The sequence below is a fragment of the Enterococcus sp. AZ095b genome, from assembly GCF_051714725.1.
GTDB lineage: Bacteria > Bacillota > Bacilli > Lactobacillales > Enterococcaceae > Enterococcus_B > Enterococcus_B pernyi.
The window spans coordinates 1,195,343-2,118,088 of sequence record NZ_JBIOSL010000001.1 but is presented as its reverse complement, the minus strand read 5'-3'; the positions used below and the strand labels follow the sequence as shown (position 1 = coordinate 2,118,088).

The window sequence follows — 922,746 nt, the reverse complement described above, 5'->3', positions numbered from 1 at the left end:
TTCAAAGTTGGATCAAGAAGTGGAGGAAACACCGAAGCAATACAAAAGCTTGAAAACCGGTGCGGTGATCAGTGCAGATGAATACCGGGAAATGATTGAACGTCATGATTTATCTTTAAACGGACCAATGAGTTCGGAATTGATGGGCGGTATGAACTATTTTATTGAAAATGAAGCCTTGAACAACGAAGAAAGTTACGAAGATTATGTTCCTTATGATTGATAAAAAATGAAAGAGAGTGGGACAATAATCCTCTCGCACCATTTAAAATCGAATAAACCGCGGAAACAGAAGTAACTCTTCGAAAAATAAGTCGCCGTCCACCAAAATTTGAAAAATAATTTTCGTGGATGGTGCTTTATTTCTCGTGGTCAAACACTGCTGTAGTGACTTCTTGAGGAAACAAGTTATAGAATCAAGTCGGAAAATAAAAAACGATTGTTTTTTATAAAAACTCTTTGCTTCATTGGCTATTTCTGATTATGATTATAGACAGAAGAATAACAAATAAATAGGAGTAATCAATGAAAAAGTCAATACGAATAAAAGTAATCGGTTTTCTTGTGATTTTATTTGGGTTGTTTCTCTTGGTCCATTCATCACCAAAAGAGCAAACCTCTTTGAATCTTTCAACGAAAAATGAAGAAAATACATATCGTACAATGTCCAGTAAGTTGGATTTTCAGCAACTGCTTCGTGTCATTTCGAGAGAATATCAACTAACCGAAGAAGAAGCTAAAAAACAGCTCGGCTATACTGAGCAAATGGTGCAAAGCGCAATACATAATGGGGCAATCTACCGTATCTTTTCTCAAAACATAACTGTCAACAGAGTATACCAACCAAATTTATTGTTATACTGTGAAACGAGCGAAAGTGGAAATTTCCGAGCAATCAAGTCAATTTTATCCGTTCAGTTGAAATCCGCTGATCAAGGATTGGAAAAACATTTTACAGGGGATGTATTTGCTTATTTAGAGGACCCTAACCGAATATTTTATCTCATCAATGGTGATTTTTATGATCAAAAAACAGCCACTTTAAGAAACGGTTTAACGCTTCGTCAAGGTGAGGGTGTGACAGAGCGCTATACTCCTGGACCTTTAACGAATCATTTCTACTATAGTTACATAGAAGATTGGTTTACTTTTTGAAATCCCATGAAGAAATCAAAAAAAGCAGTTTTCCTAGATAGGAAAACCGCTTTTTTTCTTAGAAATTTGAAAGCAAAATCTTCACAAATATGCTAAGATAACAATAGACGCGTCCTGAGGGAATCGAACCCCCGTCTCAAGAACCGGAATCTTACGTGATATCCACTACACTAAGGACGCAAGCACTGCAACAATTGTATCGAAATCAAAAATAAATTACAAGGGGAATGGACAAAAAAATGAAATTTGAACAAAATTTTTCACAAAAACAACAACAAACACAAAAACTTGCCATGACACAACAGCTCCAACAGTCCATCCAAGTCTTGCAGTATAACAGCGAAGAGCTACTGGCTTTTGTTGAAAATCAGGCGTTGGAAAACCCCTTAGTAGAAGTGATCGAACCGGATTGGCAACCCGATTACCAAAAACGTAATGCCAGTTATGAGGGAGAAGAGATGAGCTACTTGAATCAAATTCCTGATACAACAGGCTCACTTTTTGAATCATTGATCGAACAAGTCCATTTGAATTACCGAGATACTTTCTTACGTAAGTTGATTTTATATTTGATCGAATATATCGACCTGAATGGTTTTTTGACTATTTCTTTAGAAGACGCCATCCAACAAACGAATGCGACACCGATCCAAATGCTTGACGCATTGACGCTGATCCAGCAGTTAGAGCCAGCAGGTGTTGGGGCGCGAAGTTTACAAGAATGTTTGATGTTACAAACCGAAAGAGACGATTATGCGCCCGAATTGGCTTACATCGTCTTGGAAGAATGGTTTGATCAATTAGTCGAACGCAAATGGAAAGAGATCGCCCAACATTTTGCGATTCCATTAAGCGATGTACAACAGATCTTTGACTATATCCAAACCCTTAGTCCAAGTCCTGGACGAGTCTTTGACCATAGTAGCGGTTTGTATATCATTCCCGATGTCAAAGTTGTCGTAATAGGTGAAGAAGTCCAAGTCATCTCAAATCGAGGCAACCAGCCGAATGTACGTTTTCAAGAAGCCTATTTTCAACAGATGCAAAAAAAAGCAGATAAAGAGACTCAAGCCTATTTGAACGAACGAAAACAAGAATTTGAATGGCTGCAAAAAACGATTTTGCAACGCGGTGATACGATCATGCGCGTGGCGCAAATCATTGTTTCTCGGCAAAAAGAATTCTTTACAAATGTCGCACGACCGATCCGCCCATTGACCTTAAAAGAAGTCGCAGAAGAAATCGACGTCCACGAATCAACGGTCAGTCGAGCAGTCAATGGCAAGTATCTTGAAACCGATTTTGGTGTCTTCGAATTGAAAAAGTTCTTTACGACGAGACTCCAACCTACAAATGCAGAGAGTACTGAAGACCTATCAGCAGATACCGCAAAGAAAAAAGTCCAAGAACTAGTGGATGCGGAAGATAAAAGCAAACCATTATCTGACCAAAAATTAGTAGAACTACTGAAAAATGACAAAATTTCGATTTCTCGACGAACAGTCGCCAAATATCGTGACTTGTTAGGAATCCCTAGTTCATCGAAAAGAAAACGGTATGATAGATAATTGAATGAAAGACTGGAAGAATCTTAAACATTTTTCTAGTCTTTTTTTGTTGATAAATACGGACAAAACTGTTAGACTATGTCATGTGAGGTTGAGATTTTCCTAGTAGAAAACGTGCAAGTTGGAAAGTCCGATTTATTTTTTTAGATCACATGGGTCGTTTTGAGTCTACATTGGACGAAAAATGTCCAACTAAGGAGATCGCTATGTTAGATGAATTGAAACTGATTGAAGCTGTTGCGCCAGACATCATGGATGTTTTGCAAGAACGCTATAAGATTTTGCGCAATATTTACTGGATGCAGCCAATTGGTCGTCGTAGTTTATCGGAAAGCATGGGCATGACCGAACGTGTCTTACGAACAGAAACGGATCTGCTCAAACAACTTGAACTGATCAACGCCTCTAAAAGTGGTATGACGCTGACGAAAAAAGGAGAGGAAGTCTATCAAAGCCTCGAAGGCTTTATGGACCAACTTTTAGGAATGCATCAGATTGAAATGAAACTATCTGAGTATTTTGGAAACCAGCGCTGTATCGTTGTTTCTGGAAACAGTGAACAACAACCAAAAGTAGCAGATGCTTTTGGCGAAGCCTTAGACGAATCACTGAATCTACTACTTCCTGAAGGTGATAATATCATCGCAGTCATGGGAGGAACGACGATGGCGATCGTTGCAGAGCAATTGACTAGCTTAGAAAACAGCAAGCGCCATAATTTGTTTGTTCCTGCGCGAGGTGGGATCGGTGAGGCGATTACTGTACAAGCGAACTCAGTCAGTGCTAGAATGGCTACAAAGGCAAATGGAAAACACCGAGCACTATATGTGCCGGAACAATTAAGCTTGGCTACTTACAATTCATTACTCAATGAGCCGTCTATACAAGAAGTTTTAAACTTGATAAGTCAGGCAAATTGTGTTATTCATAGTATTGGACGGGCGTTGCATATGGCAGCGCGACGAAAGATGAATGAAGAAGAATTGCTGATGTTGAAACAAGCCAATGCCGTTGCGGAATCTTTTGGCTATTTCTTCAATGAAAAAGGAGAAGTCGTTTATAAAGTCCCACGAATCGGCATCGAATTAAAAGACTTAGCTAAAGTCCCGATCATTCTTGCGGTTGCAGGAGGGAAAGCCAAAGCCAAAGCAATTCGAGCGTATATGAATAATGCACCAAAACAAACGTGGCTCATCACAGATGAAGCCGCTGCTAATGAGATTTTAAAAGGGGTATCCCTTTAAAATAAATATTTTTTTGATTTTCATAAGGAGGAAATCTTAAATGACAGTTAAAGTAGGTATTAATGGTTTTGGACGTATTGGACGTCTAGCGTTCCGTCGTATCCAAGATGTAGATGGAATCGAAGTAGTAGCAATCAACGATTTGACAGATGCTAAAATGTTGGCACACTTGTTAAAATACGATACAACTCAAGGACGTTTCAACGGAACAGTTGAAGTTCACGAAGGTTCATTCAACGTAAACGGAAAAGAAGTTAAAGTATTAGCTAACCGTAACCCTGAAGAATTACCTTGGGGCGAACTAGGCGTAGACATCGTTCTAGAATGTACTGGTTTCTTCACTTCAAAATCAGCTGCTGAAAAACATTTAACAGCTGGTGCTAAACGTGTTGTTATCTCAGCTCCTGGTGGAGACGATGTACCAACAATCGTTTACAACACAAACCATGAAACATTAACTGGTAAAGAAACAGTTATCTCTGGTGCTTCATGTACAACTAACTGTTTAGCTCCTATGGCTAAAACATTGAATGACAAATTTGGTGTTGTTGAAGGATTAATGACAACTATCCACGCTTACACAGGTGACCAAATGACTCTTGACGGACCTCATCCTAAAGGTGACTTCCGCCGTGCACGCGCTGCTGCTGCAAACATCGTTCCTAACTCAACAGGTGCTGCTAAAGCAATCGGTTTAGTAATCCCTGAATTGAACGGTAAATTAGACGGAGCTGCTCAACGTGTACCAATCGCAACTGGTTCATTAACAGAATTAGTTACAGTTCTTGATAAAAACGTAACAGTTGATGAAGTAAATGCTGCAATGGAAGAAGCAGCTAACGAATCTTACGGTTACAACACAGACGAAATCGTTTCTTCAGATATCGTTGGTATGACTTACGGTTCATTATTTGATGCTACTCAAACAAAAGTAATGACTGTTGGTGACAAACAATTAGTTAAAACTGTTGCTTGGTACGACAACGAAATGTCATACACTGCACAATTAGTACGTACTTTAGAATACTTCGCTAACTTATAAGATAAATCGTACAAGTGTAACCTATATCCATGTACACTTAAAAGCGGGGAAGCAATCGCGCTTCTCCGCTTTTTTTGATAAGATGTTTATTTTAGGAGGAAATCAAATGGCTAAGAAAACAGTCAAAGATATTGATTTAAAAGATAAAAAAGTCCTTGTCCGTGTTGACTTCAACGTTCCTTTGAAAGACGGCGTCATCACTGATGATACACGTATCAAAGCTGCGTTACCAACAATCAATTATGTGTTGGAGCAAGGCGGAAAAGCGATTCTTTTCTCTCACCTTGGACGTGTGAAAACAGAAGAAGACAAAGAAGGAAAATCTTTGGCACCAGTTGCAAAACGTTTAGGCGAATTGCTAGGTAAAGAAGTAACTTTCGTTCCTGAAACTCGTGGTTCAGAATTAGAAACAGCAATTGCTGACATGAAAGACGGAGACGTAGTTGTTTTTGAAAACACTCGTTTTGAAGACATCGACGGCAAAAAAGAAAGCAAAAATGATGCTGACCTAGGTAAATACTGGGCTTCTTTAGGCGATGTATTTGTCAATGATGCATTTGGTACGGCTCACCGTGCGCATGCTTCAAACGTAGGGATCGCTTCAACAGGTATCCCAACAGTTGCTGGATTCTTGATGGATAAAGAAATCAAGTTCATCGGCGAAGCAGTTGAAGAACCAAAACGTCCGATGATCGCGATCTTAGGTGGAGCGAAAGTTTCAGATAAAATCGGTGTCATCGAAAACTTGATTCCTAAAGCAGACAAAATCTTGATCGGCGGCGGAATGACTTACACATTCTACGAAGCAAAAGGCATCAAGATCGGTAACTCTTTAGTTGAAGCAGATAAAGTAGCTTTAGCAAAAGAATTGATCGAAAAAGCTGGCGACAAATTAGTTTTACCAATCGACAACGTTTGTGCCCCTGAATTTTCAAATGATGTAGAAACACAAGTCATCGAAGGAGATATTCCTGAAGGCTTGATGGCATTAGACATCGGTCCTGCTTCAGTTAAATTATTTGCTGATACATTACAAGGTGCGAAAACAGTTGTATGGAACGGACCAATGGGTGTATTCGAAATGAGTAACTTCGCTAAAGGTACGATCGGTGTTTGTGAAGCAATCGCTAACCTTGAAGATGCTACAACGATCATCGGTGGCGGTGACTCTGCAGCTGCTGCGGAACAATTAGGTTTTGCAGACAAATTCACTCACATCTCAACAGGTGGCGGTGCAAGCTTAGAGTTGCTTGAAGGGAAAGAATTACCTGGACTAGCTGCAATCAACGACAAATAAGCATAAAATCAACGAATAAATAAAATGGTGAGAGGACCATCTACAGATTGCTCAAATCTGTAGTCCTCTTACATTCTGAATAGGAGTGCATATCATGCGTAAACCAATTATCGCTGGTAACTGGAAAATGAACAAAACTGCATCTGAAGCAAAAACTTTTGCAGAAGCAGTAAAAAACAAGATCCCTTCAAATGATAAAGTAGATTCAGTGATTGGATCTCCTGCATTATTCTTACAAGAATTAATGGCTTCAGCTGAAGGTACAGAATTGAAAATCGCTGCACAAAACTCTTACTGGGAAAACTCAGGTGCATTCACTGGTGAAACATCACCAGCAGCTTTAGCTGATCTAGGTGTACAATATGTGATCATCGGTCACTCTGAGCGTCGTGAATACTTCCACGAAACTGACGAAGATATCAACAAAAAAGCGAAAGCAATCTTCGCAAACGGTATGATCCCAATTCTTTGCTGTGGTGAGTCATTAGAAACATATGAAGCAGGCAAAACTGCTGAGTGGATCGAAGGACAAATCACTGCTGGTCTTGAAGGCTTAACAGAAGGTCAAGTAAGTAATCTAGTTATTGCTTACGAACCAATCTGGGCAATCGGTACAGGTAAATCAGCAGATGCTGAAATCGCTGACGAAATCTGTGGCGTGGTACGTCAAACAGTTGAAAAACTTTACGGCAAAGAAGTATCAGAAGCAGTTCGTATCCAATACGGTGGTTCTGTAAAACCTGAGAACATTGCTGAGTATATGGCAAAAGAAAATGTGGATGGCGCATTAGTTGGCGGAGCTAGCTTAGAAGCGGATTCATTCTTAGCATTACTTGATGCTGTAAAATAATTATTGAAAATTTGTGAAAAATGCAAGAAATGTTTGCACAAAGACACAAAATTAACTAAAATCGTATATGAGGGAAATCCCTTAGGAAAAAACCAAACTCAAAGGAGAGACAAAACATGTCAATTATTACTGATGTTTACGCTCGCGAGATTCTAGACTCACGCGGTAACCCAACAATCGAAGTAGAAGTATACACAGAAAGCGGTGCTTTCGGCCGTGGAATGGTTCCTTCAGGTGCTTCAACTGGTGAATACGAAGCAGTTGAATTACGTGACGGAGACAAATCTCGTTATGGCGGTAAAGGTGTAATCAAAGCTGTTGACAACGTAAACAACATCATTGCTGAAGCAATCATTGGCTACGATGTACGTGACCAAATGGCTATCGACAAAGCAATGATCGCTTTAGACGGAACTCCTAACAAAGGTAAATTAGGTGCGAACGCTATTCTTGGTGTTTCAATCGCTGTTGCTCGTGCAGCTGCTGACTACCTAGAAGTACCTTTATACCACTACCTAGGCGGATTCAACACAAAAGTATTACCAACGCCAATGATGAACATCATCAACGGTGGATCACATGCGGATAACTCAATCGACTTCCAAGAATTCATGATCATGCCTGTTGGCGCGCCAACATTCAAAGAAGCACTACGTATGGGTGCGGAAGTATTCCATGCATTAGCTGCAATCTTGAAATCTCGTGGATTAGCAACTTCAGTTGGTGATGAAGGTGGATTCGCTCCTAACCTTGGTTCAAACGAAGAAGGTTTCGAAGTAATCATCGAAGCAATCGAAAAAGCTGGCTATGTTCCTGGTAAAGACGTTGTTCTTGCAATGGACGCTGCTTCTTCAGAATTCTACGACAAAGAAAAAGGTGTTTACGTATTAGCTGATTCAGGCGAAGGCGAAAAAACAACTGACGAAATGATCAAATTCTACGAAGAATTAGTATCTAAATACCCAATCATCTCTATTGAAGATGGATTAGACGAAAACGACTGGGATGGATTCAAGAAATTGACAGAAGTTCTAGGCGACAAAGTTCAATTAGTGGGTGACGACTTGTTCGTAACAAACACTGAAAAACTTGCTGAAGGTATCGAAAAAGGAATTGCTAACTCAATCCTTATCAAAGTTAACCAAATCGGTACTTTGACAGAAACTTTCGAAGCAATCGAAATGGCTAAAGAAGCTGGTTACACTGCAGTAGTTTCTCATCGTTCTGGTGAAACAGAAGATTCAACAATCTCTGATATCGCAGTTGCAACAAACGCTGGCCAAATCAAAACAGGTTCTCTATCACGTACTGACCGTGTTGCGAAATACAACCAATTATTACGTATCGAAGACCAACTTGGTGAAGTTGCAGAGTACAAAGGTTTGAAATCTTTCTACAACTTAAAAAACAAATAATTAAATGAATGTAAAAATGCCCTTCTTATGTCAATGACATGAGAGGGGTATTTTTTTAGGCAGATGATTAATCAGAAAAAATATTTTTAGTACTTACAGAAACGAATGATAAAAACAAATCATAGATTCTTATGAATATAAATAAAGATCATCATTCCTCATATTTTTATTAGGCACAAAATCGATTAATTAGCTTTATCCAAGCTGTTCTTAATTCATCGCGTCTTTATCATGGATGATGAAAACGAGACGATTGAGAACAAGAATGTACCTCCTATAAACTTGAAGATCGACAACTATGTGGACTTTCTTTTTATTATATAGTGTGTTATAGTCTATTGATTATCTAAACGACGAACGTTTCCGAAGGATTTCTTCTTTATCATTTGCTTCTCTTACTTCCTCAAGCTAACCACCAACTCTTTTGACGTCATCACCATATGTTGCCATATAAACAAAACCCGCATAGTGTTCGCTTCCAATATAAATAAGTTGATTTTTGATGAATGTAAGAGAATAAGTTCTCATGGAAATTTTTTTGATAACCGGACACGGATTTGGTCGAAATATCACGCCTAAAAGGTCTAATAACTCTGATCAAAGGACAAATAGGGAGCTTTTATAGAGTTAAGGAGTGAGCCTAGTCCATCTTTCCGGATAAGTTTCTATCATGTAGCAAAGAACGTCGTGAAAGATTATCCTGTTTTTAAAAAAAGAGTTGAATGTTCGGATAAACCCTATGAGGGAATTTAATGTAAACTGATTTTGTGAAAAAAATATTAAATTCCGGAGGCTATCCAACAATGAAAAAAAAGGTATCCACAACAGTTATGCTATCAACTTTGTTGTTAGTAGGTAGTAACCCAAGCTTAGTAAACGCATCCGAGACAGTCAGTGAAAAACAAATACCGATTGAAGTCCAAGATGGAAAACTAGATATCACTTTCAATGAAGGAACAACAAACAAAGTCGATTTCAAATTATCTGATTTTGACTTAAACTCAGATATGCGTAAACAAACGAAGGTCTTGAAAGCAACTGCTACAGTAAATAATACAAAATCACAGGATGTTTTTGTGAATATTTTTGCAAAACTTGACCAATATGGAAATGGACTAGACATTCAACCTTCAAACCCACATCTTCAAGCACAACAGGTAATGCGAATGAGTTCGGTACAGATCGAAAAAGATTTCGATGTCATTTTAGATGCAAATGATTACGTATGGCGATCAAACAGAGATGATAGTGCCAAAATCATCTTGACAGCACAAGAAGTAAATAATCCTTGGGGATAATACTCCGGACTAAAAAATAGTTTTTTTCAGTTGTGAAAGGCTTGACAGATAAAAAGAGTTAAGTGTGCGAAGATTGACAGAATACGATGGATCATAATATAGAATACGTAGATCTATCCGTCTGTCCTATAGAATATTCAAAGAAGAAATGCTGATCCAATCAATGAAAACTACTCTTGTTGATTGCCTGATCAGTGTTCCTTCTTTTATTCTTTCGCGTAGTTGCAAGCTTCTACTGTCGCTGGTTGGTCCATCAGATTTATGAATCTAGTAATGCAAACAGAGAAAATTTTAATCAATAGAAATTTATTAGAAAAAGTGAAGGTGTTTAGATAATAATTCCGTAGAAAGACAAATATACATGATCAAAGCTTCACTACCTTAGTAATCAAGTCAAAATGTACAGGCAAGACCAATACAACAGCCATGCAAGTTGAACTAGGAGACATCGGTATAGTTCGCTGAAAATAAAAAATGAAACATTCTGACTAAATGAATTCTTCTTAGTATAGAATCCTCTAAAAATGAAGGTTGGTAGAAGAAATGGAATATATAATGGATACGTTTAGTAGCCGTTACTTAACAAAAAAACAAAACGAAATGTTGCAACTGTTTACGGTTCTAGTGACAGAAAAATATTTGTCATTGAATAAATTAAGTGAGCGGTTAAACTTAACGATGTATCAAACGAAAATATTACTGGTTGAACTCGAAGAAAACTTCGAACAATTGAATTTTACATTTTCATCTTTCTTTTTACTAGAAAAGGGGACGATTGGTTTAATTGAAGGTGTTAATCAGGAACTGTTGCTTCAAGTATTTGTTAATTTGAAAAAAAAGTTTTTTAATGAATCACCTTATTTTCAATTATTGCTCTATCTCTTGAAACACCGAAAAACTCGTGTAGTCGATATTTCCGAAAAGTTGATGTTTAGTAAGTCTTATAGTTATAAATTGATCAGCCGACTGAAAGATATCTTTCATTATCAAAAAATACCAATAACTATTAATAGTAATTTTGAATCAATTTCTTTGGAAGGCAATGAGATGTCTATCAGAACATATCATTACCTGGTACAAATCATGGCCTATAATGTTTTCGCAGATAGCCAAACAAGAGTGAATATTGACCTAGTAGGTGGACACTACGAGAGGTTGAAGACAACAAAAGCAAAGCATGACATTCTATTCTCAATACTTGAAAATGCTGTGTCACGTGGGTATATCATACAAGATTTGGACAAAACAGCGATAGAACTATTCGCTGATATGAAAGAACTATATGAAGAGGACTCGCTAACAAAGTTGATACCAACTCGAAACATGGAAGATAGAGAAAAAGAAGTTGCATTCTTTTATTTTTGTAGACAACTTCTCATCCCTGAAACGACAAGCAAGCAGGACAAGATAGTCTTAGGCAAAAAATTCAAAGAGCATAGACAGAACGAAATCGTTGATTTTTCTATGAATGTCGTCGAAACATTATCAGAAAAATATAAGATAAATTCCGATGTGGAACATGTGATTTTATATGAAAGTGTCATCAATAGTTGGGCATACAAAAATATTTATTTCGAGAATTTAAAAGGAGTGGCTAATCAAAATAGTCCCAATAGTAGAATCCATGAAGTGAAGCAGCTACTATTGGGAATAGTCAAAAACAGGAATTTTCAAGTTGGTGATAGACAAATATTTGCGAACAAGTTAGCACATATCCTTTCGTATTATTTGCCTATCCAAAACAATGAAAGAGTGACTATTGCTATATCGATGTTGCATCATCCGGAATATGTACCAGTTATCGAAAGTAAATTACTAACGATATTTAATAAAAAAATCATTCATTTCACTTCTGACTTTACTGATGCAGATATTTTGGTGTCTGATGGGATTGTGTATCACGAAGAGTCCCAAGATTTTGCTTTTTTTAGAGACATTCACAATAAGGATCATTGGGACAATTTAAACGCGATTGTCCAAGCAAGAATTATCTTAAAGTTAGAGTAATGAATTTAATAAATATAAATAATAAAAAAAATCTCTAAGGATACTTATTCTTTTCAATTTGATCAGGAAAAAGTGAAACATTCTGATGAATCAAAATACAAAGTATGATGATAGGATAACTACTGTTGTGAAAAAAGAGGAATAAGAATGATCAAGAAAAAATATAGAGATTTAAGATACTTGATAGGAAAATGAATAGGAGAAATAATGACAAAAAATAGCCAAGCCAAAGAATACAAGTTAGTTGACTTCTGTTCGCTTATTTTCGTTTTATTGATGGGATGTTTTTTTTACATACAACCAGTAGAGGCGTCCGAGGAAGATACTGCATCGATCCTAGTGGATGTGCAACCCAAAGAATATGAGATCAGAGATAGCTATCTGCAGTTTACTCCAGAACTTAATAAGAACTATGAGTTCACTGCTACGATTACAAATATAGGTGACAAGGACTTAGATGTTACTGTCTATCCATCGGTTGCTATATCAACGATGGGAAGTGTCACTTATGTTGAAAATACAGAAAACCTTTTAGATGAAAAGTATGACTTTAGTAAATACGTGAAGATAACTGATGCTAATGGCGAACTAGAAGACGGGAAAATCAAAGTTGAAGCGAAACAAAGTGAAACGATAGCAATTTTGATCAATGTGACTGAGGAACTTGATGGAGAAGTTTTAGGTGGGGTGAATTTCTCTCAGACATTAAGTGAAGAAAGTCATGAAGATGCTGTAGATATCGTTCATGTCTATGAGAAAGTAATCCTATTTCATCTCAAGATGGATGAAATAGAGGCTGAAAAAGAACAAACTTATGATGAGTTTGAGTTTGTGAGCTCACAGGATGCGATAAGGCTTGATTACTATATAGCCAACAATGATCCTGCAGTAACTTTTGCGGAAAGCGGCTCGTACAAAGTAATCAATCCAAACGGGGATATCATTTCTGAAGGAGAAATTGAAGAAAGCTCAATTGCATTGACTCCAATGACTAAAACAAAGCTAAATCTACCGTTAGTTAGTGATGCAGAATTGATGTTTGGGGAATATCAGTTTATCCTAACTGTTGATGGCAAAGAAAAAGTAACTAAATTTAATTATACAAAAGAAGAGCTGGAAGGGTTGATAGAGCAAACAGGTGGTTCAAACAAGATTATCGTCAATCAAGGAAGTAATATCTGGGTGATCGGTTTGTTGCTTGTTTTTTCTGCTCTGTTGATCATCACAAGTGTAATACTTTATCTTAAATATAAGAAAACGAGAATCGACAGCTAAGGCTTCGATTCTCGTTTTGCATTTCAGTCAGATGATTTTTGAAAAATTATGTGGTTTCTTTATTAGGTAAAAGTCCGAATGTATAAATGATTAACAATGTCAGGAAATACATTCCAGTACCAACAAAGCCAAAACACATATCAATAAGATCAGGTGTGTTTATGAATCCAAAGACAGTTTCACATAGTGCATTTACTACGAGTAAGAGTAAAGAAAAGATGACTACATAATTGAATTTTATCCCCATCAATAACCAAAAATATGGAATCAAACCTAAAATCAAACTAATTGAAAAGTTTGAGATATGAAGATAAAAATCAGGATAGATAGAGGTGAAAATCGTAACATTCCAATACTTTGATAAATACATGAATGAGCCAATAGCAATCACCACAAGATATAAAATAGAAGTCCATAACTTGGGTAAAAATTTAAAAGCGAGTTGGTTTTTCATGAAGGGTCACCTCCGAATGATGTTTGAGTAATGAATATAGTGAGTTTTATTATGTATACACTGGCTTTTTATTGTTAAAAAAAAGGTGGTCAACTTCATTATAGCCTATGTAATACATCAAACAGTAAAGGACACATCCATATCAATAAAGACAATACCAAGACATGTCTGGTATCGTCCATAAAACAAACAATGCTTTATTCTTTTTGATTTTCCAAAATAAACAGAGACTCTTCTGACTGCTCATAATACTTTGGGGTTAATTTTATATCCACGTGGGAGTTATTTTTTCGAACGATCGATAATAGCATCGGGCTAAAACCTAAAATTGCTAGAACAATAGAACCAACTACTAAGCTTGTTTTTCTTAACATAATTGCTCCCTCTGTAAAAAGGTTAGACGAAATAAGCATTTCTCTATGATCGTATAAGACTAAAACGAACCGTATACGACGTATATGCGCCTTATCCAGTAAATTTTAATTTAAATAGGCAAAAATTACGTATAGTAATAATGAACGAAGTAGATGAGTAAAGAGTAGTACAAATAGAAAATACTAGAAAGTATTGATGTGCTGACAGAACTTACACAAAAAGTATCCGAGAATTTGAAGAGTAAGGAATGAGGGATAATCATTTGGGAAAGAAAAAGTGGCTGATTCTAGTAAGTATAGGTGTATTATTAGTTCTTTTGATGACGATAGAAGTGAAGAAGATGAGCGAACCAACAGAAAGAGAGAAACAAATTGCTTTTTTGAAAGAGCATGAAAGTAAAATGACAGAATATATTAATCAATACAAAGGTGAAAAAGTAACAGAAATTAATTATGATTGGAATAATGTTAATCGAGTGGTTATCGGAAATAGTCTTCCTAGTGGGGCTGGCAAAAAAATTCAAATTTTTGGATTTGTAAACCATAATCCACATATGGATTTCAGACTGGATATAGAATTAAATCAAAATAATATGCCTGATATGTCAACTTTACATTATGGACAACAAATAAGTGATGAGGAACTTAACAGCTGATATAGAGAATCAAGATATATCCTGATTTTAGGCGAAGCTTTTATACAGGTTGTGGTCATAGCGAAAACCTTGGTCTAGTAAAAAAGAAATTAGCTAACTATGATTACTATAGTTGCAGCCACAGAAGGGAGAAGTTCTTGTGAGGAAAAAGGAAAAAATTATTGTAGTTAGTTTGACTATTGTCTTGGTACTTTTAGGCACGTTAGGAGTGAAAAAAATAATGGAACCGACAGAAAAAGAAAAACAAATCGCTTTTTTGAAAGAACATGAAGAAGAATTAACAAAGTACATTATAAAGAGAAATTCAAAAGCTAATATAAATATTGTCAAATATAATTGGGAATCGTTTAGGATAGAAGATAGTGGAGCGTTCACCAAAAAGATGTATATAGTTGATATTGAATTATATGGAATTGATAATAATGAAATAGATGCTGGAGCAATTCAAGTGTTACCAAATAATTTACAAAAACCTACTAAAATAGAAGAGATAGCAACAAATAATTTTGAAGAAGCATTGGAGGAATTTAAATAATGGCTAACTTAGGTAATTCATATAATGTTTATGCTAACTTAGCACAAAGTTCATACAATAATAGAAGAAACAATGCTGGAGTTACGTATAATTTTGTAAATGGCATGACAAAAAAAGAAAAGAGAGCTTTGGAAAAAGGTAAATCTATTCGTTTCAACTTCCCAAATGCAAAAGATGCTCATGGAAATGATTTAAGTACAGTCTACCTCCAACCCGACACCACCGTAAAAACAGTCAAGGAGTTAGGAAACAGCCGAGTGCCGAAAGTAAACGGAGGCTATGAAATACAGAGCTATGTAAAAAACACATATAAGCAAGGACTCTTGACGGATGAAAAAGCTGGATTCAATGCTTATTATGTGACGGATACGCCTAAGTTGTCGATAGAGACTAAGCATACTTATTTTGTTACTAGAGGCAGTGATGGTATTTCTTCAAGTAATTTGAATCTTAATGACTGGTGGCATAATAACCAGGCATTTACAACAAAAAATGCTTATATTCCGCAAGCAAAATTAGCAAATCAAGCCATGCACCAGAAGATAACGGAAATGACCACACAAGCACCTCATGCTACAATGCCTGTCACAGGTCATTCTCTGGGAACGATGGTGTCGATTCAGGCTGTGGCGAATCTCCCTGAAAAAGATATTGCTAAAATCGACAAAGTGGTTTTGTTTCAAGGACCTGATGCGCGTGAAAGTATCAATAAAATGTCTGAACAGGCACAAAAAATATCCAGAAGTTGGAAGAGGATGGGAAAATCGATTATTACGTCAATGCTTTTGATATCGTTTCCATGTTGAATAGAAATAAGCCTGGAGTAGATGAAATCGGGAATGTTCGCTATTTACTACCGAAATCTTTTAACACGACGTTTGATATGGAAGATCAAAACGGCTCTAGCCATGACTTTGGACAGTTTCAAATAAATCCTGATGGCACACTTCAGGAAGCTAATTTAAAGGAACATGGCTACATTTTTGCTGCGGGGATCAAGGTTTCCCATTTGATCGATAAATATTTGAATCGTGTAGTAAAAGAAAAACCAGAAGGTGGGTTATCTTTTACAGAAGTCATAAAACTATTGTTATCTGGAGAGTATAAAGATTTTGAAAAAGAATACGCTACGATTATTGCGGAAGCAAAAGTTGCTAGTGAATGGAACGAGACGGTCAACGAATTACATAAAAGAATTTCTAATGCTTCAGGTTCTAAAAAAATCACTTTACAATCGGAGTTAGTTCAATCGATCATCCAAAAGGCGAAAAATATAGGCGAAGAGTACGAGATCATCTTTAAAAATGCCCAAAAAAAATTTGAAGATGAGATTACGGCAATATCAAAAGAAATATTGGCTGGTGCGGGAGCAATCAAAAACTATTTGACTTATTGGGAAGTACAAGAGATGGTTTCCCCATATGAAAAAAATAATTTATGGGACAGCGGACAAGCCTCATTAAATACGAATAAAGTGAAACAATATAAAGAGAAGCTGGAGGAATTTAGTAATAAACTGGCGGTAGTAGCAAATCATCTTACAGAGTATGACAGACAGGCAGGAAATATTTTGTTCAAAAACAAGTGAAAGGAGTTTATCCATGGAAGATAGAGAATTGCAAGAATTTCTAGAAAGACTTGGACAAGAGCAAAAGGAACGGGAACGAGTAGCCATACAAGCGCTGATTCTGGCAAAGGAAAGTCGTATTGCTCAGGCCAAGTTAACTTCGATCGAATCCTTTAAAGAGATCTCAGAAGGAATGTATCAACAAACGAATAGTGTCTTACCATCTACTTTGAAAGGCGCTTTAGAAGGGGAAAGTGCCGTTGCAGCAGAACAGTATGTCAAACAAATGAAACAACCAACATTGCTCACACCTGTGAAAAGGGGATAAAGAATGGGGACAGTAGAGAAACAACGTAAACTACAAGATTTAGAGGAGCGATTTAATGAAAACAAACGTCAGATACACCGTCAACAAGAAGAAATCGATCATCAGTTAGTAAACTTTAGGAAAGAAACAGGTCAATTGGTACAAAAAATCATGTATTTGTCGAAGAATGATCATTGGGATAACCGACAATTCTATCATCAAATGGAGGCAATAGATCGTAACCTGATCCATACGGCTCAAAACTATGAACGACAATTAGAAGAAAAAGAGCAAGAATTAACAAGATCCTATCGAAAAGAGATAGAGCGAATTCACGAAACCAATTACTAGAAAAAAACAGTCACGATCTTTCACAAATCTCTCTTCCTTATAGAAAATAGACTCTCTGTTATAATACATGTAATCAAATAAGATAATAGGGGGATAAAGATGAGCGAAGATGATGTGAAACAGATAACCAATACAGGGTTGCCATACGATGATATGGACTCTAAAGTAGTACACGCACGAAATCATGCCTTGAGACAATGCAGGAGATATAATTTTCTCGTGAATTCAGAAAATCATTATAAATACCCCATTTTACGGGCGCTATTCGCTTCAATGGGTGAGAATGTCTATATCGAGTCGAATTTTCAATGTGAGTTTGGATTCAACATTTCTATAGGAAATAATGTTTATTTGAACCATGATATGATCATTCTTGATTGTCATGAGGTGACGATCGGAAATGATGTTTATGTAGGGCCGAGAGTTGGTTTGTATGCAGCCAATCATGCAGAAGATCCATTTGAACGTGCTGATCATGTCGTTTATGCGAAGCCAATCCATATTGGCGATAAAGTTTGGTTAGGAGCGGGAGTCCATGTTCTTCAAGGGGTAACGATTGGTGCAAATAGCATCATTGGGGCAGGAAGTGTCGTAACAAAAGATATACCAGAAAATGTGATTGCTGCGGGAAATCCATGTAAAGTGATCCGACCAATTACGTATAAAGATCGAGAAAAAAATATTAAAGTCCAGGATAGTGCCTTGTTGATGGAACGATAGCATACTGGATTTAGGAAAGTCTCTTTCAGTCAAATAAGAGACAAAAACTTTTGGATAACAAACAATACCCGAACGATGGATCATTCCTTCTCATAGAGATGAGAGAAATTGATTCGACGTTCGGGTTTTTGCATTTAGTGATTAGCTATAGTACAAATACGCATCAACGATTTCTTGTCTTTGCCACTACTTGGTTTGGTAATTTCAACACAACGAGTGAAACGACAAGGACCGATAGTAGCCGATCTAAATAATCTGTCGCTGCTTGAACAATCGTGACACTTACAGCTTGGTTTAGTCCTAATCCATAAAGAAGTTGGACAATGGTACTTGAACCTGATGAAGTGATACCACCAAATAATTGGATCGTGATGATCGAGGATAGTATGGTTCCAGGCGCTGAAAGGACAAACGTCCATGCGAATAATGAAAGTTTACTCTTCAAACCTTGCGCCTGTAATTTCTGTGGTAAAATCAACCCCGCTAATAACCCAGTGATGATTTGTATCGGGGAATAATACAAAGAGAACATATCCATCGTCACGCCACTAAGTAAGCTACTACTCAATCCTGTCAAAATCCCAGGAATTGGTCCAAGTAAGGCACCTGCAAAAATCGTACCGATCGAATCAAGATAAATCGGTAAACGGAGCCATAAAGCAATCGTTCCACCGAGAAAGTTGATTCCGATACTTAGTGCCATGATTGTGATCATTCTTGTCGTGATTTTCTTTTGTGTCATCTTTTTTCATCCTATCTTTAATCTTTCCAGATCATTTTTTATCAATTCTTCTTGTGCATGTAAAAGAACGGCTAAAAACTTCCGGAAAAAAAGAGAGGTGTCGACATCTGTCATGATTAGACTGTTTGGTTTTTTCTGCCAAAAATCATAACGATCAACCAAGGTTTGTCCGCGGCTGATGCCTTGTGTTTCAACAGCAGTATAGCTAGTGAATCCTTGGCACAGTTGTTCATCGATGAAATATGCAACTGCCAAAGGGTCATTGATGACACAACCTAGGACGCGTTCTTGCTGCCAATGAAAGTCAAAGTAAAAGCGTGTGATTGCTTTTAAATAGTTGCCTTCTTCGGGCGAAAGTTGGCAACAATATTCTAGGATCGTTGGTGTAAAGACGATTTCTCGTGTCACGTCTAAACCGACCATCTCGATCATTTGACCAAGATGTTCAAATACATAAGCTGCGGCATCAGGGTCACACCAGTAATTGTATTCTGCTACTGGTGAACAATTGCCGTGGCTTTTATACGTGCCGCCCATCGAAACAAATCGATCCATGTGCTTTCCTATTTGTGGATTCTTTTGTAAAGCAGAAGCGACATTTGTTAGCGGCCCTAAAGCAATCACTGAAGTATCTTTTTGTTCAGCAAAATAACTCGCTAAAAAATCAACAGCGTGGATCGTTTCGGCTTGCTTGTCTGTTACTAATGGGAAGTTCGTTTCCCCTAGACCGTCCATGCCGTGAGTATCTTGAGCGCTGATAAATGGCGTGTTGAGTGGTGTTGCAGAACCTTGATAGACAGGGATGTCTAAACGGTCACAACGTTCCAAACAACGGATGACATTTTCAGTTCCCAAATGTACGGGGACGTTCCCACAAACGGTGGTGATTGCGACAACTTCGATTTCTGGTGATTTTAATGCAAACAATAGCGCTAATGTATCATCGATACCGGGATCGCAATCAATAATAACTTTTCGCATTATTTCCAATCTCCTTTCTTTAGAGACACTTAGTTTTTTATCCTGGGAAGTTTCCGAACCAGTCCAAGGGGTCAACCCTTGATTCCAATGCACGGCATTAGTATACTTATTTTTATGAAGAATGTAAATGTTATGCAAAAAATTCATTATCTCTTATGAGTGTTAGAAGTAGGAAGAGAAGATCGTTTGTAAGGAATAAGGTGTTTAAAATTACAGCTGGTCAATGGTTCACTGTCTGCCTCTTTGGTAGAACGTGGTACAATAGAAATGAACGTTGAAATACGTAGGAGAATGCTAGAGCACCATTTAGCATACTTGAATTTTTGTTTCAATCACCAAGTAGAAAGTGTGGGATGCAAGTGATTGTTTTTTATAGTTTATTAATTATGTTATTAATGATCGGTAGTTATCATTTTATTGCTTATCTGTACGCAAAGAAGTTGATCAAAACTGGATTACAACGTGGTTATGCTTGGTATGAAGAGACAGGTCATCAACTCATGGACCCTGCCTCTTTGACGACAGTCGAAGAGCAACGCCAACGTTTAGAAGATCTAGCAGAAGATTTTTGGCAACAAGGAGAACCCATTATGACTAAAAGTCAAGAGGGGTTAAAATTGAAGGGGAGGATATTCTCTACTTATTCGAACAAAGGTAAATGGGTAGTCTGTGTCCATGACTATCGCAGCACAGGAAAAAAAGACACGTCTTATATCGGGAAAAAGTATGCAGAAAAAGGATTCAATGTCTTGATCCCTGATTTGCGTGCCCATGGGGAAAGTGAAGGGGAGATCATTGGGATGGGGTGGTTGGATCGATTAGATCTGATACTCTGGATCAATGAGATCTTGCAACGAGAGCCAGAGGCTAAGATCATCTTACATGGAGGCTCAATGGGGGCTTCTACGATCATGATGGCTAGTGGCGAGAAGTTGCCGAGTGCTGTCAAAGGCTTGGTCCTTGATAGTGGCTTTGTATCCGTTTATTCAGAATTTCGTTATATGTTAAGCAAATTGACAGTTTTTCCCAAAAAAATCATTATGCGACATGCGAATCGTTACGCACAAAAATATGCAGGCTATTCTTTGAAACAGGCATCAGCAACGAGACAGTTAGGGAGCAATCATTTACCCGTTCTGATCATCCATGGTGAACATGATCATTTTGTTCCGATGGAAGCAGCTTATACGATCCAAAATGCAACGGCAGGAGATAAAGCCTTACTGCTAGTGCCTGGAGCAGAACATTTAGAAGCAGTCAGTAAAGATCCAGAGACCTACTGGACAGTGATTTTTTCATTCATTGAGCAAAGAGTGGGTCTATAAGTACAAATGATTGTTTGAAAAAAATAGGACTGGTAAAATCAAATTGAATAAAGAAACTGTTCGTTATTTTAGGGTTGGGAGAGTGAAATGATGGAAATCAAAGAAGAAAAGAATCGCTTAGTGTTATTGGACGATGAACAAAATGAAATAGGAGAAATGACGTGGTCTGATGCTGGTCCTGATATTATGATCATTGATCATACATTTGTTGATCCTGCATTTCGTGGACAGAAATTAGCAGAAAAATTGGTTGCTACAGGAGTGGAAGTAGCCAGACGTACTGGCAGAAAAGTTATTCCGTTATGCCCCTACGCAAAAGCGGAGTTTGAGAGAAAAGCTGAATATCATGATGTTTGGCGGAAATAAGCGTTAATGGTTAGCAAAAAAGCATTGATTTTAGAGGAGGATACAGGTGGATCGTTTGTCACAGAACCTGCAAAAAAATCGATGTAAAAAAGCCTAGAAATGTTCTTTAAAACATCGCCCATCTTATGAAACACTGTTGTCACAAGACGTGTTATGTGATAAAGTTAGAAGGACGATATTTTGAGAAAGGAGGCTGTTTGATGTATAATATTATTTTAGGGATCGTCATTGTCATCTCGATTATGATGGTCATTGCGATCATGATGCAACCAAGCAAACAAAATAGTGCAGCAAGTGCATTTACAGGTGGCGCAGATCAATTATTCGGAAAGCAAAAAGCACGTGGATTTGAAGCAGTAATGCAACGCTCGACAGCTGTTATGGGCGCTGTATGGATGATTCTGTTGTTCGTACTTGCATTTTTATCTTCTAAATAAATCGTTCGAAACTAATGATCAGAAGTGATCATTTGCTTCATTCAGATTTTGAGGATACACGGATGGTTCATCGATTGTTCAAAAAAATAGAAGGTCTGGGAAACGAAATGCTCCCAGACCTTTTTTGTTGAATAGAAAAAGAACCGTTATATAAGAAGGTATTTGCTAACTATGGTAAAATAAGGCTAATGAGGTGAATAAAATGAAAAGTCTACCACAACCTATTTATGAAAAACATGGGAAGCGTGCAATCCTCTTATTGCATGCGTATTCAGGTAGTCCAAATGATGTACGGATGTTAGCCCGTTTTTTAGAGAAATCAAACTATTCGGTCTATGCCCCAATGTTTACAGGACATGGCACGCTTGCTCCAAATGAGATCTTAGAACAGGACGCTGAGACGTGGTGGCAAGACACGAAACAAGCGATCAAGTTTCTCAACGATGAAGGATTTTCTGACATCGCCGTATTAGGATTGTCGATGGGTGGCATTTTTGCCGTTCGAGCATTATCAGAATTTCCGATGATAGGAGGCGGATTTTTTTGTTCGCCAATTTCTCCAGTAGAAAATCATGTGCCGGAGAATTTTGAGAATTATGTACGCCAGGTCTTGAAAATTGCCGGTGAATCGGAGTCGATGATCGAACAAAAAGTCGAAAGCTTTCGGCCACGAGTACAGCAACAATTAATAGATATTCAAGAGCAAGCAGCAATAACAGAAAGTAAGTTATCAGATATCCAAAAACCAGTATTCATGGCTCAAGCGGGTCAAGATGAAATGATTGATCCTTATGGTGTCTACGAGACAGCAAAAAAACTTACGCAAACTGACATTTCCTTACACTGGTATCCAGAAAGTAAGCATGTGATCACAGTAGGAATAGCAAGAAAAGCGTTTGAAAAGGATGTATTGGATTTTCTAGAGAACTTACCTTGGAATGAGGAATAATAATGACAAAAGAAACATTAAAAGAAAAAATCATTTTCTTTATTGAAAGCAGTCGCAAGAAAAGTTTTTCGATGGAAGAAATCGCTGAAGGTCTTGGCTTTCAAAAAAGCGAAGATTTTAAATTACTAGTGCAAACCATCGCACAGATGGAAAGAGAACAAAGTATCGTATTTACCAAAAAAGGAAAAATCAAACTGCCACTTCAGCCTATTTTGATTGAAGGAACGTTCCGCGCAAATGAGCGAGGATTTGGGTTTGTCACGATCGATCCTGAAGAAGATGATGTGTATATCCCTAAAGAAGCGACTGGCTATGCGATGGACGGGGATACTGTTGCAATCGATATCGTCAAAACGGCGGATGCCTTTTCGGATCGTGGAGCCGAAGGAAAGGTCGTTGAGATTCGTCAACGCGCAACCACACAAATTGCCGGAGAGTTCATCGCTTATACAGAAGATGAAATGGCAGAAACGGATCTTTATGGAGTAGTCATTCCAAAAGATAAAAAAATGAATCAATTCAAAGTGTACGCCGCAGCAGAAGGTGTCCGTCCAGTAGATGGAAGTATCGTGCTGATCGAATTGACCCATTATCCAGAAAAAAGCTATGCAACGAGTTTAGAAGGAATCATCAAACAAGTCATTGGTCATAAGAATGATCCTGGGATGGATATTTTATCGATTGTCGTAGCCAATGGAATACCGACCCAGTTTCCGGATGATGTATTAAGCGAAGCAGATGCTGTACCAGATAGTATCAGTGACAAAGATTTGATTGGTCGCAGGGATTTACGTGACCAATTGATCGTGACGATCGATGGCGAAGATGCCAAAGATTTAGATGATGCAGTCACAGTTAGAAAGTTAGATAATGGGAATTACTTTTTAGGCGTCCACATTGCCGATGTTTCATATTATGTGACAGAAGGCAGTCAATTAGATCGTGAAGCCTATGAACGTGGAACAAGTGTGTATTTGACTGATCGTGTGATTCCGATGATCCCGCAACGTTTATCAAATGGTATTTGTTCGCTGAATCCTAAGGTTCCTCGTTTAACGATGAGTTGTGAAATGGAGATCGACCCAACAGGGAAAATCATTTCTCATGAGATTTTTCCAAGTGTGATCCAAACAACAGAGCGAATGACTTATACAGCAGTCAATCAGATCTTAGAAGAGCAAGACGAAGAAACTATGGCTCGCTATGAACCATTGGTTCCTATGTTTCAAGCGATGGGTGAGTTGCATGAGATCTTAGAGACGATGCGTATTCGTCGTGGTGCGATCTCTTTTGAAGATCGGGAAGCCAAAATCATGGTTGATCCAGACGGTCACCCTCAAGATATCCTCTTGCGGAGTCGTGGTGTAGGAGAACGTTTGATTGAATCCTTTATGTTAGCAGCCAATGAAACGGTGGCAGAACATTATTCACGTGCGAATTTCCCTTTTATTTATCGTATCCATGAGCAACCAAAAGAAGAGAAAATGCAACGATTCTTTGATTTTGCATCTGCTTTAGGGATTTTAGTCAAAGGAACGAAGGGCACGATCACACCTAAGGACTTACAAAAAGTGATCGAAGATGTTGAAGAAAAACCGGAGTCAGCAGTGATCAATACCATGTTGTTAAGAAGTATGCAACAAGCACGCTATTCTGAGGATAATTTTGGTCATTACGGATTAGCAGCAGAGTACTATACACATTTCACGTCACCGATCCGTCGTTATCCAGACTTGATCGTGCATCGTTTGATTCGTTCATATGGTCAAGATCCAAGTGAAAGCAATCAGACGCATTGGGAAAATGCACTGCCTGATATTGCCGATCATAGCTCGAAAATGGAGCGACGTGCAGTTGAAACAGAACGTGAAGTGGACTCAATGAAGAAAGCCGAGTTTATGATGGATAAAGTGGGAGAAGAATTTGATGGGATCATCAGCTCTGTGGTGAAATTCGGGTTATTCATCGAACTTCCAAATACAGTAGAAGGTTTGATCCATATCAATGAATTGAAACAAGATTACTTCCACTACATTGAAAACCATCTAGCGCTCGTTGGTGAGCGGACAGGATTAACTTTCAAGATCGGACAAAAAGTTCGAGTAAAAGTAGTCAAGGCTGATCCTACGGAGCGAGCGGTTGATTTCGAATTAGTCTCCGCAGAGGAATTGGCACCGTTGGAAGCGCCAAAAGGAAGAAGAAAAGAAGCCAATAAAGGTTCTTCAAAACATTCAAATGGACGGCAAACGGACAAGAAAAAACGTCCGAAGAAAGCCGATAGTAAATATGGTCCAAAAAAAGAAAAAGGGAAAAAAGGGAAAAAACCTTTTTACAAAGGCGTCACCAAGAAGAAAAAGAAAAAATAAATATAAAATGAAAATGAATTGGGGGAATGTCCAATGCCAAAAGGCGAGGGAAAACTGATTGCGCAAAATAAAAAAGCTCGCCATGATTATTCGATCATCGACACAATGGAAGCAGGAATGGTTTTACAAGGTACAGAGATCAAATCTATTCGCAATAGTCGTATCAACTTAAAAGATGGATTTGTTCGTGTGAGAAACGGCGAAGCTTTTTTGCATAATGTCCATGTCAGCCCTTATGAACAAGGGAATATCTTTAATCATGATCCACTAAGAACTAGAAAATTGTTATTGCATAAAAAGCAAATTGCGCGTTTATTGAATGAAACAAAAAATACCGGAATCACGATTGTTCCTTTGAAAGTCTATATCCGAGATGGCTATGCGAAAGTCTTGATCGGATTGGCCAAAGGGAAAAAATCGTATGATAAGCGAGAAGATCTGAAGCGAAAAGATGTGGATCGACAAATTGATCGTACATTAAAAAATTTCTCTAGATAATTTCATTATCCTTTTTCGCATATTCGGTGCTTTTAGATTTACTTAATGATAAAATTTGTTAGCATTTAATCTGATGAAACATGATTATCACAGGTTTTTTCTGAGTTTCCTGGCATCATATCATCCATGTTTTTGATGATTTTTAGACTGAAATAAAAAAGTGTCTAATTTTCATGAAAATACTTTGAAATTTCTATTTCGTGGTGGTATGATACCGTTTGGTTAGAAACCGATAAAGAAAAACCAGATACACACATGAAATTGATTTTATGTGAAATTCGGGGAAAAGAGGTGAAATGGATTGGATGAACGCTCGCTAACGTTCCACATTGGACCGGTTTGGTTTGATGGGACTGTTTGTTTGATGGTGTTGTTAACTTGTTTGATCGTTTTCTTTTTAGTTTACTTCTTTACAAGAAATCTAAAGATGAAGCCAACTGGGAAGCAAAATGCACTTGAATGGGTCATTGATTTTACACGAGGGATCGTTACAGATAATGTGCCTAGAAAAGAATTGAATAATTTTCATTTATTGGCATTTACCTTGTTTCTCTTTGTTTTTGTTGCGAACAATATCGGTTTAGTTACAAAAATCGTCTTACCTAGCGAAACGACACTTTGGAAAAGTCCGACAGCAGACCCGTTTGTAACTTTAACATTGGCATTTATTATGATCACACTTACTCATCTATTCGGGGTGAAGAAGCTCGGCTTCAAAGGTTACTTTGTCAACTCGTTCCTAAAACCTTATAGTTTTATGTTTCCAATGAAGGTGATCGAAGAGTTCACAAACTTGTTAACACTTGCTTTACGTCTTTATGGGAATATTTATGCGGGAGAAGTATTGCTAACCTTAATCGCAAAAATGATGACAAGCTTAGGCTGGTTCTCATTGCCTTTAGCAATTCCGTTAGAGATGGTTTGGATCGCGTTCTCATTATTTATCGGAAGCATCCAAGCATTTGTCTTTGTCACTTTATCAATGGTATATATGAGTCACAAAATCGAAGTAGAAGAGTAAAATAACTAGATTTAATTACTATTTAAACTATTTTAGGAGGAAGTAAATTATGAATTATATCGCAGCAGCAATCGCAATCTTAGGGGCAGCTATCGGAGCTGGTTACGGTAATGGTCAAGTAATTTCTAAAACAATCGAATCAATGGCACGCCAACCTGAAATGTCAGGTCAATTACGTACAACGATGTTCATCGGGGTAGCCTTAGTCGAAGCCGTTCCTATTCTAGGTGTTGTTATCGCCTTGATCCTAGTTTTTGGTGTGTAATAAAAATGCTGAGGTTGCGCGATAGTCAAAAAAGCTATCTACTATTTTATTAAATACGCGATCTAAGAAAACTGGATTCTCAGAGAAAGGAAGGCTAACCTATGCTGAATCAATTGGCAATTGCAGAAGTTGGCAATCCGATGTTAGGTAATATCATCGTTGTCAGCGGCTCATTTTTGATATTAATGGTCCTATTAAAACACTTTGCGTGGGGACCGATCAGCGATATTTTGAAAAAACGTGAAGATAAGATCGCCAATGATTTAGATTCTGCAGAACAATCTCGCATCAAATCAGCAAAATTAGAACAAGAACGTGAGCAACAGTTGTTGGCTTCTCGCTCTGATGCTGCGGATATCATCAAACATGCGAAAGAAAGTGGAGAATTAAGCCGCCAAAATATTTTGAAGGAGACGCAAGAAGAAGTTGCTCGTCTAAAAAGTAAAGCTCAATCGGATATCACGATGGAACGTGATACGGCATTGAACTCAGTCAAAGACGATGTAGCTGAACTTTCTCTTCAAATCGCGGAAAAAATCTTGAATAAAGAATTATCTCCAGAAATGCACGAATCTTTAATCAATCAATATATCGAAGGTCTAGGTTCGTCAAATGAAACTAGATAAATATACAGTAGGTAGACGTTACGGAAAAGCATTATTTGAACTGGCGATCGATTCAAATAATACAGAAGAAATTTACCAAGAACTTCTTAGTCTACGTAAAATCTATGCTGATGTTCCTGAATTAGGGAGTATCCTTAGTGATGTTCGGTTGGAACCTCATGAAAAGCGATTGATCATGGACAAATTAGTCAGTGGTTATCAAGGAATCGTAAAAAACTTTTTAGAAGTCGTGTTCATGTACAATCGGATGAACGATCTACCTTTGATGATCGACGAATATGAACATCGTTACAATGAAAATAATGGTTTGTTACTGGGAAGTGTGACTACAGCAGTCCCACTTTCAGCGGAACAATTGACTAGACTTGAAGAAAATGTCGCTAAAACAATGAACTATCAAACGGTCGAATTGAAGCAACAAGTTGATTCTACGATCATTGGTGGGGCAATTGTAGAAGCAGATCATCAAGTGATCGACGGAAGCATTCGGACGCAGTTGGAAAAATTGCGTAATCAATTAAATAGATAGTACAAAGAGGTAGGTGAATCGAATGGCTATCAAAGCAGAAGAAATTAGTGCCTTGATTAAAGAACAAATTGAACATTATGAAAACGTGCTTTCAGTCGAAGAAATCGGTACAGTCACTTATGTTGGTGACGGAATCGCACGTGCGCATGGACTTGAAAATGCCATGAGTGGTGAACTACTTGAATTTTCGAACGGTTCATATGGTATGGCACAAAACTTGGAATCAAATGATGTCGGAATCATTATCTTAGGTGATTTTGAATCCATTCGTGAAGGGGATAAAGTAAAACGCACAGGAAAGATCATGGAAGTACCTGTAGGGGACGCAATGATCGGACGTGTCGTCAATCCTTTAGGACAACCCATTGATGGGCTAGGAGAAATCGTGACGGACAAAACACGTCCAGTTGAAGCGATGGCACCTGGTGTTATGCAACGTAAATCAGTCAACGAACCAATGCAAACAGGGTTGAAAGCGATCGATGCGTTAGTTCCGATCGGACGTGGACAACGTGAATTAGTCATCGGTGACCGTAAAACAGGGAAAACATCGATTGCAATCGATACAATCATCAACCAAAAAGGTCAAGATATGATTTGTATCTATGTAGCTATTGGACAAAAAGATTCAACGGTACGTACACAAGTAGAAACATTGAAAAAATATGGCGCAATGGATTATACGATCGTAGTCAATGCGGGCGCTTCTCAACCTGCACCATTGCTATACATCGCACCTTATGCTGGAACAGCTATGGGTGAAGAATTCATGTATAACGGCAAACATGTATTGATCATTTTTGATGATCTATCTAAACAAGCTGTTGCCTATCGTGAGCTTTCTTTATTACTTCGTCGACCACCAGGCCGCGAAGCCTATCCAGGGGATGTTTTCTACTTGCACTCACGTTTGTTAGAACGTGCAGCAAAATTAAGTGATGATCTAGGTGGAGGGTCAATGACTGCTTTACCATTTGTTGAAACACAAGCTGGGGATATCTCTGCTTATATTCCAACAAACGTCATTTCGATCACTGATGGACAAATCTTCTTAGAAAGTGATTTGTTCTATGCAGGAACTCGTCCAGCCGTAGATGCAGGGTTATCAGTTTCTCGTGTTGGTGGTTCAGCACAGATCAAAGCAATGAAAAAAGTTGCCGGAACATTGCGTCTAGACTTAGCAAGTTACCGTGAATTAGAAGCATTTACTCAATTTGGCTCTGATTTAGATGCGGCGACACAAGCGAAATTGAATCGTGGTCGTCGTACAGTAGAAATCTTGAAGCAAAAATTACATGCACCTCTTGCAGTGGAAAAACAAGTAGTCATCTTATATGCATTGACACACGGTTACTTAGACAGTATCCCTGTAGATAGCATTTTAGATTTTGAACATGAGTTATTTGAATATCTTGAGACAAATCATGCAGATCTCTTTGAAACGATCCGTACAACGAAAGATCTTCCTGAAGAAGAAGCGTTGAACCAAGCAATTCAAGAGTACAAAGATATCTTTATGGCAACAAAAGGAAATAATTCTTCAACAGAAGACAAATTGAAATCCATTCAAAATGCATAGTGAGGTGAGATGAATGGGCGCTTCATTAAATGAAATCAAGACACGAATCGCGTCAACGAAAAAGACGAGCCAAATCACTCGTGCCATGCAAATGGTCTCAGCCTCTAAATTGACAAAATCTGAAGCTTCTTCACAGAAGTTCCAGATTTATGCCAATAAGGTGAGAGAAATCGTTACGCATTTAACAGCAACACAATTAACTGACATTGCTTCGGCTAATCCAAGAGGAGATGTCAATTATAATAGTATGCTGATCAGTCGACCAGTTAAAAAAACCGGTTATATCGTGATCACAGCTGATGGTGGGTTAGTCGGTGGCTACAATAGTTCCATATTGAAACAAACCATGTCCATCTTGGAAGAAGACCATCAATCACCAGATGAATATGTCATGATCGCCATTGGTGGTACCGGAGCGGATTTCTTTAAAGCTCGTGACATCAACTTAGCGTATGAACTGCGCAATTTGTCTGATCAACCTAGCTTTGATGAGGTTCGTAAAATCGTGAACATGGCAACGACCATGTATCAAAATGAAGTATTTGACGAATTGTATGTATGTTATAACCATCATATCAATTCATTGACTAGTCAATTTCGTGTAGAAAAAATGTTACCTATTTCAGATTTAGATCCGGGAGAAGCGAAAAGCTTTGAGCAAGAATATATTTTTGAACCTTCAAAAGAAGAAATCTTGACTCAACTGTTGCCGCAATATGCCGAAAGTTTGATTTATGGTGCGATCGTCGATGCGAAAACGGCAGAACATGCCGCGGGAATGACTGCAATGAAAACCGCAACAGATAATGCTGCGAACATCATCGATGATTTGACGGTTTCTTATAACCGTGCAAGACAAGGGGCGATCACCCAAGAAATTACCGAAATTGTTGCCGGAGCATCGGCACTAGAATAGCAAGGAGATTGGAGGAAAAAAGATGAGTTCAGGCAAGATTGTTCAAGTAATCGGTCCCGTTGTCGACGTGGAATTTTCTTTAGACCAATCCTTACCAGATATCAACAACGCATTAGTTGTTTATAAAAATGATGAGCAAAAATCAAAAGTTGTTCTTGAAGCAGCATTAGAATTAGGTGACGGTGTGATCCGTACGATCGCAATGGAATCGACGGATGGACTACAACGTGGAATGGAAGTCATCGACACAAGTAAAGCGATCTCTGTACCAGTTGGAACAGAAACATTAGGTCGTGTGTTCAACGTGTTAGGTGAAACAATCGATTTGGAAGCACCATTTCCAGAGGATGCCCAAAGAAGCGAGATCCACAAGAAAGCACCAAATTTTGATGAATTAAGCACAAGTACAGAGATTCTTGAAACTGGGATCAAAGTCATTGACTTATTAGCACCTTATTTAAAAGGTGGGAAAGTTGGATTGTTTGGAGGTGCCGGTGTTGGTAAAACCGTACTGATCCAAGAATTGATCCATAATATCGCCCAAGAACATGGGGGAATCTCAGTGTTTACCGGTGTTGGTGAACGTACCCGTGAAGGAAACGATCTGTATTACGAAATGAAAGATTCAGGCGTAATCGAAAAAACAGCGATGGTGTTTGGACAAATGAATGAGCCACCAGGTGCTCGTATGCGTGTCGCACTAACTGGATTGACGATTGCGGAATATTTCCGTGATGTCGAAGGACAAGACGTGCTCTTATTTATTGATAATATTTTCCGTTTCACCCAAGCAGGTTCGGAAGTATCTGCCTTACTAGGACGTATGCCATCAGCGGTTGGTTATCAACCAACCTTAGCGACTGAAATGGGACAACTCCAAGAACGGATCACTTCAACGAAAAAAGGTTCGATCACTTCGATCCAAGCAATCTACGTGCCAGCGGATGACTATACTGACCCAGCGCCAGCAACGACATTTGCCCATTTAGATGCAACGACAAACTTGGAACGTAAATTGACCGAACAAGGGATCTATCCAGCCGTTGACCCACTTGCTTCTTCATCAAGTGCGTTATCTCCTGAAATCGTAGGAGAAGAACACTACAAAGTAGCGACTGAAGTACAACATGTATTACAACGTTACCGTGAATTGCAAGACATCATCGCTATTTTAGGGATGGATGAATTATCAGATCAAGAAAAAATATTGGTTTCACGCGCTCGTCGAATCCAATTCTTCTTATCACAAAACTTCAATGTAGCTGAACAATTCACAGGTCTTCCAGGTTCTTATGTACCAGTTGAAGAAACTGTCAAAGGCTTCCGTGAGATTCTTGAAGGTAAATACGATGATCTTCCTGAAGAAGCATTCCGCAGTGTCGGCCGAATCGAAGACGTTGTCGAAAAAGCGAAAAAACTAGGCTACTAGAAAGGGGTGCCCCATGGATCAATATTTAACTGTTAATGTGGTTACTCCCGATGGTTTAGTTTATGATCACCATGCGGCAATCGTTGTTGCACGCACTACTGCTGGCGAACTTGGTATTTTACCACAGCATGCGCCAATCATCGTGCCTTTAACGATCGATGAAGTTCGTGTGAAGCGGACAGATTCAGATACACACGTTGACTGGATCGCTGTGAACGGCGGCATCATGGAAGTTCGCGATAACTTAGTTTCAATCGTCGCAGATAGTGCGGAACGTGAACGAGATATCGACGTCACTCGAGCAGAACGCGCAAAACAACGTGCTGAACGCCAAATCGAAGAAGCCAAACAAAAAGAAGATAAGAATGAACTGAAACGGGCAACTGTTGCGTTACACCGCGCAGTGAACCGTATCAATGTATCAAAACATAAGTGATTACTATAATTGACAAGTAATTGAATTATGGCGGGAGAACAACTCCCAAAAGAAGAGATCGGGACAAACACTTATGGGTGCTAATGCAGCCACGTGTGTTTCCCGATCTCTTCTTTTCTTTATCATTCATTGTTAGGATAAAATTTATTTTTTTGGTGTAAAGAAATGATATTTTTCATCCATTTTTCAGAGTTTGTCAAGAAAATTACAGAGATTTATCATTTTTACAACCAATAATTTCTACTTTTATAAAATTTATGGTATCATCAGTGTGTTAGTTATCAAAAACATTTGTTAGAAAGGGCGTAATGATGCAAGTATATGGTATTGATGCAATCATTCGGATCGTTAGTCATTTGGCATTTATTTACTTAGCCTTTTGGTCTTTGCGTTCTTTACGCGTTGACGCTTTTTTTCGTTCAATGCATACGACACAAATTAGAATGGCAATTGTCCTTTTTTCAATTTTTTTAGGGTATACAGCGAGCAGTTTTTTCTTAGAGATCATTGCGCTATGTCGAAATCTTTTCGTCAGCCTATAATTTTAAAAAAAGGTACTATTTTAAAACAAGAAGTGATATAATAAAAAAGATTTTGAGCGAATGTATACTCAACGGATTTTTTTGGGGGGAACAACATGGAAGAGATCATCGTAAAAGGTGGCAATCAATTAAAAGGAACAGTAAAGATCGAAGGAGCAAAGAATGCGGTATTGCCGATTTTAGCCGCAAGTTTATTGGCTGAAGAAGGAACGACCGTTTTAGATAATGTGCCAATTCTTTCTGACGTGTTCACTATGAATCAAGTGATCCGTCATTTGAACGTAGATGTAGCGTTTGATGAAGAGAATAATCGTGTGACACTTGATGCATCGAGAGAATTAGAAATTGAAGCACCTTATGAATACGTAAGCCAAATGCGTGCGTCAATCGTTGTGATGGGACCATTATTGGCTAGAAATGGTCATGCAAAAGTTGCAATGCCTGGTGGATGTGCGATTGGAAAACGTCCGATCGATTTACACCTAAAAGGTTTTCAAGCCTTGGGTGCAAAAATCATTCAAAAGAATGGTTATATCGAAGCAATCGCCGATCAACTGATCGGAAATACGATCTATTTAGATTTTCCAAGTGTTGGTGCGACACAAAACATCATGATGGCTGCTGTCAAAGCAAAAGGCACGACGATCATTGAAAACGTCGCACGTGAACCTGAAATCGTTGATTTAGCGAATATCTTAAATAAAATGGGTGCGAATGTTTATGGCGCTGGTACAGAAACGATGCGTATCGAAGGCGTTGATCATTTGCATGCAGTCAACCATTCAATCGTCCAAGACCGTATCGAAGCTGGTACTTTCATGGTAGCAGCAGCAATGACTGAAGGCAATCTATTGATCGCTGATGCGATTTCTGAGCATAATCGTCCATTGATCTCTAAATTGATCGAAATGGGTGCAACGATCACTGAAGAAGACGGTGGCGTTCGTGTCATCGGACCAAAACATATTTTACCAACAGATGTAAAAACAATGCCACATCCTGGTTTCCCAACGGATATGCAAGCACAAATGACTGCTATCCAGTTGGTTGCAGAAGGTACAAGTGTTGTGACTGAAACAGTCTTTGAGAACCGTTTCCAACATCTTGAAGAAATGCGCAGAATGAATGCACATGTAAAAATCGATGGCAACATTGCAATCATGGATGGTAATCACGAATTACAAGGTGCTGAAGTCTATGCAACAGATCTAAGAGCAGCAGCAGCGCTCGTATTAGCTGGTTTGAAAGCAAATGGAATTACACGCGTTCGTAACCTAAAATATTTAGATCGTGGCTATTATAATTTCCATATTAAATTGCAACAATTAGGTGCAGATGTGGAACGTGTAAATGTAGAAGAAACACCAGTCGAAAAAACACCACAAACAATCGCTTAAGGATGTGACGAGAGATGACGAGTCCACGCTATATTTTGATAAGTTTGGTAAAAATTTTAGCTGTCATTTTACTTGTACTCCTATTATTCATCATTGGAACAATGATCGGATATGGTTTGATTGGCGGTGGAAGTCCATTCAAGGTCTTTCAACCGAGCTTATGGTTGCATATCTTCGATTTCTTTAGTTAAGTGTGTACACTAGGTAACAGATAAGATAAAAAGAGGTTGTGGCAAAAGCGTACAGCTCCGAGAAATAAGCGCCAAAATCCGAAAATAGCTTTTCATATTTTTGGGTTTTGGCGCTTATTTCTGTAGGAGTTGCTTTTAGAACACCGTTTATCCGGTTATAGGGGATGGTAAGTGGATGTATGACCAATCCTCTTTTTTATGGAGATGAGAATATGAAAAAGATTTTAATTTATTTAGTTCGAGGATATCAGCGTTTTATTTCACCTGCGTTCCCACCAAGTTGTCGGTATTATCCAACTTGTTCTAATTACATGATCCAAGCCATCCAAGTACATGGTGCGCTCAAAGGAACCCTAATGGGAACAGCACGCATCTTTCGTTGCCACCCATTTGTGAAAGGCGGTATCGATTATGTGCCTCGTAACTTTCGTTTGACGCGTAATAAAGAAGATCAATCGATGCCAGACTATAAAAAATACAAAAAATAGAGTCATTGATTTTTATTAGATGGGAGAAAGCGATGTTTCAACAATTGAACAAAAGTGACTTACCATGGGCATTACTACTAGAAGCCGATCCTGATAAAAACAAAGTGATCGCTTATGTGACCAATGGCGATGGATTTATCTGGAAAGAGCAGGATGAAGTGATTGGTGTGCTTGTTTATGAAATCAGAGAAACGGAATGTGAGATCATGAATGTTTCTGTTGCTGATGCGCATCAAGGAAGAGGAATCGGTGGCAAGCTGATTGACCATGCACTCGAACAGTTTAGCAAAGAATGCAAACAACCAACAAAAATACTGATCCGTACAGGAAGTATCACGAATCCAGCGTTACATCTTTATCAAAAAAAAGGCTTTAAAGAAGTATCAAGAGAAAAGGATTACTTCATCAATAACTACCCAGAACCAATCTATGAAGAAGGAATACTTCTGAGAGATCAAGTCACTTTATCCAAAGAATTATAGAATAAAAAGAAAGCGTTTCATAGTGGAAATAATGATGAAAAACTATCGAGGAGGAACAAATAATTATGGGGATTTTAGCATTCGATTTTGGTGGTTCAGCTGTCAAATATGGTTATTGGGAACAAGAAACACTAACACATAAATGTCAGTTCACAACACCAGCTACATGGAAAGAAATGAAAGCGCAATTATCATTGGTATTCCAACAATTATCACAAGAAGTAGCAATCAGTGGGGTCGCCTTTAGTGCACCAGGTGTTGTGAACAGCCAACGACAAGTGATTGAAGGTATCAGCGCGATCCCTTATATCCATGGGTTTGATATTTATACTGAATTAGAGGAATTATTTGGTCTGCCAGTTGCTATGGAAAATGATGCGAATTGCGCGGGAATGGCTGAGTTTTATGAAGGTGCTGCTCGTGGCTATCAAAATGTTGCTTTTGTAGTAATTGGTACAGGCGTAGGTGGTGCGATGTTCACTAATGGTGAATTGAATAAAGGCGCTCATCTTTATGGCGGAGAATTTGGCTTGATGTTTCTTAATGGGGAGCATACATTCAGTACATTAGGAACGGCAGTCCAAATGGCGTGGCGGTATTGTGAACGCAAAGGATTAGATAAACATACCTTTAGTGGAAAAGAAGTCTTTGAATTAGCAGAAAATGGTGATCCGCTCGCACAAGAAGAAGTTGAATCTTTTTATGATTATTTAACAAAAGGGTTATTTAGTATTCAATTTTCTTTTGATCCAGAAGTGATCGTATTGGGTGGCGGAATTTCTGCAAAAGAGGGATTACTGACAGAAATCAATCAACGGATGAAAAAATTGACGAATCATTTTGGGTTGAATGATTTTGATCCATTGATCACCCTGTGTGAGTATCGCAATGATGCGAACCTGATAGGGGCAGCAGCAAATTATCTAGCGCAACACGAAGCAGGAAAATAAATTATCAAATAGAAGGCACGCAGTGAATGTTTTCTGCCGTTAAATGTGATAAACTATTGAGGAGGTGGGAAATAATGTCAAAAAAGAATAAAGATATTGAAGTGCGTACCGAAGAGATCAAAAAAACGATCAAAGGGAACACATATGAGGTAACGCAGTTATTTATTGGTAAAAAAATGATCGGTGAAATTTTAGCGTATGGCCCAAAAGAATTTGAGATTTTCTTGGGAGAAGAAGACTTTGGCAAAGAAAAAAGTCTTGAAAATGCGATAGAAACAGTAATTCGTCATTGGAATTTACACGAATAAAAAAATATCAAAAAAATTTTCAATAAAGGGTTGCAATCACTTGGAAAATTAGGTATTATAACTAAGTCAGGTTGATACAAACCTTTCGGAGGAGTAGCGAAGTGGCTAAACGCGACGGACTGTAAATCCGTTCCTTAGGGTTCAGTGGTTCGAATCCACTCTCCTCCATTTCATTGGGGTATAGCCAAGCGGTAAGGCAAGGGACTTTGACTCCCTCATGCGTTGGTTCGAATCCAGCTACCCCAGTTCCTAGAGTGATCAGTTGCAGATCACTCTTTTTTTTGTGTAAAACACCTTGTTTCTTGCTGATTTTGCTATTATAGGCTAGAGTAGATATAAGAAGAAAAAAAGGAGGCGGCACAAATGAAGTGGAAACAAAAAGTAGATGAAACAGCAGAAAAAATTTACGATATGATCAAATCGGAGAAGTACAATGTAGAGATCCATGTACCGAAAAAATCAGAAAAATTTGTCCAAATCAAAGCGAAACGTCCAACAAATCATACCAAAAAATGGTTGTCTAAAAATCGTTAAGAATAACAAAAGCTCTGAAGTTCACATAATCTTGTGTTCTTCAGAGCTTTTGTTATTTTTCAATCTCAATCCCTAAGACGGTCAAGTGACCATTTCCCACTAATTTGATGACTAAAGTAGCTAACTGCTGTGGTGTCATCTCGGTATCACTAGTGACCCACCAATGTAAAGTACCGGTGAAAATGGCAGTTATGTATTCTGTGATAAAGTCAATAGGTACTTCTAGTTCGTTCTCTGTGATTTTTAGACGATCAAAGATAGTGGCGTATTTTTCTGATAAGAAAATTTTTAACTTTTTCCTGAAAAACTCGATCGAAGTGCCGTCCAAAGTCGTAATAAATATGGCTTTGTTCTCAGCCACCAATTGGTAAATTTGAGTTAAGGCGCGGTTGACCCGTTTCAGCTTCAATTTATTGTCTTCCATCAAGGGTTCCAAATCTAAGATCGAGGTAAATGTCTGGATAGCGATATGGAATAAATGCTCATAAAGATCTTGTTTATCTTTGAAATGAGCATAAAAAGTCGCACGATTGATCATTGCTTCATCGGCAATTTCTTGGATCGTGATTCGCTCCATACTTTTTGTTTCTAGTAAACGTAAGAATGCTTCAATAATCATTTTATTGGTACGTTTCACTCGAAGATCGTTTTTCTTCATCATAAAAATCTCCTCACTTTTGGTCGACAAATCGCACACGATTGTTGTTTATCTCACAAACTGACGATTATTGCTTATTGAAATCGCTCTAAATCGTTTTAAAATAGATATATGTAGTATAACAGACGGTTTGTTCAATGTTAAACAAAGCGTTTTTTTAAGAAGGTGGCGAGACGATGAAAATGTACGGAGGTATCGATGTAGGTTCAACGACAGTAAAATTAGTGATTCTTGATAACCATGGCGAAACTCTTTTTGCTAAATACGAACGACATTATGCAGATATCAGAAAAGCAACCATCAACATATTAGAAGAAGCCAAAACAACCTTACAAGATCAGGGGATTGCTTTTGCCATCACTGGTTCTGGCGGTATGGGATTAGCGGAACATCTACAATTACCTTTTATCCAAGAAGTGATTGCATGTACAAAAACGATCGAAGAAAGGATTCCCGAAACAGATGTAGCAATTGAATTAGGGGGAGAAGATGCCAAAATCACTTTTTTTGGTTCTTCTTTAGAACAACGCATGAATGGTAGCTGCGCGGGAGGGACAGGCGCGTTTATTGATCAGATGGCAGCACTATTGAAAACCGATGCAAATGGGTTGAATGAACTAGCCAAAGCGTACCAACAGCTTTATCCAATTGCCTCTCGCTGTGGTGTATTCGCTAAAACGGATGTACAACCACTGATCAATGAAGGAGCGGCGAAAGCCGATATCGCTGCTAGTATTTTTCAAGCCGTCGTCAATCAAACGATCGCTGGTTTAGCAGCAGGCAGAAAGATCAAAGGAAAGGTCGCCTTTTTAGGTGGCCCACTTTACTTTATGTCCGAATTGCGCCAACGCTTTATTGAAACGCTTGGTCTATCGACAGAAGAAGTGATTTTTCCAGAAAATCTGCAACTATTCGTAGCATTAGGGGCAGCTTATCACGCAAAAACTTCAAAGGAAAAAACACTCAGTGAATTAATCCAGAAATTGAAAAGCCAAGAGCAAAAGTTGCTTCATCCATCTCGTTCTTTAGCGCCACTGTTTCAGAACGATCAAGAGTTAGCTGATTTTCGCAGTCGACACGAAAAAGCGAAGGTGCAAGAACGTGCGCTAGCTACCCATCAGGGGGTGGCTTTTCTAGGTATTGATGCTGGTTCGACAACGACGAAAGTCACCTTGATCAATCAATCAGGAGAGCTATTATTCTCGTTTTATGGAAACAATGAAGGACAGCCTTTAGAAACAACCATCAACGTATTGAAAAATATGTATCAGCAAATGCCCAAAGGCTGCTTTATCGGTAAAGCGGTAGTGACTGGATATGGTGAAGCGTTGATCAAGAGTGCGTTGAAAATCGATATTGGTGAAGTCGAAACGATGGCGCATTATAAAGCAGCAAATTTTTTTCAACCAGGTGTCGATTTTATTTTAGATATTGGCGGACAAGATATGAAGGCAATGACGATCAAGGACGGCGCATTGTCCTCGATTCAATTGAACGAAGCCTGTTCTTCAGGTTGTGGTTCATTTATCGAAACATTTGCTAGGTCATTAGGTTATGGAATCCAAGATTTTACGGTTGCAGCTATTTCAGCCAAGAACCCTGTGGACTTAGGTTCCAGATGTACGGTCTTCATGAATTCAAAGGTCAAGCAAGTCCAAAAAGAAGGCGCTTCTGTTGGAGACATCTCGGCTGGTCTATCTTATTCTGTGATCAAAAATGCGATCTACAAAGTGATCAAAATCAGAAAACCAGAAGATCTAGGCAATAAGATCGTGTGCCAAGGTGGAACCTTTTACAACGATGCAGTCTTGCGAGCATTTGAAACAATCAGTGGAAGAGAAGTTGTTCGTCCTTCTATCGCAGGATTGATGGGTGCATATGGGGCTTCTTTGATTGCTTTGGAAGAATATCAAAAAGGGGAAATAAGTGAAGTACTCTCATTCGAAGAATTGTCTCAGTTGACGACAGAAAAAGAATTGACGCACTGTGGGTTGTGTGAGAATAATTGCCTATTGACGGTCACTTTATTTTCTGATGGTCGGAAGTTGATTTCTGGTAATCGTTGTGAACGTGGGGCACAGATCAAAATCAAAAAAGCCGATAAGAAAATCAATTTAGTGGCTGAAAAATCTCGGCAATTATTCCGTTACCGTCCATTACGAAAAACAGAAGCTGTCAACGGGGAAATCGGGATTCCAAGAGTATTGAATATGTATGAAAACTTTCCTCTTTGGCAGACTTTCTTTCGTACTTTAGGCTTTCGAGTAGTCTTATCCCCTCGTTCGAGTAAGGAAATCTACGAACAAGGAATCGACACGATTTCAAGTGATACCGTCTGCTATCCAGCGAAACTGGTGCATGGCCATATCCAGTCACTGATCGATGCTGGTGTTCCCTGCATTTTTTATCCGGGCGTGATCTTTGAGCAAAAGGAGAACAACCAAGCGGACAATCATTTTAATTGTCCCATCGTTCAAAGTTATCCAGATGTCATCAAAAATAATGTCGATGCGATTCGGGAAGGAAGGATCGATTACCGTCAGCCGTTTTTGAATCTAGCGAACGAAGCATCAGTGGCAAAGACGTTACACCAAACATTTTCTGACTATGGATTTTCAGAAGATCAAATAAAAGAAGCCTTACACCAAGGATATGAAGCATTAGCCGATTTTAAAAAAGAAATTCAGCAAAAAGGAGAAGAAACCTTGAGGATGCTACATCAAAACAATGAACGTGGCATCGTCCTTGCAGGTCGCCCTTACCATCTAGATCCGGAAATCAATCATGGGATTGCAGAATTGATCACACAAGAAGGCTTCCATGTCTTGACAGAAGATAGCATTGCTCATCTAGGAGATGTGGGGCAATTACGAGTAGTGAATCAATGGGTCTATCAATCAAGATTATATGCAGCTGCCCGAGTCGTCGCCAAATCTAAGGAGTTAGAATTAGTGCAATTAAACTCTTTCGGGTGTGGTATCGATGCGGTGACAACTGATCAAGTGGAAGAAATCATGGCGCAATATGGCAAGTTATACACTGTCCTAAAAATCGATGAAGGTGCAAATTTAGGTGCCATCAGGATACGCTTGCGCTCATTAAAAGCGGCAGTCAATGCACGAACCAAACAACAATTTCGCCCAACGAAACAATTTCTTACACCGGAAAAAATCACCTTTACCAAAGAAATGAAGAAAACACATACCTTGTTATTGCCGATGTTAAGTCCTATCCATCAATCTGGTTTAGTTGATGTTGCTCTAAAATCCTCGGGATATCGAGTCGTTTGTTTGCCAAGTGAAAGTGGCAGTGCCGTTGATGTTGGGTTGAAGTATGTCAACAATGACGCGTGTTATCCAGCAATCATCTCGATTGGGCAAATAGTCGAGGCATTGGAAAGTGGCACATATGATTTAAATCATACCAGCGTGATGATGACCCAAACAGGAGGTGGATGCCGAGCGACTAATTATATCCCACTACTTCGCAAGGCGCTTGATGAAGCTGGCTTCCCACAGATACCTGTGGTTTCTGTGTCTTTCGGCAATCAAGGGGTAGAATCTTCTCCTGGTTTTACGTTCACATTGCCATTGTTGAAACGTTTAGCTGTTGCTTTTTTATATGGCGATCTTTTTGAACGAGTCGTTTACCGCACTCGACCGTATGAGATAGAAAAAGGCGCGATTGATGAAATACACCATCAATGGCTTGAACGAGTGGAACGCAATGTCAAAAATGGTTCTTTGACAAATTTCAATCGAAATATGGCGAAAATCATCCATGATTTTGACACGGTTCCGCTAACGAACCAAACGAAACCTAAAGTAGGGATTGTTGGAGAGATCCTAGTCAAGTATTCACCGACAGCCAATAATGATATCGTCCGATTATTAGAAGAAGAAGGAGCTGAAGTCGTTGTACCTGATATCATGGGCTTTATGAATTATTCGATATACAATCAAATCTGGAAATATGAATATTTAGGTCATTCGAAAAAAAGTAAATGGGTCGCGCAGTTTCTTATCCGCTTGATTGAATATGTTGTAAAGCCAATGGATAAAGCATTAAGGAAATCACAACGCTTTGATGGAATAACACCAATTCATCAATTAGCAGAGGGAGCAAGCCAGATTTTATCAATTGGCAATCAGACCGGAGAAGGCTGGTTTTTAACCGGTGAGATGATTGAATTGTTGGAAAATGATGTGCCTAATATCGTTTGTATGCAACCATTTGGCTGTCTACCGAATCATGTCGTAGGCAAAGGGGTATTCAAAGAGCTTCGTCATCGTTACCCAAAAGCCAACATTACGGCAATCGATTATGACCCAGGTGCTTCCTTAGTCAATCAATTGAATCGAATCCGTTTGATGATGGCAACGGCCATGAAAATACTGGATCAATGATTAGTTGGGTGAACTTGAGCCAGCCTTTTTTGATTCTGTCGTTTCCGAGCAAGAATAGTAAGGGCTTGTTACTTTAATTACTTATTGAATAAGAGTGAATGATCATAGGTCTATATCCAAACGCTATTATATCGGAGGGCAAGGCAGTGGAATGAACAGCATGATGGGCTCTTTTTTGTTGAGAATTAGGTATATACCAGTTATAATAAAATAGAAATGAAAGGACGGGTAGATGTTATGTCGAATCAATTACCGGTATATATACAAATTCACGATCAAATCAAAAGTGAAATCGAGCAAGGCGTCTGGAAAATTGGAGATCGTCTTCCTTCAGAAAGAGAATTAGCCATCAAGTTTAATGTTAGTCGAATGACTTTAAGACAAGCAATCCAAAACTTAGCCGATGAAGGAATCCTTGAAAGAAAAATTGGATCAGGTACCTACGTGGCACGAGAAAAAGTCCAAGAAAAGATGTCTGGTGCAACCAGTTTTACCGAAATCATGGAATCACAAAATCGTGTACCATCCAGTCGAACGATTTCTTATTTTCTCACGTCACCCAGTTCGAGTGAAATGGAGAAATTGCAACTAAAAAAAGATGATACTATCTTACGAATGGAACGTATTCGTTTTGCTGATGATATCCCTATTTGCTTTGAGATTGCGAGTATTCCGCAAAAAATCATCGACGGATACAGCAAAGCAGAAATTACGGAGTCATTGTACCGAACACTCGAAGAAAAAAGAGGAAACAAGATCGGTGCGGCGAAACAAACAATTTCAGCAGTCTTAGCTTCAGAAAAAATTGCTGAATATTTAGAGGTCAAGCGAGGAGATGCTGTTTTACGTTTAAGACAGATCTCTTACTTTGAAGATGGCACGCCATTTGAATACGTACGTACCCAATATGTCGGCGACCGCTTTGAGTTTTATTTAGAAAGATGATCGTTCATATTGAATAAAAAGACCAGAGAATAGTCATTGGCATAGCTGCCTTCTATTCTTTGGTCTTTTTCTCTATGATCAGGCTCATTCTCTTGTTTGAATGAGTTGTTCATGATAAGAAACAGCGCCTTCAGTAAATGTCACTTGACCGCTCAAAAGTTCAATGATTGCTTCTTGGAAAGCAGAGACCTCTTTTTCATTGATCATGCAAACAACGATGACTTTTTCTGTATAGCGGATTTCTTTCACATTCACCTGCTGGAGTGCCAAGAAGTTTTCTATTTTTCCTAGCTGGGGATAGGCAATATGAATCGATAATTCTTGTTGCAATGTCCCTTCAACGATGCCAATTTCTTGTAATGCGTGGGAAACCGAATGCGCATATGCACGAATCAAGCCGCCTGTACCTAATTTGATCCCGCCGAAATAACGAGTCACAACAGCCGCAACATTGATTAGTTCATTTTTTTTGATTACTTCTAGCATCGGCACGCCAGCAGTTCCACTCGGTTCACCATCATCGCTACTTCGTTGAATCTCATTTTTTTCACCAATCACGAACGCACTACAATTATGATTGGCTTTCCAATGTTCTTTTTTTGTTTCTTGGATAAATTGTTTTGCTTCTTCTTCCGTTTCAACTCGTTTCAGTGAGCAGATAAAACGTGATTTTTTTATTTCAAGCTCACTTTGACCATTTTCTTTGATCGTGTAATAACGTTCTAACATCTGTTTCACTACTTTCATTGTTTGTTCTCGTCTCTTTTCAAGTATAGAGAATTTTTTTCTGCATGACAATTATGTTAATAGTTGCTTAACGAAGGGAATATGGGATAATAAAGAAAAGTGAGGTGCGTAACATGAAAGAACGAGTCAAAAAGTATGATGCCATCACTCATTATTTAAAGACAAATGGTGGCTCTCAAATCACGCTGACATTTACTCAAATCGATGAGTTGCTTTTTCCAAGTAGTGCCTTGCCCCGTTCTGCACGAGAAAGTACCGATTGGTGGGCGAACGACTATAAACATCCTGAAAAAGGCGCCTATGGCTGGATCAATGCTGGCTATGAAGTGGTGGTCATCAATTTAGAAAAAGAATTTATCGTATTCAATCAATTAGTCAAATCCAGTTGGTTGTTTGACGAATAACTATTTTTCTAGCTGTTGATCCGATCCTTCGATTCAAGTTCAAATTTAGGTCTAGCTACATATATCAGTATGATCTGAGTCCGAAAGTTTCTGTTAAAGAAATGGCCCGCTGACTCAGTTTCATACTTTTTTTGTTTTTCATTGAAATCATCACGTTCGTTCGTCCGCTTATTAGCTGATTTTCTAATTGGATCAATCCGATTGATTCTGCATGAAGAATTTCTTTTTTGGCGTATCTATTTTGCGAAGGGAGAGAAGTGCACATGCAAGCGGAAGATTTTTTTGGGCGGCGATTATTAACTAAAGAAGTATATGGGAATGAACATTCTTATGAAAAATTGAACTATGTAGTGGTCGATGCAATCACAATAAAAAAGAAGCAGCTTTATTGCAATCGTTGCAGTCAAACGACCCCTTTGCAAACTGCAAGGCTCAATGCGTCTACCTACTACTGTCCCCACTGTCTGTTTTTGGGGCGTTGCGATACCCTGCAACAGCTCTACTTATTCGAACAACCAAATGGAAAGAAGCGTCATATAAATCACTGTTGGGAAGGTCAATTAACAACACTACAACAGCAAATTTCGGATGATCTATGTGAACGATCGGGTGAGCATTTGGTTTGGGCAGTTACCGGTTCAGGCAAGACGGAGATGCTTTACGCCAGTATCCGAAAGACCTTAGCTAAAGGTAGGAGAGTTGCTATCGCCTCACCAAGGATCGATGTTTGTCAGGAATTATACCTACGACTTAGCAAGGTCTTCCCAGAAGAAACGATCCGCCTGCTTCATGGGAAATTAGACGAATCTGATCGCTATGGTTCTTTAGTGATTTGTACGACGCATCAGTTGTATCGTTTTTACCGAGCATTTGCTCTTTTAGTAGTAGATGAAGTGGATGCTTTTCCATTTGTGGGGGATCAAGGGTTAGCTTATGCAGTGGAAACCGCGCTACAAAGAAATGGCCAACTGATATATTTAAGTGCGACACCCGATGACCAGTTATTGAAAAAAAGCCGAACAGCTATGACTGTTCATCAGTTGGCTTTACGCTTTCATCAACGATTATTGCCAGAACCGAAACTGCTTTTTTGGGATCAGTGGGCTAATCGCTGTTTACACCCAAAAAAGAATCAACGATTGTGTCGCTTGATCCAAGAGCTAGTCAAAGAAAACCATGTGCTATTGTTTTGCCCGAGTATCTCTTTAATGGAGCAATTGGAGAAACAATTAAAAAAACAATTGTCTTGTCGTATGACATCCGCCTCATCAAAAGATGAAGCACGTAGTAGCAAAGTCCAAAATATGAGAGAGCAACATTACGATGTGTTTTTGACAACGATGATCTTAGAGCGCGGGGTGACTTTTGAACGGATCTCAGTCGTTGTTTTAGGCGCCGATCATCCGGTATTCAGCAAATCATCACTGGTCCAAATTGCTGGACGTGCCGATCGAAAGGGAGGATGCACCAATAGTCAGGTCTATTTTTTCTATGAAGAAAAGACACGTGCTATCGCAAAGGCGTGTAAAGAAATCAAACAAATGAATAAAAAAGGAAAAGAGCAACGAGATGAGATGCGTATACTGTAAGAAAACATTTAGTAGAAATATAACAATTAGTGAATTGCTTGGACTGAAAAAAATAGCGAGACGTTGCCAGGAATGTCAATTTTTATTCCAACGAATACAACAGGAGAGTAGCCATCAGTGCGAAGGCTGCCAAAAAGTATGGACGAAACAGGCGATTGATCAACCTGACTATTGCCGAGATTGCTTGCATTGGCGTACGCGTTATCCTGACTATCGTTTTTGTCATCGTGCGTTCTTCCGCTATGATCACGCGTTCCGTACTTGGCTCAAACAATATAAATTCATGGGGGATATCCTGTTGGCACACACATTCAGCTTAGAGTTACAAGAATTACGAAAACAATATAAGTCGTTTGTTTTTTGTCCGATCCCATTGTCTACAGAAAGGATCAGCGAAAGGGGATTTAATCAAGTGAGTGAACTATTGAGAGCTGCTGGGCTTCCTTTTCAAGAATTGCTGATCAGAGAAAAACACCATACACCGCAATCTAAAAAAACAAGAGAGCAACGTTTGATTACGTCCCAACCATTTGTTTATCAGCCATCTACACTTAAAATCAAAGGGGAAAATATCTTACTGATCGATGATGTTTATACGACTGGCCAGACGATGTTCCATGCAGCGACCTGCCTATTGGCGCAGTCACCCAATAAAGTACAGACGTTCTCACTTGCTAGATAAGCTTTTTGTAGAAACAGCAGTAAAATGACAGCGATTTAGTTTGCAAATGCTTACGAGTTCGATATAATAGAAGTAAGAAGAGGGAAAGAGTGGTCCTTCTCCTTCTTGATTGTGGTAGATGAAAGGGGTAGTTTTTATGTTTAGATATAATGTACGCGGCGAAAATATCGAAGTAACTGAAGCGATTCGTGACTACGTAGAGAAAAAAGTAGGAAAATTAGAACGTTATTTCAGCGATGCTCCCGATGCTACGGCGCATGTGAATTTAAAAGTTTATACTGAAAAAACAGCAAAAGTGGAAGTTACGATTCCATTACCTTATCTCGTATTACGTGCCGAAGAAACTTCACCAGATCTATATGCAAGTATTGATTTGGTTGTTGATAAATTGGAACGTCAAATCCGCAAATTTAAAACAAAAATCAATCGCAAATCTCGTGAAACTGGTTTGAATACAGCAAATGCGGCGGTTATGTTCAATAATGAAGACGAAGAAGAAAATGAGTCTGAATTAGATATCGTGCGTACAAAACGCTTGTCATTGAAACCAATGGACAGCGAAGAAGCTGTTTTACAAATGAATATGTTAGGCCATAACTTTTTCATCTTTGAAGATGCAGAAACGAATGGTACAAGCATTGTTTACCGTCGTAAAGATGGCAAATATGGATTGATCGAAACTGATTGATAAATAACGAAAGAATAACATGAGAAAAACTTGCAGTGGTCTCTAATGACTACTGCAAGCTTTTTTTTCGGATTGAATAGATAAAAAAGAATATGAAATAATTATGAAGATATCACTTTAATTGTCTTAAGTTATTTCATTTATCCACAACTAATGATAAAATAAGAAACAGAGTCTACATAGTTTGGATATTATATAAAAGGAGATTAAACAACGCATGGCCAATTTTATTCGTTCGATTATCGAAAATGATAAGAAAGAACTAAAACGTTTAGAAAGTATTGTAAAAAAAATCGAAGCTCATGCTGATGATATGGCAGCATTAACAGATGAACAATTACAAGCAAAGACAACCGAATTTAAGGAAAGATATAAAAAAGGGGAAACATTAGATCAACTTTTACCAGAAGCTTTCGCAGTCGTTCGTGAAGCAGCAAAACGCGTATTAGGATTGTACCCTTACCCTGTGCAGTTGATGGGGGGGATCGTACTTCATGATGGAAATATTCCAGAGATGCGTACCGGTGAAGGGAAAACCTTGACTGCTACGATGCCTGTTTATTTAAATGCTTTGACGGGAGAAGGCGTTCACGTAGTTACTGTCAATGAATACTTGTCTACCCGTGACTCCAATGAGATGGGTGAGTTATACAACTTCTTAGGTTTGACAGTTGGTTTGAATATCAATTCAAAATCAGCAGATGAAAAACGTGAAGCCTACAATTGTGATATTACGTATAGTACAAACAACGAGCTAGGGTTTGACTATTTGAGAGACAACATGGTCGTTTATCGTCATCAAATGGTACAACGTCCATTGAACTATGCAATCGTCGATGAAGTCGATTCGATCTTGATCGATGAAGCAAGAACGCCATTGATCATTTCTGGACAAGCAGAAAAGTCAACTGCGTTATATACGCGTGCTGATAACTTTGTCAAACGATTGAAAGAAGAAGAAGATTATAAAATCGATGTTCAATCAAAAACGATCAGCTTGACTGAAGCGGGAATTGAAAAAGCCGAAGAAACTTTTGGTTTAGATAACTTATATGATATCGAAAATTCTGCTTTAACGCATCATATTGATCAATCATTACGCGCAAACTATATCATGATTTTAGATATCGACTATGTGGTCCAAGATGGAAAAGTAATGATCGTTGACCAATTTACTGGTCGTATCATGGATGGACGCCGTTATTCTGATGGCTTGCACCAAGCGATTGAAGCCAAAGAAGGCGTGGAGATCGAAGATGAAACAAAAACGATGGCATCGATCACATTCCAAAACTATTTCCGTATGTATAAGAAATTATCTGGTATGACAGGGACAGCGAAGACAGAAGAAGAAGAGTTTAGAGAAATCTACAACATCCAAGTCATTCAAATCCCTACAAATCGTCCGGTCATTCGTGATGATCGTCCAGATTTGTTATATCCGACATTGACAAGCAAGTTCAATGCAGTCGTTCAAGATATCAAAGATCGTTACCGTAAAGGACAACCTGTTCTTGTAGGTACTGTCGCTGTTGAAACGTCTGAATTGCTTTCTGATTTATTGAACCGAGAACGCGTACCTCATGAAGTACTAAATGCCAAAAACCACTTTAAAGAAGCCGAGATCATCATGAATGCTGGTCAAAAAGGAGCAGTTACGATTGCAACGAACATGGCTGGTCGTGGTACGGATATCAAGTTAGGTCTAGGTGTTCGTGAGTTGGGTGGATTAGCCGTTATTGGTACAGAACGTCACGAATCAAGACGTATCGATAACCAGTTACGTGGACGTGCCGGTCGTCAAGGAGATCCAGGGATGTCACAATTCTACTTGTCTCTTGAAGATGACTTGATGAAACGATTCGGTTCAGAACGAATCAAAGCTTTCTTGGAACGCATGAAGATCGGTGAAGAAGATGCAGTGATCCAAAGTAAGATGTTGTCGAAACAAGTTGAATCTGCGCAAAAACGTGTAGAAGGAAACAACTACGACACACGTAAAAACGTTCTTCAATACGATGACGTGATGCGTGAACAACGTGAAGTCATCTATAAACAACGTCAAGACGTCATCATGGAAGAAACAAGTCTATCTGAACCATTGATGAATATGGTCAAACGAACGATCAGTCGAGTAGTAGATGCACATACTCAACTTGAAAAGGAAAACTGGAACCTTGAAGGGATCGTTGACTTTGCTGGTAGTACACTTGTTCATGAAGACAGTATTTCATTGGCTGATCTAGAAGGCAAGACACCGCAACAAATCAAAGAATTCTTAAATGAAAAAGCACAAGAAATCTTTAATACGAAAGCTTCACAACTAAATGGACCTGAGCAATTACTTGAGTTTGAAAAAGTCGTGATCTTACGTGTTGTCGATTCAAAATGGACAGACCACATCGATGCAATGGATCAATTACGTCAATCGATCGGACTACGTGCTTACGGACAAAACAATCCACTTGTCGAATATCAAACAGAAGGCTACAAAATGTTTGAAGACATGATTGGTGCAATCGAATACGAAGTAACACGTATCTTTATGAAAGCAGAGATCCGTCAAAACGTCCAACGTGAACAAGTGTCTCAAGGACAGCCTGTTCAACCAACAGAAGGCGGCGCGAAAGAAAACAGTCGATTGAATGTGAAATCACAGCCTGTCAGTGTCAATAAAGTTGGTCGTAATGACCCTTGTCCATGTGGCAGTGGTAAAAAATTCAAAAATTGTCACGGCAAGAATGAAATGTAATCTTTCCTATTGAAAGAAATCGTTCATACTGAACAATAAGATTTGATCAATTCAGAAAAGGAACTCCCCTCATATGAGAGTGATCGTTCCTTTTCACAAACTAAAATAGATAGGGAATCTTAAAGCACTATTTTTTGTTTTATGACTTCCCTGAGGTCAAGCAGTACTGAGCCTCAAGAAATAAGGTGGAATCCGCAAAAATCGTTCGTTGAATTTTTGTGGATTCCACCTTATTTCCGAAGAGGTTACTTTTGGGACACACTACCATTAAGAACGGAATGAAAAAGGGAAAGTGTCAAGCTTGTCGCATCTTATTCTTTCTGTTCGTTCAAGATTCTGGTAGACTAAACAATGAAGATTAGACAGAAAGAAGGAAATCGAAATGGAAATTTCTGAAATTCGAAACCTCCTAACCGAAATGCAAGAGAAAGTCACAAGTTTTAGGGGGTCTCTTTGACTTAGATCAGCTGGAAGAAGATATTGCTGAAGCAGAAGCAAAAATGGCTGAACCAGGTTTTTGGGATGATAGTGAAGCTGCACAAAAAGTGATCAATGAAAATAATGCAAACAAAGAAACCTATGATCAGTTCAATGAACTCGCACAAGAGCTAGAAGAACTAGAATTGATGGTGGAAATGTTACAAGAAGAGCCAGATGCGCAAATGCAAGAAGAAGCACAAGAGCGAATCAGTGCGTTAGCTGAAAAAATGACGACTTACGAATTAGCCATGTTACTAGACGGACCTTATGACCGCAATAACGCCATCGTCGAGCTGCATCCAGGTGCTGGGGGAACAGAATCTCAAGACTGGGGAAGTATGTTGTTACGAATGTACACCCGTTGGTCAGAGCAACACAACTACCAAGTGGAAATGTTAGATTACCAGGCTGGTGATGAAGCTGGAATCAAAAGTGTGACATTATTGATCAAAGGGCATAATGCTTATGGTTATCTGAAATCAGAAAAAGGCGTTCACCGTCTTGTTCGGATCTCGCCATTTGATTCGGCGAAACGCCGACATACGTCATTTTGTTCGGTCGATGTCATGCCAGAATTAGATGACATGATCGACATCGAGGTCAATCCTGATGATTTGAAGATCGACACTTACCGAGCAAGTGGAGCGGGTGGACAGCATATCAACAAAACAGAATCTGCTGTACGGATCACGCATTTGCCAACAGGAACGGTCGTTGCCAGTCAGGCACAACGCTCACAATTAAAAAACCGTGAACAAGCGATGGGGATGCTGAAAGCGAAACTTTATCAATTGGAAGTTGAAAAGAAAGAACAAGAAGCAGCTGCATTACGTGGGGAACAAATGGAAATCGGCTGGGGCTCACAGATCCGTTCTTATGTTTTCCATCCGTATTCGATGGTCAAAGATCATCGGACCAATGTGGAAACTGGAAATGTCCAAGCGGTGATGGATGGCGAGTTAGACCCATTCATCGATGGCTATTTAAAAATGCATATATAGTATGCTTACGATTAGTAGTAAATTGAAATAAAATTGTAAGATTTCGAAAGCAAGCTGAAACATTCCCATGCTATAATGACTAAAGACTGAAAAGATATGGAGAGAACGCCATGATTGAAATGAAGGATGTAATGAAGAAGTACTCAAATGGTACCACAGCTATCCGAAATCTCTCGATCGTCATTGACCAAGGAGAGTTTGTTTATGTAGTAGGACCATCTGGTGCTGGTAAATCTACATTCATCAAATTGATGTACCGAGAAGAAAAAGCAACGAAAGGAACATTGAACGTTGCTGGCCATGATCTGATAAATATCAAAGATCGTGAAGTACCTTATTTACGTAGAGAAATCGGAGTAGTTTTCCAAGACTATAAATTGTTGCCTCGAAAAACAGTATATGAAAATGTCGCATATGCGATGCAAGTCATCGGTAGAAAACCTCGTGACATAAAAAAACGTGTCATGGAAGTTTTAGACTTAGTCGGCTTGAAACATAAAGTACGTGTTTTCCCAAGTGAATTATCAGGTGGGGAACAACAGCGTGTTTCGATTGCTCGAGCAATCGTGAATACACCAAAAGTATTGATTGCAGATGAACCGACAGGAAACTTAGACCCGGAAAACTCATGGGAAATCATGAAGTTATTGGATCGGATCAATGCGCAAGGAACGACTGTTGTTATGGCTACACATAACAGTACGATCGTTAATACAATTCGTCACCGCGTAATCGCCATTGAAAATGGCCGGATTATTCGTGACCAAGCGGAAGGGGAATATGGATACGATGATTAGAACCTTTTTCCGTCATTTATTAGAAAGTATCAAAAGTTTAAAACGAAACGGTTGGATGACCATCGCATCAATCAGTGCGGTGACGATCACACTGACTTTGGTTGGTGTATTTATGGCAATCATCATGAATGCGACTAAATTAGCCGAAGACATCGAAGGTAACGTAGATGTTTCTGTGTTCGTTGATATCGGGACGAATGAGAAAGATATGAAAACACTCGAAAAAGAATTGAATGAACTTGAACACGTCAACAAAGTTGAATTTTCAAGTAAAGACCAAGAATTAAAGAAAATCCAGGATCAAATGGGTGATTCTTGGAGTTTGTTTGAGGGAGACGGCAATCCGTTATACGATGTATACGTTGTAACAACGACACAACCTTCTTATACTAAAGAAGTTTCTGAAGAAGCCGCGAAGTTGAAAAATGTTTTCCGTTCGGATTATGGTGGCACTTCGTCTGACCGAATCTTTGATATTGCTGCGGCAGTACGTACATGGGGATTAGCAGCAGCTGCCTTGCTATTATTTGTCGCGATGTTCTTGATCTCAAATACGATTCGTATCACGATCATTTCACGTCAAAGAGAGATCCAGATCATGCGTTTAGTTGGTGCCAAGAATGGCTATATCCGTTGGCCTTTCTTCCTTGAAGGAGGTTGGATCGGCTTGATTGGAGCCATTATTCCTGTATTGATTTTCACATTTGGGTATCAGGAAATCTACAAATTGCTCAACCCAACCTTGTTGCGTTCAAATTACTCATTGATACAGCCACAGGATATCGTTTGGAAAATCGACGCATTGATGGCCGGTATTGGTGTCATTATTGGTTCATTAGGTTCGATTATTTCAATGAGAAGATTCTTGAAATTTTAGTCAAAGATATGAAGCAGACCAGTGGGAGCGATCCTGCTGGTTTTTTTTTGTAAAAATTTTCATTCTCGAAAAATCTATTTTATAGAAAAATAAACTTACTCTTTCCTGTCTATCTATAGTATTCTAAGGAAGTCGGTTTTTCTGGTAGACAAATCAGTGGTTTTTCTTTACTTTAAAAAACAACTTCGCTATCCTAAGGAGGATAGCCGGATAAGAGGTGAGGCAATGGATATTATTTTTGACAATTTTTCGACGATCTTACTGCTTACGAACACATTATTATCTTTAGTGATCGTTTTTACCGAAAGAAAAGAAACTGCTCAAACTTGGGCATGGTTACTTGTATTGACTTTTATCCCGATACTAGGTTTTTTCCTTTACATTTTCTTTGGACGTGGGATTTCAAAAGATAAGATATTTGATTTGAAGATTCAAGGAAAGATCGGTAAGAACTTAGAGATCGAAGAGGATCGACAGGCATTGATGCGGGGATTATACCCACATCCTCCGACTGGACAAGTGGATGTCAAACAGTTGATTTATATGTTAACTGTTGGAGAAAGCACACTGTATACCACAAGCAATGATGTGACGCTGTTCACCGATGGCAGAGAAAAATTTGACCGGTTGATCGAGGATATTGAACAGGCAACTGACCACATCCATCTACAATATTATATTTATCGCAGCGATAGCTTAGGGATCGAGGTCTGCCAAGCATTAACTTCTGCTGCTCGCAGAGGGGTACAAGTAAGAGTTTTACTAGATGCGTGGGGATCGACGGAAGTTTCAACCAAGTTTTTCCATGAGTTAAAAGAAGCTGGTGGAGAAGTTGCTTTCTTTTTTCCGCTTTTTGTTCCTTATCTGAACCCGCGAATCAATTATCGTAATCATCGAAAGATCGTAGTAATCGATGGGAAAATTGGTTATACAGGTGGATTCAATGTGGGAAATGAGTATTTAGGTCTCGTGCAAAAATTTGGTTATTGGCGAGATAATCATTTGCGTATCTATGGTGAAGGAGTCTATGCGCTACAAAATCGCTTTTTGATGGATTGGAATTCTCAACATACAAAAGAAGTGCATTATGCGGCGCGCTTTTTCCCAAGTATTGCATCAACCGGTGAGATTGCCTTACAGGTCGTGACGAGTGGACCAGACTCAGAACATGAACAAATCAAAATGACGTACCTTAAAATGATCTCACTGGCCAAGCGGGAGATTTTGATCCAAACGCCTTATTATATTCCAGATGAATCAATCCATGAAGCGTTGAAATTGGCATTGCTATCCGGTGTGAAGGTCCATTTGCAGATTCCCAATAAACCAGATCACCCATTAGTGTATTGGGCAACGTATTCTTTTGCTGCTGAATTGATCGAATACGGTGCTGTCATCGAAACTTATGAAAATGGATTTATTCATGCGAAGACAATGATCATCGATAGCGGAATCGTTTCCGTAGGTTCAGCAAACATCGACGTTCGTTCTTTCCGTTTAGATTTTGAGGTCAATACACTGATCTATGACGAACGGCTCGCAACTCAAGTGCGAGGGGCATTTTTTGAAGATGCAAAAGTTTCTGAGCGTTTGACAAAAGAACGTTACGAGGCTCGGGGCTGGATGATCAAGCTAAAAGAGGGATTGGCTCGACTTGTTTCACCACTCTTGTAAAAAACTGAACAAAAAAGGACATGAAATAGACTCATAAGAGCAGATTTTCATGTCCTTTTCTATCGGGGCCATTTCTGTAGTTTTATTACAAGAAATGGAGAAAGCGTCTCGCAAGAGCGGGAATTAACTTTTGGGGTATTTCTTGTTTTTTGGGGAAAGCAAGAAATAAGTTAATGCTTGCTTGGTACAGAGACACATTTCAATGCCAGTATAGCATAGAAAAATTTATTGAGATAGTATTTTTTTTAATTAAATTAAATTATTTGTTATTTAATAAAATCAATTGATTTTCAAGTAATAGTGAAAATGTTAAAATGGAAATACTTTAGGATTGAAGGAGATTTCTAATGAAAAAATTACGATTATTAATACCAATGATAGCACTATTTATAACAATGTCTGGGTGTTCAAACCTGGTCGACCAAGGTGAATCGATCACAGCGGTGGGATCATCCGCTTTACAACCTTTAGTTGAAACGGTTGCTGAGACATATCAATCAGAAAATCCCGGCAAATTTATCAATGTACAAGGTGGCGGAAGTGGTACTGGTTTATCGCAAGTCCAATCAGGTGCTGTTGAGATCGGTAATTCTGATTTGTTCGCAGAGGAGAAATCAGGGATCGATGCGTCCGCGCTGATTGACCATCGAGTAGCAGTAGTGGGCATTACACCAATTGTCAACAAAGAAGTCGGCATTGACAACATTTCGATGGAAGACTTGAAAAAAGTATTTACTGGTGAACTGACGAACTGGAAACAACTAGGTGGGAAAGATCAGCCAATCGTGATCTTGAACCGTGCAGCAGGTAGTGGAACGAGAGCAACTTTTGAAAAATGGGTCTTAGACGGTGAAACAGCGATTCGTTCCCAAGAACAAGATTCTAGTGGAATGGTCCGTCAAATTGTTGCGGATACCCCAGGAGCAATCAGCTATGTCGCATTCTCTTATGTATCAAAAGATGTGGATACACTGAAAATCGACGGAGTCGAGCCAACAGACAAGAATGTCACAACAAATGATTGGACGATTTGGGCTTATGAGCATATGTATACGCGAAAAGAGACAAGTCAATTAACGAAAGACTTTTTAGCTTATATCTTATCAGATGAAGTGCAAAAAAATATCGTTGGAGATTTAGGCTATATTCCAGTGTCGAGTATGAAAGTTGAACGCGATTGGGAAGGTAATGTGGTGAATTAACCATCTTTACACAAAATTTACAAAGTTAGCAAAAAATTTACATGTTATTAAAATCAAATTGATATTCGCTTAGTAGACTGTATAGGTATGTTAAAGGACCAAGGAGGAATCATCTGTGGAAGATGTAAAAAAAGCACTAGTAACTAAATCCAAGCGCTCGAAAATGGAACAACGTGGAAAGTTTATCAGCTTTTTATGTATTGCATTGATTGTAGTGGTTGTTTTAGCAATATTTTATTTTGTTGCCAGCAAAGGGTTAGCGACCTTTTTTGTTGATAAAATCAATGTTTTTGATTTCTTATTTGGAACAAATTGGAATCCAAGCGCACTCGGGCCGGATGGAAAACCAATGGTAGGAGCTCTACCAATGATCGCGGGTTCGTTTATCGTTACTTTTTTATCTGCGATCATTGCAACACCTTTTGCCATCGGAGCAGCTGTGTTCATGACAGAAATCTCTCCGAAAAACGGAACAAAGATTTTACAACCGGTCATTGAACTACTTGTAGGTATTCCTTCAGTTGTTTATGGGTTTATCGGTCTATCCGTCATCGTTCCATTCATTCGCGGCATTTTTGGCGGAACGGGTTTTGGTATTTTAGCCGGAACATTTGTGTTGTTCGTAATGATCTTACCAACGGTTACGACGATGACAGTCGATGCGTTAAAAGCCGTACCAAGACACTATCGTGAAGCTTCTCTTGCATTAGGAGCAACGAGATGGCAAACCACATATAAAGTAGTCTTACGCGCAGCAATTCCAGGAATCTTGACAGCTATCGTCTTTGGGATGGCTCGTGCCTTTGGTGAAGCCTTAGCGATCCAAATGGTTATCGGTAATGCGGCATTGATGCCAACAAGCTTTACCACTCCAGCTGCAACGCTGACATCGATCTTGACGATGGGTATCGGAAATACGATCATGGGTACCGTTGAAAACAACGTGTTGTGGTCTCTAGCCTTGATCCTACTCTTGATGTCATTATTCTTTAATATCGTTATCCGCTTGATTGGTAAGAAGGGAGAATTGAAATAATGAATGCAAAACGTTCTGATAAAATAGCAACAGGTGTCTTATATGTGATTTCAGGCATCATCGTCCTGATCCTCGCTGCGTTGCTTCTTTATATCTTAGTTCGCGGTATTCCACATATCTCTTGGGCATTTTTGACTGAACCGTCAAAAGCGTATCAAACTGGCGGAGGAATTGGAATCCAATTATTCAACTCTATCTATTTACTGATCATCACAATGATCATCAGTTTTCCGATTTCATTGGGTGCAGGAATCTACTTGTCTGAGTATGCAGGTAAAAACTGGTTGACAGATGTCATCCGCACATCCATTGAGATTCTTAGCTCATTGCCTTCTGTCGTTGTCGGTCTCTTTGGTTTCTTGGTTTTCGTTATCCAATTCCAATATGGGTTCTCGATCATTTCAGGTGCCTTGGCATTAACCGTATTCAACTTGCCTTTATTGACTCGGACAGTCGAAGAATCTTTACAAGCAGTTCATTACACACAACGCGAAGCTGGTTTAGCTCTAGGATTGTCTCGTTGGGAAACAGTGCTTCGTGTCGTTGTTCCTGAAGCGACACCAGGTATTTTGACGGGGGTCATCTTGAGTTCTGGCCGTATTTTCGGTGAGGCCGCAGCGTTGATCTATACCGCTGGTCAAAGTGCGCCAGCCTTAGATTTTACTAACTGGAATCCATTTAGCATTTCCAGCCCGATCGGTATCTTCCGACAAGCTGAAACACTAGCTGTCCACATTTGGAAAATCAATACAGAAGGAACGATGCCCGATGGGGTTTCCGTTTCGGCAGGAGCTTCGGCAGTATTGATCATCGCTGTGTTACTATTCAACTTTGGTGCTCGAGCAATTGGAAAACGTCTGCACCGTAAAATGACTTCAGCTTAAGGAGAAGAAGCAGAATGAAAGAATATAATATGAATGAAACCAACATCATCAAAATGGGCGCTGAAAAAGATATCGCGCTATATACAGATGATTTGCATGTATGGTATGGCGATAACGAAGCCATTAAAGGTGTCAATCTTGAATTTGAAAAGAATAAAATCACTGCATTGATCGGACCATCAGGGTGTGGGAAGTCCACTTATCTACGTTCATTGAATCGAATGAACGATGGGATCGCAAACACGAAGATCACTGGAAAGATCATGTATAAAGAAGTCGATGTCAATGCACCACAAATCGACGTTTACGAAATGCGCAAACGAATCGGCATGGTGTTCCAACGTCCGAATCCTTTTAGTAAATCAATCTATGACAATATTACGTTTGCCTTGAAACAGCATGGTGAGAAAAACAAACAAAAACTAGATGAGATCGTCGAAACTAGTTTGAAGCAAGCGGCATTATGGGATCAAGTCAAAGATAGTTTGAATAAAAGTGCTTTGGCGTTATCAGGTGGACAACAGCAACGTCTTTGTATCGCTCGTGCAATCGCGATGAAACCAGATATTTTATTGCTTGATGAACCAGCGAGTGCGTTAGACCCGATTTCTACTGGGACTGTTGAAGAAACGTTAGTCAACTTAAAAGAAGATTATACGATTATTATTGTGACTCACAATATGCAACAAGCTGCCCGGATCAGCGATTACACTGCGTTCTTCTATCTTGGAAATGTGATCGAGTATGACAAGACGAATAAGATATTTACTAGACCTAAGATTCAGGCAACTGAAGACTATGTGTCCGGTCATTTTGGTTAAGACGGAGGACTTGCTATGACAAAAGAAATTATCTCATCAAAAGATCTTCATCTGTATTATGGGGAAAAAGAAGCCTTGAAAGGCATTGATCTAAGTTTCAATAAAGGCGAGATCACTGCAATGATCGGACCATCTGGTTGTGGGAAATCTACTTATTTACGTTCATTGAATCGTATGAATGATTTGATCCCAGGTGTAACGATCACTGGTAGTGTCGTTTACAAGGGCAATGATATCTACAGTCCTAAAACGGATATCGTTGGACTACGTAAAGAAATCGGTATGGTGTTCCAACAACCAAATCCTTTTCCATTCTCCATCTATGAAAATGTCATTTATGGGTTGAAAATCAAAGGTGAAAAAGACAAAAAAGTGTTAGACCAAGTAGTAGAAGAGAGCTTGAAAGCAGCATCTGTTTGGGAAGATGTCAAAGATAAATTGCATAAAAGTGCGTTGTCTTTATCAGGTGGACAACAACAGCGAGTGTGTATTGCCCGTGTGTTAGCTGTCAATCCAGAAATTATTTTATTAGATGAGCCAACTAGTGCCTTAGATCCAGTCTCTACTGGTAAAATAGAAAGTATGTTATTAGAATTAAGAGAACGCTATACGATGATCATTGTGACTCACAATATGTCACAAGCATCACGTATCTCAGACAAAACAGCTTTCTTCTTAGATGGCAATTTGATCGAGTTCAACAATACGAAAAAAATATTTATGAATCCTGATAAAAAAGAAACGGAAGATTATATCTCAGGACGATTCGGATAAGGAGGAAAGAGGATGTTACGAACACAATTTGAAGAAGAATTATTGAACCTTCATAATCAATTTTACGAAATGGGAATGATGGTTAGTAATGCCGTGCATAAATCAGTGCGCTCTTATACAAAACACGACAAAGTTCTTGCAAAAGAAGTAATTGAAAATGACATTACAATCAATGATATGGAAACACGATTAGAGAAAAAAAGTTTTGAAATGATTGCTTTGCAACAACCGGTGACAACTGATCTACGAACGATCATCACAGTCATGAAAGCAAGTTCAGATTTAGAGCGTATGGCTGACCACGCAGTATCAATCGCCAAGTCAACGATTCGTCTTAAAGGAGAAACAAGAATTCCTGAAATCGAAAAAGAAATCTCTGATATGTCTGATTATGTCAAAAAAATGGTAGATAATGTCTTAGTCGCTTACGTTAAAACAGATGAAAAGGATGCACGTACGATTGCAAATATGGATCATCGTGTCAATGAATCATTCAATCGGATCTACAATGCAACGATCAAAAATATGCAAGCAAATCCCGAAACTGTTATCAGTGGAACGGACTATGTCAACGTAGCAAGTTATTTAGAGCGGATCGGTGATTACGTAACAAATATCTGTGAATGGATCGTGTATCTAGCTACAGGTAAAATCACTGAGTTGAACACAAATCATAACGAAGAGACTAATCAAAGATAAAAATCATTCGCTGATTTTTGTCAAATGCTGATCAGTATTTCTGAGAAATAAGCGCCAACTTCCGAAAAGAGAGATATATTTTTGGAAGTTGGCTTTTTTATTAATATAGAAGACAATTATTCGAGATTTGGCGATGATCAATTGTTTGTTGTTATCCATTTCATAAATTTTAAGGATCGGGTACATTAGATATCCTGTTCCTTCTAAAAATGAATAAATGGTGTTCAAGAAGCTGACCTTCAACACTAAGCTAAAAAATTGTAAAATATGAAAAACTATTTTTCAATTTTCTATCTTACTGCTCAGGTCAAGTCGCTTCTTTCACAACCTAGATAAACGGTGTTCAAGAAGCAACACTTCGGACATAAGTCAAAAAAATAAAAAATGAAAAAGCCATTTTCGATTTTTCTGCCTTATGCCTTAGTACTGACCGCTTCTTTCACAACCTTAGAATAAACGGTGTTCAAGAAGTAGCTCCTTCAGAAATAAGCGTGAACCCCCAAAAATTTGAAGAACAATTTTCGGTTCTTCACGCTTATTTATCGGAGTTGAGCACTTCTTTCACAGCCTTAGAAAGGAAGGCGTATGTACAAAAAAAATCGATTATTGATCAAATGTTTGATTCTTTGTAGTTGTTTTGTGGCCGCATGGGTAATCCAACATGCCACTGAATGGTACGAAGACCCAATCATGCAAGTACAGCAAGTATCGCTAGAAAATGAACAACAAGTAATCAAAGGAGAATTGATGAATACGCAAGCGAAAGGAACAGAACTCACTCTGTTTATTCCGCACCAAGAAAATCAGATCGAACATGCAAAAGCTAAGACGAATCAACTTTATCTCGTACGGAAAATCGGGGATGAATGGCAGATACTCAGCAAAAAAAATGACGGCTGGTTATTCCTTTTTACAAGTTTATTTATCTGTGCGCTCTTGTTCGTAGGCGGAAAAGCAGGCATATTCACTTTGATCAGTGTAGGACTCAATCTCTTGTTATTGATTTTACTTCTTCAGGGTTTCACGCAGATCCAAGGGATATCTTTGGTGATGACGAGTGTCCTTTTTGTCTTTCTAGGAACGGTCATTTGCGTTTTTGCCTTAGATGGTTGGCAACAAGGTGGACGGATAAAAATCGTCGCAACCATGACGAGTGTAGGTGTAGCTTTTCTAATTTGTTTGTTCGCAATGGATTATTTGAACGATCAAGGATTACGTTATGAGGAAATGAGTTACTTGACTCGACCGTATCGTTCCGTTTTTTTAGCTAGTTTATTAGTAGGGATGACAGGTGGGGTATTGGATACAGTTGTCACAGTCACGACAACTTTAGATGAGTTGGTGAATAAAAAACCAAAAATAACGATGAAACGATTGTGGCAGTCTGGTCAAATGGTAGGACAAGATGTAATTGGCTCCATGACGAATATCTTACTATTCGTATACGTCAGTGGGACGATCCCGATGTTACTTGTTTACTTTAACATTGGTTGGCCCTTGAGAGATGCGATTGAGCTACATCTCTCGTTGGAATTGCTACGTGTGATCAGCGGAAGTCTAGGCATTGTCCTTTCGATTCCCATTACACTTTTATGCTATTTAGGCCATTTGAAGTATCGGAGGGCGATTTGATGAATGTACTTTTGCTCTTAGCACTTCTCTTAGTGCTATTGATTTTACTGGTTGGTGGGAAAAATGGGCTCTATACGATCTTAGGTCTGTTCATCAACGTCCTGTTGTTTTTCCTTCTATTACTCCTCTATCATTTTCGGTTGCCAATATTACCAAGTGCCATCGTGATCTTCTTATTGATCACTAGTGTCACATTGTTTTTTGTTAATGGCTATAATCTCAAGATGAAAGCAGCTTTTCTTAGTGTATTGCTTTTTTTAGTGGTTTTCTTAGTGGTGACGCCGTTTCTTTCTGAATTAGCGATCCAAGGGTTTACAAGGATTGAATTAGATGAACTGACAGGGTTCGATTTGCATGTACCCTTGGATTTTTTCGCATTGACGCGAGCAATTTTATTGATCAGTGTGAGTGGAGCCGTATTAGATGCAAGTGTGTCCATCGCTAGTGCGACGTATGAAGTATATCTGACAGATCCATTACAAAGCTATCGGGAATTAGTAAAATCGAGTATACGGATCGGCAGAAAAATTTTAGCTACAACAGTAACGACCTTGGTTTTTGCTTTTATGGGAAATTGTTTAGCCCTGATATTGTGGTTCATTGATCTAGAATTGTCTTTTGGCCAGTTGATCAACGAAAAAACTTTCGTTTTGGAGTATGTAACTGTAGTAGTCACGACAAGCGCAGCGATCCTTGTTTTACCGATAACATCAGTCATTTCTTCAATTTTATTTACTCGACAGAAAAAATCATCCTAAGAATGAGAGAAAGTTACAACTTAAGTCCTATGACTTTTTCTTCAAATCATTGCATAATATGTATGTAAGGAAAAGCTTGCAAACAATTTTTGCTATAAGGAGGCAATTTCCATGAAAGAAAGAGAACGTATTTTAGAATTAGTTAAAAAAGGCATCCTTTCAACTGAAGAAGGTTTAGACCTATTGGAGAGTATGGCAACTGAAAAAGATGAAAAGCAAATCGCAAAAGAGGCAGATCGTGTACATGCTGATCGTAAAGAAAAAGATGAAGCAAGTCGTTTGATCGATGAACTTGAAAATGGCAAAGCTGAACGTGAAGCAGTAGAACCAGATCCAAGACAAAAAGAGCAAGAAGACAAAGAGAATCTAGAAAAAATCTTAGATGAATTGGCGACTGAAGCGAACAAAACTTCTGCTCACTTAGATGAAGTCAACGCAAAACTTTTTGAAAATAAAATTGCACGCAATGAAAAACAGGAAACATTGATGCAATTGAATACAAAAGAAGAGTTGGATCAACTAACAGAAGAAGAATTGACACAACGTCAACAATTGGAGCAAGAAGTCAAAGAACTTGAAGCAGCCGGAGATCTCTTATCTGAAGAGCGGATCAAGCTTGAAGCTGAATTAAAAGATATCCGTAAAAGCCAATGGTCTGAGAAAAAAGACACCTTTGCTGAGAAATTTGACTTGCCAGAGGATTGGAAAGAACAAGCAAATGACACATTGAACCAAGTCGGCGAAAAAATGACTGAAGCTGGGAGTCAACTAGGTAAATTCTTAAAGAAAACCTTCCAAAATGTTTCCGTAACAGTGAATGATAATATGGAATGGAAAGATGTCAGTTTACGAGTACCTGGGATCGCTACAACTAAATTTGAACACGAATTTTACTATAGCGCGCCACAAGCAAGTATTATCGACATCAAAGCGGCTAATGGGAATGTCACCTTGAAAACTTGGGATAGCGAAGACGTAAAAGTCGAAGCGAAAATCAAGCTTTATGGAAAAATGGGTGCAGAGCCTTATGAAGCTTTTGCTGAACGCAGTCAAATCGAAGTCAATGATGAACACATTTATTTCCAAATCCCGAACAAACGTGTACGTGCCGATTTAGTCTTCTACTTACCAAAACGCACGTATGACCATACAGCAATCAAATTACTCAATGGTAATATTGTAGTTGAAGATTTAGATGTAAAAGATATTTATATGAAATCAACAAACGGTAATATCTTGGTTGAGCAAATGGCTGCAACGATGCTTGAGATTGGTGGAGTCAATGGGAATATCGATGTCCGTAATGGAGATATTTTAGATTCAATCATTGAAACAGTCAACGGTACAGTTACTTTTGGCGCAACACCAGAAAACTTAGCGATTTCATTAGTCAATGGGGATGTTCGTTTGACAGTGAAAGAAGATCGTTTGAAGAAAATCGAAGCAAGCTCAGTCAATGGTAACGTCAAAGTTGCATTGCCAACAACCATCGGTATGGACGGTCATGCAAAAACAAGTCTCGGCAGTATCAATAGCCGCCTGTCTGATTATGAAGTGATCCGTGAAAAGAAAGAGCGCACGAATCAAATGTTAGAATTCCGTCGCGTTTCTGAAAATGAAATGGCGAAAATTGAATTGTCTACTACAACTGGTAGTATCTATTTAAAAGATACAGATAAATAATTTTTTCGCTTCGACCTTCTGAAAGAGGAAGGCGAAGCGAAAATCATACTTATAAGAAACAAACAATAGGTTTATTATTTCAATAAATCTTCCGAAGTAAGATTGTTTTAGCATCTTTCTTCAATTAAAATAGGAGAACAGAGGTGAAAGAAAATGAAAAAAAAGTTGACAAAATCAAATAAAAATATTGTATTGACTGGTACTTTAGCTGGGATTGCTGAATATCTTGGGATTGATCCAACAGTTGTTCGTGTCATTTACGTCTTCTTAAGTTTAGTTGCATTCGGAAGCCCAATTATTTTATACATTCTGTTGGCTTTGCTTGTGCCTTCAGGAAAGAATAATCAACGTCGTTATGGACATGACAACGACTATTATCAAAAAAACAACTACAGAGAACAAACGAATAAACGAAAAGAGGCAGAGAAAATCAACGATGACGAATGGAGTGACTTTTAATGTCTTATCTTCAACGTATTGTTGTTAGTACGCTGACGTTTATCTCTCTGGCAGTTATTTTTCCAAATATGATATTTGTGAATAGTATTTGGACCGCAGTTGTGGCGAGTTTTGTTCTTTCTGTGCTGAATCTATTAGTCAAGCCATTCATTATGTTTTTATCGATCCCCTTTACCTTGTTGACGTTTGGATTATTCACTTTTGTGATCAACGCATTGATTTTACAAATGACCTCCTTCTTTGTCGGAGCAGCTAATTTTAGCTTTTCGTCATTTGGATCAGCTATAATGATTGCAGTGATCATGTCATTCGTAAATATCATCGTTAGCAATCGTAATATGAACAGGAATCGTTAGAAAACAATGCAAAGGACAATAAAGCACAATCAAATAAGTGGAAAGAGGAAGTGGCAATTGTCGCTTCCTCTTCTTATTTCTAAAGAAATGACAGCGATTTCTTGATCGGTGCTTGCCATAAAAAACGAGTGTAATGAAAAGGATATCCCTTGTTTTTTTTATTGGTAGTACTTTTACCGATAGAATGATAAAATAAAAGAGAACAGTTTAATAGAAATGAGGTATACGAATGGCAGAAATGGTAAAAGTTAGCCAATTAGTAGAAAAACTATCATTAGAAATCGTCACTGGTGACGAGCAAAGTTTAAATCGTGTCATCGTAACCGGTGATATCTCCAGACCTGGACTGGAATTGACCGGTTATTTTAATTATTATTCGCATGATCGACTACAGTTATTTGGGAGCAAAGAAATCAGCTTCGCAGAACGGATGATGCCGGAAGAGCGTTTGATGATCATGCGTCGTTTATGCAGTGAAGACATGCCAGCCTTTATCATCTCTAGAGGTTTAGCTGCACCAGAAGAAATGATTCAAGCAGCAAATGAACATGGCATGGCCGTTTTGCGTTCGCCAATCTCAACCTCACGTTTACTTGGTGAGTTATCAAGTTATTTAGATGGACGATTAGCACCTAGGACAAGTGTTCACGGCGTCTTAGTCGATGTCTATGGACTAGGTGTCTTGATCCAAGGAGATAGTGGTATTGGGAAGAGTGAGACAGCGTTAGAACTGATCAAAAGAGGCCATCGATTGATTGCAGATGATCGAGTGGATGTGTATCAACAAGATGAGCTAACTGTTATTGGAGAGCCACCAAAAATCCTTGAACATTTGATTGAGATTCGCGGAATCGGGATCATTGATGTGATGAATCTTTTTGGTGCCAGTGCAGTCAGAGGATCGATGCAAGTCCAATTAGCTGTCTACTTAGAAGCTTGGGCAAAAGAGAAAAAATACGATCGTTTAGGGTCTGAAGATACTTCTGTTGAAATTGCGGAAGTAGGTATCCCCCAAATCAAAATACCTGTGAAAACTGGACGAAATGTCGCGATCATCATTGAAGTTGCTGCGATGAATTTCCGTGCGAAAACGATGGGATTCGATGCAACGAAGACATTTGAAGAAAGATTGAGCCGTTTGATTGAAGAAAATTCAAACGGACAATAGCTAGGAGTGAAAGTATGATTGCACAAATCAATCGGGTCGCTTTTGACCTTTTAGGAGTTCCTATTTACTGGTATGCATTGATCATTGTTTCAGGCATTATCATCGCCATGTGGTTAAGCAGTCGAGAAGCAGTAAGAGTAGGAATGAAAGCAGAAGACGTCACTGACTTTATGTTATGGGGATTACCGCTATCGATCATTGGCGCACGCTTGTATTACATCTTGTTCGATTTACCACAGTATATTGCAAATCCGATCCAAATATTCAATATCCGTTCAGGCGGTCTAGCGATTTATGGTGGTCTGATTGCAGGCGGTATCACATTATATTTTTACACGAAATATCACTTCATTGATGTCTGGACGTTCTTGGACATTGCTGCACCTAGTGTTTTATTAGCACAAGCAATTGGGCGCTGGGGAAATTTCATGAACCATGAAGCATTTGGACCAGATACAACAAGGAGTTTCTTAGAAAGTCTATATTTACCGAATTTTATTATTGATAATATGTATATCGATGGGATCTATCGACAGCCAACTTTCCTTTATGAATCAGTATGGAGCCTTATTGGCGTGATCATCCTCTTATTACTACGGAAGAAAACGCATCTTTTGAAAAAAGGGGAAATCGCACTGCTTTACTTGATATGGTATAGTTTTGGTCGTTTCTTCATCGAAGGAATGAGAACGGATAGTCTTTACTTTTTAGATACGATCCGTGTGTCACAGCTTTTATCTGCTGTGCTATTCATTGGAGCAATCGTTCTATTCATCTGGCGTCGGAAAAAAGGCAACTTACCAGATTACGACCGATCTTTAGGGAAAAATCAATTCATTATCTAAAGTCCAAGTCGAAAAAAATGAAAAAATTTGCAGGAGTGGTAAAATGAAATATAGGGTAGCGGTTTTAGGTGCTGGCTCGTGGGGAACAGCATTAGCACAAGTGCTTGCTGAAAATGGTCATGACGTTCGACTCTGGAGTCACCGTGCCTCACAGGTTAATGAAATCAACCAAAAGCATACCAATGAGCATTATTTACCAAAACACCAATTGCCCAAAACGATCGTCGCATACTCGGACATGGCGAAGGCTGTTTCTGATGTAGATGCTGTTTTGTTCGTTGTACCGACTAAGGCGATTCGTTCGGTATGTCAAGAACTCGTTGAGGTCTTGCAAACAAAACCAGTGATCATCCATGCAAGTAAAGGCTTAGAACAAGGAACACACAAGCGGATCTCAGAAGTCCTGGCAGAAGAGATCCCAGCAGAAAAGAGACAAGCAATTGCTGTTTTATCGGGTCCAAGTCATGCAGAAGAAGTGGCTCGTCACGATATTACGACGATCACTGCTGCAAGCACGGAAGCAGATGCTGCTAAATTTGTTCAAACACTATTTTTGAATCATTATTTCCGAATCTATACGAATCCTGATGTTATTGGGGTCGAAATGGGTGCCGCTTTAAAAAACATTATCGCAATCGGTGCAGGTGCAATCCATGGCTTAGGTTTTGGGGATAATGCAAAGGCAGCTATCATGACAAGAGGATTAGCAGAAATCAGCCGCTTAGGTGTTGCTATGGGAGCAAATCCGTTGACCTTCATCGGACTGAGCGGTGTCGGTGATTTAATTGTCACTTGTACAAGTATCCACTCGAGAAATTGGCGTACCGGTAATCTGCTTGGACAAGACCATGAATTAAGCGAAGTCTTGGATAATATGGGCATGGTCGTGGAAGGTGTCCAGACCACACGAGCTGCTAAAGAGTTAGCTGAGACCATGGGGATCGAGATGCCGATCACTCAAACGATTTATGAAGTGCTATATGAGCACAAGAACATAAATGAAGCAGCGACAGAGATCATGTTGCGCGATGGCAAAAAAGAGAATGAATTTCACTAACATTTTTAAGGGAGAGAAAAAAATGAAAGTAAAAAAAGCAGTGATTCCAGCAGCAGGTTTAGGAACAAGATTTTTACCTGCAACAAAAGCGATGGCAAAAGAAATGTTGCCGATCGTTGATAAACCAACGATTCAATTTATCGTAGAAGAAGCGTTAAAATCAGGGATTGAAGATATTTTGATCGTCACAGGGAAAGCAAAACGCCCAATTGAAGATCATTTTGACTCAAATATCGAATTAGAAACGAACTTAGGCGAAAAAGGAAAAACTGAATTACTAAAATTAGTGGAAGAAACAACGGATGTAAACCTTCATTTTATTCGTCAATCGCATCCTAAAGGGTTAGGACACGCTGTGTTGCAAGCAAGAGCATTCATCGGAAATGAACCGTTTGTTGTCATGTTAGGTGATGACATCATGGAAGATGAAATCCCATTGACACAACAACTGATCGACGATTATGAGCGTACACATGCTTCAACGATCGCCGTGATGCAAGTACCTCACAAAGATACATCTAAATATGGGATCATCAATCCAGGAGAAGAACTAGAAGACGGCTTATTCAATGTCAAAGATTTTGTTGAAAAGCCTGAACCAAGTAAAGCACCAAGTGATTTAGCAATTATTGGACGCTATTTATTGACACCCGAAATCTTTGATGTCTTAGCAGAGCAAAAACCAGGTGCAGGTAATGAGATCCAATTGACCGATGCAATCGATACATTGAATAAGACACAACGCGTATTCGCACGTAAATTTACGGGTAAACGTTATGATGTCGGCGACAAATTTGGTTTTATGAAAACAAGTATCGAATATGGATTGACACATCCAGAAGTGGGTGGACCATTAAGAGAATACATTCTATCATTAGGCAAGTCTTTAGCAGCAGAGACGCCTTCATCTTTCAATCAATCAACAGAAACTTCTGAACCAACTAACAAAAAGTAAACAAGCGAGATGCTTCAGCTGCTGATCAAAATGTAGGTAGTTGAAGCTTTTTGCTATTTTTTATTTGTTTAAAAAATATGAAAATGCTATCCTTATAGCAAGAAGAGGAGAAGGAGGCTTGATTATGACAGTTGGAGAAATTGCTGGCTTGATTGCAGCAATTGCTTTTGCAATACTTGTGGTCTTTCTAGTACGTGTATTGATTCGATTAGCAAAAACGATTGAAAAAGCAGAACAAACAGTAACAGAAGCAAACACAACGATTGAAGTCGTTACCAAAGATGTTGATCTTTTATCGAGACAAGTCGAAGGCTTGTTAGTGAAAAGCAACGAATTGTTGAATGATATCAACGGAAAAGTAGCAACGATCGATCCTTTATTTACAGCTGTCGCTGATTTGAGCGAGAGTGTATCAGAATTGAATTCTTCAAGCAAACACATCGTTACAAAAGTTGGTGGCATCGGTAAAACAACAGCAAAAGCAACTGTTGCCAGCAAAGTCGGTGGGACTGCAGTGAAATTCTTTAAACATAAAAAACCAACAACAGATACGACAGGAGGAAAATAATCATGGCAAAAAAAGGTGGATTTTTACTAGGTGCAGTGATTGGTGGTACAGCCGCAGCAGTGGCAGCATTGCTACTTGCACCAAAATCTGGTAAAGAATTACGTGATGAATTAGCAGCACAAGCGGATGATTTTCTAGATATGGCTTCTGATTATACAGAGATGGTAAAAGAAAAATCAACTGAATTGACAAGTATCGCAAAAGACAAAGCGCATGATCTTTCACAACAAGCAGGCGATTTAGCTGGTAATGTCAAACAAACAGTCTCAGACGCAACAGCCGACGCAGGAGACGAATCAGAAGATATTTTAGTGACATTGAAAGAGCAATCAGCTGATTTATCTGATCGTTTCAAAAAATCAGCTGCTGATTTAGGCGACACAGCAGCTGCTGCGAAAGAAGACATCATGATCGACATCAAAGATACAGCAGACCAAGCAGGTAGTACTGTAAAAGAAGGCATTGACGAAGCTAAACCAGTAGCTGAAGATGCAAAAATCTTGTCTGAGATGGCAAAAGAAGATGCAGCTACTGCGAAAGAAGATTTAAAAGATACATTTAAATAAGCAACACTAAAAAGTGAGCAAGAAAAGGCACGATCAGGAAACAACCTGATTCGTGTCCTTTTTTCTCTAATCTTACGTGGAGAGGATATTGTAAATCATTGAGATCAAGAAAAGCGATTCCGAAGAAACAGAAAAGAAAATCATTGGTCTGCTGAACGAACAATATATGCAATCATTTTCTACAAATGAACACTTAACAACTCAAATCATTTCAATCAGTGCATCTAAGGATGAGAAGTGGATCGGTGGCGCAGTAGCATCTTTATTTGGTAATACCTTGCATCTATCATTGCTCGCCGTAGATCAATCGTACCGTCACGAAGGCATCGGATCGCGATTAATAGAAGCGGTTCAACAAACAGCATTGGAAAACCAGTGTTTGTATATGACCGTCAATACGCAAGATTATCAAGCTCGAGAGTTCTACGAAAGGCATGGCTTTGAGGTGTTTGCTTCGGTGGAAAATATGCCTTTTGTTGGCACAACGAAATTCTATTTAAAGCAACAAATAGCAAATGAATAGGTATCGACAACTAACGGATATCAGAAAAAGCAACTAAAAAAATAAGCGATAACCCGAAAATAGTTTCTACTTTGGGGTTATCGCTTATTTACAGGTCAAAACGCTTCTTTCACAACCTATGATAAACGGTGTTCAAGAAGCAACACTTCAATAATAAGTCAAAAAAACCAAAATAAAAAAAGCCATTTTGTTTTTTTGCCCTTATTACTCAGTGTTGAGCGCTTCTTTCACAACCTAGATAAACGGTGTTCGAAAGCCAGCTCCTTCAATATTAAGTCAAAACTTGAAAAAATATGAGAAGCTATTTTCTCAAGTTCTGTCTTAATACTCGGAGCAGAACGGCTTTCTCACAACCTCGATGAACGGTGTTCAAGAAGCTGACCTTCAACATTAAGCTGAGAAATCAAAAAATATGGAAAGCTATTTTCTGATTTCCCCTCTTACTGCTCAGGTCAAAACGCTTCTTTCACAACCTTACTCCACTACTAATAATTCTTTTGGTGTTGTTGTAAATGGGATGCAACCGTCACTTGTGACATAGACGCAATCTTCGATTCTTACGCCTACTTGATCAGGGATATAAATACCTGGTTCTAATGAGAAGCACATGCCTTCTTCGATCACTAGATCATTGCCTGCCACTAGTGAGGGATATTCATGAACAGTTGTACCAATACCATGACCTAGACGATGATTGAAGTATTCGCCGTAGCCGTAGCTTTCAATGACGTTACGTGCGACTTGATCAAGTTCAGCGGCTGTGACGCCTGGACGAACAGCTTCTTGAGCTGCTAATTGGGCTTCAAGCGTGATTTGGTAGATTTTCTCTTGAAATTCTGTCGGTTTTTGGAAGGCAACTGTTCGTGTCGCATCACTACAATAGCCATCCCATACGACGCCTAGATCGAACAAGACAAGTTCATTTGGTTGGATCGTAGTACTTCCAGGTGTTCCATGAGGGCTTGCTGCATTTGTCCCCGCTAAAACTAGCGTGTCAAAAGACATTTGAGATACCCCTTGTTTTTTTAGTTGATATTCGATTTCAGCAATAATCGCTTGTTCCGTTACGCCTTCTTTGATGGAGCGAAAACCAATTTCAAAAGCTACATCTGCCCATTTTCCTGCCGCAATCAATTGCTCTTTTTCTTTTGTTGTTTTGATCAATTGCAGACGTTGGATGACCGGAGTCAGGTCAGCAAATCGGATGCTGCTTGTCATTTGTAGCGATAATGCGTCAAAGCGATCAACCGTCAATGCATTTTTTTCGATCCCAATCGTTTTTATTTGTGGATAACGGGTGCGGATCTCTTGCCCGATCAATAGCCAAGGATCTTCACTATCAAGATAACCACGGACATCATAGGCCCAAGGACTATTTTGTGCATCTTCTACTTCTAACGCTGGTGTAAACAAGAAAGGATCTTGGTCAAGTGGAAGAAATAGAGCTAGTACACGTTCATGGGGTTCACTTTCATAACCAGCAAAATAGGCGATATGACCTGGATCACTGATATAAGCAAGGTCGATTTCTTTTTGAGCCATCCATTGGCGTAATTCATTGATTTTTTCAAGATTCATTTGGACATCCTTCTTTCGCATTTATGGCATGTTTCGATAATTCATTGTACCACTCTTGTAAAAAAAGACCAATTGACTAAAAGTGAAAAAGGTGATTTTTTTCATGAAAACGCTAGTAAAACGGTTGCAATTTCTGTCAATCTTTGATATCCTGTTTTAGAAATGTAAATCGTATTTTCAGAAAAGATATAAAAACAGAATAGGAGAACAACGATGGAAAAACAAACTATCACTATTTATGACGTAGCGAGAGAGGCAAATGTTTCTATGGCTACTGTTTCACGTGTTGTCAATGGGAATCCAAATGTAAAACCAGCTACAAGAAAAAAAGTATTGGAAGTCATTGACCGCTTAGATTATCGCCCAAATGCTGTAGCTCGTGGTCTTGCAAGTAAAAAAACAACGACGGTTGGGGTCATCATCCCAGATGTCAGCAATATGTTCTTTGCTTCATTAGCACGTGGGATCGATGATGTGGCAACGATGTACAAATATAATATCATTTTGGCAAATTCAGACGGAAATGACCAAAAAGAAGTCAACGTACTGAACAATCTTTTAGCCAAACAAGTTGACGGTGTGATTTTCATGGGGCATCATATCACAGATGAAATCCGTGGCGAATTCTCACGTTCAAAAACTCCAGTTGTTTTAGCTGGTTCGATCGATCCAGACGAACAAGTAGGAAGTGTCAATATCGACTATACTTCAGCGACAAAAGATGCAGTAACTAAATTAGCTAAAAACGGCAATAAAAAAATTGCCTTTGTAAGTGGTGCATTGATTGACCCGATCAATGGCCAAAACCGTTTGAAAGGCTACAAAGAAGCGTTGAAAGAAAACGGACTGACTTATAGTGAAGGTTTGATCTTTGAATCAAGCTATAATTTTAGAGATGGCTTGTCATTAGTAGAACGTATCCACAATAGTGGAGCAACTGCTGTTTATGTAACGGATGATGAACTAGCAATCGGTATTTTAGATGGCTTGATTGACCGTGGTGTCAAAGTACCAGAAGAATTTGAGATCATCACAAGCAACAATTCTTTATTGACTGAAGTTGCTCGCCCACGCTTGACAAGTATTACGCAACCATTATATGACTTAGGTGCGGTATCAATGCGTCTATTGACAAAAATGATGAACAAAGAAGAAGTAGAAGAAAAAACAATCATCTTACCTTATGGAATTGAAGAAAAAGGTTCAACGAAATAAATCGATTGAGATAAACATCAAGCGATTGATCAAATAAAACGATAACTAAAAGTAGCTGAAATGACAAAGAATAGTCGTTTCAGCTACTTTTTTATGGAAATAACAGGGGCAAAGCTTCACCAAAGATAAGTAAAAACGAAAAAAATGAGCCGGATCTTGATATCATTTATCAAGATCTGACTCATTTTTTTTTGAGAAAGAGTAGTGGACTCAGATTGTTTCGTTAATCGTCGTCTTTGTCATCCTCTTTGTTCTGTGGATTTTCACGTTCGAATGTTCCGACAGTATTCCAGTAATCTTTGTAATTTTCATCCGTTCCACCTACACCAAATTTGAAGGTGCTTTTCTCAGGACCATTTTTTGCCCAAAGTGACTCGACAGTTTTGCTAGGTGTATTGATCGATCTTCGGTCAACGGTCACTTTTCCAGGTAATTGTCCTGTGAAGGCAGAAACGTCTTCTTTCTTCACATCAGAAGCAAGTGTGAATTTCTGATCGGTACCAAAAATCGTTGGGTTTACTTGATACACTTGATTGATTAAATTCGCTAAATATTTGGATGAACGCAATCTTGCTTGGGCATCCATTCCGGTATTATCATCGTGTCCTGCCCAACTACTGATCGTGACAGAGGGTGTGGAGACAACTAACCATGAATCTCGGTAATCATTCGTTGAACCAGTTTTACCGATCCAGTCCGCTTGACCTAAGCTGCCATTGAGACTAGTGATATCATCTTTGAATGGTGTGGTGATCTTTTCATTGATAACGCTACGCAACATATCATTGACGATCGAAGCTGCGGCTTCGGAAAAGACGCGCACTGGTTTAACTTCGTGTTGATAAATGACATTCCCCTCGTTGTCAGTGATTGCATCAATGATATACGCTTGCTGGAATTCGCCATTATTTGCTAATGCCTGGAAGCCATTGGTTTGTTGAAGAGTGGTGACATCGACTGTTCCCAGTGGTGCCGATTCAACGCCCCAGTTGGCATTTGCGGGATAGTTCATTTTTGATAGATACGTTTCGTAGGCGTATTGTTTTGAGCCGCCATTGTTCAAAACATCTTGATATAAATGGTAAGCAGGGATATTGTTCGACCATTCCAATGATTCACGAACCGTTTGGAAGGTATTTGATCCTTTATTCGTCGCATTGACGATGTCTTCTCCCGCATTTGAGCCTTCTTGCCAAGTAGTTGCATAGTCAGAAACACGTGATTCTGAACCAACTAAGCCCATATCGATCGCTGGACCATAAACCAACATCGGCTTGATCGATGACCCGGCTTGTCTTTGAGTATCAAAGGCATGATTATTTTGGTTCAGCGCATAATTACGACCACCGACAAATCCATAAACTCGACCGGTTTTATTATCCATCAGAACGTTACCAGTCTCAACAGGTGTGCCTTTTCCGTCATCAAGTAAGTAACCATAATTGGCAACACCTGCTTGCATCGCATCATAGATGCCTTTATCGATCGTTGAATGAATCGTGTACCCTTGATTTTGGATCGTTTGTTCTGCACGTTGATAGTAGGCATTGTAGACGTCTGTATCGGATAGATCTGCGTTATCTTTTTCTCCCAATTGTCTAGCAATGATATCGGTCGCGGCATTCATGACCGTGTAATATAAGAAGTCACGGTCAGTTTGTTCTGCCACTTGTTGACCTAAGAAATCTTTTGTTAAGTCATAGGCTTTTGCTTCTTCATATTGCTCTTTTGTGATTTGGTGTTCACGGTACATGCTAAATAGCACGATGTCTTTTCTTTCTAAGCCGGCAGTAAGGTCTTCTTTCAATGCACCTGTATTGGTATAAGGGCTATAAGTGATCGGACTTTGTGGTAAACCTGCGATAAATGCCGCTTGTGGTAAGGATAAATCGCTCGCATTGACTCCGAAGATCCCTTGCGCAGCTTCTTGGACACCGGCAATATTTTGGCCTTTATTGTTTCTTCCGAAAGGTGAAACATTCAAATAAGTGGAGATGATTTCGTCTTTTGTAAAATGTTTCTCGACTTGAGCAGCCAATAAGATCTCATTTGCTTTACGTTTAAAGGTTGTTTCATCGGTCAAAATCTGTTGCTTGACTAACTGCTGGGTCAGTGTTGATCCTCCAGATGAGCCGATCCCGGTTGCTTCAGAGAAAAGTGCTCGGATCACCGCTTTAGGAACATAGCCTTTATGTTCTTCAAAATATTCATCCTCTGTGCTGATGATCGCAGATTTTAAATAAGGCGACATTTGATCTGAAGGGACGGTTGTCCGCATCAAATCAGTTTGGATCGTCGAGATCTCTGTATTATCGGCATAAACAAGTTTTGATGTTTCGGTTATATTGCCTAACTCAGATTGTAACTCAGATTTGGAAGGTAGCTTTGTATCTTCAACTAGATACGCAAAATAGCCGGCACCGACTCCCACACCTAATGCAGCGAATAGAATGATAAGAACCATGATAAAAACGGTTAATGATTGAAAAACGCGAAAAATGACCTTAGGAACAAACCACTTTTCTTTTGTTCGTCGTGCTTGTTTTCTTCGTGTATTATTACGTGGCAAAGGTTTCACCTCAACTAATGGTTTTATTTCGCTAATTATAGCAAATAATAGAACAAAAAAACAGACATGGCTTTTTTTGTGTCTTATTTGACCTTTGGTTTTGAGAAAACATTAAAAATTCTTCTAGTTATTTTGTATCTGCTCGGATCATTGGACAGATTTCAAACTTTTCTTTCAAATTCGTTTCAGTTAAGATAAAAGGAGAGTGAACAAATCCATTCACTGAGTGACTAGCCGAGAGGGCTTTATAGGAGGAGTAAGATGTTATTAGGTTCACATGTCAGTATGAGCGGTAAAAAGATGTTACTAGGTGCAGCAGAAGAAGCAGCCAGCTATGGTGCTTCTACTTTTATGATCTATACAGGCGCACCACAAAATACCCGTAGAAAACTAATTGAAGAAATGAATATTGAAGCTGGAAAACAATATATGGAAGAAAATGGATTGAAGAATATAGTGGTCCATGCACCGTATATCATTAATTTAGGAAATACAACGAAACCAGAGATGTTTCCTTTTGCTGTACAGTTTTTAAGAGAAGAAATCGTTCGAGCGGAAGCATTAGGAGCAACTCAGATCACATTGCATCCAGGCGCACATGTCGGTGCTGGAGCAGAGGCAGGGATTGCAAGGATCATTGAAGGGCTAAATGAAGTCTTGACGAAAGAACAGACCGCACAAATCGCCTTAGAAACAATGGCAGGAAAAGGTACAGAGATCGGCAGAACGTTCGAAGAGTTGGCACAGATCATTGATGGAGTGACATTGAATGAAAAGCTATCAGTCACCTTTGACACGTGCCACACGAATGATGCCGGCTATGATGTAGCGAATGATTTTTATGGCGTCATTGAAACGTTTGATAAAGTGATTGGTTTAGATCGCTTAAAAGTACTACACGTCAATGATTCAAAAAATCCACAAGGTTCACATAAAGACCGCCACGCCAATATCGGCTTTGGTACGATCGGTTTTGATGCATTGAATAAAATCGTCCATGAACCAATGTTCAAAGATGTTTCAAAGATTCTTGAAACACCATATGTCGGAAAAGATAAAAAATTAGCTTATGCCCCTTATGGGAAAGAAATCGCGATGTTCAAAGCTGAAACCTTCAACCCAGAAGTATTCCCAGAATTATTAGCAGATGTAGAAGGCTAAGTAAGTCATATTCTTTATTAAATAAATTGATTTTTAGGATCGAATGACATGAGGTCGGGACAGAAGTGTTCAGCCTCGAGAAATAAGGCACCATCCACGAAAATTGTTCTTCAAATTTTTGTGGATGGTGCCTTATTTTTTGAAGAAGTTGCTTCTCTTCTCGTTGTTAACTTGATTTTAAATTAAAAAGATAAGGTTATGTTTATTTTGAAAGAAACGGATGATAAAAGAAAACCAATCAAATAAAGAAAATTTGTTGATTATCATTTGCCTTGGAGTTGACTTTAGGGTTTATGATAACCTATATAAAAGTGGAGGGTGATGGAATGAATATAAAAAAAGCAGCTGACATGTTTGATTTGAGTGTGGATACACTCCGTTACTATGAACGTGTAGGAGTCATCCCGCCGGTTAGTCGTAATGAGAGTGGGTATCGGGATTACACAACAAATGACCTAAATTGGATTTATTTAGCAAAAAATTTACGTAACGCGGGTTTGTCTGTAGAATCTCTCATTGAATTTGCTCACTTGGCTCAATTACGCGAAGCACAAAACGTGGAAAAAGCGCAAAAGCAGATTTTAGTTGATCAGTTAGAAGAACTAGATAGAAAACTAGAGGAGATGCAGGAAGTGAGAGAATTGCTGGTTTATAAGATCGAAACGTATGATGAACATATTGCGAAGTTCAAGGCTGGGGAAATGACTCCAGATAAAGTCGAAAAATTATGGGAACGAAAAAAGTAAAAATTTTTTCTTGCTATGGATCTAACTTCAAGGTTTAGGATAGAAAAGGTAAAGAAGAAAAGGAGGAAATAACATGAACACAATAAAATTGAACAATGGTGTAGAGATGCCTCAACTAGGATTTGGGGTTTATCAAATTCCACTAGAAGAAACAGCAGAAGCGGTTTATCAAGCCATCAATGCAGGATATCGTTTGATCGACACAGCATTTATTTACGGAAATGAAAAAGAAACTGGTGAAGGAATCCGACGTGCGATCGCCGAAGGAATTGTAAAGCGTGATGAACTTTTTGTCACTTCTAAATTATTTATTCTACAAACTCCAGAAGAAAAAGCAACTGAAACGATCGAACATTCTCTGGAGGCAATGGGGTTAGAGTATCTTGATTTATATCTAATTCATCAACCCTATGGAGATATCTATGGCGCATGGCGTGCAATGGTTGCTGCTCAAAAAGCAGAGAAATTACGTGCAATTGGGATTTCCAATTTCAAATCGGCTAAAATGATCGAATTTGTTGGTTTGAATGATGTGAAACCTCAAATCAATCAAATAGAAGTAAATCCTTGGAACCAACGTGTAGAAGATCAAGAATGGCATGAAAAATATGGCGTACAAATCGAAGCTTGGGCACCATTTGCTGAAGGTCGTCACGAGTTGTTCACAAATCCTGAATTAGCAGAAATCGGTAAAAAATATGATAAAACAGTCGGACAAGTTGTTCTTCGTTGGTTGATGCAAAGAGGGATCGTTGCTCTAGCAAAATCTGTTCGACCAGAGAGAATGGCTGAAAATATTGATATCTTTGATTTTGAACTTTCGAATGAAGATGTTGAAAAAATAGCCGCTTTAGATATGAAAGAGTCTGCCTTCTTTGACCATGATGCACCACAACAAGTGGAATGGTTTATGGAGAGAATGTTGGCTACAGAAAAATGATAGAAAACTATTGATCTGTGAAAAGGATAAAAGTTTAAAAGAATCGAATGTGAAAGGACGAAATAATAAAAGCAATAGAAAGAAGTTAGGAAATTTGAAGAGAGAAAAATTTGGTGTCATTTTACCAATTACTTTATTATCCTATTTTTTGATTTTAATGGATAATTCTATTATTTTTACAAGTTCTATGAAGATAGGAGAAAGTTTAGGTTTATCTGCAAGAGCACTTTCATGGGTATCAAGTGCATATACGCTTACTTTTGGTGGTTTTTTACTATTAAGTGGTCGCCTTTCTGATTTATTCGGAAGAAAAAAGATTTTTTTAGTTGGTTTATTTATTTTGGGATAAGTTCACTGCTTATTGGATTATCACAAACAGCAGGAACGTTGATCATGATGCGTGGTGTCCAAGGAGTAGGTAGTTCCATTATTGCTCCGACATCTTTAGCACTGCTCATGGATGCTTATCAAAATAATATGAGGCAACGTGCGATCTCTTATTATGGAGCAACGGCGGGAATTGGTTCAAGTATTGGTTTGTTAGTTGGTGGGGGACTGACTAGCTTGATTTCTTGGCGCGCTGGTTTCTTAATAAATGTGCCATTTACTCTTTTGTTAGTGGTTTTAACATTGAAATATGTGAGACCTTCGGAACGTCGAAGGGAACGTATTGATTATTTAGGAAGTTTATTATCGATCCTCGGATTGATAGGAATCATCTACGGTCTTACTGAAGGAAAAAGCAACTTTTTATTCATAGGTATCATGTTTTTAGGTTTGTTTATTTTATGGGAGCGAAGGACTTCTTCGCCAATGCTTCCCCTCGAACTTTTTAAAAATAAGATACGTTCTGGTGCCTATGCTACTCGTCTCTTATTTATGATGGCGATGCTGCCATTTTGGTTCTTTTTACCTCAAATGATGCAAAGTCAATATGGATTCTCAGCGTTACAATCAGGATTTGCTTTTCTACCACTAACGATAGTTCATTTTATTATTGCGATGCAGTTGCCGAGAATGACTGCACGATTTGGAAATAATAGGATATTGTTTGTTGGAGAAATAATACTAGTAATAGGGTTGATTTTACTGGCGGTTTCGAACCCGTTTAATGGTTATTGGCAAACGATCTTTGTTCCTATGATGATCCTTGGATTAGGACAAGGAATGATTTTAGCGCCAGTGACATCTGCTGGTATCCATGAAGCACCTGACGAATTAGCAGGTATCGCAAGTGGTTTGACGAATACCATGCACCAAATTGGTGGACCAATTGGTTTGTCATTGATTGTCTCGACTACTACTAATTTTCAAACTGAGATCTGGTGGATGGTTGCTTTTACAATCATAGCTATTGCCGTGGTAGCTATTTATCTTCATGATGAAAAATAGAACTTTCTAATTTAGTAACCACAAAAAAGAAGAATAGGTCAAAACCTATGCTTCTTTTTTTCCTGCTTAGAGGGGGGAATGGCTCACGACAACTCTTGTAAACGTTGTTCATAGCGTTTATTTCCCTTGTAAAGATCAACGATCGTCCAAGCGAGTAAGGCGAGAACTGCAACGATGATGATGTAAGCGATCCGATCAGCAAGGGCGATTGACGCAGTAGAAGCTTGATCGCCGAAGAAAGCTTCGATTTGTCCAGGGAGTCCGCGCAAGTTTAAATACGTCAAACTGATGACAGAAAACCAACCAAGTATTTTGACGATCAGTGAATTTTTGAAACGGGCGCCCATTTCTGCTTGGCTGTTGGTCATCATCAATAAAGGAATCATTGAAAAAGGTAAGGCAAAAGCTAAGAATACTTGGGACTCATTCATTAGATTATTAAGTGCTGTATGTTCTTCGATCGTGCCTTTGGAGCTAGTGAACAAGACACAAAGTAGTACTGGAATGACGGACAATAGTCGAGTGACTAAACGGCGTAACCAGATCGGCATGCGCATATGAATAAAGCCTTCCATAATGACTTGTCCAGTCAATGTACCGGTAATCGTTGAATTTTGACCAGAAGCAAGCAGTGCTACTGCAAATAAGGTTGATAAAATGCCTGATTTTGCTACGGCGATCAAGACGCCGTTACTCATCGCAGATGGATCGGAAAGTGCTTCATATAAACCAAAGAAAGAGGGATCTTGAACTGCACCAGTTTTAAAGACGGCAACCCCCATGATCAATAGAAGTGCATTGACAACGAAAGCCATCGTTAATTGAATATTGGAATCCCATGTTGAGAAACGAACCGCTCTTGCAATATCTTCTGGATCTTTTCGATCGATCTCGCGGGTTTGGGAAACAGCAGAGTGCAAATAGAGATTGTGAGGCATCACAGTTGCACCAATGATCCCTAAAGCTCCAGTCAATGGGGTCTCTCCACCGATTTTTGGTTCTTCAGCAAATGTTTGGCTATTAGGAATAAAGCCTTTGAATAGACTGCTCCAATCAGGGTTTGAAAGCGCCACTTGGTAGACAAAGACAAATAGGATAACGAAAATCAAACAGACGACTAACGCTTCGATTTTACGAAAACCGATCTTTGTCAAAAGAAGCAAGACAAAGACATCCAAGACGGTAATAAAGACAGCAATTGCCAAAGGAATATCAAATAATAAATATAAAGCGATCGCTGCACCAATGACTTCAGCGATATCTGTCGCCATGATCGCTAATTCGGTCAAGATCCAAAGAATGACCCCTAGCGTTTTACTCGTACGAGCACGAATCGCCTGTGCCAGATCCATTTGGCTGACGATCCCAAGTTTGGCCGCCATATATTGTAGTAACATAGCAATCAAGCTGGACATCAGAATAACTGACATCAATAAGTATTGGAAATTTTGGCCACCGGTGATCGATGTTGACCAATTACCTGGGTCCATATAGCCGACTGCTACGAGTGCACCAGGTCCGGAATAGGCAAGTAAGGTGCGGAAGAAACTTTTTCCTTTTGGTACTTTAACCGTACCGTTTACTTCTGAAAGGGATAACCCATTAGTGTGTTCAATCCATTTATGTTTATTCTCGTGATTATTCAAATGAAAACCACCCTTCTATTTCTTTTCGAATTCATTCTACACCCAGAGACGAAAAAATAAAAGAAAAAAATTCGGCTAACCTAAAAATTAAATGTGGCTCACTTTCTAAATAGGTATTTTTGTATAATCATGAAATAAAAATGACTTTTTTTACATATTCTTAAGAAAACGCCTTTCTTTTTTTTGTAAGTTTTAGTAAAATGAATCATTGAGAGCAATTAGGAAAAGGAAAGGAGAGATTTACATGGTATCAAACGGAATCGTTGTACTTATTGCAGTTATTGCATTGTTAATCGGCGCAGTCGGTGGATTCTTTCTTGCGCGTAAATATATGAAAGATTACTTAGAAAAAAATCCTCCCGTTAATGAGGAAATGTTAAGATCAATGATGATGTCTATGGGGCAAAAACCATCTGAAAAGAAAATTCGTCAGATGATGCAACAGATGAAGAACCAAGGGAAGAAGTAGGTTCTTATTCGACAACATCAAAAAGCGGGCTGATTGATTTCAGCTCGCTTTTTTCTTTTTCTCCATTTGAGAAAAGCGCATTCATGCCGATCAATGATTATTTTTTATAAATTGTATGACGATCATATTTTTTCGATTGTGATCAACGATATCTGAGGATGCAATTCAACCTCGGAAATAAATGAAATTTTTAGGAGTTAGAAGGAGGAAGTATATGTCGATTTTCAGAAAATTGGGTTGGTTTTTTAAACAAGAGAAAAAGCACTATTTGATTGGCGTATTTTCTTTGTTCGCGGTGGCAATAGTGCAGTTGATCCCACCTAAAGTCATCGGGATCATTATCGATGAAATCGCCGATCAAAATATCTCGATGCAAATCATTGCATTGTGGATAGGTGTATTGATCATTGCAGCTTTTTTGCAATATCTTTTTCGCTATATTTGGCGAATGAACATTTGGGGCAGTGCAGCTAGACTTGAAAAAGAATTACGCCAGCGTCTATTTGCTCATTTTACGCGAATGGATAGTTTGTTCTATCAAAAATACCGGACGGGTGATTTGATGGCTCATGCAACGAATGATTTGAACGCGATTCAAAATGTAGCTGGTGCAGGAATTTTAACATTTGCAGATTCAGTGATCACTGGAGGAACGACGATCATTGCGATGGTTCTATTCGTTGATTGGCGGTTAACGTTGATTGCATTGATCCCATTGCCATTATTAGCGGTTACTTCAAGGATCTTAGGCTCAAAATTACATGATGCGTTTCGTGACTCACAAGAAGCCTTTTCAAGTATCAACGATAAAACGCAAGAAAGTATCACAGGTATCAAAGTCATCAAAACATTTGGTCAAGAAAAACAAGACTTGGAAGATTTCCAAGAAAAGATCGATGATGCCATTGAGAAAAATAAGCGAGTAAACTTTTTAGATGCGCTTTTTGATCCATTCATCACATTGATCATTGGCTTGTCATATGTGGCGACAATTATTTTAGGTGGACGTTATGTCTTGGATGGTACGATCTCAATTGGACAGATGGTTTCCTTTATCAGTTATATCGGTATGCTTGTCTGGCCGATGTTTGCGATTGGACGTCTGTTCAATGTACTAGAGAGAGGGAATGCGTCGTATGATCGTGTCAATGAACTATTGCATGAGAAAACACATATCGTCGAAAAAGTAGGAGCAGAAATGACACCAGCAAAAGGTGAGTTGAATGTGGCAATCACACAATTTACCTATCCAGACGATGAACAGCCAGCATTAGAACACATCAAATTTGCGATCAATGAAGGTGATACGTTAGGTATCGTTGGTAAAACAGGTGCCGGTAAGACGACGATCATCAAATTATTGATGCGTGAGTATGACCATTATCAAGGAGAAATCAAATTTGGCGGACGAACGATCAGAGACTACTCACTAGATGCCTTGTTGCGCTCGATTGGTTATGTGCCACAAGATCATTTCTTGTTTTCGATGACGATCCTAGATAATATTCGCTTCTCCAATCCACAGAAATCACCAGAAGAAGTGGAAGAAGCAGCGGAATTGGCGTATATCAACACAGAAATCAAAGGACTGCCAGAAGGGTACCAGACAATGGTCGGTGAACGTGGAGTCTCCCTTTCTGGTGGACAGAAGCAACGGTTGTCGATTGCTCGTGCATTGATCCAAAGTCCCGAATTATTGATTTTGGATGACGCATTATCCGCTGTTGATGCTAAGACAGAAGAAGCAATCTTACGTAACCTTAAAGCAGAACGGAAAAACAAAACCACGATCATTGCGGCCCATCGTTTAAGTAGTGTCATGCACGCCAATGAAATCATCGTCATCGATCATGGTCGGATCATTGAACGTGGCACACATCAAGAGTTGTTAGCTCTTGGCGGTTGGTACGAACAAATGTGGCAGAAACAACAATTAGAAGCAAAAATTGAAGGAGGTGGCGAATAATGGAAGATCAATATCAGTCGGAATGGTCAAAATCCATGACCTATAAAGAACAAGCTTCGATCATTAAACGGTTGATGCAATTTGCTAAACCCTTTCGCTCGACATTCATCATTGCGATTTTATTTGCTTTAGTATTATCAGTCATCAATGTGCTATTGCCAAGGATCATCCAAACATTCATGGATGAGCATCTAGCGAAGCAGTCAGCAACGACACAAGTCATCCTTTTCTTTGCAGGGCTTTATCTATTTGGGGTCATTGTCAAAAGTATCATCTGGTTTTTCCAATGGTATCTATATTCGATGGCGTCATTGAAGACCTACCAACATATCCGTGTAAAGTTGTTTGAGAAACTTCATACACTAGGAATGCGGTACTTTGACCAAACGCCAGCTGGATCGACTGTTTCTCGTGTGACTAATGACACAGAAACACTGTTTGAATTTTGGTATGTCTTTCTGATGGTTTTAACAGGAATTTTTGCCGTGATTTCTTCATTTATTGCGATGTTTCAAATCAATCAAAAAATCGCGCTATGGTGTCTGATCTTTTTACCGATTTTAGGAGTAGTGATTTGGTATTATCAAAAATTCAGTTCAAGGATCTATCGAAATATGCGTGAGCGCTTGAGTCAATTGAACACAAAATTAAATGAATCGATTTCTGGGATGCGGATCATCCAACAATTTCGTCAAGAATCGCGTTTAGCAAAAGAATTTGAGGAAGTCAATGAAGAGTATCTAGCGACTCGCTATGCCATGATCAAGACAAATTCGATTCTTTTGAGTCCAATCATCAGTTTTTTATATGCTTTAGCAGTTGCCTTGACTTTGACGTTGTTCGGACTCGACGCGTTACATTCACCAGTTGAAGTCGGTTTGATCTTTGCCTTCACCACCTATGTTCAAGGATTCTTTAATCCGATGTCGCAAATGATGGACTTCTTGAGTGTCTTTACGGACGGAACAGTCGCAGGAAGTCGTATCTTGAAAATCATGGATACGGAAGAATATGCACCACAGCAAAAGGAATCAGCGGATCGGACGATCACTGCTGGAAAAATCGAATTTCGTAATGTCAGTTTCTCTTATGATGGAAAAAACAATGTATTGAACAATATTTCATTTGTTGCTAATCCAGGAGAAACTGTCGCATTAGTCGGACATACAGGAAGTGGGAAAAGTTCGATCATCAATGTGTTGATGCGTTTTTATGAGTTTTACGAAGGGCAGATCTTGATTGATGACCATGACATTCGTGAATATCCGATCGCTGAATTACGCAATAAAATGGGTCTAGTATTACAGGATGCGTTCTTATTTTATGGGGATATCGCTGGAAACATCCGAATGATGAATCCAGAGATCACAGACGAACAAATACGTGAAGCCGCTGAGTTTGTCCAAGCGAATCAGTTCATTGAAGATTTACCGAAAGGGTATCATTCAAAAGTGATTGAAAGAGGGGCAAGCTATTCAAGTGGGCAACGCCAATTGATCACGTTTGCCAGAACGATTGTAACTGATCCTAAAATCTTAGTTCTGGATGAAGCAACGGCGAATATCGACACAGAAACAGAAGTGTTGATCCAAGAAGGACTTGCGAAGATGCGTCAAGGTCGGACAACGATTGCTATCGCCCATCGTCTGTCAACGATCCGTGATGCAGAGTTGATCCTCGTATTAGATAAAGGACATATCGTGGAGCGCGGGAATCATGAAACACTTTTAGCGGAAGAAGGGCTATACGCAGATATGTACAAATTACAAAGTGAGTAACAGGGAAGAATAAAGGCATCTGTTTTTGAAACACTTGTATCGTAAGCCGTGATAAAAATAGTTAGCCTCAACTCATAAGTCTTGAATCCCCAAAAACATGCCAACTTTTGGGGATCAAGGCTTTTTTTTATGACTTGATTGATAGCGGTGTGATTCAAATCAAAAAAGTCAATCGGCTATTCTTACTGTCTAGTTAATGGCTGTTCTGGGGGAGTGGTAGTTTCCATGTTAACGTGAAAGAATTTTTTTTAGAAATATAGGAATAATACAAAAGAAAGCGTTGACATTTTAAAATTGTTTCGCTACTATGAAGAAAAGAACATACTGTTGGATAGTGATTGCATCACGCAAGCTAAACCTAATCAGTCACCATGAATTGATTCCATGGCTGACTTTTTGGGTTTTTTTGTTTTTTTAGGAGTGACAATCATAGAAAGGGGATATTATGCGGATTGAAAAAATTCTAAATAATAATGTCGTTGTCACAAGGGACAAATTAAATCGAGAAATGATCGTTATGGGAAAAGGATTAGCATTCAAAAAAAAGATTGGTGATGCTATTTTAGAAGCGGGTGTGGATAAAGAATTTCATTTGACAGATGATCGACTGTCGAGACATTTTCAAAAATTAGCGGAGGATATCCCGATGGAATACCTCGAACTCTCCTACGAGATCATTGAGTATACGAAAGAAAAGTTAGATGTGACATTGAATGAATCCATTTATATTTCATTGACCGATCATTTATACAATGCGATCAAACGTTATAAAACCGGCGTTGGATTACCTAATGTTTTATTATATGATATCAAGCAATTATTTCCGAGAGAATACCAAATAGGTAAAAAAACGATTGAAAAAGTCCATCATAAATATGGATTTGATTTATCCGAAAATGAAGCTGGATTCATTGCCCTTCATTTAGTCAATGCACAATCAGAACAAGATAGTATGAACAATATGTACCAGTTTACGAAAACCATTCAAGATATTTTGAATATCGTTCGCTATTATTATCAAACACCCTTTGATGAAGAATCGCTTTATTTTTTCCGATTTGTCACGCATCTTCGTTTTTTTCTTAGCCGTGTGATGAACACGTCCCTTACCCAAGAAGGTGAGGTCGAGGAGGAATTGATCCAGATGATCCAGCGAAAATATCAAACGGCTTCTGGCTGCGTGGACAAAATCGCTTTATTCTTACAGGAAACATTTAATTATCATATGTCAGACGATGAAATTGTCTACTTAACGATCCATCTGGCTCGTTTGGCAGATAATAATCATTAAAAAAATCACTAAAAGGAGGGCCGTGGATTCAACGAATGAGTACCAAAGGATAGTGACATTGAGTTGGCTAAACCTTCAATCAAACAATTGGAGGAAAAGAACATGGGAAAATACCAAGATTTAGCAAAAGAAATCGTGAAATATGTTGGCGGAAAAGAAAATATCAGTAGTTTGACGCACTGTGTGACTCGCTTGCGTTTTCGGTTAAAAGACGAAAGTAAAGCAGATGACGAGACATTGAAGAATATGGATGGTGTCGTGACCGTCATGAAAAGCGGTGGGCAATACCAAGTAGTCATTGGTAATCATGTACCAGACGTATATGCAGATGTATTAAATGTAGCAGGGATTTCAGAAGATGCGGAATTAGCCCCTGCGAAAGGCAATATATTTAATCGTTTGATCGATATTTTAAGTGGTTGTTTCCAACCCTTCTTAGGAGCTTTAGCAGCTGCCGGGATGGTCAAAGGATTGAATGCATTATTTATCTTTTTAGGATTTTATGAGCAGACTTCCGGAACTTATATCATGTTAAATGGGATCGGTGATTCGATCTTTTATTTCATGCCAGTTATTCTAGGGTATACAGCAGCTAAAAAATTCAAATTGAATCCAATGGTCGGCATCGTCATCGGTGCAGCCCTTGTCTATCCGACCGTGCAAGGTCCCGCATTACAAAGTAGTTTTGAAGCAGCCAATCAAGGTGCTGCAGCGCCGCTTAGCCTTTTAGGATTACCTGCATATGAAAGTTTCTTGGGTATTCCCTGGGTAGGAGCTTCTTATACATCAAGTGTCATTCCTGTCATCTTTATCATTGCTTTTGCCGGACAAGTCCAAAAATTTGCGAAGAAGATCGTTCCAACAGTTGTCCAAACATTTGTTGTTCCTTTTATGGTCTTATTGATTGCTCTACCGATCGGCTTTTTGGTGATTGGCCCAATCGTTAGCTTGTTAACAGAGTGGTTGAGTGCAGGTTTCCAAGCATTGATGGATTTTTCACCAGCATTATATGGTGGGGTTCTAGGCTTCTTCTGGCAAGTATTAGTTATCTTCGGTCTACATTGGAGTATCATTCCTTTGGCGATCATGCAGTTGGCACAAAATGGCTCAAGTCAAATGCTTGTAGGTGTTTTTGGGGCAAGTTTTGCACAAACCGCCGTGGTATTAGCAATGTACTTCAAGTTTAAAGACAAGAAAATGAAAGCCTTATGTATGCCTGCCTTTATCTCAGGAATCTTTGGTGTGACAGAACCAGCCATCTATGGAATCACTCTACCTAAAAAGACCCCGTTCATTTATTCAATGATTGGTGGGGCAATCTCTGGTATCTATTTGATGATGAGTGGTACGACAAGTTATACAATGGGTGGATTGGGTATCTTCGGAGTGGTCAACTTCATTAGTGGTAGCGATGCAAGTGGCATGTACAATGCCTTTATCGGTATCGCAATTGCAGCAACGATCGGTTTTACTTTGACTTTCTTGTTCTGGAAAGATACCGAAGAAGTAGTGCCTGAGAAAAAAGAAAGTAAAATCAAAGAAATCGTCAAAACACCGATCCAAGGTGGTATTGCATCTTTAAGCGAAGCAAAAGACCAAGCATTTGCTAAAGGCGCGTTAGGACGAGGAATCTTGATCTATCCAGAAAAAGGGGAAGTCGTTGCACCATTCGATGGGACAGTGATGACGTTATTTCCTTCAAAACATGCGATCGGTTTAGTTTCTGAAAGTGGATTAGAACTGTTGATCCATGTTGGGTTAGACACTGTACAATTGGAAGGGAAACATTTTGAGTCTTTTGTGAAACAAGGGGATAAAGTGAAACAAGGAGACGTCTTATTGCGATTTGATATCAATGCGATCGAAAGTGAAGGCTATAGTGTAGAAACCCCTGTCATCATTACCAATTCAGCAGATTACCTCGATATCGTCGAGAATCAATCGAAGATCGTGACGAATGGGGATGAGTTGATCACAGCGTTGACTTGATGAGTTCAAAGCCCTTTAGATCAAGGTTTTAGAAAGTTAGCTTAGTGTTAAAAAGCATTTTTCCACAGGAGAATGTTTCTAAGTACCTGATTCCAAAAAAAGTCGTAACATCCGAGGGTTTCCTCTCATATTTTGGATGTTACGGCTTATTTTCTTAGAAGTTCAGCTATTTAATTAGAGAGTAAATTTCAAGGAGCAACTTTGTTCTGAACGAATCTTTCTGATCGTTCCCGCTATAAAAGTAGACTAATCGCCATCTTCGATTGAATCGGTAAATAGTTCTTCTTTCATAATGGATGAACTGATCTGCCGTGTATCGACTTTTTGCCCGACTTCGATCAAATAATCGAGGTTCTCACGATAATGTTCAGCAAAGACACAACTATATAACACATCCAACAAATAGGAGATCGACGTATTGATCGTGAAACTACTGATTTTTGAGTACAATCGTTCACGTGTTGTCAGGCGTAATACCACATCGCTCGCTGTCGACAAACTGGACTCACCGATGCTCGTCAACGATAAAATCGGCACATTTTTTTCTTTCAAAATTTCAGCAGTCCGAAGCATCATCTGATTTTCTCCCGTATAAGAGATCAAGATCGCACAGTTTTCAGGCTGACAATTGTAGGCATCGTAATAGGACTCGCCAGATGTGGGCACGATGGTCACTTCTTGTTTGATCCGATTCATTTTCAATTTGAATGATTGAGCAATCAATGTGTTGGTATCACTCGAAAATAATACGATTTTATTCGATCGCAGCAGAAGTTGCTTTGCTTGTTGGAGGTCGTCGTGCATCAACAAGGATAACGTATCTTGGATCGTCATACGTTCAAGTGCCGCAATCCGATTAGCGATCGTCATGATGCCTTCATTTTCGGAAAAAGGGAGATTGGCGTCCACTTCTTGAAAGTTTCCTTGTAGATATTCTGTTTCAGCAATGAACGCATCTCTAAAATCCACCCATCCGTGAAAACCCATTTTTTTGGCGATCCGAATCAAAGTAGAAGGATGGACATAGCAAGTTTCAGCAATTTGTTGAATCGTTCGATCGGCCAGAGTTGTTTCATTGGCTTGGAGAAAACGGATGACTTCGCTTTCTGAAGGTGAAAAGTTGATTTGTTTAAGCTTTTCCTTTAATAGCATAATTCGATCCTCTTTTTTACGTTTTAGTTAAAAATATGTAAAATAATTGTAAACGGTATTATTTAATGTGTCAATGAAACAAAAAAAGAGAAGTAATTCCTTTACTCGTTTATTTTGATTGAAAAATTAGGTTTTATTTGGATTTTCTCATTATTTTTCTTTTTGTTATGCGCAATAAATTTACAAAAAAATGCAAGAATATCGATCATTTTGTAAATGGTTATTCAAATTGATCAAAAAGTATTGTGACTTTTATTTACAAAAATGATAATGGAGTTGTAAAAAAGACGAAGGAGTGAGTGTATGAATCAAGGAATCAAGATCGCGACAATTGGTGGCGGAAGTAGTTACACACCGGAACTAATGGAAGGATTCATCAAACGTTACGATGAATTGCCGATTCGTGAAATCTGGTTAGTCGATATCGAAGCTGGGCGTGAAAAACTAGCGATCGTCAGTGAAATGGCCCAACGGATGTGGGATGCTTCTCCATATGACGTGAAAATCTATGCCACCTTAGATCGCGAAGAAGCATTGAAAGATGCGGACTTTGTCACTACACAATTTCGGGTCGGTCAATTGGATGCTCGTGTAAAAGACGAACGCATTCCAGCGTACTACGGCATGTTAGGCCAAGAAACCAATGGAGCTGGGGGAATGTTCAAAGCATTTCGTACGATCCCAGTCATTTTAGCAGTAGTTGAAGACATGAAACGCCTCTGTCCGAACGCTTGGTTGATCAATTTCGCTAATCCAAGCGGTATGGTGACTGAAGCAGTCGTTCGTTATGGGAAATGGGACAAAGTGATTGGATTGTGCAATGTACCAGTAATGGCAATGATGACAGAGCCAGTCATGATCAGTGAAAAGAAAGAAGAGTTGATTTATAAATTTGCTGGGCTGAACCATTTCCATTGGCACAAAGTAGCGGACGCAAAAGGAAATGATCGTACAGAAGATTTGATTGAACAACTTTATGCGGAAGATAACGGGTTGCCAAAAAACATATTCGATGTGCCATTCTTTAGAGAACAACTCGATCAGATGAAAATGATTCCTTGTGGCTATCACCGCTATTACTATCGTGAAGAAGAAATGTTGGAGCATGCGTTGGAAGAATACCACACGATCGGAACGCGAGCACAACAAGTCAAACAAACAGAAGCGGAATTGTTTGAGCTATACAAAGATCCGCAACTCGATCATAAACCAGAACAATTACAACAACGAGGTGGTGCCTATTATTCGGATGCTGCGTGTGAAACGATTGCTTCGATCTATGGCAATAAAGAAACTCAAATCGTTGTCTCAACGAAAAACAATGGGGCAGTGCCTGATCTACCAGCAGACTGTGTCGTTGAAGTAACAGCGTATGTAGGCGCGCAAGGAGCAAGAAGTGTTGCTTTTGGTTCATTACCTACAGCAGAACGTGGCTGGTTACAAGTGATGAAAAATATGGAGTTGTTGACGATCGAAGCAGCTGTCACAGGTGATTACGGGACGGCGTTACAAGCATTTACGATCAACCCATTAGTTCGTTCTGGTAAAACAGCAAAACGTATGATGGATGAATTATTTATTGCTCATCAAGAGTATTTACCACAATTTAAAGAAGCCATCGATCGCTTAACAGCAGAAGGCATCGAAGTGCAAGATGAATTAGCAAGAGAATTGTCAGAAAAACGTGTAGTGGAAGGAGTATAACAACGATGGGATTTAGAAAAGACTTTTTATGGGGTGGCGCAACAGCTGCCAATCAATGTGAAGGTGGATACGACGAAGGAGGGCGCGGCTTAGCCAATGTAGATGTCGTGCCGATTGGTCCAGATCGTTTTCCAGTGATTACCGGTCAACAAAAAATGTTTGAGTTTGATGACGAACATTTTTATCCAGCAAAAGAAGCGATCGATATGTACCATCACTATAAAGAAGATATTGCCTTATTTGCAGAAATGGGCTTTAAAACCTACCGTCTATCGATTGCCTGGAGCCGTATTTTTCCATTAGGTGATGAGAAAGAGCCAAACGAAGAAGGGTTGAAATTCTATGAAGATGTCTTTAAAGAATGTCAAAAGTATGGGATCGAACCCTTAGTAACGATCACCCATTTTGACTGCCCGATGCATCTAGTCAAGGAATATGGGGCATGGCGTTCGCGTGAATTAGTCGGATTTTATGAAAACCTTTGTCACGTGATCTTTAACCGTTACAAAGGATTAGTAAAATATTGGTTGACCTTTAATGAAATCAACATGATTTTACATGCACCGTTCATGGGCGCTGGCTTGTATTTTGAAGAAGGCGACAATGTAGAGCAAGTCAAATATCAAGCAGCTCATCATGAGTTACTAGCGAGTGCGATTGCCACAAAAATCGCGCATGAAGTCGACCCTGAGAATAAAGTCGGCTGTATGTTAGCTGCGGGGGCTTATTATCCTTATTCATGTAAACCAGAAGATGTCTGGGCTTCACGCCAAGCAGACCGTGAAAACTACTTCTTTATCGATGTGCAGTCAAGAGGAGAATACCCAGCATATGCACTAAAAGAAATGGAACGCCAAGGCATCGAGATCAAAATGGAACCAGGAGACTTAGAGTTATTGAAACAACATACTGTTGATTTTATTTCATTCTCTTATTATTCTTCTCGTGTTTCAACAACCGATCCAAAACTATTAGAACAAACCGCAGGAAATATCTTTGAATCAACGAAAAACCCTTATTTAGAAGCAAGTGAATGGGGCTGGCAAATTGACCCATTAGGTTTACGGGTAACCTTGAATGATATTTATGATCGTTATCAAAAACCATTGTTTATTGTCGAAAATGGTTTGGGCGCGGTAGATACTCCGGATGAGAATGGCTATGTGGAAGATGACTATCGCATTTCATATCTTGCTTCACACATCCAAGCGATGAAAGATGCAGTCGAACTAGATGGTGTTGATCTTTTAGGTTATACGACTTGGGGATGTATCGATCTAGTTTCTGCTGGAACTGGTGAAATGAAGAAACGCTATGGTTTTATCTACGTTGATCGTGACAATGAAGGCAATGGTACATTGAGACGAACAAAGAAAAAATCATTTGATTGGTATAAACAAGTGATTGCTTCGAATGGTGAAAATCTAGCGAACAAATAGGATAGAATAAGAATGTCTATTGTTTTTGTCTATCGATTTCGAGTATAATATATCTATTCGAAACTCGTAGGCAGAACAATAGACTTTTTGTGTGATTGGCTGTAAAGTAGGCTTACTTGATTTTAAAACGGAGGAATCTACATATGTATGATGTAATCGTAATTGGTGCAGGACCTGCTGGCATGACCGCTGCTTTGTATGCTTCAAGATCAAACTTATCAGTAGCGATGATCGAACAAGGGGCACCTGGTGGGCAAATGAACAACACCGCAGAAGTAGAAAATTATCCTGGATTTGATTCGATCATGGGGCCAGACCTTGCGTATAAAATGTATGAAGGTGTTTCACGATTTGGAACTGAAAATGTCTACGGTATCGTCCAAGATATCAAAGATCATGGCAACTATAAAGAAGTCATCTGTGAAGACAAAAGTTACGAAGCGAAAACAGTCATCATTGCAACTGGTTGTATCCATCGTAAACTAGGAGTACCAGGCGAAGAAGAATATGCTGGACGTGGCGTTTCTTATTGCGCGGTTTGTGACGGTGCATTTTTCCGTAATAAACGCTTAGTCGTGATCGGTGGTGGCGATTCTGCAGTAGAAGAAGCTGTGTATTTGACACAATTTGCTTCAGAAGTCGTTATCGTTCATCGTCGTGATGAACTAAGAGCGCAAAAAATCATCCAAGATCGCGCATTTGCGAACGAAAAAATCTCATTTGTTTGGGATACGATCACTGATGAGATCATCGGAAATGATATGGTCGTTACTGGTGTCAAAGGGTACAACGCAAAAACAGGGGAAGAAATCGAATTAGCAGCTGACGGTGTGTTCATCTACGTTGGACTAGATCCATTAACTGAACCTTTCCGCAAAGCAGGACTCACGAATGCTGCTGGCTGGATTCCAACAGATCAAGATATGCGTACGAATATGCCTGGTGTGTTTGCTATTGGCGATGTGCGAGAAAAAGATCTACGCCAAATCACCACAGCAGTAGGCGATGGCGGGATTGCTGGACAACAAGTGTATAAATACTTGGAAGCATTAGAAGAAACGCCAAACGCTCAAGGATAACTAATGATTTAAAAAACGAAAGGTGTCTGGGACATTAGTCCTTTTGTGCCACCTAAAACCGAATAAACGGCGGGAACAGAAGTAACCTCTTCGGAAATAAGGCGCCATCCACAAAAATTTGAAGAACAATTTTCGTGGATGGCGCCTTATTTCTCGAGGCTGAACACTTCTTTCCCGACCTCTTTTTCTTATGCTTTGCTATCTAAATAGAGAATGCTATACTTAGAAAGGAATATATTTTTAGAAAGAGGTGTCAGCTTCATGTCTTGGAAACAAGTTTACGAGCAATGGGCAACTGAAGAATCATTAGAAGAAAATTTAAAAAAACAATTAAAAGAATTAAGTGAAAATCCTGAAAAATTAGAAGATGCGTTCTACGCACCTTTGGAATTTGGTACAGCAGGAATGCGCGGGATCTTAGGACCTGGAATCAATCGAATGAACATCTATACTGTACGTCAAGCAACAGAAGGGCTTGCACAATTTATGGATGAACAAGGAGCAGAAACAAAAAAACGTGGGGTAGCGATTGCTTATGATTCACGTCATCAATCGCCAGAATTTGCGATGGAAGCGGCAAAAACTTTAGCGCAACATGGTATTCCATCTTTTGTATTTGAAAGCTTACGACCAACCCCAGAGCTTTCATTTGCGGTTCGTCATCTTAACGCATTCGCTGGGATCATGGTTACAGCTTCTCATAATCCAGCGGCATATAATGGCTATAAAGTCTATGGCGAAGATGGTGGACAAATGCCGCCTGCAGATGCAGACGCATTGACAAAATATGTACGAAACATCAGCAATCCATTAAAAGTAGAAGTTTTAGCAGAAGAACAAGCAAAAAATAGTGATTTGATCACGATCATCGGCGAAGAAATCGACCAAGCGTACTTGGAAGAAATCAAAGCAGTGACGATCAATCATGAATTAGTAGAAACATTAGGGAAAGAATTGAAGCTAGTCTTCACGCCGTTACACGGAACAGGCAAAATGTTAGGTGAGCGTGCGTTGACTCAAGCGGGATTTGAACAATTTGTCTTGGTTCCTGAGCAAGCAATCGCTGACCCAGACTTCACCACAGTCAAATCACCAAATCCAGAAGAACACTCTGCTTTTGAATACGCAATCCGTTTAGGCGAAAAAGAAGGCGCAGATCTATTGATTGCTACTGATCCAGATGCCGATCGTCTAGGTGCAGCTGTACGCTTGCCAGACGGTTCATACAAAGTATTGACTGGAAATCAAATCGGCGCTTTGCTTGTCCAATATATCCTAGAAGCTCACAAAGAAAAAGGAACACTGCCAGAAAATGCGGCGGTCTTGAAATCAATCGTTTCAAGTGAACTACCGACAGCAATCGCTAGACATTATGGTGTAGAAATGATGAACGTTTTGACTGGCTTCAAATTTATTGCTGAAAAAATCCAACAATTTGAAGAAACCAAGGCGCATACATTCATGTTTGGTTTTGAAGAAAGCTACGGTTATTTAGTCAAACCATTCGTTCGCGATAAAGACGCGATTCAAGCACTATTATTATTAGCAGAAGTTGCTGCATTTTATAAAAAACAAGGTAAGACCCTTTATGATGGGTTACAATCGATTTTTGAAACGTATGGCTATTATGCAGAAAAAACAATTTCAGTCACAATGAGTGGGCAAGAAGGTTCAGCGAAAATTGCAGCACTGATGGAGAAATTCAGAAAAGATGCACCAACTGAATTTGCCGGAGAAAAAGTTTTACAAACAGAAGATTTCAAGGCACTGACAAAAACAGATGACCAAGGAAATGTAGAAAAACTAACGACTCCACCTTCAGATGTATTGAAATATACACTAGAAGAAGACGGTTGGATCGCGATCCGTCCTTCTGGAACGGAACCAAAAATCAAATTTTATATTGGTGTCAAAGGTGATTCAAACCAAGCAGCACAAGAAAAAATTGCTGCACTTGAAGCTAGCATCAAATCAATGACAGAAGAATAAACAGTTGAGACTGACGAAAAAAGTGGTACACTTTAGTAGTCAGTCTTTTTTTGGAGGTGAATCGTTTGTCGGGGAATCAAAACATTAAAGTAGAAAAAGTGAGTCAATTATTCAAGGTATTAAGTGATCCGACACGTTTGAATATTTTACTTTATTTAAAAGATGGTGAAAAAAATGTGACGTCGATCAGTCAATCTGTTCAAATGGAACAATCGGCTGTGTCTCATCAATTACGGTTGTTACGTGAAAACCACGTGGTGAAATCACGACGTGAAGGAAAAACGATCCTTTACAGTTTAGATGACTTTCATGTATTAGATATTTTAGAACAAACGATCAAACATGTAGAGCATCAAAAAAGCTAACTAAAGTCATTAAAAAAGGATTTGAAAGTGTCTGGGACATTGGTCCTCTTGTACCACCTAAAACCGAATAAACGGCGGGAACAGAAGTAACCACTTCGGAAATAAGGCGCCATCCACAAAAATTTGAAGAACAATTTTCGTGGATGGCGCCTTATTTCTCGAGGTTGAACACTTCTGTCCCGACCTCGATCAACTCCTATTTTTATCATTTAAAAAGATAATAAAAAGCTATTTCTCTTCCGAAGTTTCTGTGCCGTAATAGCTATGGTCTTCCAGCTCTAACTCATTCAATATCAATGATGCTGTTTCTTCAATGGAAAGAGAAGCAACATTGATGACGACACACCCTAATTTTTCATAAAGTTCATTGGCAAATTCCAATTCTGCACGAATTTTTTCGATATCGGAGTACGCAGTATCTGGATTCAGGCCATATGAACGCATGCGTTCTTTACGAATGTTATTTAAAATATCAGGGTTATTTGTTAATCCAACAATCTTCTTCGGATCGATTTCCCACAACTGTTTAGGGATATGTGCTTGAGGTATCAGTGGGAGATTCGCTACTTTTAAATTTTTATTGGCTAAAAACAAACTTAATGGTGTTTTAGAAGTTCTGGAAACACCAAGTAAGACGACATCGGCTTCCAAAAAACCTCGAGGATCTTTTCCGTCGTCATATTTCACCGCAAACTCCATCGCTTTGATTCGTTTGAAATAATTTTCATTCAATAAGTGAAGTGCCCCTGGTTGACGTGTCGGTTTGATGCCAGTCAAGCGCTCGATTTCTGCAATTGGCGGGGTCAATACATCAAAGCTGTATAATTTGTTTTTTTGACAAAATTCATTTGTTAAATCCACCAATTCTTGGTTGATCAATGTATGGAGAACTAATGCTTGTTCTGACAATGCATCATTTAGTGCGCGTTGCAACGTCTCTGGATCAGTCACAAAAGTTCGTCGAAATAAACTAAATTCGATGGATGGATATTGTGCCATTGTGGCTTGGGCTAATTTTGTTGCTGTTTCACCTGCAGAGTCTGAAATGACAAAAAAGGTGACGACTTCATTTGATTCGGCAGTCATAAATAAAAAACCTCGCTTGCTTTTTTTTTAGGTTTATTATACCATACTCGAGTGTACATACTTCGTAATCATTTTGATTTGGGGGATAATGATGAATAAACAAACATTGATCGAACAATCTTTAGAAACATTGAAAAATAACGGGTTCAAATACACGAAAAAGCGAGAAGCATTACTCGCATATTTAATCAAACGAAATCGTTACGTCTCTGCAAAAGAAGTCTTTGACTATATGAGTCAGGAATTTAAAGGAGTCAGCTATGATACGATCTATCGTAATTTACATGACTTTTCAGAGTTAGATCTTTTGGAAGAAACGGATCTAAATGGAGAAATGAAATTCCGTTTTCATTGTTGTCAAGGCGAGATTGGGCATCATCACCACTTCATATGTACCGTTTGTGGGACGACAAAAGAAATCCATATGTGTCCAATGAATTATTTTGAAGAACAACTCAGTGGGTGTACCATTGAAGGGCATCGCTTTGAGATATTTGGTCGCTGTGAGAGCTGTCAATAATAATTTTCAATAAAATAACAGGTGATTATTTAAAAAAATCATAAGATTCTCTTGACGGTCAAAACTGCTTTAGCTATAATGTTTATAGAACAGTCTTGTTTCTTGAGATTAACATTTCAATAACAATTACGGTTACTTTTTAAGCTCGGAGGGAGGGAATTAATATGTCAAAAACAGTCGTTCGCAAAAACGAATCACTTGACGATGCTCTTCGTCGCTTCAAACGTTCCGTGTCAAAAGCGGGTACTTTACAAGAATCTCGTAAACGTGAATTCTACGAAAAACCAAGTGTAAAGCGTAAGAAAAAATCTGAAGCAGCTAGAAAACGCAAAAAATTCTAGTTCTTTGATGAATTGGAGTTGGTAGTGTGTCACTACTAAGTAGATTGAACGATGACATGAAGACAGCGATGAAAGCTAAAGATAAAGAATCTTTACAGGTGATTCGTATGATCAAGTCATCTATACAAAACGAGCAAATTAAAGAAGGTCACGACTTGACAGAAGAAGAAGAACTAACAGTGTTGTCTCGCGAAATGAAACAACGCCGTGATTCTTTGCATGAATTCGAGGAAGCTGGACGTGACGATTTAGCTGAAAAAGTGAAAAGTGAAATTGTGATAGTCGAAAAGTATATGCCAGAGCAACTTTCTGAAAAAGAAATTCGACAACTTGTTCAAGATGCGATCACGCAAACAGGTGCTTCATCTGCAAAAGAATTTGGTAAAGTCATGGGAGTTATCATGCCTAAAGTCAAAGGAAAAGCTGATGGAAATCAAGTAAATGCTATCGTAAAAGAACTATTGCAGTCTTAAACTTAGCAAACGAAACTACGGACGCGAAAGTGTCCGTAGTTTTTTTGTGTTCATTAAAAGAATAGTTTTTTGATCAATATTTTTTTGTTTAAAAACGTTTGTTGTTACTTGACAAAAGATTCATAGATTAAAATAAATCGGACAACTGATGATCAAAGTCAGGTATCTCTGCTAGTTACTAAATGGTTAGGTTGTTTTAGTTGAAGAACGTTTTGTCTCAGTAATCCAAATTAAAACTTTTTTCTCAAGTCGTCTCATTTTATTCGCTATATAGTTTTTCATGATTATGGTAGAATAGGTAAGAACGATTTGAAATAAAGGAGATGTCTATTTTTGACAGAAGCGTCTAGTTCTTTGGATATTAGATTAACAGCAACTGATGATATCAGTATGCTTTTAGGGTCACATGATAAACATATCAAACTGATCGAAGAAACAACTGAAACGACGATCCACACAAGAGGTGAAGTGATCCAGATCATCGGGGAAGAAACCGATATTTCTTTGGCTGCTTCCGTCATCCGAACGTTACAAGAATTGATCAAACGAGGGATCCATATCAGTATGCCTGATGTGGTCACTGCCTTGAAAATGGCTCAAAAAGGGACATTGGACTATTTTGTTGAGATGTATGAACAAGAGATCGTCAAAGATCGCAATGGCAAACCGATCCGTGTCAAAAACAGCGGACAAAAAAAATACGTCGATTCTGTCGCCAAACATGATGTGGTCTTTGGCGTAGGACCAGCTGGTACTGGGAAAACATTTTTGGCTGTCGTATTAGCGATTGCTGCCTTAAAAAAAGGCGAAGTCCAAAAAATCATCTTGACTCGTCCAGCCGTCGAAGCAGGTGAAAATCTTGGATTCTTACCTGGAGATCTGAAGGAAAAAGTCGATCCATATTTACGACCAGTTTATGATGCACTGTACCAGATTTTTGGGTTGGATCATACCAATCGTTTGATGGAGCGAGGAATCATCGAGATTGCACCACTTGCATATATGCGTGGTAGAACGTTAGATGATGCCTTTGTGATTTTGGATGAGGCGCAAAACACAACAGTCGCCCAAATGAAAATGTTTTTGACTCGGCTTGGCTATCAGTCAAAAATGATCGTCAATGGGGACACGAGCCAAATCGATTTACCAAAAGGGACAATGAGTGGATTGATCCATGCAGAACGAACACTCAAACAAATCAAAAAAATCGATTTTGTGAATTTTGAAGCTAGTGATGTCGTTCGTCACCCTGTCGTGGCAGAAATCATCAAAGCTTATGAAAAAGCGGATCTTCATCAAGAATAGCTTTTTTAGGAGGATTACCACATGTTGAACAAAATATTGCAGCAGCTTCAAGCGAAATTAGGGAAAGCTGCAGCACCTTTTCTCTTATTGCTTTTCTTTCTATTGATGTGTGGGATCACGTTTAGCAGCGTGAAGCAAAAGCCCAATGATTTTAGAGAGGGACAAGTAGCGGAAGAAAGTATCCGTGCCAATAAAACGATTGAGAACACGGAAGAAACCGAACAAAAAAGGAAATTAGCAGCTGAAGCAGTGACACCTGAGTACACCTACCAAAGTGACCTAGCTTCGGAACAAGATCGTCGGATCAATCAACTGTTTGTTTTGATCGATCGTGCGAATGACACGATCGACAAACAATACGAAGAAAAAGTCAGTAAGGCAAAAGAAGATGAAAATGTTCCAAAGCCAACAGTAGAAGAACGGATAGCCGCATTGAAACGAATATTCGAAAGTTCAAATGCGGATGATGTCGCGTTCTACCAAAAATTACCAAATAGTTTTTACTCAACGATCATGAATATGTCAGAAAGCGAGATTACGACGGTTCGTGATGAAAGCTTGAAATTGATCGACGAACAAATGAGTAAGCAAGTTCGAGAAAGTGATTTAGATAATTTCAAACAAGAAGCAAATGATAAGATCCAGTATTTGAATGTTTCGGCAGAACAACAAGAAATGATCCGCTATTTAGTCGATCAGGGCATTGTTGTGAATGATGTGCTAAATGAAAAACGAACAGAAGAGTTGAAGCAAGAGGCACGTGACTCCATCCAACCCGTCATGATTTTCCAAGGGGAGATCATTGTTCGTGAAGGGAATCAAATCGATGCAGCTGCTATGAAAAAATTAGAGTTGTTAGGTTTGACGAGTCAATCTACTTCGATTTTTCCTCTTGTCGCTATGATTCTAGCGGTATTATTGCAAATTGGTGTGTTATTCTACAATTCACTACAGTATAAAGATCTATTCAAACGAACAGAGTATATTCTTTTCTACGTAACAGCGATGTCCATCAGTATTTTATTGATGAAATTTTTCCAAGTCTTTCAAACAGAGCAAGCGACGTATATTCCGTTACTTTACCCAGCAGCGTTTGTACCGCTTGTCTTAAACTTTTTCTTGAATCGAAGAGCGGGTATCATGGCTGCGTTATTCCAAGCAGTTTCAGCGCTATTCATTTTTTACAATTCGATCGGTACGAATTTCTTGACTGTGATTTTGGTCTCGTACCTATTTGCCGGCTTTTTAGCAGCCATTTTAAAACGGCAACGTATTTCAGAACAATGGTTCCCAGCAATCATGTGGGTCGTTGTCTTTCCGTTATTGATGGATGTCGTTTTAGTGGTTTATCAAGGCATGAGCTTTAGCGATGGCACCACTTGGTTAACACTTGTATGTGGCTTCATGGGCGCATTTCTGTCGTATTTACTGACGATTGGTCTGCACCCTTATATTGAGCTATTAGTGAATGACGACAGTGTGATCGTTCTAAATGAATTGAGTAACCCGAACCATCCATTATTGAAGCAATTGTTAGAAGAAGCACCGGGAACGTATCATCATAGTATGATGGTTGCGAATCTGAGTGCGAATGCAGTTGCTGAAATCGGTGGGCGTTCATTGTTGACACGTGTGGCTTGTTATTACCATGACATCGGCAAAATCAAACATGCCAGCTTTTTCGTGGAGAACTTACCTTCTGGTGCGGAAAATCCCCATAACTTTTTACTTCCTGAAGATAGTAAACAAATTATTTTTGGGCATGTGACAGACGGTGCGAAGATTTTAGAAGAGTACGATATGCCACAAATGGTGATCGATATCTGCAAGCAACATCATGGGACGACTTTGATGCGTTATTTCTATATCAAAGCAAAAGAACGTAATCCCGAAGTAACAGAGGAACAATTCCGTTACCCTGGCCCTAGACCGCAAACACGGGAAGCTGGGATCGTCAATATTGCGGATAGTTGCGAAGCCGCTGTGCGAGCGATGGATCATCCAACCAGTGAAAAAATCGAAGCTTTTGTGCATAATTTGATTGAAGAACGGATTTCTGATGGTCAGCTTGATGATAGTGGATTGACACTCAAAGAAATCCGCAAAGTTGAAAAATCTCTTGTGAGTGGATTGAGCAGTACCTTCCACTCAAGGATCAAATACCCTAAAATGAAGTCTGAAGCAGAAAAAATGAAACAAGAAAAAGAATAGCAAGAAGGAAGCGATGACTAATGGATATTACATTTATCGATGAAACAAACACTGTATCTGAAACGAAAATCAAAGAAATTGATGAATTGCTTCAATTTGCGGCAAAAAAACTTTCTTTATCAGATGAGACGGAAATGTCGGTGACCTTCATGGATAATCCGTCTATCCAAGAAATCAATCGTACGTACCGTGGCAAAGACGCACCAACAGATGTGATCAGTTTTGCGTTAGAAGATGAAGGTGAAGACGAGATCCCAGTGATTTTTGAAGAGGACGATGAGCCAATACCTCGTGTATTGGGAGATATCATGATCTCAATCGATCGGGCAAAAGAACAAGCTGAAGAATATGGTCACTCCTATGATCGCGAACTAGGCTTCTTAGCCGTCCATGGATTTTTACACATCAACGGCTACGACCATATGACACCTGAAGATGAAGCGGAAATGTTTGGCTTACAGAAAGAGATTTTAGATGCTTATGGACTTAAAAGATAAAAAAGAAGAACAAAAAGTAGATAAAAACAAACATTTTTTGATGTCAGTGGAGTTTGCTTTACAAGGAGTCAAAACCGTTTTTGATGAAGAAAGAAATATGAAGAAACATGTGGCTCTTGGGATCATTGCTCTGATCATGGGGTTCATCTTTCAATTGGATCGAATGGAGTGGCTATGGTTGCTCCTTTCAGTCTTTCTCGTATGGATCGTCGAAATCATGAACACTGTGTTTGAGAATGTAGTGGATATGTTCACAGACTTCCATTTTCATCCCATTGGGAAAAAAATCAAAGATATGGCAGCTGGGGCAGTGTTATTGACTGCTTGCTTCGCTGTAATCGTGGGGATCATCTTATTTGGTCCAAAAATCTATCAACTGTTTTTTAATTAAAAGGAGAGTAATTATGTCAGAACATAAATCTGGATTTGTAGCAATCGTCGGACGACCAAATGTTGGTAAATCGACGTTGCTCAATCGGATCGTTGGTCAAAAAATCGCGATCATGAGTGATAAAGCGCAAACGACAAGAAATAAGATCCAAGGAGTGTATACGACTCCTGAAGCACAATTGATCTTTATTGATACACCTGGAATCCATAAACCCAAACATCGCTTAGGCGATTTTATGGTAGAAACAGCTTATAGTGCTTTACGTGAAGTTGATGCGGTATTGTTCATGATCAGCGCCGATCAAAAAAGAGGAAAAGGCGACGATTTCATCATCGAACGCTTGAAAAATGTCCAATCACCGGTATATTTAGTGATCAATAAGATCGACAAAGTCCATCCAGATGAGTTATTAGGGATTATTGAAGATTATTCCTCACAAATGGAGTTTGCCCAAGTTGTTCCGATCTCTGCGACAGAAGGAAACAATGTCGAACGTTTGATGGAGGTCTTAGTGGACGAAATGCCTGAAGGCCCGCAATATTTCCCAGACGATCAAGTCACTGACCATCCGGAGTATTTTATCGTTTCTGAATTGATTCGGGAAAAAGTCTTGTTTTTGACACGAGATGAAGTACCCCATTCAGTCGCAGTAGTCATCGATACGATGAAACGTAATGAGAATAATAAAATCCATATCCAAGCTACGATCATTGTCGAGCGGGATAGTCAAAAAGGAATCATAATCGGTAAAGGCGGTAAGATGCTGAAAGACATCGGAACAAAAGCACGAAGAGATATTGAGAATCTGCTAGGGGACAAAGTCTTTCTAGAACTTTGGGTAAAAGTCCAAAAAGATTGGCGAGACAAACGAGTCTATTTACAAGACTTTGGATATCGTCAAGACGAGTATTAAACAAGGTTGTGAGAAAGCCGGTCAGCTCCGAATAGTAAGGCGAAACGTGGGAAAATAGCTTTCCATATTTTTTCACGTTTCGCCTTACTATTGAAGAGTTGCTCTTGAGCACCGGTTATCCAGTTACAGAAGTTAGAGGACAACTAAGTCATGGAAGCAATTAAGAGTCTGGAATAAAAGTAATAGGTACTTTTGTCTCGACTTCACGGATGCTCGCATGACTTTTTCCTTCTTTTCAATTTAAAAAAGCAATTTACGTTAAAGTCAGAGGAGGGGTGACGATGAGTCAGCTTGCAGAATCAAAAGGAATCATCCTTTCTAGTCGCAACTACAAGGAAAAAGATAAATTAGTCAAGATATTTACAGAATCGGCAGGAAAAATGATGTTTTATGTCAAGGGGATCCATCGTCAAAATCAACCGATTGCACCCGCATTGTTGCCTTTTACGGAAGCAATTTATATTGGTCATTTTCATAATGAAGGCTTGTCCTTTGTTAACAGTGTAAAAGATGTCCACTCGTTTCGTAAGATACAAGAAGATATTTTTCTTAGCGGTTACGGGACTTATTTGTTGAACTTAGTGGATGCGGCGATCGAGGATCGGCAATATGATCCGAATCTATTTCAATTCACACACCAAGCATTGCAACGCATGGATCAAGGAGATGACCCAGAGATCATTACGAATATTTTTGAGATTCAATTATTGCAACGTTTCGGGATCTCGCCAGTTTGGACCCACTGTGCAGTGTGTGGAAAGACGCAAGGAAAATTTGATTATTCATCCAAATATGGTGGCGTCTTATGTGAAAATCACTGGGAGTTAGATCATTATCGGTATCACGCGGACCCACGTGCAGTTCACTTCGTACGGCTCTTCTCAGCAATCTCGTATGATCGCATCAGCGGGATCGACCTCAAAGAAGAAACCAAACAAAAGATTCGCCAATTGATTGATCTGTTATATGAAGAATACGTAGGCATCCATTTGAAAAGTAAAAAGTTTATTGATCAAATGAAAAGTTGGGAACATATCATGAAACCGACCAATGAGGCAACGAAGGAAAATCCTGCAGAAGAATGAAAAAATGTTTGAAACAATGGATTTTTTTCAAAAATATTTGACAAAGTACTTGGTTAACGTCTATTATAAAGCCTAGATAGTAACTATTGTTTTTTCAATAGACGAATGTCATTTATAAAGGATATTCAATAATCACATACGTACGATGATCAAGATCAGTAGAAAATCAAGTGGCACAAGCGAGTTCGGGAGAGTGTGAGCCGAATGCTAACGGTTTTTGAAGAGGCACTTGTGAGTACGATCAACGAAGCTGCCGAGTCGCTCGGAAGTAGGGTGGAACCGCGAAGATATTCGTCCCTATGTTTGTTTACGCAAACATAGGGACTTTTTTTGTTACTATTTTTGATTCTTGGTTAAGATGAAAGGGGTAATTATATGAGTAAGAAGCAAACAGTTCAAGAAATGATTTTGACATTACAAAAATTTTGGTCATCGAACGGTTGTATGCTGATGCAAGCATACGATACAGAAAAAGGGGCAGGTACAATGAGCCCTTACACGTTTTTACGAGCAATCGGTCCAGAACCTTGGAATGCCGCTTACGTTGAGCCATCACGTCGACCAGCTGATGGTCGTTATGGTGAGAATCCTAACCGGTTATATCAACACCATCAATTCCAAGTGGTGATGAAGCCATCACCAGAAAATATCCAAGAACTTTACTTGGAAAGCTTGCGTTTGTTAGGGATCGATCCGTTAGAACATGATATCCGCTTTGTTGAGGACAACTGGGAGAACCCTTCGATGGGTTGTGCCGGTGTTGGTTGGGAAGTCTGGTTAGATGGCATGGAAATCACGCAATTTACGTACTTCCAACAAGTCGGCGGTTTGCCATGTAAACCAGTCACTTCAGAAATCACTTATGGGTTAGAGCGCTTAGCTTCTTATATCCAAGAAGTGGAAAGTGTGTATGATCTTGAATGGTCAGCAGGTGTCAAATATGGTGAGATCTTCAAACAGCCTGAATATGAACACTCAAAATATTCATTTGAAGTGAGTGATCAAGAATTATTATTAAGTAATTTTGATCGTTTTGAAAAAGAAGCGAAACGTTGTATTGAAGAAAATCTGGTCCATCCAGCATATGATTACATTTTAAAATGTAGTCACACCTTCAATCTATTAGATGCTCGTGGTGCAGTATCTGTGACTGAACGTGCTGGCTACTTGGCTCGCATTCGTAACATGGCGAAATCTGTGGCGAAAATCTTTGTTGCAGAACGTGAAAAACTTGGATTCCCATTGCTAAATAATCAATCAGAAAATCCAACGACTGTTAAGGAAGGTGAATAAGATGGCAAAGGACTTATTATTAGAAATTGGCTTGGAAGAAATGCCAGCGCATGTTGTGACACCAAGCATGAAACAATTAGAAGAAAAAACAGCAGCGTTTTTAACGGACAATCAATTGACTTACGATGCAATCGAGACATTCTCTACTCCGAGACGTTTGGCGATCAAAGTAACAAATGTACCAGAACGTCAGGCTGACAGTGAAGAAGAAGTGAAAGGACCAGCGAAAAAAATCGCATTAGATGCTGAAGGAAACTGGTCGAAAGCAGCTCAAGGATTTGTTCGTGGGCAAGGATTGACGACAGACGATATCACCTTCCGAGAAATCAAAGGTGTGGAATATGTCTATGTGACGAAATATACTCAAGGAAAACCAGCAATCGAAGTCTTGACAGGATTGATCGATGTGATTAAAAGCATGACATTCCCTGTGACAATGCACTGGTCTTCTTTTGACTTTGAATATATTCGCCCGATTCATTGGATCGTGGCACTATTTGGAGAAGAAGTTATCCCGTTTGAATTTTTAGATGTGAAAACTGGACGTACTTCTCGTGGGCATCGTTTCTTAGGTGAAGATGTGACATTTGCTCATCCAGCAGAATACGAAGAAAAGCTATCTGAACAATTTGTAGTTGCTTCGCCACAAAAGAGAAGAGCAATGATCATGGAACAAGCGACTCAATTATCAACAAAAAATGATTGGCACATCGATTTTGATGAAGACCTACTTGAAGAAGTCAATAATCTAGTGGAGTATCCAACTGTCTTTGCTGGTGATTTTGAAGAAAAATATCTATCTGTACCGGAAGAAGTACTCGTGACTTCCATGAAGGAACACCAACGTTATTTTGATGTTCGAAATGCCGAAGGTCAACTCTTACCACATTTTATCGCTGTACGAAATGGCGATCGTGTGAAGCTAGATAACGTTATTCGTGGGAACCAAAAAGTACTGACTGCGCGTTTAGAAGATGCGGAATTCTTTTACAATGAAGACAAAAAATTCCCAATCGAGCATTATGTCAATAAGTTGAAATCAGTGACTTTCCATGAAAAGATCGGTAGTATTTATGAAAAAATGCAACGTGTGCAAGTGATTGCATCTGTTATCGGTAAATCTGTCGGTTTATCGGGGGAAGAACTAGCTGCATTACAACGTACCGGCGAAATCTATAAGTTTGACCTAGTGACGAACATGGTTGGAGAATTTCCAGAACTTCAAGGAATCATGGGTGAAAAATATGCGTTGTTGCATGGAGAAGATCCAGCGGTTGCGACAGCGATCCGTGAACATTATTTACCGATCGCTAGTGAAGGTGAATTGCCAGAAACGACGATTGGTGCAGTCTTAGCCATTGCCGATAAATTAGATAGTATTTTCTCTTTCTTTACTGTAGGAATGGTGCCAAGTGGTTCAAACGACCCTTACGCATTACGTCGTCAAGCATATGGTATCGTTCGGATCATTGAAGCAAAACAATGGGCTTTCCCATTGGCACAATTACAACAAGAAGTGAATGCTGCAATCAATGAAAATCAAGAGCGTTTCGGGTTAGCTTTCGTTCAAGGAACTGATGTAATCGACTTTATCAAAGGTCGTTTGCGCCAACGATTGATGACAAAAGCCATTCGCCACGATGTGATCGATGCTGTCTTGAATGCGAAGGAAAGTAATTTGACAACCGTTTTTGCAGCTGCACGTCTGTTGAAGGAACGTTTGCAAGATGAAAACTTCAAACCATCGATGGAAGCTTTGACGCGTGTGATGAACCTAGCGAAAAAAGCCGAAAGAACAACGAATGAGATTGATACAAGCCTGTTTGAAAATGAAGCAGAGCAAGCATTGTACGAAGCAGTTGAGAAAGTGAAAGCTCAGTTTGCGGAACGTACACTTAAAGAGAACTATGAGCAATTAGTCAGCTTAAGACCAGTTATCGATCAGTATTTTGATCAAACGATGGTCATGGTCGAAGATGAAGCTGTCCGTAACAACCGTTTAGCACAGTTGCAACAAATTGCTGATATGGCATTAAGTATTGCTAGTCTGGATCAAATCATTACAAAATAAGACGGATCAAGTAAAAGCTTGAAACAAAAAAGGTTTGGGATGCGAACATCCCAAACCTTTTATTTTTTACGTTGCTGTTTACCGGCATTTCGACCGTTAGCATTTTTCTTGGTTGCTTGTGTATTGATTTTTTTCGTTGGTTTCGTCGCTTCTTCAGGTGTCACATCTTTTCGAGGTGTCACGACTTGTTTCGGTGGATTTTGTTTCAATTCTTCTGCGACTTGAGCTTTTAAGCGTGGCTTCATGATCACATTGGTGATAAATGTTTGTAGACAACTAAAGATACCACCGACTACCCAGTAAAGGGTCACTCCTGCAGGAGCACTGATCGACATGAAGACGATCATCGCAGGTGAAACGATCAACATGGTGCGCATCGTTTTTTTCTGTTCTTCAGGAATACCGATCGTTGAGATGTACCCTTGAATTAGGTAAGCAATCCCGGCAATCGCAACTAAGACTAAACTTGGATTTCCTAAGTCGATACCATAAAAAGTCGATTCACGGATACCTTCTGTATAGCGAGCAGTAAAGTACAGCGCTGAGAAGATCGGCATTTGGATCAATAAAGGTAAACAACCGATTCCACCAGTCATACTTAACCCATTTTCGCGATACACTTGTTGCATTTCTGCTTGTGCAGCCATTTGTTCTTCTCGGGTCGTTGCCGCTTTTAGTTTTTCTTGGGCGGCACTGACTTGAGGTTTCAATGCTTGCATTTTTTCAGATTGGATCATTGTCTTTTTCGATTGACTGATTCCTAAAGGTAAAATGATGATTCGTACGATCACAGTCATCAAGATAACAGCCCAACCGTATGACCAGTTGAAATTCTGCACGAGATATGTAATCGCTTGTCCCATAGGTTGTACTAATACGCGATAGACGATTCCAGATGTATCAGGGTTTCCTTCAGCATCCATTCTGACACAACCAGATAAGAAAAGTAAGAGTGTTACAAGACCAGAACCTAGTAACCAATTTTTCCATTTATTCATAAAATACTTCCTCTTTTAAAATTTTTACACAAGCTTAACTATACTAAAAATATGAGAATAATTCAATGAACTTCATAGAAAATTCAAATAATTCCCTTAAGTTTAACCGATCATGGGAAGGACAGGGAAGCGCACATAAAAGAACAGAGAATTGAAACGATCATCTTCCAGTAGATGGCAACAACGACTTTCTTCATATGTGCTTTCAAGAAGAAACATTTAGCCGATCACATCAAATTTCTTTCGTTCTTCCATCATCGGATGTTCTTGCAAGTCGACATATTGGACACGGCCACTGGGACTAGGGGATAGCTTGACTTCTTTGATGAACTGATCGATGGTTTCCTCCTCACCAGCGGCTTCGATCGTCACCGAACCATCTTCTTCGTTTTTAACTGTTCCTGTCACGCCCAATTGATCAGCTACTATTTTTGTCATATAACGAAAACCTACACCTTGGACACGCCCTTGCACATTCATTTTAACTTTTTTCATTTGAAGCACCACTCTTTCCTCTATTTGATAAATTTATGATAACGATTTTTTATAAAACTAACAAGCCCAACGATTGATTCCATGCTATAATAAAGTGAGGTGGAAAACGTGAAAAAAATTCAATCAGCAAAAAATCCTAGAATCAAAGAAATAAAAAAATTACATAAAAAGAAGCACCGCGAAGAAGGACAGGAGTACCTGCTTGAAGGGTTTCACTTGATCGAAGAAGCTGTGAATGCCAAAGTCATACCTAAAGAGATCTTTCTGACAGAACGAGGCTGGTCAGAATGGGGGACATGGGTCGAACAACACGCATTGGATTGCTTTTTAGTCACTGATGAGGTGATGGCGGTGATCTCTGATCTACCAACACCACAAGGAATCGTGGCAGTGATGCCGCTAGAAGTTAGCCAAGTGTCAATAGATACAGGAGGCTGGTTGCTTTTAGACAATGTCCAAGATCCTGGAAATGTCGGAACGATGATCCGAACAGCAGATGCGTTTGGTTTAGCAGGTGTGATCTTAGGGAAAGGCTCAGCTGATATTTATAGCACCAAAGTTTTAAGAAGCATGCAGGGAAGCAATTACCATTTACCAGTTATCTCACAAGAGTTAGACGCGCTCATTCCTGAATTGAAAGAAAAAGGATTTGCGATATACGGAACAGAACTCAATGAAGAAGCTGTTTCTCTTCCAACCGTCGTACCAACAAAAAATTATACGATCATTATGGGAAATGAAGGGCAAGGGGTGCGATCAGAATTATTGGCGCTAACTGATAAAAATATCTACATCCCGATGAATGGCCATGCTGAGTCATTGAATGTCGGCGTAGCTACCGGCATATTGTTGTATCATCTTTCTTCTTGATTAAGGAACTATTAAGCTTTTTGGATTTTTAATCAACCTCACTAGAATATTCCGAACATGAATGATATACTATGTACAATTTCAACGATAAATGAAATTCAAAAAGGTGGCAGATCGAAAATTATGACAGAAAAATGGCGTGAAGACGAAGAATACATGTCTTATATCGAAGATCTATTAGAAACAGAAGCAGTACAAAAATTAGCTGATTATATCCAACATGTACATTCGACAAGATTGGAACACTCAATCAGTGTTTCTTATTACAGTTACAAATTAGCAAAAAAATGGGGTGGAGATGCAAGAGCTACTGCACGTGCAGGACTTTTACATGACCTATTCTATTATGACTGGCGTACAACAAAATTTGATGAAGGCACACATGCGTATGTGCATCCTAGGATCGCTGTGAAAAATGCAGAAAAGATTACTGAACTTTCTGATTTAGAGCGCGACATCATCTTGAAACATATGTGGGGAGCAACGATCGCTCCACCAAAATACAAAGAAAGCTATATTGTGACATTTGTTGACAAGTATTGTGCAGTGAAAGAAGCGGCGCAACCAGTAACGGATACAATGAAACAAAAATGGCAACGATATTTTGGAAAAGAACAGTCGATCTAACTATTTGACCAGCCGAACGGAAACAGTCGAAGGTCCCGATCATGGGAAACCTTTGACTGTTTTTTTTTGCGAAAGTAGTTGACGAAATAAGATTTATAAGGTTAACTCTTTATTAGGTGAATGTACATAGATGAAAAAAGCATAAAGGGGGTGATGATAAGATGCCATACGTATCTTATTTAGCAGAGTTCAAGGACTTCAGTTATTAAGCTAACTTTGTTGAAGGACTCTTTTTTCTTCAAAGTAGCTACTTTTGAAAGAAGAAAGGACTCAAAAAATCATGGAAACAACAATCAAAACGTATCAATATTTCTTTATCAAACGAGAAATCGAGCAACTGTTAAATGTCTATCATTCAGTGAATGATAAAAAAACTGTCGCAACCGTTCAAGCATTAGCCACAGAAAGAATCAATGAGGTAGTAGAAAATGATCCACAAGTAATCGCCTTAGTTGAACCATTTGTGAAGCAAGTTATGGATACAAACTTGAAAAAAGAAAAAGCGACAGAATTGCTCGAACGTTTAAAAGAACATGTTGCGCCATTCAAGCAACCATCAAAAATCCAAGTGGAAAAAATATTCCGAAAAGTAAAAAAGTTGAAACACCCAGATTGGCAAACATTGGATCTTAAAGAGCATACTTATGTGGGCTGGAATGATCCAGGAACACAGAAGAAATATCTGCTTTATTATGCAGATGAGCGGCTACAAGGTGTCCATGGCACACTTTCTCCGACGATCATCAAAGGAGTATGCGCGATTTGCCATAAGACTTCGAGTGTTTCGATGTTTCTTTCCACGACAAAATCAGGATCAGATGGCACGTATACTAAAAAAGGAAATTACATTTGTCATGATAGTGATCAGTGCAATCAGCAACTAGTAAAGCTGGCACCATTTTATGAATTTACAGACATCGTGAAGAAAGAAAAATAGCGCCATTGTTTTTCTTGAGAATGTATGATAAACTTTCTGTAAATGAATAGGTGATGGTGTTCGCCTTTAAATGTCGATCGATAGATGACTAATGACGCCTACTAAAAATCGGAGAATCCGTTTTTTTAGTAGGCTTTTTTTGTGGGGAGGAATAGAAAAATGGATCAACGGTTACTTAGTCCATTCAAAATAGGGACATATATGGTGAAATGGTTAGTGATCACTGCTTGTTTAGGCGTACTAATGGGAGGACTTTCCGCTTTTTTTCTAAATAGCTTAACTGTGGTGACGGATTTACGAGAAGCACATACTTGGTTATTGTATCTATTACCTGTCAGTGGGGCATTATTTGCGTTTCTTTATCAACGATACGGTGGGAATGCTAGTCGTGGGAATAATCTGGTCATTGATCAAGGGAATGGTGGGGAAGAAAAAATCCCGCTCCGATTGATTCCTTTAACGCTTTTCGGTACGATCACGACGCATCTTTTTGGCGGTTCTGTCGGTCGAGAAGGAACAGCAGTCCAAATGGGTGGCGCTTTAGCTGAAAATCTAGCAAGGGGATTAAAATTGAGTCCTATCGAGCGAGAGGTGCTGGTCATCAGTGGGATCAGTGCAGGATTTAGTTCAGTGTTTGGGACACCTTTAGCAGGCACATTGTTTGGACTTGAAGTACTAGCAATCGGAAAGATGCGTACAGAAGCGATCTTTCCCAGCTTTTTTGCTGCTTTATTTGCTAACTTCGTAACCGAAAGGATTGGTGTCACACATATCCATTATAAGATGGGAGAAATTCCAGGGTGGAGTCCTGCACTCTTTGGCAAACTGATGGTGGCGGGTATCGCTTTTGGGATTATTGGTTGGGTTTTTAGTCGTTCAATCGTCTTTTTGAAAAAGTGGTATCTGAAATGGTTCAAACATCCAATCACTAGAAATTTTATAGGTGGAGGAATTGTCGTAGTTGTGGCAATGATTTTACAAACACAACGCTACTTAGGACTTAGCTTGCCTTTATTGCAAGATGCGTTTGCCGGAAAAGCACATGCCTATGATTTTATCGGTAAGTTAGGATTTACTGTCCTTTCTTTAGGCGCTGGCTATCAAGGTGGGGAAGTGACCCCTTTGTTTGAGATTGGTGCAACTCTAGGGGCAACTTTAGCGCCCATCCTGCATGTTTCGATTCCTTTTCTAGCTGCATTAGGATTTATCGGTGTGTTTTCTGGAGCGACGAATACACCCATTGCTTGTTTTGTCATGGGCATCGAATTATTTGGAGGAGAAGCAGCTAGTTTCTTTTTTATGATTTGTTTGATCAGTTTCATGTGTTCGGGAAATAACGGAATCTATTCCGCACAAAAAGTAATGATCAAAAAAGGGATTTTATTTTTACCAATGAATAATGATCAGAGAGAATAGTTTACTGATTGAAAGAAAAAAAGAAGTTGCATGAAACGCAACTTCTTTTTTTAGGCAATAAGGGTGATCAAAGCTAACAATGCAGTCAGGCCAAGGATGATACCACATACGATCATGTGACGTTTTTTATGCAACATCAAGATCGCGATATATTCTCTAAGAAAAGCATTTGGCAAATAATAAAAGGCTGTTTTTGCACCAATGCCATTGGCTTTTAACTGTGCTTGCTTCGCAAAGAGTCCTGCACGGAAAATGTGGTAATTATTTGAACTGAAAATCGCACGATAAGCGCCACCGCCAGATTCACGATCCATTAATTCTTTGGAGAAACGCATATTTTCTAAAGTGGTTGTTGAATTTGTTTCAACTAAAATGTCCCGCTCCGGAATCCCTTTTTCTAAGGCATAGTTTTTCATGGCAATTGCTTCTGGTAACTTTTCATCTGCACCTTGACCACCAGACATCAAAAGAATCGGTGGATTGAGCGTAGCATGACTCTGGGCCCAATAAAAAGCAATTGCTTTGTCGATCCGTTTGGCTAGGAGGGGAGAAACACGTTCCCCGTTGATCAGGCCTGCGCCTAACACGATAATATAATTCTGGTTGTAACGTGGTCGGTTGAACTGATATAAGAAAGAGACAGTCATAAAATTATAGAAGACAATAAACAGATAAATCAAGATGACTGCTATACCAGAAAGAAGAACATTGATCCACGCTGGTAAGTAGTTGATTAAAAATACAGTGGCAATTAAATATAGCGTTAAGGCAATCCCTAGCAGTAAAGTCAAAAGATTAGCTAGTGAACGTGATTCTCTTTTTAAGACGATGATGCCATTCCAAATGAGAAAGACGACCAAAATATATATGCCAAATAGTAAAATCAAAAAAGCTGGTACTGCAATCAAAGCAAAAATCCCACCAATAAAGATATTCTGCGTCTCAAAAAGTAAGAGTAATAAATAAGCGCCGAAACTAATCAAAAATAAATTGAAGATCAAACCATTCAGTAGTCGCCTTTTTTCGGTAAAGTAAAAAAAAGCAAAGATACTGAAAAAAGCGAGAGGGATCAAGAAATAAAAACTCGCATAAAAAATCTCTAATACAACGAAGTACGTAAGCATCAATGTGAATGTCCAAGTACCACAATAAAAGAATAACGCGGGATCTTTTTGTTTCCTGCGCCAGGTGATGATCCCAACCATCCCTACGATATAGAGAATCGAAAAAATCAAATCTCTTGTTAAATTCATAATACCAACTCCTTTTTCTAATCGTGGAGTCATCACTGCGAATGAAAAGGAAACAGCTGATTAGCAGACTAGTGATGATTATTCAACACGAACTGATAGTGTTACTCGCCTCTCATAGACCAACCCTACAAGTAACAATCTACCATCTACAGTATAACGAAAAATTTGTAAAAATGCTGTTATAAAAAAAAGAAAAAATAGAAAATACATTTATTTTCTGTAAGAAGCAGAAAAATACCCAAACAGTAAAGGTTGATAGCGTCTCGTCGATTCGTGAAGAAGAGCCAGCATTTACTGTTTGGGTAAGGAGTGGATGTAACTATTTGGAATGTTTATTTAGAATAGATTACTGAAAAAATTAGTGACATTGCGCCAGCCGATCACAAAGATATTCGCTTTTTCAACCGAACTAGCAGTGATGATGTCTGTGCTTGGAGAGGCACCATCTTCTAAGTACCCTAATTGATCATCAGCTAAAGTGATAGTGGCTGTGCCAACCTTTGTGCCTCTAACGATCGGTGCTTCAAGTTCATTATCCTTTACTTTTGTCTCATCGATCTTAGGTGTGATCGTCAATTGACCCGTATCCATATCATTTCTGACCCAGACACTGACTGGGCTTTTTAGTACGACATTGACAGAAGTTTCTTTTCCGTTTTTCACATCGATCGATTTGAGTGAAGGAATGCTTGCGTTTGCTTTACCGATTTCTTTGACTGACCAGTTATCATAGCAATAATCCATCAAGCGAGCCGTTTCGGTGAACCGAACGCTTGGGTTTTGCTCATGACCTTCCGCATTCAATATGACTGTAATGATGCGTTTGCCGTCTCGTTCGATGGTACCGACAAAACAAGCACCAGCAAAATCAGTTGTTCCAGTTTTTAGTCCATCAACGCCTTCTTTGAAGTTGATAAAACCTGGAAGCATCCAATTCCAATTGACCATTTCAACCGGCGATTGTGTGTTTTCACCAAACATTTTTGTTGCAGTACTCGTCACTTCTAGTACCTCAGGAAAATCGAGTAACAGGTGACGTGCGATGATCGCTACGTCTTTTGCGGACATTTGATTTTCATCTGCTTCGCCAGTACCTTCTGGACGATTTGCGCCGAGGTAAACATTGTTCAACCCAGAAACATTGACGATCGTTGCATTTTCAATGCCCCATTCTTTTAACTGGTCATTCATGACAGTCAGAAATGCTGTTTCACTACCAGAGATCTTTTCAGCTAAAGCGACCATTGATGCGTTGGCTGATTGGATAAAGGCAGAGTCAAAAAGTTCTTTTACAGTATAGGTATTCTCCTTATGTAAGGGAACATTCGATAAATTAGGTGCAATGCTTAATGTTTCAGCATAATCGGAGATTGCCACTTCATCATCCCAGGATAATTTTCCTTCTTTGACTTGGTCAAGTACGATGTACAACCCGATGATTTTTGAGATTGACGCGATCCCCATTGTTTTTTCTCCGTCTTGGTCGTATAAAATTTTTCCGCTTGTTGCGTCCACAGCAAATGCTGCTTGGGAATTCACAGAAAATGCTTCATCGGCCTGTACGGATAAAGTTGGCAAGAATGATCCTAACGTTAAAAGAAGCGTTGCCAACAGTAAAGCGAAATGTTTTTTCTTAGTGCCCATGTCCAATCTCCTTGTTTTCTAATTTGATTTGCTACAAATTAAAATTTTATCAGAGAGTGTGCGTAGTTTCAATCTTTCTGAAAAAAACTTTAGATAAACCAAACGAACACAAGAGGATAGTTAGCGTTGATTCTTTTTGACTCGTACAGGTTGAGCCTCGGGTTCATTTAGACGAAAGGCAGTGAATACAAATAGAGCAGTCATACATAGTAAACTAAATATCATCAATAATTGCATATAAACACCTCGATTTCTACTTTTCTCTATGTTAGCAGTTAGGTATGAATAATTTCGCTGTGAAATGTAACGAATCATTGATGAAATTTTGAAGAATAGTTGAAGAAAACAATCCTTAGTCAGAGATGGGATTGTAAACGATTTTTTGTCTAGGGACCATTTTGTTTTATGGATAAAAATGGTTGTGGTAGACTTTAGTTAGTAGTATTGAAGAAATGATTTTTAGGAGGGGTACGTTTATGGCGAAAAAGGATAGAGAGTTACTGTCACAACTGACTTCAGAAGGTGTCAAAGGACCATTTATTACTATTATGCTAAACACTCACGTTGCACATCAAGATGTGGAAAAAGATCAGATCAAATTCAAGAACTTTGCAAAAGAAGCAAAAAAACGTTTTGAAAAGAAATATGCGGAGCATGATTGGTCGAATTTTCAAAAAAAAATCGATCAACTACTAGAAGATGCTTCATTTTGGCGCAGTGCCACTGCGAGTGTCGCGGTGATCTTGTCTCCTGAAAGTACCATTGTTCATCGTTTGAGCATTGCAGTAGATGATCAATATTATGTAAGTGACCAACCTTATTTATTAGCGATCATTAAAAATGGACATTTTAACTACTCGTATTATTTACTGGGATTGAATCGTGATTCAATGAAGCTTTACGAAGTAAGCAACAAACAAGTAAAAGAAGTTGATCTACCCGAAGGAGCACCTACAGATGTGGTGACAGCTTTAGGATCTGAGTTGACAGGTGGAGGTATCAACTACTCGTCAAATGGTAGTGAAGGCTCAACATTCCATGGGGTGAATCCTAAAGACGAAGAAGTTGAAATTGACTGGATCAATTATTACCAAGCGGTCGATGAATTTCTTAAAGACAGCTTGGATAATCCTGAAAAATGGCCTGTGTACTTGTATGCTTTGCCTGAAAATCAAACAATGTTCAAAAAAGTGGCGAAAAACCCTTATTACCGTTCGGATGTGGCGATCTCAGCTTCACCTGCCCAATTATCTTTAAAAGATATCGAAGCAGGTGCGAAGAAACTTTCGGATGAACTGGCAGCGAAGGAAGCAAGTAGCTACAATCAATTGTTAGATAAAAAATTCTTGGATCAACTAGTGGACATCGTGCCAGCAGCGAAAGAGGGAAAGATTTCTCACTTATTTATCGCAACCTCTAATCTGGCTGACGGATTTGGTGAAGACCCAGAAACAGAGTACGACCGTCGACAAGTGTTGAATCAACTAGCTGATGATGTGATCACCAATGGCGGACAAGTCTTTATCTTGGATCAAAAAGATGCGCCTGACGAAAAGAGTTTGACCGCGATATTGCGTTATTAGTCTCTAGGAACAGTACCTAGAACCGATTGATCATTCATTTTATAAGAAAGGAAAAGCCATGTAGATCATTTATTTGATTTCGTGGCTTTTTCTTATTTCTCAGGGGAGAAAGATCAGAAGATCATCAAGTTTAAAAGTGAATTTTTTTTTAAGCGTAAATTAAAAACGTTCGTTTTTTTTGGAGAAATAAGCAAAAGAATGAAAAAAAAAATAAAAAAAGTTCAAAATTTACTAGCTAAACTGTAATTAATGTGCTACAATAACTATGTAGTTTTTGTTCGGTAATCTTGGTAGTTTGTTTCAAATAAACATCTTCCAGATATTCACCATTCAAGTAATTGCAAAATATGTGTTTGATACACAAGGAGGATTTTTATTATGGAAACAGGTACAGTGAAATGGTTTAACTCAGAAAAAGGTTTCGGTTTCATTACAGCAGAAAACGGCAACGATGTATTCGTTCATTTCTCAGCTATCCAAGGTGATGGATTCAAAACTTTAGAAGAAGGCCAAACAGTAAACTTCGATGTTGAAGAAGGTCAACGTGGCCCTCAAGCAACTAACGTTGTTAAAGCTTAATTAACCCACTACTAAATAAAAGCTCAGTCTGCTAGTTCCTAGCGGTCTGGGCTTTTTTGTGTTTTCTTTTCATATGCTTTGATTCTCTACACCTAAGAACATCGTCTTACATGGTTAGATGAGTGATAACGAGAAAAGGAAGGGGAGAAGTAAACTTACTGTTTCTCTCAGTAGCAAAGATAACAACAGACGTATGCTTTAGGTTGATTTCCTAAGAATTTTCAAGTGATTTGTAGTATAATTTCAAAAGAAGACTAGAGGGAAGAGAAGAGGAAGATATGTTGAAACCGAAAACTTATGCAGTCGTCGATATTGAAACGACTGGGACAAATCCAAAAGAAGATCGCATTATCCAATTTGGATGTGTCATGATCGAAGATGGGCGGATCACCTCTCGTTATTCGATGGATATCAACCCTGGGCGAAAAATCTCAAAACAGATCCAGCATTTGACAGGGATCACCAATCAACGTGTCCATCGTTCACCCTATTTTGAAGATGTAGCACAAACGATTTACAACCTTCTAGCGGATACCATCTTCGTGGCGCATAATATTTATTTTGATTATCAGTTTTTGAACCATGAATTGACTCGCTGTGGCGTACCTAAATTACAGATTCCAGGAATCGATACAGTCGAGTTGGCCCAGATATTTTTGCCGACTGAACCGAGCTTTCGTTTAGCTGATTTGTCGGAAAGTCTGGGGTTTATCCACGATAATCCCCATCAGGCAGATAGCGATGCGGAAGTGACAGCACAGTTGCTTCTACTGATTGAAGAACGGATGCGTCAGTTACCTTTAGTGACGCTTGAACAGATCGTGAAACTGAGCAATCATACAGGGATGGATACTAGATTATTCATCGAACAAACCACCGACGAACTGAGAAAGCAGCCCCCACCTTTATCAGATGAACTGGAAATCATCGAGGGAATCGCCTTACAAAAAAAAGAAGTCGAACTGTTTTCAGAAGTTTACTATGGTCATAAAGATTATCCAAGAAAAAAACAAGCGAAAGAGAAAATATTTGGAAAAACGTTGATGTATCGTAAAGAACAAAATCGTTTGATGAATGTTGTCTATGATCATTTTACCAAAGATGAATCGAAAAATTTGATGATCGAAGCAGCGACTGGTATGGGCAAGACGATTGGCTATCTATTGCCTCTTAGCTATCTGGCCACACCGGAGAAGCCGGCAGTGATCAGTACGGTATCGCTTGTTTTACAAGAGCAGATCATGGAAAAAGATATTCCTTTGTTGAATCAATTATTCGACCAACCGATCCAAGCGACGATTATCAAAAGCTACCGCCATTATCTCGATTTGCAACGGTTCAAAGCCACACTCCTTGAGCCAAAGGAGCAAAAACAATATGCACTCTATCAAATGACAGTTCTTGTCTGGCTGACGCAGACGAAAACAGGAGATTTAGATGAATTGCATCTAACGAATTTGAATCATGCCTTTTTTACAGATGTTTCGCATCGCGGGCTTGACTTTTTAGCGAAAAAACAAGCGTTCTATGAACAAGATTTTATTCGATTTTTGCATCGACAAATCAAGCAAAGTAACTTCTTGATCGTCAACCATGCTTTTTTAGTCCAAGAAACACAAAGAAAGACACCGTTGTTGCCTGAAAGTCCTTATTTATTGATCGATGAAGCACATCATTTACCTGAGATTGCTGAAAAAGTCAATGATCAACGATTCAGTTTGAGCTATTTTAACAAGGAAGTACAATTATTCGAAGAACCTGATCGTTTGTTCGATCGCTTCAAAGGCTATCTTCCAGCCAATCATGAGGGGCAGCGCTGGCTTGATATCTACAAAGAAGAGTTGTCTGCGCTTCGTGAGGCACAGCTTTGTTTAGCTGAAGGGTTACTTGAGATCATACCTCAACAAAAAAGACAAACTTATCCGGAAGAAGTCATGATCACGAAAGAGGACTTAGATAAATTATCTTTTGAAGCAAGTACAGCCATTGACCATCTTCATCTTTTTTACCAAGAAATAAAGGAATTACAGTACAGGATCCGTTCAGGCTTAGAGGTGCTTCAAGAAAGTTGGACGAAGCAAATGCGTGTCGATCTTGCAAGTCTGTATGCTTTGTTTGAACGTTTAGATCAACAAGCAAGTTTTATGGAAGAATGGTTGGAGAATTGGCAAGAAAGTTTAGTCCATTGGTTTGTTCCGGGTGCCACCCCTCAGCAGACGATGTTCCATCTCCACGATTTTACTGCCGCACTGATTCCCAATACAGTTTGGTATCAGCGCTATGAACGGATTTTATATATAGGAGGGACATTGAAAGTGGGCCCAGATCGTCAATATTTGGCGAAACGATTAGGAATTGAAGGTACTCCGCTGAAAGTCATTGCCTCTCCTTATGATTACGAAAAACAAGCACGGATCTTCGTGCCAAAAGAAGCACCAGAGATCAATCAATTAAGTGGTACAACGTATGTCGACTATCTAACGGATGTGTTATACCAGTTGATCAGACAAGAAAAAAGACCGATCCTAGTTTTGTTTACTTCTCATGATGTTTTACAAAAGGTGTATCAACGAATGCATTTGACAATGCTTGAACAAGGAAGAGAGATTTTAGCTCAAGGAATCGGTGGCAGTCGTGAGAAACTATTGAAGCGTTTTGTTCTTTCTGATATGAGCGTGCTATTCGGCGCAGATAGTTTTTGGGAAGGCGTCGACCTGCCAGGAGATGCGTTACAGCTAGTCGTCATTACGCGGTTGCCATTCGATCATCCACAACGTCCAATGGTCAAAGCGAGAAATGCGTATTTGGAATCGGAAGGCATCAACCCTTTTTATCAAGAATCCTTACCCAAGGCAGCACTGAAGGTCAGACAAGCTTTAGGTCGTTTGATTCGTTCGGAAACGGACAAAGGTGTCTTGCTGATTTTAGATCGACGATTAGTGACCGCAAAATATGGCGCGAGGATCATTCATGCCTTGCCTAAAAAGATGCCTGTCCAAGAGGCGCCTTTTGAACAAATTTGTGAGGATATCCATGATTTCTTAAACAAAAACGAAGAAATTAAGCCATAATCGAGGACTATTTTCACCTCGAAATCTGTTATAATGGACATCAATGAAAAAAGAAGGAGCGACAGTCCTTGAAGAATCAGACAAACAAAGAACATACGATCAATCGCATCTTGCTGGGCTTGATCATCGCTTTATTAGCAGTAATCGTGATCAGCACGATTTTTTATCTGCGTGCGACACGCCCAATGACGCAAGCGAAACAAGAGGCGACAAAACTAGCTGAACAATATGCAAATCTTGAGGAAGTGGACCAATTCTATTGGTTTACTCGGGAAGCCACTTATTTTTCATTAACAGGCCAAAATGATAAAGGACAAGATATTGCAGTGATCATACCTAAATCGGGTGAGCGTGTGAAAGTGTTAGAACAAAAAGCAGGCTTGACCGAAGAAGCTGCCCGCCAAGAAATCAGCAAACAACATCCCGATCAACAAGTGGAAAAAGCTTCCTTAGGGATGTACAAAGATGAACCGGTATGGGAAGTCATTACCAAAACGTCAGATGACCAGTTGAATTATTATTTACTTTCTTTTAAAACGGGAGAGGAAGTCAAAGTCATTAGCGGGGTATAGAAAAGACGGATGAAAGGATAGATTGGATGAAACAGTCAAAAAGAGTGGAACGCTTAGAGCCTTCCGTAACACTAGCAACTGCAGCAAAAGCAAAGGCATTGAAAGCACAAGGGAAAGACATTATCAGTTTGACCGTAGGAGAGCCTGATTTTGCTACACCTGAAAATATCCAAGAAGCAGCGATCGCAGCCATCAAGAATGGAAAAGCAAGCTATTATACGCCAACAGCGGGTATTCCAGAATTAAGACAGGCAATCGTTTCGTATCTGGAAACCTATTATGGCTTGACTTACGATGCTTCTCAGACGATTGTGACAGACGGGGCGAAATTTGCCCTCTATGCCTTATTCCAAACAATCCTAGATCCAAAAGATGAAGTCATCATTCCAGTACCTTATTGGGTGAGCTATGGTGAACAAGTCAAGTTAGCAGAAGGTGTCCCTGTTTTTGTCACTGGTCAAGAAGTCAATGATTTCAAAGTGACCCTCGAACAATTGGAACAAGCACGTTCTTCCAAGACAAAAGCAGTCATTATCAATTCTCCTTCTAATCCGACAGGGATGATCTATACAAAAGAAGAACTACAAGTTATAGGTGAATGGGCAGTAAAAAACGATATTTTAATAGTTGCTGATGATATTTATGGCCGATTAGTTTATAATGACAATGAGTTTACTCCAATTGCAACGATTTCAAAAGCAATACGTGAACAGACGATAATCATCAACGGTGTATCAAAAACCTATGCAATGACAGGCTGGCGTATCGGATACGCGGTCGGCGATCAAAAAATCATTGATGGGATGATTGCGATTGCATCACAATCAACTAGTAACCCAACTGCAGTCAGTCAATATGCGGCTGTTGAAGCATTACAAGGGGAACAAGATACCGTTGAAGAGATGCGCAAAGCATTTGAAGAACGTCTAGACATCGTATTTCCGCTTGTTGCTGATTTGCCCGGGGTGTCGGTCAAAAGACCACAAGGCGCATTTTACTTGTTTCCGAATGTGAAAGAAACGTTAGCGATATGTGGCTATGAACAAGTGACGCCGTGGGTCGAAGATCTACTAGAAGAAGCAGGGGTTGCTCTAGTTACAGGTGAAGGTTTCGGCGCACCGGAAAATGTTCGTTTGAGTTATGCGGCGAATCTAGCAACGTTAGAAGAAGGAATCCGACGAATCCAACGTTTTATTGAGAGTAAAAGTCAAAACGAATAGAAATTATTATAGGACAAAGGAGAATTTTACGTGGAACAAATTCAAATCATCGATTCAAAAAAACATGTAGGCGAAACAGTAACGATCGGTGCTTGGGTCGCTAATAAGCGTTCAAGTGGGAAAATCGCCTTTTTACAATTACGAGATGGGACAGCATTCTTCCAAGGAGTTGTCGTAAAAAGCGAAGTGCCTGAGGAAGTTTTCCAAATGGCAAAAAATCTTTCTCAAGAAACATCGATCCTTGTGACAGGTGAGATTCGTGAAGATAGCCGTTCTAAATTTGGCTATGAGATCGGGATCACGAACATTGAAGTAGTGAGTGAAAGTCATGATTATCCAATCACACCAAAAGAACATGGAACAGATTTCTTGATGGATCATCGTCATTTATGGTTACGCTCTTCACGCCAACATGCAGTGATGCAGATTCGAAATGAAATCATCCGTGCAACCTACGAATTTTTCAACAACAACCAATTCGTTAAAATCGATCCACCGATCTTGACTGGCTCTGCCCCAGAAGGAACCACCGATCTATTTGAGACAAACTACTTTGATCAAAAAGCATATCTGTCACAAAGTGGTCAATTGTACATGGAAGCTGCTGCAATGGCATTTGGTAAAGTATTTTCATTTGGACCAACTTTCCGTGCTGAAAAATCAAAAACACGTCGTCATTTGATCGAATTTTGGATGATCGAACCTGAAATGGCGTTCACGCATCAAGAAGAAAGCTTAGAAGTACAAGAACAATATGTTGCTTTCTTAGTTCAAAGTGTATTAGATAACTGCGAGTATGCTTTAGACGTCTTAGAACGTGATAAAGAAGTATTGAAAACTTATACTAAATTACCTTTCCCACGTATCACGTATGATGATGCCATCGAATTATTGAAGAAAAATGGTTTTGACGATATCGAGTGGGGCGATGATTTCGGTTCACCACACGAAACGTTCATTGCGAACTCATTTGAACAACCAGTCTTTATCTTGAACTATCCAAAAGCGATCAAACCATTCTACATGAAACCACATCCAACAAGAGAAGATGTCGTGATTTGTGCAGATATGATCGCACCTGAAGGATATGGCGAGATCATCGGCGGAAGTGAACGTGCGACTGACTATGATTTCTTACTTGAACAAATCAAGAATCATGGCTTAGACGAAAAAGAATACTCATGGTACCTAGATCTACGTAAATACGGATCTGTTCCACATTCTGGTTTCGGCTTAGGCTTAGAACGTACAGTGACTTGGATCTCAGGGATCGATCATGTACGTGAAGCAATTCCATTCCCACGTTTGTTAAATCGTATTTACCCATAAGAAATAAGACGCGTTCCACGAAAATCGTTCATCGTATTTTCGTGGAACGCATTTTTTTTAAGAAGTTATTATGAAATCACTATTGTTCCAATTCCTTCTTTCTTTGGCTAGATGTGTGTGGGATAATAACGTAAAAGTGGCAAGGAAAGTAGGGTGTGTGATGGAACAACGACTTTTATTCATTGGAGATAGTATCACAGATGCGGGTAGAGGAACTGACGATCTCGGTCAGGGCTATGCACTGTTAACAGCGGCAAAATTGGCTGCGAGTGATCCAGAAAACACGTGGACATTCGTCAATCGCGGAATCGGCGGAAATAAGTTAGCAGACCTAAAGAAGCGCTGGCAAGCAGACTGCATCGATTTGAAACCTGATATGGTCTCGATTTTGATTGGTATCAATGATACATGGCACAATGTAGGCGAGCCTGCAGCATTTGCGACAAAAGAATCTTTTGAGCGTTTTGAAGCCGATTATCGGTATTTACTTGATCGTTTAGTGGAAAGTGGCATCAAAAAAATCGTCTTGATGGAACCATTTGTTTTGCCAGAGCCTGACGATCGGAGAAGTTGGCGTAGTGATCTTGATCCAAAGATCCACTTGATTCGTCAACTAGCAAAAGAATATCAAGCAGTTTTTGTCCCGTTAGATGGAACGTTGAATTCTTTAGGCATCTCATATGGCTATGAGAAATATACAGGGGATGATGGTGTCCATCCGACACTACTGGGTCATGAAACGATTGCCAATATTTGGATAGAAACGGTCAAAAAAAGAAAAGAGTGGTTTGAATGATCATTCGCCCAGCAACCGAAGCAGATCTACCGATGATCAATAGGTTGATCAGGCAACAAGAAAATCGATTTCTTGGAGTAACTAATGCTGCCAGATATAAACGATCCATTGAATATATCGTTTATAGCAGCACATGATGACGCAGAAAAACAAATGATTTTCGCTTTTGGACAAGCGAGACAAATCGAAACGACTGAAGCAGATCAGCAATCAGGTGAACTGCTTCAAACGTTTTTTGTGGCAGTCGATCAAGAAAGAACAGTAGCCGCTCAGTTTATGGAGCAGTGGTTACTAGAAGCAAAAAAACGTAAAATCAAGAGAGTCGATTTCAATGGTTTTTAACGTAAGACTCTTATTAGAATGGAGAAAGAAACAATGAGTTGTATTGGAAATATTATTTGGTTTATTTTTGGTGGCTTACTCGGAGGACTGAGTTGGGCGGTAGCAGGTGTATTATGGTGTATCACAATTGTTGGTATTCCGGTCGGGCTACAATGTTTCAAACTAGCTTCTTTATCGTTTGCACCCTTTGGAAAAGAAGTCATTTATACAAACAATGGCGTGTCTTTGATCGTCAATATCATTTGGTTGATCGTGTCAGGTTTGCCGATTGCTTTAGGTCATGTCATCAGTGGGATTTTACTTTGTATCACGATCATTGGTATTCCTTTCGCAAAGCAATCCTTCAAACTAGCACGCCTAGCGTTGATGCCATTTGGGGCAGAAATCGTTTAAATAGTCACTAAATATAAAAGTAACTCTCTTGCACAGTTGGTTGTCTGTCCAAAGAGTTACTTTTTTTACACTTAGCGAGTGATATCTGTATGTTTTTTAGGTATTTGCTTACTCAAAAAATTCGATTTGTTGGTTGCGTCTACTACGCGATGATTAAAATTCGCTTGTGTAAAGGACGTTTGTGTTGGAGAAGTTGGAAGTGTCACGTCTGTGGTGTTACTTTTAGAGGTCTGTCTATCAGAAAAAATCCTATCTTTGACTGTTTTGACTGTTCCCCCAAACCGCTGGCTCTTAACTTTTACTTTTTGGCGAAATCCCTCTTTTAATGGTTGATCCGTTCCATCGATGATTGCGTTGATGTGAGCATCCAATGGTTTCAATCGCCTGGAATCATCATAAAAAACATGATAATAATAAGGTGCAACCTCGACGGATTGATTTTTGACAAATTTTTTAGGTGTTTTAGGATCTTCGTAGACTTTCTTTACGAAATCATCCGAAATATCAACGAATTCATCTCTGGAGATAGTTTCTTTTAGACCAGTGATTTTTTTTCGCTGTTCGTAATGTTTCCATAATTGAAAAAATTTTTGATCGTGTTTTAAATTTTCACCTAAAAAAGTCTGAAAGAACCGCTCACGAAACGCAAACGATGAGCAGAATTTAGGTTTCACTTTATCTTCAATCAATGGTGGAGTAAAAATAGCTTCCTGACAATTATGAAGAACACTTCGGAAAGTGACAAGCGGTTCTAAAATCGGGCAGTTGGGAATCATTGCATACCCTCTCATTTCAAAATTAAGGTTTTTTGCAGGCTTATCTGAGAGTCTGGTGATTTCATTGATGAGGTTGATCTTAGACTCACTGTGGTGTTCAAGCTTTGTCGCAAATAGTATTTTACTTAATTTCCCCAACTGATCCGCTGGGATTTTTAGCAAATGATTCCCCATCTTTTTATTTGTCTCATATTTATCTAATTTCGCGACAAGATAGTCATTATCTTGCTTATAAATTACTAAGCCATAAATATGATTATGATAAGAGTCAGGGGTCACTGAATAAGCTGGAAAAATCATAAAACTGGCTGGGTCATCTTTTTTTAAATGTCTGATTTTCTCTTCCAGTTCAGTCGGTTTTTTCATATCGTAGTAGACGATCGTATTTCTTAAAGACTGGATCACTTGATTTTTTTGACTTTCATTGATCAAGGTACCAGCAACATCATTTTCAATCATTTTGATAAATCTTGAAAATAAAAATTGATAATTTTTTCTTCCGCCTGAACCGACAACTTCAAATGCCGCCGCATTTCCTAATCTTAAAGCAAGTGCCAATTGGTGGTATTGTCCATCAAAATCAAGCATAATAACTCTCCTTATTTTTTATTTTCGTGCAATAGTCCCACCATAGAAAGGATAGGATAAATTTACTTGGCAACTGTTTTTCGCTTTATCTCAATTTCGTAGGAAAACAGTTATCTTTGTATTGAACAGACTTGGCGCTCTTTTTTTGAGAGAAAACTAATGGAGGTAACGTTATCTGATGAAGTAGAAGCAATACTATTACTTGGTCTAAAATATTGAGAATTCTCATTGTTTTTATGTTGAGATTTATCAGTTGTTATGTTCTTTTTATTGGTTATATGACTTATTTTTGTGTGCAATGTTTCCAATTTTTTTGACCTTGAATGAAATACTTTATAATTTTGTTGACTGGCTTCATTTGTTTGATTTCTCTTAAATTCTATTGGAACGGCTGGATCATTTAAGACTTTATTTAAATATTTAATAGAAAGATAGCGGATTTTTCCTTTGTATTCTTTATCAACTAATTGAGTTTCTGCTTTTCGCATGGTGTAATAATGCCATAATATAGAAAATTGTTGATTATGTTGCTCATTATCGGTTAAAAACGTTTGATAAAATCGCATCCGAAGCTCCTTTGAAGGCCATAGTTTTGGATTGATCACTTTCTTCTCCTTGATTTCGGCAGACGAAATTGGCTTATTGCAATTGTAGACAGTCCATTTTAATGCTGTTAACGGTTCAAGTATCGGGCAATTTGTAATGCCTGGATAACCACGCATTTCCACATGTAAAGCAGAGGGTTTTTCAACAGCTATTTTTTTTAGTTTTGAGAATATATCAACAGATATTCTCGTCTTTCGATACTCAAACTTAGAATAATAAAGAATATCGCTAAGCTTATTTAAATTTTTTTCATCAATTTTAAGCTGGAAGTTCGTAGTCATTGACTCTAATTTATTGATCTTAGTAACAATGTAGTCCTTATTTTTGTGAATGATCAAGCTATATATGTGATCATGAAATAATCTTATAGTAGTAGAGTAAGAGGGAATGATGACAAAGCTAGTTGGGTCATCCTCTTTTAAGTTTTCCATGATGTGCTGAATGTCTTCTCTTTTTTTGGCATCGTAATAGTCAATTGTATGTTCAAGAGAGTGTATCAAGTCATTTTTTTTGACTGTTTCAATAAAAAATGAATCTTGATCATTTTCGATCATTTTTATCAATTTTGAAAATAAAAATTGATAATTTTCTTTTCCTTTCTTTCCGACTGCTTTGAAGTTGGTAGCTTTTCCTAGTCGCAAAGCCATAGCTAGTATATGGTATTGATCGTTGAAATCAATCATGTATTTCCTCCTTTAGTGTCTTATGTAAAAGTTTATCATTCGTCACTTTTACATAAGAAACTTCTTTTACACCTTGCAGAAATAATGATTCTCCCGAACGATACTTTAATCATGATCTGTTATTACTATGATTTGACATATGAATAACCATTCATGTATAATGACTTATGAATAGATAGTCATATGTTTGGTAAGGAGGGACTTGAAATGAAAAGTTATCAATTAGAAGGTTTAGATTGCGCAAATTGTGCGATGAAAATCGAAAAAAAAGTACAAGCAATACCTGGCGTAAAAGAAGCATCAGTCAATTTTGCGACTGGAAAAATGATGATCGATGCAGATAAAGCGGTCATTGAAGCGATTGAAAAGCAAGTAACAGAAGAAATCCATCAATTAGAACCAGAGGTCAAAGTAATCGAAGTGAAAAACCAGATAAGTGAAAATCATGAACAAGAAAAAGAAAATAAAACAGCGTTGTTACGTATCATCATAGCGTCACTTAGTTTACTTTTATTGTTTTTATGGAAGCCTGCTGAGCCAATTCGTTTCGTTACTTTTTTCGCCATTTTTGTTCTTATCGGCTTTGATGTGATCAAGCAAGCGGTTGTCAATATTCGTAAAGGACAAGTGTTTGATGAAAATTTTTTAATGTCGATTGCAACGATTGGTGCAATGATGATCGGTGAATATCCAGAAGCAGTTGCTGTCATGTTGTTTTATCAAATCGGTGAGTATTTCCAACATTTTGCGGTCGATCAGTCTCGTCGGTCCATTCGTGAGTTGATGGCGATCCGACCGGAAGTTGCTCATGTGATCACTGAAAGCGGCTTGGTAAATAAGCAACCAGAAGAAGTGCAGATCGGTGAGTCGGTCATGGTCAAACCAGGTGAAAGAATTCCTTTGGATGGAACGATTTTGAAGGGACAATCCCTCGTAGATACATCTGCATTAACAGGAGAATCATTGCCTAAAGAAGTGATGAATGGTGAAAATGTATTAAGTGGTTTTATCAATAAGACCCATCCTCTAACCATCGAAGTTAAAAAGAACTATGAAAATTCGACCATCAGCAAATTATTAGAACTAGTGGAGACAGCAAGCAGTAAAAAGGCACCTGCTGAAAAATTCATCACTAAGTTTGCTCGTTACTATACGCCGATCGTCGTTGCGTTAGCTGTTCTTTTAGCAACTGTCCCACCCTTACTTTATGGAGGAGATTTTTCTGAATGGATTTATCGAGCATTGACATTCCTAGTGATCTCTTGTCCATGTGCATTGGTCATTTCTGTTCCACTTAGCTTTTTCGGAGGAATCGGTGGAGCTAGTAAACGGGGGATACTTGTCAAAGGTGGAAATTATCTAGAACTTTTAGCTCGTACAGAAACAGTAGTATTTGACAAAACAGGTACCCTGACCAAGGGTGATTTTGCCGTACAAAAAGTTGTTTCTACCATTGACGAGAAAGCATTTATGAAATATGTGGCGAGTCTAGAAAATGTATCGACACATCCAATCGCCAAGGCGGTCATGGATACCTACAGTGGCCCGTTATATGAAATTGAAGAACCTGCAGAAATCGCTGGAGAAGGAATCAACGCCCAGGTCAAGGGACAAGAGGTACTTGTCGGAAATCAAAAATTATTGGCTCGCTATGGAGTCGAGCAACCAGAGAATCATGAAATAGGAACATTGATCTATTTAGCGATCGACAGTCAGCTCATGGGCTATTTAGTTATTGCGGATACGATCAAACCAGATGCAACATTTGCTATCGAGACATTGAAAAAAGTCGGCGTCAAAAAGACAGTGATGTTGACAGGTGATGCCCAAAAGATTGCGGAACAAGTCGCAAAAGAGGTCGGAGTCGATACAGTCTATAGTGAACTGCTTCCAGAAGATAAGGTAGAAAAATTAGAAGCATTGATGAGCGAAACGACTCAGAAAACTGCCTTTGTCGGAGACGGGATCAATGATGCACCGGTATTAGCTCGAGCAGATGTGGGAATCGCCATGGGTGGTTTAGGCAGTGATGTAGCCATTGAAGCAGCCGACGTCGTCATCATGAACGATGAGCCATCAAAACTTGCGGAGGCGATTGAAATTTCAAGAAAAACGTTGAAAATCGTCAAGCAAAATATTGCGTTTGCTATCGGAGTAAAAGTAATCGTATTGGTTCTCGGAGCTATTGGCTTTGCTTCTATGGGAAATGCAGTCTTTGCCGATGTGGGTGTGACCCTGATAGCAGTTTTAAACGCCATGCGTGGGCTATCTGTCAAAAAAGTCAAATAAACAGTCAAAAAAGCACCGTTAAACCACAGAAATCATTTATTTGAGGACTGTGGTTTTTCTGTGATTAAAATAACTGGAAGATTTTAATTGTTCTGAAAATTCCAAAATAGTTAGAAAATACTTCTTGTTTGTGCGCCTTTAGATTAGGTGTTAGAGGGTAAAATGAAAAATAAATGTAAAAACAATGTGTTTTACCTAAAATAATCCACAAATAAAATAACGAAGTGTTGTAAACATTATGAAAATTGAATATGATAGTCAATGAATAATTATTAAATATTTATAAAGGAGAAATCAGATGAACGAAAAACAACTGCGCTGGTTTACAGTAGCGTTGATTGCATTCAACATGGTCTGGGGTATGGGGAATGTCGTCAATAACTACGCGCAACAAGGAATCTCAGTAATCACTTCATGGTTATTGATCCTAGCTATTTATTTTATCCCCTATGCACTGATCGTCGGTCAATTAGGATCAGCATTCAAAGATAGTAAAGGGGGCGTTAGTTCTTGGGTAGAAAATACTACTTCGAATAAACGCTTAGCTTATTATGCTGCCTGGACATATTGGGTCGTGCATATTCCATACTTAGCACAAAAACCACAAGCGATTTTGATTGCAGCTGGTTGGGCAGTTCAAGGAAATGGCGATATCGTCAATACGATGTCTGTCCAAATGGTCGCAGTGATCTCCTTGATCATTTTCTTAGCTTTCTTGTATCTATCAACAAAAGGCTTATCAACGTTAAAAGTTATCGGTGGTTTAGCAGGTACAGCGATGTTCGTCATGTCATTATTATTCATTTTACTTGCTGTTACTGCGCCATTCATCAATCCAACGATGGAATTTGCGACAGCAAATATGAACCAAGTCAAAACGTACATTCCTAAGTTTGACTTTAGTTACTTTACGACTGTTTCAATGTTAGTCTTTGCTGTAGGAGGCGCTGAGAAAATCTCTCCTTATGTTAATTCTACACGTAACCCGGCAAAAGAATTTCCAAAAGGGATGATCTTTTTAGCAGCAATGGTCGGTATCTGTGCTGTTTTAGGTTCAGTGGCAATGGGTATGTTATTTGCAAGTGACAATATTCCGAAAGATTTAATGGCAAACGGTGCGTACAGTGCCTTCCAAATCTTAGGTAACTATTATGGTATCGGTAATGCATTGATGATCATCTATGCATTGACGAATATGGTCGGTCAAATTTCTGCCTTGGCATTTTCTATTGATGCGCCATTGAAGATCTTGTTAGCCGATGCAGATCCAGAATTTGTACCAAGTTGGTTACGTAAACGTAACCGTAAAGGAACGTTGGTCAATGGTTACATGTTAACTGGTATCTTAGTCGGTATCATCATTCTATTACCGATTATTGGTATCAAAGATATGAATGAATTAGTTAAATGGTTGACGAACTTAAATTCAGTCGTTATGCCAATGCGTTACTTATGGGTATTCCTAGCCTATATGATGTTGAACAAAGCATACAAAAAATTCACGTCAGAATATAAGTTCGTGAAAAATCCTAAAGTTGGATTCATCTTTGGTGCTTGGTGTTTTGCTTTCACTGCGTTTGCATGTATTTTGGGAATGGTACCAAAAGTGGAATACGCTGCTGATCCACAAGCTTGGTGGTTCCAATTGATCTCAAACATCGTCACACCGATCATTTTGATTTTACTAGGTATGATCTTACCAGCAATCGCGCGTCGTGATAATAAGAAAAATCCATTGAAAGAACCAGTTTCTCAACTTTAAAATAAGATTTGACCGAATCAGTCCAACGATTGGTTCGGTCTTTTTTTGCGTTATTAAGAATAAGAGGTAAAATAAAAAGATGACCATTCGAAGGAGGACAAAAATGAAAATAATGATTATTGGACAGTCGGGTGCAGGTAAGTCCACACTTGCAAGAAGCTTACAAGCAACGTCAGGAAGCCCTCTTTTAGCACTGGATCGTTTGTGGCTAACAACGGACTATGGAAAAGCAGCTAAGCAATGGTTGTTAAAAGAACAGGAAAAATTTATGGCTGAGAACAAGGATTGGATCATCGAAGGGAATTATCTATCGATTGCAAAAGATCGAATTGAACAAGCTGACTTGATCCTGTTACTTCGCTTGCCGAGACACATCGCGATGTATCGTGTGGTCAAACGTTCGATTAAACGAAAATTAGATAAAAGTACCCGTCCAGATGTTCCAGAAGAATTTATAGAAAAATTCGACAAAGAATATTTGGACTTTTTACTTTTTGTTTGGCGTTTCAAGAAAGAAAGGGAACCCTTAGCAATCAAAAAAATCTATGAACAAGGAGCAGAAGGAAAATTAGTCATTTTGAATGGTTCACGACAGCAAAAAAAATTTCTAGAGCAATGGCGAAGTAAAAGTAGTTGACACGTTTCGTTTACAAGTGTAATCTGTATTTAGAATTCAAGTTTACATTTGTAAACGAAGAGGAGAGTGATACGTATGGAAGAAGTGAAAAAGCCAATCAAAATCAGTGACTCAGAATGGGAAATCATGCGTGTCGTCTGGACATTAGGAGACACCACAGCTCAGGAAATCACACAGATCCTTTCTGAATCAATGGGCTGGAAAGCAGCAACAGTCAAAACGTTATTAGGACGACTTGTCAAAAAAGAAGCGATTTGGACAGAACAAGAAGGGAAAAAATTTATTTATCACCCAGCGGTGTCTGAAACGGACACTGTGCAAAGTGCTGCTGAAAATTTATTCTCACATATTTGTGCGAAGAAAATCGGCGAGACGATTGCAGATCTTGTCTCAGAAGCAACTTTAACACATGCAGATATTGACCAAATCATGGCAGAACTAAAGAAAAAAGAGCCAGTAACAGATATCCAGTGCAATTGCATTCCAGGACAATGTCATTGCCATCAAAACAACTAGGAGGAAAACAGGGATGAAAACAAAAGTAACGATCAAAGGAATGAGCTGTAAACATTGCGTTGCAAGAGTGGAAGAAACGGTCAATGCGCTACCGGGTGTAAAAAAAATTAATGTCAACTTAAAAAAAGAGATCGGAACTGTGTCATTAGATGAAACAGTGATCCAACCATCTACGATATGTCAAGCAATCAATGATTTAGGCTATCAAGCAGAGGTGATTTAAATGGAGTATCCAGCTAAAAAAGACACACTCGTGATTACTGGAATGACTTGTGCCAATTGTGCTGCACGAATCGAAAAAGAGTTGAATGAACAGCCCGGTGTATTATCTGCGACTGTTAATCTGGCAACAGAAAAAGCGACGATCAATTATCAGGAAGTATCAATTGAAGAACTGATCCAGAGTGTTGAAACCATTGGTTATGGTGCGATTTTATATGATGAGGCCCATAAGCAAAAAATTGCAGAAGAAAAGCAAACTTATTTAACAAAGATGAAGCGAGATGTCATCATAGGTGCTATCTTGACGCTTCCTATGATGATCGCGATGATTGCAATGATGTTAGGCTTTCACGGAACGCTTGTCCATTTTTTCCATGATCCATGGGTCCAACTGATTTTAGCAACCCCTGTCCAGTTTTATATTGGTTGGCGCTTTTATGAAGGAGCGTATCATGCCATCAAAACAAACGCACCCAATATGGATGTGTTAGTGGCAATCGGTACGACCGCCGCATTTGCGCTTAGTGTATACAATGGTTTTTTCAGTACACATTCATCGGACTTATATTTTGAAAGTAGCAATATGATCATCACACTGATTTTGTTAGGAAAATATTTGGAACACACAGCCAAAAGTAAAACCGGCGATGCCATCAAGCAGTTGATGTCTCTTCAGAAAAAAACAGCACAGGTCATAAAAAATGGTGAAGAAAAGACCATACCAATCGAGGAAGTAGAGATTGGGGATATTTTACTCATCCGACCGGGAGAACAAATCCCAACAGATGGGAAAGTCATCAAAGGAGATAGTGCGATCGATGAAGGAATGTTGACTGGAGAAAGTGTGCCAGTTGAGAAAAAAACGGGGGATCTACTCTTCGGCGGAACCATTAATTCCACAGGGATTCTTGAAATGACGGTGACCCAAGTAGGAAAAGGAACTGTCCTCTCACAAATCATCCAAATGGTGGAAGATGCCCAAGGAAGTAAAGCACCGATCCAAAAAATTGCTGATAAGATTTCTGGTATTTTTGTTCCTATCGTTTTAGTCATTGCTTTCTTTACCTTAATAGTCACTAGACTCATCAGTGGCAACTGGGAACTGGCAGTGATCCATAGTGTTTCAGTGTTGGTTATTGCTTGTCCTTGTGCGTTAGGACTAGCGACACCAACTGCTATCATGGTTGGTACAGGATTAGGCGCACGAAAGGGTATTTTGATCAAAGGCGGCGAGGCATTAGAAGCTGCAACACATCTAGACACGATCCTTTTAGATAAAACTGGTACGATCACACAAGGTAAACCAGTGGTCACAGACGTTATTGGTGACGAAGAAGTGTTAACGATCGCCACCACATTAGAGCAAGGCTCAGAGCATCCTTTAGGCAAAGCCATTGTGACTTATGGAAAAGAACAGGCGATCGCGACTTTGCCTGTGGTTCAAGCAAAAGCACATCCGGGTGCTGGGATCAGTGGGGTAATAGATGGAAAATCTTATTTTATTGGTACGAGAAAACGACTAGTGGAGCTGAACGTTTCATTTGAAGCGTATCAAGAACAAGCGTTACAATTAGAACGACAAGGAAAAACCGTGATGTTTCTTGCAGATGACAGACAGGTATTGGGGATGATCGCTGTGGCTGATCAGATCAAAGAACACGCAAGATCAGCAATCCAACAATTACAAGCCCAAGGATTGGCAGTTTATATGGTCACAGGGGACAATCAATCAGTTGCAACGACGATTGGACAAGAAGTTGGTATTCCAAAAGAACACATCTTTGCTGAAGTATTACCTGATGAAAAAGCAGGATATGTCGAAAAATTGCAAAAAGAAGGAAAACAAGTGGGGATGGTCGGTGATGGTATCAATGATGCCCCCGCCTTGGCTTTAGCAAATGTCGGTATCGCCATGGGGAATGGCACCGATATCGCTATGGAAACAGCAGATGTAACGTTAATGAATAGTCAACTCTCGTCGATTGGACAAACGATCGAACTTTCAAGTGTGACCTTGAAAAAAATCAAACAAAACTTATTTTGGGCATTTATTTATAACACGATTGGCATTCCATTTGCTGCGTTTGGCTTATTGAATCCAATCATTGCCGGAGGAGCGATGGCCTTCAGCTCAATCAGTGTGTTACTCAATTCATTAAGTCTAAACCAAAAAATGAAGAAATAAACGGTTCAACAAAGGAAAGGACAGAATGAAAATGAACGAGCAAAAAAAACAAACGATGCACGAGCATCATCATGATGAAATGAAGCAACAAACGAACATGATACACCATAAAATGGATCATACGAGTATGGACCATACAAAAATGAACCACGAGAGCATGGCACATGAGCATCACTCAATGGACCACAGTTCAATGGATCATCATGACCATATGAGCGGCGGGATGGATCATTCGATGCACATGGGGAATTTTAAACAAAAATTTTGGTTGTCCTTGTTGCTAGCGATTCCGATCATCTTGTTTTCTCCCATGATGGGCATGGAATTCCCCTTTCAAGTGACTTTCCCTGGCTCTGATTGGCTCGTCTTGATCCTGGCGACCATCTTGTTCATCTATGGCGGACAACCCTTTTTAAGTGGCGCTAAAATGGAATTGAAACAAAAAAGTCCAGCAATGATGACCTTGATTGCTATGGGGATCAGTGTCGCCTATGTTTATAGTGTCTATTCTTTTATCGCAAATCTCATCAATCCCCATACTCATGTGATGGACTTCTTCTGGGAATTGGCGACGTTGATCGTCATCATGCTATTAGGGCACTGGATCGAAATGAGTGCCGTTTCTAATGCAAGTAATGCGTTACAGAAATTAGCAGAATTATTACCGGAAACGGTCAAACGATTACGAACAGATGGGACAGAAGAGACAATTTCTTTAAAAGAGGTCAAAGAGGGCGATCATTTAGTCGTTCGAGCAGGAGATAAAATGCCAACGGATGGGAAGATCCTGAAAGGTGAAACGATCGTGGACGAATCTGCCGTAACTGGCGAATCCAAAGGGGTCAAAAAGCAAACATCTGATCCAGTGATCGGTGGTTCGATCAATGGAGACGGTACTATTGAGATCGAAGTGACTGGAACTGGTGAAAATAGCTATTTAGCAAAAGTCATGGATATGGTCCGTCAAGCACAAGGTGAAAAGTCAAAACTAGAATCTTTGTCTGACAAAGTAGCCAAATGGTTGTTTTATGTCGCGTTGATCGCCGGTCTATTGGCATTTGTTGTGTGGCTCTTTTTAACCGATTTACCAACTGCTTTAGAACGGATGGTCACCGTCTTCATTATTGCCTGTCCTCATGCGTTAGGTTTGGCGATTCCTTTAGTTGTTGCACGTTCGACATCGATTGCTGCTAAAAATGGGTTGTTGCTCAAAAGTCGTCGCGCCTTAGAACAAGCCAATGAGTTAGATGTCATCATGCTGGATAAAACAGGTACGTTGACGGAAGGAAAGTTCACCGTCACTGGTATCGAAAGCTTAGACGATGATTATCCTCAAGAAGAACTATTGAAATATCTAGGTGCCTTAGAAGCGAACGCCAATCATCCTTTAGCCATTGGGATCATGCGTTATTTGAAGGAACAAAATATTTCTCCTTATCAAGCAGAGAATCAAAAAAATCTTTCAGGGGTTGGCTTAACTGGCACAGTAGCAGATAAGAATGTAAAAGTAGTCAACGAAAAAGAAATCAAACGTTTAGGACTTGAAATTGCAAAGGAGCGATTAACTCCTTACGAAGAACAAGGGAATACTGTCAGTTTTCTATTGATCGATGATCGTTTAGTGGGATTAGTGGCTTTAGGCGACATCATCAAAGCAGAAGCAAAAACCTTTATTCAAAGTCTCAAAGAAAGAAATATCACTCCGGTTATGTTGACTGGTGACAATCCACATGCAGCAGAAGTGGTCGCACAATACTTAGGTATTGAAGAGTATTATGGCGGACTTTTACCAAATGACAAGGAAGATATCGTCAAACGTTATCAGGAACAAGGGAAAAAAGTCATCATGGTCGGTGACGGAATCAACGACGCCCCAAGTTTAGCACGTGCGACGATCGGGATGGCGATTGGGGCAGGAACCGATATTGCGATCGACTCAGCGGATGTAGTTTTGATCAACAGTGATCCAAAAGATATCTTGCATTTCTTAGATCTAGCCAAACAAACGAGAAAGAAAATGATCCAAAACCTATGGTGGGGAGCTGGTTACAACATTCTTGCCATTCCTTTAGCAGCAGGGATTCTTGCACCGATCGGGATTTTGTTAAGCCCAGCGATTGGAGCTGTCTTGATGTCATTGAGTACCGTAGTTGTAGCACTGAATGCGTTGACGTTGAAGATCAAAGAATGATCATTTTTAGTAAATAATTATTGAATAAAGAGTGAATATGAATATGTCAATGCGGTCGGGACAGAAGTGTTCAGTCTCAAGAAATAAGGCGCCAGCCACGAAAATTGTTTTTCAAATTTTTGTGGCTGGCGTCTTATTTCCGAAGAAGTTACTTCTGTTCCTGTTGTTTATCCGGTTTTAGGTGGTGGGAGAGAACGAAGGGCTCACTTCTTTTTTGTCGTTGGTATGATTTACACAAACGAGAGACTTTGGATTAATTTCTGGTTAATTTTGTAAATTAGTAAAATAATAAAAATAAAAAATATTTCTTTGCGTACTTTATATAAGAGACATTTTCAGAGTATTGATGAACCACTCTGGAAAAACTATTGATAGAGTGAGGTTAAGCAATGAATTGGCAAACATTACTAACAAAAAATGCACAGAATATCTTTTTACTGATCAACCAAATGAAAGATCTGACATGGAAGAAAAGCGACTTAGCAAAAAGGATGGATGTCGATGTCAAAACGATCGATCGTTATTTGAAGCGATTGAAATCAGAGGATTATCCCTTAGAACTAGCGTATGACAAAAAAGAAGTCCAACTGGTTTATCATCAAGCATACAATGAGCCATTTCTTTTGTTTGAATTTTTGATCCGATCGGATTCGTTCTGTTTATTACGGGATCTGATTTTACAAAGGGAATACTCCTTCGAATACGATCGTTCCGCACAAGAACGATTGAAAAAATGGCTAGGGGATTATCATCTTTCTTTTTCCTACAAAAAGCGACAAATCTATGGTTCTGAACGAAAAATCAGATATTTACTTTTTTGTTTTCTCAAAGAGTTCCCAACTTTTTTTAAGGAAGACCATGATCAAACATTTTCAGAACTATTCATCCAACTTCTAGACCAACGTCCCAAACATACAGATATTGAGATTTTTACAAATCATCAATTGTTCTTCTATGAGATTTTTCCAGAACTACTCTTTCGCTCTGAACAAAAGCTTCCGACAAAAGAAAAGAATTATCGGGCTATCCTGCGACTGAATAGCCATTTGATCACAGACAAGCGGTGGGAAAGGATCGAAAAAACCTCCGTCTATCAAAAATTATCGATCGTTACTGAAAAATTAGATTCATTATTTTGGTTGACGAATGATTTTGAAAGTTCCAACAAAAAGAAAATAACAAGAGTACTATTCCAAGAGTGGTTAAAATATTCAATTGGTCTTCATGATCGCTTTATCCATGAAGAAGCTGTTGCCTACCAAGCATTAGCAGACACGATCCCTAATTTTATTGAAAAATCAAACCAGTTTCGTATCGCTTTGCAACAAGCTTTGTTTCAGCCAACCACCGATTGGGCAAGGATGTTGCTGAAATTATTAAATGAACGAGGCTATCTGGAGATGTATGCACCGGAAGTTAAAATCGTATTCTTTTTTCGCTATGACCATGAAGAAGCTAGACGACTTGCAGCAATTTTAGATAAAACGTTACGTCATCGCAAACGCACATCGATCCACGTATGTACCAGGAGTAAGCCACCTAGTTATGCTCAACTTGTCATCACAGACCATTTTTTTTCTGCTAGTCTCACTAATGATCAGAAAACTTATTTTTATCAAGACTCACTTGGAATCGAAAAACTATTATCAGACATCGATTATTGGATCAACACAAAGATAACTTTTACGAGTAAACGAATCATCGAACGCTAGAATATGCTATAATGGACTGGAAAAACAAAGGAGGAAAATCCATTGGAATTAAAGAAACTAGAAGTACCTACATCTTCAATTACAGAAGTGAAAAGATCGCCGATGGATGTGTTTGACCAAGCTAGAAAAGCTGAAACAGGCGTATATATTTTTAATCGTGAAAAAGTTGCTGGTGTGATGTTGACCCAAGAGCAATATGAGACGTTGTTGCAAGAATTAGCCACGCTTCGCCAACTCGTTGCGACAGAAACAGAAGAGGCAAAAACAAATGGAACTGGGACAAACGAACCATTCACAAAAAATCGCACGGCCATCGTATCCACTTCTGAATCGTTAGATGAATTGGTTAGCGCCTTAAAACAATATTTAGTTACAGGTGTATCTATCTCTGCTAAAAATCTTGATGAACGAATGGTGGCATTGGGATTCATTACGAAGAAAACTGGTTTTGGCGGGGTTGTTGATATGCTCAATGAATTAACAGAAACGGGTAAAATCAATTACCAATTAAGGAAAAAACCAAATGGTAAAATCGTGATCGCAGAGATCATCGGTGAACAAGATAGTCAATCTCAACTATTCGATAAGCTGATCATCAAAAAAATCTATTTACATGAAATATAAAAAACTACCAAGTGTTGCCTTGATTGCTTCGCTAAACATCGAACCTAGGCCAAAAAGAATATAAAAATAAAAGTAAAGCCCTCTAACGACCACTAGCCGTCTCTGGGGGTTTTACTTTTATTTTGCTATCTAAAAAAGTGAAAGCTTATTTTACTTGCTTACGCGAATAGGCAAATATACTACCCCAAATGATCCCTAATAACTGTGGAAATAAGTAAATACCAGCGAGCAGTAAGATGATCTGTTCAGGGGGAAAAGGATGATATAAAAAATGCCATTCAGTACATTTAGCAAAACATAAATAAGAGGTGATCGTAGAACAAAGATTGCCAAGAACCAATGTTCCTAAACGATTGGCTCGTCTCAACGTAAAACCAAGGAAAAAAGCCCAAAATATCAATAGTATAAATAGGATGACTGAATGATAATAATAATCAAAAAGTAGAGCAAGATAAAAATAAGGCACACACATCAATAAGTAGATTGTTTTTTTTATGTAGAATAATTGCAAAGGTCCATTCCTCCAAATCAGTTCTCCTTGGTTTTAATTGTAAAATCAAACAATGAATAATCAATTCTTTTTAGAAATATTCTGAATAAAATGAATAAACTCTCATTGCTTTATTCTTAAAAAACTAGTCTTTCCCCTCAGTTTTTTTAGAGAAATAGAATATATTATGATAGATGGAGTGTCTTTTGGGAGGTTTTGTATGAAAAAGAGAATAAAACTAGAACAATTGTATTTGTTTCTTTGGTTTTTCCCAATTTTTCTTTTGCCTTTTACATGGGTGAATGCAGTGGTACAAGGTGCTGAGATTCTTGGCATCATCAATGGAAGTGGCTTTATTATTTCCAAAAATTTTCCTACATTGACCCTTTTTTATTTTTTGATCAGTGTGAATTTGATCGTTTCAAAAACATTTATAAAAAAGTATAATTGGCATTTGATCCAGTTTTCTTCTATGCTGGTCTTTACATCTTATTTCTCGATATTACCGAGGATCATCATCGGTCCGAATGGATTAAGTGAAAGTGGACTAAAAGATACAAGCTATTCTGCGATGTATTTTTTGACCATCAAACCTTGTTTTTATGTAGCGATTGCTTCCTTTGCGTTAGCAGTCGGCCTATTCTATTATACAGAGATCCGTGAACAATCTTTACTTATAGAAAAGATATAGTTTTTTGTAGGACGTCCATTTTCGGACGTTTTTTTGTTTTACGATATATTTACACAACTTAACAATAACTTTACATATTCAATATCTAGGATTTACAGTACCCTGATACAATCAATTTGTAACTAAGAAAGGGGCATATAAATGAAAAAAGTTTTATTTTCTTTAGGAGTATTAGGTTTTATCTTAGCTGGATGTGGTTCTGGTTCAGGAAGTACGGATGGATCAGCCAGCAACTCGGCTAGTTCAGATGATCAAGTAAAAATCGTAGCGGTCGGTTCAACCGCTTTGCAACCTTTAGTTGATGCTGCACAAGAAATGTTTACCCAAGATAACCCCAACTATCAGATTTCTGTTCAAGGTGGCGGAAGTGGAACAGGTCTTAGTCAAGTAGCGTCAGGTGCTGTAACAATCGGAAACTCTGATGTATTTGCAGAACAAAGAGATGGAATCGATGCAAGTAAATTGGTAGACCATCGTGTAGCAGTTGTTGGAATGGCACCAATCGTAAATAAAGATACAGGCGTTGAAGATATTACAAAAGAACAATTGATCGACATCTTCACTGGTAAGATCACTAACTGGAGTGAACTAGGCGGAGCAGATCAAGAAATCAACGTCATCAACCGTGCAAACGGAAGCGGCACTCGTGCAACCTTTGAATACTGGGCATTAGATGGCGCTGTACCAATACAATCTCAAGAACAAGATTCATCAGGAACAGTTCGTCAAATCGTTTCACAAACACCAGGTGCGATCAGCTATTTAGCTTTCTCTTATTTAGATGATTCTACTCAAGCGTTGAAAATCAACGGTGTAGAACCAACTCCTGAAAATGTCTCAGACAACAGCTGGGAAATTTGGTCTTATGAGCATATGTATACAAATGGCGAACCTGAACCAGAAGTGAAGAAGTTCTTAGACTTCATGATGACAGATGCCGTTCAAGAAGGACCAGTACAAGATTTAGGCTACCTACCGATCAGCATGATGAAAGTTGAACGTGACGCAGAAGGTAACTTATCATAAGATTGAATACATCTTTCAATCACATGTTTATTCAAAACGACTACCATTGATCATTAAGCTTAGTTCCTCGTTGAGGATCTAAGCTTTTTTAGTTTATTGCCCACTCTACGGTTTCGTTTTTTTTTCATATGACAGTTTTGAAAGAAGAATATCAGTTATATCTGAGGATTTATTGGACGAAATGACGTATGGTTAAAGAGTAGAAAAAAAGTTGAGGGATTAGCTATGAATAAAAAAGAAAAACAACGAAAAAAACAGATGCAGCAAATGTTGGCACAATTAGAACGCATTGATCCTAACAAAAATGAAGGGCTGACAGACACACAGGTACAAGAAAGAATACGTGTTGGCGCTGTCAATCAAGCAACGAGTCCTACATTTAAAACGAACAAGCAAATCGTGATGGAGAATGTCTTTACTTATTTCAATCTGATTTTTTTAGTCTTAGCGATTCTATTATGTGTCGTCAATTCCTATAAAAATTTGACTTTTTTACCTGTCATATTGGCAAATACGGGCATCGCAATCTATCAAGAGATCCATTCCAAGAAAATTTTAGATCAGTTGAGCATGTTACACGCCGCAACGGTCAAAGTATTACGGAATGGTCAAGAACAGAAGATAACTATCGAAGAGTTAGTGCTAGATGATCTCGTCATTCTAAAAACAGGAGACCAGATCCCCGCAGATGGAAAGATCATAGACGGCAATCTACAAGTGAATGAAGCGCTATTAACTGGTGAAGCGGATGAGATAAATAAGGAAATCGGCGACGAACTAATGTCGGGAAGCTTCATCGTCGCGGGTAAAGCGAAGGTTCAGTTGACACGAGTCGGCAATGAATCTTATATTGCCAAATTAACGATGCAGGCAAAAGAAATGGGTACTGGAGAACAATCAGAGATGATTGCTTCGTTAGATAGGATCATCAAATGGGTAGGGATCATCATTATCCCCATTGGATTGACCTTATTTTCTCAAAGCTATTTTTACAATGGCAATACGTTGAGGGAAAGTATTGTTTCGATGGAAGCTGCGTTGATCGGTATGATTCCTGAAGGACTGTACCTACTCACGACGATTGCTCTAGCAATGAGTGCGACACGCTTAGCGAAACAACAAGTGTTGCTTCATGACATGAAAAGTATCGAGACGTTAGCACGAGTGGATGTATTATGTGTCGATAAAACAGGAACAATCACTGAAAATTCAATGGACGTTCAACGTGTGCTGATTCCTGAAAATCCTTTAGCAAAACAAACAGCAGATCAGTTGGATGAATTACTTGGTGACTACGCACAGGCAATCGAAGCTGACAATGAAACGATGCAAGCAATCAAAAATTACTTCACGAAGCATTCTGACAGAGAGGCAACAGCAAGTTTACCCTTTTCTTCTGTGAGAAAATATAGCAGCGTGACATTTACAGATAAAACGTATGTCCTTGGAGCACCAGAGATGGTCTTACGTGAAGCGTTCACGAGTTATGCTTCTGAATTTAGCGCGTATACGGATCAAGGCTATCGGGTATTAGTTTTCGGTGAATACCAAGGGATACTGTCACAAGAAGACTTGGAAGAAGCCGTTATCCCGTTAGGTTATTTATTGATTGCTAATCCGATCCGTCAAGAAGCGAAAGCGACGTTTAATTACTTTAAGAAGCAAGATGTTGCTATCAAAGTGATTTCTGGTGATAACCCAGCGACAGTTTCTCATGTTGCCACACAAGCGGGTATTTCAAACGCGGAGCAATATGTGGATGTCTCCTCGTTAAGGGAAGAAGAATTTCCAGAAGCCATGGAAAAATATACCGTCTTTGGCCGTGTCAAACCAGAACAAAAAAAGGAATTTGTTCGTTTACTAAAAGAGAAGCATACAGTGGCGATGACTGGGGATGGGGTAAATGATATCTTGGCGATGAAAGAAGCCGATTGTAGCATTGCGATGGCATCAGGGAATGAAGCGACGATGCAAGCTGCACAAGTGGTCTTGTTGGAATCAGATTTTTCTAAAATGCCAGAGATTGTTGGCGAAGGACGGCGTGTCGTAAACAATATCGAACGTTCTGCCAGTCTTTTCTTAGTAAAAAATATTTTTTCATTCTTATTGTCTGTTTTTTCTGTTCTTTTTGCATTCACTTATCCATTAGAACCTTCACAAATCACATTGATCAGTTTATTTACGATCGGGTTACCTTCCTTTTTATTAGCATTGGAAGAAAATGAAAACCGAATCAAAGGCCGATTCATTGAGAACGTCTTGGAAAAAGCCATTCCGGGTGGTCTGACCGATATGATGGTGGTAGGCGCTTTAGTCGTGGGTGGTTCAATTTTAAATCTGAACAAAACCGATACGTCGACAGCCTCTACCATGTTGCTGATCGTTGTTGGCTTTTTAGTCCTTTATAAAATCTGTCAACCATTGAATCAATTTCGAACACGGATCATACTATTTTGTGCAAGTGGAATCGTCTTTTCTGTTGTCTTCTTGCATAAACTATTTTCAATATCAGCCATTTCGCCAGTGTCTATCTTAATGGTGGTCATGCTCTTTTTCGCAGCAGAATCCATCTTTCGTCAGTTGACCTTTTTCGTGGAAAAATATTTGCATTTAGATAAGATCGATACGACACGTACGAAAAAACGTTGGAGAAAAGTATTTCCATTTTTCAAGAAATGAGCGAAGAATTGTTGGGTACAAAGAGATAGCGTCAACCTCCTAAAACAGAAATGTTCTTGGAGGTTGACGCTTATTTCATTTATACCTATCAGGTTCACGATAAATTGATTTTAGGGATCTTCACAATAAAGGTAGAGCCGATACCAGGGTGACTCTCGATCTCCACCGTACCATGAAGTAAATTCACGTATTCTTTCACGATCGACAATCCTAATCCTGTACCACCTGAATGGCGACTACGCGCTTTATCTACACGATAAAAACGTTCAAAGATGCGTTCTTGATCTTCGCGATCGATACCAATACCAAAATCTTGTACAGAGAAAATCAGCTGATCGTGGCTTTCGTAGCGAATGATGATCTCACTTTCTTCTTTTGAATATTGGATCGCATTTTCAAATAAGTTTTTGATGATCGGGTAAAGCAAATCAGGATGTGTCGTAAAGGCAGTATTTTCTCCAATCAATTTGATCGTCAACTGTTTTTTCCGGATCATTGGTTGATAGCTTTGGATCACTTGTTGGAAATAAGGCTCCATATAGATCGTTTGGGTTTCATGTAAACTCTCTTCGTCTTTTGATAACTGAATAATTTCTCGGATCAGCTTATCTAAACGAATCGCATCTTTTTGCATGATCAATAGAAATTCAGTCAGTGTGTCGGGGTCTTCTTTTGCACCGTCCAGTAAAGTCTCAGTAAACCCGATCAAAGAAGTGACAGGTGTTTTTAATTCATGTGAGACATTGCCGACAAAATCTTTTTGCATTTTTTCTAAATGTCTGACTTTTGTCAGATCATAAGCAACACCTAAAATTTGGCCAGTATCCTCTGAACTATTGAAATAACGCAAGCTGATATCCAGTGTTTGCGTACCGTCAGCAATCGTGACTTCTTGATGAACGATCGGTTCAGTCGGAGAAACTTGATGGATCAATTGGATCAATTTTGGTTCGCGGATCACTTCTGTGTAATGTTGATTTTCTTGATAATCTTTCACACCTAGATGGACTTGCATTTTTGGATTAAGCAGACGCAGTGTCGCATTGGAGTCAATCAGAAAGACACCGATCATCAATTCATTCAACAAGCTGTATAATTGCTCTTCCGTCGTCGTATAGGCGCGATACATTTTGGTCATCTGTTCACTCAAGCCATTGATCGTCTGGTATAATTCTTCCCATTGATCAGAAGTCTGCATAATGATTTCCGTTTGTTCCGGGTTCTTGACCATCTTTTTCAAAACAGGAATCACTGTTTTGAGTGGTTGGTTCCGTTGGTAAATCAGATAGTAGATCATAAATGTCAATAAAAGAAAGAAAACTAAGAAGAAACCAAATACCCAACGGCGAAAACTTTCCGTGCGAGGAAGAAAGCCACTTGTAGGTTCAGCGATGCGAATGATCGCTACTAATTTCCCATTGACTTTGATAGGCAAGGCGACATAAAGTAATTCTTCGTTCAATGTCGTACTCTTACGAAGTGAAGTGCCAAGCGTACTGCCTTCTAAGATCGCTTTGATTTCCGGACGTGTTTTTCTTTGTTCATGCAGAGAAGATTCTTCCGTGTCATAAATGATCGTGCCAGTTTGATCGATCAACGTCACTCGTTCATTGGATTGATGGACAAATTCATCCAGAACTGCTTTATTACTAGCAGAAGCAGGATTCTCAACATCTAGTTGACGAGCCAATAACTGCGCTTTTTTAGTCAAATAACTTTCTTGCTGTTCAATGATCTGTTGTTGGAAATAATGGGAGATGATCTGCCATCCGCCAAAAAATAAGCCAAGCAACAAGACGAGGAAAAATAAGCGCTCGGAGAATTTTTTCCATTGTTTTTTCATCGTTTTGGTTCCTGGAATTTATAACCAAAGCCCCGAACAGTCAGTAAATATTTAGGATGTTTCGGATCACGCTCGATTTTTTCACGTAAATGACTGACGTGGACATCAACAATACGACTTTGTCCAGAAAAATCAAAATTCCAGATACGATCCAACAGTGTATCTCGATCGATCACTCGATCTTTGCGTTTCATGAAATAAACAAGCAACTCAAATTCTTTCGGCGTAAGTTCGATCGGTTGGTCCTCGATCGTCACTTGATAATTCGTCAAGTCGGCTTTGATTTGTCCAATGGATAAGTATTCTGGTTCTGCCTCATCAGATTGAGTTTTACGGGGTTCGATCCGACGAAAGATGGCTTTCATCCGTGCAAGGACTTCCCGAGGGCTGAAGGGTTTCGTCAAATAATCATCCGCACCGATCTCCAGTCCAATGATTCGATCGACTTGATCATCTTTAGCTGTTAGGATCAATATAGGTGTGTCATTTTTTTCTTGACGGAGTTTTTGTGTGATCGCGATTCCGTCGATCGAAGGAAGCATCACGTCTAAAATAATGAAATCATATGAATGTTCCAATGCAAGATCAAGACCTTCTTGACCATCTGCAGCACTGGTTACTTTATATCCTTCTTTTTCAAGATTGAATGTCAGTAATGTTACAATTGAGGGTTCGTCATCAACAACTAGTACTTTTTTCATAAATTCTCCTTTTGATAAATTTCATCTCCTTTATTTTAGCACAGAATCGGGGGCAAGGACTATTTAACCAGCTAAATAAATGGTATAATATAAAAGCAATTTGCTCAGCTAAAGGAGAAAATGTCCGATGATCGGTATCAGTGCTTGTTTAGGTGGCGTGTCATGTCGCTATGATGGCCGGGAACAAACAATCCCTGCCTTAAAAAAACTCGTGACAGAAGGTCAAGCAATCGTGATCTGTCCAGAAGTAGCAGGAGGTTTGCCCATTCCAAGAGAACCAGCAGAAATCGTTGGTGGTGATGGGTTTGATGTCTGGGATCATCAGGCTAAGGTCATGACGATCTCTGGAAAAGATGTCACAGAAGCCTATAAAAAAGGTGCGATCAATGCTTATCAAGTGCTAAAGGAAAAGCAGATCTCAACGTTGATCTTAAAAGCAAATAGTCCTTCCTGCGGCTCATCAACTATCTATGATGGTAGTTTCACTGGTAGTCTGAAAGAAGGCATTGGCGTAGCTACCGCCTATTTTCTCCAACAAAAAATCAGTGTCTGCTCAGAAGAAGAGTGGATGGATCAACGAGGTGAGTTGAATGGAAATTGAGAAAACCAATCGGATGAATGCTCTTTTTGAATTTTATTCGACACTGTTGACTGAGAAACAAATGAATTATATGGAATTATATTATGCAGATGATTTCTCACTTGGAGAAATCGCTGAAGAATATGAAGTCAGTCGCCAAGCAGTTTATGATAATATCAAACGAACGAGCAAGATCTTGGAGAATTACGAAAAAAAACTCCACCTTTTTTCTGACTATGTCGTTCGTGAACAGTTGTTGACAGAATTGACGAACTATATCAATGAACAGTATCCTGAAGATCAAACGCTACAAGGATACATCAAAAAAATTCAAGAAATCGAAGAATAACAAAAAGGAATGAATAAAATATGGCATTTGAAAGCTTAACTGAACGCCTACAACAGGCGATGTCAAAGTTACGAAAAAAAGGAAAAGTCTCTGAAGCTGACGTCAAGGAAATGATGCGCGAGATCCGTCTTGCGCTATTAGAAGCCGATGTCAACTTACAAGTAGTCAAAGATTTTACGAAACGTGTGCGCGAACGTGCAGTTGGAGCAGAAGTACTTGATAGTCTTTCTCCAGCACAACAAATCGTAAAGATCGTGGATGAAGAGTTAACGATCACTTTGGGTTCTGAAACAGTTGAATTGACTAAATCTCCTAAAATCCCGACTGTCATCATGATGGCTGGGTTGCAAGGGGCAGGTAAAACAACGTTTACTGGTAAATTAGCGAATTATTTAAAGAAAAATGAAAATGCTCGTCCCTTATTGATTGCAGGTGACGTGTACCGTCCTGCTGCCATCGACCAGTTAAAAGTTTTAGGACAGCAATTGGATGTTCCGGTTTTTGATATGGGAACAGATGTGAGTCCTGTAGAAATCGTTCGTCAAGGGATGGAACTCGCAAAAGAAAAGAAAAATGATTACGTATTGATCGATACAGCCGGTCGTTTACACATTGATGAAACATTGATGGATGAATTAAAACAAATCAAAGACTTAACACAACCTAACGAAATCTTACTCGTTGTCGATGCGATGACTGGTCAAGATGCCGTCAACGTTGCGGATAGCTTCAATCAACAATTAGGGATCACCGGGGTCGTCATCACAAAATTAGATGGAGACACACGTGGGGGAGCGGCGCTATCAATCCGTTCAGTGACAGGCGCACCGATCAAGTTCATCGGTTCTGGTGAAAAGCTGACTGACTTAGAAGTCTTCCATCCAGATCGCATGGCAAGTCGTATCCTTGGTATGGGGGATATGTTGACGCTGATCGAAAAAGCGCAACAAGACTATGATGAGAAAAAAGCAGAAGAGCTTGCGCAAAAAATGCGTGAAAACTCATTTGACTTCAATGATTTCATTGAACAATTGGATCAAGTCATGGGTATGGGCCCAATCGAAGACTTATTAAAAATGATCCCAGGAATGAATCAAATGCCAGGAATCGAAAATATCAAAGTTGATCCGAAAGATGTTGAGCGAAAAAAAGCAATGGTTTATTCAATGACACCTGCAGAACGTGAAAACCCAGACCTATTGAATCCAAGCCGTCGACGCAGAATTGCTGCTGGTTCAGGGAACAGCGTAGTGGAAGTCAATCGTATGATCAAACAATTCAAAGAATCCCGTAAGATGATGCAACAAATGTCTAAAGGGGACATGAATATTCCTGGCATGGACCAAATGTTCGGTACCGGTGTCAAAGGTAAGCTAGGAAAAATGGCGATGAATCGCATGATGAAGAAAAACAAAAAGAAAAAGAAGAAAAAGAAATAAACAGTAATCAAGTGCAAAAAAGCTTCGAAGACGTATTTAATTTTGTCTTCGGAGTTTTTTCATACATTGTTTGAAAATCCTAAAAGGAGTGAGTCGATGAAACGCTGTCCATGGAGTGAATCAACTGAAATGATGCGTGAGTACCATGATACGATTTGGGGGGTACCTGAATATGAAGATCAACGACTGTACCGTAAATTAATGCTTGATATCAATCAAGCAGGTCTCAGCTGGCAAACGATCTTGAACAAGAGCCAAGCTTTTGATGAAGCTTATGACCAGTTTGAACTCGAAAAAATTGCCAAGTATGATGAAGAAAAAATCGAAGAATTGATGAACAACAAGGGGATCATTCGCAATCGTCGAAAAATCGAAGCGGCAATAACGAACGCACAAGCTGTTCTGGCAATGCAAGCCACTGGACTCAGTTTTTCGGATTATCTCTGGTCTTTTGTGGATGGCAAAGTAGTAACCGGAAACTACCAAGACGAAAGTGAAGTGCCAACTACTAGTGAACTCTCTGATCGTATCTCAAAGGACTTGAAAAAACGCGGCTTCAGATTTATTGGAAGTACGACTATTTATGCCTTTTTAGAAGCGGTAGGGATCATCAACGATCACCTGATCACTTGTTTTCGCCACCAAGAAGTCAAACGCTAAAGGAGAAGGATAATATGTCTAAGATCATTTTTTACGGAGCAATCAGTATGGATGGCTATCTAGCAACAACTAATGATGACTTACAATGGCTCTTCGATACGCCTACTGGGGAAAAAACAACCTATGATGCGTTTTATCAAACCATCGATACAACGATCATGGGCAGAAAAACATATCAAGAAGCCAAAAAATATTTAGATACAGCCAAGATCTATCCAGAAAAAACCAATTATGTCTTTTCAACAGACAAAGAATTGAAGCTGGAGGATGCTAGGGTCGTTCACGAAGATCCCGTAAGCTTTCTCAAGGGGTTGAAGGAATCAAGTGAACAAAGGATCTGGGTAGTTGGTGGGGGCAGTTTGCTCAAACCAATCATTGAACAGCAACTGATCGATGAATGGTACATTCAAATTGCGCCGGTTTTACTTGGGAATGGGATTCGTCTTTTTCAAGAAGGGGATTATGTACAGCGGTATCAATTGGTGGACACGAAACGCTTTGGCGAGTTCATCGAGCTACACTATCGTAAAGAAGAGCACAAAGAATAGTAGGTCACACAAAAAACCACGAAACAACATGCTGTTTCGTGGTTTTTTGTAAAATTAGCAAGACATCAAGCGTTCAATTTTCCCGCGAAATCTAGATACGCATCTAAAATCGTTTGGAAGAAATCAACGGTTCCTTGGATAATGTTGCCCTCTTCATCAAGTAAGTTAGTGATATTTCCGATATACGCTTCTGGTTGTTGTAATGTTGGGACATTTAAAAAGACTAATGATTGACGTAAGTGATGATTTGCGCCAAAACCACCGACTCCACCAGGAGAAGCAGTGACCACTAAACCAGGTTTTTTATCCCAAACACTTTGACCATAAGGACGAGAACCAACATCCAAGGCATTTTTCAATACAGCTGGCACTGAGCGGTTGTACTCAGGAGTTACAAAGATCACGCCGTCTAGATCTTTGACTTCTTCACGGAAACGTGTCCATTCTGCAGGTGTTTGCTCAGGTGTTTCGATATCTTCGTTATAAAAAGGAAGGTCATCGATTTTTACAAATACGCTCTCGTATCCTTCCGGTAATAAGTCCGCAAAAGTTTCTGCAACTTTCTTATTGTATGAATCTTTTCTTAAACTTCCGATGAAAAAACCAATTTTTTTTGTCATAAAACAATTCCTCCTTCAATCTTTCTATATTTATCTTACAAAAAATAAGTAAACTGAGCAAATAAAAACACTTGGGTTATTTTAATGTGTGATCGAAAACATAGGAAATGCTTATGGATAGGGGATTTACAAGCTTCCTATGTTCAACCTTGATGATTCAAAAAAGTAAGAAAAAATCCGTAGAAAAGGAACAAACTACTTAGAGAAAGAATAAAAATAGAAAAAAATCAGACTGTAAAGAAAAAAAGCTTTACAGGGTAAAAAAAAACTGGTACACTACATCTTGTGAATAAAACAATGGAGGTGGAAATATATAATGGCAGTTAAAATCCGTTTAAAACGTATGGGTTCTAAAAAGAGTCCTTTTTACCGTATCGTCGTAGCTGATTCACGTTCTCCTCGTGATGGACGTTTCATCGAAACTGTAGGTACTTACAACCCTTTGAAAGACCCTGCAGAAGTAGTTTTAAAAGAAGATTTAGTACTTGACTGGTTATCAAAAGGTGCACAACCTTCAGATACAGTACGTAACATCCTTTCAAAAGAAGGCGTTATGAAAAAACATCATGAAGCTAAATTCTCAAAGAAATAAGGTGACCGGATATGAAAGATTTAAGCGACTTAGTCTTAACAATCGTTCGTCCGTTAGTTACTTATCCTGATCAAGTCCAGCTAGAAGTCGTTGAGTCGGAAGATTTTTACGAATACAATCTAACTGTGGCTCCCGAAGATATCGGTCGTATCATCGGTAAACAAGGACGCGTTGCGAAAGCAATCCGCACAATCGTTTACGGAGTACGAATCAATGCACCGAAAAAAGTGCGTTTGAATATCATCGACAATAAAGAATAAACTGTTTCGTTTTCGCGAAACAGTTTTTTTGTGTTCTTTAGAGATCATATTTGGCAAAAACAGGTACAAAGCGTATCCTTAATAGTAAGAGAGGAGTGTTTCGAATGAAAAAAATAGGTTTGATCAGCTTATTCGCAGTCGCTTTACTCGGTGCCTGTCAATCACCAAGTGAAACGAGTCAAGAAACGACAAATGAAACAGTTCGTACGACAGAAACAAGTACTTCAAAAGAAGAGATAGGGTCATCTTCCGTGAGTAGCAATGAGACAGCCTCATCAGCTGAAACAAGTACGAGTACGCAAGAAAATTCGACGCAAACTGCCTTTGAGCAATTGCAAAAAGAGTATCCAGACACACCGATGCCCAAAGAGATCCCAGTTGGGTCATCTAACTTGAACATCGCAGCAACGATGACAAAACAAGGCTTTTCTGTCTTATACTATCAATCAGAACAAGCGCTACCACTAAACGACGCCTCATTGAACCAAGCAGAACCAATCGCTTCTTACCTTTATCAAGATGACTTTGCATCTTCCCAAGAAACACTGAACACGATTCAGCCATTTACGGTCGATACTGGAGGAAGACAAGTCGATCTCGGTTATAACATTGTCGGTTATCAACAAGGTGCTGCTGGTTCTTCGATTCTTGAATGGCAAGAAGGAAATTGGCGGTTACGAATACGTGCCAGCAATATTGACGGACAAGATCCTGTACCTTTGGCGAAACAGATCGTGACTTACTTGGAGTCTGCCCGCTTACCTGCACCGGAAAAAGTCGGAACGATCGAAATCAATATGACCGATGGCACGAATCAAAATACTCGAATCATTTGGCAAAAACCAACCACTGTCTATACCATCACGAATCAAGATTCGATGAATGCATTAAAAATGGCTGTTTCCATAGAACAACAATAAAAGAAGACTAGAATTGCCAAGAACCACATGCTAAAATAGACAGGAAACGATAGAACACTCTGAGTCCAAAAGCAAATCGGGACCAAGCAGAGTGACAAGAATCATGAAAGAAATGAGGACAAAAGTTGACTGAATATCTAAACGTTGGCAAGATTGTCAATACCCAAGGAATCAAAGGTGAAGTCCGTGTCATCTCAACCACAGATTTCCCTGAAGAACGTTACAAAAAAGGTGAAGTTTTGACACTCTTCCAAGAAGGAAAAGCTCCTGTAGAATTGACTGTAAAGAGTCACCGTAAACACAAAAACTTTGATTTACTCAGCTTTGAGAATCATCCTTCCATCAATGACGTTGAAAAATACCGTGATGGTATCTTACGTGTATCAAAAGAAAACTTAGTTGAATTGACAGAAAATGAATATTACTACCATGAAATCATTGGCTTGAAGGTCATTGATGAAAACGAAAAAGAACTAGGAAAGATCAAAGAGATTTTATCTCCAGGCGCAAATGACGTTTGGGTCATCCAACGACCAAAGAAAAAAGATGCACTGATCCCGTATATCGATTCCGTCGTTCAAGAAGTCGATCTTGAAAATGGCTTGGTTCGTGTGACATTATTAGAAGGATTGATCGATGATGAAGATTGACGTGTTGACTCTGTTTCCACGAATGTTTGAAGGTCCGATGGGGGAATCGATCATTGGTAAAGCAGTAGCAAAAGAATTGTTAGAAATCAATGTTTCTAATTTTCGTGAGTATTCGGACAACAAACACCAAACAGTCGATGATTATCCATATGGTGGTGGGGCAGGGATGTTATTGAAAGTCCAACCCATCTATGACAATATCAAAGCCATCGAAGAAAAACATCCAGAAACAAAAAAACGTGTGATCTTGCTTGATCCAGCTGGTAAACCATTTAATCAAAAAATGGCAGAAGAATTTTCGGAAGAAGAGCATCTGATCTTTATTTGTGGCCACTATGAAGGCTATGATGAGCGCATCCGTTCACTCGTAACAGATGAAGTCTCATTGGGAGATTATGTATTGACCGGTGGTGAGCTAGGCGCCATGGTGATGATCGATGCGACCGTTCGGCTATTGCCAGATGTTTTAGGTAATCAAACATCTGCCCAAACAGACTCGCATTCTACTGGCTTGTTGGAACATCCTCAATATACAAGACCAGCAGAATTCAAAGATATGAAGGTACCAGAAGTATTGACCAATGGTAATCATAAATTGATTGAAGAATGGCAACTAAAAGAATCCTTACGCCGAACATATCTTCGACGTCCAGACATGTTAGCAAAATTAGACATGACACCGCAAATGGAAAAAATGCTAGCGGAGATCAAAAAAGAAGAAGCTTGAGTTGCAACAAATAAATGAAAATTTTCTTTACACTCACCATAGAATATGATAGTATTCTATGGTGAGTGTAAAAACACTTAACTATTACGATGTTCCGCTGTGAGAAATTACTCATAAGAATGTTTGGAATAAGGAGAAGAAAACAATGAATCCATTAATCGAAGAATTAACAAAAGAACAACTACGTTCTGACATTCCAGCTTTCCGCCCTGGTGACACTGTACGTGTTCATGCGAAAGTTGTCGAAGGTACTCGTGAACGTATCCAGTTATTTGAAGGTGTTGTAATCAAACGCCGTGGTGCTGGAATCAGCGAAACTTATACAGTACGTAAAGTTTCTAACGGTGTAGGCGTTGAGCGTACATTCCCATTGCACACACCACGTGTTGCAAAAATCGAAGTTGTCCGTTACGGTAAAGTACGTCGTGCGAAATTGTACTACCTACGTGCATTACACGGAAAAGCAGCTCGTATCAAAGAAATCCGTCGTTAATTTCTTATTATCAGACAGAGGAAGAACCCTTGAATTTTCAAGGGTTCTTTTTTTTGCTTTACGACAAGTAGGGTTCGTGAATTTAAATTAAATGAATATCATCGAGGATCAATCGAAATGTAAATCCCCCTTTTTAATGGTGGTTATGTTTTTACTGTTTTTTGATAAACGTATTGATTTGTACAGTAAGTTCTTTAGTTGCTTTTTTGATTTCTTCTTTTGCTAAGATCGCTGAAACCACAGCAAAGCCTTGAACGGGGAAGGTTTTGAATTCTGCAATCGTGTGTTCGTTGAGACCACCGATCAAAACAACAGGGATCGAAACGTGTTGAAGAATCTTCTTGAGTTCATTTTTTGATACGATGATGGCATCTGTTTTAGTAGCGGTTGGAAACATCGTCCCTACACCTAAATAATCTGCCCCAGCTTGTTCAGCGGAAATTGCTTGTTCGAGTGTTTGGACGGAAGCGCCGATGATTTTTTCAGGGCCAATCATTTTTCTCACCACAGCCACAGGTAGATCTGTTTGACCGACATGAACACCGTCTGCATCACAAGCTAACGCAATGTCTACTCGATCGTTGATGATCAATGGAACATTGTATGGTTTAGCTAATCGTTTCAATGCGATCGCTTCCTCATAAAAATCTCGTGAATTGGCTTTTTTTTCTCTCAACTGTAAGACGGTAATACCTCCTTCAAGAGCTTGTTGCACTGCTTCTTGGAGGGGCTTTTTTTTCAGCAGTGACTGGTCTGTCACTAGGTATAAGGAATAGTTGATGTCATTTTTCAAAGTAGTTTCCTCGCAGTAGTAATGTTTCCCGATCAATACGGCTGATTTCATCAATCAGTGCGATCCGAAAACTTCCCGTACCAGCCGTTTGTTCCAACGCAAGCTCGCCAGCAATCCCCATGGTAAGAACAGCTGTAGTTGCTGCATGGAAAAGATGTTCAGGAGACCCCCCACAAAAGCTAGCAATCAATGAAGTGAGCATACAGCCAGTGCCAGTGATCCGACTCATTTCAGGACAACCATTGTGCACTAAGATTTTACGCCGCCCATCAGAAATCACATCTGTCGCACCGGTGATCACTACGATACATTTGTGAGCGGTTGCTAATTGATCAGCAATCCGTTGGGCTTCTTCAATGGAGCTTGCATCATCTGCCGAGGCATCGACACCTTTCGTCGTGCTTGCGATTCCCGCTAAAAAGCGGATTTCTGAAATATTGCCACGAATCACTGCACATTTCAAGTTTTCTATGATCGTTTTCGCTGTTTGATTACGAAACTGTGAAGCCCCTGCACCGACTGGATCAAAAATGATCGGGATACCTTTTTCGTTGGCTGTTTGCCCAGCTGAAAGCATCGAAGCTACGGTACGTTCATTCAAAGTACCCATGTTTAGTACCAATGCCTGTGACATTGCTGTGATTTCCGCTACCTCTAACGCATCATCAGCCATGATCGGTGAACCACCGATCGCAAGTGTGACATTCGCACAATCATTGACCGTTACATAGTTCGTGATATGGTGGACCAAAGGATTTTTCATACGGACCGTTTCTACAGCTGTTTTTAAAAATGTATTCATTGACTTTGTTCCTCCTTAAGACCATTGCGATAGAGTGAATAGAAATGATTGGTTGGGCCATGACCTTCGCCCAATTCTAGTGAATGTGCGATTGCAGTAGTGATATATTTTTTAGCCTTGGAAATTGCTTGGTCTAATGGTACGCCCAAAGCGAGTTGTGAGGCAATCGCTGAAGAGAAGGTACAACCAGTGCCATGGGTGTTTTTTGTGACGATTCGTTCAGATGTATAGGAGTAAATATTTTTCCCATCATACAATATATCAGTGGCTTCACCTGTGCGATGGCCTCCTTTGATCAAAACTGCAGCATGACATGTTTCATAAATAGCTTTTGCTGCTCGTTCCATTTCTTCCAGGGAAGTAATCGAGCGATCTGCGATTTTTTCTGCTTCTGGAATATTTGGGGTGATCAAAGTAGCTAATGGTAAGACGTTTTTGATCAATGTGTCGATTGCTTCTGGCTCCATCAAGGCATCGCCATTTTTCGCATACATCACAGGATCTAGTACAATATTTTTAAGTTGCCATTCTTGTAGACTGCTTGCGACAGCTAACATCGTATCTGCACACGACAACATACCGATTTTAATTGCATCAGGATAGATGTCCTCGAAAACAGCTGTCATTTGTTCATTGATAATTGTTGGTGCGATGTCTTGGTATGAGATCACACGAGCGGTATTTTCAGCGACTACTGAGGTGATCACAGACATTCCATAAACACCATGAGCGGCAAATGTTTTTAAATCGGCTTGGATACCGGCGCCACCGCTACAGTCTGAGCCAGCAATACTTAGTACTTTTTTCATCAAATTCCTCCTTAAAATAGAAAAAAGACATTCTTCCAGTATAGAAGAATGCCTTGATTGTTTCAATTTCACATCAACAAAAAGGACATTTGCTCCCTACGCTGGTATCAACCAACAGGTTCAAAGGGTCAGGTTTTACCTTCTCAACGCGATAACGTCCCCCTGCAAACAAAATCATATTTAGTTACGAACCAATGATATCTGAAAAAAGCAGAAGATTCAAGTTTACAGGAGCAAGCCTACACGGAGTAGCTAAAAGCAACAGTTTACTTTCTTTCGAAGTAGCGTGCTTATAGGAATTGCTAGTGCGTTTCTCAAGATGGTATACTAAAGAAAAACGATAGAATATTCTAAGTGTACGATGCAATATATCAAAGCCAAACTTTTGGAGGGAATCTTATGACAGAGTTAAGTAATCTACCGAATATAGGGAAAGTATTAGAAGAAAATTTGCGAAAGATTGGTGTGACAACGGAAGAAAAATTTAAAGAAAAGGGAACGGAACAGATATTTTTTGAAATTCGTCAAAAGGTGGACAGTGGCGCCTGTCTGCATATGCTATATGGAATCGAAGGAGCGAGAAAAGGCAAGCCTATGCAAGCTTTGACAAAAGAGGAAAAAGAAAAGTTAAAGCAATTCTATCGAAGCCTAAGCTAAAATAATAAGCGATGAAGATAGAAAATACGAAATTATTAAAGAATATTTTTTTGTGAATTTAATAACAATATTTAGTTTTTTTATAACTTTTTAACAGAAATATATATTGCTAGGAAGAAGCGATGAAGTTGATTGGATTTGAAAAAAAGAGAACTTGAACAAAAAAATAGAATATATTTAATTACTGGTTTACTAGCATTATGAGAATTTGGCATGCTAAAATCCATGCAATTTTAATTTAAAATTTGTTATGATTTACTTGAGATTAAGTGAACTTTCATTTTTGTAAACAACTAAAAAATAGCTAATAAACAAAAAAATATAACAATTTTGGTGTATGATCGGCGTCCCATTTACCATCGAAGGTGAAGTCGGTGATATAAATACACTTGAAATTCATGTCTCGCTACCAGTAGATGCGTCAAATGCTTCTCGACTAGCATCAATTACTGTAAATGCTTCATTCACAACAATTGAATCGTTTACAGTGAGTTATGCAGATGGTGTAGAGAATGACGTTGTATTTGAGGATAAAACTTTCAAACGTATTGAACCTGGAACTGCTACACCAGGTTTTGGTGCAGAACCAACAAGAAAAGGTTATACATTTGCTGGTTGGAGTCCGACTGTCAGCGAGACAGTTACAACCGATGCGCTTTATACAGCAACATGGGAACCAATTCCAACGTATCAGGTCAACTATACAGACGGTGTACCAGATGAAGAGATTTTTGCAGATCAAGTCTTTAACAATTTAGTCGCCGGTTCTGCGACACCCATATTTAGTGGGCAACCTACAAGAGCTGGGTATATATTTAAAGGATGGGATAAAGCAATAACTAATACAGTGACTGGTGATGGCACTTATACGGCCATTTGGGAACCTGTGATTCCACAAACTGTCACTTATCAAGTGATCTATACAGACGGTGTTGCAAATCAACCCATTTTTGAAAACCAAGTATTTTCAAAATTGATTAAAGGCATAGCAACCCCTGTGTTTAGTGGAACACCATCAAGAGAAGGCTATAAATTCATCGGTTGGACGCCAACTGTCAGCGAGTTTGTGGAAGGTAATATGACTTATACCGCACAATGGGAAAAATTACCGCAAATCATTGAACCGGTGATACCATCGATCCAACAACCAGAAGGAAACAAAGTGTATGAAACAGTAAAAACAACTGAAACAACTAAAGCAATAACTAAAGTAATGAAAAAAGATAAAGTTACGTATAGTACACCCATAAAACAACCTAGAAAAGTGAGTCATCTTCCAAAAACGGCGGAACAATCGATGTATTCGACTAGTATGGTTGGCTTGGGTATGTTTATAGTCTTCGTAATAGGAATATGCTGGTTAAAACGTTCGAAATCAGAAGGTAGCCGATAAAACTGAAAGATAATCCTCACGTAAAAAAATATTATAAAGGAAAGAACTAGTAAATAAAAAAAACATCACTCATAAAAAGACATTAAGTCAGATTTTTTTTGGAAATTCAAAAAAAGTCTGACTTAATTATTTTCTTCTACGTAGCTATACTGAAAGCGTAAACAAAAAAGGGGTGATAGCTTATGACAAATTGGCTGAACATTGAGGGGAAAACGATTATTGTAACCGGAGGATCTTCTGGTATCGGGAAAAGTATCGTAGAAAGTCTATTGGAACAACATGTCAATGTAGCAAATTTTGATATTAAAGATTCGACACTTAAACATCAACGATTATTATTTGTAAAAACCAATATAACATTACGACAAGAAGTAGAAGCTGGAGTTGCAAAAGTAAAGGACCACTTTGGTACGATAGATGGTTTGGTCAACAATGCAGGCATCAACATTCCACGCTTATTAGTGGATAAAAAGCAAGCGCATGGGAGATATGAATTATCCGAGGAAGTATTTGACAAAATCATCGCAATCAATCAAAAAGGATTATATTTGATGACTCAAGCAGTAAGTAGAATCTTAGTTGCTAAAGGAGAAGGAGTAATCATCAATATGTCTTCTGAATCAGGACTTGAAGGTTCAGAGGGGCAAAGTGCGTATGCGGCAACGAAAGCCGCTGTCAACAGCTTTACTCGATCTTGGGCAAAAGAGTTAGGAAAATCAAATGTTCGGGTAATAGGGATCGCCCCAGGAATCATGGAGGAAACCGGACTACGCACACTTTCTTATGAAGAAGCCTTGGCCTATACTCGTGGCATCACGATTGAAGAGCTTAGAGCAGGTTATGCCAAAACGAGCACGATTCCATTAGGTCGAAGCGGGAAATTAAAAGAAGTCGCTGACTTAGTTAGTTACTATCTATCTGATCGTTCGAGTTATATCACTGGAGTAACCACAAATGTGGCCGGAGGAAAAACTAGAGGATAAAAAGTGGGGGAAGTAAATGACGGTGGTGAACAGATGGTATCAAATTCTACAATTACTGGTTACCCACAAAGAAATGAGGATCGGCAGTTTGAAACAACAGCTGAATACAAGTACGCAAACGGTAAAAACCAGCATTGAATCTTTAAACGAAGAATTGATTGGAATTGCAGAAATCGTTCAACATAAGAATGATTTTCATATCGAAATTGAAAATTTTGAAAAATTTGATTTGATAATGAACGGCAGTTTGAGGCGGAAGAGCGATTTTAATTCTTGCAGTAAAAGAGTTTTCTTTATCGTCAAGAAGCTGATCGAGCAAAAAGATTTTTTGCTGATCGATGATCTGTCAGAAGCATTAGGGGTCAGCCGAAGTACTGTCGTTAAAGATCTACGAGTGATGAAAAAACTGATTTCCTCTTTTAATGTCGAAGTGATTGGAACGCCGAATCGTGGACTGCGTATGCGTGGAGAAGAACTGGATCTACGACTGTTACACCTTCATTATGTACAAGAATATTTTGCCGAACGTCCATTATCAGAACGCACACAAGATTTCGTAGAACACGTAGTTCAAAAATTTAATTTACCTAAAAATCAGGGCTTTCTTTTGAAAAAAACGATTTCTATTACAATGAAACGACTCCTTAAAGGAAATATACTGGTAGATTTGCCAAATGAATATATGGACCTTATGACGAGTCATCCTGCTTTTGTCGAATTGATCCATCATTTGGAATATGAATATAGCATCACATTAAGCCAAACAGAACAAGCTTTTCTCAGTTTTCCTCTTAATATAAGTGCTATTGCTGGCATGGATAAGTCTACTATTGATGAGCAAAAAATCGAACAGTTATTTCAACAAATGATAGAGACAATTCATCAAAATTTACTAGTAGAATTTGATGAAACCTTCTTAGTCCATGAAATAAAAGAGCACTTTATTTACATGCTCAATCGTTTGATTTTTCGAATAGAGCTTCAAGATCTGTTCTATGGTGAAATCGAATCCCAATATCCTCTAGCCTATGAACTGGCAAAAATTGGTCTACAGCAGATCGGGGAGCAGTTACAACGAGTGGTTCCGACTGTTGAAATCAGCTATATTGCCTTTTATTTTGAACTTGCATTGAGGAAACAAACCAGTAACAACGAACACAAAGAAATTGCAATCGTCTGTAATACCGGAAAAGGAACAGCCTTGATTATTCGCCGTCAATTGGAACGGGTTTTGGGTCCGCAAATCATCATGGTCCATTTTTCTGAGGAGGAGTATCAGCAGGAAGACTTAGACCAATATTTTGCTGTTTTTACAACCATTCCGCTGAAAAATGTAAAGAAACATACCCCAATCATTCGATTGATCAATCTATTCAACGAAACTTGGTTGCAAGAAGAGTGGCGTAAAGCAGAAAAGTTGAGAGCCGCAAACGTTCATCACTTAAAATTAGATTTTGAGATTTTAAATGAAAAGAAACCCTACAAACAAAATCTTGATCATATGCTTGAATCTCTTGAGAGCAAAGGCTTAGTCGATCAAGAATTTAAGGAGCAACTGTTTATTAGAGAAAAGTTAAGGAGTACGATTTTTGAATATGGCATTGCTTTTCCTCATGCCATCAATAAAAAATCGGCTGAAATTATTTTATCAGTGGGTATCTTTAGGAAAGGAATCTCCACGATCAACGGACAAGTACAAGTCGTCTTGTTGTTAGCCATTCCACAAGATCTAACGATGGAAAAAGAAAAAGAATTGCTAAAACTGTATGATCAGCTTTTTGCTGTTATTGGCGATCCTGAATTTAGAAGTGAACTATGTCGTTTGGATGATTTAGTTGGGTTACAAAATTGGATGATACGAAAGGGGGTCATAACATGAATTTCATATATATATTCGGCGCATTTGCACTTGTTGCTTACGGACTGCAAGTAATATTTGGAATGAAACAAATCAAGCACTTTAATCAAATCTATCTAGAAATGCGCAGAAAAGGGAAGGTGGCTATCGGTCGTCGATCTGGAAAAATCAAAGCAGGAACGATCGTCATGTTTGCTGTCGATCAAAAAGGGATCATTATTGATGCGCGAAAGATGCAGGGCGTGACTGTTCTAGCAAAATTTGGTCTATTGCCACAATATATCGGAACAGATATCCACTACATCGACAACTATCATCCTTTGGTACGAACAGAAAATAAATTGGTGCAACAAGAAATGGCAAATGCCAGAGAAATCTATTTGCGGGTAGAACTAGGCAATTATCAAGAAGAATCGCTACCTTCCCCACTTACGATGCTTGGCATTCAATTCAGTTTATGGAAAAAACAATACCTATCAAAAAAAAGGAGTGTTGAATAATGGAATATATCACAAAATTTGCGGAAGGCTTCATCGGTTTATTTGAAACGGGTGCGGAAACTTTTATATCTTGGATGACTGGTATCGTCCCTGTAGTGTTGATCCTAATGGTCGCAATGAATACACTGATTGCTTTCTTAGGTGAAGAACGAGTAACTAAAGTTGCCAAACTATCAACGAAGAATCCCGTCACAAGATATTTGATCTTACCTTTTTTATCTGCCTTTATGTTGGGGAATCCGATGTCTTTTACAATGGCTCGCTTTTTGCCTGAATATTACAAGCCAAGCTATTATGCTTCTCAAGCACAATTTTGTCATACGAGCAATGGCGTCTTTCCCCACATCAATCCGGGTGAATTATTTGTTTGGTTAGGAATCGCCCAAGGAATCACAACCTTAGGATTAAATTCAATGGAATTAGCTGTACGTTATATGTTTGTCGGAATTCTTATGAATTTTATTGGTGGTTGGGTGACAGATTTTACCACCGCATATGTTTGTAAACAACAAGGGGTTACCCTGAGTAAAACAGTAGAAACAGCGACAGAATAAGGAGGAAGTGAGAAAATGAGCTATCATAGTATTCGAATTGTAAGAGGAACTGGTGGGTTCGGAGGGCCATTAGTGATCACACCAACAGAAGAAAATACAAATTCATTTATATTACTGGTGGGGGAGAAAAGCCAGCAATCGTCGATAAAATTGCTGAATTGACAGGCATGGAAGCAGTCAATGGCTTTAAAACTTCTATCCCAGATAATGAAATCGCTTTAGCAATCGTTGATTGCGGAGGAACGTTGCGTTGTGGGATCTATCCAAAAAAAGGAATACCTACGATCAATGTCGTACCAACAGGAAAAAGCGGACCATTAGCACAATACATTACAGAAGACATTTACGTCTCGGCAGTAGGGATCAATCAAATCACACTGACTACTGAAGAAGGCACAGTCGGTCAATCTGATAACATAGAAAATAAGCGTGTAGCAGCACGTGAATATAAATACGATACAAGCAAAAAAATTACTGAACAAAAAGCTGAACAGCAGAATTTTATTGCAAAAATCGGCATGGGTGCAGGAAAAGTAGTGGCAACTTTTAATCAGTCCGCGCGCGAAGGTGTACAGACGATGATCAATACGGTCATTCCATTCATGGCATTTGTTTCTTTGTTGATCGGGATCATACAAGGATCTGGTATCGGTAATTTCTTTGCCAATATTATGGCACCTTTAGCAGGGAATATTTGGGGGTTGATGATCATCGGTTTTATCTGTTCCTTACCGTTTCTTTCTCCATTATTAGGACCTGGGGCAGTAATCAGCCAAGTCATCGGGACACTGATCGGGGTGGAGATCGGAAAAGGCAATATTCCACCACAGCTTGCTTTACCTGCGTTATTTGCCATCAATACTCAAAATGCTTGTGATTTCATCCCTGTCGGATTAGGCTTAGAAGAAGCAGAGGCTGAAACAGTAGAGGTTGGCGTACCTTCCGTTTTATATTCACGCTTTTTAAACGGTGTACCTAGGGTGTTAGTCGCATGGATAGCAAGCTTTGGAATGTATAGTTGAATCTAGGAGGAAAAAAATGTCAGTTTATTCAACAAAAGTCACTTCGATTGGCGCAGAAGCTACGCTCTTTAAAGAAGAGAAGCTCGCGATACTATTTGGAAAAGATGCACCCGATATGCTATCAGCCTATTGTTACCATATTGAACTTCAGCCAATCCACGGAGAGATCAAAGTAGGACAACAGCTCTTCGTCGATGAGACAAGCTATCGCATCACGTCTGTCGGAAGTTTGGTCAATGATAATCTAAAAGAGCTTGGACATATCACAATTAAATTTGATGGAGCGGTAACACCTGAACTTCCAGGTACTTTATACGTCGAAGGAAAAGAAATCGTTGAGATTGGTATCAAGACTAAAATCAGTATTAAGTAAAATACAGAGCAACATATCTGTTGAAAGGATGAATAAAATGGAATTTATGTTAGATACGATCAATATTGAGAAAATTAGTTATTACCAATCGATCCTTCCGCTATCTGGAGTAACGTCGAATGCTTCAATCATCAAAAAAGAAGGAAAGATTGATTTGTTTGCTCACTTGAAAGAAATCAAGAAGCTCATTGGAAAAGCAAGTTTACATGTACAAGTAGTTGGAGAAACAACGGAGGAAATCTTAACTGATGCCCAAGTAATCATGGATCACCTTGGTAAGGATATCTTCATTAAAGTACCAGTAAACGAACCAGGACTGGCTGCCATCAAACAACTGAAAGCCAAAGGAGCATATGTCACTGCAACCGCTATCTACTCTGAAATGCAAGGATACTTAGCAATTGCCGCAGGTGCCGATTATGTGGCACCTTATTATAACCGTATGGAAAATCTGAATATCGATGCTGTTGCTATTATCAAAGCATTAGCAATGGAAATCGAACGAACGCAATCTCAGAGCAAGATCTTAGCTGCTAGTTTTAAAAATGTTGCACAAGTCAATCATGCTTGTCGCCAAGGGGCGCACAGTATTACTGCGTCACCAGATATTTTTGCACAAGTATTCGGTATGCCTTCCATTCATAAGGCAGTGACAGATTTTAGGAAAGATTGGGAAGAGACATTCGGTGTCAAAGATGTGAAAGCATTAGCAGCAACAGGGGCGATAAGTCCTACTAAATAAAAAAGAATAAAGAGTCATGGAATGGTTGATCGATCCGTTCTATGGCTCTTTTTTAAATAACGTTATATTTATTATATTCATCCATAATCAAATAGTCACCGTGTAGTTAAACCAACAATGGAATGGGAACTTCATATGTCCGTCTACATATAGTTGATATCGTAAAAAATTATTTTTTTATGACATTCAACAAATAAGCATATCTACTTTATGACTGGATGTTTACTAAAAAAATGAACGGTATATTTCATCCGTTGAAGCAAGAAAGATTATATTCTTTAATATACCGATTTGAATAAATGGAAGAGGAAATAGTTGCTTCATTGCGTCTTAGTGGTTAGACCTTTATAACTGACAACTAGTCTTTCTAAGTGATATAATTTATATAAATAGTAGATTAAAAATAACATTATGTATATTTTATAGCATGCTTTTATTAATGAAGGAGGCAGTTGATGAGGATCATAATTGTTGGAGGAAACCACGCGGGGATTGCCGCAGCACTTCGTATTCGTGAGGAATATCCAGACGATGAAGTAATCGTATTTGAAAAAAAAGATGAAATAACATTTGTCTCCCAAACAATCCCATTATTTTTGATGGGACATCAAGATATCCACTCCCAAGCAAATTATGCAACACCGCATGAAATTATTGCTCAAGGAGTGGATTTACGCATTCAAAAAGAAGTAACCAACATCGATGCGAAAAAGAAGACGTTGAATTTTAGAAATGTGTTAAGTCAACATGAGCACGAAATAACTTATGACCGATTGATCATGGCTGCGGGCTCGTATCCCAACCTTCCTCCAACTGGCGGAAAACTGAATGAGACACTTTTTCTTTTGAAAGAGCGTAAGGATGCTGAAGCAATTGAAAAATTTATATCAGAAGCCCATCATGCGGTAGTGATTGGCGCTGGACTGGTCGGTGTAGAGATTGCTCGTATCTTAGCTCAACGAAAAATGAAAGTCACTTTGATCCAATCAAATGCAAGAATCCTTGACAAATATTTGGATGAGAATGCCGCAATCGAAGTAGAGAAGCAACTAGAAGAAGAAGGTATCCAACTATTACTAGGTACTAGAGTGACAAGCTACCATACAATTGATAAAAAAATCTGGAGTCGACCTAAAATCGAAGTTGAAACTTCTTCTGATTTGACTATCCGTGCAGATGGCGTCTTTGTTTCTGTTGGCTTCCGACCAAATTCGTTCTTATTAGCTGGACAAGTCGAAACCGGTGACCGTGGAGCAATCGTCGTTGATAAGTACATGTATACAACAGATGATTCGATTTTAGCGATAGGGGATTGTTCTACGACTTATATGGACTTGACCAAAGAAAATATTTATAATCCTCATGCTTCCGATGCTTTTCGTCAAGGACTGATCGCTGCTGTCAATATCCACGAGAAAAAGCAAGAAGTAGCAATGACCACAGGGACTTATAAATTCAATATGGATGGATTTACCATTGCGAATACTGGGATTACATTGAATCAAGCAAGAAAATTCGGATATGATGCAGAAGAAGTACACTACCAGAATCGTTATCTAGAGCGTGGCGGACAGCTTGTGCATGAATCGATTGTCAAATACTCACCAATTGAAAAAGGCAGAAAGAATCATTATTCAAGTATTTATCTAGTTTATGAGAAGAAAACAAAAAAAATCTTAGGATTGCAGGTTCTAGGAACAGTTGATATTTCTCAATATGTCAATATCATCAGTTTAGCAATCCAAAAAAATGTGACCGTGCCAGAAATTGAATTTACGGATTTCTTTTATGAACATGGCTACAAGAATCCTCTAGGTTTTACAAAAATATTAGCCTCTTTAGTTAGGGAAAAAGAAAGAGAGAGTGGTCGTGATGGCAAAGAAGAGAGATCAAATGAAATTAAATAAACCAGATAAAGAGATGTCAAAAAAACAAAAGCGAATGATTGAAGCTGGCGCACTGTTGACAGTAGGTGCTGGTGCATTTATCGGTGGCGTCACGATTCCAAATCTTTCTGCCTCTGCAGACAGTTCCTCTTTGTCCGAAAAGCGACTTGTTGAAGATGAGACCATCCAAGATATTGAACATACTTCTGTGGATGAATTGAATCAATCCTTACAAAAAGGTCAAAGTAGCAGTGTGAAGACAAATACTGGCTTTGTAGCTAAGTTAATGGATCAACTACCAAGTAAAGAAAAACTTTCTTCTATGTATGAAGGAGAAGGGATCAAAGTCAGTGATAGTCATACGGCATATGATATCCAACAAATTCTAGGAATCAAAGATGCGGACGTTTATTACCAAACTTCCACTTTATCTACAAGTGATGCGCAAGTAATGAAAATGTCAAGCTATCGGCAATTGATCCAAGCAAATCCGAATGTGAAGGTAACTTCACAAGATAATTATAAAACGGTCTCTCCTCATTTATATGAATCCAAAGAAAAGGCTTATGAAGATTCTGCAAACTGGAAAGATTCAAAAGTAGTTGCAAGTACGAGAGAAAAATCCTTAAGTTTCTCATCTAAAACGAAACCTGAAAGCACCAACTTTACCGCGGATGATGGTGCAGTATTAGGAAATATGAAAATCGATACAGGCTTTTCTCTGAACGTGAAAGCAGAAAATGGTCAAGCAAAATTAACAGATGAAATCAAAAGCGATTTTGAAGATGCAATGGAGAAGAATTTTTCCATCACTTATGAAGGTAGTACCTATTATGCAGTTTATCATGATGAGTCTATTTCTACCGACCATGGTAAAAATCAAGCAGATGGTTATTTCACATTTTCTTCGTCGACACATGGATTGCCTTTAGAGATCAATGGTCATTACTTGGTCTCACCTGTTCAGTTCGGTAGTACAGTCGACAGCTTGAAAACGTCTTTATCCTTGCACGGTGTACGGAGTTTTGAGAACACAGATTCTTGGTTAAATACAGATGAATCCAATATCAATGTAAAAGTAAATTTCGTTGATCAATTAGCGGATGAAAATACAACTTACTATGAAATCCAAGCAAAAGATCAAGTGATCGAGTCATTGAAATATGAATATGTGACCGTTAGTTTAGACGAGCAAAAAGCCACTGATTCAACTACAGCATACGCAGATGAGATGTCGATGCCAACGTATAGTGGTTCTCAATCAGGTATTAGTCCTGGGGGAGCAGTTGATGGTAATCTCGCAGAAGACGCAGCTGGATTAGCAGGATGGAATCAGACAGCGACGTTTTCTGGTGGTGGATATGGCGGACACACGATTACAGCGAATTCGGCAGTAACTGTGAAAACAGGACAGGTTTCTCAGACAAACTTTTCTTCAGTTATAAGTACGGTCAATATAACAGTAGACGGTGTGTCTTATAATCAGTTTGTTGCTCAACCAATCATGGTCAATGGGGTTCAGTATGCTGGTTATTTAACTGGTGCAAACGGAAGCGGCAGTGATTTTACGATCGTTGTGAAAGATACGAACTTTAATATCTACCAAATCGGGGGAGAATTTGCTTATATTTCTTCCTCAATGACGGATATGGCTTCACCAGATGCAACAACACCGGATGCAACCAACCCACAAGTGACCCCAGGAACAACTACACCAGAAGTCGATCCAGGCACAGGTGGCGGAGAATCTACTGATCCAGGAACAACTACGCCAGAGGTAGATCCCGGCGCCGGTGGCGGAGAAACTACTGATCCAGGCACAGGCACGCCAGAAGTCGATCCAGGCACAGGTGGCGGAGAAACTACTGATCCAGGCACAGGCACGCCAGAAGTCGATCCAGGCACAGGTGGAGAAACCGATCCCGGAACGACAACACCGGAAGTAGACCCAGGCACAGGCGACGAAACCGATCCCGGAACGACAACACCGGAAGTCAATCCCGGAACGGGCGGCGAAACTGACCCAGGTACAACAACGCCGGAAGTCGATCCCGGAACAGGTGGAGGCGAGACTGATCCAGGAACAACTACGCCAGAGGTAGACCCCGGAACAGGTGGAGGCGAGACTGATCCAGGAACAACTACGCCAGAGGTAGATCCCGGAACGGGCGGCGAAACTGACCCAGGTACAACAACGCCGGAAGTAGACCCCGGCACAGGCGGCGAAACTGATCCAGGCACAGGCACACCAGAAGTCGATCCCGGAACAGGTGGCGGCAAAACTGATCCCGGAACGACAACGCCGGAAGTAGACCCCGGCACAGGCGGCGAAACTGATCCAGGAACAGGCACACCAGAAGTAGACCCCGGCACAGGTGGCGAAACTGATCCAGACACTGGAAAGCCGGAAATAGATCCAGGAACGGGCGGAGACGAGACTGATCCAGGAACAACTACGCCAGAGGTAGACCCCGGCACAGGCGGCGAAACTGATCCAGGCACCGGAACGCCGGAAGTAGATCCAGGAACGGGCGGAGGCGAGACTGGTCCCGGAACGACAACACCGGAAGTAGACCCCGGCACAGGCGTAGGCGAGACTGATCCAGGGACAACAACGCCGGAAGTAGACCCCGGCACAGGTGGCGAAATTGATCCAGGAACAGGCACACCAGAAGTAGATCCAGGTACAGGAGGGGAAACTGACCCAGGGACAACAACGCCAGAAGTTGACCCAGGAACAGGCGGGGAAACCGATCCAGGAACAGGCACGCCAGAGGTAGACCCAAGTACAGGCGGGGAAACCGATCCAGGAACAGGTACACCAGAAGTAGACCCAAGTACAGGCGGGGAAACCGATCCAGGAATAGGCACGCCAGAGGTAGACCCAAGCACAGGCGGAGAAACTGACCCAGGAACAGGCACACCAGAAGTAGATCCAGGTACAGGAGACGGCGAAACCGACCTAGGCACGACAACACCAGAGGTAAATCCAAGAACCGGTGGTGGAGGAACTGATTTAAGTAGTACCACAACAACTGAGACTACCAATACAGATAATCAAATTGTAAGAACCCAAGTACTAAGTGATAACAGCTCTAACGATGGATTATCTAGTAATAACCAAACGACTAACACACAAGGAACAAGTGACTCTGAAGATGTTTCAGGTAAGCAATTACCTAAGACTGGTTCAACTTCAGGGATTTTTGGAAAATTTGTTGGTGGAATACTTGTTGCTTTTGCGGGATTCTTTGGACTATTCAAACGTAAACGTCGTGAATTACAAAAGGATGAAGATCGTGTCGAACGTGTGATCAAAGAGGAAGATGAAGAACAAGAAAATAAAGAGGAAAATAAGGATAAAAAGTAGAAGATAAGATACAATAGAGTACTTTTACCTCGATAAGCAAGAAATCGAAGCATAAGTGCTTAGCCTCGAAAAAAAGGCACCATCCACGAAATTTGTTTTAGTGGATGGTGCCTTATTTCCAATGATGTTACTTTTGTTTCTGCTGTTTATTCGGTTTTAGGTGTGTGATAGGACTAATGTCCAGACACTTTATTTGGAAGTGGTCATTTTGATTCAACTCATTCCAACTAAAGAATGGATAAAATAAAACGATAGAAAACAATCCATGAAACCCCGAAAATAGTTTCCTATTTTTGGATTTCATGGGTTGTTTTCTAATAGCTATTAGTTACAATGCTTATCCTGCTAGATTTTTATTAGGTTGTTCATCTAGAATAGGCGAACTCTCATTCACTAAATCAATCGGCTTAATAGCTAAAAATTGAGTTTGAAATTGTAATAGTTTTTTCATGAAAAATGAAATGAGATAAATAGAGATGGCAGAGATAACCGCTTGTCTTATCCCAAGAATCACAAGGTTTAGAGCGATGATCACGGTATTTGTCAGTAAAACGCCTAGAGCATGTTCGATCCCAAAATATTTTTTGAAAATCAATGGGGGAACCGTAACCCCGCCGTTTGACGCGCCGATTTGATAAAGAATGAATATTCCAAGACTAAATAGAAAACTGCCAGCGACTAAGGCGATTGGGAAATGTTGGGTGATTACCAAAGCCGGTGTGTATGCTAAAATAATCGGAAATATCAAACTACCTATCAGAGTTTTAAAAAAAACTGCTCTTTCCAGAAAGATAAAAGCTAAACACAGCATCGCTAGATTGATTGCCCAAACAATCAATGTCCGGTCGATCAGCAAGACCATTTCTAGAAGAAAACCAATTGATCCTACGCCTGCTGAAGCAATTTGATGTGGAAGCAAAAACATATTTAGTCCCACAGTAATACTAATGATTCCAACAATAATCACAGGTAATTTCTTTATTTCTGCTTTCACACGCGTATTCCTTTCTTTTTTCACTATTTCTATAATTATAGCAAGTAGTCCAGTTAAGAAAGTAACAACTTTTTCAGACTAAACTGAAAAAAATACTCCGCGACTTTGTTGCTTATTTGTTGACTAGATAATTATTTTCTTGTAAAGAAAGTGTACGATTTTTTTTCATTTTTCGATACTCTTTTGGTGAGATTTTTTCTTTTCGCTTAAAAATAGAACTAAAATAATTTGGATCATTGTATCCCACTTCTGAGGCTATGACAGATAGTTTTGAATTGGTTTCCCGCAAAAGTCGCCTAGCCATGCTCAATCGTTGTTCAGTAAGATAGTCAATAAATGTTTGTCCTATTCCTTGAGAAAAAATCGTACTGAAATGTGAGCTGCTCAAATGGACATGATTAGCCACTTCTTTAAGAGAAAGCTCTGGTTCAAAATAGTGGTTTTCAATATACGTGATGGATTGTTCGAGTACTTCTTTATATTGATTCATGTGATTCTCAAGTACCATTTCTTTTAAAAAGTAAATCATTTGTTCAAGGTATTGGATGAAGAGAGGCCTCTCTGACAGAATGTTCGGAATTTCCTCTGTAGTGGTAAAAGAAACGACTTGATTGGTTTGGTTTTGACGTATCGTTACTAATTCATTCAACTCATTGATGATCAGATGCCTAACGAGAAGTGGATCGGCATGTTGATTGGTCTGTTTGACCAACTTCTCAACAAACGAAGAAATTTCGCTTTTTCTTAGTAAACGAATGGATTCTTTTAGATCAAAAGATTGTCCGTAATTGCCAAGCTTTTTTTCATAATCTAAATAAGAAAGAATTTTTATTTTAGGATCGATCTTCAAGTAACTGAGCAAATGAACAGCAGTCTGATAACTATGTGGAATTTCGCTGATTCGTTTCACAGGATATCCGATTGCAATAACTAAATCATCTGTTGTATGCCCTAATGTTTTGTGAGAAAGCAATGCAACCTGATTTGCTTTTTTTTGTAATAGATCTTCATTTGGATCAAAAATCAATAGTTTGATAAATCGTGAAGAAAGGGAAGAAAAAAGTATTTGTTTATCGTGATCGAATAGCTCAGCCATCTTTTCATGAAAAATATCATAATCTGAAAAAAATTTATTTGTATGATTTGCGATCAAAAGAACCATATATTTATTTCCGGCGATTTCACGTTCAAGTTTTCGACCTTCTTCAATTGCTTCTGAAAGTAGTAACTGATTATTGAACAGGGCATTCAAGTAGAAGTTTTTTTGTACTTCTAAGGAATAGCCATTTGTTTCTTTAGACTGTTTCAATAAGGAGTCAGCTTCTAGTTTTTGAATGATTTGTTCTAGGCTTTTTTGTAGTTCATTAGGTTTGATCGGTTTTAACAGATACTCGGCTACTTGAAGTTGAATCGCAGCTTTTGCATACGTAAATTCATCATATCCACTAATAAAAATGATTTGGATATCAGGCAAAAGTTTTTTTACTTCATTGGCTAATTCAATCCCATTCATAAAAGGCATACGAATATCTGTCAATAAGATATCTGGTTTCTGCTCGGCAATCATTGATAAAGCAAGTTCGCCATCGCTGGCATCTTCAATAGAGCCCAAAGGTAAAAAGGTTGAAAATTCAGTGATCATCCTCTTCAATGATTCGCGAATCAAATGTTCATCTTCTGCAATAAAAATTTTATACATTTGCTTCATTCCTATCTATATTTTTTGTAGGGACAACGACATGGATGACCGTTCCATGATCGATCCGACTAGTAATCTTGATACTTGCATCGGTTCCATAGTATAAAAGCAAGCGTTTGTTGACATTAAAGAGTCCATATCCTTTATGGAAATTAGTATCTAGACCATCTGCGAGTTCTTGGTTGATCTCCTCTAACTTGGTTTCAGTAATCCCTTTTCCGTTATCAATGATCCAAAAATGGATAAATTCTTCTTGGTCTATATACGCTTTTACGATGATTTTTCCTGGCCGACGTACCAATTTGGTTCCATGATAGACCGCATTTTCAATCAATGGTTGAAGAATCATTTTCAATATTGGATGATTATTGACTTTTGGATCAATGGTTAATTGATAAGATAATTGGTCTCCATAGCGGATTTGCAAAATCTTCAGGTAATTGTCGCAATGTCGAATTTCCTGTTCGACTGGTATCCAGTCTTTTCCTTGGCTTAATGAAATGCGGAAAAAGTCAGATAAGGAATATGTCATTTCTTTGACTTTTTCAATTTGACCCATTTCTGCCAAGACCAAAATGGCATCTAAACTATTATAAATAAAATGGGGAATGATCTGAGCTTGTAGTGTCCTGACTTCACTTTGCGCAAGATTATATTGTTTCAACGCATTTTCCTCTAACAAAATCACTAAGTTATCAGCCATATCATTCATGCTATTACTTAATTTTTTTAACTCATTATTTTGTGGAGTTTTGATCCGATGATTTAAATGTCCTTCTGCTAAAGCATCAGCCATTTTGATCATTTCATCCATAGGCTGTTGAATTTGGTACATCATTTTCGTGTTGAACTTTCTTGTCATTAGGAAAATCAGCGCGATGATAACAGCCTCGATGGTGGAGAGAATCACCAAGGAACTGCGAACTTCTTCACTTTTTACGGAAGCTGTATCGATTTCGATTTTGACAAAATCTTGTAAGATGTCATGGGCAAGTTTGACCGCAGATTCAACATGTAACATCAATGCTTGATTCTCTGCGAATGTTTCTTTTTGATGGATATTTGCAATGATTTTGTCTAAATAGTCAGAAACATTATCAAGGGAGCGCAAAACGATATTGAGTGTTGCTAATTCTTGTGAGTTTTGAGTGCTGACCTTGATTGCACTGATTTCTTCTTTGATGCGATTGATCTGGTTGCTCTTTTGGAATTCTTCAGGTGTGATCTGTCCATAAGTTAATCCAAGAGCTTCTTCGATGATCGTTTCTTCTACATTACTGGCGATTTGATTAGCAATCGAGATATTATGGATACTTTTTTCATAGGAAAAAAGATAATGTGTATAAAGTGCAATGCTAATGATCAAAGGCGTGATTGCTAAAGATAACATGAGCCAACTTGTATGTCGAAGTAGTACTTTAATGCTTTCGTTCTTTTTCATTTTTCCTCCTAATATCCCCGCGGTGGGATCGTTGAAAAATCATTTTGATCTGAGAACACCGTATCAGAAACGTAGATGTCTTGTGGAATCGCTTTCTTTTCGAAGTAGCGTTTGACTGTATTGGCTACTAGTTCACCCATAAAAGGATTGCATTCTACCACACAGTTGACCTTTCCTTTTTTTAATTGATCAATCATCTCTTTTTGTGCATCAATGCTGACAATCACAAAATTCTTTTCGAGCTTTTTTTCCTTGATCGCATCTAAGGCACCTAGTGTCATTTCATCATTGTGAGAATAAATGACATCGATTCCCTGAAGTTTTCCCTCATCAATGGCTTTTGAAAATTGTTCTTTGGCTTTTAAGCGAATATAGTCTCCGGTGATCACTTGCCTGACATGGATTCTTGGGTCGCGACCGATAGTTTCTAAAAAGCCGTCTGATCGTAAGCGAGTGGGAGATGTGTTTTCTGAACCACGTATCTCAAATACTTGGATCGATTCTTGTGTTTTTTGCTGGTAATGATTGGTGACGTAGAGGCCAGCTCGACTACCTTGTGCTTTGAAACTTGAACCAATATGGGTCAAATAGAGATCTTGTTTTTCCGTTGTGATGTTACGATCAACGATGATGACTGGGATATTCGCTTCTTTGGCTTCTTCCAAAACAGAATCCCAGCCAGTTTCTTCGATAGGAGATAACACGATCATATCGACTTGATAGGCAATAAATGTCATCACATCTTGTATCTGTTGTTTTGGATCAGAGTAACTATTTCGGTGAAGGACTTGGAAATTTTGTTTTTCCAGTGCTTCTTTGATGGACTGATTTTGAACTTTGCGCCAATTACTTTCAGTCCCAGCTTGAGAAAAACCAATAGTCAACTCATTTTTTGTAGGCTCAGTAGAGTTGAAAGCACACCCAGTCAACAACAGGCAAAAAGCTGCCAGAATAAAAAAACTTTTGTTCTTCATAATGAATCTCCCCTTTTATCTATATCATATAGCGTTTTCAAATTTCATATTAGCATGTTTGTCAATTTCGTAAGAAAATCAAGAATCGTCAAAAGAAAATGAAGAAAAATCAAAAGTTTACATAAATTTGCGAGGGAATTTATAGAAACACAGAAAAATAATCAATGAAAGCGTTTTATATTTCAACTATGATAAATTCATCAAATAAGTATTTGGAGGGACACACATGAAACGAGTTGGGAAAAATTGGTTGGTAGCAATTGTTTTTTTATTAATGTCAGTGACAGTATTTGCTGGTTGTAGCAATGGCAGTGCAGCCGGAGAAGAAAAAGGGTTCGTAGGTATTTCGATGCCAACAAAATCTGCAGAGCGTTGGATCGCAGATGGCGACAATATGGTCAAGCAACTAGAAGAAAAAGGCTACAAAACGGATTTGCAATATGGAGAAGACAAAGTAGAAAACCAAGTGGCGCAAATCGAAAATATGATCACAAAGGGAGTGGATACGTTGGTCATTGCTTCGATTGACGGTTCAGCATTGACAGATGTCTTAGAAAAAGCACATCAGGCGGATATCAAAGTCATTGCGTATGACCGTTTATTGATGAACTCTGAATATGTCGATTATTATGCAACATTTGATAATTTTGGTGTAGGTGTTTTACAAGCTTCTTATATCGAAGATAAATTAGGCTTAAAAGATGGTGCTGGCCCATTTACGATCGAATTATTTGGCGGTTCGCCTGACGATAACAACGCATTGATCAATTACAATGGTGTGATGTCGATTCTTCAACCTTATATCGACAGCAAACAATTGAACGTCTCATCAGGTCAAACGAAATTCAATCAAATCGCGACGCTTCGTTGGGATGGCTCAACTGCACAAGCACGTATGGATAACTTATTAAGTGCTAACTATACAGATGATCAACTAGATGCAGTTCTTTCTCCTTACGATCCAATTAGTTTAGGGATCATTTCTTCCTTAAAAGGAGTAGGGTATGGCTCAGCCGACAAACCACTTCCAGTTATCACAGGACAGGATGCAACGATTGCTGGAGTGAAATCCATCATTGCAGGAGAGCAAACACAAACGATCTTTAAAGATACACGGGTGCTAGCTGATAATACGGTAGAGATGATCGAAGCAATCAACAATGATAAAGAAGTGCCGGTCAATGATGAGGAAACCTACGATAACGGTGTGAAAGTCATTCCGACTTATCTAGCTAACCCAGTTTCTGTAGATAAAGAAAATTATAAACAAGAGCTGATCGATACTGAGTATTACAGTGAAAGTGATTTAGGCCAATAAGAGGGCTTTGGAACATTTGTCCTCTTGTACTCCTTAGAACCGAATAAACGGTGTTTAGAAGCTGACCTTCAATATTAAGCAAAAAAACGGGAAATATAACCAACTATTTTTCAATTTTCTTTCTTATTGCTAAGTGCAAAACGCTTCTGGCACAACCTCAATAAACAGTGTTTCAGTAGTAGCTCCTTCAAAAACAAGCGTGAGATCTCAAAATTTGAAGAACAATTTTCAGTTTTCGCGCTTATTTTTCGAAGTTGAGCGCTACTATCACACCCTCGATTAGGAAGTGAAAAAATGGCAGATTATATTTTAGAAATGAAAGAAATCATCAAAGAATTCTCTGGTGTTCGTGCGTTGAACAATGTCAATCTCCGCATCAAACGTGGAGAGATCCACGCCCTTTGTGGCGAGAATGGTGCAGGAAAATCCACGTTGATGAATGTGTTGAGCGGTTTGTATCCTTATGGCAGTTATTCAGGCGAAATCATGTATGACGGTGAGGTATGCCAATTCAAAAATCTTAGAGATAGTGAAGCGAAAGGGATCGTGATCATCCACCAAGAATTAGCCTTGAGTCCTTATCTATCCATCAAAGAAAACATTTTTTTAGGGAACGAACAAACAAAACATGGCGTGATCGACTGGAACTTGACGGAACGAAAAACAGAAAATCTACTAAAAACAGTGGGCTTGAAAATCGATCCAAATACCTTAGTTTCACAAATCGGTGTCGGGCATCAACAGTTGGTGGAAATTGCGAAGGCTTTTTCTAAAAATGTTCGATTACTCATATTAGATGAACCGACAGCAGCACTGAATGAAGAAGAAAGTGCCAATCTTTTAGCCTTGATCAAGGAGTTTCGCAATCAAGGGATCACTTCGATCATCATTTCGCATAAATTGAATGAAATCGTTGCGGTGGCGGACAGAATCACGATCTTACGAGATGGCCAAACAATTGAAACGTTAGAAAATACAGCAATCAGTGAAGAACGGATCATTAAGGGGATGGTTGGTCGTGATTTAACGAATCGTTATCCTGATCGTCATCCTGATATCGGCGAGGTTTATTTTGAAGTCAAGGATTGGACGGTCCATCATCCATTGACCACCGACCGAATCATCAATGATCATATCGATTTTTCGATTCGACGAGGAGAAATTGTTGGTATCGCCGGATTGATGGGGGCAGGACGAACTGAATTTGCCATGAGTATTTTTGGTCGATCATATGGAAGCAATCTCAGCGGTAAGATTTTTAAAGATGGAAAAGAATTAGTGATCAAAGATGTTTCTCAAGCAATTGATCATGGGTTGGCGTATGTGTCCGAAGATCGTAAGTCTGTTGGCTTGAATCTTTTGATGGACATCAGAGAAAATACGACGATTGCTAGTCTCAAAAAAATTAGTCGAAGTGGTATTTTAGATCAAGAAAAAGAAGTGATCGAAGCAGAAAACTTCCGGAAAAAAATGAGGACCAAAGCCACTAATGTGTTCCAAAACGTTGGTAGTTTAAGTGGTGGGAATCAACAAAAAGTCGTTTTAGCTAAGTGGTTGATGACAGAACCGGAAATTTTATTTCTGGACGAACCGACTCGTGGTATCGATGTCGGGGCAAAGTATGAAATCTACACGATTATCGAAGAAATGGCTGCCTTAGGAAAATGTGTCTGTATCATTTCTTCTGAACTACCTGAGATCATCGGTATGTGTGATCGGATCTATACCATGAATGAAGGGAAAATGACGGGAGAAGTGCTTAGAGAAGAGGCAAATCAGGAGTTATTGATGAACCTGATGACAAAGGAAGAGGAGGCAGTGGGCTGATGGAAAATGTCACAAAAAAAAGTCAGGAAAAAAAAGCTTGGAATGTAAAAGAAAAGATATTAGATATCTTTAGTAAATATAGTATGGTCATTATTTTGGTTGCTTTATTGATTGCTTTTCAACTAATGACCGGCGGGATCTTTTTAAGACCGCTGAATATAACGAATATCGTGTTGCAAAACAGCCATATTTTGATTTTGGCTGCGGGAATGTTGTTGGTCGTGCTTTTAGGCTACGTGGATCTATCGGTAGGTTCAGTCATGGCATTTGTTGGAGCGATGGCCGGTATGTTGATGGTCAACAACAACATCAGTCCATGGCTCGCCGTTCCTTTATGTTTATTAGTCGGTGGAGTGATCGGCGCATGGCAAGGCTTTTGGGTCGCTTATGTAGGGATTCCGGCGTTCATCGTGACACTTGCCGGTCTATTGATGTTTCGTGGTTTGACACAGGTTGTCTTAGGAGGGCAATCTTTAGCGCCTTTCCCTGGAGGTTTCCAAAAAATCTCGACGGGGTATTTACCAGATATCTTTGGTGTTCCTGGAATGCACTTATTGACGTTGATTTTAGGTATCGTGTTAGCTGTTAGTTTAGTATTTGCTCAATGGCGTGCGAGAGCGCGAAGAAAAGAAAATTTATTTGAAGTACCATCAATGAACGCATTCTTGATCAAAGCGGCATTGACGATCGTTCTTGTCTTAGGATTAAGTTATATCTTTGCTTCCTACCAAGGATTTCCAGTAATATTGATCATTTTAGGTGTGATTGTTGGGATATATGGATTTTTGACCAATCGGACAGTTGCGGGACGACAAATTTATGCCACAGGTGGTAATTTGAAAGCTGCTCAATTATCTGGGATCAAGACGAAGAAAATCACTTTTTGGGTATTTGTGAATATGGGCGTCATGGCTGCTTTAGCAGGACTGATCTTAGCCGCACGTTTAAATGCTGCTACCCCACAGGCAGGGACTTCGCTTGAATTGGATGCGATGGCTTCTGTCTATTTCGGAGGAGCTTCCACTTCTGGAGGGATTGGAACGATCACTGGAGCAATCGTCGGTGGCTTAGTCATGGGCGTGCTGAACAATGGGATGTCGATCATGGGTGTTGGAGTAGACTGGCAACAAGCGATCAAAGGCTTGATTTTGTTGCTTGCTGTCGTATTGGATATTTACAATAAAAAACGCAAAATTTCTTAAGGTGGTGAACGGATGGAAACGACAGAGGAAAAACGGATATTATTGATTTGCACCGCTGGGATCACTTCAGGTCTGCTAGTAAAAAATATCCAAAATGCAGCAAATGAAAAAGGTGTACCTCTACATGTATACTCTGCACCAGCAATCGTGGCAGAGCAGGCGATCCAAAACCAGCAGATTGACGGACTGATGATCGGTCCACAATCAGAATATGAAGTGGAACGATTAAAAGATTTTCTGACGGTGAAAGCTGTTCCTTACAAATTGATTCGTAAAGAGGATTACGAATCATTTGATGGAGAATCTGTCTTAGCAGATATCTTACAATTCTTTTGAAATCACTTGAACTAAAAGCTGAAAAAAAGCAGTTGTTCCTTACAAAGCGCTAATAAAAAGAAACTCGTAAATATTTTTTCGTGTTAACAAGCCTTTCCAAAACAAGTTGTGCTACAATGATATCAAATAATTGTTCGGACAACTTACGTCGGAGTGAAAGGATTGGCAAAGTAACCATGGATAAAACAAAATATCAAATGATCGCAGATGAGATAAAGGATAAGATCATTGACCAAATTTTCAAACTAAATGAACCGATACCACCTGAACTCCAATTACAAAAAGACTATCAAGTCAGCCGTCATACGGTAAGACAAGCGATTGGACTGTTAGTCAATGAAGGATATCTGCGTAAAGAGAAAGGCTCTGGAACATATGTCGATGACACGTATAAGAAAACATCACAAAGTAGAAAAAACCAAAAAACGATTGGAGTCATCACGACGTATTTATCGGATTATATATTCCCCTCGATCATCCGAGGAATTGAAAAAGCGTTGAGTGAACAAGGCTATTCCCTCTTACTAGCCAGTACGAATAATGATCATCAACAAGAAAAAAACTGCTTGGAAAAAATGTTGCAGTTTGGTGTAGATGGCTTAATCGTAGAGCCGACAAAAAGTAATGAATATAATCCGAACCTTGCGCTCTATGTCAGATTGAGAGAACAAGGGATCCCGATGGTCATGATCAATGCTGTCTATGAAGAATTAGCGGTCGCCTCGATTTGTGTCGACGATGTAAAAGTTGGCTTTAAAGGGACGGAGTATTTGATCCAGCAAGGACATCAGCGATTACTGTTCATCACGAAAATCGATGATTTACAAGGGAAATATCGGATGAAAGGATTTATTCAAGCGTGCGAAGCCTACGGTATCCAATTTTCGCCGGAAGATATCATTACCTACACGACTGATTCACGTGGGAAACTAGGTGAAAAAGTCCTCTTACAGCTAAAGGAATCGGCAAGCACCGGCATCATCTGTTACAACGATCAAGTTGCTAGCCAGTTGCTTGATGAGGTGATCGCAAAGGGTTATCAAGTACCGCAGCAATTGTCGATCATCGGAAATGATGATTCCTCGTTGAGTCAGATGGGCGCAGTGAAACTGACCACTTTAACTCATCCAAAAGAGCGGATGGGGAAAGATGCAGCAGAATGGATCATTCACACGATCCAAACGGGCAATCAAGGAGAAAATATCGTCTATGAACCTAGTTTGGTGATCAGAGATTCAGTAAGTGCAACAAAGAATGGCGAGTAGCTGAGGGAAAACGATAAGTGTACCAAATACGATAAAAATTTATTTAATGAACATTAGTCAATGTCTAGCAAGATTATTTGCTCTTAAAAAGGTAAAGAGGAGGAATTTACTCTCTTTGCCTTTTTTATATGATAAATGTGAATTTATCAGGAAAAAGAAAAAGGATTTATGTACGAACAAATAACTATATTTGTATTGACATGTACGTACAAAAAGTTTTATACTGTAACTATCATAAAGAGAAACTAAGGGGGCGTTTGACATCGAAGCGAAAGAAACTAGGCTGAAACGAATAGAAGCGATTTGCACAGGACAAACAGCACTAGGTATTGAGCTAGGTTCGACGAGAATCAAAGCAGTGCTGATCGATCAACACTATGAGCCGATTGCAGCTGGAAGTTACGATTGGGAAAACCAGTTAGAAAACGGTATTTGGACCTATTCACTTGACGAGGTTTGGAAGGGGTTACAATCGAGTTATCAGCAATTAGTCGATGTGGTTTCTGAAGAGTATGATACGACACTGACTACGATAGGAGCGATCGGCTTTAGCGCAATGATGCACGGTTATTTAGCATTTGATCAGCACGATGAATTGCTTGTTCCTTTTCGCACGTGGCGCAATGCCATTACCGCAGAGGCAGAAGAAAAATTGAGCAAAGCCTTTCATTATACGATTCCACAGCGTTGGAGCATTGCCCATCTATATCAAGCAATTTTAAATAAAGAAACACATCTAAAAGATCTTAGTTACTTTACAACATTAGCTGGGTATATCCATTGGCAGTTGACCGGACAAAAAGTATTAGGAGTTGGAGATGCTTCAGGAATGTTTCCGATCGATCGTCAAACGAAGGGATATGATGCACAAAAGATTGCTATTTTTGATCAATTGGCACAAGCAGAAGGTTTTATGCAACCTTTAGAAACGCTTCTTCCAGAAATTCGTTTAGCTGGTGAGGTTGCAGGGACGCTGACTGAAAAGGGAGCCAAGCTCTTAGATCTATCCGGTAACTTATCTGCAGGGATTCCTGTTTGCCCACCAGAAGGGGATGCCGGCACCGGCATGGTCGCAACGAACAGTGTGGGGCTACGCACAGGGAATGTTTCAGCTGGGACATCGGCTTTTGCAATGATCGTATTGGATAAAGAGTTAGTAAATATCCATCCAGAAATCGACCAAGTAACAACACCTGACGGAATCCCTGTTGCAATGGTGCATACAAACAATTGCTCATCAGAAATCAACGCATGGGTCAAGATTTTCAAAGAGTTCAGTGAGAGTCTTGGCGTGACGATCGATACACAGCAGATTTATGAAACCTTATTTTTGAAAGCGCTACAAGGAGAGAGTGGCTGTGGAGGATTACTCAGCTACGGGTACCACTCAGGAGAAAACATCACAAAAATGGAACAAGGAAGACCATTATTCGTGCGACAGTCGGATAGTAAGTTTGATTTAGCGAATTTTATGCGGATGCACCTTTCAAGTGCTTTTGGGGCGATGCGTCTAGGGATGGAGATTCTTAAATCCGAACAAGTCACGATCGATCGTTTAGTCGCACATGGCGGGATCTTTAAAACGCCGAAAGTTGCTCAAACGATTTTAGCTTCAGCAATGGAAGCACCTGTCACAGTCATGGAAACAGCCGGAGAAGGAGGCGCTTGGGGGATTGCCTTATTAGCTGCTTATCTCCGATCGGCAGACGGCATGACTTTGGAAGAATTTTTAGCAAAAGAGGTATTTTCAACTAGTGAAGGTCTGACGATCGAGCCTAAAGAGGCAGATTTAAAAGGTTACGAAAAATTTATTGAGCTGTATGAAAAAGGATTGCCTATCGAAGCATCCGCGATCGTATCAATGGAAGAAGGAGTGAAAGAATGTTAGAAAATCTGAAAGAATCTGTTTATCAAGCGAATTTAGCTTTACCAAAACAAGGACTGATCAAATACACATGGGGGAATGTGAGTGCATTTGATCGGGAAACGGGTTATTTTGTCATCAAGCCTAGCGGCGTGAGTTATGAGGAAATGAAAGCAGCAGATATGGTCGTTGTTGATTTGAATAATCAAGTCATCGAAGGTGAACTAAATCCATCTTCCGATACACCGACACATGCGGTTCTCTACAAACATTTCCCGGAAATTGGTGGGATTTGTCATACGCATTCGACGTGGGCAACGATCTGGGCACAAGCGGGTATCGATCTACCCGCCATGGGTACGACTCATGCAGATACTTTTTATGGGAGCGTTCCTTGTGCAAGATTTTTATCACAAGAAGAAATCGATGCTGGTTATGAACATGAAACCGGCAATGTGATCATTGAGACATTCCAAAATAGAAATATTGATATCATGGCAATTCCAGGAGTGTTGTTACATGGCCATGGACCATTTACTTGGGGGAAAGATGCTTCCCAAGCGGTGATGAATGCCGTTGTACTGGATGAAGTGGCGAAAATGAACTTATTTACTCGCCAATTGAATAGTTTTTCTGAACCATTGCCCCAACGAATATTAGATAAACATTATTTACGCAAGCATGGTAAAGATGCGTATTATGGCCAAAAAAAATAAAAAAATAGAGGAGTTACAATCATGTTAGCAATCAGTAAAAAAGAATTTTGGTTCGTCGTAGGTTCACAACATCTATACGGGGAAGAAGCGTTAGCGCAGGTCAAAAAGAATGCAGAGACGATCGTTACGGCACTAAATGATCAACAAACGTTGCCTTATCCGATCGTACTAAAAGAACTAGCAGTAACTGCTGATACGATCACCTCGATCATGAAAGAAGCGAATTACCAGGAGCAAGTAGCAGGTGTTATCACTTGGATGCATACTTTCTCCCCAGCAAAAATGTGGATTCGTGGCACGCAGTTATTACAAAAGCCTTTGTTGCATTTAGCTACGCAATTTAATGAGAGTATTCCTTGGGAAACGATCGACATGGACTTTATGAACTTGAACCAAGCAGCCCACGGGGATCGGGAATATGGTTTTATCAATGCACGACTCAATAAGAAAAATGAAATCGTGGTAGGTCATTGGCAATCCGAAGATGTGCAACGTCAGATCTCAGACTGGATGCACGTGGCTGTGGCTTATAATGAAAGCTTCTCGATCAAGGTTGCTCGGTTTGGAGACAATATGCGTAATGTGGCTGTGACCGAAGGAGACAAAGTAGAAGCACAGATCCAGTTTGGCTGGGTGGTCGACTATTATGGGATCGGCGATTTAGTCAAAGTGATCGATGAAGTCACTGATGAAGAGGTAGCGTCATTATTTGAAGAATATAAACAACTTTATGATTTTGATTATGCAGATTATGACCATGACACTTGGGAAGCACATGTCAAAGTACAAGCAAAACAAGAAATCGGGATCAGACGTTTCTTGGAAGCGGGCAATTATAATGCTTTCACAACAAACTTTGAAGATCTTTACGGTATGCAACAATTACCTGGCTTGGCAGTCCAACGGTTAATGGCAGAAGGCTACGGATTTGCCGGTGAGGGGGATTGGAAAACAGCTGCTTTGGATCGGATGTTAAAAATCATGGCACAAAACAAAGACACAGGTTTTATGGAAGATTACACGTATGAATTGACGCCAGGAAAAGAAGCAATTTTACAATCTCACATGATGGAAGTAGATCCGACATTGGCAGTCAATCGACCAAAAATCGTTGTTTCGCCATTATCGATGGGTGATCGAGAAGATCCGGCTCGTTTGGTGTTTGACGGTAAAGCAGGCGATGGTGTCGTGGTTTCCATGGCAGATTTTGGCACGCATTACAAATTGCTGATCAATGAAGTGGAAGCCTTCGAACCAAAAGAAGAAGCCCCACATTTACCAGTGGCACGCGTACTTTGGAAAGTCAAACCGAATTTCCATGAGGGAGTAGGTGCTTGGATCCGCACAGGTGGCGGACACCATACCGTTGTGTCATTGCACCTTACTACTGATCAGATCCAAACATGGGCGCGCTTGGTTGATTTAGAAGATGTCGTCATCAAATAAGTGAAATGATCAATTGAAGGACTTTGGGACTTTAGAAAAACTTACGTCAAACACTCTTTTTCAAAGAAGTAGAGCGTTATGATGTCATTTCTTAGAGATTCAAGTTAAAGTTAAATAAATACCGTAATGTTATCAGCTGATTAAGGGATAGCACATACGAGCAGTCGAAAGAAGCGACGAAGATGAGTCTGGACACTCTGGTAAAGGCCAGACTCATTTTTTGTTCTTTCGTAGGACTAGCAATGATTAAAGGGGTGTTCGATATGACAAACGTAGACAAACAAATAGAATTCGAACAATTAGATGCTTGGTGGCGGGCTGCAAATTATATTTCTGTTGCTCAAATGTATTTAAAAGATAATCCATTATTACGCCGTCCATTAACTAAAGACGATGTAAAGACACATCCTATTGGGCATTGGGGAACGATTGCTGGACAAAATTTTGTGTATGCACATTTAAATCGTGTCATCAATAAATACGATTTGGATATGTTTTACATAGAGGGCCCTGGTCATGGTGGACAAGTGATGGTATCCAATTCTTATATTGATGGCAGTTACAGTGAGATCTATCCTGAATTTACAGAAGATGAAGCCGGATTGGCACATTTATGTCGGGTGTTTTCTTATCCTGGCGGGATTGCATCCCATGCTGCGCCGGAAACACCAGGATCGATCCATGAAGGTGGAGAACTTGGCTATTCACTTGCCCATGCGACAGGTGCGATCCTTGATCATCCGGATGTGATCGCGGCGACAGTTGTAGGCGATGGCGAAGCAGAAACAGGTCCATTAGCTGGCGGTTGGTTTTCAAATGTCTTTATCAATCCGGTCAATGACGGTGCGGTGTTACCAATTTTGAATTTGAATGGCGGAAAAATTTCTAATCCAACCATCCTTGCCCGCAAGAGTGATGAGGATCTTCGAAAGTATTTCGAAGGAATGGGTTGGAAACCATATTTTGTTGAGGGAACAGATCCAGAGGTTGTTCATCACATCCTGGCTTTAACGCTAGATACAGTGATCGAAGAAATCAAAGAAATCCAAAACGAAGCAAGACAAGCACCTGCGGAATCAGCCACGATGCCAAGGTGGCCCGTCATTATTTTTCGGACGCCAAAAGGCTGGACAGGACCAAAGACGTGGGAAAATGAACAAGTGGAAGGAACGTTTCGTGCGCATCAAGTACCGATTCCAGTCGATTCTGAGCATATGGAACACGTCGATCATTTGATTGATTGGTTACAATCTTATCGTCCGGAAGAGCTGTTTGATGAACAAGGAAGAATCAAACAAGAAATCAAAGATCTTTCACCGAAAGGCAATCGTCGGATGTCGACAAATCCAATCACAAATGGCGGAATCGATCCCAAACCGTTAGTTATGACTGATTGGAAAAACTATGCCGTGGATACTGCAACACCAGGAGCTGTTGTTGCGCAAGATATGATGGTCTTTGGAGAACAAGCCAGAGATGTAATCACGAAGAACCCAACCAATTTTCGGATCTTTGGCCCGGATGAAACAAAATCCAATCGCTTGAATAAAGTCTTTGAAGTGACAGATCGACAATGGTTGGAACCTAAAGATGCTTCAGATGAGTGGCAGTCTTCTGTAGGAAGGGTCATTGATGGACAACTGTCGGAACATCAAGCAGAAGGATTTTTAGAAGGGTATGTTTTGACAGGGCGACACGGGTTCTTTGCTAGTTACGAATCTTTTTTACGTGTGGTTGACTCGATGTTGACGCAACACTTCAAGTGGATGCGTAAAGCTAGTGATCAGCCTTGGCGGAAAAACTATCCTTCATTGAACTTGATTGCCACATCGACTGTTTTTCAACAAGATCACAATGGGTATACCCACCAAGATCCTGGTGTGTTGACCCATCTAGCAGAGAAGAAAGCAGAGTTTATTCGCGAATACTTGCCTGCAGATGCGAATAGTTTGATGGCTGTGATGGATCGTGCGTTGCAAGAAGAGCAAGTCATCAACTTGATTATTTCCAGTAAACATCCACGTCCGCAATTTTATTCTGCAACAGAAGCAGAAGAACTAGCCAATGAGGGGTTGAAAATCATCGAGTGGGCTAGTACGGTTTCTGCGAATGAAGAGCCAGATCTAGTGGTCGCAGCAGCAGGCACAGAACCAAACCTTGAAGCACTTGCGGCAGTCTCGCTATTGAATCAAGCATTTCCACAACTAAAAATCCGCTTTATCAACGTGGTGGATATCTTGAAGTTAAGACACCCATCCGTTGATCGGAGAGGACTAAGTGATGAAGCGTTTGACACGTTCTTTACGAAAGACAAACCAATTCTGTTTGCTTTCCATGGCTATGAAGGCATGATCCGGGATATTTTCTTCTTACGGCACAATCACCAATTGATGGTTCATGGTTATCGAGAAAATGGCGATATCACTACACCGTTTGATATGCGTGTCTTTAGTGAGTTGGATCGTTTCCACTTAGCGCAACATGCAGCGGTAACTGTGTACGGTGAAGAAGCAACAGCTTTTTCTGAGGAAATGACGCAACAATTGAAAGCACATCGAGAGTATATTCGGAAAGAAGGTCATGATCTGCCAGTAGTGGAAAACTGGAAATGGACGGAGTTAGCTCGGGTGAAGGAATAATAACTAAGAATGACACTAGTAAAACGCGGATCTATCTGCCTTTACTAGTGTTTTTTTAGCAATCGTAAATTTAGTTGCTTTGCAGAATTTTAGTGTGGGGAAAATTAAAGCAACCTATTAGTTGATTAAAAAAGCGAGTCATGCATACAATGAGCATCGTATTCATTGTTTGTTCATAAATATTAATATTTTGCGATTGCGTTTCCAACTATTGGTATTGAAGTGTTTTATTATAGTTGTTGTTCTCTAAATACATAATGTTATAAGCATAAAAATTCATTTAAAAAATAAAGCATGTTATTATTTTTTTGATGAGAGATATCGTAAGAGAATAGTTAGATTATACATAGTTTTATTTTTTTATTTTGGGTAACTCGCTTAGTTCCTCCGTTGTTTTTACATAATAGTCTTTGATAAATTTTCATTTTCTAGTGAAATCTAGTAGAAATGGACCTGATCTCAAAGGCTATTTGAAAAAATGATAAAAGTAACGACTTTTTAAAAGTCTTCTATATTCAAATTGCGATAGTTTGGACAAAGGAGGTAAAGTTTGTGGGGATAAGGAATGGAATTCAAACCAATACGCGACCGTTTTTTATAACGTTCATTATTATTGTGGTGTTCTTTATTGGAGGCGTTTGCTCTTCTGTTTTTGCTGATGTCAATCAAAGGCAGTCAACAAATGTGTTGGTCGATAATGGAGAAGTGGCGTTATCACTCGAAGACACGAATAAAGGGGTGCGTTTTAAACTAGAAAAAAATTCATCTGAAGCGTTACAATTTTCCGTAAATTTGATTGATTCTAAGGGTGAAAAAATCCCACGTATGATAGATGATCAATCCATTACTGAGAATCAGGTGTTGACAGAAGAACAATTTTCTACCCTACATTTTACCAAACCAACTGAACCTGTTCGATTATTTGTCAAGTACAAGTCCGCAAATGGAACACTGACGGATCTGACACCACCTGAAGGAGAAATTCTTCCACTTGTTGAACCAGAAAATAATGATCAATCAGGTACTTCAGGGAGTCAACCAACCAAAGTAACGAGCGGTACCATTGAAGAAAATAGCGAAACTGGAGAAAATCAGGAAACAACCGAGACACAGCAAGCAACCAGTGAAGCGAAAGTAGCGGAAGAGCAAAGCTCGACGTCTTCTGACTATCAACCACCCCAGGCACGAGCAATCCAAGCTTTTGCAACAGGTACAGGTTCCCAATACGTACCGCCGGGAGCTATCCCTATCAGTGGCGCTTTTGCCGCACCAAATGGTGGGGCTGTCGTTTCAAATGTCACGAATACAAATGACAATGGCGGAAAACCATTTTCACAAATCTCTCTTTCGGGGAGTAATAACTGGACGTCGATTTGGTCAAATGACGCGTATCGCTTGGATTTCACAAAATCCTTTTCGCAACGTGTCTACGTCAATTTTGGCACACAACAAGCAGATGGCGTGGCGTTTGTCATGCATAACGATGCAAGAAAAACAACGGCCATTACGAACTCACGAGCGGTAGGTGTCGACGGTCAAAACTTGGGTGTCTACGGAGCGACTGGCGGCTACTATGAGTTATTGGCTCAGAGAACGCCAGAAACGACAGCTATTCGTAATTCATTTGCGGTTGAATTTGATTTATTTGCCAATGAAGCAGTAACTGGTAGAGCACGCTATGACGCACAGATTCCTGCTGGAAGTACGCCACATATGGCGTATACCTTTCCGGGTAACCTAAGCCGAACGTATCAACCAATCAATGCAGTGAATGGTGATTTAGGAGCAAATGAGTGGTTCACTTTGACCCTCGCCAATCCCGGACGGATCAAACACAACAGCTTGATCCCACTTAATGGAGCTGTCAGTACCAATGTCCAAGATGGAACATGGTACGAGTTCAATTATAGCTTTAATAGCAACACACGGAACTTTACGTATTCATTTAGAAATCCTGTCAATGGAGCAAAAACTGCTGACACAACGATACCTTGGGGGGATTTGAACTCGGAATTACAATTAGCGACCAACAACAATCGAGCCTACTGGGGATTTACAGCGGCCAACGGTAGCGTATCAGGACAAGTTCGTTTTGCTTTTACTCAGCCGCCGATACCGATAGGCGCGACAGTGACGAGTAATGTATTGGACAACGCCAATACATCTGTGACTGTTCCAAGTACAGATACAAGTAAAAGTAAATATTTGATGAGTGAGCAGCCAGCTAAGATCCAATCAACGATCAAGGTAAATACAGGTGAAGCAGCCTTGAATACTACGAGGTGGACGACGGTACTTGATGCGAAAGCAGTCAATTTGGCAACAAATGCGACAGTCATACCGACGATCACGAAAACGACTGCTGCAGGGGTGACGTCAACGATTGCCCCAGCAAATTTAGCAACAGTCGTGACAAATAATACAACGACTGGTGTGATCACAGTGGTCACGACAATAGCCAATAACGCGATCAATCTCAATCCAGGAGATTCAGCGACACTGAGTTATTCAGCACCAACAAGAACATTGTCAGCGGATGCACTAACTAGTTACGGAAGTTCAGTCTTGGCAAATCCAGTGGGAACGACACCAAATGATACAACAAACATCATCTACTATGGCGATACCGTGTATTATTGGGTTCGAAAAACGGATCAATTTACTGCTTTGTCATGGGAAAATGTCAATACGGTGACCAATTTTAGTGAGACGTTGGATATCTCTGCGAATCGCGATCCTGGGTACAAAAGAACATTTTATTGGAAAGATTTAGATATCGGCGATCGATTGAGTTTCAAAGTGAGAAAAGGAACGAATTATCTCACTGATGTTCCATTCTCTGATGTCACGACAACAGGGGCGACAAATTTTAACGCAAATACACAGTTAATGATCCCAACAAAATATTTTGATTATGGTGAGAATAAATTTGTCATTGAAGTCTACTCCTCCGGAAAAATGACGAAACCTGAAGAACCGGCAGCGTCATTGAATCTGACGGTAAACTACACTGGAGAATTAAGACTTGAGCAGGCACCAAGTACATTCAAATGGACGAATCGAAAGGTTCGTCAAAGTAAAGGGATCTTGGATCGTGATGCGGGCAATAGCTTAGAATTAAAGGTATGGGATTCGAGAGATCCACGAACAACAAGAAATTGGTCAGTTGGACTTTCGATCACGAGTGGAACGAACGCACCTTTTTCTTTCGTCTGGAAAACAAGTCCTACGAGTGCGGTTCAAAATCTGGGTAATTCACCAATCAAAGTGTTTGATTCTGCGAGTGTGACCCCGACTGGTTATGTTTATACGCTGAATATGAGTGAAAATGCGGGTGTATTGTTAAATAGCTCAAAACTGTTGCCTGTAGGTGATTATAGTGGACGAGCAACAGCCAATTGGAAGCTATATAACACGGCTACGATCGAATAAGGAGGCGATGAGATGAAGAGAATAACTATGAATCTTTTGTTCCTGCTTAGTGTTGTTTTGTTCACTGGCTTTGTGCGAGTCGCTCCTACGTTTGCCGACGAGGTGATTGCTTCCGATCAGCAAGAAATCCAGTTTGAATTATATGAAAAAGACGAAGTGAGTCCCATAGATAAGGGTGAAAGTGGAACGACCAAACCGCAAGCGGAAGGGATGCTTCCGCAAACAGGTAGTTTGTTGTATGGAACGTCTGCATTTCTCGGTACATTGCTGATTGGATTTGTCGGACTGATGTATCGATCAAGGAGGCAGAAGCGATGAAGCCTAAAATCAAATGGTTGCTACTATTTATCTTGCCCCTGATGTTTGTTTCTCCTTCAAAGATTCGAGCGTCTTCTGTTGGTGAAGAGAAAAAATCAGCAGTGAATGTCCAAATCATCGAACCTGCTATTTATTTAAAGAAAGTAATACCCCCAACTTTTGATCGCTACCCAGTCCCTGAGACGGACATTGAAGTACCAGCAAAGCAAGATCTAGTGATCGAAGTGGTTGACAATCGTTCTGGAACAAACGGGTGGAAACTCGATTATTCATTATCTGCTTTTAAAAATCAGCAGGAATATACAGCAAAACTTTCTATGAAAGATGGACAGTTGACGACAGAAAAAAACAGTGTCTATCAAGTCAATGATATAGAATATATCAGTCATGGTGAAACGCAAGAACTCGTCAAAGTCAGTCAAGGAACGAAACAAAACTTTCGATTGATCATCCCGAAAGAAAGTATTAAGTTGAGTGTTCCTGCTAATAGTCCAAGTGGTACCTATAAAGCGATACAGACGGTCAACCTCGTAAATGTGGTTGCCGATGTAGATTAATTGAAAATCAAGGAGGAATAAAAATGAACCACAAAACAAAAACATTAAGTGCAGTATTCGCAGGGTTGATTTTAGTAAATATAGGTGGAGTAGCAGCATTCGCAGCAGAGGTACCAGGACAAACTGGAAGTACACCAACGACTGTAACGATCACCGATGCTACTTCAGGAGATTTAAGACTCGATGCCGTTCCAGCGACTTATGCGTTTGAGACGGAAATCGAAAATGGCACGTATTCACTTAGTACTGGAACGATCGGTACACCAGGAAATATCGTTGTTTCAAATGATAGTATCGCTCAAGCATGGTCTGTGAGAGCAACTGTTGCGAATAATCAATTGACACGAGCAGCTGCACCAGCCACATTTGATGTGAATTCATTCCAAATCAATGGCGCACAATTAGTTGGTACAGGCGCAACTGGGATTGTCGCTCGATCAGCGACTACACCAGATGCCGGAAATAATACCGGTCAAATCACCACTCCGGTAACATCGATCGCAATTGGTTTTACCGATCCGAGCAATGTCTTACAAGTAAATAATGTCTTGAACGGTACGATCAATTATCAATTGTACAATACGGCAGATGCTTCTTAATGGCTGTGTTCAAATTGAGAAGATTGGAGCAATCGCATTCAGCGATTGCTTCAATTCTTTCTATAGGTTTTTGTTCATGATCAAATCTCTGGGAAAAACCAAATGAATCGATAAATGAGGTGTAGTGATGCGGAAAATAATTTTAATCATTTGTTTCATGTTTGCTTTTTGCTTCCCCTTAGTCACCGAGGCAGAGACTGAGAGTGAAGTGGGCTTTCATATCAAAGCAATTATTCCAGAAAATCAAGCCGATAAAAAATTAACTTATTTTGATTTACAATTAGAACCTGGTCAAAAACAAACGATCAAGTTCCTGATAGAAAATACATCGAATGAAGAGTCAACTTATCAGGTTGCAGTAAACCAAGCCTATACGAATGATCAAGGATTTATTGATTACACGCAACCAACTGATGAATCAGATATACCGGAGGAATTTCAAATCAACAACATTGCGAAAGTCCCAGAAAGCATCACTTTAGCTGGTGGGAAGTCACAAGAAGTTAGCGTTGACCTCACAATGCCGGAAAAAGAATTTGATGGACAAATCTTGGCAGCCATCCATGTCATGAAAATAGGTCAAGCGGAACAAGAGGGCCAAATCGTTAACAATTATGGCTATGTCTTAGGATTGAAATTAACGAATAATACGAATGAAGTGCAAAGAAAGGTGGAATTAGAAGGCGTCGAACCAGCCATTTCATTTGGGAAAACAAGTGTGGTAGCAACTTTGAAGAATCCAACGATGGATGCGATCGGTCATTTGAAATATGCAGCTGAGGTGAAAGATGCCACAGGGGAAGTCATAAAAGAAGTATCTTATGATAAAGAGATGCAAATGGCGCCCTTGTCAACGTATCGATTTGCAATCGATTGGGACAATGAACGACTGGAAGCGGGAGATTATTCCTTACATTTGACAATCTCAGATGCAAAAGACAACGAATGGGTATTCGATCGCGATTTTTCAATCAGTGAGAGTGATGCGAAAGAAGTGAATAAGGTAGCAATCTCTAAAGTGAATCAGCAGTCAATCCCAACTTGGGTCTATGTAGTTGTGGGTGTCTTACTTGGGATCATCCTTCTATTGATCATTTATTTTCTATTCATACGTAAGAAGAAAAAAGAAGAGTAACCAAAAGGGGTTGTGATCCTTATGTTAACACGAGTCTTAGCATAGGGATCACAATCTCTTTCTGTCAGTTAGCGTTTTTTATAGAAATAATAAAGCACACTGATGAAAAAAATCACAGATATTAGAAGGCCGATTTCGTAATATACAAACACCCTCAGAGAATCGTAAAAGTAATACGCCATGATTTTAGTGATAAAATAAATCACTGGACATGCAGCTAGGAACACCAGGAAAGTGCGCTTAGTTAATTTAAAGAAATAAAAAAATGCTAGCACGGCAATACTTAAAGGAAACCAAAATAAAAACTTGCTTAACTGAACCAACATCATTCACTCCTCTATAATCTTCGTAATCAAATAATACCATTTTTGTGTTATTTTTAAAACTATTAATAGTATCATAACAAAATATTTTTTTTGATTTTAAAATAAAAATAAGTGATTTTTATATATGAAAGCTTGATTTAAAGATATTTGTGAAAAGGTGTTCATGCGGAACGTTCGTTTTTTAATAACATTTAAAAAAGTGAAATTAGGTTCCTTTGTTATATATCGACCATTTTTATAAAATGATTTTAACAAGTTTGTACGGATGAAATGTAAGATCATTTCAGTGATCCAAGGACAGTCTTGGCGACGCATACTGAAAGGTTGGTAACCATTATAGCGATAGATATATTCATTTTTCCAACCTTTTGTTTTGGTTTGCTTCATTTTCAATAACTCGATCAGTGGGCGTAATGCCGCTTGATCAAGATCTGGAGTATGAGAAGCGATGTAGATAAGATCGGTCAAGGATAAAACGTAGCCTTGTGGAAACATATTTTCTGTAATGTGTGCAGAAATGGGCTGTCCATTCGATAAGCGTTTGAACCATTGATGCTTTTCCATATACATCACACCATCAGTGATCATTTTTTTTACTTGTGGGTCAGTTTGATCCACCATTTTTTGATAAGTGATCAACGCACGAACAGTTTTTCCAATGCCGATGTAACAAGGGGTTTTTCTTAAGCAACCGCCATGTTGACAAATACCACGTCCTGTCCATGAGATTGTTTGATTCCGTTCAAAGAGCTGATAATTTTTGATCCACATGAGTGCTCGCTGTGCAGAAAGTTTTTGCCCTAAACCGAGACGAACATAGGCTTCCAGTAACATTGCATTGTAGCAAGGAACGATATCTTCTGCTTTTCCGGTATAAGAAAAACCGTCTGACGTCGCAATCGTTTTTTCTACATACTGGATCAATGACTGGGTAACTGGTAATTAACTTGCATAGGTGATTTCGGCTAAACCAACCAAAGCAAAAATTTTCCCTAACGCGGATAGTTTCTCTTGTTGTACATATTATTTGACGATCAGTGTTTGCTCAAGATAGAGCATGGAATCTTCAATCGGTTCATTTTGATCTATTTTCATTTTTAATCAATAAGCTGTATCCATAAAAGTATGATTTCTTCAATTGCTTATTGTAAGTATTTGGTAAGGGTTTCACAAATCCAGTATAACATTAAATGGCTGTTCCATGATGGAGCAGCCATCGAATCTTAGCTGGGATATTTCGATTTTTCTTTTTTATTTCTGAAAAAATTATGATACTGGGAGATTTCTAATAATTGAATGTTCTTTTAATAGAAATAATCAATGACGAATATTTCTAAGTTATTGGTGTTTATTTATATAATAGGAAATAATAAGCACGATAACGCTGATGAATGGTGTTATTATTCTTGGTTAAAGGATGTAGATTGTTATTTATTTGCAAAAAACCGCTAATAAAAAGGGACTATGAATGGGTGAAGAATCTATCCGTAGATAATTGGTGGGTAAAATTTCCTTAGGAGGATGATTTACATTATGAAAAAAAGAAAACAATGTGTCCGTTGATGTTGCTCGCTCTCTCTGTGTCGACAACAATGGTGACAGTTTCCCATGTGTCAGCAACAATTCAATCAGTAGAAAAGAGGAAGGGGAATGATTCGATACAGACGAGTCAACGCAATCAGTCTTGACTAGTATCGATCACTTCTAACCGAGAACAAATCAATCGTTTAGAACAAAAGTATGAGTTAGTCGCTTATGATGCAACTGTCTTGCCTGAAAAAATTGATCCTAAGTCACTCTTAGTGGCTGCAGATGCGAAAGTTGTTGATGGAGAAGGGAACCTCTAAGTGATTTCACGCCTTATATCAAAGCAACAACCGTTGAATCAAATCCAGGAGAATACCAGATAACCATTGGCTTAAAAGAAGGTGTCAGTGTGGAAAAAGTAGTAAAAGTAACAGTTTTAAATGAGAAATAAGAAGAAACAAAATATACGATTTTAGCAAAAGACGTGACTGTACTAGTAGGACAAATACTCCAGGAGAATATGAAGTGACGATTGGTCTTGAACAAGATGAATGTGTGGAAACAACAGTGAAAATCACAGTTGTTGGGGAGCAAGTTCCACAACAAGAGTACATTTTAAATGTAGCGGATGCTGCTGTGACTGTCGGACAGACGGATGATCAATCAATCTTAACGGCAGTCGGGCCACTGTGACAGATTTATCTAGTCAACCAGTCGACGCACGACCAGTGATCAAAGCATCGACAGTCAAAGACGAAGTCGGTTACTATGAAGTAACGATCGGTATCGATAAAGGAGATATTGAAAAAAACAGTTGAAGTGATCGTTCGTTCTGAAAATCTTACAGAAGGCTATACTTTTTTAGCGGAAGATGCTGTTATTACGGCCGAAGAAATAGATGACGCCTCCATCATCAAAGCGACAAATGCACGAACTGTTTATAGTGATGGCAAAGTCGTGAAAGGTGCAGTCATCAAAGAGAACAATGTTTTGCCTATTCCTGGCGAATATGAAGTGGTACTGATGGCGAATCAGTATGGTTTTGGGGCAAAAACTGTCAAAGTAACAGTCGTAGCAGTCAACTGATACGTCATTACTAATTGATCTGTACCGGTTCATTATCTCACGGATATCACAAGAGATGGGAACAGAAGTGTTTAAGCTCAATAAATAAGGCGACAACCATGAAAATCGCTTCTTAAAATTTTTGTGGTCGTCTTTTTTTGAAGATCGTACTTCTGTTTCCGCCGTTTATTCGTTTCTAAGGCGCGCATAGTCTTCTTTTTATTTTAGGTAAATGTTACACTTGTGAAAAGAATCCAACGATCATCAAAGGAGAAAAAAATGAAAAATCACTGTCTGATTTACCGAGCGTTTGGCTTGCCACAAGAGGTTGTGCAACTAGCAGAGCAACCACTCTCTTTAAGACAAGGAGAAGTCTTGGTCAAAATGTTAGTGGCTCCAATCAATCCTTCTGATTTGATTCCAATCCACGGCGCCTATGCACATCGCATCAACTTGCCACAAATTGCTGGGTATGAAGGTGTCGGGAAAGTGATCCAAGTCACTGATCCTCAGGATGAACAAATGATAGGACAATACGTTTTACCTCTACGAGGGGAAGGAACTTGGCAAACCTATCACACAGTACCCAAGAGTGAATTAGTTATTGTTCCCTCTTCGGTCGATCTTTTGACAGCTGCCCAGATGTACATCAATCCTGTAACCGCCTGGTTGATCTGTACAAAAGAATTGAACCTGAATAAAGGAGATCATATTTTGCTCAACGCAGGAAATTCTTCCATTAGTAGAATTTTTATCCAATTGAGTAAAATTTTATCATTTAAAGTCATTGCAATCGTTCGCCACGAAAAATATAAAGAAGAGTTAACTGAACTAGGAGCAGATTTGGTCGTTCTTTGGGATGAAGAAACAACGTTGCCGCAAATTTTAGCATATACAAAGGGGAAAGGCGTAAGGGCGGCGATTGATCAAGTAGGTGGGAAAAGCGGTGAAACCATGGCGCGAGCGATTCAACCGTATGGGAAGTTCGTTGCGATCGGGTTACTCTCTGGTCAACAAGTTGATTGGGCGTTTATCCAAACATTGCCGATCCAAGCTAAAGTCTATCATCTAAGGCATTGGGCGGATTCGGTTTCCAATGAAGAATGGCAAAAACAATTTCAACAACTATTCCGTTTGGTTGAAGAGGGACAATTGAATCTACTAACTACCGCTCCCGTATATCCAATTTCTGAGTATCGCCAGGCTTTAGTAGAAGCAGAAAAGAAAAAAAGGAAAATATTTTTAAATTTCAATGTTCCATTAGAGGGCTGAGACAATCAAAAGAGAGTGTGATATTCGTCCTCTCGTACCACTTAAAACCGAATGAACGGCAAGAATAGAAGAAACCTCTTCGCAAAATAAGGCGCCACCCACGAAAACTTGGAGAACAAATTTCGTGGGTGGCGCCTTATTTCTCGAGGTTAAACACGTCTGTTTCGACGTCTTTTTGAGATCACGGCTAAAGGATAGGGAGTGTTTTTCCTTTAGTTAGTTTCTGAATACGCAGGCAAAGACAAATAAGTGATCGTCTCCATTAAAAGACGCCAATCCGCTATCGTCGGTACATTGGAGATTCGATGGATGCGACAAACCTGTTCATCAATCAAATGAAGATCGTAATTACAAACTACGAGATCAGCTTGGTAGGTTTCGATCGATTCTTTTGTGACAGCATGTTCAATTTGAAATTCGACCGTTGACCGTTGCATAAAAAGTGTCTCGATCTCATTCAGGATATAATCATCTAAAGATGGCGGTCCTTGGATCGTAAACAAAATGCGTAAAGGGCGATACGACTGCTTCATCAACAGCGAAGCATGAAACGTTGTCAACGCAGCTGCAAGATAGTCGATATGAACAAAACCAAATAATGGGTTATTTTTTAGAATCGTTAGTTTTTCAAGCCATACTTGGTAGAGCTCAGAATAACGTGCCTTCATTTGTGTCACCATCGTGGGTGAATGTAATTCATAAGTATGGCTCATTTTAGAAAGTAAACGCGCATTGACCAAGTAAGCTTCCATTTTTTCTAGTGTCCCGTCTTTGATCATGTGTTCCGGGAAAACAGTCGCTAGAAAACGTTGGATCGCTTCGATGACACCCGGGCTTTCTTCTCGATAAAATGCATAGGAGCGACCATCGTCCAAATTGCTTTGACGTGTGTAGGAAATACAATGAAGTGAGACCAAGTATAACCACATCGTTTCATTTAATGAGAGTGTTTCATTGGAGCGTGAAAGATAGTAATCCTGTAATAATGGCTCAAGTGAAGAGAAGCCTTTGCTGCTTTTGATCAACACTTTGATACTTCGATTTAAGTTGCAAAGTTTTTTACACTTCCAACGTGCTTTTGCAATCGACAGCCATAAAGCGGCACGAAAATGGCTAAAATGTAAAAAGGCATGATCTCTTTTATGGCCTTCGTCGACTAAATACTGTGCATCGATTTCACTATCTGAATCAATGATCGTACTATCGCCAAAACTTGAGTAAAAGGCAAAAAAACAAAAACGAATATCTTCTTCTCTACCTGATAAACTCAATGGTCCAGTGGTGATCGTCACACTGAATTCCTTCAAGATATTATTCATATGACGGATCGTTTTAAAAATTGTACTTCTAGAGACCATCAAGGCATCGGCTAATTCATCGGTTGAGTAAGTTACATTATGAAGCAATAGATCCATGATCTGGTAGGTGATGGTCCTTTTAGCTAATAAGGTGATCATTGAATCGATCGTCATTACCTTTTTGTAGTGAAACGATAGTAGTCCTTTGTGATCAATCTTTAGTGAAACGCACTGCTCATTCAGCGCATGGTTGATTTCCTCGATGTCTTTTTTTAGTGTTGGTTTTGACTTCTCTAAGTTAAGAGAAAGATCATTGAGCGTTAACTGGTTGGTTTTATTTTTATGTACTAAATTTAAAATTTGATATTGTCGTTTAAACTGATTATCAAGTTGTAAGGTGATGGGTAAATTTTCCATTATTCTGGCTTCCAATCTTTATTTTTCTATAAATATGTAAGAAATATAGTCTCTCTTTAAAGTTAAAACACATAGTTAGATAGGCTCAGGGAAAGATGTGCATATTATAAGTATACAAAAAAAACAAACGTTTGAAATAAAAAATCATTATAATTTAAAAATAATCTGTTTTAAATTAAGGGGAAATAGTTGGAATTGCCGTGTTTTTTATCGAATAATTGTTTTTTAAATAATTTTGTTATTTTTTATAAGTGAAGATATTTTGTTTTTTCAATAAAAAGTATACAAAAATTTCTTAGGTGTATAGTGTGATATTTTTTTCTGAATAATAAAAAAATAGTTTTGGCTATAGATATATGTATTGCAACCAATGACTATTACTAGAATTACAGAACTTATAGAAATAAGGCAGTGCTTTATTTTTTTTGTTCGAAAAAAAATAAAAATAAACAAAGGGTAGATTAGTGTTATTATAATCAAAAGATGAAAAAATAACAGCTTTGTTACGTCGTTATTTAATATCGTAGTTTCATCTGGGTTAAGAAAGGGGTGCAGCTATTTAATTAGTCGAACATATAACTAGCGATATCTAAAAAAGTAGGCATGTTCTAATGTAAAGAACAGTTGTTTAGGAAATCAATCGTGCAATAGAAGACACTAAGTAGAAAATGAATCACTATAAATTAGTACATTCCATACATTGAGTATAACTTTTTGCCAAAAATCAGCAGATTACGTCACGTCAAATAATACGTGTAGAGTAGGAGGAGGAAATGACTCATTTTTATAAGAAACAAAGTTTACATATTATTGTAATTATCTTGCTGCTTTTCTCGTCATTAGGAAATAGTATCAGTGTTATAGCAGAAACAACAAAAGAGAGCACTGCTGGACAAATAAGTGAATCAACAGATGATGATTCCCCAACAGAGAACGATGAACTTTCAAGAGAAGTACCTGTAGAGAGCGGGGACGCCCAAAAGACCTATGCTTCGGAAGAAAAGACCCAGGGGGATAAGGGGGTAATAAAATTAGATCCCGGTCTGCGGAATGTACCTAATTTACTCACGAGTCTAGATCATCATTTTATTACTAGATTTTTACAAGGCAATGCGAATGCACCCGGCCGTACGCAATTCCCAACGACATATGCTAATTTCTTTGCCAATGATAGCCGTGCAAGGGTATCGTGGAATGGTAGCGATCAATTAGGGAATAGGATAGGGGATAAGATTGAAGGCACGGTTAATTTGCCGAGGCAGTATTTGTATAGGGATAGCGCAAATGATAGTATAGGCTCGTTGTTACAAGCGGGGGTTTCTTTCTATTCGATGCCTATTCGAAATGACTATCAATTTGGAAATGCAGTTATTGAACATAACCAAGGGGACTTTTTAATTACAGTTCGAGAAAGCTCGCCGTACAATATAAAGTCGGCAGTTGTATCACCACCTACAGATGTTAGAGAGGGTGTATTGGCAGACTTTCATGAGTTTAGCATTGTTGTGGAACGAATTAGAGCTGCGTCAATTACTAGTGCACGAACCAATTCATTTACGATAGATCTAGATTGGATTTTTAATACGTACTTCTATATGAGAACCCTTCCTGCACATGCATATTATCCGAACTACACAGCGACAGTTCGTCAGGCAATTCGAGGGAGCTTTACTGAACTACCAATTACACTTCAAACATTGACCTTAGGACGTTCTCCGGAAGCAGAAAGTGCAGGAAACCCAACAGCGGGAGAGACAACTCTTCAAATGGGAGAAACAACAACAGTGACTGCGGCGGCCCCAGCGACGGGATATCAATTTGCAGGGTTTGATGTGAGTGGTACAGGAAGTTCGATCACGAATGTGAATATAGCTAATCGCACAGGCACATTTACTATGGGATCACAAAATGCGACCGTTACCGCATGTTATGAGTTGAGTAATCGAAGCTTGACTCTGGCACATTCGCCACAGGCCGGAAGTGCAAGTAATTCAGATGCACCAACGACTACTCTAGTAGTAGGTGCAACGACGACAGTCACAGCAGGCGTACCTTCTCCTGGCTATCGTTTTGCTGGTTTCAATGTGACAGGTAATGGTACGATCACAAATGTTGATTTAGCAAATCGAACAGCAACCTTTACCATGGGAACTGAAAATGCGACAGTCACAGCAGAATACGCCTCAACGATTATCCGTAATGCCGATGATCTCGGAAAATTTTTACGAAGTGAGTCTCCTTATGATGCAAACGACCAGACTTACACGATCGAACCAGAATCAAATCAAACGATCGACATGTCAGGAGAAGGTGATTTTTCAGGACGTAGTCAATTTTCTGGTCATCTGATCGGAAATGGCACGATCATTAAAAATCTCTCATTAGTAGATTCCGGCGTTTCTCTTGGATTGATCCAAACGTTAAACGGTGGCAACCTTTCACGAATCGAGAACTTGAAGTTAGAAGGAGTACTCGTCAATGATACGAGGACGCGGTCTAACGTGGCTGGAATCATCGGTCAAGTAGTAAGCAGTAAGTCAGTTGAGCTTGAAAATATCACGCTCGATGAAAACAGTCAAATTACTGCTAGTCAACCCGATGGAAGTGCAGGATTGATCGGGAACAACCAAGGTTCAGCATTGATCAAAAACAGTGAGGTTTCAGGAACGTTACATTCCAACACAGCTAATGGACTAATGGGTGGACTCGTTGGTAAAAATGACGGTTCATTGACCATTGAGAGTAGTCTTTCTCGAGTTACTTTTACTGGTGGTGGTTCATATACATTAAATATCGGTGGACTAGTGGGCGAAACCAGCAGTGAGGTAACAATCACTGATTCTGTGAGTGAAAGCCAAACAGCAATCAATTCATCGAGCGGGACATATCGAGGTGGAATGATTGGTCGAGTGACCTTCTCAGGAGATGTCACGATCCAACGAAGTATCAATGCCAGTGATATGCGAGGAAGTAGCAGTTATGTGGGCGGATTTATCGGAAGGATGTCAGGAACTGCTAAAATCGAGGAAAGCTATCACAATGGACATGTTCAAGGAAGTACAAGTCTAGGAACTGCTGGGTTCATTGGTATGACCGAAGGCAATGGCGCACTTGGTATCGTGGATAGTTATAGCATCGGCTCCTCCAATAGCAATGGTGTGATCGGGATCAATCAATTAACGGATCGAGTGACACTCAGCCAACTATTTGTTGCAGGGTTTACAGGGGGACAACCCATTACCTCAGATACGATGGGTATCACTACGACCAATGTGTATTATGATTCCAGTACAACGAACAAATCAACTACGACTGGAGTAGGTGAAGCGAAAACTACGCTAGAGTTGATTGAGTCAACAACTATTGCGCTAGGTTTCGGGAGTCGTTGGCGAACCGACTTTTCAGTGGCTCAACGCACGAATAAAACTTATCCATACTTGAGTTGGCAGACCCAAAATACGCAACCATCTATGTTTTTTGACAGCATCGATCCAATGGTCGATCGTCAAGTAATGGGTAATCAAGTGTCGGTAACGTTAGATCTACAAAACGAGCCATTGAAACTATTCAATCCATATAGTTCTGGCTTAGCTGGTGAAGCGACAGCAGGAACCTTCACTTTCAATCGTGGATCTATTGCAAGAGTGTCGATTGGTGTCATCAATCAGCAAGGAGTCGTGGGCTTTACCGCACGGCGAATGAGTTTGACACTGGCCCGTGATCCCTTGGCAGGGAGTGCAGCTGATCCAAACGCTGACCAAACGAATTTTATCGAAGGGGAAACAACAATGATTCAGGCAGCTGAAGCAAATACAGGGTATCGTTTTGTTGGATTTAGCGTGACAGGCACAGGAAGTACAGTGACAAATGTTGATCAAAAAAATCGAACGGCTACTTTCACGATGGGGACAGAAGATGCAACAGTGACAGCAAATTATGTGCAAACGGTCATTCGTACATCAGAAGATCTAAGTCGCTTTTTGAATAGTCAAGCACCTTTTGATCCAGACGATGAAAACTATTCGATTGAACCAGAAGATGGGATAGCAATCGATATGGCAAATGCAGGTACTTTTTCTGGCAGACAAGGATACGGAGGGAAATTGATCGGTAATCATGCGGTCATCAAGAATTTGACTTTGACTAGTGGAGAAATAGACTTAGCCTTTATTCGCTCAGTCGGGAATGATTCTTTACGAATTGAGAATCTGACATTTGAAAACTTGAGAGTGACGAATACTAGAGAACAGTCATATACCAACTATACAGCCGGGGTGATTGCTCAAATCGGTACAGGAAATATTGTTGAACTTGAGAATATCAGGATGGACAGTAACAGTAGCATTGTTTCAAACCAGTCAAATGGAAGTGGAGCTTTTATTGGAGAAAACAATGGACAACTAACGATTACGAATAGCCAAGCATCAAGTAATCTTCACTCGAATACTTCGAACGGTCTATTAGGTGGTCTCGTCGGTCGCACGACGGGCGTGCTTACCATAAATCACGCTAGTTCAAAAGTGAATTTTACTGGTGGTAATAATTATACCTTGAATCTAGGCGGGCTGGTCGGTGAAGTATCTGGTACAGTTACGATCATCGATACACATAGTGAAACTCGCTCGACAGTTAATTCTTTAACTGCTAGCTATCGTGGAGGATTGATTGGCTATGTGACAGAAAATGGTCAAGTGCAGATTGAGCGAAGTATCAATTCGAGTGATTTACGAAGTGGAAATAGTTATGCTGGCGGATTTGTTGGTCGTTTAGCAGGAAATGTAACGATCAATGAGAGTTATCACAATGGCTATATCCTTGGGAATGTTACTAGTGGATCTGGTGGTTTTGTCGGAAAGATCGAAGGCAATGCTCAGTTAGTGATGACCGACAATTATAGTGTTGGTTCATCAAATGCACAAGGGGTGATCGGAGCGATAAGTGCAACTGCTACCGCACAACTTACGAATTTATTCGTCGCAGGATTTACTGCTGGAGAACCAATTTCGAATACTACCACAGGAATTACAGCAATCAATGTTTATTTTGATTCAAGCACGACAAGAAAAACAACAACGAATGGTGTGGGTGAAGCACGTAGTACTACAGGATTGATCGATAGAACGATAACTGAACTTGGGTTTGGTGAGAAGTGGTTCACAGGTTTTGCTTTGGGGAGCAATGCCAATCGAACTTATCCGTACTTGAGATGGCAGACGAATGGAGCGCAAACAGCCGAGTTCTTCCACTCGATCCAACCAGAAGTAGATACAGCTGTCTCAACCAACCAAGTAACAGTAACTTTAGATCTTGCAGGACAACCTGTTCGCTTATTCAATCCATATCAAGCGGACTTGGCAGGAGAGATCACATCAGGTACATTCCAGATCAATCGGAATAATGCCGAACGCTTTTCAATCGGGGTCATCAATGAACAAGGCATCATTGGTTTTACTGGTATCGGAAATTATACAGATATCCAGCCAAAGAACCAAGTTTTGAACTATGGATATGGAGAAACGGATTATCAGGCAAAAGACTTTGTCACAGTCTTCAAAGATCAAACTGAAACAGAGGATTATGATGCACGTTTTGTAAGTTTCCCTGATTCACTGAATGGTCAAGCTGCACGTGTAGAGGTTTCAAAAAATGGCACAGTATTAGCTACGATCGATGTTCCTGTCACTTATCAGTTTGGTCATTCGCTAAATGTAAGAGGCATTAGTTTTCAAGGAACAGACCTACGAGCAGCAACTTTAAGCTTGAACAGTGATCAAACACAAATTGTTGCGACCTATAATAGTGCATTAGCTGGAACTTCGGTTCATCCCTATTTTGGAGATGATATGTATTATCAAATCAGGCACTATAACCAAGCAACTGTTTCTAGTGGTCCAATGAATGCACAAACGCCAGATTTCGATTTTTCTGTAAATGGCAATCAAAGGTTAGACACATTGAATGGTTTTGGAACAAATCGAAGACTATCAGTTACGAAAGGCGATATCGTGGAAATTTTCCATGCAGAAGCCAATGGCAGACTGGACAACTTCCAAGATAATGTGGTGCAGTCAAGGATATCGGATAATCGAAGTCGTTATCAAATCACTGCGAAGGGGTTTGAACGAATAAACATCGATCGTTTAAATCCAAGGGAACAAAAAACAGTGTTAGGAATGTCTCGTGAAGATATGGATCGTCAAGTTGGGCGATATTTAGATATCAGTCAATATCCAACCTTGAAAATTGAAGGTTTCACTCAATATCCTGATACGTCAAAAGAAGGAGCGACGATTGGTAAGATCGTTGTCAGCGAGTCATTGGTTAATGGTGAAACAGCCACATGGGAATATACCGTTCCTTTTGTGGTGGAAAGTGATCCAGCGATCCATGTAACGTTACCGGTTCGGATGGCTTTTGATGTCCTAGACGATCAAGTGACTAGTGATGATTACGAGGTGGTCAATCATTCGACAACGACAGAACTGACAGTTTCCTTCCATACCAAAAACGATGTGGAATTAGCAAGTACTTCAAATATTGTCTTTTTAGATTCATCAGAACAAGAGACGACGAGCGAATCGATGTTTTTATATTTACAACGAATCGGTGCGGCACCATCTGAAAAGCCGTTAGTTGGACAAGCAAGTACTTTTGCTGGTACTCAATGGGCGGAATCAGTGCCGTCAGATTCCCGAATGTCGCTTGGTTTTACAGGAAAATATTTTGGGGATACCACACAAAATAATAAAGTAACAGGCAAGTTAAATTTACACCTTGCTGCGAAGATAAATTGAACACACACAAGAAGGTGAACATGATCACACAGGAAACACAGAAAATAACTGAAAAAAATGAACAACAAAAGAAAAAAAGATTACTGGCGCTTCTTTTATTATTGCTTGCGTTTGTTGCGATTGGTTGGTATTGGTATGTCAATATCCAACCAACGCAGATTTTGTCGGACGATTTTCCGGAAATCAAACATGCGGAAAAAATGACAGGCGATCAACTGAAAAAATATGCCAATCAAGCGGTAGACGATAGTAATGTAACTATCAATGTGTATCCAGAAGTCAGTGTCAATGCGGATGGGAAAACGGGCAATATCTGGATCCAAAACTTGCCGACCAATCGTTATGGGCAACAAGCCATATTGTCTATGAAGGATTCTAAAGAAACATTATATGAAACAGGCTTATTGGAGCCTGGATATGAAGTAACCGAATTGACATTAGCAAAAGAGTTAACGACAGGCACGCATCCAGGAGTAGTGGAACTAGAGTTTTATGATTTAGAAAATAAAAAGCTTATGGGTAAAACGACGGTTGACGTGACCATCAATGTCAATCAATAAAGAGGGAATAAAGCAATCATGCTTTAGGATATAAAGACATAAATAAAGGAGAAAACAAAATGAAAGCAAAAAATATTCTAGCAACAGGTTTGATGTTCGGCACGATTTTAGCAGCAGGGGCAAGTGTTCAAGCTGATATTGTCATCAACGGAGATGATCAAACGATCGATAATTCATTAGGTGGATCGATCGATAAGACTGCAGATGTGGCGATCGATGGAACTATAGGTTTTGATAACACAGATCCGGAAGCGCCAGAACCAGGAAATCCAGATAAATGGTTGAATGTGACGTTACCTTTAAAAGCGGTCTTCTTCACTGAACCAGAAGACTATAAGACAATTCTAGGTGGAGAGCATACGATCACCAATCATTCAGGTCGTCCAGTAAAAATCACTCTAGGAAATTACGCAGTTTCATCTGGTGATATCTCAGCAATCGATCGGTTAACATTGGTTGGTAGTTTAGGAGACAGCAATCTTTTGATTGAAAATGGTTCGGTGAATTCAACCTTATCACAAGACTTTATGACTTTAGCTTCACCGAATGCACGTCCTGGTGATTTAACAGGAGCAAGCACAGCGACGTTTACTTTTGAAGGGGATGTTGATACTGATGTTCTTGATTTTCCAACGGATAAAGGATCAATCTCAATTGCAAGTACGTTGACATTGAATATTGAAGCGCTAGATGAAGCTGGAGATCCTTATCCATAGTTCAAATCGTGAGGTGATTGGATGAAACAAAAAAAACAAACAATTCTTTGTTTGTTCATGGCTTTAAGTCTATTGATCGTTGGATTGCCACAAACGCACATAGAAGCTAGTTCTAATACCATTGAAGTCACTGGAGAACTAGAGTTTGATTCAAATTCGACACAAGAAACAAGCCCCACAAAGCCGAACACCGATGATCCGAAAGAATCAGTGACACCAAGCGCACCGCCTAAAAAGAACGTTTTACCACCATTGGGAGAACAAATACAAGTATTGTACGTTTTGACAGGTGTGATTTTGATTTTGATCGTTCTTGTTAGTTATCAAATTATTCGTGACAAGCGACGAAATCCAAAAAAAAATGGGTAAAATCATTGTGAACTATTCATCGAATAAATAAATAAAAACCGTAGATTGAAGGATCTACGGTTTTTTTTTTTTATAAAAAATAGCTTTATAACAGCAGGTTCAACATTTTCGCAAATCAGAATTATTTGTTAAAAAAATCACTTGACTTAGAGTTCGGTTCAAGGTGTATGATTAAGCAGAAATAAAGGAGGGAAATTCATGTTATTAAAACAAATAAAAGGTCCTCAAGATCTAAAGAAATTGAAGCAAGAAGAGCTTCAACAAGTGGTAGAGGAAGCACGTGCCGCGTTATTGCAAAAAATCAGCCAATATGGTGGACATAATGGCCCCAATCTAGGCGTTGTTGAAATGACGGTAGCGCTACATTATGTGTTCGATTCACCAAAAGATCAATTTGTTTTTGATGTCTCACACCAAACCTATGTGCATAAAATGTTGACAGGAAGAGCGCAAGCGTTTTTGGACCAAGCACATTATCAGGAAGTCTCAGGTTACACGAACCCATTAGAGAGTGAACATGATCTCTTTACGATCGGACATACATCGACTTCATTGTCTTTAGCAAATGGTTTAGCTAAGGCGAGAGATTTAAAAAACGAAAAAAATAATGTCGTTGTAGTGATTGGCGATGGGTCTTTATCGGGAGGTTTAGCCTATGAAGGTTTGAATAATATTTCTGAACTAGGCACCAATACGATCATTATCGTCAATGATAATGACCAGTCGATCGCAGAAAATCATGGAGGACTTTACAAAAATCTCAAAGAGCTAAGGGAAACGAATGGTCAGGCCACGAACAATTTCTTTAAAGCATTAGGACTTGATTATCGCTATCTTGACGCAGGTAATGATTTAGCTGCTTTGATCGAGTTATTCGAAGAAGTAAAAGATCAAAAAGAGCCAGTTGTGTTGCATATCCATACCGTCAAAGGAAAAGGTTTCTCCTTTGCAGAAGAAAATCGCGAAAAGTTCCATGCGGGTGGACCGTTTAGTCTCGAAACAGGTGAGTATCTGCGATCGAAAGGAGCAGAAACCTATAGCGGTCTAACAACAGACTTCTTATTGCGCAAAATGGCGGATGATCCAACAGTTGTGGCAGTAAATGCAGGCACACCGATGATTTTATTTACACCGGAACAACGTCAACAAGTTGGCGCACAATTTGTTGATGTAGGGATTGCCGAAGAACATGCGGCGACGATGACTGCTGGTTTAGCTAAAGGCGGGGTAAAACCTGTATGGGCAGTCCATTCACCATTTTTACAAAGAAGTTACGATCAAATTTCTCATGACTTAGCGTTGAATCGTTTATCAGGTACGATCCTCGTGACACTTGCTTCTGTAAACGGAATGAATGATGAAAGTCATTTAGGGATCTTTGATATTCCATTTTTGAGTCATATCCCAAATCTAGTCTACTTAGCACCGACAACTAAAGAAGAATACTTAGCGATGCTTGAATGGTCGATCGATCAAACGGATCGATTAGTGGCAATCCGCGTACCAGTCGGCCCAATCACTTCTTATGGTAAAGTAGATCGAACAGATTACAGTCAGTTATATAAGAACAAAGTCATCCAAAAAGGCGAAAAAGTAGCAATCATTGGTGTAGGTAATTTTTATGGTTTGGCAGAAGAAGTCGCTGTTGAATTGAAGAAACATCTCCAACTAACTGCTACGGTGATCAATCCAGCGTTCATCTCTGGTTTAGATACTGAATTACTGGATGAACTTAAAGATACGCACGATATAGTAGTAACACTTGAAGATGGTCTCTTGGAAGGTGGCTACGGTCAAATGGTCGCTGGCTATTTAGGAGATGCAACGATTCGTGTACAAACTTACGGCTTAGATAAAGCTTTTCATGATCGCTATGAAGCATCAGAACTATTAGCGGAAAATGGGCTGACAGTAGAGAATATCGTGAAAAATATTAAAGAAACACTTGCCGAGCAACGATAATCAAGTCGAAGAAGTGCTTATTTCCGGAGAACGATTTGGAACGAAGCGAGCTTACACTTGAACCAAATTTACATCAAATAGATAAATAAAATGATCTAACAAGTAATCACTGAAACAGTGGTCTGCTTTCAATGCTGAGGATAGCGCATTGAAGCAAGCCACTGTTTTTTTATAGAAATACTTATCTGAAAATGATTAGAAAATTTACACAAAAAATATATATTCCTACAAATAATTTACTTAAAGTTAATCAGAAGTAAAAAGTGATTTTCTACAATTAGCAGTATAGAAAGAACAAAGGAGTGAACGCATGTTAAAGCTAGATGGTATTAGTAAGACGTTTAATCATCATGAAGTTTTAAAAGAAATCAATGTATCGATCGCTAAAGGTGAGATCGTTTCGATACTCGGTGCTTCGGGTTCAGGAAAAACAACTTTATTGAATATCATCCTTGGATTGGAGCAACCAACAAATGGTCAACTACTTTATGATGGCGAAGATATCACAAAACAGGTCATGGAAAAACGACCATTTAATGTTGTCTTTCAGGACTATGCTTTATTCCCTAACCTAAGTGCCTATGAAAACTTGGTGTACGGGTTGCGAAAACAAAAAAATATCACTTCCAAAGAAGAATTGCAAGAATTGATCGATCTATTGGATTTGAATGATCATTTGGATAAACGCATCCACCAACTATCTGGCGGGCAAAAACAACGGGTGGCATTAGGTCGGACTCTGGTGATGAAACCCCAAGTATTGTTACTTGATGAGCCCTTAAGTGCATTGGACGGTGTCATCAAAGAATCGATCAAAGAACGTATCCAATTGATTGCTAAAAAACTGAACTTAACGACGATCATCGTTACGCATGATCCAGAAGAGGCATTGACCCTTTCTGATAAAATCATGGTTTTGAAAGATGGTCGAATCGCACAATACAGTACACCAAAAGAAATCGTGACGAATACGATGGAACCCTTTGTACAGGCATTTATTGTCGATCAGCTAAAAATCAAACGACGTAATATTGAACGGATCTTTACTCAAGCAACCGGCGTAGTTCATGAAAAAGTGGTTCGCTTCTCATGAGAAAGATGAAAATAGAAGCACTACTGCCAGCGTTCATCTTGTTTGGTTTTGTCCTCGTATTGTTTTATCCCTTAGCGAATGTTTTGAAAGAAGCGTTGACTGTTGAAGGCGGATTTTCCTTTGAGTTGTTCAGGGAACTAGCAAGGAACTTCGATTGGCTAAATGCGTTAAGTAATAGTTTGCTCATTGCTGGGCTCACAGCACTTTTTGCCACCTTTCTTGGCTTCTGGTTTGCTTACGGGATGCATTTTACGAATCTACCTAAGGGGTTCAAGTGGATGATTGAGAAATGCTTTATGTTGCCAATGTTATTACCGACCATCACATACGGGTTTGTGTTGATCTATTCTTTTGGCCGTCAAGGATTGTGGACACGTCTAGTCGGTCAAGAATTGTTTTCGATCTATGGAAAATCAGGTGTGATCTTAGGATTACTGATCTATACGATCCCAGTGACTTTCTTATTGATGAATGACGCCATGAATTATTTGGATAAACGCTATTTGACGGTGTCGAGATTGATGGGAGACGGATTTTTTAGAGGATTGAAAATCACAATCCTGCAACCTTTGGGCAAAACATTTGGAGTTGCTTTCGTCCAAGCCTTTTTCATGAGTTTTACGGATTTTGGTATACCTGTAGCGGTGGGGGGGCGAGAACCGTTTATCACGACTTTATTGTATGAGTACTTTATGGGTTCGATCCCAGACTTTAATCGAGGAGCCGTCATTGCATTGATCATGTTAGTTCCTTCGATCGTTAGCATTCTGTTTTTGCGTAAGATCCAAAAAAATGATCATGCAACCCCCGGGACAAATACGTCAGTAAAAAGCAACCCTGTCAGAGATTTATTCTTTGGCGTAGGACTGACAGTTGGTGGTTTATTTATTTTAGGAGTCTTCCTCGTGATGTTTCTTCTTCCTTTTGTAGAAGGGTGGCCCTTTGATATGACTTTTACTACACGTCATATCGAAGCGTTCCTACAAACGTCTGATTTAAGAAGAACGTTGAATACAGGGATATTCGTTGCCTTATGGACAGCGTTGTTTGGAACAGTTATTGCTTATTTGGCAGCCATTTTTACCGCTAGATCCGCAAAACAAAACGTGATCCTGAAAATGATCGATAGTCTTGCTTCTGTCACGAATTCGATTCCAGGAATGGTTTTAGGGATTGCCTATTTGCTGGTGTTTAGCGGAACAACTCTTCAAAGTACGATCAGTATTTTGGTGATTGCCAACATGGTGCATTATTTTGCAACCCCTTATCAGTTAGCGAAAAGTGCCTTATTAAAAATGAATCCCAACTGGGAAAACACAGCGAAGATGATGGGGGATAGTTGGCTTGATACAGTGGTTCGGATCATTCTTCCAAATTCAAAGCGGACGATCGTGGAAATGGCTTGTTACTATTTTACAAATTCGATGGTTACGATCAGTGCAGTGGTGTTTTTGACAAGTGCCCGAACGATGGTGATCACGACCAAAATCAAAGAATTACAACATTTCGGCAGATTCACTGAGATCTTTATCCTATCCATCTTATTATTGTTGATCAATCTAACCGCAAGAATACTTGCGCAATCTATCATGAGGAGATTTGAAGCAAATGAAAAAATTAGTCAAAAAAGGGTTCATTTATCTGTCTTTCGCCAGCGCTTTAGGAATTTTAGGGGCGTGTAGTACGTCAAACGCAAGTGAGAATGCCAACGGTAACGAAGAAAAAGTCATAATATACACGAATGCAGATGAAGAGCCGGTTCAAATCATCAAAGATGTTCTTGATTCGAATGGATTTGAAAACCAATACTTGCTACAATCCTTCGGTACTTCGGAATTGAGCGGTAAACTCTGGGCAGAAGGCACAGATATTGAAGCGGATCTAGTGACAATGAGCACGTTCTATTTGGATGGTGTCCAAGAAAATGAACCGATATTCAAAGAATTGGCATTAGAAGTCCAACCAATCGATGATCTGCCAAATTACCAAGCACCGATGACGACACAAGAAGGGGTCATTTTCTACAATACTCAAGCAATGGAAGAAGCAGACTTGCCTGTACCGACAAGTTTAGCTGATTTAGCTGATCCGATCTATGAAGGACAACTAGCGATTTCTGATATCAACCATTCCTCAACAGCTTGGTTATTGTTCCAAGGATTGATTGATCAATATGGAGAGACAAAAGCACAAGCGATTTTAGCCGATATTTATGACAATGCAGGCGACCATATTGAAGCGTCTGGTTCGGGTCCGTTGAAAAAAGTCCGCGTCGGTGAATTGGCGTTGGGTTTTGGGTTACGTCATCAAGCAATCAAAGATAAAAAAGAAGGATTGCCGATCGATTTTGTGGAACCAAGTGAAGGAACATATGCTTTAACAGAATCACTCGCGGTGATCGATAAAGGAGAAGCGACGAATCCTTTAGCCGAAGAAATGTTGAATGTGATCCTTAAAGAAGGTCGGGCAGATTTATTACAATTCTACCCAAGTAAACTTTATGAAACAGATGATCTAGCGGGGGTTGAAACCGCCAAAAATCAAAAAGTTTTCCCGGAAGCATTAACCCCAGATCTGCTAAAAAAACATGCCAGTCTAGTTGAATAGGAGAAAGAAAATGAGTGGAAAAACAAAGGTGATCGAACATTATGAAAAAGAAATCAATCACAGTAAAATCAATTATAAATTACTGACACCAGGTCCTCTGACCACGAGTCGTACAGTGAAAGAAGCAATGCTTGTCGATCATTGTACATGGGATGATGATTTTAAAGTCATCACTCAGGCGATTCGACAACGATTGCTTGATCTTGCTGGTGTCTCCAATGAGGCTTATACAGCTATTTTGATGCAAGGAAGTGGCAGCTTTGCAGTTGAATCTGTGTTAAGTTCAGTTGTTGGCGCGACCGATCGTTTACTGATCTGTACAAATGGTGCTTATGGCGAACGGATGGTGCAAATGGCTCAATACCATGGCATTGATCATGTGATTTATCAAGTGGCTGAAAATGAAACACCACAAGCTGAAAAAATCGAGGAACTATTAGCGTTGCATCCTGGTATTACTGCACTTGCAATGATCCACAGTGAAACGACTTCTGGTATTTTGAATCCTTTAGAAGAGATTTCAGCAGTGACAAAGAAACACAAATTATGTTTTATCGTCGATGCGATGTCAAGCTTTGGCGGCATTCCGATCCCTGTTGGCGCGTTAGGAATCGATTTTCTAGTTTCAAGTGCAAATAAATGTATCCAAGGAGTACCTGGATTTGGTTTTGTGATTTGTCAAAAAGAGCTATTAAAAAAAAGTGCCGGACAAGCACGCACGTTGAGTATGGATCTGTATGATCAATTTCGTGTGATGGATGTAGACGGGAAATGGCGTTTCACTTCACCAACCCATACTGTTCTCGCATTTTGGCAAGCGCTAGAAGAGTTGGCGGAAGAAGGTGGTATCGATGCTCGCTATGACAGATATCAGATGAACAATGAGCGTTTGCGTGAACGAATGGCAGAAATTGGGTTTGAAGCCTATGTTAGTGAGAATCAGGGACCTTTCATCACGTCATTCAAATATCCTGAGAACATCCAATTCGAATTCCAAGCATTTTATGACTATTTAAAAGCACATGGCTACGCGATCTATCCTGGGAAAATCAGTGATACTGATTGCTTCCGGATTGGGAATATTGGTGAAATCTATCTGGAAGATATCGAAAAAGTAGCTGGGTTGATCCAGCAATATATGGAGGAGCGAAAAAATGATTAATGTGGTCATCTTAGATTGGGCAGGAACAGCAGTCGATTTTGGTTGTATGGCACCGGTGTCGGCGTTTCGCGAAGCATTCAAACATCAAGGGATCACTGTGACTGAACGAGAAATCAGAGAGCCGATGGGAATGAAAAAAATCGAGCATATCCAAATGATGCTAGAAATGCCTCGTATTGCTGAAAGTTGGTTAGAAACTCACGGACGTCAGCCTGAAACTACTGATATCGAGGCAATCTATGAAACATTTGAAGAAGTATTATTCCAGCAATTGGCAAATCATGCAGAAGTGAAATCGGGTGTACTTGACACCGTCGCAACTTTACGTAAGCGAGGAACCAAAATCGGCAGTACGACTGGTTATACGAGTGAAATGATGGCAATCGTTGTTGCGAAGGCGAAAGAACAAGGGTATCAGCCAGATCACATCGTCACACCAGATGAAGTAGACGGCAAAGGGCGTCCCTCTCCAGAGATGTTATTAACGAACTTGAATTATTTTAAACAGGAAAATAGACAAGAAGTGTTAAAACTAGGAGATACGATCTCTGATATACTCGAAGGGAAGAATGCAGGAGTTCTTTCTGTGGGCGTAATTGAAGGAAGTTCACAAGCTGGTTATTCCTTTGACACGTATCAGCAATTATCGTCTACTGAAAAAGAGAAACTTTTTGAGCGGGTGCGGCAAGAATTTTTAGAAGCTGGCGCAGATTATGTGATCGATCGGTTTTCTGATTTGCCAAGACTCATTGAAACAATTGAAGAGAAGCAAGCTGTTATGAATTGAATCAATAAACCATCAAGAGGTCGAGACCGAAATGTTTAGCCTTGAAAAATAAGGCGCTAGCCGCGAAAATTGTTCTTCCAATTTTTGTGGCTGGCGCCTTATTTTTTTCGAAGAGGTTACTTCTGTTCCTGCCATTTATTCGGTTTTAGGTGGTAAAGAATTAGTGGCCCACTTATTTTACGAAAAAAACAGCAAAATATTGCAAAATAATGCAAAATAGCGTATCTTAGATGAAAGGAGTGAGCGGTCATGTTGAAGGAAGAACGCATCCAACGTATTAAAACAATGATTGATCAAGAAAAAAGTGCTTCGATCGAAGATTTAGCAGATCGCTTAGATGTGTCTAAAGATACGATTCGTCGGGACTTGATCCAGTTAGCAAAACAGCGCCAAATCAAACGGACCCATGGCGGTGCTTTAGCGATTCAAAAAGAAGCAACGATCTTTGATTATGAGCAACGGTCAACGATCCTAAATGATGTGAAAAAACAAATGGCTGAGCAGGCGCTTGAAATAATGGCAGATCCTTCCTCGATCATCTTTGATTCTTCGACCACAGTGGAAGCAGTGATTAGAGAACTGCCGGACAAAAAAATCCATGCGGTCACCAATTCTTTATCTCACGCTTTATTACTAGCCCATCATCCGAAAACAGCTATTTCCTTATTACCTGGTAGATTACACAAAGAACAGTTGTTTTTATTTGGAACGGAAACAGTGGAACAGTTGAAAAATTATCAAGCAGACTACACACTACTTGGAGTATTTGCGTTGACAAGCGAAGGACTGTTCATCCATACAGAGGAAGAAGGCTTAGTGAAACGTCAGATGATCCAACAAGGACGTAGGGTGATCGCGCTAGCGGATCATACCAAACTAGATAAAACTGGTTTTTATAAAGTCAGCGACTTATCAGCGATTGATTATTTGATCACGGATCAAAAGCCTCCAAAAGCATTAGCCAAAGCACTGATTCAGAACCATGTAGAACTCATAGAAGCGAGGAAGAATGAATGAAAAAAGAAAACATCCAGTTAACAACTATACCAAAACCAGCGATTTTTCCAGATGTTCCCCCTGTCTTTTTGACGGAGGACACGATCACCGAACGGATCAACAAAACGATCGAACGCATGAAAGACGAAGCGATAGATCTGTTGGTGATATATGCAGATAAAGAGCATGGTGGTAATTTTGAATATTTTACAGGCTTTATTCCGCGATTTGAAGAAGGATTATTGGTGTTAGATCAATCGGGCAAATTCACGATGATTCTTGGGAATGAGAATCTAAAAATGAATGCCCATGCGCGGATCACTGCGGATTTGATCCATTATCCAGCATTTTCTTTACCGAATCAACCAATGGACCATGAACAAAACCTGTCAGCTATTTTTGCATCATTAAAGGTGGCAGATAGAAAGAAAATCGGGTTAGTCGGTTGGAAGTTGTTTACGTCTATGACACAAAACAATAGCCAATTGTTCGATGTACCATTCTTTATCGTAGATGCGCTAAAACAAGCAATCACTGCGGAAACTGCTATCGTCAATGGCACTCATCTATTGATTGGTGAGGAAGGGGCGCGTGTCACGAACAATGCAAATGAAATCGCACACTACGAATATGGGGCAAATCTTGCTTCGTCTTGCATGCTACGTGCATTAGATGCCATTGAGCTTGGTGTGAAAGAATCCGAGATCGGAGAGTTGTTGCACGGACAAGGACAAGCGAATACAGTGATCACGATTGCTGCAACTGGACGCCGTTTTGAATTTGCGAATCTTTATCCGACAGCAAAAACGATCCAATTCGGTGATCCGCTGTCATTGACGACAGGCTTCAAAGGTGGCTTATCCAGTCGTACAGGATTTGTGATCGAAGAAGAAGCTCAACTGCCAGTAGAACAAGCCGATTATCTGGATCGAGTAGCAAAACCTTATTATGCAGCTATCGTCAGCTGGCTAGAAGCTATCCATATCGGAATGAAAGGGGCTGATCTCTATCAATTGATTGAAACAGTCTTGCCACAAGTGACCTATCACTGGCATTTGAATCCAGGACACTTGACGGCGGATGAAGAATGGTTAGCCTCGCCCATTTATTTTGGTTCGCAAGAAATCATCAAGAGTGGTATGATCTTCCAGTTAGATATTATTCCTTCTGTATCAGGATATACTGGAGTAAGTGCAGAAGAATGTGTGGCACTAGCAGATGAAGGATTGAGAAATGAACTGAAAGAGCAATATCCAGACATGTGGGAGCGGATCGTTAGACGTAAGCAATATTTAGCGGATGTCTTGAAGATTCATTTAAGTGAAGAATTGCTGCCTTTATCAAACACTGTCGGCTATCTTCGTCCGTTCTTTTTAGCCAAAGAAAAGGCATTCTGTGTAGATTCAGTTGAATAAGCAACCTCCCTTCTTAACGATCGAGTAATCTGGTTGAGAGGGGATTTTTTTATTTAAGTGCAAAAGAGTATTTTCGTTGGGCCTCCTTTATTGTATAATATGTAAACGATTTCTTTTTGTGGAGGTAAAGATGAAAAAGGTTTTATTGATTGATAATGGCCGTAAATATTTTTCGAAAGAACAATTGATCCAGAACATAAAAAAAGCAAGTCAATGTCGATACACGGCGATTTCTTTTGCGCTGGGAAATAACGGATTACGCTTTTTACTGGATGACATGACGCTGACTGTCAAAGGGAAAACTTATTCCAGTCAATCAGTCAAAGAAGCATTGATTGCAGGAACAAAACAGTACTATGAGGATCCTAATGGTACTTATTTGACGGAAACAGAAATGGCAGAGTTAGCTAGTGTGGCTAAGGCAGAAAACATGGAAGTGATCCCGCTTATCAATACCCCTGGCCATATGGACGCGATTCTAACAGGAATGCAACAATTAGGCATCGAACACCCTTGTTATCAAACGTCGATTCGAACACTTGATTTGGATAATCAAGAAGCGGTCGCTTTCACCAAAGCACTACTTGAAAAATATGTGAGCTACTTCTCAACGATCACTAATTCCTTCAATATAGGTTGCGATGAATGTGCCAATGATTTAACTGATGGCGGATGGCGAGGACTCCAGCAGTCTGGGAAGTATCGCGATTTTGTCACTTATACCAATCAATTGGCTGAACTGGTCAAAACCTATGGGATGATTCCGATCGTATTTAACGACGGCATCTACTACGAGGAAAAAGAACAATTTGGTCGATTCGATCAAGACTTAGTGATTGCCTATTGGACAGCAGGGTGGGACAACTATCACGTCAGTTCTGCCGAATTTTTACTTGATCAAGGGCATCAAGTAGTGAATACGAACGATCACTGGTATTGGGTCATCGGTCGAAAAACAAGTGAACAAGGACATTACTCCTTTGATACAGCAAAAAACGCACTAGCGACAATTTCGACATCCACTGTAGTCAGCAATACCGAATTACCAGTGATGGGTAGTATGGTTGGTATTTGGGCAGATGAGCCACAAGCAGAGTTTGTACTAGCCGATCTGTTTGAACTACTAGAAACAACTGTAAAACAATAGTAAAGACAAAAAACTGTCATTCGATGGCGTACGTAGTTGCCTGTTGAAAATCAGTTTTTTGTTATTTTTAATTGTTTAAAATGAGTATCCATTCATTTGAAGTTATTTTCATTCGTTTTTTTATTGACAGTAATTCGCTACTAGCGTATATTATATTTTATAAATCGTAATCATTACTATTTAAAATTTGAGTGGTTTGATCGAAGCTGAAAATAGGGCAACGATTGAATTGCTAAAAAAGAGTGAGAGAAGGAGAAAACATGCGCCAAAACATTACATTAGAATGCAAAGAAACGGGTGAACGAATCTATCTGACGAGTAAAAACAAAAGAAATACACCGGAACGATTAACGTTAAAGAAATATTCGCCAAAGTTAAGAAAGAAAATGCTATTTACAGAAGTAAAATAAGGTGAAATGAATGTTCTAGAAAATGGGGGGATAAAATGGAGAAGCAAGACCTTTCAAGCGCATATAGACGATTGAACAGCCCGAATATCAAAACACGAAAACGTGCGCTCAAACTCATCCAACAATCAAAAAGATTGAAGAATAAACACTAATAGTAGTAATATCATTGGTTTCGATACAACTCTTTTTTTTGCTGTATAACGATGATAAAAAACGTGTTATACTATTCAAAAATAAAGGGGGCGAAATCAATCGATATCAAGTATACCTATGCAACGATCAAGGATCTACCGCGAATTGTGGACATTTATAATCAGTCTATCGCATCGAAGCAAGCAACAGCGGACCTAGAACCGATAACGGTTGACTCGAGGGTCCCTTGGTTTGAGGCGCATCATGCTGATTCTAGACCGCTTTGGGTAATGCGTCATGGCGATCATATCGTCGGTTGGATCAGCCTTAGTGATTTTTATGGTCGGCCTGCGTATCAACAGACAGCGGAAATCAGTATTTATCTAGACCCAGTGACACGTGGTCATCATTTAGGTAAGGCCGCACTTGCCTTTGTGGAAACTCAACTGCATCGTTTAAAAATCCAGACAGTGCTTGCATTTGTTTTTGATATGAATCAGGCAAGTAAAAAGTTATTTCTCAAAAATGGATATGCCGTTTGGGGACATTTGCCAAAAGTTGCCAATATGGGCAATCAAGAAAATGACCTGATCATTCTAGGGAAAAAATATCAAAATCAATAAAAAAGATGTACATTTTGTCCATGTGACAAAAATGTATGTTTTTTTTTTTTGCTTCTTACTACACAAATGACTCATTAAGTGCTAGACTAATAGATGAAACAGGTATGAATATCTGTATTAATATTATTTCTATTTATAATGTAATGATCATGTAAGTAGCTTTAAAAAGGAAGGTGTCTCATGTTGTTTAAGGAAAAACAAGGTGTAGGAACTGTATCAGAAGAAGTAATTAAAGAAAAACAAGGTGACGAAACTGTATCAGAAGAAGTAATTAAAGAAAAACAAGGTGACGAAACTGTATCAGAAGAAATGATTAAAGAAAAACAAGGTTCAACAACTGTAGTAGAAAGTTTAATCAATCATCAAGTTGATTACGTATTCGGTATTCCAGGAGCGAAAATCGATGGAGTATTCAATGAATTAGAAGATCATGGTCCAGAGTTGATCGTGACGCGTCATGAGCAAAATGCTGCCTTTATGGCGCAAGCAATTGGTCGTATTACGGGAGAACCAGGTGTGGTGATTGCGACAAGTGGGCCAGGTGCGAGTAATCTAGCAACCGGACTAGTCACAGCAACAGCAGAAGGTGATCCCGTGTTGGCAATCGCAGGGCAAGTAAAACGAAGTGATTTATTAAAATTAACACATCAAAGCATGAACAATGCTGCGTTGTTTGAACCAATCACAAAATATAGTGCAGAGATCCAAGATCCTGAAACAATTTCAGAAATTATCGCTAATGCCTATCGAATGGCAAAGAGTTCGAAAAAAGGCGCTAGTTTTATCAGTATCCCTCAAGATGTGGTGGATGCACCAGTCAAAAGTGAGGTCATCAAACCATTACAAGATCCTAAATTAGGCTCAGCATCTTCAGGAGATATCGACTATCTGGTTGAACGGATTCGTGAAGCGAAGTTACCTGTATTGTTAGTTGGAATGCGTGGATCTAGTAAAGATGAAACAGCAGCCATTCGCCAACTTGTTGAAAAAACAGGATTGCCTGTGGTAGAAACTTTCCAAGCAGCTGGTGTGATTTCTCGTCAATTAGAAGACCACTTTTTTGGTCGAGTAGGTCTATTCCGCAATCAACCAGGAGATATGCTGTTAAAACGGAGTGATTTAGTGATTGCAATTGGCTATGATCCAATCGAATATGAAGCGAGAAACTGGAATGCTGAAAAAGATGCTAGAATCATCGTCATTGATGAAACACCAGCTGAAATCGACAGTTACATGCAACCAGAACGTGAACTAATCGGGGACATTTCTGCAACATTAGATTTACTGACAGAGTCATTAGAAGAAACACAAGTATCGGCAGATGCGCAAGAATATTTAAATACGTTGCAAGAAAAGTTGAAGGCACGAGATATTTGTGAAACCAGTAGTGAAGACGGGATCTTACATCCGTTAGAAGTAATTAATACACTGCAATCGAAAGTAACGGACGACATGACTGTGACAGTTGATGTAGGTAGCCATTACATTTGGATGGCCCGCCACTTTAGAAGTTATGAAGCGCGTCATTTGCTATTCAGTAATGGCATGCAAACATTAGGCGTCGCACTTCCTTGGGCGATCTCTGCTGCACTGGTTCGTCCAAATACGCAAGTAATCTCTGTGTCAGGAGACGGTGGCTTCTTATTTTCTGCCCAAGACTTAGAAACAGCTGTACGTAAAAAATTGAATATCATTCATTTGATTTGGAATGATGGTCGTTATAATATGGTCGAGTTTCAAGAAATCATGAAATATGATCGAGCATCAGGGGTTGATTTTGGTCCAGTTGATTTTGTTCAATATGCCCAAGCTTTTGGGGCTAAAGGTCTGCGAGTAAGCAATGCAGAAGAATTGGCATCTGCCTTAGAAGAAGGATTTGCTACAGAAGGGCCAGTCATCATCGATATCCCAATTGATTATCGAGATAATGAAAAATTAGGTGAAACGATCTTACCAGACCAATTTTACTAAGGGGATGTTCAGATGACAGAGAAAGTATTATATCAACATGGTACATTAGGTGCGCTAATGGCGGGACTGATGGACGGGACTACTTCCATTGCGGGGGTCTTGAAGTACGGTACACTAGGTCTTGGAACATTACATGGGTTAGACGGCGAAGTGATATTTTTAGACGGTGAAGCCTATCAAGGTAGATCAGATGGTGCATTGATCCATTTGTCCGGAGAAGAGTCCACTCCTTATGCGGCAATCACTGCATTTTCAGCGGACCGTTCATTTACAGTCCAACATCTATCTAGCGAAGCGTTAAAAGAAAAAATCCTGAAGGACGAAGCAGGGAAAAATCTCTTTTTAGCAGTCAAGATCAGCGGTTTATTTAAAGATATGCATATCCGGATCATGCCAAAACAAGAAAAACCATATCGACGCTTAGCGAAGATCTCAGAATCCCAGCCAGAGTTTCATCGATCAGATATTCAAGGGACAATTGTTGGGTTTTATACACCGGAATTATTTCAAGGGGTGGCTGCTGCAGGCTTCCATTTGCATTTTATTGACGATGAGAAAACATTTGGAGGGCATATCCTCGATTTTACTGTGTCGCAAGGAACAGTAGAAATCAGTCAAATGGAATCTTTGGTGCAACATTTTCCGACGAATGATCCGACTTTTATCCAAAATGAAATCGACTATGCAGATCTAGCTGCTGAAATCGAGCAAGCAGAATGATCTAGTCATTAAGAAACAAAAATAAAATCATAGCGTTGCTCCTTGAATTAGGCTATAATTTTGGGCATAGAAGGAGTGATTTTGGATGTTATGGACAGAAAAAGAAAAAAGAGATGCTTATGAAATTTTGCTACTCCAACAAAAAGGACTTTTAGAAGCAGAAGACAACTGGTTGGCCAATTTAGCTAATTCCTCTGCATTATTGAATGAAACATTACCTCAAACAGTCTTTGCCGGCTATTATTTATATGATGGACAAGAATTGATTTTAGGCCCTTTCCAAGGTAGAGTGTCATGTACCCGTATCAAAATGGGAAAAGGTGTTTGTGGCGAAGCAGCAGAAAAACAAAAAACATTGATCGTTGCGAATGTGAAAACCCATGAAAATTATATTTCATGTGATTCAGCCGCACAATCTGAAATCGTAGTACCTATGATCAAAGAAGGTCGATTGATCGGAGTACTTGATATCGATTGTGGTGTGACCGAGGGCTACGATGCTTTAGATCAAGAATTTTTGGAACAATATGTTGAGTTATTGTTAGGTGATTTTCCTGTAAATGTTATGAAATAAAATGAAAAAGAGTTGAAAAAAGGTGTTTGATCACTTTTTTTCAACTTTTTTTTAATTTATTGAATATTTTTGTTTTCATAATCTAATTTTAATGTTATTATCATTTTATAAAATATTAAAGAACCAAGAGGAGAATGAGTTATGACAAGCGAAACAATCGTTTTAGGACAAAAATATGTATGTTATCCAATCGGCATCAAAAATAAAGTAGTCGGAGAAGTAATTGGAAAATTAGAAAACTGTGTGATTATGAGTGTAGAGGAATATGATCGTACAGATCACTTAGATATTCTAGAGAAATGTGGGAAAGTTGTCGCAAAATATACAGATATCTTTGAGTTGAGTCCCGTTGAACAGGTCTTTCAGTCACCAACCAAGCTGTACACACAAGCAATGGTATCTTAAAGTGATGAATACGCCTATCGCCTAGCAGGAAGTCTGATTTGAATAAGCTATTGTTAATTATCAGACTTCCTTTAATTTGCATACATAATAGAAGCAATTGAACATTCATACATAATCGTTAAGAAATAGAATACTCGAATACAGACAGTTGAAGAAGGGGCAAGTTAAAAGGGAAAATAACTTTTAACTTGCTTCTTTTTCTTTTTACTTTACAAAAGGAAGTAAATGATTTATATTATTGACAAGTCAATAATTGATTAGTCAAAGATAGTAGGAGGCAACATTATGGAGCTGAGAAAGTTAAGTCAATTGCTTTATCAGATAAAAATCATCAGTCAAGAAGGAACAGCTTTATTTGAAAAAGAAACTGGATTTAGTTTAACGAGGTACGAGATCTTGATGTTCTTACAAGAAAACGGGGAATGTTTGCAAAATAAGTTACAGAGCGATTTAAAAATCGATTTGGCAGCTATTTCACGTCATCTAAAGATATTAGAACAAAAAGGATATGTGATCAGAAAAAGAAATGAGAACAATAATCGTGAAGTATTCGTTTCTTTGTCCGATAAAGCAGTGAATGAATTGACCGAGTGTGAAAAAAATCATCAAGAATCAGATGACTCCCTGTGTGTTTCGCTATCAGATGAAGAAATCGATCAACTGACTAAATTACTAGATAAATTATACTAAAAATCAAAACGAAGAAAGAAGCGGTTAAGTAATGAATAAAACTCTAGCAAACAATGATTTTTCTGATATCGTCTTTGGCAGAAAATCAATCCGTGTGTACGATGAAAATGTGAAAATCCCTCATGAAGAAATGTTGGAAATGATCCAAGAAGCAACAACAGCACCATCTTCTGTGAATCTACAACCTTGGCGCTTTGTAGTAGTTGAAAGCGAAGAAGCAAAAGCGAAATTGAAACCATTGATCCGTTTCAACACAAAACAAAATGATACATCATCTGCCATGGTCTTGATTTTTGGTGATATGAATTGCTATGAATACGGAGAAGAAATCTATGATCAAGCTGTGGAAGAAGGCAAAATGCCAGCAGAAGTTCGTGACGAACAACTAGCAGCGATCATTCCTTATTACAAAAATTTCACACGTGAACAAATGAATGACGTAGTGAAGATCGATTCAAGCTTAGCAGCTATGCAATTTATGTTAACTGCACGTAGCCATGGATATGATACAAATCCAATCGGCGGATTTGAAGCAGACCAATTAGCCGAAGCTTTCGATTTGGACAAAGAACGTTATGTCCCTGTAATGATCTTGTCAGTTGGTAAAGCAGTCGATCAAGGCTACGAATCTGTTCGTTTAGCTTCAGAAAAAATCACTTCTTTCAAATAGAAAGAAAAAGGAGACGGACGAATGATCATCATCAATGCAAAATTTACCATCAAAGAAGCAAAACGCGCTGAATTTTTAGAAGAAGCGACACAATTGATCGAAGCGACTAGAAAAGAAGATGGCTGCTTGAGTTATCAATTGTATGAGTCAACGGAACAAGTAAATGTCTTTGTGATGGTTGAAAACTGGCGTGACGAACAAGCAATCGAAGGACATAACCAAAGTCCATTGTTGCAACAATTGTTCAAAAATATGCCTGAATATGCAGAAAAAGAAACAGAATTGAATGTCGCGAAAACACTTGCTTAAAAGGATTCGCTGACACGTTCTTTTGCGATCGAAGCAGCTAAAGTAGAAAGAACGTTCACTTTAAGAGGGAGCAAGAAAAGTCTGATGTCTATTCATCCCTAAGACCTTTCTTGCTTCGCTCAAGAAGTGAAGCATCTACTCGAAAAGCAAACAACCATATTGAAAAAAAACTACATATATGGTATATTATGTAAGTATCTTGAAAATACCGTAACCCATTTTATTAAGGGGACGTTACGGATTCGACAGGCACAGTTCGAGCTTGAATTGCGTTTCGTAGGTTACGTCTACGCTAAAACGTTACAGTTAAATATAACTGCTAAAAACGAAAACAACTCTTACGCTTTAGCTGCCTAAAAACAGTTAGCGTAGATCCTCTCGGCATCGCCCATGTGCTCGAGTAAGGGTCCTAACTTTAGTGGGATACGTTTCAACTTTCCGTCTGTAAGTTGAAAAAGAGAACATCAGACTAGCGATACAGAATGCCTGTCACTCGGCAAGCTGTAAAGCGAACCTCTAAATGAGTTGACTATGAACGTAGATTTTTAAGTGGCGATGTGTTTGGACGCGGGTTCGACTCCCGCCGTCTCCATTCGGAGAAATCACACGATTTAGCTGAACGCTAGAATCCTTTTTATGAAGGATTTTAGCGTTTTTAGTTTTCAGTTTTCAGTTGTTCTTGCTTTTATGAAAATTTATCTAGGTCAAAATCCAGGTCAAAAATGTTTTTATATTGTATTTTCTTTTTTGAAGTCGGAAAATCACCGTTTCTTTGCGTATAATAGAGTTGGAGGATGAATTGTGATATTATGATCAATTACTTTTTTTACTTGAATAAGTAAAATACAGGTCATAGTGTATTTTTTAACCTATGGATGCTCTAGGCAGGAGGAAAGAAAATGAGAAATGAGAAGATATTGGCGATCGATGAAGATCTAACATTTAGAAGAATGATTTGGAAGGCCTTACAACCAGCTGGTGTATTGATCTATCAAAGTGATTGCGTCGAAAAAACACTGGATATCATGTCTAGAGTGACTTTTGATCTATATCTCTTAGATATTCGTTTAGCCCATCAAACAGATGGCTACCATATTGTTCAACTCATCCGAGAGCAAGACAGTCTTTCTCCCATCGTTTTTTTTACCGAACAACAAAATGAGATTGAAATTATCACTGGATTGGAGATGGGAGCAGATTATTACATCACTAAACCATTCAATCCGACACTGCTAAAGGCGCAAGTTCTCGCTATTTTGGACAGACACAAGGTACTTAAAGAACAAACGACAAAGTGCAAAAAAAATAAAATCAGTATAGGTGATTTTTGCTTTGACAAAGCGCTTTATCGTTTATATAAAAAAGGCAAATCCATTGAGTTGTCTTCAAAAAAAATCAAGCTGATGCAATTCTTTATAGAAAATCCCGAACAGGTTTTTTCAAAGGAACAAATTTATCAAAGTGTTTGGAATGACAGTGAGCTGGATGCCAATACCATTATGGTTTTTATCAATCACTTACGAAACAAAATCGAAGATGATCCAAAAAATGTCCAGTACCTCAGAACGGTTAGAGGACTTGGTTATATTTTCTTACCCTCTGGTAAAGAAAGTAATCCTTCTAATTGAGCGAAAAAAATACCTAATGAAAGTAAATCTGCTGCACCACCAGGACTTAGATTGCGTTTGGTCAATCGTTGATCATAGATCGTTAATTCATCAAGTAGCTGCTTCCGTGGAAGCTTTGCTTGATGAATTTTTTTTGTCTCTTGTTGTACTTTTTGCCACTCCTGAATACCGCCTCGGTGAAGTATATTCCCGTCTTCGATTTCGCTCATCAATAAAACCAAGGCACGTAGAAAGACTTCATCGGGCGCATGATAGTTTGCTGAACGTAAGTAGGGAAGAAGAATGGAAGCAAGACTGGGATAACACTGAGCAGCTTCGCCACGAATACCTGAAATACCATGCACCAAAAAAAGCTCTTCCCCATGTGTACGCTGTGTCTTCCGCGCTAAATCATGAAAATCCTCTTTGATCAAATCATGGGTCAGTTCTCCGGTAAGCTTTAAAATTTGCTCCGTCTGTTTGGCGTTTAATGGAAGTCTTTGGATAAAGCACTGTTGCATGTGCCAACCGATCGCGCCCAAGATGACAGCAAACGAAAAATTCGCTCCTTTATGTGTGTTGATGTCATTTGTTGCGTCAAGCATTGCTTGCTCTGCTTGATATCCAGTCTGCCTTAGCTGTTCAAATAATGATTTCGTGTTTCCTTTATGGGTAAGACCTAATGCGATATATTTTTGAAAAAAAGGTGTTAAGGTTTGGATACTTATTTGAAAAGTCTGAAAATCCATATCTGTATGCGCACCATTTGAAATAGGATCGACTAATCCTGGTTTTGGACTTAATGCTACTTCGTAAAACAAAGCATGCTGTGCAGCCTGTGCGATCGTACCGATCAGTTTGTAGTCAGTCAATTTTTCTACGCTCCATTTCAGCTAAAATAAATTGTAATGAACGATCTAAATGCTCGTGGGTGATCAAAGTGATTTGTTCTGCATTTTTTGTTTGCATCCCGCGATAGATCAGCCAATGTTCTTCAAGGGCTTTATCCCTGCGTCTGGATGAACGAATGGCGATATCGCGAAAATAAACGAGGTAAGCTTGTAACTCTAAGACAATGGATTTTAAACGGAGCATTTGGCTTTTTTCATAGATGAACGTATTGAAGTCCGAAAAATTTTGCAAGACTTTTTCTGTTTGATCTGCTTGATTATAGCTTTCGCCTCGTAATAATAGTTCTTTCAGCTCAATGAAATCTTCTTTTGTCATCTGATTCATTGCTTTGATCGTGGCAAGTGTATCTAAAGATTTACGGATATCATAGATTTCGTAAGCGTCTTTTATGCGGATACCTTTGACGACGATGCCGATTTTGGGTACGTGTTCAACCAATTTTTCATTGACTAATTGTTTCATTGCTAAGCGAATAGGTGTACGGCTGATATTCAATTCTTCGGCTAAGACTTTTTCGTTGATCCGCGTATTGGCAGGGATATCGCCAAGAATGATCGTTTTACGAAACGCTTCATAAATAAGCACATTCAATGTCTTATTTTGTGTGAGGTCCAAATTTTTACGTAATGCTTCAACAACCTTGTTCATTTCTTCTCCCCATTTCTACTTTTGCTATAAAAAACTAAGTCAATGAATAAGTCTATCATGCTTTATCCTTCGCCTCATGAGAAATGACTAAAATGTGAGTGACTTTTATTTTACAAATCGGAATAAAGTGTCCGTCTGGAAATCTCTGAGAAATTGTTCCGTAACATCGAAAAAGAGAGGATCAATTGTTTTCTACTATTACGGAGCACTTCTCAGAGTGGACATCTACTTTAGACGGTTGTTTTTATTGGGAAATATAAAATGGCATATAGCCAAAAAGAATAATTGTGACGACAAAAATAGTAAAAATACCCAAGGCATATTTTCCAGCTTCTCGTTGCCATTTCCCCATATCCAATCCGGTCAAACGTAACAAAAGATAGATAAAAGCGACTAAAGGACTGAGCAAATGGAAGGCTTGACCCATCAAAGAGGCGAGAGCCATTTGCATATTCGTAAAGCCATAGGTATGTCCGGCTTCTGCTAAAACGGGTAATACACCGAAATAAAAACCGTCATTTGAAATAAAGAAAGTACCGGGCGCTGAAATCAACGCAATGACTAATCCCCAGAATCCTGCTAGTTGTTTTGGAATGAGATAAGTAAAGCTATTCGCGAGTGCTTCAGCCATACCGGAACCTTGGAAAAGCCCCATGAAAACTCCTGCTGCAAAAACTAAAATCACGACTTGCACTGCATCGCCACCATTTGCACCAATACGGGCGGATTGATCTTTTAGATTAGGGTAATTGACCATTAAGGCAATGCATGTTCCTATTAAAAATAATAAAAGAGGTGGTAAGGCAATCGAAGAGATAAACGAGCTTGCAACCAACCAGGCAATCAACACGATCGTGAGTATCCCATTGAATACAAAATTTTTAGGACAGCGCATTTTGACTGTTTCAGGATCGGTGATTTTAGTGATTTCTTCAATTTCCTCATTTGATAATTGGGTAATACCTAAACGGTCACGTTCTTGTTTTCCCATCCGGCGTGCAACGAAAAAAATGACATAAAGCAAAGACAAGATCATTCCAGGAGCTAGGTAAGACAAGATATCCGCATCGACTTCCAATACTGCCATCGCTCGAGCGGTCGGTCCACCCCAAGGTAATAGATTCATGATGGTATTTTGAAGAATGATCAATACCCCTAAGTTCATCATTTTCATGTTTAATTTTTTATAGATAGGAATAAAAGCGGAACAGCAAATCAACGTAGTCGTTGTCCCATCGCCATTCAGCGAAACGGTTGCGGCAACGATCGCAGTTGCCATTAAAACTTTCATCGGATCGCCTTTGGCAAAATAAATCATTTTTTTAGTGATTGGATCAAATAGACCAGCGTCTAACATGATTGAAAAATATAAAATGGCAAATAATAGCATGATTCCTGTATTTGAAGTTGTTTTGATGCCTTCTAATACAAAATCGCCAATATTTCCTTTCTTTGAAGCACCAGAAATCATTGCAATTAAGGTAAATAAAAGTGGAATAACCACAAGGGAAGTAAAAGGGGACATTTTCTTTTTCATGATGACATACATGAAGATAATGATCATTGCATAAGATAAAACGGTTAGTAACATACGCTTCTCCTTTTCTGATTGCATTGTTTGTAAGCGGTATCAAAATTAGATGGGTAGAAAATTATTCTTAGGACAGAAAGAGTTGTGTGTTTCTAAAATTGACGCCTCCTTGACGACTCTAGGATAAGCAATATTTTAAAGGGAAGATAGATGAAGTAAGAAAAAAGAACATGAAAAAAACAATTTGGTCTACCTAATCTTATCGAATGCTTAATAGTACCTTAACAGAACATTAATTCATTGGAAAAAGCTTTTATATCAATGTTTGTATTGCTTTTTTTGCCTGATTCAAGAAAAAGAAACAACAAAAAAACAATCTTATATCAGTTTGGAAAACATAATTGGTTGAATCATCCTATAATAAAAATAAGGACAGAAAAGAAGAAAGGAGCAAGAAGTATGTGGCTGTTTACAAAACGAAGAAAGAAGCAACAACCAGCAGTGAAGCCCAATCCCACAATAGTAGAAAGAGACAATGAAAAGCCAGAAAAAATGAAACCGGTTCCTGCATATATTGATGCTGCGCCAGCTGATATTCAGCTTGTCAGCGTGGTAGCTGCAAGTTTAGCAGCAGAATATGATCCGGAGAGTCGATTCATTATCAAAAAAATCAAGCAGAGAAATCCGGAAGCAATTTTGGTTTCACTGATTGCTACAGGTGTAGCAGCGGGAGTCAATCCAAATAGTCAGTTTATTATACGAAAAATAGCCAAAAAATAAATGTTTTGGAGGAGAAAAAATGTTGCGGAAATTCAAAATCTCAATTGATGGAAAAGAATATTTAGTGGAAATGGAAGAAATCGGTGGAAGTCCGCAAACGAATCCAGTTCCAACACCAGAACGATCTACACCAGTTGAAGCGGTCATACCATCAGAGGTCTCAACAACTGTACCAGAAACGAAATCCTCAGTCGGAGCGGGAGCGGATGCGATGACTTCGCCGATGCCAGGCACGATTTCTCGTTTATTAGTTACAGTTGGGGAGGTAGTGGAAATCAATCAACCTTTGATGATTTTAGAAGCGATGAAAATGGAAAATGAAATCGTTGCTGGAAAAGCTGGTCAAGTGACTGGAATCCATATCAGTCAAGGAGAAATGGTGAATCCTGGTGATCCACTTATCACGATTAGTTAAATGTTCGCTTTGAGAGTAGAGTCATTTTGGTGACTCTTGGTATTCAGTATTAAGTAAAAGGAAGTGACATCTGTGGAAACACTTATTGAAGGAGTTATTGGCATGGGGCAAGAGCCGGGACGCATCGTGATGATGGTGATTGGCGGAGTCCTCATGTACCTTGGGATAAAAAAAGAATATGAACCAACGTTACTCGTACCGATGGGGTTAGGTACGATCTTAGTTAATTTCCCTAATTCAGGTGTGCTGAGTGCCGGTGGTGAGGCCGGCGCGTTCCAAATTTTGTTTGATATGGGGATTACGACGGAGCTATTTCCGCTCTTATTATTCATTGGTATTGGTGCAATGATCGATTTCGGTCCCTTGTTACAAAATCCATTTTTATTACTTTTTGGAGCCGCCGCACAATTTGGGATTTTCTTTACGATCATCGTAGCGATCCTATTAGGTTTTGATTTGAATGATGCAGCTTCTATTGGCATCATCGGAGCAGCGGATGGACCAACTTCCATTTTTGTCGCGAACACGTTGAATTCGAAATATATGGGTGCCATCATGGTGGCTGCCTATTCGTATATGGCCCTCGTGCCAATCATTCAGCCAGTTGCGATCAAAGCTGTGACGACTAAAAAAGAGCGACGTATTCGAATGAATTATCGTGCAGGGGAAGTGTCGCAAACAGCAAAAATCCTTTTTCCTTTAGTTATTTCAGTCGTCGCTGGTTTGATTGCGCCTGTCTCTCTGCCACTTGTTGGGTTTTTGATGTTTGGAAATTTGTTACGAGAATGTGGGGTATTGGATCGTTTGTCGATCACTGCTCAGAATGAGTTAGTCAATCTCATCAGCATATTATTAGGGATCGCCATTTCGGTCAAAATGCAGTATGAAGAATTTTTACAGATCGATACGTTGATGGTTATCGGTCTAGGGCTGGTTGCTTTCATTATGGACTCGATCGGTGGAGTATTGTTTGCTAAATTATTAAATTTATTCCGAAAAAAGAAAATCAATCCAATGATCGGAGCAGCAGGAATCTCTGCTTTTCCAATGTCTAGTCGCGTCATTCAGAAAATGGCAACAGAAGAAGACCCACAGAACTTTATTTTGATGCACGCAGCTGGAGCCAATGTATCTGGTCAGATTGCTTCAGTGATTGCCGGCGGCTTATTGCTCGCCTTATTGGTATAAGAAAGGAGAAAAACGATGTCAGCAGAGTTAATCAAATCTCTTGAACTACTAGTTTTAGGATGGGGTGGCGTATTCGTTGTTATCTTGATCATTTATCTTGCCTCGATGCTATTGAGTCGCTTGTTTCCAGTAAGAAAATAAAAAGAAGGTCTTGTACATGTATACAATCAAAAGATTATGGTTGGAAAAGGACGCTCAAGTCTATCAACAATGGCTGAAGCTGATCGAAAAATCCGGTCTCACATTGAATGAAAAGGTTGACTATACCGTTGGGATCTATCAAGAAGAGCAGCTGATTGCCACCGGTTCTTATGAGCGTAATATTTTAAAATATTTGGCTGTTGCGAAAGATTTCCAATCAGAAAATTTGTTGACGAAGCTCGTTCAGCAATTAATTGATCATTTATCCGAAGAAAACAAAAGGCATTTCTTTGTCTACACAGATCCTAGTAATCACTCCATTTTTCATGCTATGGGATTTAAAAAGATCATTGCCACTGAAACCATATTGTTTATGGAACAAGGTACACCTGACTTTCAAGATTATCTTGACATGTTGAAGGCAAAAAAGAAAAAAGGTACAGGCTGTGGGATTGTGATGAATGCCAATCCTTTTACAAAAGGACATCAGTACTTGGTGGAGTGCGCAGCCAAACAAGCAGACCAAGTCTACCTTTTTATCCTTTCAGAAGATTGTTCAGAATTTTCCTTTTCTGAACGGTTCGAAATGGTCAAGCAAGGGGTCGCGCATGTAAAAAATGTCACGATTTTGCCGACTGAAGATTATCTGATTTCTTCCGCCACATTTCCTGCCTATTTTTTAAAGGAACATGCTACAGAAGAAGCGGCAAAAGCGCAAGGTACTTTGGATGCGCTACTTTTTAAAGAAAAAATCGCACCGATACTTAAAATTGAAAATCGGTTTGTCGGTGAAGAACCCTACTCTAAGATAACTGAAATCTATAATGAAACGTTGAAAAAGGTATTTGGAGAATCGCTTTCTTTGATCGTCCTACCACGCAAACGTATCAAAAGAGTAGCAATCAGTGCAACAAAAGTCCGAAAAGCCTTACAAGAAGATGACTTGCAGACATTACAAGCGTATTTGCCTGCTTCGACTTATAACTATATCAAAAATCATAAACGTAATAGAGGTGACAGGAAGTGAAAATTTATCAAAGTGCAGTGGCTGGAACAATTGAATCCAGTGATATCATGATCACGATCGATCCAAAGATAGAAAAAGGCATTGAACTTTCCTTGACAAGCAATGTCGAAAAACAATTTGGTCACCAAATCAGAAAAGTCATTATGGACACCCTTCAACAGTTAGGCATTGAAGCCGCCAAAGTAACAGCTGTCGATAAAGGTGCGCTTGATTGCACGATCCAGGCAAGGACGATTACAGCAGTCCATCGAGCTGGAAAGCAAGAGCGCTATGATTGGAAGGAGATCAATTCATGGAATGTTTAAGGAGAACGATGATGTTTGTCCCTGGTGCAAATGCAGCGATGCTGAGAGATGCGCCATTATACGGTGCAGATTCACTCATGTTTGATTTGGAAGACGCCGTATCCTTAAAAGAAAAAGATTCGGCACGCTTGCTCGTTCATATGGCATTAAAAACATTTCACTATAGCAAAGTAGAAACGGTCGTTCGAATCAACGCATTGACGGCTGGGGGTGACCAAGACATTGAGGCAATGGTATTAGCAGGGATCGATGTCATTCGCTTGCCAAAAACAGAAACCGCACAAGACATCATCGAGGTTGATCAGGTCATCACTTCAGTGGAAGAAACCTATCAAATCCCAATGGGAACCACAAAAATGATGGCAGCGATCGAATCTGCAGAAGGGGTATTGAATGCAAGAGAAATCGCTAAAGCTTCCAAACGGTTAGTTGGCATCGCGTTAGGTGCCGAAGATTATGTGACCAATATGAAAACCCAACGATACCCAGATGGGCAAGAATTGTCTTTTGCCCGAAATATGATCCTTCATTCAGCCAGAGCTGCTGGTATTGCAGCAATCGATACTGTCTATTCAGATGTTGAAAATCTTGAGGGATTTCAAACAGAAGTTCGTCTGATCAAGCAACTAGGCTTTGATGGGAAATCAGTGATCAACCCACGTCAGATTCCATTAGTCCATGCTATTTATGAACCAACAGAAAAAGAGATCCAAGCAGCGAAAGAAGTGATCTGGGGTATCCAAGAAGCGGAAGCAAAAGGTTCAGGCGTGATTTCTGTGAATGGCAAGATGGTGGACAAACCAATCGTCGAGCGAGCAGAAAGAGTGATTGCTCTTGCAAAAGCAGCGAAGTTGATCAGAGAGGAGGAGATCTAGAAATGGTTGTAAATAAAGTTGGCAAAGAGATTCCACAAACAGCAACAGTTGCTCATCGTCTGTACGAAGGTGAGTTGGACCATATTGAACCATACAAGGAAGCCAGTAGAAACATCCATCCTGTCCGATCAAATGAGAAAAAAATAGTGGGAAGTCTCAAAGAAGCCATTGAAAAAACAGGGCTGAAAGATGGAATGACGATTTCTTTTCATCATCATTTCCGTGAAGGAGACTTTGTACTTAATAAGGTCATGGAAGAGATTGCCTCGTTAGGAATCAAAGATATCACGATCGCACCAAGTTCAATCGCAAATGTCCATGAACCTTTGATTGATCATATAAAAAATGGCGTTGTGACAGGAATTACCACAAGCGGTTTGCGGGATAAAGTAGGTGCAGCGATCTCGCAAGGAATCATGGAAAAACCAGTAATCATTCGTTCCCATGGTGGACGAGCGCGAGCAATTGCATCCGGTGATCTGCATATTGATGTCGCTTTTTTAGGGGCGACGAGTTCAGATGAATATGGAAATGCCAATGGAACCACTGGAAAGGCCATTTGCGGATCACTAGGTTATGCCATGGTCGATGCAAAATATGCGGATCAAGTGGTCATCCTCACAGATACATTAGTTTCTTTTCCTAATATCCCAATCAGTATTGCACAGACGGATGTCGATTATGTTGTAGAAGTGGAAGCGATAGGTGATCCCGAAGGCATTGCCAAAGGTGCGACACGCTTTACTAAAAATCCTAAAGAACTTTTGATCGCAGAGTATGCAGCAAAAGTTATCACTCATTCGCCTTATTATCAACAGGGATTCTCCTTTCAAACTGGCACAGGTGGTGCGGCACTGGCAGTTACCCGTTTTTTACGCGAAGCAATGTTGAAAGACCAAATGACTGCTAGTTTTGTTTTAGGTGGAATTACAAATGCGATGGTGGAATTACTGGAGGAAGGTTTAGTAGAAAAGATTATTGATGTCCAGGATTTCGATCATTTATCTGCGATTTCTTTAGGTGAAAACAACCAACATTATGAAATAGATGCAAGTATGTATGCTTCTCCAGCAAGTAAAGGTGCTATGGTAAATCAGCTAGATACAGCCATTGTGTCTGCGCTAGAAATCGATACGGCTTACAATGTCAATGTCATGACTGGTTCAGATGGAGTGATTCGTGGAGCTGTTGGCGGGCATCCAGATACAAGCATGGGTTGTAAAATGAGCCTGGTGATCACGCCACTCGTTCGTGGACGGATACCCACTGTTGTTGATCATGTCAATACGGTTGTGACTCCCGGAACTAGCATTGATGTCTTAGTTACGGAAGTAGGTATCGCCATCAATCCTGAACGTCAAGATCTGATCGAGTATTTTAAGGGTGTAGATATACCGCAATATACGATTGACGAGCTTAAACAAAAAGCATATGCCATCGTTGGCGAGCCTTCAGCCATCCAGTATGGCGAAAAAATCGTTGCCTTGGTGGAATATCGCGATGGCACATTGATCGACGTGGTCAAAAATGTGTAGCAAATTATTCAATGGACCAATTGTGACGCATGAAGAGATCCTTATCGCAAGAGAGGCCCGTGCTAAAAGACAAAGAAAATTATTGGTAGCAAATCCACAACATGTGTTGCTTTCAGCAACTACGAATATACCAGGTCCTGTCAAAACGTCAGAAGAAATCGCACAAGTCTTTCATATAGTGGTCGAAGCTATAGAAGAATGTGTTTCAGAAGTCACTCCATTGGTCCAGTTGTACCGTAAGAAAAAAACAGGTTACGAGTATTTTTTGCTTCTTCCTTTAAGAAAAGAGCTACTAAAAAAGCGCATGATCGAACTCGAAGAAACATGCCCCTATGGTCGATTAGTTGATCTTGATGTACTTTTTTGGGAAGAAGGAAAGATGCAGCAGTTGAGTCGCGAGATGCTGGGATATAACCAACGGACATGTTACGTGTGTAACGAAGTAGCCAAAGTTTGTAGTCGCGAACAGAAACATTCCCTTCAAATGATACGCACACATATCCAGCAACTTGTTGAGAAAGGAAGGAAGTAAATGGCAAAAAAAATCCAAATGATGGAAACCGTTTTGCGTGATGGGCAACAAAGCTTGATTGCCACAAGAATGAGTACAGTAGACATGTTGCCAATCCTGAAAACAATGGATCAAGCAGGCTACCATTCATTAGAGATGTGGGGTGGCGCTACCTTTGATGCGTGCTTACGTTTCTTAAATGAAGATCCATGGGAGCGTTTGCGTATGATTCGTTCACAAGTCAAACAAACAAAGCTACAAATGTTGCTTCGAGGACAAAACCTCCTTGGGTACAAAAATTACGCAGATGATGTAGTCAAAGAATTTGTCGAGAAATCGATCAAGAATGGCATTGATAGTATTCGTGTGTTTGACGCATTGAATGATGTCCGAAATTTACAGACTGCTATTGTGACAGCTAAAGAAGCTGGTGGTCATTGCCAAACAGCTATTTCTTATACGACGAGTGAGATCCATACGATCGATTATTTTGTAAGGTTAGCAAAAGAAATGGCGGATACTGGAGCAGATTCGTTATGTATCAAAGATATGGCGGGCGTATTGACCCCGCAAACGGGTTACAAATTGATCAGTCGAATCAAAGATGCTGTTCCATTACCATTAGAAGTCCATACCCATGCAACAAGTGGGATCGCTGAAATGACCTATTTAAAAGCAGTTGAAGCAGGGGCGGACATCATCGATACGGCTATCTCTTCTTTTGCGGGTGGAACGAGTCAGCCTGCAACTGAATCAATGGCTTTGGTGCTTGAAGAAATGGGCTATGAGACAGGGCTAGATATGAAAAAAGTAACAAAAATAGCAGAATACTTCAATCCGATCAGAGATTGTTTTCGCGAAGAAGGGATGTTAAATCCTAAAGTCAAGGACATTGAACCTAAAACATTGATTTATCAAGTGCCTGGCGGTATGTTATCTAATTTATTAAGTCAGTTGACGGAACAAGGATTACAAGAGAGATATGAAGAAGTATTAGCAGAAGTGCCAAAAGTTCGAGCAGATCTTGGCTTTCCGCCACTCGTTACTCCGTTGTCCCAAATGGTAGGAACGCAAGCGCTGATGAATGTACTTTCTGGTGAGCGATATAAACTCGTCCCAACTGAAATCAAAGAATATGTTCGAGGGTTGTACGGCCGTCCTCCAGCACCAATCGCTGAAGCCATCCAACAAACAATCATTGGTGATGAACAAGTGATCCAGGAACGACCCGCAGATTTACTAGCACCTCAATTGTCGCTACTCAAAAAAGAAATCAGTGAGTATGCAAAATCACCAGAAGATCTTTTAAGCTATGCCTTGTTCCCTCAACAAGCCAAAGATTTCTTAGGGCGTCGCGAAGACCGCTTCTATGACGTACCACTGCAAACGGTTGAAGTGATGATCGACATGGACTGATGTCAAAACAAGGATTCGGTTTTTAGCCGCAGTTGAGAGATAGTAAAATAAAGGTGGATATATGTCATTTTAGAGATGTTGAGTAGATAAAATTCCCTACTCATGGACTTAGGGGCGATGTCTGAATCCTCAGTCTTGGGCGAGATTAACAATAAAAAAGGAACTGCTTGAACAGTCCCTTTGGAAAGCGCCGCTAAAAAAGGCGCCAAAAATTTCATTCGGTATAGTAGAAATAGTCGTCCTCTGTTAAAGTGACGGCTATTTTGTTTTGTCATGTTTAAGCAGTTCCACAATCAAATCAATTCAAAATGCTTCAATGCGTGAACGATCCCGCCTTCGGTATTTTTCTTCGTAATGAAGGTTGCAAGTTCTTTTAACTCATCATAGGCATTGCCCATTGCGATTTTGTGATCGCAAGCTTCGAGTAAGGCAAAATCGTTCGGTCCGTCACCAAAACCAAAAGTCGGAACATTTTCCAATTGTAACGTTTCTTTTAAGTGTTTGACGCCTGCACCTTTTGAAATACCCTTTCTGACCGTATCAATCGAATAAGGACTATTGCGGTAAAAAGTCATGTCTGGGAAACGTTCATGATAATATTCATCACCTGATTCGGAAAGAATCAGCAACATATTGATCGGATGATCCTGAAAAGCGGAAGGATCGATTGGTGGCACATCTGAATGGATAAAGCCATAAGCTTTTCTCATGGTCTCTGTGTGATGAGTACTCCAAATGTTCTCTCTATTATAAAAACAAAGGGCATGACCTTGCTCTTCGATATGGTCACGCATTTTTTGACATTCTTCTTTAGAAAAGCGTACAGAATAAATTTCTTCTCCCTCTACGCTAATGCAAGAACCATTCATTGTTACAGCGGAAGTAATACCCGCATCACGCATGATTTGTTTGATTTCCATTTCTGTCCGTCCAGTAGCGATAACAGGTAGGATATCATTCTCTTTTAATACTTGGATTGCTGCGGCGATCTCAGGAGTTATTTTAGAATGTCCATCTAATAAAGTTCCATCGAGATCGAAAAATGTGATTGCTTGATAGTTTGTCACAAATAAAACTCCTTTTTCATTTGACTATCTTTATCTTATCAAAGAATGAACAAAAGACAAACGTTTCGTGAAGAATTACTGAACTTATTGGTTCAGCAACCATTTTAGAGTATACTATAGACAGAGATTGGAGAGTGAAATCATGATTTTTTTAACAGTTGGTCTTTTTTTGACCTTGATAGGGCTCTTATTTTTAATTTTGCCTTCTAAAGGTAATTTACCTTTCTATGGTTATCATTCAGAACGTGCCACAAGATCCGACGAACATTGGCGGATTGCCCAACGAACAAGCGGAAAATATTTCTTGATTTTCGGATTATTGATGACCTTGATCGGCTACGGATTAAAAATCACAGGACATACCAATTTTTTTATTATTGAAATGTTGGTCTTAGTGTTTCCGATCATGCCGATTTTTATATTAACAGAAAAAAAATTACAAACTTACGATTTGATAAATGGAGGAGACGAGCATGAACATTTTAATGATTGAAGATAATCAATCCGTATCTGAAATGATGCAGATGTTTTTTTTGAATGAAGGATGGGAAGCAACCTTCAAATACGACGGAAAAGAAGGATTAGATGCGTTTTTAGAGAATCCGCAACATTGGGATATGGTCACGTTGGATCTTAATCTTCCGACAATGGATGGCATGATGGTTGGACGAGAAATCCGAAAAGTTTCTAGTACAGTACCAATCATCATGTTGACCGCCCGAGATTCTGAAAGTGATCAAGTGATCGGTTTAGAGATGGGAGCTGATGACTATGTCACTAAACCTTTTAGTCCCTTGACATTGATTGCACGTATGAAGGCATTACACCGTCGTAGCGAATTGGTAGAAACAAAAGAAGAAAATCCATTATCTGATCAAAATTTTGACATCCAAACCGATCACTTCAAGATGAATACGAAAACGCGTGAAGCCTACTTGAATAACCAACCGATCGATGGATTGACACCAAAAGAATTTGATCTTTTATTTACATTAGCAAAAAAACCAAGACAAGTGTTTTCAAGAGAACAGTTATTGGAACTCGTTTGGGATTATCAATATTTTGGTGATGAACGAACCGTCGACGCCCATATCAAAAAATTGCGTCAAAAAATCGAGAAAGTAGGCCCACAAGTGATCCAGACCGTTTGGGGAGTAGGCTATAAATTTGATGATTCAGGTGTTGCCTGATGCGCTATTTATACCAACAATTACTGGCATTTTGTGGGATGATCGCGATGATCATCTTGATCGTCGGTATTTCTTTTACGCAATTGACCAAGCAGACCATCGAAGAAAATAATTACCAACAACTTTTTGGTTATGCCGAGTCGGTGGAGAAAACGACCCAAACCTTTGCGGATACGTTTCCTCAATTCAATCAAGATCAAGCATTCCAAAATGCGTTGGAACTGACTGAACAAGTATTAACTGAACAAAATGTCAATTTTATCTTTATTGATAAATATGAGCGAGTGATTTATCCAACTGCTGGGGTTTACTTGAATTTTACGATTACAGCAGATCAATGGGAAAGTTTGAGAAGCGGTCGCCAAGTCAAGTTTACTTCAAATAAAAATATCTCAGGAGAGAATCAAGCCACATCCTATGCTTTGGTTCCTTTCAACTTGAATCATGAGTTTTATGGGGGATTAGTTGTAAGCCAACCAGCCAGAAACATCGACAATAGCGTGCGATCAGTCACCTTGAATCTCTTCAAAGGCTTCATCTTCTCAAGTATCATTGCAATCATCGCAAGCTATGCCTTTGCGGCTTTCCAAGTCAAACGGATCAATCGTTTGAGAAATGCTACAAAAGAAGTCACGAATGGCAACTTCGATGTGCAATTACCTGTAAATGACAAAGATGAATTTGATGAATTAGCAGATGATTTCAATAAGATGACTAACTCACTGAAAGAATCACGAGCAGAAATCGAGGAACAAGAGAATCGGCGCAGACAATTCATGGCAGATGCTTCCCATGAAATGCGGACCCCTTTAACAACCATCAATGGCTTGTTAGAAGGCTTAGAGTATAATGCCATCCCAGAAAACCAACGGGAAAATGCCATTAAATTAATGAAAAATGAAACTGAACGTTTGATTCGTCTAGTCAATGAGAATCTAGATTATGAAAAAATCAGAACGAATCAAATCAGTATGGTCATCAAAAAATTTGATGGGACAGAAACGTTAAAAAACATTGTTGCTCAATTGGAAGCAAAAGCAGAAGCTGCGGGTAATCAATTGATTTTAGAAGCACCTGAACAATTAGACGTATACGCTGATTATGATCGGTTTGTACAGATCATGGTCAACATTATTCAAAATGCGATCCAATTCACTGAAAATGGAACGATCACAGTCACATTAGAAAAAGGTTATCTTGAAACGATCATCAAAGTGACCGATACTGGTATTGGTATGTCAGAACAACAAATGAAAAGCATATGGGATCGCTATTACAAAGTTGATCCATCTAGAAAAAATACAAAATATGGCGAATCCGGCTTAGGGTTACCGATCGTTCAACAATTAGTTCGATTGCATAAAGGAAAACTCGACGTAACAAGTGAGTTAGGAAAAGGAACGACATTTACTGTAAAATTACCAGATGTTGAAATCGAATGATAACTAAATCAAAAACCGTTAAAACAAGGCTTCTATCTTGTTTTAACGGTTTTTTTATGAAGATCAACAAGCACAAGTCAACTCGCTTCTTTACAATCAGTGACATATGGGCTTTCGGCAATCGAAAGATCATGAGTCAACAATAAGATCGAAAAAGAATGATCGTTGACTAAATCGCAAAGATTTGTCAAAAGATCTTGAATCTCGATAATCGACAAATCATCGATAGGGTCTTCGATGATCAGTTTATTTTTATCGGCGAGGATCGCATGCATCAGTTGCAATTTGATTCTTTCATACGTGCTCAATTCACTTACTGATTTTTTGAGCAACGAGGAATCTATCATTAGCTTATCTTGCGCTTGTTCCTGTTTGGCTTTTTTTTGTTTTTCGGGGATGTCCAAAAATACTTGTTCTTTTAAATTAAGATAAGGGAAGAACGGCCAATTTTTTTGAACGATCATCAGATCAGTTCGTTCTGAAGCAAGGAGTTGTGCTTTGATCTCTGTGAAAATCACCTGTTGTTCGGCTTTCGAACCGATCAGAACAGTAAAACCGCTAAATGATATCAGTGAATCATGTTGGTTCATCAATGATCAGCTTCTTTCTTTTTAAAAGTCGATTTGAAATCATGAAAAGACAGGTACTAAGTAATGTGCTAATACTAACTAAACAAATGATCGTCTGTCCGATCCCTTTTAAGGTATCTACTAAAAAGTTATCGCTAAAAAAATCGATCATGAAAAAACTATTTTGATCAATCGAGATCGATAAACCATTTCCAGAAGAAAAGACACTTGGTAAATTCGGTAGTTCGAAGAAATCTAACAGAGCCAAATTGATTTTTTGGAGTAAAGCTTGATAGCCATTTTGGAAAGCAAAAACGATCAAAAGAACGCCAAGACAACTCAGAACTAATGGAATCAAGGATTGCCAAAAAACAAAGAAGAACATTTTTGGTTTGGAAAGACCCGCTAATCGCCAATTGATGATTTCCATACGATGACGATAGAGTGAGAGTAAAAAGAAAAAAAAGAAACACAAGGCAAACAGTGCCAGTATACAACTGATCACAACCAGATAGGCTTGTTGAAGCGTTTCTGATGAAGGCAAGTTTTCTTTGACATCAGAAGCATCAAATATCAACACCCGATCTTGGATTTGTTTGTGTAAAGTGGTTTGTAGATTATATAAGTTAAAGCTAATCAATAATAGAAAAGCAGAAAAGCTTGAAAACAAAGTATATAGAAATGTTTGTTTTTTGTAATAAAGTAATCGTGCGGTAGAATAACGGATCATATTCATACTTTTCACCTCAAGAATAGTATAAAAAATGAATATGAATAAAGTATGAAAATCATTTAGTGAAAAACCGAAATAAAGGAAGGCTGACCAAGTAGGACAAGCAATGGGAACCTGGAGGCGTATAAAAAACTTCTTTAGTGACGCTATTCTTTTGGTCCTACTATGAGATCCAGTGCAAAAACTAATAGGAAAATGTATTAATTTCAAGATTTATGAACGAGCGATGAGTCCCCAAGAATCAAATGATTTGTCTGGGATCTTAATGGTTTCAGACTTAGAGTATGTATGAGGGGACAGAGATGCATCGAATATGATTAGTAGCATCTCTTTGCACTTTCAATCGTGCGGGTAAAAAAAATCACTGAGTAGAAATAAGCAAATCTATTTATATCGCTAGTTATTAGATCAAAAAAAGCACCCGAAGAAAGGATTTCCTCGAGTGCTGTTCGTTGAGTGATAACATTAGCTACTTATTCTCACGTTGTTCATTCGTTGTTTTCTACTGCATCTTCACTATCCGTAGGTTCCTCGGTAGGAATACCATGGATATCTTGGAAAGTTTTTGTTTCGTAAAGATTTTGTGTCGTTTGATTGTTGTTCTCACTGAAGACGCTTGTTGATTTGTCACCAAGTGAACGCTCGGCATCATTTAGATGTTGCAAGCCATTTTTGTAATCAAACTTAGAAGTATCAAGTGGTTCTAAACCACTTTCTGTATAAAATCGAAGTAGATCGCCATTGTTGATCTGGTCTGAAACGGCGAGTTGCTTGCTGACTGCTTCACGTAAGGCAGTAACTTCTGCTTGTTGTTCTTCAGTCATATCGGATAGGACTTCACCTGTTTGGGTATCGTAGACAGATCCACCATAATAGGTATATTTAGGTGAAACGAAGTCACCATCACGGAAAGCGACTAACTGGTTATTATCAGGTGAGAAAAGATCTTGTCCTAATTGGATATAATTTTTTGAATCAACACCTAACAAATGAAGCAATGTCGGTAAAGCATCTACTTGGCCACCGTACGTATGATTGATTCCACCTTTTGTTTGTCCGGGGATATGGATCATATATGGCACGCGTTGCATCGCTGCATTGTCAAAATTTGTCCATGTCGAACTTGTTTTACCAACTAATTCAGCTAAAGATTTGTTTCTTGTATTAGAGATCCCGTAGTGGTCACCGTATAAGACGATGACTGAGTTTTCATACAAGCCACTTACTTTTAAATAGTTGAAGAATTCTTCTACCGCTGTGTCTAAATAGTTAGCTGTCGCAAAGTAACCATTGATTGTTTCATCGTTCGTATTAGCTACTGGGAATCCAGCTTCCTCATTCGTGAATTTTGAATAAGGGAAGTGATTCGATACAGCAATGAATTTTGAGTAGAAGGGTTGTTGCATCCGTTCTAAATATTGGACGGATTGTTCAAAGAATGGTTTATCATGTAAACCGTATTGGAATGAGTTATCGTCATTCACGTCATAGTATGAAGCATCAAAGAAGTAATCATACCCAAAACTCTTATAAGTTTCGTTACGGTTCCAGAATGTACCAGCATTCCCATGGAATGCTGCACTGGTATAGCCTTTTGTTTGTTTTAAAATATTTGGTGCTGCTTGGAAAGTATTCTTACCACCAAGTTGAGTGAATAGCGATCCTTGGTTCAAACCGAATAATGAATTTTCCATCAATGTCTCTGCATCACTTGTTTTTCCAGCTTTTACTTGATGGAAGAAATTGTCAAAACTAAATGTTTCATTACTGTGGAATAAACTATTCAAGAAAGGTGTTACTTCATGTTCTACGCCATTTTCGTCTTTCAGTTTATAATCGATCACAAACTGTTGTAAGCTTTCTAAATGGATATAGATAACATTCTTACCCTCAGCTAATCCATAGAGATCTTGGTTTGGTTGCGCATAATGTTCTTTGACGTAAGTTGCTACTTCTTTCATATCATTTGGACTTGCTTCAGCTCGTACTTGGTTCGTTTGGTAAGTTTGGATACCGTCGTATACCATGAACGCGTTCAGTCCAAGATATTTAACTAGATAATCACGAGAGAATGTACGTGTCAATAACTCTGGGCGATCCGCTTCAGCTAAAAATAGATTTCCAGAAAAGATCATCACTGCTAATGTAGTAAAAGCAAACGCCATTCGAGCGCGTACAGGACGTGGGTCCATTTTGATTTTTTTCGTTGCTAAAAGTGCAATGATCAAAATGATATCGATCCAATAAAGGACATCATAAGGACGGAATAACCGTAAGGCACTTTCGCCTAAACCACTTGCGACTTTTCCGGCGCCTAGGATCGCGTTGATCGTAATAAAATCAGTGAACTCACGATAATAGATGATGTTAGAAAATAAGAGCAAGGTCAACAAGAAATAGATGACTAGCATCGTGATGTACGCTGCTTTCGTTCGTCTAACATATAAGGCAATCCCTAAAAGAAGGATAGTCGTTGCGATCGGGTTGATGAACAAGATAAAATATTGGATGCCACTCTCGATCCCTAAATGGAAATCAAATAGATAAGTAGCAATCGTTTTGACCCATAACAAAACTGCTAGTAAAGTAAAAAATCCGAGCCTTTTATTTAAAAAAGCGGGTGTTTTTATTTTCAAATTAATCTTCCTTTCTGCACTCTTACATAAAAAAAGAGTGACATGAAACATACTCACGACTCACATACTCCTAACCATTTTACTAGTAGACCAAAATAGTGTCAATTGAAAGTACAAATCAAGCTTGATAGATTAAGATTTTCTTTAAGATCACTAAGTTTTGTACAAAAATCTACACATGAATAGGGAGGACAAAAGTGCGCAGCACTGAGAAATCATCATGGAAAATCGGAAATCATTCTTCAAATTGTCGTTTTTCAAATTTTTTTCTGAAGGAGCTACTTTCGGAACACTGTGCATTTCGTTTTAGTGGGAGATAAGGAGTTTTTATTTTAGCTCTTTTCTAAGGGAAACTACCTATAAGACAAGGAATCTCTAAGACAAGAAGCGTGTTTTTTGTTATACTAAAAGGGAGAATGAAAAAGCAGGTGAGCCAATGAAACTAACAATAAAAAAAAGAGCAGTCAAAAAATTTTTAAAAGGCTATCCATTGATCCAAGAAGAAGATCTAGTCCAAATGAAAAAAACGACGGAATGGGTAGAGTTAATTGATCAGCAAGGAAAATTTTTAGGAAAAGGCTATTTAGGAAAACAAAACAAAGGGATTGGTTGGGTACTCAGTCAAAAGGATGAACCATTTGATCAATCATTTTTTGAACTAAAATTTCTGACAGCTAAAGAAAAAAGGACAAGCTATTTTAATGATGAGCAGACAACAGCTTTTCGTTTGTTCAATGGAGAAGGAGATGGGATCGGTGGTTTGATCATTGACTACTACGATAGCTTTGCTGTCTTTTCTTGGTACAATGAAACCTTATATTTGGCTCGTGAAGTTTTATTAAAAGCTTTTCAAGCTGCTTATCCTGAAATTGTCGGAATCTACGAAAAAATCCGCTTTGAAACAACACGATTACCGGAGAGCCAGCATGTGACTGGAGAAGAGGCCAAAGAACCACTACTTGTCCAAGAAAATGGAGTGACTTATGCCACTTATTTGAATGAAGGTCTGATGACAGGAATTTTCCTTGATCAAAAAGAAGTCAGAGGGGCATTGATCGATGGCTTAGCTTTAGGGAAATCAGTACTGAATATGTTTAGCTATACCGGTGCTTTTTCTGTAGCTGCTGCTATGGGTGGGGCAACAGAAACGACAAGTGTCGATCTAGCAAAACGAAGTTTGAAAAAAACTCGTGAACAATTTGAGGTCAACGGGTTGACACCGGATGCCCATAAAATCATCGTCATGGATGTTTTTGAATACTTTAAATATGCCCAACGTAAAGGTTTCTCTTATGATGTAATCGTTTTGGACCCTCCAAGTTTTGCTCGGAACAAGAAAAAAGTCTTTCGTGTAGCCAAAAATTATGGTGAATTAGTGAAAGATAGCTTGTCGATCTTAGCCGATGAAGGAATCCTGATTGCCTCAACAAATGCAGCCAATGTGTCGATTGATCAATTTCAAGCAATGATCGAAGATGAACTAATCTCTGCAGAGTATGAATACCAAATCAGCGGTGTTTATCGTTTGCCTGATGATTTTCAAACCATTGATTCTTTCCCAGAAGGAAATTATTTAAAGGTATTTGTTTATGAAATAAAAAAATAGAGAGGGCGTGAAGTAAATGTTTCAAGTAAAAGGAGTAAGATTTGGTACTGGACGTCCAAAAGTCTGTGCGCCCTTGACTGGTACAACTCGCGAAGAACTTCTGAGAGAAGCAATCCTGGCGAGGGAAGCCGGTGCTGATTTGGCTGAATGGCGTCTTGATTGTTATCAGGATGTCTTCAACAAAGAACAACTAAAGGAAACGTTAGTACTGATCTATGAAATGTTAGAAAGACTTCCATTGCTTTTGACTTTTCGAACCTTAGAAGAAGGTGGAACGCAAGATATTTCAATCAAAGACTATCACGATCTGTATAAATTTTTGATCGACACAGAATTAGTGGAAATGCTAGATATTGAGTTGTTCAAAATCGAAAGTATGGAAAAGGATCTGCTCCATGATATCCACCGCCGCCAGATCCCACTGGTCATCAGTAGTCACGATTTTAAAGAAACACCAGCAGATCCGGTCTTGCTGTATCGTTTGAATATGATGGAACATTTTGGTGCAAGTATCGGCAAAATTGCTGTGATGCCAAATAATGAACGTGATGTTTTACGGATGATGGAATTGACTCGTCGTGCACATGCGTTTGTGTCAATGCCTCTAATCACTATGTCAATGGGTGAGCTTGGCATGGTCTCTCGACTTGCAGGCAACGTGACAGGTTCAGCCATCACTTTCGGTGCGTTAGATGCGACACGAGCTTCTGCACCTGGCCAATTACCAGTTAAAGAATTAAAACAAATCATTAGTTTACTCAATGAAAATTAAGCTAGACGAAGGTGAAGATTTTGGCAAAGAAGAAACCAGTAAAAACGAATGCTATACGTATGGTAGAACAAAAAAAGATTGCTTATACAGAACATGAATATGCTTGGGATGAAGCACATATCAGTGCCTCATCCGTTGCTGCTCAGTTGCCAGGAAGTGAATCACGAATTTTTAAAACATTAGTAGCAGTGGGGAATAACATAGGTCCGATCGTTGCCGTTATCCCTGGAAGCACTGAACTTGATTTAAAAAAACTAGCAAAAGTCTCCGGCAATAAAAAAGTAGAAATGCTCCATCTCAAGGACTTGGAAAAAACGACCGGATATATTCGAGGTGGCTGTTCACCAATTGGTATGAAAAAATTATTCCCAACATTTATTGAAGAACAGGCAAAAGAATATGACCAGATCATTATTTCTGCTGGAAAGCGCGGATTGCAAATGGAACTTGCTCCAGAAGCAATCGCTGAGTTGACCAATGCAACATTTGTCGATATCAAAATTTAAAAACCACAAACAAAAAGCAAAACAAATGCTGAAAGATCGATCCATGAAAGGCGAACGACACGCGTTGCCTTTCATGGATGTTTCATTCAAGCAATGTTTTGCTTTTTTGTCTCTTACCATTGACTTTGCATGGCTGCGTGCATCCCTGAAACACGCCCCGTAGCAAAAGCTGCCGTGATATTAAAGCCACCTGTATACCCATTTACATCAAGTAATTCACCGCCAAAAAACAATCCGTTCAATACTTTACTTTCCATGGTTTTTGGATTGACTTCTTTTAATGAAACGCCACCACCAGTAACAAAAGATTTCTCGATGGGAAATGTCTTATGGATCAATAGCTCAAAGTTTTTACATAATTCAGCAAATTCTTGGATTTGTTTTTCGGTTGTTTGGCTACCAGTTAGTTCGGTCATTTCTAGACGTTCAAGATAAAATTGGAGTAGACGTTCAGGTAGAAAACCACGCCACGCATTGATCAAATTCTTTTTCGATTCCTTACTTAGTTCCACTAACTCCTGTATCAGTTCTTCGACTGATTTCGTCGGGAAGCAATCTAAAGAAACAGTTACAGGTGCCTGCGTTTTTTGTAGTTCATTGTTGATGAAGCTGGAACACCTTAAAGCTGCTGGTCCAGAGATCCCAAAATGGGTAAATAAAAGATCCATCGTGTGTTCCGTGATCACTTTTCCTTTTTGGTTCAAGACACGTAACGTGATATCTTGTAAAGAAAGACCTTGCAACACTTTATCCGCAATAAATGATTCCTCAGAAATCAAAGGAGACTCTGTTGCATAAAGTGGTGTGATCGTGTGGCCTACTTTTTTGACCAATTTATACCCATCACCCGTTGCACCAGTAGAAGGATAGGTGCGTCCACCAGTCGTCAAAATGACGCATTTTGCTTTAAATTCATCAAATTCAGTACGCACACCATAGATTTGGTTGTCCTTATGGATCAATTTTTCTACACGTTCACCAAAAAACATCGTGACGTTCAATTCATTCAGACGATGAACCAGTGCTTCAATGATCGTTTTAGATTTATTAGTCACTGGAAACATTCGTCCATGATCTTCTTCTTTTAAGTGAACCCCTTGTGTTTCAAAGAATTCCATGATGTCAAAATTGTTGTATTGAGAAAACGTACTATATAAAAATTTACCATTTCCTGGGATATGCGCAATCAAATCATCAACAGGGCGATTATTTGTGACATTACATCGACCGCCACCAGTCATCAATAATTTTTTACCTGCTTTTTTATTTTTTTCGATCAACAAGACACTGGCACCATACTCGGCTGCACTGATTGCAGCCATCATGCCACTTGTTCCTGCGCCAACAACAATCACGTCATAAGTTTTTTCCATTTTCTCACCTCACAGAGAGTGTAGCATATTTGAAGACGATTCGCAGAAAATGTTTTGACCTATGATTGAAATAAGCTAAAATAAAGTCAGATGAATAAAGGAGCGTGAACCTATGTCAAATGCAAAAGAATACGTACAAGCGATACAAGAAAAACTTCACCAAAAAGATGACGGCCAAATCGAGTTTCTGCAAGCGGTCGATGAATTTATGCCTACGGTCATCCAATTTTTAGAAAAAAATCCAGAATACATTGAAAAAAATATTCTAGGGATTTTAGTAGAACCAGAACGAGTGATCCAATTCCGTGTTCCTTGGCAAGATGATCAAGGAAACTGGCAAGTGAATCGTGGGTACCGAATCCAATACAATTCAGCCATCGGACCATATAAAGGTGGCTTACGTTTTCATCCAAGTGTCAATTTGAGTATTTTAAAATTCTTAGCATTTGAACAAATTTTCAAGAACAGCCTGACAGGCCTACCAATCGGTGGCGGTAAAGGCGGAAGTGATTTTGATCCAAAAGGAAAATCGGATAATGAAATCATGCGCTTTTGTCAAAGTTTCATGTTGGAACTGGCAAAACATATCGGACCTTCAATTGATGTACCGGCAGGCGACATCGGTGTAGGTGCTCGTGAGATCGGCTATATGTATGGTGCCTATAAACGACTGAAACAATATGATGCAGGCGTTTTGACAGGGAAACCTTTAGATTTCTGGGGAAGTAAGATCCGAACAGAAGCAACAGGTTATGGCTTAGTTTATTATGTGAAACACTTATTGAACGAAGAACAAGATTCATTTGCTGACAAAACAGTGATGGTTTCAGGCAGTGGGAATGTGGCAATCTATGCAATCGAAAAAGTCCATGAATTAGGAGGGAAAGTGGTTACTTGTTCTGATTCAGGTGGCTATATCTATGACCCAGAAGGTATCGATCTTGATCTATTAAAAGAATTGAAAGAAGTCAAAAGAGCCCGCTTAACAGAATACGTCAAAGAATGCTCATCAGCTGAATACCACGCAAATGAATCGGTTTGGACTTTGAAACAAGCGGCTGATATTGCTTTACCTTGTGCAACGCAAAATGAAATCGACGGACAATTGGCAGAGATCCTTGTAGAAAATGGCGTGAAGATCGTCGCAGAAGGTGCGAACATGCCATCCACATTAGATGCTGTTTCAGTCTATGAAAAAGCAGACATCTGGTATTGTCCAGGAAAAGCTGCCAATGCTGGTGGTGTAGCTGTATCTGCGCTAGAAATGAGCCAAAATTCACAACGATTGGTGTGGGAAAGCAGCCAAGTTGATGCGCAACTTGATGAGATCATGGCAACGATCTATCAAACATGTCGTCAAACTGCCAAAGAATTTAGCAACGAAAAAAATCTTTTGCTTGGTGCTAATGTGGCAGGTTTTGAAAAAGTCGCAAAAGTAATGGCTATGCAAGGTTTAGTCTAAAAAATGGAAGTTTCTTGCAAATATTAGAAGCTTCTCGCATATTTGCTTGAAAAATAATAAAAAAAAACGTAAAGTATATCTGTAGATTGAAACTTTTAAGGAGGAACAAAAATGGCACACATTCATTTTGACTATTCAAAAGTTGCACCATTTGTCAATGAACATGAGTTAGGCTATATGCAGAGTCAAGTTACTGCTGCAGACAAATTATTACGAGAAGGAACTGGCGCAGGTAGCGATTTCCGAGGATGGATCGACCTACCTACGAACTACGACAAAGAAGAATTTGCTCGTATCAAAGCTGCTGCTAAGAAAATCCAATCTGATTCTGAAGTCCTTGTGGTCATCGGTATCGGTGGTTCTTATTTAGGTGCTCGTGCAGCAATCGATTTCTTACAACATACCTTCTACAACTTGTTGGGAAGCGACAAACGCCAAACACCACAAATTTTCTTCGCTGGAAACTCAATCAGCTCAACTTATCTTGCTGACTTGATCGAAGTGATCGGCGACCGTGACTTCTCAGTAAATGTCATTTCAAAATCAGGAACAACGACTGAGCCAGCCATTGCATTCCGTGTATTCAAAGAATTACTTGTTAAAAAATATGGTCAAGAAGAAGCAAACAAACGCATCTACGCTACAACAGATAAAGCAAAAGGGGCTGTTAAAGTAGAAGCAGACGCAGAAGGATGGGAAACATTTGTGATTCCTGATGACGTCGGTGGACGTTTCTCTGTATTGACAGCAGTTGGTTTGCTACCGATCGCCGCAAGCGGAGCAGATATCGATGCCTTGATGCAAGGTGCTGCCGATGCAAGCAAAGCTTATTCAAGCGACAAACTTGAAGAAAACGAAGCTTACCAATATGCAGCAATGCGTAATATTCTTTACCGTAAAGGCAAAGTTACTGAATTGTTGATCAACTACGAACCAGGAATGCAATACTTCTCTGAGTGGTGGAAACAATTATTCGGCGAATCAGAAGGTAAAGACCAAAAAGGAATCTACCCTTCAAGTGCAAACTTCTCAACAGACTTGCATTCACTTGGACAATACATCCAAGAAGGACGTCGCAATATCTTCGAAACAATCGTAAAAGTTGAAAAACCACGTAAATCAATTACAATTCCTGAACAAGCAGAAGACTTGGACGGACTTGGTTATTTACAAGGAAAAGAAATTGACTTTGTAAATACAAAAGCTTTTGAAGGCACATTATTAGCTCATACAGACGGCGATGTACCAAACCTATTAGTTAAAATCCCTACAATGGATGCTTACACATTAGGTTACACAATGTACTTCTTTGAAATTGCTGTCGGCATTTCAGGTTACTTGAATGGCATCAACCCATTCGACCAACCAGGAGTAGAAGCTTACAAGAAAAACATGTTTGCTTTACTAGGCAAACCAGGGTTTGAAGACCTTGCGAAAGAATTGAACGAACGCCTGTAAGATGGGGGTTAGAGAAGATTCTTAGTAATGAAAACGACTAAACATGTAGGTGCCATTTTATTTTAATGGTACTACATGCAGAAAAGACAGCCGATTATTGGCTGTCTTTTTTTTGATGTAAATTGGACCAGTTGACCAGATGCTTTTTATCTTGATTGTTTAAAAAATCATCTGATTTACTTACAGCACGTTCTTTGACAAGGAGAGAGAGGTGACCATATATCTGGGGGATAGATACTTCTTTGTAACTAAGTGTAATTGGAGTGAGAAATATATTTATGGAGGTAGTATAGTTTGATCAAGGTTTATTGACAAATAAAGCCTACTAAATTTTTTTGTTAAAAAATTAAACTGCGTTTCCGTATGCATCAGTTATTGTGATCGTTCCTTCCTTAGAAACTCGATAAAAACCTACCGATCCTGATCCTCCTTGTTCAAGTATTGATTTACTTTGTGCATTGAATAGATAGTCTGATTCAAATCATTTATAGAAAGTAACCACGATATCCTCATTTTGTAATTCAGGAGAATCACTGATAAGTACTTGCATTGCTCGTTCCTGAGAGGTTATTGCATTACCTACAAGGGGCGAAGAAGCAGCCGTTGATTCCGTTGTTACCTCAGATGATTGAGTAGAATTTATAGCTTCTTGAATTTGTGAAGGTTGAAATATTGATGAATTTTCTTGAAACGAACTCTTTTCATTTATTGAATTTAGTTCGATATTACTCGTTGAACTTATAGATTGGTTATCTGACTCTGTATTTTTTGAGGTAGTTGTCTCACAAGCAGCGAGTAAAAGAAGACTAGTTACCATACCAATAAAAACAATTTTTTTTATTATAATTTCTCCCATATATATTATTTATTTATCGTACACTTTATATATATATTGTAAAAAGATAACGCATCCAAATTAGCGTGATAATAATAATTACTTACATTAAACTTGTTTTGACTAGAGATAGGTATCATAAACTCTAATGATGTTTTGCGAGAGTTATTATTTGTGTTCTTAGCTGATACGTGCTATATTAAACAAGTAATCTAATTTGAAACGTAATCTGAGCGATATATTCACACTATAAAAACTCCTTTTACCAAGTAATGTTAATTGCAATAAAACACGTATGATTTACGTAATAGGAGGAAATATATATGAATAACGGTACAGTAAAATGGTTTAACTCAGACAAAGGTTTTGGATTTATCACTGGTGAAGATGGACAAGATGTATTTGCACATTTTTCAGCCATCCAAGGTGAAGGCTTTAAGACTTTAGATGAAGGTCAAGCAGTTACTTATGATATTGAAGATGGTCAACGTGGACCACAAGCAGTAAATATCAATAAATAATTCAATAGACGACTTTGAACCATCTCCTTGTGAGATGGTTTTTTTGTTATTTGGAATAGATATGAAAATTTTGGAAACATTTGAAAAATCAAGTAAACTATTATTTAATAATCAGTAGGTAGAGATCGCAAGAATCAAATGCTTTTAAAGTAATTAGAAAAGAGGAAAAGTATATGGAATATGTCATTACAACCCAAGAACATTCTGATTGGCTTTCAGTAGCTAATTCTATCCGTCAATTTGAATGGAAAGCAGCAAAGTATATAGCAGAAAAAATGGAAAAACAAGAATTTACAGATTGGGAATCCGTGATTATTGCAAAAGATGGAAATCATGTTGTAGGATTTTGTACTCTTGTAAAAAAAGACATTATTGATACGAAGGACTACACGCCTAACATTGCCACTGTTTTTGTCGCGCCAGAATATCGAGGGAAGCATATCAGCCAAAAATTAGTTACAACAGGTGAAAATAAACTAAAGGAAATTGGTTTCGGCAGTGTATATATAACAACTCAACATGAAGGGTTATATGAAAAATGGGGATATCGGGAAATAACTAAGGAAAATGATCGGTTTGGACGATTGATGCGGGTATTAAAAAAAAATTTGATGAATGAAAAATCCGAATGAATAGGAGCGGCTCATACTAAGCGATTAATCAGTTATTTGAATAAGTAAAACAAGTATGCAGACATATTTGTTCGTATTTATTGAACATTGGTTTGATGTTTTCATAAGCTCATTCTTAGTAAAAGTCAAGGGAAATTCAATATGTTTTTCACAGATTATTTGTAAGATTAAGCGAATTCAAAAATACTGATAGGAGAATTTTTTCATGAAGAGAATTTTAGTGATTATTTTAGGTATAACAGTTTTATTAAGTGGGAGTATGTTTTGGAATAGTAGAGATGCGGCAGCAAAGGAGCAAGGTGGCACTTATCTTCTAGGCTGTACCATGAGAATAGAAGGAAAACAGTATAAATGGAGAGAAGCGTCATTTGGTGGTACGAACAGAGGGTATGAAATCAACCCAGGGAAATATCGCTACCAATTAAGTCCAAATCCACATAAAGATCCTTGGTATAATAAAAACCAAGTGAAGTTTTATAACCAAGGTGCTGATCAAATCGAAAAACAAGCAAATGAAGAGAAATGGCAGAGCAAGGGATGGCCTGATACTATCAAAAATATTACGATCCATGGTATTGAGTACAAATTGACAAAATAAAAATATTAATGGTACAAACTTATACTACTAGAATGATAAATCAAAAGAATAAGCGTAAATATTTGTATTCTTAGGTAATACATGGTATATTAAATAAGTAATCTAATTTGAAACGTAATCTGAGCGATATATTCACACTATAAAAACTCCTTTTACCAAGTAATGTTAATTGCAACAAAACACGTATGATTTACGTAATAGGAGGAAATATATATGAATAACGGTACAGTAAAATGGTTTAACTCAGACAAAGGTTTTGGATTTATCACTGGTGAAGATGGACAAGATGTGTTTGCACATTTTTCAGCCATCCAAGGTGAAGGCTTTAAGACTTTAGATGAAGGTCAAGCAGTTACTTATGATATTGAAGATGGTCAACGTGGACCACAAGCAGTAAATATCAATAAATAATTCAATAGACGACTTTGAACCATCTCCTTGTGAGATGGTTTTTTTGTCTTTTTATCAAATAATAAGATTTGGAAAGAGAGTTAAATAAAGCTAATTTATGATATATACTAAATCATGTAAAAGGGTATACTTAGGCTTATTGAGATTTAAAATTTAAAACAGTATGTACATAAAAAGGAAAATGTATTGTAAGATTTTTAAAACTAGAACAGAAAGCATCAACGGAATGAAGATACACCAAAACAACGGCAGTTACGCCGCATCAATGTGTTGGTAAAATAATGTCAGCAAGTGATCTGTACTATTGATGCGTATGTTAGATAACGCTAGTCAATAAAATATATATAAGGTAAGCTGGAGACAAAGCTAACTCTAAATATTCTTTCTTCTCCTAAAACCGAGTGAACAGTGTAAGTAGAAAAGATTATTTGAAAATAAAAAGTTATCTGTAAAAAATACAAATAATATTTTTACAGATAACTTTTTTCTTTTTTATTTGAATAGACAACAAACTCATAATGAGAAGGTGTTATAAATAATAGCGCTTTCTTTTTAGCGGTTATAAAAATTTATTTACCACGTTAATCATTTCTTTGGATAGGTTATAGATATCCATTGGTTCGGATAGCTCATAAATCGTCTTATTATCATCGTTCAATTCGATTTTCATACCAGATGAATTAAAACGAACACGTAAAATCCATTTTCTAATATTGTCGTCTAATAGGATATTAAAATAGCTTCTATTATCTCTATAAAATAGTCGGTTTAATGGAATGGTATCTTTTAAGACAACTTTGCAAATGGTATAAGCTTCTAGCTCTTCTGGAGTAGTAATAACTTCACTGTCACTTTCATCTGTTGTGTCTGATTGAGATTTAGCTTCATTTTCATCTGTAATAACTGATGTTTTCAATGCTGCACTTAATTTGTCATTTACTTTTTCAGCAATAAATTGATTCATTCCTTTTTTTATGATAGGTTTAAATTTTTCTATTGTCTGTTTTGTTTTCATCCCCTCATAAATTTCGCCTAATAGATACTTAACGAAGTTATCGGAAGGCTCATTTAATTCAGAAGTAAGATAAGATTTTAATGAACTGAGATACTTTAATTCTGCCGCAGAGCTTGTGATTTTATCAACGTCAAAATTATCTTTATGAAATTTTGCTAATTCAGGAATCTGGTTATCTTTAATTTTTGTGATATTTATAGTTAAAAAAGGTGTCAAATCCATCTTATTAGGCTCGTCTAAATCAGTAAAAAATTTATATTCTTCGCCATTTGTTAATATTCCAAACTTAGATGTTGTTGTTCCAAAATATCTGAACAATTGAGAATCATGTTTCGTTAGCTGTTGATTGATTGACTTTGCTTCGATTAATATAGTGGGTTTTCCATCTAAGACAATAGCATAGTCAACTTTTTCTCCCTTTTTTATGCCAACATCTGCTGTAAATTCTGGTACAAACTCTGTGGGGTTAAATAAGTCATAGCCCAAAGTTGCAAAGAACGGCATGATCAAAGATGTTTTGGTTGCCTCCTCTGTACCAATACTATCTTTTAGCTCAATAACTCTTTTACCTAACTGTTTTAAATTATCTTGAAACTTTTCCAATTCCATAATAGCCCTCCTGATAGTTTCTTACTCCCATTTAACGGCAGGTAGTAGTAGTCGCCAAATCTATATTATCGAGGACTTACCCCACTAAGTCCTAAATAAACATAATAGTACACTCATTAAATCAAAAACCGATAACAACTCTCTGGAAGACCATAAAGTCTTGTCAGTTCTTCCACTTCTCTTGGGTAGGTTTCCGTATCTTCTTTGTACAAGGAAACGATCAAGTTCGAAGCAAAGCAGTTAGCTTCGCTTTCAGACTTGCTTCTTGAATTTCTAGAGGATACATAGTAACTAGATATTTCTCGATGGAACAAAGCGTGTCCAAGTTCATGGGCACAAATGTAAAAACGTTCTTCTGATTCTTTCAGTGAGTTGTTCAATAAAATAATAGGGGAGCCTAATAGTTCTTGAAACTGTCCTTTTGGATTATCGAGAAAAGAAACATATCTGATTTCTATTCCTAATTTTTCAGCAATCACAAAAGGATTGGCGGTATCATAGGTACGCTTCAGTTCGCTTACTAGTTTGATAATATCCATCTCCATATATGCTCACTTCTCTTTGCCACGTTTTCGAAATTCCCAGAAAAGCCCCGTCAATACATCTTTCACACGTTGCTTTTCTTGTTCTGTCAATGTTTCTCCACCATACGCCATATTGACATTTGAATTGAGCATTTTGTCTAACTCAAATAAATCATCTTTATTTGCCCATTTTGGCGCTTGGTTGCTGCCCAATAAGAAATCAGTTGTTACCCCAAAATAATCCGCTACTTTTTTTAAATTTTCCGACTTGGGTGAAACACGATCCCATCTTCGGATCTGGCCATTAGAGATTCCTACGGCACGTTCGACTTCAGCAAAGGTTACTTTTTTTTCTTCTGCTAATTGTTTGATTCGCGCAACTAGTGTCATAAGGAACCACCTTTCTTGATATTTAAATAGCATAAAAGTCATTATGGTTGACAATTAGCTTTTAAGCTATTATAGTTTGCTTATACACTGATTCAATTGTTCGAAAAGTTAAGAATACAGTTACTTAAAAGTTCTTTCAATAGAGCATGCTTAAGATAAAGCGTATTCTTATGATTTCTATTGACTTTATAATAGCTTAAAAGTTATTTTGTGTCAAAGATGATGAACATTGAATTGTAATCAAATTGAAGTAGTCTGTCGGAATAGGTAAGATCAAACAAAGGTTAGGTATTCCAGAAAGTGGAGGGTGAGCAAAATGATTGTAGAGAATGATGTGGTATTGAATGAGTTTAGAAATCTTGTAAGTAATGTGTACATTCAAATTTTTGTATTGATTCTGTGTCTTGATTTTATTAGTGGTATCTGTCTGCAAACAGGAAAAATGAAACGATTCAAACGTTCTGTGGTAAAAGATGTAATCAAATATTTGTTGATTTTACTTATTGTTTTGATTGCTTATCCCTATCTCAAAATTACAGGTTTTGAAGCAATTGGTATTGCTTTGGTTTTTTCGTATTGTGCGATCTATGGTTTGTCCGTTATTGAAAATCTAAGGAAACTAGGAATACCTGTACCTGATTTTGTTAAAGTACGTTTGAAAAAATGGCGTGATTTCTCAGAGGAGCAGGGGAAGTACAAAAAATGATCGATAGGATTTTCTTAAAAGTGCTGCTAGGATACTCTTCTTATTTGGAGCAAACAAAAAAGACGTTTCTATGGCTCGTTTAGCCAAAAACGTCTTTTAATTCTCTATAGAATTATCAGCTGACATGAAAAGGGAACACTCCTTAGTTAGATTCGTGTAGCGCTTTTACTGCTTGCTCAATGGTGATCCCATAAGCGATGTGTTGTTCGTTCATTGCATCGATTGCCATGAAGCGATTCGTTGAGCTATCAAATGCTACACGATAGCTGATGCTTGTTTTTGTGAATGTCATAGATATTTCTCCTTTCATCGGTATTTGTGTATTCATGAAATTTTTCATAAAACTTCCGAATACACCTTAAGTTTAGCACCATTCTAATATTTGGGCAATCAATGTGCTATAAGATAGCTGTTGCTAGTTTACTTGAAATTAATTCTCTGAGATTCCCATCAATAATCCAATCATTAATAAAATAAATATACCAGTTTGAATGTAGACCATCTTTATTCACCTCTTTAAGATTAATGTATCTCTTTTTTGGTTTGGACTCACGAACAGTGGGGGATAATGTTCAAACAAAATTGTCATATTTTGGGTTGAAATGACTGAAATAATAGCAAAACAGGCATCAAAATAGTGAAAGTTGAAAGCGTCGAGCAAACACTTGCTTTGAGATATTTCGCAAACTTCATTATAATAAAAGAAAGGGGGCGAATCGCTATGCAAAAAAGAAAAAATTCTGGTAAACTAAGCATTTTTCTAGCAGTTATATCTGCTATCCCTGCTGTTTTAGCAGTCGTTCGAGCTATTAAGGAATCAAAGCAAAGATAAACTAAAAAAAACGTGTTGCTTACTTATCCGGTGGGATAGTGAGCAACACGTTTTTATATTAACCAACACCAAGAACAAAGTTTAATAACTTGTCAGAGTAAGTAATTTCTCCTTCAGAATCTTTGATCGTATCATTCAACGCTTGCATATCATCTGTGATGATACCATCTACACCATAAAACATCATCCGGCTCATATCGTCTGACTCATTGGGTGTCCATACATAGACTTTTTTGCCATCCTGATGAGCAGAATCAATGAAATTACGATTGATCGTACTGTACTCCATGGTCAAGAAGTCGGCAGGTGTTACTGGAGGGCCAACTAGATTAAAAGGCAAAATGTAGCCAACGTAAAAATTAGGTTTTTCCGCTTTTAAATCTGACACTGTTTGGTAAGTCAAACTTTGTAAAATATGTCCATGTGTTAAAATAGTTTCTTCGTATTTTTTAACAAAATTTTTAACTAAATCATCCGAGTCTTTTCGAGTCGTTTTGATTTCGATCAATAATTTTTGGTTCAGTTCATTTGCTCGGTTTAAATACGTATCGAATGAAACCAATGGCTCTTTGGCACCATTTTCAGTCACAGTCAATTTTTCCAGTTCTGCTAAAGTTAGGTCTTGCGGTGCTTTATTGACTCCAGTCAAATTTCTTAAATTGAAATCATGCATGACCACGAATTGACCATCTTTGGTTTCTTGGATGTCCATTTCTACATAATCTGGATGATAATCTTTGCTCGTCTTTTCTAGTGCAGCAATCGTATTTTGTGCGCTGTTTCCTAAGCTAACGCCACGATGGGAAATCGTTAGAGGTTTTGTTTCAGAAGCAGATGTCAGGTAATTCATATTGTAAATACAAACACCGACACCGAAGAAAACAGCAAATAAAGTAAACGCAGTATTTTTTAAAGCTGTGTGTTTTTTGGGCACTTCTTGTGAAGAGAACCAGCTGGGAATATCTGGTAAGAAACCTTCATCATCCATAAAGTCTACAATGACGTAAAAAATTCCGACGGTAGACATCACAATATTGAACAAAAGAACGCCTTGTAAGAGTGTCATGGCAAAAACAGCACTAATCAATGAGTAATCGGAGAAATATTCCTCAACAAAGATCTGACCTGACAAGATCGCCAAGTAACTGATTGTTGAAATCAATAAAATCGTACCACTGATCACTAAAAATTGACCTGAAATCGCAAAAAAACGTGCTTTGGTCAAACGCCAACTCTCACGGATCGCTTCACGAAAAGGGCGATCTCTTAAAATCATTTCAGGTAATGCAAAGATTAAACGAATCCCGATATAACCGAGGAAGACATAGACAAGTAGAAAAGAACTTACGATGATCCAGCGGTTAGTGAAAATAAAATCCATAATAAATGCAGGAATTTTTATTTTAGAAAGTAAGTCCGAATTAAAACTTAATCCACTGATCGGTAAAATCAAAAAAAAGTAAGCTAAGAAAAATAAAAAAATCATCGGACGAACTTTTTTTATTTGTCGGATGGTCAACTGCAATAATTGCTTTAATGAAATTGGTTCTTGTTTTTTGATGAAATAAACACTCATTAGCAAAAAAGTAAACTCAAAATAGACTAAGAGCAAAATCAACAATAAGACAGCGATCAAGGAGAAGAAAACTCCTGGATGTTGCGAAATCAGTGTGGGGATATTATCCGTTGAAAGATAATCGATCGACCCACGTTGTAAAATCAAGCGTGTCATACTACCAAGCAAAGGCAAACAAATAAACAAAATAAACCCATGCATCAGAACTACATCACGAAAATAAGCTTGTGTTCCTTTCAGGAAGTCCCAAGCATTTCCTAAACTTCGTTTTAAATAAACGATCATTATTATCACCTACTCCTAACATTATAGCGCAAAAAACATAAAAAAGGAGTACTGCAGGAATCTTTCATTGCAGTACTCACAGTGTATCTATTAAGAAATCATCCTAACAAGCCAGTCAGGAAGTTACCACCATAAATCAATGCCATGCTGTACAAAAAGATCGATAAGGGTTTAGCAATCAAAATAATCAACGTGTATTTTTTGACTGAGATATTTGTCAAGCCAGCCATTAAACACAAGGCATCGTCTGGTGCTACTGGTAAGAAGATCGCTAGCGCGAAAAGCTTTTCAAAACGACTTTGGTTTTCTAACCAACCAATATATTTGTCATATGTTTTATCACTAATCATCGACAGGATAAATGGTTTTCCATATTTTCTACCTAATAGGAAAATAATGATCGAACCGATACAAATACCAACATAATTATAGATAAAGCCAGCGTAAGGACCAAAAATCAGGACACCTGCTGCGGTGCTGATCCCTCCAGGAATGATCGGTATAACGACTTGCAGTATTTGGATCAAGATAAAGATTATCGGTCCTAAAATAATTGAATCACCTACAAGACCTCTTAATGCGTTCAAATCTTTAAAGACGCCTAGATTAATAAAATAAATCGTGAGTGCAATTGAAAAACCAATACCGATGATCGATATAATATTCATTAATTTACGTGATACTGCAACGTTCATCCCTAGTCAACTCCTTCGAGGTTTTCATCTGATAATTGTATTTTACCTGAAAAGCGCAACTGCGCGCCACTATTTCAAGTGAGAAACAACAAACAATTTTGTAAGTTCAAACCAAGTATAGAGGATGGAACAAAATAAAACATCCATCTAGAGTCTTATTTACTTAATTTTATGATCTATAAAAGGATCATGGCTATTTCACATTTAAATCCGGCGAAAAATCTTGATGTTCAAAATTGGCGAATCATACATGATTTCCACATCATCGATCAGATTCCCAAGTAATCGATAGGATTCTTGGCCATGAGAAGGGGTACCTAGCAACTCGTGGTAATAGATCTCCATACTAGGATCTCTTGGTGTATTCAACAGTGAGGCCAATGTATTCAAATCTTTTGGCGGATTTTTCGTTGTTCCTTGAAATTCGATATACAGTCCTTCATCTGTATATTCTAAGCCAATACGAATCTCATTGATCTCGTGTTCGTAAAAATACGTGAGAAATTCATCAATGATCCTCTTTGATAGTTCTTTTTCCATTTCCATGTGCGTTCTTTCCCTTCCCGGTAAACGTAAAATTTTCTAGGATAGGCACTAGTATACCAGCAATAAATCCCGTTGAAAACCCACTATTATATAGATTCAATCCTCCGTGTAATGTGCTGAGATTATGGACAAGAGTAATATGTAAAAAGCCTGCAATCACTCCATAAACGCCGCCATAAAATCCACTGATCGGGGCAAGCCCTGTACCGAAAATCGCAGCTACGAGCATGGTTGTTTCGGTCATATCATGCATCGTCCCTAATATTGAGGCAATGTAGATACCAATCAAAATCGGAAAACAATTTTTAACATGACTTCCAAATGAGCTGAAACCAGCCACTGAGATGATTCCTCCCACCACAGGTCCATTTAGCACACCACCGATCAGCAAGACGTAAGACATCAATAACAAGCCAACAAAGCCCATATTGATCAAGGTGGCGCCGATACCTGATGTGCCGATGAAATCTGTTGTAAGTTTTCCAGAAGACTCAAAGATTTCACGTAATCCTTTCAATTTGAAGGCATTAAAGAAGAAGCCACAAACAGCGGTTGATAAAAAGAATAAAAAAATGATCCAAGTCAATTCATGGTGGTAATCAGTCGAAAGAATCGAATGTACTTCGATCGAATAACTAAATTGTCGAAGGATACCTGTCACCAACATAGCAATCAACCCTGAAGTAAAACCAATATTATAAAGTGTAAAACCACGATGAAAGGTCAGAGTCTGAACAGCTAGGATCGGCAATAAAAAGCCAACGATCAAACCGGCTAAATTACCCAGGAAAGCACCTTGAAGGATTGGTAAACCCATCCCGAATGTAATATAGCTGACAACAGGGGAGAGTGCACTACCAAATAAGCCAATCATTACATATTGAGAAAATGGTTTGTGCATAAAATAGGCATATAAATAAACACCGAGGATAATGGAGATGGAATTGTATAGATTTTTCCCAAAGAATGAAAAACCCGAGACAGTCAATATGGAAGCAAACATTGCACCATTCAACATGACTTTATGGCGATAGGCGAGTAACACAGAAGAGAGTGTAAGTAAGCCTACATTCATAAATGCGCTTCCAAATCCACCTAAAGCAATATAGTCGGTCAAAAGATTACTGGGGGAGGTCATGATGACCATTAATCCCACGAGGTTATTTGATAAAGAATCGCTAAGCAATCCAATAATCAAAAAAAACACGCCTGTAAAAATAAGGTAAAAATAGTTTTTCCTTTGAGAAATGATTCTTTTTTTAGGATGAATATAAATAACGTCACTTTTATTCTTCATTACACACCTTCTTTTCCTTTTTATTTAACTATAACTTGAAAGAAAACTTTAGGTCAACTTAAATTCAACACAAAATAAAAAATTGTAAGGGGAAACAAATTACACAAAAAAATATTTAGAAAATTGAGAAAATCAATAAAAAAACACATATATGCTTTAAAATATAACAATTTAGGTATATTATTTGCAAAAATTGATCAATATCGGTTAAAATAAAAGAACTGAGACTGTAGCATGGAGTGGGGGAGTTTATTATGAGAAGAAAAGTCTATACGAAGGATCAAATTCTGAAAGCTGCATATGAAGTTGTTGCTAAAGAAGGATTTAAAGGTTTCACTGCACGAAATATCGCGAAGAAGATGGGGATATCTACCCAACCGATTTACTTAGAGTTCAAAAATATGGAAGATTTAAAAAATACGCTATTAGATGTCATCTTCCAACAGTTAGAAGAAGAAGTGTTTCCTGTAGAGCGTACAGGCGATAAAATCATTGATTTAGGATTGAATTATATTTATTTCGCTAAGAAAAACCATAGCCTTTATATGGCTTTATATATCGATGAGCATGGAAATGGTCAAAAGATGCATGATTTTTCTTATAATTATTTCCGCAAGTTATTAAAAGAGGACGCCCGCTATAAAGATTTATCGGAAGAGTATATTGATGCGCTTCATACTGGTACTTGGGTAACCATCACTGGTATTGCTTCATTGATGTCTTCTAGTATTATGCATCCGACTGAAGAGCAAATCATTTCGATCATCAAAACGACGGTCGATTCTGTACTTGCAATTGAAAATCCAGAAAAAATACGCTAATTACAACAGCATGAGGTCGAGACAGAAGTGTTTAGCCTCTAGAAATAAGACGCCATCTACGAAAAATGTTCTTCAAATTTTTGTGGATGGCGTCTTATTTTTTCGAAGAGGTTACTTCTACTGTTAACGCCGTTTATTCGTTTTTTGGTGGTGCGAGAAGACGAATGTCCGTAAGCTATTTTATTCCAATCCTGTAATTTGAAAAGTGTTTTCGGATTTAAACATAACAGTTATGGTATTTAAATGACCAGTTTACAAAACAAATAAGATGAACTGGAGTGCATAATACCTCTTGACATTTGTAGAAAAAAGATTAAAAATAGTAGGCATGGAAGGTTGGCAGAGTGGTAATGCACCGGACTCGAAATCCGGCGAGCCGCAGAAATGTGGTGCACGGGTTCAAATCCCGTACCTTCCTTATATACCAACGGTTAGACACGATTTAGGTCGTGTCTTTTTTGTTGTATTTTTATCTTAAATTATTCTTTGACTCCCCTTTTGGTACTCCTTTTATAATTTTACATACTCATCTCATGTGATTTGTAAATTTACAAACACGGTCTATTTTATGTATAAAGAAAGATCTCTGTAAAAAGAAAGAAACAACAAGGGACAGCCTAGCTATCCCTTGAAAGTCAACCGTTATGGCAGTCTTTGCAACAGTAGCGACATCCATCGAAACTTTTGGATGTGTGGGTTGTGCTTGCTTTATGTAGGGCTTCTTCACATGTAGAAAATACGCCAATAAAAAGTACATCCTCTGGACAATGCGTACATGAGATCACGTGGACTTCGTGATTTCCTCGCGCATCTGTTTTTTTGTTAAAATAATAAATTGCCATCTATATCTACCATCCTGATTTATTTCAACGTCTTGCTCGTTGATACTTAAATTATACGGGAAGGTTGAGTGAACATGAGGAATATTTTTTCGCTATGATGGAAGAGGTTGTTTTAAAATACTCTTGCAATAAAAAGGATGTAAAAAAAATTCTTATAAAAGTAGTGATTGCTAATTTTGATTTTTTTATGATTGAATCTCAAGTTCTTGCTCTTTGTTCCTCGTAATGGGGCAATCATTAGCTTCCTATCCTGAGCAATAAAAAATTTTATTTACAAGAAGATAAGCGCAAAAATCTAAACGACGGTGTAGTCTTTTTTGGTTTGTGCGCTTGTTTTCTTGTATTCAAGTAATCTGTTCTCTTTTTTAGATAGATTTTCTATTTATCTGAAATCAACTAATATAGCCATGATTTTTTAAGGATTTTTGATGTTCGCAAGGTGTTCCAACGATTGTAAAAGGAGTTATTTTAGTTGTTGTCGTTTGGCCATTCCATTCATAGGCGTAATTTCTACGGCTCCAATTCGTGTCGCAAGCGAAGCAGTGGTATTCTACCTCTATTCTTCCAGTTGCGTCTTCTGCTTGAATCCAGCCGATAGACTGAGCGGTGCCGTTCGTGATATTCGCTTGATTTAAATCCCAATCATAAGGATCTGAGCTAAAGGCGCTCAATGGTGTAGCAGGTGTATTTAATGCCTTTTCCAAAATTGGATCTGGGGTTTGTCCTTGTGTAGGTGTTTGATTTACCAGCTGTTGATCATTTGGGCTTGTTGTTTCTGTTGTAGTTAATGAACGTTCGGTACTTTTTGCCTGTGAAGTATTTGTAGCTTCTTGAATTGTCGTGTTTTGGATTTCTGGTGCAAATAACGGGAATAGCATGATACCTAATATAAATGCCCCAATAATAGTTGTTACCCCTAACAATACCCCTAATAGTACTTTTCCGATTTTCATGTTCATCCTTCCTAACTTTAAAATAAAATATGTTCTTAAATTGAGCATCTCCGAAATTCGTTTTTTCGTCAAGTGATTTGATAGCAGGTTACAGTTATTGTATATTGAATTTTATTTATTGAAATTTACCTACTCTGTATAGTGAAGCAGGTAGTACAAAGAGATACTTAGTTATTTTCAAATGTAATAAGAGGCAAATAAAAAGTTTTTTTAATATTGTGCCGAGTAGTTCTCGTTTCTACCAAACAGAATAACTGACTTTTTTTCTCGCATGATGATTTTCTTACATGCCGACGTAAAAGACAGTGATGGATAAAAGGTATCCTATCAAAGCGCAAGTAAAGAAGATTTTAGATTGAAATAAAAAATGAAATCGCTTGTTATTTTGAAGATATACGTCTACAAAAATCTCCCTATTTATGAATAACATGAAATATTTGTAAACTATAGGAGAATCCAGTAGCTTCCTAGGATAAAACATGTTAAATTAATTGTTGAGTCTACTTTTTTTAAAGATAGAGATTTTTCATTTTATTTGTTTTCATGTGACGAAATTGTAAGAGTGAAAATCATTCATTCTGGATGCCTTCCTGTGATAAGATTCATGTGGACATAATAATGGAATAGTAATTTTAGTAGGATGTGAAATAAATGTGCGGAATCGTAGGATTTGTTAATGACAAAGATAATAAAAAAGCAATCATAAATGACATGATGGATCGCATCATTCACCGCGGACCGAATAGTTCAGGTGAATACATTGATCGTGATGTGGCTTTGGGTTTTAGACGTCTAAGTATTATTGACTTAGAAGGGGGCACACAGCCCATTTACAATGAAGACCAAACAAAAATCATTATTTTTAATGGAGAAATCTACAACTATCAACCACTTAGAAAAGAATTGATCGATGCAGGTCATATTTTTAAAACCCATGCTGATACAGAAGTTTTATTACATGGCTATGAAGAATGGGGAACTGAGTTATTGCAAAAAGTACGTGGGATGTTTGCTTTTGCGATTTGGGATAATGAGAAAAAAGAATTATTCGGTGCAAGAGATCATTTTGGGATCAAACCGTATTACTATGCTGAAATGAACGGAACTTTGATGTTTGGTTCTGAAATCAAGAGTTTTTTACCACATCCAGACTTCAATAAAGAATTGAATCGGGAAGCATTGAAACCATATATGACGTTCCAATATTCTCCTTTAAATGGGGAAACATTCTTTAAAGGCGTCTATCGTTTACCAGAAGGTCATTATTTCACTTACAAAGATGGCCACATGGATATCCAACAGTATTGGGATGCGAACTTTGAAGAAAAAGGCACACAAAGCCGTCAAGAATGGATCGATCAAATTGATGAAACTGTGAAAGCATCGATCGAAGCACACACGATCAGTGATGTGGAAGTTGGCTCGTTCTTATCAAGTGGGGTCGATTCAAGTTATGTGACTTCTGTTTTGAAACCAGACCATTCATTCTCAATAGGCTTTGATGATAAAACCTATAATGAAGCAATCGAGGCACGTAAATTAACAGAAATGCTTGACTTGGATAACACCGCAGCTGTCATTGATGGAGACATGTCGTTTAAGGCTTTCCCTTTGATCCAATACCATTTAGATGAACCAGATTCTAATCCATCTTGTGTACCGTTATATTTCTTAGCGAATCTTGCGGCACAAAGTGTACGAGTGGTCCAATCTGGTGAGGGGGCAGATGAATTATTTGCTGGCTATCAATCATATGGCTTCCACACAAATTCAAAATTTATCCGAGTGATTGCTCAAGGATTGAAAAAATTACCGAAAGGCACTCGCTATAACTTAGGTAGAAAAATCGGTAAGATGCGTAATTTCCATGGTAGGATTCATCTATATGAATCTTTAGCGCCTGCCAAAGAATATTTTATCGGACATGCACGGATCTTTGAAGAAAACGAAGCGGCCAACTTGTTGACGCCAGAATTTCAACAAGCCCCAACAGTCAAAGAAATCATGGCAGAACATTATGCGAAAACGGAAGGAATCCAAGACGAGATCAACAAGATGCAATATGTTGATTTACACCAATGGATGCCAAAAGATATTTTGTTAAAAGCCGATAAACTTTCAATGGCAAGTTCACTGGAAGTGCGGGTACCACTTCTTGATATCGAAGTAATGAAATTAGCGCAACAAATCCCAAGTAAGTATTTATTGAATCAAAACAATACAAAAGATGTCTTTAGACAAGCTGCGAACAAGCATCTGCCTGAAGAATGGTCAAATCGTGTAAAACTTGGTTTCCCTGTACCGATCAAAGCTTGGCTGAAAGAAGAACATGGCTATCACCAAGTAAAAGAATTATTTGAAGCTGATTTTGCGAAAGAGTTCTTTGATCAAGCGAAGATCATCAAATTACTTGATGACCATCATGAAGGTAGAAGTGAAGAACAGCGTAAGATTTGGACGATTTTCAGTTTCTTGACGTGGTACAAAGTTTATTTTGTGGATGAAACGATTCCTCAAGCTGAACCGATCCAATATGTAACAGTTTAGACGATCCAACTATGTTTCTATTGAACGCAAAAACGAAGAGTGCCGATCCATAATGGGCAGACTCTTCGTTTTTTGCCGTAAATCGGACTAGGTTGATTTTTTATTCAAAGGTACGATAGTATACAATCAGTAATGGACTTCTCGCTCAAATGTGCCATCTTTTTTATAGATCATCAAGGATGTTTCTTTATTACGAGCTACTTCTTTTCCTTTTTCAATGGCGTCTTCTTTATGATCGAAGTGATTGCTTGCTTTTTCAGCGCCTTTAGAGCGAACGATCCAATGATCTTCTTCGAATTTGACTTCGACTGTGGCGTCTAATAATTTGGCTGCTCGCGGATTGCTATCATGCTTGTCATTTTTTTGTGGATTTTTCTCTTTTGAGAAAGCTTTCTTCTCTTTCTCATCTGCACTTTCAACCCATTCTTTCGCTTGACTGATCGCAATCGGGATTGCACGATCATCAGGATAGCCTTCATCTAAAAGCGCATTGCCGATATCGATTGCTTTCTTTTTGGTCAATTCTTCCAAGTTCTTCATGGCTGGTGGAAAATCTTTCATATTCCAAGGCATAGTTAACTCCTCCTAAAAGAATAATTGATTTTACTACTATAACAAGTGTAATCTCAACTTGGTAAAAAGAAAAATCATCTGTTTCAATTTTTGCTATGCTTATTTTTTGCTCGTCAAGTAGAACTACTTAACAAAATCGTGAAAAAGGCTAGCAATCTGATAAAAATCATGGTAAGATAATCAAGTCTGAGAGTCATCTTAGAGGATTCTAGTATAAATGGGAGGGAAAATCATGCGCGTAAACATTACTTTAGAGTGTACTTCTTGTAAAGAACGTAACTACCTAACTAACAAAAACAAACGTAACAATCCTGATCGTTTGGAAAAGCAAAAATATTGCCCACGCGAACGTAAAGTTACTTTGCACCGCGAAACAAAATAATATGTCTAAAAAAGTTTGGGTCTGTACCCAAGCTTTTTTATTTTTAGTATAATCAAGTAGTAGATGAAAGGAGCGAGTCAAAATGTTTATTTCCATGTGGGCCCAAGACAAGAATGGGTTGATCGGTAAAGATGGGTTATTGCCTTGGCGTTTGCCAAATGATATGCGTTTTTTCAGAGAACATACGGTGGATCGTTTATTAGTGATGGGGCGTAAAACATATGAAGGCATGGGCGACCTATCTCTTCCTTATCGCCACATCATCGTGTTGACTACCCAAGAAGATTTTGAGGTCAAAGAAAATGCAGAAGTCATGCATTCGATCGATGAATTATTGGCTTTTGCGGAGACTGTTTCAGAAGATATTTATGTTTCTGGTGGAAGTCGGATCTTTCAAGAACTATTGCCCCAGACTGGGATTATTTGGCGAACACTGATCGATGGTGAGTTTGAAGGAGATACGTATATTGGAGAGATCGACTTTAGTGATTTTGAACTAGCAGAAGAACATATCGGTATCACGGATCAAGAAAACCATTATGCCCATCGCTTCCAAAAATGGGTAAGAAAGTAAGCTCTGATCATTGATGCATAAAATGGAGGATTGAAAGAAATAAAGGGAGATGTTCAAGATCATGGGAGCATCTTTTTTTTTGTCTTATTTATAGAGAAACAGCTAAGTCAAGCGAGCGTTGCTCCTTAAGGTTTAGCTGTTTTTTTGTGTTGTATAAAGAACATATAAAGAAATTTCTTGAATATTAACACTATCTTTATAGTCCTTTGTCTATGATGAAAACAAAGGAGAGGAAGAAAATGATCTTATTTTTAGGTTGTATCAGTATTATTTTGTTAGCTTATCTATTCTGGTTTTTATTTAAGGGGGAAGAGCAATGATGAGTGCAGTATTTCAAGGGTTGTTTTTCTTTTTTATTCTACTCGTTTTAGCCGCACCTCTTGGGTGGTACATCAAGTTGATCATGACAGGGGAAACACCAAAATATGTACGTTTCATCCAACCAATCGAACGCTTTTTTTATCAATTGATTGGTCCTGAGAGTCAAAAGAAAATGACGGCGAAGCGCTATTTAGCGCATGTGTTGGGTATTGGAATCTGTTCTTTGCTATTTTTAACCGGATTATTGATGGTCCAAGGTTGGCTTCCTGGCAATAATGGCGTGGAAAATCTGTCATTTGATTTAGCCGTGAATACAGCTGTTAGTTTTGTGACAAATACCAACTGGCAAGCTTACGCAGGAGAAGTGACACTGTCGAATACGACGCAAATGCTTGGTTTGACTGTTCAAAATTTCTTGTCAGCAGCTGTAGGTTTAGCGGTTCTTTGTGCATTGATCCGCGGCATCATCCAAAGGAAATCAAGCCAACTGGGCAATTTTTGGCAAGATCTAGTACGCAGTTTGCTTTACATTTTTTTACCACTTTCATTAATTACTGCTGTACTTCTGATTTCCCAAGGCGTGGTTCAAACGTTTAGTCATGGGATGTCATACACTGGTCTATCTGGAGAATCTTTATGGTTGTATCTAGGACCTGTGGCCAGTCAAGTAGCCATCAAGCAATTAGGAACCAATGGTGGTGGATTTTTTGGTGCAAATTCCGCTCATCCATTTGAGAATCCGACGATTTTTTCTAATTTCATCGAGAATCTCGCCATCTTGTTGATACCTACTGCATTGATTTTTGCTTTTGGCTATTGGGTCAAAGAATGGAAACAAGGTCGAACGATTTTGATCGTTTCGTTTGTTTTTCTTTTTGCAGCTTTTGTAGGTGTAGCAATTAGTGAATATCATGGGCCCGCTTTTACGGATGTTCTGGGTTCACTGAATATGGAAGGAAAAGAAGTACGTTTTGGTGTGGGTTGGTCAAGCTTATGGGCTGTTAGCACAACAGCGGCATCGAATGGATCAGTCAATGCGATGTTGGACAGTTTTACGCCTCTCGGTGGTGGTATTCCGCTTTTCTTGATGCAATTAGGGGAGATCATCTTTGGTGGTGTGGGTAGTGGATTATATGGCATGTTGGCATTTCTACTACTGACGGTTTTTATCGCTGGGCTACTTGTCGGGCGTACGCCAGAATATTTAGGCAAGAAAATCGAGGCTTTCGATATCAAGATGGCTAGTTTAGTGATTTTGACGCCAGTATTATTGACGTTGTTTGGTACGATGGCAGTTTCACTGCATCCTGATGTTTTAACTTGGTTGACCAATAAAGGGCCTCATGGATTTAGTGAGTTGCTTTATAATGTGACTTCTCTAGCAAATAATAACGGGAGTGCATTTGGTGGGTTGACGGCAGATAAACCGTTTCTAAATCTTTTAGGAAGTGTCTTGATGTTGTGCTCTCGCTACATTCCGATCGTTGCTATTTTGTTCTTGGCTGAAAACATGGGAAGGAAGAAAACCATCGCGATCAATGATGGAACACTTTCAACAACGAATGGCACATTCATCTCCATGTTGATGATCGTTATCCTTGTTGTCGGAGCATTGAGCTTTTTACCAGCGTTGGCATTAGGTCCGATCGCTGATCATTTTACCTTAAGTTAGAAGGAGTAAAATCAAATGAAAACTATTTATGTATGGGCAATCAAAGAAGCCTTTGTCAAATTAGACCCAAGACAACAAATCAAAAACCCAGTGATGTTCATGGTCTACATCGGAGCGATCTTAGCGACGATCCTTTGTTTTGAACAAACAACCGTGCCTTTATGGTTTACTATAACGATCACCTGTTTGTTATGGATCACTTTATTGTTTGCAAATTTTGCCGAAGCAGTGGCAGAAGGTCGCGGAAAAGCGCAAGCAAATAGCTTGAAGCAAGCAAAAAAAGAAGTAGTCACTTATAAGATCAATCGCTTAGAAGACATTGAAAACCAAGAATTTATTGAAATCAAATCTTCTGATCTCAAAAAGGGGGATCTGATTTACGTAGTATCGGGTCAACAAATTCCGGCGGATGGTGATGTAATCGAAGGAGCTGCTTCAGTGGACGAAAGTGCCATTACAGGGGAATCAGCGCCAGTAATCCGTGAATCAGGGGGCGATCGAAGTGCCGTTACTGGTGGGACGACGGTGGTTTCTGATTACTTGGTGATCCGTGTGACATCCGAAAATGGACACTCCTTTTTAGATCAAATGATTTCAATGGTGGAAGGGACACAACGAAAGAAAACCCCGAATGAGATCGGGTTACAAATCTTTTTGATCACGTTAACGATCATCTTTTTAGCGGTCTCTGTTAGTTTAGTTCCTTTTACCGAATTCAGTAGTCAGCTGTCAGGTAAAGGGGCGCCGATTGCGACGATCGTTGTCATTGCTTTATTCGTATGTTTAGCGCCAACGACGATCGGTGCATTGATTTCATCGATCGGAATTGCTGGAATGAGTCGATTAACGAAAGAAAACGTGATTGCAATGAGTGGTCGTGCCATCGAAGCAGCGGGAGATGTTGATGTATTACTGTTAGATAAAACAGGAACGATTACTTTAGGAAATCGTCGGGCAAGTGAGTTTTTACCGGTCAATGGCGTCACAGAACAACAATTAGCTGATGCAGCACAACTTTCATCTTTAGCAGATGAGACGGCAGAAGGCCGCAGTATTGTCATTTTAGCTAAAGAAAAATTTGCTTTGCGGGAACGTATTTTTGAAAAATCTGAAGTGAAATTCATTGATTTTAGTGCGCAAACCCGCATGAGCGGCATGGATTATCGTGGCGATCAGATCCGTAAAGGTGCCGCAGATACGATCAAGAAATATGTGCAGGCACGTGGTGGACAATATCCAGAAGAATGTGATCACATCGTTGCAAAAGTTGCCCAAGCTGGCGGAACTCCTTTGGTGGTTGTAAAAAATGATCAAGTGATGGGGGTCATTTATCTCAAAGATATTGTAAAAAATGGTGTACAGGAAAACTTCGCAGATATGCGTAAAATGGGGATTAAAACTATCATGATCACAGGAGATAATCCTTTGACAGCAGCGGCGATTGCGGCTGAGGCGGGGGTCGACGACTTTCTCGCAGAAGCAACACCTGAAAATAAAATGGATCTTATTCGTGACTATCAAGAAAAAGGTCATCTTGTAGCAATGACAGGTGATGGAACGAATGATGCGCCAGCATTAGCACAAGCGGATGTGGCAGTGGCGATGAATACAGGGACACAAGCAGCAAAAGAAGCGGGCAATATGATCGATTTAGATTCTAGTCCAACGAAGCTATTGAAGGTCGTACGTATCGGTAAACAATTATTGATGACTAGAGGTGCTTTGACCACGTTTAGTATTGCAAATGACGTCGCAAAATATTTTGCTGTGATCCCAGTCTTGTTTTATGGGATCTATCCCGAATTGGCCCAATTGAATATCATGGCATTAGGTAGTCCTCTTACGGCGATTTTATCGGCTGTTATCTATAATGCAGTGATTATTGTCGCATTGATTCCTTTAGCGTTAAAAGGAGTCAAGTATACAGAAAAACCTGCCAGTCAGATTTTGCGGCATAATCTATTGGTCTATGGATTAGGTGGTTTAATTGCCCCATTCATATTCATCAAACTGATCGATCTCGTTTTGAGCTTTTTCTTAATATAAAAAGAAAGACATTTTGCAGAAAGAAGGAATTCACCTATGAAAAAGATCCTTAGAGCACAGCTTAGTTTTTTATTCCTCAGCATCCTACTCCTCGGTGGGCTATACACCGTCGCTGTTACTGGTATCGGTCAACTTTTCTTTGCTCATCAAGCCAATGGTAGTCAGGAAGTCGTTTCAGGGAAGGTGGTTGGCTCTTCGTTGATTGGACAATCCTTTCAACAGGCAGCTTATTTTAGTGGAAGAGGGCAAGACGTGACCCAACTTTCACCAACCTCATCGGAGCAAAAGAAATTAGTAGAAGATAAAACGAAATTGGCACAACAAAGCAATCAAACTACGGAGATCCCAATCGATTTAGTCACAAACTCTGCAAGCGGTGTTGATCCGCATATCAGTGTGGTAGCCGCAGAAAGTCAAGTCTCTCGTATCGCTAAAGAGCGGGGAGAAGACGTTACTAAGATTCGTGCTATAATACAGGAAAAAGCACAAAAAGATTGGTTTTCAGATCGAATGTTTGTCAACGTGCTTGAATTGAATCTGTCACTTGATAACATGTAGGTGGCAGAGGGGTTAGGAGAAACAAAGATGGAAAGACAGGATGTTTCAGAAATGTTACACCAGCGTGAAAAAAGCCGAGGACGTCTACGGGTGTATTTTGGTTTCGCGGCGGGAGTCGGCAAGACGTATGCAATGCTGGCGGAAGCACAAGAGCTGAGCGTACTAGGTAAAGACATTGTGGTAGGCTACATCGAACCTCATGATCGCCCGGATACGAACCAATTATTAGAAGGATTACCACAGATTCCTTTAAAAGAAGTGACGTATAAGGGGCTGACTTTGAGTGAACCTAATATCGATGCCATTATCAAACGTCAGCCAGAGATCGTTTTGATCGATGAATTAGCCCATAGTAATGCGCCAGGATCAAGAAATCGCAAGCGATATCAAGATATCGAAGAATTATTGAATGCAGGAATCAATGTCCATACGACGATCAACGTCCAACATATTGAAAGCTTGAATGATATCGTTGAAGAAGTGACTGGGATCGAAGTAAAAGAAACGGTTCCGGATACGTTTTTCCAACAGGCGACATTGAAGGTGATCGATGTGGAACCAGATGAATTGATCGATCGTTTAGCGCAAGGGAAAATCTATGCTGATGAAAATGCAAAACGCGCCTTGCAGCACTTCTTTATTCCTAAAAAATTGGAACAGTTACGAGGTCTAGCGATTCAACGGGCTTCGGATCATATCAATCGTGTGATCGGTAAAACAAATGGTGTCCAAAGTAAATTGATCACGATCGTTCAAGATGCTTTCCCTAAAATGGCTGAGAAAAGTATTCGGTGGACTGCTCGGTTAGCTCAAGGCTTGGGGGCAGAATGGATCGTGCTATACATTCGTTCCGATGATCGTTTACAAGGGACGAATGACTTAGCGGAGAAACTTGGCGCAGAAGTCGTGGTGATCGAGGAGGACCATTCATTTGAAACGATCGTCGAATATGCTAAACTGGTCGGCGCAACCGATTTGATCATCGGTAAAAATTTGGCGAAACCGTGGACGGAGCGATTGTTTTCAGAAGAGCTGGATGTACGACTGCTCAAACGATTGCCAGAAACTGAACTTCACTTGATTCCTTATAAAGAAAAACGTTCAACCATCCTTTCCCATTCCAAGAAACTAGTGGAAGGGGGAGGAAAAGATTTTGCGATTTCATTGATCTGTGTGTTCGTAGCAACGCTCTTGACTGAAGTGATGCAATATCTTCACTTTGGAGAACAAAACTTGATGTTGGTGTACATTTTCTTTATCTTACTTGTTGCCCGTTTGACCTCTGGCTATTTTTGGAGCGCATTATCTTCTATTTTAAGTGTCTTAGCTTTCAACTGGTTTTTTGTCGAGCCGCTGTATTCCTTGACCGTATATAAACAAGGTTATCCGATTACTTTAGTCATCATGCTGATCGTTGCATTGATGATCAGTAATTTGATGGTTCGTCTGAAAAAACAGGCTGTCCATGCCAGAGAAAAAGAACAACAGATGGAAATTCTGTATGAACTGAACAAGCAGTTTGTTTTAGCAGAAGACCAGCAACAAATCGTTGAATTATCTGCCACTTATTTAGGTAGACTATTGGATCGGGAAGTGATTTTCTTTGATAAACATGCCATCAAGCTAAGCCAATATACACCAAAAGATGCCCCATTTTTACTCGATCATCCAGAAGAGGCAGCAGTAGCTTATTGGACGGCTAAAAATCAAAAAGACTCAGGTTATGGAACGGATACATTAAGTGGCGCAAAAGGTTTTTATTTACCGATTGTCGCAAATGGTAAGACGTTAGCTGTTTTAGGGATTCGTCGCAGTCGCGGGCTGCCGATCGAGGATAGTCAATTGAATTATTTACGGTTAGTGTTGACCCAGCTTGCTGTTATCTTAGAGCAAACAGAGCTTAAGAATGAAAAAGAACAAATTGAGTTAGAAAATGAACGTGAAAAAGTTCGCAGTAATTTATTACGTGCGATCTCCCATGATTTGCGTACACCATTGACTGCGATTTCTGGGATTGCAGAAACACTCTTGCAAACAGATGAAGAGCTGAAACAAGCAACGCGCCAAAAATTGCTGACCGATATCCAGACAGAATCCCAATGGTTGATTCGAATGGTGGAGAATCTGTTGTCGATCACACGGATCAATATGGACACGATGCAAGTGAAAAAAACAACAGAACCGATTGAGGAAATCATCGAAGCAGTCTATGAACATGTCACAAAAGTTTATCCTGACAAGGAACTATTGGTTCATTTACCGACAGCGGTTTTATTTGTCGAAGTTGACCCTATCTTGATTGAGCAAGCGATGTTCAATCTGGTGGAAAATGCGTTTCGTCATGGATCGACACAAGGGCAAGTAGAAGTTAGCGTGTTTCAAGAGGGACAACAGGTCATTTGCGAAGTGAAGAATGATGGTGAAATCTCATTGAAGCAATATGAAAAAATCCAGATGAATCTATCTAATGAAGAAGAAGTACCAATCGATTCAAAAAATGGTCTTGGCATTGGATTAAGTATTGTCAAAACCATCATCCATGCCCATAATGGGAAATTAGAGATGGCTGTATCAGAAGGGAAAACAGTGGTTCGCATCTATTTGAACAAGAGTGAGGAGGTGACGTTACATGAGGAAAGTACTATTGATTGAAGATGACCCAACGATCACTGATTTTATGGAAGTCGTGTTGGCAAAAGAACATTATCACGTTACGATTGCCACAACAGGCATGGAAGCTTTGCATGTGTTCCAAGAAGATTCCTTTGACTTGATTTTGCTCGATTTAGGTTTGCCAGACATTGATGGCATCGAATTATTGAAAATCATTCGTAAACGACTGGCTACACCGTTGATCGTGATCTCAGCGCGAAACAACGAGCATGAAAAAGTCAAAGCCCTTGATCTCGGTGCTGATGATTACGTCACTAAACCTTTTGGGATGAATGAATTACTTGCTAGGATCAGAACCGCTTTTCGTCATCGTAAACAAGAGGAATTACCTTCAGTCATCACCAATGGTGAATTGACTTTGGACACAGAAAGCCAACTGTTAACCAAAGCAGGAGAACCGATCCATCTCACTAAGAATGAATATCGCATTTTGCTCGTATTATTCCAACACCTTGGGAAGGTCGTCACTTATCGCGTATTAACATCAGAAGTTTGGGGGCCTTATGGAACAGATTCCCAAGTGTTGCGAGTGAATATGTCAAACATTCGGAAAAAAATCGAGAAAAATACCATTCGTCCAGAATATTTGATCACTGAGATCGGAGTTGGCTATCGGTTACGTGATTACCGAAATTCTTAGTAAGCGACAAACAAATTGAATATCGAAAAAAACGACAATCACCGAAGAATTTTACCGCTTGGTGATTGTCGTTTTTCGATGTGCTGTTTACCAGCTAGCACATGGAACACTTCTTTTATTTACAGCGCAAGCCAAATTGTGGTTTTCACGTTTTTACTTTAGCTCGCCTTTGATATCATCGATCATTTGACGACTAGCGATTGGTCCATTATATAACCAGCTAGAAGTTGGACCAAATTCGAACACTTGACCCGCTTTGACTGCTTTCAGATTTTGCCAAGTGGGTTCGTTGAACATCGCTGCTTGTTCATCACTATTGACTAAGATGATGTAGTCTGCGTCTAATTCAGCTAATTTTTCTGATGAAACAGCTGACCAATCAGAGGTTGCCTCTTTTGATACTTCTTCTACTAAAGATGGCACACCAAATTGTAGATCTTCATAAACGATGCGACCGCTTGAACGATTCTGACTGACCATAAAGGCAGAGTTGTTCGTGACCCATAAGACAGCCGCTGTTTTCCCATCGATCTGATCACTCAATTCTTCTCGTGTTTCTTTCGCGTAATCTTGATAATCTTGAATGATTTCCTCTGCTTTGTCCTCTTTATTCAATACTTTGCCAATGTCTTGCAACTGTTCTTCCCATGTGACATCGGTACCATTTTTAACAACATAGGTTGGAGCAATTTTACTATATTGCTCGTATTTACCACCTTCAACAGTGGCTGAAGAAGAAATCAATAATAAATCAGGTTCAAAACTTAACACATTTTCATAGGGTAGATCATAGGAGATAGTTGGGACATCTTTCAGATCATCTTGTAAATAATCTTGGATCGAACCACTGCCGACTGTCCATTGAGCAACCGGGGTTTCACCTAACGCAACAAGATAATCCTCTAAATAACTGCCGATGATCCGCTTTGGTTGGTTAGGTATTTCAACTGAATGTCCTAATGTATCTGTCAAGGTATGCGTACCATTATCAGCAGTAGTCGATGATGCGGTTGTCTCTTCGGTTGTAGATGAGCCTGGCGAGCAAGCACTCAGTAATCCCACCAAAAGTAATGCACTAGAGATTGTGAATAGTTTATTTTTAAGTCTCATGTCTTTCCTCCAAACGTAATTGAGAATGTTTCTCAATTGTTATTATTCCCCAAGAAAAGGGCGCTGTCAACTCTTTTTACTAACGTAAATGACGAAATTTGTGCTTGACGAATTTGTGAAGTACCGTCATAATTGAGAATGATTTTCAATGAGAGGGGGAAGTATATGTCTAGATTAAATGCAGTTGAAATTACTACCGGTTACCCCAACAAAACGATAATTGAAAATTTGTCTGTCGCTATACCAGAAGGGAAAATCACCAGTTTGATTGGCCCGAACGGCAGTGGTAAGTCTACATTATTAAAAAGCTTTACCCGCATACTTCCTGTAAAAAACGGTAAAATATTAGTCAACGATCGTGACTTGACGACCTATCATTCGAAAGAACTAGCTCGGAAACTTGCCTTACTAGCCCAAACGAGTGAATACCCATTAGGAATGACAGTCGAAGAAGTCGTTTCCTACGGTAGATATCCTTATCAAAAACTATTCAGTGGCATGGATGATCAAGATCTGCAAGCCATTGAGTGGGCATTGACAGCGACGGATCTGATCTCGCTAAAAGATCGAGACTTAGCGAGTTTATCCGGAGGTCAAGCCCAACGAGTCTGGATTGCGATGGCGTTAGCTCAAGAAGCAGATATCTTGATCCTTGATGAACCGACAACTTTTTTAGATCCGGCGCATCAACTGGAAATCTTAGATCTGCTGAAAGAAATCAACCGAATGAAAAAAACAACGATTTTGATGTCGATCCATGACATCAATCATGCCTCCCGTTTTTCCGATTATTTAGTCGCAATGAAAGAAGGGCGATTAATTGTCAACGGGACTCCAGAACAAGTCATCACGAAAGAATGGATGAGAGAGATTTTTGAGATCGAAGCACAAATCGTTCAATTACCTGAAACAAATAAACCTGTCTTTTTAACATATGATCTCATCAAGAAACCGGAGGGAAAATGATGAGGAAAGGGAAAAAAATAAATATCCTATGGCTGCTTCTGTTATTGGCAATCCTTGTCTTCTTTTTTGCTTTGTATAATGGTGCTTCTGAAGTTAAAGGAAATGAAGTCTGGCAGGCGTTGTTCCATTTCGATCCAACTGATCAAGCCCAGCAGATCATACGTAATATCCGTCTGCCTCGGGTCATCGGAGCATTTATTGTGGGTAGCTGTTTCGCCCTCAGTGGCGCTTTGATGCAAGGGGTAACGCGAAACAACTTGGCAGATTCAGGATTGTTAGGGATCAATGCTGGTGCCTCGTTAGCCATGGCATTTAGCTTTGCTTTTTTACCTAAAGCTTCGCCGTTTTCAATTTTTCTGCTTTCATTACTTGGTTCGTTGATCGTGACGATGATCGTTCTAGGTTTTTTCAGTTTTTCAAAAATAGGACTCAGTACTATGCAGATGATTTTAGCCGGTGTGGCAATCAGTTCTTTTTTTACCGCAATCAGCCAAGCACTGACCCAGTTATTTAATCTACAACAAGATTTGACTTTTTGGTTTGTTGGCGGTGCGGCGAATATTACTTGGCAACAGTTACTCGTTCTTTCACCTATCTATCTAGTGGCGGTTATTGGCTCTTTTCTATTAGGGAAGTCGATCTCCCTGATCCATTTGAGTGAATCGCATGCGATCGCCTTAGGAGGACATCCACAGCGCACACGGGTACTGGTTTTCATCTTTGTTTCGATCTTAGCAGCGTTAGCTGTTTCTTTAGTTGGGCCCGTCTCTTTTATTGGTTTGATGGTCCCACCTGTTGTTCGTGGCTTTGTCGGTACGGATTATCGGTATGTCTTGCCAGCTTCATTTATCGCTGGGGGGATCTTAGTTATGTTAGCAGATTTTGTGGCACGCATGGTCAATCCACCATTTGAAACACCTTTTGGCTTAGTCATTTCCTTGATTGGTGTCCCTTTTTTATTGGTACAAGTTAGGAGGGAACGCGTGTGAAAAAAATATATTGGGGGATTGGCCTGTTACTATTTTTATGGCTTGTGACTGCGGGAATCAGTTTAATGATCGGTACACCGTTTCTTTATATTGATCAATTGATCGATGTCGCACTTGGTAGAGGAACACAGGTCCAACAATTGGTTCTGACAGAATTTCGCTTGCCACGCCTATTGATCAGTTTATTCGCAGGTACCTGTCTAGGAATCGCAGGCTATCTTTTGCAAGGAGTAACTAGAAACCCATTAGCTGATTCAAGTATTTTAGGTATCAACTCCGGCGCAGGATTTTTTGTGATGCTATACTTAGGTTTTTTTACTAGCCATGCGTCACCTTTCTTGTTGCTTTTCGTTGCCTTTTTAGGCGGCACGCTTGCTGCATGTCTAGTCTATTTTGTTGCCTATCAGCGTTCTGGACAAGTAGCGATGAATCGCTTGCTCCTTTCAGGTATCGCTGTGAATGCGGGCTTTTCTGCGGCAATGCTTTTAAGTACGATAAAAATCTCAAAAGAAAATTATGGCTTTGTGAACGCTTGGTTAGCAGGTTCAATCTGGGGGGCTAGTTGGCCTTATGTCACTGCCTTTTTGCCATGGGTACTTATTCTGATCCCTTTAGCGTTTTTCTATAGTCGCAGGATTGGTCTTTTATCCTTTGGCCCAGAACGTGCGCAAAGCTTAGGGTTGAACGTGTCACGAAGTCAGTCAGTTTTATTACTGCTTGCAGTTGGTTTAGCCTGTGGCAGTGTTGCTGTGGCAGGCAGCTTGTCCTTTGTGGGTTTACTCGCACCGCATGCTGCCAAAATCATTGTACGTAAAGAAAATCAGTGGACACTCCTATTCAGTGGTTTGTTCGGAGGATTATTTGTCAATATTGCTGATATTCTTGCGCGCATCATTTTACCAGATGGAGAAGTTCCTACAGGGATCTTGATTGCCGTCTTGGGCGCACCGTATTTTCTTTATTTATTATTTTATATTCAAAAGAAACAACTATCTGTCTAGGATAAGACCAGAATGTTGGGATCGGGAAACACTGAAGGCGATTTTGCCTTTAGTGTTTTTTAGTAGATTGAGAAATACCTTCAACAGCCAGATAAGAAATAAAGTAACAAGACCTATCTAATACAATTCTCATCCAACGAAAGGTTATGTATTGTTATAATGAATATGTAAGCGTTCTATACAGCCTATATAAATCGAGGAGGAGATCTATGGTCACATTCAGCAGTAATTCTTCACAAGCCCAACAGTCCACTTCAAGAATCACCAGTGCAACCACCCCTTTAAACCAAGCATCATCGCTTCAAAATGACACACGTACAACGCTAATTGGCAATCAAGACATTCAAAGTAGCATAACGTCCGCCAAAAACTCAGCCAATCAAATTGCCTCAGCTATCTCAGGCGCTGCTAATCAATTGCAAACTGCTGCTCAAGGTTTTTCTACACTAGACACTCAATTAAGTCGAGATCTTTTCAAGGAGAGACGCTAATGAATCAATGGACAAATCTTGATACCGAGGAAACGTTGCTGCAAGCAAAAAGAGAAGAACAGGAAAAGAAAATGAAACAACTTGATGCCTGCCGTTCAGATTACCAGAATCACTTTAAAGAAATCGGAAACTTCTTATTTCGATTACAATTGTCTTACCAGAAATCGAATATCTTTACGTCCATCGAAACATTCACCTCGGAGTTTTCACATCAAAGTAGGCGATTGATGAATGGCTTTGATGAATGCCAACATCACGAAATGATCCAACAACAAAGAATCACGAATAAACTCGAAGAAATTGCTTTTGAGAAAAGAAAAATCATGTCGGAGGAACAAAACCTATGAGTATCGACATGTACCTAAACGACTCCTTAACACAAGCTACGAGCGCCAGTCACTTCTGCCAAAAACAAGTCACTGATTACCAAAATCTCCAACAAGCCATCACTCAATTCACTTTACAAACGCCCAATCTCCAAGGGAAAACCTACGACGCTGCGAAAGCCTATTTTTCTCAAATACTTTACCCACTCGTCCAAGGAGGAATCTTACTCTCCGAAGCGGTCGAAAAAGCAGCGAAACGATTTCCACAGGAATACATAAATCAAGTTGATTCCATCAGCTTGAAACAATCCGAATTAGAAGCGCAAATTCGTCAAATGAATCAATATATCACCCAAGCCGAGGGAATACGGCAGTTGCTTCTTTCACCTCATATGCCGGAAGAACACCAAGGCTTTCAACTCAATCAGAATACGTTGTTACTCATGATGTATCATGACTTGAAACACAAACTGGAAGAAAAACTCCAAAAACTCTTAGCTTACAATCAAAGTTCCGCCCAATTTTTTACAGAAATCAAAAGTCTCGAACAAGCAGTCAATCAAGGCCTTGCTCAAACGAAAACTGCTTGGAATAGCCAAACGAAGACATTCTCTATCCCAAAAGATTTGTCGTGGACAACCACGATCCAAGACAAATGGCAACAAGCAGAAAACGAGAAAAAAGGCATCGATCCAACTAAAAATAAAGAACTAGAAAAGTACAACGTCTATGCTCTCATTATTCACGATAGCGATGGGAATCCACGTGTCTTTTGGAAAATCGAAGACAAGCAATCAGGCTACGGTATCGTGAACCCCGAGCTCTATCAATATGTCACGAAAGTAGGGCAATATTTAGAACCTGAACTGATCCAATTCATGACGTACGATACTTACCAAGAAAAAGTCAATGTGGCTTGGCGCCAAGGTGTTAATTATGAAACTGGTGAAAAACTAGACCCACTCTTAGGCAGTCTCGTCTCTACCTCACAATACGTCAAAGACGGCTACACATGGATCAATGAATCTGAACTCGGTCAAGCCCTGATGATCTTAGGCTTTACGTATGCGTCTTACAAAGTCTTGACGACCATTGGTGTGAAACAGGTGGAGAGTGGTAAGATTGAGGATGTGAGTGGAATTGAATTTAATAGTAAAACTAAATTAGAAGTTCACTTTTCAAAACATGGTTCAGAAATACAACAAGCTTTAAATAAAAATCACTATTCAATAGTTGAGTATTTAAGAGATGCAAATCATGTGATTAAAGAGGGACAATTTGTTCCTGAAATGAACGGATATATCAAACTGGTTGGTGGAGAAGGAAGTGCAAAGTATGCATTTGTAGGATTAGACAGAACAACTGGGAACATAACAACCTTGCACTTAAAATCTGTAAAAGAACTTATAAAAAAAGCACCTAGTTTAGGTTTAAAATAATGGGAGATGTTATAAAATGATTAATATAAGAAAAGTAAACTGGATAGATGAAGACTCAGGAGAAGCTGATATTTTACTTTCAGATGGCTTATATTCCATTGAATGTTTTTGTAGTGATTGTGATGTATCAGAAGGTGATATGTTCACAGATATAATTTATGGATTTAACATCAAACACATTGTTAAAAGTTTAAATGAAGAATATATAATAGATAAAAAAAATGATTACTATCATGTTCAGGGAGAGCTTATAGATTTGAAAAACGAAATTCTTCAAATAGGAGAATTTAAAATAGATTTGTCAGATGGAGATATTCCAAAGGATATAAAACAACATGAATATTTAGAAGCTGATATTGCAAGAATTGATATTTACTAAGAAATCTATTGAACCAATGAAGATATAAATTGAAAAACTTAATAAACATGGTAATTGAAATAAAATCATTCATATACTAGATTTATCTAGTTTGTGAATGATTTTGGTTCTTGGGGCTTTGAGTTATACATAGAAAAGCTAATACGTGAGTAAATTTTAAGCATGGATCTAGAATATGCATCCAACTTATACAAAGTATTAACGACCACTGGTGTGAAGCAAGTAGAGAATGGTAAGATTAAAGGGCGGGAAGGAAATAAATTGTTAGAACCTAGTTTATTAGAAGAACTTTCGAAAAGCGATGTATAGTATAACCCCGATCATGTAATTATGATTGGAAAAGATTCTTCAAATAAATTATTTTGGTTTGAAAAAGGAAAAGATAAAGCAGTATTAAAGCATATTGTCAATGGACATATAGAGGATTTCAATGCTAAAGGTGTTCAAGATATTCCTAGTTTTCTACATGATACATTGAAAATAAAACCAATAAAATAAGGAATCGGACCTAAAAGACCATTTTCGGTCTAAAGTATAGATGGACAAAAATATACTTTGGCATATGAAAGTAATGGTTTTGTAGTTTCTTTTTATCCAAGCACATAACTAAAAAGGAGGAAGTGTATGTATAAACTACTTTCCATAGAAGAATCAGTAGCAACACGAAACTTAGAATTGGAAAGTTTAGATACAGCTACTATTGATGTATGCTTTGATGATTCTGCTGTTACTAGTTTTAAAAATTTTGATTTTATGAAAATCAATGAAGAATATAATTGTAAAATTTATCTTTTTGGTGAACTAGATGATAGTGGTGAAAAATTTCAATATATTAGAGATGTTACAGTTGGGCGAAAAGTTTTATCAGAAGTTATAAACAAAAAAGGAGATTTGTATTATTTGAATAAAATTTCTGCAAGTGAGTCTCTTAGTAAACAAAAAATGTTAAGTTACAAGTACACTAGAAAAGATCTTGTCCAAGTGAATAATATTGTTCATACAGACTTTGAATAGCGATTTTTAAATATTAAATTAGGCGTTGTCATAGAAGAATTAGATTTATTGAAGAGCTGGGCAATAGCAAATCTTCAGGGAGAAGAGAAAGAATACATGACCGCTAGGATTGAGAATTTAGAAGAAGTCATTCCAAAATCTTTAATTTCACAAAAAGATATATTATATATTTTTTAAAAATGAAAAAAGTAAACTAAGGTTTAATAGAAATCGAGTTGTTAAGATTTAACACATTTAAATACTTGAAAATACTTAATTCATAAGCAATGAAGTTGAAACTGAATAGGAAACATAGTTAATAAAAAACATTCACATTATTAGTCAAAACTAATTTGTGAATGTTTTTTGTGGAATTTGATGGCAATAACTACATGACGTAGTCGCGGGTTACACATGGTTCAACGAATGTAAAACCAGTACAGCTATGATAAATCGATGTCCTAACTAAAATTAGACAGAACAAATCCAAAAATCTAAAAAGTTAAATTGCTATTTTCTCCGTTTTCCGCTACCATTTTAACAGAAGGTAGGCAGGTGATTATTTGGGACACGAAAAGCAGAAAAAAGACCAGCTCCGTCAATTTGGCATTAATGAACTTAAAAAAATTGCTGCAAGTGGCTACAAAAAAGAAAAAGAACAAAAAATCTATAAGCAATTGTTTGCAACCGAGTATTGGAAGCAGGCGCAAGTCATCGGTATAACTCTTTCAAATGAATTTGAAATAGATACACGACCGTTGATCGAACAAGCGAGAGCCTCAGGGAAAATCGTTGTGATCCCCAAAACATTGCCAAAACGTCAAATGGCATTTTATGAGTTCTCCGAGAACACAGTATTGGAACGTTCAAGTTTTGGTGTGTTAGAACCTGTTTCAACGCATTTTTATGAGGCAACGATGATCGATTTATTGATCGTCCCAGGAATCATCTTTCATCCAGATGGGTACAGAATCGGCTTTGGTGGAGGGTATTATGATCGCTATCTGAAAGAGTATCCGCATCAAACGTGCAGCTTGACTTTCAAAGAGATGATTCATAATGATTGGGAACCAGAAGACTTTGATAAGAAAATCCAACATTTATTGAACGACTAAAAAAACAAGGGGGTATATATGAAAGTAAATCGGCAGCAACAATTCAAATTAAAATCTTGGCTCGATGGGCCATTTTTAACACAGATTTTTTTAGTAATCCAAACAATCGTCTTTTTCGCAATGGAGGTATTACCTGGTAATAGCGTGGCTTTTGGACTAGGCATGTCTGGCCAGCATATTGCCTACCTACATGAATGGTGGCGTTTGATCACACCAATATTTATCCATTTTGGGATGATGCATTTTGTACTGAACTCTGTCGTTTTGTATTTTATGGGTTCACAAATCGAAACGGTATACGGTCATTGGCGCTTTTTCTTGATTTATTTACTTAGTGGTATCATGGGAAATGTGACCAGTTTTGCCTTCAATGAAATGAACGTATTATCTGGTGGGGCAAGTACATCGCTTTTTGGTTTATTTGGCGCGTTATTTGTTCTAGGTATTCATTACAAAAATGATAATGTGGTGAAACAGCTTGTACGCCGTTACATGATATTCATTGTTTTTTCTTTTATATTCGGTATATCAGATACCTCAGTAGATATCTGGGGACATGTTGGTGGCTTGATCGGAGGTTTCCTGATAGGGAATCTATTAGGATTACCAAATCGATCCAATGATTACTCAATCCATCATCGTATTATATCGTCGATCGTTTTTCTCTTTCTTTTTATAATATGTGTTTTAGTGGGTTTAAAAAATTATGGAATACTTGTATAATGTGAAGGAAGTGCTTTAAATGGAAAGCTTATACGACGTACAACAGCTATTCAAGAGATTTGGTATCTTTATTTATGTGGGAGCACGGATTTATGATATTGAATTGATGACGATCGAATTACGCAAGCTTTATGATAATCATTTGATCGATCACGAAACATATATGACTGCGTGGCACATCTTAAAAAGAGAACACCGAATCGAAGAGAGCAGAAAGAAAGGAATTTGATCATGGACAAAAAAATTATTGGGATTGATTTAGGTGGAACAACAGCAAAATTTGCGATCTTGACACCTGACGGAGAAATTCAACAGAAATGGAGTATCGATACCAATATTTTGGATGATGGCAAACACATTATTCCTGAAATCATTGAATCTATCAATCATCGTCTGAACTTATACGGTATGAAAGCGGAAGATTTCATCGGTATCGGTATGGGGACACCAGGAACAGTCGACAGCGAAGCTGGTACAGTGATTGGTGCGTACAATTTAAATTGGCGCGAGCTTCAATTTGTCAAAAAAATGATTGAAGAAGGAACGGGCATCAAATTTGCCATCGATAATGACGCCAATGTCGCAGCATTAGGCGAACGTTGGAAAGGTGCAGGCGAAAATGATCCTGATGTCGTATTCATCACTCTAGGTACAGGTGTTGGTGGCGGTATTGTGGCGGATGGTCATTTACTTCATGGGGTGACTGGAGCCGCTGGAGAAGTAGGACACATTACGATCGATCCAAATGGATTCGAATGTACTTGTGGCAAACGTGGCTGTTTAGAAACTGTCTCAAGTGCGACAGGTGTCGTTCGAGTGGCCCGTCATTTGGCAGAAGAATATGCCGGTGATTCACGCTTGAAAGCGATGCTTGATAATGGTGAAGAAGTAACAAGTAAAGATGTTTTTGAATTAGCAGAAGCAGATGATCCATTTGGTTTGATGGTGGTCGATCGTGTCTGTCTATATCTAGGACTAGCTTGCGGGAATTTAGGAAACACGTTGAATCCATCAAGTATTGTCATCGGTGGAGGCGTATCAGCTGCGGGAGAATTTTTACGCAGTCGTGTGGAGAAATACTTCAAAGAATTTACCTTCCCACAAGTGAGAGAATCAACAAAAATCAAATTAGCTGAATTAGGAAATGAAGCAGGCGTTATCGGTGCTGCCTCATTAGCCTTGAAATATGCTGAATAAAGTGGAGGCACGACATGGTTTTATGGATTATTAACATCATTTTATTACTGATCATCTTAGCTATCGTATTTTGGGAAGTTTACTTACGAGTAATGGCTAAACGTTCTGCAACAATGCTTGAAGAAGAAGAATTTCGTGAAGGAATGCGTCGTGCACAAGTCATCGATGTTCGTGAAAAAGATGTCTTTGATGCGGGTCATATTTTAGGCGCTAGAAATATTCCTTATACAGTACTAAAAAATTCACTTGGTTCGATTCGTAAAGACCAACCGGTTTATATTTATGATCAAAAGAAAAGTTTGAGTATTCGTACAGCTAACCAACTGCGTAAAGCAGGTTACCAAGATATCTATATCTTAAAAGGCGGCTATGATGGTTGGTCAGGTAAAATCAAAAGTAAAAAAATCTAACGAGGAGTCTTGTACTTCTTATGTCACCTTAGTAGCAACAAGAATAAGAGTGGTTATTCGCTCTTTTTTCTTGTTGTTTTTTCTTATTGCAGAAAAATTATGCTATGATGGAATGAGAGAATATGACAAAGGTAGTCATCACAAAATATTTTCCTAAATTCGTTTTTTTGATTTACGGATGTTATTTGGAAATCAGTTGGTCACAAAATAAAGAACATGAAGAACTGTTGCTCCTCAGTGAGTTAGCCAAGTAAATCATTGTAGCGTGTATTGAGTGGAATCAAGAGAAAAGATGCGTGACAATCAAGCAAATACATATAGGTAGGTGGATAGATGAGAATTGGGATCATCGGGGCAGGACCTCGTGGACTTAGCATGTTAGAGCGTTTACTCTATAATCAACAACAAGAAAATATTGAGATCCTCCTTTTTGATCCAAGTGGAATCGGTGGCAAGGTTTGGCGAGTCGATCAGCCAAAAGAAGTACTGATGAATTCATTGGCGTCACAAGTGACGATGTTTACGGATGAGACATTAAGTAGTGGAGGCGTGGTCGCTAACGGAGTGAATCTTTATCAATGGGCGAAAGAATTTGCCCCTTCTTATCTTAGTCAGACAACTATCAAAGAAAAAGAAGCGTTTTTGTGTGAAGCAGCTAATTTATTAGAAAATCAACCAACAAGTCGTCGCTTCTTTGGCGTCTATCTCCAATGGTTTTACGCGCGCCTACAAGAACGATTTTCTGATCGTTTCGATTATATACAAGAATTAGTTATCGAAGCCACCAAGAAAGAGAAACAATTCATTCTGCGAACTAAAGAAGAAGCCTATGTGGTGGATCAACTGATCCTAGCAACGGGTCATTGGGAACATGAACAAACGTCAGAAGAAAGCCAATTAAGTGAGTATGCGGCTGAGCATCACTTATTTTACCAAGGACCAGCTAATCCAGCCGATGTTGATTTATCGATGATTCCTGCCCAAGAACCGGTGTTTATTCGGGGGTTAGGACTCTGTTTTTTTGATTATATTGGTTTGTTGACACAACAACGAGGCGGTCGCTTTGAAGAATTGGAAGGTCGATTGGTTTATCGTCCGTCGGGAGAAGAGCCAGTCGTCTATTGCGGCTCTCGGCGAGGCTTACCTTACTATCCCCACGGACGCAACCAGAAAAAAGTTGGCGAGGTGGCACAACCAGTCATTCTGACGCAAGAACGATTAAATATGTATTATCGTACTAAAAAACTGACTGGGGAGGATTTTTTTACTGACTTAAAAAAAGATCTCGAATTGTTTTATTATAAAAAAGTGATCGAGGAACATGGGTTGTCGATTGCTCTCAGCGAATTTCAAGAAGTCTTTCTTGGGGCTACAGAAAAGGAATGGCTGCGAAAATATCCTGAATTATCAAGCCACTTGTGGTCATGGGACTTACTGGATCACTTGATCGACCACACGTTGCCGTATCAACAAATGAGTCGGAGGTATATCGAAGATCAAATCAATGAAGCGTTAAAAGGCAATGTGAGTGGTCCATTGATTGCGACGTTGGATGCATTGAAAGATTGGCGAAATATCGTGCATCAAGTGATGCTATGGGAAGTTTTTTCTGCAAAAGAATATAAAGAAATATTGTGGCAATGGTTCAATACGTTTGATGCGTTTTTTACTATTGGTCCGCCTTTACGAAGAACGCAGGAATTAGCAGCATTGATCGATGCAGGAATTTTCCATTTGGTGGAACCTCCTTTTACTGTTGTAGGAAAGGACAAGAGATTTCACCTGGAACCAGAAGGGCTTACAAGTAGCTATCTAATTGAGGCACGATTACCAAAAAATGACTTACGAACAACAAGAAATCCAGCCTTGATCAGTCTACGTGATGCCCAGATCCTTCAGCCATTCCAGTTGCATGATCCAAGTGGCGATTTCGTTTCTGGTGCGGTAGCAATCGAACGAGAAAATTCACGTGTGATCGATGCCCATGGAGAAGTACAAAACAATTTGTATTGTATCGGCATCCCAACTGAAGGGGTAGAATGGTTAACAGCCTCCGTTCCGAGACCCTATGTCGATTTTTGGAATCTTAGACAAATTGATCGTATCGCACAACTGATTTTAGCAGAAAAATCATAAAAAGAACGTTCCTTTAGGAGAGAGGGACATTAGTTCTCTCCCACCAACTAAAACCGAATAAATGGCGGGAACAGAAGTAACCTCTTGGGAAATAAGGCGCCATCCACAAAAATTTGAAGAACAATTTTCGTGGATGGCGCCTTATTTCTCGAGGCTAAACACTTCTGTCCTGACACTTGTAAGAACGTTCTTTTTGGATAGCATGAGGGAGATAGTGGAAACACAACTGTGCTATTTGTCAGCTTCCATTTCTATCGTAACTTAAAAATGCGAGTTTTAGAAAAAACTCGGTAGAAACAAAAAAACCCAAAAAATTGAAGAACAACTTTGGGTTTTTTGTTTTTGAAGCTGAATGCTTCAATCACTAGCTCTTATCGTGATACACGTTTTCTCATTGCTTTTTTACGATTTTCTTCAATCATTGCTTCTTTTTCGTCGATTGGGTCGATGACTGTTTTCTTCACAGAAGTTACTAAACCAGCCACAGCTGCTACAGTAGCCAAGCTACCTACTAAGATACCTGATACAAATTTTTTCATAATGATTCACCTCATTTATCTATTTGACACTTCTATTATGAAGCAAAACAAGGAAAAACGCTAGTCTTTCGTTTTTTTATTTGAAACCCTTTACAAGAAAATGTTGAAAAAATTTACTAAATGTTTTATTATAAATTTACTAAATAAAATGAAAGAAGGTTTTGTCAAAAAAAAGTCCCTGTTTTCTGATCATCACTTTTGTTAAAATAAATAACGAATATAATTATATGGATAAAGGAGTCTTAACATGACAATTTTAGTATTAGGCGGAGCAGGCTATATTGGTTCCCATGCCGTCGATCAATTAATTGAAAAGGGCTATGATGTAGCAGTCGTGGATAATCTTTTGACAGGACATCGTCAAGCAGTTCATACTGATGCACGTTTTTATGAAGGCGATATTCGTGACAAAGAATTTTTACGCGGAGTTTTCCAAAAAGAAACGATTGAGGGCGTCTTGCACTTTGCAGCGAGCTCGTTAGTCGGTGAATCAGTTGAAAAACCCTTAGTCTACTTCAATAATAATGTTTATGGCATGCAAGTATTATTAGAAGTAATGCACGAGTTTGATGTGAAACGGATTGTCTTTTCTTCAACAGCTGCGACTTACGGTGAGCCAAAAGAATCGCCAATTACAGAGGGGTCACCAACGAATCCGAAAAATCCTTATGGCGAAAGTAAGTTGATGATGGAAAAAATGATGAAATGGTGTGACGAAGCATATGGCATGCGTTATGTGGCTTTGCGCTATTTTAATGTAGCAGGAGCTAAGAATGATGCGTCGATCGGCGAAGATCATACGCCCGAAACTCATTTAGTGCCGATCATTTTACAAGTAGCTTTAGGCCAACGAGAGTCATTAGCAATCTATGGGGATAATTATGATACGCCAGACGGAACATGTATCAGAGATTACGTACAAGTAGAAGATCTGATTGCTGCGCATATTTTAGCTTTAGAATATTTAAAAGCTGGAAATGAAAGCAACTTCTTCAACTTGGGAAGTAACAAAGGTTATTCAGTCACAGAGATGCTAGAAGCAGCACGAGAAGTCACAGGCCGTGATATCCCTGCGAAAATCGCACCACGAAGAGCAGGTGATCCAAGTCGTTTAGTAGCGTCAAGTGAAAAAGCGAGAGCAATCCTTGGCTGGGCACCTGAATATACAGATGTGAAAGAAATCATCAAAACTGCTTGGGCATGGCATGAAAGCCATCCTAACGGGTATGAAAAGTAGGTGGAAGAAAATGACGATTAGTCAAACAATTGCAGATTTTGTCACACTAGCAATCGCGTCTGGTGGTTGGATGGAAATGGACCGTATCTACTTACAAAATCGTATTTTAGGTCTTATTGGCGAAGAAGCCGGCGACTCTTTTGAAGTACGTCCAGTGCAAGAAGAATCGGTCGATCTATTGGATCGTTTAGTTGAACAAGCAAAAGAAAATGGCTTGGTGACGGATGTAACAGCTGACCGAGAAATATTTGAGGCACAATTGATGGATTTCTTGACGCCACCACCTTCTGTTGTCAATGCTTTTTTTGCTCAACATTATTCAAAAAGTCCAGAAGAAGCAACGGATTATTTTTATCAGTTGAGCCGCAACAATGACTATATCAAAACACGAGCCATCGCAAAAAATATCGTGTATACTTATCCGTCTGAATATGGGGAGTTGGAAATCACGATCAATCTATCTAAACCTGAAAAAGAGCCAAAACAAATTGCTGCAGAAAGAAAAGCGGTACAAGTCAATTACCCATCGTGTATGTTATGTATGGAAAATGAAGGGTACAAAGGAAGGTTGAATTACCCAGCACGAACCAATCATCGAATCATCCGAATGAACTTAGACGGAGAAAGTTGGGGATTTCAGTATTCGCCTTATGCCTACTACAATGAACACTCGATCATTTTATCAGAAGAACATCGACCAATGCGCATCACTAAAGAAACGTTTGCTCGGTTGTTGAAGATCACTGAAGTCTTACCACACTATTTCGTAGGTTCAAATGCTGATTTGCCGATCGTTGGTGGATCGATCCTTTCACATGACCATTATCAAGCTGGACGTCACGAATTTCCGATGGCAAAAGCGCCGATGGAGAAATTGATCAAGCTAAGCGAGTATCCGCAGGTGATTGCAGGGATCGTCAAATGGCCGATGTCGGTGATCCGGTTACAGTCGCCCGATAAAGATTTATTAGTAGAAGCAGCAGATGCGGTCTTAAACAAATGGCAGAACTATTCAGATGAATCAGTATCAGTCATCGCCTATTCAGCAGATGGTACGCCACACCACACGATCACGCCGATTGCTCGTCGAAGAGATGATTACTTTGAAATCGACTTAGTATTGCGCGACAACAATGTGTCCGAAGAATATCCTGAAGGGATTTTCCATCCTCATCGTGATATCCAACATATCAAAAAAGAAAACATTGGCTTGATCGAAGTTATGGGGTTGGCTGTGTTGCCGCCACGCTTAAAACCAGAATTGGAAGAAGTGAAGCAATATCTACTGGGTGAAGAAAATCAAGTCGCGGACTACCATCGTGAATGGGCAGAACAGCTAAAACAAGCAAATCCTGATTTGACTGAAGAGACTGCGACAGTTGTTATCCAAAATGCTGTTGGGCAAGTCTTCGCCAGAGTTTTAGAAGATGCCGGTGTCTTCAAACGGGACGAACAAGGAAGAGCTGCGTTCTTGCGCTTTACTGAAACATTATAAGCATCGGTCACTTACAGGAGGGGAAACGAATGGCCACAATCAAAGATATTGCTCAGTTGGCGGGAGTTTCTCCTGCCACTGTCTCAAGAGTGCTGAATTATGATGAGAAATTGTCAGTAGGAATGGAAACGAAACAAAAAATTTTTGAAGTAGCTGAACACTTGAATTATAAAAAACATCATAAGAATCTAGCCTCTGAAAAACAAACGATCAAATTGATCCAATGGTATGATACACAAGAAGAATTAGAAGATCTTTATTATCTTTCTATACGCTTAGGAATCGAAAAAAAAGCGGAAGAAGCGAATATTCGCCTTATCAAGGAAACATGGGATGCCATCAGTGAGCAATCTGCAGATGGAACGATTGCTTTAGGAAAGTTTGACGAAGAGCAATTGAAAGAATTGAAACGTACGCAAGAGAACCTTTTACTTGTCGATTCAGATGGCACAAAATTTGGCATCGATTCATTAGTCGTTGATTTTGAGTCGAGTCTTCGCTTAGTGATGGATCATTTCTTACAAGAAGAAGTCAAACAACTCGTGATGTTAGCCGGAAAAGAGTACACGAAGCAACACCGAACACCGGTGACTGATCCTAGAACGGCAATTTTTCAAAAACTGATCAGTGAAGAAAAGAACCTCACAGGAAAGATCATTGAAGCGGATTTTTCAGTGGAGGCAGGATATCAAGCTGTTCATGATTTTTTATTGCAAGAAAAGGAATTACCGGATGCGTTGTTTGCTGCGAATGATGCATTAGCAATTGGTGCATTGAAGGCAATCAAAGAAGCAGGATTGACTATTCCGCAAGATATCTCAGTGATTGGCTTCAATGATATCAGCGTGGCAAAGTATGTCTCACCACCCCTCTCTACAGTCAAAGTGTACACCGAATGGATGGGGGAGTTGGCAGTTGAGACATTGACCCAGTTAATCCATAGTACTGCACCGGTTGCAAGAAAAATCACGATCGCGACAGAACTAATTTTACGAGAATCAACAAAACAATCTACGATCAAATAGACGATTATCAACCTAAGTATAGGGGTGGAAATTTCGACAGCGGCGAGAGCCAAACTTGATTTTTCCTCCCCTTTTTTACCTCGAAGTATGCTACAATGATAAACGACATTAGAGTAGTAGAAGGGAACGGTCAAATGATTACATTAGGGATCGATACAGCAAATCAAACCTTAGCTGTTGGCGTATTGGAAGACGAAACAGTGTTAGGTCAAATCCAAATCAATAGAAAGAAAAATCATAGTCTGACGTTGATGCCAGCGTTGGATCAATTGATCTCAGATTGCCAACTCACACCAGAACAAATCGATCGAATTGCTGTGTCAAGTGGTCCAGGCTCTTATACAGGATTGAGAATCGGTGTCACAACTGCCAAGACATTAGCATATACTTTAAATAAAGAATTGGTTGGTGTTTCCAGTCTTGCTGTACTTGCAGCAAATTGCGTAGGAATCGAAGGAATCATTGTACCGATGTTTGATGCGAGAAGAAAAAATGTTTATGCTGGTGCCTATCGCTGGCATCATGGAACATTAGAAAACGTTCTAGAGGACAGACATATTGCTTTCGTAGAATTAACCGAAAAATTAAAACAAATGGATGGATCGATCACTTTTGTCGGTAGCGATTGCCACAAATTCAACTCAGAAATCGCTGAATCAATACCTGATGCTAAGCGTAACTCCTTGCCACTTTGGGATATTCCTAGTGGAGTTGTCGTCGCGCAATTAGGGGCTTCAAGTAATCCGGTCAACGATATCCAAGCCTTTTTACCACGTTACTTAAAACGAGTGGAAGCAGAAGAAAAATGGTTGGAGACACATACGCCAGGAGAAGAAAGCTATGTTGAAAAAATTTAAAGCCTATCTACGGACCATGCTTCAAGAAAAAGCAGATTATCCAGAGAAAACGGTCACTGTAGGCGAAAAGCAATTTCAAATACGGGAACTGACAGTTGATGATGTCAAGGCGTTGTTAAGTATCGAACGGGAAGTTTATTTGGGGGAATTACCTTGGACAAAAAGTGCGTTCATCTCAGAGCTGACTTCCCCATTCATGACTTTATATTTAGGGATATTCGATCGAGAAGAATTATTCGGCTTTGTTGGATCCAGAGTATTAGGACTCGATTGCCATCTCACAAACATTGCGGTCAGTCCGAGTTACCAACGGCAGCGTGTCGGTACCTATTTAATCAACGAGATCGAGACATTCGCACGGATGAATCAATGCGAGACCATGTCATTAGAAGTACGGATCAGTAATCAGAATGCCCAACGCTTATACAGAAAACTAGGCTTCCAATCGAGAAAAGTAAAAAAAGGGTATTATACAGAAACGAATGAAGATGCCTTAGATATGGTAAAACTATTAAAAGAAGAGTGAAATAAAGTGATTGAAGAAAAAACAGCTTTCAATGATACAAAATTAGCCCAAGCGCTTTGGCAAGTCAGTGACGATGCTTTTTTAAATGGGTCACCTTGGACAAAAGAGCAATTTTTGTCTGATATCCAACAACCGCAAACCAATTATTTAGTCCTTCATCAAGCAGAGGAAATCATTGGCTTTATTGGATATGCCAAAGTACTTGATGAAGTAGAAGTGACGAATCTTGCAGTTCTGACTGCTGAACAACACAAAGGTGTAGCAAGACAATTATTACAAGAGATGCTGCAACGAGAAAAAGCTAACCAAGCGCATAGTGTTTTTTTAGAAGTACGACAGTCAAATATTGCTGCCCAACACCTTTACGAATCAGAAAAATTCCGCCAAGTAGGTAAACGAAAAGCCTACTATCATGATCCGGTCGAGGATGCGGTCATCATGTGTACAAAGCTAAAAACAGAGGTGATGAAACCATGAATGAAAAACAAACAGAATTGATTTTAGCAATTGAGTCAAGCTGTGATGAAACAAGCGTAGCGGTCGTGAAAGATGGGCAAGAAATCTTATCAAATATCGTTGCCTCTCAAATCAACAGCCATAAACGCTTTGGCGGGATCGTACCTGAAGTGGCCAGTCGCCATCATGTAGAGCAAATTACTTTATGTCTTGAAGAAGCGTTGGTGGAAGCAGGCGTGACCGCCGAACAACTTACCGCGGTTGCTGTCACAGAAGGACCAGGCCTTGTGGGGGCATTACTCATCGGTATTTCAGCAGCAAAGGCTTTTGCTTGGGCAAATCATCTGCCATTGATCCCTGTCAATCATATGGCAGGACATATTTACTCCGCCCGCTTCGAAAAAGCGTATGAATTTCCATTGATGGCGTTGTTGGTCAGTGGAGGGCACACGGAGTTAGTTTATATGGAAGAAGATGGCGCTTATGAGATCATCGGTGAAACAAGAGACGATGCCGCTGGAGAAGCCTACGACAAAGTAGGACGTGTTTTAGGATTGAGCTATCCAAGTGGAAAAGAAATCGATGAATTAGCCCATCAAGGGAAAGATGCCTACCACTTTCCTCGGGCAATGCTTCGCGAAGATAACTATGATTTTAGTTTCAGTGGCTTAAAAAGTGCATTTATCAATTTAGTCCACAACGCGGAGCAACGAGGGGAAGAATTAGATCGAGCAGACCTTGCTGCGAGTTTTCAAGCCAGTGTTGTCGAAGTCTTGGTAACAAAAACGATACGTGCTTGCAAAATTTATCCGGTGAAGCAATTAATCCTTGCAGGCGGTGTTGCTGCTAATCAAGGACTAAGAGAAAGTTTGAGAAAAAATTTAGCCACAGAATTACCTGAATTGGAACTGATCGTACCACCATTACGTCTTTGTGGGGACAATGCGGCAATGATCGGAGCCGCTGCATCTGTCGAATGGCGAAAAGGGCATCTTGCTGATTATCGACTGAATGCAGAACCAGGTTTAGTGTTAGGTGAGTCCTTGGAAAATGTCAGGTAAATCACCTGACATTTAACCTAGATATTCGCATATAAAAAGATTATATGAATATAATCTATGCTGTGGTAAAAATTGCTAGGGAATGGGAATCTTATCCTTTTTTATACACTTAATATCAACATGGCTGATAGGCCCAAAAAAACATAAATTTACTTAGGTTATATAAATTGTGTCAGCTAACTCTATGTGATAGTATAAGAAATGTAGAAAATAAAATGAATAATGTTATTTTCTATAATGTTTTATCTGAAGGCTGAAAGCCTTCACAATAAAATGCAAAGGAGGTCGAATGGATGAAAAAGTTTGTCGGATATTTAGTTGTATTTTTCACTGCATTATTGTTCACTGTTCCTGTAGATGCCGCTGGCGCGATTTCTGCGAATGAGCAACAGATCCTAGACTTGTTAAAAGCACCAGTAAGTATTCAAGGAAAAGAATTCACTGTCCCTGATACTTACATTACACAAGCCGAAAACCATTTGAAACAAAATGATTTAACGGATGCACAAGTAGAAACTGCCGTTACAGGTATTCAAAATGTGCGTAATCTGTTAGGTTCAGTAACAATCGATATGACAGGAATCAACACGCTTGATGATTTGATTCGTGCTTTACCGCGGGATATCATCATGCAAATCCAACAAGAGGTAACGAGAGTTGCTGACGCGTTGGGATTAGTTGTACTAAGTTGGAATGGTAGCGATATCCAAATCGGTGCAAAAAATGCTGATGGAACAACTTCACCAGCTTTTAGCACTAGTTCTCCAATTAAACAAACAGGTGGTAATTATACCGCTAGTGCAATGGCAATTGCTTCATTACTATTAGTCGCAGCAGGTGCGGTTGTAGTAGGAAGAAAGACAAAGATTGCGTAAAAAGCGCAAGCTTCTTAAGAGACTAGGGGCAATGCTTTTTGTCCCTGTCTTTTTTTTGGCAGCTGGTTATTCTCTAATGTACGTCATAGGAAGACCTGTCATTCATTTTGCCACTTCTTCTTTAAATTTGTTTTTACTTTCAGATGTTCCAACATTCGAAACGCAAGAACAAAGCTTTGAAGCTGTAAAAGAAGAAGATGTCGCTAAAGATGAGAACAATGAACTGGCATCTAGCAGTATCGCTTACCCTAGAGGTGGCGAACGCTATGGTGACATCATGGTAGATTCTTTAGATCTGAATGTGCCTTTGTATTTTGGAGATACCGATGAGATATTAAGAAAAGGTGCGGGACAATATATGGGTTCTGTCTACATAGGTGAGACTGGAACGTCACTAGTCGGTGGGCACAATGTTGATGGGTTTGGTAAGCTAAGCGGTATTCAAACAAATGATATCGTGACAGCTAAGACGACCTATGCGAATTACCGCTATCAAGTAAAAGAAATGGTGATTCGTCATAAAGATGATCCGGAAATCAATGAATTGATCAGTCAAAAAGATAAACCAATACTGCTTCTTTATACATGCTATCCTGTTGATAGTTTAGGCATGACGGATGAACGACTTTTTGTTATCTGTGAGTTAGTTGAAGGTCCGTTGATCAATCCTAATAAATAGGAGGAAATCATGAGTACGCAAAAATTCATGCAAAAAGGGTCTCGTTGGCTACTTACTTTTATTTGTTCTTTGAGTTTGTTTGCCGGCATGACGTTAGTTGTATTGAGACTAACGTTGTTCAACCAACAGTTTATGGAAAAAGCCATGGAAGAAGCCAATTATTCAGAAACGATCACCTCTGAGATCAATCAAAGAATCAGCGATCTAGGTCGAGGAAGCAATATTCCTGCAGATGTATTGGCAGACACTGTTCCTCAAGCTTATGTACAATCGAATGTTGAACACTATATTCGCACCATTTATACAGACATTCCTTTTTTGATTGAACGGACAGAGGATGTAGACAAAATCATCCAGAAAAAAGTCGAAGATTATGCGAAAGAAAACAATTATGAAATCAATGCAGAAACGCAACAATCGATTGACAATCTAAAAAAATCTGCCATCGAAACCTATAGTGAATATATTGAGATCCCTTATCTTTTGACCTATGGGAAGCAAGTGATGGGGTATAAAAGAACGCTGACCTTATTGATCTTCTTTACAATGACAGTTTCTGCATTATTAGTGATTGCGATCATTGCAATCGACACACGTTTTTTCCATCGTGCGTTACGCTATTTAAGTTATGCAGTGGGTGGCGCTGGTCTAATGCTTTTAGCGTTACCTCTTTTTGTGTACCTTTCAAAAATGGTCGAGCGTATCGGCATCAATTCAAAGTCGCTCTATCATTTTTTAACTACGTATCTAAGCAACTTTATTGTAACATTTATCCAATGGGGAATCGTGCTCATTATTTGTAGTTTCATCATCTGGATGTTGAGCGAACTATTAAGAAGACGAAAAGTTAAGAAAAGATATTAACGATAGAAAGTGGAGAAAACATGGAAGAAACGATTAGTCTAGGAGAATTATTTGAGATTTTAAGAAAGCGCTGGTTGCTGATTCTTGCGACCACGCTTGCCGGATTTGCATTAGCTGCTGGAGTCACGTTCTTTTTGATCACACCTAAATACAGTTCATCAGCTGAGATGATCGTTCAGTCAAAAGCAGAAAATACGAATACGAATCTACAAGATGTCAACGCTAACGTATTGTTGATCAATACTTACAAAGATATGATTTTAGGTGATGTTGTCATCAATGATGTTCAAAGAGAACTTGAACAAAATTATGGACAAAGTCTTACAAAGGGTGAGTTGAAATCGGTGATCAGTGTCAATCAATCACAAAACTCACAAATGTTCCAAATCGTTGCAACTGTTGATAATCCAGATCATGCGACGGATATCGCCAACGTCACAGCACAAGTTTTCCAATCAAAAGCAACGGACGTATTGAATGTCAATAAAGTGACGATCACTTCTGCAGCACAAAGCAATCCTACACCTGTTTCACCAAATAACATGTTGAACGTAGTTATTGGTGGGTTACTTGGCTTGATGATTGGAGTCGGATTAGCCTTTCTTCTAGAGTTGTTAGATAAAACAGTTAAAGATGAACGTTTTGTCACAGAAGAATTAGGATTGCCGATACTTGGAGATGTCAATGAAATGACGAAGAAAGAACTTGAAAACGGCCGTATGTTTCAACCAGCAGAAGTCGAAACGATTGAAACAACTGAACAAAGAGAAAGCCGTCGTTCACGAAAACGTGTATAAGGAGAAGTATTTATGAAGAAAAACACTATTTTACCTGTTTCACTCCTCAGCATTACCGATAAAAATGCCATGGTTTCCGAACAATATCGGACGATCCGTTCAAATATCCAATTTGCTTCTGTCGATCGTGAATTGAAGACGATGGTCGTGACTTCATCTGGTCCAGGTGAAGGAAAATCAACAACAGCTGCTAACTTAGCTGTCGTATTCGCAAATAGTGGCAAAAGAGTTTTGCTGGTTGATGCTGATTTGAGAAAACCAAGTGTAGCATTGACTTTTCAATTGCCAAATGTCAATGGATTAAGTAATTTCTTAGGCGATCGTGAAGGAAGACCGGAATCATATTATCATACCAGTTCCGTCGAAAATCTTTGGGTCATGACAAGTGGACCGAAACCACCGAATCCATCCGAACTACTTGATTCGAAACGAATGGAAGAAGTGATCGAACAACTAAAAGCATTATTTGATTTGATCATTTTTGATTTACCACCCATTGCAACAGTCACTGATGCTCAGATCTTAGCCGCAAAAACAGATGGGACACTTTTAGTCGTCCGAGAACGCAAAACAATGAAACAAGAATTAATCAAAGCGAAAGAACTGCTAGCCATTGCACAAGCAACGATTTTAGGTGTTGTTTACAACGGTGCGAAGAAGAATGCAGATTTTAATTATTATTACTATTGATGAGGAAGTGAGCAAAAATGATTGATTTACATTGTCATATTTTACCTGGTATAGATGACGGACCAAAAACGGTCAAAGAATCGATCGCCATGGCAGAAGAAGCTGTTCGACAAGGAATCACCCACATTTTATGCACCCCTCATCATAATCAACGTTTCACCAATGAAAAAGCAGATGTATTACTAGCTGTCGAAGACTTGCAAAAAGAACTCGATCGACAGTCCATCCCCCTAACTTTATTTGAAGGACAAGAAGTTCGAATAAAAAGTAATTTGATCGATGAAATTAAAAGTGGCAAGATTCTTTTTGCAGATGTCGCCGATCGCTATTTGCTAGCTGAGCTACCAACAAACAGCATTCCCGAATACACAGAAAGTTTGTTTTATGAATTACGTCAGATGGGGATCGTACCAATCATTGTCCATCCTGAGCGGAACCGCGTTTTCCAAGAAAGTCCTAATCTATTATTACCCTACTTGAATATGGGGTGTTTGGCGCAGTTGACTGCACCGAGTATTGCAGGTGTTTATGGCAAACAGATCAAGAAGTTAAGTGAGGAACTGGTTCAACATCGGCTTGTCCAGATGATTGCCTCAGATGCCCATAGTCGAAAAGATCGGGATTTTTATATGGAAAAAGCATATAGTATCGTAGAGAAAAAATTTGGATCTACAGTCATCGAAGAAATGGATCAAGTAACAAGAGACATCATCAATGGGGAGCAAGTGCATGCAAAAGATTTTCGACCTATTGTATAAAAGTTTTAGGGGGCGCAGGGGTTGTTTGAACTTACTAGAAGAAGAAAAGTAATCATTTTAGTTTTGGTTGATAGTTTTTTATTAGGCATCTCTATATTATCAAGCTATTATTTTATGACACCATTTGTTGGTATCGATCAAGATTACTTAGCCGTGAATTTAGGCGTATCACTAATTTTTTACATTGGATATGGCATGCTGTTCAAAACATTCACGCGAATCAATCGATATACGAATTTAAATGAGATGGCAGCTATTTTTTCAGCCATTACTTGTACCGTTATTTCATCATTTATCATCCAATATTTGTTTATGCAAAAAATCAGCCTTAGATTACAATTATTAACTTACATCTTATCTATGTTTCTCATCATCAGCAGTCGTTTATTCTGGCGTATATATATCGAACATAAAACACAGCGTCAAGAATCGCCACTAAACAAACACAGAACACTAATTATTGGAGCTGGCGAAGGCGGACGTATTCTATACAATAGTATTCTTAGTTCAAAAGCAATCAACGATTTGGAAGTGATTGGCTTTGTGGATGATGATCCGAACAAATATAAAACATATTTGTCTGGGATAAAAGTCATAGGGAATACCAAGGACTTACCAAGATTGATCGACGAATTGTCGATCGATATGGTGACGATCGCGATACCTTCCTTGCCACGAAAAAGAATTCGTGAAATTTTCCATCTTATCGAATCAAAAGAAGTCAAGATGAATACCATGCCTTCGATTGAAGAAATCGCATCAGGGAAAATCAATGTTTCTCGCCTGAAAGAAATCGACGTGGTCGACTTGTTAGGACGAGAAGAAGTCAAATTAGATTTAGATAAACTAAAATCACACATCTCAGAAAAAGTCATACTTGTTACCGGAGCTGGAGGCTCTATTGGTTCAGAGATTTGTCGTCAAGTACTTGCTTTTTCGCCAAAAAAATTACTCTTATTAGGACATGGTGAAAACTCGATCTATTTGATTCATCGCGAACTATCAGGAGACCCCTCTTATAATAAAACAGAAATCATTCCAATTATTGCAGATATCCAAGACCGTGAAAAGATCTTCCATATCATGAAAGAACATCAGCCAGATATCGTCTATCATGCAGCAGCACATAAACATGTGCCCTTGATGGAATATAACCCAAGAGAAGCAGTAAAAAACAATATCAAAGGAACAAAAAATGTAGCAGAAGCTGCCAAAGAAGCGAATGTCAAAAACTTTGTCATGGTGTCCACCGATAAAGCCAATAACCCACCAAATGTGATGGGAGCCACGAAGCGAATCGCAGAAATGATCGTCACAGGCTTAAATGAAGAAAACAGTACCAAGTTTTCGGCCGTAAGATTTGGGAATGTCTTGGGCTCTCGCGGAAGCGTAATCCCTGTTTTTCGAGAACAGATCGCAAAAGGCGGACCCATCACGATCACCGATTTTCGGATGACCCGTTACTTTATGACAATCCCAGAAGCAAGCCGTTTAGTCATCCAATCGGGTGCATTAGCAAAAGGTGGCGAAATCTTTGTCTTAGATATGAGTGAACCAGTCAAAATTTTAGATCTTGCACGAAATATGATCCGCTTGAGTGGTTACACTGAAGAAGAAATCGAAATCGTCGAAACAGGCATCCGACCTGGCGAAAAATTGTATGAAGAACTGTTGTTGGACAAAGAACGAAATGATGAACAGGTGTATGAAAAGATTTTTGTAGGGAATATCAAAGGTTACCCGATCCAAGAAGTCATGGAATTTGTAACAGGTTTATCCGACGATGACAAACAACTAGCAAAAGAAGTCGTAGCATTTGCAAGGGCTTCGAGTAAATAGATGATAGGAGATAAAAATGAAAAAGAAGATATTGTTGTCTTCACCACATATGAGTGATGAAGGATATGAACAAGCTTACGTGAAAGAAGCATTTGATACAAATTGGATTGCCCCATTAGGAGCAAATGTAGATGGATTTGAATCAGAGCTAGCAGAATTTGTGCAGGTAAAATATGCTGCGGCATTATCTTCTGGAACAGCGGCGATTCATCTAGCTTTAAAAGCAGCAGGTGTTGAAAAAGGAGATATAGTACTTTGCCAATCTTTAACCTTTTCAGCAACGGCGAACCCTATTATTTACCAAGATGCTGTCCCGGTATTTATAGATAGTAACATGGAATCATGGAACATGGATCCTAAGGCATTAAGAGAGGGTTTGGAAAAATATCCTCATGCAAAAGCTGTGATCGTGGTCCATTTATATGGATTATCTGCTGAATTAGATGAGATTATTGCAATCTGTAAAGAGTATAATGTTACGTTAATTGAAGACGCGGCTGAATCCTTAGGGACAAAATATAAAAACCAATATACAGGTACTTTTGGTAAATATGGTATTTATTCTTTCAATGGTAATAAAATAATTACTACTTCTGGTGGTGGTATGCTTGTTTCTAATGAAAAGGAAAAAATAGATAAAGCTAGATTCTGGGCAACACAATCACGTGATAATGCTAGACATTATCAACATAGTGAAATTGGTTATAACTATAGAATGAGTAACGTAGCTGCTGGAATTGGTCGAGGTCAACTGAAAGTACTTCAGGAAAGAATCGACAAAAAAAGATATATATATGATTTTTATAAACAGGAGTTAGCTGATTTTTCAGCCATTACATTTATGCCTGAAAATAGTTGGGATAAACCTAACTATTGGTTGAGCGCTATTTTAGTAGAAGGTGTTGATCCCACTAAAATCATGGATGCATTGGCTCTTGAAGATATTGAAGCGCGACCTATTTGGAAACCTATGCATTTACAACCTATATTTAAAGATTTCGATTATATTGGTAATAGAAATGCGGAAAATCTATTTAATAAAGGAATTTGTCTACCATCCGATACCAAAATGACTGATGAAGATATATTAAAAGTATGCTTGGTAATAAAGGGAGTTGTACAAAATGAACCTATACAAACAGATATTTAAGAGAGTACTAGATGTGTGTATATCTATAATAGTATTAATAATCTGCTCTCCTATAATTATAATTTTGTCAATTTTAATAAAGTCAACTTCAGAAGGACCAGTTTTTTTTAAACAGAAAAGATTGGGACTAAATGGAGAGAATTTCTTTATCTATAAATTCAGAACAATGTGTGTTGGAGCAGAAACTATAGGTGATGGATTAACGATTAAGACTGCTTCGGATAATAGGATTACCAAAGTTGGAGGATTTTTAAGAAAGACTGGTTTGGATGAACTGCCACAACTAATAAATATCATTATCGGTGATATGTCACTTATAGGACCTAGACCGCCAGTTACTTATTTTCCTTATGATGGATTTGATGCTTACCCAGAATGGGCCAAGAAACGATTCACTGTCAGACCTGGTATTACAGGTTTGGCGCAATGTACTGTAAGAAATTCTGTAAGCTGGGATAAGCGTATAGAAATTGATTTACAATATATAGAAGAAATATCTTTTACTAATGATTTAAAAATAATTTATAAAACAATTTTAAAGGTATTTAAAATACAGGATATTTACGATGAAGGGAAAATCACACGTGATAAAGAATGAGCGTATCAAACTCAGACCGATGGAAATAGAAGATGGTAAACACCTGTACAAATGGAAAAATTCAGAGGAAGTATTCAAATATTTAGGGGGCGGGTTTAAACCTCAATCATTTTTTGAATTAAATGAATTTTTACCTCAATTATGTAGAATCACAGAAAAAAATTACCGGTTTATTATTTTGAATGCAAAAAACAATCTCCCCATTGGACTAATAGGACTATATGATATCAATAATATTCACCGGAATTGTGAAGTAGGCTTATATATTGGAGATGAGGATTATCTTAATATGGGTATTGGGACTGATGCACTAAAGTTGATCGAAGAGTATGCTAAAAACTATTTGAATATTAGAAAAATTTCTTTATCAGTAGTTAGTGAAAATATAGGGGCAGTAAGCTTTTGGGAAAAAAACTCTTATAAATTGGTTGGCGTAAAGAAAGAAGATCGTTATATACAGGGAAAATACTGTGATGTAGAAATACGAGAAAAGTTTTTATAGGGAGATCTAGAATGAATATTTTAATACTAAGTTGCGGAACAAGGAACAAAATAGTTGAATACTTTAAAAGAGAACTTTTAGAAAACGGTGGGAAAGTTTACGGAACGGATAGTAACTTTTTAGCACCCGCACTTTATATGTGTGACGACTATTTTATTGTTCCGCCCTTCACTAGTGAGGTATATCTCAAAGAAATTCTAAAAATCTGTCAGGATAACGACATACATGCAATATTCTCTTTAATTGATACAGAGATGGAGATATTATCCAAGAATCGCCGATTATTTGAAGATAATAATATAACAGTTTTTGCACCTTCTTATGATATGGCCCAAATGTGTTTAAATAAAGAGATGATGTACAATCAACTTCTTGAATTAGGAATCAATACACCGAAAAGTTATTTTAATTATGATAACTTTCTGTTTGCTTATAAAAAAGGTGAAGTCAGTCTGCCAGTTTTTGTTAAGCCTATATGTGGAAGTGCTAGCATCGGAGTCGGATTGATCCATAGTATCGAACATCTAGAAATACTTTTTAAGACTTCAGAAACACCTCTAATGATTCAAGAGAATATGAATGGGAAAGAATATGGTATTGATTGTTATATTGATATCTTTACCGGTGAAGTGATAGACATATTTGTGAAAGAAAAACTAAGAATGCGTGCGGGTGAAACAGACAAATCTAAATCTATTCATATTCAACAGGCAAAGGAAATAATTGAAAAATTTGTGGCAAACTCTCCAGGGTTAGCTGGTCCGAATGATTTTGACTTGTTTGAAAAAGATGGCGAATTTTATTTATCAGAGGTTAACCCACGATTCGGAGGTGGCTATCCTCATGCATATGAATCCGGTGTAAATTTTACTAAATATTTAATTGAGAATAGTTTAGGTAAGAGATTAGAAAAACAAGATATTTTTTACTACAAAGAAGATATTTATATGATGAAATACAGTGAACAAATTTTAATTGAAAAATAAGAGGTGCTTTATGAATATACTCTTTATAACTGTTTCAAAAATAAATAATATAGACCAATCTGGGATTTATACTGATTTACTTAGAGAATTTGTAGCAGAAAACCATGATGTAACAGTTATTACGCCAATTCAACGTAGAGAAAAAATAGGTAAAACAATAGTTGAACAAGTGGATGGTGTTACTCTTATTAAGGTTAAAACTGGGAATTTCCAAAAAACAAATCCTATTGAAAAAACAATCAGTCAATCTATGATAGAGAAGCATTATATAAACGCAATAAAGCGGTATACAAAAAATAAAAAGTTTGATTTAGTACTGTATGCTACACCTCCTATTACATTCGAGAAAGTTGTTTCGTTTGTTAAAAAAAGAGATAATGCAAAAGCATATTTATTATTAAAAGATATATTTCCTCAAAATGCTGTAGATTTACAAATGATCAGAAACAAGAGTTTGGTTCACCAGTTCTTTCGAAATAAAGAAAAAAAATTATATCAGATATCTGATCATATAGGTTGCATGTCCCAAGGTAATCTTGATTATTTAATTAATCACAATCCAGAGATAAAAAATTCAAAGGTAGAAATCAATCCTAATACAATTGAGATACGTGAAATAGCAATAAATAAAAAAGAACGAGAAAAACGCAAAGAAGAACTTAATATAAATAAAGAATCTATTGTTTTTATGTTTGGAGGAAATCTTGGGAAACCTCAAGGAATTGACTTTCTAATTGAATATTTAAAACAAGAACAGATAGAAGATACTTTTTTTATTATCGCTGGTAATGGAACAGAAAGATATAAACTAGAAAAATTTTTCTTGGATAATCAACCGAGCAATGCTATTTTGTTAGACCAGCTTCCAAAAGAAGAATATGAAAAGATAGAACAGATTGCTGATGTTGGATTAGTATTTTTAGATAAACGATTTACAATTCCCAATATACCTTCTCGAATTTTAGGATATATGAATAGCAAAATTCCAATATTGGCAGCGACAGATAAACATACTGATTTGAGAGATATAATTATGAATGGACAGTTAGGATTTTGGTCCGAACATGGAGATATAGAGTCTTTTAGAAATAATATTATTCAGTTGTTGGATAAACAAGAACGAAGAATTTTAGGTGAGAATGCATATATGTATTTGAAAGAAAATTATGAGGTAAAAAAAACTTACAATACGATCATGCAGCACTTTAGAGGAGAAGAGTAAATATGTTTAAAGACAAAGTATTATTGATCACCGGTGGAACTGGTTCATTTGGTAACGCGGTGATGCGAAGATTCTTAGATTCTGATATTAAAGAAATACGTATTTTTTCTCGTGATGAAAAGAAACAAGACGACATGAGAAAGAAATACAATAATGACAAATTAAAGTTTTATATCGGTGATGTTCGAGATATCAACAGTGTTAAAAACGCTATGTACGGAGTAGACTATGTTTTTCATGCTGCTGCGCTTAAACAAGTACCATCGTGTGAATTTTTTCCAATGGAAGCTGTAAAAACAAATATTATCGGAACGGATAATGTAGTTACAGCAGCTGTTGAGATGGGGATAAAAAAAGTGATTTGTCTTTCTACAGATAAAGCAGCTTATCCAATCAATGCCATGGGAATCTCTAAAGCAATGATGGAGAAAGTTTTCGTTTCTAAGGCGAAAACAGTAGCGGATGAACGAACAACGATCTGTGGGACTCGCTATGGAAATGTCATGGCTTCTCGTGGTTCGGTCATTCCACTATTTATTGAGCAAATCAAAGAGGGTAAGCCACTGACAGTAACTGATCCAGGAATGACTCGCTTTTTAATGAGTTTAGACGAAGCTGTAGAATTGGTCATCTTTGCATTTCAGAATGCCAAAGCTGGCGATATCATGGTTCAAAAATCACCTGCCTCAACTGTTGGGGATTTAGCTCAAGCAATCATTGAATTATTTGATGTAGATAACGAAGTCCATGTGATTGGAACACGCCATGGCGAAAAGAGATATGAAACTTTGCTTACCAAAGAAGAGTATCTAGTTGCTAAAGATATGGGTGATTTTTATCGTGTGCCTGCGGATACGCGTGATTTGAATTACGATAAATACTTTTTTGAAGGTAGTAAAGAATTAACACAAGAAGGTGAGTACAATTCAGATAATACTCATCGATTATCAGTAGCAGAAATCAAAGAGAAGCTCCTTGAATTGGATTATGTAAAAAAAGAGTTGAAAGCGTGGCACACAAAATGAATATTTTAGTAACTGGAGCCAATGGATTTGTAGGTAAAAATTTGATTGCTGAATTAAAAAATGAAGGATATGAAAATATTTTCAGCTTTGATATCGACACACCAAAAACTTTACTAGACGAATATTGCAAAAAAGCAGATTTTGTTTTTCATCTAGCAGGTGTGAATCGCCCGAAAGAAGAGGACGAGTTCATGAAAGGTAACTTTGGATTTACTTCAGAGTTACTTGGAAAGCTAAAAGAATATCATAATACATGCCCAGTGATGATTTCTTCATCTATTCAAGCTTCTTTGGATAACTCTTACGGTAAGAGTAAAAAAGCTGGTGAAGATCTTTTAAAATCATATCATGAGGAAACAGGCGCACCAGTTTATATCTATCGCTTTTCAAATTTGTATGGTAAATGGTCACGCCCAAATTATAATACGGTAGTTGCTACTTTTTGTTACAAGATTGCTCGTGATGAAGAAGTGACAGTCAATGACCCTAATGCGATGATTGAATTGTGTTACATCGATGACGTAGTCAATGAATTGATTTTTTGTTTAAATGATAAACCATATATGGAAAAAGGGTATTGCTCTGTTCGAGAAATTGATCAAATCACTGTTGGCGAATTGAAAGAACTGATTATTTCTTTTAAAGAAAGTCGAGTGAGCTTAACTTTACCAGATTTTTCGAGAAGAATTGAAAAAAATCTTTACAGCACTTATTTAAGTTTTTTACCAGAAGACGAATTTTCATATTTTTTAAAAATGAATGTAGACGATCGTGGAACTTTTACAGAATTTTTAAGAACAAAAGATCGTGGCCAAGTATCAATTAATATTTCAAAACCAGGGATCACTAAGGGAAATCACTGGCATCATACAAAAAATGAAAAATTTTTAGTAGTAAATGGCGAAGGAGTCATTCGTTTCAGAAAAATAGATTCAGATGAAGTGATTGAATATTTTGTTTCCAGTGAAAAACTGGAAGTAGTGGATATCCCAGTTGGTTATACACACAATATTGAGAATCTAGGTAAATCAGATATGGTAACCGTCATGTGGGTCAATGAACCATTTGATCCAGAACATCCTGATACTTATTATGTGGAGGTTTAATGAATGAAAAAATTAAGAGTGATGACCGTTGTAGGTACGCGTCCAGAAATCATCAGACTATCTGCAGTAATCAATCGTTTAGAGACTTCAGAAGCGATTGACCACGTGCTAGTTCATACCGGTCAAAACTATGACTATGAATTAAATGAAGTATTTTTTGAAGATTTTAAATTAAGAAAACCTGATTACTTCTTGAACGCTGCAAATGGCACAGCAATTGAAACAGTAGGAAATATCTTAATCAAGATTGATCCTATCTTAGAGGAAGTAAAACCTGATGCTTTCCTAGTATTAGGTGATACAAACAGTTGTCTATGTGCAATCGCTGCAAAAAGAAGACATATTCCTATTTTTCATATGGAAGCTGGGAATCGCTGTTTTGACCAACGTGTGCCAGAAGAAACGAATCGAAAAATCGTAGACCACACAGCAGATATCAATCTTACGTATAGTGATATTGCAAGAGAATATCTTTTGCGTGAAGGATTGCCTGCCGATCGTATCATTAAAACTGGAAGTCCGATGTTTGAAGTTCTTCATTCGAGAAACGAGGACATTCAGCATTCTGACATCATTCAACGTTTAGGTCTGGAAAAAGGACAATATTTTGTTGTTTCCGCCCATCGTGAAGAAAACATCAGTTCCGACAACAACTTTATGAATTTAGTAGATAGTCTAAATACGATTGCTGAGAAATATCAGTTACCAATCATTGTAAGTACGCACCCTCGTACAATGAAAATGATTGAAGCGAAAGGAATCGAATTTCATCAATTGGTCCAAACAATGAAACCGATGGGATTCAATGACTATAATAAGTTACAGCTCAACGCCAAAGCAGTGTTAAGTGATAGTGGAACCATTAGTGAAGAAGCTTCTACCTTGAATTTTAAAGCATTGAATATCCGTCAAGCACATGAACGCCCAGAGGCAATGGAAGAAGCAAGTGTGATGATGGTTGGACTTGAAAAAGAAAGAATCCTTCAAGGTCTAGAAGTGTTAGAAACACAAGAGAATGATACCTTGAGAAAGGTCTCAGATTATTCAATGTCAAATGTTTCAGAGAAAGTGTTACGAATTATTTTGTCTTATACCGATTATGTGAATCGGGTGGTGTGGAAAAAATGAAAAGTAATATATTGATTTTAGCGGAAGGTTATTTTCCAGCACAAAACTATGGTGGACCTCCAGTAAGCATAAAAAATTTCTGTGAATTGTTAAAAGAAGACTTCAATTTTTACATTGTTACAAAAGATAATGATTTAAATGAACAAGAAAGATTGAACGGAATTGATGAAGGCTGGAATTCGAGATTTGAAGCACAGGTTCTATATCTGAGTAAAAAAGAAAATTGGATTAGCCGTATAAAAAATATAATTAAGAAGTTAAATCCAGATTTGATTTATATTAATAGTTTCTTTGATTATAAATTATTGAGTTCAATTTTGTTAACACCTAATAAGATTCCTATACTCATTGCTCCTAGAGGACAGTTGTTGGACGGAGCTATGAGCAATAAGAAATTAAAAAAAACAATATACTTACGGTTATTCAAATTATTCTATACGTTCCGAAAAAATGTATATTTCCAATCGACTAGCCAAGAAGAAGAAGAAGTATTAAAACACTTATTTTCACCGGATTCTATACTGACTTTTACAAATATCCCTAGTAAAACAAATGAAGATAATAATGTAAGATTGAAGAAACCCAATAGTTTGCATTTAGTTTTTTTGTCCAGAATTGTCTCTAAAAAGAATTTGGATTATGCTATTGATATTTTAACTACACTCAATGAAGAAATATCTCTAGATATTTTTGGGCCAATTGAAGATAAGAAATATTGGAATCTTTGTGAAGATAAAATATCTACTCTACCAAAAAACATAAAAGTTAAGTATAAAGGTAATGTTAGACATGAAATGGTTGGAGCAATATTTAGTCAATATGATGCTTTTTTATTTCCAACGAAAAGCGAAAATTACGGACATGTGATTTCGGAATCTTTATTAAACGATTGTCCTGTCATAATTAGTGATAAGACGCCCTGGAATGATATTGAAAATGGGGAAGAAGGCTATGTATGTTCATTAGACAATGTTGAAGAATTTAGACAAGCGATTAAAGAATTGTATTATAAAGACGAAAAAGAACATTTATTAATGAAAAAGAAAATAAAAAATTATATGGAATCAAAAATAGATTTTTCAAAATTGAAAAACGAAATATCTACTAAAATCGAAAAAATAATTAGAAAATAGGAGCTATTTTTATGGTGCTAAATGAAATAAAAAAAGATAAAATATTAATACTTTTACTTTTTCTCTTATTTTCGTCTTATATATTATCGTTTACTAAATTACCACAGTCTTCCATTTTTTACTTTCTAAAATTTGCTTTATCACTCATATTTATAGTGGTCTATATATTATTAAATAAAAGTAAAATAAAAATTAGTAAAGAAAACACTATTCTTTTCTCTACATTAGCTGTATTTTCAGGGATTCCCATTTTTTTTAACGCTACTATTTCTAATATAGTTAGTTTTATATTATTAGTAGTCATCTACCTCCCATTTATTTTTATTATTTTTCCTAATATAAATAAAGAACTAATGGAAAAAGTATTGAGTATAATGTATCTTTCTTTATTCCTATTTTTATTTTTACCTTCAATTTTCTTGTCATTTTTCAATGATAATTATTATTTGCAATCTAATAGATATAGATTTATATCATATTTTAATAATCCCAATGAGTTAGCGCAGTTTTGTTTAGTATTTTTTCTTCTCTCATTTTATTATGCATTCACGAGCAATACTCGTATAAATAGAAAAATAATTTCTTTACTTTTTTCTATAATTAGCGTTTATATAATTTATTTAACAGATAGTCGCGCTGTATTTCTTGCAGTTATAGTATTTGTTTTGTTTTATGTTATAACTTCTATTTTTCACTTTGAGAAAAAACAAAAAAGTTTAATGTTTTTAGTTATATTGATCATTATTATGCTCATATTGTTCTCTAATAATATTTTTGAAAATAATAAAAACTTTTTGTCATATATAGATACATTATCGAGTCATAGATTAAGTATTTGGCAAGATATATTGAGTTATGATAATCTAATTTTTTTGTTCTTTGGAGGTTTTTTACAAACTCACCCTCAATATCAGGTTATAACAAACGCCTATGTAGAGTTATTTGGTAAATTTGGGCTAATCGGGTTAACTCTTTGGTGTGCATCTGTTATAAAATTTTTAACTAACAAAAATAAAACTACAAAATTTGATAAATACAAAACTGCAATAATTTTTACTTACCTATTATATTATTTATTTGAAAGTGGACTATCAAGTATCGTGAATATTTCAAGTTTCTTTTTCTGGTTTATGGTGTCTACAGATCAATTATCTAATAAAAAATATTATGTAGAGGAGAATTAAATATGAATATCTCAGTATTCGGTTTAGGTTATGTTGGCCTAGCAAATGCACTACTTCTAAGCCAAAGCGAAGCAGTCAAAGCATATGATATTGTAACAGAAAAAATAGACCAGTTGAATCAAGGAATTTCTCCTATAGAGGATAAAGAAATTAGTGAATTTTTAAAAAAGGATAATCTAAAAATTAATTTTATCAAAGACTTTGAAGAAGCTGTGATTTTCGGTGATTACTTAATTATTGCAACCCCAACAGATTACGATGAAAAGAAGAATTATTTTAACACTTCATCAGTTGAAAAAGTAATCGAACAAGCTTTAGCAATTCGCTCAGATGCTACTTTTATAATCAAATCAACCGTTCCTGTAGGGTACACGGAAGAATTAAAGAAAAAGTATGGAACGGAGCGGATAATATTCTCACCAGAATTTCTGCGTGAGGGTAAAGCACTATACGATAACCTTCACCCATCAAGAATCGTGATTGGCGAAAACTCAGATAGGGGACAAGAAATTGCTAATCTTTTTAAGGAAAATGCTCATGATAATGATGTCCCGATACTATTGACGAATTCAACAGAAGCGGAAGCAATCAAATTGTTTTCAAATACCTACTTAGCTTTAAGAGTTGCTTATTTCAATGAGCTTGATACGTATGCTGAATCGAATGATTTAGACAGTAAGCAAATTATCGAAGGTGTCGGACTAGATCCTAGAATTGGTTCGCATTATAATAACCCATCATTTGGCTATGGAGGGTATTGTTTACCAAAGGATACTAAGCAACTGCGTGCAAATTATAGTGGTGTCCCAAGCAATTTGATTGGTGCAATCGTTGATGCAAATGCGACGAGAAAAGATTTTATCACTGAACAAATTTTAGCTAGAAGTCCCAAAGTTGTAGGGATTTATCGCTTGACTATGAAAGCTGCTTCAGATAATTTTCGTTATTCTTCAATTCAAGGAGTAATGAAAAGACTGAAGGCGAGAGGTATTTCTGTTATTGTTTATGAACCTACTGTAGATGAGAAGGATTTTTCAGGTTTTCCGGTGATACCTGAACTAGCAGATTTTAAAAATCTAAGTGATGTAATCATCTCCAATCGATTTGATGAAGAATTGGATGACGTTGAAGAAAAAGTTTATACTAGAGATATTTTTAGAAGGGATTGATTGAGTGAAAAACATAGCTCGTAATTTCATTTATCAATCCATATTCCAGATAATGAAAATCGTTATTCCAATTATAACCATACCTATAGTATCTATGGCGTTAGGTCCTGCTGGAATAGGGATCTTCAACTATACCAATTCAATCGCACAATATTTTGTACTAGTTGCTAGCTTAGGTGTAGCTATGTATGGGAATAGAGAAATCGCACTTGCGTATAATCGACAAGAGGACATTTCTAAATTATTTTGGGAAATTGTTGTATTTAAAGCGATATTGACATTAGCAGTATTTTTTATCTACATTGCTGTTGTCAGTTTCTTACCTAACAGTAATTATTTTTATTTTCAAAGTTTAACCATTTTAGCAGTGCTTTTTGATATATCATGGTTCTTTATGGGAATTGAAGATTTTAAGTTAACTAGTGTATCGAGTTTATTCGTTCAAATAATTACTTTTGTGTTGATACTGCTTTTTATTAAAGATTCAAATGATGTAGGTATCTATATTTTGATCCAAACAGCTGGTATATTTGTTTCACAAGTGTTAGTTTGGTTCTTTATCAAACCTTATATAACATTTCAAAAAATAAATCTAAAAAAAAGTTTTAGTCACATCAAAGGCTCGTTTGAATTCTTTATACCCCAAGTAGCGATTACCTTATATACGAATTTAAATAAGACCTTATTAGGCTTATTCATAGGGGCTTCAGCAGTTGGATTTTATACAAACTCACTCACCTTAAATACAGTGTTTATAACAATCATCACTACACTTGATATTGTTTTACTTCCACATATGAGTGGTTTGTTTGCTAAAAAAAATGTTGAGCGAATTGTAGAGCTGATGGATAAAACGATTGATCTACAGTTGTTTTTTAGTTTACCGATCATGTTTGGGATGTTAACTGTATATGATAAGCTTGTTCCATGGTTTTTTGGGGAAAAGTTTTTATTTATTAATAATGTTATCCCATTTTTTACTCCTTTAATAGTAATTATTCCGCTAGGTATGGCTGTTTCAAGACAGTACCTTATTCCTATAGGTAAAGTTAGAGAATATAATAAATCTGTGATTATTGGTGCAGGTATAAACATTATCAGTAATCTAATCTTACTACCAACTGTTGGTTTTTTTGGAGTTGTCATTTCTAATTTATTGGCTGAATTCTTTGTTACTGCAGTAAGAGTGCGCTCGTTTCTCAAATCTACTAACTTTTCTTTTAATTTTCGGCGAATAAGTATTTATTTTATTTCAGCACTTGCAATGATGATTATCACCAGAATATTGACTAATTCTATGCAAGCAAGTTTAATAACTAATATAGTACAAGGTTTAATTGCTATTACCCTGTATTTTATCTTTACAGTAGTAATGAGAACAAATCCTATTGTTTCATTTATTCAAGAGAGAAGAAGTAAGTGACTGATTACTTACTTCTTTTTATTTATCAAAAAATGAGCCAAAGGTAGTGGATATTGTCAAATACCTTTGGCTCATTTATTAATATTTATAGTAGAGGATGGCAAAGAATCACTCCCGCCATCCCGGTGTCACTGCCTCCTTACAAAACGTGAACCGCTTCTTGTCATAATTCACCAAGCCGGAGTCTTTCAGCTGTTTGATCACCTGTCCGGCGGTTTCACGAGTGGTACCACTATTGACTGCTAGTTCTTTCAACGTGATCGGATAGGGTATCGATATATGACCGTCTTCTGTAGGGATTCCTAATTCTTCTTTTAAAACAAATAAGTTTTGTTTCACTCGGTCAAATGCACTGGAGGTCAAGCCGATTTGAATGCGTAGTTCGTGCATCTGAACGACTTTTCCTAACTTCTGGATCATGTAAATCAATTGATTGGGGTTGTTTTTGACAATTTTTTCATAACAAGCTACAGGAAAATAAAAAGTCTCGATATCTGTCATGGCTTGTGCTGTATACGTATAAGGTTCTTCTTCAAAAATACCAGACATTGGAAAGAGATTATTTGCTGTGACATAATCATAGTAGTAATAAGTAGCACTTTCGTCATAACGCTCTAAACGGATCAATCCTTCTGTTAAGACATAGAAACGTTGCCGCTCATCTCCTTCATCAAAAAGCACTTGTCCTTTCTTATATGAACGTAGGACAGTCTGCTCTTTGATTTCTTCAAATTCCTCATCAGTAAAGTGTTCAAAATCAGGTTGATATCTGAGTTTAGAAAAATGATAATCGATTTTATTTACACGCATGAACATCCCTGCTTCCTATAATTCTCTCCTTCTATTGTGACTTCTTTTATTTCTTTTGTAAAGCCATAATACATTCCGAGAAAAGCTATATTTTGTAAAATATTAATTGCGTTTGTTATTATGTAGGATTTATACAAAACAGATGAATATAATTTGATGAGTGATCATAAAAGTGTATAAAAAACAAATAATATACATAAAGTAAACGCTAACAACCTTAATTTAAATGGGATTTAAAAATATACAAAAAAATTTTTTTGATGAATAAAAATTTTTTTGAGAGAGTTTTCAGTATAAAAAAAAGAGAAATTATTAATAAAAGATGCAAAAATGTGTAATTATTTAATTAAGCTTTAATAATGAGAGATTCTTCTCTTTTTAAATGCGAGAAAAGCATGAAAGTGATTACAAAAGCAGTTTATTCTAAGTATGTAATCAAAACGAAGGAGGCAACACAACATGGATAAACCGATTCACGTTTTCTCTGAGATAGGAAAGTTAAAGACAGTATTATTAAAACGACCTGGTCAAGAAGTGGAAAATCTAACGCCTGATATTATGGATCGTTTGTTGTTCGACGACATTCCGTATCTACCGATTGCACAAGCTGAGCATGATGAATTTGCACAAGTGCTCCAAAGTGAAGGCGCTGAAACATTATATTTAGAAAAATTAGCGGCTGAAGCAATCGATGCAGGTAATGTCAAAGAGGAATTTTTAAATAAAATGTTAGATGAATCTTTTATTGCATCTAATGCTGTTAGAGATGGTCTTCATGAGTTCCTTCTATCAATGGAAACTCAAGATATGGTAGATAAGATCATGGCGGGTGTCCGTACAAAAGATATCGATGTGAAATCACGTAGTTTATACGATTTATCATCTGATGACGACTATCCTTTCTACATGGATCCAATGCCAAACCTATACTTTACAAGGGACCCTTCCGCATCAATGGGGAATGGGATGACAATCAATAAAATGGCATTTGAAGCACGTCGTCGTGAGTCAATGTTCACAGAATACATTTTGAACCACCACCCACGTTTTGCAAATAAAGGGGTTGACGTATGGTTGGATCGCGAAAATCCAGATCATATCGAAGGTGGGGATGAATTGATCCTTAGTGACACAGTTGTCGCTGTGGGTATCTCACAAAGAACAAATGCAAAAGCGATTGAGCGTTTAGCACGTCACTTATTTGCTAAAAATGCAGGATTTGAAAAAGTCTTGGCAATCAAGATCCCGAATAATCGTGCCATGATGCATTTAGATACAGTATTTACTATGGTTGACCATGATAAATTCACAATCCATCCAGCGATCCAAAGTAAAGAAGGAAAAATGGACGTCTTTACAATTGAACAAGCTGGCGATGATATCAAAATTTCTCATTCAGATGATTTACAAGAGTCATTGAAATCAGTTTTAGGGTTAGATGATCTTGTATTGATCCCAACAGGTAATGGCGATGCGATTGTTGCACCTCGTGAACAATGGAATGATGGCTCAAACACATTAGCGATTGCTCCAGGGGTGGTAGTTACTTACAATCGTAACTATGTATCAAACGAATTATTGAGAAGCTACGGCATCAAAGTATTGGAAATCACTTCAAGTGAATTGTCACGCGGTCGTGGTGGCCCTCGTTGCATGAGCCAACCATTAGTTCGTGAAGATTTAAAATAGTTTATTCCTGATGGCAGTCACTGTCAGCTGCCATCAGATTTCCTCTTAATACCAAGTGCTTTATGTACTATCAAATAGAATACAATTTTAAAGGAGAATGTTCATATGAAAGAATCAGTATTTCAAGGAAGAAGTTTATTAGCAGAAAAAGATTTTACAAAGGAAGAGTTACAATATTTGATCGACTTTTCTCAACACTTGAAAGATTTGAAAAAACGTGGCATCCCACATCATTACTTAGAAGGAAAAAACATTGCATTACTATTTGAAAAAACATCAACACGTACACGTGCAGCATTTACAACGGCAGCAATCGATCTTGGTGCGCATCCAGAGTATTTAGGTGCAAATGACATCCAATTAGGTAAAAAAGAATCTACAGAAGATACTGCCAAAGTATTAGGTAGTATGTTTGACGGAATCGAGTTCCGTGGTTTCAGCCAAAAAATGGTGGAAGAATTAGCTGAATTCTCAGGCGTACCTGTATGGAATGGTTTAACTGATGAATGGCACCCAACTCAAATGATCGCTGACTTCTTAACGATCCAAGAAAACTTCGGTAAAGTGGAAGGCATCACAGTTGCTTATTGTGGCGATGGACGTAACAACATGGCGAACTCATTGTTAGTAACAGGTGCGATCTTAGGAACAAATATGCGTATCGTTGCACCAAAAGAATTACAACCTGAAGAAGAAATCGTGAAAATGGCTGAAGAGTTTGCAGCGAAATCAGGTGCACAATTAATGATCACTGACGATGTTGCTAAAGGGGTAGACGGAGCAGACGTTCTTTACTCAGACGTTTGGGTATCAATGGGTGAAGAAGATAAATTTGAAGAACGTATCAAATTATTGAAACCTTACCAAATCAATATGGATATGATCGAAAAAACAAACAATACAGATCGTTTGATCTTCTTACACTGCTTACCAGCATTCCATGATACGAAGACAGTTTACGGTGAACAAATGAAAGAACGCTTCGGCATCACTGAAATGGAAGTAACAGACGAAGTATTCCGCAGTAAATATGCACGTCAATTTGAGCAAGCAGAAAACCGTATGCACTCAATCAAAGCAATCATGGCAGCAACACTAGGAAACTTATTCATTCCTCGTGTGTAACAACTAACAAGTAAATAATCAAAACGAGTCAGCGTGAGGATCGTTCAGAAAGAACGCTGGCTTGTTTTGTCATCGGTAAAATTCAGAATGTTCTGAAAGAAAGGGAGATAGACATGGCAAACAGAAAAGTGGTTGTTGCATTAGGCGGAAACGCGATTTTATCAACAGATGCAAGTGCAAAAGCGCAACAAGACGCATTGATGGAAACAGCAAAATACTTAGTGAAATTTATTGAACAAGGAGATGAATTGATCATCTCACATGGTAATGGTCCTCAAGTTGGGAATTTATTGATCCAACAACAAGCGGCTGATTCAGAAAAAACACCGGCAATGCCATTAGATACATGTGTGGCGATGACGGAAGGTTCAATTGGCTATTGGTTGCAAAATGCGATGGGCGAAGTGTTGAAGGAAAAAGGAATCGATAAAGATGTCGTTTCGTTAGTGACACAAGTCATCGTTGATGAAAATGATCCATCGTTCAAAAATCCAAGCAAACCAGTTGGACCGTTCTATACAGAAGAAGAAGCGAATGATCAGATGAAAGCAGACTCTTCTGTAACATTCAAAGAAGATGCAGGACGTGGTTGGCGTAAGGTCGTTGCTTCTCCAAAACCAATCTCAATCAAAGAAGCTCGAGTCATCCAAACATTAGTGGAACAAGGCGTAATCACCATTTCTGTAGGTGGTGGCGGTATTCCAGTAGTGGAAACTGCAACAGGTCTTGAAGGAAAAGAAGCTGTTATCGATAAAGATTTTGCTTCTGAAAAATTAGCAGAGATCATTGGTGCAGATCTATTGATCGTGTTGACGGGTGTCGATAATGTCTACGTAAATTATCAAAAACCAGATCAAAAGAAATTAGAAACAGTTGGTGTTTCAGAAATGAAACAGTATATTGCTGAAAACCAATTTGCTCCAGGAAGCATGTTGCCAAAAGTGGAAGCAGCGATTGCCTTTGTTGAGGCTCGTCCTACTGGGAAAGCAATTATTACTTCCTTAGAAAATATTGAAAATCTATTAGCTTCAGAAGAAGGAACAATCATTGTTGCTGATGAAGCGTAAGAAACTTTTTATCGTTTTACCATGACCATGTGTATAAAATGTCCAGTTGGTTTTTAATCTCCTTTAGACCTCCTGGACATTTTAGCTTATTGTTGAAGGTCAGCTTTTCGAACACCGTTTATTTATGAAGAAAACTCTAGCCAGGAGATTGGATATCTGCTATAATTCAAATCAAGTTAAATAAGAGCAACGTTTGCTGAACAAGAGAGTAATTGGTGTCATTTCGTTCAAAGCGAGTCTGGGTAGAGTGGAAGCCGGACGGACAAATCCCAATGAAGCGCACTTGGAGAACTCTGTCTTTGACAGACGGTCGTCTACCGATATCAGATCGAGCAGGTCCTTTTTAGGACAATTGGAGTGGTACCGCGGGAATTCTCGTCTCTAGTAAATTCATAGGAAATATGGATTTGCTAGAGATTTTTTTGTTTTACAGCAAACAATATGTAGGAGGAAAATAAATGAATAACAAAGATGTTGTTGCAAAAGCACTATATGAAGTCGTACAAGATGACTTGACGTTGGAGCAAGTCGCACAATTACTTGAAAATCCAAAATCAGCGGACCATGGAGATGTCGCATTTCCAACGTTCTCTTTAGCAAAAATCTTCCGCAAAGCACCACAACAGATCGCAGCGGATCTTGCTGAGAAAATCGATGCAACAAATTTTGAAAAAATCGAAGTCGTCGGACCATACTTGAACTTCTTTATGAACAAAGAGATCATCAGTAAGCAAGTGTTAGCTACAGTAGTAAAAGAAAAAGAACACTATGGGGATAGCACGATCGGTAACCAAGGAAGCGTGCCGATCGATATGTCTTCACCAAACATTGCAAAACCAATTTCAATGGGTCACTTACGTTCGACAGTAATCGGAAACTCAATTGGCTTTATTATGGAAAAATTAGGTTATCAACCAGTACGTATCAACCATTTAGGAGACTGGGGTACACAATTTGGAAAACTGATCGTTGCCTACAAAAAATGGGGATCTGCTGAATCTGTAAAAGCTGAACCAATCAATGAATTATTGCGTCTATATGTCCAATTCCACGAAGAAGCTGAAACACAACCTGAATTGAATGATGAAGCTCGTTCTTGGTTCAAGCGTCTAGAAGAAGGCGACGAAGAAGCGATGGAGTTATGGCAATGGTTCCGTGACGAATCAATGAAAGAATTCAACAAGATCTATGACTTGTTAGAAGTTCGTTTTGATTCATTGAACGGGGAAGCTTTCTATAATGACAAGATGGATGAAATCGTCGAATTACTAGAAGAAAAACATCTCTTACAAGAAGACAAAGGTGCAGAAATCGTTGACTTATCTGCTTATGATCTAAATCCTGCCTTGATCAAAAAATCAGATGGTGCGACACTTTATATTACGCGTGATTTGGCAGCTGCACTATACCGTAAACGTACGTATGATTTTAGTCAATCACTATACGTAGTTGGTAATGAACAAAGTTATCACTTTAAACAATTGAAAGCTGTCTTGAAAGAACTAGGTTTTGACTGGGCAGATGATATGCACCATATCCCGTTTGGTTTGATCACACAAGGTGGTAAAAAACTATCGACACGTAAAGGAAAGATCGTTTTACTAGAAGAAGTATTGAATGAAGCAATCGACTCAGCGAAACAACAAATCAGTGAAAAGAATCCTGATTTGGAAAACAAAGATGTCATCGCAAAACAAGTCGGTGTGGGTGCTGTTATTTTCCACGATTTAAAAAATGACCGTTTGAATACGTTTGACTTCAATTTAGAAGAAGTGGTTCGTTTTGAAGGAGAAACAGGTCCTTATGTCCAATATACTCATGCTCGGGCGATGAGTTTATTAGACAAAGCAGGTTTTGTTCCTTCTAAAGATCAAGCTTATGCGTTGAATGACGAAAATAGTTGGGAAGTCGTGAAGCTTGTACAGAAATATCCTGAAACAGTGCTTCAAGCTGGTGAAAAATATGAGCCATCGATCATTGCAAAACATGCGATCAAATTGGCACAAGCGTTCAATAAGTACTATGCACATACAAAAATCTTAGCGGATGATGACCAAAAAGATGCGCGCTTAGCGTTAGTTTATGCTGTCACTGTTTTACTAAAAGAAGACTTACGTCTATTAGGATTACATGCACCAGATAAAATGTAAAAAGTTTCATTGTTTAAAGATTTTCTGAAGAGAAATCTAAATGTTATGTTCCAGTCAATAATCCATGGCATATTTTACAATTGAATTGATTTTTATCTAGAAGGGTTTCTTTTAGAAACGAGCCAAGTCGGGATTTGAAAAAATCCCGGCTTTTTTGACGTATTTTTGGTACGGCATACATTCTTATAGTTGTTTTATGTTGAATTGTACATACAAAAATTTTTATGAATAAATAATTGAATTTCCTTTTCTTATTTTAGAAAAAGTCGTTTCATGAGAATTTTCACTTTTTATTAAGCGCTTTCTTTTCTTGGGATATACTCTCGGTGTCAATAAAAAAGAAAAGGAGTGGAAAAATGAAAAAGAAATGGTTCTCGTTGTTGATGGTTGTAATGTTGTTGTCGTCGGTTTTCCAACCGACACTCTTAGCCTTTGCGAGTGATCGATCCTTCAAAGAAGCAACCTCGCGTCCGGCTGTTGCGATTGATTTAAGTGGCACTTCGCCAGCAAAAGATGAAAAAACATGGAACGAATGGGCAAAACTCCGAGGATTTACGGATACCCTGACTGCCGAACATAACGTATTTGATAATTTAGTTCTAGCGGATTATTTAGACGTGATGGAAGGGCCAAGTACGTTACCCCTCAGTACTCGGTTTGCTCGTTCAAAAATTGCACCGATCATCCAAGCTACCGCCTTTGCTGAATTTACCCGACCCTACTTAAAAGAATCAACCAAAGAGACAGCTGTCAGCCAATTGTACCGTTTGACTTCGACAAGTATCCTAAGGCAGTCGATCAGCTTGCTCGGTGATGCCATTGATGCCCCAGAAGACCCCGTTGAGATTTATCCGACCACCAAAATCGAGTTGGCTAACTGGATTACGGTCCAAAACCAGTTCCTTGAATACATACAAACAACACCAGAACTATCTGGATATGAGATGCGAACTGGCACAGACGGTATGAGCGGATTGTTCGTTCCTAAAGACACGAATGATCAAAGTCTATTAGTTTATCCAGATACTTCGCTGAATGAATACTTACCGGGAAATGAAAAATTACCTCCACGGATCGGCGCCCTGAAACAAATCAATTTTTCTCCATATAATGGTCCAGGAACACCCTATGTCAATGTGACCATGAGCTATACCGCCTATGATCATCGCCAAGAACTATACACGCAATATGATATTCGGGGCATCACGATTCCTTTAGAAACGGATTTCGACACATTTTTAGCAGAAATCGCCACACCTGAACAAGCCTTGGAACTGGTCAAAGAATATTCTTCGGTCCAATTTGGAGCAGTAGTCCCAACAGATGTCGATTCCGTCAATGACATCGGAAAAGAAATCACCCGTCAGATGATCGATGAGCGGGATGCGCTGATTGATCAATTGCCTGATACGTTTCAGACCAATCTATTCCGGATCGCAGCGAAAGCCAATGACAAAGAAGTTGTCATTGATCGGGAAGGTGAGTTTGTGTATCGGGGAACGCAAGAAATTGTTCCCTTAGACCAAATCGACATCGGTTTTAACCAAGAAATCATCTATACGATCCGCAAAGTGCAAAGCTTTTTCGGTGTCTATTGCAACTACTATGCGTTAGCCGATGGCTTGTTTGATGAAGAACGCACGAATTCTTTGCCAAAGAGTTTAGATGACACCACCATTGCAGCGATTTCTGAAGTCGGTGGTAGTGTATTGAAGCACTTACCAAATTACGAAAATACCGACTGGGTCATCAAGCAGTCCCAATTGAAGCTCGAACCAGTGGATATCTTGCTCATCGCCATGTGCTTACCATGGTCTGAAATGATTTCTGTCTTACGGACCGTCAAATCCGAAGAAGTTATCCTAGCAGCGATTGAAGTCGAAGAAGCCGAAGCCGCTCGCGTATTGGAAGCGGAAAAGGCTCTAATCACCAAAGGGTGTCCAAATGAAGCCTTGGTAGAGAAGTTACCAACCACCGAATACTATAACCGTAAAGCCTTGCGCCATGTGGCGGGAGAGGTAAGACCGGGGAAAGATGGAAAATTGACTATATCAGGTGCTCATTCGCGCCATCCTGATTTTTATAATCCGGAAAGTGGGGTAGTTTATAAACCGACAGGAACGGTGGTGGAAGGAAAACCTTTTAAATCCGATGTGAGTTATGGGAAAGATTTCAAGAGAGCAGGATCTACCGTTTTTCCAGATAATTGGGATGCAGAAAAAATTACTAGTGAGGTTGAAAGGATTGTAGAGAAAAATGTCACAAATGTTCCAGGTCCACAAGATTATATTGAAAAGGAAAGCAGTGGTAATTTTGAAATAAAAATACATGTGAATGTAAAAGCAAATGGAAAGGTAAACGTTGTGACAGCGTACCCATTTATAAATTAGAGTTAAGAGATTAGAAAATATTTATAATTTACAACAAAATAATAAAGACTAATAACTCTAAAAAAAATTGAGTTATTAGTCTTTTTCAGATATTTTAGAACTGTTCACACTTCAATAATTTTTTTGTGTATTTATGGTACCTACTATATAAAATATTAAGGCTATTATAGAAAGCTTAATCTAGAGGGTTTTTAGCAAATTTTTAAACGAAAATAAAAAAACATTTTGTGAAATAATTAAATTAAGTCTATAGATAAAGTATTATTTTTTTACAAGAGTCTTTCTGTCATTTTTTTGTAATTGACTGAGCATTAAGTACACCATTTTGAATATTCAGGAGTGGATTTGTCGTAGCCCGCGTTCTTTGGAATCAAGGGCTTCAGATTGGAATTTTTCAGTGGAATAATGATCACGCCAGTAATATAGATTATCTAACTGATATTGATGAATAATAGCTAAAGTAGGGTTATTCAATCGCTCTCTTAAATCAAGATAATCAATATTCAACATCCATTTACTGTAAAAATCTCCATGTATACCAAAGCTTATGTTATAGGGAGAACAACCAAATAGAGGAATATCTTCATAGCAAATCTCATATTCTTCCTCCGATAGACCACGTCTATCGTCGTCTAGGTCGTCTTCCTCTGGATCATAAGGACACTCAGCAAGAAAATGTCCATCACTTGGACCAAAATCAATAAATGAATCATCATGGGTCACAGTTAGTCGAGAATCTAATTGATTTAACTGAGTTTCTAGAAATTCCGTATTCTTTTCTACAGCGGCCAAAGGTCGATGCTTAGGGTCAGTGAAGGTGATTAGTCGACTACTTTTTCTACCTTCACCGATCATCTGTGAAGTTCTTTGATAATGAGATGCGATTGTTTGTTGGAATTGTTCTTCTGGAAATAAATCCTTCCAGTAAGATAAGTTTTTTGCTTGATAAGTGTGAATAACAGTTAATATCAAATCGTCAATTGCTTGTAGCGTTTTTCGATCCGAATGATTTACTTTTCCGTAATGTTCATCAATTTGTTCGCCATAAGGTGTAAAACAATAGAGCGTATAAAATTGATATTTCAACCGATACTCCGAATACACAAAATGTTCCATTGGATGATCTGGCACACGAGGATCCCAGTAAATCGACGAAAGTTGTGGAAAGACCTCTGGACCATAATCAATAAAGTTATCATTATGTATCAAAGTCAAATCTGGATCGATTGCATGAAATTTTCGAGTAAGTTCTTCTGTCATTTTTTTGATCTCTGCTTGTGGTCGACGGTTGGGATCGACAAAGGGAAAGAAGGTCATAATCGTTTTTCCTTTCTATGCTATAAAAGTTTTTTAAATTAAAGTATGACATGTAAATAAGTAGTGTGGGGGCCTGTTTTTTCGTCAATCAGAAAAAAGTAGAGGTTTATAATGGAACAAGCAATACCTGCCTAATTCAAAGTTAAATAAGCTTTATATGGTTTTTAGCGCTTGTGGTGTTTCTCAAATTTGTATTTATTCTACTAGTGGAAAACATTACTATTGTTGTTTCTATGAGGCATTGAGTGCGAGGTATAGCGGAAATTTCGTAGTAACTGGTGGTATCAGCATATCCTATTTTAAAATAAATATATACTCTGAAGTAAAAGATTTTCTAATGACATGGGTGAATAAGAAACGCAGATGTGGGACTTATTAATTAACTATAAAAAGACTAATGTCAAAACTATTTTTCAAGCTTTGATATTGGTCTTTTTATTTATCGGAATCTATTTAAAGTTTTTTTCCAAGCCTGCTTAAACCTCTTTCTTTATATTCATTGATTTTTTTTTGAAACATTTCAGGTGTATACACAGTACGCCAATAATATAAATTGTTCTGTTGATATTGATAGATGATAGCTAAAATTGAATTATTCAATTGTTCGCTTAAACCAAGGTAGTCCGTATTAAACATCCATTCGTTATAAAAATCCCCATGTATTCCATAGCTTAATTGATAAGGGGAACAACCAAATAAAGAAATACCGCCGTAACTAATTGTATACTCTTCATTAGACAAATAACGTCTAGGATCATCTGGCTCGTCTTCCTCTGGATCGTAAGGGCACTCCGCAAGAAAATGACCGATATCTGGATCAAAATCAATGTATGAGTCATCACGAATCACGGTTAATCGAGAATCTAATTGATCTAACTGAGTTTCTAGAAATTCCGTATTCTTTTCTACAGCAGCTAAAGGTCGATGCTTGGGGTCAGTGAAACTAATTGGTGAACTAATTAGTTCGCCAGGTCCAATAGATTGCGATACTCTCTTGTAGGGTTTTAACTTCTCCTGTTCAAATTGTTTTTCTGTAAATATATCTTTCCAATAGAGAAGGTTATGAACTTGATAGTCATGAATGATTCTTAGGAGAGTCTGTTCAATCATTTTTAAAGTTTTTCTTCGCGAGTCTGCATTCCCTCCAGGGCTTCTATAATATTCGTAAATTTGTTCATCATAAGGCGTAAACCAGTAAAGAGGATAGCCGCCATATCTAAGCAGATACTCCGAATACACAAAATGTTCCATCGGATGATCTGGCACACGAGGGTCCCAATAAATTTTCGATAGCTTTGGAAAGACCTCTGGACCATAATCAATAAAGTTATCATTATGTATCAAAGTCAAATCTGGATCGATTGCTTGAAATTTTTGTGTGAGTTCTTCTGTCATTTTTCTGATCTTGGCTTGCGGTCGACGATTGGGATCGACAAAGGGGAAGAAGGTCATAGGTATTATTCCTTTCTATTCAAGGTTTTTTATTTGAATCATAACATGTTAAAAGGCATTCTAAAGAATTTTTTTCGTAAAAGTCGAAGTGAAGAGAACTTGAGTAAAGCGATAATAAACATCTAGGTTGGACACCTATTTAAGCATTAAATCGGTTTTCTTATCATAGTAAAGAATAGTGTTGCTTGGTTATTATAAGCACCACATTTTCTTATATTTATGAATTTCATATTGGAATTCCTCTGGAGAATACTGATCACGCCAATAATATAGATTAAAAATCATATAAATTGAGATAATATTATCAATTTGATTTATGAATTCTTGACTTAACCCAAGATACGTTGTGTTAGGAATGCCTCCCTCGTAGAAATTACCATGATAACCGTAGCCTAATTGAAAAGGATAAAAGCTGAATAGTAGAATATTATCATAATAAATTTTATATTCTTCACCACATAATTTATTTATCGGATCGTTAGGATCATCTTCTTCGGGATCATAGGAACATTCAGCTAAGAAACGACTTATTTTTGGTTCGAAATCAATATACGAATCATTGTGAGAAATAGTTAATCGAGAATCTAATTGTTCTAGTTGAGTTTTCAGAAATTCAGTATTCTTTTCTACAGCAGCCAAAGGTCGATGCTTGGGGTCAGTGAAACTAATCGGCGAACTAACGAGTTCTCCTGGTCCAATGAATTGTGATGGACGATCATAAGGTTTTAACCTTTCCTGTTCCAATTGTTTTTCTGTAAATAAGTCATTCCAATAGAACAGGTTATGCACTTGATAATCGTGAATGACTTTTAAGATAGCTTGGTCAATCACTTTTACTGCTTGTCTAGAAGAATCTGAAGCCCCGCTCGGTTTTCTATAATATTCGTAAATTTGTTCATCATAAGGCGTAAACCAGTAAAGAGGATAGCCGCCATATCTAAGCAGATACTCCGAATACACAAAATGTTCCATCGGATGATCTGGCACACGAGGGTCCCAATAAATAGTCGAAAGTTGTGGAAAGACCTCTGGACCGTAATCAATAAAGTTATCATTATGTATCAAAGTCAAATCTGGATCGATTGCTTGAAATTTTTGTGTGAGTTCTTCTGTCATTTTTTTGATCTCTGCTTGTGGTCGACGGTTGGGATCGACAAAGGGGAAGAAGGTCATAGTTACTATCCTTTCTGTTCAAGATTTTTTTAGTTCAATCATAAGATGTTGAATTAATTCAACTTCCATGTCTTTTTATAGTTACGCACTATTTTTTGGAAATCTTCATAGGAATAATTGTTGCGCCAGTAATATTTATTATAGAGCATATATTTCCTCATAATCACTTCGATCGCATCATCTAGTTCCTTACTAAGTCCAAGGTACGTAACATTAGCAATCCCCCCATTAAAGAAGTCGCCATGAAAACTAGTTCCTATACTATAAGGAGAAAGTCCGTAAATGGCTGTCTCATTAAAATAAATGTGGTAATCATAGTGAGATAAGTAACGTCTAGGATCATCTGGCTCGTCTTCTTCAGGATCATAAGGACATTCCGCAAGAAAATGGCCAATATCCGGACCAAAATCAATATAAGAATCATCATGAATCACCGTTAATTGAGAATCTAAGTGATCTAATTGAGTTTCTAAAAATTCGGTATTCTTTTCTACAGCAGCTAAAGATCGATGTTTGGGGTCAGTGAAACTAATTGGCGAACTAATGATTTTTACTGGTCCAACGAATTGTGATAATCGTTTATAAGGTTCTAACTTTTCCTGTTCAAATTGTTTTTCTGTAAATAAGTCTTTCCAGTAGAGTCGGTTACGCACTTGATAGTCATGAATGATTCTTAGGAGAGTCTGCTCAATCATTTTTAAAGTTTTTCTTTCTGGATCTGGAGTTCCTCCAGGTTTTTTATAAGTTTCGTAAAGCCATTCACCATAAGGAGTAAACCAGTAAAGAGGATAGTTTTTATATCTAAGTTGGTACTCCGAGTACACAAAATGTTCCATCGGATGATTTGCCACGCGAGGATCCCAGTAAATCGACGAAAGTTGTGGAAAGACCTCCGGACCATAATCAATAAAGTTATCATTGTGGATCAAGGTCAAGTCTGAATCGATTGCTTGAAATTTTTGTGTGAGTTCTTCTGTCATTTTTCTGATCTTGGCTTGCGGTCGACGATTGGGATCGACAAAGGGGAAGAAGGTCATAATCGTTTTTTCCTTTCTATCTATAAAAATTTTTTAAATTAAATTATGACATGTAAATAAGGAGTGTTGGAGACTATTTTTTCGTCAATCAGAAAAAAGTGGAGGTTTATAATGGAACAAGCAATACCTGCCTAATTCAAAGTTAAATAAGCTTTATATGGTTTTTAGCGCTTGTGGTGTTTCTCAAATTTGTATTTATTCTACTAGTGGAAAACATTACTATTGTTGTTTCTATGAGGCATTGAGTGCGAGGTATAGCGGAACTTTCGTAGTAACTGAAGGTTAAGTCAACTTGAGAGAGGTTCAAGGTTCTTCTCTAGTATTGATTCAAATAAAAAAGATGCTGGCAAATTTCACCAACATCAAAAAATATAGATACAATTACTATTTGTTATGGTATTTAAAAAATTGTAGCTGTAGTGGGATGATGCAAGAAGTTTTCAACTAACTGCGCATCTTCATCATCTTTCGAAATAATGATCGTTGTATCAAAGCCAGCAATCGTACTAACGATATGAGGCGGTTTGATTTCATCTAAGACAGCAGCGAACAATGGTGCGTTGTCTGGTAAGGTGTGGACGATAGTCAAAAAATGAACTCGTTCCACTTTTAACACGATATCTTCAATCATCTGGATCAAACGTTTTTCATCTTCGCTTTTTGATTCAGCTGTCTCCTTTTCTTTGAACAGGACAAAATGGGAAACACCATTTTCATCAGGCGCCTTGACGATTTTTAAGTCACGTATATCTCTTGAAATCGTCGCTTGAGTCGCAGATACACCCATTTCAGTCAGCTTAGCTAACATTTCATCTTGTGTACGGATCGTATAATCTTCAATGATTTGTTTAATCAACAAGTGTCGCTCAGTTTTTCGCATTTTAGTTCTCCTTTAACGAAACTTTTCACAAGTATCATAACAAAAAAACGTTGAATTGCCCATCTTTATTTTCCAGTTACCTGTTTATTTTTTCACGAATTCCTTATAAAAAAACAAAGAAATAAAATAAAAAAATGAGAGGGAGAAAAAGAAGACACAAAAAATTAAGTAAGTTGATTTTTTTTCTTGAATTTTATGCCCAATTCAGTTAAACTATTGAATGTTGAGCAGAAAAAGATCACTTTGGTGTATCTTGCGTCACTACTCAATAAATCCACATTCTTGTTGGATCGTTGGTCGGTGCTTGTAAAAGTTGGCTAGCGAGTTGGAAGACAAGAAGAGGGAAAATAAAAACCAAATCGGAGGAAACAAACATGGCAGTAATTTCAATGAAACAATTACTAGAAGCCGGCGTACACTTTGGTCACCAAACGCGTCGCTGGAACCCAAAAATGAAGAAATACATCTTCACAGAAAGAAACGGAATCTACATTATTGACTTGCAAAAAACAGTTAAATTAGTAGATGCAGCTTACGATTATATGAAGAGCGTAGCAGAAGAAGGCGGCGTTGCTTTATTCGTAGGTACAAAAAAACAAGCACAAGAAGCAATCAAAGATGAAGCTACTCGTGCTGGACAATACTTTGTAAACCACCGTTGGTTAGGTGGAACATTGACAAACTGGGATACGATCCAAAAACGTATCGCTCGTTTGAAACAAATCAATGCAATGGAAGAAGATGGAACTTTTGCAGTTCTACCTAAAAAAGAAGTTGCTGGTTTGAACAAACAACGTGAACGTCTTGAAAAATTCTTAGGTGGTATCGCTGATATGCCAAGAATCCCAGATGTAATGTACATCGTTGACCCACGTAAAGAACGCATTGCCGTTCAAGAAGCACACAAATTGAATATCCCAATCGTAGCAATGGTTGATACAAACTGTGATCCAGATGAGATCGACGTAGTTATCCCATCAAACGACGACGCAATCCGTGCCGTTAAATTGATTACTTCAAAAATGGCTGATGCTTTCATCGAAGGAAATCAAGGGGAAGATCAAGTAGTTGAAGAAGATTTTTCAGCAGAAAACACAGCGACTTCAATCGAAGAAATCGTTGATGTTGTTGAAGGCGACAACTCTTCAGCAGAATAATTTTTAAATGATGGAGCTGTTTCAAAGGCTAGGCGACAAGCCTCACTCTCCTTTGAAACAGCTTTTTTTAAAGAAAAAGCATACAACTAGGAGGAAGAAAAAATGGCAGACGTTACAGCTAAAATGGTAAAAGAACTACGCGACATGACTGGCGTAGGAATGATGGACGCGAAAAAAGCATTGGTTGAAGTTGAAGGTGACATCGAAAAAGCAGTAGATCTTTTACGTGAAAAAGGAATGGCTAAAGCTGCGAAGAAAAACGATCGTATCGCCGCTGAAGGTCTTGCTTCAGTTGCAGTGAAAGGTAATACTGCAGCAATCGTTGAAGTCAACTCAGAAACAGACTTCGTTTCTAAAAACGAAATGTTCCAAGACTTAGTAAAAGAAATCGCTGAACTAGTTGCTGAAAACAAACCAGCTGACATGGACGCAGCAATGAAAATCAAAACATCAAAAGGAACAGTTGAATCTGACTTGATCGAAGCAACACAAGTTATCGGTGAAAAAATCAGCTTCCGTCGTTTTGAAGTAATCGAAAAAGATGACAACGCTGCATTTGGCGGTTACCTACACATGGGTGGACGTATTGCTGTATTAGCTGTTTTAGAAGGTACAACTGACGAAGCAGTAGCTAGAGACGTAGCGATGCACGTAGCAGCGATCAACCCTCGTTATGTAAACGAAACACAAATTCCTGAAGCTGAATTAGATCACGAACGTACAGTCTTGACTGAACAAGCATTGAACGAAGGCAAACCAGCGAACATCGTTGAAAAAATGGTTGAAGGACGCTTAAACAAATTTAAAGCTGAAATCGCATTGGTTGACCAACCATTCGTTAAAGATCCTGATATGACTGTTGAAAAATTTGTTGCTTCTAAAGGCGCAACTGTGAAATCATTTGTCCGCTTTGAAGTCGGCGAAGGTATCGAAAAACGCGAAGATAACTTTGTAGAAGAAGTAATGAACCAAGTGAAAAAATAATCCGGTTTATAGACTTGATCAATGGGACGATGTTTGGGGCAAAGAAAATGAAGATCATTCTCCGTTTTCTTTGTGCCCCCATCGATTCCATCGCTTATTTGAATGAAATGAGGAGCAGCGACATTCGTCACAGCTCTTTTTTTTAGGGCAAGAGATATCAGGAGCATAGGTATTTTCGTGCCTAAACTATCTGGATATGGTAGAATGTCAATAGAAAATATTGGAGGAATGAACATGGTCACACCAAAATATCAGCGTGTCGTCTTAAAATTAAGTGGAGAAGCTTTAGCTGGAGATGAAGGGTTTGGAATCAAACCACCAGTTATCAAAGAAATCATCCAAGAAATCAAAGAAGTCCACGAGTTAGGCGTAGAGATGGCAATTGTTGTCGGCGGTGGAAATATCTGGCGCGGTCAAATTGGCGCACAAATGGGGATGGAACGTGCACAAGCGGATTACATGGGCATGTTAGCAACTGTGATGAATGCTTTAGCATTACAAGATACATTAGAAAATGTTGGTGTTCCTACACGCGTACAAACCTCAATTGAAATGCGACAAATCGCAGAACCATACATCCGTCGTAAAGCAGAGCGTCATTTAGAGAAAGGGCGCATCGTTATTTTTGCCGGTGGTACTGGAAACCCTTATTTTTCTACAGATACAACTGCGGCATTACGTGCAGCTGAAATTGGCGCTGATGTTATTTTAATGGCTAAGAACAATGTTGACGGTGTTTATTCTGCCGATCCAAAAATCGATTCAACAGCAGTGAAATTCGATGAATTGACACACATGGAAGTCATTGCAAAAGGATTACAAGTAATGGATTCAACTGCTAGTTCATTGAGTATGGACAATGATATCCCGTTACTTGTGTTCAATCTTAATGAACATGGAAACATTCGCCGAGCAATCTTAGGTGAAAATATCGGAACAACCGTAAGGGGGAAATAAACAATGGCAGATGCAATTATGACAGAAGCAAAAGACAAGATGCAAAAAGCAGCACAAAATCTACAACGTGAACTTGGACAGATCCGTGCCGGCCGTGCGAATGCGAGCTTATTAGATCGTATAACTGTTAATTATTATGGCGCACCAACACCATTGAACCAATTAGCATCGATCCAGATCCCAGAAGCAAGAGTATTGATGATCACACCATTCGATAAAAGTGTGCTTCAAGACATCGAAAAATCGATCATGGCAAGCGACATCGGTATCAGCCCAACAAATGACGGAAATGTGATCCGTTTAGTCATTCCTCAGTTAACAGAAGAACGTCGGAAAGAATTAGCGAAAGACGTGAAAAAAGAAGCTGAAAATGCGAAAATCGCTGTCCGTAACATTCGTCGTGATGCAATCGATGAGTACAAGAAACAACAAAAAAATGGCGATATCACAGAAGATGATTTGCGTGACTTAGAAAAAGAAGTGCAAACTCTAACAGATGATAGTATCAAAGAAGTAGATCGTATCGCTGCAGACAAAGAAAAAGAATTGCTTGAAGTATAAGAATCAATAAAGACAGGTGGACAGTGTGAAGTGCTGTCTCCTGTTTTTTACTTTTTGACTAAGAAAAACTAAAAAATCCTTTGAATTTGCGTAAAAAAAGGGCTATACCATAGGAAATAACGATAGATATTGCTATAATGGTAAAGATAGTTGTAATTTTTTAGTATGGGAGGAAAAAGAATGTTACGTTTTTTTCCGCAAAAAAACAAATATATTCAAGAAAAAAGTGAGCACCATTTTGATGCGCAGAGAGATATCCCGAAACATATCGCCATCATCATGGATGGGAATGGTCGTTGGGCACAAAACCGTCGTCTTCCACGAGTGGCTGGCCACAAAGAAGGCATGGAAACCGTTAAGAAAGTCACTAAAAAAGCTTCTCGACTTGGGGTAAAGGTGTTAACGCTCTATGCGTTTTCAACCGAAAATTGGAAACGTCCAAAAGAGGAAGTCAATTTTTTGATGCAATTACCTGTAGACTTTTTTGATACGTTCGTCCCTGAGTTGATTGCTGAAAATGTCAAGGTACAAGTGATGGGCTATGAAGAACTTTTGCCGGAACATACGCAAGATGCAGTACGCCGTGCCATTGAACAAACCAAAGAAAATACGGGAATGATCTTAAACTTCGCACTGAATTATGGTAGTCGGGCAGAAATCATCTCTGCAGTCAAAGCAATCAGTGAACAAGTAAAAGAAAACGATCTTTCTACGGAAGACATTGACGAGGACATGATCGCGGATCATTTGATGACCGGTTTCTTACCTCCCGAACTTCGCGATCCAGGATTAGTCATCCGGACAAGTGGCGAAGAACGGATCAGTAATTTCTTATTGTGGCAGATTGCTTATAGTGAATTATATTTTTCAAAAGCCTTATGGCCAGATTTTGACGGCGCCCATTTAGAGGAAGCAATCGCTTCTTATCAACATCGAGACCGTCGTTTTGGTGGCGTAAAAAGTGTAGATAAAGGAGAACAATCATGAAGCAACGTGTGATCACTGCGGTCGTAGCATTGGCATTATTTATTCCGATCATTTGGATCGGAGGAATTGGTCTTGAGCTAGTAGCGGCTTTATTAGCAGTAGTTGGTGTCTATGAACTTTTTCGTATGAAAGGATTGACACTATTAAGTTTTGAAGGAGTTCTTTCTGCCATTGGTGCAGTTTTTCTTGTCCTGCCGAAAGAGCGCTGGTTTTTCTTTTTACCTGAACAAACAAATGAATTTATGTTGTTTTATTTGACTGTGATGATCCTATTGGGTGCCGCTGTCTTCTCAAAAAATATGTATACGATCGATGAAGCTGGTTTTCCAGTTGTTACTAGTTTATATGTCGGTTTTGGTTTTCAAAACTTTGTTAGTGCGCGTACAGAAGGAATCAACGTATTACTTTTTGGCTTGTTCATCGTTTGGGCAACCGATATTGGCGCATATCTAGTTGGTAGACGTTTTGGTAAGCGTAAGCTATGGCCAGATATCTCACCCAATAAAACGATTGAAGGTGCATTAGGGGGAATAGGTAGTGCGTTAGTTGTTGCCTTACTATATTTCTTACTTTATCCACCACAAGAATTGTTTGGACATGGCTTATTCGTCATGTTACTCCTAACGATCATTCTATCGATCGTAGGCCAATTTGGGGATCTAGTCGAGTCGGCAATTAAACGCCACTATGAGGTCAAAGATTCAGGGAACATTTTACCTGGACACGGTGGGATCTTAGATCGATTCGATAGTCTATTGTTCGTCTTTCCAGTCATGTACTTATTTGGATTGATATAAATAAAAATTCTGTAAAAGAAGCTTCCGAAGCCAAAAGTTTTTCGTCCGTCAATCAGACACGATCGGTAAGGAGATTCTTTACAGGATTTTTATTTTTTTACATTTTAATAGGTGCTTGGTGAAGTGTCGATAATATGGTAAAATTAAGTAGTTTTATTTTAACTGAATAAAAAATAATGATTAATGTAAAGGAGAATAGGATGAGAACAATTATCACGTTCATTATCGTTTTTGGCATCTTAGTGATCGTACATGAATTTGGCCACTTCTTCTTTGCGAAACGATCAGGAATCCTAGTTCGCGAGTTTGCGATTGGCATGGGACCTAAAATCTACGGTCATCAAGCAAAAGACGGCACGACTTATACATTGCGTTTGTTACCGATCGGTGGCTATGTGAGAATGGCTGGGAATGGGGACGACGAAACGGAAATGGCCCCAGGAATGCCGTTATCACTCTTGATGGATTCAGATCATGTCGTAAAGAAAATCAATTTAAGCAAAAAGATCCAATTTACCAATGCGATCCCAATGGAATTGATCCGTTATGATCTTGATGAAGCACTCACGATCACAGGTTATGTGAATGGTGATGAAACGCAAGAAGTAACGTATGCAGTGGATCACGATGCTTCGATCATCGAGGCGGATGGGACTGAATTGAGGATCGCACCGAGAGATGTGCAGTTCCAATCAGCCAAATTATGGCAACGAATGTTAACTAACTTTGCAGGTCCAATGAATAATTTTATTCTAGCAATTCTATTATTCATCGTATTAGCGTTCATGCAAGGCGGGGTGACTGTCACAAATACCAACCAAATCGGTGTTGTTACGCCAGACGGAGCTGCGGCTGCAGCCGGACTGAAAGAAAATGATGAAATTCTTTCAGTAGAGGGAAAATCAATCCAAACATGGAATGATCTGACAGCGATCATTACTGAAAATCCAGATAAACCACTTGATTTTGAAGTTGAACGAAATGGACAGGTTTCTTCTGTTGAAGTGACACCGAAAGCAATTGAGTCAAATGGTGAAAAAATTGGTCAACTTGGGATACAAGCGCCAATGAAAACTGGCTTCTTCGATAAGATCATCGGTGGAACACAACGTGCATTTAGTAGCTCTTTGGAAATATTCAAAGCATTAGGTTCATTATTTACCGGCTTTAGCTTGGACAAATTAGGTGGACCGGTGATGATGTTCCAATTGTCTTCTGAGGCAGCGAATCAAGGGATCATGACAGTCATTGGTTTGATGGCTATCTTATCCATGAATTTAGGGATCGTCAATTTATTACCGATTCCAGCATTAGATGGTGGAAAACTAGTCTTGAATATTTTTGAAGGTGTCCGTGGTAAACCACTTAGTCAGGAAAAAGAAGGCGTTTTGACGCTCGTTGGTTTTGGCTTCCTGATGCTATTGATGGTATTAGTAACATGGAATGACATTCAACGATTCTTTTTCTAGAAAAAGTAGGGTATAATGACATGCGTTAGATTATTTGAGGAATAAAGGAGTTTATATAATGAGACAATCAAAAATGTTGATTCCAACATTAAGAGAAGTTCCAAATGATGCGGAAGTATTAAGTCATCAAATCTTACTACGTGCCGGTTACATTCGTCAGGTTTCGGCTGGAATCTATTCTTATTTACCACTTGCAAATCGTGTATTAGAAAAATTAAAAACGATCATGCGCGAAGAATTTGAAAAAATCGGCGCAGTAGAAATGTTGATGCCAGCGATTTTACCTGCTGAGTTATGGCAAGAATCTGGTCGTTATGAAACATACGGTCCCAACTTGTATCGCTTGAATGATCGTAACGATCGTCAGATGATCTTAGGACCAACACATGAAGAAACATTTACAGAATTGATCCGTGATGAAGTCAATTCATACAAAAAATTACCTTTGAATCTTTATCAGATCCAAGCAAAATACCGTGATGAAAAACGTCCCCGTTTTGGACTATTGCGTGGACGCGAGTTTATCATGAAAGATGCTTATTCTTTCCATGCGTCTCAAGAGAGTTTGGATGAAACATACAAAGATTATGAAAAAGCTTATACAGAGATCTTTAAGCGTTGTGGTCTAGAGTTCCGCGCGATCATCGGTGACGGTGGGGCGATGGGCGGAAAAGACTCAAAAGAATTTATGGCAATCTCAGAAATTGGTGAAGACACGATTTGTTATTCAACAGAAAGTGACTATGCAGCAAATTTGGAGATGGCGACGAGCTACTATGTGCCAAAAAAATCCCATGAAACACAATTGGAAATGGAAAAGAAAGAAACACCAGATGTGAAAACCATCGAAGAGGTTGCAGCTTTCTTTGACGTTCAACCACAAAAAATCATTAAGTCTGTACTTTTCACAGCAGATGAGCAGCCTGTTCTAGTTTTAGTTCGCGGCGATCATGAAGTCAATGATGTGAAATTGAAAAACTTCTTAGGTGCAGATTTCTTAGAAGAAGCAACAGAAGAAGAAGCGAAAAACTATTTAGGCGCTGATTTTGGATCAGTTGGACCAATCGGTGTAGCAGAAGAAGTCAAAGTCTATGCGGATCGTCATGTTCAAGATCTGGCCAACGCGATTGCGGGAGCGAATGAAACTGGCTACCATTATATCAATGTCAATCCAGAACGTGATTTCAATGTCCTAGCATATGAAGACTTACGCTTTGTCCAAGAAGGCGATCCTTCGCCAGATAATAATGGCGTATTAGCCTTCACTCGAGGAATCGAGATTGGGCATATCTTCAAACTAGGTACACGTTACAGTGAATCAATGGGTGCTACTGTTCTTGATGAAAATGGTCGTGAAAAACACGTGATCATGGGTTGCTATGGTATCGGTGTGAGCCGTCTACTTTCAGCGATCGTTGAACAAAATGCTGACGAAAACGGTATTCACTGGCCAAAAGGCATTGCACCATTTGATTTGCATGTCGTACAAATGAACTTAAAAGATGAGTTCCAAACGAACTTGACGAATGAAGTGGAAAAAGCAATGAACGAAGCCGGTTATCAAGTACTTGTTGATGATCGCAATGAGCGTGCCGGTGTTAAGTTTGCTGATTCTGATTTGATCGGATGTCCAATCCGTATCACCGTCGGTAAAAAAGCAGTAGATGGCATCGTCGAAGTGAAAATCAAAAAAACAGGTGAAATGGTCGAAGTTCGGAAAGAAGAACTCGTAAATACACTACCGATTTTATTGAATCAAGGCGAATAAATAAGAGTGGAAAAGTCGTATCAGTCTTTTAGAAGACGGAAGCGACTTTTTCATTTCCTTTTCTTCAGTTAATGAACGGTGTTCAAGAAGCAACACTTCAATAATAAGCCAAAAAAATCAAAATGAAAAAGCCATTTTTCGATTTTCTTGTCTTATTCCTCAGTGCTGATCGCTTTTTTCACAACCTGATAAACGGTTTTCGAAAAGCTAACCTTCAACATTAAGCTGGAAAATTAAAAAATATGAAAAGCTATTTTCTGATTTTCCATCTTACTGCTCAGGTCAGAGCGCTTTTCTTACAACCTTAATGAAAATTTCCCTAAAAAGGGTTATACTAAATAGTATTGAAAAGTAAGGGTCGGAAATGGAATAATTTCTGGTCTTGACAGAAAGGGCGTATATTTTTGTCAGAAAAACGAGAGTTATTTGAGAAATTATTGGAGCAGATCCAATTAGAAGAAACAGAAAAAGCACATCCGCTTATTTCTGCTGGGGAAATGGAACAGGTGGTGGTCCATCGTAAATCTCGTCTGTGGGAGTTTACGTTACGTTTTCCAGCTATTTTGCCTGTGATGCTTTATCGCTCGCTGGTGCAGCATGTTATACTTGCATTCAAAGAAATTGCTGAGGTGAAAATCACAGTCCAAGCAGCGGATCAAACATTCGATGAACAACTCTTACAAGATTATTGGTCGCAAGCACTGGAAAGTCAGCAATGCGATACACCTTTAGTACAAAAGGTATTAAAGACGCAAGTACCAATGATCAAAGAGCATAAGGTGATTTTGCCTGTTGATGGTGAAGGAGCGATCGGCTATCTTAAACAACAATATCTGCCATTAGTAGAACAGTTATTTGTTAGTTACGGTTTTCCTAAGTTTCGAATCGAACCAGAAGTTGATGAGCAACAAGCAGAAAGAGTCCTAAAGCTTTTTGAAGAAAGACGACAAGAACAGGCTGAGGCGTTCATGAAACAAGCAGCTGAAAGCTTGATTGTTCATGAACAAAAGAAAAAAGAGCGCAAAGAGCAATTACCAGCGCTTGACGGGCCAATCCAGCTAGGTAGAAATATCCCGAATGATGAGCCTATCACACCGATGATCAATATCTTGGAAGAGGAACGCCGGGTAACGATCGAAGGCTACGTGTTCGATAAAGAAGTACGCGAGCTTCGTTCAAAACGTAAGATTTTGACATTGAAGATCACAGATTACACTTCTTCATTTATCGTCAAAAAGTTTTCAAATAATGAAAAAGATGAACAAATCTTTGAAGCAATCAGTACGGGTAGTTGGTTGAAAGTTCGTGGGAGTGTACAAGAAGACACGTTTGTTCGTGACCTAGTGATGAATGCCCAAGACATTTTAGAAGTCAAACATGCACCACGTAAAGATTATTCTCCTGAAGGGGAAAAGCGTGTCGAATTACATCTTCATAGTAATATGAGTACTATGGATGCAACGAACAATATTTCAGATCTTGTGGCACAGGCAGGTAAGTGGGGACATAAAGCAATTGCAATCACTGACCATGGCGGTGCACAAGCATTTCCAGAGGCACATAGTGCAGGGAAAAAAGCTGGTGTGAAGATCTTGTATGGTGTCGAAGCGAATGTGGTCGATGATGGGGTGCCGATTGCGTATAATGACGCCCATGATTCATTGAGTGAATCCACTTATGTCGTGTTTGACGTGGAGACAACAGGTTTGTCTGCTGTTTATGATACGATCATCGAGTTAGCTGCTGTTAAGATGTACAAAGGAAATGTCATCGAAAGTTTTGATGAATTTATCGATCCTGGACATCCCTTATCACGAACAACCATTGATTTGACAGGGATCACGGATGAAATGGTTCGCGGTTCAAAATCTGAGGAGGAAGTTTTACGCTTATTCTTGGAATTCTCAAAAGATGCGATCCTAGTTGCCCATAATGCGGCATTCGATATGGGATTTTTGAATACAAGTTATGCCAAATACAACATCCCTGAAGCAGCCAATCCAGTTATAGATACCTTAGAATTAGCTCGTTATTTATATCCACAATTCAAACGGTTTGGTTTAGGTGTACTATCCAAAAAATTCGGTGTTAGCTTGGAACAACATCACCGCGCGATTTATGACGCGGAAGCAACCGGACATCTGGCTTGGATATTTATCAAAGAAGCGATGGAAAACCACGAAATGTATTATCACGATCAGTTGAATGCCCATGTAGGTGAAGGTGATTCTTACAAACGGGCGCGACCTTTCCATGTCACATTACTGGCTAAAAACCAAGCTGGATTAAAAGACCTGTTCAAATTGATCTCGATGTCAAACGTCGATTATTTTGAACGCGTGCCACGAATCCCCCGATCACAGCTGAAAAAATTCCGACAAGATTTGTTAGTTGGCTCTGCCTGTGACAAGGGTGAGATTTTTGAAGCCATGATGCAAAAAGGGGTAGAAGAAGCACGTAACCGGGCGAAATTTTATGACTATATCGAAGTCATGCCTAAAGCTGTCTATGCACCACTCCTGGAGCAAGAGCTTGTCAAAAATGAACATGACTTAGAAGAAATCATTCGTAACTTAGTAGAAATCGGCAAATCATTAGATAAAATCGTTGTAGCGACAGGAAATGTCCACTACCTGAATGAAGAAGATGCGATCTATCGTAAAATCTTGGTCAATTCGATGGGGGGAGCCAATCCATTGAATCGTCACAGTCTGCCCGAAGTGCATTTCAGAACAACAGATGAGATGCTGACTGCATTCTCCTTCTTAGGTACGGATTTAGCAAAAGAAATCGTAGTTGAAAATACCAATAAGATTGCAGATATCTGTGAAGAAGTCGTGCCAGTGAAAGATGAATTATATACCCCTAAAATTCCTGGTTCGGAAGATGAAATCACGGATCTAAGTTATTCGAAGGCAAAACAAATGTATGGTGATCCATTACCGGATATCGTAGAAAAGCGTCTGAAAAAAGAGCTGGATTCGATCAATGGTAATGGCTTCTCAGTGATTTATTTGATTTCACAAAAGTTAGTGCATAAAAGTAATGAAGATGGCTATTTAGTAGGTTCTCGTGGCTCGGTTGGTTCTAGTTTCGTCGCAACCATGACAGGGATCACAGAGGTCAATCCATTGGCACCTCATTACTATTGCCCAGATTGTCAGTATTCGGAATTTTATGAAGATGGAACTTATGGTTCAGGATTTGATATGCCTGAGAAAAAATGTCCAAAATGCGGTACTCGTTTAAATAAAGATGGGCATGATATTCCGTTTGAAACATTCTTAGGTTTCCATGGCGATAAAGTACCCGATATCGATTTGAACTTCTCAGGGGATTATCAAGCAGAAGCCCATCATTATACGAAAGTATTGTTTGGCGAAGAATATGTCTATCGTGCGGGAACGATCGGTACTGTTGCGGATAAAACGGCGTATGGATTCGTTAGAGGGTTTGAACGTGACCACAACTTGCATTACCGCAGCGCCGAAGTGGATCGCTTAGCCAAAGGTGCTACTGGGGTCAAACGAACGACCGGACAGCATCCAGGAGGGATCATTGTTATCCCCGATTATATGGATGTATATGATTTCACGCCGATCCAATATCCGGCAGACGATCAGAATTCAGAATGGAAAACGACCCACTTTGATTTCCACTCGATCCATGACAATGTCTTGAAACTTGATATCCTGGGACACGATGATCCAACGGTGATCCGGATGTTGCAAGATTTATCTGGGATTGATCCACAAACGATCCCAACCGATGATCCAGAAGTCATGCGGATCTTTTCTGGACCCGAAGTCTTGGGAGTCACACAAGAACAGATTTATTCTAAAACAGGTACATTAGGGATACCGGAATTTGGGACACGTTTCGTTCGTGGGATGTTAGAGGAAACACACCCAACGACTTTTGCGGAATTATTGCAGATCTCTGGTCTTTCTCATGGTACGGATGTTTGGTTAGGGAATGCAGAGGAATTGATCAAACGTGGGGATGCGACGCTGGCTGAAGTAATCGGCTGTCGTGACGATATCATGGTTTATTTGATCCATGCTGGCTTAGATAGTGGGATGGCGTTCAAAATCATGGAGACGGTGCGTAAAGGATTATGGAATAAGATCCCTGACGAATTGCGTGAAACGTATTTGACCGCAATGAAAGAAAATAACGTACCTGACTGGTACATCGATTCTTGTTCGAAAATCAAATACATGTTCCCGAAAGCCCATGCGGCTGCTTATGTCTTGATGGCGCTACGGGTTGCTTATTTCAAAGTTTATTTTCCGATATTGTATTACTGTGCCTATTTTTCCGTTCGTGCAGATGACTTTAATCTTGTCGCTATGTGCAAAGGAAAAGAAGCAGTGAAAGAGGCGATGAAGGAAATCACGGATAAAGGCTTAGATGCTTCTGTAAAAGAAAAGAATCAGTTGACAGTTTTAGAGTTAGCCAATGAGATGCTAGAACGTGGCTTGAAATTCGGAATGATCGATTTATACAAATCCGATGCAGTAAACTTTGTGATCGAAGGAGACACGCTGATTGCGCCATTCCGTGCGGTACCAAGTTTAGGGGCCAACGTAGCGAAACAAATCGTCGAAGCTAGAAAAGATGGTCCTTTCTTATCCAAAGAAGACTTGGCAACTCGTGGGAAAGTCTCGAAGACATTGATCGAGTATATGACAGAAAATGGTGTCTTGAAAGATTTACCTGATGAAAATCAATTATCGTTATTTGATATGTTATAAAAGTCAATGTGAGAAATGAAAATGAATCAAAATGAAAGCAAAGATTAGTAAAGCTGGTTGCCAGTTGGTTCTAATGATATGGCTTGTCATTTAGAGTGATTTATGTTATAGTTATTTAAGGTAATGATACTAACTGTGAGTGAGCGGAATTTTCGCTCACTCTTTTTAATGGAATTACGGATCTAATTTTAAGGAGGCGAAATCTTTGAGTAGCGTCGTTGAAACAGTCACAGAAATGGTGACACCGATCTTAGATGAACAAAAGTTTGAGCTAGTAGAAGTAGAATTTGTCAAAGAAGGAAAAAGCTGGTTTTTACGGGTGTTTATAGATAAAGAAGGCGGAATCGACATTGAAGAATGCGCATTTGTCAGTGAAAAATTAAGTGAGAAACTTGATACGACAGAGCCAGACCCGATACCACAAGCATATTTCCTAGAGGTATCATCTCCAGGCGCAGAACGCCCTTTGAAAAAAGAGGCAGATTATGAAAAAGCACGAGGAGAGTATATCCATGTGTCTTTATATCAACCAGTTGACGGAGAAAAACAATACGAAGGTTTTCTCCAATCATTTGATGCTGAACAGCTTACATTGAAGATACGCATAAAGACACGGGAAAAAGAAATTGTTTTTGACCGTAAGAATATTGCCAAAGCTCGCTTAGCAATCCAATTTTAATCACGGAGAGGAAACAGAAGAATGAGTAAAGAAATGTTGAACGCGTTAGATGCTTTAGAGGCTGAAAAAGGAATCTCAAAAGAAATCGTGATCGACGCTTTAGAAGCTGCGTTAGTTTCTGCATACAAACGCCATTATGGGCAAGCACAAAACGTAGAAGTAGAATTTGAACAAAAAAAAGGCAAGATCCATGTCTATGCAGTGAAAGAAGTCACTGAAGAAGTGATGGACTCACAATTAGAAGTATCTTTGAAAGACGCCTTGTTGATCAATCCTGCTTACGAGATTGGTGACAAGATCCGTTTTGAAGTCACACCAAAAGATTTCGGTCGTATCGCTGCCCAAACAGCGAAGCAAGTCATCTTGCAACGTGTACGTGAAGCAGAACGCACGATCATCTATAACGAATTCAGTGCTTATGAAAAAGACATTATGCAAGGGATCGTTGAACGTCAAGACAAACGTTATATCTATGTCAATTTAGGTAAAATCGAAGCGGTACTATCAAAACAAGACCAAATGCCAAATGAATTTTATCAACCACATGATCGTATCAAAGTATATGTATCACGTGTTGAGAATACATCAAAAGGCCCTCAAGTCTTTGTTAGCCGTAGTCATCCTGATCTTTTGCGTCGCTTGTTCGAACAAGAAGTACCAGAAGTTTATGATGGACTTGTTGAAATCGTCAGTGTGGCTAGAGAAGCAGGCGATCGTTCAAAAGTGGCTGTCCGCTCAACGGATCCGAATATCGATGCTGTCGGCACGTGTGTTGGTCCTAAAGGCCAACGTGTCCAAGCGATCGTGAATGAATTGAAGGGCGAAAACATGGATATCGTCGAGTGGGATGAAGATCCTGCGGTGTTCATTGCGAACGCATTGAATCCTTCACAAGTCGTGGATGTCATTTTTGACGAACAAAATCCAAAAGCTTGTACGGTCGTTGTACCGGATTATCAATTGTCATTGGCAATCGGTAAACGCGGACAAAATGCGCGTCTAGCAGCCAAATTGACGAACCACAAAATCGACATCAAATCAGAGTCAGACATGACTGAATTCTATGAGAAAAAAGCTCAGGCAGAAGCAGCAATCTCTGAAGAATTACACGATGAAGCAATCATCCAATCAGATTTGACAGATGATGAATATCAAACAATCGCATTTGAAGACGAAACAGCTGAAGTAACTGAACAAGAAGAAATTTAACTGCTAGTGAAGGAGGCAAAGAGATGAAACAAAGGAAGATCCCTTTACGCAAATCTGTGGTTTCAGGTGAAATGAAACCAAAAAAAGAGATGATTCGTGTCACACGTTCAAAAGAAGGTGTGGTATCGATCGATCCTACTGGAAAAATGCCTGGACGAGGAGCGTATGTCTCACTTGAGCCGGAGGAAGTACAACAAGCTTGGGATAAACATCTCTTGGATCGTGTACTTGAAGCTAAGCTAACAGATGAATTTTATCAAGAACTATTAGATTACGTCACTCACCAAAAAGCCCGAAAAGAGCTATTTGGCGAATGAATGGAATGAATCGGCAAAAAGCCATGAATCTTATTGGTCTAGCGATGCGTGCAGGGAAAATGATCACAGGTGAAGAATTGACGATCGGAGACATCCGTCGTCAAAAAGCCAAGATCGTTTTCGTCGCAAGTGATGCCAGTGAGAATACCAGAAAAAAAATCAAAGATAAGAGTTCGTACTACGAAGTTCCTTGCTTTGAGCTGTTTTCTGAGGAAGAAATCACGCAGATGATCGGTAAACCTCGGAAAGTGATAGGAATCACGGACACCGGCTTTGCAAAAAAGGTCAAGGAGCTAATTGAAGGTTAGGAAGGTGATTGCATGGGCAATAAACGAATTTATGAACTAGCGAAAGAATGGAACAAGTCTAGTAAAGAGGTCGTTGATAAAGCGCAGAAACTTGGAATCGATGTGAAAAATCACATGGGTGCGGTCAGCACACAAGATGAAAAGAAACTGCAACAAGCGTTCAACCAACCACAGCAGAAAAAGCAACCAGTACAAAAAGCAAACCAAAAACCAGCCGGACAACAGCCAAGTAACCAAAAGAAAACAAACGAACCATCGAACCAACAAAAAAATAAAAGTAACCGCAACTATCAAGATCGCGGTCAAGGGAGCGGTCAAGTGAATCAAGGAAAAAACCAATCAACAAATCAGAATAAGAGTAACCAGACAGGTGGAAACAATCAAAACCGTCAAGGATCTACTCAAAACAATAATCAAAATCGCCAAGGTAACAACCAAGGCAGCAACCAAAACCGTCAGGGAACTACCCAAGGAAACAGCCAAGGTAGCAACCAAAACCGCCAAGGCTCTACCCAAGGAAACACTCAGGGCAGTAACCAAAACCGTCAAGGAGCAAACCAAGGCGGCGGCCAAAATAGAAACAATAATAACAATCGCGGCAAATTCAACAATAACAACCGCAATCGTTTCAACAAAAAAGGAAAAAAAGGCAAACAACAAACGTCAAACAAGCCAGCAGTTCCACCACGTAAATTCCGTGAGTTACCTGAAGTATTAGAGTATACAGAAGGTATGAATGTTGCAGATATCGCGAAGAAAATTCACCGCGAACCAGCAGAGATCATTAAAAAATTATTTATGCTAGGCGTGATGGTCAATCAAAACCAAGCATTAGATAAAGATACGATCGAATTGTTAGCAACAGACTACGGGATGGAACCACAAGAAAAAATCCAAGTAGATATTGCGGATATTGACAAATTCTTTGAAGCGGATGAAGTGAATCCAGAAAAATTAGTCTCACGTCCTCCAGTTGTTACGATCATGGGACACGTTGACCATGGTAAAACAACTTTACTCGATACCTTACGTCATTCTCGCGTAACAAGCGGAGAAGCCGGTGGTATCACACAGCATATCGGTGCGTATCAAATCGATATTGATGGCAAACCAATCACATTCTTGGATACACCAGGACATGCGGCCTTTACAAGTATGCGTGCGCGTGGTGCAAGTATCACTGATATCACGATTTTAGTTGTTGCCGCCGATGATGGCGTAATGCCACAGACTGTAGAAGCGATCAACCATGCGAAAGCAGCTGGTGTGCCAATCATCGTTGCAGTCAACAAAATCGATAAACCAGGTGCAAACCCACAACATGTGATGCAAGAATTAAGTGAATATGAATTGATTCCTGAAGCATGGGGTGGCGAAACGATTTTTGTAGAAATCTCAGCGAAATTCGGTCAAAACATCGAAGAACTATTAGAAATGATTCTTTTAGTCGCTGAAGTGGAAGACTTGAAAGCTGATCCAACACAACGTGCGATCGGTACAGTGATTGAAGCACGATTAGACAAAGGAAAAGGTCCTGTGACAACATTACTTGTTCAACAAGGTTCATTGAATGTTGGAGACCCAATCGTTGTCGGAAACACATATGGTCGTGTACGTGTAATGGTCAACGACTTAGGACGCCGTGAAAAAACAGCTGGACCAGCAACACCAGTTGAAATCACAGGATTGAATGATGTACCTCAAGCAGGCGATCGTTTTGTTGTCTTTGAAGATGAGAAAACAGCTCGTGCGGCGGGTGAAGAACGTGGCAAACGTGCGATGTTAGAACAACGTGCAGCAACTAGCCGTGTGACATTAGATAACTTGTTTGAAAGCTTAAAAGAAGGCGAATTAAAAGAAGTCAATGTCATCATCAAGGCTGATGTACAAGGTTCAGCAGAAGCACTAGCTGCTTCATTGAAGAAGATCGACGTTGAAGGCGTACGTGTCAAGATCGTCCATTCAGCTGTTGGAGCAATCAATGAAAGTGATGTAACGCTTGCTGCGGCAAGTAATGCGATCATCATTGGTTTCAATGTTCGTCCGACACCACAAGCGAAAATCCAAGCAGATACAGAAGAAGTGGATATCCGTCTTCACCGTATCATCTACAAAGCCATCGAAGAAATCGAAACAGCGATGAAAGGGATGCTAGATCCTGAATTTGAAGAGAAAATCACTGGTCAAATGACTGTCCGTGAAACCTTCAAAGTATCAAAAGTCGGAACGATCGCTGGTGCCTTTGTCACTGATGGTTACATTCGTCGTGATAGCGGCGTACGTGTCATTCGTGATGGCATCGTCATTTTCGAAGGACAATTAGCAAGCTTGAAACGCTTCAAAGACGATGTCAAAGAAGTGAAAATGGGCTTTGAATGTGGAGCAATGGTAGAGAAATTCAATGATCTTAAAGTAGACGATGTTATCGAAGGCTTTATCATGGAAGAAATCAAAGTCGACTAATTTAAAAAAAGGAGGCCGCTCATTATGGCTAACTATCGTGACCGCAGAGTCGGTCAAGAAATTTTAAAAGAAGTGAATGATATCTTACGCAAAAAGGTACGTGATCCACGTGTGGAAAACGTAACGATCACAGATGTGCATGTCACGGGTGATCTGCAACAAGCAACGATTTATTATAGCCTCTTATCTGACTTAGCCTCAGATAAGAAAAAAGCGCAAGAAGGGTTGAATAAAGCAAGTGGACTGATTCGTCGTGAATTAGGACATAACATGAGCATTTATAAAACACCTGAATTGACGTTTGAGCTAGACGAATCAGTTGTCTATGGTAATCATATCGATGAATTATTGCGTAATTTAAACAAAGACTAATGTTCTAGCGAGTTAAATCGTTCGTATCAATGGTCGAACAGGGAGGATACAATAACTGTATCCTCCCTGTTTTTTTTTTTGTCTATTTTCATTCGACACTAGAGAGCCAAACAAAATACAACGAAAGAATCCAAAAATAAAAGGAGCCATTTTCGAATTTTTTCGTTGTATTCGTAGCAGATGATCATCGCTGAATTGTCCGCTTTTGGGGAAAACATGTTTCATCATAAAAGCAAAAGATAAGAATTGACTGATCAAAGAATCATCCGATCATCTACCAGATAACCATCCGTATAACCAATCAAAAGGTGCAAAGAAAAGATTTTCCATAGGTGCTCCCTCCTTTACAAAAAGAATACCACCTTTCTATTTACAACAGTGTGAACTTTTGTTACGTTTATGTTTCTAAAACAAAATAATCGTACATTTAAGGATCAATCCCGTCAGTTTTTGATCCGATGTGTTATAATAATTCAGTTAATACTTAAAAGAATGGAGAACAAAAGATGGAAGGCTTATTACCTTTATGGAAAGAACGCGGCATGACTAGCCACGATTGTGTATTCAAATTACGAAAAATTTTACATACAAAGAAAATCGGACATGGTGGGACATTAGATCCTGATGTAGATGGTGTTCTTCCAATTTGTATTGGTAAAGCCACTAAAGTCATTGAATATCTGACGGATTCGGGGAAGACCTACAAAGGAGAAATCACACTTGGCTACAGTACGACGACTGAAGACAAATCAGGTGAAATCGTTGAACAACGAGCGGTCACCGAAGCATTGACAGAGGAGCAAGTAGATGATGCAATGGCTGCTTTTGTCGGTGAGATCACACAGATTCCTCCGATGTACTCGGCTGTGAAAGTCAATGGTCGACGTTTATATGAATATGCTCGAAATAATGAGACAGTGGAACGACCTGTTCGCAAGGCACAGATCTATCGTTTTGAACGAACAAGTGAAATCCTCTGGTCAAAAGAAGCAGGGACCGTTTCGTGGCGGTTTGAAGTCGAATGTGGCAAAGGTACCTATGTTCGGACGTTGGCTGTAGATACGGGGAGTAAGCTAGGCTATCCTGCGCATATGTCAGATTTGACGAGAACAGCGAGTGCCGGCATGGATGAATCCCAAGCAATTACTTTAGCTGAAGTAGCATCATATATGGAGAATGGTACGATCGAAGAGTATTTATTACCCATTGAAACGGGTGTAGCAAAGTTCAAACAGGTCGATATCGATGAAACAGTGTGGCAGAAAGTCAAGAATGGTATGCGCTTAGATTACCAAGTATTCGGTCTATCCGAGATGCCATCAGAAGAAATTGCCCTTTTTTATCAAGGAAAAGTAGTGAGTATCTACCAACCAAATCCAAAAGAAAAAAATAAGTTAAAACCAAGTAAAGTTTTAAGAAATGAGGTTTAATGTAAAAATGGAAATCATCAAAATCAGACACCCTTATCAAGTTTCTCAAATTCCGAAAGAAGACGTCGTATTGATCTTAGGTTTCTTTGACGGAGTTCATTTAGGACATCAGAAAGTGATTGAAACGGGGCGAGAAATTGCTCAAAGAGAGGGTCTGAAATTGGCATTGATGACATTTAATCAACATCCGTCAATCGTCTTTAAAAAAATCAATCCAAGTAACGTCAAATACTTGACTACGTTAGAACAAAAAGAAGAAAAAATGGCAGAACTTGGGATTGATTATCTTTACGAAATTGAATTTACTTCTGCATTTGCTCACTTAGCCCCTCAAGATTTCGTTGATCAATATATTGTAGGGCTAAATGCTAAGTATGCCGTTTCTGGCTTTGACTATACGTATGGTCCAAAAGAAATTGCGGATGTCCCTCATCTCCCAGGTTATGCAAAAGGTCGCTTTGAAGTAGTCACTGTACCAAAAGAGCAACAAGAAGGGGAAAAAATCAGTTCTTCACGGATTCGTCAAGACTTGGATGCTGGGGATGTCGCGAGTGTGGCCCATTTGCTAGGATATATTTATGAAATCGACGGTGTGGTCATCCACGGGGACGCACGTGGTCGCTTATTAGGATTTCCGACAGCCAATGTCAAAGTTAAAAGCACCGTTCATTTACCAAAAGTGGGGGTCTATGTTTGTGAAATCAAAATCGGTGAGACGTGGTACCCAGCGATGGGATCAATCGGACATAATGATACATTTGGCGATGGACGTGAATTGACAGTCGAACTGTATATTCTAGATTTTGATCAAGATATCTATGGTGAACATGTCTACATTCGTTGGCACGAGTTTATCCGAGATCAAGTGAAGTTTGATGGAGCAGAAGCTTTGATCGAGCAATTAAAAGCAGACGAACGAGTAACTGCTGATTTTTTTGAACATGTTGAATAAGCAAATGTAGTATTCGAGAATAAGGAAGAAGCCCAATCAGGATAACTGAAGGGCTTTCTTTTTTGGAAAGAATTTTTTAGTGCGTATGATTTGCTTTCACCTACACTGCGTAGTGTACACTGTCTTTATAGCTAATAACGAATGTTTTAAAATATCTGTTATTAATGTGATAAAAGAAAGGGTGTCTTCTATGTATAAAGAATTAGAACAGAAAGTAGCTATAGTGACTGGTGGGTCCAAAGGGATCGGTACAGCCATTTCTCAGCGTTTTGGAGAAGAGAAGATGAAAGTAGTTGTAAATTACCATTCGGATGCTGATGGAGCAGAAGAAGCAGTTAAAGCGATTGAAGAAGCTGGGGGTCAAGCATTAGCTGTCAAAGCGGATGTAGGAACAGAAGAAGGCGTGCAGACTTTGATTGATCAAGCGATAAAAGCCTATGGTCAGTTGGATGTTTGGGTCAACAATGCTGGCACTGAAAACCAAAAACCTACGCACGAATTAAGTTTGGAAGAATGGGAAACTGTGATGCAAGTCAACCTTACTGGCGTGTTTTTAGGAACAAAAGCCGCGATCAATTATTTCAAAAAACACAAAGTAAAAGGAAGTATTATCAATCTTTCCTCTGTCCATGAACAAATCCCATGGCCGACCTTCTCACATTATGCCGCTTCAAAGGGTGGGGTAAAACTATTCACTCAAAGTGTTGCGATGGAGTATGCGCCTGAAGGAATACGTATCAATAGTATCGGACCAGGAGCGATCAAAACACCGATTAATGCCGAAAAGTTTGATGATCCAGAGCAAAAAGCGACAACAGAAAGCATGATCCCGATGGAACGCATTGGAAAACCAAGTGAAGTCGCCGCTGCGGCTGCTTGGTTGGCTTCAGATGAATCAAGCTACGTTACAGGTATCACGTTGTTTGTAGACGGTGGTATGACGCTTTATCCTTCATTTCAAGGTGGGAAAGGGTAGGGATTGATTGATGGGAATCTTAATTGCATTAATACCAGCGATTGGCTGGGGAATCCAACCACTGGTTTTGAAAAAAATCGGTGGACGTCCCACCAATGAAATATTGGGTACAGGTATTGGGGCATTACTCGTTGGTCTAGTTGTTCAATTGTTCATGTCACCCGGTGGTATTTCGATTACTACATTTTTGATCAGTCTTTTATCTGGGGCGTTTTGGGTCATTGGCCAAATCGGACAATATACGACGTTCAATTTGATCGGCGTATCCAAAACAATGCCTATTTCCACTGCGATGCAGCTTGTTGGAACGTCACTCATTGGTGTTTTTGCTTTTGGCGAATGGTCAGGAACAACAGGGAAAGTGATTGGTGGAGTAGCGATCGTCTTGCTAGTGATTGGTTCTGCACTAACAGCAGTAACTGATGGGGGAAGTAAACAAGGTGGAATAACTAAAGGAATTTCGATTCTTGCTTCTACGAGTATTGGTTATTGGGTGTACAGTGCACTACCTAAATTAGTCAATGCAGATGGTGTAGCTATCTTCTTTCCACAAATGTTAGGTGTTTTCTTAGCAGCGGCTATTTACGTCGTCTTGAAGCAACCAAAAGCGTACGGAGATGGAAAAAGTTGGAAAGCGACGATCGTCGGAGTCATTTTTAGTTTAGCTGCATTTGCTTATATATTTTCAGCTAGTGCCAATGGAGTAGCTACTGCCTATATCATCACACAACTGAACGTAGTGATCTCAACATTAGGTGGTATGGTTATTTTGCACGAAAAGAAGAGCAAAAAAGAATTAAGATACACGTTGATCGGGTTAGCCTTGATTGTCGGGGGTAGTATGATTACTGTGCTGATTTAAAAAATAAAGCAATGTAAGACATCGACTAACAAAAATGTCTTACACTGCTTTATTTTGGTGCGGTCAATGAGATATCCGTTCGTTTTAAAACAGCTTCATTAAACCAAGTACCAAAACTTTGAACATAGTTAAAATTCCCGCTAATGATAAATTCCGCGCAGGTATCATCTAAGACATTATAAAAAAAGTAACGATCTTCTTTATTTGAATAAACATCTTGATGATAGCTGATCATACAATCTCTAAATTGGTGCAATGACTCCAACGTTTCGTACTGAAGGTAGAATTTTAGGACTACTGCACTATTTATTGGTTGGTCAGTTCCTACGAAGCTTGGTTTGTTTTTAAGAGAGAACTGTAGAAACTCTGACAGATTTTCTTCTGAGAATTTCCATTTTCCTCCAACCTTTATCCCCTGTAGTTTTCCCTCGCGTAGATAATTTCGTACAGAACGAGTAGTTACTCCTAGAATCTCTGCAACTTCATTGACTGAATAATAATTCTTCATCAGTTTTCCTTCCTCCGTTTTCTTGAATGATAGAAACAAATAACTAGTACCATTTACGAGTTAGGTAAATGATTTTTGCTATTATGATTTGCCTATCAATTATATAAATATAGCGTAAAATAATAAATAAATAGAGAAAAAATAAGGATATCTTTCAAATTATTATACTCAATATAAAGCATTAAAACCATAATTTTTGAAGATTATTGTTATGTTTTTAAACTTTTGCAAAATATCGATAAGGTAAATATCAAGTCTGTAAACAATCCGCCTAAACCTTTTCTAAAACATTCTCTAAAATTTGTGAGTGTTTCAATATAGGATAGCTAGTTACTTCTTAATTCAGTGTCTAAAATCCTGCAATCCATGAAAACAGTACGAATAAGCTGTTTAATAAAAATAAACTTATTCCTAACTTTTCCTAACAAAGATATTGACTTTTACATTAATCGCGTTATACTAATTTTAGGAAAAAAAGTGAAATTTTTTCCTAAATACTAGAGAGGAGGACAGTGATAGTTAGCTCAAAGGATCTGTGAAGAGTCTCTAAGCACATTAAATGACCGTATACCAAAGTGAAGTCATGTAGTTGTTCTAGATGATTAGCAAATGGACCAAAGCTTACACCGTTCTTTTTTATGGTAGAAACGAAGTTAGTACACTAAAAAACTCCCCTTTTTTGTACAGACTAACTTTAGTTTCCTAAAAATCCCCATATTGTGAGGCAAATGATTTCGTCTATGATTTGCCTCACAATAATCAATTGTAAGTTAACGATGACCAAGATCAGATAAGAAGGATAAACCTTATCTATATAGTGAATCTTATGTGTATACATACCATTTTGAGATGAAAACTACTACTTATTCGCATTTGATTATTTTACGATGTAAAGTAAATGCAAGAATCGATCACCCGCCAAGAATAAAGGAACTCTTATCTTTGGAATAAGGAATAAGAACAAGTAATACGGTTAATGCTTTTGAAAAGGCAGTCCAAGTGAAGTAATATTCAGAACACCATCAATTTCGAAGAATTGCTGTTAAAAGAAGACAATCAATAGTAGAACTATTGGTTATGGAGTTATAGGAAAGGAAGAAAAAGAAATGAAGTTAAACAAAGCGATCGCTTATGAAAAATTAGGAAATACAATCTACTTGTCATCAGATGAGGGAATCTTTCTACTGGAGAATGAAGTAGCGACATATATCTTCGATCTTCTGACAAAGGAACAGACCATCAAAGAAATCAAATTAAAAGTAAAAGAAAAGTTTAGTCACGCGAATGAACTGACAAAAGAAGGAACAGATTTATTTATTGAAAATTTTTTAACTGATTTGTCGAAGCGATCGATTGTTTGTTAAATGAAAAGCACATTATCTAACTCTATGTTGGATCATTCAACATGAAACAGCTCTAATTGTTGCTACGAATAAAATATACATGTTACAGCTGGAGGTACAATAAGTTTAAAGCTGTTTTATTTTGAGTTATCGAACGTTAAAAATAGACTGCAAGTCACACTTGCGGTCTATTTTTTTGTTGAAGACAGATCCAAAGCCTGATTCGATGATCACCAATAAAAGAAATGTCTTTGTCTTTCTCGCTTTCTAGGTGTTGCCGTGAGACAAAAATATCATAATTTGTTCTGTCGCAATTGCTACTATTATTTTAGTATTCCTATACTTTTTTTTACCAATAAAAAAACCTCTATGCTATATTGGAATAAATATGGTATATTTTACTTAAATAGAAAACAGCGGAAAGATACTATGTTTATCCTATGGAAATCACAAAATTAAGTGACTTTTCGAAAACTTTTACGATTAAATGATACCGATTACATAGGGCTGCTATTTATTTGATCGGCATGAGAAATTACTACTGACTGAGGAAGATAGCTCTTGGAACTAACTTAGTATAGAAATTCAATGAAAGAATACAGTGAGGGGAAAAGAATATGGCGAAAAAAGTTGGGATTTTATCAATAGAAGGCTATGTAAAAGGGGGAGAGCGATTAGTGGAACAGCTTGTGCTTTCCATACCTGAACAAGAAATCGAATTATTCGCAATCAATTTTTCTGAAGAACAATATATCCAAACAAAGTTGGATCAAAATATAAATAATTGGCATTTATTTGATTGTTCCTATTTATGTTCAGAAACTAACCATGTAAACTATCAATTTATTCAATTGATCAAAGAGGCAAATTACGACTCCTTCGTATTATTAGGTGGGACTTCGAGTGTTGTATTTGCAAATGAGCTACGTAGCCATGGACTTTCAGTAATCACTGTACCAGTATCCAACTATCTTGATTATCCAAGTGGTGACTATACAGTAGGTTCAGATACATTTATCAACGGCGTAACAAAAGTGATTGATCGGATAGTCGATACTGGACATTCTCATCAAAAAGTAACGTTCATCCAAATTGACGATACCATCACAGGTAAAGTCACAAGAGAACTATCTTTGACAAATGAAATCGATGTTTGTATTGCTAATCAACTTGATTTAACGAATAATAAAAAATATCTTTTGAAACATATGAATAGCCATCCTATGCATTTTTTATTGAACCGTTCAGTTAGTTCAATCGATTCTTTTGTTGAAACGTTTTGTCCCACATTATCCGACTATAGAAGTATTGTTTTAGATAATTTAGCCATTGGACAGTCGATGATCACCGCGTTTGATCGAATTGCGGTAATTGAATTAGCGAATGTCATAACTGATTTACTTAACGACAGGCAATGTTTAGACGCTGAATTGTATTTCTCACATGGGAAGGTGTTGTTTGAACAAAGTCCTTATCATCAAAATGTGAAAAACAAGCGGTGGAGTAACTATTAGTAAGCAGATTGTTACAGGATAGAATGTCACGTTCCACGAAATAATTTTCGGTAATCAGGATCTGGCAAAAAGGTAACCCTTCAAATTATTTCTCGCAAGCAAATCAATAAAAAATTGGCTCTTTGTCAATAAGGACTGATGAGTTGTGCAAAATCAAATCTGGGTCAGAATGAACCTCATTCTGGCTCAGATTTTTTGTTATCTTACTTTGATTAATTGATTGATCAAAAAGATTCTAATTCTCATGTTCTCGAATGATTTAAATCCGTAGGATACTCGTTTCATTGTCTTTATGTGGGTATTCTTCGCTTCTATTTTTCCATTGGAATAAGGATAGATCATTGCGTTGGTGATGCCTTCTTCATAGGTCAGAAGGTTTTGAAGCTTTTCCCGAAAGCTGTCATCCAACGTTTCGGGAAGTTCTGCTAATAAGGAGAAAAATAAGTCAGGGTCTTTGTCTCGAAAGGCTTCAACTAATTCATGAAAAAAGGGATACGCCTCCTTTAGGGGCGTAGAAAACTCAAGCAATCGATCAATCATCATTGCTTCAGTAAGAAATGGGTATTTTGGTGCTCGGAAACTTTTCCATGTTTTGTATTCATAATGGTTGATGTTTGCACGATTTTTTAGCAAAAAGCGCCAGTTCTTTTTCAGTTTTTCTGCCTGGCTTTTCTGTCCTGCTTTACGAAGTTCATTCATTTCACGGATACGCAACTCATTGAACGCTTGATTCATGTGTTTGACAATATGAAACCGATCAATCACTATTTTCGCATTTGGCAGAACACGTTTGGTGAGCTGGAAGTAGGCGGCGTTCATGTCTGTCACCAAGAATTCTACTTCTTCTGGATTGGTACACTTTAAGAAATAGCTTGTTAATCGAGGTAATTTACGCGTAGGCAAAACATCTATTAATTTTCCTGTTTCGCCATCTGCGCAAATAAAGCTCATTTTATCTTCTATGGAAGCATGCGAACGAAATTCATCAACCATCAATACTCTTGGGAGAATCTTCTTAGATTGCTTTGGTAAATAGCTTTTAAACTCTTTCAATGTACGAATAACAGTGGTCAAAGATACCTGACAGCTTTTCGCAATAAAAGATAAAGATACTTTTTCAGTCAGTAAAGAAGCAATTTTATATCTAACATGATTTGCGATTGAATGTCTGGATTGGACAAAATAACTTTGAGCAGTCCAATGGGTTCGGCAGTTTTTACAGGTATAGCGCTGCTTTTTTAGGCGCATAACCAAAGGCATATGATTGTATTGTTCAAAACGGACAATCGTTTCTTTTTTTCCATTTTTCACTATAATTGCTTTCCCGTTTCCATCTACCACAGTAGAACCACAACTTCTACAAGCACGAGGAGTAGGCGAGAGAACAGCATCGACGACCAACGTCTTTTTCTTCTGAAGGGTCTCGTAAGAGACCTCTGTAATCATCAAATCTTTCTCTATTATTCTCAGCATTTTTTTGATAGAATCATTCATATAGCATATCGTCCTCTCAGTTGTTTATTTTGTGGTGATTTAATCATACTAGAGAACGATATGTTTTTTAATACCTAAAATGAAAATGGGACTGAAGAATCAATTCTGATTCATCAGTCCCATAAATTATAGAGCCAAAAAATTCTAACTCAAAGCAACACATGAGTTAGTTTTTTTTGTTATTGTCATTTAGTAAAAAAGATAAGATAAAAATTTTTATAAATTAATCTTTTATATTACGTTATATAATGTTATTATATTTGTGAAAAACAGTTATTTTATTTACTTTTATATAAACGGAAATAGTAAAATGTTTCACTTATAAATCATTTTCTTTAGTAGAGTTTGGGCGAATATATACTATTTTGTTCATATTCATTCGAGTAATAAAACAACTGTTTTATATAAAAAAATAATTGTTATTCTAGGGGGAGAAATGAAAAAAATTAGTTATCGAAAAAAATATGAATGGATCGGATTAGGTTTGCAATTAGTTTTAGTAGCTATCGGTTTGATTTATTACTTTTTTATCTATCGTTAGGAGAATGAAAATGAAATTAATAGTAAAAAAAAGGTTGAATGGCGTCTATCTTGATAAAAACAAACATACAGCACAACAAGCCATCGAGAAACTAACGCCACCAAAGAAAATTATTTTACCAATGTCTATGCATCTTGGAAAACCTGCTAAAGTCGTTGTTGAAGTAGGCGATAAAGTGGCAATTGGGACACTCATCGGAGAAAAAGATGGACCAATATCTGCCAATGTACATAGTTCAGTGGCAGGAGTCGTAAAAAAAATCGAGAACCGCATGGTCAATCATCGGTCGACTGAAGTGGTCATTATAGAAAATGACTTTTCTGACCGTATGGAATTATTACATACAAAAAACAAAGTTTTACATAATATCGTCGCGAATGCAGGAATTGTAGGGATGGGAGGCGCTGGTTTTCCAACTGACTTAAAGCTACTACCTAAAGAAGAACAAAAGATCCATACCTTGATCATTAACGCAGCAGAATGTGAACCATCCATTACTAGTGATAGAAGATTATTGATTGAAGATACTGAACAAATGATTTTGGATACTTATCAAATCCCCAAAGCAAGGATTGCGATCGAAAAATCATCTGTACAAGTGATTGAACATTTACATAAACATCTGATTGATCCAAGAATCCAGTTACATATTCTAGGGATCTATATCCTCAAGGTGCGAAAAAATTAGTGATCAAGCATGTATTATCTCAAGAAATACCTAAAGGCAAGCTCCCTTTTGATGTCGGAGTGATCACCTTGAATGTAGCGACGATACATAGTATTTTTAGTGCTGCGTTGAAGCAGGTCGCATCCTTCGAACGGGTAGTAACAGTTTCAGGTACACCGATCAAAGAAGTAAAAAATCTACGAGTACGAATTGGCACACCAGTAGAGGAATTGATTGATGCTTGTGGTGGATTTGTGTCGTCACCTCTTAAGGTATTGAATGGTGGACCGATGATGGGGAAACTTATCCAATCATTAGATGAACCAGTCACAAAAACGACTAATTTGATTTTAGCATTGTCTGCAGCAGAGGCAATGATCCCCAAGGAACAAAAGTGTATCAAATGTAGCGAGTGTGTGAATGCGTGCCCAATCGGTCTACATCCGATCTTGATCAGTCAAGCGTACCGTCATCAGGATCTTCAGACAGCCGAACAGTTAGGCGCGTTGAATTGTTTAGAATGTGGTGCTTGTTCATTTATCTGTCCTTCAAAAATCAATTTATTAAAAGATATCAGAGCAGTAAAAAATCAGATCATGGAGGCAAAAGGATGAGTACGAAATATCTAGGAAACGGAACGATCAATGGTCCGCATATCCGTAATGATTGGACAAGCCAATGGAAAATGAAACAAGTATTGATTGCCCTTATATTTCCAACGATTGGTGCTACTTACTTTTTTGGTTGGCGTTCGTTAGTGATGATCATTACCAGTATCCTCACATGTGTATTACTTGAAGGGGTTATCCAAAAAGTAAGTAAACAACCGATCACGGTCAATGATTTGACTGCTGTGATCACAGGTTGGCTGTTAGCTTTGACATTACCTACTAGTGCACCATTATGGACAGTGCTTGTCGGAGACTTTATTGCTATCGTCCTTGTAAAGCATCTAGGAGGCGGGTTAGGAAGGAACTGGATCAATCCCGCAGTAGCAGCACGAGTCCTTCTAAAGCTCTTTTTATCTCCTTGGATCACCAATTGGATCGCACCAGGACCAGATGTGATCACTACTGTGACGCCACTTGTGGCACTTGCTCATTTTTCTCGAGAAATCAGCGCGACCACACCTGAATGGTGGAAACTTTTCTTAGGGATTGATCTAGGCGGTCCAATGGGGGAAACAAGTAAACTGCTCTTATTGATTGCAGGGGGCTATTTGATCGTGCGAAAAATCATCCATCCATTCGTTCCTCTGTTGACCCTAAGCTCTTTCTATCTAGCGATTTTAATTTATAGTGGGTTTAATTTTAGCTTTGCTACAGCTCATTTGCTTAGTGGAGCATTGATCATGGCAGCTGTTTTCATGGTAACAGACTATACGACTTCACCTGCAACCGATAAAGGGAAGTATTATTTCGCTATCGGCTGTGGTTTACTATGTGCTGTTTTAAGAATCGTCTTAGATTTGCCAGGGGGGATCGGCGTAGCGATTGTTGTCATGAATCTAGCGGTACCATTCATTGATCAGTGGACGATGCATCGGGTGTATAGTGAAAAAGAGTTTAAGATAACCCCGATGATTGATAAAGAAAATAGAAAAGGATTATCAAGTTTCAAGTGATAATTTATAAGGAATAGGACTGTTACCCGACTAGAGAAATTTAGTCGGGTCTTTTTAGGTAAAACTGTTGCTCAACTATTTTTTTGTGAAAGAACTCAATAATTTCACCTGTGAATGAAATTATTGAGTGCCAAACTATTTATTTATCTGCTAATCTACAAATGGATATCGTTCGTTATTTTATAGTGTCTTAAAACAAAAGGTACCTAACATCAAAAATAAAAGAATACTTCCTGTTTAGAACGATAGCCAATCACAGCTAAAAAGAATGGAGAGACAAATGAACAAACGACAACTAAAAATGATGTTATGTTTTCTGGTTCTGTTTGTAATAAGCATACCAGCAAATATAAACGCAGAAGCAACGAATGAGTTAGAGGGCCAAAAAACTTTTTCGGCTCAGCACACCGAATGGTTAGATGCAACAGATGCGACGATTTTTGGAGAGCACGCGCTGCGACGTGAGAGTTTAGAAGATCAGTCAAATCAATTACAAGCGATTATTGATCATGCCAATTCTTTAACAAAACAGTTATATATTCCAGCTGGTACGTATATTATCAACAAAAATGTAGTGTTAAGAAGCGGTCTTAAGATCAAAGGAGAAGAAGAGAATCCAACGATACTGAAAAATGAAACAGGACAAAACGTTTATTTGTCAGATGAAAATTACCAGACAAGCTACAATATTGAGATTCATTCATTGTTTTTCGATGGAGTAGGAATTTTTACACGTTTAGCAAATAACATTACCATCAATGATAATGTGTTTTATCATCCTGTCTCTTTATATCCGATCAACCTACAGACATCCAATGGGGCAACTATGCAAAATAATATATTTATGAGAGATCATGAACATGCCACGCCAGATACAGAAAATCGGGCAATCTATATTGGTGGTTTTTCGACGGTTGGAAGATATGAGTATATGGAAAATGTACAGATTACAGATAATCTATTTGGATTACGGATCAATGAGTTAGAAGCAATCAAGAGCTTTAGCAATCCTGAGATTATCAAAACCATCAATCGTCTACAATCTGCATTGGAGTCTGAGCAAATGTCTCTTGAACATAACGAACAAAACTATCTTTCTTGTGGTGTCAATTCATATAGTAATTCGAAGAATGTTTTGATAAAAAATAATTTCTTTCAGCAGATGTACGAGAACGAGGATCGATATGGTGTGGTAGGTGATCATGCCATCTATCTAAGAGGATCACAGAATGTACAGGTTGTAGGCAATCACGTTCGTGGATTGCACAATGGACCTTATGGTGGATTTAAATTCAAATCAGGACGTAACATCACGATCATGAATAATTATCTACGTAATACCGGTATTATCATGTATGAAACACCAGAATTTGGATTAGGAGATAGTTTTGCTCAAGGTCAAGTAGCTGAGTTATCGAATTGGTTCGTAGCAAATAACGTGTTTGATTTTAAAGAGTGGCAGGATAAATACGCGATTGGGATAGAGTATAATCGGCATACTGGAAAGGACAACGTATACAATGGGGTATTTATTGATAATAAATTTATCAATTATCACAATATTCCAGCCAACCGCCGGAGAGAGCTATTGATCATGAATCAAGCTTCTGAAGGTTTTAAAGGAGAGTCAACATATGTTTCTGGCAATACACGTGATGACACATCTGATCGTCAATTAAATGTTGAGTATTGGACCTCAGCAGAGTATGACAAAATGCCAAAGGATTGGAGAAGTTTGATCGATTCTACAATGTATGATCAATATAAAGAAACGCAAATACCAATACAAGATGCATTTCCTGTTGGTCGGACGGTTGAGATTATTTTAGGTGAATCTTATGATCCATTTGATTTTGTTGAGCAAACCCATATAGAAGAAAACGATCGTCCTGAAATCACTATTTTGAATCCTGAAGTTCTATCAAAAGTTGGTCAACATAAGCTAGAGCTAATGCTTTCATATCCAAATGGACGAACAGTGCGTGTGGTTTCAAATGTGACAGTCATGTTTCAATAATATAAAAAGTTCAAGCGATTCAAAAACCAGTTGAAACTTCTTGGCATATCATTTTCTAGCCAAAGTCGAAAGAGTTAGAAATATTTTCGCTCGATAAAGATTTACAAGTAGTCATTTTATCAGAAATACCAAGTTTTTACCGCTTAATTTTCGATTGAAAAGGCGGTGTTAATGAGCTTGGCTAAATAGGTGATTTCGACAAAAGAACAGATGCATGAAATTACTTATATCTCTTCTATTTTTTCGCACCAAAAAATAAGGTTGGTTGAACATTCCTTCTTTTTATAGACATAGTATAAAGACGGAGGATGTTCAACTGATTTTTATTTTGCCTAAGTAGTTTATCAATCAGTTAAATAAAAATACACTTATAAAGTGAAAAGGAAAAGGTACAAGAAATGTAAAATAAAAGTATTGTGGATTTAGTAGAGATTGTCATAGCGAAAGAATTTTATGCTGGAATGAAATATGTAACAGATGAAGCGAATAAAAGACAGAAAGGATTAGTTGGTTAGGGTAAAATGGATTGGATACTGAAGTCATCCAAGAAATATGTGTATGGCTTTTTTTGTTTTGCTGATTTTATCATACTTGATTGAGATAAATTTAACGTTTATGCGTTCAAAATAAGTTTTTATGATTAGTTTGAATAATAACTATGTTATTAGGTTATATTAAACGTGTGGCTTAAAGGTTTATGATTTTTTGTATATTATGTAAAAAAAGTTCTAAAGATTAATAATTTTTTTGTAATTAAAATTTTCTTGGTACTACTATGAACTATGGTAAAGAGAATTCTTGCAGAAGGTATAGCTAGAATCGTCAGAAAAATAATAGTTATCTTTTGGAATAAGCCTTTAACAGTACATATTGAAAAGGATGTAGGTAGGTTAAATTGATATATTTCGCGATCCGAATAGGCTTATGTTTCTTAAGTCTGTTGTGTTTTAGTATAGGCATTAGCTTTTTATGGAGAATAAAAAAATTAGTACGACAAAACCTTGGGAAAAGTTTGTCAAGATCAGATTATATGAAAACACAAGATTATTTAACAAAATATAGGTTTTATGTTTATATAGTTTTTTTTACATTAGCATTTATCTTAATACTAATACGTTTTAATTAGTATTTAATTGATATTATTTCTCTTTGATTACAATTTATATTCAGCATAAAGTGTATTATGTTTATTTTCATAAATAATCGGTTGTAAGCCCGATTATTTATGAAAAAGAGAGTATAAAATTTTTACGGTAGGATAGAATTATTATGATAGAAAAGATTCTGATAAGGAACATCGTATCTAGAAATATTTTTTATAATTGTTAATTCGTCGAAATCTAATTGTTTTAGCATAAGAATATCTAAGATACATTGTAATTTTAGAGTTACATATATAATTCTATTGGATTGGTAATGGCTAATTCATATTTACTTACTGAATCTCCGTGGGTAAGATAATTTCTTGTGAATCTGTAAATATTTTTAAATATCTATAATTTAGTTTTCGTCCCAAAAAAAATTGAATAAAAATTATTGATTTTAAGTAAACTATCTTTAAAATCTTTAAAAAGGAAGTAGACTGTCGTTTAAAACTTTTATTTCAAAATTTTTTTAGAGAAATTTCAAATTTTGTAAATCCATCAATATGTCTCCTTGATAGTATAGCTCTTTTAGAAAATTCCATTGTATCAACCTCTATTAGAAATGAGCTTTCAATTGATTTTAGATTTTCCTTACCATAGTTTACAGATTCAGAATTTTCTGCTTTATTTATAGATATTGTGATTGGAGAACTTTGATTCCATCTTTCATATGAGTCAAAGGAAAAAGTGGATTTTATGATATTTAAATTATCAATTAATGCAATTGGTTGGGATGAAATAAATAAGGAATTAACCAGGTAGTCTGATACATCTAGACCAGGTATGTTACTAGTTTGTATAATAATAATGAAATCCTTTAAATATACATATTTACCATTTTCAGAAAAACCATAGATTATTCTATCGTCAATTATATTTTGCTGATCAAAGAAGTCTGCAAAACTATTCATTAACTTTAGTCTAAATTTTTGCGATAGTACCATCATCTTTTAATTGATAACTAGTAACCACTTGGCGACTCAGTCCCATTCCTGTTCCAGTAAATATATACAGATTAATTGATTTATTTACTGGTTGTTGTGCCATCAAAAGCTCTGAGTTCTTTTTAAAACGTTCTAAATCTTGTTCACTCTCTAAATAATTATTAGTAATGCTTAGACTATAGAAGTTATCTCCTGTTTTAGTTAACTCAATTTCAGCTTTGTCAGTATTATCAGAAAAATAAGGTGATAAACTCAATTCTGCAACCATAGAGGCATCCTGCAAAGCTTTAGTTTCGTTGCCTTGAGTAGCATTAATCATACCTTGAATATCCATTTTTCCAGGATGCCATTCACTTGCAGGATATTCTTTTAATAATGATTCAGAAGTTGGTTCACTGCTTGATATTTTTGTTTGTTCAACCGTACTACTCGTTGTAGAACTAACTTTTTTTGTGGTTGGCTCGGTACTTTGATTAGAACAACCAGCAAATAAAGTAATCGTTGATACAAGTAATAACAACCAAATATTTTTTTCATTATTTCACTCTCCTCAAATTATATAATAACATGGTTTGAATATATTGTATCTAAATATTCCATGACGATAAGTATGCGCAACAGAAAAGTATTGTATTATGAAATTTGAACAACTTGGAAAACCAATCAAATTTGGCGAATATATGGGTCGTTACAAAGAAATGATCCAGCATGTGTTATGTGAATTGTCTTTTGTAGATTTTGATTCAGAAAAAATAAAAGCATTATTAAGAGCAAAAATACGTAAGGCAGAAACTACTTTTTATATCTTTTATGATCAACATCGCAGAGAGCCTGATTATGCTTTTTTGCAGAGGAAAATTATGTAGTGCGAGCCACTTTCACAACCCAATTTTGTTAATCAACAAAGGTTCAAGGCCACAGAAAATATAAAATTTGGTTAAGAGACATTACCTATATCACTCTGAAAGAAGGAACGCTTTATTTATCTATATTTATTGATATCTGTACGAGAAAAATTGTTGGGTGGTCTATGTCACCTAGAATGAAAGGTCAATTAGTTGTGGACTCTTTTCTTCAAGCATTTGGAAAAGAGCAGCCTGGACCAGGGGTTATTATTCACACTGATTAAGGCTCACAATAAACAAGCGCTAAATTCCAATCGGTGTTAAGAAAAAAAGAAGCACGCTCTAGTATGAGCCGAAAAGGAAACCCTTATGATAATGCCTTAATGGAATCTTTTTACAAAACGATAAAAAGAGAGCTGATCAATGATGCTCAATTTAGAGATATTGATCAGGCTCAAATGGAGATATTTAAATAGATTGAAACTTACTATAACACGAAACGCATACATTCTAGAACGTGTAGGGCACGCCAACATGAAAACCACACTGGAAATTTACAAACAAGTCTCCAATACAACTAAAGAAAAACTAATCCAAGAAACCGATTCTTGGATTTTTTAGTGGATTTGTTTGTTAAATACGTTTAGTATGCGTATATAAGAGGTCGTGAAAGTGCCGGTTAGCTCCGATGACAATAAGAAAGCAATTTTTAAAACAGCTTTTCATGTTTTGAAAATTGCTGGCTTATTTCAAGGAGTTGGCACTTGAACACCGTTTAAAGAGTGGTCGAAAAGCGGTACGACTTTTTGACGTAAGGAGAAAGAAAAAACAATGAAAGAAACAAACAAATCCGCAGAACATAAGCTTTCTGCTTATATCCATATCCCGTTTTGCGAACATATCTGTTATTACTGTGACTTTAATAAAGTGTTTCTAGAAGGTCAACCAGTGGATGAGTATGTCGAAATGCTACTAAAGGAAATGGCGATCATGATGGAGCGTCGTCCGGTGAATGAATTGGAGACGCTGTATGTTGGTGGTGGAACGCCGACTTCTTTATCGGCTAAGCAGCTCGATCGACTATTGTCTGGTGCCAGAGAGATCTTACCTTTTAATGAAGGAAAAGAGTTTACGGTGGAAGCGAATCCTGGTGATTTGACCAGGGAAAAGCTACAAGTAATGAAGAATTATGGGGTCAATCGTTTATCGATGGGGGTCCAGACCTTTGATAATCGCTTATTAAAGAAAATTGGTCGAAAACATACGGCGGAAGATGTCTATGAAACAATGCGATTTTTAGAGGCGGAAAATTTTTCAAATGTCAGCATTGATTTGATCTATGCGTTACCTGGGCAGACGTTAGAAGGCTATCTTGATACTTTGGAGCGGGCATTAGCCTTAGACTTACCTCATTATTCTCTTTATTCATTGATTTTAGAGAATAAAACGATGTTTATGAATTGGGTTCGACAAGGTCGGTTGCAATTGCCAGATCAAGAGACGGAGACACGGATGTTTGAAGAAACGATTGCGGCGATGGAAAAACACCAACGTCATCAATATGAGATCAGTAACTTTGGTTTAGCTGGTCATGAATCGCAACACAATTTGATGTATTGGAATAATGATCACTATTTCGGTTTTGGCGCAGGGGCAAGTGGCTATTTGGATCATACGCGATATCGAAATAAAGGTCCGATCCAACATTATTTGCGTCCGTTACGTGAAGGTGAGCTACCGGTATTAGAATGTGAAGAGTTATCTCGTAAAAATCAAATTGAGGAAGAGATGTTTCTTGGTTTAAGAAAAAAGGTGGGCATTGAGAAGCAACACTTTTTACAGCGTTATGGTCGATCGATTGAATCGTTGTATCAATCTGTCCTGGATGAGTTAGTAGCAGAAGAGTTGTTAGTGAATGAAGAAGACCGAGTATATTTGACACAAAAAGGAACTTTTTTGGGAAATAATGTCTTCGAACGGTTTTTATTGGATAAGGACTTGATAAACGACTGAATGATTGTTTAAATTTTTTATAACAACGAAATAAAAAAACGATTTGATCAATTTTTTTATGATTAAAAGACTGATATGACGGTATTTTAAGCAAGTTGACAATTGATTAGCACTCTCGGTGGCAGAGTGCTAAAAAAGTAGGTTCTTTTCCTTGACACTTTTTAGTCTTCTTGCTATATTTATAAGTGGGTTAGCACTTAGAAGCTAAGAGTGCTAATGAGAGGTGAGAAAGATGTTAACACAGCGACAAAGTGATATTTTACGTCTGATCATCCAAAACTATACGAGTAGTGGGGTGCCCGTTGGTTCCAAAACGTTAATGGCGGAAGGAGTCGAGGCAAGTCCAGCGACGATCCGTAATGATATGAAAGCTTTAGAGGATGAAGGTCTACTTTTAAAGACACATTCTTCTTCTGGACGTATACCGTCTGCGCTAGGTTATCGTTATTATGTGGATCATCTGTTACGACCTGCTCGTGTAGCAAATGATGATTTGCACCAAATTCGACAGTCTTTAAACAAGGAATTCCATGAAATCAACGAAATCATCAAACAATCAGCTGAGATTTTATCTGAGTTGACTAGTTACACTACTTTTTCGTTAGGACCCGAGATTAAAGATCGCCGTTTGACCGGTTTTCGCATCGTGCCATTGAACAGTCGTCAGGTGATTGCGATCGTGGTGACTGATAATGGGAACGTTGAAAGTCAGGTTTTTACTCTTCCTGAAAACTTAGGTAGTCAGGACTTAGAAAAAATGGTTCGTATTGTCAATGACCGTTTGGTAGGAGATCCGTTAGTGACGGTATACAACAAATTACGCACGGAGATCCCAATGATTTTGCATAAATATTTTCAAACAACCGAAGGGATGTCAAATCTCTTTGATACGGTATTGAGTCATGCGTTTGAAGATAAAGTTTATGTGAGTGGCCAAATGAACTTATTGGATTATGAACCGTTGCAAGATGTGGATCAGTTCAAGTCAATGTTTTCATTTATGACAGATTCCTATGAACTGACACAGATGATCGTACCGATGGATAGCAAGATACATATCAAAATCGGTTCGGAAATAGGCAATGACCTATTGCAAAATATGAGTATGATCCAAGCGAGTTATGAAATCGTCGGCCATGGACGTGGAACCATTGCATTGCTAGGACCAACTAGTATGCCATATTCCAAAATGTTAGGCCTTGTCGATGTCTATCGAAAAGAATTGGCGCACAAACTCGCTGATTATTATCGCACACTTGATCGCTCGGATTTTTAAACAATCACAAAAGTGACTGATCGTTTTTTCGATTTGAGCGATCAAGCATCTGACTGAATAATGAAAGGAAGACTGCATCATGAAAGAAAACCATGAAGAATTAGATCAGGAATTGAATGATACGCAGCTAGATCCAGAAACGGAAGAAGTAGAAGTTTCAGAAGTGGAAGAAGAAGCAAATGAACTTGCAAATCTCCAAGCTGAATTTGATGAAATGGAAGACAAGTTTTTGCGTGCGAGAGCAGAAATCGCTAATATGGCAAATCGTGGTAAAAACGAACGAGAGCAATTGCAAAAATATCGTTCACAAGATTTAGCCAAAAAATTATTACCTTCGATCGACAACTTAGAACGTGCTTTAGCAACAGAAGTATCTGATGAGCAAGGTGCAAGTTTGAAAAAAGGTGTCGAGATGGTTCTTGAAAGTTTGAAACATGCATTGAAGGAAGAGGGAATCGAAAAAATCCCTGCAAAAGGTGAACCTTTTGATCCGACATTGCATCAAGCAGTTCAGACCGTGCCAGCAACAGATGAATTACCTGCTGATACGATCGTTGAAGTGTTACAAGAAGGCTATAAATTACATGACCGCGTATTGAGACCGACAATGGTTATCGTTGCGCAATAAAGTCATGATGGAATAGAAACAAACAACTTAGTAATAAGATAAGGAGACGTTGATTATGAGTAAAATTATCGGAATTGACTTAGGTACTACAAACTCAGCAGTAGCTGTATTAGAAGGAAATGAAGCAAAAATCATTGCAAACCCAGAAGGAAACCGTACAACACCTTCTGTTGTGTCATTTAAAAATGGTGAGATCCAAGTAGGGGAAGTAGCAAAACGTCAAGCAGTAACAAACCCTAATACGATTTCTTCCATCAAACGCCATATTGGTGAAGCTGGTTATAAAGTGGATGTTGAAGGTAAATCATATACACCACAAGAAATCTCTGCAATGATCTTACAATACATCAAAGGATTCGCAGAAGATTATTTAGGCGAAAAAGTAGAAAAAGCAGTTATCACTGTTCCTGCATACTTCAACGACGCACAACGTCAAGCAACTAAAGATGCTGGTAAAATTGCAGGTTTAGAAGTAGAGCGTATCGTCAATGAACCGACAGCGGCAGCGCTAGCTTATGGTTTAGACAAAACAGATCGCGATGAAAAAATCTTAGTATTTGACCTTGGTGGTGGTACATTCGACGTATCGATCCTTGAATTAGGTGATGGCGTATTCGACGTATTATCTACTGCTGGAGACAACCATTTAGGTGGAGATGACTTTGATAACAAAATCATTGATCATATGGTTGCTGAATTCAAAAAAGAAAATGGCATTGACTTAGGTCAAGATAAAATGGCTTTACAACGTTTGAAAGACGCTGCTGAAAAAGCGAAAAAAGATCTTTCAGGTGTTTCAAGCACTCAAATCAGCTTGCCATTTATCACAGCTGGCGATGCTGGTCCATTGCACTTAGAAATGACATTGACTCGTGCAAAATTTGATGAATTGACAGCTGACTTAGTGGAACGTACGAAAGTTCCTGTACGTCAAGCATTGAAAGATGCTGGTTTGTCACAATCAGAAATCGATGAAGTGATTTTAGTCGGTGGTTCAACGCGTATTCCTGCGGTTGTTGAAGCTGTAAGAAAAGAAACAGGAAAAGAACCAAACAAATCAGTAAACCCAGATGAAGTTGTAGCGATGGGTGCGGCAATCCAAGGTGGCGTGATCACTGGTGATGTAAAAGACGTTGTTTTACTAGACGTAACACCATTATCATTAGGTATCGAAACGATGGGTGGCGTATTTACAAAATTGATCGATCGTAATACAACAATCCCAACAAGTAAATCACAAGTATTCTCAACAGCTGCGGATAACCAACCTGCGGTAGATATCCATGTATTACAAGGGGAACGCCCAATGGCTGCGGACAATAAAACATTAGGTCGCTTCCAATTGACAGATATTCCAGCTGCACCACGCGGTATCCCTCAAATCGAAGTAACATTCGATATTGATAAAAATGGTATCGTAAATGTATCTGCTAAAGATCTAGGTACACAAAAAGAACAAAAAATCACGATCAAATCTTCTTCAGGTCTAACAGACGAAGAAATCGAACGCATGGTGAAAGATGCTGAATCTAATGCAGAAGCAGATAAAGCACGTAAAGAAGAAGTGGATCTACGTAACGATGTCGATGCATTGCTATTCTCAGTTGATAAAACCTTGAAAGAATTAGAAGGTAAAGTTGACGAAGAAGAAGTGAAAAAAGCTGAGGCAGCTCGTGACGAGTTGAAAGCTGCAGTAGAAGCAAACAACATCGAAGAAATGAAAACAAAACGTGATGCGTTGAACGAAATCGTGCAAAACTTGACAGTTAAATTATATGAACAAGCGGCACAACAACAAGCTCAAGAAAATCCTGAAGCTGCCCAAGGCGGAGCGGATGATGTCGTAGATGCTGATTTTGAAGAAGTCGATGACGACAAAAAATAATCAGTTCATTTAGTTTCACTTAAAGAGATCAAGTCCCGCTTAGAATAAGCCGAAGAATTCGAAAATAGCTTCTCATATTTTCGCGATTCTTCGGCTTATTTCCGAGGGAATAATCTTGTATCACTTTATTTTATAGAGTTTAGAAGCATCGCTAGTGTAAAGAAACAAGTCATCAATTATGATTTTTCTTTGGATCAAGAAGAGAAATGTTTTCTTTTCTTCATGCCATAGAAATCAATGATCGATTTTTTCTTCTTTAGTCGATACTTCGAAATTTCCGGTTTTTGTTTCGATCAAAGTGTGATATGATAACAAACGACGTGGAAATGAAGAGAACCAATAGGAGGAAAGCCTATGGCAACAAAACGTGATTATTACGAAGTCTTGGGGCTGTCAAAGGGAGCTTCAGAAGACGAAATAAAAAAAGCTTATCGAAAGTTATCAAAGAAATACCATCCAGATATCAATAAAGAGCCTGATGCTGATGAAAAATTCAAAGAAGTTTCCGAGGCTTATGAGATTTTAAGTGATCCACAAAAACGTGCGGCTTACGATCAATACGGACATGCCGGAACTGATCCTAATTATGGCGCAGGTGGCGGCGGCTTTGGTGGCTTTGGCGGCTTCTCCGGTGGTGGAGCTGGCTTTGGTGGATTTGAAGATATTTTTGATTCGTTTTTTGGCGGTGGTGGAAGATCTGTTGATCCAAATGCCCCTCGTCAAGGATCAGATCTACAATATACAGTCAATTTATCCTTCGAAGAAGCAATCTTTGGGGTAGAAAAAGAAATCAAATACAACCGTGAAGAAATATGTCACACGTGTAGCGGAAATGGTGCAAAACCAGGAACACAACCGACGACTTGTCATAAATGTCATGGTTCTGGAACGATCAATGTGGAACGTCAAACGCCACTTGGTCGTGTGATGAGCCGCCAAACTTGTGATGTGTGTCGAGGCACTGGGAAAGAGATCAAAGAACCATGTCCAACTTGTCATGGCTCTGGTCATGAGAAGAAAGCACATACGGTCAAAGTGAATGTACCAGCCGGTGTGGAAGAAGGACAACAAATGCGCTTAGCAGGACAAGGTGAAGCAGGCGAAAATGGAGGCCCATTCGGAGATCTATATGTGGTCTTCCGAGTAGAAGAAAGTGATATCTTCGATCGCGATGGCTCAGAGATCTATTATGAGTTACCATTAAGCTTCGTGCAAGCGGCATTAGGCGATGAAGTACAAGTGCCAACTGTTCATGGGGATGTCAAATTGAAAATCCCTGCTGGTACGCAAACGGGAACGAACTTCCGTTTACGTGGCAAAGGAGCGCCGCGTTTACGTGGTGGTTCTACAGGGGACCAACATGTACGTGTGAAATTGATCACACCTAAAAACCTCAATGAGGAACAGCGTGAAGCTTTACGTGCGTTTGCTAAAGCAGGCGGCATGCATGTTCAAGAGCAACAAGAAGATGGTTTTTTTGATAAAGTAAAAGATGCGTTTGGCGGAAAAAAACGTAAATAAATACAAAAAAAGATAGACGATCATACGTCTATCTTTTTTTTGATGAAGTTGCAGTGGAGAAGAAATTGAGATAGAAATCATCAAAATTCTCTATCACACCATCTTTTCTTAGTTCTTGATCGGAGAATAACTGGCGATTTTTTCCAAATGGATCAATGGCGATGATCGTACCGATATTTGCACGCTTGGCTGCTAAAAGTCCAGAATAAGCATCTTCAATGACCAAGCAGTCTTTTGGTTCAAGAGCCAATTTTTGGGCAGCTTTGATAAAGATATCAGGTTGTGGTTTACCTGGAAAAGTATTATCATCGTAAACGACTTGGTCAAATTCAAACCATCGCGCTAAATCGAAAATCTCGAAATAAAATTCAACGTTTTCTTTGACTGTCGCTGTAGCGATGGTGATCGGGATATCCTCCTCTTTCAATATATCCAAAGTACCGATCAATCCCTGCGTAAGCACTAAATCATCCGGTTTTTCTAAGCAAAGAGTGCGATAATATGCCTCTTTCTCGTTTGATAGTTTCTCGACTTCTTCCTTAGATAAAGTAGGTGAGATAAAATAATTCAATATCTCGCTATTGGTACGTCCATGGATATTTTTAACAATGTCTTCATCAGAAAGCTCTTTTTTAGAATAATGTTGGATCATTTGGACCCAAGCCGCTTCATGTAAATGGGAGTCTTGGAACATCGTCCCGTTAAAATCAAAAATAATTCCTTTCATACGTTCACTCCTAAAGTTCATTTTCTAGCGATTCCGCTAATTTTATTTGGACATATTGCGAATAATGATCTTTCACATGTGACTTGATGTGTGGATCAGTAATCAATAAATCGAAATCATGTAATTGATAAAAGATATAAAAGTCATCGCGATTAAATTTTTGGTGATCCACTAATAAGTATTTATTTTTCGAATGGTTCAATGCAATTTGTTGGGCTTCGCCTTCTTCAGTACTATAGGTTGAGATTGCTTCATTATGCACACCGTTAGCGCTGATAAAAGATTTGGTGAACTTCAGTTTTCTGAGGTTATCGTTGGTGATGGGGCCGACAAATGCACCAGTGTTTTTTCGAAAATCGCCACCGATCAACAAAATTTCGGGAACTTCTGCTTGGGCTAACACTTCAAAAACGGCATAATTATTCGTAATGATCCGCAATTTTCTGTGGATCAAGTGAGAAGCTAATAACTCGATCGTCGTTCCTGGGCCCAAAAAGACTGTATCGCCTTCATTGATCAACTGTGCAGCAGTTGCTGCAATCTGTTGCTTTTCTTTGATTTGCATGACTGATTTTTCTGTATGTGATAATTCTTGGTCGAGGGTATAGGTAAGACTTTGAGCCCCGCCATGGATACGCAATAATTTTCCTGACTTTTCTAGCTCATCCAAATCTCGACGAACGGTCATATCAGAGACATTCAATTGTTCGATGATCTCACTGACCGTTAAAATTCCTTTTTTATTCACCATCTCACTAATTGTTAGTAAGCGCTCTCTTTTTAACATCTAATCACTCCCAATTCACAAATAATCTACCATAGAATAGAATGGAGGTCAACAAAAACAAACATGTGCAAACAAAAATAATCAACCTAAACAAACAATTGCCACTTTTATTTTAAATAAATGCAATTTTTTGATTGAATTTGTTTGTTTTTGTTGACAAATGTTTTGGATGCGATTACAATTCGTGTTGTCATATAAATTAGTAGACAAGAAGGTAGGGGAAGAGATGCTGAAATTACCAGAAGATTTTATTTTTGGCGGAGCAACAGCGGCATACCAAGTAGAAGGTGCAACAAAAGAAGGCGGAAAAGGTGAAGTTGCTTGGGACGAGTTTTTAGAGAAACAAGGAAGATTCAGTCCTGATCCGGCAAGTGATTTCTATCATCAATATGAAAAAGATATTGAATTATGTGAAAAGTTTGGTGTGAATGGGTTACGTTTATCCATTGCGTGGAGTCGTATTTTTCCTGATGGAACTGGGAAAGTCAATGAAGAGGGTGTGGCATTTTACCATAAGGTCTTTGCAGCTTGTGAGAAACATGGTGTACTTCCTTTTGTGACGCTCCATCATTTTGATACTCCGAAAGTTTTATTTGATCAAGGTGATTTTTTAAATAGAGACAATATAGAAGCATTTGTTGCATATGCAAAATTTTGCTTTAAAGAATTTAAAGAAGTGCGTTACTGGAGTACCTTCAACGAGATTTATCCAGTGGCAACGAATCAATATTTATTAGGGATTTTCCCACCAGGAATCACCTATGATTTTACCAAAATCATTGCTTGTTTGCATAACATGATGTATGCGCACGCAAGAGTGGTGAACTTGTTCAAGGACGAGGGATACGCCGGTGAAATTGGTGTGGTTCATTCCTTAGAAACGAAATATCCTGCATCGGACGCTTTGGAAGATCAACATGCAGCATTCTTAGATGATGCGTTGTCGATCCGTTTTCTCTTAGATGCCACTTACTTAGGATATTACTCTGATGAAACATTGTCAGCACTTGCTGAGATTTGTGAAGCGAACGACGCAAGTTATGAGTTTCCTGAAGAGGATCTGGCGGAGATGAAGCGTGCCTCACATCGTAATGATTACTTGGGGATCAACCATTATCAATGCCACTTTGTCAAAGCGTATCATGGAGAGAATGCGATCCATCATAATGGCACAGGGGACAAAGGAACTTCTGTTTATAAAGTAAAAGGAATTGGGGAACGGATCTATAAAGAAGGGATCCCTCGAACGGATTGGGACTGGTTGATCTATCCAGAAGGGTTATATGATTTATTGTTACGTATCAAGGAAGATTATCCCCACTACAATAAAATCTACATCACTGAAAATGGGATGGGATTCAAAGATCAGTTCGATGATGGTGTGATCATGGACCAACCACGGATCGAATATTTGAAAGTTTATTTAGAATCATTGAGCCAAGCTATATCTGCTGGAGTCAACGTGAAAGGCTATTTCCTATGGTCGTTAATGGATTTGTTCTCTTGGTCAAATGGTTACAATAAACGATACGGACTCTTCTATGTCGATTTCGAAACACAAAAACGTTACCCTAAAGAGTCCGCCTATTGGTACAAATTCGTCAGTGAAACAAAAACAATCATTTAAGTTGGAGGAATGGAAGATGAATAAAGAAGAATTGCAAATGTTAGGTTTTGAGATCGTGGCTTATTCAGGGGATGCACGTAGTACGTTACTCACATTATTAAGAGAAGTACGTCAAGGGAAATTTGATCGTGTGGAAGAAGCCTTGAAGGATGCAGATGAGAATTTGACATTAGCCCATAATTCACAAACGAAGATCTTAGCAGAAGAAGCTTCAGGAAAAGATATGGATATGGGATTTATTTTTATCCATGGACAAGATCACTTGATGACTACTTTATTGCTAAGAGATTTGATCCAAGATTTTATTGAGTTATATAAAAACAAATAATCACTAGGAGTGAAAAGCATGAATGGGATCATCAAGCAAATTGAAAAAGGCAAACCGATCTTTGAAAAAATCTCACGTAATATATACTTAGGTGCGGTCAGAGATGGATTCTTGACGGCTATGCCTGCAATTTTATTTTCAAGTATCTTTATTTTGATTGCGGCAGTTCCTGAGATTTTTGGTTTTCAATGGCCAGAAGGAGTATCGACCTGGTTATGGAAAATCTACAATTATTCGATGGGGGTCGTGGGCATATTAGTTTCTACAACTACTGCACGTTGTTTAGCTGAATCGATGAATCGGAGAATGCCGAAAAATAAAATCATCAATACCACATCGGTGATGCTTGCTTCTTTAGTTAGTTTCTTATTGTTGAGTGTCTCACCGATCGAAGGTGGTTTTTCAACGGAATATATGGGGACGAAAGGATTACTTGCTTCGTTCATCGCTGCATTTATTACTGTAAATATTTATAAGTTTTGTGTACGAAAAGATATTACGATCAAGATGCCAAAAGAAGTGCCAGGAACGATTTCTCAAACGTTCCGCGATATTTTTCCATTTTCATTTTCGGTCTTTGCCGCCGTGTTGGTCGACTTAGCTGCACGTAGTCTTTTTGGCATCTCTTTTGCAGAAGCCATCATCACTTTATTACAACCACTATTTACAGCAGCAGATGGCTATTTGGGGATAGCCGTGATCTGGGGTGCTATGGCATTTTTCTGGTTTGTTGGTGTGCATGGCCCATCGATTGTTGAACCAGCGATTGCAGCGATCATTTATGCGAATGTCGAAACCAATTTACAACTGTTTAATTCTGGGGAACAAGCTTCACATGTATTGACTGTTGGTTTAGGAAATTTTGTCGGAACGATGGGTGGAACAGGTGCGACTTTAGTCGTGCCGTTTATCTTTTTGCTGTTTGCAAAATCCAAACAGTTAAAAGCCGTTGGTAAAGCTTCAGTTATTCCAGTCAGCTTTGCTGTGAATGAGCCGTTGTTGTTTGCGGCACCGATGATTTTGAATCCGTATTTCTTTGTTCCGTTTTTATTGACACCGATTGTAAACGTTTGCTTGTTCAAGTTTTTTGTTGATGTGTTTGGGATGAATAGTTTCATGTATGTCTTACCTTGGGCAACGCCAGCGCCGATTGGACTAGTTTTGGGAACCGGCATGGGGGTTTTGGCGTTTGTATTAGCAGCCGTCTTGATTCTCGTCGACTTTGCAATCTACTTCCCATTCTGTAAGGCGTATGATGCAACGTTAGTCGAGCAAGAAGCACGACAAGCAGAACAAGTAGCCATGCAAGAAAACGAAACAAAAGTGACTGTGACGATTCCGGCGAATGAAGTATTGGCAACAGAAGCGAGTTCTTTGGGTGATTCAGGAAAAGAAATCAATGTATTAGTTTTATGTGCAGGTGCAGGTACAAGTGCTATGCTTGCAAATGCCTTAAAAGAAGGAGCAAAAGAATTTGATGCACCAATCAGTGCTTTAGCAGGTGCTTATGGTTCTCATTACGAGATGATGGAAGACTTTGATATGATCGTCTTGGCGCCGCAAGTCCAATCTTACTATGAGGATATCAAGGAAGACACAGATCGTTTAGGGATTAAATTGGTTGCCACAAAAGGTGCAGAATACATTGGTTTGACAAGAGATCCTGAGAAAGCTGTTCGGTTTGTTTTAGATCAATTTTAAATCAAAGGAGAGATCGTTAAATGAACAAAGTAAAAGGTTGGCGAGTGTTGGTTGTCGGATTATTTGTTTCATTAGTCAGTGTAGTATTAGGCACAAAGCAAGTGGAGGCAAAGGAATTGATACGAGGAGCAGATATCTCGATATTAGCAGATATGGAAAAATCTGGTGCAGGATATTACGAAAATGGTGTGGAAAAAGATGCATTACAGATTCTAAAGAACAATGGCGTCAACTATGTTCGTTTGCGATTATGGCAAGATCCTTATGATGATCAAGGGAATTCATATGGTGCAGGCACGAATGATTTGAAAACAACGATTGCTTTGGCGAAACGTGCGAAAAACCTAGGATTGAAAGTGTTACTTGATTTTCATTATAGTGATTTCTGGGTGGACCCTGGCAAACAAAACCTACCGAAAGCATGGGAAAACTATAGCTTTGAGCAACTTGATGCAGCCTTATACGGTTATACGAAAAGTGTATTGACAGAAATGAAAAACAATGGCGTATATCCTGATATGGTCCAGATAGGTAATGAATTGAATAGCGGCATGCTTTGGCCACATGGGAAATCATGGGGGGAAGGTGGTGGCGAGTTTGATCGATTAGCCACTTTCTTGAAGTCTGGGATTCGGGGAGTAAAAGAAACACAACCAGTCGACACGCCGATCATGCTACATTTAGCTGATGGTGGAGATACAGATGTATTTACTTGGTGGTTTGATGAGATTACAAAACGTGGGGTGGATTACGATTTGATCGGCCTGTCCTATTATCCTTATTGGCATGGCTCGATGAATGCCTTACAAACAACAATGAACACGATCAGTGCCAGATATGATAAAGAAGTCAATGTGGTAGAGACTGCGTATGGACACACAACTGCCAGTGCGGATAGTATGCCCAATGCTTTTGGACCTGAACAGGAAATTGCAGGAGGCTATGCGGCAACACCAGCAGGACAAAGAGAATATTTGAATGATTTGGTGACCCGTATCCAAACCGTGCCAAATGAGAAAGGAAACGGATTCTTCTACTGGGAACCTCTATGGTATAACGGCAATATCTCTTGGGCAACAGCTGCTGGAATGAACTATCTAGGCGTACAATCTCAAACAGGAAATGAGTGGGACAACCAAGCGATGTTTGATTTCAATGGGCAAGCACTTCCCAGCTTAAAGGCGTTTCAAGAAGCCGGGAGACAGCAAAATCTTCTGAAAAATCCTAGTTTTGAAAATGACGGTTTCACGAACGCACCGTCCAATTGGTCGGTGTGGCGAGGCAATGGTGCAGCAATCGATACATTGAAAACTGAAACTGGTGGGTTTTCCGGAACGTATAAAGCAACCTTTTGGGATGATCAAGCGTATCAAATGTCGATATATCAAACGGTTAATGGATTAAGCAAGGGAACCTACACATTAACTGCTTATACTATGGCAGGCGGCGATTTGACCACTAGTCAGGTGTATGTCAAAAATCATGGTGGGAAAGAACTGAAGACTTCGATCACTAAAAGTGGCGAGTGGACGAAGGTAACGATCAAAGATATCCCGGTTACTTCAGGCACGAGTGAGATTGGCATTTATGTTGATGCAAAAGCGCAAGGATGGGTATCGGTGGATCATGTAACATTCGTTAAAAATCAATAGTAAAAAGCCCCTAAGGACGCTTGGTTTTTCCAGACGTTCTTAGAGGCCTTTTTTAGTCGATCAGATATCTAATACTTTATCCAAGAAATCTTTCGTTCGCTCATTTTGCGGATTTTCAAAGATTTGTTGTGGTGTGCCATCTTCAAGGAAGTTGCCGCCATCTATAAACATGACACGGTTAGCGACTTCTTTAGCAAAGCCCATTTCATGTGTCACGATGACCATAGTCATTCCTTGTTTCGCTAATTTTTTCATGACATTCAATACATCGCCGACCATTTCTGGGTCCAAGGCTGAAGTAGGTTCATCAAAGAGCATGATATCGGGATTCATAGCTAATGCACGAGCGATAGCAACCCGTTGTTTTTGTCCACCAGATAAGTTATCTGGGTACATATCTTTTTTGTCTTCTAAACCAACTGTTTCTAACAATTTGATTGCTTTTTTCTCTGCTTCCTCACGAGAGAGTTTCTTTAGATCCATCGGTGCTAAAACGATGTTTTCCAACACAGAAAGATGTGGGAAAAGATTGAAATGCTGGAATACCATGCCAATATGTTGTCTTACTAAGTTGATATCTGTGTTTTTATCCATCAAATGAGCACCATCAATGATGATATCACCGGATGTCGGATCTTCTAAACGGTTCAAACAACGTAAAAAAGTACTTTTACCTGAACCAGAAGGTCCGATCACACAAACAACATCGCCTTCATTGATCGACACGTTGATGTCGTTCAAGACAGTATTGTCTCCATATTTTTTTACAAGATGTTCGACTAAGATTTTTTCTGTCATCTTATTTCACCTTCTTTTCTAAAACTTTCGCGAATTTCGTCAATGCAGTGATCAAGATCAAGTACATTACTGCGATGATCAAGTAAACATACGTACTTTGAGTGGTCCGAGCAACGATGATTCGTCCAGTTTGTAACAACTCGACCACACCGATCGCTGAAATGATCGTCGTATCTTTCAATGAGATCACGAATTGGTTGACAAACGATGGAATCATGATTTTAAATGCTTGTGGTAAAATGATTTTTTGCATCGTACGGTTATAAGACAGACCTAAACTTCGTGAAGCTTCCATTTGTCCTGTTGGAACTGCATTGATCCCACCACGTACGATTTCAGCGATATAGGCACTCGCGTTCAAGGTCAATGTAATGATCCCTGCAATAAAGTCAGGAATCGTAAAGCCGACGATACTTGGTAGACCGAAAAAGATGAAGAAAGCAAGTACCATCATCGGGATTCCACGAATGATATCTACATAGATGCTGGCAACTGTTCGTAAGGCGCGGATCGGTGCAACACTGAAAAGACCGAAGATTACGCCGACAACTAAAGCTAGTGCAAATGAAATCAAGGTTAATAGGATCGTTTGCCATAAGCCTTTCAATAGCGCTTTGTAATTGTTTTGGATCAAGCCAGTCAATGTCGATTCATCAACAGCTGGTGCTGCTGCACTTTCGTCTGTAGAGATGTATTGATTGATGATCTCATCATATTGACCTGTTCGTTTTAATTCTTTTAATCCTTCGTTGAACATTTGTAATAATTCAGGATTTTCTCCTTTTTTCACTGCGAAACCATAAGAGCCACCAGTTTCTCGTTCGATCGGCGTTTCTAATTCCTGACCATTTTTGATCGCATAACCGATTACTGGATAGTCATCCATCATTGCGTCAATTGCTCCGACTCTCAAACTGTCATATAGTTGATCTGCAGCATCGAAATATTTGATTTCGTAGCCATATTTCTCTTGGTTAGCGACCAAGAAATCTGCACTTTCGGTACCGACTTTCGCACCGACTGTTTTTCCATCTAAGTCTTCATAAGACTTGATCGAAGTATTACCTTTTTTGACTGCGATTTGGATACCACTTTGGAAATAAGGGTCTGAAAAATCAAACGTTTTTTTACGTTCATCTGTAATCGTCATCCCCGCGATCATTCCATCTGCTTGTCCAGATTCCAATGCTTGTAACGCAGCAGAGAAACCGCGGAAGTCCATGCGGATATTGAACCCATGCATTTCTGAGATAGCTTCCATTAAGCTGACATCGATCCCCACATATTCGCCATCCGCATTTTGATACTCGAATGGAGCGAAGGCCGAATCACTTGCAATCACATAAACGTCTTTTTTAGGTTCTATTTTTTGCATCGTCTCGCTAGTTGCTGTAGTCGATTGCGTCTCATCAGCTTGCACAGGCGTGTGCAGAGCGAATGTAACAAGTCCTGTCATTATGAAAAGGAATGTCTGTAACATGTTTCTTTTTTTCATAAATAACCTCCTATATAAATTTCGATAATTTCCATATTTAACTATTATAGGCGAAAAGATATTCCTAACACAAGATTCCAAGAAAAAATAATTCAAAAAAGTAGCAGTTTATTACATAGTATGTAAGAAAATGTGACATGTAATAAAAGAAAGAGATGAACTATAAGATCTGAAACTTTCAATTGGCGAAAGTATGTTCGCCGTGATATAATAGAAGAACAAGGAATGCCTTTGCTTTCCTTTTCTTTTTTTTGATGAAATGAGAGAAGGAATGAACGAAAAGGAGGACGAACAATGATTGAAAGAGATACCTCCCGTCATTTCGAGTTGGTGTCAAAATACCAACCAGCCGGCGATCAACCAGAAGCGATCAAGCAGTTGGTCGAAGGTGTAAATGAGGGTAAAAAAGCGCAGATTTTATTAGGTGCGACCGGAACAGGGAAAACCTATACGATATCTAATTTGATCGAAAAAGTAAATAAACCAACTTTGATCATTGCACATAATAAGACACTAGCTGGCCAATTATATGGGGAATTCAAAGAGTTCTTTCCGAATAATGCGGTCGAATATTTTGTTTCTTACTATGATTATTATCAACCAGAAGCCTATGTACCTTCGAGTGATACGTACATTGAAAAAGATTCAAGTGTCAACGATGAAATCGATAAATTGCGTCATTCCGCCACAAGTTCATTGTTAGAACGAAATGACGTGATCGTGATTGCTTCGGTTTCTTGTATTTTTGGATTAGGTTCACCATTCGAATATCAAAAACAAGTCGTGTCGATCAGACAAGGTGCGGAGATGGACCGTAATCAATTGATCCGAGATCTAGTTAGCATCCAATTTGAGCGAAACGATATTGATTTTCAGCGCGGTCGTTTTCGAGTGCGTGGTGATGTCGTGGAGATCTTTCCGGCTTCACGTGATGAGCGAGCATTACGCGTGGAATTTTTTGGTGATGAGGTCGAAAGAATCCGTGAGGTGAATGCGTTGACAGGTGAAGTATTAGGCGAAACAGAGCACGTCGCTATTTTCCCAGCCACTCACTTTGTGACCGATGACGATCATATGGAACATGCGGTCGCAAATATCAAAGCAGAACTGGAACAACGCTTGACTGTGTTACGTAATGAGAACAAATTACTAGAGGCGCAACGCTTAGAACAACGGACGAACTATGACATCGAGATGATGTTAGAGATGGGCTATACTTCAGGGATCGAAAACTATTCACGTCATATGGATGGTCGTAAAGAAGGCGAACCGCCGTATACGTTATTAGATTTCTTCCCTGAGGATGCGCTGATGGTCATTGATGAATCTCATGTGACGATGCCACAGATCCGTGGAATGTATAACGGAGACCGTGCGAGAAAACAAATGCTAGTCGATTATGGCTTCCGCTTGCCATCTGCACTAGATAACCGTCCTTTGCGTCTAGAAGAATTTGAGAAACATGTCAACCAGATCGTCTATGTTTCAGCTACTCCTGGACCTTATGAGTACGAACAAACAGACACAGTGGTCCAACAAATCATTCGACCAACAGGATTATTAGACCCAGTCATCGAAGTACGACCGATCATGGGTCAAATCGATGATCTAGTTGGTGAGATCAATGAGCGGGTCGAAAAAGATCAACGGGTGTTCGTGACCACGTTGACGAAAAAGATGTCAGAAGACTTGACCGATTACTTCAAAGAGTTAGGGATCAAAGTGAAATACTTGCATAGTGATATCAAAACATTAGAACGAACAGAGATCATTCGCGACCTTCGTTTAGGTGAGTTCGATGTATTAGTTGGTATCAACTTACTACGTGAAGGATTAGATGTCCCTGAAGTATCGTTAGTCGCTATTTTAGATGCCGATAAAGAAGGGTTCTTACGAAGTGAACGTTCGTTAGTCCAAACCATCGGACGTGCGGCACGTAACTCAGAAGGTAAAGTCATCATGTATGCGGACAGAGTCACTGATTCTATGCGTTTGGCCATGGACGAAACGTCAAGACGTCGTAGTATCCAGCAACAATACAATGAGGAACATGGTATTGTTCCGAAAACGATCATCAAAGAAATCCGAGACTTGATCTCGATTACGAAAGAATCAGAAGATGATGCAAAAGAAACGGTACAAGTTTCTTATGAAGAGATGACAAGAGAAGAAAAAGCAACACTATTGATGAAACTAGAAAAAGAAATGAAAGATGCAGCGAAAGCATTGGATTTCGAGACTGCAGCCAATGTGCGTGATATGATTCTTGAATTAAAAGCATCTGAGTAGGGGGTAAACATGGCTAACGATAAAATTATTATTCATGGCGCAAGAGCGCACAATTTGAAGAATATCGATGTGACGATCCCACGTGATAAATTCGTGGTCGTCACCGGATTATCCGGTTCAGGGAAAAGTTCACTTGCTTTTGACACATTATACGCAGAGGGACAACGCCGATATGTTGAAAGTTTATCTGCGTATGCCCGTCAATTTTTGGGGCAAATGGATAAACCGGATGTCGATAGTATTGATGGACTTAGCCCAGCAATCTCGATCGATCAAAAAACAACCAGTAAAAACCCTCGTTCTACCGTAGGGACAGTCACAGAGATCAATGATTATTTACGTTTGTTGTTTGCTCGGGTCGGTCATCCGATCTGTCCAAATGACCATATCGAGATCACCAGTCAATCCGTCGAACAAATGGTGGACAAAGTGCTAGAACTGTCTGATCGGACGAAGATCCAAATTTTAGCACCGATCGTGGTAAAGAAAAAAGGACAACACAAAAAAGTATTTGAACGTGTCCAAAAAGAAGGGTATGTTCGTGTTCGTGTAGACGGAGAAACCTATGACGTTAGCGAAGTACCTGAATTAGAGAAAAATAAAAAACACGATATCGCGATCGTGATTGACCGAATCGTGGTCAAAGAAGGCGTCCGCTCTCGTTTATTCGATTCTATCGAAGCAGCGCTTCGTTTAGCGGATGGCTATGTACTGATCGATGTGATCGGGGAAGAAGAAATGCTCTTTAGCGAACATTATGCGTGTCCGTACTGTGGGTTTACAGTGGGAGAATTAGAACCGCGCTTATTTTCTTTCAATGCACCATTTGGCGCATGTCCGGATTGTGATGGTTTGGGTGTCAAATTAGAAGTCGATATCGATCTAGTGATCCCAGATAAAACAAAAACATTGAATGAAGGAGCAATCATCCCTTGGAATCCCATCAGTTCGCAATATTATCCACAAATGCTGGCTCAAGCGTGCGAAAGTTATGGCATCGATATGGATACACCATTTGAAGACTTACCTATTGAACATCAAGAAATCGTGTTGAATGGTACCTCAGAGCCCTTCCATTTCCACTACGAAAATGATTTTGGAGGAGTGAGAGATGTTGAAACGTCATTTGAAGGGGTGATGACCAATATCAAACGTCGCTACCATGATACGAACAGCGATTTTACGAGAGAACAAATGCGTCTTTACATGACAGAATTGACGTGTAAGACTTGTGACGGTTACCGGTTGAATCCACAAGCTTTATCCGTACAGATCAATGGTACGAATATTGGTCAGACGAATGAGTTGTCGATCCAACATGCCGTTGAATTTTTTGAAAATCTAACTTTATCAGAGCAAGAAAAAGTCATCGCTCGTCCGATTCTAAAAGAAGTCAATGATCGTTTGTCATTCTTAGAAAATGTGGGTCTTGATTATTTGACACTTAGTCGTGCTTCGGGCACTTTATCAGGCGGAGAAGCGCAACGGATTCGTTTAGCCACACAAATCGGTTCAAATCTATCGGGAGTTCTTTATATCTTAGATGAGCCTTCCATTGGCTTGCATCAACGGGACAATGATCGCTTGATCGGTTCATTGAAGAAAATGCGTGATCTTGGCAATACCTTAGTGGTTGTGGAACATGATGAAGATACGATGCGTGCAGCTGATTATTTGATCGATGTTGGGCCTGGTGCGGGACATCAAGGTGGCGAGATCGTTTCTGCTGGAACCCCAGCTCAAGTTGCGAAGGATAAACATTCATTGACCGGACAATATCTGTCTGGCAAAAAATCGATCCCTGTTCCTGAAACAAGACGAAAAGGTACAGGGAAAGCGATCAAGATCACAGGTGCGACAGAAAACAACTTGAAAAACGTGTCCGTCGAGTTTCCTTTGGGTGAGTTCGTGGCGGTCACTGGAGTCTCTGGTTCAGGGAAAAGTACGCTTGTGAACAGTATCTTGAAGAAGGCATTAGCACAAAAAATCAATCGTAATTCAGCCAAACCAGGAAAGTTCAAAACGATAACTGGTTATGAAGGAATCGAAAAAATCATTGATATCGATCAAAGCCCGATTGGTCGGACACCAAGAAGTAATCCGGCGACTTATACGAGTGTTTTTGATGATATCCGTGATCTGTTTGCTCAAACTAATGAAGCGAAGATGCGTGGCTACAAAAAAGGTCGTTTCAGTTTCAATGTGAAAGGTGGACGCTGTGAAGCTTGCCGCGGGGATGGGATCATCAAAATCGAAATGCATTTCTTACCAGATGTGTATGTCCCATGCGAAGTCTGTCATGGGAAACGTTATAACTCAGAAACATTAGAAGTTCATTACAAAGGAAAAAGTATTGCGGATATCTTAGAGATGACGGTTGAAGATGCCGTTGAGTTTTTCCAACCGATCCCTAAGATCCATCGAAAACTACAAACGATCGTTGATGTTGGTTTAGGGTATGTCACGATGGGACAACCAGCAACGACATTGTCCGGCGGAGAAGCGCAACGAATGAAACTTGCGAGTGAACTGCACAAAATTTCTAATGGGAAGAATTTTTATATTTTAGATGAGCCGACTACAGGGCTTCACACTGATGACATTGCTCGTTTATTGCATGTTTTGCAACGATTGGTTGATGCAGGAAATACTGTGTTAGTCATTGAACACAATTTAGACGTCATCAAAACAGCGGATCATTTGATCGACCTAGGACCTGAAGGTGGCGAAGGTGGCGGTACGATCCTAGCGACTGGTACACCAGAGGAATTAGTGAAAGTCAAAGAAAGCTATACAGGACATTATTTGAAAAAAATCATGGGAAAATAATAAAAGTGATGATGATAGTTAAAAAAATATTAAAAGAATACAATATGTATTGTTTTCTTTTCATGAATATTCTAGAATATTTTATATGGTAGTTCTTTCTACACTTATTGGTATAGATAAAAACTTCCTATAAGTTCAATCCGTTCAAAAAAGAATTGAGCAATCGGAGGAGATTCCTTTGATTGCTTTTTTCTTTATGGTATGATATTCCTTGTGTAATTGTAAAAGAAAAAACAAGAGATTATTAAGTTAGTGAGAGATAATGATGAACAGTAATGAAAAAAATGAATTTATCCCTATTTTATTAGGTAGCGATATGAACGTTTATGGTATGGCCCGTTCATTTCACGAGGCATATGGCACAGTTTGTCAATCCTATGCGTCGAATCAATTAGCGCCTACCCGCTATAGCAAAATCGTAAACGTTGAAGTGATTCCAGGATTTGATCAAGATCCGGTTTTTATAGAGACGATGAGACGTTTAGCAAAAGAAAAATATACGGATAAAAATAAAAAATATTTACTGATAGCTTGTGGCGATGGATATGCCGAGTTGATATCTCAGCATAAAGAGGAGCTGTCTGAAACTTTTATATGTCCTTATATCGATTATTCACTTTTCGAGCGATTAGTGAATAAAGTGAGTTTTTATGAGATATGTGAAGAATATCAGTTACCTTATCCCAAAACATTGATCATTCGAAAAGAAATGTTGAACAATGGCCGCTTGGAACAAGAGTTACCTTTCAATTTTCCTGTAGCACTAAAACCGGCAAATAGTGTGGAATATTTATCTGTCCAATTTGAGGGACGAAAAAAAGCGTTTATTATTGATAATCGCGAGGAATTTGATTTGATGTTAGGTCGGATCTATGAAGCAGGTTATACGAGCGAAATGATCGCACAAGATTTTATTCCTGGGGATGACAGCAATATGCGTGTTTTGAATGCCTACGTTGATGACCAGCATCAAGTACGAATGATGTGTCTAGGACATCCATTACTTGAAGACCCAACACCAGCGTCTATCGGAAACTATGTGGTGATCATGCCTGACTATAACGAGAAGATCTACCAAACGATCAAAGCATTTCTAGAAAAAATCGAGTACACTGGTTTTGCAAACTTCGACATGAAATATGACCCACGAGATGGGGAATATAAATTATTTGAGATCAATCTTCGTCAAGGAAGAAGTAGTTTCTTTGTTACGCTTAATGGTCTGAATTTAGCACGTTTTCTAACAGAAGACCGTGTCTTTGGTGTGCCATTCGTGGAAACGACCTACGGAACGAACCAATCAGACCAAGCGAAGCTATGGCTTGGCGTGCCTAAAAAAGTCTTTTTGACTTATGCCAAAGAGAACGAACAAAAACAACGTGCCTTGCAGTTGATCAAAGAAAAACGCTATGGAACGACTGTGTTTTATGAGAAAGATCATTCACTTAAACGCTGGGTATTGATGACTTATATGTTCCGAAACTATATTCCAAGATTTAAAAAATACTTTCATTCGAAAGAAGGCTAGTTCATGGAGAATTTTTTCAGCATCTTAGGTGGGATGGGAACGATGGCAACGGAAAGCTTTGTACGCTTGATCAATCATCGTGTCAAAGCCGCCAAAGATCAGGATTATTTGAACTATGTATTGTTCAATCATGCGACAGTTCCTGATCGAACGGCCTACATTTTGGATCAAACAAAAGAAAATCCTGTCTCTTATTTAGTAGAGGATGTCAAAAAACAAAATTTACTACAACCGAATTTCATTGTTTTGACTTGTAATACAGCTCATTACTTTTTTGATGACTTACAAGCAGAGACGACGATTCCGATTTTGCATATGCCACGAGAAGCGGCAAAAGAGCTTGTCCGTCAAAAAACAACGGGTAAAGTAGCTGTTTTAGCAACTCAAGGAAGTATTCTTGCCGGCGTTTACGAAAAAGAAATCAAAGCGTTAGGATTTGACGTGGTGATTCCTGACCAAGAACTACAAGAAAAAGTGAACTACTTGATTTATCATGAAATCAAAGAAGCAGATCGCTTGAACAAAGAACTTTATTTTGAGATTTTAGAAGAAGTCGTTCAACGATTGGCATGTGAAAAGATCATCTTAGGCTGTACAGAATTGTCTTTGATGCAAGAAGTTGCCTCCGATAATCCTTATCCTGTGATCGATGCGCAGTCGATATTAGCTGATCGAACAATCGAGATGGCACTGTCTGCTCGAAAGTAAGATACGTTTTGAGTGTAATAATAGTTGTGGGCTGAGTTTGATCCACAGGGGTTCAGCTCCTATAAATTAGCGCGAAAAGAGTTAGAGACAGAAATGTTTCCCCTCGAGAAATAAGACGCCATCCACGAAAATTGTTCTTCAAATTTTTGTGGATGGCGCCTTATTTCCGAAGAGCGTACTTTTGTTCTCGCCATTTATTCGGTTTTAGAATGTGCGTGAGGACTAATGTCCCACTCACTTTTCGTGCTTATTTTGAAGTGATTTGTTTTTGTTTCACAGTCTTTGAATAAAATCAAAAGAAATCGAATTCAAACTAGCAATGATACGCCCGGGATGATATAATTTTATAGGAGAACGAGAGAGGAGGCCATACGGATGGCTGATAATTTAGAACTAGTAATCATTACAGGAATGAGCGGTGCAGGTAAAACTGTGGCCATTCAAAGCTTTGAAGATATGGGGTACTTTTGTATCGATAATATGCCCCCAACACTGATCCCGAAATTCTGGGAACTGATCAAGGAATCGGGGAAAGTCACAAAAATGGCACTTGGTGTGGATCTACGTTCACGCTCTTTCTTTGAAGAGATCCAAAGTATGTTGATCGAGATCGAAAACACAAATTTCATCGATACCTCTGTCTTATTTTTAGATGCTTCTGATGAAGAGTTGGTTGCTCGTTATAAAGAAACCAGAAGAACACATCCGATGGCGATGGATGGTCTAGTAACGGAAGGTATTCGTAAGGAACGGGCGATTTTAAATGACATCAAAGCACAAGCTTCGGTCATTATTGATACGACGACTTTAACTCCACGACAACTACGTGAAAAAATCAATCAAACATTTAAAACAAAAGATGATCAAGGATTTCGCATCGAGTTTGTTTCGTTTGGTTTCAAATATGGATTACCGATTGATTCAGATATTGTAATGGATGTTCGCTTTTTACCGAACCCTCATTATATCGCTGATTTAAGACCATTGACTGGGAAAGATAAACCAGTCTATGATTACGTCATGTCCTTTGACGAAACAGAATTATTTTATTTGAAATTCCTTGATTTATTAAAGACAGTCATGCCAGGATATATCAAAGAAGGAAAAAGCAGTTTGACTGTAGCAATTGGCTGTACGGGTGGACAACACCGTTCAGTTGCTTTAACAGAAAGGTTATCTCAAGCGCTTAGTGAAACATATAAAGTCAATGTAACTCATCGTGACAAAGATAAGCGCAAAGAGACGGTGAACCGCTCATGAAAATGAAAACTTACCGAATTCGAAAACCCAAAATCGTTGTAGTCGGAGGCGGTACTGGCTTACCTGTTATTTTGAAAAGTCTACGTAATCAAGGAGCCGATATCACGGCAATCGTGACTGTCGCAGATGATGGCGGTAGCAGCGGTGAGATTCGACAGTCGATTGCGATGGCTCCTCCAGGAGATTTAAGAAATGTGTTAGTCTCGCTATCTGATATGCCTCAATTTTACGAAGATATCTTTCAGTACCGTTTCAAAAAAGAAGACCAATTTTTAGCCAATCATACCATTGGTAACTTGATCATTGCGGCAGTTGCTGAAATGAGAGGGAGTACTTATGAAGCAGTACAACTATTGTCTCGAATGATGCACGTGGATGGTCACATCTATCCCTCTTCTGAAACGCCGTTGACCTTACATGCGGTCTTCAAAGATGGAACGACAGCGATCGGAGAATCTAAAATCGCTCTTGACCGCAAAACGATCGATCGGGTATTCGTGCGTAATACAGAAGACGAAAGTGAAGCCAAAGCAGGCCGCAAAGTCGTTTCTGCGATCATGGAAGCAGATATGGTCGTCTTAGGACCGGGAAGCTTGTTCACGAGTATTCTTCCTAACTTAGTCATACCAGAAGTTGGTGAAGCCATGCTTCAAACGAAAGCAGAGGTCGTGTACATTTGTAATATCATGACACAAAAAGGGGAAACAGAACATTTTTCAGATGCAGACCATATTCGTGTGTTGCATCAACATTTAGACCAACCCTTTATCGATACTGTTTTAGTCAATACAGAAAAAGTACCAAAAGATTACATGGACCCGGAAATCTACGATGAATACCTTGTCCAAGTAGCACATGATTTTAATGGCTTAAGAGAAGAAAATTGTCGGGTCATTTCGACAGACTTTTTAGAGTTGAAAAATGGCGGGGTCTTCCATGATGGTGAAAAGGTAGTCGAAGAACTATTTCGTATCGTCTTTGGCTCAAAGTAATTAAAGGAAAAATTTTGTGAAAAGGAGGTGGATAACGTGTCATTTGCAGCTGAAGTCAAGAAGGAATTGACTGGTTTGGAAGTCCATCGAGAACATGCAAAAGCGGAATTAGCCGCGTTATTACGAATGAATGGCTCACTTGGAATCGTCAACCAGCAATTCATCTTGAATGTACAGACAGAAAACGCCGCAATTGCTCGACGGATCTACTCACTTTTAAAAGATCATTATCAAGTACGAAGCGAACTGCTCGTACGCAAGAAAATGAAATTAAAGAAGAATAATGTCTACATCGTTCGCTTGAAACAAGGAACAAAAAATGTATTGATGGATCTGGATATCATGGATGGCATGATGTTCAATGGGCATGTTTCCGATGAGATCATGGGAAATGCACAAAAGATGCGTTCATATTTACGTGGCGCATTTATGGCGTCGGGTTCAGTCAATAACCCGGAAACAAGTCGTTATCACTTAGAGATTTATTCGATCTACGAACAACATAACCAAGATATTTGTAATATGTTGAATTACTATGGTTTACACGCGCGTACACTAGAAAGACGTAATGGCTATATCTCTTATTTAAAAGGGGCCGAAAAAATTGCTGATTTCTTGACTCTGATTGGGGCAACAAATTCGATGTTGCGCTTTGAAGATGTGCGGATCGTGCGTGATATGAGAAATTCAGTGAACCGGTTAGTCAATTGTGAGACGGCTAACCTGAACAAAACCATTGATGCAGCATCAAAGCAGATTGAAAATATTGAATTGATCGAAGCACGAGTGGGTTTACAAGCACTTCCGGAAAAGTTACAAGAGATTGCTGAATTACGCTTGCAACATCCTGAAGTCAGTTTAAAAGAACTAGGAGAAATGATCCCATCCGGAGCGATCTCGAAATCAGGGATCAATCATCGGATTCGAAAAATCAACGAATTTGCTGAAAAATTAAAGGAACAAGCATCCTAACGAACAATGAATTTATTGTTCATTTAATGGAAATATAAACATATTGTGGTTTGACTAATTTGTCTTTTGCTTTTAGGGTCCATCGAAGCAAGAGGATAGATGTCAGACCACTTTTTTTCTTTTTCTTAAAAATGGGCCTGAATCTAAAGTTTAGGTACTTATAATGAATGTAAATTAGTGATAGTGAGGAGGAGATTGCATTATGGAAGAAGCACATAAAAGTAAGAAACGTAAAATAGATGAACTATATCCTACAAGAGACCTAAAAGAAAAGCGTGATCAAGCCATTTATCGTGAGTTAATATCAGGTCAGTTGGAAAAAGACATCATGAACAAGTATCAAATCAGCAGAGAGCGCCTCTATACAACCAAGAAAAAGCTGGCAATCCAAGAGATTATCGGGCAAAAAAGCCAAAAAAAAATTGCCTATCGGTTGAAATTGACAGTCTCACAAGTTCGTAAGTATCGAAATGATTATATTTATACCGCATTAGCAAAAAATGGAGAGATAGCAGCATTAGCAGCTGAATTTCAGATGAGTGAAAAACAAATCTTGCAGATTCGCAATAAAAGGATCGAGTTTAACAGAAGTAGCAAAAGATTCACAGTTATCAGTCAATAGAATTTGTTCAATCAGAAATGAACAGATTATCGAACGATTGAAAGAACAACATCCTGAAGAAATTGCCAGAGATTTCAATTTATCAATGGAACAAGTATTTTTGATCAAGCAACGTTCGCTAGAATCAAATAGTAAGACAAAAGAGTTGTCTTCCGCGAACAAAAATCTCTTGGATCAATTAGAGGAACGCAAAGCGAAGATGCTAAGTTTACTTGAAGAAAGCAAAACAACAAAAGCTGTAGCACAAGAATTAATGATCAGTCAACGAGCAGTCATTGATATCCGTAATCGGGAAATCGAAAAATCATTCGAAGCTGGATAGACTGGCCAAGAAATCAGTCAGCGATTTCACATTGGAATCGAGGAACTCTATCGACTAAGATATGTTCGTCTATTGATACAAAGCGATCAAGGGAAAACGAGTAGTCTTCTTTCAAAAAGATTTAATGTGTCATTATCCAGAGTTGGATCGATTTTGTGTCGGAATAATGCTTCTAGTAAGTTTGATCATACTACAGCAAGCTCTCGAAAAACATTTGATATTTCAGTAGTGTCTGATGAGACAAGACAAGAAATTCTGAAACGAATCAAAGAAACAAAAATAACGAAGGCTTTGGGAAAAGAATTAGGAGTAATCGTCCCCCTGATCTATAAAGTGAGAAATCATGGGATATTAACAAAATTGAACAGTGGAGAATCCACTCAAGCGGTCGCAGAAGAATTCAAAATGGATATCAAAAATGTTCGTGAAGTTATTTTCCGAGCAAATCTGGCAGAATTTCCAAATATCAAACGACGTACTTTAGATTATTTGACACCTGAACAAGTGCAAACAGTTAGAAACTGCCTCAATCGCAAGATGACGCTCAGAGAAATCTCTGAAGTACTAGGAATCAAAGACTCGCTGGTCAGATGTGTGCAAACAAAAATGAAATCACAAAAAGGAACAATCAAGATGAAGCATCGAGTCACAAAAGAACAAAAAAAGCAGATCATGCAAGACCTAAACTACATGACTCCTTTTGTGAATTCTTCGAAATCAGGGGTTAGTGAGTCGACCATCCGCGTTTTGGCTACTAGGTTTGAAGAAATCAAGGGGAGAGAAATCCAAGAAAGACGAAAAACAGCAAAAATGAAGGCACTACAAAAGATGGATGAACTACTTACTAAGGTGAAAGAAGAAGCGAAAATCCGCAATATCCAGCAAATTATTCAAAAAGAAAAAATGCCAAAAACGAAATTGATGACACAACGTGAATAAATAGATACGAGTAATGGACAGTATTCTAAAGAGCATTAGCACTCTTTTTGATCAAGACGAAGTAGAATCATTCCCTTGCTCTCTTTTTAGCATATGTTGAAAAAAAGAAAGATCGATCAAAGAAATACTCCTATAACGAGAGAATGAAACAAACAAGTTAGGAGGAAACTGTAAATGAGTGATTATGAAAAACAGGTAGTGACATCCAAAAAAAGATTTCAAATACGTACGCAAGCAATCGAAAAAAACAAGACGTATTAGCGGAAATAAGACATCGCAAAACGAACGCATATATCATAAAAAAACATCACCTTACTCTTTGGCAGGTCAGATTCGTTATAAAAAGAGAAATTATACGACAGATCAAAAAAGGTACGCGTATGGAATAATCGCTCACCGATTGAATATGTCGCTAGATCAAATTCGAGAGGTACGCAATAACTATATCAAACATCATCTAATAAACGGTGCTTCAAAGAATGATCTCGCTAAAAAGCTACATATGGAGCATCAACAGATACTTACTATTCGAAATCATATGATCGAGAAAAAGTTAGTTCAAAAATTGACCATCAAAGAAGTTGCACACAGGTGGAGATTGGCAAAGAGTAGTGTAGAAAAGATACGAGAACAAGCCATTTTAAGACGATTACAAATGACTCATCCAGAAGATGTTGCCACTACTTTTCGATTATCAGTTGAAGATGTTTTACGTATTCGTCAGAAAATTAGCCAACCACTTGCCTTGCAAGGTCATGTCACAAAAGAAAGTAAGAAATGGCTAAAAAATGTCAATCGACAAGAACAAGCAATTGTCGCGAGCTTAGAACTAGGAAAGCCAACAAGAATCATTGCCCAGCAATTGAATATCAACCAAAAATTTGTGATTCGGACACGCACGCGTCATATTGAGCAAGCATTCGAGCAAAGGCAGCCACTAGTAGAAATCAGCAAGCGATTTTATACACCTGTGGATGAACTAAGAAAACTTAGGAATCAGCGAATTTTGTATTATCGCGAGGGTGGAATCAAAGCAAGGATCTTAGCTAGAAAGTTCAATATGAAAACTACTGCACTTCGGAAAGTCGTTTATCATAATCGAGCAGTAAAACAGCCCATGAAAAAAGATAAGAAAGAGAATAAAACTGAGCCACTGACGTTGTTTTCAGTTGAAGCATGTGCCAAATTTATGGAGGAATTAAAAAAAAGGAAATCAATGGCCGAAATTGGTCTCTCTCTTAACTTGGATCACCATAAAACTTGTGCAATTAGAAATCACCTGATTTTAACGAAGCTTAATAACGGGGAGAAAACAGAAGCTGTCGCAAAGCAATTCAATACTAATTTGACCAATATCTATCAAATCACGTTTCAAGCGGATCTAGTAAACTATCCCAATATCAAAAAACGGACAAATAGTTATTTGACAGAGGAGCAAACGCAAGATGTTAAGCGGATGATTGGGGAAGGAAAAACAAACAGCCAAATTGCGCAGCTACTTTCGGTAAAAAAATCATTAGTCATCAGTAAAAGGCGATCATTGAAAAGACTGACAAGATTATCTAACAAAAAGTATTGAATTACAGATGAACAAAAATCAGCGATCCTTGCAGATGCTAGGTATCTCGATAAGGTCACTAATGCCATGAAACATGGGGTAAGCATAGAGTCAGTTCGAGTCATCTCGAAGCGCAATAATAAAATGAGCATAAAAAAAATCAGTGAACGTAAAAATGATGTGGAGAAACTAAAAAAATTCAAGGAAATAGAAAAAGAAATAAAACGACAAGCAAAAGTAGAGAATATCAAGCGGGTCCTCCAAGAAAAGCCGCAACAGTTTCGTTCAACCAAGCATACTTCGTTACTACAACGATAAAAAATAGACCGAAAAAGCCAATCGCTTTTCGGTCTATTTTTGATTTTGAACATCAAGGAATGATCAAATGATGAATTATTTAACCAATTCACTCAATTCTTCTGGTGTAATCGATTCATCAAAGATATGTTCATCGATGATTACAGTAGGGACGAATTGGATGTGAGCAGCATTTGCTTCATCGATGATTGCTTGAGTAGTTGCTTGGTCTTCTTGTTCGGTTAAACCAAGTGTTTCTGTTGCATATTCGGCAATGCCGGCTAAATCAAGTTGTTTCCATTCATCTTGCGCATCGAAAATCGCTTTGATTTGTTTTAATGCGACTTTTCCATCCGTCGTAGTGATATGATGATGCATCACATTTCCTTTTTGTAAACTAGGTTTTTCTTTGTCGAACAATTTGATGATTCGTAAGAGTCTTCCAGATTGAACCGCCTCTTCTAAAATGTCATAAGATTCGATAAACCATTGTCGACAATAAGGACAAGCAAGATTAACAAATTCGATCATTTGTTTTGGTGCATTTTCGTTTCCGTACATGATTCCAGTAGTTTTGTTTGTTTTTGTTGCATCAATAATTGAAATATCCATTTTTTAACACCTCTTTATTCTATTGTAATAACTTTGCCCTAAAAAAGACAATGATTTGTTCAAAGAAATAAATGTGTGTGAATCGTTAATCTCTCATTTCCTAGATTAAAAAGCTAAAAGTTGTAAGAAGGGAAAAGCTATTTTTTTATTTTTTACCTATCGATTCTGGTCGAAGCATTTCTGTCATATCTTTAGCATGTGATTTTTCTTTCAAAATTAGGAGGTTTTCTTTGTTCGTTTACGGTATAATAATAAAGATTATTTAGATAAATTGAGCAAAGGTGATGAAACATGCGGAAAATGAAGACGATGGATGGGAATACTGCTGCGGCATATATTTCATATGCCTTTACAGAATTAGCAGCGATCTATCCAATTACGCCTAGTTCAACAATGGCTGAACTGGTTGATCAATGGGCAGCTTCAGGTAAAAAAAATATTTTCGGACAACCAGTGAAAGTCGTAGAGATGCAATCAGAAGCTGGTGCTGCTGGTGTCGTACATGGGTCATTAAAAACCGGAGCATTGACAACAACGTACACTGCTTCACAAGGATTATTATTGATGATCCCAAATATGTATAAGATAGCCGGTGAACTTTTACCTAGTGTTTTTCACGTAGCTAGTCGAGCGGTGACGACGAATGCGTTGAATATTTTTGGTGATCATGGCGATGTGATGGCCGCTCGCCAAACAGGATTTGCGATGCTTGCGGAAAGCAGCGTCCAAGAAGTGATGGATTTAGCGCCAGTTGCGCATCTAGCTTCCTTAGAAGGAGAAATCCCTTTTGTTAACTTTTTTGATGGTTTTCGAACGAGTCATGAAATCCAAAAAATCGAAGTGTTGGAATATGATGAATTAACTCCTTTGATTCCTCAAGAAAAATTGGAGGCCTTTCGTGAACGTGGAATGAATCCTAATCGGCCGACGACCAGTGGGACGAATCAAAACCCTGATATCCACTTTCAACAACGAGAAACGATCAACCGATACTATGATCGTTTGCCCCAAATCGTGAAAAAGTATATGGATAAAATCAATGAACTTCGAGGAACTTCTTATGATCTGGTCACTTATTATGGAGCGGCTGACGCAGAAGAAGTCATTATTTCAATGGGATCAGTTGCGCAAACGATCCAACAAACAGTTGATTACTTGAACCAAAACGGTCGTAAAGTCGGCTTCTTGAATATCCACTTATATCGTCCGTTTCCAATTGAAACATTGATTGAAAAACTACCGAATACCGTAAAGGCAATTGCTGTTCTAGATCGCAGTAAAGAGCCGGGAGCAGGGGGAGAACCTTTATTATTAGACGTTCAAAGTGCGTTATATGATGCAGAACGTCATCTGAAAGTGATCGGCGGACGTTATGGCATTGGTTCAAAAGATGTCACCCCTGATCAGATTGTAGCGGTATATGATGAATTGAAAAAAGAAAAAACGGATATGAAGAAACGTTTCACGATCGGGATCATTGATGATTTAACTTACTGTTCTTTGGAGGTTGGCCCATCACTTGATTTGACTGAAGCGAATACTTTCCAAGCGAAATTCTGGGGATTTGGATCTGATGGAACAGTTGGAGCAAATAAATCAGCGATCAAAATCATTGGTGACCATACAAACAAATACGCACAAGGCTATTTTTACTATGATTCAAAAAAATCAGGTGGTCTGACTGTTTCACATTTGCGTTTTGGCGATACACCGATCCGTTCGACCTATTTAGTCGAACATGCCGATTTTGTAGCTTGTCATACCCCTGCTTATCTTCACAGCTATGATTTAGTCAAAGGGTTGAAACCTAAAGGGACTTTCTTATTGAATACACTTTGGTCAGACGAACAACTAGCTACGCATCTACCGACCCATTTAAAACGATATTTAGCTGAAAATGAGATCCAATTTTATACGATCAATGCGATGCGTTTGGCGCAAGAAGTAGGTCTAGGTCGGCGGATCAATACGGCGATGGAAACAGCATTTTTCAAGTTGGCGAATATCATACCTTTCGAAGAAGTCCTACCGATTTTGAAAGAGGAAGCCTTGAAGAGTTATGGTCATAAATCAATAGCGATCGTTGAAAAAAATATCAAGGCGATCGATCGTACAGTGGAATTGTTGCATAAAGTCGAAGTGCCGGCTGAATGGGCAACATTGGCGCTTCCTGATAAGGAGAAAAATACTCAAAATCGCTATATCAGAGACATCCTTGAACCAATCAACGCTCAAGAAGGAAATCAGCTCTCAGTGAGGACCTTAGCAGAAAACGGAATGACACGAGGCGATATGCCTTTAGGAACCACTGCTTACGAAAAACGCGGAGTAGCACTTGAAGTACCTGAATGGATCAGTGAGCGCTGTACGATGTGTAATGAATGTTCGTTCGTTTGTCCTCATGCAGCGATTCGACCATTCTTAGCCGATGAGGAAGAACTAGAAGAAGCACCGGAAGGGTTCATTGTTCGAGAAATGCGTGGGCCAGATGGTTTGAAGTATCGCATCCAAGTGTCTGTCGAAGACTGTACTGGTTGTGGCCTATGTGTTGAAGCTTGTCCAGCAAAAGGTAAAGCACTAGTGATGAAGCCCTATGAAGAACAAAAGAAACAAGCAATCAACTGGGCATTTGCGATGACCTTGCGACAAAAAGAAAATCCGATCAAAGGCAAAAATACAGTGCTATCAACACAGTTCAATCAACCTTTATTAGAATTTTCCGGGGCATGTTCCGGTTGTGGGGAAACGCCTTACGTGAAGCTATTGACACAGATGTTCGGTGACCGTATGATGATCGCCAACGCGACAGGTTGTTCATCTATTTGGGGCGGAGCAGTGCCGGCTTCACCATTTACCACAAATGATTGTGGGCAAGGACCTGCGTGGTCAAATTCATTATTAGAAGACAATGCTGAATTTGGTTATGGGATGCTTTTAGCCGCACAAACAAGAAGAGAAGCTTTAGCAGAAACGATGAAAAAAGTGATGTCTAAAGTCTCCTTAAAACTACGTGAATTGATGGAAGATTGGTTGGCGCATATGTTTGAAAGCGAAGGAACCCAACAACGGGCAGCTAAATTACGTGGGGCAATCGAAAATGAGCTTGAAGCTGTTCCTGAATTACAAACGATCTACCAAGAAAAAGATCTATTTGTCAAAAATAGTCAATGGATGATCGGTGGTGATGGCTGGGCGTATGATATCGGTTTTGGCGGAATCGATCACGTCTTGGCAAGTGGCGCAGATGTAAACATTTTAGTCATGGATAACGAAGTCTATTCCAATACAGGTGGACAAGCCTCGAAAGCTACACCTGCTTCAGCAATCGCTAAATTCTCAGCAAATGGGAAATATGCCTCGAAGAAAGATTTAGGCATGATGGCGATGACGTATGGGAATGTGTATGTAGCACAGATCGCTTCAGGCGCGAATCAAATGCAAACGATCAAAGCATTTGAAGAAGCAGAAAAATTCCCTGGACCATCGTTGATCATTGCGTATACGCCATGTATTGCTCATGGGTTACTAGGTGGAATGAAAGAATCGATCAAAGAAGCAAAAGAAGCAGTGGCTTCAGGCTATTGGTCGTTGTATCGCTATAATCCTGAATTGATCGAAAAGAAGAAAACGCCGATGACGCTAGACTATAAAAAGCCTGATTTTACCATGATGGCTGACTTCATGCGCAAGCAAGTCCGTTTTTCATCGCTTGAAACGATTCATCCGCAGGCAGCGGAGCAGTTATTCAATAAAACGATCCAAGATGCGAAAAAACGGTTTTACAACTATGCGGCGATGACTGGTCAATTAGAAAAAATCAAAGCGAAGATCGAACCGACAGAAGGTACTGAAAGTCCAGAGATCGAAAAACCGAGAGTCAAAAAAGGACGAACGGTTGATCCGGAAGCAGAAGCTAGACGTGCTGCCAGACGTGCCGCTAGAGCGGAACGAAGAAAAACCAAAGAATGATAAAACGAAACGATCCAAGGAAATAGAATAACTTATTGGTGAATAAATGGAAAATGTAAATTTCTTGAAAAAAATTGGTTTTTGTTAGGAAATTCCAAGCAGATAAGTCTCTTCTGAGGAAACATATGATATACTAAAGAGGAAATCTCAAAAGAGAAGAGAGGCTGTCTATGTCATTTCAAATCGGAGAACTTTTTAATTTAGACTATTGGCGACAAATGTTTTCCGGTGACTTGTTTTCTCAGAATTTTTTGGTGAACATACTCGATGTATTGGTTGTTTGGTATTTAGTTTATAAACTCATTCAACTATTGCGAGGAACAAAAGCAATCCAATTGCTAAAAGGGGTAGGGATTTTTGTTGTTATTCGGATCTTAGCCGAGATTATTGGTCTACATACCTTATCTTGGTTGATGAATCAAGTGATCACGTATGGTGTGATTGCGGCTATCGTCATTTTTCAACCAGAGATACGGCGTGGATTAGAACACCTCGGTCGTAGCTCACTTTTCAAACAATCGAAGAGTGAGAAGCAAGAAGATGAACAGATGATCCTTTCTTTCGACAAAGCGATCCAATATATGTCCAAACGTAAAATCGGTGCCTTGATCACGATCGAACGCCACACTGGGTTGGATGAATATATCGAAACAGGGATTGCTTTAGATGCCGATATCACTGGCGAATTACTGATCAATATTTTTATTCCGAATACACCGCTGCATGATGGTGCAGTGATCGTAAAAGATGGAAAAATTGCAGTAGCCAGTGCCTACTTGCCTTTATCTGAAAGTATGTTGATTCCGAAAGAATTCGGAACCCGTCACCGAGCGGCTGTCGGAGTCAGTGAGGCGAGCGATGCGATTACGATCGTTGTCTCAGAAGAAACAGGAGATGTCAGCATTACGTTGGATAACCAATTGATGCCTGGCTTATCTCAAGAAGAATATTTGACGATCTTGCGTAAAAATTTGATCGTCGAAGAAAAAAACAAAAATAAAAATACGCTCCAAACCTTCTTAGACGTGATGACTAAAGGAGGGGATCACAAATGATCTCAAAAGAGAGGCGTAAAAGTATCTTATATGCGTTTGTTGCGTTATTATTCAGTATTGTGCTGTATTTTAATGCAAATGGACAATCTGTCCAAGACACGCTGTCAGGAAATGAAGCCTATACGCAAAACGTTTCTGATGTGTCAGTACAACTTTTATACGATACGGATCAATATTATATCCATGGATATGAGAGTACGGTCACAGCGAAGTTGTCCAGTGCCAATCGTGTTCAGTTGAATGCCGAAGCAATTGAAGATACAAGAATGTTTCGGGTGACAGCAGATCTCACTGGTTTAGGTGAAGGAACACATGAAGTACCATTGAAAATCAGAAATCTGAGCAGTGCAGTCAAAGCAAAACTAGAGCCGGATACGATCACAGTGACTATCGAGAAAAAAGTGACAAAAGAATTTGAGGTCACGCCTTTACTCACAACAGAATCAACTCCAGCTGGATTCGAATTGAATGACCTTGAATTATCACCAAAAAAAGTGACGGTCACGACTGGCGATCAGACACTGGAAGAGATCCAACAGGTCGTAGCGAGGATCGAACCTGCGATGATCACGGACGATGGGGTCGATACGAGAGTCACTGTACAAGCATTGAATAGTGCAGGAGAACCTTTAAGTATTGTTTCAGATCCAGTGCAAGTCACTGCAAAAGCAACGGTAACAAAGCCTACGAAAACGATTCGACTTTATGGAACAGCACAAGGGACCCCCGCAGATAATGTGGAGAGTTACGATTTCAGTTTCTCTGACATTGAAGCAGAAGTCACTGGTTCAGAGAGTCAACTGGCTCAACTAGGAAATAGCATCACGATACCAATCGATATTTCTGGGATCGTCCACCGGACGACAAGAAATATTGATATTCCGGTAGAGAGTGGACTTAGTATCACACCACCTTCAATCGATGTTGAGATTACACCGGTCCTGAAAACAAGCACGGAAAACACTAGCCGTTCTAATTCGGGAAATTCCGGAAATTCGGGAGGAAGTACAACTTCTGGTGCAGGGTCGACACCTGCGAACTCTTCGTCATCGACGACACGTCAGTCTGAAGAGACGCAGTCAACATCGAGTGAAGGGTCGAATGAATCATCAAGTGAGACAACACAATCAAGTAGTCAACCGAATAGTCAAGAGGATTCATCGGAAAATTAAGTTAAAGGAGCAAATTTACAGCTATGGGTAAATATTTTGGAACGGACGGTGTCCGTGGAGAAGCGAATAAAGAACTAACACCGGAATTGGCCTTCAAATTAGGACGTTGCGGCGGTTATGTACTGAGCCAACATGAGAAAGATGGAAAACGTCCACGTGTATTGGTTGGACGTGACACAAGAATTTCAGGTCAAATGCTTGAAGAAGCGTTAGTTTCTGGTCTGTTATCTGTCGGGATCGAAGTTTTTCAATTAGGTGTGATCTCTACACCAGGAGTGGCTTACTTGACACGTTTGCAAAAAGCAAGCGCAGGTGTCATGATTTCTGCTTCACACAATCCAGCTCAAGATAACGGCATCAAGTTTTTTGGTGCAGATGGATTTAAATTAGATGATGACCAAGAATTAGAAATCGAAGCATTGTTAGATGCGGAAGTCGATGAATTACCACGACCTTCTGCTGAGGGATTAGGTACAGTCGAAGAGTTCCCAGAAGGGTTGCTGAAATATTCACAATTCTTAGTACAGACGATCAACGGCGATCTTTCGGGCTTAACGGTCTGTGTAGATGCGGCAAATGGTGCAACAGCAACATCTGTCAATCGCTTGTTTGCTGATTTGGAAACTGATTTCTACACGATGGGAACAAATCCGAATGGCTTGAACATCAATGACGGTGTCGGATCAACGCATCCTGAGCGTCTAGCAGAAATGGTAGTAGAAAAAGGAGCAGACGTCGGTCTTGCCTTTGACGGCGACGGCGACCGTATCATTGCGGTGGATGAATTAGGAAATATCGTAGATGGCGATAAGATCATGTTTATCTGTGCGAAATATTTGTCAGCTAAAAATCGTCTGAAAAAAGATACGATCGTTACAACGGTCATGAGTAACCTCGGCTTCCATAAAGCGGTCGAAGAAATCGGTTTGAAAGATGTTGTGACACAAGTGGGCGACCGCTATGTGGTCGAAGAAATGCGTAAAAATGACTACAACTTCGGTGGCGAACAGTCTGGTCATATGATCTTCTTAGATTTCAATACAACAGGAGATGGTATGCTTTCTGGGATCCAATTGTTGAATATCATGAAACAAACTGGTAAAAAATTATCAGAATTAGCAGCAGAAGTAACGATCTATCCGCAAAAATTAGTCAATATCCGTGTAAGTAACAAAAACGGTGCAATGGAAGTTCCTGCAATCAAACAAGTCATTGAAGAAGCAGAAGCTGAAATGGCCGGTGAAGGACGTATCTTAGTTCGCCCTTCCGGAACAGAACCATTACTACGCGTGATGGCAGAAGCACCATCTGATGAAAAAGTAAACTATTATGTTGACAAAATCGCAGCAGTTGTCAAAGCTGAGATTGGAATCGATTAAAACGTACGATGAGAGAATCAACCCTCAAGTAGAGGATGTTGATTCTCTTTTCTTTTGATCAAATGCACGTTCTTTAGTAATTTTTGATATCTAAAAAATCGCCAAATAGGGGATCATTTACAATGATTCCGGGGAATTCATTGGTTAGAATGAGTTGTTTGAAAATTCGGTAACCTTTTAACGACTTTGACATGCCTAATGTTTCTAAATGATGGAGTGATTGTTCCATCATTCGATCAGCAAGAGACACATCGTTTTCTAAAAAAGCAATCCAACCTTCATAAAAAGGAATAAAAATGGCTTGTTCGATGTGCTCTTCTTTAAAGACCCATGTTTTCCATAGTTTGAATGTTTCTTTAGCGTAAGCTACTTCTTCGAAGAAACAAAAGACCGAAAATATTGTTGTAAAGGTTTGATAGAGAATATCTTTATTTCCCGGTATTTTGGATAAACGCTGACTTTTCTTGACCGCAATTTTCAAGCAACGAAATAATAGAGAAGGTTCAATTGCTATAGAGATACGGGCGAATAATTTTAACTCGTAGATACCCCAAGTATCAGTATTCAATAAATAGTGTTTGGCAGGTTCTAAGTAATGATTATGCTTTTTATATGCTTCAAGGACAGGCGTATCTTGAATAATCTCCTTTTTCATTGCCAAATCAAAACGAAATAATTGTAACACATGATCCAATTCTAAAGAATAATTTTCTTGATAATAAATATACAATTTTTCATACTGTTCTTCTAACTTTATCCAGTCTTGGATTGTTTCGATATACATATATTCCATATATTCGATAATCGCCAATTGTGAAGCAGAAAAAGTATTCTCAGTTTGCATCAATATAAATTCATCAAATGTTACTTCTAACTTTGACAATAAGTGATGGAATCTCTCGCATGAGATCGTTGATTTCTCATTTTCAAACTGAGAAAGAAGAGACATCGATAGCTGTTTATCCGCCAGTCCTTTAAGTAAAATCCCTTTACTTAAGCGAATTTCTTTAATTGTTTTTCCGTAACTTTTCATACGCGCACCTTCTTTTCAATATATTGAACTAAAATAAATAATACTTCTAATTTTATATATAGTTGAATTATCTTATAGAAACGAGGAAGAAGCCATGCAAAAAGAAAAAATAATCGAAAGTATTGATCTAAAAAAAGATTTTGGTAAAAAACAAGTATTAAAAGGCGTAGATTTTACGGTTAAACGTGGTGAAATTTTTGTTCTTTTAGGCTCTAATGGGGCTGGAAAGTCAACACTTTGTAAAATTTTGACTACGATTCTTCCTTTTGATGGAGGGCAAGTTCGAATCAATGAACATGATCTACTGAAAGACGGAGTTAAAGTGCGAGAAGCTATTAGTCTGACTGGACAGTTTGCCGCAGTTGATGAGATGTTGACAGGTTACGAGAATATGAAAATGATTGCAGCTCTTCGTCATGTGAAAGATAAGCACAAGGTTGTCAGTGACTTATTGAAACGGTTTGATTTGCAAATATACAGCCAAGAACTAGTTAAAAATTATTCAGGTGGAATGCGAAGACGTTTAGATATAGCGATGAGTTTTATCGGTGATCCGCAAGTGATTTTTCTCGATGAACCGACAACAGGCTTGGACCCCCAGAACCGAATCGCAACGTGGCAATTGATCAAAGAAACCGCAATATCAGGGCGGACTATTTTTTTGACTACGCAATATTTGGAAGAAGCAGAGTATCTTGCAGATAAAGTGGCTATATTACATGAAGGTAAAATCATTGTGAATGCTACGCCACAAATGATCAAAAGCACATATGACAAACAGAAAATGGAGATCAATGTATTGACCATAGAGGATTTTAATCTACTTTCTGCACATTTTAAACGACGACTACTGACAAAAAATGAAGAAAAACTTTCTGTGACTGTCAATGTAGGGGATCATTTCAATGATTCAGTTGATCTTCTGAACGAGTTAAAACGATTACCGATCAGGATCACAAATTTCCAGCAGAAAAATGCATCTTTAGAAGACATCTTTTTAAAATTAGTACAAGGAGTGGTCTAATTGAAAGCAATCATAGAAACAAATACATTATTTAAACGTAATATTAAATTATCTTTTCGTAGCCTGGAAACATTTATCGGTGGACTACTAACCCCAGTGATATTGATGTTGCTTTTTGTTTATGTACTTGGAGGAGCGATGGATGTAGGTGAGCTATCTTATGTTGATTTTGTTTTGCCCGGAGTGTTAGTCCAATGTATTGCTCAAAGTGCTTCTGTCGTCGGGTTAGTCATTAACCAAGATGTCCGTTCTGGTATGGTTGAACGACTCCTAACACTAAATCTTTCAAGGGGAGCATTTCTAAATGGACATGTATTTGCAGCTGCCTTTAGAAGTGTGATGAGCAGTTTTGTCGTATTAGCCGTGGCATTGCTCATCGGTTTTCATCCAAACGCCACCTTTGCAAAATGGCTACTTGTTTGGTTGCTCATTCTTTGTTTTATCCTTGCCTTTACTTGGATTTCGGCCTTGTTTGGGTTATTAGCGAAATCATCAGAAATGGCAAGCTTATTTACTCTCCTGACTACCATCTTACCTTATTTAAGTTCAGGATTCGCACCGACTGAAAATATGCCTACAGCGATCAGACTATTTGCTGAGTACCAACCGATGACACCAATCATCCAAGCACTTCGAGGGTTGCTACTAGGTCTTCCAAATCCAACATTAAAGCAAGCATTTTTATGGAGTATTAGTTTGATTTTGATTTTTAGTTTCTTAGCATTATTGGCTTTTAATAAGTGTGTGAGGTGGAAATAACTTATCGAACTACAATAAAAAAACCAGTGAGAAAACAAACTTTTCGTTTTTCTCACTGGATTTTTTGCTATTGATTACTTATTTTTTAATCGGACAATTATTCAACCGTGACTGATTTAGCTAAGTTTCTTGGTTTGTCTACATCGAATCCACGCAATAGGGTAGCGTAATAAGCAAGCAATTGCGTCGGGATGACCATGGCAAGAGGAGAAAGGTATGGATGGACAGCAGGAATCACTAATTGATCCGTTTCTTTTTCTAATCCATGTGCCGCGATCACTAAGGTTTTTGCACCACGACTTTCAACTTCTTTTAAGTTGCCACGTGTATGAGCCCCTGTGATTTCCTCACTAATAATCCCAATTACTGGTGTGCCTTCTTCAATCAGTGCAATGGTACCGTGTTTCAATTCACCGGCAGCAAAACCTTCTGCTTGGATATAGCTGATTTCTTTTAGTTTCAAAGCAGCTTCTAAAGCGACATCGTGATCGTTGCTACGACCGATATAAAAAGCGTTGCGCGTGTCATTCAAGAATTCCGCAGCTAGTTCTTGGAGTTCATCTTTTTGGGTAATTACTGTTTCCATCGCATTCGCTACCATACTCAATTCATGCGCTACATCAAATGTCAATGAACGTTTATTGCCTTTTTGATCACCGACTGCTTTTGCAAGTAAAGCTAGTACAGCGATTTGAGCAGTATATGCTTTAGTTGAAGCAACAGCGATCTCCGGACCTGCATGTAGCAACAGAGTGAAGCCAGCTTCTCTTGATAACGTAGAACCAGCAACGTTCGTGATCGTCAATGAAGGATGACCTAATTGATTGATCTTGACTAACACCTGACGACTATCAGCGGTTTCGCCACTTTGACTTAAAAAGATAAAGAATGGTTTTTTCGATAATAAAGGCATGGTATAACCAAACTCACTGGCCAAATGGACTTCTACTGGAATGTCAGTCATTTGTTCGAAGGAATGCTTGCTCGCTAATCCTGCATGATAACTTGTGCCGCATGCCACGATGTAAATACGGTCACTTGCTAATAGTTCATCCATCAATTTGTGATCTAAAGGAATTTCATTGTCCTCATTCACATAGGTTTGCGCGATTTTACGCATGATGATCGGCTGCTCGTCGATTTCTTTCAACATATAGTAAGGGTATGTTCCTTTTTCAATGTCAGAAGCATCTACTTGTGCTTCATAAGAATCACGTTCTATGATCATACCAGTCATTGTTTGGATCGTGATATTATCTGCTTGAACGATCACCATTTCTTGGTCTTCGATTTCAATAAATTCTTTAGTGTAAGCAAGCATCGCCATCGCGTCACTTGCGATCACATTGAATCCTTGGCCTTTACCGATCAATAAAGGGCTTTTGTTTTTGGCAACGAAAATTGTTTCGGGAGCTGTGCGATCCATCAAGGCAAAAGCGTAAGAACCTTCGATGACTTCTAGCGCTTTTCTAAATCCTTCTTGTGTATCTTGCGTTTCTTCCACGAATTTTTCAATCAAATGAACAACGATTTCCGTATCTGTTTCGCCGATGAAGTCATCAGTGGCTACGTATTGTTGTTTCAATTCTTCAAAATTTTCAATCACCCCATTGTGGACTAAAACAAAACGTCCGCTTTGTGAGTGGTGGGGGTGCGCATTTTTCTCAGCGGGTTCCCCATGAGTTGCCCATCTTGTATGACCGATACCTGCTGTACCAGTGGTTTCTGGAGATAATTTATCTTTAAGGTTTTGGATTCTACCGCGTGCTTTGACTAAATGGTCCTGTTTTCCATTTGAGACAAAGATACCCGCCGAATCATACCCGCGATATTCTAATTTTTCTAAACCATTGATCAACCCTGGTGTCACGTTCTCTAATCCAATCATTCCAACAATTCCGCACATAAAAAAACATCCTACTTTCTGTTATAAACTTGATATTAGCGTTTCCAACTGCGTAAGAAACCTTTTGTTCTACCTTCACAGGTAGTTTTTATGTTTCTTTTTAGGATGCAGTCCCTAGGGCCATCCGCCGAATCCTTCGATCAACCCTTTCCTCGTCATCTGTTAAAACAGACCTGGCGCTATTCCGTATTGGTCTAATTATCCTCCTGTTATTATTTTCTTTGGAAACATCTAAAATCATAACGTTAATGTGTGAGGTTTGTCAATAAAAAAGACAAAAAAATAAATTGGTATATATCTAATTGGGATGGACGAAAGAAAAATATCAAATTCGACTATCATCTTTTCTTGTAGTTCGGTACAATAATTATAGATAGAAGGAGGATGAAAGATGGAAGAGAAGATAGAAATCATGACGTTGGGGATGTTAAAAAAACAAATTGCAGCATTTGAAAAAACAGAACACGTGACGGATGACACTAAAATCTTTTTGGATACCGGATGGGACAGTATCCAAGAAATCGCCCCTGATGCGTTCGAAATCGAACATGCGCAACAGTTTGTCGTTGAAGATGAATTGACCCACGAACAGTTTACTGGTTACATCCTTGAAGAAAAAGCAGAAAAGATGAATGCGAAACCTGGTTCTGAAACGGTGATCGTGATTAGAAATCTATATTAGGAGCGTGTAAAATGAATAAGAAACGTTGGATAGCAGTACTGATTGCTGCCGGCTTATTGGTTGTTTCGTTGGTATCATCAAGTTTGACGCAACCGCAAGAAGAGGTGCAGATGGGGAACATCAATAGTTGGTTATATGGGGACGATGAAATGTCACCGGTGGTACTTGAAGAAGGCAGTGGCATGGGAAGGATCGCAAAATTGTCCGTTGATGGTGCCATAGCTAGTGGAGGCTCTTCTGGTTTATTTGCTACTGAGAGTTATAATCATGAAGACTTCTTGAAACAAATTGAAGCGATCGAAGCCGATGAACGCGTCAGTGGGATTTTATTGGAAGTCAATTCTCCGGGTGGCGGAGTTTATGAAAGTGCAGAAATTGCCAACTTACTCAACGAGGTCCGAACAGAACGTGATCTACCGATGTATGTCAGCATGAAAAATATGGCTGCCAGTGGTGGTTACTATATTTCCGCACAAGCAGATAAAATCTTTGCAACGGAAGAAACAGTAACTGGTTCAATCGGTGTCATTATGTCCGGACTCAACTATTCGGGCTTACTTGAAAAAATCGGTGTCGAAGATACAACAGTAAAAAGTGGCGCACTAAAAGATATGGGATCGGCTACTCGACCTGAAACTGAGCAAGATCATGCAGTGTTGCAAGCTTACATCGATAACGCCTATAATCGTTTTGTTAAAGTTGTTAGTGAAGGAAGAAACAAATCAGAAGATGAAGTGAAAAAAGTCGCAGATGGTCGTATTTACGACGGTGTACAAGCGAAAGAAGCAGGTTTGGTGGACGAAATCGGCTATCCAACAGATGCTTTAGCTGCGATGAGAGAAGATCTTGATCTACAAGATGCTGAGTTAGTCGAATACTCAACTAGTTCTACTGGATTTGGCAATACTTGGTTTGGTGCAAAATTAGCAGAATTACAAGGGTTGCAAGCTTCTGAAACAAGTCAGATCTTGTCATTACTTGAAAGTCTAGGAACAGCAGAATCTCCAAGAGCAATGTATCTATATGGAGGTGAGTAAGCATGAATGAGAAATCAACGAACGCGTCAACACCCGAAGAACGCTCAAAAACCAATGAGGAAACGAAAGTAGCTGAACGTACAGAGGGATCATCTAAACAAGTTTTTAAGGTAGAAGAAAATAAATTAGTAGATCCTACTAGTAGAAACCAGGATACAGTAGACGCTTTAGTTGCTCCTAAAGACGAAATTACAGCTGACAAAAACACAAGTAGCTCGTCGGAAGAACTTGAGTTTGCAGCACAAGCAAAAAATGACCAACCGGCTGTAGGACCAGATGCGGGATTTTCTCAAAAGGTGCTAAGTTCCTTTGAAGAAAAACCACTGTCAGAAACTGAGATCAAAGAAAATCAGAAAAAATGGAAAAAATATACAGAACAAAAAACCGAGGAACCAAGTATCAATCGTTTTCCTTATTATTTCTTTGCCGGTTTTTGGGTTCGTTTTGCTGCGTTTTTGGTTGATTTGATTTGTATTGGGTCAATCACTCGCTTAACGTTAGGTATCGCAGTGAACCTAGGATGGCTTCAAGTTTCTGATTCTTATTTGAGTATCTATGGTAGTTTGTCGTTGATCGCCTATTTAGCTTATTTTATTTTATTGACGAAATGGAATCACGGACAGACGATTGGAAAAATGATTTTTGGTATTCGAGTGATCAGTTTTGATGAAGAGGAACTTTCATGGAGTACAGTATTAGTCCGTGAGGGCGCTTGTCGCTTCATTTTGAGATTTCCGTTACTTTTTATCGGCTATCTCCCAGTTATCTTTAGTAAGAAAAAACAACACATCGGTGATTATTTCTCAAATACGAGTGTAGTAACCATCAATATGATCAAAGCATTTAATCAAGAGATGAATGCTTGATGCTTTAGGTAGAGAAAATGGCTGAATATGGTTATTATTCAATAAGTCGTGTCAGACAAATGATAAAACAGTGAAGGGAAGAACCTAAGTGAGACCGATCGATTTTCCTGATAAATACGACAATTTGATGCGTATTGGCCAACAGGCATTAACAGATCATCAGTACAGTCAAGCAAAAGAGCTGTTTGAACGTGCATATGAACTTGAAGCAACATTTGAAGCGAATACGTTATACGTGTTGGCACTATCAGAATTGGATATGTGGGAAGAAGCACTTCATCAAGCACTTTTGCATGAAAAACAGTATTTGATGAATGAAGAATTGGCTACTTTTTACTTTGATCTACTGATTACAGCAAAAGATTTTTTATATGCACGAAAATTGATTGCAAGTGCTGATTTTCCCGATGATTTTGAGCAAGCAGTTTTGTTGAAAATCCAACAATCAGAAGAATTAGTCGGACAGATGCGAAGACAGAAGATTCGTGAAATCTATCAACTGGTAGAAAAATTACCTTTTGAAAAACCAACTACCCAGTTGAGTTATATTCAAGAAATCGAGCAACTGCCTTACCACGAATTTATCCAGACCGCTAGAAAGTTGATCGTTTTAAAAACGGTCCATGTTCTTGTAAGGGCTAAGTTGCTTGAGTCGCTCGTTCAAGTCGAAGAAGCAGCACCAGTTGCATACTTGACGATCGAGGAAGAGTTGATCGAAGTGATACCAAAGAAAACGGTGCGTCCAGAAGAGCAAACTTCCTATCGACGAATCAAACAAATGGCGGAAGCATATGAACGAGAAGACGCCTTAATGAGTGAGAACTTGAAAGAAGAGTTTGCGATGCAATCGGCAATCGTTTATCCGATCTATGATAGCTACATTGGAAATCTTGACAAATGGTTCAAACAAACAGTAGCAACCTATACGAATCAGCCGTGTGAGGATCTTTTGGCATCTGAACAACACGAATTCACTGAAAAAAGAAATAAAATAATGACAGAACTATTATTATTCAATACGTAAAAAAACAGAGGAAAAGATAAAAAAGTCATGAAAAACGTGGATTCCCCTCGTTCAATATGTTTACAATTTGGAAGGGTTAGTGTACTATTTAAAGGTATGCATGAAACGTTTTTGATGTATCAAATGAATTTCTAAACTCGGAGGGAAATAAATGACTGCAACATTCGAAAAAAAAGGCACAAATGATGGTGTTTTAACATTTACGATCGGGCAAGATCAAATCCAAAAAGGATTGACAACTGCCTTTAATAAAGTAAAAGGAAACTTGAACGTTCCTGGATTCCGTAAAGGAAAAGTATCTCGTCAAGTATTCAACCGTATGTACGGAGAAGAAGCATTGTACGAAGATGCATTGAACGCTGTCTTACCTGAAGCATATGAAGCAGCTGTTAAAGAAGCAGCAATCGATCCAGTTTCTCAACCTAAGATCGATGTAGCAAGCATGGAAAAAGGTCAAGACTGGACAATCACAGCAGAAGTAACTGTAAAACCTGAAGTAAAATTAGGTGATTACAAAGACTTAGTGGTTGAAAAACAAGACCGCGAAGTAACAGAAGCAGACGTTGAAGAACGTATTAAACGTGAACAAGAAGCGCAAGCTGAATTAGTCATCAAAGAAGATGCTGCAGCTGAAAATGGCGACACTGTTGTCATCGATTTTGAAGGTTTCATCAACGATGAAGCATTTGAAGGCGGAAAAGGCGAAAACCATTCACTTGAATTAGGATCAGGTTCATTCATTCCTGGTTTTGAAGACCAATTAGTTGGCCACAAATCAGGCGAAAACTTAGATGTTACTGTGACATTCCCAGAAGATTATCAAGCAGAAGATCTTGCGGGTAAAGAAGCAGTCTTCAAAGTAACGATCCACGAAGTGAAAACAAAAGAAGTACCTGAACTAGATGATGAGTTCGCAAAAGATGTAGACGATGAAGTATCTACATTAGCAGAATTAAAAGAAAAATACATGAAAGAATTGACTGAAACGAAAGAAAAAGCTGCAGAAGATGCAAAAGATGAAGCAGCAATCAAATTGGCAGTCGAAAATGCGGAAATCGTTGATCTTCCACATGTTATGGTCCATGATGAAGTTCACCGTTCAATGGACGAATTCTTAAACAACATGCAACGTCAAGGAATCTCACCAGAAATGTACTACCAATTAACTGGTTCAACAGAAGAAGACTTGCACAAACAGTTTGAAGAAGAAGCAGAAATGCGTACAAAAACAAACCTTGTGATCGAAGCTGTAGCAGCTGCTGAAAACTTAGATGCAACAGAAGAAGAAATCACTGCAGAGATCCAAGAATTAGCAGAAACTTACAATATGCCAATTGACCAAATCAAACGTGTATTGACAGAAGATATGCTAAAACATGATGTGATCATGAAAAAAGCAATCGAATTGATTACAAGTACAGCAAAAGAAGCAGAATAAGCGAATAGAATTGTTGATCTGCATCTATATGAAAGAGTCCAGGCGCTTAGATGAAGCCTAGACTCTTTCGTTTTGTTTTAAACTTCTTTGATACTTTTGCTTTTTTTTAAATTATGGTATGATAAGGAAAGACTGTAAAGTCTTTGATAGTTTCTTGCGAATCAACGCAAGTTAAGGGGTGAAGACCATGTATGATAATCCAAGTGGTAATGAGACTGTACGCTGTTCTTTTTGTGGTAAAACACAAGAAGAAGTAAAGAAAATCGTAGCAGGTCCGGGGGTCTACATCTGTAACGAATGTATCGACCTATGTAAAGAAATCATTGATGAAGAATTCTATGAAGAAGCAGTACGAGAGTTTACTGAAGTACCGAAACCTTCTGAGATTCTTGAAGTATTGGATAATTATGTGATTGGACAAGAACGTGCAAAACGTTCATTGGCTGTAGCTGTTTACAATCACTATAAGCGTGTCAATCAAGAAGCAAAAGACAGCGATGATGTCGAATTGCAAAAAAGCAATATCTGCCTGATCGGTCCAACTGGTTCAGGTAAAACATTCTTAGCGCAAACATTAGCAAAAACATTGAATGTACCATTTGCCATTGCTGATGCAACAAGTTTGACAGAAGCGGGTTATGTAGGTGAAGATGTCGAAAATATCTTATTGAAACTTTTGCAATCTGCTGATTACAATGTTGAACGTGCGGAAAAAGGAATCATCTACATTGATGAGATCGACAAAATTGCACGTAAAAGCGAAAATGTATCGATCACACGCGATGTATCAGGGGAAGGTGTACAACAAGCCTTACTGAAAATCTTGGAAGGAACAGTTGCCAGTGTGCCGCCACAAGGTGGACGCAAACATCCTCATCAAGAATTCATCCAAATCGATACGACGAATGTGTTGTTCATTGTCGGTGGTGCGTTTGATGGCATCGAAACAATCGTAAAAAATCGTATGGGCGAGAAAACGATTGGTTTCGGTACACAAAACCAAAAACTCTCAGAAAATGAAAGTGTCATGCAACATATCATTCCTGAAGATTTATTGAAGTTCGGCTTGATCCCAGAGTTTATCGGACGCTTACCTGTAATGGCTGCGTTAGAAAAACTAACAACCGACGATTTAGTTCGTATCTTGACGGAACCGAAAAATGCGTTAGTGAAACAATACCAAAAATTACTTTCACTAGATGACACTGCTTTAGAATTTGAACCAGAAGCACTAAAAGCCATTGCGAAAAAAGCAATTGAGCGTAATACTGGTGCACGTGGTTTGCGTTCGATTATCGAAGAAATCATGATGGATGTCATGTTTGATATTCCTTCTGATGAAACGATCGAAAAAGTGATCATTACAAAAGAAGCTGCCGAACTTACCGGCAAACCAACAGTTATTTACAAAGACTCAGAAAAAAAAGCGGGATAAAATGAAAGGAGCAGTCGTGAAAGTTTTAGCAGCTTTTTCGACTACTCCTTTTCATTCTGTCGAAGAAAGTGGAGAGGGATTGAGCCACTTTGCCGCTTTGAAGGAGAGAGAGCATATGAAAGTCCATCATGCGGATATTGTGATCAGTGCTGTTGCACCGAAACAATATCCAGAAACAGATCTACCAGAGATTGCCTTAGCAGGTCGCTCAAATGTCGGGAAATCTTCCTTTATCAATACGCTGATCGATCGAAAGAATCTCGCACGTACATCAGGTAAACCAGGGAAAACACAAACCCTGAATTTTTATCTGATCGAAAATGCGCTGCATTTTGTCGATGTTCCAGGTTATGGTTACGCGAAAGTTTCTAAAACTGAGCGTGCGAAATGGGGACAGATGATCGAAACTTATTTGACATCGAGAGAACAATTAAAAGCTGTGGTGTCACTGGTGGATGTTCGCCATAAACCATCGCAAGAAGATATCCAAATGTATGAATTCTTAAAATACTATGATATCCCAGTGATCGTTGTTGCGACAAAAGCAGATAAGATCCCTCGTGGAAAATGGAACAAACACGAAAGCGAAATTAAAAAAGCATTGAATTTCGATCGCAATGACACATTCATTTTATTTTCTTCTGTAACTAAACAAGGAAAAGAAGAAGCGTGGAAAGCGATCGAAGACGCGATCAGCGAGTAAACAAAAAAGACTTGATACTTAGGTTGAAAGGCAAACTTTCAAAAGCTAAATATCAAGTCTTTTTTGTTTATTTCTTTTTTTTGTCTTTTTTTGGGTCGCTTTTTGGTTTTAAAAAGCGGTCAATGTCTTCTTTTGGAGCAACGGTCTTTTCCGGATCAACGCCAAAAGATTCAAATAGTTTGTCGAAATTATCTGTACGCTCAAATTTCAATCCCATGTTTATCACCTCTTTCTTTATTTTAACATGCTACCCCTCAATCGGTGGCATAAGACGAAAAGTTTTAGTTTTTTTTTATTATTCGTTATAATTTGATTATAAATAGATTTGAGAGAGGTGAGAAATATGGTGTCGAAAGAAAAAATGATGTTCCGTCTCGTGTTGACCAGAGATCGTACGAACGAAAAAGAAGAAGCCTATGATTGGTCCATGCTGACTCGTATCTTGCTTACTCCTGACTTTTTCCAATCCTCTCGTCATTCGAAAGAATCATATACCTTAATTGCACTAAAAGAAGCCTTAGAAGAAATCTCTGATGAAGAGATCGGTTGGTTTGAAATTTATCAGAATGATCTCACTTGCCGTTTCGAATTTGGCTATCATCATCTCCAAATTGATTATCAGTTTTTGTGGCAGGTATTTCAAAAAAATGAATCGGTGATTCGAAACTATCTTCAAACAAAAATGCAAAAAAATGGTATTTTTGCTTATATGAGAAGTGTCGAAGAATATTTATATCATAATACGAAAGAAATCGAAAAGCGTTTATCCTTTGAATCTGCCGAGAACATCGAGAAGTTGCCTAAAATCAAAGGTCGAAATGGGCAGATTGAGGTAGATTGTAACCAGTTTCCCGGTTATGATCTAATCGTAGAAGGGCGTTGTTTTACTTCTTGTTGGGAAATGTATTATAGTCAATATTATTATCGACTGATCCCTAAAGAGATTTTTTTGGAAATGCAACAGGTGGAGGAAATCACCCAATACGAGAATCAAGTCATTGGTATCCAGTTGTATCGCGAGCCATTTCGTTGGCAAAGTGAAGCGAATTTAAAATTTCAACAATACTATCGAGATCAATTAGGCTTTGATCATTTGTCGTGGGACAACGGCGTTGGTTTACTGAAAGAGCCATTTGTCGAGTATGCCTATACTCAGGACTCCTTGCAAGCGGTCCAGTATCAAAATCATTTGATGCAACCAACAGAAAAGAAGAAAGCAACATTTTTCGTAACAAGAAGCTATGATTTTGCTACTTACGATTACAAAGAAAAAAGAGCGAGAGGTGTCCTGAATCGTCAAGCATTTTTTCCTTGGGTCGATGAAAGCCATAGCCAGTTGATCTGTTATAAAGTGATCGATCCAACATTCATGTTAGATAAGGGAATCGATGCTTATAGTTATTATATTAATGAATACTTGAATGTTGAAGCCCCCGATGAAATGTACCAAGACTATTTGACCTCATTGCGCATTTACTTGCCGACCAAGTTTTTAGCTGATTTTCCCATCGAGGAGATCCGCGATCGATTATCAGAGATCCAATTCAAACGAATACGCAAGAGAAGAGGACGTTTAAGCTTTGATGCAGTTCAAGGAAAAAAACGTCTTCGGGTCGTCTTGTTAGATCAAGCGGAATTGTCTGGGAATCTATTGATGCAGAAAAATTAGCTGATTTCAATAATTTGCAAGAAAAGCCGGATCATACTGAGATGATCGGAAAAGTGAAATGGTAGAGTAGTTTAAAATCTAAAATATCAGAAGGCATCCATAAAAATTGAAGTATGATTTTGTGGATGCTTTCTTACTTGTAATTGAAGTTACGTGTGTATTCAAGATTTTTATCGTTTTTGAATGTTTTTGAATGAATATTGTTGAATGTTAAATAAAAATATGCTAGAATCTATCGTGAGGTGATCGTGGAAATGCTTACAGAAGAACGTAAACAGAAAATCCTACAACTATTGGAACAACATAAAATTGTCAAATCCCAAGAGTTAGTAGTCTTGTTAGATGCTTCTGAATCAACGATTAGACGGGATCTCCAAGAGTTAGAAGATGAAGGTTTATTGCAACGTATCCATGGAGGAGCAAAAAAAGAGGATCTTTTAGGTTTTGAACAAAACATGAGTGAAAAAACGCTCAAAAACGTTCATGAAAAGCAAATGATTGCACGATTAGCAGCAGAACTGGTGAACAATGAGGAAGTCATTTATCTTGATGCAGGATCAACCACGTTAGAGATGATTCCTTTTTTAAAAGATAAACAGATCACTGTTGTGACCAATTCAGTGAAACATGCTGCCGCGCTAGTTGATCTACAAATCTCAACGATCGTCCTAGGGGGCCAAGTGAAACTCTCAACAAATGCAGTGTTAGGAGCTAATACACTTAGCCAATTACAGGCTTACCATTTTAATAAAGCATTTATGGGAATGAATGGCGTTCATCTTGAACGTGGGTTTACTACCCCAGATCCAGAAGAAGCAGCGGTCAAACGCTTAGCCATTACAAATGCCCAAGATAGTTATGTTTTACTTGACCATACGAAGTTCAATAAGCAAACCTTTGTTTCTGTTGCACCACTGCAAGATGCCACGATCATAACCGAGCGTTGTCCACTAGAATTTCTTGACGACTACAGTGAACGGACGACAATTAAGGAGGCAAATCAATGATTTATACAGTAACGCTTAATCCATCCATCGATTTTATCGTACGAGTAGATGGATTAAAACTCGGTGATTTAAATCGAATGACCGAAGATTTCAAAGTCCCTGGAGGAAAAGGGATCAATGTTTCCCGTATTTTGAAGCGCATCGATTCTGATTCGACCGCTTTAGGATTTCTTGGTGGTTTCACTGGGAATTTTATTTCTGACTGGTTGAAAGAAGAACAAATCGCAACAGCTTTTACACAAGTGGAAGAAGATACTCGGATCAACATCAAATTAAAGTCTGATTCTGAAACAGAGATCAATGGACAAGGACCAACAATCTCGGATCAAGCCATTGATCGTTTGAAAGCAGAATTAGCAACTGTTGGAGCAGACGATATCGTGGTATTATCAGGAAGCGCACCTGCGAGTTTACGTGCTGGATTCTATCAAGAATTGATTGAGATCATCCGTGAAAAAGGTGCTGAGTTTGTGATCGATACTACCGGCGATGATTTGAAAGAAGCATTAAAAAAAGAACCGTTGTTGATCAAACCAAACAATCACGAATTAGCTGAATTGTATGATGTGACATTCCGTTCCGTTGAAGATATCATTCCTTACGGCAAGAAATTATTGGCAGAAGGAGTAAAAAATGTGTTGATTTCAATGGCTGGAGATGGTGCTTTATTGTTCACAAAAGAAGGAACTTACCGTTCCAATGTATTAGTTCGACCATTGAAAAATTCAGTGGGTGCCGGAGACTCGATGATTGCTGGTTTTATCGGTTCATATAGCAAACATAGAGATGCGGTAGAAGCGTTCAAGTGGGGCGTGGCATGTGGAAGTGCAACTGCTTTTTCGGATGATTTAGCGGTTCGCCCATTCATTGATGAATTGTTACCAGAAGTAGAAATAACAAAAATTGATTAATATCGTGGGGGATAAATCATGGAAATCAAAGACTTAATGATTAAAGATGCGATGATCATGGATCTACAGGCAACTGATAAAAAAGGCGCCATCGATGAAATGGTCCAAAAAATGTATGATGCAGGTCGTATCTCAGATATCGAAACTTATAAACAAGGGATCTTAGCTCGTGAAGCTCAAACATCCACTGGGCTAGGCGATGGCATTGCAATGCCACATGCGAAGAATGCTGCTGTCAAAGAAGCAACAGTTTTGTTTGCGAAAAGCAATAAAGGCGTAGATTATGAAGCACTAGATGGTCAACCAACTTTCTTATTCTTTATGATCGCCGCACCAGAAGGAGCAAACGACACACATCTGCAAGCATTAGCTGCCTTATCACGTTTATTGATCGATCCAGATTTTGTTGGAAAATTAAAAGAAGCAGGAACACCGGAAGAAGTCCAAGAATTGTTCCAAACAGCTGAACAACAAAAAGAAGCAGAAGCGGTAGCAGAACAAGAAGAAGCAGCACAAACAGCGGCTTCATCTAATAAAAAATTCGTTGTTGCAGTTACTGCATGTCCGACAGGGATCGCCCATACTTACATGGCTGAAGATGCGCTGAAGAAAAAAGCCAAAGAGATGGGTGTTGAGATCAAAGTTGAAACAAACGGTTCAGAAGGAATCAAAAACCGTTTGACTGCTGAAGATATTGCTCGTGCAGATGGCGTCATCATTGCGGCTGATAAAAAAGTCGAAATGAATCGTTTTGACGGAAAAGAATTAGTCAATCGTCCAGTAAGTGACGGTATTCGAAAAACTGAAGAATTGATCAACTTAGCTGTCAGTGGCTCAGCACCAGTTTTCCATGGTGATGGAAAAGAAAAATCTTCTGACGAAGGAAATGCAGATGGAACGATCGGCCAACGAATCTATAAAGATTTGATGAACGGTGTTTCTCACATGTTACCATTCGTTATCGGTGGTGGGATTGCCATTGCATTATCATTCATGGTCGACCAATTCATGGGTGTACCACAAGATCAATTAGCAAACCTTGGGAATTACAACCAAGCAGCAAGCTGGTTCAATCAAATTGGACAAGCTGCATTTGGCTTTATGTTACCAGTTTTAGCAGGATTCATTGCTTCAAGTATTGGTGACCGTCCTGGATTGATCGTTGGTTTTGCAGCGGGAGCATTAGCAAATACTGGCGGTGCTGGGTTCTTAGGTGCCTTGATCGGTGGTTTCTTAGCAGGTTATGTGATCGTCTTCTTACGTAAATTGTTTAAAAACTTGCCTAAGTCACTTGAAGGAATCAAAACGATTCTATTCTATCCTGTTTTTGGATTATTGATTACCGGTTTCTTGATGTTGATGGTCAATGTACCGATGAAAGCACTGAATGATGGTTTGAATAGTTTCTTATCTGGACTTAGCGGTTCAAATGCTGCATTATTAGGTGCGTTACTTGCTGGGATGATGGCTGCCGATCTAGGTGGACCAATCAATAAAGCAGCATATGTGTTCGGTACAGCAACATTAGCAACCACTGTCGCAACCGGTGGTAGTGTTGTGATGGCTTCCGTTATGGCAGGAGGAATGGTTCCACCATTAGCTATCTTCGTTGCAACACGTTTGTTTAAAAATAAATTCAGTAAAACAGACCAAGATGCTGGCTTGACAAACATTGTTATGGGGCTCTCCTTCGTAACCGAAGGATCGATTCCATTCGCCGCAGCTGATCCAATCAGAGCCATTCCAAGTTTCATTATTGGTTCTGCATTGACAGGTGGTTTAGTGGGAGCATTTGGTATCAAATTGTTAGCACCACATGGCGGGATCTTCGTTGTCTTCTTACTAAGTCATCCGATTATGTATCTTGTATTCATTGCAATTGGTGCAATTGTTTCTGGAGTAATTTATGGTGCTTTAAGAAAATCACCAGATGCTGTTAAAGTAGCCTAATCTTTATTAAAAATATAAAACAGACTAAGAATAGTGGGTAAGGTATTCGACGGAATATCTTGTCCACTATTTTCTTGTAATCAAGTATAGTGAGAGTGAAAGGAAGCTCGAACATGATCTCATGGACTTGAAGTCCGTGTAAGGGAAAGTCGAATCGGAATGAATCTGTGAAGATTTTTCAATCAAATAGTGAAGGAGGTTGGGACGGAAGGGTTTAGCCTTATTTCCGAAGAGGGGACTTTTGTTCCCGCCGTTTATTCGGTTATAGGCGTGGGGGAGAACTAATGTCCGACTTCTCTTTTTTTTACTTGTGTTAGTAGATAATCAAATCTGATTCTCTAAGATGTAATTGGTCTGGTATTCTCAATAGGTTGAAAAATTATTTCTAGTGACTGAAGAATAGTATCGCAAAAACGTTAAGTGGCCCTTTATGTTGTCTCAAATTCTGGCTTTATGCTGAAGCGATTTAACCATGCGTCAGACTATTCTTGAATCAATGACTAATGTGATGTTGAAGACGTTTTACAAGAAGATTCCCTTTATCGAATAGGGGGTTAATGCTATAATTAGAAGGATTGATAATAGAAAGGATGTTGTGAATGTCATCCAAAGAAAACTTATTAAAGGGAATGAACCCTCGTCAAAAAGAAGCGGTTCTACATACAGATGGCCCGCTTTTATTAATGGCTGGTGCCGGTAGTGGAAAAACACGTGTTTTGACTCATCGAATCGCTTATTTGATTGAAGGAAAAGAAGTGAATCCATGGAATATTTTGGCAATCACCTTTACCAATAAAGCGGCGAAAGAAATGAAAGAACGGGTCAATGCCATTTTAGGAACAGGTGGCGAAGATGTCTGGGTCTCTACCTTTCACTCGATGTGTGTCCGTATTTTAAGACGAGATGTGGATTATATCGGCTATAATCGAAACTTTACGATCATTGATTCTTCGGAACAATTATCATTGATGAAACGAATTTTGAAAGAGTTGAATATCGATCCTAAAAAATACGATCCAAGAAGCTTGTTAGGATCAATCTCGCAAGCAAAAAATAGTTTGTTGTCACCAGAGGCTTTTGCCAAAATGCAAGGCAGTTATTATGAAGAAATTGCCGCAAAATGTTATGCAGCATACCAGAAGGAACTCCTATACAACCAATGTATGGATTTTGATGATCTGATCATGAATACGATCCGTTTATTTGACGAGCATCCAGATTCATTGACGTATTATCAAAATAAATTCCATTACATCCATGTAGATGAATATCAAGATACGAACCACGCACAATATACGTTAGTCAATCTATTAGCTGGACGGTTCAGAAATCTTTGTGTAGTTGGGGATGCAGATCAAAGTATTTACGGCTGGCGTGGAGCAGATATGCAAAACATCTTGGATTTTGAAAAAGATTATCCAGATGCCGCGGTGATCTTGTTAGAACAAAATTATCGCTCAACGAAAACGATCTTGAATGCAGCGAATCAAGTCATCGAAAACAACCGCAATCGTAAACCCAAAAATCTTTGGACAGAAAACCAAGACGGTAACAAAATCACGTACTATCGAGCAGACAATGAGCGTGACGAAACACGTTTTATTGTAGAAAGAATGCAAGAAGAGATCCAGACGAATCGTCGCAATTATGGAGACTTTGCTATTCTTTACCGAACAAATGCCCAATCACGTGTCATGGAAGAAACCTTACTGAAAGCCAATATTCCGTACAAAATGGTTGGAGGTCACAAATTCTATGATCGAAAAGAAATCAAAGATGTTTTGGCGTATCTTAATGTGATGGCAAATCCTCAAGATTCATTGAGTTTTGAGCGGATCGTCAACTCACCAAAACGTGGGATTGGACCAGGATCGGTGGAAAAACTTCGTAGCTTTGCCACGATGCACGAATGGCCCTTGCTAGAGGCTGCAAGAAATGTTGAGTTAGCGAACATCGGCGGAAAAGCAGGAACACAGTTAGGCTCTTTTGGCGAGATGATGCATCAATTGACTGAAATGATCCCTTATTTGACCGTTACAGAGTTAACCAAAGAAGTCTTAGAACGTAGTGGCTATTTGGATGATCTAAAAATCCAAAATACATTAGAATCCCAAGCACGTATCGAAAACTTAGAAGAGTTTTTGACGGTGACTCAAGAATTTGATAAACAATTTGAAAAAGAAGGGCTAGAGAATGCTGATTCGCCAGAGGACAAGCTGGTCGTCTTTTTAAATGACCTTGCACTTGTATCAGATATCGATAGCTTAGAAGAAGAAACGAAGCAAGTGACATTGATGACCTTACATGCTGCGAAGGGTCTAGAGTTTCCAGTCGTCTTTTTGATCGGTCTAGAAGAAGGTGTCTTTCCACTTTCTCGTGCCTTGATGGAGGAAAGTGAACTGGAAGAGGAACGCCGTTTGGCCTATGTAGGGATCACCAGGGCAGAAGAAGCATTGTTTATGACCAATGCGTTTTCACGGACTTTATATGGTCGTACGCAATACAATCGACCTTCACGATTTTTAGAAGAAATCGATCAAGAATTATTAGATATCCACGGGATGCGACCAACTTCCAATGCCTCTCAGCCGTCGCCTCTTCGTGCGAATAACGCGACACCTAAGTACCAACAGCCGACAAAAGCAGGTGTATCAGCAAAAGTCGCTACAGGTGGCGAAACAGGTGGTTGGAAGCCAGGAGATAAAGTCAAACATAAAAAATGGGGACCTGGTACAGTGGTTAGAGTTAGTGGTGATGCAAAAGACCTTGAGCTTGATATTGCATTTCCAAGTCAAGGAGTCAAACGTGTATTAGCCGCTTTTGCACCAATCGAAAAAGTTTAGTTCAATAGGGGGAGAAAAAGATGGAACACGAAATGACGATCGATGAAGCGACAAAAAAAGCAGAAGAACTCAGAGTGCAGTTAGATCGTTGGTCTCGTGAGTATTATGTGTTGGACCAGCCAACGGTAGAAGATTATATCTATGACAAAACCTATGCCGAATTAGTGGCGATCGAAGAACAATATCCAGATCTGATCACCGCAGATTCACCGACCCAACGAGTAGGTGGAAAGATTCTTTCCTCATTTGAAAAAGTCACACATGACATTCCATTATATAGTTTGAACGATGTCTTCAATAAAGAAGAACTCTTAGCATTTGATCAACGTGTCCAAAAAGCAATCGGCCGTCCAGTCGATTATTGTTGTGAACTGAAAATCGATGGACTATCGGTATCTTTACGATATGAGAATGGTGAGTTTGTACGGGGAGCAACTCGGGGAGATGGTTCGGTCGGCGAAAATATCACAGAAAACTTAAAAACGGTGCGTTCTGTTCCAATCAAATTAAAAGAACCGATGAGTATCGAAGTACGTGGTGAATGTTTTATGCCGAAACGTTCATTCGTTAAATTGAACCAAAAAAATGAAGAAGAAGGCAAACCAGTCTTTGCCAATCCTCGTAATGCAGCAGCAGGTTCATTGCGCCAGTTAGATTCCAAGATCACAGCGAAAAGGAATCTTGATACGTTCTTATATACCGTAGCAGATTTTGGACCGATGCAAGCGACGACGCAATACGAAGCGTTAGAAGAATTAGACAAAATCGGTTTCCATACGAACCATGAAAAACGTCTTTGTCATTCAATCGACGAAGTTTGGGCGTTCATTGAAGAATACCATGAAAAACGTAAAGATCTCCCTTACGAGATTGACGGGATCGTTATTAAAGTCAATGATTTTTCATTGCAAGACCAATTAGGTTTTACGGTCAAAGCTCCACGGTGGGCGACGGCCTATAAGTTTCCGCCAGAAGAAGTAGAGACGGTCATCGAAGAAATCGAATGGACGGTCGGCAGAACGGGTGTAGTGACACCGACAGCAATCATGACACCGGTTCGTGTGGCTGGTACGACAGTCAGCCGTGCTAGTCTGCATAATGGCGATTATATCCAAATGAAAGATATCCGCTTGAATGATACTGTCCAAATCTACAAGGCAGGGGATATCATCCCTGAAGTCGCACAAGTCATTTTAGATAAACGTCCAAAAGACAGCGAGCCTTATAAAATGCCCGAACATTGCCCTGTCTGTCACAGTGAGTTGGTTCATTTAGATGAAGAAGTTGCCTTGCGTTGCATCAATCCAAAGTGTCCCGCACAAATGAAAGAAGGACTGAACCATTTCGTTTCCCGAAATGCGATGAACATCGATGGCTTAGGACCAAGAGTCTTGGAACAGATGTATGACAAGAAGTTAGTCGCTGATGTTGCTGATCTCTATAAACTAACAGAAGAAGAATTATTGACGTTAGATAAAATCAAAGAAAAATCAGCGAATAATATTTTAACAGCAATCGACAATAGCAAAGAGAACTCGGTAGAACGTTTGATCTTTGGTTTAGGTATCCGTCACGTTGGCGCAAAAGCAGCGAAAATCTTAGCGGAGCATTTTGGCGATTTAGAAACGTTGAGTCGCAGCGATTTTGAATCGATCATCCAATTAGATACGATCGGGGATATCATTGCAGATAGTGTAGTGACTTATTTTGACAACGAAGAAGTCCACGAGTTGATGGAAGAACTTAAACAAGCAGGTGTCAACCTTGAATACAAAGGCATTCGTTCGACACAGCTGAAAGAAGTAGAATCGCCGTTCAAAAACAAGACGATCGTGTTGACAGGCAAATTAACTCGATTCACAAGAGAAGAAGCCAAAGAAACGATTGAAAACCTTGGTGGAAAAGTCACTGGCAGCGTCTCTAAAAAAACGGATATCGTTGTCGCTGGCGAAGATGCAGGTAGTAAATTAACGAAAGCCCAAGAGTTAGGGGTCGAGGTTTGGACGGAAGATCAGATGGCTGAAGCGTTAGCGGAGAGTCATCCTGCTGAGGAAGCAGAATAATTTTTCAGATAAATTTCAAGAAAGAATTTCAGAATGCGAATTTCTTATGTTAAAATAAGAAGCAAAGTTTTCATTTAGGAAAGAAGGGGTACTATGGCGATTAGTGAAGAACAAGTAAAACATGTAGCGAAGTTAGCCAAATTGAAATTTGCCGACGAAGAGCGCGCAGGTTTTACTGACCAATTAGGAAAAATCATTGACATGGTAGAAATGCTGGAAGAAGTAGACACAGAAGGCGTACCATTTACATCAAACGTTGTTGAGACTGTCAACGTCATGCGACAAGACCGTGCACAACTAGGTTGGAGCAGAGATGAATTATTAAAAAATGTACCAGAAAAAGAAGATGGTTTCATCAAAGTACCAGCAATCATCGATAATGGGGAGGCTGGCGCATAATGACAGAATTATACAATCGTTCATTAGAAGAACTACACGACTTATTAGTGTCAAAAGAAATCACTGCACAAGACTTAGTGAGAGCTACATTTGATCGCATCAAGGAAACAGAACCCGCGATCGATGCATTCATCACATTGAATGAAGAGAAAGCTTTAGCCCAAGCCAAAGCTTTGGACGAAAAAGGTATCGACGAAAACAATGTTCTTTCAGGTATCCCGATCGGTATCAAAGACAATATCGTGACGAAAGATCTTTTAACGACAGCAGCTTCAAAGATCCTTTATAATTTTGAACCGATCTACGATGCGACAGTCATGGAAAAAGTATACGAAGCAGACATGATCCCTGTTGGTAAATTGAACATGGATGAATTTGCAATGGGCGGAAGTACCGAAACTTCTTACTTCAAAAAAACAAAGAACGCTTGGGATCAAACAAAAGTTCCTGGCGGATCATCTGGTGGTTCAGCAGCTGCAGTTGCCGCAGGACAAGTGCCAGTTTCTCTAGGTAGTGACACTGGTGGAAGTATCCGCCAACCAGCCGCTTTCAATGGAATCGTAGGAATGAAACCAACTTATGGTCGTGTTTCCCGTTTCGGTTTGATTGCATTTGCTTCATCTTTAGACCAAATCGGTCCAATGACCCGGACAGTCAAAGATAACGCATTAGCATTGACCGCAATCAGTGGCTACGACGAAAAAGACGGTACTTCATCTGGTGTATCTGTCCCTAACTTTGCAGAAGGTTTGTCTGGTGATATTAAAGGAATGAAGATTGCTTTACCTAAAGAATACTTAGGTGAAGGTGTCGATGAAGGCGTGAAAGAAGCAATTCTTAAAGCAGCTGAAACATTCCGTTCATTAGGTGCAACAGTAGAAGAAGTTAGCTTACCTCATTCAAAATATGGCGTGGCTGTCTACTATATCATTGCTTCATCTGAAGCTAGTTCGAACTTGCAACGTTTTGACGGTATTCGTTATGGATATCGTTCAGAAGATGTCAAGAACTTGGATGACGTTTATGTCAATTCACGTTCTGAAGGTTTCGGAGAAGAAGTAAAACGCCGGATCATGTTAGGAACGTTCTCATTGAGTGCAGGTTACTATGACGCGCATTTCAAAAAAGCAGGACAAGTCCGTACATTGATCAAGCGTGACTTTGAAAAAGTTTTCGCGGATTATGATTTGATCATCGGCCCTTCTTCACCAACAGTTGCGTTCGGTCTTGGTGAAAATATCAACGACCCAATCACGATGTATATGAGTGATATCTTGACGATCCCAGTGAACTTGGCAGGACTACCAGGTATGTCAGTACCTGCAGGCTTATCGGAAGGGTTACCAGTTGGCTTACAGATCATCGGTAATTATTTCGAAGAGAAAACCATGTATCAAGCAGCTTATGCGTTTGAGCAAGCGACAGAGTTCCATCGTCAACAACCAGCTATTTTAGGAGGGAAAGCCGAATGAATTTTGAAACAGTCATTGGACTTGAAGTCCATGTGGAATTAAAAACCAACTCAAAAATTTTCTCTCCAGCTCCTGCGCATTTTGGTGCTGAACCAAACAGCAACACCAATGTGATCGACTGGGGATACCCTGGAGTTTTACCAGTAATGAATAAAGCAGCGCTGGAATTTGGGATGCGTGCAGCGTTAGCATTGAATTGCGAAATTTCGAAAGATACTCATTTTGACCGCAAAAACTATTTCTATCCAGACAATCCCAAAGCTTACCAAATCTCACAATTCGATCAACCAATCGGTCATGATGGCTGGATCGAGATCGAAGTAGAAGGTAAAAAGAAAAAAATCCGCATTGAACGTGTACATTTAGAAGAAGATGCAGGAAAAAACATGCACGGCATCGGTGGATACTCTTATGTCGATCTAAACAGACAAGGAACACCATTGATCGAGATCGTTTCAGAAGCAGACATGCGTTCACCAGAAGAAGCCTATGCTTATTTAGAAGCTTTACGTTCTGTGATCCAATTTACTGAAGTCAGTGACGTGAAATTAGAAGAAGGTTCAATGCGTTGTGATGCGAACATTTCTTTACGCCCTTATGGACAAGAAGAATTTGGGACAAAAGCAGAATTGAAAAACTTGAACTCCCTTTCTTTTGTCAAAAAAGGTTTAGCATTTGAAGAAAAACGCCAAGCAAAAGTATTATTATCTGGTGGAGAGATCCAACAAGAAACTCGTCGCTTTGATGAAACGACGAATAAGACGATCTTGATGCGTGTCAAAGAAGGGTCAAGTGACTATCGTTATTTCCCAGAACCTGATATTCCAAGATTCGTGATCGATGACGAATGGATCCAACGAGTGAAAGCAAGCTTACCAGAAATGCCAGCTTCTCGTCGTGTACGCTACATCAGCGAATTAGGCTTACCAGAGTATGATGCGAAAGTATTGACGCTATCAAAAGAAATGTCTGATTTCTTTGAAGCAACATTGGAAAACGGAGCAGATGCCAAACAAGCTTCCAACTGGTTGATGGGTGAAGTATCAGCATACTTAAACAGTGAGAAATTGGAATTAGCTGAAACGAAACTAACACCTGAAAACTTAGCGGGTATGATTCTTTTGATCGCAGATGGCACGATCAGCTCTAAAATTGCGAAAAAAGTCTTTCGTGAGTTGATCATGAATGGCGGAGATGCACAAAGTGTTGTTGAAGCAAACGGTTGGGTCCAATTATCTGACCCAGCGAAGTTATTACCGATCATCAATGAAATCTTAGATAACAATCAACAATCTGTTGATGATTTCAAAAACGGAAAAGACCGTGCAGTAGGTTTTTTAGTTGGACAAATCATGAAAGCTACTAAAGGACAAGCAAACCCAGGTGTGGTCAACAAATTGCTAAATGAAGAATTAGCGAAACGATAGAGGGATGCTATGAAAAAAGCGCGTGTGATCTATAATCCGGTCTCAGGTAAAGAATTGTTAAAACGTAATCTTGCCGACATCCTCCAAGCTTTGGAGGAGTCGGGCTATGAAGCAAGTGCTTATGCAACGACTCCGGAACAGGACTCGGCAAAAAATGAAGCACGACGAGTCGCTGAGTTAGGTTTTGATCTTGTCGTTGCTGCTGGTGGCGATGGGACGATCAATGAAGTCGTTAATGGTATCGCCTCATTGGAAGTTAGACCTAAAATGGCGATCATTCCAGCGGGAACGACCAATGACTATGCTCGCGCCTTGAAGATTCCTAGAGATAATATCAAGGCAGCAGCAGAAGTCATCAAAAAGAATCAAACAGTCAAAATGGATATCGGTCAATCCGATAATAGCTATTTCATCAATATTGCAGCTGGTGGCTACTTGACAGAATTGACCTATGAAGTTCCTTCCGAATTGAAAAGTATTTTTGGCTATCTTGCATATTTGGCAAAAGGAGCAGAAATGTTACCACGTGTCAAACCGATCAAGATGCACTTGAAGTATGACGAAGGCGAATATAATGGCAATGCTTCGATGTTTTTTTTAGGGTTGACGAATTCCGTTGGTGGCTTTGAACAAATTGCGCCTGATGCAAAGCTAGATGATGGAAAATTCTCTTTGATCATCGTCAAAACGGCGAATATTTTTGAGATCCTACACATTGCTGCCTTAATGCTCAATGGAGGGAAGCATGTCGATGATCCAAGAGTCATCTATACGAAAACAAGTTCTCTTTATGTTGAAACCGAAGATAATGCGAATCGCCCTGTCATGATCAATTTAGATGGCGAATACGGTGGGAATGCTCCGATGCATTTTGAAAATCTTCATCAGCATATCGAGTTTTATGCAAATACAGATCAAATTCCAGATGAGGCAATCACTGGTTTTGAGGAAGAAGAGCTAGAAGAAGTTAGCAAAGAATTCGTCAAAGAAGTAGAACGTTTGACGGATGAAGATATCGATGGCGATGGCAAAATTGCTGACAAGGATCAGAACTGAGCAGGATTGGACGACTATTAGAAGGAAAAAGCAAAGATCATAGGATTACTTGTTTTTTCCAATAGACTGAAGAAAAAAGGGCTGGGAATGAATGGATCTCCCAGCTCTTTCCTTTGTTGAACGGACAAAATTAGAAACCATTCAAAAGAATAGGAGTAATGAAATGACACAAACAATTAAGAAAAATGAACGGTATACTGTTGATATCATCGATTTAAGTTACGAAGGATTAGGTGTTGCGAAAATTGATGGCTATCCATTATTTATTGAAAATGCTTTGCCAGGTGAACAAGTGGAGATCCTTGTCGTAAAAGCAGGCAATAAATTTGGCTACGGTAAGGTCGAAAACTGGTTGACGACGTCACCAGACCGTCAAGAAATCACTAGTAATGTTCTATTGCGTACAGGAATCGCTCCTTTAGCCCATTTAAGTTATGAGCAACAATTAGTATTCAAACAAAAACAAGTCGAACATGTTTTAGCTAAAATCGCTAAAATGCCTGAAGTCACAGTACAACCAACGATCGCTATGGAAGAACCTACAGGCTATCGGAATAAAGCACAGATTCCTGTTCGTCGTGTCGAAGGCGAATTAGTGACTGGTTTTTACAAGAAAAATAGTCATGACTTAGTGGAAATAGAAGATTTCTTCATCCAAGACCCACAAATCGATCAAGCCATCATCAAGGTAAGAGACATCTTGCAACGTTTCCAAGTACGTGGCTACAATGAAGAAAAAAATGAAGGACAAATTCGTCATATCATTGTTCGTAGAGGTCATTACACGCATCAAATGATGGTGGTTTTAGTCACTCGAAAAGAAAAATTCTTCAAATCGAAAGAAATCGCTGAAGCTATCCATGAAGCTTTACCGGAAGTAGTGTCAGTGATCCAAAATATCAACGAAGAAAAAACGAATGTCATTTTAGGAGAAAAAGAAAAAGTTCTTTTTGGTCAATCGTATATCGAAGATCAGTTACTTGGTAAGACCTATCGTATTTCTTCTAAATCCTTTTATCAGGTCAATACATTACAAACCGAAGTATTGTATCAAAAAGCGATCGAATTTGCTGAATTGAAAAAAGAGGATGTCGTGATTGATGCATATTCAGGAATTGGAACGATTGGTTTATCCATAGCGGATCAAGTAGCAAATGTTTATGGCATGGAAATCGTACCAGCAGCGATTGAAGATGCGCAGTTCAACGCGTTGACAAACAAAATCGAAAATGCGCATTATGAAGTTGGAAAAGCGGAAACAGTCATGAAAAAATGGCAAGAAAAAGGAATCAAACCAACTGTTTTAGTTGTCGATCCTCCAAGAAAAGGCTTAGACGCACGCTTTATTGATTCAGCGATCGAGATGGCTCCTGAGCGAATCGTTTACATCTCATGCAATCCTGCAACTTTTGCTAGAGATGTGAAGTTGTTTGCAGAAGACGGTTATCAGTTAGAAAAAGTCCAACCAGTTGATTTATTCCCACAAACGCACCATGTAGAATGTGTCGGATTATTACGCAAAGGGTAAGTGATTTAAATAGATGAGCGCAAGGCATTATATCCTATACACTCATTTTAGAAGACGTTTCTGTCAAAAGAAACGTCTTTTTTTATACAATTGTTTGAGTGAAATAAGCGATTTGAAAGTAAAGAGAGTTATTTTAAGACTGACATAAATCTTTTAATGCTTTATAAATATAGTGTATAATAAATAGAGAGTATATCGTTCAGTTATAAAAAAATTTCGAGTAAACGTTCTTTCTCATCAGAGGACAGATAAAAAAATAAAAATCCAATGTGTAAAAGGAGTCCTTACATGATAAAAATAAAAATGGTGACCAAGCAAATGGCAGAACTTTCAGCAAGTCGAGCACTTATATCATTCAGCTTTTCCAAAATCTGAACAAGTGCCTATGGGAACATTGCTGAAGCGTTCAAAGAGAGAGGGTATCGATTTTATTGCTTATTACGATGAAGAAAAGTTTATCGGTCTAGCGTATCTCATTACATTTGAAAACTTGACGTACCTCTGGTATTTAGCGGTAGTTCAAGACTTACGCAGTCAAGGCTACGGGGCGCAAGTATTATCACATATCAAAGAGAACTATCCAGATAATTGCATTGTATTAAATTTAGAGGCAGAAAATCCAGCTGCTAGCAACAATGAGCAAAGAAAAATCCGTAAAGCATTTTATCTTAGGAATGGCTATCGACCAGACCATCACATTGTGAAGATGGGGGGAGAGAAACTAGAGATCCTTTTTACTAATGGAGTGTTTGAAATTGAAAACTATCAAAAGATTTTTAAACGTTTTTGGGGTCCAATCTTGAATATACTGGCAGGGACAAATATTGTGAAAAATAACTAAAGTTTGTCGAATGATGACTCATATCTATATAGGGTCAAAGTAACTTTAGATCATTTTCCTAAAAATTACCATAATTTATGCTCTGATAAAAAGCGCTAGAAATACAGGATAAATCGATTATAGGGAAACTTATCAAATATCAACATGATTGGATGTGGCTTGGGACTGGATGATGGAACACGCTTCTGATATCACGAGCGAGTTCTTTTCCGTCGTGGAGTCTTCTCAATGAACATACATGATTAAAATTCGACATGTGGGGCGGTAGTTCCCATATGACTTCTCTTAGTCATACTGACAGGGATTCCTATCGGCGTCATATTTTATCGTGCTTTAGTCTATGATGGATCACTGGATGTAGGAAAAACGATCATCAGTACGTTGTTATTAAGCATTGCAGTCGTGATCTGTTCGACTGTGCTTGCGTTACTATTAGCTTTTTTGACGGTCAGGACAAAGATCACAGAGAAAAAAAGGCTAGATATCGTTTTGCTGATACCGTTTATGAAACCTCTATATATTGCAACCATTGACTGGATCTTATTTACCTAACGTCGTGAGCTATTTCAATAGCTGCTTACTTTTATAAGAGATTTATCAGAAAACTTTTTGGGGTCTTGTATTAACGATGAGTTTTCATCTTTTTTCTTTTATTTTGACGATCTTAAAAAATGCGTTACTGAACCTCGGTGCTGCTCTAGATGAAAGTGCAGTGATTTTTGGTGGTGGCATTTTTATCGTTTGCGCCGAGTGAATTTCCCGTTGATCACTGGAAATTCCACTATTGGTGCTTTTCTTGCGTTTGTCAAAGCAGTTTAAGCGTATCGCACACCGCAACGATTGGCCAAAGCATTGGTTTTTCTAGTTGTTACGGCGATTCCTCATCATGCCACAATTGCACCAATCAACTTCCAGGCAGCAACAAGTTAGTGCTCTTCATCTGCTTTTTTGTATTAGGTTTTTATAATGAGAAAAGTTACGTGATCTTATCCTGTGATGAACACACAAAAACCGTGCGCTTTTATGATAAAATCATAAAGAAATCAATAAGTTTGAAGTTTCCAAGTAAAAATGTGTTACAATAACGAAGTGTGTATCATAGTAGTAAAAAAGTGAATAGAGTAAAAGAGGGAAACAGATGAATTCAAAAGAAAAAATGCTTGAAATAATCAAAAAGAAACAAGGTGGCGGTCGAGTAGAAAAGATGGCTACTCCAAAAAATGATCGTAGCAATATGAGAAAAGGACCTAAAATCTATAATAAATAGTAAACGCCTGACGAGTATCGGCTAAATTATTTGTTAATAAAAACTGACATCAGTGATTAATCACTGGTGTTTTTTTGTCTTAAAATAAAGAAGTAGGTCTTTAAAAACATAAAAGTTCATACAAATATAAAGGATTAATGGTTAAAAAAGTAGAGAGAACTGATTACTTGAAAAAATACGTTATCTATTTTAATTTTTTTAAATTACATTAATTGAGAGGAGGCATTAGCGGAATATGGGAAACGATGGGGAGTGGAACAGCAGTATTCTCCCGCTCGATTTCACAATAAATATCCCAAAAACAAAACATTCAAAGAAAGTATCATCGGCAGAGAAAACCGAAAAATATTGGTTAATAGAGGCTTTCACTCTGAATTTATCTTGAATCCTGAAGGGGACTTTGTGAGTAGCTGGAATGTATTAAAAATGGAAAATGGTCGAGTAGATAGTAACCCGGCACACTATTCATTTCATTTCGACTTGCGAAAAGAATTACTTGATGGAGAATCGTTTAATTATGCCAGCAAAAATGATCGATTGCATAAACTTTTAGATAGTTCCCTCTCAAAAAAACTTGATCATCAGGTTCGTCAACAAGCAAAAAAAGGTTGGATCAGCGCGAGTATCACAGAATACTTCCATCGACACCCTAATATTTCGCCGATGATTCTTGGATTGTTACTCTTTTTGGCGTTTCATTTTTTTGTTCTTTTTTGTCATAGACAAAGAAAAAGAACAATGAACAAAAAAGTCAGATGAAAGGAGAGAACCTTCTATGCAGACGAGAACATATAAACAGATCGATGTCTTTGTTTTAGTGCTTGTGGTGACCATTTTAAGTGTTTATCTTATACGTAACCACAAGGAAGATTTATTTCAAGTGTTTCGCTGTCTTAAACTATTTTGAAAGACTCTCACACTTCGTTTTACCTTCTTTGGTTGGCATCTATAGTCTAGTAGCTTCATTTGTGAATAGCCGCAAGTCTTAGACTTAGGGGGGGATTTTAGACGTTTCTCCCTAAGTCTACAGCAAAAGTCGAGTGGTTCCTGGATACTATGCTATGAATGACTTGAAGCCCATTCAATCAAGTGTAGTTTCAAATCTTTCCACTCCTCATGGGTCGGTATTTGGGCAATTTGAATCACTTCACAGGTCATTTTCTCCGTAAGATCATAGTTGCTGACGATGAGACAAGCTTCTAACTCGTCGATCTTTGTTTGTTTAATCGGTTGATCAAAAAGAAAAAGAGGGTGATACGTTTCAGGTAGCCACTTTTGGATCATAGCCATTAAAAAATTATCATAGCCAGCATCTCCATGAAAAGTAAAGACGATTGTTTGCTTTTTCCTTCTTTGGATTTGCTGATAGGAGGATTGGATCATACTTAAGGATAGTGCAACGTCTTTTATGCAGGTCATTGGTAGGATCTCTTGCCATTTGAGTTGCTGCAATCGGTCTTGCCAGGAGTGATAGAGTAATTCAAAGGATGGATCGACTAAATGATCAATTGCCAATGGGTGATTCTCAAAACCATCAGTGATTTTATTAAGCAAGCGTAAATTAGCTAAGTAAGCACTCATTTGCTCAATACCTTCCTTTGTTGTACCGTCAATCAGCGCTTCGTCGAGTAAAAATTGCTTGATCCATTTTTTGGCTGGTGCTTCTTCTTGGTAATGGGTCGCTTTATGCGATCTTGTCTCTTGATAGTTCGATGAGCTATAGGAAATACAGTGTAAAGCAATCAAATAAGCCCAAACTAGTTCATTTACAGACAGCTGTTGAATCCCAAGAATCTCTCTCAGAAAAGGAGTGATTTTTTTTGAGAACCTTTTGAAGCTTTTTCTAGACTGGATCATACTCAATGTTTCTGAGGGGATTTCACCTTGTTTACGACGCAACCATCTTTCTTTTAAGATGGACAACCATAACGTTGCACGAAAATTACTAATATGTAAATGAGACTGAAATACTTGCTCTAGTTCAGCGAACATGACTTTGTATGTTTCCTGAGAGAATAGATAGGAATGATCTGTTATGATCGTTCGTCGAAAACTCGTATAAAAGTTAAAAAAGAAAAAACGAATCTCGTTTTCTTTTCCAACAAGATCACCATTTTTGGGAGAGAGTTGGATTCGGTAGTTTTTTAGTTCATGGTTCATGTGTTGAATGATTTTGCGTAAAGCCGAACTAGACAAATGATACTCCAAGCGCATGGCTTCGAAGGATTGTTGATTTCCCTTAAGGCTACGGTCAATGATTTTATAAGTAATCGTTTCTCTAACAAGAGATAAAAGATAGGTATCCAGTGTTTCCCCATCGGGTATTTTTAAGCGGTAACCGATCATTTTGATTGATTGCAAATGAATCGATGGTGGTAATTTGGCACGCAATGCTTGGATATCTGAACGTAGAGTTGGAGGTGTACAGCCTATTTCTTGAACTAGTTCTGTGATCGAAGTGATGTCATTTCGTTTTCTCAAATAAGTAAGAATATTGATTTGGCGATGTAATTGTTTATTTTCATGTAGTTTGAAAAAAGGTTCCATTAATTGCTCCTTTCGTTTGGGTGACTCTTATTCGATTGTTTTATTTTATCTTTCTTATTATGGAAATACAAATCGATTCTCAAATATTTTTTTCAAAAAAAAAAAATAAAAAATTTTCTTTCACAGATTACGTTAGAATTTAGTTGGATGTTTTTTTATCTTTCTATAATTTGAGGAGTTGAATAAGGAATGGACCACAGAAAAATAGTAAAAATGACAGCTTCAATGTTATTACTTATGAACGCATCCCAACAGAGTATCACGACATTTGCTGATCATTTAGACAGTGGACAAATGACAGAAGAGGTAGCTATTTCGACGCTTGAAGAACAAGCTGAAGACGTCACTATGGAAGCAATAAAAAGTGAAGAGACGAAAGAACAGCAAGAAACTGAAATCCTAGAATCATCAGTCTCTGTTCCGTCAGAACCCCCTACAGAACCAACGATGGAAGCGACAACAGATGTAACCACCGTGACAGAGCAATCGACTACGGATTCGACTGTTGCTTCAACTGTTGGAGAAGAAGTCACTAAAGCTGCGAGTGAACCAGTGATCCCAGATCCAGATGCTCGCACAGTTTGTGAGATACAGGAGGTAGATGATCAAGTTGATTCTGGCGTATTCGGTACCAGCCAATGGCGAATCGACCAAGAAGGTATATTGTACATAGATGCAGGGACATTAGGAGAAACAACGTCGGCGGCTCGTGCACCTTGGTTTCCTCACCGTTCACTCATCAAAAAAATTGTTCTTACTGGACCCGTGGTAGCAAATGCTGAATCATTAGGATTGTTTTTTGATTTGAATCAGCTAACGACGATCGAGAATTTATCCAGTTTAGATACAAGTCAAGTCACGAATATGGATTATTTCTTTGCATGGTGCCAGCAGCTGACTTCATTGGATCTTACAGCTTTTGATACCCAAAATGTTCGTTCGATGAACTATATGTTCAATGGGGTGTCTTCTGTTAGCACGCTCGATCTAAGCAACTTCAATACAGCGAATGTCACTGAAATGAGTCATATATTTTATGGGATGGGCGGATTGACTTCATTAGATTTATCCAGTTTTAACACGATGAACGTGTCGAACATGAGCTACATGTTTTATGATTGCTCTGCCTTGACGACATTGGATGTAACTGGTTTTCAAACAGCCAACGTGACGAATTTCAGTCATATGTTCCGCGGTTGTTCCGGATTGGCTCAACTGGATCTTTCTAGTTTTGTAACGAGTCAAGCAACAGAAATGTCCTTCATGTTCCATGGCTGTTCGGGATTACAAGCGTTAGATGTGACACATTTTGATACGAGCAACGTTATGTACATGCATTATATGTTCCATGGCTGTTCCGGTTTGACAGAACTCGATGTTAGTCGCTTTGATACGAAAAACGTGACTTCCATGTACTATATGTTCTTCGGTTGTTCCGGTCTGACGGCGTTAGATGTTACGAACTTTTCAACTACTAACGTGACAACAATGAGTTTTATGTTTGCAGAATGTCTCAATTTAGAAGCAATCGATGTCAGTGGTTTTGATACGGAGAATCTTCGATTTATGCGAGGAATGTTTAGAAACTGCCAAAATATCACTGAATTGGATTTATCACATTTTAAAACTGGCAAGGTGCAATTGCAGCAAGAGATGTTTGCTGGTACAATCTCCTTATCTAAAATTTCTTTAGGTATCCAGTTCTATTCTTTAACCGATACCAATATTCCAGAGTTGCTCGCTACAGAAGAGCATACGGGTTACTGGCAAAATGTGGGATCTGGCACAGAAGATGTCCCACTTGGTGAATATGTATTAAGCTCCTCTTCACTGATGACAACTTATCAAAATAGTATGGCGGATACTTATGTGTGGCAACCAATCGCTAGTGAGTCGATCCGCGCAATGGATTCAACGATTTATGTTGGTGATAGTTGGGAACCAATCGACAATTTTGTCTTAGCGACCGATCCAAATGGAGAATCAATTCCTTTTGATGAAAGTATGGTCAGTGGTACTGTGGATACGACGACAGCAGGAGTCTATCCAGTGACTTATACCAATGGATCTGCGAGTCAACAGATCAATGTGACTGTCGAAGAAAGTCAAGAAACCCTTAAAGTCACAGATTCGACGATCATTGTAGGGGATGCTTGGACACCAAGTGATAATTTTGTTTCCGCTACTGATAAAACGGGAGAAGCTGTTGCCTTTGATGAAAATATGGTCAGCGGCGAAGTCGATACGACACAAGTAGGTGAGTACAAGATCACCTATACTTTTGGGAGACTCAGTCGTGAAATCACAGTGACCGTCATTGCTAGTCAAGAAGCGATCAAGGCGATCGATTCAAGAATCCACACAGGGGATGTTTGGCATCCAAGCGATAATTTTATCTCAGCGACCAATAGAGCAGGTGACACTTTGCCATTTGATGAAAGTATGGTGTCAGGCACCGTTGATACCGGACGAACAGGAAACTTCATCATTACTTATACGAATGGAGAAGCCTCTCAAAAAATCACAGTGACCGTGGTTGAAAATAGAGAAACGATCCAAGCAAAAAATGGCAGCGTTTATGTCGGTGATAAGTGGGCGCCAAATGATCAATTTGTATCTGCTACAAACAAAGATGGGGAAATGATCGTTTTTGATGAAAGCATGGTTAGTGGTACGGTAGATACAACTAAAGCTGGCGATTATCCGTTGACTTATACCAACGGTCGAGCAACAGAAGAAGTTGTGGTGGTTGTAAAAGAAAACGGAGAAACGATTGTAACAAAGGATCTTCAATTATATATCGGTGATACGTGGGACCCAAGCGATGGCTTTGTCTCCGCAACAAATCGCGAAGGGTTCACTCTCGCATTTGACCAGAATATGGTGTCAGGCGATGTTGATACCAACAAAGAAGGAACCTATACGATCACTTACACGAATGGTTCAGTTTCAGAAACAAGTCAAGTGACAGTGAGTAAACGAGGGACTGCCGGAGGAAATGCCAACACAGGCGGAGGGAATACTCAGCAAAAGAAAACAGCCAACACCTCTGCAACCTCAAAAAAACAAGTCCAAGGAAATGCAGCAAAAAATTTACCAAAAACTGGTGAGATCCGATCTAGTGCAACCGTTCTTGGTTTTGCTCTTGTTGGAGGAGCAATCGGAACCTATATCTACAAGAAAAAGAAAAATCGTAAAGATTGATTCTTTAAAATCAAAAAGCCAACTTAGTTTCGGAGTGATCCTAGACTAAGTTGGTTTTTTATCGCTCAACTATTTTGAAATTGGCTATTGTATAAGCTTGCATAAAGTGTCGGTTGTTGCAATAGCTCTGTATGCGTTCCTGTTTCAATGATGTCTCCGTTTTGCATCACTACGATCATATCCGCATGTTCAATCGTTGACAGACGATGGGCAATCACAAAGCTGGTCCGGTTTTTAGTTAAAGCATCCATCGCTTCTTGGATTAAGGCTTCCGTACGTGTATCGACACTTGACGTTGCTTCATCTAAAATGACGACTGCAGGATTAGCTAAAATGACTCGTGCAATCGTTAAGAGCTGTTGTTGCCCTTGAGATATCGACCCATTTTCGCTTGAGATAATGGTGTCATAACCTTGTGGCAGCGTACGGATAAAATGATCACATTGAGCAATTTTAGCTGCTTGAATGATTTCATCTCTGGTTGCTTCTTTTTTGCCGTAAGCAATATTTTCTGCAACAGTACCTTCGAATAACCAAGTATTTTGTAGTACCATGCCAAATAGATTCCGCAATTCATGGCGCGGCAAATCGGTGATGTCATGACCGTCGAATAAAATCTGACCGTCATTAATTTCATAAAAACGCATCAAAAGATTGACAAGAGTTGTTTTTCCAGCACCAGTTGGCCCAACGATGGCAACCGTTTGTTGTGGCTTGACCGAGAAGTTGACATCTTTCATCAATGGTTTTTCTGATGTATAACCAAAACGAACATGTTTGAATTCAATTGCTCCTTGTGGTGCAATGATGGGATTTTCTACTGCATGATCAATTGCTTCTTCTGGTTCATCCATGATCTCAAAGATTCGTTCGATGGATGCCATGGCTGATTGTACAGAATTGATGACATATGAAGCAGTGGAGATTGGTTCTGATATTTGATTGATATACTGCAAATACGCTTGTAAGAAACCAATGGTGATCCCACCAGATAAAACGGCTATTGCCCCAATGACCGCACTTGCGATAAATGCTAATTGATTGATCAAACGGATGGCTGGATAAATCGCAAAATTCATGAACTGCGCTTTTTTGAAAGCTTGCGATTGTTTTTCATTTGCTTTCTTGACTTCATCAATCGCTAATGCTTGTTGGTTGAAGGCTTTGATCACCAAATTCCCAGTTAGATATTCTTCTGCTTTATTATTCAAATCTCCCAGTTCTTCTTGGTTATGATCAGAAATTTGTTTATTCTTGTTTGCGAATTTTGTTGTAACAGTTGTGCTGATCATAATCAAAATAAGAACAAGTAAAGTCAATTTGATATCGATGTAAAACAACATGATACCAGCTAATAGGATCGTTACAAGAGAGGTGAAAAGTTGATTGATCCCTGTGAGCAATACTTGTGATAGCTGATTTAAACCTGTAGTTGTTCGACTGATGATATCACCAACTTGATGACGGTCATAGAAAGCCATTGGAAGAGCTTTGAATTTTTTTGTAACTTCTTTACGGACACGTAAGGTCACTCGTTCACTTAATGAAGCCATCGCTCGTTCTTGAATAAAGGAAGTGATACTACTTAGTAAGGAGAAGAGTATCAACAGGATCACTGGTAAAAGCAATGTTTCTTTTACATCTGTTACTGTCATATGGTTAAGTCCAACCTCTTTGATCCGCCCGAGTAGTTGATCGATCCCGATACCCATGATTAGTGGCATAGCAACGACTAATGTATTACCGACCAAGCTGCAAAGTAATGAACCATAGAAGATTTTATGTTCAGGCTGGATCATTCGCCAGAAACGTTTCAAGCTTTGTTTTTTTATCGTTGTTTTAGTCATTTCCATCGACTCCCTCCTTTAACATACCTTGTGATTTCGCAAATTCTTGATACGAACGATTATTTTTCAACAATTCTTCATGAGTGCCTTGTCCAACGATCCGTCCTTCATCGAAAACGATAATATTATCAGCATTTATGATGGTACTTAGACGTTGTGCAATGATAATCAGTGTTTTATCTGTCATTTCACGTTGCAACGCCCCACGTAACTTAGCATCGGTTCGATAGTCCAATGCAGAGAAACTATCGTCAAAGACATAGATTTCAGCAGATTTGACTAACGCTCTAGCAATACACATCCTTTGCTTTTGGCCACCAGAATAATTATCTCCGCCTTGAGCCACAAAGCTGTTCAATTGATCCGGTAGGTTTTCTAATACTTCATCCAATTGTGCGATGCGAATTGCTTTGGTTAGTTCTTCATCTGTCGCATGTTCGTTCCCCATCAATAGATTACTGCGAATCGTTCCACTAAATAAAAATGCTTTTTGGGGAACATAACTAATATAGCTTCGAAGCGTTTCTTGGTTCATTTCTGTGATCGGGGTGCCTGCGAATTTGATTTGTCCATTTGAAACATCGTTTAGACGTAACAGTAATTTTGCAATCGTGCTTTTTCCTGAACCTGTTCCACCAACAATGGCTGTCGTTTTTCCTTTTGGTACAATAAAATCAATGTCTTCCAATACAGGATCGGCGTTTTCGTTGTAGCGAAACGTCACATGTTCGAAGGATAAGAAAGTATCATCGACTGAATCGAAGGATAAAGTTTCTGGTTGGTCGGGGTCTTTGATTTCGATTTCAGCTTGTAATACTTCTTCGATTCGTTTAAGACAAGAGATTGATTTTGGTACGATAACAAAAACCATTGCGGCAATCATTAAATAGGCAAGTGTCAACATCGAATATTCCACAATGGCAGTTACTATACCGATTTGTAAGCTACCATTAGCCACCAAGCCTCCACCAAACCACAAAATGGATGCATAAACGATACCCATGAGTAAAAAGGCGATCGGTGTGACCCAAGCAAAGATTCGATTGACTCGGATCATCTGTTGCGCGTAATTTTCAAAGGTTTCATTTGTTCTTTTTTCTTCATAGTCTTGATTGTTGAAGGCACGGATCATATTAACACCTGTAAAGAATTCACGCAACGTTGTCGTGACACGATCCATCTTCGGTTGAATACTCAAAGATAAAGGGGTTCCTTTTTTCATCAAATAATACGTGATCAGCGCATAGATGAAGATCGAGCCTAACGTAATCAATGTCAACTTGACGGAATGCTCCAACATCATCAGAATCGTAAATAATGAAATAATTGGTGCAGGGATGATCATCTGACAGAACATGACGATCATTTGTTGGACGTTATCTACGTCATTGGTCATCCTGGTCAATAGTGAACCGGTATTAAATTGATCGACATCTTTCATCGACAATTGTTGGAATTTATTGAAAAAACTTGCTCGTGTCTGATAGCCAAATCGTGCGGCTAACAAAGCAGAACAGTAGCTTGAGGCAACTGCAGCAAAAGAGCCTAATAGAGCAACAAGTAACATTTGAATTCCAATCTGTTGGATTTGTTTCACTTCGCCACTTGCAATCCCTGTGTCTATGAGATCAGCTACTAACTTTGGCACACCAAGGGTTCCTAGCAGTTGTAAACAGATAAATAAAAGAGTAAGTAAAGCAATTCCTTTATTGTTTTTTATAGATGTTTTTAATAATGTCATTGTGTTTCCTCCTTTTCCCGACAAATACGCATTCTACACCTTAAAGTTACTTGAAGGTCAAGAAGAAAAAGCATAAACTATCATTGAGGTGAAAGGTATGAAACGATTGTATTCGATTGGGGAAGTATCGGAGTTATTGGATATCCCTCGATCAACCATTCGGTATTGGGATGCAGAAGGGTTGATCCATGCAGCAAGAGAAGAGGAAAACGGGTATCGGTTGTTTGATATCGATGCTATTTTTCAAGTATATGACATCAATTTTTATCGAAAACTCGATATTCCCATGAAGCAAATGAAAAATCTATATAGTAAATCGTTAAATGAGATGTACGACATTTTAGCTGAAACGGAACAGCGTTTGGATCATGAGAAAAAAATCTTAGAACAAAAACATAAAGAAGTATTATCAAGAAAAAAACAGTTGAAAGAAATGATCGATAGTGAACCAGATAAATTTCCTGAAGAAGAAATTCCCTTTCAAAAAATCGTCGTGGCAGCATCTGATGACCTCTTATATTCAAAGGAATATCTAAAAAATTATTCAAGTTTCGTGATTTATTTTCCAGAAAATAATCAGAATAGTATTTATGGGTTCTGTACGGACGAGCACACGAAAGAACTCCCAGGTTCACAGACGATCTGGCAGAATGATCCTGCGAAAAAGTACGTGCGATTTCTACTAAAAGTCGAAGTGAACAACACAAAAAATAATAATCTATCTGAAGTAAAAGACAGGTTGCAAAAGCAAGGCTATCGATTAGGACAAACGATTGGTCAATACTTGTTGACCCATACGACAAAGGAAAAGATTTCCTTTGAATATTACCGAGCTTGGATCGAAGTGAATGAGGGAAAGTAGGATTAGTTGACATTCGGAAGTAAACATGGGATAGTAATTGACAATATCAAAGCGTAGAAGAGAAGAGTAACTAACGGTCAACGGTAAAAAGAGACTCCGGTGGGTGAAAAAGGAGACCAGAAACCTTAGTGAAGATGAACTTGGAGCTTGTTTTACTAGTAAATGAGTAAAACCGGACTGCGACCGTTAACTCGCCGGATATCTGATAGTATCGTTGAGGCATTATTTGTGAGGATAATGCAAATAAGGGTGGTAACACGACGCATTCGTCCCTTTTGTCAAGACTTGGCAAAAGGGATGAGTGTTTTTTTGTTTTCATCAGGTCTTTATCTACTACGCAATCTAAGGAGGAATTTTTTTATGACTACTCGTTCAACATCCCCATTTCGTTATGACATCGTTGGGAGCTTTTTGCGCCCAGAAAAGTTAAAAAAAGCACGAAAAGCATATAACGAATCGCTTATTTCTGCTACTGATTTGAAAGAGATAGAAGATGAAACCATTATCGAACTGATCAAAAAACAAGAAGCTGCTGGCTTACATGCGGTGACAGATGGTGAGTTTCGTCGGAGTTGGTGGCATTTGGACTTTTTCTTTGGTTTACAAGGTATCGAGTTTTTTGTACCTGAGCGTGGTTATCAGTTTCACGGAGAAGAGACACGTCCAGGAACGGTGATTGTAACAGAAAAAATCACAGGAGAGAGCCATCCTTTTGTGGACCATTTTCGGTTTACACGTAACTATACGACCGAGGGCATCGAAGTAAAGCAAACCATTCCAGCTCCAGCTCAACTGTTAGTGGAGTTGTTACGTCCAGACATTTTGCCTCATGTTCGTGCCATCTATCCGACAAACGAAGAACTTTTTCAAGATATCGTAACAGCTTATCGGCAAGTGATCGCAGATTTATATGAAGCAGGCGCCAGAACGATCCAATTGGATGATTGTACGTGGGGCGTATTAGTAGCACCTTTACCAGAAGGATTTTTAGCAGAGAGTGATAAAGAGGAAAGCAAGATTCGCAAAGAGTTGGCGCAGACCTATTTACAAATCAATAATGCGGTTCTTGGAAATCAACCACAAGATTTGATTTTGAATACCCATGTCTGTCGAGGGAATTACCACTCCACCTGGGCAGCAGCTGGCGGGTATGATGCTGTAGCTGAGCCATTATTTACGGAAGAAAATGTTCATGCCTATTATTTAGAATATGATAACGATCGTTCAGGCGGTTTTGAACCACTTGCGAAAGTTAGTGAAGAAAAACTCGTAGTATTAGGACTGATAACCTCAAAATCCGGCGAACTTGAAGATCGTCAAACAATCATTGAGCGAATTTATGAAGCTACTCGTTACATCCCTTTAGATCGATTATGTTTAAGCCCACAATGCGGGTTCGCCTCCACCGAAGAAGGGAATATCTTGACAGAAGAAGCGCAATGGCAGAAAATTGCGTTGATCAAGAGTATTGCAGAAGAGGTCTGGAATTAAGTAAACGCCGATAAACCAAGTATTCAGAAAAACCGTTAAGAACAACCCAGTTGTTTTTAGTGGTTTTTTTTTTGCTGAAAAAAATCAATTATTGGAGCTGATATTCAACACTAAGCTAAAAAATCGAAAAATATGAGAAGCTATTTTCCGATTTCCTATCTTACTGCTCGGAGCTGACCAGCTTTCTCACGATCTCTGATAAACGGTGTTCAAGGCGCAACACTTCGGACATAAGCCAAAAAAATAAAAAATGAAAGAGCCATTTTCTATTTTTTTATCTTATGCCTCAGTGCTGAACGCGCCTTTCACGACCTCTTTGGCACAAAGCTTTCTCTTACCACTAATCGGGTGGGGTAGGTCAAAATAATGGGTTCGTCGCGGATTTGGTCGATTCTTTCGACGGCTAAGCGTACGGCGGCTTTACCGATGGAATTGGCATTGATTTGGACGGTGGTCAAGCCAGGAGTTAGTTTACTGGCTGCTTCAATGTTGTCGAAGCTGGCGATCATGATGTCTTTACCGATGGCCAAATGGTGTTTTTTCATTGTGCGATAGACGCCGATTGCCATTGGATCGCTTCCTACAAGGAGTGCGGTTGGTAGTGGATCAGAGCTTTGGATCAGCTCTTCAGCTAATCGTTCACCGTCTTCTTCGGTCCAATTTCCCAGATAGTGCGTACTGTAATCTTGTAACTGGTGATCGGACATGAAATGCAAATAGGCACGGATGCGTTTTTCATCTGGATTGATCGTCTTGCCTCCTCGTTCATCCATATCGACTTGGTAGCCACCGATATAGGCGATCCGTTGATGCCCACTCTCTAGAAACAACTCTAAAACAGCTTTGGTCATTCGCTCCAAATCTCCATAAACCATATCGACTTCTTGTTGGATATCAGGATTATCAACAACGATCAAATGCTGATTTTGTGTCAATAGATCAGTGATCGACTGCTTCGTCACTGTTCCAACTACGATGATCGCTCCTAGTTGATCTAAGTCTTTCCATTCCTTGGGATTGTCAGAGAGATTGTAGATGCGATTCATGCCAATATGCAGGCGGTTTGCTTCTTCTTCTAATCCCATACGTAATTCTTTGTAATAGACATCTTGTGCTTCACTTGCCTTACTGATCGTCGAGATCACACCGATCGATGGCATTCGTTTTTTGATATATTTTCGTTTATTGATATCATAGTTCAATTTTTCTGCAACTTCAAAAATCCGTTTCTTTGTTTCTGGTGCGACATGGATTGTCTTATCTTGATTCAATATGCGTGAAACAGTTGCAGGAGAGACATTCGCTTTTCGAGCGACATCACGAATCCCTACCATAAAATCACTCCTTTAAGAAATATAAAAAAAAGTTATTGACAAATATGTTTAGTAAACAGTATACAGGAGTTAGTTAAAAAGTAAACGGTTTCTAAAAATTTGTGAGGTGAAGAAATGAAAAGACAATCGTTGATTGCATTCGATTCGGATACAAATGTTTTTCATTTGTCGAATCCATTGATTTCTTATGTGATGAAAATTGAAGAATCTGGTGTGTTGACCCATGTTCATTTTGGTAAAAAAGTGAGTAACTATACTAATAACAAAAAATACCCAAGAAGAGATCGTGGTTTTTCAGGAAATGTTCCTTTGCATGATGAGCGGGCATTTTCAAAAGATACGCTGCCACAAGAATTTTCGGGACACGGAAGTATGGATTATCGCATTCCAGCCACGATCATCACACGTGAGAATGGCTCTAGCTTGCTTGATTTAAGATATGAAACGTATCAGATCATCCAAGGTAAACCAAAGCTTACAGGATTACCACAAACCTATGTATTGGATGAACAAGAGGCACAAACGTTATGTGTTACATTGAAAGATCGCGATTTACCAATTTATGTAGATCTATTTTATACGATCTATGAAAAACGAGGGGCCATCGTTCGATCTGCTAAGTATCGTAATCAAACGGAACAAATGATCTGGTTAGATAAAGCAGCTTCTTTTCAATTAGATATGACGAATTCGGGCAGATTTACTGAAGTGATCGCCTTACCTGGAGCCCACGCTAGAGAGCGTTTGATTTCAAGACAACGGATCACTGAGGGGGTGAAATCATTTGAAAGTCGACGAGGAAGCAGCAGTCACCAAATGAACAATTTTATCGCTTTGACACATACCCATACAACGGAAGTTCTTGGAGAAGCCATCGGTCTACAGTTTATCTATTCTGGCAATCATGCGTTCGAGATCGAAAAAGATCAAATCGATCAACTAAGAATCGTTGGTGGCATCAATGCGTATCAGTTCCAATGGCAACTTTCAACCGATGAAGCGTTTCAAACGCCAGAAATGATCCTTTCTTATTCAGACGAAGGATTAAATGGCATGAGCCACATACATCATGAGCTGTTGCGAGAACGTGTGGCACGTGGGAAGTATCAGTACGAACCACGTCCAATCTTGGTCAATAATTGGGAAGCGACTTATTTTGACTTTACTAGCAAAAAAATCGAAGCACTGATCGATGAAGCAGCAGCGTTAGGTATGGAAATGTTCGTCTTAGATGACGGCTGGTTTGGGAAAAGAGATGCAGATACTTCTTCTTTAGGAGACTGGTTTGAATATGAAGGGAAATTGGCGAATGGATTGAAGGGAATTGCAGAGTATGCTCATGAAAGAGGCCTCAAATTTGGGCTATGGGTGGAGCCTGAAATGATTTCGATCGATTCTGAATTGTATCGTCAGGCGTCTGATTATTTGATGCAAGAACCAGCACGCACGCCTGCAGCATCTCGGTCGCAATTTGTTTTGGATTTTACACGAAAAGAAGTGCGAGATTCGATCAGTCAGCAATTACGAAAGATTTTGGATAAGGTACCGATCGATTATGTGAAATGGGATATGAATCGCTCCTTATCAGATGTTTACTCTGCTTACGTGGAGAATCAAGGAGAGGTCTATCACCGGTATGTTTTAGGATTATATAACCTTTTAGAAGAGTTGATCACAGCTTACCCAGATATCTTATGGGAAGGATGCTCAGGTGGGGGTGGCCGTTTTGACGCAGGAATTCTTTACTATATGCCACAATCCTGGACAAGTGACAATACCGATGCAATGGAACGGATCGATATACAATATGGCACGAGTCTCGGCTATCCCATCTCATCCATGGGTGCCCATGTCTCTGCATCGCCTAACCATCAAAGTGGACGTGTGACAGATTTAAAGACACGCGGGGATGTAGCGATGAGCGGGGTATTTGGTTATGAACTAGATTTGACCGCATTAGACGAACAAGAAAAGAAAATCATCAAAGAACAGATCAGCACGTATAAAGAAATTCGTCAAACAATCCAACAAGGAAAATTTGACCGCTTAGAAAATCCCTTTGAACAAAACATTGCGGCGTGGCAATTTGTTTCTCCAAATAAAAAGGAGATCATGGTCTTTATGGCACGACGATTAACTTCTGGACAACCGCCTTTTCATGAGATCCGCTTGGTTGGTTTGGAGGAAGGGATGTATCGTGAACGTAAAAGTTCATTGATTTATTCAGGCTCGGAGTTAATGACGATGGGGTTTTATCTCCCTGATTTTCACGGAGATTTTCAAACAGAAATTTTTCACTTTGAGAAAATAGTTACAGGAGAGGAAGAAGAACATGCAAGCATCAATTGATTGGTTAGATGATCCACAAGTTTTTCGTGTGAATCAGCGGAAGGCACACAGTGATCATACGGTCTACGGTTCAAAAGAAGAAATAAGAAGTCAAAGTTCCCGACTACAGTCGCTAAATGGTGAATGGCGCTTTTATTTTTCTGAAAATGCAGAAAAGCGCCCCAAAGAGTTTTTTGAACAAGATTTTGATGATCGTTCATTCGACACGATCCATGTGCCTGGCCACATTGAACTAAGTGATTTTGATAAGATCCATTACATCAACACGATGTATCCTTGGGAAGGTCATGAGTTTCGTCGTCCCGCTTATACAACTGCTTCAGAAAAGGAAATGGCAGGGATGTTCTCTCAAGCTGAAGGAAATCCAGTAGGGTCCTATGTCACGACTTTCCAATTAGCAGAGGGATTGAAGGGAAAAGATGTCACGATTCGTTTTGAAGGTGTCGAACAAGCCATGTATGTGTGGTTGAATGGTCATTTCGTCGGTTATGCAGAAGATTCATTTACACCGTCCGAATTTGATTTGTCCCCTTATCTTGAAGAAGAGAATCGTTTGGCAGTCGAAGTCCACAAACGTAGCACAGCTGCCTTTTTAGAAGACCAAGATTTTTTCCGTTTCTTTGGGATTTTTCGAAATGTCGTCTTAGTTGCTCGTGGCAAGAATCATTTAGAAGACTTGTGGTTACGTCCTCAATTAGATGACACGTATCAAAAAGGAAAATTGAATGTGTCCTTATCTTTTGAAAATCTTACAGCTGAAAGCGACTTACAGGTACGGGTCCTTGATTTAGACAGACAAACGATCTATGAAGAAAAGCAAGCGATAGGCGAAACAGTGCAGCTCAGTATTGATTTAGGTGAAGTGGTATTATGGGATCATTTTGCGCCGAATCTCTATACGTTTGAAATTGAAACCAGGGACCGTGACGGAGTGACTGAATATGTCGAGTATCCATTCGGGTTTCGCAAGATCGAGTTAAAAGATAAAGTGATGTATCTGAATGGAAAACGCTTGATCATCAATGGAGTCAATCGTCATGAGTGGAGTGAAAAAACAGGACGTGCGATCACCTTAGATGACATGGAAAAGGATTTGGCAGTGATTAAAAATGCCAACATCAATGGCGTCCGGACCTCACATTATCCCAACCAGATTCCTTGGTATTTCCTCTGCGATCGAGCAGGTATCCACGTGATGGCAGAAACCAATCTAGAATCACATGGGTCATGGCAAAAAATGGGTGCTTTTGAGCCATCCTATAATGTACCAAGAGGCATTCCGCAATGGCGAGAAGTGGTGCTAGATCGAGCAAAAACCCATTTTGAAACGTTCAAGAACCATACAAGTATCTTGTTCTGGTCCTTAGGCAATGAGTCCTATGTAGGGGAGAATATTCGGTTGATGAATGAATACTTCAAGAAGGTTGATCCAGACCGTTTTGTTCACTATGAGGGGAATTATGTTGATCCCACATTTGAAGCTTCTGTTTCGGATATGAAAAGTAGTATGTACGCAACACCTGCGGCGGTCGCTGATTATCTAGAGAATCAGGCAGATAAACCATATATCTTGTGCGAGTACATGCACGATATGGGAAATTCTTTAGGTGGATTAGGTTCTTATATGGCATTATTAGATGAATACGAGATGTATCAAGGCGGATATATTTGGGATTTTAAAGATCAAGCACTTGAGGTACTTGATCCAGTGACCAATCGAAAAGTCATGCGTTACGGCGGGGATTTTGATGATCGTCCAAGTGATTATGAGTTTTCCGGAAACGGCATCGTTTTTGCAAATGGACAAGAAAAACCAGCATTACAGGAGGTAAGATACTATTATGGCAAATACAGATCCTAAATTGAGAATCATTTATGGCGACTGCACTTTAGGAATCAAAACAGAAGAAAAACATTATATTTTCTCTTACACCAGAGGTGGTTTGGAATCACTTAAAAAGAATGGAAAAGAATGGCTTTATCGTGAAACGCAACCGACTTTTTGGCGAGCATTGACAGATAATGATCGAGGAAATGGCTTTGGGTATCGCTCTAGTATGTGGCTTGGCGCAGGGTTGTATCTAAAAGTGGAAGCAATCCATGTTGCAATAAATGACCAAGCCATCGAACTGCCGATCGCACCAGTCAACAATCGTTATAGTAACCAAGAGTATGCAAATACAGTCGAGATCACTTTCACATTGGCAGTCAACACAACCCCACAAACGACCGTCGATATGACGTATCGTGTCAACGAACAAGGGGATCTACACGTGAACATGTACTATCATGGCAAGGAAGGATTACCCGAGCTGCCAGTATTAGGATTTCGCATGATCATGCCAACAAAAGCCACTCATTTCGATTATGAAGGCCTGTCAGGTGAAACTTATCCGGATCGTAAAGCTGGTGGCGCACCAGGGGTCTATCATGTGGAGGGCTTGCCAATCCCACCTTATTTAGTGCCACAAGATTGTGGCGTCCATATGGATACCAAGTGGTTAGAGATTACGCGCAAGACAACCTTGAATAATGCAGATAAAAGTCAGGAAGAGTTTTCCTTAAGATTTGAACAAAAGGATTCGCCATTTGCTTTTGCGGCATTACCATTCAAAGCAGAAGAATTAGAACAGGCGACACACATGGAGGAACTACCACCGGAACGTCGAACGGTTGTCACGATGTTGGCGAAAGTCCGAGGAGTCGGAGGTATTGATTCATGGGGAGCGGATGTAGAAGAAGCCTATCATATTAGTGGTGAAGAAGACCACGAATTTAGTTTTATCATTAAATAATGTAAATTGGAACATCAAAAATAGGACCCACGAAAGATCCGCAGAATGGATTTTTAGTGGGTTCTATGAGTTGCGGTTGATACTTAAAAGTCATGAAAGAAGTAGTTCGCCTGATTTTCTGAAGGGATTGTTTCTGTCTCCACGTTCATTCAGTATTACTCTCTTTTTTTATGATCGGTAACGTAATCGTTACCGATGTACCCACACCAACTACTGAATCAATGTGTAAGCCATAATCTTCACCATAAAGTAATTGGATTCGTTCATGAACATTTTTGCTACCGATACCTGAAAAATAGTCTCTGTTTTTCGTTGGCTGTTCCGTATCAAAGCCATCACCTGTATCCATGACTTCAAACGTCAATTTATTCTCTCGGATCATCCCATACAAAGTGATGTAGCCATTTTTCTTCGTTTGGAACGCATGTAAATAAGCATTTTCGATGATCGGTTGGATAATCATATTGGGCATATATAAAGAATAAAGTTCCTCTGGTACCATGATTTTGGTTGAGATCGCATCACCGTAACGCAGTGTCAAGATCGCAATATAACTTCTCACACTGTTCAGTTCTTCTTCTACAGGGATAATTTCATTTTTATTGCCAATCGTACTGCGCAAAAGGTCGATAAAACTATCGATGCCTGCGACTGCTTTTTCATTTTCTTGTTGCCACACTAAAAATTTGAGGCTAGTTAACGTATTATATATAAAATGAGGCTGGATCTGTGCTTGCATCGCTTGTATCTCTAATGTCCGTTTTTTCTTTTCATTTTGTAAAGATTGCGTATGATTGTCACTGATCGTTGTTAGCAGCTGATTGATCGTAGTAGCGAGTGTTCGGATCTCATATGTTCCTTGGATCGGAACAGTAGCTGCTACTGGTTCTTTGATTTGGTTCAATGAATCTACTAATTGATAGATGGAGCGAGTGTTGCGATTTAAATAGATCGCCACTAAGATACCGCCTAAAATCAGCGTTCCAATATTATAAAGGATGATCGGAATAATGACATTCATTTGATCGGCGATCGAGTGGACATTGACCTCACTGACCAAAGCCGAGTTTTGTCGGTAAAGTGGTAAACGAGTGATCCGCTGATTGGCTTTGGTCAACGTCTCGTGTTCGACTAACTCATCAAATGAATCAAACGTCGTTCCGATCCGGTTCTGAACATTTGAAGCAAAGATTTTTTTCTCATCTGTCACAAAATCGATTTGCGTGGTTTCCGGATCGACCGATTGGCTGAATATTTTTGCCAACTCATCAGAAGTGATGGCTACGACAGCGTAACCATAAGTTTGATTCAAAGTAGATCTAAGCTTTTTGATAAACAAGACACTTGGTGAATGTTTATCGCGTTTCGTCAGTCCGAACTGAGTAAAGACCATTTGTGTCGCTGTTGGATTCTCATTGACTTTCTGGATCAACTCTAATTGGAAAAAGCCATCAGCAGTGAGATCACTCACCATGTCATTACTAATGAACATCCGACCATTTTCCCCAAAAAGAAAAATATCATCTTTGATGTTTGGAAAGATCGGTGCCAATGAATCATTCATTTTTTGCACCGTACGTAGTTGATTGATTTTCTCCAAAGTCGTTTGTTGGCCTTCTTTGAAATACCCCTCTACAGCAGAGCTTTCAGCCAATAATGTCAAAGTGTTCTCTATATTGTCATTCAATGTTTCAAAATCATGTTGGATCTTTTGTAAGGTCATTCGATTGGATTGATCGAATTGTTGGATGTAGGCGTCTCTTGAGCGTTGATAAATAAACAAAGAAATCGTCGCTGCTTGAGTGAATAAAGCAATAAAAAGAATGATCAAAAGTTTGGTCAAAAGCTCGTGTTCTCTTAGCTTTTTAATCATACGGTCAGTATTCCTTTACGATATTGTGAAGGAGTCAATCCAGTTTCTTCTTTGAATACCCGAGAAAAATAACCAAGTTCAGTAAATCCAGTTTGCTGACCAATATCACTTAACGAAAGATTCGATTCTTTCAACAATAGTTTTGCCTGGTTGATACGGACTTTTTTTAAGTACTTCGTAAAATTGATCCCATACTTTTCTGTAAAGATCGTTGATAAATAACTATAAGAAAAATGATATTTTTCGGATAGCGTTTGTAGACTGATGTCTTGATGATAATTCTCTTGGACATACTCATAGATCAACGTCAACACATCTGAGTTGTCTTTTCTGAATGTAGTGGTGACTTCACGTAATAACTTCGTCGTATTATTGACGATCAACACCAGATCATCCCACCGTTCTGCTTGCGTGATCTGTGCTGGAATTGTGATTTTTAGTGTCATGATTCCTTCTCTTTTTTCATGTTCGTCCGCGATCGCATTGATCAAGGCATAGAGTCGATTGATGATCTCGTGTTTCAGATAGCTTGGTTGCAAACGTTGATCAAGCACCTTACTCATGTAATTGTCCAATTCTTCGATGGCAGACGTAAAATCTTTGTTCATGATCTTGGTCAAATAACTTTTTGTTTGTTGTTCATAAGAAGAGAGTAGGGGAGATAATAGCTTTTCACAAATAACGCAGTGATCTGTCAGATAAAAGTGCTGTCCGCTACTTTTTTGCTTTAATGTAAGGAATTCAGAATAAAAGTTTTCAAAATCCAGAACATCAGATAGAACATAGAGACAAGAATCTGTCTGGTGTTCTTGCTGAAATCGTTCAATCAGCTGATCGAATGCCTTCTTCGAAGCGACATTGATAAAATAACCAATATCATTTGCTGTCGTAGAAAAAGGGAAGACAGAGGCGAGCTGATTTGTATATTGTGGTGCTTCTGCAATCAATTGTTCACTTCGACGCAGTTTTTCCGATTGCTTTTCTTCACAATAGACTAAAAAAAAGTAGTCATGTGGGAATTGTTCGCGTGATATACCTAAATCAAGAGAAGTTCCGGACAAATAAGTGCTGAGTAGCTGACTCATTTTTTCGAGTTCTGTCAAACGTGGTTTCTTTACTTCTGTAGATTGTTCCACCAGACTCTTTAAAGAAGCTAAAAACTCGCTAGGATTCAATTTTGGCTTAAGTAAATAATCTGAAACGCCTTCTTTGAATGAATCTTTGACCAATTGAAAGTCATCATAGCTAGATAAAACTAAGATTTTTGCTTCAGGTTGTTCCTTCTTGATCAATCGAGAAAGTTCAATACCATTTAAATCTGGCATCATCAAATCCGTTACGACGATATCAAGAGGCTGATGCTTAATAAATTCGAGCGCTTCTAGTGGTTTTGAAAAGGCCCCTTTGAGATGGAAGTCGTGCGCTGGCCAATCGATCAGGGTACTTAGACCAGAGAGAATGGTCTGTTCATCATCGATCAATACGATATTTTTCAATGTTTTTCCCCCTATTCCTTTGTTACGTAAGTTAAAAATACTGGGAAACGTTTACAAATGCAAGTCTAAAATTTCATTTACTAAATCAAAAGATGACAAAATTGTACTTTTTTCTTATTTTAGGATATTTTTCTTGAGAACGATCATCAACGAAGAAAACGTTTGCAAGTCTGTTATGATAAGCATGTAAGAAAAAAACAAACACTAAAAAGGGTGGGTATAAAAAATGAAAATAAAACAAATTTTAGCTAGTGCTTTCGTCCTAACAGCAGCAGTTACACTTTTTGCCGGGTGTGGCAATTCTTCCAGTGATGCTTCGGGAAACGAAGATAAAGTAACGGTCTGGGCATGGGATGAAGCCTTTAATATCAAAGCCGTCAATGAAGCCAAAGAGTTTTACGAAAATGAGGATGTTGACGTAGAAGTAGTAACGATGTCTCAAGATGATATCGTACAAAAACTGAATACGGCATTAGCTAGCGGAAATACCGATGGTTTACCAAATGTTGTGTTGATCGAAGACTACCGTATCCAAGGGTATCTGACCTCTTACCCAGATGCGTTTGCTGATTTGACAGATATTGTGGATGAAAATAACTTTGCCGCATATAAATTTGCAGTCAACAAAGTTGACGATAAAATTTACGGTGTACCTTTTGACTCAGGTGTGACAGCCAATTTCTATCGGACAGATATCTTAGAAGAAGCTGGTTATTCAGAAGAAGATATGAAGAACTTAACATGGGATGATTATTTACAAGTTGCACGAGATGTCAAAGAAAAAACAGGAAAAAAAATCTCTGAAGTCAATCCTTCCGATTTAGGTCGTGTGCGCATGATCATGCAACAAGCCGGAGAATGGTATACCTCGGAAGATGGAGAAACAGTGACGATCGAAAATAATGAATCATTAAAATATGGGTTAGAACTCTTTGCTACCTTGCTTAAAGAAGATCTAGTCGAACAAACATCTGACTGGAATGCTGGGGTTACGGCGGTCCAATCAGGAGCTGTTGCTTCTACACCAACTGGTGCTTGGTATTCTTCAACCATTCAAGGGGCAGAAGATCAATCAGGTAAGTGGAAGATCGCACCGATTCCAGCTCTACCTGCTAACATGCAAAAAGCACAAGCTTCCAACTTGGGTGGTGCCGGCTGGTATGTGATCAAGGGCGTAGCTGGTGAAGAAAATGCGAAAGATTTCTTGGAAAAGACATTCGCAACGAATGAAGAATTGATGGGCAAATTAGCAGAAGAGATCGGTTTAGTATCGACTATGTTGAGCGCGAATGACCAAGAAGCTTATCAACAGCCGTCTGAGTTCTATAGTAATCAAAAAGTATTCGATGACTTTTCAAAATGGACAGCAGAAATCCCTGAAGTGAACTATGGTCATGAAACTTATGCCATTGAATCTGTTGTGGCGGAATCCTTGAGCCGAATCATCAATGGTGAATCAGCAGAAAAAGTTTTGGCAGATACGCAAAAACAAGTCGAAGCTCAATTAGCCAATTAAGTCATATTCAGCGTCAACAGTAAACCTATGATGAATGGAATAACAAAGAAATAAGTGGCGATCTCTTCAAACGGATCAACGAGAGTATTGTTCTTTCGTTTGAAGGTATCGTTTATAGAATAAGCAATTAATTGAAATGTCGATAGGGGACATTCGCACCGTTAGCTATCCCGTATAACTTTAGCAATGGTATTCGAAAAAATAAGAAGTTCCACTCGTTTGCTATTCTCTGTCCGATGGAACTAATCATTAAGGCAGTGGTAAAAAGCTTAGAAGAAAATAACTAGCAATTTTGTCTGACTTTCTGTGAGGCATGTATTTCTTCGACATATGTGTAATGAAAGTGGGGAATAATATGAAACAAAAGGATTTATTTAAAAATGGCAACGCGTTTTTAGTCCTTCCAGTGATCATGATCTCAATTTTAGTTTTTATACCAATGGGGTTAGCGCTGATCACCTCTTTTCAAAGTGGACCTCCGGTAAACATGACATTCAACGGATTAGGAAATTATCAACGAATGTTAGGAGATTCAACTTTCCGTAAAGCATTTTTCAATACCTTTTTATACTTATTAGTACAGGTTCCTGTCATGTTGTTTTTGGCATTGTTTATTTCCAATCTATTGAATGATAAAAAATTGAAGTTCAAAGGATTGTTCAGAACAGCGATCTTCTTGCCATGTATTACCTCAATGGTCAGCTATTCTTTGATCATGAAAAGTTTATTTTCCCAATCAGGTTTAATCAATAACCTTTTAGTTGGAATTGGCTTGATTGATAACCCAATCGGTTGGTTGACTCATCCATTCTGGGCAAAAGTATTGATCATTATTTCCATCACATGGCGTTGGACAGGGTATAATATGATTTTCTTTTTATCTGGTATGCAAAACATCGATCCAGAAATATACGAAGCTGCTGATATTGATGGCGCATCAAGGTGGCAACAGTTCATTAAAATCACGATACCTAACTTGAAACCAATCATTTTGTTTACGTCGATCACTTCAACAATCGGTACCTTGCAATTATTTGATGAGGTACAAAATATCACTGGTGGTGGGCCAGCAAATGCAACAACGACATTGTCACAATATATCTATAATTTGAGTTATAAATTCACTCCGAATTTTGGTTATGCCGCAGCTGTTTCTTTCGTTATCGTACTATTTATTGTCTTGTTATCAGTGATTCAAACTAAAATAGGGAGTGAGAGCAAATGAGAGAAATGACAAGTAGTCAACCCCGGTCAATTACAAAAAAGCAAGTGAGTATCGGACAGTTACTCTTAAGCATTTTTAAATATACCTCTTTAGTCATCGTTTCCTTTATTTCAATTTTCCCGTTTGTTTGGATGATTTTAGGGATGACAAATACAGCAGTCGATATTAGTTCAGGTAAACTGATGATCGGTGAAAATTTAGTGATCAATTTCCAAAATCTCTTTTCGAATGACTTGAATTTTTCACGCTCTCTACTTAATTCTGCAATGATCGCTGTGGTTACAACGATTTTTGCTTTATTGATCTCCTCCATGGCAGGTTATGGCTTTGAGATCTATAAGAGTAAAAGAAAAGAAGTCGTTTTTAATATTTTGTTATTATCGATGATGGTCCCTTTTGCGGCATTGATGATCCCGCTATATCGGATGTTTTCACAATTGAATGGTACGATATTAGGAATCAATAGTTTTCTAGTCGTCATCTTACCTTCAGTAAGTACCGCTTTTTTGATTTTCTTTTTCCGCCAAAACGCGAAATCCTTTCCTAAGGACCTAGTAGAGGCGGCACGTTTAGACGGTCTTAAAGAATTAAGTATTTTCTTTCGTGTCTATTTACCAACAGCTAAAAATACGTATGCCGCAGCGGCGATCATCACGTTTATGAGTAGTTGGAACAATTACCTCTGGCCTTTAGTGGCATTACAATCTCCAGATAAACGAACAGTTCCATTAGTATTATCAGCCATGGGGGCATCCTATACACCAGACTATGGCATGATCATGAGTGGACTGGTGATTGCGACCTTACCAACTGCACTCGTGTTTTTCGTTTTACAAAAACAATTTGTTCAAGGGATGATTGGTTCTGTCAAATAGACAGAAATAAGCCTGAAATTTCATGTTCAGGCACTATCACTTGAATGATCAAAAATATGAAAAACGTCACCGTTAGATTTACAATATGCGGATAACTTTTGTTATAAAATAAACTTATTTAAAATAAGCGGTAAAAGCCAGAAATAGTTTATCTATTTCTGGCTTTTATTGCTTATAGCATGTATTTTAGCCTTTTTTTGCATAGATATAAAACAATATTCGTCGATTTTTTTTTGATACTCTAGTTAGTTTTTTTGCTGTTTTTTTTTACCGTTTTTACATAAAAATGGTATCGCTTACTGTTTTTCCTCGTAAACTTACTTTTAATCAGGTAAACTAGAAGTAAAGGAGGAGGATACATGAGAAAAAATTTTAAAGAAGTAATCATTGCGATCATGCCCATGACGATATTGATCGTTATCCTGACCTTTGTATTTGCACCATTAGATGTTGAAAGCATGGGAAGATTCATTTTAGGAGCAATCATGATGATGGTTGGTATGAGTCTCTTTTTGTTTGGTGCGGATTATTCGATGATGGAAGTTGGTGATTTAGTTGGTAAATATATGATCAAAAAGAAAAGTCTACCAATCGTTATTAGTTTGGGTTTTCTGATTGGAATCGTGATCACGATTGCCGAACCATCTGTACAAGTATTAGGTCAACAAGTATTTGATATTTCGGATGGAGAGATTGGTCGAGTCTTATTGATCGGTATAGTCAGTGTGGGAACTGGTGTATTTTTAGCTTTTGCCCTACTAAGAGTCGTATTTAAACTGTCGTATTATCGATTGATGGTGATCGGTTATCTTGCGGTACTCATCGCTTCCTTTTTCACAAGTAATGAATTTATGCCAATTGCTTTTGATGCAGGTGGAGTCACAACCGGCCCAGTGACTGTTCCGTTTATTCTAGCCTTGGCTGGTGGAATGACAAGCATGATCCGTCAAGGGAAAAATGAAAATGATAGCTTTGGAATGGTTGGTATTGCCTCACTTGGTCCTATCTTGGCTGTCATGATCTTGGGGGTGATCTTCCAATGAATTTTTTGGTCACTTTTTTTACAGGTATTGGACAAGTCGGATATGAAGTCATCCTTGCGGTGGCACCAATCGTGATCTTATTTGTACTGATGAACTTTCTTTCATTTAAATTAAGAAAAAAACGTTTTTTGGATATCATGAAAGGTTTTTTGATCACAACTATCGGATTAATTCTATTTTTACATGGTGTAAATGTTGCTTATGTACCAGTGGGACAACACCTGGGGAGTGCAATTGCTTCTTTAGCGAATAATCAGATCCTGATTCCTTTAGGGTTTGTTATGGGATTTTTAGTAGGTTTTGCAGAGCCAGCCATCCATGTGATGGTCAAACAAGTCGAAGAATTAAGTGAAGGTCGGATTCATGCAAAAGTAATGTTAGCAGTGATCTCGATTGGGATCGGTTTAGCAGTCGGTCTGTCCATGTGGCGCTTATTAGCTGGTTTTTCTCTTTATTATTTCTTGGTCCCTGGATATGGCTTAGCATTTGTCTTAGGTGCAAAAGTTGACAAGATTTTTCTATCGATGGCTTTTGATAACGGTGGCGTCGCCACAGGACCGATGTGTTCTACCTTTATTTTGTCTATGAGTGTGGCAATCGCCACACAGATCGATGGTCGAGATCCAATTCTTGATGGTTTTGGTGTGGTGGCAATGATCGCATTGACACCGATACTATCGACATTAGTCTTAGGGTTCATATATAAACAAAAAGACAAAAAAGATCAGAAAAACAAAGAAAAATTACAACAAATGGAGGAACAACAATGAATGATTTAGTCGCACTAAATCTCGAGATGATCGTCACGATCGTGGATGGTGGTATTGGGGAAGATGTGATCGATTACTCAAAGAAGGCTGGCGCATCTGGGGGCACGATTTTACATGGACGTGGTTCTGGAGTCCATGACACAGGAAAATTCTTAGGGTTGGATATCTCACCGGAAAAGGATATCGTTCTGACATTAGTACCAGATACTTTGACAAATGAAGTGATGGATGCGATCGGAAAAGGTATCAAGATCGATGTTCCGGGCAATGGTATTTGTTTTAGTATTGATATCGATAAAGTGATTGGTATTACGAAAATCCATCAATATCGCGAAGTCGTTGACATGAAAGATTTATTAGAAGATAATTGAAACTCATCCAAATGCAAGTTGCTAAATTTGGAATAGAACTTACCTTGAAATATACTAAAATTTGATAATCTTATTTTGACAATAAGTCGAAAAAAACAAAATAGACCTTGTGCTATTTTAAGTTTTTTACGGCTTTTTCTTTTACCAAAAATCCTTGTCTATTTTGCTGGATCAGTATTTTTTTAGGTTATAACTTAAAATTATGAATAAAGAAAGTTTTGATTAGATAAACTTTAGATGATTTGGGATTGATGATTTCAGAGACAGGTAGAACCTATATCAAGAGTTTGTCCCAGAATTCCCGTCTTCTGTAATTAGTGGTGAAGCTAAATTAAGAGAGCTAATTACTTCAGCGATTAAAGGGGATTTCCCCGAAGATTCAAATCCGAATTATCGTGTATTTTCTGGTATCGATATCACTAAAGCGCTAGAATCACTCAAACCATTTCTAGAATAATTTACTGTAGAGTTTAAAAATGCGCAGGAAGATTTCCAGAAATTTATAGAGAAGGAACTATCAAAAGAAGAGACTCTTGCAACTACGCCTGCGGAAGCTTACTTAATCGAAAGGTTTAGACGAGGTGATGCAGAAAATCAAGAACAAATGTAAAAAAAATTATGAAGCGCTTGTTATCAGTTGAAAAAAAGTGCACAGCTTCTTCAACAAATAGAGGATTTTAATTTTAAAAAATATTTGGCTTGTTTCTACTGATTTATTGCATGATGGGGTGACAAAGAATCACTACTTACAAATTAAAGGATTCATGAGTGCACATGCGTTTGTCATGCGGTTTGCCCCTGAATGTCGAATTATTTTCATGCTTGATAGTTTTTCATGTGAATCCAGCTACTAGACCAAGGATTCAAGTGCAGCCAAGTCCCAAGGATACTCTTATGCACGAAGTGACCCATATTGTCGCATCATCGGACGATTTGATAAGTTATCTAAGGAGTCCGATAGGTTTCAGGGATAGTGGAGAAGATCTTCGAAAGAGATACGAAAAAATTTCTGAAGCTAATTCATGGCGAGGGGGTTAATTCTTTTGTGGAAAATGTAAGTGACATGTTAAAATTGCCGACTGTCACAAAACAAGCTGTCTTGAATGCTGTACTGACTGACAAAATGTTAAAAGCAAACCTTCAAATAACCGATGCTGAGATGCTAATGGCTTGTCTTCGTGATAATTGGATTAGGACGAAACTTTTTTGAGTGCGCACCAATGAAAAGAAGTCTAGCTGACCAACTAGGAAACGGCGACCTATTGTTTGTTCTTGCTGTGATGAAAGTAGTTAATGTGGAGAATTTAATATACGAGCATCCATTGGAAACTACCTTAGAAAACGCGGAAATAACGACAGCAATCAACGTCTCACAGCTTACACAGGCCCCTTCGGGAAATAGCATTTTTTCAACAATTAAAAATATAGGTAAAACAAATAGTAATGATACGAATACAAGGCTTATTAACGAGCAAAAAATCAGAAGGCGCGCCGAAATGAATCTATAAGTTGTCAGACACCTTTAGATTCAGATACTCGGTAACGGTTATCGAATCTCCCATAATATCAAATACATGAATAAAAAAACTAATAGAGCCATGAAAAAGTTTTTTATATGCGCATAAAATTCAAAGAATAAGATTTTATGAAATCTTCAGCATATTTGCACACAAACAGTTGAAAATATGCTATTTTGTAGTAGAAAAAAGGGGGAAAAGAATGAATTTTTTAGTTGTTTTAAAAGATACGATTCTGAAACGGTCGACATTCATCTATACGCAAATCGATGAACAAAAAACAGTCTTGCATTTTTCGCCGGAGTTTCATTTAGAAGGGTTGACGATTGGGGAAATTTATGAACAAGGTGGCATTCAAGCTGCGAAGCAATTTTTTGTTCAAGAACTTCAACTGCCATTGAATGACTATCTTGAAGTATCATTAAATGAGTGGGACAAAGCAATTTCAGAACTTTTCCCTCAAGGAATCAACGTAGAGTCAGGTACCACTGAAGTACATCTATCGGTGAAAGATCTACAACGTCAGATGCGTTACCAGATCGATGAAGAAGGCTCTCTTTCAATCTTTCAGCGGCAGCAAAAGATATTAAAAAGTTTTTTAAAACAAATCAGCCGAAAAAGAAATTTGTTTAAAACAACGCAGTTACTAAAAAAATATCCAGAATTATTACACACATCGATCCAGTTTCCACAATTGCTCTCATTGATCCGTCGTTTTGTACGCTTGAAGGAAATCCAATCTAAGAAGTTAACATTCCCTTTACAAGATACCTTTCGAGTAGTAAAACGTGAAGATGAAAAAAAACTGATCGTGATCGATTTTATGAGGAACCGTCATGTGTTACAACAAATGACGATGGAAAAGGCCAACTAAGGCTTTTTCTTTTTGAATAAAAGAGAAATGGAGAAAAAAATGGGACCTATTTGGATACAACGTATAATGAAAGCTCAACAAAAATATCAACAAGTCATGAAAGGGAGATATGCGCGTCTTGATCCATTGAATCGTTTATTTTTAGTTTTAGGATTATTTTTCTTTGTCGTTAGATATTGGTTGCCTCTCAGTTTAGGCTATCTACTCTTCTTCGTTTTTATCGCTTTGACCATCGCTCGATTTAGTTCAAAGAAAATCTATGTTCGTTCAAACGAAAATCAAGCGTATTTACAAAAAACAGTTGCGATCAAAAGCTGGTTTACGAAAATGAAAAATAAACTGAAACGTCAATCCGAACAACAAGCTAGCACTACCTACACGATTTTTTCATGTCCAACTTGTCAACTCAAGCAAAGGGCGCCGAAAGGCAAGGGTGAGATTCGAGTGACTTGTAAAAAGTGCGGCACGCAATTCACAACAAAGGTATAAGAAAAAATATTAGGCAAAGGTCTAGTGAAATGAGTAAAAAGGAGTAAAAGAATGATTAAAAATTACATTTGGGATTTTGATGGGACATTGTTCGATACGTATCCGGCGATGGTTGAAGGAGTATCTCAAGCATTACAAGATTTTGGTATCGAACGACCAAAAAAGGAAATATATCGCGTGATGAAGCAAGAATCGGTGAGAAAACTACGAGAAAGTTATCAATTAGAAGAAGCCTCCTTCAATCAATTGTTTCATCAATATGAAGAACAATATCAAGAACTCTCAGTACCGTTCAAAGAGACTGAAATGGTTTTACGTCGTTTAAAACAGAAGGGAGCAAAACATTATATTTTAACACATCGTGTAACGGCTTCTACTTGGAAACTTTTAAAAGTCTTTGAGCTAGCAGATTTGATCGAAGAAGTGATTGGTATCGACCAAGGATTTGCCAGAAAACCAGCACCTGATGCAATCAGTCACTTGATAGATCGTTATCATTTAGACCCAGAAAAAACAATGATGATAGGGGATCGAAGATTAGATATTGAAGCGGGGATCAACGCAAAGATCCACACTTGCCTATATGATATCGATCATTTCTTAGGGGAGATTCCTGCCGACCATATTGTGGCGAATCTAGCGGATATTTTAGCAATCGAAAAGAATGCAGAATAAGTATCCCCTTTCAACTTTAGTTATGCTATAATTTAAACAGAGGAGTGATAAAATGGAAATTAGAAGACAAAAAGAAGTAGTAGAAGCTTTTCATTATGATTTTTTAAAACCTGATCAAGAGGTACAAACTGACTTAAAAGTAGGTTTTTCACCACTAAAAGAGACAATTGAAAACTATCCGAAAGAACATAGCATCGTTGGTGCCCGTTTAGAATTTCGTTTAGTATTTGATACATATGTGTTATCTGGAAGCGTTAGTCAAATCAACCACATCTTGAATCGCAAAGTCCAAGATCAAAATGATGTGACGCAAGAAGAGGTCGATGAATTAGTGGCCCCACTTTTTGAAATGGTCAAACGTCTGGCCTATGAAGTAACAGAGATCGCCTTGGATGCGCCAGGTGTGAAATTGAACTTCCAATCAGAAAAAGAAGAAAAAACCAAAGAATAAAATTAAGAGAAAACACCAGTGATAGTTATTAGCTATCACTGGTGTTTTTTTCTATTACTAATTGTAAGCAAAAGTAAGGAAAAATTTCGGAAAATAGTCTAGAATGAATAAGTCACTGAAAAAAATATTTTCAGGAGAAGAGCTGAAGAGTTCTTCTCGGGAACCTTTACTTCCTTAGATGGACTTGTCATTACAAATTAAGAGGAGGATGAAAATGACAACACTCATCACAGTTTTAGTGGTTCTAGTTTTTGCGGCATTATTATATGTGTTTTATCGTATGCAAAAGCGCCATGCAAAATTTTCAACGCGGGTTTACACTGCGCTAGCTGCCGGTATCGTATTCGGGGGCGCGTTGCAACTGATTTTTGGAGTAGAAAACGAGGTTATTACGCAATCCATGGATTGGATCAGTATCGTTGGGAACGGCTACGTTAGTTTCTTACAAATGTTGATCATGCCTTTAGTCTTTGTTTCAATCGTTGCGGCTTTTACAAAAATGAAAGTATCAGAAAAATTAGGTAAAATCAGTGCAACGGTGCTGACCACTTTATTAGCAACAACGGCTATTTCCGCATTGATCGGGATCGGTGTGACGATCGCATTTGGTCTTCAAGGTGCTGAATTTACGCAAGGAGCGGCCGAAACTGCTCGTATTTCTGAGTTAGCGACACGACAAGAAACAGTGGAAGGATTAAGTATCCCACAACAAATCTTGTCATTTATTCCTAAAAATATTTTTGCAGACCTTGCCGGAACTCGTGCAACAAGTACGATTGCTGTCGTGATCTTTGCGGCATTTGTTGGGGTTGCTTACTTAGGAATCAAACGAAAAGCACCAAAAGAAGCATCATTCTTTGCTGATATGATCGATAGCTTGTACCGTATCGTGATGCGTATCGTGACGTTAGTCTTGCGTTTGACACCTTATGGCGTGTTCGCATTGATGACGAACGTGATGGCAACAAGTGATTTTGATGCCATTTTGAACTTAGGTAAATTTGTGTTAGCGTCTTATCTTGCATTGTTTGCAGTGATGATCGTTCATTTCTTGATTTTGATCGGTGTGAAAGTCAGCCCGATCGACTACTTGAAAAAAACATTTCCAGTACTAAGTTTTGCATTTACTTCACGTTCAAGTGCGGGTGCTTTGCCATTGAATATCGAAACACAAACAAAAGCGCTTGGTGTGGATGAAGCCACAGCAAACTTTGCTGCCAGCTTTGGTTTATCGATCGGTCAAAATGGCTGTGCGGGTGTTTACCCAGCCATGCTAGCGACAATCGTTGCACCAGCAGCTGGAATGGATGTCTTTAGCATTCAATTCATCTTGCTTCTTGTAGCCATTGTAACAATCAGCTCATTCGGAGTAGCTGGTGTCGGTGGTGGGGCAACCTTTGCCTCATTGATCGTATTAGGTTCAATGAACTTACCAGTAGCAATCGTTGGTTTAGTTATCTCCGTTGAACCATTGATCGACATGGCTCGTACAGCTGTCAACGTAAGTGGCAGTATGGTAGCAGGTATTGTTACAAGTGCACGTATCAATGATCTTGATCGAGATGTGATCAAAGATGAAGCAAAAGTCGTTGACGTGAATGCGTGATCGAAAAAACGAAAAGTGAGAGCAGATTGCTCTCGCTTTTTTTATACTAAAATATATTCCGAAAAGTGTAAACGTGAAATAATTGATTCAAAAATCTATAAAAAAATAAGGTAACGAGACCTATCTAATACAATTCTCATCCAACGAAAGGTTATGTATTGTTATAATGAATATGTAAGCGTTCTATACAGCCTATATAAATCGAGGAGGAGATCTATGGTTACATTCAGCAGTAATTCTCAACAAGCCCAACAGTCCACTTCAAGAATCACCAGTGCAACCACCCCTTTAAACCAAGCATCATCGCTTCAAAATGACACACGCACCACGCTAATTGGCAATCAAGACATTCAAAGTAGCATAACGTCCGCCAAAAACTCAGCCAATCAAATTGCCTCAGCTATCTCAGGCGCTGCTAATCAATTGCAAACTGCTGCTCAAGGATTTTCTACACTAGACACTCAGTTAAGTCGAGATCTTTTTAAGGAGAGACGCTAATGAATCAATGGACAAATCTTGATACCGAGGAAACGTTGCTGCAAGCAAAAAGAGAAGAACAGGAAAAGAAAATGAAACAACTTGATGCCTGCCGTTCAGATTACCAGAATCACTTTAAAGAAATCGGAAACTTCTTATTTCGATTACAATTGTCTTACCAGAAATCGAATATCTTTACGTCCATCGAAACATTCACCTCGGAGTTTTCACATCAAAGTAGGCGATTGATGAATGGCTTTGATGAATACCAACATCACGAAATGATCCAACAACAAAGAATCACGAATAAACTCGAAGAAATTGCTTTTGAGAAAAGAAAAATCATGTCGGAGGAACAAAACCTATGAGTATCGACATGTACCTAAACGACTCCTTAACACAAGCTACGAGCGCCAGTCACTTCTGCCAAAAACAAGTCACTGATTACCAAAATCTCCAACAAACCATCACTCAATTCACTTTACAAACGCCCAATCTCCAAGGGAAAACCTACGACGCTGCGAAAGCCTATTTTTCTCAAATACTTTACCCACTCGTCCAAGGAGGAATCTTACTCTCCGAAGCGGTCGAAAAAGCAGCGAAACGATTTCCACAGGAATACATAAATCAAGTTGATTCCATCAGCTTGAAACAATCCGAATTAGAAGCGCAAATTCGTCAAATGAATCAATATATCACCCAAGCCGAGGGAATACGGCAGTTGCTTCTTTCACCTCATATGCCGGAAGAACACCAAGGGTTTCAACTCAATCAGAATACGTTGTTACTCATGATGTATCATGACTTGAAACACAAACTGGAAGAAAAACTCCAAAAACTCTTAGCTTACAATCAAAGTTCCGCCCAATTTTTTACAGAAATCAAAAGTATCGAACAAGCAGTCAATCAAGGACTCGCTCAAACAAAAACAGCTTGGAACAGTCAAAAAAAATCATTCTCTATCCCGAAAGATTTGTCGTGGACAACCACGATCCAAGACAAATGGCAACATGCAGAAAACGAGAAAAAAGGCATCGATCCAACTAAAAATAAAGAACTAGAAAACTACAACGTCTATGCTCTCATTATTCACGATAGCGATGGGAATCCACGTGTCTTTTGGAAAATCGAAGACAAGCAATCAGGCTACGGTATCGTGAACCCCGAGCTCTATCAATATGTCACGAAAGTAGGGCAATATTTAGAACCTGAACTGATCCAATTCATGACGTACGATACTTACCAAGAAAAAGTCAATGTGGCTTGGCGCCAAGGTGTTAATTATGAAACTGGTGAAAAACTAGACCCACTCTTAGGCAGTCTCGTCTCTACCTCACAATACGTCAAAGACGGCTACACATGGATCAATGAATCTGAACTCGGTCAAGCCCTGATGATCTTAGGCTTTACTTATGCGTCTTACAAAGTATTGACGACTACTGGTGTGAAACAGGTGGAGAGTGGTAAGATTGAGGATGTGAGTGGAATTGGTAAACTAGAAAATATTAACATTAAAAAATTTGAAATTAAAAACAAACATTTGAGAAATACAATTGCTAAACGAGCTAGAAAGTTTAATGTTAATACATCAGACGAAGCCAATATATTAGTACAAGATGCTTTAAAAAATGGAAAACTTGTGGAGACCATACCTAATGGCATAGGGAATCAAGGACAAAAATCTTTTTCTAGTATAATTGATACAGGCAAGATTATTGGAACAAAAGGTGAAACGCATATAAAAATAGTTTACGACGAATTAAAAAATGTGTGGACTACCTATCCTATCCCAAAACCTTAAATTGGAGGAAAATATAGTGAAGGAAAAACAAATAGAAAACGTCTTACAATTGTATGGAAAACAACAAATATTTAAAATTGAAGACTTCTTAATTTCAGAAATTGATAAAAATAACATACAAGATACAATAGATTTCGTAGTTTCTGATGATACTAGTAAAAATAGTAATTTTAAAGATGAGTTGTATGAAGGAGACGAATACGAGGGAATATTTTTAGAAGGTAATCAATATTTATTAGCTAGTTCTGAAGGAGAAGTAACGATAATAGATATGATAAGTGAGGATCATGGTGTTAGTGTAAAAGACACCCGTGTAAAATTTACGGAAGAAAGTTTTATTATTCTAATAACAAATAAAGAAGAAACTCTTGACTGGATAAAAAAATATAGGGCGGATAAATAAAAATAGAAGAACTTTGAAATCAATGTTTTAATTAATGAAATTGTATCTTTTAAAACCACAGGAAATAATACAAGATGATTAATATAAAAAAAGTAAACTGAATAGATGAAGACTCAGGAGAAGCTGATATTTTACTTTCAGATGGCTTATATTCCATTGAATGTTTTTGTAGTGATTGTGATGTATCAGAAGGTGATATGTTCACAGATATAATTTATGGATTTAACATCAAACACATTGTTAAAAGTTTAAATGAAGAATATATAGTAGATAAAAAAACTGATGACTATGATATAGCATAGACTTGACTAGTAAAAGATGAGTTTACTTATAAAATGAATGACATAAATCACTTTTCTCATTCGTACCTCTCCAACATAGATTTTCAGTACCAGCTATGCTAAACTAGCTAGGACGAAAAAAGTGGAGGAATGAATAGATGTTTACAAATGAAATGAAAATCATGTTATACGTAGATGATGTTGAAAAAAATGCAAATTTCTGGCAGCAGATCGGTTTTGTTGTGTTGGATCGTCAAGAAATGGATGGTACATTGATTATTGAGATTGCCCAATCAAAAGATGCGGGTACTGCGTTTGTTTTATATGATCGTGAATTTATCGAACAGCATTCACCAGGTACAGCTAGTGGGGCACCTTCTTTGATGTTTTATAGTGAGGATATTTTTGGTTTATACAAAAAGATGCAACAATTAGAAGTGACATTAGGTGATTTAGTCCATTTAGGTGAAGAATATGTATTCAATTTTGCAGATCCCGATGGCAATTACTTTGCTGTGACAGGAAAATAACTTACTTAGTAAGAATGAAGCAAGAACTCCGACTGAAATTTTAGTCGGTTTTTTTGTGTCTTTGAATACATAAGATTACGATATTTATATTATGTAAACTATACTTGCGCAAAAATACACAAGCAGAAATATCGTCATTTCATTTATACTTCTTTATACTGTTATGGAATGAATTGATGGAAGGAAGTAACTAAATGGATTACCAAGTACTACTATATTATAAATATACAACAATCACAGAACCTGAACTTTTTGCGAAAGAGCATCTTGCTTTTTGCCAATCACTAAATTTAAAAGGACGTATCCTTGTCGCAGAAGAGGGGATCAATGGGACAGTTTCTGGAACGATCGCAGAAACTGAGGCATACATGGAAGCGATGTTGGCAGATGAACGTTTTGCTGACACATTTTTCAAAATTGATCCTAGCGAGGGTCATGCCTTCAAAAAAATGTTTGTTCGTGCGCGTCCTGAACTAGTTTCACTAAAACTAGAAGATGACATTGATCCAAAAAAAATGACGGGCGCTTATTTGTCGCCTAAAGAGTTTAAAGAAGCGATTCTTGATGAAGATACGGTTGTGATCGATGCACGAAATGACTATGAATATGATCTCGGGCATTTTAGAGGAGCGGTTCGTCCTGATATCCGTAGCTTTAGAGAACTACCACAATGGATTCGTGACCATAAAGAAGAGTTTATGGAAAAACGAGTCGTGACTTATTGTACGGGCGGGATTCGCTGTGAGAAATTTTCTGGGTGGTTAGTGAGAGAAGGATTTAAAGATGTCGGTCAATTGCATGGGGGGATTGCGACCTATGGTAAAGATCCAGAAGTCCAAGGAGAACTATGGGATGGAAAAATGTACGTTTTTGACGAGCGTATCGCTGTCGATATCAATCGCGTAGATAAGCAGATCGTTGGGGAAGACTGGTTTGATGGTACTCCTTGCGAACGCTACATCAACTGTGGAAATCCAGAGTGTAATCGTCAAATGTTAGCCTCAGTGGAAAATGAAGAAAAACATTTAGGCTCATGTTCAGTAGCCTGTGCTAAACATCCGCATAATCGCTATGTCAAAGAAAGAAATCTATCTGCGGAAGAAATCGACGCTCATTTAGCAGCATTTGTATAATTTTTCTAAAAATCAAAGCTGACGTAGTTAGTGTTTATAAAATAAAATGAGAGTCATGAAATTTGTTCTTCAAATTTTCGTGGCTCTCATTTTCATCTGAAATCAGGAGATTTTTCTCTTAACTATTCGGAAATTGTTGCTACCTATGAGGATAAAATTGCGATATAATCAAATGAAAAGGTGGTGGTGTCATGAATAAACCATTTGTCTATGCAATCGGTGATGTCCATGGAAGTTATAATCTTTTTAAAAAGCTATTAACACATTATGATCCACATATTCATCAATTAGTCTTGATTGGTGATTTGAATGATCGTGGACCAAAAACAAAAGATTGCTTATTACTAGGAATGAAGTTAGTGAAAGAAACTGGTGCGGTCTACTTACGAGGCAATCATGAAGAGTACTTCTTACAGTTTCTCCAAGAACCAGAAGACTGGTATCCGTCTTACTTAAGAAACGGTGGAAGAGAAACAATGGAAAGTCTTTTGCATCCAGGTGCAGCAGAAGAATATTCACCAACTGAGATTGCCATGATGATTCGTTCAAGATATCGTGAATTGGTCGATTTTTTATGTAATTTGCCTTTATATTATGAATGGGAAAACTATCTTTTTGTCCATGCGGGTGTTGATCTAACTAAAAAAGATTGGCGTGATACTAGCCCTGGAGATTTTTTATGGATCAGAGAGCCTTTTCATGAGCATAAGAATCGGACTGATAAGACGATCGTATTTGGTCATACGATCACGCCATTACTCCATGGAGATATGCAGACAACTGATTTGTGGATACAAGATCAGAAAATCGGGATCGACGGTGGGGCTGTCTTTGGCGGATCGATGCATGGTGTCGTTTTTGAACCAACTGGAATCATCCAAGATATCGAGTATCAAAACAATCAAGGACCATGGCAACCACGTGATTGATCAGAAAAAGTTTTTGATAAAAGTGTATAGTTCTGATAAATAAGCCGAGAAACCCGAAATTTGTTCTTCAAATTTTTGGGCTTTTTAGCTTAGTCCTGAAGGTCAGATTTTGGAAAACCGATTATACATTTTCAAATTAAAAACAAAAATGAATTTTATTTTTGTTCTAGACACTGTTTAGTTACATTTAGAAATACCAGAATCTATGCTAAAATAAATCAGTATGATTTTTTGATTCTTGCTTTTTAATGAATAAACCGTAGTAGGAATCGATTTCGACTTAGAAAAGAGGCTATTTAATGACAGACAAAGTAAATCCAACGATTCTAGATCTTGTAAAGAAAGAATTGGCAGATTATCAAGCAAAACAGTTGACGACTGTTTTAAATCTATTAGCAGAAGGAAATACGGTGCCTTTTATTGCTCGTTACCGTAAAGAAATGACCGGAAGCTTGGACGAAGTACAAATCCGTGAAATTGAAGAGCGCTATGCTTATTTAGCAAATTTGGAAAAACGTAAAACCGAAGTCTTGCGTTTGATTGATGAACAAGGAAAATTGACTCCAGAATTACAACAAAGTATTACACAATCTGTAAAGATGCAACAAGTAGAGGATTTGTATCGTCCATACAAACAAAAACGAAGAACGAAAGCGACGATTGCGAAAGAAAAAGGGTTAGAACCTTTAGCAACTTGGTTATTGACCTTTTCATCTGAAGATGTTTTGACCGAAGCAACTAAATACGTCACTGAAGAAGTTCCGTCTCCTGAAGAAGCCTTAGAAGGTGCCCATGAGATCATTGCAGAGCAGGTAAGTGACAATGCAAAATTCAGAACATGGGTCCGCTCATATACGTACAATAAGGGGCTATACGAAAGTACCGTCAAGAACAAAGAAAATGATGAAAAAGGCGTATATGAAATGTATTACGAGTTTTCTGAACCAATTCATAAAATTGTTTCTCATCGCATCTTAGCAACCAATCGTGGAGAAAAAGAAGAAGTGTTGAAAGTCAATCTTACGGTTGATGAAGCTGCGATTTTAACTTATTTGGAGAAACAATTGATTCCTGATACAGCTTCGTCTTCTGCTAATTCTGTTCGTTTAGCGATTCACGATAGTTACAAACGATTCATCCAACCTGCGATTGAGCGGGAGGTCCGTAATGAATTGACCGAAAAAGCGGACGAGCAAGCCATCGCTATATTTGGTGAAAATCTGCGTAACTTGTTATTACAACCACCTTTAAAAGGGAAAGTTGTCTTAGGCTTTGACCCAGCTTATCGTACCGGCTGTAAATTAGCAGTGGTGGATGCGACTGGTAAGGTTTTAGCGATCGAAGTGATTTACCCGCATAAACCGGCAAATCAAGCAAAAAGAGCCGAAGCAGGTCCTGCATTTGTGAAATTGATTGATCAGTACCACGTGGATATGGTTGCAATCGGTAATGGGACGGCGAGCCGTGAATCGGAGTTATTTGTGGCAGAACAGTTGAAGTTAGCCAAACATCAAGCGTTTTATGCCATCGTCAATGAAGCCGGAGCTTCTGTCTATTCCGCAAGTGATATTGCCCGTAAAGAATTTCCTGATTTACAAGTCGAAGAACGGAGTGCAGTTTCGATTGCTCGAAGATTACAAGACCCGTTGGCTGAACTAGTGAAAATCGATCCGAAGGCTGTTGGCGTGGGACAATATCAACATGATGTTTCACAAAAAAGATTAGCAGAACAGTTGGATTTTGTTGTTGAAACGGCAGTGAACCAAGTAGGGGTCGATGTCAATACAGCGAGTCCTCAGTTGTTGCAACATATTTCTGGTCTAAATAAGACGACTGCTCAAAACATCGTAACGTATCGTGAAGAAAATGGTGCATTTGCTTCTCGAACGCAATTGAAGCAGGTCCCACGTTTAGGGCCAAAAGCATATGAACAAGCAATCGGTTTCCTACGTGTGCCTGGTGGCAAACATGTACTGGACAACACCGCGATCCATCCAGAGAGTTATGCAGTAGCAAAAGAGATCTTACAGGCAAACCAATTATCTGAAAAGGATTTAGGAACGAAAGAAGCAATTGAAAAATTAAGTCAGATTTCTCCACAACGCTTGGCACAACAAGTGCAAGTAGGTGAAGAAACATTAAAAGATATTCTTGAGGGGTTGACCCAACCAGGACGAGATATGCGAGATGAAATGCCTGCGCCACTTTTACGTTCAGATGTATTGAGTATGGAAGATTTAAAACCCGGCATGGAATTAAAAGGAACAGTTCGCAATGTCATCGATTTTGGCGCATTCGTCGATATTGGTGTGAAACAAGATGGTTTAGTCCACATTTCTAAATTAAGCAATAAATTCGTCAAACATCCAACTGACGTGGTTTCCGTTGGTGATGTCGTCACTGTTTGGATCGAACAAGTGGATACGAACAAAGGGCGTATCAGTCTGACGATGCTTTCGCCTTACGAGGATCAAGCGTGACACAAGAAGAATTGCAACAGTTAGTCGAAGAGATTTCTTGGACAAGCTTCCAGCGTCCGTTCATGCACCAAGCAATGTTCAACAAACGTTTGAAAACAACAGGTGGTAGGTATCATTTAAATGATCACCATTTGGATTTTAATCCGACGATGTTTGCAGTAGCCGATCAAGCAACGATCATCGGGATCATCAAACATGAGCTGTGTCATTATCATCTTCACTTGACTGGAAAAGGGTATCGCCATCGTGACTCAGATTTCAAACAGTTATTGGTAAAGACGGGTGGCTTACGTTATGCACCTGCTATTCCTTCAAATAGAAGGCAAAAAATCGAAGGATATCAATGCCAAAAGTGTGCTGAATGGATTTATCGTAAAAGGAAAATCAATACAGATCGCTATTTGTGTGGGCGTTGTAGAGGACGATTGGTATGGCAAAAAACCACGTACTTGGATGTTGAATAATTGTATGAGGAGAGAAACAGAATGACAGGTGAACCATCAAGAATTGCAGACTGGAATTGCTTATTGGATTTTTTAGCAGACCCTGACCCACAGGAGTGTTCGGAACTAAAAGCACCAACACTGATTTTAGCTGGGAATTGTCTGCCCGTCCTAGTAGATGAAGCAGCAAAGGCTTACTTGAACCAGCAGGTTGCGCAAATCGTTTTAGTTGGTGGGATCGGACATGCGACGAAGTATCTCTATAAAAATTTTGAAAAACAAGGATTCTTATTTGAACAAGGTTTAAGTGAAAGTGAGATTTGTGCCCGCTATTTGCTTGAAAAATATAGGTTACCTGAACAGGCACTATTGTTAGAAACGAAGTCAACCAATTGTGGCGAGAATGCTTCATTTTCTTACAATTTATTAAAAGCACAGGGCCCATTGCCTGAACGTGTTCTTTTAATGAATGATCCCACCTTGCAACGACGAACAAAGGCGACTTTTGAGAAGAAATGGGGCAATGAGTCTATTCATTTTTATAATTATGTACCGATACTTCCACAAGTGACAGAAAGTACCAAGGGATTCAACTTCTCTGATCAAAGACTAAATGACTTGTGGCCTTCTGATTATTTCCAAGCCTTAGTATTTGGAGAAATAGTTCGTTTGAAAGATGATGCCCAAGGTTACGGACCTAATGGAACGGGATTTATCGGTCATGTCGACATCCCAGATGAGGTGTGGTCTGCTTATTTACGTCTCTTAGCGATGAATGAAAAAGTTTCGCTAAAAAGGTAATCAGGGCACTAATATTTAAGGAACTAAAAATCATCCGAATAAATTTGGTTGAAATTTTTTATTGTTTATAAGATAATGGGTTTCGTGTTGAATGTATGAATAAAATAATGGATGATAGTTAAGAGAAGAGGATTCAAATGAAAAATCAAGAAAATTTGTACCACTTTGTTGGTATTAAAGGCTCAGGAATGAGCTCTTTGGCACTTGTATTACATGAAAAAGGATTAAACGTCCAAGGATCAGATATCGAAAAATATTTCTTTACTCAAAGAGATTTAGAAAAAGCCAATATCTCTATCTTGCCGTTTGATGCAGAAAACGTCAAACCAGGAATGATCGTGATCGCCGGCAATGCTTTTCCAGATTCACACGAAGAGATCCAACGTGCAAAAGAGCTTGGATTAGAAGTGATCCGTTACCATGATTTTATTGCAGATTTTATCCAAAATTATACGAGTATCGCTGTCACTGGTTCCCATGGGAAAACAAGTACGACAGGTCTATTATCACATGTATTGACAGGGATTCGTCCGACAAGTTACTTGATTGGTGACGGCACTGGTCATGGTGATCCAGAGGCAGAATTCTTTGCTTTTGAAGCATGTGAATATCGTCGCCACTTTTTAGCTTACTCTCCTGATTATGTGATCATGACGAATATCGATTTTGATCATCCTGATTATTATACAAGTATCGATGATGTTTTCTCCGCTTTCCAAACGATGGCAAAACAAGTCAAAAAAGCGATCTTTGCTTACGGAGATGACGACTATCTAAGAAAGTTAGAAGCGGATGTGCCGATCTATTATTACGGTATGAATGAAAATGACGATATCCAAGCACGTAATATTGAACGTACGACAACTGGTTCAGCTTTTGATGTGTTCCATGGCGAAGAGTTTGTTGGACACTTTACAGTTCCAGCATTTGGAAAACATAATATTTTGAATGCACTTGGTGTTATCGCAGTTGCCTACTTCGAGAAGTTAGACGTGAAAGAAGTTGCTGACGAAATGTTGACATTCCCTGGAGTGAAACGTCGTTTTAGCGAGAAAATCGTGGCTGATATGACAGTCGTTGATGACTATGCTCACCATCCAGCAGAAATCAAAGCAACTATTGATGGCGCACGTCAGAAATATCCAGACAAAGAAATCATTGCAGTCTTCCAACCACATACATTTACTCGTACGATTGCCTTGATGGATGAATTTGCCGAAGCCTTAGATTTAGCTGACCGTGTGTATCTATGTGATATTTTTGGTTCTGCCCGTGAAGAACAAGGGGACGTTAAAATCGAAGACCTAGGGGCAAAAATCAAAAAAGGTGGTCAAGTAATCAAAGAAGATAACGTTTCGCCGTTATTAGACTACCACGAAGCAGTGATTATTTTCATGGGTGCTGGTGATGTTCAAAAATTTGAACAAGCCTATGAAAAATTATTGAGCAGTACAACGAAAAACGTTCTGTAATCATCTAAGTGAATAAAAGAAGTTAGCGTCAAAAGGGATTGTCAGGTGGCAGCCCCTTTTGGCGTTTATTTGTGGGTGATAGGTAGAGTTCTTTTTCAGTAATGTTTCGCCTGCTTATAGTGACCGTACGTATTCAATCGAATTAAGAAATCCTAAAGTATCCAGACAAAATACGAACGGTTTTTATTCAACTATGCTATAGTCTTCAATAAATAATGTACGATCATCGAAGTGATTGCTTACATAAGTGAAAGACCAAAGCATGTTCTGTAACTTGCGTTTTTTGTATGATTTGGTACAATTGGTACGAATGAATAAATAAACTGGAGGGTTTAAACTTGAACATAAGTAAACCGCGTAAATTAGGAAAAACAATCAATGAAATCGAGGAAGGCGACTCGTTATCTTTAACAGAATCAATTGAAGATAGTCAGTTATTATTATATTTAGGATTAACAAACGATGCCAATCCTTTATATATCCAACATGATTTTGCACAGAAAACGGAATATCATCAACCCATTGTTCCAACTGTGATGTTAATGGGAATCATAACAAGTGCAGTGTCAAAACACTTGCCTGGTCCAGGTTCTCATGTGGTGAATTTTTCAGCTAATTTTGTCGAGCCGGTTTTTCATTATGAAACATTGACTTTTCAGTTTGAAGTCATTCGAGTGGATAAGATGAAAAATGTTGTGACTATTTCAGTGGAGGCCACGAATACACAAGACAATCGTGTATTAGATGCAGTAGTCATGGTACAACCACCAGAATTAGAACAAGAATTAACTCTTGAAAGTGAAGGTGAATAAGATGAACAATCAAATCATATCAAATAGTATCAACCGCTTTTATGCGAAAGTCTACGGATTTTTAGGAATCGGTCTAGCGCTGAGTGCGATCACTTCCTATTTAGCGATCCAAGTTTTTCCTTATCAAGTAGCAAGCTTCATCAATAATTTTCCATTAGGTTTTATGGGATTATGGATTGTCCAAATCATTTTGGTTTTAGTTTTAGGAGCAAAAGCACAAAAAAATCCAAGCTTAGCAATCGGTGGATTTATCGCATATTCCTTATTGAATGGTATCGTTTTAGCTGTTACATTAGCTTTTTATGATATCGGAACGATCACAACTGCTTTTATTTCAGCAACTGGGATGTTCATTGGGATGTCAGCAATCGGGATGTTCACTAAAAAAGATCTATCAGGTGTGGGTCGTGCCGGAATGGCAGCGTTGATCGGTGTGATCATTGCGATGGTCTTGAATGTTTTTATTTTAAGAAGTAGTGCAGTTGAACTGTTCATCTCATTACTACTTGTCGTGATTTTTGCAGGTATCACTGCTTATGATAACCAAAAGATCGCAAATGTATATGTTCAATCAAATGGACAAGCAAATAGTGGGATTGCCGTATTCTTGGCACTTCAACTATATCTAGATTTCATCAACTTGTTCTTGGCATTCTTACGAATCTTTGGACGTAATAACTAAGCAATAAACGAAGAGCAAGATAAAAATATCTCTCATATGAAAAGAAAGAATCCACAGAATTTGATCGTCAAATTCTAGTGGGTTCTTTTTTGGGTCCTCGATACCAGTAATCACTATTTTTATCCTAAATTACTTTGTTCGCAATCTAGGATAAACGGTATTCAAAAAGTAAGACTGGTGTCTTACGCCTTAGTACGTACCGCTTTTCTAACAACCTTTTGCCTGTCCGTTTTTTCTTTTCGCATTCTTTGGCATTCTTTGTTAGAATGAGAAAGAACTTTATAGTAAGGAGTTAAGCGGATGACTAAAAATAAATTATTACTCGTTGACGGAAATAGTGTGGCCTTTCGTGCATTCTTTGCGTTGCACAATTCGTTGGAACGTTTTAAAAATCGTAATGGGTTGCATACCAACGCAATCTATGCGTTTCATAATATGTTTGAAAATGTCATGCAAAAAGAACAACCAACGCATGTTTTGGTTGCTTTTGATGCAGGGAAAACAACATTCCGAACAGAAATGTACGCAGAATACAAAGGTGGCCGTTCAAAGACACCGGGAGAATTCAAAGAACAAATGCCTTATATCCGTGAGCTTCTAACCGGTCTGGGTGTGAAGTATTACGAGTTACCGAACTATGAGGCAGACGATATCATCGGTACTTTGGCAGAAAAAGTGGATAAAGAAATATTCGATGTAGTTGTCTTGTCCGGTGACCGAGATTTAACACAATTGGCATCAAAAGAAATCAAAGTCGATATCACTGTGAAAGGTGTAAGTGATATTGAAAGTTATACGCCAGAACATGTGGCGGAAAAATATGATGGCCTTACACCGAAACAAATCATCGATATGAAGGGATTAGCAGGGGATGCTTCAGATAATATCCCTGGCGTAACAAAGATCGGTGAAAAAACAGCGATCAAATTATTGAATCAATACGGCTCTGTTGAAGGGATCTATGAACATATCGACGACATGAAACAAAGTAAGATGAAAGAAAATCTGATCAATGACAAAGAGCAAGCTTTCTTGTCCAAAAAATTAGCAACGATCGATACCGATGCGCCAGTAGAAGTGGATATTGACTCCCTTGCCTATCAAGGAAAAGACTTAGATAAATTGGTGCCTTTCTTCAAGGAAATGGATTTCAAACAATTTCTTGCTAAATTAGATGTGGTCGAAGAACAAGTAGAAATGAAAGATATTTTGTTTGAAGTGGTCCATGAATATGATGAGAGCATGTTCCAGACAAATATGGCTTTATATGTTGAGATGATGGGCGACAACTATCATACAGAAGACATCGTTGGTGTGGCATGGGGAACACCAGAGAAAATCTATGTGACAAATGACTTAGCGATTTTTGAAAATGAAGCCTTTCTTTCATGGGTCGGGGACAAGACTCGTCTGAAACATGTATATGATGCTAAGCGTACGTATGTGGCATTGAACCGCTATGCAACGAAATTACAAGGGATCGACTTTGATGTCTTACTAGGTGCTTATTTATTGGATACGAACGAGAAAAGTGAGGACATCGAAGGGATAGCGTCACATTACGGGTATCATGATATCCAATCGGATGAAGCAATCTACGGAAAAGGCGCGAAGAAAGGTCTACCAGAAGATGAAGAAGTTTTCTTTGCCCACCTAGCACGAAAAGTTTCAGCAATCAATGGTTTGACGCCTAAACTAAGTCAAGAATTAGCAGAAAAAAATCAAGAAGATCTTTTCCGAAAAATGGAATTACCTTTGTCGATCATCTTGGCTGAAATGGAAATCAGTGGGATCAAAGTGGATGCGACTCGTCTTCAAGAAATGAAAATCGAATTTTCGGATCGATTGAGAGAGATCGAACGAAAAATCTATGAAGAGGCTGGAGAAGAATTCAATCTAAACTCACCTAAACAATTAGGTGTGATCCTTTTTGAAAAGATGGGTCTTCCAGTGATCAAAAAAACCAAAACAGGCTATTCGACTGCGGTTGATGTCTTAGAACAATTGCGTGAGCAAGCACCGATCGTTGACGATATTTTGATTTATCGCCAAATCGCTAAAATCCAATCGACCTATGTCGAAGGTTTACTGAAAGTGATCCAATCGGACGGGAAAGTCCATACTCGCTATGTTCAAACATTGACGCAGACAGGCCGTTTGAGTTCAGTTGATCCCAACTTACAAAATATTCCGATCCGTTTAGATGAAGGTCGCAAGATCCGTCAAGCATTCGTTCCTAGAAACGAAGATTGGTTGATCTATTCTTCTGACTATTCTCAGATCGAATTACGTGTATTGGCGCATATCTCAGATGACGAGCATTTAAAAGCTGCCTTTTTAGAAGGACAAGATATCCATTCAAGTACAGCAATGCGTGTGTTCGGCATTGAAAAAGCCGAAGACGTCACACCAAATATGCGTCGTCAAGCGAAAGCAGTCAATTTCGGAATCGTTTATGGAATTTCTGATTATGGGTTATCACAAAACTTAGGCATTACGCGTAAAGCGGCTCAACAATATATCGATACGTACTTTGAAAAATATCCAGGTGTCAAAGAATACATGGAGCGTATTGTTCGTGAAGCGAAAGATCAAGGTTTTGTAGAAACGTTATACCATCGTCGTCGCTATTTACCAGATATCAATTCAAGAAACTACAACATTCGTTCATTTGCCGAACGAACAGCAATCAATACGCCGATCCAAGGAAGTGCGGCGGATATCCTGAAAATCGCCATGATCGAATTGGACAAACGCTTGAAAGAATCGGACTTGCAAGCGACGATGTTACTTCAAGTGCACGATGAATTAGTCTTTGAAGTGCCAGAAAGTGAATTAGAGATGTTAGATAAATTAGTCAGCGAAGTAATGGAACAGGCGGTTGCTTTACATGTTCCACTGATCACAGACAGCAGCTGGGGCAAAACATGGTATGAAGCCAAATAATTCTTTACTTTTATACCGATAGACAAACATCGAGGGAAAATCTTGGATCGGGTTCGTTCGATGCAGGAGTAGATTGTGACAGAGCTGTCCAGCTCTGAGAATAAGGCGAGAAACCCGAAAATTGTTTTTCAAATTTTTGGGTTTCTTGGCTTATTTCTGAAGTAGTTGCTTCGGGGACACTGTTTATCAAGGTTGTGACAAAAGCGTTTTGATCTGAGCAGTAAGATAGAAAAATGAAAAATAGCTTTTCATATTTTTACAATTTTTAGCTTAATGTTGAAGGTCAGCTTATGGAACACCGTTTATTCTGTTTTAAGTTCAGGAACAAAATAGCTTTTATTTTTGTCACAGATAAGTTCGATTCAAAATCAAATAAGTGAAAATTGTAGGTGAGAAAAAGGATGCCCGAATTACCAGAAGTTGAAACTGTCCGTAGAGGATTAGAAAAATTAGTGAAAAACAAAAAAATAAAAAACGTCCAAGTGCTATGGCCGAAAATCATTGAACAACCGGAGGTACCGATTTTTGAAGCAACGTTAATTGGTGAAACGATCGAATCGATTGGTCGCAGAGGGAAATTTTTGATTTTTCACTTGAGTCATTATGAAATGATTTCCCATTTACGGATGGAGGGGAAATATCAATATTTTGAAAAAGAAGAACCGATCGACAAACACACACATGTGATTTTTTCTTTTGAAGATGGCAGCCAATTACGATACCACGATGTACGGAAATTCGGCCGCATGACGATCGTTGAAAAAGGAGCGAGCAATACCTATAAAGGAATCTTGAAATTAGGTCCAGAGCCTTTACCAGATTTATTCTTATTAAAAGACTTTACCGTAGGGCTACAAAAGTCACACAAAGCCATCAAACCTTTATTACTTGATCAAAAGTTGGTCACAGGATTAGGAAATATCTACGTAGATGAAGCATTATGGGAAGCGAAGATCCATCCAGAGCAACCAGCTGATTCTTTACGCCCAAAAGAAATCAAATTACTCCGTCAAGCAATCATCGATGTGTTGTCACGAGCAGTTGAAGCAGGGGGAACAACGATCCGAAGTTATCTCAATGCGTTAGGTGAGTCAGGGAGTTTCCAAGTGGCTTTACATGTCTATGGACAGACAGGAGAAGCATGTATTCGTTGTCAAACACCAATCGTGAAAACGAAAGTTGCGCAAAGGGGGACGCACTATTGTCCAACATGTCAGAAATTAAGAATACCCAAGTAGGATTTGTTTTAGGTTTGACAGGGGGAATTGCGACAGGCAAGAGTACTGCCGCTGCTATTTTCCAACAATATGGCTTTCCAGTGATCGATGCCGATATAGTGGCAAGAGAGGTCGTTGAACCGGATACGCCAGGACTTCAAGCGTTGGTTCAAGCATTCGGCAAAGAGATCCTCCAACAGGATGGTCAGTTAGATCGGGCAAAACTTGCACAATTGATTTTCGGCTCTGTCACTGCACGTGAGCAATTGAATCAAGTATTAGATCCATTTATCCGTGGGAGAATCACTGAAGAAATCATAGAGAAGAAAGCACAATATCCGTTGATCGTTGTCGATATTCCTTTATTGTTTGAAGGACAGTATGATACACATATGGATGCCGTCGCAGTTGTCTATATCCCAGAATCTCAGCAAATCGAACGCTTGATGGTACGCAATCAATTATCGAAGCAAGAAGCAGAACAACGGGTGAAAAGCCAACTGTCAATCGAGGAAAAGAAACAACGTGCGGATATCGTATTCGATAATCGCCAAACCAAGGAAGATTTATCCGCTGAAATCAAAAAATGGTTGTTGCTTAATCGCTTTCTTTGAGTAAATCGCAACATTTTGCTATGCTATTTATATAAAGAAAGAGGGGGAGATGATACGATGGGTACATTCAAAAACCAAAAAGATAAAGTAGTAGGTTCTGCGAAAGAAAAAATTGGTGAGATTCTCCACAAAGAAGATTTACAGGAAAAGGGACAGATCCAAGCAGAAGAAGGTAAAATTCGTGAAGATGAATACCGGGCGAGAATTGCTGAGTTAGAAGACCAACATGTCGAAAAAGAATCCAAGCGACAGGACTTAACCACAGAACGCAAAGATCCAGAAACAAGTCCTGAAGTAAACCAAGACCCCCAAGTCGATCATCGTTCAACAGAACAAAAAATCGAAGAAGAACGAATGAAACATTACACGGGAATCGAAGATAAACTATAAGGATTACCCAAGCATTGATTAAAATAGAAAATCAAAAAGAAACAGGCTGGTGCTGAACGCCAGTCTGTTTTCGTTCGTTGAGATAAAACACAACAAATCTTTCAGTTCAAGCGATTTTTTAACTGGGACAGTCGCATTGCTTAATTGTTTCATGTTATACTAAAGTTAGTAATAAGAAAACGTTTATTACGATCCACTTGAATTAGTTCAATAAAAAATCAGTGGAAAAAAATCTAAAACAATAAGCAGTGAAGTTGTGAAAATCACTTTGAACTGAGCAATAAGATATAAATTGAAAAAATCCTTTTCATATTTTATAATTTTTAAGCTTAGTGTTGAAAACCAGCCTTTTTAACACCAATGATTCATAATTGGTGTTAAAAATCAACTGATAGAACAACTTCATATGGTACATTCAAATAAGCGATCAAACTACACCAAGAGAGGTGAAAATTACGATGAGATGTCCTAGATGTCAACATAATAACTCAAGAGTGATCGATAGTCGTCAAGCTGACGATGGTCGAGCGATAAGAAGACGCCGTGAGTGCGAAAAATGTTCCTTCCGTTTTACAACCTTTGAACGAATTGAAGCGGCACCTTTATTAGTCATCAAGAAAAATGGTGAACGAGAAGAATTCAATCGTGACAAGATTTTACGTGGATTGATCCGTTCTGCCGAAAAACGGCCAGTAGCGATGGAACAAATGGAACAGATCGTCAACCATGTTGAAAATCGTGTAAGAAGTCTTGGCGAAAATGAGGTTTCAACTAATCTGATCGGTGAATACGTCATGGAAGATTTAGTGAACTTAGATGAAATCGCCTATATTCGTTTTGCGAGTGTCTATCGTCAATTCAAAGATATGTCTGTCTTTTTGAAAGAATTACAAGACATTGTTGATAAAGCAAAAGATACGAGTAATAGTGAAAATGATGCGTAATTAATAAAGGAGGGAGCATTCCTTGGAAAATGCGTGGAAAGAATTACAACCGAAAAATATTTACCAAGGAAGAAAAAGCAGTCCTTTAAAAGAAGAAGGAAAGTCTGCCTTGTTATCCCTTTACCAACCATTGATCGGGGGAGAAGCGTTGAGTCTTTACTTGACGTTGTATTCGGAGATCTCGCTAGAAACTGGCGTAGGTCCTGAAGGATTACACGCCGATTTATTGAGTAGTCTAAGTTGTGGATTACCGCAATTTTATGAGGCACGAAAAAAATTAGAAGGAATCGGTCTTTTAGAAGTCTATTTCAAAAAAGATGAAAATTTGGGTAATTGTTTTCTTTATGAGTTGCTAGAACCGATGGACGTTCCTACGTTTTTCAATGACACGTTACTTTCTTTTTTACTTTTAGAAAAAGTTGGCGAACGTCGATTCAACCAATTGACGGAATTATTTAAGCCAAAAAATCTTTCGCATGAAGGCTATCAAAAAATCACTAAGAAGTTTTTGGAAGTTTATCGGTTCAATGAAACAGTCTATGCAGCAAACCAAGAACAAGTGGAATCGATCCAGCAACAATTCACAACTGTTGAACCCAAATCATTGATCGCAGATTCAGACTCGTTTGACTGGACGTTTTTAACCGATTGGTTGAAGAAACAACACATCAATCAGTTGACAGAACCAGTTCTGCAACAAGCGAAAACATACCAACAACTCTATGGCTTCGATGAACTGACTTTAGGAGAGTTGCTTCTACAGTCATTTGATTTTACGACAGAAGAAGTATCTTTAAAAGAACTCCAACGGATCGTCTTGTTACGGCAGCAACAGCAGAATACGTTGCGACAATCGAGCAACACTCTGGTTACCGATCAGTCTGCTGAAACAGGTGTCCCTGTCAATCAGGCGTTGCCTAGTGCTGCACAACAATTGATCCAAGTCGCACGCCAAACCCCACCGATGCGTTATCTCGAAGCGATAAAAAAAGAAAAAGGCGGGTATGTTTCCAAACAGGAAAATTGGTTGTTGCAAGATTTGGTCACTCAATCCGGTCTGTCTAGCAGTGTCATCAACATTTTGATCAACTATGTGTTAGTTATAAAAAACCATGCGAGCTTAAATGCGAGCTTCGTGAATACGATCGCTAATGAGTGGGCGCAAAAAAAAATCAGTACGCCAGAAGAAGCGATTGAACATCTCCATACCTTGAGTACGAAAGCGAAACAACCGAAAGCGTCAAAACAAAACAACACGTCAAATTATCGTCGAAATGTAAGGCGAGAAAAATTGCCTGATTGGGTCAATCAACCAAAAGACGAAACGCAAATCAGTACAGAGAAAAAAGCCGAGATCGATCGTCGCTTCAAAGAGTATCTGGCTAAAAAGGAAGGTGAGAGCTAATGGAAGATGTGGGAAAAGAACTGAAGAAAATCATCAGTAAACGCAACTACCAAGAAAAGTATTCCGAGATGATTGCTGAAGTTTTGAATGATGCGGATGTTCAAGCCTTTCTGTCAGCCCATCAAGACCGATTGACGCAAGCGGATATCGAAAAAAGTTATGCCAAACTCTATGAGTATGTCCAAGAAAAAAGAAAATATCAAACGAACGATCCAACCATGATCGCTCCCGGATATGAACCAAAATTGACATTGAATTTCCACTATGTCGACGTCACCTACGTGCCGACAGAAGCACTCTTAGCTCGTCAAAAACAAGAAGAGATCAAGAGTCGTGTGAAAGCAATGGATATGCCCAAAGACATTCAATCTGCTTCCTTTGAAAATTTCGAACGAACAGATGGACGTGGCTATGCAAGCTTGGAAGCATTAGACTTCGTTGAACAATATTCAGCTGATCCTAAAAGCTTTCACAAAGGGTTGTACTTGGTCGGAAGTTTTGGTATCGGGAAAACCTATCTTTTAGGTGCAACAGCGAAAGAACTGGCAATCAAAGGATTCACCACAACGTTGGTTCATTTTCCAACATTTGCAGTGGAAATGAAGCAAGCCATCGGTAAAGATCAAGTGGCTGAGAAGTTAGATGCGGTGAAGAAATCGCCGATCTTGATGATCGATGATATTGGAGCGGATGCGATGAGTAGTTGGATCCGTGACGAAGTATTTGGTGTCATCTTACAGTATCGGATGCAAGAACAATTGCCAACGTTCTTTTCTTCAAACTTCACGATGAACGAATTAGAACAGCATTTGACGGTGACACAACGAGGCGATGAGGAACCGTTGAAAGCCAAACGGATCATGGAACGAATCCGCTATTTGACAAAAGAAATCGAAATGACAGGCCGAAATCGCCGAAATGGCTAATGCCATTAAATGATTTTTACAGAAACAGGTTGGAGTATCTACTCAACTGTCACTGTTTTTCACCTTTTCAATAAAAATTCATAAAATGAACAAAGTTAAGATGAAACGAATCCATGGACTTGAAGAAATAACCGGATGGGATCATCAAAGCAGTAACGCAAGAAATTACACGGAGGATGTATGATGAAAGCTATTTTAACTGGTCTAGTTGCTGCCGGTCTCTTGTTTGCATTGGCAGGCTGCGGCAACGAAGAAGGAAGTACAGGTTCAATCGATTCGATCAATGCAGAATCGACAGTGGAAACAGATAGTTCTACCGAACAAAAGCAAAGTGTGTTTACAGGTACGATCGAAAGCTTCGGCGAAGCGGAAGGTGATGTATACCAAATCACCGTCAAAGATGTAGAAGAAATAGAAGATCCAGCAAATATCGGTACGTCCTTCAGCAATGATGGGGTGATCTTAAATGCTTCAGTGGATCAAATCACTGGTGGTGTCGATTCCTTGAAAGAAGGAGAAAAGATCGAATTTAAATTGGTAGAAATGGCGGTCATGACGATGTCGATCCCTCCACAAGTTCCTGGAAATTCGATCATTGAGATCACTGCCCAATAAAAAAAGAATCAATCGAAATCTTTTGATTACTTGCTAAAAAAAGACTGGGATATTTTCCCAGTTCTTTTTTCTATTGAACATAAACTAATGTTATGATAGAGATAAGAACAATAGTTATCATAAAAATGTAAATAAGTAGGATAACTTTAATAAGTAAGTGTTTGTCTAAAGTCATGACAAATTGGATGACATCCAAACATTCAGTAGTTAAGGAGTGGAAAAATGAATCACACAGAGTTATCGAAACGTCTTGAAACTGTCGGACGTTTTGTACCGGAAGCTGCTCGTTTAGCAGATATCGGTTCAGATCATGCGTACTTACCCGTCGCATTGATGCTAAAAGGGAAAATCGACTTTGCTATAGCTGGAGAAGTCGTTAAAGGACCTTTTGAATCGGCAAAACGACAGGTGATGAAAAATGGACTGTCTGAGCGAATCGAGGTACGCTTGGCCAATGGATTAGAGGCCATCGAAAAGGACGATCAAATCAGCGCGATCACGATTGCTGGCATGGGAGGCTCTTTGATTCGCGACATCTTAGAATCTGGTCGACAAAACCAGCGCTTATCGGGAGAAGAACGTTTGATTCTACAGCCCAATATTGGCGAAAAAACTTTAAGAACGTGGCTGAAAGAAAATAACTATCAGATCATTGCAGAAGAAATCATCGAAGAAAACAAAAAAATCTATGAGATCATCGTAGCTGAAAAGAAAGAACAGCCCATCGACTATTCTGAAAAAGAGCTGATGTTTGGGCCATTCTTACTCGAAGAGAAAAACGCTGCTTTTTCGGCAAAATGGCAACGTGAGCTTAAACAACGTGAAGTGATCTTAGAGCAATTAAAAAATGCGAGTGAACAAAACAGATATGAGACAATCCAACAAGAGGTGGAATGGATCAAGGAGGTTTTATGACATGTCCATTAAAGCACAAGATTTCATCAAAAAATTTGAAAGCTATTGCCCGCAATGGTTAGCAGAAGAAGGCGATCCAGTTGGGTTGCACATCGGCACCTTGGACAAACCGATCCAACGTGTGATGATGACTTTAGATGTCCGACCAGAAGTGGTGGCAGAAGCCATTGAGAAAAAGATCGATCTTTTGATTGCAAAACATCCCCCGATTTTTAGACCAGTCAAACGCTTGATTACTGATTCTCCACAAGAAAAAATGTACGCTGATTTGTTGAAACATGATATTGCAGTCTATGCTGCCCACACAAACATGGATATCATTGAAGATGGGTTGAACGATTGGTTTTGTGAGCAATTAGGAATTGAGGTCACAGGTCATCTTGTTCGAACACATGAACGTGGCTACAAAAAATTGATCAGTTATCTTCCAGTGGAGGATGCTCCGCGTTTAAGAGCTGCCTTAGCAAAAGCGGGGGCCGGAGAACAAGGAGAGTATGATAGTACAAGTTTTACCTCGATTGGCCAAGGTCGATTCCGTCCAAAAGCTGGAGCGAATCCAACAATTGGTGAAGTCGGCCGTGGGGAACAAGTCCAAGAAGCCAAAGTCGAAGTGATCTTCCCAGAAAATATAGAAGAGAAAGTCTTACAAGCGATGTTTGCAGCACATCCTTACGAAGAACCAGCATTTGATTTGTTCTCGATCGATGCACCAGTTAAAACCTGGGGATTAGGTCGTATTGGGGAACTAGCAAAAGAACAGAGCTTGGATAATTTCGCAGCCCATGTAAAAGAAGTTTTTCAATTGGAAGGTTTACGTGTGGTTCGCCCAACGACAAGTCCACAAAAAATGATCAAACGAGTCGCTATTTGTGGTGGAAGTGGTGAGAAGTTTTATCCCGCAGCCTTGGCTCAAGGAGCGGATGTCTATATTACTGGCGATATTTATTTCCATACAGCGCAAGATATGCAAAGTGCGGGATTAGCTGCAATTGATCCTGGCCATTATATCGAATCATTGTGTAAGGAAAAATTTGTAGAGAAGTTTGAAAAGTGGAAAAACGAAGAGAATTGGACGGTTGACTTTTTTGTTTCAGAAACATCGACCAATCCATTTGAATTTAAATAAAAAGGAGAGTCATTTATGTACGAGAACTTATTACCGCGATTTTTAAGATATGTCAAAACGGAAACACAATCCGATCCAACAAGTCATACTACGCCATCTACCCAAACGCAAGTAGAGTTTGCGCAAGTTTTGAAAAAAGAATTAGAAGATCTAGGCTTGTCTGATGTAACATATAATACAGAAAACGGTTTTGTGATAGCTACACTACCTAGTAATATCGATCATGACGTACGTTCGATTGGTTTTATTGCTCACATGGATACAGCTGATTTCAATGCAGTAGGTGTAAATCCTCAGATCATTGAAAATTATGATGGAGAATCAACGATCGTTCTAGATAAAGAAGGGCGCTTTACCTTGAATGTCAAAGATTTCCCTAATTTAAAAAATTATGATGGCCATACGTTGATCACAACTGATGGTACGACATTATTAGGCGCAGATGACAAAGCAGGTATTGCAGAAATCATGACAGCTATGGAGATTTTGTTGAAAAATCCTTCCATTCCTCATGGGGAGATCAAAGTCGCTTTTGGTCCAGATGAAGAAATCGGAGTTGGTGCGGACAAATTTGACGTAGAACAGTTCAACGTGGATTTTGCTTACACGATCGATGGTGGACCTTTAGGAGAGTTACAATACGAAACGTTTAGTGCAGCGCAAGCAAACATCACGATCCAAGGGAAAAATGTCCATCCCGGTACAGCGAAGAATACAATGATCAATGCTTTACAATTAGCGATCGACTTCCACAATGAATTACCAGCTGATGAAGTTCCTGAAAAAACAGATGGTTATGAAGGATTCTTCCATTTGATGGCTTTGAATGGTAGTCCAGAAGAGGCGAAAATGAGCTATATCATCCGTGACCATAAACGTGAGTCATTTGAAGCAAGAAAAGCAATGATCACAAGCATTCAAGAAAAAATGAATCAACGGTTTGACCAAGAGCGTATTCAAGTAGAAATGTATGATCAATACTACAATATGCGTGAAATCATCGAAAAGGATATGAGTATCGTTGATCTAGCTGAAAAAGCAATGATCGAACTAGACATCAAGCCAGTGATTGAACCGGTACGTGGTGGGACAGATGGCTCAAAAATCTCTTATCTGGGGATACCAACACCAAATCTATTTGCAGGTGGCGAAAACATGCACGGACGTTTTGAATTTGTGTCTCTACAAGTCATGGAAAAAGCGACAGATGTCATTGTTAAAATCGCGGAGTTGAATACGCAGGTGTAATTGATCCGTTTCATTGATAAAAAAGATTAAATTTCAACCAATAATCTCACATTATTGGTTGATTGCTACACTGCATTGACATATGATTGATTCGAGGCTATTTTAGTCAGTGCTCGAATCACTGTTCATGGGGGAGGGTGAGCGTTTATTTCGCATCCACTCCCTTTGTTTTTTGTAGGAAAGTAGGAGGAATATGGTTTATGAAGAAGTTACTGGTATTTTATAACAAAAGTTCAGGAAAGGATGAAGGGGAACAATTAGCAGAATGGTTCAAGGAGTACGTCGCAAAACACCGACCAGAACTAGAGGTTTATCTAACAGAAACTGGACCGTCGATCAAAGATGAAACATTGAGGAAAAAAGCAAAAGAACATGAGGTAGATACACTAGTCATCATTGGTGGTGATGGCACGATCCACCATATCATCCAAGCATTCCAAGATGAATTAGACCATTACCATGTTGGCTTATTACCTGGTGGAACGATCAATAACTTAGCGAAAGTGTTAGGCATTCCTTTTGAGAAAGAAGAAGCAGCAGCAATGATGTTAGAGGAATCGATCCGCAAAATCGATTATGGGAAAGTGAATGATAAAGTAGTCATTTCTACTTTGACTATTGGCATATTAGCAGACACAGCGGTCTGGATCAGCCAAAAAGAAAAGCAAAAATATGGTTCATGGATCTTTATCAAACGTTTCGTAAAATTATTGCTAAAAAAGAAAAAATATCATTTGGATATCAAAACGGAAGAAGAGCATTGGAAGGGAAAAGCACAGTTGTTGACGATCACGATGTCCAACTCAGTAGGCGGTTTTACTGGTTTCGATGATTCTGCTGCGCCAGATGATGGCAAGTTCCACATCACCATCGTGCCCTCATTAGATTTTTTCCGGTTTGCATTTTATCTCCCACGTATGATCAAAGGTAAGATCTATTCTGTTCCTGGAATCAAATATCTGACAGCTAGTCAAGTCAATATCCAGGCACGAGAAAAGAAAGTGACGACTCGGACGGATGGTGATACTACAGATGACTTACCGATCGAATTAAAAGTCATCCCAGAAGGTATAACGATCTATGTACCAAAAGATGAGCAATAATTGGAGGAAGTTGATGGAAGTATTGATGCATAATCCCTTATGGTTTTATTTATTCATTGTGAATGTTTATCTATTTGGCTTGATGGGTTATGATAAACGTCAGGCAAAAAAAGGCGCTTGGCGTGTACCAGAAAGTAATTTGTTGTTTGTTAGCTTGTTAGGCGGTGGTTTGGGCGGTTTGTTCGCACAACGCATGTTTCGTCACAAAACTAAAAAAAAGAAGTTCACGATCGTTTTCATGTTAGGAATCATGATTGATCTCGTCTTGATCTATTTTTTCCATTAAGGAGTCGTACATGTCTACTAAAGGAACAAAAATCAAAATCATCATTAATTTATTATTATTGACTATTATTCTCGCTATTATTTATTATTTGATCAACCAATCTTTTGCGGATATTTTCAAGGAGTTGCTTTCAACAAGTGTCCAAGTGCTTCTGGCGATGTTTTTTTTCGGTACACTTTATCAAATTGTAGAAGGTCGCTCAATCAAAGAGATCGCCAAGCCGTTTTCCAAATCCTTCAGTACAAGTGATGGATTCTGGACGTCTTGTTATATTGCCTTTTATCGGATTGTCTCATTTGGAACGGGTACTCTGATCTCAGAAATTTATTTTTACAATAAAAAAGGGATGAAGTTTTCTCAAGGAGCAGGAGTCACTGCCCTGCATATGATCATGTATAAATTAGCGGTGATCACTTATGCAGTCATTGGCTTGATTGTTCAATTTTCTTTGTTCTACGAAAAGGCACCAAATATGATTTGGTTTATCATTGCTGGTATCATTTTGACGGCTTTGATCATTTTATTTCTTGTGACCGTCTCCGTCAGTTTGAATCTTCAAGTTTTTTTCGTCAAAGTTTCCAATCGTTTATTCAAAACTGAACGTTTACGTCACTGGGTCGATACGTGCAACAGCCAGATCTATTCACTGAGAGAAACGGTGCAAACGATCATCCAGGACCGCACCGCATTGATCAGGATCTATTGTTGGAACCTGCTAAAACTACTCTGTTGGTATGTGATGCCTTATCTGTTTTTAGTAGAAAATCATCCACATCTTGATTTTCTTTTGACATTTTCATTTATCAGCTTTGCAGTGGTTTTATCAGGAGTCTTACCAACACCCGCAGGCATTGGCTCGTTTGAATTTGTTTATCTATTGCTCTTTCGACCTGTTGTTGGAACGGTAGATGCTGTTTCTTCCTTATTGCTTTATCGATTTGGCTCGTTCATCTTGCCATTCATTTATGGATTTTTCTATGTGATTGCAGAAAGACGGAATATCTTACGTCAAGAGATCCATGAAGTAAAGGCAGAAAAAAAGCGTACAAAGGGGAAAATTTAAATAATTTGAACATCTTTCAAGGAGAATTCAAATGGAGAATCAGTCTGAGCTGAAAATGCTTAGATTGATTCTTTTTTGTTTGTTGAACAATATCTGTTCAACAATTGCTTTCACGCAGAATAGGCTAGACGTTGCTATCTCTAAAACAAGCCAGTTTCCCAAATGTATGGAAGAAACAATCAACACCGGAAGGGTAAAATTAAAATCCCTCGATTAGTTGCTGAAAGTCTATACTTAATGGTATATACTGTATATAAAATAAATAGAAAGCTTAGCTCTCGACAAGAAAGATTTTCTTGATTTTACTCATCCTACAAACAGGATAAAAGACGATAAAAGTTGCTCTTTCATTTTTTAACCGTTCAACTTTTAGACGTTTGACTTTTGGTGTCAGAACGAATCGACTGTTTGATGAATGATACGTAGTTAGAAAGTAGGTAATAAAGTGAAAAAACAAGCGGTTTTCCAAGATATAGCTGAAAAAATTGCACAACGAGTCAATGATGGAACTTACGTGACCAGTCAAAAGTTACCTTCAGATTATGATTTAGCGGAAGAATTTCAATGCAGTCGACTGACGGTGCGCAAAGCAATTGATCTTTTGATCAGTCAAAATATTTTAGTGAAAGAAAGAGGAAAAGGAACTTATGTTATGAAGCAACCGAAGATCCAAAGCGGTTCCGGTGGCTTACAAAGTTTTACTGAAACTGCCAAGGCTCAAGGAAAAAAGACCCGGACAGAAGTATTGCAAGTTGGAATCATAAAAGAAGTACCGCTGAAGATTCGCCAGATGTTCGCTGACTATGGAAATGAAGCCATGGTTTATCTGTCTCGTTTACGTTACTTTGATGATGAACCAATGACAGTAGAAAACCTCTATATACTAAAACGTTATTTGCAAAATGAAAGTGGTGAGATCCCTCAAGCTCAGCTGGCATCTTCATTGTATGAAATAATTGAAGAAAACATTGAGATTGGCTACGCGCATCAAGAAGTTGAAGCAGTTATAAGTCCGCCAGATATTGCCAAGTTATTGCATGTATCAGAAGATGATCCAATGCTTCTCGTCCATTCGATGACTTATTCTCCTTCTGCTAAACCGATATTGTTCGACACGTCTTTTTATCGTGCAGATCAATATACGTTTAAGAATACATTGATACGTCAAAAATGAGAGGTGAAAAATGGATCAAATCAACACAGCAATTGAAGAGAATTGGCTGGATTTTCTGGATTTACTCAAACAAGTCATGCAAGTTCCTAGTGTTAAATCAAAAGCTGGACCAGGAGCACCCTTTGGTATAGAAGCACGCTCGGTTCTTTCTTTGGTCATGGACAAAAGTGCCGGATATGGGTTCCAAACAAAAGTAATCGATGATGCGATCGGCTATGCCCAGTGGGGAAATGATGGAAGTGAGTATATCGGGGTTCTGGGACATCTCGATGTTGTCCCTGCTGGTCAAGGATGGGAGTTTCCACCGTTTGATCTCAGTGAGAAAAAGGATCGTTTTTATGGTCGAGGAATATTAGACAACAAAGGGCCTATCATTTGTTGTCTGTATGGCATGAAACTATTAAAAGACCTAGGTCACCAGCCAAAAAAGAATCTGCGGATCATCTTTGGAACGGATGAAGAAAGTGGCATGTCAGATATTTCTCATTACTTAGCCGAGGAAAGCCCTCCGTCATTTGGTTTCACGCCCGATTGTAAATATCCTGTGGTCTATGGCGAACGTGGTATCGTAAATGTTGTACTCCACTTTACTTTACCTGAAGAGGAACATCAACAAATCAGTCGATTCGAAGGGGACCAGTTCCGTGATCATGTTCCAGACCAATTGCACGTGAGAATTGCCAAAAAAGAAATAAGCGCCAGTGGTAAACGAGCACCAAGTAACGCGCCTGAGTTAGGAGAAAATGCTATCACGATCTTGGCGACAAAACTAACTGAAGAACGAATGATCCCGCCAGTTGCACAGGGTTATTTCCGCTGGATTTGTCAAAGCTTTCATCAAAAACATTTTGGAGAAGGGATCGATTTAGCGTTTGAAGACGAAGATTCAGGCAAGTTGATTTTGACACCTGTTGTGCTGCAAAAGTCTCCAGAAGGCTTGCTATTAGAAATTGCCTTACGTTACCCGGTGACCGTATCAGAAAAACAAGTCGTGTCACGTTTGAAAAACCAATTGCCTTTAGGTGTTGATTTAGAAGTCGTTCGTAGTATTCCTGGATTTTGTCGGACGGAAGAGTCAAAAAAAATCGATATACTTTCAACAATCTATCATCAAGTCACCGGTAATGATCCTAAACCAGTGACAACAACAGGCGCCACGTATGCGCGTAAAATGCCGAATATCTTAGCATTTGGCCCTTCATTTCCAGGGCAAAAAGGAATTGCCCATACGGCGAATGAATATATGGATTCCGCAGATTTAAGAACAAATTTAGAAATCTACATGCGCAGCCTCCAAGCATTAACAGAATAAAACATTCAGATAGAATAAACAATTGAAAAATAAATTTCATGTAAAACGAGTTTCTAATAAAACGATGAGTTTTAAAAAGAAACTCGTTTTTTAGTATAGACATAATAGTATATACCATATAGAATATGCTTGAAAGCGCTACAAATGTTAGGTGATGGAGGGAAAAAAATGTGGGGAATGATTGCAACCTGGCGCATGGCACATGAAGGTGTCTTGGCCGCTAAACAACAATTAGAAGCACAGTTTTCATGTAAAGATGCTGTGGAAACGGCGATCAAAGTGGTAGAAGATTATCCATTTTATAAATCCGTTGGTTATGGTGGGTTACCAAATGAAAAAGGGATCGTAGAAATGGATGCTGCTTTTATGGATGGAGAAACATTTAAGATTGGTGCAGTTGCTGGGATTACTGATGTAGCCAATCCGATTTCTGTTGCTCGGCAATTAAGCGATGAAAAATTCAATAGTTTTCGAGTAGGGCAAGGAGCAACAGAATATGCAATGCTATCTGGTTTTGAACGAAAAAATATGTTAACGGCACGTGCAAAAAAAATATGGGAACAACGAGTAAAAGAAATCGCCACGTTGAATTTAGATCCTTATGATGGCCATGATACGGTCGGAGTTGTCGCGCTCGATACGCAACAACAGATGGCAGTAGGAACATCCAGTTCCGGTTTGTTTATGAAAAAACATGGACGTGTAGGAGATTCGCCATTATCTGGTTCGGGATTTTATGTGGATAGTACGATTGGCGGTGCAGCAGCTACAGGCTTAGGGGAAGATCTTATGAAGGGCTGTCTCTCTTATGAAATCGTTCGATTGATGGGGAATGGATGTACGCCACAAGTGGCTTGTGATCGAGCCGTTTATGGATTTGATGAGCGATTGCGCAAACGTTATGGCAAAGCGGGGGCGTTCTCGTTAATAGCATTAGATAAATATGGCGAATGGGGGGTAGCTACGAACGTTGAATTTACATTTAGTGTTGCAACGATGGCTCAAGAACCAGCAATTTTCATGGCTAACCCTGGTCCAGATCAGACGACAGTGATCACACCAATCACGCAAGAATGGCTTGATGCCTATGAAGCACGTATCAAAGCACCAATTTAACAGCGAATCGGATAAACGGTTAACAAGAATAAAATGGAGGAATAAATATGACAACTAAAAAAATTTATTTGTTTTGTGAAGCAGGAATGTCAACAAGTATTATGGTCAATAAAATGATGGACGTCGTCAGAAAACACAAAATGCCATTAGAAATTGCCGCTTTTCCTGCGATCCATGCGGAAGAAAAAGTCGCACAAGAAAAACCTGTGGCTATTTTATTAGGGCCTCAAGTCCGTCATTTAGCGAGTAAAATGAAAGAAACGTTTGACCCAATGGGGATTCCTGTTGGCACGATTGCTCCAGAAACATATGGCATGATGGACGGAGAAAAAGCGTTGAAAGATGTCTTGGGTTTGATCAAAAAATCAAAAGCGACAAAGTAGAGTGGCAAAATGAGATTTTCGATCGAAGAATTATGTCCTCAAACAAAAATAAAGCAACTGGATGGGAGGAAGAAACATGCAAAAATTTTTGGATTGGTTAGAACGTGTGTTAACACCAATGGCGAAAACAATCGGTGAAAACAAGTATTTGATTGCGATTCGTGATGGTTTTTTGCTATCAACACCCTTATTGATCGTAGGATCGCTCTTTTTAGTTTTGACTAATTTTCCAATTCCAAATTGGAATGAAACGATGAGCCATATTCTCGGAGATAACTGGTCAACGATGTTGAATATGCCTGCCACGGCAAGTTTTGATATTATGACGATTTTAGCAGTTGGGGGTATTGGCTATAGTCTGGCAAAACAATTTAAAGTAGATGCCATGCAAGCGGCAATTATTTCATTGGTCGCTTTTTTTATCGTGACCCCTTTTACAACCCTGTTTACACCAGAAGGCTCCACTGAAGTCTATGAAGTAGGAAGCTTGCCATTACGTTGGATGGGCTCTAGTGGCCTGTTCTTAGGGATGGTCGTGGCTTTGGTTGCTACCCGATTCTTTGTCGCTTTATTACGTAAAGGTTGGACGATCAAAATGCCAGAAGGTGTGCCACCAACCGTCGTACAATCCTTTGAAGCGTTGATCCCAAGTTTTGTGATTGTTACTCTTTTTATGATTGTCAATTGGTTAGCCAATCTAACCTCATATGGTAATTTACAAGAAATACTATTTAAGTTCCTACAAACTCCTTTACTTAGCTTAGGAAATACTCTAGGCGCGATGATCATAGCCTACTTATTCTTGCACTTTTTTTGGTTTTTCGGTATCAACGGTTCGAGTGTGGTTGGGGCAGTATTCAATCCGATTTTACGAGCACTATCCGTTGAAAATTTAGATGCTTTCAAAAATGGCGCAGATATACCAAATATCATCACAGGTCAATTTCAAGATATGTTTGCTACTTTTGGTGGTGGGGGATCTACGCTTTCATTGATTCTAGTCATGATTCTAGTATGCAAAAGCCAACGAGTGAAAAAACTGTCGCAATTGTCACTAGTACCAGGGATTTTTGGAATCAATGAACCGATTATTTTTGGTTTACCAATTGTTTTAAATCCAGTCTTACTTATTCCATTTGCACTCGTACCCACGATCAATATCATCATTTCCTATTTTTGTATGGATTTAGGATTAGTAAACTATACAAATGGTATTCAACTGCCGTGGACAACACCACCGATCATCTCTGGCTTCATAGTTAGTGGGTGGCAGGCATCTGTTTTGCAAGCATTACTGATCCTACTAGGAATGGCTATTTATTATCCTTTTATCAAAGTGCTAGATAATCAGTATTTAAAAGAAGAAGCAGAGGCGATACAGGAAGAAGAAGAAATCGATTTTGACGAATTCGATTTTGATGATTTATAGGAAAAGAGGCCGTAGGAATGAAAAAAATAGTCTTGATTCTCAATCATTTAACTGCAGGCTTGGGCAGTGATGAAAATGCCCAGCTATCTCCTGGAGGCAAAAAAACAGCCCTTGGACCTGGGCGTACCTTAAATCCACTTTTTCAAGAACACGATACAGAAATCATTGCTACATTGTATTGTGGTGATCAGTATTATCTCGATCACCAAGAAGAGGTGAATAAAAAATTTGTAGGATTTGCCAAAAAATTTAGTGCAGATGCTGTTCTTTGTGGACCGCGATGCATTATGCTAATTTTGGCATGATGGCAGCCCAATTAGCCTTGGCCTTCAGCGAACAAGGAATTCCCAGTGTAGCAGCGATGTCTGAAGAGAATCCTGCCTTTGCCAATTACACTGAAAAGATCAACATAATCAAAATGCCTAAAAAAGGCGGAATTGGTTTAAATGATTCATATAAAAATATCAGTCACTTTATTTCAATCCTCGCTCATCAAAATCAATCATCATGACTAGATTTCGATGAATCAACTAGTTTGTGCTAAGCAATCATCAGAAATAAATACCTCTAGGTCGGAATAGAATCAACCTCTAGAATTAAGGGTAACAATCACGAAATTGTTCTATAAATGCTTGTGGTTGTTGCCCTTATTTTATAGAGGTTTCTTTTTTGACGTTTATTTGGTATAGAGTGACAGACAAAATTTACCGTAACTTTTTTCTCAAATTTTTTAATAATCGAGAGTATAATCTTTGACCAAAGCTGACCAAATGAGTATAATAATCATGTAAAGGTTAAAGAAAACGAGACTTTAGACGGATGTTATAGACGTTAGAGAAAGTTATAGTTGACTTTGACCAAACAACTTCTACTACAGGAGGGAAATATATGAATAGTGAAAAAATGACAACTACGCTCCAAGAAGCGATTGCAGAAGCACAACAAGTAGCGATGACAAGAAAACATCAAGAAATCGACATCGTTCATTTATGGAAGATCTTTTTACAGCCAAATCATTTTGGCCGTAATCTATATACAGATGCAGGTATCGATGCAGATGCGTTTGAACAAGAGATTGATCGAGTGTTAGATGAGTATCCAACAGTCTCAGGCAGCAATGTCCAATACGGACAAAATCTTAGTCAAAATCTTTTTCATTTATTGAATGAAGCGGATCAATTGAGAGAAAGTTTTGGTGATGAATTCTTATCCACTGAGATCGTGCTATTAGCTTTAATGAAATTAAAAAATTATCCACTGACTGTTTATTTGACAAAACAGGGACTGAATGAAAAAGAATTGCGTAAAAATATCGAAGACATGCGGGGAGGAGAGCGTGTGACCTCAAAAAATCAAGAAGAACAATATAAAGCGTTAGAAAAATATGGTGTCGATCTCGTCCAACAAGTTCGTAGTGGCAAAATGGACCCGATCATTGGCCGAGATGAAGAAATTCGTGATGTGATCCGGATCTTGTCACGTAAAACTAAAAACAACCCTGTGTTGATCGGGGAACCTGGTGTTGGTAAAACAGCGATCGTTGAAGGATTAGCGCAACGTATCGTTCGCAAAGATGTACCAGAAAACTTAAAAGATAAAACCATTTTTTCTTTAGATATGGGTGCCTTGATTGCTGGAGCAAAATTCCGTGGGGAGTTTGAAGAACGCTTAAAAGCAGTCTTGAAAGAAGTGAAGAAAAGCGATGGACGGATCATCTTGTTCATCGATGAGATCCACAATATCGTCGGTGCAGGAAAAACGGAAGGTAGTATGGATGCCGGTAACTTGCTTAAACCGATGTTAGCTCGTGGGGAACTTCATTTGATCGGGGCGACTACTTTAGATGAATACCGCCAATACATGGAAAAGGACAAAGCGTTAGAGCGCCGTTTCCAAAAAGTATTAGTTAAGGAACCAACTGTTGAAGATACGATCAGTATTCTTCGAGGATTGAAAGAGCGTTTTGAGATCCACCATAGCGTCAATATCCATGACAATGCTTTGGTTGCGGCAGCTACATTATCCGATCGCTATATCACAGACCGCTTTTTACCTGATAAAGCCATTGATTTGATCGATGAGGCAAGTGCTACGATCCGAGTGGAAATGAATTCCATGCCAACGGAATTAGATCAAGTGACTCGTCGATTGATGCAGTTGGAGATCGAAGAAGCAGCTTTGAAGAAAGAATCTGATGATGCAAGTAAAAAACGTTTGAAGAACTTACAAGAAGAACTAGCCGATCTTCGAGAAGAAGCCAATGCGATGAAGATGCAGTGGGAAACTGAAAAAGAAGAAGTAAATACCGTTTCTTCTAAACGTGCAGAAATCGATAAGGCAAAACATGAATTAGAAGACGCAGAAAACAATTATGATCTTGAGCGTGCTGCTGTTTTGCGTCATGGTACCATTCCACAATTAGAGAAAGAACTAGCAGAACTTGAAGCAAAAACAAAAGACAGTGACATCAAGATGGTACAAGAATCTGTCACTGAAAATGAAATTGCTCAAGTCGTAGGTCGTTTAACAGGGATTCCAGTAACAAAACTCGTGGAAGGTGAACGCGAAAAACTAATCAAGTTGAATGAAACTCTTCATAAACGTGTCATTGGGCAAGATGAAGCGGTAGACGCAGTAAGTGATGCGGTCATTCGTTCTCGTGCGGGATTACAAGATCCAAACCGACCATTGGGTTCATTCTTATTCTTAGGACCAACTGGTGTCGGTAAAACCGAACTAGCAAAAGCTTTAGCAGAAAACTTGTTTGATTCTGAAGAGCATATGGTGCGGATCGATATGAGTGAATACATGGAAAAACATGCCGTTTCTCGTTTAGTTGGTGCGCCTCCAGGCTACATTGGCTACGAAGAAGGTGGACAGCTAACAGAGGCTGTGCGACGAAACCCATATACGATCGTTTTGCTTGATGAAATTGAAAAGGCACATCCAGACGTCTTCAATATTTTATTACAAGTATTAGACGATGGTCGTTTGACGGATTCCAAAGGTCGTCTCGTTGACTTTAAAAACACGGTGATGATCATGACAAGCAATATCGGTTCTCAATTATTGTTAGAAGGTGTCACCCCAGAAGGAACGATTCCAGAAGAAGTCGAAGAACAAGTGCGAACGATCCTTCGTGGTCATTTCAAACCAGAATTCTTGAATCGTATTGATGACACGATCCTCTTTACGCCATTAAGTCTAAACAATGTCAAAGGGATCGTTGACAAGATGATTTCTCATTTGGCACATCGTTTAGAACATCAAGAAATCATTTTGGAAATCAGTGACGAAGCAAAAACATGGATTGCAGAAAATGCGTACGAGCCTGCATATGGCGCACGCCCATTGAAACGATTCATCACAAAAGAAGTTGAAACGCCATTGGCTAAAGAAATCGTAGCTGGTAAAATCATGCCAAAATCGAAAGTAACGATCACTTTGTTTGATCACCACTTGGCATTCGCAACTGAAAACTTACCCGAAGATGAATCATAAGAAACGCTTGTACTACCCTTATACATGACAGAAGGGGAAAGCATTACCTGTCAAAGTAAAAGACTATTACTGATAGTCTGCACTTTGACAGGTATTTTTTTTCGTCTATACTTAATAAACAATTACATGGTTCATTGAAGGACCAGAACTAGAAAATGAATGGTGGTCGTCAAGTTAACGGCTAAACCTATGATTTACTGTATTCAAAACGGTAAAAGTAAGTGTTTTCATAAATCGGTAGACAAGCTAAGATAGGAAATGTAGATGAGGTGATAGTGTGATGATCAAGGAACGAGAAAAAGCAATCATTCAATATATTTTGATGAACGAACATACGACGGTCACAAAAATAGCGAAACACATGAATTTATCGAATAAAACAGTTTCACAATCATTAAAATTGATCGATGAACTATTTAGCGGAACAACCATCGAACTAATTAGAAAACCACGAGTTGGTGTCTCGATCAACGGTGATCCAAACGAAGTACTAAGTGAGCTTGATACGACGACAATGGTAACAGTTCCAGCTTCTAAAAAAGAACGTATCCAATTCCTCTGTTTTGAACTCTTGAAAAAAAAGACCTATTTCACTCGCCAAGCACTACAAGATACACTATTTATAAGCAAATCGACATTAGAAGGTGATATGAACCAAGTCCATGAGATTTTCCGCCATTTCAACGTTAGCATCGATCGCCTGCCTGGTAAAGGTTCATTTCTAAACTTATCAGAGCAAGAAAAAAGACGCTTAGCATTTGATCTAATCTACTATTTTTGGGGTAGTAATTGGAAAATCACCAAAAAGAATCAACTATATCTACACTCGATCCAAGGCATTCCTCCTTTTGTCAATGAGTTCATCGACATGAAGAACATCACATTAGTTGATACATTATTACAGGAATACCTAAGAGAGGCACAAATAAGGTTGAATGATACGACCTACCATTCATTATTGCTCCATCTGTTGATTATGATTGATCGCGTAAGAGAAGATAACTATTTAGAAAGTGAAGGAGTATTTGGAAAAGTCAGAGAAAATAAACCATTTGATTTATTCATTCGAAAATTAGAAAAAACTTTCTTATTGACATTACCTTCTTCTGAAGTCCGTTATATTCTCTTACACTTAGAAGGTGATACATTGCTTGAACAAACGAAGCAAATGCATGAAGTGACAGATGAACACATTCGCCAATTGATTCACGAAAATGTAACCCTTTACAACGAAAGTATCATTTTAGGGTTAGTTACGCACATCAAAGAAGCAGTCTTGCGTATCAAAAAAGGATTATTGATCCATAATCCTTTTTTACAAGATGTGAAGAAAAACTTTCCTGTGGCTTTTACAGAAGCCATCCAATTAGCGAATGCCTTAAGCCAAGATTTTTCCATCAACGTCCCAGAAGATGAAGTCGCTTTTCTTGCTGTCCATATCCAAGCAATGAAAGAGCAAAAAGAAGAAAAACATCAAAAGAAAGTCAGTGTCTTACTTGTTTGTAGCAGTGGCAAAGGCACCTCACAACTCTTGGCTGCCCGACTTCGTAGAAATTATGAGAAGATCGAAATTTCTAGGATACTTTCGATCCAAGAGTTGATGCAGACATCGATCGATGAAGATCTGGTGATATCGACTGTCAACTTGAACCTAGAGACGATACCAACGATCAATGTTTCACCGGTTCTCAACAAATTAGAACGTCAGAAAATCGAGCAATTTTTAAAAAATGCCCAAAATAAACCAATCAAATCAACGAATCACTTTGGGAAGTTGATCAAAGATGACTTGATCTTTTTGGATCATTCATTCACAGACTATCAAGAAGTGATCCAATTCGTAGGACAACAATTGATTAAAAAAGGATACGCAGAAGAAAAAATCATCTCTTCTTCTTTAGAAAGAGAACAGCTTTCTTTTACCTCTTTTGGAAAATTTGCAACACCACACGGGGCCCCTAAATATGTTAAAAAATCGGCGATCGTCTTTTTACGATTAGCTAATGAATTGATGTGGGGAGAAACGAAAGTCAAATATTTATTTTTCATCTGTATTAAAGATGAAACAGCACAAGAGCTGGAAGAAATCTATGATGTCATGCTAGAGATCATCGAATCTGGTGAAAAAAACTATTTGTTAAAGGGAACAAAAAATGAGATCAAAAACTATTTGAAAGAGGAATTTTAATATGAGCATTGCAACTTTACTACCTTCTGATCATATTTTTTTAGATATGGAGAGTACAACCAAAGAAGAAACGATTCGTCAATTAGGGGAAGTTCTAACGAATAACGGCTTAATCAACAACAAAGAAGCATATATCCAGTCTGTATTAGAAAGAGAAGAACATTCGACGACAGGCATTGGGAACAATATTGCCATTCCTCATGGGAAAAGTGAAGCAGTCAGTGAGCCAGCAATTGTTTTTGCTAGATTGAAACAACCAATCGATTGGCAATCATTAGATGAAGAGCCAGTCTTTGTGGTCATATTATTGGCGATCCCAGAGTCACAAAAAGGGGATACTCATCTAAGGATCTTATCTGAAATTGCGATGAAATTGATGGATGATGACATTACGGCACAGTTAAAAAATGAGACAGATAAACAACAAATCGCGAAACTATTAAGCGAATAAACAAATGAAAAGAGGAAAAAGAGATGAAAAGAAAAATTATCGCAGTTACAGCCTGTGCTACAGGGGTCGCTCATACGTATATGGCAGCCCAAGCACTTAAAAAAGCAGCAGCAAAACGTGGAGATTTGATCAAAGTGGAAACACAAGGAGCAACAGGTATCGAAAATGAATTGACTGAAAAAGATTGCAACATTGGCGAAGTCGTTATTTTTGCAGTGGATACAAAAGTGAGAAATGAAGAGCGTTTCAAAGGAAAAACAATCTTAAAAGTACCAGTCGCAGCACCAATCAAGAATGCCGAAAAAGTCATCGAAGAAGCTTTAGGAATGATCGACTAATCAATTAATCAGTGGGGGAGAAAGTAAATGAAAAAAATAGCAAGTGAAATCAAAAATCATGTTTTAACAGGAATTTCTTATATGATACCTTTGGTAATCGCTGGAGCGGTCATCATGGCCATTTCTCGTGTGGGTGGTTCATTTTACGGGATTGTTGATATTTGGGACGGTTCTCATGGCGAGAGTGGTAATGCAATCATTCGTTTATTGCATAGTTTAGATGGCTTCGGTGGCACAGCCCTTGGTTTGATGTTCCCAGTGATTTCCGCATTTATTGCCTATTCGATCTCAGACAAATTAGGGATTGCTCCTGGTTTAATTGGTGGGATGCTAGTGAAAGATATCAATGCAGGCTTTTTAGGCGCCATCGTTTCTGGTCTGATTGCTGGTTATGCGTGCTTGTTGATCAAAAACAAAATCAAATTGCCAAAATCAATGGCATCCGTTGTACCAGTATTTCTAGTACCAGTATTAGGCACATTGATCACCGTTCTATTAGTCAATTATGTGATTGGGACGCCATTTGCAGCATTGAACGTTGGTTTAGAATCATGGTTGAACGGTTTAAGTGGTGGGAATGCCATCGTTATGGCAGCGGTCGTTGGCGCAATGGTTGGATTTGACTTAGGTGGACCAGTCAATAAAGCGGCAGTGACCACAGCAATGGCACTATTGACTAGTAATGTTTATGCACCAAATACTGCGGCACAAGTGGCCATCATCATTCCACCCATCGGATTAGGGTTAGCCACGATCTTTGCGAAAAATAAATACAACAATGAATTAAAAGAAGCTGGGAAATCAGCTGTGATCATGGGGCTTGTCGGTATTTCTGAAGGAGCGATCCCGTTTGCCGTTGAAAATCCATTGAAAGTTATCCCGATCAATATGATTGGTTCTGCTTTAGGTTCTGCGCTGGCAGTTGGTTTAGGGGCAGTGAACACTGCACCGATCTCAGGATTCTATGGCTGGTTCACCGTAGAAAAATGGCCGATCTATGTACTTTCGATCGCTACAGGTGCGTTGTTTATCGCGATCCTAACTAGCGTGCTACGTTCAAAAGATGCTGGACAAGAAGTAGAATCAGCAGTTGAAGAATTTGATGAAGCTGCTTGGGAAGAACAATGGGAAGCGTAACTATGACAAATATACACATTGTAAATCACACACATTGGGATAGAGAATGGTACTTTACTTCAATGGATTGCATCGTTTTAAGTGATCAGTTGTTTACAGATGTTTTGGAAGAGTTGAAAAGACAACCTAATGCTACTTTTGTTTTAGATGGACAGCTTTCGATCCTCGATGATTACTTGGAACTATATCCAGAGAAATTAGCAGAGATCAAAGAATTAGTTGCGAAGGGTCAATTATTTATTGGCCCTTGGTTCACACAAACGGATGCGTTTTTTGCCTCAGGGGAATCTATTTTAAGAAATGCAATGGTGGGCGTCTTTGAAAGTAAAAAATATGGGGAGTATCTACCTATTGGTTATCTTCCAGATACATTTGGATTCAACGCACAAATGCCGACGATTTTAAACGAAGCTGGGTTTGACAATATCATTTTTTGGCGTGGGATCGACTTAGGCGAACATGTCCAATCGCCATATTTCAAATGGAAGAGTTTAAGCGGGGAGAATGAATTGTATGCAGTGAACTTTCCCCAAGGATATGGTGCGCAACAACAACTAGAGCCAACGAAGTGTTATGTGGAAGGACGATTAGACAAAGGCATTGATTTTATCAAGAGCTACGCAGATGAAACAGAAATTTTGATTCCAACAGGAAACGATCAATTAGGGATCATCTCGTCTTTAGAAGAGAAAATCGATAAAATCAATCAAATCGGTAAATATAACTATAAAACAAGCACGTATCAAGCGTTCATGGATTTGGTCCGTCAAAAGGATCTGGAAGAGTATCAAGGAGAGTTTCGCGCGCCTGTTTTTGCCCGTGTGCATAAGACGATTGGTTCTGTCCGCATGGATCTAAAACGTGAGATTTTCAGATTAGAGAATAAACTGACACTTGAAATCGAACCAATGGTCGTGATTGCCAAGGAGCTAGGCATCGTTTTGAGCAATCGGTTAGTCATGAAGGCATGGAAAAAATTATTTGAGTGCCAAGCACATGACAGTTTAGCCGGCTGTGTGTCAGATAGTGTTGCGCAAGACATCGCCCATCGTTTGAAAGAAGTATCAGAAATCTGTGACAGTATCGAAAACTTGGTATTGAAAAGAATTTCTGAAGGACTACAGCTGACAGATCAACAATTCTTGATTTTGAATACTTCAGTTACACCTTTCAAAGGAAAAAAAGTGGTAAAACTTATCTCAAAAGTCAATCAAATCGGAGTATTGGGCCATGATTCTGCTGTCATCTCGATGGATTATGTGCCTAGCCGCCAAAATATCATGCAAGAAACACCTGCCGGCAATCGATTTATTGAAGAGCCAGGGTACTATATTTTACAAGTAGCAGTTGATTGTTCCTTTGATGGACTAGGTTATCAAGTCTTCGATTTCGTCGAACAGACTACAGCTGATCTACCTGATATGACGCCACGAACGATGATCTCAAAAGGGAACTATTCTTTGACTTTTGAAGAGGGACAACTTGCCTTTTCAGATGGTGACCAAACGATTAGAGACTTCTTGAAAATCGTGGATGATAGCAATGCCGGAGATACTTACGATTATTCGCCGATACCTAATGATCACCCAGTCTCTTTGACATTTGATTCATGTAAAGGCAACGAAGAAACCTTGATCTTGGAAGGAAAACTAGAGCTTCCTTATACATTGGCAGAACGTATCGCCGGTCAAACAACGAAAGTCTTCGCTTACCAGCTGACATTGAAGTTAACGGAACAGGGAGAGGTCCAAGGTTGTCTTTCTTTTAGAAATTCTGTATTAAATCACCGTGTCCGTATCAAAACAAAGTTGAATCAATCGATTGAAAAGGTCGTCTCTGCGATCCAATTTGGTTACTTAGAAAAAATAAACCAGTCAATGAACGATTGGGAACAAAAATACTCTGAGATGCCAGTAAATATCGAGCCCTTTGAAAAACAAGTGATCGCGTATAGTTCTGAAGAGGCATTAGTGTTTTATACCGAACAAAGTAAGGAATACGAATATATCAATGACTCCTTATACGTCACGGTATTAGCCACGACGGATTCGTTAGGGAAACCAGATTTGCTGTATCGTCCAGGGCGGGCTTCAGGAGATACGACGAAAAAAGGGCATATCATGATGGAGACACCGCTTGCTCAAATGGAAAATCAACGGATCGATTTTGACTTTTCAGTGCGCATGGCGCCAACTGATATTTCAGAACACACATTAGTGACATGGAAATCAGACAAAGAACAACCGTCGATTTCGTATCAATTGCAAGATTTGAATTATTTCGTTTATCGAATCGACAATAAGATCCAAAGTAGAATCCAACCACTTTCTTTGAGTGAAACGACGTATACGCAAATTTCGTTAGATTTGGAAGAAGGATTGGCTGTCAGTGCGATCCATAACGCTTATTATTCAGAAGGCGTAGTGATTCGATTAGTTAATGGAACTTCAGAAAAGCGTTACCTTGAGCCAGAGAAGCTTTTTGCAGGGTTCAAATACACACGTATCAATGCCTTAGAAGAAGAAGTGACAGAGACAAAAACGATCAGCGGCTATGGCTTAGCCACTTATTTATTAACAAAATAAAAAAACGTTGAGGCACAAGTTGATTCTCAAGGAGTTGCTTCTGGAATACCGTTTAGCGGGTTTTAGGAACAGCAAGTTGACTACTTGTGTCTCCGTTTAGTTGTGAAATTGAAAGAGGAGAAATTATGGCGATACACCTTTTATTTTTAGCTTTGATCCCAGCATTAGGGTGGGGCATGATGCCAATATTATCTAAGATCATGGGGGGCAAGTCAGAAGAACAATTGATTGGCACCACCATTGCTGCTTTATTATTTGGGTTGATATTTAGTTTGTTTCAGCAAGTAACATACCAAACGGTTTCATTCATTGTTTGTTTTTTGTCCGGAGTATTCTGGGCGGTGGGGCAATATTTTCAGTTCCGCGCATTAGAAAAGGCTGAAGTGTCAAAAGCGATGCCCATATCTGTTGGGACACAATTAGCCTTTGTCACGCTTATTTCAGGAATTTTTTTATTGGAATGGACGAGTTTCTTTGTCGCTATGATGTCGATCGTGGCGTTGGCGGTCATTTTAGTCGGTGTGCTATTGGTGACTAAGACAAGCAATGGAAACAGCGCAGTGGCGAAACAAGTGATTGTCTTTTTGTGCATTTCATCTGCGTTTTTGATGCTATATGTAACGATCACTAGTTATTTTGATATTCATGGACCGCAAGTGTTTCTACCTCAATCCATCGGCATGTTTGTTGGAGGGATGATCCTCTCAATGAAGAAAATCAGACAATTGAAAGTCAACGCTATCGCTCGAAATATCCTCACTGGTAGTTCCTGGGTGATCGCTAACACGACGTTATTTGCTGTGTCTGCGTCTTTAGGTGTGGGTATTACTTATGCCTTTTCGCAAATGAGTTTACTTGTCGCAACTTACGGAAGCATCATTATTTTGAGAGAGAAGAAGACATCATTAGAAAAACGCTCAATCTATTTGGGTACATTGGTGTATGTAGTGGGTGTGGTTGGAATGAGTCTTTTAAAATAAAGAATTGAAAAAAATTGACAAAGGATCAAACAAAATCCCTTGCCAATTTTTTTTATTTATCTATCATACTTGTTACGATTGATCAGTGATCTAATTTTTGTAGTCGGTAACTCTCAAAATGTGCTGGGTCTTTTTTCACTTGGACCCACGCATAAACACCCATGATAAAGGCGCCGACTGTATTTGTTAGTAAATCTCCCATTGTATCCATCAATGCTTCGCGTCCGACGAAGAGTGTACCATCAGATGCAGCAAACCGTTGCAAGTTCATTCCTAAGAATTGGTCGCATAAAAACTCCCAGAATTCCCAGAAAACACCGCATAACCCAGCAAAAGCAAATCCAAATAAAAGAAATAGCCAAGGACTTGTTTTCTCGATTGGTGCGTCTTTCAGCAAGAAGCCGATCAAACCGTAACCTAAGGCAGTCAGAACCATCGGGCTAACGGCGTGTAAGATTTTATCCCAAAATGAAATAATACTGATCAAGTGCATACCTGTTCCTAAAAAGACAGAAATGAACAAGAAAAACCAATAAAATAAAACAATGGCATCAGGAACATGGATCTTGAATAATCGGCGAACGATCTGTGGCAAATAAATCAATAGGATACCTGCCAGTGATTCGACGATAAAGGTAATTCCTTGTGTGGTCGAATATTTGTTTGTTACAAATTCGAAAATGTTATAACCAACAACAAATAGACCGAAAATCGTTAATGCAATCTGAACTTTTTTTACTGTCTTACTCACTAATTTTTCCCCCAGCTAGATATGATTTCAATGCTTTGAACAATGCTTCTTCAGAAGACACGATCGTTCCGTTCAACTTGATCAAGCCGACCGTATAAAGATTTAAATAATGGAACTGATTTTCACCAGCCTGTTGCAAGGCAGCGACTTTTTTTGGATGAGTCGCACCTTGTTGGCGGCTGTCTGTATATAAACCAATGATCGGGATGCCTTTAGCATAGGCGACACCGATCTCAGAAGCAACTCCGGCATCGATCGTCAATCCGTCTAAAAGTGCGATCATCAAGTCACTTTCTAGTACTTTTTCTGTATCAGCCAAGGCAATCATTTTGCTGTCTGCATATGCAGTCTTATCATTGATTGCTTCGTTTTCTTGTGGTAGATAGATCGACAAATCAGAAGAAATCTCTCTAATTTTTTTGACAAGAGATTCGTTATAAAGCAAATCTCCTTTTGCAAAAAGTGGTGCTGCAAAATAAATATTCATTCGTTTCAACATCCTTTGTATTAGAAATAGTCACTAAAATAAGCTTCCATGTTTGGGATGATTCGCTCTAATGTCTTGACCATCTCCTCATCTGTGGTTATGCGCTCGATTCGAGCAAGGTAAGAAGCACGACGATAATTCATCATTAGACACGTCAATGTTTGGATATCTAAACGAACCATTTTACCAATCGGTTCATTAACGATTGACAAGTGGCCATCTCGCCACGTCAAGCCAAATACGCCATTATTCCAAGGTGCCACGGAATCTTCCACGATGAAATGGAAGTCTTCTGCTGTACCAGAAAAAGGGAAGCGCTGGATAAATTCTTTGACGTCAACGATCCTTGCCATAAAGTAAGGTTCGATCTGTTCTTTGATTTGACTATCTTCTAATAAAAAAGCAAGGGGTTCATTTTTGTAGATATCGCCATGTACCCAGTAAACCATTGAAAAATGTGCAGAGATGAAGTTCCACAATCCGTTACGCGCCTCTTGGTTCAAATAAAACATCTCTTTGACATGGAAGACTTCTTCGGCGACCCAATAAAAAAGCACTCCGGTTGGTTCATTGTCACTATTGTAATAAATCGCCGCAGTCCGTTCTTCTTCATTTTCAAAACGCCAATATTCTTCCCAGTGAAAGGCACTACGAAACAGCGCACCATGATTCTTTCCCGCAAACTGTTGATAGACACGGAAAACATCTTCGTGATCGACAGGCAGTCGTTCCACGATACCAGAAACAGGTACTTGTTTAGGTAGTTGCGTATCACGTATTTTAAAGGATAACTTATCTGACATGATTTCCCAACCTTTACGCCTGTAATAAGGGATATTGTAAGGATAAAGATAAGAGACCCACTGTTTGTTTTTGCGCATGTTGTCTAATGCGACGATGATCAAGTCTTGCATCAATCCATGGTTGGCATATTCAGGATAGGTTCCAACACCAGTCACTCCGCCCATTTGGTACCGTGTACCGTGGATATTAACCTCGCAAGGATAGATCGCGATTTGAGAAATCAATTTTTCTTTATGAAACCAGCCGAATACATTTGATAATTCTAGAATCGGTCGCTTGGAACGTACAAATTCCCGTTTGTTTTCAAATCCACTTTCTTCAATATCAGAGTCAGTGACTTGAAAAACGTAGGAAAGTAACTCATTGAACTGGTCAACATGTTCCTCCGTGACAGGCTTCAACTCAAAATTTTCTCTAAAATCTGTTTGGTCCATTTTTTCAACTCCAATTTAGTTACTTGTTCACAGTATAACAAAAGTTTCTAAAAAAAACTTCTAAAGTCCTTAGAAGGAAAAAGTCTTTAAATTCCTCCTTTTCGTTGGTATAATGAAAAGTGCTGATTATATGAAAAGAGGAGACGCTATGGATATAAAGAAAATGAAACAACGCCAACAGCAAATTCGAAATTTTTCGATCATTGCTCATATCGACCATGGGAAATCAACTTTGGCCGATCGGATTTTGGAAAAGACGAACACTGTGACGTCTCGCGAAATGCAAGATCAGTTATTAGACTCCATGGATCTAGAACGTGAACGTGGGATCACGATCAAACTTAATGCCGTAGAATTGAACTATACGGCTAAAAACGGGGAGACGTACATCTTCCATTTGATCGATACCCCAGGGCACGTCGATTTTACCTATGAAGTATCTCGAAGTTTAGCTGCCTGTGAAGGCGCAGTCTTAGTCGTGGATGCCGCTCAAGGGATTGAAGCACAAACATTAGCCAATGTTTATTTGGCATTAGATAATGACCTAGAGATTTTACCAGTCATCAATAAGATCGATTTACCAGCCGCAGATCCAGAGCGTGTGCGTAATGAAATCGAAGAAGTGATCGGCATCGATGCCAGTGAAGCGGTCTTAGCAAGTGCGAAGTCTGGAATTGGTATCGAAGAAATACTGGAACAAGTAGTGGAATATGTCCCAGCACCTTCAGGCGATCTAGAAGCTCCTTTGAAAGCCTTGATTTTTGATTCGATCTATGACAGTTACCGCGGGGTTATTTTAAACGTACGTATCACCGATGGTGTTGTCAAAGCAGGGGATAAAATCAAATTGATGAGTAATGGCAAGACCTTCGATGTGACCGAAGTCGGCGTTTTTTCACCAAAAACGATTGCTCGTGACTTTTTGATGGTCGGTGATGTCGGTTATATCACCGCAAGCATCAAGACAGTTCAAGATACAAGTGTTGGGGATACAGTGACACTTGCGGATAATCCAGCTACAGAAGCATTACCAGGTTATCGTAAAATGAACCCAATGGTCTATTGTGGTTTATACCCGATCGACACATCACGATATAATGATCTGCGTGAAGCATTGGAAAAACTTCAACTGAATGATGCTGCTTTGCAGTTTGAACCAGAAACATCACAAGCACTTGGCTTTGGTTTCCGTTGTGGCTTCTTAGGATTACTTCACATGGATGTCGTCCAAGAGCGTTTAGAGCGTGAGTTCAATCTTGAATTGATCACGACAGCGCCTTCTGTAATCTATCATGTCAACAAAACAGACGGTTCGATGGTCGTTGTTGATAATCCTGCTGATTTTCCTGAACCAGTCACGATCCAAGATGTCGAAGAACCTTTTGTGAAAGCACAGATCATGGTACCTAATGAGTACGTTGGTGCAGTCATGGAACTTTCGCAACGTAAACGTGGCGATTTTATTACAATGGATTATTTAGATGATTATCGTGTCAATGTCGTTTATAACTTGCCTTTGTCAGAGATCGTCTTTGATTTCTTTGACAAACTAAAATCAAGCACGAAAGGCTACGCTTCACTTGACTACGAAATGTCAGGTTATCAAAAGAGCAAGCTAGTGAAAATGGATATCTTGCTGAATGCTGAAAAAGTCGACGCATTAAGCTTCATCGTTCACCGTGATTTTGCCTATGAACGCGGAAAAGCCATCGTTGAAAAACTGAAAAAACTGATCCCTCGTCAACAATTCGAGGTACCGATCCAAGCGGCGATCGGACAAAAAATCGTTGCCCGTTCAGACATCAAAGCCTTACGTAAAAACGTGTTGGCCAAATGTTACGGTGGTGACGTTTCCCGTAAACGTAAACTTCTTGAAAAACAAAAAGAAGGTAAGAAACGAATGAAACAAATCGGTAACGTCGAAGTCCCTCAAGAAGCCTTCATGGCCGTTCTGAAAATGGATGAGGATGAGCCGAAGAAATAGCCTAATAGGCTATTGCAAAAAAACTTAGTTCTTTGTCAAATGATGTTGGTTAAGAGGAATATTAGAATAATTATGACAGAAAGAAGTGGAGAATTTCTTTCTGTCTTTTTTTCTGGAAAACAATGTTTTTCCATGTTGAAGCAAGATCCTTCATTTGAAAAGGTAATGACTTCTATCACTTTAAGGGTTTCGCTTTAATATCTTAAGATAATTGTTAGCTATCCAAGCATTCTATTAGAATAGCTAAAACATAGTAGGTTCTTGATGCGTATTTTTTAGGTTGATTACTTAATCTTTATACATAATAAGGCTACAGTCTAATTGTTACTACAATTTTCTTATGCTACCTTAAATTTAGATATGTTAAATGAGGAGGCAACAGATAAATGTTTAAGTTGATTTTAAAGCAATTTTTACAGCATTGGAAAATTTGGCTATCCATCCTACCTATTTTTATTGTTTCTGGATTAATATTTAGCACTGCTTTTGTGATATTAAATGCTTTAAGTAGGGCTGATCTTAACAGTTCAGTTGATTATGGTGTTTTTATGCAGTTACCAATAGTAATAGGGATAGTAATGTTTTTTTTATTGACTATCAATGCAATGAAACAGTGTATAGACTTTTTTGATGGAACAAATGACATATTGCTTCTTTTAGGAGCTTCTCCTGCTCAAATCAGTTTGGTGATGACTGGACAAATGTTAGTAATTGGTATGATTGGAGCTGTTATTGGGAGCGGCTTTTCCTTAAAAGCTTCACAGCTTTTTTTGACCACCTTACCTTCGAGTTCTGCTAAAGATTCTCTTGTACATATCCCGCTTCAATTCTCATGGAATGTTGTTTTTGTTGTGATATTGATCCAACTAGCAATTATTCTATATACATGTATGCGTTATTGTCTTAAAAATTATAAGAAAAGAAAGGGGAGCCTTTCTTCCAACAGAGCGTTTATTAAAATGAAGAATAGCGGCAAATTTTTGGGAATACATGCATCACTAGTGAGCGTAGGGGCAACAATATATTTATATTTAAAAAATGTTCCTGATCCAACTTTAATAAAAGAATATACTCGAAGTATGAGTAACTCGATGAATTTATTGCTTCTTCTGTGGTTGTCTGTACTGATTACTATGAATTTTTTGATTCGTCCCATATTTCGAGGGATAGTACATAGAATTGTTGGGGTGCCAAAAATGACAAAGAATCCGATGATCCGCACTGCACTTTACAATATAAAAGAATTAATAAAATTAATTCGTCCAGTCAGCATCATTACTATGCTAGTTGGGAATTTTATAGCTTTGTTTCTCAACACTAAACTACTAATTGATGGAACAAATGATAGTTCTTATATCTCAGATTTGATCATCAACCTTATTTTTGTATTCGGGGCGCCAATACTCATTAGTTTAGCAAATGTAATTGTGTCAATTTGCCTTTTTAGAATAAAAACAAAAGTTGAATCTAAAAATTATTTTTATACTGGATGTACACCAGATTGGATTTTTAAAATGAGAATCATTGAAATCAGTTCAGTTTCATTCATTTCAATAATAATTACCTTCATTGGAACAATATTGTTTGCGATTCCACTGCTAAGAGTGACCTATCTGGGTGGTGGCAATATTTTTAAGGCAAATTGGTCGGTTAATCTCCTATTATCGTTAGGCGCTTTTCTAATATTCGGTTTATGTTTTATTGCAATTTATTGGTTTGAGCACTATACGTTAAAAAAGTATGTCGAGTAGATTTATTAATATACTAAAAGAATAGATTGTTTTAATTGAATCAAATATAAGAAAGTAATTAATTCAGATTGAAAGAAGGAAAGAAATTGCTGAATTGGGAGATCCTTCTACTATCAATGAGTAGTTTGCGTCCTACAGTTTTGTATGAGAGTTTGATTTATAAACTAGAATGATTTTATGGAGGTTAATATCGATGAGAGAGATAGTTATTTCAATAAACGAATTAAAAAAAGAGATACAGCTTGCGAAAGGAAATCTTTTACAAGTGCTGACTGATATTTCTTTTGAAGTAAAGCAACAAGAGTTTGTATCGATCGTAGGACCTTCTGGTTCAGGAAAAACAACGTTGCTTCATTGTATTTCTAGCTTATTACCTCCTACAAAAGGAGAGGTGTTAATTGATGGTTAATCACCATATGGATGGAGTGCAGCGAAATTAGCAAAGTTTCGTCGTAAAAAAATTGGTTTTATTTTTCAAGATTTTCAACTCATACCTTCATTGTCAGCCTACGATAATATGGTACTCCCAGGAACATTGAATGGGCACAAAATAAAAAGGGGAAATGTCGATACTTTGGCAGAACGATTGGAATTAAAAGCGGATTTACACCAGCCTATTGATGCTCTTTCGGGTGGTGAACAACAAAAAGTTGCAATTGGGCGCACAATATTAGCAGATCCAGAAATATTGTTTTTAGATGAACCTACTAGCGCATTAGATACTCACTCACGTATCCTTATTATGGAAGTACTTAAAGAATTAGTAAGCAAAGGAAAGACAATCGTTATGTTGACTCATGATCTAGAGCTTGCCAGTCAATCTTCCAGAGCAATTGTTATAAAGGATGGGCGCATTCATAATAATATAAGTTCGCCAACATTGGAAACCCTCATATTCTAAATGATACGATTCATTCATTTCTACCTTAGCTCCATCTACTTTTACTAAATGAAATTAGCGTATGCTTCCTTTGGTTCTCAAATAGATTAAACAAATCATTCGGACAAAAAAATAGATTCATGTATAATTTAATCAGAGTTTATATTACTATCGTTATAATATTTTTAGGAAACATCTTATGTAAAATCTATTGCTATTTTTTGTTCATTTATGAGGAGGAAAAAGATGAAAAGGGGATTTATTTCTAAGGGGATTTGTGGGTTCACGATACTTGCGATTTTAGCGAGTTCGTTTGGTATGAGTCAAGTTTTTGCAGAGGATTCGTCTACAATGGAAACCTCGACTGAATCGACTCAAACGTCAGCAGCTCCACAGATAAAAAGTACAGAAACGAATGAAGTCAGTCAAGAGAAAGAAACAGAGATACCCGCGCAAGAGACACAACAAACACCACCAGTACAAGCGAGTGAAGCAAAAGAAGCTCAACCAGAGCAACCACAAACTGCAATCGTCGATGGAGTAGAAGTAGTTTTGCAAGCGCCGGAAAAAGCTGGTAAAAACGAAGCTGATATCACGCAAGCGCCAAAAGAGGAATTGATCGAAGGTTCTCCAAGATTATTTCGAGCAGCTGTGCAAACGATTCCAATGTATCGTTTATTCAATCCACATAGTGGGGAGCATTTTTACACGAGAGATACTGGTGAACGAGATCATTTAAGAAGGATTGGTTGGAATTACGAAGGTGTTGGTTGGCAGGCACCGACAAGTGGTGATCCAGTCTATCGTTTGTACAATCGCTACAATGGAGAACATTTTTATACGTTGAACGCAAAAGAAAGAGATAGTATCACGAAACAAGGCTGGAAGTATGAAGGAATCGGTTGGTATTCCTATAAAGGAGCGAATGCCATTCCTGTCAGTCGTTTATATAGTAAACGAGTGAACTGGCACCATTACACATTAGATGAAAACGAGAAAAAAGTAATCACGAAACAAGGCTGGGTCTATGAAGGTGTTGGTTGGTACGCAGTTGGCAGTGGTCAACAAAATCAAGAGGACTATAAGCTATTGGGTGTGAAAAATTACAACCAATATGCGTTGGGTGCGCCAAGTGGATGTGAAGGGGCTTCTTTATTACAGGCACTTCAATATAAAGGAAAGATCACCAACTGGAGTTTGACTCAATTTTTGAATATAATTCCTAAATCTCCGAATGGTAATCCAAACAGCGGTTTTGTCGGCAGCCCATTTGTCGAAAACTCATGGACTTATTCTGCAATTTATCCTACACCTTTGACGGCGTGGGGCAAGAAGTACGGAAATGTCCAAAATATTTCAGGTAGCTCGATGAGTACGTTGTTAAACGAAGTCAAAAATGGCCATCCGGTTGTTGCTTGGGTGACGATCAACTTTCAGCCAATCCGTTGGGGAAATTGGAATTTTGGTATCGCAGCGAATAATAATCATGCGGTCACTCTTGATGGATATAATAAAGGAAGTAATCAAGTCCATGTATCTGATCCTATCAGTGGTTCTTATTGGATGAATCGGGCAACATTTGAGAATATTTATAATGCACGTAAATATGCGGTAGTTGTAAGATAGACTAAAGCTTAACAAAAACAATGGTTGCAGTAATTCTTTTCCCATAACCTGTAAAATCCGAGAATAGTTTGGATTTTATGGGTTTTTTTTATTGCATTATTCTATCTAGTTCAAAATCAATGGTTAGAAACAAATTCTATTACGTTAATGTAAGTTAAACATAGGAAGAATAGATTTCGGATCATTGCCTTATTTTATAATTTAGACAGGAAGTGAAAAAGAATAGGGAAGTGGAAATGATAATGGGAAAACTAGTAAAAGGATTATTAGTAATTGCGCTTATTTTAGGAATCGGTGCATTTTTTATTGAATCAAAGACAGAAGGCTTTCAAGCATTAACGGATAATTTTTTATCTGATAAAGAAGTGAAAGAATACTATGTCAAAACAAGTAGTGGGGATAAAAAAGGGAAGGATTATCTCTAGACGTTTGAAGGATACGATGAAGATGACACTCAACAAACAGTAAATAAAATTAGCGGATCACAAATTAAAGTAAGGTCGATACTTGTAAAATCGATGCAAAAGGTTTACAAGGAAAGCGCTGGAGTGAAGTATCAGAAAACGAAGTGCCTACGAAAGCATTGCAAAAAATCAATATATAATGGCTGAATTGTTTAATTACATTTGAGGTAGTTAATAATAAAAAAAGCTCACCGTGATGGATGTGATACATATCATGGGTGCTTTTTCAATGTTCTCAAAAACACACGCTCAGTACAAGGTCGATCAGCCATATTTTTTATTAGTGTTACTTTTTTGACAAACAAATAAATACATGGTATTGTTGTTCTACCTAAAACGTAATAGTTACGATTTGTATAATATAAAGTGAAATAAAGGAGCAGATTATTAGTGGCAAAAAAATCAAAAATTGCAAAAATGAATAAGCAAGTAGCTTTGATCAATAAATATAGTGAACAACGTCAAGAGTTGAAAGCAGCAAATGATTATGAAGGACTAGCTAAGTTGCCCAAAGAGTCTAATCCTAATCGTTTAAAACTTAGAGATCAAACAGATGGACGTCCTCGAGGCTACATGAGAAAATTTGGCATGTCTCGAATCACTTTTAGAGAACTGGCACATCAAGGATTGATCCCAGGAGTTAAAAAAGCAAGTTGGTAAAATAGGAGGAAAAAGTTATGGCAGTACCAGCAAGAAAAACATCGAAAGCAAAAAAACGTTTGCGACGAACACACCAAAGTTTGACGAAACCAGAGATTTCTTTTGACGAGTTGACTGGTGATTATCGTCGAAGCCATCATGTCTCTTTAAAAGGCTACTATAAAGGACGCAAAGTGACAGAATAACCGATTGGAAGCTGCAAGGGGGTTCAAGAAATGGAAATTATTTATCCGCCATTAGTCGAACAAGGAATCAAATATTATTCGGAAACGGTGAAAGAACCTGTAGATAAAGGGGAATTCTATCGTGCGATGGTCGATAAGAAACTGATCACAGAAACTGGCCTTCCTACAGAACATGCGCTAGAGCAAGGCTTTGTCAAAGACTATTACGAAAAACAAAACTTGTCCTTTGAAGAATTTTTGGACATTTATCCTATTTTTCAAAAGTATGACGCCGATTTGTTCAAATCTATTGACGGCTTCTGGGAGATTCCTGTAGACTTGAAAATAGAATTAATGGAAATGCTTGAAACTGATCAACTGGATTATGATGACGAACAACAAATCAACATCTATTTAGAAGATCGATAAAAGGATAGAATAAGAAAATCCAAAAGGACAATCAATATGCACAACTTTCGTAAATCAGGTATAAAACCTTGGGATATCATCATTATTAGTATTCTGGTAGTTGCTTCTTTCGTTCCGACAATTGTCTTTGCTTTGTCATTTGATAACGCAGAAATCGGTAATAGTGTGAAGTATGCAGTAGTCAAAATCGACGGAAAAGAAGTCGAACGATTTGATTTAGATGAAATCAGTAGCAAGATGGTGACTTACTATCCATCTGATACCCAATACAATATTGTCGAAATCCATGAAGGCAAGATCAGAGTTAAAGAAGATAATAGTCCCGATCAAATCGCTGTCAGAACTGGCTGGATCTCGGAACCTGGACAAACAAGTATCTGTTTGCCGCATCGACTAGTCATTACAATTGAACAAGAAGGACAGTCGGATTATCATATCTATTAAGTAAGAGAAAACTGCTACTATCAGCTTAGATAAAGTTGATGGTGGTAGTTTTTTTAGTTGTCTCAAAAATAGAGAAGATTCGGAATTATTATATCTTTATCTAATGAATCATTGAAATTGTGTTAATGGTTCATTTGTTTTTTATATATAACTAAAATAAAGATGAATTTAAAACGTTATAAATATAGCTGTTTATCAAAATTTATGGATGAAAAATATTAAATAAAGCAATCTATGTGAATGGTTTTAGATTAAAAAATAACGATAAAATATAATATGTAAAAATAGTTTATGATATAATCAGTATCTGAACGCTTGATATTAAAGATTATTATCATGTAGGAGAATTATAATGAGAGAAATGGACAAAAGAAGTGAATTGTTGAGTATCGGAGAATTGGCGAAAATAACCGGTGTCAATATTAAATCGTTAAGATATTGTGAACAAGTCGGGGTATTATTGCCGGTATACATCAATCCAGATTCTGGCTATCGCTATTATTCCTTAGCGCAAGTGAGTGCGGTCGAGCTGATTCAAGCATGTGTAGAGATTGGGTTGCCTTTAAAGGAATTACATCGCTTCAGTGATCCGAATAATTCCATCGATTACCTATCTTTTTTATCATATAGCGAAGAATTAATGAAACAAAAAATCGATTCGCTCCAACAAAATTTAAAAGGAATGCAAGAGGTAAAAGAAGAAATTAATTTGTTAAAAACATATCGACATTCTAAAAAGCAACATATTCGGCAATTGTCAGAAAAGTACTTATATGTTTTTCCTTATCAACAGACTGATAACAAAAAGACACTTTATACAGAAGCAGCCAATTTGTTTGATCGATCGATGGAAGCAGGGTATGAGCCTTTATATGATTTTGGTATTCTCTATGAATTTATTGATAAAAACGTGCACCAGTATATGTATATAGAAATCAAGCCTACAAAAAATGTCGGTAACAATATCAAGATTTTACCTAGTGGAGAATACGCATGCCGATTTAGTCCTAAAAGTTACGGTGAGCGCCTTCCAGAGTTGTTTCCAGAAATATTTAAAAAAAAGTCGACTGTTCTTGCGATCGAAGCAGAAGCTTCCACTGGAACATTAGAAGAAATCGTTTATGAGATTCGAGTTTTCAGCGAGGGAATGAATGATTGAAAAATCCGTCATCACTGAACAAACGACGAAAAGTCAAAATGTTGAAGTAACTAATCATGCTGACAGACAATCCAAGTTTTATTATAGTTGATTGGTTTCATGAGGGTTTCAAATAAAATCTATCGTAAAAGGGCATAATAGCGAATCAACAATACAAAAACTGATTTCGATCGACGATCAAAATCAGTTTTTTTGTTCATGTTACCTATAATTTGTTGTGAAAGTTCTATGATTTGTTCATATACCTAAAACAAAGAAAACGTTATCATTTTTGTGAATCAATTAAATTTAGGAGGAGCGGAGATGAAGGATAAGAAAAAAATGGCGGTCGGACTCTTTTGTGCAGTAGTAATAGCAAGTGCAATTGGTAGTGGGACAACGTATCACGCAGAGACTAAAACGTTTGATTACAAAGAAACAGAAGCAGCAACTTACCAACGAGGAATGGATAATCAGCCAGAATCGTCTTACTGGTTTCCTAAAGACTTGCTAGAATGGGAATTTTCTAAAGATCCAGATGCACCTTATAATGTTAGCCAAGTACCTTTGGCAAAACGGATCGATAAAAACGCACTGGCAACTTCAAATGACACGCAGACACCAGAAATGAAAGTTGTCGCTTTGTCGATCATGAATAGCAGTACAAGTGGGAATGCGCCTAGAGGTATCAATACTTTTGATGCCAATGTATTTTCCAATTGGCAATATATCGATCAACTTGTGTATTGGGGTGGTTCGTCTGGTGAAGGGATCATTGTACCGCCAAGTCCTGATGTCATTGATGCAGCCCATAAAAATGGCGTGCCAGTATTAGGGACAGTTTTCTTTCCGCAGTCTGCTCATGGCGGTAAAATCGAATGGTTGGATACATTCTTGCAAAAAGATGAGGATGGTACTTTTCCTTTAGTCGATCAATTGATCGAAGTAGCTACTCGATATGGGTTTGATGGCTGGTTTATCAATCAGGAAACGGACACATTAGTCACAAGTTTTGACGATGCAAACAATCATAAAAAGGTAGAAGGGGCGAATACGACAGAAGGATTGAGTAAAAAACATGCGGATTTGATGCAAGAATTCATCAAACAATTCAAGCAAAAAGAAGCAGCATTAGAAATCATGTGGTATGATTCAATGACTTCGGAAGGGAAGATGGATTGGCAAAATGCACTGACGGATAAAAACCAAGCTTTTTTAGTCGATGCGGAGATGAATCCTTTAGCAGATAGCATGTTTTTGAATTTCTGGTGGAACACCGATCGTTTAGCTAGTCAAGAGCTATTGAAAGCTTCTAAAAAGAAAGCAAATGAATTAGGCATTGATCCTTATCAATTATATGCGGGCATCGATGTCCAACAAAATGGCTATGATACACCAGTGAATTGGCGGTTGTTCACAGATGAAACCGGCACTCCGTATACTTCGTTAGGTCTATATGTGCCAAGTTGGACATACACATCAGCTAGTGATCCTGCTGATTTTCAACGTCGTGAATTGCGTTTTTGGGTAAATGAACAAGGTGATCCAACGAAAGGGAAGGCACCGGTAGAAAAAGAATGGCCTGGGATCTCTACGTATGCAGTAGAGCAGAGCGCTATTACCAGCATGCCTTTTGTGACGAATTTTAGTATGGGGAATGGGTATGGATACTTTATCAATGGAAAAAAAGTATCTGATCTAGAGTGGAATAATCGCAGTATGCAAGACGTGATGCCAACGTATCGTTGGATCTTTGATCATCAAGGAGAAAATCAATTAGCCGTTGAGATGGATTACGATGAGGCGTTTCGTGGCGGAAATTCTTTGCTTCTTAAAGGGAGTATGGTGAACGAGGCAACAAGCACAATCAAACTGTATCGAATGGATGGAATCATTTCCGATAAAACTTCTATCACAACAACGGCAAAAGCAACGAGCACGAGCCAACTTGACTTAGTTTTAGAAATGGCTGACGGACGAAAAGAAATCATCTCGGCAAGTGAGCCAATCGGTCGGGATTGGACGACTGTCAGCTATGATGTCAGTCGGTTAGCAGGAGAAAAAATCAACACACTCTCTTATCAGCTTGCTTCTTCAGAGACTCAGTCCGATTACGCGCTACACTTGGGTCAATTAGCACTGACAGATGGAAAGGAACTTCCAACCACAAAAGTTTCGGGACTGAGGCTTGAAGATGTTGCATTTGATGAAGAGGAAGGGCGATACGCTGGCATACGACTGGCTTGGGATGAGACGGAGAGTCAAGCATGCTACTATGAGATCTACCGGTTAAATCCTGATAACTCAAAATCTTTCTTAGGAGCAACACCAGCTACGAATCATTATATCAATGCCCTTGAACGAACCTTAGACACCGCGCAAACCAAATTGATTGTCGTGCCTGTTGATGCGCTGGGTAATCAAGGTGAACATTCAGAGGCCGTTTCTTTTGATTGGCCGGATAATAAAGTGCCGAGAGCTGATTTTACTGCTTCAAGAACGTTAGCTGCTCCAGGATCAGCGATTACTTTTACAAACACGTCATCCTTAAACACTGAAACGGTTACTTGGGAATTTGAAGGTGGGGATATTACGACAAGTCATGAACATTCGCCAGTTGTCACTTACCACAAAGAAGGTGTTTATAAAGTCAAATTAACGGCAAGCAATCAAGCAGGGGAGACACCTGCTGAAAAAAATGGTTTGATTACAATTTCTAATAAAGTACCAATGGAGTTACCGCTGTTATCACGAAACGCGAAAGCGACCGCTTCCTCTTATACCAACGAAGCGGAAGCCCCTCATTTTGCAATCGATGGCGACTTGACGACTAAATGGTGTGCAACGGGTATGCCACCACACGAATTGACACTTGATTTAGGGAATGTTCAAACCATTAGTGAAGTTCGCATAGACCATGCGCAAGCAGGTGGAGAAAGTCCTGACATGAATACAAAAGCATATGCGATCGAAATAAGTGAAGATGGAGCGATATATAAAGAAGTTGCCAAAACTACCAATAATACGGCGAGTAGCTCCGTCGAGACTTTTGCAGTACAATCTGCACGATATGTCCGATTACGTATTGACAAACCAACACAAGGATCAGACACTGCAGCAAGAATCTATGGATTTGAAGTATTTGGACTGCCAGAATTATTACACTAACTTAGTGGGATAAAAAGTGTATTTGTCATCTCATCACTTCTATCATTTAATATAATTGAAATGTTTAAAATTCACATCATTATAAATAAGCGTCACCCTTTTCGAAATCATGAAAATGATTTTCGAGTAGTGGCGCTTATTTAGCAATGCATTTCTAATGCAGATTTCGTTGCCTTTATATAATCAAAAGAGTTTTACTTATTAAGGTTTGAGCGTCGCTTTTTTTCAAAGAACGTCAATCCAGCAATAATTAATACTACAACAAAGTATGTTGTCCAACTAATCACATTAAAAAGTAATAAAGCTAGTCCAATGATCAAACATAATAGTAAAATCCATACGGTTAGATTTTTTTCCATAGCATATTGAAAACATCGAAGCGTCAATTTCTTGTATCACATAAAGAATAAGCTATCGCTGATTTCACTTCCAAACCTCCTTGTAAACGGCTTCTAAAGACAAAAATATTTTCATCTTGAAAAAGAAATTTTAACACAAAGTAAAAAAGATTGTAAGAATTAGTTGAAGATTAGTGCAAATCAGGTACTTATTCAAATTGCTAAAAATAGGATCAAATAATTGAAAAAGAGAATATTCCTAAGAACAAGCTAGAATCATTCGATCGTCATATGTAAGATAAGAGTGGAGTTTCATCACGCATATAAAAATTTAAGACACCTACTTTGACCTTTCAAGTAGGTGTCTTATTGTGAACTAGAGTTGCAATCGTCCATTCGAGGTTTTCACTCCTATGCGGATTTTTTAAGTTCTTGCACTGCTTGTTCGATCGTTACACCAGTCGCAACACGATTGCTATCTTCTTTGTCGAACACGACGAAAAGATTTAAATCGGTATTAAGAGTGACACGATATTGTAATTCTTTGTTATAGAATGTCATAGTCATTCTCCTTTCTTATTGTTCTGTTGAAAGGCAACGATACGTTGATAACGAAATTGCATAACTATTATAGCACAGATAGGTGAATTGAATCAACTGTATTTTTATTAAATAATAATTATTATTATTTGAAGTGGATCATTGACACAAAAAAATTGGATTACATAAGTGAAAAGGAGGGATAAGAAGATGTAGACTAGAATATGAAATTGATAAGAAAAAAGCAGTATACGAGATCAGAGTGATCATTTCGTATACTGCATAAATTATTTTAGTAACATTTTTCGCAAGGGGTCAATCCGCGTGCCAATGCTTCACTCATTGTCGCAGGATAGTAGTCACCGTTACCACACTTATGCGTATGGTACTTTGCTCCAGTTCTGGTAACTAAGACTTGTGCTTCATTTGCTTGTGCCTGTTGCGCTTGAGCTGCGGCTGCTTGTTCTTGTGCCACGCGCTGGGCTTCTGCTTGTTCAGCAGCTACACGAGCTTCTTCAGCGATACGCGCTTGTTCCGCTGCCTGTGCTGCCTGTTCTGCTTCGAGACGAGCTTGTTCTTCCTGAGCTTTCTTTTCCGCTTCAAGTCTTGCTTGTTCTTCTTGCGCTTTTTTATCTGCTTCACGTTTTGCTTGCTCTTCTTGCGCTTTCTTATCTGCTTCACGTTTCGCTTGTTCTTCTTGTGCTTTTTTCTCAGCTGCTAATTTTTCTTCTTTCTTTTTCTCTTCTAATTCTTTCTTTTCCGCCGCTTCTCGTTGGGCTTTTTCTTCACTAGATGTTGAAGTTGTTTCCGAAGTAGCGGTATCTGCTTTTGACGCTTGATTGGTACCAGATCCGCAAGCGCTACTGACCAGTAGTAAACCGAATAAAGCACTAAATAAAATGAGATGGCGCTGCCAAGCTTTTCCATTTCTTTTACTTGATCGACTAAATAGATGTAGACCAAGCATCAAACTGATTAATCCTAACAATAACAACAATAAATTCATTTTTTCCTCCTGTTTCTACGAAAAATAGATCGCTTTCATGCAAAGCTCCCCCTAATAAAAGCGATTGGTTTTATTTACGGTGATTGACCGTATTCTCTATGTCGGAATCGAACCGACGAAAGCCAGTTAGAGAGTGTAGATAAATCAAAAAAGAAAAGTAGTAGAAGAAAGCACAACGTTATAATTATATAAAGAAATAATAACAAACAAACTTTATTTTATCATTAAGATGAACATAATAACAGAGAGTTTTAATGGATGATGATTTTTTTAATATTTGTTTTTTTTATGTAAAAAATGTTATATTTGATGAAGAAAAGTATCGTTTTGATATCATAATCGTTCGAATATAAAAATAAACCAAGAGTTTACATGAAAAAGAGAGTCAGGATGAAAAACTGGGTAGAGGAGGAGTTAATATGCGCATTTTGTTTATTAATGCAAGCCCGAACAAAGAGGGGATGACCGTTAAATGGGGAGAAAAAATCTTAAAGGATATCGACTATACGGTCCTGCATTTAGTTGATTATTCGATCAATCAGTTAGGACAGATGACCGAAAAGGATGAATTTGACAAAGTCATGGGAGTAATCAAACAAGCTGACGTCTTGGTGATTGGTACGCCCATCTACTGGTGGGATGTGACCGGTTTGTTAAAAACATTTATTGATCGCTGGACGGATCTATTTGAGTATGGGTTAGACACACCAGATGCTCCTTTGTATCAAAAATCGGTTTTCTGGTTTGTTCAAGGATCTGCGCCAGAGGAAGCTATCAGCGGAATTAGACGAATGCTGTCTAATGTGAGTGACCGGTTTTTGATGCAGAAGTTAGGAATGATTTATCAGAAGAAAGACATTGCTTCATCTAATGAACAAATCAAACAAATGAGATGAATAGAGAAATTGAAAGTACCGAGGGTTTATAGTTGTGTTTTCTAAAAGGGCATGCTATAGTGTAAAAGTAATCTATTTTGAAACGTAATTTGAGCTATAAGTTAAACATTATAAGACTCCTTTTGCCTATCAAATATTTATTGCACTATAAACGTACGTTGATACGTATCAGGAGGAAATATACATGAATAACGGTACAGTAAAATGGTTTAACGCAGACAAAGGTTTTGGATTTATCACTGGTGAAGATGGAAATGACGTATTCGCTCATTTTTCAGCTATCCAAGGTGACGGTTTCAAAACATTAGACGAAGGTCAAGCTGTGACTTTTGATGTTGAAGATGGACAACGTGGCCCTCAAGCAATCAACATCGTTAAAGCATAATCAAACGATTGATATCTTACTGCTCTTTCTTATGAAAGAGCAGTTTTTTTATGTCTAATTTCAATAAAAGCCTCTCGATTCAGCAATCGAGAGGTTTGATAGAGCAATGTATTATTGCTTGTTTACAAGATGATCCCTTTCTGTTCTAAGTTTGCCACACATTCGGCTAAGTAGATTTGATCATGTTCTGGATAAAGTGGTGAGGTCCATTCAATAGGGGAAAGGGTAGAATAAGGTTCACAAATTTTTCCACGATACAAGGGATCAAACCATTCCTCACCAGGTTTATAATTTTGTTTCTTCATTTCTTCCATTACTAACAAATGATACTGAAATAATTTGTAAGGCGAATGTGTAAAAACGTAATCGACAGTCGCATGTTTTCGTCCCCAACCATTGCCTCTCAGAGCACAACATTCGCGATGTTGTCCTAATAATTGTTGGCGCGGAAGTGATTGCAAGAGGCTTTGATGCCATAAGCGCATATAATATTTCCTTCTTTCTAAAACAGTGAATTAAGTGTTTAGGATGCTTCCGTTCGACCAATCAAATAATCGATGGTCGTGTCGTAAAAATCTGCGATAAAGATCAATTCGATGATACTAGGTATATTTTTTCCATCTTCATAGTTTTTATATGTCTCAATCGGTAAGTTCACTTTTTCAGCAACCTGTGGTGTAGTTAAATGCTTTTTATCTTTGAGGAAGTTTAAACGGCAATGCAGTGTATCCAGTAAAATCGCTTCTTCAATCGTCATTTTACCTCACCTTTCTCTAAATAATCATCTATGAGAGTTAACGTTTATTTTTTCTGTTTAGATAAAATAAATACCCAATGACAAAGAGTATGGAGAAAATGAACCCAACTAAATTAAATGTGAAGATCTGGAAGGGTTCGAAAAACTGATAGTTTAATATTTTATACATAAAATAGATCGCAGGCAAACTACTTAAAGCGATTTTTTTTCGTTCTTTCGTCCATTTGATAAACGAAAAGACAATCGGTACAAATATAAAAACAGGAAAAATAAAAGCAAGTCGGCTCAATTCCAGCATAATAAATAAACTCCCATAGCTATATTTTATTCGTGCATAAATTGTATTTTGAGTTATTCTATTTGAGAATATACTAGATTTATATTCACTAGATAAAAGATAGCATGTTATGCGATTCTGAACAAATATTTCGATAAAAAACATGATTCTTCTGTAGACGTATAATTTGAAAAAAACATAAAAAAAGGTGGAACTTTCATTCCACCTTTTTTTATGTTTTTAGATTCGTTTCGACCATTTAATCTTTGACATAGACATTAAAGTCTTTTAGAAGTTTAAGTGCTTGTGGCTCGTGAACACGGCTGCTGACTAGTGACGAATCAATGATAAAGTCAGCTTCTGGAAAGGCGCTTTGTAAAGCGATTGTATTGGATAAGACACACAAATTAGTTTCGATCCCAACCACTTCAATCGTTTTTTGTTCTTCTTTACGTTCAAAAAGGGAATGCTTGATCTCTGTTAATGTTTCTGGCGGCAGAGTAAAGTAGTATTTTTTGATTTCCCGCTCATTTGGTAGAGGAGAGAGCGTGGGAATGATTTTAAGATCTTCACTTTCTGCCTCATCTTTCCGTTCAATAGGGATATCACGAGTGAATAGTACGTATTCATTCGCTGCACGTGCTTGGTTTAAACGTGTGTTTACTCGCTCAACTAATGCTTCAGCATCTTCGATATAAAATTCACTAGTTGGATCTAAAATATGATTTTGCATATCGATAACAACTAACATCTATCATCTCTCCTTATAAAAAGTGATCATTCAAAAAGTTTGCGACACCGGCTTCATCATTGGTTTCTGTCACCTCATCTGCTAAATCCTTCACATGTTCTTGCGCATTGCCCATAGCCACGCTTAATCCGCTGAATTCAAGCATTGCCAAATCATTTTCTTGATCACCAAACGCCATGACGTCTTCTGAAGATAACCCTAAGTACTCAGTTAGAAATAAGAGTGAGTGGGCCTTTGTAATATTTTTAGGAGTGATTTCTAGGAAATGTGGGTCTGAAAAAACAGAATCAATTCCTTCTTTCTTCAACTCTGCTTGGATTTTTTGTAGTTTTTCCTCATTTTTATCCGTCAGAGCTAATTTCAAATAGCTTAAGGAAGGATCGTCCAACTGTTTTGTGATCTCATCAAAGGAATGATTTTGCAAGTTGAAGTGTTGATAATAAGGATCGTCTTTTACTAAGGCAGTTTCATCAAAAGTGATTTGATCATCTTGCGTTTCTCGACTTGCGATGATCGATATTTTTGCTTCTTTTGCTAAATAAAAGGCCTTTTTAAGTATAGGTACTTCGATTTTTGAGCGTCTTAATACATAATCGATCTTGCCATTTTTCATTTCGGAAATCAATGCACCGTTAGAAGAAATCAAATAGCCGCTGACGCCTAATTGTTCAAAGACATCCTTGGCAGAAATACTATTTCTTCCTGTTGCAATCGTTACGATTCCTCCATTAGAGGAGAAAGCTTTTAATGCGCGAATATTTTCTTGTGGGACAACTCCTTGGGAATCAAGCAAGGTCCCGTCTAGATCAATAGCTGCTAATTTCATCTTTTTACGCTCCCTTAGTCTTTTTTCTTTCACCAATAGCTTAAATGAGAAACTTCTAAAATAAAAATAAAATGCTTTAACTCTTTGAATTTTTTCAAAAAAGATTTTTCATAAACGGAGAAAAGGATATTAGTAAGGAAATGGTTAAGACCGCTGTATAAAAAAGCATAACAATCTTAATGTTTTCGTTTTCATTTTCATAAAAAAGGGCAAATTTTGGGTAATATTCATAAAAAACAAAGCATATCTTTTGCTTTCAGGAAAAAGTAGGCATATTGTAGATGTAGAACAGGTTAGAAAAAGATTAAAAAAAGGAGTGATTTTGATGGAGATTAAGTATGGGACTGTACCGGTTGTGACTGCTTCAGATGAAAATTATGCTCCTTATCTAAGCGTAATGATTGCAACGGCACTGGAAAATGCGAATAAGATGAGACATATATATTTTTATGTGATTGATGATGGCCTATCAGAATATAGTAAAGAAGGATTGCGTCAGACAGTTGCACAACACTCAGAACATGCAAGCCTCCAATTCTTGACAGTGGAGAAAGATGTATATGAAGATTTCTTAGTCAGTGACCACATTACAACAACGGCGTATTTAAGAATTTCTCTACCTAAGATCTTAGCAAAATACAATTATAAAAAAGTGTTGTATCTAGATGCAGACGTTTTAGTGTTAGATGATATCGTTGCATTATATGACGAATCATTGAACGGTAAAACAATTGGGGCAGTAATTGATCCAGGACAAACGAAAGCGTTGAAGCGCCTAGGGATCGATTCAGAAGAATACTATTTTAACTCAGGTGTCATGGTGATCGATATTGATCAATGGAATGAAAAAGACATTACAGATAAAACGATCCAATTCCTAAAAGAAAATGGTGAACAGATTATCTATCATGACCAAGACGCATTGAATGGTGTCTTATATGGAGATTGGGAACAACTTCATCCAAAATGGAACATGCAATGTTCATTGATTTTTGAACGCCATCCAGCTCCAGATAAGAAATATGAAGAATTATATAAGAGCGGGAATGAAGCTCCTTCAATCGTCCATTTCACAGGGCATGATAAACCTTGGAATACATTAGAGGATCATCCTTATACACAAATCTATCTAAAAAATCTAGCGCATAGCGTATTAATGAAAGTAGGCGAGGTAAATGAATAGAAGAAAAGAAGTAGCAGTTGTCTCTAGTTGTAATACAAAATTTGTGCCTCATCTAGCAGCACTGTTTGTGTCGATTTTAGAAAATAGTGACCCGAAAGTGTTTGTACGTTTCTACGTGATTGATGATGATATTGAATTAGAAAGTAAAAATCTTTTACGTTACTCAGTGAAAAATTCACGAATGAATACAGATGTTGAATTTTTGAAAATCAACAAAAAATTCTTCAAAAACTTAGTGACAAGTGATCGTATCCCTGAAACAGCATACTATCGTATTGCGATCCCTGAGTTATTTAGAGGGAAAAATGTCGAACGTATCCTTTATATGGACTGTGACATGATCGCGTTGAATGATATCAGTAAACTATGGGATCTAGAGTTTAATGGCGCAGTGATGGCAGCAGTTGAAGATGCTGGTTTCCACCAACGTCTTGAAAAAATGGAGATTGAAGCAGATTCAATGCGTTACTTTAACTCCGGCTTGATGCTGATCAATGTTGAAAAATGGTTAGAACAAAACATCACGAAAAACGTTCTAAAATTCATCGAAGAAAACCCAGAAAAACTTCGATTCCATGACCAAGATGCTTTGAATGCTATCTTACACGATCGTTGGATTGCTTTGCATCCAAAATGGAATGCACAAGGTTACATCATGGCGAAAGCAAAACAACATCCAACGGCTCAAGGAGAAAAAGAGTACGAAGAAGCACGTCGTAAGCCTTATATCATCCATTACTCTGGGCATATCAAACCATGGAGTGAAGAGTTTAAAGGTGCTAGTAAAAAATACTATGAAAAGTATGCAAATATGACCGCTTTTCGTTGTGTTAAATCATTCCCTAAATATCCATTGTACGCTCGTGTTCAACGAAATACTGAATTGAGTCATTGATCGATAATAGAAAAAACTTACTATTAATAGAGGAGATGATCGATATGGAAATTACGCTGACAAGAAATGCGATGGACATCTTGAAGAAAAAAGCAGGCGAACAATCAAAATTAGCGCTTGCATTGATCAATAGTAAAGATCCTTTCCTTAGAGACAAAGGAGCGTGTGCGAAAGGTAGCTTTTTTCAAATTATCCCTTTTGTTACTGAGTTTGGACTATACGTCACAAAAATCAATCATCCTTCGCTAGAAATCTATACATCACAAAGTGAACAATGCTATTTAGGCAAACATTTGACGATGGATTATGATCATGTATTAAATAGTTTCTCATTGGAAAACGAGATTGCTGTACTAGATCATAACATCAAACTAACTAATTGTTTCTTTAGCTGAGTGCACACTAGAAAGGACGATTCACCATGCTGGAATATTACTTGATTGATGAAAACAAGAAAGTAATAGCCGCAGATGAAGAACATTTTAATTGGCTTGTTATTGATACGAGCGATACTGAGGAAATCGAACAGGTAACTCGAACCTATCAACTCCCTGAAGATATATTTGTCGGTATGACTTATCCAGAAGAGGTCTCCCGCTTAGAACATCTATCAGGAACAAGTTTGAACAACCCGATTTCCTTAGTACTGCTCAACCTTTCAAGTGAAAAAGAAAAAATCGAACGTCGTCTGACACCATTATCTTTCGTCATATCAAATGACTTATTGATTACTTGTCAAGACGAAAAAACCAATTTTATCGATCGGCTGATTGAACATCATGGTAATAAAATCGATTCTTTCGAAAAAGTGATTGTTTATGCGGCATTAGATATTTATACCCATTTTGTCAAAGAACTTCGTGAAATGAAAACGCGTATTGATTCGCTAGATCAAGAAGCACGAAAAACGACAGAAAATGAAGAATTGTATAAGCAGGCTGATTTAGAAAGAGATATTGTTTACATCGATCATACGTTGCGGGATCAAAAAGAGACAATGGACCTCCTCTGGGAGACTCCTGAATTCAAAGAACGTGTCAATGATGAACAGTTGCTTTATGACGTTCGTTTGAGACAACGTCAAACAGAGAAGATGATTTTGATTTATCGCGATCTGTTAGAAAGTATCGGTGATCTGTTCAATGGCATGATGGACAACAATTTGAATCATCTGATGAAATATCTAGATTCTACCGCATTGATCATCTCTGTGCCTGCGATGATCGCAGGTATTTGGGGAATGAACACAGGCGGTTTACCAGGAGAAGATTCAGCAACTGGTTTCCTCTTAGTATTAGGGGGCTCAATCGTTGCTGCTGCTGCTTTAGGGTATCATTTATTTAGAAAAGATTACACGAAATAACCAATATGGGCTTAAACGCCCAAATTTATAACGTCAGTTATGACTAAAAACTAGGAGGATCAACATGACAGAACCAAATTTAATCGACCCAAGAAAACTATATCACACAGAAGAATTTCCAAAACAGGATCAAGAAACTCCGGCTTTGCAAAAGGATATGAAACCTGTACCTGATTGTGGAGAAGAAAGCTATAAAGGCACAGAGCAATTAGCAAATCGCCGTGTCTTGATCACAGGTGCAGACTCTGGTATTGGACGTGCCGCGGCTATTGCCTTTGCACGAGAAGGTGCAGATGTAGCCATTCAATTTTTCCCAGGTGAAGAAGAAGACGCGCAACAAGTGGCCCATTATATCGAAGAAGCTGGACGTAAAGCATTACTATTACCTTATGATTTGCGAGATGAAGCTGCACCAAAAGAAATCATCCAAAAAACAGTGGATGCTTTTGGTGGATTAGACACACTTGTTCTTAATGCGGCGCAACAAATTTCGTCCCCTTCAATTGCAGAAATCCCATTGGAACAAGTAAAAGATACTTTTGCTGTAAATATCATCGCAATGTTTGCACTTGTGAAGGAAGCAATTCCACATATTCCAGCAGGAGGAGCAATCCTTACAACGACTTCAGTCCAAGCATTCAATCCAAGTGAACACTTGTTAGATTATGCAGCGACTAAAGCTTCGATTGCAAACTTCACCATTGGTTTAGCAAAACAATTAGCACCAAAAGGAATTCGTGTCAACGGCGTAGCACCAGGACCAATTTGGACACCATTACAACTAGATGCAGGTCAACCAAAAGAAGATCTACCTGAGTTTGGTCAACAAGCATTGTTGGAACGTGCAGGACAACCAGCTGAATTAGCGCCTGTTTATGTCTTTCTTGCATCCAACAAAGCAAGCTATGTCACAGCACAGATTTACGGTATCACTGGTGGAGAAGCCATTAATCTATAATCAGTGACAAGAAGCTAGGAGGGCGAGACAATGAACAAAGGAGCCAAAACGATAGGAGCGATCTTACTGATCCTTCTGCTGTCTGTTTTAATATTTGCAATGTTGCTAAGCTCAGTTTATCCATTGCCGTTTAAGTTAGAAGAATTTCGCTTTTTATCATTAACTAACTTTTACGTACAACAATATGTCTTTTGGGTAACCGCAGCTTTTGCTGTGTTGACACTTATATTGATTCTAGTCTTATTATTCTACCCAAAAACTTACCGTTCATTCTTACTAAAAAAAGGTGATGGCGAGTTAACATTAGACAAAAAAGCAATCGAAGGAATGGTTCGTTCACGATTGACGAAAGAAGAGTTTGTTTCTTCCCCAAAAGTAACGATCAAAGCAACAAAAAATAAAATTGACGTAAAAGTAAAAGGCGAGTTGAAACGTACGTCATCATTAATCGGTAAAACAGGAGCACTGATGACAGACATTGAGCGTGATGTAAAACAAATCATCGGTACAGATGAACCAGTGAATGTCCTGATCAATTATACCGGTTTTGACTCACCACAATCAAAAAGAGTCGAACACTCACGAGTACAGTAAGGGGGAGAGAAAATGAACGAGATCTTTTCGACATACAAGCTCCCAATTATTTGTGGTGCGCTTGGATTGATATTAGCTATTTTACTAGTAGCTGTCGGATTTTTTAAAACATTGCTGATCGTGATTATGGTTGCGCTTGGTGTAGCCATCGGCATGTATTTAAAAAGAACCGGAATTTTAGAACATTACTTTAAATCTTAGGAGGCTTTACCATGGAAAACAATCATTCAAATCAAAACGGAAATACACCGAAATCAGCACATCCAGATCCAACAACACCGAATCAAGCACAAGGGATCAAAGATGAAAAAAATAAAACTGCGCCAGTGTCTGCACATCCAGATCCAGTGGTGCCGCATGTAGAAGAAAAAGTAGCGCATGATCAAAAAGAACACCACGATCATCCACATCATGAAGCGAAAACTCCTGGTGTGCATACTCCAACTCATGAGGCAAACAAACAGACAAATGAAGTGAAGGGCAGTGAAGAATCGATGAACGGTGAAGTAACTTATGATGACAAAGTCATTCAAAAAATTATTGCGATCGCATTAGAACGTATCGACGGACTATTGACAGTAGACGGAGGATTTTTCTCTAATGTAGCTGGAAAATTAGTCAATACTGACAATGAAACAGCTGGGATCGAAACAGAAGTAGGTAAGAAACAAGTTGCTGTTGATATGTCGATCGTCGTTGAATACGGCAAAGACATTGAAGATATCTTTAAACAAATGAAAGAGATCATCAGTGAAGAAGTAGCGAATATGACACACTTAGATGTCATCGAAGTGAATGTCAATGTAACAGATATCAAATCAAAAGAAGAATTTGAACAAGATCAAGTCACTGTCCAAGATAAAGTGACGGATGCTGCAAAAGCAACTGGAGAATTTGCGTCAGAACAAACAGACAAAGTAAAACATGCAGCAAGCAAAGGAACGGAAAAAGTAAAAGAAAATAACGAGCCAAGAGTACAATAAAATATCTTGGTGAGTCAAAACTTTTAATTAAAATAAATGAGATGTCGCATTGAAAAAATCGGCTAGACACTATAGGAGGAAATACAGATGGGTTTTATTTGGTCATTAATCGTAGGTGGAGTTATCGGAGCAATTGCAGGAGCAATCACAAATAAGGGTTCTTCAATGGGTATCATTGCGAACGTCATTGCAGGACTTGTTGGTTCAGCAATCGGACAAGCAATATTAGGATCATGGGGACCAGTCATTGGTGGTATGGCAATCGTGCCTTCATTGATTGGTGCGATCATTTTAGTTTTGATCGTGTCATTCTTTGCGCGTAAATTATAAGAATAAAGAAGAAATTTGCAATGGATGCAAAAATTCTTTTACTTTGAAATAATCGGTAACATTCAATTATCTTGAATTTGATTGAAGGATCTTTACAAGTTGACTTGTTCAACGAAGTGAAGATCCTTCTTTTTTGTTGTCCTTTCGGCGTTTTTGCAAGTAGATGATTAGTAAATTATTTTCTCACAAAAAATCTTCTTTCAATTACTCCTGATCAAAAGGGAAAAATGACGTTACGCAAGACGATGATGACCGATAAAATTGAAGAAGTAAAGCTTTTCAATGCTTTTCTAAATGATTTGAAAAAGGAGTGAATAGTAAAAATACGATTAAGAAACGCAAAATACATAACGTTTTTATAAAAGAGTCATTTGAATTACTACGAACATCCTTTAATAAAAAAAGAAACGACTATCAAAAGAGAATGAACCAGACGAAAAAGTTTTTCTCTGATTGTTTGATAAAGGGGGGATAATTTGAGAACAAGAAGAAAACTGTTGAACAGTGCTTTGATCCTAGGTTTGACTTTAGGTAATCTCAATGACATAGTCGTTCAAGCAGTGACCGCATTCCATGAACTAGGTCCGATTCAAAGTAGACAGGCAAGAACGACTACTAATGAGAGGGAAAAAAAGAATGTGGAAAAAGTAAAAAAGAAACAAATGAAAAAGTGAAACAACCAGAGAAAGAGCAAAATGACTCGAAGGAAATAAATGAACTAAGCAAAGAGGAGTTAAAGAATTTAAGTAAAGAAGAGATAATAGAACGGAGTGATTCGTTAGATCAACTATTAAATCCCATCCACGCACTAGATTTACCTTCATGGATTCCGTATGTAAGTAACCTACGGGATAGGCAATTAGGGGACATGTTGACGGGGCATTTAAGAGCTGGGATCAGAAGCAACCTAGATCTAACACAAGATAATTTTAACATAGGTGATAAAGTTATTTTAAGAAATGTCACACCTATGTACTACCGAACACCGGGTTTTGGTTATAATGATTTTATTCGATATATCGTCGAAGATCTAAGCCCTTTGCTCCGAAATGATCATACTCAACGAGCAGTTTATACGGTGATTTCTGATCCAAAGAGTGGGAACTTGGCCAATGCAAGTCACACCTTCATTAAGCGCCTTACATAATACTCGAACAGACGGGGAAATGAATGTGGTCTTTACCCGTTTAAAAATAGCACTACCTCAAGAAGAAGAATTCGAAATCCGCAGATTCCCATTTTCTTACTGGGGACATTCCCAGGGAATAAATAATGGATGTTGGAGATTGGAGAGTAGCTCAACTAGTTTCATTGTCGATTTCTCTGGAACTGACATTGGCAGTATTCGCCTTACTCCAAAATCTGAGTCATTGATTCTGGAACATCAACAGGGTATTCCTGATCCAGAAAATTTTGTGGATGCCCACAATACGAGGGGAACGGTAGAGTATGAATGGGTAACGCAATCTGATACAAGTCAATTAGAGGTAAGTAAAGCATTGAAATTAGAGTTAGTGATCAAACCGTAGACCTGCTGTCACGCTTCCTATTGAAATCGAAATAAAACCATTGATTTCCACGACCAATCCTCAAGTTACGATGTGTCAAAATGATTCGAATCCTATGTCGCAAGAGCTATTTACGATCGCGGATGATGGCAGTTATCAACTTACGTGGATAAATACTATCAGTACCACTAATTTAGGCAATTCATTTGGCATGCGAGAGTGCGTATCCAAGATGGCAGAGAAGCAATAGAAAGTATGGATGTGACGATTGTTCCAGATGAAGGATTGCAGTTAGAATTGAGTCCTGCGAGTGTTCAAGGAAGATACTCAGTGGACGAACAAGGTGCAGAAGATAAACCAGGTGCTAGCGAAGAGGGTGCTGGAAGTGAAAGCTGTGAAAATGGAGAAAGTGGACAAGATGACAGAAGTGATCTTGAAGCAACAGGCAACTTACCACAAACAAATGCCACTCGAAACACACTTCTTTCAGTAATAGGAACTATGTTACTTGCCTTGGTTGGCGGTATTTTCTTCTGGAAAAAACGATCGACTGAAAAGTTGGAAAAAGAGTCCGATAAATAAAATTAAGACATTTTTTATCCACTTTTTTATTCATAGTAGAAAAAATAGTTTTTAGAGAAGAAAAAAGACCTCTAAAATTAAATATGGGAAACACTCAAAGGAAGGGAAACCCAAATTTGAGTGTTTTTTATTTGTTTGTGAGGTGAATAGAAATGTTGAAGATTTTGTCAAAAAAATTAAAAAGACAATTGAAGTTACTGGAATACTTATTTGAAGGTGATACCTATCGCTTTAACGACTTAGAAAATTTACTTGGTTGTTCAGCCAAAACGTTAAGAAATGACTTGCTTGATATTCATTCTTATGCCAACGATATCAAAATCCAAATGACTCGAGAAGAGGGAGTGAAAGCAACAATTCTACCTCATGTCACGGAAGATTATATCTATCAAGTGATCAAGCAAGAGTCGATTGAATATCGCTACTTGGAAGCTATTTTATTACATAAATTCAAGAATTATCTTGAATTAGCAGACTATTTATTTATTTCTGAAAGTACCTTGCGGCGAATCGTCGATAAAATCAATCCAATGTTACAGAGTTATGATCTGAAAGTACAAGCACTGATCAAACTTGTTGGAAACGATCAAGTCATTACTGAAATGACCGTTCAGTTCTTAATGGAAAAATATCATTATTTTGAAGATGCATTTCCTGCATCCTTTCGGTTGATGGTGACTCAACTTGCGCAGGATTTTGTTGAAGAAAACAACTTGCAACAAGCACTGATTAGTTTGGAACCGCAAGAAGAAAAAATATTTCATTTTTGGATTGCTGCTCGGATATTATTGCTACAAAATGATAATGGGGTAGTTTCGGTTAGTAAAAAACAAAAAAAATTCAAGTACGAAATACTATCAAATAAACGTTTGCGTCTACCAAAGAGCAACGAATTGATTAATGAACACTTGGCAAGTTTTATATTCGATCAAGCATTTATTTTTCAATTATTCGACAGAGGTTCTTTGAATCAAAAAAATCCAATTCTATTTGCAATTGATAGTTTTATCAAAGAAGTGGAAGAAAAATATGGAATTGTGTGCGAAGATAAAAAAAAGATCTTTCGTAAAGCAACTATTTTATTACAACAAAGCACGGTGCCTTTCTCTATAAGTTATCAAAAAAATTCTCTTTTTTTTAAAAATAGTCACTCAGAAATGAATAAAATCCAGCTTCGATTATGGAATAAGTTAAAACATTATGTACATACACATCATATCCTACTAAATGATTTCGAAGAATTTGCGACAACTATGTTTACAGAAATATTATTGTATTGGCCAGATTTAATAAAAAAATTCGAAGATAATAAGCAAGTTCGCGCGTTAGTCATCACCAACTCTACACTAAAATATGACGCCTATTTACTCAGTGAATTAGACCAACAATTGGGTAATCATTTTGAATTTGTTGCTAGAAATAATCAAACCTTGTCCCAAGATTTAATCAATTATGAAAATTTTGATTGTATTATTTCAAATATTACGATTGATAAAACCTATAATATCCCTATATTCGGTATATCCGTCTTTCCAAAAGCGAGAGAGATCCATAATCTGATCAACTTTTATCAAGAATTACTGGCTTGATTACGAATAAAAAAATGCAAGTCCTCCAAAACTTGAGATTATGGAGCTTGCATTTTTATAACACCAAAACTATTTAGATTTCTTGATCTTTTTCAAAGACAAGAAGGTCTCCTGGCTGACAATTCAAAACTTCACAGATTTTATCTAATGTGGTGAAGCGAATCGCTTTCGCTTTTCCAGTTTTTAAAATTGAAAGATTAGCCATGGTAATACCCACTTTTTCACTTAGTTCTGTTACTGACATTTTCCGCTTTGCTAACATTACGTCTAAATTAACAATGATCGCCATCTCACACCTCACACGGTCAATTCGTCATTTTTCTTCAAACGAATTGCTTCTTCCAATATTTTAATCAAGACATTCATTAATACTAACCCCGCAAAAGGTAAGAAAACCAGTGCAAAACCTAATAGCATCAATCCAGGCGCGTCATCCGCATCTGCCATTTGATAGAATTTTGGTAAAATACCAAAAGTACTGAGTGATAAGAAAATCATTACTTTTCGGATATAGCTAACTAAACGATGTGAATGATCAGAAAATGTTTGGTCTTTAGAGATGATTGTTAATAATTTAAAAATGATACCGCCAATAATGATACCTGATAGTAGAGTGGTGAAAATGACTAAACTCAATAGGGTGGTTTGCCAATCTAAGGGGGCATTTGATTCTTTGGTCAGTAACTGAGTACCCAACAACAGACCAAAGAGTCCGAAAACAACACATATTCCGATAGTCGTTGTTTTTAAAAAGCGTGAATGATTTTTCATTTATTTAACCTCCTAATAGAATGTATATATTGATATTCAACTATAATATATCGTTTTTCGATAAAAAAATAGTTGAACGATTGCCTTTTCCGAAGAAAAGGCAATCTAACGAAGCATTGGTGTTACTTAAAACCTCTAAAGAGGCGATTACTCTATATTAACTCTTTCTCATTTAAACAATGTATTCCCTAACCACTAATACATCCTTGTAACCCTTTAGTTACGCCAGTGGGATTAAATTTCATAAAAACAAATTAAGATGTCGTATAACATATGATTCGCAATATATCTATTATAGCACAACATACAATTGATGTAAATAGACTATTACTTCCAGAAAAAATCCTTGGCTGCACCGAAAAAATGAAAAGTTCTACGCAGTTTATTAATCAACATGTAATCCAAAAGACTAGTGAAATGTGCTACAATCTTTTTTGGTGAAAAGGATTAAAACGTTTTTGTTATCGAAAGGTACATAAAATGAAGAAATTAGTCTTTGTCTAAGAGAAATGGGTAATGAAGCAATTCTTTGTTGTTTTTGGTTTGTTGTGCACGTGAGGACTTACTTAAATTAGGGGGATATTTTGTGAATTTAGTCACGCTGGAAAGCTTGTTGATTGTCATCGTTCAAACGGCTTGCATCTTTTGGGTGACTAGCTATTTGGAAACGCATTTAAAAAATCGGTATTACGTCATTTTGTCAATCATTGGAATCATTTGCTATATGGCACTTTATTTTTTGATGAATTTTTTTGCAACTGCAGTTTTATGGGCTAGTTTATGTGCCGTAACCTATTACTTCCGGAGAAATATTTATATTGCGCTATTTATCCCTTCTGTCACATTCTGTTTATATATTTTTTCCGATTATATCATCAATTTTAGTTATACGATTCTTCATTTGGTTCTAAACATAAGATTAACTGTGATTCTAGGAACCCTTCTTTTTTTCTTCTTTGCATATATTTTCAAAACATGGTTATTAGAAAAGTGCTACAAAGATCTCTTGACGATGAAAATCAGCGGAATCATCGCAACAGCGACGATTTGTGTCTATTTTTGTCTGGTGGTCATTGAAAGATTTCCAAATTTGCGAATTTATTTGATCGATGCACATGAGCTATTCATGATATTGTATGGGCTGTTGTCAGCGATCATTTGTTTTTCTTTTATTTTCATAAAAAGAACGGAATATGAAAATAGAGAGCAAAAACGTCAAATGAGTTACTTGATCGAATATAGTGAACAAGCTGAAAAAAATTATTTAGAGATTCTAAAATTTAAACACGATTACAAAAATATTCTAATTTCATTGGAAGAGTATATCGAAACTGAAGATTTAACAGGTCTAAAGGATTATTTTAGAAATAGTATCAAAGCGACAGGATCGATTTTTGACCAAGAAATTTTTAGGATGTCTTCGATTTCAAATATAAAAATCCGAGAAATCAAAAGTGTGATCATGAGTAAGTTATATATGGCACACCAGAAAGGAATCCATGTGAGCATTTCTGTGCCTGAAGTGGTCAATCATGTGGAAGTGTCTACGATGGTACTCGTAAGAATGCTGGGGATCATCTTGGACAATGCAATTGAAGCCTCAGAAGAAATTGAACATCCAGAAATTGAACTAGCAATCGTGGCAGACCATAAAGACTGTACATTTATGTTGATCAATAACTGTCCACATGATTTGCCTAAATTACATGATTTAAAGAAAGCAAGTTTTACGACAAAACCCGGTAATTCTGGGATAGGTTTGACAATTCTGGATGAGCTAGTCCAGTTGAATGCAAATGTATTTTTAGATACAAAGATCCAAGATGAAAAGTTTATACAAATCATAACTATATGTGAGGTAGAGGGGTAACTATGTTAAAAATTTTTATTTGTGATGATGAAGAGATCCATCGTAACCGCATCACCAATATTATTAAAAATTACGTGATGATGATGGACTATGATGTGGAGTTCCAACTAGCTGCAGATAACCCGTATGATATTTTATCCTACGTATCAACTAACAAAACAGAGGGTATCTATTTTTTAGATATCGATTTAAATTCAGATATCAATGGTGTGGAACTAGGAAAGCAGATCCGACAGTATGATCCAACAGCCAAAATCATTTTTGTTACGACTTATACCGATTTTGTCTATCTTACTTTTCTTTATAAGGTAGAGGCGTTGGATTATATAATCAAAGATAATGAAGAACAATTGCAACAAAAAATCAACAGTTGTATTGATATTGCGATCGAACGCTATATGAATACTGCGTTGTCTACCAGGGAACAGATCTGGTTAAAAAGCGGTGCCGTCGATGTAAAATTATATGTGGATGAAATTCTCTTTTTTAGTTCAAGTTCAACACCACATAAATTGATCGTACACTTGGACAATCGCATGATTGAGTATGCGGGGAAAATTAAAGAAATCGAAAAATTAAGTGATTCTTTGTGTCGCTGTCACCAATCGTTTGTCGTCAATTTGGCAAATATAGCAGAAATCAATAAAAAAGAGCGAAAAGTGATCATGACGAACGGGGAAGAATGTTTAGTATCTACCAGATACTTAAAAAAATTAGCTACTCGTTTTGAAAATGAGTTTTCGCCCAAAGCATAAACGCATCGATTTTTACACTTTTGACAAAAAAAGAAACACTTTTGATAAAATAATCCATAGATTTATAAAATAGGTATAATAAACTGCGAAGGAGCGTGAAAGATGACTGAAGAGTACATTTCAATAGAGGAAAAATTATCAAAGAAAATAAGTGGACATTTCGCTTCACAATTAGGACTTTCACCGATTGAACAAGCAAAGGTGGAATATGGGTTATCGATCCTATTTGTTGATCTGTTCAAGATGATCGTGATGTATAGTATTGCGTTTTTCTTACATATTGTGGGAGCAGTATTCATCACACACCTTGTATTCATCTCAGTTCGTTTTACCACGAAAGGATTTCATGCAAGTAACAGTGCAGTTTGTACAATACTTAGTGTGCTTTTCTTGGTTGTTTTGCCATGGATCACCGCTTTGCTTGGTTTTGAATCGACTCGTCCTGTGTTTGTTCTCGGAATTCTATTTGTGGGTTTAGGAATATTCGTAAAAGAGCGGACGATCAATCAAGCAAAAGGACCTTTCCGATTAAGAAAAGCGGTTCTTATTATTTTGTTCATCACAACGATCGGCTTGCTTTTACCTAGTGACAGTATTCGTACATATCTTTTGTTAGGTCTAGCAGTTGCTATATTGTTGATGTTTATTAAAAATAAAGGGGTAGAGTAAATATGTTAACAAGTCTAAAAACAAAGAAATTACAAATGATGCAGGTTATCTCAACAATGGCGATTGCTATCGCAACTTACGCAATGGGAACGATCGGTGCAGATTGCACATTCGTTATCTACGAACCCAAAATGCCTGAAGCATTAAAAAATGAAATGAATAAATAAAAATAAAAAAGCGATTTAGAAAAAATCTAAATCGCTTTTTATTTTTTTGATATTCATACCCATTCATTTCTTTCGATAATTTTGTAGTAAGAGAACGAATAAAAAGAAAAACAATGATTCCCACAGAGTAGTGGTCCAACTAAATTCTTTAGACACCCCAAAAAATAGATTACCAGCATTGGAAACAATCAAGTAAATAATCGTTATTATAAATGCATATATGGATTTTTTTAGCATATGACACCTCTTTCTAAGAGTAATAGTTTTACTAAATTGAATAACTATTATTCTAACATTTTTCTTTTACTTATTATAAAATATTTTAATGGTTTTTGAAAAGGGTATCATCCTTTATAATAAAACATTAAAACATTTGGTTTGAAAGTGGGGAATGATCGTTTCTTGCTGCATTTTGTCATTTTTATTTTTTATTTTGTAATATAAATGAGCATTATCTTTGCAATTTTTAATCTTGAATACTATCCTTGTAGTATAGCCAGCAAGAAACAATAGAAGTTATATAATAATTGTTACTGTTATTTAAGATTTCTATTCAGGAGGGAGTACCAAAGTTATTTTGAGCCTGCACTTTTTGGTAGCGCTTACTTTAGGTAGGTATTTCTATGGGTTCCTCAAGCGATATACTTGTTGGTCATGTGTTGAAAAATAAAAAATAAGATACTTAGGAGGTGGAAAATGAATAAGGGGGTAAAGATCATCGGTGTAATTGTAAGCATAATTTTACTTTCAGTACTTTTGATCATCGCTCTAGTTAATGCACCATATATCTTACCTGAACAATTGGAACGTTTTCGCTTTTTTACGATAACAAATTATTATATGCAACAATTTATTTTCTGGGCTGCAGTCGTTTTTGCAATTGTTGTCGTTCTCATCTTATTATTTGTTCTTTTCTATCCAAAATCGAAAGGAACCTTCGTATTAAAGCACAAAGATGGAAAATTGACGTTGGATAAAAAAGCAATTGAAGGACTGACTCGTTCGTATCTACACGAAGAAGAGTTCATCCAATCACCAAAAGTCAAAGTACGATCAACAAAACAGAAAATCAATATTAATGTAAAAGGCGATTTAAAACGTACTTCTTCTCTGATTGGTAAAACAGAAATGTTGATGCAAGAAGTGAGAGATCAAGTTGCCAATGTCCTTGGTTCAGAACAAGAGATCAAAGTAGCTGTCAATTATAGTAGTTATCAAGAAGAAAAAGATCATGAAGACAACCAGCACTCACGAGTAGAATAGGAGGGCACACAAATGAAAGAATTCTTTTCACTATATAAGCTCCCTATTATCTTTGGGGGTCTTGGCTTACTATTAGCCGTTTTATGGTTAACAGTTGGATTTTTCAAAACTCTTTTAATATTGATCATGACCGCTATTGGTGTGGGTATTGGTTTTTATTTAAAAGAAACCAAATTGTTAGATGAATATTTCAAATCATAGGAGGAATTTAATATGGAAAACAAAGATTTCAAAAACGTGAACACTACTACAGGTACAAATCCAGTTGCTGATACTACAGCAAAAGGTGAATTGACTTATGAAGACAAAGTCATTCAAAAAATCATTGGTTACGCATTGAAAGACGTTGACGGTTTGTTGACTCTTGATGGCGGATTTTTCTCAAATATTGCTGAAAAATTAGTCAATACAGATAACGTGACTGCTGGAATCAACGCAGAAGTTGGTAAAAAACAAGTTGCTGTTGATTTAGATGTAGTTGTTGAATATGGAAAAGATATCGAAAACATTTACGATCAAATCAAAGAATTGATCAGCACAGAAGTAAATGAAATGACTCATCTTGATGTGATCGAAGTTAACGTAAATGTTGTTGACATCAAAACACAAGCAGAATACGAAAAAGATCAAGAAACAGTACAAGATAAAGTAACTGATGCAGCAAAATCAACTGGTCAATTTGCTTCAAAACAAACTGACAAAGCAAAATCAGCTGTTGGCAAAGGTGCGCAAAAAGTAAAAGAAAACAATGAACCACGCGTACAATAAACTTAATTTTATAGAATTTTAGGAGGAAATAATCATGGGATTTATTTGGTCATTAATCGTTGGTGGTATTATCGGAGCAATTGCAGGAGCAATCACAAATAAAGGTTCTTCAATGGGAATCATTGCGAATGTGATCGCAGGTTTAGTTGGATCAGCTATTGGTCAAGCACTTTTAGGTACTTGGGGTCCAGTGATCGGCGGAATGGCAATCGTACCATCACTTATCGGAGCAATCATTTTAGTATTGATCGTTTCATTCTTTGCACGTAAGCTTTAAGCAAAGATCGCTTACTCAGATGTAATGATCTGATCAAGAAAGAGATCGACTAAACATTCTAACAGACCACAAAGAGTAGTTTTTATTCTAACTCTTTGTGGTCTGTTTGTTTGTACATATTTTCGAATATTCGTTGTTTGTCTTTTATCAATCGGTTAAGTCACTTGAATTCCGTATTTATCATAAAAATAATATGTAAATTACGATTTTTTTGATATTAAAAAAATAACAAAATGCTTATTCCATAGCAATCTTCGAGGTTTAACTGCTAGATAACTGTTATTTCTCGTATTGACGTTAAATATTGCTATAGATAAAGCATTTTTTCTTTGTTATCCTTTTATTGAAATATTATATGAAGAGTTTTTATAAGCATCATTTTATAACGTTGATTTCAATTTTTTACAATAAAACAAACATAAAAACTAGGAGTTAAGAATATTTTCAAGATATTTACAAATAATATATGTAATCTAAATATTCGAACGTTAAGATGAAGATGTGAAAGAAAACAACTGTCATAAAAAATATAAGGAAGAGCGGAGGGTCACTTATGATTGAGGTGATCGGATTACAGAAAACTTTTGATAATGGCTTTGAAGCATTGAAGCAAGTAGATTTTGCGATTGAAAGAGGAGAACTTGTTTGTCTTTTAGGCCCTAGTGGCTGTGGTAAATCAACGATGTTGAACCTCATCGCAGGACTATTACAACCGACAGATGGCGATATTCGTTTTAACGGGCAATCGGTCATAAAAACAGAACCTAAAGATCGTAATATTGGCTTTGTTTTTCAAAATTACGCGTTGTATCCACACATGACTGTCTTAGAAAACATCATGTTTCCTTTATTAGTTGGGGATAATAAAAAGAAAAAAGGCGAAGCAAAAGTGATTGCTGAAAAATATATGGATTTAACCAATATCAAAGAGTTGCAGAACAAGAAACCTGGGACTTTATCTGGTGGGCAACAACAACGAGTAGCCATCACGAGAGCCTTAGTACAAGAACCAGAAGTCTTATTATTGGATGAACCTTTAAGTAATCTCGATGCTCGACTACGCTTGAAGATCCGTGAAGAAATTCGCAGGTTAGTGAAAGAAGTGGGGATCACGACGATTTTTGTCACCCACGATCAAGAAGAAGCTCTATCGATCAGTGACAAAATCATCTTGTTGGAAGATGGCAAGATACAACAAGAAGATGACCCTCAAAATCTCTATTTAGAGCCAGAAAATTTATTCGTGGCGAAATTTATTGGTAATCCAATTATTAATTTTTTACCGATTGAAGTCATCGATGATCGGGTCAAACATGCGTCATTTGATTTACCACTTACTCATTTTATGGAAAAGCGTTTCAAAAAATCAATCACAAATGGTAAATATTACTTAGGCATGCGTCCTGAAGATATCTTTCCAAGCGATAATGGACCTTTGAAAGGGAAGATTCAAAGTGTTGAGTTGATCGGTCGTGAACGGATTTTACACTTTGAACTTGCAGGAGAGCGAGTAAAGTCGATTGTACGAGTGGAAAATGAGATTACTGAAGGAACTGAGGTTGCGTTTAATTTGGCTTATCCTAAAGTGTTCTTATTCAGTCTTGATGGAGAGAGGATCTATTGATGGGAAAGAAGAATTATAACTCTGAAAATCAGCTAAAGGCTTGGTATTTTTTGCTTCCAGCATTACTTGCAATTTTCGTATTCAATATTTATCCGCTTTTTCGAGCTTTTTTTATGAGCTTTCAAAAAGGGACATTGATCAATCCTCGCTTTGCAGGAGTTGAGAATTATCAACGGTTGTTTAGTGATCCGGTATTTTTTCGCGCATTGAAAAATACTGCATTCTACAGTTTTACCGTCGTACCAATTGCTTTGATTCTTTCATTAGCAATTGCGTGGGTGATTTTTGAAAAAGTAAAGTATAAGTCATTTTTTGAAGCGATTTTTTTTATGCCCTATGTCACAAGTACAATAGCGATCGGTATTGTTTTTCGCTATTTTTTCAACGGATCTTACGGACTCATCAATTATTTACTCGAGTTTGTTGGGCTTCCCCGCGTGAATTGGTTAGATAGTGTGTCAATGAGTATGCCGACTTTGATCCTCTTTGGTATTTGGACAAGTCTAGCTTTCAATATCATCATATTATTAGCCGGATTCCGTAACATTGACAAAGAGCATTACAAGATCGCGAAAATGTTTGGCGCAAATGAATGGGAGATTTTTTTACAAATCACTTTGCCCCAACTGCTTCCTACATTGACGTTTCTCTTAACAGTCAATTTGATTGGCGCATTTAAAATCTACACGCAAGTTTATGCACTGTTTGGTGGTCAAGCTGGAATTGCAAAAAGTGCGATGACCGCAGTATTTTACATTTATGATAAGTTCCACATTGCAGGTAGACCAGGTCTAGCTATGGCAGCAACACTTGTTTTATTCTTGCTTATTCTAAGTATTACTTTTTTCCAACAGTTGATTTTGAAGAAAGTGGGGAGACAAAGATGAAAAAAATAGTTACATTGCTCTCACTCTTATTTTTGACACTCCTAGGAATCATTACTGTTTTTCCATTTATCTATATGATACTCGGTGGATTGATGACGTATCGGGAAGCGACAAGTATTCCACCAACTGTTATACCTGATTCCTTTCAATGGGTGAATTATTTCGCGGTATTTGAAAAAGCGCCATTTATTCAATACTTCATCAACACGTCATTTGTATCGTTAGTAACCACATTGGCAACCATTATCACTTCACTGTTGGCAGCATTTGCTTTAGCAACTTTGGAATTTCGCTACAAGAAAGTAGTGATGGTAGGATTGATTTCTCTGTTGATGATTCCATACGAGTCGATCATATTTACGAATTATAATACAATCGCACGTTTAGGCTTGTTGAACTCTTATACTGCCTTGATTTTACCGTTTTTGACGAGTATTTTTTATATTTATTATTTGACTAATTACTTGAAAAGTATTTCACGTTCCTTTTATCAAGCAGCTAAGATCGATGGCGCATCTGATATGGAATATATAAAAAAGATCCTTGTTCCTATGTCTAAGCCAGCGCTGGTCACAGTAGGAATTTTGACTTTCATTTCGAGTTGGAACTCCTTTTTATGGCCGTTATTGGTCACAAATGACAAAAGGTTTCGATTATTGAACAATGGCTTATCTGCATTTACGAGCGAAAGTGGCAGTGATGTCCACTTACAATTAGCAGCAGCCACCTTAACGGTATTACCAATTGTGCTTATTTACTTTATTTTTAGAAAAGAAATCATCCGAGGAGTGGCAAAAAATGGGATCAAAGGCTAATCAAAAAACAAGTATTACCTTTCATAGTGGGCTCATGACGATCGGTGGAACAGTCATTGAAGTTGCTTACGGGGACGATAGAATCTTTTTTGACTTTGGGACAGAATATCACCCTGAGATCAACTTACCAAATGAAGAGCTACCAACTTTACTAGATGTAGGATTTATTCCAGCAATTGATATTTATGATCCTCGATTGACCACACAAAAGCAAGAGACTAAGTTTAAAAATACTGCAGTATTTTTATCGCATGTTCACTTGGATCATACAAAAATGATCAATTATCTTGATCCAAAAATCCCCTTATATACATTAGAGCCGACCAAAGATTTATTGGAAAGCTTAAATCGTAACGGGACATTCTTGTTGCCTTCCCCTTATATAGAAGGAAATACACGAATGATCAAAACGATTGCGCCTGATCAAGATATTCACATTGGCGAAATAACGATACGTTTGTTTCCTGTGGATCATGATGCATATGGGGCAGCAGCCTTTCTTATCGAAACACCAACTGCTTTGATTGCTTATTCAGGTGACCTTCGTCTTCATGGATTTGACCGACATTTGACAGAAGAGTTTTGTGAAGCGGCACAGAAGGTCGATGTATTGATGCTGGAAGGAGTGAGCATTAGTTTCCCAGAGAAAGAAAAGAAACATGTGACATCACCAGATAGCGAAAGAGGACTGACGGAGCAACTGGTGAAGTTGATCCAAGAAAACGAGAATCGTCAATTGACCTTCAATTTTTATCCAGCGAACATCAAACGCTGGGAAGCTTTGATCGATGCCTCCCCACGACAAGTAGTTGTGGAAGCAGAAATGGCTTTACTCTTACAAAAAGTCGCAAAACGAGAAGTCCCTTATTACTACGCTGAGAAGAAAGAGCGGATCGATACATTAGATCCACAACTTGAGTATTCTTACGATACTTTATTAGCAGATTCGACAGATTATTTTTGGCAATTTGTTGGTAAGGTTGACTCATTACAAAAAGGAGGTCTGTATATACACAGTGATGCCCAACCATTAGGCGAGTTTGATCCCCAGTACGCGATTTTTAGAGCATCTTTTGAAAAGCAACAAGTGGAGTTTAAGCAGTTATCATTATCAGGTCATGCAAAACCTGCGGATCTAGCAGAAATCATCGATCGGATAAAACCAGCTATGTTGGTCCCAATCCATACGTTAAAACCTGAGAGTATGCACAATCCATATGGAAGCAGAGTATTAGTACAAAGAGGCGAAACCATTCAACTATAATTGGAGGAAAATGAAAAATGAAATGGACAACTATTAGTAAGTTTTTGGTAGCATCAGCAGCTGTAATGACTTTAGGCGCCTGTGGGAACACTGGCTCGAACGCATCTTCGTCAAGTGAAGAAATTGTCACTGATTTAACAAAAGACACGACGATCACCTTTTGGCATGCAATGAACGGTGCGCAAGAAACAGCGTTACAAAAGATGACTGATGATTTTGTTAAAGCAAACCCAACTATCAAAGTCGAATTACAAAACCAAGCCCAATATTCTGATCTACAAGCAAAGATCAACTCCACTCTTCCGTCACCAGGAGATCTACCAACCATTACTCAAGCTTATCCTGGTTGGTTATACGATGCTGCACAAGACGAGATGCTCGTTGATCTCCAACCATTGATCGATAATGACACGATTGGTTGGCAAGACCAAGAAGCGATTCGTACCTCTTTGCTGGATGGCGCCAAGATCAATGATGTCCAGTACGGTATTCCTTTTAATAAATCGACTGAAATGCTCTTTTATAACAAAGATATGTTGGAAAAATATGATGTCGCTGTACCAACGACATTCGCTGAACTCAAAGAAGCATCCCAAAAGATTTATGAAGCAACGGATGGCGAAGTTGTAGGTGCCGGCTTTGATTCTTTGAACAACTATTATACGATCGGTATGGAAAACAAAGGGGTTGAATTTAACAAAGAGTTAGATTTGACCAGTGACAAATCAAAAGAATTGATCAACTATTACGCGGAGGGTGTCAAAGATGGATACTTCCGGATTGCGGGATCAGACAACTATTTATCAGGGCCTTTTGCCAATCAAAAAGTAGCTATGTTTATCGGATCGATTGCAGGGGAAGGATATGTGAAGAAAGATACGGAAGGTGTATTTACGTATGATGTTGCTCCACGCCCTGAAAAAATCAATTTACAACAAGGAACGGATCTCTACATGTACAGTAGTGCCACACCAGAAGAACGGACAGCAGCGTTTTTATATATGAAATTCTTATCAGAGCCAGAAAACCAATTGTATTGGGCAACCATGACTGGCTATATGCCAACGATCGAATCAGTATTAGAAAGTGATGACTACAAAAATTCATCGGAAACAAAAGTCCCACGACAGTTAGAAGAGGCAACGAAAGAATTGTTCTCGATTCCAGTCGTGGAGAATAGTGACAATGCGTTCAACGAAATACGTACGATCATGGAGAATACATTAGCTAACACAAATCAAGATACAGATCAATTGATCACAGATTCAGTACCGCAGTTAGAAGATGCTTGGAACCAATAAAAACGACTGAGAGGGTGAAATAATGGAAGTGACGATCCTTGCAACAAGTGACATGCACGGCTACGTTCTGCCGACGAATTATGCCAGTGACCTAGAACAACCATTTGGTGTGGCGAAGGTAGCTGGAAAACTGAAGGAATTAAGACAAGCAGCAAGCGGTCCGGTATTCATGATTGAGAACGGTGACTTTATCCAAGGTTCGCCACTTAGTTATTTTGTTGCAAAACAACCGGAGTATTCTGTCTCGACGTTAACAAAGCTTCTAAACGGCATGAACTATGATGTAGGTGTGTTAGGTAATCATGAATTTAATTATGGCTGGAACTATTTGAATGAAGCAATCCAATCCTATGATTTCCCAATAGTCGTAGCCAATATGTTAAGGAAGAATCAACAGGAATCGGTTTTACCTCCGTATCAGATCATTGAGAAACAAGGGATCAAAGTGGCGGTCTTGGGACTAGTGACCCAGTATATCCCAAACTGGGAAAATCCTGAAACAATCAAGGATCTTCACTTTGTGTCGGCTGTGGAAACGGCCAAAAAGTACGTGCCACTATTACGTGAGTTAGCAGATTTAGTCGTCGTCGCATACCATGGTGGTTTTGAAAAAGATCTAACAACAAACGAGCCGACTGAAGCAATGACTGGTGAAAACGAAGGAAGTCAATTATTACAAGAAGTACCTGGGATCGATGCGTTAGTCGCAGGGCATCAACATCGTGAAATTGCTGAAGTCGTCAATGGTGTACCAGTGATCCAACCAGGATATCGTGGGGCTTTTGTAGGAGCAATCAAACTAACTGTCAAAAAGCAAGATAATAAGTTTATCGTCTTAGACCACTCGTGTCAACTTTATCCGACGAACGAGGCATCTGCAGATCCTAGTGTTCTTGAACAAGTTGGACTAGTCTCAAAAGCATTAGATGTGTGGCTAGACCAACCAGTGGGAGAAGTGCTGGGCGATCTACGGATTATTGATCCAATGGCAGCTAGAGTCAATGAGCATCCATATATTGAATTGATCAATCGAATACAGATGGATGCGACTGGAGCAGAGATTTCAGGAACAGCCTTATTCAATAATGAAGTGACTGGTTTGCCACAATCTGTCAGTATGCGTCATATTCTTACGAATTATATTTACCCGAATACTTTGGCTGTTGTACGTGTGACGGGACAAGAACTGAAAGCAGCACTCGAACAAACGGCTGGTTACTTAATGGCAACCGATGAAGGAATTACGTTTGATCCGAAGTATATCCAGCCCAAACCTCAATATTATAACTATGATATGTATGAAGGTATCAATTACACAATTGATTTAAATCACCCCATCGGGCATCGTGTAACGCGCTTTGAAAAAGAAGGGGAACCGATTCCCTTAGATAAACCACTAGAAGTGGTGATCAATCAATATCGAGCAGTTGGTGGTGGAAATTATAAGATGTTTTCAGCGGAGAAGATCGTAAAAGAATATCCAATCGATATGACCGAATTGATTGCCGACTATTTCAAACGAAAAAAAGTGATAGATGCAAAAGTGAATCATAATTTCAACGTGATCGGCAAATAAAAATAGGATGAAAAAACTCCCTCAAATGCGTGTACACCGCATTTGAGGGAGTTTTTTCAGCGTTTATATTTATATTATGATTGAGATAGTTGTGCCAATAGCTCAGTATATCCCAGTTCTCTTGCGTAATCTTCCGCAGTTTTCCCTTGATTGTCACGTAACGTTTTGTCTGCGCCATGATTCAACAGTTCTTGAACGATTTGTTGATAGATTTCAGAACCATCACGTAAAGCAACTGCTTCAATCAACGCGGTATAACCATAATTATTTTGATGGTCGATATCCACACGTGCGTCGGTTAACAGGAGTTTCACATTGTCTAAATGGCCCTTTTCAGCTGCTGGAATCAAGGCATTACCGCCAAAACGATTGACGATTGCTTGATTTGGTTCACGCTGTTCCAACATATAAGATAGGATCTCTGTTTTTCCTTGTGCTCCAGCGTAAAGGTAAGGGCTGTCTTGAATCGCATCTTGGATATCGATTGACGCACCATGATCGATCAGAAGTTTGGCGATCTCGACAAAATCATGATGTGTGGCAATTAGTAAAGGTGTTTCGCCTTTGTCATTTTGTTCATCGATTGAATACTCTGTTTGTAAAATATCCTCAACTTTCTTTCGATCGTTGTCTTCGACTGCGGCTAATAAACTGCCAGATGGGTAACTCACAAGCGATTCCTCCGTTTCTTCGATTAAATGATCGGTTTGTTCAGTGGTTATTTGTTCGACAGTAGAACTAGTGCTTTTCGTTTGATCAGGAACAGTCATCTGCTGTGGCTCTTCACAACCCGTTAATGAAAACAATAAAACGGCAAAGGGCACGATCAGCCAAGCTTTCATAAATACTCCCCCTTTGTATCATCATATGATGAAGCAATCGATACCGCAAATGAATGAACTTACACTAGCAAAAGAGTAAGGGGTTAGTAGTTATTATAGTTAGAGTTATAGTTTTTTTCATAAATAAGAAATAACGAAATTTTAATAGTTGAAAATTTGCTGATTTATAATAAAAAATCAAGAATATAGACGATCAATATTTTTTTCAATTATTCCAATACTAAAATACATCCATAAAATCTTGTTTAAGGAACGTTTTGTACGGTGATTCAACATTTTTTTGTAATTTATTATTACCTTGCTTGCGGTAATAACTGGTTAGATTTAAACATATTTGTCTGTTATTCTTAGTTTAAGATAACAAAAACAAATACATAATATGAAATTTTTGAAAAAAGTTGAAGTTATCTATATTAATCGTTAATTACGGAGGGAAACATGAAAAAATAAATTTTAGGAACCATTTTATGCTCAAGTATTTTATTTGGAGCAAGTCTAGCAATTGGTGGGAATGAAGCATCTGCACACGGATATGTACAGTCTCCTATCAGTCGTGGGTACCAAGGACATTTAGACAGAGACACAAACTGGAATGCTGCTTTCCAAAAATATGGAGCGGTTATCAACGAATCTCAATCTTTAGAAGCCTTAAAAGGATACCCACAAGCTGGACCAGCTGATGGACAAATTGCATCAGCAGGTGGTTCACTTGGTGATTTCAATCTTGATCAACAAACTTCATCACTTTGGACAAAACAATCGATCGATCAAGGAGCAAACTTATTTACATGACGCTATACTGTTGGACATGCAACAACAAAATGGCATTATTACATGACAAAAGCAGATTGGAATCCAAACGATAAATTAGAACGTTCTGATTTTGAATTGATTGGTACGATCAACCATAATGGCACACCAGCAACAACGACATCACACGCAATCAGCGTACCAAGTGATCGTTTAGGTTACCATGTGATTTTAGCTGTTTGGGATGTAGCGGATACAGCTAATGCATTCTACAACGTGATTGATGTTGATGTGAAAGGTGATTCAGCTATTCCTGTGAAACCACAAGCACCACAAAATGTACGTGCTGCAAATGTGACTGCTTCTTCTGTAGAATTAGCATGGAATGGCCAAGCCAATACTGTATCATACAACGTTTACCGTGACGGTGAATTAGTTGATAATACAAATGATCCAGAATTTAAAGATGCAGGACTAAATGAAGAAACAACATACAACTATGAGATCGAAGCAGTTAGCCAAACTGGATTGACATCTGACAAAACAGCGATTTCAGTGACAACTAGAGCGACAACTGCTGAAGAAAAACCAACTGCTCCTAAAAACTTACATTCAATGGGCGAAACGACTTCAAGTGTGTCATTGATGTGGGGAGCTTCAACCCATACACAAGGTATCAAACAATATGATATCTATCGCAATGGTCAGTTAGTGGCTTCAACGCCATCTACTAGCTACACAGATGAAAACTTGGCTTCTGGCACAACATACTCATACGTGGTACGTGCAATCAGTACAACAGACGAAGTTTCAGATGCAAGTAACACTTTATCAGTGACAACGAAACAAGATGAAACAATCGAAGGAATCCGTGAATGGAAAGTAGGTTCAATGGCTTCACCAGAACGTTATTCTATGAATGAAGAAGTAAGACACAATGGAAGAGTCTACATAACTATTGTTCCACATTTCAACTTTGGTGATGTTACTTGGGCACCTGACCAAGCACCAACATTATTCCGATTGAAATAATCAATTTGACACTCAGCGCATGAAACTGCGCTGGGTGTTTTTTTGTGAATAAAGGTTGCAATAAGAACGTTTAGTTGACAATGAAGGAGATTGTCCGATACCATGACTATCATCAGGAATGATCATTCAACCAGAAAGTAGGAAAGCAAATGTTCAAACGAGTACCTTCAGAGTTAACAGAAAGAGAAAATTATAAACTGTTGATTGGCTCAGTTATCCCTCGCCCAGTGGCAGTGGTTGCGACAAGGTCTTCAAAAGGAGTGACCAATGTAGCACCATTTAGTTACTTCAATATCGTCAGTTCCAATCCGCCGATACTTTCTTTAGCTATCCAAAGAAAAAATGGGGAGTGGAAAGATACAGCAAAGCATCTTATCGATACAAAAGAAGCGGTGATCCATGTTCTTGACGAAAGAATACTTGTAGATGCGAATCAGACAGCTGCTAGCTTATCAAGCGAAGAAAGTGAATTGTCGTTGACCTCTTTCACTACTTCCGAATCCGATACGATCAGCGTCCCAAGAATCAATGAAGCAAGTATTGCCTTTGAAACGACACTATACCAACATGTGCCGATCAAAAAAGGCCAAGAAACAACCGCTGATTTATTTTTACTGCAAATTTCTACTTATCAAATAAGTGAAGCTGTTTATGATGAACAAACAGGCTATATCGATCCGAAACAGTTACAACCAATCAGCCGCTTAGCAGGAAACGACTACGGTAAATTAGGTGAGATCATTCGCTTGTTACGTCCGGAATAAATATCGGGCTGATAACGCAGTTTTTTCTAGTGTAAAAATGATTTAAGAATCAAACGTTAGCTCTACATTTATTAAATAAAGTTTAATTTAGTTATTTTATTCTTTTTTTTATTGATTATCAATGGGAAGAGGAATATGATAAATTTTGTGAAAATCAAATAAGTACTAACCTTGTTAGGTGAGGCTCCTATACAAACATAGGCTATTGCCCAGAAACGTCGAAAGACGCCAATGGGTCAAACAGGAATTGTCGGATTAAGGCTTTTTCCAATAGCTAAGAATACGTTCTTTACGTTGTATAGTGCTAAAACTCGGACGATGAGATGATGCTAGGTCAGAAATCTTGTTCGAAAAGGTTTCTGACCTTTTCTTATGCTTTCTTTTCCTTTTTTGCTCGCTTTGCCTAACTTGTGTCTGGACAAGAAAGGGGATGCGCTGGAACAAGCTATTTGATTTTATCAATAAAGGTATTCGTCTCACTCCAAAGAATACCGAACGAAATAAAACAGAGAGACAAACAAAAAAGGTCGACGAGTTGCAGCTCAATCGACCCAAAGACATGTAAGAGAATAAACTCTTCACTTGATTCATCATAATAGACAAAGGTCCTCGTTTCAAGTAGAAGAGTTTGAAAGGAAGAGGCAACTGAATGAAACCATTTCAGAAAATCATATTAAGTATCTTGTTAGTACTTGCAATGGTCATTGGCTTTTTTTCTTTTGAATTTATCCAAGGGTTCTCCTCAGTGAAACAATCTGCAACAGTTGAGAAAGTCAATGCACAAGATGTCCCATCGATCATCAATGTAGCATTGATTGGTTCTGATGCACGATCAAAAGAAGAAAATGGTCGTTCGGATTCTTTGATGGTCGCCCAATATGATCAAAAGACCAAACAAGCCAAATTGATTTCTATCATGAGAGATTCTTACGTCTCTATTCCTGGTTATGGAATGAATAAGATCAATGCCGCCTATTCATATGGAGGTATCGACTTATTAAACCAAACCTTACAAGATAATTTCAAATTAGAGACCCCTTACTATGCAAGTATTACGTTTCAAGATTTTATTGATTGTATCGATGAATTGTTTCCAGATGGCGTCACGATCGATGCAGAAAAAGATTTGGATTTAGATGGGGTAGCTATCAAAAAAGGAAAGCAAACAATGGACGGAAATACCTTGCTGCAATATGCTCGTTTTCGTGAAGACGAAGAAGGTGATTTTGGACGGATCCGTAGACAACAACAAGTCGTTGAGGCGGTAGCCAGTCAATTGAAAGATGTCACATCGATCATCAAATTACCCAAGGCGATCGGCAAACTTTTAGGTAGTATCCAAACCAATCTACCGGAAAGTGTACTGTTAGATTGTGGGTTAGATTTCCTAGATGACGAGAAGAAAATCGATACATTGTCCGTGCCCGTTGATAAAAGTTGGGACTTCAATGATAATACACCAGCTGGTAGTGTCTTGGAAATCGACTTGACTAAAAATCAGCAAGCGATACACGAGTTTTTGGACAAATAACCATATAACCATATTGATAAACCAGTTCCTAAAACGAACTGGTTTATTTTGATTAAAAAAAAGTTAACATAAGAACAGTACTGGTTAAGAATCATTTGGGCTGCTGTTCTATTTCCTCTTCTATGTGTTAGAATATCTTTGATTCGTACTTTTAATAAAGAGAGGTATTCAAAACATGAAGAGGAGTGGCAGACAAAAGAAAAAATCGACCGGCATCTATATCGGAGCGGGAATCGTCGTCTTGCTTGCAGCAGCTGGTGGTGGCTTCTTTTATTATCAACACGTTCAGGAACAACAAGCAGTAAAAGCTGGAGAACAAACGATTGAAGGATTTATTGACTCCCTGAATCAGGAAAATTATGAAGAAGCGGTAAAATCACTTCAAGTAGAGAAAGATAGTGATCTTACTGAACAAGATATTTTGGAAAAATATCAAAACATTTACGGTGCAGCAGAGATCAGAGGGATCAAACTCTCAGACTTATCCGTGACAAAAAAAGAGAATGATACGTATGAGTTTACGTATAAAGCTAAAATGAATACGACGCTAGGTGAATTGAAAGACTTAGCATATGAAGGAACCTTGTCCAAAGAGGGAGACCAAACCAAAATCAATTGGCAACCTAATTTGATTTTTCCGCAAATGGAAGGACAAGATAAAGTCAGCTTGAGTACAGATGTAGCGTCGCGTGGCGAAATCTTGGACCGTAATAAACAGCCGTTAGCGATAACTGGGAAATTAAAACAATTAGGTGTCGTACCTGCGAAATTAGGTGAGGGTGAGGAAAAATCAGCGAATATCAAAGCAATCGCTGAAGCATTCGATTTGACGGAAGCCAGTATAGAACAAGCGATTTCTCAAGGTTGGGTCCAACCGGATTACTTTGTTCCTTTAAAAATCATTGATGGGGAAACACCAGAACTTCCCAATGGAGCAACGATCCAAGAAGTTGACGGTCGTTATTATCCACTAGGGGAAGCCGCTGCCCAATTGATTGGCTATGTAGGAGATATCACCGCAGAAGACATTGAGAAAAATCCTGAGTTGAGTAGCACAGGAAAAATCGGGCGTTCAGGCTTAGAAATGGCTTACGACAAAGAATTAAGAGGTACGAACGGCGGGAAATTAAGTGTCACAGATGAAGAAGGAAAAGAAAAAGCGGTCTTACTCCAACATGAAGTAAAAAATGGACAGGATATCCAGTTGACGATCGATGCTAATGCGCAAAAAACGGCATTCGATAGCTTAGATGGAAAACCAGGTTCTACTGTGGCGACAGCCCCTAAAACTGGAGATTTGTTGGCCCTTGTCAGTTCACCTAGTTATGACCCAAATAAAATGACGAACGGTATTTCCCAAGATGATTACAAAGTATATGAAGAAGACCCAAATCGTCCATTTATCAGTCGTTTTGCGACAGGTTATGCGCCGGGTTCAACATTCAAAATGATCACGGCAGCCATCGGCTTAGATAATGAAACATTGAATCCAGATGAAGTCTTAACGATCAATGGATTGAAGTGGCAAAAAGATAGCTCTTGGGGTTCTTACCAAGTGACACGTGTCAGTGATGTACCACAAGTCAACTTGAAAAATGCTTTAGTTTATTCTGATAATATCTATATGGCACAAGAAACATTGAAAATGGGGGAAGAAGCCTTTAGAAAAGGACTGAATCAATTTATTTTTGGTGAAGATCTTGATTTACCGATCCAAATGAATCCTGCGCAGATCTCAAATGAAGACTCATTCAATTCGGAGATTTTGTTGGCAGATACAGGCTATGGGCAAGGACAATTATTGATCAATCCGATCCAACAAGCTGCGATGTATAGTGTTTTTGCAAATAATGGCAGTTTAGTTTATCCACGATTAGTTATGGATCAGGAAACAAAAGATAAGAAAAATGTGATCAGTGAATCAAGTGTCCAAACGATTTTGCCAGATTTAGTCGACGTTGTGCAAGATCCTAACGGAACTGCACATTCTTTAGCTGCTCTTGGCATTCCGCTTGCAGCAAAAACTGGCACAGCTGAAATCAAAGAAAAGCAGGATGAAAAAGGACAAGAAAACAGTTTCCTTTATGCGATCAATCCTGAAACAAATGGCTACTTGGTGATCAGCATGTTAGAAAACAGAGAAGAAGGCGATTCTGCTACTAATCGAGCGCCTGCTTTATTGCAGTATTTGAACCAAACTTACCAATAAACATAGAGTGTGAAATCGGATACAAAACCATTGGCTATTTTCCTTTTCTAGTGATCCACTAGTCTATAGAAACGAGTGTAAATAACAAGAGGAGGAGATAAGATGACTGATGTCCCAAGAGCAGTAAAAGCGGAGATGGCAGCAAGCATGTTGAAGATCTAATTTGATAATGAGGAAACAAGATATTTAAAATCACATTTAGCCAAAGAACATGCAGAAGCTTTTTCGATGAAAAATGGCAAGAGAAAGAATAGTTTATTGGCTTCACAAACAACCTGGGTAGGATCGACCATCGAAATTCAACCAGATGGCACTCTTGTTCTGAATGAAAATGATTATTACTCGCCAGAAGAGTTATGGAACGATAGCAAAGAGCATATTATTTGATCAAAAATAGAGCCTTTCTATTAGATTCGAGAAATCTAGTAGAAAGGCTCTATTTATCTGAGAACGAATCACCCATGATACACTTTTCTAGTAAAGTATTTAAGAATCAATGGAGAGATCAAAGTACTTAATAAGATTACGATCACAAGTGGAGAATAATATTTTGCTTCAATCAATTGGCTTTGTTGTCCAATTTGCAAGATGATCAGTGCCATTTCACCACGTGAGATCATGCCAGCTCCTACCATAAAGGCACTATTCGTTGAGAAACCGGCTACTTTCGCCCCTAGATAACCACCACCAAGTTTAGTCAAGACTGCAACAGTTGTTAGGATCAAGATAAAAATCAATTGTTCTCCAAAGTTAGAGAAATCGACTTCTAGTCCAACACTGACAAAAAAGACTGGAATAAATACGGCATAACCTAATGCCTCGACATTATGATACACTTCTTCTTTGACCGATGTTTGACTCACCGCGATTCCTGCAAAAAATGCACCAATAACTGAACTTAGTCCGATCAAATCAGCGATGTAGGACATACCTAGACATAAAACCAAGGAAACAATGATAATCGCAGAGTTGGCATAGATTTTTCCAGCTAGTGACATCAAAAATGGGGCAATCCATTTGACTAATAAAAATATAAAAATAAAGTAAATCACTTGCTCCAATAAAAGAAGCGGTAAAGGGAGGCTGCTACCAGATTCTCCTGTCAAAAATGATAAGCTGAAACTTAACACCAACACGACAAGAATGTCATCAACTACTGAAGCACCTAAGATAGTCGAACCTTCTTTTGTGTTGACTACATGAAGTTCTTTCAATACCTCAACAGAGATACTAACAGAAGTTGCTGCGAGGATGATTCCAAAGAAGATAGCTTCATTCCTTGTGACTTGGAAAATTTCACCCGTCAACCAACCAAATAATACGGGGAGTATGATCCCTAATAAAGCAACGAACATTCCTGGTCGAAAGTATTTTTTCAAAAGAGAAAGATCGCTTTCCAGTCCAGCTAAAAACATCAATAAAATGACACCTATTTCTGAAAAATCGTGGACGAGAATATTTGGATGCACCCATCCCAGACCCGCACCACCAAGCAAGACGCCAACGAGTAGTTGACCGATCACCGCAGGTACACCAAACCTCCGTGAAAGGTGAGAGCCAATGGTTGTCGCTAACAAGATCAAACAGAGAATACCTATAAATTCCATTCTTTTCATCCTTCCTTTCTCAAAAAAGAATTTATTTTATTCGTGTCAAATGACCTACTAAACAGGATAACATAAATAACGTTATTTATATAGTATCGTCCATTGTATGGATATATGAAAGCGCAGGACAAAAAAGGCTAGGCAATTAAGCCCAACCTCGAATTAAAATAACTAATCAATTGACATACATATTTCTTACTTTAAAGTAGTTGATGATTTCAGAAATCCCCATAAAGATCAAGATACCGCCAAAGATTTGGAAAAGTACCATCAAGCTTTGGAATGGATTAAATAGTAAAATCAATCCGCCAATCAGTAAAATCACGCTGTATAATGACCATCCTTTTGATTTTGTATTCAAACTGATGAACAATTGAAATGCGCCATTTGCTAAAATCATCAAGCCTAAAAGAATTGGCAAGATCGAAACGATTGCTGATGCAAATAAGAACACGATCAGTCCGAAAATCAGAAAAGCAATTGCGCTGAAAAGACCAAATCCCCAAGCACCCGTTTTTTGCTTGTTGTTATAGGCTTCAAATAAATTGATCAGACCTAATAAAACAAAATAAGCAGTGATAAGATAGCCGACAAAATTAAATACGGCAGTTGGATTGATGACTATGGCGATACCAGCAATGATATAAATAGCTGCTCGTAAAATAGCATATCTTTGAAAATTACTTCGAATAAGTTCATACATTATTATAACCTCCTTTTTTTTATTTTAACGGTTATTGTTGTTTAAACCAACTAAAAACTAGTGATTCCATTATTTTCTTAGAATTTTTTCTATTTTCTTTCCTTTAGCTAACTCATCGATCAACTTATCCAAATAACGAATTTCTTGCATCAATGGCTCTTCAATATTTTCTACTCTAACACCACAAATGACGCCAGTGATCAATTTACGGTCAGGATTCAATCTCGGTGCCTCAGCAAAGAAAGTTTTGAAGTCCTTTTCCAGTTTGATCTGTTCCTCTAATTCAGCTTGTTTATAGCCGGTCAACCAATAAACGATTTGGTCAACTTCCTCTTTTGTACGATTTTTTCGTTCTGCTTTTTTTAGATAAAGAGGATAGACAGAAGAAAAGGGCATAGTAAAAATTCGATGTTCAGTCATAAAGAAGCTCCTTTTTCCATTATTATATAATGAACTGTTCGAAAAGAATAGCTATAGTGTCAAGTCTCATGAAAGTTCAGTGAACAGGGGGATAGATAGTAAGAACGCTACAGGATACTGAGCTAATTGTTTCTGTGATGATCAATCAAAATCAGCGTAGTCACGTTCTTGTTTAATCTCAAAAATATAGGTAGCTAATTGAGCAATCATCTTTTTCCAATCATCTGGGCGAACGATGCCGTTTAACAAATAAATCTTTTTGATACGCTCGGGTAGCTGGTTTAGTGGACAATCACTAATGACGATATCGCAACGCTCCATATAGTAACGTTGGATGACGATCGCTTCTTTTGAAAAGATTTGTTCAATTTTAACAATTAAATCTTTGCTGATATAAAAGTCTTTCGTGTGATTCACACCGATAATGATTGGCGGTTGCTTTTTGAATCGGTCGTAGAAATGTAGTAATTCTTCGACTACCCATGAAATATTTTCTTTTTCTAGAAAATCTGGTAAGTAATGCCAATTTTCTTGCCGGAAGTTCTCATAAAATTCAGCGACCACGGTTCTTAAGTGTTCATAGTTTTTCTGATCCCTATAAAGCAAAAAAGTTGGTAAAGGTGTATTCGGCTGTTCGCTATCCAAAAAGGTATTGTGAAGTTTATTGATCGTAAAGGACAGTGCATATAACTTTTTTTGTTTTTCAGGTAGCTCTAAAGCGAAATGCTGACTGAATGTTTCGACTAAGTTCTTGGAATAAATCAAATAAGGAAAATCGATCGCTAACAGTCTTTGATAGTGCGTCAAACTTTGTTCTTCACTATCCAATTGAGAAATCGTTAGGCGTGCTAATAAATTGAGTATGATTCGTTGTTCCCGACAAATCGGTAAATCAGGATTTAAAATATCCACATCAGGTTCAATTAGAAGATCAATATACTTAAACTGACTTAATTCTTTTTGAACATTTTCTAAAGAAGTCATGGGAAAATTATCCTGGCAAAGTTTTAAAAGAAGATACAACTTATCCAAGACGCCACCATTCATCCCATCCAATAACTCTTTCTTGAAGAAGACATGAAGAGTGTAATCGATTTTTTTTGGCTCTTCCTTGTGATAGGGAAGGGACGTATTAGCAAAAATCGTCCAATAAACATCTAGAAAACAATATTGGATTTGAACTTCACTACCAGTGATTATTTTTTTTCCTTTACTTGAAAACTTGAAGGAGATTCCATATAGAGCTAAAAATTGGTTGATTGCTTTCATTTTAGAATAGAGATATGAAGGGCTGTAATTTGTCATTTGGCTGATCGTGACCATTGAGTTGACTTTTTGTCGAAGTAAGGCAGCGATGATTTGAAAATTAGTTGATTCAAAACAATATTTACCAAATAATTCGTAATAACACTTCGCAAGGTCAGCATCGTTCAAAGAAATTTTGACAAACTTTTTGTTTTTCACTACTTCCAGATTATTTATGCCCAAAGCATGGAAGTCCTGTTCGATTTCATGAAGATATAAAAGAAAATTTGAATCAGACATCTTAAAATGGTCGGCTAGATAGTGCGTGGTGATAAAGAACTGATGCTCTGTTAAAAAAAGAAAAATCTCAAGCTTTGTTACATTTTTCTTCTTTAATAAAAACTTTTTGATTGCTTCTTGTGTTTGCATTGAAATTCCTCCGGTTGAAAATTTTACTGAAAATTTCTTTATTTTCAACAAAAAAACAGTAAATCTTCCGTCTCAATCTATATTATCTTATGTTTAACATGATAATGATATTAAATAGGAGGAATTCTCATGAAATATTTAAGTCTTCTCTTTGCTTCAGTTTTACTGAGTAGTGTTTCTGTATCAGTCGAAGCTGCACAGACAGATGAACAACCTAGCAATGATGTCGCTCAACTAGCTTCTCATTCCGTCTGGGCAAATGTGAATCAAATCAAATTTTTAGAAGAGCATGTTTCAGCAAACTCTGGTATTATGAGACTTAAACTAGGAGAGACGATCACGGTGAAGGCACTGGTGACTTATTCAGGGGATATTCAACCGATTTTACAGTCTGTTGTCCAATTTGAAAACGTTGATCCAGCGTTGAAGATCGAACACGATCCAGCTTCACTTGTATTCCACAACAAACTAGCAACTTTTACGTTTAATATTACACTGACACAACCAATCAATAGACCTGCTTTATTTACCGTAAAAGTAGCAGATGGTCAACCTGAGGACAGTCATCATTTGACACCATATAGTCAACGTCAAACAGTTGAACAAAAAGCTGGAGGAACAGGGGGCTTGACTGAGCCAGATCCTAATCCAGATCCTAATCCAGATCCTAATCCTAAACCGGATAATCCAGATGAAAATCCAGACGAGACACCGGATAATCCGGATAAAAATCCCGATATGACACCAGATAATCCGGATGAAAATCCCGATGTGACACCAGATAATCCGGACGAGAACCCAGATGAGACACCGGATAATCCGGATGAAAATCCCGATGTGACACCAGATAATCCAGATGAAAATCCAGACGAGACACCGGATAATCCGGATGAAAATCCCGATGTGACACCGGATAATCCAGATGAAAATCCCGATGTGACACCAGATAATCCGGACGAGAACCCAGATGAGACACCGGATAATCCAGATGAAAATCCAGACGAGACACCGGATAATCCAGATGAGAATCCCGATGTGACACCAGATAATCCGGACGAGAACCCAGATGAGACACCGGATAATCCCGATGAAAATCCAGACGAGACACCGGATAATCCAGATGAGAATCCAGATGCAAAACCGGATAAACCAGAGGGGAACAATGGAAACTATGAAGGGGATAACGAGGAAAATGGAAATGGTGGACATGGTGGTGAAGAAGTGATTAAACCACAAATCCACCCTGAAGGCAGCAATCCAACGATCACAATACCTGAGCAAGTAAAACCATTGTCTCAAATTCGAAAACAATCAATTCCACATATTGATACGACAGATGTACTGGTAAATAAACAATCGTCTGAAATTGCGAAAGAAATTCTGCCAATGACAAAAATAGTTCACTCTTCAAATCAAGCAGCTAATGATAAGAACTCTGCAACAGCCACAGAGGAAGCAACGAAGCAATTACCTAAAACAGGAGAGGACAATCGCTTCTTTACATGGATGTTTGGTCTGCTGATCACAGGAATGAGTATGGTTACTTTTAGAAAAATCAACTAATGATTGTAATAGGTAAAAACGCCTTGAAACGGAATGTTTCAAGGCATTTTTGCGTAGAAAATGATTAATAATCAGTTAACATAGTGAACTTGTTCTTCTTCAATCAATGGATAGGTAAGTAATTCTGTACTATCTAAATCTTCTTTCGTCATATCGACTGCATTAATTTGGCTATTTGTGTAAGTCGTGTAGTAATAGATTCCTTTATCCACATTGCAACAAGAAGAATAGATCGTATACTCAAATTTACCATTCCCAACGTCACATAGTCCTTTTTGTTGTTCGACCGATTTTAGGATATGGAAGAATTGACTAACGCTTTCCTGTTCAGTCGTTGCTTTGACAGAATTTAATTTTGTAAATGCAACTTTGACAAAACGAGAAGCAGATGATAAATCTCCAGGTAAACCTAATCCGCCCATACCGCGAGAATAGACCGATAAATCAAGTTCATCGGAGAAATGGTTTTTAAGGGTAGTCGGTGAGACTGACCGATAGTTGTTCAAATTAAATAATTGATAGTCAAAGGTTGGATTATTTGTTAGTACACCGATTGGATTATCATAAATTTTTAATCCTTCGGCAACTGATTCAATAACAATCGATGTTTTTTGATCTGCTAATATCCAATGAAGAGGAGATAACGGTAGTTCTTCACTGAAATTGATGTTGACTAAATTGATATCCGCTAATAACGTACGAGCTTCTTCCACGTTTTTACATTGACTCAATATCCAAGGAATAAATTCAAATGGTGTGATATTGGTCTTTTCGGCATCTTCGTCAAAAAAATGGGCATTTCCAGGGAAATTTAAACCAGCCATACTCAAACCTTTTTCATTTGTTGCATCATAATAGAGGGGGTAGTTATCTACAACTGCTGCCATACCGATGATCGCATAGTGAGACTCTTGTTTTGGTGCTTTCCGATAAACAAAAGGAAAATTTCTTGGAGTGATCGTCACCTGTTCATTATAAGAAATCTCTAAATCCAAATTCCGTCCAAAATAATGATCGTTTGTTGTGTAAGTAATAGATGTACACATTATAATAACCTCCTTTGTTTAATTCTATATTAAGACGATAAAGGAAAAATTACTAATAAAATGATCCTCTTTTCTTATAAACTGGTCAATCAAGCGAAAAAAACTCGGTAATGTGATTACCGAGCGTGTTGTTCTTTATTAAAATTTTTAAGCATTTTTTTAGTCAAGTAAAGTAGCATAGATAATTCTTCTTCATCTAAAGGTAAAAAATCAAGGATCTTTTCTGGAATGTCTTTTGCTTGTTCTTGCAACAAAAGTCCTTGTTCAGTTAGAGATAGGATAGATACTCGTTCATCTGAATCATCTCTTTTACGAGTGATATACTGCTTACTAGTTAATTTCTTTATTACAGGAGTCAAAGTTCCTGAATCCAAACACAAGATCTTTCCTAATTCCTTCATGGTGATTTGTTTTCTCTCCCATAAAACAAGTAAAACAAGATACTGCGTATAAGTAAGATCAAGTGGCCTCAACAAGGGCGTATAGTAACGAGTAATTTCTTTAGAGGTGGCATATAAAGGAAAGCATAATTGATTTTTTAGTAATAACTCCTCCAAATAGACCACCTCCTAATGTGCTACTTTATAGCATACTTGTTTTTTCTAAAAAAATCTAGTTCTCTACGGCTGTCAAAGTAACTTCAATATTGCCAGCTGTTGCTTTTGAATAAGGACAAACTTTATGTGCAGCTTCTAGTAATTCTTGTGTTTCTTCGATTGATAAACCTTCAACTGAACCTTCGATCTCAACGCCTAACACAAAACTCATTTCACTTTCTGCATATAGAGACACTTGAGCGCTGATTGTTGATGCACCGTCAATATTTTTTTTTGTTTTGATCAAGTCTAATGCGCTATTGAAACATGCACTGAAGCCAGCGGCAAACAATTGTTCCGGATTTGTTGCATCTTCTACACGTTTACCTGGAGCTGCAATGTTAAGCTCGAATGAGTGATCTGGACTGTGTACTTCCCCAGAACGTCCGCCAGTATTGATCATTTTTGTTGAATACATTTTTTTCATTAAAAATCACTCCTCTTTTTATATTTGATACAATTAAATTGTACACAATTTAATTAGGTAGAGCAACTAACTTGCTTTGAAAAAAGTCTACTCCTGGTTTATGAATAAAAACTAAGAGTAGACTTTTTTATAGGAATAGGTCCGTTCATTTTAATTGTGACATCATTCGATCGGATGGTACGTAAATCCACTACCCATGACTTCTGCTACACTATTGACGATGACAAAAGCATTCGGATCGATTTCTTCAATTATCGGTTTGACTTTAGAAAATTCTTGGTCAGTTACAACCATCAACAACACTTCTTTTGATAGATTACTATAACCGCCTCTAGCTTCTAGGATCGTGAACCCACGTCCAATCTCCTGACTTAAACGTGTATGGATTTCTAAAAGATGATTCTCGCTTAGAACCATGATCGATTTTTGACGATTTGTTCCTGTTTCAATGTAATTCATCACGATGGATGTAATTACGATCGACAGAATCGCATAGAGAAATTCATCAAATCCAAAAACAAATAAGGTTAAGGAAACAACGACAGCATCGGTCATCAAAAGTCCAATGGAAGTACTTATATTGAAGTATTTTTTGAAGATAAGGGGAGGAATCGTGGTACCGCCACTAGATGAATTATTTTTGTATAAGATAGCTACACCCAAAGCAAAGATCGCACTACCGAAAATGACTGATAAGAGACGATCAGGCGTGATCATATACTCTGGGACGATCTCAATGATCGCTGGGAAGACTAAACTACCAAATAATACTTTAAAGAAAGGTTTCTTGCCTAAAAAAATCAAGGCCAAAATCAACATGATGATATTCAAAACTAGTATAACTGTTGCTCGGTTCAAACCTAAAGCTGACTCAAGTAAAATACCAAGTCCACTTACGCCACCAGCTGCAATGTGATGCGGACCTAAAAACATGTTGATACTGATAGCTAAAATAGTTAAAGCAAATACTATTTTAATGTATGTCCAAATTATATTTCTACCGTGTTTCATTTATCCACTTCCTACTATACATTTATTTCCAACTATTCTCATTATACATTAATTTTGTATAAAAGTTAACAAAGTTGAAAAAGAAAGTTAGATAAACCTAAATTTATAATGAATCGTTCAAAGCTAAAATGGGTCGAAATATTGGACACCAATCAATAAAAACAATTATGAAATGGAACAAAGCGTGTATTTTTTGATTTATGCTGACTCGTTATTTATAGAAACTATTTACAAAAGCTAATTGACCATCAAGGTGCATTGCCCTGTAGCGATTTTTAAATCATTATCTAAATAAATCGTTGCCTGCCAAAAATGAATATTTTTACCGATTTTTTCAGGTTGTGCAACCACTCTCAAGTTACCTGTAGAGGCTTTATTCAAATGTTGGACTTGCAGATCGATACCTACAGCAAAGTGGGGGGCTTGTAAATATTCGTTAGCCCCAATGCTACAAGCCGTTTCGATCAATACAGCATTGATTCCTCCATGCAAATAGCCATAAGGTTGGTGATGCTTTTCGTCAATTGCTAAAGTCAATTGGACTTCTTTAGGTGAAACAATACACGTTTCAATCCCTAGATGATCTAATAAATTCATCCTGTTACTCCTTATTTCTTATTCTTTATTGCTACTGTCATAATTAAACTCTATTTTTATCATTCAAACACTGTTTGCGAACTATTAGGGTATTCAATTAAAAATTTTTTACTGATGAATGGAAGAACTGTCAGTTAAAATTTAATCATTTAGTTTGAATGAAACACTTGTTCTAAATCTTTTACCAGAAAAAATGCCAAAGTTCATAAAAACAAATAATGGTCTGCTTTTTTTAGTTTTTTCATTAATTTCCGGATTTCTTTTATTTCATTAGGCGTATAGCCACCAATTATCCCTTTAACCAATGCTTTTTCTTTTTCTACTCCTGCCTTTTTATGATGAAGTCTTTTTTCAAAATCAACTATTTCTTTTGAAAATTTATTTTTTTTAGGCAATCAGAAAAAAAACACCCCCTATATATACGGTTATATAACAATTATATTATTATTATTCTAAAATTGTAACCGTTCGTTTAAAAAGGGGGAGAGGGATTTAGCTGATATTTTTATTTTGTTCTTTTTGCCTTTTACTGGTAATTACTTTATGTAAATTTTCAAAGGCCTCGAATCCATATTCTTCTACGAATTCATCAATTTCTTTGAGAAGTTCTTCATTATCAAGCTTTGTTTCTAACTGTTGTTCTTCTAATTTTTTTCCTGCAAAAGAGATGACTGACTGTTGTCTTTCGCTATTAAGTTTTTCAAAGATAGAGAGTAGACGACGAGAATTTTCTTCCTCACCTTCAATAATATAACCTTTTGTCACATGAAATAACTCAGCAATTTTTTGAATAGCACCCATACGAGGTGTTTTTAATCCAGTTTCCCAATTAGAAATAGTTTGCTTGCTAACACCGACTTTTATTGCCAATTCTTCTTGCGTCATTTGTTGTTTATGCCTTAGTTCACTAATCTTCTGTCCAATAATATTTTTATCCATAATAATCCTCCGAGTTCTTACTCCAATAATATACCAGAAACTGGTCTAAATCAACATTAAGTTATACATAGTTATATAAAATTATTTACTATAACTTTAAGTTATATTAAAATGTATAAATAGGAGGTGTTTTATATGTTGCAAATATCTTTGAAAGCAGCAAGAGTAAATTCAGATTTGAATCAGACTGAAGTAATTGCCATTCTGCAAAATAGTTATGGTCTAAATCTTACTAAGGAACAGCTTGCTGAGTACGAGGATGATGCCACTGATGTGCCAATTTCTTTAGCAAAGAAATTTTCGGAAATTTATGGTATTTCCGATGACTATATATTTTTCGGTAACAAATCAACTTTAAGTTATATTTCGCGTGGATTAAACCAAAATAATCTTTAGTGATTCATGTGATAAACATCAAGATAACCACTTAAAATTGATGAACAGCATATGACCTATTATTTGATGTGACGAATAAAATCATTTAAACCAAACGATGGTCTTTCAACATTTTAGCGTCCTTGTAATAGGTACTAATATAAGCAGACACATTTAATTTTTATTAAGGAGTGAGTAAGAATGCCATTGAACTGTCGGTCTAGAAAAAAAGAAAAAACTCGGACATACAAATCTTCGGTTTATCCAACCAGATTCTGAAGGAATAGAAGCAGTAATGAGGTAATTGAAGGGAAAACCACGTTGGAAAAGAGGAGTAAAAATGGAGTCTGGATTACGTAATCTCAAAAATCCGGTCAAACAGGTCAATCATCCTGAATAGACACGAAAAGAAATAGAAAAGTATTGTGTATCCAATGATATTGGTTATGAAGATTTAATGATTGGCTAATTCGAACAATCATTAGTTTAAGTATAGTATGACAAAAAAATACTTCATACCTTACGAAACGTCTATTTATATATGAGTTGGAAAAGAAATAAAATGAAAACTCTGTGCAATTTAGTTTGTGGTTTGACTAGTAGAAGCCAAATACTTTATATCAGTAGATCTAAAAGATGAATTTTTAAAGGAGTGATTTTTTGTGATGTACCCCAAAAGAATAGATATGAAACAAACAAGATGTAATGTGAGAGAAGTTTTAAAAAATTTTCGTAAACTTGATCGGCTGGTAGGACGTGTCACAGTCGACATTCAATCTCCTCATAGAATCAATAGCTTAAAAGCAACTCTTTCTGATCAATCTTCAGAAAGGGCATCTATGCAAATGATAGCGATTGAAGCAGAAAGGAATGCAATCTTAAATGCTTTGATGGTTTTGAGTCTAACGAATCGAATGATCCTTTATTATTCTTATTTTGTTCCTGAAAGTTTTTCGAATTATAAGATTAGTCTTGAAATCGGTTATTCCGAAAGAACGATTCAGAGAAAAAAAGCAGAAGCATTGATTGAATTCGCTGAAGCATATAAGACTGGAAAACTGATTGCGTATAAATAATTTGGCGTTTTTTTGGCAGATGATTGGCGGTTCCCATCTCTTCTTTGATGCTAGTATGAATGTAAGCTTAGGAAATGGCAGAAAATAATAAGTATTTGTTTTTCTATGTAATAACAGGTGATAGATAGGTGTATCTACATTTTCAAGATGAACATGGCACATATAGTGGAATAAAGAAAATAGAGCAATCAACTTAAGTCACTATATGAAACGAAAGAAGAATCAAATGATGAAAGATACAAATACTCTCACAGAAACAAAAACGTCAAAGATAACGGAGGTAGAGAATGACGGAAGTAGCAATTGGTGAATGGATGGCTGTCATAACACTTGGTGGAACGTTGATTGTAGGCGTAGCAAAATTCTATGCAATGTTTACAAAGCTCGATCATACATTGGGGAAATTAGAGAATACTATTGTTCGAGTAGAAAAAAGCCAAATCGAGTATGGCAATCGTCTCTCAATTATTGAAGAACAAATCAAATCTATTTTCAAACAAATTGGAAAGGAGGTGAAGTAGGTTGACCGAAATCTTAACGATTTCAAGTATTATCACACCACTGGTCGTCGGTGTGACAGAACTGGTGAAAGGACAAATAGGACGCAGTAAACTTTTGCCTATCAGCAACGTGGTTACTGGAATTTTGCTTAGTGGGCTGTATTCCTTCTCATTCGTTCCACAGGATCTCATTCTTTATTTATGGGCAGGAGCGATTGCTGGTTTGGCCGCAGGTGGATTATTTGATTTAGGAGATCATGTAATGAAGTTACAGGAGTCTAATAAAAGCAATTGATCGTCCAAGTTTCTTTTACCAGTAAAGGAGGTGAGGAAGATAAGACTGGAGGATCTACGAGGAGATGGACGTATTTTAGGACCGACCAATGCCAAAAGAAAGGCATCAGAAATAACTAAAATTGCGCGTCATCATTCGGCAACAACCACAGGAGATGTATGGGCGTTTCAAAACTATTGGAAGAACACATTGGGGTGGGGAACTGGTGGCTATCATGAGATTATCCTAAGAGATGGCACGGTACAATGGTGTTACTTTGATGAAGATATCACAAATGGTGTGGGGGGACATAACATACCAACCTACCATATTTGTCTTGTTGGAAATGGCTCGTTCACTAAAGAACAGGAAAAAGCATTTGACACGCGAGCAAAAGCGGCGATGCAACGTTTTGACCTATCAGTGAAGGATATTTTGGGGCACAATGAGTTCATTGGACACTCTTCGACTATCTGTCCGGGTATTAACATGAGGATGATTCGTGATCGCTTAGGTGATGCTGAGGACTTGACACATGATGAAATCATTTTAGCTAGTCCACCCAAGGTAGTCGGAAACTATCGAGGAAAATTAGAAATATTCAATGAGCTATCTTTAGGTATATTTCGGATAGCAGGATGGTTAATACCCCAAAATGGAGCAGCCTTTTTGGATCTAGGCTATGTTTTTTTGATAGATGCCGATAATCCCTCTGTAGAAATTGGTCGTTGTCGGTCAGCAGGCATTATACGAGACGATGTGAATGTTGCTTACGGCTTACCAACTGGTCTACGGTTTGGTTTGGACGGCACACTTGACATTCAAAAACATGCAGGAAAAAAAGTATTTCCGATGTTAAGGCGGACGAATGAACCAAACGGAAATATGATCAGTGGACAAACAGTTGATGTTTCTTTTCCAGAATATACTTTGACCATTCCTAAACGATAATAAAGTTTGTTTCATTGTTCATATTATAATCAAACAAAAACAATACAACAATAAATAAAATATCAAAATTTAATGAGAAAATGATTTTGTAAAATAATAAAATCAGAGAAAGGAAGATTATTATGACAATCAAAATTGAGGATTTACGAGGAGATTCACGGATTTTAGGACCAACTAATGCGAAACGAGACGTTTCAGTGGTCAAAAACATTGCACGTCACCATTCAGCAACTGAAACAGGAGATGTTTTTATCTTTCAACAATATTGGAATGGAGAACTAGGCTGGGGAACTGGCGGTTATCATGAGATTATCTTACGTGACGGAACTGTACAATGGTGCTACTTTGATGAAGATGTAACTAATGGTGTTGGTGGGCACAATACACCAACCTATCATATCTGTTTAGTAGGAAATGGTTCATTTACGGAAGCTCAAGAAGAAGCTTTCAATCAGCGTGCGAAAGCCGCAATGGAACGATTTGGTTTATCCGTTGAAAACGTCTTAGGTCATAATGAGTTTAGTGGACATGCGTCAAATATTTGTCCAGGGACAAATATGGATGCTGTCAGAGATATCCTTAATGGTGGGGATGGCAACGTTCCAGAACCGGACTATATCATGCATGATTGGAATAAAGAAATGGTCGTAGCAGCAGATGTTTTAAATGTACGCCAAGAGCCAAACACACGATCAGCAATCTTACGTCAATTAACTAGAAGTCAAGTTTTCCATTCTGCACGAGTGACGATCAACGGGGAGTTAGTGAATGGTATCAGACACTGGTATGAAGTGGATGGTAACGGCTGGGTTTCAGGATCATTAGTAGCAGAAGCATCTTCTGATAATGAATGGATTGAAAGAAAAGGCGAGGTGACTGTCGCTATTTCAGGAGGGATCAACTTACGAGGACCTTCAAGTGACAATGTAACCAATCCAACTAGTCTGCCAATACTACGTCGCGTGGATCTGGGGGAAACGTTCGAATATGACAAAATACTCGTACAAAAGAATGGCCATGCCTTTGTAAGACAGTCAATTAGTGAAGGTTATACTTGGTTGGCTATTGGTTCAACTGCTAATGGAATCGTTACTTCATACTGGGTTACTGGCATTGAAATCTAATTGCTATAATTAATAATTACGCACAGTTTTGAGAAAAGCCGAAAACTAACAGAAACAAGTAAAAAAACGAGAATTTGAAAATAAATTTTCGTTTTTTTACTTGTTTTCGAAAGATTTGCCTTTGAAACTACATCGATAACCACTATTTCTCTTATTCAAGTATAGTGAGAGTTAAGGGAAGCTCGAACATACTCTAATGGACCTCGAGTCCGTGTAAAGAAAAGTCGAATCGGAATGAATGAGTGAAAGATGTTCAATCAAATAATAAAGGAGAAGTCGCATGACCTTTATTTTTGCTTTTGACGTATCTAAAGGTAAAAGTTACAAAGTACTTTACCATAATCAACAATGTCTAACAGAAGGGAAAGTCTGTCATAATCAAGAAGAGTTCCGCCAGTTACTTGAAGAAATCACCGTACTGCCAGAAACGCCTGAAATTATTTTTGAAGCAACCGGTGTCTCCTCTCGTCCATTAGAAAAATTCTGTCAAAATAACCGGTTAGCCTATTGTCTATTAAACTTTTTGGAGAGAGATATTAGCCCTCTCATACCACCTGAAACTGAATAAGCGGTGAGAACAGAATCAACCTCTTCATTATTTATATAAAAGAGCTGTACTGCTGTGAAAGTATGTCTATCTAGGAAATAGCGACTAAAATAGTAAACGAAATAGAGGATTTTGAAAACATTCATTTGCTTGCGTAGCAATTGTTTATTATGAGTATGAATGGTAAAAGCAAAAAAATTACGTATTAGGTATATGCTAGATTATGAATATAGTCAGGGACTAATAAGAGAAGATATTTGAAGTAATCAATTACAATGAAAAATAGAAACAATAAATTCACTGAAAAAATCTAAAATCATTTATTTGAAAGTTAGATTATAAAGCTTTTCTTGCGCTTAACTCATTCAATATTCTTTGTACAGTAATTTATAAAGAAATTATCATTAAATGCTTAAAACTTGTGTATAATAAATTTAATGAATTTTAGGAGGAGATAGAAATGAGAGAATGGAAAACGATCAAGGAATACGACGAAATCTTATTTGAACAATATGGGAAGATTGCTAAGATAACAATCAATCGTCCGGAGGTCCATAATGCTTTTACACCAAAAACAGTCTTTGAGATGATCGAAGCTTTTACAATCAGTCGTGATCGTCAAGATATCGGTGTTATCATTTTGACAGGGGCTGGTGACAAAGCATTTTGTTCAGGTGGCGATCAGAAAGTTCGAGGAAATGGTGGGTATGTTGGTGAAGACCAAATTCCGCGTCTTAATGTACTAGATTTGCAACGATTGATCCGAGTCATTCCTAAGCCAGTGATTGCGATGGTAAAAGGTTGGTCGATCGGTGGTGGAAATGTCTTACAACTTGTGTGTGATATCACAATCGCAGCCGAAAATGCGAAATTCGGTCAAACAGGGCCTAACGTTGGGAGCTTCGATGGTGGCTATGGTTCTGGCTACTTGGCTCGTGTCGTAGGGCATAAAAAAGCGAAAGAAGTTTGGTTCATGACGAAGCAGTATAGTGCTGAAGAAGCGTTGGCAATGAATTGGATCAATACGGTCGTACCGCTCGAACAAGTAGAGGATGTGACGATCGAGTGGGCAGAAGAGATGTTGAAGAAAAGCCCACTAGCTCTACGAATGATCAAAGCGGCAATGAACGCAGATACAGATGGCTTAGCAGGTATCCAACAATTGGCAGGGGATGCGACGCTTTTATATTACACCATGGATGAAGCACAAGAAGGACGCGACGCATTTAAAGAAAAAAGAGAACCTGATTTTGACCAATTTCCTAAGTTCCCTTAAACCTCAACCTAATAGCTGGTTGCAAAAACAAGCAATGCTTCATCCAGATGCACCAGCCTGTCAGTGGAACGATCATCATTTGTCTTTTCGCGAGCTGACTTCACACGTTCAAAGTTTTGCAGAGTATTATCATCGAATATTACCCAAAGCGAGTGAACGAGTTGCCTTGTATTGTGAAAATGATTTAGATGCCTATTTATCGATCTTGGCATTATGGGAGTTAGGAAAAGAAATCCAGTTTGTCAATACACGCTTGACGACGAATGAGATCAATGAACAGATGGCAGATGCTGGGACATCCACTCTTATTTCTGCCAATAAATTAGCAGTCAACGAGCGCATCACTTGGTTTTCATTTCCCGATCCTTCGGAATTACACGTCCTACAGCCGAAGAATTGGTTTGATGAAGGGTACGGAGAAAAGGCAATTGCGTCAATCATGTATACGTCTGGAACGACAGGTAAACCGAAAGGCGTACCGCAAACATTTGCCAATCACTATGCGAGTAGCCAAGCGACTGCGCTAAGTTTAGAAGTAGATCGTTCAGATAGCTGGATCTGCTGTGTGCCACTCTATCACATTAGTGGCTTGTCTATTTTATTACGCTCACTTGCTTTAGGCATCCAAGTGATTCTGTTGCAGGGATTCTCTCCTCAACAAGTCCATCAACTTTTAGCAAATGGAAGTGGCAACTATATTTCTTTGGTCAGCAAAATGTTGAAAGACCTTGAACCATTGATCCCAGAAAGTGGTTATGCTCCCTCATTCAAAAAAGTATTATTAGGGGGAGGGCCGGGAGAAGGACGAGTCATGCAAGCATGTATGGAAAAACAGGTGCCTGTGATGCTTTCTTATGGCATGACAGAAACCTGTTCACAGATCGTCGCCCTTTCTCCGGAGTCATTCGAAGCAAAAACCGGTTCTTCTGGTAAAGCTTTGTCTGAGGTATCGATCCGTATTCAAAAAGATAAGAAGTCAGATCAAATGGGAGAGATTTTAGTCAAAGGACCATCGATCATCGACCACTATTTGAATTGCGTCAATCCGGATTCTTGGACAGAGGATGGTTGGTTTCACACTGGCGATTGGGGGTACCTTGATGAAGAGGATTATCTTTATATTGTCAGTCGCATGAGTGAACGCATCATTTCGGGGGGAGAGAATATTTTCCCAGTTGAAATCGAGCGAGTACTTTTAACTTGCAATAAAATTGCGGAGGTCGCTGTCGTAGGGGCTTGGGATAAAACATGGGGGCAAACACCTGTTGCTTATGTGCGATTAGATGAACCACTTACTGATAGAGAAATCACTGATCTACTAGCGCCATTAGCACGTTACAAGCATCCAACTAAAATCTACTGTGTCTCGGAAATTCCTAAAACGGCGACTGGAAAACCAATCAAACGTCTTTTAATGACAGAAGAAAGAGTGAATTACATTGAATATCAAATTAGATAGCTCAATCGATGATCAGCTTTTAAAAAATCATCTTTATTTTACTTATAGCTACGAGCTTGGTGAACAAACGGTAAAAAAACTCTTGCCTCTTGTCCCATCTAAAGGAGATCGCTTTTATTGGTGTCCTCCTGATGAGGATTGTGAGCTATTAGGAATAGGAGAAAATTTATTTGATGGACAACAGGATGATATGCCCAGTGCTATCAAAAGATTTTCTCTTGAGTTTTCTAAAAGTTTTTTAAACGTATCGAGCCAGAAGGGGAGACCTTTGCTTTTTGGAGGCTTTCCCTTTGATCCAAACAACTTAAAAGAAAAGATTTGGAGTGAGCTTGAATCTGGCTATTTCATTCTACCAAGTATTCTTTTCAAGCGAATAGGTTCAAAGACTCAAGTTGTTTTGACAATCAGAAAAGAAGCTGCAACAACCAGGAGTCTTTTAAAAGATTTTTCGTATTTAGATAGTCTTGTGAGTGAATTGTTAGAAGGCAAAGAACAATCAGCAAATGTTCTTGTGTCGTCCGAAGAGCTGGCAGTTCCAACTTTTCTACACAATGTAGATGATGCGCGCAAGGAAATCATACACAAAGCTACTTCGCTTAAAAAGGTCGTCTTAGCAAGACAATTGGCAATACACGGATCTTTCCAGTCGATCACTCAAATTCTTCATCGTTTAGCTGAACAACAACCACAGACTTATTTATTTCTTTTAGCATCGAATCAACTTGCTTTCATTGGTGCAACTCCAGAACGATTGATTCAAGGAACGAAAAGTCATTTTATGACTGCTGGGATAGCAGGTTCGGCACCTAGAGGATCTACTATGCAGGAAGACGATGAAATCGGCAAAGAACTTTTAAAAGACTCTAAAAATACACAAGAACACGGAATTGTTGCGCAACGATTAGAGGATCAATTAGCAAATATTGTCGCAGGGGATGTCGCTGTTTCTTCCCGTCGGTTATTGAAAAACCGTGACATTCAACATTTAGCGATGACTTTCTCTGGAGAACGTAAACAGGGAGTCTCATTGATCGATGCGGTTGAACTGATCCATCCTTCACCGGCTTTAGGTGGTGAACCTCAAAGATTAGCGTTGCAATGGATCAAAGATCATGAACCTTTCGGTAGAGGGTTATACGGGGCACCAATCGGGTGGGTGGACCCGATCGAGGATGTCGGTGAGTTTGCTGTAGGCATCCGCTCAGGCATCTTGACTGAAACCGAAGGAATATTATATGCAGGTTGTGGCATTGTTGCGGATTCTGATCCTGAGGCAGAACGCCAAGAAACATTGCTGAAATTCCAACCAATGCTTAGAGGAGTGAAAGGATGACGAGACAACAAGAGATGACCGCTTATTTATTGGCATTCATCAAAGGAATGAAAGAAGGCGGGCTTAAAAATGTCGTGATCAGTCCTGGTTCACGATCGACCCCACTTGCCTTGTTACTTCATAGAGACCCAGAGATCAATACAACAGTCAATGTTGATGAGCGATCGGCGGCATTCTTTGCATTAGGTATGGCAAAAGCATTGAAACAACCAGTCGGGGTTCTTTGTACGTCTGGTACTGCCGCAGCGAACTTCTTTCCAGCGGTTTGTGAAGCAAAAGCAACAAACATTCCTTTACTATTGCTAACAGCAGATCGTCCACCAGAAGCACGTGGCGTTGGTTCGCCACAAACGATGGACCAACAAAAGTTATTTGGTTCGCATATCAAAAAGTTTATTGAATTAGCACTTCCTGAAGCCAGTTCGGAAATGATACGGTATAGCTACTGGCATGGTGCCAATGGTGCCTATGAAGCAACACGCGTGCCTGCTGGCCCTATTCAGATCAATTTGCCTTTTAGAGAGCCATTATTGCCTGATTTAACTTTTTCTCTTGATGGATCTTTTCATCCAAAAAAACTGGTTACTCAAATTGTGTCGAAGCAAGTACCGGAGCTTGTTCCTTGGCTATCAAAAAAAGGGTTGATGATCGTCGGTAAAGAATTGACACCTGATGAGGCAAAAGCGTTACTTACTTTAGCAACAGCTTTACAATGGCCAATCATTGGCGATCCATTGGCAAATCTAGGTGCTTGTCAACAAATGAGCGATGTCTATCTTCCGCACGCAGATTTGATTTTTTCTGGACCGGTTCCTGAAACTCCTGAAGTCATTTGGCAATTTGGTAATCTTCCTGTAGCTAAAAATGTGATGCTTTATTTAAAAAAACATCACGAAACTATTTCTGACTATGTCTTGATCGATGAGGAAGAATGGCGTGATCCATTACATTTAGGAACAAGTTTTATCCAAATCGGTGTACTTGATTTCTGTAAACTAGTATCGGAAACTTTGGATGCAATACCTACGCCACCCCCTGACGAATGGTTGGTGCAATGGAAAAGAGCTTATCAAAAAGCGAGAGAAGTTATCACTAAAGAATTGTCTATCGATGAATGGAGCGAAAGCAATGCTAGTTGCCAGTTATTGCAAGCGATAAAATCAGAGGAAGCTTTATTTTTGGCAAATAGTAACGCGATCCGCTTTGTTGATCGTTTTGCTTCGCCTACTACAGAGTCATTTCCGATCTATGGGAATCGAGGGATCAACGGGATCGACGGGTTGATTTCTACAGCGGCAGGAATCGCTTTGGTAAGGAACAAGCGGATGTTTGTCTTGATCGGCGATCTTGCGCTGTTTCATGACATGAACGCGTTGGAGCTAATTCGACGTTATCACTTACCTGTTACTTTAGTCGTATTGAACAACAATGGTGGTGGAATTTTTTCTTTTCTTCCTCAAAATCAACTTTCAGAGACTGATTTTGAACCATTGTTTGGTACACCACTTGATTTAGAATTAGAGAAAGTAGCAGATTTATATAATGGTCATTATATACAACCACCTTCAAGTAAAGAGTTTGAGCAAGCGATTGAAAAAAGCCGGAATCAAGGGGATTGGACAATGATTGAAATCAGAGGGCAACAACAAGATCCTGTCCAATTATGGGAGCAGATGAAGCGTCGTTATCAGGAGGAAATAGACTGATGCCAGTTAAGACTGTACGTGGGGTGGCTTACCATTACCGTTGGTTACACCAAACTGATCCAAAACAGCCAACGGTTATTTGTTTGCATGGCTTTACCGGTAGTACACAAACGTTTATGTTTGAGAATCCTCAGTTTAATTACTTAGCCATTGATTTGATCGGTCATGGAAAAACAGCGGTTTACCTTCATCCTTACCGTTACCAACTTACGTCATTGGTAGCTGATTTGGCGAGTTTAGTCTCATTATTAAAAATTCCTTCTTTTTATGTATTAGGCTACTCGATGGGGGCTCGAGTAGCACTTGCTTGGGCGCTCGAACGGCCACAAGGGATCAAAGGCCTCATTTTAGAAGGTGGAACTGCAGGAATTGCAGATGAACAGCAACGAAACCATCGTAAAAAAGCTGATCGAAAACTTGCTTTACGTTTATTGAGAGAGCCTTTGAGTGATTTTGTTGATTATTGGGAGAAGTTGCCACTATTCGCTTCACAACAGGCGTTATCCTTGGAACAAAAAAGCAGAGTAAGAAACGAGCGCCTTGCTCAAAATAAGCTAGGTTTAGCATTAAGTCTTTACTATATGGGAACTGGCGCGCAAAAAAATTATTGGCCAGATTTAGCGAGTATCGAATGCCCACTATTGTATCTTGTTGGTCAAAAGGATGAGAAGTTCCAAAAGATCGGTAAACAAATAACAAACATCAAAGAGATTTTTCGTTGCCAGATCCTTACGGAATGCGGGCACTGTTGTCACATCGAGCAACCTAGGCTATTTGAGACAACTGTCACTACTTGGATCAGTGAAATGGAAAGGGAGTGGACGCCATCAAAATAGTCAACATCCAACAGTACTGTTTGCGATTCCCCTTAGTGACACCTTTCAGAACGAGTTATGGTCGATTGGATACAAAGGCTTTTGATTTGTTGATCGTGGAAGATGAGTTAGGGAATCAGGGGATCGGCGAGTTAGTCGCTTTTGAACGTGCAGATTACATCGAAGAAACGATTGATATGAGTCGATCGGTATTACAAAAAGAGCTGATTCCTTGTTTATTCGAACTTGACTTCTCACATCCAGAAGAAATTTGGTCAGCTTTCAAATATACGCAAGGGAATTTTATGGCAAAATCAGCGGTCGAAACAGCGGTTTGGGATCTTTATGCTCGTCGAATAGGGCGCCCATTACAAAAGTTGTTTTCCGCCGAACGATCAGCGATTCCCGTAGGTGTCAGTATTGGTGTCCATGACAACCCGATAGATTTACTTGCGACTGCAAAAACTTATGTTGATCAAGGATACCAACGAATCAAGTTGAAAATCACTCCTGGCAATGACTTAGTGCCACTGCAAGTGTTGCGTGAACAATATCCAGAGATCCAATTGATGGCTGATGCGAATTCTGCTTATACGATCAGCGATCTGCCGTTATTCAAGAAAATGGATGCCTTGAAGCTTGCGATGATCGAACAACCTTTTCACCCTCGTGACTATGTTGACCATGCCATACTTCAAAAGGAAATCAAAACAGCAGTTTGTCTTGATGAGAATATTCGAACACTGGAAGACGTAAAAACAGCTCATGCACTGGGAAGTTGTCGAGCAATCAATTTAAAGATTCCCAGAGTCGGAGGAATCACTGAGGCTTTAAGAATCGTCGATTTTTGTCAGGAAAATGACTTGCTCGTTTGGTTAGGTGGGATGTTTGAATCCGGAGTCGGTCGAGCGATGAATCTGCATTTTGCAAGTCAAGATTGCTTTACTTTTCCAGGAGACTTGTCTGCTTTTGATCGCTATTTCTATGATGATATTGTCGAACCCAAAGCACGAATCACAAATGGACATTTGAGGATTCCTGGTCAATCAGGGATTGGTGTCACATGGCAAGAAGAGCAGTTGTTAAAGTATGCATATGATCAGAAAACCTATGTAAATAAATAGCGTCAAGAAGATGAATCACGCATGTTTTGTAAACAGTGTGCCATTCATCTTTTTTTTTTGCTAAAAATCTTGTTACCGATAACAACAATGTAAGCGTTGTCTTTAAGTTAGTTATCTTTTATAGTTGTTTTTGTTAACTGAAAGACAAGGGAGGACTGAAATGAATACTGCAGCAATTTATCATCGACCTGAAAGTGAATTTGCTTATTTATACAGTGATACAACGATGCGGATTCGCTTACGTACAAGTAAAGATGATGTCAAACAAGTTTCTGTGATCAGCGGAGATCCATATACGATTTTCTCAGAAAATTGGTATTTAAAAGAACAACCAATGAAAAAAGGATTAAGTACACTTCTTCATGATTACTGGGAAATCGAGTTGACGAGTGATACTAGACGATTGCAATACGGTTTTCACATCGTGGGAATTGATGGGATGGATTGTTTTTACGGAGACCAAGGAATATTCCCTTATCAAGAAGAAACATTGGCGAATGCAAACTATTATTTCCGTATGCCATATTTTCAACAAATCGATCGCTTCAAAGTACCTGAATGGGCAAAACAAACGATTTGGTATCAAATATTTCCTGAACGCTTTGCGAATGGTGATTCAACAAATGATCCTAAAGGTACGTTGCCTTGGGGAAGTAAAGACCCGGATCGAGAAGATTTCTTTGGCGGAGATCTTCAAGGGGTGATCGATCATCTCGATTACCTAGCTGATTTAGGGATCACAGGGATTTATTTCTGTCCTGTTTTTGAAGCAACCTCGAATCATAAATATGACACGATCGATTACTATGCGGTCGATCCACAATTTGGTGATAAAGAGTTATTGAAAGAGTTAATCACAAAAGCGCATGATAAAGGAATCCGAATCATGCTGGATGCTGTGTTCAATCATATGGGTAGTCATGCCCCACAATGGCAAGATGTGATCGAAAATGGCGAGAAATCCCGCTACAAAGACTGGTTCCACATCCATTCATTTCCAGTGGATGCCTATCAAATGACAGATGTTCCTGAAACAGCCGAAAATCTGGCATATGATACGTTTGCTTTTACGCCATTTATGCCTAAGCTCAATACAGCAAATCAAGAAGTACAAGATTATTTATTAGATATTGCCACGTATTGGGTCAAGGAATTTGATATCGATGGGTGGCGGTTAGATGTAGCAAATGAAGTGGATCATCATTTTTGGAAGAAATTCAGAGAAGCGGTCACTACGATCAAACCTGATATTTATATTTTAGGCGAAATCTGGCATTCTTCTCAAGCTTGGTTACAGGGCGATGAATTCCATGCGGTGATGAACTACGCCTTTATGGATTCGATCAAAGGCTATTTCGTCCATAAAAAAATCACACCCACTCAAATGGTCAGTGGCATGAATCATCAGCAAATGCTTTATCGTGATCAAGTCAATGAAGGGACATTCAATTTATTGGATTCTCATGATACAGCCAGAATCTTGACTTTGTGTAAAGAGGACAAGGAACTGATGAAATCAGTGTTAGCTTTCATGTTCTTACAAAAAGGGGCGCCTTGTATCTACTACGGAACAGAAATCGGCATGACAGGTCATGATGATCCTGACTGTCGAAAATGTATGGTCTGGGAAAAGGACCAGCAAGATCTTGAATTGAAGGGGTTCGTCAAAGAATTGATCTGTGTGCGTAAACAAGTGCAACAAGTGTTGATTGAAGGGGATCTGACTTGGCGATTGGTCGACGACAAAAACGAACAAATTCACTTGACTCGTCATCTCGATCAGCAAACCATTCATGCTTATTTCAATCAAGGAACAGAATCGTATTTGGTCGATTTAGAAAATGATGTTTTGTTCAGCCAAAATTGTGACATCTTAAAAGACGGCAAAGCTGAAGTCCAAACGAATGGATTTTTGATCCTTTGTTAAGTTGTTATCGGTAACATAGAGAAAGCGTTTGCAAATCGAGCTTTTGTAAACATATAATCAAATTGTAAGAGGAATAGAATAGAATCGGAGGAAAAAAAATGAGTAAACAGTTGCTAAAAAAATTCGGGTTAGGCGCATTATCTTTAGGGTTTATCGGGGGACTTGCTGCCTGTGGTAATGGTGGTTCATCAACTGCAGCAAATGAAGAAGATGGAAAAACATTAACGATTTCTGTCGATTCTGGTTACAAAGATTATGTCAATGAGATTAAAACAAAATTTGAAGAAGACAATGACGTTAAAATCAAGTTAGTCGAAAAAGACATGTTCGAACAATTGGAATCGCTTGCGTTGGACGGTCCCGCAGGAAAAGCACCAGATGTCATGATGGCAGCTTATGACCGGATCGGAGCATTAGGACAACAAGGGCATTTGGCAGAAGTGAAATTGGGGAACGAAGCAGATTACAATGATACGGATAAAGCTCAAGTAACGTATGAGGATAAAATCTATGGGGCACCGGCAGTTATCGAGACACTAGTTTTATACTATAACAAAGATCTAGTTGACACTGCACCGACAACTTTCAAAGATTTGGAAGCGTTAGCAAAAGATGAACGTTTCAATTTTGAATCTGAAGAAGGAACGAATACAGGATTTTTAGCAAAATGGACTGATTTTTATTATTCATATGGCTTGATTTCTGGTTACGGTGGCTATGTATTTGGTGAAGATGGAACAGACCCATCTGAAATTGGGTTAAACAATGCAGGAGCAGTAGAAGGAATCACTTATGCTACAGATTGGTTCCAAAATGTTTGGCCTAAAGGAATGCAAGATATCAAGAGTGCTGGCGACTTTGTCAACCAACAGTTCATGTCGAACAAGGCAGCAGCGATTATCGATGGCCCATGGCAAGCACAAACTTATCAAGAAAACGACATCAATTATGGCGTATCAAAAATCCCAACATTGAATAATGGTGAATCTTATCAACCATTTGGTGGAGGAAAAGGTTGGGTCGTAAGTAACTACTCTAAGAATAAAGAAGTGGCGCAAAAATGGTTAGATTATGTAACCAATACAGAAAATCAAGAAAAATTCTTTGAAATGGTCAACGAAGTACCAGCCAATCAAGCGGCTCGTGAAACAGCAAAAGGCACAAATGATGAATTGACGACTGCAGTTATTGAACAATATGAAACAGCACAAGCAATGCCAAATATTCCAGAGATGGCAGAAGTTTGGACAGGCGCAGAAAACTTGATGTTTGATGCTGGTTCAGGCAGAAAAACACCAAAAGAATCGGCTGACGACGCGGTGAAGACGATCAGCGAAGCAATTGAGCAAAAATATTAATTAGATCATCAAAAAGGTTGGAGCTGTGAAGGAAATTGCTTCTCAGCTCCATGTTTTACCTTTGATGAACGTGAGATGATTTTATAGAAAAGGCGCTTCAACATACAGCACCTGTTTTTAGTATCAAGAGGGGGGAACAACACCATGCAACAAGAAGATACAGCGGTCAATGTCAAAGGCACGATGTTACGTTCGATCATTCCAGGACTGGGTCAATTTGCAAATGGTCAAGTATTTAAAGGGGTCGTATTTTTAGCACTATTTATCGGATTTATCATCCAAATGGTTTTAGGTGGTTTTCAATCCTTAATAGGTTTAGTTACCTTAGGGAGTGTCCCAATGGAAGATCACTCATTATTTATGTTGATCCAAGGAACTTTGCAATTGATTGTGACAGCCTTGTTTTTATTTTTTTATTTCATCAATCTAGTAGATGCAAAACGTGTCGCAGTCATGAGAAAAGAAGGGAAAAAGATCAATCGAACAATGAAGGAAGTCATACATAATGTGGGTGATGAAGGCTTTCCTTATCTCTTGACGCTTCCAGCGTATCTATTGATGATTTTCACGATCATCTTTCCGGTTCTAGTGACATTATTTACAGCATTTACAAACTATGATTTCCAACACATCCCACCAGCAAGTTTGATCGACTGGGTGGGAGCAGAAAACTTCTTCAGTATTTTCTTTTTAAGTTCTTATCGAAATACATTTGTTGCCGTGTTCTCTTGGACCGTCATCTGGACGCTTTGTGCAACTACTTTACAAATCACGTTAGGCGTATTTACAGCAGTGATCGCGCACCAGAAATTTATCAAATTCAAACGTGTTTTTGGAATTATTTTCCTTTTACCATGGGCAGTCCCAGCATTTATCACGATCATGAGTTTTTCAAACATCTTTAATGATAGTGTGGGAGCGATCAACACGCAAGTTATTCCATTCTTGAATAATATCCCCTTTGTAGATATTGCCTCCGTTCCTTGGAAAACTGATCCGAACTGGACAAAAGTCGCAATCATCTTGATACAAGGCTGGTTAGGTTTTCCTTACATCTATGTGATGGTCACAGGGATCTTACAATCGATTTCTGAAGATCTTTACGAAGCAGCAAAAATCGACGGTGCGAATGCTTGGCAGCGCTTCTCAAGTATCACGTTGCCAGCAATCTTTCTTGTAGCAGCACCAACGTTTATCACACAGTATACAGGGAACTTCAATAACTTCTCCATGATCTACCTCTTCAATAATGGGGGACCGGGAAGTGTCGGTGGTGGTGCAGGATCAACGGATATCTTGATTTCGTGGATCTATAAATTGACCACGGGGACCTCGCCACAGTATTCGATGGCTTCTGCGATCACGCTGATCATTTCGATGATCGTCATTGCCGTTTCTCTGTTGGTATTCAAGAAAACTAATGCGTTCAAAATGGAGGACTAGTCATGAAAAAATTTAGTACGAGTGCTAAGTTCCAACGGAGACTTTCGCATTTCTTCACTTATGTGTTTTTGATCCTATTGTCGATCATTATCATCTATCCGTTATTGATCACAGCTAGTACTGCTTTCAAACCAGGCAATATTGCTGCTTTTAGTTTGGATTTCTCCGGTGATTGGACCTTAAATAATTTTTCTCGCTTATTCAATGAAACCTTGTATGGCACGTGGTATAAAAATACGTTGATCATTTCTGTTTTAACGATGGTCATTCAAGTAACTGTTGTGACACTTGCTGGTTATACGTATAGTCGTTATCGTTTCATCGGAAGAAAATCAAGTTTGATGTTCTTTCTAGTGATCCAGATGGTACCAACGATGGCAGCATTGACCGCTTTTTATGTGATGGCCTTTCTATTAGGTGCATTGGATCGTTATTGGTTCCTGACAATGATCTATATCGGTGGGGGAATCCCAATGAACACTTGGCTGATGAAAGGATACTTCGATACAGTCCCAATCGATTTAGATGAATCAGCTAAATTGGATGGTGCAGGACACTTTAGGATTTTCTTGCAAATCGTCTTGCCATTAGTCAAACCAATGATCGCAGTCCAAGCGCTTTGGGCATTTATGGGACCATTTGGTGACTTCATGTTGGCACGTTTCCTACTTCGTACGCCTGAAAATCAAACAGTCGCAGTTGGATTACAAACCTTTATTTCTGATGTAACCAACCAACGCGTTTCTCTGTTTGCGGCGGGAGCAATCTTGATTGCTGTACCAATATGTTTATTGTTCTTCTTTTTACAAAAAAACTTTGTGACCGGACTGACATCAGGCGGGACCAAAGGTTAGGAGTCGTTTGCTATGGATAAATTCCCACTCAATTACTTTTCAAGCTTAAGAAGTCCAAAACAGTTGTTTTTAGGTAGAAAACAACTCACTTGGCCAAAATTTATCGTGATCTTTCTGTTTCTAATTTCTTTTATGGTCATGCCGATTACTTTATTTTATACGAATCAAGTCTCGGCGATCCCGATGGAACAATTCTTATCGGTGAATACGTTGATCGATCAGGAAGGGGTGGCACGCTTACGTGAACTACAACTTACGAACGGTCGCTTAACAGCTGACTCTGAGATCATCAGTGTAACAAACGATGTCATCATCGGAACAGCACTGACGCCAGAAGAAATGGCAGAAAGAGGAGCCGCAATCAATTTTGAAGAGACCAGCTGGACGATCCGTCAAGAAGAGGATGGACAAACACGAGAATACAATATGTCATATCCCTCCTCATTTGATTTTATGAGAATGACAAGTCCAAAAGAGTTTGAACAGTTTTTAGAGAATGAATTTTATGCGAGTAATCGACCGATGATCATTTTATCTTACAGTTTGACGTTAGGTATTTTATTGTTTATCATGACGGGCTTGATTTTGTTCGGCGCTGCCTTCTTTTTATGGCTAACAAGAAAAAGCAAATTCTCTTCTATAAAAAACTTTAAAGAGAGCGCAAATTTGATGTTGAATGTTCTAGGTGTGAGTTCGATAATTGCTGGTTTTGTCGGTTTTATCCATTTTGATTTTGTCTTGATGATGGGCATCCAGTCGACCATAGCCGTTTTATTGTTACTATGGATTTTCGCTAAAACTGGCTTCAAAGATTCAAAAGCGATCCAAGTCTGATCGAATCAAAAAAATGAAGAATGTAAGAGGGAAAGCAGAAATGTCTTCCTCCTTACACTCTTTATTTTTGTGTTTCTGAAATTTTCAAAAAGCTTTTATTTATTGCCTGTAATCTGTTGATTCTTTGACGAAATAGGTATAACGTAATAGTGTAATTTTTGTTTTAGGAGGATCATTATGTTAGAAAAAACAATTTATCATCAACTATTTTCGCACTCTTTTTCACTTCCAGTAGAAGTCACGTATTGGGATGGAACGACGAAGCAGTATGGGGATACCGATAACCCTCCACAAATCAAAATCACGCTCAATGAAGAGATCCCAATCAAAGAGTTGACGAAAAATGCTTCTCTTTCTTTAGGGGAAGCTTATATGGATCATCGCATTGAAATCGAAGGGAATATCCAATCATTGATCAACGATGCTTATAGTCATACCGATAGTTTCTTGCGTAGCAAAGATTATCTGAAGTGGTTACCAAAAAAAGAGAAACACACAAAGCAACAAAATAAAGCGGATATCCATGCTCATTATGACTTAGGCAATGATTTTTATCGCTTATGGCTTGATTCAACGTTGACGTATTCTTGTGCTTATTTCAAAACTCCAGAAGATAGTCTGGAGCAAGCACAGATCAATAAAGTCCATCATATTTTAGATAAGCTATTTATCAAAGAAGGGGAATCCCTCTTGGATATTGGTTGTGGCTGGGGAACGTTACTATTTACTGCTGCAAAAGAATATCATGTCAAAGCGACTGGTATTACTCTCAGTGAAGAACAATACAACTTCATCACCAATAAAATCAAAGAAGAGCATCTAGAAGACCAATGTCGTGTGTTTCTAATGGATTACCGTGAGTTGAAAGAGGAGACTTTCGATCATATCACCAGTGTGGGGATGTTCGAACACGTAGGGTCAGAAAATCTACCTAAATATTTCAAAGTAGTCAAAGATTTGTTGAAACCTAAAGGAACTGCTTTGATCCATGGAATCAGCCGACAACAAGGTGGTGCAACGAATGCGTGGATCAATAAATATATTTTCCCTGGCGGTTATGTACCAGGTGTGACGGAACTGATTAAGGATATCACGGAAAACGATCTACAAGTGATCGACTTAGAAAGTTTACGTCGTGATTACCAATGGACATTACAAGATTGGACGCAACGTTTCCATGCGGTTCAAGAGCAGGTGACTCAGGAGATGGGTGATCGGTTCTATCGTATGTGGGATCTTTATTTACAAGCCTGTGCCGCATCTTTTGAATCGAGCAATATCGATGTGATCCAGTACTTGTTAGTCCATCCAGGGAACAATTCGATCCCAATGCATCGGAAATAATTTATTGAGTTTTGTTTTTTTATTTAAATGAAAAGAACCTGTTTTTACTTTTTTACGTAAAAACAGGTTCTTTTTTAGTTGTAAAATCAGACTATAGACTGATTTTTCATGGTATCGGCTGACAGTATTCACTCTTTTCGTTATACTGAAAATAAATACCTAATAAAAAGGAGAATTGTTATGAAATCAAAAGTTATTTTTACAGGCTTATTTTCTTTACTACTTTTGGCGGGGTGCCAGCCAAACCAAACAACTACCCCATCAAGTACGACCAATCAGTCGTCAGAAACAACTGTAACCTCTACGAACAAGTCAGAAGACTCTAGCACATCCGCTGGTTCTACTGATTCATCCTCTTCACAAACAGCAAACCCTGATATTCAAGTTTCTGCGGATCGTGCGATTGAATTATTCCAAAACAAATACCCAGATGCAGCAATCACTAGCTTAGAACTCGATAGTGATTGGGGAAGCTACTTCTACAAAATTGAAGGTGTCGATGATCAAAACGAATATTCAGTGAAAATCAATGCGATGGACGAAAAACTTGAGGCAGAGAATCCAGAGCAATTAGATCGTGACGAACAAAACGGCAAGAAAAAATCAGAAGACGGCTTAGATGTCAGCAATCTGATCTCGATCGAAGAAGCTGGGAAAATCGCGGTTGAAAAAGTTGGCGCTGGAACTGCTACACATTGGGACCTTGATAAAGAATTAGGAACTACTTACTGGGATGTCAAAGTGAAAAATGGCAACCAAACAACAAATGTAAAAATCAATAGTCAAACAGGAGAAGTATTGTCTTCAGAAATCGATGATTGATCGAACATTCGATAAATTTTTGTTGATTTTGTTTGCTTAAATGATACACTAGAAAAAACGCTTTATTAAAAGGAGAGAATAACTTGAGCTTAACGACTACTTTCTTAAATCATTCTTTTGAAAATCCCTTGATGAACGCTTCTGGTGTCCATTGCATGACTACAGCGGAATTAGATGAACTTGCACATTCGAATGCGGGGGCGTTCATTACAAAAAGCTGTACCATCAATGAGCGAGCAGGAAACCCTGAACCTCGTTATTATGATGTGCCACTGGGGAGTATCAATTCAATGGGCTTACCAAACTTAGGTTTTTCCTATTATCTGGATTATGCATTGGCCTACGAGAAAGAGCATGGACAAGAACAACCATTGTTTTTCTCGATTGCCGGTATGAGTGCAGAGGAAAATCTGGAAATGTTGAAGTTGATCGAAGAAAGTGATTACCAAGGGATCACTGAGCTGAATCTTTCATGCCCAAATGTTCCAGGAAAACCGCAGCTAGCTTACGATTTCGAGGCAACAGCAGCTTTATTGAAAGAAGTCTTTCAAGTGTTCTCAAAACCGTTGGGAATCAAACTTCCTCCTTATTTTGATTTCGCCCACTTTGATCAAATGGCGGAAATCTTGAATCAGTACCCGATCGCCTATGTGAACTCGATCAACAGTGTGGGAAATGGCCTTTATATCGATACTGAGAGTGAAACAGTCGTCATCAAACCAAAAGATGGTTTTGGTGGACTTGGAGGCGAATATATCAAACCTACTGCGTTAGCGAATGTCCGAGCATTTTATACCCGCTTGAAACCAGAGATCAAAATCATCGGTACTGGCGGTATCCGCAATGGACAAGATGCTTTTGAACATTTATTATGCGGCGCAAGCATGTTACAGATCGGTACGGAACTTCACAAAGAGGGAGTAGCTATTTTTGATCGTATCAGTAAAGAATTAGAGACGATCATGGCGGAAAAAGGCTACCATTCAATCGACGAATTTAGAGGGAAATTACGCTCGATGTCGTAATACCTCTTTCATTCTTATAACTAGAGAAAAACACTTGAAGCATTCAGTTGCTTCAAGTGTTTTTCTATTTAGAATAAGAGACTAAGCGTAAACATTGTTGCTTTTTCTGTCATATGAGAAAATAACCGTAACTGAGGAGGGAGAGCATGAAAGATGCAACATATCTTGCGAATGGTTTAAGAACAAAGCAATTCAGCTTGGAAGAACTTTTTACAGAAACAAAGCGGAAAATCGAAAAGTTCAATCCAGAAATCAACGCATTTGTCACACTTGAAGCACTTGATTTCCAATCAAATGTAAAACGACCACAACTGGAGAGTGATTCGCTACTAGCAGGAATACCATTTCCTTTAAAAATGCTAGGACAAGAAAAAAAAGGCTGGTTGGCAACTTCTGGTTCAAGGATTTTCGAAGAACACCGAGCATCCAAAAATTCAAATTATGTTCAGGCGGTAGAAAAAGCTGGCCTAGTTTCATTTGGTCAAACGAATGCACCTGAGTTTGGCTTTAAGAATATTACCGATCCACAATTATATGGCCCAGCACGAAATCCATGGAACTTGGCATACTCTCCAGGAGGATCAAGTGGCGGAGCTGCGGCGGCTGTTGCGGCTGGGATCGTTCCTATGGCAGGTGCCAGTGACGGGGGTGGTTCGATTCGTATTCCAGCCTCATTTTCTGGCTTGATCGGTTTGAAGCCATCAAGAGGAACAATGCCTGTTGGTCCAAATGCTTGGCGAGGCTGGCAAGGAGCGGCAATTGATTTCGGACTAACGATTTCCATGAGAGATACAAAAGCGTTGTTCCAAGCATTACAAGGAATCAATAGTGGGGCACCTTATCAAGTGACACCAGCCTTTTGGCAACAGCATCCAGTGAAGGAACGGTTGAAAATCGCTGTCTGTGTTGATTCACCAATCGGGTCGAAGGTAAGTGTAGATGCTCAAATTGCTGTTCAAAAAGCACTGCATTTTCTAGAACAATCAGGACATGAAATCGTTGAGATTCCTTATCCTTTAGATGGACGTTCATTGATCAACTCGTATTATCAAATGAATGGTGCTGAAACGGCAGCAATGATCGAGTCGATCGAAAATGGGTTGCAGCGGAGGATAGAAAGCAACGAGCTAGAACCAATCTCATGGACATTATGGCAATACGGTAAAAAACTTACTGCAGCAGACTATGTGCATTCCTTGCACGTATGGGATCATGCAGCTGTCACGATGGAAAGCTTATTTGAGTCCTTTGATTTGTTCCTTTCGCCAACCACTGCGGATACTGCGCCTAAAATCACAGCTGACTTACAAAGTGACTTGATCCGTCAGCAGATGGCTGATGTCTCTCATTTATCGGCAGATGAAGGGTTGGCAGTCGTGTCAGCGATGTTTGAAGAGAGCTTGACGATCACTCCTTATACACAACTAGCGAACTTAACTGGGCAACCTGCAATAAGTCTACCTACACATGTCAGTGAACAAGGATTGCCACTAGGAATTCAGTTTATGGCTGCCAGAGGAAGAGAAGACTTACTGTTTCAGATTGGTGAATTATTTGAAAAATATGGTTTGTTTTATCTTCCGCCAGGAATCGAGCAAGCGTAAGAGATCAACAGAACAAATGAATCGTGCGATTTTTAATACGGAATAGCAAACAGGTAGAAGAATTTACCGTCAAGTCGATCGATCAATAAAAAACGAGTGCAATTGAAAAGACGAAAAATGTGATGTTTGAGCTGCATTTTTCGTCTTTTCTATGTTGCTTTTTTTATTGTTAGACAAGTAGCATACAAAAAAATAAAATGGTAGTTGGATTATCTTGGCTTTTCAGGTAGAATGAAAAGCGAAAGTATGTTCGGAGGTGAAGTGTATGAAAACTCCTTTAACGATCGAGCTGGAATCATCGTTGTATCATTATTGTATCGAACAGGGAGGGATCGTGGTCGAGGAAGTGACAATGCCTGAGGATCATGGAATCGTGGATACTTTAAGTTGTCTGATGAAATTTGACGGAACAAGAGAATGGCGCTGTTATGAATTGAAAGTCACAAAAGCTGATTTTCGCTCAACTGCTAAATTGTCCTTTGTCGGTCACTATAATTATTTTGTTTTACCAAAAAATTTATATGAAGAAGTTAAAAGTGAGATCCCACCAGAGATTGGTGTATTAGTTTATCGTTCGTATGCACTAGAAGAGGAAATGCCTGTTCCTGGAACTTTTATTATTGCAAAAAAAGCAATGCGCCGTGAATTAGGTGTAGCAGAAGAGGCATTGACTAATCGTTTTATGGCTTCATTGTTTAGAGAAGTCAGAAAGGCCAAACAAATGGAACGGGGAGTAAAATATTTCCCTTCAGATCAGCTGTACAAAGAATTAAAAAAACGCTCAGAAACGCAAGATCCCTTCTCAAAAGAACGCTACTATGAAAGGTTTATTGATGAAATTGAAAGTCAAGCAATTCATGATCTGCAAGAAGAAAATCGTGCCTTGCGACAAGAACAGGACTGGTTGCGCCAGCAACGTCATATTCGACGTCTGCCAACTGAACCATTGGAGTGAATAATATATGTATTATCCTTATTTACGTGGCAAACAATTCGATCTACTTGCATTAAAGGAAAGTTTGAATCGTGGACTTTTATCCACTAAGATTCAGCCAATCATCGAGCCAGTACGTGATTCGGCGACGCTAAAAAATGTTGTCGAGTTGTTTCAAAAAAAGAATCATCCGCTGATTATCATAAAGAATCCGCAAGTGGGTCAGTTCAAACTGTTCGATCAACCGATTCACACATGGGTGACCAGTGAAGATAGCTCGTTAGCAGAGGCAGAGATCATTACGCCGAGCAATTATGAAAGAATGATTGAATCACCCCCGCCATTCATTATTTTTGATGGACAACATCAACCTAGAGAAAATGCGATTTGGCAAGCTTTGATCAAAACTAATGCGACATTTTTCATTCCTGATTCTAGTCGCTTACGCATGCAATTGCCTGAGAATAAAATCATTGTCCGTGATCAATTTCAAACGAGACGGCATGTGGAAAATTATGCAGAAAAAAATGATGATTTTTTTAGCGATGATCATCTGTTCTTTCAAATGGATGGCTATCATGGGTTTTCCAATTTTACGATCGAAGGCAGTCGTTACTTCGATAAAGGATTTCCCAGTCGAGCGTTGGCCTTGCATATTACATACGTCGATGCTTATGGGAATATGCGAATCAAACACTTCGTTTCAGATACCAATGATTCCGCAAAAGATCAAGCATTGAAATTTATGGAAGCAGCCAATAAAATGTATGGTTGGTTGATGAGGAACCATCAACAAATTTATATCACGGAAGGATTACTTGAGCTTGTCAGCTTGTATCGCCAACAAAAATTCCCTGGTCTGGGAGTTTTGAAGAAATGGACATTGTTACATCATCTTGAATTAGTTAGTCAGCTCTTAGATCATCCGACAGACTGGTTACGCAGTGGTTCAAGAATAGACAAGCTATACAAATTGATCACAGATCAATAAAAGGAGCAGAGATATGTACCTTAGAAAAACTACATTAGATGATTTGCCGAGAGTGCTACAAATCATTGATCAAGCTGCAGCATACCTTGCTGAGCAAGGATTGCCTCAATGGCAAGGAGATCAAAAACCATCAAAAGAACGATTCATCGAAGACATTGAAAGGCAGGAAAGCTTCGTCTTGATTGACGAAGAAGACATCGTTGGCACTGCGGCGCTTGTTGCAGGCATTGATCCGGTCTATACAGCAATTGCCGGAAATTGGGAGGGGAGAGAGCCGTATCTTTCCATCCATCGAGTTGCTCTTGATCAAAACGTAAGAGGGAAAAGACTTGGAAAACAATTATTAGATCATTTATTGACCGTTGCCACATGTCAAGGAATCAAGGACGTTCGGATCGATACGTTTCCCACTAATCACCCAATGGAAAAAACGATATACTCGGCAGGTTTTCATTATTGTGGCATGATTGAATTTCCATTCCCACACGGAGAAAGAAAAGCCTATCAAAAATTATTGTGAAGTGCTCAAAACTAAAAGCAAGCCAACTGTTCAGCGATGATCCGCTGCATGGATGGCTTGCTTTAAATTTTCTGTTTCGATTTCTAACGTCTGATTATTTTCAAATGAGATCAAGGTAGGAATAAGTGTTAATTTTTCAAGTTCTTTTTGATCTTTTTCAAAGAGAGCAAGCCGTTGCCTGATTTTATCTGGTGAGTCTCCGCGAAGTACAAATCGTTCATACAACTTTTCTTTTGCTACTATGATGAAGACAGGGACGATACAACGACCAAATTGTTCATACAAGTGCCAAAAACCTGGGGCTGTAAGGACCGTGAAGCAGTCACCCTGTGCAAGCTTCGTTGAGATCTCTTGTTTACTTGAGCCATAATAGTGATCGGCGTACCGATCCCATTCGGCAAATTCCTGATGGACGATCATTTCTTCAAAGGTCTCTTGAGAAACAAAATGGTAATCAAGGTGATTTTTTTCATTTTTTCGTGGGGGGCGGGTCGTATACGTAATGATCTTTTGTTGTGAAGAAAAAATTGCATGAGCTAGTGTCGTCTTTCCGGAACCAGAAGGCCCAATAAATACATAACATTTATTCATAGGAAATATTCCTTTCTATAGTGACATGATCAAAGACATGTTTATAACTAATATATACCGAAAAGTGGAAATCTGTCATTTAAAATAAAAAAACTTAACCAATTTAAACAGGTCATCTGTTCAAACCAGCCAAGTTCAGTATACTTAAGACGCTAGATAAAAGATAGCTTTACAACAGTATTCCGGTAACAATTGCGCTTAAAAAGCTGACTAATGAAGCGGTGAACAAAATTTTCAATCCATGTTTTGCTACAAGATTACCTTTTTCTTCATTCAACCCTTTCATTGCCCCTGAAATGATCCCAATTGAAGAGAAGTTCGCAAATGATACTAAGAAGACTGATAAGATAGCGGTGGTACGTTCTGTAAATTCAAATGTCCCAGTCGATAATTCAGTCATTGCTACAAACTCATTTGTCACAAGTTTTGTTGCCATGATACTACCGGCATCAACCGCTTCTTTCCAAGGAATCCCACTGATAAATGCAAATGGCGCAAAAATATACCCTAAAATCTGTTGGAATGTAATCCCAAAAATCCCGCTGAACAAGGCATTGATCATAGCAATCAAAGCAACAAAACCGATCAACATTGCAGCCACTGTGATTGCGACATGGAAACCATCTAAAATATATTCGCCTAACATTTGGAAAAATGTTTGTTCTTTGTCTTCTTCAATCACTAATTCATCTTCTTTTTCGTCTAACTCATAAGGATTGACGATCGAGGCAAGAATATATCCACCAAAAAGATTCAAAACTAAAGCAGTGATCACGTATTTTGAATCAATCAATGCCATATAGGAACCAACGATGGACATCGAAACCGTGGACATTGCGGAAACACTCATCGAGAACAGACGCTTTTCGGTTAAGAAAGGCAGTTCCTTTTTGATGGAGATAAAAACTTCTGATTGACCTAAAATCGCTGAAGCAACACCATTATAAGATTCTAATTTTCCCATTCCGTTGATTTTACTCAATCCTAAACCGACTGCTTTCATAAATAAAGGAAGAATCTTGATGTAACGCAAAATCCCAATAATTGCAGAAATAAAGACGATTGGCATCAACACATTCAAGAAGAATGGGGCACTTCCAACGTTTGCTACACCCCCAAAGACGAAATTGACACCTTCACCGGCAAATGCCAATAAGTGATCAAATAGCTTGGCTAGCATCGCAACAACCGCTGTACCAAAAGTCGTACGCAGTAAAACAAACCCAAACGCAAATTGCAAAACGAGCATGATGATCAATGGTTTGCGTTTGATGGCTTTTCGATCGCTACTGATCAAAACCGCCAACCCAAAAATCAAAAGTAAACCTATTATTCCAATAAACTGACTCAAAAAAATCACTCCTTACCAAATTCCGTTTAATTCTACATGTTATTTTTAAAGAATACGAATCTTTTGAGAGAAATTTCATGAGATTTTTAGACTAAAGCGTATACATGTAAGAGAACGGAAAGATAGGTGTCTTTTAATGAATAGAAGTCACTTTGGGAAACCTAAATTGTTGATTTATCTAGCAGTTGTGGCATATACGTATATTACTTGGTAGATGAAGGTAGATGAATATTATCAGGACTTGTTAGACGAGCAACAACTTTACTTTATTTATTTTTAAAACAGGAAAGTCTGACACAGAAGCTGCTTCTCCAAAAAACAAAGGGTACCCACAAAAATTTGAGCAATTTTCATGGATACCACCTTATTTATCGAGGTAACTTCTATTTTTCTATTTTAGCCATCATCGAAGAATTATTTATTGATAATACAAGTTTTCTGAAGGGTAAACAGGCGCACTAGTGATGTCGATACCTAATTGTTTCAGGTTTTGTTCATCATTCTTATTGATCATCACAGTTGAATGTGCTTGCGCACCTTCAAGTTCTGCTAATTTTTCATAAGCAACTTGTGCGATTGGATTAGTCACTGCACTGATTGATAAAGCAATCAACACCTCATTGAGATTGAGTGTATCGATCGAAGAGTGCAATGCCTTGCTTTTAAGTCCTTGGATCGTTTCCAAGACAAGAGGCGATAACAACGGAATGTCATCAGAGATATGGGCGAGATATTTGATCGCATTCAAGACAACAGCAGCCGAAGCATCCATTAATTGACTTGTCCGACCTGTAAGGATCACTTGATCAGGAAGTTCGATCGCGATCACTGCCATCGGTTCAGTACTTGCCGCTTGACTAGTTTTTGCATACTCATGAGCAGGGGTCACGACTTTACGGTCTTCTGGACGTAAACCGACTTCCTCCATGATCAATTTGATACGATTGACGGCATCTTCATCTGTCAAACCTTTTTTAAAGTCACAAGCCGTTTGGAAATAGCGTCTGATGATTTCTTGTTTCGAGGCTTCCTGTACGACTTCATCATCCGTGATACCGAAGCCTACGCGGTTGACGCCCATATCAGTAGGAGACTGGTAGACCGATTCCTTACCAGTGATTTTTTCGATGATCCGTTTAATGACTGGGAAAGTCTCTACATCACGATTGTAGTTGACTGCCACCTTATTATAGGCATCAAAATGAAAAGAATCGATCATATTGACATCTTTCAAATCGACTGTTGCTGCTTCATAAGCAATGTTCAAGGGATGTTTCAATGGAACATTCCAAACAGGGAAAGTCTCAAATTTAGAGTAACCTGCTGCATTGCCTTTTTGGCTCTCGTGATACAGTTGGTTCAAGCAGGTAGCTAATTTCCCACTACCTGGACCAGGAGCTGTCACGACAACGATTGGTTTCGTTGTTTCGATGTATTCGTTCTTGCCGAAACCATCCTCTGAAACGATTTTTTCGACATTGATCGGATAATCCTCGATTTCAGCGTGTTTATAGACTTTGATATTCCGACGCTCCAATTTATTGATAAATACTTTAGTTGCTGGTTGTCCGTTATACCGGGTGATCACTACACTATTGATCGATAATCCATATCCTCGTAATTCATCGATCAAGCGCAAGATATCCATATCATATGTGATCCCATAATCACCACGAATCTTATTCCGCTCGATGTCACCAGCATACACACAAATCAAAATCTCCGCTTGGTCACGCAACTTTTGCAATAATTTGATTTTAGCATCTTCTTCAAATCCTGGTAAGACACGTTTGGCATGCTTATCATCGACTAATTTCCCACCAAATTCCAGATACAACTTATCATAATGATGAACGCGTTCAAGGATATACGCAGATTGCTCTTCGATATACTTTTCTGAGTCAAAACCTATTTTTTTCACTTGTTTCCCTCCTTAGCTACTCTCGCATTTTTTCATTTTTTGAAGGTTTCGTCAACTATCAATTAAGTATATAAAGAAATTTCAAAGAAAAAACAAAAGAAACATGCTTGTCTCAGAAGGCATTCATTGGTATGATAGGTTTGATAAGGAAGGTGTCCTATGAAAAAAAGACAAAAAAAGAAAAACGCGTACAAACAGTATATACGCTCAATTTTTACAGGATATGAGCATATGCTAGAAGATAGTGAACTAAATGAATTAAAGTTCTCTTACTTAAATGAAGAAACATTACTTACACGAGATGAAAACCAACGCATCCATTTTACAACAAGAGATTTACCCAAAAAATAAAGCTAAGAGCGGGGAATCGCTGACCCGCTCTTTTATGTTCTCTAACTTTCAATTAATACAAGTAAAAGTAATTTTTGTTCTAAGTCAGCGCATACTTAGTAACACTTTTTTCTTAGAAAATGATACTATTGGATTACATAGAATAATTGATGGAAAATTGATGCGTTCAAAAGCAAGAGGAGGCCAGTAAGATGATAGACCCACAGACGAACGAACATTATGATGAAAACGAACAAGAGGAAGCATCTTCGTTTTACGATATCAAAGAAAAAGCAAGTATGAATCTTTCACAATTATTAGAAGATCTGCAAGCTTTTGAACAAGCTGTCCGCGAGGAGAATATTCCCGCAATCTATCAGTTATACAATGGACGCTTGAACGATGAGCTTAAAAAAAGCTCAAATGAAAATCATGAGATCGATCAGCTGTTGATGCGGAAGATCCATGACCGTTTCTTGCAAGAATTTCCCTTTATGAAACATACAGAGACCATCTCTCCGACGATGAGTTATTACCAGATCGGCACCTATTTTCATGAACGAGCAACGATTGGGATCGATGCCAGCTTACCTGAAATCTTTGTATTACCGCAAATCGATGAAGAATGGGAGAACTATGCGACGCAACAAACCCATGATTTTGATAAAAAAATCAATGAGTTAGAGGCAAAAGTGATCACTGCAAAAACAGAGATCGAGCGTTTAGAAGAGGCCATCAAAGAGATCGATCAGCAAATCACTGACTTAGATGATACGAAAGGTTTCTTGAATCGTAAAAAAATAGACGAAGAAATCCAAGCGTTAGAACAAAAGAAACAAGCACTTGAAAATGAAAAATTAGGTTGGTTGCCTTATATCGAAGAACCAGAAAAAATCCAAAAACAAAAGCAAACCTTATTACATGAAGAAAAAGCGGACCAGCTACGCGCTGCGATCGTTGAAAAAGAACAACGTCAAATCAAAAAATATTTTGGTGACATGGAAGGTTTCAGACAGTCGATCCATCGTTTCTTGATGTCGTACCTTGGCAGTGAAAACCCTGAAATAGTAGAAGAGGGAGGAGACGAGTGATGACAAAACAAGAAGATTTAGACCTACAAGAAGTAACAGCTGAAAATCATGGAACGACTGACCCAGTAGAAGAAGCATCCAGCATCGACAAAGAGTTGGCGAATGAAGTAGAAGAAATTCGCGAAGAAGCCAAAATCCACGAAAAAGAAAAAGTCGTCCCAAACTCGACGAATCAAACAGATAATGAACGTTCAACGATCGAGCAAGCGGTCAATGAAAACCAAGCATATCTTTCTGGTAAACAAAATGATCACGAAGACATCGTTGACTTGATTGCAGCCGCAGAAGAAGAGTTGGCCGATTTACGATTACGTAAATATTTGATCGAAGCGGATTTCAATGAGTTATTGGTCGCATATCATCGCTATGTGTTAGAAGATACACCGATTTCTGCCATTGCTAAGACAAGTTTGATCGAATACTTTGCCTACGAGATATTAAAACCATTGAATGATATTGGCTTGGAGTTATCCAAACAAGCATATGATGTATGGGAAACAAGATATTTTTCAATCAATTATAGTTTGACCCCACAAAAAGAATTGTTGTTCTCCTTTGTGTTACCAACGATCGACCAACGATACCAAGTAGAATCCATCAATTTGATGCGAGTATCCCCAGAACAAATGACGATCGAGATCGATGATGACCGAGTGTTAGCATTGATTCGTCATTGGTCTGTTGAACGCGTGTTTTCGGCTAGTCAGATCACGATTTTCAATCACAAGTTGAATCAATTATTTGCTTATGCACGTAAATTAGGTTTTACGGTGGATCAAACCTTGTTGGACAATACGAAGCCACTAAGATTAGATATTTCAAGTAAGTTTCCAGCTACGCAAGAAGTATTAGATGATATTTTTATTGTCACAATGAAAAATCCGCAGTATGATATGGAAAAATTGGATGACACGACTTATAAGGTGTTGCTGGATAAAGGTCAGTCGCTCCAAATTTCTCTTAAAGACACAACACAGACAGATCTAGCGATTTCTTCTGGTGACTATCATCGTTCAGTGATCGATTTCTTTATCAATTATGAATTTTTAGTACCTTTGATGGTCCGCAAAAATTGATGAAAAAGAGCAATCATGCCTTATATGCTTCAGAATGATCCATTCAGATGATTGATGAAAAAAGAGCCAAGGAATCGGGTTTCTCCTTGGCTTTTTTTATACTTAGGAGGAGTAAAATGAAAAGGATAGGAACCAGTTTACTCATTGTCTGTTCGATGTTGCTTTTCTTTACCGGTTGTACAAATCAAGAGACAAAAAAAGCTGACCCAAAACCGTCATCCATGGTGACGAATGAAACAGCAACTATCACCTTGCAAGAAGATGGGGTTGATACCTTAGTAAAAAAAGTGACGTTCCATACAGGAGAAAATTTACTGGACGTGTTGGAACAAAACTTTAGTGTGGAAGAAGACAAAGGATTTATCACCTCGATCAATGGTCAGAGCCAAAATACCGAAGAGAAAAAATATTGGATGTTCAGTGTGGATGGTAAAAATACAAAAGTAGGCGCAAAAGAAACTATATTAAAAAATAATCAAACCGTCATCTTTAATTTAGATACTCTTTGATGTTGTTAAGAATGAAGGGAAGAAAAAGCAATGGAGAATTTGAAGAAGAGCGGAATGTTTTCTGTATTGGCAGCGTTAGGTGCCAACCTCTTAGTTGCGTTTAGTAAATTTGTCGGTTATGCCATCAGTGGCAGTGCCGCTATGTTGAATGAAAGTATCCATAGTATCGTTGACTGTAGCAATCAAGTATTACTACTAGTCGGTGACAAACGTGCGAATCGTGGTCAAAGCGAATTACATCAATTTGGCGAAGGACGAGCAAAGTATTTTTTCAGTACGATTGTTGCCATGATGTTGTTTTTTGGTGGGGGCGCGCTAGGTGTGATGGAAGCTTTTGAAAAACTTACCCATCCCGCCCACGAAGTTGGTAATCCTTGGATCGTCATCCTGATTCTATTATTTGGTCTAGCTGTAGAAGGGAGTTCATTACGAATCGCGATGAAAGAAATCCGCAAATTGAACACTGAAAACCTTTCAATCATGCGCTTTTTACGCGAAAGTCGCCACAGTGAGATCCTCGTGATCTTCACCGAAGATCTCTGTGCTGTAATTGGTCTTGTTCTTGCCTTAGTCGGCACCGGATTGACTATGGTGACAGGGATTGCAGCTTTTGATGCCATCAGTGGACTATTGATCGGCTTTCTATTGATGGGTGCTGCTATCTTTCTGGCAAAAGAATTTTATAGTTTGATTATTGGCGAGAGCGTGACTACAACAGATTTGAAAAAGATCAAATTTGCTTTTGAGCGAAATGAAGTGAATCGCGTCATTGATATCAAAACTGTGCATTTAAGTCCGACAGAGATTTTAGTTGCGGCAAAAATCGATCTATTTGAGAGTAAAGAATATCAAGTACACATGATCATCAATGATATTGAACGGACGATCCGTGAACAATTAAAGGATAAAAAAATCTATATTTACATTGAAACAGATAAATATGATCCAAATTATTCGCAAATAAAGAAAACACAAGAAAATATGATAGAGAACGTCGAGAAATAATTTAGAAACTAGTGTTATTTTTTACTTATAAAAAAGTTTGATGTCAAAAAAATAACTCGTTTATTTATAGTGTAAAATCATCTGAAAGGTAGGAGGAAAATGAATTTCATCTTATCTTTTTCGATGATTTTTATTTTTTTTAATCGTTCTCCTTTGAAAATGAGAAAAATATCATGTTGTTTAACGATAAAACGGCTACATTTTTATTTATTTATGTTACAATTAGTCCGCTATTTATTTGTTGTAAATTGAAGGAGATATCGTTAATGAATAAACAGAAACGGGCGCCTTGGCAGGATTCGCTACATGCTTCGTTGCCACTTTGCCTTAGTTATATCCCAGTTGGGTTAGCTTGCGGAGTATTACTGCAGCAAGTTGGCTTTGATCCACTCTTAGCTGGTCTATTATCTATCTTAGTATTTTCTGGTGGCGCACAATTCTTAGTTGCCTCTATGTTAGCCACACAAGCGCCATTTTCAACTACACTTTTGATGGTTTTTTTCTTAGAACTACGGTATATTTTGCTAGGGTCGAGTCTTTCAGGCTTTATGAAGAAAGAAAAGCGATTCTTTTTAGCTGTGTTCTCTCAATCATTGAATGACGAAAATTATGCCGTCAACTATTTGAAGTATTCTACTGATCCCACTTGGGACAAGCGAAAAGCTTTATATGTCAATTGGTTTTCAATGGGGGCTTGGGCGATTAGCAACATGGTCGGAAATATTTTTGGATCAGTGATCCGAGTGGATACGGATTTGGTGCATTTTGCCTTAACTGCTATGTTTATTTTTATGTTCATCATGCAAATGAAAAATGCTTTACTCATCTTCACAGGGATCTTTTCTGGGATACTCAGTGTCATATTCATGGTACTTTTCCAAAACACTTTCGGTTTGATCGTTGCAACATTGATTGCTTCTTCAGCAGGTTTTGTATTAGAAAGAGCCTTCAAGAAGGAAAAAGAAAAGAAATCCAGCAAAGAGACCCAACCTTTGAATGAGCCATTGTTCCATTTCCCAGAACAGGAGGTGCAACATCATGACTGAGTGGTACTTGTTGTTATTGGTGATCAGCTTATTTGTCGTTGCCTACATTCCACGAGTTTTTCCTATGCTTTATTTTACACATCGAAAAGTGCCTAAATGGTTTAGCGAATGGATGAAATATGTACCAGTTGCTTTGTTTGCAGCGTTGGCCTTCAAAGATGTTTTTATCACGCATGAACATTTAGATATTGCGTGGAACATTAAAATCGTTGCGATGCTATTTGTCGCAGGTGTTGCTTATAAAACCCGCTCAATGGCTTTGTCTGTCATTACAGGACTTTCTTCTTTGTTTTTATTATCAATGTTATAGAATTTCTTAAGCTTCTCCAAAAAATTGGGAAGCTTATTTTTTTGTTTTCCTCAACGAGTTGTCCTCCAAGTTTTTTTTGTTATAATAGGGAAGATGTTTATTCTAATAGAGATAGATGAGGTTGACATATGAATAAGAAATTGATGCAAGGGACATTTTGGCTTACCTTTGCCAATCTACTTTGTAAAGTTTTAGGTGTCGTTTATTTGATTCCTTGGTTAAGTATGATGGGGAACAATCAAGATGGCATGTTAGCAACTACCCTTTATAATGTGGGCTATTTACCATATGGCCTTTTCCTGATGTTAGGTACAGTCGGGTTTCCAAATGCGATAGCAAAAAAAGTGGCGGTGGCGACGAAAAAAGGGGATGAACAAGCTTGTCGGGTCATTTTTCGCAGTACGATCAATATCATGTTCGTTATCGGGATCATATCTGCCTTATTGATGTATTTGTTTGCTCCCGCTTTGGCAAAAATCAGTCCGATCTCGAATGTCGATAACGGTATTTTGGCGATTCGTAGTCTTTGTCCTTCCTTAGTAGCGATCCCAGTATTAAGTGCGATGCGAGGTTACTTCCAAGGGAAAAATCATCTTCGCCCTTACGGTACTTCCTTGATCATTGAACAGGTAGTCCGTGTAATCGTGATCTTAGCTGGTACGTATTATTTGCGTGTGTTGACAGATGGCACGATTGTGCAAGCGGTATTGATCAGTACTGTTGCTTCTTTCTTCGGTGGACTAGCAGCTATTGGTCATATGTTTGTTATTGGACGGCAAAACGATTATTTCCGTTTAAAAGATTTCTGGATCTCAAGTCGCTATTTCCAAAAAGACAATCGTTCTGCGTCTGTTTCGATCATTCGAGAAACCTTACCGTTCATCTATGTTGGTTCGGTGATCACGATTGTACAAATGATCGATCAGGTGACGATGAAACCATTCTTACATTTGTTCAGACCAGAAATTGCAGACCAGCAACTCGAATTTTTGTTTAGTCGTGCATCAGTCAATCCGAACAAATTGACACTGATCTTGATTTCAATGGTCGGAACGGTCGCAATCAGTAGTCTGCCGATCCTGAGTACATTAGGAAAAAAAGACCGACTACAGATTGAAAAAACAGTCGGGGACAGCTTCTCGATTGCTTTATTGATCCTTTTGCCTTCGTTAGCAGGGATGTCCTTATTAGCAGGACCATTATACACCTTGTTTTTTGGCTATGATCCAGAGAGTGTCGGGTACTTCCAAATGGCGCTTTTAGCTTCCTTGTTCTTCTCGTTGTTTACGATTTTATCGACGATGCTCCAATCATTGAATCATCATTTGGTTGCGATCAAACTGACAACAGAAGCCATTATTTTAAAAGTCGTATTCCAAGCGATTGGGTTAGCTTTATTTGGCGGATACGGAATGAGTTTATCTAATACAGTGGCTTTTGCTTTTGTGTTTGTTCGTGGATATCTTTATTTATCAAAAGAATACCGCATCTCGCCATTCGCAAAGATCAGTCATTTCTTCTTGAAGACGTTTCGTTCGACAATGGCCATGTTGCTTCTGTGCTGCATTCTTTTCTTCGTTTTGAGTCTTTCCCTATCCATGACATCAAAAACGCATGCAGTCATTTATTGTGTGGTGATTGGCGGTGTCGGTGGCTTGACGTTTGCCTTTGCCCAGTTTGGTAGAAACGCCATGCAGATGGTCAAGAATTTCAGACGATAAGGGGATGCTTTGGCAAGCACCAGTGGTTCTATAGCTAACTAAGAGTGCAAGCTAATTTCGGATAATAAGTCAGGACTTGAGAAAAATTTTCTAGTCCTGGCTTTTATTCATTCTAATAAATAATGAAAGTGATAAAAACCTTAGATTTTAATAAAAAACATGGGTTGCTTTTTCTATAATCTGGACAAAGGTTCAAATCTTTTCTTACTTATGATATAGTATTAAGGACTGGTAAAATTCTTTGAAACGAGGAACTTAAATAAATGAAATTAGCAATCGTAACTGACAGTACAGCTTTCCTGCCAACACGTATCAAAAACCATCCTGATTTATATGTGATTCCTATTCCTGTGATCTTGGATGGAAAAATTTATAACGAAGGCATTGACATCGAAGCAGACGAATATTACGGACTATTGAAAAACAGTAAAGATTTTCCAACAACTTCCCAACCTGCTGTAGGTGAAGTTTTGGCACTATATGAAGAACTGAAAACCAAAGGCTATGATACGATTTTAAGCATACACTTATCAAGTGGGATTTCTGGATTCGTCAATACATTATTCGCGATGAAAGACGACGTCAAAGAGATGACGATTATTCCTTATGATTCGAAAATCACCAGTATGCCAATGGGGCATATGGTCGAATCTGCTTTAGACTTGAATGATAAAGGTTATTCACTTGAAGCCATTTTAGCTCACATCGATCGAATTAGAGACAATACATACGCCTATTTGATCGTTGATGACTTGAACAACTTAGTCCGCGGAGGTCGCTTGACTAATGGGGCTGCGCTGATCGGGGGACTATTGAAAATCAAACCGATACTGACTTTTTCAGAAGGTAAGATCATCTTATTCGAGAAGATCCGTTCAAGTAAAAAAGCTTTTGCCCGTGCAGAGCAAATCATTGGCAAACGAAATGAAGAAATTAAGCCACCAGTAAAATTATATGTGATCCATGCAAACAATTTAGAAGTTGCCGAAGAAGAAAAAGCAAAACTTCAAAAACAATACCCACAAGCAGAAATCGAGATCGGCCATTTTGGTCCAGTGATCGGTAGTCACTTGGGTGAAAAAGCGATCGGTATTGCGATCTCTGCACAATAAATAGGGCAGAAAGCAAAAACACAAAGAAAAGAAACAGTTTGAGCAATGACTTGCTTGGACTGTTTTTTTGCATTTCTACCCTAATTATTTTATACTATCTTTAATTATCTAGTAATTTACTAAATCACTAAATTACTAAAAAGGAGTAGAGAAGGATGGAAATACCAACAAATTTGAAACATAAACCAGTGATCGTCGTTGAAGATTATGATAAAGTTGATGGCAGAAATGCCTTGCATACAGATGCAAAAGGACTGTCTTTAGGATTAGCTCAGTGGAATGATCGAGGCAAAGTCGATATCTCAGGAAAAGTGTGGCGTCATACAGGTGAAAAGTGGTCACGTCAATCGGAAGAATTACCGATCACTCGTATCCTTGACTTAGCGATCTTAGTGGCGCAAGGAAGTGTATACTTCCAAGATGCTTACCGCCATGAAAAATTTTACGACCCTGAAAATCCTGTCGTTGATATCATCGGTTTGCAAGGAAACCGGATGACGGTGGAAGTGGACACGAAAAACCCTAAAATCGATGAAGATATCATGTTATACTACGATGCTTTACAAAAAGATGGCGAATTACTTGGTGAACGTTTTCGTATCTTGAAACGTCTATTAGATGATCTAGGGTATTAATGTTATAAGGAAGTGTTTAATCATGGAAAACTTTTCACTCACCGATCAACGAACGTTTACACCGATCGAAAAACAAATGATCTGGAAAAAACCGACAAGTCATCAAACAAGTGCTGAAGAGCTGCGTATTGCAACTGAAATCAAAGCAAACTGGCTAGATCCGGAAATGAAAATCAGCAATGTGCTATTGGAAGGAGATGCAGGTTCTGGGAAAACGCAATTAGCCAAAGCATTATCCTGTGATCTGCAGTTACCTTATACGAAAGTAACATGCTTTGCTGATATGGATAAATCAGATGTCTTTGGTGCGTTACTACCTGTCATTGATTCAGACCAAGAAGAGGATCAAGAGTTATTGACCGCTATTTATCAAACGGATACATTATCTGCGGTATTGACGTTGATCGAACAATATTACTCCGTCGATCAACAAACAGCCAAACAGAAATTAGCCGATCTCGTGCAACGAATCGAAAACAACGAAGAAAGTACGATCCACTACAAATACTATCCGTCAGAAATCGTTCGTGCAATCGAAAAGGGTTATCTTTTAGAAATCCAAGAACCAACGGTGATACGTGATGCTTCGGTTCTTGTTGCCTTGAACTCTGCCTTAGAAACGAACGGTTTGTTGAACTTACCTACTGGTGTGATCAAACGCCACCCTGATTGTATCATCATCATTACAACCAATCGCAACTACCAAGGAAACCGACCGTTGAATGAATCGCTTCGAGATCGTATGCAACATGCTGAGAAAATGGACCTGCCAGAGCTTTCAGTCATGGTGGAACGCGCTATCAGCAAGACACAAGTCAAAGAGCCGACACTTTTGTTGAAAATGGCAGAAGTGATCCGTTTGTTAGATGAAACTGCCAAAGCAAATGCTATCAAAGGTGTGGCAGGTATGCGTTCTTATTTTTATTGGGTCAATACAATGAAACAAAATCAAGACATTTTCGTATCGCTCTATCCTAAAGTCTTATATAAACTGACGACTGATCCAGATGAATTACACATTTTGACGACTGCACTAACTGATAGTGGGCTTTTAGATGAACTCAGAGAATTGCTTCGACAAAAGAAATGGGGGGACTTATCAGACGAATCCCCACGAACCAAAGGACGGACAATTCGTGCAGAAGAAGCGATAGAACGTCAAATCGATCAGTTGGCAGAAGAAACAACATCCCTTGCTGAACAACCCTCAGAAAAAGAGGAAGTGTTACCAGAAGAGCAGACAAAGGAAGCAGCGGCGAAAGAAGAAACCCCGATAGACACGTTACCTTTATCGGAAGAGCGGAGCCAGGAAGTCGAAGGACGAAGTCAACAACAAAACCAAGCAGATGATGAATCCCAAGAGATGTCAGCTTCAGATATGGAAGCCTTAGACAAGCAACTCAAGCGTGAACTCAATAAAGAAGCGCGGCAGCTGATGAAAGGTACGATCCATGAAAAAGAAGGAATGATCGTTCATCGCCCTAAGTTTGCTGTCATAAATCCTGAAGTAGCGACTATCCGACAAGAAATCGATCCGATCGTGGATTCATTGAGTCGGCAAATCCTTGATCTTTTGGAAAATGAACAAAGCGAAACTTATCAAAAAGGAAAGTACGAAGGCCAACGTTTTAATGCTAGTCGAGTAGCTTATGGTGATTTACGGCAATTTGATAAAAAAAATCCCCCTCACGAACAACCTTCTTTGGCAGTGGCTCTACGAATCGATGAATCTGGTTCGATGGTTCGTGAAGACCGCATGTTAGCTGCAAAAAAAGCTGCATTTGCTATTTCCGCATTTGCTAAAAAAGTACGTATTCCTTTATTGATCTACGGGGATACAGCAGATGTTTCGACAAGAGAAAAGACATCTGTCTTTTCGTACAAAGAATTTTCAGATTCATTTGAGTGGTTGGAACAGAAATTAGTGACTATGAAGCCAAGACAAAATAATCGTGATGGTGCAGTGTTGCGTCTGATCGCTGGAAAGCTGACAGAACAACCTGCGACAACCAAACTGATCGTCAACATCAGTGATGGCCAACCAAAAGCGTTACCTGATTATACAAGCGCTAAAGCAAAAAAAGATATCCAAGAAGTCTTGACCGAATATGAACGCCAAGGTATCGTCTTTATTTCTGCGGCAATTGGACAAGATAAGGAAGAAATCAAAGAAATCTATGGCGCAAGTCGCTTCGTCGATATTACCGATTTATCGACATTTCCTAAACAATTGATCCAATTGATTTCTCGTTATTTATAAATATTAAGCGAATATCAAAGATGATGCGTCACTCATGGTCTTTGATGTTCGCTTTTTTGAGTTCTTTCATTTATGATAAGCACTACTCCAACTGATGTAAGCATGAAAAAAGTTAACGGTAACAAATATGTAACCGCTTGAAATTGAGCTATAATAAAGAAAAAAGGGGGATAAGCATGAAGCAGTCAGAAAAGTGGTGGAAAGAAGCAGTTGGGTATCAAATCTACCCAGCGAGCTTTAAAGATAGCGACAACGACGGTATCGGTGATATCAACGGCATTCGCGAAAAACTTAGCTATTTGAAAGAGTTAGGGATCGACTTTATTTGGATCAACCCTATTTATCAGTCACCATTTGTCGATAACGGCTATGATATCAGCGATTATCAAGCAATCCTTGAGAAGTTTGGTACAATGGATGAGTTTGATGCCTTATTAGCTGAAGCCCATCAGATGGGGATAAAGATCATCATGGATCTCGTCATCAATCATAGTTCTGATCAGCATGAATGGTTTATTGAATCTCGCCAGTCAGTCGATAACCCTTACCGTGATTACTACATTTGGGTCGATGGCACACCTGATCAAGCCCCAAATGAATGGCAGTCGATCTTTGGCGGTTCAGCTTGGCAATACGATGAACAAACTGGTCAATACTACTTACACATTTTTGCAAAAGAACAACCTGACTTGAACTGGGAAAGTGACAAGTTAAAAGCTGAACTCTTCACGATGATCCGCTGGTGGTTAGATAAAGGGATCGATGGTTTCCGCTTAGATGCCATTTCTCATGTAAAAAAAGATGAATACTCTGTCAAGGCAACTGAGAACCCATTTTCTCCTTTTCAAAATGTCTCCGGTATTGAAGATCATTTGACAGAATTAAAAAATGTCTTTGATGAATACGATATTATGACGGTAGGAGAAGCAAGTGGGGTATCTGCAAACGAAGGACCTGAGTGGGTAGGCGAAAATGGCTATTTTGATATGATTTTTGAGTTTGACCATATTTCGATCTGGAAACATGAAAAAGACGGTGATCTAGATGTATTGAGTTTGAAACAATCATTGAGCGCTTGGCAACGAGCACTGGATGGTAAAGGTTGGAATGCTCTTTATATGGAAAACCATGACGTGCCAAGATGTGTGTCTGTCTTTGGAGATACGTCTCCTGCGTATTGGCAAGTTTCTGCAAAAGCAATCGCCATGATGTATTTCTTTTTACAAGGTACGCCATTTATTTATCAAGGACAAGAAATCGGTATGACGAATCTACCATTTTCCTCTATTGATGAGATCGATGCAGTGGATTCGAAAAGACTCTATCAACAATTGCTTGATGAAGGACGTTCTGAAGAAGAAGCATTGGATATCGTAGCCAATACCACAAGAGATAATAGTCGTACACCGATGCAATGGGATGATCATTCGTATGCTGGTTTTTCTAAGGTTGCCCCTTGGTTACTGGTCAATCCGAATTATCAAATGATCAACGTCGCTGATCAAACCAATGACCCAGAATCGATTTTATCTTTTTACAAAAAAATGATTACCCTACGTCGAGAAAACAAAGGGTTGATTTATGGTAGTTTCAATGAATATCTTCCTGAAAATGAACAGCTCTTTGTATACGAACGAGTCCTAGATGAAGAACGTTATCTGATCATCGTCAACTTGACTGATGAAGCAGCGACTTATACCTTACCAACGGAAATCGAAACAAATTGGGAAGTATTATTGGAAAATCAACCCGGTCAAGAATTTCAATCAAGTGGTACATTCGCCCCTTATGAAGCGCGCCTTTATCGAAAAATTTAGCTCACATGAAAAAACTACGAACGTAAGAAAGGGAACAATTCTCTTATTCGTTCGTAGTTTTTTCTTATTCGTATTGCGCGCGAGGTCCGCCAATGTATTTAGGACGAGACCGTAAAGCAGTGACATGTGCATGACCCAATGTGTTAGAACGAGGACGTACAGGCACTTGAACATGTTTGATGTGCATCCCGATCGCAGTATCACCGATGTCGATTCCTGCTTGAGCAACGACATGTTCCACTTCGACAGGATCGCTGAATTGTTCAAATGCTGCAACTGAGCAGGCACCTCCTGCATGGAGTGCCGGAATGACAGAGACGATCTCAAATTGTTTCTTTTCCGCTACTGGACGTTCGACGACTAATGCTCGATTAAGGTGTTCGCAGCCTTGGACTGCTAACGAAATGTCCAGAGGGTCTAATTGTTCTTTCAATGTTTCGATGACCCATTGTCCAATTTCTGCATTTGAGTTTTTACCAATATGTCCACCAACAATTTCACTGGTACTGCATCCTACAACGAATAGATCGCCTGCTTTAAGATTGGCTTCATTGAGAACGTCCGAAACCATTTCAGATAATTGCTGTTTGAAACTGTCTTTTGATACTTCCATTTTCAATTCATCCTTTTTACTTATTTTTTACCGTTGATTGTTGCAGAGGTAAACGCATCAATGCCTTTGTAAGTGGGATCGCCACCACGATACCGACAATGTTTTGGACCAAATTACTTGGTAGCGATGCGACACCGACTGGCCAGTCATAAAGCAACCAACTGGCAAAGAAGTAGCCAGCAACCATGATGATCGTTCCAAGTGATAAACCAAAGCCCCAACGCACAGAACCTTTACCCGCAAAATAGCCAGCAACCAGTCCTTGTAAGCCATGGATCAATAAAGAGAAAATCGCCCATTGGGGATAGCCGGATAATAAATCAATAAACAAACCACTTCCTGCACCAACAATCAATCCACCCATCGGCCCGAACAGAGCAGCTGCCGTATAAATGCCAACTTCACATAAGGTGACAAATCCGTTGGTTCCAGGTATTGGAATCAAGATGACCAAAGAAACCCCCACAGTTAAAGCCGTCAGCATGGCATAAATCGCAATTTTTTTAGTATTCATTCGTTATTTCCACTCCTTTTCCTTTTGACCAAACACTTCCTGTTTGATCATTCATCATGACACCATTCAAGATACAGTCATAAACAAAATCCTTACTCCGGGCAACAGCATCCGCCAAAGGATAATCTAAGACCAGATTTGCGGCAATCGCGGAAGCAAATGTACATCCTGCACCGTTGACAGTCTGTTCGTCTAACTTTTCCCGTCTAAATGAGATTGTTTCATTTCCGTTGAATAAAACATCCAATGCTTTGTTACCGATAATCCCAGTACCACCTTTGATCACTACGTTCCTAGCACCTAGTGAATGGATATATTTTGCACAATCGGTCATTTGGAGAAAAGTTTGAACGGGTTGGCCATAAAGCAGGGAGGCTTCTTTCAAATTCGGGGTCAATACATCCGCAAAAGGAAATAACTCCTGTATCATTTTTTGCATATAAGCTTGATTCAAGGTATTTGCTGTTTCCTTAAAGGCAAACACAGGATCGATCACAATGGGAACATCCTCAAAATATGTAAGGAAATCCTTCACAACGTCAATGGCTTCCAATGAATGTAATAAGCCAATTTTTATGCCATCTAAATCTGTCATACGTCGAATCGAATCTAGCTGCTTGGCTAACCATTCAGGCGGGATCGTCTCTAATATAAACGAACCATCTGAGTCAAGCATTCCGATACAGGTCAATGCACTCATCCCAAAAATATGATGGTTTTCAAATGTCTTTAAATCGGACTGTATGCCGCCACCAGCAAACGGATCAGATCCTCCAATCGTTACTATTTTTTTCACTTTTATCCCTCCACAAAAAGAGTATACCTTGTTCGAATAAAAAGAAAAACAGCCAATTGGCAGATTATCAAGTCAGCCACTTTATATAGAAAAAAGAAAAGAAATCTATATACAAAAAAACAAGCACTTTCCTAACTACAGGAAAAGTACTTGTCTGGACTATTGGAGGAGATAATTATTGATTTGCTTCTTTAAATTCCTTTTCAATTTGTAACCGTTGGACTTTCATGGTTGCTGTTCTTGGAATATCTTCGTAAGCACGAATGATCGGTGTGTTCAAACGTGGCAATTCATGGACTTGGTTCCACCAACGATCCCAATCCATCTCTTGATTCGGCGCTAAAGCAATGATTGGTTGTGGTGAATTATCTTTATCACGAACGATGACGACTTCAGCTAAAAATTCCAATGAATCCAACAAATAATCTTCGATCGCTAATGTACTATTGATCGTATCGATCAAGTCAACTTGACGATCTTTCAGATGTAGATGGCCATTTTCATCGATACAACCATAATCGCCGCTATCCCACCAAACACCATACACATTTTCTTGAAATCGAGCATCTTCTTTATAATAAGTCAATGCACGGCCTTTTGATAACAAGTGGATGTGACCATCTGTGTTCGCCGGTAGTTCATTGCCTTCTTCATCAGTGATCCTTGCTTTGGTCAAGTCACCTAACCCGACACCCATATCACGTGCGTCACTTGTTTTTAAGCTCTCCAAAGTATGAGCTTTCAAAATCATCGGTCCACATTCACTTTGTCCGTAGACTTGCAAAAAGATTGCTTCTTTTGTTGCTGACGTTTGAAGGAATACTTCCATTGTCTGATTGTTGATGGCATCAAATGTAGAGTGGTAGTAGCGAATACCTGAAAAAGCTTCTGGATGCTCTCTAGCAGTGAAACTCCACTGAACAAAGTTATTTGGATGTGTCTCTAAAGCAATTGGCGGATTCTCTAATAACAGTTTTACCACATGTTCACCTTGAGGATCTGCGATTGGCATCATCGGAAAGCCCATTGCCATAAGAGAAGAGATGCCGATGTTGAATCGTGAATGAACCGGCGAAATATGAAAAGCGACTAATTTCTTCTCGGTGATCTTAGTAAATACCATTTTTTGCCACTTTGTCCGCCAGCCCATTGAATGTGCAGAGTGGCAAATCAATTTAGGAATGCCGGTCGTGCCTGAAGTGTGAGTCATATAAGAGATTTCATCATTATCTAATTTCTTTTGTGCCACAGGAGTTGCGGGTTGTTTGAGCAAATCAGCGACAGCCAATTGTTTGCTCTTCGTGCCGTTAGTGATACCTGCAACGCGTTCACTTGTAACTTCGTCAAATAAGATAAAAGGATCTTCCAAACGATCAACAAATACTTCTAAAGTACTTGTTGGTAAATGGTAGGAAGGCATGACAGGAATTGCACCTAGATAAGAGGCAGCAACGGCCATCAAGTAGGTATCAAAAGCAGAGCTTTTGTAGATCATGATCTTGTCACCAAGTGTCACACCTAAACTAGCCAGTTGGTAGGCACGTGTTACTACTAATTCATGACATTCGCTGTAAGTGCTTTTAAAACCAAGCTCCGGAAAAGCCACTAATATCTGATCAAAAATCATTGGGACATCAGGTGTGCGTTCAGCAGCTTCTTGAAAATTCGTATAAAGATTAAGTGGGGTATAGTCGATTGTTTCCATCTTTCACGCTCCATAAATAAATTTGTTAATAAATGTACAAAGTCTTAAAATATGATAGCATATCCACAATCTAAATAACAGAAAAACCTAGATGTAAAGTTATCTTTTGGATTGAGAGGGCAGATTGGATGAAAAATGCACAATATCCATATGAGGTGACGTAAGGTTTTTTTTGAGAAAATGCTTGACCACTCGCTTTTTATAAAGGATTTATCAATCATTTTTTTGTTTTTTTCAAAAAAATGTACTTATAATCAGTTATTTTTTTAATAAGATAAACGAAAATAATAGATATACTATTTGAATTAATCAGCTGTATTGAAAAGGAATGAAAAAATGTAAATCGAAGAACATCGTAAAGCAGTCGGTACATTTGAGAATAAGCGCAATAAAAATTCTGATCAAAATGCTAAGCAAGAATCAGTCAATGTAAAATGAACAGTTACGATAACCTTATTTCAAGAAAGAAGACAAAAGCAACTTGATCGTTTTTAAAAACTTTAAGTGAGGATACTTGTCAGTTAATAAATTCTTCAATAAGAAATAGATCGCATAGAAAGTGAAGAAACAGAGCGATGTAGCGAACTTTCTATGCGATGATTTCATAGATCATTGAACGATTCAACGATAGGAGAAGTCACGCATTTTCTCGTAGATTTCTTCAAATGAGTGTGGACGTACATAGCGATTGCCACAGAGATAATTCACTGCATCTTTGTCGCCTAAGTATAATTCAGTATAGTAACGGAAAGTTTTCCGACACAATTCCGGTGAAACGTTTTTGTACACCGTGATCCGATCAAGGATTTGGCGAATCGTGCGAGGCGAGATTTGTTCATCGTGTGAAGAGCGGAAAACATAGGATTCTCCAGATGCACCATTTTTATGTTGGTTGGCATAATTCGCAAGTATCGGAAGGGCTTCATTTGGAATAGGTACTCGCTCCAAACGATTCGCTTTCCGATCTACAACCAGAATCTGTTTCTTCATATCTATATTTTTCCATTTTAATTCAACGACTTCATGGATTTTCAAGCCACAATAGAGGAGAACAGCCACGATTGCCAGATTTCTTGCACGATTTTTTTGTTCAAAAAGTGCTTCCCGTGGAGAATTAAAACCTTTTTCAGGAACGAAAAGCGAGTCAAAATTACTTAATAAAGAAGCGTCGATGTAACGGGGAGCGGCAGAGGTAGTTTCTGGTAAACTATCCCCTAATAAGGAAATCTCTTTTTCAACAAGGCCTTTTTCATACAAAAAGCGTAGAAAATGATTCAAAGCATATTGCTTACGAGAGATCCCGTAGTAACCATTTTTGAATTGCTGTTGTGTTTCTTGTGCAGCAGCTGTATGAAAAGCTCGCGTGTGAAGGTAAACTTCACTTAAAAAATTAAGATAGACTTGTTTTTCCAATTGGATGATCAACTGATCATTTATTTCTTGTTTATGCGTTTTTCGTAAGTAATCTGTAAATAAATGGAAATCTTTTGCATATTCATAGCGACTGGCTAATGATAATTTTTTTGAGTTCGCCTGCAAAAATTCATTGAAGATCGGTGGTAACTGGAGCATTCGTTGTTTCAACTTTTCTTGTATCTGTTTTCTTGTTTTGACATCCATGCAAAAAACCTCCATTTCGTATCTAAAGTCATGGGAACAGGAACTAGTGTATTTCTGGAAAGATTGCTTCTGCCTCCCAAAATGTATTAGCCTGATAGGGGAGCGATGAAGGGCAACTGTTACTTGTGATCCTCGTCTTATTTTACTACAATCATTCACTGAATACTAAAACTAAATCAATAAAAAAGACACTCTGACGTAGCATCAGCTATGGTTCAAAGTGTCTTTTCGCGTGTCACTAAATGATTATTTGATGGGTAACTGGATCTTGAAATCCACACCTACAGGCAAGTGATCTGACACAGTCAATTGTCCCTTGTGTTGCTCGATCAATTGTTTTGCGATTGCTAAGCCAAGTCCATAGCCACCCGTTTCCTTTGATCTAGCTTGGTCTTCACGGTAAAAGCGATCAAAAATCCGGTTTTTGTCTTCATCACTGATCGCAGAACCTGTATTTTTGACATGGATCACCCAGTCTTTATTGGTGCTAGCTGATGTGACAATGATCTCGTCGTGTTCACTCGTGTACTTGAGTGCGTTATCTAGCAAAATGACTAATACTTGATGGATTTTTTTCGGATCAACTAAAACACTCATGTCTGCTTGGTTATCGACTATAAATTCTTTTTGATCAATCGTTGCCATCTCTTGGAAAGGTTTGATCAATTCAGCGATAAATCCTTTTGTTTGTAGTTCTTGCTTTGCGAGCGTATCTTGACTCGAATCGCTTCGTGCTAAGGTCAATAAATCAGAGGTCAAGCCAGTCAGGCGTCTTGTTTCAGACAATGCTTGCGCAATACTTTCAGATTCTTCGATGATCGTATGATTTGGTTTAGTAAAGAGGTGTTCCAAACTGTTTTGGATGATTGTTAAAGGTGTTCGCAATTCATGGGAAGCATTTTCCACAAATTCTCTTTGTCGGCGCCATGATGCTAAGATCGGACGCATGTTGAGCTTAGACAAATAATAGCTGACGCCAATGGAACCTAGCCAAAAGAAAATCATACAAAGGATCAAAATCGTTTGGAATGTTCGCAGAGAAGAGTTGATTTGATTGGTATTTTCTAATACTTGGACGTAGGCAACTTCTCCTTGATTTGTTGCTTTTTTAGTAATCGATCGAAAATAAAGGGGCGTTCCTTGGTCAGCTTGTGCAAGCTCAATGTCTTGGATCGTATCTAACTGACTCGTATCCAGCTTGATCCCTTCGATTTGATTAAAACGACCACCAATGGTTTCTTTATTCAAGACTTCACCTGATGCAGACCACAAGATCACTTGAGTATTGAAACGATCGCCTTCAGGTAGTGACTCTGTTTGACGTGGGGGGATCTGGGCGTTGAAAAAAGGGTTTCCCTGTTGATAACGTTCGATTTCTAATTGCACCATACGCGAGTTCATTGAGACATTCTTCAACATCAGGTTGGTCTCACGATAGGCTGACTGATTCAATAAATGTAGAATGATTCCTCCAAGCAAAAGAAAAATCAAGGCAAAGGCGGTCACATTGGCTGCAAAAAGTTTTGTACGTTGCTTATTGAAAATACTGTCTGTCATCGCCTCACTCTCCCTGTAAGATGTAGCCGACATTACGCAACGTTTTGATTTCTTTATCCAAGCCGGTCTCTCGAAGATGTTTTCTAAGATTGCTCATATAAACTTCAACGACAGTGATCGTCGTGTCAGAATCAAAGCCCCAGATACGGTCGAAAATCTGCTCTTTCGTCAAGATGATCCCTTTATTTTGCAAGAAATAAACAAGCAACTCAAATTCTTTTCCTTGAATCGGAAGTAGTTGTTTCTTGTATTCGACGGTATTTTGTTGCAAATCACAGATGATTCCTTGATACTCCAACGTATGTTCACTGAAGAGTCCGAGTGAACGTTTCAATAATGCTTTGATCCGCATCAGTAATTCTTCACGATAAAATGGTTTGGTCAAATAGTCATCCGCACCACGTTCAAATCCTTCAATTTTGTCTTCTAAACCATCTTTTGCGGTCAAGATCAGTACCGGCGTCAAGATGTTCTTTTTCCGAAGATGCGCTAATACTTCATATCCATTCATTTCAGGGATCATCAAATCAAGAACTGCTAGATCATAAACACCAGATTCCAATTCATATAAGCCTTCGCTGCCATCATAGACTTGGGTCACTTCACCGATTTCAGAAATGATCTCTTTGATATTATCCGACAATACGTGATCATCTTCGACCACTAATAATTTAATCATACATTCCACCTCTATTGCTTTCACCATATAAGTTAATTTTACCATGATTAGCATAAACAAAACTTAAATTTCGGATTAAGTTCCGTTTAAGCTAACCTTTGTATGATAGATGACATCACTTGATACGACAGGAGGAAAAAAATGAAATTAAAAAATGTATTCCAACGCAAAGAAACAAAATATCTGATCCCAACGGCACAGTTCCATTCTTTTTTAAAAGACTTGAAAAAACAGATGCAGATCGACGAATATGGGCTGCATACTATTTTATCCTTGTACTTTGATACACCAGACGATCGTTTCATTACCAATTCTATGACGAAACCAAAATACAAAGAAAAATTCAGAGTAAGAAGCTATGGCATATCGCAGGAGACATCAATGGTCTTTCTAGAAATAAAAAAGAAGGTCAACGGAATTGTCTATAAAAGAAGAATGCCACTCACTTATGCTGAGTATCTGCAATGGCTTGATCAAAAATATTTTCTCAAGAATGAAGCCGAACAAATCCCACAGGAAGTGAATTGGTTGTTCAAAAGAAATCCAGATTTGTCGCCTAAAACAATGATCATTTATGAACGAATTTCACTATTTGGCACGTCAGATCCAGATTTTCGTGTGACGTTTGATCAGAACATCCGTTTTCGCAGTACCAATTTGGATCTATCAATCACAGGGAAAGAAACTTTGGTTGCTCCTGAGATTGGCATACTGATGGAAGTGAAAGCGCTAGGGGCGTATCCCTTGTGGTTTGTGGAGCTGTTGAACGATTATCAGCTAAGAAAAGGGAGCTTTTCAAAATACGCAGAAACGTATCAGCGACATTTATTCATTCAGACAAAGGAGAGAAAGAACCATGCTATCTAGTTTAATCGAATCAGGGACAACCATTCAACCTAAAGAATTATTGATTTGTATCGCCACTTCATTAGTTTTAGGGTTATTAGTTGCAATTATCCATATGCAACGTAACATCTATACGAAAAGTTTTGTTGTTACCGTCGCTGTTTTGCCGATACTAGTTCAATCAGTCATCATGTTGGTCAATGGCAATCTTGGAACAGGCTTGGCGGTCGTCGGTGCCTTCAGTCTGATTCGCTTTCGTTCGGTTGCCGGTGGTTCAAGAGAAATCACTAGTATTTTTTGGTCGATGGGTATCGGGATTGCCACAGGGATGGGCTACGTTACATACGTGGTGATATTCTCAGCTATCGTCGCACTCTTTTTACTACTGCTTTATCTTTCACCTTTTGCCAATCAGAATAATGTAGCCGAGCGAGAATTGAAGGTAACGATTCCAGAAGATTTGGACTACCCTGAACTGTTTACCGATATTTTTGAGAAGTATACGTATACGCATCATCTCAGTTCTGTGCGAACAACGACAATGGGGAGCTTGTACGAGTTACGCTATATTCTTCTCTTGAAAAATCAACAGCAGGAAAAAGAAATCATTGATCAAATACGTGTTCGCAATGGTAATTTACCAGTCGTACTCGGTAAAGTAACCACGAATCGTGATGAATTATAAAGGAGAAACTCGCATGAAAAAATTCTATTCATTAATCGCTACCAGCCTCTTATTAACAGCCTGTTCCTCAGCAAATTCAGCTTCTTCGGGTAAGACTAGCACAGAGGAAACAGATACAAGTACAGTGACAAATCTCTCGACAGATACGACATCTACGGAATCAGAAACGACGTTCGATAATTATGAGACAGAAGATCTAACAACTAGCTATGAGGAAAGTTCCGCTGTCGACATCCAATTAGGGGAGAAGACAGAAGTGACAGGAGAAGGTGTCGAAGTTTCTGATAAACAAGTAACGATCACGCAAGGAGGGACTTATGTTCTCAGCGGAACATTGACTAATGGGCAATTGATCGTGAACGTGCCGAAAGAAGAAAACGTCCACCTGATTTTCAACGGTGTAACGATCACCAACTCTAACGGACCGGCTGTTGATATCCAACAAACAGAAAAAGCGATAGTGACTTTAGCAGACAACACTGAAAATCACTTAGCTGATGGAAAGACATATACACTTACTGAAAATGAGACTGAGCCAGATGCCACATTGTACAGCAAAGAAGATTTGACGATCAATGGTACTGGCGCATTGACTGTCGATGGCAATTATAGTAACGGGATTCGTAGCAAAGATGACTTAGTCTTGATCTCTGGAACCTATAAGATCAATGCAAAAAATAACGGATTGAAAGGAAAAGATGCGGTATCGGTCAAAGGTGGAAGCTATCAGATCACCACCGAAGAAGGGGATGGCATCCAAGCAAATGGAACAGAGGACGAGACAAAAGGTGCTGTTGCGATCGACGGCGGGACTTTCAATATAAACAGTGGAAGAGACGGCATCCAAGCAGAAACATCCATCCGTAGCCAAGGAGCAGAAATCACGATCCAGACGGCCGACGGAGCCGATAGCACGAACTTAGATACAAATGAAAGTTACAAAGGCCTAAAAGCCGGGAGTAATGTGTTGATCAGTAGCGGAAACTATACCATCAATAGCGCCGATGACAGTATCCATACCAATAACAGTGCGGAAATAACAGGCGGGACACTCACATTAAGCTCTGGAGATGATGGGATTCATACAGACAACGAATTGACCTTCAATGGCGGCACAATTGACATCCAGCAATCCTATGAAGGAATTGAATCAGCAGTCATCACCTTCAATGACGGAGAGATACATGTTACTGCTAGTGATGACGGGATCAATGCTGGTGGTGGCAGTGACACAGAAACGACCACTGGACAGTTTGGCGCTGACAGCTTTGGTGGTCCACCGGATGAGGCGGATGAGAGCAAAGAAGTCACGATCAATGATGGGACAATCTACGTTGATTCAAAAGGCGACGGTTTAGACAGCAACGGGAACATTGAGATGTCTGGCGGTACGATGCTGATTGACGGCCCCGTAAATGGTGGTAATGGTGCATTGGATTATGGTGGGACATTTACTCTAACAGGCGGGACATTTGTCGCTGCTGGTTCAAGTGGGATGGCGCAAACCGTCAGTGATAGTTCTACTCAAGCGACAGTAGCGATCAGCTATGACACTGTTCAACAAGCAGATACACTCATGAGTTTGCAAACAACCGCAGGGGAAGCAGTGATTGCGTATCAACCTGCTAAAAATTATCAAACAATCGTAGTCTCGTCACCACAGCTTGCAGTTGGGGAAACGTATACGATTGCTACCGGTGGCACGACTCAAGCTGAACTTACGAATGGCTTTAGTGAACAACTATCAATCAGTGATGCAGAAGATTTAGGCACGTTCAGCTTCGCAGATACGTCAATGACGATTTCTCAATCTGGGGAAGAAGTTTCCTTTGGTCAAATGGGGCCAGGAGGTTTTTAGTTCCATCACCGAAGAGAACGAAGGATAGTGATCCCAAGAATAGCGTGCGAACAAGCGCCATTTTTGGGATCATTTTTTTGTTCATCACTACTTTCGTAACAGATTGCAAACGCTTGTGTCACATAGAATATGGCTATCTAGTGTGTTTTTTTCTTAAAAATACTAATATTATGAACGAATTTATCAGACGAAGCAATTGACTTATTGGATGCACAAGCGCTATACTTTTATCCAGTGACACTTTGTCACTCATGAAGAAATCGAAATGGAGGAATCAAAAAAATGTTTTTAGCGATAAAAGAAATGCGCTATGCCAAACTACGCTATGGGCTGATTATTGGAATCATGTTCTTGATCGCTTATGTTGTGTTTATGTTAACTGGTTTAGCAAGTGGACTCTCCGAAGAGTTCAAAAAAGCAATTGTTGACTGGCAAGCACAAGAAATCGTGCTATCAGAAGATGCCAATAAAGTCTTTGCTGCCTCTCAATTGACGAGAGAAGATCTGGATCAAGTAGACGCAAAAGACAAAGCGCCTATTGGCTTATTCAGCGGAGCAGTCAAAGCAGAAGAAAAGGAAAATATCACTGTATTTGGGACGACACGCGATGCGTTCTTATTGCCTGATTTATTAGAAGGCGAGATGTTCAAACAAAAAAATGAAATCATTATTTCCAAAAATATGGCAGATCTAGGTTTTTCGATTGGCAAAAAAATCAAAATCGGTAGCTATGATGAAGAACTAACAATCGTTGGGATCTTCCCTGAAACTTATTACACGGTGGGGCCGGTCGTTTATACAGACCTTGATACATGGACACAGTTGAAATTTGGCGATCAGCCTTTTGCTTCGGATGAGAAGAAGCCGATCAATGCCATTGTCACGAAACAAGCTGCCACTATCCAATCGGATGGGGCATCAAAAACATTACAAAAATTGTCGATTGACGACTTTATTCAAAGTCTCCCAGGTTATTCTGCACAAAACATGACATTGAATGCGATGATTTATTTCTTGTTTGTCGTTGTTGCAGCAGTTGTAGGCATCTTTATGTATGTGATCACCTTACAAAAAACAGCGATTTTCGGTGTGATGAAAGCACAAGGGATCAGAAATTCATTTATCGCCCGTTCCTTACTAGCACAAGCATTCATCGTAGGAGTGGTTGGTGTAGCATTCGCAGTAGGGCTTGCTTTCTTGACTAGTTTGATCTTACCGACTGCCATGCCTTTCGCGATCATGTGGCCTCAGTGGCTTTTATATAGTGGGATATTGATACTCGTAGCAATGATCGGTGGGCTATTCTCCATTCGGACAGTCGCTAAAGTTGATCCAGTTATTGCGATAGGAGGGTAATAGAAAAATGAAAGAAATCTTGACAATGAAAAATATCGTCAAAAAATTCGGCAACGGCCGAACAGAAGTGACTGCACTAAAAGAAATCAATTTTTCAGTGAAACAAGGAGAATTTGTCAGCATCATCGGCCCTTCTGGTTCAGGGAAAAGTACATTTTTAACCATCTCTGGTGGTCTTCAAACACCTACTTCAGGTGAAATTCACATTAACGGTCATTCGTTTTCTGAATTAAATGAAAAAAAACGAGCAGACTTACGCTTTAAAGAAATTGGCTTCATTTTACAAAGTTCAAATTTGATCCCTTTCCTAAAAGTCAAAGAACAGTTTTACTTAGTCGATCGTGTCGCTAAGAAAAAAGCAGGGGATGAGCGAATCGACGAATTGCTGAAATCATTGGATATCTATGAGTTAAAAGACAGTTATCCAAAAGATTTATCTGGTGGAGAAAGACAACGAGTAGCGATCGCAAGAGCATTATTCAATGACCCAAGCTTGATTTTAGCGGATGAACCCACAGCAAGCTTAGATACGGATCATGCCTATGAAGTTGTCAAATTGTTAGTCAAGGAAGCCCATGAGAAGCAAAAAGCGACCGTCATGGTCACGCATGATTCTCGGATGATCCAGTGGAGCGACCGTGTCTATCGCATGGAAGACGGCTATTTAAAAGAACAAGCTAAAGCTTAAGCAGTAAGGAGAGTGTTTATGCCAAAAGAAACATTTTTCAATATTTCCAAAGAAAAACAGCAATGGATCTTAGAGATTTTATTAGATACATTTTATGATCAGCACATCAGCCAAGTCAAAGTTTCAGAAATCGTTGAAGCAATGGGGATGTCTCGTGGTGCATTTTACAAATATTTTCAGGATTTAGAAGATGCGTATACGTTTACTGTCCGAAACTATTCCAATCAAGTCCATGGAGATATCATCGCTTCGATCAATCGAAATCGAGATCATTTTTTCTTAGGAATCGAAGAATATCTCGCCTGGTGTGGACAGCTAAGTAAAGATAGTTCTTATTGGCGATCCATCAAATTACTCACACGTGCAAACGATCTAGGTTCAGCGAAGCGTTCAAATGATCAAGGTGACACATCGATGGTTGAACAATGGCTTGATTTGTTAAAAATCAACCAGATCGTCATGGCTACGACAGAAGAAGCCATCAGCTTTTTATATTTCGTGATGGCTCTTGTCATGAATTCTTTGACAGATTATATGATCAACCAATGGACAGCTGAAGAACTAGTAGAGGATTTCCGCTATAAAGTCAAATGGCTAGAGATAGGGGTAAAGAGTAAGGCTAATAGTTAGACAAGTCTATAAATAAAAAGAAGCATCTACTTCCGCATCATTCTTTGTAATTGGGAGTAGGCGCTTCTTTTTTATACAATACCTGAATAACCATGATTAAAGCTTGATGGTAAACATCTGGAGCATTGATCATCTCAAGTCAAGACAACTTTTATCCCCACCTCATCGAAAAAAATAGGTTTTCTATTGACTTGGAGTTTACTCCAGAGACTATACTAAATAATGAAGATACATATACAAACCAACAGGAGGTCTTTAAATGAAAAAACTTTATCTCATGCGTCATGGTCAAACCTTGTTCAATCAATTAGGGAAAATCCAAGGGGCTTGTGACTCTCCATTGACAGAAGCTGGGATCAGACAAGCAGAGGTGGCAAGAGACTATTTTGAAACCAATCAAATCACCTTTGATGCGTATTATTCATCCACACAAGAACGAGCTTCTGATACGCTAGAAATCATTATCGGGGAAAAAGAATATCAGCGATGTAAAGGGTTAAAAGAATGGAACTTTGGCCGATTTGAGGGAGAAAGTGAAGCATTGAATCCTAAACGACCAGTTGGCGAAACTTCCTATGGTGATTCATTTGTTCCTTATGGCGGTGAGTCGGCAAAAGAACTCCAACAAAGAATGAACACGACCTTGATCGACATCATGGAAAAAGAGCACCAAAGCGTGTTAGCAGTTAGCCATGGTGGTGCCATGTATTTATTCATTCAAAAATGGTTGCCTTATGAGCAAGTGGCCAAGATAAAATTTTCAAATTGTTGTATTTTAGAATTCGAGTATAGCGATCGTCAATTTTCATTCATCAATTTTAAGTTTTTTTGATGAATGAAGTTTTATACGCCCATACTAATAGCCCAAAGACGAAACGAAGGATTCAGTCTTTGGGCTATTATTTTGTTACTATAACGCTTACTTCTTGTATTCCTTTAACAATCCTTTTTGGATCAGCTCTTGTTTTTCTTTCAAATTCAATAAATTTTCTTGGTAGTTTTGCGTATACATCAAGGAGTATAAGGTATTCAAGACATAGTCGAAGGCAATTTGAGAAGAGAATGTAGCAACTTTCGCAAAATCATACTCTTCTTGAGACACGACCAACCGCATGGCTGCTTTCTTTGCCATTTCAGACTGTTCATTTCCTGTGATCAATAAACTAGGTGCGCCAATATGTGCTAGATAGGTAAGAATACGTTCGTAATGATGGATGCGTCCACTATAGCTAATAAAAATCCCGCAGTCATTTTCCGTCAAATTAGCCGCATTCCAGGACGAATCGCTATATTCTTCGGCTAAGATCAAGAACTTATTTAGTTTAACTAATTTATTTTGGAATTTCCGAGCAGTTGTTTGCGAATCACCTTTTGCAAATAAGAAAATGCGCTCTGCTTTGTTTAAAACAGTCGCGATGGTTTCTAACGATTGATCTTCCATTTGAAATTGCGCTTTTTTGATAGCTTGAATGGATAGATCTGCCATTTTTTTGGCAATCATCTTCGCATCATCATCAACGGTAAAAGGAAAATTAGGATCGATGACTTGATTGAACTGAGCAACCAGTTGGTGGACTTCTCGTCCTAATTCAAAGCGAAATTCTTTAAATCCGCTATAGCCGATTTTTTTACAGAATCGGATAATGGCGGAATGGGAGGTATAGGTCTCCTTTGCCAGCTCTTCAATCGTCATATAAACTGCTGCTTCCAAATTCATCCGCAGATAATCGGCGATCCGTTTTTCATTTGTAGTAAATGTTTCTTGTTGGGTTAATTTTTCTTCGATAAGCATCCATCACACACCTCCAAATCTATCTTACTGAATAACTAGAAAAATAACCACTTCTTTTTACAGTAGTCTAAGATTGAACATCTTTTTCAAAAATATCGACATTCTTTCAATTTCTTTGAACATTTCTACCAAAAAAACTAGAGTCGGCTTTCTTTTACCTATTGTGCGCTATACTCAAGAAAAGAAATCATTCGAAAGTAGGAGGAAACGACATGTTAACAATCGCATATTTAGGTAATGGTAAAAGTACCAATCGCTATCATTTACCCTTCTCAAGAAGGCTACCAGACAAAATCAACGTCAAAAAAATCTACTCTCCATCAGCACCAATTTGGGAAACTTTTGATGAGATCGAATATACCGATCAATTGTCTGATCTGTGGAATGATCCTGAAATCCAATTAGTAGTCATCACGACACCAAGCCAATTTCATGCAGAATACGCCAAACTTGCTTTGGAAAATGGCAAGAACGTGTTAGTCGAAAAACCTTTTGCAGAAACTTCAAAAGAAGCAAAAGAATTATTCGATTTAGCAGCGGAAAAAGGACTATTTATCCAATGTTATCAAAATCGCCGCTTTGATTCGGACTTTTTGACTGTCCAAAAAGTGATCGAAAGTGGAAAGCTTGGTGATATTTTAGAAGTGGAAATGCACTATGACTACTTCCGTCCAGAAATCCCAGAGGGTACAAAGGAATTTTCAGTTGCCAACAGCTACTTATATGGCCATGCTTGTCATACAGTGGATCAGGTCCTTTCTTATTTTGGTGAACCAGATGATATCCATTACGATGTCCGTCAATTACTAGGAACCGGCCGAATGAATGATTACTTTGACTTAGACTTTTACTACGGTCGAATGAAAGTTTCGATCAAATCAAGTTATTTCCGTATCAAAGAACGTCCTAGTTTTGTTGCCTATGGCAAAAAAGGGATGTTTGTCAAACAAACAAAAGACCGACAAGAAGAACACTTGAAAATGTTCTATATGCCTGAAAACGCGGACTTCGGGATTGATCAACCGGAACACTATGGTGTATTGACCTATATTGATAAAGAAGGAACTTATCATGAAGAGAAAGTTGTTTCTGAAGTCGGAGATTATCGCCGAGTGTACGAAGGAATCTACGAAACGTTGATCAATGGTGCAGAAAAAATCGTAAAAGATGAAGAAACGTTATTACAAATGAAAATATTAGAAACAGGTATCCAACAGATTGAAGAAGCAAAAACTGCATTTGAAAATTAAGGATATTGTTACATCCAAAAGGGGATACTCTTTTTCCAAGTAATGAAAGAATCGAGCCGTAAATCCAAAGGATGATTTACGGTTTTTTCGTTTATCCTGCCCACTGATTCACACAATGCAACAACAAATTCTCAAAGAGCAAATGCTAAATTTTCATTCGCCTTTTGTTTGATTTTCTGTTACTATTTAGTAAACAGTAAACAAGAGGTGAGTAAATGGCATCTATACGTGATATCGCAAAAATCGCTGGGGTTTCAGCAGCGAGTGTTTCCCGTATCCTGAATGAAGATCCCACATTTAGCATCAACGAACAAACGAGGATACGTGTGATTGAAATTGCCAATCAATTAAATTATTCTGTTGATAAAAATAAACGCGGCAGTCGAAGTTTAGGAGATGAAATGACGATTGCCTTGATCGTTCGACATCAAGAAGAAGCAGAATTAGATGATCCCTATTTTCGCAAAATCCGTGGTGGCATTGAAAAAGAAGCAGCAAAGTGGCGTTTTCGCACGATCCGTGCTTTCCATATGAGAGATGCCCATAAAGAATGGAAAGAGTTAGCGAAATATGGTGCAGTGATCATGATCAGTGAAATGACGATTGAAGCAACGAAAAAAATCGCTACAATCAATCCCAACTTGATCTTGGTGGATAATTACTCGAACTCTGAGGAATTTGATTGTATCCAAACCGACTTCCAACAAAAAACCGTTGAAGTATTAGAAGTTCTCTATAAGAAAGGCCATCGAAACATCGCATTTATCGGTGGATACAGCAGTCAAGTAGCTGAAAACGGTGAAGTTCATAAAAACAAAGAAGAGATCCGAGCGGAATCTTACCTTAAATGGATGAAATTAAATGGCCTGCCACATTATGCCAACACCTATCAAGGAAACTGGAAACCTGAAGATGGCCTTCGTTTAGGCAAAGAGTTATTGGCGCAATCCTCACCGCCCACAGCAGTTATCGTCGCCAGTGATCCGATGGCAGTAGGTGTCTATAAAGCAATCAGTGAAGCAAATAAAAAAATCCCTGATGATATTGCTGTCGTGAGCTTTGATGATATCGAAATGGCTCAATTCATGACACCAAGCTTATCAAGTATCAAGGCAAATCCGGAAGAAATGGGGCGTTTAGCTGTACGCTTAGCGAAGGAACGCATGTTAAAAGAACGAACGATGCCGATTCGTGTGATCTGTCACAGTGAACTCGTCTTACGAGATTCCATCGGACAGGACAGTCCGCTTTTAGATTAACTCATTTTGCACATTTAACCCTTGAAAAAGTTCGAGAATCTCTCTTTCTCGAACTTTTTTTGTGTTCTCTCTTGTGTAAACATTAAGTAAACAATTATACTCACCAAGTAAACGTTTGCACATATTAAATAAAAGGAGTTATCCCACATGAAATTTGTCGATAAATTAGCTGAAAAAATGGTGCCCGCTGCAACGCTGATCGCAAATAATAAATATCTACTCAGTCTCCGAGATGGTTTTATGATGGCTTTTCCCGCAACAATGTTTGCTTCCATCATGATCATTATCCAAAATTTGCCAACAACATTTGGCTTCGCTACTTTTCTGCCAGAAGCATTCAATACCTTTTTAAATGAGTTCTTTGGTCCTGTTGGCAATGCGACAATGAGTATTTCTGCACTTTTTATTGTATTTGGGATTGGTTATCAATTGGCTGGGCACTACAAACAACCACAAATCTTTGCTGGTGCCATTTCACTTTCTTGTTTCATCATGCTGTTACCGTTTGGGAGCGATGAAACCATGGGTACGTTTATTCCTTTATCGAAGCTAGGCGCTGAAGGGATGTTCGTGGGTATCTTGACAGCGATCGTCGCTACAGAAATCTATAGCCGGATCAGTCGCTCAGGGTTTACGATCAAAATGCCAGAATCTGTACCGCCGATGATTGCTGAATCTTTTGTGGCCATCATCCCTGGAGCTGCTCCTTTGTTTTTATTCAACATCATCCGCTATCTATTTACTTTTACCACCTGGGGAAATGCAGTCGATTTCGTTTATCAGATGTTGCAACAACCTTTGATGGGACTTGGCGGAACTTTACCAGCTGTATTGATCGCTGTTTTCTTTACGCAACTTTTCTGGTGGTTCGGTATCCATGGCACGTTAGTCATCAATGCAGTGATTGATCCAATCATGGGTGCTTTAGCCATCGAAAACTTTGAAGCATATAAAAATGGCGTTGAGCAGTTGCCACATATCATCAATACGACCTTTATGGGGGTGTTCGTCAATCAAGGAATGCAACTTGGTATTTCGATCACGATGGCGTTCTTTATTGCTCGCTCCATCCGAATGAAGAAAACGATGAAAACGATCATGGCGCCAGCGATCTTTAATGTATCAGAACCAATGACTTTTGGACTGCCCGTCGTGCTGAACCCTATAGCATTCATCCCTTGGATTCTAGCGCCACTAGCTTCTACCACGATTTCATACTTTGCGATTTACTTCGGCTTCGTTCCCCGTCCAATCGGGGCAACGGTTGTCTGGACGACGCCGATTTTACTGTCAGGGTGGTTAGGAACTGGTTCGATCACCGGCGCACTTTTACAAATCGTAACAGTAGTTGTGATGACACTGATCTGGGTGCCTTTCTTAGTTGCAATGGACCGTGAATATTTGAAGGAAGAACGCCAACAAGTGAAACAAGAAAAAGAAAACCAACTGATGGATGGAAAAATCACCATAGAAGAACAGTAGGGAGTGATTCGTATGCGGATCGATACCTTGAACTACCGAAAGAAAATTCCGACACACCCCGCACATTTTTACCAAGTACTTCTTGAAGAACAATTAAACTATTTTCACAGCAAGGACTCTTCAATTACCGAGCTGACAGAAGGAGCAGCCGTCACGACTGCGCTTCAAACAAAACTAGGGCAAGCAACTGTCGAAAGTACGCTAACGATCCAACGTTTAGTCAAAGATGAACTACTTGAAATGACTACTGATTACTCCGGTGGAAAAATCATTCAAACCTACCAACTAAAACGTCATGATGAGCAGCAGTTCACATTGTATTATTCTGAAAGAAATGAACTGGTTGATGCCAAAACGCAGCTGAGTTTGCTTTTTGTCCTGCCATTTTATAAATTCTTTTACAATCGTCAGTTAGCCAAAAGAGTCAATTATTTGATACAAAAGCTCTGATTTCTCCATAAACAAGGAATGGAGGAACAAAACGTCGTTCTCTTCATTCCTTGTCTGTTTTACTAACTAAAAATTAAGAGGTGTTGCCTTCCATGATTGAACAATTAAATAACCGCATATTTCACATGAATAATTCGCAAGTTAGCTTTATTCTCCATGTCATGCAAAATGGACAGATCGAGCAGATTTATTACGGGAAACCTTTACATGGCTTATCTGTCGAAGAAATCGACTACTTGGTCACAGATCAAAATAAATCTGCTGGAACAGTCAAGTTTTTTGAAGATGACCCTAACTTTACGTTGACTGATCATCCACAAGCATATCCTGTGTATGGTTCTTCTGATTTCAAAGAAGGCGCGATCGAACTTTCAAGCAACCAAACGCCTTACTACACAGATTTCCGCTTTGTCGAAGCCACGACTAAAAAAGGCAAGAAAAGAACCTTAAACTGTCCCGCTACCTATGGGAATGAGGAAGAAACTGAAACACTCTCATTGCGATTAATGGATCAGGAACGACAGTTAGAACTAATACTTCATTACACATTATTTTACGATTCCACCGCCATTGTACAAAGTCAGACGCTGATCAATCAATCTGAGGCAGAGTTACAGATCCATCGCATGCTTTCAGGGATCTTGAATCTTTCTACCAAAGCATATGATTTCACTCATTTTTCAGGTGCTTGGTTAAAAGAACGGCATGAAAAGAAACGACCGCTGGAACAAGGAGTCGTAGCGATTGGCTCACTAAAAGGTGCAAGTAGCCATCAGCATAATCCCTTTATCCGGCTAGAACATCAAAATTCAACGCTTGATCAAGGAGAGGTCTATGGAATGAATCTCGTTTATTCCGGTAATTTTCTCGCTCAAGCAGAAGTGGATGAATGGGATAAAACGCGAGTGATGATCGGTATCCATCCGACACAATTTACTTGGGCATTAGCGCCTAAGGAAAGCTTTACGACACCCGAAGCAGTCTTGATGTATAGCGCTGCAGGTACGAATGGTCTTGCCAAACAATTGACACATTTTATCGAAAACTATCTGATTGATCGTCAATGGCAAGACACGCCACGGCCAATCGTCTTCAACAACTGGGAAGCAACGTATTTCGATTTTACTGAGGAAAAACTCTTGTCCCTTGCGACCATTGGAAAAGAATTAGGGATGGAATGTTTTGTCTTAGATGATGGCTGGTTCGGCAAACGAAACAATGATCGTTCCTCATTAGGTGACTGGACGCCTGATAAGCAAAAATTCCCACACGGTTTGGCTTCCTTTGCAACAAAGCTCAAAAACATGGGTCTTCAATTCGGCATGTGGTTCGAGCCTGAAATGATCTCTCCTGATAGTCAGTTATTGGAAAAACATCCAGATTGGGTGGTGAAACATCCCTATTCACGTATCTCGGTGGGACGTGGACAATATGTGCTTGATTTTGCGAATCCGGCGGTTGTTGAAGGAATCTATGAGCAAATGGCAAAGATCATCGAAGAAACGAATTTAACTTATATCAAATGGGATATGAACCGCAATATTACTGAAGCCTATTCCGCTTATTTAGAAAAACAAGGGATGCATCAACAGGAGTTTTTCCATCGCTATGTCCAAGGCGTCTACACGCTTTACGGTAAATTATTGACCAGCTATCCTGATCTTTTGATTGAAGGTTGTGCTGGCGGGGGAGGGAGATATGATTTAGGTATCTTATTTTATAGTCCGCAAATCTGGCCTAGTGATACCAGTGATGGGTTGGAACGCTTAAGTATTCTTAGCGGAACAATGGCAGGATACCCCCTTTCTAGCTTTAGTAATCACGTCTCTGCTTCTCCGAATCATCAAGTATTACGTGAGACCTCTTTATCATTCCGCCAAGATGTAGCCATGTTTGGGCCTTTAGGCTATGAATTAGACCTATTGACTTTGACAGAAGCAGAAAAACAACAGATCAGCGACCGGATCACTTTTTACAAAGCCCATCGTCAGTTGCTGACTCATGGTGAATTTCTCCAGATCTTGCCAAATCATCCGTATGATAATGAAATTTGTTGGGGGGTATTTAATCACGATCGGTCAGAAGCAATCATTGGTTTTTATCAAAAATTAGGACGTGCAAATCCAGCTGCACAGGCATATTTACCACTTCCAGAATGCCTGAATAAGGATAGTTATTATCAAATCAATGAAAAAGAAACGATTAGCGGTCATTTCCTGATGAATGTTGGTCTGAAAAAACCACATTTGTTCAATGGAGCCAACCATACGACGTACCAACTTGCAGGAGACTGTCAATCATTCGTCTATCATTTGGTAGAAAGGAGGGAAATGAAGTGAAGACTTATAATGACACACGTTTACTCCATGGTGGGGATTATAATCCGGAACAATGGTTGAATCACCCTGAAGTTTTGAAAAAAGATTTTGAGTTGATGGACAAAGCACATGTCAATACCGTAACTGTCGGGATCTTTTCATGGAGTACATTAGAACCAGAAGAAGGGGTTTATCACTTTGACTGGTTGGATAAAGTGTTTGAAGAGATGCACAAACGTCAAGGACGTGTGATCTTGGCCACACCAAGTGGCGGACGACCGCAATGGCTGAGTGAAAAATATCCAGAGGTGAATCGAACGAATGCAAAAGGACAAAAGCATCATCATGGCTTTCGCCATAACCATTGCTACACATCCCCTATTTATCGAAAAAAAGTCCAGCAAATCAATCGGCGTTTAGCTGAACGATATGGTGTCCATCCGGCATTATTGCTGTGGCATATCAGTAATGAATACTCAGGAGAATGCTACTGTCCACTTTGTGCAGCCAAATGGCGTGAGTGGGTCAAAGCGAAATATCAAACCTTAGAAGCGGTGAATGACGCTTGGTGGATGACATTTTGGAGTAATGATTATTCCAGTTGGTCACAAGTTGTACCACCTTCGCCTCTTGGAGAACATAAAGTACATGGCATGGACTTAGACTGGAAACGATTTGTGACAGATCGGACGATCGATTTCTTTTTACATGAAATCGAACCGATCAGAGAACTCACACCAGCAATCCCAGTAACGACTAATTTTATGGCAGAAGGCCATGATCAACATGACTTTATTCCCTTGGAAGGACTTGATTATTCCCGATTTGCTGAAGTTGTAGATATCGTCAGTTGGGATAGCTACCCCGACTGGCATAACCCGTACGAATCCTTACATGTGACCGCCATGAAATCAGCTTACGTCCACGATCAATATCGTTCATTGAAGAAACAACCGTTTCTCGTGATGGAATCGACGCCTAGTTACGTGAATTGGCACGCATTCAACAAGGCGAAGAAGCCAGGGATGCACCTGCTCAGTGGGATGCAACAACTGGCACATGGGTCAGATAGCACACTCTATTTTCAATGGCGGCAATCACTAGGAAATTCCGAAAAATTCCACGGGGCGGTGATCGAACATGACAATTCAGAAAACAATCGAGTCTTCCAAGAAGTAGCGGCTTACGGAAAACGATTAGACACTTTGTCTTCGATCAAAGGTACACAAACAGAGGCAAAAGTCGCTATTTTATTTGACTGGGAAAGCAATTGGGCATTAAAAAGAGGCGGTGGTTTTGGTCGTCCAACTCGTCGTTATATCCAAACACTACAAGAACATTACCGATTCTTTTGGGAAAGAGATATCGCTGTTGATATTTTGACGCCAAATCAAGACTTCTCTAATTATGCTTTAGTCGTTGCACCAATGCTCTATTTGATGCGGGAAGAAACAATGGTTGCACTCTCAGAGTATGTCAAAAATGGTGGTACGTTGATTGGTAGCTATTTTACCGGAATGGTCAATGAACACGATCGGTTACATCTTGGAGAATGGTCACAAGTATTGCAAACACTTTTTGGTGTCTTGCCAAAAGAGCTTGATACGCTTTATCCAGATGAACACAATCAAATCCTTTACAAGGAACAAACGTATCAAACAAAAGACTACTGTGGTATCGTCAAAGAAACGACAGGGAAGGTGAGGGCTACTTACCAAAAGGACTTTTATACTGGTACGCCAGCTTTAGTTGAAAATCGCTTAGGGAAGGGGACTGCTTATTATTTAGCGGCTCGTACCAATCTCGATTTTTTAGAAGTATTTTACCAACCGATCATCGAAAAATTAGCGTTGCAACAAGGAATCGTTAAGGCATCACATCCAAAAGTATCGATTCAATCGCGAACAGATGGGACACAGAGTTATTACTTTCTAATGAACTTTTCTGATGAGATGCAACAACTTGAGTTACTTGATCCTCACTTGGCTATCGAAACAAATCAAACGCTTACTGGTATACTAACGTTTGCACCTTACGAAGTGAAAATTCTAAGGAAAGAAAATTAATACGAATGAATACGCCTTTATGTTTTGACAGTTATTTTATTCTTGTTGTAGGATAGAGACAGAGCAACAAGGAGGACGAGAACATGACAAATTATGATGGAGAAAAAGAAAAACGCTTAAGAGGGTCAATGGCGCCTAAAACAGATGATGAAGTTGCATTAGCCGGAACTAATTCAGGTGAAACAACAAATAAAGAAGAGGCGTTAGCTGGGACCAACTCCGGGGAAGAAAAAGAAGTCGCGATGTCTGGTTCAAATGCTGTGGAAGAAGAGTCTGAGCATCCTACAAAGAAACATCATTTGAAGGACGAACTAGAAGAAGTGGTAGAAGAAGCGAAAGAAAAATTTGACGCTTTTAAAACGAAACACAAAGAATAAGTAATCAAAAAAAGAACTTGTATCCACATGAGCCATGTTGAAGGCTTACGGATGCAAGTTCTTTTCTATTTTTTCAAAATAAGTCAAAAAGAGTTTTTTTCGGACCAGCCTTTCATTATAAACTATGATTGCTTATTGTATGTCTAAAGGAGGTGAAACATAGTGGTTGGTCAAACAGACATCATTCAATTATTGACAAAATATTTTATCAATAACACATCTATGATCATCGGTATCACAAGTTTTGTTATTGTTTTGTGTGTTTTTATTTCTGTAAAAATGGTTGCACAACCTAAAATGGAGAAACCATCTAAACAAGCACTCGCCAAAAGTCGGTATAAAAAGAGTAAGTAATCACTGGAACAAAGAGGAGTAGGGGGAAAAAGAAAATGGGCATGTTCTGGGTTTCAACATTTATTGCGCAACAGCAGGAAAATTTTTCACCATCTAGTCAAGCAGGTAAGCTTGCTGCTTTTGTTATGGCGTTTATTATTCAGTTTGGTTTTTCTGGCTTTTTTACGGTTTACTTACTTGTCGTAATTATTTGGCAAATATTCAAATATATAAAAAGAGTGACTCGTAAAGATCGCAGGCATTTTAAAAAAGAAGTTGCGGCTTCATATAAAGTCCAAGAAGAAAGAGTTAAAAGCAATATAGAAAAAGAAAAGGCCCGAGCAAGTAGACAAAGTGATGTCTTTGAGCCATGGAACCAGAATGAGGAGTAAAAAGATTGAGGAACTTTATACTGTATCAGTTTCATCGATTATTCAATACAAATACATATCGGGAAATGTTATTCCAACGAATCAACGAAGCCATCTATTCGACTTATCATGCTGCAAACTATCCTAAATTTACTGGTGAAAATGAAATGGAGCGGTTAGCTAAGAAGCTCAATCGCAGCGAAAGAAGAAAAAACTTGCTCCCTAAACTTGGTGATCCACTCTATAAAAAACCTTCTTCAAGAATTTATGTCGAAGATTTACAACTAAAAATTTCTCCTACTCGTTTGGAAGAAGATCCTAATTTTAGTTATATTTCACGACAATCCAGTACCAATTCTTTACCTGATGAACATCAAACTTATCAACCAACAAAACCTGAACTTATGTCTTTACGATCTAAAGTTAAAAACCTTTCACCGCAAATGACTGCTTTAGCAAAAGCAAATGATCCTTCAACTAAAGAATTGCCCACTTCTCGTAAAGAAATACCAAGAGTGAGAAGAACACAATCTGACTATAAACGTTATTGACTTTCTATAAAAAAAAATTATAGTATATATAATTTCTATATTATTGAAAAATGATGGTAATCGATTTATAATTTTCATGAAAATAACAAAGAACGGATGAAAGGTGTGTTAGACATGAAAAAAACAAGTCGTAAAGTTGTAATCGTAGGTACAGGATTTGTCGGTACAAGTATTGCTTATGCGATGATCAATCAAGGTGTTGCCAATGAACTTGTCTTAATCGATGTCAACCAAGAAAAAGCAGAAGGAGAAGCTTTAGACTTACTAGATGGAATGGCGTGGGGCGAAAAGAACGTTTCTGTATGGTCTGGCACGTATGAAGAATGTCAAGATGCAAATCTAGTGATCTTAACTGCTGGCGTGAACCAAAAACCTGGTCAAACTCGCTTAGATCTAGTGAAAACAAATGCAACAATCACTCGTCAAATCGTTAAAGAAATAATGGCTTCAGGATTTGATGGTATCTTCGTTGTTGCTTCAAACCCAGTCGATATTTTAACTTACTTAACATGGCAAGAATCTGGTTTACCAGCTTCAAGAGTGGTAGGAACTGGAACAACTTTAGATACAACTCGATTCAGAAAAGAAATTGCTTTGAAACTTGCAGTTGATCCACGTAGCGTACACGGTTATATCTTAGGTGAGCATGGGGATTCAGAAGTAGCTGCTTGGTCACATACTACAGTCGGTGGTAAACCAATCATGGAATATGTTGAGAAAGATCATCGTTTAGAAGAAAATGATTTAACCGTACTTGCTGACAAAGTAAAAAATGCAGCTTATGAAATCATTGACCGTAAAAAAGCAACTTATTACGGTATTGGTATGAGTACGACTCGAATCGTCAAAGCCATCCTAAATAATGAACAAGCTGTACTACCAGTTTCAGCTTACTTAAATGGCGAGTATGGTGAAGAAGATATCTTTACTGGTGTGCCATCGATCGTTGATGAAAATGGGGTAAGAGAAATCATTGATCTATCGATCACACCTCAAGAAAAAGCAATGTTCCATCAATCAGTCAGTGAATTAAAATCCGTACTTGATACTGTACGCTAACATCAGCAATGAAATGAACAAAAAACGGGAACAATCGGAATAGCAAAAAAATTATTTCCGATTATTCCCGTTTTTTTTGATGATAGAAGAGTATATAGAAAAGAAAGGAGTATTTATGGGTATAGCTATTATTAATGAAAAAATAATGCCTTTAGTTGGTATTGCGTTTCTATTATGGATCGTGATTCTCAGTTTATTACTTATCTCTTTACTATGGAAGAATAAGAAAGCAAAGTACAGCTGGGATAAAAAAGGAGCCAAGGTTGTTCCGTTAGTTTTGGCTGTTGTTTTACATATTCTATTTGGAGTATTTATTGGGATTATTTTTTATCATATTTCTGTGATCCACTTTTAGTGATAACGGATTCATAAATGTAAAAGAAGAACAAGTTATACCTAAATATTCCTAACCCTCTGCAAAATAATACCTTATGCTATTCAAAATACTCAAGTATACTATCTAGGAGGATTGAAGAATGAATAGGCAAAGAATAAATGCATTGGAAGCCGAACTTTCTGCATTAGAAGCTAAAAAACGCTTTTTAGCTTCTGTCACAGAGGCCGAAAAAAGGCTACCTATTAAAAATTCAAGTTTTAAAGCACACAATGTGACGTAGCAATTGAACGAGTGAATGTAGAAAGGAACATCCAGAAAGTCCGCAGTGAATTATCCAGATTAAGAGATCAAGAAAAATCAAATGTTGTGCGCTCTGGACCTTCTTGGCAACGCTAGACTACGATATTATTGTACGGAACCGCCTCACTTCTTTATGAATTCGTTTATTAGCATTCCTTCAAATCGTAAAGAAGTGGGGTAGATAAAAAAATAGCTAGAACTCTTACAATTTGTTAAATTTATCAACGATTTTTTTCTTCTCCGTTGCGATTTTTTCTAAGTCTAAAATCGCTTTCTTGGCACGCATCAGCTCGATCATTTCAATCATATCTTGTTCATTGGCTTCATTTAATATGTACTGTTTGATTTTTTCTTTCTCTAGTTTGACAATTTTCATTTTTTATCACCTCAGTTATTATTCTATAGATAACATATCACATTAAGCTTGGCCTAAGAGAACCAAAAAAGTGATTTTCGAGGAAAATAAGGAACTTAAATAGCTAAGTTATTTAAAGTAATAATAATAGAATAAGATTGCTAAACTGATCGTTAACATGCGATTTATGAATAAACATATGGAATTAGTAAAACATACTATTAGAATGACTGATATAGATTAGTTGATATTGACGAAGTCATAAAAAATTCTTGAGACCAACTGAAATCTGATGCAAGAATGTCAATCTGATATTTTGTAGATTGTAGGAATATAGATTTAAAATCTAAGTTTTCTGTAAACAGATGGTTGGTAAGTAATAGAAAATAAACAAATCAAGTGCAAAATAATTTTAAAATTTTGCAGAAGGGCCAAAAATCGGTTTTGTGGTAAAATTCGGATTAATTCAGGTTGATAATGGTTTATACTTCATTTGAATCTACTTTGTATAATATATATTATGTAAACTAGAATAAATAAAAAATGATTACGTTCATAATTCCTCGTTCTAACCTCTCTCACTAATCGTAAATTTCCATAATTCTCTAGTTTTTTTGTTATCTGTATTTATTTTTATCATTTGCGCTTTTTTAAGTCATTTTAAGAAAAGTTCGTCCGTAGCTTCGGAAAAAATAAACTACAGACGAACATAATTAAACTTAACTAAGAGAAAATCCTTCAGGTAATTCTTTAAAATAATTCTTTAAAACAGATGTGTCCATTTTTTCACTTCGATATAGGCTACTGGAATAAAAGATAAACCAAGAACCCATAGCCAGTTGGAAAGTCCAATCGTAACAAATCCAAAGATATGTTGTGTCAGAGGGATTGTCACTAATAAGACAATGATCAATGCACCAATTGCTGTAGTTAAGACTAGCAATGGATTGCCCAAAAATTTCAATCGTAAAATAGATACTTCACTGCGACAATTATACATATGGCTGATCGTGGATAACCCTAAGACAATAAATGTCATTGTTTCAGCAATCGCTACTGATTGTGTACGACCAATAACTATAGCCAATAATGTGACGACGGTAAACACGACAGAGATTTCAAGGATCTTAAAGGTCAATCCTCGTGAAAAAATGCTATCGTATTTATGGATCGGTTGTTTTTCCATATTTTTTTCCTCTGCAGGTTCGACACTTAAACTAAAACCAGGGATGCCATCTGCGACTACTTTGATGATCAATAATTGGATCGCTGTAACTGGCGCCCCCCAACCTAAGATCAAAGAAATCAATACGATCGTTAAAGCTGAAATATTACAACCTAACATGGCATATAGAGATTTACGGATATTTTGATACACTCTGCGCCCCTCTTCTACCGCTTGGACGATCGTTGCAAAATGATCGTCTACTAAAACCATATCAGAAGCTTCCTTCGCCACTTCCGTTCCACTCCCCATAGCAATGCCGACGTCCGCTGCTTTTAATGCCGGAGCGTCGTTCACTCCGTCCCCTGTCATGGCGACGATTTCGTCATTTTGTTGAAAAGCTTTAACGATTCGTATCTTGTCCTCAGGTGACGTTCGAGCAAACACTCGACATCTATCGATAGTTTCGGCTAACTGTTTGTCACCCATTCTTTTCAGTTCCGCCCCTGTCATTGCCTGGTCTCCTTCTCCCATTATCCCTACTTCTTTAGCAATACGTGAAGCTGTTAATAAATGATCGCCAGTGATCATAACGGTTTTGATCCCTGCTTTTTTGGCTATTTCCACTGCCTTTGCTGCTTCTTTCCTCGCTGGATCGATAATGCCGATAAAGCCGGCAAATTTCAACTCCTCCTCTAGTTCTTCCTCTGATAATTCTTCAATCGGTTGCTGGAATATCTTGTACGCTACTCCTAATACACGGTACGCTTGATCAGCAAGTTGATCATGTTCCGCTTGGTAATGTTCGCTTGGATTCACCAAGTGCAGCCGATCGAATGCTCCTTTTGTGACTGAAAAATATTCTTGACCCATACGATAGACGACTGTCATACGTTTTCTTTTTGAATCAAAGGGCAATTCTTTGATTTTTTTCAAGTCAGAAAGAGATTCCTGTAATTCTTTCTCCGAAAATCGATCTTTTACAGCTTTTTGAATCGCTAATTCCGTTGGATTGCCCCCTCCATCGTTCTCAGAAGAACCACTCGCAAGATAAAACAGTAAAAGTAGATTTTTTTCCTTGTCTTTAGTGAAGTCTATAAGAATAGGTAATTCTGTTAGAGGAACGATTTTTTTTAACGTCATTTTATTTTCAGTGATCGTACCCGTTTTATCTGAACAAATCACAGAGACACCGCCTACTGTTTCAACAGTTGAAGGTGTTCGAACAATGGTTTTCTTAATTGCCATATTCCCCATTCCCACAGCTAAAGAGATGGTTACGACAACCGGTAATACTTCTGGTATTGCTGCAACTGCCATTGAAATTGCAGTCATGATACTTGATTCCATACTCAAACCTTTTACTAAACCAATTACAATTGCTAAGAAACCAGCAGTAATTGCGACTATTCCTAGTACTTTACCCAATCTTTGCATTTTGATTTGCAGTGGTGCGACATGCGTTCCTTCATTCGTGATTAAATGAGAGATTTTTCCGATTTCTGTAGCTTTACCAGTTTTTTCTACTAAAATCGTTGCTTTACCTGTCACAACCAATGAACCTGAAAATACTAGGTCTTTACGATCACTCAATGCTTCAATATCACTAGCACGATAAGAAGCGTCCTTTTCACTCGGTTCACTTTCTCCAGTCAAAAATGATTCGTCAACAAAGAAATTAGTACTTGTAATTACTTTCGCGTCAGCAGGGACACGATCACCCAATTTAAGTTGTACGATATCACCAGGAACGATCTCAGAGCTGTTGATTTCTTTAACGGAACTTTCTCTCAAGACACGGCTAGATGGCGTACTCATTTTTTTCAGTTGATCCATTGATTTTTCCGCACTTTTTTGTTGCTGTATCGACAAATAAAGATTTAATAGGACAATTGAAAAGATGACAATCGGTTCTGTAAAATCATCCGGATGTGTTTGATAAGCAATAAACGTAGATAGTCCTGTGGCAACAAGTAAAATCAAAATCGTGATATCTTTCATTGCTTCTTTGAAATAAACAATAAAAGATTTAGTTGACTGAGTGTCAATCGAGTTTACACCGTAGTATTCTAATCGATCGTTTGCTTCTTGTTCCGTCAATCCTTTTTGTCTATCTGTCTGTAAGTTTTCTATTTTCATTCTGCCTATTCCCTCCCAAAACAAAAAGGAGCCAGGCAAACGAACCATTAAAGCCTACGGTTCGTTTGTCTGACTCCTACAAGATCGTTCCGGCGAACGCTCTTAAGTCATAAATTTTTTATGAAGTTATTATTTCACAGTTCAAGCAATGGGTCAAGGGAGAAGTTGATAAAAGAATGTTCCTCTGAGTACAAAGTAAATTGACCCTTCCGTTCATTTGTATTACGATAAATAAACACGATAGAAAAGGAGCCTTGTCCGATGCTGATACGAGAAATCAAACCACAAGATGATCCAATCATCAAAGAAATTATTCAAACTTCCCTAGAATCACTCGATTTAGCGATTGAAGGAACTGCCTATTTCGACCCACAATTAGACCATTTAACAGACTACTACCATGCTCTCCCCTGTGCTGCTTATTGGGTGGTGGAATTAGAAAATAAAGTAGTTGGCGGAATCGGAATCACACCTTTTGACGAGCAAAAGCAGATATGTGAATTACAAAAATTGTACTTAGCCCCAGAAGCAAAAGGTTTAGGAATTGCCAACCAATTGATGGAAACAGCATTGTCTTATGCCACTCAACATTACCGTCAATGCTATTTAGAAACGATGCATTTATTAAAGCCAGCTTGTAAACTATATGAAAAGTTCGGCTTTCACTTGATAGCTGATCCACTAGCAGGTTCTGAACACTCGACGATGGACGCTTGGTATATTAAAGAGTTAAAAAAAGACGGCGAATAAGGAAATTTTTCTCTTATCGTCGTCTTTTTTATCTATTTATATGAACTGTTGAATAAATTGCGTAATCACCGGTAAGAAATAAACAACACCCGCCGCAGCTAATACGAAAAGCAACTGTTTCCGCTGTTTCTTTCTTTTCAGTAGACTACTCGTTGTATGCAACAAGTAAGTGCCACTTTTGGCTGCTGCGGTCAAAGTTGTCAAAATGACCGTCGGTGAGTAGCCAGTCGGATGTTTTGTAATAGCTAATAATTTGGTTCCGTATTCTGGATATGCAATAACTGCTTGATATAGCGCAACCAGCGTTAACAACCCCATTGCATAATTCAAAAGCGAATTGATTTTTTTCACGTACAAGTACTCCTCTAATAATGATTACTTTAGTATTTTTTTGTTTAGGTATTTTTACTTTTCGGAATATATATACCTACTCTTGTTTTTCCATCCAAGGAAATGAAAAGCCGATCGTTAAATCTTCTTTCAAAATAAGGACAGCATCAAACTTTCCTTTTTTCCCCGTGAATCCTTTGACCACTTTTCTGGTCTTTCCCTTTGAGAGTAACTCTCTAAGATTTGTTTTAGTCAATTTCTTCTTAGCAATCGTAGGCCATAATTTAAAATCACATTCCTTGTTCGTACATGTCGCGATTTTTGGATACAACATCACAATGCCTTTTTTACATTTCGGACAACGCCCGACTTGGTCATTCTTCTTCTCCATTGCTTCGATTTGCATCAAGCCGCTTTGCTCTTCCGACAAGTCGACTGTTTTTACTTGTTCTGGGACGACTTCTAATAAATGCAGAATAAATTTTTTGATATTTTCTAAAAAGACTTCCGGTGTTCCTTGCCGTTCACCGATTTTTTTTAGATAACTTTCCCACCGCGCCGTCATCTCAGCACTTGTCAGTAAAGATTCTCCTGCTACTACTTTACACAAAGTGATACCTTTGGCAGTCACTTGAATATCATTTTTATTGACTTCGATATAGTGCCTTTGTTTCAAGTTTTCAATAATGCTCGCGCGGGTAGCTTCCGTTCCGATTCCTTCCACTTCTTTCAGAATCTCTTGCGCTTCTTCATCATCTAAGGTCTTTCCTGCGGTTTTCATCGCAGTGATCAGCGTTCCCTCATTGTAGGGCTTAGGCGGTTGAGTCTCTTTCTCAAGCCTTCTCAGATCAACAGCCACTACCTCTTGTTCACTAACTTTAGGCAAAAGCTGACCATCTGATTTTTTCTTGCTTTTTACGGTCAAGATTTGTTGCCAGCCTTCTGCAATCGGACGTTTCCCGACACTTTTTAAACGCAATCGTTCCACTCCTGTAAGGATCACGGTTTCTTCATAGCGATAATTTTCTGCAAACATTGCTAAAGTCGTACGCATCACCTTCAAATAGATCGCTTGCTCTAGTCGGGAAAGCTTCGCAAAACGTTCCTTCGTCGGTATCGTTTTTGTGGGAATGATCGCATGATGCTCTTGGACTTTTTTTGCATCCACATATCGTTTTTTAGGAAATGTTTCTGGTGTCGCTACCTCTGTGATCCCTAAAAACGCTTTATAGCGATCAAGATTTTGGACAAGATACTGGTGTTCGCTTTCTGTAATGTAAAAAGAATCTGTTCGAGGATAACTCAAAAACTTACTTTCGTACAAACCTTGAACTGCATCAAGTGTGGCTTTCGCACTGACTTTCATCAGTTGATTCATTTTCGATTGTAAACTTGACAAAGAAAACAAACGTGGACTACTTTGTTGTTTTTCTTTTTTCGTTACTTGTAAGATCGTTCCTTGTTGTTTTCCTAAATGCGCTCCTTTTCCCTCAATCGCAGTAACTAATTCGTTCGCAGTCTTAAAAGTTTGTTTCGGCTCGATTTTACCGACAAACTGCCCATGTTGACTTTTGATCTGCGCTTCTCCTTCGAAATAAGGCTCTTTTTTAAACTTCCTGATTTCTTCTTGTAACTGGTAGATCATATAAAGCGTTGGTGTTTGCACGCGCCCTAAGGAGAAGCTACCTGAGATTCCTTTTTGTTGCAGCAGCAAACTATACAGTGGACTGCCATTCATCCCGATCAGCCAATCCGCATGTTGACGTGCTTGTGCTTCTTTGTATTTTGGATAAAATTGCTCCGCCGGTTTCAGTTGTTTGAACCCTTGATAAATGGCTTCTTTTTCCAATGAATTGATCCATAAACGTAAGTACTGCTTTTGCTTCGTAAAGGCTTTTGCTTGCTGGATGATCGACCAAGCAATCGCTTCACCTTCACGGTCACTATCTGTTGCGATAATGATCGTATTAGCTGCTTGCAATTGTCGTTTGACAATGGCGAATTGGCTCCGTTTCTCTGGAGGCACCGTATATTTAAATTGGTCAGGAAATATCGGCAAGTTGGGCAATGACCACTTCGCCCAGCGTTCTTCATACTCTCCAGGAGGAACCATTTCCACTAAATGACCAAATCCATAAGTGATTGTTACTTCACCTGTGAATAGTGGATCGCTGACTTCAAAATAACCTTCCTGCTTTTTCTTTTTTTTGAACGTTTCCGCATACGCTTTTGCTTGAGAAGGCTTTTCAGCAAGTATCACTGTTTTCATGTTTTTCCTCCTCTTGATAAAATAAGAATTCTTTAACAGTTTACCAAATGGTTTTCAAAAAGAATAGCGAAAAAATTGAAGATGTTTTTGTTGAATGGAAAAAAGCGTTACAAAAAAATAACTATAATCACCTAAAGAAGAACATTTACCTTTTTATTATTATCATGCTGTTATTTTTAAATAAGGATAAAAACATTGATAAAAGAACAGCATGTCTTAACATATAATTAGTATTTGCAAAGAAAATAGCTATATAAAAAAATGAGTTTTTTTATAATTATAATTTTAAATAAACTTGAAGTTTATTGTTATATTTTGGAAAATATAATTAAGCAACCTACGACACAAATAAGGAGGTTTTTGGTAGTTGAACTGTTGGTAGTCACTCAAGCCATTTGATAAAAAGGAGTAAAAAATGAAAAAATTTTATCGCCTATTACTTGTTGGTCTGTTGCTCGCACCTTTTGCCACTTTGCCATTTGATGTCCACGCCCAAGAAGCGATCGCTGGCGAAATAACCCAACCTGACGAAACCATCGTTCCGATCGATACCACCTCAGCGATTCCTTCGTCCGCAGAACCACAAAATGCAGCAGTTGCCTTAAACGTTTTTAATGGAATCAGCATGTCTGCTTATGCATCTGGTTTATCAGGTAGTACACTTAGCGCTGGCTTACTGTCGACCGCCGCCTCCGCTGTTCTTGCCCCCGCTCTACTAGGAATTGGTCTAGGGGTCGGTTTTTATCAGCTCGGTGCCTCTTTAGGCGTAGCAACAGCTGATTTAGCGAAAACAAACAGTGGCTTATTTGAATCGATCGGTAGCAGTGCCTCCACTCAAAATGAACTGAACGCTTTTGCAATGTCTGGAATTGATTCGACAACAAATACCTACAATTTCTCCGCAGCCTTACAAAACCGCTACGCACAAGATGTAACAAGCAATGCGTTGATGCGTGAGTACTTGACTGGCGAGAGCGACCACGGAATCTTTACTTTCAGCGTCAGTGACCGTGTTGAACTTTATCGTCGCTACATCAACTACACCATCCCTTGGACACAACGGGAACAAGCAGCGGTGGTCGGACGTAACACGTCACTAGCCGATTCTCTCTCCCAGAATGAGTTTTTCGTTTTAGAAAGCATCCAGTATGGCGAATCCGTTCGTGGTGCAGATGATGCCATCTTGAACATCACCGGTTCTTCTTACTACGGCTATGATTTCCCAGAACCTTTTAACTATCAAGTCAAGCTTGATACGAGCATCTCTACGCTCTTAACAGAGATCACAACAAAAGAACAATTGCTCGACTACGTCCAAGCAACCACACCATTTGAATTCGGGGTCGTCAATGAACCTTCTAAAGCCTTAGCTATTGAAACTGCCCAAGAAATGGCTGTCGCATATGATGAACGAACCAGCCAAATCAGCCAAAGTTTAAGCGAAGCCTTGGCTCCAAACAACAATGGGTTAGACTTTGACCCATCAGGAATGATCGCTACATTATATGGTGCCGCAGTTGTATTGGATCACGCTGGGAACTTTATCTATGCTCAAACGCAACAAGCCGTTCCAGCGCATTTAGTTGGAGCGATTGAGTTTTCTTATAGTGCTGAGGCACTACCAAATGATGATTCGATCACTATTGATGGGAAACGTGGGGTGTTGGATGAAGAGACTGGAGATATTGTTGAAGATAAAACAAGAAATATTTTAGTTAGAGGTGCAATGGGTGTATCTTGGGATGCTCTAAGTTTAGCTAGAATATTAGCTAATATTAAACAGTTAACCACAGTTGAAGAAGAAGAGGAGGAGGAAGAGGAAGAATGGTATACACCCTTAGATTTATATTATGATGAAAATTTTGCTTTTGGTGGAAAAGGTCATACAATTGATAAGCATGTATCTAAAGAAAGAGATTATTTAGAGAAGCGTATTACTAATGAAAAAATAGAATCCGCTACTACTTTCTACGACGTCGAAAGTGCTGTAATTATGATAAACGCTAGCATTTCTACTGCTCGATCACAAAATTATCTATCGGGAAAGCACCCTCCCCTAGTATATAAGAACCTGGGAACTATAGACTATAATCCAAATTATAATACATTAAGCTATATATCTATTGATAATGTGTTTCCTGGTAAAAGTTTTGGTTGGGGACTTCAAGAATTGATAAACGGGCAAATTGTTGAACACTCAAAAATATTTGAAGGCTTCGTTTATATACAAAGAAGAAGTAAAATCGTAAAAAATAACAGAAAATTCTATATTCGGACTAGTCATCCACATATAGAATCTTTAAGATAGTATTCATAAAACATGCTCTAACACTATATGCCACTGGAAGTCACATGATGACTTTCAGTGGCATATTATTATACTTGATCAATTGTGTCATTCAATCAGCTATTGAAATTCCGATCACTGTAAATTTATGTTGCGCTTTGTCATAAATCGTCCATAAAAATCCATCATATAATTCTCTTCCAAAAGAAAAGTAATTTGACCATTCGCTGTTCCATTCATACACCGTTAGCGTTTTTTTGTTAGGAAATAACCAATCATTAAGTTGTATAAAGTGGTTTTTTTTACCACCATAACTATACGGAGGATGAAGAAAAAGAAAGGTATACATAGATTGATAACCACCTGCACTTTTGTTGTCTATTGATATTAACTCCTCGATCGTTGAGAGTTTCCCATACATTAAGTCTGGATTCACGGCATATCTATACTGGAGTTGATTGCCATATCTAGGTAAACAATCAAAATAAAGTAATTCAGTATAGTAAATTCCCGGAACATCCCTTTTTTCATTCATCACTTTAATAAATTCAAGTGCTACTTTTCGATGACTAGAGCGCCCTTTATACTCGCTCTCCTCGAAAAAAACATAATCTATCAAAAGACCCTGCACTGGAATGTTTCTCTTGTGTGCATTTTGTTTAAACTCGAATGTTTCTTTTCTCAATAATCTCATGATCGACCTCCTTCTTTCTCAAGTTCCTAAAACTGTGAACTTCTTACTTTCTTCATCGTAAACTGTCCATAAGTAAGCAGCTCCACTCATCTTCTTTATGTAAGAAAAATAATCTGACCAAGTATTGTTCCATTGATAAATAATCAGTTTGGCTCTATTTTCAAAGATATGATTGTTCAATTGAATAAAATCTTTCTCCTCTCCTTTATAAGATGAAGATAATTTAAAGAAAGCAGTGGCATAATCGGAAGTATATTTCTTGTCCGAATCATAGGCTGTAGAAAAGAAAACATTCCCTTCGATTATAAACCCTTGCATCAGTAGTTGATTGATGGAATAAGTTTTTCTCAGATTGACAGGGAAATTTACTCTATCCGTATACTCAATTTTTGTATGTCCTCTCTTTTGATTGATTGCTGTCACAAAGGCAAGTGCTGCTTCTTTGTGACTTTCTTCCCCATTGTAATTTTCTTCATGGAAGAAGCCGTAAGTAAGTAAAAGCTCTTTCATACAGATATTTTTTTCAACCATAGTCAGTACAAAACGATCTGTTTCCTTTTCCAAAAATTTCATCTTTCCCTCCTCTAGAAATGTCGTATGTACTCGATAGTATTTTTCACGTAGTATTCAGTACCTCATCGAAGCACCTATCACTGTAAATTTTTCAGTTTCCCTCTCATAAATCGTCCATAAATAAGCCCCATACTCCTCTCTCCCTATTGAAAAATAATTTGACCAATCATTATTCCATTGGTAGATTATTAGGTTCTCTTGTACAGGAAATAGATACTCATTGGCTTTTAAAAAAATCTCTTCTCGCTGAGGTTTATATATCTGTGAGAGTATGGAATAAGTATAGGAAGATTCATATTTACCATTCTCACATTTAGTAGAGAAAAAGGCAGGGGGCAATACTGATTTCGCATACATCAACTCTGGGTTCACTGCATAAGGATAAGCCAAAGACTTAATAAAAATAGGTAGATCATCAAAACAATGTAATTCTGTTGAATGAACACATGAGTACCCTACTCTTTTTTTGTTCATCACCTTTATAAATTCAATCGCTGCTTGTTGATGACTCTCCACATTTCGATAATTCTTCTCTTTAAAGTAGACAAAGTCTAAATTTAAACGTCTTGTAAATAATGCTTTCTCCTCTAATTTTTGGCTCAATACTTCTGTTTCCTGTAGTAAAAACTCCATATTATATTTTTCTCCTAATCTCATAAAATGCTTGCATTGATCACCGTAAACTTATTTCTTTTAGGATCATAGATCGTCCATATAAAAGCTCCTCTATGCTGTCCGCCATAATGAAAATAATCTGACCAAGTATTATTCCACTCATAAATAATCAGTTGCTCTTTATCTGGAAAAAGAATATCGTTCATTTGAATAAAATGGTCTACTTTTCCGAGATAGTTTGAAGACATCTGGAAGAATGCATAAGCATAATTTGAAAGAAACGGTTGTTTAGGTTTCCGAGAAATTGAGAAAAAAGCCTCGTGACTTAAACGTCGAGCGGTCATGAGCGTAGGATTTATTGTATATTCTTGTATTCGGTTATCTAAATGTTCCTGCTTATTCCAAGCAATCATAGGATATCTTTTTTTCTGGTTCTCAAACTTAACAAGCTGAATTGCTGCTTGTTGATGACTGCTATCTTCCTCGTAATCTTTCTCATGAAAGAATAGAAAAAGAATCGGGATATTATTCTCCATCATAGTCAAAGGGAATCGATACGTCTCTCCATCTAATAATTTCAAATTGATTTTTCCTTTCTTTTATGTGATGTTTTCTTTTCTATTATGTAGTCAATAAAGCACCAAGCACTGAAAATTGAGTCAAAATCCGATGAATGAAATTTCTCTGCATACATTTCATAATGATCAGTTTTCGGTTTCCCTATGTTTTTATTACCCAATTATTTACTTTTACTAAATGATTCAATTGTTTAACCTAATTATAGGTGTGTTATTCTCTTACCCCTGTTCTGCTAAATAAATACTGATGATCGTAAAGATTTGGGTTCTAGGATCATAAACACTCCAAAGATAGGCGCCACAGCCCACACGCGCATAATTGAAATAATTTTTAAGTTCTAAATTTTATTCATAGCCTAAATAAATATCAATGACTGTAAATCTCTTTGTATTCGTATCGTAAATACTCCATAAATAGGCACCGATGCATACTCTAGGATAGTTGAAGTAATTTGTAAACTCTGAATTCCATGAATAGATGGTTAATTTGTCTTTTAAAGGAAAGAACCGTTGATTTACCAGATTAAAGTCTGTCTTAGATAACTTTGTACCATGAAATTCATCAAAAAAAGCTTCCTCATATACCCCGCCATCCATAAAAAATTCCTCCGAAGTTAGTTCAATGCCTTCCATCATCTCTTCATTGACTTCAATGGGGTAGCCATCTAAGTTTAACGTAGTAGGATCAATTGCTGTGTATATAATTGAATCAGAATTTAGTTCAAGAAATTTCGCTACATACATTTCATGGGTAACAGATTTTCCAGCTTCTTTGCGTTTTTTTGATGACCAAAGATTTGTTCTTATTATGCGACTTGTATAATTTAAGTAAGCCAAAATTGCCTCTTTATGGGTGACCTTTCCTTGGTAATCACTTTCCTTAAAGAATGTATAACCAACGTAATGCGGAAAAAGTACATCCCCTTTTTTTAATTCTAACGTTTCTTTTACCAATAATTCCATGTCTTTTCCTCCTCGAAGTTTTATGTATTACATGATACCTATTTCGTCATAGTTATTGTTTTTCTTGAACATATTAATCAACAATAATTGTGACTTGATTTACCTACTAAGTAGGATAAAAATTTAAAAAACTAAATTAAACTCAATCTGTCATAGAAGATCCTATGACAGTCAGTTTATTCGATGCAGTATCGTAAATCGTCCAAAGAAAGGCATCCATCCATTCTCTCCCAGGAGAAAAGTAATTCGACCAATTGTTATTCCATGCATAAATGATCAACGCACTTTTCTTAGGGAATAATATAAATGAAATTTCTCTACATCCATTTCATGATTCTCAGTTTTCGGTTTCCCTATGTTTTTATTACCCAATTATTTACTTTTACTAAAGGAAAAAGTACTTTCTTTTTTTATATTTTCATTATTAATGATTCAATTGTTTAATCTACTTATAGGTTTATTATCCTCTTACCCCTGTTCTGCTAAAAAAATCTCGATGATCGTAAAGATTTGGGTTCTAGGATCATAAACACTCCAAAGATAGGCGCCCCAGCCCACACGCGCATAATTGAAATAATTTGTAAACTCTGAATTCCATGAATAGATGATCAATTTATCTTTTAAAGGAAAGAAACGTTGATTTACCAGATTAAATTCTTTCTTAGATAACTTTGTACCATGAAATTCATTAAAAAAAGCTTCCTCATATACCCCACCATCCATAAACAATTCTTCCGCAGTAAGTTCAGTACCTTCCATCATCTCTTCGTTGACTTCAATGGGATAGCCATCTAAGTTTAACGTAGTAGGATCAATTTCTGTATATATAATTGAATCAGAATTCAGTTCACGAAATTTCGCTACATACATTTCACAATCAACAGGTTTTCCTGTTTCTTCGCGTTTTTTTGATGACCAAATATTTGTTTTTGCTAAACGACTTAAATAATTTAGGTAGGCTAAGATTGCCTCTTTATGGGTGACCTTTCCTTGGTAATCACTTTCCTTAAAGAACGTATAACCAACGTAATACGGGAAAAGTATATCCCTTTTTTCCCCTAATGCTAATGTTTCTTTTACCAATAATTCCATGTCTTTTCCTCCTATAAAAATAGTGTATGTACTTAATAGCTATTTTTCACATGCTTAAACAATAGATGTAACCAAAAATTGCCCTTCCCTAACCCTGAATTACCAGAGCTATACTTATCACTGTAAATTTATTTCTTTCGCTATCATAGATGCTCCACAAATATGCACCATGTCCTTCACGGGCAAAATTATAGTAGTTGGTAAAATCTGTATTCCAGGAATAGATGATCAACTTATCTTTCAATGGAAAGATAAGTTGATTTAGTGCTTCAAAGTCTAGTTTTGATAATTCTGTTTCTTGAGAATTATCAAAAAAAGCCTGTTCGTAAATTCCTCCGTCCATAAAGAATTGTTTTGGACTGATTTCAGTTGATTCCATCATTTTTTATTTACAAGCGTTGGATATCCATTATTTATAAGTGAACGTTGATCTGAATAAGTGATTGTCTCATCTATGTTAGAAAAGAATTGCTGTTCCAACATGTTAATAGTGATAACTCCATGTGTATTATTACGATGTTTTATTGCCCAAATATCGCATTTCCAAATGCGATTGTTAAAATTTAAAAACTCTAGAACCGCCTCCTGATGGCTTTTTTTCCCTTTGTAAGTCTTCTCTTAAATAAATGCATAATCTACATAATAAGGGACGATATCCTCCCTCCATTGTAGCTGCAAGCTTTCTTTCTTCAATAATTTCAATCTCTTACCTCCCAGTCATAGTTACCCATAATTAATATATTCTATAAATTAAAATGACAGTTGTATGTAGCTTATTTTTCGATTGTCTATTCGTAAAAAAATATCAGTAAATACCGTTATTTCTATATTGTGCATCTCTACTTTTTTATAAAAATTACTTCTATTTTTGGTTTTTAAATATTATTATGTATTGAATCACTTTGTCTTATGATCATCGTTTTCTATATTTTAATAGTGATAACTATACCTGTTCTTGGTTGCACATCCATCTCCCAAAATATCCTTGATTTAATTACATCTATTAGACGAACTGTTACTTTCTATTTCAGTATGATCGTTTTTACGTACTCATTTAGATACGTCAATAGTAAATCTATATCAATAACTATCCTTCAAAAGTATTGTTTGCTTTTATTCTGAAAGTTTTTTATTACCAGTCCTGACTAAAGAAAGGCCATGGTAATGTTTAATGTTTATCCAAATTTGTAATTGCACTTAATAATTGCTATTGAAGACGTACATCATATACATTGTCTTTCTAATGTAGCCAAAATTTTCTCTTTAGGATAGTTTCATTCTATACCTCCAAACCTCTTTAAAAAAATTAGTAGCAATTTTATGTCAGTATTTTTTAATCGTTATTTAAAATTAAGGAAAATATAGAAATATAATTATAAATTTATATTATGTCATGTTAATTCAAACAACAAGATGTTTCGATTTATTATGATCATTCTTACGGAACAATAATTTATTTTTTTTAGAAATAAAAGTAAAAAAGCCAATTAAGAAAGAAGATAATAGTTAATGAGTTGAATATGAATTCTAAGCTAGTTTCTTTTAGGAGTTAAATAGATGGAACTACTAGAAAAAGATACGATAACTCTATGAACTCGAGCAAGAGCAACTATCCCAATTTATGTAAAGTATAGTTTTTGTGTGAAAAAAGTTATCAAGATGCCGTACTAGGACACCTTGAGTATTTAAATAGAATCGTACAGTGTAGCTATTGGTCTGTGAGACGAAAGGAAAAACTGGTCTTACAGTGACCTGGGAAGAATATGAAGAATACTTTTTTTCAATAAATGCAAATCCACTCATCTATATTCATAGAGATCCTGATTAATTAAGTTGGAATACAGCACCAATTTATGTCAATAAAAAAATGATGAAGGCAGAAGAAGTCAATCCCGATATTCTATTAAAAAATAGAGGAATCTATGAAAAAACTTTTTTCCATGAAACTCAAACAATCAAAGTGACTAAAGAGCAATTTTTAGCTCTCAATCAACGACTCTTTCCTGAAAAAAACCAATTAAAAGTTTACGAATGGAATACATCCTTCTCCAATCATTATAATCGTGCACATGATTGTTTCGGTGCCTATCTATGGAGTATTTATGATGAAAAAAGCACCGTTTTACAGTTATCAGTATACTTTTAGAAACTTAGTAAAAGGAGACAAATAGATGGAACTATTAGAAAAAGAAACACTAGCATGCCGGGATTGGAATGGAGAAAATATACCAAATTATGTTAATTATAGCTTCTTTAATGAACCATATTATCAAGGAATTCACAGTCACCAGCAAGCCATTCTAGGATATCTAGAGTTTTTACATCGAATCGCCCAATGTAACCACTGGGCATCAGACCTCAGAGTAAAAACTGGAAACCCTGCTAGTATAGAACAATTCAACGAGTATTTCTGTTCAATAAAAGCTAATCCGCTCATCTATATCAAAAGAGACCCTGATTATTTAGGTTGGAAAACAAACCCGATTTACGTCAATAAAGAAATGATGAAAGCAGAAAAAATTAATCCTGAAATCCTATTTAAAAATAGAGGAGCCTATGAAAAAGCCTTTTTCCATGAAACTCAAACAACTACAGTGAGTAAAGAACAATTTTTAGTGCTTAATCAACGGTTCTTTCCTGAAAGAGAGTATTTAAAAATCTACGAGTGGGATGCATCCTTCTCCAATCGCTTTAATCGTGCGCGTGATTGTTACGGTGCCTATTTATGGAGTATTTACGATGAAAAAAGAAAACGATTTACAGTTATCAGTGTATTTTTGAATCCTTAGTAATGGACCTGAATTCGAAAAATGTTTTTTCTTCATTTATTTATATATGCCACTGAATGTCATATGATGACTTTCAGTGGCATATTATTGTATAGTTTGATCGATTATTCATAGTGAGTCCATGCAGAGTAAATCTCAACAATTTTTTCTTTGTCATTTATTTTATACACCACTCGATGTTGGCGATTCAATCTTCTTGAATACCTTCCTTCATGAGTTGGCTTTAGCTTTTCAAATGCTTGTTTAGGGCAATAAGGATCAGTTTTTAATGTTTCGATAATAGCAAGAAATTGATTTTTTAAATTAGAGCTCTTTAGCTTTTTTAAAATCTGTTTCAGCTGAGTTTTTAACTACTACCTCATAACTCCCCATCAAAGGTCATCCCAATCAATATCGTCTACATTTATAAATCCCGTATCGTCTTGTTCTCTTTTCTTTACGATGTCAAGTGTACCAATTTGTTCCAAAAATAGCGTTTCTTTGATTGCTCGCCAATCTTCTAAACCAATCAAGACCGCGTTATTCTCATTACGCTCACTAATAATCTCGATTTCTGTATGATTTTCATTCACTTCTTTTAACAATTGATAAAATTTTTTTCGTGCAGTACTCGGATTTAAAGTAGTATTAGACATTTTCCTTCTCCTTTTTGCATTTATTACCTATATTTTGACGGACTCAAATAAGTAAATCAATTATAAAACTATTCTTATAGCAAGCAAAATAAATTAACATCACAAAAAGACTCTTCTAGAACTAAATACTTCTAGAAAAGCCTTTTTAACAAAACATCAACGATCATTTACTCAAAAATTGTTCAATCTTTTCACGGTTCATTTGTTTATCTAATACGAGGATACTACCCGCATAATCACTTTGACCATAGCTCCAAGTATTATCAGCTGGGACACTTAAACGGTCGATTCCGCCAGCACCACGTAAGATAGAGAAACTATTTCTGACTAAAAAAGTCATCGGTACATCGGTGGATGTATAACCGATTGCTTTTCCGGCAGCATATGGCGCGCGGATCAAGTTCAATGGATTTTTTAGTTGTCCAAAAATCGCATCCATTACTTGTTGCTGTCTGCGGACGCGACCGAAGTCGCCTTCTTCATCCATCCGGAAACGCGCATATTGCAACAGCACATGACCGTCCATCCGTTGTTTGCCTTTAGCGATATCAACACCGTCTAGATTCAAGTCTTTTTCAGCATCAATCGACACGCCATTCATGAACATGGCATCAATCACTTTTTCGAATGATTTGAAATCGACTTTCATGTAGTATTGACAGTTCAGCCCAAAGTTTTCTAACAAGGTTTGTCGGACTAACTCAGCGCCACCATAAGCATAAGCTGCATTGATTTTATTGTCTCCGACCCCAGGGATCGTCACGAAGCTATCCCGCATGAATGAGATCAATTTGGGTTTACGAGCTGGTCCATCTAATTGCAGAACCATGATCGTATCTGCTCGTCCCGCATCTTCACCCCTTGTATCGCTTCCTAAAATCAAAATATTGTGTGCGCCGCTTGTTGATTGGGTGCCATTGAATGTTTCTGAAGTCGCTGGTTCCAGTGACTGATCATTTTCAGCCACGAACTTGCCGACGAAAAATGAAATCAGTGAAAAGACAAACAAGACTAGTAAAATTCCTAAAATGATTTTCCACCAAGACCGCTTCTTACGTGGACCTTTGGGCTGTTTCTTTTTAAAGAGTCCTTTTTTCTGGGGTGGTTGTTCTGAATGAACGTGTTCTTCGTAAGGCGTTGAGTATCGAGAATCACTTGGACGTTCTTCATAAGTTTGTTCGTAAGAAGGGATTGCTTCCTCTTCAGGCTCTGCCTGTTTCTTACTTGCGCGTCGCCAAGATAGCGGCGATGACTTTTCTTTGATTGGTTTTGCTTTTTTATGGATGTTCTGATAGCGATCCATCCGACTCATTTGATTTCCTCCCTTTGTTCAACTCAGTAAAATCATACGATACTTCTTAATGAAAAACAGTAAGATCGTTGTAAATTTAACTAAAAGCTAACGAATCCTTTGATATCACTCGTTTCATCTCTTTGAAACGAGTAAAGGTTGGATCTCTTCAATCGGCATGGTCTCGCCTGTCCAAAGCTCAAAGGCAATTGCTCCTTGGTACATCAGCATCCCTAGCCCATTTCGTATGAGACAACCGATTGCTTTGGCTTCTTTTAGAAAGCGTGTTTCTTTAGGGGAATAAATCAAATCAAAAACTGCGAGTTTCTTATGGAGAAACTGAGGATCAATTGGCATCGACTCTTTTTTTGCGCCCATGCCCATATCGGTACCATTGATCAAAAGGTCCGTATCTTCTAGATCTTTTTTCAACTGCTCAGTATCTGCATAATCTTTGACGATGATGGAACAGTTGGTTTGTTCCGCAACTCTCTCAAAATCCGCAACGACACTCGCAAAAGTAGCATTCTTCCGTTTATAGATGACGATTTCTTTTGCTTGATCTAACGCCGCTTGAACAACGATTGCTTTCGCTGCGCCACCTGCACCTAGCATGATTATTTTTTTGTTTTTGATTGCGACACCCGCTTCGTGTACTGAACGCATGAAGCCCATGCCATCCGTATTATAGCCGATCAAGCGGTTGTCTCGATGAACGATTGTATTAACAGCACCTATCAACTGCGCTTCTTGACTTAATTCATCTAAATAAGGAATAACTGCTGTTTTGTTAGGCATGGAAAGATTGACACCTAACATATTGAATGTACGAATGCTTTCAACCGCCTGCATAAGATTCGACTGATCGACTGTGAATGCCAAGTAAACAGCATCGATCGAACGAGCTTGAAAGGCTGTATTATGCATCAATGGAGATAAACTATGGGTAACGGGAGATGCAAAAATCCCTGCTAATCTTGTTTTTCCTGAAATCATGGAACGCCTCCTATAATACGCTAAAAATGCCGCGTCCATTCGTAGAACCTACGAAGGAACAAGCGGCATCAATCATTTTTCTGATATGAATCGTATTGATTTTGATTGTTATTATACCTGCTAACACAAGTATAAATTGAAGGAAACAAACTTGTCAAACGGAGATAGCGTTCTCGAATGACTAATCGATGACTTCTTCGAAGAAGTGTAAGAGATCGTTCATGGATAATGCTTGTTTTTCTTCTTTCGCTAAGTCTTTGACGATCCGGCCTTTTTGTAAGACGATCAAGCGATTCCCATAGTTTAAAGCATCTTCCATACGGTGCGTGATCATCAAGCATGTTAACTTTTGCTCTGTGATGCGTTGGTTGGTCAATTCCATCAGCAGCTTGGCTGTCTTAGGATCTAGTGCTGCGGTATGTTCATCCAATAAAAGTAATTCTGGCGCTTTGATCGTTGCCATCAATAAACTTAAGGCTTGTCGTTGCCCCCCTGACAATTCGCCAGCAGGTGTATCTAAATGTTGCTCTAATCCATTGCCTACTTCTTGGCATATTTTATAGAACGCTTCTTTTTGGTTTTTCAATTGACGCAAACGAAGCGTCCGTTTTTCACCTCGTTTTTGGGCTAACAATAGATTTTCTGCCACGGTCATCCGTGGTGCAGTCCCCATTTTTGGGTCTTGGAATACGCGTGATAGAAATAAAGCTCGTGCTTCTTCTGATAACTTAGTGATTGGCTGGTCTTTGAAATAAACCCCACCTTGACTTAATTGTAATGTTCCGGCAATCGTATTGAACAAAGTACTTTTGCCCGCCCCATTACCGCCAAGAACAGTGATAAAATCTCCTTCATTGATGGTCAATTGGATATCATCCAATAATACTTTTTCTTCGTGCATCCCATTGTTGACTACTTTTCTACCATTTTTGATCGTTAAGATAGCTGTCATCGTTAGACCTCCTTTTCAAAACCAGTTTTTAATTTCAATGCTTGTTTTACTTGTGGGATCATCAGGCAAGCCGCTAAGATGATCGCTGAGAATAATTTCAGATAAGTCGTATCAAAACCTAATTTGATAACAGCTAAAATCAATAGTTGATAGATGATGCTTCCGACAACGATTGCTAGTAAACGCTCGATCAATGTCAACTCTTGGAAAATGACTTCCCCGATGATGATTGAAGCTAGTCCGATCACGATCACGCCGATTCCTTTATTGACATCCGCATAGCCATCGTTTTGAGCGATCAATGCGCCTGATAAAGCAATTACTCCGTTAGATAAAGTCAAACCTAAGATTTTCATGCGGTCGGTTTTGATTCCTAATGAACGTGCCATTGTCTCATTATCCCCAGTGGCAATATAGCCTTGCCCTAGATCTGTATTGAAGAAGAAGATCAATACGCTGATCAATAAGCCCAGCGATAATAATCCTAATAAGACAGTGTCAAAATAATTCGGTAAATGTAGTGCGTGGAACACATCTTGTAAGACTGGATGATTCAACAATGAAAGGTTGGGTGTGCGCATCACGAACAAGATAACTGAGTTTAAACCTGACATTACTAAGATACCGGCTAAGATGACTGGAATCTTTCCTTTTGTATAAAGTAAGCCTGTAACAAGTCCAGCTGCCATTCCGGCCAAAACCCCTAGAATCGTTGCCAATAATGGACTAACGCCATGCGTGATCGCTGTTACACAGACAGCCCCACCAAGCGGGAATGAACCTTCTGTTGTCATATCAGGGAAATCTAAAATGCGGTAAGTCATAAAAATCCCTAAACCTAATATGGCCCATAACATACCTTGTGAAATTGTGGATACGATCATTGTTCTTCCTCCTTGATCTCTGTCAGTACTTTTGCATCTTGTTTGATGGGTTCAGGAATCGTGATTCCTAACAGTTCTGCTTGTTTTTCATTGACGATGATATCGCCTTTATCAAACACATAGACAGGGGTGGTGGCTGGTTCTTTCCCATTTGCTAAAGCGGCTGCCATTTTACCTGTTTGTACACCTAATTCGTATTGATTGATCCCGATTGTCGCTAATCCGCCTTGTTCGACCATCGTATCGACAGAAGGAATTACTGGGATATCTGCTTTATTTGCTTCTTTGATGACCGTTTGCATCGCGTTAGCAATCGTGTTATCTAAAGGAACATAGATAAAATCAACTGATTGGCTCATGACTTGGACGGTTTGTGCAATTTCATTCGTTGAAGGGACGGCATACTTCACTGGTGTTAGTCCTTTGGCTTTTGCCGCTTCTTCTGCTTGACTGACTTGATAACGTGAATTGTCTTCTGATGATGCATAAAGAATCCCGACCGTTTTTGCTTTTGGTAATAGTTCTGTCGCTAACTGGATCTGCGCTTCCACAGGCGGTTGGTCAGAAACTCCTGTGATGTTGCCCCCTGGTGCTTCTAAACTTTTTACTAGCCCTGCCCCTACAGGATCAGTCACTGCGCCCAAGACAAGTGGGATATCTTTTGTGGTGTTTGCGATGGCTTGTGCTGCTGGTGTCGCAATGCCTACGAGAACGTCTGGATTATTTTGAACCAATTGTTGACTCATGGTTGCTAACTTACTTTGGTCGGCTTGACCATTTTGGAAATTGATTTCTAGGTTTCGTCCTTCTTCCAAACCTGACTCTTTTAATCCATCTTTGATCCCTCGATAGATTTCATCTAACGCAGGGTGACTAACGAACTGTAAGACCCCAACAACTTTCTTATCACCTGTTCGATTTCCTTCAACAGGTGGCTGATCCTTGATCGTTTCGTAGATAAATGTACCGGTCAAATAGATAAGTATCAGTGCGATTACTGCGATCAATCGTTTATTTTTCATTTTTATTTCCCCTTTTTGTTATGTATTTTTTTAAATAAATCGGCTACGTTTGTAACTTCGAGCGAATGAACAAAAAAAGACAATCACCGCTGGTACGGTCATTGTCTTTTACCAACAAAAAACCGCATAGAGCCATCTATGCGGTCGTCAAATTCTTGTCCAGCATAGATACAAACTTTAGAATCGTACATTGTTGTACTCTAAAAAGTTGTATCTACGAAAAAGTTCGCCCTTGATACAACTTATCTACGCCAGTTACGCCAATTATTTTTATGTTCTGATAAAAATTGAATTGATAAGTTCATCTTGGACCATCCTTTCCTTTAAGTGTTATCCTAAGTCTAATCGAATTTTATTTATCCGTCAACTAATTTTTTGTTTTTTTGACTTTTTGTTATTTATCACTAAGTATTTCGCTACAATTACTCCAAGGTACTCTCTGTTGTTTCTTCCGCTTGTTCGCCGTTTGCTAATTCTTTTTCAAGTTGTTTGATGTTGATCAGTGGCAATCGATTCAATGCAGGAACCAAGGTTTTCTCAAGTTCCTCTTTACTTTGGTCAGAAAGGACTAAGCGATTTCTCTCTTTTCCGCCATCAAAGAAAATAATAGTGATTTTATCTTTTTCGATCCCATAACGTTGTCCTAATTCTTGGGTATCATAAACGAGTGGATAGAAGAAAATCGTTCGATTCAATTCACTACTTTGTTGCGGATCTTCAAATATATCCACCACTTGCTTGTAAAGTTCACCCTTCGGCAGACTAAACATGACAGAGATGGCTCGACTATCAGTGATCTCTTGATGCGCGGAAGAAAATGGCAAAGGCTGTAACTTTTCGGAGTGTATCGAGGAATAGATCAATGAATCCACCTGTGCTTCTTTGATTTTACTCGGCAAGAAAAACATCGCGACCGTCAACAAAAATGAACAGCTCAAAAGAAGACCGATCCGTCTGAAATATTTTTGAGGATGTTGCTCAAAATCCTCTGATAAATTCGTGTAGCTCATTATGATTTTATCCTTTATATCTACCATTAATCGCTGCATCTTCTTTTCCCCCACCTGTTCTTTCTCTAATTATACCTAAAATCAAGCGAAAGAACGAAATAAAACACTAGTTTTTCATGTAATTTCTTTCTTTATTCTCTCTTTTACAGAAGAAATCATCCGGTCCATTGGTCTTTCCTTTCTTTTTTCGTTATAATAAGTGTACTTATGAATAGAAATGAGGAATGAATCATGTCCTTTGATGGTGTATTTACCCATGCAATGATCCATGAATTGCGCGAAACACTATTATCTGGTCGGGTCTCAAAGATCCACCAACCGTATGAAAATGAAATCATTTTGGTGATTCGTTCTCGTGGAAAGAACCACCGATTGTTGTTATCTGCTCATCCAAGCTATGCCCGTGTCCAGATCACAGAGATCGATTATCAAAATCCAGAAAATCCACCGAACTTCGTGATGATGTTGCGTAAACATTTAGATGGTGCGATTTTAGAAAATATCAAGCAAATCAAAAATGACCGAGTGATCCACTTCCATTTTTCAAAGCGGGATGAACTAGGCGACTTACAAAATATTGTTTTGATCGTTGAATTGATGGGACGACACAGTACCATCGTTTTAGTGAATCAACAAACACAAAAGATCCTAGACGCGATCAAACATATCGGCAGCTCACAAAACACGTATCGTTCGTTACTCCCTGGTGTCGAATATGTCGCACCACCTGAACAAGCGGTACTTGATCCTTTTGAAGCAACAAAAGAACAAGTATTTGAACGCCTATCAAAAATCGAGCCAAATGCAAAAGCACTACAACAAGCATTTCAAGGATTAGGTCACGACACTGCATTAGAATTAGTCGAACGGATCAATCAGCGACCGAATGAAAAAATGGCTGTCTGGGAAGAATTCTTTACTGCGATCAATCAACCTACACCCACACACTATGAAGTCGGCACAAAAGAATACTTTACGCCGATCGCTTATCAAAAATTGGCAAAACAAGCCGATTCAGCACAAGAATACGCCACATTAAGCGCGTTGTTAGATGCGTTTTACCAGGAAAAAGCGGAAAAAGATCGAGCAAAACAACAAGGCGGCGAACTGATCCGTAAAATCGAAAATGAACTGAAACGTAATCGCAATAAATTGAAAAAGCGCGAGCAGACCTTGCTTGATTCAGAAAATGCGGAAGAGTTTCGTCGTGATGGCGAACTATTGACGACTTTCATGACTCAAGTTCCTCGTGGCGCGACTGAAGTGACCTTGGCGAATTATTATGAAGAGAATCAACCAATCCGGATTGCTCTTGATCCCGCCTTAACACCTAATCAGAATGCGCAAAAGTACTTTCATCGCTACCAAAAACTTAAAAATGCGGTCAAATTGATCGGGAAACAAATCGAAGAAGCGAAAAGCGAGATCCAGTACCTTGAATCTGTCCTTTCGCAATTGGAGATTGCTGGACCGATGGATATCGAAGTGATCAAAGAAGAGCTATTATCAGAGGGCTACTTGAAAAAGAAAACAAACAAAAAACAAAAGAAAGCAAAACCTTCTCAACCTGATCGCTACTTCTCTTCTGACGGCACTGAGATTTTAGTTGGTAAAAACAATCTGCAAAATGATCAATTAACCATGAAAACTGCAAGAAAAACGGATCACTGGTTGCACGCGCAAAACATTCCAGGGTCTCACGTGATCATCAAGAGTGATCAGCCTTCTGATGAAACCATTACGGAAGCTGCTGAACTAGCTGCGTATTACTCCAAATATCGCCACTCTGCACAAGTGCCTGTGGATCTAGTGCAAGTCAAACATATTCGCAAACCGAATGGCGCTAAACCAGGATATGTGATTTACGAAAACCAAAAAACGATCATTGTGACGCCAGAAGAAGAAAAAATCCAAGCAATGACGAAAGATTGATTTTGCTAAAAAAACCGACGTCAAGAAGTCATGACTTCTGACGATCGGTTTTTTTGTGTGTTTAAAACTATCTTCAATTAAAATTGGTAGCCTGTCGCAATGATTTCTTTTGTGCCAGTTGTACGGTCAAAGGCTTCTAAGACAAATCCTGAACCATAATCGACACGATAGGTACCAGCACCAATTTTATGTCCTGCCACATTTGCATCGACTTTCTTCCAGTTATTACGAGTTTCTGTGATATAGCGATACCAATAACTATCTGACAGCACTTGGCGGTCGCCAACTACCATTCCAAGTCCATATGTATGGATGCGCCCAGCAGCATCTTTTTTGTATGGGATATCTGCTCGGATGCGTTCTTGCAAATCAACCGTTCCTGTTGCTTCACCCGTATAAAATACCCAATTGACTTCGACTGTATGTCCCGGTCGAACATTGATGGCTTGACCAGGAACAGTCCAGCCTTTTTGTGTCTCCCGTGTATGCGAAGTGGTTGTACTAAAATTGTAACTTAATTCAAGACCCATACTTGCCGAGCCAAACATTGGTACCCTGATTTCAGTACTCGCTGATGTAGAAATACCTGCAGAATGTGTGGTTGATGTCGTAATCGAATCTATATAAGTTTCGGTATAAGAAGGTGTGGTAAACGTTTGATCTTGATTTGTTTGATTATGAAAAACACTTGTATTCACAGTTTTTGACGTTTGTTTCGTTCCCATATCACTATTGACTCCTACTGAATAGGATTGACTGGACACATTTTTTGGATTGTATTCATTGCCAGTGAGTCTTTCATTCACACCAATATCTCCCCATTGATACATTTGGTAGGATAAAGCATAGGCCATCGTACTCATGCGATCGATCGTGCTTTGATTGACCGATTTCAAATACCCTTCTCCGATTTGTGGAAGCGAATCATCCGCACAAGCAACAGACTCCCCTTTAAATAGTCCTACACTCGTCGCTCCCACTACTCCTAACATTAATTTAATTACTTTTTTCATTTTGCTGATCCCCTTTATCATTATTGATAAACCGATGATGAAATCGTTACCGATCGTTTTATTAATGATATTATGTACTTTACTGCAACAATACAGTCAGACTTGAAAGAACAAAAAAATAAGCCTGAAATCAACATTCACTGATTTCACGACTTATCTTTTGCTTTACCTTCTTTTCCAATGAAAGGATTGATTCGATTTTAAACGTTCACTTTACCTGTTTCATCACCTGTTGGATACTTGTGATAAACTTCTTGGCGATATCACTTAATGGCTGCTTTCCAGAATAAATGACATATAACTCATTCATCGGACTATCCGCTAAAGGAATCAAGCGTAAATATTCTTTGATCTCCCCGATCACGATGCCAGAGCCTGAAGCATAGGCATCTGTTTCTAACACAATGTTCATCAACGTGCCACGGTCACTCGTATAGATCACCGATTCTTGTTCAGGGATCTCAATTAGATCTTCATAAAAGTAAGGAAAATTATTGCCATCTTGTGTAAACCGAACTTGTGGAAATGCTGCTAACTCTTCTACCTTTATTTCTTCTTGCTGGGCAAGTGGATGGCGCTGTCTAAGAAAGATATGGGTCTTAAATGTTCCTAAAGACTGCGCGACTAATTCCCCTTGTTCTAAGTAACGCTTGATCCCTGTGCGATTATGGTCATTCATATAAAGGATACCTAACTCGCTTTGCTGCTGTTGGACTTCTTCGATCACGTTTGCTGTTGTCGTTTCCATGATCCGAAACTGCTTCACTTCTGCTTTAAACGTCTCGATCAGTTGCGCAGTCAATGGTCCTAGAAAATCATAGTGTTGTGAAGCAATCGAAAAGCTTTCTCGCTTTTCACTTTTTTGGTAATAGTTTTCCAAAGAATCTAATTGTACTAAAATCCGTTCCGCCCGTTTTAAAAAGGCTTGACCATCTTCTGTTAGATAGGCACCTCGATTCGTGCGGGTAAATAAAGTGATACTTAATTCATTTTCCAATTCTTTGATCGCTGCAGAAAGGCTTGGTTGAGAAACAAACAATTTTTTTGCTGCTTCTCGAAAACTTCCATTATTCGCTACCGCAGTGACATATTTCAATTGTTGGATGTTCATTTCGTCCCCTTGTAATAATAAATTTTTCGTTCCTTTAGTGGTTGTAATGGACGATTATTTGGTTGCGCATATTGTCCTTTGAATGGGATCAAAAAATCACGATTCAATTGACCGACTTGATCCATGACGAACCATTGGATCGGCCCACTCGTTGGCGGAGTGGTCAATGAACCAACGTAATGATAATGACTTTTCTGCTCAGGGAAAAAGACAGAGGCATCGGTCCAATGCTCATGGGCATCGAGATCCCATTTGTCGCCATTTTGGCGATCGTACAACCAACCCTCATCATTTGATAGATGGTACATCGCACCAACCACTAAGTTTTCTTGTCGTTCGTTCGTATGGACAAAGTGAAACTCGATATCTTCTTGTTTCCCATTGATGACGTGTTCTGACGGCATATGAAAATGGATGTCGGTCAAATAGTATTTGTCTTCATTGAAAAGAACGTAACTGATTTGATCGTATGGCACAAGATGGATCGTGTTCTTGAACTCCTTATCCGTGAAGCGTTGCTTCTGATAATGAAAAGACAGTGTTTCTTTCGTGTCACTGCTTTCTTCACATGTAACTAGAGAAATGGGCGATTGCCACTCAAATTCGGCTCCTTTTGCAAACCAATCGCACAATCCTGCCCAATGTTCCGGTCCTCTTTCACCAGAATAACCCCACTCAACATCCATATTCTTCTTCAACTAAAATTCCTCCTGAATCAGTTACCTACAAGGCACTTCGACTATTCTTTTTCTTTTTTGACAATGTTTGAAACAGCTGCTAAGAAATCCTCTTTTCCATAGAATTCTTGATTGAGCAACTCCGGAAAGATCTCCTTGAAAAAATATTGGACGGAAGGTCGATGGTCGAAGCCTTTGATCGTTGTGACTGCCTCAATAAACATCTCTTTATAGACTTTCTCCGGATTATTTTTACTGATCTCATCAAATGATTCGTACAACAAATCGATTTTATCTGAAACTGCTAATAATTCGCCTTCGACCGTATCGTCTTTTCCTTCGAACAAGCGGCGACGATAGACGTCTTGTAACGCTTCGGGAATTTCTTGATTGATGAACTCATCCGTCATTTTTTCTTCGACAGTCTGTAGCATCCCCCGCAACTCTTTACTTGCATATTTTACTGGAGTTTTGATGTCGCCGATAAAACGTTCAGTGTAATCATGGTTCAAAGCTTTTTCATACAAGAGTTTCCAATCGATTGATTGCCCATGGAGTTCTTCAATATCACCTAAGACTTGCGCAATTGAAGCCACACGATAGGAATGAGCCGCAACAGTATGTTCAGTGTGTTTGAAGAAACCTGGCGCCCGTGTGATTCTTTCTAAGTTATTTAGTCCTAAAATAAATTCATTCAATCCCATAAAGATTCCTCCTCCTTGAGATGACTTTTCCGATAATCTTATCATTAAATAACTTGAATTCGCAAATTTTCAGCTTATTATCTTTAGAGGTTTTCATTTATAAAAGAATAGTTTTTACTATGTATCATCAGGATTTAGCTATTCCACAAATAGAAAAAGGGCTGAAACAACAAATGTTTTCCGCCCATTTTTCAACTTAATCCGTCACCCAGTTCTCAGGATCTTTTTTCCATTCTTTTAGTAAAGCTAATTCTGTTTCGTCGATGGTTTTATTTTCTAAAGCAAATTCGATCAGCACAGAATAATTCGTCAAAGTAACCAATGGTAGACCCGCTGCTTCAAAGTTAGCTTTTCCTTTTGGCAACTCGTAAGTAAAGATAGCTGCGACACCTAAAACATCCGCACCTTCTCGTTTCGCTGCTTCAGCGGCTTCTAGTACACTTCCACCTGTTGAGATCAAATCTTCAATGACCACCATTTTTTGTCCTTCGAAGATCCGTCCTTCGATTTGGTTCCCTTTGCCATGAGCTTTCGCTTTGCTGCGAATATAGACCATTGGTAAGTCTAAGATCTCAGCTACCCATGCTGCATGAGGGATTCCTGCAGTTGCCGTTCCAGCAATCACTTCGACTTCTGGAAATTCTTGCTTGATTTTTTCAGCTAATCCTTGAGCGATTTCTTTTCTTACTTTTGGATAACTCATCGTGATGCGATTGTCACAATAGATGGGGCTTTTGATGCCACTTGCCCAAGTAAATGGTTGGTTTGGGCTTAAGAAAACAGCTTCGATTTCTAAAAGGTCTTTGGCAATAGTTTGTTCGATATTCATAGATCAACGACTCCATTCTGCTTTGATTGTTTGATAGGCTTGGTAAGGATCTTCTGCTTGTGTGATAGGTCGACCGACAACGATAAAGGTTGAGCCGATTTCTTTTGCACGGGCTGGTGTCACGATTCTGGTTTGGTCACCAGCAACTGTTCCTTCCGGTCGGATGCCAGGGGTTAGACACGTAAATGTGTCACCTGCTTTTGCTTTGATCGATGCCACTTCAAGTGCTGAAGATACGACCCCATCTAAACCTGCTTCTTTTGCACAAGCTGCGTAGTGGATCACACTTTCTTCTAAGGGTACTTCGATCAGTTGATCATGGTGCATCTCTTCTTCACTTGTGGAAGTCAGTTGCGTGATTGCTAAAAGTAAAGGTCGTTTCTTACCTTCGGGTGTTCCATCTGTCAAGCCACGCATCGCCGCTTCCATCATACGGATACCGCCGGCAGCATGGACACAAGTAATGTCTACGCCTAATTTTGCTAGGCCTTGCATCGCTTTTTCTACGGTATTTGGGATATCATGTAATTTCAAATCTAAGAAAACGTCATGTCCAGCGTCTTTTAACCAACGAACGATGATTGGTCCTTCTTGATAAAAGAGCTCCATACCGATTTTAACGAATAACTTTTCGTCTTCTGGGAAACGTTGCATAAAGGTTTCTACTTCTTGCCAAGATGAAAAATCTAAAGCAATAATTGGTCGTTGATTCATTGATTTCTACCTTCTTTCACTTCTTTGATCAATTGCTCTAAAGACTCAATGCCTAACTCGCTCATTCTCGCTGGTAGGTCTGCAATCAGTTTTGGACAGATATAAGGGTCGGTAAAGTTGGCTGTCCCAACAGCAACTGCACTTGCACCTGCCATATACATCTCCAGTACATCATCAACGGTTTGCACACCGCCCATCCCAATGATCGGCAAGTTTGAGACACTTGCCACCTGATGGATCAAACGAATAGCCACCGGTTTGATTGCTGGTCCTGAGAGACCGCCTGTTTGATTGGCAAGAATCGGTTTTCTAGTTTTCAGATCGATACGCATCCCCAGCAAGGTATTGATCATCGTAAACCCATCGGCGCCGCCAGCTTCAATAGCCTGTGCCACTGGCACGATATCCGTAACATTAGGAGATAATTTGACATAGACAGGGACATTCGCCACTTTTTTCACCGCTTGTGTCAGTTGGAACGCCACATCTGGGTCAGTACCAAAAGCAATTCCGCCATGTTTGACATTTGGACACGAGATATTAAGTTCGATGGCATGGACATTCGGTGCATCACCGATCTTGCCACAAACTTCAACATAGTCTTCTTCACAGGCGCCAGCGACATTTGCTATGATCGGCAAATCTTTATAGGTGGCTAATTCAGGTAGCGATTTTTCCATGACCACTTCCATTCCAGGATTTTGCAACCCGATCGCATTGAGCATCCCAGAAGGTGTTTCTGCTACTCGCGGCGTGGGATTACCAAAGCGCGCTTTAGGTGTCGTCGCCTTGACCATGATTGCGCCAAGTTGGTTCAAATCGTAGTATTTGCCATATTCTTTGCCAAATCCAAAGCAGCCACTTGCTGGCATGATTGGATTCTTCAAGTTTAGTCCTGGAAGTTTAACTGCTAAAGGGTTACTCATAAAATCACCTCTCCTGCTTGGAAAATCGGTCCTTCATCACAGACTTTCAAGCTTTTCGTTCCTGTTTCATCGCCTGGGACATGACAGACACATGCGTAACATGCACCGACACCACAGGCCATGCGAGACTCTAACGACAATTGGACGTTAGGATGACCGGCGAAAAGCTGTTCCACTGTCTTTAGTAATCCATTTGAACCGCATGCAAAAATAGCAGCAGGCTTATCTTTTGCCGCAAGTAATAGATTACCGACATTCCCATGGAGTCCATAGGTGCCGTCATCCGTTGCGATCCTTGTATCACCTAGCTTTAGAAATTCTTCTTCATAATACATTACTTCTTGTGAAGCAAAGCCTAGAAAGTGAATCGCTTTGACGTCTCGTTCCTTCAGCTGTTTCGATAGTTCGTATAAAGGAGGAACACCGATCCCTCCACCGACAATGAAGACCTCATCTTTGTTCGTTAATCCTGAAAGATCGAAGCCATTCCCTAAAGGCCCTAAGACGTCTAAAGAATCACCAGCAGTCAATTCTGCGAAATGCTTTGTTCCGTCTCCTTCTACACGGTAGATGATACGACAAGTTTTTTGTGATTGATCGATCTGGTTGATACTGATTGGTCGGCGCAACAACAAATCTGCTCGAGGTACGCGAATATGAAGGAATTGTCCAGGGCGTGTCATTTCTTGGACTAATTCCCCAGTCAGTGTCATTTCATAGATTCGTGGTGCTAGTTGCCGTTGGTGAACGATTTTCATTACTTCTTGTTTCATCTTAACACTCCTATGTTTTGGGACTTTTCGCTAGACTGCTTTGCTTTTTTCATTTTTTAAATAGGAGGGCAATTGCCCTCCACGATTAGATTGCTTGTGTTGAAAATGCTCGGGATTCCATCACGCGGGCGATCGCATCCGCAGTATCAAGGGAAGTAAACAATGGCGTGCCATGCTCTACTGCTTCACGTCGAATGATAAAACCATCTTTTGACGCATTCCCACGATCTTTATCAATGGTATTGACGACCACTTGTGCTTTGCCCGCACGAATCAGGTCAACGACATTTTTCTCTTTTGTTTCCTCAGAGATTTTAGCTACTGGTGTCACCACAAGTCCGTGTTGTTCAAAGAACACTGCGGTATTTTTCGTTGCCAATAAGCTATAGCCGATTTCTGCGAAGCGTTTTGCTAGACCTAAGGCTTCTTCTTTCGTTTCATCGGCGATCGTAAACAAGACAGCACCATAATCAGGCAAGCGTAAACCAGATGCTTCGAACGCTTTATACAGCGCTTTGTCTAAGTTTTGATCCGAACCCATGACTTCACCTGTCGATTTCATCTCTGGGCCTAAATAAGTGTCCACTTTATGCAACTTCGTAAATGAGAAAACTGGCGCTTTGACATGGACGTTGGCAGTTTCAGAGTACAAACCATCTTCATAGCCTAAGTCTTTCAATTTTTCTCCTAAGATGGCTTTTGTCGCGATCTGTGCCATCGGGATATTCGTCACTTTGCTCAAGAAAGGAACCGTTCGACTCGCACGTGGGTTCACTTCGATGACATATACTTGGTTGTCATGGATCACGAATTGGATGTTCATCATCCCGATACAATTCAACCCTCGTGCTAAACGGATCGTGTAATCTTCGATTGTTTGCTTGATTTCCTCTGACAGCGCTTGTGGTGGATAAACCGCCATAGAATCGCCTGAATGGACCCCTGCACGTTCGATATGTTCCATGATTCCTGGGATCAAGACGGTTTCGCCATCACAGATCGCATCGACTTCGCACTCACTACCGATCAAGTAACGATCGACTAAGACTGGATGTTCTGGTGAAGCTTTGACCGCATGTTCCATATAATCTTCTAGATCGCGTTGGTTCTCAACGATCTCCATTGCCCGACCTCCCAAGACATAGCTTGGACGAACAAGTACTGGATAGCCGATTTTATTGGCAACTGCAACTGCTTCTTCTTTACTTGTCGCAGTATCTCCTAGTGGCTGAGGCACCCCTAATTCTTGTAACGCTTGTTCGAATAGATCACGGTTCTCCGCACGATCAAGGTCTTCGATCGTTGTGCCTAGGATTTTTACACCTGCTTTTGCTAATGGTTCAGCTAGATTGATCGCTGTTTGTCCTCCAAATTGGACGATGACACCGATTGGTTGTTCCAACTCGATGACATTCATCACATCTTCAAAAGTCAAAGGCTCAAAGTAAAGTTTATCAGAAATCGAGAAATCTGTCGAAACGGTTTCAGGATTACTATTCATGATGATTGCTTCATAGCCTGCTTGTTGAATGGCTTTGACTGAATGAACTGTTGCATAATCAAATTCTACCCCTTGTCCGATACGGATCGGTCCAGAACCAAGTACTAGAACAGAAGGTTTTTCTGAACGATGGCTTTCATTTTCGATTTCATACGTACTATAGAAGTAAGGTGTGTGGGATTCAAATTCGGCAGCACACGTATCGACCATTTTGTAAACAGGTTGAATGTTCTTATCCGTACGTAATTGGCGAATCGCTTCCGTCGTCGTTTTCCACAATTCCGCAATTTTGCGATCTGTGAAGCCATTTTGTTTCACAGCAAGAAGTAGATCCAGCTGATTCGGTTGTGCCGAAAGCTCCTCTTCTAATTCAATGATATGCAACAATTTATCCAAGAAGAATAAATCGATTTTCGTCAAGTCTGCCAATTCTTGGATCGGATAGCCACGACGGATCGCTTCGGCTAAGTAGAATAAACGATCATCTTGTGCTCGGACGATTTTCTCCATCAAACGTTCTTCACTGACTGTCTTTAGTTCTGGCAATTCAAGGTGGTGCGCCCCGATTTCTAATGAACGAACGGCTTTTAATAAAGATTCTTCGATGTTACGACCGATCGCCATCACTTCGCCGGTTGCTTTCATTTGCGTGCCTAAGACACGTTCACCGTTTTCGAATTTGTCGAAAGGCCAACGTGGGATTTTTGCTACTACATAATCCAATGCGGGCTCAAATTCTGCATAAGTCGTTCCTGTTACTGGATTTTTCATTTCATCCAAGGTCAAGCCTAACGCGATTTTAGCTGCTAATTTTGCGATCGGATAGCCGGTCGCTTTACTTGCTAAAGCAGAGGAGCGTGAAACACGAGGGTTCACTTCGATGACATAGTAGTTGAAACTATGAGGGTCTAATGCTAACTGAACGTTACAGCCACCTTCGATTTTCAATGCACGGATGATCGATAGTGACGCATCTCTTAACATTTGATATTCATGGTCTGCTAATGTTTGACTCGGTGCAAAGACGATTGAATCCCCTGTATGGATACCGACTGCATCGAAATTTTCCATGTTGCAGACAACGATGGCATTATCGGCAGAGTCGCGCATCACTTCATATTCGATTTCCTTGAAGCCTGCAATACTACGTTCAATCAAACATTGTGTGACGGGCGACAAGCTCAAGCCATTTTCCGCGATTTGTCGTAGTTCGGCTTCATTCTCACACATACCACCACCAGTCCCCCCTAATGTGAAGGCTGGTCGAACGATGATCGGGTAACCGATTTTATTGGCAAAGGCGACTGCTTCTTCCACCGTTGTCACGATTTCTGATTCTGGGATCGGTTGATTTAATTCTTCCATCAACTTTTTGAACAAGTCACGATCTTCTGCTTGGTCGATCGCACTTAATTTCGTCCCTAATAATTCGATGCCTAATTCGTCCAAGATTCCTGATTCAGCTAATTCCATCGCCATATTCAAACCTGTTTGCCCACCTAATGTCGGTAAGATCGCATCAGGACGTTCTTTTCGCAAAATTCGTGAGACAAATTCTAATGTGATTGGTTCTAGGTAGACTTGATCGGCAATTTCTTTATCAGTCATGATCGTTGCTGGATTGGAGTTGACTAAGACGACTTCGTAGCCTTCTTCTTTTAAAGCAAGACAAGCCTGTGTACCTGCATAGTCAAACTCAGCGGCTTGACCAATGATGATCGGACCAGAACCGATCACCATGATTTTATTGATATCTGTGCGTTTTGGCATTAGAATTGCTCCTTTCCAGCGTCCATCATTTCCATAAATTCATCAAATAAATGTAGTGCATCATGTGGGCCAGGTGCTGCATCTGGATGGAATTGCACACTGAAGGCAGGATAGCGACGGTGACGGACACCTTCGACTGTGCCATCATTGACTTCCACATGAGTGACAATTAATTTTTCCGGATCGATCGTTTGTTCATTTACCGCATAGCCATGGTTTTGTGACGTAAAATCGATTCTTCCTGTTGCAACTTCACGCACAGGATGATTCAGTCCACGATGACCAAATTTCATCTTGTACGTATCTGCACCATTTGCTAGTGCAAAAAGTTGATGCCCCAAGCAGATGCCGAAAATCGGGATTTTTCCTTGGATTTGTTTGATCATCTCGATCGCTTCTGGTACATCTTTCGGATCCCCTGGTCCATTCGTCAGCATCACGCCGTCTGGCGATAATGAAAGGATCGTTTCCGCATCCGTATTGTACGGTAAGACTGTTAAATTACAGTCACGCTTACTCAATTCACGTAAGATGCTATGTTTCAATCCAAAATCAATGACTGCCACATTTCTTCCTGTTCCTGGGCTAGGATAAGGTTTATTGGTTGAAACTTGTTGGACTTGGTTCGTTGCCAAGACGGTTGCTTTTAGTTGGTCAAACGCATGTTCAAATGTGTCGCCTGCATCCACAATACTGGCTTTCATCGTCCCAACTTCACGGATTTTTCGTGTCAACGCCCGTGTATCGATGCCAGAGATACCAGGGATTCCTTTTTGTTTCAAGAACTCGTCTAATGTCATTTGGTTACGCCAATTTGACGCAACACGTGCATGCTCTTTGACCACTACACCTTTACACGTTGGTGCAATCGATTCATAATCATCACGGTTGACGCCATAATTCCCTACCATCGGGTACGTAAATGTAATGATCTGTCCATTAAAACTTTGGTCTGTGATCGTTTCTTGATATCCTGTCATACTTGTCGTAAAGACGATTTCTCCAAACACATTGGCTGTCGCGCCAAATGATTTCCCTTTAAATACTGTGCCATCTTCTAAAATCAGCAACCGTTCCATCCAATTATTCCCCCTTATGCCAAACAAGTTTTCCGTTGACAAATGTCATCAATGTTTCCCCTTTGATTTCCCAACCGACGAAAGGTGTGTTCTCGCCTTTTGATAAGAAATCTTTTTTTTCGATTACTGCAGAATGCGCAATATCGTAAACTGCCAAGTCTGCTGGTGCGCCGATCGTCAAGGTGCCAGCTTCCAAACCAAAGATGGCTGCTGGTTTGACTGTCATCCAGTCAATCACTTGCTCTAGTGTGAATTTTCCTGTTTCAACAAAATGTGTATACACGAGTTGGAAGGCTGTTTCACTTCCAACGATCCCGAAAGGTGATTGCAAGAAACTTTGACTTTTTTCTTCTAATCCGTGTGGAGCATGGTCGGTGGCAATACAATCGATCGTGCCATCAAGCAAGCCTTCGATCAATGCCTCGCGATCGGCTTTGCCTCTCAACGGTGGATTCATTTTCCAAAAACCAAAATCTTCTGGGATATCTTCATCGATCAAGATCAGATGATGCGGTGAAACCTCTGCAGTCACGTGAATCCCGGCTTTTTTCGCATCGCGGATCACCCGCACACTTTCTTTTGTTGAAACATGGCAGACATGATAGTGAACGCCTGTTGCTTCCGCTAATAGGAGATCACGAGCAATTTGAGAAGACTCAGTCACACTCAAAATACCTGGCAACCCTAGCTCTTCTGCTTTTTCTCCTGCGTGCATCACACCGCCAAATAATAATGATTCATCTTCTGTGTGAGCAACGAGTGCTTTATTGTTTTTCGCAGCTTCTTTCATCGCTAAGTACATCGTGCCTGCTGTTTGCACGCCGACACCATCATTGGTAAAAGCAAATGCGCCTTCATTGATCAATGCTTCTTGATCGACCAGTTCTTCACTTCGAAGATTTTCAGTGATCGGTGCATACTGTAATACTTTGACGACAGCATCACGTTTGATGATGTCATAGACTTGTTTTAATTTTTCTGCTGTATCAGGTACTGGGTCAAGATTTGGCATCGCACAAACAGTGGTGAACCCACCTCGAGCAGCTGCTTTCGTGCCAGCTTCGATCGTTTCCTTGTAAGTAAAGCCAGGCTCTCTCAGATGGACATGGACATCCACTAATCCAGGTGTGATCAACTGCCCTTGTGCATCAAACACTTCATCAAATTCAGCCTCAGGAAAGCCTGTACCGATTGCTTTGATCTTTCCTTCTTCGATCCAAATTTCTGCTGGTGTTGTTTCATTTCTTTTTGTATTGATTTGACCGTTTTTAATGAGTGTTTTCATGTTTCTTCCTCCTCTTATGTTTATGCTTTTCCACTTAATACAGCTTCTAAGATCGCCATTCTGACAAATACACCATTGCTCATTTGTTGAATGATCCGTGACTGTAACCCTTCAACCAGTGAATCCGCCAATTCGACATCTCGATTGACTGGTGCCGGGTGCATGATGATTGCATGTTTTTGCATTTTTTTAGCGCGTTCGACTGTCAAGCCGTACTCTTGATGATAGCCTTCTTTTGAAAAACTTTCTTTTCCATCGTGGCGTTCATGTTGCACACGTAACATCATCATGACATCGACTTGATCCAGCAAGTCATCTAGTGGTAAGTAATGACCGTAAACTTCAAATTCATCGTCATACCATTCTCTTGGACCTGAGAAGAAAACCTGTGCGCCAAGACGTTTCAACATCTGCATATTCGATTTTGCGACACGAGAATGTGTGATATCTCCGACAATCGCCACTTTCAAGCCTTCAAAATAGCCAAATTCTTCATAGATCGTCATCAAATCAAGTAAGCACTGCGTTGGATGTTGCCCGCTACCGTCACCGCCATTGATGATCGAGCATTGGATCGTTTTACTTTGGATCAATTCGTCATAGTAGTTTTCATCTCCATGACGGATAACAGCTACATCCACCCCAAGTGCAGACATCGTTAGAACGGTATCGTATAATGTTTCACCTTTTGTAACTGAACTTGTACTTGCTTCAAATTCGATCACTTCAAGACCAAGTTTCTTTTCTGCTACATCAAAACTTTTATGCGTTCGTGTACTGTTTTCAAAGAACAAGTTCGTTGCAAAATATTGGGATTTTTGTGGTGACCAAGTTGCGCCCTGTTTGAACTCTTGTCCTCGTCGGATCAACCCCATTACTTCTTGGTCTGTTAATGCTTCTACCGTTAATAAGTGTTTTAAACTGATGCGTTCTGATTTGATGATCATGCGATGTCCTCCTTAATTTTCTTCGCTGCGTGAAGTTTCTGGTAAGATAAGATTTAAAATGATTCCTAAAACTGTTGCTAGTGCCATGGCAGATAAAGTGAATGTCCCGACTTCTAGGACTAATCCCCCGATACCTACGACTAAGATGACTGAAGCAATCAATAGATTTTTCTTTTTATCAAAATCGATTTTGTTTTCGACTAAGATTTTCATCCCACTTGCCGCAATCACTCCGAATAGGATGAAACTGATACCTGAAATGACTGGGCCAGGAATACTTAATATCAAAGCACTTAGTTTGCCAATGAAGCCAAGGATCACTGCGAAGACCGCTGCGCCTCCGATCACGAACACGCTGTGTACGCGAGTGATTGCCAAGACGCCGATATTTTCACCATAACTTGTCACTGGCGGCCCACCAACAAAAGCTGCCACTAATTGAGCCAAGCCATCTCCTGTCAATGTACGGTGTAAGCCTGGATCTTCAAAGAAATTTCGTTTGGTCAATTTGTTCAAGACCATCAAATGGCCGATGTGTTCGGTCATTGTGACAAAGGCGATCGGTGCCATCGTAGTGATTGCCCCTATATATAACTTCGGTTGATATTGCACAAATGGAATCTCAAAGTTAGGCAGCGCGAACCATGGCGCATCGATGATTGGTTGGGTGTCAACTATCCCGAAAAGCAAAGCCACGATGTAACCAGAGATGATGCCAAGCAAGATCGGTAATAATCCTAGAAACCCGCGTAAGAACATATTGAAGAAAATCGTCAATCCTAAAGTGATCAACGCAACTGATAGATATTTGAAATCGTAATGGTCTTGATTGAACATCGCGTTGTTTGCTGCGTTGGCAGCTAAACCTAAACCGATGACCATGATGACTGGGCCAACCACGATCGGTGGCAAGATTTTGTCTAACCAAGCCGAACCGATTTTCTTGATGATCAACGCAACGATCAGATAGACAAGTGCTGTTGTCATCGCGCCTTGTGCGATCGCCGGGAAGCCGTCGGTTTTCATCAACATCTGCATAGCGGCGATGAACGCAAAGCTACTGCCTAGATATGCTGGAATCTTCCCTTTTGTTGTAATCAAGTAAACGATCGTTCCTAATCCTGAACTGACCAAGGCAATCCCAGGGTCGATTCCGACTAAGATCGGTACTAAGACAGTTGCACCGAACATCGTGAATAAATGCTGTAAACTTAAACCCACCCAGTGTCCAATGGTTGGTCGATCATGGATGTCTAATACCACACTATCGTTGTGGAACTTTTTTTCTTCTGCCATCTTGCCTTACTCCTCTACTTTTCCTCGTTTAAGATCATGATGCGATCTTGTCCATCTAATTCTTGCATCTCTACTAAGATTTCTTCTTTTTTTGCTGTAGGGATATTTTTTCCTACGTAATCTGCGCGGATCGGTAATTCTCGGTGTCCCCGATCAACTAGAACTGCTAGTGAGATTTTTCTTGGACGACCAAAGTCCATGACTGCATCCATTGCAGCGCGGATCGTCCGTCCTGTGTATAACACATCATCGATCAAGATAACTTCTTTTCCTTCTAAACTGACTGGAATATCTGAAGAATGCAATTCTGGTTCTTGAGCGATCTCTTTTTTATCGTCACGGTACAATGTGATATCAAGTTCTCCTACAGGTACTTCGATATTTTCGAGTTGTTTCAGACGTTCGGCAATTCGAGCAGCGATGTAGATCCCTCTCGTTTTGATTCCGACTAAGACGATCTCTTCGATACTTTGATTTCTTTCGATGATTTCGTAAGTGATACGTGTTAGCGCTCGTTTCATCGTTACTTGATCCACTACTTCTTTTGCTTGCATCATTTTTCCCCCTCCATTTTTTACACAAAAAAACTCCTGCCCTAAGAGGACAGGAGGAATGTTTAGACTGAGTGTATACTACCACACCGGTCGCTTTGTGTATGCGACGTCATTGAGCAAGTCTCGCTATGGCGCACCACAGGAATTCTTACTCACACCCTTCTTAGCCTCACGGGACTAAACTTAAAGGACTGCTATTAAGTTTTTCTTTTATTGTTTATTACTATACCGTTAAGTACTTTAAAAAGCAATATCTTTTCTCAACTTCTCTAAAGTTTTTTCAAAAACTTCTGGCAATGGTGCCTCAAAGGTCATTCGTTCATTCGTTTGAGGATGAGTGAAACCTAATAATTTCGCATGTAAAAATTGGCCATTGCCTTTGAGGGTTTTCTTTGGTCCATATACGGGATCACCTGCTAAAGGATAACCAATATACTTCATATGCACACGGATCTGATGCGTACGCCCTGTTTCTAATTGTAACTCTACTAAAGTGAAATTCTCAAAACGTTCTAGTACAGTAAAATGCGTCACAGCTGGTTTTCCATCTTCGCGGATCGCTTGCATTTTTCGATCGACTTTTGAGCGCCCGATAGGTGCATTGATCGTCCCTTTTTCATGAGGAATAACGCCATGGACTAAAGCAATATATTTTCTTAGGGAAGTTTTATCTTTCAATTGCTGCGCCAACGCTTCATGGGCTTGATCATTTTTGGCGATCATCAATAATCCAGACGTGTCTTTATCGATTCGATGGACGATCCCTGGACGGATCACGCCATTGATCGATGATAGATTTTTCATATGGTACATCAACGCATTGACTAGTGTTCCTTGGGCATGACCAGCAGAAGGATGAACGACCATGCCTTGTGGTTTATTGACCACAGCTACGTCGTCATCTTCATAGACGATTTCTATTGGTAAGTCTTCTGCTACGATCTCAAGTTCTTCAGGCTCTGGTACTTCCACGACGATTGCATCAGCCGATTTTACTTTGTAATTCGCTTTTACTGGTTCCCCATTTACGGAAACGGCACCGTCTTTCAACCATTGTTGAACTTGTGAACGACTATGATCCGCAAATAATGCTGTCAGAACTTTATCGATCCGTCCTTTTTCTTCTTTGATAGTTGCTTTTAATTGTGTCATTTTTTTCGTTGTTCCTTTTCATCTAAAATAATATAAATCAATACGCAGATCACACCGATCACTAGAGAAATGTCTGCCACATTAAAAATCGGGAAATTCACGAAATCAGTTTGGAACATATCGATCACATACCCTAAACGGACACGATCGATAAAGTTACCGATTGCTCCAGCTAGAATCAATGTCAGACCGATCATGAACCAACGATTTCCGTTGCTACGATTTTTGATCATCAACGTCAAGATCACTACAACTGCAATGATCGTCACGACAGTAAAAAACCACATTTTTCCTTCTAGTAAACTCCAAGCTGCTCCTAAATTACGGATATGATTCAAGGACAAGATCCCTGGAATCACTGATTTCGTTTCTCCTAAAGCAAAGTTATCGACGATCAACCATTTTACCCATTGATCTAAGCCGATGATCAACGCACTTATAATCCAATATATCGCTAACAAACAATCATTCCTTTTCTACTTCATGATAAATATCTCTTGGTCTGATGATCCCTAATAAATTTCCGTTAGGGTCGCCGTTTTTGGTGATCAACACAGCCTCAAGCGTACCCTGCTCGCCAAACATTTTTTCTACTTCAGCAATCGTTGTCTGAGCGGATACAAAATGATAATTGGTGTACTTACCATCTTGAGTGATCAGATCGGCAGCTATTTTTCCTTGAAGATCGATCACACCATGATGACTTTCTTTGGCTAACCAAAAACCTAACATCCGCAACGTCACTAATCCTTTGAATGTTCCTTTATGATAAAGCGGGAACTGAGAATAACGCTTTTGAGCAACAGTCTCCAACAAACTAGGTAATGGGATGTCCCATTCAAACCCAGTTACATGCTTTGCGAAACGCGGTAACACTGTTTCTGGACGAATCAGTTCTTGCTCGATTCTTTGGATACGCTTCGTCGCCCATTCATTAGGTTCAGCGATAATAAAATCGACGGCGATCCGATCATGCACGATCGCATTACGTAATTGAGCCAACTGTAGTAAGTCATCCTCATATTTTTTGATACTTTGGTGTTGCTTTTGTGCTAAACGACGAACGAGTTCAGTGAACCCCATATTTCGTGGATTCCCCATCTCTTCTTGCATCCATTTTTCGATCCGATTAAAGCTACTCAAAAAAAGATCAGAATTCTTCATCACTAGCCTCCTTGATGACATATGCTTTATTTTTTATAAATAGAAAGAAACCAATCATTACGACGACGATCAGTAAACTATAAAGGATACTTTGAATAGCAACAGCACTGATCCCTGTAAATAAGAAAAGTACGGGATATAACTGTAATAGCAATAAATTCATCGTAATCCGATAGTTTTTAGTTGGTTCTGTTATCGTATAGACTGGACTTTTGAGCCAAAAAAAGGTGACTTGCATCTGAAACGGGGCGTCTACATCTAGAGTAACAGATTGGTTTTGCCCCAAACTGATTTTCCGATCATCCACCCGTAATGTGATTGGACTACCCATTCCGTAAAATCCCGTATCTCTAGTAACATTCACTTCCATTTTCGCTCCTCCTATTATGCGTTAGTCTCTATCAAAACACAAGCGGAATCTCTGTTATCCCTAATGGATCGATCCTTATATCATCTTTTTCAGCAATCATTTTTCCTCATTTTCATCCTCTAATTTACTTTCCAGTCTTTTCTGCCCAAATCGATTGACAGAAGAAACCAAAAACACTAAGGCAGACATAAATAAAGCCGAAGATATAAATGTAATCCCTAAAATCGCTAAAAAATGAGGATCGAAATAACCAGTGTATAACTCATGATATAAGCTATAATTTCTCACCCCAGTAACTGCAGAAACGAATACACTTCCAACAATGACTGCTAACACTCGTAATTTCTTTGCATGTTTGGATTGATCGATAAGCTCGTGACCAATCAGTGAGCCACGGATCAATAAATAGATGAACGCTACTCCTAGCAACAATAATTCGGTAAACACTTCAGAAACTGGTTGCTCCAACAAATAACTTTTTACAAAGATCGAAGTCCCTAATAATACCAATAATAACAAAAAGGCTTCACTTTGTATTTGATTATTGACCTGTACGATACGTTCATCTTTAAGTTTATTCTTTTTCATCTTTATCCTCCCAAAATAGATCATCTAATGTTTGATTTAATTCATGGCAGATGGCCTGACACAACTTGAGTGTGGGATTATACTTCCCTGCTTCAATCAATCCAATCGTTTGCCTTGTCACTCCTACACGTTGGGCCAATTCTTCTTGGCTTAAATCATTTGCTAAACGCGCGAGTTTCATTCGGATGTTTTTCAACTTGATGGTTAACCTCCATTCTTCACAGTCATCCTGATTGTAAACTATATCTTACTAAATGTGAAATATATATTGCTTCAAAAGAAAGAAAATGAAGATTAGTGATAATAAAAATACAGGAAAAGCATTATTTCTTTTAAAATTTTTGAACTGAATAAGTAGAATTAATTCTTCAGTCCCATTTTCATTTTAGAGATAAAAAAACATAACAAGCTCTAATAGAAGGAAATCATTACAAAATATACTGAGATTATCGAAAGAAATATCCTTCTTAGTCGCCGACATGCACCCCGACTACTTACAGCCCGCCAAATGTGTTCTGCCAAATACAAGTGAAGTGATTGATCGATGTCATATTGTCAAATATAGATTCAAGCTTTCAGTGAGTTGCCTATACGTGCTATGCAGAAAAACTGAACAAGAACTGGCGCTTTCTACTAAAAAAACGTGCAATCATTTCCGCGTGAATATGAAACATACAACAGTTTCCGAGCACCTAAATAAATACCCATTTCTTACTGAAGTAATGATGCTTGATTGATTGGGGTTTCAACATTCCAAAAAAGAGGTGTGCTCTTTTTTATGAATCAGTAGAAGGCATCACCAATGAGATGATCTATCCTTACTCTAATTAAAATATAGAAGCGAAGAATGCCCACGTAAAGACAATAAAGCGATTATCTTAAGGATTTAAACTGTTTGTCCACATGAAAAATAGAATCTATTAAATCAATTAATTAAAGTGAGATAACAAAAAATCTGAACCAGAATGAGGTTCATTCTGATCCAGATTTGATTTTTTTCAACGCATTAATCCTGATTGACAAAGAGCAAGAAAATAGTTGCTCTATTTTTTAGATTATGCACTTTCATATTGAAAAGGTCTAGTTAAGACTACTTCAAATTTTTAATTTTTCGATTAGAATAAACCGATTACTTCTCCTTGATTCGTTACGTTCATATTCAAGGCGGCTGGTTTTTTTGGTAATCCAGGCATCGTCATCACTTCGCCTGTCAAAGCGACTAAAAATCCGGCACCTAACTTAGGTACAAATTCACGGATCGTGATTGTGAAATCCTCTGGTGCACCTAATAATGTTGGATCATCAGAAAAAGAGTACTGGGTTTTTGCCATACAAACCGGTAAGTCAGACCAACCATTTTTCTCAAATTCAATGATTTGATTTTCTGCTTTTTTACTAAAAGAGACTTCTTTGCCACCGTAGATTTTTTGAACAACCGCTTGGACTTTTGTTTTGATCGGATCACTGGATTGGTACAATGGAACGTAATCCGCGCTTTCTGTATCGATCAATTCTACGACTGCCTTTGCTAAGTCCACGCCACCTTCCGCACCATTTTCCCAAACACTTGCGCGTTTTGCTACGACTCCTTCTTTTTCACACAATTCTTTCAGTAATTCTAATTCAGCGTCTGTATCAGTCACAAACTCATTGATTGCGACGATCACTGGAATCTGGTAACTTTTCATATTACGAATATGCCGTTTTAAGTTCGCATATCCAGTTTGCAACGCCTTGAGATTTTCATTTTGTAATTCTGCCTTATCCAATCCCCCGTGCATTTTTAACGCACGGACAGTTGCTACGATCACAATCGCATCTGGTGCTTTCTGCAAATTAGGAACTTTGATATCTAGGAATTTTTCTCCTCCTAAATCAGCACCAAAACCAGCTTCAGTCACTACATAATCCGCAATTTTCAAAGCAGTTTTAGTTGCTAGTACACTATTACAGCCATGAGCAATATTTGCAAATGGTCCACCATGGATAAATGCTGGTGTACCATAGATCGTTTGTACGAGATTCGGTTTAATTGCATCTTTTAATAACAAAGCAAGGGAACCCTCTGCTTTTAGATCCCCTGCTGTTACAGGGCGACGATCATAGGTGTAGCCAATCACGATTCGTGCTAACCGAGCTTTTAAATCATCTAAATCAGCAGCTAAACACAAAATTGCCATGATTTCACTAGCCACAGTAATGTCGAATCCATCTTCTCTTGGTACCCCTTGCATCGGTCCGCCCAGCCCAACGATCACATTTCGCAATGCTCGGTCGTTTAAATCCACCACACGTTTCCAAATGACACGTCGAGGATCGATCCCCAGCTCATTTCCTTGATGGATATGATTATCTAATAGAGCTGACAATGCATTGTTTGCAGAAGTGATGGCATGCATATCGCCAGTAAAATGCAAATTGATATCTTCCATTGGTAATACTTGTGCGTAGCCACCTCCTGTCGCTCCGCCCTTGATTCCCATAACCGGACCTAATGAGGGCTCACGCAATGCAATCACTGCTTTTTTGTCTATTTGGTTCAACGCGTCACCTAATCCGACTGTAACTGTTGATTTTCCTTCTCCCGCTGGTGTTGGATTGATAGAAGTTACCAATATGAGGCGACCATCCTCTTTTTCCGAAAAATCATTTATTGCGGTAAAGTTTATTTTTGCTTTGTATTTTCCATATAATTCCAAATCATCTTCATTGATTCCAATGCTATCCGCAACTCTAACTATCGGTTTTAGCTGTGTTTCTTGTGAAATTTCTAAATCATTCTTCATTAAAACGCCCCTTTTCACGAACTATATATAAAAATAATTATATTTTGTTAAGTTAAATCCATTATACCTGTTTTCCTTGTAAAAAAAAACAAAAAAAACTGACTTTTAATTTATTTGACGTACCTATTAATTCTCTTTATAATATAGGCTATGATCAGACATAGAAAGGTCGTGAGTGTTTTGACCACAGGAATGGTGAAATGGTTCGATAACAAAAAAGGATATGGCTTTATTAGTTATGATAAAACAGAAGAGATCTTCGTACATTTTACTGCAATCGAAGAAGAAGGATTCAAAACACTTGAAGAAAACCAAGTGGTAGAATTTACCGTCATTGAAGGTAATCGAGGCATTCAGGCGGCCCATGTCAAAAAGATCAATGATCAAGCTTAGTCCAATCAAACAAAATAAGCTATTCCGGTGTTTTTCGGAATAGCTTTTTTATTATTATAGACGACTCTCTGTGCAGTTAAAAATAGCTAAAGTCTCTATTGTTATTTTTTACTCAACTAAATCATTCGTATTCTTTAACAGTGAAGAAGTGTTGATCGTTTGTTTATGTGGATGTTTCAAGTGATCAAGCAATTTTCCTTGTGCCTTCTGATTGACGAAAATCACGAATGGCTCTTTGCCTTTTACAAGAGATAAAGATACTTTACGTTTTTGTACGTGGACTTCCTTGATTTCATTGATAGGTATGTCGCGATCTCTCCAAAAAGCAGCATATTTTATTTTTATTGCCTCTTTCTTTAAAACTAGTGAGCGTCGAAATCCTAGCAAAAGAAAAATAAAGAAAATTCCCATTAAAATATTACTTTTCCAATAAGGCCTTGTATTTTCTAACGATAAAATCAAACTCAAAAATAATAGAATAAATGTTGATGACCAATAAATGATCGACTGTGCCGTTTCGGGCTGCCAGCGAATATTTTTTTTCATTCTTCAACCTCGTGTCTTTATCTGTAGTGGTATAATAAGTCAAACCGACAATTTTTGAAGGGCGTGTTTTTCCTTATGTTAAAAGTATACATTGACGCATCAACAAAAGGCAACCCTGGACCTAGTGGTGGAGGAATATTAATAATCGCTGATCAACAACAAGAACAGTTGTCTATCCCTTTGTCCTTTGGTTCAAACCATCAAGCCGAGTTTGAAGTCTTTTTAAAAACTTTAGAAATTCTAAAGAATAGACAGATGACCGAAGAAATCATTCTCTGCTATTCCGATAGTAAAGTACTTGTATCAACTATCGATAAAAATCATACGAACAACAAAGATTTTTTACCTTATTTAGAAAAAATACAAAGTCTATTAAAAGATTTTTCAATGTTGATCCTTCAGTGGGTACCTGAAAGTAAAAATAAAGGCGCTGATAATCTAGCTAGACAAGCTTTACAAAAATTTTTATAAAATATTGGAACAAAGCAATTAGTAATCGTACCTTGATTTGCAAGCACTTTATACGGTCAACTTCTTCTTTTGTCTCGGTCTATAAAAGAACATATTCATAATAATAGATCAACAAATGTTGAGACACGATTCTTTCAAACATTTGCTAAATATTCAGAATTTTATGTCGCTGTTATTTGGACTAACTCAAAGATTGTAAGGGCAAAATAAATGTTTATTGTTTCCAGTTATCGATTAGAATAAATAAGTCCTGATAGCTAGATTCCGACAAAATTTTTGACTGCTTTATTTTGGTCAACTATTAACATACGCCGAATTCAGCTAACATGACCTCATAATCTCCAAGGTATTTTCTGAAAAAGTCTGACTATCCATATATGTATCGATCATTCTGTTTATTTTATCAACGCTGTCTTTATGGGTCATGATAAGATATAAAAGCTATCATTGAAGTCTGTTCCAAAAGAGGATTTGTTTTTAGTTTTCTGCCAAATTTTTCACTTCCTTTTATTATCCCTCGGATGTACTATTTGTCCATGTCTAAATCCGACGAGAAGTTGCCTCTTCTGATTCTTTCACCATCAAAATTCGATTTAGCGTGACGAACAAATCCGCGAAAACTTTCATCTAGGTTCAGTCAAACATTTGTAGGTACAACGAAGAAGCAGCCATTGTCTGTTTTGGTTATCCTATTTTGTCCTAGAAAACACGTACGTCTTTCAGAACAATATAACGTAAAAGTCTACTGTCATCCATTATAGTATTTCTAATAACCAAAATGAAAGGCTAAAAGATTTGTTTTAAAATAAGCAAAAAACCCGATTATTTAAGATTTCAGGTTTTTTGCTTATTTTAAGTTTAGTCAAAATCTCATCGCGACAGATAGGTCGTATAGATATTTAAACATCGCGTATTATTTTTTGTCAACAATTTAGAAAAGTAAATAATTATGATCAAAGGTGATATCTAATTGATACTGCCCGACTCTCTTTTCTATTTGGATACGCATCATTCGTTCTAATTCCTCGTCAGACAAACGCGTACCTTCAGGGACAACGACATCAAATTGTAGGATCTGTCCTTTATGGATCATGCGGAAATCATGGATTTTCAGACCTTCTGCTGTCTCATTGATGATTTTTTTCAACTCATTAAGAATCTCTTGATAATTCTCATTGTTGACTGGTACAGGATCTAGATGACAGACTAATTCTACACCTAATGATCGTTTAAAATCCTTTTCGATAATGTCCATGATCTTGTGTGCTTCATTCAAATCTAGCCGATCATCGACTTCCACGTGAACTGAAGCAAAACGTTGATTTGGTCCGTAATTATGCACTAACAAGTCATGATAACCGAGTATTTTTGTATAGCCATTTAGCTGCTCCTCCATCGCCTGGATCTGTTCAACAGTAGGACGGCTCCCTAATAATTCATATACGAATTCTCTTAACATCATTACGCCGCTGTACAAAATGTAAAGTGCCAACAAGAAGCCAATATAGCCATCCACGCGCCACTCTGTCAACCATTCGACAGAAGCTGAGAGTAAAACAGCAAAGGTCGTATATACATCATTATAACTGTCTTTGGCAGTGGCATGTAACGTTTCCGAATCGATCATTTTTGCGGTTTTCTTGTACATACGTCCCTGAATAACTTTTAAAGCAATCGAAAAGACTAAAACTAAAAAGATGATCGGTGATAAGGCAATATTTTCCGGATCGATGATTTTTTCAATTGAGGAGTGTAAGAACTGGAATCCGACATACGTGATGATGAGAGATACGAATAGTCCACTAATATATTCAAAACGTTCGTGTCCATAAGGATGTTCCGGATCTGCTGGTTTTGCCGCGATTTTGAAGCCAACCAAAGTCAAAACAGAAGAAGCGGTATCCGACAAACTGTTGATGGCATCCGCCATGATCGACACACTTCCAGAGAGTAGTCCGATCATCAATTTCGCAACGAATAGGATCACATTAGTTAACAGTCCCCATACTCCTGCCATCAATGCTTTTTTTGTTCGTTCTTTTGCTGTTAGTGTTTCTTGTTTCTTTGCCAAATTTGTGACTCCTTTTATCTGTGATTGCTGGTCTTATATCATTCAGGTTTTAAAGGTGTTGCTGCAAATAATGCTTTGGCGAGTAATGGTGTGATGATCCCCGCGCCGATAGCTTCTGGAATCCCATTGATTGCAGCAATCCCAGCAAGTGTCTTGAACAAGACCGAAGCATCGACACCATAAGCTTGAGCTGTGGCATTCGTATAAAATAAGCCCATAAATCCTAAAACAAGGATCGTATTGACTAGAGAGCCTAGAATCCCAGCTACAACAGCCGGTACGACGATCGTAGAGGAACGCTTATACAACCAATGGAATACTAAGCCAGCCACTAGTCCCACTAAAACTCTGGGTACAACTGAGATGATTGGATTGGTAAAAACCAATGTATCGAACGGTGTAGTTGGCATCGCGTAGGCTCGGATGATCGTCGCAATTCCCCAGAACAAGCCGATCAACATGCCATCTTTCGGTCCTAATACTACGGCCGCTACGATTACTGTGATATGGATGATCGTCAAGCTAATAAAACCTAATGGGATAAAGCCTAACCATGGAATCATTGATTGAACGATAATGATGGCTAACAAAATGGCACGAAGTACTAACCGAAATGTTTTATTTTTGCTATTCATTGAATCTCCCCCTGTTTGCTTTACTCTAATCCTATAGCGTTTTGTTGATTTGTCAATAAATTTGTACATAGCAACAACCGTTGAGCCAATGAAAATAAAGCAACGAGCTTGGGAAATCATCCCAAACTCGCTTGCCATTTATTTGTAGTAAAAAACTACGCTTGCTTGTATTTATTTTCTAACCATGTTTTTGCTTCTGTCAATGCGTCTGAGATACCAGCTGGTTTTTTTCCACCTGCTTGCGCCATATCTGGACGACCACCGCCACCACCGCCAACTTTCGGTGCGATTGCTTTGATCAAATCGCCAGCTTTTAAACCTGCTTCATTTGCTTCAGGCGTCATTGCTGCTAACAAGCTGACTTTTCCTTCTTGTTCGTTTGCCAAGACAAGAATATCTGAAACTGCTTTTTGTTTCCATTGATCGGCTAATTGACGTAATTGATTTATGTCTTTTACTTTAACTTGTGCAGTGATGATCGTTTTACCATTGATCGTCTCTGCATTTTTGAAAATATCTCCTGCTTGTTGGTTGGCTAACTTACTTGCCAATTGTTCATTTTCTTTTTGTAGTTCTCTTAATTGTTGTTGCAATTGTTCTGCTTTAGCTACGACTTCTTTCAATTGTGGTGATTTCACGATTGCCGCAACTTCTTTTAGTTGTTGTTCTTCGCTTTCCAACAATTCATAAGCTTCTTTACTTGTCACCGCTTCGATCCGACGAACCCCTGCACCGATCCCTGATTCAGAAACGATTTTAAAGATTCCGATGTTTTCGGTATTACCAACATGCGTACCACCACATAACTCGATCGACCAACCGCCGATATTGACCACGCGGACTTCGTTGCCATATTTTTCGCCAAACAATGCCATTGCGCCCATATTTTTCGCTGTATCGATGTCTGTTTCGATCGTTTCAACAGGAATGGCTTCCCAGATTTTTTCGTTTACGATTTGTTCCATTTTCGCTAATTCTTCACTTGTGATTTGACCAAAATGTGTGAAGTCAAAACGCAAATGACCTGGTGCAACCAATGAACCTGCTTGGTTGGCATGATCGCCTAATACTTCTTTTAATGCTTTGTGCAATAAGTGAGTAGCCGTATGGTTTTTGATGATTCGGTTACGTCTTGGTTCATCAATCAATAAATGATAGGTGTTTCCTTCTTTGATCTCAGAAAGGACTTCTACTTTATGCAAGAATTGTCCATTTGGTGCTTTACGAACATCAGTCACATTTGCTACTGTTTCACCAGAGGCATCAATGATCCAACCTTGATCGGCTACTTGTCCACCCATTTCAGCATAAAATGGTGTTTGATCAAAGATCAATTGCGCTTCCCCATCTGATAGTTCACTGACGATTGTTTCGTCTTGGACGATCACTAGTAATTCACTGTCAGATTCAATATGGTCATAACCGATGAATGTGCTATCTACTTTGATATCTGTCAATAAAGCAGATTGAACACCCATAGATGTTTCTGTATTACGAGCCGCACGCGCGCGATCACGTTGCGCCTGCATTTCTGTTTCAAAGCCTGCGTGATCGACATTCAATCCTTCATCTTCCGCCACTTCTTCTGTCAATTCAACTGGGAATCCATACGTATCGTAAAGTTTAAAGATATCTTTTCCGGCAAGCGTTGTTCCGTTTGCTTGTTTTACCTCTTTGATCACTTGGTTCAAGATCTCAAGCCCTTCGTTGATCGTTTCATTGAAACGTTCTTCTTCCATACGAACGACTTTTTCGATGAATTCTTTTTGTTCCAAAACTTCAGGGTAGTAGCTCTCCATGATTTCGCCAACAACAGGCACTAAACGGTATAAGAAAGCTTGCTCGATCCCTAATTTTTTCCCGTGCATGACTGCTCGACGTAACAAACGACGCAAGACATAGCCACGACCTTCATTTGAAGGCAATGCCCCGTCACCGATTGCAAAGGATAATGCTCGGATATGGTCAGCGATTACTTTATATGAAATATCAGTTAAGGCATCCTCACCGTATTTTACTTTGTTGCTCAATTGCTCAACTGCATGGATGATCGGCATAAATAAATCTGTTTCAAAGTTGGTTGGTGCATCTTGAACGATTGAAACCATTCGTTCCAAGCCCATGCCCGTATCAATGTTTTTATGTGGAAGAGGTTCAAACGTATTATCTGGTTTGTGGTTGAACTCTGAAAATACTAAGTTCCAGATTTCAAGATAACGTTCATTTTCGCCACCAGGGTAGTTTTCAGGATCATCTTCTTCCAAGTCATTATAGGCTTCGCCACGATCATAAAAAATCTCTGTATCTGGCCCACATGGTCCAGCACCGATATCCCAAAAGTTATCTTCTACATCCACGATATGGTCAAGAGATAATCCTACTTCTTCGTGCCAGATACGTTTTGCTTCTGTATCTTTTGGATAAACAGTGACATATAATTTCTCAGGATCAAACGCCATCCATTTTGGACTTGTTAAAAATTCCCATGCCCAGTGGATTGCCTCTTCTTTGAAATAATCGCCGATCGAGAAGTTCCCTAACATTTCAAACATCGTATGATGACGTGCAGTTTTCCCTACATTTTCGATGTCGTTCGTACGAATCGATTTTTGCGCATTCGTGATTCTTGGATTGTCTGGTACAACAGATCCATCAAAATATTTCTTTAGTGTCGCCACTCCTGAGTTGATCCATAATAAGGTTGGATCATTGACCGGTACTAGTGAAGCACTAGGTTCGATCGTATGTCCTTTTTCTTGGAAAAAGTCTAAAAACATTTGACGTACTTCTGCACTGCTTAATTTTTTCATTGTTTTACCTTCTTTCTACATAATAAACGACAAAAAACACCATTACAGCCAAGGACGAAAACTCGCGGTACCACCTTGATTGCAATGATGTTTACTCATTACCTCTTAAACTCGTTAACGCTGAGTCGCGTTGATATTTCTATCAAATTGAAAAAGGGAGCAGTTTGAACAGTGACTATTCTTTTTTCAGCCGAGAAAGAATTTTCTGTGAGTCAGTCTAAAACAAACTATGTCCTTTTTGTACTTTATCAGTATACGTATTCTTAGCGATGCTGTCAATCCTACTTTTTGATTTTCCATTGTTTGCGGTCTACGTTTTCCTTGCTATAATCAGGAAAGAACCCTAGGGAGGCAAAACAATGGAAACGTATTTTGGAACCGAAGAATGGATAAAAGCCAGCAGTTACGTTTTACGTTATGACGTATTCGTGTTAGAGCAAGAAATACCTGCTCATTTAGAATTTGACGGTAAGGATGCCTATTACCCAAACCTTGTCATGATCCATAACGAACAGCCAATTGCTACCTTACGTTACCAAAAACAAAGTGACGAACAAATCCAATTTGATCGTTTTTGTGTCGCAAAAGATTGGCGCAAACGTGGGATTGGCAGAGAAATGCTTCAATTGGCAGAAAAGCGAGCACTAAATGAAGCATTCAAAGAAATTTATTTGATTGCAGAAATTCCCGCCGTTCCTTTCTACGAAAAGCAGGGCTATCAGAGTTTTTCAGACCCACTGATCGAAGACGGCATTCTTTGTCAACAGATGCGAAAACAGCTCTCCTAATATCAACTGTTTAATCAAAAAAATCAGCCCCAAAACCCAAAATAGATTTCCTATTTAGGTTTTTGGGGCTAAAAGTCAAGGGCAGCGTGATTCGCTCATGACTGCTCTTATTGGTTGGAATTCTTTTTATTTTTTCTGGCTGTACGCGTTTGTTGACGTCTTTCGATCTTGCGGTCTTTTTTATTTTTCTCCGCAATCGCCCAGTCAATTTTTTTCTTGTAACCAGGTTTGATTTTTTTCTTTTTCTTTTTGACTAAACCAATCAGCGTTGGGTCAAGACTATCTTTTGATTTTTCACGTTTCGTCCGACGGTTACGGTCATAGGTTTTAACGATTTCACCATTTTTGATTTCCATTGGCTCAAAAACAACACCGATTTTTTCGATGCCTTCGATCAATGGCTCATCACTTGGTGCATATAAAGTGATCGCGGTTCCTTTTAAGCCATTTCTACCAGTACGACCGACACGGTGGATAAAGAAATCTAGATCTTCTGGAACCTCCGCATTGATGACATGAGAAACGCCTTCGATATCGATACCACGAGCAGCTAAGTCTGTCGCAACTACATATTGATACTCTAAGTTTTGCACTTGACGCATCACACGCTTACGCTCACGAGGAGTGATATCTCCATGGATCTTCGCTACTTTCAAGCCTTGGTTTTTCAAGTAATCAGCGATTTCGTCTACATGTTGTTTCGTATTTGCAAAGACAATTGCTAAATAAGGATGCCCGATCGTCAATAATTGATAGATCGTTTGATTCTTATCCTTTCCTTTTGTTGAAACTAACCAATTCTCGATATCTTCTGAGATCACTGCTTTTGGTTTGATTTCTTCGATGATTGGATTTTCCATATATTTACGCAAGAATGGGCGTAGTTTTTCTGGAATCGTTGCTGAGAAAACTAAAAATTGTAATTTTTCTGGCAAGCGGCTAGCGATTTGATCAACTTCATTCAAGAATCCCATATCTAAGGTCATATCTGCTTCATCCACGATGAACGCAAAGGCTGTATGGATCTTTAAAGCTTGCTCATTCATCATGTCAAGGATACGCCCTGGTGTACCGACAACGATTTGCGGTTGTTGGTGATTCAAGCGATTTAATTGACGTTGTTTGTCTGTTCCGCCGACAAAATTCGATACGCGAATCTCCGGATCGGAAAACTTAGCGATTTGAACAGCAGCTTCATAGATCTGCGTCGCCAGTTCACGACTTGGTGCTGTGATCACCACTTGGACTTCTTCTTTATTGGCATTGATTTTTTGAAATAGAGGCAAAAGAAACGTATGCGTTTTTCCTGAACCAGTTTGTGATTGTCCGATGATATTTTTCCCTTTTAAAATCAAAGGAATCAATCGTTCTTGCACTTCTGTTGGTTTTTGGAACCCTTTTTCTGCTAACGCTTCGTTGATAAACGGATGAAAATTGAATTGTTTAAAATGACTCATTTCGACACCTCTTCTCTTTGTATTTTTCACGACTTTGGAATTATACCATAAATTTGCTTATTTTGCTTGAAAAGGTCAGGCTTTTCTATCTTTGATCGTACTGATCGTATAAGTATGACTCGCTTTCTCATAGAATAAAACTCTCTTTTTGCGAATAAAAGATAAGAATAGATTCAGGCCGAAGATGAACTGTGCAACCAAGGTACATAAGAAAATGAATACTGCACTCATCTGTGTGACACCAGTCGCTTGATTGATGACTGGACCAACTAATTGGCTCAACCAGCCTAGCCCATAAAATAAGAAATAGAGATACGCATATCGAATGAACAATGCACGAAATCTGATTCGTTCCCTCCCATCTTCAACAAGCTTGATCCGGACGATTTTTTTCCCAAGTGTTCGACCATTTGTAAAGACAGGAAGAAGCATGAAATAGAGAAAGACTTGCACGAACAACCACCAACTATAGGAGGTGAACTCGCTACTTCCAATCGACAATCCGGCAACCACTCCGATGATCGACGTACAAATAGATAAGAAAAACCAATCGATCAAATAGGCAACCAGACGGCGTGTCAAAGAGACTGTCTTGCCTTTTTCATAAGATACTTCATCCATTCTCGCTCTTGTTGGCAACATAAACGTAAAGATTGGCGTCACAAGATAGCCAAGCATTCCGCCAAATGTATTGGTCAGTAAATCATTGACATCGAATAATCGATACGGACGTGGATAGATAAAGTAAAGACCGGTTAATTGTGTCAACTCAAAAAATAGGGAGAGACAGAAACTTGCAATGACCGTTTTGACGAAGGATAGTCGGAAATAATACCTTAAATAGATGCCAAAAGGTAAGAGTAAAAAGACATTGAATAATGGCTCTAAAAAAACACTTTGTCGCATCGCAGGTAAATAGGTACTCGGATCGGACAACACGAGGACTGTATTCGCTCTGAAGTTCTCCCAAGACGCAAATAGGTGTAATTCCATTTTTGGACCTGTCATTTTCGCAACAGCTTCCTTAGTAGGTAAAGGTAAAATCACTAAAAAGTAAGCACATAATAGATAAAAGACAAATGAATATAAAATGACCGCTCTAGTTAGGAGAAACGTTCCATACTTTCGGTATTCATAAATAAAAAAGATAGCAGAAATCGCCAATGCAAGAAAAGGAAAGACAATCAACGCAAAACGAATCGGCTCGATATAACTTGCCATAAAACAAAAAGACCTCCTTTGAATACAGTTATCTTAGCAATATTGGTGAAAAGAATGCAAGTAATGACTAAATTATTTTTAAATTCCTATCAATTGAAGTATGATTATTATGAGGAGGCGATTCATTTTGCTTAATATTTATTTTGTATTTGGTGTTCCAGCATTTTTACTTATTCTCTATTTAGTCTTTGCATTGATTCGTAAGCGGACATCGATCCATTACTTAGGCTTTATTCTATTGATCATCGCAGGCTTTATGCTTGTTTTCAACTTACAGACATGGCAACAAGCAGTCTCTGAGCTTTCACATTCTTCAAGTGCAGAACTTTCTGCAGAACTTGGCTATTCTGTCTATTTGATCTGGGTACCGATTGGAATTGCTACTTTATTATTTTTGTTGAATATCTTCCGAGCATTGTTAAGGATCAAGCAAATTCGAAAAAACAAATAGAAAGACGAGATCGAAACAGAAGTGTTTAACCTCAAAAAATAAGGCGTCATCCACGAAAATTGTTTTTCAACTTTTTGTGGATGACGCCTTATTTTACGAAGAACTTCCTTCTGTTTCCGCCGTTTATTTGTTTTAGATGGCGCGAGAGGTCGAATGGCTCAGACATGTCGATTTAATTATCGGTTACGCCAAGTTTGTGCAGCAAGTGAATCATCGCCGACAAACCATTCTTTGTAGAACTCCTCTAGAAATTCACGCATAAACGCTTCACGTCGTTTTGCTTCTTGTTTCGCATACTCCGTATTCATTTGATCTGGCAATAACAACAATTTTTCATAAAAATGATTGATAACTGTCGAGCCTTTACGATACTCTTGTTTGTTCGTATAATTGATTGGCTGGATAACTGGGTCAAAAATCGGATGCCCCTTATGTCCTCCATAATATGCCGTACGTAAGATACCCATCGCACCTAACGCCTCTAAGCGATCTGCATCCTGTACGATCTTACCTTCTAAGGACAATTTGACGTTATCAGACAAACTTTTTGAAAAAGACATATTTTCGATGATATGAAAGATTTGATGAATCTCTGATTCTGCAACTCTGATGTTTGCCAAAAAGACTCTGAGTCCTTCTTTCGCTTGCTCTTCATCTTCGACCACTTTATCATCGATCGTATCATGTAGATATGCCGCTGCCAGCGTGATAAAAGAATCGGCTTGTGGTAGTGTCTCAAGGACTTGTCGGGAAAGTTCGACTACCCGATTCGTATGGTCCACCCCATGTCCTGAACGATCCAAAGACAATTGTGCCATGCTGTAGTTAGCAATCTCATTTAATTTATCCACTGCCGCTTTCACCTTCTATTTGAGAATTTTTTAGACTTCTTCAACACCATAAACGCTAAAGTAAAGTTTTCGCATAAAATCGATCAAGTACTGCGGATTCAATGCTTCTCCTGTCGCATCTTGAATCAATTGATTTGGTTTTCTTGATGCGCCGTACTGATGGATTTTTTCTGTCATCCACTCTTTGATCGGTGAGTAATCATCAGAAGCCAAAATCTCATCAATAGCGATATCTTTTTTCATTGCATGTAATAATTGTGCAGCATACATGAATCCTAACGCATAAGATGGGAAGTAACCAAAACTTGCACCTGACCAATGGACATCTTGTAAGATTCCTTCTAAATCGTTTGTTGGACGGATACCTAAATACTCTTCATATTTTTGGTTCCATACTTCTGGTAATTTCTCAACTTCTAACCCTTCATTGAACATCATTTTTTCGATCTCATAACGTATAATGATGTGTAATGGATACGTCAAACTGTCTGCTTCGATCCGAATCAAGCTTGCTTTTGTATACTGTAATGAACGATAAAAATCATCAAAAGAAATATCATCAAAGGTTCCTTCAGCACACTCTTGGAAGAATGGGTACTGTTTTTCCCAGAAACTACGGTTGCTGCCGACAATGATTTCATTGAAAAGTGATTGCGACTCATGGATGCCCATCGAAGTACCTTCACCAACTGGTGTATACGTATATTTTTCATCAATATTTTGTTCATACATCCCGTGTCCGGCTTCATGGATCACTCCAAACGTTGCCATTTTGAAGTCCTCTTCATTCCAACGTGTCGTGATGCGGACATCATTACGATTGATCCCGATCATAAATGGATGGATCGTGTCATCTAAGCGACCTCTAGAAAAATCATATCCTAACTGTTTGATCACACCGACTACAAAACGTTTTTGTTGTTCCTTCGTCATTTTACGTGAAAGAAAATCCGTCTCAGGTGCTGTTCCTTTTTCGACTAAGGCTTGACGGATGGACATAATACCTTCTTTGACTTGATCAAATACTTGATCTAAGATCTCTACGGTCATGCCTGGTTCGTATTGATTCAACAGCACATCATAGTCTGTTTTCTCCTCTTTACGCCAATATGGAATCAATTGTTTTGTGATCTTGATGTTTTCAGATAACGCGGATTCAAAATCAGCAAATTGTTTTGATTCACGCGATTCTTGCCATTTTGTGTGGGCTTTAGAAGTCGCAGAAGTTAAAGCAATCATCAATTCTTCCGGAACTTTATGCTCTAATTCATAGTCTTCTTTGACTTTCTCAAAAACCGTTTTTCCAAGTTCAGACAACTCGTCAGGGTGCGCAGAGAAGTATTCGATTGCTTCTGCGATTTTCGGTCCGACTTTTTTTGAGAAATATAGCCCATATAAATAACTGTTGACTTCACTGCGTTCTTCACTTGATTTTTCTGGCATACCTGTTTGGATATCCCAGTCCAATACTGTTAACGCTTGACTCATTAAATCGATTTCTTTGACTTCTTTCAAAAATTCCTTTTCATTCATCCAAAAATCCTCCAACTTATCCTAGTTATCATTTATCCAATAGTTATCGCTCACTTACTTTTACTACATTTCCTTTGCGTTGATTAATTCAAACCGTTCAACAGCCAGGGGCATCTCTTCATAAAATTCTTTTCCAATTTGGGGCATTAACTCCCTAAAAAATTTTTTATGAACTTTATACCAGTAATCATAACTCAAATCACCCTCACCCTCAGCACGGGCAATTTCTTCTGTTACTTCATTCATTGGCATTATCGTCATATCTGTATATTTTATGATGCCTACAGGTTCGTCTTTACTATTTAAAACAATGGTATAACTGCCGATTTTAGACAACGGGGATTCATCGTAATACAGGCATTCATCGTATGATGAACATGACGCCGTTTTGATCCCCTTTAAAATCAAGTCCGCCAATTCATCTGCCATCGGTGTCCCTTCCCAACCCCACTGCTCTGCCGTAACATTTGTTGGAGGGAATTCACCTTGCCAAAACTCTTTCCAATACTTTTTTGCTTGTTCATTCATTTTGAATTCCTCCAAAAATCATAGGGTCAAAGGTCTTAAAGTCCCAACCATGGTTTTTAGGTGTCCATACTTATATCCTAGTTATTCGTTTTCAGTCCGTTCTTTTCTTGGTGGCCGAGTTCCCCAATATTGGAACAGATCTGTGCGCAATGCACCATTGTATAATTTACGTTTTTTTGTTGCTTTTTGTCCGTAAAATTCTTCAAATGCCAAATCACTTGTCAAGATGTACTTACTCCACGTTTTCAATGGTCGGAAGACCTCACCCATTTCTTTGTAGAGACGACGAACAGACTCTTCTTCACCTAAGCGTTCACCATAAGGGGGATTAGCAACGATCACGCCGTATTCTTTTTCCGTTTTGAAGTCCTGCACTGCCCGTTGTTGGAAAGTGATGGAATCTCCTAAACCGATCTCTTCCGCATTGGCTCTGGCGATACCGATCAATTGACCATTGATATCAGATCCAGTGATATCTAATTCGATATCATAATCTGCCTGTTCTTCTGCTGCTGCACGAACTTTTTCCATGATAGCCGGATCGAACCAATCCCACGTCTCACACACAAATTCACGATTGAAACCAGGGGCGATATTATGACCGATCAGTGCAGCTTCGATACACAGTGTGCCTGAACCACAAACGGGATCATAAAACGGACGATCTTTACGCCAGTTCGTCAACATCACTAAAGCTGCTGCCATATTTTCTTTTAATGGGGCACCACCTTTTTCTAAGCGATAACCGCGTTTGAACAAACTTGGACCAGTTGTATCAAGGGTCACTAACACATGATCTTTTAGTAAAGCAACTTCTAGTTGGAAATGTGCACCGGTTTCTGTCAATGGCACAGTAGACGGACGATGATAATACGTACGTAGTCTTTCAACAATTGCTTTCTTAGTGATGGCTTGACAGTCTGGTGTACTATAAAGCGTCGATTTGATCGATTTTCCTGCAACCGGGAAAGAGGCGTCTAATGGAAGGTAATCTTCCCATGGTAACGCTTTGACTTGCTCGAATAATTCATCAAACGTACGGGCATCAAATTCACCCACGACGATCTTGATACGATCTGCTGTACGTAACCATAGATTGGTTGTAGCAATCGTTTCCATCGTCCCTTTGAAACGCGCACGACCATTTTCGACTTGGCACTCGATGCCAAGATCTCTCAGTTCTTTTCCTACTAATGCTTCTAGCCCGCTTGCCGCTGTCGCTATTAAATTGAATTCTCTATTTTTATCCATTGTATTCTCCTTATCAATCAAAAAAGAGGCATGATGATCTTCGTCCTCTATAATCAAACAAATGGTGTGGCAGAAGCAGCCCTTAGAAAATAAGCAACAACACCCAAAAATACGATAAGCTATTTTCGTATGTTGCTGCTTAATTCTTGGAGCTGTGCGCTTCCGTCACACCCTCTTCTAAATCCCCTACATCCGATCTTTTCTATGTGAAAAGGCTTGACGTAGGAAAAAGCTATTGTTAGTACTGATTTTGTAGGCTGTTATTCGCCTAACGATTTATTCCCTGAAGATGTGGTTTTCTATAAGCCATGTTCTGTACTTTGTTTTTCCAGGGAGAAAAAACAAAGCGGTAACCATCTATCTGCAGATCAACTGCCCTTTTGTCTCGTTCTGATTCCCCGACAAAAAGCGCCCCTACCGTTGTTTGGGTTGCTCGCTCGAGGGGTTTACCGCGTTCCACCGAACAAGTTTCCTCGTTCGCTTCGTCACTGTGGCACTTTCAAGGATACTGAAGCATAGCCGAAACCTTAGCTTGTTTTCCTGCCGTTACTCTAAAAAGAGTACCTTAGCTTATTTTTTCGCTAAGCACGAACACTACAGGCATCACAGCCTGTGCGAGCATGGACTTTCCTCAGTCTGGTCAAAGCCAGACCGCGATTACCCGAAAACCACAAATCGATTCATTGCTTAAAACTGACGTGTTGCTTCGTTGTCATGTTCGTTTGTTGTTGTATAGTTGTTTGGATTAGGTGTTACTGGTGGTACATTTCCTGCTTGTGCATCTAATTTTTTACCAAATACTTCACGTTCAAGATTTGATAGACGTTTTAAAATATCAAAATTTGTTACTGCCGCACTTTTCGGAGTTTCTGTTTGTTGTGCACGACTTGGAGCTGCTCCTTGGTTTTTCGATAATTGAGCGACTTTTGCACTTAATTTATCGTTTTCTTCTTGTAAAGCAAGGAGTTGTTTGCTGTAATTCTCATAATCTTTGATAATATTGTCTAAGAATTCGTCCACTTCGATCGGATCATATCCGCGCATTTTTGTTTTGAATTCTTGTTGTAAAATGTCTTTAGGACTATAAATCAAATTCGCCATATTTACACCTCTAGTTCTCATTTACGTATTAACGTTTCTACTTTTTTATTGTATCGGAAAAGACTTGATAAATCAAACACTATATTATTTTATTCACTAAAATTTTGCAAATCATCCATGCTGACGGTTCGAATCTCATAAGGATGACTCCCTTGATATTTTTGTGCATCCTTAAAAAAATAGTCTGTTTTTCCAGGATATTCTGGATCATAAATCAATAGGGTCCCGTCTGTGTGTTGTAGAATAAATTGGGTATGATTCCTTAGTTGACTTGGTGATTGATAGGGTTGATGACTCACCGACTCACGATAGTCAGAAAGCTGTTCTACCAGTCTTTTCTTTTCCTGATTGTTCTCATTCCAACCATTGCCAAACTCTGCAAACGGATAAATGATCCCAAGCTTCAATTCTGGATAATCCGTCTTCATTTCAGCGACGACTTCACCTGCCCATAATTCGACACCTAAGTTACCGCTGATGATCACCCATTCCAATCCTTCTTCCACTAATTGAGTCAATTCATTTTTTAAAACTTTTTTAATAACTGTCATTTTAGGGTCATTATCTTTGAATATGCCTAATTCAAAACTGCGATAACCAGAGATATACATTACTTTTATTGTATCCATTCCAGTTTCCTTTTCTTTCTCTGTGCTTTTTTGCTATAATGTGGCCTAGGAGAGTGATTCGATCATGGTTTTACGCTATCCAAATGGCCGTCCTTATATCAAGGATGCCTCGTCCAAAGAAAAAAAACAAGTAAAAAGGAACCCAAATACGGAGTTTGGCAATCGCGGGATGCGATTTGAAGAAGCCATCAATGAAAGCAACGAGTATTACCTGGCACATCAAATGGCCGTTATCCATAAAAAGCCAACACCGGTTCAAATCGTAAAAGTTGACTACCCTCGACGTAGTGCCGCTGTCATTAAAGAAGCTTATTTTACACAAGCTTCCACAACTGATTATAACGGTGTCTATCGAGGTTTCTATTTGGATTTTGAAGCAAAAGAGACAAAAAACAAAACTTCATTTCCATTTAAAAATTTTCATCCCCATCAAATCTCACATATGGAAGCTTGTCAAAAACAAGGAGGAATCTGTTTTGTCCTTTTATGGTTTTCTACCTTACAGCGTTGTTTTTATTTAGATAGTACACATTTAATCCACTATTGGCACGAACAACAGACACAAGGAAGAAAATCCTTGCCGCTTTCATTGATCGAAGAATTAGGAATCGAGATTCCAAGTGGCTTTGCCCCTCGTGTTCCATACTTGCAAGCAATCGACCAGTACTTAGAATCTAATGAAGGAGAACCAAAGAATGCCAACTAATCAAACGAGATCTTCTAAAAGAAGCACCTCCTCTTCTTCTCCAAAGAAAAGAGGAAAACAATCAACGAAAAAAGGCACTGGAAAAGATCGAAAAGGATTGATCACACGTATTCTTTTAATTGGTCTTTCCTTGATCTGTGTCGCTTTTCTCGCAGGGGTCGGACTTTTTTGGTTTTATGCCAAAGATGCTCCTGCTTTGACCGACGAAAAACTGGATGCAACAGTTTCGTCAAAACTTTATACAAAAGATGGCGAGTTGTTTGAGGATCTAGGGGCGGAAAAAAGAGAGAAAATTTCTGCCAACGAACTGCCAAAGACACTTGAAGATGCCATCGTTTCAGTCGAAGACCGAAGATTTTACAAACATATCGGTGTCGATCCTGTTCGGATCATCGGTGCCGCATTATCCAACTTTACATCTGGTGGTTTACAGGGTGGTAGTACGTTGACTCAGCAGCTGATCAAGCTCTCTTTCTTCTCAACTAGTACCGAAGACCAAACAATCAGACGTAAAGCCCAAGAAGCTTGGATGGCTGTCAGACTGGAACAAACGAAATCAAAACAAGAGATATTGACCTATTATGTCAATAAAGTCTATATGTCTAACGGTCTTTATGGCATGGAAACAGCGGCTCAATCTTACTTTGGAAAAACATTAAGCGAATTGAATTTACCGCAAACCGCGCTTTTAGCAGGAATGCCTCAAGCACCGTCAGCTTATGATCCTTACCAGTTTCCAGAGCAAGCAAAAAAACGTCGTGACACTGTCTTGTACACGATGCTCCAAAACGAAAAAATCTCTCAAACAGAGTACAATACAGCGATCAACACACCGATCACGGATGGGTTACAAGAATTAACCCAAGAAGACACTAACACACGGATCGTCGACAATTATGTCAAAGAGGTCATCAATGAAGTCCATGCTAAAACAGACAAGAATGTCTATACCGATGGCTTAGATATTTATACGAACTTAGACTTGAATGCCCAAAAACACTTATATGATGTAGTGAATACAGATCAATACGTTGCATATCCAGATGATCAAATGCAAGTTGCCACTACGTTGATCGATGTCAATACTGGACAAGTCACCGCGCAGATCGGTGGAAGAAACATTCCGGATGATGTCGCTTTAGGTAATAACTTGGCTGTTAATACCTCTCGTGACTTTGGTTCAACCATGAAACCGATCACTGACTACGCGCCAGCATTTGAAGAATTGAACTATTCTACTGGCAAATTGATCGCCGATGCACCTTACAATTATGAAGGAACTTCTATTCCTGTTTCGAACTGGGACAACCGTTACATGGGAATGGTCACCTTGCGCCAAGCGTTATACCTTTCAAGAAACGTCCCGGCAGTCAAGCTCTTCAATGAAGTTGGCGCAGATAAAGTCGCAGAATTCTTGAGTAGCTTAGGGATCGAATATAGCACGATCCATCAGTCAAATGCGATTTCAAGTAATACTGAACAACAAGATGGTACAAAATACGGTGCTTCTTCTGAAAAAATGGCCGCAGCATACGCTGCCTTAGCAAACGGTGGTACTTACTATAAACCACAATACGTTAATCGGATCGTTTTCCAAGATGGCACTGAAGAAACGTTTGAACCAGAAGGAACAAGAGCGATGTCTGAAGAGACAGCGTATATGGTTACTGACATCTTGAAAGATACGATTACTCGCGGAACCGGTACGAATGCCGCAATCCCAGGGTTGATCCAAGCAGGTAAAACAGGAACATCTAATTATACGGACGAGGAATATGCTAAGTTAGGTACCTCAACGGGCGTTTATCCAGATATTTTATTTGCTGGTTACACACCGAATTATGCAATTTCTGTGTGGACGGGATACAATGATAAAATGACTCCGATCACTTCCACTGGAACAGATGTAGCTTCAGATGTTTATCGCGAATTGATGAAATTTGTCTCCGCAAATGTGACAAATACGGATTGGACGATGCCTAGCGGACTGTACCGTTCTGGTGGTGAATTATTCTTTAGAAATGCATCATCATCTGGCAATTCAAACGCTACGGTGCCTTCAACGACGATTCCTTCTTCATCTGCGGTCGTCCCTGTAACTCCTGTTCCAGACTCTTCAACTAGTGAAACTGTTCCTGAGACTTCTACAAGCTCAACGACTGAACCTAGTAGCTCTGAACAGTCGACACCACCAAGTAGTGAACCAACTGAACCAAGTAGTGTGCCTTCTACAGAACCACCAGCCTCTTCTAGCGAGGAAGCACCACCTGAATCCTCTGCTACGCCATCAAGCTCTGAAGATACAAATGCTGCTGGCGGTGACAGCGGGACACGAACTGCACCTTCTACTCGAGCTTCGTCAAGAAACAGTAGTGATTGACCAATAGAAAAAAGCCATCCTCTGCGGATGGCTTTTTTGTTTACTTGTTTTCTGTCATTTTTCAACGCTCATTTCCCTACTAGATCGATCATTTTAAGTATTCAATAGGATAGTTTGGTTTTCTAGAAAACCAAACTACTCCCCCAGAAATACCAATCAACAGATAACCTAAGAAAACAATTCGTTGATTTACTACTGTTCCTGTTTCGGGTAGCTTTTTTTGAGTGATCGCAGAAAGATCAGCGACTAGTGTCTGATGCTTGTTTGCTTCTTTTGTTTCTTCAACAGTCGATCCAATCGTACCAGATACTCTGATATTGTGAGTGGATTGCACCTCTTCTGCCTTGACTATGGTGGAAAAGGATAAGCTAATAATAAGAAGTATGTGTAGCACCGATAAAATTTGCCATTTTTTACTTCTAGACTTCCTCATCTTACTATCTGATAGTAGATTTTCCATTTACTTTATTCCTCTACTGCAAAATTTAATACTAGTTTAAAACTCGGATTACTTTCTACGGAAGCATTTTTCGGTGCCGCATCCCCACTAAATCGGAAGTTACCAACCGTATGATTCCCCTCATTACCAGATAAGGTGAATAAAGGCGTAGCTGCAACTGTCGAAACTCCGTCTTTAAATAATTCGATCGTATTGATCATTAGTCGATCCACTTCGCTCATTTCTTTGACTTCTGTCACATTTGAAACGGAAGCTCGCACACTTAGCGCAGAATGGTTCGTCACGTGATAAGCCGGAGAAGTAATCTTTTTATGCTCAGATTCTTCTGTTGTCCGGAAAATAGCTGTCGTCGGTAGGGTCACATTGATCCATTGATCGAGATTTTCTGGATTTGGACCAGGCTTTGTATTATCAAATTCACCGATGATCCCCTTTATAGTGATATCTCCAGAAGTTGCGCCTTCTCGCCCATCGATGGTTTGGACTGGACTAGCAAAAGCGGTAATTCCACTAATACATACTCCTGTAATTGTTAGAATGCTTAATACTAATTTTGTTGCTTTTTTCATTTAGGTAGCCTCACTTAAATTGGATTAATTTTTTATCAATATGCTAATTTCTGCTTCGGTTACGCCTTGTTTTTCTTTGGTTTCTGGATCATAGATACTGACTGTCGCTGTTGCAGGATATTCTCCTTTTTCTAAAGGTCGCTTCAAATACACCTCTTCAATCAATTGATTGGGATAAATCGCGCCAGAAGAATAAATCACTTCTTTCGTATCATTGATCGTGATATCGACCGCAATCGGATAAACATTCGTGCCAGGATTGACGATTTCGATCGATCCACGACTTCTGCCATTTTCGAAAACTGCTTCTGGGTTGATCTGCAAGGTGAAATAATTTGCATCTGCTAGTTCTTGCGCACGCTCAGAAATCCGTAGATCACTCGCATCACCGATTTCAGGTAACAAATCCGCGCTGATAACTGGAGTGGGTCCTTCGTGACTAAACCAATACCAACTAGCAACAGCCATCACCATTAAAAAAACAAACAATAATAAGACGCCGTTCTTCCGTCGTTTCTTTTGTTGATTCCTTCGTTTTGTTTTACTCATTGGTTGAACGTCTCCTAGTTATTATCATTCTTTTATCTCGTACATTTATGCCCTCTATCTGGGAACAAATCGTAAAATCATACGATAGGTAGGAACGAATGAATCTTGATAATAGCCCCCTTGTTCATTATCACTTTCCGAGATCCACTTAGGATAGGGCCCATAAAATCGACCGGTCAAATGGAAAGGGACACTTGAGTATGGTGCAACTTGTGCCAAGCGTTGTTCACTTCTTCGTCCATATAAAGAAATTTTGGTTTCATTAGACATCAACTGTAATTCCAATAGTGGTTGTTTGATATCAGAGAAGTTTTTCGGTTGTCCTTCTTGCAATGGCGCGTGATCTAAAGGATTTTCATCCTCTCTTAACAAGGTGACCCCTGCATCATCTTCAACAATGAACTGATTCACATACGTATCAACAGAAAGATCTGAATGATTACGGATCTCGTAATCTGGACTAACAAATTCACGATTAGTTTCCTCGCCTTGGTAGAGGGATTCGAACACCATTTTCGTCGGTATGGAAACTTTTAGATGATGGATCTTCGAGCTAACATCAATGCCTATTGTAAACTGATAGGCTTTGTTCCCTACTTGAAATGTAGCAAAATACGTGCCATCGTCCACTTCATCCTTGGTTAAATCCGTAGCTACGATTTTAATTTCCTGACTGCGATCGTCCTGTGTCAAAACATCGTGTGCTGTTGCCTGACTTTCCTTCAGAATCAATTCATGGAGTTCTGCTTCACTGGTTAATCCCTCTAACTTCTTACGCTCCAAAGTGAAGTGATTTGCAGTGTAGTCGAGACCTTTGATTACCTTTTTGTCAATCGTCAAATCACCAGTTGTTTCGACGGATGGTTTAGCAACAGTGAGCGTTACCTCTGTGTCTGTTGCTAAACGCTCATTTTCTGCTAAGGGTATCTCAAACTGTCGAATCCGTTGATCTGCATCTTGGTAATCTCCCCACTTGATCCTCGGTGATTCTTTAGTTACAGTGACTGTTTGTCCCGCTGTATTTTGATAGGTGATCGTTCGATTATCCGTTACTTCTGTCATCCAGCCAGTGATTGCTGTTGATTGGTCACTTAATGGCTCTAATGCTGCCACTAATTCTTCCGGACGAGAACGTTCCCATACATAAGTTCCTGGATGATTTCCGTCATAATTTGCCATAAATTCGTTTGAATTCTCAAACGCGATGGTTCGAACTGAACTATCCAAACTTTCTTCAAGCACCCATCGTCCTGTATACTCCGCTGTAGGAACGATATTTCGTAAGCTGGTATTTCCGATAACTGATTCTTCTCCTAATTTAAGGGATGAAAGTCTTGATGCAAGATAGAACATGCCACTGATATTTTTATTTCTTGTGTCCCAATTGCTCAAATCTAATTCAGCTAGCGAAGAGGAAGACATAAATAAATTGCTCATGCTAGAAACCTTACCAACATTCCATTGACTAACATCTATATCAACAAGGTTGGATGTCCACGCAAATGCATGAGTCAACGTTGTCACATTTGACACATCCCATTGACTGACATCTAGCTTTCTTAAATTGGTCATCCAAGCAAATGTGTGACTCATGCTAGTTACATTAGACACATCCCATTGACTAATATCTAGCTCTTTTAGCGCCAAAGTATGGGCAAACATCTCATCCATATTCGTTACCTTAGATGTATTAAAATTCCCTACACCTTCAATACTTTCTAACTGTCTTGCTCCGTTAAAAAGAGATGCGCTATTTTCCGGTAAAAATACCTCGTTGGTGACAATGATCGTTTCAACTTCGGAATGGCTTTTCCATGGCGCTTCTGGGACCGATCCACCGATTCCACCATACAAATGGATCGTTTTCGTTGCCTCGTCGTATTCCCAAGGGACAGTTCCCCATAACTGCTGGTTCTTCCGATAAGTATAGGTGACTATTTGCTCAACATTCGTGAAAACCCCTGTTGCATTTTCCGGTGCAACAAGCAATTCCCACCCTTCGATTTCTTTTGCTTCTGTACGATATGCTTCTCCGCTAAATCCCGTTAAAATATCGCTTTGAGCTATCTCATTACCCTCTTCGTCCACATACCTTACGACGACACTGCCTTGTTGCAAGCGTTCATAATTGGCTTGAACGCTCACAGGTCCCGTACCCATTCGTAAACTGGTATTCGCAAGATTACTGTTTGTAATCGTCGCTCCGTTTTGGGTTAGAAACTGCCAATTGACAAACCGATATCCGACAGCTGGATTCGCATTCAAATTGATGGTTGCTCCTTGGGCAGCGGATGAAGCTGAAACCGTAGGATTGCCACCAATCGTTGGATTGGCCTGCACACTCACACTATGAGTGATTTGTTCATAGACTGCTCGAATGGACGAATCTCCTGCCCCCATCGTAATGAATGTACTTTGACTCGTTCGGTTTGCGATAGTCGTGTTTCCAGAAACAAGTTCCCATTGAACAAAGCGATATCCATTCGAAACGTTGGCATGGATCGTGGTCGTTTCACCTTGTGCCAGTATTGTTTGATCCGCTCTTGGATTTCCTCCAGCATTTGGAGAAGATTGGAAAGTTAAATTGTAAACCCTCTCATATATTGCTCGTATCGTTATCGTCTCATGCACTGGTGGTCCTATAGGGCCACCAGTAGAGATAGTAAGACTTGTTGTTTCTGCATTTAGATTGCCTATCGAAGCATTCCATCCGTTGATTAGCTCCCATCGAACAAAACGAAACCCTTGGTTCGGATTTGCACTGATAGTGTATAATAAATTTCCCCCTGGCGGAGTTATATGAGGTATAGAACTAGGTCTACCACCTTCTGAAGGGCTTGTTTCAAATGTGATTGTTGCATTTCTCTCTACTCCTAAACTTGGATCATTTTGGCTTTCGGGTGCAAGTTCACTAGTTTCTGATCCATAGGCAAAATGAAAAGGTAGATGGGTCAAAAGAATCACTAATACAGTCATTAAGATGATTATTTTTTTACTATTTATTTTGCTTTTCATTGGTACTCCTTAACTTTTAGCTGTTGCAACAAGCGAATATTCTTTCTTTGTTAGAGTTCTTATAAATTAACAACGTGACTATTCATCAGACAATTAATCATTGATATCTCTAATCGATAAAATTTTTAGCGATTAGAGATACTTTTTTTATGCGCGTTGCTCTTTAGGGGAAGAACTACGCAATTTCTCTGAACTTTTGCGTTGCATGATTTCTGCTGATTTGTTTACGCTTGCTTCCATTTTGTTTTGTAGCTTACTGGGACCGGCGATATTTGTCGCTAAGGAAGGTGTTAATGTTTTTTGCGTCAGTCTTCGTTGCTTCACTTCATGAGACGTCCCCGTGCGATCACTCACATTGAATAAAGCCTCTGCCTTTGAATAATCGCCTTTCATGGCTAGTAATCGAGCTTTTTGTGCGATATTTAAGTCATTTTTCAATTCACTGATCTGATTTTTTAATTGACGATATTTTGCGCGGTTAAAAATATACTTACTAAAAAAATTGATTCGCTGTTTTTTACTTTGTAATTCGGTTAATTCATTTTGTTTCGTGATGACTTTCATACTGTATTTCTCTAAACTATGATTTTTTATAATTGTTTCTTTTAATTCATGGATGTTTTCAAAAACGGAATGAGTATCTCGATAGTATCCTTGATTTTCTTTCCAGTTTTCAATGAAATTACCAAGTGCTAATTCACTTTGTGTTTGATGTTGTTTAAACCTGCCATAAAAATCCGAATCCTTGAAACTAGCATCCATCTTCAAGTCATATCTTTTTTTATGCATTGCGATTTTATCACCTAACTCATTGATATTTTTTTCATCTTTTGCTGAATCATACTGAAATTTATATTGATCAAAAAAAACAGATAATTTTTCAAATTGATCGTCAAGTTCATGATGGATCATTTTTTTGGCTTGTCTTAAATCTGCTTGAACGATTGGTGCCGTCTCTTTCATTTGGTTAGATACGTCTATTCTTTTTGTCGATTTACTACCCTGATCTGATTTAAGTCTTTCTGCTTCTCTTTCTTGAATCAACTGTGCTTTCTCCGCTTCATATTGTTCATAGCGAGGATCACTCAAATCTTTGAGGCGGTCTATTTGGGCTTGTTTCCGTGAGATTTTTTCCGTTAATTGCTCAATCTTCTCAGGGTCTGATTTTACCTCAGTAGCTATAGAGGTACTAGATGTAGCGGTTGACTGTCTTTCATTCTGTGCAGTGATTTGTTGTCGCAGCTTATTTCTCTCTGCTACTAAGCGATCATATTCAGGATCATTGATATCTTTTATACGTGCAATTTTTTGGTTTAATTTTACGAGTTGTTCATTCATTATCATTCCCACTTTCTTAAAGAAATCCTTTATCTGTCTTCGCGATATTATTTATGAACAAAATGACTTATTTCCTATTTTTCTTTTGTAACGATCGTTTGAATCCCTCTGACGATCGAACACTCTCCAAATAAACGCGTTCTTGCTCTCTCTTGTTTTCTTCTATCCTTTTCGTTGTTTGGATTCGCTTAGTTTCACGGCCGATTCTTCGTTGTTCATCACTCATACGCTCATGTTCCATTCTTTCTCCTCCAATCAGGATGGCTCCAATTGATCATGAGAATTTCTTATGATCTTTGTAATGACGGTCTTCTTGTTAACTGATTATTTTTTGATAACTGATTGATTTTATTACTTTTACTGATTGCCTCTTTTTTTACTGTGGCAAAGCTCAATTTTTTGATTTTAGCAACGGATTGTTGTTTTGCCGCTTTCACTGTTTTGACTTCGGCTGATTTAATTCTTCGTTGTGAAGATGTAGCTCCGATTCCGAGTGTTTTTATACTTTTTAAAAGATCAACCTTCATGAAGTTCGTCCCTAATTTGTATAAAAACTGAAAAAGGTTCCGATTGGTTTTTGTTGCGATATTTTTTACAACAGGCGCTTTTTCTTTCGCAGCTTCCAGCTTGACAGGTTGTTTTTTAGCTGCCTTCGTCGTATTAGCAGATGCTTCTAAAGGTGATTGCTCTTTTTCTTTCTTTTTTGTGATTCTATTTTTGATCATCTTCGTCACTTTGACGACAAATCGTCCTAAATATTTTAGTCCCATAAAACCAAATTTAGGCGTTTTCAAGGATGTTTTTTGTAGCATTTTTACCTCTGGATCTGGCTGTTCATTGGTGATCATCGAACTCCTCCTTTAAATCAAACGTTTGGTATCATTTATTTTTACATTTAGTTCGCTTTTTTAGTTGTTTCCAAAAGACAAATGCAACGATTGACGTCCCTACTACAGTTAAGGAAATTCCTGCTTGACTATTCAATCTTGGTAGCGAACGCTTCTCTTCTTTTCTTCTGATTGCGACCCCATCATTATTTTTAGTTGAAGTTTTTTTGTCAGTTGTTTGGTCCACCGGTTTTGTTTCAGGGTGCTTTTCCTTATTATCATTAGGTTTGTCTTCCTCTGGTATCGGCTGCTCCTCATTTCTAACATAGATGAAATTTATCTCTTGCTCCTCATCTGTAAATACACCTGTAGGTTGGCCGATGGTTTCTTTCACTTCCCAACCAGCTATTTGCATTGGCTCCGCCTTAAAAGCTTCTCCCCAACGTCCAAGTAGAATGTCCATTCGATTTTTTTCAGGTGCTTCCTCAAAAATGTGGTTGACGACTACTTGACCGCCAACTTTACGCTCGTATTGGATCGTTACCGTTTGTGCTTGTTCTGTCACTGTCACTTGTGGCAATTCACCTTTTACTCGCCACCCGGCTTCTATTCTAGGTTTCAAGTCAAATCGATCGCCCACATAGCCAACGTCTGTAAAAATTTCAATCGTATCCAATGACGGCTCATCGATAAATTCATGGTTCACTGTGATTGCTCCGCCGGTTTGACGTTCGTAATGGATCGTTACTGTTTGTGCTTGTTCTGTCACTGTCACTTGTGGCAATTCACCTTTTACTCGCCACCCGGCTTCTATTCTAGGTTTCAAGTCAAATCGATCGCCCACATAGCCAACATCTGTAAAAATTTCACTCGTATCTAATGACGGCTCATCGATAAATTCATGGTTCACTGTGATTGCTCCGCCGGTTTGACGTTCGTAATGGATCGTTACTGTTTGTGCTTGTTCCGTCACTGTCACTTGTGGCAATTCACCTTTTACTCGCCACCCGGCTTCTATTCTAGGTTTCAAGTCAAATCGATCGCCCACATAACCAACATCTGTGATTCGCTCACTGCTATTCATAGTCGGATCACCGATAAATTCATGGTTCACTGTGATTGCTCCGCCGGTTTGACGTTCATATTGGATGGTTACTGTTTGTGCTTGTTCCGTCACTGTCACTTGTGGCAATTCACCTTTTACTCGCCACCCGGCTTCTATTCTAGGTTTCAAGTCAAATCGATCGCCCACATAACCAACATCTGTGATTCGCTCACTGCTATTCATAGTCGGATCACCGATAAATTCATGGTTCACTGTGATTGCTCCGCCGGTTTGACGTTCATATTGGATGGTTACTGTTTGTGCTTGTTCCGTCACTGTCACTTGTGGCAATTCACCTTTTACTCGCCACCCGGCTTCTATTCTAGGTTTCAAGTCAAATCGATCGCCCACATAGCCAACATCTGTGATTCGCTCACTGCTATTCATAGTCGGATCACCGATAAATTCATGGTTCACTGTGATTGTTCCGCCGGTTTGACGTTCATATTGGATGGTTACTGTTTGTGCTTGTTCCGTCACTGTCACTTGTGGCAACTCACCTTTTACTTGCCAGCCAACTTCTGTTCTAGGCGTCAAATCAAATCGATCGCCTACATTACCGACATCCGTGAATCGCTCACTCGTATTCTTAGTCGGATCACCGATAAATTCATGGTTCACTGTGATTGCTCCGCCTACCGTTGGATTCTTTGTATAGACAAATTCAACAAGTCTTTCCGAACCAGCTACCATCTGACCGGAAGCACTTACGCTTCCAGGTGATAATTTGCTATAGGTATATCCCGGAATGGCTGGAGGTGTATACGCATAGTTTTGACCAACCTCCATTTGTTCGACCAGCTGCTCTTGGAGATCATTTCCTGCCTCATCGATATATCTCACTCTGATTGAATTTTTTGTTCGCAGTGACAATGTGCCTAAATTAAGATTAGTAAGTGTGATGCCCCCTACATTCATCGGACTTTGTCCAGGAGAATTAGAATTTGGTGTTTCACTCGCCCATGTATCTAAATAAAGCGAACTCAAGTTAAGATTGATTGAGTTAGTATGACCATTTATATCACTCACCTGAGTCCTAGTAACTGTCACATCAACTTTTGTAAAATTTCCCGTAGTCGAGCCAACGACTCTACTAATGGTCACTCCCGAAGGAAGATTTGACGCGGTCACCTCACCTATGCTAAAATCACCTGTCAGATTTGGTGCCTTTCCATAACGCATCTCTTTATAATAATAATTGGGTACAAACACATTTCCACTCTTACCTCCCGTCAGTGTTGGAATCCAGTCACCTCGGTCTGCCACTAAGGCGTAGGTAGGAATATCAATCGAAAAACTCACACTATCCCCCATATCCACCCCCAAAGAACCATCTACTTGTGGTGTAGCCTTGATTTGTTGAGAGATTGCGTTTTCTCCTTCGTCATACAACCATACTCGCAAGGTCTTTCCTTGATGGTTTTCATTGAGCATCTCAGGATTAAAAATAGGATTAAGAACAGCATAAACACTCACTGGAAAATGCAAGAGCAACAAGATGACGCTAAATATGCTCATAAGTTTGATTTTATTCATTGAATCACTCCGTATTCTTTATTTTTCAAAAGATATTTGACCTTTCATTAGGGGCTTGCCACTGACATTATTACTCTTTGAAATTGCTTTTTGTTTGATTGAATCAAATGCCTCTTTGACGGCTGGCTGACGATTGATTCCTTTATTCTGTTCAGCAATTTGTGGATTACTTTCAGATTTCCTATTATCTACCTGATATCTTGCGGCTTCACCTAATTGATTCGTCGCACGGTTTTCACGTAATGACTGTGACGGTGGCTCATGAATATCCTCTTTTACATGAAGTGTTTCATGGGTAATGAACGAATTCGTCCGACTTGAACGATTCGATTCATTTTGTGTTTTATTTTCTGTCTCTTGACCATAGACCCATGCATATGGACTTTTTTCCATTGACTTCGTTTCATTACTAGCGAGTTTTATTCTATCTTCTTTTGATCCAGCACTTTCTATTGAAGAATTATCATGGGCAGGTGCACGATCATCCTTATCCACTTTTTCATAGACTTTATCAAAATCCTTATCTACCTCTAAAGAATTTTTTTCGATTGTTTCTTTTTGTGTCGTGGTTTCTAATGTTTGATTTTCTTTTTTATAAAACTTTCTTTGTAGTGCATGCAGTCCTTTACTCAAGGCAGTCACACCAAAGGAAACCGCAAGTGCCATTGCAATAACTGAAGTTGCTTTGTACATAAATAAAGGAGTTGAAGTGGCCGCCGCAAAGATATATGGTGCTACTACTGGTGTCAGTGCAATACCAATTCCTGCTACAGCTAAGCCAACACCAATGATGATCGCAAAAGATTTCCAATTTCTTTTAAAATAGCCCTTTACAGATTTGTCTTTTTCTGAATTTTCAGGACTGCCTTTTTCTGATGAGTGATTCTGTTGTTTTGTTTTTGCTGTTTCTTTCTCATGAGCAGCAGTTTCTCTTTGAATTGATTTTTCTTTTGGATCAATCACTCGATCTTTTAAGTTTCTCTGTCGATTTCGTTCTGCTTGGCGGTAGTTTTGTATTCTAGAACGAAGTTTACGAATATAGTTGATGAGTTTTGGCCCATAAAAGGCAGCCAAAACCGTACCGTAAATGAACAGAGTTAGTGGTAGCCCATACATAGCAAAGTAGATTGGAACGATACCTAAAATGCCAGTTACCCACATGCTGATCAATGGCCAAGATGCTAATGGTAGTAAGTTCAACAAAATTCTTCCGATTTGAATGGCTCGGCTTTTTTTTGTGTGGATTTTCTTTTTTTGTGTATGCGGTCCTGACTCTGGCAATTCTATATCGTCATCCATAAAATCGGTTTCTGTAGTTTTATCCGTTTTTTCTGAAGCATTCTCATTTAAACCAAGAGTACTACTACTAGCGTCTATTCCAAGTTTATCTAAAGGATCAGTTATGTTTTCCGACTGTTTTTTATCCATTCCTCGAGTGGCTATGCTCGCTTCATCCAGTTTCGTTGGTTTCGGTTCCCCACCTTCACTCATCTGATTTCTCATTTGGCTGTTTTGAGTGTCTGAGGAAGATTCCTCTACTGATGCGTGGGAACTATCTGTTTGAGTATCTGTTTGAGTATTTGTCTGGGTATTTGTTTCAGATGGTACTTTTTCTTCTGGATTAAATTTGAGTTTATCAGCTAATAATTCACGGATTTTTTTCGTATTACCAGCAGCGATATCTGTTATATCTGTTTGATCAGCAGAGTGAACAGTAGGTTGGTTGCTTGTTTCTTTTCTACGATCTAGCTGATCGGCTATAACCGTTTCTTCCGATTTTGGGCCATCACTACTTGTTCCAGCAGGATTTTCAAATTGGTTTTGGCGTTGACGAAATCTTTCATTAGCCAAGCCATTTTGTTTTTGCTGGAATGTTTCGTTAGAGTCACTAGCTTCAGTTTCTCTCCCAGTTCTAGACTCGTACTGTCTTCGCATCGCTTCAACTCGACCCGTGGATTCTGGAACTGGTCGCTCATCACGAAGGACATTCGCTTTTTCAAACCGTTCTCTCGCTGCTCTCACTCGTCCCGTGGATTCTGGAGCTGGTCGCTCATCACGAAGGGCATTCGCTTTTTCGAACCGTTCTCTCGCTACTCTCACTCGTCCCGTGGATTCTGATGCAAGGTGGTTATCACTTTTTACACTGGAATTTTCGAATCGAGTGCGACGGTTTTGAAATTCTTCGTTCGTCATGTCGTTTTGATTCAATTTTGTTTCGTTTGCAGATGCTGAATCATTCGTATGAACTGCACTTCCGTTTCCTTTACGTACGATTTCGCTACTGCCATGCAGGGTGGTAGCTCTTTGATAAGAAGTTCCTTGATGTTCACTTTCTCCACGACCCTTTTTCTTGGAAAACGCTGGTTCATTGCTAAAGGCGTTCGGATTTTCAAACTGATCTCTCACTGCTTTCACTTGACCCGTGGATTCTGGAGCAAGGCGGTCGTTAGAAAACTCATTCGCTTTTTCAAACCGGTCTCTCGCTGCTCTCACTTGACCCGTGGATTCTGGAACTGGGCGGTCGTTGGAAAACTCATTCGCTTTTTCAAACCGGTCTCTCGCTGCTCTCACTTGACCCGTGGATTCTGGAACTGGTCGCTCATCACGAAGGACGTTCGCTTTTTCGAACCGTTCTCTCGCTGCTCTCACTCGTCCCGTGGATTCTGGAGCTGGTCGCTCATTAGGATGATCGTTCGCTTTTTCAAACTGATCGCTCGCTGCCTTCATTCGTCCCGTGGATTCTGGAGCTGGTCGCTCATCACGAAGGACATTCGCTTTTTCAAACCGTTCTCTCGCTGCTCTCACTTGACCCGTGGGTTCTGGAATTGATCGTTCATTACTAAAGGCGTTCGGATTTTCAAACTGCTCTCTCACTGCTTTCACTCGACCCGTGGATTCTGATGCAAGGTGGTTATCACTTTTTACACTGGAATTTTCGAATCGAGTGCGACGGTTTTGAAATTCTTCGTCAGTCCTACCAGCTCGACTCCATTCTGCATTGTTTGTCCTCAATGAATCATTGTTATCTATCCTACTAGCTTGACCTTTTTGCACTAGCTCACTACTTCGTTGCTGCCTCGGTGGATTTTGATAAGTAGCTGTCTGATAATTATCCGGTTCGCTTTGGGTTGTTCTCTTTATGACTGGTGGTTCGTTACTTGGTCCAGGCATATTGCCAAACCGGTCTCGTCGTCTTTGAAGTTCTTCGTTTGTCATGCCGGTTTGATCCGGCTCTGCTTTATTTATGGGTGATGATTCATTCGTATAGACTGTACGTTCGTATCCTCTACGCACAAACTCGCTAGTACCTTTTAATGGAGGAGATTTTTGATAAGATGATGTTCCTTCATTTCTTTGGTTCTGTCGATCTGTCGGTTGATTTTGCCTATTTTGAACATTCGGTGAATCATTCGTTTGCGAGGTTCTCCATCTAGACGACTTTCGACTTTCTAATGGTGAATGATCATTTGTTGAATGATTCAGACCTTCATAGTATTGGCGCAATCGGTTGACTGTCCCTGATGGTACTTCAGCTGAATGGGGTTCTTTATTATAAGAACGTTCTTTTTCAAATCGTTCTTTTAAATCACTCACTTTAGGTCTTTGGTGCTGTTCTTCTTTTGTAGATTGATTCGTAGTATGGGCCAAATTTACGTACGTCGCGACATTCTCTTTTATCTGCTCATTGGATAAAGCTTCTTGCTTTCCGTTGTCTCTTTTATTGAGTGTTGCTTGTTCTGCAAATCTTTTTTCCTGTTCCGCCACTAATTTAGGACTTACCAATTCATCAGATGCTTGTAATGATGTGTTCGACGTAAAAGTAGGTGGCACTTCTTTTGAACTTGTTTCTCGCTCACGTATATTTTCTTTTAAGACCATCATCCGCGATTTATATATGGAGAATCTCAGCGCATTATAGTCTGATGGATCAATGCCTTGGATCATTCTTTCAAATGATTTTTTTAAATCATTTGTCTTTTCTTCATTCACTTCTTTTCGTGAAGAAATCAAGTCTAGAACGAAGTGGAATTCTTCTCTCAAAGTTTCAGAGTTGCTATCCAATATTGCTTTTGCTTGAAACTCATTGAATATTTTTTCTTCATGAGGTTTTACTGATTTTATTGAAATATCTTTGTTTAGATATTCTTTAAGATAGTCTTCATATTTTTTATAAAACATCGGTCTCCTCCATTCAACGAAGAATTTTTTAAGAGTCGATTAACCATTTAAGCGATGTTCAAGCAACTGTTCTAAAGATGTATTTTCTTCCCTATATACACCTGTTTGAGTTAATCGCACTGCTTGATGTGGTTTTTCGTAATTATTTACCCATAAAAACATTCCTGGGAGGGAATTCATGCGATACCCAAATTCTGTTTCTTCTAATGTGATTTCAAATTTTTTAACTGCTGAATTTTCATCGGTGACTGACAGTTCTAACACACATGACGTCTCAGAAATATCTTCAGAAATGACTCGATAGTAAAAAGTTCGACTTATTTCGTCTCCGTCATCCACTTTTCGTTGAACAAATGTATCTTCTGTGAAATCAATCAACACTTGACTATTCATCGTTGTACCTGTCCAACTACCTTGAAGTAACACGTCATTCCATTTCTGACTAATCATCTCGTTCACTTCATCACCACCAGAATCCATCATTTCTTTTGCTTTCTCCATCAATTCAACACTTGGATAGAAATAGGTAATGTCCCCCTCATTGTCTTTATAAAAGAAGATCGTTTCCCCTAGCCTGGTCATCAGCTCAAAAGTAACTTCCTTCTCGTCTTTGTCGGTCAACACAAGTTTTGTATCCACCAAGCGATAATTACCGGTTGAGAGCCAATCAGTACTCTGATAGGTCCCATCATTTTTTAATTCTAAGACCATGCCATCCGCTCGATCAGAGTACCAAATCCCTCTATAGACTAAGGCTTCGTTTTTTTCCACTAAATTTAGGTCCTCTTTTTTTTGCTCATTTACAGACAAGGGTTCACTATTTGTAGTAGATCCTGCGTTTTCATCCGTATTGCGATGAAAAAATAGCGAGTAAAAAATAAAACTGAACATTGCGATGAAAATACCGACAGCTATAAACACGATTCTTTTACCTTCTTTTGACTCAACTATATTTTTTATTTGTTTCATTGTTCATCCTTTTCTTTCTTTATTGAAGAATACCGTAACCTGAAATACTTGGATCATTGACGAAATAGGTCCTTCTAGCTACTTTGTTGGCAGTATTCCCTTCGATGGTCTGAATGATATTTCCATCTGAAAACTCTACGATTCCCACATGATCTTTTCCTGTACCACCTCCATTCCAATCAAAGAAAATCAAATCACCTGGTTGTGGATGATAGTTCTCTGAAGCTTTCTTATAGTTTCCCTTTTCTGTTAACCAGTTGATCATTTCTAAACAGTTAGCAGACTTGATTATTTTTTCTTGATTGAGATAACCTACTTGATCTGCTACCCAGCTTACAAAGATCGCACACCATTCTACTCTTCCTTCAAATCCATACCATTGCCAGTATTTCTCACCTTGAATCGTGCCAATCTCGTTGATTGCGGCCTCAAGGAAATCTGAGTTTTCGAGCCATAGATAGTTAGTTACTATAGGTACATAGAACATATTTCCGTAAGCATATCGCCATGAAAATCCATGTGCTAAAGCTACTGGATGGGTATAACGAACGGTTTGTCTATTGCTTTTTTCTCTTGCATATAACTCTGCATGAAAGAAGCTATATTGCTTATTGGTATTTGCTAACCAATTTAAAAAGTCTTCTCCGTAGTTATAGGCTTGAAGTGCCGCACGGTCATCCAGATGTAATTCTCTCGCTTTACTTAATAATTGGGCAAAATAGTGGGTGCCTCGATCAATTGATAGTTCTGGATCATCGATCGTATTAGGAGACAAACCTTGTGACTCACTGGCCTGCATGATGTCAGGGAATCTTTCTGCATCACCACCTGATTCTACTTGGATGATTGCCAAGATCATGTTGACATACTCTGGAATCCCATACTTTTCACAGGCTTCTCGAACAAGATGTTCCCATTGTAAAATCATTTGTCCAGGATTTTTAAGACTTCCTGAGATCGATCTTGAAGAATTATGTGTAAACCCTTCTATCTCAGATGGATATTGAAATTCCAGATCAAAAATATAAGCAGATGGATAAATGTGTCTGTTTGGCCAGAATGTTCGACGTTCAATGACTTCAACCTTCAAATTCCCGGTCGTTTCTCCAACTAGGGTATCGGCATCTACCCATTCTCCATTTCTCACTCGGACATTTTTTAATGGAGACAAAACAACTCTTTTACTCAAAGAAGTATTGATAGTTACATAATCATTCCCAGCAGCATGAACTCTTCCTGATCCAGAATTATCGATCCCATAGACAGGGGTACCAGGCTGAGCCAACAGCTCAATGTGGTTATGTCTATTTCTGTCATCTGATCCACGATAGCCATATTTTTGAACAACGATGGCATCTTGATTCATACCAAAAGGACTTTGCAAAAACAATTTATTTTCAAATCGGTCCAATTCCTGAATTGGTCCGAATTTATCTAGTTCTTCCTCCGACATCGTGTCTGAATTTTCATCAATGAATTGACTGATTGTTTTGATTTCAATATTGATCAATGCCACTTTTATCGTGCGATGGGTTGGACGATCTTCTTCATTATGAGGGGGAACGTGTCGGTCCCCAGTCGGGCCTTCATTCGTTTGATTTGCTTCAGATTCTTCTTCCAGCTCCTCTGGGTCTTCTTCAGGCTCGTGATCTTCATTTAGATCATCAATTTCTTCTAGTTCCTTGTCTCCTTCTATATCAGCAGGCTTTTCTTCTGGTTCCACATTTTCTTCTAAATCATCAGATTCTTCTGGTTCTTCTTCCAGCTCCTCTGGGTCTTCTTCAGGCTCGTGATCTTCATTTAGATCATCAATTTCTTCTAGTTCCTTGTCTCCTTCTATATCAGCAGGCTTTTCTTCTGGTTCCACATTTTCTTCTAAATCATCAGATTCTTCTGGTTCTTCTTCCAGCTCCTCTGGGTCTTCTTCAGGCTCGTGATCTTCATTTAGATCATCAATTTCTTCTAGTTCCTTGTCTCCTTCTATATCAGCAGGCTTTTCTTCTGGTTCCACATTTTCTTCTAAATCATCAGATTCTTCTGGTTCTTCTTCTAGTTCCTCATCTTCTTCTGAATCATCAGGTTCTTCTTCTAGTTCCTCATCTTCTTCTGAATCATCAGGTTCTTCCGATTCATCCTCTTCTGGATTAGGCTCATCAGGATAAATGATTGGTACTTCTCTTGTTTCGATTTCTGTCGTGTAATTAAAGGTATACCCATGGATTCCTTCTACTTCTCCACGAACTCTAGTTGCACCAAAGATATTGCTACTCGCTGAAATACGTTTACTGATGTTATAATCTTCATATTTTGCATTCAGGTAATAGAGGTACGTATCTGCATCAGAGCTATAGATAAAATTGTTATCTGGTCTTGCAACACCATTTACAACAAAATAAACTTCTTCAATTTCTGAATTTTCTGAAAAATCTTCAAAAACCCGTTGTACTTCTTTGTTCTTTCTGGCATCCAAAAGTGTGATATGCTCATATGCCTCTGCTAATGCCATATCTTCCGTTTTTATAGTAAATATACTAGCGATAAAATTAAAGATGGCGATAATAACGACGATGACGACGATGACGACCGCCAAGATCATCATTACTTTGACAGACAACAACATGAGGATTAGTTTGAGAATAATAAATAAGACTAAAAGCACTCCAAGAATATTTAATTCGCCATCTTTGTTCCTGCCAACTGTGTCTATGGCTGTTTGTGCCAGATTTTTTTTCAGTTTGGGTTTGAATTTTTTTTTCGATGGAATTTTTGTTTGCTTTTTTAATCGTTTGATTTTGTTGGAGTTACTTAATACTTGATGTTTACGTTCAAGTTTGTCTTTGATGCCGAATAGTTTCTCTTCAAGCTTCTTAGTTCTGGTCTGTTTAGTCGCAGTAAGTGTATTCTTTATTCCAGCTAGATTGAGAATATTTTTGTCAAGCTTTTCTTGTTTCTTATGATAAAATTTTTTTGATCCTAGTTTTTGTTTATTGATTTTATCAGTAGAAAGCTGACTTCGCTGATTCGTCCCTATATTATTGGATGAAGTTTGTCTCTTTTTTATTCCTAAAAGCGCATGATCGATTTCTTTAGGTGAGCGATGTTTATTCTTTATGAAATAGGCCTTTTCTCTAGTAGTACTATGTTTTTTATTTCTGTTTATTTTGTTTAACTTTTTTTTATTTGTCATAAGATAGCGCTTTTTAAAACCACTGTCGTTTGTTTTTGTGCTTGTTACGCCTTTATTTAATGGATCTTTTCTTGACTGGCTCTTCACCATATGTTGTTTGAAATCAACGATATTTCTGTTTTTCAGCTGTAAGTTGTCTCTTTTTTTTCTTGCTAATTGTTGTTGACGTTTTTTTAATCGGAGGCGCTTCTTCAATGCTTTCTTTTTTTGCTCTTTCGTACTGACACGGTTCAATTTGATTGATAACAAATCTTGCGGCTTGTTGTTTTCTTGTTTATTCCCGTCATATGTTTCACTCATAATCTTGCTTTGTCTTTACCTCTTCACCAGGTTTAGTTGTCATAATTTGATAGAGACTTGTTTCTTTAGGAAGTCGGTCTTCAAATGGGATGATCGTGTCCCCAAACACCATCAATCCAGTACCTTCACTTCCATTCAATACATACTTTTCCTGCTCTTCCGATATATCGAATAAACGAGTCAACTCTGAGCGGTCAGATTTTGCTTGATTGAACATAACAACGAAGTCACTATTTGAAAGCATTCTTCTAGCTAGATCCGAAAGCAATAACGTCTCTACATTTTGGGTGATCCCCGTCGGTATAGCGCCCCACTTTCTTGCCCTACTCCACAATTCAAAGAAATAATTTTCTGAGTATTCATTTGTAAAGAGTAACTGTAATTCATCAATATATAACCATGTACGAATTCCTGATTCTCGATTCAACGTGATTCGGTTCCAAATTTGATCTAACACAACTAACATTCCAAACGGCTTGAGTTGTTTTCCTAAATCTTTGATGTCAAAAATAATCAAACGTTTATTCAGATCCACATTTGTTTTTTTAGAAAATAGTGCTAGACTACCTTCTGTGTAAAGTTCTAATTCAATCGCCAATTGCTTTGCTTCTTCTTCTGGCTGTACATTTAGCGCCATATAAAACTCTTTTAATGTCGGTAACTGCGTCTGTTCTTGGTAAATTTTTCGGCATACTCGGTCGATGATTGTTTTTTGTTGGGAAGATAATCCTAAAATACCTCCAGTGATCAGCTCACAAAGTGAAATCAAAAACTGGGTTTTTAAAGCGATTGGGTCTGCATCATCGCCATAGTTACTATTGATATCCATTGGATTGATGCAGGTGTTTGAATTACCAGCCAATCGAACCATTTGGCCATCAAATTCTGAACAAATATGCTGATATTCTGATTCAGGATCAATGACGATCACTTCATCTTCAGCGTTTCTTAATAAAACATTGACAATTTCCCGTTTGACAGAAAAACTCTTACCTGATCCTGGTGTACCTAAGACAAACCCATTGGGCGCCATTAGTTTTTTCCGATCAAGAATCGTCAGATTTTTTGTCACAGAATTGATCCCATAATAATTTCCATTCTCATGGAGCATTTCAGCGATCGAAAATGGCATCAACGCCGAAACTGCAGAAGTTGCCAATAAGCGATTTAAAGGAATATGATTTTTTCCTATTGGTAACACTGTATTTAAAGCAAACTTCTGTAAATAGGCTAATCCAATGATCGTACAGCCAAATCTTCGGCCTACCGACTTGATTTTACTTGCAATTTTATTTAACTTTTCCTGATTATCTGCATAGAAATTGATCAATACGGTCACTTCAAATAGTTTCTGACTTTTGCTTTGTAATGAATCTAAAAGCTCTTTTGCTTCATCCATGGAATAAGATAAGTCATACGGTAGCATGTCATAATCGTACCCACTATTTAAGGCTTTTCGCTGTTCATCCACTTTTTGCTGATCCATATACGCCATTTTAGTCTTTACTAAGTCGAAACTGTTTGCCATTGGTATTGGTTTGCAACTAACCGTAAGAGTGATTTCTTCATCGATTTCCATAAGGCCTGTCAAACATTCATCTGATAGTTCAGCCGGATAGCCATCCAAATAGAGCGTCTGATTTAGTTTGTCGTCCACCTTGATCAAGCGCTTATCAGATTTAAGCTCGATTCGCTTTGGTAGCAATTCGTGATTCTCATTGTTTAATATTTGACCAATCAATTTTTTGCGTTCTTCTCCTTTTAAAATATGGATCGTCGAGCCAATTTTTCGAGCGAATAGATCCACTTGATCGGCAACCAAGAATAACTCTCTTTCAGCAAATGACTGATTCTCGTGTTTTTGAGTAAAGGTGATAAAAATTTTCTTTTCAAACGCATTTTTCTTTTCGTTGATCTTCAACTTTAAATAGTCATTCATTTCTTGGCGGTATTTATCATCATATCGTTCATTTTTTTCTTTAAAAAGCACATGGTTCAATTCTTCAACTGTTTTTTTCTTTTTTACTAACGTGACTTTGTAATCTATGGAAGCATCTAAAGAATTTAGAAACTCACAATATTTAATGAATATCTGCATACGTTGTTCTTCGGAACAAAGCTGATAACTGATATCGTCAATATTGATCGTTAGAGAGTATTCTTTCTCAGCAATTAAACAAATACCGTTATCGTAGATTTCTTCAAAAAGTAAAAAAGATTTTTTTTCTTCTTGCGTATTTTTCTTATTCTTGTTTTGTCTGAAGTTCACCTTCATTAAATTGGGGCCGATCAGATTCTTCATACACAACTACTCCTTGATCAAAATGGTAAATAAAAAAGTATTTCAAATAGCGTTCAAAAGGCAGTCCCTCTTTTTTTAGCCACCCAAAAGCGACGATTGGCATTGAAACGAGAATCATCAGCCAACTGATCACGTCCATGGAGTAACCAAAAAAGCGAACAAAGACAAAACTGATCACGATATTAATCAGTACCGCGACGGAAAGAAACCCTAGTTGTCTGACACTCATACCTGCTACGATCCGCTCTTTATATTCACGTACATCTTTATGGACTTTGACTTCAATTGCCATTACTTTTATTCCTTTCTATGAGGCGGATACAATCATTTTCGCCCATCCTTTTGTCTTATTTATTGCAAACATCAAAGCAATCATGTAAATCGTCAAACCAAAAATCAGCGACCACATGCCACTCCTATGACTATTTAAGAAATTCACAAAAATCAAAGGATAAATGGTCAATACTAATGCGATCATTACAGCATGTAAGGAGGAAGCTGCAAAATTCTTGAAAAATCCTTTTGCCATCGATGAAAATTCTTGGTGGGGTAATGCCGCCATCGAAATAGGAGCAATCGCACTAAATATATATAATTCAAAAAATCTTATATAGACAATGACATTGATAAAGACCCCTACCACTAAAGAAACTAAAAATAGAACAACAAAAATCATTAATACGACCATTACTTCCCACCACGAAAGACTTCTTACTGCTGAATCGACTACATTGCGATAAGAACTTAAAAAATCATCTCTATTTAGGGCCATTATTTGCCCTGCTAACATCGCCCCTAATGCGACAATGGCATCGAGAATCACTTGGATTCTTAAGATGACAATATAACAAATAATAAATTTTACAAATGCTTTCATGATCATTTCAAATCCCAAAGTTGGAGCACCACCTGCATTCTCAACTTTTAAAGAAATTTTTTGAAATTCAAATAAGATGAATATCGCTAGTATTGAAAATGCAACTGGAGCTATAATCGTTTGTTGGATGATTCCTGCTACTCGATAGGCATCTGCCATGTAATCTTGCAAACCACGGCTTAAGGTTTCTGCAATATTGTCCCCATTTAAATATTCCATCATTCGATCAAATAGCATCATTATCGCTGAGCGCACTGATTAACCTTCTTTCTATAAAAAATTTTTTACCTACTTAAAAGTGAGCCGACATCAAATGCGGTCACGAACCAAACTGCGGCAACTAAAATCAATGCACCGCCGACGACTTGCCAGATCCCTTGTTGTAGCTGTGGTCCATTTTTATCTTTTAATGCTCCGGCTAAGATAACAGTTCCCCAAATAATCCATAATCCTCCGCCAACCATCGTAAATCTTGAAATCAAGTTAAATACATCCTGTAATAATTGTTGGTTATTGTTCATTTCTATTTATTCTCCTCTTCATTTTCTGGTGATTGATTTCGTTCGTACCAATTCTTTGGAGTCACATCTCCGAGTTTTTTATAATTTTTATGTTTCGTAATATCATATTTTTCTGAGATAAACGGAACTATTCCACGAATCTTCAAAATCGCTTTTGTTCCACTAAGATTCGCCACTTCATCTACATCTAATAAATTCCGACCCATTTTTTGATAATTTTCACTGTAGTTCCCATTACTACCTTTGGTGATGCTAACGTTCTTGTGCTGGATCGTTTTCTTTCCTAGTAATTTAGAGATATACTCATGGGTGCTTAACTCCATTCCACCTAAATAAAGAAAAACGTCACTGGTCCCGATGATTGTTTCCCAAGTATCTTTGTACAAATTTTTAAGCTGACTAATGTTTTGTAAGATCACATTGACTGATATCTCACGACTTCGAATCACTGAAATCACTTTTTCAAAGTCTGGAATCTGTCCTATATTGGCAAATTCATCTAAGACACATCGCACATGATGTGGTAGACGACCTTTGTAGACATTGTCTGCTTTGTAAACTAAGCTATCGAATAATTGTTGGTACAGCATACTTGCTAAGAAATTGAAACTTGTATCTGTATCTGATAATAAAATATAGATAATCGTTTTCTTGTCCCCAACCGTGTCTAATGCTAACGTATCTTTACTCACGATTTTTTTGATATTCGGAATATCAAAAGGTGATAATCGTACTCCTAAGCTGACTAAAATACTTTTTGCGGTGCGATCCCCCGCTAATTTGAAAATTTTGTATTGCGCGACTGCAAAGTTGGTAGGATCTTTTTCTTCAAGTTCATTGAAAATCACATCTAGTGGGGAAACATAATCTGGCACATCCTCTGGACAGTTTGCTAAGCGGACCATTTCAACGACATTCGTCAATGTTTGATCTTCTTCATCAACTTCTTGCAAAAGATAACTGAATGTAGCCATCAATAAGGCTGTCTCAGCTTTCTCCCAAAAATCATCGCCACCCTTTTTTTCTGGATCTGAAGTGTTTTTGATCAAGTTGTTGACGACTTTTAAAATATCGTCTTCAGTACGGATGTAAGTAAAAGGATTATAGTAGTCTGTATTTTCCCGCGTGATCAAGTCAAAAACCTTGATTTCATATCCGGCCTCTTTAAACATCGTTGCTGTTTCGCTTAACAAGAGTCCTTTAGAATCACTGACGACATAGGAAGAATGTAGTTGCATCAAATTAGGTTTTACATAGAACCTTGTTTTCCCTGATCCAGCTCCTCCTACTACGATAACATTCTTATTCCGATTAAAGTTATTAGACTTAGTGATCTTCATACGACCAGACATAGACAGCGATTCACTTTTTGTGAGAATGATATTGTTGTCTTTTTTTTTATCCATCATCGGCTTTATGTCTTTTTTGTTGCCCCATCTGGCACTTCCGTATTCAAACTCTGTATGTTTCGGCATGCCTGAGTGATACAAGATACCAAGAGCAAGCCCCCCCACGATTGTAAATGTACCAATGATACTTGCTATACTATAGCTAAAATCAAACTCAAAGCGACTAACTTCTAGTCCCAATTGGTCGATTGTGCGAACCAAGACTTGTGCGATATCTTCTGTCTGTTGTCGGAAATTCTCGTAAATTAGGATGGTCCGATTTGCCGTATACGCGAATACAAGAAATAAAAATAGTAAAAGTAATTTATAATACCAAGTCTTTGAGTTTTTCAACTTGTCCTCCTAAACGACATAAGTTATCTTTTTTATTATCTAAAATCCGTAACAAGCAAATCTGAAACGACGTCCATCGTTCGATCAATATCTGCTTTTTCTGGTAGATAAAACATTTTGGTTTTATCCCCAACTTGATACGGAAATGGTAGAATATTTGTCACTAAGATATCTACATCAAGTGGATTTTCAATGGTTTCCAATTGTTCCTGGTACATGATACTTGCTCTGGTGTGTAGATATCTTTCAATAATTTCATTTAATGCAAAATCCGTTAAAAATCCTCGTTTCAATGCAACAACAACTGTACTTAAAACTTCACATGCCTTGTTCGTATATAAGAAAAGTAATAAGTCAGAAGTAAATGACGAAGCACATCTTTTTTGAAGGAAATTCTTTTGGATCGCTTTATTTTTTTTGATGACTGTATTCATTTCTTTATATAGTCGCCGGTTGATTGAATCAATCAACATCGCCGATTCTTCATCGTTATATGAAAAATCAATTTCAAGTTCCTGTTTGATTTTCTCTTGAAATAAAAAGCAATTGACAATTGAATACAGTTGCTCATTATCAACTTGGATCCGATTCCCGAGAACACTCTTGAGATCTAAAACTAAATGTTTGACTGTCTCGGAAAAACCAAAGTATTCTGCAAATCCTTTATTGTGTTTTTCTATCTCTGTGTAATAACATTCATGTAAATGGATCATACAAGCTATAAAACAACATTCTTCAAAAATGACTTCTTTAGAATAGGTCTTGAAACAATCTAATTGAATAAATTCAACGAATAATTGATTCGTTAAGGGATTGTTTCTAAACCAATCTAACAATCGCGACTGGATATATAATTTATCTTTTCCAAACCGGATAAAAGTTAAAGCAAGTATTTTCTTTGTGATTGATTGGGAAACATCCGAACATAACGCCAAAACGATTTTGGTTATTTCTTCCATTTCATTTTTATAGGGGCAATAATCTTCGATCTCTAGATAAGCTGATTTAATGTAAAGATCAATAAACAGTTTTCTGATTCTGATCTCCTTCCCTAAAAATTCAACCGGTGAAAGTTTTAAATTCAAACCATATTGATGGCAGATTTTCTTTAGCTTTCGCATTTTTTGGATCACTGTTTTCTCACAGTAATGTAATTCCCAGCTCCAATCGATCACCTGCTTCAGTTCACCTGTAAGGATACTTGTTGTCACTTTTACTAAGTCTTCATTCATGTAATAAGATTTTTTTTTCTCGAATAATTTAAAATGGTTCAATACAAACATGCTGACCCCTTTATAGGAAGTCAATATTTCAATTGTGTCGGAAAATTCATCTTGAATCGTTTTTAAATCATTGGTAATCGTTCTTCTAGTTACTTTGAGACTTTTTGCAAGATATTGAACGGTCACATTTTTTCTTCTTTCTAAAGTATTCAAGATAAATACGACACGTTTTTTGTAATCATTCGATATTAATCGTTCAAGAATCTCTTCCACTTACCTTCCCCCTTTCACATAACAACTTCACTATAAACAATCTGTTTTTTTATTTCGAGGTATTGTATTTCCCGACTTAGAGAAAAAAAATTCTTTAGAAGACGAAGTTTTTTTAAAGTTTTTTTATAGATTTCAGATTCGAGAGATAACAATAAAAAAGAGACTATACAAATTGTATAGACTCTTTAAGGCGTAATTAATAACACTAACCCACTATTTTTATTTATCTACAATAAATGGCCCTCTGAGATTTTAAGCTTTCTATAAAAAAGCTATTCTATTGGAATCCTAAATTAATTCAAAAGACTAAAAGACTTTTAAAAGTTATTTAATTCTAAATAAACTAGCGGCACTATCTGGCGCCCAAGATGGGTCCCCATAATTATCATGAGTAACTAGTGTCGTATAAAGTTTTCCCTCATGAAAAATAATTTCATCCTTAGTATATCTCACAGGATTAAACAAACTTCCTAACTCAAATTGACGATGTTCACTTGGTGGTGCAATTTCATTTGTTTTTGTTGAAATCACTAAGCGATTGCTTGCCTCTGATCGAATAGAATCATTGCTCACTGCTTTGATCGTATACGTATACTGAGCCCCCGCATTCAACCCAGTATCTAGATAAGTGGTATTTGCAGTTTTACCAACTAATTGGCCATCTCTATAGATTTCATATGTTTTGATTCCTGCAGAGTGGCTCGAAGGATTCCACATCAATGAGATTGAGTTCATCGTTTCCCCCATTGAATGTAAGTTACCTGGTCTTGTTGGCACTTCTACTTCGTTATCTGCTAACGTTGTTACCTGAAGCGCATCACTTTTTTCAGATACTTGTCCGGTAAACGATACTGCTTCGATTTCGTACTTATACGTGGTATTTGCTGTTAATTGATTATCTTGATAGTTGTTCGCAGAAGTTGTAGTAATCAGTTGACCATCACGATACACATTGTATTTTTCAACAGCTGCTTGTGCATCCCAAGAAAGTGAGACTGACTGTTTTGTCGTATTCACTGCTCTGACATTCGTTGGTTTATTTGGTACGACTGGTATTGCTCCATTACTCTTGATATTCGCGTCAATCACATTGTAAAAAGCATTCGCAGTATCACTAATATCCCAAATTGCTAAAATAACGTGATACCCCATTCGGTCTTCTGGAATATTGACTGTGTGCGTTGCGCTAATATTCGCAGAAGATTGTCCGCCCCCATCGATTTCCGATAATAACTCTAGATCCTCTCTCGCAAGTGGTTTGTTTTGATCCCAACCATTTTTCGTGATGTAGTAATGATATTTCGCGGTCCGGTGATTTGCCGTAAAATGCCAAGTGAAATTATTAGGACCAGTACTGATATCTTGCTTTGTCCATAAAGTTGCTGTTTGTTGATCTAACTCAAAACCTAATGCACCATTTGCAGAAGCAATTCGTCCATCCGCTGGTCCTGCTGCTGGGAAGCCTTTCAATGCTTCTAAAGATTGTGGCTCATTGATCACTGCCCCATATTTCTGAAATGCTGCAGTCCAGTTGGTGCGAGCATCTAATGACCCTTGGTATCCTCGACTAATTGGTTCCCTTACATACCCATGTGCAGAAACATCTTTTGTCGCACCAAAAATTATTCCTCCTAGACTTAAAACCAAAACAACACTACCCAATAATCTTTTTTTCATATCATACCTTCCTTCCAATATTTTTTTGTTACATTATTTTTATAACATAATAACTTATTTAAAAATAGCACGCTTTTATTGTTCAATCAATCACAAATTAACATATAAAATAAACACAAACCTTTATAAATAAGTGTTTATTTATTGTGAAAATCAAAACTATTATTCATTTATTGTTCATTTAAACCAAGAGATGATAAACAGATTTAGCAAATAACTTCGATTTGTCATATCTGATTATGTTATTTAGTCAATCGGTGGTCAAAATTTGTACGTATTTACGATGACTTTATTAAAATACGATCCCAACCTCGTCCATGAATCCTTATCTGAGATATGCTTAAAATAAAATAAATCTTTATCTTCGTATCCATGGGTATCCGAAATAACGATATCAGCATGATCATACGATTCTACGATTTTTATTCGTTTATTATTGTAGTAATGAGTAATAACATTTTCGACTATATTTTTAGATTCTGGAAGGTTAAAAAATTCCACATAAACTTTATGTTCAGATTTAAGACTGTTGGAGGCCAAGCTTCCTAAGATGACTTGCACAAAACTATTTTTGATGTAATGGTAAGAAGGCTCATTTTGGTAAGATTTTAAGTTTTTATCGATGCAACGCTCTATATAGGCTCCATAACGATTTGTTGGTAATGCATCATGATATATAGGCATAAATTTATATAATTCCAAATGATGGATAGTGACTAATTTGTTTGTCAAATAATAGAGTAGTTGGTAAAAAATCGTTTGTGGTATATGAAAGTAATCAATCATGCACGTGAGTAATTTTTTACATTTGGTGACGATTGAATTCTTCTTTAGCTCCCCTAGCTTTCTTCCCAGTTCTTCTTTTTCTTCTTTCTTATTTAAATCTTGTGCAAAATAGTTGGATAGAAAGGCGAAATGGATACATTCATTTCGTGCATTTGTGCCATCTATCATCTTTTTGACAGTCAGCTTTTCTAAACACGCATCCATCTCCTCCTTATAGACTGTTTCTCCCAGCTCCACGAGTTCTGAGGATAGATCCTGGATTTGGTACCCATTTTTCAATGATATCAAACTAACCGCTAATAAATAGTTGATACGCTTTTTCCCTAGCGGAGATAAATTTTGGTAATGATCAAAGTTGATGGATAAGCGTAAGTTGATTACTTCTTCTTGTGTAATCGTTTTGAACAACCAATAGTTTCCTTTTGAAATGACTGCAATTCCCAGATAATGCAACATACGTATAGTAGATTCACTACCTGTTAACTCAATCAATGTTTCATTGACCTTCATCAATCGAATATCAATTTTTAGTAATTGAAACAATTCTTTCAACTTTCCTAAAAGTTTGTATACATGTGACTCACTATAGATTAGATATTTTGCGATATCTGAAACACTGAATTTCCTTTTTTCCAACACATATAACAATGTCTGATACAAATTTGACTCTGCAAAATATCTTTCTTGAAAAATATTGATCAATTCGAGATATTCCGTATCGGTTAGTTGTGGCATACAGCGCAATTCATCTTTATCTAGAATCAAAGAGGTGTGCGTTTTTTTTGAAATTTCACTTTCATCATACTCTCTCATCAAATTTTGAAGTATCTTCCTTGCTTGTCTTTTTGTTAGATCCATTTCATCTTCCAGCTTTTTTATTGAGAATGCTCCATGTTTCATTTCTTTTAATACCTTCATTTGTAAAAATTGTGTTTTTGTAATGAATAATAATATTAATTTATCTGGCAGCATATTTATTTTCTCCTCAATCTATAGTTGAAATGTAAAAATTCAAATAGTATAACATCACCTCAATCTTTTTCTGTCATTTTTAAATAGCAAAAATATTCTTACTATTTAGAAAACAAAAGATACTTGTTGTTTTATAGTAATTATTTGACATGAAAACAGAGTAAAATTTCGTTCTCTTTTAAAGATAACCTAAAATAACTATTATAAAAATACAAGTACAATCTAATATTAGAATATTTATGCGTAAAATTCCAATAATTATATTCTTGAATTTATTTTATACCAATAAATTTAAAAGAAATTTATTGATTTTTTACATACGATACCTAGCAAAAAAAACTGAAGAACCAATGAGTTACCTCGTTTGATCCTCCAATTGTTTTACAAATATTGCTTAAAATCATTTCAGTTGGTGCCTATAATTTATTTCGATGATTCGTTTGACTACCCTACATTATGTATCACTCTTACATGGTGGAAGCGTTAGAAGATCAAGCAGGATAGTCAGCCATTTTTGTTGATTTAGCCATACATCTTTTTCTTATCCGAATGGCACACTTGAGTGATGTAACTGGATTTTCAAGTCGCCATCCTCATCCATGATATAACCAAATGTGTATTCAACTTTGACTTCTTGGTTGGTATCCCCTGAAGTAAAGTAATATACACCTGAAGAAATCGCTGTATCACCGTTCAAGATCGTATCGTGATTATCAAAGCGGATATCTGTCCAAGGCTCTAAGGCAAATCCACCATCTTCTGCGATGTCCCCACCAACAAAATAAGATAGTGCTTCATCTTTTGTTCCACGAAATGGTACTTCCGCAGCTTTCGTTGGTTTGAAGAGCACTTGACCGTCATCGTAAGCATATAGATTTTCCAGTGTCTCAAGCGTTTTTTCTTCGGCTTTTTCGTCACTTTCCAAACTAGCTTCACCAATCGCAATAATATTCTCTGCCCATTCTTGTTGTGCTTCTTCTACATCCGAAAGAGTAATGACCGGTGTTTCCTTCTGTGTCTCATTTGTTGTACTAGTTGAGTCTTCTCCTTGGGCAGATGTAGCGCATCCAGCCATCGTTAAAACTAAAGTTGATAAAAGCAATGTTTTTTTAATCATATAATTCCTCCTCTATAATTAAATTCTAACAGAAAACTCTTTTATTTAAAACTAAAAATATAACATACTTAAAACAAAATAAATAAATTAAATGTGTTATAATTGCCTAATTCAAACATACATATTTTATAAAAACATCATAATAAAATAACCGATTTATTTTATTATCCTGATAATCCTTTATTATTTATTTCGTCGAAATAATTCTCGTTTGCATCATTCAGCAAATTTGCTCGTAATGTTATAAACAATTATTTATTCTTTTACTCTCATGTGTTTTTCTCAACATTTTTTTCTTTACAAAAAAAAGTGGGATTTTCCTCCGCTCACATATTCAAAAATCGAATAAATGGCAAGAATAAAAGTAACTAATTCAGAAATAAGGCACCATCCACAAAAATTGGACGAACAATTTTCGTGGATGGTGCCTTATTGATTGAGGCTAAACACTTCTGTCATGACCTCTTCTTTCTTATTTTAAGTGTTTGTTTGCAGGATTTTTCATTCGCATTTTGCCATCCTGGCACATATCCAGTAAAGGACATACTTCACAGCGGGGACTTCTAGCAGTACAGTGATACCGTCCAAAGAAAATCAATGTATGATGCGTTTTTACCCATAAATTTTCCGGCACCTTTTTCATCAATGTTTGTTCAACTTCTTGTACTGACGCATCCAATTTACAGATTCTTAGTCGTTTCGTCACACGTTCTACGTGAGTATCAACTGCTATAGCTGGCACCCCAAATGCATCCCCAAGCACCACATTTGCTGTTTTTCTACCCACACCAGGTAATGAGACCAACTCTTCTCTTGTCTGAGGGACCTGTCCTTCAAAATGATCAATCAGCTGTTGCGCACATGCTTTAATGTTTTTCGCTTTATTCCGATACAATCCAATTGTTTTTATTTTAGGAATGATCTCTTCTAGTGGGGCTTTAGCTAACGCCTCAGGAGTTGGAAAAGCCTGAAATAGAGCAGGTGTTGCCTTATTGACCGAAACATCTGTAGCTTGTGCACTTAAAATGACGGCAATCAATAATTCATAAGGATTCTTATGTTGTAATTCTCCATGCGCTTCTGGAAACATCTCATACATTTTCTCAAAAGCTTCCATTGTACGTTGTTTACCTAACATATTACTCCCATTCTTCCAGCCAATTCTTTAATGATACTTTTGGCAGCTCTTCTTGTTGGGCTGGCTGATCGATTTCTTTTTGAAGCAGTTGCTGCTTTCTGCGTTTTTGATCTTCTTCTACTTGCTGTTTGGTTTTTAAATTTTTCCGTTCCCAAGATAATAAGATACGGTCGATATAATTGAAACTATACGCTTGGTTCAATACAGCCTCCCGTAAAGCTAATTTCAAAATCTCCGGATGATAATGGTCCTCTTCCAACCACTGTCCGATCCGTTGGAATTCAATAGAGGATAAGGGCCGTCCAAACTCTTGTTCAAATAATTGATAGACTGAACGTGTCGTTTTTTCTTGGACTTCTTCTTCTTGCTTTAGAGAGTCTTTTTCTAATAATCTTTCTAAATGCACATACGTTGGTGTCAAATCATAGCGATCCGCTTTACGTCCATCAATAAGTGTAGTTTCGATCGCTATGAAATGACCACTGACCAATCGATTCAAAATTTGAAAAACTTTTTCTTGCTTAACGCCCATATTCTGGGAAATATTCATCAGATCCGGGAATGAATCTCCTTCTGATTGTGCCATATGCAACTGTAATATAAATAAAAATTCATCTGCTTGTAAGCCGATACGATGATAATTTTTAAGCAAAAGATTGGAAACGATCGTTTGACCAGCTTTTAAATAGTTTTCTAAATTCAACATTATTATCCCTCTCTTTAAAATTAGTATACGTAAAAACAAGAATTGAAGCAAGAAAGGATTATTTGAATTTTTTTAAAATGTTTTAGTGGTTTTTATATTTAGTTTTCACTTTTCGGAATATATGTATGCTAGAAAAAAAGGCTGCTTGTATTAGTATATGCTCTCCTCTATGAAAAGGTCTCATATCTAATCTACAAGCAGCTTAGAGAATGACGCTCACGCTCGATAGAACGTTTATTATTGTACTTCGTCATCCGTTCGTAGCTCGTATGGTTGTCCTTCATACGTATACTCTGTATTCAATGTTCCATCATTTTCATCGGTATAGATCCGTCGACTAAACGGAAATTGATGGTCCTCACCATCTGTTGTCTCATCTCCAGATAAAACGAATTCTTCTGCTTGAGTTTCATTTAATTGATTGATCACTTCTTCTGCTAAAGAATCGATATCGATCGTTTCATTCCCTGTCACTTTTTTATAATCTTCAATAAAATTATCCTGTTGTACAAAATATTCTTTTTCCATAATGATCCTCCTCTAGTCCAACTCACTACATCTGCTTTGTTGAAAATTAATTACATCTATTATTTTGACAAAAAAAACAAAGGAAAACAACTAATTGCAACTGGTGAAGTCTGCAACAAACCATTCCTGTCTCGTGAGAAATAAAACAAAAAGTGTCAATAAAAAATTTTGACCTTTAAATAGCCAGTTGAGTTCCAAAAAAAAGAACCAACTGGAAACAATATTGCTTCCAGTTGGCTCGTCTATGACGCTTTGACCAATTATTGAGCTGTCTCGATTTCTCCTAGAGCTGCTTGTGCAAGAAGATTCAAGTAGTTCCAAGGACGGTCAAAATGAGGTTGGAAGAAGAAGTCAGAAAGAGCTAAGTCTTCAACAGTCATTTTATTTTGAACCGCTAATGACATCGTATTAGCAGATTGAGTGATGTCGTATTTAGACATGAATTGTGCGCCTACGATACGATTTGTTCCTTTTTCATATACTAATTCCATCATGACTTTTTCAGTCGTTGGCATGAATTCTGGACGATAGTTATCTTCAAATAGTGTTGCTTGGACATCCAAGTTATTCATTGGGGCACTTTCTGTTGTTACACCTGTTGAACCGATCGTCCAACCGAATAAGTACAAACCAGAAGTTCCTTGTGTTCCACGATAAGCCATTTTTTGCTCTGTTAAATTGTTTCCTACTAACAATCCTTGACGGACTGCATTTGTTGCTAAAGGAATGTAGTTTTGCGTACCACTTGGGTTATAATTGACAACTGCTGAATCGCCCGCTGCAAAAATATCTGGATTGCTTGTTTGCATGTACTCATTTACTTTGATTGCGCCGTTTGGCAATGTTTCTACTTTACCTTCTACTAATTTTGTATTTGGTCTGAAACCAACACACAAAATAACCATGTCCGCATCAAATGTTTGGCTAGCTGTAGTTACTTGTTTTACTTTACCATTCTCATCTGGAATGAACTCAGAAACGTTTTCACCTAAAGCTAAAGTAACTCCACGATCAACCAATTCTTTTTCTAACACATCCGTAAATGGTTTATCAAGATATTTATTCAAGATACGATCTAAACCATCGATCAATGTCACTTCTTTGCCAGACTCGACAAACGCTTCGACTAATTCGATCCCAATATAACCACCACCAACGATCACTACTTTCTTCGCTTCTTCTGCTTTAGCAATGATTTCGTTTGCTTGATTATAGTTTTTACATAAAAGAATATTTTCAGATTCGATCCCTTTGATTGGCGGGATGATTGGCCATGAACCAGTAGTCATTACTAATTTGTCATAAGAAACTGTTTCAGTTTCGCCAGTTTTTAAATCTTTCGCTGTGACTTGTTTGTTTTCTGTGTCAACATCAGTGACATCATGTTCCATTTTCACTTTCGCACCTAACGAAGCTAACTCTTCAGGGTTTGAATAGAACAAGCCTGCTGGGTCTTTCACGACGCCTCCAACATACAATGCGATCCCACAAGATAAAAATGAAACATTGTCGTTACGTTCATAAACTGTAACATCTGCTTCTGGGTTGTTTTTTAAGATGCTTTTTACTGCTGCTGTTCCTGCATGGGTACAGCCGATTACTACTACTTTCATGTGTGTCCCTCCGATAAACGATTTGTCCTTTGACAATTTTTACTATAGCAAAATTAAAACGTATCCAACAGTTTTATGCTTGTGAATTCACAAGTGCTTACTTATCATATTTTGCGCATTTTCGATTTAAAACACTGATAAACAAACGTTCTTTTTGTGATGTTTTAAACTAACACCTCTATGCTTGTGAATGAATACGAAATCGCATAAAAAATCGCATAAATATTTTCACCTTTCTTAAAACTGTTAGTGTGTTTTCCTCTTAGTTTCATAGGAGTAGGTATTCCATGTTTTCCTACACGTCACAAATAAAAGACAAAAAAACATCAACAAAGTCATTTGACCTTATCGATGTTTCAGATGTTCGCACGATTTATTTTTTGCAATTCGGACATAGCCCATATAATTCTAAACGATGATCATGGATTTCAAAATCAGTTAAGCGCCCCGCCGCCATTTCAATATCTTCTAGCCCTGGATAATGAAAATCGACGATCGTCTCACAATTTTGGCAAATCACATGATAATGTCTTTGTGAACTAAAATCAAATCGGCTTGATGCATCACCATATTTCATTTCTTGAACAAACCCGATCGATGTGAACAATCGTAAATTATTGTAAACTGTAGCAACACTCATATTAGGAAAGCGATGCTCAAGCGCCTTGTAGATTTCATCTGCAGTTGGATGCGAACGATGCTCAATCAGATACTCTAAAACTGCGTATCTTTGCGGCGTAATCCGAATATTTTCTTTTTTCAGCTGCTCGATCGCCGCTTCTACTTTTTTATTTTCCATATAAACAAAACCCCACCTTATTGTTCTTTTATTATCATACTATTTTTATTTTTTTAAATCTACATATTATGGAAAGAAAAAGAAAAGAATTTTATAATTTTGCCTATTTTATGCAAAAAAAGTGTAAAATAACAGATGTTTCACCATTATTTCACACTTTTTATTCAGATTTTCACGTAGACTTACATATCCTGATACAAAGGAGTAGACAAATAACGTTCTCCGTTATCAGGAATAATCGCAAGAACTTTTTTTCCAGCACCTAGTTCTTTAGCTACATTAAGTGCAGCTTCAACTGCAGCTCCTCCAGAAACACCCACTAAGATACCTTCTTCTTGCCCCATACGGCGAGCTGTGATCATTGCTTGCTCACTAGATACTGATAAGACTTGATCATATACATTCGTATCTAACGTATCCGGAACAAACCCTGTTCCGATGCCTTGGATTTTGTGTGGACCAGGTTCTTTTCCTTCTAAAACGGCAGATTCGGCTGGTTCAACCCCAACGATCTTAAGCGCTGGATTGATCCGTTTTAATTCGTGTCCCGCACCGGTGATCGTTCCACCAGTACCGATTCCTGCGACAAACGCATCCAACCCATTCACACCAAACGCCGCTTGGATTTCTGGACCAGTCGTTTTTTCATGAACTAATGGATTAGCTGGGTTTTCAAATTGCAGAGGCAAGAAATACCCATTTTCTTCAGCCAGACGTTTTGCTTCTTTGATTGAACCACTGATGCCTTCTGTCCCTGGAGTCAAAATTAGTTCTGCTCCGTAGCCCTTCATCAATAAGCGACGCTCGATACTCATCGTTTCAGGCATGACAAGTTTCACATGATATCCTTTTGCTACACCGACCATCGCTAAACCAATACCAGTGTTCCCTGAAGTTGGTTCAATGATTGTATCACCCGGTTTCAATATTCCATCATGTTCTGCTTTTTCAATCATATTCAAGGCAATACGGTCTTTCACGCTTCCACCTGGATTGAAGAATTCCAATTTAACAAAAACATCCGCAGCTCCTTCTAGAACCATCTTATTTAATCGAACGATAGGTGTTTTACCGATCAATTCTGTGATCGACTGATAAATCTGTGTCATGTTTTTTCCCCCTTCATTTGCTTCTCTATTAATCATAATACAAAAGAGGTACTTCTGCGAGTGATTCTTACTGGAGAAGCAAAAAATAGAGGCATATCCAATGATATGCCTCTATTTTTAAGTTGATATAAAGTTAGACATTGATTTCTTGTCCAACCAATAATGAATAATTTGACATCGTCATGCCATTTTTTGCCATCAGATCATCGACGGACATACCAAATTTTTGAGCAATATCCCAAAGTGTATCTCCAGAGACGACAGTATAAGTTTGGTTACTACTTGTCGTAGTCGTTGTAGAGGTTGTCGTACTGGTCGTTGTGGTACTTGTCGTACTAGTTGTTGTTGAACCAGTTGATGGTGTATCAAAGCGAGTCAGATTATATGTGCTGATCAATTCATTTAATTTGTATGCGTAATTAGGATCTGTTGCATAACGTCCAGTTAAATAAGCTGTTGCATCATAATAGCTGGTTGTATTACTTTTCCATACACCTGAATAATGATAATCGCCTGTCGAAAAACTAGTAGATCGTAAAACATTCGCATGATCTTGGAATGATTCCCAATAAGATGAATAGCGACGGAAAGGTTCGTTCATCGTTACCCATTGACCATTCAAATATTCTTGCGTATTCATATATACCACAGATTGACCTGCGCTACCTTTGACTCCAAATAAGTTGTAATATGGTGCACTTGATAATCCAGATGTACCATAAGCACTTTCAAGTAATGCTTGTGCAATCATGACAGATGCATATAAGTCATTGCTTGCTGCAACTTCAGAAGCAGCCCATCCGATTTGATTGATAAATGCTTGCGGATCGGCAGAAGATGCGACATCTAACTCATCCGCACGTACAGTTTGTGGTGTTGCTGTGACCAACATTGGCCCAACTAATAGGCTTGTCCCCACTAAAGGTGCAATGGCTTTTTTATTGATGGTCATTTTCCTTTTGGGCCTATGGTGTCGAGCGCTACGGGTTCTCAGCTCTTGCATTCAAATTCCTCCTCAAATGAAACAGTAAATAAAACTTCCTCTTAAACGAAACTTAATCATTTAAATTATACGTTTTATTTTATTGAAACTCAAACGAATCTTCAATTATTTACTTTTTGTAATCTTCACGTAATCAAAAAGTAACACAAAAGTAACGACAATAATCCTTTTTTACTAATTTGTATCTAAAAAAATAGAAAATTGGAGGCTTGGAAAAAATCTCCAAGCACTCCAATCGAACTGCTTTCAGTATTTGTCTATAATTGATTGAAGACGTTAACTACATTATCTACTGTAAAACCAAATTCTTCAAGTATTTTGTTTCCAGGAGCAGAAGCACCAAAGTGATCGATCGTGATCGTTTGACCTTCGATTCCTACATAACGTTCCCATCCAAATGAAGCAGCCGCTTCAATCGCAACACGCTTCGTCACTGATTTTGGCAAGACACTTTCTTGATATTCTGCAGATTGTTGTTCAAACAAATCAAAACTTGGCATAGAAACCACTGAGACATCTTTTCCTTGTTCCGCTAATACTTTTTGCGCTTTGACCGCTAGATCCACTTCTGAACCTGTCGCGATCAAGATTCCTTCTGGTTGTTCCCTTTTAGCTGGAGACAAGACATAGGCACCTTTTTTAACCATATCATCCGCCACTTCTTTTGTTGTTGGAAGAACTGGTAGATTTTGACGACTCAAGACTAAGATCGTTGGTGTATCTGTCGATTCCATCGCAACTTTCCACGCCGCACGAGTTTCGTTCCCGTCCGCCGGACGTAAGACATGGACACCTGGCATACTTCTAACCGAAGCCAATTGTTCCACTGGCTCATGCGTCGGGCCATCTTCACCAACTGCCACAGAGTCATGGGTCAAGACGAAAATAACTGGCGTGTTTTGGATCGCTGCTAAACGCACAGCTGGTCGCAAGTAATCGACAAAGACAAAGAATGTTCCCCCATAGATCCGGGTACCACCATGCAATTGGATCCCGTTCATCGCTGATGCCATCGCAAACTCACGAACACCAAACCAAATATTGCGGCCTTCATAGTGTTCAGGCGTGAAATCTTTGTCTGCTGTCACCATCGTATTGTTTGATCCAGATAGATCGGCAGAACCACCCCAGAAGCTTGGGATCGCTTTTGATAATTCTTGGATAACTTCTTTACTTGAGACACGACTCGCTTGGCTTTCACCTTCGTCGTACGTTGGAAGTTCGGCATCCCAATTCTCTGGTAACTTCCCAGCAAAAGCATCTTCGAATTGTTGCGCTAATTCTGGATACGCTGCTTTGTATGCTGCGAACATCTCACGCCAAGCATTTTCAGCTTTTTCGCCTTCTTCAACCATCGTTTGACGGAAGCGTTCCGCCACTTCTTCTGGTACGGTAAAGTCAGGGTATTCCCAACCATAGATCTCTTTGGCTTTTTGAATGCCTTCTAAGCCAAGTGGTGCGCCGTGAACCGCAGAAGTTCCTTGGTTTGGTGCACCAAATCCGATGACCGTTTTCACTTCGATCAATGTCGGTTTGTCTGTTTCGGCTTTCGCTTCTTCAATTGCTTTTGAGATAGCTTCCAAATCATTGCCGTCTTTGACCAAGATATGTTGCCAACCATAAGCTTCATAGCGTGCGCCAACATTTTCAGTGAAGGCTTTTGAGGTTGGGCCATCTAAAGAAATATCGTTTGAATCGTATAAAACGATTAATTTTCCTAATTTCATATGTCCAGCCATCGAACTTGCTTCTTGAGACACACCTTCCATCAGGTCGCCATCGCCACATAACGCATAGGTATAATGATCAACGACGTTGAATTGATCTTTGTTGTAGGTCGCTGCTAGATGCGCTTCTGCCATTGCCATCCCCACAGCCATTGCGATCCCTTGTCCTAACGGACCAGTCGTTGCTTCGACGCCGTCCGTATGGTTGACCTCAGGGTGTCCTGGTGTTTTTGACTCCCATTGACGGAATTGTTTCAAGTCATCAATCGTCACTTGGTACCCTGCTAAGTGCAACAAGCTGTACAACATCGCTGAACCATGTCCCGCAGATAAGACAAAACGGTCACGGTCTGCCCAGTTTTTAGAAGTTTTCGGATTCACTTTCAAGTGTTTCGTCCAAAGGGCATAAGCCATTGGCGCGGCACCCATTGGTAACCCCGGATGTCCTGAATTTGCTTTTTGTACTGCATCGACACTCAATGTACGGATCGTATTCACACCAAGCTGATCAATTTTATCAAACAATGTAACCCCTCCTGTAATTTAGGTTTTTTTTACCTATATTTCTACTTCTAATTTTATAGTATCTCCTCTGAAAAAGCAACGACTTTTAGTTTTTTTTACTAAAACTTGCTATTTCGGTCGTGGAGGCCTTTTTTCTTCTGGATTTCTTTCAATTTATCTGGTGTGACATCATTTCCATCGGGATCAACCACTTTCATCCCTTCAATATGATGTCTCATGCCAGAACGAAAGGCTGTCAGATATGCTTCTCGTAATTCCTTTTGCTCTTTGACTTCAGCTGGTGTCAATCCTTCTGCTTTTTTCTTTTTAGCTAACTGATTGATACGTTCGATTTTTTCAGGCGATAACACAACTATTCCTCCTCGCTTTTGCTTCTCCTACATCTTATATAAAAAACGAAAAAAAAACAACTACATCAATAGTCTTTAATGCGAACATTTGTTTGAAATCATGTATTTTCTATGGTACTATTTAGTTATCAAGTGAAAGAAGGTGTACCTTGTGGCCCGACAAACTGAAACAAGACAAATCGAAGTCTTACGATATATTCACGAACAAGTGACCCAAAAAGGCTATCCACCGACTGTCCGTGAGATCGGAGAAGCTGTTCAGCTTTCTTCCACATCGACAGTCCATGGTCATCTTGCCCGATTAGAGAAAAAAGGCTTTATTCAAAGAGACCCTACGAAACCACGTGCAATCGAATTGACGCAACAAGGATTATCAAAAATTGGGATTCGCCCAACGACGATCCCTGTTCTCGGCGTTGTTACTGCCGGAGAGCCGATACTAGCTGTCGAGGAAGCTTCTGACTTCTTTCCAGTCCCACCAAACCTTTCCTCAGAAGAAGGCAGTCTGTTCATGTTGACGATCCGAGGAGAAAGTATGATCAATGCTGGGATATTGGATGGCGATAATGTCATTGTCCGTAAACAAGAAACTGCACAAAATGGTGATATCGTGATTGCGATGACTGCAGAAGACGAAGCAACTTGCAAACGGTTCTATAAAGAAAGAGATCATTTCCGTTTGCAACCCGAGAATGATTTACTGGAACCGATCATTTTAGATGAGGTGTCGATCTTAGGTCGTGTCGTTGGTCTGTACCGTAGTCATATTTATTGATAAAAAAGAAAATTCAGTTATTTATTTACGAGCTTGAGATCATGATCTCAAGCTCGTCTTTTCCTCTTTTAGTAGATATCTTTGTTCTTTTTGAACTTCCCTCTTTACAAACCGAACAAAAGTTCGTATACTAATGATACGAACTTTTGTTCGCATTTTATAAAGAGGTGAAAATCATGAAATCAATGAGACGTTTTGGTTTAGTATTGATCGTTTTGTTTTTAGGTATTATTATTGGTAATTTTGGTCTACGTACAGCGCTGTTGGTTTTTGTTCCTTTGTTTACATTGTGGTTTATGTTGTGGGATGAAAAAAAATACCGTCAATCACAACGTCGTCAATCCCATGAAGACTCCTTCTATCACGAAACCTATTACAGCTCCAGGCACTCGTAAAAGTAAATAAGATCGCTTCTATGAAAAATCCGTCCAAGCAAACGATGATCGCTCGTTTGCTTTTTTTAACGACAAACTGACTACCTACTCCTTGCACACATTTGTTCCATCAATAAATTGAGGCTACTCATCCAACGAAAATCCCCTTCCGCAAACGATTCATCCGTTTGTGGAAGGGGGTTTTCTGTTCAATATTTTATTTGATTAATACTCCATCAAAGTAATCATGTCGTAGCCTTCGATTTTGTCACGACCATGCAGATCCATCAACTCGATCAAAAAGGCACAACCCACAACAACTCCGCCAAGTTCTTCGATCAATTCGATCGTTGCTTTGATCGTTCCACCTGTTGCTAATAAGTCATCACAGATCAAGACTCTTTGTCCTGGTTGAATTGCATCTTTGTGCAACGTCAAGGTATCTGTACCGTATTCAAGCCCGTAAGTGACTTCGATCGTTTCGCGAGGTAATTTTCCTTTTTTACGCACAGGAGCAAAGCCCACGCCTAATTCGTAAGCCACTGGACACCCTACGATAAATCCACGTGCTTCTGGTCCAACGACCATATCGATACGTTTTTCTTTCGCATAATCAACGATTTGCTTCGTTGCTTCACGATAAGCATCTCCATCAGCCATCAATGGCGAGATATCTCTAAATATAATTCCTTTGGACGGATAGTCAGGAATACTGGCAATATAATTTTTTAAATCCACTTTATTGTTTCCTCCTAGGTTGTTAACCATTTTTTTATTGTGGGAATGTCACTTAATAGTAAGAATTCCTCTGATTTGATTTTTTTCAATCGCTCCTGATAGCGGTCACTTGCAGTCAATAGATGACTCGCCGGATCTGCGACTTTCTCCAAAACACCATTGTTTATTGTAACAAACTTCAACTCAAAAAACACCTGTATCATAAAAATTAATAATTTTTGTGGAATTTTTAAATAGTTGGCCATTGCACCTAATTTATGTCTGATATCGATCCGTTCTTGCGCATGGATCAATTTGAAGAGTCGAGCATATTGTTCTCTTGTTCCTACACCGTTCAAGTATGCTTCATCAACAGAAATACCTAAAAAGTAAACTCGGCTAAAGGACCCAAATGATAAGATCTCTTTCAAGTCGTTCAAATCGGTTGGACAATCGATCACGACTAATGCGTTTGGGTCATTTTCCTGAATCCATGATTGAATCATTTCTTTATCTGTCCAATGAATGATGTGTTTTTGTATCGACTCATTTAGTTCTTTGATCGATGCTTCATCAAACGCTAAATAGAACGGACTTTCGATTTCATTTGCTAATGTTCGGTAACGTTTCGCCCGCCAATCAAATACTTGCAATCCTTCTACTGCAAAGTCAGAAACCATCAGCTGCGGTTTTTTGCGCCCATTCCATTCATTGATCGATAATTGTCCTACAATATCAAGCGAATCATCTACAAATTCATTTTCTTGTGGGCCAAAACCAAACGCGACAGCCTCTAATTCACTATCTTCATCCACTAAAGAAAGCTTCAAGTGCTGTTGGTTCGAACCGATTCGTTTTACATTTTCGACTGCAACCTGTTTGAATAAAAAGTTAGGTACAGGATTATCTGTTCCGAATGGTGCCAGTAATTTCAATGTAGCGATTTGTTCGACCGTTACATCCTTTGGGGAGACGATTTCATCGATCACCAACACAGGACCTTTAGACAAGTCGATTTGCTTTTCTTCTATATAGGCATTCATCCGGTCTTGTAACTCAGGGATATTTTCCGCTGGCATTGTTAATCCGACTGCTGCGTGATGGCCGCCAAAAAATGTAAACAATTCACGCATCTCATTCAGCATATCGAAAAGATTCAACGCTTCGATACTTCGACCTGATCCTTTTGCAACGGACTGGTCTTTGATGCCTAGCACGATTGTTGGTTTGCCTGTTTGATTCATGATTTTTCCTGCAACGATCCCTAGTACCCCTTCATGCCAGCCTGGATGTGCTAATAAATGGATCTGGTTCTCTTCATTGATCATCGCCAATGCTTCTGAGGTGATTTGCTCAACGATCGCTTTACGTTCTTCATTGACCGTTTGTAACTGTTCGGCTAATGTCTGAGCTTGACTTTCGTCGAATGTGGCTAGTAATTCAACCGCTGGATTAGGGTCTCCCATCCGGCCGATGGCATTCAAGCGCGGGGCAATCGAAAAACCGATCATCGTTTCATCCGCTTCATTCGTACGTACACTACTTTTCGCAAACAGTGCCTGTAAGCCTACTCGCTCGGTATGACGAATTGCCTCTAAACCTAACGCCACTAGCGTCCGATTCTCATCAGTCATAGAGACAAGGTCAGCGATTGTGCCAATTGCGACTAAATCTAAAAATTCTGCTGGTGGTTCTTCCAACAAAGCGGTCGCTACTTTAAACGCGACACCGACACCTGCTAATTCTCCAAAAGGATAATTGCCTTGTGGATGGCGGGGATGGATGATTGCATAAGCCGCCGGTAATTCACTAGGCAACTCATGATGATCTGTCACGATCACATCTACTTCCTGCTGTTGTGCATAAGCAATTGCTTCATGCCCAGCTACCCCATTATCGACAGTCACGATCAATTGAGTCCCTGCGGCTATTTTCTCTTGATAAACGGTTAGATTAGGTCCATACCCATGTTCAAATCGATTAGGTAAAAAGACTTCCACTTGGGCACCAAGCAATTCTAACGTTTCTTTCATGACGGTCGCACTGGTGATGCCATCTGCATCATAATCTCCGTAAACTAAGATTTGTTCACCATTGATCACGGCTTCTTGGATACGGCTGATTGCCTTGTCCATATCAAACATCAAATATGGATCATGCAACTTTTGCTCTTTTGGATGTAAAAACCGATGGATACTTTCTTCCTCTCGGTATCCTCTTTGCCATAGCAATTGCCCGATCAGAGGAGACAATCCTTGTTGTTTGATTATTTGGATAAAAGATTCAGAAGGTGTTGTTTCATTGACCTTCCAATCAAAATTTGCTCGTCTCACATACTCACCCCTAACTTAGTCATTATAGCAAACGTCTTCTCTAAAAAAAAGAATTTCAGAAGATTAGATTCTGACATCTCCAACTTAAATAAACCAAAGTAGACAAAACAGATTCGTTTGCCTACTTTGGTTGCCTTTTAGAAATTGAGTAATAAATCCTCTATTTGATTTTTGATACAGTGATTTCTACCACTTTATTCTATTTACTTTCAAAAAAACATCAGCTATCCATGATCAATCAAAGTAATTGACGCTTTGCTTTGGTGTTTGAGAAGGTGATTCAGAAGGTGTTTGCATTTGTTCGATCTGTATTTGCTTTGCTTGTAATTCTGCTTGATAGGCCGCTTCAAGTTCCGCACGTTCATTTCGAAATTGTCTTTGTTGTTCTTCTGTCGCCTCTTCGATTTTCTTTTGGATATCTGCTTGGTTCTCTGCTAATTCTTTTGTTAATTGTTTTAATTGTTTCTTCTGTTGCCATAGTGTCGTAAAGGCTGTTAAAAATACAATCAATGCACCAATCAATGCTGAACCAATGATCACTAGAATCAATGGCGCATTAAAAGAAGCAAATCCAAAGCTTACAGGAACATTTTGATTGTTCAATACAGCGAACACGACAATGACAAGTACAAGTAAAAAACCAACGATCACACTACCTTGCTTTTTCATTTACTTCACCTACTTTTTATTAAAAATTCCACCTGCAAAATAATCCCCAATGGTTGGGAAAAGTGCATAAAATTTAGACGCGATTTCTAGCAATACCGGCTGATTGATCTCACGTTTAGGATGCTTCATCGCTCGCACGATCGTTTGTGCTAATTTAGTTGAATCCAAAACTAAATGACCGACTTTTTCCAAATAACTACCACTTGGATCAGCCTTATCAAAAAATTCCGTTTCGATTGGTCCGGGATTTACCGTAGTGACCGCGACTCCTAGTGGCTTCAACTCTAAACGTAACGCATTTGAAAAGCCCAAAACAGCAAATTTAGTAGCAGAATAGATCGTAGATTTAGCTGTCGCCATTTTTCCTGCCATGGATGCCACATTGATGATATGTCCTTGACGTCTTTCTGCCATATCGATCGCAAATTTTTGTGTCAATACCATCATCCCCAAGACATTGACTTCGAACATATCGTAGGCTTTTCCTAAGTCAAAGGATAAGAAATCCTCAAAGATACCAAATCCAGCATTATTGACTAAGATATCAACACGACCGACCTCAGTCATCACCTTGTCGTACAATTCATCTACGCTGTCAGGATTACTAACATCTAGTTGAAACGCGTATGCTGGTTTTCCACTTAGTTCTTGACAAACCGCCTTCACTTCGCCGATTTGTTGGATTCTTCTCGCACACGTGACAACGATTGCTCCTTGTTTTGCTGCTTCATAACAGATTTGTGCACCTAAACCACCAGAGCCACCAGTGACTAAAACGACTTTATTTTCTAAATTCAACTTTTTTCCTCCTCTTGAAACGGAACATCCACAACCTCAAAATCTTTCATGACTTTTGTATTTGGAAAGATTTCTTGCGCTTCTTGTTCAAGTTCTTGTGTTGCTTTTCCTAGATATCTCGCACTGATATGGGTCAGTAATAATCTTTGGACATTTGCTTCTTTTGCCACTTCTGCGGCTTGATGAGTCGTTGAATGGAAATAATTATGGGCCATTCTCGCCTCGTTTTTATTAAACGTACTTTCATGCACCAAGACATCTGCGTTTTTTGCTAATATAACAGAATTGGTCGTTTTTCGAGTATCTCCTAAAATGGTCACGATTCGTCCTTTTTTATCTGGACCGACAAAATCGTGTCCATTGATGAGCTGGCCATTGTCTAATTGGACCGTCTCCCCTTTTTTTAGTTTTCCATAGATGGGACCAGCTGGAATATTCAGTTCTTTAAGCTTATCCACTTGTAATTCGCCTTTGTGATCATGCTCAACGATCCGATATCCGTAGCTATCGATGCCATGGCTTAATTTTTTTGCATACACAGAAAAGTGTGCGTCTTCAAAAATAGCTTGATCTTCTGATAAATCAATAAAAACAAGGGGATAGCCTAGTTTGGTTTGAGAAATCGTCAGCGCATTGCGTACAAATGCTTCCGTTCCTTTAGGGCCATAGATTTCTAATGGTGTTTCGCCACCCTGAAAAGAGCGACTACTGATTAAACCTGGCAAACCAAAAATATGATCCCCATGGAGATGAGTGATAAATATTTTTTCTATTTTTCTTGGACGGATATTTGTTCGTAGAATCTGCATTTGCGTGCCTTCCCCACAATCAAACAACCAAATCTCATTTCGCTCGTCCAAAAGTTTCAATGCGATACTTGAGACATTTCGATGTTTAGCAGGAACCCCTGCGCCTGTACCTAAAAATTCTAGTTCCATAATTTACCTAACTTTCTATTCATTCTTATTAATTCTAGGGTAAAATCAGCCGACAATCAACTGAAATTCGCAGGATAATTTTTAGAAGACTGTCCCTATAAATGAAAAGAGTGAATAAGTACCACTATTCTTACATCCATTCTTTTTATCGTTATTCAGAAGGCGTAGTATCCTCTGAGCTATCGGTTGGCTTTTTGTGCTTTTCATCCCAATTTTTCTGCGCTGTTTCTTTTGCATGTTTTTCTACCTCAGTTGCATCATGAACGTCTTGTTCTACTTCTTCATAATCCAATCGAGTGATTTCTCCACCTAATTCCATCATCACAAGTTGGTTCAATGGTCGGTTGTCCTCTTCTTCTGCGATCAAGATCAGACCTGTTGCGCCTTCGCCGATCTTATTTCCAACAAAATCAAACACCGTTTGTGCATCTTTGATTTCCTTGGCATCTTGGCTCGCACCGATCATTCCGCCCGCAAACCATCCTAGCAAGATCCCTAATGGGCCACCTAAAACGCCAACTAGCATTCCGATCAGACCACCTTTAGAGGATTTATTGTTCCCAGTAAAATCTAAGAAGTCTTCGATTTTGAATTGATGGGCGCCATTAGACTGATGGCTGATGACCGCCATTTGTTCGCCTTTGATCGCTCTCGTCATGTGAAGCTTCTTGATTTCGGAAAATGCTTGGTAAGCTTGACTTTCTAACTCAAAATTCAATATGATCACTCGTTTGCTCATGGAGATCGCCTCTTTCTCATTTTCTTTTAGTGTACCTTGGAATAAACAAAAATAAAAGGGAAAACCTTTAAAAAATAACGCAGTATACAAAAAAAGGAGTTTGACATTCGTCAACTCCTCAAATCCGATAAAGGTTCTACGAAAGCCTGCTCCTAAGAGAGTAAGTCAAAACCCAAAAAAATGAACGATCATTTTCTCAAATTTTGCCTTACTACTTGGAACTGAACGGCTATCTAGTCACTTAAATATGTGGTGTATCTAATATTATTCGACAAATTCAAACTCAAACTCACCAATACGCACCAAGTCACCATCTTTTGCACCTCTGGCACGCAAGGCTTCATCGACACCCATCCCACGTAATTGGCGAGCAAAACGCATCACCGTTTCATCGTGGTCAAAGTTAGTCATTTGGAACAACTTCTCGATTTTCTCACCTGACAATACCCATGTCGCATCTGGTTCACGATCAATCGTAAATTCAGGACCTTCTGGATTGAAGCCATAATGAACGGTTTCTTCTTCGATCTCTTCCTCGTATAATGGGAATTCTGGTGTTACTTCCAACAGATCAGCTGTCGCATTCAGTAAGGCATCCAGTCCTTTACGAGTCACACCAGAGATTGGGAATACTGGGATGTCATCGGCAAATTCATCTTCTTTGTTTTTATTTAGTTGTTCTTTGAATTTCACTAGATTTTCTTCTGCATCCGGCATATCCATCTTATTTGCTACAATGATCTGTGGACGCTCTAACAAGCGCAAGTTATGAGAAGACAACTCATGGTTGATCGCCAAGTAATCTTCGTAAGGATCGCGCCCTTCCATTCCACTCATATCGATCACATGCAAAATGACACGAGTACGTTCGATATGACGCAAAAATTGTGTGCCTAATCCGACGCCTTGTGAAGCTCCTTCGATTAGTCCTGGAAGATCCGCCGCCGCAAAACTACGTCCGTCACTTGTAGTGACCATCCCTAGATTTGGTACAAGGGTAGTAAAGTGATACGCCCCGATTTTTGGTCTTGCCGAAGAGATCACAGAAAGCAAGGTCGATTTCCCAACCGAAGGAAAACCTACGAGACCTACGTCTGCTAGTACTTTTAATTCTAATTCGATTTTACGTTCTTGGCCGGGTTCGCCGTTTTCAGCAATTTCCGGCGCAGGGTTTCTTGGAGAAGCAAAACGGATATTTCCGCGACCGCCGCGGCCACCTTTTGCTACTACTAAAGTCTGACCATCTTTGATCAAATCTCCTAAGAGTGCCCCTGTTTCTGCATCACGTACAGTTGTTCCTTGAGGGACTTTGACATACGTATCATCAGAACCACGTCCATGCATCCCTTTACTCATGCCATTTTCACCGGGCTGAGCCTTAAAGTGACGGTTGAAACGGAAGTCCATCAACGTGCGTAAGCCTTCATCAACGACTAAGATCACATCGCCTCCTTGACCGCCATCACCACCAGCCGGTCCTCCATCAGGTACATATTTTTCTCTACGAAACGCAACCATCCCGTCTCCGCCTTTACCAGCCTTCACGTCGATTGTTACTTGATCTAAAAACATGGACATATTATCGTCCTCCTATTTCCTTTTATCTATTCTAACTATACTGACTACCTGAATTTCCACAATAAACACAAGTCCTGTCTATTTTATCGGTGAATGGCCCGTTTGTCCATCATTAAACTGAAAGTTTCACGGAAATACCTGACTCTTTCTTTATTTTACTGCAAGAACGAATGGAGACAAAATAAAACGTTGTGACCAAAAGTTTCAAGAAAGTTCTTAAAGTTCTTTAAGAAACACTTTGGTCACAACAGTTATTTTACATATTTTTCTAGGAAACTACTTACAGTCTTTTGATAATTCTCAGGATCGATCGAATATGCTTTGGCATGCTCTGCTCCTGGGACGATATATTTTTCTTTTGGTCCGTTCGTCGCTTGGTAGACTTTGTCCAACATTTCGTAAGGAACAAATGTATCCGCATCCCCATGGATAAACAGCATCGGTAATTGGTTTTTTTCTAATTGTTTGATCGCATCAGCTTCCCCAAAGAAATAGCCGGCTCTGATTTTTGTCATCAAGCTGGTTACTTGGATCAGTGGGAACGGCGGTAAGCTAAATAATTCATTGAGCTGATAAGCCAATTCTTCGTTAACAGAGGAATAACCGCAATCTTCGATGATCGCTTTAACATTTGTAGGCAGTGATTCTCCGCTAGTCATCATCACCGTCGCTGCCCCCATACTAATACCGTATAGAACGATTTCTTCCGATTGACCGTTTGTTTCAAGCACTTGATCGATCCATTTCACATAATCTTTCCGTTCGTGCCAGCCAAAGCCGATATAATCCCCTTCACTTTTTCCGTGTCCACGCGCATCAGGTACTAATACGTTATAGCCAAGATCATGGAACATCTTTGCGTAATTTGCCATCGTTTCTGCATTGCCCATATATCCATGAGCCACAATCGCCGTCTTATGACTGTCTGTTGCTGGTAGATAAATGGCTGATAGCTTCAACCCATCCGTAGATATCTGTTGCCACTCTTTACGATTGTCAGGATTTGCAAACCAAGATTGTGCACTCGATTCTTCATTTGTTTTTGTTGTGCCAGGAGTATCGCCTTCTAAAAAGTCTTTTTCTGAAGGAACAACGGCATAGTTATAAAAATAATTACCCGCAAAGACTAATACGACTGTCACGAGTAATGTCACGCCGATTAAAATTTTGATCCAAAGTTTCATCTTATACCTTCCTTGCTTTTACATTGATGTACTGTCTAAAATTAGTATAAACAAAGAGGACGTGTGATGCAATCTAGAATAAATAATAATCGTCATTGAAAGACCCGTAAAGCGATCAAAGCTTTACGGGTCCTTTCAATATTTAATTGTATAATTATTTACTTTCAATCAACTTGAAGTTTGACCATGGTTTCAAGAAATCAAGTAAGAATAACTCATCGTCTGAGATACGTCCGACGACATTCACTCGCCCATCATTTTTCATTTCCTTTAAAGCAATTTGTGTTTCGCCTTTATATTGACCATAACCAACGTTATCGATCAATACATCCCCACGGGTCATATCTTTCGTATTATGCGCTGGGAATGGTTTATCTTTGTAATAGATGCGTGTCATCGTGGAACGCAAGATATACTCTGAGCGATCTCCACGATAACTATGAAGGTTGTCGAATAGACAAATACGTTCGTCTTCTGTGATATCGTCTGCTACATCCACTTTTAATGTAGGATAACTTGCAAAGAAGGCTTCAGACATTGCGCGTAATTCCTCTTCACTCGCATAAGCATTTCCTACTGAGATATCATCGATCAAACCTGTCAACATCAAGTGTTTGACTTGCGTCGCGATTTCAAGATCACGATGGTCTTCTAGTGAACAAAGTCCGTCTTGTGTCGGCCATGGGCCAAAGTCGGCTGTTTGTGAATTTACGAATGCCATCGTATTCAAATTATATTTGCGGAATTTCTCCGAACAAGCGACAAAATGATCATATCCTAAACCAGAATAACGATGAGGGTAAAAGTTATGTGAACCTAGTAAGTTATCTGTGTTCGGCGAATAGCTCATGATATTGTCAACATAATTCGTGCCTGAACTCATGTTGATCTCAATTTTGATATTGTATGGATTGCGAGTCATTTTTGCTTCTTCAGCTCCAGTAAATCCAATATCAAGACGAATGCCGTCAGCGCCCATCTCATCAAAGAACGATAGATCATCATAAGAGATCTCTAACTGTTCAAATAAAGCTGGATTGATATCCACCATGACTTCCATCTCTAATTGATTGGCATAATCGACTACCTTTTTAAAGTCTGCTAAGACTTTTTCTTTATCGTCTGCAATTTGTAATAAACTTGTGAATACACGTTTAAATCCGTATTTATGTGCTAAATCTAAATATTCTTTGTCCTTTTCAAACGTTGAACGTTCTGGATAAATTGAAATTCCTAATTTTCCCATGTGTTGATACCCTCCTGGATGTGCGTTTTTGTATCCACTTACATTATAACAAACCGCTTTCAAATGGTCTACACCTTTTGCTATTTATTAAATAATTTCGCTTATTGTTCGAAAAAGTGTAGGTATTTATCTGATAATTTGCTATCATTAAAGATAACAACGAACTAAAAAAGAAAGGAATTACTTATGAAACACAAAAAATTATTTTTAACTATGAGTATGGCTGCAACGCTATTATTTGCAGCTGGTTGTACGTCGAACGGTTCAGATACCGCGTCTTCAAGTACAAAAGAATCTACAGAAAAAACAACAGAGACTAGCACTGTAGAAAGCATCGATTTAAATTCTTTAGAGTTACCTCAATTGAATACAGAAGTCGCTGATAACGACGATCTAGTTGAAATGGTCACAACTAAAGGAACGATCAAGATCAAACTATTCCCAGAGCTTGCACCAAAAGCTGTGGAGAACTTTATGACTCATGCTAAAGATGGCTATTACGATGGCGTCACTTTCCATCGTGTCATCCAAGACTTTATGATCCAAGGTGGCGATCCTGAAGGGAACGGAACTGGCGGAGAAAGTATTTGGGGAGAAGGTTTCGAAACGGAGATCTCAAACCAACTGTATAACATCCGCGGCGCCCTTTCAATGGCTCGTACACAAGACCCGAATAGTAATGGCAGCCAATTCTTCATCGTACAAAACTCTGATGACATGCATGATGGTTTATTGAAAGATGATTACCCACAAGCTATCATTGACGCTTATAAAAATGGCGGCTACCCTAGCTTAGATGGTGAATACACTGTCTTTGGTCAAGTCGTTGAAGGTATGGACGTCGTTGATGCGATCGCTGCTGTCGAAACAGATAGCTCAGATAAGCCAAAAGAAGATGTGAAGATCGAAAAAATCAACATCTTACAGGAAGCAAAATAAACACACATTTGATCACTTTGAGGTCGTGACAGAAGTGTTCAGCCTCGAGAAATAAGGCGCCATCCACGAAAATTGTTTTTCAAATTTTTGTGGATGGCGCCTTATTTTTCGAAGAGGTTACTTTTGTTCCCGCCGTTTATTCGGTTATAGGTGGGTGAGATGAACGAATGTCCCACTCCCTTTTTTACTAAAAAAACTTTTGATGGCTGGGACTTTACAACTATTTTTTATATTTTCGCTAAAAAATAATTTTTTTATTTTCATCTTTAGTAAAACTTAACATTTTCAAAACAGTCTTAAATAGACAAAAAAAGATCATCTAAGAATAGAAAACTATTCAGAAGATGATTCTTTTTTGCGGAAAGCTACTTTCCACTCCCCTATTGCCATATCTATTGATATTTTTAGAACCTCTCTATGGGTTCCTAAAGTTTATTTTTATCTTTATGCTTGCTCATTGACGATAAATGTAAATTCACATTCACACACTTTTTTATCGTCAACAAAAGCTTCAGAAATCGCAGTCCCTACAGGTCCTTTCATTTTGATGATCTCAAAATGACACTTCATCACATCCCCAGGAACGACTTTTTGACGGAATTTTGCTTTGTTGATCCCACCGATATACGCACGTTTCCCTAGGAACTCTTCTGATTTTAAAATCAAGATCGAACCTGCTTGTGCAAGGGTTTCTAGGATCAACGCTCCGGGCATGACAGGATTGTCAGGGAAATGACCTTGGAAAAAATCTTCATTGATCGTTACATTTTTTGTTGCAATGATCTTCTTTCCTGAATCGATCGAATCCACGTAATCGATGTAACAAATTGGGTAACGGTTTGGAATAAGATCCATTACTTCCGTTGCTGATAATGCGTATGACATAGTTTACTCCTTCTTTCGGGCAATTGCCGTAATTAATACTTTGATTATCAAAGTATCATATTCTTGATTATTTGGCAATCATTTTTTATTCATCAAAAAAATAGTTTGACAATCAAAGCATTTTACTGAATAATAAGAAATCAAGAAGTTATTTTTTTGCACTTATATTATCGTCAAACAAAACTTTTATTGAATCAAAGGAGTGTCTATATGTCTTTTTTAGAAGGAAAAAAAATCGTGATCATGGGTGTTGCGAATAAACGCAGTATTGCTTGGGGTTGTGCAGAAGCAATGATGCAACAAGGCGCTGAGATCATCTATACGTACCAAAATGAACGTATGAAAAAATCGCTAGTCAAATTAGTCGGTGAAGATGCCTTCACTGTAGAGTGTGATGTTGCTAGCGATGAGAGCATCGAAAAAGCGATGGATACGATTGGTGAATATGCCGGTGAAATCCATGGTTTGGTCCATGCTGTTGCTTATGCCAACAAAGAAGAGCTTTCAGGTAACGTTTCTGATATTTCAAGAGAGGGTTATCAATTAGCACAAGACATCAGCAGCTATTCATTGATCGCTGTATCGAAGTATGCCCAAAAATACTTAGCTCCCAACAGCGGCATCGTAAGTATGTCTTATCTTGGTTCACAACGAGCGATCCCTAATTATAATATGATGGGAATCGCAAAAGCTTCACTAGAAGCTGCCATTCGCTACTTAGCCGCTGAATTCTCACCTAAAGGAATCCGTGTCAATGGGATCTCTGCTGGTGCGATCAAAACGTTAGCAGTTACTGGTGTGAAGGATTACCAAAAATTGATCGAGTTATCCGAATCACGCACCCCCGATCAACAAGGTGTGACGATCGAAGAAGTCGGAAATACTTGTGCTTTCTTGATCAGCCCCCTATCTAGCGGGATCATCGGTGATATCATTTACGTAGATAAAGGTGTTCACTTATCTTGATCCAATAAAAAATCAGCCCTCCAATGTGAGAGCTGATTTTTTTGTAGTTATTTTTAAAGCCAGTCATTATTCGACGACTTCGATCCAACCTTCTGGTGCTTCGATATCCCCAAACTGGATACCCGTCAATTCATCATATAAACGCTTAGTTACTGGTCCTACTTCTGTCTCACTGTAAAAGACATGTAAATCATTTTTATAGTAGATTCCACCAATCGGTGAAATCACCGCTGCGGTTCCACACGCACCTGCTTCTGCAAATTGATCAAGTTGATCGATGTAGATGTCTCCCTCAACTGCTTTAAGCCCCAAACGTTCTTCCGCAATCTGCAACAAGGAATACTTCGTAATACTTGGTAAAATCGAAGGCGATTGCGGTGTGATGAACTGGTTGTCTTTAGTGATACCAAAGAAATTCGCCGCGCCGACTTCTTCAATTTTTGTGTGCGTCGCTGGATCTAGGTAAACGCAATCTGAATAATTTAATTCTTTCGCTTCAGTCCCCGGTAATAGACTTGCTGCGTAGTTACCTCCTACTTTGGCAGCTCCTGTTCCATTAGGTGCCGCTCGGTCATAGTCAGAAACGATAAAGTTCGTTGGTTTCAATCCACCTTTGAAATAGGCTCCTACAGGCGTACAGAAAACAACAAACAAATACTCAGGCGCTGGATGAACACCAATGTTTTCTCCAACCCCGATCAGGAAAGGCCGTAAATACAACGTTGCTCCTGAACCATAAGGTGGAACAAAGGCTTCATTTGCTTTTACGACTTCTTTCACTGCATCAACAAACATTTTTTCTGGAACCATGGGCATCAATAAACGTCTGGCACTCTGGTTCAAGCGACGACTGTTTTGCTCTGGACGGAATAAATTGACCTTTCCATCTTTTCTGCGATAAGCCTTTAATCCTTCAAAGCACTGTTGGCCATAGTGAAGTGCGGGCGATCCTTCATGAAGTGACAGATAATTATCCTCGGTCAATTCGCCTTTTTCCCACTCTCCATCTTTCCATTTGGCAACGTAGCGCCAAGGTGTTTTGATGTAAGAAAATCCTAAGTTATCCCAATCTATTTGCATGTTCATACCACCAATCGTCAGTTTTGAAATATTTTAGCACTATCTCTCCCATTTGTCATCGTTTATTTTAACCACTTGTTATTGCAAGTGTGATTGGTAGCTTATCTAATGATTTATTTTGATTTTTATGCTGTTCTTGTTACAATACAAAAGAGACTAATTAGAAAAGGGGATTTTATGTTTTCATTCATTGCAACAGCAGAAACAACAAGCTCAACTGGAGAAAATTTGACTGATCAAGCGGTTAGTCAACTCAATGCGTTCCAACGTTTTTGGAATAATATTGATTGGGATGGGATTTTTTCTACAATGATCCAAAAAGGATTATTCCTTATTTTTTTGATTATTCTTTTTGGCCTCATTAATCGAATCGGTAAATACTTGATCGACAAATCTTTTAAACAATATTCAAAAAAAACCGTTCTTAACGGTAGCCGCTTAAAAACGTTACAAAGTCTTTTAAATACCATTTTCAATTATACGATTGGCTTTTTCTTTATTTATGCCATCCTATCCGTGATCGGTGTGCCGATTGGTTCACTATTAGCCGGAGCAGGGATTGCCGGAGTAGCCATCGGTTTAGGCGCACAAGGCTTTATGAGTGATGTAATCACTGGCTTCTTTATTATCATGGAACAACAAATGGACGTTGGCGACTATGTCAAATTAACGAATCTTACGATCGAAGGAACCGTGGTATCCGTTGGTATCCGGACACTGCAACTCAAAGGTGTTGACGGTACCGTCCACTTCATTCCAAACCGTAGTATCACAACGATCAGTAACCTTTCTCGTTCCAATATGCAAGTCGTTCTTGATATTCGGATCGTTCCGGAAGAAGGCTATGATAAGATCTATGAGATCATTCAAAAAGTTAATGAAACGTTAGCTGTAAAATACGAAGAAGAATTACAAACTGAGCCATCGATCTTTGGATTGGTCGATATCGGCAACAGTAACTTTGCGATTCGGACAATTTGTTACGTTTTAAATGGTAAACAGTTCGAATTGAAAGAAGAATTTTTGAGTTCATATGTCAAAGAACTGACAGCTGCCGGTTACAGCATCCCAAATACACCGATCGTGTTGAAATAGTTTATGTAGTGTCTACGCTGGGAGTGGGACATTAGCCCTCTCCTACCATCTAAAACCGAATGAACAGAAGTGTTTAGGTTTGACCTCTTTTTTTAATCATTAGAAAAATGTCTAAAATGACTAAATTATTTGATTCTCAGGACAAACTTTATTCCCACTCGTGCCATTCCTTAATACTTCAAATGAAGCGACGTCCAGAAGTTAGAAATATAATCTAACTTTTAGGCGTCGCTTCATTTGTTTTATGTCTTTCTATTTTGTGAGTAGGATCAATTACCTTTAACTAACGATATCGATTCTTTCTCTTAAATCATCTACATCTATTTTTGGTGATACAATATTTTGACGTTCTAATTCGTGTACCATGTAATTGACTGCTTTCAATAACTCTTTTCGTGTGATGATTCCTTTGAACACTTTATCCTCTGTGACAACTGGCAAGAACGAAGCATCCACTAGTAAATGAAGAACTTCTTCTAGTTCCCAATTTTCATCAATGGTTGGTACATCGGTTTCCATTACATCAGCAACTGTTAGGCCTTCTAATGGTTCCATACTGATTGTTTGTAGGTCCATCATCTTATTGACAACATTCGACAGACTGACTAGACCAACAAAGCGATCATCTTTCCCTAAGACAGGGATTTTAGTGTAGCCAACTTTCGATAAAACTAATAGTCCATGCGATAACGGATGTTGATACATAACATTTGCCACGTTTTCTGCTGGAACCAAAAATGTCTCTTGATTTTGCAGTAATAACTCTCTTACAATTGGTCCAATCATGTATTGGCCCTCCATTTCAAATTCTTTCAATATCTCTATTTTACCGAAAACGGATGCAAAATCTATACAAACATTTCTTTTTTTAGCAAAAATTAGAGTTTGTTTGTCAGCGTTTATATTCAAATGCCATGTTATCGATTTTTTTGTGTGATCGATTATAGTATTGGACAGCAAGTGTCTCTTTCGTACTCTCAATGATTGCGTAAGCTGGGATTTGGATCATTCCTCGAGGTTGGGAAATGCTTCCTGGATTTAAGAACAAGATACCTTCTTCAAATTCACACCCTAGTTGATGGGTGTGCCCAAAAAGAGCAATCGTTGCTTGTTGCTCTTTTGCTTCAAGGGCTAACTGAGTCAAACCAAAGCGGACATTCGATAAATGGCCGTGCGTCATATATACCCGATCAAGCCCAGTATCTACAACTCGTTTGGTCTCAAAGTCTGTGCCGAAATCACAATTGCCTTGTACACCGAGATAGGTTTCCCAAACTTCATCTGTTGCGTCAAGTTCTGAATCGCCACAATGAAAGAAATAATCAACTTGATTTTGATACTGGGTCAGCAATTCTTTGATGATTGCTCGATCCCCATGGTTGTCACTAACGACTAAATAGCGCATCTACTCCACTCCTTCCAACCATCCCTGCCAAACTTGGCTTAGTTTTGCCATAGCCAAGCCTCGGTGACTGTGGTTATTTTTTTCTTCACTTGAGATTTCTGCCGCTGTTTGAGTGTACCCATCAGGAATGAACAAAGGGTCATAGCCAAAACCATTTTCGCCTTTAGGTATCCGACCAATTCGTCCAGGCCACTCTGCTTCCACTACTAAACTTTCTTTATTTGGCTCAGCGAAAACCAACGTACAATGAAATTGTGCGGTGCGTTCTTCATCAGCTACATCGGTTAATTCAAAAAGTAATTTTGCGTTATTTGCCGCATCACTCTTATGTTCGCCAGCAAAACGGGCAGAATAAACTCCTGGTCTACCACCTAACACATCGACTTTCAGGCCAGAGTCATCCGCCAATACTGGCTGGTTCAATACTTGAGCAATCGTTTCTGCTTTTAACCGAGCGTTTTCTTCGAATGTTGTACCTGTTTCTTCGACATCAGGTATCTCAGGATAATCAAACAATGTTTTGACTGTATAGCCTTCTTTCGCAAATAAGGTACGGAATTCTTCTGCTTTGCCTGCATTTCGAGTAGCAATCACAATCGTTTTTTCTGTCGGTTCAGGCGTAGTGTCTGACCATTCACTCAACAAAACATTTTTTTGTTCAAAAATCAGTGATTCGATCGCTGTTTTGCCATAAACAAGCATTTCGTTCAATTGTTCACCATCAAAGGTAGCTGCTTCGCCTGTCCCTTGGATTTCCACAAATTTGCCCGATTCCGTCATCACTAAGTTCATATCGACTTCTGCTGCAACGTCTTCGTGATAATCCAAATCAGTCACACATGTCCCATCAGCTAAAATCCCTACACTGATGGCAGCTAAATGTTCTTTGATTGGATCATTCGCTAACACTTTTTTCTGTAATAATTTTTCGATAGCTAATCTTAAAGCCACAAATGCACCGGTAATACTTGCTGTTCGGGTGCCACCGTCTGCTTGGATCACGTCACAATCAACGATGATACTGCGTTCACCAAGTTTCTCGAGATCGACGACCGCACGCAACGAACGACCGATCAAACGTTGGATCTCCATCGTCCGTCCACTTAACTTACCTTTGCTGCTTTCACGACGATTTCTCGTATTCGTGGCGCGGGGCAACATACTGTATTCTGCTGTCACCCATCCTTTACCAGTCCCTTTTAAAAACGGGGGGACTGTCTCTTCAACCGTTGCCGCACAAATCACTTTCGTATCGCCAAAGCTGATCAAAACTGATCCTTCTGGATGCTTCAGCACATTTGTTTCAATCGTGATTTTACGTAAATCTTGGACATTTCTTCCGTCATGACGCATCATTGCTCTTTTCCTCCTAAATCAATCGATTCAACGATCAGTTCTTTTAATCCTAACCAATCTTGGGCAATTTCATGGAACATTTTAGCTGATCCTGTCGTATAAAACTGACAAAGCGTTCGGCCATTTTGTGGTGAATTACTGATTTCAAAATAGTCAAGTAACATCGAAACTTCGCCAATCGTTTCTGCTCCTGAATCGATCAGCATGACTTTATCCCCCATAACATTCTGAATGATCGGGCGAAGGAGTGGATAATGGGTGCAACCTAAAATCAAGGTGTCGATCCCTTTTAATTCTAATGGAGCTAAAGTTTGGGCCACGATTTTTTTAGCGACTGATGATCGGTATTCTTTACTTTCTACGACTGACACAAACTTTGGACACGCCAAGCTGGTGACTTTCAGTTCGGGTGCTTTATCCAGCAAGGCCGTCTCGTAAGCGGCACTTTTGACGGTTCCAATTGTTCCAATCACCCCTACTCGGTGATTTTTCGTTTGTTTGACTGCCGCTCTCGTTCCTGGCAAAATCACACCGATCACTGGAATCGAGAGTGTTGCTTTGATTTCTTCTAATGCGACCGCAGTTGCCGTATTACAGGCAATCACAAGCATCTTTATGCCTTTTTCAACTAAATAATTCGTCATTTCCCATGTATAAGCGATCACTTGCTCTGCTGGTCTTGGTCCATATGGACAGCGCGCGGTATCGCCAACGTATAATATGTTTTCATTCGGCAATTGCTTCAATGCTTCTTTGACGACTGTAAGACCGCCAACTCCTGAATCAATAAAACCGATCGGACGTTTATCTGTCAATCGAATCATCCTTTTTCAAAAAAATTCTACCTTCTATATTGTGGACTTTTTGACGTGATTTATCAAGTCCTACAATCTGCTTTCCTGCTCTTTTTCCACATGACGACTCAACACGTGTCCCGATGGATTTTTTGGATAACGTAAGAAGGAATCCACAAAAAATTTTTAAAAAAATTTCGTGGATTCCTTCTTAATTCCCATTTAAAATACGATTTTTTCTACTAATAACTATACTTTCTTCTTTCTAGGTAAGAAGAAAGTAAAGAAAGTGCGTAACATACGACAAAATACATGAAAGTCATCATAACGAACATTGGTAAGACATAATTGGTATTTTGACCGTAGACGATCCGCGCTTGGTGTGTCAATTCTGGCAACGAGATGATCACCGCTAAAGAAGTGTCTTTGATCAACGAGATCAACTGACTGACGATAGCAGGGATCATTGACTTAAATGCTTGCGGCATGATGATCGTACGCATCGTTTCCACATAGCTTAATCCCGTGGAAAGCCCTGCTTCCATCTGACCTTTCGGCACAGCATTCAAACCTGCACGGAAAATCTCTGATAACATGGCAGATTCAAAAATCGTCAATGCTGCAACTGCTGACCAAAAGATGTTCATTTGGATACCGATTTGCGGTAAAGCAAAATAAGTGAAAAAGATGATCAGCAATAATGGCAGATTACGAATGATGTCGATAATCAAACCTACTATTTTTGATAAATAAGGAATACTCGCAAAACGAAGAACACCTGTCAGCCCACCGATCAGAAAACTAAAAATGATGGAGAAGAGCGAAACTTCGATCGTTACTTTTAGTCCTTCCAGTAAAAAGCGAATATTCATCCATGAAAATGCACCACTAAAATCCATTGAGATTCTCCTTTCTATGAACGAACTGCCCATTTTTTCTCAAGATAAACCATCAAATAAGACAATGGTAAGGTAATGATCAAGTAAAATAAACCGACGATGATATAGGTATCAAACGTGTTGAAAGTTTCACTAGCGATCAAATCCCCTTGATACATGATATCCAAACCAGCAACAATTGCTAAAATCGATGAATTTTTGACCAAATTGATAAATTGATTGCCTAATGGTGGGATAACGATTTTAAATGCCTGTGGCAATACGATGTAACGCATCGTCTCTGAGTAAGTAAATCCTGATGAAAGACCAGCCTCCATTTGACCTTTTGGCACAGTTTGGATGCCCGAACGAACGGTTTCTGCAATAAATGCGGAAGTATAGATCGTCAGCCCGATCGTTCCTGCTTGAAAACCATCAAAGCTGATCCAATAAAGTGGTAATACGACATAGAAGAACATCACGATGATCAATAACGGGATATTCCTAAAAAATTCAACATAGGCTTTCGCTAAACCACGAATCCATTTATTGTGTGACAATTGAAAAATCGCCATCAACGTTCCGATGATCAAACTGAATAAAAGTGCCAAAACACTTGATAGGATCGTTACTTTAAATCCATCAAGGAAGGCTGGCCCATAAGTTTGTATCAATTCACTCATTGTATTCCCTCCTTAATCAATTTTTCCCTGAGTCGTATCTGGGAACCATTTTTCATAAATCTTATCGTAGGTGCCGTCTTCAACCATTTCCGCTAATGCTTGGTTGACTGCATCTAAGAAATTTTCTTGTCCTTTGTTGATTGCAATACCATAAGGCTCTTTGGTAAATGTTCCACCTGCTAATTCATAGCTAGGGTTCTCCGCTGCCATTCCGAGTAAGATCGCATTGTCTGTCGTCATGGCATCACCTTGCCCCGATTGTAAGGCAGTAAATGCTTCTGCATAGTTCTCTAACTCCAAGATCCGCGCATCAGGTGCATGTTCTCTGATGTTGGCAGCTGAAGTCGAGCCTTTTACCGCTAGAACAGTCGTTTCAGCGTTTAAATCCTCCACACTTTTGATGGGACTACCCTTTTCAACGAGCAATGATTGTCCGGCGTCAAAATAAACTGAAGAGAAATCGACTTGCTTTTTACGTTCTTCGGTAATCGTCATCGTCGCAATGATGGCATCGATATTCCCATTTTTTAATAATGGGATTCTTGTTTTAGAAGTGACTTCGACAAACTCTGCTTTTCCGTCCTCTCCTAAAATCTTCTTCGTGATTGCTTTGGCGATATCGATATCAAACCCTTGAACAGTGCGGCTTTCGATATCCATCATCCCAAACAATCGTGTATCGTATTTGACACCCCAAATGATCTCGTTCGTTTCTTTACTACGAGTTAAAATATCTTTTTCTGCCAAACTGCTACCTTTACAGCCGCTCAATACTAGAAATACTAGCCCAAAAAGAAATAATAAACGAGTGAATGTTGTCTTACGCATATCGTTCCTCCTATCAATGATTGATTACTTTACTGATAAATTGTTTTGCACGTTCCTCTTTTGGATCATCGAAGAAATTGCGTACATCGCGACTATCTTCTAATACTTGTCCGTCCGCCATAAAAATGACACGGTCTGCCACTTCTTTCGCAAAGCCCATTTCGTGTGTGACCACGATCATTGACATGCCATCTCTTGCCAATTTTTTCATTACGTCCAATACATCACCGATCATCTCTGGGTCCAAGGCAGATGTTGGCTCGTCAAATAACAGCATTTCGGGATTCATCGCTAAGCCGCGAGCAATCGCTACACGCTGTTGTTGTCCACCAGATAACATGGAAGGATAGGAATCTTTTTTATCTAGCATATTGACTGTCTTTAAAAACTTTTCCGCATTTTTTACAGCAGTTGCCTCATCTTGTTTTAATACTTTGATTGGTGCTAATGTGATGTTTTCTAAAACTGTTTTATTGGGGTAAAGATTAAAATGTTGAAAGACCATTCCGACATTTTTTCTAATCTCCGTCAATTTTGTGTTTTTATCGCGAATATCGACATCATTGATCAAAAGCTTTCCTGAAGTGATTGTTTCTAAGCCATTGATACAGCGAAGCATCGTACTTTTTCCTGATCCTGATGGACCAATGACAACGACAACTTCCCCTTTTTCAAACTCAAGATTGATGTTTTTCAACGCATGGAATTTGCCGTAATACTTTTCCACGCTATCAAATTTAATCATTGTCATAACATTACACTCCCATTATTATTTAGTAAGATTTCATTTAAAGATATATAATAGAACACATTATATCCGAAAGCGAAGCAACTTGTAAAGTTTCCAAGAAAATTCCTTTGTCCGTTTTCTTTTACCATTTGTATAAATAACGATTTCCTGACTGATTTTTTCAATGATTTTCGGTTTATCCTGTTGTTAATTCTGCAAAAAAACGGTAAGATATTAAGTATTAGTCTTAGAAATTACAAAGAGGTGTTCTTTTTTGAAAAATATTATTTTAACAGGAGACCGTCCTACTGGCAAACTACACTTAGGCCATTATGTCGGGTCTTTGAAAAAACGTGTAGAAATGCAAGCGGATGAGAACAATCAGTTGTTCGTAATGATCGCAGATATGCAAGCCTTGACTGACAATGCGAAAAACCCTGAAAAAGTGTCTTCCAATGTATTAGAAGTTGCTTTAGATTACTTATCGGTTGGTTTAGATCCTGCCAAATCAACATTGTTTATCCAGTCGCAAATCCCTGAATTAGCTGAGTTGACAATGTATTACTTAAACTTAGTAAGTATTGGTCGTGTGCGTCGTAACCCGACTGTTAAAACGGAGATCGAGCAAAAGAAATTTGGCGAAAGTGTCCCAACAGGCTTCTTTATCTACCCTGTCTCACAAGCTGCTGACATCACTGCGTTCAAAGCAAATCTAGTGCCAGTTGGTGAAGACCAAAAACCAATGTTGGAACAAACGCAAGAGATCGTCCAAAGTTTCAATCACACTTATGGAGAAGTACTAGTTGAACCGAAAGCCGTCTTCCCTCCTAAAGGAATGGGTCGTTTACCTGGGATCGATGGTAACGGAAAAATGAGTAAATCATTAGGAAATGGCATCTACATTTCTGACCCTGCGGATGTTTTACAGAAAAAAGTGATGAGTATGTATACTGATCCAAATCACATCCATGTCCAAGATCCAGGACAAGTCGAAGGCAATATGGTCTTTACGTACTTAGATGTTTTTGGTACAGACAAAGAAGCAATCGAAGAGATGAAAGCCCACTATCGTCGTGGTGGACTCGGTGACGTGAAAATCAAGCGTTACTTGATCGACGTATTAGAAGCAGAGTTCGCACCGATCCGCGCACGTCGTGAAGAATTGGCGAAGGACCCACAAGCCGTGATGGATATCTTACGTCATGGTAGTGAAGAAGCGGCTAAAGTTGCGGCAGCCACACTTTCTGAAGTGAAAGCGGCAATGGGCATCAATTATTTCAATCAGTAATCACACAAAAAAGCTGGAACAAAAATCATTGAATGATTTTTGTCCCAGTTTTTTCTTCTATTATTAAGGTTTAACGAATACTTGCATCAACTGTTTCTGTCAACGCCTTTTCAACCTTGCTCATTGCTTGGTTGATTTCTTCATCTGTCAACGTTGCTTCGGGATTTTCAAAGCTTAACGTATAGGCGACTGATCTATGCCCTGCTTCAATATTTGCTCCTTGGTAGACATCGAATAGTTCGACATTTGTCAAGAATCGGCCAGCAGCTGCTTGGATTGTGCGAACGATTTCTTGATTCGTCACTTGTTCAGCTACTAACATCGCAATGTCACGCGTCACACTTGGGAATTTTGTGACTGGTCGGAAAGTGATGCCTTTTTGTGATGCTTCCACAACTGTGGCTAAATCAAACTCTGCCACATAAGTTTCTGGAATATCGTAAGCTTTAGCAGTCATAGGATGCACTTGGCCAACAAACCCGATCATTGTTTCACCTAAATAAATGGCCGCCGTCCGACCTGGGTGAAGTTCATCGATCGTTGTCAACGCTTGATAAGTGATTTCCTCATTGATGGAAAGTTGTTCGAATACATTTTCTAATATTCCTTTTACTGTAAAGAAATCAACCGCTTGTGGCTTACTTTGCCAACTCTTCTCTTCCCATGTGCCAGACACCGCAAGAGCTACGTGAGTGACTTCTTGTGGTAGATGAGTCAATGGATCGTTTTCTTGATAGAAGACGCGACCTACTTCATAAAATGCGACATCTGAATTTTTACGTGCCGTGTTATATTGGACGTTATCCAAAAGACCACTGATCAAGTTCATACGTAAGACAGAACGGTCTTCACTCATCGGCCAATCCAAGCGAGTGATGGCTGTTTCTTTCAAAGCGAATTGACGTGATTTATCTTCCGTTGTCAGTGCATAACTAATGGCTTCAGTTAGACCACTGCCTTCAAGTAATGTACGGATCTTTCGTGTTGTCGCTTGTTCTTGTGTCAAACTACCTGCAACTGTTTCGCCGCTTGGTAACGTTGAAGGTAAACGATCATACCCATAAATACGTGCCACTTCTTCGATGATGTCTGCTTCGATCTGGATATCCCAACGTCTTGGAGGTACAACAACAGTATAAGTTTCTCCATCGAGGTGATAGCCGAATCCTAATGCTTCAAAGATCTCACTTACTTCAGCGACATTTAAGATTGTGCCAAGGTACTGGTTGATGCGCTTCAATGTGATCTGTACTTCGACTTCTTTTGCTTGATACTCAGAACCTTTGACCGCTCCTTGTAACACTTCTCCTCCTGCTAAAGCAACGATCATCGCTGCTGCAACATCGCTTGCTTCGCCGACGGTTCCTTTATTGATGCCTTTTTCAAAGCGCGCAGATGATTCACTACGTAAATTGAAACGTTTGGCTGTGCGGCGAATCAAGATGGGATCGAATAAAGCGGATTCTAACGCAACGGTTGTCGTTGTTTCCGTAATCTCTGAGTCTTGTCCGCCCATTACTCCAGCTAAAGCCACTGGCACTTGTCCATTTGTGATGACCAAGTCTTCTGAAGTCAATGAACGCGTTTCGCCATCTAACGTCACGATGTTCTCTTCTTCTGCTGCATGACGCACCACGATTTCTTCTGAACCTAACTTATCATAGTCGAATGCATGTAACGGTTGACCGAACAATAATAAGATATAGTTTGTGATATCAACGACGTTATTGATTGGTCGGATTCCTTCATTCATCAAGATATTTTGTAACCATTGTGGACTCGGTTGGATCTTGACGTTTTCAATGATGCGGATTTGGTATGCTGGTACCAATTCTTCGTCTTCTACTTTTACCGCAATTTTCTCTGAAGCTTTACGTTCAACTTCTACTAACTTTTCATCATTGAATGTTGGTTTTTGGCGGTAGATCGCGCCAACTTCATATGCCACACCTCTCATTGATAATGCGTCGGCACGGTTAGGTGTGATCGATAGTTCGATGATAGCATCGTCCATATCTAGATAAGAAAAGACTGGTTCTCCATTGACCGCTTCTTGTGGCAAATAGTAGATGCCTTCTGAATATTCTTTCGGTACGACACTGTCAGAATAACCGATTTCTTGTAAGGCACAGATCATCCCATTCGAGACTTGTCCACGCATCTTGCCTTTTTTGATTTTGACATTGCCCGCAATCCGTGAATTTGGTAAAGCCACGATGACTTTGATTCCTGCTTTGACATTTGGTGCGCCACAAACGATTTGTGATAATTCTTCTTCGCCGATGTCGACTTGACAGATCGATAGATGATCCGAATCAGGATGTGGAATACATTCTTTCACTTCTCCGACAACGATTTTCTTCAAGCCTTCTTCAGGTACAGTTACACCTTCGACTTCGATTCCTGTGACTGACATTTTGTCTGCAAGTTCTTGCGGTGTCACATTTGATAAATCAACGTATTGATTCAGCCATTTATATGATACTAACATTCTTTTACTCCCCCTTGAACTGACTTAAGAAGCGCAAGTCATTTTGATAGAAATTACGAATATCGTTGACCCCATAACGTAACATTGCGACACGATCTGGGCCAAGTCCAAAAGCAAATCCGGAGTATTCTTCAGGATCGATCCCTGACATTTCCAAGACATTTGGATGAACCATACCAGCACCTAAGATCTCGATCCAACCTGTGTGTTTGCAGACGTTACAGCCTGAACCACCGCATTTGAAACAGCTGACATCGACTTCAACAGATGGTTCTGTAAATGGGAAGTAGCTTGGGCGTAAACGGATCTGGCGATCTTCACCAAACATTTTCTTCATCACGACTTCAAGTGTTCCTTTTAGATCACCCATCGTCACGTTCTTGTCGATCACCAATCCTTCGATTTGATGGAATTGATGGCTGTGTGTTGCATCATCAGTATCACGTCGGAAAACTTTTCCTGGTGAGATCATGCGTAGCGCACCTTTTGAAAAATCATGTTTTTCCATGGTACGTGCTTGCACAGGCGACGTATGCGTACGGATCAAGATTTCTTCTGAGATATAAAAAGTATCTTGCATATCACGTGCCGGATGGTCTTTTGGTAAATTCATTCGTTCAAAGTTATAGTGGTCTGACTCGACTTCATATCCTTCAACGATTTGATACCCCATACCGATAAAAATATCTTCGATTTCTTCCATGATCTGCGTTAAGATATGGCGTGTACCTTGTTTGACTGAGCTACCTGGAAGCGTTACATCGATGGTTTCTTTTTCTAATGCTTCATTCATTGCAGCGGTTTCCAAGACTGCTTTTCTTTCTTCGATTTCTTGTGTCAATAGATCACGGATCTCATTGGCAAAGCTTCCCACTTTCGGACGCTCTTCGGCACTTAGATCTTTCATTCCACGTAAGACCTCAGTGATCGGTCCTTTTTTCCCTAATGTTTCGACACGGATTTGATTTAGTTCTTTCAAATCCTGCGCCTGCTTGATCTTGACGATCGTTGCTTCTTTCAAGCTTTCGAGTTGTGCTTGTAAAGACATGCGATTTCCTCCTTTAAATTCAACTACAAAAAAGACCTCATTCCTATCAAGGAACGAGGTCTTCGCGTTACCATCCTAATTTACGATCCCAACGAGATCGTACACTCATTTTAATAACGACAGACATACTGCCGGTCTGAAAAATCTCTCAGACGAACTCGGAAAGTGAACTTCATTTTTCAAACACAGGATCTGCTTTCAGTCCATGACAGATCTCCCTATACTGGTTTAGCCAAACTACTCTTTTTCGTCAACATTCTTTTTGTCTATTCAACTAAAAACTAGTGTACAAGATTTTTGATGCAAAATCAACTGCATTCTTCGGGTGTGACCCATTTCTCACTCCAAAGCTGCAACTGGACCATCGCTTTTTGTAGATCTGCCCCTTTTTCTGTCAGCATATATTCTGAACGACTGGATTCATTACACGAAAAATTACGGGTAACGATCTTTTCTTTTTCAAGCTCTTTTAATCGTTCGACCAAGACACGGTCACTGACCATCGGGATTTTTGCAGAGAGATCAACAAAGCGCTGCGGACCATTTTCGAGTAATACATCGATAATCAATCCATTCCATTTTTTCCCTAAAATCGAGAATGTTTTTTCAAATTTGGGACACAGAATGAATTCTGTCTGTGTTAGCTCCATCTTACTCACCTCTTTTCATGAGTATAGCATATTACTTACAAAGTGTAAGTCCAGTTTGCTCACTTCTTATTCTTTATTAAGATTTATTATTTTCTTCGCCTGTAACAAAACCAAAAAGACATCTTGAACGGGTTTATTCAACGCTTCACTCAATGCCCGTTGGTATAAGTTCAATTGCCCGCGGTATTTGCTGATGACCTTAGTGATTTCCTCTGGGTTTTCAGGATGTAAAATAAAATCAGTCTTGAAATCATAAAGCTGCACATACTCCCCAAAATCAAGATATCCATCGACGATCCCATGGATCAATAATTCATCGTCTTCATTCGGGTAGTGATCGAATACCTTTTCTGCTTGTAGAAGCATTGAAAATGGTTGTTCGCGTTTCACTTTTTCTGGATGTTCGATCAGTGATCGGCCAAGGGTAGATTCATAAAACCATAAGATGGAATCAATTGGCACACGTTTCGCTACTTGTTCATCGACTAAACGTTTTTTGACGAGGGTCGTCAGTTCTTTTTCGATGCTTTCTTTCGTCAACTGTTCCAATGGTAGGACTTGTAACAGAAAATGTGTTGCTGTCCCAACAGCTGTGGCAGAAACTTTGCGCTCTTTTTGTACAAAGCGTGGTTCAGCTAATTGGTCTTGCGTATACCTAAAAGGCTGAGCAAAGGCTTTTTTATCACTGCTTTCCCAAGTCAAACGTGCCTCTGGAGAGTCGTCTGGATCTTCAAACAACCGTTTGATCTCAGAAACGGATTGATAACTCGTTGTTTGTGCAGACGCCTCATAAGGATAACTGAAGGCTAAACGTGCTTGTAGTTCAGTCGTTAATGGGGTTAGATCTCCTTTTTGCTCTTCTGCTTGCTCTCCTTTGACTGTCAATGCTTGGCGTTGGGTTAAAATCTCTTGTTGATCCATCCAGGTGATCGTAAAATCTCCCGGTGAATTTTTCAGTTGTGGTAAAGGCATGACTTCTGGAAAATATTCGGTCATTTTAGGATGACGGATCAAGCTGTAACCGATCCAATTCATCAAGCTACTCGAACTTTTCAGGCGAATCACAGGATCTAACACTACATCCGTTTGCTCACTTGCTTCTGACCAGGCTTTGAACGTGTCTTCTTTGCTTTTGTACGAACCAACAATAAACAATTTTTGCTCTGCTCTAGTCAGTCCTACGTATAATTTACGCATTTCTTCGGAAAGCAATTTCTTCTGTTTGGCTAATTTGATGGCTTGATAAGGCAATGTATCAAACAAGACCCGCGTGTCTGGCTCCATGTAGCGCACGCCCGCACCTAGTTTTTCTTCGAAGGCATAACGGTTTTTCAAGTCTTGCAGATTGAATTGCTTCGTCATATCTAATAAGAAAACGATGGGGAACTCTAATCCTTTACTTGCATGGATAGTCATGACACGAACGGCATTGTCACTAGAAGCAATCACTGGTTCCGCCAAGTCTTTGTCTTTCTCCTGCATTTTCTCAATAAATCGTACAAACTGATAGAGACCACGAAACGAGCTTTGTTCATAAGCTTTGGCACGATCCACTAACGCATACAGATTCGCTTGACGTTGTGCACCAGCTGGCAACCCAACGACATATTCTAAATACCCTGTTTGGTAATAGATTTCCCATAATAAGTCCGTGATCGAAGAACGCCGCGCTAACTCTCGCCATTGTTCCAGTTGCTCATTGAAATGAAGCAATTTAGCCACTAATTCATCTTGGTTATTATTTTGATAAGCTAAGACTGCATCATAGTAAGTATGCGCCTTATCGGCTAATCGGATACGTGCTAACTCTGGTTCGATCAAGCCCACGACTGGTGAACGTAACACTGAAGCTAATGGGATATCCTGATAAGGGTTGTCGATCAATTGGAGCAATGAAATCATGATCCTGATTTCTGTCGCTTGGAAATAATTTTGGGCATCATTGAGTTCCAACGGAATATCAAACGTTTTGAATACTTCTAAAATCGTCAAATTATTTTTCTTCGTTGGTGTCAATAACACGATATCTTTGAATTCGATCGGGCGCTCTTCTTGACTTTTTTTGTCGTAGATCATGAATTTTGAATCGATCAATTCACGGATTTTCAAACCAGTCATCAAGAGTTCCCCTTCTGTTTTGTCTTCCAACATCTCGTCCATCGGCAACTCGCTTTCTGTCGTTTCTTGTTCCTTTTCATAGATCAAGACTTCTGGTGCAAATCGTTCATTTTCTGGAAACCCAGAAAAACCTAGAACTAGCCGAGCCGCTTCATCATAAGCGATTTGTCCAACTGCTGGGTCCATCAGCTGTTCAAAAATCAAATTAGTAAACGCTAAGACTTCTTGCCGTGAACGGAAATTCTCAGCTAAGACGATTCGTCGTCCCCCTTTTTCTTCCGAGAATTTCTCATATTTATTGATAAATAGAGTTGGATCTGCTAAACGGAAGGAGTAGATCGACTGTTTGACATCTCCCACCATAAAGAGATTGCCTCTCTCCTCATCTGGCTCTCTGACCCAATAGAGCAATTCTTCTTGCAATTGATTGACATCTTGGTACTCGTCGACCATGACTTCTTTAAACTTTCTGCGATAATAAACCGATGCTTCGCTTGGTAGCCACTCTTCCTCTGTTTGTTTCGTCAATATTCGTAACGCCAAGTGTTCCAGATCATTGAAATCTAGTACGCCTTTTTCACGTTTGCGCGCACTGAAGCCTTCCATGAAAAGCTTAGTGACTTCGGTCATTTGTTCCACGAGGGGGAACGCTTTTTGACTCAACTCTTCAATTTGTGCAGGTGAAACCGGGAAGTAGTTTTTGCCAATTTGTTGTAAGATTTTTTTGGCACGGTCTCTCAAGGTTTTTACTTCAGCAGAACGCTCTTTCAACTCTGCTTTCCGACTACTTTTGAAGGTCGAAAACGTCAGGTTTTCTAAAGCTTGGTAAGCTTCGTCCAACTCATCACTCAGGAAACGTTCATAGATTTGTTGGATACTCGCTTGTTCTTGTGAGACTTGATCAAACATCTTTTCAAGTCCTTCTTCTTGTGCCAAAACGACCATTTCTTCGTATAGCTGCGTACAATGAAGTAAATCAGCCAAGACGAGCGGTCGGATCTGTTCTTGGTACAATGCAGAAGCTGCTAATCCCTCTTCTAGCCGATATGCTTCTGGTAAACGATTCAACCAAGCCAACGGATCAGGGTTCGCTCTGGCAAAATCATAGAGAGAAAACACGAGGTTAGTCAAACCATCGTCTGAGCGATCATTTGAAAAGTTCATCGTCAGCTGAAAAAAAGCTTCGCGATTTTCTGCATAAAGTTGTTCTCTGATCTCATCCCAGACATCTTCTTTCATCAAGATCGTTTCCGTTTCATCCGTCAACATCCGAAAGACTGGATCGATATCGATCAAATAGTAATATTTACGGATCACCGTTAAACAAAACGCATGGAGTGTCGAGATATTGGCGGTGGGTAGTAAAACGAGCTGTTTCGTAAAATGTTTTTGCCAGACCGGATCACTTTCACTATTCACTGCTTCTTGCAAGGCTACTTGGATCCGTTCCTTCATTTCTCTTGCTGCCGCTTCTGTAAACGTCACGATCAGCAACTCGTCGATATTGACACCCATTTTTAACTTTTCGATCACTCGGCGGACTAACACAGTCGTCTTACCTGAGCCAGCGGAAGCCGAAACAAGTAGGTTGTCGCCTTGGTCAAAAATCGCTTGCCATTGTTCATCGGTAAAACGTTCATTTTCCGGTTTTAAAGGAATTGATGTCACTCGTCTTCACTCCTTTTTAGTATTCTGCGCAATGCTTCATCTTTATCCAGTTTTTCTAAACGATGATAATTATTTTCTTTGAGCATGACATCAAACGTACAAATACTTCTGAACGGACAATGCTCACAAGCAATCCGTTGTTTGTCTTTGTAAGCGGGATTCAGTTTGATCTCCCCTGAGGTGATCGCTTCCCCAGCTAAACGCATATTCTCACGATTATGGTTCATGAATAATTGAAGTTCTTCTTCTGTATAGAATTTCTCTTTACTATAACTGCCCTTTTGCAACTCGTCTTTGGCGTTTTTCTTCACCGGATAGATCAACGAACTTTCTTTTGCTTCCAATGAATGATCGAGCACTTCTAACAGACCAGGATCATCGACAAAAACACCGTCATAGCTGAATTTCTTCAAGGTATTCTTCTCGACGTCTGTCGTATCCGTCAAGACTGGATTATGCACATGCAAGTAATAAGAGCCTGCTGGTTTGACTGCAGCTTTCCCAGTCAATCGTACAGCATCCATCAATGCCACATCAAGATATGTCAATAGTTGCATCGCCATGCCGTAGTAAGCTTCAGTCACATCAAACGAACGACCACTTGATTTATAATCGACTACACTTAACCATGTATCACTTTGTTCAGTTGCCACATCGATGCGATCGATTTTTCCGCGAACGTGGAGTTTTCCGCCTTTGTCTAAAGGTATTTCCAAACCTGGTATCCCTCGTGCACCAGCGATCTGACCAAATAAAATCTCGGTCTGTAATGGCTTCATGCCCGTATTCTTGCTTTGTTTTTGTAACGCCCAAGCCACTTTTTGGATCGTTTGCCCTAATTGGTAACGAATATAGTTCATGCGGGCAGAGCTATCTAAAATCTCAAAGCGTAATTCACCAAATACTTCTTGTAAGACTTTTTCAGTAAATTCTTGTCGTTCCTTCTCCGACATCGCCACAAGTGACAGTTGATTCGAGAACAGCAATTTGAAGAAGCGATCCAATGATTCATGATAAAAGTCTCCAGTGGCAGCTGGTGTCAGTCCATAGATATTACGTTCTTTCAGCTTCAAACCAAACTGGACAAAGTATTTATATTCACAGTTATAAAAGTTTTCCATGCGTGAGATCGACGTATAGATTTCTTTGCCATAAAGAGCTTCTGCCATTTCTTCTGATAAGGAAACTGGTACATTTAGATGATCTTGACTTTCAAAAATCGTCAATGCAAAATTTCGTTGATCCGAACGCAGAACTAACTCTTTTAGTTGTTGCCAATAAAGTGGTACTGCTTGTTTGGCTTCTTTCGCTAAACGATAGACCCGATTGATCGTATTGATCCCACTACGGTAAGTGCCAACGTAACAATCTGGCTTACTCGTCAATTGCAACTGGCATTTTGGCTCGACTGGAACACCTAGATAGTCAACGACTCGTTTCAAATACGGAGACATTTTTAACCGATTGGTATCATAGCTCTGCGCGTAGCTCAAGTACAAACGTTCCGTTCCCGAAACAAACACTAAATACGCTTGGAAAGGTTCGAAAGACATACTTTCTTTTGCTGGATCGAATAAAAACTGATCCTCGCCTAACCCTTGATTCAACGCTTCACGTTCTTCACTCGATAATAAACCTTTAGTTTCATGGCGATCTGGAAACACTTGGTCATTCAAGCCGACCGCAAATGTTACTTTTGCTTGATTGGCACGTACAAGTTCCAACCGGTTGATCCTCACCTGATCGATTGCTGTAGGGATCTTCCCATAGCTGAGATTTTCTAGACCACTCGTGATGATCTCTTGAAATAATGACCAATCGAATGCTGTTTCTCCGTAGATCAATGAATACTCGTCCAGAAGATCCATCAAAGCACCCCAAGTTTGTTCATGGTTTCTAGCCGCAGCTAACCCGCCACGCGCCACTTCTTGGTCTCGCCAAAAAAGCAATTGTTGTTGTACGCCGCTTTCGATCAAGAAGCGATAAAACAAAGTGACTGCTTCTTGCCCTGTTTGGCATTTTTTGATGTTCTTCAAAAACACCGGCACCATGTCGCGAAAAAGTCTCCTGATCGTATTTGATTGCTCTTCTAGTTGTTTGACGTCTTCTAGCTGTTCTGCTTCAAAATCATAGGCAACAAATTGCCAATCTTTTTCGCGAAGCCAATACTTCCCTTGGTAGTTGTACGCTAGTGCTACGTTTTCCGTGATATCTAAATTCGTGCGGAATTGATTTCTAGTAGCTTCCCAAGTAGCCAGATCGAGCTCTTCATCTGTCCGACCGATCGTCAACTCCGTCTTGAAGAAACGCATGATGTCGTTTAGGCGATATTGATAACGATCCAAAGCAAACAAACTGTTGATCCATTCGATCAATGGATGGTTTTCCATCAGTTGCTCTTCATCCAGATAAAAAGGGATCGCCATCTCTTGGAAAATTGGTCGCAATAAATTGCCATACAGTGTCATATCCTTCGTCAATACTTGGATATCTCGATAGCGAAATCCTTCTTGACTGACCAAACGACGGATCTCCACCGCTAATTGGCGAACTTCTTCCGTTGGATTCTCTGCCTCCCACAGATGTAATGTCTCTTGCGCGCCAAGTTTCACAGGTTGGCTTTTCTGCTGGCTAGATGTTTCTTCCCACATTTGTTGTAATGTTTGAAGTTCGTTTTGGTGTTCTCGATTCGGTGCATAATGATCGACAGCCACAGGAACATTCAATTCTCTTGCTGCGTTGAGAAGTTGGAAATAGATCTTTCCTGTATTGAAGAACAAGGTCAACGGATCGGGTAGATCAGATTTGTAGGGACGATCCAATAGCAAATCGACCACTAGATGTCCTTTTTCCATCATTTTTTGCAGCAACTGGTATTCTTGGGCATTGATCCGGGCAAAACCACTCACTAAGAACTTGATCTTATGATAATCCTGCGTCGCCATATAATTCGCTAACACCGTCAGCGCATCTTCAGATTGTAGGGCGCGTTGGACTAATTCTTCTTCAAATGCAGAGAAAATCAGTTGTAGATCCTTCATTTTCAATTGTCGGTCTTCTTCTTTTGGAGATTCTCCTGTCACAGAAGTTAACAGATCAACAGGGGAAATTTTTCCGACTTGTAGTTCGCTATATAGCTCTTGTAACTGACGGATAAACCCTTTTTTGCGGATTTCTCCTCGAAATATCGTCAGTTCTTCTTGTTTTTTTTCTAAAATTTGGCGGAGGATCATCGCTGAACCAGATTCGGTCAATTCACTACCTGTCAGCAACGTAGTTTGTTGCAATAAGTACCAAGCCAAACGATAGAAACTGAATACTTGCATGTTGGTTGTGCTAAATGAGCTTTTTCCGCTTTTTTTACGCATCTCAGCGAGTAATTCTTGCTCTTGTTCAAATTTATTATAGTTAGGTACAAGGAAAAATACTTGATTGTCTTCATCTTTGTCAAGCCAAGCGGCGGCTTCATCGATCAGTGCTTTGCGGTGGTCTTTTTGACCATTCCCTAAGATAAATTGTAACGACACCTTATTGCCTCCTTTTCCTGGTTGATATACCTCTTCATTATAACAAAGATAGCTGAACATTTGTTCTATTATCGTTTAAATTTTGGAAATAAAAAAGCCGGAGCAGGACGACTGTCCTCTCCGACAAATGATGTAGATCCAATCAGTGGATCGACCCCATTAATTTTTTGATTGGCTCTTTGATTGCAAATAAAATCACTGCACCGACGATTGCAACGACGCCGATGATACCAAAGTAGGCAGATTCAGTACCTGGTGTATAGAACCGTGCGATTTGTGCATTGATGGCTTGGGAAGAAGCATCTGCTAAGAACCAGATCGCAATCGTTTGCGATTCGAAGGCTCTAGGCGCCAATTTCGTCGTCACTGATAGGCCGACAGGTGATAAGCAAAGTTCAGCAATCACGATGATGAAAAAGCTACCGATCAGCCAAAGTGGGCTGACTTTTCCAGCTGTTCCATATAACATTCCTGGCAACATCAGTAATAGGTAAGACAATCCGGCAAATAACAACCCTAGAGAGAATTTCACTACAGTTGATGGTTGACGTTTACCTAAACGAGTCCATAAAGTAACGAACACAGGTGTCAAAATAAAGATGAAGATCGGGTTCAATGATTGATACCAACTTGCTTGGATCGGAACACCCATCAAGGTCGATTGTGTTCGTTCACTTGCAAATAGGGCAAGGATCGATGACCCTTGTTCTTGCAATGACCAAAAGATGATTGCTGCTAAGAATAATGGGATATATGCCCATACACGTGGTTTTTCTTCCACTGAAACATCTTTTGAAGTCAACATTTTGATAAAGTAATAGAGTGGTAAAACGATTCCTAAGACACTGATCGTATTAACAAAGAAATCGATCGTCAAATGTCCAGTCAGTTGCGCTCCACCAAAAATAATAGCAAATACGATCAAAGCGATCACAACATTACGGATAAATCCTTTACGTTCGCCTTGTGTCAAAGGATTTGGAGGTGTCATACCCACTCCATCCAATGTCTTACGTCCTTGGATCACATATTGCAATAACCCGAAGAACATACCGATAGCGGCTAATGAGAAACCTAAATGGTAGTTATACTCTTGACCAATCGTACCGACGATCAACGGCGCGAGCAATGCGCCTAAATTGACACCCATATAAAAGATCGAAAATCCTGCATCTCTTCGTAAATCGGTTTTCGTATATAAATGCCCGACCATTCCCGAAACGTTTGGTTTTAAGAAAGCTGTACCGATGATGATCAACGCCATCGAGATAAATAAAGTAGAGACACCAAACGGCAATGCCAAAACAACATGACCGATCATGATGAAGACCCCACCAATAAAGACGGTTTTTTTGGCTCCTAACACACGATCAGAAAACCAGCCGCCTACGATACTCGACATATAAATCAACGAACCATAGATCGACATGATCGACAACGCTGTGGCACGAGGTAAACCAAGGCCTCCATTTGCTACCGTGTCGTACATATAATAGATCAGTAAGGCACGCATACCATAATAACTGAAACGTTCCCACATCTCTGTGAAGAACAATGTAGACAATCCCTTCGGCTGACCGAAGAACCCTTTGTCTTGTTTTTCCATATTCCCATACCCCAATTCTTTTAATTTTCAGAAAATAATACACATATTTACCGAAAATCCGTGTAAAAATATTTATTTAAGAAATATATACTTATTTTCTATAAATACAACAAAAATTTAATGGGAAAACGATAAGAAAAAACATAGGTTATTTTTAATAATTATATAGTCTACTTTATGTCATAAAGCTTAAATGTCGGTATATTCAGTATGTAAACGGTATCGTAACGAATTTTTTATGTAAAAGAACATCTTTTTTCTATTCGTACATTTTGTTAAGCGTTTTGTTTTACTTACTTTTTGTAAGGTGATATACTTCGTTTTGTCATCAAGAAAAAAAACGCAGAAAAGCGAATTAAAGGAGAACTAATCTATGACTGAATTTACAAATATCTTAAAAAACCGCCGTTCGATCTATGATCTAGGCCGTAACGTATCACTATCAAATGAAGAATTAACAACATTGATCCAAGAAGCAATCAAAGAAAGCCCTACTGCTTTCAATGCGCAATCAACACGTGCAGTAATCTTATTTGGCGATGCACATGAAAAATTATGGGAAATGACAGAAGAAGCTTTACGTCCACTGACACCTGCTGATGCATTCCCAAATACTCAAAACAAATTAGCTAGTTTCAAAAAAGGTTATGGTACTGTCTTGTTCTTCAAAGACACAGATGTGATCAAAAACTTGCAAGAGCAATTTGCATTATATGCAGATAACTTCCCTGATTGGTCAGAACAATCAAATGGTATTGCTACAGCCAATACTTGGGTGGCATTAAGCGAAGAAGGTTTAGGTGCAAACCTACAACATTACAATCCAGTGATCGATGAAGCTGTCGCAAAAGAATGGTCGATTCCTGCAAACTGGAAATTACGTGCACAATTAGTCTTTGGTTCACCTGAATCTCCAGCTGGCGAAAAAGAATATATGAACGATGCTGATCGTTTCCGCGTGTTTGGCTAATTCTACTAATACAAAAAGACAGCTCCTTCTACTAAAAGAAGGAGCTGTCTTTTTGTCATTTCAATGGATCATTCATCCTCATGCTCGATCATGATATCAAGTTCTGCATCATCATTTAAGTGTTTTGCTAAAAAAGGAATCAATTCTTCTAATGAGACAGAAAATTTCAATAACGGACCACGCCAACCGTTCCGGAAAAAATTCATTTTGACTTCTTTCGAATCTTTTGGTTGGTAAAGAACGACTTTGTTGATTTCAGAATATGGCACTCCGCGATGGTCAAAGCTGTTCAAAACTAGCCCATCTGTAGTAAGTCCTCGACTATCTAACAAGAAACTCAATAACACAAGAGAAGCCAAGACGCCTTTCACTAACTCATCAGTGGTTGGTTGACTGACCAATGTATACCATAAAACCAGTAAAGCAAGGAACGGAACAACTAAATAGACCCAGCGATTCCGAACCGTTTTATAAACGATCTCTCGTCGTACAAGCCATAGAAATAAGCACATGACGATGACAAATAAAAAAAGAACTATTGTAAAAAAGGAAACCATCTTATCGATCCACACCTTTATTTTCAACTCTTGAAACTAGAAAATCAAAGGGGTAAATCATATCCCCTCTAACTGAACAAACGGTATTCAAGGAGCAGTACTTCGGTCATAAGCCAAAAAACTCAAAAATGAAATAGGCGTTTTCGTTTTTTCTATCTTATGCCTTAGTGTTCAATGCTCGTTTCATAACCTTAAAAGGACCTGCAACATGATCATTCGATGTTGCATGTCCATATCTTCTTATTCAAATGTATCATATTTAGCTACTACCATGCTAGCTTTTTCTTCTAATAATTCTTGATCTTCTATAGCGCATTGGGCAACTTTGACTACGGCGCAATTCGTCATTTTTGAAACAACTTCTCCAACAACTGATTTGGTAAAACCAATGGGCCTACATGAATATTGTTCTCCTAAATTAATCATTTCTTCCGTCATCAAAATCCTCCTAAACTACTCAAACAGTTTGCCACAGAAAATCATTTCGTTTTATCTGTGTGTTTCGTTAGTGGTGATTTGATCAAACTCTTATTTGATCTATCCGCATTATAGCGTACTGTTTTCGTTTTCACAAATTTTAACAGCTAAACATAATAAAAAAATCGTTTTTTGGACTGTTTTTCCTTGTTTTTTACATTTGATCAGGCAGATTCATGTAGTTTTTTTTAGAAAAACAATTATAATAGAAAGAAGTCTGGGGGAGTCTTTCATGTCAAAACAAAAAAGTAAAAAACGATTACTACTAGGCGGGGCAGTGCTAGTGTTGATTTCAGGCGTCTTTTACTTTACAAATAAACAATTAGAAGATAAAAAATCAATAACGGAGGAAAACATAGAGCAGACAATCAAAACCGAAGAAAAACAAGTACTACTCGACGTACCTCTTGAAAATCAATTCGATGAACCTGCACTAGAGAATGGCTGTGAAGTAACCGCCTTATCGATGTTGTTGCGCTTCTATGGCTACGAAACTACCAAGAATCAATTAGCCGAACAATTAAATTATGTCCCCGTTTTCAATGCTGATGGCACTCATGGCGATCCAAATGAAGGGTTCGTTGGTGAGATCTGGGGCGGTGACTGGGCAATGGGTGTCTATGTTCCACCAATCGCTACGTTAGCCCAAGAAATCCTGCAAACCGATTATCATACCGAACCGCAAACGGATGCAAGCTTGACTGACATCAAAAATACACTAAAAGAAGAAAAACCTGTATGGGCTTCTGTCACGATCGATTTTCAAGTGCCGACAGAAAATGATTTCATGACTTGGACGACTGCAAACGGTGAAGTACAAGTCACGCCATTAGTCCATGCCTGTGTTGTAACTGGCTACGATGATCAATCAATCTATGTCAATGATCCTTATGGCATAAAAAATCGTGCGGTACCAATCGATGACTTTGAGCAAGTATTTACTGCCATGGGCGGACAAATGCTTACTTTAGAAAAGAACTAGTATTTCCTAGAAAAATAGCTTATACTCAAGCTAACAACGCATGGAAGGAGCAAGAATCTGTGGAACGATTTATTCATAAAAAGGCGGATCCAAATGAAATCCCAATCATCTTCGTCCGTGATACTGCTGGTAATATCCAAAAAAAAGTGTCAGTCAATGAATGGACGAACCGATACAGCCCTGCTTCCCTCGATTTACTTGAAATCAAACTTTATCGACAAGCATTGGCTTATTATTCTGAGCAAGACTACGAGAAAGCCATTGATTTGTTGAAACTTTTGATCATTCAAACTGGCTATACTCATTTTGAGTACATCGAACGTCTAGCCACCATCTATCGTAAAATCCATGCAGAAGCACTTGAATATCAGTTGCTCTCTTCTGTCTTAGCATCCGCTGAGATCATCGGCTTGCCTGCTGGTTTGATCAAAAAACTGGAACGGCGGATCGATCAATTGAAATTGAGCATGGCGAGAAAATAAAATAAACCTAAGAACGAATGATTAAGTTATTAATCAATTATTCTTAGGCTTATTTTTTAATTCAACATTTAGTTTACATAATAAAAATAAAATCAACCAATTATAGCTAATGCTTCTTTAGGTACCTCTTCTTTGGGAATTTCTTCGTATGTTTCTACATGAGCGCCTTTATTCGTCAATCTCAAGTAACGGTCTTTTTTTAAAACAGATAACCCGTTAAATTCAATCTCGCGTTCGTTGCCATTTGCATCAACTGCCTTTTGGATATATTTTGCTGTCCCAAATGAATTGACTTCATCAGGCTGTTTTGTTTTGACATACACTTCTCCCTTTGTGACTAACGGATTCAATTGGTCTATAACTGCTGGTAATTCTCCAGTAGCGTCTTGGGTATAAAACTTCAAGCCAAATAACGCCAACCCACTAAATACAACGGCACCTACTAATACTTTGATTACTTTCATTTTTCTACCTCCTCTTTACTCTTTGAGTATAGCTTGTAAAAAAATCACATTCATCCGTCTCTAGATCGAGTTTTTTATCGGACTTTAGCACAGAAGTTATTTTTACAAAATTTCATAGATTTTTGCTATTATATTAGGAAAGAAAGGATGTGTTTCATTATGAATAAAGAAGAAATACTTCAGAAAATCAAAGATTTGGTCCAAAGTGGCAATTTCACTGAAGCCAAAACATTTTTCGAAGAGCATAAAGAACAACTAGATCCTTACAAAGAAAAAGCCCAAGAATTTCTCCAAAATGTCGATTTTCAAGGAATAACGGATAAATTCAAAAATCTATTCAAATAAAATTTATATTTTCATAGGGATGATCGGAGCGAGTCTGTCATGATCTAGAAACAAAAAAATCCTCAACAATCAAGGATTGTCGGGGATTTTTTGTTAGGATTTCTTGTGTTTCAAAAATAAGCGATTGATCTCCAAATCGCCACACTTCTATCAAAACCTACTTTTAATACAATCTTGATGGGTCATAGTGGTACGTCACATTGCCATTCAGTTCGGCCTTTCCAACAACAAACTTGCGATTCTCAATTTTTAACCACGCTTCACGAAAAGCCATGACTTCCTCACGTTTGACCTCTATTTTTTGGATTTTTCCATCCATCAACTCTTGGATCATTTGTTCATAGGGATTCATCTTTGATTGCCTCCAGCTTATTTCAATATTCAGTGAAGATCGGTGCATGTATTTCTTTCGTATCTAAATCTTTTCGCACGTTCACTTTCGTATAAATCACTTTTTCAACTGGAATACTGTAGTAACTTTCGTCTCCATCGTTAAATTGATGGACATCCGTTTTTGATAAAATACCATCGATTTTGTTCATTAACACTCGCGGTTCCACACTATTACTAACAATATAATAGCAAATACGGATATTGTTTACTAAATGTAGATCAACTTCTAATATCACTTGGTCCATGAAATACTACACCCTTTCTTTAAAAGAATTATAACAATAAGTACATCAAGAATCAAAAAAACAACTTTATTTAAAAAACAAGAAATTTTATAACATATCCTCTTGTGCACAAACATACAAAGTGTTATTTTTAATTAAAGATTTCTTTTTTCCTTGGAGGCGTATATTATATGGACACTTTGGGACAATTGGTTTTTTATGTTCCTTTTTTTCTAATGACAACTTTAGCAATCTACTACACGAAATGGACGAAGCGTAAATTTTCCGTATTGCTGACACTTTTACCAGTCGCTTATTTTTCCCACAAAATATTTTCCCTTCGGCATTGGGAACCCACCCCAAAACTACTTTCACATGAATTAGGGTTGATTATTTCATTAACGATATTGATCTTATGGATTTATTACCTTTACAAACATCCTTAGTTAGCAGTACTACTCTTCACGAACAAAAAAGCCACGTTGGAAATCAGCAACGTAGCTTATCAGGAATCGGCATCTATTTAACGACCAACACATTACAAGGTGCATGAGTCACCACATAAGAAGCTGTCGACCCTACTAACGCTTGTTGGATCGAGCCTTTACCTGTTGCCCCCATCACGATAAGATCAATTGACTCTTGTTTTGGTAAGACAGTGGCGATCAATGTTCTTGGATCACCGGTCTCCACAATTGCATGAATTGTTTCAATCCCGAATTCTTTGGCATCATTGATTCTCTTCAATAGTTCCACTTCTGTTTTTTGTTTTTCTTCTGCATAGATTTTTGAGAACGCATAGGCACTATGTGTCAAATCGATTTTATTGATAATTGAAACGATCAATAATTCTGCTTGGTTATCTCTCGCTAATTCTAAAGCCTCGCCAAATGCTTTCTCTGCTTTTTCCGAGCCATCAATCGCTACCATTATTTTTTTATACATATTCGTCATCCATCCCATCTCCTTGTTTCTTTTATTCTATCACTTCGTATAAATTTTATAAAAAATTCACTTTTTTCTCGGCTTTTCAAACTAAAATTGAGCATTTTCTATTTTTTTATTTTGAATCTTTCTAATAAAAAACAAATGTCAGAAGCGCACAATTCTTCATTTATGATGTTTTTCTAATTAAAACGCACATTATTTAAACACATTCTTGTTACAAAAAAGGAGCATTTGTCACAAACTGTTACGTATCTTTCACCTATGAAATATAATCCCATGGTAAAGTATTACTCGTTAGCGAAAACAGCTAATCAAAATAACTTTTTAAAATACGAAGGAGATCTTTCATGAAATCACTTAAAACTATTCTTTTTGGAACAACTTTGGCCGCCGGCGCTGCATTATTTATGGGTACTTCTGCACACGCAGACGAAGCCTACACTGTTCAATCAGGTGATACTTTATCAACGATTTCTCAAAAATACGTTGGTGACAACTCCTTGATCCAAACAATTGCCGAAGCTAACTCAATCTCAAACATTCACCTGATTTTTTCAGGTCAAGAATTAACTATTCCTACTGGTGAGCAAGCAACTGCTCCTGTCGCTACTCAAGCACCTGTAGAACCTGTTCAAGAAACAGCGCCAGTTGTGGAAACACCTGTAGTAGAACAAGCACCAGCTACTGAAGTCGCTGTTTCAACTGGTACGAACGATGCCAAAGAATGGATCGCACAAAAAGAATCTAGCGGTTCTTATACAGCAACAAACGGACGTTATATCGGCCGTTACCAATTAGACTCTTCTTACTTGAACGGTGACTATTCTGCTGCCAATCAAGAAAGAGTGGCAGAACAATATGTTGCTTCTCGTTATGGCTCTTGGGATGCAGCCAAAGCTTTCTGGTTAGCTAACGGTTGGTACTAAAAAGAACGATTTTGAAAAAATGGGAATCCTATTGATTCCTATTTTTTTTGTTCTTGTTTCACTTAATTTCCCTTTTGTTTTTGCTTCTGCTTTTGACTTTGTTTGATTTTTTTGATTGCCCAATCATAATGACTCGAAGTAGCAGAAACGAAATAACTGCCAAGCGTTGTATTCCCCACCCAAGAATACTGGTTTTTTTGGAACAGTTGATCGTCATCGAAGGTTTTCGCCAGTAACATCACTTCTGCATGGCTTTCCTTCAACCAGTCAGACGCTTGTCGTAACGTAGTAGACTGATGTTTTTTTGTAAAGCCACGATTCATCTCGGCTGTCGTTCGCCAATTATAGGGTTCCGGCAAAAAAGATACGCCTTCTCCCAATTGATTACTTTTTACCCATGTTAATAATAAAGAATGCCACTCGTACAAATGGATCAACACATCTTTGATCGTTTGATCTCTTCGCCAATGTGCTTCTTTTCTTTTTTCAAGAAATACTTCCTCAAAATCAAATGTTGCTTCCCTTTGTTCCACAGGTATTGAATCGATCAACTGTTGCAATTTTTCAAAATTTTTAGTTGCAAGTATCAATAACTCCTCTTTTGACTTTGGTCTCATCTTCTTCTCCTTATTAAAAATACATTCGTTTTAAAACGTTTCCAATCCAACTATAATTCTAGTATGCCTGATTTTCAAAAAAAAGACGAGTACTATCCTAGAATGAATATACATTCTAGATCATTACTCGTCTTTATCCACTTGATTCAACGATTTTCATTCCATGTCTTGACTGAAAACCACATATCACTATACACTTTTTTGAGCAAGTCATTCATTTAGCGGTACTCACTTTGGTACGCTGACAATTGCAAAGGCATCTTTTTCTTCCATTCAATCATCCATTGAATTCTCGTTGCCAAAAAAATACTGCATATTCTTAATTATCGACAGGCGTTTTTTCCTTAGTTAGCCATATCCTTTATTTTTTTCTTGATGATTTCGCGGGTCTTTCTAAATTCAGCAAAAATCTCTTCTTCTGTACCAGTAGCTTTTGCCGGATCTTCTAGATCCCAATGTTCATGACGGATATGAGCAGGAATCACTGGGCATTTATCTAACGCATCTCCGCAAAGCGTAATGATCAAGTCCGCATGGCTAAAATAATCTGGATCAATCAAGTCTGAAGTTTGACTCGTAATGTCGATGCCATCTTCTTCCATCACTTTTACTGCACGTGGATTTAATCCATGTGTCTCTACTCCCGCGCTACGAACTTCAAATTGATCTTCCAGATATTCGTGGCCATACCCTTCAGCGATCTGACTTCTGCATGAATTTCCTGTACATAAAAAATAAACTTTCTTTTTTTCTACACTTGTTGACTTCTCCAAAACCATTCCTCCAATCCATTAATCCTTTGAGGATTAAGTGTATGATATCATAAATTCAAGGGATCGTTAGTTTATTCAAAAAAAACGTATGGTTTTTAATAAAGCAATGATCCGCCAGTTACATAACAAAAAACTAAGAATACAGACAAAACAGCATTTTAAAGCATGTCAAAGACTTTTTACATGCTAAATCTGGCAATGACAAAAACCTTTGATCGTCGATTTTGACCTCTTCGATCACACTGAGATAAGAAGGAGCGGATACTATGGACTTAAGTCATCAAATAAAAAAATATCGCAAACAACTAGCTTTCTCCCAAGAAGAATTAGCCGAAAAATTATATGTTTCAAGACAAACGATTTCAAACTGGGAGAATGAACGTAGCTATCCTGATATTCATAATTTATTATTGCTGAGTGTCCTATTTGACGTTTCTTTGGATGAATGAATCAAAGGAGATATAGAAAAGATGAAAGAAAATGTTACCCTTACTGAACTGAACAAATATACTAAGATCATGCTAGTTTTCATGCTTCTCACCTTGATTTCAGTAGGCCCATCCTTATTTTTACCCGGTAATTGGCGATTAGCCCTTCCCTTGATCTTTTGGATCGCCAGCATGTACGGCTCAATAAAAGTTGAGGGACTCAAAACAAGAGAATATCAAAACCTACAAAGAAATCGTCGCATTCATGGAAAACAAAGAAGTAGCACCTCTACGTAAACAAAGAAACAAGGTCAGAAATCGGATCGAAAAAAAGTAGGCATCGTCATTTTGTTTGGACTCATTTGTGGAGTGATCGCTTTCCTCGCAAGTCTGCCGTTTATACTTCTTGATCGCTAGTAATCCCATAGAAAAAAACAAGATCCACCTTCAAAGATTGATCTTGTTTTTTTACACCTAGGCGTTAGTAGACTGCCCATGGTTTGTAGTCATTAAATCTGTCTATTTCTTTCCCACACCATGAGGTATTCTTTCTCACCCGTCGATTCATCCATTTGTTCATCCACTTTTCTAAAGTCATTTTTATAGTAGAAACGGATCGCTCGTTTATTCTTATGATAAACATGCAAGCTTATTCGTTCTTTTTCTTTTTTAGCAGCTTCAATCAATTTTTGTCCAATTTTTCTATTTTGATATGTTGACTCTACAATAATTCCAGCTAAATAAGATTCATCTACGATGCCCATAAAGCCAACAATCTGACTATTCATTTCACAACAATAAATTTCTGCTTTTGGCAATTCTTTTTTCAACAACGCTTTTTTCTCATACCAATATTTCTCATCAATAAAATCATGTGTCCTGATATTGGTCGTTAACCAAATAGCTAGTAGTCGGTCCATTATCTCTTGGTCTAGTTTCTTCACTTTTTTAATCATCCCATTACTCCTGAAAGCTTATAGTTATTCTTCATACCTCTTCAAACGATCATTTAGATTGCCCGCATGGATGTTTACTGATACCCGCGAACGTCCTTCTTCAATTTTGAGGTCTAGAAGACGAAGTTGTTCTGTATAACAAAGAAGTTGTTCCGGAGTGATTTGAAAATCAATATGATTGTAGGTTTTGAGAAGCTTTGTCTGCTTATCTTCCATCAATGCCACCCACAGATCACCGATCAATAAGAATGTTTCTGGAATTAATGAGTATTGTTTTCCTTACTCGAATACACTTCTTTTGCATCAAAGATCTCCGTAAAGACTCCTGTCGAACATTTACGACCACGAACGACAACTGTCATGTGCGAGAGTTCCAACTTCGCTTTCTTTTTTAGTTAAGAATTTTTAGCATTACCAAACATGGATTCCATTCATCCCATAAGGTTGGGAACACTTCTAGCTCAACAAAACCCATCCTTCGATAGAATCCAATCGTCTGATCATAGATAGCGTAATGCCCTTCGGCGACCGTTTTCACTTGTAAAAATAGGTAATGTTCTCTTGCATATGATTCTAGTTCATCTAGTAATCGCTTACCTAATCCTCGATGATGATAGGCTTTTTTTATCCCCATACAATAGATCTCACCGGTGGCTTTACTTGTTTCTTTTAAACTGATAAACCCTATTGATTCATTTGTTTCTTGCAAGACCCACAACGGATATTTTTGGCAGTTCTCGATGTATTCTTGTGTCGAATCTGGCAAGCCAAACCATTCTGGCAAATCATTCAAGTCTTCTTGGACGATTTTTTTCTTTTCTATTGCTTCTTCTACTAAATCAATACGCATTGGTTTCCTCTTTTTTCGGCAAATATCGATCAACAAGTTGGAATCGTTCAAAGACGATTTTTGTTTCTTCATTGAGCAATAGTCCATGTTCTTTATAGTAAGGTTTGAAATAATTGTAATGCCCCTTTTGCCAATACATAAGAGATAAGTCGCCTTCACCTTCTGTAGCTGCCAGTTCTTCGGTGATTTCTTTCCAAGGTAGGATCAACACTTCGACAGTCTGGATAATGCCTATCGGTACTTTAGAGCTATTCACAACGACGGAGTAGTCACCAACTTTAGGTAATGGTTCGTTATCCATTTGGTAAAGCTCATACCCTGAGCTTGTCCCTGTTTTCTTCCCTTCCAATACTAGATCTGCTAATTCATCTGCGTGTTCTTTCGTATTTCCAAAAGCAAAAATTTCATATAATGACGCTTGTGACACACCATTTTTTAAGCAAAAGCTTTCCCAATATTTTTGTGCTTCTAGGTTCAATCTGTCACCAACTTTCTGATTGATAGTAAATCAAGTGTACCAAAAATTGGAAAACTAAGCCATTCACACTCAATTTTTTACAACTCCGATAGTCACATTTATAGTTACTCACCAACTTCACTTCTTAAATACAAGAAATAAAAAACTAGATTCACTTTTTGAGAGAATCTAGTTTTGTTTTCAGGATGAAATGGAAAATTAGACATCTACTTTGTTACAATAAATGCAACCAAAGAAAAGGAGAAAATCCATGGAACTTTATTTCAAAGAGTTTTTATTGATCACGCAAAAATTAAACAGGCAACAGATCACTCCGCTACTACTAGGTTCATTAGGCTTGTCTTACTTAACAGATATCGACTGGCAACCAAGAGACATTGACATCCATGTTCCTGGCGATCCACGGGGTTGGGAGGCACCCGACAAAGATCGCTTGCACAATTGGTAAAGCATCATGAAAATTATGGAAACGTTGAATTACCAACTAGTTGATTTACACGAACATGAATTTGCAAAAGATTCTTATAACATCCAGTTTGGCAGCGTGGACAGTCTTCTCGGCTTTGCAGGTATTCCACTTAATGAACTCTCTCTAATCAGAATCGATGACTGTTCCTTTTACTTACCTACAGCGGAACAATATTTGAAAGTATATCAACGTTCTGCTAAAGATAGTTACCGTGCAGAGAAAAATAATCATAAGGATCTAGCAAAGATCGAGTATTTGGAAAAGTACTTGAATAAGAATAAGCAATGAGAAATTCTGAAGCCTTCAACCAATTATCTTTTCAAAGATAATTGGTTATTTCATGTTTAAGTCTCTTTATTCACTGAGACCCTTCCATAGTAAATCCCCTACCAGACGTGCTAAATAGCAGTGGGATATCTTAAGTTGAAATAAGTGAAAGCTACTCTCTTTTTCACAAAATAACCTATCTTCTAGCCAATCATCGACATAAAATTTTGCATAATAAAAAACTCTCCTATCAACTTTTCCTAAAAGTTAATAAAAGAGTTCAGCGTTCATTTAATCATTAGTTATTTCTAACGAATACCAAGCGCAATTCGTGCATAACGACTCATTTTATCGGTTGTCCATGCGGGATACCAGACTAATTTGACTTCTGCTTTCGACACTTCTGGCACTTCTTTTAGTGCATCATGGATCGATTCAGTCAAGATATCAGCTAACGGACAGCCCATCGTTGTCAAAGTCATTTTAACAACGGTATCTCCATTTTCAGGGTCAAATTCGATTTCATAGATCAAACCTAGGTTCACGATATCGATTCCTAGTTCTGGGTCAATCACCATTTCTAACGCGGTGAGAATTCGCTCTTTGATTTCATCTACTTCTTCAGCAGACCATTTTTGTTCACTCATTCTTCGGATTCTCCTTCTCACAATTTTTGTTTATCATACCTTTTTTTAAGAGGTTTGTAAATATTCATTTGGCTAGCAAGGTCTGGACAGAAGTCTTTCACCTCAAAAACTAAGGTGACAGCTACGCAAATTGTTTTTCAAATTTTTTTATAGATCCTCTTAGTTCCTAAGAACTTTTTCTTTTTCCACCAGTTATTCGGTTCAAAGGTGACAAACAAAGGGGTAGATTTGTTTGCCTATTACTTTTTTATTTGCTTTTTGCCTTTTTAGATGCATGTTTGATTTCAGGAAGAACCCCTGTTGAACGATACATTTTTTGTTCGTTTTCATTGGCAAAGCGACCAAAAACGGAATGCGTTGGTAAAATATTGATGAACGCATCTTCATCGATCTCATGGACGATTTGATCAAGATCATACATTTCGTAACGTGTGATGACCATCATGATCATTTTTCCTTCACGTTTTGAATATCCACCAACTGAAGGTAAGAGAGTCATCCCCCGAACCATGCGTTGCGCAATTTCAGCAGTCACTTCTTCAGGTTTCACAGTGACAATCATGGCGGTCACTTTTTGGTGACTCGTATGGATCGCATCGATGACTTGAGTCATTGCATAGATCGAGATGATTGTATACAAAGCACTTTCCCAATTAAAGAGGAAGCCAGCTGCTACGACGATAATGCCATTTAAAATCAGCATATAGTTTCCTACGGTTTTCCCTGTCGTTTGAGAAAGAACCAATGAAATGATGTCCATTCCACCAGTCGTAAAACCCATTTTTAGAGAAATACCGACACCGACGCCAAGTAAAACACCACCGACTAATGCATTCATCAGTATATTATCTGTTACCTGTCCTGTCGGTAAAACTGTCGTCATGACTGACACACAAACAACGTTGATGAAACTAAGTACAGTTGCGCGTTTTCCGACTTTTAAAAAGCCTAGTATAAATACAGGAATATTCAATAGAAAAATAAACGTTCCAGTATCGACATCTATATGGACCCATTCAGATAATAGTGAAGCAATGATTTGGGCAATCCCGTTCATTCCTGCAGAAAAGACGTTGGCTGGAATCAAAAAATAATTCAATGCCACCGCTGCAGACAAACCGGTCATCAAGATAACCACTATTTTCTTAAGATTTTCGTTTCTTTGATAGACAGTCATGAATCTGCTCACAAGCACCTCTCCTTTTCAAGTTTATTCCAAATGTAAGAATAACAGTTTCTTCCAGAAAATAAAATAGCGACTACTTAAATGAGAAGAATTTTAGTAAAGATGTCACAAAAAAAATAAGCCTATGCTACAATAAAAGAAAACCGAATGAACGAGGAGGACATTATGGCAAAAGATGCAAGTTTTGATATCATTTCAGAAGTATCTGTTGAAGAAGTAAAAAATGCAATCCAACAAACCACGAAAGAATTAACTAACCGTTTCGATTTCAAGGATTCAACGGTTGAGATCAAGTTAGAGAATACAAATAAATTAGTTGTGCTAAGTGACGATGAATTTAAAATCGAACAAATCAAAGATGTTTTGTTTGGAAAATTGAATAAACGCAATGTGCCAATCAAAAATATCCACTTTTCTGAAACGGAACACGCTTTAGGTGGTAAAGCACGCCAATCTGCTGATCTAGTCAATGGGATCGACCGCGATAATGGCAAGAAGATCACGACCGCGATCAAAAATGAAAAACTAAAAGTGAAAACACAGATCCAAGAAGACCAGATCCGAGTAACTGGTAAAAATCGCGATGATCTACAAGCTGTGATCGCACTTTTAAGAAAACTAGACTTGCCGATCGAATTGCAATTTACAAACTACCGTTAGTTCATGGGTACTATTGAGATATCACTAAAAAAGGACAAGCATTTTGCTTTGTCCTTTTTTAGTGGTCTTGCCAAAACTGATGGATAGTTTGTGATAGTGCCTCAACTGTTCGAACTTCTTTTGCTTGGTGCCAATATGGCGGGAAAAGTTTACGATAATTTGATGAGACAAAGCGTTGATCTGCTAAAAGCACAATGCCTTGATCTTCCATATCTCTGATTACTCGCCCAGCTGCTTGCAATACTTTATTCATTCCTGGTAACTGGTAAGCATAAGCAAAACCTAGTTGTTCTTTTTCATCATAGTAAGATTTGATCAACTCTTGCTCATGATTCATTTGTGGTAAGCCCACACCAACGATCATACTACCAATCAAGCGTGATCCGCGTAGATCGATTCCTTCTGAAAAAATGCCGCCAAGTACACAAAAGCCTACTAATGTTTCTTGCGGTTCGACTATAAATTCTGCTAAGAAATCTTCTCGTTCTTGTTCATTCAACTGGGTTCCTTGGATAAGTGTGCGAGTCGAAGGGTAAGTTTCTTTGAACACTTCGGCGACTTGGTCCAAATATTGATAGGAAGGAAAGAAAATCATATAATTGCCCTTCTTCCCTTGAATGAAACGTTGAATCGTTTCGACTAAACGTGGCATACTCTGCTCTCTTTTGCGATACGTCGTTTCAAGATAACTTGCTATAAGTACTTGTTGATTCTCAATTGGGAATGGACTAGGTAAGCGATACGCTAAACTCTCTTTGCCCCCTAATGTTTCTTGATAATAAGAAAGTGGTGAAAAACTCGCAGAAAACAAAAGACTACTCCGTCCTTTATTCAACGATTGTTCTAAAAATAAACTAGGATCGATGCAAAATTGCTTCACGATCAAATCATGGTAACTTTTCTCTACAGTTGTTTCATAGTGATCGTCATAGAATTCACTGATTTTTAAAAAATGATTCAAGTCAAAATAAAATCCTAAAATTTGCTCTTGCATCGGGTGTTCAGGATATTCAGCCAACCATTCTTGAATAAATTCACCGAGTTGAAACCCTGCGTTGATCAATGAATCTGCTGGGGCTTTTTGATGATGATAGTTCCATCCTTCTTCAAGAGCAATTTCTTGGATCTGATCAAAAGCTTTTAAAAGACGATTCCATCGACGACGTAGTTTTTTAAATTCCTTCGGGATCTCTCCATAGACTTTACGTGCTTTTCCATAAGATAATTCAGCAGAATACATTTCTCTTGAACGATTGACTAAATTGTGTGCTTCATCGATCAAGAAAAGATGATCTTCATTTTTCTCTTCATCAAAAAATCGTCTCAAGTAAACCGTTGGGTCGAACAGATAGTTGTAATCCCCGATGATCACGTCACACCATAAACTGACATCTAAAGAGAGTTCAAATGGGCATAAGGTATGTTTCTTCGCATATTTCTCAATTACCTCACGAGTAATCTGGTTTTCGTGGTTTAATAAATCCCATAACCCCTCGTTGATTCGATTATAATAGCCATTGGCATAAGGGCATTGGTCTGGATTACACGTGGTCTCATCTAAGAAGCAAATCTTATCTTTCGCTGTCAAGGTCACACTTTTTGTCTCAGCCCCAACATCTTTTAACGCTGCTAACGCATCTTCAGCCACATGTCTCGTAATAGTTTTCGCGGTTAAGTAAAAAATACGTTCTCCTTCATCTTCTCCGATCGCCTTTAAGGATGGAAATAATGTAGAGATCGTTTTTCCAGTACCAGTGGGAGCTTCCGCGAACAGTTTTTGTTTTGTCCGGATCGTTTTATAGGCAGCAACTGCCAGTTCCCTTTGTCCTTTACGATACTCTTCGTATGGAAACTTTAGTGCCATCAATGAGGCATTACGTACCGTACGCCAATTTTCCTGAAAAATCAGCCACTCTTGGTAATCCTCGGTCAGTTTTTTAAAAAACACTTCCAGTTGTTCTCTCGTCTGATGTTCCACTTTCCGTGTGATCACTTCTTCTGTGGTTTGATAATAGGTTAGCCGGAGGTTGATCTCCTCTAAGTTGTTTTCTTGACTATAAATATAGGCGTACACTCTTGCTTGATGAAAAAACAATTCGACTTGTTCGGGTTCTAAATCTTCAAAGCGTGGTTCCGACGTTTTAATTTCGTCGATGTGGTACACACCATCTTTTTTGAAGATACCATCTGCTCGTCCTTCAACGATCAGTTCATAAGGATCAAGCTGTACACTGGTTTGTAAGAACACTTCTTTTTGATACTCTTCTCCTGCTTCTTTTTGGAGCTTGCGGTGGATTTTTGCACCTTCCAAGGCGGTATGATTACTTTTCTTTCGATTATCGATACTTCCGCGACGCAAGATGAACTCGACTAAGTGACGGACGGATATTTTAGATTTTTTCACCATGGTCGCCTCCTTCTTGTATTAGAGTACCGCAAAATAGACCGTTTCGCAAAAAACAAAAACACCCTGCTCGGATAAGCAGGGATATAGGATATAGAATTTGGATTTTTGGATACACTCAATGTAACAAGAGTAAATGAGAAATCAATGAAAATTTTCTATTCTTCCGTTTAAAATTTTTAAACACTTTTCATATAATCTGACAATTCAGATAACTGATGTTATAAAAGTAGACACTTTTGTTTCTGATCCATATTTGCGTTATACTTATATCGAACGATAGAAGAAAGAATTTTTAAAAGTTGGAGGTTTCCTTTTATGCATGTTTTACAATTAAAAACTGGAACAATCGAGGAAAACTGTTACCTTGTCTACAACGACGAAGCGCTTCTGATCATTGATCCAGGAGCTGACGCTGAAATGATCCAAGAACAAATCAAGAAGACCCAGCAACAACCTGTCGCTATCTTATTGACTCATACGCATTACGACCACATTGGCGCTGTCGAAGCATTGAGAAATACCTATGACATCCCTGTCTATGTCAGTCCACTAGAACAAGAATGGCTTGGAGATCCCATCTTGAATCTCTCAGGACTTGATCGCCATGATGATATGGATAATATCATTGTTTCTCCTGCGGAATATGAATTTGAAATGAAACAATACCGTCTTGGGAATATGTCATTTGAAGTCGTTCCAACACCTGGTCATTCAGCCGGTAGTGTTAGCTTTATTTTCGATGACTTCGTGATATCTGGAGACGCACTCTTTAAAGGGAGTATCGGTCGCACCGATCTCTACACCGGTAATTTAGAGCAGTTACTCTATAGCATCACGACACAGCTTTTTGTTCTACCAAATGAATTTGTGGTCTATCCTGGCCATGGAGAACCAACAACGATTGAACACGAGAAAAAAACAAACCCATTTTTTAACGCTTAATCAAACTTAGGAGGTCGTTCAACATGAGTGAAACAACCCTGTATATCGTCCGTCATGGTAAAACAATGTTCAATACGATTGAACGTGTGCAAGGCTGGTGTGACACACCATTGACGAAACAAGGACAAGAAGGTATCCATTTTTTAGGTAAAGGTCTAAAAGATATCGATTTTTCTTACGCCTATTCAAGCGACAGTGGCCGAGCAATCGAAACGGCACGGATCGTTTTAAGCGAACATACAAAAGGGAAAGAAATTCCTTACTTTATTGATAAACGGATTCGTGAATGGTGTTTTGGTTCGCTAGAAGGTGGCTACGATATGGAGATGTGGGGTGTCATTCCTCGTGTACTAAATTTTCAAACATACGATGAGATGTTCACCACAGATGTGACCTTTGAACAAATCGCTAATGCCATCTATGAGACGGATACTGCTGGCTGGGCGCAACCTTATGCCGAATTAAAAGAACGTGTCTGGTCAGGTTTTGAAGATATCGCCCATCAGTGTGAGAAGAACAATGGTGGCAATGTTTTAGTCGTCTCCCACGGCCTAACGATTGCTTTTCTTCTTAGCTTGATCGATCCTTCTCAACCAGTTCGTGCTGGATTGTTAAATGGTAGTGTCACAAAAGTAACCTATAAAAATGGTCGTTTTTCAATTGAAAGTGTCAACGATACCAGTTATATCGAACAAGGAAAACAACAGACAAGAGAATCATTTATGTGATGAGTCATTGAATAAGTACATTGAAGTCTTTTGATTTCAGTGTACTTTTTTTGAAGTCCTTTATTTTTGTATGAATCTCAAAGAAACAATTTGGCTTTGGAAACAAAGAACGGTATACTAAATGTTGTATTTTAATTGGGAAGGAAGGAATTTATGTTTTTTGCAAATATCATAAAAGCAGCGATTCTAGGAATCATTGAAGGAATCACAGAGTGGCTGCCAATCAGTAGTACAGGACATTTGATCTTAGCAGATGAATTCATCAAGCTTGATGCGAGTTCACAATTCATGTCGATGTTCAATGTCGTGATCCAATTAGGAGCGATCTTAGCCGTCGTTGTTTTGTATTTCCACAAGTTGAACCCTTTTGCTCCTAGCAAATCCTCGAACGAGAAAAAAGATACGTGGGTTTTATGGTCAAAAGTACTTGTTGCTTGTGTGCCAGCAGCTATTATTGGTTTATTATTGGACGATTGGTTAGATGCCCATTTTTATAAATTTTTACCAGTAGCGATCGCCTTGATCGTTTACGGTATCGGTTTCATCATTGTTGAAAAGCGAAACAAAAATAAAACACCTCGTTGGTCAAACCTGAATGATTTGACTTTCCAAGCAGCGATTCTGATTGGGGCTTTCCAAGTCTTGGCTTTGATACCAGGGACTTCACGCTCCGGCGCTACGATCCTTGGAGCAATCCTGATTGGTGCTTCCCGCTTCGTTGCCACTGAGTTCTCATTTTTCCTTGGCATTCCAGTGATGTTTGGTGCCAGTGGATTAAAGATCGTGAAATACCTTGCTGATGGCAACAGCTTCCAAATGGAAGAAACAGTTATTCTTTTAGTAGGTACTGTGGTTTCATTCATCGTTTCGATTTTTGCGATCAAGTTCTTGATCAACTACTTGAAACGTAATGACTTTACTGTTTTTGGCTGGTATCGTATCATTCTAGGGATCATCTTGATCGGTTACTGGTTCATCGCAATGTAATTTGATATGCTCATCGCAAACCAGCTTAATGATTGGTAAGCGCAACAACAAAACAAAATAGTAGTAAGCTCACGCATCGCTGAGCTTACTACTATTTTTTATATACTTTTTTGAGCTAAAATGAATGATCCTCATACAACAACTTTTCGATTTTTTTATCTTTCACTAATAAGATCTGATCGAAATTCTTTCGCAAGAATTAGCGATCATGAGTAACTGCTAAAATGGTACCGGTAAATGTAGACAATAATTCTTCGACTTCTTCTCTTACATAGATATCCAAGTGATTGGTTGGTTCATCTAGGATCAATACATTGATTTTCTTTTGGAACAGTTTCAAGAGGTACAGCCTTACTTGTTCTCCACCAGAAAGATCTTTGATCCTTTTAGCAACATCCCCACTGAAGAATCCAAAATTCGCTAATACTTGTCGTGCTTTCTGTTCATCAAGTATCAGGTATTTAACATAATTCAATATCCGTTGTTCTGGTTGTTCAAACGTTAAGCGTTGAGGTAAATAGCCAATTGACAAACTTGCGCCAGTTTTAATGGCCCCTTCATCTACTCCTATTTCCCCCATCACTACTTTTAATAGCGTTGATTTCCCAGAACCATTCTTACCTAATATGGCGATCCGCTCACCACGATAGACCTTAAACGAACTATCTGAAAACAAATATTTTTTACCTACTGTTTTCTTTATATTTTTGGCAACCCACACTTCTTTCCCCGACAGATCATCTTGACTGATTGTAGTTAGTTTTTTGCGGGGGACCTTAGGCGCATTTATCAGTATCATTTTTTCTAATCTACGCTCGATTTCTTTTGCTTTTTTAAAGAATGCTTCGTTGTCTCCTTCATTCCCCCATTGGCGATAGCGTCGTATCATTCCTTTCAATCGTTTGATTTCTTTTTGCTGAAGTTCATGATTTTTTTGAAGTTCCTGTATCCGTTGTTTTTTCAACGTCATGTAACGACTATAATTTCCCGAATATTCGATTATCTGACCGTCCTCGATCTCCATGATTTTTTTGACTACATTGTCAAGGAACGCACGATCATGGGAAATCACGAGGAACGCACAATTTGTCAATCTCAGATATTCTTCTAACCATTGTACGGAGTCGAGATCAAGATGATTGGTTGGCTCATCTAATAGAAGGACATCATTTTCTTGTAATAATACTTTGGCTAATTCTACTCGAATACGTTCGCCTCCGCTTAATTGACCGAGCGGTGTTTCAATTTGTTCTGCAAGGTCTAATCCTTTCAAAACACTCGTGATCCGATCTTCTAATCCATATCCGCCCATCGTCTCAAATCGTTGCTGCAAGTCGCCATATACTTTCATGATATGGTCCAGATCTTCCGTTGCGATACACATTTTTTCTTCATAGTAATTGAGTTGTGTTTGCAATTCTTGGATGTCTTTGAAGCTTTGATACACATAGTCAAAAGTAGCGATTGAGCCATTTTCCATTTTCTGTAGAATATAACCAATCGACAGCCCTTTTTTCCTACTAACTGTCCCTTCATCAACACCTTGAGATCCGATCAACATTTGAAGAAGAGTTGTTTTCCCAGTTCCATTTTGTCCGATCAATCCGATTTTGTCTTGCATATTGAGTGTGCAACTCAAATTTTCAAAAAGAGGTACGTCACTATAATTTTTACTGATCTTATTCGCTTGAATATACATTTTCTCGCTACTTAAGACCAATCAAAAAAGCCATGAAGAAATTCATGACCTGTTGTTATTTCATTTATCTGGTACTTAGCTAAAAATGGAATAAACATATTGAATGGTCATTTATTTTTGATTGGTTTTTCTATTTTTAAGCGCACTGATGCCTTGGATAGAAAATACAAAAATAATTGCATGACTAAAGCTAATATGATATCTAGAATAATTATCTGTTTCTGTTATTTTAGTCAAGCTGCCCATTAAATATGTCCCTCCTTTTCATTATATTTATATCAATTGTACCAAATCACTCATAAAAGCTCAAATGAGACTAAAAGAAATAAACATCTAGACTGAACATTGCTACATTTCTACATGTATTGTCTCTACTGATCGATTTCTACCAAAAAGACTCAGATCTAAGACTGAATTCTAAGTAATTCATTTTATTTACTTTACCTGTCGTAGTAATTGTTTTATAATTATTACGACAGATGTAGTAATTATAAAGGAGGCGATCGAGTGATATCAAGTGATGCAATTCGTGGGTATAATGATGCCATCATCTTATCGATTCTTTCCAAAGAAGATTCCTACGGGTACGAAATCTCTAAACAGATTCGCGAGGGAACTGATTCAATGTATATCATCAAGGAAACAACCTTATACTCCGCGTTTACACGCCTAGAAAAGCAAGGGCTGATCCTTTCTTATCCTGGCGAAGTCACCCATGGCAAGAAACGAACGTATTACCGAATCAGTAGTGCTGGGAAGAAATTATTAGAAGAAAAAAAAGACGAGTGGCAGCAAACAAAAATCGTTGTTGACCGTTTTCTACAAGGAGGAGAAACATGAAAACCATTAAGGATTATCTAGATAGTTTATTTTTAAATGTACCGAATACACCTGAAACAAAAAAAGCCAAAGAAGACCTATTGGCAATCATGGAAGATCAGTATCACGGATTATTAGAAGAAGGAAAATCAGAGCATGAAGCCATTGGTGCAGTCATCAGTGAATTTGGTTCTATTGATGAGATCCTCCAAGAATTGGAACTTTCTCGGTCCTCTTTTGACGAAGAAGTCTGGGAAAACGAGATTGAACTCGATGAAGTGATTTCATTTTGGAACCAAGTCCGTCGTTTCTCCCTTTTTCTTTCAACAGGAATTGCTAGTTGTATCTTAGCTGTAGGAATGCTCTTATTTTTTGCTAATGGTATTAGCGAGATCATCGGTTTTTTGGCAATGTTTCTTCTGGTCGCTTTAGGCGTTGGTTTGATTATTACTACAAGTTTGAGCTATTCAGCTAGTAAGAAGAAACTAAATGATCGACCCTATTCACAACAAGTAAAAATCGAAGCAAGACAACAAACAGAAGCCTATGCGAAAAGTTTTCGAGTAGGACTAGTTTTCGGTATCATTTTATGTATCCTTTCGGTCACACCTATCTTGACGAATAGAGCCTTTGGCTTACCGATTGGATTCGCTTTATTACTTTTCTTTGCTTCCGTGGCACTCGGCGTCTTCTTTATCGTCTACGTCAGCATCATCTACACTTGGTTTTCAAAAGTCGCTGAAGGCACGTTCTTTATCTCAGATGAAGATGAGCCAGGACCACGAGCATCTCAACACATGTACGGAGACTCAGCAAAAGCGATTCGTTTATTTGAACGTTTATACTGGCCGGGCATCTTCATCGTTTACATGGTTTGGTCCTTTATGACCCGAAGCTGGGCTTACTCTTGGCTCATCTTTGTACTAGGCGGTGTATTAGAAGACTATTTTCTTGAAAGATTGAAACGTAAATAACTTCTCAATCGCGGTCGGGGCAGAATTGTTTAGCCTCAAGAAATAAGGCGCAATCCACGAAAATTGTTTTTCAGATTTTTATGGATTGCGCCTTATTTTTCGAAGAGGTTACTTTTGTTCCCAGCGTTTACTCAGTTTAGGTAGTGCGAGAGGATGGATGTTCCAGAGATTTTTCTGTTTTCTAACTAAAAGCTTTTGTTATGTCTTTGACCACGTTCGTTGCCTTATCGACCCATTCTCCTTTTGCCGCATCAGTTAAGCGATCGGTATACTGTTTTATCCTATCTTTTAATTCTTGGTTTGTGAGTTCTCGCGTGACTTGGATCGTCTTCTTCTTTGTATCTGAACTGGCACGGCTATGACTAGCAATAAACCAAGAAATCAATGCTTTTTCTAGTCCCCTTATTTGCTCATCAAACATTGCTCTCTTTCCCTTCCATTGATTAATTTTTATGATTTAATTTAGCTGACTGATAGTTTTGCTGATTTTCTGCTAATTCGTCTTCAATCCTATGTAATGCTTTACGTACAAGATATTGCCCTTCTTCGCTTGCATCATTGATCAAGCGATACGCGATACGAGGATCGATAGTTCCTCCGTCTGAAAATATTCGTTGAATCAGCGGGATTTTTTCTCCTAATTGATCTAAGTAGCGTGTAAATGAACGTTTTTCTGCTTCAAGATACGCTATTTTATTCTCTAATTCATCTTTCTTGCGCCAATAATCTTCTTCGATTTTTTTCATTTCTTTCGACTCATTATTAGCCATCACTAAAATGTTCCTTTCTTGAATTGGCTCGCTAATTCACTATCCAATTGTATTTGCTGATCAATCGTCTGATTGATTGGGTAGATCAGATCTTCGTAACTTGATTTGATCGAGCGAAGTTGATTCAACGCCGCTTCATAGTCAGTAACTGGTTCGATTAGTACGTGTTGTCGAGTCACCCCTCCTCGCTCTAACGCTTCTATTTGTTCCATTTCTGTAAGATTGCTTCCATATGAACGCGCATTAGCGATTGTATCTTGCCACAGTTGATTCGCCTGATCGATGCCTGTTTGATAGACCGTCATCAGTTCAGTGATTTTTTCATCAATCGCTGTCTTCATTCCTGAAACAATGCTTTTCGCTTGAACTGCATCCAGGTAAACTTCTTTAGCTGCCGAAATTCCCCCTGTTTGTCCGCTCCATTCACTTTTAATACTAGCAATTGATCTTTTTTTCAATCGTCTTTGATACTCAGCTAATACAGTGCCACTGCTATTCGTTGTTAATAAAGAACCATCTTCCTCAAATTGGTAACCTCCCCACATATGTTGATCGATCGTGCGCCTCAAGCCCAGCCGTTCAGATAGTGGATAAACGATCTGCCCAACTGCCTTTTTGCCTCCCCCATATCCAATCGCAACTAAGTCTTTTGAGTCAATGTAATTCAAAAGACGATACTCTGCGGTCAAATAATCCGCTTGCCGTTTTTGCTCAGGCGTTAATACCTCATAGATATTCGGTCCCTGATACACATAGCCATAAACACGATCCGCATCACTTGAAGAAATACTCGCTAACGCATATTGCGCATTCATTGATCCTAAAGAATGACCATATACATAAAATTCAGCATTTGGATAAGCTTCCAATGTTTGTTGTAGTGTTGTCGCAGAAGATTGAAGCTGAGGCATCGCTGCTGCCCCACCACCATTGATCACCTGAAAAGCTGTAAAAATATTATTGTACTGCCAATCTAATTTGGTATCTAATGAAGAATCAAACGACGAACCACGATATAAAACCATGACTTCTTTTACGCTTTCCCTTTCGCTAAGAGATGCTGATAAGGGAACATATTTGTCGGTAATGATAAAGGATTGTTCGCCGGTGATTTTGCTGTTGATGTGGGAGACGTAACCGATGAACTCTTTATCCTCATTTTTAAAGAAAGGCTCTTTTAAGCGCAAAGTTTCATATTGTTGCTTGGCTATTCCAACCTTTTCTTTTTCAGTATTCTTCACTATCTTCCCCTCCTTCTTTTAGTAATTCATATAGGTCAGAAGTAGTACGCACAATATCATTTTTTAGCTTACTTAGCTCCCCGTTTATCTGATTTCGATCTAGTAGATTAAAAACAAGTAACTTATTATTATCATTTATAATTAGAGGTACACTAATCCCACCCATTGGATTTCTCTTGATATTTTTATAATCAATTTTATAGTTTTTTATCACTCCTTCAGATGTCAACGCCTTAGAGTCAAGATTTTTCAATGTTTTCTCCAAAACGATTTTTGCTTCTTCACTATTCACAACTCGAATCATTTCTTCTTCTAACTTCAAATGGTCCATATACATTGTTCCTCCAATCCATAATAGGCATATGCCAGTGATGATCAGTACGATTTGGCGCTTCTTGATCGGTTTTCGCTTCATAAATGACCTCCTTTTTTATTATGTCTATCATAATTTTGTTGTAAGCAGTACGTCACAGCTTTTATGTATGTTTAATTGATCAATCAGTGTATGGAATGACATGCCACATAATCTTCTTCTCTTTTTCCCATCTCCTCTTATTTAATTACGCCATTTCAACTGACTCTCACAAACATTCACCCTTTCTTTTTTATATATTTTTGATCTGTTACTTTTTCACATCAAGTATACATGATAAATCAGACACTCTATTCTTCACCTCATAAAAACATGTTTTGACATCATCAACGTAGGTATTTTTCTCATTTTGCCTTTTCGTCTAATTCTTCGTACCTTTTGGTTCCTTCTATGGTCGATCAAATATTTTGCTAATGACTCTTTTGCATCGTATTAAAAAAATGGTATGATGAATAATTAGAAAGTGAGGTTTTTTGATGGAAAGTTGGTTATTTCTTGGGTTGATCATGCTGGTAGCCGTCCTTGCTAAAAATCAAAGTCTGATGTTAGCGACTGGTTTTATTTTACTTGTTAAGTTTATTCCTGCATCAAAAGATTTTTTGACATGGCTCCAAGGGAAAGGAATAAATATTGGCGTGACGATCATTACTGCGGCGATTTTAGTGCCTATTGCTACAGGTGATATTGGTTTAAAAGATTTGCTTGATGCGTTCAAATCACCTATGGGTTGGGTAGCGATCTTCTGTGGTGGCTTAGTTGCTGTATTGTCGTCTAAAGGCGTTGACTTGATTGCGACAGATCCACAAATCACTGTGGCTTTAGTTTTTGGAACGATCTTAGGCGTTGTGTTCTTAAAAGGAATCGCAGCGGGCCCTGTGATTGCTTCTGGAATCGCCTATTGCATTCTCCAATTGTTTTCTTTTAATAAATAATGATGCATCTAGTGGTTGAGAAAAGGATAATTTTTTTGTTCGTGGTATACTAGTTTTGAGGTGATCGCATATGCAAAAACTAAAATATTTCTTTGGGACTGTTGGATGGTTTTTATTGGCTGTTCTATTGATTATTGGATTGACCTACTTACTATTTCCTGATTTAATCCAAAACGTCTTTGATGCTAATTTTTAATATACGTAACTATTTTTTTAAATATCTATAAAAAAAGGCGAAAAACTTGAAAGATCTTGGGATTATTCAAGTTCTTTCGGCTTTTTTTTGGCTTGGTGCTTCTTTTTTGTTATACTAAGTGTAAGTGCACCTCTTTTATGCAGGAAATTTTAAAAAAAGTGCGAAATGTTTGATTTAGAAGAAAGGAAGACGCTCGTGGAAACTTTTGAAGGTCTTTTGATTGATACGTATGTTTTACAAGAACAACCAATGATGTTGACTGGTTTGAATCTCCAACTTGAAGATCGGGTAATCAATTGTCTAATTAAAGATCGCTACTTGGCAAAATATGTTTTACGTTTACCTTTAAACAAATATGTATTGGAAGTTAGCGGAAAATGGAATCGTCGAAATCAATTAGTCATCAAACGAATGATGATCAAAAACATCGATGAATACATCAAAATCATTGGAACACCCGAATAGCTCCTTTTCATGCATTCTAATTAGTTATAAAATAACTAATCTATGTTAACGTTATGATTCATTGATTTGAAGCAATCGTATCCCTTTTCAAAAAAAACTTTGCAAACGGTTGACTTTGTTATATACTATTTCAGTACCAAACATCCCATTCAATTATTTATTTACCAAGATAAATTAAACCACGTTTGGTTAAGCGCTCGTTGTCTCCCACAACAGCGCTTTTTCTTTTGTTTTTTTGTTTTTCTGCACTCATAAATCCACGCTCTCTGATATTTCTTACGTGTTAAGGAAAAAAACTTGTCATGTTGATATTGCAATGCGCGCTCGCATTAGGTATAATAATGAATGTTGAATTATGCGGTAACACGCGTAAGAACTTTACTTATCGGAGGTGAAACAAATGCCAAACATTGAATCTGCAATCAAACGTGTTCGCACAAGCGAAAACGCGAATGTAAAAAATTCATCTCAAACTAGTGCTATGCGTACTGCAATCAAAAAATTTGAGGATGCTGTAGCTTCAGGTGCTGACAACGTAGATGCGTTATATAAAGACGCTGTTAAAGCGATCGATATGGCTGAAACTAAAGGTCTTATCCACAAAAACAAAGCAAACCGCGACAAATCTCGTTTAAGCAAAAAAATCGCTAAATAAGGAAATCGGCCACGGCCGGTTTTTTTATTTCCTTTTTCTATACACAAATACACACAGTTTGGATGATCCCTTTGATGATCAACCGAACTGTGTGTATTTGTGTTGCTATTGTTTTTATTTATTATTTAATCTTTCAGCTGCCTGAAACACAAATAATTGGAAACTCAATTTCTTTTCGATCTGTCCACTTTTTACTTGATAGTCCATCTCGACTAATTGGTCGAACAATTGGACTAATGTTCGTTCATCGAACTTCCTAACTTCTTGCATTGCCAATTTTACCCGATAGGGATGGATTTTCAAAGTTTCCGCAATGTTTGCTTGTTGGTACCCGATTTTGACTAAAAATTTCGTTTGGAGATACAATCGTAGTTGGGAGAGTAGGATCGCATTGATCTTGATGATCTCTTCCCCTTGTGTGACTAAATCTTCAAATAATCGCAGGGTATGTTCCGTATCTCCAGAAAGCATATATTGTGTCATGTCAAAGATATTATGTTCCAATGTCTTAGGCACTAATTGTTCGATTTCTTTCGCAGAGATTGCTGATTGATTCTGTCCATATAACATCAATTTATCTAATTCTGCCATCATTTTTGATAAGTCTAAATCAGTCAATCGTAAAAAAAGGTCAATTGCTTTACGATCTAGAGTAAGCGGTGTATTTTCTAATGTATTCAATAAATACTGTCGCACTTCTTTTTCATTCAATTGCTGAACATTGATCGATATCGCCGTTTTCTTCAATTGTTTCGTGACTTTTTTTCGTTCATCTAATTTTTCATAAGGCGCAAAAAAAACGAGTACGGTTGTTTCAAGCGGTTCTTTTAAATAGTCTACTAAAAGATCTGTGTTTTGTTCGATACTGTTGCTGTTTTTTTCACCCGTCAAAAAATAAGGGTTTTCGACAAAAACCACCCGTTGATCACCGAAAAACGGTAAGGTTTCTGCTTCAGCGATTACGTCATCGATCGTTGCTTGAGTCATATCAAATCGCAGAAAATTAAGGTCATCTTCTCCTGATATTTGTATTTTCTTGAGGATTTCTGTACGCACTTGGTCTTGTAAAAACTTCTCAGTTCCTAAAACGAGATAACAAGGTGCGAGCTTTTCTTTACGAATTTTTTGTAGTTCAACTTGGATACTCACATCTCTCACCACTTTCCAATTTATCCTATCACGAGAAAACAAAAATTACTAGTCTATCATTTTATGAAGTCGGCCATTTTTTGTCCAAATAGGATGCCAATAAAAAGTGATCGCTCCATTTTTATCTGTTCGATAAACTGCACTCTCTAAGCTTTCTAACGTTTCAAGGACTTCAGGATGTGGATGGCCATAGCGATTGTCAAGCCCGTTAGATAAAATCCCCATCTTCGGTTGTAAAGCAGCCAAAAACATAGGATGACTCGAACTACGACTCCCATGATGTCCTAGTTTCACGACCTCCGCCCTTAATGTTGGGTAAGCATTCAACAGGTCGAGTTCCCCTTCTTGATCCAAATCCCCCAGTAATAAAAAGCGCTGCTTCTTATATGCGAACCAGAGAACCACTGAATCTTCATTTTTTCCTTGCCCTTCTTTACTTGGCATCAAAACGTACAAGTCAAAGCAAGCAGATATTCGATCTCCTTGCCTGACTTCTATGATCTTGGTTCCTAACTGACTAATTTTTATCAATCGTTCGCGAAACTTTGGCTCTTTGGCAGTGCCCCAACCAATATATATCTTTTCAATGGTGAAATGTGACGAGAGTGTCTCTAATTCTCCGATATGATCAGTGTCATTATGTGTGAGAAATAGTTTTGTGATCGTGGTGATCCCTTGTCCTTTTAAATACGGAACGATATTATTTTCTGCATAAGGACGAGTAATACGTTGCTGCCACGCTTCTGTTTCAACATTTAATCTGCCCCCAGTATCGATTAAAATAACTTCTTGTTTCATCGGACTTTTTAGTAGGATACTGTCGCCTTGTCCGACATCGATAAAGGTGATCGTAGTCGAGGCATCAAGTAATGGTATCAAGAAATAACTGAGGAGGAGTGATAATGAATAAATGATTTTTTTCCATGGCGGAATCGTTACGCTCTCAAACAAAAGTAAGAGGACGACAATACTCAATAAAACGAAATAAAAAGCGGGTTGCCCGATCGTCAGTGTGGAGAAATCAAAACAAGAGAGGAAGTCTTCAAAGAGAATCAAACACGATTCGAGGATTTCTAATAAGGACTGCGGAAGGATGTTGCCTGCTAAAAAGAGAATGATCACCCCTGGAAGAAGGACGTATTGGAATAATGGAATACCAAGTGTCGTGAATAGGCCACCTAAAAACGACCACTCATAGAAATACCAAGCACTTAAAGGTAATTGGATTGCACTTGTTTGGAATAAATAGAATAAACGATTGTTCCAACCTTTTGATGAGTGAGAAAATGTCAAAAACAATAAACTCATCCATATACTTAATTGCGCGCCCATTTGAAGCAGGATCAATGGATCGAACAATAAAAGCAACCATAGATTCAAAGAAAAGCAATCAAGCGTAGATAGTTTGATTGCTGCCAATTTAAGTATAAGCTTCAACATAAATAAGCTCCCTGCTCTAACCACAGAAAATGAGCCTCCAGCTAATAGGATATACCCCACTGTAAGTAATGTCAGTGGAAGAATCGTAATAGACAAAAGACAGCCACTTCGTCGAAAAAGATAATACAAAAATCCTAAATAATAGTGGACATGCATCCCAGAAACTGCGAATAGATGCAGTAACCCAGTGGCTTTAAAAATTGATTCGGATTCGCGAAAAGAAGCATCACGATAACCGTAAAGTAACGCGTTGATATACATCCCTATTTTTTCAGGATAGCGTTTTTTTACATAATTGATTGCTTTGCCACGGAGGTCACGAAATAGAGTCACCCCTCCCATTGTTGAAGGCAGGACTTGAAAATCAGTTCCATGAAACTGACCACTGGTTCGTGATCCCTTCAGATATTTGACCGCATCAAATGCATAACGATTACGCAGGGATTCAGGTTTCTGATAACTGCCAGTTACTCGAAGTTCGATCGGATACCCGCGAAAGTCTTCCCATTGTTGTGCTTCTGCTTTTGTTTTGGCTTGATAACTTAGCTGTACTTTTTGTTTCGTTGGGATTCTTCGCGCCTCTACAATCAACCAGTCGCCATTCCGTTGAATTGTATCGGTCATCAATAGAAACTCTTCAGTTGTTTTTGTGTGATCAATCGAGGGAACCTCTGAACGAAGACAAGCCAACCAGACTGTCAGACTGCAAAAACAACAAAGATAGATCACGGCTTGCTTGTGTTTGAATAGGACCAGAAGAAAAAGACCAGCAATGATCAAGCGAGAAAGATCATGCTCCTTATAGTAAACGAAACATAAAATGACCGAAGACATTGCTGGTAAAATCAAGTAATTACGAACTTGTTCGCCAAATTGTTTAATCAAGTTCTCCTGTTGACTCTTGTTGAAGTTTAGCAAAATATTTCATATCTAAATTGACTTGATGGACGGATGCACCTAATTGGGTAATCAATGACTGTGCATAAGGGTCATTGCGGTAATCATGCAAGTAGTGGATTTTCCTGATTCCTGCTTGAAGTAATGCTTTTGTACATGCCAAACATGGAAAATGGGTGACATAGATCTCTGCTCCTTCTGTAGGAACTCCGAGTCTTGCACATTGGAGTAACGCATTCATTTCTGCATGGATCGTTCGTAAACAGTGACCATTCACGACATAGCAACCTTCGTCGATACAATGAACATCCCCACTCACTGCGCCGTTATAACCACCCGCAATGATTCGTTTTTCTCTAACTAATGTGGCACCTACTTCTAATCGTGTACATGTACTTCTTAATGATAATAATACGGCTTGTGCCATAAAATACTGATCCCAAGGAATTCGTTCATTGCTCATAATTTGTCTCCTCATTGGTTTATTCTATTGTAATTGTAACGAAGTTTTTCAGTTTTTCAACTGTCTTTTCGCCAAATCCCGATATTTCTTTCAAACTTTCAATTGTTTGGAAGGAACCGTTGGTTTCGCGATAATTGATGATCTCTTGTGCTTTCATTGCCCCGATTCCCGGAAGCTCCTGTAATTCAGCAAGGCTGGCAGTATTAAGATTGACTTTCTTTTCCTCTGGCTGTTCTTTTGCCTTTACTTCCTCTGCGAACTGAGGCATCTCTTCCCCAACTTGGGGAATATAAAGCACTTGTTGATCCGAAACTTTTGCAGCAAAATTGATTTGTTTTTCATCAGCGTGTGCAGTCAATCCTCCTGCTTTTTCAATGATATCAAATACACGTTCCTCGTCGGTAAATGCGTATATTCCTGGTCGATGGACATTGCCTTTCACGTCTACATACATGATTGGGTCGTTTGTCGTTGTTCCGGTTGTCGCAGTTTTTTGGTAACTATCCGAGCTTGTAGCAGTTAGCAACGGTACGTTACTAGCTTCATTGATCTTAGTTGGACCGATCTGACGGTATAAGACCACTCCTACTATCATACTAACTGATACACTGCATATAAAAAATAGAATGAAACGTTTTGGCGAATCAAAGATTTCTTGAACTATTTTCTTCATTGGTATTCTTTGCTATTTCATTTTCCTTTCTAAAAAATAGTGAAAAAACATCTATACTTCGATGTTCCTTCACTATTAGATACGCCTCAAATGATGATTTCTTTTATTTTTATATCCACGGTTTATTTAGTTGGTTCTATCCTTGGTTTCGGCTTCAAACTTGGAGAAGGCGGAGCTGGTCGTCGATTTTCCCCTGACTTACTCATTGCTGCTTGTTTGGTCATGCCAAATGAACGTTTGCCTGAGTCATTATGACTATTAAAAACCATACGGTCGGACTTCCCAGATCTGTTCTCTATTTCCAAGATTCGTTGTTTCACCGATTGCACAGCACCTTCTACAGATAAGTTTTTTGACGAAATAAGTCCTTGATTGATCGCAGATTTTACTTCTCGAGGTTTCGAATCACGTCGTTCAACCTCATCTTTCAATGAATTTTTTCTTCCATTATTTTCTTGCAACTCTGAAATTGGTGATAACCGTCTTGGTTGTTTGCTTTGTTGCTCATGATGACCAGTAAATGCTCCCTCGCCATGAACAGAAGAATTTCTGTGGTGTCCAGTTATAGGTCGTTCGATTCGTTCCTCTTCATTATGGGAAACTTCTATATACGATGAAACTTTCTCCCCATTGTTCGCTCGTCGGATTACTGCGTAAATAACGGAGTCATCTTTTCCATGGATAATTATCTTGCGAGACTTCTCGCTTTCTCCACCTTCCTCTAGGAAAGAAAGGGTACTGTAGTGTAATTCATCTTCTGTTTCAGGTTGACGCCGTTTTTTTTGCTCCGAAGATTGTGCTCGAAACTGTTCCCTTAGTTCCAACCCGCGAGCCGTAGGGATAGATTTCGCTCTTGAAGCTAAGCGCTCGATTTCATCAACGATTTCTTTTGAATCAATCCATACATCTTTAGCAACAATCGATTGAATATATTCTGATTTAAAATATTTACTATTCAAATCCTTTAGTGTATTCTCATATTTTTTAGGCTCTTTATTCTTACGCCTAAGAATAAAATTGAAAACTCTATCCGTTTTACTCAACTTCTTCTGTCGAAAATCTGCAAGTAAGCGCCTGGTCCACAACACACCGTTTCGATGTTTTGACAGTTGGTCTTTCGTTGCTTCCAATTGTTTGTCAAAATCAATCAATACACGTTTAAAGTCTGCTGTTTTCCGCAAATGCCCAAAATTTTTTTTATACTTTTTTTCGGAGTAATATTCTCCGATATCGAATGATGATTCTCGATTGCTTGGTTGTTCCATATTTATCTTGCCCCTTTCTAACTCTTTTTTATATAGTAGCAAACTTACTTAAAATTACCTACAAAATAACAAAACGTTTTTTTGTAATTATTGAAAAAAAAAAGAAAAAGAGGGGACATGAGCCCTTTCGTACCACCTAAACCGAATAAACGGCGGGAACAGATAGAAACTCTTCGAAAAATAATGCGCCACTCACAAAAATTTAAAAAACAATTTTCGTGGATGGCGCATTATTAGTTGAGGCTAAACATGTCTAGACCTCGCTTTAAAATATGAGTACAAAACATACAAGTCGATAAACCGTTTATTTCATGTTCTCAAGATACTCTAAGGCATCTTGCACTGTTTTGACCGGAACGATCTTCATCGATGTATTGAGTTTTTTAGCCGCAGCTTTGGCTTCTTCATAGTTCGTTTTGATATCTGGATTTTCTTTTTTCACTTCCTCAGAAATCGTATCATCTGGCGCAAAAAAGATATTCATTCCTGCTTCGTCTGCACTTGCCACTTTTTTATCGATTCCACCGATTCGTCCCACTTCACCTGCACGATTGATTGTCCCTGTACCGGCTATTTTTTTCCCTTTACGGATGTTTTTATGGGTCAACTGTTCATAGATCTCCAAAGTAAACATCAAGCCTGCTGAAGGGCCACCGATTGAACCAGAATTGATTGCCACTTCTGTGTCTGTGGCGATTTCTGTATGGTCGGTCAACGTGATCCCGATTCCTGGTTTTTTATCTGTCGATAACTCGATCAGTTTACCTGAAGCTTCTTCTTCCTTGCCATTGTGGATGAAGGTGATTGTGACAACCTGTCCTACTTCCTGTCCTTTCACGTACTCCATAAATTCTTCCGCACTCTTGAAACTCATCCCATCTACTTTCGTGACTGTATCGCCAACAGATAGTTTCTTATAAAAACTCGAATTTTTTTCGACGCCCATGACATAGACACCTTTGAATTCCATCGTATACGGAATATTCGCTAGTTTCAAGGCTTGCTCGATGGCGGCATTTTGTGAGGATTCCATATAATATTTTTGCATCTGATTATATTCTTCATTTGTCGCTCCACCAGTCAACTCTTCTTCACTGATAACATCTTTGAAATCTGACAGCAGTGCGGAGACGACACCAAATCCTGTTGCTCTTCTGATTCCTACAGAAGTGAGAGAGAAAGAGCCTGATTCTTTATCTTCTTGATCATTGACTGTGATCATATCTTTAAGATCAATCGTGGCACCTGGAGCCTCCACATAATAGGGTAAAGGAACAATGACAAAGCCTGCTAATAACGTACCTAAAAGGATTACGGATAATGTTTTCCACCATTTCTTATTCTGCATCACTTTCACGCTTTCTAGCTAATGCTTCGTTGATCACAGTAGGTAAATAGGTGCTCACGTCCCCACCAAAATAAAGAACCTCTTTAAGCATACTTGAGCTGATATGGCTATACTCTGGTTTTGCCATAAAAAGCACCGTCTCCAATTCAGGACTCAAATGATGATTCATTTGCGCAATGTCACGTTCATATTCAAAATCTTTGAAGCTGCGAACACCTCGAACCAGCGCTTGAATACCTAGTTCTTTTGCCGTCGTCACTGTCAACTGTGTCTCTTGGTGGATCACTCGGACATTTTCTAAGTGTGCGACTGCTTGTGTGATCAATTCCAAGCGTTCCTCAGCCGTGAACAATGTTTTTTTTGATGTATTGATAAAGATACCGATGATCACTTCATCAAACAACTTCGCAGCTCGTTCGATCGTGTCTAAATGTCCCATAGTCAATGGGTCGAAACTCCCTGGAAATAAAGCTCTTCTCATTTATATTTCCTCTTTTCTATAAATGGTCACCGCAGAGATGCCATAGGTCTGCTGTTTGATTTGTTGAAAATTTCCTATTGTCTCAGGAAGCTCCACTGACTTATCTGTTTCGCATACGATCAAGGCAGCATCCTGAAAAAGAGCCAATTCTTCCATACGTTTAATTTGATCGACGATTTTTTGTTTAGCATAGGGTGGATCTAAAAATAGAATATCAATCTTTTGATCTTCTTTCGCCAGTGACTCAATCGCTTTATCAGCATCTAATTTCATTGTATTGAATTTGTTCGGTTCTTTAGTGATTTCAATATTTTCTTTGATTATTTTTAGTGCTTGATAGTTTTTCTCCACGCAGATTGCGTAGCTACAGCCTCTGGAAACTGCTTCGATCGCTAGACCCCCGCTTCCTGAGTAAAGATCCAAAACGACCTCTCCATTAAAATAAGGACCGATCATGTTGAATATCGACTCTTTGACTTTATCAGACGTCGGTCGAGTATTTGGCCCTGCTAAACTTTTTAAACGGCGACCGCCGTAATCTCCTGAAATTACTCGCATCTACTCACTCCTTGAAACATACTGTTATTAGTATACCAAAAAAATAGACTTGATTCCGACTAAAATCGTCAATTCTCAAGTCTATTTTTTCTTAATTTAACTTTTTATAACTATTCAAAATCTTTTTATCACATTTTCTTCATTTTCGTCGATTTTATTAACTATAACGCTAGACTCTCTTTACTAGAAAACGTGATCAGCTAAGCGGATCTTGGTGTTTAATTCTTCGATCTCGAAGCCTTCTTCTTTTGTGTCCGCCTTTTTGCCGATTTTTTCAGCAAAATTCATTTCGATATCTGGTCGATAAGAACGTTCGACATTTCGTACGAAATGTAATTTCTTGATCCTTTCTTCCGTTTGTTCATAGTTGTCTTCATTTAAATACATGATCACATACTTCATTTTACGAGAGACATAATGCACTAATCCAAATTTGCGAAGATTTTTCAATTGTTTTAAACTATATACCCACACGACTAACCCTCGCCGATGTGTTTGTTCAAATTTTTTATTTTCTATGTCCATGGCAGTTTCCTCCGCACCCTTCACTTTTTTCAAAAAATGGACTACCTGCACTGATTTTGATCTCCGTCGAAATCGTATGTGCAAGTTGTTTTCCAATGGAATCTAGTATCTTTTGTAATTCTGTTTCACTTATTCGAAAAGCTGCTACTTCCTCATTTAGATCCAACTGCCTTTTGGCTTGGCGTACAGTTCGTTGTTTTTCACGAAACTCTGGAATGTACTTTCCATAAGGTGAAATTTCTTCAAATGCTTGTCTGCTTACAATAAAATCATTTTTTAACTGGTTGACGTTGATAGAAGTTTCCATCTCTTTTTTAGTTTTGAGATATTGTTCCATCATTTTACTTGTTACAATCGTTTGAACAAGCTGATGACACTGGTCCTCCAGTTCAAACAACTCCTCATTGATTATCACTGCTTTCACTAGTCTCCTCTTTTTCCTTCATTAAGACTAACATGTTTTCTTTCGAAAACGCAACGCCTAACTGTGTTGGTTCTTTTTCCAAGAATCGATCATGATAATAAGGATCAGTATATAACAATAACACTGAAAAAGTCGGATCAATGATTGGATGCATGAAAATCCCAGTTGTTTGATCTAATTGTCGTTTTTCCACTAAGCGATTGATTTCATCATTTGACAACGTAAATTTAACTGTAGTTTGCGAAGTCTGTGTTGCCATTTGCCACTCTGCCAAACGATTTTCTGCCAACCATTCTTCTGGTTGTTCGATAAAGTCTGTTAACAGTACATTCGTTTGGATCATAAAATCTGGAGAGTAATGATAATCAGGCAGTTCAGCTTCTTGGCGTAATCTCGTCAATACTCGAGTGATGACACGCTCTCTTGATTGATTGATACTTTCCCAGTCTGCTGAACTGTCCATTTCGTAGTGGGGCAATCCCTCTCCAAAGACCTGGTAAGGCATTAATTTCAATAAGCTTTTCTTATTTAAATAAACTGTTGAAAATAATCCACCTGTGTCTTGATCAAAAAAAAGCATCGCAAATGTACCGTTATCAAAAGCAATCAAGGGACGATAATTCATGTCTTCTTCAGTTAACTCGATTCCGACTTCTGTCTCTTCATACTCAAATGTGAAGTTCGGAAAAATCGTTGTAATCTCTGTCAGATCCTGCATAGTCATGCCAACGGCAAATGGTGTCAAACTAGTTGCGTTCGCATTTAAAACTTTGATAGCCTCTACTCGGTCATTTTGTATATTTGCTTCAAGTACGATTTGTTGAATTGGATCTTGATAATATCTGCTCTCAAAGCCGAATCCGCTCGTCAAACGATCTTTAGGTGAACCAATCTCTGCTTCTAATTCGGTGACTGATCGACCAATATATGTAGAAAAGCCAGTCGCATTTAGCTCCTGGTATTTCCAAGACGTTACCTGATTTTGATTTCCTATCAGTTGTTGGTCTTGCGTGGATGTTTCAAGTTTGGGAGGGAACACTACTGGCTCCAAATATAAAGCCGACGTGACGAATAGTAGTGTTGCTATAAATAGACCTAGTCGTTTCAAATGTTCCCTCTCCTTTCTTATTTTTCTGTAACTTCGATCAATAGATCTCCTGAGGCAATGGGATCGCCAGCAACAACATAGAGATGTGCGATTTCTCCATCAAATGGTGCTTCAATGGCCGTTTCCATCTTCATTGCTTCAGTAACCATCAATGTATCGCCTCTTTTGACCGTATCGCCTTTTTTCACCAAGACGTCTAAAACTGAACCGGACATCGTCGCACCGATTTGTTCGCGATTGGTTGGTTCTGCTTTTCGTCTAGTTTTTACCGCACTGACGATCGACGTATCTTTGACGGTGATTTCTCTTCGTTGACCGTTCAAATTAAAGAATAACACACGATTTCCTTCAATATCAGGTTCACCGATCTCGTCTAAACGAATGATCAGGATCTTGCCTTTTTCGATTTGAACGTTGACCGTTTCCCCTAAACGAATCCCTTGGAAGAAAGTCGGTGTATCCAGTAATGTGACATCGCCAAATTGATTATAAGCGGTCTGATAATCCAAGAAGACTTGTGGATACATCAAGTAACTCAAGACTTCTTCTTGTTTTGGTTCATAGCCGATCTTTTTAGCTAATTCTGCTTTGACTTTTTCGAAGTCTACTGTTTCAGCGAACAATCCTGGACGTTCGGTGATGGCTGGACGACCTTTCAAAATGATCTTTTGGAGTTTTTCTGGGAACCCGCCTACTGGCTGGCCTAATTCACCTTGGAAGAAGGTAACGACTGATTCAGGGAAACTCAATGTCTCGCCTTTTTCGTAAATGTCTTCTTCGCTCAACTCATTTTGGACCATGAACAAGGCCATATCGCCTACAACTTTAGAAGAAGGCGTGACTTTGACGATATCACCAAACATCAAGTTTACTGTGTGGTACATTTTTTTGATATCATCCCAACGATGACCTAAGCCAACTGCTTTGGCTTGTTGTTGTAAGTTCGAGTATTGTCCACCTGGCATTTCGTGCATATAAACTTCAGTTTCAGGTGCATTCAAGCCATTCTCAAATGGTTTGTAATACATGCGAACATCTTCCCAATAGTGATTCAACTGTTGCGCATTTTCAATATTGATTTCTGGTACACGTGGACCATTGACCAAAGCGTAATACAAACTGCTCATACTTGGTTGGCTAGTATTTCCACTCATCGCACTCATCGCTACATCGACGATATCGACACCCGCTTTAGTTGCTGCTGAGTAAGTGATGATGCCATTGCCACTCGTATCATGTGTGTGTAAATGGATTGGTAGATCCGTTGTCGCCTTCAGTTCACTGATCAAGCGATAAGCAGCTTGCGGTTTCAACAGTCCTGCCATATCTTTGATTGCGATCAGATGAGCGCCTAACTGTTCCAGCTCTTTTGCCATGTCCTTATAATATTGCACATTGTATTTCGCACGACTTGGATCATTGATATCACCTGTGTAGCAAATCGTCGCTTCTGCAATTTTCCCTGTATCACGAACGGCTTGGATACTCTTTTCCATTTGCGGTACCCAGTTCAGACTGTCAAAGATCCGGAAGACATCGATGCCTTGTGTCGCTGCTTCTTTGATAAATTCAGCGATCACGTTATCTGGGTAGTTGGAGTAGCCGACAGCATTCGATCCTCTAAAGAGCATTTGCAATAAAGTATTTGGCATCAAGGAGCGAATCTTTCTCAGGCGTTTCCATGGATCCTCATTCAAGAAACGATAGGCGACGTCAAATGTCGCACCGCCCCACATTTCGCTTGAAAACAGCTCAGGAAGCCCTTCACCAGTCAATCGCGCGATTTCTTTGAAATCTTTTGTGCGCACACGAGTAGCCAATAAGCTTTGATGGGCATCTCTAAACGTGGTATCTGTCAATAACACATTTTCTTGTTGTTTGACCCAATCCACTAATGCAGAAGCGCCGTCTTTGTCTAAAACATTTTTTGCTGTGATGTAATCCGGACGAGTGATCAGCTCTTTTGGTATACGTGGTGCATCGTAATATGGTTTTTCACCACGTTCGATGCCAGGGAAACCATTTACTGTGATTTCTCCGATGTATTTCATCGTTTTATTTCCACGGTCACGTAAGCGTGGGAAGTCAAATAATTCATTGGTACTATCGATGAACGTCGTTTTAGCTTGTCCTGATTGAAATTCTGGGTGCAAGATGACATTCAACATAAATGGAATATTTGTTTTCACTCCACGGATACGGAATTCTCTCAAGCAACGTTCCATTTTTTGGATCGCTGTTGCAAAATCAGCCGCATGGGTACAAACTTTTACTAGAAGCGAATCAAAATATGGGGTAACGATGTAACCTGCATAGGCATTCCCTACATCTAAGCGGACGCCCATCCCACCTGGTGAGCGATACGTATCGATCTTACCAGTATCTGGTAGAAAGTTACTCAATGGGTCTTCCGTTGTGATCCGACATTGGATGGCTGAACCTTTGATTTTTATTTCACTTTGCTGTGGCAATCCGATTTCTTTATGCAGATCTTTTCCTTGTGCAATCAATAATTGCGTCGTCACGATATCGACATCCGTAATCATCTCAGTGATCGTATGCTCCACTTGGACACGTGGATTGACTTCAATAAAATAAAATTCGTCATTTTCCACTAAAAATTCGACTGTCCCTGCATTGACATATCCCACATGCTTCATCAACTGGACAGCGGCATCGCAAATACGTTGACGCTGTTGCTCATTCATCGAAACACAAGGAGCAACTTCTACGACTTTTTGATGACGCCGCTGGACTGAACAATCCCGTTCAAAGAGATGGATGATGTTTCCATGGGTATCCCCTAAGATCTGGACCTCGATGTGTTTCGGATCAGCGATATACTTTTCAACATAGACTTCATCACTACCAAAAGCAGCTTTCGCTTCGCTTTTTGCACGTTCATATCCTTCGCGAGCGCCTTTTTCGTCATATGCTACACGCATCCCACGACCGCCACCGCCTAATGCTGCTTTGATCATGACTGGATAGCCATGACGTTCAGCAAATGATAAAACTTCTTCAATTGACTCTACTGGACCATCTGTCCCAGGGATCGATGCGATACCAGCTTCGATTGCTGCTGTTTTCGCTTTGATCTTATCGCCAAAAATATCAAGATGATGAAGTTCTGGCCCAACAAAAGTGATGCCTTCTTCTTTGCACCGTGTGGCAAAGTGTAAGTTTTCAGATAATAATCCGTAACCGGGATGGATCGCGTCCGCTCCACTAGCTTTAGCAATCTCAAGAATCCCTTCAATATCAAGATACGCATCTATCGGTCTTTTTCCTTTACCAACTAGATATGCCTCATCCGCTTTAAAGCGATGAACGGAATATTCATCTTCTTCTGCATAGACACCTACAGTTTGGATCCCTAATTCTGTACACGCGCGAAATACCCGTACAGCAATTTCTCCTCTGTTAGCTACCAAAACTTTTCTCATCGAATCACTCCTACGTCAATTTTAGTAAATACCTAAACTCTTCCGTTTCTCATCTGCGCTGATATTCAGGACGAAACCTACGCAGATCGAAAGCATCAGCAAACTCGAACCACCTTGACTCAAGAATGGGAATGTGATCCCTGTCAATGGGATGATCCCAGTGATCCCGCCAAGGTTGACAAATACTTGGATCAGAAACATCGAACCGATCCCGATACATAGCAAAGAATTGAATGGATCTTTTGAGCGGATGCCCACTAAGATGATACGCGCAATCATGAACATCAATAAAGCTAAGATCAAAATACCCATGATCACTCCTAATTCTTCTACTACGATGGCATAGATAAAGTCGGTTTGCGCTTCTTGTAGAAATCCTTTTTTCTGGATACTATTCCCTAATCCGCGACCGAATAGACCACCGTTGAACATCGCATAATAACCATTCACCATTTGGTGTCCGTTATTCAATTCATCAGTAAAAGGGTTTTGAAAAATCTCAAAACGATGATAAATATATTGTAGGCGACCAGGGAAAAGTTTCCCTTGGGTCACGTTGATCAACCAAATTGTTACTACACTAAAAATGATTCCTCCGACACCGACGATCAAGGTGTAAAAATAATTGACGCCGCTAGCTAATAGTAACACGATGATGATCAAAAAAATAACCGTTGCATTCCCAAAATCGGGTAGACTTGCCACTAACACTGTCAAGGCAAGTACTAACAATAAAGGTCGTTTGACCGTTGCAATGAAGTTTTTTTGCACACTCATTTGTCTCTGTGACAAAGTAAAGGAAAGATACCAGATGGCAATGATCTTTAGGTATTCGGCGGGCTGGATAGAAAATCCGGCAATTTCAAGCCAACCTTTTGCACCATTACGTTCTTCCCCAAAAAATAAGACGATCAATAATAAAATCGTCAAGACTGCGATAGCCGCCATGATCAATCGCTGATTTTTCAATACACCGATTTTCATTTTGTATAGGAGTGCAATAACGATCAAGCTAAGCACCCAAAAAATACTTTGATTGATGACTGATGACGCTGGATTGCTCCCATTTGCTAATAGCAAGTAGGAGGTGGAGCTATAAACCATGATCAACCCGATGATACATAAAATCAAATATGGAATCAAAATACTGTAATCCAACAGATGCCTTTTTTTCACTTTATTCGGCAAGCTTATTCCCCCTTGCCACTTTCTTTTTTATCATAATTTTCTCGGTAAACTTCATTGTATAAGTGATTCAATTGACGTTCTAACTCACTGAGCATCAGTTGCCCTTCTTTTTTTTCAATGATCCCTACACGTATCGCAAAACTCACTTGTTGAGAAAATCCATACATTTGTGTATCGACTACCTCTTCAAAGGCTTTGCACTGCGAGATACAAAGACTGTTTGTTTGATTTTGGATCAAACGCTTGATGCGATCTGCCTCATCAATCAACACATTGAGTGCCGTCTCTTTTGAAAGAGAATCCATTTGCCTTTCCCTCCATTTCTAAGTTCATTCATTATAGCATATTTTACGCGATAACTGAGCAAGAACCTAGATTTATCTAGGCTTTTTTTTAGGTTTTTTAACTGTCACTTGGCGTAGCGCTTTCTTGGAAATTTTTGATTGCCTGCAAGAACATTTCACCGTACTTATCAAGCTTGCTTTGCCCTACCCCTTTGATTTGGAGAAGTGCCAATCGGTCATTTGGTCGATGCTGACTCATTTCTTTGAGTGTCGCATCTGAAAAAACAACATACGGCGGAACACCTGCATCAACAGCTAAATCAGTCCGTAACTGGCGTAATACTTCAAATAGGCCATCTGTTTCGTCATGCGACAATTGTTGCACTTTTTGGGGTTCCTTTTTGTGGACAGTTACTTTTCCCATAAGCACTTGCACCCCAAGATCGCTGACTTTCAAAATTGGGTATTCACCACTAGCCGCAAGTAAGTAGCCACTTGAAATCAGATAGTCGATCAACTGTAATATATTTTTTTGTGACAGATTCCTTAGTAGACCATACGTAGACAATCGATCAAACTGTAACTGTTTGATTTTCTGATCTTTTGATCCGGCAAGGACTTTCATCAGTAATTGTTTTCCGTAGTTCTCACCCATTCGTTTCAAACAAGACAAAACCATTTGCGTTTCTGTGGTCACATCGACAAGTTCACGATCATCAAGACAGTTGCCACAACGCTGACAAGGCTCGCTTGCTTCTCCAAAGTAAGAAAGAATATATTGTTGCAGACAGGATTCGATATGGACGTATTCAGTCATTGCTCGGATCTTGTCGTATTCCTTATGTTTTTGTGCTTCCTCACGTTGCGATTGTTGAACAAAAAACTTTTGGACTTGCACATCTTGTGGCGCAAATAGCAAAATGGCTTCACTAGGTAAGCCATCTCTTCCGGCACGACCAGCTTCCTGATAATATGCTTCTAATGAACCTGGTATTTGGTAGTGAATGACAAAACGAATATTACTTTTATTGATCCCCATTCCAAAAGCGTTCGTTGCTACTAATAGCTGAATACGATCATAGAGGAAAGCTTCTTGCATTTCCGTCCGTTCCCTTTCTGAAATACCGCCGTGGTATCTGCCAACGGAAAAACCAAATTTCGCCAACAACTGATATAGTCGATCCACTTCTTTTCTAGTCGCGGCATAAATGATGCCGGATTGATTTTGATTCACTTTTAAATACTCGACCAAATATTGTTCTTTTTTTTGATCTTTGATAACCTGCAACCTCAGATTTTCTCGTGCAAATCCAGTTTGAATATGGTTCTGTTCAGGGATTTTTAAAAGTCTTTTGATATCTGTCGCTACAGGGACAGTAGCAGTTGCTGTCAAGGCCACGATGGGCGGACGCTGAGGAATACCTTCTAAAATATTCGCCATCTGTAAATAACTGGGTCTGAAATCATGCCCCCATTGCGAGATACAGTGGGCTTCATCAATGGCAATCAAGCGAACGGACCAACGATTCATCGCTTGGATAAAATCAGGCATGATAAAACGTTCTGGTGCAACATATAACAATTGATACTTTTCTTCATCTAATGAACGAAAACGTTGTGCCACTTCATATCCTTCTAATGAACTATTAATAAACGTAGCAGCGATCCCCAGTTGATTCGCAGCATCCACTTGATCTTTCATCAAAGAGATCAAGGGAGAAACGACGATCGTCACCCCTTCCAAGGCTAGCGCAGGTAGCTGATAACATATTGATTTTCCGCTTCCAGTCGGCATGATACCCAAGACATCTTCTTGAGCCATGATTTTTTCAATGATTTCTTTTTGGCCTGGGCGGAAAAGCTCATATCCAAAATATTTTTTTAATAACTGCTCCACATGCGGCCTCCTCGATTTCTGTTTGTTTTTACACTTTCAAGTTTTACTTCTTTCATCTAACTATTAATTACGCATTTTCTCAAATGATTCATCAGACATGTACTATCTATTCTACTTCTGTCTGCTCATAAGAGCAAGCCTAACTCCGTGAAACAAAACACCATTTGTGAAACCAAAAACAGAGCGCTTTGAGTTTTTTAAAAGTTCTTTAAAAAATTCATCTTGCCGTTCTTGCTTTCATTTTTTGTTTCTTTAAGTTCTCCACAGCTAATGATTGACTTCCTATTACGAGAATTTTGATTTTTGCTCATAGGATTTATTTTTATATTTCTTGTCCGTGACTCCTTTAGTGATCATAAAAAAACAGTTGAAAGAATGCCAAAGTAATTATCACTTCGCTCTTTCAACTGCTTCGTTGTCATTTTAACTATCCGTTACTGTTTATCAAACGATTTCTTAGACATTTTTCGTTTCCAAAAAACAAATCCTACTATTAGTAAGAAGCATGCACCAATATATGGCAGTACTCGATTGATGGTTTGATTGGTTTGTGGCAATTTACTCTCATCACCCTCGGCTGCGGAACCCTCGCCTAAACCAGTCTCTGCTGAAATTCCATCTGCATCTGGGTCGTTGGATGTACCAGTACCATCTTCTGCATTAGCGTCCTCTTCTCCTGGCGCTGTTTCTTGTCCAGGTTCAACGATTTCATATGAAGATTCTGTACGAGTAGATAAACTCCCATAACTCCGATCCACTTTGACATCGAGAGAAACAAAACGACTGCCCATAGTTTCTGTATCGATTTCAGATGTTCCATCTAAAGAAACAGTATAGACGTTTTTAGGTATTACACGCCCATTGACTTTCACTTCTTTTACTAACGATTTCAGGTCAACTCTTTCAGTGCCTTGTGCAAAAGAAGGCTGAGCAGGTTCAACTGTTAACTCACCTGTAGGCTCAAAACCATAATCTGTTACCTTATAATACGCGTAATTACTGCCATAGGTGTAGTTTCGTTCGTTCTCTTCTGCCATCAATAAATTGTTACTAGTATCTACGTGATAAACCTTCACGATATCACCTGGGGTCACCGCCAGTGATTTACCAGTATTAAAACGTGAAATGGCTTGCTCGATTGTTTGTGTGCCACGAACCTCGTATTGATATTTGCTTTGCTTACGTTCGTTGAGAATTTCGATTCCATAATATACTTCGGTGTCATCGTATTCATTCACTCGATTCTTCAATACTGTTTGATCGGTTCCTTGGACAGATTGGATTTCAATTTGTTTGCTGTTTTTAAGTAAACCAAACGATCCAACCGTTTCACCTTTACGATTTTTCAAATGGATCGTGCTACCCCATTTCACTTCATAAGGCACTTCGATGTCAGTCGAAGAAACACCATCTGCTGTCGATACTTTTACCGTTACTGTTTTTTCTCCTGTCGTATGGGTATCAAACGCTCCCATTTGTTCTACTTTATAAAGCTCTGTGTTCAAACTCTGTCCGTTGAATGCAACATTCTCAATCAACGTTGTCACGTCTACCTCACTGGTATCCTCACCTAATACGAGTTCCTGACTAGCAACATCTGCGTAAATCATCGTAATCGGCTCAAACTCGCCATTCTTGACTTCATAATAAGCGTAATTCAACCCAGCTGTATAGTTTTTGACGATATCATCCCACATCAGTAAGTTCTGGTTATCTGTTTCTGCATGGTAGACACGGAAAATGTCTCCTTCTTCCACAGGTAATGATTGGCCATTATTGAACCCTTCGATTGCTTGACGAACCGTTTGATTACCTGCCACTTCATAAGTATATTTGATGTTATCGGGAAATAAACTATTTGCTTTATTTTTAGGATCTGCTAGGATGTCGATTCGATAATAGGCATTCCGACCATAGGCAGGATTGACTGGCGCATTAAGTTCTGTTTCATCTTCGCCTTTCGTGGCATAGATAGCCAACTCATCATTTTGATCAAGCAGGCTAAAAGAACCGACGATGCCTCTTTTTCCTTCTTTCTCTTCGCCTTTCAGAACAAATGTACTTCCCCATTTGACTTGATAAGGCAGTTCAAGTTGCACACTAGATAAACCATCGTTCATTTTCACACGCATAGAGACGTTTTTATTTCCTATCGTTGTCGTATCGATTTCTGAACGTCTTTCGATCGTGTATTCCTCTGGATCGACTGTTTTGCCGTTGATCGTCACACGATCAATTAATTCAGCATCAGCTGCAGTAGTCACATCTTGCGCGAGATAAAAGGCTTTATTAGCTGTATGGACTTCCATGACTGGCATTGCTTCAAAACCATAAGTCGTTACTTTGTAATACGCATAATCTGAACCATACGTGAAGTCCTCTTCTAGTTCATCGACCATCAGTACCGAGCTACCAGGAGATTTTTGCGGGTGATAAATTTTGATCACATCATCTAACTGGACAGTGACAGCTTGAGTACCATTAGTTCCAAAGCTGTTGATGACGTCTTGTAACGTGACACGACCTGGGACTTCTTGACTATAATGGACTCTTTCACCCCGTAGGACTTCAATTGAATAATAGAGGTCTTGATCGTTTCCTAAGCGCTCGTCTAATGGCGAGTCAAACCCATGATGGATTTTCAATTGTCTTGTCGTATTAGTAGTTTGCAGTGAGAAAACACCTGCTGAACCACCGGTGCTAGATTTCATCACGATCGTTCTGCCCCATTTCACTTCATAAGGCACTGTGATGACTTTTGATACTACCCCATCTTTTGTGTCAAATTGGATAGCAAGTTCTTTTTGACCAACTGTGGTTGTATCGAAGTTTCCTAATTGCTTCACTGTATATAGATCCGGTGTTAACTCGGTACCGTTGATCGTCACATAATTAATCAGTTGGGTTCCATCAATCTCTGTGGCATCATCACCTAGACTAAATTCTTGTGGTTTAGTATCCGTAGAAATCGCGAGGATCGGTTCTAGCCCATGCTCTGTGACTTCGTAATAGGCATCATTTGAGCCCATTGTAAAGTCTTTGGCCAATTCATCTTGCATCAATAAACTATTACCTGCTGGTTCTGCATGATACACTTTGATGACGTCGCCTTGTTTGACGTCTAATGGTTTTCCTTGATTGAACCCTTCGATCCCATCTCTAATCGATTGATTTCCTAGCACGTTATATTGGTATTTGGTAGTAATATTTTCGATCACCTCAATACCATAGTAAATGTCTCGGCCAAAATGATTATTCACCGGTTGACTCAAGTCCGTCCCACTTACACCTTGACTAGCATGCAATGCCCATTGATCGTTTTCTTTTAGCAGACTAAATGCGCCAACCGTCTCATCCCCCAAGCCTTTTAGCACAAATGTGCTGCCCCATTTGACTTGGTAATCGACTTCGAATTCCTCTGCTGAAAGTCCATCATTCATCGTGACTTTCAATTTCATTTTTCTTGTTCCAATACTACTTGTATCAAAATCGATCAATGATTCCACTTCGTATAAACTACTATCAACTACTCGACCATTGATCGTTACATTCTTTATTAATGAAGCTGGATCAATTGTCTTAGTGTTCTCGCCTAAAACAAAACTCTTTTGTGAAGCTTCTGCTTCTAGCAAGGGGAATGGATCAAATCCATAAGGAGTAATCTTGTAGTAGGCGTACGCCGTATCATATGTATAATCCTGTTCCTGTTCGTCAATCATCAAGACTGAACTATTAGGCGTTCGTTCTGGATGATATATCTTAATGACATCACCATAACGGACATCGATCGTTCCAGTAGAATCTCCAAATTTATCCATGATTTGCTGCCAAGTTGCGCGATTTGTCACTTCTTGGCTATAAACGACTGTTTCGCCTCGTAAAACTTCAAACGAATAATATAGCGAAAATGGGGAACTCTGCGGACCAACTGCCGTATTTATTGAGGTTGGTATCCCCATCCCAAATACAACTTTTGCCGTCTCATTTCCTGAATTATCTGTTCTTAAAGTAAATGATCCAGCTGATTCACCATTGATTGATTTCATCAAAATCGAGTGGTCCCAAAGAACATTGAGTGTTACCTCACCAGTTCCTTTAATCATCACACCGCTATTTGGATGCTTGGTTTGAACTGTCAATTTGAGCGTTTGAAGACCACCTATCCGATAATCTGCCTCCACACTTTCTTGTGGAATAAATTCAAGATCTCTTAATTCGACTGGTTCACCATGCATAGTGACCGAATCAATATAATCTCTAAAGTTTGTTGCAAATGTTGGATAATTATAACCGAGTTTTCGATCTTCAATTGATTTGAGGTTAACCTTTAAGCCCTCATGTGGCGTCACATCCATCTGAATCGAAGCAGTTGCTTCACGTCCATCAGAAGTTGTTACTTTTGCTCGCCATGTTTGTTCGCCTGGCGAATCAGTATTCACATCATCAAACCATTTTAGCGTATAGGTACCATACAGATTTGTTACTTCAAAGTATTCAGTCACATCTGGCAATTTATCATATTGATAAATGTCAAATGGTCCTGGTTTTCCCTCGATTTCTACAGCTAGAGGTTCTACAGTGATTGGAACTACTGCTTCTATTTCTCTACCCGACTCGTCTTTTACTAAAATCTTCGTATCTTGCTTTTCTACTTTCGTTGTATCAGGGGCTATTTTCCAACTATATTCAACTTTTCCACGTGTATTTTTTACATCTAGATAAGTTTCTGGATTAGGGATCGGTTGAGTATTTTGCATGAGTTTATGTGTACCTTCTTTGGCAGTTGCTACAATTTTACCGATTTCCTCTTCAGCAGTCGGTAACCGTACTTCAAATGTAGCTGCCATGAGAAATGGTTTCACATCGTTAACATTAGATGTAGGATTCGATAGATAAGCCACTCTTGGAAAGACAAATACTTCATTCCCACTGACAGAACCGTATTTTAGTCGAGTAAATCTTGCATTTAAATAAGGCTCGCTTGTTGAAGCCATTGAAGCGTATAGGCGCATCCGCCAAATTCCACTGTTAGAATCTACTTGCGTCCAATAGATATCATTACGCCCTCCACCTAATGGCCACATAACCATTCCTTTATCATTCGGAAAAATACTCTTAGAAAAATTTAAAACTTCAAAGCTGTCGTCTTTCTCGTGTTGCAAGTCAGAAATATTAAAAGTTGTTTTTGACAAATCTGATTGCACTCGAACTGCCTGCTCTTCACCAATTTTCAGTAAAGTTGCATCAGTAGTCGGTTTAAAGTAATTACCGTTGCTAACACTATCAAAATTATCGCTCGGATTATTATTCTTAGCACTAGTCCTTTTATTTTTCTCAATTGGTTGTTCATTACTTTCTTCTTTAATAGCTATTTTTTTGTTGTTTATTTTGTCTTCTTCTTTGTTTGGTTCTACTGAGGGTTGTTTTTTTTCAACCAATGATGTCTTCTCAGTCTTTGACTCTATGCTCGAAATTGCTTGTACAACAGCTTCATTCATACTTCCTAACACCAAGCCGATAATCATCAGGCTATTCAGAATTTTTGTCTTTTTCATTTTTCTAAGATTTACCTCCATTTATTCTACAAGTATATTCGGAGAAGTCTTAGAAAATCTTCAATTGAGTAAGCAATCATTCTCATCTTGAGTCTTCTATACTCCTCCTTTTTTCTAATGATCATTCAAAAGCAAAGCTTCATTTTATTATAACGTCATTTATTTTTTCTTTTTTACATTTTATTCATCCTCCATCATTAGTATTATTCTATTAGAACTTTCCCACTTTAACTCTAAACCTAAATACACTTTTTGATAACGCCATTTTTTCCATGTTAATTGGCATAAATTGAAAGAATAGTGTTATTTAATCTTATCCATCAAGAAATCGTATAATTTTATGATTTATTTTTACTATACTAAAAAAACATCGGATAGAGAAAAGCGGTTCACCAACAGCTTTTAGCTAGTATTTAATTGAATAACTATGTTTGACTTGATGATCGATCCTATATAACAAAAAAACCGAATCCCAGAGCTTTCTCTAGGATTCGGTCAAAATTATTATTTTTTCTTTTTAGATGCTTTTTCACGCGCATTTTTTTCTAAGATTTGTTTTCTTAGACGGATGTTTTCTGGTGTTACTTCACAGTATTCATCGTCGTTCAAGAATTCTAATGATTCTTCAAGTGTTAATTGTTTTGGTTTTTTGATGACTGATGTTTGGTCTTTGTTCGCAGAACGAACGTTAGTCATTTGTTTTGCTTTTGTGATATTGACTGTCAAGTCATTCTCACGGCTGTTTTCACCGATGATCATACCTTCGTAGACTTCTGTCCCTGGTTCAACAAATACAGTACCACGTTCTTCGATACTCATGATTGAATACGTTGTTGCTTTACCTGTATCGATGGATACTAACGCACCTTGGTGACGTCCGCCGATTTGGCCAGGAAGCATTGGCAAGTATTGATCAAATGTATGGTTCATGATTCCGTAACCACGAGTCATTGACAAGAATTCTGTTGAGTAACCGATCAATCCACGAGCAGGTGTCAAGAATGTCAAACGAATTTGACCATTTCCTGTATGAACCATATCTTGCATTTCACCTTTACGTTGGCTCAATGATTCGATGACACTACCCATGTATTCTTCTGGTGTGTCGATTTGAACACGTTCAAATGGTTCACATTTTACGCCATCGATCTCTCTTTCGATAACTTCTGGACGTGATACTTGTAACTCATAACCTTCACGACGCATGTTCTCGATCAAGATCGATAAGTGAAGTTCACCACGACCTGAAACTGTCCAAGCATCTGGTGAATTCGTTGGTTCAACACGAAGTGAAACGTCTGTTTGTAATTCTGCCATCAAACGTTCTTCGATTTTACGTGATGTCACGTATTTTCCTTCGCGTCCAGCAAATGGAGAGTTATTGACTAAGAAAGTCATTTGTAATGTTGGTTCATCGATATGCAAAATCGGTAATGCTTCTTGATGATCGACTGGTGTAACTGTTTCCCCAACGAAGATATCTTCCATTCCTGAGACAGCGATCAAGTCACCAGCTTTAGCTTCTTGGATCTCTAAACGTTGTAAGCCAAAGAAACCAAATAATTTTGTCACACGGAATTTCTTCACTGTGCCATCAAGTTTGATCAGTGATACTTGGTCACCAACTTTGATTTTCCCTCTGAAGACACGGCCGATACCGATACGTCCAACATAATCATTGTAATCAAGTAATGATACTTGGAACTGTAAAGGTTCATCGCTATTGTCAACTGGTGCAGGAATAGCTTCGACAATTGTATCAAAGATCGGTGCCATTGTTGGTTCTTGGTCCGCTGGATCATCGGATAAGCTAGATGTTCCGTTCAAAGCAGATGCGTAGATCACTGGGAAATCCAATTGATCATCGTCTGCGCCTAATTCGATAAATAATTCTAAGACTTCATCTACCACATACTCAGGACGAGCGGATGGTTTGTCGATCTTGTTTACAACAACGATCGGTGTGATATGTTGCTCTAAAGCCTTTTTCAATACGAAACGTGTTTGAGGCATGGTGCCTTCATAGGCATCTACAACTAAGACAACGCCGTCTACCATTTTCATGATACGTTCTACTTCACCACCGAAGTCCGCGTGTCCAGGTGTATCCATGATATTGACGCGAATCCCTTTATAATCAACAGCTGTATTTTTCGCTAAGATTGTGATTCCACGTTCTTGTTCAAGTGCGTTTGAGTCCATCGCACGTTCTTGTAATTGAGTGTGGGCGTCTAATGTGTCAGATTGTTTTAATAGTTCATCAACTAATGTTGTTTTTCCGTGGTCGACGTGGGCGATGATCGCTACGTTACGGATGTCATTTCTTTTATTCAATTTAAGTAACTCCTTTTTTATCGATTCTTTATCACAGGGCAATTTTACTCGACTGTTTATTATACCAAACTTTTTTCATGAAATATAGTGAAATGTTTTCATTTTTTCGAGAAAATTAATAATTCGCCCTTTTTCTAATCAAAACAGCACGAAAAATCCGAATTTATGTAAAAAAAAGTCATTACAAAAACTTTTCCATTAGCATCTTCTATAAATGACTGTTCCGATACTATCATCGATCAAAAAAATAAGCGAAGGATTACATTGCTCAAAAAAGCAATTTTATCGTCCCCCACTTATTTTATAAGAACTTTTTTGATGGATGTATCTCAAAGCTAGAAAAATAATCAATCCAATTGAAGCATGTCAAGTATGGTCGCATAGGCGGTTGGAGTTGCGGCTAAATAATATTCTCTGCCACTGAAACTCAATGGTGCACCGGAAAACCCACTATATCGCATACCGAACTCTTTCAACAAGACATTGCCAGCCGCGTAATCCCAGGGACTTAGATTAGAGATATAGCCGATGTGGTTGCCTTTTAACATCGCAATCAATTCTAAGCCTGCACAGCCACACATCCGAACACCGATACTTTGTTCACCAATCGCATGGATGTTGAATCGATCATGACCGAAGAGATAGCTATTAATTGCTACTAATCCTTTGTCTAATGGAAGGTCTTGCGGTTGGGGTAATTTCACATCATTTTTGTAAACACCGATCGTTTTACCGCCCCAGTATAATTCATCTCGCATGACATCATAGATGAATCCTAGCTGTCCCACTCCATCTTCGTAATAAGCAAGCATGATACAAAAATTTTCTCCTTGTACCACGAAGTTCAACGTACCATCAATGGGGTCAATGATAAAGACTTGACCACTCAAATCAGATAAGTTGTTGTATCCTTCTTCTTCTGCCAAAATTTTTGCTTGAGGATAGGCAGAATGGATTTTATTGATCAGAAATGCTTGGATTTCTCGATCCATGTTTGTCACTAGATCTTTACGATTCGTTTTTTCTGCAACTGTTAGTTGCTCATTTTGTGCATGGAGGATCTTTTCTTTTGCTGCTGCCAACCAGGCAATTATTTCCTCAATCATTTTCTCCATCGTCTCACCCATTCATTTTTAGCATTTTGTTGGTGTTCTTCTTTGCCTCTTGAATAGTACGGTATAGCGAATAGCCAGAAGCTTTTTCAAACTCGCGTCCTAACCGTTTTTCTTCTCCGATCGATTTGATCACTGTTTTGAATTGTTGATAGGTTGATAGAAATTCCTGATTATTGATTCCTTGTTCATTCGCTTTTTCGAGGGCTTCCCACATGTTCATCACGATGACCATTTCTTCAGTGGTCCAGTCCAAGTCTAATGGATATTGATACTCATTCATAGATATTATCTCCTATTCTATTCATCCCTTTCAGTTTATCATAGAAAGAAGACTTCTTCCAAGTGGTTTTGCTCTATTTTAGTTTACATAATAATTTTATAGTCGCTATTTAGAGTATAAAAAAACACAACTCTCTCTTCTCAGAGAAAGTTGCATTTAGTTGAATGATTAAATATGGATCGGTAAGCCTAAAGCTAATTCAGCTGCGTCCATTGTGATCTCACCTAAAGATGGATGTGGATGGATCGTCAATGCGATATCTTCAGCGTTCATACCTGATTCGATTGCCAAAGCAAGTTCAGAAACCATATCACTTGCTCCAACTCCACCGATTTGCGCACCGATGATGACATTGTCTTCATTCGTTGTCACTAAGCGGATAAAGCCTTCTGTTTTACCTAATGATAAAGCACGACCGTTCCCTGAGAATGGGAATTTGTAAGCTGTTGCTTCTAGTCCGGCTTCTTTTGCTTCTTTGATCGTCATCCCTACTGATGCTAATTCAGGATCAGTAAAGGCAACAGCTGGCATTGCTTTGTAGTCAACTGCTACTTTTTTGCCAGAGATTGCTTCTGCGGCGATTTTTGCTTCATAACTTGCTTTATGTGCTAAAGCAGCGCCTGGAACGATGTCGCCGATTGCAAAGATGTTAGGTACATTTGTACGTCCTTGATTATCAACTGGAATCAAGCCACGTTCACCGATTTCAACACCAGCTTGTTCTAAGCCCATGTCTTCAGTATTCGGACGACGTCCAACAGTGACCATCACGTAGTCAGCTGTTACTGATTCTTCTTTTCCGTCTACTGCATATTTTACAGTTACGCTATCACCATTGTCGATTGATTCTTTAGCCATTGCATTTGTAATGACTGTTACGCCTTTTTTCTTGAAGTCATCTTCCACTAATTTCACCAAGTCTTTTTCATACGTAGGTAAAATTTGTGGTGAACCTTCAAGGATCGTTACTTCAGAACCTAAGTTTGCGTAAGCCGCACCAAGTTCAGCACCGATTACCCCGCCGCCGATGATGACGAATTTCTTAGGAACTTCTGTTAGGCTTAATCCACCTGTAGAATCTAAGACACGACCACCAAATTTGAATCCAGGGATTTCGATTGGACGAGAACCTGTCGCAACGATAGCATGGTTGAATGAATAAGTTTGAGCAGAATCCGGATGGATCACACGTAATGTATGATCATCTACGAAGAATGCTTCGCCCTCGATCGTTTCAACTTTGTGTTTTTTCAACAAGTAGCCGACACCTGAAGTCAATGTTTTCACTACTTTGTTGTCTTTCCACTCTTGTGTTTTTGTAAAATCTAGTGAGACATTCTCACTTGTTACACCGAACATCGATGAATCAAGTGATTCTTGATAATGATGACCTGCTGCGATCAACGCTTTAGAAGGAATACAACCAACGTTCAAACAAACGCCGCCGATATATTCTCTTTCAATGATCGCTACTTTTTGGCCCATTTCAGCAGCGCGGATGGCAGCGACATAGCCGCCAGGTCCCGCACCGATTACAACTGTGTCTAATTCAACAGCAAAATCTCCAACTACCATTTGTTTCTCATCCTTCCATCATTAATAGCTCTGGATCAGCTAATAAACGTTTGATGTTATTCATTGCTTGTTGTGCTGTCGCACCATCGACGATTCGGTGATCGAAACTCAATGATAATTTCATCACTCGGCCAACAACGATTTCACCTTCAGCATTGACGATTGGTTGTTGTGCAATTGTTCCTACACCTAAGATTGCTACTTCAGGGTAGTTGATTACTGGTGTGAACCAGCCGCCACCAACTGAACCAATGTTACTGATCGTGATCGTTCCGTTACGCATATCGTCTGCCGCTAGTTTGCCATCATGAGCAAGTTTTGCTTTCTCGTTGATTTCGTCTGCGATCGCAAACATTCCTTTACGGTCAGCATCTTTCACGTTTGGCACATACAAACCATGGTCTGTATCTGTTGCGATACCGATATTGTAATAGTTTTTATAAACGATTTCTTGTTTTGCATCATCGATTGACGCATTCAAGATTGGGAATTTTTTGACTGTTGCAGTCAACGCTTTGACAACGTAAGGCAAGAACGTTAATTTCGTGCCGTTAGCAGCTGCCACTTCTTTGAATTTCTTACGGTTATCCCAAAGATTTGTTACTTCAACTTCATCATGTAAAGTGACATGAGGTGCTGTTTGTTTGCTGTTGACCATTGCTTTGGCAATTGCTTTACGTGTTGGTGTCAATGCCACACGTTCTTCTAGATCGCCTAAGTTTGATTTGAATGCTTTTGCTGGAGCAGCTTTTGTTTCAGCTGGTTTTTCAGCAGATGCTTCTGTTGGTGCAGCTGATTCAGCAGGTTTGCTTGCAGCTGCTGGAGCGCCTCCGCCAGATAAGAAGTTTTCGATATCTTCTTTTGTCACACGTCCGCCTTTTCCAGTTGCAGAAACTTGACTGATATCCACGTCTTTTTCGCGAGCGAATTGACGAACAGATGGCATTGCTAATACGCGTTTATCTGGGTTTGCCGCTTCAGGGATACTTGAAGAACCTGAAGTTTCCACTTTTGCATCAGAAGTTGCTGCCGCTGGTTTGCTTGCAGGTGCACTATTGTGTCCTGGCGCGTCGATCTCAACCAATACGTCACCAACATTTGCGACTGTACCTTCAGAAACAACGATTGTTTTCACAGTCCCTGTTACTGGAGATGGAATTTCTTCCACTGATTTGTCATTTTGCACTTCTAATAATGTATCGTCTTCATTGATCGTGTCACCGGCTTTAACAAACCATTTAACGATTTCACCTTCTGCGATACCTTCACCGATATCAGGTAATTTGAATTGGAATACGCCACCGTCAGAAGCTTCTGCTGATGCAGATGAACTTTCTGTTGTTGGTTCAGCAGCAGGTGCTTCAGGTGTTTGCTCAGTAGCTGCCACGCCTTGGCTTCCGCTTTCTTCGTTTCCTTCATGTCCTGGTGCATCGATCTCAACTAATACGTCACCAACATTTGCAACTGTACCTTCTGGAACAACGATGCTTTTCACTGTTCCTGTTACTGGAGATGGAATTTCTTCCACTGATTTGTCATTTTGTACTTCTAATAATGTATCGTCTTCATTGATCGTATCGCCTGGTTGAACGAACCATTTAACGATTTCACCTTCTGCGATACCTTCACCGATATCAGGTAATTTAAATTGGTAAGCCATGGGTTTTTAACGTCCTTTCTTTCCTTAAAATTCTGCGATTTCTTTTACTTTTGCTTCGATGTCAGAAGCATTTGGCAACCAGATGTTTTCTGCTTGACCGAATGGGAAAACAGTATCTGGTGCAGAAACGCGTCCGATTGGTGCTTCTAATGAAAGAATTGCACGTTCAGAGATTTCAGAGATTACTTGAGTGCTTACGCCTGCTTGACGTTGTGCTTCTTGAACAACAACGACACGTCCTGTTTTTTCAACAGATTTGATGATTGTTTCAACATCTAATGGAGCAACTGTTCGTAGGTCAACGATCTCAACAGAGATACCTTCTTTTTCAAGATTATCTGCTGCCTTGATGGCTTCACGTACCATTGCACCGTAAGTGATGATTGATACATCTGTTCCTTCACGAGTCACTGCGGCTTTATCTAAAGGCACTTCGTACGCTTCATCTGGCACTTCCTCTCGGAATGAACGATAAAGTTTCATATGCTCCAAGAAAACAACAGGGTCATTACTTCTAATAGAAGCAATCAATAATCCTTTTGCATCATATGGGTTTGACGGAATCACTACACGGATACCAGGAGATTGAGCAATCAATCCTTCTAAGTTATCTGAGTGTAATTCAGGTGTATGAACACCACCACCAAATGGTGAACGGATCGTTACTGGAATATTTCTTGTTCCACCCATACGGTATCTCGTACGAGCCATTTGTGCTACAACTTCATCCATTGCTTCAAAAATAAAGCCAAAGAATTGGATTTCAGGGACAGGACGGAATCCTTCAAGTGCTAAACCGAAACCTAATCCGGCAATACCTGATTCTGCTAAAGGAGTGTCAAATACGCGGTCTTCACCGAACTTTTCTTGCAATCCTTCAGTTGCACGGAATACGCCTCCGTTTTTGCCGACATCTTCACCAAAAACGAGTACGTTTTCGTCGTTTTCAAGTTCAAGTGCTAAGGCATCTGTGATTGCTTGAATCATTGTTTTTTGTGCCATGGTTATTTCGACTCCTTCGCTTCATAGATTGCAATTTGTTCTTTGATTGTTTGTGGTGTTTCTTCAAACATATTTTTCAAGAAATCTGAAACTTTTTGTTTTGGAACTTTATCTGCTTCAGCAATTGCTGCTTTGATTTCTTCTTTTGTTTGTTCGATGACTGCTTCTTCTTTTTCTTCGCTCCATAAACCTTTTTCAGTTAGGTATTTACGGAAACGGATCAATGGATCTTTTAATTGCCATTCATCGTCAACATCTTTTTCACGGTAACGTGTTGGGTCATCACCAGATAATGTATGTGGACCGTAACGGTAAGTCAATGTTTCGATCAATACAGGTCCGTTACCAGAGACTGCCCAGTCACGTGCCATTTTTGAAACAGTATAAACGGCTAATGGGTCCATACCATCTACTTGGATACCAGGGATACCAGCTGCTACTGCTTTTTGCGCTAATGTTTTTGCTGCTGTTTGTTTTTCACGAGGTGTTGAAATCGCAAATCCATTGTTTTGGATGTAGAATACAGCATTCGCATGGTAAGCTCCAGCAAAGTTGATTGCTTCATAGAAGTCACCTTGAGAAGAACCGCCATCACCTGTATAAGTGAAAACAACATTTTTCTTGTTACGTTTTTTAAGTCCTAATGCAACACCTGCTGCTTGGACGTATTGTGCACCAATAATGATTTGTGGTGGTAGAGCTTTCAATTCTTCTGGGTAGAAGTTTCCAGCTGCATGCCCACGAGACCATAGAAATGCTTGAGATAAAGGTAAGCCGTGTTTGATCAATTGTGGAACATCACGGTAACCTGGTAATAGTACATCTTCTTTGTCAAAAGCGAATGCACTAGCTAATTGACTTGCTTCTTGTCCAGCAGTAGGAGCAAAAAATCCTAAACGTCCTTGACGGTTCAATGCTGTTGAGCGTTGATCCAATACACGAGACCAAACCATGCTAGTCATCAATTCTACTAACTCTTCATCTGTCAAATCTGGAACAAGATCAGGGTTTACTACTTTCCCATCTTGATCAAGTGCTTGGTATACCGGAAAATCTGAATTGACTTCTTCAAGCAACGCTTGGAAGTCGATAGGTGTTTTCTTGTTTGCCATTTATCACACATTCCTCTCTCATCTATAAGAAACTCTCTTCATTCCGCGGTTGAAACAGCGACGATATCTGTATCACTATTTCTCCGGCTTCACTAATAAATTATCACGTATTCCTCCGAAATACAAGCTTTAAGCACAAATTTTCACCATTTAAAAAAATTATAACAATCCCTATCTCTGTTAAAATAGTGAAGGTAATCACAAGGTAGTAAGCGGTTTACATTTTTTCTAAAAAAACATAGAGATGTTTCTCCCCTTTTATAACAATCGTTTCTTTTCTGTATTCAAGTTGTTACAACCTTTTACCAATCACTGTATTAATTTTTTTCTCGATAGTGAGTGATTACACAAACCACTTACTTTAATTTTATCCTTAACATAGGCTTTTTTACAAACAATAAGCCTGTCCAACTACATATTTCTTTTAATTAACAGGCAATACGCCAACTTTTCCAGAAATTTCTTCACAAAATAAAAAAGAAAAGAAAAAATAACAAAAGTTACTCTTTCTTTTCTTACTATTGCTTCTCTTTCGCTTCCAACCATGTACGTAGTTTGTCCATTCGTGAAACGAACAATGGTAGGACATCAGGACTCATACGGCTATAGTTGATTCTTAAACCAATGTCTTCGCCAAAAAGATAACCTGGAGCCACACCTAACCCCTCACGTAATAATCTTTCTGCTAATACTTTCGTGAACTTTTCACCCTCCCAAGTCAACCAGCCATAATATCCGCCTGCAAGAGGGGCTAAATGAAAGAAGCCTTGCGAATCGACCCAACTACTTAAAAGCTGACTGTTCTTTTCTAGTCGTTGACACAGACTTGCCATGTTTTGGTCAAAAGAAGAATCAAAAACAGCAGTTGCGGCCATTTGTGTAAAGATACTCAAAGAGACATCCATCATTTTTTGTGCCTCAGACAATCGTTGGATCAGAATAGTTGGGCCCACGATCCAACCAATTTTAGTCGTTTCCCCCAACAAACGCAATAACGAGCCGACATACAAGACATTTTCCGGATCAATCGCATGGATCGGAGCGATCGAAGCTTGTTTCTCCGGAGAAAAGGCTAAATCTGCAAATACATCGTCTTCTATGATCGGCAATTGGTATTTGCGGCACAGCGCGACTAAACGTTGGCGACGTTCAGCAGCCATCACTGTACCTGTCGGATTTTGAAAATTTGGATTGACTAAGACCGCTTTGATCTTATGCTTATGAATAGCTTCTTCCAATTTTTCTAGATCAATCCCTTGATCATCCATCGGAATACCGAACAAGCGGGTACCAAGTGCTTTAAACAATGGCAAGCGGTAGAAAAAAGTGGGGGATTCCACCGCGATGGCATCTCCTACCGACAAAATGGTTTGTAAAATCAGAAAGATCGCTTGTTGTCCCCCACCAGTGATTAGCAATTGACTTTTTTTAAACGAAAATCCGTTATTTCTGGTCAAGCGTTCTCTGATCTGCGCCATCAGCGGTTGATACCCAAACACGGAAACGGCTTGTTCTTCTTTTAAAATACCTTCTAATGTATAATTGGGCATCTTCATATTAGGTAATACATCAAGCGGCATTTCACTTGAATATAAATCTAAAAAATCGGATTTCCGACTTGCTTCTTTGACTTTTTCTCCGTAACTATCAACGATTTTATCGTATCTTGCAGAGATCAATTGACGCCAATCGATCCGCGGCTCTGAAAAATCACCCCAAGTCACCGAAGAAATAAACCGACCACTCCCTTGACGACTTTCCAATATCCCTAGCCCACGCAATTCATCTAACGCATGAACAACAGTCGTACGATTCACACCAAAAAAATCAGCAAACATTCTTTCAGAAGGTAATTTATCTCCTGGTTGCAATTGCCCATTTTCGATTTTCTTCAAAATTTGATCCATGATCTGTTGGTAAGCAGAACCTTTATGTTTAGTTATTCTCGTCCACATGTGCATTCTCCAAATATTTACTTTCTACTATTGTAGCTTAGTTTCAAAAAGAAAGAAAATGTAAAAAAAGGGAGTGGGACATTCGTTCACCTCACCCACCTATAACCGAACAAACGGCGGGAACAAAAGTAACCTCTTCGAAAAATAAGGCGCCATCCACAAAAATTTGAAAAACAATTTTCGTGGATGGCGCCTTATTTCTCGAGGCTGAACACTTCCGTCCCGACCTCTCTTACTTCGAATTAAATCGTATCCCCATTGAAAATCGAGTTTTTAACGATGACATAATCGACTTTACGAATCGATTCTAAATCACGACCACCGGCATAAGAAATCGAAGATTGTAAATCTTGTTGCATTTCAACTAACGTATCTTTTAAAGATCCTTTGTGTTGAATCCAAATTTTCTTACCTTCAACATTTTTCTTTTCGCCTTTTTGGAATTCAGAAGCTGATCCAAAATATTCTTTGTAAACGACACCGTTCTCAACTTTTGTTTCTCCTGGTGATTCTTCGTGTCCTGCAAACAATGAACCGATCATCACCATCGTCGCACCAAAACGTACTGATTTCGCGACATCTCCAGGTGTACGGATGCCACCGTCAGCAATGATAGGTTTGCGGGCAGCTTTCGCGCACCATCTTAGTGCCGCTAATTGCCAACCACCAGTACCAAAACCAGTTTTGATTTTTGTGATACATACTTTTCCTGGGCCAATGCCGACTTTCGTCGCATCTGCTCCAGCGTTTTCTAATTCTCGAACGGCTTCTGGCGTGCCGACGTTCCCTGCAATGACAAACGTATCTGGTAAATGCTTTTTGATATGCTGGATCATCGCGATCACAGCATTTGAATGTCCATGGGCAATATCAATTGTAATATAATCTGGTACAAGCGATTTTTCTGCTAATTCTTCTACAAAAGCATACTCGTCTTTTTTCACGCCTACACTAATAGAAGAAATTAAATTTCTTGCTTTCATTTTTTCGATAAATGGGATTCGTGCTTCTTCTTCAAAACGATGCATGATATAGAAATAACCATTTTCAGCTAAAAATTCCGCAATCGTTTCATCAATGATCGTTTGCATATTTGCTGGTACAACTGGCATTTTAAAGGTATGTGAACCTAAAGTCACAGTTGTATCACATTCTGAACGGCTGTTTACGATACATTTATTAGGAATCAGTTGAATATCTTCGTAATCAAATACTTTCATCATATCGTCCTCTCGATTTCATATTCGTAAAAAACACGAACATTATCTACTTTTTACGTGCTTATTTTTAGCACCTCAAGTAATTTAACGTAATTTCATTAAAAAATCAAGCTTTTTATTATAAAAAAGTTGTATTTTACCTTTAATTAAGTTTTCGTGTAAAAAAAAGCGAACATTTTTAAACGTTCGCTTTTTTTGATGCTACCTTATTTTTTTGTTTGTAAAATCACAATGATTCTTAACGACTTTTTTCATGGTTACTTGTTGTTGGGCGATTTTGTTGGAAATCTCCCGCCATTTTTTTCGCACGATTCGTCCGGTCAGCGAAAGAGCCTTGCGCTTTCAACTGAGCTACTTGTTGGAGTTTTCGGTCCGTCTGTACATGCTTATCTACATCAACTATTCTCAGTACTCCCGCACCTAAACTACGTACATAATCGATCGCTGACAGCAGTTTAGGAGTATAGTGTGATTTGCTTATTGCTTTTAGATCAGTTAATGCCTGACCACGCTGATAATTCAAACTTTTCAGCGTATGGCTCCCATTAACATACTGCTCTTTCCCGTTGATTTGCGCTCTGGTTTCAAAAAGTTCTCCCTCTTTTTTATTTAAATGGATCAAACTTTCTGCGTAATTCAACATACTTGAATGGAGTGATTCGATCGAATTGATGACGGGGGCTGCAATATGTTCAATAGAATGATGCGACTCCAAACCTCTTTTGAAATCCATGCGAAAATCAGGATTTTCTAAATCTTCACGATGCTGTAATACTTGTTTCGTTAAGGTTTTTAAATCATTTTTCCATTCATTTGATTCTTTATGTAGTACTTTAAACTCAGCTGACAAACGATCTTTACGTGTTTGTAGCGTTTTTTTACTTAGATTTAGATCAACCGATTGCGGAATTTTTGCTTCACCACGAGCGAAAGTTACATCCTGACCAAGGAAGGAAGTGATATTTGAAATCAATTGTTGAAACACCTTGGGATAAAACTGTTCGTTACGTTTTTCAAGCATGAATCTTGCCGAATTTTCCTGATAACCCATTCTTTCGAAAGCCTTGCTTGGTTGATGAAAGCCCGCATGCAATTTTAATCGGATAGATTGGATATGTTTCTCCATTTTTTCCATCCGCATGGCGTTGGCTACCCACATTTCAATCTTATTTTCATAAGAATTGATTGGGTTGATGAGTTTTTTTGCTTGTCTTTCATTTTCGGGAAATTTATTCAATAAGTTATTTTGTTCTTTGATGATCTCATTATATAGTTTTTGTTGTGTTTTATGTAATGTACTAAAATCGGCGTATAAGTATTTTCTCTCATCTTGTAATAGTTTCCTTAACTGTTTATCCATTGATTCTCCTCTTTTCTTCGATACTGTTCATCGTTTTTCTATTTTTGTAAAAACCGACTCTCTTTCTCATAAAAAACAGAGAGTCGGCTAACGATATCTTTTATTTTATGGCAAAATATTGCCAGCAGCACGATACAATTCATACCAATCTTCTCGAGTCATATCGATCATCGATGCTTTCGCGATTTCTTCAATCCTTGTCAGATTCATCGTTCCAGCGATCACCTGCATATTTGCAGGATGACGTAAGATCCACGCCGACGCTAACCCTGTTGGTGTCGTATGATATTTTTCTGCCAGTTCGTTTAACGACTGATTCAATTCTGGGAATTTTTCATTTCCAATGAATACACCTTCAAAGAAGCCATATTGATAAGGCGACCACGCTTGGATCGTCATCTCATGTAAACGAGAATAATCTAGGATACTGCCATCATGGTCAATACTTGCTTGATCCGTCATGTTCACATGGATTCCCTGATCGATCATTTCGGAATGTTTAAGACCAAATTGTAATTGGTTCGCCAGTAATGGCTGGTTCACATATTTTTTCAATAACTCGATCTGCATTGGTTTTTGATTGCTCACACCAAAGAAACGAACCTTGCCAGATCGCTCCAACTCATCAAACGCTTCCGCCACTTCTTCGGGTTCAACGAGCGTGTCTGGACGATGAAGTAACAAGGCATCAACGTATTCCATATCTAATCGACGCAAGCTATCTTCAACCGATTGAATGATGTGTTTTTTTGAGAAATCAAACATCTTTCCTGGTACGATCCCGCATTTCGTTTGGATAAATAATTCATCACGTTTTAGCGAAGTTTTTGCTAACGCTTGAGCAAAAATTGTTTCACAGTCCCCACCACCGTAAATATCCGCATGGTCAAAAAAGTTGATGCCATTTTCAAAAGCTGTTTCAATCACTTTTTCAGGTTGCTCAGAACCATTCAAACGCATACAACCTAAAATGACGGAGGATACGAGCTGGTCGGAAGTCCCTAAACGAATCTTTTTCATCAAATCTCATCCTTTCTTAGCAACTCGATTTTACCATAACCATCATGAAAAGGCTTCAAAAAAAATAAAACTATTTTTCCGTTTCTGCAAAAAATAGTTTTATTTCTTTATGTGACTTTTACTTTTGTACCAAGGCTTTTGAGCCGATATCCGTCCGATAGAATGTACGTTCAGTATTCTTGACTTTTAAAACAGAGTATATTTTTTCTTGCGCTTCTTCGATTGTCTGACCACTCGCTTCCACCAAATAGATCCGTCCCCCTGCACCTACCAGTTCTTTCGCTTGTTCCTCTACCCCCGCATAATAGACGGTCACATCTGGATCAGCTGAAAAATCTGGAAGCAAGGCTCCTTTTTGGTATTTTCCTGGATAGCCTTCTGCCGCAACGACTACACCTAAGCAAACTCCTTCTGTCTCCCATGTTAACTCGACTGCCCTTCCTGTTAATAGGCGGTCAATGATCTCCGCTAGATCACTTTTAAGTCGTGGCAACACAACTTGCGTCTCAGGATCACCAAACCGAGCGTTGAATTCGATTACTTTTGGTCCTTCTGCTGTGGCAATCAGCCCTGCATATAAAATACCAGTAAATGAACACCCTATCTCTTTCATCCCTCGCACTGCTGGTTTCAATACTTTTTCGACAGCCTGATCAACCATGGTTTGAGGGATTTGCGGCACAGGTGTATAAGCGCCCATTCCGCCAGTATTAGGACCTTTATCCCCATTATACGCTCGCTTATGGTCTTGCGAGATCACCATGGGATAAACTTCTTTATCTCGGACAAAAGCAAGTAAAGAGAACTCTTCTCCTGACAAGAACTCTTCCACGACGATTTTCTGCCCACTAGCACCAAACCGATCATTTTCTAGCATCTCTGAAGCGGCTTCGACAGCGGCTTCGAGGGTTTCCGCCACAACGACCCCTTTACCAGCAGCTAATCCGTCTGCTTTGATAACGATCGGTGCGCCTTTTGCTTCAATGTATTCTCTCGCTTCGGCAAAACGGGTAAACGTTTGTGACTCTGCAGTAGGAATACCTTGACGTGCCATCAACTCTTTGGCAAAGCTCTTTGAACCTTCAATTAAGGCTGCAGCTTTTGTTGGGCCAAAAATCGCTAATCCTTCCGCTTGAAAATCATCAACGATCCCATTGAGTAGAGGGATTTCTGGACCAACAAATGTCCAGGCGATCCCTTCAGCTCGAGCAAATTCGATCAATCCTTCATGATCCGTTTCAACAAGATCCACCAAGTGAACCCCATCTTTTTTCATTCCTGCATTTCCAGGTGCGCAATACACAGCTTCAACTAATGGACTAGCTAAAAGTTTTTTGCTTATCGCATGTTCTCGCCCGCCCGAGCCAATCACTAAACACTTCATTTTATCCGCTCCTTCTTAATGTCTAAAATGACGCACGCCGGTAAATACCATTGCGATACCATACTTGTTTGCCATATCGATCGAGGCTTGATCTTTGATACTTCCTCCCGGCTGGATGATTGCTTTGATGCCATGCTTCGCAGCGTATTCGACAGAGTCATCCATTGGGAAGTAAGCATCACTTGCAAGCGCGGCTGTTTCGGCTTTAGCACCAGCTTGTTCGATCGCAAGCTTGACCGAACCCACACGATTCATTTGGCCGGCACCAATACCGAGGGTTTGCTGTTGATTTGCAACGACGATCGCATTTGATTTCACATGTTTGACCGCTTTCCAAGCAAAAGCCATCGCTGCTTGCTCTTCTTTGGTGGGTTGACGATCGGTGACTACGGTCCAACTTTCTGGTTCTTCCATTGCACGATCATCTTGTTGGACCAGTAAACCTCCTAAGACAGAGACCATTTCGTTAGCATTTCCTTCCACATTCGAGAAATCGACTTGCAACAGACGGAGATTTTTCTTCGTTTTCAGTACAGCTAGGGCCTCTTCACTGTAACTAGGAGCGATAATGATTTCTAAAAACAATTGAGTCATTGCTTGTGCACTAACCAAATCGACTTCCCGATTCAATACGATAATGCCGCCAAAGATCGATACTGGATCAGCAGCATAAGCAGCTTCCCACGCAGAGAAAATCGTCTCGCCACTTCCGATCCCACATGGATTCATATGTTTCAACGCAACGACAGTTGGTTCCGTGAACTCTCTCATGATACGTAACGCAGCATCCGCATCACGAATATTATTGAAAGAAAGTTCCTTACCGTGCAATTGTTCCGCACTTACAATCGAATAACTCGTTGGTAAAGCCGCTTGATAAAATGCTGCTTCTTGATGGCTATTCTCGCCATAGCGAAGGTCTTGTTTGCGCGTATAAGTAAGGGTTAGATTCTCAGGATCTTTTTCACCCACAGCTTCTGTGAGATATTGACCAATCAACGCATCATAAGCAGCCGTATGACGAAAAACTTTTGCTGCTAACTTTCTACGTGTCTCAAGGCTCGTGTGACCTTCTTGCTGGATTTCTGCTAAAACGATCGCATAATCAACGGGATCAACGATGGCTGTTACGAAAGCATGATTTTTTGCAGCACTTCGCAACATGCTCGGTCCACCGATATCAATATTTTCGATCGCATCTGCTTCGGTCGTTTCTGGTTTTAAGATCGTTTCCTTGAATGGATAAAGGTTGACACAGACAATATCGATTGGTTGGATGGCTTCTTTTTCCATTGCCTCCATATGGCTTTCACTATCGCGACGCCCTAATAATCCTCCGTGGATTTTTGGATGTAAAGTTTTTACTCGGCCATCCATCATCTCAGGAAAACCAGTCACTTCATCGATAGAAATGGTTTCGATTCCTGCTTCTTCCAAAGCTGTTTTAGTTCCACCTGTGGAAATGATCTCTATATCGGCAGCACGTAGTCCTTTCGCAAAGTCAATGACCCCAGTCTTATCTGAAACACTTATTAACGCTCTTGTCATTTTTTTACATCTCCCATATTTACTATATTTGCAATCACTTCTGGAAAGATCTGATGTTCGATCTGATGGATTTTTTGTTCCAATGTAGCTAATGTATCTTCTTTTTCGATCATCACTTTTTCCTGACGAATGATTGGTCCAGTATCCACCCCACGATCGATATAATGGACAGTCACACCTGTTTCCTTCACGCCTGCTTCAAAAGCATCGCGAATCCCATGAAGACCGGGAAAATTCGGTAATAACGAAGGATGGATATTGATCATTTTATTTTCATAAGTTGACAGTAAGCCTTCACCAACGATTCGCATATAGCCTGCCAGTACGATCAAATCAATCTCTCGGTTTGCTAATTCTTCAAGGATCGCTTGTTCGTACTCCGTTTTGGATGCAAACTCTTTCGGTGAAAAACAGGTGCTCGGAACTTGCGCTTTTTTTGCCCGTTGTAAAACATAGGCATGTGGCTGATCACAAAACAACCACTCGATTGTCGCAGAAAGTCGGTTCTTTTTAAAATAATCGACCAGCGCTTGAAAGTTACTGCCATTTCCTGAAGCAAAGACGGCAATCTTCATTTTTTCCCCTCTGCGATCACGACTTTTTGCTCCTCAAACGGTATGACTTGCCCGATTTGATAGACTTCTTCGCCAGATTTACGGATTTGATCAATGATTTCACTCGCATGTTCAGGAGAAACTGCAATGACCATTCCAATGCCCATGTTAAAGATCTCATACATTTCATGTGCAGGGATCTCACCATACTTTTGCAAACAATCGAAGATCGGTAAAACTGGCCATGTGCCTAGATCGATGCGGGCAGCAACATTTTCTGGCAACATCCGCGGAATATTCTCAATGAACCCGCCACCTGTAATATGTGCGGCACCTTTGATCTTCTCTTTTTTGATTAATGGTAATAAAGTCGAAACATAGATTTTTGTCGGTTCAAGCAACACATCTGCCAAAGAGGTATCCAACCTTTCGATCGTTTCTTCTAATGAAAAACCTTGCTGTTCAAAAAAGATTTTACGAACCAAAGAGTACCCATTGGAATGGATGCCACTAGAAGGCAAACCTAGCAAGATATCACCTGTTGTGATCGATTGACCAGTAATCAATTGCGCTTTTTCCGCAATCCCTACCGCAAAACCTGCCAGATCATAATCGTCCCCTTGATACATACCTGGCATTTCTGCTGTTTCGCCACCGATCAATGCCATGTTTGCTGAAACACAACCAGTAGCAACGCCTGATACGACTTTTTCTAGACGTTCTGGGTCATTTTTACCTGTTGCCAAATAATCTAAAAAGTATAAAGGTTCTGCCCCTTGTGCCAAAATATCATTGACACACATCGCGACACAATCGATACCGATCGTTTCATGGCGATCTGCGGCGATAGCTACAGCTAACTTAGTACCCACACCGTCTGTCCCGGAAACTAAGACAGGTTCTTTTAATTGGAATCCACTAAGGTCAAAGCAGCCACCAAAGCCTCCTAATGCACCCATCACACCGATTCTTTCTGTTTTCTTCACATGTTTTTTGATGCGATCCACGACTTCATACCCCGCTTCTACATCCACACCCGCTTTTGCATAAGCATTACCCATTTGATTACTTGCTCCTTTCATTTGCTCCGTTTAAAAAAAAGATACTTTTTCTTTTAAAGATTCTTGGTATTTTTCTTCGTAGTCATATAGCGGTGTCGGATAATCGCCGTTGAAATAAGCCATACATAACCCTGAATAAGGGGAATCTTTTTGTAGGCCGATTGCTCCAATCAAGCCTTCTTCACTCAAGAAATCCAACGAATCTGCGCCGATACATTCTCTGATCTCTTCGATGGAATGATTCGCTGCGATCAGTTCTTTTCTCGTTTGGATGTCGATCCCGTAAAAACATGGATATTTCAATGGTGGAGATGCAATCCGCACATGGACTTCCTTTGCTCCAGCTTCTTTTAATAGATTGACGATTCTTCGGCTGGTAGTGCCGCGAACGATCGAATCATCGACCATAATGATTTTTTTCCCTTCCACAACGCCCCGAACCGCAGAAAGTTTCATCCGCACACCTTGTTCTCTTAATTCTGGGGTTGGTTGGATGAACGTACGTGCCACATATTGATTTTTCACCAAGCCGATTTCATATGGGATACCACTTGCTTCAGCATAACCACTGGCTGCTGACAACGAAGAATTGGGCACACCAACCACCATATCTGCTTCGATCGGCGCTTCAGCCGCTAAACGTCTCCCCATATTTTTACGTGCTGTATGCACATTGATCCCTGCAATATCAGAATCCGGACGTGCAAAGTAAATATATTCCATGGAACAAATCGCCAATTGAGTATCTGTCGTGTATTGCTCGATCGTATAGCCATCATCATTGATGATCACGATTTCTCCTGGCAAGACATCACGTACAAACCGCGCACCGATCCCTTCCAGCGCACAGGTTTCAGAAGTAATGACATATGCGCCATTTTTCATTTGACCAATGGCTAATGGGCGAAAACCATTAGGGTCTAGTGCCGCAACCATCGCGTCTTCTGTCAGTAATAAGTAAGCAAATCCGCCTTTTACCTCAGCCAAGGCTTCCTTTAATCTGTCTAAAAACGTTTCTTCGTTACTACGACGGATCAAATGCATCAAGATCTCTGTATCTGAATTTGAATGAAAGATGGCACCATCTTTTTCTAAAGACGTCCGTAAAGAGCGAGCATTCGTCAGATTGCCATTATGAGCCAACCCAATCGATTGATCGTAAAATTTGAATAAAAAAGGTTGGATATTATCCACACTGCCATTGCCTGCGGTAGCATAGCGAACGTGACCGATCGCTGCTTGTCCAGATAAAGCTGCTAGTTTTCTTGGATCTTTGAATACCTCTGAAAGAAGCCCAAGATCACGGTGACCATATAATTTCCCATCATCATTTGATACGATGCCAGCACCTTCTTGCCCACGATGCTGCAAACTATGCAAACCAAAGTAAGTGACATTGGCAGCTTGAGGATGTCCCCAAACACCGAACACTCCACATTCTTCATTGATGCTTCTTACTTCATAAGACATTCGATTGCTTCCTCCCAAGACTGTTTCGCCGAAGCGACTGCCAAGTCAACTCTTCCATCATTTGCTTGTATCACCAATTGTTTTTCTTCCGTTACGTGACCAAGAAGTGTCACACGCTCACCAGCTAATGCTTCAAAGGCTTGTTGGTTTTCTTTTGTTACAGATACAATAAAACGCGATTGTGATTCAGAAAACAGATGAGCAGCTGGCAGATCAACTCTCGTTGAAACACCGAAACCATTTGTGAACGCTGATTCCGCAATAGCCACCGCTAACCCACCTTCTGCACAGTCATGCGCACTTTGGATCAATCCAGCTTTGATTGCTTCTAACATCAAGGTTTGGTTTTCTTTTTCGGTAGTTAGATCAAAATGCTCCACCATTCCTTCGATCCTACCTAGCTGCAGCTTTTGTAATTCGCTGCCGTTAAAGTCTGCAAACGTCTGGCCGATCACATAGATCACATCTCCTGCTTGTTTGAACTCTTGGGTAGTGATATGTTCGTGGGCTTCGATCAATCCGACCATACCGATCATCGGCGTTGGATAGATCGCTTGGCCATCTGTCTCGTTATATAGAGAAACATTTCCTGAGATCACAGGTGTTTCCAACATTTCACATGCTTTAGCAATTCCATCAGCTGAGTACGATAACTCCCAGAATACTTCTGGTTTATCTGGAGAACCATAGTTCAAACAATCCGTAATCGCTAAAGGTTGACCACCACTTGCGACAATATTTCTTGCTGCTTCCGCAACAACAATCTGACCACCAATTTCTGGATCTAGATAAATATAACGAGCATTACAGTCTGTCGTCATCGCTAACGCTTTTTTGGTCCCGCGAATACGCAAAACTGCGGCATCACTACCTGGAGCAACCACTGTATTGGTTTGGACACGCGAATCATACGTCTCATAAATCGAACGTTTTGATGCGATCGTCGGTTGCTTCAACAACGCAGTCAATACTTCATTTGGATCAGAGATCACTGGTTGGTATTGACCTAATTCACGGAATTTTGCCATCCGTTCTGGTTCAACCATTTCTTTCTGATAGACAGGCGCATCTTCTGCCAAGGCATCTACCGGAAGATTGGCTACTTCTTTTCCATGATGATACAAACGGTACTGACCATCATCTGTTACTTTTCCAATCGTCACCGCGTCTAGATCGTATTTTTGGAATAGTGCTTGGACACGCGCTTCTGAACCAGCCTTCACACAGATCAACATCCGTTCTTGGGATTCAGATAACATCATTTCATAAGGGGTCATCTGCGATTCACGCTGCGGTACATCGTCCAAGGTCAATACCAAACCAAAGCCTGCTTTTGAGGCCATTTCTGAACTTGATGAAACAAGTCCTGCCGCACCCATATCTTGGATGCCGACAAGAATGTCTGAGTGGTCCAAAATCAATTCCAAACAAGCTTCTAACAATAATTTCTCCATAAAAGGATCGCCCACTTGCACAGCTGAACGTTGTTGTTCTTCTTCCTGACTAAATTCTTCGGAGGCAAATGTCGCACCGTGGATACCATCCCGACCTGTCTTAGCGCCTACATACATGATCGAATTGCCAACACCTGATGCTTGTCCTTTTTGGATATCTTTATGATCGATCAACCCAACACACATGGCATTTACCAATGGATTCCCCTCATAACAAGGATCAAAGGCGATCTCACCACCAACTGTCGGTACGCCAATACAATTACCATACCCTCCAATACCAGCAACAACTTCTTCTAACAGGTATTTTGTACGAGGATTATCTAATTCGCCAAAACGCAGTGAATCAAGTAGAGCAATCGGACGTGCACCCATACTGAAAATATCACGAATAATGCCCCCAACACCTGTTGCTGCGCCTTCATAAGGTTCGACTGCCGAAGGATGATTGTGGCTTTCTGCTTTAAAAACCACTGCTTGTCCGTCTCCAATGTCAACGATCCCCGCGCCTTCACCAGGCCCTTGTAAGACATTCGGCCCACTTGTTGGGAATTTTCTTAAGATCGGCTTGGAGTTTTTGTAAGAACAGTGTTCACTCCACATGACTGAGAACAGACCGGTCTCTGTATAATTAGGCATTCTACCTAAGATGTCTTCTTCGATCATCCGGTATTCTTCATCCGTCAGTCCCCATTGCGTATAAATCTTTTGTTCTTTGATTTCTAATGCAGTTGGCTCCATCATTGTTTTCATTTATGCAGTCACCTTTCCGAAATTCTTCAATAGCGAAGCGAAGAAACGTTTGCCATCTTCTGAGCCAAGTAATGCTTCCATTGCTCGTTCTGGATGGGGCATCATCCCTAACACATTTCCTGCTTTGTTTGTAATCCCTGCAATGTTGGCCACACTGCCGTTGAGATTTTCTCCCTCGTAGGTAAACACGATTTGGTTGTTGTCGATCAGTTCTTGAAGCGTCTCTTCGTCACAAAAATAATTGCCTTCTCCATGGGCCACCGGCAACTGGATCACTTCATTTTTGTCGTACTCTGAAGTAAAGGATGTTTGATTGTTAACTTTCAGTGATGCTGACTTACAGATAAAACGTAATGAATCATTTCTTCTTAATACGCCTGGTAGCAATCCAGCCTCCGTCAACACTTGGAATCCATTACATGTACCAAAAACAGGTTTTCCTTCTTCCGCAAAACGAATCACTTCATCCATGATTGTTGAAAAACGAGCAATCGCTCCACAACGTAAGTAATCGCCGTAAGAAAAGCCGCCAGGGATCAATACTCCGTCATACCCTTCAAGAGAAGATTCGTCATAACGAACATAGTCTGCTTCTGCGCCCATCACATCACGGATCGCCCAAAGCAAGTCCGCATCACAATTCGATCCAGGAAAAACAATCACGGCAAATTTCATGCTAAACTTCCTCCATTTTGTTGATTTCATAACGATACGTTTCCATATTGACATTTGCTAATAAACGATCGCAAATCGCTTCGATCGTTGCTTCTACTTCCTCTTCACTAGCTGAGACTTGGATTTCAAAATACTTCCCGATACGAATATCTTCAATGTTGTCGTAGCCTAAACGATGTACCGCATTTTTAACTGCCTCTCCTTGTGGATCTAATACTGAATCTTTATATGTTACGTACACTTTTACAAAATACATGATTTATTCTCCTTTATTTTCGAGTGATAATTGATTTAAACGATCGAGTACTTCTTGATAGACAGGAATGATGTTGCCGATCTTTCGCCGGTAGACATCCTTATCCATATGTTCCTTAGTGGTAAGATCCCATAAGCGACATGTATCCGGAGAAATTTCATCTGCTAATTCGATCTCGCCAGTCGCAGTACGTCCAAATTCCACTTTAAAATCGACTAATCGTAAATTGATTTTTTTGAATAGTTCTATCAGATGGTCATTGATTTGCAACGCTTGTTTTTTAAGCTCCGCTATCTCTTCAGGCGTTGCTAACTCTAAGAAACCAACGTGGGCATCATTAATGAAGGGATCATCTAGTTCATCTTTTTTGTAATAAAATTCAACGATCGGTGTCGGTAGCACTTGCCCTTCTTCTACTCCTAGGCGTTTTGAAAAACTTCCAGCTGAAATATTTCTGACGACCACTTCTAAGAGAATGATCGACCGTTTTTTAATCAATTGTTCGGTTTTTGACAATTTCTCAATAAAATGATTTTTTATTCCTTGATTCGATAAGTATTCAAAAATAGCACTTGTGATTTGATTGTTCAATTCTGCTTTCCCTTGCATTTGGTCTTTCATTCCACCGTTGAGGGCAGTCACTTGATCTAGATACTCCACCCACAGGACAGTTTCATCATTCGTGTTAAACATTCTTTTTGCTTTTCCTTCATAGAGCAAGTTCTGTTTTTCCATGTCTACGACTCCTTGTTTGTTAACGTTGTATTACCAACACACATTATTTGTTCGTCTTTTCACTTTAAATTTTACCAAGGGTCAGGAATCAAATCAATACAAAAGTGTACATTTGAACCATTAAAAACATTTAATGTTCGTCTTTAGCACTTTTATTAAGAATAGTTGTTCTTCGTTAAGAAGCGTTTACACATTTATTGATTGGTGATATAGTAGATTTAAAGAAAACAGTTAGAGGTTTCAAGGAGGTAACTAAATGGAAGATCCAAGTACGTCTGCCCAACGCTTTTTACTCGATTTATCTGTTGAAGAAAAATCACGCTTATACAATGATCTACTTGCTATCAAAGATGTTGATGCCTGCATGAAGGATCGAAGTTTTTATACATTTAGAAAACTTCGCCGTGCAGCAAAACGACAATCGGAGTGTCGAAAACGAACATTCCATTACTTGACCCAAAACAACCATGAACTAGTGATCAAACAAATCCATGAGCAAAAGTTATTCAAGCATCATTACCGATTGCTCGTGACCTTCGATCAACAAGAATTTGGCTATACATTTGTTGAAACATTATTGAATCTTCTACATTCCCAACATTTCAATTTGGGTCATCAAATGGCTTATGCTTAAACCAAAAAGAACATCCCTCAGAAGTTAGTCTGAAGGATGTTCTTTTTTTCTTGCATTTAAAAAAATAGTTCTAGCTAGTGATTGTTCGTTTTTTTCGATCAGTCGAGAAACATTGTTAACATCTATTCTTACTGAATGGTTTATGCTAAACCGACACGTTCAAAAATGACATCCACATTTTTCATATGGTGGTTGTAATCAAATGCTTCAGCGATTTCTTCTGGTGTCAAAACAGAAGTGATCGCTTCGTCTTCTTCAAGTAAAGGACGGAAGGACACTTGATTATCCCACGCATATGCTGTCTTAGGTTGAACAAGATCATACGCTTCTTCTCTTGTCATCCCTTTATCAATCAATTTCAACATGACACGTTGGCTATAGATCAAGCCAAATGTCGCATCCATGTTACGTTTCATGTTTTCTGGGAATACCGTTAGATTTTTAACGATATTGCCGAAGCGGCTCAACATATAATCAAGTAGGATCGTTGTATCAGGTAGAATGATCCGTTCTGCAGAAGAATGGGAGATATCTCTTTCGTGCCACAACGAAACATTTTCATAAGCGGTAATCATATGCCCACGGATCACTCGCGCTAAGCCAGCCATATTTTCTGAACCGATCGGATTACGTTTATGTGGCATAGCAGATGAGCCTTTTTGTCCTTTAGCAAAAAATTCTTCGACTTCTCGTGTTTCCGATTTTTGAAGTCCACGAATCTCTGTCGCAAAGCGTTCGATACTGGTCGCAATCAATGACATTGTCGCAAAATATTCGGCATGTAGATCACGTGGTAAAACTTGCGTCGATACTTCTTGCGGACGGATGCCTAGTTTTTCGCAGACATATTCTTCAATGAACGGAGGGATATTCGCAAACGTACCAACAGCACCGGAGATTTTCCCTGCTTCTACGCCTTTTGCTGCATGTTCAAAACGTTCGATATTTCGTTTCATCTCAGAATACCAAGTAGCTAATTTAAGACCGAAAGTGGTTGGCTCAGCATGCACACCATGCGTACGTCCCATCATGACTGTATACTTATGCTCTTTGGCTTTTTCACCAATGATCGCTGTGAAACGTTTCAAATCTTCGCGCAAAATGTCATTTGCTTGTTTGATTTGGTAACCATAAGCTGTATCCACCACATCTGTACTTGTTAATCCATAATGAACCCATTTACTTTCGTCACCAAGTGTTTCCGAAACTGCTCGAGTAAAAGCAACGACATCGTGGCGTGTCGATTGCTCAATCTCTAAAATACGAGCGATATCAAAAGACGCGTGTTCACGGATTTTCGCTACATCTTCTTTAGGTATTTCTCCTAATTCTGCCCAAGCTTCATCAGCAAGTATTTCAACTTCTAACCATGCTTGATATTTATTTTGCTCTGTCCAAATATTGCCCATTTCAGGTCGTGTATAACGTTCTAACATCAACTATTCTCCTTTAATCCCAAATATTCGTTTTTTCGATTTCTTTCAATGTCGACTCGATATCTTCTGTCAAAATCGTGATGTGTCCCATCTTACGACCTTTTTTCGCTTGTTTCTTGCCATAGAAATGAAATTTCCAATCTTGTTTTTTCGCAATCAAATTGTAACTTTCTAATAGTTGTTCACCTAAAACGTTGACCATGACGGCATCACTTAACAATGGGACTTTTTTAGGTAAAGGCCAACCGCAAATCCCACGGATATGCGCATCAAATTGTGTCATTCCGCATGCTTCTAAGGTGTAATGTCCTGAATTGTGTGGACGCGGTGCCAATTCATTCACATACAATCCACCAGTCTTCGTCAAAAACATTTCGACGCCCAGTGCACCGGACAAACTCACTGCTTCAGCAATCACTTTAGCAATTCTTTCTGCCTCTTCGATCACATCCGCTGAAACAGTTGCTGGCGCAATCGTTTCATGGAGAATATTATTACAATGGATATTTTCAACAACTGGAAATGTCGTATATTGCCCTTGCCCATTGCCTGCGACCATGATCGATAGTTCTTTTTCAAATGGAATCCAAGCTTCTAATACGCAAGTTCCTTCTCTTAAAAGATCCATCGCAGGAGCTAAGTCCGCTCGACTCTTCAGTACATATTGCCCCTTACCGTCATATCCGCCACGAGTTGTTTTCAAGACACAAGGATAACCGATACCATCGATTGCATCTTGGATATCTGTGGGACTGACGATCGTTGCATGTGGAGCGATCACGATATTATTTGTTTCTAAAAATGATTTTTCTAGTAGACGATCTTGCGTGATCGCCAACAAATCTGTTCCTTGAGGAATAAATGACATCGGCAAAATCGCATTCAGTGCTTCCACACTCACATTCTCAAATTCGTAGGTGATAACCTCAGTTCGTCTTGCAAGTTCTTCTAGAGCAAACGTATCATCGTAGGAACTTTCAATGTGCCAGTCCGCTACTTGAGCAGCCGGACAATCATTCATCGGATCAAGCACACCGACTTTGAATCCCATCTCTTTTGCACTGATCGCCATCATGCGACCTAACTGTCCACCACCGACGATTCCGATCGTCGAGCCTGGTAATAATGGTTTAACCAAGTTGATCACTACTTTCTATTACAGATTCAACCGACATTGCGCGTCGTTTCGCTAATGCAGCCTCCAACTCTAAATCATACATTGAAAGCATCTGTATCGCAAGTAGACCGGCATTAATTGCGCCTGCTTTTCCAATCGCTGTCGTCGCCACAGGCACGCCGCCTGGCATTTGGACAATGGATAGCAAAGAATCCAATCCGTTCAATGTTCGACTTTGAACAGGAACACCAATAACCGGTAATGTCGTCTTTGCAGCAACCATCCCTGGTAAATGAGCTGCTCCTCCCGCACCTGCAATAATCACTTTTATACCTTTTTCTCGAGCTTCTTCTGCATACGAAAACATCAAATCTGGTGTTCGATGTGCTGAAACTACTTTCTTTTCAAAAGAAACGCCAAATTCTTCAATAATCTCACACGCATGTTTCATTGTCTCCCAATCCGAGATGCTCCCCATTATTACAGAAATTTTTGCAGCCATTCGTTTCTCCTCTCGATTCGTATTCACTTATATTTTATCAATCGCCCCTCTGTAAATCAAGATAAATTCGAATGAAAAATAGATAAAAAGGTTTATTGTTCGTCTTTAACAAATCAACTCTTGCTTGTTGAAATCAAGTTTTTTCTGGTCCAAATCATTTGTTTTTTTTTAAGGATATAACACTTTTTCTTCATGTATCCAAAATGCAGAGAGAATCTGTTCATGAATTTGCTACAATTAAAAAATTCGTCTGGGACATTCGTCTTCTCGCACCACCTAAAATCGAATAAACGGCAGGTACAAAAGTAAACTCTTCGAAAATAAGGCACCCTCCACAAAAATTTGAAAAACAAATTTCGTGGATGGCGCCTTATCTCTCTAAGCTAAAAAGGTCTCTACCTTATTCAGTTACTAGCTATGATTTATAAAAGTAATCTACATCATTACTTCAATGCTTCTTTAATGATTCTCTCGTCTTGTTTTAGTCCGTTAAAAACTAAGTTCAACACAATTGCTGTGATACTGCTCATAACGATCCCATTTCCTGTGAACATTTGAACTGTTTCAGGTAACTGGCTGAATAATTCGGGCATCAAATTGAAGCCTAAACCAAAACCAATCGACACTGCAGCAATCAATAAATTTTTGTCATTTGTAAAATCTACTTCTAATAACATCCGAATTCCTTGGATCGCCACCATTCCAAACATGACCAACATCCCGCCACCAAGGACTGGTTCAGGTATGATTTGAGCCACTGCGCCGATTTTAGGGAATAAGCCCAAGATGATCAAAAAGAAAGCGGAAAAGTAAATGGGTTTTCTTGTTTTGATTCCTGAAAGTTGTACCAACCCAACATTTTGCGAAAATCCTGTATAAGGAAATGTGTTAAAGATACCACCTAAGATGACGGCTAACCCCTCTGCTCGATAACCTTTTTTCAACTGCTCTTCCCCGACTTTTTTTCCAGTGATATCTCCTAAGGCAAAATAGACGCCTGTTGATTCTACCATACTTACCATTGAAATGATGATCATCAATAAGATCGACCAGATTTCAAATGTCGGTTTTCCAAAGTAAAAAGGTTGCGGTACGTGAAAAACAGGGGCTTGTCCAATTGCTCCTAGATCGATTCTACCTAAAAAGGCAGCTAAGATACTTCCACCGATCAAACCGATCAAAACCGCAATGGATCGAATGAACCCTTTGCCTAATAATTGCACACCAACGATCAGTAGGATCGTGACAAACGCTAATAATAAATTCGTCAGATCACCAAAGCCTGGAGCAGTTGCACTGCCGCCACCCATTTTTTCGATGGCTACTGGAATCAACGTCAAGCCAATCACTGTAATCACTGTTCCAGTAACAATCGGCGGAAATAGTTTTTTGATCTTTGAAAAGAAACCAGCAACTAGCACAACAAAAATCCCTGACGCGATGATCGAGCCATAGATCGCACCGACACCTTCTGTGCTACCGATCAAAATCAACGGCGCAACTGCTTGGATCGCACAACCTAAAACAACTGGTAAACCGATCCCGAAAAAGCGATTGACAGTTAATTGCAAGAGCGTCGCTAATCCACACATGAAAATATCGATTGAGATAAGATAAGTCATTTGTTCTTGATTAAATCCTAACCCCGTACCAATCAATAACGGTACAGCGACTGCTCCCGCATACATCGCTAATAAATGCTGTAACCCTAAGACAGCTGCTTTTCCATTTTGAGTTTCTTTCTCCACGCTTACGCATCCTCCTCAAGAAAATCTACTTGACCATCAGAAAGTGATGCTACGCGGGCAAGTGAGACCACTTTTAAGCCCATTTCTTCAAGAAGTTGACGACCGTCTTGGAAGGATTTTTCAATGACGATCCCGATTCCCTCAACACTCGTACCTGCTTGTTGGCACAATTCGATCAAACCTTTTGCCGCCTGACCATTCGCTAAAAAGTCATCAATGATCAATACTTTATCTTCAGAAGACAAGAATTTACGAGAAATCGATATCGTGCTTGTTACTTGTTTCGTAAATGAATAAACGGATGCCGTCAATAATTCTTCATCCATCGTCAAACTTTTGGCTTTTCTTGCAAAGATCATTGGTACACCGAGCTCTTTAGCCGCAAATAAAGCAGGGGCGATACCAGAAGCTTCAATTGTCACCACTTTAGTGATTCCTTGTTCTTTAAATACTTCCGCAAAACGTTGGCCCATTTGTTCCATCAACACTGGATCTACCTGATGGGTAACAAAACTATCTACTTTCAACACGCCTTCACCCAAGACTTGTCCATCTTTATTGATACGTTCAACTAATTCTCTCACTTTATTTACTCCTTTTCTTGCTAAATTCATGCCACTCAAAATAGAAAAAAACATCTCTACTGCTCATGTATAAGCAAAAAAGATGTTTCACTACTTTTTCACTTATAGTCCAACATTTACGGTGCTGGCTAGAAACTGTCATCCTTATTATGACGATATATAAGTTGTTCGATATTCGATTGATAAATGATATTTTTAGAAACAAAATATTTTAATTTTTAAACGATGAAAACAGTCTAACACTTGTTTCTGAAACTTACAACTATATTTCTTGTTTTTCTCATGAAGGATTTATCTTTAGATTAGACTTGATAAACCTCATAGTTTCATCCTAACAAACAAAATAGTATTTATGAAATGAAGCAACCAATCCCATAAAGGAAAAGGTTGCTAAAGCCAAGTTTATATCGATAACTATTATCTATGGTTGGTTGAATGATATTTATTTTCGTTTGGTACTCAATTGGTTTTCTCGATTTTTCGATACTTGTCCATTTTACGACTGAATAACTCTCCGCTACTAGGTGGTGTGTAGGTGATTGCATTGGCGCCAGCTTCAATCGTTTCTTTGATGCTTTCTTCCGTGGGACCTCCAGTCGCAATAATCGGTAATTCTGGGTACTTTTCTCGGAAAAAGCGAACAGTGTCTGCTGTATCTTTTCCCGCACTGATATTGATGATCGTAATGCCTGCTGCCAATTTTTCGTCGATTTCCGAGTATTTAGACGTGACTGTACTGATTACCGGTATATCAACCACTTGACAGACATCATGGACAGTCTCTACTGGTGTTGGACCATTCAAGACTACGCCTAATGATCCTTGTGCTTCTGCAAAAAGGCTCATATATGCCGAACGCATCCCTTGTGTCAAGCCACCACCGACACCTGAAAATACAGGGATATCCGCTGCTTCAATGATGCTTTTCGTAATCGCCGGATGGGGTGTAAAAGGATAAACTGCGATCACTGCATTTGCATTGGTGTTTCTGATGATCGCAATATCCGTGGTGAAGATAATCGAACGTATCAACTTGCCAAAAATTTTAATACCACTTGCTTCCATAATGACCTCTGGGACTCTCACGATATCCTTACGTAATTCTGTCATTATTTCTGGAACAAATAAATCTGCCATCCGTCCACTTCCGTTCTTTCCTGATTATTGATCGTATTGATTTAACTGGTAAGTTTCAATCACATGTATGATTTTATCAGCATATGTCGGATCTGTCGCATATCCTGCCGCCTGTAACGCATGAGCTGCTTCAATATAATTGGTCGCAGTGATCACATTCGCATACAATGCTGGATTCCAATCGACACCATTGACAAATAAAGCTGTGTGGTCATCCATTGATTGTTTCCACGAAGAATAGACTCGAAAGTCTCCTTGGATGGTGATCCATTCTTCATTGATATATTCTTTTGTTTCCAGATTGACTTTTTCTTCGTTCCCAAACGCTTTGATACCGAACAAGTTCTTATATTTACTGGCAAGCGTACTATTGCCCCAATCAGATTCAAGGATGGCTTGCCCAATAATGATACTTGGCAAAACGCCATAGCCTTGTTGTAGTTCTTTCGCATGTGGAACTAATGCGTTGATAAATTCCTGATGAGTCAGTGTTTCTTGTTGCTGTGCTTCCGTAGAGTAGGGCGATGACAAACTTCTCAAAGAAAAAACAAAAGCCATCATGATCAACATACTCCCTAAAACTACAGCAAACCAGCGATTATTTTTACGCCTTTGTTTTTTCCATTTGTTTTTTGCCATCTCTTATTCCTACTTTTCTTTTAGTTGGTCCAAGTACTCCTCCATCGTTAAATCGTTTGATGTGATATATTCTGCACTTTCTTTGCCTACATAACGCAGGTGCCAAGGTTCGTAAGTGATTTTTGTAATATCTTCTCGACCTTTTGGATAACGGATGATAAAGCCATATTTAGAGGCATTGTCCGCAAGCCATTTCGCACCTGGTTCGTCACCATATTTTTCATCCAATACAGTATTGGGATAATTGTTGTACCATGTTTCATCGACCACATCCACAGCTAAACCTGTATGGTGTTCACTGTAACCCGGTTCTGTCATAGTTTTTTTCGTAATCGCGGTCGCCTCTTCTTCAGTGACTCCCTGACTACTCATCACCTGTTGGACATTTTGAGCGAACACCTCTTGTTGTGTCGCAACTGAGCGATAAGCCGATACCATAACTAAAGGAAAGCCCGCAGCTTTAGCTGCGTTAGCCAGTTCTTCATAATCAGCTTTAATACGTTTGTCGATCAGATAGCCATTATCTAGCGCAGCCAATTGGTTGGCTTCATCGATTTCTGTCTCGATTTTATGATCAGGTCCTACCAATACTAGCGACCAATCATCCAACTTAACATCTGGCAAATCACTAGAGGTTGCTTTTTTTGTTGCTTTTTCTGTACTTTCTTCTGTCGCACTCGTCGTATTTGTTTGTTCTGTCTTTGAATTATCAGCTTGAGCTTTCGTATCCGTCCGACTCTCACTAACAACCAGATAGCCCATCGCAACAATCATAATCACGACTGAGATAACGCCTAAAATTTTATTCACGCAAAAAATCCTTTCATTCCCTTTCTGGTTCCACTTTCTCACTCACGTAAGTTTCTTCCAGATTTTCATTTACCCAATCTAACAACTCGATTTTCTCCCCTTCGATTTGCTTTTGAACTTCTGCTGGTAATCGAAAGTTCAAAATGTCATCATAACCCCACTCATCATATTGAATACTGACTTTCAAGTCAAGATATCCATTGACAATTTGATCATTTTTTAAAGGGAGCAACTCTACATTCGCACTGCCACTACTTACCCATTTCTGAGCAATACGTGTTTTGATTTGCTTATATTCGGCTACTGCAACGTTTCTTTTTTCAGGGAAAATAATGGTTTGACGTAGAATTTTTTGCGTCAACATCCATTCATAGTCCGTAAAAAGATTTTTCACTTTTTGCATGACCTCGGATGGTAAGTTTTGTTCACCACGCTTCCAAGCTTGCCAAGTTGTTTCATCCACCAATAGATAAGTATCTAAGAAATTTTCTTCTGTTTCAAATTGTTCGAGTAAAACACTCATAATAAGATCAACGTATACTTGATGCATCGCAATCTCCTCCTCCTTCTTATTCTACTTAAATTAAGGTAAAAAATCATCTATTAGAACATTTCTTTCACCTTTTTTTAGAAAGCAATTCTTCAAAACGATTGGAAGTCCTTTTTTTGATATAATAATAGCGAAACCAAGAGTATTCAACTAAATACCCTTATATTAAATATATCACGTCAAGGAGAGATGAAAAATGAAAAAATACCAATGGGGCATTGTCGGTCTAGGATCGATTGCTAACGAATTTGCAGAAAACTTCGATCAAACATCAAGTGAATTGGTTGCTGTTGCATCACGAACTTTGGAAAAAGCACAGGATTTTGCTACACGCCATTCTATCAAAAAAGCGTATGGCGATTATCATGAAATGTTGCAAGATGCTGAAGTTGATATCGTGTATATCGCCGTTCCGAATCGTCAACATATCGACTATATCCTTCCTGCCTTGGAAGCTGGGAAACATGTCTTATGCGAAAAAGCCATCACGATGAATAAGGCAGAACTTCAACAAGCCATCCAATTAGCCGAACAAAAACAGCTGATCTTGGCAGAAGCGATGACGATTTTCAACATGCCTTTGTATCATCAACTTCGTTCAATGATCGATTCAGGCAAGTTAGGTGCATTAAAGATGATCCAAGCACCTTTTGGCAGTTACAAAGAACCTGATCCGACCAACCGCTTCTTCAACCCTGATTTAGCAGGTGGAGCATTACTTGACATTGGAACCTATGCTGTTTCATTTGCTCGATTCTTTTTGAGCTCACAACCGGAAGTCATCGCCTCTCGTATGATTCCATTTAAAACAGGTGTCGATGAACAATCTGTAACGATCTTGCAAAATAAAGAAAATGAACTAGCTACGATCAACCTGACCTTCCAAGCAAAAATGCCAAAAGTCGGAATCGTTGCTTTTGAAAATGGGTATATCTCGATCAATGATTATCCTAGAGCTGACCAAGCTGAAATCATGTATACTGACGGTACAAAAGAATTGATCGAAAGTGGCCATCGTGCACAAGCAATGAATTATGAAATTGAAAATATGGTAAAAATGATCGAAGGAGAACTTCCAAACCGTTCCCTGTACTTAACCACCGAAGTGATTGCACTCTTAGATGATATGCAAGAGCATTGGAAGAATAACAAATAAACAAAATAAAAATAAGACGAAGCGAGAATGGTCTCCTTATCGCTTCGTCTTATTTGTTCACTTTTCCGCATCCACTATCATCTGCTGAGAAAATTCTACTTTTATTTCAATAAAACTTTTAAATGACTGTAAAAACTGAAACAATTCCGCACGATCCTCAAATTCACTTCGAGTAGTCGGCAATGGCATTTGACGATACATTCCATAGACCTCTTCGATCCGTGTCAATATTTCTTTGCCATCATTTGATTCAGAAAATGTCTCAGCTGTATAGATCAACAAGCCGTATATATGGTCGCTATAAGGCACTGGGTCCTGGATATAAGCTAAATTTTCTTGCATATCTTGGATCACATTGATCTGAGCCCGTCGCATAGAAAAATAGGTTTCATAGTATTGATTTTGTCTAAGCAAGTTATTCTCTTGGTGATTCCGTGCATATGCTTGACTTTCTCGAATATAAACTTGTAATTCTTTGCATAACCCTTGATTTTCGTAAGCTTCGCCAGAAAGCAAAAAGTCTGCCATATTCTTCAAAAGAAGACGAAATCGCTCTTCGATGATCATTTGATTTTCCTTTAAACGTTTTTTACTATCTGGCATATAGACATTAGATAACAAAGCAAAGCCTACACCAATGATCATCAAGGCTGCTTCGTTTGTGATCAATTGCCAACTCATACTTTGTTCACTAAGATAATGAGTGATCAAGACTGAGTTTACAACGATTCCTTCTGTCAATTTGAACCGCACGGCGATTGGAATAAAAAATAATAGAAAGACACTGAAACTGATGATTCGATAGCCCAAAAGTGTAAAACACATGTAGGCAATAAGCGTAGCGACAATAAATGCAGCGATTCGATAGATCCCAGTCATCAAGGTGGAGCGACGAGTATTCCCTACGCTTAACAACGCAATAATACCGGCAGATGGCCAGAATAATAAGGAAAAGTAGTTTGCAACCAACATGGAAGCAAATACACTGATGACCGTTTTTACCGTTCTCATTCCAATACGCATGATCGGCTCCTTTCTTTTTATTGAATTATACTAAATTCGTTCATGAAAAACTAGCAATCCAAGGTAAGTTTAGTTATGATATTGTAAAGAACGTAAAGGAGAGTATACTATGCAATTTGGACGCTTTCGACTTGGTATGCGTACAATGAAGAGTGCTTTAGCCGTTTTCTTATGTATTTTGATCTTTCATCTCTTTGACCGTGGCATTCCAATGATTGCTGCCCTATCTGCTGTTTTTTCCTTGCGCCAGGATTTGACTACGACCTTTTCTTTTGGTCGCTCGCGTATTATTGGCAATCTACTTGGTGGTGGATTAGGTATTTTCTATTTTTTTGTAAAAAGTTACTTCCACAATGATTTTTTAGTTGAACTGATCGTTCTCCCACTTTTAGTGATCATTGTGATCGTCTTATCTGACGGTATCAATAATAATTCTGGAATCATTGCTGCTATTGCAACATTATTACTGATCTCTTTAAGTATCCCTCAAGGAGAGTCAGCCTTCTATGCGATTGAGCGGGTTTTCGATACATTTATCGGGACATTTATTGCTATCGGTATCAATTTTTGCTTGCGTCCGCCAGAAGTTGAAAAAAAAGAAGAGATTGTCGAGGACTTAGAACAATTAAGAAAAAAAGAGCAGGCTTTACTTGAAAGTCTTGAAGAAGTAAAAGCACAGATCCGTGAGCAAAATGAAAATAAATAGCGAACCAACAAAAGACTCAAAGGACATGATCCTTTGAGTCTTTCTTAAGTTATTCTTTCGGTTCATTTGATCCTTCATAGACATTCAATTGTCTAGAATTTCCACGAGTGGAAAGATTCTCAATGATATCTTTGATGTCCAATCCAGTTGTTTCTTTCAACGTTTCTTGTGTCGTCGACAACAAGTTTGTCGCATAGCTTGTCACTCGATTGGCGCCACCTGCTTCACCTGAGGAGTTTCCTGTATCAACAACAGAGATTTTTTCGATATTGCCTAGCGGTTGTGCCGCTTCACGCATCAATTGAGGCAACATTTCGATCACCATGCTAAGCACAGCAGCTTCTCCATATTCTTTGAACGCATCTGCGATTTTTTGTTTTGCTTCTGCTTCCGCTTTCCCTTTTGCTAACGTGGCTTCTGCCTCGGCTTGTCCAGCTAAACGAGTTTGGTTGGCTTGGGCTTGGGCTAAGGCTTCGATTCTAAATTGTTCTGCTTCTGCCTCAGTCACTTCTTTGACTTTTTGTGCTTGGGCTTCTTGTTCTTTGGCGTAACGATCCGCATCGGCTTTTTTCTTCACTTCAGAATCGTATTGTTTTTCACGACGAATGATTTCTTTTTCTTCTAATTCGATTTGTTTTTGACGTTCGACGACTTTTACTTGCATCTCTTGTTCGATTACTTGTTGTTGTTCTCTGGCACTTTCTAAATTATACGCTTGGTCAGCTTTTGCTCGTGCCACATCTTGCTCCTGTTTATAGGCAGCTAATTTCAATTCTTTTTCTTTTAAAGATTCGGCGATCTCTGTTTGGCGTTGTAATTCTGCGGCTTGAGATTCTTTCTCTGCTTCCGCCTTTTTGATACGCGTTTCTTTTAGTGCTTCTGCTTCTGCAATATCTGCATCACGTTTGACTTGAGCAATCCGTGGTTTCCCCAAAGAATCCAAATAACCATTTTTATCACGGACTTCTTTGATCGTGAACGAAACAATGATCAAGCCCATTTTTGCTAGATCCACCGAGGCAACTTCTTGCACACTTTGGCTGAATTTGTCACGATTTTGGTAAATTTCTTCTACTGTCATCGAACCTAGGATCGACCGCAAATGACCTTCTAAGACTTCACGGGCTTCATTTTCAAGTTCTTCTCGCGTTTTCCCTAGAAATTGTTCCGCTGCTGTCGCAATTTCTTCGACAGAAGAACCGATCTTGATGATCGAAGTACCGTCACACATCACCGGCACACCCTGCTCTGTATAAACTTCTGGGGTAGACACGTCTAATTTGCTTGATAATAAACTGATGCGATTCGAACGTTGGAAAACTGGTAATACGAATGCACCTCCACCGCGGACGATTTTGATTTTATTGTTACTCTCGTCGGCATGGACATTTTTACTTCCCAAGTAACTACCACTGATGATCAATGCTTCGTCAGGCTTTGCCGTTTGGTACTTAGCGACAAAGACGATTAATAACATTAAAACGATCAACACTGCTAAAACAATTGCAACAAACACTCCAGATATTTCCATTTCTTCCACTCCTTTACATTTTCAACATACTTTCGTACGGTGTAACATAACAAACACGGTCTCTTACTTCAATGATCAAAACCTTTTCGCCACGTCCGATCATTTTCTCTTGGGGCGTATAAAAACAAGCAGGGCGACTGATTGAACCAGTAACACTTTTTAATTGGATTTCTCCCATTCCCTGGATCGGTATCGGGGTCACCACTGTCGCGATTTGACCTTCTAATGTTTTTTCAGAAATTGATAGCGTCGATTCTGCGTGCTTCATCGGCATCAAGATATAAAAATTCAACAAAAAAACTAAAACGGTTGCAATAATCGCGCTGATCACGAAAATCACTAATGAGGACTGGTTGGTCAAGGATTCACCTAAATAACCTAATAAACTGGTAAAAGTCAACCAGGGAACGATCAGCATCGGATCAATAGGTCCATCGAAATCAAAGACATCTCCAAAAATAACAAGTAACACTGCAACCCCAGCGCATATGAGTAAAACGTACCAGTAAATCGTGATGATTGCGATTCCTCCTATCATCTCATTCGCCTCCTTTGTGTACAAGATTATCATATCATACTAACCTATATAATTAACCTACTTTGGATAAAGTTTTCACTTTTAGTCCGCTTGGTTTTGGATTATACTAACAAAGGAGGTGAACGAATGAAAAATTTAAAAAAACTATGGGGTACATTGATCTCTATAGTTGTTTTTGGCGCAATTGGCTTTATCGGAATGGATCTATTGAATGTAGAACAACCGATCTCAAGTGATTACAGTGAATCTAGTTATACTGCTTCAATCGAGAGTGAAGCGGGAGTTTCTACTGACCAACGATCAAACATGAATACATATAGTATGGAATCTTCTGATAAACCAGTCGAAAGTACACGCAAAAGTGAAGCTACTATCACAAGTAGTATACCTGACTCATCTGAGCCAAGAAACAACGGCTTACCTCAAGAAGAAGACTTAGCACCGACTGGAAACAATCCTGGGCCACAAGAATTAGGAACAGCTTCCTTTGATGTGGCTGAGCTCTCAACAAACAAAGGATGGATCGAGTATCATGAGCTTGATCGATTAGGACGTCCCACTGGTGCGGCTGCCTTATTGGAAAAATCAATGATCAATACAGGAACCAGCGCAAACCGTGACATCCGTCCTCCTGGATTTATTTCTGGACCCAGATATGATCATTCTCGCGGACATCTGATCGCTAAACAGTTCGGTGGTAGTGGCGACGACGAAAGAAATCTAGTTACTTTGTTTCAATTCCCAGTAAATGATCCTTACATGAACTACTATGAACTAAAAATCCGTAAGGCGTTGAATCATGGTGAAACTGTACGCTATCGTGTTACTCCACATTATGTTGGCGATGAACTCATCCCTGAAAGTGTCGAGTTAGAGGCAAAAGGAACAGGCAATAACCCAACGATTGATTTTACGGTATTGATACCAAATAAAAAGTAGGTGAAACGATTGTTTGAACAATTGAAGCAAAATCGTACATTAGAAGAAACACTCGCATGGCTGGAAGAAAACGAGCTGTTCGATTATGAGGAACTTGTGTTTTTCCCTTCTTACCAACATTTCAAAGCTAGTATTCTGCGAACAATCGATTATAACTCCCTGGATGAAGCGGAGGTCGCGAATCTCCTTTCATCCTTTCACTTGGTGGCTCGTACGATCGATGGTGATTATCTCTTAGCAAATGAAAAAACGGTTTGTTTGTTTCCTCGCTCTCACCAAAAAGAAGAAATCCAGCGATTTAATGGGAGTTTTGCCGATTTACTAATAAGATACGCAAACTCTTCGAAATCGATTGTCGAATTTTTTTAACTTTCTACTAACTAAGGTTGCTCGCATTAACAATGACAAACTGGGGCTTTATCTTTGAACATTTAACAAAAAACGTATCGCGTATGTTTAGGTATATAAAACAAAAAAACGTCCGAAATGATCATTCTCATTTCGGACGTTTTTACTAACTTATTTTATAAACTAGTTTCTTCTTCCAACGTTACTTGGGTTTAGTGTGAATAAAAAGCACCTAGTTACTTTGGTATCCTTCTATGTTTTTTTCAATAATATGAATGATCAAGCACCTACCCTGTAACTTCTAGCTGATAAAACATATTTTTCGATTTCTACTAAGAAGAATAAAAGTAATCCAGGTAAAAGACTGATGACGACTTCCGTACTTGATAGTAGGTTTGTTCCTAAAGCCATTCTTAATGGTGGGAACCAGATCATCGCAGCTTGAAGCAAAATCATGATCCCAATTGAATAAAACAATGCGGTATTTTTCCATAATCCTCTATCTAAACTAAATTCGCTGATCCTACGACAATTGATCATATAGAAGGCCTGACCAAACACCATCGCATTGATCAACACCGTCTGACGTGCATCGTTTGAGACATATTCCATCGCAGTTAAGCCTAAGATCGTCAAGATCATCCCTACATATAAAATGCGCACCAACGCATATCGTGACAAAATCCGTTCATTCAATGGTCGTGGTCGTCGACTCATCACTTGTTTTTCTGCCCGTTCAAATCCTAAAGCATAGGACAAGGTGATCGAAGCAACTAGATTCAACCATAGGATTTGCACAGTCGTCAAAGGTAATGGGGAGTTTCCGATCAATGAGAATAGTAACAATAATCCTTGCGCCAAACATGTTGGTAAATAAAAGAGAATCGTTTTCTTCAAGTTGTCGAATATCCGACGTCCTTCTTTGACTGCATAAGCGATCGTCTCAAAATTATCATCGACTAAAACCATATCTGCTGCTTGCTTACTAACATCGCTCCCTTTGATTCCCATAGCAATCCCGACGTCAGCTTTTTTCAATGCTGGTGCATCATTTACACCATCGCCGGTCATCCCAACAATTTCACCTTGCGCTTGCAGATAAGAAACGATTGCCAATTTGTGTTCTGGTGTCGTTCGCGCAAATACATCGTTTTCACTTACTGCGCGTTGCCATTGTTGCTCTGACAGTTGATTCAGCTCTTTTCCTGTGATTGCTGTTTGATGATTTTGCAATCCTAGTTGTTTTGCGATGGCTTTCGCTGTCAGTGGATGATCGCCTGTGATCATTTTGACACGTATTCCAGCTTGTTGCATTGATTTCACTGCTTCGATTGCTGACTCTTTTGGTGGGTCGATCACACCGCATAAGCCAATCATCGTCAATGCTTCATCTAGTGCATCATGAGATAAGTCTTCATCGCCGATTTCTTTCATCGCAAAAGCTAACACACGTTGCCCTTGACTCGCTAAATCCTCATTTTTCTTATGCCAACGTTTTTTATCGATCGACTGGCTCATACCTCTAGCATCCATTTGTTGTCCCGCTTTTTCGATCAATACATCCGGTGCACCTTTTACGAACAAGATTTTCTTGCCATTGATCTCATGAACAGTTCCCATGTATTTATACGCTGAATCAAAAGGAATTTTGGCAATAGGTGAATGGATTATTGCCTGTTGCGTATTTGTATAACGTAATAATGCAAGTTCTGTTGCATTTCCTGTTTCAGGACAATCCCCATCTGCTAATTGTGTTTCTTGACAATTATGCATCGCTTGTAACAAATATTCTTCGACTTTTGTATGTGATACTTGTGCAAATGATTCAGGCGTATACCAATCATTTAGTGTCGCTATATGAACTAAAGACATTTCATTTTTTGTCAATGTCCCTGTCTTATCTGAACAAATAACCGTCATCGCACCTAAGGTTTCTACTGTAGGCAATGTTTTTACGATGGCATTCTTCTTTGCCATTCGATTCACGCCAATCGACAAAATGATCGTTAAAATCGACGGCAGGCCTTCTGGAATCGAAGAAACGATCAAAGCAATGATCGCCGTAGCGATATAGCCCCATGTCATACCATAATAAAAATACGAAACAAGAGCAATTAACAAAATCAACGCACTGATTCCTTTAAATATACTTGTATTCATTTCCTTGATTTTCTTCAATAACGGGGTTTCTTGTTCTTCAACAGTTGATAAAGAATGACTGATTTTACCGATTTGAGTATTCGAACCTACTTCAACAACGACACCTAATCCATTGCCAGATTCAACTTTAGTGCCCGAAAAAGCCATATTTACTTGTTCAGCTAATTCTGTATTTTCAGGTAAGCTATCAACAGTTTTACTGACAGAATGTGTTTCTCCTGTTAAAATCGCCTCATCCACTTGTAAATTGAATGATTCGATGATCCGAACATCTGCTGGTACGATATCTCCAGCAGTCAAGACTACTTGATCGCCGACGACCAAGTCTGCCGGATCGATCTCTCGTTTTTTTCCATCTTCTAAAATCACTGCTTTATCACTTAATAATCCTTTGATACTATCTAAAGAAGAAGCTGCTTTTCGTTCTTGGAAGTACCCGATCATCGCATTTAGAAAAACAACTAAAAAGATCATGCCACCTTCCATCAATGCACCAGTTGCAACTTTCAATATCGCTGCCCCTAATAAGATGTACATCAACGCATCATGGAAATAAGATAAGAATTTTTGCCATTCTGGTGTTTGATCTTTTTCTTCCATTTTATTTTTTCCATATTTTTTTTGACGTTCCAGCCGATCACTCTCTGTGATATATTCTGTGACTTGAACTTGTTTGATTGTTTCTTCCGTTGACTTGTTATACCATTCCATACTTTTTCTCCTCCAACACTAACTAATCTATAATCAGCTTACAGGTTAGAGTAACTCTAAGGTCAAGGGTTTCGTGTAAATAATTTAAAAATACTCGCCTTTTTGAATCAACTAATAGTAAAATGAGGAACAGATATAAAGTATAAATAAATCAAACGGAAGTGAATCGATTGAAAATCAATGAATTAGCAAAATTATATGATATTACCCCACATACTTTACGTTACTATGAAAAAATCGGTTTGATCCAACCAGATTATGACGATAACGGTTATCGAAATTATTCGTACAAAGAATTAGAACAACTAAATACGATTCGCGATCTGCGATATTTTGATGTTTCTTTGCCTGAGATCGTCGAATATCTGAATAATAAAAATATCGATCGAACAAAAGAACTTTTACGATTTGAAATTGATTCTTTGCATCGTTTGATTGCAGAATCAAAAGAAAAAATCTCCTTATTAGATGATCGCTTACAGTTGATCTATGAAGTAGAAGATACTCCATTCAATCAACCGATCGTGATGGAACATCAATTACGTCAAGTAATCAAAGACGATGAAATGACGACTAGCGATGATGTCGATTACGCATTGAAACAGCTGCATAAAAAACATGAGAAACAACTCAGTGCCAACAATCAAAATTTATTTGGAAGTATCTTACATGAAGAGTCAGAGTCTTTTGCCTATCAAGTCTTTTATTTCTATCCAGAAACTGCCTCTTTGATCAATGAGGTGTCCACGTTACCATCCGGGAAATACTTGGCCTACACTTACCAAGGAGCCTATGAGCAACAAGTCACAGGCATTCAAGAAATGAAAAAATATGCACAAACACATCAACTAGAATTAAAGAGTCCATTTTATGAACTCTATCTCGTAGATTTCCATGAAACCAATGACCAGAATGAATTTATTACACGCTTAGAAGTATTGATCCAGTAACCAACTATTTATCTAAAAAACACCACAAAAAAACAGCCAAAAGAGAGTAAAGCTACGAGTTGCTTCTTCCTTTTGGCTGTTCATTTATTCTTTTTTACGCATGATAACGTTCAATACCATCTAAATAAGTGGCATCTAAGGTCATGTCAGGATTCAAGACGATGAAATCAGCATCTCTTCCTTTAGCAATCTTTCCACATGTATCGTCGATCTTACAGCTAACTGCAGGAACGTACGTAGCCATCATGATGGCTTGTTCTGGTGTAGCTAAGCCCCAATCTACGACATTTTTGATTGCTTCTTTTAATCTTAGAATACTTCCAGCTAGATTTCCAGATTCTAAACGAGCTGTTCCATCTTTTACGACTACTGGGAACTCACCTAAATTGTAATTACCATCAGGCATCCCCCCAGCCATCATGCAATCCGTGATCAAAGCCACATGTTCATGTCCTGCTTTTTCCATCAGGATCTGTGCTGCATTTGGATGGACATGGTGACCGTCACAAATCAACTCAGAAAATACGTGATCCAATGATAATAATGCGCCGACCATACCTGGCTCACGATGGTTCAAGCCACGCATCCCGTTAAACGCATGAACAAACACGCTTGCACCTGCTTCAACAGCTGCTTGTGCTTCATTGATCGTTGCATTACTATGACCTAAAGCAACTACAACGCCTTCATCTGTCACTTGTTTTACAAATTCTTCGACACCTGCGCGTTCTGGTGCTAATGCGATTTTTTTGATCAATCCGCCTGAAACTTCTTGCCATTCATTGAAGACTGCCAAATCAGGGTCGCCAAAATAACTTGGGTTTTGCGCGCCTTTATGCTCTTCTGTAAAGAATGGTCCTTCAAAATAGATCCCTTTGATTTTAGCGCCAGGAGCTTCATGGTACATTTTTCCGATCGTCTCTGCCACATCTCTTAGACGTTCTTTACTAGAGGTTAATGTTGTAGGTAAAAAGGCAGTTACCCCACAAGATAACAGACCTTCTGACATAGCTTTGATTCCTTCTGCGTCATTATCCATAACATCGTGATTCATAAACCCATGAATATGTGTGTCTACAAGTCCAGGGGCGATCCATTTACCGCTTTGATCAATGATCGTTACTTCACCAACTGGTTTTTCTGAAAGATATTCGCCAAAAAGCCCATCAGTGATTTCAAGATATCCAGCGTTTTTCACACCAGATGCTAAAAAGAATTTGTCAGCATAGATATAAGTTCTCATTCTATTCTCTCCTTTGATGATCTACCTTTAAATTACTCTTATTTACGAAAGAAGTCAAGAATGGTCTACACCATTTATATACTTTTAGCAATCTTTTTTACTGCTTGAGCTAATTCTTCATAAAACAATGCTTTTGACAGTTCATTTTGCTGTTTGTAGATCAAACTTTTTAGAATAAATAAATCATTTAAATAATAATAGCTATTTTTTTCTTGTGCCCAACGAATCCCTTGATTCACTTGTTCAAGGGCTGCTTGGCGTTCTCCTTGATGAAATAGAAAACTACCATAATTATAAAAAATCTGGGTCAATTCGCTTTTGTTGTGCTCGTTGATCGTATCATGTAAGAGTTGGACGCTACGACTTAAATAATATCTTGCTTCTGTACTTCTCCCTGCAACCCCATAGACTTTACCAATACAGCTGATCAATTGGATCTCTATATCACAGACATGTGTCCGATCTTTTTGGCTGGAGTAAGTCAATGCTTCTTTCAAGTAACTAAGTGCCTTTACTAGGTTTTTCCTTAATGTAAATTCACAAACACCTAAATAATAATAATACCGTTGAAAATCCTCAGCTGAATAGAGATTCTCTGTCACCTTCGCTGATTTTAGTTCTTGTTCTAATTTACGATAATCTCTTTTTAAAAAGTAAAGATCCAGAAGATCAAACTGTCTAGTTGCTGCTCGAATCTTGTCCTTGGATAAGTTCATTACATAATCGATCGTTACACCAAGCCTGTGACAGATCTGAGCCATCACTAATACATTTGGTAACTCTTCGTTATTTTCGATTCTACTCAGCACACTTTGAGAACAAATGCCTTGTGAAAGCATTTGTTGAGTCATTTTTTGTTCTTTTCGGATTTCTTTGATGATCGTACCAAAGGAATCGACTAATGCTTCCATAAGTATCCCCCTCTCAAAAAAATATGCGTATTCGCATGACTACATGTATTGTACTTGACTACTTTGTAAACTTCAAGAAAAGTCCAATAGCAACGAATCATTTTTCAAAAATTGACATTAAAAAAACGCCTCGGTATCGGGACGGCTTTTAGGTGAAGTCGTATTTACTTTATAAAAAAATTTGCCAATCACATCGTTTTTACTACTCGTTGGCTCTTACTCGAAACTGGTTATTTGCAGGTGTCAAATGAGAATAAAACTCAGACAAAAACGGTTGATTTAGTGAAGTAAGCAAATGCCCATAAGAATCGTTGATTCCAATTGTTATAGTGATTCACTTACTTCATAAAATCTTGATTTATCCCGTCAGTTACTCGCTTACGCTTAAAACTACCTACTTAATACACACGCACAACAGCCAAAATATGACATTTCCTATCTTTGTCGGTAGGTTGTCAGGAATTCACGCATTTTTTTCGCCGTTACTTTTAGATCGTCTAATTTTGGTAAGTAAACGATTCTGAAGTGGTCTGGATCAGGCCAGTTAAAACCGCCTCCGTGAACAAGTAAAATCTTATGCTCGTGCAGAAAATCTAATACGAACTGCTCATCATTGGTAATATTGAAGCGTTTCGTATCGATTTTTGGAAAGATATAAAAAGCTGCTTTCGGCTTAACCGCTGATAATCCAGGGATATCATTGATTGCATTATAAATGTATTCTCTTTGTTCGTAGATCCGTCCACCTGGCAATAGCAATTCATCCACACTTTGGTAGCCCCCTAGGGCAGTTTGGATGATTTGTTGTGACAGAACATTTGAACAAAGACGCATAGAGGAAAGCATATTCAACCCTTCGATATAGCCTTTTACATTTGATTTGTCACCACTCAACACCATCCAGCCGACACGGAATCCCGCCACACGATGTGATTTAGATAGGCCATTCAATGTGACAACGAATAGATCAGGTGCTAAAGTCGCAATCGGGATATGCTCTAAGCCATCCATCACTAAACGATCATAGATTTCGTCTGAATAAATGATCAATTGATGTTCTCGTGCGATTTTCACGATTTCTTCTAATAATTCTTTCGGATATAAAGCTCCTGTTGGATTATTAGGATTGATGATCACGATTGCCTTTGTCCGGCTGGTAACTTTAGATTTGATATCCTCAATATCTGGATACCATTCGGCTTGTTCATCGCATACATAATGAACTGGTTTTCCTCCAGCCAAAGAAACAGAAGCTGTCCATAAAGGATAATCTGGCATTGGCACTAATACTTCATCGCCATTGTCCAACAGCCCTTGCATACACATCGTGATCAGCTCACTGACCCCATTACCAGTATAGATATCATTGATCGTCACATTTGGAAATTTTTTCAATTGACAATACTGTTCAATCGCTTTTCGTGCAGAAAAAATCCCTTTTGAATCCGAATAGCCTTCTGAATCTCTGGCATTCATGATCAAATCACGGATCACTTCATTTGGTGCCTCAAATCCAAATGGTGCTGGATTTCCCGTATTCAATTTTAATATACTGATGCCCTCTTCTTGCATTCGTTCTGCTTCTTCAAGAACCGGTCCGCGGACATCGTAACTTACGCCTTCTAATTTGTTGGATTTTTCAAATTCTCTCATAGTGATCCAATCCCTCGTTTCAAAAAAGTTAGAAATTTCTGATTATACCCATTTATTTCCATATCATACTCCATTCATCTGGATTTTGCCACCGTTTTAAAGAAATCCTAGATGAAAATCAACTTTTTTTACTTTTATTTCTCATGCCGATCGTTCCAAAGATTTGCTGCCCAATCCATAGCAATTCCGATAATCACACCTAAGAATATCCCCATGGTCAATTGTCCAAATGCAGATCCAGCCACCATTCCTAAAATTGAAAATTCCCCATCATATTTATTCATGATTTTCCTCTTTCATATCTTGACATCTATTTCGTTACTCGCTATGATTAAAGTGTTGTTTCTTGCAGACGTGATGGAACGGCAGACATGCAAGATTGAGGGTCTTGTGAGCGTAAGCTCGTGTGGGTTCAAATCCCATCGTCTGCATAAATAAGTAAAACTCATGGTTTATGCCATGAGTTTTTTTGTTTGTTATTAAAAAAACAAGGCAGTTCATCGAGTCAATTTACAATTTTTCTACCTATATAAGAGTAATCCATTAGTTCTTGATATCGAACATTGACTTTGTTCTCTCATTTGATGATCTTCTGTTTAGGGAAGAGACTATTTTCAAAAGCGACAACAATGTTTGATTTTTCTAATACCGTGTAGTCTTTGACGACAAATTGCTTGCGGTTATTATAGTAGCCTTTCACAAATATCTTCATTCCTTCATCTACATCGGCAATAAAATTAAGACTATGATTAGCAATCAAGCAATTCTCTGAGCCTAAAGTAAAACGGATCAGTGGTCGTTCCCCTAGTTTGATCGTTCTGATTTTTGAGACTGTTCCATATTTTCTTTCCATTGTCATCTCTCCCCTCATCACCATTATACGAACAAATGTTCCGTTTTTCAAGTGATTTTCCTTGGAAAAACAACTCTAAAAAAGTATCTTTAACGTCTACTTATTCACTTGGCGATCAACGATTTGTTGAGATTTTTCCGCCGTTTGCTTTGCATCGTTTCTCGCTTTTTCTAATTGTGCGATATAACTTCTCAAATTACTATTTTCTGCTGAAATAGTTTCTAATTGTTTCTTCGCGGTTGCTAAATCAGTTTGCAAATTTGTTTTTTCTCGATTTAATTGGCTGATTTGTTCGTTTAATTGATTAACAGTACTTTGCATCTCTGTATATTTGCCCTGGATTTCTTGAAGTCTAGTATTCCATTGACTATTTAGGGTATTGATTTCGTTTATTTTTTGAGTTATTTCATTGATCTTATTGTTGATTTCGATTTGTTTGTCATTTAATTGATTTTCTTTACTAGTTAATTGGTTTTGTAAATTTGCATGTTCAGCAACCAATTGGCTTTTTTGCGTTTCCAAGTCAGTGATCTTTGTTTGGTATTCTTGCGCTTTTGTTTGTATATTTTGAAGATCTTGATTTTTTATTGCTAATTGACTATTTAAGTCAGTGATTTTTTGGTCATGGCTTGTTAACTGTTGATCAAGTTTTTCTAAATTTTCGTTGATCTTAGTGATATCAGATTCTCCACCCCAGAATAAAACTTCTCCTGCAAACCGTGTGCCCGTATAACCAATAGCCCCTAGCAACAATGCAATCAATCCAGTAATCATCCATTTTTTTTTCATGTTCTTCTCCTTAATAAATATTATTATTTTATAACCAGCTAAATCTAATCTTTTACTTGTCTATTGTCAAGACATATCTATTTTAAATTTTCAAATTCTATAAAACGTTGAAATGAAAGGACTATAAATTAAATTACAGGCAATATTTTAGTACAAATTCTTTAATTGTTTTATAATAATAGTATGTCATATAGGAAAGGGGTAATTTCAATGAAAACATTAGATATGATTGCTTTAACATTGTTGATTGTTGGAGGATTGAACTGGTTGTTAGTCGGTTTATTAGAATTTGATTTAGTTGCGACGATTGCAGGCGGCTCTACGACTATTTTAGCTAAAGCTATATATATTATTGTTGGGATTTGTGCTATTTATTGTTTGAAATTCTTTCCAATGATCTCCAATCGTGTAGAACATCAATAATTGGGATTTGATTTTTTCAGAACATGGGGCAACCATTTGCTCCATGTTTTTTTATTATTTACTCCTTTGATTGTCGTCATTAGGCTTAAGAATAGCTATTATGACTGATAGATAGCCACCCATTTTATCTTCTACAATAGAAAAAAACATATTTATTATCCGCTTAATATTTTCTTAACTAATTTTTTTCATCAAAAAACGAGAACATACATTCTTTCAATTAAAAGAAAGAAAGCGTTTTTCGATTACATATGTTTCGTTGAATATTACAAAAAAGGTAGCTTTGTCATAAACTGTTACGTTTTTATCACCTATGAAATGTCTCATCATGGTAAAGTATTACTCGTTAGCGAAAACAGCTAATCAAAATAACTTTTTAAAATACGAAGGAGATCTTTCATGAAATCACTTAAAACTATTCTTTTTGGAACAACTTTGGCCGCCGGCGCTGCATTATTTATGGGTACTTCTGCACACGCAGACGAAGCCTACACTGTTCAATCAGGTGATACTTTATCAACGATTTCTCAAAAATACGTTGGTGACAACTCCTTGATCCAAACAATTGCCGAAGCTAACTCAATCTCAAACATTCACCTGATTTTTTCAGGTCAAGAATTAACTATTCCTACTGGTGAGCAAGCAACTGCTCCTGTCGCTACTCAAGCACCTGTAGAACCTGTTCAAGAAACAGCGCCAGTTGTGGAAACACCTGTAGTAGAACAAGCACCAGTTGTAGAACAAGCACCAGCTACTGAAGTCGCTGTTTCAACTGGTACGAACGATGCCAAAGAATGGATCGCACAAAAAGAATCTAGCGGTTCTTATACAGCAACAAACGGACGTTATATCGGCCGTTACCAATTAGACTCTTCTTACTTGAACGGTGACTACTCTGCTGCCAATCAAGAAAGAGTGGCAGAACAATATGTTGCTTCTCGTTATGGCTCTTGGGATGCAGCCAAAGCTTTCTGGTTAGCTAACGGTTGGTACTAAGAACAATTTATCATTGAGTTAAAAGCTAAATAAAAAATTGGAAGGCTCGAAAATAGATAATCTATTTTCAGAGCCTTCCATTTTTTATTTATGTTACCTTCAATCAGCGATCAACTAATGTTGATTTTACCATCGATCGTTGTTGTATTGACCAATTTTTCTTCGTTATAAATATTGTATAAAATTCTAACATCATGACTGCCAGCATCAGGTAGATTCTCAAAAGGGATAGAGTCTATTCGGTTGTTTGGAGGAATCAATCCTGATTTATACAATTGTTTATTATTTGATGCTAGATAGTATTCTACTTGGATATTGAATGCATTCTGACCATTATTACGTACATCGACACTCGCTTTTCCTTCTTTATCAACTTCTATATCATGTTTCAAAAGAATACGCATTTTGTCTTTATCTACTTGATCTTGCATTGCTTTTAAAATCTCTTCATTACTCAATCTTGACAGATGATCATCTAAATCAGGCAATCCTGCCACTACTTGAGGAGGAGATTGATTAAAATAAAAGTATCCGCCGATCCCTGCTACAAGACATACGAGTAGCAAAGAAAACAAGATATAAGTTCTCTTCTTTTTACTATAATTCTTTTTTTCAAAATTATTACTATGTGCCATTTTTCTCAACCTCCTTTCTCAAAATTATAACTGAAAAGTCTTTCATTCAGGCTCTTTCTACTAAACTGAGTAATGGAATACTTATCAACTTTGCTAAGATTAGTTAGCTAATGCAGAAAAATGGAATGACATCGTGTATGCAGGTGTCACAATAACATCCTGTTGGAAAGGACTAGTGATTGCTCCTTCAAATTTCAAGGATTTTGTTTGTCCTGTTCCAATAGTTGTCAAATAAGTACGAGTATTCAAGAACTGTCCAGAAGCACTTTGCAAACGAACCGCTGCTTCATTTAATGGTGTAAAGAACAAATCTTGAGTGATCCCAGTTGAGCTTGTCTCCGCAAAACTATCTACTTCGATCATCACTCTATGTGAAGTTGAATTATTTGTCATTGCATATAATGGGGAAACGATCTCTGGTTGAGGCGTTCCGTCTTCTGCCATCGCATTTGCATATCTTACAGTCGTTGGGATCGTAATATCGATATAGCGTTTATCTTCTGGATCAACTGGATCCCATTCTCCGATCCATCCTGAAACTTGAACATCTGCTTTGTCATCACCTTTGATCGTTTGTCCCGGTGTATTGTCTGGTTGTCCAGGAATCCATCCCAAGTCATTGGCAGCAACGTTTATTGAACCAAGTCCTAAACCACTTAATAAAATTGTAGATACAATCGCTAAATTACTTAGCTTCTTCATATTGAATTTCTCTCCTTGCTGAAATAATCTATATTATTTCACTAAATTTTTTGTAGTCGTTCTTCTTTTTGATTGAATGTATAAAACGATCCTATCGAAAAAAGAGTAAGCAATAAACCGATCAAAGCAATTCCATTGGTCAAACGTTCCCCAGTTTGCGGGAAATTAGAGGAAGAACCTTCACTTTTGTTTGATGTTTGCTGTTCTTCATTTTGGGTACTCTGCCCTGTGTCGTCTTGATTTTCGGAACTATTACCTAAATCACCGATCGTTGCTTCGACATGAACTGTTTGTATTTCTGATTGTTGAGCATGATAGACAGTTGGACTCATAAAGCATAACAACAACACACCTATCATGTAATACATCGTCTTTTTTATCTCACCCTTCACCTCCTAATATAAACGACACGATTCCCACAAAACAATTATCCTTAAAAAACCAGCACTTTTAAAACCAAGTTTTACCGCCAGTTTGGTAAACAAAATAAGAATATATAGTTATTTATTTTAGTAACAAATACAAACCAGAATTACAATAATTGACCAATCCCCCATATATAACAGTGATAAAATAGCATTATAGAGTCCATATGAAATCAAGAAAAAATAAATAACATATTATTTTAACTAATCAGTTTGAACTTTTCTTAATAATTCCCACCAACAGAAATAATTGCCAACTGATTTTTGTATAGTAGATCAAATCTCAGCAAGTTCATCCACTTTGATGTGATAGTACTCGACCAATTTATCAATGATGGCTTCATCTAAATAGTTAGAAATTCCAAGAGTAGGCACTTCAAAATAGTCATTGAAATATATATCTGTCAGAAGACAATCAAACTTTTTTAAATAATCATTTTGTATTTTTGTCGCAGGGTGAAGAATCTCTATATTGATATTATGTCGAAAATAAAATTTGATTTCCTCTTTGAGCATACACATATGATCATAAGAACTATCTAATAATAGGGCGACATGGAGTTTTATCTTTTGCTTCCGTACTTGTACCCATAGATCTGACCAGGAAGTCAACAACTTGAAGACAGATTGATGGATCATTTCATCTAAATAACTATGAAATGCAGATCCTAATGTCTGATAAATCTCAAAAAATCGGTCTTCTAAATCTTTCACTAGTGTGGGACTGTCTCTTTTTACGTTTTGAAAAAATTCTCGTTTCTTATTATGTAAAATATAGGTGGGTCTTACCATATTCATGGTTGTCCAATAAATATCATGAATCAATTGATCACGATTTTCACAAACTATACCGAACTTATTTTCTAAGTATTCAATTACTTGATTTAGTTTATTTTTTTGATTTACTGCATCAACTTGGACATTTAAATATTGTAATCGTAAAGTCGGATGAATCGGTTGATAAAACTCATAGAAAAGTTGTTGGAGGTTTTCTTCTCTTAAATTGACGACAAACTTTTCATTGATACGTCCTAAAAGTTCTGTTTCATTTGCGAAATGTTGGAAAATAAACGGTATATTCCTCGAGATCAACTGATAATCTTGCTTCAAACGAACAAAACAAATAAATAAATGAAATTTCATATTTCCTAAAAACAAATGATTGTCATTATTGACTAATGCCCAGATCGTATTCTCTTTTACAAATACTTCGATGATATCCGTGATCAGAGAGAGATCATCGCCTTTCATTAAATTCTCAGGTAAATTATATTTTTCTGCAAAGAAAGCAGAAAAAAAATCTCTAATATTCCCTTCATTACCTACAATATCGAGATGATTATTGATTTGAAATTCATATTTACTGATGACTTGATTGATTCGATTAATAACACGTGATACTTGTGTTTCAGATATGTATAAACTATCACTCAGATCGTCTTTTGAACTTACTCTTCTAAAAAATAGTGTCTCAAGTAAGGTATATTCCAAACTTTTACTCAAAATTTTTGAATAGATGAATGCTTTTGGTGTTTTCATATTTTTCTTTAGCAATACTCCTGATCTAAAGGAGGTTTCAATTGTCAGCGGTGCAATCATCTCATTGATTTGTGAAAGATCATTTCGAGTTGTTTTTTCTGAGCTTTCGATCATTTCGGCTAATTCAGCTGTCGTCATCCACTGAGTATCCCATAATATTTCCAAAATCTTCAACTGACGTTTCAAACGTCCATCTAAGATTTCTCTCATTTCGGTTCCACCTCTCCAAACAAAAAATATTGAACGTCTACATTATTTTTAACATAATGATTTATCTAAAAATAATCTCAATCTACCGACCGCTTGGTAAAATAACGTTAGAACTTATAGGTGAATGTATTGAAAATGTCAATAATTCTATCATTAAAAAAATTGGTATAGATTAAAAAGTTAATGTATTCTCATTTATTCAGTGATCATTCTATTTATAACCATTTTCAAAACAGATGTTTAGCAATGATTTTTTGCGTTTTTATTAATTAAAAATAAGAAAAGATATACCAGTATAGGCATATCTAATAAATTGGATTATTAAACAGATTACATCACAAGTTCTTTTCTAAATAACTTGACACTTTCTTTTCTGTTTATAATAAAAGTATGTAATTTGTGAATGAACTCATTATCGAAATAATGTGGGATGCCAATCACCCTCGGTTGTTCGATGGACCCTCGGATTGTACAAACATCTGTCAACACACAGTCATATTTTTCTAATTTTACTTGGCTGAACAGATCAAATGGTGACAAGATATCAACGGAGTACGTACTTCTGAAATGCATTTCGATTTCTTCCTTCAACATACGCAAATGACCAATGGGAACATCCAAGATCAATGCAGCTTTGATCTGATAGGTCTTTTTCATCTCGATCCTAAAATCAGACCACTGTGTAACCAAACTATAGATCGATTGATACACCATATTTTTCTTATCAAACGGTTTAAGTTCAAGTTCTTCATATATTTCTGCAAAACACTCTCTTAATTCAAACATGATTGTTTGATTTTCACCCATTAATTCTAAAACAAATTCTTCAATCACATTGTTCAATATGAAAGTCGGGCCAGTGATTCGAAAACTACTCCATAAAATGTCAGCAATCAATGTATCACTATGGGAACACTCGATATTAAATCGTTGAGATAAATCTTTGATCAGTCGTTCAATTTTACTATGTAAGGATGATTGAAACCTACCAAACTGTTGGCAAGCTCCGGTCACTTTAAAAGGTTCGCAATAGTTGGCAAATAAATTGTATAATATGTCTTCATTCAGTTCAATTTCAAAAGATTCTTTACATCTACGTTTTAATTCTTCGTCATTCAAAATGGTTTTGTAGTTAAAAACAGTTGCTTTTTTTTCTATAAAAGCGCCTTGCTTGCATCGATATAGCGCAGCTAGTACTTTTAAATGTATTTTATTTAATAAAAAATGATGTTGGTCATTCGCTTCAATGATCGTTATGTTTTCCTCATAAAAACATTGGATCAATCGATCGATCAGGTCAAACTCTTCTTTTAAAAGAAGCGGTTCCGCAGAAAGATATTTTTCATACATCAAACTAGCAAATAATTTACGAATATTTATCTCTGAACCTTCAATCGTCAATTCATGACTGATTTGTATTGAAAATTTTTCTAAAACTGAATTTAGCTTGGCCAACAAGCGGTTCAACTGTGTCTCTGAGATAAACAAGCAATCACATAACTCACCTTTAGAAAGCTTCGGATTGATAAAAATTTCTTCGATGATCTGACATTCGATGCAGTTTTGCAAAAACAAAGAATAAAGATGTGTTTTTGAGACCCCAAGTGTTTTATCCAAGAAAACCCCGTGTTTAAAAGATGTTTCAATTTTAAGCGGTTTGATTATTTCATTTAAATGTTTGATATCCGTTCGTATCGTCTTTTCGACTCCCCCGATGACTTGGACAATTTTCGATACGGTCAACCATTCATTTTCCCACAGCAATTCTAATAATGCTAATTGCCTTGTACTTTGTTTATTTAATATTCCTTTCATTTTACTCCCCCAAATCTAATAAAAAAGCACAGTAATAAACAAAAAAATAACACCCCGTCTGTGATTTTTTTATTTTTTTCTTATATGATTATTCAATTTTCTTTTAGATTTATCATTGAAATAAGATTTCAACAAAAATATATGTACTATTACTTAATCATAATTTTAAAATATAAATCGTCTTATGTCTACAAGAAAAATGAAGATAACATGAGATATTTTTAATTTACCGTTAAATAATATTCGTAATAATAAATGATCGAATAAAAGCATCCGAAATTCAACGCCTTTATTCAATCATTTCTTTATTTGTTATTCTAATATTTTTTTAAATAACTTTTATTGAACCACTACTTCTTTGTGTCTAGTTATCTAAATAAGTCATTGTTCACCTGTCTAAAACATCCAAATCAACTCTGTTTCCCACTTAGAAATGCAAAAACATTTTCTCTGGAGATCGATCCAATCAGAATTTCTTGTTTATAGATGTTGACTGTTTCGACTGCTTCTAGTTGAGCAAATAATTGTTTTAGTGGTGTATCAAGCTGAACCACTCTTCGTTGTTCAGTGATCTCTTTCTCAAAAAAGCCAGCAAGTACAAGTTGTTCAACTGTCTGATCTTTTTCTTGGATCGATTCCTCGAAGAAACTACGTACAAAGTCATTCTTAGGATGCATCAATAATTGTTCTGGTGTATCACATTGGATCAATGCCCCTTCTTTCATCACAGCGATGCGATCCCCTAGTTTAATTGCTTCTTCCATATTATGGGTAACAAAAACAATCGTCGTACCTAATTCTTTATGAAGTGATAAAACAAGCTCCTGCAAGGAAGTTCTTGATAAAGGGTCCAACGCACTGAAAGGCTCATCCATCAAGATCACTTCAGGATTGGCTGCTAACGCCCGAATGATCCCTACACGCTGTTGTTCTCCTCCAGACAATTCTTGTGGCATTCGATCACGATAGACATCAGGATCTAAACCAACTTTTGTCAGTAACTGATCCGAAGTCTCGGATCGTTTCTGTTTTTCCCAGCCTAACATTTCAGGGATCACTTCGATATTCTGTTTGACAGTCATCGTTGGAAATAATGCAATCTGTTGCAAGACATATCCCATTTGCCAACGCATTTTTTGCAAGTTATAGTCCTTTAATGATTTACCTTTGAAATATACCTCACCGACACTTGGTAATGAGAGTCCATTGATCATTTTTAGTGAAGTTGTCTTTCCACTTCCCGAAGGACCTACCAATACAAAGATCTCTCCCTCATTGATTGAGAGGTCTAATTGTCTAATTGCATACTTGTCATTAAAGGTTTTTTGGACGTTTTTAAATTCAATCAGTTCGGTCAATTGTTATCCTCCTTCACTAAACCTTGGTCAACCAAAAATTGTCGTGCCACTTCAGCTGGTTGTTTTTTCTCGACATTTACTTGATAATTCATCGTTTGCATCTGTTCTTCCGTTATTTTGCCGCTAAGTTTCTCTAAAGCTGCCACGACTTCTGGATGATCATTGGCAAAATCTTCATTCATCAATGGTGCGCCTTGGTAGGTAGGGAACAAGCCTCGGTCATCTTCTAGGACGACTAAATCGTATTGTTTCAGTTCACTGTCGGTAGAATAGGCATCAACTACATTGACATCACCATTATTTATTGCTTGGTAACGCAAACTAGGTTCCATGCTTTGGACACTCGGAAAATCTAACTGATAAAGTTCCTGTATCCCCTTGTACCCATCTGCACGATCGATAAATTCTAACGTGAACCCTGCCTTGATTTGATTTTCGATTTTAGCTAAATCAGAAATTGATTTTACTTGGTGCTCATCCGCAAAGTCACGTTTAACAGCAAGAGCATATGTGTTTTGATAAGCCATCGGACTTAAAAGTGTCATTGAGAACTGTTCATTTAACAGTCTATTGGCCTCGTGATACGTTTCTTCTTTTGTTAATTTTTGGTCCTTGATTGATTCTGGAACTGTAACCAGACTCTCTAATACTGTTCCAGTAAACTCAGGATAAATATCAATTTGTTTGTTTTCTAAAGCGCTGAATAGAAAACTGGTTTTACCGAAATTCGGTTTTAATTCGACTTCCGCTTCGGTTTCTTCTTCAATCAATCCTTTGTACATCTGGATCAATATATCTGGTTCTGCACCAAGCTTACCGGCAATCGTGATTTTCTCTTGTTTTAAGAAACCAGTTTGATAAATGGAAGCACCTGCGACTAAAGTCAAAATCAAGCCTAAAGTGATCATCGTATAACGAGGTTTCAAGTGTTGTAATAGACGGATCAAGCTACTGAAAACAATAGCTAACAAGGCGGAGCTGATTGCGCCGATCAAAGTTAAAACAGGTGTATTCCGATCGATTCCTAGTAAGATAAATGTTCCTAGCCCGCCAGCACCGATCAAGGCTGCTAATGTTGCTGTACCAATGATCAATACTAACGCAGTGCGGATACCTGAGATAATGACAGGCAGCGCGATGGGTAACTCTACTTTGATCAATCTTCGAAAACGAGACATCCCAAAAGCAACTGCTGCTTCTTCAATTGATGGATCGATTTCTGCTAATCCTATATAAGTGCTTTGAAATATCGGTAATAAGGCGTATAAGATCAAGGCAATCAATGCCGGTAAAGTGCCAATCCCTACAAATGGAATCAATAATCCTAAAAGTGCAAGTGAGGGAATGGTTTGCAGCACACTCGTTACTTGTAACAAAAATTCTGCCATTCTTTTGTGGTTGACTGCCCAAATAGCAAGCGGGATCGCAATCACTGCGGCAATCAATAATGCAATCAATGAAATAGATAAGTGCTGAAATGTTGCTGCGAATAACTCTTCTTTTCTCTCACTGAGCGTTTCGATAAACGTATTCATATGACCTTCCTTTCTGTTCTCCTTTAAGTATAAACATAGCGAAGTAAATCCCCAACTAAGTTGTTTTAAAAAAAACTTGCAATCCACTAGATGGTGAGAAGTGATTGCAAGTTTTGTTTTTGTATTTAGTTATTTTGAATCGTACGTAGCTCTATGTTGATAGAAGGTTTCTTCATACCTGCGTTTTCGTTCATTTTGTCGATATTTTTTTTCATCCCACATCACAAACCATAATACAAACGAAGGTAAAAAAATCAATAATGCTGTTTGTAACCCATAATTACCTATAATAATTCCAAAAAATAAAATCAACAACATCGCACCAAAACGTCTCGTTGATTGCATCTCTGATCACCTCTATTATTTTATACCGAACGATTGTTCGCTCTTTTATTATACGAACAATTGTTCCCGTTGTAAAGTAGAAGTTGGAATTTTGAACAAAAAAAACAGCCAGTAACTTTTAAAATCTCGTGGGGGAGATACTTGTTTACTGGCTTGTTCAATAATTATTATACTTTAAGTTGTGTGTCAGTGACCAAAAAAGTAAAAATCGGTTGTTTTAACATCATAATCGTTAAATTTAATAAAATAATTTATGTTTTTTTATATTTAAATACATTTTTTTATTTATCACACTATTTTATTCACTATTTTTTTATCCCTAAATTATGCAATACATATTTTTACATAGAATCATTTTTGATTTAAAAGATTGTTTTACAAGGAATGATTGACCGAAATTAAATACACTTCATTATGTATATTTTTTTCTATTTACCTATTGAATTTATAGAGCCGTTCAGTGTAATATAAAGATTGCTGAAAATTTTCAAAAAGAAAAGAGGTTAGAGATGAAACAAGTAAAATTTTTATTAGACTTATGTGGAATTATTTTTGGGGCTGCTCTTTATGGATTAGCGGTAACCGGAATCAATCTCCCTTCAAAATTAGCTGACGGTGGTGTCACAGGAATTGCTCTTTTACTTAATCATTTATTTGGCTTTGCGCCTTCCATCACCTCACTGATCATAAATTTACCTTTATTGCTGATTTCCTTGTTTATTTTTGGAAAACATGCATTTATTCGAACGATCGTCGGAACATTTTCTCTGGTCTTCTTCTTGCATGTATGGGAAAATTTAAATGTCCACTTTGCTGTTGGAAATCTTTTAGTGAATAGTCTAATGACTGGCATTCTTTCGGGAATCGGTTGTGGCTTAGTTTTTCGTTTTGGGGGCAGCACTGGCGGAACCGATATCGTTTATCAAGCAATTGAAAAATATTATCATGTGAATATCGGGAAAAGTCTATTTGTTATCACGTTTGGGATTTTAGTTGTGTCTTTGTTGTATTTGGATTTTACGCATTTTGCCTATACTCTTTTGAGTTGCTCAATTTTATCTTATACATTGAATAAAGTGAAGTACTTCCGCTTCGCTAATCCTTTCAAAAAAATCACAGCTCCATCCCCAACAGTCAATCAATTAGAACCTGTGGAAGATTCATATATAGATTGAACTCTTACCATAAAAAGCAACTGAGGTCGGAACAGAAGTGTTTATTTCTCGCCGTTTATCTGGTTTTAGATAGTGCGAGAGAAACCATGTTCCAGCCACAGTTGCTTTTTTATAGTCATTCTTACTACTTGTCTTATCGAGCCATTTTTCCACCGGTGGATTTGAACCCACCTGACAAAACGACTTTGCCTTGCTGGCTACCTTCCTTCACCAACTTCATCGCTTGTTCAAGTGAAGCTCGGCTGATACCATCTGAGTAAACAGTTGTTACGTGGCTATGAAGTTTATTTTCTTCAAATAACTTTGTCAATGTCTCTAGGATTGCGCCTTGTGTTGCGATTTCTTTATTATGATCTGTTTTCGTGAAAACATACTCCCAATGGAAGCTGATTGAATCATTTTTATATTCATTCCAATCGATTTTCGCTTTTGTATTGACGATCATTCCGATATGCCCTAAAGGTTGAATGATTTTTTTTATTTCTGGTAGATAGGATTCAATATCATACAACACTGCGATATAGTCAACACCCTCGCTCCCAGCTTGTTTTAATTGGTCATAAAGAGAATGATGGTAATCTATCGGAACATCTACGCAATTTTTTTCAAGCCATCCAAAATTTTGCGGACTAGCAGTTGCATAAACTTTCATACCCGTCCACTTCGCTAGTTGCGTCATGATCGAACCAACGCCACCTCCTCCATTGATCACCAAAAGCTCTTTCCCTTCATTTGCTTTTTCTTGAGGAACTAACTGAAAATTTTCAAATAGCAATTCATAGGCAGTGAGTGCAGTCAATGGAATCCCTGCAGCAGCTTCGTCGCTAAGATTCTTAGGAGCCTTTGCAGCGATCCGTGCATCAACGATTTGATACTCTTGTTGACTCCCTTCGCGTTGAGTCGTTCCTGCATAATAGACACGGTCATTCAGCTCGAACCCCTTTACAGCCGCGCCCATTTCCCGTACATAACCCACACTATCATAGCCGAGCACAGTGAATGTTTCTTCTTTGACGATTTCTCTTCGCTTCGTATCTATAGGATTGATCGAAAGTGCTACAACTTCGATCAATAAGTCGTGTTCGCCAGGTTTTGGTACCATAGTATCTTCTTCAATCAATTGTGGATAAGGGGTCTCATAAGTAAAACCAAACCTTTTCATTGATGAGGGTCTATTTATCATTTTCCTGTTCCTTTCTACTGCAATAATATAGTCGGTCAAAAAAAAGCTGTTCCGCTCCAACATCCAGACATTTTTTCACAAGTCCTGCTTGTTTCTTATGTGTCTGAATGTTTGAAGGAACAACTTTTTCTCATACTTGAGCAGTTACTACTTATTGGAAATAACCATTGCCTTTCAAGGAATTACCTTGGTCATTGATCAGGCCTTCCAACGAACGATCTAATACTCCATGAGTTTTCTTACTTGAACTTTTCTCTTGGTTCATTGTTACACCTTGTTTTCCATCATAGGGTGTATTTTCTGTTTCAAATAAAAGATACGCATTCTTTTCTTTTTTGATCGAAGCGAGCAATTCTTCTTCAGAGATTTTATTTTTCTTCGGATCAGGAATGATCGAAGCTGGTACGTACTTAGGTACAAAATAAGAACGTTCTCTTCCCGAACTATTGAATACACTTCGTGATTGGCTTGTTTTTTCTTGTGTTGGTCTTTGCTCTGAAGGGCTGGCATGACGATTATAGCCAAAATTCGTCTGACTGTTTCGTTTGGTTTGTGTTTTTTTACTCTGCCTATAGTCTGGCAAATTTTGTTTATGTTTTGCTAGATTTGCTTTTTGTGTTGAAGCATGCCGAACATTGACTGTCGAATGAGGATTTTTTTCATTTTTTGAATAATCCTCAAAATGAAATTCATTGATTTGCTCGAACAATGGTTTGTCGCTTGTATCGGTCATCAGATCATCTTGTCCGTCAAACAGCACACGCCTATTTTCATTTTTTAACTTTACACCTATGTGATCATCGTATGCAGGAAAGCGAAAATGTTTTCGTTTGATTTCTGTCATGTAAACCATCCTTTTTAAGTGGACTTTCTCTTATAATAGCACAAATCGTCTATTTTCTATAGCTAAGCGTTAGTCTTATTTAACTTTCTTGTCGTTTCACGAATGATCAATTCTGGGAAAAAGTGACGGTATCCTTGGCTTGCTCCTTTTTCAGTAATTTTCTTTAATAGCATTTCGCCGCACACTTCCCCCATACGAATGATGTCTTGTTTAACGGTAGTCAGTTTTGGGGAACTGATTTGATCAAGAAATACGCCATCGAAACCAATAACGCCAAATTGATCGGGTAACTGTCCGCCAACTTGTGTGATGCCACGAACGATACCAAGCGCTAAACGATCAGAACTGCAAACAAAACACGTTTTATCTGAAAATTCGTCCCAATGTTCCGTGATATATTTTTCTGGTGTGGTGGAATGATTATCAAAACGCAGCATTTTCGGAGTTAGCCCAGCCTCTTCCATCACTTTTAGATAGCCCGCTTCTCTAGATAGTTCAAAAGGTTCTGCTTCATCAATGCCGATATAAACAACCGTTTGATAACCAACTTCTAAGGCATATTGTGTCGCTTTGGCGGTCCCATATTGATTATCGCTATCAACATAATCATAGCCCATACGATTTTCACCAAATAACACGACTGGCTTTTCTAGACGATTGATCCAATCAAAATCTCTTTGACGCACGCCAGTGATGATATAACCATCGCAGGAGCCGACGTCAAAAGCATCGTTGGTCACTAATTGCAAGGAATAGTGCTCTTTACCAATCCTTTTAGCAATTCCCATGAGTAGATTCATATAATAGGGTTCCGTGGTATCGATTTCCTCAAGAATAAACAACTTGATGATCTGTGAACGGTTCGAAACTAACGCTTTTGCTGCAATATTTGGACGATAATCCAATTCAGCCATGGCTGTAAAAACTAGTTCCTTTAGCTCATCAGTGACTTGTTCTGGATGATTGATCACCCGAGAAACCGTCATTTTCGAGACATTTGCTCGTTTAGCTACATCTGCCAATGTTGGCATAAAATCTCCCCTTCCATGCCTAATTCCATAACTATAGTCATTATAGCAAAGATTTGTGCTAAAAAAGAGCAACTCTCAAGTAGTTCTGAAAAAAAATCTATCAAAGAAAAAAATTTCTCTTTGATAGACGTTTTATCTATTTAGTCCTCTTACTTACTATATAGACACAGCCATCATTTGGCTCAAAAAATCCGCTGCTTCATCCATCAATGGGACTTCAACCATATGACGTTTTTCCGAAGAAGCACGAAAGACGATTCCCTTACCATAAGACTTATCTTGGTTTTTTTTGACAAATTTAGACACTTGTCGAAAAGGAATCTTTTCATCTTTTTCACCATGCCAGAAAAATAAAGGACGACCTGCTAATTTTTCTGGTTGTAAAGATAGATCATATTGGTTAACCCAAGAAATCAAATCAAAGTAGTCAACGGGCAACTTGTACTGGAATTCTTGTGCTCTACGTGAGATTTCTTCACCATATTCAAGTGGTGATGGTGATCCCATCAAACAAATTCCGCCAGTGATTTCTGGGTGTTTGGCTAGCAATGCACAAGTGGTCATTCCACCCATTGACACACCACCCACAGCTAATTTATCTGAAAGAAGTTCACGTTTTTTTAGATGTTCGATCAATGTATCAAACTCGAATAGATTCCCGTAGATACTACTCCAAAAAGTAAAGGAAGGAATTTTTGAAACGGGTTGTTTACGCTCGCCATGGTTCATCGCATCTGGAAGCAAAACTCGCATCCCTTTTTTAGCCATTTTTCTACCTTGAGTCAATACAAGCTCCTTGCTTGTCTGCCAACCATGATAGTAGATCACTACTGGGATTTTCTCTGTCTTCAACTCTTTTTGGACAACTTCTAATACGGGTATGTTTTTGATGGTTCGTTTCAAAATAATTGGATTCACTGATTGATTCACCTGATTTTCATTAGATTGGTTGACCGTAAAGACAACCATAAACTTAGCATGACTTGTACAAGGCATAGTAGCCCAAATGTAATAGTATAAAAATCCATTCTTTTAACAAAGAATAACATGGCGAATATTCCTATGGTTCCTAATCCTATGGATAAGGCTGGGGAAATCGACATTTTAAAGAAGCTAGCCACACTACCAAAAATATTACCAATAAACACCATTAGAAAAAGAAAAATACTTAATATTACCCCATCAGTTAGTGAGATTGGGAATAACAAGGAATTCGCTTCAATGGGTTGTTGGATCGCATGGGTCCCTAAATACATACTAAGAAAAATACTACATATATGACTGACTCCAATGACCCTGTTCATTCGCTTCATCGCGCTCACCTGACTCTCTTTATAATTCTATTATAATCATTTTATCATTTTTTTAAAGTAATAAACGTTTATTCTTTTCTTCAATCGCATTATTTCTGATATGATGAACATAGACGCTACTGAAAGGAGTTCTTATTATGTTCGATCCAAAAATGTTAGCGATGATCTTTTTCATCAATTTCGCTTACATCACATTAAATACCCTACGCTTTATGTTGACCATGAAAGGCTATCGCTACATCGCTCCATTAGTTAGTATGGTTGAGATCACTATTTATATCGTTGGTTTATCGCTGGTTTTAGACCGCTTAGATAATCCATTGAATTTGTTCGTTTATGCGTTAGGCTATGCTGTTGGTATCAGTGTTGGGATTGCCATTGAGGATAAATTAGCACTAGGATATATCATGGTAACGACGATCCTACCAGCAAATACTTCAGAGGATAAAAATTTACCGATCATTCTTCGACAAAATGGGTTTGGAGTGACTCAAACGTCAGCAACTGGTTTAGAAGGTGAACGGTTAGTTCTAGAGATTTTATCTCCACGCAAAAGTGAACGTGAGCTTTATCGCTTGATCAAAGAAGTTGAAGAACGCGCTTTTATTATCTCCTACGAACCAAAATATATTTCTGGCGGATTCTGGACAAAGAAAGTGCGCAAACGTCGAAGTAATGTGAAATGAATATTCACAAAATAGACGATGATCCGATGAAATTTTTTCATCCGACCATCGTCTATTTATTTGTTTTATTAAAAACCATCGACAATTCCTCATCATTTTGTTATTATATTGTATATCATTAAATTTATGGGAGTACTTATGGAAATACAACAAAAAACAACGACCTATCTACATTGGGGATCTGTTTTTGCCGTTTTGAATGCTTTACTTTTTTTCTTTTATGCTTATTTTAAGACTTCAAGCATCCCATGCAATTCATTTGGCTGGTTATTGCTTGACCATTCCGAGCTGAACCAATCGACTGACAACCCAACATTCTTGATTCTTTCTACTTTCTGCGGCCTTATCTTCTCGTTATGTTTCGCCGCCTATTTTGCTAAAAAAAAGATGAATACATTTAATGAAGTAAATGTTATTTTCGTGATACTGAAATCACTGAACCTTTTAACAGCTATGCTCTATACGGTTAATCAAGATTCACTTTTTTTCTTCATTATTAACGGTTTAGTTGTGATTTTAACGATATTTACTTTCTTTATTTTTTCATTGATCACCAAGCAATTAAGAATGCCAATGGTCATACAAACCAGCACCTTTTTCTGTTTTTGCTATAGTCTCGTAGCACTATTCATCCTAGCCTTTGCGCCATCGATTAATTCTGCCAATATCCAAATCACTAGTAATATTCTAGATATCTTGTTTATTGGGAATTTGGCTTATATGATGCGGCATTTTCGTAAAGCAGCATGATCCCAATGAGATCTGGACAGGAGTGTTAAGTCTCGTGAAATCAGGCAGCATCCACAAAAATTATTTTCTAATTTTTGTGGATGCTGCCTGATTTTTCGAAGTAGTTCCTTCTGTTCTCACTTTTTTCGGTTTTAGTCGGCGGGATCCCCGACAATTGTTGAGGTCATATTTTCTTGATATAAGAATAAGATTTTAAATCCAATTGCCGCATGACTTCGACCAACGCTTGTTCTTTAATAAAGGCGGCTTGCATCGGTGTTTCCGTTGAAGGTTTATATTTTTGTAGCAATGCGTCATTCCTATCCTCTGTTACAGGCAAGAGCAATTGATATTGCTCCTGTTGGACAACAACCCCCGCTAATAATAAGGCATCTAAAAAAATCGACTCACGGCGTTTTTTGTATTTGTTTTCACAAATTCGTTCGATAATCACTTCTATTTGGTCAAAAAAATAGGTTTCATTCACATCGCCAATCAACTGCCCTAGAGCCTGAAATTCCTCATATAGTGGGGTTTGCTGTTTTTGGAGATGGAAATACGTTGGTAAAGAAACCACGTTCTCTCCTTGGTTGAGCGTTACAAAGCGATAGTTCTCATTTCCTGCTTCCAACCGCACAATCGTAGGAACTGAAAAAGTAGTGGCATAAAAATAAGGAGACGTTGTTTCATGGCAGAAATCCCAAATTTCTTCTGATAAGAAGAGATTTCTGAGGTGTTCCGGTTGTTTCATTAATTCATTGATCAATTCTTTAGTCAGTTGATTGATCTCTGTTTGGAAATCTCCTTGGTCATAGACCGGAAAAGCACAGCGGTAACGGCGATTTTCTCGGATGATCAAGCCACTATCGATCATTTGATCAAGAAAGTGTTCCATTTTCTTTTGGGGAAATGCTTTCTTTAGTTGGCGTAAAATGACCTCTTGTGAGCCTTGTTCGATCAAATAGTCGATCATTGGTTGGAAGAGCGGATGCTCAATTAGTTTTCGTTCGTTCTCTAAAGAATAAAAATATTGCATATCTGTTTACCTGCTTTCTATGTGACACCTTGAATGAAAAAAGCGGGAGGTCCCAGTCAACTGGTTACACTCCCACTCCCTTCTTCCAATCTCATTGCCTAATTGAAAACTTCTGTTAATTGAGGTACCACTTGTTTTTTACGTGAAACGACCCCTTGTAAAAATGCGCGATTATTTTCTAACTTCACGCCAAAAGCTTGTTCAACTTGTTCTTTTCTTTCACCAGCAATCAATAATTCTGAGTTGCTGTTCAAGATGTCTGTTACAACAAGAACAAAAAGATCATACCCATTTGTCGCGATCTCTGTTTGCATAGCAGTTTCAAGTTCAGCTTGACGATCCATTACTTCATTTAGATCAACTGTATTGACTTGAGCGATACGAACACTTGCTTCACCCATAGGGAAACTTTTCGCATCTAGATCAAGTAATACTTCTGCTGGTTTATCACTTAGATTTGTACCTGCTTTCAACATGTCTAAACCATACGCTTCTAAGTCTACACCAGAGATTTCAACTAGCTCTTTTGCAGCCAATTGATCTGCTTCTGTTGAAGTTGGTGATTTGAACAACAATGTATCTGAAATGATTGCTGATAACATGATTCCAGCGATTTCTTTCGGAATCTCAATTTGATTTTCTTTAAATAATTTTAGAATGATCGTACTTGTACAACCCACTGGTTCAGCACGATAATACAATGGATTCGCTGTTTCAAAGTTGGCGATACGATGATGGTCAACTACTGCTAGAATCGTAGCTTCCGCAATATCTACCACACTTTGTTGGAATTCATTATGATCGACAAGCATGACATCTGCTTGTTCCTCTTTGATCGATGTGATCACTCGAGGCGCCTCTAATTTGAAGTAATCTAGTGCAAATTGTGTTTCTTCACTTGGCGTGCCTAAAGCGACAGGCTCAGCGTTTACTCCTAATTGATTTTGCAAATATGAAAATGCAATCGCTGCTCCAATTGCATCTGTATCAGGATTTTGATGACCAAAAACTAAAACTTTTGACATTTGACTCGCTCCTTTTTGTTTTCTCCTATTCAATAATAGCAAAAAAACGGAAAGAAGCAATACTTATCTTCCTTCCGTTCGCGTCTATCTAGTTAAATACTTTGTATAATCTTCGATATGAAGAAGACGTTTTGCATTTTCTACTCGTTCTTTTGTCGGTGGTTCGATTCCTTCTAATGGATACGTCAAACCAAGCGTTTCCCATTTGTATTTACCCATTGTATGATAAGGAAGGATTTCCACACGATCGACATTTTCAAGTGTTTTGATGAATGCATCAAGGCGGATCAAATACTCATCATAGTCACTACGTTCTGGGACTAACACATGACGAATCCAGACAGGTTTCTTGATATCTGAAAGATACTGAGCCATTTCTAAGATATTTTCATTGCCCCAATGAGTTAATTTTTTATGTGCTTCGTTATCGATGTGTTTGATATCGAATAACAGTAAGTCCGTATAGTTCATCAACTCTTCAAAACGAGAAAAGAAAGGCTCATCATGGCTAAATGGTTTTCCACATGTGTCGATTGTTGTATGAATGCCACGTTCTTTCGCCTTTTGGAATAATTCGATCAGGAAATCGATCTGCAATAAAGGTTCACCACCACTGATCGTGATCCCTCCTTGTTTCCCCCAATAAGAACGGTAACGTTCTGCTTGGTCTAAAATTGCATCTGTGGTATATTCTTTTCCTCCACCAATATTCCAGGTGTCTGGGTTATGGCAAAATTCACAACGCATGCGACAACCTTGCATGAAGACGACAAAGCGAACGCCTGGTCCATCTACAGACCCAAATGTTTCAATCGAATGGACATAGCCTTTTGTTTGTTCTTCCATTTTAATCACTTCTTTTCTTTAGTTTCTTTCGTTATGAGCCACGGACAATGTTGCGACTTCTCAACACGCTGTGAAGAGGAGATCTATCTGTTTGCCTCTAACACTCTATATATCCTTTTTTTACATATAGTTGTAAAAAAGGAAGACAAAAGCTCATGCGGAACTTTTGCCTTTCCTTTTTACACTGCATTAATTGTCTTACATTCTGTCGTGTGACGTTCTCATTAATACGTCTAATTGTTGTTCTCTTGTCAAGTCACGGAATTTAACCGCATATCCAGAAACACGGATCGTTAAGTTTGGATATTTCATTGGGTTTTCCATGGCATCACGCAATAAGTCATTACTGAATACGTTCACGTTCAAGTGGTATGCTCCTCTTGAGAAGTAACCATCTAAGACGTTACGTAAGTTGTCGATTCTTGTTTCTTCATCTTTCCCTAAACCAGAAGGGTTGATTGTTTGTGTATTAGAGATACCATCACGTGCGTGTGCATAGTTGAATTTCGCAGTTGAGTTCAAGCTTGCAAGCAACCCATTTTGTTCTGCTTGATAACTTGGGTTTGCACCAGGTGCTAAAGGTTTACCAGCTTCACGTCCGTCAGGTGTATTCCCAGTATTTTTCCCGTAAACGACATTTGATGTGATCGTTAATAATGAAGTTGTCGGAGTTGAATTACGGTAAGTTTTATGACGTTTGATTTGACCCATGAAGTATTCTAAGATCCATTCAGCGATCTCATCGGCACGGTCATCGTCATTACCATATTTAGGGAAGTCACCAGTTACTTCAAAGTCAACTGTGATCCCTTTGTCATTACGGATTGGTTTAACTTGTGCATATTTGATTGCAGATAAGCTATCTGCTGCGTGAGAGATACCTGCGATACCTGTCGCAAATGTACGTTTCAAGTCAGTATCCATGACAGCTAATTGTGCTGCTTCATAAGAATATTTGTCGTGCATATAGTGGATGATGTTTAGCGTATTGACATAAAGCTCAGCTAACCAGTCCATGATGTTCATGAAGTTGTGTTTTACTTCTTCAAAGTCTAATGTGTCGCTTGTGATCGGACGATACTCAGGACCTACTTGTGCGCCTGTCATTTCATCCACGCCACCGTTGATCGCGTATAACAAAGCCTTAGCTAAGTTTGCGCGAGCACCGAAGAATTGCATATCTTTACCAACAACCGTTCCAGATACACAACATGCAATCGCGCAGTCATCTGAACCCCATTGTTCACGAAGCAAGTTATCATTTTCAAATTGGATCGAAGAACTTTCGATCGCAATTTTACTTGCATACGTTCTGAAGCCTTCTGGTAAGTTTTCTGAGTATAAAACAGTCAAGTTTGGTTCTGGTGAAGGTCCCATATTTGTCAATGTGTGCAACATACGGAAATCATTTTTTGTGACTAATGAACGTCCGTCTAAGCCCATACCAGCGATTGATAAGGTTGCCCAGATCGGGAAGCCAGAGAACAATTGGTTGTATTCAGGCGTACGTGCAAATTTCACCATACGTAATTTCATTACTAAATGGTCGATTAATTCTTGTGCTTCTTTTTCAGTGATCACACCGTTGTCTAAATCACGTTGGATATAAATGTCTAAGAATGCAGAGATACGTCCGATCGACATAGCTGCACCATTTTGAGATTTGATTGCAGCTAGATAACCAAAGTATAACCATTGAACGGCTTCTTTTGCGTTTGCAGCTGGTTTTGAAATGTCATACCCATATTTTGCAGCCATTTCTTTCATTTGAGCTAATGCACGATATTGTTCTGAGATTTCTTCACGAAGACGGATAACCTCTTCACTCATCGTATGGTAGCCTGTATTGTCATGGTCTTTTTTCTTTTGAGCCATCAAATAGTCGATTCCGTATAATGCGATACGACGGTAGTCACCGATGATGCGGCCACGTCCGTAAGCGTCAGGAAGTCCAGTGATGATCTTGTTTTTACGTGCAGCACGCATTTCTGCAGTATAAGCATCGAATACACCTTGGTTATGTGTTTTTCTCCAGTCTGTGAAAATATGTGTTAACTCTTCTTTTGGCTCATAGCCGTTACTTGTTAACGCATGATTCGCCATGTTGATGCCACCAAATGGCATGAATGCTTGTTTCAAAGGAGTTTCAGTTTGCAGACCGACGATTTTTTCTAAATCTTTGTCTAGGTATCCTGCTTCGTGAGAAGTGATTGTTGATACGACATCTGTATCCATGTCATATACACCATTACGTTCAAATTGGATATCATTCAATTTTTGTAATTTTTCCCACAAATTTTCTGTTGCTTCAGTGGGTTTTTCTAAAAAGCTGTCATCACCGCGGTATTCTGTATAGTTGTTTTGGATAAAGTCACGTGTATCCACGCCTTCTTTCCACTTAGTTCCTTTAAATCCATTCCATTGTTCCATCGTATGGACCTCCCGTTTCTGTTTTATGTAACAGTTTTTACGTGATAAGTATAACACATGTCGCCTCCAATGCAAGGGTTTTCTTGTTTTTTTATTAACAAATAAAGCAAATATAAAATAATAGTAGTTATTAAAGCTGATACATAGGCATTTATCTATTGTGAATCTATTCATATTTTATTTGTGCAAGTCTTAATTTTATGTTAATAAATAAAAAATAGCTGGCAACTGTAATAATACAGTTGCCAGCTATTCCATAAAAAACTATAACAGTTATTCCTTGATATCCATCGTTGGAGAATCAATCACCATTTGTACTTCTCCGCCTTTTTTCTCATCTAAAACAAATGAACCGTTGGACGTACGATCACCAATTGGATAATCCGTCGGATCGATTGGTAATTCTTGTCCTTTTTGATTGATCAACGTCATCGTTTTGGCATGCCCCTCTGACATATAGATCACTCGATGTGGTTGTTTCTTTAATTCTCGCAATACAGTCACACCTCGTTTGGCACGAGAAGTCTGACTGATTTCTTGTGCAAGCATTCGTTTTACTGCCCCACGCTGGCTGACGATAACGATAGGCGTATCTCCTTCTGCTAAGACAAGTAAACCATTAACGACATAATCTTCTTCTTTCAAATTGATCGATTTGACACCTGAAGCCTTCGTTCCAACAACTGGCACTTCAGTCAACGGATAGCGTAGGCCCATTCCTTGATGCGTAACAAGGAAAATATCACGATCTGTTTGTTCTTTTTCAAGATAGACAGCCACTAATTCATCTTCACTGGCTTTTAGCTTCATGCCACTCAATGGACGACTCTTATACGTACGCCATGGTTCAAAATCTGTCATCCGCGTCTGTTTGATCAAGCCGTTTTTACTGATAAATACAAATGTTTTTTCGGAATCGATTTTCTGATAGGGGAATACCGCTAAAATGGATTCATCAACAGCTAGATTCACTATCGTTTGTGAGATATGCTCACCGGCATCTTTCCATTTCAAATCTGGTAGTTCGTGAACTGGTCGATAGATCACATTGGCTTTATTGGTGACCAGTAACAAATGATCTAACGTATTCAGTTCCCCAGCATATAGAAGATAATCTCCTTCACGCATACCGATTTCTTCTGGTTTTGATGCACTATAGGAACGAAGGCTTGTTCGTTTCACATAGCCTTCACGTGTGACACTGACAATGACATCCTCTTGCGCAACTAATACTTGTGTATCGATTTTGATTTCTTCGATTTCATCTTCGATCATCGTCAAGCGAGAAGAAGCATATTTCTTCTTGACTTCACGTAGTTCTTTTTTCATGACAGAAAATAATTCTTTATCGTTTGAAAGGATTTTATTTAATTCAGTGATCAGAGCAATCAATTCTTGCGATTCACGGCGTAGTTCGGTAATGTCTGTATTCGTCAAACGATAAAGCTGTAACGTAACGATTGCTTCAGCTTGTTCTTCTGTAAATTGGAACATTTGGACTAAATTGTGCTTCGCATCTTTTTTATCTTTACTCTCACGGATCGTTGCAATGACTTCATCTAAAATCGATAGAGCTTTCATCAGCCCTTCAACGATATGTTGTCTTCTTTGCGCTTTCTCCAAGTCAAACTGACTACGTTTGGTGATCACTTGTTTGCGGTGCTCGATGTAACTACTTAAAATATCCTTCAACCCTACTTGATGAGGGGTCATATGATCGATTGCCACCATATTGAAGTTGTAGTTGATCTGTAATTCGGTATTCTTGAATAAATAATTCAAGATTCCTTGAGCGTTAGCGTCTTTTTTCAATTCCACAACGATCTGTAGACCCGTACGATCACTTTCGTCACGAACTTCTGCGATCCCATCGATTTTCTTGTTCAAGCGTATCTCATCCATTTTTTTGACAAGAGTCGCTTTGTTCACTTCGTAAGGAATCTCAGTGATCACGATTTGTTGCTTGTTTCCTTTGATAGATTCGATCGCCGTTTTTGAGCGTAGGATCACTTTCCCACGACCAGTTTCATAAGCTTTCTTGATTTCATCTTTTCCTTGTAAAATGCCCCCAGTTGGAAAATCAGGACCTGGAATGAATTCCATCAATTTGTCTAAGCTGGCTTGTGGATGGTCGATCATATAGACCGTTCCATCAATGACTTCCGCGAGATTGTGCGTTGGTATCTCAGTAGCATAGCCCGCAGAGATACCGGTTGATCCATTGACTAATAGATTGGGGTATCTCGCTGGTAATACAGTCGGCTCTTTTTCAGTGTCATCAAAGTTCCACACAAGGTCGACCGTATTTTTTTCAATATCAGCAAGCATCTCACCACTCAATTTCGATAAGCGCGCTTCTGTATAACGCATCGCCGCTGGTGGGTCTCCGTCCATACTTCCGTTGTTTCCGTGCATTTCTACGAGTACTTCTCGTAGTTTCCAATCTTGGCTCATACGAACCATTGCATCATAGATACTGCTGTCACCATGAGGATGATAATTACCCATGATATTCCCGACAGATTTTGCTGATTTACGGAATCCTTTATCAAACGTATTGCCGTCTTTGTTCATCGCAAATAAAATACGACGTTGAACGGGTTTCAGACCATCACGGATATCCGGCAAAGCACGTTCTTGAATAATATATTTCGAGTAACGTCCGAAGCGGTCACCCATCACTTCTTCTAACGTTAATTCTTGGATTTCTTGACGTTCTTCCATTAGGTGACCTCCTATTCTACCTCTACTGATTGTTCATTTTTGTTTTCTTCTGCGCGTTCTTCTTCTAATAGGTCATTAGAAACAGACGCGGAAGTCTCAGTTTCTTCTTTTTTGTCTAGAATACTACGTTCTTCTTCTAAGCTGAATTGGACATGGTTTTCGATCCATTTACGACGTGGTTCGACTTTATCCCCCATCAAGGTGGTTACGCGTCGCTCTGCTTGCGCAGCATCATCGATCCTCACCCGGATCAAGGTCCGAGAGGTTGGGTCCATCGTCGTTTCCCATAACTGCTCCGCATTCATCTCCCCAAGACCTTTGTACCGTTGCAACATATAGCCTTTACCGACAGTCTTGATGACTGCAGCTAATTCGTCATCGGTCCATGCATACTCGACTACTTGTTTTTTTCCTTGGCCTTTAGATACTTTATATAGCGGCGGTAAAGCAATGTAAACTTTCCCTGCTTCGATCAATGGTTTCATATAGCGATAGAAAAATGTCAACAACAAGACTTGGATATGGGCACCATCGGTATCCGCATCGGTCATGATGATGATCTTGTCATAGTTGCAATCTTCAAGTGAAAATTCAGGCCCGACGCCGGCACCGATCGTATAGATCATCGTATTGATTTCTTCATTTTTTAAGATATCTTGCATTTTTGCTTTTTCGGTATTGATGACTTTTCCTCGAAGTGGCAATATCGCTTGAAATTTCCGATCTCTCCCTTGTTTGGCTGATCCACCGGCTGAATCTCCTTCGACAAGATACAATTCATTTTTCTTAGGGTTTCTCGATTGTGCAGGTGTTAATTTTCCAGAAAGTAATGATTCGCCCTTTTTACGTTTTTTCCCATTACGGCTTTCTTCTCTGGCTTTACGAGCGGCTTCCCTTGCTTCTCTCGCTTTGATTGCTTTACGGATCAGCATTTGGCTCATTTCGCTATTTTCTTGTAAGTAGAAGCCCATTTGTTCGCTCATGACATTATCAACGACGGAGCGAGCAATCGGTGTACCTAGTTTTTCTTTCGTTTGTCCTTCAAATTGTAGCAAATGTTCAGGTACCCGGATCGACAAGACTGTCGCAAGTCCTTCACGGAAGTCACTACCTTCTAGGTTCTTATCTCGTTCTTTCAACAAGCCTACTTTACGGGCATATTCATTGTAGGCTTTGGTCATTGCTGTTTTCATGCCGACTTCATGTGTCCCACCATCTTTTGTTCGCACGTTGTTAACAAACGACAGGACATTTTCAGAATAGCCATCATTATACTGATAGGCCACTTCTACTTCGATTCCTTCTTTTTCACCAGAGAAATAGACTACTGGCGTCAACGTATCTTTTTCTTCATTTAAATACGCAACGAATTCTTTGATTCCTTCTTCGTAATGAAAGACTTCTTGAACTGTTTCGTCACCTCTTAGATCTGTCAAAGTGATTTTTACACCTTTTAACAGAAATGCAGACTCTCTTAAACGTTCAGATAACGTATCATAGGAAAATTTAGTGGTTGAGAAAATACTATCATCTGGTAAGAAATGAACAGACGTCCCATTGGCTTTCTTCGTTTTGCCAATTTTTTTCAACGTTCCGTCTGGTTTTCCACCTTGTTTGAATGTTTGTTGGTATTCGATACCATCTCGGACGATCGTCACTGTTAGCCATTTAGATAAAGCATTGACGACACTGGCACCTACACCATGAAGTCCACCAGAAGTTTTATATCCTCCTTGGCCAAATTTACCGCCGGCATGTAGCACAGTGAAAATAACTTCGACCGTTGGGATACCTGAAGCATGCATGCCAACAGGCATACCACGTCCACTATCCGTAACAGTCACACTGTTATCCTCGTGGATCGTCACAGCGATTTCATTTCCGTAGCCTGATAAAGCTTCATCTACGGCATTATCAACGATTTCATAGACTAAATGATGCAAGCCTCGGCTATCAGTCGACCCGATATACATCCCTGGTCGTTTTCTTACTGCTTCTAATCCTTCAAGAACTTGGATCGAGGCATCATTGTATTCATTTTTAATTTTTTTTGCCAAGGCAAACGCTCCTTCAATAATACTTGCGATATAACCGCACCACGCTTATCATACTAGAAAAGTCTTCAAAAAAAAAGAGGGAAGGTCAGAATTACAAGAAACAACCAACTCTCCCGCTTTTTTCTTTCTTTTCTCTCAGCTTGTCAGTGGTAACGATCACTTACTCTTTTTTGATAACAGGTCAAAACATTTTTCATCACTTAGCTAAACCGTTTGCCAGTAAAAGTGTCACTGACTATCAGGATATGTGCTTCTGTTATTTCTGTTATTCCTGTTTTTTATTGTTCCATTTTTGCTAATTCGATCTTGATACAGCGATCCATGACGATATCATTTCTTCCAGCTGCTTGGAGCATTTCAGCAGCTTCTTCATTCTCAATGCCTAACTGTGCCCAGAAGACTTTCGCATCTGTTTTCAGAAAATCTACCGCTACTTCTGGTAAAAACTCACTACGGCGGAAAATATCCACGATATCAATAGGTTCATTGATATCTGTCAGCTGTGCGACAACGGTTTCGCCTAACACTTCTTCCCCTGCCAATACTGGATTGACTGGAATGATACGATAGCCGTGTTCTTGTAGTAATTGTGCGATCTGATAACTTGTCCGTTCAGGCTTATTACTTAAACCAACGACCGCGATCGTTTTTGCTTCTTGAAGATAGCGAAAGATATTCGCTTGTTCTGGATTTTTAAATGACATGTGGATGACTCCTTTCGATCGTTCGATTTTTTCGATTGTTTGAAGCATTCTTTCATGCTAAAATATACATTAGCTTCAACTTGAAAGAGGTTAAAAAATGAAAATAATCTTATTGTTTATTGTAGCATATCTTTTGGGTTCCATTCCATCTGGAGTATGGGTTGGTAAAATCTTTTTTAAAAAAGACATCCGTGAACACGGTAGTGGAAATATGGGAACGACCAATACATTTCGTGTTTTAGGTAAAACCGCTGGAATAGTGGTATTATTCATGGACATCTTAAAGGGAACATTAGCTACTGCCTTACCCGTCATCTTCCATGTCACTTCTGTCAACCCGCTATGGTTTGGTGTCTGTGCGATCT

Annotated in this window: 848 protein-coding genes, 5 tRNA genes, 2 other RNA genes, 16 pseudogenes, 5 riboswitches and 1 other annotated feature (2 of these 877 only partly in view); of the genes and pseudogenes, 558 read left to right on the top strand and 313 right to left on the bottom strand. The window is 38.7% G+C overall.

Annotation, left to right across the window (positions count from 1 at the left end; all coding sequences use genetic code 11):
* On the top strand, window positions 1–223 hold the 3' portion of the coding sequence (locus IGJ99_RS10100; RefSeq protein WP_010734858.1) for a hypothetical protein. It extends 176 nt beyond the left edge of the window; the window shows 223 of its 399 coding nt (coding positions 177–399); the start codon falls outside the window, past its left edge; its stop codon occupies window positions 221–223.
* 302 nt (window positions 224–525) lie between these two features.
* The gene (locus IGJ99_RS10095) at window positions 526–1,155 is read left to right on the top strand and encodes a hypothetical protein (protein ID WP_019724552.1); all 630 of its coding nucleotides are present in this window, start codon (window positions 526–528) and stop codon (window positions 1,153–1,155) included.
* A gap of 108 nt (window positions 1,156–1,263) precedes the next feature.
* On the opposite strand, the gene IGJ99_RS10090 is transcribed toward IGJ99_RS10095, so the two are convergent.
* A tRNA-Arg gene (locus IGJ99_RS10090) sits at window positions 1,264–1,335 on the bottom strand.
* A 59-nt stretch (window positions 1,336–1,394) separates the two neighbouring features.
* Here IGJ99_RS10090 and rpoN point away from each other — a divergent pair.
* From rpoN to IGJ99_RS10045, 9 genes are all read left to right on the top strand, one after another.
* Window positions 1,395–2,723 (top strand): RNA polymerase factor sigma-54, encoded by a 1,329-nt coding sequence (rpoN, locus tag IGJ99_RS10085; RefSeq protein WP_438770802.1) that lies wholly within the window; start codon window positions 1,395–1,397, stop codon window positions 2,721–2,723.
* A 152-nt stretch (window positions 2,724–2,875) separates the two neighbouring features.
* Window positions 2,876–3,967: a sugar-binding transcriptional regulator gene (locus IGJ99_RS10080; RefSeq protein ID WP_171844984.1), complete on the top strand. Its 1,092-nt coding sequence runs from the start codon at window positions 2,876–2,878 to the stop codon at window positions 3,965–3,967.
* A 40-nt stretch (window positions 3,968–4,007) separates the two neighbouring features.
* Window positions 4,008–5,009, top strand: a complete 1,002-nt coding sequence (gene gap / locus IGJ99_RS10075) for a type I glyceraldehyde-3-phosphate dehydrogenase (RefSeq protein ID WP_010734862.1) — start codon at window positions 4,008–4,010, stop codon at window positions 5,007–5,009.
* Between the two features lie 106 nt (window positions 5,010–5,115).
* Window positions 5,116–6,306, top strand: a complete 1,191-nt coding sequence (locus IGJ99_RS10070; RefSeq protein ID WP_010734863.1) for a phosphoglycerate kinase — start codon at window positions 5,116–5,118, stop codon at window positions 6,304–6,306.
* Between the two features lie 94 nt (window positions 6,307–6,400).
* Complete coding sequence (gene tpiA, locus IGJ99_RS10065; RefSeq protein WP_438748374.1) at window positions 6,401–7,156, top strand: triose-phosphate isomerase; 756 nt, start codon at window positions 6,401–6,403, stop codon at window positions 7,154–7,156.
* A gap of 116 nt (window positions 7,157–7,272) precedes the next feature.
* Complete coding sequence (gene eno / locus IGJ99_RS10060) at window positions 7,273–8,571, top strand: phosphopyruvate hydratase (RefSeq protein ID WP_010734865.1); 1,299 nt, start codon at window positions 7,273–7,275, stop codon at window positions 8,569–8,571.
* Between the two features lie 803 nt (window positions 8,572–9,374).
* Window positions 9,375–9,869, top strand: coding sequence for a hypothetical protein (locus IGJ99_RS10055; protein WP_010734866.1), 495 nt, complete (start codon window positions 9,375–9,377; stop codon window positions 9,867–9,869).
* Between the two features lie 543 nt (window positions 9,870–10,412).
* Complete coding sequence (locus IGJ99_RS10050) at window positions 10,413–11,876, top strand: helix-turn-helix domain-containing protein (protein ID WP_062804889.1); 1,464 nt, start codon at window positions 10,413–10,415, stop codon at window positions 11,874–11,876.
* A 207-nt stretch (window positions 11,877–12,083) separates the two neighbouring features.
* Window positions 12,084–13,151, top strand: a complete 1,068-nt coding sequence (locus tag IGJ99_RS10045) for a WxL protein peptidoglycan domain-containing protein (protein ID WP_010734868.1) — start codon at window positions 12,084–12,086, stop codon at window positions 13,149–13,151.
* Window positions 13,152–13,197: 46 nt separating this feature from the next.
* Here the strand turns inward: IGJ99_RS10045 and IGJ99_RS10040 are convergent, their stop codons facing one another.
* Together IGJ99_RS10040 and IGJ99_RS10035 are read right to left on the bottom strand one after the other, a co-directional pair.
* On the bottom strand, window positions 13,198–13,605 hold the full coding sequence (locus IGJ99_RS10040; protein ID WP_409173510.1) for a hypothetical protein: 408 nt from the start codon (window positions 13,603–13,605) through the stop codon (window positions 13,198–13,200).
* Window positions 13,606–13,802: 197 nt separating this feature from the next.
* Window positions 13,803–13,979: a hypothetical protein gene (locus IGJ99_RS10035; protein WP_010734870.1), complete on the bottom strand. Its 177-nt coding sequence runs from the start codon at window positions 13,977–13,979 to the stop codon at window positions 13,803–13,805.
* A 263-nt stretch (window positions 13,980–14,242) separates the two neighbouring features.
* Here IGJ99_RS10035 and IGJ99_RS10030 point away from each other — a divergent pair, with 263 nt between their 5' ends.
* The 6 genes and pseudogenes from IGJ99_RS10030 to IGJ99_RS10005 all read left to right on the top strand — a co-directional run bounded on the left by IGJ99_RS10030 (window position 14,243) and on the right by IGJ99_RS10005 (window position 18,115).
* Window positions 14,243–14,635, top strand: a complete 393-nt coding sequence (locus tag IGJ99_RS10030) for a hypothetical protein (RefSeq protein WP_224434139.1) — start codon at window positions 14,243–14,245, stop codon at window positions 14,633–14,635.
* 139 nt (window positions 14,636–14,774) lie between these two features.
* Complete coding sequence (locus IGJ99_RS10025) at window positions 14,775–15,170, top strand: hypothetical protein (protein ID WP_010734872.1); 396 nt, start codon at window positions 14,775–14,777, stop codon at window positions 15,168–15,170.
* Window positions 15,170–16,758, top strand: a pseudogene (locus IGJ99_RS10020) (cutinase family protein). Before IGJ99_RS10025 ends, IGJ99_RS10020 begins: the two are co-directional and overlap by 1 nt.
* A gap of 13 nt (window positions 16,759–16,771) precedes the next feature.
* On the top strand, window positions 16,772–17,065 hold the full coding sequence (locus tag IGJ99_RS10015; RefSeq protein WP_438770801.1) for a hypothetical protein: 294 nt from the start codon (window positions 16,772–16,774) through the stop codon (window positions 17,063–17,065).
* Between the two features lie 3 nt (window positions 17,066–17,068).
* A complete protein-coding gene (locus tag IGJ99_RS10010) occupies window positions 17,069–17,395 on the top strand; it encodes a hypothetical protein (protein ID WP_010734875.1) in 327 nt (108 codons plus the stop codon).
* 99 nt (window positions 17,396–17,494) lie between these two features.
* Window positions 17,495–18,115 carry a sugar O-acetyltransferase gene (locus IGJ99_RS10005; RefSeq protein ID WP_010734876.1) on the top strand — a complete coding sequence of 207 codons (621 nt, stop codon included), beginning with the start codon at window positions 17,495–17,497 and terminating at the stop codon, window positions 18,113–18,115.
* Between the two features lie 163 nt (window positions 18,116–18,278).
* Here the strand turns inward: IGJ99_RS10005 and IGJ99_RS10000 are convergent, their stop codons facing one another.
* Together IGJ99_RS10000 and IGJ99_RS09995 are read right to left on the bottom strand one after the other, a co-directional pair.
* Entirely contained in the window at window positions 18,279–18,857 is a 579-nt protein-coding gene (locus IGJ99_RS10000; RefSeq protein WP_023520040.1) for an ECF transporter S component, read from the bottom strand.
* Between the two features lie 6 nt (window positions 18,858–18,863).
* The gene (locus tag IGJ99_RS09995; RefSeq protein ID WP_010734878.1) at window positions 18,864–19,838 is read right to left on the bottom strand and encodes a nucleoside hydrolase; all 975 of its coding nucleotides are present in this window, start codon (window positions 19,836–19,838) and stop codon (window positions 18,864–18,866) included.
* Between the two features lie 23 nt (window positions 19,839–19,861).
* Window positions 19,862–19,906, bottom strand: a riboswitch (PreQ1 riboswitch).
* A gap of 291 nt (window positions 19,907–20,197) precedes the next feature.
* On the opposite strand from IGJ99_RS09995, the gene IGJ99_RS09990 reads away from it, so the two are divergent.
* The 24 genes from IGJ99_RS09990 to IGJ99_RS09875 all read left to right on the top strand — a co-directional run bounded on the left by IGJ99_RS09990 (window position 20,198) and on the right by IGJ99_RS09875 (window position 37,472).
* Window positions 20,198–21,163, top strand: coding sequence for an alpha/beta hydrolase (locus IGJ99_RS09990; RefSeq protein WP_438770922.1), 966 nt, complete (start codon window positions 20,198–20,200; stop codon window positions 21,161–21,163).
* 90 nt (window positions 21,164–21,253) lie between these two features.
* On the top strand, window positions 21,254–21,529 hold the full coding sequence (locus IGJ99_RS09985) for a GNAT family N-acetyltransferase (protein ID WP_019724263.1): 276 nt from the start codon (window positions 21,254–21,256) through the stop codon (window positions 21,527–21,529).
* 200 nt (window positions 21,530–21,729) lie between these two features.
* Entirely contained in the window at window positions 21,730–21,966 is a 237-nt protein-coding gene (gene secG / locus IGJ99_RS09980) for a preprotein translocase subunit SecG (protein ID WP_010734881.1), read from the top strand.
* Window positions 21,967–22,168: 202 nt separating this feature from the next.
* Window positions 22,169–22,915, top strand: coding sequence for an alpha/beta hydrolase (locus IGJ99_RS09975; protein ID WP_010734882.1), 747 nt, complete (start codon window positions 22,169–22,171; stop codon window positions 22,913–22,915).
* 2 nt (window positions 22,916–22,917) lie between these two features.
* The gene (gene rnr, locus IGJ99_RS09970) at window positions 22,918–25,281 is read left to right on the top strand and encodes a ribonuclease R (RefSeq protein ID WP_023520038.1); all 2,364 of its coding nucleotides are present in this window, start codon (window positions 22,918–22,920) and stop codon (window positions 25,279–25,281) included.
* A 33-nt stretch (window positions 25,282–25,314) separates the two neighbouring features.
* Window positions 25,315–25,779: an SsrA-binding protein SmpB gene (gene smpB, locus IGJ99_RS09965; RefSeq protein WP_010734884.1), complete on the top strand. Its 465-nt coding sequence runs from the start codon at window positions 25,315–25,317 to the stop codon at window positions 25,777–25,779.
* A 301-nt stretch (window positions 25,780–26,080) separates the two neighbouring features.
* The gene (gene atpB / locus IGJ99_RS09960; RefSeq protein ID WP_010734885.1) at window positions 26,081–26,800 is read left to right on the top strand and encodes a F0F1 ATP synthase subunit A; all 720 of its coding nucleotides are present in this window, start codon (window positions 26,081–26,083) and stop codon (window positions 26,798–26,800) included.
* A 49-nt stretch (window positions 26,801–26,849) separates the two neighbouring features.
* Entirely contained in the window at window positions 26,850–27,065 is a 216-nt protein-coding gene (atpE, locus tag IGJ99_RS09955) for an ATP synthase F0 subunit C (RefSeq protein ID WP_010734886.1), read from the top strand.
* Window positions 27,066–27,166: 101 nt separating this feature from the next.
* Entirely contained in the window at window positions 27,167–27,691 is a 525-nt protein-coding gene (gene atpF / locus IGJ99_RS09950) for a F0F1 ATP synthase subunit B (protein ID WP_010734887.1), read from the top strand.
* Window positions 27,678–28,220: an ATP synthase F1 subunit delta gene (gene atpH / locus IGJ99_RS09945; RefSeq protein ID WP_010734888.1), complete on the top strand. Its 543-nt coding sequence runs from the start codon at window positions 27,678–27,680 to the stop codon at window positions 28,218–28,220. The genes atpF and atpH overlap by 14 nt, the downstream gene beginning before the upstream one ends.
* Window positions 28,221–28,242: 22 nt before the next feature.
* A complete protein-coding gene (gene atpA, locus IGJ99_RS09940; RefSeq protein WP_010734889.1) occupies window positions 28,243–29,799 on the top strand; it encodes a F0F1 ATP synthase subunit alpha in 1,557 nt (518 codons plus the stop codon).
* Window positions 29,800–29,812: 13 nt separating this feature from the next.
* Window positions 29,813–30,715, top strand: a complete 903-nt coding sequence (locus IGJ99_RS09935; protein WP_010734890.1) for a F0F1 ATP synthase subunit gamma — start codon at window positions 29,813–29,815, stop codon at window positions 30,713–30,715.
* Window positions 30,716–30,737: 22 nt separating this feature from the next.
* Window positions 30,738–32,144, top strand: coding sequence for a F0F1 ATP synthase subunit beta (atpD, locus tag IGJ99_RS09930; RefSeq protein ID WP_010734891.1), 1,407 nt, complete (start codon window positions 30,738–30,740; stop codon window positions 32,142–32,144).
* A gap of 13 nt (window positions 32,145–32,157) precedes the next feature.
* Window positions 32,158–32,580 carry a F0F1 ATP synthase subunit epsilon gene (locus tag IGJ99_RS09925; protein WP_010734892.1) on the top strand — a complete coding sequence of 141 codons (423 nt, stop codon included), beginning with the start codon at window positions 32,158–32,160 and terminating at the stop codon, window positions 32,578–32,580.
* Window positions 32,581–32,891: 311 nt separating this feature from the next.
* Window positions 32,892–33,122, top strand: coding sequence for a DUF1146 family protein (locus tag IGJ99_RS09920; protein WP_029594144.1), 231 nt, complete (start codon window positions 32,892–32,894; stop codon window positions 33,120–33,122).
* A gap of 95 nt (window positions 33,123–33,217) precedes the next feature.
* Window positions 33,218–34,519, top strand: coding sequence for a UDP-N-acetylglucosamine 1-carboxyvinyltransferase (gene murA / locus IGJ99_RS09915; RefSeq protein ID WP_010734894.1), 1,302 nt, complete (start codon window positions 33,218–33,220; stop codon window positions 34,517–34,519).
* Window positions 34,520–34,533: 14 nt separating this feature from the next.
* A complete protein-coding gene (locus tag IGJ99_RS09910) occupies window positions 34,534–34,710 on the top strand; it encodes a DNA-directed RNA polymerase subunit beta (protein WP_010734895.1) in 177 nt (58 codons plus the stop codon).
* 212 nt (window positions 34,711–34,922) lie between these two features.
* Window positions 34,923–35,198, top strand: coding sequence for a membrane protein insertion efficiency factor YidD (gene yidD / locus IGJ99_RS09905; protein WP_010734896.1), 276 nt, complete (start codon window positions 34,923–34,925; stop codon window positions 35,196–35,198).
* 32 nt (window positions 35,199–35,230) lie between these two features.
* On the top strand, window positions 35,231–35,680 hold the full coding sequence (locus tag IGJ99_RS09900; RefSeq protein ID WP_010734897.1) for a GNAT family N-acetyltransferase: 450 nt from the start codon (window positions 35,231–35,233) through the stop codon (window positions 35,678–35,680).
* Window positions 35,681–35,745: 65 nt separating this feature from the next.
* Complete coding sequence (locus IGJ99_RS09895; protein ID WP_438770800.1) at window positions 35,746–36,630, top strand: ROK family protein; 885 nt, start codon at window positions 35,746–35,748, stop codon at window positions 36,628–36,630.
* A 74-nt stretch (window positions 36,631–36,704) separates the two neighbouring features.
* The gene (locus tag IGJ99_RS09890; protein WP_010734899.1) at window positions 36,705–36,938 is read left to right on the top strand and encodes a DUF2969 domain-containing protein; all 234 of its coding nucleotides are present in this window, start codon (window positions 36,705–36,707) and stop codon (window positions 36,936–36,938) included.
* An 87-nt stretch (window positions 36,939–37,025) separates the two neighbouring features.
* Window positions 37,026–37,106, top strand: a tRNA-Tyr gene (locus tag IGJ99_RS09885).
* Between the two features lie 6 nt (window positions 37,107–37,112).
* Window positions 37,113–37,184: transfer RNA gene (locus IGJ99_RS09880), tRNA-Gln, on the top strand.
* A gap of 117 nt (window positions 37,185–37,301) precedes the next feature.
* Entirely contained in the window at window positions 37,302–37,472 is a 171-nt protein-coding gene (locus IGJ99_RS09875) for a hypothetical protein (protein ID WP_010734900.1), read from the top strand.
* Window positions 37,473–37,524: 52 nt separating this feature from the next.
* Here IGJ99_RS09875 and IGJ99_RS09870 read toward each other — a convergent pair whose 3' ends face one another.
* On the bottom strand, window positions 37,525–38,133 hold the full coding sequence (locus tag IGJ99_RS09870; RefSeq protein WP_137072622.1) for a TetR/AcrR family transcriptional regulator: 609 nt from the start codon (window positions 38,131–38,133) through the stop codon (window positions 37,525–37,527).
* 173 nt (window positions 38,134–38,306) lie between these two features.
* Here IGJ99_RS09870 and IGJ99_RS09865 point away from each other — a divergent pair, with 173 nt between their 5' ends.
* Together IGJ99_RS09865 and IGJ99_RS09860 are read left to right on the top strand one after the other, a co-directional pair.
* On the top strand, window positions 38,307–42,536 hold the full coding sequence (locus tag IGJ99_RS09865) for an acyl-CoA dehydratase activase-related protein (protein WP_438770799.1): 4,230 nt from the start codon (window positions 38,307–38,309) through the stop codon (window positions 42,534–42,536).
* A 237-nt stretch (window positions 42,537–42,773) separates the two neighbouring features.
* The gene (locus IGJ99_RS09860; protein ID WP_010734905.1) at window positions 42,774–43,481 is read left to right on the top strand and encodes a GntR family transcriptional regulator; all 708 of its coding nucleotides are present in this window, start codon (window positions 42,774–42,776) and stop codon (window positions 43,479–43,481) included.
* Window positions 43,482–43,565: 84 nt separating this feature from the next.
* Here the strand turns inward: IGJ99_RS09860 and IGJ99_RS09855 are convergent, their stop codons facing one another.
* A complete protein-coding gene (locus IGJ99_RS09855) occupies window positions 43,566–44,210 on the bottom strand; it encodes a YigZ family protein (RefSeq protein ID WP_023520031.1) in 645 nt (214 codons plus the stop codon).
* Window positions 44,211–44,341: 131 nt separating this feature from the next.
* Here IGJ99_RS09855 and IGJ99_RS09850 point away from each other — a divergent pair, with 131 nt between their 5' ends.
* The 15 genes from IGJ99_RS09850 (at window position 44,342) to phoU (ending at window position 60,588) form a co-directional block, all read left to right on the top strand.
* Window positions 44,342–44,632 carry a DUF7662 domain-containing protein gene (locus tag IGJ99_RS09850; protein ID WP_010734907.1) on the top strand — a complete coding sequence of 97 codons (291 nt, stop codon included), beginning with the start codon at window positions 44,342–44,344 and terminating at the stop codon, window positions 44,630–44,632.
* A 263-nt stretch (window positions 44,633–44,895) separates the two neighbouring features.
* The gene (locus IGJ99_RS09845) at window positions 44,896–46,221 is read left to right on the top strand and encodes a DEAD/DEAH box helicase (protein ID WP_438770798.1); all 1,326 of its coding nucleotides are present in this window, start codon (window positions 44,896–44,898) and stop codon (window positions 46,219–46,221) included.
* Window positions 46,202–46,903 (top strand): ComF family protein, encoded by a 702-nt coding sequence (locus tag IGJ99_RS09840; protein WP_062804904.1) that lies wholly within the window; start codon window positions 46,202–46,204, stop codon window positions 46,901–46,903. Before IGJ99_RS09845 ends, IGJ99_RS09840 begins: the two co-directional genes overlap by 20 nt.
* Window positions 46,904–47,039: 136 nt before the next feature.
* A complete protein-coding gene (gene hpf / locus IGJ99_RS09835; RefSeq protein WP_010734910.1) occupies window positions 47,040–47,591 on the top strand; it encodes a ribosome hibernation-promoting factor, HPF/YfiA family in 552 nt (183 codons plus the stop codon).
* Window positions 47,592–47,808: 217 nt separating this feature from the next.
* A complete protein-coding gene (gene secA / locus IGJ99_RS09830; protein WP_010734911.1) occupies window positions 47,809–50,343 on the top strand; it encodes a preprotein translocase subunit SecA in 2,535 nt (844 codons plus the stop codon).
* Between the two features lie 382 nt (window positions 50,344–50,725).
* Window positions 50,726–51,824 (top strand): peptide chain release factor 2 gene (gene prfB / locus IGJ99_RS09825; protein ID WP_178946468.1). Its coding sequence is split into 2 segments (ribosomal slippage): window positions 50,726–50,797 and window positions 50,799–51,824, totalling 1,098 coding nucleotides; the frame shifts between segments, so codons are not numbered across the junction.
* 110 nt (window positions 51,825–51,934) lie between these two features.
* Entirely contained in the window at window positions 51,935–52,621 is a 687-nt protein-coding gene (ftsE, locus tag IGJ99_RS09820) for a cell division ATP-binding protein FtsE (protein ID WP_010734913.1), read from the top strand.
* Entirely contained in the window at window positions 52,614–53,498 is an 885-nt protein-coding gene (gene ftsX, locus IGJ99_RS09815) for a permease-like cell division protein FtsX (RefSeq protein WP_306795955.1), read from the top strand. The genes ftsE and ftsX overlap by 8 nt, the downstream gene beginning before the upstream one ends.
* A gap of 225 nt (window positions 53,499–53,723) precedes the next feature.
* Window positions 53,724–55,172 (top strand): cardiolipin synthase, encoded by a 1,449-nt coding sequence (gene cls, locus IGJ99_RS09810; protein ID WP_010734915.1) that lies wholly within the window; start codon window positions 53,724–53,726, stop codon window positions 55,170–55,172.
* Window positions 55,173–55,519: 347 nt separating this feature from the next.
* Window positions 55,520–56,374, top strand: coding sequence for a phosphate ABC transporter substrate-binding protein PstS (locus tag IGJ99_RS09805; RefSeq protein WP_010734916.1), 855 nt, complete (start codon window positions 55,520–55,522; stop codon window positions 56,372–56,374).
* A 115-nt stretch (window positions 56,375–56,489) separates the two neighbouring features.
* A complete protein-coding gene (gene pstC / locus IGJ99_RS09800) occupies window positions 56,490–57,410 on the top strand; it encodes a phosphate ABC transporter permease subunit PstC (RefSeq protein WP_034687410.1) in 921 nt (306 codons plus the stop codon).
* Complete coding sequence (pstA, locus tag IGJ99_RS09795) at window positions 57,410–58,294, top strand: phosphate ABC transporter permease PstA (RefSeq protein WP_010734918.1); 885 nt, start codon at window positions 57,410–57,412, stop codon at window positions 58,292–58,294. The genes pstC and pstA overlap by 1 nt, the downstream gene beginning before the upstream one ends.
* 14 nt (window positions 58,295–58,308) lie before the next feature.
* Window positions 58,309–59,115 carry a phosphate ABC transporter ATP-binding protein PstB gene (gene pstB / locus IGJ99_RS09790; RefSeq protein ID WP_010734919.1) on the top strand — a complete coding sequence of 269 codons (807 nt, stop codon included), beginning with the start codon at window positions 58,309–58,311 and terminating at the stop codon, window positions 59,113–59,115.
* 15 nt (window positions 59,116–59,130) lie between these two features.
* Complete coding sequence (gene pstB, locus IGJ99_RS09785) at window positions 59,131–59,889, top strand: phosphate ABC transporter ATP-binding protein PstB (protein ID WP_010734920.1); 759 nt, start codon at window positions 59,131–59,133, stop codon at window positions 59,887–59,889.
* 12 nt (window positions 59,890–59,901) lie between these two features.
* Window positions 59,902–60,588 carry a phosphate signaling complex protein PhoU gene (phoU, locus tag IGJ99_RS09780; protein WP_010734921.1) on the top strand — a complete coding sequence of 229 codons (687 nt, stop codon included), beginning with the start codon at window positions 59,902–59,904 and terminating at the stop codon, window positions 60,586–60,588.
* 3 nt (window positions 60,589–60,591) lie between these two features.
* Here phoU and IGJ99_RS09775 read toward each other — a convergent pair whose 3' ends face one another.
* Window positions 60,592–60,816 (bottom strand): hypothetical protein, encoded by a 225-nt coding sequence (locus IGJ99_RS09775; protein ID WP_034691460.1) that lies wholly within the window; start codon window positions 60,814–60,816, stop codon window positions 60,592–60,594.
* A gap of 411 nt (window positions 60,817–61,227) precedes the next feature.
* Between IGJ99_RS09775 and IGJ99_RS09770 the strand changes: the two genes are divergently transcribed.
* The 12 genes from IGJ99_RS09770 (at window position 61,228) to IGJ99_RS09715 (ending at window position 71,158) form a co-directional block, all read left to right on the top strand.
* A complete protein-coding gene (locus IGJ99_RS09770; protein WP_438770797.1) occupies window positions 61,228–62,220 on the top strand; it encodes a YibE/F family protein in 993 nt (330 codons plus the stop codon).
* Window positions 62,220–62,978 (top strand): YibE/F family protein, encoded by a 759-nt coding sequence (locus IGJ99_RS09765; RefSeq protein WP_023520026.1) that lies wholly within the window; start codon window positions 62,220–62,222, stop codon window positions 62,976–62,978. The genes IGJ99_RS09770 and IGJ99_RS09765 overlap by 1 nt, the downstream gene beginning before the upstream one ends.
* A 111-nt stretch (window positions 62,979–63,089) precedes the next feature.
* Window positions 63,090–64,661, top strand: a complete 1,572-nt coding sequence (liaX, locus tag IGJ99_RS09760; protein ID WP_224434133.1) for a daptomycin-sensing surface protein LiaX — start codon at window positions 63,090–63,092, stop codon at window positions 64,659–64,661.
* Between the two features lie 153 nt (window positions 64,662–64,814).
* On the top strand, window positions 64,815–65,120 hold the full coding sequence (locus IGJ99_RS09755; protein ID WP_010734926.1) for a PspC domain-containing protein: 306 nt from the start codon (window positions 64,815–64,817) through the stop codon (window positions 65,118–65,120).
* Window positions 65,120–65,476, top strand: a complete 357-nt coding sequence (locus IGJ99_RS09750) for a phage holin family protein (protein ID WP_010734927.1) — start codon at window positions 65,120–65,122, stop codon at window positions 65,474–65,476. Before IGJ99_RS09755 ends, IGJ99_RS09750 begins: the two co-directional genes overlap by 1 nt.
* Before the next feature lie 229 nt (window positions 65,477–65,705).
* Window positions 65,706–66,644, top strand: a complete 939-nt coding sequence (gene hprK, locus IGJ99_RS09745; RefSeq protein WP_010734928.1) for an HPr(Ser) kinase/phosphatase — start codon at window positions 65,706–65,708, stop codon at window positions 66,642–66,644.
* A gap of 14 nt (window positions 66,645–66,658) precedes the next feature.
* Window positions 66,659–67,489, top strand: coding sequence for a prolipoprotein diacylglyceryl transferase (gene lgt, locus IGJ99_RS09740; RefSeq protein WP_023520023.1), 831 nt, complete (start codon window positions 66,659–66,661; stop codon window positions 67,487–67,489).
* 43 nt (window positions 67,490–67,532) lie between these two features.
* Window positions 67,533–68,546 carry an NAD(P)H-dependent glycerol-3-phosphate dehydrogenase gene (locus tag IGJ99_RS09735; RefSeq protein ID WP_438770796.1) on the top strand — a complete coding sequence of 338 codons (1,014 nt, stop codon included), beginning with the start codon at window positions 67,533–67,535 and terminating at the stop codon, window positions 68,544–68,546.
* A 22-nt stretch (window positions 68,547–68,568) separates the two neighbouring features.
* Window positions 68,569–69,501: a UTP--glucose-1-phosphate uridylyltransferase GalU gene (gene galU / locus IGJ99_RS09730; RefSeq protein ID WP_010734931.1), complete on the top strand. Its 933-nt coding sequence runs from the start codon at window positions 68,569–68,571 to the stop codon at window positions 69,499–69,501.
* A gap of 124 nt (window positions 69,502–69,625) precedes the next feature.
* Window positions 69,626–70,069, top strand: a complete 444-nt coding sequence (locus IGJ99_RS09725; RefSeq protein WP_010734932.1) for a DUF948 domain-containing protein — start codon at window positions 69,626–69,628, stop codon at window positions 70,067–70,069.
* A gap of 2 nt (window positions 70,070–70,071) precedes the next feature.
* Window positions 70,072–70,635 carry a YtxH domain-containing protein gene (locus tag IGJ99_RS09720; RefSeq protein WP_010734933.1) on the top strand — a complete coding sequence of 188 codons (564 nt, stop codon included), beginning with the start codon at window positions 70,072–70,074 and terminating at the stop codon, window positions 70,633–70,635.
* Between the two features lie 166 nt (window positions 70,636–70,801).
* The gene (locus IGJ99_RS09715; RefSeq protein WP_349519918.1) at window positions 70,802–71,158 is read left to right on the top strand and encodes a GNAT family N-acetyltransferase; all 357 of its coding nucleotides are present in this window, start codon (window positions 70,802–70,804) and stop codon (window positions 71,156–71,158) included.
* A gap of 474 nt (window positions 71,159–71,632) precedes the next feature.
* On the opposite strand, the gene IGJ99_RS09710 is transcribed toward IGJ99_RS09715, so the two are convergent.
* Window positions 71,633–72,736 carry an aminopeptidase P family protein gene (locus IGJ99_RS09710; protein WP_224434131.1) on the bottom strand — a complete coding sequence of 368 codons (1,104 nt, stop codon included), beginning with the start codon at window positions 72,734–72,736 and terminating at the stop codon, window positions 71,633–71,635.
* Between the two features lie 213 nt (window positions 72,737–72,949).
* Here IGJ99_RS09710 and ccpA point away from each other — a divergent pair, with 213 nt between their 5' ends.
* Window positions 72,950–73,951, top strand: coding sequence for a catabolite control protein A (gene ccpA / locus IGJ99_RS09705; protein WP_023520019.1), 1,002 nt, complete (start codon window positions 72,950–72,952; stop codon window positions 73,949–73,951).
* Between the two features lie 223 nt (window positions 73,952–74,174).
* Here the strand turns inward: ccpA and IGJ99_RS09700 are convergent, their stop codons facing one another.
* Window positions 74,175–76,520, bottom strand: coding sequence for a transglycosylase domain-containing protein (locus IGJ99_RS09700; RefSeq protein WP_065096318.1), 2,346 nt, complete (start codon window positions 76,518–76,520; stop codon window positions 74,175–74,177).
* Window positions 76,521–76,781: 261 nt separating this feature from the next.
* Between IGJ99_RS09700 and IGJ99_RS09695 the strand changes: the two genes are divergently transcribed.
* The 4 genes and pseudogenes from IGJ99_RS09695 (at window position 76,782) to IGJ99_RS09680 (ending at window position 80,759) form a co-directional block, all read left to right on the top strand.
* Window positions 76,782–77,681 carry a deoxyribonuclease IV gene (locus tag IGJ99_RS09695; RefSeq protein ID WP_438748357.1) on the top strand — a complete coding sequence of 300 codons (900 nt, stop codon included), beginning with the start codon at window positions 76,782–76,784 and terminating at the stop codon, window positions 77,679–77,681.
* A 326-nt stretch (window positions 77,682–78,007) separates the two neighbouring features.
* Window positions 78,008–78,427, top strand: a complete 420-nt coding sequence (locus tag IGJ99_RS09690; RefSeq protein WP_010734939.1) for a MerR family transcriptional regulator — start codon at window positions 78,008–78,010, stop codon at window positions 78,425–78,427.
* A gap of 73 nt (window positions 78,428–78,500) precedes the next feature.
* Window positions 78,501–79,367, top strand: coding sequence for an aldo/keto reductase (locus IGJ99_RS09685; RefSeq protein WP_349519911.1), 867 nt, complete (start codon window positions 78,501–78,503; stop codon window positions 79,365–79,367).
* A gap of 94 nt (window positions 79,368–79,461) precedes the next feature.
* A pseudogene (locus tag IGJ99_RS09680) lies at window positions 79,462–80,759 on the top strand (MFS transporter).
* An 83-nt stretch (window positions 80,760–80,842) separates the two neighbouring features.
* Here the strand turns inward: IGJ99_RS09680 and IGJ99_RS09675 are convergent.
* Entirely contained in the window at window positions 80,843–82,405 is a 1,563-nt protein-coding gene (locus tag IGJ99_RS09675; RefSeq protein WP_023520012.1) for an Nramp family divalent metal transporter, read from the bottom strand.
* A 244-nt stretch (window positions 82,406–82,649) separates the two neighbouring features.
* On the opposite strand from IGJ99_RS09675, the gene IGJ99_RS09670 reads away from it, so the two are divergent.
* The 5 genes from IGJ99_RS09670 to IGJ99_RS09650 all read left to right on the top strand — a co-directional run bounded on the left by IGJ99_RS09670 (window position 82,650) and on the right by IGJ99_RS09650 (window position 89,898).
* The gene (locus IGJ99_RS09670) at window positions 82,650–82,874 is read left to right on the top strand and encodes a YneF family protein (protein ID WP_010734944.1); all 225 of its coding nucleotides are present in this window, start codon (window positions 82,650–82,652) and stop codon (window positions 82,872–82,874) included.
* 214 nt (window positions 82,875–83,088) lie between these two features.
* A complete protein-coding gene (locus IGJ99_RS09665) occupies window positions 83,089–84,840 on the top strand; it encodes an ABC transporter ATP-binding protein (RefSeq protein WP_019723116.1) in 1,752 nt (583 codons plus the stop codon).
* Complete coding sequence (locus IGJ99_RS09660; RefSeq protein WP_010734946.1) at window positions 84,840–86,618, top strand: ABC transporter ATP-binding protein; 1,779 nt, start codon at window positions 84,840–84,842, stop codon at window positions 86,616–86,618. The genes IGJ99_RS09665 and IGJ99_RS09660 overlap by 1 nt, the downstream gene beginning before the upstream one ends.
* A gap of 445 nt (window positions 86,619–87,063) precedes the next feature.
* Window positions 87,064–87,909: a BglG family transcription antiterminator LicT gene (gene licT, locus IGJ99_RS09655; RefSeq protein ID WP_023520009.1), complete on the top strand. Its 846-nt coding sequence runs from the start codon at window positions 87,064–87,066 to the stop codon at window positions 87,907–87,909.
* A gap of 102 nt (window positions 87,910–88,011) precedes the next feature.
* Complete coding sequence (locus tag IGJ99_RS09650; protein WP_438770795.1) at window positions 88,012–89,898, top strand: beta-glucoside-specific PTS transporter subunit IIABC; 1,887 nt, start codon at window positions 88,012–88,014, stop codon at window positions 89,896–89,898.
* A 246-nt stretch (window positions 89,899–90,144) separates the two neighbouring features.
* Here IGJ99_RS09650 and IGJ99_RS09645 read toward each other — a convergent pair whose 3' ends face one another.
* Window positions 90,145–91,050 carry a MurR/RpiR family transcriptional regulator gene (locus IGJ99_RS09645; RefSeq protein ID WP_023520007.1) on the bottom strand — a complete coding sequence of 302 codons (906 nt, stop codon included), beginning with the start codon at window positions 91,048–91,050 and terminating at the stop codon, window positions 90,145–90,147.
* Window positions 91,051–91,353: 303 nt separating this feature from the next.
* On the opposite strand from IGJ99_RS09645, the gene IGJ99_RS09640 reads away from it, so the two are divergent.
* The 5 genes from IGJ99_RS09640 to IGJ99_RS09620 all read left to right on the top strand — a co-directional run bounded on the left by IGJ99_RS09640 (window position 91,354) and on the right by IGJ99_RS09620 (window position 97,626).
* Window positions 91,354–92,754 (top strand): 6-phospho-beta-glucosidase, encoded by a 1,401-nt coding sequence (locus tag IGJ99_RS09640; protein WP_019724139.1) that lies wholly within the window; start codon window positions 91,354–91,356, stop codon window positions 92,752–92,754.
* A gap of 5 nt (window positions 92,755–92,759) precedes the next feature.
* Window positions 92,760–94,193 (top strand): 6-phospho-beta-glucosidase, encoded by a 1,434-nt coding sequence (locus IGJ99_RS09635; protein WP_438770794.1) that lies wholly within the window; start codon window positions 92,760–92,762, stop codon window positions 94,191–94,193.
* A 143-nt stretch (window positions 94,194–94,336) separates the two neighbouring features.
* Window positions 94,337–95,272, top strand: a complete 936-nt coding sequence (gene trxB, locus IGJ99_RS09630; protein ID WP_438770793.1) for a thioredoxin-disulfide reductase — start codon at window positions 94,337–94,339, stop codon at window positions 95,270–95,272.
* A 261-nt stretch (window positions 95,273–95,533) separates the two neighbouring features.
* The gene (locus tag IGJ99_RS09625; protein WP_438770792.1) at window positions 95,534–97,261 is read left to right on the top strand and encodes a phospho-sugar mutase; all 1,728 of its coding nucleotides are present in this window, start codon (window positions 95,534–95,536) and stop codon (window positions 97,259–97,261) included.
* A gap of 65 nt (window positions 97,262–97,326) precedes the next feature.
* Window positions 97,327–97,626: an ArsR/SmtB family transcription factor gene (locus IGJ99_RS09620; protein WP_010734954.1), complete on the top strand. Its 300-nt coding sequence runs from the start codon at window positions 97,327–97,329 to the stop codon at window positions 97,624–97,626.
* A gap of 228 nt (window positions 97,627–97,854) precedes the next feature.
* Here the strand turns inward: IGJ99_RS09620 and IGJ99_RS09615 are convergent, their stop codons facing one another.
* On the bottom strand, window positions 97,855–98,712 hold the full coding sequence (locus IGJ99_RS09615) for a pyruvate, water dikinase regulatory protein (protein ID WP_010734955.1): 858 nt from the start codon (window positions 98,710–98,712) through the stop codon (window positions 97,855–97,857).
* 91 nt (window positions 98,713–98,803) lie between these two features.
* Here IGJ99_RS09615 and IGJ99_RS09610 point away from each other — a divergent pair, with 91 nt between their 5' ends.
* The 11 genes from IGJ99_RS09610 (at window position 98,804) to glyS (ending at window position 109,812) form a co-directional block, all read left to right on the top strand.
* Window positions 98,804–99,232, top strand: coding sequence for a Fur family transcriptional regulator (locus IGJ99_RS09610; RefSeq protein WP_010734956.1), 429 nt, complete (start codon window positions 98,804–98,806; stop codon window positions 99,230–99,232).
* Window positions 99,233–99,396: 164 nt separating this feature from the next.
* Window positions 99,397–99,573: a 30S ribosomal protein S21 gene (gene rpsU, locus IGJ99_RS09605; protein WP_002356740.1), complete on the top strand. Its 177-nt coding sequence runs from the start codon at window positions 99,397–99,399 to the stop codon at window positions 99,571–99,573.
* 26 nt (window positions 99,574–99,599) lie between these two features.
* Window positions 99,600–100,046 carry a GatB/YqeY domain-containing protein gene (locus IGJ99_RS09600; RefSeq protein ID WP_062804925.1) on the top strand — a complete coding sequence of 149 codons (447 nt, stop codon included), beginning with the start codon at window positions 99,600–99,602 and terminating at the stop codon, window positions 100,044–100,046.
* 333 nt (window positions 100,047–100,379) lie between these two features.
* Entirely contained in the window at window positions 100,380–101,351 is a 972-nt protein-coding gene (locus IGJ99_RS09595; protein ID WP_010734958.1) for a PhoH family protein, read from the top strand.
* A 21-nt stretch (window positions 101,352–101,372) separates the two neighbouring features.
* Window positions 101,373–103,562, top strand: a complete 2,190-nt coding sequence (locus IGJ99_RS09590) for an HD family phosphohydrolase (RefSeq protein WP_010734959.1) — start codon at window positions 101,373–101,375, stop codon at window positions 103,560–103,562.
* A gap of 20 nt (window positions 103,563–103,582) precedes the next feature.
* A complete protein-coding gene (gene ybeY / locus IGJ99_RS09585; protein ID WP_438770791.1) occupies window positions 103,583–104,059 on the top strand; it encodes an rRNA maturation RNase YbeY in 477 nt (158 codons plus the stop codon).
* On the top strand, window positions 104,043–104,450 hold the full coding sequence (locus IGJ99_RS09580; protein WP_226075803.1) for a diacylglycerol kinase family protein: 408 nt from the start codon (window positions 104,043–104,045) through the stop codon (window positions 104,448–104,450). Before ybeY ends, IGJ99_RS09580 begins: the two co-directional genes overlap by 17 nt.
* A gap of 13 nt (window positions 104,451–104,463) precedes the next feature.
* Window positions 104,464–105,363 (top strand): GTPase Era, encoded by a 900-nt coding sequence (gene era, locus IGJ99_RS09575; RefSeq protein ID WP_010734962.1) that lies wholly within the window; start codon window positions 104,464–104,466, stop codon window positions 105,361–105,363.
* Window positions 105,364–105,644: 281 nt separating this feature from the next.
* Entirely contained in the window at window positions 105,645–106,448 is an 804-nt protein-coding gene (recO, locus tag IGJ99_RS09570) for a DNA repair protein RecO (protein WP_023520001.1), read from the top strand.
* Between the two features lie 375 nt (window positions 106,449–106,823).
* Complete coding sequence (gene glyQ, locus IGJ99_RS09565; protein WP_010734964.1) at window positions 106,824–107,741, top strand: glycine--tRNA ligase subunit alpha; 918 nt, start codon at window positions 106,824–106,826, stop codon at window positions 107,739–107,741.
* Window position 107,742: 1 nt separating this feature from the next.
* Window positions 107,743–109,812: a glycine--tRNA ligase subunit beta gene (glyS, locus tag IGJ99_RS09560; RefSeq protein ID WP_438748346.1), complete on the top strand. Its 2,070-nt coding sequence runs from the start codon at window positions 107,743–107,745 to the stop codon at window positions 109,810–109,812.
* A 59-nt stretch (window positions 109,813–109,871) separates the two neighbouring features.
* On the opposite strand, the gene yidC is transcribed toward glyS, so the two are convergent.
* Both yidC and IGJ99_RS09550 read right to left on the bottom strand, forming a co-directional pair.
* Window positions 109,872–110,810, bottom strand: coding sequence for a membrane protein insertase YidC (yidC, locus tag IGJ99_RS09555; RefSeq protein WP_010734966.1), 939 nt, complete (start codon window positions 110,808–110,810; stop codon window positions 109,872–109,874).
* 219 nt (window positions 110,811–111,029) lie between these two features.
* Window positions 111,030–111,305: an acylphosphatase gene (locus IGJ99_RS09550; RefSeq protein ID WP_023519998.1), complete on the bottom strand. Its 276-nt coding sequence runs from the start codon at window positions 111,303–111,305 to the stop codon at window positions 111,030–111,032.
* Window positions 111,306–111,413: 108 nt separating this feature from the next.
* Between IGJ99_RS09550 and IGJ99_RS09545 the strand changes: the two genes are divergently transcribed.
* The 4 genes from IGJ99_RS09545 (at window position 111,414) to IGJ99_RS09530 (ending at window position 115,155) form a co-directional block, all read left to right on the top strand.
* Window positions 111,414–112,175 carry a TrmH family RNA methyltransferase gene (locus IGJ99_RS09545; RefSeq protein ID WP_062804929.1) on the top strand — a complete coding sequence of 254 codons (762 nt, stop codon included), beginning with the start codon at window positions 111,414–111,416 and terminating at the stop codon, window positions 112,173–112,175.
* A 123-nt stretch (window positions 112,176–112,298) separates the two neighbouring features.
* Entirely contained in the window at window positions 112,299–112,802 is a 504-nt protein-coding gene (locus IGJ99_RS09540) for an HD domain-containing protein (RefSeq protein ID WP_010734969.1), read from the top strand.
* Window positions 112,803–113,082: 280 nt separating this feature from the next.
* Window positions 113,083–113,739 carry a FusB/FusC family EF-G-binding protein gene (locus IGJ99_RS09535; RefSeq protein ID WP_010734970.1) on the top strand — a complete coding sequence of 219 codons (657 nt, stop codon included), beginning with the start codon at window positions 113,083–113,085 and terminating at the stop codon, window positions 113,737–113,739.
* Between the two features lie 40 nt (window positions 113,740–113,779).
* A riboswitch (Fluoride riboswitch) is annotated at window positions 113,780–113,847 on the top strand.
* Window positions 113,848–113,898: 51 nt separating this feature from the next.
* Complete coding sequence (locus tag IGJ99_RS09530) at window positions 113,899–115,155, top strand: voltage-gated chloride channel family protein (protein WP_023519995.1); 1,257 nt, start codon at window positions 113,899–113,901, stop codon at window positions 115,153–115,155.
* A gap of 50 nt (window positions 115,156–115,205) precedes the next feature.
* On the opposite strand, the gene IGJ99_RS09525 is transcribed toward IGJ99_RS09530, so the two are convergent.
* Together IGJ99_RS09525 and IGJ99_RS09520 are read right to left on the bottom strand one after the other, a co-directional pair.
* Window positions 115,206–116,408, bottom strand: a complete 1,203-nt coding sequence (locus IGJ99_RS09525) for a YdcF family protein (RefSeq protein WP_010734972.1) — start codon at window positions 116,406–116,408, stop codon at window positions 115,206–115,208.
* A 336-nt stretch (window positions 116,409–116,744) separates the two neighbouring features.
* Window positions 116,745–118,052 (bottom strand): serine hydrolase, encoded by a 1,308-nt coding sequence (locus IGJ99_RS09520; protein WP_062804932.1) that lies wholly within the window; start codon window positions 118,050–118,052, stop codon window positions 116,745–116,747.
* Between the two features lie 476 nt (window positions 118,053–118,528).
* Between IGJ99_RS09520 and IGJ99_RS09515 the strand changes: the two genes are divergently transcribed.
* From IGJ99_RS09515 to IGJ99_RS09475, 9 genes are all read left to right on the top strand, one after another.
* Window positions 118,529–119,635, top strand: coding sequence for a baeRF6 domain-containing protein (locus tag IGJ99_RS09515; RefSeq protein WP_224434124.1), 1,107 nt, complete (start codon window positions 118,529–118,531; stop codon window positions 119,633–119,635).
* A 378-nt stretch (window positions 119,636–120,013) separates the two neighbouring features.
* Window positions 120,014–120,214, top strand: coding sequence for a cold-shock protein (locus IGJ99_RS09510; protein WP_005875554.1), 201 nt, complete (start codon window positions 120,014–120,016; stop codon window positions 120,212–120,214).
* 281 nt (window positions 120,215–120,495) lie between these two features.
* Complete coding sequence (locus tag IGJ99_RS09505) at window positions 120,496–123,285, top strand: helicase C-terminal domain-containing protein (RefSeq protein WP_224434902.1); 2,790 nt, start codon at window positions 120,496–120,498, stop codon at window positions 123,283–123,285.
* Window positions 123,286–123,353: 68 nt separating this feature from the next.
* The gene (locus IGJ99_RS09500) at window positions 123,354–123,857 is read left to right on the top strand and encodes a cell wall elongation regulator TseB-like domain-containing protein (RefSeq protein WP_010734977.1); all 504 of its coding nucleotides are present in this window, start codon (window positions 123,354–123,356) and stop codon (window positions 123,855–123,857) included.
* A gap of 26 nt (window positions 123,858–123,883) precedes the next feature.
* Complete coding sequence (locus IGJ99_RS09495) at window positions 123,884–125,077, top strand: pyridoxal phosphate-dependent aminotransferase (protein WP_062804936.1); 1,194 nt, start codon at window positions 123,884–123,886, stop codon at window positions 125,075–125,077.
* A gap of 30 nt (window positions 125,078–125,107) precedes the next feature.
* Window positions 125,108–126,406 (top strand): asparagine--tRNA ligase, encoded by a 1,299-nt coding sequence (gene asnS / locus IGJ99_RS09490; RefSeq protein ID WP_010734979.1) that lies wholly within the window; start codon window positions 125,108–125,110, stop codon window positions 126,404–126,406.
* A 160-nt stretch (window positions 126,407–126,566) separates the two neighbouring features.
* Window positions 126,567–127,202, top strand: a complete 636-nt coding sequence (locus IGJ99_RS09485) for an SGNH/GDSL hydrolase family protein (RefSeq protein WP_104776392.1) — start codon at window positions 126,567–126,569, stop codon at window positions 127,200–127,202.
* Window positions 127,203–127,286: 84 nt separating this feature from the next.
* Complete coding sequence (locus IGJ99_RS09480) at window positions 127,287–127,544, top strand: hypothetical protein (RefSeq protein ID WP_438748337.1); 258 nt, start codon at window positions 127,287–127,289, stop codon at window positions 127,542–127,544.
* A 33-nt stretch (window positions 127,545–127,577) separates the two neighbouring features.
* The gene (locus IGJ99_RS09475; RefSeq protein ID WP_010734982.1) at window positions 127,578–127,937 is read left to right on the top strand and encodes a YccF domain-containing protein; all 360 of its coding nucleotides are present in this window, start codon (window positions 127,578–127,580) and stop codon (window positions 127,935–127,937) included.
* Window positions 127,938–128,008: 71 nt separating this feature from the next.
* On the opposite strand, the gene IGJ99_RS09470 is transcribed toward IGJ99_RS09475, so the two are convergent.
* Together IGJ99_RS09470 and IGJ99_RS09465 are read right to left on the bottom strand one after the other, a co-directional pair.
* A complete protein-coding gene (locus IGJ99_RS09470) occupies window positions 128,009–129,301 on the bottom strand; it encodes a hypothetical protein (protein WP_010734983.1) in 1,293 nt (430 codons plus the stop codon).
* A gap of 110 nt (window positions 129,302–129,411) precedes the next feature.
* Complete coding sequence (locus tag IGJ99_RS09465; RefSeq protein ID WP_137072589.1) at window positions 129,412–130,590, bottom strand: hypothetical protein; 1,179 nt, start codon at window positions 130,588–130,590, stop codon at window positions 129,412–129,414.
* A 207-nt stretch (window positions 130,591–130,797) separates the two neighbouring features.
* Between IGJ99_RS09465 and IGJ99_RS09460 the strand changes: the two genes are divergently transcribed.
* The 9 genes from IGJ99_RS09460 to IGJ99_RS09420 all read left to right on the top strand — a co-directional run bounded on the left by IGJ99_RS09460 (window position 130,798) and on the right by IGJ99_RS09420 (window position 142,728).
* Window positions 130,798–132,879, top strand: coding sequence for a heavy metal translocating P-type ATPase (locus tag IGJ99_RS09460; protein ID WP_438770790.1), 2,082 nt, complete (start codon window positions 130,798–130,800; stop codon window positions 132,877–132,879).
* Window positions 132,880–133,177: 298 nt separating this feature from the next.
* A complete protein-coding gene (locus tag IGJ99_RS09455; RefSeq protein WP_010734986.1) occupies window positions 133,178–134,641 on the top strand; it encodes an APC family permease in 1,464 nt (487 codons plus the stop codon).
* 103 nt (window positions 134,642–134,744) lie between these two features.
* Window positions 134,745–135,278 carry a topology modulation protein gene (locus IGJ99_RS09450; protein WP_062804945.1) on the top strand — a complete coding sequence of 178 codons (534 nt, stop codon included), beginning with the start codon at window positions 134,745–134,747 and terminating at the stop codon, window positions 135,276–135,278.
* A 75-nt stretch (window positions 135,279–135,353) separates the two neighbouring features.
* A complete protein-coding gene (locus IGJ99_RS09445) occupies window positions 135,354–135,794 on the top strand; it encodes a CopY/TcrY family copper transport repressor (protein WP_010734988.1) in 441 nt (146 codons plus the stop codon).
* Between the two features lie 13 nt (window positions 135,795–135,807).
* Entirely contained in the window at window positions 135,808–136,017 is a 210-nt protein-coding gene (gene copZ / locus IGJ99_RS09440; protein WP_010734989.1) for a copper chaperone CopZ, read from the top strand.
* Entirely contained in the window at window positions 136,018–138,201 is a 2,184-nt protein-coding gene (locus IGJ99_RS09435; protein WP_438770789.1) for a heavy metal translocating P-type ATPase, read from the top strand.
* 25 nt (window positions 138,202–138,226) lie between these two features.
* Window positions 138,227–140,392 carry a copper/silver-translocating P-type ATPase CopB gene (gene copB, locus IGJ99_RS09430; RefSeq protein WP_438770788.1) on the top strand — a complete coding sequence of 722 codons (2,166 nt, stop codon included), beginning with the start codon at window positions 138,227–138,229 and terminating at the stop codon, window positions 140,390–140,392.
* Window positions 140,393–140,781: 389 nt separating this feature from the next.
* Window positions 140,782–142,104, top strand: a complete 1,323-nt coding sequence (locus IGJ99_RS09425) for a hypothetical protein (protein WP_023519980.1) — start codon at window positions 140,782–140,784, stop codon at window positions 142,102–142,104.
* Between the two features lie 42 nt (window positions 142,105–142,146).
* Window positions 142,147–142,728, top strand: coding sequence for a hypothetical protein (locus IGJ99_RS09420; RefSeq protein ID WP_010734993.1), 582 nt, complete (start codon window positions 142,147–142,149; stop codon window positions 142,726–142,728).
* Between the two features lie 145 nt (window positions 142,729–142,873).
* Here IGJ99_RS09420 and IGJ99_RS09415 read toward each other — a convergent pair whose 3' ends face one another.
* Complete coding sequence (locus IGJ99_RS09415; protein ID WP_347081686.1) at window positions 142,874–143,095, bottom strand: hypothetical protein; 222 nt, start codon at window positions 143,093–143,095, stop codon at window positions 142,874–142,876.
* A gap of 343 nt (window positions 143,096–143,438) precedes the next feature.
* Here IGJ99_RS09415 and IGJ99_RS09410 point away from each other — a divergent pair, with 343 nt between their 5' ends.
* From IGJ99_RS09410 to IGJ99_RS09400, 3 genes are all read left to right on the top strand, one after another.
* A complete protein-coding gene (locus tag IGJ99_RS09410) occupies window positions 143,439–143,909 on the top strand; it encodes a hypothetical protein (RefSeq protein ID WP_010734995.1) in 471 nt (156 codons plus the stop codon).
* Window positions 143,910–144,050: 141 nt separating this feature from the next.
* Complete coding sequence (locus IGJ99_RS09405) at window positions 144,051–144,935, top strand: phosphate ABC transporter substrate-binding protein PstS family protein (RefSeq protein WP_010734996.1); 885 nt, start codon at window positions 144,051–144,053, stop codon at window positions 144,933–144,935.
* A 225-nt stretch (window positions 144,936–145,160) separates the two neighbouring features.
* Window positions 145,161–147,614: a cation-translocating P-type ATPase gene (locus IGJ99_RS09400; RefSeq protein ID WP_023519977.1), complete on the top strand. Its 2,454-nt coding sequence runs from the start codon at window positions 145,161–145,163 to the stop codon at window positions 147,612–147,614.
* Window positions 147,615–147,708: 94 nt separating this feature from the next.
* On the opposite strand, the gene IGJ99_RS09395 is transcribed toward IGJ99_RS09400, so the two are convergent.
* Window positions 147,709–149,457 carry a sensor histidine kinase gene (locus IGJ99_RS09395; RefSeq protein WP_153830230.1) on the bottom strand — a complete coding sequence of 583 codons (1,749 nt, stop codon included), beginning with the start codon at window positions 149,455–149,457 and terminating at the stop codon, window positions 147,709–147,711.
* Window positions 149,454–150,158: a response regulator transcription factor gene (locus IGJ99_RS09390; protein WP_010734999.1), complete on the bottom strand. Its 705-nt coding sequence runs from the start codon at window positions 150,156–150,158 to the stop codon at window positions 149,454–149,456. Before IGJ99_RS09390 ends, IGJ99_RS09395 begins: the two co-directional genes overlap by 4 nt.
* Window positions 150,159–150,285: 127 nt before the next feature.
* On the opposite strand from IGJ99_RS09390, the gene IGJ99_RS09385 reads away from it, so the two are divergent.
* The 5 genes from IGJ99_RS09385 to IGJ99_RS09365 all read left to right on the top strand — a co-directional run bounded on the left by IGJ99_RS09385 (window position 150,286) and on the right by IGJ99_RS09365 (window position 153,734).
* On the top strand, window positions 150,286–150,759 hold the full coding sequence (locus tag IGJ99_RS09385) for a DUF523 domain-containing protein (RefSeq protein WP_010735000.1): 474 nt from the start codon (window positions 150,286–150,288) through the stop codon (window positions 150,757–150,759).
* Window positions 150,749–151,087, top strand: a complete 339-nt coding sequence (locus tag IGJ99_RS09380; RefSeq protein WP_010735001.1) for a putative DNA-binding protein — start codon at window positions 150,749–150,751, stop codon at window positions 151,085–151,087. The genes IGJ99_RS09385 and IGJ99_RS09380 overlap by 11 nt, the downstream gene beginning before the upstream one ends.
* A 20-nt stretch (window positions 151,088–151,107) precedes the next feature.
* Window positions 151,108–152,526, top strand: coding sequence for a signal recognition particle protein (gene ffh / locus IGJ99_RS09375; protein ID WP_010735002.1), 1,419 nt, complete (start codon window positions 151,108–151,110; stop codon window positions 152,524–152,526).
* Window positions 152,527–152,622: 96 nt separating this feature from the next.
* Window positions 152,623–153,186 (top strand): DNA-3-methyladenine glycosylase I, encoded by a 564-nt coding sequence (locus IGJ99_RS09370; protein ID WP_194179829.1) that lies wholly within the window; start codon window positions 152,623–152,625, stop codon window positions 153,184–153,186.
* Between the two features lie 14 nt (window positions 153,187–153,200).
* Complete coding sequence (locus IGJ99_RS09365) at window positions 153,201–153,734, top strand: dihydrofolate reductase family protein (protein ID WP_010735004.1); 534 nt, start codon at window positions 153,201–153,203, stop codon at window positions 153,732–153,734.
* Between the two features lie 65 nt (window positions 153,735–153,799).
* Here IGJ99_RS09365 and IGJ99_RS09360 read toward each other — a convergent pair whose 3' ends face one another.
* A complete protein-coding gene (locus tag IGJ99_RS09360; protein ID WP_010735005.1) occupies window positions 153,800–154,354 on the bottom strand; it encodes an NADPH-dependent FMN reductase in 555 nt (184 codons plus the stop codon).
* Between the two features lie 316 nt (window positions 154,355–154,670).
* On the opposite strand from IGJ99_RS09360, the gene rpsP reads away from it, so the two are divergent.
* The 6 genes from rpsP to rplS all read left to right on the top strand — a co-directional run bounded on the left by rpsP (window position 154,671) and on the right by rplS (window position 157,996).
* Window positions 154,671–154,946 (top strand): 30S ribosomal protein S16, encoded by a 276-nt coding sequence (gene rpsP / locus IGJ99_RS09355; protein ID WP_010735006.1) that lies wholly within the window; start codon window positions 154,671–154,673, stop codon window positions 154,944–154,946.
* Window positions 154,947–154,957: 11 nt separating this feature from the next.
* Complete coding sequence (locus tag IGJ99_RS09350) at window positions 154,958–155,206, top strand: KH domain-containing protein (RefSeq protein WP_010735007.1); 249 nt, start codon at window positions 154,958–154,960, stop codon at window positions 155,204–155,206.
* 104 nt (window positions 155,207–155,310) lie between these two features.
* Entirely contained in the window at window positions 155,311–156,126 is an 816-nt protein-coding gene (locus IGJ99_RS09345) for a hypothetical protein (protein ID WP_194179828.1), read from the top strand.
* A 125-nt stretch (window positions 156,127–156,251) separates the two neighbouring features.
* Window positions 156,252–156,776 (top strand): ribosome maturation factor RimM, encoded by a 525-nt coding sequence (gene rimM / locus IGJ99_RS09340; protein ID WP_010735009.1) that lies wholly within the window; start codon window positions 156,252–156,254, stop codon window positions 156,774–156,776.
* Entirely contained in the window at window positions 156,766–157,503 is a 738-nt protein-coding gene (gene trmD / locus IGJ99_RS09335; protein WP_167347588.1) for a tRNA (guanosine(37)-N1)-methyltransferase TrmD, read from the top strand. The genes rimM and trmD overlap by 11 nt, the downstream gene beginning before the upstream one ends.
* 145 nt (window positions 157,504–157,648) lie before the next feature.
* Complete coding sequence (gene rplS, locus IGJ99_RS09330) at window positions 157,649–157,996, top strand: 50S ribosomal protein L19 (protein ID WP_002286913.1); 348 nt, start codon at window positions 157,649–157,651, stop codon at window positions 157,994–157,996.
* A 151-nt stretch (window positions 157,997–158,147) separates the two neighbouring features.
* On the opposite strand, the gene thiE is transcribed toward rplS, so the two are convergent.
* From thiE to thiD, 3 genes are read right to left on the bottom strand one after another with little or no spacing between them, the layout of a single operon-like run.
* Window positions 158,148–158,789, bottom strand: coding sequence for a thiamine phosphate synthase (thiE, locus tag IGJ99_RS09325; RefSeq protein ID WP_438770787.1), 642 nt, complete (start codon window positions 158,787–158,789; stop codon window positions 158,148–158,150).
* Window positions 158,779–159,591: a hydroxyethylthiazole kinase gene (gene thiM, locus IGJ99_RS09320; protein ID WP_023519970.1), complete on the bottom strand. Its 813-nt coding sequence runs from the start codon at window positions 159,589–159,591 to the stop codon at window positions 158,779–158,781. The genes thiE and thiM overlap by 11 nt, the downstream gene beginning before the upstream one ends.
* Window positions 159,588–160,400, bottom strand: coding sequence for a bifunctional hydroxymethylpyrimidine kinase/phosphomethylpyrimidine kinase (thiD, locus tag IGJ99_RS09315; RefSeq protein WP_438748324.1), 813 nt, complete (start codon window positions 160,398–160,400; stop codon window positions 159,588–159,590). The genes thiM and thiD overlap by 4 nt, the downstream gene beginning before the upstream one ends.
* A gap of 76 nt (window positions 160,401–160,476) precedes the next feature.
* A riboswitch (TPP riboswitch) is annotated at window positions 160,477–160,574 on the bottom strand.
* Between the two features lie 225 nt (window positions 160,575–160,799).
* Between thiD and IGJ99_RS09310 the strand changes: the two genes are divergently transcribed.
* The 11 genes and pseudogenes from IGJ99_RS09310 (at window position 160,800) to IGJ99_RS09260 (ending at window position 173,738) form a co-directional block, all read left to right on the top strand.
* Window positions 160,800–161,057, top strand: a complete 258-nt coding sequence (locus tag IGJ99_RS09310) for a TfoX/Sxy family protein (RefSeq protein ID WP_062804957.1) — start codon at window positions 160,800–160,802, stop codon at window positions 161,055–161,057.
* Window positions 161,058–161,394: 337 nt separating this feature from the next.
* Entirely contained in the window at window positions 161,395–162,450 is a 1,056-nt protein-coding gene (locus IGJ99_RS09305; RefSeq protein WP_438770786.1) for an InlB B-repeat-containing protein, read from the top strand.
* 182 nt (window positions 162,451–162,632) lie between these two features.
* Complete coding sequence (locus IGJ99_RS09300; RefSeq protein ID WP_010735016.1) at window positions 162,633–163,433, top strand: SDR family oxidoreductase; 801 nt, start codon at window positions 162,633–162,635, stop codon at window positions 163,431–163,433.
* 16 nt (window positions 163,434–163,449) lie between these two features.
* Window positions 163,450–165,312, top strand: coding sequence for a BglG family transcription antiterminator (locus IGJ99_RS09295; protein WP_438770785.1), 1,863 nt, complete (start codon window positions 163,450–163,452; stop codon window positions 165,310–165,312).
* Window positions 165,309–165,791, top strand: a complete 483-nt coding sequence (locus IGJ99_RS09290; RefSeq protein ID WP_438770784.1) for a transcriptional regulator GutM — start codon at window positions 165,309–165,311, stop codon at window positions 165,789–165,791. The genes IGJ99_RS09295 and IGJ99_RS09290 overlap by 4 nt, the downstream gene beginning before the upstream one ends.
* On the top strand, window positions 165,791–166,345 hold the full coding sequence (gene srlA / locus IGJ99_RS09285; protein WP_019723990.1) for a PTS glucitol/sorbitol transporter subunit IIC: 555 nt from the start codon (window positions 165,791–165,793) through the stop codon (window positions 166,343–166,345). Before IGJ99_RS09290 ends, srlA begins: the two co-directional genes overlap by 1 nt.
* Window positions 166,346–166,360: 15 nt before the next feature.
* Window positions 166,361–167,367, top strand: a pseudogene (srlE, locus tag IGJ99_RS09280) (PTS glucitol/sorbitol transporter subunit IIB).
* Window positions 167,368–167,383: 16 nt separating this feature from the next.
* The gene (locus tag IGJ99_RS09275) at window positions 167,384–167,740 is read left to right on the top strand and encodes a PTS glucitol/sorbitol transporter subunit IIA (protein WP_438770783.1); all 357 of its coding nucleotides are present in this window, start codon (window positions 167,384–167,386) and stop codon (window positions 167,738–167,740) included.
* A 37-nt stretch (window positions 167,741–167,777) separates the two neighbouring features.
* The gene (locus tag IGJ99_RS09270; RefSeq protein WP_153830221.1) at window positions 167,778–168,482 is read left to right on the top strand and encodes a fructose-6-phosphate aldolase; all 705 of its coding nucleotides are present in this window, start codon (window positions 167,778–167,780) and stop codon (window positions 168,480–168,482) included.
* 455 nt (window positions 168,483–168,937) lie between these two features.
* Window positions 168,938–170,389 carry an FAD-dependent oxidoreductase gene (locus IGJ99_RS09265; RefSeq protein WP_023519961.1) on the top strand — a complete coding sequence of 484 codons (1,452 nt, stop codon included), beginning with the start codon at window positions 168,938–168,940 and terminating at the stop codon, window positions 170,387–170,389.
* The gene (locus tag IGJ99_RS09260) at window positions 170,376–173,738 is read left to right on the top strand and encodes an LPXTG cell wall anchor domain-containing protein (protein ID WP_438770782.1); all 3,363 of its coding nucleotides are present in this window, start codon (window positions 170,376–170,378) and stop codon (window positions 173,736–173,738) included. Before IGJ99_RS09265 ends, IGJ99_RS09260 begins: the two co-directional genes overlap by 14 nt.
* Before the next feature lie 337 nt (window positions 173,739–174,075).
* Here the strand turns inward: IGJ99_RS09260 and IGJ99_RS09255 are convergent, their stop codons facing one another.
* The 4 genes from IGJ99_RS09255 to IGJ99_RS09240 form a co-directional block, all read right to left on the bottom strand.
* Window positions 174,076–174,732, bottom strand: coding sequence for a YitT family protein (locus IGJ99_RS09255; protein WP_438770781.1), 657 nt, complete (start codon window positions 174,730–174,732; stop codon window positions 174,076–174,078).
* 112 nt (window positions 174,733–174,844) lie between these two features.
* The gene (locus IGJ99_RS09250; RefSeq protein WP_438770780.1) at window positions 174,845–176,431 is read right to left on the bottom strand and encodes a response regulator; all 1,587 of its coding nucleotides are present in this window, start codon (window positions 176,429–176,431) and stop codon (window positions 174,845–174,847) included.
* Window positions 176,424–177,872 carry a sensor histidine kinase gene (locus IGJ99_RS09245; RefSeq protein ID WP_023519958.1) on the bottom strand — a complete coding sequence of 483 codons (1,449 nt, stop codon included), beginning with the start codon at window positions 177,870–177,872 and terminating at the stop codon, window positions 176,424–176,426. Before IGJ99_RS09245 ends, IGJ99_RS09250 begins: the two co-directional genes overlap by 8 nt.
* Window positions 177,873–177,880: 8 nt before the next feature.
* The gene (locus IGJ99_RS09240; RefSeq protein WP_023519957.1) at window positions 177,881–178,846 is read right to left on the bottom strand and encodes an ABC transporter substrate-binding protein; all 966 of its coding nucleotides are present in this window, start codon (window positions 178,844–178,846) and stop codon (window positions 177,881–177,883) included.
* Window positions 178,847–179,120: 274 nt separating this feature from the next.
* Here IGJ99_RS09240 and chvE point away from each other — a divergent pair, with 274 nt between their 5' ends.
* From chvE to IGJ99_RS09170, 14 genes are all read left to right on the top strand, one after another.
* On the top strand, window positions 179,121–180,164 hold the full coding sequence (gene chvE / locus IGJ99_RS09235; protein WP_375152675.1) for a multiple monosaccharide ABC transporter substrate-binding protein: 1,044 nt from the start codon (window positions 179,121–179,123) through the stop codon (window positions 180,162–180,164).
* Between the two features lie 294 nt (window positions 180,165–180,458).
* On the top strand, window positions 180,459–181,991 hold the full coding sequence (gene mmsA / locus IGJ99_RS09230; protein WP_010735032.1) for a multiple monosaccharide ABC transporter ATP-binding protein: 1,533 nt from the start codon (window positions 180,459–180,461) through the stop codon (window positions 181,989–181,991).
* The gene (gene mmsB / locus IGJ99_RS09225; protein ID WP_375152388.1) at window positions 181,991–183,193 is read left to right on the top strand and encodes a multiple monosaccharide ABC transporter permease; all 1,203 of its coding nucleotides are present in this window, start codon (window positions 181,991–181,993) and stop codon (window positions 183,191–183,193) included. The genes mmsA and mmsB overlap by 1 nt, the downstream gene beginning before the upstream one ends.
* 12 nt (window positions 183,194–183,205) lie before the next feature.
* Window positions 183,206–183,529 (top strand): hypothetical protein, encoded by a 324-nt coding sequence (locus IGJ99_RS09220; RefSeq protein WP_010735034.1) that lies wholly within the window; start codon window positions 183,206–183,208, stop codon window positions 183,527–183,529.
* A 176-nt stretch (window positions 183,530–183,705) separates the two neighbouring features.
* Window positions 183,706–184,794, top strand: a complete 1,089-nt coding sequence (locus tag IGJ99_RS09215) for a GntR family transcriptional regulator (protein ID WP_023519954.1) — start codon at window positions 183,706–183,708, stop codon at window positions 184,792–184,794.
* 262 nt (window positions 184,795–185,056) lie between these two features.
* Complete coding sequence (locus IGJ99_RS09210; RefSeq protein WP_438770921.1) at window positions 185,057–186,682, top strand: xylulokinase; 1,626 nt, start codon at window positions 185,057–185,059, stop codon at window positions 186,680–186,682.
* Window positions 186,676–187,374, top strand: coding sequence for an L-ribulose-5-phosphate 4-epimerase (locus IGJ99_RS09205; RefSeq protein WP_438770779.1), 699 nt, complete (start codon window positions 186,676–186,678; stop codon window positions 187,372–187,374). Before IGJ99_RS09210 ends, IGJ99_RS09205 begins: the two co-directional genes overlap by 7 nt.
* 21 nt (window positions 187,375–187,395) lie before the next feature.
* Window positions 187,396–188,820 (top strand): L-arabinose isomerase, encoded by a 1,425-nt coding sequence (gene araA / locus IGJ99_RS09200; protein WP_438770778.1) that lies wholly within the window; start codon window positions 187,396–187,398, stop codon window positions 188,818–188,820.
* A 263-nt stretch (window positions 188,821–189,083) separates the two neighbouring features.
* Window positions 189,084–191,459: a phosphoketolase family protein gene (locus IGJ99_RS09195; protein WP_438770777.1), complete on the top strand. Its 2,376-nt coding sequence runs from the start codon at window positions 189,084–189,086 to the stop codon at window positions 191,457–191,459.
* Window positions 191,460–192,011: 552 nt separating this feature from the next.
* Complete coding sequence (locus IGJ99_RS09190) at window positions 192,012–194,891, top strand: hypothetical protein (protein WP_438770776.1); 2,880 nt, start codon at window positions 192,012–192,014, stop codon at window positions 194,889–194,891.
* A 12-nt stretch (window positions 194,892–194,903) separates the two neighbouring features.
* Window positions 194,904–195,209, top strand: coding sequence for an LPXTG cell wall anchor domain-containing protein (locus IGJ99_RS09185; protein ID WP_010735041.1), 306 nt, complete (start codon window positions 194,904–194,906; stop codon window positions 195,207–195,209).
* Complete coding sequence (locus tag IGJ99_RS09180; RefSeq protein WP_153830211.1) at window positions 195,206–195,766, top strand: WxL domain-containing protein; 561 nt, start codon at window positions 195,206–195,208, stop codon at window positions 195,764–195,766. The genes IGJ99_RS09185 and IGJ99_RS09180 overlap by 4 nt, the downstream gene beginning before the upstream one ends.
* Before the next feature lie 23 nt (window positions 195,767–195,789).
* A complete protein-coding gene (locus tag IGJ99_RS09175; RefSeq protein ID WP_010735043.1) occupies window positions 195,790–196,365 on the top strand; it encodes a hypothetical protein in 576 nt (191 codons plus the stop codon).
* A 127-nt stretch (window positions 196,366–196,492) separates the two neighbouring features.
* A complete protein-coding gene (locus tag IGJ99_RS09170; RefSeq protein ID WP_023519948.1) occupies window positions 196,493–197,500 on the top strand; it encodes a DUF916 and DUF3324 domain-containing protein in 1,008 nt (335 codons plus the stop codon).
* A gap of 422 nt (window positions 197,501–197,922) precedes the next feature.
* On the opposite strand, the gene IGJ99_RS09165 is transcribed toward IGJ99_RS09170, so the two are convergent.
* Window positions 197,923–198,750: a hypothetical protein gene (locus tag IGJ99_RS09165; RefSeq protein WP_438770775.1), complete on the bottom strand. Its 828-nt coding sequence runs from the start codon at window positions 198,748–198,750 to the stop codon at window positions 197,923–197,925.
* Between the two features lie 1,128 nt (window positions 198,751–199,878).
* Here IGJ99_RS09165 and IGJ99_RS09160 point away from each other — a divergent pair.
* From IGJ99_RS09160 to IGJ99_RS09145, 4 genes are all read left to right on the top strand, one after another.
* Window positions 199,879–200,046, top strand: coding sequence for a hypothetical protein (locus IGJ99_RS09160; RefSeq protein WP_023519947.1), 168 nt, complete (start codon window positions 199,879–199,881; stop codon window positions 200,044–200,046).
* Window positions 200,043–200,171, top strand: coding sequence for a hypothetical protein (locus IGJ99_RS09155; protein ID WP_438770774.1), 129 nt, complete (start codon window positions 200,043–200,045; stop codon window positions 200,169–200,171). Before IGJ99_RS09160 ends, IGJ99_RS09155 begins: the two co-directional genes overlap by 4 nt.
* Window positions 200,155–200,439, top strand: a complete 285-nt coding sequence (locus IGJ99_RS09150) for a hypothetical protein (RefSeq protein ID WP_438770773.1) — start codon at window positions 200,155–200,157, stop codon at window positions 200,437–200,439. Before IGJ99_RS09155 ends, IGJ99_RS09150 begins: the two co-directional genes overlap by 17 nt.
* A 258-nt stretch (window positions 200,440–200,697) precedes the next feature.
* A complete protein-coding gene (locus tag IGJ99_RS09145; protein ID WP_096081610.1) occupies window positions 200,698–201,690 on the top strand; it encodes a zinc-dependent alcohol dehydrogenase family protein in 993 nt (330 codons plus the stop codon).
* 212 nt (window positions 201,691–201,902) lie between these two features.
* On the opposite strand, the gene IGJ99_RS09140 is transcribed toward IGJ99_RS09145, so the two are convergent.
* Window positions 201,903–203,405 carry a helix-turn-helix domain-containing protein gene (locus IGJ99_RS09140; protein ID WP_224434103.1) on the bottom strand — a complete coding sequence of 501 codons (1,503 nt, stop codon included), beginning with the start codon at window positions 203,403–203,405 and terminating at the stop codon, window positions 201,903–201,905.
* Window positions 203,406–204,178: 773 nt separating this feature from the next.
* On the opposite strand from IGJ99_RS09140, the gene IGJ99_RS09135 reads away from it, so the two are divergent.
* The 25 genes from IGJ99_RS09135 (at window position 204,179) to IGJ99_RS09015 (ending at window position 231,145) form a co-directional block, all read left to right on the top strand.
* Complete coding sequence (locus tag IGJ99_RS09135; protein ID WP_438770772.1) at window positions 204,179–210,199, top strand: InlB B-repeat-containing protein; 6,021 nt, start codon at window positions 204,179–204,181, stop codon at window positions 210,197–210,199.
* A 20-nt stretch (window positions 210,200–210,219) separates the two neighbouring features.
* On the top strand, window positions 210,220–210,759 hold the full coding sequence (locus tag IGJ99_RS09130) for a hypothetical protein (RefSeq protein WP_010735054.1): 540 nt from the start codon (window positions 210,220–210,222) through the stop codon (window positions 210,757–210,759).
* A 59-nt stretch (window positions 210,760–210,818) separates the two neighbouring features.
* Entirely contained in the window at window positions 210,819–211,475 is a 657-nt protein-coding gene (locus IGJ99_RS09125) for a hypothetical protein (protein ID WP_023519941.1), read from the top strand.
* 21 nt (window positions 211,476–211,496) lie between these two features.
* Window positions 211,497–211,844, top strand: coding sequence for a hypothetical protein (locus IGJ99_RS09120; RefSeq protein ID WP_438770771.1), 348 nt, complete (start codon window positions 211,497–211,499; stop codon window positions 211,842–211,844).
* A 198-nt stretch (window positions 211,845–212,042) separates the two neighbouring features.
* Window positions 212,043–213,806, top strand: coding sequence for a 1-deoxy-D-xylulose-5-phosphate synthase (locus IGJ99_RS09115; RefSeq protein ID WP_096081607.1), 1,764 nt, complete (start codon window positions 212,043–212,045; stop codon window positions 213,804–213,806).
* A 310-nt stretch (window positions 213,807–214,116) separates the two neighbouring features.
* Window positions 214,117–214,899 carry an ABC transporter ATP-binding protein gene (locus tag IGJ99_RS09110; protein WP_438770770.1) on the top strand — a complete coding sequence of 261 codons (783 nt, stop codon included), beginning with the start codon at window positions 214,117–214,119 and terminating at the stop codon, window positions 214,897–214,899.
* Window positions 214,896–216,581, top strand: coding sequence for an ABC transporter permease subunit (locus tag IGJ99_RS09105; protein WP_194179817.1), 1,686 nt, complete (start codon window positions 214,896–214,898; stop codon window positions 216,579–216,581). Before IGJ99_RS09110 ends, IGJ99_RS09105 begins: the two co-directional genes overlap by 4 nt.
* On the top strand, window positions 216,508–217,506 hold the full coding sequence (locus IGJ99_RS09100; protein WP_062804988.1) for an extracellular solute-binding protein: 999 nt from the start codon (window positions 216,508–216,510) through the stop codon (window positions 217,504–217,506). The genes IGJ99_RS09105 and IGJ99_RS09100 overlap by 74 nt, the downstream gene beginning before the upstream one ends.
* 10 nt (window positions 217,507–217,516) lie before the next feature.
* A complete protein-coding gene (gene phnW / locus IGJ99_RS09095) occupies window positions 217,517–218,668 on the top strand; it encodes a 2-aminoethylphosphonate--pyruvate transaminase (RefSeq protein ID WP_438770769.1) in 1,152 nt (383 codons plus the stop codon).
* Window positions 218,661–219,455: a phosphonoacetaldehyde hydrolase gene (gene phnX, locus IGJ99_RS09090; protein ID WP_010735062.1), complete on the top strand. Its 795-nt coding sequence runs from the start codon at window positions 218,661–218,663 to the stop codon at window positions 219,453–219,455. Before phnW ends, phnX begins: the two co-directional genes overlap by 8 nt.
* A 249-nt stretch (window positions 219,456–219,704) precedes the next feature.
* Entirely contained in the window at window positions 219,705–220,472 is a 768-nt protein-coding gene (locus IGJ99_RS09085; RefSeq protein ID WP_438770768.1) for a DeoR/GlpR family DNA-binding transcription regulator, read from the top strand.
* Window positions 220,469–221,866 (top strand): M24 family metallopeptidase, encoded by a 1,398-nt coding sequence (locus IGJ99_RS09080; RefSeq protein ID WP_438770767.1) that lies wholly within the window; start codon window positions 220,469–220,471, stop codon window positions 221,864–221,866. Before IGJ99_RS09085 ends, IGJ99_RS09080 begins: the two co-directional genes overlap by 4 nt.
* A 130-nt stretch (window positions 221,867–221,996) precedes the next feature.
* The gene (locus tag IGJ99_RS09075; RefSeq protein WP_438770766.1) at window positions 221,997–223,013 is read left to right on the top strand and encodes a family 20 glycosylhydrolase; all 1,017 of its coding nucleotides are present in this window, start codon (window positions 221,997–221,999) and stop codon (window positions 223,011–223,013) included.
* Window positions 223,014–223,273: 260 nt separating this feature from the next.
* A complete protein-coding gene (gene rpmG, locus IGJ99_RS09070) occupies window positions 223,274–223,423 on the top strand; it encodes a 50S ribosomal protein L33 (protein WP_010735066.1) in 150 nt (49 codons plus the stop codon).
* A gap of 35 nt (window positions 223,424–223,458) precedes the next feature.
* On the top strand, window positions 223,459–223,575 hold the full coding sequence (locus IGJ99_RS09065) for a putative metal homeostasis protein (protein ID WP_096081604.1): 117 nt from the start codon (window positions 223,459–223,461) through the stop codon (window positions 223,573–223,575).
* A 51-nt stretch (window positions 223,576–223,626) separates the two neighbouring features.
* Window positions 223,627–224,178, top strand: coding sequence for a GNAT family N-acetyltransferase (locus IGJ99_RS09060; protein WP_010735067.1), 552 nt, complete (start codon window positions 223,627–223,629; stop codon window positions 224,176–224,178).
* 309 nt (window positions 224,179–224,487) lie between these two features.
* Window positions 224,488–226,149: an acetolactate synthase AlsS gene (gene alsS / locus IGJ99_RS09055; protein ID WP_034691788.1), complete on the top strand. Its 1,662-nt coding sequence runs from the start codon at window positions 224,488–224,490 to the stop codon at window positions 226,147–226,149.
* A gap of 12 nt (window positions 226,150–226,161) precedes the next feature.
* On the top strand, window positions 226,162–226,869 hold the full coding sequence (gene budA, locus IGJ99_RS09050) for an acetolactate decarboxylase (RefSeq protein ID WP_010735076.1): 708 nt from the start codon (window positions 226,162–226,164) through the stop codon (window positions 226,867–226,869).
* A gap of 85 nt (window positions 226,870–226,954) precedes the next feature.
* A complete protein-coding gene (locus IGJ99_RS09045; protein WP_010735077.1) occupies window positions 226,955–227,443 on the top strand; it encodes a GAF domain-containing protein in 489 nt (162 codons plus the stop codon).
* Between the two features lie 141 nt (window positions 227,444–227,584).
* Complete coding sequence (locus IGJ99_RS09040) at window positions 227,585–227,848, top strand: hypothetical protein (RefSeq protein ID WP_023519921.1); 264 nt, start codon at window positions 227,585–227,587, stop codon at window positions 227,846–227,848.
* A gap of 285 nt (window positions 227,849–228,133) precedes the next feature.
* Entirely contained in the window at window positions 228,134–228,538 is a 405-nt protein-coding gene (locus IGJ99_RS09035) for a MarR family winged helix-turn-helix transcriptional regulator (RefSeq protein WP_019724433.1), read from the top strand.
* A gap of 31 nt (window positions 228,539–228,569) precedes the next feature.
* On the top strand, window positions 228,570–229,208 hold the full coding sequence (locus IGJ99_RS09030; RefSeq protein ID WP_010735080.1) for a nitroreductase family protein: 639 nt from the start codon (window positions 228,570–228,572) through the stop codon (window positions 229,206–229,208).
* Between the two features lie 21 nt (window positions 229,209–229,229).
* Window positions 229,230–229,517, top strand: coding sequence for a putative quinol monooxygenase (locus IGJ99_RS09025; RefSeq protein ID WP_023519920.1), 288 nt, complete (start codon window positions 229,230–229,232; stop codon window positions 229,515–229,517).
* A gap of 227 nt (window positions 229,518–229,744) precedes the next feature.
* Window positions 229,745–230,112, top strand: a transfer-messenger RNA (tmRNA) gene (ssrA, locus tag IGJ99_RS09020).
* 304 nt (window positions 230,113–230,416) lie between these two features.
* Window positions 230,417–231,145, top strand: coding sequence for a response regulator transcription factor (locus tag IGJ99_RS09015; protein ID WP_153829724.1), 729 nt, complete (start codon window positions 230,417–230,419; stop codon window positions 231,143–231,145).
* On the opposite strand, the gene citG is transcribed toward IGJ99_RS09015, so the two are convergent.
* From citG to IGJ99_RS09000, 3 genes are all read right to left on the bottom strand, one after another.
* A complete protein-coding gene (gene citG / locus IGJ99_RS09010; RefSeq protein WP_153829725.1) occupies window positions 231,100–231,996 on the bottom strand; it encodes a triphosphoribosyl-dephospho-CoA synthase CitG in 897 nt (298 codons plus the stop codon). The two genes, IGJ99_RS09015 and citG, sit on opposite strands and share 46 nt — an antisense overlap.
* Complete coding sequence (locus IGJ99_RS09005) at window positions 231,989–232,684, bottom strand: GntR family transcriptional regulator (RefSeq protein WP_010735084.1); 696 nt, start codon at window positions 232,682–232,684, stop codon at window positions 231,989–231,991. Before IGJ99_RS09005 ends, citG begins: the two co-directional genes overlap by 8 nt.
* A 244-nt stretch (window positions 232,685–232,928) precedes the next feature.
* Complete coding sequence (locus tag IGJ99_RS09000) at window positions 232,929–234,275, bottom strand: CitMHS family transporter (RefSeq protein ID WP_244062862.1); 1,347 nt, start codon at window positions 234,273–234,275, stop codon at window positions 232,929–232,931.
* Between the two features lie 399 nt (window positions 234,276–234,674).
* On the opposite strand from IGJ99_RS09000, the gene IGJ99_RS08995 reads away from it, so the two are divergent.
* The 10 genes from IGJ99_RS08995 (at window position 234,675) to IGJ99_RS08950 (ending at window position 242,408) form a co-directional block, all read left to right on the top strand.
* Window positions 234,675–234,995 carry a hypothetical protein gene (locus IGJ99_RS08995; RefSeq protein ID WP_023519914.1) on the top strand — a complete coding sequence of 107 codons (321 nt, stop codon included), beginning with the start codon at window positions 234,675–234,677 and terminating at the stop codon, window positions 234,993–234,995.
* 19 nt (window positions 234,996–235,014) lie between these two features.
* A complete protein-coding gene (locus IGJ99_RS08990) occupies window positions 235,015–235,410 on the top strand; it encodes an acetyl-CoA carboxylase biotin carboxyl carrier protein subunit (RefSeq protein ID WP_023519913.1) in 396 nt (131 codons plus the stop codon).
* A gap of 72 nt (window positions 235,411–235,482) precedes the next feature.
* Window positions 235,483–236,598: a sodium ion-translocating decarboxylase subunit beta gene (locus tag IGJ99_RS08985; protein ID WP_195513555.1), complete on the top strand. Its 1,116-nt coding sequence runs from the start codon at window positions 235,483–235,485 to the stop codon at window positions 236,596–236,598.
* Window positions 236,599–236,613: 15 nt separating this feature from the next.
* Complete coding sequence (locus tag IGJ99_RS08980) at window positions 236,614–236,739, top strand: OadG-related small transporter subunit (protein WP_010735089.1); 126 nt, start codon at window positions 236,614–236,616, stop codon at window positions 236,737–236,739.
* A 16-nt stretch (window positions 236,740–236,755) separates the two neighbouring features.
* Window positions 236,756–237,766 carry a [citrate (pro-3S)-lyase] ligase gene (gene citC / locus IGJ99_RS08975; protein WP_438770765.1) on the top strand — a complete coding sequence of 337 codons (1,011 nt, stop codon included), beginning with the start codon at window positions 236,756–236,758 and terminating at the stop codon, window positions 237,764–237,766.
* A complete protein-coding gene (citD, locus tag IGJ99_RS08970; protein ID WP_010735091.1) occupies window positions 237,763–238,071 on the top strand; it encodes a citrate lyase acyl carrier protein in 309 nt (102 codons plus the stop codon). Before citC ends, citD begins: the two co-directional genes overlap by 4 nt.
* Window positions 238,059–238,946: a citrate (pro-3S)-lyase subunit beta gene (gene citE, locus IGJ99_RS08965; RefSeq protein ID WP_244062864.1), complete on the top strand. Its 888-nt coding sequence runs from the start codon at window positions 238,059–238,061 to the stop codon at window positions 238,944–238,946. Before citD ends, citE begins: the two co-directional genes overlap by 13 nt.
* 2 nt (window positions 238,947–238,948) lie before the next feature.
* Window positions 238,949–240,481 carry a citrate lyase subunit alpha gene (citF, locus tag IGJ99_RS08960; RefSeq protein ID WP_194179982.1) on the top strand — a complete coding sequence of 511 codons (1,533 nt, stop codon included), beginning with the start codon at window positions 238,949–238,951 and terminating at the stop codon, window positions 240,479–240,481.
* Entirely contained in the window at window positions 240,474–241,013 is a 540-nt protein-coding gene (gene citX / locus IGJ99_RS08955) for a citrate lyase holo-[acyl-carrier protein] synthase (protein WP_023519909.1), read from the top strand. The genes citF and citX overlap by 8 nt, the downstream gene beginning before the upstream one ends.
* The gene (locus IGJ99_RS08950; RefSeq protein WP_438770764.1) at window positions 241,014–242,408 is read left to right on the top strand and encodes an oxaloacetate decarboxylase subunit alpha; all 1,395 of its coding nucleotides are present in this window, start codon (window positions 241,014–241,016) and stop codon (window positions 242,406–242,408) included. It abuts the gene before it with no gap.
* A gap of 293 nt (window positions 242,409–242,701) precedes the next feature.
* Here IGJ99_RS08950 and IGJ99_RS08945 read toward each other — a convergent pair whose 3' ends face one another.
* Window positions 242,702–243,475, bottom strand: a complete 774-nt coding sequence (locus tag IGJ99_RS08945; protein WP_010735096.1) for a Cof-type HAD-IIB family hydrolase — start codon at window positions 243,473–243,475, stop codon at window positions 242,702–242,704.
* Between the two features lie 142 nt (window positions 243,476–243,617).
* On the opposite strand from IGJ99_RS08945, the gene IGJ99_RS08940 reads away from it, so the two are divergent.
* From IGJ99_RS08940 to IGJ99_RS08930, 3 genes are read left to right on the top strand one after another with little or no spacing between them, the layout of a single operon-like run.
* On the top strand, window positions 243,618–243,968 hold the full coding sequence (locus IGJ99_RS08940; RefSeq protein ID WP_010735097.1) for an SdpI family protein: 351 nt from the start codon (window positions 243,618–243,620) through the stop codon (window positions 243,966–243,968).
* On the top strand, window positions 243,949–244,665 hold the full coding sequence (locus IGJ99_RS08935) for a response regulator transcription factor (RefSeq protein ID WP_010735098.1): 717 nt from the start codon (window positions 243,949–243,951) through the stop codon (window positions 244,663–244,665). The genes IGJ99_RS08940 and IGJ99_RS08935 overlap by 20 nt, the downstream gene beginning before the upstream one ends.
* Entirely contained in the window at window positions 244,665–246,107 is a 1,443-nt protein-coding gene (locus IGJ99_RS08930) for a sensor histidine kinase (RefSeq protein ID WP_019722958.1), read from the top strand. The genes IGJ99_RS08935 and IGJ99_RS08930 overlap by 1 nt, the downstream gene beginning before the upstream one ends.
* A gap of 77 nt (window positions 246,108–246,184) precedes the next feature.
* Here IGJ99_RS08930 and IGJ99_RS08925 read toward each other — a convergent pair whose 3' ends face one another.
* From IGJ99_RS08925 to IGJ99_RS08915, 3 genes are all read right to left on the bottom strand, one after another.
* Complete coding sequence (locus IGJ99_RS08925; protein ID WP_010735100.1) at window positions 246,185–246,697, bottom strand: hypothetical protein; 513 nt, start codon at window positions 246,695–246,697, stop codon at window positions 246,185–246,187.
* The gene (locus tag IGJ99_RS08920) at window positions 246,684–247,412 is read right to left on the bottom strand and encodes a hypothetical protein (protein ID WP_019722957.1); all 729 of its coding nucleotides are present in this window, start codon (window positions 247,410–247,412) and stop codon (window positions 246,684–246,686) included. Before IGJ99_RS08920 ends, IGJ99_RS08925 begins: the two co-directional genes overlap by 14 nt.
* A 485-nt stretch (window positions 247,413–247,897) precedes the next feature.
* Window positions 247,898–250,096, bottom strand: a complete 2,199-nt coding sequence (locus IGJ99_RS08915; RefSeq protein ID WP_438770920.1) for an LTA synthase family protein — start codon at window positions 250,094–250,096, stop codon at window positions 247,898–247,900.
* A gap of 385 nt (window positions 250,097–250,481) precedes the next feature.
* On the opposite strand from IGJ99_RS08915, the gene IGJ99_RS08910 reads away from it, so the two are divergent.
* Genes IGJ99_RS08910 through ybaK form a run of 3 tightly spaced genes read left to right on the top strand, consistent with a single transcriptional unit; the run spans window position 250,482 to window position 252,929 of the window.
* On the top strand, window positions 250,482–251,651 hold the full coding sequence (locus IGJ99_RS08910; protein WP_065095976.1) for a class I SAM-dependent rRNA methyltransferase: 1,170 nt from the start codon (window positions 250,482–250,484) through the stop codon (window positions 251,649–251,651).
* Between the two features lie 16 nt (window positions 251,652–251,667).
* Entirely contained in the window at window positions 251,668–252,423 is a 756-nt protein-coding gene (gene aroD / locus IGJ99_RS08905) for a type I 3-dehydroquinate dehydratase (RefSeq protein WP_023519905.1), read from the top strand.
* A 20-nt stretch (window positions 252,424–252,443) separates the two neighbouring features.
* On the top strand, window positions 252,444–252,929 hold the full coding sequence (ybaK, locus tag IGJ99_RS08900; protein ID WP_224434865.1) for a Cys-tRNA(Pro) deacylase: 486 nt from the start codon (window positions 252,444–252,446) through the stop codon (window positions 252,927–252,929).
* Between the two features lie 113 nt (window positions 252,930–253,042).
* Here ybaK and IGJ99_RS08895 read toward each other — a convergent pair whose 3' ends face one another.
* A complete protein-coding gene (locus IGJ99_RS08895; RefSeq protein WP_010735106.1) occupies window positions 253,043–254,302 on the bottom strand; it encodes an NAD(P)/FAD-dependent oxidoreductase in 1,260 nt (419 codons plus the stop codon).
* Window positions 254,303–254,414: 112 nt separating this feature from the next.
* Here IGJ99_RS08895 and gdhA point away from each other — a divergent pair, with 112 nt between their 5' ends.
* Window positions 254,415–255,764, top strand: coding sequence for an NADP-specific glutamate dehydrogenase (gene gdhA, locus IGJ99_RS08890; RefSeq protein ID WP_438770763.1), 1,350 nt, complete (start codon window positions 254,415–254,417; stop codon window positions 255,762–255,764).
* Between the two features lie 111 nt (window positions 255,765–255,875).
* Window positions 255,876–257,222, top strand: coding sequence for a glucose-6-phosphate isomerase (locus IGJ99_RS08885; protein ID WP_019722952.1), 1,347 nt, complete (start codon window positions 255,876–255,878; stop codon window positions 257,220–257,222).
* Window positions 257,223–257,703: 481 nt separating this feature from the next.
* On the opposite strand, the gene IGJ99_RS08880 is transcribed toward IGJ99_RS08885, so the two are convergent.
* Window positions 257,704–258,078 (bottom strand): hypothetical protein, encoded by a 375-nt coding sequence (locus tag IGJ99_RS08880; RefSeq protein WP_023519902.1) that lies wholly within the window; start codon window positions 258,076–258,078, stop codon window positions 257,704–257,706.
* A 302-nt stretch (window positions 258,079–258,380) separates the two neighbouring features.
* On the opposite strand from IGJ99_RS08880, the gene IGJ99_RS08875 reads away from it, so the two are divergent.
* The 4 genes from IGJ99_RS08875 to IGJ99_RS08860 all read left to right on the top strand — a co-directional run bounded on the left by IGJ99_RS08875 (window position 258,381) and on the right by IGJ99_RS08860 (window position 260,219).
* Window positions 258,381–258,578, top strand: a complete 198-nt coding sequence (locus tag IGJ99_RS08875) for a cold-shock protein (RefSeq protein WP_010735111.1) — start codon at window positions 258,381–258,383, stop codon at window positions 258,576–258,578.
* Window positions 258,579–258,751: 173 nt separating this feature from the next.
* Window positions 258,752–259,210 (top strand): GNAT family N-acetyltransferase, encoded by a 459-nt coding sequence (locus IGJ99_RS08870; protein WP_010735112.1) that lies wholly within the window; start codon window positions 258,752–258,754, stop codon window positions 259,208–259,210.
* A gap of 205 nt (window positions 259,211–259,415) precedes the next feature.
* The gene (locus IGJ99_RS08865) at window positions 259,416–259,808 is read left to right on the top strand and encodes a hypothetical protein (protein WP_062805015.1); all 393 of its coding nucleotides are present in this window, start codon (window positions 259,416–259,418) and stop codon (window positions 259,806–259,808) included.
* Window positions 259,809–260,021: 213 nt separating this feature from the next.
* Window positions 260,022–260,219 carry a cold-shock protein gene (locus IGJ99_RS08860; protein WP_010735111.1) on the top strand — a complete coding sequence of 66 codons (198 nt, stop codon included), beginning with the start codon at window positions 260,022–260,024 and terminating at the stop codon, window positions 260,217–260,219.
* A gap of 559 nt (window positions 260,220–260,778) precedes the next feature.
* Here the strand turns inward: IGJ99_RS08860 and IGJ99_RS08855 are convergent.
* The 3 genes from IGJ99_RS08855 to IGJ99_RS08845 form a co-directional block, all read right to left on the bottom strand.
* Window positions 260,779–261,843 (bottom strand): type I restriction endonuclease, encoded by a 1,065-nt coding sequence (locus IGJ99_RS08855; RefSeq protein WP_010735114.1) that lies wholly within the window; start codon window positions 261,841–261,843, stop codon window positions 260,779–260,781.
* Window positions 261,844–261,959: 116 nt separating this feature from the next.
* The gene (locus IGJ99_RS08850) at window positions 261,960–262,388 is read right to left on the bottom strand and encodes an ImmA/IrrE family metallo-endopeptidase (RefSeq protein WP_019722947.1); all 429 of its coding nucleotides are present in this window, start codon (window positions 262,386–262,388) and stop codon (window positions 261,960–261,962) included.
* Between the two features lie 6 nt (window positions 262,389–262,394).
* Window positions 262,395–262,757, bottom strand: coding sequence for a helix-turn-helix domain-containing protein (locus IGJ99_RS08845; protein WP_010735116.1), 363 nt, complete (start codon window positions 262,755–262,757; stop codon window positions 262,395–262,397).
* 316 nt (window positions 262,758–263,073) lie between these two features.
* Here IGJ99_RS08845 and IGJ99_RS08840 point away from each other — a divergent pair, with 316 nt between their 5' ends.
* A complete protein-coding gene (locus tag IGJ99_RS08840; RefSeq protein ID WP_438770762.1) occupies window positions 263,074–263,463 on the top strand; it encodes a phage holin family protein in 390 nt (129 codons plus the stop codon).
* Between the two features lie 142 nt (window positions 263,464–263,605).
* Here the strand turns inward: IGJ99_RS08840 and IGJ99_RS08835 are convergent, their stop codons facing one another.
* The 5 genes from IGJ99_RS08835 to IGJ99_RS08815 all read right to left on the bottom strand — a co-directional run bounded on the left by IGJ99_RS08835 (window position 263,606) and on the right by IGJ99_RS08815 (window position 268,694).
* Window positions 263,606–263,755 (bottom strand): hypothetical protein, encoded by a 150-nt coding sequence (locus IGJ99_RS08835; protein WP_010735118.1) that lies wholly within the window; start codon window positions 263,753–263,755, stop codon window positions 263,606–263,608.
* A 598-nt stretch (window positions 263,756–264,353) separates the two neighbouring features.
* On the bottom strand, window positions 264,354–266,153 hold the full coding sequence (locus tag IGJ99_RS08830) for a glycerophosphoryl diester phosphodiesterase membrane domain-containing protein (protein ID WP_438770919.1): 1,800 nt from the start codon (window positions 266,151–266,153) through the stop codon (window positions 264,354–264,356).
* A gap of 101 nt (window positions 266,154–266,254) precedes the next feature.
* Entirely contained in the window at window positions 266,255–266,851 is a 597-nt protein-coding gene (locus IGJ99_RS08825) for a TVP38/TMEM64 family protein (RefSeq protein ID WP_010735121.1), read from the bottom strand.
* A gap of 204 nt (window positions 266,852–267,055) precedes the next feature.
* Window positions 267,056–267,391 carry a hypothetical protein gene (locus IGJ99_RS08820; RefSeq protein ID WP_023519896.1) on the bottom strand — a complete coding sequence of 112 codons (336 nt, stop codon included), beginning with the start codon at window positions 267,389–267,391 and terminating at the stop codon, window positions 267,056–267,058.
* Entirely contained in the window at window positions 267,360–268,694 is a 1,335-nt protein-coding gene (locus IGJ99_RS08815) for a DUF1576 domain-containing protein (RefSeq protein ID WP_194179989.1), read from the bottom strand. The genes IGJ99_RS08820 and IGJ99_RS08815 overlap by 32 nt, the downstream gene beginning before the upstream one ends.
* 254 nt (window positions 268,695–268,948) lie before the next feature.
* Between IGJ99_RS08815 and IGJ99_RS08810 the strand changes: the two genes are divergently transcribed.
* Together IGJ99_RS08810 and IGJ99_RS08805 are read left to right on the top strand one after the other, a co-directional pair.
* Complete coding sequence (locus IGJ99_RS08810) at window positions 268,949–269,515, top strand: TetR/AcrR family transcriptional regulator (protein ID WP_023519894.1); 567 nt, start codon at window positions 268,949–268,951, stop codon at window positions 269,513–269,515.
* 330 nt (window positions 269,516–269,845) lie between these two features.
* Window positions 269,846–269,933, top strand: a tRNA-Ser gene (locus tag IGJ99_RS08805).
* Window positions 269,934–270,749: 816 nt separating this feature from the next.
* On the opposite strand, the gene IGJ99_RS08800 is transcribed toward IGJ99_RS08805, so the two are convergent.
* Entirely contained in the window at window positions 270,750–271,310 is a 561-nt protein-coding gene (locus IGJ99_RS08800) for a hypothetical protein (RefSeq protein ID WP_438770761.1), read from the bottom strand.
* Window positions 271,311–271,961: 651 nt separating this feature from the next.
* Between IGJ99_RS08800 and asnB the strand changes: the two genes are divergently transcribed.
* Window positions 271,962–273,857 carry an asparagine synthase (glutamine-hydrolyzing) gene (gene asnB / locus IGJ99_RS08795; protein WP_010735126.1) on the top strand — a complete coding sequence of 632 codons (1,896 nt, stop codon included), beginning with the start codon at window positions 271,962–271,964 and terminating at the stop codon, window positions 273,855–273,857.
* Between the two features lie 126 nt (window positions 273,858–273,983).
* Here the strand turns inward: asnB and IGJ99_RS08790 are convergent, their stop codons facing one another.
* Entirely contained in the window at window positions 273,984–274,430 is a 447-nt protein-coding gene (locus IGJ99_RS08790) for a DUF2188 domain-containing protein (protein WP_010735127.1), read from the bottom strand.
* A 217-nt stretch (window positions 274,431–274,647) separates the two neighbouring features.
* Here IGJ99_RS08790 and rpmG (IGJ99_RS08785) point away from each other — a divergent pair, with 217 nt between their 5' ends.
* The 7 genes from rpmG (IGJ99_RS08785) (at window position 274,648) to IGJ99_RS08755 (ending at window position 283,296) form a co-directional block, all read left to right on the top strand.
* Complete coding sequence (gene rpmG, locus IGJ99_RS08785) at window positions 274,648–274,812, top strand: 50S ribosomal protein L33 (RefSeq protein WP_373865805.1); 165 nt, start codon at window positions 274,648–274,650, stop codon at window positions 274,810–274,812.
* A gap of 82 nt (window positions 274,813–274,894) precedes the next feature.
* A complete protein-coding gene (locus IGJ99_RS08780; RefSeq protein WP_010735128.1) occupies window positions 274,895–275,386 on the top strand; it encodes a dihydrofolate reductase in 492 nt (163 codons plus the stop codon).
* A gap of 316 nt (window positions 275,387–275,702) precedes the next feature.
* On the top strand, window positions 275,703–277,379 hold the full coding sequence (kdpA, locus tag IGJ99_RS08775; RefSeq protein WP_023519891.1) for a potassium-transporting ATPase subunit KdpA: 1,677 nt from the start codon (window positions 275,703–275,705) through the stop codon (window positions 277,377–277,379).
* A 15-nt stretch (window positions 277,380–277,394) separates the two neighbouring features.
* Complete coding sequence (gene kdpB / locus IGJ99_RS08770; RefSeq protein WP_108145759.1) at window positions 277,395–279,425, top strand: potassium-transporting ATPase subunit KdpB; 2,031 nt, start codon at window positions 277,395–277,397, stop codon at window positions 279,423–279,425.
* 36 nt (window positions 279,426–279,461) lie between these two features.
* On the top strand, window positions 279,462–279,983 hold the full coding sequence (locus IGJ99_RS08765) for a potassium-transporting ATPase subunit C (RefSeq protein ID WP_023519889.1): 522 nt from the start codon (window positions 279,462–279,464) through the stop codon (window positions 279,981–279,983).
* 27 nt (window positions 279,984–280,010) lie between these two features.
* Complete coding sequence (locus tag IGJ99_RS08760) at window positions 280,011–282,635, top strand: sensor histidine kinase (RefSeq protein WP_137072551.1); 2,625 nt, start codon at window positions 280,011–280,013, stop codon at window positions 282,633–282,635.
* The gene (locus IGJ99_RS08755) at window positions 282,613–283,296 is read left to right on the top strand and encodes a response regulator transcription factor (protein ID WP_010735133.1); all 684 of its coding nucleotides are present in this window, start codon (window positions 282,613–282,615) and stop codon (window positions 283,294–283,296) included. Before IGJ99_RS08760 ends, IGJ99_RS08755 begins: the two co-directional genes overlap by 23 nt.
* A 153-nt stretch (window positions 283,297–283,449) precedes the next feature.
* On the opposite strand, the gene IGJ99_RS08750 is transcribed toward IGJ99_RS08755, so the two are convergent.
* Window positions 283,450–284,406, bottom strand: a complete 957-nt coding sequence (locus IGJ99_RS08750) for an iron-hydroxamate ABC transporter substrate-binding protein (protein ID WP_023519887.1) — start codon at window positions 284,404–284,406, stop codon at window positions 283,450–283,452.
* Window positions 284,407–284,571: 165 nt separating this feature from the next.
* Here IGJ99_RS08750 and IGJ99_RS08745 point away from each other — a divergent pair, with 165 nt between their 5' ends.
* The 16 genes from IGJ99_RS08745 (at window position 284,572) to IGJ99_RS08670 (ending at window position 296,571) form a co-directional block, all read left to right on the top strand.
* Window positions 284,572–285,372, top strand: a complete 801-nt coding sequence (locus IGJ99_RS08745; RefSeq protein ID WP_023519886.1) for an ABC transporter ATP-binding protein — start codon at window positions 284,572–284,574, stop codon at window positions 285,370–285,372.
* A complete protein-coding gene (locus IGJ99_RS08740) occupies window positions 285,372–286,361 on the top strand; it encodes a FecCD family ABC transporter permease (protein ID WP_062805058.1) in 990 nt (329 codons plus the stop codon). The genes IGJ99_RS08745 and IGJ99_RS08740 overlap by 1 nt, the downstream gene beginning before the upstream one ends.
* Window positions 286,358–287,362, top strand: a complete 1,005-nt coding sequence (locus IGJ99_RS08735; RefSeq protein WP_023519883.1) for a FecCD family ABC transporter permease — start codon at window positions 286,358–286,360, stop codon at window positions 287,360–287,362. The genes IGJ99_RS08740 and IGJ99_RS08735 overlap by 4 nt, the downstream gene beginning before the upstream one ends.
* 209 nt (window positions 287,363–287,571) lie before the next feature.
* Window positions 287,572–287,853, top strand: a complete 282-nt coding sequence (locus IGJ99_RS08730; RefSeq protein WP_438748254.1) for a TIGR04197 family type VII secretion effector — start codon at window positions 287,572–287,574, stop codon at window positions 287,851–287,853.
* Complete coding sequence (locus IGJ99_RS08725) at window positions 287,853–288,200, top strand: DUF3958 family protein (protein ID WP_010735297.1); 348 nt, start codon at window positions 287,853–287,855, stop codon at window positions 288,198–288,200. Before IGJ99_RS08730 ends, IGJ99_RS08725 begins: the two co-directional genes overlap by 1 nt.
* The gene (locus IGJ99_RS08720; RefSeq protein ID WP_438748252.1) at window positions 288,197–289,618 is read left to right on the top strand and encodes a transposase; all 1,422 of its coding nucleotides are present in this window, start codon (window positions 288,197–288,199) and stop codon (window positions 289,616–289,618) included. Before IGJ99_RS08725 ends, IGJ99_RS08720 begins: the two co-directional genes overlap by 4 nt.
* A 16-nt stretch (window positions 289,619–289,634) precedes the next feature.
* Window positions 289,635–289,997 carry a hypothetical protein gene (locus IGJ99_RS08715; protein WP_034687665.1) on the top strand — a complete coding sequence of 121 codons (363 nt, stop codon included), beginning with the start codon at window positions 289,635–289,637 and terminating at the stop codon, window positions 289,995–289,997.
* Between the two features lie 162 nt (window positions 289,998–290,159).
* Entirely contained in the window at window positions 290,160–290,306 is a 147-nt protein-coding gene (locus tag IGJ99_RS08710; protein WP_157072117.1) for a hypothetical protein, read from the top strand.
* Between the two features lie 21 nt (window positions 290,307–290,327).
* Window positions 290,328–290,495: a hypothetical protein gene (locus IGJ99_RS08705; protein WP_157072118.1), complete on the top strand. Its 168-nt coding sequence runs from the start codon at window positions 290,328–290,330 to the stop codon at window positions 290,493–290,495.
* Between the two features lie 126 nt (window positions 290,496–290,621).
* Window positions 290,622–291,011: a hypothetical protein gene (locus IGJ99_RS08700; RefSeq protein WP_349519760.1), complete on the top strand. Its 390-nt coding sequence runs from the start codon at window positions 290,622–290,624 to the stop codon at window positions 291,009–291,011.
* Window positions 291,012–291,553: 542 nt separating this feature from the next.
* Window positions 291,554–292,105 carry a 5-formyltetrahydrofolate cyclo-ligase gene (locus IGJ99_RS08695; protein WP_349519758.1) on the top strand — a complete coding sequence of 184 codons (552 nt, stop codon included), beginning with the start codon at window positions 291,554–291,556 and terminating at the stop codon, window positions 292,103–292,105.
* A gap of 18 nt (window positions 292,106–292,123) precedes the next feature.
* Complete coding sequence (locus IGJ99_RS08690; RefSeq protein WP_349519756.1) at window positions 292,124–292,828, top strand: rhomboid family intramembrane serine protease; 705 nt, start codon at window positions 292,124–292,126, stop codon at window positions 292,826–292,828.
* Window positions 292,829–292,847: 19 nt separating this feature from the next.
* Entirely contained in the window at window positions 292,848–293,057 is a 210-nt protein-coding gene (locus IGJ99_RS08685) for a YqgQ family protein (RefSeq protein WP_010735144.1), read from the top strand.
* A gap of 2 nt (window positions 293,058–293,059) precedes the next feature.
* On the top strand, window positions 293,060–294,025 hold the full coding sequence (locus IGJ99_RS08680; protein WP_019723942.1) for an ROK family glucokinase: 966 nt from the start codon (window positions 293,060–293,062) through the stop codon (window positions 294,023–294,025).
* Window positions 294,026–294,039: 14 nt separating this feature from the next.
* Entirely contained in the window at window positions 294,040–294,435 is a 396-nt protein-coding gene (locus IGJ99_RS08675) for a rhodanese-like domain-containing protein (RefSeq protein ID WP_010735146.1), read from the top strand.
* A gap of 333 nt (window positions 294,436–294,768) precedes the next feature.
* Window positions 294,769–296,571 carry an FAD/NAD(P)-binding protein gene (locus IGJ99_RS08670; RefSeq protein ID WP_224434859.1) on the top strand — a complete coding sequence of 601 codons (1,803 nt, stop codon included), beginning with the start codon at window positions 294,769–294,771 and terminating at the stop codon, window positions 296,569–296,571.
* A gap of 371 nt (window positions 296,572–296,942) precedes the next feature.
* On the opposite strand, the gene IGJ99_RS08665 is transcribed toward IGJ99_RS08670, so the two are convergent.
* Complete coding sequence (locus IGJ99_RS08665; RefSeq protein WP_010735150.1) at window positions 296,943–297,110, bottom strand: DUF3042 family protein; 168 nt, start codon at window positions 297,108–297,110, stop codon at window positions 296,943–296,945.
* A 247-nt stretch (window positions 297,111–297,357) separates the two neighbouring features.
* Here IGJ99_RS08665 and galE point away from each other — a divergent pair, with 247 nt between their 5' ends.
* The 26 genes from galE (at window position 297,358) to IGJ99_RS08535 (ending at window position 322,895) form a co-directional block, all read left to right on the top strand.
* Window positions 297,358–298,347: a UDP-glucose 4-epimerase GalE gene (gene galE, locus IGJ99_RS08660; protein WP_010735151.1), complete on the top strand. Its 990-nt coding sequence runs from the start codon at window positions 297,358–297,360 to the stop codon at window positions 298,345–298,347.
* Window positions 298,348–298,357: 10 nt separating this feature from the next.
* The gene (galT, locus tag IGJ99_RS08655; protein WP_224434858.1) at window positions 298,358–299,842 is read left to right on the top strand and encodes a UDP-glucose--hexose-1-phosphate uridylyltransferase; all 1,485 of its coding nucleotides are present in this window, start codon (window positions 298,358–298,360) and stop codon (window positions 299,840–299,842) included.
* 29 nt (window positions 299,843–299,871) lie between these two features.
* Window positions 299,872–300,867, top strand: coding sequence for a LacI family DNA-binding transcriptional regulator (locus IGJ99_RS08650; RefSeq protein WP_438770760.1), 996 nt, complete (start codon window positions 299,872–299,874; stop codon window positions 300,865–300,867).
* A 134-nt stretch (window positions 300,868–301,001) separates the two neighbouring features.
* On the top strand, window positions 301,002–301,724 hold the full coding sequence (gene tsaB, locus IGJ99_RS08645) for a tRNA (adenosine(37)-N6)-threonylcarbamoyltransferase complex dimerization subunit type 1 TsaB (protein WP_010735154.1): 723 nt from the start codon (window positions 301,002–301,004) through the stop codon (window positions 301,722–301,724).
* On the top strand, window positions 301,708–302,250 hold the full coding sequence (gene rimI / locus IGJ99_RS08640; RefSeq protein ID WP_023519872.1) for a ribosomal protein S18-alanine N-acetyltransferase: 543 nt from the start codon (window positions 301,708–301,710) through the stop codon (window positions 302,248–302,250). Before tsaB ends, rimI (IGJ99_RS08640) begins: the two co-directional genes overlap by 17 nt.
* Window positions 302,251–302,256: 6 nt before the next feature.
* Window positions 302,257–302,727, top strand: coding sequence for a ribosomal protein S18-alanine N-acetyltransferase (rimI, locus tag IGJ99_RS08635; protein ID WP_409173455.1), 471 nt, complete (start codon window positions 302,257–302,259; stop codon window positions 302,725–302,727).
* Window positions 302,724–303,767, top strand: coding sequence for a tRNA (adenosine(37)-N6)-threonylcarbamoyltransferase complex transferase subunit TsaD (gene tsaD / locus IGJ99_RS08630; RefSeq protein WP_010735157.1), 1,044 nt, complete (start codon window positions 302,724–302,726; stop codon window positions 303,765–303,767). The genes rimI (IGJ99_RS08635) and tsaD overlap by 4 nt, the downstream gene beginning before the upstream one ends.
* A gap of 293 nt (window positions 303,768–304,060) precedes the next feature.
* Window positions 304,061–304,642, top strand: coding sequence for a hypothetical protein (locus IGJ99_RS08625; RefSeq protein ID WP_010735158.1), 582 nt, complete (start codon window positions 304,061–304,063; stop codon window positions 304,640–304,642).
* 31 nt (window positions 304,643–304,673) lie between these two features.
* Window positions 304,674–305,321: a class D sortase gene (locus tag IGJ99_RS08620; protein ID WP_023519871.1), complete on the top strand. Its 648-nt coding sequence runs from the start codon at window positions 304,674–304,676 to the stop codon at window positions 305,319–305,321.
* 9 nt (window positions 305,322–305,330) lie between these two features.
* On the top strand, window positions 305,331–306,185 hold the full coding sequence (locus IGJ99_RS08615; RefSeq protein ID WP_010735160.1) for a hypothetical protein: 855 nt from the start codon (window positions 305,331–305,333) through the stop codon (window positions 306,183–306,185).
* Window positions 306,186–306,205: 20 nt separating this feature from the next.
* The gene (locus IGJ99_RS08610) at window positions 306,206–306,982 is read left to right on the top strand and encodes a YveK family protein (protein ID WP_010735161.1); all 777 of its coding nucleotides are present in this window, start codon (window positions 306,206–306,208) and stop codon (window positions 306,980–306,982) included.
* Window positions 306,983–306,994: 12 nt separating this feature from the next.
* Window positions 306,995–307,672 (top strand): CpsD/CapB family tyrosine-protein kinase, encoded by a 678-nt coding sequence (locus IGJ99_RS08605; protein ID WP_023519869.1) that lies wholly within the window; start codon window positions 306,995–306,997, stop codon window positions 307,670–307,672.
* Window positions 307,673–307,689: 17 nt separating this feature from the next.
* The gene (locus IGJ99_RS08600; protein WP_438770759.1) at window positions 307,690–308,430 is read left to right on the top strand and encodes a tyrosine-protein phosphatase; all 741 of its coding nucleotides are present in this window, start codon (window positions 307,690–307,692) and stop codon (window positions 308,428–308,430) included.
* 21 nt (window positions 308,431–308,451) lie between these two features.
* Complete coding sequence (locus tag IGJ99_RS08595) at window positions 308,452–310,269, top strand: polysaccharide biosynthesis protein (RefSeq protein ID WP_375152351.1); 1,818 nt, start codon at window positions 308,452–308,454, stop codon at window positions 310,267–310,269.
* A 16-nt stretch (window positions 310,270–310,285) separates the two neighbouring features.
* On the top strand, window positions 310,286–311,419 hold the full coding sequence (locus tag IGJ99_RS08590) for a DegT/DnrJ/EryC1/StrS family aminotransferase (RefSeq protein WP_066026066.1): 1,134 nt from the start codon (window positions 310,286–310,288) through the stop codon (window positions 311,417–311,419).
* The gene (locus tag IGJ99_RS08585) at window positions 311,394–312,017 is read left to right on the top strand and encodes a sugar transferase (RefSeq protein ID WP_244063296.1); all 624 of its coding nucleotides are present in this window, start codon (window positions 311,394–311,396) and stop codon (window positions 312,015–312,017) included. The genes IGJ99_RS08590 and IGJ99_RS08585 overlap by 26 nt, the downstream gene beginning before the upstream one ends.
* Window positions 311,986–312,519 carry a GNAT family N-acetyltransferase gene (locus IGJ99_RS08580; RefSeq protein ID WP_169058929.1) on the top strand — a complete coding sequence of 178 codons (534 nt, stop codon included), beginning with the start codon at window positions 311,986–311,988 and terminating at the stop codon, window positions 312,517–312,519. Before IGJ99_RS08585 ends, IGJ99_RS08580 begins: the two co-directional genes overlap by 32 nt.
* Window positions 312,520–312,530: 11 nt before the next feature.
* Window positions 312,531–313,505, top strand: a complete 975-nt coding sequence (locus IGJ99_RS08575; protein WP_409173453.1) for an ATP-grasp domain-containing protein — start codon at window positions 312,531–312,533, stop codon at window positions 313,503–313,505.
* A gap of 10 nt (window positions 313,506–313,515) precedes the next feature.
* A complete protein-coding gene (locus tag IGJ99_RS08570) occupies window positions 313,516–314,727 on the top strand; it encodes a glycosyltransferase family 4 protein (RefSeq protein ID WP_438735087.1) in 1,212 nt (403 codons plus the stop codon).
* 2 nt (window positions 314,728–314,729) lie between these two features.
* On the top strand, window positions 314,730–315,752 hold the full coding sequence (locus tag IGJ99_RS08565; RefSeq protein WP_077151521.1) for a polysaccharide biosynthesis protein: 1,023 nt from the start codon (window positions 314,730–314,732) through the stop codon (window positions 315,750–315,752).
* The gene (locus IGJ99_RS08560) at window positions 315,749–316,858 is read left to right on the top strand and encodes a capsular polysaccharide biosynthesis protein CapF (protein ID WP_438735222.1); all 1,110 of its coding nucleotides are present in this window, start codon (window positions 315,749–315,751) and stop codon (window positions 316,856–316,858) included. The genes IGJ99_RS08565 and IGJ99_RS08560 overlap by 4 nt, the downstream gene beginning before the upstream one ends.
* A gap of 3 nt (window positions 316,859–316,861) precedes the next feature.
* Window positions 316,862–317,986, top strand: a complete 1,125-nt coding sequence (gene wecB / locus IGJ99_RS08555; RefSeq protein ID WP_438770758.1) for a non-hydrolyzing UDP-N-acetylglucosamine 2-epimerase — start codon at window positions 316,862–316,864, stop codon at window positions 317,984–317,986.
* Entirely contained in the window at window positions 317,983–319,119 is a 1,137-nt protein-coding gene (locus IGJ99_RS08550; RefSeq protein ID WP_438770918.1) for a glycosyltransferase, read from the top strand. Before wecB ends, IGJ99_RS08550 begins: the two co-directional genes overlap by 4 nt.
* A gap of 11 nt (window positions 319,120–319,130) precedes the next feature.
* Window positions 319,131–320,303 (top strand): O-antigen ligase family protein, encoded by a 1,173-nt coding sequence (locus IGJ99_RS08545; protein ID WP_077151518.1) that lies wholly within the window; start codon window positions 319,131–319,133, stop codon window positions 320,301–320,303.
* Window positions 320,304–320,305: 2 nt separating this feature from the next.
* Window positions 320,306–321,472 (top strand): nucleotide sugar dehydrogenase, encoded by a 1,167-nt coding sequence (locus tag IGJ99_RS08540; RefSeq protein WP_438770757.1) that lies wholly within the window; start codon window positions 320,306–320,308, stop codon window positions 321,470–321,472.
* A 4-nt stretch (window positions 321,473–321,476) separates the two neighbouring features.
* Entirely contained in the window at window positions 321,477–322,895 is a 1,419-nt protein-coding gene (locus tag IGJ99_RS08535; protein ID WP_010735172.1) for an oligosaccharide flippase family protein, read from the top strand.
* Between the two features lie 108 nt (window positions 322,896–323,003).
* On the opposite strand, the gene IGJ99_RS08530 is transcribed toward IGJ99_RS08535, so the two are convergent.
* On the bottom strand, window positions 323,004–323,705 hold the full coding sequence (locus tag IGJ99_RS08530) for a Crp/Fnr family transcriptional regulator (protein ID WP_023519859.1): 702 nt from the start codon (window positions 323,703–323,705) through the stop codon (window positions 323,004–323,006).
* 459 nt (window positions 323,706–324,164) lie between these two features.
* Here IGJ99_RS08530 and arcA point away from each other — a divergent pair, with 459 nt between their 5' ends.
* The 5 genes from arcA (at window position 324,165) to IGJ99_RS08505 (ending at window position 332,126) form a co-directional block, all read left to right on the top strand.
* Window positions 324,165–325,394, top strand: a complete 1,230-nt coding sequence (gene arcA, locus IGJ99_RS08525; RefSeq protein ID WP_062805084.1) for an arginine deiminase — start codon at window positions 324,165–324,167, stop codon at window positions 325,392–325,394.
* A gap of 105 nt (window positions 325,395–325,499) precedes the next feature.
* Window positions 325,500–326,519, top strand: coding sequence for an ornithine carbamoyltransferase (gene argF, locus IGJ99_RS08520; RefSeq protein ID WP_010735175.1), 1,020 nt, complete (start codon window positions 325,500–325,502; stop codon window positions 326,517–326,519).
* Window positions 326,520–326,632: 113 nt separating this feature from the next.
* On the top strand, window positions 326,633–327,586 hold the full coding sequence (arcC, locus tag IGJ99_RS08515; protein ID WP_010735176.1) for a carbamate kinase: 954 nt from the start codon (window positions 326,633–326,635) through the stop codon (window positions 327,584–327,586).
* A 458-nt stretch (window positions 327,587–328,044) separates the two neighbouring features.
* Window positions 328,045–329,736, top strand: a complete 1,692-nt coding sequence (gene argS, locus IGJ99_RS08510; RefSeq protein ID WP_010735177.1) for an arginine--tRNA ligase — start codon at window positions 328,045–328,047, stop codon at window positions 329,734–329,736.
* A 356-nt stretch (window positions 329,737–330,092) separates the two neighbouring features.
* Window positions 330,093–332,126: an EndoU domain-containing protein gene (locus IGJ99_RS08505; RefSeq protein WP_438770756.1), complete on the top strand. Its 2,034-nt coding sequence runs from the start codon at window positions 330,093–330,095 to the stop codon at window positions 332,124–332,126.
* Window positions 332,127–332,459: 333 nt separating this feature from the next.
* Here IGJ99_RS08505 and IGJ99_RS08500 read toward each other — a convergent pair whose 3' ends face one another.
* From IGJ99_RS08500 to IGJ99_RS08480, 5 genes are all read right to left on the bottom strand, one after another.
* Entirely contained in the window at window positions 332,460–333,443 is a 984-nt protein-coding gene (locus IGJ99_RS08500) for a hypothetical protein (protein ID WP_438770755.1), read from the bottom strand.
* 453 nt (window positions 333,444–333,896) lie between these two features.
* A complete protein-coding gene (locus IGJ99_RS08495) occupies window positions 333,897–334,895 on the bottom strand; it encodes a hypothetical protein (protein ID WP_023519853.1) in 999 nt (332 codons plus the stop codon).
* A 192-nt stretch (window positions 334,896–335,087) separates the two neighbouring features.
* The gene (locus IGJ99_RS08490; RefSeq protein WP_438770754.1) at window positions 335,088–336,068 is read right to left on the bottom strand and encodes a hypothetical protein; all 981 of its coding nucleotides are present in this window, start codon (window positions 336,066–336,068) and stop codon (window positions 335,088–335,090) included.
* Between the two features lie 53 nt (window positions 336,069–336,121).
* Entirely contained in the window at window positions 336,122–337,105 is a 984-nt protein-coding gene (locus tag IGJ99_RS08485; RefSeq protein WP_438726771.1) for a hypothetical protein, read from the bottom strand.
* 400 nt (window positions 337,106–337,505) lie between these two features.
* The gene (locus IGJ99_RS08480) at window positions 337,506–337,985 is read right to left on the bottom strand and encodes an arginine repressor (RefSeq protein WP_010735183.1); all 480 of its coding nucleotides are present in this window, start codon (window positions 337,983–337,985) and stop codon (window positions 337,506–337,508) included.
* 195 nt (window positions 337,986–338,180) lie between these two features.
* Here IGJ99_RS08480 and IGJ99_RS08475 point away from each other — a divergent pair, with 195 nt between their 5' ends.
* From IGJ99_RS08475 to IGJ99_RS08375, 21 genes and pseudogenes are all read left to right on the top strand, one after another.
* Window positions 338,181–338,306 (top strand): hypothetical protein, encoded by a 126-nt coding sequence (locus IGJ99_RS08475; protein ID WP_276528480.1) that lies wholly within the window; start codon window positions 338,181–338,183, stop codon window positions 338,304–338,306.
* Window positions 338,307–338,359: 53 nt separating this feature from the next.
* Window positions 338,360–339,142, top strand: coding sequence for a 30S ribosomal protein S2 (gene rpsB, locus IGJ99_RS08470; protein ID WP_010735184.1), 783 nt, complete (start codon window positions 338,360–338,362; stop codon window positions 339,140–339,142).
* 102 nt (window positions 339,143–339,244) lie between these two features.
* Window positions 339,245–340,126, top strand: coding sequence for a translation elongation factor Ts (gene tsf / locus IGJ99_RS08465; protein ID WP_010735185.1), 882 nt, complete (start codon window positions 339,245–339,247; stop codon window positions 340,124–340,126).
* A 234-nt stretch (window positions 340,127–340,360) separates the two neighbouring features.
* Window positions 340,361–341,083 (top strand): UMP kinase, encoded by a 723-nt coding sequence (gene pyrH / locus IGJ99_RS08460; RefSeq protein WP_010735186.1) that lies wholly within the window; start codon window positions 340,361–340,363, stop codon window positions 341,081–341,083.
* Window positions 341,084–341,086: 3 nt separating this feature from the next.
* Window positions 341,087–341,644 (top strand): ribosome recycling factor, encoded by a 558-nt coding sequence (frr, locus tag IGJ99_RS08455; protein WP_023519849.1) that lies wholly within the window; start codon window positions 341,087–341,089, stop codon window positions 341,642–341,644.
* A gap of 180 nt (window positions 341,645–341,824) precedes the next feature.
* Window positions 341,825–342,631 (top strand): isoprenyl transferase, encoded by an 807-nt coding sequence (locus tag IGJ99_RS08450; RefSeq protein ID WP_010735188.1) that lies wholly within the window; start codon window positions 341,825–341,827, stop codon window positions 342,629–342,631.
* Window positions 342,628–343,428: a phosphatidate cytidylyltransferase gene (locus tag IGJ99_RS08445; RefSeq protein WP_023519848.1), complete on the top strand. Its 801-nt coding sequence runs from the start codon at window positions 342,628–342,630 to the stop codon at window positions 343,426–343,428. Before IGJ99_RS08450 ends, IGJ99_RS08445 begins: the two co-directional genes overlap by 4 nt.
* 200 nt (window positions 343,429–343,628) lie before the next feature.
* Window positions 343,629–344,897, top strand: a complete 1,269-nt coding sequence (gene rseP / locus IGJ99_RS08440; protein ID WP_438770753.1) for an RIP metalloprotease RseP — start codon at window positions 343,629–343,631, stop codon at window positions 344,895–344,897.
* 58 nt (window positions 344,898–344,955) lie between these two features.
* Window positions 344,956–346,665, top strand: coding sequence for a proline--tRNA ligase (locus tag IGJ99_RS08435; protein WP_010735191.1), 1,710 nt, complete (start codon window positions 344,956–344,958; stop codon window positions 346,663–346,665).
* A 404-nt stretch (window positions 346,666–347,069) separates the two neighbouring features.
* On the top strand, window positions 347,070–351,422 hold the full coding sequence (locus IGJ99_RS08430) for a PolC-type DNA polymerase III (RefSeq protein WP_438770752.1): 4,353 nt from the start codon (window positions 347,070–347,072) through the stop codon (window positions 351,420–351,422).
* 205 nt (window positions 351,423–351,627) lie between these two features.
* Window positions 351,628–352,101 (top strand): ribosome maturation factor RimP, encoded by a 474-nt coding sequence (rimP, locus tag IGJ99_RS08425; RefSeq protein ID WP_010735193.1) that lies wholly within the window; start codon window positions 351,628–351,630, stop codon window positions 352,099–352,101.
* A 21-nt stretch (window positions 352,102–352,122) separates the two neighbouring features.
* On the top strand, window positions 352,123–353,310 hold the full coding sequence (gene nusA / locus IGJ99_RS08420) for a transcription termination factor NusA (protein ID WP_010735194.1): 1,188 nt from the start codon (window positions 352,123–352,125) through the stop codon (window positions 353,308–353,310).
* A 23-nt stretch (window positions 353,311–353,333) separates the two neighbouring features.
* The gene (gene rnpM, locus IGJ99_RS08415) at window positions 353,334–353,627 is read left to right on the top strand and encodes an RNase P modulator RnpM (protein ID WP_010735195.1); all 294 of its coding nucleotides are present in this window, start codon (window positions 353,334–353,336) and stop codon (window positions 353,625–353,627) included.
* Complete coding sequence (locus tag IGJ99_RS08410; RefSeq protein WP_010735196.1) at window positions 353,624–353,935, top strand: YlxQ-related RNA-binding protein; 312 nt, start codon at window positions 353,624–353,626, stop codon at window positions 353,933–353,935. The genes rnpM and IGJ99_RS08410 overlap by 4 nt, the downstream gene beginning before the upstream one ends.
* 12 nt (window positions 353,936–353,947) lie before the next feature.
* A pseudogene (locus IGJ99_RS08405) lies at window positions 353,948–354,370 on the top strand (translation initiation factor IF-2 N-terminal domain-containing protein); the annotation flags it as partial.
* Window positions 354,371–354,508: 138 nt separating this feature from the next.
* Window positions 354,509–356,398, top strand: a pseudogene (infB, locus tag IGJ99_RS08400) (translation initiation factor IF-2); the annotation flags it as partial.
* 24 nt (window positions 356,399–356,422) lie between these two features.
* A complete protein-coding gene (rbfA, locus tag IGJ99_RS08395) occupies window positions 356,423–356,770 on the top strand; it encodes a 30S ribosome-binding factor RbfA (RefSeq protein ID WP_010735198.1) in 348 nt (115 codons plus the stop codon).
* A 506-nt stretch (window positions 356,771–357,276) separates the two neighbouring features.
* On the top strand, window positions 357,277–358,200 hold the full coding sequence (gene truB, locus IGJ99_RS08390) for a tRNA pseudouridine(55) synthase TruB (RefSeq protein WP_438770751.1): 924 nt from the start codon (window positions 357,277–357,279) through the stop codon (window positions 358,198–358,200).
* 7 nt (window positions 358,201–358,207) lie between these two features.
* Window positions 358,208–359,152, top strand: a complete 945-nt coding sequence (gene ribF / locus IGJ99_RS08385; RefSeq protein WP_062805094.1) for a riboflavin biosynthesis protein RibF — start codon at window positions 358,208–358,210, stop codon at window positions 359,150–359,152.
* A 190-nt stretch (window positions 359,153–359,342) separates the two neighbouring features.
* Window positions 359,343–360,128: a glucose-1-dehydrogenase gene (locus IGJ99_RS08380; RefSeq protein WP_010735201.1), complete on the top strand. Its 786-nt coding sequence runs from the start codon at window positions 359,343–359,345 to the stop codon at window positions 360,126–360,128.
* A 10-nt stretch (window positions 360,129–360,138) separates the two neighbouring features.
* Window positions 360,139–360,990 (top strand): GRP family sugar transporter, encoded by an 852-nt coding sequence (locus IGJ99_RS08375; RefSeq protein ID WP_169058790.1) that lies wholly within the window; start codon window positions 360,139–360,141, stop codon window positions 360,988–360,990.
* 49 nt (window positions 360,991–361,039) lie between these two features.
* Here IGJ99_RS08375 and IGJ99_RS08370 read toward each other — a convergent pair whose 3' ends face one another.
* A complete protein-coding gene (locus IGJ99_RS08370) occupies window positions 361,040–361,498 on the bottom strand; it encodes a helix-turn-helix domain-containing protein (RefSeq protein WP_023519840.1) in 459 nt (152 codons plus the stop codon).
* A 1,106-nt stretch (window positions 361,499–362,604) separates the two neighbouring features.
* Between IGJ99_RS08370 and IGJ99_RS08365 the strand changes: the two genes are divergently transcribed.
* Complete coding sequence (locus IGJ99_RS08365) at window positions 362,605–362,862, top strand: hypothetical protein (protein ID WP_023519839.1); 258 nt, start codon at window positions 362,605–362,607, stop codon at window positions 362,860–362,862.
* A 596-nt stretch (window positions 362,863–363,458) separates the two neighbouring features.
* On the top strand, window positions 363,459–364,355 hold the full coding sequence (locus IGJ99_RS08360; protein WP_023519838.1) for a 6-phosphofructokinase: 897 nt from the start codon (window positions 363,459–363,461) through the stop codon (window positions 364,353–364,355).
* Window positions 364,356–364,553: 198 nt separating this feature from the next.
* On the opposite strand, the gene IGJ99_RS08355 is transcribed toward IGJ99_RS08360, so the two are convergent.
* The gene (locus tag IGJ99_RS08355; RefSeq protein ID WP_010734358.1) at window positions 364,554–365,849 is read right to left on the bottom strand and encodes an ISL3-like element ISEfa11 family transposase; all 1,296 of its coding nucleotides are present in this window, start codon (window positions 365,847–365,849) and stop codon (window positions 364,554–364,556) included.
* Between the two features lie 551 nt (window positions 365,850–366,400).
* Between IGJ99_RS08355 and IGJ99_RS08350 the strand changes: the two genes are divergently transcribed.
* From IGJ99_RS08350 to IGJ99_RS08335, 4 genes are all read left to right on the top strand, one after another.
* Window positions 366,401–367,078, top strand: coding sequence for a hypothetical protein (locus IGJ99_RS08350; RefSeq protein WP_224434845.1), 678 nt, complete (start codon window positions 366,401–366,403; stop codon window positions 367,076–367,078).
* Window positions 367,078–367,671, top strand: a complete 594-nt coding sequence (locus tag IGJ99_RS08345) for an SLBB domain-containing protein (RefSeq protein ID WP_349519696.1) — start codon at window positions 367,078–367,080, stop codon at window positions 367,669–367,671. Before IGJ99_RS08350 ends, IGJ99_RS08345 begins: the two co-directional genes overlap by 1 nt.
* Complete coding sequence (locus IGJ99_RS08340) at window positions 367,668–368,681, top strand: RnfABCDGE type electron transport complex subunit D (RefSeq protein WP_010735208.1); 1,014 nt, start codon at window positions 367,668–367,670, stop codon at window positions 368,679–368,681. Before IGJ99_RS08345 ends, IGJ99_RS08340 begins: the two co-directional genes overlap by 4 nt.
* Before the next feature lie 280 nt (window positions 368,682–368,961).
* Window positions 368,962–370,698 carry a glycosyl hydrolase family 28-related protein gene (locus tag IGJ99_RS08335; protein WP_178946442.1) on the top strand — a complete coding sequence of 579 codons (1,737 nt, stop codon included), beginning with the start codon at window positions 368,962–368,964 and terminating at the stop codon, window positions 370,696–370,698.
* A 1,603-nt stretch (window positions 370,699–372,301) separates the two neighbouring features.
* On the opposite strand, the gene IGJ99_RS08330 is transcribed toward IGJ99_RS08335, so the two are convergent.
* Both IGJ99_RS08330 and IGJ99_RS08325 read right to left on the bottom strand, forming a co-directional pair.
* Window positions 372,302–372,754, bottom strand: a complete 453-nt coding sequence (locus tag IGJ99_RS08330; protein WP_010735211.1) for a hypothetical protein — start codon at window positions 372,752–372,754, stop codon at window positions 372,302–372,304.
* Window positions 372,755–372,764: 10 nt separating this feature from the next.
* Window positions 372,765–373,307 (bottom strand): hypothetical protein, encoded by a 543-nt coding sequence (locus tag IGJ99_RS08325; RefSeq protein ID WP_041684224.1) that lies wholly within the window; start codon window positions 373,305–373,307, stop codon window positions 372,765–372,767.
* Between the two features lie 115 nt (window positions 373,308–373,422).
* Between IGJ99_RS08325 and IGJ99_RS08320 the strand changes: the two genes are divergently transcribed.
* The 7 genes and pseudogenes from IGJ99_RS08320 (at window position 373,423) to dnaJ (ending at window position 380,955) form a co-directional block, all read left to right on the top strand.
* Window positions 373,423–373,653 (top strand): hypothetical protein, encoded by a 231-nt coding sequence (locus IGJ99_RS08320; RefSeq protein ID WP_023519833.1) that lies wholly within the window; start codon window positions 373,423–373,425, stop codon window positions 373,651–373,653.
* A 9-nt stretch (window positions 373,654–373,662) separates the two neighbouring features.
* Window positions 373,663–374,105, top strand: a pseudogene (locus IGJ99_RS08315) (IS3 family transposase); the annotation flags it as partial.
* A gap of 358 nt (window positions 374,106–374,463) precedes the next feature.
* Window positions 374,464–375,645 (top strand): radical SAM family heme chaperone HemW, encoded by a 1,182-nt coding sequence (gene hemW, locus IGJ99_RS08310; RefSeq protein ID WP_438770750.1) that lies wholly within the window; start codon window positions 374,464–374,466, stop codon window positions 375,643–375,645.
* 232 nt (window positions 375,646–375,877) lie between these two features.
* Window positions 375,878–376,921 carry a heat-inducible transcriptional repressor HrcA gene (gene hrcA / locus IGJ99_RS08305; RefSeq protein WP_023519830.1) on the top strand — a complete coding sequence of 348 codons (1,044 nt, stop codon included), beginning with the start codon at window positions 375,878–375,880 and terminating at the stop codon, window positions 376,919–376,921.
* 79 nt (window positions 376,922–377,000) lie between these two features.
* Window positions 377,001–377,549 (top strand): nucleotide exchange factor GrpE, encoded by a 549-nt coding sequence (gene grpE, locus IGJ99_RS08300; protein WP_010735217.1) that lies wholly within the window; start codon window positions 377,001–377,003, stop codon window positions 377,547–377,549.
* 55 nt (window positions 377,550–377,604) lie between these two features.
* Complete coding sequence (gene dnaK / locus IGJ99_RS08295; protein ID WP_010735218.1) at window positions 377,605–379,434, top strand: molecular chaperone DnaK; 1,830 nt, start codon at window positions 377,605–377,607, stop codon at window positions 379,432–379,434.
* Window positions 379,435–379,788: 354 nt separating this feature from the next.
* Window positions 379,789–380,955 (top strand): molecular chaperone DnaJ, encoded by a 1,167-nt coding sequence (gene dnaJ / locus IGJ99_RS08290; protein ID WP_010735219.1) that lies wholly within the window; start codon window positions 379,789–379,791, stop codon window positions 380,953–380,955.
* A 28-nt stretch (window positions 380,956–380,983) separates the two neighbouring features.
* Here the strand turns inward: dnaJ and IGJ99_RS08285 are convergent, their stop codons facing one another.
* Both IGJ99_RS08285 and IGJ99_RS08280 read right to left on the bottom strand, forming a co-directional pair.
* Window positions 380,984–381,682 carry an HAD family hydrolase gene (locus IGJ99_RS08285; protein WP_438770749.1) on the bottom strand — a complete coding sequence of 233 codons (699 nt, stop codon included), beginning with the start codon at window positions 381,680–381,682 and terminating at the stop codon, window positions 380,984–380,986.
* Window positions 381,683–381,692: 10 nt separating this feature from the next.
* Entirely contained in the window at window positions 381,693–382,469 is a 777-nt protein-coding gene (locus IGJ99_RS08280) for a DeoR/GlpR family DNA-binding transcription regulator (protein WP_023519826.1), read from the bottom strand.
* A 226-nt stretch (window positions 382,470–382,695) separates the two neighbouring features.
* Here IGJ99_RS08280 and lacG point away from each other — a divergent pair, with 226 nt between their 5' ends.
* From lacG to IGJ99_RS08255, 5 genes and pseudogenes are all read left to right on the top strand, one after another.
* Window positions 382,696–384,096, top strand: a complete 1,401-nt coding sequence (gene lacG / locus IGJ99_RS08275) for a 6-phospho-beta-galactosidase (RefSeq protein ID WP_010735222.1) — start codon at window positions 382,696–382,698, stop codon at window positions 384,094–384,096.
* 16 nt (window positions 384,097–384,112) lie between these two features.
* A complete protein-coding gene (locus tag IGJ99_RS08270; protein ID WP_010735223.1) occupies window positions 384,113–384,424 on the top strand; it encodes a PTS lactose/cellobiose transporter subunit IIA in 312 nt (103 codons plus the stop codon).
* 18 nt (window positions 384,425–384,442) lie between these two features.
* Window positions 384,443–385,727 (top strand): annotated as a pseudogene (locus IGJ99_RS08265) (PTS transporter subunit EIIC); the annotation flags it as partial.
* Between the two features lie 77 nt (window positions 385,728–385,804).
* Window positions 385,805–386,125: pseudogene (locus IGJ99_RS08260) on the top strand (lactose/cellobiose PTS transporter subunit IIB); the annotation flags it as partial.
* Window positions 386,126–386,145: 20 nt separating this feature from the next.
* Entirely contained in the window at window positions 386,146–387,777 is a 1,632-nt protein-coding gene (locus IGJ99_RS08255) for a glycosyl hydrolase 53 family protein (RefSeq protein ID WP_438770748.1), read from the top strand.
* Window positions 387,778–387,837: 60 nt separating this feature from the next.
* Here the strand turns inward: IGJ99_RS08255 and IGJ99_RS08250 are convergent, their stop codons facing one another.
* Window positions 387,838–388,575, bottom strand: coding sequence for an amino acid ABC transporter ATP-binding protein (locus IGJ99_RS08250; RefSeq protein ID WP_019723724.1), 738 nt, complete (start codon window positions 388,573–388,575; stop codon window positions 387,838–387,840).
* A 1-nt stretch (window position 388,576) separates the two neighbouring features.
* Entirely contained in the window at window positions 388,577–390,166 is a 1,590-nt protein-coding gene (locus IGJ99_RS08245; RefSeq protein ID WP_309296177.1) for an amino acid ABC transporter substrate-binding protein/permease, read from the bottom strand.
* Window positions 390,167–390,364: 198 nt separating this feature from the next.
* On the opposite strand from IGJ99_RS08245, the gene uvrB reads away from it, so the two are divergent.
* The 12 genes from uvrB to IGJ99_RS08185 all read left to right on the top strand — a co-directional run bounded on the left by uvrB (window position 390,365) and on the right by IGJ99_RS08185 (window position 404,407).
* A complete protein-coding gene (gene uvrB, locus IGJ99_RS08240; RefSeq protein WP_019723722.1) occupies window positions 390,365–392,359 on the top strand; it encodes an excinuclease ABC subunit UvrB in 1,995 nt (664 codons plus the stop codon).
* A gap of 9 nt (window positions 392,360–392,368) precedes the next feature.
* Window positions 392,369–395,188 (top strand): excinuclease ABC subunit UvrA, encoded by a 2,820-nt coding sequence (uvrA, locus tag IGJ99_RS08235; RefSeq protein ID WP_010735229.1) that lies wholly within the window; start codon window positions 392,369–392,371, stop codon window positions 395,186–395,188.
* A 262-nt stretch (window positions 395,189–395,450) separates the two neighbouring features.
* Window positions 395,451–396,716, top strand: a complete 1,266-nt coding sequence (locus IGJ99_RS08230; RefSeq protein ID WP_041684221.1) for a D-aspartate ligase — start codon at window positions 395,451–395,453, stop codon at window positions 396,714–396,716.
* A 3-nt stretch (window positions 396,717–396,719) separates the two neighbouring features.
* Window positions 396,720–397,424, top strand: a complete 705-nt coding sequence (locus tag IGJ99_RS08225; RefSeq protein ID WP_010735231.1) for an amino acid racemase — start codon at window positions 396,720–396,722, stop codon at window positions 397,422–397,424.
* A gap of 375 nt (window positions 397,425–397,799) precedes the next feature.
* Complete coding sequence (gene rapZ, locus IGJ99_RS08220) at window positions 397,800–398,684, top strand: RNase adapter RapZ (RefSeq protein WP_010735232.1); 885 nt, start codon at window positions 397,800–397,802, stop codon at window positions 398,682–398,684.
* The gene (locus tag IGJ99_RS08215; protein WP_010735233.1) at window positions 398,681–399,676 is read left to right on the top strand and encodes a gluconeogenesis factor YvcK family protein; all 996 of its coding nucleotides are present in this window, start codon (window positions 398,681–398,683) and stop codon (window positions 399,674–399,676) included. Before rapZ ends, IGJ99_RS08215 begins: the two co-directional genes overlap by 4 nt.
* 36 nt (window positions 399,677–399,712) lie before the next feature.
* Complete coding sequence (gene whiA / locus IGJ99_RS08210; RefSeq protein WP_010735234.1) at window positions 399,713–400,648, top strand: DNA-binding protein WhiA; 936 nt, start codon at window positions 399,713–399,715, stop codon at window positions 400,646–400,648.
* A 202-nt stretch (window positions 400,649–400,850) separates the two neighbouring features.
* Window positions 400,851–401,270, top strand: coding sequence for a hypothetical protein (locus tag IGJ99_RS08205; protein WP_010735235.1), 420 nt, complete (start codon window positions 400,851–400,853; stop codon window positions 401,268–401,270).
* A gap of 37 nt (window positions 401,271–401,307) precedes the next feature.
* Window positions 401,308–401,592, top strand: a complete 285-nt coding sequence (locus IGJ99_RS08200; protein ID WP_023519818.1) for a helix-turn-helix domain-containing protein — start codon at window positions 401,308–401,310, stop codon at window positions 401,590–401,592.
* Window positions 401,593–401,718: 126 nt separating this feature from the next.
* Window positions 401,719–402,531, top strand: a complete 813-nt coding sequence (locus tag IGJ99_RS08195; RefSeq protein ID WP_438770747.1) for a hypothetical protein — start codon at window positions 401,719–401,721, stop codon at window positions 402,529–402,531.
* A 319-nt stretch (window positions 402,532–402,850) separates the two neighbouring features.
* Window positions 402,851–404,110, top strand: coding sequence for a hypothetical protein (locus IGJ99_RS08190; protein WP_438770746.1), 1,260 nt, complete (start codon window positions 402,851–402,853; stop codon window positions 404,108–404,110).
* Window positions 404,111–404,233: 123 nt separating this feature from the next.
* Window positions 404,234–404,407 carry a hypothetical protein gene (locus IGJ99_RS08185; protein WP_153829763.1) on the top strand — a complete coding sequence of 58 codons (174 nt, stop codon included), beginning with the start codon at window positions 404,234–404,236 and terminating at the stop codon, window positions 404,405–404,407.
* Between the two features lie 75 nt (window positions 404,408–404,482).
* On the opposite strand, the gene IGJ99_RS08180 is transcribed toward IGJ99_RS08185, so the two are convergent.
* Window positions 404,483–404,998 (bottom strand): DsbA family protein, encoded by a 516-nt coding sequence (locus tag IGJ99_RS08180; protein ID WP_010735239.1) that lies wholly within the window; start codon window positions 404,996–404,998, stop codon window positions 404,483–404,485.
* A 291-nt stretch (window positions 404,999–405,289) separates the two neighbouring features.
* Here IGJ99_RS08180 and nifJ point away from each other — a divergent pair, with 291 nt between their 5' ends.
* The 4 genes from nifJ (at window position 405,290) to glmM (ending at window position 412,573) form a co-directional block, all read left to right on the top strand.
* Window positions 405,290–408,967, top strand: a complete 3,678-nt coding sequence (nifJ, locus tag IGJ99_RS08175; RefSeq protein ID WP_226076930.1) for a pyruvate:ferredoxin (flavodoxin) oxidoreductase — start codon at window positions 405,290–405,292, stop codon at window positions 408,965–408,967.
* Between the two features lie 170 nt (window positions 408,968–409,137).
* Window positions 409,138–410,022: a diadenylate cyclase CdaA gene (cdaA, locus tag IGJ99_RS08170; protein ID WP_010735241.1), complete on the top strand. Its 885-nt coding sequence runs from the start codon at window positions 409,138–409,140 to the stop codon at window positions 410,020–410,022.
* Window positions 410,019–411,194: a CdaR family protein gene (locus IGJ99_RS08165; protein ID WP_137072525.1), complete on the top strand. Its 1,176-nt coding sequence runs from the start codon at window positions 410,019–410,021 to the stop codon at window positions 411,192–411,194. Before cdaA ends, IGJ99_RS08165 begins: the two co-directional genes overlap by 4 nt.
* Before the next feature lie 23 nt (window positions 411,195–411,217).
* Entirely contained in the window at window positions 411,218–412,573 is a 1,356-nt protein-coding gene (glmM, locus tag IGJ99_RS08160) for a phosphoglucosamine mutase (protein WP_010735243.1), read from the top strand.
* A gap of 73 nt (window positions 412,574–412,646) precedes the next feature.
* Here the strand turns inward: glmM and IGJ99_RS08155 are convergent, their stop codons facing one another.
* Window positions 412,647–413,606, bottom strand: coding sequence for an Rgg/GadR/MutR family transcriptional regulator (locus tag IGJ99_RS08155; protein WP_023519811.1), 960 nt, complete (start codon window positions 413,604–413,606; stop codon window positions 412,647–412,649).
* Window positions 413,607–413,700: 94 nt separating this feature from the next.
* Here IGJ99_RS08155 and IGJ99_RS08150 point away from each other — a divergent pair, with 94 nt between their 5' ends.
* Both IGJ99_RS08150 and IGJ99_RS08145 read left to right on the top strand, forming a co-directional pair.
* Window positions 413,701–414,630, top strand: coding sequence for an ATP-binding cassette domain-containing protein (locus tag IGJ99_RS08150; RefSeq protein ID WP_137072521.1), 930 nt, complete (start codon window positions 413,701–413,703; stop codon window positions 414,628–414,630).
* The gene (locus IGJ99_RS08145) at window positions 414,631–415,389 is read left to right on the top strand and encodes an ABC transporter permease (RefSeq protein ID WP_438770745.1); all 759 of its coding nucleotides are present in this window, start codon (window positions 414,631–414,633) and stop codon (window positions 415,387–415,389) included. It abuts the gene before it with no gap.
* A 97-nt stretch (window positions 415,390–415,486) separates the two neighbouring features.
* On the opposite strand, the gene glmS is transcribed toward IGJ99_RS08145, so the two are convergent.
* A complete protein-coding gene (gene glmS, locus IGJ99_RS08140) occupies window positions 415,487–417,295 on the bottom strand; it encodes a glutamine--fructose-6-phosphate transaminase (isomerizing) (protein WP_096081576.1) in 1,809 nt (602 codons plus the stop codon).
* A 391-nt stretch (window positions 417,296–417,686) separates the two neighbouring features.
* On the opposite strand from glmS, the gene IGJ99_RS08135 reads away from it, so the two are divergent.
* From IGJ99_RS08135 to yihA, 7 genes are all read left to right on the top strand, one after another.
* Entirely contained in the window at window positions 417,687–417,977 is a 291-nt protein-coding gene (locus tag IGJ99_RS08135) for a hypothetical protein (protein ID WP_438770744.1), read from the top strand.
* An 11-nt stretch (window positions 417,978–417,988) separates the two neighbouring features.
* Window positions 417,989–419,014 carry a signal peptide peptidase SppA gene (gene sppA / locus IGJ99_RS08130; protein ID WP_077151451.1) on the top strand — a complete coding sequence of 342 codons (1,026 nt, stop codon included), beginning with the start codon at window positions 417,989–417,991 and terminating at the stop codon, window positions 419,012–419,014.
* A gap of 188 nt (window positions 419,015–419,202) precedes the next feature.
* Entirely contained in the window at window positions 419,203–419,880 is a 678-nt protein-coding gene (locus IGJ99_RS08125) for an RDD family protein (protein ID WP_224434897.1), read from the top strand.
* 88 nt (window positions 419,881–419,968) lie between these two features.
* Window positions 419,969–420,904 carry a hypothetical protein gene (locus tag IGJ99_RS08120; RefSeq protein WP_409173435.1) on the top strand — a complete coding sequence of 312 codons (936 nt, stop codon included), beginning with the start codon at window positions 419,969–419,971 and terminating at the stop codon, window positions 420,902–420,904.
* A 151-nt stretch (window positions 420,905–421,055) separates the two neighbouring features.
* Complete coding sequence (gene tig / locus IGJ99_RS08115; protein ID WP_010735252.1) at window positions 421,056–422,342, top strand: trigger factor; 1,287 nt, start codon at window positions 421,056–421,058, stop codon at window positions 422,340–422,342.
* A 187-nt stretch (window positions 422,343–422,529) separates the two neighbouring features.
* A complete protein-coding gene (gene clpX, locus IGJ99_RS08110; RefSeq protein ID WP_010735253.1) occupies window positions 422,530–423,777 on the top strand; it encodes an ATP-dependent Clp protease ATP-binding subunit ClpX in 1,248 nt (415 codons plus the stop codon).
* 115 nt (window positions 423,778–423,892) lie between these two features.
* Window positions 423,893–424,480: a ribosome biogenesis GTP-binding protein YihA/YsxC gene (gene yihA / locus IGJ99_RS08105; RefSeq protein ID WP_029594239.1), complete on the top strand. Its 588-nt coding sequence runs from the start codon at window positions 423,893–423,895 to the stop codon at window positions 424,478–424,480.
* Between the two features lie 67 nt (window positions 424,481–424,547).
* Here yihA and IGJ99_RS08100 read toward each other — a convergent pair whose 3' ends face one another.
* Window positions 424,548–424,697: an SPJ_0845 family protein gene (locus IGJ99_RS08100; RefSeq protein ID WP_010735255.1), complete on the bottom strand. Its 150-nt coding sequence runs from the start codon at window positions 424,695–424,697 to the stop codon at window positions 424,548–424,550.
* A gap of 126 nt (window positions 424,698–424,823) precedes the next feature.
* On the opposite strand from IGJ99_RS08100, the gene IGJ99_RS08095 reads away from it, so the two are divergent.
* The 14 genes and pseudogenes from IGJ99_RS08095 to IGJ99_RS08030 all read left to right on the top strand — a co-directional run bounded on the left by IGJ99_RS08095 (window position 424,824) and on the right by IGJ99_RS08030 (window position 443,672).
* Window positions 424,824–426,149, top strand: a complete 1,326-nt coding sequence (locus IGJ99_RS08095) for a hypothetical protein (protein WP_438726665.1) — start codon at window positions 424,824–424,826, stop codon at window positions 426,147–426,149.
* A 254-nt stretch (window positions 426,150–426,403) separates the two neighbouring features.
* Window positions 426,404–427,156, top strand: coding sequence for a DeoR/GlpR family DNA-binding transcription regulator (locus tag IGJ99_RS08090; protein ID WP_153829773.1), 753 nt, complete (start codon window positions 426,404–426,406; stop codon window positions 427,154–427,156).
* Window positions 427,153–428,067: a 1-phosphofructokinase gene (pfkB, locus tag IGJ99_RS08085; protein WP_224434826.1), complete on the top strand. Its 915-nt coding sequence runs from the start codon at window positions 427,153–427,155 to the stop codon at window positions 428,065–428,067. Before IGJ99_RS08090 ends, pfkB begins: the two co-directional genes overlap by 4 nt.
* Before the next feature lie 18 nt (window positions 428,068–428,085).
* A complete protein-coding gene (locus IGJ99_RS08080) occupies window positions 428,086–430,017 on the top strand; it encodes a PTS fructose transporter subunit IIABC (RefSeq protein ID WP_010735259.1) in 1,932 nt (643 codons plus the stop codon).
* A 599-nt stretch (window positions 430,018–430,616) separates the two neighbouring features.
* Window positions 430,617–432,860: a DNA helicase PcrA gene (gene pcrA, locus IGJ99_RS08075; protein WP_438770743.1), complete on the top strand. Its 2,244-nt coding sequence runs from the start codon at window positions 430,617–430,619 to the stop codon at window positions 432,858–432,860.
* A 20-nt stretch (window positions 432,861–432,880) separates the two neighbouring features.
* Complete coding sequence (ligA, locus tag IGJ99_RS08070) at window positions 432,881–434,923, top strand: NAD-dependent DNA ligase LigA (protein ID WP_409173430.1); 2,043 nt, start codon at window positions 432,881–432,883, stop codon at window positions 434,921–434,923.
* 93 nt (window positions 434,924–435,016) lie between these two features.
* Window positions 435,017–435,322 carry an Asp-tRNA(Asn)/Glu-tRNA(Gln) amidotransferase subunit GatC gene (gene gatC / locus IGJ99_RS08065; RefSeq protein ID WP_010735262.1) on the top strand — a complete coding sequence of 102 codons (306 nt, stop codon included), beginning with the start codon at window positions 435,017–435,019 and terminating at the stop codon, window positions 435,320–435,322.
* Window positions 435,322–436,794, top strand: coding sequence for an Asp-tRNA(Asn)/Glu-tRNA(Gln) amidotransferase subunit GatA (gene gatA, locus IGJ99_RS08060; protein ID WP_010735263.1), 1,473 nt, complete (start codon window positions 435,322–435,324; stop codon window positions 436,792–436,794). The genes gatC and gatA overlap by 1 nt, the downstream gene beginning before the upstream one ends.
* Complete coding sequence (gatB, locus tag IGJ99_RS08055; RefSeq protein ID WP_010735264.1) at window positions 436,791–438,221, top strand: Asp-tRNA(Asn)/Glu-tRNA(Gln) amidotransferase subunit GatB; 1,431 nt, start codon at window positions 436,791–436,793, stop codon at window positions 438,219–438,221. The genes gatA and gatB overlap by 4 nt, the downstream gene beginning before the upstream one ends.
* 9 nt (window positions 438,222–438,230) lie before the next feature.
* On the top strand, window positions 438,231–439,277 hold the full coding sequence (locus IGJ99_RS08050; protein WP_438770742.1) for a diacylglycerol kinase: 1,047 nt from the start codon (window positions 438,231–438,233) through the stop codon (window positions 439,275–439,277).
* 163 nt (window positions 439,278–439,440) lie between these two features.
* Window positions 439,441–440,805, top strand: coding sequence for a 23S rRNA (uracil(1939)-C(5))-methyltransferase RlmD (gene rlmD, locus IGJ99_RS08045; protein WP_062805128.1), 1,365 nt, complete (start codon window positions 439,441–439,443; stop codon window positions 440,803–440,805).
* A gap of 343 nt (window positions 440,806–441,148) precedes the next feature.
* Window positions 441,149–441,646: pseudogene (locus IGJ99_RS08040) on the top strand (GNAT family N-acetyltransferase); the annotation flags it as partial.
* A gap of 1,138 nt (window positions 441,647–442,784) precedes the next feature.
* Window positions 442,785–442,913 carry a hypothetical protein gene (locus IGJ99_RS08035; RefSeq protein WP_010735268.1) on the top strand — a complete coding sequence of 43 codons (129 nt, stop codon included), beginning with the start codon at window positions 442,785–442,787 and terminating at the stop codon, window positions 442,911–442,913.
* Window positions 442,914–443,165: 252 nt separating this feature from the next.
* Window positions 443,166–443,672 carry a DUF3114 domain-containing protein gene (locus tag IGJ99_RS08030; RefSeq protein ID WP_409173428.1) on the top strand — a complete coding sequence of 169 codons (507 nt, stop codon included), beginning with the start codon at window positions 443,166–443,168 and terminating at the stop codon, window positions 443,670–443,672.
* Between the two features lie 300 nt (window positions 443,673–443,972).
* Here IGJ99_RS08030 and IGJ99_RS08025 read toward each other — a convergent pair whose 3' ends face one another.
* Window positions 443,973–445,460 carry a helix-turn-helix domain-containing protein gene (locus IGJ99_RS08025; RefSeq protein ID WP_438770741.1) on the bottom strand — a complete coding sequence of 496 codons (1,488 nt, stop codon included), beginning with the start codon at window positions 445,458–445,460 and terminating at the stop codon, window positions 443,973–443,975.
* 189 nt (window positions 445,461–445,649) lie between these two features.
* Between IGJ99_RS08025 and IGJ99_RS08020 the strand changes: the two genes are divergently transcribed.
* Complete coding sequence (locus IGJ99_RS08020) at window positions 445,650–448,664, top strand: bacterial Ig-like domain-containing protein (protein ID WP_438770740.1); 3,015 nt, start codon at window positions 445,650–445,652, stop codon at window positions 448,662–448,664.
* A gap of 65 nt (window positions 448,665–448,729) precedes the next feature.
* Here IGJ99_RS08020 and IGJ99_RS08015 read toward each other — a convergent pair whose 3' ends face one another.
* Both IGJ99_RS08015 and IGJ99_RS08010 read right to left on the bottom strand, forming a co-directional pair.
* Window positions 448,730–450,517: an ABC transporter ATP-binding protein gene (locus tag IGJ99_RS08015; RefSeq protein WP_010735273.1), complete on the bottom strand. Its 1,788-nt coding sequence runs from the start codon at window positions 450,515–450,517 to the stop codon at window positions 448,730–448,732.
* Window positions 450,504–452,252 (bottom strand): ABC transporter ATP-binding protein, encoded by a 1,749-nt coding sequence (locus IGJ99_RS08010; RefSeq protein WP_438770739.1) that lies wholly within the window; start codon window positions 452,250–452,252, stop codon window positions 450,504–450,506. Before IGJ99_RS08010 ends, IGJ99_RS08015 begins: the two co-directional genes overlap by 14 nt.
* 97 nt (window positions 452,253–452,349) lie before the next feature.
* Here IGJ99_RS08010 and IGJ99_RS08005 point away from each other — a divergent pair, with 97 nt between their 5' ends.
* Together IGJ99_RS08005 and IGJ99_RS08000 are read left to right on the top strand one after the other, a co-directional pair.
* Window positions 452,350–453,114 carry a MerR family transcriptional regulator gene (locus tag IGJ99_RS08005; protein ID WP_010735275.1) on the top strand — a complete coding sequence of 255 codons (765 nt, stop codon included), beginning with the start codon at window positions 452,350–452,352 and terminating at the stop codon, window positions 453,112–453,114.
* Window positions 453,115–453,159: 45 nt separating this feature from the next.
* Window positions 453,160–453,391 (top strand) — a binding site (T-box leader).
* An 83-nt stretch (window positions 453,392–453,474) separates the two neighbouring features.
* Window positions 453,475–454,605, top strand: a complete 1,131-nt coding sequence (locus IGJ99_RS08000; RefSeq protein WP_194179807.1) for a 5-methyltetrahydropteroyltriglutamate--homocysteine S-methyltransferase — start codon at window positions 453,475–453,477, stop codon at window positions 454,603–454,605.
* 305 nt (window positions 454,606–454,910) lie between these two features.
* Here the strand turns inward: IGJ99_RS08000 and IGJ99_RS07995 are convergent, their stop codons facing one another.
* Complete coding sequence (locus IGJ99_RS07995; protein WP_023519788.1) at window positions 454,911–455,939, bottom strand: LacI family DNA-binding transcriptional regulator; 1,029 nt, start codon at window positions 455,937–455,939, stop codon at window positions 454,911–454,913.
* A 114-nt stretch (window positions 455,940–456,053) separates the two neighbouring features.
* Between IGJ99_RS07995 and IGJ99_RS07990 the strand changes: the two genes are divergently transcribed.
* From IGJ99_RS07990 to IGJ99_RS07980, 3 genes are read left to right on the top strand one after another with little or no spacing between them, the layout of a single operon-like run.
* On the top strand, window positions 456,054–458,288 hold the full coding sequence (locus IGJ99_RS07990; protein WP_137072504.1) for an alpha-galactosidase: 2,235 nt from the start codon (window positions 456,054–456,056) through the stop codon (window positions 458,286–458,288).
* Window positions 458,272–460,149: a glycoside hydrolase family 2 TIM barrel-domain containing protein gene (locus IGJ99_RS07985; RefSeq protein ID WP_153829780.1), complete on the top strand. Its 1,878-nt coding sequence runs from the start codon at window positions 458,272–458,274 to the stop codon at window positions 460,147–460,149. Before IGJ99_RS07990 ends, IGJ99_RS07985 begins: the two co-directional genes overlap by 17 nt.
* Window positions 460,130–461,083, top strand: a complete 954-nt coding sequence (locus IGJ99_RS07980) for a beta-galactosidase small subunit (protein ID WP_010735280.1) — start codon at window positions 460,130–460,132, stop codon at window positions 461,081–461,083. Before IGJ99_RS07985 ends, IGJ99_RS07980 begins: the two co-directional genes overlap by 20 nt.
* 145 nt (window positions 461,084–461,228) lie before the next feature.
* Here IGJ99_RS07980 and IGJ99_RS07975 read toward each other — a convergent pair whose 3' ends face one another.
* Both IGJ99_RS07975 and IGJ99_RS07970 read right to left on the bottom strand, forming a co-directional pair.
* Complete coding sequence (locus IGJ99_RS07975; protein WP_438770738.1) at window positions 461,229–462,956, bottom strand: cache domain-containing sensor histidine kinase; 1,728 nt, start codon at window positions 462,954–462,956, stop codon at window positions 461,229–461,231.
* The gene (locus IGJ99_RS07970; RefSeq protein ID WP_224434818.1) at window positions 462,953–464,452 is read right to left on the bottom strand and encodes a response regulator transcription factor; all 1,500 of its coding nucleotides are present in this window, start codon (window positions 464,450–464,452) and stop codon (window positions 462,953–462,955) included. Before IGJ99_RS07970 ends, IGJ99_RS07975 begins: the two co-directional genes overlap by 4 nt.
* A gap of 226 nt (window positions 464,453–464,678) precedes the next feature.
* Between IGJ99_RS07970 and IGJ99_RS07965 the strand changes: the two genes are divergently transcribed.
* The 52 genes and pseudogenes from IGJ99_RS07965 to IGJ99_RS07710 all read left to right on the top strand — a co-directional run bounded on the left by IGJ99_RS07965 (window position 464,679) and on the right by IGJ99_RS07710 (window position 519,500).
* Window positions 464,679–465,968, top strand: a complete 1,290-nt coding sequence (locus IGJ99_RS07965) for an ABC transporter substrate-binding protein (protein WP_010735283.1) — start codon at window positions 464,679–464,681, stop codon at window positions 465,966–465,968.
* A gap of 355 nt (window positions 465,969–466,323) precedes the next feature.
* A complete protein-coding gene (locus IGJ99_RS07960) occupies window positions 466,324–467,193 on the top strand; it encodes a carbohydrate ABC transporter permease (RefSeq protein WP_010735284.1) in 870 nt (289 codons plus the stop codon).
* Between the two features lie 68 nt (window positions 467,194–467,261).
* Window positions 467,262–468,068, top strand: a pseudogene (locus IGJ99_RS07955) (carbohydrate ABC transporter permease); the annotation flags it as partial.
* 359 nt (window positions 468,069–468,427) lie between these two features.
* Window positions 468,428–469,111, top strand: coding sequence for a DUF1538 domain-containing protein (locus tag IGJ99_RS07950; RefSeq protein ID WP_010735286.1), 684 nt, complete (start codon window positions 468,428–468,430; stop codon window positions 469,109–469,111).
* Window positions 469,108–469,881: a DUF1538 domain-containing protein gene (locus IGJ99_RS07945; protein WP_409173423.1), complete on the top strand. Its 774-nt coding sequence runs from the start codon at window positions 469,108–469,110 to the stop codon at window positions 469,879–469,881. Before IGJ99_RS07950 ends, IGJ99_RS07945 begins: the two co-directional genes overlap by 4 nt.
* A complete protein-coding gene (locus tag IGJ99_RS07940; RefSeq protein ID WP_010735288.1) occupies window positions 469,878–470,252 on the top strand; it encodes a P-II family nitrogen regulator in 375 nt (124 codons plus the stop codon). The genes IGJ99_RS07945 and IGJ99_RS07940 overlap by 4 nt, the downstream gene beginning before the upstream one ends.
* Before the next feature lie 1,220 nt (window positions 470,253–471,472).
* Complete coding sequence (locus IGJ99_RS07935; RefSeq protein ID WP_010735290.1) at window positions 471,473–471,760, top strand: hypothetical protein; 288 nt, start codon at window positions 471,473–471,475, stop codon at window positions 471,758–471,760.
* Between the two features lie 211 nt (window positions 471,761–471,971).
* Window positions 471,972–472,643, top strand: coding sequence for a hypothetical protein (locus tag IGJ99_RS07930; protein WP_010735291.1), 672 nt, complete (start codon window positions 471,972–471,974; stop codon window positions 472,641–472,643).
* Between the two features lie 66 nt (window positions 472,644–472,709).
* Window positions 472,710–473,132: a hypothetical protein gene (locus IGJ99_RS07925; protein ID WP_224434815.1), complete on the top strand. Its 423-nt coding sequence runs from the start codon at window positions 472,710–472,712 to the stop codon at window positions 473,130–473,132.
* A 54-nt stretch (window positions 473,133–473,186) separates the two neighbouring features.
* Window positions 473,187–473,807 (top strand): HAD-IA family hydrolase, encoded by a 621-nt coding sequence (locus tag IGJ99_RS07920; protein WP_196228153.1) that lies wholly within the window; start codon window positions 473,187–473,189, stop codon window positions 473,805–473,807.
* A 52-nt stretch (window positions 473,808–473,859) separates the two neighbouring features.
* A complete protein-coding gene (locus IGJ99_RS07915) occupies window positions 473,860–474,258 on the top strand; it encodes a DUF1149 family protein (RefSeq protein ID WP_010735294.1) in 399 nt (132 codons plus the stop codon).
* 214 nt (window positions 474,259–474,472) lie between these two features.
* Window positions 474,473–475,864 carry an L-cystine transporter gene (locus tag IGJ99_RS07910; RefSeq protein WP_019724480.1) on the top strand — a complete coding sequence of 464 codons (1,392 nt, stop codon included), beginning with the start codon at window positions 474,473–474,475 and terminating at the stop codon, window positions 475,862–475,864.
* Between the two features lie 216 nt (window positions 475,865–476,080).
* A complete protein-coding gene (locus tag IGJ99_RS07905) occupies window positions 476,081–476,362 on the top strand; it encodes a TIGR04197 family type VII secretion effector (RefSeq protein ID WP_023519882.1) in 282 nt (93 codons plus the stop codon).
* A complete protein-coding gene (locus IGJ99_RS07900; protein WP_438770737.1) occupies window positions 476,362–476,709 on the top strand; it encodes a DUF3958 family protein in 348 nt (115 codons plus the stop codon). The genes IGJ99_RS07905 and IGJ99_RS07900 overlap by 1 nt, the downstream gene beginning before the upstream one ends.
* Window positions 476,706–478,142: a transposase gene (locus IGJ99_RS07895; RefSeq protein ID WP_438770736.1), complete on the top strand. Its 1,437-nt coding sequence runs from the start codon at window positions 476,706–476,708 to the stop codon at window positions 478,140–478,142. Before IGJ99_RS07900 ends, IGJ99_RS07895 begins: the two co-directional genes overlap by 4 nt.
* A 16-nt stretch (window positions 478,143–478,158) precedes the next feature.
* Window positions 478,159–478,545, top strand: a complete 387-nt coding sequence (locus tag IGJ99_RS07890; RefSeq protein WP_010735299.1) for a hypothetical protein — start codon at window positions 478,159–478,161, stop codon at window positions 478,543–478,545.
* A 439-nt stretch (window positions 478,546–478,984) separates the two neighbouring features.
* On the top strand, window positions 478,985–479,356 hold the full coding sequence (locus IGJ99_RS07885) for a VOC family protein (protein WP_010735300.1): 372 nt from the start codon (window positions 478,985–478,987) through the stop codon (window positions 479,354–479,356).
* A 194-nt stretch (window positions 479,357–479,550) separates the two neighbouring features.
* Window positions 479,551–480,489 (top strand): oxygen-dependent tRNA uridine(34) hydroxylase TrhO, encoded by a 939-nt coding sequence (trhO, locus tag IGJ99_RS07880; RefSeq protein ID WP_438770735.1) that lies wholly within the window; start codon window positions 479,551–479,553, stop codon window positions 480,487–480,489.
* 191 nt (window positions 480,490–480,680) lie between these two features.
* Window positions 480,681–481,418, top strand: coding sequence for a metallophosphoesterase (locus IGJ99_RS07875; protein WP_438748125.1), 738 nt, complete (start codon window positions 480,681–480,683; stop codon window positions 481,416–481,418).
* A gap of 299 nt (window positions 481,419–481,717) precedes the next feature.
* Window positions 481,718–483,898, top strand: a complete 2,181-nt coding sequence (locus IGJ99_RS07870; protein WP_438770734.1) for a Tex family protein — start codon at window positions 481,718–481,720, stop codon at window positions 483,896–483,898.
* Window positions 483,895–484,362 carry a SprT family protein gene (locus tag IGJ99_RS07865; protein ID WP_010735304.1) on the top strand — a complete coding sequence of 156 codons (468 nt, stop codon included), beginning with the start codon at window positions 483,895–483,897 and terminating at the stop codon, window positions 484,360–484,362. Before IGJ99_RS07870 ends, IGJ99_RS07865 begins: the two co-directional genes overlap by 4 nt.
* Before the next feature lie 21 nt (window positions 484,363–484,383).
* A complete protein-coding gene (locus IGJ99_RS07860) occupies window positions 484,384–485,142 on the top strand; it encodes a YdcF family protein (protein WP_023519770.1) in 759 nt (252 codons plus the stop codon).
* A 137-nt stretch (window positions 485,143–485,279) separates the two neighbouring features.
* Window positions 485,280–486,614, top strand: coding sequence for a UDP-N-acetylmuramate--L-alanine ligase (gene murC, locus IGJ99_RS07855; protein ID WP_438770733.1), 1,335 nt, complete (start codon window positions 485,280–485,282; stop codon window positions 486,612–486,614).
* Window positions 486,615–486,952: 338 nt separating this feature from the next.
* Window positions 486,953–487,426 carry a MaoC/PaaZ C-terminal domain-containing protein gene (locus IGJ99_RS07850; RefSeq protein ID WP_010735307.1) on the top strand — a complete coding sequence of 158 codons (474 nt, stop codon included), beginning with the start codon at window positions 486,953–486,955 and terminating at the stop codon, window positions 487,424–487,426.
* A 1-nt stretch (window position 487,427) separates the two neighbouring features.
* A complete protein-coding gene (locus IGJ99_RS07845) occupies window positions 487,428–488,108 on the top strand; it encodes a Bax inhibitor-1/YccA family protein (protein ID WP_019722650.1) in 681 nt (226 codons plus the stop codon).
* 300 nt (window positions 488,109–488,408) lie between these two features.
* A complete protein-coding gene (gene polA / locus IGJ99_RS07840; RefSeq protein ID WP_438770732.1) occupies window positions 488,409–491,054 on the top strand; it encodes a DNA polymerase I in 2,646 nt (881 codons plus the stop codon).
* A gap of 401 nt (window positions 491,055–491,455) precedes the next feature.
* The gene (gene mutM, locus IGJ99_RS07835; protein ID WP_010735310.1) at window positions 491,456–492,292 is read left to right on the top strand and encodes a DNA-formamidopyrimidine glycosylase; all 837 of its coding nucleotides are present in this window, start codon (window positions 491,456–491,458) and stop codon (window positions 492,290–492,292) included.
* Window positions 492,265–492,885: a dephospho-CoA kinase gene (gene coaE / locus IGJ99_RS07830; protein WP_438770731.1), complete on the top strand. Its 621-nt coding sequence runs from the start codon at window positions 492,265–492,267 to the stop codon at window positions 492,883–492,885. The genes mutM and coaE overlap by 28 nt, the downstream gene beginning before the upstream one ends.
* A 57-nt stretch (window positions 492,886–492,942) precedes the next feature.
* Window positions 492,943–493,275: a hypothetical protein gene (locus IGJ99_RS07825; protein WP_010735312.1), complete on the top strand. Its 333-nt coding sequence runs from the start codon at window positions 492,943–492,945 to the stop codon at window positions 493,273–493,275.
* Window positions 493,276–493,733: 458 nt separating this feature from the next.
* Entirely contained in the window at window positions 493,734–494,219 is a 486-nt protein-coding gene (gene nrdR / locus IGJ99_RS07820; protein WP_010735313.1) for a transcriptional regulator NrdR, read from the top strand.
* A gap of 22 nt (window positions 494,220–494,241) precedes the next feature.
* Entirely contained in the window at window positions 494,242–495,624 is a 1,383-nt protein-coding gene (locus IGJ99_RS07815; RefSeq protein ID WP_023519767.1) for a replication initiation and membrane attachment family protein, read from the top strand.
* On the top strand, window positions 495,624–496,550 hold the full coding sequence (dnaI, locus tag IGJ99_RS07810) for a primosomal protein DnaI (protein ID WP_010735315.1): 927 nt from the start codon (window positions 495,624–495,626) through the stop codon (window positions 496,548–496,550). The genes IGJ99_RS07815 and dnaI overlap by 1 nt, the downstream gene beginning before the upstream one ends.
* 183 nt (window positions 496,551–496,733) lie before the next feature.
* Entirely contained in the window at window positions 496,734–497,165 is a 432-nt protein-coding gene (locus IGJ99_RS07805; RefSeq protein ID WP_010735316.1) for a hypothetical protein, read from the top strand.
* 222 nt (window positions 497,166–497,387) lie between these two features.
* Complete coding sequence (locus IGJ99_RS07800) at window positions 497,388–498,080, top strand: tRNA (adenine(22)-N(1))-methyltransferase (RefSeq protein ID WP_137072496.1); 693 nt, start codon at window positions 497,388–497,390, stop codon at window positions 498,078–498,080.
* 1 nt (window position 498,081) lies between these two features.
* The gene (locus IGJ99_RS07795; protein WP_010735318.1) at window positions 498,082–499,206 is read left to right on the top strand and encodes a Nif3-like dinuclear metal center hexameric protein; all 1,125 of its coding nucleotides are present in this window, start codon (window positions 498,082–498,084) and stop codon (window positions 499,204–499,206) included.
* A 15-nt stretch (window positions 499,207–499,221) separates the two neighbouring features.
* Window positions 499,222–500,454, top strand: a complete 1,233-nt coding sequence (gene pepT / locus IGJ99_RS07790) for a peptidase T (RefSeq protein ID WP_010735319.1) — start codon at window positions 499,222–499,224, stop codon at window positions 500,452–500,454.
* Window positions 500,455–500,654: 200 nt separating this feature from the next.
* Window positions 500,655–501,557, top strand: a complete 903-nt coding sequence (locus IGJ99_RS07785; protein ID WP_409173415.1) for a diacylglycerol/lipid kinase family protein — start codon at window positions 500,655–500,657, stop codon at window positions 501,555–501,557.
* 13 nt (window positions 501,558–501,570) lie between these two features.
* Window positions 501,571–501,843 carry a DUF1294 domain-containing protein gene (locus tag IGJ99_RS07780; protein WP_409173414.1) on the top strand — a complete coding sequence of 91 codons (273 nt, stop codon included), beginning with the start codon at window positions 501,571–501,573 and terminating at the stop codon, window positions 501,841–501,843.
* Window positions 501,844–501,853: 10 nt separating this feature from the next.
* Window positions 501,854–502,906: a lysylphosphatidylglycerol synthase transmembrane domain-containing protein gene (locus IGJ99_RS07775; protein WP_077151290.1), complete on the top strand. Its 1,053-nt coding sequence runs from the start codon at window positions 501,854–501,856 to the stop codon at window positions 502,904–502,906.
* 445 nt (window positions 502,907–503,351) lie between these two features.
* A complete protein-coding gene (locus IGJ99_RS07770) occupies window positions 503,352–504,080 on the top strand; it encodes a GntR family transcriptional regulator, LSA1692 subfamily (RefSeq protein WP_062805169.1) in 729 nt (242 codons plus the stop codon).
* A gap of 10 nt (window positions 504,081–504,090) precedes the next feature.
* Window positions 504,091–505,392 (top strand): Sapep family Mn(2+)-dependent dipeptidase, encoded by a 1,302-nt coding sequence (locus IGJ99_RS07765; RefSeq protein WP_169058369.1) that lies wholly within the window; start codon window positions 504,091–504,093, stop codon window positions 505,390–505,392.
* A gap of 168 nt (window positions 505,393–505,560) precedes the next feature.
* The gene (locus IGJ99_RS07760; RefSeq protein ID WP_010735327.1) at window positions 505,561–506,508 is read left to right on the top strand and encodes a N(4)-(beta-N-acetylglucosaminyl)-L-asparaginase; all 948 of its coding nucleotides are present in this window, start codon (window positions 505,561–505,563) and stop codon (window positions 506,506–506,508) included.
* A gap of 47 nt (window positions 506,509–506,555) precedes the next feature.
* Window positions 506,556–506,891, top strand: coding sequence for a PTS sugar transporter subunit IIB (locus IGJ99_RS07755; protein WP_010735328.1), 336 nt, complete (start codon window positions 506,556–506,558; stop codon window positions 506,889–506,891).
* A 76-nt stretch (window positions 506,892–506,967) separates the two neighbouring features.
* Entirely contained in the window at window positions 506,968–508,320 is a 1,353-nt protein-coding gene (gene celB / locus IGJ99_RS07750; protein WP_438770730.1) for a PTS cellobiose transporter subunit IIC, read from the top strand.
* A gap of 17 nt (window positions 508,321–508,337) precedes the next feature.
* Window positions 508,338–508,831 (top strand): annotated as a pseudogene (locus IGJ99_RS07745) (GrdB-related putative oxidoreductase).
* A gap of 377 nt (window positions 508,832–509,208) precedes the next feature.
* Window positions 509,209–511,821 (top strand): ATP-dependent chaperone ClpB, encoded by a 2,613-nt coding sequence (gene clpB, locus IGJ99_RS07740; protein WP_077151292.1) that lies wholly within the window; start codon window positions 509,209–509,211, stop codon window positions 511,819–511,821.
* A gap of 280 nt (window positions 511,822–512,101) precedes the next feature.
* Window positions 512,102–514,009, top strand: a complete 1,908-nt coding sequence (locus IGJ99_RS07735; protein ID WP_438748112.1) for a BglG family transcription antiterminator — start codon at window positions 512,102–512,104, stop codon at window positions 514,007–514,009.
* Between the two features lies 1 nt (window position 514,010).
* Window positions 514,011–514,460 (top strand): PTS sugar transporter subunit IIA, encoded by a 450-nt coding sequence (locus IGJ99_RS07730; RefSeq protein ID WP_010735333.1) that lies wholly within the window; start codon window positions 514,011–514,013, stop codon window positions 514,458–514,460.
* Window positions 514,461–514,483: 23 nt separating this feature from the next.
* On the top strand, window positions 514,484–514,798 hold the full coding sequence (locus IGJ99_RS07725; protein WP_010735334.1) for a PTS fructose transporter subunit IIB: 315 nt from the start codon (window positions 514,484–514,486) through the stop codon (window positions 514,796–514,798).
* 27 nt (window positions 514,799–514,825) lie between these two features.
* Complete coding sequence (locus IGJ99_RS07720) at window positions 514,826–515,935, top strand: PTS fructose transporter subunit IIC (RefSeq protein WP_023519754.1); 1,110 nt, start codon at window positions 514,826–514,828, stop codon at window positions 515,933–515,935.
* Between the two features lie 2 nt (window positions 515,936–515,937).
* Window positions 515,938–518,520, top strand: a complete 2,583-nt coding sequence (locus tag IGJ99_RS07715; RefSeq protein ID WP_077151295.1) for a glycosyl hydrolase — start codon at window positions 515,938–515,940, stop codon at window positions 518,518–518,520.
* A 125-nt stretch (window positions 518,521–518,645) separates the two neighbouring features.
* Window positions 518,646–519,500 (top strand): GRP family sugar transporter, encoded by an 855-nt coding sequence (locus IGJ99_RS07710; protein WP_010735337.1) that lies wholly within the window; start codon window positions 518,646–518,648, stop codon window positions 519,498–519,500.
* Window positions 519,501–519,582: 82 nt separating this feature from the next.
* Here IGJ99_RS07710 and IGJ99_RS07705 read toward each other — a convergent pair whose 3' ends face one another.
* Genes IGJ99_RS07705 through IGJ99_RS07695 form a run of 3 tightly spaced genes read right to left on the bottom strand, consistent with a single transcriptional unit; the run spans window position 519,583 to window position 521,976 of the window.
* Complete coding sequence (locus IGJ99_RS07705) at window positions 519,583–520,251, bottom strand: hypothetical protein (protein WP_019723399.1); 669 nt, start codon at window positions 520,249–520,251, stop codon at window positions 519,583–519,585.
* Window positions 520,244–520,738, bottom strand: coding sequence for a nucleoside 2-deoxyribosyltransferase (locus tag IGJ99_RS07700; RefSeq protein WP_010735339.1), 495 nt, complete (start codon window positions 520,736–520,738; stop codon window positions 520,244–520,246). Before IGJ99_RS07700 ends, IGJ99_RS07705 begins: the two co-directional genes overlap by 8 nt.
* A gap of 20 nt (window positions 520,739–520,758) precedes the next feature.
* Window positions 520,759–521,976 carry a GNAT family N-acetyltransferase gene (locus IGJ99_RS07695; RefSeq protein ID WP_023519751.1) on the bottom strand — a complete coding sequence of 406 codons (1,218 nt, stop codon included), beginning with the start codon at window positions 521,974–521,976 and terminating at the stop codon, window positions 520,759–520,761.
* 148 nt (window positions 521,977–522,124) lie between these two features.
* On the opposite strand from IGJ99_RS07695, the gene lepA reads away from it, so the two are divergent.
* The 11 genes and pseudogenes from lepA to IGJ99_RS07640 all read left to right on the top strand — a co-directional run bounded on the left by lepA (window position 522,125) and on the right by IGJ99_RS07640 (window position 534,684).
* Window positions 522,125–523,960: a translation elongation factor 4 gene (gene lepA, locus IGJ99_RS07690; protein ID WP_010735341.1), complete on the top strand. Its 1,836-nt coding sequence runs from the start codon at window positions 522,125–522,127 to the stop codon at window positions 523,958–523,960.
* 386 nt (window positions 523,961–524,346) lie between these two features.
* Window positions 524,347–525,711, top strand: a complete 1,365-nt coding sequence (locus IGJ99_RS07685) for a hypothetical protein (protein ID WP_409173375.1) — start codon at window positions 524,347–524,349, stop codon at window positions 525,709–525,711.
* A gap of 193 nt (window positions 525,712–525,904) precedes the next feature.
* A pseudogene (locus tag IGJ99_RS07680) lies at window positions 525,905–526,612 on the top strand (ABC transporter ATP-binding protein).
* Window positions 526,613–526,837: 225 nt separating this feature from the next.
* Entirely contained in the window at window positions 526,838–528,217 is a 1,380-nt protein-coding gene (locus tag IGJ99_RS07675) for a C39 family peptidase (protein WP_438748106.1), read from the top strand.
* A 242-nt stretch (window positions 528,218–528,459) separates the two neighbouring features.
* On the top strand, window positions 528,460–528,642 hold the full coding sequence (locus IGJ99_RS07670; RefSeq protein WP_023519747.1) for a hypothetical protein: 183 nt from the start codon (window positions 528,460–528,462) through the stop codon (window positions 528,640–528,642).
* A gap of 429 nt (window positions 528,643–529,071) precedes the next feature.
* The gene (gene rpsN / locus IGJ99_RS07665) at window positions 529,072–529,341 is read left to right on the top strand and encodes a 30S ribosomal protein S14 (RefSeq protein ID WP_010735346.1); all 270 of its coding nucleotides are present in this window, start codon (window positions 529,072–529,074) and stop codon (window positions 529,339–529,341) included.
* A 17-nt stretch (window positions 529,342–529,358) separates the two neighbouring features.
* Window positions 529,359–529,526, top strand: a complete 168-nt coding sequence (gene rpmF, locus IGJ99_RS07660; protein ID WP_010735347.1) for a 50S ribosomal protein L32 — start codon at window positions 529,359–529,361, stop codon at window positions 529,524–529,526.
* Window positions 529,527–529,556: 30 nt separating this feature from the next.
* A complete protein-coding gene (locus IGJ99_RS07655) occupies window positions 529,557–529,934 on the top strand; it encodes a hypothetical protein (RefSeq protein WP_224434756.1) in 378 nt (125 codons plus the stop codon).
* A 36-nt stretch (window positions 529,935–529,970) separates the two neighbouring features.
* A complete protein-coding gene (locus tag IGJ99_RS07650; protein ID WP_023519745.1) occupies window positions 529,971–530,378 on the top strand; it encodes a NusG domain II-containing protein in 408 nt (135 codons plus the stop codon).
* A 352-nt stretch (window positions 530,379–530,730) separates the two neighbouring features.
* Complete coding sequence (locus IGJ99_RS07645; protein ID WP_023519744.1) at window positions 530,731–531,537, top strand: MerR family transcriptional regulator; 807 nt, start codon at window positions 530,731–530,733, stop codon at window positions 531,535–531,537.
* Between the two features lie 303 nt (window positions 531,538–531,840).
* On the top strand, window positions 531,841–534,684 hold the full coding sequence (locus IGJ99_RS07640) for an endo-beta-N-acetylglucosaminidase (protein ID WP_438748103.1): 2,844 nt from the start codon (window positions 531,841–531,843) through the stop codon (window positions 534,682–534,684).
* A gap of 749 nt (window positions 534,685–535,433) precedes the next feature.
* On the opposite strand, the gene IGJ99_RS07635 is transcribed toward IGJ99_RS07640, so the two are convergent.
* Together IGJ99_RS07635 and IGJ99_RS07630 are read right to left on the bottom strand one after the other, a co-directional pair.
* A complete protein-coding gene (locus IGJ99_RS07635) occupies window positions 535,434–535,583 on the bottom strand; it encodes a hypothetical protein (RefSeq protein WP_010735353.1) in 150 nt (49 codons plus the stop codon).
* Between the two features lie 271 nt (window positions 535,584–535,854).
* A complete protein-coding gene (locus IGJ99_RS07630) occupies window positions 535,855–536,568 on the bottom strand; it encodes a hypothetical protein (RefSeq protein ID WP_438748101.1) in 714 nt (237 codons plus the stop codon).
* A 419-nt stretch (window positions 536,569–536,987) separates the two neighbouring features.
* On the opposite strand from IGJ99_RS07630, the gene IGJ99_RS07625 reads away from it, so the two are divergent.
* On the top strand, window positions 536,988–537,464 hold the full coding sequence (locus IGJ99_RS07625; protein WP_023519741.1) for a flavodoxin family protein: 477 nt from the start codon (window positions 536,988–536,990) through the stop codon (window positions 537,462–537,464).
* Between the two features lie 184 nt (window positions 537,465–537,648).
* The gene (locus IGJ99_RS07620) at window positions 537,649–537,849 is read left to right on the top strand and encodes a cold-shock protein (protein WP_010735357.1); all 201 of its coding nucleotides are present in this window, start codon (window positions 537,649–537,651) and stop codon (window positions 537,847–537,849) included.
* Window positions 537,850–537,971: 122 nt separating this feature from the next.
* Here the strand turns inward: IGJ99_RS07620 and IGJ99_RS07615 are convergent, their stop codons facing one another.
* The 4 genes from IGJ99_RS07615 to IGJ99_RS07600 form a co-directional block, all read right to left on the bottom strand.
* The gene (locus IGJ99_RS07615) at window positions 537,972–538,334 is read right to left on the bottom strand and encodes a TIGR02328 family protein (protein ID WP_023519740.1); all 363 of its coding nucleotides are present in this window, start codon (window positions 538,332–538,334) and stop codon (window positions 537,972–537,974) included.
* 38 nt (window positions 538,335–538,372) lie between these two features.
* Window positions 538,373–538,606: a helix-turn-helix domain-containing protein gene (locus IGJ99_RS07610; protein ID WP_010735359.1), complete on the bottom strand. Its 234-nt coding sequence runs from the start codon at window positions 538,604–538,606 to the stop codon at window positions 538,373–538,375.
* Between the two features lie 536 nt (window positions 538,607–539,142).
* A complete protein-coding gene (locus IGJ99_RS07605; RefSeq protein WP_010735361.1) occupies window positions 539,143–539,634 on the bottom strand; it encodes an isochorismatase family cysteine hydrolase in 492 nt (163 codons plus the stop codon).
* Between the two features lie 13 nt (window positions 539,635–539,647).
* Entirely contained in the window at window positions 539,648–540,460 is an 813-nt protein-coding gene (locus IGJ99_RS07600) for a Cof-type HAD-IIB family hydrolase (protein WP_096081560.1), read from the bottom strand.
* A gap of 325 nt (window positions 540,461–540,785) precedes the next feature.
* On the opposite strand from IGJ99_RS07600, the gene IGJ99_RS07595 reads away from it, so the two are divergent.
* The 14 genes from IGJ99_RS07595 (at window position 540,786) to IGJ99_RS07530 (ending at window position 550,445) form a co-directional block, all read left to right on the top strand.
* Complete coding sequence (locus tag IGJ99_RS07595) at window positions 540,786–541,643, top strand: glycosyltransferase family 8 protein (RefSeq protein ID WP_438770729.1); 858 nt, start codon at window positions 540,786–540,788, stop codon at window positions 541,641–541,643.
* Window positions 541,636–542,538 (top strand): glycosyltransferase family 8 protein, encoded by a 903-nt coding sequence (locus IGJ99_RS07590; RefSeq protein WP_010735364.1) that lies wholly within the window; start codon window positions 541,636–541,638, stop codon window positions 542,536–542,538. The genes IGJ99_RS07595 and IGJ99_RS07590 overlap by 8 nt, the downstream gene beginning before the upstream one ends.
* A 44-nt stretch (window positions 542,539–542,582) precedes the next feature.
* The gene (locus tag IGJ99_RS07585) at window positions 542,583–542,933 is read left to right on the top strand and encodes an iron-sulfur cluster biosynthesis family protein (RefSeq protein WP_010735365.1); all 351 of its coding nucleotides are present in this window, start codon (window positions 542,583–542,585) and stop codon (window positions 542,931–542,933) included.
* A gap of 26 nt (window positions 542,934–542,959) precedes the next feature.
* Window positions 542,960–543,901: a magnesium transporter CorA family protein gene (locus IGJ99_RS07580; protein ID WP_409173369.1), complete on the top strand. Its 942-nt coding sequence runs from the start codon at window positions 542,960–542,962 to the stop codon at window positions 543,899–543,901.
* Window positions 543,902–543,965: 64 nt separating this feature from the next.
* Window positions 543,966–544,859, top strand: a complete 894-nt coding sequence (locus IGJ99_RS07575; protein WP_023519734.1) for an SDR family oxidoreductase — start codon at window positions 543,966–543,968, stop codon at window positions 544,857–544,859.
* Window positions 544,860–544,889: 30 nt separating this feature from the next.
* Window positions 544,890–545,453 (top strand): alkaline shock response membrane anchor protein AmaP, encoded by a 564-nt coding sequence (gene amaP, locus IGJ99_RS07570; RefSeq protein WP_010735368.1) that lies wholly within the window; start codon window positions 544,890–544,892, stop codon window positions 545,451–545,453.
* Window positions 545,454–545,465: 12 nt separating this feature from the next.
* Entirely contained in the window at window positions 545,466–545,654 is a 189-nt protein-coding gene (locus tag IGJ99_RS07565) for a DUF2273 domain-containing protein (RefSeq protein WP_010735369.1), read from the top strand.
* Window positions 545,655–545,665: 11 nt separating this feature from the next.
* The gene (locus IGJ99_RS07560) at window positions 545,666–546,436 is read left to right on the top strand and encodes an Asp23/Gls24 family envelope stress response protein (RefSeq protein WP_409173368.1); all 771 of its coding nucleotides are present in this window, start codon (window positions 545,666–545,668) and stop codon (window positions 546,434–546,436) included.
* Window positions 546,437–546,523: 87 nt separating this feature from the next.
* Window positions 546,524–546,766 carry a GlsB/YeaQ/YmgE family stress response membrane protein gene (locus tag IGJ99_RS07555; RefSeq protein ID WP_010735371.1) on the top strand — a complete coding sequence of 81 codons (243 nt, stop codon included), beginning with the start codon at window positions 546,524–546,526 and terminating at the stop codon, window positions 546,764–546,766.
* A 476-nt stretch (window positions 546,767–547,242) separates the two neighbouring features.
* Entirely contained in the window at window positions 547,243–547,440 is a 198-nt protein-coding gene (locus tag IGJ99_RS07550) for a hypothetical protein (RefSeq protein WP_224434747.1), read from the top strand.
* On the top strand, window positions 547,437–547,913 hold the full coding sequence (locus IGJ99_RS07545) for a hypothetical protein (RefSeq protein WP_224434746.1): 477 nt from the start codon (window positions 547,437–547,439) through the stop codon (window positions 547,911–547,913). The genes IGJ99_RS07550 and IGJ99_RS07545 overlap by 4 nt, the downstream gene beginning before the upstream one ends.
* Complete coding sequence (locus IGJ99_RS07540) at window positions 547,864–548,295, top strand: hypothetical protein (RefSeq protein ID WP_438722974.1); 432 nt, start codon at window positions 547,864–547,866, stop codon at window positions 548,293–548,295. The genes IGJ99_RS07545 and IGJ99_RS07540 overlap by 50 nt, the downstream gene beginning before the upstream one ends.
* Before the next feature lie 198 nt (window positions 548,296–548,493).
* The gene (locus tag IGJ99_RS07535) at window positions 548,494–548,856 is read left to right on the top strand and encodes an LPXTG cell wall anchor domain-containing protein (protein WP_010735374.1); all 363 of its coding nucleotides are present in this window, start codon (window positions 548,494–548,496) and stop codon (window positions 548,854–548,856) included.
* 152 nt (window positions 548,857–549,008) lie between these two features.
* Complete coding sequence (locus tag IGJ99_RS07530; protein ID WP_096081557.1) at window positions 549,009–550,445, top strand: helix-turn-helix domain-containing protein; 1,437 nt, start codon at window positions 549,009–549,011, stop codon at window positions 550,443–550,445.
* A gap of 73 nt (window positions 550,446–550,518) precedes the next feature.
* Here the strand turns inward: IGJ99_RS07530 and IGJ99_RS07525 are convergent, their stop codons facing one another.
* Entirely contained in the window at window positions 550,519–550,734 is a 216-nt protein-coding gene (locus IGJ99_RS07525; RefSeq protein ID WP_010735376.1) for a helix-turn-helix domain-containing protein, read from the bottom strand.
* Window positions 550,735–550,742: 8 nt separating this feature from the next.
* Window positions 550,743–551,216 (bottom strand): DUF2975 domain-containing protein, encoded by a 474-nt coding sequence (locus IGJ99_RS07520; protein ID WP_010735377.1) that lies wholly within the window; start codon window positions 551,214–551,216, stop codon window positions 550,743–550,745.
* Window positions 551,217–551,802: 586 nt separating this feature from the next.
* On the opposite strand from IGJ99_RS07520, the gene IGJ99_RS07515 reads away from it, so the two are divergent.
* The 14 genes from IGJ99_RS07515 (at window position 551,803) to IGJ99_RS07450 (ending at window position 564,452) form a co-directional block, all read left to right on the top strand.
* Entirely contained in the window at window positions 551,803–553,086 is a 1,284-nt protein-coding gene (locus tag IGJ99_RS07515; RefSeq protein ID WP_438770728.1) for a GHKL domain-containing protein, read from the top strand.
* 2 nt (window positions 553,087–553,088) lie between these two features.
* A complete protein-coding gene (locus IGJ99_RS07510) occupies window positions 553,089–553,841 on the top strand; it encodes a LytR/AlgR family response regulator transcription factor (protein ID WP_010735380.1) in 753 nt (250 codons plus the stop codon).
* A 102-nt stretch (window positions 553,842–553,943) separates the two neighbouring features.
* Window positions 553,944–554,510 (top strand): accessory gene regulator B family protein, encoded by a 567-nt coding sequence (locus tag IGJ99_RS07505; protein WP_438748083.1) that lies wholly within the window; start codon window positions 553,944–553,946, stop codon window positions 554,508–554,510.
* A gap of 2 nt (window positions 554,511–554,512) precedes the next feature.
* Window positions 554,513–554,677, top strand: coding sequence for a cyclic lactone autoinducer peptide (locus IGJ99_RS07500; RefSeq protein ID WP_010735382.1), 165 nt, complete (start codon window positions 554,513–554,515; stop codon window positions 554,675–554,677).
* Between the two features lie 696 nt (window positions 554,678–555,373).
* Window positions 555,374–555,940, top strand: coding sequence for an alkaline shock response membrane anchor protein AmaP (gene amaP / locus IGJ99_RS07495; RefSeq protein ID WP_438770727.1), 567 nt, complete (start codon window positions 555,374–555,376; stop codon window positions 555,938–555,940).
* 12 nt (window positions 555,941–555,952) lie between these two features.
* Window positions 555,953–556,141 (top strand): DUF2273 domain-containing protein, encoded by a 189-nt coding sequence (locus IGJ99_RS07490; RefSeq protein ID WP_010735385.1) that lies wholly within the window; start codon window positions 555,953–555,955, stop codon window positions 556,139–556,141.
* A 12-nt stretch (window positions 556,142–556,153) separates the two neighbouring features.
* Window positions 556,154–556,708: an Asp23/Gls24 family envelope stress response protein gene (locus tag IGJ99_RS07485; RefSeq protein ID WP_010735386.1), complete on the top strand. Its 555-nt coding sequence runs from the start codon at window positions 556,154–556,156 to the stop codon at window positions 556,706–556,708.
* A 34-nt stretch (window positions 556,709–556,742) separates the two neighbouring features.
* Window positions 556,743–556,985 (top strand): GlsB/YeaQ/YmgE family stress response membrane protein, encoded by a 243-nt coding sequence (locus IGJ99_RS07480; protein WP_010735387.1) that lies wholly within the window; start codon window positions 556,743–556,745, stop codon window positions 556,983–556,985.
* A gap of 553 nt (window positions 556,986–557,538) precedes the next feature.
* Window positions 557,539–558,609 carry an ABC transporter ATP-binding protein gene (locus tag IGJ99_RS07475; protein ID WP_438770726.1) on the top strand — a complete coding sequence of 357 codons (1,071 nt, stop codon included), beginning with the start codon at window positions 557,539–557,541 and terminating at the stop codon, window positions 558,607–558,609.
* Window positions 558,609–559,496: a carbohydrate ABC transporter permease gene (locus IGJ99_RS07470; RefSeq protein WP_438770725.1), complete on the top strand. Its 888-nt coding sequence runs from the start codon at window positions 558,609–558,611 to the stop codon at window positions 559,494–559,496. Before IGJ99_RS07475 ends, IGJ99_RS07470 begins: the two co-directional genes overlap by 1 nt.
* Window positions 559,493–560,311 carry a carbohydrate ABC transporter permease gene (locus tag IGJ99_RS07465; RefSeq protein ID WP_010735390.1) on the top strand — a complete coding sequence of 273 codons (819 nt, stop codon included), beginning with the start codon at window positions 559,493–559,495 and terminating at the stop codon, window positions 560,309–560,311. Before IGJ99_RS07470 ends, IGJ99_RS07465 begins: the two co-directional genes overlap by 4 nt.
* The gene (locus IGJ99_RS07460) at window positions 560,295–561,575 is read left to right on the top strand and encodes an MBL fold metallo-hydrolase (protein WP_349519494.1); all 1,281 of its coding nucleotides are present in this window, start codon (window positions 560,295–560,297) and stop codon (window positions 561,573–561,575) included. The genes IGJ99_RS07465 and IGJ99_RS07460 overlap by 17 nt, the downstream gene beginning before the upstream one ends.
* A 17-nt stretch (window positions 561,576–561,592) precedes the next feature.
* Complete coding sequence (locus IGJ99_RS07455; protein ID WP_438770724.1) at window positions 561,593–562,876, top strand: extracellular solute-binding protein; 1,284 nt, start codon at window positions 561,593–561,595, stop codon at window positions 562,874–562,876.
* A 22-nt stretch (window positions 562,877–562,898) separates the two neighbouring features.
* A complete protein-coding gene (locus IGJ99_RS07450; protein ID WP_438770723.1) occupies window positions 562,899–564,452 on the top strand; it encodes a bifunctional metallophosphatase/5'-nucleotidase in 1,554 nt (517 codons plus the stop codon).
* Window positions 564,453–564,526: 74 nt separating this feature from the next.
* Here the strand turns inward: IGJ99_RS07450 and IGJ99_RS07445 are convergent, their stop codons facing one another.
* Window positions 564,527–565,294 carry an ankyrin repeat domain-containing protein gene (locus tag IGJ99_RS07445; RefSeq protein WP_010735394.1) on the bottom strand — a complete coding sequence of 256 codons (768 nt, stop codon included), beginning with the start codon at window positions 565,292–565,294 and terminating at the stop codon, window positions 564,527–564,529.
* A gap of 450 nt (window positions 565,295–565,744) precedes the next feature.
* Here IGJ99_RS07445 and IGJ99_RS07440 point away from each other — a divergent pair.
* From IGJ99_RS07440 to IGJ99_RS07420, 5 genes and pseudogenes are all read left to right on the top strand, one after another.
* Window positions 565,745–567,076 (top strand): annotated as a pseudogene (locus tag IGJ99_RS07440) (lytic polysaccharide monooxygenase).
* 149 nt (window positions 567,077–567,225) lie between these two features.
* The gene (locus IGJ99_RS07435; RefSeq protein WP_010735396.1) at window positions 567,226–567,840 is read left to right on the top strand and encodes a flavin reductase family protein; all 615 of its coding nucleotides are present in this window, start codon (window positions 567,226–567,228) and stop codon (window positions 567,838–567,840) included.
* Window positions 567,841–568,003: 163 nt separating this feature from the next.
* A riboswitch (M-box (ykoK) riboswitch) is annotated at window positions 568,004–568,170 on the top strand.
* A 319-nt stretch (window positions 568,171–568,489) separates the two neighbouring features.
* Complete coding sequence (locus IGJ99_RS07430) at window positions 568,490–569,371, top strand: LCP family protein (RefSeq protein ID WP_077151305.1); 882 nt, start codon at window positions 568,490–568,492, stop codon at window positions 569,369–569,371.
* A 175-nt stretch (window positions 569,372–569,546) separates the two neighbouring features.
* The gene (gene pbp4 / locus IGJ99_RS07425) at window positions 569,547–571,580 is read left to right on the top strand and encodes a penicillin-binding protein PBP4(5) (protein WP_438770722.1); all 2,034 of its coding nucleotides are present in this window, start codon (window positions 569,547–569,549) and stop codon (window positions 571,578–571,580) included.
* A 228-nt stretch (window positions 571,581–571,808) separates the two neighbouring features.
* On the top strand, window positions 571,809–571,967 hold the full coding sequence (locus IGJ99_RS07420; RefSeq protein WP_023519711.1) for a hypothetical protein: 159 nt from the start codon (window positions 571,809–571,811) through the stop codon (window positions 571,965–571,967).
* A 68-nt stretch (window positions 571,968–572,035) separates the two neighbouring features.
* On the opposite strand, the gene IGJ99_RS07415 is transcribed toward IGJ99_RS07420, so the two are convergent.
* The 4 genes from IGJ99_RS07415 to IGJ99_RS07400 all read right to left on the bottom strand — a co-directional run bounded on the left by IGJ99_RS07415 (window position 572,036) and on the right by IGJ99_RS07400 (window position 575,984).
* Window positions 572,036–573,187: a cation:proton antiporter gene (locus IGJ99_RS07415; protein WP_010735399.1), complete on the bottom strand. Its 1,152-nt coding sequence runs from the start codon at window positions 573,185–573,187 to the stop codon at window positions 572,036–572,038.
* 175 nt (window positions 573,188–573,362) lie between these two features.
* Entirely contained in the window at window positions 573,363–573,890 is a 528-nt protein-coding gene (locus IGJ99_RS07410; protein ID WP_010735400.1) for a DUF308 domain-containing protein, read from the bottom strand.
* A gap of 69 nt (window positions 573,891–573,959) precedes the next feature.
* On the bottom strand, window positions 573,960–574,310 hold the full coding sequence (locus tag IGJ99_RS07405) for a DUF2200 domain-containing protein (RefSeq protein WP_010735401.1): 351 nt from the start codon (window positions 574,308–574,310) through the stop codon (window positions 573,960–573,962).
* 141 nt (window positions 574,311–574,451) lie between these two features.
* Complete coding sequence (locus tag IGJ99_RS07400) at window positions 574,452–575,984, bottom strand: helix-turn-helix domain-containing protein (protein WP_438748067.1); 1,533 nt, start codon at window positions 575,982–575,984, stop codon at window positions 574,452–574,454.
* A 129-nt stretch (window positions 575,985–576,113) separates the two neighbouring features.
* On the opposite strand from IGJ99_RS07400, the gene IGJ99_RS07395 reads away from it, so the two are divergent.
* Window positions 576,114–577,547 (top strand): LPXTG cell wall anchor domain-containing protein, encoded by a 1,434-nt coding sequence (locus IGJ99_RS07395; protein ID WP_438770721.1) that lies wholly within the window; start codon window positions 576,114–576,116, stop codon window positions 577,545–577,547.
* Window positions 577,548–577,618: 71 nt separating this feature from the next.
* On the opposite strand, the gene bsh is transcribed toward IGJ99_RS07395, so the two are convergent.
* The 7 genes from bsh to IGJ99_RS07360 all read right to left on the bottom strand — a co-directional run bounded on the left by bsh (window position 577,619) and on the right by IGJ99_RS07360 (window position 582,163).
* The gene (gene bsh / locus IGJ99_RS07390) at window positions 577,619–578,593 is read right to left on the bottom strand and encodes a choloylglycine hydrolase (RefSeq protein ID WP_023519707.1); all 975 of its coding nucleotides are present in this window, start codon (window positions 578,591–578,593) and stop codon (window positions 577,619–577,621) included.
* 116 nt (window positions 578,594–578,709) lie between these two features.
* Entirely contained in the window at window positions 578,710–579,150 is a 441-nt protein-coding gene (locus IGJ99_RS07385; protein ID WP_010735405.1) for a MarR family winged helix-turn-helix transcriptional regulator, read from the bottom strand.
* A 55-nt stretch (window positions 579,151–579,205) separates the two neighbouring features.
* Window positions 579,206–579,616, bottom strand: a complete 411-nt coding sequence (locus IGJ99_RS07380) for an organic hydroperoxide resistance protein (RefSeq protein WP_438770720.1) — start codon at window positions 579,614–579,616, stop codon at window positions 579,206–579,208.
* Window positions 579,617–579,778: 162 nt separating this feature from the next.
* Complete coding sequence (locus tag IGJ99_RS07375) at window positions 579,779–580,627, bottom strand: YitT family protein (protein WP_062805210.1); 849 nt, start codon at window positions 580,625–580,627, stop codon at window positions 579,779–579,781.
* Between the two features lie 237 nt (window positions 580,628–580,864).
* Window positions 580,865–581,224: a PaaI family thioesterase gene (locus tag IGJ99_RS07370; protein ID WP_010735408.1), complete on the bottom strand. Its 360-nt coding sequence runs from the start codon at window positions 581,222–581,224 to the stop codon at window positions 580,865–580,867.
* A 203-nt stretch (window positions 581,225–581,427) separates the two neighbouring features.
* Window positions 581,428–581,619, bottom strand: coding sequence for a hypothetical protein (locus IGJ99_RS07365; RefSeq protein ID WP_023519704.1), 192 nt, complete (start codon window positions 581,617–581,619; stop codon window positions 581,428–581,430).
* Between the two features lie 97 nt (window positions 581,620–581,716).
* On the bottom strand, window positions 581,717–582,163 hold the full coding sequence (locus IGJ99_RS07360) for a helix-turn-helix domain-containing protein (RefSeq protein ID WP_023519703.1): 447 nt from the start codon (window positions 582,161–582,163) through the stop codon (window positions 581,717–581,719).
* A 135-nt stretch (window positions 582,164–582,298) separates the two neighbouring features.
* Here IGJ99_RS07360 and IGJ99_RS07355 point away from each other — a divergent pair, with 135 nt between their 5' ends.
* The 25 genes from IGJ99_RS07355 to IGJ99_RS07235 all read left to right on the top strand — a co-directional run bounded on the left by IGJ99_RS07355 (window position 582,299) and on the right by IGJ99_RS07235 (window position 608,379).
* Complete coding sequence (locus IGJ99_RS07355) at window positions 582,299–582,559, top strand: helix-turn-helix domain-containing protein (protein WP_062805211.1); 261 nt, start codon at window positions 582,299–582,301, stop codon at window positions 582,557–582,559.
* 641 nt (window positions 582,560–583,200) lie between these two features.
* Window positions 583,201–583,614, top strand: coding sequence for an ArpU family phage packaging/lysis transcriptional regulator (locus IGJ99_RS07350; RefSeq protein ID WP_023519701.1), 414 nt, complete (start codon window positions 583,201–583,203; stop codon window positions 583,612–583,614).
* 287 nt (window positions 583,615–583,901) lie between these two features.
* A complete protein-coding gene (locus IGJ99_RS07345) occupies window positions 583,902–584,135 on the top strand; it encodes a hypothetical protein (protein ID WP_010735412.1) in 234 nt (77 codons plus the stop codon).
* 1 nt (window position 584,136) lies between these two features.
* Window positions 584,137–584,409, top strand: coding sequence for a holin (locus IGJ99_RS07340; RefSeq protein WP_010735413.1), 273 nt, complete (start codon window positions 584,137–584,139; stop codon window positions 584,407–584,409).
* A 30-nt stretch (window positions 584,410–584,439) separates the two neighbouring features.
* Complete coding sequence (locus IGJ99_RS07335) at window positions 584,440–585,339, top strand: peptidoglycan recognition protein family protein (RefSeq protein ID WP_438770719.1); 900 nt, start codon at window positions 584,440–584,442, stop codon at window positions 585,337–585,339.
* Window positions 585,340–585,461: 122 nt separating this feature from the next.
* Window positions 585,462–586,463 carry an N-acetylmuramoyl-L-alanine amidase gene (locus tag IGJ99_RS07330; protein ID WP_010735415.1) on the top strand — a complete coding sequence of 334 codons (1,002 nt, stop codon included), beginning with the start codon at window positions 585,462–585,464 and terminating at the stop codon, window positions 586,461–586,463.
* Window positions 586,464–586,743: 280 nt separating this feature from the next.
* Entirely contained in the window at window positions 586,744–587,031 is a 288-nt protein-coding gene (locus IGJ99_RS07325; protein ID WP_023519698.1) for a transposase, read from the top strand.
* Window positions 587,032–587,470: 439 nt separating this feature from the next.
* Window positions 587,471–588,286 (top strand): 1,4-dihydroxy-2-naphthoyl-CoA synthase, encoded by an 816-nt coding sequence (menB, locus tag IGJ99_RS07320; protein ID WP_010735416.1) that lies wholly within the window; start codon window positions 587,471–587,473, stop codon window positions 588,284–588,286.
* Complete coding sequence (gene menE / locus IGJ99_RS07315) at window positions 588,261–589,745, top strand: o-succinylbenzoate--CoA ligase (protein ID WP_349519484.1); 1,485 nt, start codon at window positions 588,261–588,263, stop codon at window positions 589,743–589,745. The genes menB and menE overlap by 26 nt, the downstream gene beginning before the upstream one ends.
* Window positions 589,726–591,078, top strand: a complete 1,353-nt coding sequence (locus tag IGJ99_RS07310) for an isochorismate synthase (RefSeq protein WP_438770718.1) — start codon at window positions 589,726–589,728, stop codon at window positions 591,076–591,078. The genes menE and IGJ99_RS07310 overlap by 20 nt, the downstream gene beginning before the upstream one ends.
* Window positions 591,075–592,784: a 2-succinyl-5-enolpyruvyl-6-hydroxy-3-cyclohexene-1-carboxylic-acid synthase gene (gene menD / locus IGJ99_RS07305; protein ID WP_438748058.1), complete on the top strand. Its 1,710-nt coding sequence runs from the start codon at window positions 591,075–591,077 to the stop codon at window positions 592,782–592,784. The genes IGJ99_RS07310 and menD overlap by 4 nt, the downstream gene beginning before the upstream one ends.
* Window positions 592,784–593,620 carry a 2-succinyl-6-hydroxy-2,4-cyclohexadiene-1-carboxylate synthase gene (menH, locus tag IGJ99_RS07300; RefSeq protein ID WP_409173357.1) on the top strand — a complete coding sequence of 279 codons (837 nt, stop codon included), beginning with the start codon at window positions 592,784–592,786 and terminating at the stop codon, window positions 593,618–593,620. The genes menD and menH overlap by 1 nt, the downstream gene beginning before the upstream one ends.
* Window positions 593,611–594,723, top strand: coding sequence for an o-succinylbenzoate synthase (gene menC, locus IGJ99_RS07295; RefSeq protein WP_226076621.1), 1,113 nt, complete (start codon window positions 593,611–593,613; stop codon window positions 594,721–594,723). Before menH ends, menC begins: the two co-directional genes overlap by 10 nt.
* A gap of 160 nt (window positions 594,724–594,883) precedes the next feature.
* Window positions 594,884–596,650, top strand: coding sequence for a glycoside hydrolase family 13 protein (locus IGJ99_RS07290; protein WP_438748055.1), 1,767 nt, complete (start codon window positions 594,884–594,886; stop codon window positions 596,648–596,650).
* 98 nt (window positions 596,651–596,748) lie between these two features.
* Window positions 596,749–598,008, top strand: a complete 1,260-nt coding sequence (locus IGJ99_RS07285) for an extracellular solute-binding protein (protein ID WP_034688351.1) — start codon at window positions 596,749–596,751, stop codon at window positions 598,006–598,008.
* A 144-nt stretch (window positions 598,009–598,152) separates the two neighbouring features.
* A complete protein-coding gene (locus tag IGJ99_RS07280; RefSeq protein ID WP_010735424.1) occupies window positions 598,153–599,451 on the top strand; it encodes a carbohydrate ABC transporter permease in 1,299 nt (432 codons plus the stop codon).
* Between the two features lie 2 nt (window positions 599,452–599,453).
* Window positions 599,454–600,305, top strand: a complete 852-nt coding sequence (locus IGJ99_RS07275) for a sugar ABC transporter permease (RefSeq protein WP_010735425.1) — start codon at window positions 599,454–599,456, stop codon at window positions 600,303–600,305.
* 12 nt (window positions 600,306–600,317) lie between these two features.
* On the top strand, window positions 600,318–601,139 hold the full coding sequence (locus tag IGJ99_RS07270) for a maltodextrose utilization protein MalA (protein ID WP_066025019.1): 822 nt from the start codon (window positions 600,318–600,320) through the stop codon (window positions 601,137–601,139).
* 177 nt (window positions 601,140–601,316) lie between these two features.
* A complete protein-coding gene (locus IGJ99_RS07265; RefSeq protein WP_409173354.1) occupies window positions 601,317–602,483 on the top strand; it encodes a class I SAM-dependent methyltransferase in 1,167 nt (388 codons plus the stop codon).
* Window positions 602,484–602,663: 180 nt separating this feature from the next.
* Window positions 602,664–603,305, top strand: a complete 642-nt coding sequence (locus tag IGJ99_RS07260; RefSeq protein ID WP_438770717.1) for a PepSY domain-containing protein — start codon at window positions 602,664–602,666, stop codon at window positions 603,303–603,305.
* A gap of 83 nt (window positions 603,306–603,388) precedes the next feature.
* Window positions 603,389–604,330, top strand: coding sequence for a dihydroorotate oxidase (locus IGJ99_RS07255; protein ID WP_071867076.1), 942 nt, complete (start codon window positions 603,389–603,391; stop codon window positions 604,328–604,330).
* Between the two features lie 146 nt (window positions 604,331–604,476).
* A complete protein-coding gene (locus tag IGJ99_RS07250; RefSeq protein WP_226076504.1) occupies window positions 604,477–605,934 on the top strand; it encodes an amidase in 1,458 nt (485 codons plus the stop codon).
* A 265-nt stretch (window positions 605,935–606,199) separates the two neighbouring features.
* Window positions 606,200–606,889: a hypothetical protein gene (locus tag IGJ99_RS07245; protein ID WP_062805222.1), complete on the top strand. Its 690-nt coding sequence runs from the start codon at window positions 606,200–606,202 to the stop codon at window positions 606,887–606,889.
* Between the two features lie 7 nt (window positions 606,890–606,896).
* Window positions 606,897–607,859, top strand: coding sequence for a sce7725 family protein (locus IGJ99_RS07240; protein ID WP_062805223.1), 963 nt, complete (start codon window positions 606,897–606,899; stop codon window positions 607,857–607,859).
* Window positions 607,860–607,872: 13 nt separating this feature from the next.
* Window positions 607,873–608,379 carry a GNAT family N-acetyltransferase gene (locus tag IGJ99_RS07235; RefSeq protein WP_010735433.1) on the top strand — a complete coding sequence of 169 codons (507 nt, stop codon included), beginning with the start codon at window positions 607,873–607,875 and terminating at the stop codon, window positions 608,377–608,379.
* Window positions 608,380–608,409: 30 nt separating this feature from the next.
* On the opposite strand, the gene IGJ99_RS07230 is transcribed toward IGJ99_RS07235, so the two are convergent.
* From IGJ99_RS07230 to IGJ99_RS07220, 3 genes are all read right to left on the bottom strand, one after another.
* Complete coding sequence (locus IGJ99_RS07230) at window positions 608,410–608,970, bottom strand: guanylate kinase (protein ID WP_023519683.1); 561 nt, start codon at window positions 608,968–608,970, stop codon at window positions 608,410–608,412.
* Between the two features lie 169 nt (window positions 608,971–609,139).
* Entirely contained in the window at window positions 609,140–610,321 is a 1,182-nt protein-coding gene (locus tag IGJ99_RS07225; protein WP_096081545.1) for a NupC/NupG family nucleoside CNT transporter, read from the bottom strand.
* A gap of 418 nt (window positions 610,322–610,739) precedes the next feature.
* The gene (locus tag IGJ99_RS07220) at window positions 610,740–612,242 is read right to left on the bottom strand and encodes a DUF1846 domain-containing protein (RefSeq protein WP_010735436.1); all 1,503 of its coding nucleotides are present in this window, start codon (window positions 612,240–612,242) and stop codon (window positions 610,740–610,742) included.
* Window positions 612,243–612,401: 159 nt separating this feature from the next.
* Between IGJ99_RS07220 and IGJ99_RS07215 the strand changes: the two genes are divergently transcribed.
* The 12 genes from IGJ99_RS07215 (at window position 612,402) to IGJ99_RS07160 (ending at window position 625,154) form a co-directional block, all read left to right on the top strand.
* Entirely contained in the window at window positions 612,402–612,593 is a 192-nt protein-coding gene (locus IGJ99_RS07215) for a hypothetical protein (RefSeq protein ID WP_010735437.1), read from the top strand.
* A gap of 191 nt (window positions 612,594–612,784) precedes the next feature.
* A complete protein-coding gene (locus IGJ99_RS07210) occupies window positions 612,785–613,663 on the top strand; it encodes a hypothetical protein (RefSeq protein WP_010735438.1) in 879 nt (292 codons plus the stop codon).
* Window positions 613,663–614,739 carry a hypothetical protein gene (locus IGJ99_RS07205; RefSeq protein WP_010735439.1) on the top strand — a complete coding sequence of 359 codons (1,077 nt, stop codon included), beginning with the start codon at window positions 613,663–613,665 and terminating at the stop codon, window positions 614,737–614,739. The genes IGJ99_RS07210 and IGJ99_RS07205 overlap by 1 nt, the downstream gene beginning before the upstream one ends.
* Before the next feature lie 116 nt (window positions 614,740–614,855).
* Window positions 614,856–615,248, top strand: a complete 393-nt coding sequence (locus IGJ99_RS07200) for a DUF4430 domain-containing protein (protein WP_153829825.1) — start codon at window positions 614,856–614,858, stop codon at window positions 615,246–615,248.
* Window positions 615,249–615,278: 30 nt separating this feature from the next.
* Complete coding sequence (locus tag IGJ99_RS07195) at window positions 615,279–616,253, top strand: cation diffusion facilitator family transporter (RefSeq protein ID WP_349519474.1); 975 nt, start codon at window positions 615,279–615,281, stop codon at window positions 616,251–616,253.
* A 266-nt stretch (window positions 616,254–616,519) separates the two neighbouring features.
* The gene (locus IGJ99_RS07190; protein WP_010735444.1) at window positions 616,520–617,299 is read left to right on the top strand and encodes an AzlC family ABC transporter permease; all 780 of its coding nucleotides are present in this window, start codon (window positions 616,520–616,522) and stop codon (window positions 617,297–617,299) included.
* Window positions 617,292–617,609, top strand: coding sequence for an AzlD domain-containing protein (locus IGJ99_RS07185; RefSeq protein ID WP_194179954.1), 318 nt, complete (start codon window positions 617,292–617,294; stop codon window positions 617,607–617,609). The genes IGJ99_RS07190 and IGJ99_RS07185 overlap by 8 nt, the downstream gene beginning before the upstream one ends.
* 128 nt (window positions 617,610–617,737) lie before the next feature.
* Complete coding sequence (locus IGJ99_RS07180; RefSeq protein WP_010735446.1) at window positions 617,738–619,330, top strand: polysaccharide biosynthesis protein; 1,593 nt, start codon at window positions 617,738–617,740, stop codon at window positions 619,328–619,330.
* A 263-nt stretch (window positions 619,331–619,593) separates the two neighbouring features.
* Window positions 619,594–620,442: a DegV family protein gene (locus tag IGJ99_RS07175; protein ID WP_010735447.1), complete on the top strand. Its 849-nt coding sequence runs from the start codon at window positions 619,594–619,596 to the stop codon at window positions 620,440–620,442.
* Window positions 620,443–620,597: 155 nt separating this feature from the next.
* Window positions 620,598–621,077, top strand: a complete 480-nt coding sequence (locus IGJ99_RS07170) for a DUF6530 family protein (protein ID WP_010735448.1) — start codon at window positions 620,598–620,600, stop codon at window positions 621,075–621,077.
* Window positions 621,078–621,099: 22 nt separating this feature from the next.
* Window positions 621,100–623,337, top strand: coding sequence for an AAA family ATPase (locus IGJ99_RS07165; protein WP_438770716.1), 2,238 nt, complete (start codon window positions 621,100–621,102; stop codon window positions 623,335–623,337).
* Between the two features lie 176 nt (window positions 623,338–623,513).
* A complete protein-coding gene (locus IGJ99_RS07160) occupies window positions 623,514–625,154 on the top strand; it encodes a glycoside hydrolase family 13 protein (protein WP_010735450.1) in 1,641 nt (546 codons plus the stop codon).
* A gap of 64 nt (window positions 625,155–625,218) precedes the next feature.
* Here the strand turns inward: IGJ99_RS07160 and IGJ99_RS07155 are convergent, their stop codons facing one another.
* From IGJ99_RS07155 to IGJ99_RS07125, 7 genes are all read right to left on the bottom strand, one after another.
* On the bottom strand, window positions 625,219–625,767 hold the full coding sequence (locus tag IGJ99_RS07155; RefSeq protein WP_077151324.1) for a TIGR01440 family protein: 549 nt from the start codon (window positions 625,765–625,767) through the stop codon (window positions 625,219–625,221).
* Between the two features lie 16 nt (window positions 625,768–625,783).
* On the bottom strand, window positions 625,784–626,281 hold the full coding sequence (locus IGJ99_RS07150) for an ECF transporter S component (protein ID WP_010735452.1): 498 nt from the start codon (window positions 626,279–626,281) through the stop codon (window positions 625,784–625,786).
* A complete protein-coding gene (locus tag IGJ99_RS07145; RefSeq protein WP_023519672.1) occupies window positions 626,271–627,077 on the bottom strand; it encodes a bifunctional hydroxymethylpyrimidine kinase/phosphomethylpyrimidine kinase in 807 nt (268 codons plus the stop codon). The genes IGJ99_RS07150 and IGJ99_RS07145 overlap by 11 nt, the downstream gene beginning before the upstream one ends.
* Before the next feature lie 175 nt (window positions 627,078–627,252).
* Entirely contained in the window at window positions 627,253–628,782 is a 1,530-nt protein-coding gene (locus IGJ99_RS07140; RefSeq protein WP_153829829.1) for an AMP-binding protein, read from the bottom strand.
* A gap of 621 nt (window positions 628,783–629,403) precedes the next feature.
* On the bottom strand, window positions 629,404–630,402 hold the full coding sequence (locus tag IGJ99_RS07135) for a tyrosine-type recombinase/integrase (protein WP_023519670.1): 999 nt from the start codon (window positions 630,400–630,402) through the stop codon (window positions 629,404–629,406).
* A 246-nt stretch (window positions 630,403–630,648) separates the two neighbouring features.
* Complete coding sequence (locus IGJ99_RS07130; RefSeq protein WP_244063025.1) at window positions 630,649–631,959, bottom strand: sensor histidine kinase; 1,311 nt, start codon at window positions 631,957–631,959, stop codon at window positions 630,649–630,651.
* 4 nt (window positions 631,960–631,963) lie between these two features.
* Entirely contained in the window at window positions 631,964–632,638 is a 675-nt protein-coding gene (locus IGJ99_RS07125; RefSeq protein ID WP_010735458.1) for a response regulator transcription factor, read from the bottom strand.
* A 141-nt stretch (window positions 632,639–632,779) separates the two neighbouring features.
* Here IGJ99_RS07125 and IGJ99_RS07120 point away from each other — a divergent pair, with 141 nt between their 5' ends.
* From IGJ99_RS07120 to IGJ99_RS07090, 7 genes are all read left to right on the top strand, one after another.
* Window positions 632,780–633,505, top strand: a complete 726-nt coding sequence (locus tag IGJ99_RS07120) for a polyphosphate polymerase domain-containing protein (protein ID WP_023519668.1) — start codon at window positions 632,780–632,782, stop codon at window positions 633,503–633,505.
* The gene (locus IGJ99_RS07115; RefSeq protein ID WP_438748035.1) at window positions 633,495–634,169 is read left to right on the top strand and encodes a DUF4956 domain-containing protein; all 675 of its coding nucleotides are present in this window, start codon (window positions 633,495–633,497) and stop codon (window positions 634,167–634,169) included. Before IGJ99_RS07120 ends, IGJ99_RS07115 begins: the two co-directional genes overlap by 11 nt.
* Before the next feature lie 13 nt (window positions 634,170–634,182).
* Window positions 634,183–636,027: a carbohydrate-binding domain-containing protein gene (locus IGJ99_RS07110; protein WP_438770715.1), complete on the top strand. Its 1,845-nt coding sequence runs from the start codon at window positions 634,183–634,185 to the stop codon at window positions 636,025–636,027.
* Between the two features lie 282 nt (window positions 636,028–636,309).
* On the top strand, window positions 636,310–637,383 hold the full coding sequence (locus IGJ99_RS07105) for an ABC transporter permease (RefSeq protein WP_010735463.1): 1,074 nt from the start codon (window positions 636,310–636,312) through the stop codon (window positions 637,381–637,383).
* Between the two features lie 7 nt (window positions 637,384–637,390).
* Complete coding sequence (locus tag IGJ99_RS07100) at window positions 637,391–638,071, top strand: ABC transporter ATP-binding protein (RefSeq protein WP_010735464.1); 681 nt, start codon at window positions 637,391–637,393, stop codon at window positions 638,069–638,071.
* Window positions 638,072–638,089: 18 nt separating this feature from the next.
* Window positions 638,090–638,701, top strand: a complete 612-nt coding sequence (locus tag IGJ99_RS07095) for a TetR family transcriptional regulator (RefSeq protein ID WP_010735465.1) — start codon at window positions 638,090–638,092, stop codon at window positions 638,699–638,701.
* A gap of 259 nt (window positions 638,702–638,960) precedes the next feature.
* The gene (locus IGJ99_RS07090; RefSeq protein ID WP_438748029.1) at window positions 638,961–639,533 is read left to right on the top strand and encodes a histidine phosphatase family protein; all 573 of its coding nucleotides are present in this window, start codon (window positions 638,961–638,963) and stop codon (window positions 639,531–639,533) included.
* 87 nt (window positions 639,534–639,620) lie between these two features.
* On the opposite strand, the gene IGJ99_RS07085 is transcribed toward IGJ99_RS07090, so the two are convergent.
* Window positions 639,621–640,493 carry a MurR/RpiR family transcriptional regulator gene (locus IGJ99_RS07085; protein WP_010735467.1) on the bottom strand — a complete coding sequence of 291 codons (873 nt, stop codon included), beginning with the start codon at window positions 640,491–640,493 and terminating at the stop codon, window positions 639,621–639,623.
* Between the two features lie 212 nt (window positions 640,494–640,705).
* Here IGJ99_RS07085 and IGJ99_RS07080 point away from each other — a divergent pair, with 212 nt between their 5' ends.
* From IGJ99_RS07080 to IGJ99_RS07020, 13 genes are all read left to right on the top strand, one after another.
* The gene (locus tag IGJ99_RS07080; RefSeq protein ID WP_010735468.1) at window positions 640,706–641,743 is read left to right on the top strand and encodes a Gfo/Idh/MocA family oxidoreductase; all 1,038 of its coding nucleotides are present in this window, start codon (window positions 640,706–640,708) and stop codon (window positions 641,741–641,743) included.
* 215 nt (window positions 641,744–641,958) lie between these two features.
* Window positions 641,959–643,002 carry a LacI family DNA-binding transcriptional regulator gene (locus tag IGJ99_RS07075; protein WP_023519663.1) on the top strand — a complete coding sequence of 348 codons (1,044 nt, stop codon included), beginning with the start codon at window positions 641,959–641,961 and terminating at the stop codon, window positions 643,000–643,002.
* 147 nt (window positions 643,003–643,149) lie between these two features.
* Window positions 643,150–644,484, top strand: coding sequence for a PTS sugar transporter subunit IIC (locus IGJ99_RS07070; RefSeq protein ID WP_010735470.1), 1,335 nt, complete (start codon window positions 643,150–643,152; stop codon window positions 644,482–644,484).
* 12 nt (window positions 644,485–644,496) lie between these two features.
* Entirely contained in the window at window positions 644,497–644,934 is a 438-nt protein-coding gene (locus IGJ99_RS07065) for a DUF3284 domain-containing protein (RefSeq protein WP_010735471.1), read from the top strand.
* A gap of 92 nt (window positions 644,935–645,026) precedes the next feature.
* Entirely contained in the window at window positions 645,027–647,273 is a 2,247-nt protein-coding gene (locus tag IGJ99_RS07060) for an alpha-galactosidase (protein ID WP_438770714.1), read from the top strand.
* Complete coding sequence (locus IGJ99_RS07055) at window positions 647,270–649,318, top strand: beta-galactosidase (protein ID WP_077151332.1); 2,049 nt, start codon at window positions 647,270–647,272, stop codon at window positions 649,316–649,318. The genes IGJ99_RS07060 and IGJ99_RS07055 overlap by 4 nt, the downstream gene beginning before the upstream one ends.
* Before the next feature lie 83 nt (window positions 649,319–649,401).
* A complete protein-coding gene (locus IGJ99_RS07050) occupies window positions 649,402–649,695 on the top strand; it encodes a hypothetical protein (RefSeq protein ID WP_010735475.1) in 294 nt (97 codons plus the stop codon).
* Window positions 649,696–649,857: 162 nt separating this feature from the next.
* Complete coding sequence (locus tag IGJ99_RS07045; RefSeq protein WP_019724541.1) at window positions 649,858–650,049, top strand: hypothetical protein; 192 nt, start codon at window positions 649,858–649,860, stop codon at window positions 650,047–650,049.
* 35 nt (window positions 650,050–650,084) lie between these two features.
* Window positions 650,085–650,420, top strand: a complete 336-nt coding sequence (locus tag IGJ99_RS07040; protein ID WP_077151333.1) for a hypothetical protein — start codon at window positions 650,085–650,087, stop codon at window positions 650,418–650,420.
* A gap of 5 nt (window positions 650,421–650,425) precedes the next feature.
* Window positions 650,426–650,950, top strand: coding sequence for a hypothetical protein (locus tag IGJ99_RS07035; RefSeq protein WP_077151334.1), 525 nt, complete (start codon window positions 650,426–650,428; stop codon window positions 650,948–650,950).
* Between the two features lie 114 nt (window positions 650,951–651,064).
* Window positions 651,065–652,009, top strand: coding sequence for an L-lactate dehydrogenase (locus IGJ99_RS07030; RefSeq protein ID WP_438770713.1), 945 nt, complete (start codon window positions 651,065–651,067; stop codon window positions 652,007–652,009).
* Window positions 652,010–652,088: 79 nt separating this feature from the next.
* Window positions 652,089–652,364 carry a hypothetical protein gene (locus IGJ99_RS07025; protein ID WP_438770712.1) on the top strand — a complete coding sequence of 92 codons (276 nt, stop codon included), beginning with the start codon at window positions 652,089–652,091 and terminating at the stop codon, window positions 652,362–652,364.
* Between the two features lie 121 nt (window positions 652,365–652,485).
* A complete protein-coding gene (locus IGJ99_RS07020) occupies window positions 652,486–652,626 on the top strand; it encodes a hypothetical protein (RefSeq protein ID WP_438748019.1) in 141 nt (46 codons plus the stop codon).
* A gap of 222 nt (window positions 652,627–652,848) precedes the next feature.
* On the opposite strand, the gene IGJ99_RS07015 is transcribed toward IGJ99_RS07020, so the two are convergent.
* Both IGJ99_RS07015 and IGJ99_RS07010 read right to left on the bottom strand, forming a co-directional pair.
* Window positions 652,849–653,022 (bottom strand): hypothetical protein, encoded by a 174-nt coding sequence (locus IGJ99_RS07015; RefSeq protein WP_179099911.1) that lies wholly within the window; start codon window positions 653,020–653,022, stop codon window positions 652,849–652,851.
* 742 nt (window positions 653,023–653,764) lie between these two features.
* Entirely contained in the window at window positions 653,765–656,305 is a 2,541-nt protein-coding gene (locus IGJ99_RS07010) for a cation-translocating P-type ATPase (RefSeq protein ID WP_438770711.1), read from the bottom strand.
* A 261-nt stretch (window positions 656,306–656,566) separates the two neighbouring features.
* Here IGJ99_RS07010 and IGJ99_RS07005 point away from each other — a divergent pair, with 261 nt between their 5' ends.
* A complete protein-coding gene (locus tag IGJ99_RS07005; protein WP_077151336.1) occupies window positions 656,567–657,055 on the top strand; it encodes a GNAT family N-acetyltransferase in 489 nt (162 codons plus the stop codon).
* Between the two features lie 36 nt (window positions 657,056–657,091).
* On the opposite strand, the gene IGJ99_RS07000 is transcribed toward IGJ99_RS07005, so the two are convergent.
* Complete coding sequence (locus IGJ99_RS07000; protein WP_010735484.1) at window positions 657,092–657,406, bottom strand: hypothetical protein; 315 nt, start codon at window positions 657,404–657,406, stop codon at window positions 657,092–657,094.
* A gap of 76 nt (window positions 657,407–657,482) precedes the next feature.
* A complete protein-coding gene (locus IGJ99_RS06995) occupies window positions 657,483–659,654 on the bottom strand; it encodes a DNA topoisomerase 3 (RefSeq protein ID WP_438770710.1) in 2,172 nt (723 codons plus the stop codon).
* 415 nt (window positions 659,655–660,069) lie between these two features.
* Between IGJ99_RS06995 and IGJ99_RS06990 the strand changes: the two genes are divergently transcribed.
* Window positions 660,070–661,962 carry an RNase A-like domain-containing protein gene (locus tag IGJ99_RS06990; RefSeq protein ID WP_438770709.1) on the top strand — a complete coding sequence of 631 codons (1,893 nt, stop codon included), beginning with the start codon at window positions 660,070–660,072 and terminating at the stop codon, window positions 661,960–661,962.
* A 91-nt stretch (window positions 661,963–662,053) separates the two neighbouring features.
* Here IGJ99_RS06990 and IGJ99_RS06985 read toward each other — a convergent pair whose 3' ends face one another.
* The 7 genes from IGJ99_RS06985 to IGJ99_RS06955 form a co-directional block, all read right to left on the bottom strand.
* Window positions 662,054–662,635 carry a hypothetical protein gene (locus IGJ99_RS06985; protein ID WP_349519433.1) on the bottom strand — a complete coding sequence of 194 codons (582 nt, stop codon included), beginning with the start codon at window positions 662,633–662,635 and terminating at the stop codon, window positions 662,054–662,056.
* Window positions 662,636–662,653: 18 nt separating this feature from the next.
* On the bottom strand, window positions 662,654–663,208 hold the full coding sequence (locus IGJ99_RS06980; RefSeq protein WP_137072423.1) for a hypothetical protein: 555 nt from the start codon (window positions 663,206–663,208) through the stop codon (window positions 662,654–662,656).
* Between the two features lie 54 nt (window positions 663,209–663,262).
* Complete coding sequence (locus tag IGJ99_RS06975; protein ID WP_438770708.1) at window positions 663,263–663,841, bottom strand: hypothetical protein; 579 nt, start codon at window positions 663,839–663,841, stop codon at window positions 663,263–663,265.
* Between the two features lie 20 nt (window positions 663,842–663,861).
* The gene (locus IGJ99_RS06970; protein ID WP_349519429.1) at window positions 663,862–664,404 is read right to left on the bottom strand and encodes a hypothetical protein; all 543 of its coding nucleotides are present in this window, start codon (window positions 664,402–664,404) and stop codon (window positions 663,862–663,864) included.
* Between the two features lie 342 nt (window positions 664,405–664,746).
* Complete coding sequence (locus IGJ99_RS06965; protein ID WP_062805248.1) at window positions 664,747–665,364, bottom strand: hypothetical protein; 618 nt, start codon at window positions 665,362–665,364, stop codon at window positions 664,747–664,749.
* A gap of 468 nt (window positions 665,365–665,832) precedes the next feature.
* The gene (locus IGJ99_RS06960; RefSeq protein ID WP_137072429.1) at window positions 665,833–666,456 is read right to left on the bottom strand and encodes a hypothetical protein; all 624 of its coding nucleotides are present in this window, start codon (window positions 666,454–666,456) and stop codon (window positions 665,833–665,835) included.
* Between the two features lie 88 nt (window positions 666,457–666,544).
* Window positions 666,545–666,835: a hypothetical protein gene (locus tag IGJ99_RS06955; RefSeq protein WP_438770707.1), complete on the bottom strand. Its 291-nt coding sequence runs from the start codon at window positions 666,833–666,835 to the stop codon at window positions 666,545–666,547.
* A 1,488-nt stretch (window positions 666,836–668,323) separates the two neighbouring features.
* On the opposite strand from IGJ99_RS06955, the gene IGJ99_RS06950 reads away from it, so the two are divergent.
* Both IGJ99_RS06950 and IGJ99_RS06945 read left to right on the top strand, forming a co-directional pair.
* Complete coding sequence (locus IGJ99_RS06950) at window positions 668,324–668,602, top strand: hypothetical protein (protein WP_410779335.1); 279 nt, start codon at window positions 668,324–668,326, stop codon at window positions 668,600–668,602.
* A gap of 25 nt (window positions 668,603–668,627) precedes the next feature.
* Entirely contained in the window at window positions 668,628–669,245 is a 618-nt protein-coding gene (locus IGJ99_RS06945; RefSeq protein ID WP_438770706.1) for a hypothetical protein, read from the top strand.
* 104 nt (window positions 669,246–669,349) lie between these two features.
* On the opposite strand, the pseudogene IGJ99_RS06940 reads toward IGJ99_RS06945, so the two are convergent.
* The 8 genes and pseudogenes from IGJ99_RS06940 to IGJ99_RS06905 form a co-directional block, all read right to left on the bottom strand.
* Window positions 669,350–669,617 (bottom strand): annotated as a pseudogene (locus tag IGJ99_RS06940) (Txe/YoeB family addiction module toxin).
* Complete coding sequence (locus tag IGJ99_RS06935) at window positions 669,617–669,880, bottom strand: type II toxin-antitoxin system Phd/YefM family antitoxin (protein ID WP_010735497.1); 264 nt, start codon at window positions 669,878–669,880, stop codon at window positions 669,617–669,619. Before IGJ99_RS06935 ends, IGJ99_RS06940 begins: the two are co-directional and overlap by 1 nt.
* Before the next feature lie 163 nt (window positions 669,881–670,043).
* The gene (locus IGJ99_RS06930; protein WP_023519634.1) at window positions 670,044–671,192 is read right to left on the bottom strand and encodes an LCP family protein; all 1,149 of its coding nucleotides are present in this window, start codon (window positions 671,190–671,192) and stop codon (window positions 670,044–670,046) included.
* A 114-nt stretch (window positions 671,193–671,306) separates the two neighbouring features.
* Complete coding sequence (locus IGJ99_RS06925; protein ID WP_023519633.1) at window positions 671,307–672,167, bottom strand: shikimate dehydrogenase; 861 nt, start codon at window positions 672,165–672,167, stop codon at window positions 671,307–671,309.
* A 181-nt stretch (window positions 672,168–672,348) separates the two neighbouring features.
* Window positions 672,349–673,119, bottom strand: coding sequence for an ABC transporter ATP-binding protein (locus IGJ99_RS06920; RefSeq protein ID WP_153829852.1), 771 nt, complete (start codon window positions 673,117–673,119; stop codon window positions 672,349–672,351).
* Window positions 673,120–673,121: 2 nt separating this feature from the next.
* Window positions 673,122–674,003: an ABC transporter permease gene (locus IGJ99_RS06915; protein ID WP_409173917.1), complete on the bottom strand. Its 882-nt coding sequence runs from the start codon at window positions 674,001–674,003 to the stop codon at window positions 673,122–673,124.
* Window positions 674,000–675,025 (bottom strand): tryptophan ABC transporter substrate-binding protein, encoded by a 1,026-nt coding sequence (gene trpX / locus IGJ99_RS06910; RefSeq protein WP_438770705.1) that lies wholly within the window; start codon window positions 675,023–675,025, stop codon window positions 674,000–674,002. The genes IGJ99_RS06915 and trpX overlap by 4 nt, the downstream gene beginning before the upstream one ends.
* Window positions 675,026–675,447: 422 nt before the next feature.
* Window positions 675,448–676,074: a hypothetical protein gene (locus tag IGJ99_RS06905; protein WP_438770704.1), complete on the bottom strand. Its 627-nt coding sequence runs from the start codon at window positions 676,072–676,074 to the stop codon at window positions 675,448–675,450.
* 192 nt (window positions 676,075–676,266) lie between these two features.
* On the opposite strand from IGJ99_RS06905, the gene efbA reads away from it, so the two are divergent.
* Entirely contained in the window at window positions 676,267–677,967 is a 1,701-nt protein-coding gene (gene efbA / locus IGJ99_RS06900; protein ID WP_438770703.1) for a fibronectin-binding protein EfbA, read from the top strand.
* Between the two features lie 77 nt (window positions 677,968–678,044).
* Here the strand turns inward: efbA and IGJ99_RS06895 are convergent, their stop codons facing one another.
* The 14 genes from IGJ99_RS06895 to pyrR all read right to left on the bottom strand — a co-directional run bounded on the left by IGJ99_RS06895 (window position 678,045) and on the right by pyrR (window position 693,146).
* Window positions 678,045–678,980, bottom strand: coding sequence for an ETX/MTX2 family pore-forming toxin (locus IGJ99_RS06895; RefSeq protein ID WP_438770702.1), 936 nt, complete (start codon window positions 678,978–678,980; stop codon window positions 678,045–678,047).
* Window positions 678,981–679,188: 208 nt separating this feature from the next.
* Window positions 679,189–680,091 (bottom strand): LysR family transcriptional regulator, encoded by a 903-nt coding sequence (locus tag IGJ99_RS06890; RefSeq protein ID WP_010735506.1) that lies wholly within the window; start codon window positions 680,089–680,091, stop codon window positions 679,189–679,191.
* Complete coding sequence (locus IGJ99_RS06885; protein WP_010735507.1) at window positions 680,088–680,789, bottom strand: carbonic anhydrase family protein; 702 nt, start codon at window positions 680,787–680,789, stop codon at window positions 680,088–680,090. Before IGJ99_RS06885 ends, IGJ99_RS06890 begins: the two co-directional genes overlap by 4 nt.
* Window positions 680,790–680,830: 41 nt before the next feature.
* Window positions 680,831–681,472, bottom strand: a complete 642-nt coding sequence (locus IGJ99_RS06880) for a YfbR-like 5'-deoxynucleotidase (RefSeq protein ID WP_010735508.1) — start codon at window positions 681,470–681,472, stop codon at window positions 680,831–680,833.
* 196 nt (window positions 681,473–681,668) lie between these two features.
* Window positions 681,669–682,301 carry an orotate phosphoribosyltransferase gene (pyrE, locus tag IGJ99_RS06875; protein WP_010735509.1) on the bottom strand — a complete coding sequence of 211 codons (633 nt, stop codon included), beginning with the start codon at window positions 682,299–682,301 and terminating at the stop codon, window positions 681,669–681,671.
* A gap of 3 nt (window positions 682,302–682,304) precedes the next feature.
* Window positions 682,305–683,015 carry an orotidine-5'-phosphate decarboxylase gene (pyrF, locus tag IGJ99_RS06870; protein WP_438770701.1) on the bottom strand — a complete coding sequence of 237 codons (711 nt, stop codon included), beginning with the start codon at window positions 683,013–683,015 and terminating at the stop codon, window positions 682,305–682,307.
* On the bottom strand, window positions 683,012–683,941 hold the full coding sequence (locus IGJ99_RS06865; RefSeq protein ID WP_019723950.1) for a dihydroorotate dehydrogenase: 930 nt from the start codon (window positions 683,939–683,941) through the stop codon (window positions 683,012–683,014). Before IGJ99_RS06865 ends, pyrF begins: the two co-directional genes overlap by 4 nt.
* A complete protein-coding gene (locus IGJ99_RS06860; RefSeq protein ID WP_438770700.1) occupies window positions 683,938–684,714 on the bottom strand; it encodes a dihydroorotate dehydrogenase electron transfer subunit in 777 nt (258 codons plus the stop codon). The genes IGJ99_RS06865 and IGJ99_RS06860 overlap by 4 nt, the downstream gene beginning before the upstream one ends.
* Before the next feature lie 85 nt (window positions 684,715–684,799).
* A complete protein-coding gene (gene carB, locus IGJ99_RS06855; protein ID WP_438770699.1) occupies window positions 684,800–687,985 on the bottom strand; it encodes a carbamoyl-phosphate synthase large subunit in 3,186 nt (1,061 codons plus the stop codon).
* Window positions 687,985–689,064, bottom strand: a complete 1,080-nt coding sequence (locus IGJ99_RS06850) for a carbamoyl phosphate synthase small subunit (protein WP_010735514.1) — start codon at window positions 689,062–689,064, stop codon at window positions 687,985–687,987. Before IGJ99_RS06850 ends, carB begins: the two co-directional genes overlap by 1 nt.
* Before the next feature lie 4 nt (window positions 689,065–689,068).
* Entirely contained in the window at window positions 689,069–690,349 is a 1,281-nt protein-coding gene (locus tag IGJ99_RS06845) for a dihydroorotase (RefSeq protein WP_438770698.1), read from the bottom strand.
* 20 nt (window positions 690,350–690,369) lie between these two features.
* A complete protein-coding gene (locus IGJ99_RS06840; protein WP_023519624.1) occupies window positions 690,370–691,296 on the bottom strand; it encodes an aspartate carbamoyltransferase catalytic subunit in 927 nt (308 codons plus the stop codon).
* Between the two features lie 12 nt (window positions 691,297–691,308).
* Window positions 691,309–692,592 (bottom strand): solute carrier family 23 protein, encoded by a 1,284-nt coding sequence (locus IGJ99_RS06835; RefSeq protein ID WP_010735517.1) that lies wholly within the window; start codon window positions 692,590–692,592, stop codon window positions 691,309–691,311.
* Between the two features lie 14 nt (window positions 692,593–692,606).
* The gene (gene pyrR, locus IGJ99_RS06830) at window positions 692,607–693,146 is read right to left on the bottom strand and encodes a bifunctional pyr operon transcriptional regulator/uracil phosphoribosyltransferase PyrR (protein WP_029594119.1); all 540 of its coding nucleotides are present in this window, start codon (window positions 693,144–693,146) and stop codon (window positions 692,607–692,609) included.
* A gap of 58 nt (window positions 693,147–693,204) precedes the next feature.
* On the opposite strand from pyrR, the gene IGJ99_RS06825 reads away from it, so the two are divergent.
* Complete coding sequence (locus IGJ99_RS06825) at window positions 693,205–693,327, top strand: hypothetical protein (protein ID WP_023519622.1); 123 nt, start codon at window positions 693,205–693,207, stop codon at window positions 693,325–693,327.
* A 59-nt stretch (window positions 693,328–693,386) separates the two neighbouring features.
* Here the strand turns inward: IGJ99_RS06825 and IGJ99_RS06820 are convergent, their stop codons facing one another.
* The 6 genes from IGJ99_RS06820 to IGJ99_RS06795 form a co-directional block, all read right to left on the bottom strand.
* A complete protein-coding gene (locus IGJ99_RS06820; RefSeq protein WP_077151345.1) occupies window positions 693,387–694,298 on the bottom strand; it encodes an RluA family pseudouridine synthase in 912 nt (303 codons plus the stop codon).
* On the bottom strand, window positions 694,295–694,759 hold the full coding sequence (gene lspA / locus IGJ99_RS06815) for a signal peptidase II (RefSeq protein ID WP_438770697.1): 465 nt from the start codon (window positions 694,757–694,759) through the stop codon (window positions 694,295–694,297). The genes IGJ99_RS06820 and lspA overlap by 4 nt, the downstream gene beginning before the upstream one ends.
* Window positions 694,760–694,763: 4 nt before the next feature.
* On the bottom strand, window positions 694,764–695,462 hold the full coding sequence (locus tag IGJ99_RS06810) for a CBS domain-containing protein (RefSeq protein ID WP_023519620.1): 699 nt from the start codon (window positions 695,460–695,462) through the stop codon (window positions 694,764–694,766).
* On the bottom strand, window positions 695,449–695,832 hold the full coding sequence (locus IGJ99_RS06805; protein ID WP_096081520.1) for a hypothetical protein: 384 nt from the start codon (window positions 695,830–695,832) through the stop codon (window positions 695,449–695,451). Before IGJ99_RS06805 ends, IGJ99_RS06810 begins: the two co-directional genes overlap by 14 nt.
* Before the next feature lie 96 nt (window positions 695,833–695,928).
* Complete coding sequence (locus IGJ99_RS06800; RefSeq protein WP_010735523.1) at window positions 695,929–696,420, bottom strand: DUF6773 family protein; 492 nt, start codon at window positions 696,418–696,420, stop codon at window positions 695,929–695,931.
* Window positions 696,407–696,601: a helix-turn-helix transcriptional regulator gene (locus IGJ99_RS06795; protein WP_196768995.1), complete on the bottom strand. Its 195-nt coding sequence runs from the start codon at window positions 696,599–696,601 to the stop codon at window positions 696,407–696,409. The genes IGJ99_RS06800 and IGJ99_RS06795 overlap by 14 nt, the downstream gene beginning before the upstream one ends.
* Window positions 696,602–696,821: 220 nt before the next feature.
* On the opposite strand from IGJ99_RS06795, the gene IGJ99_RS06790 reads away from it, so the two are divergent.
* Complete coding sequence (locus IGJ99_RS06790; RefSeq protein ID WP_224434893.1) at window positions 696,822–697,157, top strand: transposase; 336 nt, start codon at window positions 696,822–696,824, stop codon at window positions 697,155–697,157.
* Between the two features lie 378 nt (window positions 697,158–697,535).
* Here IGJ99_RS06790 and IGJ99_RS06785 read toward each other — a convergent pair whose 3' ends face one another.
* Window positions 697,536–699,206: a formate--tetrahydrofolate ligase gene (locus tag IGJ99_RS06785; RefSeq protein WP_010735530.1), complete on the bottom strand. Its 1,671-nt coding sequence runs from the start codon at window positions 699,204–699,206 to the stop codon at window positions 697,536–697,538.
* A 180-nt stretch (window positions 699,207–699,386) separates the two neighbouring features.
* On the opposite strand from IGJ99_RS06785, the gene IGJ99_RS06780 reads away from it, so the two are divergent.
* Window positions 699,387–699,599: a cold-shock protein gene (locus tag IGJ99_RS06780; RefSeq protein WP_023519613.1), complete on the top strand. Its 213-nt coding sequence runs from the start codon at window positions 699,387–699,389 to the stop codon at window positions 699,597–699,599.
* A 108-nt stretch (window positions 699,600–699,707) separates the two neighbouring features.
* On the opposite strand, the gene IGJ99_RS06775 is transcribed toward IGJ99_RS06780, so the two are convergent.
* A complete protein-coding gene (locus IGJ99_RS06775; protein ID WP_010735532.1) occupies window positions 699,708–700,145 on the bottom strand; it encodes an EbsA family protein in 438 nt (145 codons plus the stop codon).
* A 75-nt stretch (window positions 700,146–700,220) separates the two neighbouring features.
* Here IGJ99_RS06775 and IGJ99_RS06770 point away from each other — a divergent pair, with 75 nt between their 5' ends.
* The gene (locus IGJ99_RS06770; RefSeq protein ID WP_010735533.1) at window positions 700,221–700,616 is read left to right on the top strand and encodes a ribonuclease HI family protein; all 396 of its coding nucleotides are present in this window, start codon (window positions 700,221–700,223) and stop codon (window positions 700,614–700,616) included.
* 931 nt (window positions 700,617–701,547) lie between these two features.
* On the opposite strand, the gene IGJ99_RS06765 is transcribed toward IGJ99_RS06770, so the two are convergent.
* The 3 genes from IGJ99_RS06765 to alaS form a co-directional block, all read right to left on the bottom strand.
* Window positions 701,548–702,687: a cation diffusion facilitator family transporter gene (locus IGJ99_RS06765; RefSeq protein WP_010735534.1), complete on the bottom strand. Its 1,140-nt coding sequence runs from the start codon at window positions 702,685–702,687 to the stop codon at window positions 701,548–701,550.
* A gap of 38 nt (window positions 702,688–702,725) precedes the next feature.
* A complete protein-coding gene (locus IGJ99_RS06760) occupies window positions 702,726–703,322 on the bottom strand; it encodes an ECF transporter S component (RefSeq protein WP_065095763.1) in 597 nt (198 codons plus the stop codon).
* A gap of 155 nt (window positions 703,323–703,477) precedes the next feature.
* Window positions 703,478–706,132, bottom strand: a complete 2,655-nt coding sequence (gene alaS, locus IGJ99_RS06755) for an alanine--tRNA ligase (protein ID WP_010735536.1) — start codon at window positions 706,130–706,132, stop codon at window positions 703,478–703,480.
* A 359-nt stretch (window positions 706,133–706,491) separates the two neighbouring features.
* Here alaS and IGJ99_RS06750 point away from each other — a divergent pair, with 359 nt between their 5' ends.
* Window positions 706,492–706,920, top strand: a complete 429-nt coding sequence (locus IGJ99_RS06750; protein WP_010735537.1) for a GNAT family N-acetyltransferase — start codon at window positions 706,492–706,494, stop codon at window positions 706,918–706,920.
* Between the two features lie 107 nt (window positions 706,921–707,027).
* On the opposite strand, the gene IGJ99_RS06745 is transcribed toward IGJ99_RS06750, so the two are convergent.
* Both IGJ99_RS06745 and IGJ99_RS06740 read right to left on the bottom strand, forming a co-directional pair.
* Entirely contained in the window at window positions 707,028–708,377 is a 1,350-nt protein-coding gene (locus IGJ99_RS06745; protein WP_438747974.1) for a DEAD/DEAH box helicase, read from the bottom strand.
* A gap of 75 nt (window positions 708,378–708,452) precedes the next feature.
* Window positions 708,453–709,598, bottom strand: a complete 1,146-nt coding sequence (locus IGJ99_RS06740; protein WP_062805285.1) for a VanZ family protein — start codon at window positions 709,596–709,598, stop codon at window positions 708,453–708,455.
* Between the two features lie 127 nt (window positions 709,599–709,725).
* Here IGJ99_RS06740 and IGJ99_RS06735 point away from each other — a divergent pair, with 127 nt between their 5' ends.
* Window positions 709,726–710,049, top strand: a complete 324-nt coding sequence (locus IGJ99_RS06735) for a hypothetical protein (RefSeq protein WP_010735540.1) — start codon at window positions 709,726–709,728, stop codon at window positions 710,047–710,049.
* Window positions 710,050–710,225: 176 nt separating this feature from the next.
* Here IGJ99_RS06735 and IGJ99_RS06730 read toward each other — a convergent pair whose 3' ends face one another.
* The 7 genes from IGJ99_RS06730 to IGJ99_RS06700 form a co-directional block, all read right to left on the bottom strand.
* Window positions 710,226–710,900 carry an HD domain-containing protein gene (locus IGJ99_RS06730; protein WP_077151359.1) on the bottom strand — a complete coding sequence of 225 codons (675 nt, stop codon included), beginning with the start codon at window positions 710,898–710,900 and terminating at the stop codon, window positions 710,226–710,228.
* Between the two features lie 30 nt (window positions 710,901–710,930).
* Window positions 710,931–712,433, bottom strand: coding sequence for a carboxypeptidase M32 (locus tag IGJ99_RS06725; protein ID WP_010735542.1), 1,503 nt, complete (start codon window positions 712,431–712,433; stop codon window positions 710,931–710,933).
* Window positions 712,434–712,496: 63 nt separating this feature from the next.
* Complete coding sequence (locus IGJ99_RS06720; RefSeq protein ID WP_010735543.1) at window positions 712,497–712,961, bottom strand: ASCH domain-containing protein; 465 nt, start codon at window positions 712,959–712,961, stop codon at window positions 712,497–712,499.
* An 81-nt stretch (window positions 712,962–713,042) separates the two neighbouring features.
* The gene (locus IGJ99_RS06715; protein WP_438770696.1) at window positions 713,043–714,212 is read right to left on the bottom strand and encodes a THUMP domain-containing class I SAM-dependent RNA methyltransferase; all 1,170 of its coding nucleotides are present in this window, start codon (window positions 714,210–714,212) and stop codon (window positions 713,043–713,045) included.
* 297 nt (window positions 714,213–714,509) lie between these two features.
* Window positions 714,510–714,881, bottom strand: an RNA gene (rnpB, locus tag IGJ99_RS06710) — RNase P RNA component class B.
* Between the two features lie 18 nt (window positions 714,882–714,899).
* Complete coding sequence (gene gpsB, locus IGJ99_RS06705; RefSeq protein ID WP_010735545.1) at window positions 714,900–715,313, bottom strand: cell division regulator GpsB; 414 nt, start codon at window positions 715,311–715,313, stop codon at window positions 714,900–714,902.
* 89 nt (window positions 715,314–715,402) lie between these two features.
* The gene (locus IGJ99_RS06700) at window positions 715,403–715,942 is read right to left on the bottom strand and encodes a DUF1273 domain-containing protein (protein ID WP_010735546.1); all 540 of its coding nucleotides are present in this window, start codon (window positions 715,940–715,942) and stop codon (window positions 715,403–715,405) included.
* Between the two features lie 64 nt (window positions 715,943–716,006).
* Between IGJ99_RS06700 and recU the strand changes: the two genes are divergently transcribed.
* Together recU and IGJ99_RS06690 are read left to right on the top strand one after the other, a co-directional pair.
* Entirely contained in the window at window positions 716,007–716,648 is a 642-nt protein-coding gene (gene recU / locus IGJ99_RS06695; protein WP_010735547.1) for a Holliday junction resolvase RecU, read from the top strand.
* Entirely contained in the window at window positions 716,638–719,028 is a 2,391-nt protein-coding gene (locus IGJ99_RS06690; protein WP_023519603.1) for a PBP1A family penicillin-binding protein, read from the top strand. The genes recU and IGJ99_RS06690 overlap by 11 nt, the downstream gene beginning before the upstream one ends.
* 88 nt (window positions 719,029–719,116) lie before the next feature.
* Here IGJ99_RS06690 and IGJ99_RS06685 read toward each other — a convergent pair whose 3' ends face one another.
* The 29 genes from IGJ99_RS06685 to IGJ99_RS06545 all read right to left on the bottom strand — a co-directional run bounded on the left by IGJ99_RS06685 (window position 719,117) and on the right by IGJ99_RS06545 (window position 758,050).
* Entirely contained in the window at window positions 719,117–719,488 is a 372-nt protein-coding gene (locus IGJ99_RS06685) for a hypothetical protein (protein WP_153829869.1), read from the bottom strand.
* A gap of 5 nt (window positions 719,489–719,493) precedes the next feature.
* Window positions 719,494–720,057: a hypothetical protein gene (locus tag IGJ99_RS06680; RefSeq protein ID WP_153829870.1), complete on the bottom strand. Its 564-nt coding sequence runs from the start codon at window positions 720,055–720,057 to the stop codon at window positions 719,494–719,496.
* A gap of 24 nt (window positions 720,058–720,081) precedes the next feature.
* Window positions 720,082–720,531, bottom strand: a complete 450-nt coding sequence (locus tag IGJ99_RS06675) for a hypothetical protein (RefSeq protein WP_371740692.1) — start codon at window positions 720,529–720,531, stop codon at window positions 720,082–720,084.
* Window positions 720,532–720,660: 129 nt separating this feature from the next.
* The gene (locus IGJ99_RS06670; RefSeq protein ID WP_438747964.1) at window positions 720,661–723,621 is read right to left on the bottom strand and encodes a BspA family leucine-rich repeat surface protein; all 2,961 of its coding nucleotides are present in this window, start codon (window positions 723,619–723,621) and stop codon (window positions 720,661–720,663) included.
* Window positions 723,622–723,768: 147 nt separating this feature from the next.
* Complete coding sequence (locus IGJ99_RS06665; protein WP_438747962.1) at window positions 723,769–724,959, bottom strand: hypothetical protein; 1,191 nt, start codon at window positions 724,957–724,959, stop codon at window positions 723,769–723,771.
* A 67-nt stretch (window positions 724,960–725,026) separates the two neighbouring features.
* Window positions 725,027–725,200 (bottom strand): hypothetical protein, encoded by a 174-nt coding sequence (locus IGJ99_RS06660; RefSeq protein WP_169058468.1) that lies wholly within the window; start codon window positions 725,198–725,200, stop codon window positions 725,027–725,029.
* Between the two features lie 46 nt (window positions 725,201–725,246).
* A complete protein-coding gene (locus IGJ99_RS06655) occupies window positions 725,247–725,807 on the bottom strand; it encodes a hypothetical protein (protein ID WP_438747960.1) in 561 nt (186 codons plus the stop codon).
* Between the two features lie 31 nt (window positions 725,808–725,838).
* Window positions 725,839–728,427 carry a MucBP domain-containing protein gene (locus tag IGJ99_RS06650; protein WP_438770695.1) on the bottom strand — a complete coding sequence of 863 codons (2,589 nt, stop codon included), beginning with the start codon at window positions 728,425–728,427 and terminating at the stop codon, window positions 725,839–725,841.
* Window positions 728,428–728,445: 18 nt separating this feature from the next.
* Window positions 728,446–732,606, bottom strand: coding sequence for a hypothetical protein (locus IGJ99_RS06645; RefSeq protein ID WP_438770694.1), 4,161 nt, complete (start codon window positions 732,604–732,606; stop codon window positions 728,446–728,448).
* Window positions 732,607–732,645: 39 nt separating this feature from the next.
* On the bottom strand, window positions 732,646–733,575 hold the full coding sequence (locus IGJ99_RS06640) for a hypothetical protein (RefSeq protein ID WP_062805300.1): 930 nt from the start codon (window positions 733,573–733,575) through the stop codon (window positions 732,646–732,648).
* Window positions 733,576–733,594: 19 nt separating this feature from the next.
* Complete coding sequence (locus tag IGJ99_RS06635; protein ID WP_438770693.1) at window positions 733,595–737,062, bottom strand: lysozyme family protein; 3,468 nt, start codon at window positions 737,060–737,062, stop codon at window positions 733,595–733,597.
* Entirely contained in the window at window positions 737,055–739,364 is a 2,310-nt protein-coding gene (locus tag IGJ99_RS06630) for a VirB4-like conjugal transfer ATPase, CD1110 family (RefSeq protein WP_077151368.1), read from the bottom strand. Before IGJ99_RS06630 ends, IGJ99_RS06635 begins: the two co-directional genes overlap by 8 nt.
* A complete protein-coding gene (locus IGJ99_RS06625; RefSeq protein WP_010735552.1) occupies window positions 739,306–739,656 on the bottom strand; it encodes a PrgI family protein in 351 nt (116 codons plus the stop codon). The genes IGJ99_RS06630 and IGJ99_RS06625 overlap by 59 nt, the downstream gene beginning before the upstream one ends.
* A 15-nt stretch (window positions 739,657–739,671) precedes the next feature.
* Window positions 739,672–740,496, bottom strand: coding sequence for a hypothetical protein (locus tag IGJ99_RS06620; RefSeq protein WP_062805304.1), 825 nt, complete (start codon window positions 740,494–740,496; stop codon window positions 739,672–739,674).
* A gap of 29 nt (window positions 740,497–740,525) precedes the next feature.
* The gene (locus tag IGJ99_RS06615) at window positions 740,526–740,762 is read right to left on the bottom strand and encodes a hypothetical protein (RefSeq protein WP_010735554.1); all 237 of its coding nucleotides are present in this window, start codon (window positions 740,760–740,762) and stop codon (window positions 740,526–740,528) included.
* A gap of 2 nt (window positions 740,763–740,764) precedes the next feature.
* Window positions 740,765–742,504 (bottom strand): VirD4-like conjugal transfer protein, CD1115 family, encoded by a 1,740-nt coding sequence (locus IGJ99_RS06610; protein WP_371740662.1) that lies wholly within the window; start codon window positions 742,502–742,504, stop codon window positions 740,765–740,767.
* A gap of 35 nt (window positions 742,505–742,539) precedes the next feature.
* Window positions 742,540–744,000, bottom strand: a complete 1,461-nt coding sequence (locus IGJ99_RS06605; protein ID WP_096081506.1) for an HTH domain-containing protein — start codon at window positions 743,998–744,000, stop codon at window positions 742,540–742,542.
* Between the two features lie 324 nt (window positions 744,001–744,324).
* The gene (locus IGJ99_RS06600) at window positions 744,325–745,677 is read right to left on the bottom strand and encodes a lytic polysaccharide monooxygenase (RefSeq protein WP_137072376.1); all 1,353 of its coding nucleotides are present in this window, start codon (window positions 745,675–745,677) and stop codon (window positions 744,325–744,327) included.
* A 261-nt stretch (window positions 745,678–745,938) separates the two neighbouring features.
* Window positions 745,939–747,435 (bottom strand): helix-turn-helix domain-containing protein, encoded by a 1,497-nt coding sequence (locus tag IGJ99_RS06595; protein ID WP_438770692.1) that lies wholly within the window; start codon window positions 747,433–747,435, stop codon window positions 745,939–745,941.
* 541 nt (window positions 747,436–747,976) lie between these two features.
* Window positions 747,977–748,552: a hypothetical protein gene (locus tag IGJ99_RS06590; protein ID WP_438770691.1), complete on the bottom strand. Its 576-nt coding sequence runs from the start codon at window positions 748,550–748,552 to the stop codon at window positions 747,977–747,979.
* Window positions 748,553–749,024: 472 nt separating this feature from the next.
* Entirely contained in the window at window positions 749,025–749,690 is a 666-nt protein-coding gene (nth, locus tag IGJ99_RS06585; protein WP_010735562.1) for an endonuclease III, read from the bottom strand.
* A 1-nt stretch (window position 749,691) separates the two neighbouring features.
* Complete coding sequence (locus IGJ99_RS06580; protein WP_010735563.1) at window positions 749,692–750,396, bottom strand: DnaD domain-containing protein; 705 nt, start codon at window positions 750,394–750,396, stop codon at window positions 749,692–749,694.
* 237 nt (window positions 750,397–750,633) lie between these two features.
* The gene (locus IGJ99_RS06575) at window positions 750,634–750,924 is read right to left on the bottom strand and encodes a DUF5960 family protein (RefSeq protein ID WP_023519579.1); all 291 of its coding nucleotides are present in this window, start codon (window positions 750,922–750,924) and stop codon (window positions 750,634–750,636) included.
* 260 nt (window positions 750,925–751,184) lie between these two features.
* On the bottom strand, window positions 751,185–752,537 hold the full coding sequence (locus IGJ99_RS06570; protein WP_010735565.1) for an NADH oxidase: 1,353 nt from the start codon (window positions 752,535–752,537) through the stop codon (window positions 751,185–751,187).
* 373 nt (window positions 752,538–752,910) lie between these two features.
* Window positions 752,911–753,336, bottom strand: coding sequence for a Fur family transcriptional regulator (locus IGJ99_RS06565; RefSeq protein WP_019724202.1), 426 nt, complete (start codon window positions 753,334–753,336; stop codon window positions 752,911–752,913).
* 182 nt (window positions 753,337–753,518) lie between these two features.
* Complete coding sequence (gene cysK / locus IGJ99_RS06560) at window positions 753,519–754,445, bottom strand: cysteine synthase A (protein WP_438747948.1); 927 nt, start codon at window positions 754,443–754,445, stop codon at window positions 753,519–753,521.
* Window positions 754,446–754,578: 133 nt separating this feature from the next.
* Entirely contained in the window at window positions 754,579–755,448 is an 870-nt protein-coding gene (locus IGJ99_RS06555) for a glucosaminidase domain-containing protein (protein WP_019724201.1), read from the bottom strand.
* A gap of 257 nt (window positions 755,449–755,705) precedes the next feature.
* The gene (gene tkt / locus IGJ99_RS06550; RefSeq protein WP_438722815.1) at window positions 755,706–757,700 is read right to left on the bottom strand and encodes a transketolase; all 1,995 of its coding nucleotides are present in this window, start codon (window positions 757,698–757,700) and stop codon (window positions 755,706–755,708) included.
* Window positions 757,701–757,798: 98 nt separating this feature from the next.
* A complete protein-coding gene (locus tag IGJ99_RS06545; protein WP_010735570.1) occupies window positions 757,799–758,050 on the bottom strand; it encodes a DUF896 family protein in 252 nt (83 codons plus the stop codon).
* 151 nt (window positions 758,051–758,201) lie between these two features.
* Here IGJ99_RS06545 and lexA point away from each other — a divergent pair, with 151 nt between their 5' ends.
* Together lexA and IGJ99_RS06535 are read left to right on the top strand one after the other, a co-directional pair.
* Window positions 758,202–758,825: a transcriptional repressor LexA gene (lexA, locus tag IGJ99_RS06540; protein ID WP_010735571.1), complete on the top strand. Its 624-nt coding sequence runs from the start codon at window positions 758,202–758,204 to the stop codon at window positions 758,823–758,825.
* A gap of 176 nt (window positions 758,826–759,001) precedes the next feature.
* Window positions 759,002–759,220 (top strand): hypothetical protein, encoded by a 219-nt coding sequence (locus IGJ99_RS06535; RefSeq protein WP_023519576.1) that lies wholly within the window; start codon window positions 759,002–759,004, stop codon window positions 759,218–759,220.
* A 204-nt stretch (window positions 759,221–759,424) separates the two neighbouring features.
* Here IGJ99_RS06535 and IGJ99_RS06530 read toward each other — a convergent pair whose 3' ends face one another.
* The 9 genes from IGJ99_RS06530 to IGJ99_RS06490 all read right to left on the bottom strand — a co-directional run bounded on the left by IGJ99_RS06530 (window position 759,425) and on the right by IGJ99_RS06490 (window position 769,401).
* Window positions 759,425–759,937 carry an adenine phosphoribosyltransferase gene (locus tag IGJ99_RS06530; protein WP_010735573.1) on the bottom strand — a complete coding sequence of 171 codons (513 nt, stop codon included), beginning with the start codon at window positions 759,935–759,937 and terminating at the stop codon, window positions 759,425–759,427.
* A gap of 14 nt (window positions 759,938–759,951) precedes the next feature.
* A complete protein-coding gene (recJ, locus tag IGJ99_RS06525; protein WP_438770690.1) occupies window positions 759,952–762,249 on the bottom strand; it encodes a single-stranded-DNA-specific exonuclease RecJ in 2,298 nt (765 codons plus the stop codon).
* A gap of 234 nt (window positions 762,250–762,483) precedes the next feature.
* Entirely contained in the window at window positions 762,484–762,918 is a 435-nt protein-coding gene (locus IGJ99_RS06520) for a LapA family protein (RefSeq protein WP_023519574.1), read from the bottom strand.
* 9 nt (window positions 762,919–762,927) lie between these two features.
* Entirely contained in the window at window positions 762,928–763,716 is a 789-nt protein-coding gene (locus tag IGJ99_RS06515; protein ID WP_029594283.1) for an SDR family NAD(P)-dependent oxidoreductase, read from the bottom strand.
* On the bottom strand, window positions 763,713–764,654 hold the full coding sequence (gene rnz / locus IGJ99_RS06510; RefSeq protein ID WP_409173901.1) for a ribonuclease Z: 942 nt from the start codon (window positions 764,652–764,654) through the stop codon (window positions 763,713–763,715). The genes IGJ99_RS06515 and rnz overlap by 4 nt, the downstream gene beginning before the upstream one ends.
* Window positions 764,655–764,805: 151 nt before the next feature.
* A complete protein-coding gene (locus tag IGJ99_RS06505) occupies window positions 764,806–765,393 on the bottom strand; it encodes a hypothetical protein (protein ID WP_023519572.1) in 588 nt (195 codons plus the stop codon).
* A gap of 264 nt (window positions 765,394–765,657) precedes the next feature.
* Window positions 765,658–766,971, bottom strand: a complete 1,314-nt coding sequence (gene obgE / locus IGJ99_RS06500; protein WP_438770689.1) for a GTPase ObgE — start codon at window positions 766,969–766,971, stop codon at window positions 765,658–765,660.
* Window positions 766,972–767,222: 251 nt separating this feature from the next.
* Window positions 767,223–768,155 (bottom strand): alpha/beta hydrolase, encoded by a 933-nt coding sequence (locus tag IGJ99_RS06495; protein WP_010735580.1) that lies wholly within the window; start codon window positions 768,153–768,155, stop codon window positions 767,223–767,225.
* A 154-nt stretch (window positions 768,156–768,309) separates the two neighbouring features.
* Window positions 768,310–769,401 carry a DUF871 domain-containing protein gene (locus IGJ99_RS06490; protein ID WP_019723746.1) on the bottom strand — a complete coding sequence of 364 codons (1,092 nt, stop codon included), beginning with the start codon at window positions 769,399–769,401 and terminating at the stop codon, window positions 768,310–768,312.
* 186 nt (window positions 769,402–769,587) lie between these two features.
* Here IGJ99_RS06490 and IGJ99_RS06485 point away from each other — a divergent pair, with 186 nt between their 5' ends.
* A complete protein-coding gene (locus IGJ99_RS06485) occupies window positions 769,588–770,340 on the top strand; it encodes a peptidylprolyl isomerase (RefSeq protein WP_438770688.1) in 753 nt (250 codons plus the stop codon).
* A 444-nt stretch (window positions 770,341–770,784) separates the two neighbouring features.
* On the opposite strand, the gene fabZ is transcribed toward IGJ99_RS06485, so the two are convergent.
* A complete protein-coding gene (fabZ, locus tag IGJ99_RS06480; protein WP_010735583.1) occupies window positions 770,785–771,225 on the bottom strand; it encodes a 3-hydroxyacyl-ACP dehydratase FabZ in 441 nt (146 codons plus the stop codon).
* A 210-nt stretch (window positions 771,226–771,435) separates the two neighbouring features.
* On the opposite strand from fabZ, the gene fabI reads away from it, so the two are divergent.
* Window positions 771,436–772,191 carry an enoyl-ACP reductase FabI gene (gene fabI, locus IGJ99_RS06475; protein ID WP_023519569.1) on the top strand — a complete coding sequence of 252 codons (756 nt, stop codon included), beginning with the start codon at window positions 771,436–771,438 and terminating at the stop codon, window positions 772,189–772,191.
* 66 nt (window positions 772,192–772,257) lie between these two features.
* On the opposite strand, the gene IGJ99_RS06470 is transcribed toward fabI, so the two are convergent.
* A complete protein-coding gene (locus tag IGJ99_RS06470; protein WP_137072360.1) occupies window positions 772,258–773,271 on the bottom strand; it encodes a branched-chain amino acid aminotransferase in 1,014 nt (337 codons plus the stop codon).
* A 177-nt stretch (window positions 773,272–773,448) separates the two neighbouring features.
* Here IGJ99_RS06470 and IGJ99_RS06465 point away from each other — a divergent pair, with 177 nt between their 5' ends.
* Window positions 773,449–774,366, top strand: a complete 918-nt coding sequence (locus tag IGJ99_RS06465) for a mechanosensitive ion channel family protein (RefSeq protein ID WP_010735586.1) — start codon at window positions 773,449–773,451, stop codon at window positions 774,364–774,366.
* A gap of 279 nt (window positions 774,367–774,645) precedes the next feature.
* Here the strand turns inward: IGJ99_RS06465 and cbpB are convergent, their stop codons facing one another.
* The 8 genes from cbpB to IGJ99_RS06425 all read right to left on the bottom strand — a co-directional run bounded on the left by cbpB (window position 774,646) and on the right by IGJ99_RS06425 (window position 781,061).
* Window positions 774,646–775,152 (bottom strand): cyclic-di-AMP-binding protein CbpB, encoded by a 507-nt coding sequence (gene cbpB, locus IGJ99_RS06460; RefSeq protein WP_010735587.1) that lies wholly within the window; start codon window positions 775,150–775,152, stop codon window positions 774,646–774,648.
* A gap of 106 nt (window positions 775,153–775,258) precedes the next feature.
* A complete protein-coding gene (locus tag IGJ99_RS06455; protein ID WP_010735588.1) occupies window positions 775,259–775,771 on the bottom strand; it encodes a metallophosphoesterase in 513 nt (170 codons plus the stop codon).
* The gene (gene rph / locus IGJ99_RS06450) at window positions 775,772–777,124 is read right to left on the bottom strand and encodes a ribonuclease PH (RefSeq protein ID WP_438748932.1); all 1,353 of its coding nucleotides are present in this window, start codon (window positions 777,122–777,124) and stop codon (window positions 775,772–775,774) included.
* A complete protein-coding gene (gene racE, locus IGJ99_RS06445; RefSeq protein ID WP_019724592.1) occupies window positions 777,124–777,951 on the bottom strand; it encodes a glutamate racemase in 828 nt (275 codons plus the stop codon). The genes rph and racE overlap by 1 nt, the downstream gene beginning before the upstream one ends.
* A 212-nt stretch (window positions 777,952–778,163) precedes the next feature.
* Complete coding sequence (locus tag IGJ99_RS06440; protein ID WP_010735591.1) at window positions 778,164–778,820, bottom strand: amino acid ABC transporter permease; 657 nt, start codon at window positions 778,818–778,820, stop codon at window positions 778,164–778,166.
* A gap of 14 nt (window positions 778,821–778,834) precedes the next feature.
* Window positions 778,835–779,482 (bottom strand): amino acid ABC transporter permease, encoded by a 648-nt coding sequence (locus IGJ99_RS06435; RefSeq protein ID WP_023519564.1) that lies wholly within the window; start codon window positions 779,480–779,482, stop codon window positions 778,835–778,837.
* A 12-nt stretch (window positions 779,483–779,494) separates the two neighbouring features.
* The gene (locus tag IGJ99_RS06430; RefSeq protein WP_010735593.1) at window positions 779,495–780,310 is read right to left on the bottom strand and encodes a transporter substrate-binding domain-containing protein; all 816 of its coding nucleotides are present in this window, start codon (window positions 780,308–780,310) and stop codon (window positions 779,495–779,497) included.
* A gap of 13 nt (window positions 780,311–780,323) precedes the next feature.
* Window positions 780,324–781,061: an amino acid ABC transporter ATP-binding protein gene (locus IGJ99_RS06425; protein WP_010735594.1), complete on the bottom strand. Its 738-nt coding sequence runs from the start codon at window positions 781,059–781,061 to the stop codon at window positions 780,324–780,326.
* Between the two features lie 253 nt (window positions 781,062–781,314).
* Here IGJ99_RS06425 and trpS point away from each other — a divergent pair, with 253 nt between their 5' ends.
* Entirely contained in the window at window positions 781,315–782,328 is a 1,014-nt protein-coding gene (trpS, locus tag IGJ99_RS06420; protein ID WP_438770687.1) for a tryptophan--tRNA ligase, read from the top strand.
* A 70-nt stretch (window positions 782,329–782,398) separates the two neighbouring features.
* On the opposite strand, the gene pheT is transcribed toward trpS, so the two are convergent.
* The 6 genes from pheT to IGJ99_RS06390 form a co-directional block, all read right to left on the bottom strand.
* Entirely contained in the window at window positions 782,399–784,819 is a 2,421-nt protein-coding gene (pheT, locus tag IGJ99_RS06415; protein ID WP_438770686.1) for a phenylalanine--tRNA ligase subunit beta, read from the bottom strand.
* A gap of 4 nt (window positions 784,820–784,823) precedes the next feature.
* A complete protein-coding gene (gene pheS, locus IGJ99_RS06410) occupies window positions 784,824–785,867 on the bottom strand; it encodes a phenylalanine--tRNA ligase subunit alpha (protein WP_010735597.1) in 1,044 nt (347 codons plus the stop codon).
* 308 nt (window positions 785,868–786,175) lie between these two features.
* Complete coding sequence (locus IGJ99_RS06405) at window positions 786,176–786,517, bottom strand: winged helix-turn-helix transcriptional regulator (protein WP_019724054.1); 342 nt, start codon at window positions 786,515–786,517, stop codon at window positions 786,176–786,178.
* A gap of 66 nt (window positions 786,518–786,583) precedes the next feature.
* Window positions 786,584–790,303, bottom strand: a complete 3,720-nt coding sequence (gene addA, locus IGJ99_RS06400) for a helicase-exonuclease AddAB subunit AddA (protein WP_438770685.1) — start codon at window positions 790,301–790,303, stop codon at window positions 786,584–786,586.
* Window positions 790,300–793,830, bottom strand: a complete 3,531-nt coding sequence (locus tag IGJ99_RS06395) for a PD-(D/E)XK nuclease family protein (RefSeq protein ID WP_438747935.1) — start codon at window positions 793,828–793,830, stop codon at window positions 790,300–790,302. The genes addA and IGJ99_RS06395 overlap by 4 nt, the downstream gene beginning before the upstream one ends.
* A gap of 142 nt (window positions 793,831–793,972) precedes the next feature.
* A complete protein-coding gene (locus IGJ99_RS06390; protein WP_010735601.1) occupies window positions 793,973–795,436 on the bottom strand; it encodes a peptide MFS transporter in 1,464 nt (487 codons plus the stop codon).
* A gap of 373 nt (window positions 795,437–795,809) precedes the next feature.
* On the opposite strand from IGJ99_RS06390, the gene IGJ99_RS06385 reads away from it, so the two are divergent.
* Window positions 795,810–796,406, top strand: coding sequence for a nitroreductase family protein (locus IGJ99_RS06385; protein ID WP_224434688.1), 597 nt, complete (start codon window positions 795,810–795,812; stop codon window positions 796,404–796,406).
* A 68-nt stretch (window positions 796,407–796,474) separates the two neighbouring features.
* On the opposite strand, the gene IGJ99_RS06380 is transcribed toward IGJ99_RS06385, so the two are convergent.
* Both IGJ99_RS06380 and IGJ99_RS06375 read right to left on the bottom strand, forming a co-directional pair.
* A complete protein-coding gene (locus IGJ99_RS06380; protein WP_010735603.1) occupies window positions 796,475–796,963 on the bottom strand; it encodes a hypothetical protein in 489 nt (162 codons plus the stop codon).
* Window positions 796,964–797,203: 240 nt separating this feature from the next.
* Window positions 797,204–797,401: a hypothetical protein gene (locus tag IGJ99_RS06375; protein ID WP_010735604.1), complete on the bottom strand. Its 198-nt coding sequence runs from the start codon at window positions 797,399–797,401 to the stop codon at window positions 797,204–797,206.
* A gap of 271 nt (window positions 797,402–797,672) precedes the next feature.
* Between IGJ99_RS06375 and IGJ99_RS06370 the strand changes: the two genes are divergently transcribed.
* A complete protein-coding gene (locus IGJ99_RS06370; RefSeq protein WP_153830407.1) occupies window positions 797,673–798,422 on the top strand; it encodes a C39 family peptidase in 750 nt (249 codons plus the stop codon).
* Between the two features lie 59 nt (window positions 798,423–798,481).
* The gene (locus IGJ99_RS06365) at window positions 798,482–798,904 is read left to right on the top strand and encodes a hypothetical protein (protein ID WP_438770684.1); all 423 of its coding nucleotides are present in this window, start codon (window positions 798,482–798,484) and stop codon (window positions 798,902–798,904) included.
* 92 nt (window positions 798,905–798,996) lie between these two features.
* Here IGJ99_RS06365 and IGJ99_RS06360 read toward each other — a convergent pair whose 3' ends face one another.
* Window positions 798,997–799,368 (bottom strand): YxeA family protein, encoded by a 372-nt coding sequence (locus IGJ99_RS06360; RefSeq protein ID WP_010735607.1) that lies wholly within the window; start codon window positions 799,366–799,368, stop codon window positions 798,997–798,999.
* A 159-nt stretch (window positions 799,369–799,527) separates the two neighbouring features.
* Between IGJ99_RS06360 and IGJ99_RS06355 the strand changes: the two genes are divergently transcribed.
* Window positions 799,528–799,713: a hypothetical protein gene (locus IGJ99_RS06355; RefSeq protein ID WP_438770683.1), complete on the top strand. Its 186-nt coding sequence runs from the start codon at window positions 799,528–799,530 to the stop codon at window positions 799,711–799,713.
* 163 nt (window positions 799,714–799,876) lie between these two features.
* Here IGJ99_RS06355 and IGJ99_RS06350 read toward each other — a convergent pair whose 3' ends face one another.
* Together IGJ99_RS06350 and IGJ99_RS06345 are read right to left on the bottom strand one after the other, a co-directional pair.
* Window positions 799,877–800,065: a hypothetical protein gene (locus IGJ99_RS06350; RefSeq protein ID WP_010735609.1), complete on the bottom strand. Its 189-nt coding sequence runs from the start codon at window positions 800,063–800,065 to the stop codon at window positions 799,877–799,879.
* 22 nt (window positions 800,066–800,087) lie between these two features.
* Entirely contained in the window at window positions 800,088–800,351 is a 264-nt protein-coding gene (locus IGJ99_RS06345) for a hypothetical protein (protein ID WP_010735610.1), read from the bottom strand.
* A 170-nt stretch (window positions 800,352–800,521) separates the two neighbouring features.
* On the opposite strand from IGJ99_RS06345, the gene IGJ99_RS06340 reads away from it, so the two are divergent.
* Both IGJ99_RS06340 and IGJ99_RS06335 read left to right on the top strand, forming a co-directional pair.
* Window positions 800,522–800,776: a hypothetical protein gene (locus IGJ99_RS06340; RefSeq protein WP_010735611.1), complete on the top strand. Its 255-nt coding sequence runs from the start codon at window positions 800,522–800,524 to the stop codon at window positions 800,774–800,776.
* Window positions 800,746–800,883 (top strand): hypothetical protein, encoded by a 138-nt coding sequence (locus IGJ99_RS06335; RefSeq protein WP_438770927.1) that lies wholly within the window; start codon window positions 800,746–800,748, stop codon window positions 800,881–800,883. The genes IGJ99_RS06340 and IGJ99_RS06335 overlap by 31 nt, the downstream gene beginning before the upstream one ends.
* Here IGJ99_RS06335 and IGJ99_RS06330 read toward each other — a convergent pair.
* Complete coding sequence (locus IGJ99_RS06330; protein ID WP_023519554.1) at window positions 800,850–801,284, bottom strand: universal stress protein; 435 nt, start codon at window positions 801,282–801,284, stop codon at window positions 800,850–800,852. The two genes, IGJ99_RS06335 and IGJ99_RS06330, sit on opposite strands and share 34 nt — an antisense overlap.
* A 341-nt stretch (window positions 801,285–801,625) precedes the next feature.
* Between IGJ99_RS06330 and IGJ99_RS06325 the strand changes: the two genes are divergently transcribed.
* Window positions 801,626–802,204 (top strand): LysM peptidoglycan-binding domain-containing protein, encoded by a 579-nt coding sequence (locus tag IGJ99_RS06325; protein WP_100495161.1) that lies wholly within the window; start codon window positions 801,626–801,628, stop codon window positions 802,202–802,204.
* A gap of 62 nt (window positions 802,205–802,266) precedes the next feature.
* Here IGJ99_RS06325 and IGJ99_RS06320 read toward each other — a convergent pair whose 3' ends face one another.
* Together IGJ99_RS06320 and arsC are read right to left on the bottom strand one after the other, a co-directional pair.
* Window positions 802,267–802,821, bottom strand: coding sequence for a ClbS/DfsB family four-helix bundle protein (locus tag IGJ99_RS06320; protein ID WP_010735616.1), 555 nt, complete (start codon window positions 802,819–802,821; stop codon window positions 802,267–802,269).
* Between the two features lie 344 nt (window positions 802,822–803,165).
* A complete protein-coding gene (gene arsC, locus IGJ99_RS06315; protein WP_062805334.1) occupies window positions 803,166–803,600 on the bottom strand; it encodes an arsenate reductase (thioredoxin) in 435 nt (144 codons plus the stop codon).
* Window positions 803,601–803,860: 260 nt separating this feature from the next.
* Between arsC and IGJ99_RS06310 the strand changes: the two genes are divergently transcribed.
* Entirely contained in the window at window positions 803,861–804,043 is a 183-nt protein-coding gene (locus IGJ99_RS06310; RefSeq protein WP_010735618.1) for a helix-turn-helix transcriptional regulator, read from the top strand.
* 21 nt (window positions 804,044–804,064) lie between these two features.
* A complete protein-coding gene (locus tag IGJ99_RS06305) occupies window positions 804,065–804,319 on the top strand; it encodes a hypothetical protein (RefSeq protein ID WP_010735619.1) in 255 nt (84 codons plus the stop codon).
* 212 nt (window positions 804,320–804,531) lie between these two features.
* On the opposite strand, the gene IGJ99_RS06300 is transcribed toward IGJ99_RS06305, so the two are convergent.
* The 4 genes from IGJ99_RS06300 to IGJ99_RS06285 all read right to left on the bottom strand — a co-directional run bounded on the left by IGJ99_RS06300 (window position 804,532) and on the right by IGJ99_RS06285 (window position 806,306).
* A complete protein-coding gene (locus tag IGJ99_RS06300) occupies window positions 804,532–804,978 on the bottom strand; it encodes a GNAT family N-acetyltransferase (RefSeq protein ID WP_010735620.1) in 447 nt (148 codons plus the stop codon).
* Window positions 804,979–805,002: 24 nt separating this feature from the next.
* Complete coding sequence (locus IGJ99_RS06295; RefSeq protein ID WP_077151786.1) at window positions 805,003–805,221, bottom strand: hypothetical protein; 219 nt, start codon at window positions 805,219–805,221, stop codon at window positions 805,003–805,005.
* Window positions 805,222–805,369: 148 nt separating this feature from the next.
* The gene (locus IGJ99_RS06290) at window positions 805,370–805,828 is read right to left on the bottom strand and encodes a GNAT family N-acetyltransferase (RefSeq protein WP_438770682.1); all 459 of its coding nucleotides are present in this window, start codon (window positions 805,826–805,828) and stop codon (window positions 805,370–805,372) included.
* The gene (locus tag IGJ99_RS06285; protein ID WP_062805336.1) at window positions 805,818–806,306 is read right to left on the bottom strand and encodes an ASCH domain-containing protein; all 489 of its coding nucleotides are present in this window, start codon (window positions 806,304–806,306) and stop codon (window positions 805,818–805,820) included. Before IGJ99_RS06285 ends, IGJ99_RS06290 begins: the two co-directional genes overlap by 11 nt.
* Before the next feature lie 250 nt (window positions 806,307–806,556).
* On the opposite strand from IGJ99_RS06285, the pseudogene IGJ99_RS06280 reads away from it, so the two are divergent.
* A pseudogene (locus tag IGJ99_RS06280) lies at window positions 806,557–807,063 on the top strand (phosphoribosylanthranilate isomerase).
* Between the two features lie 287 nt (window positions 807,064–807,350).
* Here the strand turns inward: IGJ99_RS06280 and IGJ99_RS06275 are convergent.
* On the bottom strand, window positions 807,351–807,689 hold the full coding sequence (locus IGJ99_RS06275; RefSeq protein ID WP_019723739.1) for a metal-sulfur cluster assembly factor: 339 nt from the start codon (window positions 807,687–807,689) through the stop codon (window positions 807,351–807,353).
* Window positions 807,690–807,936: 247 nt separating this feature from the next.
* The gene (locus IGJ99_RS06270) at window positions 807,937–808,866 is read right to left on the bottom strand and encodes a YitT family protein (protein WP_034691361.1); all 930 of its coding nucleotides are present in this window, start codon (window positions 808,864–808,866) and stop codon (window positions 807,937–807,939) included.
* 174 nt (window positions 808,867–809,040) lie between these two features.
* Between IGJ99_RS06270 and IGJ99_RS06265 the strand changes: the two genes are divergently transcribed.
* Window positions 809,041–809,535 carry a YajQ family cyclic di-GMP-binding protein gene (locus IGJ99_RS06265; RefSeq protein ID WP_019723741.1) on the top strand — a complete coding sequence of 165 codons (495 nt, stop codon included), beginning with the start codon at window positions 809,041–809,043 and terminating at the stop codon, window positions 809,533–809,535.
* A 58-nt stretch (window positions 809,536–809,593) separates the two neighbouring features.
* Here the strand turns inward: IGJ99_RS06265 and IGJ99_RS06260 are convergent, their stop codons facing one another.
* Window positions 809,594–811,942 (bottom strand): ATP-dependent DNA helicase, encoded by a 2,349-nt coding sequence (locus IGJ99_RS06260; RefSeq protein ID WP_409173889.1) that lies wholly within the window; start codon window positions 811,940–811,942, stop codon window positions 809,594–809,596.
* A 315-nt stretch (window positions 811,943–812,257) separates the two neighbouring features.
* On the opposite strand from IGJ99_RS06260, the gene IGJ99_RS06255 reads away from it, so the two are divergent.
* From IGJ99_RS06255 to IGJ99_RS06245, 3 genes are all read left to right on the top strand, one after another.
* Window positions 812,258–812,884 carry an MBL fold metallo-hydrolase gene (locus IGJ99_RS06255; RefSeq protein ID WP_349520322.1) on the top strand — a complete coding sequence of 209 codons (627 nt, stop codon included), beginning with the start codon at window positions 812,258–812,260 and terminating at the stop codon, window positions 812,882–812,884.
* 23 nt (window positions 812,885–812,907) lie between these two features.
* Window positions 812,908–813,612 carry a histidine phosphatase family protein gene (locus IGJ99_RS06250; protein ID WP_010735634.1) on the top strand — a complete coding sequence of 235 codons (705 nt, stop codon included), beginning with the start codon at window positions 812,908–812,910 and terminating at the stop codon, window positions 813,610–813,612.
* A gap of 153 nt (window positions 813,613–813,765) precedes the next feature.
* Window positions 813,766–814,599, top strand: a complete 834-nt coding sequence (locus IGJ99_RS06245; RefSeq protein ID WP_010735635.1) for an undecaprenyl-diphosphate phosphatase — start codon at window positions 813,766–813,768, stop codon at window positions 814,597–814,599.
* Between the two features lie 202 nt (window positions 814,600–814,801).
* On the opposite strand, the pseudogene abc-f reads toward IGJ99_RS06245, so the two are convergent.
* Window positions 814,802–816,298: pseudogene (abc-f, locus tag IGJ99_RS06240) on the bottom strand (ribosomal protection-like ABC-F family protein); the annotation flags it as partial.
* Between the two features lie 507 nt (window positions 816,299–816,805).
* On the opposite strand from abc-f, the gene IGJ99_RS06235 reads away from it, so the two are divergent.
* A complete protein-coding gene (locus IGJ99_RS06235) occupies window positions 816,806–817,138 on the top strand; it encodes a PadR family transcriptional regulator (protein ID WP_019723123.1) in 333 nt (110 codons plus the stop codon).
* A complete protein-coding gene (locus IGJ99_RS06230; RefSeq protein WP_010735639.1) occupies window positions 817,135–818,091 on the top strand; it encodes a permease prefix domain 1-containing protein in 957 nt (318 codons plus the stop codon). The genes IGJ99_RS06235 and IGJ99_RS06230 overlap by 4 nt, the downstream gene beginning before the upstream one ends.
* Window positions 818,092–818,272: 181 nt before the next feature.
* On the opposite strand, the gene IGJ99_RS06225 is transcribed toward IGJ99_RS06230, so the two are convergent.
* From IGJ99_RS06225 to IGJ99_RS06210, 4 genes are read right to left on the bottom strand one after another with little or no spacing between them, the layout of a single operon-like run.
* Window positions 818,273–818,512 (bottom strand): hypothetical protein, encoded by a 240-nt coding sequence (locus IGJ99_RS06225; protein ID WP_010735640.1) that lies wholly within the window; start codon window positions 818,510–818,512, stop codon window positions 818,273–818,275.
* 22 nt (window positions 818,513–818,534) lie between these two features.
* On the bottom strand, window positions 818,535–818,861 hold the full coding sequence (locus tag IGJ99_RS06220; RefSeq protein ID WP_438770681.1) for a hypothetical protein: 327 nt from the start codon (window positions 818,859–818,861) through the stop codon (window positions 818,535–818,537).
* A 2-nt stretch (window positions 818,862–818,863) separates the two neighbouring features.
* Window positions 818,864–820,102 (bottom strand): lipase family protein, encoded by a 1,239-nt coding sequence (locus tag IGJ99_RS06215; protein WP_224434679.1) that lies wholly within the window; start codon window positions 820,100–820,102, stop codon window positions 818,864–818,866.
* Window positions 820,089–820,517, bottom strand: coding sequence for a DUF1310 family protein (locus IGJ99_RS06210; protein ID WP_062805341.1), 429 nt, complete (start codon window positions 820,515–820,517; stop codon window positions 820,089–820,091). Before IGJ99_RS06210 ends, IGJ99_RS06215 begins: the two co-directional genes overlap by 14 nt.
* 434 nt (window positions 820,518–820,951) lie before the next feature.
* Here IGJ99_RS06210 and IGJ99_RS06205 point away from each other — a divergent pair, with 434 nt between their 5' ends.
* The 4 genes from IGJ99_RS06205 (at window position 820,952) to rpsT (ending at window position 822,723) form a co-directional block, all read left to right on the top strand.
* Window positions 820,952–821,407: a DUF441 domain-containing protein gene (locus IGJ99_RS06205; RefSeq protein WP_438747919.1), complete on the top strand. Its 456-nt coding sequence runs from the start codon at window positions 820,952–820,954 to the stop codon at window positions 821,405–821,407.
* Between the two features lie 70 nt (window positions 821,408–821,477).
* Window positions 821,478–821,603, top strand: a complete 126-nt coding sequence (locus IGJ99_RS06200; protein WP_010735645.1) for a hypothetical protein — start codon at window positions 821,478–821,480, stop codon at window positions 821,601–821,603.
* 195 nt (window positions 821,604–821,798) lie between these two features.
* Entirely contained in the window at window positions 821,799–822,068 is a 270-nt protein-coding gene (locus IGJ99_RS06195) for a hypothetical protein (protein ID WP_010735646.1), read from the top strand.
* A gap of 400 nt (window positions 822,069–822,468) precedes the next feature.
* On the top strand, window positions 822,469–822,723 hold the full coding sequence (rpsT, locus tag IGJ99_RS06190) for a 30S ribosomal protein S20 (protein WP_010735647.1): 255 nt from the start codon (window positions 822,469–822,471) through the stop codon (window positions 822,721–822,723).
* Between the two features lie 114 nt (window positions 822,724–822,837).
* Here rpsT and holA read toward each other — a convergent pair whose 3' ends face one another.
* From holA to purC, 36 genes are all read right to left on the bottom strand, one after another.
* Window positions 822,838–823,884: a DNA polymerase III subunit delta gene (gene holA / locus IGJ99_RS06185; protein ID WP_438747917.1), complete on the bottom strand. Its 1,047-nt coding sequence runs from the start codon at window positions 823,882–823,884 to the stop codon at window positions 822,838–822,840.
* 36 nt (window positions 823,885–823,920) lie between these two features.
* On the bottom strand, window positions 823,921–826,197 hold the full coding sequence (locus IGJ99_RS06180) for a DNA internalization-related competence protein ComEC/Rec2 (RefSeq protein ID WP_438747914.1): 2,277 nt from the start codon (window positions 826,195–826,197) through the stop codon (window positions 823,921–823,923).
* A complete protein-coding gene (locus IGJ99_RS06175) occupies window positions 826,190–826,672 on the bottom strand; it encodes a ComE operon protein 2 (RefSeq protein WP_438747912.1) in 483 nt (160 codons plus the stop codon). Before IGJ99_RS06175 ends, IGJ99_RS06180 begins: the two co-directional genes overlap by 8 nt.
* 19 nt (window positions 826,673–826,691) lie before the next feature.
* Entirely contained in the window at window positions 826,692–827,267 is a 576-nt protein-coding gene (locus IGJ99_RS06170; RefSeq protein ID WP_438722758.1) for a helix-hairpin-helix domain-containing protein, read from the bottom strand.
* Between the two features lie 200 nt (window positions 827,268–827,467).
* Window positions 827,468–828,610, bottom strand: coding sequence for a hypothetical protein (locus IGJ99_RS06165; RefSeq protein WP_438747907.1), 1,143 nt, complete (start codon window positions 828,608–828,610; stop codon window positions 827,468–827,470).
* A 304-nt stretch (window positions 828,611–828,914) separates the two neighbouring features.
* Window positions 828,915–829,958 carry a SepM family pheromone-processing serine protease gene (locus tag IGJ99_RS06160; RefSeq protein ID WP_438747905.1) on the bottom strand — a complete coding sequence of 348 codons (1,044 nt, stop codon included), beginning with the start codon at window positions 829,956–829,958 and terminating at the stop codon, window positions 828,915–828,917.
* Window positions 829,948–830,439 (bottom strand): pantetheine-phosphate adenylyltransferase, encoded by a 492-nt coding sequence (coaD, locus tag IGJ99_RS06155; protein WP_010735654.1) that lies wholly within the window; start codon window positions 830,437–830,439, stop codon window positions 829,948–829,950. Before coaD ends, IGJ99_RS06160 begins: the two co-directional genes overlap by 11 nt.
* Window positions 830,440–830,997 (bottom strand): 16S rRNA (guanine(966)-N(2))-methyltransferase RsmD, encoded by a 558-nt coding sequence (rsmD, locus tag IGJ99_RS06150; protein ID WP_023519532.1) that lies wholly within the window; start codon window positions 830,995–830,997, stop codon window positions 830,440–830,442.
* 183 nt (window positions 830,998–831,180) lie between these two features.
* Entirely contained in the window at window positions 831,181–831,522 is a 342-nt protein-coding gene (locus IGJ99_RS06145; protein WP_010735656.1) for a YlbG family protein, read from the bottom strand.
* Entirely contained in the window at window positions 831,506–831,937 is a 432-nt protein-coding gene (locus IGJ99_RS06140; RefSeq protein ID WP_041684405.1) for a YlbF family regulator, read from the bottom strand. Before IGJ99_RS06140 ends, IGJ99_RS06145 begins: the two co-directional genes overlap by 17 nt.
* On the bottom strand, window positions 831,924–833,054 hold the full coding sequence (locus IGJ99_RS06135) for a CAP-associated domain-containing protein (RefSeq protein WP_438747902.1): 1,131 nt from the start codon (window positions 833,052–833,054) through the stop codon (window positions 831,924–831,926). Before IGJ99_RS06135 ends, IGJ99_RS06140 begins: the two co-directional genes overlap by 14 nt.
* 17 nt (window positions 833,055–833,071) lie before the next feature.
* On the bottom strand, window positions 833,072–836,500 hold the full coding sequence (locus IGJ99_RS06130; RefSeq protein WP_375152230.1) for a pyruvate carboxylase: 3,429 nt from the start codon (window positions 836,498–836,500) through the stop codon (window positions 833,072–833,074).
* A gap of 21 nt (window positions 836,501–836,521) precedes the next feature.
* A complete protein-coding gene (locus IGJ99_RS06125) occupies window positions 836,522–837,688 on the bottom strand; it encodes an FtsW/RodA/SpoVE family cell cycle protein (protein WP_010735660.1) in 1,167 nt (388 codons plus the stop codon).
* Between the two features lie 2 nt (window positions 837,689–837,690).
* Window positions 837,691–837,993 carry a YlaN family protein gene (locus tag IGJ99_RS06120; RefSeq protein WP_010735661.1) on the bottom strand — a complete coding sequence of 101 codons (303 nt, stop codon included), beginning with the start codon at window positions 837,991–837,993 and terminating at the stop codon, window positions 837,691–837,693.
* Window positions 837,994–838,090: 97 nt separating this feature from the next.
* Window positions 838,091–839,869 carry a DNA helicase RecQ gene (gene recQ / locus IGJ99_RS06115; protein ID WP_010735662.1) on the bottom strand — a complete coding sequence of 593 codons (1,779 nt, stop codon included), beginning with the start codon at window positions 839,867–839,869 and terminating at the stop codon, window positions 838,091–838,093.
* Between the two features lie 434 nt (window positions 839,870–840,303).
* Window positions 840,304–845,424, bottom strand: coding sequence for an LPXTG cell wall anchor domain-containing protein (locus IGJ99_RS06110; protein ID WP_438770680.1), 5,121 nt, complete (start codon window positions 845,422–845,424; stop codon window positions 840,304–840,306).
* Between the two features lie 504 nt (window positions 845,425–845,928).
* Window positions 845,929–847,758 (bottom strand): translational GTPase TypA, encoded by a 1,830-nt coding sequence (gene typA, locus IGJ99_RS06105; protein ID WP_010735665.1) that lies wholly within the window; start codon window positions 847,756–847,758, stop codon window positions 845,929–845,931.
* A 347-nt stretch (window positions 847,759–848,105) separates the two neighbouring features.
* Window positions 848,106–848,873 carry an inositol monophosphatase family protein gene (locus IGJ99_RS06100; RefSeq protein WP_062806242.1) on the bottom strand — a complete coding sequence of 256 codons (768 nt, stop codon included), beginning with the start codon at window positions 848,871–848,873 and terminating at the stop codon, window positions 848,106–848,108.
* 4 nt (window positions 848,874–848,877) lie between these two features.
* Complete coding sequence (locus IGJ99_RS06095; protein ID WP_010735667.1) at window positions 848,878–849,153, bottom strand: UPF0223 family protein; 276 nt, start codon at window positions 849,151–849,153, stop codon at window positions 848,878–848,880.
* A 168-nt stretch (window positions 849,154–849,321) separates the two neighbouring features.
* Window positions 849,322–850,728: a dihydrolipoyl dehydrogenase gene (gene lpdA, locus IGJ99_RS06090; RefSeq protein ID WP_010735668.1), complete on the bottom strand. Its 1,407-nt coding sequence runs from the start codon at window positions 850,726–850,728 to the stop codon at window positions 849,322–849,324.
* A 7-nt stretch (window positions 850,729–850,735) separates the two neighbouring features.
* The gene (locus IGJ99_RS06085; protein ID WP_062805353.1) at window positions 850,736–852,388 is read right to left on the bottom strand and encodes a dihydrolipoyllysine-residue acetyltransferase; all 1,653 of its coding nucleotides are present in this window, start codon (window positions 852,386–852,388) and stop codon (window positions 850,736–850,738) included.
* 24 nt (window positions 852,389–852,412) lie between these two features.
* A complete protein-coding gene (locus IGJ99_RS06080; protein ID WP_010735670.1) occupies window positions 852,413–853,390 on the bottom strand; it encodes an alpha-ketoacid dehydrogenase subunit beta in 978 nt (325 codons plus the stop codon).
* Window positions 853,391–853,392: 2 nt separating this feature from the next.
* Window positions 853,393–854,502, bottom strand: a complete 1,110-nt coding sequence (pdhA, locus tag IGJ99_RS06075; protein ID WP_010735671.1) for a pyruvate dehydrogenase (acetyl-transferring) E1 component subunit alpha — start codon at window positions 854,500–854,502, stop codon at window positions 853,393–853,395.
* 518 nt (window positions 854,503–855,020) lie between these two features.
* Window positions 855,021–856,457, bottom strand: a complete 1,437-nt coding sequence (locus IGJ99_RS06070) for a PLP-dependent aminotransferase family protein (RefSeq protein WP_438770679.1) — start codon at window positions 856,455–856,457, stop codon at window positions 855,021–855,023.
* 242 nt (window positions 856,458–856,699) lie between these two features.
* A complete protein-coding gene (gene guaC / locus IGJ99_RS06065; RefSeq protein WP_019723828.1) occupies window positions 856,700–857,677 on the bottom strand; it encodes a GMP reductase in 978 nt (325 codons plus the stop codon).
* Window positions 857,678–857,915: 238 nt separating this feature from the next.
* The gene (locus IGJ99_RS06060) at window positions 857,916–859,037 is read right to left on the bottom strand and encodes a hypothetical protein (RefSeq protein WP_409173874.1); all 1,122 of its coding nucleotides are present in this window, start codon (window positions 859,035–859,037) and stop codon (window positions 857,916–857,918) included.
* 105 nt (window positions 859,038–859,142) lie between these two features.
* Complete coding sequence (locus IGJ99_RS06055) at window positions 859,143–860,057, bottom strand: aldo/keto reductase (RefSeq protein WP_153830393.1); 915 nt, start codon at window positions 860,055–860,057, stop codon at window positions 859,143–859,145.
* A gap of 118 nt (window positions 860,058–860,175) precedes the next feature.
* Window positions 860,176–861,441 (bottom strand): phosphoribosylamine--glycine ligase, encoded by a 1,266-nt coding sequence (gene purD, locus IGJ99_RS06050; protein WP_409173873.1) that lies wholly within the window; start codon window positions 861,439–861,441, stop codon window positions 860,176–860,178.
* A 15-nt stretch (window positions 861,442–861,456) separates the two neighbouring features.
* Window positions 861,457–862,989, bottom strand: a complete 1,533-nt coding sequence (gene purH, locus IGJ99_RS06045; protein ID WP_438770678.1) for a bifunctional phosphoribosylaminoimidazolecarboxamide formyltransferase/IMP cyclohydrolase — start codon at window positions 862,987–862,989, stop codon at window positions 861,457–861,459.
* A complete protein-coding gene (purN, locus tag IGJ99_RS06040; protein ID WP_023519518.1) occupies window positions 862,986–863,564 on the bottom strand; it encodes a phosphoribosylglycinamide formyltransferase in 579 nt (192 codons plus the stop codon). The genes purH and purN overlap by 4 nt, the downstream gene beginning before the upstream one ends.
* Window positions 863,561–864,604 (bottom strand): phosphoribosylformylglycinamidine cyclo-ligase, encoded by a 1,044-nt coding sequence (purM, locus tag IGJ99_RS06035; protein WP_438770917.1) that lies wholly within the window; start codon window positions 864,602–864,604, stop codon window positions 863,561–863,563. The genes purN and purM overlap by 4 nt, the downstream gene beginning before the upstream one ends.
* 30 nt (window positions 864,605–864,634) lie before the next feature.
* Complete coding sequence (purF, locus tag IGJ99_RS06030; protein ID WP_010735680.1) at window positions 864,635–866,074, bottom strand: amidophosphoribosyltransferase; 1,440 nt, start codon at window positions 866,072–866,074, stop codon at window positions 864,635–864,637.
* The gene (purL, locus tag IGJ99_RS06025; RefSeq protein ID WP_438770677.1) at window positions 866,059–868,281 is read right to left on the bottom strand and encodes a phosphoribosylformylglycinamidine synthase subunit PurL; all 2,223 of its coding nucleotides are present in this window, start codon (window positions 868,279–868,281) and stop codon (window positions 866,059–866,061) included. The genes purF and purL overlap by 16 nt, the downstream gene beginning before the upstream one ends.
* Window positions 868,282–868,956 carry a phosphoribosylformylglycinamidine synthase subunit PurQ gene (gene purQ / locus IGJ99_RS06020; protein WP_023519515.1) on the bottom strand — a complete coding sequence of 225 codons (675 nt, stop codon included), beginning with the start codon at window positions 868,954–868,956 and terminating at the stop codon, window positions 868,282–868,284.
* A 1-nt stretch (window position 868,957) separates the two neighbouring features.
* Window positions 868,958–869,212, bottom strand: a complete 255-nt coding sequence (gene purS / locus IGJ99_RS06015; protein ID WP_010735683.1) for a phosphoribosylformylglycinamidine synthase subunit PurS — start codon at window positions 869,210–869,212, stop codon at window positions 868,958–868,960.
* Window positions 869,213–869,215: 3 nt separating this feature from the next.
* Window positions 869,216–869,947, bottom strand: coding sequence for a phosphoribosylaminoimidazolesuccinocarboxamide synthase (gene purC / locus IGJ99_RS06010; protein WP_010735684.1), 732 nt, complete (start codon window positions 869,945–869,947; stop codon window positions 869,216–869,218).
* A gap of 256 nt (window positions 869,948–870,203) precedes the next feature.
* Here purC and IGJ99_RS06005 point away from each other — a divergent pair, with 256 nt between their 5' ends.
* Complete coding sequence (locus tag IGJ99_RS06005; protein WP_010735685.1) at window positions 870,204–870,581, top strand: hypothetical protein; 378 nt, start codon at window positions 870,204–870,206, stop codon at window positions 870,579–870,581.
* 140 nt (window positions 870,582–870,721) lie between these two features.
* Here IGJ99_RS06005 and purB read toward each other — a convergent pair whose 3' ends face one another.
* From purB to IGJ99_RS05960, 9 genes are all read right to left on the bottom strand, one after another.
* Window positions 870,722–872,017 carry an adenylosuccinate lyase gene (gene purB, locus IGJ99_RS06000; RefSeq protein ID WP_010735686.1) on the bottom strand — a complete coding sequence of 432 codons (1,296 nt, stop codon included), beginning with the start codon at window positions 872,015–872,017 and terminating at the stop codon, window positions 870,722–870,724.
* Between the two features lie 13 nt (window positions 872,018–872,030).
* Entirely contained in the window at window positions 872,031–873,155 is a 1,125-nt protein-coding gene (gene purK, locus IGJ99_RS05995) for a 5-(carboxyamino)imidazole ribonucleotide synthase (protein ID WP_010735687.1), read from the bottom strand.
* Window positions 873,148–873,636, bottom strand: coding sequence for a 5-(carboxyamino)imidazole ribonucleotide mutase (gene purE / locus IGJ99_RS05990; RefSeq protein WP_010735688.1), 489 nt, complete (start codon window positions 873,634–873,636; stop codon window positions 873,148–873,150). Before purE ends, purK begins: the two co-directional genes overlap by 8 nt.
* A gap of 443 nt (window positions 873,637–874,079) precedes the next feature.
* Window positions 874,080–875,384 (bottom strand): nucleobase:cation symporter-2 family protein, encoded by a 1,305-nt coding sequence (locus IGJ99_RS05985; protein ID WP_019723457.1) that lies wholly within the window; start codon window positions 875,382–875,384, stop codon window positions 874,080–874,082.
* A 2-nt stretch (window positions 875,385–875,386) separates the two neighbouring features.
* On the bottom strand, window positions 875,387–875,968 hold the full coding sequence (locus IGJ99_RS05980) for a xanthine phosphoribosyltransferase (protein WP_438747887.1): 582 nt from the start codon (window positions 875,966–875,968) through the stop codon (window positions 875,387–875,389).
* Window positions 875,969–876,053: 85 nt separating this feature from the next.
* Window positions 876,054–876,151: riboswitch (purine riboswitch) on the bottom strand.
* Between the two features lie 276 nt (window positions 876,152–876,427).
* The gene (locus IGJ99_RS05975; RefSeq protein ID WP_010735691.1) at window positions 876,428–877,105 is read right to left on the bottom strand and encodes a hypothetical protein; all 678 of its coding nucleotides are present in this window, start codon (window positions 877,103–877,105) and stop codon (window positions 876,428–876,430) included.
* Between the two features lie 24 nt (window positions 877,106–877,129).
* Window positions 877,130–877,744 (bottom strand): glycoside hydrolase family 73 protein, encoded by a 615-nt coding sequence (locus IGJ99_RS05970; protein WP_023519513.1) that lies wholly within the window; start codon window positions 877,742–877,744, stop codon window positions 877,130–877,132.
* 9 nt (window positions 877,745–877,753) lie between these two features.
* Window positions 877,754–878,554, bottom strand: a complete 801-nt coding sequence (locus IGJ99_RS05965) for a M15 family metallopeptidase (protein ID WP_019723460.1) — start codon at window positions 878,552–878,554, stop codon at window positions 877,754–877,756.
* Between the two features lie 13 nt (window positions 878,555–878,567).
* Window positions 878,568–879,104 (bottom strand): hypothetical protein, encoded by a 537-nt coding sequence (locus IGJ99_RS05960; RefSeq protein ID WP_010735694.1) that lies wholly within the window; start codon window positions 879,102–879,104, stop codon window positions 878,568–878,570.
* Between the two features lie 196 nt (window positions 879,105–879,300).
* On the opposite strand from IGJ99_RS05960, the gene IGJ99_RS05955 reads away from it, so the two are divergent.
* The gene (locus tag IGJ99_RS05955; protein WP_010735695.1) at window positions 879,301–880,260 is read left to right on the top strand and encodes a Gfo/Idh/MocA family protein; all 960 of its coding nucleotides are present in this window, start codon (window positions 879,301–879,303) and stop codon (window positions 880,258–880,260) included.
* Between the two features lie 57 nt (window positions 880,261–880,317).
* Here IGJ99_RS05955 and IGJ99_RS05950 read toward each other — a convergent pair whose 3' ends face one another.
* Window positions 880,318–881,283, bottom strand: a complete 966-nt coding sequence (locus IGJ99_RS05950) for an aromatic acid exporter family protein (protein ID WP_062805369.1) — start codon at window positions 881,281–881,283, stop codon at window positions 880,318–880,320.
* Between the two features lie 109 nt (window positions 881,284–881,392).
* On the opposite strand from IGJ99_RS05950, the gene IGJ99_RS05945 reads away from it, so the two are divergent.
* Window positions 881,393–881,989: an FUSC family protein gene (locus IGJ99_RS05945; protein ID WP_010735697.1), complete on the top strand. Its 597-nt coding sequence runs from the start codon at window positions 881,393–881,395 to the stop codon at window positions 881,987–881,989.
* 49 nt (window positions 881,990–882,038) lie between these two features.
* On the opposite strand, the gene IGJ99_RS05940 is transcribed toward IGJ99_RS05945, so the two are convergent.
* Together IGJ99_RS05940 and IGJ99_RS05935 are read right to left on the bottom strand one after the other, a co-directional pair.
* The gene (locus tag IGJ99_RS05940) at window positions 882,039–883,520 is read right to left on the bottom strand and encodes a flotillin family protein (protein WP_019723963.1); all 1,482 of its coding nucleotides are present in this window, start codon (window positions 883,518–883,520) and stop codon (window positions 882,039–882,041) included.
* A gap of 13 nt (window positions 883,521–883,533) precedes the next feature.
* Entirely contained in the window at window positions 883,534–884,058 is a 525-nt protein-coding gene (locus IGJ99_RS05935; RefSeq protein ID WP_438747882.1) for a hypothetical protein, read from the bottom strand.
* Window positions 884,059–884,184: 126 nt separating this feature from the next.
* Here IGJ99_RS05935 and IGJ99_RS05930 point away from each other — a divergent pair, with 126 nt between their 5' ends.
* A complete protein-coding gene (locus tag IGJ99_RS05930) occupies window positions 884,185–884,997 on the top strand; it encodes a DNA/RNA non-specific endonuclease (RefSeq protein ID WP_438770676.1) in 813 nt (270 codons plus the stop codon).
* A 9-nt stretch (window positions 884,998–885,006) separates the two neighbouring features.
* Window positions 885,007–885,366, top strand: coding sequence for a hypothetical protein (locus IGJ99_RS05925; protein WP_023519508.1), 360 nt, complete (start codon window positions 885,007–885,009; stop codon window positions 885,364–885,366).
* 258 nt (window positions 885,367–885,624) lie between these two features.
* Here IGJ99_RS05925 and IGJ99_RS05920 read toward each other — a convergent pair whose 3' ends face one another.
* Window positions 885,625–888,216: an HAD-IC family P-type ATPase gene (locus IGJ99_RS05920; protein ID WP_438747880.1), complete on the bottom strand. Its 2,592-nt coding sequence runs from the start codon at window positions 888,214–888,216 to the stop codon at window positions 885,625–885,627.
* Window positions 888,217–888,377: 161 nt separating this feature from the next.
* On the opposite strand from IGJ99_RS05920, the gene IGJ99_RS05915 reads away from it, so the two are divergent.
* The gene (locus IGJ99_RS05915; RefSeq protein ID WP_232092493.1) at window positions 888,378–889,166 is read left to right on the top strand and encodes a MerR family transcriptional regulator; all 789 of its coding nucleotides are present in this window, start codon (window positions 888,378–888,380) and stop codon (window positions 889,164–889,166) included.
* 94 nt (window positions 889,167–889,260) lie between these two features.
* Here IGJ99_RS05915 and nagA read toward each other — a convergent pair whose 3' ends face one another.
* The 4 genes from nagA to IGJ99_RS05895 form a co-directional block, all read right to left on the bottom strand.
* The gene (gene nagA, locus IGJ99_RS05910) at window positions 889,261–890,409 is read right to left on the bottom strand and encodes an N-acetylglucosamine-6-phosphate deacetylase (RefSeq protein ID WP_375152217.1); all 1,149 of its coding nucleotides are present in this window, start codon (window positions 890,407–890,409) and stop codon (window positions 889,261–889,263) included.
* Window positions 890,410–890,483: 74 nt separating this feature from the next.
* Window positions 890,484–891,320, bottom strand: coding sequence for a helix-turn-helix domain-containing protein (locus IGJ99_RS05905; RefSeq protein ID WP_010735706.1), 837 nt, complete (start codon window positions 891,318–891,320; stop codon window positions 890,484–890,486).
* Window positions 891,321–891,755: 435 nt separating this feature from the next.
* Window positions 891,756–892,973 carry a pyridoxal phosphate-dependent aminotransferase gene (locus tag IGJ99_RS05900; RefSeq protein WP_023519505.1) on the bottom strand — a complete coding sequence of 406 codons (1,218 nt, stop codon included), beginning with the start codon at window positions 892,971–892,973 and terminating at the stop codon, window positions 891,756–891,758.
* Window positions 892,974–893,107: 134 nt separating this feature from the next.
* Window positions 893,108–893,257, bottom strand: coding sequence for a hypothetical protein (locus IGJ99_RS05895; protein WP_438770675.1), 150 nt, complete (start codon window positions 893,255–893,257; stop codon window positions 893,108–893,110).
* Window positions 893,258–893,321: 64 nt separating this feature from the next.
* On the opposite strand from IGJ99_RS05895, the gene IGJ99_RS05890 reads away from it, so the two are divergent.
* Window positions 893,322–893,404, top strand: a tRNA-Leu gene (locus IGJ99_RS05890).
* Window positions 893,405–893,550: 146 nt separating this feature from the next.
* On the opposite strand, the gene IGJ99_RS05885 is transcribed toward IGJ99_RS05890, so the two are convergent.
* Both IGJ99_RS05885 and IGJ99_RS05880 read right to left on the bottom strand, forming a co-directional pair.
* A complete protein-coding gene (locus tag IGJ99_RS05885) occupies window positions 893,551–893,826 on the bottom strand; it encodes a hypothetical protein (protein WP_034691354.1) in 276 nt (91 codons plus the stop codon).
* Between the two features lie 96 nt (window positions 893,827–893,922).
* Window positions 893,923–894,615, bottom strand: coding sequence for a hypothetical protein (locus IGJ99_RS05880; RefSeq protein WP_010735710.1), 693 nt, complete (start codon window positions 894,613–894,615; stop codon window positions 893,923–893,925).
* A gap of 210 nt (window positions 894,616–894,825) precedes the next feature.
* On the opposite strand from IGJ99_RS05880, the gene IGJ99_RS05875 reads away from it, so the two are divergent.
* Window positions 894,826–895,038, top strand: a complete 213-nt coding sequence (locus IGJ99_RS05875; protein WP_010735711.1) for a DUF378 domain-containing protein — start codon at window positions 894,826–894,828, stop codon at window positions 895,036–895,038.
* A 399-nt stretch (window positions 895,039–895,437) separates the two neighbouring features.
* Complete coding sequence (locus IGJ99_RS05870) at window positions 895,438–896,034, top strand: LysM peptidoglycan-binding domain-containing protein (protein WP_016249999.1); 597 nt, start codon at window positions 895,438–895,440, stop codon at window positions 896,032–896,034.
* 110 nt (window positions 896,035–896,144) lie between these two features.
* Here the strand turns inward: IGJ99_RS05870 and IGJ99_RS05865 are convergent, their stop codons facing one another.
* The 8 genes from IGJ99_RS05865 to IGJ99_RS05830 all read right to left on the bottom strand — a co-directional run bounded on the left by IGJ99_RS05865 (window position 896,145) and on the right by IGJ99_RS05830 (window position 904,598).
* Window positions 896,145–896,669, bottom strand: coding sequence for a hypothetical protein (locus tag IGJ99_RS05865; RefSeq protein WP_409173822.1), 525 nt, complete (start codon window positions 896,667–896,669; stop codon window positions 896,145–896,147).
* A 99-nt stretch (window positions 896,670–896,768) separates the two neighbouring features.
* Window positions 896,769–897,371, bottom strand: coding sequence for a hypothetical protein (locus IGJ99_RS05860; protein WP_010735714.1), 603 nt, complete (start codon window positions 897,369–897,371; stop codon window positions 896,769–896,771).
* 41 nt (window positions 897,372–897,412) lie between these two features.
* Window positions 897,413–897,739: an LPXTG cell wall anchor domain-containing protein gene (locus tag IGJ99_RS05855; protein WP_224434657.1), complete on the bottom strand. Its 327-nt coding sequence runs from the start codon at window positions 897,737–897,739 to the stop codon at window positions 897,413–897,415.
* Window positions 897,740–898,072: 333 nt separating this feature from the next.
* Window positions 898,073–899,545, bottom strand: a complete 1,473-nt coding sequence (locus tag IGJ99_RS05850) for a helix-turn-helix domain-containing protein (RefSeq protein ID WP_010735716.1) — start codon at window positions 899,543–899,545, stop codon at window positions 898,073–898,075.
* Between the two features lie 330 nt (window positions 899,546–899,875).
* Entirely contained in the window at window positions 899,876–901,360 is a 1,485-nt protein-coding gene (locus IGJ99_RS05845) for a helix-turn-helix domain-containing protein (protein ID WP_409173821.1), read from the bottom strand.
* A 410-nt stretch (window positions 901,361–901,770) separates the two neighbouring features.
* The gene (locus IGJ99_RS05840) at window positions 901,771–902,718 is read right to left on the bottom strand and encodes an ABC transporter ATP-binding protein (RefSeq protein ID WP_409173820.1); all 948 of its coding nucleotides are present in this window, start codon (window positions 902,716–902,718) and stop codon (window positions 901,771–901,773) included.
* Window positions 902,715–904,253, bottom strand: coding sequence for an ABC transporter permease/substrate-binding protein (locus IGJ99_RS05835; protein WP_023519498.1), 1,539 nt, complete (start codon window positions 904,251–904,253; stop codon window positions 902,715–902,717). The genes IGJ99_RS05840 and IGJ99_RS05835 overlap by 4 nt, the downstream gene beginning before the upstream one ends.
* 129 nt (window positions 904,254–904,382) lie before the next feature.
* The gene (locus IGJ99_RS05830) at window positions 904,383–904,598 is read right to left on the bottom strand and encodes a hypothetical protein (protein WP_438747869.1); all 216 of its coding nucleotides are present in this window, start codon (window positions 904,596–904,598) and stop codon (window positions 904,383–904,385) included.
* Window positions 904,599–905,107: 509 nt separating this feature from the next.
* Between IGJ99_RS05830 and IGJ99_RS05825 the strand changes: the two genes are divergently transcribed.
* Window positions 905,108–905,773, top strand: coding sequence for a YitT family protein (locus IGJ99_RS05825; RefSeq protein ID WP_010735721.1), 666 nt, complete (start codon window positions 905,108–905,110; stop codon window positions 905,771–905,773).
* A 133-nt stretch (window positions 905,774–905,906) separates the two neighbouring features.
* Here the strand turns inward: IGJ99_RS05825 and IGJ99_RS05820 are convergent, their stop codons facing one another.
* The 5 genes from IGJ99_RS05820 to IGJ99_RS05800 all read right to left on the bottom strand — a co-directional run bounded on the left by IGJ99_RS05820 (window position 905,907) and on the right by IGJ99_RS05800 (window position 910,144).
* Complete coding sequence (locus IGJ99_RS05820; RefSeq protein WP_438770674.1) at window positions 905,907–906,935, bottom strand: zinc-binding alcohol dehydrogenase family protein; 1,029 nt, start codon at window positions 906,933–906,935, stop codon at window positions 905,907–905,909.
* A 172-nt stretch (window positions 906,936–907,107) separates the two neighbouring features.
* Window positions 907,108–907,800 carry a hypothetical protein gene (locus IGJ99_RS05815; RefSeq protein WP_010735723.1) on the bottom strand — a complete coding sequence of 231 codons (693 nt, stop codon included), beginning with the start codon at window positions 907,798–907,800 and terminating at the stop codon, window positions 907,108–907,110.
* Between the two features lie 62 nt (window positions 907,801–907,862).
* Window positions 907,863–908,831, bottom strand: coding sequence for a LacI family DNA-binding transcriptional regulator (locus tag IGJ99_RS05810; protein WP_010735724.1), 969 nt, complete (start codon window positions 908,829–908,831; stop codon window positions 907,863–907,865).
* Between the two features lie 156 nt (window positions 908,832–908,987).
* Window positions 908,988–909,749 (bottom strand): alpha/beta fold hydrolase, encoded by a 762-nt coding sequence (locus tag IGJ99_RS05805; RefSeq protein WP_096081472.1) that lies wholly within the window; start codon window positions 909,747–909,749, stop codon window positions 908,988–908,990.
* Window positions 909,750–909,757: 8 nt separating this feature from the next.
* Window positions 909,758–910,144, bottom strand: coding sequence for a hypothetical protein (locus tag IGJ99_RS05800; RefSeq protein WP_041684187.1), 387 nt, complete (start codon window positions 910,142–910,144; stop codon window positions 909,758–909,760).
* A 137-nt stretch (window positions 910,145–910,281) separates the two neighbouring features.
* Here IGJ99_RS05800 and IGJ99_RS05795 point away from each other — a divergent pair, with 137 nt between their 5' ends.
* Window positions 910,282–910,830: a DUF2179 domain-containing protein gene (locus IGJ99_RS05795; RefSeq protein ID WP_019724126.1), complete on the top strand. Its 549-nt coding sequence runs from the start codon at window positions 910,282–910,284 to the stop codon at window positions 910,828–910,830.
* Between the two features lie 138 nt (window positions 910,831–910,968).
* On the top strand, window positions 910,969–911,580 hold the full coding sequence (locus tag IGJ99_RS05790) for a hypothetical protein (protein ID WP_041684186.1): 612 nt from the start codon (window positions 910,969–910,971) through the stop codon (window positions 911,578–911,580).
* A gap of 163 nt (window positions 911,581–911,743) precedes the next feature.
* On the opposite strand, the gene IGJ99_RS05785 is transcribed toward IGJ99_RS05790, so the two are convergent.
* The 7 genes from IGJ99_RS05785 to IGJ99_RS05755 form a co-directional block, all read right to left on the bottom strand.
* Window positions 911,744–912,595 carry a DUF1803 domain-containing protein gene (locus tag IGJ99_RS05785; protein ID WP_023519493.1) on the bottom strand — a complete coding sequence of 284 codons (852 nt, stop codon included), beginning with the start codon at window positions 912,593–912,595 and terminating at the stop codon, window positions 911,744–911,746.
* A gap of 98 nt (window positions 912,596–912,693) precedes the next feature.
* Window positions 912,694–913,620, bottom strand: a complete 927-nt coding sequence (locus IGJ99_RS05780; RefSeq protein ID WP_019724232.1) for a manganese-dependent inorganic pyrophosphatase — start codon at window positions 913,618–913,620, stop codon at window positions 912,694–912,696.
* An 84-nt stretch (window positions 913,621–913,704) separates the two neighbouring features.
* Window positions 913,705–914,466: a pyruvate formate-lyase-activating protein gene (gene pflA, locus IGJ99_RS05775; RefSeq protein WP_010735731.1), complete on the bottom strand. Its 762-nt coding sequence runs from the start codon at window positions 914,464–914,466 to the stop codon at window positions 913,705–913,707.
* Between the two features lie 198 nt (window positions 914,467–914,664).
* Window positions 914,665–916,896, bottom strand: coding sequence for a formate C-acetyltransferase (pflB, locus tag IGJ99_RS05770; RefSeq protein WP_010735732.1), 2,232 nt, complete (start codon window positions 916,894–916,896; stop codon window positions 914,665–914,667).
* Between the two features lie 273 nt (window positions 916,897–917,169).
* Entirely contained in the window at window positions 917,170–919,620 is a 2,451-nt protein-coding gene (gene parC, locus IGJ99_RS05765; protein ID WP_349520248.1) for a DNA topoisomerase IV subunit A, read from the bottom strand.
* Window positions 919,621–919,631: 11 nt separating this feature from the next.
* The gene (parE, locus tag IGJ99_RS05760) at window positions 919,632–921,677 is read right to left on the bottom strand and encodes a DNA topoisomerase IV subunit B (RefSeq protein WP_023519491.1); all 2,046 of its coding nucleotides are present in this window, start codon (window positions 921,675–921,677) and stop codon (window positions 919,632–919,634) included.
* A gap of 278 nt (window positions 921,678–921,955) precedes the next feature.
* The gene (locus IGJ99_RS05755) at window positions 921,956–922,381 is read right to left on the bottom strand and encodes a CoA-binding protein (protein ID WP_010735735.1); all 426 of its coding nucleotides are present in this window, start codon (window positions 922,379–922,381) and stop codon (window positions 921,956–921,958) included.
* Window positions 922,382–922,478: 97 nt separating this feature from the next.
* On the opposite strand from IGJ99_RS05755, the gene plsY reads away from it, so the two are divergent.
* Window positions 922,479–922,746: the beginning of a glycerol-3-phosphate 1-O-acyltransferase PlsY gene (gene plsY, locus IGJ99_RS05750; protein WP_226076324.1), read on the top strand. It continues 368 nt past the right edge of the window; only the first 268 of its 636 coding nucleotides appear in the window; the start codon lies at window positions 922,479–922,481; the stop codon falls past the right edge of the window.

What these genes read in the sequence shown, in the direction of transcription:
- IGJ99_RS09805 (WP_010734916.1), top strand. Translation starts at nt 55,520, where the DNA reads ATGAAAAAATTACGATTATTAATACCAATGATAGCACTATTTATAACA.
- IGJ99_RS07005 (WP_077151336.1), top strand. Translation starts at nt 656,567, where the DNA reads ATGCTGATACGAGAAATCAAACCACAAGATGATCCAATCATCAAAGAA.
- IGJ99_RS07645 (WP_023519744.1), top strand. Translation starts at nt 530,731, where the DNA reads ATGAGAGAAATGGACAAAAGAAGTGAATTGTTGAGTATCGGAGAATTG.
- IGJ99_RS05870 (WP_016249999.1), top strand. Translation starts at nt 895,438, where the DNA reads ATGAAATCACTTAAAACTATTCTTTTTGGAACAACTTTGGCCGCCGGC.
- IGJ99_RS08445 (WP_023519848.1), top strand. Translation starts at nt 342,628, where the DNA reads ATGAAGCAACGTGTGATCACTGCGGTCGTAGCATTGGCATTATTTATT.
- purH (WP_438770678.1), bottom strand. Translation starts at nt 862,989, where the DNA reads ATGACAAGAGCGTTAATAAGTGTTTCAGATAAGACTGGGGTCATTGAC.
- IGJ99_RS07760 (WP_010735327.1), top strand. Translation starts at nt 505,561, where the DNA reads ATGTGGGGAATGATTGCAACCTGGCGCATGGCACATGAAGGTGTCTTG.
- IGJ99_RS06495 (WP_010735580.1), bottom strand. Translation starts at nt 768,155, where the DNA reads ATGAAACTTTGGATCAAAATTTTAATCGGCGTGACATTACTCGTGACA.
- IGJ99_RS09850 (WP_010734907.1), top strand. Translation starts at nt 44,342, where the DNA reads ATGAAAGAACGAGTCAAAAAGTATGATGCCATCACTCATTATTTAAAG.
- purN (WP_023519518.1), bottom strand. Translation starts at nt 863,564, where the DNA reads ATGAAGATTGCCGTCTTTGCTTCAGGAAATGGCAGTAACTTTCAAGCG.
- IGJ99_RS07080 (WP_010735468.1), top strand. Translation starts at nt 640,706, where the DNA reads ATGTTAACAATCGCATATTTAGGTAATGGTAAAAGTACCAATCGCTAT.
- IGJ99_RS09890 (WP_010734899.1), top strand. Translation starts at nt 36,705, where the DNA reads ATGTCAAAAAAGAATAAAGATATTGAAGTGCGTACCGAAGAGATCAAA.
- IGJ99_RS06635 (WP_438770693.1), bottom strand. Translation starts at nt 737,062, where the DNA reads ATGAGTGAAACATATGACGGGAATAAACAAGAAAACAACAAGCCGCAA.
- nrdR (WP_010735313.1), top strand. Translation starts at nt 493,734, where the DNA reads ATGAGATGTCCTAGATGTCAACATAATAACTCAAGAGTGATCGATAGT.
- IGJ99_RS05860 (WP_010735714.1), bottom strand. Translation starts at nt 897,371, where the DNA reads ATGAAGAAGCTAAGTAATTTAGCGATTGTATCTACAATTTTATTAAGT.
- IGJ99_RS07965 (WP_010735283.1), top strand. Translation starts at nt 464,679, where the DNA reads ATGAAAATAAAACAAATTTTAGCTAGTGCTTTCGTCCTAACAGCAGCA.
- pyrE (WP_010735509.1), bottom strand. Translation starts at nt 682,301, where the DNA reads ATGAATATCGAACAAACTATTGCCAAAGACCTTTTAGAAATCGAAGCT.
- IGJ99_RS07925 (WP_224434815.1), top strand. Translation starts at nt 472,710, where the DNA reads ATGAAAGCTCAACAAAAATATCAACAAGTCATGAAAGGGAGATATGCG.
- IGJ99_RS07455 (WP_438770724.1), top strand. Translation starts at nt 561,593, where the DNA reads ATGAAATGGACAACTATTAGTAAGTTTTTGGTAGCATCAGCAGCTGTA.
- IGJ99_RS09035 (WP_019724433.1), top strand. Translation starts at nt 228,134, where the DNA reads ATGGAGCTGAGAAAGTTAAGTCAATTGCTTTATCAGATAAAAATCATC.
- arsC (WP_062805334.1), bottom strand. Translation starts at nt 803,600, where the DNA reads ATGGTTTTGGAGAAGTCAACAAGTGTAGAAAAAAAGAAAGTTTATTTT.
- IGJ99_RS06470 (WP_137072360.1), bottom strand. Translation starts at nt 773,271, where the DNA reads ATGCAAATAGATTGGGATAACTTAGGATTTTCTTACATCAAAACACCT.
- IGJ99_RS07935 (WP_010735290.1), top strand. Translation starts at nt 471,473, where the DNA reads ATGAAAAGAAGTCTAGCTGACCAACTAGGAAACGGCGACCTATTGTTT.
- IGJ99_RS07640 (WP_438748103.1), top strand. Translation starts at nt 531,841, where the DNA reads ATGAAGGATAAGAAAAAAATGGCGGTCGGACTCTTTTGTGCAGTAGTA.
- IGJ99_RS06505 (WP_023519572.1), bottom strand. Translation starts at nt 765,393, where the DNA reads ATGAGCAAACGAGTGATCATATTGAATTTTGAGTTAGAAAGTCAAGCT.
- fabI (WP_023519569.1), top strand. Translation starts at nt 771,436, where the DNA reads ATGTCTTTTTTAGAAGGAAAAAAAATCGTGATCATGGGTGTTGCGAAT.
- IGJ99_RS07950 (WP_010735286.1), top strand. Translation starts at nt 468,428, where the DNA reads ATGAGAAAAAATTTTAAAGAAGTAATCATTGCGATCATGCCCATGACG.
- IGJ99_RS07460 (WP_349519494.1), top strand. Translation starts at nt 560,295, where the DNA reads ATGGGATCAAAGGCTAATCAAAAAACAAGTATTACCTTTCATAGTGGG.
- hemW (WP_438770750.1), top strand. Translation starts at nt 374,464, where the DNA reads ATGAAAGAAACAAACAAATCCGCAGAACATAAGCTTTCTGCTTATATC.
- IGJ99_RS06745 (WP_438747974.1), bottom strand. Translation starts at nt 708,377, where the DNA reads ATGAGTCATTTTAAACAATTCAATTTTCATCCGTTTATCAACGAAGCG.
- IGJ99_RS09495 (WP_062804936.1), top strand. Translation starts at nt 123,884, where the DNA reads ATGAAACAGTCAAAAAGAGTGGAACGCTTAGAGCCTTCCGTAACACTA.
- IGJ99_RS08865 (WP_062805015.1), top strand. Translation starts at nt 259,416, where the DNA reads ATGAAGAGAATTTTAGTGATTATTTTAGGTATAACAGTTTTATTAAGT.
- IGJ99_RS06880 (WP_010735508.1), bottom strand. Translation starts at nt 681,472, where the DNA reads ATGGGATTGAATGAATTTATTTTAGGACTAAATAACTTAGAAAGAATC.
- IGJ99_RS06720 (WP_010735543.1), bottom strand. Translation starts at nt 712,961, where the DNA reads ATGAATGAACAAGCAAAAAAGTATTGGAAAGAGTTTTGGCAAGGTGAA.
- IGJ99_RS08650 (WP_438770760.1), top strand. Translation starts at nt 299,872, where the DNA reads ATGGCCACAATCAAAGATATTGCTCAGTTGGCGGGAGTTTCTCCTGCC.
- IGJ99_RS09695 (WP_438748357.1), top strand. Translation starts at nt 76,782, where the DNA reads ATGTTATTAGGTTCACATGTCAGTATGAGCGGTAAAAAGATGTTACTA.
- gatA (WP_010735263.1), top strand. Translation starts at nt 435,322, where the DNA reads ATGACAGAATTATACAATCGTTCATTAGAAGAACTACACGACTTATTA.
- IGJ99_RS07650 (WP_023519745.1), top strand. Translation starts at nt 529,971, where the DNA reads ATGCACAACTTTCGTAAATCAGGTATAAAACCTTGGGATATCATCATT.
- purC (WP_010735684.1), bottom strand. Translation starts at nt 869,947, where the DNA reads ATGGAAAAACAGAACTTGCTCTATGAAGGAAAAGCAAAAAGAATGTTT.
- eno (WP_010734865.1), top strand. Translation starts at nt 7,273, where the DNA reads ATGTCAATTATTACTGATGTTTACGCTCGCGAGATTCTAGACTCACGC.
- pstB (WP_010734919.1), top strand. Translation starts at nt 58,309, where the DNA reads ATGAAAGAATATAATATGAATGAAACCAACATCATCAAAATGGGCGCT.
- IGJ99_RS09300 (WP_010735016.1), top strand. Translation starts at nt 162,633, where the DNA reads ATGACAAATTGGCTGAACATTGAGGGGAAAACGATTATTGTAACCGGA.
- IGJ99_RS06290 (WP_438770682.1), bottom strand. Translation starts at nt 805,828, where the DNA reads ATGCGTATTGATTTAGTAGAAGAAGCAATAGAAAAGAAAAAAATCGTC.
- rpoN (WP_438770802.1), top strand. Translation starts at nt 1,395, where the DNA reads ATGAAATTTGAACAAAATTTTTCACAAAAACAACAACAAACACAAAAA.
- rnz (WP_409173901.1), bottom strand. Translation starts at nt 764,654, where the DNA reads ATGGAACTAGAATTTTTAGGTACAGGCGCAGGGGTTCCTGCTAAACAT.
- IGJ99_RS10080 (WP_171844984.1), top strand. Translation starts at nt 2,876, where the DNA reads ATGGGTCGTTTTGAGTCTACATTGGACGAAAAATGTCCAACTAAGGAG.
- IGJ99_RS06955 (WP_438770707.1), bottom strand. Translation starts at nt 666,835, where the DNA reads ATGGAATCAACTGAAATCAGTCCAAAACAATTCTTTATGGACGGAGGA.
- IGJ99_RS07010 (WP_438770711.1), bottom strand. Translation starts at nt 656,305, where the DNA reads ATGAAAATAGAAAACTTACAGACAGATAGACAAAAAGGATTGACGGAA.
- IGJ99_RS07695 (WP_023519751.1), bottom strand. Translation starts at nt 521,976, where the DNA reads ATGGACCAAACAGATTTTAGAGAAAATTTTGAGTTGAAGCCTGTCACG.
- IGJ99_RS08875 (WP_010735111.1), top strand. Translation starts at nt 258,381, where the DNA reads ATGAATAACGGTACAGTAAAATGGTTTAACTCAGACAAAGGTTTTGGA.
- IGJ99_RS05970 (WP_023519513.1), bottom strand. Translation starts at nt 877,744, where the DNA reads ATGGCAAAAAACAAATGGAAAAAACAAAGGCGTAAAAATAATCGCTGG.
- mmsA (WP_010735032.1), top strand. Translation starts at nt 180,459, where the DNA reads ATGGCAGATTATATTTTAGAAATGAAAGAAATCATCAAAGAATTCTCT.
- tsaB (WP_010735154.1), top strand. Translation starts at nt 301,002, where the DNA reads ATGATTACATTAGGGATCGATACAGCAAATCAAACCTTAGCTGTTGGC.
- IGJ99_RS08705 (WP_157072118.1), top strand. Translation starts at nt 290,328, where the DNA reads ATGATTGGAAAAGATTCTTCAAATAAATTATTTTGGTTTGAAAAAGGA.
- IGJ99_RS06085 (WP_062805353.1), bottom strand. Translation starts at nt 852,388, where the DNA reads ATGGCTTACCAATTTAAATTACCTGATATCGGTGAAGGTATCGCAGAA.
- IGJ99_RS06850 (WP_010735514.1), bottom strand. Translation starts at nt 689,064, where the DNA reads ATGGAACGGTTGCTGATTTTAGAAGATGGCACAGTATTTAAAGGGAAA.
- IGJ99_RS09465 (WP_137072589.1), bottom strand. Translation starts at nt 130,590, where the DNA reads ATGATTGATTTCAACGATCAATACCATATACTAGCTATGGCTTTGCGA.
- IGJ99_RS07895 (WP_438770736.1), top strand. Translation starts at nt 476,706, where the DNA reads ATGAGTATCGACATGTACCTAAACGACTCCTTAACACAAGCTACGAGC.
- rpmG (WP_373865805.1), top strand. Translation starts at nt 274,648, where the DNA reads ATGGGAGGGAAAATCATGCGCGTAAACATTACTTTAGAGTGTACTTCT.
- argS (WP_010735177.1), top strand. Translation starts at nt 328,045, where the DNA reads ATGAATAACAAAGATGTTGTTGCAAAAGCACTATATGAAGTCGTACAA.
- IGJ99_RS09295 (WP_438770785.1), top strand. Translation starts at nt 163,450, where the DNA reads ATGACGGTGGTGAACAGATGGTATCAAATTCTACAATTACTGGTTACC.
- coaD (WP_010735654.1), bottom strand. Translation starts at nt 830,439, where the DNA reads ATGAGAAGAGCTTTATTTCCAGGGAGTTTCGACCCATTGACTATGGGA.
- IGJ99_RS08495 (WP_023519853.1), bottom strand. Translation starts at nt 334,895, where the DNA reads ATGACCTTCTTCCCCTTTGTCGATCCCAATCGTCGACCGCAAGCCAAG.
- murC (WP_438770733.1), top strand. Translation starts at nt 485,280, where the DNA reads ATGAAAAATCAAGAAAATTTGTACCACTTTGTTGGTATTAAAGGCTCA.
- IGJ99_RS07960 (WP_010735284.1), top strand. Translation starts at nt 466,324, where the DNA reads ATGAAACAAAAGGATTTATTTAAAAATGGCAACGCGTTTTTAGTCCTT.
- IGJ99_RS09435 (WP_438770789.1), top strand. Translation starts at nt 136,018, where the DNA reads ATGGAGTATCCAGCTAAAAAAGACACACTCGTGATTACTGGAATGACT.
- purL (WP_438770677.1), bottom strand. Translation starts at nt 868,281, where the DNA reads ATGAAAACAATGATGGAGCCAACTGCATTAGAAATCAAAGAACAAAAG.
- ligA (WP_409173430.1), top strand. Translation starts at nt 432,881, where the DNA reads ATGGAACACGAAATGACGATCGATGAAGCGACAAAAAAAGCAGAAGAA.
- IGJ99_RS09240 (WP_023519957.1), bottom strand. Translation starts at nt 178,846, where the DNA reads ATGAAGAACAAAAGTTTTTTTATTCTGGCAGCTTTTTGCCTGTTGTTG.
- IGJ99_RS09385 (WP_010735000.1), top strand. Translation starts at nt 150,286, where the DNA reads ATGATCGGTATCAGTGCTTGTTTAGGTGGCGTGTCATGTCGCTATGAT.
- IGJ99_RS09025 (WP_023519920.1), top strand. Translation starts at nt 229,230, where the DNA reads ATGATCATCATCAATGCAAAATTTACCATCAAAGAAGCAAAACGCGCT.
- IGJ99_RS05935 (WP_438747882.1), bottom strand. Translation starts at nt 884,058, where the DNA reads ATGATAGGAGGAATCGCAATCATCACGATTTACTGGTACGTTTTACTC.
- alsS (WP_034691788.1), top strand. Translation starts at nt 224,488, where the DNA reads ATGATTAAAGAAAAACAAGGTTCAACAACTGTAGTAGAAAGTTTAATC.
- IGJ99_RS09920 (WP_029594144.1), top strand. Translation starts at nt 32,892, where the DNA reads ATGCAAGTATATGGTATTGATGCAATCATTCGGATCGTTAGTCATTTG.
- IGJ99_RS08080 (WP_010735259.1), top strand. Translation starts at nt 428,086, where the DNA reads ATGGAAATCAAAGACTTAATGATTAAAGATGCGATGATCATGGATCTA.
- IGJ99_RS10040 (WP_409173510.1), bottom strand. Translation starts at nt 13,605, where the DNA reads ATGAAAAACCAACTCGCTTTTAAATTTTTACCCAAGTTATGGACTTCT.
- IGJ99_RS05815 (WP_010735723.1), bottom strand. Translation starts at nt 907,800, where the DNA reads ATGACAGAAATCAAACGAAAACATTTTCGCTTTCCTGCATACGATGAT.
- IGJ99_RS07345 (WP_010735412.1), top strand. Translation starts at nt 583,902, where the DNA reads ATGACGGAAGTAGCAATTGGTGAATGGATGGCTGTCATAACACTTGGT.
- IGJ99_RS09450 (WP_062804945.1), top strand. Translation starts at nt 134,745, where the DNA reads ATGAAAATAATGATTATTGGACAGTCGGGTGCAGGTAAGTCCACACTT.
- IGJ99_RS06260 (WP_409173889.1), bottom strand. Translation starts at nt 811,942, where the DNA reads ATGGTGAAAAAATCTAAAATATCCGTCCGTCACTTAGTCGAGTTCATC.
- IGJ99_RS08930 (WP_019722958.1), top strand. Translation starts at nt 244,665, where the DNA reads ATGCGCTATTTATACCAACAATTACTGGCATTTTGTGGGATGATCGCG.
- IGJ99_RS06565 (WP_019724202.1), bottom strand. Translation starts at nt 753,336, where the DNA reads ATGGAAAATAAAAAAGTAGAAGCGGCGATCGAGCAGCTGAAAAAAGAA.
- IGJ99_RS07130 (WP_244063025.1), bottom strand. Translation starts at nt 631,959, where the DNA reads ATGACAGACAGTATTTTCAATAAGCAACGTACAAAACTTTTTGCAGCC.
- uvrB (WP_019723722.1), top strand. Translation starts at nt 390,365, where the DNA reads ATGATTGAAAGAGATACCTCCCGTCATTTCGAGTTGGTGTCAAAATAC.
- IGJ99_RS05930 (WP_438770676.1), top strand. Translation starts at nt 884,185, where the DNA reads ATGAAAAATTTAAAAAAACTATGGGGTACATTGATCTCTATAGTTGTT.
- IGJ99_RS09900 (WP_010734897.1), top strand. Translation starts at nt 35,231, where the DNA reads ATGTTTCAACAATTGAACAAAAGTGACTTACCATGGGCATTACTACTA.
- ribF (WP_062805094.1), top strand. Translation starts at nt 358,208, where the DNA reads ATGGAAATCATCAAAATCAGACACCCTTATCAAGTTTCTCAAATTCCG.
- IGJ99_RS07050 (WP_010735475.1), top strand. Translation starts at nt 649,402, where the DNA reads ATGACAAATTATGATGGAGAAAAAGAAAAACGCTTAAGAGGGTCAATG.
- IGJ99_RS05800 (WP_041684187.1), bottom strand. Translation starts at nt 910,144, where the DNA reads ATGAAGCGAATGAACAGGGTCATTGGAGTCAGTCATATATGTAGTATT.
- IGJ99_RS07910 (WP_019724480.1), top strand. Translation starts at nt 474,473, where the DNA reads ATGACAACACTCATCACAGTTTTAGTGGTTCTAGTTTTTGCGGCATTA.
- IGJ99_RS08005 (WP_010735275.1), top strand. Translation starts at nt 452,350, where the DNA reads ATGAAACGATTGTATTCGATTGGGGAAGTATCGGAGTTATTGGATATC.
- ffh (WP_010735002.1), top strand. Translation starts at nt 151,108, where the DNA reads ATGGCATTTGAAAGCTTAACTGAACGCCTACAACAGGCGATGTCAAAG.
- IGJ99_RS08730 (WP_438748254.1), top strand. Translation starts at nt 287,572, where the DNA reads ATGGTCACATTCAGCAGTAATTCTTCACAAGCCCAACAGTCCACTTCA.
- IGJ99_RS06600 (WP_137072376.1), bottom strand. Translation starts at nt 745,677, where the DNA reads ATGAAAAAAAGATTATTGGGTAGTGTTGTTTTGGTTTTAAGTCTAGGA.
- IGJ99_RS06645 (WP_438770694.1), bottom strand. Translation starts at nt 732,606, where the DNA reads ATGTTTTATAAAAAATATGAAGACTATCTTAAAGAATATCTAAACAAA.
- IGJ99_RS07725 (WP_010735334.1), top strand. Translation starts at nt 514,484, where the DNA reads ATGAAAAGAAAAATTATCGCAGTTACAGCCTGTGCTACAGGGGTCGCT.
- IGJ99_RS07190 (WP_010735444.1), top strand. Translation starts at nt 616,520, where the DNA reads ATGAATAAACAGAAACGGGCGCCTTGGCAGGATTCGCTACATGCTTCG.
- atpF (WP_010734887.1), top strand. Translation starts at nt 27,167, where the DNA reads ATGCTGAATCAATTGGCAATTGCAGAAGTTGGCAATCCGATGTTAGGT.
- IGJ99_RS07095 (WP_010735465.1), top strand. Translation starts at nt 638,090, where the DNA reads ATGCCAAAAGAAACATTTTTCAATATTTCCAAAGAAAAACAGCAATGG.
- IGJ99_RS06455 (WP_010735588.1), bottom strand. Translation starts at nt 775,771, where the DNA reads ATGCGCTATTTAGTCGTTAGTGACAACCATGGGGATCGAGCAATCATC.
- racE (WP_019724592.1), bottom strand. Translation starts at nt 777,951, where the DNA reads ATGATTCGATTGACAGATAAACGTCCGATCGGTTTTATTGATTCAGGA.
- IGJ99_RS05875 (WP_010735711.1), top strand. Translation starts at nt 894,826, where the DNA reads ATGAAAACATTAGATATGATTGCTTTAACATTGTTGATTGTTGGAGGA.
- IGJ99_RS09455 (WP_010734986.1), top strand. Translation starts at nt 133,178, where the DNA reads ATGAACGAAAAACAACTGCGCTGGTTTACAGTAGCGTTGATTGCATTC.
- IGJ99_RS10045 (WP_010734868.1), top strand. Translation starts at nt 12,084, where the DNA reads ATGACAAAAAATAGCCAAGCCAAAGAATACAAGTTAGTTGACTTCTGT.
- IGJ99_RS09185 (WP_010735041.1), top strand. Translation starts at nt 194,904, where the DNA reads ATGAAGAGAATAACTATGAATCTTTTGTTCCTGCTTAGTGTTGTTTTG.
- IGJ99_RS07595 (WP_438770729.1), top strand. Translation starts at nt 540,786, where the DNA reads ATGGAGATTAAGTATGGGACTGTACCGGTTGTGACTGCTTCAGATGAA.
- arcC (WP_010735176.1), top strand. Translation starts at nt 326,633, where the DNA reads ATGGCAAACAGAAAAGTGGTTGTTGCATTAGGCGGAAACGCGATTTTA.
- cdaA (WP_010735241.1), top strand. Translation starts at nt 409,138, where the DNA reads ATGTCATTTCAAATCGGAGAACTTTTTAATTTAGACTATTGGCGACAA.
- gatB (WP_010735264.1), top strand. Translation starts at nt 436,791, where the DNA reads ATGAATTTTGAAACAGTCATTGGACTTGAAGTCCATGTGGAATTAAAA.
- IGJ99_RS06975 (WP_438770708.1), bottom strand. Translation starts at nt 663,841, where the DNA reads ATGGAGTTTTTACTACAGGAAACAGAAGTATTGAGCCAAAAATTAGAG.
- IGJ99_RS06920 (WP_153829852.1), bottom strand. Translation starts at nt 673,119, where the DNA reads ATGACAGCTATCTTAACGATCAAAAATGGTAGAAAAGTAGTCAACAAT.
- IGJ99_RS07625 (WP_023519741.1), top strand. Translation starts at nt 536,988, where the DNA reads ATGCGCATTTTGTTTATTAATGCAAGCCCGAACAAAGAGGGGATGACC.
- IGJ99_RS05790 (WP_041684186.1), top strand. Translation starts at nt 910,969, where the DNA reads ATGGAAATACAACAAAAAACAACGACCTATCTACATTGGGGATCTGTT.
- IGJ99_RS06100 (WP_062806242.1), bottom strand. Translation starts at nt 848,873, where the DNA reads ATGGAGAAAATGATTGAGGAAATAATTGCCTGGTTGGCAGCAGCAAAA.
- IGJ99_RS06595 (WP_438770692.1), bottom strand. Translation starts at nt 747,435, where the DNA reads ATGCTGCCAGATAAATTAATATTATTATTCATTACAAAAACACAATTT.
- IGJ99_RS08545 (WP_077151518.1), top strand. Translation starts at nt 319,131, where the DNA reads ATGGTGCTAAATGAAATAAAAAAAGATAAAATATTAATACTTTTACTT.
- IGJ99_RS06310 (WP_010735618.1), top strand. Translation starts at nt 803,861, where the DNA reads ATGGACTTAAGTCATCAAATAAAAAAATATCGCAAACAACTAGCTTTC.
- IGJ99_RS06630 (WP_077151368.1), bottom strand. Translation starts at nt 739,364, where the DNA reads ATGAAGAATCTGATCGGCCCCAATTTAATGAAGGTGAACTTCAGACAA.
- IGJ99_RS08320 (WP_023519833.1), top strand. Translation starts at nt 373,423, where the DNA reads ATGAAATTTGAACAACTTGGAAAACCAATCAAATTTGGCGAATATATG.
- IGJ99_RS06095 (WP_010735667.1), bottom strand. Translation starts at nt 849,153, where the DNA reads ATGAATGAGTATCAATATCCATTAGACTTGGACTGGACCACTGAAGAA.
- IGJ99_RS06490 (WP_019723746.1), bottom strand. Translation starts at nt 769,401, where the DNA reads ATGGGAAAATTAGGAATTTCAATTTATCCAGAACGTTCAACGTTTGAA.
- rpsP (WP_010735006.1), top strand. Translation starts at nt 154,671, where the DNA reads ATGGCAGTTAAAATCCGTTTAAAACGTATGGGTTCTAAAAAGAGTCCT.
- IGJ99_RS06330 (WP_023519554.1), bottom strand. Translation starts at nt 801,284, where the DNA reads ATGACGAATATGTATAAAAAAATAATGGTAGCGATTGATGGCTCGGAA.
- IGJ99_RS07420 (WP_023519711.1), top strand. Translation starts at nt 571,809, where the DNA reads ATGAAAAATGGCAAGAGAAAGAATAGTTTATTGGCTTCACAAACAACC.
- IGJ99_RS09870 (WP_137072622.1), bottom strand. Translation starts at nt 38,133, where the DNA reads ATGATGAAGAAAAACGATCTTCGAGTGAAACGTACCAATAAAATGATT.
- IGJ99_RS08780 (WP_010735128.1), top strand. Translation starts at nt 274,895, where the DNA reads ATGTTTATTTCCATGTGGGCCCAAGACAAGAATGGGTTGATCGGTAAA.
- IGJ99_RS09485 (WP_104776392.1), top strand. Translation starts at nt 126,567, where the DNA reads ATGGAACAACGACTTTTATTCATTGGAGATAGTATCACAGATGCGGGT.
- IGJ99_RS07395 (WP_438770721.1), top strand. Translation starts at nt 576,114, where the DNA reads ATGAAATATTTAAGTCTTCTCTTTGCTTCAGTTTTACTGAGTAGTGTT.
- dnaI (WP_010735315.1), top strand. Translation starts at nt 495,624, where the DNA reads ATGGAAGATGTGGGAAAAGAACTGAAGAAAATCATCAGTAAACGCAAC.
- IGJ99_RS08740 (WP_062805058.1), top strand. Translation starts at nt 285,372, where the DNA reads ATGAGGAAAGGGAAAAAAATAAATATCCTATGGCTGCTTCTGTTATTG.
- uvrA (WP_010735229.1), top strand. Translation starts at nt 392,369, where the DNA reads ATGGCTAACGATAAAATTATTATTCATGGCGCAAGAGCGCACAATTTG.
- IGJ99_RS10050 (WP_062804889.1), top strand. Translation starts at nt 10,413, where the DNA reads ATGGAATATATAATGGATACGTTTAGTAGCCGTTACTTAACAAAAAAA.
- ccpA (WP_023520019.1), top strand. Translation starts at nt 72,950, where the DNA reads ATGGAAAAACAAACTATCACTATTTATGACGTAGCGAGAGAGGCAAAT.
- gap (WP_010734862.1), top strand. Translation starts at nt 4,008, where the DNA reads ATGACAGTTAAAGTAGGTATTAATGGTTTTGGACGTATTGGACGTCTA.
- ybeY (WP_438770791.1), top strand. Translation starts at nt 103,583, where the DNA reads ATGGATATTACATTTATCGATGAAACAAACACTGTATCTGAAACGAAA.
- IGJ99_RS05810 (WP_010735724.1), bottom strand. Translation starts at nt 908,831, where the DNA reads ATGCCAACATTGGCAGATGTAGCTAAACGAGCAAATGTCTCGAAAATG.
- menB (WP_010735416.1), top strand. Translation starts at nt 587,471, where the DNA reads ATGAGAGAATGGAAAACGATCAAGGAATACGACGAAATCTTATTTGAA.
- IGJ99_RS08910 (WP_065095976.1), top strand. Translation starts at nt 250,482, where the DNA reads ATGAAACTAACAATAAAAAAAAGAGCAGTCAAAAAATTTTTAAAAGGC.
- recO (WP_023520001.1), top strand. Translation starts at nt 105,645, where the DNA reads ATGAGTCAGCTTGCAGAATCAAAAGGAATCATCCTTTCTAGTCGCAAC.
- IGJ99_RS07655 (WP_224434756.1), top strand. Translation starts at nt 529,557, where the DNA reads ATGGAAATTATTTATCCGCCATTAGTCGAACAAGGAATCAAATATTAT.
- IGJ99_RS08990 (WP_023519913.1), top strand. Translation starts at nt 235,015, where the DNA reads ATGTTGCGGAAATTCAAAATCTCAATTGATGGAAAAGAATATTTAGTG.
- murA (WP_010734894.1), top strand. Translation starts at nt 33,218, where the DNA reads ATGGAAGAGATCATCGTAAAAGGTGGCAATCAATTAAAAGGAACAGTA.
- IGJ99_RS09060 (WP_010735067.1), top strand. Translation starts at nt 223,627, where the DNA reads ATGATAAAAAACGTGTTATACTATTCAAAAATAAAGGGGGCGAAATCA.
- frr (WP_023519849.1), top strand. Translation starts at nt 341,087, where the DNA reads ATGGCAGATGCAATTATGACAGAAGCAAAAGACAAGATGCAAAAAGCA.
- IGJ99_RS08280 (WP_023519826.1), bottom strand. Translation starts at nt 382,469, where the DNA reads ATGTTAAAAAGAGAGCGCTTACTAACAATTAGTGAGATGGTGAATAAA.
- rseP (WP_438770753.1), top strand. Translation starts at nt 343,629, where the DNA reads ATGAGAACAATTATCACGTTCATTATCGTTTTTGGCATCTTAGTGATC.
- IGJ99_RS08815 (WP_194179989.1), bottom strand. Translation starts at nt 268,694, where the DNA reads ATGAAGAATAAAAGTGACGTTATTTATATTCATCCTAAAAAAAGAATC.
- IGJ99_RS06005 (WP_010735685.1), top strand. Translation starts at nt 870,204, where the DNA reads ATGGAAGATCCAAGTACGTCTGCCCAACGCTTTTTACTCGATTTATCT.
- IGJ99_RS09635 (WP_438770794.1), top strand. Translation starts at nt 92,760, where the DNA reads ATGGGATTTAGAAAAGACTTTTTATGGGGTGGCGCAACAGCTGCCAAT.
- IGJ99_RS07670 (WP_023519747.1), top strand. Translation starts at nt 528,460, where the DNA reads ATGGGAAAACTAGTAAAAGGATTATTAGTAATTGCGCTTATTTTAGGA.
- IGJ99_RS07375 (WP_062805210.1), bottom strand. Translation starts at nt 580,627, where the DNA reads ATGAAACACGGTAGAAATATAATTTGGACATACATTAAAATAGTATTT.
- IGJ99_RS07995 (WP_023519788.1), bottom strand. Translation starts at nt 455,939, where the DNA reads ATGGTAGGGATTCGTGATGTCGCTCGAAAAGCGAATGTCTCTCCTGCA.
- IGJ99_RS09855 (WP_023520031.1), bottom strand. Translation starts at nt 44,210, where the DNA reads ATGTTAGAACGTTATTACACGATCAAAGAAAATGGTCAAAGTGAGCTT.
- IGJ99_RS07755 (WP_010735328.1), top strand. Translation starts at nt 506,556, where the DNA reads ATGACAACTAAAAAAATTTATTTGTTTTGTGAAGCAGGAATGTCAACA.
- IGJ99_RS06740 (WP_062805285.1), bottom strand. Translation starts at nt 709,598, where the DNA reads ATGGCAAGTTATATCGAGCCGATTCGTTTTGCGTTGATTGTCTTTCCT.
- IGJ99_RS08165 (WP_137072525.1), top strand. Translation starts at nt 410,019, where the DNA reads ATGATCTCAAAAGAGAGGCGTAAAAGTATCTTATATGCGTTTGTTGCG.
- IGJ99_RS06355 (WP_438770683.1), top strand. Translation starts at nt 799,528, where the DNA reads ATGAATAAAGAAGAAATACTTCAGAAAATCAAAGATTTGGTCCAAAGT.
- IGJ99_RS07985 (WP_153829780.1), top strand. Translation starts at nt 458,272, where the DNA reads ATGCAAGCATCAATTGATTGGTTAGATGATCCACAAGTTTTTCGTGTG.
- IGJ99_RS07265 (WP_409173354.1), top strand. Translation starts at nt 601,317, where the DNA reads ATGTTAGAAAAAACAATTTATCATCAACTATTTTCGCACTCTTTTTCA.
- IGJ99_RS07575 (WP_023519734.1), top strand. Translation starts at nt 543,966, where the DNA reads ATGACAGAACCAAATTTAATCGACCCAAGAAAACTATATCACACAGAA.
- IGJ99_RS05905 (WP_010735706.1), bottom strand. Translation starts at nt 891,320, where the DNA reads ATGGAAGCATTAGTCGATTCCTTTGGTACGATCATCAAAGAAATCCGA.
- IGJ99_RS06930 (WP_023519634.1), bottom strand. Translation starts at nt 671,192, where the DNA reads ATGAGTCGGATGGATCGCTATCAGAACATCCATAAAAAAGCAAAACCA.
- IGJ99_RS10035 (WP_010734870.1), bottom strand. Translation starts at nt 13,979, where the DNA reads ATGTTAAGAAAAACAAGCTTAGTAGTTGGTTCTATTGTTCTAGCAATT.
- yidC (WP_010734966.1), bottom strand. Translation starts at nt 110,810, where the DNA reads ATGAATAAATGGAAAAATTGGTTACTAGGTTCTGGTCTTGTAACACTC.
- IGJ99_RS08255 (WP_438770748.1), top strand. Translation starts at nt 386,146, where the DNA reads ATGAACAAAGTAAAAGGTTGGCGAGTGTTGGTTGTCGGATTATTTGTT.
- IGJ99_RS08840 (WP_438770762.1), top strand. Translation starts at nt 263,074, where the DNA reads ATGATTGTAGAGAATGATGTGGTATTGAATGAGTTTAGAAATCTTGTA.
- secA (WP_010734911.1), top strand. Translation starts at nt 47,809, where the DNA reads ATGGCCAATTTTATTCGTTCGATTATCGAAAATGATAAGAAAGAACTA.
- gdhA (WP_438770763.1), top strand. Translation starts at nt 254,415, where the DNA reads ATGTCAAATGCAAAAGAATACGTACAAGCGATACAAGAAAAACTTCAC.
- IGJ99_RS06860 (WP_438770700.1), bottom strand. Translation starts at nt 684,714, where the DNA reads ATGAAACAAGAAGTAATGAAAATCGTTCACCAACGGCAACTAGCACCA.
- IGJ99_RS08365 (WP_023519839.1), top strand. Translation starts at nt 362,605, where the DNA reads ATGAAGTTAAACAAAGCGATCGCTTATGAAAAATTAGGAAATACAATC.
- IGJ99_RS09540 (WP_010734969.1), top strand. Translation starts at nt 112,299, where the DNA reads ATGACAGAAAAATGGCGTGAAGACGAAGAATACATGTCTTATATCGAA.
- IGJ99_RS06265 (WP_019723741.1), top strand. Translation starts at nt 809,041, where the DNA reads ATGGCAAAAGATGCAAGTTTTGATATCATTTCAGAAGTATCTGTTGAA.
- purQ (WP_023519515.1), bottom strand. Translation starts at nt 868,956, where the DNA reads ATGAAATTTGCCGTGATTGTTTTTCCTGGATCGAATTGTGATGCGGAC.
- IGJ99_RS06990 (WP_438770709.1), top strand. Translation starts at nt 660,070, where the DNA reads ATGAAAAAATTTTATCGCCTATTACTTGTTGGTCTGTTGCTCGCACCT.
- IGJ99_RS06660 (WP_169058468.1), bottom strand. Translation starts at nt 725,200, where the DNA reads ATGGAACATGAGCGTATGAGTGATGAACAACGAAGAATCGGCCGTGAA.
- IGJ99_RS08790 (WP_010735127.1), bottom strand. Translation starts at nt 274,430, where the DNA reads ATGCCTTGGAATATGAAAGATTTTCCACCAGCCATGAAGAACTTGGAA.
- IGJ99_RS09270 (WP_153830221.1), top strand. Translation starts at nt 167,778, where the DNA reads ATGGAATTTATGTTAGATACGATCAATATTGAGAAAATTAGTTATTAC.
- IGJ99_RS09735 (WP_438770796.1), top strand. Translation starts at nt 67,533, where the DNA reads ATGAAATATAGGGTAGCGGTTTTAGGTGCTGGCTCGTGGGGAACAGCA.
- IGJ99_RS06335 (WP_438770927.1), top strand. Translation starts at nt 800,746, where the DNA reads ATGGATTTATTACCTTTACAAACATCCTTAGTTAGCAGTACTACTCTT.
- IGJ99_RS05820 (WP_438770674.1), bottom strand. Translation starts at nt 906,935, where the DNA reads ATGAAAAGGTTTGGTTTTACTTATGAGACCCCTTATCCACAATTGATT.
- IGJ99_RS08435 (WP_010735191.1), top strand. Translation starts at nt 344,956, where the DNA reads ATGAGACAATCAAAAATGTTGATTCCAACATTAAGAGAAGTTCCAAAT.
- IGJ99_RS08750 (WP_023519887.1), bottom strand. Translation starts at nt 284,406, where the DNA reads ATGAGACTTAAAAATAAACTATTCACAATCTCTAGTGCATTACTTTTG.
- IGJ99_RS07405 (WP_010735401.1), bottom strand. Translation starts at nt 574,310, where the DNA reads ATGACTGAACATCGAATTTTTACTATGCCCTTTTCTTCTGTCTATCCT.
- IGJ99_RS08570 (WP_438735087.1), top strand. Translation starts at nt 313,516, where the DNA reads ATGAATATACTCTTTATAACTGTTTCAAAAATAAATAATATAGACCAA.
- IGJ99_RS07630 (WP_438748101.1), bottom strand. Translation starts at nt 536,568, where the DNA reads ATGAATTTATTGTTGTTATTGTTAGGATTAATCAGTTTGATGCTTGGT.
- IGJ99_RS09460 (WP_438770790.1), top strand. Translation starts at nt 130,798, where the DNA reads ATGAAAAGTTATCAATTAGAAGGTTTAGATTGCGCAAATTGTGCGATG.
- IGJ99_RS06405 (WP_019724054.1), bottom strand. Translation starts at nt 786,517, where the DNA reads ATGGAGCTAACACAGACAGAATTCATTCTGTGTCCCAAATTTGAAAAA.
- IGJ99_RS07675 (WP_438748106.1), top strand. Translation starts at nt 526,838, where the DNA reads ATGAAAAGGGGATTTATTTCTAAGGGGATTTGTGGGTTCACGATACTT.
- IGJ99_RS09725 (WP_010734932.1), top strand. Translation starts at nt 69,626, where the DNA reads ATGACAGTTGGAGAAATTGCTGGCTTGATTGCAGCAATTGCTTTTGCA.
- ftsE (WP_010734913.1), top strand. Translation starts at nt 51,935, where the DNA reads ATGATTGAAATGAAGGATGTAATGAAGAAGTACTCAAATGGTACCACA.
- cbpB (WP_010735587.1), bottom strand. Translation starts at nt 775,152, where the DNA reads ATGATTGGACCAATTGTAAGAGAGTTATTACTGCAAAATCAAGAGACA.
- araA (WP_438770778.1), top strand. Translation starts at nt 187,396, where the DNA reads ATGTTAGCAATCAGTAAAAAAGAATTTTGGTTCGTCGTAGGTTCACAA.
- IGJ99_RS08605 (WP_023519869.1), top strand. Translation starts at nt 306,995, where the DNA reads ATGAAGAAAAACACTATTTTACCTGTTTCACTCCTCAGCATTACCGAT.
- tsf (WP_010735185.1), top strand. Translation starts at nt 339,245, where the DNA reads ATGGCAGACGTTACAGCTAAAATGGTAAAAGAACTACGCGACATGACT.
- lgt (WP_023520023.1), top strand. Translation starts at nt 66,659, where the DNA reads ATGATTGCACAAATCAATCGGGTCGCTTTTGACCTTTTAGGAGTTCCT.
- IGJ99_RS08135 (WP_438770744.1), top strand. Translation starts at nt 417,687, where the DNA reads ATGGAAGAGAAGATAGAAATCATGACGTTGGGGATGTTAAAAAAACAA.
- IGJ99_RS08920 (WP_019722957.1), bottom strand. Translation starts at nt 247,412, where the DNA reads ATGAATATGATCCGTTATTCTACCGCACGATTACTTTATTACAAAAAA.
- IGJ99_RS07230 (WP_023519683.1), bottom strand. Translation starts at nt 608,970, where the DNA reads ATGAATAAATGTTATGTATTTATTGGGCCTTCTGGTTCCGGAAAGACG.
- glmM (WP_010735243.1), top strand. Translation starts at nt 411,218, where the DNA reads ATGGGTAAATATTTTGGAACGGACGGTGTCCGTGGAGAAGCGAATAAA.
- IGJ99_RS06130 (WP_375152230.1), bottom strand. Translation starts at nt 836,500, where the DNA reads ATGAGAAAAGTTTTGGTAGCTAACAGAGGAGAAATTGCTGTACGGGTA.
- IGJ99_RS08600 (WP_438770759.1), top strand. Translation starts at nt 307,690, where the DNA reads ATGATTGATTTACATTGTCATATTTTACCTGGTATAGATGACGGACCA.
- IGJ99_RS07800 (WP_137072496.1), top strand. Translation starts at nt 497,388, where the DNA reads ATGAATCACACAGAGTTATCGAAACGTCTTGAAACTGTCGGACGTTTT.
- argF (WP_010735175.1), top strand. Translation starts at nt 325,500, where the DNA reads ATGAAAGAATCAGTATTTCAAGGAAGAAGTTTATTAGCAGAAAAAGAT.
- arcA (WP_062805084.1), top strand. Translation starts at nt 324,165, where the DNA reads ATGGATAAACCGATTCACGTTTTCTCTGAGATAGGAAAGTTAAAGACA.
- IGJ99_RS07020 (WP_438748019.1), top strand. Translation starts at nt 652,486, where the DNA reads ATGAATAGGCAAAGAATAAATGCATTGGAAGCCGAACTTTCTGCATTA.
- IGJ99_RS09345 (WP_194179828.1), top strand. Translation starts at nt 155,311, where the DNA reads ATGAAAAAAATAGGTTTGATCAGCTTATTCGCAGTCGCTTTACTCGGT.
- IGJ99_RS08350 (WP_224434845.1), top strand. Translation starts at nt 366,401, where the DNA reads ATGAAATTAATAGTAAAAAAAAGGTTGAATGGCGTCTATCTTGATAAA.
- IGJ99_RS09875 (WP_010734900.1), top strand. Translation starts at nt 37,302, where the DNA reads ATGAAGTGGAAACAAAAAGTAGATGAAACAGCAGAAAAAATTTACGAT.
- pheS (WP_010735597.1), bottom strand. Translation starts at nt 785,867, where the DNA reads ATGTCTTTACAAGCACAACTCGAAAGCTTGAAAGAAGCAACGATCGTC.
- IGJ99_RS08500 (WP_438770755.1), bottom strand. Translation starts at nt 333,443, where the DNA reads ATGACCTTCTTTCCCTTTGTCGATCCCAACCGTCGACCACAAGCAGAG.
- IGJ99_RS06760 (WP_065095763.1), bottom strand. Translation starts at nt 703,322, where the DNA reads ATGAATAGCAAAAATAAAACATTTCGGTTAGTACTTCGTGCCATTTTG.
- pdhA (WP_010735671.1), bottom strand. Translation starts at nt 854,502, where the DNA reads ATGGCAAACAAGAAAACACCTATCGACTTCCAAGCGTTGCTTGAAGAA.
- efbA (WP_438770703.1), top strand. Translation starts at nt 676,267, where the DNA reads ATGTCCTTTGATGGTGTATTTACCCATGCAATGATCCATGAATTGCGC.
- IGJ99_RS09550 (WP_023519998.1), bottom strand. Translation starts at nt 111,305, where the DNA reads ATGAAAAAAGTTAAAATGAATGTGCAAGGGCGTGTCCAAGGTGTAGGT.
- citE (WP_244062864.1), top strand. Translation starts at nt 238,059, where the DNA reads ATGGAATGTTTAAGGAGAACGATGATGTTTGTCCCTGGTGCAAATGCA.
- IGJ99_RS06775 (WP_010735532.1), bottom strand. Translation starts at nt 700,145, where the DNA reads ATGAAAAAAAATATTCGCTGGCAGCCCGAAACGGCACAGTCGATCATT.
- phnW (WP_438770769.1), top strand. Translation starts at nt 217,517, where the DNA reads ATGAGTGGAAAAACAAAGGTGATCGAACATTATGAAAAAGAAATCAAT.
- dnaJ (WP_010735219.1), top strand. Translation starts at nt 379,789, where the DNA reads ATGGCAACAAAACGTGATTATTACGAAGTCTTGGGGCTGTCAAAGGGA.
- IGJ99_RS07370 (WP_010735408.1), bottom strand. Translation starts at nt 581,224, where the DNA reads ATGAATTTATTAGATCATCTAGGGATTGAAACGTGTATTGTTTCACCT.
- IGJ99_RS09275 (WP_438770783.1), top strand. Translation starts at nt 167,384, where the DNA reads ATGTCAGTTTATTCAACAAAAGTCACTTCGATTGGCGCAGAAGCTACG.
- IGJ99_RS06750 (WP_010735537.1), top strand. Translation starts at nt 706,492, where the DNA reads ATGGAAACGTATTTTGGAACCGAAGAATGGATAAAAGCCAGCAGTTAC.
- cysK (WP_438747948.1), bottom strand. Translation starts at nt 754,445, where the DNA reads ATGACACAGATTTATCAGTCGATCACAGAATTGATCGGTAAAACACCT.
- IGJ99_RS08855 (WP_010735114.1), bottom strand. Translation starts at nt 261,843, where the DNA reads ATGGAATTGGAAAAGTTTCAAGATAATTTAAAACAGTTAGGTAAAAGA.
- IGJ99_RS06200 (WP_010735645.1), top strand. Translation starts at nt 821,478, where the DNA reads ATGCAAAAACTAAAATATTTCTTTGGGACTGTTGGATGGTTTTTATTG.
- IGJ99_RS06825 (WP_023519622.1), top strand. Translation starts at nt 693,205, where the DNA reads ATGTTTAGACTGAGTGTATACTACCACACCGGTCGCTTTGTGTATGCG.
- IGJ99_RS09580 (WP_226075803.1), top strand. Translation starts at nt 104,043, where the DNA reads ATGGACTTAAAAGATAAAAAAGAAGAACAAAAAGTAGATAAAAACAAA.
- IGJ99_RS10055 (WP_010734866.1), top strand. Translation starts at nt 9,375, where the DNA reads ATGAAAAAAAAGGTATCCACAACAGTTATGCTATCAACTTTGTTGTTA.
- IGJ99_RS07070 (WP_010735470.1), top strand. Translation starts at nt 643,150, where the DNA reads ATGAAATTTGTCGATAAATTAGCTGAAAAAATGGTGCCCGCTGCAACG.
- IGJ99_RS08020 (WP_438770740.1), top strand. Translation starts at nt 445,650, where the DNA reads ATGGACCACAGAAAAATAGTAAAAATGACAGCTTCAATGTTATTACTT.
- IGJ99_RS07060 (WP_438770714.1), top strand. Translation starts at nt 645,027, where the DNA reads ATGATTGAACAATTAAATAACCGCATATTTCACATGAATAATTCGCAA.
- dnaK (WP_010735218.1), top strand. Translation starts at nt 377,605, where the DNA reads ATGAGTAAAATTATCGGAATTGACTTAGGTACTACAAACTCAGCAGTA.
- IGJ99_RS09470 (WP_010734983.1), bottom strand. Translation starts at nt 129,301, where the DNA reads ATGCTTGATTTTGATGGACAATACCACCAATTGGCACTTGCTTTAAGA.
- IGJ99_RS08765 (WP_023519889.1), top strand. Translation starts at nt 279,462, where the DNA reads ATGAAAAAGATCCTTAGAGCACAGCTTAGTTTTTTATTCCTCAGCATC.
- IGJ99_RS06685 (WP_153829869.1), bottom strand. Translation starts at nt 719,488, where the DNA reads ATGGAAAATCTACTATCAGATAGTAAGATGAGGAAGTCTAGAAGTAAA.
- pfkB (WP_224434826.1), top strand. Translation starts at nt 427,153, where the DNA reads ATGATTTATACAGTAACGCTTAATCCATCCATCGATTTTATCGTACGA.
- menH (WP_409173357.1), top strand. Translation starts at nt 592,784, where the DNA reads ATGCCAGTTAAGACTGTACGTGGGGTGGCTTACCATTACCGTTGGTTA.
- ftsX (WP_306795955.1), top strand. Translation starts at nt 52,614, where the DNA reads ATGATTAGAACCTTTTTCCGTCATTTATTAGAAAGTATCAAAAGTTTA.
- IGJ99_RS09685 (WP_349519911.1), top strand. Translation starts at nt 78,501, where the DNA reads ATGAACACAATAAAATTGAACAATGGTGTAGAGATGCCTCAACTAGGA.
- IGJ99_RS06175 (WP_438747912.1), bottom strand. Translation starts at nt 826,672, where the DNA reads ATGAGCAATGAACGAATTCCTTGGGATCAGTATTTTATGGCACAAGCC.
- IGJ99_RS06145 (WP_010735656.1), bottom strand. Translation starts at nt 831,522, where the DNA reads ATGGACATAGAAAATAAAAAATTTGAACAAACACATCGGCGAGGGTTA.
- IGJ99_RS07450 (WP_438770723.1), top strand. Translation starts at nt 562,899, where the DNA reads ATGGAAGTGACGATCCTTGCAACAAGTGACATGCACGGCTACGTTCTG.
- IGJ99_RS10010 (WP_010734875.1), top strand. Translation starts at nt 17,069, where the DNA reads ATGGGGACAGTAGAGAAACAACGTAAACTACAAGATTTAGAGGAGCGA.
- IGJ99_RS06960 (WP_137072429.1), bottom strand. Translation starts at nt 666,456, where the DNA reads ATGGAATTATTGGTAAAAGAAACATTAGCATTAGGGGAAAAAAGGGAT.
- IGJ99_RS06820 (WP_077151345.1), bottom strand. Translation starts at nt 694,298, where the DNA reads ATGACACAATTAAAAGCAACTATCAAAGAAGAAAAAGGACGGATCGAT.
- copB (WP_438770788.1), top strand. Translation starts at nt 138,227, where the DNA reads ATGAAAATGAACGAGCAAAAAAAACAAACGATGCACGAGCATCATCAT.
- IGJ99_RS10070 (WP_010734863.1), top strand. Translation starts at nt 5,116, where the DNA reads ATGGCTAAGAAAACAGTCAAAGATATTGATTTAAAAGATAAAAAAGTC.
- IGJ99_RS09750 (WP_010734927.1), top strand. Translation starts at nt 65,120, where the DNA reads ATGTCTTATCTTCAACGTATTGTTGTTAGTACGCTGACGTTTATCTCT.
- IGJ99_RS07075 (WP_023519663.1), top strand. Translation starts at nt 641,959, where the DNA reads ATGGCATCTATACGTGATATCGCAAAAATCGCTGGGGTTTCAGCAGCG.
- IGJ99_RS05950 (WP_062805369.1), bottom strand. Translation starts at nt 881,283, where the DNA reads ATGCGTATTGGAATGAGAACGGTAAAAACGGTCATCAGTGTATTTGCT.
- IGJ99_RS07210 (WP_010735438.1), top strand. Translation starts at nt 612,785, where the DNA reads ATGATAGACCCACAGACGAACGAACATTATGATGAAAACGAACAAGAG.
- IGJ99_RS06325 (WP_100495161.1), top strand. Translation starts at nt 801,626, where the DNA reads ATGAAATCACTTAAAACTATTCTTTTTGGAACAACTTTGGCCGCCGGC.
- yihA (WP_029594239.1), top strand. Translation starts at nt 423,893, where the DNA reads ATGAAAGTCCATCATGCGGATATTGTGATCAGTGCTGTTGCACCGAAA.
- IGJ99_RS09515 (WP_224434124.1), top strand. Translation starts at nt 118,529, where the DNA reads ATGGCGAAAAAGGATAGAGAGTTACTGTCACAACTGACTTCAGAAGGT.
- srlA (WP_019723990.1), top strand. Translation starts at nt 165,791, where the DNA reads ATGGAATATATCACAAAATTTGCGGAAGGCTTCATCGGTTTATTTGAA.
- IGJ99_RS08820 (WP_023519896.1), bottom strand. Translation starts at nt 267,391, where the DNA reads ATGGAAAAAGAACTATCAAAGAGGATCATTGATGAATTTCTCACGTAT.
- IGJ99_RS06865 (WP_019723950.1), bottom strand. Translation starts at nt 683,941, where the DNA reads ATGAGTAACCCTTTAGCAGTTAAACTTCCAGGACTAAACTTGAAGAAT.
- pcrA (WP_438770743.1), top strand. Translation starts at nt 430,617, where the DNA reads ATGTCATCCAAAGAAAACTTATTAAAGGGAATGAACCCTCGTCAAAAA.
- IGJ99_RS07715 (WP_077151295.1), top strand. Translation starts at nt 515,938, where the DNA reads ATGACAAATATACACATTGTAAATCACACACATTGGGATAGAGAATGG.
- IGJ99_RS07585 (WP_010735365.1), top strand. Translation starts at nt 542,583, where the DNA reads ATGGAAATTACGCTGACAAGAAATGCGATGGACATCTTGAAGAAAAAA.
- IGJ99_RS06430 (WP_010735593.1), bottom strand. Translation starts at nt 780,310, where the DNA reads ATGCGTAAGACAACATTCACTCGTTTATTATTTCTTTTTGGGCTAGTA.
- IGJ99_RS06945 (WP_438770706.1), top strand. Translation starts at nt 668,628, where the DNA reads ATGGAACTATTAGAAAAAGAAACACTAGCATGCCGGGATTGGAATGGA.
- rimI (WP_023519872.1), top strand. Translation starts at nt 301,708, where the DNA reads ATGTTGAAAAAATTTAAAGCCTATCTACGGACCATGCTTCAAGAAAAA.
- sppA (WP_077151451.1), top strand. Translation starts at nt 417,989, where the DNA reads ATGAATAAGAAACGTTGGATAGCAGTACTGATTGCTGCCGGCTTATTG.
- IGJ99_RS05940 (WP_019723963.1), bottom strand. Translation starts at nt 883,520, where the DNA reads ATGGAAATATCTGGAGTGTTTGTTGCAATTGTTTTAGCAGTGTTGATC.
- citC (WP_438770765.1), top strand. Translation starts at nt 236,756, where the DNA reads ATGTATACAATCAAAAGATTATGGTTGGAAAAGGACGCTCAAGTCTAT.
- IGJ99_RS06255 (WP_349520322.1), top strand. Translation starts at nt 812,258, where the DNA reads ATGCATGTTTTACAATTAAAAACTGGAACAATCGAGGAAAACTGTTAC.
- IGJ99_RS07195 (WP_349519474.1), top strand. Translation starts at nt 615,279, where the DNA reads ATGGAGAATTTGAAGAAGAGCGGAATGTTTTCTGTATTGGCAGCGTTA.
- IGJ99_RS06250 (WP_010735634.1), top strand. Translation starts at nt 812,908, where the DNA reads ATGAGTGAAACAACCCTGTATATCGTCCGTCATGGTAAAACAATGTTC.
- IGJ99_RS08940 (WP_010735097.1), top strand. Translation starts at nt 243,618, where the DNA reads ATGATTTTTTTAACAGTTGGTCTTTTTTTGACCTTGATAGGGCTCTTA.
- IGJ99_RS09120 (WP_438770771.1), top strand. Translation starts at nt 211,497, where the DNA reads ATGAAACAAAAAAAACAAACAATTCTTTGTTTGTTCATGGCTTTAAGT.
- IGJ99_RS05955 (WP_010735695.1), top strand. Translation starts at nt 879,301, where the DNA reads ATGAAAAAATACCAATGGGGCATTGTCGGTCTAGGATCGATTGCTAAC.
- IGJ99_RS07685 (WP_409173375.1), top strand. Translation starts at nt 524,347, where the DNA reads ATGTTTAAGTTGATTTTAAAGCAATTTTTACAGCATTGGAAAATTTGG.
- IGJ99_RS07990 (WP_137072504.1), top strand. Translation starts at nt 456,054, where the DNA reads ATGAAAAGACAATCGTTGATTGCATTCGATTCGGATACAAATGTTTTT.
- IGJ99_RS08580 (WP_169058929.1), top strand. Translation starts at nt 311,986, where the DNA reads ATGAAGGGAAAATCACACGTGATAAAGAATGAGCGTATCAAACTCAGA.
- atpE (WP_010734886.1), top strand. Translation starts at nt 26,850, where the DNA reads ATGAATTATATCGCAGCAGCAATCGCAATCTTAGGGGCAGCTATCGGA.
- IGJ99_RS08950 (WP_438770764.1), top strand. Translation starts at nt 241,014, where the DNA reads ATGGCAAAAAAAATCCAAATGATGGAAACCGTTTTGCGTGATGGGCAA.
- IGJ99_RS09590 (WP_010734959.1), top strand. Translation starts at nt 101,373, where the DNA reads ATGTTGAACAAAATATTGCAGCAGCTTCAAGCGAAATTAGGGAAAGCT.
- IGJ99_RS07765 (WP_169058369.1), top strand. Translation starts at nt 504,091, where the DNA reads ATGGATCAAATCAACACAGCAATTGAAGAGAATTGGCTGGATTTTCTG.
- IGJ99_RS07085 (WP_010735467.1), bottom strand. Translation starts at nt 640,493, where the DNA reads ATGCTTATCGAAGAAAAATTAACCCAACAAGAAACATTTACTACAAAT.
- IGJ99_RS08615 (WP_010735160.1), top strand. Translation starts at nt 305,331, where the DNA reads ATGAGTACGCAAAAATTCATGCAAAAAGGGTCTCGTTGGCTACTTACT.
- IGJ99_RS07565 (WP_010735369.1), top strand. Translation starts at nt 545,466, where the DNA reads ATGAACGAGATCTTTTCGACATACAAGCTCCCAATTATTTGTGGTGCG.
- IGJ99_RS09845 (WP_438770798.1), top strand. Translation starts at nt 44,896, where the DNA reads ATGCAAGCGGAAGATTTTTTTGGGCGGCGATTATTAACTAAAGAAGTA.
- IGJ99_RS09265 (WP_023519961.1), top strand. Translation starts at nt 168,938, where the DNA reads ATGAGGATCATAATTGTTGGAGGAAACCACGCGGGGATTGCCGCAGCA.
- IGJ99_RS09975 (WP_010734882.1), top strand. Translation starts at nt 22,169, where the DNA reads ATGAAAAGTCTACCACAACCTATTTATGAAAAACATGGGAAGCGTGCA.
- IGJ99_RS07945 (WP_409173423.1), top strand. Translation starts at nt 469,108, where the DNA reads ATGAATTTTTTGGTCACTTTTTTTACAGGTATTGGACAAGTCGGATAT.
- menD (WP_438748058.1), top strand. Translation starts at nt 591,075, where the DNA reads ATGACGAGACAACAAGAGATGACCGCTTATTTATTGGCATTCATCAAA.
- lepA (WP_010735341.1), top strand. Translation starts at nt 522,125, where the DNA reads ATGGATATAAAGAAAATGAAACAACGCCAACAGCAAATTCGAAATTTT.
- IGJ99_RS08540 (WP_438770757.1), top strand. Translation starts at nt 320,306, where the DNA reads ATGAATATCTCAGTATTCGGTTTAGGTTATGTTGGCCTAGCAAATGCA.
- IGJ99_RS08745 (WP_023519886.1), top strand. Translation starts at nt 284,572, where the DNA reads ATGTCTAGATTAAATGCAGTTGAAATTACTACCGGTTACCCCAACAAA.
- IGJ99_RS09125 (WP_023519941.1), top strand. Translation starts at nt 210,819, where the DNA reads ATGAAAGCAAAAAATATTCTAGCAACAGGTTTGATGTTCGGCACGATT.
- rpmG (WP_010735066.1), top strand. Translation starts at nt 223,274, where the DNA reads ATGCGCCAAAACATTACATTAGAATGCAAAGAAACGGGTGAACGAATC.
- IGJ99_RS09390 (WP_010734999.1), bottom strand. Translation starts at nt 150,158, where the DNA reads ATGAAAAAAGTACTAGTTGTTGATGACGAACCCTCAATTGTAACATTA.
- IGJ99_RS06080 (WP_010735670.1), bottom strand. Translation starts at nt 853,390, where the DNA reads ATGGCACAAAAAACAATGATTCAAGCAATCACAGATGCCTTAGCACTT.
- IGJ99_RS09380 (WP_010735001.1), top strand. Translation starts at nt 150,749, where the DNA reads ATGGAAATTGAGAAAACCAATCGGATGAATGCTCTTTTTGAATTTTAT.
- IGJ99_RS07355 (WP_062805211.1), top strand. Translation starts at nt 582,299, where the DNA reads ATGTTGCAAATATCTTTGAAAGCAGCAAGAGTAAATTCAGATTTGAAT.
- IGJ99_RS08095 (WP_438726665.1), top strand. Translation starts at nt 424,824, where the DNA reads ATGGTGTCGAAAGAAAAAATGATGTTCCGTCTCGTGTTGACCAGAGAT.
- IGJ99_RS09765 (WP_023520026.1), top strand. Translation starts at nt 62,220, where the DNA reads ATGAATGTACTTTTGCTCTTAGCACTTCTCTTAGTGCTATTGATTTTA.
- IGJ99_RS08885 (WP_019722952.1), top strand. Translation starts at nt 255,876, where the DNA reads ATGGCACACATTCATTTTGACTATTCAAAAGTTGCACCATTTGTCAAT.
- coaE (WP_438770731.1), top strand. Translation starts at nt 492,265, where the DNA reads ATGTCAGAAATTAAGAATACCCAAGTAGGATTTGTTTTAGGTTTGACA.
- IGJ99_RS06690 (WP_023519603.1), top strand. Translation starts at nt 716,638, where the DNA reads ATGCCAACTAATCAAACGAGATCTTCTAAAAGAAGCACCTCCTCTTCT.
- IGJ99_RS08250 (WP_019723724.1), bottom strand. Translation starts at nt 388,575, where the DNA reads ATGACAGAAAAAATCTTAGTCGAACATCTTGTAAAAAAATATGGAGAC.
- IGJ99_RS08880 (WP_023519902.1), bottom strand. Translation starts at nt 258,078, where the DNA reads ATGGGAGAAATTATAATAAAAAAAATTGTTTTTATTGGTATGGTAACT.
- IGJ99_RS07785 (WP_409173415.1), top strand. Translation starts at nt 500,655, where the DNA reads ATGAAGAAGTTACTGGTATTTTATAACAAAAGTTCAGGAAAGGATGAA.
- IGJ99_RS07115 (WP_438748035.1), top strand. Translation starts at nt 633,495, where the DNA reads ATGCTATCTAGTTTAATCGAATCAGGGACAACCATTCAACCTAAAGAA.
- purE (WP_010735688.1), bottom strand. Translation starts at nt 873,636, where the DNA reads ATGGCTGCAAAAATTTCTGTAATAATGGGGAGCATCTCGGATTGGGAG.
- IGJ99_RS05855 (WP_224434657.1), bottom strand. Translation starts at nt 897,739, where the DNA reads ATGTATTACATGATAGGTGTGTTGTTGTTATGCTTTATGAGTCCAACT.
- IGJ99_RS09170 (WP_023519948.1), top strand. Translation starts at nt 196,493, where the DNA reads ATGCGGAAAATAATTTTAATCATTTGTTTCATGTTTGCTTTTTGCTTC.
- rpmF (WP_010735347.1), top strand. Translation starts at nt 529,359, where the DNA reads ATGGCAGTACCAGCAAGAAAAACATCGAAAGCAAAAAAACGTTTGCGA.
- IGJ99_RS08150 (WP_137072521.1), top strand. Translation starts at nt 413,701, where the DNA reads ATGCAAAAAGAAAAAATAATCGAAAGTATTGATCTAAAAAAAGATTTT.
- IGJ99_RS06385 (WP_224434688.1), top strand. Translation starts at nt 795,810, where the DNA reads ATGACTGAATTTACAAATATCTTAAAAAACCGCCGTTCGATCTATGAT.
- IGJ99_RS09530 (WP_023519995.1), top strand. Translation starts at nt 113,899, where the DNA reads ATGGATCAACGGTTACTTAGTCCATTCAAAATAGGGACATATATGGTG.
- IGJ99_RS08980 (WP_010735089.1), top strand. Translation starts at nt 236,614, where the DNA reads ATGTCAGCAGAGTTAATCAAATCTCTTGAACTACTAGTTTTAGGATGG.
- IGJ99_RS06435 (WP_023519564.1), bottom strand. Translation starts at nt 779,482, where the DNA reads ATGAGTGAATTGATACAAACTTATGGGCCAGCCTTCCTTGATGGATTT.
- IGJ99_RS07415 (WP_010735399.1), bottom strand. Translation starts at nt 573,187, where the DNA reads ATGGAATTTATAGGTATTCTCTGTTTGATCTTGTTAGCGACAACCATT.
- IGJ99_RS07125 (WP_010735458.1), bottom strand. Translation starts at nt 632,638, where the DNA reads ATGATTAAATTATTAGTGGTCGAAGATGATCACGTATTGTCGGATAAT.
- IGJ99_RS08205 (WP_010735235.1), top strand. Translation starts at nt 400,851, where the DNA reads ATGGAAGAAGCACATAAAAGTAAGAAACGTAAAATAGATGAACTATAT.
- IGJ99_RS06465 (WP_010735586.1), top strand. Translation starts at nt 773,449, where the DNA reads ATGTTTTCATTCATTGCAACAGCAGAAACAACAAGCTCAACTGGAGAA.
- mmsB (WP_375152388.1), top strand. Translation starts at nt 181,991, where the DNA reads ATGGAAAATGTCACAAAAAAAAGTCAGGAAAAAAAAGCTTGGAATGTA.
- IGJ99_RS09650 (WP_438770795.1), top strand. Translation starts at nt 88,012, where the DNA reads ATGGGAAAATACCAAGATTTAGCAAAAGAAATCGTGAAATATGTTGGC.
- IGJ99_RS08450 (WP_010735188.1), top strand. Translation starts at nt 341,825, where the DNA reads ATGTTACGTTTTTTTCCGCAAAAAAACAAATATATTCAAGAAAAAAGT.
- IGJ99_RS07140 (WP_153829829.1), bottom strand. Translation starts at nt 628,782, where the DNA reads ATGGAAACAATCGACTATACCCCACTTAATCTTTATACGAATTTTCAA.
- IGJ99_RS10095 (WP_019724552.1), top strand. Translation starts at nt 526, where the DNA reads ATGAAAAAGTCAATACGAATAAAAGTAATCGGTTTTCTTGTGATTTTA.
- IGJ99_RS08680 (WP_019723942.1), top strand. Translation starts at nt 293,060, where the DNA reads ATGGACAAAAAAATTATTGGGATTGATTTAGGTGGAACAACAGCAAAA.
- rlmD (WP_062805128.1), top strand. Translation starts at nt 439,441, where the DNA reads ATGACACAAACAATTAAGAAAAATGAACGGTATACTGTTGATATCATC.
- IGJ99_RS07905 (WP_023519882.1), top strand. Translation starts at nt 476,081, where the DNA reads ATGGTTACATTCAGCAGTAATTCTCAACAAGCCCAACAGTCCACTTCA.
- IGJ99_RS09535 (WP_010734970.1), top strand. Translation starts at nt 113,083, where the DNA reads ATGGAAACAACAATCAAAACGTATCAATATTTCTTTATCAAACGAGAA.
- bsh (WP_023519707.1), bottom strand. Translation starts at nt 578,593, where the DNA reads ATGTGTACATCTATTACTTACACAACAAACGATCATTATTTTGGACGG.
- IGJ99_RS09840 (WP_062804904.1), top strand. Translation starts at nt 46,202, where the DNA reads ATGAGATGCGTATACTGTAAGAAAACATTTAGTAGAAATATAACAATT.
- IGJ99_RS09865 (WP_438770799.1), top strand. Translation starts at nt 38,307, where the DNA reads ATGAAAATGTACGGAGGTATCGATGTAGGTTCAACGACAGTAAAATTA.
- IGJ99_RS09995 (WP_010734878.1), bottom strand. Translation starts at nt 19,838, where the DNA reads ATGCGAAAAGTTATTATTGATTGCGATCCCGGTATCGATGATACATTA.
- IGJ99_RS07410 (WP_010735400.1), bottom strand. Translation starts at nt 573,890, where the DNA reads ATGTATGAACTTATTCGAAGTAATTTTCAAAGATATGCTATTTTACGA.
- IGJ99_RS09755 (WP_010734926.1), top strand. Translation starts at nt 64,815, where the DNA reads ATGAAAAAAAAGTTGACAAAATCAAATAAAAATATTGTATTGACTGGT.
- IGJ99_RS06810 (WP_023519620.1), bottom strand. Translation starts at nt 695,462, where the DNA reads ATGAAGAATTCTGATCTTTTTTTGAGTAGCTTTAATCGGATCGAAAAA.
- glmS (WP_096081576.1), bottom strand. Translation starts at nt 417,295, where the DNA reads ATGTGCGGAATTGTTGGAATGATTGGATTAGAGAACGTGACACCAGGG.
- IGJ99_RS07215 (WP_010735437.1), top strand. Translation starts at nt 612,402, where the DNA reads ATGAAAAAAAGACAAAAAAAGAAAAACGCGTACAAACAGTATATACGC.
- IGJ99_RS08375 (WP_169058790.1), top strand. Translation starts at nt 360,139, where the DNA reads ATGGGAATCTTAATTGCATTAATACCAGCGATTGGCTGGGGAATCCAA.
- IGJ99_RS09215 (WP_023519954.1), top strand. Translation starts at nt 183,706, where the DNA reads ATGGATAAAACAAAATATCAAATGATCGCAGATGAGATAAAGGATAAG.
- IGJ99_RS10000 (WP_023520040.1), bottom strand. Translation starts at nt 18,857, where the DNA reads ATGACACAAAAGAAAATCACGACAAGAATGATCACAATCATGGCACTA.
- IGJ99_RS06425 (WP_010735594.1), bottom strand. Translation starts at nt 781,061, where the DNA reads ATGACAATGATTAAATTTGATAGCGTGGAAAAGTATTACGGCAAATTC.
- IGJ99_RS07500 (WP_010735382.1), top strand. Translation starts at nt 554,513, where the DNA reads ATGTTAACAAGTCTAAAAACAAAGAAATTACAAATGATGCAGGTTATC.
- IGJ99_RS07490 (WP_010735385.1), top strand. Translation starts at nt 555,953, where the DNA reads ATGAAAGAATTCTTTTCACTATATAAGCTCCCTATTATCTTTGGGGGT.
- IGJ99_RS08610 (WP_010735161.1), top strand. Translation starts at nt 306,206, where the DNA reads ATGGAAGAAACGATTAGTCTAGGAGAATTATTTGAGATTTTAAGAAAG.
- IGJ99_RS06440 (WP_010735591.1), bottom strand. Translation starts at nt 778,820, where the DNA reads ATGGATTTTAGTGGTGCATTTTCATGGATGAATATTCGCTTTTTACTG.
- IGJ99_RS07975 (WP_438770738.1), bottom strand. Translation starts at nt 462,956, where the DNA reads ATGATTAAAAAGCTAAGAGAACACGAGCTTTTGACCAAACTTTTGATC.
- IGJ99_RS08665 (WP_010735150.1), bottom strand. Translation starts at nt 297,110, where the DNA reads ATGAAAAAATTTGTATCAGGTATCTTAGTAGGTAGCTTGGCTACTGTA.
- IGJ99_RS05825 (WP_010735721.1), top strand. Translation starts at nt 905,108, where the DNA reads ATGAAACAAGTAAAATTTTTATTAGACTTATGTGGAATTATTTTTGGG.
- IGJ99_RS06225 (WP_010735640.1), bottom strand. Translation starts at nt 818,512, where the DNA reads ATGTTTGATGAGCAAATAAGGGGACTAGAAAAAGCATTGATTTCTTGG.
- IGJ99_RS08845 (WP_010735116.1), bottom strand. Translation starts at nt 262,757, where the DNA reads ATGACACTAGTTGCGCGAATCAAACAATTAGCAGAAGAAAAAAAAGTA.
- IGJ99_RS09180 (WP_153830211.1), top strand. Translation starts at nt 195,206, where the DNA reads ATGAAGCCTAAAATCAAATGGTTGCTACTATTTATCTTGCCCCTGATG.
- IGJ99_RS09410 (WP_010734995.1), top strand. Translation starts at nt 143,439, where the DNA reads ATGAAAAAGAGAATAAAACTAGAACAATTGTATTTGTTTCTTTGGTTT.
- budA (WP_010735076.1), top strand. Translation starts at nt 226,162, where the DNA reads ATGACAGAGAAAGTATTATATCAACATGGTACATTAGGTGCGCTAATG.
- IGJ99_RS06230 (WP_010735639.1), top strand. Translation starts at nt 817,135, where the DNA reads ATGAAAACCATTAAGGATTATCTAGATAGTTTATTTTTAAATGTACCG.
- purM (WP_438770917.1), bottom strand. Translation starts at nt 864,604, where the DNA reads ATGGGTAATGCTTATGCAAAAGCGGGTGTGGATGTAGAAGCGGGGTAT.
- nagA (WP_375152217.1), bottom strand. Translation starts at nt 890,409, where the DNA reads ATGAGAACTTATATCTATGCTGACAAATTCTTTTTAGCATCTGGTGTG.
- IGJ99_RS06055 (WP_153830393.1), bottom strand. Translation starts at nt 860,057, where the DNA reads ATGAAAAAGATTCGTTTAGGGACTTCCGACCAGCTCGTATCCTCCGTC.
- IGJ99_RS06485 (WP_438770688.1), top strand. Translation starts at nt 769,588, where the DNA reads ATGAAACACAAAAAATTATTTTTAACTATGAGTATGGCTGCAACGCTA.
- IGJ99_RS06380 (WP_010735603.1), bottom strand. Translation starts at nt 796,963, where the DNA reads ATGGTTTCCTTTTTTACAATAGTTCTTTTTTTATTTGTCATCGTCATG.
- hprK (WP_010734928.1), top strand. Translation starts at nt 65,706, where the DNA reads ATGGCAGAAATGGTAAAAGTTAGCCAATTAGTAGAAAAACTATCATTA.
- IGJ99_RS08760 (WP_137072551.1), top strand. Translation starts at nt 280,011, where the DNA reads ATGGAAAGACAGGATGTTTCAGAAATGTTACACCAGCGTGAAAAAAGC.
- IGJ99_RS07235 (WP_010735433.1), top strand. Translation starts at nt 607,873, where the DNA reads ATGTACCTTAGAAAAACTACATTAGATGATTTGCCGAGAGTGCTACAA.
- IGJ99_RS06665 (WP_438747962.1), bottom strand. Translation starts at nt 724,959, where the DNA reads ATGAATGAACAACTCGTAAAATTAAACCAAAAAATTGCACGTATAAAA.
- IGJ99_RS06110 (WP_438770680.1), bottom strand. Translation starts at nt 845,424, where the DNA reads ATGAAAAAGACAAAAATTCTGAATAGCCTGATGATTATCGGCTTGGTG.
- secG (WP_010734881.1), top strand. Translation starts at nt 21,730, where the DNA reads ATGTATAATATTATTTTAGGGATCGTCATTGTCATCTCGATTATGATG.
- IGJ99_RS06845 (WP_438770698.1), bottom strand. Translation starts at nt 690,349, where the DNA reads ATGAAAACACTCATTAAAAACGGTCAAATCAATACAAAAAGAAATGAA.
- IGJ99_RS07445 (WP_010735394.1), bottom strand. Translation starts at nt 565,294, where the DNA reads ATGAAAGCTTGGCTGATCGTGCCCTTTGCCGTTTTATTGTTTTCATTA.
- IGJ99_RS06340 (WP_010735611.1), top strand. Translation starts at nt 800,522, where the DNA reads ATGGACACTTTGGGACAATTGGTTTTTTATGTTCCTTTTTTTCTAATG.
- IGJ99_RS10005 (WP_010734876.1), top strand. Translation starts at nt 17,495, where the DNA reads ATGAGCGAAGATGATGTGAAACAGATAACCAATACAGGGTTGCCATAC.
- trpX (WP_438770705.1), bottom strand. Translation starts at nt 675,025, where the DNA reads ATGAAAAATAAACGATTGATCGCAGTAATCGCACTGATACTTATCTAT.
- IGJ99_RS09985 (WP_019724263.1), top strand. Translation starts at nt 21,254, where the DNA reads ATGGAAATCAAAGAAGAAAAGAATCGCTTAGTGTTATTGGACGATGAA.
- IGJ99_RS07735 (WP_438748112.1), top strand. Translation starts at nt 512,102, where the DNA reads ATGATCAAGGAACGAGAAAAAGCAATCATTCAATATATTTTGATGAAC.
- atpH (WP_010734888.1), top strand. Translation starts at nt 27,678, where the DNA reads ATGAAACTAGATAAATATACAGTAGGTAGACGTTACGGAAAAGCATTA.
- IGJ99_RS06715 (WP_438770696.1), bottom strand. Translation starts at nt 714,212, where the DNA reads ATGGATAAAAATAGAGAATTCAATTTAATAGCGACAGCGGCAAGCGGG.
- IGJ99_RS08715 (WP_034687665.1), top strand. Translation starts at nt 289,635, where the DNA reads ATGATTAATATAAGAAAAGTAAACTGGATAGATGAAGACTCAGGAGAA.
- pyrF (WP_438770701.1), bottom strand. Translation starts at nt 683,015, where the DNA reads ATGAATCAACGACCAATTATTGCTTTAGATTTTTCATCTTGGCAAGAA.
- IGJ99_RS07980 (WP_010735280.1), top strand. Translation starts at nt 460,130, where the DNA reads ATGGCAAATACAGATCCTAAATTGAGAATCATTTATGGCGACTGCACT.
- IGJ99_RS08050 (WP_438770742.1), top strand. Translation starts at nt 438,231, where the DNA reads ATGAAAAAAGCGCGTGTGATCTATAATCCGGTCTCAGGTAAAGAATTG.
- chvE (WP_375152675.1), top strand. Translation starts at nt 179,121, where the DNA reads ATGTCAGTGACAGTATTTGCTGGTTGTAGCAATGGCAGTGCAGCCGGA.
- IGJ99_RS07525 (WP_010735376.1), bottom strand. Translation starts at nt 550,734, where the DNA reads ATGGCGATCATTGTTAATTTAGACGTAATGTTAGCAAAGCGGAAAATG.
- IGJ99_RS08340 (WP_010735208.1), top strand. Translation starts at nt 367,668, where the DNA reads ATGAGTACGAAATATCTAGGAAACGGAACGATCAATGGTCCGCATATC.
- rapZ (WP_010735232.1), top strand. Translation starts at nt 397,800, where the DNA reads ATGGCTGATAATTTAGAACTAGTAATCATTACAGGAATGAGCGGTGCA.
- pflA (WP_010735731.1), bottom strand. Translation starts at nt 914,466, where the DNA reads ATGGAAGAACAAACAAAAGGCTATGTCCATTCGATTGAAACATTTGGG.
- IGJ99_RS07270 (WP_066025019.1), top strand. Translation starts at nt 600,318, where the DNA reads ATGGATAAATTCCCACTCAATTACTTTTCAAGCTTAAGAAGTCCAAAA.
- kdpB (WP_108145759.1), top strand. Translation starts at nt 277,395, where the DNA reads ATGAAAACTATTTATGTATGGGCAATCAAAGAAGCCTTTGTCAAATTA.
- IGJ99_RS09660 (WP_010734946.1), top strand. Translation starts at nt 84,840, where the DNA reads ATGGAAGATCAATATCAGTCGGAATGGTCAAAATCCATGACCTATAAA.
- aroD (WP_023519905.1), top strand. Translation starts at nt 251,668, where the DNA reads ATGTTTCAAGTAAAAGGAGTAAGATTTGGTACTGGACGTCCAAAAGTC.
- IGJ99_RS09400 (WP_023519977.1), top strand. Translation starts at nt 145,161, where the DNA reads ATGAATAAAAAAGAAAAACAACGAAAAAAACAGATGCAGCAAATGTTG.
- IGJ99_RS07465 (WP_010735390.1), top strand. Translation starts at nt 559,493, where the DNA reads ATGAAAAAAATAGTTACATTGCTCTCACTCTTATTTTTGACACTCCTA.
- IGJ99_RS09110 (WP_438770770.1), top strand. Translation starts at nt 214,117, where the DNA reads ATGTTAAAGCTAGATGGTATTAGTAAGACGTTTAATCATCATGAAGTT.
- IGJ99_RS07400 (WP_438748067.1), bottom strand. Translation starts at nt 575,984, where the DNA reads ATGCAAACACAAGAAGCAATCAAAAAGTTTTTATTAAAGAAGAAAAAT.
- IGJ99_RS07730 (WP_010735333.1), top strand. Translation starts at nt 514,011, where the DNA reads ATGAGCATTGCAACTTTACTACCTTCTGATCATATTTTTTTAGATATG.
- IGJ99_RS09665 (WP_019723116.1), top strand. Translation starts at nt 83,089, where the DNA reads ATGTCGATTTTCAGAAAATTGGGTTGGTTTTTTAAACAAGAGAAAAAG.
- IGJ99_RS09030 (WP_010735080.1), top strand. Translation starts at nt 228,570, where the DNA reads ATGAATAAAACTCTAGCAAACAATGATTTTTCTGATATCGTCTTTGGC.
- IGJ99_RS07155 (WP_077151324.1), bottom strand. Translation starts at nt 625,767, where the DNA reads ATGGAAGTATCAAAAGACAGTTTCAAACAGCAATTATCTGAAATGGTT.
- IGJ99_RS06615 (WP_010735554.1), bottom strand. Translation starts at nt 740,762, where the DNA reads ATGAACAATAACCAACAATTATTACAGGATGTATTTAACTTGATTTCA.
- IGJ99_RS06995 (WP_438770710.1), bottom strand. Translation starts at nt 659,654, where the DNA reads ATGAAAACAGTGATACTTGCTGAAAAGCCTTCTCAAGCAAAAGCGTAT.
- IGJ99_RS07435 (WP_010735396.1), top strand. Translation starts at nt 567,226, where the DNA reads ATGTTCAAACGAGTACCTTCAGAGTTAACAGAAAGAGAAAATTATAAA.
- alaS (WP_010735536.1), bottom strand. Translation starts at nt 706,132, where the DNA reads ATGAAAAAATTAAGCAGTGCAGAAGTACGTCAAATGTTTTTAGACTTT.
- IGJ99_RS09425 (WP_023519980.1), top strand. Translation starts at nt 140,782, where the DNA reads ATGAATTGGCAAACATTACTAACAAAAAATGCACAGAATATCTTTTTA.
- IGJ99_RS07430 (WP_077151305.1), top strand. Translation starts at nt 568,490, where the DNA reads ATGAAACCATTTCAGAAAATCATATTAAGTATCTTGTTAGTACTTGCA.
- IGJ99_RS08335 (WP_178946442.1), top strand. Translation starts at nt 368,962, where the DNA reads ATGAACAAACGACAACTAAAAATGATGTTATGTTTTCTGGTTCTGTTT.
- IGJ99_RS08010 (WP_438770739.1), bottom strand. Translation starts at nt 452,252, where the DNA reads ATGACATTATTAAAAACATCTATAAAAAACAATAAAGGAATTGCTTTA.
- clpX (WP_010735253.1), top strand. Translation starts at nt 422,530, where the DNA reads ATGTATGATAATCCAAGTGGTAATGAGACTGTACGCTGTTCTTTTTGT.
- IGJ99_RS07900 (WP_438770737.1), top strand. Translation starts at nt 476,362, where the DNA reads ATGAATCAATGGACAAATCTTGATACCGAGGAAACGTTGCTGCAAGCA.
- IGJ99_RS08015 (WP_010735273.1), bottom strand. Translation starts at nt 450,517, where the DNA reads ATGGAAATGACTAAAACAACGATAAAAAAACAAAGCTTGAAACGTTTC.
- trhO (WP_438770735.1), top strand. Translation starts at nt 479,551, where the DNA reads ATGGATTACCAAGTACTACTATATTATAAATATACAACAATCACAGAA.
- rsmD (WP_023519532.1), bottom strand. Translation starts at nt 830,997, where the DNA reads ATGCGAGTAATTTCAGGAGATTACGGCGGTCGCCGTTTAAAAAGTTTA.
- IGJ99_RS08270 (WP_010735223.1), top strand. Translation starts at nt 384,113, where the DNA reads ATGAATAAAGAAGAATTGCAAATGTTAGGTTTTGAGATCGTGGCTTAT.
- IGJ99_RS07710 (WP_010735337.1), top strand. Translation starts at nt 518,646, where the DNA reads ATGGCGATACACCTTTTATTTTTAGCTTTGATCCCAGCATTAGGGTGG.
- thiD (WP_438748324.1), bottom strand. Translation starts at nt 160,400, where the DNA reads ATGAAAAAAGTACTAAGTATTGCTGGCTCAGACTGTAGCGGTGGCGCC.
- era (WP_010734962.1), top strand. Translation starts at nt 104,464, where the DNA reads ATGTCAGAACATAAATCTGGATTTGTAGCAATCGTCGGACGACCAAAT.
- IGJ99_RS07555 (WP_010735371.1), top strand. Translation starts at nt 546,524, where the DNA reads ATGGGTTTTATTTGGTCATTAATCGTAGGTGGAGTTATCGGAGCAATT.
- IGJ99_RS08485 (WP_438726771.1), bottom strand. Translation starts at nt 337,105, where the DNA reads ATGACCTTCTTCCCCTTTGTCGATCCCAATCGTCGACCGCAAGCCAAG.
- citF (WP_194179982.1), top strand. Translation starts at nt 238,949, where the DNA reads ATGGTTGTAAATAAAGTTGGCAAAGAGATTCCACAAACAGCAACAGTT.
- rplS (WP_002286913.1), top strand. Translation starts at nt 157,649, where the DNA reads ATGAATCCATTAATCGAAGAATTAACAAAAGAACAACTACGTTCTGAC.
- IGJ99_RS08700 (WP_349519760.1), top strand. Translation starts at nt 290,622, where the DNA reads ATGTATAAACTACTTTCCATAGAAGAATCAGTAGCAACACGAAACTTA.
- IGJ99_RS07825 (WP_010735312.1), top strand. Translation starts at nt 492,943, where the DNA reads ATGGGTACATTCAAAAACCAAAAAGATAAAGTAGTAGGTTCTGCGAAA.
- IGJ99_RS07040 (WP_077151333.1), top strand. Translation starts at nt 650,085, where the DNA reads ATGGGCATGTTCTGGGTTTCAACATTTATTGCGCAACAGCAGGAAAAT.
- IGJ99_RS05785 (WP_023519493.1), bottom strand. Translation starts at nt 912,595, where the DNA reads ATGCAATATTTTTATTCTTTAGAGAACGAACGAAAACTAATTGAGCAT.
- hpf (WP_010734910.1), top strand. Translation starts at nt 47,040, where the DNA reads ATGTTTAGATATAATGTACGCGGCGAAAATATCGAAGTAACTGAAGCG.
- IGJ99_RS08670 (WP_224434859.1), top strand. Translation starts at nt 294,769, where the DNA reads ATGAGAATTGGGATCATCGGGGCAGGACCTCGTGGACTTAGCATGTTA.
- polA (WP_438770732.1), top strand. Translation starts at nt 488,409, where the DNA reads ATGACTAAAAATAAATTATTACTCGTTGACGGAAATAGTGTGGCCTTT.
- IGJ99_RS09205 (WP_438770779.1), top strand. Translation starts at nt 186,676, where the DNA reads ATGTTAGAAAATCTGAAAGAATCTGTTTATCAAGCGAATTTAGCTTTA.
- glyQ (WP_010734964.1), top strand. Translation starts at nt 106,824, where the DNA reads ATGAGTAAGAAGCAAACAGTTCAAGAAATGATTTTGACATTACAAAAA.
- IGJ99_RS07610 (WP_010735359.1), bottom strand. Translation starts at nt 538,606, where the DNA reads ATGACGATTGAAGAAGCGATTTTACTGGATACACTGCATTGCCGTTTA.
- rpsU (WP_002356740.1), top strand. Translation starts at nt 99,397, where the DNA reads ATGTCAAAAACAGTCGTTCGCAAAAACGAATCACTTGACGATGCTCTT.
- IGJ99_RS06785 (WP_010735530.1), bottom strand. Translation starts at nt 699,206, where the DNA reads ATGAAGAATGATTTAGAAATTTCACAAGAAACACAGCTAAAACCGATA.
- IGJ99_RS09645 (WP_023520007.1), bottom strand. Translation starts at nt 91,050, where the DNA reads ATGCTATTAAAGGAAAAGCTTAAACAAATCAACTTTTCACCTTCAGAA.
- IGJ99_RS06770 (WP_010735533.1), top strand. Translation starts at nt 700,221, where the DNA reads ATGTTAAAAGTATACATTGACGCATCAACAAAAGGCAACCCTGGACCT.
- IGJ99_RS07870 (WP_438770734.1), top strand. Translation starts at nt 481,718, where the DNA reads ATGACAGACAAAGTAAATCCAACGATTCTAGATCTTGTAAAGAAAGAA.
- gatC (WP_010735262.1), top strand. Translation starts at nt 435,017, where the DNA reads ATGGCGATTAGTGAAGAACAAGTAAAACATGTAGCGAAGTTAGCCAAA.
- IGJ99_RS07520 (WP_010735377.1), bottom strand. Translation starts at nt 551,216, where the DNA reads ATGAAAAATCATTCACGCTTTTTAAAAACAACGACTATCGGAATATGT.
- recU (WP_010735547.1), top strand. Translation starts at nt 716,007, where the DNA reads ATGGTTTTACGCTATCCAAATGGCCGTCCTTATATCAAGGATGCCTCG.
- IGJ99_RS06965 (WP_062805248.1), bottom strand. Translation starts at nt 665,364, where the DNA reads ATGGAATTATTGGTAAAAGAAACGTTAGAATTAAAAAAAGGGGATGTA.
- IGJ99_RS06675 (WP_371740692.1), bottom strand. Translation starts at nt 720,531, where the DNA reads ATGGTGATGGCTGTTGCTAGTTGGTATTGGTTTAGTCACGAAGGACCC.
- IGJ99_RS07105 (WP_010735463.1), top strand. Translation starts at nt 636,310, where the DNA reads ATGTTTTTAGCGATAAAAGAAATGCGCTATGCCAAACTACGCTATGGG.
- pyrH (WP_010735186.1), top strand. Translation starts at nt 340,361, where the DNA reads ATGGTCACACCAAAATATCAGCGTGTCGTCTTAAAATTAAGTGGAGAA.
- cls (WP_010734915.1), top strand. Translation starts at nt 53,724, where the DNA reads ATGGATATTATTTTTGACAATTTTTCGACGATCTTACTGCTTACGAAC.
- IGJ99_RS08550 (WP_438770918.1), top strand. Translation starts at nt 317,983, where the DNA reads ATGAAAAGTAATATATTGATTTTAGCGGAAGGTTATTTTCCAGCACAA.
- IGJ99_RS09135 (WP_438770772.1), top strand. Translation starts at nt 204,179, where the DNA reads ATGACTCATTTTTATAAGAAACAAAGTTTACATATTATTGTAATTATC.
- IGJ99_RS07185 (WP_194179954.1), top strand. Translation starts at nt 617,292, where the DNA reads ATGACTGAGTGGTACTTGTTGTTATTGGTGATCAGCTTATTTGTCGTT.
- phoU (WP_010734921.1), top strand. Translation starts at nt 59,902, where the DNA reads ATGTTACGAACACAATTTGAAGAAGAATTATTGAACCTTCATAATCAA.
- IGJ99_RS05780 (WP_019724232.1), bottom strand. Translation starts at nt 913,620, where the DNA reads ATGTCAAAAGTTTTAGTTTTTGGTCATCAAAATCCTGATACAGATGCA.
- IGJ99_RS07845 (WP_019722650.1), top strand. Translation starts at nt 487,428, where the DNA reads ATGAACAATCAAATCATATCAAATAGTATCAACCGCTTTTATGCGAAA.
- IGJ99_RS07510 (WP_010735380.1), top strand. Translation starts at nt 553,089, where the DNA reads ATGTTAAAAATTTTTATTTGTGATGATGAAGAGATCCATCGTAACCGC.
- IGJ99_RS07100 (WP_010735464.1), top strand. Translation starts at nt 637,391, where the DNA reads ATGAAAGAAATCTTGACAATGAAAAATATCGTCAAAAAATTCGGCAAC.
- IGJ99_RS06835 (WP_010735517.1), bottom strand. Translation starts at nt 692,592, where the DNA reads ATGGCAGAAGAAAAAAAGTTCCACAACGATAGTGTGGTATTAGACATC.
- rnr (WP_023520038.1), top strand. Translation starts at nt 22,918, where the DNA reads ATGACAAAAGAAACATTAAAAGAAAAAATCATTTTCTTTATTGAAAGC.
- IGJ99_RS09370 (WP_194179829.1), top strand. Translation starts at nt 152,623, where the DNA reads ATGAAACGCTGTCCATGGAGTGAATCAACTGAAATGATGCGTGAGTAC.
- IGJ99_RS09910 (WP_010734895.1), top strand. Translation starts at nt 34,534, where the DNA reads ATGACGAGTCCACGCTATATTTTGATAAGTTTGGTAAAAATTTTAGCT.
- IGJ99_RS07885 (WP_010735300.1), top strand. Translation starts at nt 478,985, where the DNA reads ATGTTTACAAATGAAATGAAAATCATGTTATACGTAGATGATGTTGAA.
- IGJ99_RS08370 (WP_023519840.1), bottom strand. Translation starts at nt 361,498, where the DNA reads ATGAAGAATTATTATTCAGTCAATGAAGTTGCAGAGATTCTAGGAGTA.
- IGJ99_RS09065 (WP_096081604.1), top strand. Translation starts at nt 223,459, where the DNA reads ATGGAGAAGCAAGACCTTTCAAGCGCATATAGACGATTGAACAGCCCG.
- IGJ99_RS05880 (WP_010735710.1), bottom strand. Translation starts at nt 894,615, where the DNA reads ATGAAAAAAAAATGGATGATTACTGGATTGATTGCATTGTTGCTAGGG.
- IGJ99_RS09175 (WP_010735043.1), top strand. Translation starts at nt 195,790, where the DNA reads ATGAACCACAAAACAAAAACATTAAGTGCAGTATTCGCAGGGTTGATT.
- IGJ99_RS08215 (WP_010735233.1), top strand. Translation starts at nt 398,681, where the DNA reads ATGAAAATGAAAACTTACCGAATTCGAAAACCCAAAATCGTTGTAGTC.
- IGJ99_RS06160 (WP_438747905.1), bottom strand. Translation starts at nt 829,958, where the DNA reads ATGCAGAATAAGAAATGGTGGAAAACATTATCCGTAATCCTTTTAGGT.
- IGJ99_RS08155 (WP_023519811.1), bottom strand. Translation starts at nt 413,606, where the DNA reads ATGAAAAGTTACGGAAAAACAATTAAAGAAATTCGCTTAAGTAAAGGG.
- IGJ99_RS08285 (WP_438770749.1), bottom strand. Translation starts at nt 381,682, where the DNA reads ATGAAAGGAATTATTTTTGATTTTAACGGGACGATGTTCCAAGACTCC.
- IGJ99_RS05885 (WP_034691354.1), bottom strand. Translation starts at nt 893,826, where the DNA reads ATGGAAAGAAAATATGGAACAGTCTCAAAAATCAGAACGATCAAACTA.
- IGJ99_RS09445 (WP_010734988.1), top strand. Translation starts at nt 135,354, where the DNA reads ATGGAAGAAGTGAAAAAGCCAATCAAAATCAGTGACTCAGAATGGGAA.
- IGJ99_RS09250 (WP_438770780.1), bottom strand. Translation starts at nt 176,431, where the DNA reads ATGTATAAAATTTTTATTGCAGAAGATGAACATTTGATTCGCGAATCA.
- IGJ99_RS09690 (WP_010734939.1), top strand. Translation starts at nt 78,008, where the DNA reads ATGAATATAAAAAAAGCAGCTGACATGTTTGATTTGAGTGTGGATACA.
- trxB (WP_438770793.1), top strand. Translation starts at nt 94,337, where the DNA reads ATGTATGATGTAATCGTAATTGGTGCAGGACCTGCTGGCATGACCGCT.
- liaX (WP_224434133.1), top strand. Translation starts at nt 63,090, where the DNA reads ATGAAAGAAAGAGAACGTATTTTAGAATTAGTTAAAAAAGGCATCCTT.
- IGJ99_RS08355 (WP_010734358.1), bottom strand. Translation starts at nt 365,849, where the DNA reads ATGAATGATTCTATCAAAAAAATGCTGAGAATAATAGAGAAAGATTTG.
- pyrR (WP_029594119.1), bottom strand. Translation starts at nt 693,146, where the DNA reads ATGCAAGCAAAAGAAGTAGTGGATCAAGTAACGATGAAACGAGCGCTA.
- tsaD (WP_010735157.1), top strand. Translation starts at nt 302,724, where the DNA reads ATGAATGAAAAACAAACAGAATTGATTTTAGCAATTGAGTCAAGCTGT.
- IGJ99_RS09305 (WP_438770786.1), top strand. Translation starts at nt 161,395, where the DNA reads ATGATCGGCGTCCCATTTACCATCGAAGGTGAAGTCGGTGATATAAAT.
- IGJ99_RS09115 (WP_096081607.1), top strand. Translation starts at nt 212,043, where the DNA reads ATGTTATTAAAACAAATAAAAGGTCCTCAAGATCTAAAGAAATTGAAG.
- IGJ99_RS06670 (WP_438747964.1), bottom strand. Translation starts at nt 723,621, where the DNA reads ATGAAAAGCAAAATAAATAGTAAAAAAATAATCATCTTAATGACTGTA.
- IGJ99_RS08585 (WP_244063296.1), top strand. Translation starts at nt 311,394, where the DNA reads ATGAACCTATACAAACAGATATTTAAGAGAGTACTAGATGTGTGTATA.
- IGJ99_RS08360 (WP_023519838.1), top strand. Translation starts at nt 363,459, where the DNA reads ATGGCGAAAAAAGTTGGGATTTTATCAATAGAAGGCTATGTAAAAGGG.
- IGJ99_RS07260 (WP_438770717.1), top strand. Translation starts at nt 602,664, where the DNA reads ATGAAATCAAAAGTTATTTTTACAGGCTTATTTTCTTTACTACTTTTG.
- truB (WP_438770751.1), top strand. Translation starts at nt 357,277, where the DNA reads ATGGAAGGCTTATTACCTTTATGGAAAGAACGCGGCATGACTAGCCAC.
- IGJ99_RS07090 (WP_438748029.1), top strand. Translation starts at nt 638,961, where the DNA reads ATGAAAAAACTTTATCTCATGCGTCATGGTCAAACCTTGTTCAATCAA.
- IGJ99_RS08025 (WP_438770741.1), bottom strand. Translation starts at nt 445,460, where the DNA reads ATGGAACCTTTTTTCAAACTACATGAAAATAAACAATTACATCGCCAA.
- atpA (WP_010734889.1), top strand. Translation starts at nt 28,243, where the DNA reads ATGGCTATCAAAGCAGAAGAAATTAGTGCCTTGATTAAAGAACAAATT.
- IGJ99_RS06915 (WP_409173917.1), bottom strand. Translation starts at nt 674,003, where the DNA reads ATGATCGTATCCACAATTTCACAAGGTATGTTATGGGCCATATTAGGT.
- IGJ99_RS07860 (WP_023519770.1), top strand. Translation starts at nt 484,384, where the DNA reads ATGACAGGTGAACCATCAAGAATTGCAGACTGGAATTGCTTATTGGAT.
- rpsB (WP_010735184.1), top strand. Translation starts at nt 338,360, where the DNA reads ATGGCAGTAATTTCAATGAAACAATTACTAGAAGCCGGCGTACACTTT.
- IGJ99_RS08490 (WP_438770754.1), bottom strand. Translation starts at nt 336,068, where the DNA reads ATGACCTTCTTCCCCTTTGTCGATCCCAACCGTCGACCACAAGCAGAG.
- IGJ99_RS06925 (WP_023519633.1), bottom strand. Translation starts at nt 672,167, where the DNA reads ATGATTTCAGGAAAAACAAGATTAGCAGGGATTTTTGCATCTCCCGTT.
- IGJ99_RS07930 (WP_010735291.1), top strand. Translation starts at nt 471,972, where the DNA reads ATGAATTTTTTAGTTGTTTTAAAAGATACGATTCTGAAACGGTCGACA.
- IGJ99_RS06935 (WP_010735497.1), bottom strand. Translation starts at nt 669,880, where the DNA reads ATGTCTAATACTACTTTAAATCCGAGTACTGCACGAAAAAAATTTTAT.
- IGJ99_RS09860 (WP_010734905.1), top strand. Translation starts at nt 42,774, where the DNA reads ATGTCGAATCAATTACCGGTATATATACAAATTCACGATCAAATCAAA.
- IGJ99_RS09925 (WP_010734892.1), top strand. Translation starts at nt 32,158, where the DNA reads ATGGATCAATATTTAACTGTTAATGTGGTTACTCCCGATGGTTTAGTT.
- phnX (WP_010735062.1), top strand. Translation starts at nt 218,661, where the DNA reads ATGATTAATGTGGTCATCTTAGATTGGGCAGGAACAGCAGTCGATTTT.
- gpsB (WP_010735545.1), bottom strand. Translation starts at nt 715,313, where the DNA reads ATGGCGAATTTGATTTATAGTCCTAAAGACATTTTACAACAAGAATTC.
- IGJ99_RS10015 (WP_438770801.1), top strand. Translation starts at nt 16,772, where the DNA reads ATGGAAGATAGAGAATTGCAAGAATTTCTAGAAAGACTTGGACAAGAG.
- IGJ99_RS06980 (WP_137072423.1), bottom strand. Translation starts at nt 663,208, where the DNA reads ATGAAATTTTTGGAAAAGGAAACAGATCGTTTTGTACTGACTATGGTT.
- IGJ99_RS08505 (WP_438770756.1), top strand. Translation starts at nt 330,093, where the DNA reads ATGAAAAAGAAATGGTTCTCGTTGTTGATGGTTGTAATGTTGTTGTCG.
- IGJ99_RS07600 (WP_096081560.1), bottom strand. Translation starts at nt 540,460, where the DNA reads ATGAAATTAGCAGCTATTGATCTAGACGGGACCTTGCTTGATTCCCAA.
- IGJ99_RS08995 (WP_023519914.1), top strand. Translation starts at nt 234,675, where the DNA reads ATGTGGCTGTTTACAAAACGAAGAAAGAAGCAACAACCAGCAGTGAAG.
- IGJ99_RS09365 (WP_010735004.1), top strand. Translation starts at nt 153,201, where the DNA reads ATGTCTAAGATCATTTTTTACGGAGCAATCAGTATGGATGGCTATCTA.
- IGJ99_RS08560 (WP_438735222.1), top strand. Translation starts at nt 315,749, where the DNA reads ATGAATATTTTAGTAACTGGAGCCAATGGATTTGTAGGTAAAAATTTG.
- IGJ99_RS09610 (WP_010734956.1), top strand. Translation starts at nt 98,804, where the DNA reads ATGAATAAACAAACATTGATCGAACAATCTTTAGAAACATTGAAAAAT.
- IGJ99_RS08565 (WP_077151521.1), top strand. Translation starts at nt 314,730, where the DNA reads ATGTTTAAAGACAAAGTATTATTGATCACCGGTGGAACTGGTTCATTT.
- IGJ99_RS08035 (WP_010735268.1), top strand. Translation starts at nt 442,785, where the DNA reads ATGAATTCAAAAGAAAAAATGCTTGAAATAATCAAAAAGAAACAAGGT.
- rnpM (WP_010735195.1), top strand. Translation starts at nt 353,334, where the DNA reads ATGAAACAAAGGAAGATCCCTTTACGCAAATCTGTGGTTTCAGGTGAA.
- IGJ99_RS07025 (WP_438770712.1), top strand. Translation starts at nt 652,089, where the DNA reads ATGATAGAAGAGTATATAGAAAAGAAAGGAGTATTTATGGGTATAGCT.
- IGJ99_RS08870 (WP_010735112.1), top strand. Translation starts at nt 258,752, where the DNA reads ATGGAATATGTCATTACAACCCAAGAACATTCTGATTGGCTTTCAGTA.
- nusA (WP_010735194.1), top strand. Translation starts at nt 352,123, where the DNA reads ATGAGTAAAGAAATGTTGAACGCGTTAGATGCTTTAGAGGCTGAAAAA.
- IGJ99_RS08835 (WP_010735118.1), bottom strand. Translation starts at nt 263,755, where the DNA reads ATGACATTCACAAAAACAAGCATCAGCTATCGTGTAGCATTTGATAGC.
- IGJ99_RS09080 (WP_438770767.1), top strand. Translation starts at nt 220,469, where the DNA reads ATGAAAAAAGAAAACATCCAGTTAACAACTATACCAAAACCAGCGATT.
- celB (WP_438770730.1), top strand. Translation starts at nt 506,968, where the DNA reads ATGCAAAAATTTTTGGATTGGTTAGAACGTGTGTTAACACCAATGGCG.
- IGJ99_RS07015 (WP_179099911.1), bottom strand. Translation starts at nt 653,022, where the DNA reads ATGAAAATTGTCAAACTAGAGAAAGAAAAAATCAAACAGTACATATTA.
- IGJ99_RS09525 (WP_010734972.1), bottom strand. Translation starts at nt 116,408, where the DNA reads ATGAATTTAACAAGAGATTTGATTTTTTCGATTCTCTATATCGTAGGG.
- IGJ99_RS08185 (WP_153829763.1), top strand. Translation starts at nt 404,234, where the DNA reads ATGAGCATAAAAAAAATCAGTGAACGTAAAAATGATGTGGAGAAACTA.
- IGJ99_RS06120 (WP_010735661.1), bottom strand. Translation starts at nt 837,993, where the DNA reads ATGGATTCTCTTTCAAAAGAGACGGCACTCAATGTGTTGATTGATGAG.
- IGJ99_RS07160 (WP_010735450.1), top strand. Translation starts at nt 623,514, where the DNA reads ATGAAGCAGTCAGAAAAGTGGTGGAAAGAAGCAGTTGGGTATCAAATC.
- IGJ99_RS09000 (WP_244062862.1), bottom strand. Translation starts at nt 234,275, where the DNA reads ATGTTACTAACCGTTTTATCTTATGCAATGATCATTATCTTCATGTAT.
- purD (WP_409173873.1), bottom strand. Translation starts at nt 861,441, where the DNA reads ATGAAGTGTTTAGTGATTGGCTCGGGCGGGCGAGAACATGCGATAAGC.
- IGJ99_RS08000 (WP_194179807.1), top strand. Translation starts at nt 453,475, where the DNA reads ATGACTACTCGTTCAACATCCCCATTTCGTTATGACATCGTTGGGAGC.
- IGJ99_RS06575 (WP_023519579.1), bottom strand. Translation starts at nt 750,924, where the DNA reads ATGGAAAAAGAATATTTTGTACAACAGGATAATTTTATTGAAGATTAT.
- IGJ99_RS08625 (WP_010735158.1), top strand. Translation starts at nt 304,061, where the DNA reads ATGAAAAAGTTTGTCGGATATTTAGTTGTATTTTTCACTGCATTATTG.
- IGJ99_RS08710 (WP_157072117.1), top strand. Translation starts at nt 290,160, where the DNA reads ATGGATCTAGAATATGCATCCAACTTATACAAAGTATTAACGACCACT.
- IGJ99_RS07560 (WP_409173368.1), top strand. Translation starts at nt 545,666, where the DNA reads ATGGAAAACAATCATTCAAATCAAAACGGAAATACACCGAAATCAGCA.
- IGJ99_RS07175 (WP_010735447.1), top strand. Translation starts at nt 619,594, where the DNA reads ATGAAATTAGCAATCGTAACTGACAGTACAGCTTTCCTGCCAACACGT.
- IGJ99_RS07590 (WP_010735364.1), top strand. Translation starts at nt 541,636, where the DNA reads ATGAATAGAAGAAAAGAAGTAGCAGTTGTCTCTAGTTGTAATACAAAA.
- IGJ99_RS08810 (WP_023519894.1), top strand. Translation starts at nt 268,949, where the DNA reads ATGAGAAGAAAAGTCTATACGAAGGATCAAATTCTGAAAGCTGCATAT.
- IGJ99_RS06205 (WP_438747919.1), top strand. Translation starts at nt 820,952, where the DNA reads ATGGAAAGTTGGTTATTTCTTGGGTTGATCATGCTGGTAGCCGTCCTT.
- pstB (WP_010734920.1), top strand. Translation starts at nt 59,131, where the DNA reads ATGACAAAAGAAATTATCTCATCAAAAGATCTTCATCTGTATTATGGG.
- lacG (WP_010735222.1), top strand. Translation starts at nt 382,696, where the DNA reads ATGCTGAAATTACCAGAAGATTTTATTTTTGGCGGAGCAACAGCGGCA.
- IGJ99_RS06700 (WP_010735546.1), bottom strand. Translation starts at nt 715,942, where the DNA reads ATGGATACAATAAAAGTAATGTATATCTCTGGTTATCGCAGTTTTGAA.
- IGJ99_RS09715 (WP_349519918.1), top strand. Translation starts at nt 70,802, where the DNA reads ATGCAATCATTTTCTACAAATGAACACTTAACAACTCAAATCATTTCA.
- IGJ99_RS08480 (WP_010735183.1), bottom strand. Translation starts at nt 337,985, where the DNA reads ATGCGAAAAACTGAGCGACACTTGTTGATTAAACAAATCATTGAAGAT.
- IGJ99_RS06680 (WP_153829870.1), bottom strand. Translation starts at nt 720,057, where the DNA reads ATGAAAAAAGCAACAAAATTAGTATTAAGCATTCTAACAATTACAGGA.
- obgE (WP_438770689.1), bottom strand. Translation starts at nt 766,971, where the DNA reads ATGTCCATGTTTTTAGATCAAGTAACAATCGACGTGAAGGCTGGTAAA.
- IGJ99_RS06390 (WP_010735601.1), bottom strand. Translation starts at nt 795,436, where the DNA reads ATGGAAAAACAAGACAAAGGGTTCTTCGGTCAGCCGAAGGGATTGTCT.
- IGJ99_RS06805 (WP_096081520.1), bottom strand. Translation starts at nt 695,832, where the DNA reads ATGGAAGTGAATGTTACTAGAGATACGGGATTTTACGGAATGGGTAGT.
- IGJ99_RS08475 (WP_276528480.1), top strand. Translation starts at nt 338,181, where the DNA reads ATGCCCAATTCAGTTAAACTATTGAATGTTGAGCAGAAAAAGATCACT.
- pheT (WP_438770686.1), bottom strand. Translation starts at nt 784,819, where the DNA reads ATGTTAGTATCATATAAATGGCTGAATCAATACGTTGATTTATCAAAT.
- IGJ99_RS05865 (WP_409173822.1), bottom strand. Translation starts at nt 896,669, where the DNA reads ATGGCACATAGTAATAATTTTGAAAAAAAGAATTATAGTAAAAAGAAG.
- IGJ99_RS09670 (WP_010734944.1), top strand. Translation starts at nt 82,650, where the DNA reads ATGGTATCAAACGGAATCGTTGTACTTATTGCAGTTATTGCATTGTTA.
- IGJ99_RS06800 (WP_010735523.1), bottom strand. Translation starts at nt 696,420, where the DNA reads ATGAAAAAGAATAAACTTAAAGATGAACGTATCGTACAGGTCAATAAT.
- lpdA (WP_010735668.1), bottom strand. Translation starts at nt 850,728, where the DNA reads ATGGTAGTTGGAGATTTTGCTGTTGAATTAGACACAGTTGTAATCGGT.
- IGJ99_RS09720 (WP_010734933.1), top strand. Translation starts at nt 70,072, where the DNA reads ATGGCAAAAAAAGGTGGATTTTTACTAGGTGCAGTGATTGGTGGTACA.
- IGJ99_RS09040 (WP_023519921.1), top strand. Translation starts at nt 227,585, where the DNA reads ATGACAAGCGAAACAATCGTTTTAGGACAAAAATATGTATGTTATCCA.
- IGJ99_RS07475 (WP_438770726.1), top strand. Translation starts at nt 557,539, where the DNA reads ATGATTGAGGTGATCGGATTACAGAAAACTTTTGATAATGGCTTTGAA.
- IGJ99_RS09475 (WP_010734982.1), top strand. Translation starts at nt 127,578, where the DNA reads ATGAGTTGTATTGGAAATATTATTTGGTTTATTTTTGGTGGCTTACTC.
- IGJ99_RS07635 (WP_010735353.1), bottom strand. Translation starts at nt 535,583, where the DNA reads ATGACATTCTATAACAAAGAATTACAATATCGTGTCACTCTTAATACC.
- IGJ99_RS09350 (WP_010735007.1), top strand. Translation starts at nt 154,958, where the DNA reads ATGAAAGATTTAAGCGACTTAGTCTTAACAATCGTTCGTCCGTTAGTT.
- IGJ99_RS05960 (WP_010735694.1), bottom strand. Translation starts at nt 879,104, where the DNA reads ATGCATCAAGTATACGTTGATCTTATTATGAGTGTTTTACTCGAACAA.
- IGJ99_RS09145 (WP_096081610.1), top strand. Translation starts at nt 200,698, where the DNA reads ATGAAAAATCACTGTCTGATTTACCGAGCGTTTGGCTTGCCACAAGAG.
- IGJ99_RS08380 (WP_010735201.1), top strand. Translation starts at nt 359,343, where the DNA reads ATGTATAAAGAATTAGAACAGAAAGTAGCTATAGTGACTGGTGGGTCC.
- IGJ99_RS07470 (WP_438770725.1), top strand. Translation starts at nt 558,609, where the DNA reads ATGGGAAAGAAGAATTATAACTCTGAAAATCAGCTAAAGGCTTGGTAT.
- IGJ99_RS07530 (WP_096081557.1), top strand. Translation starts at nt 549,009, where the DNA reads ATGTTGAAGATTTTGTCAAAAAAATTAAAAAGACAATTGAAGTTACTG.
- IGJ99_RS06210 (WP_062805341.1), bottom strand. Translation starts at nt 820,517, where the DNA reads ATGAAGCGAAAACCGATCAAGAAGCGCCAAATCGTACTGATCATCACT.
- carB (WP_438770699.1), bottom strand. Translation starts at nt 687,985, where the DNA reads ATGCCAAAACGCACAGATATCAATAAAATCATGGTGATCGGTTCTGGT.
- IGJ99_RS07250 (WP_226076504.1), top strand. Translation starts at nt 604,477, where the DNA reads ATGAAAGATGCAACATATCTTGCGAATGGTTTAAGAACAAAGCAATTC.
- IGJ99_RS09085 (WP_438770768.1), top strand. Translation starts at nt 219,705, where the DNA reads ATGTTGAAGGAAGAACGCATCCAACGTATTAAAACAATGATTGATCAA.
- IGJ99_RS09290 (WP_438770784.1), top strand. Translation starts at nt 165,309, where the DNA reads ATGAATTTCATATATATATTCGGCGCATTTGCACTTGTTGCTTACGGA.
- rpsT (WP_010735647.1), top strand. Translation starts at nt 822,469, where the DNA reads ATGCCAAACATTGAATCTGCAATCAAACGTGTTCGCACAAGCGAAAAC.
- IGJ99_RS08895 (WP_010735106.1), bottom strand. Translation starts at nt 254,302, where the DNA reads ATGGAAAAAACTTATGACGTGATTGTTGTTGGCGCAGGAACAAGTGGC.
- pstA (WP_010734918.1), top strand. Translation starts at nt 57,410, where the DNA reads ATGAATGCAAAACGTTCTGATAAAATAGCAACAGGTGTCTTATATGTG.
- IGJ99_RS06070 (WP_438770679.1), bottom strand. Translation starts at nt 856,457, where the DNA reads ATGTGGACGAGAATAACTAAACATAAAGGTTCTGCTTACCAACAGATC.
- IGJ99_RS07780 (WP_409173414.1), top strand. Translation starts at nt 501,571, where the DNA reads ATGGAAGTATTGATGCATAATCCCTTATGGTTTTATTTATTCATTGTG.
- IGJ99_RS06375 (WP_010735604.1), bottom strand. Translation starts at nt 797,401, where the DNA reads ATGACGGAAGAAATGATTAATTTAGGAGAACAATATTCATGTAGGCCC.
- IGJ99_RS09105 (WP_194179817.1), top strand. Translation starts at nt 214,896, where the DNA reads ATGAGAAAGATGAAAATAGAAGCACTACTGCCAGCGTTCATCTTGTTT.
- IGJ99_RS09405 (WP_010734996.1), top strand. Translation starts at nt 144,051, where the DNA reads ATGAAAAAAGTTTTATTTTCTTTAGGAGTATTAGGTTTTATCTTAGCT.
- pbp4 (WP_438770722.1), top strand. Translation starts at nt 569,547, where the DNA reads ATGAAGAGGAGTGGCAGACAAAAGAAAAAATCGACCGGCATCTATATC.
- IGJ99_RS06985 (WP_349519433.1), bottom strand. Translation starts at nt 662,635, where the DNA reads ATGAGATTATTGAGAAAAGAAACATTCGAGTTTAAACAAAATGCACAC.
- IGJ99_RS06580 (WP_010735563.1), bottom strand. Translation starts at nt 750,396, where the DNA reads ATGTTGAATTTAGAAAACTATTTAAAAGCTGGTCAAACGATCGTTTCC.
- IGJ99_RS09710 (WP_224434131.1), bottom strand. Translation starts at nt 72,736, where the DNA reads ATGAATCTTGAAAAAATCAATGAATTACGCCAATGGATGGCTCAAAAA.
- IGJ99_RS06890 (WP_010735506.1), bottom strand. Translation starts at nt 680,091, where the DNA reads ATGAACATCCAACAATTGAAATATGTCACTGCGGTAGCGAATAATGGA.
- IGJ99_RS07805 (WP_010735316.1), top strand. Translation starts at nt 496,734, where the DNA reads ATGAAAGCTATTTTAACTGGTCTAGTTGCTGCCGGTCTCTTGTTTGCA.
- IGJ99_RS07120 (WP_023519668.1), top strand. Translation starts at nt 632,780, where the DNA reads ATGAAATTAAAAAATGTATTCCAACGCAAAGAAACAAAATATCTGATC.
- glyS (WP_438748346.1), top strand. Translation starts at nt 107,743, where the DNA reads ATGGCAAAGGACTTATTATTAGAAATTGGCTTGGAAGAAATGCCAGCG.
- IGJ99_RS07275 (WP_010735425.1), top strand. Translation starts at nt 599,454, where the DNA reads ATGAAAAAATTTAGTACGAGTGCTAAGTTCCAACGGAGACTTTCGCAT.
- IGJ99_RS06905 (WP_438770704.1), bottom strand. Translation starts at nt 676,074, where the DNA reads ATGCAGCGATTAATGGTAGATATAAAGGATAAAATCATAATGAGCTAC.
- IGJ99_RS05920 (WP_438747880.1), bottom strand. Translation starts at nt 888,216, where the DNA reads ATGGAATGGTATAACAAGTCAACGGAAGAAACAATCAAACAAGTTCAA.
- IGJ99_RS06840 (WP_023519624.1), bottom strand. Translation starts at nt 691,296, where the DNA reads ATGATCATCAAATCAGAACGCATCAGTTTAAAACACTTATTAACGGTA.
- IGJ99_RS07030 (WP_438770713.1), top strand. Translation starts at nt 651,065, where the DNA reads ATGAAAAAAACAAGTCGTAAAGTTGTAATCGTAGGTACAGGATTTGTC.
- IGJ99_RS07150 (WP_010735452.1), bottom strand. Translation starts at nt 626,281, where the DNA reads ATGAATACTAAAAAAATTGCGATTTATGCCATGCTGACGGCTTTAACT.
- rbfA (WP_010735198.1), top strand. Translation starts at nt 356,423, where the DNA reads ATGGCTAACTATCGTGACCGCAGAGTCGGTCAAGAAATTTTAAAAGAA.
- IGJ99_RS07875 (WP_438748125.1), top strand. Translation starts at nt 480,681, where the DNA reads ATGAATAAACCATTTGTCTATGCAATCGGTGATGTCCATGGAAGTTAT.
- IGJ99_RS07700 (WP_010735339.1), bottom strand. Translation starts at nt 520,738, where the DNA reads ATGAATATTTATTTTGCAGCACCACTTTTTGCAAAAGGAGATTTGCTT.
- IGJ99_RS09140 (WP_224434103.1), bottom strand. Translation starts at nt 203,405, where the DNA reads ATGGAAAATTTACCCATCACCTTACAACTTGATAATCAGTTTAAACGA.
- IGJ99_RS05755 (WP_010735735.1), bottom strand. Translation starts at nt 922,381, where the DNA reads ATGTCATTTAAAAATCCAGAACAAGCGAATATCTTTCGCTATCTTCAA.
- thiM (WP_023519970.1), bottom strand. Translation starts at nt 159,591, where the DNA reads ATGAATACATTTTTAAAAACAGCTGTAGAAACGGTCCGTATGAAAAAT.
- IGJ99_RS05850 (WP_010735716.1), bottom strand. Translation starts at nt 899,545, where the DNA reads ATGAGAGAAATCTTAGATGGACGTTTGAAACGTCAGTTGAAGATTTTG.
- IGJ99_RS06300 (WP_010735620.1), bottom strand. Translation starts at nt 804,978, where the DNA reads ATGATTAAAAAAGTGAAGAAACTAGACCAAGAGATAATGGACCGACTA.
- IGJ99_RS08675 (WP_010735146.1), top strand. Translation starts at nt 294,040, where the DNA reads ATGGTTTTATGGATTATTAACATCATTTTATTACTGATCATCTTAGCT.
- IGJ99_RS09130 (WP_010735054.1), top strand. Translation starts at nt 210,220, where the DNA reads ATGATCACACAGGAAACACAGAAAATAACTGAAAAAAATGAACAACAA.
- purS (WP_010735683.1), bottom strand. Translation starts at nt 869,212, where the DNA reads ATGTATTTTGTAAAAGTGTACGTAACATATAAAGATTCAGTATTAGAT.
- IGJ99_RS09395 (WP_153830230.1), bottom strand. Translation starts at nt 149,457, where the DNA reads ATGAAAAAACAATGGAAAAAATTCTCCGAGCGCTTATTTTTCCTCGTC.
- galU (WP_010734931.1), top strand. Translation starts at nt 68,569, where the DNA reads ATGAAAGTAAAAAAAGCAGTGATTCCAGCAGCAGGTTTAGGAACAAGA.
- IGJ99_RS08330 (WP_010735211.1), bottom strand. Translation starts at nt 372,754, where the DNA reads ATGAATAGTTTTGCAGACTTCTTTGATCAGCAAAATATAATTGACGAT.
- galT (WP_224434858.1), top strand. Translation starts at nt 298,358, where the DNA reads ATGACGATTAGTCAAACAATTGCAGATTTTGTCACACTAGCAATCGCG.
- IGJ99_RS07505 (WP_438748083.1), top strand. Translation starts at nt 553,944, where the DNA reads ATGACTGAAGAGTACATTTCAATAGAGGAAAAATTATCAAAGAAAATA.
- IGJ99_RS09075 (WP_438770766.1), top strand. Translation starts at nt 221,997, where the DNA reads ATGAAAAAGGTTTTATTGATTGATAATGGCCGTAAATATTTTTCGAAA.
- IGJ99_RS09520 (WP_062804932.1), bottom strand. Translation starts at nt 118,052, where the DNA reads ATGGGCACTAAGAAAAAACATTTCGCTTTACTGTTGGCAACGCTTCTT.
- IGJ99_RS07615 (WP_023519740.1), bottom strand. Translation starts at nt 538,334, where the DNA reads ATGCGCTTATGGCATCAAAGCCTCTTGCAATCACTTCCGCGCCAACAA.
- IGJ99_RS06245 (WP_010735635.1), top strand. Translation starts at nt 813,766, where the DNA reads ATGTTTTTTGCAAATATCATAAAAGCAGCGATTCTAGGAATCATTGAA.
- IGJ99_RS09640 (WP_019724139.1), top strand. Translation starts at nt 91,354, where the DNA reads ATGAATCAAGGAATCAAGATCGCGACAATTGGTGGCGGAAGTAGTTAC.
- IGJ99_RS08225 (WP_010735231.1), top strand. Translation starts at nt 396,720, where the DNA reads ATGGAGAATTTTTTCAGCATCTTAGGTGGGATGGGAACGATGGCAACG.
- IGJ99_RS09615 (WP_010734955.1), bottom strand. Translation starts at nt 98,712, where the DNA reads ATGACTGCCGAATCAAATGAAGTCGTCACCTTTTTTGTCATTTCAGAC.
- IGJ99_RS06170 (WP_438722758.1), bottom strand. Translation starts at nt 827,267, where the DNA reads ATGATAGTAGGAGTGGTCTTATACCGTCAGATCGGTCCAACTAAGATC.
- IGJ99_RS06520 (WP_023519574.1), bottom strand. Translation starts at nt 762,918, where the DNA reads ATGAAAAAGCAAGGTAGTGTGATCGTTGGTTTTTTACTTGTACTTGTC.
- IGJ99_RS07940 (WP_010735288.1), top strand. Translation starts at nt 469,878, where the DNA reads ATGAATGATTTAGTCGCACTAAATCTCGAGATGATCGTCACGATCGTG.
- IGJ99_RS05895 (WP_438770675.1), bottom strand. Translation starts at nt 893,257, where the DNA reads ATGAATAAATATGATGGGGAATTTTCAATTTTAGGAATGGTGGCTGGA.
- IGJ99_RS08690 (WP_349519756.1), top strand. Translation starts at nt 292,124, where the DNA reads ATGAAAGTAAATCGGCAGCAACAATTCAAATTAAAATCTTGGCTCGAT.
- IGJ99_RS06270 (WP_034691361.1), bottom strand. Translation starts at nt 808,866, where the DNA reads ATGACTGTCTATCAAAGAAACGAAAATCTTAAGAAAATAGTGGTTATC.
- IGJ99_RS05845 (WP_409173821.1), bottom strand. Translation starts at nt 901,360, where the DNA reads ATGAAAGGAATATTAAATAAACAAAGTACAAGGCAATTAGCATTATTA.
- trmD (WP_167347588.1), top strand. Translation starts at nt 156,766, where the DNA reads ATGAAGATTGACGTGTTGACTCTGTTTCCACGAATGTTTGAAGGTCCG.
- tpiA (WP_438748374.1), top strand. Translation starts at nt 6,401, where the DNA reads ATGCGTAAACCAATTATCGCTGGTAACTGGAAAATGAACAAAACTGCA.
- nifJ (WP_226076930.1), top strand. Translation starts at nt 405,290, where the DNA reads ATGCGGAAAATGAAGACGATGGATGGGAATACTGCTGCGGCATATATT.
- IGJ99_RS09005 (WP_010735084.1), bottom strand. Translation starts at nt 232,684, where the DNA reads ATGAACAAGGTTGTTGAAGCATTACGTAAAAATTTGGACCTCACACAA.
- amaP (WP_010735368.1), top strand. Translation starts at nt 544,890, where the DNA reads ATGAACAAAGGAGCCAAAACGATAGGAGCGATCTTACTGATCCTTCTG.
- IGJ99_RS07110 (WP_438770715.1), top strand. Translation starts at nt 634,183, where the DNA reads ATGAAAAAATTCTATTCATTAATCGCTACCAGCCTCTTATTAACAGCC.
- IGJ99_RS06650 (WP_438770695.1), bottom strand. Translation starts at nt 728,427, where the DNA reads ATGAATAAAATCAAACTTATGAGCATATTTAGCGTCATCTTGTTGCTC.
- IGJ99_RS06725 (WP_010735542.1), bottom strand. Translation starts at nt 712,433, where the DNA reads ATGAATGAAAAGGAATTTTTGAAAGAAGTCAAAGAAATCGATTTAATG.
- IGJ99_RS09195 (WP_438770777.1), top strand. Translation starts at nt 189,084, where the DNA reads ATGACAAACGTAGACAAACAAATAGAATTCGAACAATTAGATGCTTGG.
- grpE (WP_010735217.1), top strand. Translation starts at nt 377,001, where the DNA reads ATGAAAGAAAACCATGAAGAATTAGATCAGGAATTGAATGATACGCAG.
- IGJ99_RS07330 (WP_010735415.1), top strand. Translation starts at nt 585,462, where the DNA reads ATGACAATCAAAATTGAGGATTTACGAGGAGATTCACGGATTTTAGGA.
- pepT (WP_010735319.1), top strand. Translation starts at nt 499,222, where the DNA reads ATGTACGAGAACTTATTACCGCGATTTTTAAGATATGTCAAAACGGAA.
- IGJ99_RS08575 (WP_409173453.1), top strand. Translation starts at nt 312,531, where the DNA reads ATGAATATTTTAATACTAAGTTGCGGAACAAGGAACAAAATAGTTGAA.
- IGJ99_RS09015 (WP_153829724.1), top strand. Translation starts at nt 230,417, where the DNA reads ATGAGAAATGAGAAGATATTGGCGATCGATGAAGATCTAACATTTAGA.
- nth (WP_010735562.1), bottom strand. Translation starts at nt 749,690, where the DNA reads ATGTTAGGTAAACAACGTACAATGGAAGCTTTTGAGAAAATGTATGAG.
- IGJ99_RS05830 (WP_438747869.1), bottom strand. Translation starts at nt 904,598, where the DNA reads ATGCAATCAACGAGACGTTTTGGTGCGATGTTGTTGATTTTATTTTTT.
- copZ (WP_010734989.1), top strand. Translation starts at nt 135,808, where the DNA reads ATGAAAACAAAAGTAACGATCAAAGGAATGAGCTGTAAACATTGCGTT.
- IGJ99_RS08410 (WP_010735196.1), top strand. Translation starts at nt 353,624, where the DNA reads ATGAATGGAATGAATCGGCAAAAAGCCATGAATCTTATTGGTCTAGCG.
- IGJ99_RS06555 (WP_019724201.1), bottom strand. Translation starts at nt 755,448, where the DNA reads ATGCAAGAGCTGAGAACCCGTAGCGCTCGACACCATAGGCCCAAAAGG.
- IGJ99_RS09895 (WP_438770800.1), top strand. Translation starts at nt 35,746, where the DNA reads ATGGGGATTTTAGCATTCGATTTTGGTGGTTCAGCTGTCAAATATGGT.
- IGJ99_RS05975 (WP_010735691.1), bottom strand. Translation starts at nt 877,105, where the DNA reads ATGGCAGATTTATTTGTTCCAGAAATAATGACAGAATTACGTAAGGAT.
- pflB (WP_010735732.1), bottom strand. Translation starts at nt 916,896, where the DNA reads ATGGAACAATGGAATGGATTTAAAGGAACTAAGTGGAAAGAAGGCGTG.
- IGJ99_RS06590 (WP_438770691.1), bottom strand. Translation starts at nt 748,552, where the DNA reads ATGATTAAAAAAACATTGCTTTTATCAACTTTAGTTTTAACGATGGCT.
- tig (WP_010735252.1), top strand. Translation starts at nt 421,056, where the DNA reads ATGACTGCAACATTCGAAAAAAAAGGCACAAATGATGGTGTTTTAACA.
- asnB (WP_010735126.1), top strand. Translation starts at nt 271,962, where the DNA reads ATGTGCGGAATCGTAGGATTTGTTAATGACAAAGATAATAAAAAAGCA.
- IGJ99_RS06360 (WP_010735607.1), bottom strand. Translation starts at nt 799,368, where the DNA reads ATGAAAGTAATCAAAGTATTAGTAGGTGCCGTTGTATTTAGTGGGTTG.
- IGJ99_RS07135 (WP_023519670.1), bottom strand. Translation starts at nt 630,402, where the DNA reads ATGGATGTCAAAACAAGAAAACAGATACAAGAAAAGTTGAAACAACGA.
- IGJ99_RS05835 (WP_023519498.1), bottom strand. Translation starts at nt 904,253, where the DNA reads ATGAATACGTTTATCGAAACGCTCAGTGAGAGAAAAGAAGAGTTATTC.
- IGJ99_RS08230 (WP_041684221.1), top strand. Translation starts at nt 395,451, where the DNA reads ATGATGAACAGTAATGAAAAAAATGAATTTATCCCTATTTTATTAGGT.
- IGJ99_RS07485 (WP_010735386.1), top strand. Translation starts at nt 556,154, where the DNA reads ATGGAAAACAAAGATTTCAAAAACGTGAACACTACTACAGGTACAAAT.
- IGJ99_RS06275 (WP_019723739.1), bottom strand. Translation starts at nt 807,689, where the DNA reads ATGAGTGAACAAAAATGGTCTGCTGAAGAAGTAGATGAAATCAAAGAG.
- IGJ99_RS09625 (WP_438770792.1), top strand. Translation starts at nt 95,534, where the DNA reads ATGTCTTGGAAACAAGTTTACGAGCAATGGGCAACTGAAGAATCATTA.
- galE (WP_010735151.1), top strand. Translation starts at nt 297,358, where the DNA reads ATGACAATTTTAGTATTAGGCGGAGCAGGCTATATTGGTTCCCATGCC.
- IGJ99_RS09310 (WP_062804957.1), top strand. Translation starts at nt 160,800, where the DNA reads ATGACAGAGTTAAGTAATCTACCGAATATAGGGAAAGTATTAGAAGAA.
- IGJ99_RS06320 (WP_010735616.1), bottom strand. Translation starts at nt 802,821, where the DNA reads ATGAGACCAAAGTCAAAAGAGGAGTTATTGATACTTGCAACTAAAAAT.
- citX (WP_023519909.1), top strand. Translation starts at nt 240,474, where the DNA reads ATGTGTAGCAAATTATTCAATGGACCAATTGTGACGCATGAAGAGATC.
- IGJ99_RS07165 (WP_438770716.1), top strand. Translation starts at nt 621,100, where the DNA reads ATGGAAAACTTTTCACTCACCGATCAACGAACGTTTACACCGATCGAA.
- hrcA (WP_023519830.1), top strand. Translation starts at nt 375,878, where the DNA reads ATGTTAACACAGCGACAAAGTGATATTTTACGTCTGATCATCCAAAAC.
- IGJ99_RS06305 (WP_010735619.1), top strand. Translation starts at nt 804,065, where the DNA reads ATGAAAGAAAATGTTACCCTTACTGAACTGAACAAATATACTAAGATC.
- IGJ99_RS07285 (WP_034688351.1), top strand. Translation starts at nt 596,749, where the DNA reads ATGAGTAAACAGTTGCTAAAAAAATTCGGGTTAGGCGCATTATCTTTA.
- IGJ99_RS07245 (WP_062805222.1), top strand. Translation starts at nt 606,200, where the DNA reads ATGAAAACTCCTTTAACGATCGAGCTGGAATCATCGTTGTATCATTAT.
- IGJ99_RS07380 (WP_438770720.1), bottom strand. Translation starts at nt 579,616, where the DNA reads ATGAAAAAAATGTATTCAACAAAAATGATCAATACTGGCGGACGTTCT.
- IGJ99_RS08825 (WP_010735121.1), bottom strand. Translation starts at nt 266,851, where the DNA reads ATGAACGTTGCAGTATCACGTAAATTAATGAATATTATATCGATCATC.
- IGJ99_RS07605 (WP_010735361.1), bottom strand. Translation starts at nt 539,634, where the DNA reads ATGTTAGTTGTTATCGATATGCAAAATCATATTTTAGATCCAACTAGT.
- IGJ99_RS06165 (WP_438747907.1), bottom strand. Translation starts at nt 828,610, where the DNA reads ATGGAACAACCAAGCAATCGAGAATCATCATTCGATATCGGAGAATAT.
- IGJ99_RS09480 (WP_438748337.1), top strand. Translation starts at nt 127,287, where the DNA reads ATGCTGCCAGATATAAACGATCCATTGAATATATCGTTTATAGCAGCA.
- rph (WP_438748932.1), bottom strand. Translation starts at nt 777,124, where the DNA reads ATGCGTCATGACGGAAGAAATGTCCAAGATTTACGTAAAATCACGATT.
- IGJ99_RS09220 (WP_010735034.1), top strand. Translation starts at nt 183,206, where the DNA reads ATGGAAACGACAGAGGAAAAACGGATATTATTGATTTGCACCGCTGGG.
- IGJ99_RS07180 (WP_010735446.1), top strand. Translation starts at nt 617,738, where the DNA reads ATGAATAAGAAATTGATGCAAGGGACATTTTGGCTTACCTTTGCCAAT.
- IGJ99_RS08860 (WP_010735111.1), top strand. Translation starts at nt 260,022, where the DNA reads ATGAATAACGGTACAGTAAAATGGTTTAACTCAGACAAAGGTTTTGGA.
- IGJ99_RS08850 (WP_019722947.1), bottom strand. Translation starts at nt 262,388, where the DNA reads ATGGAGATGGATATTATCAAACTAGTAAGCGAACTGAAGCGTACCTAT.
- purF (WP_010735680.1), bottom strand. Translation starts at nt 866,074, where the DNA reads ATGTCTTATGAAGTAAGAAGCATCAATGAAGAATGTGGAGTGTTCGGT.
- IGJ99_RS08590 (WP_066026066.1), top strand. Translation starts at nt 310,286, where the DNA reads ATGAAAAAGAAGATATTGTTGTCTTCACCACATATGAGTGATGAAGGA.
- IGJ99_RS07480 (WP_010735387.1), top strand. Translation starts at nt 556,743, where the DNA reads ATGGGATTTATTTGGTCATTAATCGTTGGTGGTATTATCGGAGCAATT.
- IGJ99_RS08620 (WP_023519871.1), top strand. Translation starts at nt 304,674, where the DNA reads ATGCTTTTTGTCCCTGTCTTTTTTTTGGCAGCTGGTTATTCTCTAATG.
- IGJ99_RS07205 (WP_010735439.1), top strand. Translation starts at nt 613,663, where the DNA reads ATGACAAAACAAGAAGATTTAGACCTACAAGAAGTAACAGCTGAAAAT.
- purB (WP_010735686.1), bottom strand. Translation starts at nt 872,017, where the DNA reads ATGTTAGAACGTTATACACGACCTGAAATGGGCAATATTTGGACAGAG.
- IGJ99_RS08915 (WP_438770920.1), bottom strand. Translation starts at nt 250,096, where the DNA reads ATGTTTCATGTCACTCTTTTTTTATGTAAGAGTGCAGAAAGGAAGATT.
- wecB (WP_438770758.1), top strand. Translation starts at nt 316,862, where the DNA reads ATGAAAAAATTAAGAGTGATGACCGTTGTAGGTACGCGTCCAGAAATC.
- IGJ99_RS09245 (WP_023519958.1), bottom strand. Translation starts at nt 177,872, where the DNA reads ATGAAAAAGAACGAAAGCATTAAAGTACTACTTCGACATACAAGTTGG.
- IGJ99_RS07065 (WP_010735471.1), top strand. Translation starts at nt 644,497, where the DNA reads ATGCGGATCGATACCTTGAACTACCGAAAGAAAATTCCGACACACCCC.
- IGJ99_RS07775 (WP_077151290.1), top strand. Translation starts at nt 501,854, where the DNA reads ATGTCTACTAAAGGAACAAAAATCAAAATCATCATTAATTTATTATTA.
- yidD (WP_010734896.1), top strand. Translation starts at nt 34,923, where the DNA reads ATGAAAAAGATTTTAATTTATTTAGTTCGAGGATATCAGCGTTTTATT.
- IGJ99_RS06060 (WP_409173874.1), bottom strand. Translation starts at nt 859,037, where the DNA reads ATGGATAAACAGTTAAGGAAACTATTACAAGATGAGAGAAAATACTTA.
- IGJ99_RS07290 (WP_438748055.1), top strand. Translation starts at nt 594,884, where the DNA reads ATGAATACTGCAGCAATTTATCATCGACCTGAAAGTGAATTTGCTTAT.
- IGJ99_RS06895 (WP_438770702.1), bottom strand. Translation starts at nt 678,980, where the DNA reads ATGAAAAAAGTAATTAAATTAATGTTAGGAGTAGTGGGAGCGACGAGT.
- IGJ99_RS08725 (WP_010735297.1), top strand. Translation starts at nt 287,853, where the DNA reads ATGAATCAATGGACAAATCTTGATACCGAGGAAACGTTGCTGCAAGCA.
- IGJ99_RS07240 (WP_062805223.1), top strand. Translation starts at nt 606,897, where the DNA reads ATGTATTATCCTTATTTACGTGGCAAACAATTCGATCTACTTGCATTA.
- IGJ99_RS07620 (WP_010735357.1), top strand. Translation starts at nt 537,649, where the DNA reads ATGAATAACGGTACAGTAAAATGGTTTAACGCAGACAAAGGTTTTGGA.
- IGJ99_RS06535 (WP_023519576.1), top strand. Translation starts at nt 759,002, where the DNA reads ATGAAATCAATGAGACGTTTTGGTTTAGTATTGATCGTTTTGTTTTTA.
- IGJ99_RS09510 (WP_005875554.1), top strand. Translation starts at nt 120,014, where the DNA reads ATGGAAACAGGTACAGTGAAATGGTTTAACTCAGAAAAAGGTTTCGGT.
- IGJ99_RS06220 (WP_438770681.1), bottom strand. Translation starts at nt 818,861, where the DNA reads ATGGCTAATAATGAGTCGAAAGAAATGAAAAAAATCGAAGAAGATTAT.
- IGJ99_RS09360 (WP_010735005.1), bottom strand. Translation starts at nt 154,354, where the DNA reads ATGACAAAAAAAATTGGTTTTTTCATCGGAAGTTTAAGAAAAGATTCA.
- guaC (WP_019723828.1), bottom strand. Translation starts at nt 857,677, where the DNA reads ATGAAAGTATTTGATTACGAAGATATTCAACTGATTCCTAATAAATGT.
- IGJ99_RS08800 (WP_438770761.1), bottom strand. Translation starts at nt 271,310, where the DNA reads ATGAAAATCGGAAAAGTACTATTAGGGGTATTGTTAGGGGTAACAACT.
- IGJ99_RS08685 (WP_010735144.1), top strand. Translation starts at nt 292,848, where the DNA reads ATGGAAAGCTTATACGACGTACAACAGCTATTCAAGAGATTTGGTATC.
- IGJ99_RS07325 (WP_023519698.1), top strand. Translation starts at nt 586,744, where the DNA reads ATGACCTTTATTTTTGCTTTTGACGTATCTAAAGGTAAAAGTTACAAA.
- IGJ99_RS06625 (WP_010735552.1), bottom strand. Translation starts at nt 739,656, where the DNA reads ATGGCAATTGAAGTCAAAGTCCATAAAGATGTACGTGAATATAAAGAG.
- IGJ99_RS07280 (WP_010735424.1), top strand. Translation starts at nt 598,153, where the DNA reads ATGCAACAAGAAGATACAGCGGTCAATGTCAAAGGCACGATGTTACGT.
- IGJ99_RS06370 (WP_153830407.1), top strand. Translation starts at nt 797,673, where the DNA reads ATGTCAAAACAAAAAAGTAAAAAACGATTACTACTAGGCGGGGCAGTG.
- licT (WP_023520009.1), top strand. Translation starts at nt 87,064, where the DNA reads ATGCGGATTGAAAAAATTCTAAATAATAATGTCGTTGTCACAAGGGAC.
- IGJ99_RS07360 (WP_023519703.1), bottom strand. Translation starts at nt 582,163, where the DNA reads ATGGATAAAAATATTATTGGACAGAAGATTAGTGAACTAAGGCATAAA.
- IGJ99_RS08925 (WP_010735100.1), bottom strand. Translation starts at nt 246,697, where the DNA reads ATGAACCAACATGATTCACTGATATCATTTAGCGGTTTTACTGTTCTG.
- parC (WP_349520248.1), bottom strand. Translation starts at nt 919,620, where the DNA reads ATGGAAGAACGTCAAGAAATCCAAGAATTAACGTTAGAAGAAGTGATG.
- IGJ99_RS05945 (WP_010735697.1), top strand. Translation starts at nt 881,393, where the DNA reads ATGCAATTTGGACGCTTTCGACTTGGTATGCGTACAATGAAGAGTGCT.
- IGJ99_RS07915 (WP_010735294.1), top strand. Translation starts at nt 473,860, where the DNA reads ATGGAAATTAGAAGACAAAAAGAAGTAGTAGAAGCTTTTCATTATGAT.
- clpB (WP_077151292.1), top strand. Translation starts at nt 509,209, where the DNA reads ATGAATAGTGAAAAAATGACAACTACGCTCCAAGAAGCGATTGCAGAA.
- IGJ99_RS07795 (WP_010735318.1), top strand. Translation starts at nt 498,082, where the DNA reads ATGTCCATTAAAGCACAAGATTTCATCAAAAAATTTGAAAGCTATTGC.
- fabZ (WP_010735583.1), bottom strand. Translation starts at nt 771,225, where the DNA reads ATGTCATACGCATTATCAGCAACGGAAGTAATGGATCTTATTCCAAAC.
- IGJ99_RS07200 (WP_153829825.1), top strand. Translation starts at nt 614,856, where the DNA reads ATGAAAAGGATAGGAACCAGTTTACTCATTGTCTGTTCGATGTTGCTT.
- IGJ99_RS08090 (WP_153829773.1), top strand. Translation starts at nt 426,404, where the DNA reads ATGCTTACAGAAGAACGTAAACAGAAAATCCTACAACTATTGGAACAA.
- IGJ99_RS06350 (WP_010735609.1), bottom strand. Translation starts at nt 800,065, where the DNA reads ATGAATCCCTATGAACAAATGATCCAAGAGTTGATGGATGGAAAAATC.
- IGJ99_RS05795 (WP_019724126.1), top strand. Translation starts at nt 910,282, where the DNA reads ATGTTCGATCCAAAAATGTTAGCGATGATCTTTTTCATCAATTTCGCT.
- IGJ99_RS08180 (WP_010735239.1), bottom strand. Translation starts at nt 404,998, where the DNA reads ATGGATATTTCAATTATTGATGCAACAAAAACAAACAAAACTACTGGA.
- IGJ99_RS09100 (WP_062804988.1), top strand. Translation starts at nt 216,508, where the DNA reads ATGAAAAAATTAGTCAAAAAAGGGTTCATTTATCTGTCTTTCGCCAGC.
- IGJ99_RS08720 (WP_438748252.1), top strand. Translation starts at nt 288,197, where the DNA reads ATGAGTATCGACATGTACCTAAACGACTCCTTAACACAAGCTACGAGC.
- IGJ99_RS08935 (WP_010735098.1), top strand. Translation starts at nt 243,949, where the DNA reads ATGAACATTTTAATGATTGAAGATAATCAATCCGTATCTGAAATGATG.
- IGJ99_RS08530 (WP_023519859.1), bottom strand. Translation starts at nt 323,705, where the DNA reads ATGCGTGTAAATAAAATCGATTATCATTTTTCTAAACTCAGATATCAA.
- IGJ99_RS07580 (WP_409173369.1), top strand. Translation starts at nt 542,960, where the DNA reads ATGCTGGAATATTACTTGATTGATGAAAACAAGAAAGTAATAGCCGCA.
- smpB (WP_010734884.1), top strand. Translation starts at nt 25,315, where the DNA reads ATGCCAAAAGGCGAGGGAAAACTGATTGCGCAAAATAAAAAAGCTCGC.
- amaP (WP_438770727.1), top strand. Translation starts at nt 555,374, where the DNA reads ATGAATAAGGGGGTAAAGATCATCGGTGTAATTGTAAGCATAATTTTA.
- IGJ99_RS06640 (WP_062805300.1), bottom strand. Translation starts at nt 733,575, where the DNA reads ATGAAACAAATAAAAAATATAGTTGAGTCAAAAGAAGGTAAAAGAATC.
- IGJ99_RS09260 (WP_438770782.1), top strand. Translation starts at nt 170,376, where the DNA reads ATGAAATTAAATAAACCAGATAAAGAGATGTCAAAAAAACAAAAGCGA.
- kdpA (WP_023519891.1), top strand. Translation starts at nt 275,703, where the DNA reads ATGATGAGTGCAGTATTTCAAGGGTTGTTTTTCTTTTTTATTCTACTC.
- IGJ99_RS06570 (WP_010735565.1), bottom strand. Translation starts at nt 752,537, where the DNA reads ATGAAAGTAGTAGTAATCGGCTGTACCCATGCAGGAACAGCAGCAGTA.
- IGJ99_RS06795 (WP_196768995.1), bottom strand. Translation starts at nt 696,601, where the DNA reads ATGAAACTCGCGCGTTTAGCAAATGATTTAAGCCAAGAAGAATTGGCC.
- IGJ99_RS09935 (WP_010734890.1), top strand. Translation starts at nt 29,813, where the DNA reads ATGGGCGCTTCATTAAATGAAATCAAGACACGAATCGCGTCAACGAAA.
- IGJ99_RS08100 (WP_010735255.1), bottom strand. Translation starts at nt 424,697, where the DNA reads ATGGGATTGAAATTTGAGCGTACAGATAATTTCGACAAACTATTTGAA.
- IGJ99_RS05900 (WP_023519505.1), bottom strand. Translation starts at nt 892,973, where the DNA reads ATGAGAGAATTTGAAAAATCCAACAAATTAGAAGGCGTAAGTTACGAT.
- IGJ99_RS07720 (WP_023519754.1), top strand. Translation starts at nt 514,826, where the DNA reads ATGAAAAAAATAGCAAGTGAAATCAAAAATCATGTTTTAACAGGAATT.
- mutM (WP_010735310.1), top strand. Translation starts at nt 491,456, where the DNA reads ATGCCCGAATTACCAGAAGTTGAAACTGTCCGTAGAGGATTAGAAAAA.
- IGJ99_RS06950 (WP_410779335.1), top strand. Translation starts at nt 668,324, where the DNA reads ATGATGAAGGCAGAAGAAGTCAATCCCGATATTCTATTAAAAAATAGA.
- atpD (WP_010734891.1), top strand. Translation starts at nt 30,738, where the DNA reads ATGAGTTCAGGCAAGATTGTTCAAGTAATCGGTCCCGTTGTCGACGTG.
- IGJ99_RS06655 (WP_438747960.1), bottom strand. Translation starts at nt 725,807, where the DNA reads ATGATCACCAATGAACAGCCAGATCCAGAGGTAAAAATGCTACAAAAA.
- IGJ99_RS08755 (WP_010735133.1), top strand. Translation starts at nt 282,613, where the DNA reads ATGAGGAAAGTACTATTGATTGAAGATGACCCAACGATCACTGATTTT.
- IGJ99_RS07170 (WP_010735448.1), top strand. Translation starts at nt 620,598, where the DNA reads ATGGAAATACCAACAAATTTGAAACATAAACCAGTGATCGTCGTTGAA.
- IGJ99_RS06345 (WP_010735610.1), bottom strand. Translation starts at nt 800,351, where the DNA reads ATGGACCAAGTGATATTAGAAGTTGATCTACATTTAGTAAACAATATC.
- IGJ99_RS09045 (WP_010735077.1), top strand. Translation starts at nt 226,955, where the DNA reads ATGTTATGGACAGAAAAAGAAAAAAGAGATGCTTATGAAATTTTGCTA.